The 922,746-nt window shown below is 69.6% G+C and carries 728 protein-coding genes, 5 tRNA genes, 64 pseudogenes and 3 riboswitches (2 of these 800 only partly in view); of the genes and pseudogenes, 436 read left to right on the top strand and 361 right to left on the bottom strand.

The annotated features are described in order from the left end of the window. From OG395_RS15580 to OG395_RS15570, 3 genes and pseudogenes are all read right to left on the bottom strand, one after another. A protein-coding gene (locus tag OG395_RS15580) for a GNAT family N-acetyltransferase (RefSeq protein WP_327243476.1) crosses the window boundary here: on the bottom strand, positions 1-20 show its start. It extends 481 nt beyond the left edge of the window; 20 of the gene's 501 nt are visible here — the first part of the coding sequence; the start codon lies at positions 18-20; its stop codon lies beyond the left edge, outside the window. A 966-nt stretch (positions 21-986) separates the two neighbouring features. Continuing rightward, entirely contained in the window at positions 987-2,051 is a 1,065-nt protein-coding gene (locus tag OG395_RS15575; RefSeq protein ID WP_327249352.1) for a lipoate--protein ligase family protein, read from the bottom strand. Positions 2,052-2,298: 247 nt separating this feature from the next. Beyond that, positions 2,299-3,384 (bottom strand): annotated as a pseudogene (locus OG395_RS15570) (TerD family protein); the annotation flags it as partial. Positions 3,385-3,457: 73 nt separating this feature from the next. On the opposite strand from OG395_RS15570, the gene OG395_RS15565 reads away from it, so the two are divergent. Genes OG395_RS15565 through OG395_RS15555 form a run of 3 tightly spaced genes read left to right on the top strand, consistent with a single transcriptional unit; the run spans position 3,458 to position 4,614 of the window. Then, positions 3,458-3,775 (top strand): hypothetical protein, encoded by a 318-nt coding sequence (locus tag OG395_RS15565; RefSeq protein ID WP_327243475.1) that lies wholly within the window; start codon positions 3,458-3,460, stop codon positions 3,773-3,775. A 25-nt stretch (positions 3,776-3,800) separates the two neighbouring features. Continuing rightward, positions 3,801-4,301, top strand: a complete 501-nt coding sequence (locus OG395_RS15560) for a hypothetical protein (protein WP_327243474.1) — start codon at positions 3,801-3,803, stop codon at positions 4,299-4,301. Between the two features lie 43 nt (positions 4,302-4,344). Further along, entirely contained in the window at positions 4,345-4,614 is a 270-nt protein-coding gene (locus OG395_RS15555; protein ID WP_327243473.1) for a hypothetical protein, read from the top strand. 97 nt (positions 4,615-4,711) lie between these two features. Here OG395_RS15555 and OG395_RS15550 read toward each other — a convergent pair whose 3' ends face one another. The 8 genes and pseudogenes from OG395_RS15550 to OG395_RS15515 form a co-directional block, all read right to left on the bottom strand. Further along, positions 4,712-6,421: an IS1182 family transposase gene (locus OG395_RS15550; protein WP_327243472.1), complete on the bottom strand. Its 1,710-nt coding sequence runs from the start codon at positions 6,419-6,421 to the stop codon at positions 4,712-4,714. A gap of 48 nt (positions 6,422-6,469) precedes the next feature. Continuing rightward, positions 6,470-7,432 (bottom strand): annotated as a pseudogene (locus OG395_RS15545) (IS200/IS605 family accessory protein TnpB-related protein); the annotation flags it as partial. A 32-nt stretch (positions 7,433-7,464) separates the two neighbouring features. Then, positions 7,465-8,781: an IS701 family transposase gene (locus tag OG395_RS15540; protein ID WP_327243471.1), complete on the bottom strand. Its 1,317-nt coding sequence runs from the start codon at positions 8,779-8,781 to the stop codon at positions 7,465-7,467. 134 nt (positions 8,782-8,915) lie between these two features. Next, positions 8,916-9,581 (bottom strand): annotated as a pseudogene (locus OG395_RS15535) (IS200/IS605 family accessory protein TnpB-related protein); the annotation flags it as partial. Then, positions 9,574-10,152: an IS607 family transposase gene (locus tag OG395_RS15530; RefSeq protein ID WP_327243470.1), complete on the bottom strand. Its 579-nt coding sequence runs from the start codon at positions 10,150-10,152 to the stop codon at positions 9,574-9,576. The pseudogene OG395_RS15535 and the gene OG395_RS15530, both read right to left, overlap by 8 nt. A gap of 394 nt (positions 10,153-10,546) precedes the next feature. Continuing rightward, on the bottom strand, positions 10,547-11,002 hold the full coding sequence (locus OG395_RS15525) for a tellurite resistance TerB family protein (protein ID WP_327243469.1): 456 nt from the start codon (positions 11,000-11,002) through the stop codon (positions 10,547-10,549). Between the two features lie 46 nt (positions 11,003-11,048). After that, entirely contained in the window at positions 11,049-11,630 is a 582-nt protein-coding gene (locus OG395_RS15520; protein ID WP_327243468.1) for a TerD family protein, read from the bottom strand. Positions 11,631-11,688: 58 nt separating this feature from the next. After that, positions 11,689-12,264 carry a TerD family protein gene (locus tag OG395_RS15515; RefSeq protein WP_327243467.1) on the bottom strand — a complete coding sequence of 192 codons (576 nt, stop codon included), beginning with the start codon at positions 12,262-12,264 and terminating at the stop codon, positions 11,689-11,691. 215 nt (positions 12,265-12,479) lie between these two features. Here OG395_RS15515 and OG395_RS15510 point away from each other — a divergent pair, with 215 nt between their 5' ends. Then, positions 12,480-12,911 carry a BlaI/MecI/CopY family transcriptional regulator gene (locus OG395_RS15510; protein WP_327243466.1) on the top strand — a complete coding sequence of 144 codons (432 nt, stop codon included), beginning with the start codon at positions 12,480-12,482 and terminating at the stop codon, positions 12,909-12,911. A gap of 4 nt (positions 12,912-12,915) precedes the next feature. Then, a complete protein-coding gene (locus OG395_RS15505; protein ID WP_327243465.1) occupies positions 12,916-13,848 on the top strand; it encodes a M56 family metallopeptidase in 933 nt (310 codons plus the stop codon). Positions 13,849-14,229: 381 nt separating this feature from the next. On the opposite strand, the gene OG395_RS15500 is transcribed toward OG395_RS15505, so the two are convergent. After that, positions 14,230-14,496, bottom strand: coding sequence for a GlsB/YeaQ/YmgE family stress response membrane protein (locus OG395_RS15500; protein ID WP_327243464.1), 267 nt, complete (start codon positions 14,494-14,496; stop codon positions 14,230-14,232). A 249-nt stretch (positions 14,497-14,745) separates the two neighbouring features. Between OG395_RS15500 and OG395_RS58355 the strand changes: the two genes are divergently transcribed. From OG395_RS58355 to OG395_RS15480, 4 genes are all read left to right on the top strand, one after another. Further along, the gene (locus OG395_RS58355; RefSeq protein WP_442818563.1) at positions 14,746-15,849 is read left to right on the top strand and encodes a TerD family protein; all 1,104 of its coding nucleotides are present in this window, start codon (positions 14,746-14,748) and stop codon (positions 15,847-15,849) included. Positions 15,850-16,009: 160 nt separating this feature from the next. Then, positions 16,010-16,372: an ArsR/SmtB family transcription factor gene (locus OG395_RS15490; RefSeq protein ID WP_327243463.1), complete on the top strand. Its 363-nt coding sequence runs from the start codon at positions 16,010-16,012 to the stop codon at positions 16,370-16,372. A 31-nt stretch (positions 16,373-16,403) separates the two neighbouring features. Continuing rightward, positions 16,404-19,001: a magnesium-translocating P-type ATPase gene (mgtA, locus tag OG395_RS15485; RefSeq protein WP_327243462.1), complete on the top strand. Its 2,598-nt coding sequence runs from the start codon at positions 16,404-16,406 to the stop codon at positions 18,999-19,001. 365 nt (positions 19,002-19,366) lie between these two features. Further along, positions 19,367-19,951: a TerD family protein gene (locus OG395_RS15480; protein ID WP_327243461.1), complete on the top strand. Its 585-nt coding sequence runs from the start codon at positions 19,367-19,369 to the stop codon at positions 19,949-19,951. Between the two features lie 199 nt (positions 19,952-20,150). On the opposite strand, the pseudogene OG395_RS15475 reads toward OG395_RS15480, so the two are convergent. Then, a pseudogene (locus OG395_RS15475) lies at positions 20,151-21,675 on the bottom strand (LCP family protein). A 147-nt stretch (positions 21,676-21,822) separates the two neighbouring features. Between OG395_RS15475 and tatA (OG395_RS15470) the strand changes: the two are divergent. Further along, positions 21,823-22,104 carry a Sec-independent protein translocase subunit TatA gene (gene tatA / locus OG395_RS15470; protein WP_327243460.1) on the top strand — a complete coding sequence of 94 codons (282 nt, stop codon included), beginning with the start codon at positions 21,823-21,825 and terminating at the stop codon, positions 22,102-22,104. Between the two features lie 21 nt (positions 22,105-22,125). On the opposite strand, the gene OG395_RS15465 is transcribed toward tatA (OG395_RS15470), so the two are convergent. Next, positions 22,126-22,356, bottom strand: a complete 231-nt coding sequence (locus OG395_RS15465) for a hypothetical protein (RefSeq protein WP_327243459.1) — start codon at positions 22,354-22,356, stop codon at positions 22,126-22,128. Between the two features lie 92 nt (positions 22,357-22,448). Then, positions 22,449-22,883, bottom strand: coding sequence for a sec-independent translocase (locus tag OG395_RS15460; RefSeq protein WP_327249351.1), 435 nt, complete (start codon positions 22,881-22,883; stop codon positions 22,449-22,451). Between the two features lie 157 nt (positions 22,884-23,040). Between OG395_RS15460 and OG395_RS15455 the strand changes: the two are divergent. The 3 genes and pseudogenes from OG395_RS15455 to OG395_RS15445 all read left to right on the top strand — a co-directional run. Continuing rightward, positions 23,041-23,127: pseudogene (locus OG395_RS15455) on the top strand (chemical-damaging agent resistance protein C); the annotation flags it as partial. Positions 23,128-23,428: 301 nt separating this feature from the next. Further along, complete coding sequence (locus OG395_RS15450; protein WP_327243458.1) at positions 23,429-24,769, top strand: hemolysin family protein; 1,341 nt, start codon at positions 23,429-23,431, stop codon at positions 24,767-24,769. Further along, on the top strand, positions 24,766-25,785 hold the full coding sequence (locus tag OG395_RS15445; RefSeq protein ID WP_327243457.1) for a hemolysin family protein: 1,020 nt from the start codon (positions 24,766-24,768) through the stop codon (positions 25,783-25,785). Before OG395_RS15450 ends, OG395_RS15445 begins: the two co-directional genes overlap by 4 nt. Positions 25,786-26,054: 269 nt before the next feature. Here the strand turns inward: OG395_RS15445 and OG395_RS15440 are convergent, their stop codons facing one another. The 3 genes from OG395_RS15440 to OG395_RS15430 all read right to left on the bottom strand — a co-directional run bounded on the left by OG395_RS15440 (position 26,055) and on the right by OG395_RS15430 (position 35,145). Further along, positions 26,055-26,765, bottom strand: coding sequence for a hypothetical protein (locus OG395_RS15440; protein WP_327243456.1), 711 nt, complete (start codon positions 26,763-26,765; stop codon positions 26,055-26,057). A 169-nt stretch (positions 26,766-26,934) separates the two neighbouring features. Continuing rightward, a complete protein-coding gene (locus OG395_RS15435; protein WP_327243455.1) occupies positions 26,935-27,441 on the bottom strand; it encodes a hypothetical protein in 507 nt (168 codons plus the stop codon). Between the two features lie 69 nt (positions 27,442-27,510). Further along, positions 27,511-35,145, bottom strand: coding sequence for a golvesin C-terminal-like domain-containing protein (locus tag OG395_RS15430; RefSeq protein WP_327249350.1), 7,635 nt, complete (start codon positions 35,143-35,145; stop codon positions 27,511-27,513). A 1,258-nt stretch (positions 35,146-36,403) separates the two neighbouring features. On the opposite strand from OG395_RS15430, the gene OG395_RS15425 reads away from it, so the two are divergent. Next, a complete protein-coding gene (locus OG395_RS15425; protein ID WP_327243454.1) occupies positions 36,404-36,907 on the top strand; it encodes a twin-arginine translocation signal domain-containing protein in 504 nt (167 codons plus the stop codon). Positions 36,908-37,090: 183 nt separating this feature from the next. On the opposite strand, the gene OG395_RS15420 is transcribed toward OG395_RS15425, so the two are convergent. The 3 genes from OG395_RS15420 to OG395_RS15410 form a co-directional block, all read right to left on the bottom strand. Further along, positions 37,091-39,823 carry a cation-translocating P-type ATPase gene (locus OG395_RS15420; protein ID WP_327243453.1) on the bottom strand — a complete coding sequence of 911 codons (2,733 nt, stop codon included), beginning with the start codon at positions 39,821-39,823 and terminating at the stop codon, positions 37,091-37,093. A 364-nt stretch (positions 39,824-40,187) separates the two neighbouring features. After that, positions 40,188-41,351: an IS701 family transposase gene (locus tag OG395_RS15415; protein WP_327249349.1), complete on the bottom strand. Its 1,164-nt coding sequence runs from the start codon at positions 41,349-41,351 to the stop codon at positions 40,188-40,190. An 81-nt stretch (positions 41,352-41,432) separates the two neighbouring features. Then, entirely contained in the window at positions 41,433-42,392 is a 960-nt protein-coding gene (locus tag OG395_RS15410; protein ID WP_327243452.1) for a polyphosphate kinase 2 family protein, read from the bottom strand. 437 nt (positions 42,393-42,829) lie between these two features. Between OG395_RS15410 and OG395_RS15405 the strand changes: the two genes are divergently transcribed. Both OG395_RS15405 and OG395_RS15400 read left to right on the top strand, forming a co-directional pair. Continuing rightward, complete coding sequence (locus OG395_RS15405; protein WP_327243451.1) at positions 42,830-43,966, top strand: DUF2254 family protein; 1,137 nt, start codon at positions 42,830-42,832, stop codon at positions 43,964-43,966. Positions 43,967-44,077: 111 nt separating this feature from the next. Next, positions 44,078-44,218: pseudogene (locus OG395_RS15400) on the top strand (glycoside hydrolase family 11 protein); the annotation flags it as partial. A 208-nt stretch (positions 44,219-44,426) separates the two neighbouring features. Here OG395_RS15400 and OG395_RS15395 read toward each other — a convergent pair. Beyond that, entirely contained in the window at positions 44,427-44,633 is a 207-nt protein-coding gene (locus OG395_RS15395) for a DUF4287 domain-containing protein (protein ID WP_327243450.1), read from the bottom strand. Positions 44,634-44,707: 74 nt separating this feature from the next. Beyond that, on the bottom strand, positions 44,708-45,727 hold the full coding sequence (locus OG395_RS15390) for a LacI family DNA-binding transcriptional regulator (protein WP_327243449.1): 1,020 nt from the start codon (positions 45,725-45,727) through the stop codon (positions 44,708-44,710). A gap of 414 nt (positions 45,728-46,141) precedes the next feature. On the opposite strand from OG395_RS15390, the gene OG395_RS15385 reads away from it, so the two are divergent. From OG395_RS15385 to OG395_RS15365, 5 genes are all read left to right on the top strand, one after another. Beyond that, positions 46,142-47,437 carry an ABC transporter substrate-binding protein gene (locus OG395_RS15385; protein WP_327243448.1) on the top strand — a complete coding sequence of 432 codons (1,296 nt, stop codon included), beginning with the start codon at positions 46,142-46,144 and terminating at the stop codon, positions 47,435-47,437. A 121-nt stretch (positions 47,438-47,558) separates the two neighbouring features. Next, positions 47,559-48,428 carry a carbohydrate ABC transporter permease gene (locus OG395_RS15380; protein WP_327249348.1) on the top strand — a complete coding sequence of 290 codons (870 nt, stop codon included), beginning with the start codon at positions 47,559-47,561 and terminating at the stop codon, positions 48,426-48,428. After that, complete coding sequence (locus OG395_RS15375; RefSeq protein ID WP_327243447.1) at positions 48,425-49,285, top strand: carbohydrate ABC transporter permease; 861 nt, start codon at positions 48,425-48,427, stop codon at positions 49,283-49,285. The genes OG395_RS15380 and OG395_RS15375 overlap by 4 nt, the downstream gene beginning before the upstream one ends. Before the next feature lie 46 nt (positions 49,286-49,331). Further along, positions 49,332-50,585 carry a glycoside hydrolase 5 family protein gene (locus OG395_RS15370; protein ID WP_327243446.1) on the top strand — a complete coding sequence of 418 codons (1,254 nt, stop codon included), beginning with the start codon at positions 49,332-49,334 and terminating at the stop codon, positions 50,583-50,585. Between the two features lie 70 nt (positions 50,586-50,655). Next, on the top strand, positions 50,656-53,685 hold the full coding sequence (locus OG395_RS15365; RefSeq protein ID WP_327243445.1) for an alpha-mannosidase: 3,030 nt from the start codon (positions 50,656-50,658) through the stop codon (positions 53,683-53,685). Positions 53,686-53,887: 202 nt separating this feature from the next. On the opposite strand, the pseudogene OG395_RS58350 reads toward OG395_RS15365, so the two are convergent. Then, positions 53,888-54,065, bottom strand: a pseudogene (locus OG395_RS58350) (IS110 family transposase); the annotation flags it as partial. Between the two features lie 527 nt (positions 54,066-54,592). On the opposite strand from OG395_RS58350, the gene OG395_RS15360 reads away from it, so the two are divergent. Next, positions 54,593-55,303 (top strand): helix-turn-helix transcriptional regulator, encoded by a 711-nt coding sequence (locus OG395_RS15360; protein ID WP_327243444.1) that lies wholly within the window; start codon positions 54,593-54,595, stop codon positions 55,301-55,303. Between the two features lie 51 nt (positions 55,304-55,354). On the opposite strand, the gene OG395_RS15355 is transcribed toward OG395_RS15360, so the two are convergent. Together OG395_RS15355 and OG395_RS15350 are read right to left on the bottom strand one after the other, a co-directional pair. Beyond that, positions 55,355-57,883 (bottom strand): helix-turn-helix transcriptional regulator, encoded by a 2,529-nt coding sequence (locus tag OG395_RS15355; protein ID WP_327243443.1) that lies wholly within the window; start codon positions 57,881-57,883, stop codon positions 55,355-55,357. An 83-nt stretch (positions 57,884-57,966) separates the two neighbouring features. Then, positions 57,967-60,291 carry a LuxR C-terminal-related transcriptional regulator gene (locus OG395_RS15350; RefSeq protein WP_327243442.1) on the bottom strand — a complete coding sequence of 775 codons (2,325 nt, stop codon included), beginning with the start codon at positions 60,289-60,291 and terminating at the stop codon, positions 57,967-57,969. Between the two features lie 348 nt (positions 60,292-60,639). On the opposite strand from OG395_RS15350, the gene OG395_RS15345 reads away from it, so the two are divergent. The 7 genes from OG395_RS15345 (at position 60,640) to OG395_RS15315 (ending at position 70,116) form a co-directional block, all read left to right on the top strand. Next, entirely contained in the window at positions 60,640-63,327 is a 2,688-nt protein-coding gene (locus OG395_RS15345) for a LuxR C-terminal-related transcriptional regulator (protein ID WP_327243441.1), read from the top strand. Between the two features lie 726 nt (positions 63,328-64,053). Continuing rightward, the gene (locus tag OG395_RS15340) at positions 64,054-64,881 is read left to right on the top strand and encodes a PAS domain-containing protein (protein ID WP_327243440.1); all 828 of its coding nucleotides are present in this window, start codon (positions 64,054-64,056) and stop codon (positions 64,879-64,881) included. A gap of 132 nt (positions 64,882-65,013) precedes the next feature. Further along, entirely contained in the window at positions 65,014-65,706 is a 693-nt protein-coding gene (locus OG395_RS15335; protein WP_327243439.1) for a response regulator transcription factor, read from the top strand. A gap of 3 nt (positions 65,707-65,709) precedes the next feature. Further along, positions 65,710-66,768, top strand: a complete 1,059-nt coding sequence (locus OG395_RS15330) for a sensor histidine kinase (RefSeq protein WP_327243438.1) — start codon at positions 65,710-65,712, stop codon at positions 66,766-66,768. A gap of 430 nt (positions 66,769-67,198) precedes the next feature. After that, positions 67,199-68,314 (top strand): S8 family peptidase, encoded by a 1,116-nt coding sequence (locus tag OG395_RS15325; protein WP_327243437.1) that lies wholly within the window; start codon positions 67,199-67,201, stop codon positions 68,312-68,314. A 106-nt stretch (positions 68,315-68,420) separates the two neighbouring features. Beyond that, positions 68,421-69,398, top strand: a complete 978-nt coding sequence (locus OG395_RS15320) for an ABC transporter ATP-binding protein (RefSeq protein WP_327249347.1) — start codon at positions 68,421-68,423, stop codon at positions 69,396-69,398. Further along, positions 69,379-70,116 (top strand): ABC transporter permease, encoded by a 738-nt coding sequence (locus OG395_RS15315; RefSeq protein ID WP_266979663.1) that lies wholly within the window; start codon positions 69,379-69,381, stop codon positions 70,114-70,116. The genes OG395_RS15320 and OG395_RS15315 overlap by 20 nt, the downstream gene beginning before the upstream one ends. Positions 70,117-70,173: 57 nt before the next feature. On the opposite strand, the gene OG395_RS15310 is transcribed toward OG395_RS15315, so the two are convergent. Both OG395_RS15310 and OG395_RS15305 read right to left on the bottom strand, forming a co-directional pair. Continuing rightward, positions 70,174-70,473 (bottom strand): hypothetical protein, encoded by a 300-nt coding sequence (locus tag OG395_RS15310; RefSeq protein WP_327243436.1) that lies wholly within the window; start codon positions 70,471-70,473, stop codon positions 70,174-70,176. A gap of 85 nt (positions 70,474-70,558) precedes the next feature. After that, on the bottom strand, positions 70,559-71,743 hold the full coding sequence (locus tag OG395_RS15305; RefSeq protein ID WP_327243435.1) for a M23 family metallopeptidase: 1,185 nt from the start codon (positions 71,741-71,743) through the stop codon (positions 70,559-70,561). An 822-nt stretch (positions 71,744-72,565) separates the two neighbouring features. On the opposite strand from OG395_RS15305, the gene OG395_RS15300 reads away from it, so the two are divergent. From OG395_RS15300 to OG395_RS15235, 13 genes are all read left to right on the top strand, one after another. Then, positions 72,566-83,248, top strand: a complete 10,683-nt coding sequence (locus OG395_RS15300) for a non-ribosomal peptide synthetase (protein WP_327243434.1) — start codon at positions 72,566-72,568, stop codon at positions 83,246-83,248. Beyond that, positions 83,241-92,924 (top strand): non-ribosomal peptide synthetase, encoded by a 9,684-nt coding sequence (locus tag OG395_RS15295; RefSeq protein ID WP_327243433.1) that lies wholly within the window; start codon positions 83,241-83,243, stop codon positions 92,922-92,924. The genes OG395_RS15300 and OG395_RS15295 overlap by 8 nt, the downstream gene beginning before the upstream one ends. Before the next feature lie 63 nt (positions 92,925-92,987). Then, the gene (fes, locus tag OG395_RS15290) at positions 92,988-94,259 is read left to right on the top strand and encodes an enterochelin esterase (RefSeq protein WP_327243432.1); all 1,272 of its coding nucleotides are present in this window, start codon (positions 92,988-92,990) and stop codon (positions 94,257-94,259) included. A 58-nt stretch (positions 94,260-94,317) separates the two neighbouring features. Continuing rightward, on the top strand, positions 94,318-95,439 hold the full coding sequence (gene leuB, locus OG395_RS15285) for a 3-isopropylmalate dehydrogenase (RefSeq protein ID WP_327243431.1): 1,122 nt from the start codon (positions 94,318-94,320) through the stop codon (positions 95,437-95,439). A 59-nt stretch (positions 95,440-95,498) separates the two neighbouring features. Next, positions 95,499-96,944 (top strand): pyridoxal phosphate-dependent aminotransferase, encoded by a 1,446-nt coding sequence (locus OG395_RS15280; protein WP_327243430.1) that lies wholly within the window; start codon positions 95,499-95,501, stop codon positions 96,942-96,944. Positions 96,945-96,996: 52 nt separating this feature from the next. Further along, a complete protein-coding gene (locus OG395_RS15275; protein ID WP_327243429.1) occupies positions 96,997-98,376 on the top strand; it encodes a hypothetical protein in 1,380 nt (459 codons plus the stop codon). 66 nt (positions 98,377-98,442) lie between these two features. Further along, complete coding sequence (gene leuC / locus OG395_RS15270) at positions 98,443-99,846, top strand: 3-isopropylmalate dehydratase large subunit (protein WP_327243428.1); 1,404 nt, start codon at positions 98,443-98,445, stop codon at positions 99,844-99,846. A gap of 50 nt (positions 99,847-99,896) precedes the next feature. Next, positions 99,897-100,511: a 3-isopropylmalate dehydratase small subunit gene (gene leuD, locus OG395_RS15265; RefSeq protein ID WP_327243427.1), complete on the top strand. Its 615-nt coding sequence runs from the start codon at positions 99,897-99,899 to the stop codon at positions 100,509-100,511. A 50-nt stretch (positions 100,512-100,561) separates the two neighbouring features. After that, positions 100,562-100,762 carry an MbtH family protein gene (locus OG395_RS15260; protein ID WP_327243426.1) on the top strand — a complete coding sequence of 67 codons (201 nt, stop codon included), beginning with the start codon at positions 100,562-100,564 and terminating at the stop codon, positions 100,760-100,762. 56 nt (positions 100,763-100,818) lie between these two features. After that, a complete protein-coding gene (locus tag OG395_RS15255) occupies positions 100,819-101,145 on the top strand; it encodes a hypothetical protein (protein ID WP_327243425.1) in 327 nt (108 codons plus the stop codon). Between the two features lie 410 nt (positions 101,146-101,555). Continuing rightward, entirely contained in the window at positions 101,556-103,382 is a 1,827-nt protein-coding gene (locus OG395_RS15250) for a protein kinase domain-containing protein (protein ID WP_327243424.1), read from the top strand. A gap of 406 nt (positions 103,383-103,788) precedes the next feature. Then, complete coding sequence (locus OG395_RS15240) at positions 103,789-105,630, top strand: gamma-glutamyltransferase family protein (protein ID WP_327243423.1); 1,842 nt, start codon at positions 103,789-103,791, stop codon at positions 105,628-105,630. A gap of 63 nt (positions 105,631-105,693) precedes the next feature. Further along, the gene (locus tag OG395_RS15235; protein ID WP_327243422.1) at positions 105,694-106,521 is read left to right on the top strand and encodes an inositol monophosphatase family protein; all 828 of its coding nucleotides are present in this window, start codon (positions 105,694-105,696) and stop codon (positions 106,519-106,521) included. Positions 106,522-106,539: 18 nt separating this feature from the next. On the opposite strand, the gene OG395_RS15230 is transcribed toward OG395_RS15235, so the two are convergent. Continuing rightward, positions 106,540-107,382, bottom strand: a complete 843-nt coding sequence (locus OG395_RS15230) for an SDR family NAD(P)-dependent oxidoreductase (RefSeq protein ID WP_327243421.1) — start codon at positions 107,380-107,382, stop codon at positions 106,540-106,542. Positions 107,383-107,454: 72 nt separating this feature from the next. Between OG395_RS15230 and OG395_RS15225 the strand changes: the two genes are divergently transcribed. Then, entirely contained in the window at positions 107,455-107,886 is a 432-nt protein-coding gene (locus OG395_RS15225; protein WP_327243420.1) for a MarR family winged helix-turn-helix transcriptional regulator, read from the top strand. Positions 107,887-107,896: 10 nt separating this feature from the next. On the opposite strand, the gene OG395_RS15220 is transcribed toward OG395_RS15225, so the two are convergent. Both OG395_RS15220 and OG395_RS15215 read right to left on the bottom strand, forming a co-directional pair. Beyond that, on the bottom strand, positions 107,897-108,316 hold the full coding sequence (locus OG395_RS15220; RefSeq protein WP_327243419.1) for a VOC family protein: 420 nt from the start codon (positions 108,314-108,316) through the stop codon (positions 107,897-107,899). Between the two features lie 43 nt (positions 108,317-108,359). Next, positions 108,360-109,184 (bottom strand): nucleotidyltransferase family protein, encoded by an 825-nt coding sequence (locus tag OG395_RS15215; protein ID WP_327243418.1) that lies wholly within the window; start codon positions 109,182-109,184, stop codon positions 108,360-108,362. Between the two features lie 86 nt (positions 109,185-109,270). On the opposite strand from OG395_RS15215, the gene OG395_RS15210 reads away from it, so the two are divergent. Both OG395_RS15210 and OG395_RS15205 read left to right on the top strand, forming a co-directional pair. Next, positions 109,271-110,686 carry a phytoene desaturase family protein gene (locus OG395_RS15210; protein WP_327243417.1) on the top strand — a complete coding sequence of 472 codons (1,416 nt, stop codon included), beginning with the start codon at positions 109,271-109,273 and terminating at the stop codon, positions 110,684-110,686. A gap of 254 nt (positions 110,687-110,940) precedes the next feature. Continuing rightward, positions 110,941-111,477: an O-acetyl-ADP-ribose deacetylase gene (locus OG395_RS15205; RefSeq protein ID WP_327243416.1), complete on the top strand. Its 537-nt coding sequence runs from the start codon at positions 110,941-110,943 to the stop codon at positions 111,475-111,477. A gap of 588 nt (positions 111,478-112,065) precedes the next feature. Here the strand turns inward: OG395_RS15205 and OG395_RS15200 are convergent. After that, complete coding sequence (locus tag OG395_RS15200) at positions 112,066-113,271, bottom strand: PstS family phosphate ABC transporter substrate-binding protein (protein ID WP_327243415.1); 1,206 nt, start codon at positions 113,269-113,271, stop codon at positions 112,066-112,068. Between the two features lie 287 nt (positions 113,272-113,558). On the opposite strand from OG395_RS15200, the gene OG395_RS15195 reads away from it, so the two are divergent. The 3 genes and pseudogenes from OG395_RS15195 to OG395_RS15185 all read left to right on the top strand — a co-directional run. Then, on the top strand, positions 113,559-115,031 hold the full coding sequence (locus OG395_RS15195; RefSeq protein WP_327243414.1) for an AlkA N-terminal domain-containing protein: 1,473 nt from the start codon (positions 113,559-113,561) through the stop codon (positions 115,029-115,031). Between the two features lie 12 nt (positions 115,032-115,043). Further along, the gene (locus OG395_RS15190) at positions 115,044-115,562 is read left to right on the top strand and encodes a methylated-DNA--[protein]-cysteine S-methyltransferase (RefSeq protein ID WP_327243413.1); all 519 of its coding nucleotides are present in this window, start codon (positions 115,044-115,046) and stop codon (positions 115,560-115,562) included. Between the two features lie 121 nt (positions 115,563-115,683). Further along, a pseudogene (locus OG395_RS15185) lies at positions 115,684-115,788 on the top strand (IS5 family transposase); the annotation flags it as partial. Positions 115,789-115,818: 30 nt separating this feature from the next. Here OG395_RS15185 and OG395_RS15180 read toward each other — a convergent pair. Beyond that, positions 115,819-116,919 carry an LUD domain-containing protein gene (locus OG395_RS15180; protein WP_327243412.1) on the bottom strand — a complete coding sequence of 367 codons (1,101 nt, stop codon included), beginning with the start codon at positions 116,917-116,919 and terminating at the stop codon, positions 115,819-115,821. Between the two features lie 151 nt (positions 116,920-117,070). Between OG395_RS15180 and OG395_RS15175 the strand changes: the two are divergent. Further along, positions 117,071-117,535, top strand: a pseudogene (locus OG395_RS15175) (sigma factor); the annotation flags it as partial. A gap of 5 nt (positions 117,536-117,540) precedes the next feature. On the opposite strand, the gene OG395_RS15170 reads toward OG395_RS15175, so the two are convergent. Further along, positions 117,541-119,184: a transposase gene (locus tag OG395_RS15170; protein ID WP_327243411.1), complete on the bottom strand. Its 1,644-nt coding sequence runs from the start codon at positions 119,182-119,184 to the stop codon at positions 117,541-117,543. Beyond that, entirely contained in the window at positions 119,177-119,755 is a 579-nt protein-coding gene (locus OG395_RS15165) for an IS607 family transposase (protein ID WP_326793267.1), read from the bottom strand. Before OG395_RS15165 ends, OG395_RS15170 begins: the two co-directional genes overlap by 8 nt. A gap of 71 nt (positions 119,756-119,826) precedes the next feature. Here OG395_RS15165 and OG395_RS15160 point away from each other — a divergent pair. Then, positions 119,827-120,300: pseudogene (locus OG395_RS15160) on the top strand (RNA polymerase subunit sigma-24); the annotation flags it as partial. A 173-nt stretch (positions 120,301-120,473) separates the two neighbouring features. Here the strand turns inward: OG395_RS15160 and OG395_RS15155 are convergent. Then, positions 120,474-121,058, bottom strand: a complete 585-nt coding sequence (locus tag OG395_RS15155; protein WP_266979615.1) for a TMEM165/GDT1 family protein — start codon at positions 121,056-121,058, stop codon at positions 120,474-120,476. Positions 121,059-121,540: 482 nt separating this feature from the next. On the opposite strand from OG395_RS15155, the gene OG395_RS15150 reads away from it, so the two are divergent. Further along, positions 121,541-121,951, top strand: coding sequence for a (2Fe-2S) ferredoxin domain-containing protein (locus tag OG395_RS15150; RefSeq protein ID WP_327243410.1), 411 nt, complete (start codon positions 121,541-121,543; stop codon positions 121,949-121,951). Between the two features lie 60 nt (positions 121,952-122,011). Next, positions 122,012-122,255, top strand: a pseudogene (locus tag OG395_RS58345) (transposase); the annotation flags it as partial. A 94-nt stretch (positions 122,256-122,349) separates the two neighbouring features. Here the strand turns inward: OG395_RS58345 and OG395_RS15140 are convergent. The 3 genes from OG395_RS15140 to OG395_RS15130 all read right to left on the bottom strand — a co-directional run bounded on the left by OG395_RS15140 (position 122,350) and on the right by OG395_RS15130 (position 126,303). Beyond that, the gene (locus tag OG395_RS15140) at positions 122,350-123,519 is read right to left on the bottom strand and encodes a serine hydrolase domain-containing protein (RefSeq protein ID WP_442818562.1); all 1,170 of its coding nucleotides are present in this window, start codon (positions 123,517-123,519) and stop codon (positions 122,350-122,352) included. 539 nt (positions 123,520-124,058) lie between these two features. Further along, complete coding sequence (locus OG395_RS15135; protein ID WP_327243409.1) at positions 124,059-124,802, bottom strand: SIR2 family NAD-dependent protein deacylase; 744 nt, start codon at positions 124,800-124,802, stop codon at positions 124,059-124,061. Positions 124,803-125,100: 298 nt separating this feature from the next. Continuing rightward, positions 125,101-126,303 carry a serine hydrolase domain-containing protein gene (locus tag OG395_RS15130; protein ID WP_327243408.1) on the bottom strand — a complete coding sequence of 401 codons (1,203 nt, stop codon included), beginning with the start codon at positions 126,301-126,303 and terminating at the stop codon, positions 125,101-125,103. A gap of 281 nt (positions 126,304-126,584) precedes the next feature. On the opposite strand from OG395_RS15130, the pseudogene OG395_RS15125 reads away from it, so the two are divergent. Further along, positions 126,585-126,775, top strand: a pseudogene (locus OG395_RS15125) (DUF2191 domain-containing protein); the annotation flags it as partial. Positions 126,776-127,051: 276 nt separating this feature from the next. Here OG395_RS15125 and OG395_RS15120 read toward each other — a convergent pair. After that, positions 127,052-127,546, bottom strand: coding sequence for an NUDIX hydrolase (locus OG395_RS15120; RefSeq protein WP_327243407.1), 495 nt, complete (start codon positions 127,544-127,546; stop codon positions 127,052-127,054). A 151-nt stretch (positions 127,547-127,697) separates the two neighbouring features. On the opposite strand from OG395_RS15120, the gene OG395_RS15115 reads away from it, so the two are divergent. The 3 genes and pseudogenes from OG395_RS15115 (at position 127,698) to OG395_RS15105 (ending at position 131,559) form a co-directional block, all read left to right on the top strand. Continuing rightward, positions 127,698-128,813 (top strand): glycerate kinase, encoded by a 1,116-nt coding sequence (locus OG395_RS15115; protein ID WP_327249345.1) that lies wholly within the window; start codon positions 127,698-127,700, stop codon positions 128,811-128,813. A 62-nt stretch (positions 128,814-128,875) separates the two neighbouring features. Further along, positions 128,876-128,962: pseudogene (locus tag OG395_RS58340) on the top strand (IS5/IS1182 family transposase); the annotation flags it as partial. A gap of 89 nt (positions 128,963-129,051) precedes the next feature. Further along, positions 129,052-131,559: a SpoIIE family protein phosphatase gene (locus OG395_RS15105; protein WP_442818561.1), complete on the top strand. Its 2,508-nt coding sequence runs from the start codon at positions 129,052-129,054 to the stop codon at positions 131,557-131,559. A gap of 90 nt (positions 131,560-131,649) precedes the next feature. On the opposite strand, the gene pssA is transcribed toward OG395_RS15105, so the two are convergent. The 10 genes from pssA to OG395_RS15055 all read right to left on the bottom strand — a co-directional run bounded on the left by pssA (position 131,650) and on the right by OG395_RS15055 (position 143,543). Then, a complete protein-coding gene (pssA, locus tag OG395_RS15100) occupies positions 131,650-132,504 on the bottom strand; it encodes a CDP-diacylglycerol--serine O-phosphatidyltransferase (RefSeq protein ID WP_327243405.1) in 855 nt (284 codons plus the stop codon). Continuing rightward, entirely contained in the window at positions 132,491-133,138 is a 648-nt protein-coding gene (locus OG395_RS15095; protein WP_327243404.1) for a phosphatidylserine decarboxylase, read from the bottom strand. The genes pssA and OG395_RS15095 overlap by 14 nt, the downstream gene beginning before the upstream one ends. A gap of 181 nt (positions 133,139-133,319) precedes the next feature. Then, the gene (locus OG395_RS15090; protein WP_030916553.1) at positions 133,320-134,525 is read right to left on the bottom strand and encodes an acyl-CoA dehydrogenase family protein; all 1,206 of its coding nucleotides are present in this window, start codon (positions 134,523-134,525) and stop codon (positions 133,320-133,322) included. A 2-nt stretch (positions 134,526-134,527) separates the two neighbouring features. Beyond that, the gene (locus OG395_RS15085; protein WP_327243403.1) at positions 134,528-135,055 is read right to left on the bottom strand and encodes a MaoC family dehydratase; all 528 of its coding nucleotides are present in this window, start codon (positions 135,053-135,055) and stop codon (positions 134,528-134,530) included. Between the two features lie 2 nt (positions 135,056-135,057). Beyond that, positions 135,058-136,077 carry an HpcH/HpaI aldolase/citrate lyase family protein gene (locus OG395_RS15080; RefSeq protein WP_327243402.1) on the bottom strand — a complete coding sequence of 340 codons (1,020 nt, stop codon included), beginning with the start codon at positions 136,075-136,077 and terminating at the stop codon, positions 135,058-135,060. Next, a complete protein-coding gene (locus OG395_RS15075) occupies positions 136,074-138,086 on the bottom strand; it encodes a protein meaA (protein WP_327243401.1) in 2,013 nt (670 codons plus the stop codon). The genes OG395_RS15080 and OG395_RS15075 overlap by 4 nt, the downstream gene beginning before the upstream one ends. 1 nt (position 138,087) lies before the next feature. Then, positions 138,088-139,425 carry a crotonyl-CoA carboxylase/reductase gene (gene ccrA, locus OG395_RS15070; protein ID WP_327243400.1) on the bottom strand — a complete coding sequence of 446 codons (1,338 nt, stop codon included), beginning with the start codon at positions 139,423-139,425 and terminating at the stop codon, positions 138,088-138,090. Positions 139,426-139,818: 393 nt separating this feature from the next. Continuing rightward, entirely contained in the window at positions 139,819-140,616 is a 798-nt protein-coding gene (locus OG395_RS15065) for a GNAT family N-acetyltransferase (RefSeq protein WP_327243399.1), read from the bottom strand. A gap of 127 nt (positions 140,617-140,743) precedes the next feature. Next, positions 140,744-141,559, bottom strand: coding sequence for a TetR family transcriptional regulator (locus OG395_RS15060; protein ID WP_327243398.1), 816 nt, complete (start codon positions 141,557-141,559; stop codon positions 140,744-140,746). Positions 141,560-141,761: 202 nt separating this feature from the next. Beyond that, positions 141,762-143,543: a 3-hydroxyacyl-CoA dehydrogenase family protein gene (locus OG395_RS15055; protein ID WP_327243397.1), complete on the bottom strand. Its 1,782-nt coding sequence runs from the start codon at positions 143,541-143,543 to the stop codon at positions 141,762-141,764. A gap of 358 nt (positions 143,544-143,901) precedes the next feature. On the opposite strand from OG395_RS15055, the gene OG395_RS15050 reads away from it, so the two are divergent. Further along, a complete protein-coding gene (locus OG395_RS15050) occupies positions 143,902-144,474 on the top strand; it encodes an adenylosuccinate lyase (RefSeq protein ID WP_327243396.1) in 573 nt (190 codons plus the stop codon). On the opposite strand, the gene OG395_RS15045 is transcribed toward OG395_RS15050, so the two are convergent. From OG395_RS15045 to OG395_RS15035, 3 genes are all read right to left on the bottom strand, one after another. Next, positions 144,452-144,964, bottom strand: a complete 513-nt coding sequence (locus OG395_RS15045; protein ID WP_327243395.1) for a GNAT family N-acetyltransferase — start codon at positions 144,962-144,964, stop codon at positions 144,452-144,454. The two genes, OG395_RS15050 and OG395_RS15045, sit on opposite strands and share 23 nt — an antisense overlap. A 119-nt stretch (positions 144,965-145,083) precedes the next feature. Further along, a complete protein-coding gene (locus tag OG395_RS15040; RefSeq protein WP_327243394.1) occupies positions 145,084-146,682 on the bottom strand; it encodes an alpha/beta hydrolase in 1,599 nt (532 codons plus the stop codon). Between the two features lie 128 nt (positions 146,683-146,810). After that, positions 146,811-147,860: an Rv2578c family radical SAM protein gene (locus tag OG395_RS15035; RefSeq protein WP_327243393.1), complete on the bottom strand. Its 1,050-nt coding sequence runs from the start codon at positions 147,858-147,860 to the stop codon at positions 146,811-146,813. A gap of 149 nt (positions 147,861-148,009) precedes the next feature. Here OG395_RS15035 and OG395_RS15030 point away from each other — a divergent pair, with 149 nt between their 5' ends. From OG395_RS15030 to OG395_RS15015, 4 genes are all read left to right on the top strand, one after another. After that, on the top strand, positions 148,010-148,453 hold the full coding sequence (locus OG395_RS15030) for an SRPBCC family protein (protein WP_327243392.1): 444 nt from the start codon (positions 148,010-148,012) through the stop codon (positions 148,451-148,453). Between the two features lie 187 nt (positions 148,454-148,640). After that, a complete protein-coding gene (locus OG395_RS15025) occupies positions 148,641-151,109 on the top strand; it encodes an MFS transporter (RefSeq protein WP_327243391.1) in 2,469 nt (822 codons plus the stop codon). A 162-nt stretch (positions 151,110-151,271) separates the two neighbouring features. Continuing rightward, a complete protein-coding gene (locus OG395_RS15020; protein ID WP_327243390.1) occupies positions 151,272-153,722 on the top strand; it encodes an ATP-binding SpoIIE family protein phosphatase in 2,451 nt (816 codons plus the stop codon). 113 nt (positions 153,723-153,835) lie between these two features. Continuing rightward, on the top strand, positions 153,836-154,558 hold the full coding sequence (locus tag OG395_RS15015) for a class I SAM-dependent methyltransferase (protein WP_327243389.1): 723 nt from the start codon (positions 153,836-153,838) through the stop codon (positions 154,556-154,558). Positions 154,559-154,596: 38 nt separating this feature from the next. On the opposite strand, the gene OG395_RS15010 is transcribed toward OG395_RS15015, so the two are convergent. From OG395_RS15010 to OG395_RS15000, 3 genes are all read right to left on the bottom strand, one after another. Beyond that, entirely contained in the window at positions 154,597-155,757 is a 1,161-nt protein-coding gene (locus OG395_RS15010) for an acyltransferase family protein (RefSeq protein ID WP_327243388.1), read from the bottom strand. Next, positions 155,757-157,895, bottom strand: coding sequence for a bifunctional polysaccharide deacetylase/glycosyltransferase family 2 protein (locus tag OG395_RS15005; RefSeq protein ID WP_327249343.1), 2,139 nt, complete (start codon positions 157,893-157,895; stop codon positions 155,757-155,759). Before OG395_RS15005 ends, OG395_RS15010 begins: the two co-directional genes overlap by 1 nt. Before the next feature lie 209 nt (positions 157,896-158,104). After that, a complete protein-coding gene (locus OG395_RS15000; protein WP_327243387.1) occupies positions 158,105-158,545 on the bottom strand; it encodes a hypothetical protein in 441 nt (146 codons plus the stop codon). 312 nt (positions 158,546-158,857) lie between these two features. Here OG395_RS15000 and OG395_RS14995 point away from each other — a divergent pair, with 312 nt between their 5' ends. Then, on the top strand, positions 158,858-159,901 hold the full coding sequence (locus OG395_RS14995) for a chitinase (protein ID WP_327243386.1): 1,044 nt from the start codon (positions 158,858-158,860) through the stop codon (positions 159,899-159,901). Between the two features lie 6 nt (positions 159,902-159,907). On the opposite strand, the gene OG395_RS14990 is transcribed toward OG395_RS14995, so the two are convergent. Further along, the gene (locus OG395_RS14990; protein WP_327243385.1) at positions 159,908-160,813 is read right to left on the bottom strand and encodes a LysR family transcriptional regulator; all 906 of its coding nucleotides are present in this window, start codon (positions 160,811-160,813) and stop codon (positions 159,908-159,910) included. A 124-nt stretch (positions 160,814-160,937) separates the two neighbouring features. On the opposite strand from OG395_RS14990, the gene OG395_RS14985 reads away from it, so the two are divergent. From OG395_RS14985 to OG395_RS14975, 3 genes are all read left to right on the top strand, one after another. After that, on the top strand, positions 160,938-161,930 hold the full coding sequence (locus tag OG395_RS14985) for an aldo/keto reductase (protein ID WP_327243384.1): 993 nt from the start codon (positions 160,938-160,940) through the stop codon (positions 161,928-161,930). 424 nt (positions 161,931-162,354) lie between these two features. After that, on the top strand, positions 162,355-162,546 hold the full coding sequence (locus OG395_RS14980; protein ID WP_266979560.1) for a hypothetical protein: 192 nt from the start codon (positions 162,355-162,357) through the stop codon (positions 162,544-162,546). A gap of 577 nt (positions 162,547-163,123) precedes the next feature. Beyond that, complete coding sequence (locus OG395_RS14975; RefSeq protein WP_266979558.1) at positions 163,124-163,249, top strand: SDR family oxidoreductase; 126 nt, start codon at positions 163,124-163,126, stop codon at positions 163,247-163,249. 78 nt (positions 163,250-163,327) lie between these two features. Here OG395_RS14975 and OG395_RS14970 read toward each other — a convergent pair whose 3' ends face one another. Together OG395_RS14970 and OG395_RS14965 are read right to left on the bottom strand one after the other, a co-directional pair. After that, entirely contained in the window at positions 163,328-164,149 is an 822-nt protein-coding gene (locus OG395_RS14970) for a transposase family protein (RefSeq protein WP_327249342.1), read from the bottom strand. Positions 164,150-164,335: 186 nt separating this feature from the next. Beyond that, positions 164,336-165,949: pseudogene (locus tag OG395_RS14965) on the bottom strand (IS200/IS605 family accessory protein TnpB-related protein); the annotation flags it as partial. Between the two features lie 488 nt (positions 165,950-166,437). Between OG395_RS14965 and OG395_RS14960 the strand changes: the two are divergent. The 7 genes and pseudogenes from OG395_RS14960 to OG395_RS14930 all read left to right on the top strand — a co-directional run bounded on the left by OG395_RS14960 (position 166,438) and on the right by OG395_RS14930 (position 173,027). Beyond that, the gene (locus tag OG395_RS14960; RefSeq protein ID WP_326793009.1) at positions 166,438-167,271 is read left to right on the top strand and encodes a M55 family metallopeptidase; all 834 of its coding nucleotides are present in this window, start codon (positions 166,438-166,440) and stop codon (positions 167,269-167,271) included. Then, on the top strand, positions 167,264-168,607 hold the full coding sequence (locus OG395_RS14955; RefSeq protein WP_326793010.1) for a M20/M25/M40 family metallo-hydrolase: 1,344 nt from the start codon (positions 167,264-167,266) through the stop codon (positions 168,605-168,607). The genes OG395_RS14960 and OG395_RS14955 overlap by 8 nt, the downstream gene beginning before the upstream one ends. Positions 168,608-168,627: 20 nt before the next feature. Beyond that, positions 168,628-170,616, top strand: a complete 1,989-nt coding sequence (locus OG395_RS14950) for a prolyl oligopeptidase family serine peptidase (RefSeq protein ID WP_327243383.1) — start codon at positions 168,628-168,630, stop codon at positions 170,614-170,616. Beyond that, positions 170,613-171,557: a S66 peptidase family protein gene (locus tag OG395_RS14945; RefSeq protein WP_327243382.1), complete on the top strand. Its 945-nt coding sequence runs from the start codon at positions 170,613-170,615 to the stop codon at positions 171,555-171,557. The genes OG395_RS14950 and OG395_RS14945 overlap by 4 nt, the downstream gene beginning before the upstream one ends. A gap of 58 nt (positions 171,558-171,615) precedes the next feature. Next, positions 171,616-172,047: pseudogene (locus tag OG395_RS14940) on the top strand (CocE/NonD family hydrolase C-terminal non-catalytic domain-containing protein); the annotation flags it as partial. A gap of 131 nt (positions 172,048-172,178) precedes the next feature. Beyond that, positions 172,179-172,418: a LapA family protein gene (locus OG395_RS14935; RefSeq protein WP_266979547.1), complete on the top strand. Its 240-nt coding sequence runs from the start codon at positions 172,179-172,181 to the stop codon at positions 172,416-172,418. A gap of 27 nt (positions 172,419-172,445) precedes the next feature. Continuing rightward, a complete protein-coding gene (locus OG395_RS14930) occupies positions 172,446-173,027 on the top strand; it encodes a GNAT family N-acetyltransferase (RefSeq protein ID WP_327243381.1) in 582 nt (193 codons plus the stop codon). A 50-nt stretch (positions 173,028-173,077) separates the two neighbouring features. On the opposite strand, the gene OG395_RS14925 is transcribed toward OG395_RS14930, so the two are convergent. The 3 genes from OG395_RS14925 to OG395_RS14915 all read right to left on the bottom strand — a co-directional run bounded on the left by OG395_RS14925 (position 173,078) and on the right by OG395_RS14915 (position 175,045). After that, positions 173,078-173,800 (bottom strand): carbon-nitrogen hydrolase family protein, encoded by a 723-nt coding sequence (locus OG395_RS14925; RefSeq protein ID WP_327243380.1) that lies wholly within the window; start codon positions 173,798-173,800, stop codon positions 173,078-173,080. 289 nt (positions 173,801-174,089) lie between these two features. After that, positions 174,090-174,353 (bottom strand): helix-turn-helix domain-containing protein, encoded by a 264-nt coding sequence (locus tag OG395_RS14920; RefSeq protein ID WP_327243379.1) that lies wholly within the window; start codon positions 174,351-174,353, stop codon positions 174,090-174,092. Next, positions 174,353-175,045 (bottom strand): DUF2975 domain-containing protein, encoded by a 693-nt coding sequence (locus tag OG395_RS14915; protein ID WP_327243378.1) that lies wholly within the window; start codon positions 175,043-175,045, stop codon positions 174,353-174,355. Before OG395_RS14915 ends, OG395_RS14920 begins: the two co-directional genes overlap by 1 nt. 320 nt (positions 175,046-175,365) lie before the next feature. Here OG395_RS14915 and OG395_RS14910 point away from each other — a divergent pair, with 320 nt between their 5' ends. Further along, positions 175,366-175,917, top strand: a complete 552-nt coding sequence (locus OG395_RS14910) for a YciI family protein (protein ID WP_327243377.1) — start codon at positions 175,366-175,368, stop codon at positions 175,915-175,917. Positions 175,918-176,129: 212 nt separating this feature from the next. Here OG395_RS14910 and OG395_RS14905 read toward each other — a convergent pair whose 3' ends face one another. Beyond that, positions 176,130-176,564 carry a GNAT family N-acetyltransferase gene (locus OG395_RS14905; RefSeq protein WP_327243376.1) on the bottom strand — a complete coding sequence of 145 codons (435 nt, stop codon included), beginning with the start codon at positions 176,562-176,564 and terminating at the stop codon, positions 176,130-176,132. A 474-nt stretch (positions 176,565-177,038) separates the two neighbouring features. Between OG395_RS14905 and OG395_RS14900 the strand changes: the two genes are divergently transcribed. After that, on the top strand, positions 177,039-177,350 hold the full coding sequence (locus tag OG395_RS14900; RefSeq protein ID WP_327243375.1) for a hypothetical protein: 312 nt from the start codon (positions 177,039-177,041) through the stop codon (positions 177,348-177,350). Positions 177,351-177,449: 99 nt separating this feature from the next. Here the strand turns inward: OG395_RS14900 and OG395_RS14895 are convergent, their stop codons facing one another. Beyond that, positions 177,450-178,304, bottom strand: coding sequence for a helix-turn-helix transcriptional regulator (locus OG395_RS14895; protein WP_327243374.1), 855 nt, complete (start codon positions 178,302-178,304; stop codon positions 177,450-177,452). Here OG395_RS14895 and OG395_RS14890 point away from each other — a divergent pair. Then, positions 178,303-178,782, top strand: coding sequence for a DUF2000 domain-containing protein (locus OG395_RS14890; protein WP_327243373.1), 480 nt, complete (start codon positions 178,303-178,305; stop codon positions 178,780-178,782). The genes OG395_RS14895 and OG395_RS14890 overlap by 2 nt on opposite strands. Positions 178,783-179,013: 231 nt before the next feature. Here OG395_RS14890 and OG395_RS14885 read toward each other — a convergent pair whose 3' ends face one another. After that, the gene (locus OG395_RS14885) at positions 179,014-179,676 is read right to left on the bottom strand and encodes a response regulator transcription factor (protein WP_327249341.1); all 663 of its coding nucleotides are present in this window, start codon (positions 179,674-179,676) and stop codon (positions 179,014-179,016) included. Next, complete coding sequence (locus OG395_RS14880; RefSeq protein ID WP_327243372.1) at positions 179,676-180,893, bottom strand: sensor histidine kinase; 1,218 nt, start codon at positions 180,891-180,893, stop codon at positions 179,676-179,678. The genes OG395_RS14885 and OG395_RS14880 overlap by 1 nt, the downstream gene beginning before the upstream one ends. 133 nt (positions 180,894-181,026) lie before the next feature. On the opposite strand from OG395_RS14880, the gene OG395_RS14875 reads away from it, so the two are divergent. After that, positions 181,027-181,938, top strand: a complete 912-nt coding sequence (locus OG395_RS14875) for an ABC transporter ATP-binding protein (protein ID WP_327243371.1) — start codon at positions 181,027-181,029, stop codon at positions 181,936-181,938. After that, on the top strand, positions 181,935-182,780 hold the full coding sequence (locus OG395_RS14870; protein WP_327243370.1) for an ABC transporter permease: 846 nt from the start codon (positions 181,935-181,937) through the stop codon (positions 182,778-182,780). The genes OG395_RS14875 and OG395_RS14870 overlap by 4 nt, the downstream gene beginning before the upstream one ends. Positions 182,781-183,351: 571 nt before the next feature. On the opposite strand, the gene OG395_RS14865 is transcribed toward OG395_RS14870, so the two are convergent. The 4 genes from OG395_RS14865 to OG395_RS14850 form a co-directional block, all read right to left on the bottom strand. Continuing rightward, the gene (locus OG395_RS14865) at positions 183,352-185,574 is read right to left on the bottom strand and encodes an NADP-dependent isocitrate dehydrogenase (RefSeq protein WP_327243369.1); all 2,223 of its coding nucleotides are present in this window, start codon (positions 185,572-185,574) and stop codon (positions 183,352-183,354) included. Positions 185,575-185,712: 138 nt separating this feature from the next. Next, positions 185,713-186,444 carry a sulfite exporter TauE/SafE family protein gene (locus OG395_RS14860; RefSeq protein ID WP_327243368.1) on the bottom strand — a complete coding sequence of 244 codons (732 nt, stop codon included), beginning with the start codon at positions 186,442-186,444 and terminating at the stop codon, positions 185,713-185,715. Between the two features lie 57 nt (positions 186,445-186,501). After that, positions 186,502-186,843, bottom strand: coding sequence for a hypothetical protein (locus tag OG395_RS14855; protein ID WP_327243367.1), 342 nt, complete (start codon positions 186,841-186,843; stop codon positions 186,502-186,504). A gap of 104 nt (positions 186,844-186,947) precedes the next feature. Next, positions 186,948-188,498, bottom strand: a complete 1,551-nt coding sequence (locus tag OG395_RS14850; RefSeq protein WP_327243366.1) for an esterase — start codon at positions 188,496-188,498, stop codon at positions 186,948-186,950. A 440-nt stretch (positions 188,499-188,938) separates the two neighbouring features. Here OG395_RS14850 and OG395_RS14845 point away from each other — a divergent pair, with 440 nt between their 5' ends. The 4 genes from OG395_RS14845 to OG395_RS14830 all read left to right on the top strand — a co-directional run bounded on the left by OG395_RS14845 (position 188,939) and on the right by OG395_RS14830 (position 193,017). Beyond that, positions 188,939-189,769: an isocitrate lyase/PEP mutase family protein gene (locus OG395_RS14845; RefSeq protein ID WP_442818560.1), complete on the top strand. Its 831-nt coding sequence runs from the start codon at positions 188,939-188,941 to the stop codon at positions 189,767-189,769. A 273-nt stretch (positions 189,770-190,042) separates the two neighbouring features. Next, positions 190,043-190,474: a hypothetical protein gene (locus tag OG395_RS14840; protein WP_327243364.1), complete on the top strand. Its 432-nt coding sequence runs from the start codon at positions 190,043-190,045 to the stop codon at positions 190,472-190,474. A 129-nt stretch (positions 190,475-190,603) separates the two neighbouring features. After that, the gene (locus OG395_RS14835; RefSeq protein ID WP_327243363.1) at positions 190,604-191,740 is read left to right on the top strand and encodes a PLP-dependent cysteine synthase family protein; all 1,137 of its coding nucleotides are present in this window, start codon (positions 190,604-190,606) and stop codon (positions 191,738-191,740) included. Beyond that, positions 191,737-193,017 carry an MFS transporter gene (locus OG395_RS14830; RefSeq protein WP_327243362.1) on the top strand — a complete coding sequence of 427 codons (1,281 nt, stop codon included), beginning with the start codon at positions 191,737-191,739 and terminating at the stop codon, positions 193,015-193,017. The genes OG395_RS14835 and OG395_RS14830 overlap by 4 nt, the downstream gene beginning before the upstream one ends. Before the next feature lie 226 nt (positions 193,018-193,243). On the opposite strand, the gene OG395_RS14825 is transcribed toward OG395_RS14830, so the two are convergent. Then, the gene (locus OG395_RS14825; RefSeq protein WP_266979516.1) at positions 193,244-193,603 is read right to left on the bottom strand and encodes an ArsR/SmtB family transcription factor; all 360 of its coding nucleotides are present in this window, start codon (positions 193,601-193,603) and stop codon (positions 193,244-193,246) included. Between the two features lie 62 nt (positions 193,604-193,665). On the opposite strand from OG395_RS14825, the gene OG395_RS14820 reads away from it, so the two are divergent. The 3 genes from OG395_RS14820 to OG395_RS14810 all read left to right on the top strand — a co-directional run bounded on the left by OG395_RS14820 (position 193,666) and on the right by OG395_RS14810 (position 196,391). Further along, a complete protein-coding gene (locus OG395_RS14820; protein ID WP_327243361.1) occupies positions 193,666-194,769 on the top strand; it encodes a cation diffusion facilitator family transporter in 1,104 nt (367 codons plus the stop codon). Positions 194,770-194,925: 156 nt separating this feature from the next. Continuing rightward, positions 194,926-195,363 carry a hypothetical protein gene (locus OG395_RS14815; protein ID WP_327243360.1) on the top strand — a complete coding sequence of 146 codons (438 nt, stop codon included), beginning with the start codon at positions 194,926-194,928 and terminating at the stop codon, positions 195,361-195,363. A 101-nt stretch (positions 195,364-195,464) separates the two neighbouring features. Further along, positions 195,465-196,391 carry a hypothetical protein gene (locus OG395_RS14810; RefSeq protein WP_327243359.1) on the top strand — a complete coding sequence of 309 codons (927 nt, stop codon included), beginning with the start codon at positions 195,465-195,467 and terminating at the stop codon, positions 196,389-196,391. A gap of 123 nt (positions 196,392-196,514) precedes the next feature. Here the strand turns inward: OG395_RS14810 and OG395_RS14805 are convergent, their stop codons facing one another. Beyond that, complete coding sequence (locus OG395_RS14805) at positions 196,515-196,868, bottom strand: DUF6204 family protein (protein ID WP_327243358.1); 354 nt, start codon at positions 196,866-196,868, stop codon at positions 196,515-196,517. A gap of 128 nt (positions 196,869-196,996) precedes the next feature. Here OG395_RS14805 and OG395_RS14800 point away from each other — a divergent pair. From OG395_RS14800 to OG395_RS14790, 3 genes and pseudogenes are all read left to right on the top strand, one after another. After that, positions 196,997-197,268, top strand: a pseudogene (locus OG395_RS14800) (arginase family protein); the annotation flags it as partial. A gap of 97 nt (positions 197,269-197,365) precedes the next feature. Continuing rightward, complete coding sequence (locus OG395_RS14795; RefSeq protein ID WP_327243357.1) at positions 197,366-199,336, top strand: DUF5107 domain-containing protein; 1,971 nt, start codon at positions 197,366-197,368, stop codon at positions 199,334-199,336. Between the two features lie 29 nt (positions 199,337-199,365). Further along, positions 199,366-199,908, top strand: a complete 543-nt coding sequence (locus OG395_RS14790; RefSeq protein ID WP_327243356.1) for an AAA family ATPase — start codon at positions 199,366-199,368, stop codon at positions 199,906-199,908. A gap of 27 nt (positions 199,909-199,935) precedes the next feature. Here OG395_RS14790 and OG395_RS14785 read toward each other — a convergent pair whose 3' ends face one another. The 3 genes from OG395_RS14785 to OG395_RS14775 all read right to left on the bottom strand — a co-directional run bounded on the left by OG395_RS14785 (position 199,936) and on the right by OG395_RS14775 (position 202,782). Continuing rightward, positions 199,936-200,289, bottom strand: a complete 354-nt coding sequence (locus tag OG395_RS14785; protein ID WP_327243355.1) for a VOC family protein — start codon at positions 200,287-200,289, stop codon at positions 199,936-199,938. A 65-nt stretch (positions 200,290-200,354) separates the two neighbouring features. Next, positions 200,355-201,164, bottom strand: coding sequence for a methyltransferase domain-containing protein (locus OG395_RS14780; protein WP_327243354.1), 810 nt, complete (start codon positions 201,162-201,164; stop codon positions 200,355-200,357). Positions 201,165-201,276: 112 nt separating this feature from the next. Then, entirely contained in the window at positions 201,277-202,782 is a 1,506-nt protein-coding gene (locus OG395_RS14775) for a bifunctional phosphatase PAP2/diacylglycerol kinase family protein (RefSeq protein ID WP_327243353.1), read from the bottom strand. An 81-nt stretch (positions 202,783-202,863) separates the two neighbouring features. On the opposite strand from OG395_RS14775, the gene OG395_RS14770 reads away from it, so the two are divergent. The 3 genes from OG395_RS14770 (at position 202,864) to OG395_RS14760 (ending at position 205,229) form a co-directional block, all read left to right on the top strand. Next, the gene (locus OG395_RS14770; protein ID WP_327243352.1) at positions 202,864-203,454 is read left to right on the top strand and encodes a TIGR03086 family metal-binding protein; all 591 of its coding nucleotides are present in this window, start codon (positions 202,864-202,866) and stop codon (positions 203,452-203,454) included. Positions 203,455-203,604: 150 nt separating this feature from the next. Next, positions 203,605-204,378 carry an IclR family transcriptional regulator gene (locus OG395_RS14765; RefSeq protein ID WP_327243351.1) on the top strand — a complete coding sequence of 258 codons (774 nt, stop codon included), beginning with the start codon at positions 203,605-203,607 and terminating at the stop codon, positions 204,376-204,378. Continuing rightward, the gene (locus tag OG395_RS14760) at positions 204,378-205,229 is read left to right on the top strand and encodes an SMP-30/gluconolactonase/LRE family protein (RefSeq protein ID WP_327243350.1); all 852 of its coding nucleotides are present in this window, start codon (positions 204,378-204,380) and stop codon (positions 205,227-205,229) included. Before OG395_RS14765 ends, OG395_RS14760 begins: the two co-directional genes overlap by 1 nt. Before the next feature lie 278 nt (positions 205,230-205,507). Here OG395_RS14760 and OG395_RS14755 read toward each other — a convergent pair whose 3' ends face one another. The 3 genes from OG395_RS14755 to OG395_RS14745 form a co-directional block, all read right to left on the bottom strand. Continuing rightward, positions 205,508-206,467 carry a hypothetical protein gene (locus OG395_RS14755; RefSeq protein WP_327243349.1) on the bottom strand — a complete coding sequence of 320 codons (960 nt, stop codon included), beginning with the start codon at positions 206,465-206,467 and terminating at the stop codon, positions 205,508-205,510. 80 nt (positions 206,468-206,547) lie between these two features. After that, positions 206,548-207,570, bottom strand: a complete 1,023-nt coding sequence (locus tag OG395_RS14750) for a zinc-dependent alcohol dehydrogenase (protein ID WP_327243348.1) — start codon at positions 207,568-207,570, stop codon at positions 206,548-206,550. Then, positions 207,567-208,721: a mandelate racemase/muconate lactonizing enzyme family protein gene (locus tag OG395_RS14745; RefSeq protein ID WP_327243347.1), complete on the bottom strand. Its 1,155-nt coding sequence runs from the start codon at positions 208,719-208,721 to the stop codon at positions 207,567-207,569. The genes OG395_RS14750 and OG395_RS14745 overlap by 4 nt, the downstream gene beginning before the upstream one ends. 295 nt (positions 208,722-209,016) lie before the next feature. Here OG395_RS14745 and OG395_RS14740 point away from each other — a divergent pair, with 295 nt between their 5' ends. After that, positions 209,017-210,285, top strand: coding sequence for an aminotransferase class I/II-fold pyridoxal phosphate-dependent enzyme (locus tag OG395_RS14740; protein ID WP_327243346.1), 1,269 nt, complete (start codon positions 209,017-209,019; stop codon positions 210,283-210,285). Positions 210,286-210,386: 101 nt separating this feature from the next. Further along, positions 210,387-211,484, top strand: a complete 1,098-nt coding sequence (locus OG395_RS14735) for an MBL fold metallo-hydrolase (RefSeq protein ID WP_327243345.1) — start codon at positions 210,387-210,389, stop codon at positions 211,482-211,484. On the opposite strand, the gene OG395_RS14730 is transcribed toward OG395_RS14735, so the two are convergent. The 3 genes from OG395_RS14730 to OG395_RS14720 all read right to left on the bottom strand — a co-directional run bounded on the left by OG395_RS14730 (position 211,474) and on the right by OG395_RS14720 (position 214,594). Beyond that, positions 211,474-212,094 (bottom strand): DedA family protein, encoded by a 621-nt coding sequence (locus OG395_RS14730; protein WP_327243344.1) that lies wholly within the window; start codon positions 212,092-212,094, stop codon positions 211,474-211,476. The genes OG395_RS14735 and OG395_RS14730 overlap by 11 nt on opposite strands. After that, the gene (locus tag OG395_RS14725) at positions 212,091-212,873 is read right to left on the bottom strand and encodes an MBL fold metallo-hydrolase (protein WP_327243343.1); all 783 of its coding nucleotides are present in this window, start codon (positions 212,871-212,873) and stop codon (positions 212,091-212,093) included. Before OG395_RS14725 ends, OG395_RS14730 begins: the two co-directional genes overlap by 4 nt. Positions 212,874-213,142: 269 nt before the next feature. Then, positions 213,143-214,594: a PucR family transcriptional regulator gene (locus OG395_RS14720; protein ID WP_327243342.1), complete on the bottom strand. Its 1,452-nt coding sequence runs from the start codon at positions 214,592-214,594 to the stop codon at positions 213,143-213,145. Between the two features lie 103 nt (positions 214,595-214,697). On the opposite strand from OG395_RS14720, the gene OG395_RS14715 reads away from it, so the two are divergent. The 10 genes and pseudogenes from OG395_RS14715 (at position 214,698) to OG395_RS14670 (ending at position 227,960) form a co-directional block, all read left to right on the top strand. Next, positions 214,698-216,236: a purine-cytosine permease family protein gene (locus OG395_RS14715; protein ID WP_327243341.1), complete on the top strand. Its 1,539-nt coding sequence runs from the start codon at positions 214,698-214,700 to the stop codon at positions 216,234-216,236. Between the two features lie 32 nt (positions 216,237-216,268). Then, positions 216,269-216,679 (top strand): YybH family protein, encoded by a 411-nt coding sequence (locus tag OG395_RS14710; protein WP_327243340.1) that lies wholly within the window; start codon positions 216,269-216,271, stop codon positions 216,677-216,679. Between the two features lie 90 nt (positions 216,680-216,769). Next, positions 216,770-218,206 (top strand): annotated as a pseudogene (locus OG395_RS14705) (gamma-aminobutyraldehyde dehydrogenase); the annotation flags it as partial. Between the two features lie 157 nt (positions 218,207-218,363). After that, complete coding sequence (locus OG395_RS14700) at positions 218,364-218,768, top strand: hypothetical protein (RefSeq protein ID WP_327243339.1); 405 nt, start codon at positions 218,364-218,366, stop codon at positions 218,766-218,768. A 98-nt stretch (positions 218,769-218,866) separates the two neighbouring features. Next, a complete protein-coding gene (locus OG395_RS14695) occupies positions 218,867-220,987 on the top strand; it encodes a phage holin family protein (protein ID WP_327243338.1) in 2,121 nt (706 codons plus the stop codon). A 27-nt stretch (positions 220,988-221,014) separates the two neighbouring features. Further along, entirely contained in the window at positions 221,015-223,129 is a 2,115-nt protein-coding gene (gene ligA, locus OG395_RS14690; RefSeq protein ID WP_327249340.1) for an NAD-dependent DNA ligase LigA, read from the top strand. A 183-nt stretch (positions 223,130-223,312) separates the two neighbouring features. Next, on the top strand, positions 223,313-224,137 hold the full coding sequence (locus OG395_RS14685; RefSeq protein ID WP_327243337.1) for a rod shape-determining protein: 825 nt from the start codon (positions 223,313-223,315) through the stop codon (positions 224,135-224,137). Between the two features lie 113 nt (positions 224,138-224,250). Further along, a complete protein-coding gene (locus OG395_RS14680) occupies positions 224,251-224,727 on the top strand; it encodes a hypothetical protein (protein WP_327243336.1) in 477 nt (158 codons plus the stop codon). A gap of 53 nt (positions 224,728-224,780) precedes the next feature. Further along, complete coding sequence (secD, locus tag OG395_RS14675) at positions 224,781-227,084, top strand: protein translocase subunit SecD (RefSeq protein ID WP_327243335.1); 2,304 nt, start codon at positions 224,781-224,783, stop codon at positions 227,082-227,084. Positions 227,085-227,216: 132 nt separating this feature from the next. Continuing rightward, positions 227,217-227,960 carry a YoaK family protein gene (locus tag OG395_RS14670; protein ID WP_327243334.1) on the top strand — a complete coding sequence of 248 codons (744 nt, stop codon included), beginning with the start codon at positions 227,217-227,219 and terminating at the stop codon, positions 227,958-227,960. 19 nt (positions 227,961-227,979) lie between these two features. Here the strand turns inward: OG395_RS14670 and OG395_RS14665 are convergent, their stop codons facing one another. Beyond that, positions 227,980-228,789 carry a helix-turn-helix domain-containing protein gene (locus OG395_RS14665; RefSeq protein ID WP_327243333.1) on the bottom strand — a complete coding sequence of 270 codons (810 nt, stop codon included), beginning with the start codon at positions 228,787-228,789 and terminating at the stop codon, positions 227,980-227,982. 60 nt (positions 228,790-228,849) lie between these two features. On the opposite strand from OG395_RS14665, the gene OG395_RS14660 reads away from it, so the two are divergent. The 5 genes and pseudogenes from OG395_RS14660 (at position 228,850) to OG395_RS14640 (ending at position 234,407) form a co-directional block, all read left to right on the top strand. Beyond that, positions 228,850-229,155 (top strand): 4a-hydroxytetrahydrobiopterin dehydratase, encoded by a 306-nt coding sequence (locus OG395_RS14660; protein ID WP_327243332.1) that lies wholly within the window; start codon positions 228,850-228,852, stop codon positions 229,153-229,155. An 840-nt stretch (positions 229,156-229,995) separates the two neighbouring features. Then, the gene (gene helR, locus OG395_RS14655; RefSeq protein ID WP_327243331.1) at positions 229,996-232,140 is read left to right on the top strand and encodes an RNA polymerase recycling motor ATPase HelR; all 2,145 of its coding nucleotides are present in this window, start codon (positions 229,996-229,998) and stop codon (positions 232,138-232,140) included. A 226-nt stretch (positions 232,141-232,366) separates the two neighbouring features. Continuing rightward, complete coding sequence (locus OG395_RS14650; RefSeq protein ID WP_327243330.1) at positions 232,367-233,110, top strand: class I SAM-dependent methyltransferase; 744 nt, start codon at positions 232,367-232,369, stop codon at positions 233,108-233,110. A 116-nt stretch (positions 233,111-233,226) separates the two neighbouring features. After that, a pseudogene (locus OG395_RS14645) lies at positions 233,227-233,456 on the top strand (helix-turn-helix domain-containing protein); the annotation flags it as partial. Between the two features lie 21 nt (positions 233,457-233,477). Continuing rightward, positions 233,478-234,407, top strand: a complete 930-nt coding sequence (locus tag OG395_RS14640) for a class I SAM-dependent methyltransferase (protein ID WP_327243329.1) — start codon at positions 233,478-233,480, stop codon at positions 234,405-234,407. On the opposite strand, the gene OG395_RS14635 is transcribed toward OG395_RS14640, so the two are convergent. The 4 genes from OG395_RS14635 to OG395_RS14620 all read right to left on the bottom strand — a co-directional run bounded on the left by OG395_RS14635 (position 234,404) and on the right by OG395_RS14620 (position 239,417). Then, positions 234,404-234,886 (bottom strand): RICIN domain-containing protein, encoded by a 483-nt coding sequence (locus OG395_RS14635; RefSeq protein ID WP_327243328.1) that lies wholly within the window; start codon positions 234,884-234,886, stop codon positions 234,404-234,406. The genes OG395_RS14640 and OG395_RS14635 overlap by 4 nt on opposite strands. 94 nt (positions 234,887-234,980) lie before the next feature. Continuing rightward, entirely contained in the window at positions 234,981-235,817 is an 837-nt protein-coding gene (locus tag OG395_RS14630) for an aldo/keto reductase (RefSeq protein WP_327243327.1), read from the bottom strand. A 591-nt stretch (positions 235,818-236,408) separates the two neighbouring features. Then, positions 236,409-238,208 (bottom strand): AMP-dependent synthetase/ligase, encoded by a 1,800-nt coding sequence (locus OG395_RS14625; protein WP_327243326.1) that lies wholly within the window; start codon positions 238,206-238,208, stop codon positions 236,409-236,411. A gap of 297 nt (positions 238,209-238,505) precedes the next feature. Then, complete coding sequence (locus OG395_RS14620) at positions 238,506-239,417, bottom strand: LysR substrate-binding domain-containing protein (protein WP_327249339.1); 912 nt, start codon at positions 239,415-239,417, stop codon at positions 238,506-238,508. A 109-nt stretch (positions 239,418-239,526) separates the two neighbouring features. Between OG395_RS14620 and OG395_RS14615 the strand changes: the two genes are divergently transcribed. Next, entirely contained in the window at positions 239,527-240,573 is a 1,047-nt protein-coding gene (locus OG395_RS14615) for a bile acid:sodium symporter family protein (RefSeq protein WP_327243325.1), read from the top strand. 115 nt (positions 240,574-240,688) lie between these two features. Here OG395_RS14615 and fdhD read toward each other — a convergent pair whose 3' ends face one another. The 3 genes and pseudogenes from fdhD to OG395_RS14600 form a co-directional block, all read right to left on the bottom strand. Further along, on the bottom strand, positions 240,689-241,537 hold the full coding sequence (fdhD, locus tag OG395_RS14610) for a formate dehydrogenase accessory sulfurtransferase FdhD (RefSeq protein WP_327243324.1): 849 nt from the start codon (positions 241,535-241,537) through the stop codon (positions 240,689-240,691). Positions 241,538-241,542: 5 nt separating this feature from the next. Next, on the bottom strand, positions 241,543-242,076 hold the full coding sequence (locus OG395_RS14605; protein ID WP_327243323.1) for a 4Fe-4S binding protein: 534 nt from the start codon (positions 242,074-242,076) through the stop codon (positions 241,543-241,545). Between the two features lie 116 nt (positions 242,077-242,192). Then, positions 242,193-242,309 (bottom strand): annotated as a pseudogene (locus tag OG395_RS14600) (ketopantoate reductase family protein); the annotation flags it as partial. Between the two features lie 213 nt (positions 242,310-242,522). On the opposite strand from OG395_RS14600, the gene OG395_RS14595 reads away from it, so the two are divergent. Then, the gene (locus OG395_RS14595) at positions 242,523-243,479 is read left to right on the top strand and encodes a beta-ketoacyl-ACP synthase III (protein ID WP_327243322.1); all 957 of its coding nucleotides are present in this window, start codon (positions 242,523-242,525) and stop codon (positions 243,477-243,479) included. A gap of 64 nt (positions 243,480-243,543) precedes the next feature. Further along, positions 243,544-244,221, top strand: coding sequence for a GntR family transcriptional regulator (locus tag OG395_RS14590; protein ID WP_327243321.1), 678 nt, complete (start codon positions 243,544-243,546; stop codon positions 244,219-244,221). A gap of 414 nt (positions 244,222-244,635) precedes the next feature. On the opposite strand, the gene OG395_RS14585 is transcribed toward OG395_RS14590, so the two are convergent. The 3 genes from OG395_RS14585 to OG395_RS14575 form a co-directional block, all read right to left on the bottom strand. Continuing rightward, a complete protein-coding gene (locus OG395_RS14585; protein ID WP_327243320.1) occupies positions 244,636-245,319 on the bottom strand; it encodes a response regulator transcription factor in 684 nt (227 codons plus the stop codon). Then, positions 245,316-246,476, bottom strand: coding sequence for a sensor histidine kinase (locus tag OG395_RS14580; RefSeq protein WP_327243319.1), 1,161 nt, complete (start codon positions 246,474-246,476; stop codon positions 245,316-245,318). Before OG395_RS14580 ends, OG395_RS14585 begins: the two co-directional genes overlap by 4 nt. Positions 246,477-246,581: 105 nt before the next feature. After that, the gene (locus OG395_RS14575) at positions 246,582-248,792 is read right to left on the bottom strand and encodes an MMPL family transporter (RefSeq protein ID WP_327249338.1); all 2,211 of its coding nucleotides are present in this window, start codon (positions 248,790-248,792) and stop codon (positions 246,582-246,584) included. 257 nt (positions 248,793-249,049) lie between these two features. Between OG395_RS14575 and OG395_RS14570 the strand changes: the two genes are divergently transcribed. From OG395_RS14570 to OG395_RS14475, 20 genes and pseudogenes are all read left to right on the top strand, one after another. Further along, the gene (locus OG395_RS14570) at positions 249,050-249,835 is read left to right on the top strand and encodes a DeoR/GlpR family DNA-binding transcription regulator (RefSeq protein ID WP_327243318.1); all 786 of its coding nucleotides are present in this window, start codon (positions 249,050-249,052) and stop codon (positions 249,833-249,835) included. A 26-nt stretch (positions 249,836-249,861) separates the two neighbouring features. Next, positions 249,862-250,239, top strand: coding sequence for a DUF4406 domain-containing protein (locus OG395_RS14565; protein ID WP_327243317.1), 378 nt, complete (start codon positions 249,862-249,864; stop codon positions 250,237-250,239). Then, entirely contained in the window at positions 250,236-250,895 is a 660-nt protein-coding gene (locus OG395_RS14560; protein WP_327243316.1) for an NUDIX domain-containing protein, read from the top strand. The genes OG395_RS14565 and OG395_RS14560 overlap by 4 nt, the downstream gene beginning before the upstream one ends. Positions 250,896-251,100: 205 nt before the next feature. After that, positions 251,101-252,282: an ROK family transcriptional regulator gene (locus tag OG395_RS14555; RefSeq protein WP_327249337.1), complete on the top strand. Its 1,182-nt coding sequence runs from the start codon at positions 251,101-251,103 to the stop codon at positions 252,280-252,282. Between the two features lie 121 nt (positions 252,283-252,403). Next, on the top strand, positions 252,404-253,930 hold the full coding sequence (locus OG395_RS14550) for a sugar ABC transporter ATP-binding protein (protein WP_327243315.1): 1,527 nt from the start codon (positions 252,404-252,406) through the stop codon (positions 253,928-253,930). Continuing rightward, complete coding sequence (locus OG395_RS14545; RefSeq protein ID WP_327243314.1) at positions 253,927-254,976, top strand: ABC transporter permease; 1,050 nt, start codon at positions 253,927-253,929, stop codon at positions 254,974-254,976. The genes OG395_RS14550 and OG395_RS14545 overlap by 4 nt, the downstream gene beginning before the upstream one ends. Before the next feature lie 150 nt (positions 254,977-255,126). After that, entirely contained in the window at positions 255,127-256,164 is a 1,038-nt protein-coding gene (locus tag OG395_RS14540; protein WP_327243313.1) for a substrate-binding domain-containing protein, read from the top strand. A 70-nt stretch (positions 256,165-256,234) separates the two neighbouring features. Next, entirely contained in the window at positions 256,235-257,464 is a 1,230-nt protein-coding gene (locus OG395_RS14535) for a Gfo/Idh/MocA family protein (RefSeq protein ID WP_327243312.1), read from the top strand. 12 nt (positions 257,465-257,476) lie between these two features. Next, entirely contained in the window at positions 257,477-258,481 is a 1,005-nt protein-coding gene (locus OG395_RS14530) for a sugar phosphate isomerase/epimerase family protein (RefSeq protein ID WP_327243311.1), read from the top strand. 390 nt (positions 258,482-258,871) lie between these two features. Then, complete coding sequence (locus OG395_RS14525) at positions 258,872-262,585, top strand: ThuA domain-containing protein (RefSeq protein WP_327243310.1); 3,714 nt, start codon at positions 258,872-258,874, stop codon at positions 262,583-262,585. A 141-nt stretch (positions 262,586-262,726) separates the two neighbouring features. Next, complete coding sequence (locus OG395_RS14520) at positions 262,727-263,845, top strand: inositol-3-phosphate synthase (protein ID WP_327243309.1); 1,119 nt, start codon at positions 262,727-262,729, stop codon at positions 263,843-263,845. Continuing rightward, on the top strand, positions 263,842-265,014 hold the full coding sequence (locus OG395_RS14515; protein ID WP_327243308.1) for an SCO3242 family prenyltransferase: 1,173 nt from the start codon (positions 263,842-263,844) through the stop codon (positions 265,012-265,014). The genes OG395_RS14520 and OG395_RS14515 overlap by 4 nt, the downstream gene beginning before the upstream one ends. Further along, positions 265,011-265,892: a sugar phosphate isomerase/epimerase family protein gene (locus OG395_RS14510; RefSeq protein ID WP_327243307.1), complete on the top strand. Its 882-nt coding sequence runs from the start codon at positions 265,011-265,013 to the stop codon at positions 265,890-265,892. Before OG395_RS14515 ends, OG395_RS14510 begins: the two co-directional genes overlap by 4 nt. Next, a complete protein-coding gene (locus OG395_RS14505) occupies positions 265,883-266,557 on the top strand; it encodes an EboA domain-containing protein (protein ID WP_442818559.1) in 675 nt (224 codons plus the stop codon). The genes OG395_RS14510 and OG395_RS14505 overlap by 10 nt, the downstream gene beginning before the upstream one ends. Then, positions 266,557-267,405 (top strand): TatD family hydrolase, encoded by an 849-nt coding sequence (locus tag OG395_RS14500; protein ID WP_327243306.1) that lies wholly within the window; start codon positions 266,557-266,559, stop codon positions 267,403-267,405. The genes OG395_RS14505 and OG395_RS14500 overlap by 1 nt, the downstream gene beginning before the upstream one ends. 4 nt (positions 267,406-267,409) lie before the next feature. Then, positions 267,410-268,585: a metabolite traffic protein EboE gene (eboE, locus tag OG395_RS14495; protein ID WP_327243305.1), complete on the top strand. Its 1,176-nt coding sequence runs from the start codon at positions 267,410-267,412 to the stop codon at positions 268,583-268,585. Then, a complete protein-coding gene (locus tag OG395_RS14490) occupies positions 268,582-269,979 on the top strand; it encodes a nucleotide pyrophosphatase/phosphodiesterase family protein (protein ID WP_327243304.1) in 1,398 nt (465 codons plus the stop codon). The genes eboE and OG395_RS14490 overlap by 4 nt, the downstream gene beginning before the upstream one ends. A gap of 47 nt (positions 269,980-270,026) precedes the next feature. Continuing rightward, a complete protein-coding gene (locus OG395_RS14485) occupies positions 270,027-271,178 on the top strand; it encodes a sugar phosphate isomerase/epimerase family protein (RefSeq protein WP_327243303.1) in 1,152 nt (383 codons plus the stop codon). 72 nt (positions 271,179-271,250) lie between these two features. After that, positions 271,251-271,382: pseudogene (locus OG395_RS14480) on the top strand (sugar phosphate isomerase/epimerase); the annotation flags it as partial. Between the two features lie 278 nt (positions 271,383-271,660). Further along, a pseudogene (locus tag OG395_RS14475) lies at positions 271,661-272,042 on the top strand (transposase); the annotation flags it as partial. Between the two features lie 188 nt (positions 272,043-272,230). Here OG395_RS14475 and OG395_RS14470 read toward each other — a convergent pair. Beyond that, entirely contained in the window at positions 272,231-273,232 is a 1,002-nt protein-coding gene (locus OG395_RS14470) for an alpha/beta fold hydrolase (protein WP_327243302.1), read from the bottom strand. 125 nt (positions 273,233-273,357) lie between these two features. On the opposite strand from OG395_RS14470, the gene OG395_RS14465 reads away from it, so the two are divergent. Continuing rightward, complete coding sequence (locus tag OG395_RS14465; RefSeq protein ID WP_327243301.1) at positions 273,358-274,206, top strand: helix-turn-helix domain-containing protein; 849 nt, start codon at positions 273,358-273,360, stop codon at positions 274,204-274,206. Between the two features lie 174 nt (positions 274,207-274,380). Here OG395_RS14465 and OG395_RS14460 read toward each other — a convergent pair whose 3' ends face one another. The 3 genes from OG395_RS14460 to frc form a co-directional block, all read right to left on the bottom strand. Next, positions 274,381-275,769, bottom strand: a complete 1,389-nt coding sequence (locus tag OG395_RS14460) for an OFA family MFS transporter (RefSeq protein ID WP_327243300.1) — start codon at positions 275,767-275,769, stop codon at positions 274,381-274,383. A gap of 128 nt (positions 275,770-275,897) precedes the next feature. Then, positions 275,898-278,045 (bottom strand): acetate--CoA ligase family protein, encoded by a 2,148-nt coding sequence (locus OG395_RS14455; RefSeq protein ID WP_327243299.1) that lies wholly within the window; start codon positions 278,043-278,045, stop codon positions 275,898-275,900. A 2-nt stretch (positions 278,046-278,047) separates the two neighbouring features. After that, positions 278,048-279,277, bottom strand: a complete 1,230-nt coding sequence (gene frc / locus OG395_RS14450; RefSeq protein WP_327243298.1) for a formyl-CoA transferase — start codon at positions 279,275-279,277, stop codon at positions 278,048-278,050. A gap of 137 nt (positions 279,278-279,414) precedes the next feature. On the opposite strand from frc, the gene sucC reads away from it, so the two are divergent. The 3 genes from sucC to OG395_RS14435 all read left to right on the top strand — a co-directional run bounded on the left by sucC (position 279,415) and on the right by OG395_RS14435 (position 283,429). After that, positions 279,415-280,548 carry an ADP-forming succinate--CoA ligase subunit beta gene (gene sucC, locus OG395_RS14445; RefSeq protein WP_327243297.1) on the top strand — a complete coding sequence of 378 codons (1,134 nt, stop codon included), beginning with the start codon at positions 279,415-279,417 and terminating at the stop codon, positions 280,546-280,548. An 11-nt stretch (positions 280,549-280,559) separates the two neighbouring features. After that, positions 280,560-281,534, top strand: a complete 975-nt coding sequence (sucD, locus tag OG395_RS14440; RefSeq protein WP_327243296.1) for a succinate--CoA ligase subunit alpha — start codon at positions 280,560-280,562, stop codon at positions 281,532-281,534. Between the two features lie 323 nt (positions 281,535-281,857). Then, complete coding sequence (locus OG395_RS14435) at positions 281,858-283,429, top strand: aldehyde dehydrogenase family protein (RefSeq protein ID WP_327243295.1); 1,572 nt, start codon at positions 281,858-281,860, stop codon at positions 283,427-283,429. A gap of 35 nt (positions 283,430-283,464) precedes the next feature. On the opposite strand, the pseudogene OG395_RS14430 reads toward OG395_RS14435, so the two are convergent. Then, positions 283,465-284,788: pseudogene (locus OG395_RS14430) on the bottom strand (DUF2254 domain-containing protein). 224 nt (positions 284,789-285,012) lie between these two features. Here OG395_RS14430 and OG395_RS14425 point away from each other — a divergent pair. Next, positions 285,013-285,097, top strand: a tRNA-Leu gene (locus OG395_RS14425). A 245-nt stretch (positions 285,098-285,342) separates the two neighbouring features. Here the strand turns inward: OG395_RS14425 and OG395_RS14420 are convergent. Next, the gene (locus OG395_RS14420; RefSeq protein WP_327243294.1) at positions 285,343-286,824 is read right to left on the bottom strand and encodes a hypothetical protein; all 1,482 of its coding nucleotides are present in this window, start codon (positions 286,822-286,824) and stop codon (positions 285,343-285,345) included. Positions 286,825-287,028: 204 nt separating this feature from the next. On the opposite strand from OG395_RS14420, the gene OG395_RS14415 reads away from it, so the two are divergent. Beyond that, positions 287,029-287,154: a hypothetical protein gene (locus tag OG395_RS14415; RefSeq protein WP_327243293.1), complete on the top strand. Its 126-nt coding sequence runs from the start codon at positions 287,029-287,031 to the stop codon at positions 287,152-287,154. A 504-nt stretch (positions 287,155-287,658) separates the two neighbouring features. Here the strand turns inward: OG395_RS14415 and OG395_RS14410 are convergent. Further along, positions 287,659-288,945 (bottom strand): PIN domain-containing protein, encoded by a 1,287-nt coding sequence (locus OG395_RS14410; protein WP_327243292.1) that lies wholly within the window; start codon positions 288,943-288,945, stop codon positions 287,659-287,661. A 121-nt stretch (positions 288,946-289,066) separates the two neighbouring features. Between OG395_RS14410 and OG395_RS14405 the strand changes: the two genes are divergently transcribed. The 5 genes from OG395_RS14405 (at position 289,067) to OG395_RS14390 (ending at position 295,883) form a co-directional block, all read left to right on the top strand. Continuing rightward, a complete protein-coding gene (locus OG395_RS14405) occupies positions 289,067-289,192 on the top strand; it encodes a hypothetical protein (protein WP_327243291.1) in 126 nt (41 codons plus the stop codon). Continuing rightward, positions 289,189-289,569: an inositol-3-phosphate synthase gene (locus tag OG395_RS58335; protein ID WP_442818558.1), complete on the top strand. Its 381-nt coding sequence runs from the start codon at positions 289,189-289,191 to the stop codon at positions 289,567-289,569. Before OG395_RS14405 ends, OG395_RS58335 begins: the two co-directional genes overlap by 4 nt. Continuing rightward, complete coding sequence (locus tag OG395_RS58330) at positions 289,521-290,018, top strand: inositol-3-phosphate synthase (RefSeq protein ID WP_442818557.1); 498 nt, start codon at positions 289,521-289,523, stop codon at positions 290,016-290,018. The genes OG395_RS58335 and OG395_RS58330 overlap by 49 nt, the downstream gene beginning before the upstream one ends. Positions 290,019-290,132: 114 nt before the next feature. Beyond that, positions 290,133-294,275: an NPCBM/NEW2 domain-containing protein gene (locus OG395_RS14395; RefSeq protein WP_327243290.1), complete on the top strand. Its 4,143-nt coding sequence runs from the start codon at positions 290,133-290,135 to the stop codon at positions 294,273-294,275. A gap of 282 nt (positions 294,276-294,557) precedes the next feature. Continuing rightward, positions 294,558-295,883: a hypothetical protein gene (locus OG395_RS14390; protein ID WP_327243289.1), complete on the top strand. Its 1,326-nt coding sequence runs from the start codon at positions 294,558-294,560 to the stop codon at positions 295,881-295,883. Between the two features lie 37 nt (positions 295,884-295,920). Here the strand turns inward: OG395_RS14390 and OG395_RS14385 are convergent, their stop codons facing one another. Both OG395_RS14385 and OG395_RS14380 read right to left on the bottom strand, forming a co-directional pair. After that, positions 295,921-296,049, bottom strand: coding sequence for a hypothetical protein (locus tag OG395_RS14385; RefSeq protein WP_327243288.1), 129 nt, complete (start codon positions 296,047-296,049; stop codon positions 295,921-295,923). Positions 296,050-296,182: 133 nt separating this feature from the next. After that, positions 296,183-296,317 carry a hypothetical protein gene (locus tag OG395_RS14380; protein ID WP_327243287.1) on the bottom strand — a complete coding sequence of 45 codons (135 nt, stop codon included), beginning with the start codon at positions 296,315-296,317 and terminating at the stop codon, positions 296,183-296,185. 37 nt (positions 296,318-296,354) lie between these two features. Between OG395_RS14380 and OG395_RS14375 the strand changes: the two genes are divergently transcribed. Continuing rightward, positions 296,355-297,557, top strand: a complete 1,203-nt coding sequence (locus tag OG395_RS14375; RefSeq protein ID WP_327243286.1) for a hypothetical protein — start codon at positions 296,355-296,357, stop codon at positions 297,555-297,557. A 32-nt stretch (positions 297,558-297,589) separates the two neighbouring features. On the opposite strand, the pseudogene OG395_RS14370 reads toward OG395_RS14375, so the two are convergent. Continuing rightward, positions 297,590-298,618: pseudogene (locus OG395_RS14370) on the bottom strand (amino acid permease); the annotation flags it as partial. A gap of 251 nt (positions 298,619-298,869) precedes the next feature. Between OG395_RS14370 and OG395_RS14365 the strand changes: the two are divergent. From OG395_RS14365 to OG395_RS14350, 4 genes are all read left to right on the top strand, one after another. Continuing rightward, positions 298,870-300,036, top strand: a complete 1,167-nt coding sequence (locus OG395_RS14365) for a helix-turn-helix domain-containing protein (protein WP_327243285.1) — start codon at positions 298,870-298,872, stop codon at positions 300,034-300,036. Continuing rightward, the gene (locus tag OG395_RS14360) at positions 300,033-300,578 is read left to right on the top strand and encodes a hypothetical protein (RefSeq protein WP_327243284.1); all 546 of its coding nucleotides are present in this window, start codon (positions 300,033-300,035) and stop codon (positions 300,576-300,578) included. Before OG395_RS14365 ends, OG395_RS14360 begins: the two co-directional genes overlap by 4 nt. Before the next feature lie 553 nt (positions 300,579-301,131). Then, positions 301,132-302,067 (top strand): ATP-grasp domain-containing protein, encoded by a 936-nt coding sequence (locus OG395_RS14355; RefSeq protein ID WP_327243283.1) that lies wholly within the window; start codon positions 301,132-301,134, stop codon positions 302,065-302,067. Beyond that, positions 302,064-302,903: an ATP-grasp domain-containing protein gene (locus tag OG395_RS14350; RefSeq protein ID WP_327243282.1), complete on the top strand. Its 840-nt coding sequence runs from the start codon at positions 302,064-302,066 to the stop codon at positions 302,901-302,903. Before OG395_RS14355 ends, OG395_RS14350 begins: the two co-directional genes overlap by 4 nt. A 193-nt stretch (positions 302,904-303,096) precedes the next feature. On the opposite strand, the gene OG395_RS14345 is transcribed toward OG395_RS14350, so the two are convergent. The 9 genes from OG395_RS14345 to OG395_RS14305 all read right to left on the bottom strand — a co-directional run bounded on the left by OG395_RS14345 (position 303,097) and on the right by OG395_RS14305 (position 309,971). Next, positions 303,097-303,507, bottom strand: a complete 411-nt coding sequence (locus OG395_RS14345; RefSeq protein ID WP_327243281.1) for a VOC family protein — start codon at positions 303,505-303,507, stop codon at positions 303,097-303,099. Positions 303,508-303,592: 85 nt separating this feature from the next. Next, positions 303,593-303,952 (bottom strand): AraC family transcriptional regulator, encoded by a 360-nt coding sequence (locus tag OG395_RS14340; protein WP_327249335.1) that lies wholly within the window; start codon positions 303,950-303,952, stop codon positions 303,593-303,595. A gap of 66 nt (positions 303,953-304,018) precedes the next feature. Beyond that, positions 304,019-304,264 (bottom strand): hypothetical protein, encoded by a 246-nt coding sequence (locus OG395_RS14335; protein ID WP_327243280.1) that lies wholly within the window; start codon positions 304,262-304,264, stop codon positions 304,019-304,021. Between the two features lie 282 nt (positions 304,265-304,546). Further along, positions 304,547-304,876 carry a hypothetical protein gene (locus OG395_RS14330; RefSeq protein ID WP_327243279.1) on the bottom strand — a complete coding sequence of 110 codons (330 nt, stop codon included), beginning with the start codon at positions 304,874-304,876 and terminating at the stop codon, positions 304,547-304,549. 74 nt (positions 304,877-304,950) lie between these two features. After that, a complete protein-coding gene (locus OG395_RS14325; RefSeq protein ID WP_327243278.1) occupies positions 304,951-305,772 on the bottom strand; it encodes an N-formylglutamate amidohydrolase in 822 nt (273 codons plus the stop codon). A gap of 253 nt (positions 305,773-306,025) precedes the next feature. Then, positions 306,026-306,628, bottom strand: coding sequence for a class F sortase (locus OG395_RS14320; protein WP_327243277.1), 603 nt, complete (start codon positions 306,626-306,628; stop codon positions 306,026-306,028). A gap of 78 nt (positions 306,629-306,706) precedes the next feature. Next, positions 306,707-307,144 carry a hypothetical protein gene (locus OG395_RS14315; RefSeq protein WP_327243276.1) on the bottom strand — a complete coding sequence of 146 codons (438 nt, stop codon included), beginning with the start codon at positions 307,142-307,144 and terminating at the stop codon, positions 306,707-306,709. 123 nt (positions 307,145-307,267) lie between these two features. Continuing rightward, positions 307,268-309,250: a sensor histidine kinase gene (locus OG395_RS14310; protein ID WP_327243275.1), complete on the bottom strand. Its 1,983-nt coding sequence runs from the start codon at positions 309,248-309,250 to the stop codon at positions 307,268-307,270. After that, a complete protein-coding gene (locus OG395_RS14305; protein ID WP_327243274.1) occupies positions 309,243-309,971 on the bottom strand; it encodes a response regulator transcription factor in 729 nt (242 codons plus the stop codon). The genes OG395_RS14310 and OG395_RS14305 overlap by 8 nt, the downstream gene beginning before the upstream one ends. 172 nt (positions 309,972-310,143) lie before the next feature. On the opposite strand from OG395_RS14305, the gene OG395_RS14300 reads away from it, so the two are divergent. The 5 genes from OG395_RS14300 to OG395_RS14280 all read left to right on the top strand — a co-directional run bounded on the left by OG395_RS14300 (position 310,144) and on the right by OG395_RS14280 (position 320,817). Further along, positions 310,144-312,324, top strand: a complete 2,181-nt coding sequence (locus OG395_RS14300; protein WP_327243273.1) for a hypothetical protein — start codon at positions 310,144-310,146, stop codon at positions 312,322-312,324. A 255-nt stretch (positions 312,325-312,579) separates the two neighbouring features. Further along, positions 312,580-314,175 carry a TIGR02677 family protein gene (locus tag OG395_RS14295; protein ID WP_327243272.1) on the top strand — a complete coding sequence of 532 codons (1,596 nt, stop codon included), beginning with the start codon at positions 312,580-312,582 and terminating at the stop codon, positions 314,173-314,175. After that, entirely contained in the window at positions 314,172-315,425 is a 1,254-nt protein-coding gene (locus OG395_RS14290) for a TIGR02678 family protein (RefSeq protein WP_327243271.1), read from the top strand. The genes OG395_RS14295 and OG395_RS14290 overlap by 4 nt, the downstream gene beginning before the upstream one ends. Further along, positions 315,422-319,525, top strand: a complete 4,104-nt coding sequence (locus OG395_RS14285) for a TIGR02680 family protein (protein WP_327243270.1) — start codon at positions 315,422-315,424, stop codon at positions 319,523-319,525. Before OG395_RS14290 ends, OG395_RS14285 begins: the two co-directional genes overlap by 4 nt. After that, the gene (locus tag OG395_RS14280) at positions 319,522-320,817 is read left to right on the top strand and encodes a TIGR02679 family protein (protein ID WP_327243269.1); all 1,296 of its coding nucleotides are present in this window, start codon (positions 319,522-319,524) and stop codon (positions 320,815-320,817) included. Before OG395_RS14285 ends, OG395_RS14280 begins: the two co-directional genes overlap by 4 nt. Positions 320,818-320,889: 72 nt before the next feature. Here the strand turns inward: OG395_RS14280 and OG395_RS14275 are convergent, their stop codons facing one another. From OG395_RS14275 to OG395_RS14260, 4 genes and pseudogenes are all read right to left on the bottom strand, one after another. Next, a complete protein-coding gene (locus tag OG395_RS14275) occupies positions 320,890-321,369 on the bottom strand; it encodes a hypothetical protein (protein ID WP_327243268.1) in 480 nt (159 codons plus the stop codon). Between the two features lie 173 nt (positions 321,370-321,542). Continuing rightward, a pseudogene (locus OG395_RS14270) lies at positions 321,543-321,914 on the bottom strand (ATP-grasp domain-containing protein); the annotation flags it as partial. 305 nt (positions 321,915-322,219) lie between these two features. Continuing rightward, positions 322,220-322,438, bottom strand: a complete 219-nt coding sequence (locus tag OG395_RS14265; RefSeq protein WP_327243267.1) for a hypothetical protein — start codon at positions 322,436-322,438, stop codon at positions 322,220-322,222. Positions 322,439-322,766: 328 nt separating this feature from the next. Continuing rightward, positions 322,767-323,981 carry a TIGR03118 family protein gene (locus tag OG395_RS14260; RefSeq protein ID WP_327243266.1) on the bottom strand — a complete coding sequence of 405 codons (1,215 nt, stop codon included), beginning with the start codon at positions 323,979-323,981 and terminating at the stop codon, positions 322,767-322,769. A 744-nt stretch (positions 323,982-324,725) separates the two neighbouring features. Here OG395_RS14260 and OG395_RS14255 point away from each other — a divergent pair. After that, positions 324,726-325,688 (top strand): hypothetical protein, encoded by a 963-nt coding sequence (locus OG395_RS14255; RefSeq protein ID WP_327243265.1) that lies wholly within the window; start codon positions 324,726-324,728, stop codon positions 325,686-325,688. Positions 325,689-325,747: 59 nt separating this feature from the next. After that, positions 325,748-327,868, top strand: a complete 2,121-nt coding sequence (locus OG395_RS14250; RefSeq protein ID WP_327243264.1) for a PQQ-dependent sugar dehydrogenase — start codon at positions 325,748-325,750, stop codon at positions 327,866-327,868. 172 nt (positions 327,869-328,040) lie between these two features. On the opposite strand, the gene OG395_RS14245 is transcribed toward OG395_RS14250, so the two are convergent. Next, positions 328,041-329,201, bottom strand: coding sequence for an ATP-grasp domain-containing protein (locus OG395_RS14245; protein ID WP_327243263.1), 1,161 nt, complete (start codon positions 329,199-329,201; stop codon positions 328,041-328,043). Positions 329,202-329,592: 391 nt separating this feature from the next. Here OG395_RS14245 and OG395_RS14240 point away from each other — a divergent pair, with 391 nt between their 5' ends. After that, a complete protein-coding gene (locus OG395_RS14240; protein WP_327243262.1) occupies positions 329,593-330,585 on the top strand; it encodes an alpha/beta fold hydrolase in 993 nt (330 codons plus the stop codon). Positions 330,586-330,669: 84 nt separating this feature from the next. On the opposite strand, the gene OG395_RS14235 is transcribed toward OG395_RS14240, so the two are convergent. Together OG395_RS14235 and OG395_RS14230 are read right to left on the bottom strand one after the other, a co-directional pair. Continuing rightward, the gene (locus OG395_RS14235; RefSeq protein ID WP_327243261.1) at positions 330,670-331,065 is read right to left on the bottom strand and encodes a hypothetical protein; all 396 of its coding nucleotides are present in this window, start codon (positions 331,063-331,065) and stop codon (positions 330,670-330,672) included. Between the two features lie 88 nt (positions 331,066-331,153). Next, positions 331,154-331,618 carry an ATP-binding protein gene (locus OG395_RS14230; protein WP_327243260.1) on the bottom strand — a complete coding sequence of 155 codons (465 nt, stop codon included), beginning with the start codon at positions 331,616-331,618 and terminating at the stop codon, positions 331,154-331,156. Positions 331,619-331,784: 166 nt separating this feature from the next. Here OG395_RS14230 and OG395_RS14225 point away from each other — a divergent pair, with 166 nt between their 5' ends. From OG395_RS14225 to OG395_RS14195, 7 genes are all read left to right on the top strand, one after another. Then, entirely contained in the window at positions 331,785-332,648 is an 864-nt protein-coding gene (locus tag OG395_RS14225; protein WP_327249334.1) for a helix-turn-helix domain-containing protein, read from the top strand. Further along, positions 332,645-332,857: a DUF397 domain-containing protein gene (locus OG395_RS14220; RefSeq protein WP_327243259.1), complete on the top strand. Its 213-nt coding sequence runs from the start codon at positions 332,645-332,647 to the stop codon at positions 332,855-332,857. The genes OG395_RS14225 and OG395_RS14220 overlap by 4 nt, the downstream gene beginning before the upstream one ends. A gap of 473 nt (positions 332,858-333,330) precedes the next feature. Further along, positions 333,331-335,373 (top strand): hypothetical protein, encoded by a 2,043-nt coding sequence (locus tag OG395_RS14215; protein ID WP_327243258.1) that lies wholly within the window; start codon positions 333,331-333,333, stop codon positions 335,371-335,373. 470 nt (positions 335,374-335,843) lie between these two features. Next, positions 335,844-336,674, top strand: coding sequence for an ABC transporter substrate-binding protein (locus OG395_RS14210; protein WP_327243257.1), 831 nt, complete (start codon positions 335,844-335,846; stop codon positions 336,672-336,674). A 50-nt stretch (positions 336,675-336,724) separates the two neighbouring features. Then, a complete protein-coding gene (locus OG395_RS14205) occupies positions 336,725-337,513 on the top strand; it encodes an amino acid ABC transporter permease (protein ID WP_327249333.1) in 789 nt (262 codons plus the stop codon). A gap of 7 nt (positions 337,514-337,520) precedes the next feature. After that, on the top strand, positions 337,521-338,288 hold the full coding sequence (locus OG395_RS14200; RefSeq protein ID WP_327243256.1) for an amino acid ABC transporter ATP-binding protein: 768 nt from the start codon (positions 337,521-337,523) through the stop codon (positions 338,286-338,288). A gap of 901 nt (positions 338,289-339,189) precedes the next feature. After that, entirely contained in the window at positions 339,190-339,432 is a 243-nt protein-coding gene (locus OG395_RS14195) for a hypothetical protein (RefSeq protein WP_327243255.1), read from the top strand. Here OG395_RS14195 and OG395_RS14190 read toward each other — a convergent pair. Next, positions 339,389-340,099, bottom strand: coding sequence for a hypothetical protein (locus OG395_RS14190; RefSeq protein ID WP_327243254.1), 711 nt, complete (start codon positions 340,097-340,099; stop codon positions 339,389-339,391). The two genes, OG395_RS14195 and OG395_RS14190, sit on opposite strands and share 44 nt — an antisense overlap. Positions 340,100-340,439: 340 nt before the next feature. Continuing rightward, positions 340,440-340,658 (bottom strand): annotated as a pseudogene (locus tag OG395_RS58325) (N-6 DNA methylase); the annotation flags it as partial. A 276-nt stretch (positions 340,659-340,934) separates the two neighbouring features. On the opposite strand from OG395_RS58325, the gene OG395_RS14180 reads away from it, so the two are divergent. Next, positions 340,935-341,876, top strand: a complete 942-nt coding sequence (locus tag OG395_RS14180; RefSeq protein WP_327243252.1) for a serine/threonine-protein kinase — start codon at positions 340,935-340,937, stop codon at positions 341,874-341,876. Positions 341,877-341,924: 48 nt separating this feature from the next. Here OG395_RS14180 and OG395_RS14175 read toward each other — a convergent pair whose 3' ends face one another. Together OG395_RS14175 and OG395_RS14170 are read right to left on the bottom strand one after the other, a co-directional pair. Next, entirely contained in the window at positions 341,925-344,231 is a 2,307-nt protein-coding gene (locus tag OG395_RS14175; protein WP_327243251.1) for a UvrD-helicase domain-containing protein, read from the bottom strand. Next, positions 344,228-351,148: a DEAD/DEAH box helicase gene (locus tag OG395_RS14170; RefSeq protein ID WP_327243250.1), complete on the bottom strand. Its 6,921-nt coding sequence runs from the start codon at positions 351,146-351,148 to the stop codon at positions 344,228-344,230. Before OG395_RS14170 ends, OG395_RS14175 begins: the two co-directional genes overlap by 4 nt. Positions 351,149-351,430: 282 nt before the next feature. Here OG395_RS14170 and OG395_RS14165 point away from each other — a divergent pair, with 282 nt between their 5' ends. From OG395_RS14165 to OG395_RS14150, 4 genes are all read left to right on the top strand, one after another. Continuing rightward, positions 351,431-353,104 carry a hypothetical protein gene (locus OG395_RS14165; RefSeq protein WP_327243249.1) on the top strand — a complete coding sequence of 558 codons (1,674 nt, stop codon included), beginning with the start codon at positions 351,431-351,433 and terminating at the stop codon, positions 353,102-353,104. Then, positions 353,104-353,526, top strand: a complete 423-nt coding sequence (locus OG395_RS14160) for a hypothetical protein (protein WP_327243248.1) — start codon at positions 353,104-353,106, stop codon at positions 353,524-353,526. Before OG395_RS14165 ends, OG395_RS14160 begins: the two co-directional genes overlap by 1 nt. Before the next feature lie 103 nt (positions 353,527-353,629). After that, positions 353,630-354,145, top strand: a complete 516-nt coding sequence (locus OG395_RS14155) for a hypothetical protein (protein WP_327243247.1) — start codon at positions 353,630-353,632, stop codon at positions 354,143-354,145. 268 nt (positions 354,146-354,413) lie between these two features. Beyond that, the gene (locus OG395_RS14150; RefSeq protein ID WP_327243246.1) at positions 354,414-354,986 is read left to right on the top strand and encodes a transposase family protein; all 573 of its coding nucleotides are present in this window, start codon (positions 354,414-354,416) and stop codon (positions 354,984-354,986) included. Between the two features lie 124 nt (positions 354,987-355,110). Here OG395_RS14150 and OG395_RS14145 read toward each other — a convergent pair whose 3' ends face one another. Continuing rightward, positions 355,111-356,778, bottom strand: a complete 1,668-nt coding sequence (locus OG395_RS14145; protein ID WP_327243245.1) for a DUF262 domain-containing protein — start codon at positions 356,776-356,778, stop codon at positions 355,111-355,113. A 267-nt stretch (positions 356,779-357,045) separates the two neighbouring features. Between OG395_RS14145 and OG395_RS14140 the strand changes: the two genes are divergently transcribed. Together OG395_RS14140 and OG395_RS58320 are read left to right on the top strand one after the other, a co-directional pair. Beyond that, the gene (locus tag OG395_RS14140) at positions 357,046-357,288 is read left to right on the top strand and encodes a hypothetical protein (protein WP_442818556.1); all 243 of its coding nucleotides are present in this window, start codon (positions 357,046-357,048) and stop codon (positions 357,286-357,288) included. A gap of 244 nt (positions 357,289-357,532) precedes the next feature. Beyond that, a pseudogene (locus OG395_RS58320) lies at positions 357,533-357,676 on the top strand (IS3 family transposase); the annotation flags it as partial. A gap of 153 nt (positions 357,677-357,829) precedes the next feature. Here the strand turns inward: OG395_RS58320 and OG395_RS14135 are convergent. After that, a complete protein-coding gene (locus tag OG395_RS14135) occupies positions 357,830-358,174 on the bottom strand; it encodes a hypothetical protein (RefSeq protein ID WP_327243244.1) in 345 nt (114 codons plus the stop codon). Further along, a complete protein-coding gene (locus tag OG395_RS14130) occupies positions 358,171-359,334 on the bottom strand; it encodes a TRAFAC clade GTPase domain-containing protein (protein ID WP_327243243.1) in 1,164 nt (387 codons plus the stop codon). The genes OG395_RS14135 and OG395_RS14130 overlap by 4 nt, the downstream gene beginning before the upstream one ends. Positions 359,335-359,787: 453 nt before the next feature. Here OG395_RS14130 and OG395_RS14125 point away from each other — a divergent pair, with 453 nt between their 5' ends. After that, positions 359,788-360,939 carry an ISAs1 family transposase gene (locus OG395_RS14125; RefSeq protein WP_327241110.1) on the top strand — a complete coding sequence of 384 codons (1,152 nt, stop codon included), beginning with the start codon at positions 359,788-359,790 and terminating at the stop codon, positions 360,937-360,939. A 45-nt stretch (positions 360,940-360,984) separates the two neighbouring features. Here OG395_RS14125 and OG395_RS14120 read toward each other — a convergent pair whose 3' ends face one another. The 5 genes from OG395_RS14120 to OG395_RS14100 form a co-directional block, all read right to left on the bottom strand. Next, the gene (locus tag OG395_RS14120) at positions 360,985-361,245 is read right to left on the bottom strand and encodes a hypothetical protein (protein ID WP_327243242.1); all 261 of its coding nucleotides are present in this window, start codon (positions 361,243-361,245) and stop codon (positions 360,985-360,987) included. Positions 361,246-361,461: 216 nt separating this feature from the next. Continuing rightward, entirely contained in the window at positions 361,462-362,877 is a 1,416-nt protein-coding gene (locus OG395_RS14115) for a hypothetical protein (RefSeq protein ID WP_327243241.1), read from the bottom strand. A gap of 141 nt (positions 362,878-363,018) precedes the next feature. Beyond that, positions 363,019-363,747: a hypothetical protein gene (locus tag OG395_RS14110; RefSeq protein WP_327243240.1), complete on the bottom strand. Its 729-nt coding sequence runs from the start codon at positions 363,745-363,747 to the stop codon at positions 363,019-363,021. Continuing rightward, positions 363,741-364,952: an AAA family ATPase gene (locus OG395_RS14105; RefSeq protein WP_327243239.1), complete on the bottom strand. Its 1,212-nt coding sequence runs from the start codon at positions 364,950-364,952 to the stop codon at positions 363,741-363,743. Before OG395_RS14105 ends, OG395_RS14110 begins: the two co-directional genes overlap by 7 nt. A 130-nt stretch (positions 364,953-365,082) precedes the next feature. Next, a complete protein-coding gene (locus tag OG395_RS14100) occupies positions 365,083-365,526 on the bottom strand; it encodes an ATP-binding protein (protein ID WP_327243238.1) in 444 nt (147 codons plus the stop codon). Positions 365,527-365,763: 237 nt separating this feature from the next. Here OG395_RS14100 and OG395_RS14095 point away from each other — a divergent pair, with 237 nt between their 5' ends. Together OG395_RS14095 and OG395_RS14090 are read left to right on the top strand one after the other, a co-directional pair. Beyond that, positions 365,764-366,585 (top strand): DUF5753 domain-containing protein, encoded by an 822-nt coding sequence (locus tag OG395_RS14095; protein WP_327243237.1) that lies wholly within the window; start codon positions 365,764-365,766, stop codon positions 366,583-366,585. Continuing rightward, a complete protein-coding gene (locus tag OG395_RS14090) occupies positions 366,582-366,848 on the top strand; it encodes a DUF397 domain-containing protein (protein ID WP_327243236.1) in 267 nt (88 codons plus the stop codon). Before OG395_RS14095 ends, OG395_RS14090 begins: the two co-directional genes overlap by 4 nt. A 30-nt stretch (positions 366,849-366,878) precedes the next feature. On the opposite strand, the gene OG395_RS14085 is transcribed toward OG395_RS14090, so the two are convergent. The 6 genes from OG395_RS14085 to OG395_RS14060 form a co-directional block, all read right to left on the bottom strand. Beyond that, positions 366,879-367,052: a hypothetical protein gene (locus tag OG395_RS14085; RefSeq protein WP_327243235.1), complete on the bottom strand. Its 174-nt coding sequence runs from the start codon at positions 367,050-367,052 to the stop codon at positions 366,879-366,881. After that, entirely contained in the window at positions 367,025-367,528 is a 504-nt protein-coding gene (locus tag OG395_RS14080) for a hypothetical protein (RefSeq protein WP_327243234.1), read from the bottom strand. The genes OG395_RS14085 and OG395_RS14080 overlap by 28 nt, the downstream gene beginning before the upstream one ends. Continuing rightward, the gene (locus tag OG395_RS14075; protein WP_327243233.1) at positions 367,525-368,754 is read right to left on the bottom strand and encodes an AAA family ATPase; all 1,230 of its coding nucleotides are present in this window, start codon (positions 368,752-368,754) and stop codon (positions 367,525-367,527) included. The genes OG395_RS14080 and OG395_RS14075 overlap by 4 nt, the downstream gene beginning before the upstream one ends. Positions 368,755-368,787: 33 nt before the next feature. Further along, positions 368,788-373,920 (bottom strand): class I SAM-dependent DNA methyltransferase, encoded by a 5,133-nt coding sequence (locus OG395_RS14070; protein ID WP_327243232.1) that lies wholly within the window; start codon positions 373,918-373,920, stop codon positions 368,788-368,790. Positions 373,921-374,005: 85 nt separating this feature from the next. Continuing rightward, complete coding sequence (locus OG395_RS14065) at positions 374,006-376,882, bottom strand: DEAD/DEAH box helicase (RefSeq protein WP_327243231.1); 2,877 nt, start codon at positions 376,880-376,882, stop codon at positions 374,006-374,008. An 88-nt stretch (positions 376,883-376,970) separates the two neighbouring features. After that, positions 376,971-378,137: a serine/threonine-protein kinase gene (locus OG395_RS14060; protein WP_327243230.1), complete on the bottom strand. Its 1,167-nt coding sequence runs from the start codon at positions 378,135-378,137 to the stop codon at positions 376,971-376,973. A gap of 496 nt (positions 378,138-378,633) precedes the next feature. On the opposite strand from OG395_RS14060, the gene OG395_RS14055 reads away from it, so the two are divergent. The 5 genes from OG395_RS14055 (at position 378,634) to OG395_RS14035 (ending at position 392,820) form a co-directional block, all read left to right on the top strand. Further along, a complete protein-coding gene (locus OG395_RS14055; protein ID WP_327243229.1) occupies positions 378,634-378,927 on the top strand; it encodes a hypothetical protein in 294 nt (97 codons plus the stop codon). A gap of 99 nt (positions 378,928-379,026) precedes the next feature. Next, entirely contained in the window at positions 379,027-381,243 is a 2,217-nt protein-coding gene (locus OG395_RS14050; protein ID WP_327243228.1) for a DEAD/DEAH box helicase, read from the top strand. Then, the gene (locus tag OG395_RS14045) at positions 381,198-384,461 is read left to right on the top strand and encodes a helicase C-terminal domain-containing protein (RefSeq protein ID WP_327249332.1); all 3,264 of its coding nucleotides are present in this window, start codon (positions 381,198-381,200) and stop codon (positions 384,459-384,461) included. The genes OG395_RS14050 and OG395_RS14045 overlap by 46 nt, the downstream gene beginning before the upstream one ends. Then, entirely contained in the window at positions 384,458-386,770 is a 2,313-nt protein-coding gene (locus OG395_RS14040) for a hypothetical protein (RefSeq protein ID WP_327243227.1), read from the top strand. Before OG395_RS14045 ends, OG395_RS14040 begins: the two co-directional genes overlap by 4 nt. A gap of 56 nt (positions 386,771-386,826) precedes the next feature. Then, positions 386,827-392,820 carry a hypothetical protein gene (locus OG395_RS14035; RefSeq protein ID WP_327243226.1) on the top strand — a complete coding sequence of 1,998 codons (5,994 nt, stop codon included), beginning with the start codon at positions 386,827-386,829 and terminating at the stop codon, positions 392,818-392,820. Between the two features lie 202 nt (positions 392,821-393,022). Here the strand turns inward: OG395_RS14035 and OG395_RS14030 are convergent, their stop codons facing one another. After that, positions 393,023-395,695 (bottom strand): glycoside hydrolase family 31 protein, encoded by a 2,673-nt coding sequence (locus OG395_RS14030; protein ID WP_327243225.1) that lies wholly within the window; start codon positions 395,693-395,695, stop codon positions 393,023-393,025. 327 nt (positions 395,696-396,022) lie between these two features. On the opposite strand from OG395_RS14030, the gene OG395_RS14025 reads away from it, so the two are divergent. From OG395_RS14025 to OG395_RS14015, 3 genes are all read left to right on the top strand, one after another. Then, positions 396,023-397,327 carry a cytochrome P450 gene (locus OG395_RS14025; protein ID WP_327243224.1) on the top strand — a complete coding sequence of 435 codons (1,305 nt, stop codon included), beginning with the start codon at positions 396,023-396,025 and terminating at the stop codon, positions 397,325-397,327. Beyond that, complete coding sequence (locus tag OG395_RS14020) at positions 397,324-398,577, top strand: cytochrome P450 family protein (protein ID WP_327243223.1); 1,254 nt, start codon at positions 397,324-397,326, stop codon at positions 398,575-398,577. The genes OG395_RS14025 and OG395_RS14020 overlap by 4 nt, the downstream gene beginning before the upstream one ends. A gap of 137 nt (positions 398,578-398,714) precedes the next feature. Continuing rightward, positions 398,715-398,824, top strand: a riboswitch (SAM riboswitch). Between the two features lie 52 nt (positions 398,825-398,876). Continuing rightward, positions 398,877-399,284 carry a hypothetical protein gene (locus OG395_RS14015; protein WP_327243222.1) on the top strand — a complete coding sequence of 136 codons (408 nt, stop codon included), beginning with the start codon at positions 398,877-398,879 and terminating at the stop codon, positions 399,282-399,284. Between the two features lie 129 nt (positions 399,285-399,413). On the opposite strand, the gene OG395_RS14010 is transcribed toward OG395_RS14015, so the two are convergent. Further along, on the bottom strand, positions 399,414-400,514 hold the full coding sequence (locus OG395_RS14010) for a helix-turn-helix transcriptional regulator (protein ID WP_327243221.1): 1,101 nt from the start codon (positions 400,512-400,514) through the stop codon (positions 399,414-399,416). Positions 400,515-400,796: 282 nt separating this feature from the next. Here OG395_RS14010 and OG395_RS14005 point away from each other — a divergent pair, with 282 nt between their 5' ends. The 11 genes and pseudogenes from OG395_RS14005 to OG395_RS13955 all read left to right on the top strand — a co-directional run bounded on the left by OG395_RS14005 (position 400,797) and on the right by OG395_RS13955 (position 419,155). Further along, positions 400,797-401,063, top strand: a complete 267-nt coding sequence (locus OG395_RS14005; protein ID WP_327243220.1) for a hypothetical protein — start codon at positions 400,797-400,799, stop codon at positions 401,061-401,063. Between the two features lie 441 nt (positions 401,064-401,504). Then, entirely contained in the window at positions 401,505-403,859 is a 2,355-nt protein-coding gene (locus OG395_RS14000; RefSeq protein WP_327243219.1) for a M4 family metallopeptidase, read from the top strand. A 469-nt stretch (positions 403,860-404,328) separates the two neighbouring features. After that, positions 404,329-404,502, top strand: a pseudogene (locus tag OG395_RS13995) (pectinesterase family protein); the annotation flags it as partial. A 163-nt stretch (positions 404,503-404,665) separates the two neighbouring features. Then, positions 404,666-406,315 (top strand): transposase, encoded by a 1,650-nt coding sequence (locus tag OG395_RS13990; RefSeq protein ID WP_327243218.1) that lies wholly within the window; start codon positions 404,666-404,668, stop codon positions 406,313-406,315. A 277-nt stretch (positions 406,316-406,592) separates the two neighbouring features. Beyond that, positions 406,593-407,600: a LacI family DNA-binding transcriptional regulator gene (locus OG395_RS13985; protein WP_327243217.1), complete on the top strand. Its 1,008-nt coding sequence runs from the start codon at positions 406,593-406,595 to the stop codon at positions 407,598-407,600. Positions 407,601-407,782: 182 nt separating this feature from the next. Further along, positions 407,783-409,273, top strand: coding sequence for a VMAP-C domain-containing protein (locus tag OG395_RS13980; RefSeq protein ID WP_327243216.1), 1,491 nt, complete (start codon positions 407,783-407,785; stop codon positions 409,271-409,273). Then, the gene (locus OG395_RS13975; RefSeq protein ID WP_327243215.1) at positions 409,270-410,319 is read left to right on the top strand and encodes an AAA family ATPase; all 1,050 of its coding nucleotides are present in this window, start codon (positions 409,270-409,272) and stop codon (positions 410,317-410,319) included. Before OG395_RS13980 ends, OG395_RS13975 begins: the two co-directional genes overlap by 4 nt. Further along, positions 410,319-414,650 (top strand): FxSxx-COOH system tetratricopeptide repeat protein, encoded by a 4,332-nt coding sequence (fxsT, locus tag OG395_RS13970; RefSeq protein ID WP_327243214.1) that lies wholly within the window; start codon positions 410,319-410,321, stop codon positions 414,648-414,650. Before OG395_RS13975 ends, fxsT begins: the two co-directional genes overlap by 1 nt. A gap of 97 nt (positions 414,651-414,747) precedes the next feature. Next, on the top strand, positions 414,748-415,917 hold the full coding sequence (locus tag OG395_RS13965; protein ID WP_327243213.1) for a hypothetical protein: 1,170 nt from the start codon (positions 414,748-414,750) through the stop codon (positions 415,915-415,917). After that, positions 415,914-417,020, top strand: coding sequence for an effector-associated domain 2-containing protein (locus tag OG395_RS13960; RefSeq protein WP_327243212.1), 1,107 nt, complete (start codon positions 415,914-415,916; stop codon positions 417,018-417,020). The genes OG395_RS13965 and OG395_RS13960 overlap by 4 nt, the downstream gene beginning before the upstream one ends. 329 nt (positions 417,021-417,349) lie before the next feature. Continuing rightward, positions 417,350-419,155, top strand: a complete 1,806-nt coding sequence (locus OG395_RS13955) for an HEXXH motif domain-containing protein (protein WP_327243211.1) — start codon at positions 417,350-417,352, stop codon at positions 419,153-419,155. Positions 419,156-419,348: 193 nt separating this feature from the next. Here OG395_RS13955 and OG395_RS13950 read toward each other — a convergent pair. The 6 genes and pseudogenes from OG395_RS13950 to OG395_RS13925 all read right to left on the bottom strand — a co-directional run bounded on the left by OG395_RS13950 (position 419,349) and on the right by OG395_RS13925 (position 429,803). Continuing rightward, positions 419,349-421,632, bottom strand: a pseudogene (locus OG395_RS13950) (glycosyl hydrolase family 95 catalytic domain-containing protein). After that, positions 421,629-423,604: pseudogene (locus OG395_RS13945) on the bottom strand (beta-galactosidase). The pseudogenes OG395_RS13950 and OG395_RS13945 overlap by 4 nt, the downstream one beginning before the upstream one ends. A 14-nt stretch (positions 423,605-423,618) precedes the next feature. Further along, the gene (locus OG395_RS13940) at positions 423,619-425,892 is read right to left on the bottom strand and encodes a 1,4-beta-glucanase (RefSeq protein ID WP_327243210.1); all 2,274 of its coding nucleotides are present in this window, start codon (positions 425,890-425,892) and stop codon (positions 423,619-423,621) included. A 74-nt stretch (positions 425,893-425,966) separates the two neighbouring features. Continuing rightward, the gene (locus OG395_RS13935; protein ID WP_442818555.1) at positions 425,967-426,950 is read right to left on the bottom strand and encodes a carbohydrate ABC transporter permease; all 984 of its coding nucleotides are present in this window, start codon (positions 426,948-426,950) and stop codon (positions 425,967-425,969) included. Next, on the bottom strand, positions 426,947-428,026 hold the full coding sequence (locus OG395_RS13930) for an ABC transporter permease (RefSeq protein ID WP_327243208.1): 1,080 nt from the start codon (positions 428,024-428,026) through the stop codon (positions 426,947-426,949). Before OG395_RS13930 ends, OG395_RS13935 begins: the two co-directional genes overlap by 4 nt. 106 nt (positions 428,027-428,132) lie before the next feature. Beyond that, on the bottom strand, positions 428,133-429,803 hold the full coding sequence (locus OG395_RS13925) for an extracellular solute-binding protein (RefSeq protein ID WP_327243207.1): 1,671 nt from the start codon (positions 429,801-429,803) through the stop codon (positions 428,133-428,135). Positions 429,804-430,305: 502 nt separating this feature from the next. On the opposite strand from OG395_RS13925, the gene OG395_RS13920 reads away from it, so the two are divergent. The 3 genes from OG395_RS13920 (at position 430,306) to OG395_RS13910 (ending at position 436,560) form a co-directional block, all read left to right on the top strand. After that, positions 430,306-433,182: a glycoside hydrolase family 3 C-terminal domain-containing protein gene (locus tag OG395_RS13920; RefSeq protein ID WP_327243206.1), complete on the top strand. Its 2,877-nt coding sequence runs from the start codon at positions 430,306-430,308 to the stop codon at positions 433,180-433,182. A 61-nt stretch (positions 433,183-433,243) separates the two neighbouring features. After that, the gene (gene yicI, locus OG395_RS13915; RefSeq protein ID WP_327243205.1) at positions 433,244-435,520 is read left to right on the top strand and encodes an alpha-xylosidase; all 2,277 of its coding nucleotides are present in this window, start codon (positions 433,244-433,246) and stop codon (positions 435,518-435,520) included. 422 nt (positions 435,521-435,942) lie between these two features. After that, positions 435,943-436,560 (top strand): TOPRIM nucleotidyl transferase/hydrolase domain-containing protein, encoded by a 618-nt coding sequence (locus OG395_RS13910; protein ID WP_327243204.1) that lies wholly within the window; start codon positions 435,943-435,945, stop codon positions 436,558-436,560. Positions 436,561-436,638: 78 nt separating this feature from the next. On the opposite strand, the pseudogene OG395_RS58315 reads toward OG395_RS13910, so the two are convergent. Continuing rightward, positions 436,639-436,951: pseudogene (locus tag OG395_RS58315) on the bottom strand (transposase); the annotation flags it as partial. Positions 436,952-437,237: 286 nt separating this feature from the next. Between OG395_RS58315 and OG395_RS13905 the strand changes: the two are divergent. Continuing rightward, a complete protein-coding gene (locus OG395_RS13905; RefSeq protein WP_442818554.1) occupies positions 437,238-439,598 on the top strand; it encodes a beta-N-acetylglucosaminidase domain-containing protein in 2,361 nt (786 codons plus the stop codon). Between the two features lie 439 nt (positions 439,599-440,037). On the opposite strand, the gene OG395_RS13900 is transcribed toward OG395_RS13905, so the two are convergent. The 5 genes from OG395_RS13900 to xylB all read right to left on the bottom strand — a co-directional run bounded on the left by OG395_RS13900 (position 440,038) and on the right by xylB (position 446,094). After that, positions 440,038-440,436, bottom strand: a complete 399-nt coding sequence (locus tag OG395_RS13900) for a DUF6221 family protein (RefSeq protein ID WP_327243203.1) — start codon at positions 440,434-440,436, stop codon at positions 440,038-440,040. Between the two features lie 162 nt (positions 440,437-440,598). Then, positions 440,599-441,966: a cytochrome P450 gene (locus OG395_RS13895; RefSeq protein ID WP_327243202.1), complete on the bottom strand. Its 1,368-nt coding sequence runs from the start codon at positions 441,964-441,966 to the stop codon at positions 440,599-440,601. A 371-nt stretch (positions 441,967-442,337) separates the two neighbouring features. Further along, complete coding sequence (locus OG395_RS13890; RefSeq protein ID WP_327243201.1) at positions 442,338-443,180, bottom strand: hypothetical protein; 843 nt, start codon at positions 443,178-443,180, stop codon at positions 442,338-442,340. Continuing rightward, entirely contained in the window at positions 443,180-444,466 is a 1,287-nt protein-coding gene (locus OG395_RS13885; protein WP_327243200.1) for a VWA domain-containing protein, read from the bottom strand. Before OG395_RS13885 ends, OG395_RS13890 begins: the two co-directional genes overlap by 1 nt. A gap of 131 nt (positions 444,467-444,597) precedes the next feature. Continuing rightward, a complete protein-coding gene (xylB, locus tag OG395_RS13880) occupies positions 444,598-446,094 on the bottom strand; it encodes a xylulokinase (RefSeq protein WP_327243199.1) in 1,497 nt (498 codons plus the stop codon). 247 nt (positions 446,095-446,341) lie between these two features. On the opposite strand from xylB, the gene xylA reads away from it, so the two are divergent. Continuing rightward, positions 446,342-447,511, top strand: a complete 1,170-nt coding sequence (gene xylA / locus OG395_RS13875; RefSeq protein WP_266979260.1) for a xylose isomerase — start codon at positions 446,342-446,344, stop codon at positions 447,509-447,511. A gap of 160 nt (positions 447,512-447,671) precedes the next feature. Here the strand turns inward: xylA and OG395_RS13870 are convergent, their stop codons facing one another. From OG395_RS13870 to OG395_RS13855, 4 genes are all read right to left on the bottom strand, one after another. Beyond that, positions 447,672-448,916 carry an ROK family protein gene (locus tag OG395_RS13870; RefSeq protein WP_327243198.1) on the bottom strand — a complete coding sequence of 415 codons (1,245 nt, stop codon included), beginning with the start codon at positions 448,914-448,916 and terminating at the stop codon, positions 447,672-447,674. Positions 448,917-449,214: 298 nt separating this feature from the next. Beyond that, positions 449,215-449,835 carry a DUF305 domain-containing protein gene (locus OG395_RS13865; protein ID WP_442818755.1) on the bottom strand — a complete coding sequence of 207 codons (621 nt, stop codon included), beginning with the start codon at positions 449,833-449,835 and terminating at the stop codon, positions 449,215-449,217. Positions 449,836-449,861: 26 nt separating this feature from the next. Then, on the bottom strand, positions 449,862-450,512 hold the full coding sequence (locus OG395_RS13860; protein ID WP_327243196.1) for a DUF3105 domain-containing protein: 651 nt from the start codon (positions 450,510-450,512) through the stop codon (positions 449,862-449,864). Between the two features lie 64 nt (positions 450,513-450,576). Next, positions 450,577-451,011 (bottom strand): hypothetical protein, encoded by a 435-nt coding sequence (locus tag OG395_RS13855; RefSeq protein ID WP_327243195.1) that lies wholly within the window; start codon positions 451,009-451,011, stop codon positions 450,577-450,579. A 103-nt stretch (positions 451,012-451,114) separates the two neighbouring features. Between OG395_RS13855 and OG395_RS13850 the strand changes: the two genes are divergently transcribed. After that, a complete protein-coding gene (locus OG395_RS13850) occupies positions 451,115-451,942 on the top strand; it encodes a phospholipid scramblase-related protein (RefSeq protein ID WP_327243194.1) in 828 nt (275 codons plus the stop codon). A 50-nt stretch (positions 451,943-451,992) separates the two neighbouring features. On the opposite strand, the gene pcaDC is transcribed toward OG395_RS13850, so the two are convergent. The 5 genes from pcaDC to OG395_RS13825 are packed head-to-tail and all read right to left on the bottom strand — an operon-like array spanning position 451,993 to position 456,055. After that, on the bottom strand, positions 451,993-453,156 hold the full coding sequence (pcaDC, locus tag OG395_RS13845; RefSeq protein WP_327243193.1) for a bifunctional 3-oxoadipate enol-lactonase/4-carboxymuconolactone decarboxylase PcaDC: 1,164 nt from the start codon (positions 453,154-453,156) through the stop codon (positions 451,993-451,995). After that, entirely contained in the window at positions 453,153-454,505 is a 1,353-nt protein-coding gene (pcaB, locus tag OG395_RS13840) for a 3-carboxy-cis,cis-muconate cycloisomerase (RefSeq protein ID WP_327243192.1), read from the bottom strand. The genes pcaDC and pcaB overlap by 4 nt, the downstream gene beginning before the upstream one ends. Continuing rightward, positions 454,502-455,071 carry a protocatechuate 3,4-dioxygenase subunit alpha gene (gene pcaG / locus OG395_RS13835; RefSeq protein WP_327243191.1) on the bottom strand — a complete coding sequence of 190 codons (570 nt, stop codon included), beginning with the start codon at positions 455,069-455,071 and terminating at the stop codon, positions 454,502-454,504. The genes pcaB and pcaG overlap by 4 nt, the downstream gene beginning before the upstream one ends. Continuing rightward, the gene (gene pcaH / locus OG395_RS13830; RefSeq protein ID WP_327243190.1) at positions 455,071-455,868 is read right to left on the bottom strand and encodes a protocatechuate 3,4-dioxygenase subunit beta; all 798 of its coding nucleotides are present in this window, start codon (positions 455,866-455,868) and stop codon (positions 455,071-455,073) included. The genes pcaG and pcaH overlap by 1 nt, the downstream gene beginning before the upstream one ends. Positions 455,869-455,893: 25 nt before the next feature. Beyond that, on the bottom strand, positions 455,894-456,055 hold the full coding sequence (locus OG395_RS13825) for a hypothetical protein (protein ID WP_327243189.1): 162 nt from the start codon (positions 456,053-456,055) through the stop codon (positions 455,894-455,896). 190 nt (positions 456,056-456,245) lie between these two features. Between OG395_RS13825 and OG395_RS13820 the strand changes: the two genes are divergently transcribed. Next, on the top strand, positions 456,246-456,719 hold the full coding sequence (locus tag OG395_RS13820; RefSeq protein WP_327243188.1) for a MarR family winged helix-turn-helix transcriptional regulator: 474 nt from the start codon (positions 456,246-456,248) through the stop codon (positions 456,717-456,719). Here OG395_RS13820 and OG395_RS13815 read toward each other — a convergent pair. The 4 genes and pseudogenes from OG395_RS13815 to OG395_RS13800 form a co-directional block, all read right to left on the bottom strand. Continuing rightward, positions 456,717-456,861 (bottom strand): annotated as a pseudogene (locus OG395_RS13815) (transposase); the annotation flags it as partial. The gene OG395_RS13820 and the pseudogene OG395_RS13815 overlap by 3 nt on opposite strands. A 119-nt stretch (positions 456,862-456,980) precedes the next feature. After that, positions 456,981-457,592 carry a hypothetical protein gene (locus OG395_RS13810; RefSeq protein WP_327243187.1) on the bottom strand — a complete coding sequence of 204 codons (612 nt, stop codon included), beginning with the start codon at positions 457,590-457,592 and terminating at the stop codon, positions 456,981-456,983. A gap of 299 nt (positions 457,593-457,891) precedes the next feature. Further along, positions 457,892-458,038 carry a hypothetical protein gene (locus tag OG395_RS13805; RefSeq protein WP_327243186.1) on the bottom strand — a complete coding sequence of 49 codons (147 nt, stop codon included), beginning with the start codon at positions 458,036-458,038 and terminating at the stop codon, positions 457,892-457,894. Positions 458,039-458,100: 62 nt separating this feature from the next. After that, positions 458,101-458,865: a VOC family protein gene (locus OG395_RS13800; RefSeq protein WP_327243185.1), complete on the bottom strand. Its 765-nt coding sequence runs from the start codon at positions 458,863-458,865 to the stop codon at positions 458,101-458,103. A 163-nt stretch (positions 458,866-459,028) separates the two neighbouring features. Here OG395_RS13800 and OG395_RS13795 point away from each other — a divergent pair, with 163 nt between their 5' ends. Together OG395_RS13795 and OG395_RS13790 are read left to right on the top strand one after the other, a co-directional pair. Further along, positions 459,029-460,708 (top strand): FUSC family protein, encoded by a 1,680-nt coding sequence (locus OG395_RS13795; RefSeq protein ID WP_442818754.1) that lies wholly within the window; start codon positions 459,029-459,031, stop codon positions 460,706-460,708. Then, positions 460,705-461,211, top strand: a complete 507-nt coding sequence (locus OG395_RS13790; protein WP_327243183.1) for a MarR family winged helix-turn-helix transcriptional regulator — start codon at positions 460,705-460,707, stop codon at positions 461,209-461,211. Before OG395_RS13795 ends, OG395_RS13790 begins: the two co-directional genes overlap by 4 nt. Before the next feature lie 49 nt (positions 461,212-461,260). Here OG395_RS13790 and OG395_RS13785 read toward each other — a convergent pair whose 3' ends face one another. Further along, complete coding sequence (locus tag OG395_RS13785) at positions 461,261-462,055, bottom strand: IclR family transcriptional regulator (protein WP_327243182.1); 795 nt, start codon at positions 462,053-462,055, stop codon at positions 461,261-461,263. Beyond that, positions 461,979-462,422, bottom strand: coding sequence for an SDR family oxidoreductase (locus OG395_RS13780; protein WP_327243181.1), 444 nt, complete (start codon positions 462,420-462,422; stop codon positions 461,979-461,981). The genes OG395_RS13785 and OG395_RS13780 overlap by 77 nt, the downstream gene beginning before the upstream one ends. Positions 462,423-462,850: 428 nt before the next feature. Here OG395_RS13780 and OG395_RS13775 point away from each other — a divergent pair, with 428 nt between their 5' ends. The 7 genes from OG395_RS13775 (at position 462,851) to fusA (ending at position 471,760) form a co-directional block, all read left to right on the top strand. After that, positions 462,851-464,455, top strand: a complete 1,605-nt coding sequence (locus tag OG395_RS13775; RefSeq protein WP_327243180.1) for an ATP-binding protein — start codon at positions 462,851-462,853, stop codon at positions 464,453-464,455. Continuing rightward, complete coding sequence (locus OG395_RS13770) at positions 464,452-464,859, top strand: roadblock/LC7 domain-containing protein (RefSeq protein WP_037698641.1); 408 nt, start codon at positions 464,452-464,454, stop codon at positions 464,857-464,859. The genes OG395_RS13775 and OG395_RS13770 overlap by 4 nt, the downstream gene beginning before the upstream one ends. Beyond that, on the top strand, positions 464,856-465,227 hold the full coding sequence (locus OG395_RS13765) for a DUF742 domain-containing protein (protein WP_327243179.1): 372 nt from the start codon (positions 464,856-464,858) through the stop codon (positions 465,225-465,227). The genes OG395_RS13770 and OG395_RS13765 overlap by 4 nt, the downstream gene beginning before the upstream one ends. Beyond that, positions 465,208-465,822, top strand: a complete 615-nt coding sequence (locus OG395_RS13760; protein ID WP_327243178.1) for a GTP-binding protein — start codon at positions 465,208-465,210, stop codon at positions 465,820-465,822. The genes OG395_RS13765 and OG395_RS13760 overlap by 20 nt, the downstream gene beginning before the upstream one ends. Positions 465,823-465,890: 68 nt before the next feature. After that, on the top strand, positions 465,891-467,435 hold the full coding sequence (locus tag OG395_RS13755) for a cytochrome P450 (protein ID WP_327243177.1): 1,545 nt from the start codon (positions 465,891-465,893) through the stop codon (positions 467,433-467,435). A 133-nt stretch (positions 467,436-467,568) separates the two neighbouring features. Continuing rightward, positions 467,569-468,915 carry a 6-phospho-beta-glucosidase gene (locus OG395_RS13750; protein WP_327243176.1) on the top strand — a complete coding sequence of 449 codons (1,347 nt, stop codon included), beginning with the start codon at positions 467,569-467,571 and terminating at the stop codon, positions 468,913-468,915. Between the two features lie 739 nt (positions 468,916-469,654). Further along, entirely contained in the window at positions 469,655-471,760 is a 2,106-nt protein-coding gene (fusA, locus tag OG395_RS13745) for an elongation factor G (RefSeq protein WP_327243175.1), read from the top strand. 261 nt (positions 471,761-472,021) lie between these two features. Here fusA and OG395_RS13740 read toward each other — a convergent pair. The 3 genes and pseudogenes from OG395_RS13740 to OG395_RS13730 form a co-directional block, all read right to left on the bottom strand. Next, positions 472,022-472,342: pseudogene (locus tag OG395_RS13740) on the bottom strand (NAD(P)-dependent oxidoreductase); the annotation flags it as partial. Between the two features lie 127 nt (positions 472,343-472,469). After that, positions 472,470-472,913 carry a hypothetical protein gene (locus OG395_RS13735; protein WP_327243174.1) on the bottom strand — a complete coding sequence of 148 codons (444 nt, stop codon included), beginning with the start codon at positions 472,911-472,913 and terminating at the stop codon, positions 472,470-472,472. Further along, positions 472,907-473,365: an ATP-binding protein gene (locus OG395_RS13730; protein ID WP_327243173.1), complete on the bottom strand. Its 459-nt coding sequence runs from the start codon at positions 473,363-473,365 to the stop codon at positions 472,907-472,909. Before OG395_RS13730 ends, OG395_RS13735 begins: the two co-directional genes overlap by 7 nt. Before the next feature lie 205 nt (positions 473,366-473,570). Between OG395_RS13730 and OG395_RS13725 the strand changes: the two genes are divergently transcribed. From OG395_RS13725 to OG395_RS13715, 3 genes are all read left to right on the top strand, one after another. Beyond that, the gene (locus OG395_RS13725) at positions 473,571-474,431 is read left to right on the top strand and encodes a helix-turn-helix domain-containing protein (RefSeq protein ID WP_327243172.1); all 861 of its coding nucleotides are present in this window, start codon (positions 473,571-473,573) and stop codon (positions 474,429-474,431) included. Between the two features lie 3 nt (positions 474,432-474,434). Further along, on the top strand, positions 474,435-474,677 hold the full coding sequence (locus tag OG395_RS13720) for a DUF397 domain-containing protein (RefSeq protein WP_266979220.1): 243 nt from the start codon (positions 474,435-474,437) through the stop codon (positions 474,675-474,677). Positions 474,678-474,745: 68 nt separating this feature from the next. Further along, on the top strand, positions 474,746-475,555 hold the full coding sequence (locus OG395_RS13715) for an SAM-dependent methyltransferase (RefSeq protein ID WP_327243171.1): 810 nt from the start codon (positions 474,746-474,748) through the stop codon (positions 475,553-475,555). 21 nt (positions 475,556-475,576) lie between these two features. Here OG395_RS13715 and OG395_RS13710 read toward each other — a convergent pair whose 3' ends face one another. Continuing rightward, on the bottom strand, positions 475,577-477,064 hold the full coding sequence (locus tag OG395_RS13710; RefSeq protein ID WP_327243170.1) for a membrane-associated oxidoreductase: 1,488 nt from the start codon (positions 477,062-477,064) through the stop codon (positions 475,577-475,579). A 59-nt stretch (positions 477,065-477,123) separates the two neighbouring features. Next, a complete protein-coding gene (locus tag OG395_RS13705; protein WP_327243169.1) occupies positions 477,124-477,540 on the bottom strand; it encodes a cupin domain-containing protein in 417 nt (138 codons plus the stop codon). 504 nt (positions 477,541-478,044) lie between these two features. Here OG395_RS13705 and OG395_RS13700 point away from each other — a divergent pair. The 4 genes from OG395_RS13700 to OG395_RS13685 all read left to right on the top strand — a co-directional run bounded on the left by OG395_RS13700 (position 478,045) and on the right by OG395_RS13685 (position 482,782). Then, a complete protein-coding gene (locus tag OG395_RS13700; RefSeq protein ID WP_327249330.1) occupies positions 478,045-478,947 on the top strand; it encodes a helix-turn-helix domain-containing protein in 903 nt (300 codons plus the stop codon). A gap of 30 nt (positions 478,948-478,977) precedes the next feature. After that, positions 478,978-479,436, top strand: a complete 459-nt coding sequence (locus OG395_RS13695) for a YchJ family protein (protein ID WP_327243168.1) — start codon at positions 478,978-478,980, stop codon at positions 479,434-479,436. Positions 479,437-480,218: 782 nt separating this feature from the next. Beyond that, the gene (locus tag OG395_RS13690) at positions 480,219-481,490 is read left to right on the top strand and encodes an amidohydrolase family protein (protein ID WP_327243167.1); all 1,272 of its coding nucleotides are present in this window, start codon (positions 480,219-480,221) and stop codon (positions 481,488-481,490) included. 41 nt (positions 481,491-481,531) lie between these two features. Beyond that, a complete protein-coding gene (locus tag OG395_RS13685; protein ID WP_327249329.1) occupies positions 481,532-482,782 on the top strand; it encodes an amidohydrolase in 1,251 nt (416 codons plus the stop codon). A 172-nt stretch (positions 482,783-482,954) separates the two neighbouring features. Here OG395_RS13685 and OG395_RS13680 read toward each other — a convergent pair whose 3' ends face one another. The 3 genes from OG395_RS13680 to OG395_RS13670 form a co-directional block, all read right to left on the bottom strand. After that, entirely contained in the window at positions 482,955-483,740 is a 786-nt protein-coding gene (locus tag OG395_RS13680) for an ankyrin repeat domain-containing protein (RefSeq protein WP_442818553.1), read from the bottom strand. Between the two features lie 705 nt (positions 483,741-484,445). Continuing rightward, on the bottom strand, positions 484,446-484,916 hold the full coding sequence (gene cynS / locus OG395_RS13675) for a cyanase (protein WP_327243166.1): 471 nt from the start codon (positions 484,914-484,916) through the stop codon (positions 484,446-484,448). A 78-nt stretch (positions 484,917-484,994) separates the two neighbouring features. Then, positions 484,995-485,609: a carbonic anhydrase gene (locus OG395_RS13670; protein WP_327243165.1), complete on the bottom strand. Its 615-nt coding sequence runs from the start codon at positions 485,607-485,609 to the stop codon at positions 484,995-484,997. 304 nt (positions 485,610-485,913) lie between these two features. Here OG395_RS13670 and cynR point away from each other — a divergent pair, with 304 nt between their 5' ends. Together cynR and OG395_RS13660 are read left to right on the top strand one after the other, a co-directional pair. Continuing rightward, positions 485,914-486,822: a transcriptional regulator CynR gene (gene cynR, locus OG395_RS13665; protein WP_327243164.1), complete on the top strand. Its 909-nt coding sequence runs from the start codon at positions 485,914-485,916 to the stop codon at positions 486,820-486,822. A 78-nt stretch (positions 486,823-486,900) separates the two neighbouring features. After that, positions 486,901-487,551: a GntR family transcriptional regulator gene (locus OG395_RS13660; protein WP_327243163.1), complete on the top strand. Its 651-nt coding sequence runs from the start codon at positions 486,901-486,903 to the stop codon at positions 487,549-487,551. 336 nt (positions 487,552-487,887) lie between these two features. On the opposite strand, the gene OG395_RS13655 is transcribed toward OG395_RS13660, so the two are convergent. After that, complete coding sequence (locus OG395_RS13655) at positions 487,888-488,817, bottom strand: carbamate kinase (RefSeq protein ID WP_327243162.1); 930 nt, start codon at positions 488,815-488,817, stop codon at positions 487,888-487,890. Between the two features lie 205 nt (positions 488,818-489,022). Between OG395_RS13655 and OG395_RS13650 the strand changes: the two genes are divergently transcribed. The 6 genes from OG395_RS13650 (at position 489,023) to OG395_RS13625 (ending at position 493,917) form a co-directional block, all read left to right on the top strand. Continuing rightward, a complete protein-coding gene (locus tag OG395_RS13650; RefSeq protein ID WP_327243161.1) occupies positions 489,023-489,868 on the top strand; it encodes an oxamate carbamoyltransferase subunit AllH family protein in 846 nt (281 codons plus the stop codon). Beyond that, positions 489,865-491,409, top strand: coding sequence for an acyl-CoA synthetase FdrA (gene fdrA, locus OG395_RS13645; RefSeq protein ID WP_327243160.1), 1,545 nt, complete (start codon positions 489,865-489,867; stop codon positions 491,407-491,409). Before OG395_RS13650 ends, fdrA begins: the two co-directional genes overlap by 4 nt. Further along, entirely contained in the window at positions 491,406-492,833 is a 1,428-nt protein-coding gene (locus OG395_RS13640) for a DUF1116 domain-containing protein (RefSeq protein WP_327243159.1), read from the top strand. The genes fdrA and OG395_RS13640 overlap by 4 nt, the downstream gene beginning before the upstream one ends. 94 nt (positions 492,834-492,927) lie before the next feature. After that, complete coding sequence (locus tag OG395_RS13635) at positions 492,928-493,566, top strand: cytosine permease (protein WP_327243158.1); 639 nt, start codon at positions 492,928-492,930, stop codon at positions 493,564-493,566. Continuing rightward, positions 493,526-493,747, top strand: coding sequence for a hypothetical protein (locus OG395_RS13630; RefSeq protein WP_327249327.1), 222 nt, complete (start codon positions 493,526-493,528; stop codon positions 493,745-493,747). Before OG395_RS13635 ends, OG395_RS13630 begins: the two co-directional genes overlap by 41 nt. Beyond that, the gene (locus tag OG395_RS13625) at positions 493,744-493,917 is read left to right on the top strand and encodes a hypothetical protein (protein WP_327243157.1); all 174 of its coding nucleotides are present in this window, start codon (positions 493,744-493,746) and stop codon (positions 493,915-493,917) included. The genes OG395_RS13630 and OG395_RS13625 overlap by 4 nt, the downstream gene beginning before the upstream one ends. 173 nt (positions 493,918-494,090) lie before the next feature. Here OG395_RS13625 and OG395_RS13620 read toward each other — a convergent pair whose 3' ends face one another. Further along, positions 494,091-495,308: a hypothetical protein gene (locus tag OG395_RS13620; protein WP_327243156.1), complete on the bottom strand. Its 1,218-nt coding sequence runs from the start codon at positions 495,306-495,308 to the stop codon at positions 494,091-494,093. 474 nt (positions 495,309-495,782) lie between these two features. Between OG395_RS13620 and OG395_RS13615 the strand changes: the two genes are divergently transcribed. From OG395_RS13615 to OG395_RS13605, 3 genes are all read left to right on the top strand, one after another. Then, positions 495,783-496,328, top strand: coding sequence for a DoxX family protein (locus OG395_RS13615; protein WP_327243155.1), 546 nt, complete (start codon positions 495,783-495,785; stop codon positions 496,326-496,328). Between the two features lie 15 nt (positions 496,329-496,343). Next, on the top strand, positions 496,344-496,514 hold the full coding sequence (locus OG395_RS13610; RefSeq protein WP_327243154.1) for a hypothetical protein: 171 nt from the start codon (positions 496,344-496,346) through the stop codon (positions 496,512-496,514). A 66-nt stretch (positions 496,515-496,580) separates the two neighbouring features. Then, positions 496,581-497,732 (top strand): luciferase domain-containing protein, encoded by a 1,152-nt coding sequence (locus OG395_RS13605; RefSeq protein ID WP_327243153.1) that lies wholly within the window; start codon positions 496,581-496,583, stop codon positions 497,730-497,732. 243 nt (positions 497,733-497,975) lie between these two features. Here the strand turns inward: OG395_RS13605 and OG395_RS13600 are convergent, their stop codons facing one another. After that, complete coding sequence (locus OG395_RS13600; RefSeq protein WP_327243152.1) at positions 497,976-498,815, bottom strand: hypothetical protein; 840 nt, start codon at positions 498,813-498,815, stop codon at positions 497,976-497,978. A gap of 80 nt (positions 498,816-498,895) precedes the next feature. Between OG395_RS13600 and OG395_RS13595 the strand changes: the two genes are divergently transcribed. Beyond that, positions 498,896-500,140: a cytochrome P450 gene (locus OG395_RS13595; RefSeq protein ID WP_327243151.1), complete on the top strand. Its 1,245-nt coding sequence runs from the start codon at positions 498,896-498,898 to the stop codon at positions 500,138-500,140. 59 nt (positions 500,141-500,199) lie between these two features. On the opposite strand, the gene OG395_RS13590 is transcribed toward OG395_RS13595, so the two are convergent. Continuing rightward, positions 500,200-500,682: a hypothetical protein gene (locus OG395_RS13590; protein ID WP_327243150.1), complete on the bottom strand. Its 483-nt coding sequence runs from the start codon at positions 500,680-500,682 to the stop codon at positions 500,200-500,202. 291 nt (positions 500,683-500,973) lie between these two features. Between OG395_RS13590 and OG395_RS13585 the strand changes: the two genes are divergently transcribed. Continuing rightward, entirely contained in the window at positions 500,974-501,159 is a 186-nt protein-coding gene (locus OG395_RS13585) for a CsbD family protein (protein WP_266979140.1), read from the top strand. A gap of 257 nt (positions 501,160-501,416) precedes the next feature. Here OG395_RS13585 and OG395_RS13580 read toward each other — a convergent pair. The 3 genes and pseudogenes from OG395_RS13580 to OG395_RS13570 form a co-directional block, all read right to left on the bottom strand. Further along, a pseudogene (locus tag OG395_RS13580) lies at positions 501,417-501,865 on the bottom strand (SCP2 sterol-binding domain-containing protein); the annotation flags it as partial. A 97-nt stretch (positions 501,866-501,962) separates the two neighbouring features. After that, positions 501,963-502,226, bottom strand: a complete 264-nt coding sequence (locus OG395_RS13575; RefSeq protein ID WP_327243149.1) for a hypothetical protein — start codon at positions 502,224-502,226, stop codon at positions 501,963-501,965. Between the two features lie 217 nt (positions 502,227-502,443). Beyond that, positions 502,444-503,043: a helix-turn-helix domain-containing protein gene (locus tag OG395_RS13570; RefSeq protein ID WP_327249326.1), complete on the bottom strand. Its 600-nt coding sequence runs from the start codon at positions 503,041-503,043 to the stop codon at positions 502,444-502,446. On the opposite strand from OG395_RS13570, the pseudogene OG395_RS13565 reads away from it, so the two are divergent. The 5 genes and pseudogenes from OG395_RS13565 to OG395_RS13545 all read left to right on the top strand — a co-directional run. Continuing rightward, a pseudogene (locus OG395_RS13565) lies at positions 503,031-503,681 on the top strand (DUF6801 domain-containing protein); the annotation flags it as partial. The gene OG395_RS13570 and the pseudogene OG395_RS13565 sit on opposite strands and share 13 nt — an antisense overlap. A gap of 8 nt (positions 503,682-503,689) precedes the next feature. After that, positions 503,690-504,202: a hypothetical protein gene (locus OG395_RS13560; RefSeq protein ID WP_327243148.1), complete on the top strand. Its 513-nt coding sequence runs from the start codon at positions 503,690-503,692 to the stop codon at positions 504,200-504,202. Between the two features lie 167 nt (positions 504,203-504,369). Then, on the top strand, positions 504,370-505,200 hold the full coding sequence (locus OG395_RS13555) for a PP2C family protein-serine/threonine phosphatase (protein WP_327243147.1): 831 nt from the start codon (positions 504,370-504,372) through the stop codon (positions 505,198-505,200). Positions 505,201-505,289: 89 nt separating this feature from the next. Further along, positions 505,290-506,309 carry an MASE1 domain-containing protein gene (locus OG395_RS13550; RefSeq protein WP_327243146.1) on the top strand — a complete coding sequence of 340 codons (1,020 nt, stop codon included), beginning with the start codon at positions 505,290-505,292 and terminating at the stop codon, positions 506,307-506,309. Positions 506,310-506,528: 219 nt separating this feature from the next. Beyond that, positions 506,529-508,148, top strand: a complete 1,620-nt coding sequence (locus OG395_RS13545; protein ID WP_327243145.1) for an IS1634 family transposase — start codon at positions 506,529-506,531, stop codon at positions 508,146-508,148. 23 nt (positions 508,149-508,171) lie between these two features. On the opposite strand, the gene OG395_RS13540 is transcribed toward OG395_RS13545, so the two are convergent. Together OG395_RS13540 and OG395_RS13535 are read right to left on the bottom strand one after the other, a co-directional pair. After that, positions 508,172-508,498: a hypothetical protein gene (locus OG395_RS13540; protein ID WP_327243144.1), complete on the bottom strand. Its 327-nt coding sequence runs from the start codon at positions 508,496-508,498 to the stop codon at positions 508,172-508,174. 64 nt (positions 508,499-508,562) lie between these two features. After that, complete coding sequence (locus OG395_RS13535; RefSeq protein WP_327243143.1) at positions 508,563-509,624, bottom strand: ATP-dependent DNA ligase; 1,062 nt, start codon at positions 509,622-509,624, stop codon at positions 508,563-508,565. A gap of 77 nt (positions 509,625-509,701) precedes the next feature. On the opposite strand from OG395_RS13535, the gene ligD reads away from it, so the two are divergent. Together ligD and OG395_RS13525 are read left to right on the top strand one after the other, a co-directional pair. Then, positions 509,702-510,724: a non-homologous end-joining DNA ligase gene (ligD, locus tag OG395_RS13530; RefSeq protein ID WP_327243142.1), complete on the top strand. Its 1,023-nt coding sequence runs from the start codon at positions 509,702-509,704 to the stop codon at positions 510,722-510,724. After that, the gene (locus OG395_RS13525) at positions 510,721-511,800 is read left to right on the top strand and encodes an ABC transporter permease (protein ID WP_327243141.1); all 1,080 of its coding nucleotides are present in this window, start codon (positions 510,721-510,723) and stop codon (positions 511,798-511,800) included. The genes ligD and OG395_RS13525 overlap by 4 nt, the downstream gene beginning before the upstream one ends. Positions 511,801-511,814: 14 nt before the next feature. Here OG395_RS13525 and OG395_RS13520 read toward each other — a convergent pair whose 3' ends face one another. Continuing rightward, complete coding sequence (locus OG395_RS13520; protein WP_327243140.1) at positions 511,815-511,955, bottom strand: hypothetical protein; 141 nt, start codon at positions 511,953-511,955, stop codon at positions 511,815-511,817. A 568-nt stretch (positions 511,956-512,523) separates the two neighbouring features. Between OG395_RS13520 and OG395_RS13515 the strand changes: the two genes are divergently transcribed. Further along, positions 512,524-513,537, top strand: coding sequence for a multicopper oxidase domain-containing protein (locus OG395_RS13515; RefSeq protein ID WP_327243139.1), 1,014 nt, complete (start codon positions 512,524-512,526; stop codon positions 513,535-513,537). Positions 513,538-513,567: 30 nt separating this feature from the next. Here the strand turns inward: OG395_RS13515 and OG395_RS13510 are convergent, their stop codons facing one another. Together OG395_RS13510 and OG395_RS13505 are read right to left on the bottom strand one after the other, a co-directional pair. After that, the gene (locus tag OG395_RS13510) at positions 513,568-515,775 is read right to left on the bottom strand and encodes a DEAD/DEAH box helicase (protein WP_327243138.1); all 2,208 of its coding nucleotides are present in this window, start codon (positions 515,773-515,775) and stop codon (positions 513,568-513,570) included. A 121-nt stretch (positions 515,776-515,896) separates the two neighbouring features. Further along, positions 515,897-516,679 (bottom strand): IclR family transcriptional regulator, encoded by a 783-nt coding sequence (locus OG395_RS13505; protein WP_327243137.1) that lies wholly within the window; start codon positions 516,677-516,679, stop codon positions 515,897-515,899. Positions 516,680-516,880: 201 nt separating this feature from the next. Here OG395_RS13505 and OG395_RS13500 point away from each other — a divergent pair, with 201 nt between their 5' ends. The 7 genes from OG395_RS13500 (at position 516,881) to OG395_RS13470 (ending at position 522,793) form a co-directional block, all read left to right on the top strand. Further along, positions 516,881-516,991 carry a putative leader peptide gene (locus tag OG395_RS13500; RefSeq protein WP_323135851.1) on the top strand — a complete coding sequence of 37 codons (111 nt, stop codon included), beginning with the start codon at positions 516,881-516,883 and terminating at the stop codon, positions 516,989-516,991. A 151-nt stretch (positions 516,992-517,142) separates the two neighbouring features. After that, on the top strand, positions 517,143-518,162 hold the full coding sequence (locus OG395_RS13495; RefSeq protein WP_327243136.1) for an ABC transporter substrate-binding protein: 1,020 nt from the start codon (positions 517,143-517,145) through the stop codon (positions 518,160-518,162). Between the two features lie 20 nt (positions 518,163-518,182). Continuing rightward, on the top strand, positions 518,183-519,220 hold the full coding sequence (locus OG395_RS13490) for an NrtA/SsuA/CpmA family ABC transporter substrate-binding protein (RefSeq protein WP_327243135.1): 1,038 nt from the start codon (positions 518,183-518,185) through the stop codon (positions 519,218-519,220). After that, the gene (locus OG395_RS13485; RefSeq protein WP_327243134.1) at positions 519,217-520,053 is read left to right on the top strand and encodes an ABC transporter permease; all 837 of its coding nucleotides are present in this window, start codon (positions 519,217-519,219) and stop codon (positions 520,051-520,053) included. Before OG395_RS13490 ends, OG395_RS13485 begins: the two co-directional genes overlap by 4 nt. Next, positions 520,050-520,823: an ABC transporter ATP-binding protein gene (locus tag OG395_RS13480; protein WP_327243133.1), complete on the top strand. Its 774-nt coding sequence runs from the start codon at positions 520,050-520,052 to the stop codon at positions 520,821-520,823. The genes OG395_RS13485 and OG395_RS13480 overlap by 4 nt, the downstream gene beginning before the upstream one ends. Further along, entirely contained in the window at positions 520,824-521,711 is an 888-nt protein-coding gene (locus OG395_RS13475) for an ABC transporter substrate-binding protein (protein WP_327243132.1), read from the top strand. Positions 521,712-521,716: 5 nt separating this feature from the next. Beyond that, positions 521,717-522,793 (top strand): LLM class flavin-dependent oxidoreductase, encoded by a 1,077-nt coding sequence (locus OG395_RS13470; RefSeq protein ID WP_327243131.1) that lies wholly within the window; start codon positions 521,717-521,719, stop codon positions 522,791-522,793. Here the strand turns inward: OG395_RS13470 and OG395_RS13465 are convergent. Together OG395_RS13465 and OG395_RS13460 are read right to left on the bottom strand one after the other, a co-directional pair. Continuing rightward, a complete protein-coding gene (locus tag OG395_RS13465) occupies positions 522,728-523,141 on the bottom strand; it encodes a hypothetical protein (RefSeq protein ID WP_327243130.1) in 414 nt (137 codons plus the stop codon). The two genes, OG395_RS13470 and OG395_RS13465, sit on opposite strands and share 66 nt — an antisense overlap. Continuing rightward, positions 523,138-523,578, bottom strand: coding sequence for a hypothetical protein (locus OG395_RS13460; RefSeq protein ID WP_327243129.1), 441 nt, complete (start codon positions 523,576-523,578; stop codon positions 523,138-523,140). Before OG395_RS13460 ends, OG395_RS13465 begins: the two co-directional genes overlap by 4 nt. A gap of 108 nt (positions 523,579-523,686) precedes the next feature. Here OG395_RS13460 and OG395_RS13455 point away from each other — a divergent pair, with 108 nt between their 5' ends. The 6 genes and pseudogenes from OG395_RS13455 to OG395_RS13430 all read left to right on the top strand — a co-directional run bounded on the left by OG395_RS13455 (position 523,687) and on the right by OG395_RS13430 (position 526,768). After that, entirely contained in the window at positions 523,687-524,487 is an 801-nt protein-coding gene (locus OG395_RS13455; protein WP_327249325.1) for a VOC family protein, read from the top strand. A 73-nt stretch (positions 524,488-524,560) separates the two neighbouring features. Continuing rightward, complete coding sequence (locus OG395_RS13450) at positions 524,561-524,815, top strand: WhiB family transcriptional regulator (protein WP_327243128.1); 255 nt, start codon at positions 524,561-524,563, stop codon at positions 524,813-524,815. Between the two features lie 206 nt (positions 524,816-525,021). Continuing rightward, positions 525,022-525,177: pseudogene (locus tag OG395_RS13445) on the top strand (GMC oxidoreductase); the annotation flags it as partial. A 14-nt stretch (positions 525,178-525,191) separates the two neighbouring features. After that, positions 525,192-525,263 (top strand) — tRNA-Gly (locus OG395_RS13440). A 16-nt stretch (positions 525,264-525,279) separates the two neighbouring features. Beyond that, positions 525,280-525,352: transfer RNA gene (locus tag OG395_RS13435), tRNA-Ala, on the top strand. A 15-nt stretch (positions 525,353-525,367) separates the two neighbouring features. Further along, positions 525,368-526,768 carry an SDR family NAD(P)-dependent oxidoreductase gene (locus OG395_RS13430; protein ID WP_327243126.1) on the top strand — a complete coding sequence of 467 codons (1,401 nt, stop codon included), beginning with the start codon at positions 525,368-525,370 and terminating at the stop codon, positions 526,766-526,768. 140 nt (positions 526,769-526,908) lie between these two features. Here OG395_RS13430 and OG395_RS13425 read toward each other — a convergent pair whose 3' ends face one another. Further along, positions 526,909-527,280 carry a YybH family protein gene (locus tag OG395_RS13425; RefSeq protein WP_327243125.1) on the bottom strand — a complete coding sequence of 124 codons (372 nt, stop codon included), beginning with the start codon at positions 527,278-527,280 and terminating at the stop codon, positions 526,909-526,911. A 426-nt stretch (positions 527,281-527,706) separates the two neighbouring features. Continuing rightward, positions 527,707-528,598, bottom strand: a pseudogene (locus OG395_RS13420) (LysR family transcriptional regulator). Positions 528,599-529,151: 553 nt separating this feature from the next. Between OG395_RS13420 and OG395_RS13415 the strand changes: the two are divergent. From OG395_RS13415 to OG395_RS13405, 3 genes are all read left to right on the top strand, one after another. After that, positions 529,152-529,454: a muconolactone Delta-isomerase family protein gene (locus OG395_RS13415; RefSeq protein WP_327243124.1), complete on the top strand. Its 303-nt coding sequence runs from the start codon at positions 529,152-529,154 to the stop codon at positions 529,452-529,454. Positions 529,455-529,585: 131 nt separating this feature from the next. Beyond that, entirely contained in the window at positions 529,586-530,290 is a 705-nt protein-coding gene (locus OG395_RS13410; RefSeq protein ID WP_327243123.1) for a hypothetical protein, read from the top strand. Continuing rightward, positions 530,176-531,735, top strand: a complete 1,560-nt coding sequence (locus tag OG395_RS13405) for a zinc ribbon domain-containing protein (RefSeq protein ID WP_327243122.1) — start codon at positions 530,176-530,178, stop codon at positions 531,733-531,735. Before OG395_RS13410 ends, OG395_RS13405 begins: the two co-directional genes overlap by 115 nt. 48 nt (positions 531,736-531,783) lie before the next feature. Here the strand turns inward: OG395_RS13405 and OG395_RS13400 are convergent. Further along, positions 531,784-532,275: pseudogene (locus OG395_RS13400) on the bottom strand (LysR family substrate-binding domain-containing protein); the annotation flags it as partial. Positions 532,276-532,565: 290 nt separating this feature from the next. Further along, positions 532,566-533,099, bottom strand: a complete 534-nt coding sequence (locus OG395_RS13395) for a putative immunity protein (protein ID WP_327243121.1) — start codon at positions 533,097-533,099, stop codon at positions 532,566-532,568. 9 nt (positions 533,100-533,108) lie between these two features. Between OG395_RS13395 and OG395_RS13390 the strand changes: the two genes are divergently transcribed. Then, positions 533,109-533,279 (top strand): recombinase family protein, encoded by a 171-nt coding sequence (locus OG395_RS13390; RefSeq protein WP_327243120.1) that lies wholly within the window; start codon positions 533,109-533,111, stop codon positions 533,277-533,279. 124 nt (positions 533,280-533,403) lie between these two features. Here the strand turns inward: OG395_RS13390 and OG395_RS13385 are convergent, their stop codons facing one another. The 3 genes from OG395_RS13385 to OG395_RS13375 all read right to left on the bottom strand — a co-directional run bounded on the left by OG395_RS13385 (position 533,404) and on the right by OG395_RS13375 (position 537,386). Continuing rightward, positions 533,404-534,378: an acyl-ACP desaturase gene (locus OG395_RS13385; protein ID WP_327243119.1), complete on the bottom strand. Its 975-nt coding sequence runs from the start codon at positions 534,376-534,378 to the stop codon at positions 533,404-533,406. Between the two features lie 115 nt (positions 534,379-534,493). Continuing rightward, positions 534,494-535,270: a dimethylargininase gene (gene ddaH, locus OG395_RS13380; protein WP_327243118.1), complete on the bottom strand. Its 777-nt coding sequence runs from the start codon at positions 535,268-535,270 to the stop codon at positions 534,494-534,496. 484 nt (positions 535,271-535,754) lie between these two features. Further along, positions 535,755-537,386: an ABC-F family ATP-binding cassette domain-containing protein gene (locus OG395_RS13375; protein ID WP_327243117.1), complete on the bottom strand. Its 1,632-nt coding sequence runs from the start codon at positions 537,384-537,386 to the stop codon at positions 535,755-535,757. A gap of 379 nt (positions 537,387-537,765) precedes the next feature. Between OG395_RS13375 and OG395_RS13370 the strand changes: the two genes are divergently transcribed. Further along, positions 537,766-539,094, top strand: a complete 1,329-nt coding sequence (locus OG395_RS13370; protein ID WP_327243116.1) for a hypothetical protein — start codon at positions 537,766-537,768, stop codon at positions 539,092-539,094. A 6-nt stretch (positions 539,095-539,100) separates the two neighbouring features. Here the strand turns inward: OG395_RS13370 and OG395_RS13365 are convergent, their stop codons facing one another. Further along, a complete protein-coding gene (locus tag OG395_RS13365) occupies positions 539,101-539,517 on the bottom strand; it encodes an SsgA family sporulation/cell division regulator (protein ID WP_327243115.1) in 417 nt (138 codons plus the stop codon). Positions 539,518-539,732: 215 nt separating this feature from the next. On the opposite strand from OG395_RS13365, the gene OG395_RS13360 reads away from it, so the two are divergent. Further along, positions 539,733-540,800: a WD40/YVTN/BNR-like repeat-containing protein gene (locus OG395_RS13360; protein ID WP_327243114.1), complete on the top strand. Its 1,068-nt coding sequence runs from the start codon at positions 539,733-539,735 to the stop codon at positions 540,798-540,800. 488 nt (positions 540,801-541,288) lie between these two features. Here OG395_RS13360 and OG395_RS13355 read toward each other — a convergent pair whose 3' ends face one another. Next, on the bottom strand, positions 541,289-541,585 hold the full coding sequence (locus OG395_RS13355) for a YciI family protein (RefSeq protein WP_327243113.1): 297 nt from the start codon (positions 541,583-541,585) through the stop codon (positions 541,289-541,291). A 5-nt stretch (positions 541,586-541,590) separates the two neighbouring features. Next, positions 541,591-543,228: a transposase gene (locus tag OG395_RS13350; protein ID WP_327243112.1), complete on the bottom strand. Its 1,638-nt coding sequence runs from the start codon at positions 543,226-543,228 to the stop codon at positions 541,591-541,593. A gap of 230 nt (positions 543,229-543,458) precedes the next feature. Between OG395_RS13350 and OG395_RS13345 the strand changes: the two genes are divergently transcribed. Then, positions 543,459-544,136 (top strand): endonuclease V, encoded by a 678-nt coding sequence (locus tag OG395_RS13345; protein ID WP_327243111.1) that lies wholly within the window; start codon positions 543,459-543,461, stop codon positions 544,134-544,136. 81 nt (positions 544,137-544,217) lie between these two features. Next, the gene (gene mmpA / locus OG395_RS13340) at positions 544,218-544,361 is read left to right on the top strand and encodes a morphogenic membrane protein MmpA (RefSeq protein WP_327243110.1); all 144 of its coding nucleotides are present in this window, start codon (positions 544,218-544,220) and stop codon (positions 544,359-544,361) included. Positions 544,362-544,406: 45 nt separating this feature from the next. Here the strand turns inward: mmpA and OG395_RS13335 are convergent, their stop codons facing one another. After that, positions 544,407-545,597 carry a saccharopine dehydrogenase family protein gene (locus OG395_RS13335; RefSeq protein ID WP_327243109.1) on the bottom strand — a complete coding sequence of 397 codons (1,191 nt, stop codon included), beginning with the start codon at positions 545,595-545,597 and terminating at the stop codon, positions 544,407-544,409. A 204-nt stretch (positions 545,598-545,801) separates the two neighbouring features. On the opposite strand from OG395_RS13335, the gene OG395_RS13330 reads away from it, so the two are divergent. From OG395_RS13330 to thrS, 6 genes and pseudogenes are all read left to right on the top strand, one after another. Beyond that, the gene (locus OG395_RS13330) at positions 545,802-546,944 is read left to right on the top strand and encodes a CaiB/BaiF CoA transferase family protein (protein ID WP_327243108.1); all 1,143 of its coding nucleotides are present in this window, start codon (positions 545,802-545,804) and stop codon (positions 546,942-546,944) included. Then, a pseudogene (locus OG395_RS13325) lies at positions 546,944-547,240 on the top strand (LLM class flavin-dependent oxidoreductase); the annotation flags it as partial. The gene OG395_RS13330 and the pseudogene OG395_RS13325, both read left to right, overlap by 1 nt. A 64-nt stretch (positions 547,241-547,304) precedes the next feature. Then, complete coding sequence (locus tag OG395_RS13320; protein WP_327243107.1) at positions 547,305-548,447, top strand: acyl-CoA dehydrogenase family protein; 1,143 nt, start codon at positions 547,305-547,307, stop codon at positions 548,445-548,447. A 35-nt stretch (positions 548,448-548,482) separates the two neighbouring features. Next, a complete protein-coding gene (locus OG395_RS13315) occupies positions 548,483-549,697 on the top strand; it encodes an acetyl-CoA C-acetyltransferase (RefSeq protein ID WP_327243106.1) in 1,215 nt (404 codons plus the stop codon). Between the two features lie 38 nt (positions 549,698-549,735). Then, entirely contained in the window at positions 549,736-551,907 is a 2,172-nt protein-coding gene (locus OG395_RS13310) for a 3-hydroxyacyl-CoA dehydrogenase NAD-binding domain-containing protein (protein WP_327243105.1), read from the top strand. A gap of 140 nt (positions 551,908-552,047) precedes the next feature. Continuing rightward, a complete protein-coding gene (gene thrS / locus OG395_RS13305) occupies positions 552,048-553,373 on the top strand; it encodes a threonine--tRNA ligase (protein WP_327243104.1) in 1,326 nt (441 codons plus the stop codon). A gap of 41 nt (positions 553,374-553,414) precedes the next feature. On the opposite strand, the gene OG395_RS13300 is transcribed toward thrS, so the two are convergent. Continuing rightward, a complete protein-coding gene (locus OG395_RS13300) occupies positions 553,415-554,146 on the bottom strand; it encodes a MerR family transcriptional regulator (RefSeq protein WP_327243103.1) in 732 nt (243 codons plus the stop codon). Positions 554,147-554,475: 329 nt separating this feature from the next. On the opposite strand from OG395_RS13300, the gene OG395_RS58310 reads away from it, so the two are divergent. Both OG395_RS58310 and OG395_RS13290 read left to right on the top strand, forming a co-directional pair. Beyond that, a complete protein-coding gene (locus OG395_RS58310) occupies positions 554,476-554,985 on the top strand; it encodes a hypothetical protein (protein ID WP_442818552.1) in 510 nt (169 codons plus the stop codon). Between the two features lie 161 nt (positions 554,986-555,146). Next, positions 555,147-556,040 carry an oxygenase MpaB family protein gene (locus tag OG395_RS13290; protein WP_327243102.1) on the top strand — a complete coding sequence of 298 codons (894 nt, stop codon included), beginning with the start codon at positions 555,147-555,149 and terminating at the stop codon, positions 556,038-556,040. Positions 556,041-556,108: 68 nt separating this feature from the next. On the opposite strand, the gene OG395_RS13285 is transcribed toward OG395_RS13290, so the two are convergent. The 3 genes and pseudogenes from OG395_RS13285 to OG395_RS13275 form a co-directional block, all read right to left on the bottom strand. Beyond that, on the bottom strand, positions 556,109-556,915 hold the full coding sequence (locus OG395_RS13285) for an SAM-dependent methyltransferase (protein WP_327243101.1): 807 nt from the start codon (positions 556,913-556,915) through the stop codon (positions 556,109-556,111). Positions 556,916-556,944: 29 nt separating this feature from the next. After that, complete coding sequence (locus OG395_RS13280) at positions 556,945-557,988, bottom strand: LacI family DNA-binding transcriptional regulator (protein WP_327243100.1); 1,044 nt, start codon at positions 557,986-557,988, stop codon at positions 556,945-556,947. A 128-nt stretch (positions 557,989-558,116) separates the two neighbouring features. Continuing rightward, a pseudogene (locus OG395_RS13275) lies at positions 558,117-558,385 on the bottom strand (M1 family peptidase); the annotation flags it as partial. A gap of 84 nt (positions 558,386-558,469) precedes the next feature. Between OG395_RS13275 and OG395_RS13270 the strand changes: the two are divergent. Together OG395_RS13270 and OG395_RS13265 are read left to right on the top strand one after the other, a co-directional pair. Further along, entirely contained in the window at positions 558,470-560,449 is a 1,980-nt protein-coding gene (locus tag OG395_RS13270; protein WP_327243099.1) for a Xaa-Pro dipeptidyl-peptidase, read from the top strand. Further along, entirely contained in the window at positions 560,446-561,735 is a 1,290-nt protein-coding gene (locus OG395_RS13265; RefSeq protein WP_327243098.1) for a M14 family metallopeptidase, read from the top strand. The genes OG395_RS13270 and OG395_RS13265 overlap by 4 nt, the downstream gene beginning before the upstream one ends. 169 nt (positions 561,736-561,904) lie before the next feature. Here the strand turns inward: OG395_RS13265 and OG395_RS13260 are convergent, their stop codons facing one another. Continuing rightward, on the bottom strand, positions 561,905-562,876 hold the full coding sequence (locus tag OG395_RS13260; protein ID WP_327243097.1) for an NAD(P)/FAD-dependent oxidoreductase: 972 nt from the start codon (positions 562,874-562,876) through the stop codon (positions 561,905-561,907). A gap of 66 nt (positions 562,877-562,942) precedes the next feature. Between OG395_RS13260 and OG395_RS13255 the strand changes: the two genes are divergently transcribed. The 3 genes from OG395_RS13255 to OG395_RS13245 all read left to right on the top strand — a co-directional run bounded on the left by OG395_RS13255 (position 562,943) and on the right by OG395_RS13245 (position 566,316). Further along, entirely contained in the window at positions 562,943-563,998 is a 1,056-nt protein-coding gene (locus OG395_RS13255; protein WP_327243096.1) for an oxidoreductase, read from the top strand. Between the two features lie 94 nt (positions 563,999-564,092). Beyond that, positions 564,093-564,632 (top strand): TrmH family RNA methyltransferase, encoded by a 540-nt coding sequence (locus OG395_RS13250; RefSeq protein ID WP_327243095.1) that lies wholly within the window; start codon positions 564,093-564,095, stop codon positions 564,630-564,632. A gap of 46 nt (positions 564,633-564,678) precedes the next feature. Continuing rightward, on the top strand, positions 564,679-566,316 hold the full coding sequence (locus tag OG395_RS13245) for an ABC-F family ATP-binding cassette domain-containing protein (RefSeq protein WP_327243094.1): 1,638 nt from the start codon (positions 564,679-564,681) through the stop codon (positions 566,314-566,316). Between the two features lie 3 nt (positions 566,317-566,319). On the opposite strand, the gene OG395_RS13240 is transcribed toward OG395_RS13245, so the two are convergent. Next, positions 566,320-566,889, bottom strand: a complete 570-nt coding sequence (locus OG395_RS13240) for a TetR/AcrR family transcriptional regulator (protein WP_327243093.1) — start codon at positions 566,887-566,889, stop codon at positions 566,320-566,322. A 254-nt stretch (positions 566,890-567,143) separates the two neighbouring features. On the opposite strand from OG395_RS13240, the gene OG395_RS13235 reads away from it, so the two are divergent. Next, the gene (locus tag OG395_RS13235; RefSeq protein WP_327243092.1) at positions 567,144-568,595 is read left to right on the top strand and encodes an MFS transporter; all 1,452 of its coding nucleotides are present in this window, start codon (positions 567,144-567,146) and stop codon (positions 568,593-568,595) included. A 241-nt stretch (positions 568,596-568,836) separates the two neighbouring features. On the opposite strand, the gene OG395_RS13230 is transcribed toward OG395_RS13235, so the two are convergent. Next, positions 568,837-571,227, bottom strand: coding sequence for a Tex family protein (locus OG395_RS13230; protein WP_327243091.1), 2,391 nt, complete (start codon positions 571,225-571,227; stop codon positions 568,837-568,839). Positions 571,228-571,363: 136 nt separating this feature from the next. Then, the gene (locus OG395_RS13225; protein ID WP_327243090.1) at positions 571,364-572,227 is read right to left on the bottom strand and encodes an SCO6745 family protein; all 864 of its coding nucleotides are present in this window, start codon (positions 572,225-572,227) and stop codon (positions 571,364-571,366) included. Positions 572,228-572,361: 134 nt separating this feature from the next. Between OG395_RS13225 and OG395_RS13220 the strand changes: the two genes are divergently transcribed. Beyond that, positions 572,362-573,342 (top strand): GlxA family transcriptional regulator, encoded by a 981-nt coding sequence (locus OG395_RS13220; RefSeq protein WP_327243089.1) that lies wholly within the window; start codon positions 572,362-572,364, stop codon positions 573,340-573,342. 10 nt (positions 573,343-573,352) lie between these two features. Next, positions 573,353-573,988, top strand: coding sequence for a DJ-1/PfpI family protein (locus tag OG395_RS13215; protein ID WP_327243088.1), 636 nt, complete (start codon positions 573,353-573,355; stop codon positions 573,986-573,988). Positions 573,989-574,121: 133 nt separating this feature from the next. On the opposite strand, the gene OG395_RS13210 is transcribed toward OG395_RS13215, so the two are convergent. After that, positions 574,122-574,886: an enoyl-CoA hydratase/isomerase family protein gene (locus tag OG395_RS13210; RefSeq protein WP_327243087.1), complete on the bottom strand. Its 765-nt coding sequence runs from the start codon at positions 574,884-574,886 to the stop codon at positions 574,122-574,124. Between the two features lie 78 nt (positions 574,887-574,964). Between OG395_RS13210 and OG395_RS13205 the strand changes: the two genes are divergently transcribed. Both OG395_RS13205 and OG395_RS13200 read left to right on the top strand, forming a co-directional pair. Continuing rightward, entirely contained in the window at positions 574,965-575,138 is a 174-nt protein-coding gene (locus OG395_RS13205; protein ID WP_327243086.1) for a hypothetical protein, read from the top strand. Positions 575,139-575,274: 136 nt separating this feature from the next. Then, positions 575,275-575,730 carry an ATP-binding protein gene (locus tag OG395_RS13200; RefSeq protein ID WP_327243085.1) on the top strand — a complete coding sequence of 152 codons (456 nt, stop codon included), beginning with the start codon at positions 575,275-575,277 and terminating at the stop codon, positions 575,728-575,730. 37 nt (positions 575,731-575,767) lie between these two features. On the opposite strand, the gene idi is transcribed toward OG395_RS13200, so the two are convergent. The 4 genes from idi to galE form a co-directional block, all read right to left on the bottom strand. Next, entirely contained in the window at positions 575,768-576,361 is a 594-nt protein-coding gene (gene idi / locus OG395_RS13195) for an isopentenyl-diphosphate Delta-isomerase (RefSeq protein ID WP_327243084.1), read from the bottom strand. A gap of 149 nt (positions 576,362-576,510) precedes the next feature. After that, positions 576,511-577,791: a bifunctional class I SAM-dependent methyltransferase/N-acetyltransferase gene (locus OG395_RS13190; RefSeq protein WP_327243083.1), complete on the bottom strand. Its 1,281-nt coding sequence runs from the start codon at positions 577,789-577,791 to the stop codon at positions 576,511-576,513. Between the two features lie 238 nt (positions 577,792-578,029). Continuing rightward, positions 578,030-578,971 (bottom strand): cation diffusion facilitator family transporter, encoded by a 942-nt coding sequence (locus tag OG395_RS13185; RefSeq protein ID WP_327243082.1) that lies wholly within the window; start codon positions 578,969-578,971, stop codon positions 578,030-578,032. 166 nt (positions 578,972-579,137) lie between these two features. Next, complete coding sequence (gene galE, locus OG395_RS13180; protein ID WP_327243081.1) at positions 579,138-580,121, bottom strand: UDP-glucose 4-epimerase GalE; 984 nt, start codon at positions 580,119-580,121, stop codon at positions 579,138-579,140. Between the two features lie 339 nt (positions 580,122-580,460). Between galE and OG395_RS13175 the strand changes: the two genes are divergently transcribed. The 19 genes from OG395_RS13175 to OG395_RS13085 all read left to right on the top strand — a co-directional run bounded on the left by OG395_RS13175 (position 580,461) and on the right by OG395_RS13085 (position 601,581). Next, positions 580,461-582,221: a DUF5941 domain-containing protein gene (locus OG395_RS13175; RefSeq protein ID WP_327243080.1), complete on the top strand. Its 1,761-nt coding sequence runs from the start codon at positions 580,461-580,463 to the stop codon at positions 582,219-582,221. Next, positions 582,218-582,955: a phosphocholine cytidylyltransferase family protein gene (locus tag OG395_RS13170; RefSeq protein WP_327243079.1), complete on the top strand. Its 738-nt coding sequence runs from the start codon at positions 582,218-582,220 to the stop codon at positions 582,953-582,955. The genes OG395_RS13175 and OG395_RS13170 overlap by 4 nt, the downstream gene beginning before the upstream one ends. Next, a complete protein-coding gene (locus tag OG395_RS13165; protein WP_327243078.1) occupies positions 582,943-584,004 on the top strand; it encodes an iron-containing alcohol dehydrogenase family protein in 1,062 nt (353 codons plus the stop codon). The genes OG395_RS13170 and OG395_RS13165 overlap by 13 nt, the downstream gene beginning before the upstream one ends. Continuing rightward, entirely contained in the window at positions 583,982-584,761 is a 780-nt protein-coding gene (locus OG395_RS13160; RefSeq protein WP_327243077.1) for a CDP-alcohol phosphatidyltransferase family protein, read from the top strand. The genes OG395_RS13165 and OG395_RS13160 overlap by 23 nt, the downstream gene beginning before the upstream one ends. After that, on the top strand, positions 584,758-585,642 hold the full coding sequence (locus tag OG395_RS13155) for a glycosyltransferase family 2 protein (protein ID WP_327243076.1): 885 nt from the start codon (positions 584,758-584,760) through the stop codon (positions 585,640-585,642). Before OG395_RS13160 ends, OG395_RS13155 begins: the two co-directional genes overlap by 4 nt. Positions 585,643-585,748: 106 nt before the next feature. Further along, complete coding sequence (locus OG395_RS13150; RefSeq protein ID WP_327243075.1) at positions 585,749-586,678, top strand: ABC transporter permease; 930 nt, start codon at positions 585,749-585,751, stop codon at positions 586,676-586,678. Next, entirely contained in the window at positions 586,671-587,456 is a 786-nt protein-coding gene (locus OG395_RS13145) for an ABC transporter ATP-binding protein (protein WP_327243074.1), read from the top strand. The genes OG395_RS13150 and OG395_RS13145 overlap by 8 nt, the downstream gene beginning before the upstream one ends. 444 nt (positions 587,457-587,900) lie before the next feature. Then, entirely contained in the window at positions 587,901-588,821 is a 921-nt protein-coding gene (gene hpnC / locus OG395_RS13140; RefSeq protein WP_327243073.1) for a squalene synthase HpnC, read from the top strand. 29 nt (positions 588,822-588,850) lie between these two features. Next, entirely contained in the window at positions 588,851-589,771 is a 921-nt protein-coding gene (gene hpnD, locus OG395_RS13135; protein ID WP_266990304.1) for a presqualene diphosphate synthase HpnD, read from the top strand. A 160-nt stretch (positions 589,772-589,931) separates the two neighbouring features. After that, the gene (hpnE, locus tag OG395_RS13130; protein ID WP_327243072.1) at positions 589,932-591,320 is read left to right on the top strand and encodes a hydroxysqualene dehydroxylase HpnE; all 1,389 of its coding nucleotides are present in this window, start codon (positions 589,932-589,934) and stop codon (positions 591,318-591,320) included. Further along, a complete protein-coding gene (locus OG395_RS13125; RefSeq protein ID WP_327243071.1) occupies positions 591,317-592,420 on the top strand; it encodes a polyprenyl synthetase family protein in 1,104 nt (367 codons plus the stop codon). Before hpnE ends, OG395_RS13125 begins: the two co-directional genes overlap by 4 nt. Before the next feature lie 104 nt (positions 592,421-592,524). After that, entirely contained in the window at positions 592,525-594,525 is a 2,001-nt protein-coding gene (gene shc, locus OG395_RS13120; protein WP_327243070.1) for a squalene--hopene cyclase, read from the top strand. After that, complete coding sequence (locus OG395_RS13115; protein WP_327243069.1) at positions 594,525-595,184, top strand: phosphorylase family protein; 660 nt, start codon at positions 594,525-594,527, stop codon at positions 595,182-595,184. The genes shc and OG395_RS13115 overlap by 1 nt, the downstream gene beginning before the upstream one ends. A 5-nt stretch (positions 595,185-595,189) precedes the next feature. After that, a complete protein-coding gene (gene hpnH / locus OG395_RS13110) occupies positions 595,190-596,209 on the top strand; it encodes an adenosyl-hopene transferase HpnH (protein ID WP_327243068.1) in 1,020 nt (339 codons plus the stop codon). Between the two features lie 4 nt (positions 596,210-596,213). Continuing rightward, complete coding sequence (gene ispG / locus OG395_RS13105; RefSeq protein WP_327243067.1) at positions 596,214-597,380, top strand: flavodoxin-dependent (E)-4-hydroxy-3-methylbut-2-enyl-diphosphate synthase; 1,167 nt, start codon at positions 596,214-596,216, stop codon at positions 597,378-597,380. 26 nt (positions 597,381-597,406) lie between these two features. After that, on the top strand, positions 597,407-599,308 hold the full coding sequence (dxs, locus tag OG395_RS13100; RefSeq protein ID WP_327243066.1) for a 1-deoxy-D-xylulose-5-phosphate synthase: 1,902 nt from the start codon (positions 597,407-597,409) through the stop codon (positions 599,306-599,308). Next, positions 599,305-600,702, top strand: a complete 1,398-nt coding sequence (locus tag OG395_RS13095; RefSeq protein WP_327243065.1) for an aspartate aminotransferase family protein — start codon at positions 599,305-599,307, stop codon at positions 600,700-600,702. The genes dxs and OG395_RS13095 overlap by 4 nt, the downstream gene beginning before the upstream one ends. Positions 600,703-600,765: 63 nt before the next feature. After that, positions 600,766-601,374 carry an XRE family transcriptional regulator gene (locus tag OG395_RS13090; protein WP_327243064.1) on the top strand — a complete coding sequence of 203 codons (609 nt, stop codon included), beginning with the start codon at positions 600,766-600,768 and terminating at the stop codon, positions 601,372-601,374. A gap of 33 nt (positions 601,375-601,407) precedes the next feature. Continuing rightward, positions 601,408-601,581, top strand: coding sequence for a DUF6126 family protein (locus tag OG395_RS13085; RefSeq protein ID WP_266978982.1), 174 nt, complete (start codon positions 601,408-601,410; stop codon positions 601,579-601,581). Between the two features lie 14 nt (positions 601,582-601,595). Here OG395_RS13085 and OG395_RS13080 read toward each other — a convergent pair whose 3' ends face one another. Continuing rightward, entirely contained in the window at positions 601,596-602,408 is an 813-nt protein-coding gene (locus OG395_RS13080; RefSeq protein ID WP_327243063.1) for a tyrosine-protein phosphatase, read from the bottom strand. A 196-nt stretch (positions 602,409-602,604) separates the two neighbouring features. On the opposite strand from OG395_RS13080, the gene OG395_RS13075 reads away from it, so the two are divergent. The 3 genes from OG395_RS13075 to OG395_RS13065 all read left to right on the top strand — a co-directional run bounded on the left by OG395_RS13075 (position 602,605) and on the right by OG395_RS13065 (position 607,097). Further along, positions 602,605-604,710, top strand: coding sequence for an alpha-galactosidase (locus OG395_RS13075; protein WP_327243062.1), 2,106 nt, complete (start codon positions 602,605-602,607; stop codon positions 604,708-604,710). A 282-nt stretch (positions 604,711-604,992) separates the two neighbouring features. Continuing rightward, positions 604,993-605,150, top strand: a riboswitch (cyclic di-AMP (ydaO/yuaA leader). A gap of 3 nt (positions 605,151-605,153) precedes the next feature. Continuing rightward, entirely contained in the window at positions 605,154-606,074 is a 921-nt protein-coding gene (locus OG395_RS13070; protein WP_327243061.1) for a M23 family metallopeptidase, read from the top strand. 177 nt (positions 606,075-606,251) lie between these two features. Continuing rightward, positions 606,252-607,097, top strand: a complete 846-nt coding sequence (locus tag OG395_RS13065) for an SGNH/GDSL hydrolase family protein (protein WP_327243060.1) — start codon at positions 606,252-606,254, stop codon at positions 607,095-607,097. Positions 607,098-607,156: 59 nt separating this feature from the next. On the opposite strand, the gene OG395_RS13060 is transcribed toward OG395_RS13065, so the two are convergent. From OG395_RS13060 to OG395_RS13035, 6 genes are all read right to left on the bottom strand, one after another. Next, the gene (locus OG395_RS13060) at positions 607,157-608,074 is read right to left on the bottom strand and encodes an STM4011 family radical SAM protein (protein ID WP_327243059.1); all 918 of its coding nucleotides are present in this window, start codon (positions 608,072-608,074) and stop codon (positions 607,157-607,159) included. An 8-nt stretch (positions 608,075-608,082) separates the two neighbouring features. Beyond that, positions 608,083-609,432: an STM4012 family radical SAM protein gene (locus OG395_RS13055; RefSeq protein WP_327243058.1), complete on the bottom strand. Its 1,350-nt coding sequence runs from the start codon at positions 609,430-609,432 to the stop codon at positions 608,083-608,085. Continuing rightward, positions 609,429-610,244 (bottom strand): STM4013/SEN3800 family hydrolase, encoded by an 816-nt coding sequence (locus tag OG395_RS13050; RefSeq protein ID WP_327249324.1) that lies wholly within the window; start codon positions 610,242-610,244, stop codon positions 609,429-609,431. The genes OG395_RS13055 and OG395_RS13050 overlap by 4 nt, the downstream gene beginning before the upstream one ends. Positions 610,245-610,314: 70 nt before the next feature. Continuing rightward, positions 610,315-611,469 carry an STM4014 family protein gene (locus OG395_RS13045; protein WP_327243057.1) on the bottom strand — a complete coding sequence of 385 codons (1,155 nt, stop codon included), beginning with the start codon at positions 611,467-611,469 and terminating at the stop codon, positions 610,315-610,317. After that, positions 611,450-612,421, bottom strand: coding sequence for an STM4015 family protein (locus tag OG395_RS13040; protein ID WP_327243056.1), 972 nt, complete (start codon positions 612,419-612,421; stop codon positions 611,450-611,452). The genes OG395_RS13045 and OG395_RS13040 overlap by 20 nt, the downstream gene beginning before the upstream one ends. Before the next feature lie 6 nt (positions 612,422-612,427). Further along, positions 612,428-613,384, bottom strand: coding sequence for an STM4015 family protein (locus OG395_RS13035; protein WP_327243055.1), 957 nt, complete (start codon positions 613,382-613,384; stop codon positions 612,428-612,430). A gap of 166 nt (positions 613,385-613,550) precedes the next feature. Between OG395_RS13035 and OG395_RS13030 the strand changes: the two genes are divergently transcribed. Continuing rightward, positions 613,551-613,877 (top strand): hypothetical protein, encoded by a 327-nt coding sequence (locus OG395_RS13030; protein WP_327243054.1) that lies wholly within the window; start codon positions 613,551-613,553, stop codon positions 613,875-613,877. Between the two features lie 123 nt (positions 613,878-614,000). Beyond that, on the top strand, positions 614,001-615,002 hold the full coding sequence (locus tag OG395_RS13025; protein ID WP_327243053.1) for a DUF6745 domain-containing protein: 1,002 nt from the start codon (positions 614,001-614,003) through the stop codon (positions 615,000-615,002). Between the two features lie 50 nt (positions 615,003-615,052). Here OG395_RS13025 and OG395_RS13020 read toward each other — a convergent pair whose 3' ends face one another. From OG395_RS13020 to OG395_RS13000, 5 genes are all read right to left on the bottom strand, one after another. Further along, entirely contained in the window at positions 615,053-615,643 is a 591-nt protein-coding gene (locus tag OG395_RS13020) for a TetR/AcrR family transcriptional regulator (RefSeq protein ID WP_327243052.1), read from the bottom strand. A gap of 125 nt (positions 615,644-615,768) precedes the next feature. Next, positions 615,769-616,461: a hypothetical protein gene (locus OG395_RS13015; protein ID WP_327243051.1), complete on the bottom strand. Its 693-nt coding sequence runs from the start codon at positions 616,459-616,461 to the stop codon at positions 615,769-615,771. A gap of 40 nt (positions 616,462-616,501) precedes the next feature. Beyond that, positions 616,502-617,725, bottom strand: coding sequence for a Glu/Leu/Phe/Val dehydrogenase dimerization domain-containing protein (locus OG395_RS13010; RefSeq protein WP_327243050.1), 1,224 nt, complete (start codon positions 617,723-617,725; stop codon positions 616,502-616,504). Continuing rightward, entirely contained in the window at positions 617,722-619,350 is a 1,629-nt protein-coding gene (locus OG395_RS13005) for a thiamine pyrophosphate-binding protein (protein ID WP_327243049.1), read from the bottom strand. The genes OG395_RS13010 and OG395_RS13005 overlap by 4 nt, the downstream gene beginning before the upstream one ends. 118 nt (positions 619,351-619,468) lie before the next feature. After that, the gene (locus OG395_RS13000; RefSeq protein WP_327243048.1) at positions 619,469-620,032 is read right to left on the bottom strand and encodes a carboxymuconolactone decarboxylase family protein; all 564 of its coding nucleotides are present in this window, start codon (positions 620,030-620,032) and stop codon (positions 619,469-619,471) included. 159 nt (positions 620,033-620,191) lie between these two features. On the opposite strand from OG395_RS13000, the gene OG395_RS12995 reads away from it, so the two are divergent. The 3 genes from OG395_RS12995 (at position 620,192) to OG395_RS12985 (ending at position 622,713) form a co-directional block, all read left to right on the top strand. Continuing rightward, positions 620,192-620,632, top strand: coding sequence for a PPOX class F420-dependent oxidoreductase (locus OG395_RS12995; protein WP_327243047.1), 441 nt, complete (start codon positions 620,192-620,194; stop codon positions 620,630-620,632). A gap of 99 nt (positions 620,633-620,731) precedes the next feature. Next, positions 620,732-621,925: an MBL fold metallo-hydrolase gene (locus tag OG395_RS12990; protein ID WP_327243046.1), complete on the top strand. Its 1,194-nt coding sequence runs from the start codon at positions 620,732-620,734 to the stop codon at positions 621,923-621,925. Positions 621,926-622,371: 446 nt separating this feature from the next. Beyond that, a complete protein-coding gene (locus OG395_RS12985) occupies positions 622,372-622,713 on the top strand; it encodes a hypothetical protein (protein ID WP_327243045.1) in 342 nt (113 codons plus the stop codon). A gap of 176 nt (positions 622,714-622,889) precedes the next feature. Here OG395_RS12985 and OG395_RS12980 read toward each other — a convergent pair whose 3' ends face one another. Then, positions 622,890-623,636 (bottom strand): class I SAM-dependent methyltransferase, encoded by a 747-nt coding sequence (locus OG395_RS12980; protein ID WP_327243044.1) that lies wholly within the window; start codon positions 623,634-623,636, stop codon positions 622,890-622,892. A gap of 328 nt (positions 623,637-623,964) precedes the next feature. On the opposite strand from OG395_RS12980, the gene OG395_RS12975 reads away from it, so the two are divergent. The 7 genes from OG395_RS12975 to OG395_RS12945 all read left to right on the top strand — a co-directional run bounded on the left by OG395_RS12975 (position 623,965) and on the right by OG395_RS12945 (position 630,066). After that, positions 623,965-625,401, top strand: a complete 1,437-nt coding sequence (locus tag OG395_RS12975) for a hydrolase (RefSeq protein ID WP_327243043.1) — start codon at positions 623,965-623,967, stop codon at positions 625,399-625,401. A gap of 181 nt (positions 625,402-625,582) precedes the next feature. Beyond that, a complete protein-coding gene (locus OG395_RS12970) occupies positions 625,583-625,750 on the top strand; it encodes a hypothetical protein (protein WP_327243042.1) in 168 nt (55 codons plus the stop codon). 410 nt (positions 625,751-626,160) lie between these two features. Then, positions 626,161-628,035 (top strand): sensor histidine kinase, encoded by a 1,875-nt coding sequence (locus tag OG395_RS12965; RefSeq protein WP_327243041.1) that lies wholly within the window; start codon positions 626,161-626,163, stop codon positions 628,033-628,035. A 7-nt stretch (positions 628,036-628,042) separates the two neighbouring features. Further along, the gene (locus OG395_RS12960) at positions 628,043-628,477 is read left to right on the top strand and encodes a roadblock/LC7 domain-containing protein (protein WP_266978942.1); all 435 of its coding nucleotides are present in this window, start codon (positions 628,043-628,045) and stop codon (positions 628,475-628,477) included. Between the two features lie 2 nt (positions 628,478-628,479). Further along, positions 628,480-628,851, top strand: coding sequence for a DUF742 domain-containing protein (locus OG395_RS12955; protein WP_266990300.1), 372 nt, complete (start codon positions 628,480-628,482; stop codon positions 628,849-628,851). Continuing rightward, positions 628,829-629,479 (top strand): GTP-binding protein, encoded by a 651-nt coding sequence (locus tag OG395_RS12950; RefSeq protein WP_327243040.1) that lies wholly within the window; start codon positions 628,829-628,831, stop codon positions 629,477-629,479. The genes OG395_RS12955 and OG395_RS12950 overlap by 23 nt, the downstream gene beginning before the upstream one ends. Next, positions 629,476-630,066 (top strand): GAF domain-containing protein, encoded by a 591-nt coding sequence (locus OG395_RS12945; protein ID WP_327243039.1) that lies wholly within the window; start codon positions 629,476-629,478, stop codon positions 630,064-630,066. The genes OG395_RS12950 and OG395_RS12945 overlap by 4 nt, the downstream gene beginning before the upstream one ends. A gap of 62 nt (positions 630,067-630,128) precedes the next feature. On the opposite strand, the gene OG395_RS12940 is transcribed toward OG395_RS12945, so the two are convergent. The 6 genes from OG395_RS12940 to OG395_RS12915 all read right to left on the bottom strand — a co-directional run bounded on the left by OG395_RS12940 (position 630,129) and on the right by OG395_RS12915 (position 638,462). Next, on the bottom strand, positions 630,129-632,069 hold the full coding sequence (locus tag OG395_RS12940) for a DUF2264 domain-containing protein (RefSeq protein ID WP_327243038.1): 1,941 nt from the start codon (positions 632,067-632,069) through the stop codon (positions 630,129-630,131). A gap of 14 nt (positions 632,070-632,083) precedes the next feature. Further along, positions 632,084-632,275, bottom strand: coding sequence for a hypothetical protein (locus OG395_RS12935; RefSeq protein ID WP_327243037.1), 192 nt, complete (start codon positions 632,273-632,275; stop codon positions 632,084-632,086). A 46-nt stretch (positions 632,276-632,321) separates the two neighbouring features. Beyond that, positions 632,322-634,754, bottom strand: a complete 2,433-nt coding sequence (locus tag OG395_RS12930) for a polysaccharide lyase 8 family protein (protein ID WP_327243036.1) — start codon at positions 634,752-634,754, stop codon at positions 632,322-632,324. Positions 634,755-634,775: 21 nt separating this feature from the next. Next, positions 634,776-636,161: a M60 family metallopeptidase gene (locus tag OG395_RS12925; RefSeq protein WP_327243035.1), complete on the bottom strand. Its 1,386-nt coding sequence runs from the start codon at positions 636,159-636,161 to the stop codon at positions 634,776-634,778. A 157-nt stretch (positions 636,162-636,318) separates the two neighbouring features. Continuing rightward, positions 636,319-637,413, bottom strand: a complete 1,095-nt coding sequence (locus OG395_RS12920; protein WP_327243034.1) for a LacI family DNA-binding transcriptional regulator — start codon at positions 637,411-637,413, stop codon at positions 636,319-636,321. Between the two features lie 62 nt (positions 637,414-637,475). Beyond that, the gene (locus OG395_RS12915) at positions 637,476-638,462 is read right to left on the bottom strand and encodes a hydroxyacid dehydrogenase (RefSeq protein WP_327243033.1); all 987 of its coding nucleotides are present in this window, start codon (positions 638,460-638,462) and stop codon (positions 637,476-637,478) included. Between the two features lie 339 nt (positions 638,463-638,801). Between OG395_RS12915 and OG395_RS12910 the strand changes: the two genes are divergently transcribed. From OG395_RS12910 to OG395_RS12890, 5 genes are all read left to right on the top strand, one after another. Then, positions 638,802-639,824 (top strand): ABC transporter permease, encoded by a 1,023-nt coding sequence (locus tag OG395_RS12910; protein WP_327243032.1) that lies wholly within the window; start codon positions 638,802-638,804, stop codon positions 639,822-639,824. Between the two features lie 88 nt (positions 639,825-639,912). After that, positions 639,913-640,773, top strand: a complete 861-nt coding sequence (locus tag OG395_RS12905; protein ID WP_327249323.1) for a carbohydrate ABC transporter permease — start codon at positions 639,913-639,915, stop codon at positions 640,771-640,773. Between the two features lie 56 nt (positions 640,774-640,829). After that, entirely contained in the window at positions 640,830-642,503 is a 1,674-nt protein-coding gene (locus tag OG395_RS12900) for an extracellular solute-binding protein (RefSeq protein ID WP_327243031.1), read from the top strand. After that, positions 642,503-643,978: a M1 family metallopeptidase gene (locus tag OG395_RS12895; RefSeq protein WP_327243030.1), complete on the top strand. Its 1,476-nt coding sequence runs from the start codon at positions 642,503-642,505 to the stop codon at positions 643,976-643,978. The genes OG395_RS12900 and OG395_RS12895 overlap by 1 nt, the downstream gene beginning before the upstream one ends. Beyond that, entirely contained in the window at positions 643,975-646,188 is a 2,214-nt protein-coding gene (locus tag OG395_RS12890; RefSeq protein WP_327243029.1) for a right-handed parallel beta-helix repeat-containing protein, read from the top strand. Before OG395_RS12895 ends, OG395_RS12890 begins: the two co-directional genes overlap by 4 nt. A 216-nt stretch (positions 646,189-646,404) precedes the next feature. Here OG395_RS12890 and OG395_RS12885 read toward each other — a convergent pair whose 3' ends face one another. Then, positions 646,405-647,448, bottom strand: coding sequence for a LacI family DNA-binding transcriptional regulator (locus OG395_RS12885; RefSeq protein ID WP_327249322.1), 1,044 nt, complete (start codon positions 647,446-647,448; stop codon positions 646,405-646,407). Between the two features lie 263 nt (positions 647,449-647,711). On the opposite strand from OG395_RS12885, the gene OG395_RS12880 reads away from it, so the two are divergent. The 3 genes from OG395_RS12880 to OG395_RS12870 all read left to right on the top strand — a co-directional run bounded on the left by OG395_RS12880 (position 647,712) and on the right by OG395_RS12870 (position 650,501). Beyond that, entirely contained in the window at positions 647,712-648,575 is an 864-nt protein-coding gene (locus OG395_RS12880; protein ID WP_327243028.1) for an ABC transporter permease, read from the top strand. Between the two features lie 73 nt (positions 648,576-648,648). Beyond that, positions 648,649-649,668 (top strand): ABC transporter substrate-binding protein, encoded by a 1,020-nt coding sequence (locus OG395_RS12875; RefSeq protein ID WP_327243027.1) that lies wholly within the window; start codon positions 648,649-648,651, stop codon positions 649,666-649,668. Next, positions 649,665-650,501, top strand: coding sequence for an ABC transporter ATP-binding protein (locus OG395_RS12870; RefSeq protein WP_327243026.1), 837 nt, complete (start codon positions 649,665-649,667; stop codon positions 650,499-650,501). Before OG395_RS12875 ends, OG395_RS12870 begins: the two co-directional genes overlap by 4 nt. A gap of 75 nt (positions 650,502-650,576) precedes the next feature. Here the strand turns inward: OG395_RS12870 and OG395_RS12865 are convergent, their stop codons facing one another. The 3 genes from OG395_RS12865 to OG395_RS12855 form a co-directional block, all read right to left on the bottom strand. Further along, positions 650,577-650,819: a hypothetical protein gene (locus OG395_RS12865; RefSeq protein ID WP_327243025.1), complete on the bottom strand. Its 243-nt coding sequence runs from the start codon at positions 650,817-650,819 to the stop codon at positions 650,577-650,579. Positions 650,820-651,393: 574 nt separating this feature from the next. Further along, the gene (locus OG395_RS12860; protein WP_327243024.1) at positions 651,394-652,251 is read right to left on the bottom strand and encodes a sugar phosphate isomerase/epimerase family protein; all 858 of its coding nucleotides are present in this window, start codon (positions 652,249-652,251) and stop codon (positions 651,394-651,396) included. A 29-nt stretch (positions 652,252-652,280) separates the two neighbouring features. After that, positions 652,281-655,769 (bottom strand): ThuA domain-containing protein, encoded by a 3,489-nt coding sequence (locus OG395_RS12855; RefSeq protein ID WP_327243023.1) that lies wholly within the window; start codon positions 655,767-655,769, stop codon positions 652,281-652,283. Positions 655,770-656,027: 258 nt separating this feature from the next. Between OG395_RS12855 and OG395_RS12850 the strand changes: the two genes are divergently transcribed. Beyond that, positions 656,028-656,405, top strand: a complete 378-nt coding sequence (locus tag OG395_RS12850) for an MmcQ/YjbR family DNA-binding protein (protein ID WP_327243022.1) — start codon at positions 656,028-656,030, stop codon at positions 656,403-656,405. Between the two features lie 86 nt (positions 656,406-656,491). Here the strand turns inward: OG395_RS12850 and OG395_RS12845 are convergent, their stop codons facing one another. Further along, positions 656,492-657,394 (bottom strand): transketolase family protein, encoded by a 903-nt coding sequence (locus OG395_RS12845; RefSeq protein WP_327243021.1) that lies wholly within the window; start codon positions 657,392-657,394, stop codon positions 656,492-656,494. Positions 657,395-657,450: 56 nt separating this feature from the next. Then, a complete protein-coding gene (locus OG395_RS12840; protein WP_327243020.1) occupies positions 657,451-658,152 on the bottom strand; it encodes a transketolase in 702 nt (233 codons plus the stop codon). 127 nt (positions 658,153-658,279) lie between these two features. Between OG395_RS12840 and OG395_RS12835 the strand changes: the two genes are divergently transcribed. The 10 genes from OG395_RS12835 to OG395_RS12790 all read left to right on the top strand — a co-directional run bounded on the left by OG395_RS12835 (position 658,280) and on the right by OG395_RS12790 (position 663,964). After that, positions 658,280-658,353 (top strand) — tRNA-Pro (locus OG395_RS12835). A gap of 716 nt (positions 658,354-659,069) precedes the next feature. Then, complete coding sequence (locus OG395_RS12830; RefSeq protein WP_327243019.1) at positions 659,070-659,444, top strand: VOC family protein; 375 nt, start codon at positions 659,070-659,072, stop codon at positions 659,442-659,444. A gap of 242 nt (positions 659,445-659,686) precedes the next feature. Next, positions 659,687-660,229, top strand: coding sequence for a GNAT family N-acetyltransferase (locus tag OG395_RS12825; protein ID WP_327243018.1), 543 nt, complete (start codon positions 659,687-659,689; stop codon positions 660,227-660,229). An 88-nt stretch (positions 660,230-660,317) separates the two neighbouring features. Then, positions 660,318-660,788: a helix-turn-helix domain-containing protein gene (locus tag OG395_RS12820; protein WP_327243017.1), complete on the top strand. Its 471-nt coding sequence runs from the start codon at positions 660,318-660,320 to the stop codon at positions 660,786-660,788. Beyond that, positions 660,677-661,459 carry an IS630 family transposase gene (locus OG395_RS12815; protein WP_327243016.1) on the top strand — a complete coding sequence of 261 codons (783 nt, stop codon included), beginning with the start codon at positions 660,677-660,679 and terminating at the stop codon, positions 661,457-661,459. The genes OG395_RS12820 and OG395_RS12815 overlap by 112 nt, the downstream gene beginning before the upstream one ends. Before the next feature lie 139 nt (positions 661,460-661,598). After that, a complete protein-coding gene (locus tag OG395_RS12810) occupies positions 661,599-662,276 on the top strand; it encodes a tyrosine-type recombinase/integrase (RefSeq protein WP_327243015.1) in 678 nt (225 codons plus the stop codon). Next, a complete protein-coding gene (locus tag OG395_RS12805) occupies positions 662,266-662,688 on the top strand; it encodes a DUF6262 family protein (RefSeq protein WP_327243014.1) in 423 nt (140 codons plus the stop codon). The genes OG395_RS12810 and OG395_RS12805 overlap by 11 nt, the downstream gene beginning before the upstream one ends. A 67-nt stretch (positions 662,689-662,755) precedes the next feature. Next, complete coding sequence (locus tag OG395_RS12800; RefSeq protein WP_327243013.1) at positions 662,756-663,067, top strand: hypothetical protein; 312 nt, start codon at positions 662,756-662,758, stop codon at positions 663,065-663,067. Beyond that, positions 663,049-663,408, top strand: coding sequence for a hypothetical protein (locus OG395_RS12795; protein WP_327243012.1), 360 nt, complete (start codon positions 663,049-663,051; stop codon positions 663,406-663,408). Before OG395_RS12800 ends, OG395_RS12795 begins: the two co-directional genes overlap by 19 nt. A 13-nt stretch (positions 663,409-663,421) precedes the next feature. After that, positions 663,422-663,964, top strand: a complete 543-nt coding sequence (locus OG395_RS12790) for a DUF6882 domain-containing protein (protein WP_250306683.1) — start codon at positions 663,422-663,424, stop codon at positions 663,962-663,964. Between the two features lie 71 nt (positions 663,965-664,035). Here OG395_RS12790 and OG395_RS12785 read toward each other — a convergent pair whose 3' ends face one another. Together OG395_RS12785 and OG395_RS12780 are read right to left on the bottom strand one after the other, a co-directional pair. Continuing rightward, on the bottom strand, positions 664,036-664,626 hold the full coding sequence (locus OG395_RS12785) for an immunity 21 family protein (RefSeq protein ID WP_327243011.1): 591 nt from the start codon (positions 664,624-664,626) through the stop codon (positions 664,036-664,038). 406 nt (positions 664,627-665,032) lie between these two features. Then, positions 665,033-666,470: pseudogene (locus OG395_RS12780) on the bottom strand (MFS transporter). Here OG395_RS12780 and OG395_RS12775 point away from each other — a divergent pair. After that, positions 666,424-666,558 (top strand): hypothetical protein, encoded by a 135-nt coding sequence (locus OG395_RS12775; protein ID WP_327249764.1) that lies wholly within the window; start codon positions 666,424-666,426, stop codon positions 666,556-666,558. The pseudogene OG395_RS12780 and the gene OG395_RS12775 sit on opposite strands and share 47 nt — an antisense overlap. A gap of 71 nt (positions 666,559-666,629) precedes the next feature. On the opposite strand, the gene OG395_RS12770 is transcribed toward OG395_RS12775, so the two are convergent. Further along, entirely contained in the window at positions 666,630-667,757 is a 1,128-nt protein-coding gene (locus OG395_RS12770) for an NAD(P)/FAD-dependent oxidoreductase (RefSeq protein WP_327243010.1), read from the bottom strand. A 97-nt stretch (positions 667,758-667,854) separates the two neighbouring features. On the opposite strand from OG395_RS12770, the gene OG395_RS12765 reads away from it, so the two are divergent. From OG395_RS12765 to OG395_RS12755, 3 genes and pseudogenes are all read left to right on the top strand, one after another. Next, entirely contained in the window at positions 667,855-668,442 is a 588-nt protein-coding gene (locus OG395_RS12765; protein WP_327243009.1) for a helix-turn-helix domain-containing protein, read from the top strand. 128 nt (positions 668,443-668,570) lie between these two features. Beyond that, a complete protein-coding gene (locus tag OG395_RS12760; RefSeq protein ID WP_327243008.1) occupies positions 668,571-669,443 on the top strand; it encodes a methyltransferase in 873 nt (290 codons plus the stop codon). A gap of 118 nt (positions 669,444-669,561) precedes the next feature. Further along, positions 669,562-670,405, top strand: a pseudogene (locus OG395_RS12755) (IS5 family transposase). 67 nt (positions 670,406-670,472) lie between these two features. On the opposite strand, the gene OG395_RS12750 reads toward OG395_RS12755, so the two are convergent. Next, a complete protein-coding gene (locus tag OG395_RS12750; RefSeq protein WP_306092228.1) occupies positions 670,473-670,916 on the bottom strand; it encodes a winged helix-turn-helix transcriptional regulator in 444 nt (147 codons plus the stop codon). Between the two features lie 130 nt (positions 670,917-671,046). On the opposite strand from OG395_RS12750, the gene OG395_RS12745 reads away from it, so the two are divergent. Further along, complete coding sequence (locus OG395_RS12745) at positions 671,047-671,919, top strand: aldo/keto reductase family oxidoreductase (RefSeq protein WP_327243007.1); 873 nt, start codon at positions 671,047-671,049, stop codon at positions 671,917-671,919. Positions 671,920-671,934: 15 nt separating this feature from the next. Here OG395_RS12745 and OG395_RS58305 read toward each other — a convergent pair. From OG395_RS58305 to OG395_RS12735, 3 genes and pseudogenes are all read right to left on the bottom strand, one after another. Next, a pseudogene (locus tag OG395_RS58305) lies at positions 671,935-672,030 on the bottom strand (IS5/IS1182 family transposase); the annotation flags it as partial. Between the two features lie 136 nt (positions 672,031-672,166). Then, positions 672,167-673,888, bottom strand: a complete 1,722-nt coding sequence (locus OG395_RS12740; RefSeq protein WP_327243006.1) for an IS1182 family transposase — start codon at positions 673,886-673,888, stop codon at positions 672,167-672,169. A gap of 771 nt (positions 673,889-674,659) precedes the next feature. After that, entirely contained in the window at positions 674,660-675,190 is a 531-nt protein-coding gene (locus tag OG395_RS12735; protein ID WP_327243005.1) for a hypothetical protein, read from the bottom strand. Positions 675,191-675,526: 336 nt separating this feature from the next. Here OG395_RS12735 and OG395_RS12730 point away from each other — a divergent pair, with 336 nt between their 5' ends. Further along, positions 675,527-676,096, top strand: coding sequence for a dihydrofolate reductase family protein (locus OG395_RS12730; RefSeq protein WP_103542595.1), 570 nt, complete (start codon positions 675,527-675,529; stop codon positions 676,094-676,096). A gap of 178 nt (positions 676,097-676,274) precedes the next feature. On the opposite strand, the gene OG395_RS12725 is transcribed toward OG395_RS12730, so the two are convergent. After that, a complete protein-coding gene (locus tag OG395_RS12725; RefSeq protein WP_327243004.1) occupies positions 676,275-677,414 on the bottom strand; it encodes an IS630 family transposase in 1,140 nt (379 codons plus the stop codon). 429 nt (positions 677,415-677,843) lie between these two features. Here OG395_RS12725 and istA (OG395_RS12720) point away from each other — a divergent pair, with 429 nt between their 5' ends. From istA (OG395_RS12720) to OG395_RS12710, 4 genes and pseudogenes are all read left to right on the top strand, one after another. After that, positions 677,844-679,259 carry an IS21 family transposase gene (gene istA, locus OG395_RS12720; protein ID WP_327242964.1) on the top strand — a complete coding sequence of 472 codons (1,416 nt, stop codon included), beginning with the start codon at positions 677,844-677,846 and terminating at the stop codon, positions 679,257-679,259. Next, a complete protein-coding gene (istB, locus tag OG395_RS12715) occupies positions 679,256-680,029 on the top strand; it encodes an IS21-like element helper ATPase IstB (protein ID WP_327242966.1) in 774 nt (257 codons plus the stop codon). Before istA (OG395_RS12720) ends, istB (OG395_RS12715) begins: the two co-directional genes overlap by 4 nt. Before the next feature lie 70 nt (positions 680,030-680,099). Beyond that, positions 680,100-680,228: pseudogene (locus OG395_RS58300) on the top strand (zinc finger domain-containing protein); the annotation flags it as partial. A 6-nt stretch (positions 680,229-680,234) separates the two neighbouring features. Continuing rightward, positions 680,235-680,960 carry a recombinase family protein gene (locus OG395_RS12710; RefSeq protein ID WP_442818753.1) on the top strand — a complete coding sequence of 242 codons (726 nt, stop codon included), beginning with the start codon at positions 680,235-680,237 and terminating at the stop codon, positions 680,958-680,960. A 200-nt stretch (positions 680,961-681,160) separates the two neighbouring features. Here the strand turns inward: OG395_RS12710 and OG395_RS12705 are convergent, their stop codons facing one another. The 5 genes from OG395_RS12705 to OG395_RS12685 all read right to left on the bottom strand — a co-directional run bounded on the left by OG395_RS12705 (position 681,161) and on the right by OG395_RS12685 (position 684,841). Next, positions 681,161-681,781 (bottom strand): HEAT repeat domain-containing protein, encoded by a 621-nt coding sequence (locus OG395_RS12705; RefSeq protein WP_327243002.1) that lies wholly within the window; start codon positions 681,779-681,781, stop codon positions 681,161-681,163. 24 nt (positions 681,782-681,805) lie between these two features. Then, positions 681,806-682,228: a hypothetical protein gene (locus OG395_RS12700; RefSeq protein WP_327243001.1), complete on the bottom strand. Its 423-nt coding sequence runs from the start codon at positions 682,226-682,228 to the stop codon at positions 681,806-681,808. Continuing rightward, positions 682,192-682,995, bottom strand: a complete 804-nt coding sequence (locus OG395_RS12695; protein WP_327243000.1) for a hypothetical protein — start codon at positions 682,993-682,995, stop codon at positions 682,192-682,194. Before OG395_RS12695 ends, OG395_RS12700 begins: the two co-directional genes overlap by 37 nt. A 437-nt stretch (positions 682,996-683,432) precedes the next feature. Then, the gene (locus tag OG395_RS12690; protein ID WP_327242999.1) at positions 683,433-683,765 is read right to left on the bottom strand and encodes a helix-turn-helix domain-containing protein; all 333 of its coding nucleotides are present in this window, start codon (positions 683,763-683,765) and stop codon (positions 683,433-683,435) included. After that, entirely contained in the window at positions 683,762-684,841 is a 1,080-nt protein-coding gene (locus OG395_RS12685; RefSeq protein ID WP_327242998.1) for a tyrosine-type recombinase/integrase, read from the bottom strand. The genes OG395_RS12690 and OG395_RS12685 overlap by 4 nt, the downstream gene beginning before the upstream one ends. 353 nt (positions 684,842-685,194) lie before the next feature. Here OG395_RS12685 and msrA point away from each other — a divergent pair, with 353 nt between their 5' ends. Next, the gene (gene msrA, locus OG395_RS12680; protein WP_327242997.1) at positions 685,195-685,710 is read left to right on the top strand and encodes a peptide-methionine (S)-S-oxide reductase MsrA; all 516 of its coding nucleotides are present in this window, start codon (positions 685,195-685,197) and stop codon (positions 685,708-685,710) included. Between the two features lie 242 nt (positions 685,711-685,952). Here the strand turns inward: msrA and OG395_RS12675 are convergent, their stop codons facing one another. From OG395_RS12675 to abc-f, 4 genes are all read right to left on the bottom strand, one after another. After that, positions 685,953-686,162 (bottom strand): creatininase family protein, encoded by a 210-nt coding sequence (locus OG395_RS12675; RefSeq protein WP_327242996.1) that lies wholly within the window; start codon positions 686,160-686,162, stop codon positions 685,953-685,955. 309 nt (positions 686,163-686,471) lie between these two features. Then, positions 686,472-687,035 (bottom strand): CGNR zinc finger domain-containing protein, encoded by a 564-nt coding sequence (locus OG395_RS12670; protein ID WP_327242995.1) that lies wholly within the window; start codon positions 687,033-687,035, stop codon positions 686,472-686,474. 115 nt (positions 687,036-687,150) lie between these two features. Next, the gene (locus OG395_RS12665; RefSeq protein WP_327242994.1) at positions 687,151-688,815 is read right to left on the bottom strand and encodes an ABC-F family ATP-binding cassette domain-containing protein; all 1,665 of its coding nucleotides are present in this window, start codon (positions 688,813-688,815) and stop codon (positions 687,151-687,153) included. Between the two features lie 79 nt (positions 688,816-688,894). Then, a complete protein-coding gene (gene abc-f / locus OG395_RS12660; RefSeq protein ID WP_327242993.1) occupies positions 688,895-690,529 on the bottom strand; it encodes a ribosomal protection-like ABC-F family protein in 1,635 nt (544 codons plus the stop codon). A 453-nt stretch (positions 690,530-690,982) separates the two neighbouring features. On the opposite strand from abc-f, the gene OG395_RS12655 reads away from it, so the two are divergent. Further along, positions 690,983-691,225, top strand: coding sequence for a hypothetical protein (locus tag OG395_RS12655; RefSeq protein WP_442818551.1), 243 nt, complete (start codon positions 690,983-690,985; stop codon positions 691,223-691,225). A gap of 421 nt (positions 691,226-691,646) precedes the next feature. Here the strand turns inward: OG395_RS12655 and OG395_RS12645 are convergent, their stop codons facing one another. Next, positions 691,647-693,275, bottom strand: coding sequence for a transposase (locus tag OG395_RS12645; protein ID WP_327242992.1), 1,629 nt, complete (start codon positions 693,273-693,275; stop codon positions 691,647-691,649). Positions 693,276-693,605: 330 nt separating this feature from the next. After that, positions 693,606-694,640, bottom strand: coding sequence for a zinc-dependent alcohol dehydrogenase family protein (locus OG395_RS12640; protein WP_327242991.1), 1,035 nt, complete (start codon positions 694,638-694,640; stop codon positions 693,606-693,608). A gap of 14 nt (positions 694,641-694,654) precedes the next feature. Between OG395_RS12640 and OG395_RS12635 the strand changes: the two are divergent. Then, positions 694,655-694,990: pseudogene (locus OG395_RS12635) on the top strand (MmyB family transcriptional regulator); the annotation flags it as partial. Between the two features lie 394 nt (positions 694,991-695,384). Here OG395_RS12635 and OG395_RS12630 read toward each other — a convergent pair. The 13 genes and pseudogenes from OG395_RS12630 to OG395_RS12570 all read right to left on the bottom strand — a co-directional run bounded on the left by OG395_RS12630 (position 695,385) and on the right by OG395_RS12570 (position 707,683). Beyond that, positions 695,385-696,191, bottom strand: coding sequence for a thioesterase family protein (locus OG395_RS12630; protein WP_327242990.1), 807 nt, complete (start codon positions 696,189-696,191; stop codon positions 695,385-695,387). Between the two features lie 141 nt (positions 696,192-696,332). Further along, a complete protein-coding gene (locus tag OG395_RS12625) occupies positions 696,333-696,467 on the bottom strand; it encodes a hypothetical protein (RefSeq protein WP_327249763.1) in 135 nt (44 codons plus the stop codon). 280 nt (positions 696,468-696,747) lie between these two features. Next, a pseudogene (locus OG395_RS12620) lies at positions 696,748-696,936 on the bottom strand (BTAD domain-containing putative transcriptional regulator); the annotation flags it as partial. A gap of 159 nt (positions 696,937-697,095) precedes the next feature. Further along, positions 697,096-698,742 (bottom strand): amidohydrolase, encoded by a 1,647-nt coding sequence (locus OG395_RS12615; protein WP_327242989.1) that lies wholly within the window; start codon positions 698,740-698,742, stop codon positions 697,096-697,098. Further along, complete coding sequence (locus tag OG395_RS12610) at positions 698,739-699,119, bottom strand: cupin domain-containing protein (protein ID WP_327242988.1); 381 nt, start codon at positions 699,117-699,119, stop codon at positions 698,739-698,741. The genes OG395_RS12615 and OG395_RS12610 overlap by 4 nt, the downstream gene beginning before the upstream one ends. 17 nt (positions 699,120-699,136) lie before the next feature. After that, positions 699,137-700,555 carry an NAD(P)/FAD-dependent oxidoreductase gene (locus OG395_RS12605; RefSeq protein WP_327242987.1) on the bottom strand — a complete coding sequence of 473 codons (1,419 nt, stop codon included), beginning with the start codon at positions 700,553-700,555 and terminating at the stop codon, positions 699,137-699,139. Then, positions 700,552-701,724, bottom strand: a complete 1,173-nt coding sequence (locus OG395_RS12600; protein WP_327242986.1) for an ABC transporter ATP-binding protein — start codon at positions 701,722-701,724, stop codon at positions 700,552-700,554. The genes OG395_RS12605 and OG395_RS12600 overlap by 4 nt, the downstream gene beginning before the upstream one ends. Next, the gene (locus tag OG395_RS12595) at positions 701,714-702,505 is read right to left on the bottom strand and encodes an ABC transporter permease (RefSeq protein WP_327242985.1); all 792 of its coding nucleotides are present in this window, start codon (positions 702,503-702,505) and stop codon (positions 701,714-701,716) included. Before OG395_RS12595 ends, OG395_RS12600 begins: the two co-directional genes overlap by 11 nt. Continuing rightward, positions 702,502-703,380, bottom strand: a complete 879-nt coding sequence (locus tag OG395_RS12590; protein ID WP_327242984.1) for an ABC transporter permease — start codon at positions 703,378-703,380, stop codon at positions 702,502-702,504. Before OG395_RS12590 ends, OG395_RS12595 begins: the two co-directional genes overlap by 4 nt. Positions 703,381-703,384: 4 nt before the next feature. After that, positions 703,385-704,506, bottom strand: a complete 1,122-nt coding sequence (locus OG395_RS12585; RefSeq protein ID WP_327242983.1) for an ABC transporter substrate-binding protein — start codon at positions 704,504-704,506, stop codon at positions 703,385-703,387. 213 nt (positions 704,507-704,719) lie between these two features. After that, positions 704,720-705,310, bottom strand: coding sequence for a helix-turn-helix domain-containing protein (locus OG395_RS12580; RefSeq protein WP_327242982.1), 591 nt, complete (start codon positions 705,308-705,310; stop codon positions 704,720-704,722). A gap of 487 nt (positions 705,311-705,797) precedes the next feature. Beyond that, positions 705,798-706,829, bottom strand: coding sequence for a nitronate monooxygenase (locus tag OG395_RS12575; protein ID WP_327242981.1), 1,032 nt, complete (start codon positions 706,827-706,829; stop codon positions 705,798-705,800). A gap of 236 nt (positions 706,830-707,065) precedes the next feature. After that, a complete protein-coding gene (locus tag OG395_RS12570) occupies positions 707,066-707,683 on the bottom strand; it encodes a TetR/AcrR family transcriptional regulator (RefSeq protein WP_327242980.1) in 618 nt (205 codons plus the stop codon). 450 nt (positions 707,684-708,133) lie between these two features. On the opposite strand from OG395_RS12570, the gene OG395_RS12565 reads away from it, so the two are divergent. Together OG395_RS12565 and OG395_RS12560 are read left to right on the top strand one after the other, a co-directional pair. Beyond that, positions 708,134-708,436 carry a muconolactone Delta-isomerase family protein gene (locus tag OG395_RS12565; RefSeq protein ID WP_327242979.1) on the top strand — a complete coding sequence of 101 codons (303 nt, stop codon included), beginning with the start codon at positions 708,134-708,136 and terminating at the stop codon, positions 708,434-708,436. 528 nt (positions 708,437-708,964) lie between these two features. Further along, positions 708,965-709,678, top strand: coding sequence for an SDR family NAD(P)-dependent oxidoreductase (locus OG395_RS12560; protein ID WP_327242978.1), 714 nt, complete (start codon positions 708,965-708,967; stop codon positions 709,676-709,678). A 326-nt stretch (positions 709,679-710,004) separates the two neighbouring features. Here the strand turns inward: OG395_RS12560 and OG395_RS12555 are convergent, their stop codons facing one another. Together OG395_RS12555 and wrbA are read right to left on the bottom strand one after the other, a co-directional pair. Continuing rightward, positions 710,005-710,448, bottom strand: coding sequence for a DsbA family protein (locus OG395_RS12555; RefSeq protein ID WP_327249321.1), 444 nt, complete (start codon positions 710,446-710,448; stop codon positions 710,005-710,007). Between the two features lie 311 nt (positions 710,449-710,759). Continuing rightward, positions 710,760-711,368 carry an NAD(P)H:quinone oxidoreductase gene (gene wrbA, locus OG395_RS12550; RefSeq protein WP_327242977.1) on the bottom strand — a complete coding sequence of 203 codons (609 nt, stop codon included), beginning with the start codon at positions 711,366-711,368 and terminating at the stop codon, positions 710,760-710,762. Between the two features lie 480 nt (positions 711,369-711,848). Here wrbA and OG395_RS12545 point away from each other — a divergent pair, with 480 nt between their 5' ends. Beyond that, positions 711,849-712,325 carry a MarR family winged helix-turn-helix transcriptional regulator gene (locus OG395_RS12545; protein ID WP_327242976.1) on the top strand — a complete coding sequence of 159 codons (477 nt, stop codon included), beginning with the start codon at positions 711,849-711,851 and terminating at the stop codon, positions 712,323-712,325. 99 nt (positions 712,326-712,424) lie between these two features. Next, a complete protein-coding gene (locus tag OG395_RS12540) occupies positions 712,425-712,811 on the top strand; it encodes a CGNR zinc finger domain-containing protein (protein WP_327242975.1) in 387 nt (128 codons plus the stop codon). Positions 712,812-713,116: 305 nt separating this feature from the next. On the opposite strand, the gene thiE is transcribed toward OG395_RS12540, so the two are convergent. The 3 genes from thiE to OG395_RS12525 form a co-directional block, all read right to left on the bottom strand. Next, complete coding sequence (thiE, locus tag OG395_RS12535; protein ID WP_327242974.1) at positions 713,117-713,794, bottom strand: thiamine phosphate synthase; 678 nt, start codon at positions 713,792-713,794, stop codon at positions 713,117-713,119. Then, entirely contained in the window at positions 713,791-714,600 is an 810-nt protein-coding gene (gene thiM / locus OG395_RS12530; RefSeq protein WP_327242973.1) for a hydroxyethylthiazole kinase, read from the bottom strand. Before thiM ends, thiE begins: the two co-directional genes overlap by 4 nt. Positions 714,601-714,659: 59 nt before the next feature. After that, positions 714,660-716,066, bottom strand: a complete 1,407-nt coding sequence (locus tag OG395_RS12525) for a purine-cytosine permease family protein (RefSeq protein WP_327242972.1) — start codon at positions 716,064-716,066, stop codon at positions 714,660-714,662. Next, positions 716,058-716,152, bottom strand: a riboswitch (TPP riboswitch). Its footprint overlaps the gene before it by 9 nt. Before the next feature lie 610 nt (positions 716,153-716,762). Here OG395_RS12525 and OG395_RS12520 point away from each other — a divergent pair. Together OG395_RS12520 and OG395_RS12515 are read left to right on the top strand one after the other, a co-directional pair. Continuing rightward, positions 716,763-725,837 (top strand): golvesin C-terminal-like domain-containing protein, encoded by a 9,075-nt coding sequence (locus tag OG395_RS12520; protein ID WP_327242971.1) that lies wholly within the window; start codon positions 716,763-716,765, stop codon positions 725,835-725,837. Then, positions 725,834-726,385, top strand: coding sequence for a hypothetical protein (locus OG395_RS12515; protein ID WP_327242970.1), 552 nt, complete (start codon positions 725,834-725,836; stop codon positions 726,383-726,385). The genes OG395_RS12520 and OG395_RS12515 overlap by 4 nt, the downstream gene beginning before the upstream one ends. Before the next feature lie 435 nt (positions 726,386-726,820). Here the strand turns inward: OG395_RS12515 and OG395_RS12510 are convergent, their stop codons facing one another. Further along, on the bottom strand, positions 726,821-728,326 hold the full coding sequence (locus tag OG395_RS12510) for an IS4 family transposase (RefSeq protein WP_327242969.1): 1,506 nt from the start codon (positions 728,324-728,326) through the stop codon (positions 726,821-726,823). A 277-nt stretch (positions 728,327-728,603) separates the two neighbouring features. On the opposite strand from OG395_RS12510, the gene OG395_RS12505 reads away from it, so the two are divergent. From OG395_RS12505 to OG395_RS12495, 4 genes and pseudogenes are all read left to right on the top strand, one after another. Continuing rightward, a complete protein-coding gene (locus OG395_RS12505; protein ID WP_327242968.1) occupies positions 728,604-728,753 on the top strand; it encodes a hypothetical protein in 150 nt (49 codons plus the stop codon). Positions 728,754-728,774: 21 nt separating this feature from the next. After that, on the top strand, positions 728,775-729,293 hold the full coding sequence (locus OG395_RS58295) for an Imm1 family immunity protein (protein WP_442818550.1): 519 nt from the start codon (positions 728,775-728,777) through the stop codon (positions 729,291-729,293). A gap of 191 nt (positions 729,294-729,484) precedes the next feature. Further along, positions 729,485-730,279 (top strand): annotated as a pseudogene (locus OG395_RS12500) (HARBI1 family protein). 152 nt (positions 730,280-730,431) lie between these two features. Beyond that, the gene (locus tag OG395_RS12495; RefSeq protein ID WP_327242967.1) at positions 730,432-731,442 is read left to right on the top strand and encodes an IS630 family transposase; all 1,011 of its coding nucleotides are present in this window, start codon (positions 730,432-730,434) and stop codon (positions 731,440-731,442) included. Positions 731,443-731,485: 43 nt separating this feature from the next. On the opposite strand, the gene istB (OG395_RS12490) is transcribed toward OG395_RS12495, so the two are convergent. The 4 genes from istB (OG395_RS12490) to istA (OG395_RS12475) form a co-directional block, all read right to left on the bottom strand. Beyond that, positions 731,486-732,259, bottom strand: a complete 774-nt coding sequence (gene istB / locus OG395_RS12490) for an IS21-like element helper ATPase IstB (protein WP_327242966.1) — start codon at positions 732,257-732,259, stop codon at positions 731,486-731,488. Beyond that, complete coding sequence (istA, locus tag OG395_RS12485) at positions 732,256-733,671, bottom strand: IS21 family transposase (RefSeq protein ID WP_327242964.1); 1,416 nt, start codon at positions 733,669-733,671, stop codon at positions 732,256-732,258. The genes istB (OG395_RS12490) and istA (OG395_RS12485) overlap by 4 nt, the downstream gene beginning before the upstream one ends. A gap of 200 nt (positions 733,672-733,871) precedes the next feature. Continuing rightward, positions 733,872-734,645 carry an IS21-like element helper ATPase IstB gene (gene istB / locus OG395_RS12480; RefSeq protein WP_327242965.1) on the bottom strand — a complete coding sequence of 258 codons (774 nt, stop codon included), beginning with the start codon at positions 734,643-734,645 and terminating at the stop codon, positions 733,872-733,874. Next, positions 734,642-736,057, bottom strand: a complete 1,416-nt coding sequence (gene istA, locus OG395_RS12475) for an IS21 family transposase (RefSeq protein WP_327242964.1) — start codon at positions 736,055-736,057, stop codon at positions 734,642-734,644. The genes istB (OG395_RS12480) and istA (OG395_RS12475) overlap by 4 nt, the downstream gene beginning before the upstream one ends. Positions 736,058-736,379: 322 nt before the next feature. Here istA (OG395_RS12475) and OG395_RS12470 point away from each other — a divergent pair, with 322 nt between their 5' ends. Beyond that, a complete protein-coding gene (locus tag OG395_RS12470) occupies positions 736,380-737,474 on the top strand; it encodes an IS630 family transposase (RefSeq protein ID WP_327242961.1) in 1,095 nt (364 codons plus the stop codon). A gap of 38 nt (positions 737,475-737,512) precedes the next feature. On the opposite strand, the gene OG395_RS12465 is transcribed toward OG395_RS12470, so the two are convergent. The 11 genes from OG395_RS12465 to OG395_RS12415 form a co-directional block, all read right to left on the bottom strand. Further along, on the bottom strand, positions 737,513-738,295 hold the full coding sequence (locus OG395_RS12465) for an IS630 family transposase (RefSeq protein ID WP_327242963.1): 783 nt from the start codon (positions 738,293-738,295) through the stop codon (positions 737,513-737,515). Continuing rightward, a complete protein-coding gene (locus OG395_RS12460; protein WP_327242962.1) occupies positions 738,184-738,654 on the bottom strand; it encodes a helix-turn-helix domain-containing protein in 471 nt (156 codons plus the stop codon). Before OG395_RS12460 ends, OG395_RS12465 begins: the two co-directional genes overlap by 112 nt. 745 nt (positions 738,655-739,399) lie before the next feature. Beyond that, positions 739,400-740,494, bottom strand: coding sequence for an IS630 family transposase (locus OG395_RS12455; RefSeq protein WP_327242961.1), 1,095 nt, complete (start codon positions 740,492-740,494; stop codon positions 739,400-739,402). A 78-nt stretch (positions 740,495-740,572) separates the two neighbouring features. Further along, the gene (locus tag OG395_RS12450; protein ID WP_327242960.1) at positions 740,573-741,667 is read right to left on the bottom strand and encodes an IS630 family transposase; all 1,095 of its coding nucleotides are present in this window, start codon (positions 741,665-741,667) and stop codon (positions 740,573-740,575) included. 361 nt (positions 741,668-742,028) lie between these two features. Continuing rightward, positions 742,029-743,234, bottom strand: coding sequence for an ISAs1 family transposase (locus OG395_RS12445; RefSeq protein ID WP_442818522.1), 1,206 nt, complete (start codon positions 743,232-743,234; stop codon positions 742,029-742,031). Positions 743,235-743,372: 138 nt separating this feature from the next. Beyond that, complete coding sequence (locus OG395_RS12440; protein WP_327242959.1) at positions 743,373-744,908, bottom strand: IS200/IS605 family accessory protein TnpB-related protein; 1,536 nt, start codon at positions 744,906-744,908, stop codon at positions 743,373-743,375. Beyond that, positions 744,901-745,479, bottom strand: coding sequence for an IS607 family transposase (locus OG395_RS12435; protein ID WP_327242257.1), 579 nt, complete (start codon positions 745,477-745,479; stop codon positions 744,901-744,903). The genes OG395_RS12440 and OG395_RS12435 overlap by 8 nt, the downstream gene beginning before the upstream one ends. A 176-nt stretch (positions 745,480-745,655) precedes the next feature. Continuing rightward, complete coding sequence (locus tag OG395_RS12430) at positions 745,656-748,028, bottom strand: SpoIIE family protein phosphatase (protein WP_327242958.1); 2,373 nt, start codon at positions 748,026-748,028, stop codon at positions 745,656-745,658. A 353-nt stretch (positions 748,029-748,381) separates the two neighbouring features. Continuing rightward, the gene (locus tag OG395_RS12425) at positions 748,382-748,927 is read right to left on the bottom strand and encodes a GNAT family N-acetyltransferase (protein ID WP_327242957.1); all 546 of its coding nucleotides are present in this window, start codon (positions 748,925-748,927) and stop codon (positions 748,382-748,384) included. A gap of 277 nt (positions 748,928-749,204) precedes the next feature. Next, entirely contained in the window at positions 749,205-750,662 is a 1,458-nt protein-coding gene (locus tag OG395_RS12420; protein ID WP_327242956.1) for an AMP-binding protein, read from the bottom strand. Between the two features lie 66 nt (positions 750,663-750,728). Next, the gene (locus tag OG395_RS12415) at positions 750,729-751,307 is read right to left on the bottom strand and encodes an SDR family oxidoreductase (RefSeq protein ID WP_442818752.1); all 579 of its coding nucleotides are present in this window, start codon (positions 751,305-751,307) and stop codon (positions 750,729-750,731) included. 68 nt (positions 751,308-751,375) lie between these two features. Between OG395_RS12415 and OG395_RS12410 the strand changes: the two are divergent. The 7 genes and pseudogenes from OG395_RS12410 to OG395_RS12380 all read left to right on the top strand — a co-directional run bounded on the left by OG395_RS12410 (position 751,376) and on the right by OG395_RS12380 (position 768,731). After that, positions 751,376-752,430, top strand: a pseudogene (locus tag OG395_RS12410) (hypothetical protein). Positions 752,431-752,451: 21 nt separating this feature from the next. Beyond that, positions 752,452-752,828 (top strand): annotated as a pseudogene (locus OG395_RS12405) (integrase); the annotation flags it as partial. Between the two features lie 324 nt (positions 752,829-753,152). After that, a complete protein-coding gene (locus tag OG395_RS12400; RefSeq protein ID WP_327242955.1) occupies positions 753,153-753,287 on the top strand; it encodes a hypothetical protein in 135 nt (44 codons plus the stop codon). 571 nt (positions 753,288-753,858) lie between these two features. Further along, positions 753,859-757,992 carry a carboxypeptidase regulatory-like domain-containing protein gene (locus tag OG395_RS12395; protein ID WP_327242954.1) on the top strand — a complete coding sequence of 1,378 codons (4,134 nt, stop codon included), beginning with the start codon at positions 753,859-753,861 and terminating at the stop codon, positions 757,990-757,992. A gap of 886 nt (positions 757,993-758,878) precedes the next feature. Then, complete coding sequence (locus tag OG395_RS12390) at positions 758,879-763,024, top strand: carboxypeptidase regulatory-like domain-containing protein (protein WP_327242953.1); 4,146 nt, start codon at positions 758,879-758,881, stop codon at positions 763,022-763,024. 704 nt (positions 763,025-763,728) lie between these two features. Further along, positions 763,729-763,863 carry a hypothetical protein gene (locus OG395_RS12385; RefSeq protein WP_327242952.1) on the top strand — a complete coding sequence of 45 codons (135 nt, stop codon included), beginning with the start codon at positions 763,729-763,731 and terminating at the stop codon, positions 763,861-763,863. A 641-nt stretch (positions 763,864-764,504) separates the two neighbouring features. Beyond that, complete coding sequence (locus OG395_RS12380) at positions 764,505-768,731, top strand: carboxypeptidase regulatory-like domain-containing protein (protein ID WP_327242951.1); 4,227 nt, start codon at positions 764,505-764,507, stop codon at positions 768,729-768,731. A 256-nt stretch (positions 768,732-768,987) separates the two neighbouring features. Here the strand turns inward: OG395_RS12380 and OG395_RS12375 are convergent, their stop codons facing one another. From OG395_RS12375 to OG395_RS12360, 4 genes and pseudogenes are all read right to left on the bottom strand, one after another. Next, the gene (locus OG395_RS12375) at positions 768,988-770,220 is read right to left on the bottom strand and encodes a PucR family transcriptional regulator (RefSeq protein ID WP_327242950.1); all 1,233 of its coding nucleotides are present in this window, start codon (positions 770,218-770,220) and stop codon (positions 768,988-768,990) included. Positions 770,221-771,216: 996 nt separating this feature from the next. After that, complete coding sequence (locus OG395_RS12370) at positions 771,217-773,124, bottom strand: beta-N-acetylhexosaminidase family protein (RefSeq protein ID WP_327242949.1); 1,908 nt, start codon at positions 773,122-773,124, stop codon at positions 771,217-771,219. A gap of 37 nt (positions 773,125-773,161) precedes the next feature. Further along, a pseudogene (locus tag OG395_RS12365) lies at positions 773,162-773,425 on the bottom strand (MFS transporter); the annotation flags it as partial. Between the two features lie 177 nt (positions 773,426-773,602). After that, entirely contained in the window at positions 773,603-774,550 is a 948-nt protein-coding gene (locus OG395_RS12360; protein ID WP_327242948.1) for a MurR/RpiR family transcriptional regulator, read from the bottom strand. A gap of 222 nt (positions 774,551-774,772) precedes the next feature. Between OG395_RS12360 and OG395_RS12355 the strand changes: the two genes are divergently transcribed. The 4 genes and pseudogenes from OG395_RS12355 (at position 774,773) to OG395_RS12340 (ending at position 776,244) form a co-directional block, all read left to right on the top strand. Continuing rightward, complete coding sequence (locus tag OG395_RS12355) at positions 774,773-774,952, top strand: hypothetical protein (RefSeq protein WP_327242947.1); 180 nt, start codon at positions 774,773-774,775, stop codon at positions 774,950-774,952. Further along, positions 774,898-775,074: pseudogene (locus OG395_RS12350) on the top strand (4-hydroxy-2-oxovalerate aldolase); the annotation flags it as partial. The gene OG395_RS12355 and the pseudogene OG395_RS12350, both read left to right, overlap by 55 nt. 360 nt (positions 775,075-775,434) lie before the next feature. After that, positions 775,435-775,596 carry a hypothetical protein gene (locus OG395_RS12345; RefSeq protein WP_442818549.1) on the top strand — a complete coding sequence of 54 codons (162 nt, stop codon included), beginning with the start codon at positions 775,435-775,437 and terminating at the stop codon, positions 775,594-775,596. A gap of 114 nt (positions 775,597-775,710) precedes the next feature. Next, positions 775,711-776,244 (top strand): GNAT family N-acetyltransferase, encoded by a 534-nt coding sequence (locus tag OG395_RS12340; RefSeq protein ID WP_266978591.1) that lies wholly within the window; start codon positions 775,711-775,713, stop codon positions 776,242-776,244. On the opposite strand, the gene OG395_RS12335 is transcribed toward OG395_RS12340, so the two are convergent. Next, positions 776,235-776,825 (bottom strand): TetR/AcrR family transcriptional regulator, encoded by a 591-nt coding sequence (locus tag OG395_RS12335; protein WP_327242946.1) that lies wholly within the window; start codon positions 776,823-776,825, stop codon positions 776,235-776,237. The two genes, OG395_RS12340 and OG395_RS12335, sit on opposite strands and share 10 nt — an antisense overlap. A gap of 78 nt (positions 776,826-776,903) precedes the next feature. Between OG395_RS12335 and OG395_RS12330 the strand changes: the two genes are divergently transcribed. The 7 genes and pseudogenes from OG395_RS12330 (at position 776,904) to OG395_RS12300 (ending at position 783,442) form a co-directional block, all read left to right on the top strand. Beyond that, positions 776,904-778,433 carry a class I adenylate-forming enzyme family protein gene (locus OG395_RS12330; RefSeq protein WP_327242945.1) on the top strand — a complete coding sequence of 510 codons (1,530 nt, stop codon included), beginning with the start codon at positions 776,904-776,906 and terminating at the stop codon, positions 778,431-778,433. Next, positions 778,430-779,212 (top strand): crotonase/enoyl-CoA hydratase family protein, encoded by a 783-nt coding sequence (locus tag OG395_RS12325; RefSeq protein ID WP_327242944.1) that lies wholly within the window; start codon positions 778,430-778,432, stop codon positions 779,210-779,212. The genes OG395_RS12330 and OG395_RS12325 overlap by 4 nt, the downstream gene beginning before the upstream one ends. A 38-nt stretch (positions 779,213-779,250) precedes the next feature. Next, positions 779,251-779,415: pseudogene (locus tag OG395_RS12320) on the top strand (LD-carboxypeptidase); the annotation flags it as partial. Positions 779,416-779,647: 232 nt separating this feature from the next. Beyond that, on the top strand, positions 779,648-780,373 hold the full coding sequence (locus OG395_RS12315; RefSeq protein ID WP_327242943.1) for a FadR/GntR family transcriptional regulator: 726 nt from the start codon (positions 779,648-779,650) through the stop codon (positions 780,371-780,373). 137 nt (positions 780,374-780,510) lie between these two features. Continuing rightward, a complete protein-coding gene (locus OG395_RS12310) occupies positions 780,511-781,278 on the top strand; it encodes a (Fe-S)-binding protein (RefSeq protein WP_327242942.1) in 768 nt (255 codons plus the stop codon). Beyond that, positions 781,275-782,813, top strand: coding sequence for a LutB/LldF family L-lactate oxidation iron-sulfur protein (locus OG395_RS12305; protein WP_327242941.1), 1,539 nt, complete (start codon positions 781,275-781,277; stop codon positions 782,811-782,813). The genes OG395_RS12310 and OG395_RS12305 overlap by 4 nt, the downstream gene beginning before the upstream one ends. Then, positions 782,810-783,442: a LutC/YkgG family protein gene (locus OG395_RS12300; RefSeq protein ID WP_327242940.1), complete on the top strand. Its 633-nt coding sequence runs from the start codon at positions 782,810-782,812 to the stop codon at positions 783,440-783,442. Before OG395_RS12305 ends, OG395_RS12300 begins: the two co-directional genes overlap by 4 nt. A gap of 46 nt (positions 783,443-783,488) precedes the next feature. Here OG395_RS12300 and OG395_RS12295 read toward each other — a convergent pair whose 3' ends face one another. The 7 genes from OG395_RS12295 to OG395_RS12265 form a co-directional block, all read right to left on the bottom strand. Next, the gene (locus OG395_RS12295) at positions 783,489-785,375 is read right to left on the bottom strand and encodes a DUF2264 domain-containing protein (protein WP_327242939.1); all 1,887 of its coding nucleotides are present in this window, start codon (positions 785,373-785,375) and stop codon (positions 783,489-783,491) included. Beyond that, entirely contained in the window at positions 785,372-786,421 is a 1,050-nt protein-coding gene (locus OG395_RS12290) for a hydroxyacid dehydrogenase (protein ID WP_327249319.1), read from the bottom strand. The genes OG395_RS12295 and OG395_RS12290 overlap by 4 nt, the downstream gene beginning before the upstream one ends. A 46-nt stretch (positions 786,422-786,467) precedes the next feature. Continuing rightward, positions 786,468-787,346: a carbohydrate ABC transporter permease gene (locus OG395_RS12285; protein ID WP_327242938.1), complete on the bottom strand. Its 879-nt coding sequence runs from the start codon at positions 787,344-787,346 to the stop codon at positions 786,468-786,470. Continuing rightward, positions 787,343-788,344, bottom strand: coding sequence for a carbohydrate ABC transporter permease (locus OG395_RS12280; protein WP_327242937.1), 1,002 nt, complete (start codon positions 788,342-788,344; stop codon positions 787,343-787,345). The genes OG395_RS12285 and OG395_RS12280 overlap by 4 nt, the downstream gene beginning before the upstream one ends. 45 nt (positions 788,345-788,389) lie before the next feature. Next, entirely contained in the window at positions 788,390-789,748 is a 1,359-nt protein-coding gene (locus OG395_RS12275) for an ABC transporter substrate-binding protein (protein ID WP_327242936.1), read from the bottom strand. Between the two features lie 102 nt (positions 789,749-789,850). Next, a complete protein-coding gene (locus OG395_RS12270; protein WP_327242935.1) occupies positions 789,851-791,017 on the bottom strand; it encodes a substrate-binding domain-containing protein in 1,167 nt (388 codons plus the stop codon). Between the two features lie 363 nt (positions 791,018-791,380). Then, positions 791,381-794,317, bottom strand: a complete 2,937-nt coding sequence (locus OG395_RS12265; RefSeq protein ID WP_327242934.1) for an alpha-L-fucosidase — start codon at positions 794,315-794,317, stop codon at positions 791,381-791,383. A 254-nt stretch (positions 794,318-794,571) separates the two neighbouring features. Here OG395_RS12265 and OG395_RS12260 point away from each other — a divergent pair, with 254 nt between their 5' ends. Then, the gene (locus tag OG395_RS12260) at positions 794,572-795,339 is read left to right on the top strand and encodes a sulfite exporter TauE/SafE family protein (RefSeq protein WP_327242933.1); all 768 of its coding nucleotides are present in this window, start codon (positions 794,572-794,574) and stop codon (positions 795,337-795,339) included. 88 nt (positions 795,340-795,427) lie between these two features. Here OG395_RS12260 and OG395_RS12255 read toward each other — a convergent pair whose 3' ends face one another. Continuing rightward, entirely contained in the window at positions 795,428-796,957 is a 1,530-nt protein-coding gene (locus OG395_RS12255; protein WP_327242932.1) for an amino acid permease, read from the bottom strand. Positions 796,958-797,025: 68 nt separating this feature from the next. Next, entirely contained in the window at positions 797,026-798,033 is a 1,008-nt protein-coding gene (locus OG395_RS12250; RefSeq protein WP_327242931.1) for a hypothetical protein, read from the bottom strand. A gap of 388 nt (positions 798,034-798,421) precedes the next feature. Here OG395_RS12250 and OG395_RS12245 point away from each other — a divergent pair, with 388 nt between their 5' ends. The 3 genes from OG395_RS12245 to OG395_RS12235 are packed head-to-tail and all read left to right on the top strand — an operon-like array spanning position 798,422 to position 802,520. Then, on the top strand, positions 798,422-799,855 hold the full coding sequence (locus OG395_RS12245) for an FGGY family carbohydrate kinase (RefSeq protein WP_327242930.1): 1,434 nt from the start codon (positions 798,422-798,424) through the stop codon (positions 799,853-799,855). Next, positions 799,852-801,279, top strand: coding sequence for an FAD-dependent oxidoreductase (locus OG395_RS12240; protein ID WP_327242929.1), 1,428 nt, complete (start codon positions 799,852-799,854; stop codon positions 801,277-801,279). Before OG395_RS12245 ends, OG395_RS12240 begins: the two co-directional genes overlap by 4 nt. Next, positions 801,276-802,520 carry an FAD-dependent oxidoreductase gene (locus OG395_RS12235; RefSeq protein WP_327242928.1) on the top strand — a complete coding sequence of 415 codons (1,245 nt, stop codon included), beginning with the start codon at positions 801,276-801,278 and terminating at the stop codon, positions 802,518-802,520. The genes OG395_RS12240 and OG395_RS12235 overlap by 4 nt, the downstream gene beginning before the upstream one ends. Before the next feature lie 12 nt (positions 802,521-802,532). Here OG395_RS12235 and OG395_RS12230 read toward each other — a convergent pair whose 3' ends face one another. Together OG395_RS12230 and OG395_RS12225 are read right to left on the bottom strand one after the other, a co-directional pair. Further along, a complete protein-coding gene (locus OG395_RS12230) occupies positions 802,533-802,919 on the bottom strand; it encodes a hypothetical protein (protein WP_326793151.1) in 387 nt (128 codons plus the stop codon). 81 nt (positions 802,920-803,000) lie between these two features. Continuing rightward, positions 803,001-803,495: a DUF309 domain-containing protein gene (locus OG395_RS12225; RefSeq protein WP_327242927.1), complete on the bottom strand. Its 495-nt coding sequence runs from the start codon at positions 803,493-803,495 to the stop codon at positions 803,001-803,003. Between the two features lie 107 nt (positions 803,496-803,602). Between OG395_RS12225 and OG395_RS12220 the strand changes: the two genes are divergently transcribed. Together OG395_RS12220 and OG395_RS12215 are read left to right on the top strand one after the other, a co-directional pair. After that, complete coding sequence (locus OG395_RS12220) at positions 803,603-806,227, top strand: ATP-binding protein (protein WP_327242926.1); 2,625 nt, start codon at positions 803,603-803,605, stop codon at positions 806,225-806,227. Positions 806,228-806,277: 50 nt separating this feature from the next. Beyond that, a tRNA-Pro gene (locus OG395_RS12215) sits at positions 806,278-806,351 on the top strand. Positions 806,352-806,459: 108 nt separating this feature from the next. On the opposite strand, the pseudogene OG395_RS12210 reads toward OG395_RS12215, so the two are convergent. The 9 genes and pseudogenes from OG395_RS12210 to OG395_RS12170 all read right to left on the bottom strand — a co-directional run. Then, positions 806,460-806,722 (bottom strand): annotated as a pseudogene (locus OG395_RS12210) (ISAzo13-like element transposase-related protein); the annotation flags it as partial. A gap of 367 nt (positions 806,723-807,089) precedes the next feature. Next, entirely contained in the window at positions 807,090-808,043 is a 954-nt protein-coding gene (gene tatC, locus OG395_RS12205) for a twin-arginine translocase subunit TatC (protein ID WP_327242925.1), read from the bottom strand. A 262-nt stretch (positions 808,044-808,305) separates the two neighbouring features. Continuing rightward, positions 808,306-808,587, bottom strand: a complete 282-nt coding sequence (gene tatA, locus OG395_RS12200; RefSeq protein ID WP_327242924.1) for a Sec-independent protein translocase subunit TatA — start codon at positions 808,585-808,587, stop codon at positions 808,306-808,308. A gap of 2 nt (positions 808,588-808,589) precedes the next feature. Next, a complete protein-coding gene (locus OG395_RS12195) occupies positions 808,590-809,420 on the bottom strand; it encodes a hypothetical protein (protein WP_327242923.1) in 831 nt (276 codons plus the stop codon). 168 nt (positions 809,421-809,588) lie between these two features. Further along, positions 809,589-810,005: a hypothetical protein gene (locus tag OG395_RS12190; protein WP_327242922.1), complete on the bottom strand. Its 417-nt coding sequence runs from the start codon at positions 810,003-810,005 to the stop codon at positions 809,589-809,591. Positions 810,006-810,007: 2 nt separating this feature from the next. Further along, on the bottom strand, positions 810,008-810,295 hold the full coding sequence (locus OG395_RS12185) for a hypothetical protein (protein WP_327242921.1): 288 nt from the start codon (positions 810,293-810,295) through the stop codon (positions 810,008-810,010). Next, entirely contained in the window at positions 810,292-810,714 is a 423-nt protein-coding gene (locus tag OG395_RS12180; RefSeq protein WP_327242920.1) for an ATP-binding protein, read from the bottom strand. Before OG395_RS12180 ends, OG395_RS12185 begins: the two co-directional genes overlap by 4 nt. A 1,483-nt stretch (positions 810,715-812,197) precedes the next feature. Beyond that, positions 812,198-812,986: a zf-HC2 domain-containing protein gene (locus tag OG395_RS12175; protein WP_327242919.1), complete on the bottom strand. Its 789-nt coding sequence runs from the start codon at positions 812,984-812,986 to the stop codon at positions 812,198-812,200. A gap of 25 nt (positions 812,987-813,011) precedes the next feature. Then, positions 813,012-813,614: a sigma-70 family RNA polymerase sigma factor gene (locus tag OG395_RS12170; protein WP_327242918.1), complete on the bottom strand. Its 603-nt coding sequence runs from the start codon at positions 813,612-813,614 to the stop codon at positions 813,012-813,014. A 1,012-nt stretch (positions 813,615-814,626) separates the two neighbouring features. Here OG395_RS12170 and OG395_RS12165 point away from each other — a divergent pair. The 4 genes from OG395_RS12165 to OG395_RS12150 all read left to right on the top strand — a co-directional run bounded on the left by OG395_RS12165 (position 814,627) and on the right by OG395_RS12150 (position 817,082). Further along, positions 814,627-814,923, top strand: coding sequence for a plastocyanin/azurin family copper-binding protein (locus tag OG395_RS12165; protein WP_327242917.1), 297 nt, complete (start codon positions 814,627-814,629; stop codon positions 814,921-814,923). Then, positions 814,920-815,921, top strand: coding sequence for a metallophosphoesterase family protein (locus tag OG395_RS12160; RefSeq protein WP_327242916.1), 1,002 nt, complete (start codon positions 814,920-814,922; stop codon positions 815,919-815,921). The genes OG395_RS12165 and OG395_RS12160 overlap by 4 nt, the downstream gene beginning before the upstream one ends. Further along, positions 815,918-816,367: a hypothetical protein gene (locus tag OG395_RS12155; protein WP_327242915.1), complete on the top strand. Its 450-nt coding sequence runs from the start codon at positions 815,918-815,920 to the stop codon at positions 816,365-816,367. Before OG395_RS12160 ends, OG395_RS12155 begins: the two co-directional genes overlap by 4 nt. Before the next feature lie 442 nt (positions 816,368-816,809). After that, positions 816,810-817,082 (top strand): hypothetical protein, encoded by a 273-nt coding sequence (locus OG395_RS12150; protein ID WP_326793178.1) that lies wholly within the window; start codon positions 816,810-816,812, stop codon positions 817,080-817,082. Positions 817,083-817,792: 710 nt separating this feature from the next. Here OG395_RS12150 and OG395_RS12145 read toward each other — a convergent pair. Genes OG395_RS12145 through OG395_RS12125 form a run of 5 tightly spaced genes read right to left on the bottom strand, consistent with a single transcriptional unit; the run spans position 817,793 to position 823,092 of the window. Next, on the bottom strand, positions 817,793-818,605 hold the full coding sequence (locus OG395_RS12145) for an ABC transporter ATP-binding protein (protein ID WP_327242914.1): 813 nt from the start codon (positions 818,603-818,605) through the stop codon (positions 817,793-817,795). Beyond that, positions 818,602-819,609: an ABC transporter ATP-binding protein gene (locus tag OG395_RS12140; RefSeq protein WP_327242913.1), complete on the bottom strand. Its 1,008-nt coding sequence runs from the start codon at positions 819,607-819,609 to the stop codon at positions 818,602-818,604. The genes OG395_RS12145 and OG395_RS12140 overlap by 4 nt, the downstream gene beginning before the upstream one ends. Before the next feature lie 5 nt (positions 819,610-819,614). Next, positions 819,615-820,502 carry an ABC transporter permease gene (locus OG395_RS12135; RefSeq protein WP_327242912.1) on the bottom strand — a complete coding sequence of 296 codons (888 nt, stop codon included), beginning with the start codon at positions 820,500-820,502 and terminating at the stop codon, positions 819,615-819,617. After that, the gene (locus tag OG395_RS12130; protein ID WP_327242911.1) at positions 820,499-821,452 is read right to left on the bottom strand and encodes an ABC transporter permease; all 954 of its coding nucleotides are present in this window, start codon (positions 821,450-821,452) and stop codon (positions 820,499-820,501) included. Before OG395_RS12130 ends, OG395_RS12135 begins: the two co-directional genes overlap by 4 nt. After that, the gene (locus tag OG395_RS12125; RefSeq protein WP_327242910.1) at positions 821,449-823,092 is read right to left on the bottom strand and encodes an ABC transporter substrate-binding protein; all 1,644 of its coding nucleotides are present in this window, start codon (positions 823,090-823,092) and stop codon (positions 821,449-821,451) included. The genes OG395_RS12130 and OG395_RS12125 overlap by 4 nt, the downstream gene beginning before the upstream one ends. A 130-nt stretch (positions 823,093-823,222) precedes the next feature. Between OG395_RS12125 and OG395_RS12120 the strand changes: the two genes are divergently transcribed. Further along, positions 823,223-824,275: a LacI family DNA-binding transcriptional regulator gene (locus tag OG395_RS12120; RefSeq protein ID WP_327242909.1), complete on the top strand. Its 1,053-nt coding sequence runs from the start codon at positions 823,223-823,225 to the stop codon at positions 824,273-824,275. A 121-nt stretch (positions 824,276-824,396) separates the two neighbouring features. On the opposite strand, the gene OG395_RS12115 is transcribed toward OG395_RS12120, so the two are convergent. After that, complete coding sequence (locus OG395_RS12115; RefSeq protein ID WP_327242908.1) at positions 824,397-826,031, bottom strand: amidohydrolase; 1,635 nt, start codon at positions 826,029-826,031, stop codon at positions 824,397-824,399. A 92-nt stretch (positions 826,032-826,123) separates the two neighbouring features. Between OG395_RS12115 and OG395_RS12110 the strand changes: the two genes are divergently transcribed. The 4 genes from OG395_RS12110 to OG395_RS12095 all read left to right on the top strand — a co-directional run bounded on the left by OG395_RS12110 (position 826,124) and on the right by OG395_RS12095 (position 830,863). Then, positions 826,124-826,888 (top strand): TetR/AcrR family transcriptional regulator, encoded by a 765-nt coding sequence (locus OG395_RS12110; RefSeq protein WP_327242907.1) that lies wholly within the window; start codon positions 826,124-826,126, stop codon positions 826,886-826,888. 122 nt (positions 826,889-827,010) lie between these two features. Beyond that, positions 827,011-827,385, top strand: a complete 375-nt coding sequence (locus OG395_RS12105) for a hypothetical protein (protein ID WP_327242906.1) — start codon at positions 827,011-827,013, stop codon at positions 827,383-827,385. Positions 827,386-827,515: 130 nt separating this feature from the next. Further along, entirely contained in the window at positions 827,516-828,910 is a 1,395-nt protein-coding gene (locus tag OG395_RS12100; RefSeq protein ID WP_327242905.1) for an NAD(P)/FAD-dependent oxidoreductase, read from the top strand. A gap of 219 nt (positions 828,911-829,129) precedes the next feature. Then, the gene (locus OG395_RS12095) at positions 829,130-830,863 is read left to right on the top strand and encodes a carboxylesterase/lipase family protein (protein WP_327242904.1); all 1,734 of its coding nucleotides are present in this window, start codon (positions 829,130-829,132) and stop codon (positions 830,861-830,863) included. A 101-nt stretch (positions 830,864-830,964) separates the two neighbouring features. Here the strand turns inward: OG395_RS12095 and OG395_RS12090 are convergent, their stop codons facing one another. From OG395_RS12090 to OG395_RS12075, 5 genes and pseudogenes are all read right to left on the bottom strand, one after another. Then, entirely contained in the window at positions 830,965-831,345 is a 381-nt protein-coding gene (locus OG395_RS12090) for a DNA glycosylase AlkZ-like family protein (protein WP_327242903.1), read from the bottom strand. A gap of 107 nt (positions 831,346-831,452) precedes the next feature. Then, positions 831,453-831,575, bottom strand: a complete 123-nt coding sequence (locus tag OG395_RS12085; RefSeq protein ID WP_327242902.1) for a hypothetical protein — start codon at positions 831,573-831,575, stop codon at positions 831,453-831,455. 185 nt (positions 831,576-831,760) lie between these two features. Next, positions 831,761-833,188: a rifampin monooxygenase gene (gene rox / locus OG395_RS12080; protein WP_327249318.1), complete on the bottom strand. Its 1,428-nt coding sequence runs from the start codon at positions 833,186-833,188 to the stop codon at positions 831,761-831,763. A gap of 421 nt (positions 833,189-833,609) precedes the next feature. Further along, positions 833,610-833,836: pseudogene (locus OG395_RS58290) on the bottom strand (hypothetical protein); the annotation flags it as partial. Between the two features lie 228 nt (positions 833,837-834,064). Beyond that, positions 834,065-834,247: a DUF6480 family protein gene (locus OG395_RS12075; RefSeq protein WP_327242901.1), complete on the bottom strand. Its 183-nt coding sequence runs from the start codon at positions 834,245-834,247 to the stop codon at positions 834,065-834,067. A 727-nt stretch (positions 834,248-834,974) separates the two neighbouring features. On the opposite strand from OG395_RS12075, the gene OG395_RS58285 reads away from it, so the two are divergent. Further along, a complete protein-coding gene (locus OG395_RS58285) occupies positions 834,975-835,847 on the top strand; it encodes an SCO2400 family protein (protein ID WP_442818548.1) in 873 nt (290 codons plus the stop codon). Positions 835,848-835,903: 56 nt separating this feature from the next. After that, a pseudogene (locus OG395_RS12070) lies at positions 835,904-836,320 on the top strand (Tn3 family transposase); the annotation flags it as partial. Between the two features lie 76 nt (positions 836,321-836,396). Here OG395_RS12070 and OG395_RS12065 read toward each other — a convergent pair. Then, a pseudogene (locus OG395_RS12065) lies at positions 836,397-837,386 on the bottom strand (aldo/keto reductase). A 92-nt stretch (positions 837,387-837,478) separates the two neighbouring features. Here OG395_RS12065 and OG395_RS12060 point away from each other — a divergent pair. Beyond that, positions 837,479-838,090 carry a TetR family transcriptional regulator gene (locus tag OG395_RS12060; protein WP_327242900.1) on the top strand — a complete coding sequence of 204 codons (612 nt, stop codon included), beginning with the start codon at positions 837,479-837,481 and terminating at the stop codon, positions 838,088-838,090. 793 nt (positions 838,091-838,883) lie between these two features. Here OG395_RS12060 and OG395_RS12050 read toward each other — a convergent pair. Beyond that, a complete protein-coding gene (locus OG395_RS12050; protein WP_327242899.1) occupies positions 838,884-839,867 on the bottom strand; it encodes a tetratricopeptide repeat protein in 984 nt (327 codons plus the stop codon). A 419-nt stretch (positions 839,868-840,286) separates the two neighbouring features. Between OG395_RS12050 and OG395_RS12045 the strand changes: the two genes are divergently transcribed. Continuing rightward, the gene (locus tag OG395_RS12045) at positions 840,287-841,510 is read left to right on the top strand and encodes an IS110 family transposase (protein WP_327242577.1); all 1,224 of its coding nucleotides are present in this window, start codon (positions 840,287-840,289) and stop codon (positions 841,508-841,510) included. Between the two features lie 429 nt (positions 841,511-841,939). Here the strand turns inward: OG395_RS12045 and OG395_RS12040 are convergent, their stop codons facing one another. Continuing rightward, positions 841,940-842,896, bottom strand: a complete 957-nt coding sequence (locus tag OG395_RS12040) for a hypothetical protein (protein WP_327242898.1) — start codon at positions 842,894-842,896, stop codon at positions 841,940-841,942. Between the two features lie 19 nt (positions 842,897-842,915). Here OG395_RS12040 and OG395_RS12035 point away from each other — a divergent pair, with 19 nt between their 5' ends. Together OG395_RS12035 and OG395_RS12030 are read left to right on the top strand one after the other, a co-directional pair. Next, complete coding sequence (locus tag OG395_RS12035; protein WP_327242897.1) at positions 842,916-843,554, top strand: ArsR/SmtB family transcription factor; 639 nt, start codon at positions 842,916-842,918, stop codon at positions 843,552-843,554. Next, the gene (locus OG395_RS12030) at positions 843,551-844,174 is read left to right on the top strand and encodes an NIPSNAP family protein (protein ID WP_327242896.1); all 624 of its coding nucleotides are present in this window, start codon (positions 843,551-843,553) and stop codon (positions 844,172-844,174) included. The genes OG395_RS12035 and OG395_RS12030 overlap by 4 nt, the downstream gene beginning before the upstream one ends. A 586-nt stretch (positions 844,175-844,760) precedes the next feature. On the opposite strand, the gene OG395_RS12025 is transcribed toward OG395_RS12030, so the two are convergent. After that, the gene (locus OG395_RS12025; protein ID WP_442818547.1) at positions 844,761-845,306 is read right to left on the bottom strand and encodes a lamin tail domain-containing protein; all 546 of its coding nucleotides are present in this window, start codon (positions 845,304-845,306) and stop codon (positions 844,761-844,763) included. Between the two features lie 676 nt (positions 845,307-845,982). Here OG395_RS12025 and OG395_RS12020 point away from each other — a divergent pair. The 3 genes from OG395_RS12020 to OG395_RS12010 all read left to right on the top strand — a co-directional run bounded on the left by OG395_RS12020 (position 845,983) and on the right by OG395_RS12010 (position 850,100). Continuing rightward, a complete protein-coding gene (locus tag OG395_RS12020; protein WP_327242895.1) occupies positions 845,983-846,969 on the top strand; it encodes an NAD-dependent epimerase/dehydratase family protein in 987 nt (328 codons plus the stop codon). A gap of 553 nt (positions 846,970-847,522) precedes the next feature. After that, a complete protein-coding gene (locus OG395_RS12015) occupies positions 847,523-848,953 on the top strand; it encodes an amino acid permease (protein ID WP_327242894.1) in 1,431 nt (476 codons plus the stop codon). 337 nt (positions 848,954-849,290) lie between these two features. Then, positions 849,291-850,100, top strand: coding sequence for a COG4705 family protein (locus OG395_RS12010; protein ID WP_327242893.1), 810 nt, complete (start codon positions 849,291-849,293; stop codon positions 850,098-850,100). On the opposite strand, the gene OG395_RS12005 is transcribed toward OG395_RS12010, so the two are convergent. From OG395_RS12005 to OG395_RS11965, 9 genes are all read right to left on the bottom strand, one after another. Continuing rightward, positions 850,081-851,451 (bottom strand): HAMP domain-containing sensor histidine kinase, encoded by a 1,371-nt coding sequence (locus OG395_RS12005; RefSeq protein WP_327242892.1) that lies wholly within the window; start codon positions 851,449-851,451, stop codon positions 850,081-850,083. The genes OG395_RS12010 and OG395_RS12005 overlap by 20 nt on opposite strands. Beyond that, positions 851,448-852,122: a response regulator transcription factor gene (locus OG395_RS12000; RefSeq protein ID WP_327242891.1), complete on the bottom strand. Its 675-nt coding sequence runs from the start codon at positions 852,120-852,122 to the stop codon at positions 851,448-851,450. The genes OG395_RS12005 and OG395_RS12000 overlap by 4 nt, the downstream gene beginning before the upstream one ends. Positions 852,123-852,572: 450 nt before the next feature. Next, complete coding sequence (locus OG395_RS11995) at positions 852,573-853,337, bottom strand: alpha/beta fold hydrolase (RefSeq protein ID WP_327242890.1); 765 nt, start codon at positions 853,335-853,337, stop codon at positions 852,573-852,575. Between the two features lie 69 nt (positions 853,338-853,406). Next, complete coding sequence (locus tag OG395_RS58280) at positions 853,407-853,568, bottom strand: hypothetical protein (protein ID WP_442818546.1); 162 nt, start codon at positions 853,566-853,568, stop codon at positions 853,407-853,409. After that, positions 853,532-853,933: a hypothetical protein gene (locus OG395_RS11990; protein WP_327242889.1), complete on the bottom strand. Its 402-nt coding sequence runs from the start codon at positions 853,931-853,933 to the stop codon at positions 853,532-853,534. Before OG395_RS11990 ends, OG395_RS58280 begins: the two co-directional genes overlap by 37 nt. Before the next feature lie 28 nt (positions 853,934-853,961). Next, positions 853,962-854,861: a hypothetical protein gene (locus OG395_RS11985; RefSeq protein ID WP_327242888.1), complete on the bottom strand. Its 900-nt coding sequence runs from the start codon at positions 854,859-854,861 to the stop codon at positions 853,962-853,964. Next, positions 854,858-855,871, bottom strand: a complete 1,014-nt coding sequence (locus OG395_RS11980) for an SPFH domain-containing protein (protein ID WP_327242887.1) — start codon at positions 855,869-855,871, stop codon at positions 854,858-854,860. Before OG395_RS11980 ends, OG395_RS11985 begins: the two co-directional genes overlap by 4 nt. A 201-nt stretch (positions 855,872-856,072) precedes the next feature. Continuing rightward, positions 856,073-856,888: an SDR family oxidoreductase gene (locus OG395_RS11970; protein ID WP_327242886.1), complete on the bottom strand. Its 816-nt coding sequence runs from the start codon at positions 856,886-856,888 to the stop codon at positions 856,073-856,075. 116 nt (positions 856,889-857,004) lie between these two features. After that, entirely contained in the window at positions 857,005-857,634 is a 630-nt protein-coding gene (locus OG395_RS11965) for a TetR/AcrR family transcriptional regulator (RefSeq protein ID WP_266978423.1), read from the bottom strand. Positions 857,635-857,799: 165 nt separating this feature from the next. Here OG395_RS11965 and OG395_RS11960 point away from each other — a divergent pair, with 165 nt between their 5' ends. Continuing rightward, positions 857,800-858,663 (top strand): phosphatase PAP2 family protein, encoded by an 864-nt coding sequence (locus tag OG395_RS11960; protein WP_442818545.1) that lies wholly within the window; start codon positions 857,800-857,802, stop codon positions 858,661-858,663. After that, entirely contained in the window at positions 858,660-859,625 is a 966-nt protein-coding gene (locus OG395_RS11955; RefSeq protein ID WP_327242884.1) for a hypothetical protein, read from the top strand. Before OG395_RS11960 ends, OG395_RS11955 begins: the two co-directional genes overlap by 4 nt. Positions 859,626-859,648: 23 nt before the next feature. Here OG395_RS11955 and OG395_RS11950 read toward each other — a convergent pair whose 3' ends face one another. Continuing rightward, complete coding sequence (locus OG395_RS11950) at positions 859,649-860,203, bottom strand: PadR family transcriptional regulator (protein WP_327242883.1); 555 nt, start codon at positions 860,201-860,203, stop codon at positions 859,649-859,651. Between the two features lie 28 nt (positions 860,204-860,231). Next, positions 860,232-862,247 carry an NADPH-dependent 2,4-dienoyl-CoA reductase gene (locus OG395_RS11945; RefSeq protein ID WP_327242882.1) on the bottom strand — a complete coding sequence of 672 codons (2,016 nt, stop codon included), beginning with the start codon at positions 862,245-862,247 and terminating at the stop codon, positions 860,232-860,234. A gap of 207 nt (positions 862,248-862,454) precedes the next feature. On the opposite strand from OG395_RS11945, the gene OG395_RS11940 reads away from it, so the two are divergent. The 17 genes from OG395_RS11940 to OG395_RS11865 all read left to right on the top strand — a co-directional run bounded on the left by OG395_RS11940 (position 862,455) and on the right by OG395_RS11865 (position 878,821). Next, the gene (locus tag OG395_RS11940; protein ID WP_327242881.1) at positions 862,455-862,979 is read left to right on the top strand and encodes a DoxX family protein; all 525 of its coding nucleotides are present in this window, start codon (positions 862,455-862,457) and stop codon (positions 862,977-862,979) included. A gap of 197 nt (positions 862,980-863,176) precedes the next feature. Next, complete coding sequence (locus tag OG395_RS11935; protein ID WP_327242880.1) at positions 863,177-864,961, top strand: enoyl-CoA hydratase-related protein; 1,785 nt, start codon at positions 863,177-863,179, stop codon at positions 864,959-864,961. A gap of 59 nt (positions 864,962-865,020) precedes the next feature. Next, a complete protein-coding gene (locus OG395_RS11930; protein WP_327242879.1) occupies positions 865,021-866,106 on the top strand; it encodes a hydrogenase expression protein HypE in 1,086 nt (361 codons plus the stop codon). A 111-nt stretch (positions 866,107-866,217) separates the two neighbouring features. Next, positions 866,218-868,002: a nickel-dependent hydrogenase large subunit gene (locus tag OG395_RS11925; protein WP_327242878.1), complete on the top strand. Its 1,785-nt coding sequence runs from the start codon at positions 866,218-866,220 to the stop codon at positions 868,000-868,002. Next, positions 867,999-868,613 carry a hypothetical protein gene (locus tag OG395_RS11920; protein WP_327242877.1) on the top strand — a complete coding sequence of 205 codons (615 nt, stop codon included), beginning with the start codon at positions 867,999-868,001 and terminating at the stop codon, positions 868,611-868,613. Before OG395_RS11925 ends, OG395_RS11920 begins: the two co-directional genes overlap by 4 nt. Beyond that, positions 868,610-869,281, top strand: coding sequence for a DUF5947 family protein (locus OG395_RS11915; RefSeq protein ID WP_442818544.1), 672 nt, complete (start codon positions 868,610-868,612; stop codon positions 869,279-869,281). Before OG395_RS11920 ends, OG395_RS11915 begins: the two co-directional genes overlap by 4 nt. Then, positions 869,278-869,988 carry a DUF6084 family protein gene (locus OG395_RS11910; RefSeq protein WP_327242875.1) on the top strand — a complete coding sequence of 237 codons (711 nt, stop codon included), beginning with the start codon at positions 869,278-869,280 and terminating at the stop codon, positions 869,986-869,988. Before OG395_RS11915 ends, OG395_RS11910 begins: the two co-directional genes overlap by 4 nt. Beyond that, complete coding sequence (locus tag OG395_RS11905; RefSeq protein ID WP_327242874.1) at positions 869,985-871,433, top strand: hypothetical protein; 1,449 nt, start codon at positions 869,985-869,987, stop codon at positions 871,431-871,433. The genes OG395_RS11910 and OG395_RS11905 overlap by 4 nt, the downstream gene beginning before the upstream one ends. Then, positions 871,430-871,978 (top strand): hydrogenase maturation protease, encoded by a 549-nt coding sequence (locus tag OG395_RS11900; protein WP_327242873.1) that lies wholly within the window; start codon positions 871,430-871,432, stop codon positions 871,976-871,978. Before OG395_RS11905 ends, OG395_RS11900 begins: the two co-directional genes overlap by 4 nt. Positions 871,979-871,996: 18 nt before the next feature. Then, positions 871,997-872,101 (top strand): DUF6893 family small protein, encoded by a 105-nt coding sequence (locus OG395_RS58275; RefSeq protein ID WP_376336220.1) that lies wholly within the window; start codon positions 871,997-871,999, stop codon positions 872,099-872,101. 129 nt (positions 872,102-872,230) lie between these two features. Beyond that, a complete protein-coding gene (gene hypA / locus OG395_RS11895) occupies positions 872,231-872,623 on the top strand; it encodes a hydrogenase maturation nickel metallochaperone HypA (RefSeq protein ID WP_327242872.1) in 393 nt (130 codons plus the stop codon). A gap of 3 nt (positions 872,624-872,626) precedes the next feature. After that, positions 872,627-873,529 (top strand): hydrogenase nickel incorporation protein HypB, encoded by a 903-nt coding sequence (hypB, locus tag OG395_RS11890; RefSeq protein ID WP_327242871.1) that lies wholly within the window; start codon positions 872,627-872,629, stop codon positions 873,527-873,529. After that, positions 873,526-875,931 carry a carbamoyltransferase HypF gene (hypF, locus tag OG395_RS11885; RefSeq protein ID WP_327242870.1) on the top strand — a complete coding sequence of 802 codons (2,406 nt, stop codon included), beginning with the start codon at positions 873,526-873,528 and terminating at the stop codon, positions 875,929-875,931. The genes hypB and hypF overlap by 4 nt, the downstream gene beginning before the upstream one ends. 48 nt (positions 875,932-875,979) lie before the next feature. Further along, a complete protein-coding gene (locus OG395_RS11880) occupies positions 875,980-876,300 on the top strand; it encodes a HypC/HybG/HupF family hydrogenase formation chaperone (RefSeq protein WP_327242869.1) in 321 nt (106 codons plus the stop codon). Continuing rightward, positions 876,297-877,421 carry a hydrogenase formation protein HypD gene (gene hypD, locus OG395_RS11875; protein ID WP_327242868.1) on the top strand — a complete coding sequence of 375 codons (1,125 nt, stop codon included), beginning with the start codon at positions 876,297-876,299 and terminating at the stop codon, positions 877,419-877,421. Before OG395_RS11880 ends, hypD begins: the two co-directional genes overlap by 4 nt. Before the next feature lie 13 nt (positions 877,422-877,434). Further along, positions 877,435-878,532 carry a hydrogenase expression/formation protein HypE gene (gene hypE / locus OG395_RS11870; RefSeq protein ID WP_327249316.1) on the top strand — a complete coding sequence of 366 codons (1,098 nt, stop codon included), beginning with the start codon at positions 877,435-877,437 and terminating at the stop codon, positions 878,530-878,532. A gap of 94 nt (positions 878,533-878,626) precedes the next feature. Next, entirely contained in the window at positions 878,627-878,821 is a 195-nt protein-coding gene (locus OG395_RS11865) for an antitoxin (protein WP_327242867.1), read from the top strand. Between the two features lie 165 nt (positions 878,822-878,986). On the opposite strand, the gene OG395_RS11860 is transcribed toward OG395_RS11865, so the two are convergent. After that, on the bottom strand, positions 878,987-879,802 hold the full coding sequence (locus tag OG395_RS11860) for a DUF427 domain-containing protein (RefSeq protein WP_327242866.1): 816 nt from the start codon (positions 879,800-879,802) through the stop codon (positions 878,987-878,989). Positions 879,803-880,192: 390 nt separating this feature from the next. On the opposite strand from OG395_RS11860, the gene OG395_RS11855 reads away from it, so the two are divergent. From OG395_RS11855 to OG395_RS11830, 6 genes and pseudogenes are all read left to right on the top strand, one after another. Next, entirely contained in the window at positions 880,193-881,284 is a 1,092-nt protein-coding gene (locus OG395_RS11855; RefSeq protein ID WP_327242865.1) for a PP2C family protein-serine/threonine phosphatase, read from the top strand. Positions 881,285-881,610: 326 nt separating this feature from the next. After that, positions 881,611-881,817: a DUF5988 family protein gene (locus OG395_RS11850; RefSeq protein WP_266978389.1), complete on the top strand. Its 207-nt coding sequence runs from the start codon at positions 881,611-881,613 to the stop codon at positions 881,815-881,817. Between the two features lie 203 nt (positions 881,818-882,020). Then, the gene (locus tag OG395_RS11845; protein WP_327242864.1) at positions 882,021-882,698 is read left to right on the top strand and encodes a hypothetical protein; all 678 of its coding nucleotides are present in this window, start codon (positions 882,021-882,023) and stop codon (positions 882,696-882,698) included. A 38-nt stretch (positions 882,699-882,736) separates the two neighbouring features. After that, positions 882,737-882,877, top strand: a pseudogene (locus OG395_RS11840) (hypothetical protein); the annotation flags it as partial. 76 nt (positions 882,878-882,953) lie between these two features. Continuing rightward, positions 882,954-883,676: pseudogene (locus OG395_RS11835) on the top strand (cytochrome P450); the annotation flags it as partial. A 976-nt stretch (positions 883,677-884,652) separates the two neighbouring features. Next, positions 884,653-885,225, top strand: a complete 573-nt coding sequence (locus OG395_RS11830; protein WP_327242863.1) for a hypothetical protein — start codon at positions 884,653-884,655, stop codon at positions 885,223-885,225. 538 nt (positions 885,226-885,763) lie between these two features. On the opposite strand, the gene OG395_RS11825 is transcribed toward OG395_RS11830, so the two are convergent. The 3 genes from OG395_RS11825 to OG395_RS11815 all read right to left on the bottom strand — a co-directional run bounded on the left by OG395_RS11825 (position 885,764) and on the right by OG395_RS11815 (position 887,857). Beyond that, positions 885,764-886,912: a glutathione-independent formaldehyde dehydrogenase gene (locus OG395_RS11825; protein WP_327242862.1), complete on the bottom strand. Its 1,149-nt coding sequence runs from the start codon at positions 886,910-886,912 to the stop codon at positions 885,764-885,766. A 282-nt stretch (positions 886,913-887,194) separates the two neighbouring features. After that, positions 887,195-887,416, bottom strand: coding sequence for a SpoIIE family protein phosphatase (locus OG395_RS11820; RefSeq protein ID WP_327249315.1), 222 nt, complete (start codon positions 887,414-887,416; stop codon positions 887,195-887,197). Between the two features lie 120 nt (positions 887,417-887,536). Beyond that, on the bottom strand, positions 887,537-887,857 hold the full coding sequence (locus OG395_RS11815; RefSeq protein ID WP_327242861.1) for a zinc-binding dehydrogenase: 321 nt from the start codon (positions 887,855-887,857) through the stop codon (positions 887,537-887,539). A gap of 81 nt (positions 887,858-887,938) precedes the next feature. Between OG395_RS11815 and OG395_RS11810 the strand changes: the two genes are divergently transcribed. Continuing rightward, positions 887,939-888,301: a DUF1330 domain-containing protein gene (locus tag OG395_RS11810; RefSeq protein WP_327242860.1), complete on the top strand. Its 363-nt coding sequence runs from the start codon at positions 887,939-887,941 to the stop codon at positions 888,299-888,301. Positions 888,302-888,540: 239 nt separating this feature from the next. Then, positions 888,541-888,969 carry a transposase gene (locus tag OG395_RS58270; protein WP_442818543.1) on the top strand — a complete coding sequence of 143 codons (429 nt, stop codon included), beginning with the start codon at positions 888,541-888,543 and terminating at the stop codon, positions 888,967-888,969. An 868-nt stretch (positions 888,970-889,837) separates the two neighbouring features. Here OG395_RS58270 and OG395_RS58265 read toward each other — a convergent pair. The 6 genes and pseudogenes from OG395_RS58265 to OG395_RS11775 form a co-directional block, all read right to left on the bottom strand. Then, positions 889,838-889,984 (bottom strand): annotated as a pseudogene (locus OG395_RS58265) (VOC family protein); the annotation flags it as partial. A gap of 84 nt (positions 889,985-890,068) precedes the next feature. Beyond that, a complete protein-coding gene (locus tag OG395_RS11795; RefSeq protein WP_327242859.1) occupies positions 890,069-892,453 on the bottom strand; it encodes an excinuclease ABC subunit UvrA in 2,385 nt (794 codons plus the stop codon). A 250-nt stretch (positions 892,454-892,703) separates the two neighbouring features. Then, a complete protein-coding gene (locus OG395_RS11790; protein WP_327242858.1) occupies positions 892,704-892,829 on the bottom strand; it encodes a hypothetical protein in 126 nt (41 codons plus the stop codon). After that, positions 892,826-893,242: a VOC family protein gene (locus OG395_RS11785; RefSeq protein WP_327242857.1), complete on the bottom strand. Its 417-nt coding sequence runs from the start codon at positions 893,240-893,242 to the stop codon at positions 892,826-892,828. The genes OG395_RS11790 and OG395_RS11785 overlap by 4 nt, the downstream gene beginning before the upstream one ends. A gap of 52 nt (positions 893,243-893,294) precedes the next feature. After that, positions 893,295-893,420 (bottom strand): annotated as a pseudogene (locus tag OG395_RS11780) (AraC family transcriptional regulator); the annotation flags it as partial. A gap of 37 nt (positions 893,421-893,457) precedes the next feature. Continuing rightward, positions 893,458-893,934, bottom strand: a pseudogene (locus OG395_RS11775) (HAD family hydrolase); the annotation flags it as partial. Positions 893,935-894,398: 464 nt separating this feature from the next. Between OG395_RS11775 and OG395_RS11770 the strand changes: the two are divergent. Then, complete coding sequence (locus tag OG395_RS11770) at positions 894,399-895,400, top strand: helix-turn-helix transcriptional regulator (RefSeq protein ID WP_327242856.1); 1,002 nt, start codon at positions 894,399-894,401, stop codon at positions 895,398-895,400. A gap of 138 nt (positions 895,401-895,538) precedes the next feature. Here the strand turns inward: OG395_RS11770 and OG395_RS11765 are convergent, their stop codons facing one another. The 4 genes from OG395_RS11765 to OG395_RS11750 form a co-directional block, all read right to left on the bottom strand. Next, complete coding sequence (locus OG395_RS11765) at positions 895,539-895,862, bottom strand: glycoside hydrolase family 15 protein (protein WP_327242855.1); 324 nt, start codon at positions 895,860-895,862, stop codon at positions 895,539-895,541. Between the two features lie 96 nt (positions 895,863-895,958). After that, entirely contained in the window at positions 895,959-897,269 is a 1,311-nt protein-coding gene (gene secY, locus OG395_RS11760) for a preprotein translocase subunit SecY (protein ID WP_327242854.1), read from the bottom strand. 447 nt (positions 897,270-897,716) lie between these two features. Continuing rightward, complete coding sequence (locus tag OG395_RS11755; RefSeq protein WP_327242853.1) at positions 897,717-899,147, bottom strand: selenium-binding protein SBP56-related protein; 1,431 nt, start codon at positions 899,145-899,147, stop codon at positions 897,717-897,719. Between the two features lie 231 nt (positions 899,148-899,378). Next, positions 899,379-900,416, bottom strand: coding sequence for an alpha/beta fold hydrolase (locus tag OG395_RS11750; RefSeq protein ID WP_327249313.1), 1,038 nt, complete (start codon positions 900,414-900,416; stop codon positions 899,379-899,381). Positions 900,417-902,100: 1,684 nt separating this feature from the next. On the opposite strand from OG395_RS11750, the gene OG395_RS11740 reads away from it, so the two are divergent. Both OG395_RS11740 and OG395_RS11735 read left to right on the top strand, forming a co-directional pair. Continuing rightward, positions 902,101-903,240: a Dyp-type peroxidase gene (locus OG395_RS11740; RefSeq protein ID WP_327242852.1), complete on the top strand. Its 1,140-nt coding sequence runs from the start codon at positions 902,101-902,103 to the stop codon at positions 903,238-903,240. 86 nt (positions 903,241-903,326) lie between these two features. Further along, a complete protein-coding gene (locus OG395_RS11735) occupies positions 903,327-904,382 on the top strand; it encodes a YVTN family beta-propeller repeat protein (RefSeq protein WP_327242851.1) in 1,056 nt (351 codons plus the stop codon). 286 nt (positions 904,383-904,668) lie between these two features. Here the strand turns inward: OG395_RS11735 and OG395_RS11730 are convergent. The 3 genes and pseudogenes from OG395_RS11730 to OG395_RS11720 all read right to left on the bottom strand — a co-directional run. Then, a pseudogene (locus tag OG395_RS11730) lies at positions 904,669-904,928 on the bottom strand (hypothetical protein); the annotation flags it as partial. A 96-nt stretch (positions 904,929-905,024) separates the two neighbouring features. Then, positions 905,025-905,633 carry a CBS domain-containing protein gene (locus OG395_RS11725; protein ID WP_327242850.1) on the bottom strand — a complete coding sequence of 203 codons (609 nt, stop codon included), beginning with the start codon at positions 905,631-905,633 and terminating at the stop codon, positions 905,025-905,027. Between the two features lie 196 nt (positions 905,634-905,829). Then, positions 905,830-906,228: a hypothetical protein gene (locus OG395_RS11720; RefSeq protein WP_327242849.1), complete on the bottom strand. Its 399-nt coding sequence runs from the start codon at positions 906,226-906,228 to the stop codon at positions 905,830-905,832. Between the two features lie 368 nt (positions 906,229-906,596). Here OG395_RS11720 and OG395_RS11715 point away from each other — a divergent pair, with 368 nt between their 5' ends. The 3 genes and pseudogenes from OG395_RS11715 to OG395_RS11705 all read left to right on the top strand — a co-directional run. Continuing rightward, positions 906,597-907,289, top strand: coding sequence for a response regulator transcription factor (locus tag OG395_RS11715; RefSeq protein ID WP_327242848.1), 693 nt, complete (start codon positions 906,597-906,599; stop codon positions 907,287-907,289). Positions 907,290-907,467: 178 nt separating this feature from the next. After that, a pseudogene (locus OG395_RS11710) lies at positions 907,468-907,667 on the top strand (histidine kinase); the annotation flags it as partial. Then, positions 907,642-907,862: pseudogene (locus tag OG395_RS11705) on the top strand (carbamate kinase); the annotation flags it as partial. The pseudogenes OG395_RS11710 and OG395_RS11705, both read left to right, overlap by 26 nt. 13 nt (positions 907,863-907,875) lie before the next feature. On the opposite strand, the gene OG395_RS11700 reads toward OG395_RS11705, so the two are convergent. Beyond that, entirely contained in the window at positions 907,876-909,594 is a 1,719-nt protein-coding gene (locus OG395_RS11700) for a SulP family inorganic anion transporter (RefSeq protein WP_327242847.1), read from the bottom strand. A 243-nt stretch (positions 909,595-909,837) separates the two neighbouring features. Between OG395_RS11700 and OG395_RS11695 the strand changes: the two genes are divergently transcribed. The 5 genes from OG395_RS11695 to OG395_RS11675 all read left to right on the top strand — a co-directional run bounded on the left by OG395_RS11695 (position 909,838) and on the right by OG395_RS11675 (position 913,308). Further along, positions 909,838-910,458 carry a hypothetical protein gene (locus tag OG395_RS11695; protein WP_327242846.1) on the top strand — a complete coding sequence of 207 codons (621 nt, stop codon included), beginning with the start codon at positions 909,838-909,840 and terminating at the stop codon, positions 910,456-910,458. Between the two features lie 161 nt (positions 910,459-910,619). Beyond that, positions 910,620-911,525, top strand: coding sequence for a universal stress protein (locus OG395_RS11690; protein ID WP_327242845.1), 906 nt, complete (start codon positions 910,620-910,622; stop codon positions 911,523-911,525). A gap of 30 nt (positions 911,526-911,555) precedes the next feature. Beyond that, on the top strand, positions 911,556-911,801 hold the full coding sequence (locus tag OG395_RS11685) for a hypothetical protein (protein ID WP_327242844.1): 246 nt from the start codon (positions 911,556-911,558) through the stop codon (positions 911,799-911,801). A gap of 7 nt (positions 911,802-911,808) precedes the next feature. Continuing rightward, positions 911,809-912,255: a hypothetical protein gene (locus tag OG395_RS11680; protein ID WP_327242843.1), complete on the top strand. Its 447-nt coding sequence runs from the start codon at positions 911,809-911,811 to the stop codon at positions 912,253-912,255. A gap of 33 nt (positions 912,256-912,288) precedes the next feature. Continuing rightward, positions 912,289-913,308, top strand: a complete 1,020-nt coding sequence (locus tag OG395_RS11675) for an Acg family FMN-binding oxidoreductase (protein WP_327242842.1) — start codon at positions 912,289-912,291, stop codon at positions 913,306-913,308. A 502-nt stretch (positions 913,309-913,810) separates the two neighbouring features. Here the strand turns inward: OG395_RS11675 and OG395_RS11670 are convergent. Next, positions 913,811-914,233, bottom strand: a complete 423-nt coding sequence (locus OG395_RS11670; protein ID WP_327242841.1) for a pyridoxamine 5'-phosphate oxidase family protein — start codon at positions 914,231-914,233, stop codon at positions 913,811-913,813. Between the two features lie 303 nt (positions 914,234-914,536). Between OG395_RS11670 and OG395_RS11665 the strand changes: the two are divergent. From OG395_RS11665 to OG395_RS11655, 3 genes and pseudogenes are all read left to right on the top strand, one after another. After that, positions 914,537-915,813: pseudogene (locus OG395_RS11665) on the top strand (nitrate/nitrite transporter). A gap of 45 nt (positions 915,814-915,858) precedes the next feature. After that, positions 915,859-916,335, top strand: a complete 477-nt coding sequence (locus OG395_RS11660; protein WP_327242840.1) for a hemerythrin domain-containing protein — start codon at positions 915,859-915,861, stop codon at positions 916,333-916,335. 335 nt (positions 916,336-916,670) lie between these two features. Then, the gene (locus OG395_RS11655) at positions 916,671-917,876 is read left to right on the top strand and encodes a globin domain-containing protein (protein ID WP_327242839.1); all 1,206 of its coding nucleotides are present in this window, start codon (positions 916,671-916,673) and stop codon (positions 917,874-917,876) included. Between the two features lie 198 nt (positions 917,877-918,074). On the opposite strand, the gene OG395_RS11650 is transcribed toward OG395_RS11655, so the two are convergent. Next, positions 918,075-919,775, bottom strand: a complete 1,701-nt coding sequence (locus tag OG395_RS11650) for a sensor histidine kinase (RefSeq protein WP_327242838.1) — start codon at positions 919,773-919,775, stop codon at positions 918,075-918,077. Between the two features lie 583 nt (positions 919,776-920,358). On the opposite strand from OG395_RS11650, the gene panD reads away from it, so the two are divergent. From panD to OG395_RS11635, 3 genes are read left to right on the top strand one after another with little or no spacing between them, the layout of a single operon-like run. Then, positions 920,359-920,784 carry an aspartate 1-decarboxylase gene (panD, locus tag OG395_RS11645; RefSeq protein ID WP_327242837.1) on the top strand — a complete coding sequence of 142 codons (426 nt, stop codon included), beginning with the start codon at positions 920,359-920,361 and terminating at the stop codon, positions 920,782-920,784. A gap of 27 nt (positions 920,785-920,811) precedes the next feature. Beyond that, entirely contained in the window at positions 920,812-921,165 is a 354-nt protein-coding gene (locus OG395_RS11640) for a GNAT family N-acetyltransferase (RefSeq protein WP_327242836.1), read from the top strand. Further along, positions 921,165-921,797 carry an aspartate/glutamate racemase family protein gene (locus tag OG395_RS11635; RefSeq protein WP_327242835.1) on the top strand — a complete coding sequence of 211 codons (633 nt, stop codon included), beginning with the start codon at positions 921,165-921,167 and terminating at the stop codon, positions 921,795-921,797. The genes OG395_RS11640 and OG395_RS11635 overlap by 1 nt, the downstream gene beginning before the upstream one ends. Before the next feature lie 361 nt (positions 921,798-922,158). On the opposite strand, the gene OG395_RS11630 is transcribed toward OG395_RS11635, so the two are convergent. After that, positions 922,159-922,746, bottom strand: partial view of a diaminopimelate decarboxylase gene (locus OG395_RS11630; RefSeq protein WP_327242834.1) — the 3' end only. 795 nt of this gene lie beyond the right edge of the window; the window shows 588 of its 1,383 coding nt (coding positions 796-1,383); its start codon lies off the right edge, out of view — the gene reads right to left on this strand; the stop codon is at positions 922,159-922,161.

Below are 922,746 nucleotides of genomic sequence, written 5' to 3'. Positions count from 1 at the left end.
AGCCGCTTCAGCTTGGGCACCGTCCGACCCTAACCGGATGGTGCGTTCAGATCATCCGAGTTTCCGCCAGCAGCAGACAGACAATCCCAAGACCAGGGCGCATAACGATCTACGGCTGGAGTATTAAAGTGACAGTTAGGTGATCCCGACGCACTGAGAGTATCGCATCGAATGCACATGCGAGCAGACTCAGTGATCCTGTGGGCCGCTGGAAGGCCCGTATTCCGGGTTCCACGGAGGCATATCTGCCACAGCAACTCTCCGGCCGTTGCACGTGAGGGCAGAACCTGCGCAGTAGCTGAGGCCCGGCTGATCAGGGGTTTCGGGTCTAGCGCCACGGAGGTGGTGCAGCTGGCGCGGGCGTGATCTAGCCAAACATCAGTGTTGGGTCGAGCATGCTCTACCCGTTGTCCCTTTCGCTATGGAACTTCACTATCCCTGTGTAATTGCCATTGTCGGGCCCACGTGCGTCGGGCGCTTCTCGTTTTCGAGGACTTCCTCCGCAAGTGCGACGAGGAGACGTATCAGTGGAGGCATGAGTCTTCGCCAACGCCCGATGCATGGCGCGAGGACATCCGGGTCCGCCTGGAACGGGATGGGCTTGTGCTCGACGACAGCGGCAAGACCAGGTGGAGCACTCCGCCTGTTCTGGCCCGGGACCTGAGCACGCTGAGCGATGCCTCGGGCATCCAGGGTCATTGAGAAGTGCCGAGGTGGGCGGTTCGCCTACCGAGCACCGGATGTGACGGCTCGTCGACTTCTGTCGGCGCCGACCCTGGACACAGAACAGGCATAGCCGCTAGTGATCATGTGGGTGTCTAGTCCGTATGAGCACCGAGCGACCTCGCCATCGGCGTCCACCGCCAGGACGGCCACACCAAGGTCGGACCGCCAAGACACTACGACGCTTCTCCGGTGGCGGCAAGAAGCTCTGACCTGCGAGTACTTGGCTGGAGCAGCCAAGTCTCCGAGCAAGTCAGCAGCTGCTACGGCACCCGTGCCGTCCACTCGGGTGTGCCGAACTTGGTGCGTACGAGACCCTCTGCCCGTGCCAGCTCCTCAGGGGTCACTGTGCCCTGGGTGAGGCCGTGGCGCTTGCGGAAGGAGTCGATCATGTTGTCGATGACGGCCTCGCGTGGCAGGCCGGTCTGCCGGCGGAGGGGGTCGACGCGCTTCTTGGCGCTTCTGGTGCCCTTGTCGGACATCTTTTCCTTGCCGATGCGCAGGACATCGAGCATCTTGTCGGCGTCGATGTCGTAGGACATCGTGACGTGATGCAGCACGGCGCCGGGGCCTCCGCCGGGGCCCACGATGCGCTTCTGGGCCGCTCCGGCGATCTTCCCGATGTCGGTCGCGATGTCGTTGAGCGGCTGGTACCAGGCCTTGATGCCCATGTCGCCGAGAGCTTCGAGGACCCAGTCGTCCAGGTAGGCGTAGCTGTCGGCAAAGGAGAGGCCGGAGACGAGGGACTGGGGCACAGAAAGCGAGTAGGTGATGGTGCTGCTCGGCTCCGCAAACATAGCCCCGCCTCCCGAGATGCGACGGACCACGGTGACACCGTGGCGTTCGACACCGGTCGGGTCGACTTCGTTGCGCAGCGACTGGAAGCTGCCGATGATCACGGCGGGAGAGTCCCACTCCCACACTCGTAGCGTCGGCGGGCGGCGCCCTGCGGCGACCTCGGTGGTGATGACCTCGTCGAGTGCCATATGGAGTGCGGGGGACTGGGGGGCTTCGTGGATGAGCTGCCAGTTGTAGTCGCTCCACTCGGTGGCCTGCGCGAGGGCTCGGCGTACGGCGACGGCGACGCCTTCCGAGGTCAGGCCCAGCATCACGGTGGAGGCGGGCAGTGCCGCGTCGATGCGGGCGGCGAGCCCTGCGGTGTCGGTGTTGGCCGGGGCGCCCTCCAGGGCCGCGTCGATCGCGAGGATGGCCTCGTCGGGCTCGAGGAAGAAATCGCCGGCGACCCGTACGTTGCGCAGCGCGCCGCCTTCGACGTCCAGGTCCACCACGACGAGCTTGCCGCCGGGGACCTTGTACTCACCGTGCACAGCCATGCCTCCAAAGTCGCCCGACGGGCTTCTACGAATCCACTCAACCAGACATAACCCAGCTGCCATGCGGTTTAATCCGCACATTCACTGTGATGAACCTGTTGACCGGGGTCACACCAAAAGGAAGGCTCCAGTAACTGCCCGCCGGACTGAACTCAAGCCTGCCGGTTCGGCACCTCGGCCCCCACCCGCACCGCGTCGCCGTGCCTGACCCAGGGGACGTGCAGGCCTTCATCACCGTCGTTCAGTCGGCGATGTGAACCCCGTATCCGCGCGCCAGGGCATCGAGCCCATGGTCGTAGCCCTGGCCGACAGCGCGCAGACGCCAGATCGGACCCCTGCGGTAGATCTCCGCGAGCAGCATGGTGCGTTCGGTCGTTGCGGCGTCCAGGGTCGCCCGGGCGAGTGGTGCCCCGCTGCTGTCAGGGGCAGCGCCGATCTGGATTGCGCCGACCGTCCCGAAGGTGGCGGCGCCGTCGAGGGTCGCGGCGACGACGACCTTGCGGGTCGCGGGCGGCAGGGATGCCAGGTCGGCGGCGATGGTCTGTTCGGCTGGGCCGCCGGTGAGGAGCCGCACGGTGCCGGCGGGGCTCTGCGGGGCTTCGTAGAAGATGAAGTCCTCGTCGAAGGCGACCTGTTCGTCCTCGTCGAGGATGAAGGCGACGACGTCGATCTCGCAAGGGCGGTGATGCGGTGGATGCGTCGGTCGTTCTCGCCGCCCGGCAGGAGCACGACGTCGGTGACGCTGGCGGAAAGATTGACTGCTGCGGATCCGCCCAGCTCGACGACGCGCGTACGAGCTGCCGCGGCATCGGCATGGACACCGCCAAGAACCAGTACCCGGCGTCCCGTCAGCGGCTTGTCCGAGGTGCTGACCGAGTTCTCCGGTTGGCGCGGGGCGGGGACGGATGCGCCGGGAGAGAGCGTGGGGAGGGCGGGTGCCTTCGGGGTGGGTGCGGTAGAGGTCGTGGTGGACACCGGCTCCACGGACCGGACTTGTGCCGTTTCCGGCTCCTTCACCGGGGCGACCGTCGCCTCATGAGCTGTTCCGGCCCGTACGTCGGCCAGCAGACGCAGGAAGGTGTGCTCATCGATGACTGGCACGCCTTCGGCGAGCGCGCGCCGGGCCTTCGTCGAATCGGACGCCGGCTCGTTGGTGACCAGCGCGCTGGTAGCTGACGGACGTCATCATGTTCAACCCGGCGGCAACCGCCCGCCCCACCAGCTCCGCCCGGGCGTGGGCGGTCTCACCGGATATCGCGATCTTCATCCCCTGCTGGAGTACGGAGGGCTCGCCCAGTGGCCTTCGTGGACGGCGAGATCGCCCGGGCACAGAACGCCGCGGAAATCTCAGCGGGAAGACCAGGAAGTCCACCTTCGATATGACCGGCGGGGCGCGGAGCATGACGGGCGCCGGCCTGTACACGAAGACCCAGAACTGGGACAAGACCCTGGGTGATCACAAGATCTGGGGCAGCGCCGAAGTCACGTCACAGGGCGACAAATTCACGATGACGATCACGGTACGCGCCATGGACCGCTACGACTTCAACAAGGACATGAAGGACAAGGCATCGGGTGCGTCGGACAACGAGAACGGCCGTTTCGCTACGCTCGGCTGGGCGAAACCGTTCATGGTGAGCGGATCACTTCCCCGAGTCGTCACATGGAAAAGGGGAGACGTGGGAAGCAGCACGGTGGTGACCCATGGCCCGCGGTGACGTCCGTCGGACGCGCAGGGGAGTCATGCTGATCGCGGCAATGGCACTGATCACCGGCTGCGGCAGCGGTGTGGCCGACACGGCGAGTGTCCGGAGCCCCGCGGGGTCCTCGGCCCGCTCGCCGGAGACGGCGGAGGCGGAGCAGACGATCGAGCGGGACAAGGGTCCGGTTCTCGAGCGGTTCCCGGAGTTCGGCGACATCACCGCCGTCGAATGGGTCACGAAGGAGTTCGGGAGGCCGTCGGAGATGGCGGGCCCCACGGACTTCCGTGTCTCGGGCGTGGCGCAGCTAGCGAAGGCCGATGCCGAACGGCTCCAGCAGGAACACGACTGGGTACCGGCCGACGAGGCCCCGGCCACACTGGAGGGGATCTCCTCCAAGGTGCCCAAGGGGGTGGCCTGGGAGGTGAGTGGGGGATTCACCTCCCAGGTGACGGGGGGAGCGTTCGAAGGGACGTTCTTCCTTGATCCCGAGGCCGGGGTCATGGTGTTCGACGCAGTGAATCCGTCGGTCGCCCATCCCTGAGCACTGTCGTAGTAACGCTGGACCGGCCGTCGTTGGAGGCGCTGTGAAAAGTAGGTTCGCGTTCCGTATGCGGGGGAATGGTCTGGGATGCCTGGCGGCCGATTTGGAGGCCGAGCTCCGGGCGGTCGATGCTCGGCCCGAGCACAGCACGACGGTGTACGGCGGCATCTGGCTCACGCTGCCGCCGACCGGAATCTACTGGAAGGATTTCGCCTGGCTTGCCTTCGGTGCTTCGCTGATGCAACGGCAGCTGAGTGAGGCGTACCCCGGTGGCGTCCAGATTCAGGTGCACAATCTCGTTTACCGTTCCTAAACAGTGTCCAGGAGTGAGCCTTGTACCCACGTCCCGGAACTGCGCGCATCCCGAACGGTTTTGGATGCGCTGGTGACTCTGCTGCGCAATTCCTGGGTCAGGCTGCGAGTCGGTAGGCGAGGCGTTCGAGGCGGCTGCTGCGGGTGTGATGCTGGTCGTGTCCGGTCCAGTGGGCGTCGAGTCTGATCACGTTGAGCGCGGTGGCGGAGAAGGCGTGTTGGAGGCGAACTTTCGGCAGTCCGCGGTAGCGGGCCCGGCGTATGCCGGTGATGTCGAGGGCTTGATTGATAGTGCCTTCCACGCCCGCTCGCAGGGCGTACTTGGCCTTCCAGCTCTCGGTCTTCTGCTCGGCGCGGGCCTGGGCGAGGGCTTCTTCTGGCTCTCTGGGGCGCAGGGTGAGCATGCGGCGGCCTTTCGCGGAGCTGGTGCACTGGTCCCGGAAGGGGCAGGGGCGGCAGGTGCGGACGCCGAAGGTGATGACGATCGCGTCCGTTCCGTGCTGTTTCACGGGGTTCCAGTGCGCGCTGCTCTGGCCGGCGGGGCAGCGGACCTGGCGGGCCTTCCAGTTGATGGTGAAGGCGCTCTTGTCGAAGCCGGTAGCGGCCTTGGCCTGGTGCGAGTGGTCCAGCAGGACCGGGGTGACCATACGGGTGCCCTGTTTCAGCGCGGCGGCGATGAGGTCGGCGGATGGATAGCCGGAGTCGAGGTAGTGCTCGGCGGGCCTGATGCCGTGCTCGGCCAGGCGCTGTTGGACCGCGGCGGTCGCTTTCACATCGGGCACGGTGGCATCGGTGGTGCACACGTCCGTGATCAGATTCGGTGCCGCCCGGACACCGGCTTCGGCTTCGGCTTCGGTGGGAGTGTCGCAGGTCTCGGTGAGGTGGACCTTGTAGCCCATCCAGAACAGATCCTCGCCCTTGGCCGCCCAGCGTGCGTCCGCGTCGTAGGGGGAGGCGAGGCGGCGATGACCGGGCGGGACACCCTCGTCGTCGGCGGCCCGCTTCTTGATCACCTCCCGTCCCCTGGTGTCGGTGCTCAGGCAGTAGGTCTGGACGAGGATCTGCCGCAGGATCTGTACGGACTCGATCTCACGGATCCATGGGGGTGTGCCGGGTGACCAGGCCGCCCGGCACAACGCCAGCGCGTCCTGGCCGAAGACCTGCGCGAGCCGGTCGCGTTTCGTCTGCGAGGCGGGCATGCGCCAGCCGTCCACCCGCGGCCCGTACCGGTGAGCGAACTCGGCGACATCGACCTGTCCGGCCAGCCACGACGGCGCCGCGACAGCCAGGGCCTCCAACGCCGCCCGCACACTCTCCCCGGCCAGCTCGAGGCGGTTCAAGTCCCGCACCGCACTGATCACATGGGTGGAATCGGTCCGCTGCTTGCCCCCGGCCGCGACCAGCCCCTCCTCCTGGCAGTACTCAAGGAGACGATCGAAGATCACCTGTTCCATGCCGTTGTCGGCCAGGCGGGAACGGAACCTGCTCAGCACGCTGGCATCGAAGCCGGTGTCCGTCAGCTCCGCCCCGAGCGCGTACTTCCAGTCGATCGCCCGCACCGCCATCGCCGCGGCCTGCCGATCGGTCAGATCCTCGGCGAACTGCAACACCGTGACCAGGCACAACACCCCCGGAGACAGACCCGGAGCCCCACGCACCCCGAACGCCGACGCGAACGGCTCGTCCGCGAAGACCTCCGCGAGCCGGTCTCGCACCCGCATCGCCAGGCTCCCCCGCGGGAACGCCGCCCGCGCCACCATGACGGTCTGCTCCGGGACTTCCGGCAGCCCCTTCGGCCGCATCGACATCCACACCACCCCCACGGCCGCACGACAGGACAACGACCACACGAACGATCATCGCGCGCCCACCCTCACCCCCGCACGGAATTGCGCAGCAGAGTCGCTGGTCCCCCGCGTTCTCGTTGTCCCTGTCCGGCGACGCGCATCGTGTGCACGCTCCGCGACGGGGCGGCGGGTTTCCTCACGCCCTCGGTCACCATGATCGGCCTGGAGGGTCCGATGCCCAGCACCATCACTCTGGTGATGCTGGGGCGGTGCCGTCCGTCGCCGGATCGGGTGCCCGAGGGCGCGTCTGCCAATGGCCACCGAGGCGGCGTCATGGCGAGTCATGCTGCGAGTCTTGCTGATCAGGGGCTTGCGCCAGTGCTGGTCGCCCCACATCGAGGTGTATGCCGGGTCGACGGCGACGATGGCGATGCCGTGTTCGGCGGCCATGGAGACGATGCGGGCCTTGAGGTTGCCGGTGGGCATACCGGAGATGAGTTGCCGGAACCGCTTCTTGCGGCCGTGCTTCTCGCGGGTCTTCTCGGCGGCGAAGTCCAGGTTTTCGATGCCGATCGCCTGCGCGCCGGTCTGCTTGGTCCAGTGCAGGAGGCGGGTGAGGGCGTGCCGGATCTGGGCGTCGCGGTGGTCGGCGGTGCCGGACAGGTCGTAGTGGAAGCGGCGCGGGTCGCCGACCGGGTTGCCGTGCCGGTCGAGCCGGTAGGCGGCGAAGTGGTCGGCGTTCGTGTCGACGCCGACCATGCCCTTGGCGCGGGCGGTGGCCGGCGGCATCGTCTGCACGGCGGGCCTGGTCCACGAAGCGGTCAGGTACCAGCGGCCCCGCTCAACGTGGTAGTGGATGCGGTAGGCGACGGCACGGTTGGCCTCGGTGCGGTCGCGCCACTCGTCCCCACGGTGCGCGAACGCGACCTTGGAGGCAAGAACGTACCGGCCATGCTTACTGTTGGCCAGGTGGGCGAGCGGGGCGGGCATCTTGATCGACACTTCGCCGTCAGGAGTGACGCGGATCGTCTCTCGACTTTCGATGTTCTGACAGGTTTGGGTGATCAGGCTGCGCCGGCTGCGGCCCACGCCTGTTGGACGGCGCGGATTTCCTCATCCGTGGGCCGGCCTGGGCGGGTGGGCGTAAATCGGGCGGCGATGATCACCCGGCGGAGCTTGGCGGCCATGTCGGACAGGGCCGGCTCGGCCTTGGTGGTGTACCACGGGGCCCGCTCGCGGCGCTCGACGACGTCGCGGGGGTGGTGGCCGTGCAGCGCGTACCAGGCCACGGTGATCGTGTAGCAGTACAGACCGAACGGGACGGTGCGCTCGACGGCCGAGCGGGTGCGGTTTTGGGCCTGACCGACGCCGAGCAGGTCGCGGGCCTCGGCGAAGGTGACCTCGATCGACCAGCGTGACGCGTAGCGGGCGATCAGGCCGGCCGCGCGGGTGGTGAGGTCGGTGGTGACCAGCGCCAGGTCGTAGCCGGTGTCGGTGGTGTCGTCGCGCAGGAGGATCACGCGGACGGTGCGGGTGTGGAAGGAGCCGTACCACAGGCAGGTGGTCTCGGCCAGGTGCACGGTGTCGGTCCGCTGATACCGCTTGACCTCGGTCCTGGTGAAGGCGGCGGTGGTGGCCAGGTCCTTGGGTGTGCCAAGGCGTTCGCCCTTGAGGGCGGGTCGGCCGCGGCGCCCGGTGGGCGGCGGGGCCAGGTCGTACAGCACCGCGCTCGCGGGCAGGCGGGTGGTGAACGTGCAGGTCGCGGGCAGGTCGCGGAGCGCCTTGCCGTGGTAGGCGGCGTCCGCGACGACGTGGATGCGCCGCCCGTGGTGGCAGGCGGCCAGCAGGCGGATCATGGACGCGGCGAGGCCGACCTTGGACTGCTCCTGCTTCGGGCGCCACAGCCGGGCCATCACCGGCAGGCACACCGGCCTTGCCAGGAACGGCAGTTGGACCACGATGCCGACCACCACGAAGCAGGTCCCGCGCCCGACCGGCTTCGGACCCCGGGCCGCGCCGTCGTGCTGCCAGGCCGCGCCGAAGACTTTCTTCCCGCGCCGCTTGAACAGCGTGTCGTCCACCGCCACTGTCAACACCCCATCTGCTGGCAGGAGTTGGCGCACAACCAGATGGGAGAGGGAGATGCCCAGCAGGTCGGGGTTCCAGCTCGCGCGGGAGAAGAAGGCGTGGGCACGGTCGTGGGACCAGGCGCGCGTCAATCCCGCGCCCGTCACCATGCCGGTCACCGTGCCCCGGCCGGTCTGCGCGATCAAGCCCGTGACCAGCGCGGCGAAGGTGGTGAAGGTCGGTGTGGTGAAACAGCCCCGCAGGAACGTCAGCACCGCCAGCAGCGAAGCGGGTACGGTCGTGTCCGGAAGCATCGGCGGGTCCCTCTCAGCAGGCGACGCAAGCACCGCCGATGCTTCTCTGCTGTCCCGCCCCGCACCGCCAGATCAGGCCCCCATCACCCACCCGAGCGACCCCAACGACGATCAACGGAAACGTCGAAAGTCGAGATCGTCTCGTTCCCGAAGCGTTTTCCGGACTCGCCGTCTGCGGCGAGGAACCAGCGCTCAGCCTCCCAACGCTCACGCCACTCGCGCTCGGTGAGCTGCGCGGCCTGAAGGTTGTGCCGGTTCTTGAGCAGCCGCCGGCCGCCGCGAACGACACGGACATGTCCGGTCTTCCAGTCGTCGCGGGCCACGTCGAGGCGGTGTTCCAGGGTGGCCAGGCGGCGGGACTTGTGGAACCACTCGCCCTTGGACCGGTACCCGCCCGGCCCCCGCTTGCTGCCTTTCTCCCCGATCGGGAGGGACAGGCGGTGTCGCAGCGTGCGGATACCGGCCTCAAGGTTCTGGACATGGGCGAGCAGGCAGCGTCGGGCCAGGCCGTACTGGTCATGCGTGGCCTTCGTGATCGCACCCGCGATACGCGACGACGACTGCTCGGTCAGGTCACGCTTGCGGGACGCCCACGCGTCGTTGTCGTGCTTGTGCCCGGCTTCGCAACGGGCCTTGAGATCGAGACAGGCCAGGCGGCCCTGGTGCTCGCCGACCAGACGCAACACCTTCTCGTCCTTTGGTGTGAGGTGCTTGAGGCGGTCGCGTAACGCCACACCGGACGGGCCGACAGCAACGAACGGCAAGTCGATGGTACGGAGCTGCTTCTTCTTGTCAGCCATCGGCAGCCGCCGCTTCCAGTGCCTTCCTGGCACGGTTCTTCGCACTGCGGCGGCCGTACAGGCGAGCACAGAACGAGGTCAGAACCTCCACCATGTCGCGCACCAGGTCGTCTTCGACCTCGCCGTCATCCAGCACAACGAGTCGACGGCCGGTTGCAGCCAGAGCGGCCTCAACGAGTTCGACGTTCATACGGCCCAACCGGTCTTTGCGCTCCACCACTACCGTGGTCACCGCAGGGTCGGCCAGCAGGCGACGGGCCTTGGCGCGGGCGCCGTTCATGCCCGAAGCGATCTCGGATTCGACGCGCACGACCTTATGCCCGGCCTTCGCGGCCCATGCCGACAAGCGTGCGGTCTGCCGCTCCAGATCGGCCTTCTGGTCATGGCAGGAGACACGGGCGTACAGGCCCACGCCACCGGTCACGGACGGTGAGGTGTTCGCATCGATGTTCACCAGGATCGTGCGCGGCCCCACTCGCTCCGCAGGGACCGGCAGCGTGCCCTCACGGAACCAGCGGTACGCAGTACGCGGGGCGACCCCCTGCGCGCGCGCCCATTCCGTCAGGTTCATACACCAGATCATACGACACTCCTGACACCTGAAGGACACTCATGGACACTTAGTCGAGAGCAGTTCCTGACCCCCTGGCCGACTACAAGCTCGAGGTCGCCGCGGTGTGCATGACGGGATGGCTCCGCGAGCAGCTCGACGCACCGGACCCGGGCATCGTGGTCAGGGCTGACCCGGAGAGAGGTGCGCTCGTATTCGAGTGGGGCGACCTGGTGGGGGACCCTTTCACGGAGTAGGCGCAGCGCAGGACGCGCGGGTCTGTCCTCGTCCTGCGGTCCGTACGTCCTGTTCACGCCATCCCCGTTGAGTACGGACTTCGCCATGAATCCCCTTGGTCCGGCGGGCAAGGGGTGGGCGTGCCGTGTGCGGACGGCACGCCCACGCCGCTGAGAACCTACAGGTCGAACTCAGTCGGCGAGATGCCCACCGCGAAGCAGGCTTCGCGGACCACGGCACGTTCGGACTGGTCGAAGTGGCCGTCGGCGCCGCCGATGACGATGCCGATCTGAACGACAGCACGGGCCTCGGTGGGTTTTTTGCTGACCTTGCCGATGGTCTGCAGGATGCTGACCTTTCCGAAGTCGAAGTCGGAAGTCAGCTTTTGGCAGTACTCGTTGAACCGGCGTTGCAGATCGTCGGCGGGAAAGTTCTGCAGGACGTCGTTGCCTGTGATCAGGGCGGCGACCCGCTGCCGCTCGGTGGGGTCGATGGAGCCGTCGGCTGCGGCGACGAGGGCGCACATGGCCATGCTCGCGTCGCGGAAGGCGCCGCTCTTGAGGTCGTTCTTCTTGGCGTCGAGCTGGGATTGCATCGTTGAGGCCGATTCCTTGATGCGGTCCCACAGTGCCATGCGGGTGCTCCAGGTGTGGTTGTTCTGTCCGGCAGGTGGGGTGGTTCTAGAGGTGTGTGGCGACGGCCGGCAGCAGATCCTGGAAGGTGCGCCCGTCGGCCGGGGCGCCGATGGCGGCCATCTGCCATCCCGTACCCGACCGTTGCACCTTGGCCATGATCTGAGCGGTGTGGCGCCCGCCGCCGGTCAGTGTGTAGCGGGCCAATTCCTGACCGGTGGTCTCGTCGACCAAGCGGCAGAAGGCGTTGTCGACCTCTTCGAATGTCTGGCCGGTGAAGGAGTTCACGGTGAAGACGATCTGGTCCACGTGGGCCGGTACGCGCGACAGGTCGACGACGATCGATTCGTCGTCGCCGCCCTGGCCCGCGCCGCCGACCCGGTTGTCGCCGGTGTGCCGGACCGACCCGTCGTCGCTGGTCAGGTGCTGGAAGAAGACGACGTCTTGCGGAGTCCTGCCGGCGAAGAGGACGGCCGAGGCGTCGAGGTCGATCTCGCGGGCAGTCAGCCGGGCAAGGAAGCCCTTACGGGGGGCGGACTTCCAGCCCAGCCCCATGCGTACGACGGTGAGTTCGCCGCCGCCGGACTTGGTGAGGCTGATCTGCTGGCCCTTGGACAGGTTGACGGTCATGGCTCCACTCTCGGCAAGGTGCGGTGCTGGGGGCTGGGGAGGGACGGGCCGAGCCCGGTCAGAGGATGACTCCGAAGTCCGCGACGATGCCGCTGAGGCCGGAGGCATAACCCTGCCCGACAGCACGGAACTTCCACTCGGCTCCATTGCGGTACAGCTCCCCGAAGACCATGGCCGTCTCCGTGGAGGCGTCCTCGCTGAGGTCGTAGCGGGCGATCTCGGCTCCACCTGCCTGGTTGACCACGCGGATGTACGCGTTGCGGACCTGCCCGAAGCTCTGGCCCCGCCCCTCGGCATCGTGGATGGAGACCGGGAACACGATCTTGGCGATGTCGGCCGGTACAGCGGACAGGTCGACCTTGACGATCTCGTCGTCTCCTTCGCCCTCCCCGGTGAGGTTGTCGCCGGTGTGCTCGACCGAACCGTCCGGGCTCTTCAGGTTGTTGTAGAAGACGAAGTGCTCATTGGACTTCACCTTCCCGGCCGCGTCGCACAGCAATGCGCTGGCGTCCAGGTCGTAGTCCGTTCCGGTGGTCGTACGGACATCCCAGCCCAGACCGACGAGGACTGCGGTCAGCCCGGGTGCCTCCTTGGTCAGCGAGACATTTCCGCCCTTGGCGAGGCTCACACCCATGGACTTCTCCCTCTACTACGCATCGGTGTGCCCGCACGTGACTGTGCAGGCACCGAGTGACAACAGTCGAAATCTACAGCACTGTAGAGTTGATGTGAGGGGCGCAAGCCGGGGACTCACCGATCGCGTGAGGTGCCCGAGGGGCTGGGTAGTATGCCCCGGCGCCCGGCAGTCGTACGACCGGTATCGGGCAACGGTACGAAAGGGGCCGCGTCGTGGGCGCAGAGGGAGACGGCCGCGCGCGGGAGCCGCGCGCCCGCCGGCGCGGACAGGGCGAGCTCGAAGCGCAGGTGCTGTCCGTGCTGGGCGAGGCCACCGAGCCCGTCACCGCGGCTTGGGTGCAGGAGCGCCTCGACGGCGGTTTGTCGTACAGCACGGTCATCACGATCCTGACGCGGTTGCTCGACAAGCAGGCGGTCGCGCGCACCGGTTCGGGGCGCCCGGTTCTGTGGCAGTCGACGGCGAGCGGTGCAGGGCTTACCGCTTTCCGTATGCGGCGGCTCCTCGATCAGCGTGACGACCGGGATGCGGTGCTGTCCAGCTTCGTCTCTGCCCTGTCGCCGGACGACGAGGACCTGCTGCGGTCGCTGCTCAACGAGACCGGTCCAGAACCTTGCGACCCGCCTACGGATGAATCGGAGAGTTGAACCGATGGGCGTCTTCGTCTATCTGCCCCTCGTTCTGCCTCTGACGGCGCTGCCCATCGCTCGCCTGGCCGAGCAGCACCTGCACCCGCGAAGCGCCGCCCGCCTCCTGACTGGCATTGCTGTGATTCTTGCCTCATGCAGCACCCTCTGTCTCGGCCTTCTGGTCGTGGTCGGTACCGCCCAACTGCCGGGCAACCCGCTGCCCGACGGCTGGTCGGACGACGAGGTCCGGGAGGCTGTTCCGCACGACAGGATCGCCGGGAAGACGTCGATCGTCGCTCTCGCGCTCGTAGCCACGGCCTGCGCGTCCACGGTGCGGCGCCACTTCCGTTTCCGTTCCCGTGCGCACAGGGCACTTGCGGAGCTGCCTACGACGTCCGAAGTGGCCGTTCTGCCCGACAGCGTGCCGTATGCCTACGCGTTACCCGGCTCACCGGGCAGGATCATGGTTAGTTCTGCCATGCTCGCCTGCCTGACGACGGCTGAGCAGCGTGCACTCCTCGCGCACGAGCGGGCCCATCTGACTGGTCGACACCACCGCCTGTTGCTCGCCGCACAGTTGGCTGGCTGCGCCAACCCGCTCCTGCGACCACTGCGCGCGGCCATCGCCTACAGCACGGAGCGCTGGGCGGACGAGGAGGCCGCTGTCGACACCGGAGACCGGCGGCTCACGGCACGCGCGGTCGGTAAAGCGGCCCTCATTTCGCACCGTGCCACTGCTCCTGCCGTCGCCGCCTTCGCCGCGGCCGGGCCTGTCCCTCGGCGGGTGGCCGCACTGCTGGGTCCAGTCCCGCCGGAGCGGGGCTGGCCACCGGCTCGCACCTCTACGGGGATCGCGGCGTTCATTGCCGCGGCGGGAACGGCAGTGTCCACCCTGTCCTCGCTGAACGCGGCCTTCGCGCTGTTCGTCGTACTCGAAGCGGCGACGCCGCTGTAGTCGTGGCGCCGGGTTCGCAGAACCCGGCGGAAGCCCGGTGTGCATCGCAGCGCATCGGCGGCCGCGAAGCCGATCAGTACTCCGGACACCGTGGAGGCCGCGAAGGTGCTGAGCGCCGGCAGCCCACGGTTGGCGAGGGCGAACTGCAGGGCGGCCACGATCGGTACGTGGATCACGTACACGGCGAAGGAGCCGGCGGCGAGGGCTTGAGTGAACCGGCTCTCGATCGTTCTTCGAGGACGCCGAGTTCCGCCGGAACAGCGGCTCCTGGCAGCAGCGGACCATCGGTGAGCTCGCCGCCGGCCGGACGTTCGAAGACCTGCTGGCCCCATCCGTGCACACCTGTAGCCGGGCCGGCGGGAGCTGGGAAGTAGTAGCTGGTCAGTCCCGGGAGTTGCCGAACAGGAGGCGGTATCCGATGAGCAGGACGAGGGAGCCGCCGATAGCCGCGCCCCAGGTGGTCAGGTCGAAGAACTGCTTCTCCACCGGGCGGTCCAGGAACTGGGCGGAGATCCAGCCGCCCACGAAGGCGCCGGCGATGCCGATGACCGTCGTACCGATGAAGCCGCCCGGATCGCGGCCGGGAAGCAGGATTTTGGCGATCGCACCCGCGAGGAGCCCGAGGATGATCCAGCTGATAATGCCCATGTCGTTGTCTCCTTACCGGGCCGTGTTCGGAATCGTCTCCCGCTCGACCGGCCGTCGTGTGTTGCTCGGTTGCGCAAACTACAGATACCCCGAGGACGCAGGTCAGGCACCAGCGGTTGCGTGTTCTCCGGGTGTGGGATCAGCAAGGGAACACTCACTTAAAATATTGCGCAACTGTCGAACTCAACGTCTCGGGGCCGCGTTGAGCATGACGAGCGCGGATCGCCGGAGCAACTGCGGAGGAAGTTCATGGGTGTGCCCCTGACCAAGGGCGGCAACGTCTCATTGAGCAGTCAGGCCCCTGGCCTGACTGCCGTGACGGTCGGGCTGGGATGGCGGGTGGTAGCCGGCTGCGATCTGGACGCCAGTGCGTTGCTGTGCGACCAGGCAGGGAAGGTTCTGTCCGACCAGCACTTCGTCTTCTTCAACAACCCGAGCAGTCCGGACGGCTCGGTCCGGCATTCCGGAAGCGGAAGCACCGGCGCTGGAGGGGACGACGAACAGGTCCATGTCGACCTCGCCAGGGTTCCGGCCGACGTCGCGAAGATCGTCTTTCCGGTGTCCATCTACGAGGGTGCGGCCCGTGGCCAGAGCTTCGGGCAGGTGCGCGGCGCCCACATTCGCGTGGCCGACCAGGAGGGCGGGGTCGAGCTTGCGCGCTACGACCTGGTGGCCGGAAGCCTGTCGACGGAAACCGCGATGGTCTTCGGCGAGTTGTACCGGCATGGTGCGGAGTGGAAGTTCCGCGCGGTAGGGCAGGGCTATGTCTCCGGGCTCGCGGGCATCGCCACCGACTACGGCGTCGACGTCCTGCGTGAGACGCCGGGGCCGGAGTCCACAACTGCGGCGCCGGCCTCGGCGGACGGCGAAGGTATCAATGCGTTCGCACCGACCACGCCTTCGGTACCGACACCGACCGTTATCGTGCCGCAGCTACCGATGGCCGCCGAACCACCACAACCGACAGGGAGTTCTCCCATGACCTGCTTCTTCGATCCCGGCCATGGTCCCGGCATGACGCCCGTGACGTGGTCTCCGCAGTGGGGTGTGCCTCGGCAGATCCAGGTATGCGGCGGCTGTGCCCAACGGGTGCAAACCACCCCTCCGCCGTACTACACCCCGCCCCAGCCCGGATATCCCCAGCCCGGCTTTCCGCAGCAGCCGCAGGGTTACCCGCAGCAGGGCTATCCGTCCCAGCACGCGGACCACCAAGACCAGCAAGGTGGCCGCAGATTCGGCACGGGTGCGCTCATTGGCGCCGGTGCGGCCGGTCTGGTCGGAGGTGCGCTGCTCAACGAGGCGCTCAGCGACGATGAGCCGGAAGTGGTCGTGAACAACTACTACGAGGACTGACCGGCCGATCCTGTCGCTGCCCGCCCGGTCACCTCGTCGGATGGCCGGGTGGATGCGCGGGCATTGGCTGGATGATCTGGACGGGCACGGACGCCGGGTGTCGGACACCTAGACTGGACCAAGGCACGGGACGGTGACCAGGACGGGACGGGAGCGGGTTGTGGCGGCAGACGTTGGTGGCTCCGAGGATCCGCCGGCCGGGGTGCTGGACGAGGCAGCCGCTGCGTTCGGGTTGCTGGCCTCTTCGGCGCGGCTGCACATCATGTGGGCGCTGGCGCAGAGTGAGAGCGATGTCACCCACCTCGCGGTCCGGGTGGGCGGGGCTCTGCCCTCGGTCAGCCAGCACCTGACGAAACTGAGACTTGCCGGTCTCGTACGCTCCCGCCGGGATGGCCGACGCCAGGTCTACTACGTCGACGATCCCGATATCGTGACCGTGGTCCGGCTGATGGTCGGCCAGTTGACCGCACGTGCCGAAGGAGCGTCGGCGCCGGCGGGCCGACTGCGCGAAACCGGTGCCTGAGAACTCCGCGACTGCGGGAACGGGCTCGGAGATGTCCGGGCCCGCAGTCGCGTCGGCGCCGGGTAACGGCCCCGTCGGTGGCGACGTCGTACGCGAACGGGCGGCGCCGACCGTGCTTGAGGTGCTGCGGCGGCTGGACAGCGGGCCGCGCGGGCTGATGGAAGTGCAGGCTGAGGAGCGTCTGAGCCGGTTCGGCGAGAACATCCTGCCCGACCGGCGGCCGGGTTCCTGGCTCGGGCGTTTTCTGCGCAGTCTGCGGGATCCGTTTACTGCCGTGCTGCTGTGTCTTGCCCTGGTTTCGGCGCTTGTGGCCTCCTGGGGAACCGCGGGCGTGATCATGGTGCTAGTCGTGGTCAGTTGCGTGCTGCGTTCGTCCGGTGAGCATCGGGCGGCGGGGGCGATGACGACGCTGCGGGCGTTGGTCGCGACCACGGCGACCGTGCTTCGGCGCGCCGACGAGGACGCACCGTCCGTGGCCCGGGAGATCCCGGTCGACCAGCTGGTGCCGGGAGATGTGATCCGCCTCGGCCCGGGCGACTTGGTCCCGGCCGATGTACGGCTCCTGCGGGCCGGCGGGCTGAGTCTCTACCAGGCGGCGCTGACCGGGGAGTCGGCACCGGTCGCCAAGTACCCCGTCGACGCGCCGCCCCCGGTCGCGGGCGGGATCTTCGAGCAGCCGCAGATGTGCTTCCAGGGCAGCAGCGTCGCCGCCGGAAGCGGCACCGCAGTCGTCGTGGCGACCGGGGCGCGCACCGCTCTGGCCGACAGGTACGAGGAGCGCGGGCACCGCGAGGCGAGCGCCTTCGACCGGTCCGTGCACGGCATCTCCTGGATCCTCATCCGGTTCATGCTGCTCACTCCGCCGCTCGTGCTGATGGCCAACGCGGCGCTGTTCGACCGGGGCCTGGAAACCCTGCCGTTCGCCGTCGCGGTGGCGGTCGGTCTGACCCCGGAGATGCTGCCGGTCATCGTCACCACCTGCCTGGCCCGCGGCGCATCACTTCTCGCCCGCTCTCACGGGGTGATCGTGAAGCGGCTGCCCGCGCTGCACGATCTCGGCGCCGTCGATGTGCTGTGTCTGGACAAGACCGGCACACTCACCCTGGACCGGCCGGTTGTGCAACGTGCTCTCGACGCCGAGGGCAAGGACACGTCCGAGGTGTTGCACTGGGCCTCCGTGAACGCCTGGTGGACCCTTCAGCTCGCCGACCTGCCCGCGCCGGACGCCTTCGACGAGGCGATCTTGGAGGCGGCCGACGTGGACGCGGCGGAACGCTACGACGGCACAGCAGCCCTCCCCTTCGACTCGGTACGTCGACTGACGACCGCCGTCGTACGCACCCCCGGGTGCCTCGGCATCCACACCCTGGTGGTCAAGGGCGCGGTCGAATCCGTACTGGAACGCTGCGTGCTGGAGGGCCGGGAGCGCGAGCGTCTGCTCGCGCTCGCGGCCGAGCAGGCGGACAGCGGTCTGCGAGTGCTGGCGGTCGCCACCGCCGAACGACCCGCCCGCACCCGCGACTACACCCCGGCGGACGAACGCGGCTTGACCTTCCGGGGCTTCGTCACCCTGCGGGACGCGCTCGTACCGACTGCGGCCGATGCCCTCAAGGCATTCGCCGACCAAGGTGTCACCGTCAAGGTCCTCACCGGTGACCACCCCGGTACGGCGGCCCGTGCCTGCCGCGACTTGGGCCTCGCCCCCGGAGACGTACGGACCGCCGACGACATCGACGCTCTCACCGACACCGAACTCACCGAACTCGCCCGCCGTACCACCGTCTTCGCCCGCTGCACACCGCAGCACAAGGCCCGCATCACCACCGCCTTGCGCGCCGGCGGACACACCACCGGATTCCTCGGCGACGGCATCAACGATGTGCCCGCGCTGCACGCCGCCGACGTAGGCATCTGCCCGCGCGACGCCGCGGACGTGACCCGGGAAAGCGCGGACGTGGTGCTGGCCGACAAGGACCTCACCGCGATCGACCACGCCATCACCGCAGGCCGGTACTCCAGCGGCAACATCGCCACGTATCTGCGTACTACGCTCTCCTCCAACCTCGGCAACGTCGTCGCGATGCTTGCCGCGGGCCTCCTCCTGCCCTTCCTGCCGATGCTCCCCGCGCAGGTCCTGGTGCAGAACCTGTGCTTCGACGCCGCTCAGCTCGCCTACGCCTATGACCGTCCCGTACGGAATGCGCTGCGGCGGCCCACGGTTCTACGCCCGCGGGACTTCCTGCGCTTCATCACCGGCTTCGGCGTGCTCAACGCAGTCGCTGACCTGGCTACTTTCGGCGCGCTCGCGCTGGTCCTGCACGGGTCGGGGACGGGAGGCGACGAGGCGGTTTTCCACTCCGGCTGGTTCACCGAGAACCTGCTCACCCAGGCTCTGGTGATGCTGCTTCTGCGCCTCGGCCGGCGCGGCGCCGAAGGCCGGACGTCGGGACCGGTCGGCCGGGCTGCGGCCGTGCTCGCCGCTACCGGACTTCTTCTGCCGCTGTCCCCGCTCGCGCCTCTGCTCGGTATGGCACCGCTGCCGGGTCTCTATTACCCGTTGCTCGCTGCCGTTCTCGCGCTCTACGCAACCGCGCTGAAGGTGGTCAGGGCACGCTACGAGCGATCCTGAGCAGCTCCTCGGGCAAGGTGCCGTCTATCAACGCGCTGCCACGAAGACACGCCCGTCCGCTACGTTCAGGACGAGGAACTGAAGGGTGAAGGAGGAGAGGCAATGGCGGAATCTCGGGGCCGGTGGCTGCCCGGCAGCCAGGCCCAGTCCTACCTCGACAGGCTCCATGCCAACTGGTCCAAGGCAGGGACAGCCATCGCCCGTAGGCCCCGTTGACGATCGTCGACGGGACCAGAGTCGGCCAAACGTATGTTGCACTGCCGGGAGGGTAACCCCTGTGCCATGGGGACCGGTGTGAAGAACTCCGAAGCCCCCAGGCACACTCTAGGTGTCGCAGCCCCGTCGTCAAAAGGGATGATCCACACATGATTACGCTCAAGAAGGAAGACGGCCCGGCGGATCTGGACGGAGTGACTCATCTGTCCATCGGAGTGTCCTGGGACCCCACTGCTGGCAGCAGCGGCGGGGTGATGGGGATACTCCGTCGCAAGTCCGGTACCGACCTCGACCTGATTGCTATCGCGATGCAAGGCGGAGACCCGGTGCGCCTGGCCGGCCTCGACTCCCTCGACCCGATGGGCAACGGCTCACTGGTGCACAGCGGCGACAACCAGACCGGGCACGGGGACGGGGACGACGAAACGGTGACCGTCGAGTTCGCGCGGATCCCGTCCCACATCACGTCGATCGTGTTCGTCGCCGCCGCCTACAAGAAAGGCAGTTCCTTCCAGAAGGCACGCAACATCAGCTTCAAGGTGTACGACGCGACCGGGGGCACCTCCCAGCAGGTCGCCGACATCTGGCCGAGCCTGCTCACCCAGGACAACGGTTGTGCCGTGGCCAAGGCCATGCGCGTGGGCGACAGCTGGAAGCTCGAAGTGATCAATACGACGGGGAAGATCAAGCAAGGCAACGAGCACGCCCTGATGCGCTTCGCCGTCAGCAAGTAGTATGTGATGCCCCGCCCCGGTCCAGGTCTACGTCTGCTCGGTGGACCGCCGGGTGGTCTCGTGTTCGCCGATGCTGACCAGCCCCGTTTCGTAGGCGACGATGACGGCCCGGACTCGGTCACGATGCCCAGATCCGGGGACACCATCACCCTGAACGGCCTGCGGAAAGCGATCACGGTCCGGATCGTGCCGGGCGCCCCTACCCGTACGACAGGTTGGAGCACAGGTCGTCATCGGCCGAGCGAGCGTCGTCGGCCACGGTGGTGGGAACCCCGGTTGCCTCAGCCGCGGGGCGCTCGGCCGCGTAGGACCTGCCCAGGGTCACACTGATGCCCGTGCTGGACGCCGACTGCAATTGGGCGCCCGGGAAGCCTGGCGACGCTCTGGGCCTGGGTCTTCTGCCCCGGCCCGTACTCGATCAAGGTGTCAGCGTGGTCCTGGGTGCTCGCGTTCGCCGTACCGGTGACGGCGAAGTCGTGGTCGGCCAGGGCGGCTGCGGCACGTGCGGCAAGTCCTCTGGTGGTGGTGCCGTTGTAGACGGCGACGTCGACGCCGTCCCCGGAGGGGGGCTTGTCGGCGCTCGGCGGGGCGGAGGCCGTCGCCGCGCTCTTCCTGCCACTGACGTCCCTGCCGTCGATGGTCCGGTCGGCCTTCAACGCGGCCCAGAGTTCGTCGGTGTCCGGCTGGACGATCGCGACGCGTGCACCCTCGTATCGCCAGGGGATGGTGACGAACTTCGTGTTGTGCAGGTCGATGTCCTTCAGGGACATCGCGAAGGAGATCAGTTTGTCGGCCGAGCCGAGACCGGGGTCGACCGTCATCGACTTGGTGGCGGCGTCGGCGAGCGGCAGCAGCTTGGTGGGAGTGAGGCCGTCGCTCTTCACCTTCGTGATCAGGCTGGCCACGAACGCCTGCTGGCGCTTGATACGGCCTATGTCGGAGCCGTCGCCGATGCCGTGCCGGATGCGTACGTAGTCCAGAGCCTTCTGGCCGGAGACGGTCTGTTCCCCCTTGCTGAAGAGGAGTCTTCCCCGGGTGCTGCGGTTGGGGTTGAGGTCCTTCTGATGGATGTCCTGTGGCAGGCACACCTTCACACCGCCGACCACGTCCGTCAGCGCGGCGAAGCCCTTGAAGTCGACGACCACTGTGTGGTCCACGCGCAGCCCGGTGAGTTTCTCGACAGTGTTCTGGGTGCAGGCGGGACTGCCGTTGGCTGTCTGCCCCACGGAGTAGGCCGCATTGAACATGGTGTTGGTCCGCGTCTTGGTCCAGGAGTCGTCCGGCAGCTTGCAGGGCGGGATGGTGACCAGAGTGTCGCGCGGAATGGATACGGCGACGGCGTGCTGGCGGTCGGCGTGGACGTGCAGCAGGAAGGCGGTGTCGGAGCGGCCGATGTCGCCCTTGTCGCCGCCGCCCAGTGCGCTGTTGCCGCCGGTGCGCGCGTCCGATCCGATGACGAGGACGTTCTCGCCCTTCGCGGCTTTGGGACGGTCGCCGGAGATGCCATCCGCGCTGAAGGTGTCGATGTTGCCGTTCAGCTTGAGGAAGATCCAGCCGAGCCCGGCTGTGCCGAGCACGAGTATGGACAGCGCCATGACGAGGGTGATCCGCAGACGACTGCGTCTACGGCGCCGCCCTGTGCCGACGTTGTGATGTCCGCCGTGCTGCGGCGCATGCGCCGTGCGCCTGCGCCGCGGTGGAGCCGCCGGGTGGCTGGTTGTCATGCGTACGCCCTCATCCGTCTGCCTCATACGAAGGGGACGTCTGAACCCACTGAAAAGTTGTACAGTTGCGCAATGTAGCAAGCATGACGGCTGGTGTGGTGCGTTCGGTACCCACCTCTGTCCGATGAAGAGAATGGGGTGGGCGGGATGCTCCGCAATGGGCTGGAACCCTGGCACCTGCTGATCGTCGCGATCGTGGTCATCGTGCTGTTCGGCTCGAAGAAACTGCCGGAGGCCGCCCGGTCCCTGGGCAAGTCGATGCGCATCCTCAAGAGTGAGGCCAAGGCCATGAAGCAGGACGGCGCCGCGGAGACCTTTGCGGCCCCTGCCGATGACGCCTCGGCGCAGGAAGCGCCGCACATCATCCGGGCGGCACCGGGAGATGCCGCGTCTGCCCGTCCTGCCACGGAGGGCGACACTGCCCGCTGAGCCGTGCGTGACGCGCGCCCATCAGGGGCTGGCCCCGTCGAAGCCGTACCGCAGCGGCTCACTCTCCACTCGGAAGTCGCGACGGTAGATGTGCAGCGCCTCCGCGCGCACACCGTTCGGCGGGTCCTCCAGTTCGCAGGGGCAGGTCACCTGGATCGTCGGTGGCCGGTCAGTGACCCGCATCCGCAGCCCGTCCGCGGGTCCCCCGAAAAGTACCGCCGCTTCCCACCCCGCCGGGTTTCCTGTGTCCATGGCGATAGTTTAAGCATTGCGCAATCTTTGAAGTGAAGTGAGTTGGGTCACGGCGGTACGTGCCGCGTGTGAGCTCTCGGCGGAGCGCGGCATCACGTGGCGTCGGGGTAGTCGAACGGTGCTCGGGCCGCTGATTCCGCTACGGCCCCCTTCGCGAGGTTCACCCGCGCCGGTGCGGCCGCACGTTCCGGAGGGGCCTCTCCCGCCGAGCGGACCGCGCCGGCGACCCCTGCCAGTTCCTCCCTCGCGTCGAAAGCGTTGCGGATCTCAGCGAGCCCGAGGTCGTCGCCGTCGAGTACGTGCTTGCGTACGAATGTCTTCGGATGCAGGTCTTCGAAATCGAAGTCATCGAACTCCGGGCCCAGTTCGGAGCGGATCTCCTGCTTCGCGTTCTCGGAGAACTCGCGGAACTTCCGGATGAACGCCGTCACGTTCTGGATGACCTCAGGCAGTCTGTCCGGCCCGAATAGGAGGACGGCGAGAACCCCCAGTGTCACCAGTTCCAGGGGACCCACATCGGAGAACATTCGACACCTCTCGCCTTCGCGGGCATACGACCGGTCGCCGCCGGGGCAATCCCGGCACCGATACTTTAGATGTTGCGCAAGCATGGGGACTGTGTCGGTAGGCTCCGTGTTGAGACTCAGCAACCGTGCAGACAGCCCAGGGCCGGGAGGATGATTTGTGGGAGTTTCCCTGCCCAAGGCCGGCAACGCGCCGCCGAGCAACGAGGCGCCGGGCCTGACGGCGACGTCGGTGGGGCTGGGCTGGAGCTGCGCACCCCGCCGGGACTGCGGATCTTCCGGTGCACGATGGAGCCGAGGACAGAGTGGGCCTTCCGGCAGGACCCGCCTGGCCGACGGTCAGGGCCCGGCTGCACGCTGATGGGTGGGCCCGGACCGGCACTCCGCCGTGACCTCGGGAACCACGGACATTGCCGGAATCGTTTCTCCAGTTCCACTGCTATCAGAGGAGTACCGACGTTGTCCGCCAGATTGACGGACCCTTCGGGGCACAGTCCCCGACCATCCCGCCAGTTTCCCGATGACGGCACGCGGTGTGGTGGTGTTCGATGAGTGCCGCACTCGGCCTGCTGGCCGTCTTCGTCCTGACCGCCGGCACCGGCTACTTCGTCGCCCAGGAGTTCGCCTACGTCTCCGCTGACCGTCTCGCCCTTGCGCGCGAGGCCGAGGCAGGGGATCGTCGGGCCGCCCGCGCCCTGCAAGTGCTGGAACGACTGTCCTTCATGCTGTCCGGCGCCCAGCTCGGTATCACGGTAACCGGTCTCGTGGTCGGGTTCATCGCCGAGCCGTCCGTCTCCGCGCTACTCAATCCCGCGCTGTCCGGTATCGGTATCCCCGACGGCGCGGTTGTCGGCATCTCTGTGGCGCTCGCCTTCGTGCTGGCCACGGTCGTGCAGATGGTGCTCGGAGAGCTGGCCCCGAAGAACCTCGCGATTGCCGTGCCTGAACGGTTGGCGAAGGCGCTGGCCACCTCCACCCTCGCGTACCTGAAGGTCGTCGGGCCCGTCGTGAGGATCTTCGACGGCGCGGCGAACCGGCTGGTGCGCAAGGTGGGTATCGAGCCGGTTGAGGAGCTGCACCATGGCGCGACCCTGGAGGAGCTGGGGCATCTGATCGGTGAGTCGCACAAGCAGGGCGAGCTGCCCAGGGGCACTGCTGTACTCCTGGACCACGCGCTGGAGTTCTCCGAGCGGACGCTGAACAAGGTGATGGTGCCGCGCGCGGACGCCGTCTTCGTCCGCAAAGACGCGTCCGCAGCCGAGGTGGTCGACCTCATCGCCCAGCACGGCCACTCGACCTATCCGGTCCTCGGTGACCATCCCGACGACATCACGGGCGTGCTGGGCGTGCGTGAGCTGACGCGACTTCCCGCTGACCGCCTGACGGATACGACCGCCGGTGCCCTCGCCCGGCAGCCTCTGCTGCTGCCCGACACCCTGCCCCTTCCGGACGCGGTCGGACAGATGCGGGAACAGGGTGATGAGTTCGCCGTGGTCCTGGACGAGCACGGCGGCGTGGCAGGCATCGTCACCTATGAGGACGTCGCCGAGGAGTTGGTCGGGGACATCGCCGACGAGTCCGACACCGTCACCGAACTCGCCGTCGCGGACCGCGAGGGCTGGCTGGTGGACGCCGGGCGCCGTCTCGACGAGGTTGCCGAGGCCACCGGAATTGAGCTGCCCGAGGAGGACGACTACGACACCGTGGCCGGCCTGATCGTCGACCGGCTGGGCCGTTTCCCCGCCATCGGAGACTGCCTCACCGTTGAGCTGCCCGACGGAAGACGAGTGGTGATCGACGTGCGCACGCTCGACCGGCATGTCCCCGAGCGGGTCCGCCTGGAAGTGCAAGCCCTTACCAGCGCGTCGCGTGAGAAGGAGCAGGCGTGAGTTTCCCGATGGCACTCTTCGTCACCGTGCTGCTGCTCATCGGCAGTGGTTTCTTCGTGGCCGCCGAGTTCGCCCTGGTGGCCGCCAAACGGCACCGGATGGAGCAGGCCGCAGCCGAAGGACAGCGCGGCGCCAAGGCCGCGCTCGCCGGGATGCGCGAGCTGTCCCTGATGCTCGCCGGCGCCCAGCTCGGCATCACCGTGTGCACCCTGGGCCTGGGCTCGGTGTCCAAGCCCGCCATCTCGCACGAACTCGACCCGCTGCTGCACACGCTGGACCTGCCCAGCGGCCTCAGCTATGGCATCTCATTCGCCGTCGCCATGGTCGTCGTGGTGTTCCTGCACATGGTGGTGGGCGAGATGGCCCCGAAGTCATGGGCCATCGCCCACCCCGAGCGCTCGGCGATGCTGCTCGCCCCATCCTTCCGGGCGCTGGTGAAGGCCGTACGCCCGCTCATCTGGCTGCTGAACAGGATGAGCAACAGCCTGGTCCGGCTCTGCAAGGTCACCCCGCGTGACGAGCTGGCCTCGGTCCACAATCGCGAACAGCTCACCCAGCTGGTCGAGGAGTCCGAACGGCTCGGCCTGATCAGCGAGGCCGATTCGGACCTGCTCACAAGCTCGCTCACCGAGCCGCACAACCCGGTCGGTGACCTTCAGGTGCCTGCCGCGCAGATCACCTCGGTGCCCGCGGAAGCCGACGTGGACGCCATCCTCGCCACGGCGTCCAAGCATGACCGCAACCGACTGCTGGTCCGCGACGGCGCCCTCGTCATCGGGTCTGTGCACGCGCGCGATGCACTCATCGCCCGTACCCGAGGACGGTTGGTCACGGCCCGCGAACTGGCCCGCCCCGTACCAGAGCTGACCGAACAGGACACCGTCGGTCACGCCATCGAGCAGCTGCGTCAGCGCCGGGCGTCACTCGCCGTCGTCCGCGACGACACCGGCAACCTCACCGGCATGGTCGTCCTGGATGACCTGCTGGCCCGACTGCTCCACCCGCAAGGGGCGTAGCGGCGGCCCGTCAGTCGAGCGCCCCGGCCAACCCGGGGCGTTCGTGTCCAGTCTTCCGAGGTCTGGTTCGGTTCAGGTGCCCGTATGGGCGTGCTTTAGAAGCCGTTGTCCTTCCGATCAGGCGGTCGCTCTTGATCGAACAGGGTCCTGGATCAGGTGAGTTGGCGGCCGGGCGCGCATGAAGAGAGGGCCTCCTGGTAGCTCACGGTTGTTGAAGCCAGAGCGAGCAGGAGGCCCTGTGGCGCAGTTGGACGGTGAGTGGTTCCTGATCAGACTGCGATCGGGAGCTCCGCGATCCAGCATTCGACTGACTTCGCAGTGATCACGGCTTGAGCCTCTTCCGCTTCGGCTCTGGTCAGGAAGACGCCCGCTCCCTTGACGTCGGGCCCGTCGGAGCGGATGACCCGCATCATGACAACGTAGACGTAGCGGTGAAGCTCCCGACGTATCGTGGCGTTCTCTTCAGCCAACAGTGCGTCGATGAGTTCCTGAGCCGAGGCAATGTTGAGGCCGGCGTCGGGCCCGTCGAGAGGTTGGTAGGGCCAGATCGCCGAGGCGGGGTGGAAATCGTTGAAGAAGCTTTGGCGCGTGAGATCGAGTATCCCCTCCGTCCAGCCGACGGCCATGGCGACCACGTAGTCGGACTCGCCCTGGCTCTCCAGAACGAAGACGTGATCCTCTTCGCCAAAGGAAACGCTGGTGTAGTCGGCTTTGACCTGCGCACTCTCGGCCGCGGTCGCACACCTGATCGCCAAGCCGCGATAGTCATCACGGATCTTCACTACGATGGCGGGCTTGAACAGCAGGTCAATCGTTGTCTCGGGTTCGCCAGGAGTGTCGGGCTGGCCGATGCTCCGCATCAGGAGACGGCCGTGGCTATTCGAGTAGGCCAAGAGGTGGAACCTGCGCTCGCTCCGAAAGACCTCCTTGCCGGGAATGAGCTGGTGATTGCGGCGGTTGAGCCACGTGCTGTCCGTCATGCGTTTACGATCTCTGTCTCGCCCGAGCTGGTCAACGTGATTGGTCAGCGGAGAAGCCGCTGCCCTTCCGATCAGGCGGGGCTCGCGGTACGGACGTGTCGTCCATGACGCATCACGTGGAGTGTGGGCGCGACCGTACGCACCCGCCCGACCGTGAAGCCGACCTGCCTCATCCGTCGAGCGCCTCCAGGTCGGGGCGAATTTCATTGTATGTTTCAGGGTAGGCGCTCAGCATTCCTACGATCCTGGATCGAGTCACCGGAAGACTGTACCGATAGGCGCGCAATACAATATCCCGCCCCTCCAGGAATTGTTCGAAGACACCGAAGAGCATCGACTCTCGAAAATGATCGCTTTCGTTCGATGACAGCCCCTCAATGTAGCCGAAGCAGGCATCGATATCACCAAAAGAGGGCTCTCCGCTCCGCAACAGAGGTAGGAGGATCGGCCTGCTGAAGGCCGTCAGTAGAAACTCCAGCAAGTCGGGAATTCGTCCCGCTTCCCATTCATCAACGAGTTCGGGGTCACTCGTTCTGATTTCGTCGAGCACGTCACGGGATCGCGGAACCTGCTGCATGTAAGCAGAAACGACGGAGTCCAGCCGGATGGCTTGCATGTAACCACCTGTCGAGAAGGGGAAGTCGTGGCAGATAATAGCATTCACCGCGACGGTCATTAACGTGTCGAAGGGCGGGAGTCCGCCCGGCTGCGCCGGACAGGCTCCCGCCCAATTTTCGCTATGCGACTAGGCCGTGACAGGCGGCGGCGGATCGAACATGTGGTGGAAACCAAATGGATCGATGGAATCCACGAACATCTCGGTCAGGCCGTCGACCACACCGTATTGCTCGATGTAGCTGGGCGCCTGCGCCACACTCAGCACTCCGCCGACCACACCGAACGCCTTGAAGCCACCGCGCAATCTCGGGGCGTCTCCCACCGGCGCCTGCTTTGCCAGCGGATGAAGATCGGCGAACTTCTGACCGGTGAGATCTTCCAGGGCCTTCGTGCCAAGAATCGACTCCCTGTTGGTGTTGATCTCCTTGAGGATCTCTGCATTTCCTTGGACGTGTCGGGTAACTGCCCCGGTCACATCGTTGGAATTGAGAGCACTCCAGAGCTCCTTTGACTCGCGCTGAGCGATTTCCAGGTCCGCTTCGGACAGAATTGCATTCTTCAGCTTCTTGTCCCCGGCCCGACCCCTCCGGTCGTTCTCCAGGATCTTCGCCAGGCCCGCCATGGCATTGGATGCCTTCTTGACGTGGAATTCACCCACCGGCTTGCCCGAGTTGTATTCGTCCAGCAGCGCCGTGGTGGTCTTTCCGTCACCCATGAGGTCGCCGTCCTTGACGAAGTCCCTCGCGTAGAGCTGATTCAGCGCTCCGTCGAGATCCTTGTTCGCCACGACGGGCTTTCGCGCACGCGGCGCCGTCTTGCCCGGGTTCGGGTTGGTGAGGCATATGAAGCAGGAGCTACCTGCCGGCATGCCACAGACGTCCTTGATTCCGTCGACGCACGGCGCGTGCCCGTCCAGCTCGATGAAGCTGGTGGGGTTGCCACCGCTGAACGCATACCTGTTGCTGGTGTACGGATCGGAACCGAGCTCCATGTCCGACAGAGCGCCGTTGTACATGTCCCGGGTGGTGAAGCGGTTGAGGCCCGGGTTGTAGTCGCGGAAACCCATGTCGTACGTGCCCGAGGCTGCGTCCCAGCGCTTCGCGTTGAAGCGATAGGCGTTGTAAGCCTCCTTCGTGGGGTCGGCCGCATCCGGCTTGTCGATGCCGGTGAACTCGTCCTTGTCGTCGGATCCGTAGGCGGTGTAGCCGTACGTAGCCTTGGTGTCTCCGTCCTTCGTGGTCAGGGTCTCGACGTCGGAATGGCCGTTGTAGCCGTAGTAGCCGTCCTCCGTCGTACCGTCCGTGTTGTGCTTGACCTGCGACAGGCGCTCTCCCCACGGGCTGTACTGGTAGGACGTGGTGAGCTTGCCCGCGACCTCTTCGTTCAGGACCTCGCCCGACAGGCCGAGGTAGGTGAAGTCGGTGGTCTTGCCGTCCGCGGTCTTCGATGCGGTGCGGTCCAGCGGGTCGAACGTGTACTTCGTGGACTTCAACGCGCCCGTGTCGTCCATCTTCTGAGCGTCGACGACATGGTCGAAGCCGTCGTACACACTCCGCTCGATGACCTTGCCGCCGCCGGAGACGGACTCCTGACGGCCGAACGGGTCGTAGTTGTACGAGAACGTCGTGCCCGATGTGACCGAGGAGAGCAGCCGGTTGCGGTCGTAGGTGTACGAGCTCGTCGTGCCGTTGACCGTCTGCGAGACGACGTTCGCGTTGTCGTCGTGGACGTACGTCTCGGTGCCTGCTCCGGTACCCGTCTTCACCGACTTCGCCAGCCGGTCGGCCGGGTCGTAGCTGTAGTCGGTGGTCGTGGTGAGGTACGCCGAGTGGTCGTCGGCGTTCATCTTCTTCGCGACGTCCTGCGCCTTGTTGCCGTTGGCGTCGAAGGCGTAGGTGTGGTCGCTGACCAGAGTCCCGTTCGACTTCTTCTCGGTCTCGGTCTTCGGCAGGCCGTTGAGGTAGTAGGCGTAGTCGACGGTGTTGCTGTTGGCCTTGGTCTCCTTCAGCTTCTGACCGCGGTCGGTGTACGTGTAGGAGGTGACCTTCGGTGAGGCGTCCGTGGCCGACTTGCCGACCGACACCGTCTCGACCAGTTCGCGCAGGTCGTAGGTGTACTTGGAATACTGGTCGGGGTGCGTGACGGTGTCCGCCTGGCCATTGGCGTCGTACGCGTACGACGTGGCCTTCTTCTCCTGGCCGGCCAGTGCCTCGGTGACCTTCAGGACCTGGTTGAGGCCCGTGTAGGCGATCGTGTACGCGTCGATCTTCGTGCCGGATGAGGTGTCGTCGATCGAGGTCAGGTTGCCGTTGGCGTCGTAGGCGTAGGCGAAGGACTTCTTCTCGTTGTCCGTCTCGCCGGTGGTGTCCCGGACCAGCTTGACGCCGTCCGCGACCGCCACACCGCCGCTGTTCTGGTCCAGCTTCAGCTTGGCGTCCTCGCCCTGCTTGAGGCTGTAGGAGCCGAGCGACACCCAGGTGCTGGTGGCGGCGTTCTGGTCCTTCGTCACCGAAGGCTCGGTCGTCGTCCCGTGCGTGAGGGTGTACTTGGCCGTCGTGGCGGCGCCGATCACCTTCGGGTACTTCACATACGCGGTGTACGTGCCGTCCTTGGGGACGTTCAGCGTCCACGCGAAGGCGTCGGTGCCCGCACCGGCCGCATGCGTGCGGTGGTCGTAGCCCTGCTGCCCGGTAACGTCGCCCGCCGACCAGGTGCCGGTCGAGGATGTGTTCTGGGTGTCGGAGTTGTCCACCAGGACCACCGACCTACCGACCGGAACGCCGTCGTCCGACTTCGACTTCAGCTTGCCGTCCGGGTAGTACGACCAGCTCATGGTGCGGTCCGAGGACCCCCCGGCCGACGTCAGCGTGCGGGCGGTCTGCCTGCCCAGATCGTTGTAGTCGTACGTGGCCCTGATGTCCCACGGGTCCGTGGCCGACTTCGCCCAGCCGTTGTCGAAGTAGGTGTAGTCGGTGTCGTTGCGGACCGTCTGGCCCTCCGACGGCGGCAGGGAGGACTTGGAGACCCGTCCCACCTCGTCGTAGTACGTCTCCGTCCAGACCTTCTTGTTGTAGCGGGAGTCCACCGGGTCGTACGGCTGGACCTGGCGCTTCGGACGGTTCAGCACGTCATACGTGGTCTCCGAGACGAAGTCGTCCGTGGCTGCCGTGCCGGCACCGCGCGGGCTGATCACCTTGGTGGTGTTGCCGGCCTGGTCGTACTCGAATTTCGTCGACCGCGTCGTGGTGCCCGAGTAAGGAACCTTGACCTCGGTCTGCTTGCCCCGCTCGTCATAGGTGATGAGCGTGGTGTTGTTCTCCGCGTCCGTCGAGGAGACGACCAGTGAGTCCTTGTCATAGGAACGCTTGCTGGTCTTGCCCGCCGCGTCCGTGGACGCGGTGGCCCGGTGGTTCAGGTCGAAGTCGGTCTTGGTGGTGTAGTCGTCGGGGTCCGCGGTGGCGGTCTTCTTCGGGTCCACCACCTTGATCAGGTTGCCGACGTTGTCGTACGCGTACGAGATCTTGTCGCCGTCGGCGTTGACCACCGACGCGAGCTGGTAGATCTCGTCGTAGTTGTTGGTGGTCACATAGTCGCTCGCGACCGACGTGGTCAGCGAGCCGTTGGGCTCCGTCGTGGTGAGGAGATGACCGGCCTTGTCGTACCCGTAGGTCGTCTTCCGCTCACTCGACGTGGAGCTGTCCTTCGGGGCCGTGGCCTCCTTGACCTGGTCGGCGGGGTCGTACACCGCCGTGGAGATCGCGCCGTTGGGCGCCGTCGACACGGTGACGTTGTCGTTGGCGTCATAGACAGGAGCCGGCGTGGTGATCAGAACACCCGCGGCCTGGTCCTTCGGCACGGTGCTGACCAGCGGACGGCCGAAGATGTCGTACGTCTGCGTGGTCTTCTTCCCCAGAGCGTCGGTCACCTGGGTGACCTGGCCGCGCTCGTCGTAGACGAAGGCCGAGGACTTGCCCAGCGCATCCGTGATCGTCGCCGGGTAGCCGGTCGGACCGAAGTTGCTGTTGGCCGTCGGGTTGCCGTTGGCGTCGGTCGCCTTGGTCTGCTGACCGTAGGAGTCGTACTCGTACGAGGTGGTGTAGTCACCCGCTGTGCCGGTGGTGGCGACACCCTTGGGGTCGGTGACCGACTTCAGGTTGCCGTAGCTGTCATAGCCGAACTGCCACTTGCGGCCCTCCGGGGAGGTCTTGGTGAACAGGTCGGCCGAGTAGCCGTCGAGCCGGGTCTGGTACTCGAACTTCTGGCTGTCGGCCGGGTAGGTGCCCGGCGCGCAGTCCGACTGGGGCGGAACCCCGACCTTGTTGCGCTCCGCGTCGCGCTGCCACAGCGGGTAGCCGGTCTTCTGGTCGTAGCAGTACGCGGTCTTGGCGCCGTTGGCCTCTTCGAGATAGGTGACGTTGTTGTCCGCGTCCCAGCTCATCCGGGTGGTCTGGGACTTGGCGTTGGTCGTCTGGACCGGCCGGCCGAAGTCGTCCGCCACATAGGTGGTGGTGTGCGTCTCGGCGTCGGTGACCTTGGCGTCGGTGAACTTGCTGTTGGTGGCGTCGGCGGCGTAGGTGAAGCCGGTCGCGCCGTTCAGACGGTCGGTGATCGTCTTGGTCCACCAGTGGTACTTCGGGTCGTCGCCGGCCTTGGGCTCGTTGTACGCCATGGTCGTGGCGTTGCCGCGCGGGTCGGTGACCTTGACCAGTTTGACGTTCTTGTTGCCCTGTGTGGCGTCGTACTCGAAGACGAAAACCTTCGGCTGGGAGGAGTTCGCGCCGTCGGTCAGCTTGGTCAGCAGACCCTTGTCCGAGTACTCGAACGTGAGCGTGCGGCCCGAGATGTCGGTCATCGACTGCACATGGTCGATGATCTTCGGGTTGTTGTTCTCACTCTTGTCGAAGTAGTCGACGGTCAGCGTCCGCCGGCCCGCCGGGTCGGTAACGTACTTGAGGAACTTGGTCGGCTTGTTGTTGGACTTGCGTTCTTCGTACGTGAACGACTGCGTGTTGCCGTTCTTGTCGATCGTCGAGGTCAGATAGCCGTCGCAACCGAACAGGAAGCGAGTGCCCTCCGGACGGGTCATGGTCCAGGCGTCCGGGATCGGGTCCTTGAGCGGGGTGCAGTCAAGACCGGCCTTCGGGGCCAGCTTGAAGTGCACGCCTGCCGGGGCCTTCCAGGTGCCGTCGCCCTGCTTGGTGAAGATGTGCGTGGTGCCGTCGCCGTCCGGGAGCTTGATCTCGGTCGGGTTGGGGTTGGGGTGGAAGTCCAGCGGCGCACCCATCCGGATCGGGCCGGCGGCCTGACCCGACCAGCCCGCACCCAGCACTGTGTCCGAGGTGTCGAGCGAGTTGTACGCGAAGCGCGCGAAGGTGCTCAGGCCCCGGCCCGGGTTGGAGAACGCGTCATAGGACCAGACGCTGTTGCCCGAGGACAGATTGTTCATCAGTGTCGAGCCGGCGCCGGTGTTCTTGCCGTTGTAGGAGTAGAACTTCTCCAGACCCAGATCGTTCGAGGTCGGGTCCTCCACCGCCACGCTCTGCTTCAGCGTCGGAATGCCGCCGGTGCCGGCCGACAGCCAGGATCCGTCCGCAATCTTCCGGACGTCCCAGCCGAGCACGTAGTCCGTGCGCTTGGACCCGTTGTCCGAGTTGATCGGCGTGTTGACCTTGGCCTGGATGGTGGCGGACTTGCCCGGCAGCAGCGCCGGAATGGCGGTCTTGAGCTGGTTGCCGCCGGTCGTCATGTCCGTGCCGTCGGGCAGCTTCCAGGTGTAGGAGAGCTCACGCTCACCCGCCGCCCAGGCCGCGGCCGTGGTGTTGGTGACCGTGAAGTCCACCGTGTACGTGGAGTTCGGTGTCATCCGTGCCGGCGTCTGCGGCGCGTAGTAGGTGTCCTCGGTCGTCGAGTCGACGTAGATGACCTGCATGTACGGGCGCAGCTGCGGGTCGGCGGCCTCGGCGTTCAGGAACAGGGTGCGCTCCTGGGGGCCGGTGGTCGTCTCGTCCTTCAGCTTGACCGCGACGCCCTTGTTCGCCGTCGGGGTCTTCACCCACGACTGCATCAGGCTCGTCGCGTCCCACCAGTGGCGGCCGACCTCGCTGACCGTGCCGACGGTGTCCGAGACGGTGGCGGACATGTCGCCGCCCGCCGCGGTCCACGCGGTGGTGGCATTGAGGTTGTTCCAGGTGGCCGTGGTCTCGTCGAAGTCCTTGGTCAGACCGTGGAGTTCGTAGATCGCACCGTCGGTACCGGTGGTCGTTTCGGCGCCCCACATGTACATCTTGTTCTCCAGCACCGTAGCGGTGGAGGGGATGGACGTGGCGGGGAACTTGAGGACGGCGCGGGTCTTGCCGTAGGTCGTCGAGTTGTTGCCGACACTCAGCCACTTCTGGCCGACGGCGAAGGACTGGATGGTGTCCTGGTTCGTGGTCGGCTGCTGCGAGGAGAGGGTGGTGTCGGTGACGCCGCCCTGGCTGCCCTGGATGATCTTCATGGTGCGGCCGGCCTTGGGGATGCCGACCACGCGGGTCGGCGAGCCGAGGAGCTGGCCGTCCTTCGTCTTCACCGCGACCTGGTAGTAGTACGACTTGCCGATCTCCGATGAGGAGGAGTCGGGGGTCGGCACCGCGGTGGTGTCCGTGTACGTGGTCGCGGCCTTGTCGATCGGCGCGATCAGGGTCGCCGCCGACGGGGTGAAGACCTGCTGCGTGGAGCGGTGCAGCTGGTACTCGACCGGGTCCAGGTTCGGGTCACCGGTGGTGTTGGTGTACTTCGGCCAGGACAGCTCGGGGCCCGTGGAGTGCACCACGGTCGGCGAGTTGAGCGAGGTGCCCACCTTGCCGTACGTCACCGTGAGCTTCGGGATGGTCGAGGTCTCACCGCCGTACGCGCCGTCACCGGCCTCGTAGCGCGGACCGCCGGTCGGCGTCGCGGCCAGCGTGTCGTCCTTGGCCTGCAGGACGAAGCCGTAGTTCGTCGCGGTGCCCGACACCCACTTCTGGACGGTGTCGGTGACCGCGAAGTCGTGCCACTGGTTGTACTCGCCCTTGTCCTTCACGATCGAGGCCGGGTTCACCAGCCGGATGGAGTCGGCGAGGGTACGGGTCGTGGAGCTGCCCGTGTCACCGAGGACGATCTTGCCGGTGTTGCCCTTGGCGAAGTACAGCTGGGTGGTGTCCAGCGCCTTCCAGGTGCCGCCCGTGCCGGTCTGGTTGAGCGTGTAGTTGTTGGTGCCGTCCCGGTGGGTGACGGTGTACGGGGCCGCGGTGGCCGCGTCCGAAGCCGCCGGGTAGTGCGCCTCCACGCGGTACGAGGCTGTCTCGGCGACCTGCGGCTGCCAGGTGTAGGTCTCACCGGTGGCGGTGTTCTTGTTGTACGCGAAGTCGTCGTTGGTCGCGGCGCCACCGGTCGTGGTGCCCTTGGGCCACTCGCCGACCGCGGCCGTGCCGGTGTCACCATCGTCGATCTGCACAGTGGTGCCCGACAGCTCGCCGACCAGCGCGCTGGTGTTGTTCCACGTCGCCGTCGTCTCGTCCCAGGCGCCGGTCGCCCGGTGCGCCTCGATGGTGACATCGTTGGCATTGGTGGTGTGCGCCTGGTCGAAGTACATGTTCAGGCGCGCATAGTCGATCTTCGTGCCTGAAGGGATCTCGGTCAGCGGGAACTTGACCAGCGACCGGGCAATGCCCGTGTCGGTCTTGCCCGCGGCCAGCTTCCAGGTGTTGTTGAAGTTCACCGCGGGCTGGTCGGACAGGACCATGGCGTCCTGCGAGGCCGCCGCGTCCGGCGCGATGGTGATCGTCGGATCGATCACCACCGGGTACTGACGGTCCTTGGCAGCAAGCCACTGGACGTCCGGGGTGACCGTCAGCTTCCACTGCCTGCCGTCACGGACCAGTTTCTGGCTGACGCGAGTGGAGTACGTGCCACCGGTCGGCGAGAGCGGATCCTTCTTGGCATCCGTCATGTACGGCGCCGGGATCACCATCACCGGAGTGTTCGGCAGCTCACCGTACAGGGCGACCGAGCCGTCCTTGCGGGCCTTCGGGGTCAGCCCGTCGGTGTCGAGGGTGAAGGCGTACGAGACCGGGCCCGCCGGGGCCCGGTCCAGAACGATGTTCTCCTTCACCTGACCACGGCCGACCTTGTACTCCAGGTCGGCCCCGGAAACCGCGTCCTTGTACGTGACGCTCTCGCCCTTGGCCTGCGGCTTCAGGTCGCCCTTCGCGCCGTCGAGGCCCATCGTGACCGAACGGCCGTCGGGGGACTTGAAGCGCAGCAGCTTCCCGGCATCCGAACCGAACCAACTCCGTCCCCTGTTGCTGGTGTTGGCGAATTCGAAGCCCTTGACCTTCGTGGGCTTCAGCCCGGTGTCGATCGGCTTCCAGGACGTGCCGGACCTGTAGTCGACCGGCACGGCCGACAACTCGGCCTCCACCCGGCCGTCCGACAGCTGCCAGAAACGGGCCTGCGAAGTGCGCTTACCCGTCAACTCCTCGACCCGGGTGGCCTTCGGCAGATTCTTGCCCTTCGGCAGTTTCTGCCGGCTGGGTATTGCCAGCTTCCCGCCGGTGGGCGGCTTACTGTCGTCGTCGCCGTCGTCGAACCAGGCCTTGACGGTGTCGACGACACCCTTGCCGTCGTCGTCGGACGATGAGGCGGGGGCTGCATACGCCACCTGCGGTAGCAGGGTTCCCGCTACTGCCGAGACGATGAGACAGGAGAGATATCTCCTGCGGGGGACTTTCACAGGTGCGCCTTTCGCTCTCTGCGACGCGATGTGCGCGCAGGAATACCGCAAACGAACCGAGGGTTCGATCTTGGCGGCGCGATATTTATCCGGGATTTGGATGGCCCGTCAAGTCGGCTCATATTTCGGGCAATTGGCGCGACTCGTTGGCCATTTGCCCGATATTTCTCCTCGCTCGACCGGGCCGCATCACCTCGTGTATAACCCACAGTTCTGCACCGAGTGCGTTCGCTGACGGGAACGCACGCCGAACGAAAGCCGGAGCTCCATGGCCACGCCCGAAACGACGGATACGTCGCAACCGACCGAAAGCCCGGTGCCCCCGGAGTCGCACCAGGCGACCCCGAAGGGCACGGACCGCCGCGGCTTCGTCGCCGCCGCCGCGGTCGTCGCCGCCTGCGTCGGGCTCGTCCTGTACGGCGTCTTCAACACCGAGGACGAGCCGAAACCGCGCGCCGTCCCCACCGCCGAAGTCACCTACGAGGTCACCGGCACCGGCACCGTCGAGATCTCCTACCTCGCCCGCAGCGAGTCCGGCGACGCAACCGTCGAGAAGACCGCCAAGCTCCCCTGGAAGAAGTCTGTCCGGGTTCCGCTCGGCAAGGCACCCAGCGTCAACATCACCCTCGACGGCAAGGGAGGTCAGGCCCTCTGCGCCCTCGCCATCCGCGGCAGGCACGTCCAGAGCGCTACCGCCTCAGGTACCTACGGTCGCGCCACCTGCACCGGCGAACTCCCCGCCCCCACCGTCACCGAGAACAGCGTCGGCTGAGATCCATGCGGCGCCGAGGCCGCACGACCGTGCCTCACTTGGCGAAGCCTTCCCTCTGCCGGGCCCAGCCTCCCGACGGAGGCCCATGTGTGATCGCCGACGTCGAACGTGGTGGTGTTCACCGGCTCCCGTGGAGCCGGATTGCTGGAGAAAACGGACGTCCAGCAGTAACCGGAGGCGGCGCTAGGCGACGGCCCGGGCTCTGCGCGCCAGGAGCTTGCCCAGCTCCCACAGGAGCAGGAGCACGAGGGCGGCCAGCAGTGCCCAGCCGAACTGCCGGAGGTCGATCTCGGTGGTGCCGAGGATGCGGCGGAAGCCGTCCATCTGGGTGACCAGCACTGCGAGGACGAACTCGGAGAATGCGGCCCAGTTCATCTGCTTGCTGTCGAAGGTCGCGGTCGTGAACACCGAGCCGGTTTCGCTGCGGCATTCGAACGCGGCGACGATCAAGCAGAGGGCGAAGGCGGTGAACGCCATCGAGTTGCCGATCCGGACGCTGTCGAAGTGGCTCTCGCCCACTTTGATGAGGGCGAGCAGGAGGACGGTGATGGCCAGCCCGCCGAGGCCGATGGTGACCAGCACGGCCTTGGTCAGCACCGACTCCCCGCGCGGGCGCGGCGTGCGCCGCATGAGCCCGGGGCTCACCTGGTCGAAGCCGAGGGCGAAGCCGAAGGGGGCGTTGACGATGAAGTGGACCCAGAGGACCTGGGGTGGGGTGAACGGTTCACCGGCGGCGATGTTGAAGAAGGCGGCGCCGAGGAAGGTCAGTACGAAGGTGACCAGCAGCAGGAGGACGAAGCGGATGTACTTGGTGAGGTTGTCGTAGAGCTTTCTGCCCTCCTCCACGGCGTGGACGATCGTGGCGAAGTTGTCGTCGGAGAGGATCATCCGGCCGGCGTTCTTGGCCACGTCCGTGCCCGTGCCCATGGCGATGCCGATGTCGGCGGCCTTGATGGCGGGCGCGTCGTTGACACCGTCACCGGTCATCGCCACGACGTCGCCCTTCTTCTTGAGGGTGTCGGCGAGCAGGACCTTGTGCTCCGGCGCGACACGGCCGACGACGCCGATGTCGTCGATGCGGGCGAGTTGTTCGTGTTCCGGCAGCGCGGCGAAGTCCGCGCCCAGGATGGCCTCTCCGGGGATCCCGAGCTGCCCGGCGATGGCGGCGCCGGTGGTGACGTCGTCCCCGGTGACCATGCGGACCCGGATGTGGGCGGCCTGGGCGCTGGCCACGGCGGCACGGGACTCGTCGCGGGGCGGATCGATCATGCCGACGAGGCTGGTCATCCGGAGATCGGTGACGAAGGCGAGGAGATCGCCGTCCGGATCGAAGTCCGCCGGGTCCAGGTCACGGGTGGCCGCGGCCATGACACGTCGTCCCTCGCTACCCATCCGCTCGGTCTGCTCGCGGGCGCGCCGGCTCAGCTCCGCGTCCCACGGGACGGCGGCGCCCGCCGCCAGCGCGGTGCCGGCCCGGGACATGACGGCCGGCGCCGCACCTTTGACGAAGCAACGCACAACGGGCCGCCCCGAGGCATCGACGGCCCTGTGAAAGGTGGCCATCAGCTTGTAGTCCGGGTCGAACGGGAGAGTGGCGAGACGGGGCAGCCGTTCCCGAGTCGCTTCGATGTCCAGCCCGGCCTTGTGGCCGAGGACGAGCAGTGCTCCCTCGGTGGGGTCGCCCACGACCGTGCCGTCCACCAGGTTCGCGTCGCTGGCGACGACGTACGGGAGGATCGCGTCCTCGATGCCCGCCGAGGAGCCCGCGGCGTGGTGGATCTTCCCCTCGAGTCCGTAGCCGATGCCCGAGACGGTGTACCGGTCGGTGGGGCTCACCACCTCGACGGCAGTCATCTGGTTCATCGTCAGGGTGCCGGTCTTGTCGGAGTTGATCGCCGAGGTGAAGCCGAGGGTCTCGACCGCGGGCAGCTCCTTCACGATGGCGTTGCGCTTCGCCAGGTTGAGGCTGCCGACGGAGAGGATCACCTGGGTCACCGTGGGCAGCGCCTCGGGGATGGCCGCGATGGCCAGGGAGACGGCGCTGACGAACAGCGTGTCCCATGCCTGGCCGCGAGCGCGGCCCAGGGCGAACATCACGACCATGGTCAGACCGGCTGCCGTCGCGATCCACAGCGTCAGGGCGTTGAGTTCCTTGGTGAGCGGCGACTCCTCCTTGGCAGTGGCCGACAGCATTCCGGAGATCTTGCCGAGCTCGGTGTCCTCGCCCGTTCCGGTGATGACCAGAACACCGCTGCCGTGCGTGACCGGGGTGTTCATGAAGGCCATGTTGGTCTGGTCGCCGGGCCCCGGCCGGCTCTCCCCGTGCGGCAGTGTGCCGGCGTCCTTGGCGGCGGGGACGCTCTCGCCGGTGAGCGCCGACTCGTCGATCTGCAGGGCGTTGGCCTCGATGATGCGTCCGTCGGCGGGCACCTGGTCACCGGCGGCGATGAGCACGATGTCTCCCGCGACGAGCTGTTCGGCCGGGATCTCGGACTCGGTGCCGTCGCGGCGCACTCTGGCCGTCGCCTTCATCATCGACTTCAGCGCGTTCATCGCGCTCTCGGCCTTGCCCTGCTGGCGCAGGCCGACGACCGCGTTCAGCAGCGTGAGCAGGACGAGCAGGATCGCGGTGCTCCACTGCTTGATCAGGAACGAGACCAGCGCGGCGGCCACGAGAATGATTTGCATGTAGCTGCGGTACTCGCCCAGGAATCGCCGCCAGGCCGGGCGCGGTTGCTCCTCGGGCAGCGCGTTCGGGCCTTTCGCGGCCAGCAGCTCCGCCACCCGCACTGCGGAGAGCCCGACGGCCGGGGCCACACCGAGCGCCGATGCGACGTCCTGCGGAGAACGCGCGTACCAGTCTGCCGGGGGCGGCGGACGCTGCCCCGCCGGGTGTTGCTGCACCGTCATCGTCATGCCTCCGATCCTTGGCCGGTCTGCTCCGGTCTGCTCCGGCCCGCCGGTCCGTCCCAGGCCCTGTCCCGGCGGTCTTCGTGGCCCGGAACGCCTGGCGCGGCACCTCGCCGGGCTGTCGGAGCCGTCCACGTGCGTCCCGTACGAGGACGTTCCTCCACCGTGCGATGCACCGCACCGGACGCCCCGGGCCGATCCACGAGGGCCGACAGGACAGTGCCCTAGTACTGCAACCGCATGTGGGGGTCATGGCCTCGGCGTTGGTAGTGGCAGCGGCGGGCTCGGGCTTGGCTGCGGCGTCGGAAGTGTGACCAGTGCAGACGGTGCTCGTTGGAATGGCAGTGGGGCGTGATGACGACGTGCCCGATCAGTCGGCGGATCTCCGGGACGCTGAGGGGTATGAGGTCTTGCTCGTCGTTTCCGCTGCCCCTTTTGCGGCTTCTGCGGCGCGGATGGCGGTCAGGTAGGCGAGGGCGGCCATTGCCAGGGTGATGTGCCGGTACCAGGCCCGGTAGAGACGGACCTGGTAGTGGTCCAGGCCGCATTCGCCCTTGGCGATCTGGAAGCATTCCTCCACCTGCCAACGTGCGCCAGCGGTCCTGACCAGGTCTTTCAGCCGGGAGGTGACGGGGCCGTAGCAGACGTAGTAGGCGATCTCGGTGGGGTCGCTGATGCTGCGGCGGGCCAGGACCCAGTGCCCGAAGCCGTCCTCCCATGCCGGGCGGATTGCGATCCGGGCCCAGTCGTAGAACCGCTGGCCGTGCGCGCCCGCACCAGCGGAGATCCGTTTCCATGCCTGCCGGGGCACGGCGGTGACCAGGTCGCGGACCTCGGCGTCCGTGCCGCCGGTGGTGGGCACGGTGTCGTTGACCTTGGTGGCCAGGACGTAGGCGACGTGTCGTTCCTCCAGCCAGGCCCGCATGTGTTTGACCTGGCCGTATGCCTCATCCGCGGTGACCCAGGCGAAAGGGACGCGTGCGTCGATCGCGCGTTGCAGCATCCACTTGAAGTGCTCGATCTTCGTGGCGAAGGGCACCTCGTCACCGATCCCGGCCGCCCGGCACCGTTCCCTGTCATCCGTCCAGGAGACAGGGATATACAGCTCGCGGTCGATCAAGGCCCGGCCTGCGGCGGAGGCGTAGGCCAAAAACGTGCCGATCTGGCAGTTCTCCGTGCGCCCGGCCGTTCCGGAGTACTGCCTCTGGACCCCGGCCGACTTGACGCCCTTCTTCAGGAAGCCGGTGTCGTCCCCGATCAGTACCGCGTCCTTGCTGCCGATCGTCTCGACGATGAAGTCGCGCACATCGTCGCGGACCGCGTGCTCGTGCCAGTCGGCGAAGTTCAGCAGCCGCTGGAAACCGTCCGGGCGACGCTGGCCGGCCTGCTCAGCCAGCGTCCACCCATTCTTCCTTTCCAGCGGCGCGAGCAACGTGGACAGGTAGTCCAACGCCCGCTCACGTGGCTCCGACCGGCCAAAACGTCCCGCAAACCGGGCATGAAGCCCGGCTATCCCATCGGACCAGTCCTCGATCTGCGCGACCGTCAGCGATTCATCACACAGTCAGCCCAACGACCAAAACGACGACCCGTCACGCCACATGCGGTTGCAGTACTAGGTGCGCTTCGCTCTCTTCGCCCGGCGCCGGTTCGTGTACGGGTCGGCCTGGGCTCCCCGGGGGGCCTCCTTCTCCAACTCCCGCCGGGCGCTGAGCAGGTCCTTCCGGGCCTCGTCCCCGACCGTGGGGTACTGGGGATCGATGTCCATCAGCGTGTGGGCGAGCACCGAGGCCGCGCAGATGCGCGCGAACCACTTCCGGTCCGCCGGTACGACGTACCAGGGCGCCCACTTCGTACTCGTGGCCGACAGCATCTCGGAGAACGCGAGCTGGTAGTCGTCCCACCGGCGGCGCTCCCGGACGTCGGCCGCGGAGAATTTCCAGTTCTTCTCGGGCAGGTCGATCCGCTTGAGGAAGCGGGTGCGCTGCTCCTCCTTGGAGAGGTTCAGGAAGATCTTCACCACCTTGAACCCGTTGTCGGTGAGGTAGCGCTCCCAGTTGTTGATCTCCCGGTAGCGGCGGTCCCAGATCTCCGTTCCCCGGACGCGCTGCGGCAGCCTCTGCCGGTCGAGAACCTCGGGGTGCACCCGTACGACGAGGACCTCCTCGTAGTGGGAGCGGTTGAAGATCGCGATGTCTCCGCGCGCGGGCAGCCGGCGGGCGTAGCGCCACAGGTAGTCATGGTCGAGTTCCTGGGCCGAGGGAACCTTGAAGCTGCTGACCTTCACGCCCTGCGGGTTCACCCCGCTCATGACGTGGCGGATCGTCCCGTCCTTGCCTCCGGCGTCGAGCGCCTGGAGACAGAGCAGCACCCCGTACGTGTCCTGGGCGGCCAGCCGCATCTGGTACTCGGCCAGCAGCGACACGCCGGTACGCAGCAGTTCGACGCCCTGCCGCTTCTTCAGGTGCCCTTTGTAGCGGGGATCGAAGTCCTTGGCCAGGTCCACCGTCGACCCCGGCTTCACGCGCAGCGGCTCGATGAACGTCGCGATGCGCTTGGCCCACGTGTCCGCCATCGCCGGCCAGCCCCTCTCTCCGGTCACGGCCGGCGCTGCCGGCCGCCGCGATCGCGGCCCGCGACCATCGGCTCCTTCCCCAGCAGCAGCCGAGCCGGCTCTGCGAGGGCGTACCGACCAGGCTCCGCCGTCCGGGAGGTCGGAGCAACCGCACCGCAGCCGTTCGCCTGAACCGACGCACGCTCAACCGGATGAGCATCCCGATCCTTGAGCCGGTGGCAGTGCCGAAGACGGGCGTGGCAGGTCCGTTCGGCCGTATGGCGGCATGGTGTCTTGCCAGGCGCCGTCCGTGGTCCGAGCGTGTCATTTCCTTGCGGCCATGCCCTCGATCGGAGACCACCGTGGACGTCCCTCCGCCGGCATCGTTCGGTTCGGATCAGTCGGCCGAGCGTGTCGTACGTCCACGGCGCGCGTTGCGTGCAGGGAGCGCCCAAGCGGTGGCCGCGGCGGCGGGGCTCGCACTGGGGAGGGCCCTGCCGAGGATCGACGGCGGCTACCAGGTGGCCTCCGACCGGGCGGTGGACGTGCTGAAGGTGGTCGGTCTGGGGGTGTTGAGCGTCACCACGCTGATCTTCTCGCTGCTGTTCCTGGTGGTGCAGTGGGCGGCCGGGAACTTCAGTCATCGGCTGGCCCTGTTCCGGTCCGACCCGGCGGTGTGGCGCGTCTTCGCCTTCGTGGTCGGACTGCTGGTCTTCGCAGTCACCGCGATTCTGGCCATCGGTTCCCAGCCGACCGTGTCGGTGACCGTTCCCACCGCGACCCTGGTCCTGTCGGCTGCGGCTCTGGTGCTGGTTCGGCGGCTGCAGCTCGGTGCCCTTCGGTCCATCCAGCTCGCCCACGTCCTCACCGATGTACGCGACCGGGGACGCAAGGTGCTGCGCACCTTCTATCCGCCTGCGGGCACTGCACCCCGGGCGGCAGAGGAGGGGGACGGGCCCCGGCGCCTGCCCGAGGTGACGTCGAGTGTCGTGTGGCCGCACGGTGCCGTCGTCGTCGGGCAGGTGGACCTGCTGAGGCTGGTGCGGGTGGCTGCGTCGGCCGATGCGGTCATCGTGCTGAGGGTGCCGGTCGGGGCCACGCTTTACACAGGCGACATCGTGGCGGAGGTGCGCGGCGGGCGGATCCCCGGCGACCAGGTGCTGCGGTCGGTGGTCGCGGGGGTCGAGCGCACGTTCCACCAGGATCCGATGCTTGCCTTCCGGCTGCTGTCCGACATCGGTTTGCGTGCGCTCTCCTCGGCGATCAACGACCCGGCGACCGCTGTGCAGGTTCTCGATGCCACGGAAGACCTGCTGCGCTACCTCACCTCGGCGGACCTTGACGCCCGGTCGATCGCCGGGGGCGATGGCTCTGTGCGTGTGGTGCTGTGCCTGCCGTCCTGGGACGAGTTCATCCGTGTCGGGATCGACGACATGCTCTGGGCGGCCTCCAACTCGCCGATGGTGCTGTCCCGCGTTCGGGCGCTGCTGAGCAGGCTGCGGAACACAGCACCGGAGCCGTGCCGTCGGTCCATCGAGGAGCGGCAGGAGTGGATCGAGCGGGAGTTCACCGACAAGCACCCGCCCTTCAGTTGAGGTGCTGTGGGCGCGCCACCAGCCGAGTGCGCACGCGAGAACGAGCTCTGGCACTGGTTCTGTGGAGGTCTTACAACGGCTCGCACAAGGGGCCGAGTTTCCGGTGGGAGGGGGCGACGCAGGAGTTGGAACTACTCGGGCAGCTTCAACCCTTCCGGAAATGCACATCTGGCTCTCCACGGGGGGACCGCAAACCCACTCGGGGAGTACTACATCGTTGACAACTGGGGTACTTACCGGCCCACCGGGACGTAAAAGGGCACGGTCACCAGCGATGGCGGTACGTACGACGGAGCGGTACGGGCGGGACCGTCGACTGCCCTCGGAGAGCAGGATGCCGCACCGCCCACGAACTGGTGCCGACCAGCGACAACGCCACCGACGACTGGGTTCACTCGGTGCAACTCGCCCTGGCCATGATAGCCGTGATCACCGAGGCGACCCGGCGATCACGGGGCCGCTACTTGCCCTTGTCCTCCGCGAGGGTGTGCGCGACGAGGGCGTTGGCGTGGCCGAGGCCGTGCTCGGCCTTGAGCCAGGAGACCAGCTCCATGTGTTTGGTCAGGGGCGAGGACCGAATGAGGTCCTTCCACTCCGGGATCGGCCGGCCGTACGTCTTCTCGATCGACGGAAAGTAGCTGGCGGGGCCCTTCACGGCTTCAGTCATGACCGCAGTCTGCCACGGCGCAACGACCGTTGCCGAATGCCGGGAAGAGTGCTGCCGGACGGGGTGTGGCCCCGTCAACCGCCGTGCGCCGGGGCCGTACTTCCGCGTTCGATCAACCCGGGCAGCGGTACCTGTACGGTGCGGGCCGCGCCACCGTCCAGCAGCGCGGTCAGCTCCCGTGCGGCGATGCGCCCGAACGCGATCGTGTCCCGGGACAGCGCGGTCAGCCACGGGGCCGTCAGCCTGCACAGCGCTGAGTCCTCCCACGACACGACCGACACGTCGCGGGGGACCGAGATGCCGAGCCCCGCGATGACGGCGGTCCCTGCCGCGGCCATCACATCGTTGTCGTAGATGATCGCGGTCGGCGGGACGGACTGTTCCAGCACCCGGCGGGTGACGGCCGCCCCCTCCGTATCGGAGTAGTCCGTGGTCACCGAGTGGGCCTCGGCCAGCCCGCGCCGGTCCGCCTCGATGCGCAGTGAGCGGATGCGCCGGTCGGTATGGGCGAGCGTGGGCAGGCCCGCGATGTGCACGATGCGCCGGTGCCCCAGCTCGTGCAGCCGGCCCACGAGCGCAGCCATGGCACCCGCATCGTCCGCGCGCACCTGGGAGAGGCCCGGGTGCGGACCGGTGTCGCGGCCGGGGAGCGCCCCGATGACGACTCCGGGCAGCCCGAGCTCGTCCAGCAGTTCGGCACGCGGGTCGTCCGTCCGCGGGTCGACGACCAGCACCCCGTCGACCCGGTGCTCCGCCCACCACCGCCGGTAGACGGCGCACTCGGCGGTCACGTCCTCCACCACCTGGAAGAGCAGGCCGAGTTGGCGCTCGGCCAGCACCTCCTGAATGCCCGAGATCAGCTGCAGGAAGAACGAGTCCACACCCAGACTCGCCGCGGGGCGGGCCACCACGAGGCCCACGGTGGCCGATCCCTCGCCCGACAGTGCCCGGGCGGCGGTGCTCGGCCGCCAGCCCAGCTGTTCGGCGACGCGCCGGATGCGGTCCCGGGTGATTTCCGAGACGCCGGGGCGGTCGTTGAGAGCGAAGGACACGGCGCTCTCCGACACTCCGGCGCGCTGAGCGATGTCCTTCATGGTCGGCCGTCGCGCAGGTGTGCGCCGGGTCGGCGGAGTCTCCCCGCCCGGCGGCCCCTTCGGTGTCACCCGGTCTGCCCTCTCCCTGCGTTCCGCATGGTCCTCGAGGGGCGCGGTGCTCGCTCCTCCCCGGGGCATCCTAAGCCTTCCGACGGCACTGGTCGAACGAAGTCCGCCCCGTGACTAAAGCGCTTGAGTTCCATGCGCCTAAAGCGCATTAGTCAAACATCGTCAGTACCTGTAAACACCGCTCTGACCTGCATGTATGGCGAAAGCTGGTGTAATTTCAAGCGAATGTATTGACTTTGCGCCGCGTGCATTGGAAGGTCTGCTGGGCGTACGCAGCCGGTGAGTCCAGCACGGATCCGGCGCGTCCCGTCCGCACGCCTGGTCCGAGCAAAGGAGCCGTTCATCGTGCGTATCTCCCGCAGGGCAGTCGCCGCTGCCGCCGTTGTCGCCGCCGTCCTCCCGCTGAGTGCCTGTGGAGGTGGGACCGGGGACTCGTCCGACGGATCCGGCAAGGTCGAAGGCAAGGTCCAGGGCAGGATCACCTTCCAGACCTGGAACCTTCAGGCCAACTTCAAGCCATACTTCACCGGGCTGATCGCGGACTTCGAGAAGAAGTACCCGGGCGCCGAGGTCAAGTGGGTCGACCGGCCCGCCGAGGGCTACGCGGACAAGATCAGCGCAGACGCGGCCGGCGGCACCCTGCCGGACGTCGTCAATGTCTCGCCCGACCTGGTCGCACCGCTGGCCAAGGCGGGGATCGCGCTGGACCTCGACAAGGCGGCGTCGAAGTACCGCAAGGAGTACCTCCCCGGTGCCTGGCAGAGCCACCGGATACCGGGCATGGAGGGTACGTACGCCTTCCCCTGGTACCTCAACACCGGTCCGCTGTTCTACAACAAGAGCCTCTTCAGGGAGGCCGGACTCGACCCGGAGAAGCCGCCGACCACCTACGACGAACTCTTCGACTCCGGTCTGAAGCTGGCCGAGCAGAGCAAGGGCAAGGTCGCCACGCTGGCGAACGTCCCCACCATCGAGGACTTCGGCCGGTACGGCGGACAGCTGATGAACAAGGACGGTACCGGCTTCGCCTTCAATGACGCCAAGGGCATCGAACTGCTCACACGCTACAAGGAGTTGTACGACGCCAAGGCGCTCGATCCGCAGGCCCTGACCGCGACCCCCGAGTCGTCCGGCCACAAGTTCCTCACCGGCTCCGTGGCGATGAATCCCGGTAGCGCGCTGGATCTGGAGAACTTCAAGAAGCAGGCGCCGAGTCTCTACAGGAACATCGGGATCACCGACCAGATCAGCAGCACCGGCAAGGCCAACATGTACGTCATGGGCGTGATGGTGAACGCACAGACGAAGCAGAAGCCCGCGGCTGTGGCCTTCGCGCATTATGTGACCGACGCGACCCGCCAGATGGAGTTCGCGAAGCAGGTCGCCATCTTCCCGAGCACCGCAGGATCCCTCGACGACCCGTACTTCACCGAGGAGGACGGCACCGACGTGACGCGTGTCCGGGTAGCCGCCGCCAAGTCCCTCAAGACAGCGGTCAATTACACGCCCGTCCTCTTCAGTGACCAGATGAAGACCGAGCTGCGGAATCAGATCGCGAAGGCCCTGCAGGGGAAGCAGAGCCCCAAGGAAGCTCTTGACAACGCTGTCAAGGCCTGTGACCGGCTCCTGCAGCAGAGCTGAGTCCCTCGTGAAGACCCCCGTCGTGCCATCGCCCGCCGATTCACCGCCGCGCGGGGACACCGTCGCAGCGGTACCGGCGGCCCGGCGCACACGCTCAGGCCCCGGCCGGTCCGGCCACCGGATCAGTCGTCATCTGCCCTTCAGTCCCTGGCTGTTCGCGGCACCCGGACTGCTCGTCGTCGGTATCTTCAGCCTGTTCCCGTTCTTCAGCACGCTGGTCAACGCCTTCACGGACCGCCGGACGCTGATGCCCGGGAAGTTCGTCGGCCTGGCGAACTTCCGGGAGCTGATCCATGACGACATGTTCTGGACCGGGCTGCGGAACAGCACGCTGTACGTCCTCGGCGTCGTCCCGGCCCTCGTCATCCTGCCGCTGCTGCTGGCGATGCTCGTCCAGCGGCACATCCCCGGCATAGCCTTCTTCCGCTCCGCGTTCTACACCCCCGTCGTCGCCTCCATCGTCGTCGTCGGTCTGATCTGGGTGTGGATGCTGGACGACCGGGGGCTGATCAACGCGGTGCTGGAGGCCGTGGGGATCGGCAAGGTCGGCTTCCTCAGCGACCAGTGGCTGCTGCTGTTCAGCGCGATGACGGTCACGGTCTGGAAGGGCCTCGGCTACTACATGATCATCTATCTGGCCGCGCTGGCCAATGTCCCCAGGGAACTGCACGAAGCGGCGTCCGTGGACGGTGCCGGAGCCGTACGCCGGTTCTTCACCGTGACCGTCCCCGCCGTCCGCTCCACCATGGTCCTCGTCGGGGCACTGGCCTCGGTCGCCGCCTTCAAGGTGTTCTCCGAGGTCTACCTGATGGCCGGACCCTCCGGCGGCCCGGCCGGCGAGGACACCACCCTGGTGATGCTCGTCCAGCGCGTGGGCACCGGACTGACCGGGCGGGTCGGCTATGCCTCGGCCATCTCCGTCGTCATCTTCGTCGTGACGGTCGCCCTGATGCTCCTGGTGCTCCGCGCCGACCGCAAGGAGGACGCGTGAGCATCCTGACCATCACCGACGCCGAGGGGCGCCGCATCCCGGCCTGGCAGATCCTGCTCCGCTACGTCATGCTGCTCGCCGTACTCGCGCTGACCGTCGGACCGTTCCTCTGGCAGCTCTCGACCTCGCTCAAGGGGCCCGGCGAGGACATCTTCAGCTCGCCGCCGAGCTTCCTGCCCGGCCGTCCGACGCTGGACAACTACACACGGGTCGCCGACACCATCCCGGTCTGGGACTACGCGCTGAACTCCCTCAAGGTGGCCACCGCCAATGTGGTGACCAACTGTGTCGGTTCCGCACTGGCCGGCTACGCGCTGGCCAGGATGCGGTACCGGGGGCGCAGGGCCGCGACGCTGGCGTTCATCCTCGCCATGCTCGTGCCCGTCGAGGGCATCATCATCGCCCAGTTCACCACCATGCGTGAGCTCAGCCTGAACAACACCCTGATCGGTGTACTGCTTCCGGGCTCCGTCGCCGCGATGAACGTCCTGCTGATGCGCAACGCCTTCCTCAACCTCCCGCACGAAGTGGAGGAGGCGGCGTTCGTCGACGGCGCCAATGTCTGGCAGCGGTTCCTCTGGATCGCCCTGCCCTCGGTCAGAGGCACCCTCGCGGTCGTCGCGATCTTCGCCTTCATGGGGGCCTGGGACGACTTCCTGTGGCCGCTGATCGTGCTCAGCGACCCGGGGAACTTCACCCTGACCATCGGACTGAACTATCTGCACGGCACCTTCGCCAATGACGAACGGCTCGTCGCCGCGGGCACGATCATTGCCGTGCTCCCGCTCATCGTGCTCTTCGCCTGCCTGCAGCGCTTCTTCTTCCGGGGCGTCGGCGAAGGCGCCGTCAAGGGCTGACCCCGAGCCGCCACCCCGCACCAAAGAACCAGGACACCCGTACCGTATGCCTCACTCCCCGCTGCGCTTCGGCGTCAACTACACGCCCAGCCAGGGCTGGTTCCACCACTGGCTGGACTTCGACCTCGACGCGGTCCGCGCCGACCTGGACTCGATCGCCGTACTCGGCCTCGACCACGTCCGGGTCTTCCCGCTCTGGCCGCTCTTCCAGCCCAACCGCACCCTGATCCGGCCGCGCGCCGTCGAACAACTCGTCCAGCTCGTCGACGCCGCAGCCGAGCGCGGCCTCGACGTCAACGTGGACGGACTGCAGGGCCACCTGTCGAGCTTCGACTTCCTGCCCGCGTGGACGCAGACCTGGCACCGGCGGAACATCTTCACCGATCCGGACGTGGTGGCCGGCCAGGCCGCCTACCTGCGCACGCTCGCCGCCGCCCTCGCCGACCGCCCCAATTTCATCGGGATGACGCTGGGCAACGAGATCAACCAGTTCTCAGGCCCTCCGCACCCCGACCCCGACCCCATCACCCCGACAGAGGCAGGAAGTTGGCTGCGCACCCTGCTCGACGCCTGCGAGGAGGGTGCGCCCGGCAAGCTGCATCTGCATGCCGAGTACGACGCCGCCTGGTACCAGGACGACCACGCGTTCACCCCCGCCCACGCAGCCCGGATCGGCGCCGTCACCGCCGTGCACTCCTGGGTCTTCAACGGCACCGCCCAACGGCACGGCCGCACCGGTACCGCCACCGAGCACCACGCCGCCTACCTGATCGAACTGTCCAAGGCATGGGCCGTCGACCCGCACCGGCCGGTCTGGCTGCAGGAGGTCGGCGCCCCCTCCCCGCTCATCCCCGCGGAGCACGCCGCCGCGTTCACCGAGGCGACCGTCGCGAACGTGCTGGACTGCGAGGACGTGTGGGGTGTCACCTGGTGGTGCTCCCACGACGTGTCCCGCTCTCTGGCCGACTTCCCCGAACTTGAATACGGGCTGGGCCTGTTGACCAACGACCGACAGGTGAAACCGGCCGGGGAAGCCATCGCCCGGATGGTCGAGGAGCGGCGGGGGGCAGCCGTCCGGCCGACTCCCCGCACCACGGCCCTGGTGGTCGACACCGGCGACGACGAGACCGCACCCCGTCGCTCGACGTGCGCCCCCGGTGGCGCGTTCTTCGGGGCGTTCGCCCGGCTGACCGCGGACGGGGTCCGGCCCACGGCCGTCCTCGCGAGCCAGGCCGGGAACACGGAGCACCTGGCCGCGCGCGGCATCACCGACGTCCTCACCCCGGACCAGGTCCGCTGACCCCGCCCGGTGCACCCCGCGCACCCGGCATCCGCCCCACCCGCCCCCACCTCACGACGGAGCCACCCTCATGCATGACGACCGCAGCCTGGTCGAAGCCCGCCTCAAGCGCGTCCTCGACGAGCGCATCCGGCCGGCCGTATACCCGGAGTCCGTACCACTGGACGTCGCCGTCCGGACCCTGCCGGGCGAGCCCGTACCGGTTGCCGAGGGCCTCGCCGGCCCGACCGTGCCGATCGCGGTCGGCGACCGGTGGGGCGCACCCTGGGGCACCAGCTGGTTCCGGGTCGCCGGGACCGTCCCGCAGGCGTGGGCGGGCCGCACGGTCGAGGCGCTCCTCGACCTCGGCTTCGACGAGAACATGCCCGGCTTCCAGTGCGAGGGCCTTGTCTACCGGCCCGACGGCACCCCGGTGAAGGGCCTCAACCCGCGCAATCAGTGGGTGCGCGTCGGAGCCCCTGTCGCAGGTGGCGAGGAGGTGCTGCTGCACATCGAGGCCGCCTCCAACCCGGTCATCCTCGACTACCACCCGTTCCTGCCGACGCGGCTCGGCGACAAGGAGACCGCGGGCAGCGAACCGCAGTACACCCTCGCCCGGATGGATCTCGCCGTCTTCGACGAGAACGTGTGGAACCTCGTCCAGGATCTGGAGGTGCTGGACGAGTTGATGCAGGAACTTCCCGTCGACGGCGCCCGCCGCTGGGACCTTCTGCGGGCGATCGGCCGCGCCCTCGACGCGGTCGATCTGCAGGACGTGAACGGCACCGCGCTCGCCGCCCGCGCCGAGCTCGCCGAGGTCCTCGCGACCCCCGCCGAGCCGTCCGCACACCGCATCAGCGCCGTCGGCCACGCACACATCGACTCCGCCTGGCTGTGGCCGCTGCGCGAGACGGTCCGCAAGGTCGCCCGTACGACGTCCAACATGACCGCTCTCCTGGAGGACGAGCCGGACTTCGTCTTCGCGATGTCGCAGGCCCAGCAGTTCGCCTGGATCAAGGAACACCGCCCCGAGGTCTACGCCAAGGTCAAGAAGGCCGTGGCGGACGGGCGATTCGTGCCGTCAGGCGGCATGTGGGTCGAATCCGACACGAACATGCCGGGCTCCGAGGCGATGGCCCGTCAGTTCGTGCACGGAAAACGGTTCTTCCTCGACGAGTTCGGCATCGAGAACGACGAGGCGTGGCTGCCCGACACGTTCGGATTCGCGGCGGGCCTGCCGCAGATCATCAGAGCGGCGGGCTCCAAGTGGCTCCTCACGCAGAAGATCTCGTGGAGCCAGACCAACAAGTTCCCCCACCACACCTTCCAGTGGGAGGGCATCGACGGCACCCGGATCTTCACCCACTTCCCGCCCGTCGACACCTACAACTGCTCGATGAAGGGCAGCGAGATCGCCCACGCGGCGAAGAACTTCAAGGACAAGGGCGTCGCCCAGCACTCCCTCGCGCCGTCCGGCTGGGGGGACGGCGGCGGCGGCACCACCCGCGAGATGATCGCCAAGGCGGCCAGGATGCGCAGCCTCGAAGGGTCGGCGACCGTGACGTGGGAGACCCCCACCGACTTCTTCACCAAGGCGGAGGCGGAGTACCCGAACGCGCCCGTGTGGGTCGGCGAACTCTACCTGGAGCTGCACCGTGCGACCCTCACCAGCCAGGCGAGGACCAAGCAGGGCAACCGCCGCAGCGAGCATCTGCTGCGCGAGGCCGAGATGTGGGCCGCCACCGCCGCTGTGAGGACCGGTTTCCCTTATCCGTACGAGGAGTTGGACCGGATCTGGAAGACAGTGCTGCTGCACCAGTTCCACGACATCCTGCCCGGCTCCTCGATCGCCTGGGTCCACCGCGAGGCCGAGAGGACCTACGCGGCCGTCGCCGAGGAACTGAACGCCATCGTGGACGCGGCGCAGCGGGCCCTGGCCGGCGACACCGCGGCGGGAGGGACGCTCCTCTTCAACTCCGCACCGCACCCGCGCGGCGGCGTCCCGGCCGGTGGCGCCGCAACCGTCACCGCAGGCAGCGGCGGACGGCTCGCACCGCGGGAAGCCGGCGGTTACGTACTCGACAACGGCCTGCTGCAGGTCGAGATCGACGGTCGCGGCCTGGTGGTGTCCGCGTACGACATCGGCGCCGAGCGCGAGACCGTGGCGCCCGGCAGGGCGGCCAACCTGCTGCAGATCCACCCCGACTTCCCGAACATGTGGGACGCGTGGGACGTCGACGCGTTCTACCGCAACACCGTCACCGACCTGACGGACCTGGACGACCTCACCCCGGTCGTGGAGGACGGATCGGTCGGCGTACGCATCGTCCGCAGCTTCGGCGACTCGAAGGTCACCCAGCTTTTGACACTGGCCCCGGGCGTCAAGCGGCTCGACATCGACACCGAGGTCGACTGGCAGGAGACGGAGAAGTTCCTCAAGGCCGCGTTCCCGCTGGACATCCACGCAGAGCGGTACGCATCCGAGACGCAGTTCGGCCACTTCTACCGGGCCACCCACACCAACACCAGCTGGGAGGCAGCCAAGTTCGAGGCGTGCAACCACCGCTTCGTCCACCTGGAGGAGCCGGGCTGGGGCGTCGCGCTCGTCAACGACTCGACGTACGGCCACGACGTGACCCGTACCGTCCGCGACTCGACCTCCGGGACGACCACCACCGTCCGGGTGTCCCTGCTGCGTGCCCCGCGTTTCCCCGACCCCGAGACCGACCAGGGCGTGCACCGCTTCCGCCACGCGCTCGTGCCCGGCGCGACGATCGGCGACGCGGTCTGCGAGGGCTTCCGGATCAACCTGCCGGAGCGCCGGGTGGCCGGCGACCACGCGGTGGCGCCCCTGGTGACCGTCGACAACGACGCGGTCGTCGTCAGCGCGGTGAAGCTGGCCGACGACGCGAGCGGCGATGTGGTCGTCCGGCTCTACGAGTCGACGGGTGGCCGCGCCAGGGTCCGGCTCGGTGCGGGATTCGAGCTCGGTGACCTCGCGGTGACCGACCTGCTGGAGCGCCCGCTGGCCGGGGCGACGGTACCGGAGCGGGCGGGCGACGGTGTACAGCTGACGCTGCGCCCGTTCGAGCTGATCACGCTGCGGCTCGGGCGCAACTGATGCGTGCGGCTGACGCGTCGTCGCTCAGCCGCTGAGGGAACGGCCGGACTGCGGTGGAAAGCCGTGAGCTTTCGCGTGAGTGCGCCGCAGGCCGGCCGGCCCCGTCCGCCCTTCCCGGTGCGGTCGAGCTCTCCGGGTGTTCTTGACGCGGTCGGCGGACTCGTGGTGGCCGGGGCAGCTGTCGGAGGCGACCGCGGAGACGTTTGATCCCGGTGTGCTCCCGCAGGTTCTCCAGGCGCTGGACGATCCGGGAGCGTTCCCGGGTGGCGGTCGTGCGGGCGCGAGTCAGGCCCCGCAGCGGGCGGTCGGGCGCGAACGAGGGACGGGACCAGGTCGTGGGCGCGGAGCTCGGTCGGCCAGGCCGCGTCCGAGACGTCCGTCGTGCAGTACGTTCACGCTCCCGCTCCCTCCCCGTCGGTATGCCGTTCCGCGAGGATCAGGGTGAATCAGGAATGCTGACGCACGTGCTCGCAGCAACACTCCATGGTTCCTGTGGGCGGTCCCCAGCACCACGCCGGCCTGCGAGTTCACCGGCATCACAGAGGCATCGGTTTCGGCCGGAACGAACCCCCATCGACATCCAGGACCTGCATCGGCCCAAGGCGGGGCGGGAGGAAGCAACTCCGGTGCGGGAGGAAGCAACTCCGATGGGGGCCACGGGATTTAACACGCCCCAGGTGTACACCGAAAGCGCATTGAGTCGCTGATGTCCTGTCATGTGCTCGTGGCCGTATTGATCAGGAAGCTCTACGCGCATTGCGAAGGTGATGCGACTGTCGGACTATTGCAACAGAACAGCCTGATGGACAGCGTGCTCCGCCGAGCAATAATCGCCACTGTGTGCGAAGAACAGATTCCGGTTGGCCGAAAGACACCGGGCAGTCGGTTGGGTGGACGGGAGCGGCACATGAACACGTCGGGGTCGGTCAAGGTCGCGGTCGTCGCACGGGGGGAGGTGGCTCGTGGAGGGCTGGCCGCTATGCTGGCGGAGGCCGCCCATGTGGACCAGTACTCCGTCTACGAACCCGAGGAGTTCACAGCGGCGGCCCCGGTGGACGCCATCCAGACGCTCGTCCTCTCCTGCGACGTGCTCGTGGTGTGGTGCGTGAACGCCTTCGGGACCGGTGAGGACGCCTGGGCGGCCGAACTGGCCGCGGTGGTCCGCAGGAACGGGATCCGTGTGGTGCTGATCCTGCCCGGCGCCGAAGTGCAGCGAGTCGCGTCCGGCCAAGCCCTGCCCTGCGACGGCGTGCTGGACCAGGACGCCCTCACCACCGAGGGGCTGGACGACGCCCTGCGCAGGCTCGCCGACGGCGAGCGGCTGATGCTTGAGCCGGCCACGTGGGTGCCGTCGTCGCGGTTCAGCGGCCAAGAGGCGCGGCCGCGCACGGAGCCGTCGATCGGGCTGCTCACCGAGCGCGAGAGGCAGGTGCTGGAACTGCTCGTCGACGGGTTGAGCAACAAGCAGATCGGACAGGCGCTGGGGGTGTCCGAGCACGTCGCCAAGCGCAGCGTGGCGGTCGTACTGTCCAAGCTGAACTGTCCCAACCGCACCCAGGCCGTCGCGGTCGCCCTGCGCGAGGGGCTGGTGGGGACGGGCGAGTCGCTGCGCACGTGAGGGGCGGGGCGCCACGCATGCGGGGCCCCGCCGCACAGGTTGAAGATCGAGTCAGCGCCGTCCGGACGCCGCGTGCCCCAGCATCTCGGTCAGATCGGAGCGGCCGGCGATGCCCAGCGTCCGGTAGCTGCTCGTCAGATGGAGCTCGACCGTGCGCAGGCTGACCGACAGCTTCTCGGCGATCGCCTTGTTCGACCGCCCTTCGGCGGCGAGCAGCGCGACCCGCAGCTGAGCCGGGCTCAGCTGGGCCCTGCTCAGCTTGGGCAGCGCGGCGAACATGGCGACGACCTCCTGGACACGAGGGACCGGCCGCCCCCCGTCGGCACGCTCCGCCGCGACGGCCTCGTCCAGCAGACGCCGTCCCTCCGCAGGCCGACCGTCGTCGAGCAGGGCGGCGGACGTCTCCGCCGTCGCGCGCACATACCGTCTCCGGGCCGGCGAACCGGCGAGCACCCGCACAGCGGATCGCAGATGGGCGAGTGCCGGCAGGCCGGTGAGGGTGAGACCGGTCCAGAGGTGGACCGAACCGACCATGCCCGGTGCGCTCCAGGCCCGGGCCTCCGCCAGGCTCTCGGCCGCCAGGCGCGCCGCGGCCGACGGGTCCGCGGATGCCAGCGCCATGGCGAGATGAGAACGCCACGGCACGACGGCGGGGTTCGGGCAGCCGAGGGCCAGCAGGATGCGGCCGCACTCGCGCAGGTGCGACGCCGCCTCGGCGGCGCGACCGGTGTGCAGACCGAGGAGGCCCCCGGCGAACAGCAACTGGCCCTCGCTGACGCCGTGTTCGTGCCGGTCCGGCAGGGCTCCCACCAGCGCGGACTCGGCGAGGTCCGGTCGCCCGTCGCCCAGGGCCACGAGTGCCTCCGTCGCTGCCAGCCGCGGCAGACTCCGGGGATGCCAGTGTGTGCGGGGCACCTCTGCCAGCGCCTCGGCCAGCCGGGCCCCGGCCTCGTCCGGATCGTCGGTCCGCAGGGCGAGTTCGGCCAGGCCCAGCAGAGCCTGCCCGATCGCGGGGCCCACCGCCTGCCGCCGGGCCTCGGCCTCGATCCGCCGCAGCCCGACCCGTGCGAGCGCCACGTCCTCGGTGACGGCGAGCACCCTCGCCGCGACCAGCCTGGGAGCGAACAGCCCGGCCTCTGCCCGCTCCAGCGCGGCGATGGCGAGCCGCCGGGCCGTGTCGATCTCCCGCCCCGCGAGACAGTGCCGCCAGGCGGCGGCCGCGGCCTCGGCCGCGTCGAGCGCGGGCCGCGATGCCTCGTCCCCGTGGTCAGGGACAGCCGACGCTTCGGCCGGGCCCCTCTCCAGAGCAAGTTCCCGCAGGCCGAGCAGGGTTCGCTGCTCCGCCGCGGATGTCGTTCTCCGTGCCGCGGCCGAGTCGAGGGCTGCTGCCACGCTGCTTCCGCCGCCGCGCAGGAGCAGCAGGTCGGCGGCGAGCAGTCGGACTGCGGCGCCGTCCGGGCCGGACGTCTCCGTCAGCACACGCCTGAAGCCGCGGTCGGCCGCCTCGGGCCGCAGGGACAGTCGCGCCGTCGACAGCGCCAGCAGCACCTTCGCGCGCAGCTCACCCGACGCCCCGCGGTCCAGTGCTTGTTCGAGGAAGGCGACCGCGTCGGCTTCGTCCCCGGACCGCCGGGCGTGCACGCCCGCCGCGTACAGGGCAGGGGGCGCCCACGGCTCGGCCGTCCGGGAATGCGCCACGAGCCGGCCGAGGACCGGCTCGGGGATCCCATCCCCGCGCCCGATCCGCACGGCGCGCTCATACAGATCGCGGCGCCGGCCGTCGTCCATGAGGCCCAGCACCCGGTCGGCCACCAGCGGGTCGTACAGCCGCGGGTGACCGACCTGGTCGAGCAGCCCGGTGCCGGCCAGCTCCGCACGGGCCCGCTCGCGCCACGGAGGAAGGATCCCAGCCAATTCGCAGACCCGGTCGAAGGGGAGGTCGCCGTCCGCCACCGCGCTCGCCTCGACCAGCGCGACCGTCCGCCCGGACACACGGGCCAGAGTGCGGCGCACGTGACGCCTGCCCACCTGGTCGGCGAGCGCGACGAATTCGTCCGGACCGGGCGCCGGCGCCGGCCACCACCGGAGAGCGGCGCACAGGACCGCCGGACTGCCGCCCGTCGCGGCCGTCGCGGCCGGCACGAGCGGACCGCCGCCCTCTTCGCCGTACGCTTCGACGAGCAGCACCCGCACGGCGTCGGCGCTCAGCGGGCGCAGGGCCACCTCGTATCCGGGTGGGCCGTCCGCGCCGAGGACCGCCGGGTCCGTGCCGGCCGTCACCCGCAGCAGGGGCCGTCGTCCCGCGCAGCCGGCGTCGTGCTCCTGACGGATCACGTCCTCGGCGTCGTCGACGAGGACCGCCAGCGGTGTGCCGGCCGGGCCGTACGCCGTCTGCGCCGACAGGTGCGACGCGATGTCGCGGAGCCGTCGCGGGCCGGTACGGCGGGCGGGTGGGGTGACGACGTGCAGTCCGGCCCCCCGGGCGAGCGAAGCCGCCTCGGCGAGCACGGCGGTGCGCCCGGTGCCCGGCCGTCCGTGCACGACGACGGTCGCCGCGCCGCCCTCCGCGACCTGGCGCACGGCCTGCTCGAGCAGCGCCAGGTGGGGCGACCGCTCAAGGAGCCTCCCGGACGCGTCTGCCGGGCAGGGAAGGGGCGGCGGGCTCAACGTTCTTCGCCCGGCAGACGTGTTGATCCGTGCGCACCCGGCTGCGCGAGCCCGTGCGCGAGGCCGGCGCGACCGGTGACGCCGAGCTTTCGGTACACACTGGTCAGGTGGTACTCGATGGTGCGCACGGTCAGGCAGAGGGTGTCGGCGATGGTCCGGTTGGTCGCACCGGCAGCGGCCATCTCCGCGACGGGCCGCTCGGCCTTGCTGAGTGCCACCGACGCGGGCCGGCCACCCGCCGCCGCGAGCGCGACCCGTGCCTGACCGGCCACGGCGGCCAGGCCGCACCGCACGGCCGTCGCCCTGGCCGCGTGCAGCCGCCCGCGCGCGGCCTTCTCGTCACCGAGCCGCAACAGCGTCGTGCCGAGACGCATCTCTGCGAGCGCGCGGGAATGGTGGTCGGAGCTGTCCTGCAGCACCCGTACGCTCTCGGCGAGCAGTTCCACCCGGTCGGCGCCCGTGGCCACCATGCCCCGGGCCAGCAGACTCAGCCCGGTGCTGCGGGGCGTCGGCCACCGTTCGGCGAGGTGCCGGCCGAGTTCGGCCCGTTCCGCTGCGTCGCCCGTCCGTCCCAGGGCCATGAGCAGTTCAGTGCTGTGCAGCCACCAGGTCGTGAACAGGGGGTTCTTGATGCCGGCGGCGGTGAGACCCGCCCCGCACTGCTCCATCAGCCGCAGGGCCTGCTCGGTCCGGCCCCGGCCGCGCTCGACGAGGGCCCTGGCCGTCAGGTGGAGGTGGTGTTCCCGGACGGAGCCGTCGAAGCCGTGGTCGTCGAGCCGACGCAGGACCGACTCGGACTGGTCGAGATCGCCCCGGGCCACCAGCGTCAGGGCGAGGCTGATCGGCGCCAGTCTGGTGCGCCATGTCCGCTCCTGCCCTTCGGCGAGGCGGCCGGCGGCCAGCGCGGATTCGACCGCGTCGTCCGCCCGGCCCGACTCCAGCAGCAGCAGCGCCCGGACCGACCCGGCGTGGCACTGGGCCCATGCCTCCTCGCGGCGCCGGCTGTCCGTGACGGTCCGGTCCAGGTGGCCGAGCGCGGTCGTGGTGTCGCCGGCCAGGGCGAGGACCTGGGCGGCGGCAACCCTCGCCCACGCGGCGCGCGGCCGGTCGGTTCGCAGGACCTGATGGGCGTCGGCGACCGCGGCGGCCGGGTCGGCGCCGGTCAGCGCGGTGCGCAGAGCGCGGGTGGCGAGCGCCAGGTCATCCGTCGGGCCGCCGCAGGAGAGAGGCGACGCGTACTCCCGCAGCTCGCGCAGCAGCTCGCCGAGCCCTTCGGGCGTGTCGGGCGTGCGATGCGTCATGAGCGCGGTGAGCCGGCGCTGCCCGGCGGCGAGCGCCCGGGTCGGCGGGTCGTCGGTGCGGGACAGCACGCCGTCGAGATGTTCCAGGGCGGCCGCAGGGTCGATATCGGTCAGCACGTCGGCCAGCTCCGTGCGGACGGCGAGGTCGTCGGGGGCGGACTCGTGGAGTTTGTGCAGATAGGTCGCGGCGGTCGCCGGGCGGTCCCGGCGCGCAGTGGCGGCCGCCTCCTTGAGCAGGGCTCTCATCCAGGGGCGGTCCAGCGCGCGGAGCCCCAGCAGCAGCTCGGCCACCTGTCCGGCCGGCCGTGCGGCGTCGTTGAGGATCTCGGCGGCCTGAGCGCGCAGTTGCTCGCCCTCGGCGTCGGGCAGCGCGGCCATCAGTGCGTCGAACTGTGGTGGCACGCACCGCGCGGGCATCCGCCTCGGGAGAAGCCCGAGATCCCGGGCCGCTTCCAGGAGTCGGCCGGTCACCTGGAGGGGAAGTCCGGCGAGGGGGCCGACGAGGTGGGGGTCGGTGCTGCGCAGCAGCACAGCCGACCGGGCGACCCGGAGCAGCCGGGATTCGCGCCGGCCGAGGCCCTCGGTGTCCCTGGACGGCGGGGCGGCACCGGCCGGCCAGAGGTCTGATCCATCGGTGACCGAGCAGCCGTCGCGCGTCATCAGTTCGTGGAACGCCGGCGCGGCGGGCGCCGGGACGCCGGGCGCCAGGCTCAGCAGAACGGTCAGCGGCTCCTGGGCCGGGCCGCGCATCAGCCGGTCGATCCAACGGAGCGTGCCCTCGTCGCACCACTGGGCGTCGCCGACGGCGAGCACCAGCGGAGCCTGGGCCGGCGACTTCTCGACCAGCTTAAGGGCCGCGTGCCGTGTCCTGTGCGGGGGTAACGGCTCACCGCCGCGCAGGCCGAGCAGCCGCCGAAGTACGGCGTGCTCGGCACCGGCCTCGTCGAGACGGCAGTCGACGCGTCGCACGGTCGGCTCCCGCCCGCACACGTCGCCGATGTGACGCACGATCGCGTCCACGGGCCAGCTGTCGACGGACCCGAACATCACCACGCAGCGGGCGCCGGAGCGGCCGACGGGGATCCGGCAGGACGGGCGGTGCGTGGGCGGGGACCGGTCGAAGGCGGTGCCGGCAGGTAAGGACGTGGGTGGAAAAGCCGGAGGTGGGGCGGGGGGACGCGGGTGATCCAATCGGCTCCTCACGTGCTTACCATATGACAATTCTGTGTCGTGTGAAGATGGCCTCGTGTCGAGATCGTGAAGAGCGCGCCGAGGGTTTGCCGGGCCCAACCGCCCACTGAGGATGCCTCGGTGAAGGATCTCGGCAATGACGGCGTCGTTCAGTCGCCTCGGTGAACGGAGACACCTGTGCCCCTCGTCGGCCGGACGCACGGGTTCGCCTCCATCCGGGCGGCGATGAGCCGAGTGCGGGGCGGGGCCGCCGTGCTCGTGGCGGTCACCGGCCCGCCCGGCACGGGCCGTTCTGCCTTCCTGGACGCCATCGCCGACCTTGCGGCGGAGGAGGGGTTCACCGTCCGGCGGGCTTGCGGCGGCCGTCCGGGACACGACTCCCCCTGCGTCCCGGTAGGGCCTCTCCCTCAGGCCGGGCCCGCATCCGGCGCCGGCTTCCCGGCGTATCTCGTCGACGACCTGCAGTGGGCCGACAAGGCATCGCTGGCCCGGCTCACACGATGGTTCGCCGACCCGTGTCCCGTCCCGCTGCTCACAGTGGTGACGGTGCGCGAGGGTGAGCCGTGCGTCGAACTGCCGCTGGTGCAGGGCTTGTTGGCAGCCGCGGATCCAGTGATCAGGACGGCCACGCTCGGTCCGGAGGAAGTACACGCCCTGCTCGCAGAACTCGGCGTGCTCACCGGCGCGCAGCTCTCGGCCTGGACGCGCGCGACGGGTGGGAACCCGGCACTCGTCGTCTCGCTGCTCGACCGTGTGGAGACCGTGCACGAAGTCGCCCCCGAGCAGCTCCTCGACATCGCCCGCACCCGGCCGGCGCCCTGGGACCTGAGGCTGCGGGTGGCCGCAGTCCTGAGCAGCCAGCCGGAGCCCGTACGGCGGCTGGCCTACTGCGCCGCGATCCTGGGCGGCCCCGCCGAGACGCGTGTCCTCGCCCGCCTCTCGGACCTGGGCCCGGCCGAGGAAGCCGCCGCCGCGCGCGCCCTGCTCCGCCTCGGCTGGAACGTGGAGCGCTGGACGCCGCCCGTTCTATGGGACTGCGTACGAGAGATCGCCGAGGACCGCCTGACCCTCGCCGACCGCGGCGAGATGCACAGCCGCGCCGCCGAGTTGCTCCACGAGGCCGGGTCTCCGCCCGATCGGATCGTCCCCCACCTCCTGGAGGTCGGACCCGGCGAGTGGACCGGGACCGCCCGAGTGCTGCGTGAGGCCGCTGACGACCTGCTGCGCCGCGGGGACGCGGCCCTCGCGATCCACTGCCTTCGCCGCGCCCTGCGGGAGTTCCCGCCCGACAGTCCGGAGCGCGGCGCGTTCCTGGCGGCCCTGTCCGAGGCGGAGCAGGACACCGGCGCCCCCGCCATGCTCCGCCACGCCGTCCAGGCGAACCAGTTGCTGTCCTCGGACCGAGAGCGCGCCGCGGTCGTGGCGAACGTGCCGCTCACACTGTTCCTCACCGCGCCGCAGACGGCCCAGCTACTGGAATCCGTCGGAGAACCGGTCATGGCGGGCCCGGAAGCGGCGGACCTCGGGCTGCGGCTGGAGGCCCGTAAGCGACTGCACCGGCTCGGCGCCCCGGGCGCCCCGGCTGCCGCGGTCGAGCGGCTGCGCGCACTGACCCCGGGGCCCGGTCCCGGTACCGCCGCGCAGCGCGAACTCGTGTCGGTCCTGGTCTACGCGGGAATCCTCGGCGGACGGCTGCCCGCAGCCGAGGCGGCTGCCCTGGTGCGCTGGATGCTCGACCACGAGCCGGCCTCCGCCGCCTCCGTCCATGCCGCGCCGGCCCTGATGATCGCCTCCGGCACGGCGTCCGGGGCGGACGAACCCGTGCGCGGCTGGCTGGACATGGCACTCGAAGCGGCACGAGGGCGCGGCGACGGGCGGCTGCAGACCCGGCTGCTGGGCTGGCGGGCACTGGCCGCCCTGCACGCCGGCCGGCTCGCGGACGCCTGGGTGGACGCGTCGGACGCCTGCGCGGCGGCCCCCGGCCCGCTGGAGGACGACGACTGGTCGGCCGTCGTCGGGCTGACGTCCGTGGCGGTCGAGACGCGCGACCCGCGGCTGGCCGAGCGGCTGCGGTCCCTGCTGCGCGAACGACAGGAGGCCGTCATACCGCTGACCGGACTGGCCCGTCGAGCGATGCGCGCCCAGTCGGCCCCGGAACCCGAACTGCCCGCCCTGCTCTCCGACCTGCTTGAGGCGGCGCACCAAGCAGAGGCGGCGGGCTGGTGCAACCGGACGCTGTTCCCGGTGGACCTGTGGTGCGTGTCCCCGTTGCTCCGCGTCGACCGGCCGCAGGACGCGCTCCGGCTCCTTGCCCGCGCCTGCGAGGCGGCCCGGGCCTCCGGCTCCCCGTACGACCTCGGCCGGGTTCTGCGCATGTGGGGCACCGTCGTGGGCGGCCGGTATGCCCTGTCCCTCCTGGCCGAGTCGGTCTCCGTGCTCAGGGAAGGCTCCAACACACTGGAGCTGGGCCGGGCGTTGACGGCGTACGGGAACCGGTTGCGCGCCGCCGGGCGGCCCGGCTCCGCCGAGCTCCTCGCCGAGGCCGACCGGATCGTCGACGCGGCGGGCGAGTCGGCCCTGCGGTGCTGGGCCGGGACCCTCCGCGGTGATCCGAACCGCGCCCTGCCGCCCGGCGGCGGCGCCCTCAGCGACACCGAGCGCCGGGTCGCCGCCCTCGTAGCTCTCGGACACACAAATCAGGAGGTCGCGGCGGCGCTCGGCGTCACTCGGCGTGCCGTGGAGAAAACCCTGACCAGGCTCTACCAGCGACTGGGCGTGGAGGGGCGGACCAGGCTGCTTCCGGTGGTGCGGCGGATGGCGGGAAGAGCCGCCTTGTCCTCGGGAATGCTTTCCGAGCGACTCTGACCGCCCGCCGAACCACCGGCGTTCCCTTACCGGCTTGGAGCCTGTCGGGTGACCTCTGATCGGGCGGCCACGCCCTGGCACGCACGCTTCCCGCGTTGCCGAAATGTTCTAGTAGCTCCTTCCCCGAGCTCTCAGCTTCGCTCGAGCAGGGGAGACCCCATCCGAGGACATCCCGCCGCCTTGGAATCGCACGCGCCAGACCGCCTCCGCTATCCGATCGAAGGTCACCCGACAGGCTCTCGGGCGGGCGGGCCCGCGCAACCGCGCCCCGGGGCCGGCCGTGCAGGGCAAACGGGCGGCCCCCGCTCGCCGGTTCCGGACCCGCTCGCCGCATCCGTGCCGCACCGCGCATCCCGCCCGGCCGCCACGCCGCCGGGCCCGGACTCGACGCCCCCGCTTCGGTGGCCGATCGGTGCACCAAGCGGGCTACCCCCTGGTATCCGGAGTCGCCCGTCGGGGTCCTCAGGTGCGAGGACGGTGCGTTCCGGACTCGTCCCGGCCTTCCCGGTGAACTGTGGTGAACCCGCACTCCGACGCGTGGTGTACGGCTGTCCTCTCCGTACCGGCCGGTGCGGGACGCCGTGGTCGCTCCGAACTGTGCGGCGACGACCACAGTGTTGGGCGGCGTGCCAGTGTCCCCATTGCACGCCGTGGTTCGGCCTCATTAGTCTGCTCGGCGTCGGCCGGAATACAGGGAATGAGGAATGCGAGGACGGTTTGTCGTACATGGCCGAGGCGGAGAGTGGTACGAAGAGCGAGCTTCGGCAAGAGATCGAGGGGAAATCTCTTATGCAGAATGACTTGCTGGGCCCCGTCGAGGAATTGCGCGACATCGATCCCTCCTTGTTGAACGCCGATACTCCGGGCGAGCAATACCGCGATGTGTTCCTTTCGCTGTTCGAGCGCTCCGGCATCGGTCTCGCGGTTCTGGATTCGGCCCTCCGGGTGCGGTCGGTCAACAGCGCCTTGAGCGCCCAGTGCGGAATGCGCCCCGAGGAGATGCGCGGGCGTGATTTCGCGGAATTCCTGCACCCGAGCGTGCGGCAGTACGTGCTGCGCCAGTTCGGCCGACTGGTCCAGGGACGCAAGGCGTGCCTCGGCGATCTCTCCATCGACACCTGCTTCGACCACACCGCGGTCTCCGGTGAACTCACCGCCTTCCCGGTGGAGGACGACTCGGGACGGGTGGAGGCGATCATGGCGCAGTTCACGCCGGGGGAGACGGCCGGCGACCACCATGCGCGCGTGCGGCCGCAGGGGAAGCTGACTCCCCTCAGTGCGAAGGTCCTGGAAGGCGTGGCGGCGGGGGATCCGACCGTGCGCCTCGCGGCCAAACTGTTCCTCAGCCGGCAGGGCATCGAGTACCACGTCGGCGCCCTCCTGCGACAGTTCGACGTGCCCAATCGCACGGCGCTGGCGGCCAAGGCGTACTCGATGGGCATGTTCAGCATGGGCTGCTGGCCGCCCAGGCTTCGCCCCGGCTCCATCCGCTCCGACCCCCAGGGAGCGGACCGGGCGGGTGGCGAGACCCGCACGGAGGCCCGGCGGCCGTAGACGTTGATCCACAACGCTCGTTAGGGTGAAGCCTGATGTGTGGAGAGCCGCCACTGTGGCGCCGACGGCGTGGGTGGATGTCCGAGCGGACCGCCGCACCGGCGTCAGGGCTCTGAGCGCTACGGGGGCAAAGTGGAACTACTGGTGGTCGAGGACAACGAGCGGGTGTCGGCAGCCCTCCGGGCGGCGTTGGCCCAACAAGGCGTGGGTGCGGTGTGCGCGACCACCGGCAAGGCGGCGATGGAGCTGCTGGAGCGGGCGCGTCCCGATGCAGTCCTGCTCGACCTGGGCCTTCCGGACTGCGACGGCTTCACTCTGTGCAGCAGGATGCGGGCGGCGAGCTCCATTCCGATCCTGGTGACGACCGCCCGTGGGGACCACGCCTCGTGCGTGCGAGGACTCGACCTCGGTGCGGACGACTACCTCGTCAAGCCCTACAACCTGGCGGAAGTACTGGCCCGTTTACGCGCGGTGATGCGCCGTCACCGCCCGTCCGGGGGTGCGGTCGCCGACGATCCGCCCGGGGATCTGCTCCTGGCCGGGCCCGTGCGTATCGATGTGCGGGAGGGGGTCGTGCTGGTCGACGGCGCCCCGACCGATATGCCGGAGGAGGAGTTCGGGATCCTCGTCGCGCTGGCTCGGCGGCCCGGCGAGACGCTGTCCGCCGACCAGCTCGTCGACGAGATCCTGCGGACCCAGCGGGCGAGGCTGGAGGCCTCGCTGCAGCACCACATCTCGTCGCTGCGTGAACGGCTCGGCGTGCCGTATCTGCTGGAGGCCGTCGAGGGAGGGGGCCATCGGCTGTCGATTCCCGGAGCCGCGTAAGCGATGGCGATCCGTCAGATAAAGGCGTCCGTCTGCTGTGTCCTGTTGTACTCGGCCCGTTCGTCCGCCGTCGTGACGTCCCCCGAGGCCGATTGCGGTCCGGGACCGGTCGCCCTGGCCTACCTGGCCTACCTGGCCTACCTGGGCTCCCTGGTCGTGGCCCTCCTGGTGGGGCTCCGGTGGACCCAGCAGCGGCGTCAGCTGTGCGAGCTGGTGCGGGCGGCCCGCAGGATCGGCGACGGCGACCTGTCCGGCAGGGTGTCGGTGCACACCCGGGCCCCGGTGGAAGTGCGGCGGCTGGCCGACGCGTTCAACGACATGGCCGACTCGGTGCGCACCTGTATGGAGAAACAGGCCGCGATCGTGGTGGACGTCTCCCACCAACTGCGCAACCCACTGACCGTGTTGAGCCTTCGCATGGAGATGCTCTCCCTGAGCGTGGAGGGAAAGGGGCGCGAGGAGGCGGAGCTGATCCGCGAGGAGATGAACCGGCTGGACGTCATACTCGGCCGGCTCCTGGAGTTGGCCTCCTCCCGGACCACGCTCCCGGTACGGACGGGTCCGATGGCCGCAATGGACCTGGTCACCGACCGGGTCGCGGCATGGCGGCCGCAGGCCGAAACCCGTTCGCTCCGGCTCGTGGTCGCGGCCGGGTCGTCGGCCGTCCTCTGCGTCGACGTGACCCTCGCGGGCTCGATTCTGGACACCTTGCTGGACAACGCCATCAAGTTCAGTCCGGAGGGAGGGCGGATTACGGTACGTCTCCGGGACGACGGGCCCATGACGACCGTCGAAGTCGTCGACGAGGGTCCCGGCCTCGACCCGGACGACTTCGACCGCATCGGCGAACGGTTCTGGCGGAGCGCCACGACTCGGGAAGAGCCGGGCACCGGACTCGGTTTGAGCATCGCCCGCGAGATGGCGGCGGTCATCGGAGGACAGTTGACGTTCGCCGCGGCCGAACCGCACGGGTTGTGCGTGGGGCTCCGTCTGCCCCGGGCCGGCACCGGGCCCACCGTGCGCTCCTCGTCCGGCACGCCCGGTCGGGGCCGACCGGACTGAAACCGACCATCCGTTGCTCCAGCCACCCGGAACACCGGTCGGGTGCCGAGGTTTTGCCTGAGTGCGCGGGGCCGACGAGCTGCTTGCCGGGCTAGCCGCCGCACGCGCCGCGCGACAACCAGGGATTCACCTGAGGGCTGTCCCGTAGGGGCTGTCCCGTCGTCACGCCGCTCCCGAAAAACTGGCAATTCTTATAGCGCTTGAGCGATGAGGCAGCCGAATAGCCGACATCACTGGGACCGTGGGGGCAGCCGCTCACCGGCATCAGGTCGCGGGGGGCTGGTTCCGCCTGCCTGCACCGGGGCGGTGTCGGCGCTGTCGTGCAAACGGAAAGAGACGTTCAGTGCGAGGAGAAAAAGTGACATCAGCCTGGTCGCCCGGTCGCCGCGCAAAGTGCGTCACCGTTGTCGCTGCGGGTGTTCTTCTGTGCATGGGAACCGTGGTCGCCCCGGGATACGCCAAGGACGCGGGCACCGTCGTGTATGCCGGAAGTGAAAATGCCGTGAACGGCAGTTATCTGGTGCTGCTCGAAGAGGGGGCGCGCCAGGACGTCGTCGCGGAATACGGTCTGCGGGTGCGGGAGAGATACGACAGCGCGCTGCACGGGCTGCTGGTCGAGGGGAGCGCAGAGCAGGCCGGGCGACTGGCGACCGACCCGGCGGTGAAGCGGGTGGAGCAGAACACCCTGGTGGGGCGGCCTGCCCGGCCGAGGTTGACGCAGTCGGCCCCGTCGTCCTGCGGGCTCGACCGGATCGACCAGCGCTCGCTTCCGCTCGACGGTTCCTACGCCTACCCGCCGCGTGCGGCGAACGGCGTGGATGTCTATGTGATCGACACCGGCATCGACTACAGCCATCCCGATCTCCGCCCGCGCGCCCGGCCCGGTTTCGACGCCTTCGGCGGGGACGGCAGGGACGAGCACGGCAACGGCACCTACATGGCCGGAATCATCGGGGGCACCGAACACGGAGTGGCCAAGAAGGCCACGCTGATCTCGGTGAAGGTGCTCGACGCCCAGGGCGGCGGCACCCTCGCCGGGGTGGTGGCCGGCATCGACTGGGTCACCGAGCACGCCAAGGGGCCCTCGGTGGCCAATTTCATCATCGGCGCCCCCGCCAGCGAGGTGCTCGACGAAGCAGTGCGCAACTCGATAGCCGCCGGTGTCACGTACGCGATGTCGGCGGGCGCCAGCTTCGACGACGTCTCCAACTCCTCCCCGGCACGGGTGGCCGAGGCCATCACCGTGGGATCCTCGGACTGCGCCGACCGGGTCGCCTCGTTCAGCAACTACGGCGCGGGGCTGGACCTTTATGCCCCGGGCGTGGACATCACCTCCACCTGGCCCGGCGGGGGGACGTTCACTGACTCCGGTACCTCGGTCTCCGCGGCGCATGCCTCCGGCGCGGCCGCGCTGTATCTCGGCGGACACCCCAAGGCCACCCCGGCCGCGGTGGGCAGGGCCCTGGACCGTGCTGCAGTGGTGGGGGCGCTCACCGGAGTGCCGACCGGCTCCACGCCCAACAAGCTCCTGCAGCTGGCGTATTGACGCCGGTGTCACGGGAAGCCTCCTCGTCGGCCGTTCCGGCGCGTGCCGAGCGAGGAGGACACCGTCGGCGATCCGGGAAATCCCGCATCTCGTCTCGATTCAAATGGTGGAAGATTTGTTGATCATCGAAGACCTCGTGAAGTGCTACCGGGGCGGTACGCGCGCCAACGACGGCGTCAGCCTGCAGGTCGAGGCAGGGGAGGTCGTCGGCCTCCTCGGGCACAACGGAGCCGGCAAGACCACTCTGATCGACCAGGTGGCCGGGCTCGCGGTACCGACGTCCGGTACCATCCGGGTCGACGGGTGCGACCCGGTCGCGGAGCCCGCCAGAGTCCGCCGGATGGTTGCGGTGATGCCTCAGGCCCACGCGCCGCTGGCCGGCGTGACGCCTCGGCAGGCCATCAGGACCATGGCTCGCATCCGCGGGATGAACAAGCACGACAGCCGTGCGCGGACCGACGAGCTGATCGGTGCGCTGGACCTCGGAGCATGGGCCGACACGACAGGGGAACGGCTCTCCGGAGGCGTCCGGAGGCTGACGGCGTTCGGCATGGCCGCGTCGTCGCCCGGACGTGTCGTGATGCTCGACGAACCCACCAACGACGTGGACCCGGTCCGCCGGAGGCTGCTGTGGGAGCAGATCCGCGAACTGGCCGACCGGGGCAGTGCCGTTCTCCTCGTCACCCACAACGTGGCCGAGGCGGAGCGGAGCGTGGACCGGATCGTCGTGATGGGTTCCGGCAAAGTGCTGGCCGAGGGCACGGCCGCACAGCTCCGCTCCCGGACGGTCGGTGAGTTCAGACTGGAACTGACGGCGCCGAGCGCCGACGGCATCCCGCCTCTCCCCGGCCACATCCCCGCCGCCGGCCCGCCGCTGCGCGCCGTCCGGCGGCTGGCGATTCCCCTCGACTCCCAAGCGGCGTCGGCGGCGCTCGCCTGGGGCCAGCAACTCCGCGCAGCGGGGGTCGTCGACGAGTTCGCCCTGGTGCCGGTCGGCCTGGAGGACGTGTATCTGCAACTCGCCGGCGGCGAGACCGCACCTGACGCGGAGAAGGGAGAGCACGGTGAGTCACTGGCTGCGTAGTTACGGACTGCTGCTGGGATGGACCGCGCTGCGCAGCCGGGCGACTCTTCCTCTCAATCTCATCATCCAGACCTTCCTGGCGGTCGGCATCATCGTCGGATTCGCCTATCTCGTACCCGAGATGGACGACGCCACGGCCCTCTACCTCGCGACGGGCGCCCCGGTGCTGGGACTCATCACCGTCGGCATGGTGATCGGCCCGCAGGAAGTCGCCTCCTCGAAGCAGGAGGGCATCTTCGACTTCAACCGGTCGCTGCCCGTTCCCCGAAGTGCCCTCATCGCGTCGGACGCCACGGTTGCCCTGCTCACCGCGCTGCCCGGCATGGTGGCCGCCCTTGTGGTCGCCGGTCTGCGGTTCGACCTCACCCTCCACATCAGCCCGCTGGTCCTTCCCGCCGTCCTCCTGACCGCGTTCACCGCCATCGGTCTGGGCTACGGGATCGGATACGGACTGGCGCCCGCGGCCGCCCGCATGATGTCCCAGCTGGTCGTGTTCGTGGCGCTGATGTTCTCGCCGATCACCTTCCCGGCGTCCCGGCTGCCCGACTGGTTCGAGTCCGTGCACAGGGTGCTCCCGTTCCAGTACATGGCCGAGGCGGTCCGGGACACACTCAACAGGCCACCGGAGGGCGTCGCAGCGCTCCCCTTCGCGGTCCTGGCGGTGTGGTCCCTCATCGGGTTCCTCATCACCTACCGGATGACCGCCCGGCGGCCCTGAGAGCCTGTCGGGTGACCTTCGATCGGGAAGCGTGCGTGCCAGGGCGTGGCCGCCCGATCAGAGGTCACCCGACAGGCTCTGAGCCGCGACCGCGGACAGCGACGCTCCTGGCCGGGCCCACTTGAGCCAGGAGCGTCGCCCGGCGGATCCGTCCTCAGCCCGGGGCTCCAGGGCGACACTCCCCTCGGGCGGACATCCGCGCGCGTTCAGCCCGTGCGGGACGACCGCCGGAACGGCGGCCACCCGCACCCCGGTCACGTCGTGACCCACAGGATCTTCATGGTGGCCTTCTACACCACCGGCGAACAGGGAGGGCACCCGGCTGTCGGCCCGGTCCGGCAGCAGCAGAAGATCCACTGCGACCGGCGCTTCCCTCCCGGCACACCGCGCACCGCGCATCGCGCCTGGCAACCGGGGCCGGCCGACGGACGAGCGGGACCGGTCAGTCCCGGGCCGGGGCGGGAAGCGCTTCCACGACCGCCTCTTCGTCCGGCACAGCCAACTCCCTGACCCGGGAATCCCCACCTGGGCCGCCGGGCCATTCACGGAAGCGCCGGAACAGCATCGGCATGCCTCGGGCGACCGAGAGGTCGGAGCTGTCCATGACCTGCATATGCACATGGGGCTGGGTCGAGTTGCCGGAGTTGCCGCAGTCCGCGAGGTGCTGGCCGGCCACCACCCGCTGCCCGGCGGACACCTGGACGGAGCCGGACTTGAGGTGCACCAGCGCGACGTAGGGGCCGCGCTCCGACAGCGAAATGATCAGATGGTTCCCTGCGATGGCGTTCGCGCCTCGGCGTACCCGTGCGGCCTGGCCCAGCATGTACGGCACCAGGGCGAGCTGCGACCGGCGTGCCTCGTGGTCGGGCTCGCCGTCGTGGGCCGCGATCACGGTGCCGGCGGCGGGAGCCAGGACCGGCCGGCCGAAACTGTGGAAGAGCTCGGGCGGTTCGGTGGCGAAGAAGGTCCGCCAGCTGCGGTGGCCGGCCGTGCGATGGCGGTCGTCCACGCCGATGAAGTCAATGGCGTGACTGCTGCCGAACAACTCGGTCCCATGACTCGGAATCCGCCGAGCCGGGCTGTTCCTGGCACGCCACAGCCCGGTGAAGGGCAGCGAGAGCTCGACACCCCGCGCCCCCGGACGTTGTGCGCCCGAGTCTCCGCCTGCCCCGGCGGCGACGCCTGCCGTGGCGAAGGCAGCGGCACCGATCGCGACGGTGCGCGCGAAAAAGAGCCGCCGGGAGGGGTCCTTCCCGCCAGGGGCGTCGGGTCCGTCCGGTGACGGTGTGGCGGCCCGCCGGGCGAAGCCCCGGCGGAGCAGGAGGCGGACGAGTTCGCCCAGGAGCAGCGCGAGGGTGAGGTACATCAGCAATGGCAGCCAGACCTCACCCGCGGGGGTGAGGACCCGTGCGATCTCGAACGGCGGCTCGGCGGGCCCGGCGAACAGCAGGACCGCTGTGGTCGCCGAGAGCAGCCACACCAGCCCCGTGCCGGCACGCCGCCACGGGGAGCCCTCGTGGGAGACGTCTTTGACGAGGCGCCGGAACAGGTACCGGTGGACGGCCGTCAGAGCCAAGAGGATCAAGGCGGCGTTCAGGAGGAGAAGAGCAGTGCCGGTCCGTGACATGTGTCGAACCTAGCCGCCGGGCGCGTGTCCGCTTCGTACTCTTCCAAAGAATGGTCGATTTCCTAGTCCTGCGTCCCCAGTCCCCGACCGTCCACCGGACCAAAGGGTGACGGCCCCGGGAGTATTTCGGCGCCGGTATCCCCACTGACCTGCGACAAGCAGCTCCGTGAATCGCCGGCCGGACCAGGAATGCGATTTCGATCATGAGGTGGCGGCGCGCATCCGGTCGGTTGACAGGCGCTGTGGGCTGCATGAGCATACCGATCGATGTTGAAGGTTCGGATGAGCGCAGCCCCACCGAGGGGCCGCACATGCGAGGTCCCATTCGTTGTGAGTCGTACACGCACTGTTCGCGTCCGGGGGACTTGAAAATGGGAAGACGGGCCAGACTCGGAACCGTGCACACACGCCCTCTGGGCCGTCCCGGCATCCTGACCTGGTCCGGTATGTGTGACCTGCGTTTTGTCGCCGAAGCGGCCCCTGGGGGACCGAGGAGCCCAGGCACTCGCACGGTCGGCCCCGTGGTCGGCGCCGCCGCCGGGGCGCCTTTCACCCACCGATCGGCACCGGAATTCCCTGGTTCTTCTGCACGTCACTGACGAGATATTCACGGGCCTCTTCCGGGTCCGTAAAGATCGACCGATCCAGCGTGCCCGCACGGCTTCGGGGCGGTCCATGGTGACCGTATTCCCGCTCGGCCGGAGCGAAAGTGCGCATCATCGCTCATGACTTCAGAGGATTGCGGCCTTGAGTACTTTTCGCGACCCAGCCGAACATTTCTCTGCCCTCTCCGGAGATCGGCGGGCGGAGATTTCCTACCCGTTGTCACCCACGCAGCAGGGCATCCTCTTCCAGGCACGCCACGGGGAAGGGACCGGCCTGTACCACACGCAGGTCGAGTTCGAGGTCGCTCAGGATCTCGACGTCGACGCGTTCCGTCTGAGCTGGGCGCGGGTCACGGAGCGGCACGCGGCGCTGAGAACCGGCTTCCGTGATCGTCCGGGTGGCGAACCGGTGCAGACGGTCCGTGAGAGCGTGGACGTTCCCCTTGTCCACGAGGACTGGCGTTCCCTGGACGAGGAACAGCGGTCCGACCGGCTGACGGCGCGGCTGCGGCAGGACCGCGAGCAGGGCTTCTCACTGGACGAGGCCCCGTTGTGGCGGCTCCATGTCGCCCACCTGGCGGGCGCGCGGTACCGGGTTCTGTGGAGCCTCCACTACCTCCTGATGGACTCGCGGAGCCAGACGAGGATTCTCCGCGAAGTGGAGCAGGTGTACGAGGCGCTGACCTCCCGGCAGCCCCTGGACGAACCGCCGGTGGTGCCGTTCCAGGAGTACGTGGAGTGGTGGGGACGCCAGGACGCCGGCCGGTCCGAGGCTTTCTGGCGTGACGAGCTGCGGTCGGTGTCGCCCGTCAGCCCGCTTCCCTTCCAACTCAGGCCCCCCGCAGGCGAGGACGCCGCCGCGGAGGCGCCGCCCGCCGTGTACGAACAGGTGTCGCTGGTCCTGGACGAACGGGAGACGGCTGCCCTGCGCACCGCCGGAACGCGGTGGGACCTGACGCTCCCCACGATCGTACGGGGCGCCTGGGCCTTCCTCCTGAGCCGTTACCGGGGCGCCGACGAGGTGGTCATGGGCGTCACCACCCCCGGCCGGTCCGCCGACCTGCCGGGTGTCGAGGACATGGTCGGGCTGCTCATCAACACGCTTCCCCTGCGGGTCGAGGTTCCGGCCCCGGCAGGCTGGGCGGAATGGATGCAGGGCCTGCAGCGGAAGTACGCGGAGATCCTGGAGCACGAGTACAGCCCCCTGCGGCTGGTCCAGCAGTGGAGCGGGGTCGGCTCGGGCGAATCGCTCTTCGACAGCGTCCTGATGGTCGAGGACCAGGAGACAGGAACCGGGACCGGCTCCTTCCGGATGGTCCGGGAGGAGAGCCACGCGGCCTACCCGCTGAGCATCGTGGCGACCCTCGGGGAGCGCCTCACGCTCACCGTCCACTACGACACCGGGCGCTTCGCGCCGCGGACCGTCGAACGCGCGGCGGGACACCTCCGGCAGATCCTCGCCGAGCTGGTGCGCAAGCCGCACGCCCGCCTCGGGGAGCTGGCCCTCCTCACCCCGGCCGAGTACTCCCGGCTCGTCCATGAGTGGAACGACACGGACACGCCGTACGCGCAGGACGTCTGCATTCACCAGCTGTTCGAGAGGCGGGCGGCGGAGGCCCCCGAGGCCCTGGCCCTGCTCTTCCGGGACGAGCGCTGGACCTATCGCGAGGTCAACGAGCGGGCCAACCAGGTGGCGCACCGGCTGAGAGGCCTCGGGATCGGACGCGGCGACCAGGTCGTGATCCTGATGGAGCGCTCCGCGGAGATGATTCCCGCCCTGCTGGGGATCCTCAAGGCCGGCGCCACGTACGTCCCCCTCGACGTCAATGCTCCCGTCAAGCGGTGGCACTGGATCATCGACTCGCTGAAGGTCACCTGCGTCCTGACCCAGCGCGCCCTGGTGCCGCGCGTCATGTCCGCCGACCCGTTGCCGGACCTCGCGCACATCGTGTGCATGGACCCGGCGGACGATGAACTGCCCGTGCCCGCCCACTGCCCGTACACCGTTCACCCGTCGGCCGGACTCACGGCACTGCCCCGCGAAAACCTTCCGCCGCAGAGCACTGCGCAGGACATCGCCTACGTCATCTTCACCTCCGGCTCCACCGGAACGCCCAAGGGCGTCGCGGTCGCGCACTTCCCGGCGGTGAACCTGATCGAATGGGTCAACACCACTTTCTCCGTGGGCCCGGACGACCGCATCCTCTTCATCACCTCACTCACCTTCGACCTGTCCGTCTACGACGTCTTCGGCGTGCTCGCCGCCGGTGGGTCGATCCGGGTGGCCACGGGCGAGGACATCCAGGAGCCGGCGAACCTGCTGGGCCACCTCGCCGACGAGCCCATCACCTTCTGGGACTCGGCGCCCGCCGCCCTGATGCAGCTCGCGCCCTTCCTGCCCACCGACGGCGAGGGCGCGAACGAGATCGTCTCCCGGTCCCTGCGCCTGATCTTCATGAGCGGGGACTGGATACCGGTCCACTCGCCGGACCTGATGAAGGCGGCCTTCCCGGAGGTCAGGGTCGTCGGCCTCGGCGGGGCGACCGAGGCGACCGTCTGGTCGAACTTCTTCCCCGTCGACGTGGTGGACCCCGCCTGGTCGAGCATTCCGTACGGAAAGCCCATCCAGAACGCACGCTATTACGTCCTGGACGAGAGCCTGCGCCCCTGTCCGGTGGACGTGCCGGGCGACCTCTACATCGGCGGCATCTGTCTCAGCTCCGGATATGCGGACGAGCCGCAGCTGACGGCCGGCAAATACATTCCGTCGCCTTTCGGCGCCACGCCCGGTGAACGCATCTACCAGACCGGTGACATGGCACGGTGGCGGGAGGACGGGAACCTGGAGTTCCTCGGGCGCACCGACTCCCAGGTCAAGATCCGGGGCTACCGCATCGAACTCGGTGAGATCGACAGCACGCTGGGCGAGCACCCCGTCGTCCAGGACGCGGCGACCGTCGTCCGGGAGGACGCGTCCGGCGACCGTTCCCTGGTGTCGTACGTCGTCCTCCACCCGCAGCGCGCCCGTTCCGCCGTCCAGGAGGACGAGGACTCGCTGGTGGGCCGGCGCATCGACCGCTGGCGCGAGGTGTACGACGCGTTCGACCCGGACGCGGCGAAGGAGTCGGAGGACGGAAACGACTTCTCGGGCTGGAACAGCAGCTACACCGGCGGCCCCATCCCCCGGGAGGAGATGCTGGCCTGGCAGGACGACACGGTCGCGCTGATCCACGGCTACGGTCCCTGCACGATCCTGGAGATCGGCTGCGGGACCGGCCTGCTGCTCTTCCCGCTCGCCGCAGGATGCCGCCGCTACTACGGAACCGACTTCTCCTCGTCCGCCCTGGACGCCGTGCGCGGGCGTCTCGGCTCCCGGCCGGAGCTCCGGGAGACCGTCGTCCTGCACCGGCGGGAGGCCGACGCCCTGGACGACCTGGAGCTCGAACCGGTCCACACGGTCGTCGTCAACTCGGTCGTCCAGTACTTCCCCGACGTCCACTACCTGCTCCGTGTCCTTGACCAAGCGCTGTCCCGGGTCGTCGACGGTGGCCGGATCATCGTCGGAGACGTCCGGAGCCTGCCGCTGCTCGAGGCATTCCACGCCGACGTCGAGTTGCACCACGCGCCCGAGTCCCTGACCCGTCAGCAGCTCTGGCAGCGCGTCCAGCGCCGTGTGCAGCTGGAGGAGGAACTGACCCTCGACCCGGCGTTCTTCCGCGAGTGGGCCGCCGCCACCGGCCGCGTCTCTCGCGTCGAGATCCGGCCCAAGGGCGGCCGCAGCCTCAACGAGATGTCGATGTTCCGCTACCAGGCAGTGCTCCATGTGGGCTCCGCCCGCGACCGGGCCGGCCGGACGGCGCCGGCCGGCGTCCCCGAGCTCGACTGGACGGCGGAACGTCTCACCCCCGCGAAGCTGCGCGAGACGCTGGCCGGCGACCGGCCCGACCGGCTCCGGCTGCGCAACGTCCCGAACGCCCGCGTCGAGGAAGCGACACGGACGCTCCGCTGGCTGAAGAGCGGAACCGGACCCGAGACCGCCGAGGCGTGGCGCGGACAGGACCGGCCGCTGCGAGGCATCGACCCGGAGGACGTCAGGGAACTCGCCGAGCAGGCCGGCTACCGGGCGGTCGTCGACTGGAGCCGCCACGGCGCGGACGGCGACTACTCCGTTCTGTTGACCCGCGCCGGAGCGGAACAGGCCCCGGACGAGGAGGAGTTCGTCGTCCCGTCCGAGCCCGGGCGGGAAACGAGCGGCTGGTCGGACTACGCCAACCAGCCGCTCAAAGCGGAGATCGAGCACCTGGTGATGCCCCGGCTCCACGCCCACCTGGCCGAGCGACTCCCCGGCTACATGGTGCCGTCCGGCCTCGTCGCCCTCGACGCCCTGCCCGTCACCCCCAGCGGCAAGCTCGACCGCCGTGCGCTGCTGCTCCCGCCGGCGCCCACCGCCGGACCGAGCTCTGTGCCCGCCCGGAACACCACCGAGGCACTGCTCGTCCCGATCTGGGAGCAGATCCTGTCCCGTTCGCCGATCGGCGTCCTCGACGACTTCTTCGATCTGGGCGGGCACTCGCTCCTCGCCGTGCAACTGGTGGCCCGGATCCGGCAGGTGTTCTCGCTGGAGGTGCCGGTCCGCCTCTTCTTCGACCTGCCGACGATCGCCGAGGTCGCACGCGAGTTGCGGCGCCGGCAGGAGGAGCGGCAGCCCTCGCCGCCGCGTCCCCTCGTCCCCACCCCCCGAGGCGGCCCGCTGCCGGCCGGATCCGACCAGCAGCGGCTCTGGTTCATCGACCGGCTGAGCCCCGGAACCACCTCCTACACCGTCAACTGGCTCGTCCCCCTTCCGGCTTCCCTCGGGACACCGGTGCTCCGGGACGCCCTGGACGAGATGATCCGCCGTCACGAGACCCTGCGCACCACCCTCACGGAGAAGGACGGCCAGGTCTGGCAGATCGTCGCGGACACGTGGCAGGTCGAGCTGGAAGAGGCCGATCTCTCAGGGCTTCCCGGCGAGCAGGCCGAGCAGCGGGCGCGGGACGAGATCCGCCGGTGGTGGGACCAGCCCTTCGACCTCGTCGAAGGCCCCTTGCTGCGGGCCCGGCTCGTCAGGCTGCCGGAGGCGGAGCAGGTCCTCGCGTTCAGCGCCCATCACACCGTGTTCGACGGCTATTCGATCGGTCTCTTCGGCCAGGAGTTCCTCCAGATCTGCCGTGCCCTCGCCGAGGGCGAGCCCTCCCCGCTGCCCGCTCCTCAGGTGCAGTACGCCGACTACGCCGTGTGGCAGCAGAGCCGGCTGGAGGAGGAGGACAGGCTCGCCTTCCAGCTCGACTACTGGAAGGAGCAGCTCTCCGGCGCTCCGGAACTGCTCACCCTACCGACCGACTTCCCGCGTCCGGACGCGCAGAGCTTCACGGGCGACTTCCTGCGCCGGCAGCTGTCACCCGAGCTGACCCGGCAGGTCGTCGAGGTGAGCCGTGAGCACCAGGTGACGAACTACATCACCATGCTCAGCGCCTACGCGCTCCTGCTGGCCCGGTACAGCGGTCAGGACGACGTCGTCATCGGCGTGCCGATCGCGGACCGGAACCGCGTCGAGCTGGAGTCCATGATCGGGTTCCTGGTCAACACGGCCGCCGTCCGGGTGGACCTGCGCGACGACCCGAGCTTCGGATGCGTCCTGCTCCAGGTCCGCAGGCAGCTCTTCGACGCCCAGGCCCATCAGGAGGTGCCGTTCGAGCGGCTCGTCGAGGCACTCCGGCCGACGCGCAGCCTCGCTTACAACCCGGTATTCCAGGTGATGTTCGCCGACGAGAGCCTGCCGTTCCTGGACCACGACTCGGCCTTGGTGCAGCCGAAACGGTGGATGCACGACCTGATGGCCGAGGGAATGAGTGTCGGCGTCGCCCGCTTCGACCTCACCCTGATGATCCAGGCCGATCCCGAGGGCATGCACGTCGGATTCGAGTACAGCACCGACCTGTTCCAGGAACGGACGGTCGCGCGCATGGCCGACCACTTCGAGGTGCTCCTGCGGGCCGCGCTGGCCGACCCCGGGCAGCGGGTGCGGCGCCTCCCGATGGTCGATGACGAGGAGCTCGGGCAGATCGTCGAGCAGGGGACCGGGCCCAGCAACGAGCGTGCTCTCCGGCCGGCTTCGCTGCAGACGCTGTTCGAGGAGCAGGCGCGCCGGTGTCCCGACCGGGTCGCCGTCACGTTCGGTGACACGGAGCTGTGCTACGCCGACCTGGACCGGTGGTCGAACCGGCTTGCGCGTCTGCTGCGGGATCGTGGTGTCGGGCGGGGGAGTCTGGTCGGTCTGTGTGTGCCGCGTTCGGTGGAGATGGTGGTCGGTCTGCTGGCGGTCCTGAAGGCGGGCGGGGCGTATGTGCCGCTGGATCCGGCGTATCCGCGGGAGCGTCTGGCGTACATGGTCGAGGACGCGGGGCTGCGGGTGGTGCTGGCCGAGCGGTCGGCGGCCGGGGTGCTGCCCGAGTCCGATGCCCTGGTTCTGAGCGTCGAGGATGTCTGGCCGGAGCTGGACCGGTGGCCCGACACGCCCCTGGAGACGGGCGTGACCTGTGACGACCTGGCGTACGTGATGTACACGTCCGGTTCGACCGGCCGCCCGAAGGGCGTGGCCGTGACCCATGCCGATGTGACGGCGCTGGCGCTGGACAGCCGGTTCGTACGGGGGCACGAGTGCGTGCTCATGCACTCACCGCAGGCGTTCGACGCGTCGACCTACGAGCTGTGGACCCCGCTGCTCTCCGGCGGCCGGGCGGTGGCCGCCCCGCAGGGGGCGGCCGTGACCTCGGAGTCGCTGCGTGAGCTGGTGGCGGCCCACGGGATCACCGCGGTGTTCATGACGACGGTGCTGTTCCATCTGTTCGCTCAGGACGACCCCGGCTGCCTGGCCGGTCTGCGCGAGGTGTGGACCGGCGGCGAACCGGTCGCGGCGGACGCGGTGCGGCGGGTACGCGCAGCCTGTCCCGAGCTGGTGGTGGTGGACGTCTACGGGCCCACGGAGACGACGACCTTCGCCACCTGCTTCCGGATGGAGCCGCATGACCAGGTGCCTGCCGAACTGCCGATCGGCCGGCCGTTCGACAACACCCGGGTGTTCGTGCTGGACGACTCCCTGCAGCCGGTCCCGGTGGGCGTCGCCGGTGAGCTGTGCATCGGTGGGGTGGGCCTGGCGCGCGGCTATCTGGGGCGGCCGGAGCTGACCGCCGAGGCGTTCGTCGCCGATCCGTTCGGCTCGGGAGGCCGGCTCTACAGGACCGGTGACCTGGTGCGCCGTCTCCGCGATGGCGACATCCAGGTACTCGGGCGGGTCGATGACCAGGTGAAGGTTCGTGGTTTTCGTATTGAGTTGGGTGAGATCGAGGTTGCGCTGGCGGGGCATCCGGTGGTGCGTGGTGCGGCGGTGTTGGTGCAGGGGGAGGCGGCGTCGAGGCGGTTGGTGGCGTATGTCGTCTCGGATGGGCCGGTGGATTCGGGGGAGTTGAGGTCGTTTCTGGGTGAGCGGTTGCCGGGTCACATGGTGCCTGGGGTGTTTGTTCCGTTGGAGGTTCTGCCGTTGAGTCCGAACGGCAAGGTGGATCGTGGGGCGTTGGCTGCGTTGCCGTGGATGGATTTTGCGGTGGACGGGCGGGAGTTCGTGGCGCCGCGGTCGGAGGTGGAGGAGCGGCTGGCGGGGATCTGGGAGTCGGTGCTGGGCACGGGGCGGCCGGTGGGGGTGCACGATGATTTCTTTTCGCTGGGTGGGGACTCGATTCTGAGTCTGCAGGTGATTTTCCGGGCGAAGCAGTGCGGGTTGTTCTTCACGGTGAAGCAGTTGTTCGAGTTTCAGACGATTGCTGAGCTGGCTTTGGTTGTGGAGCGGCAGGATGCTGCGGTGGTGCGGGCCGATCAGGGTCTGGTGACGGGTGGTGTGGAGCTGACGCCTGTTCAGCGGTGGTTCTTCGAGCAGGAGTTCGTGGCTGCGCAGCATGTGAATCAGTCGGTGTTGGCGGAGGTGGACGCGGGTCTGTCGTCGGGGCAGTGGGAGCGGGTGGTGGGGTGTCTGCTGGAGCAGCATGACGGTCTGCGGACTCGTTTTGTGCGGGAGGGGGGCGGGTGGCGGGCTGAGGTTGCCGGGTTGCCGGAGGTGGTGCCGTGGCAGGTGCACGATCTGTCGTCTTGTCCGTCGGGTGAGTGGGAGGGGCGGCTGCTGGAGTTTGCGGGGCGGGTGCAGGCGGGGCTGAGTCTGTCGGATGGGCCGTTGTTCCGTGCTGTGTTGTTCACGGGTGTGCCGGGGCGGGCGGACCGGTTGTTGTTGGTGGCGCACCATCTGGTGGTTGATGTGGTGTCGTGGCGGATTCTTCTGGAGGATCTGCAGGTTTTGGTTGGGCTGGTGCGGCAGGGGCGGGAGCCGGTTTTGCCGGCGAAGTCGAGTTCGTGGCAGCAGTGGGCGGGCCGTTTGCGTCAGGAGGCGCTGAGTGCGTCGACGGTGGGGGAGGTTTCGTATTGGAGTGAGCAGGCGGGGGCGGTCGGTGAGCTGCCGTTGGACGGTCGGGGGGCCGGGGGGAACACGGTCGGTGGCAGTCGGGTGTTGCGGGCGGTGTTGGGTGCGGGGGAGACGCGGGCGCTGTTGCGGGATGTGCCGGCGGTGTTCAGCTCGCGGGTCAATGATGTGTTGTTGACGGGTGTGGCTGCTGCGGTCGGTGCGTGGACCGGTGATGGTCATGTGCGGGTGGATGTCGAGGGGCACGGTCGTGAGGATCTTTTTGATGATCTTGATGTGTCCCGGACGACGGGTTGGTTCACCACGATTTCCCCGTTGCGGTTGCCGGTTCCTTCGGCCGGGGGTCTGGGGGAGGGGCTCAAGCGGATCAAGGAGCTTTTGCGTGTCCGTCCTCGGCAGGGGATCGGTTACGGTCTCCTTGCTCATGGGCCGGTCGCGACCGGTCTGACCGGGACCGCACCCGCGCAGATCAGCTTCAACTACCTCGGCCAGTTCGACGGGACTTTCGCAAGCGGCTTCGCCACGTCCTCCGGCCTGGCCGGTCCCGACTGGGACCCTGCCAACCGGCGCCCGTACCTGATCGACGTCGTGAGCAGTGTGCAGGACGGCGAGCTCCGTATGGAGTGGACCTACAGTGGGGCGGCTCATGAGGAGGAGACGATCCGGCGGGTCGCCGAGCACACGCTGGACGCCCTGAGGGCGCTCGTCGGCGAGGCGGCCCGGCCCGGCACGGTGGGCTACAGCCCCTCCGATCTTCCGCTGAGCGGCCTGACGCAGCAACAGATCGACGGCCTCGTCGGCGAACTGCGCGCGCTGCCCGAGTGGCGGGGGAGCGGCCTTTCCCGTCCACTCGAGGACTGCTATCCCCAGACGCCCGTCCAGCAGGGACTGTGGTTCCAGAGCCAGTACGCCCGGGGTGAAGGCGTCTACCACGTTCAGATGATCCATCACATCGATCAGGAACTGGATGTGGAGGTCTTCCGGCAGAGCTGGGCCGAGGTCATGCGACGGCATCCGATCCTGCGGACCGGCTTCCGGACCACGGCGGAGAACGAAGCCCTCCAGCTGGTCTGGGCCGACCTCCCGGTCCCCCTCGAGACCCGGGACTGGCGGTCCGAGAGCCCCACCGGTCAGCAGGACCGCCTGGAGAGCCACCTGCGGGAGGACCGCGCCCAGGGTTTCGACCCCCACGACGCCCCGCAGTGGCGGATGCTCCTCGTCCGCACGGCCGACCAGCGGTACGAGCTGGTCTGGAGCGCCCACCACGCCATCCTCGACGGCTGGAGCCTCGGCCTGATCCTGAACGACGTGGCCGAGTGGTACGGCGCCCTCAGCCGGGGCCGCCGACTGGACCCGGCACCCGCGCGCCCTTACCGGGACTACGTGTCCTGGCTCCAGCGGCAGGACCTGCGTGAGGCCGAGGAGTACTGGCGTGAGACCTTGCACGGCGTCGAGGAGGCCACCACGCTGAGCATCGAGCGGCACGCGGCCACGGGGACGACGCCGTCCGGCGCGAGCGGCCCGGAGGAACTCGACGTGCTCTTCGACGCCGAGGACACCCGCCGGCTGCACGCGCTGGCCAAGGCCAACCGGCTGACCCTCAACACCGTCCTCCAGGGTTGCTGGGCGCTCCTGCTCGGCCGCTACACCGGCGCCGACGACGTGGTCTTCGGAACGGTGGTCTCCGGGCGCCCGGCCGACGTGGAGGGCGTCGAAGGCACCGTCGGTCTCTTCATCAACACGCTCCCCGTCCGGGTGGGGCTGCCGGGGCAGAGCACCGCGCTCGGCTGGCTCCAGGACCTGCAGGAACAGAACCTGCGGATGCGGCAGTACGAGTACAGCCCGCTGGGGAAGGTCCAGCGCTGGAGCGGGCTCCCCGCCGGCGTCCCCCTCTTCGAGACCCTCTTCGTCTTCGAGAACTACCCGGAGGCGAAGGACGACTCCGCAGCCCTGCGCATCGAACTCACCCGCTCCGAGGAACGGATCGACTATGCCATCGGCCTGGTGGCGACCGTTTCGCAGGACCGGCTCCGGGTCACCGTGCAGTACGACACCGGGCGCTTCGAGCGGGAGGCGATCGAGCGGATGCTCGGCCATCTCCGCAGCGTCTGCTCCCAGATCGCCCGGGAGCCGGAGGTGAGGCTGAGCGGGATCACCGTCCTCACGGAGGAGGAGCGGCAGCAGATCCTCCGCCAGGGCAACTCCACGACCGAGCAGACGGCGGCCGACACCGACTTCGACCTGTCGGCCTACGCGGCGGGGATCAGGAACGCGGAAGAGCGCGAACTCCTTGAGCAACTCGTCGCCGAGGTTCAGGGAATGTCGCCGAACGATTTCCAGGCCCGGACTCCGAGTGCTTCACCGGCTATCGAGACGAGTGACGATCATGAGTGAACTTCTTCCTCGGCTGGAGAACCTGACTGCGGAGCAGCAGGCGATGCTGCGTCTGAGGCTTCAGCAGATCAAGCAGCAGTCCGCGCGTCCGGCGCCCTTTCACGAGCTGTTCGCGGCTCAGGTCCGCCGGTGTCCCGACCGCATCGCCGTGGCCTTCGGTGACTACCAGCTCAGTTACGCAGGTCTGGACCGGTGGTCGAACCGGCTTGCGCGTCTGCTGCGGGATCGTGGTGTCGGGCGGGGGAGTCTGGTCGGTCTGTGTGTGCCGCGTTCGGTGGAGATGGTGGTCGGTCTGCTGGCGGTCCTGAAGGCGGGCGGGGCGTATGTGCCGCTGGATCCGGCGTATCCGCGGGAGCGTCTGGCGTACATGGTCGAGGACGCGGGGCTGCGGGTGGTGCTGGCCGAGCGGTCGGCGGCCGGGGTGCTGCCCGAGTCCGATGCCCTGGTTCTGAGCGTCGAGGATGTCTGGCCGGAGCTGGACCGGTGGCCCGACACGCCCCTGGAGACGGGCGTGACCTGTGACGACCTGGCGTACGTGATCTACACGTCCGGTTCCACGGGACGCCCGAAGGGCGTGCAGATCACCCACCGTGGCATCCGCGGCATCACCCGGTGGCAGCACGAGAACTATGGCCTGGACACACCGCAGAGGGTACTGCAGGGAACATCGCTGAGCTTCGACATCTCGGTGTGGGAGTTCACGGCGGCGCTGCTGTCGGGCGGCACACTGGTGCTGCCGCCCGCCGGGCTGAAGATGATCGGTTCCGATCTCGCCGATCTTCTCGTCGAGCAGGCCGTCGAGAACATCAACCTGACACCGGCGGCGCTCGCCACGCTTCCCGAGGAATCGCTGCCCTTCCTGCGCTGTGTCTCCGTCGGCGGTGAGGCGTGTCCTCTCGATCTCGTCCGCACATGGTCTCCCGGCCGTTCGTTCTTCAACGGTTACGGTCCGTCGGAGGCCACCATCGCGGTGAGCGTGGCCCGATTCGGGCCCGAACTGGAACGTGTCCACATCGGCCGTCCCATCGACGGCGCGCGGCTGTACGTTCTCGACTCCCGTCTCCAGCTCCAGCCGGTGGGCGTCGCCGGTGAGCTGTACATCGGTGGGGCGGGTCTGGCGCGCGGCTATCTGGGGCGGCCCGAGCTGACCGCCGAGGCGTTCATCGCGAACCCGTTCGACGAGGAGGCGGGCAGCCGGCTCTACCGGACCGGCGACCGCGCGCGCTTCCTGCCCGACGGGAACGTCGAGTTCCTGGGCCGGGTCGATGACCAGGTGAAGGTTCGTGGTTTTCGTATTGAGTTGGGTGAGATCGAGGTTGCGCTGGCGGGGCATCCGGTGGTGCGTGGTGCGGCGGTGTTGGTGCAGGGGGAGGCGGCGTCGAGGCGGTTGGTGGCGTATGTCGTCTCGGATGGGCCGGTGGATTCGGGGGAGTTGAGGTCGTTTCTGGGTGAGCGGTTGCCGGGTCACATGGTGCCTGGGGTGTTTGTTCCGTTGGAGGTTCTGCCGTTGAGTCCGAACGGCAAGGTGGATCGTGGGGCGTTGGCTGCGTTGCCGTGGATGGATTTTGCGGTGGACGGGCGGGAGTTCGTGGCGCCGCGGTCGGAGGTGGAGGAGCGGCTGGCGGGGATCTGGGAGTCGGTGCTGGGCACGGGTCGGCCGGTGGGGGTGCACGATGATTTCTTTTCGCTGGGTGGGGACTCGATTCTGAGTCTGCAGGTGATTTTCCGGGCGAAGCAGTGCGGGTTGTTCTTCACGGTGAAGCAGTTGTTCGAGTTTCAGACGATTGCTGAGCTGGCTTTGGTTGTGGAGCGGCAGGATGCTGCGGTGGTGCGGGCCGATCAGGGTCTGGTGACGGGTGGTGTGGAGCTGACGCCTATTCAGCGGTGGTTCTTCGAGCAGGAGTTCGTGGCTGCGCAGCATGTGAATCAGTCGGTGTTGGCGGAGGTGGACGCGGGTCTGTCGTCGGGGCAGTGGGAGCGGGTGGTGGGGTGTCTGCTGGAGCAGCATGACGGTCTGCGGACTCGTTTTGTGCGGGAGGGGGGCGGGTGGCGGGCTGAGGTTGCCGGGTTGCCGGAGGTGGTGCCGTGGCAGGTGCACGATCTGTCGTCTTGTCCGTCGGGTGAGTGGGAGGGGCGGCTGCTGGAGTTTGCGGGGCGGGTGCAGGCGGGGCTGAGTCTGTCGGATGGGCCGTTGTTCCGTGCGGTGTTGTTCACGGGTGTGCCGGGGCGGGCGGACCGGTTGTTGTTGGTGGCGCACCATCTGGTGGTTGATGTGGTGTCGTGGCGGATTCTTCTGGAGGATCTGCAGGTTTTGGTTGGGCTGGTGCGGCAGGGGCGGGAGCCGGTTTTGCCGGCGAAGTCGAGTTCGTGGCAGCAGTGGGCGGGCCGTTTGCGTCAGGAGGCGCTGAGTGCGTCGACGGTGGGGGAGGTTTCGTATTGGAGTGAGCAGGCGGGGGCGGTCGGTGAGCTGCCGTTGGACGGTCGGGGGGCCGGGGGGAACACGGTCGGTGGCAGTCGGGTGTTGCGGGCGGTGTTGGGTGCGGGGGAGACGCGGGCGCTGTTGCGGGATGTGCCGGCGGTGTTCAACTCGCGGGTCAATGATGTGTTGTTGACGGGTGTGGCTGCTGCGGTCGGTGCGTGGACCGGTGATGGTCATGTGCGGGTGGATGTCGAGGGGCACGGTCGTGAGGATCTTTTTGATGATCTTGATGTGTCCCGGACGACGGGTTGGTTCACCACGATTTCCCCGTTGCGGTTGCCGGTTCCTTCGGCCGGGGGTCTGGGGGAGGGGCTCAAGCGGATCAAGGAGCTTTTGCGTGTCCGTCCTCGGCAGGGGATCGGTTACGGTCTCCTTGCTCATGGGCCGGTCGCGACCGGTCTGACCGGGACCGCACCCGCGCAGATCAGCTTCAACTACCTCGGCCAGTTCGACGGGTCCTTCGCCGGGAACTTCGCCGCCTTCACGGGCCTGGCCGGCCCCGACGTGGATCCCGCCAACGACCGCGTTCATCTCATCGACGTCGTGAGCAGTGTGCAGGACGGCGAGCTCCGTATGGATTGGACCTACAGTGGGGCGGCTCATGAGGAGGAGACGATCCGGCGGGTCGCCGAGAGCACGCTGGACGCCCTGAGGGCGCTCGTCGGCGAGGCGGCCCGGCCCGGCACGGTGGGCTACAGTCCCTCCGATTTTCCGCTGAGCGGCCTGACGCAGCAACAGATCGACGGCCTCGTCGGCGAACTGCGCGCGCTGCCCGCCTGGCAGAACAGCCGGTCCGCGCGTCCGCTCGACGACTGCTACCCGCAGACACCCACCCAGCAGGGCATGTGGTTCCAGAGTCAGTACGCGAGCGGCGAGGGCTTCTACCACGTGCAGAACGTGCTGCGGATCGATCAGGAACTGGATGTGGAGGTCTTCCGGCAGAGCTGGGCCGAGGTCATGCGACGGCATCCGATCCTGCGGACCGGCTTCCGGACCACGGCGGAGAACGAAGCCCTCCAGCTGGTCTGGGCCGACCTCCCGGTCCCCCTCGAGACCCGGGACTGGCGGTCCGAGAGCCCCACCGGTCAGCAGGACCGCCTGGAGAGCCACCTGCGGGAGGACCGCGCCCAGGGTTTCGACCCCCACGACGCCCCGCAGTGGCGGATGCTCCTCGTCCGCACGGCCGACCAGCGGTACGAGCTGGTCTGGAGCGCCCACCACGCCATCCTCGACGGCTGGAGCATGAGTCTGATCCTCAAGGAGGCCGCCGAGTGGTACGGCGCCCTCAGCCGGGGCCGCCGACTGGACCCGGCACCCGCGCGCCCCTACCGGGACTACGTGTCCTGGCTCCAGCGGCAGGACCTGCGCGAGGCCGAGGAGTACTGGCGCGAGACCCTGCAGGGCATCGAGGAGGCCACCTCCCCGAACACGGGGAAGCCGCTGGATGCGCCGGACGGCGGACCGGGGGAGCCGGCTCCGTACGCCTGGACCGACGGCTTCCTCGACGAGGAGGAGACCACGGCGTTGCAGGACTTCGCACAGCGGTGCCGTCTCACCCTCAACACCGTTCTGCAGGGTTGCTGGGCGCTCCTGCTCGGCCGCTACGCCCGCACGGACGACGTCGTCTTCGGAACGGTGGTCTCCGGGCGCCCGGCCGACGTGGAGGGCGTCGAGCGCATGTCCGGACTCTTCATCAACACGCTCCCCCTGCGCGTGAGGCTGCCCGGGCAGAGCACCGCGCTCGGCTGGCTCCAGGACCTGCAGGAACAGAACCTGCGGATGCGGCAGTACGAGTACAGCCCGCTGAGCGAGGTCCAGCGGTGGAGCGGGCTCCCCGCCGGCGTCCCCCTCTTCGAGAGCCTCTTCGTCTTCGAGAACTACCCGGAGGGCGAGAGCCGTGACGACGCCCTGCGCTTCGAGGCACTCGGCTCGCAGGAGCAGACCCACTACCCGATCAACACCGCGATCACCGTGGGCGAGCGGATAGGCGTCAGCATCCTCCACGACACGCGCCGCTTCGACGGGCGGACCGTCGAGGCGATGATCGGGCACCTGCGGCAGATCTGCCACGCGCTGGTGACGGAGCCGCAGCAGAGCCTCGCCCGGTTGACCCTGCTCACCGACGCGGAGCGCGCCCGGGCGCTGGGCGAGTGGAGCACCGGGACCACCACGGCCGTCGAACCCGTGCTCCTGCACGAACTGGTCGAGGCGCAGGTGCGGGCCACCCCGGACTCGGTCGCCGTGGTCCACGAGGACGGGCAGCTCACCTACGCCGAGCTCGACCGCCGCGCCAACCAGCTGGCCCACTGGCTGCGGGACCGCGGAGTGGGGCCCGACGTCCTGGTCGGACTGTGTCTCGAGCGCTCCCTGGAAGGCATCATCGGCCTGCTGGGCATCCTCAAGGCAGGCGGGGCCTACGTCCCCATCGACCCCAGGTACCCGCTCGACCGCATGGAGTACGTCGTCGAGGACGCGCGCCTGCGCCTGATGCTCACCCAGTCCTCCCTGCTGTCCAGGCTGCCGGGTGAAGGACTGGAGACCCTCTGCCTGGACACCGGCTGGTCCGCTGTCGCCTCCGGGCCGGCGACGGCCCCCGCGACCGCGGTGACTCCGGAGAACCTCGCCTACATCATCTACACCTCGGGGTCGACCGGACGGCCGAAGGGCGTGATGGTCGCCCACCGGTGCGTCCAGCACATCGTGCCGTGGATCCGCCGCCACCCGTGCTTCGACAGGCGTCAGAACGTCCTGCAGGTCGCGTCCACCAGCTTCGACTTCTCCGTCTGGGAGATCCTCCTGCCGCTGGTGACCGGCGGCACGCTCCACATCCCCGCCGCGGGTGTACGGATGATCGGCACCGACCTCCAGAAGGTCCTGGCCGAGCGGGCCATCGAGAGCCTGAACTTCACACCGGGCGCGCTCGCCACCCTGCCTACCGACGACCCGCTGCCCCACTTGCGCACCCTGGTCGTCGGCGGCGAGGCGTACTCGGCGGACCTCATCCGGACGTGGGCGCCCGGACGTACCTTCTTCAACGTCTACGGGCCGACCGAGACCACCGTCTTCGCCACCGGGGGCCGCACCGACGAGCACCTGGACGTCGTCCACATGGGCCGGCCGATCACCAACGTGCGGCTCTACGTGCTCGACCCGTACATGCAGCCCGTCCCGGCCGGAGTGCCCGGCGAACTCTGCATCGGCGGCGCCGGCGTGACCCGGGGCTACATGAACCGCCCCGATCTCACCGCCGAGTACTTCGTCGCGGACCCGTTCGGCGAGGAGCCGGGCGGCCGCCTCTACCGGAGCGGGGACCTCGTCAGGTACCTGCCCGACGGCAGCATCGAGTTCGTCGAGCGCATCGACAACCAGGTGAAGATCCGGGGCTTCCGGATCGAGCTGGGAGAGATCGAGACGGTGCTCGAGCAGCACCCGCTGGTGGACCACTGCGCCGTGCTCGCCCAGCCGGACGGTCCGGGCAGGCGTCTGGTCGGCTACGCGGTGCTCGACCAGGACTTCCGGCACGCCGCCGAGGCGCAGGAGACGCTGCGGGCCCACCTGAGGGAGCAGCTGCCCGCCTACATGGTGCCGTCCGCCTTCGTGTTCCTCGACGAGCTCCCTCTCAACAGCAACGGCAAGCTGAACCGCCGGGCGCTCCCGCTGCCCGAGGACGGCCCGGCGGCCACGCTCCCGACGAGCGCGCTCCCGCGGACTCCCACCGAGGCGAAGTTGGCCGAGATCTGGGAGGAGGTGCTGGGACACCGCCCCGTCGGCGCCTTCGACGACTTCTTCGATCTGGGCGGACACTCGCTGCTCGCCGTGAAGGTTGCCGCCCGCGTCCGCCGGACCTTCGGCGTCGACCTCCCGGTCCGGGTCCTGTTCGAGCAGCCGGCCCTCTCACAGGTCGCGGCCGAACTGGACACCCTGCTGGAGGCGCGGGAGCCGTACGCCGCCGTCCCCCTGGTACCGGTGCCGCGCGACGAGCCCATCTCCGCGACCTTCGACCAGCAGCGGCTCTGGTACATGGATCGCCTGCACCCGGACAGCTCCCTGTACACCGTGGGCTGGCTCCTCCACCGCCCCGTCGCGGTGGACCCGGCCAGACTCCGGCGCGCACTCGAGGAGCTGATCGCCCGCCACGAGATCCTGCGGACCACGTTCCGGGAGGGGCAGGGGCGGGTGTGGCAGGACATCGCGGAGACCGGGACCGTGGTCCTCACCGAGGCCGATCTGTCCGCACAGCCGGCTGAGCGGCGCCCCGAGTCGGTGAAGGCCGTCACCCGCGACCTGTGGACGCAGACCTTCGACCTGGCCGATGGACCCCTGTTCCGCACCCTGCTCGTCCGCCTGTCCGACGACGAGGCGCTCCTGGCCTTCAGCGCCCACCACGCGATCTTCGACGGCTACTCGGTCGGCATCCTCAACGAGGAACTGCTGCGGATCTACGACGCTCTGGGGCCGGACGGTCCGCCGATGCCGGCCCCGCCGGCCCTCCAGTACGCCGACTACGCGGTGTGGCAGCAGCAGTGGCTCGAGGAGGAACGGCTGCGGCCGCACCTGCGGTACTGGAAGGAGCAGCTGGCCGACGCGCCCGCGCTGATGTCGCTGCCGACCGACCACCCCCGGCCGGCGGTGCAGGACTTCCGGGGCGCCAACCTGAGCCGCTCCCTTCCGCCGGAGCTCGTCGAGCAGCTCGCGAGGGTGAGCGGCGAGAACCGGACGACGCATTTCGTGGTGCTGCTGAGCGCCTTCGCCGTCCTGCTCTCGCACTACAGCGGACAGGACAAGGTGGTGATCGGCATCCCGGTCGCCAACCGCGGCCGCGTCGAGACCGAGCCGCTCATCGGGTTCCTCGTCAACACGGTGGCGCTCTGCGTCGACCTCGAGGGCGACCCGGACTTCTCGGACGTGCTGGCGCAGGTCCGCTGGAAGCTCCTGGAGGCGCAGAGCCGTCAGGAGGTGCCGTTCGACCGCATCGTCGAGGAGCTGAAGCCCGAGCGCAGCCTCAGCTACAGCCCCGTGTTCCAGGTGATGTTCACCGGCCTGGACAAGCTCTTCGAGGACCTGCCCGGGACGCAGGAACAGCCCGCCTGGATCCACGACGTGACGGAGGACGGCATCGGCGTCGCCAAGTTCGACCTGGGGCTCAGCATCCAGCAGCGCGACGGCGAGCTGCAGTACACCTTCGAGTACAGCACCAGCCTCTTCGAACGCGACACCGTGGCCGGCATGGGCGAGCACTTGCGGATCCTCCTCGAGGCGGCTCTGGCCCGACCGCGGACGCCCGTCCGGCGCATCCCGCTGCTTCCGGAGACGGCGCGGGCGCGGATCGTGGAGGCACGGAACGCCACGCGGGACGTCGACGCCCTGCGGCCCGTGTGCCTCCACGAGCTCTTCGCGGAGCAGGTCCGCCGGTCGCCCGACCGCATCGCGCTGTCCTACGAGGACCAGCAGGTGAGTTATGCCGCGCTGGACCGGCGTGCCAACCGGCTGGCGCGGACGCTGCGCGACCTCGGCGTGGGTCCGGAGTCGCGCGTCGGCGTCTGCATGCACCGCTCCCTCGACCTGGTGACCGGTCTGCTCGCCGTCCTGAAGGCCGGCGGCGCCTATGTGCCGCTGGATCCGGACCACCCGGCCGAACGGCTGGCCTACATGGCCGAGGACGCCGGGGTGCAACTGGCGCTGGTGGAGCCCGGGACCGCGGACCGCGTGGGCTTCCTGGCCGAGCGAGGAGTCCGGCTGGTCGAACTCGGCGGGAGCGACACGTCCTGGTCGGCGGCGAGCCCCGATCCCCTGGACGTGGCCGTGAGCCCGGACAACCTGGCCTACGTGATCTACACCTCCGGCTCCACGGGCCGGCCCAAGGGCGCGATGCTGTCGCACCGTGGCATCTGCAACCGTCTGCTCTGGATGCAGGATGCCTACGGCCTGCGGGAGTACGACCGCGTCCTGCAGAAGACCCCGTACAGCTTCGACGTGTCGGTCTGGGAGTTCTTCTGGCCTCTGATCACCGGCGCGCACCTGCACCTCGCCCGCCCCGAGGGGCACCGCGACCCCGCCTACCTGACCGAGCTGGTCGAGCAGCAGGGGATCGGGATCCTCCACTTCGTGCCCTCGATGCTGCAGGCATTCCTGCAGCAGCAGACCGTGCCCCGGCAGTGCCGGGGTGTACGCCACGTGATGTGCAGCGGGGAGGCCCTGCCCCCCGAGGTTCAGGAGCAGTTCCACCGGGCCCTGCCGGACACCCGGCTGCACAACCTCTACGGGCCCACCGAGGCGTCGGTCGACGTCAGCTTCTGGGAGTGCCGGAACACCGCGGGGGCGACCACTGTCCCGATCGGCCGTCCGGTGGCCAACACGCGGTTGTACATCCTGAACGAAGCGATGGAGCCGGTGCCGGACGGTGTCATCGGGGAGCTTCACATCGGTGGCGTCCAGCTGGCGCGCGGCTATCTGGGGCGTCCCGACCTGACCGCCGAACGGTTCGTCGCCGATCCCTTCGGCCCCGGACGCCTCTACGCGACCGGCGACCTGGCCCGGTACCGGCCGGACGGCGTCATCGAGTACGCGGGGCGCAAGGACCACCAGATCAAGATCCGCGGCTACCGCATCGAGATCGAGGAGATCGAGGCCGTCCTGGCAGACCACCCGGCCGTCCGGTCCTGCCTGGTCGTGGTGCACGAGGTGACGTCCGCCGACAAGCGGCTGACCGCCTTCCTCACGGTGAAGGACGGCCGGGAGGCGCCTCAGGACGAGCTGAGGGCGCATCTCCTCGAACGGCTCCCGGAGTACATGGTGCCCGCCTACTTCGTGCAGCTGGACGAGTTCCCGCTCACCGCCAACGGCAAGGTCGACCGGAAGGCGCTGCCGGCGCTGTCGGACGTCGTGCAGCAGGCGCGGGCGGGCGAGAGCCACGTCGATCCGCGGACCGGGACCGAAGAGGCCCTGGCGCAGCTCTGGGCCCGCCTCCTCGAACTGGACCGCGTGGGAATCCACGACGACTTCTTCGCCCTCGGCGGCCACTCGCTCCTCGTGGCCTCCATGGCGACCGAGGTCCAGGAGAAGTGGGGCATTCCGCTCATGCTCACCACGGTCTTCAAGAACCGGACCGTCGCGGCACTCGCACAGGTCATCGACCAGAGCGTCGAGGAGGGCGACGACGGCGAACTGGACGCGGCGGAGCTGTTCGACCTGCTCTGACAGCTCCGGCGCAACCCTCGTCGCTGTCCCCCCGTCCCGCACGCCCGCGAAGGAGAAAAGACAGTGTTCGCTGCGGAGACCACCCTGATCAGTCCCCGGATCGCCCGAGTGGCGGCGGCCCTCGACGCGGGCGACCGTCAGGCCCTCGACGTGTTCTGGAAGGAGGTCGAGGAGTCCGGCACCCCGCTGATGGAACAGGTCGGGCCCGACGACTCCCGGACCCTGGTCACCTTTCTGTGGCGGGACCCCGGCGACACCGAGAACGTCGTGGTGCTCTTCTGCAGCGCGCCGAGCGGTGACTTCAGTGAGTTCCGGATGGACCACCTGCCGGGCACCGACCTCTGGTACCGGTCCTACTTCCTGCCCTCCCGACTGCGGACCACCTACCTGTTCTCGGTCAACGACGCGATGGTGCCGTTCACCTCCTACGCGGAGGTGCTGCAGCGTCTCCCGGAGTACCGGCCCGATCCCCTGAACCCCCGTGACTACACGCTCATGGGCAATCCGAACGAGTTCAAGGTGTCGGTGCTCGAACTTCCCGGGGCCCCGAAACAGCCGTGGAACATCCCGCGCCGCGGGGTGCCCAAGGGAACCAGTCGCATGCACACCATGGACAGCGAGATCCTGGAGACCCGGCAGCACGTCACCGTCCACGTGCCGCCCGGTTACACCACCGACGGTGACGCGTACAACGTCTTCGTCCTCTTCGACGGGTGGTCGTACTACAACTTCGCCGCCATCACGACCGTGCTGGACAACCTGCTGTACGCCGGCGGCATCCCCCCGTACGTCCTGGTCATGCACACCAACGAGGACCAGGACGTCCGCGCCCGCGAACTGCCCTGCCACGAGCCGTTCAGCGAATTCCTGAACCGGGAGCTCATGCCGTGGGTCCACCGGAATTACCACATCACCTCCGACCCGGCGCGCACTGTTGTCGGCGGCTCCTGCTTCGGCGGCCTGGCGGCGACGTACGCGGCATTCAGGACGCCCGGGAGATTCGGCAACGTGATCTCCCAGTCGGGGTCGTTCTGGTGGCCGGGGAAAGACGTGCCCAGCCGGGAGGAGGAGTGGCTCACACGGCAGTTCGAGAAAAGCCCCCGACTTCCCATTCGATTCTCCATGGACATCGGGAGCCTGGAGCGGGCCATTGTCGACTACGACCCGATGACGACCCACCAGAACATGCGCGACGTCCTTGTGGAGAAGGGCTACGCGGTGGACTACAGCGAATACATGGGCGGTCACGACATGATCTGCTGGCGCGGCACCATCGTCGAACGCCTGCTCTCGTTCCACCCCCGGCCGAAGGACTCACCCGCCCCAGGACGGTGAGACCGCGGAATTCCGCCCAGCGCACGAGAACCGCAACCGCTCGAGAAAGGTGAGTCCGATGAGCAATGCCACGATCACGGTGCTTCCGGGGGACGGCGTCGGGCCTGAGGTCACCGCCCAGGCCCGTGCGGTGCTGGGCACCGTGGAGGAGAAGTACGGCCACACCTTCACGGTCCACGAGCGCCGCGTCGGCCTCGACGCCATCGAGGCCGAGGGGACGGCCATCTCGGACGACACCTTCGAGACCTGCGCCCACAGCGACGCCCTTCTGTTCGGAGCGGTCGGCAGCCTCCCGGCCGGGCAGACCCGTAGCGGCGGCCCCCGGCCCGAGCAGGCGCTCTTCCGCCTCCGCAAGGAGTTCGGGTTCTTTGCCAACCTCCGGCCGGTGCGCCCCTTCGAGTCCCTCTACGCCGCGTCCTCGCTGAAACCCGAACACCTCAAGGGCACCGACATGCTCTTCGTACGGGAACTGTCGGCCGGCCTCTACTACGGGCGCCTGGAGTCGGTACCCGGCAAGCCCAGCGAGATCCGCCGTACGGCCCGGGGAACCGAGGCCGTCGACACCCTCCTGTACACCGAGGAGGAGATCGAACGCGTGGTGCGAGCCGCGTTCGGGATCGCCGCCGGCCGCGAGCGGAAGGTCACCTCGGTCGACAAGGCGAATGTGCTCAGTTCCTCGGTCCTGTGGCGGGAGGTCGTCGAGCGGGTGGCGGCCGACCATCCCACGGTGACCTTCGAGCACATGCTGGTCGACACCTGCGCCATGCGGCTGATCAGGACGCCCGCGGACTTTGATGTCATCGTCACCGAGAACCTGTTCGGCGACATTCTCACCGACGAGGCGTCCATGCTGACGGGCTCCATCGGGATGCTGCCATCGGCCAGCCTCGGCGCCCGGCGCACCGAGTCCGGCATGTTCGGCCTCTACGAACCCGTCCATGGCTCGGCCCCGGACCTGGCCGGCCAGGACCGGGCCAATCCCGTCGGCGCGATCCTCTCCGCCGCCCTCCTCCTGCGTCACTCCCTCGGCCTGGAGCGGGAGGCCGCGGCTGTCGAGGAGGCCGTCGAGCACGTCATCCGCGAGGGGTGCCGGACGGAGGACATCGGCGAAGGGGTGCGCGCGGTCGTCGGGACCCGGGAGATGGGCCGGCGCATCGTGGACCGGCTCCGGCAGTCCTGAACTCCCGCCCGTTCCTCATGCCCTTGTGGGACGCAACGACAACTGGAGGTCGTCCGCGCATGACGTCACAGAGTTCCTCCCCGGAGGTCTCCGAAGGCCTCGCGGAGCAGCGCCTGCTCGTCCGCCGGGCCCGCGCCGAGATGGTGCGGCGCCACCGGGCCCGGCAGGCGGACACCGCGGAACCGCCCATCCGGGTCATGGCCCGCCTCGTCGACGACCTGGAACGGGAGTGCGCGGAGCGGAGGTTCGACCCGGTCGCCACCCGGCTGGAGATCGTCAACCGGACGATCGGTGATGTCAACGTCCGGCGCATCACCGAGTGCGAGGGGGACGAGGGGGGCCCCGGCGACTACCGGATGCTGGGGGACGAACTCGGCATCGCGCTGCCCGGGGAGGACATCAACGGGTACACCGCCTCGGGCAAGGGCTACGTGTGGCTGAGGGAACAGATGATGGACGCGGAGCGGCAGCTCCTCGCCTCCGGCTACGACCCGCGGATCTACGACATCCAGGGCGTGGGCAACCCGGTGCTGCGCGGCCTGCTGGCGGAGGACATGCGCGCATGGGGGGTGACGGTCTCCGCGGAGAACGTGGCTCTCGGCCTGGGCGCGACGGACTGCATCGACAAGATCCTCCGCGGCCTCGCCCACTTCGCCCGTCTCCGCTCCCGGACGCCCGGAGCGGTCCTCTTCGCGGCTCCCGGCTTCAACATGCCCGAACTGCAGGCCGTGGCCTACGGGTTCCGGCTGCACCGGGTGCACACCCGGGCCGAGGACGGCTTCAAGCTGACCGAAGAGCTCCTCGCACGGCACCTCGACGACAACCCGGACGTCGAGGTCGTCTACCTGACGGTGACGAACAACCCGACGACCTTCGCGTACACGCCCGATGAGCTCTCGGCCGTCATGGCGGTTGTACGGCGCTTCGCGCAGCGAGGGCGCCGCGTCCACGTTCTCGCCGACCTGGCTTACATCGGCACCGGCCGGCCCGCAGACGACGAGGCCCGCATGCTCAGCCTCGCCTCGGCGGCCGACGTGGCCGACCAGATGATCTACGTGAACAGCTTCTCCAAGACGTACACCCTCACCGGGGACAGGTTCGGCTGGGCCGTTTTCGGCGATCCGAAATTCTCCGTCGCGATGCGGTCGAGCTGGATGAACAGCGTGAGCTGTCTGCCAGGAGAATGGCAGCTCCGCTTCATGGCCTATCACGCGCTCTTCCGCCAGAATCCACAGATCATCGAAATGATCCGCGGCCTCTACCGGCTGCGCCGCACCCGGCTGCGCGCCCAGTTGCAGCGGTTCGACGAAGAACACCGTGTTTTCGAACGTGTCTTTGTCGACGACGACGCCACCATCTACAACTGGAGTCGGCTCAGGGCCGGTGAGGATTCCTTCTCCGTCCTGGAGAAGACCGGGATCGCCGGAATTCCCGGCTCCACCTTCGGTTATTCAGACGACTACATCCGTTTCTCCGTCGGCATTCTTCCGGTCGTGCCGGACTGACGGTAACGCGCCGGCGAGGCAGTCGAATCCCCGAGAAGGAAAGCGAGAGACCATGCACAAGGAAACGAGATCCGCGAAGACTGACATCAACAGCCTCGACGTCCCGGTCAACTTCAACTGGAACAGCGACGAGAGCCCGCTCTCGACCCTCCCCACGCGCATCCCCGGCGAGCCGCTCGCCGCTCAGGTCGCCAGGACGCAGATCTTCTCGGAGTGTCTGCGCGACGGCCTTCAGGGCATACCTGGCTACCCGACGGTTGACGACATGATGCGGTACCTGCATCTGCTCGGCGACTTCGGCATCACGTACGCCACGGTCGGCATCTACCCGGGCGAGTCCAACAGACTCAGCGCGACGATGAAGCAACTGCTCGCGCGCATGCGGGACGAACTTCCCTCCATCGTGCCCTCCGTGCTCTCCATGTGCACGGAAGAGTCCCTGCGGTGGACCGTCGAGTGCAGGGAGATCCACCCGCGCCTCGAGTCCGTCGTCTTCATGGGCAGCGCCCCCTCCCGCCGTCTCGTCCAGGGCTGGGACCTGGGGTTCATCCTGAACGGGCTGGAGACCTTCATCAAGAAGACCGTGGAGATGGGCATCCCCGTCGTCGCGGGCACCGAGCACACCACGCAGACCTCTCCCGAGGACCTGCGCGCCATCACCCGCGTCCAGGTCGAGAGCGGCGCGTACATCGTCGCCATGGCCGACACCATCGGCGTGATCCGCCCGCTCGGCACCTACCGACTGGTGCGCTTCGTCCGCGAACAGCTCGACGCTCTGGGCGTACCCGAGATGCAGGTGGACTGGCACGGCCACCGCGACACCGGGAACGCCCTGGGCAACGCGATGGCGGCGGTCGCGGCAGGCGCCAGTCGCATCCACGTGGTGTCGCGCGGTGTCGGCGAGCGCTCCGGCAACGCCTCGCTGGAGGAGGTCGTGCTGAATTTCGCCGCCATCGAGGAGGAGGCCGGCCTGCCCGTCTCGTGGGACATGTCGCAGTTGCTCCGGCTGATCACGTTCTACCAGGAGATGGTCGGCGTCGCCCCGCCGGAGCACGGAGTGCTCGGGAAGCGCTACAGCCACACCTCCTCGGGCATCCACACGGCCGCGATCCTCAAGGCCCACCACCTGGCCGACCGAGCCAGGGAGGCGGGGAACGCGGAGCTGGAGGGCGCGCTGCGGGAGATGTCCCGCACCGTGTACTCCGCGGTCGACCCGGCCGCCGTCGGCGGGGTCCCCTCCGTGGCCGTCAGCCCATGGAGCGGCGCGAGCTCGGTGAAGCTCGCCTGCATGCTGAGCGGGCGCGATCCCCGGGAGCTCTCCCCGGAGATGGTCGATGGCCTGCTGGCCCGCGCCAACGAGCTGGGCCGCGAGCTGACCCCTGAGGAGCTCGAAGAGGGCTTCGCGGACCTGCACGCGCCGCACGGAGCCTGAGCGTCCCTTCTTCCCGAGACGACATGCACCCCTGACGACATGCACCCCTGAGGAGAGAACCGCACGATGCCACAGACGATGTTCGAGAAGATCTGGGACGCGCACGTGGTGCGTGACGAGCCCGGAGAGATACCGATGGTGTACATCGACCGGCATCTCACGCACGAGGCGACTTCACCGCAGGCATTCGCCGGGCTGCGGGAGCGCGACCTTCCGGTGCACCGCCCGGACAGCGTGGTCGCGGTGATCGACCACAACGTCCCCACCATGCCGGGCCGCCGCCTGATCGACGTGGTCGACAGCCAGAGCGTCATGTGCATCGAGACGATGGAGGACAACGCCCGCGAGTTCGGCGTCAGGCTCCTCGGCATGAACGACGCCGACCAGGGGATCGTGCACGTCGTCGGCCCGGAGCTGGGCCTCTCGCTGCCCGGCATGACGGTGGTGTGCGGGGACTCCCACACCTCCACGCACGGCGCCCTCGGTATCTTCGCGGTGGGCATCGGCACCAGCGAGGTGGAGCACGTCCTGGCCACCCAGTGCCTGCTGCAGCAGAAGCCCCGCACGATGAACATCAGCATCGACGGGACGCCGGCCCCCGGCGTGACAGCCAAGGACATCGCCCTGTTCGTGATCCGCCGACTCGGCACGGACGCCGGCACCAACCACGTCATCGAGTTCAGCGGCTCCGCGGTCCGGTCCCTGACGGTCGAGGGCCGCATGACGCTCTGCAACATGGCGATCGAAGCGGGCGCGCGGGCCGGCATGGTCGCACCCGACGACGTGACCGTCGAGTACGTCCGCGGACGCCGCTTCGCACCCTCCGGGGAACTCTTCGAGCGTGCAGCGGAGCAGTGGAAGCAGCTCGCCGGCGACCCGGGCGCCCGCTTCGATGCGGAACACCACCTGGACGTCGGCGACCTGGTCCCGCAGGTCACCTGGGGAACGGACCCCGGCATGGTCGTCGATGTCACCGGAACCGTGCCCGACCCGGCCGCCGAGAGCGACCCGGTGACCCGGGCGGGAATGGAACGCGCCCTGGAGTACATGGGCCTGGAACCCGGTCAGCGCGTCCAGGACATCGCGGTCGACACCGTCTTCATCGGCTCGTGCACCAACTCGCGGCTGGAGGACCTACGCCTGGCGGCCCAGTACGTCGTCGGCCGGCGGGTCGCGGCCGGCACGCGCGCCATCGTCGTCCCCGGCTCGATGAGCGTGCGCCGCCAGGCCGAGGACGAGGGTCTGGCGGAGATCTTCCGCGAGGCGGGCTTCGAGTGGCGGGAGGCCGGATGCAGCATGTGCATCGCCATGAACGGGGACCGTCTCTCCGCCGGAGAGCGCTGCGCCTCGACCAGCAACCGCAACTTCGAGGGACGCCAGGGCCGCGGCGGCCGCACCCACCTGGTCAGCCCGGTGACGGCGGCTGCCGCCGCAATCACCGGCCGCTTCGCCGATGTCCGTGACCTCTAATGCCCCTTGCCGGTCGCGGCACTGGACAGACACGCAGAGAAAGGATCTCCGTGGAGAAATTCATCACGTATGAGGGCACCGCGGTGCCGCTCATGCGGTCCAACGTCAACACGGACGACATCGTCCCCGCCCGCTTCCTGAAGTCGATCCGTCGTACCGGCTTCGCCGACCACCTGTTCGCGAACTGGCGTTACCTCGAGGACGGCCGCACGCCCGACCCGGAGTTCGTCCTCAACCAGCCCGGTCACGAGGACGCCGGCATCCTGATCGCGGGCGAGAACTTCGGCTGCGGCTCCTCCCGCGAGCACGCGCCCTGGTCGCTGCGGGAGTACGGATTCCGCTGCATCATCGCCCCGAGCTTCGCGGACATCTTCCACAACAACTGCTTCAACAGCAGCATCCTCCCGGTCGCCCTGGAACCGTCGGAGGTCGATGCGATCTGCACTGCCCTGGCGAGCGCCACATCGCCGACCCTGCACGTCGACCTCCCGGCCCAGACCGTGACGACCGCCGACGGCCAGGTCTTCCGCTTCGAGATCGACCCCTTCAAGAAGAACTCGATGATGGAGGGCCTCGACAACGTCGGATGGTCCCTCTCCCACAAGGACGAGATTCTCGCCTACGAGTTGCGCCGCCGGCAGGAGGCGCCCTGGCTCTTCGCCTAGACAGCGCCGCCGTGCGACGAACCGTTCCCGACAGCAGAGACGGAAGAGCAATGGAAGAAACCCACATGAAGGTGCTCGTCAACGACGAGGACCAGTACTCCCTGTGGCCGACGTACCTCGACGTTCCCTCCGGATGGAGGGAGACGGAGAAGGTCGGCTCGAAGGAGGAGTGCCTTGCCTACGTGAAGGAAGTCTGGGTCGACATGCGCCCCAGGAGTCTGCGTCGGCAGATGGAGGAGACGGCCGGCTAGCCGGCTGGATCACCGCGCTCGTCAAAAAGCCCGTAGCAGTCATGGAGGAGTCATTCATGGACGAACTCGTCGAGCGTCTCTCCAAGGAGGGGCAGAAAGTCGTCGTCGGCGGCCCGTCGCCCTCCCTGGAGGAGTTTCAGCGACGCCTCACCGAGATGGGGTACGTCTTCGTCAAATTCCCCGATTCCGGCGGGACCACGGACCTCGGGGTACGCGTCGACGAGGCGGCCACCGACCTCGGCGGCGCCGACTTCGCGAAGGGCACCGGCAGTGTGCATGTGGAAGGGACACTGACGCTCAACTACGTACAGGTCCGCTGCCTGGCCGACATCGACCTGACGTCGCTCAGCGGCAGCGGACACTTGGTGGCGCTCGTGCCGTGATTCCCGGCGGCCCGTGGCCTGGGTGAAGCGGGTCCTCGCACGGCGGTCGAGCGCACGACATGCTCGCCCGCCGCACCGAGGGCCCGCCGCCTGCTGCGGCGCCACGGTTCGTGACTTCGGACCCGCGAGAGCCTCGATGTCCTTGGAGCCGGGGAGGACGTGGTGGGGACGGTCACTTCATGCCGGAGGCGGGCCGACGATGCGCGAGAACCGCCCGATTGACCATGACAGCTACATACGGATCATGCCACCCACCAGCGTCAACACCTCACCGGTTATCACGCACCAACTCGTAGGAACCGCCCCGCTCGTACAACGCGTCCCTCAACTTCACCAGGTACATCAACAGCGTCTATTCTCACCGAGTTACGCCGTTGACCAGGCGGGAAGAGCGGGAGAGTCACACCATCATGAGCGGTACGAACGGGGACGGACGCGACGGGCGGGACGACAGCGTCGACGGGGGCATCAAGCCGCTCGCGGTGGGCGATCCCGCGCGCATCGGGCCGTATCTGCTGCTCGGGCGGCTCGGCGCCGGTGGCATGGGGCGGGTGTTCCTCGCGCGGTCGGACAGCGGGCGGACCGTAGCCGTGAAGGTGGTGCACGAAGAGCACGTGTCCGACGAGCAGTTCAGGGCGCGGTTCCGGCGGGAGATCGAGGCGGCGCGGAGGGTCGGTGAGCGGTACACGGCGCCGGTGCTCGACGCGGGTCCGGGCGACGAACCGCCGTGGGTCGCCACGGGGTACGTTCCCGGGCTCTCGCTTGAGCAAGTCGTCCGGCTGTATGGGCCGTTGCCGGCCGCGTCCCTGCACTTCCTCGCCGACGGGTTACTGAAGGCACTCAAGGATATTCACGGCGCCGGGATCGTGCACCGCGACCTGAAGCCGTCCAACGTGATGCTCACCGTGGACGGCACGAAGGTCATCGACTTCGGGATCGCGCGGGCGCTCGAGACGTCCGTCGAGTCCATGTTGACCAGTACGGGGATGGCCATCGGCTCACCCGGGTTCATGTCGCCGGAGCAGGTGCGCGGGCAGCGCGCGGGGGTCAAGAGCGACGTGTTCACCCTCGGGTGCGTGCTGACGTATGCGGCGACGGGACAGCTGCCGTTCGGGCAGGGGGCAAGCAATCAGCACGCGGTGATGTTCCAGATCGTGGAGGGTGAGCCCGACCTGACGCGTGTCGAGGACGCCGCGCTGCGGGCGCTCATCGCCCGGTGCCTCACGAAAGGCATCGATCAACGGCCGGACGTCGACGAGCTGTTGGAGGACCCGGAGCGGCCGCGTCCCCGCGCCGCGCGCGGTGCCTGGCTGCCTGCCGGCGTCGTCGCGCACCTCGCGCAGCAGTCCGCACGGCTGCTCGACGCCGAGGCGGCGCCGCTGCGGGAGGAGCCCGTGGACCTGGCGACTGTCGGGCTGCGGCCGAAGGGCGGGCCTCCCGAAGTCGTCCCGGCGGACAACGACACCACGACGCGACGGCGGGAGCACGAACGGCGGCCCCGCCGGCGCCACAGGCTCATCGTTCTGCCCATCGTTGCCGTCATCACCGTCGGCGGCGGCACGGTCGTCCTGCTCCAGCCCTTCGGGGGCGGCGGCGGGGAAGGAGCGCATGCCCAGTCACCGGGCAGCAGCGCGAGTGCCACTCCTGGTGGTAGCAACTCGCCGAGTGCGCCCAGCAGTTCACCTTCCAAGGGGGAAAAAGGGAAGGGCAGGGGCGACGGCAAGGGTGAGGACGGCGAGAAGGGGCAGGGCGCGGAGAAGAGGCCGGGTGAGCCGAACGCCCAGGTGAGCGGCGACAGTTCATCCGATGTCACCAGCAGCTCCGACAGCGGCGGCACCGGAACCAGCGGCGGGTCCGGCTCTACGGGGTCGTCTGGCTCTTCGGGCTCGGACGGCGGCGATTCGTCCGCCTCCGGCGGCTCGTCCTCCGGCTCGCGGCCGCCCGCCATGAAGAGCTACAAGGCCGCGTACACCAACTCCTGTGTTGGCGCGTGCGACATGCCGATCAAGGTGAGCTGGTCGGCGATCTCCCGAGCGACCAGGTACGACATCCACTACACCAACAAGGGCAGCAACTTCACCAAGAAGAACGTCGATGCCACCTACTCAACCGGCAGCACCAGCTACACGATCAAGGGTCCGTACTCCGGTGACGAGATCTGCGTCACGGTGCGCGCGGCCAACAAGTACGGCGCCTCTGCCTGGGCGGAGACCTTGTGTGACACGGTGCCCTACTGACTGATCGTTTCATGATGAGGTTCGGAGTCGTCTCAAGCAGATGATGCTGCAGGCGAGTTGGAACAGGCCGCGATGAAGGTCGGAGCGACTCCCGTAGCGGATCCGGAGCCGCTCGAACCGGTGGAGCCATGCGGTTGGGTCGGCCGCGCGGCGAGGTGCCTGCCGGAGCAGGTCCTGTTCCGCGCAGCCTCCCGCCGAACCGGACATGACGGTTTCCCGATCAACCGGCTCTCCAGTGATCATTTTCATGCCGGAGGCGGAGAAGAAGGGGCGCAGGGCGATTGATAGCCTGCCGGGGGAGCGCACGGAAGAGGGTTCTTGCCCGGACTCCCCGGATTCTCCCCAGGACCGGTCCTGAGCGCCAAGTGGACTGGCCGAGGCCCGGAACAGCGAGGTGAGAGGCCGTATGTTCACGACCCGTCCTACCCTCCAGGGCACCTTCGGCATGGTGTCCTCCACCCACTGGCTGGCCTCGCAGTCCGCGATGGCCGTTCTGGAGGACGGCGGCAACGCCTATGACGCGGTCGTCGCCGCCGGATTCGTCCTGCACGTCGTCGAACCGCACCTCAACGGCCCGGCCGGTGAAGTGCCGATGATCCTGGCGCCCAAGGACGGCGAGGTGCAGGTGCTCTGCGGTCAGGGCCCGGCCCCGGCGGGCGCCACCGTCGCCCACTACCGCTGCCTCGGTCTCGACCTCGTCCCCGGTACCGGACCGCTCGCCGCCGCGGTCCCCGGCGCGTTCGACGCCTGGATGCTGCTGCTGCGCGACCACGGCACCAAGTCGGTCGCCGAGGTGCTGCGGTACGCGATCGGATATGCCGAGGACGGTCACGCACCCGTCGAGCGGATCGGTCGGACCGTCGAGACCGTCCGCGAGCTCTTCGAGACCGAGTGGCAGTCGTCCGCCGACGTCTATCTCCCCGGCGGCAAGTCCCCGAAGCCGGGAGAGCTGTTCCGCAACCCCGTACTGGCTGCGACCTGGCGCTGCCTGATCGCCGAGGCCGAGGAGACCGGCGGCGACGACCGCACCGCCCAGATCGATGCCGCGCGGAAGATCTGGAGCGCGGGCTTCATAGCCGAGGCCCTGGTCCGCCAGGCCGCCCGGCCCACCATGGACACCAGCGGCGCCCGCCACACCGGCACCCTGACCGCCGCCGACCTGGCCGGCTGGTCCGCGTCGTACGAGGCGCCCGCCACGTACGACTGGAACGGCTGGACGCTCGCCAAGGCCGGCGGCTGGAGCCAGGGCCCCGCCTTCCTGCAGCAGCTCGCCCTGCTCCCCGCCGAGCTTCCGCGGTACGGCTCCGCGGAGTATGTGCACCTGCTCATCGAGGGCTGCAAGCTCGCCATGGCCGACCGCGAGGCCTGGTACGGCGACGCCGCCGAGATCCCCCTCGACACCCTGCTCTCGGAGCCGTACAACGCCGAGCGGCGCGCGCTCATCACCGACGAGGCATCGTACGAGCTGCGCCCCGGCAGCCCCGGGGGCCGCACCCCCGTCCTCAGCGGCCACGCGCACGCCGTCGCCGCGGGCGAGGCGGGCTTCGACGCCTTGGGTATCCCGGCTGCGGGCGTCGGCGAGCCGACCGTCGCCAAGTGCGGCGCCGCTGCCGGTGAGCCAAGCGTCGCAGCGGACGGCGCGACCCGGGGCGACACCTGCCACATCGACGTCGTCGACCGCTGGGGCAACATGGTCTCCGCCACGCCCAGCGGCGGCTGGCTGCAGTCCAACCCGGTTGTGCCGGAACTCGGCTTCCCGCTCGGCACCCGTCTCCAGATGGCGTGGCTCGACGAGGGCCTGCCGAACTCCCTCACCCCCGGCCGCCGCCCCCGCACCACCCTCACCCCGTCCCTCGCCCTGCGCGACGGCGTCCCGGTGATGGCGTTCGGCACGCCCGGCGGCGATCAGCAGGACCAGTGGCAGCTGCACTTCTTCCTCGCCGTCGCCCTGCGGGCCGAGGCACGCGGCGGACTCGACCTGCAGGGCGCCATCGACGCCCCGAACTGGCACAACGACAGCTTCCCCGGCTCGTTCTTCCCGCGCGGCATGCGGCCCGGCAGCGTCACCGTCGAGGAGCGCATGGACCCGGAGGTCGTCGAGGAGCTCCGCCGCCGAGGCCATGACGTCACCGTGGGCGACCCGTGGTCGGAAGGGCGGCTGTGCGCCGTCGCCCGCGACCCGGAGACCGGAGTGCTCTCCGCCGCCGCCAACCCGCGCGGCATGCAGGGGTACGCCGTAGGCCGCTGACCGGCCACCTTCACGTCATGACCAGGTCGTCAGGGACCGGGAGGACCGTGCTTAGCTGGAGCCATGATCGATGACTTCCTTGCCGGGGACCTGACCGAGGTCGAGGAGGCGGTCCGCGCAGCGGCCGCCGCCGAGATCATGCCGCGCTACCGGCAGCTCGCCGCACACGAGATTGTCGAGAAGAGCGGCCCGCACGATCTCGTCACCACCGCCGACCGCCTTGCCGAGGAACACCTCACCGCGTCGCTGACACGACTGCTTCCCGGTTCGGTGGTCGTCGGCGAGGAGGCGGTCCACGCCGATCCGAAGGTGTACGACGCCCTGGACGGCGACGCACCGGTCTGGATCGTCGATCCGGTCGACGGGACCCGCCAGTTCGTCCGCGGCGAGCCCGGCTTCTGCACCCTCGTCGCCCTCGCCCACCGCGGCGAGCTCCTTGCCTCCTGGACGTACGCCGCGGCACTGAACGAGATGGCGATCGCGGTACGCGGCCGGGGAGCCGTGCTGAACGGTGTGCCGATACGCTCCGGATCGCCCGTGCCCGGCGCCGCACTCGAAGTCGCGATGTCGCACCCCGACTACACCACCGACGCCCAGAAGCGGGCGCTGCTCGGCCTGTTCGTCGAAGGCATCCACGCCCGTCCGTGCGGCTCCGCGGGCCTCGAATACCTGGCCGTCGCCCGCGGCGACCAGGACGCGGTCGCCTTCAACTGGGAGTACGCCTGGGACCACGCGGCGGGCCTGCTCCTGGTCACCGAGGCGGGCGGGGCCCAGGCCACGCTCTCGGGTGCCCCGTTCCGTATCGCCGGGGGCAACGACCTGCCCTTCACGGCCGCCCGCGACAAGGCGACGGCCGAACGCATCCTGGTGGCGCTGCGTGCCGCGGGCTGACCGTCCCGACGGTCCAGGTCAGGCGATGAGCGCGCGGGTCACCGCGGCGAGCCGGGCCCGGGCCGCCGGGTCGTACGCCTGCTCATGGGCCCTGGTGTCCGTGAACCGGTCGAAGTACCGCCCGGTGACGGTGGCCAGAGCAGGATCGGTGATCAGCCGCACGACGGGCCGTACGCCCTCGTCGACCGGGACGGCGGGCGTGAACCCGTACTCACGCACCGCCCGGGTGTCCATCAGGTGCGCCGGGTGCAGGGCGTTGACGGTGACACCGGTGCCCGCACCCTCGGCCGCCAGGTCGAAGGTCGACATGATCATCGCGAGCTTGCTGCGGCAGTACGCGTCGAGCCCCTCGTAGTCACGCTCCACCATGACGTCATCGAAGTCGACAGGCGCCTGCCCCATCGAGGCCACATTGACCACCCGCGCGGGTGCGGACGCGGTCAGCAGAGGCAGCAGCTCACGGGTCAGCAGATACGGCGCCACATGGTTCACCGCGAACCGCAGCTCGTACCCCTGCCGGCTCACCTCGCGCCGGTCCGGGGTGGCCCCGCCGCCGACTGCCGCGTTGTTGACCAGGACGTCGAGCCGGGGTTCGGTGTCGAGGATCCGGGCGGCCATGGCCCGGACCTGATCGAGATCGGCAAGATCGGCGAGCTGGGTCCGTACCTCCGTGCCCGGCGCCGCCGACCGTACTTCCGCGGCGACGTCGTCCAGCCGCCCGCCGTCCCGCCCATGCAGCAACAGGGTCGCGGCGGCTCCCCGGACGGCGAGATCGAGGACGAGATGGCGACCGAGCCCCTGAGTGGCACCGGTGACAAGGATCGTGCCGCCGAGCGCTGAGTCCGGCAAAGAGATATCCATGGGCTGAGTTATATCAAGACCTTGATACATCTTCCATGTTTGACAGAAGTCCGTGGCTGTACGCTCACCGGCATGGGAATGACCGCCGACGAACGCCTCGGCGCGGACATCAAGCGCGCAGAGCAGGCCCTCATGACGGCCAAGAGTGCCGCGCTCAAAGGGGCGGACCTCACGGTCGCGCAGTACGCGGCGCTGTTCGCCCTCGCCGACAACCCCGGTATATCGGGGGCCGCGCTGGCGCGCGCCTGTCTGGTCACCCCGCAGGCGATGGCAGCGGTACTGAAACACCTCGAAGAACGGGGTCTGGTGGCCCGATCGGCACACCGGTGGCATCAGAAGATGCTGGAGACCCGGCTCACCGAAGCGGGCCGGGAAGCGCTGCAACTCGCCGACGAGCAGGCAGTACGGATCGAACGCCGGCTTGCCGACGCGTTCACCCCGGAGGAACGCGACGCCCTGCGCGACCTGCTCGCACGCTGCGTCACCGCCATCCGGAACGACTGAGCGGCAGCGGCTACGCCACCCGGTGCAGCACCAGGCAGAACGGGTGCCCGGCCGGATCGGCATAGATACGCCACGGCCGCTCCGCCCGCTCCGCGTCCGCCGCCCCGGTCCCGCTCGTGCTCCCGTCGTCGAGCACGGTCGCGCCCGCCGCGACGACCTCCGTCTGCGCCGCGTCCAGATCCGGCACACCGAAGTCCAGATGGAACTGCTGGGGCCGCGCGGGGTCCGGCCACTGCGGCGGCCGGTGGTCCGCCACCCGCTGGAACGCCAGGACGAGACCGGCGTCGGTGTGCAGCGTCGCCCAGTTCTCGTCGAGCGACCACCGCCGGTCCGGCTCGTTGACCCGGCCGCCGAGGACCGACCGGTAGAACTCGGCCAGGCGTACGGGATCGGGGCAGTCGAGTACCACGCACTGAAGTTCGGCGATCATGCCGGGATCCTAAACCGGGCCCGGTGCCCTGCAGAGACCCTTTTCACCCGACCACCGCCCGCACGTCGCGCACCACGGACGCAGCCGTCTCCACCGCGGCCGTGTCCAGGCCGCGCAGCGCCCCACCGACCCGCTCGGTGAAGCCCGTCGGAGTCTCCGGCAGCAGCGCGGCCGCAGCCAGTGCCCCCTTCTCGTTCAGACACCAGGTGCGGTGGTGGGCGTGGAGAGTCTGCGCCAGAATGCCGAACGCCCGCGACAGGCAGAGCGCGACATGGAGCGTGTCCCCGGAGGACGCCGACTTGCGTGCCGCCGCGACGGAGAAGTCCGCCTCCCACGCGGCGTCGCAGAGCGCCCTGCGCAGGGGCTCCGGATAGTCGCGCGTCTGCTGCTGAAGTTCCGTCAATTCGCCGTAGGGGTCGGCCAGTACGCGACCCAGGGCGACCTCGCCCGGATAACAGGGCGACCAGAAACCCAGTGGATGGCCGGGCTGGACGCCCACCTCGAAGCGGCCCTCGCGGCAGTCGGACCAGACGCTCTCGACCCGGTCCAGATCGCGCAGGATCCAGTCCACCGCCGTGCCGTCCACCCGCAGCCAGGCGCCGCCGTTGACCCAGGGACCCCAGCCGCCCGGGCCGGCCACCTCCACCCGGGAGCCCTGCGCCTGAGAGGCGAGTGCGGTGAGGGCGACCAGGTCGAGTGTCCCGCGGTAGTAGACGCCCAGATCCCAGTCGGAGTCCGGGCGATGCGTGGAGCGGGCACGGCTGCCGCCGAGGGCGACGGCCCGGACGCCGGGCACCGCGGCCAGCCGGGCCGCCATGTCGGCGACCATCGATGCGCGCACTCGTTCTGCTGCCGATTCCGTATTCATCGGCCCGGACGGTACCCGCGGTCCGGCTGTCGGCGCAGCGGAATATCCTGGAGTTTCTTGCCATCGGCTGACGAAGGAGTCCGAAGGTGCCATCGATGCTCGATGCCGTCGTCGTGGGGGCGGGCCCCAACGGACTGACCGCCGCAGCCGAACTGGCCCGCCGGGGCTTCTCCGTTGAGGTGTTCGAGGCGCAGGAGGCGGTCGGGGGCGGTGCCCGTACCGAGGAGCTCACACTCCCCGGCTTCCGTCACGACCCGTGTTCCGCCGTTCACCCGCTCGGCATCGGCTCGCCCGCGTTCGCCGGGATGCCGCTCGCCCGGCACGGCCTGGAGTGGCTCCAGCCCGAGCTGTCGCTCGCTCACCCCTTCCCGGACGGCTCGGCCGCCGTGCTCACCGGTTCGGTGGGGGAGAGCGCCATGTCGCTCGGACCGCAGGACGCGGGGGCATACCGCAGGCTGCTCGCCCCGTACCTCGGGCACTGGGACACGCTCGCGGAGGACTTCCTGCGTACCCCGTGGATCGGGCTGCCGCGCGACCCGTACCGCTGGGTGCGGTTCGGGCTGGACGCGATCCAGCCCGCCACACTTCTCGCCCGCAGGTTCCGGGGCGCGAAGGCGCGCGGCCTGTTCGCCGGACTCGCCGCCCACGCCATAGCCCCCACCAGCGGCCTTGCGACCGGCGGCATCGCGCTGCTCTTCGCCGTCGCGGCCCACGAGAACGGCTGGCCGGTGCCGCGCGGCGGCTCACAGGCCATCTCCGACGCCCTCGCCTCGTACGTGCGTGAACTGGGCGGCACGATCCGTACCGGCATGGAGGTCAAACGCCTCGACGAGCTCCCGCCCGCCCGCGCCTATGTCTTCGACACCTCGCCGACCGCCCTCGCGCGGATCGCCGGACTGGGCCAGGCCTACCGCGGCTACCGGTACGGCGCCTCCTGCTTCAAGATCGACTATGCGCTGTCGGGCCCCGTCCCCTGGACCGCGAAGGAGGCCCGTCGGGCCGGCACGGTCCATATCGGGCCCACGGCGGGCGAGATCGACAGCGCGATGAGGGCGGCCGTAGCGGGCCGCGACCCGAGCGTGCCGTTCCTGATCACCGCACAGCCCAGCCTGGTCGACCCGTCCCGCGCACCCGAGGGCCGTCATGTCTTCTGGGTGTACGGACATGTCCCGGCGGGCTGGGAGGGCGATGCCACGGAGGTCATCGAGAGGCAGCTGGAGCGGTTCGCCCCCGGCTTCCGCGATCTGGTGCTCGCCCGCGCCGTCGCGGGCCCGCCGCAACTCGCCGCGCGCAACGCCAATTACGTCGGCGGTGACATCGCGTGCGGCGCGTTCGCCGGTCTGCAGACGGTGATCCGGCCCAAGCTCGCCCGCGTGCCGTATGCGACGGCGCACCCGGCGGTGTTCCTGTGCTCGTCGGCCACGCCTCCCGGGCCCGGGGTGCACGGCATGTCCGGTCACCATGCGGCGAAGGCGGTCTGGCGGAGGCTGCGCGCCTCCTGAGGGCGGGCCGACAGGATGAGTTGACTGTGACGCGCCGCCACCCCCCTTCCCATGCGACCGTTTGTCCGGTCCTCCCTTGTTCTCCATGGTGAATCCCGGGGGGACCATGCGTCGTTCGCGAGGCGTACAGGGGCTGGAGAACGCGTGGGGGCGACCCGCCACCGCAGCGCACCGGGCGTCCGGCAGGTCCGAGCGGTGAACGCGGCGCGGCGGACCATCCCGCGGAGCCGCCCAGGGAACGGCATGATGGCCGCATGCGCACACCCTCGGCCGTCACCATCACCCTGGTCCGCGGCGACATCACCCAGCAGTCCGTCGACGCCATCGTCAATGCCGCGAACTCCTCCCTGCTGGGCGGCGGCGGAGTCGACGGCGCGATCCACCGGCGCGGCGGCCCGGAGATCCTCGCTGCCTGCCGCGAGTTGCGCGCCTCGCAGTACGGAAAAGGGCTGCGGACCGGTCAGGCGGTAGCGACCACAGCCGGGAAGCTCGACGCCCAGTGGGTGATCCATACGGTCGGGCCGGTGTGGAGCAGCACCGAGGACCGCTCCGCGCTGCTGGCCTCCTGCTACCGGGAATCACTGCGGGTGGCCGCCGAGCTGGGTGCGCGGACCGTCGCCTTCCCCGCCATCTCGACCGGTATCTACGGCTGGCCCCTGGACGACGGGGCGCGTATCGCCGTCCGTACCGTTCGGGAGGAGGCCGCTCTACCCGTCGAGGAGGTGCGGTTCGTACTGTTCGACGCGCATGCGTATGCGGAGTTCGAAGAGGTCCTGGCCGCGCAGGGCTGACGGGCGCGGCCCGCGCGCAGGGACGGCGCAGTACGGCGGCGAGGCGGCGGATCCAGTTGGTGAGGTGGGGCGGGGCCCGGTGAGTCTCGGCGGTGTGTGCGGCGGCTTCCAGTGTTGCGATGAGCTGGAGTCGGCTGTGGTCGCCTGGTGAGCGGGTGTCGAGCCGGGCGAATCGCTGGAGAAGAACCAGCGCGCCCACTAGCTGACTTGCTGAAATGCGTGCCACACGCGAGCCTTCTCGGTGCGGATTCCGATCCGCCGGGGAGGCTTTCTTCATGCCCGGCGCAAGCCTGCCCCGGCACTGGTCGCGCACTCCGGCGGGGGGTACGGACGGAACGGCCGCCCGCGATGGCCGTTCCGGTCACACGAGATTGCTCTCAGAGGAGCTCGCACAGTGGGTGCCCGGCTCGCGGCGTCCGGCACGCACGCTCGCTGATCGGACTCCCATTCTGCGAGCTCCTCTTACGCCTCACGCGCGCTCACTTCGGCCGGATCGCCGACCGCGGTCGGCGCCAGGCGCGGCGAGTCGCTCCCCACCGGTCCGGACGTTCACCATTGCCCGGACCTGGGCCGGGGGCGAGGTGTGCGTCAGGGTGCGGTGACGAGGGTGTCGAGACTGTCGCGCGTCTGACCGGAGCGCAGCGGCAGGAAGATCTGCTGTCCGGAAACCACCTGCTGGCCCTGCTTGCTGAGGATGAACCGGATGAGTTCTTCCATGACGGGGTCCAACTGCTTCCCCGGCCGCTTGTTGACATTGAGGTAGGTGACACGGCTCAGGGGGTACGCGGCCGAGGCGACGTTCTCGTATGTGGGGGCGTAGGCCGGGTCGCCCACGTGCTCGCCGAGCGAGATGACCTTGACGGCCGAGTCGACGTAGGCCATACCCGTGTATCCGATGGCATACGGATCGTCGGCGACGGCCTTGGACAGGTTGAAGACGGTCTTCTCCCAGTGCACCGCGGGATCGGCGGGGGTCGTACCGTCGGCTGCGCCGGAGCGCCACTCGCCGCGCCTGCCGTTGTGGTCGAGCACCCGCTGGCGGACGAACTCCTCGAATCCGTTCCACGGCTGGAGGCCGACGATATGCACCGGCTTGTCGGCCCAGTCGCCGGTCGCGCCCAGATCGCCCCAGGTGGTGGCCGCCTTGCCGCCACGATGGCGGGTGGTGGACAGCGCGGCATCGAGCTGGTCGAGCGAGAGCTTGTCCACCGGGTTCTTCTTGTTGACCATGAATCCGACGGAATCCAGGAAGCCGAAGTGCCGGTAGCTCCCGCCGGATATGGGGATGCTGAGCGGGTCGTAGCCGAAGGCGTCGTGGAAGCCCTGGATGTCGGTCGGCTTCAGTTCGCGCGAGACGAAGACGCAGTCCAGCTTGCCCTTGATCAGCTCCAGGGCACCGAGGCTTCCGGCATAGGGCGGGTTCACGGTGATGTGGACCTTGGGGTACTTCTTCTCGAATTCCTTGATCCACTTTTGCGAGAGATCAGCCAGCACGTCCGAGGCGCCGCACTCGTAGTCACCGCGCAGCGAGTTCTTCGGCCGGGGCCGGTACTGCCCCAGGGCGGTGTCGAGTGCCGGCTGGAGGAGCTCCGGAGCGGGAAGGGGGCGGCCGTGCGCCTTGTTGTATTCGTCCTGTTCGGGGGTTTGCGGAGACACCTTCTTCTGCGGTGCGATGGCCCAGGACGTCAGGTCGTCGGCGCTGTTGTCGGTGCCGGCGGCGCTGGTGACCGTTCCGACCGCCGCGAGTGCGACGGTGACGGCCAGTGCGACTGCTGTGCGAACCGTACGTTTCATCGATGGTCTCCCGGATGTGGCTCCGAAGGACAACCAGGAAGCAACGTTCTGTTCCCGGCCGCCCGTCCTGCGATGGCGACCGGAACGCTAGGGTGGGGTGCCCGGGGAGAGCCAGAAGCGCGCTCTTAATGCCCATTGATCGCTGTTTTGATCGTTCTGCTCGACAGGCGGTCACCGTCCCATCTCTTTTGTGTCGCGACGTGGGAATTCGAAGAGGCCCTGGCAGCACAAGGCTGATGTCGGATTTCCGCCAGCCGGGCGTGCGCCGGGTGGCTCATGCTTGAGCCATGTACACCGACACCGAGCGCTGCGTACGGGCCGTCCAGTCCAAGGACGCCCGCTTCGACGGCTGGTTCTTCACGGCGGTCCTGACCACCCGGATCTACTGCCGTCCGAGCTGCCCCGTCGTGCCGCCCAAGGTCGAGAACATGACCTTCTACCCCAGTGCCGCCGCCTGCCAGCAGGCCGGCTTCCGGGCGTGCAAGCGGTGCCGGCCGGACACCAGCCCCGGCTCCCCGGAGTGGAACGCCCGCGCCGACTCCGTCGCCCGTGCGATGCGGCTCATCGGGGACGGGGTCGTCGACCGCGAGGGTGTGCCGGGGCTGGCCGCGCGGCTCGGCTACTCCGCCCGGCAGATCGAGCGGCAGCTGCTCGCCGAGCTGGGCGCCGGTCCGCTCGCCCTGGCCCGCGCCCAGCGCGCCCAGACCGCCCGGCTGCTCATCGAGACGCCCGAACTCCCCATGGCCGACGTGGCGTTCGCGGCCGGGTTCTCGTCCATCCGTGCGTTCAACGACACCGTCCGTGAGGTTTTCGCGCTCGCGCCCAGCGAGCTGCGCACCCGGGCCGCGCGGTCCGCGAAACCGCCGGCGACGCCGGGAGTGATAACGCTTCGGCTGCCGTACCGGGCCCCGCTCAATCCCTCCAACCTCTTCGGTCATCTCGCCGCGACCGCGGTCCCTGGCGTCGAGGAGTGGCGCGACGGCGCCTACCGCCGGACGCTCACCCTCCCGTACGGGCACGGCATCGTCGCCCTCACCCCGCGCCCCGACCACATCGCGTGCCGGCTCTCGCTCACCGACCCGCGCGATCTCACCCTCGCCATCAGCCGCTGCCGCTGGCTGCTCGACCTGGACGCCGACCCGGTGGCCGTCGACGACCAACTGCGGGCCGATCCGCTGCTCGCCCCGCTGGTCGACAAGGCGCCGGGGCGGCGGGTGCCGCGTACCGTCGACGGGGCGGAGTTCGCCGTACGGGCGGTGCTCGGCCAGCAGGTCTCGACCGCCGCCGCCCGCACCCACGCGGCCCGCCTGGTCACCGCCCACGGCGTCCCCGTCGACGACCCCGAGGGCGGTCTCACCCACCTCTTCCCGACCCCGGAAGCGCTCGCCGGGCTCGACCCCGAGCAGCTCGCGCTGCCGCGCAGCCGTCGCACCACCCTCACGACCCTCGTCGGCGCGCTCGCCGAGGGCTCGCTGCAACTCGGCACCGACACCGAGTGGGAGAGGACCCGGGCCGCACTGATCAGCCTGCCCGGCTTCGGCCCCTGGACCGTCGAGGTCATCGCGATGCGGGCGCTCGGCGACCCGGACGCCTTCCTCCCCACCGACCTCGGTATCCGGCGGGCGGCGGAGGAACTCGGCCTCCCGTCGACCCCCGCGGCGCTGACCGCACGCGCGGCGGCCTGGCGTCCCTGGCGGGCGTACGCGGTCCAGTATCTGTGGACCGTCGACGATCACCCCATCAACCACCTTCCCCTGTAAGGTAGTTCACTCATGAATGCGACACGCACCGCGACCCGGCAGCACACGGTCGTCGACAGCCCGTACGGTCCATTGGCGCTTGTCGCCACCGACGGCGTCCTCTCGGGCCTCTATATGACCGGGCAGCGGCACCGCCCGCCTGAGGAAACCTTCGGTGACCTCGACCCGCACCCCTTCACGGAGACGATCCGCCAGCTGGACGCCTACTTCGCGGGCGAGCTGCGGGAGTTCGACCTGCCCCTGCACCTGGACGGCACCCCGTTCCAGCGCAGCGTCTGGGAACAGCTCCAGGCGATCCCGTACGGCGAGACGCGCTCGTACGGCGAACTCGCCGAAAACCTGGGCAAGCCGGGTGCCTCACGAGCTGTGGGCCTCGCCAACGGTAAGAACCCCGTCGGGATCATCGTCCCCTGCCACCGGGTCATCGGAGCGTCGGGCGGCCTCACCGGCTACGGCGGCGGACTCGACCGCAAACAGCGGCTGCTGGCCTTCGAGAACGGCACGGAGGGCGACACGCCGGCGCTCTTCTAGGGCGTGTCTGAGATGTGGGCTCGGTGCGGGTTGGTGCTGGTCACGATCCGATCGCTGCGGTGTGTCGCAGCGATCGGATGAACGAGGTCTCCAGTAGGCATGTCGTCGACGAAGATGCGGAATCAACCGCCTCAAGCGGCACAGGGCCGTGGCGGCCCGGTACGACAAGCTCGCAGTCCGCTACCAAGCCACCGTCCAGATCGCCGCCATCAATGACTGGCTCTGAGCCCGTGAGTCAAACGGACCCTGGGCCGGGTCAGTAACCGATGGCCTCTCGGAGAAGCAGCACGGTGCCGCGCCCTGGGCGGGGTTCCGCGTTGAGGATGAGCAGGCGGTTGACGGCGCTGGGCATCCCGTACACCGCCTGGGCGCGGGCGTTCTCCAGCGGGAGGGCGTGCTCCTCGACGCGACGCAGCGCTGTGCTCAGGTCAGGTACCACCTTCTGCGCGCCGACGATCCAGACCGCGTGGGCGGCGCCGCCCGCGTTGGCAGGGAGTTGGCTGCCGCTGCCCGAGGCAAGAACGAGCGAGCCGGTCTCGGTGACCGCGGCGACGCTGTTGACGACGAATTCGGGGCCGGCGACCAGCCTTCGGATCTCGTCGGCGCCGGTGGCACGGTCGATGGCCAGGACGCGCGGCCTGATGGCGTCGTACCGGCCGCCGACGTTGATGTCCTCGTCGATGCCGGACAGTCGGAGGGTCTCGCTGGCTCCGGTGAGCACGCCGGCCCCCTCGGGGACCAGGTCCTTGATGCGGGCGCGCGCGGCCGCGGCGTCGTCGAGGATCTCGGCGGCGAAGCCGTTGGCACGCAGCGCGGCGGCTACCCGCTCCAGTCGTTCGACCGATGCCGGGTCGGCGAAGGATGCGGCCGGAGCCGGGGTGGCCGTGGCGTCTGCCGGGTTGGTCCCAGAGCCCTGCTCCGCGTGGGGCGCCGTGCCCGCCAGCGGGGAGGTGTCGAGGTACCTGACCTCGTACACCCGCTCGGCGAACTTCCAGCCCTCCGCGGTGCGCTGGTAGCGGTCGTGGTACACGGCGTAGTTCAGACCCAGGCGTCCGTCGAGGGTGCGCGCGAGTTCTTGGATGTAGGCGCGGCCGGTCGCGGTGTCGCCGTCGAGCAGGATTGTGCCGGGGTGTGTGGTCTGTACGAAGAAGTCCCACTGGCTCTGCAGCCGCTCGCCCCCGGCACGGATCTCCTCTTGGCCGACCTGCTCGGCGGGGATGTTGGGCATGCGCAGGGCACCGTTCGGCGTGAACAGCGACGCCAGGCGGGGTCGGTCGCGCATCATCGCCGCGTCGGTGAACTCGCCACGCAGTGCCTCGATCTCGACGCGGTCCGCGATGGCCTGGAAGTCGTTCATCGTCAGTCACCTCTCCGTCTTGTTGTCGTCCTCACCGGAACGACAACGCAGCCCTTCGGAATGTGAGGCGGCGCCCCGGCCTCACAGTCCGGTGTGCTGTCTTGTCGTAACGGGTACAGGCACAGAAGCGAGCGGGGGAGACGGCCAGACCATGACCACCAGAGCCGAGCCCGGCGACGATCAGAGCGATCCGGGCCTCAGCGCGATCATGAGCGAGCGGCGCCAACTGATCAACCTCGGCTATCGACTCCTCGGGTCCCTTGCCGACGCCGAGGACGTCGTGCAGGAGACCTACGCCCGCTGGTACGCCATGTCCGCACGGGAGCAGCAGGCCATCGAGTCGCCCGGCGCCTGGCTGGTGACGGTCGCCAGCCGCATCTGCCTGAACCTGCTCGGCTCGGCGCGGGCCAGGCGGGAGACGTACGTGGGTGTCTGGATCCCGGAACCGCTGCCCGAGCCCACGGAGTGGATCACCGGACGCTCCGGCGTCGGCGGGATCGACCCGGCCGATCGGGTCACCCTCGACGAGTCAGTGACGATGGCCTTCCTGGTCGTCCTCGATTCGATGACCCCGGCCGAGCGCGTCGCGTTCGTCCTGCACGACGTCTTCCGCTACCGTTCCTAAACAGTGTCCAGGAGTGAGCCTTGTACCCACGTCCCGGAACTGCGCGCATCCCGAACGGTTTTGGATGCGCTGGTCCCCCGCGTTCTCGTTGTCCCTGTCCGGTGACGCGCATCGTGTGCACGCTCCGCGACGGGGCGGCGGGTTTCCTCACGCCCTCGGTCACCATGATCGGCCTGGAGGGTCCGATGCCCAGCACCATCACTCTGGTGATGCTGGGGCGGTGCCGTCCGTCGCCGGATCGGGTGCCCGAGGGCGCGTCTGCCAATGGCCACCGAGGCGGCGTCATGGCGAGTCATGCTGCGAGTCTTGCTGATCAGGGGCTTGCGCCAGTGCTGGTCGCCCCGCATCGAGGTGTATGCCGGGTCGACGGCGACGATCGCGATGCCGTGTTCGGCGGCCATGGAGACGATGCGGGCCCTGAGGTTGCCGGTGGGCATACCGGAGATGAGTTGCCGGAACCGCTTCTTGCGGCCGTGCTTCTCGCGGGTCTTCTCGGCGGCGAAGTCCAGGTTTTCGATGCCGATCGCCTGCGCGCCGGTCTGCTTGGTCCAGTGCAGGAGGCGGGTGAGGGCGTGCCGGATCTGGGCGTCGCGGTGGTCGGCGGTGCCGGACAGGTCGTAGTGGAAGCGGCGCGGGTCGCCGACCGGGTTGCCGTGCCGGTCGAGCCGGTAGGCGGCGAAGTGGTCGGCGTTCGTGTCGACGCCGACCATGCCCTTGGCGCGGGCGGTGGCCGGCGGCATCGTCTGCACGGCGGGCCTGGTCCACGAAGCGGTGAGATACCAGCGGCCCCGCTCAACGTGGTAGTGGATGCGGTAGGCGACGGCACGGTTGGCCTCGGTGCGGTCGCGCCACTCGTCCCCACGGTGCGCGAACGCGACCTTGGAGGCAAGAACGTACCGGCCATGCTTACTGTTGGCCAGGTGGGCGAGCGGGGCGGGCATCTTGATCGACACTTCGCCGTCAGGAGTGACGCGGATCGTCTCGTTCCCGAAGCGTTTTCCGGACTCGCCGTCTGCGGCGAGGAACCAGCGCTCAGCCTCCCAACGCTCACGCCACTCGCGCTCGGTGAGCTGCGCGGCCTGAAGGTTGTGCCGGTTCTTGAGCAGCCGCCGGCCGCCGCGAACGACACGGACATGTCCGGTCTTCCAGTCGTCGCGGGCCACGTCGAGGCGGTGTTCCAGGGTGGCCAGGCGGCGGGACTTGTGGAACCACTCGCCCTTGGACCGGTACCCGCCCGGCCCCCGCTTGCTGCCTTTCTCCCCGATCGGGAGGGACAGGCGGTGTCGCAGCGTGCGGATACCGGCCTCAAGGTTCTGGACATGGGCGAGCAGGCAGCGTCGGGCCAGGCCGTACTGGTCATGCGTGGCCTTCGTGATCGCACCCGCGATACGCGACGACGACTGCTCGGTCAGGTCACGCTTGCGGGACGCCCACGCGTCGTTGTCGTGCTTGTGCCCGGCTTCGCAACGGGCCTTGAGATCGAGACAGGCCAGGCGGCCCTGGTGCTCGCCGACCAGACGCAACACCTTCTCGTCCTTTGGTGTGAGGTGCTTGAGGCGGTCGCGTAACGCCACACCGGACGGGCCGACAGCAACGAACGGCAAGTCGATGGTACGGAGCTGCTTCTTCTTGTCAGCCATCGGCAGCCGCCGCTTCCAGTGCCTTCCTGGCACGGTTCTTCGCACTGCGGCGGCCGTACAGGCGGGCACAGAACGAGGTCAGAACCTCCACCATGTCGCGCACCAGGTCGTCTTCGACCTCGCCGTCATCCAGCACAACGAGTCGACGGCCGGTTGCAGCCAGAGCGGCCTCAACGAGTTCGACGTTCATACGGCCCAACCGGTCTTTGTGCTCCACCACTACGGTGGTCACCGCCGGGTCGGCCAGCAGGCGACGGGCCTTGGCGCGGGCGCCGTTCATGCCCGAAGCGATCTCGGATTCGACGCGCACGACCTTATGCCCGGCCTTCGCGGCCCATGCCGACAAGCGTGCGGTCTGCCGCTCCAGGTCGGCCTTCTGGTCATGGGAGGAGACGCGGGCGTACAGGCCCACGCCACCGGTCACGGACGGTGAGGTGTTCGCGTCGATGTTCACCAGGATCGTGCGCGGCCCCACTCGCTCCGCAGGGACCGGCAGCGTGCCCTCACGGAACCAGCGGTACGCGGTACGCGGGGCGACCCCCTGTGCGCGTGCCCATTCCGTCAGGTTCATACACCAGATCATACGACACTCCTGACACCTGAAGGACACTCATGGACACTTAGTCGAGAGCAGTTCCTGACCCCTTCGGCGACGTCGCCGAGATCGTCGGCCGCACTCCGGCGGCGTGCCGCCAACTGGCCTCGTCCGCCCGCCGTCGCATCCGCACTGCGCAGACCCCGGCGGGCCCGAGAGCCGGGCAGGCCGGCATCGTCAGGCAGTTCAAAACGGCATGGGAGGCCAAGGACATCGACGCCCTGATCAGCCTGCTCGACCCCGACGCCACCGCGACCGCTGACGGCGGAGGGCTGGCCGTCACCCACCTGCACCCGATCGTGGGCGGTGAGCAGATCGCACGTGCCTACGCCGAGATCGCCCGTGTGTCAGGCGACCGCACGACGTTCCTGGAGTGCACGGTCAACGGCCTGCCCGGCTTGGTAGCGCAGCAGGACGGCAACATCGCGACCGTGTTCGCGTTCGAGATCGCGGGCGACCGGATCAGGCATATCTGGGCGGTGCGAAACCCCGAGAAGCTCCGTCCCTGGCGGAGCAGCTGAGGAGCGATCCGACACACAGCAGCGATCGGATCGTGACCAGCACCAACCCGCACCGAGCCCACATCTCAAACACGCCGGGGCAATACACCTGGTGCCGTGACCGGACACGGCGAAGCCCGGCGGACGCACGGGGCGGCCGTCGGGCTTCGTGGTGGCTGCGTTACGGAACCGGCTCAGGCCGTGAAGATCTCGACGACCGACCAGATCGCCAGCCCCAGCATGCACAGGCCACCGATGCGCTGCACCGTCTTGAGCGGCACCCGCTTGGCGATGAAGCGTCCGGCGATCAGAGCCAGTGCCGAGACGGACATCAGAGCGGCCGCGGATCCGATGGCCGTGGACCAGGTGCCGTTGCTGGCGGCCAGGTTGGCCGTGGTGATCTGGGTGAGGTCACCCCATTCGCTGATGAACACCGCCATGAACGCGGTCGAGTAGACCGGCCAGAAGCCGGTCACGGTCCTCGTCTCGCTCTCCTCGTCGCCGTCGTCACCCCCGGCGCGCAGCAGCATGAACGCGCCGAACGCGAAGAGGGCCGCCGAGACGAGCTTGACGATCCAGTCGGGCAGCAGCCCGATCAGACCGCCGGCGCCGACGGCGATCGCGACGTGCACGAGGAATGCGGATGAGGTGCCGAACCAGACGTAGAGCGGCCGCATGCGCGTGCCCATGGCCAGCGAGGCGAACATGGTCTTGTCGGGGAGCTCCGCGAGGAAGATCAGCCCGAAGGCGGTGACGATCGCCAGGGGGTCGAGATGCATTCCGGGTGGCTTTCTGTGAGAGCCGGGCCCGGGCCTTTCCGCGAAGCGCCACTCGGGCTTTCGGAGGACCACTCGGCCCGGCATGACTGCAGCGCCCACAGGGTGCGGGCGCGTCATACCTGACCGAAGGTCTCGCCCGCCCGTAATGCTCTACGAGCCCGGCCACCGGGAACCCGGGGGCTCCAGTGTGTCGACGACCGGTTTGCGGGGCTACTCCCCTTCGCAGCCACCCACCTTACCTCACCGGTTCATTCGGTCGGCGTAAGGGGGGCGCAGGTGTTCGATTGCGGAGAGTCTCAGAGTCGTTAGCGGCAATGTGAGCTCCTCCAAGGAGCGTTGTCCGGTGCGTGCGATCCCAAGGCGGCGTTGGTCAACGCGGCGAGCGGGCGTGCCGGGCGGTGCGACCGGGCAAAGCTTGCCGGGAGGGGCACTGGATAGAGTCCCACGGTGATCATCCGTGCCATCACCTGGAGCGTTCCCGTATGAGCCGCCGCACGCGCAAGGCCGCCGCGCCCGCCCGGGGTGCGCCCCGCCCCACCGTGAGCGTCTGCCGCGGCTGCTGCTGCGGTACGCCGAAGATCCCGGACGTGGACCATGCCGGACAGCTCGCCACGCTGCGCCGGTCACTCGGTGAGATCGCCACGGTACGCGCCGTCGAATGTCTGGACGCGTGCGAGCAGGCCAATGTGATCGTCGTGCAGCCGTCGGCCGAGGGCAGGTGGGCGGGCGGCCGCCCGGTCTGGCTCGGCCTGGTCAACGACCCGGACGCCGTCGCCGACATCGTCACCTGGGTCGAGGAGGGCGGCCCCGGCCTCGCGGACGCCCCCGACGTTCTCGACCTCTACACGTTCCGGCCCTCGCGCCGCATCGCGCAGGAACTGGATCAGCCGTAGGGGCTCTGTCCGATGAGTCCGTGAACGCTCTCCATGCGAGTCGTTCCGTTGGTTGTGGGGCTCAACGGGATTCGCTTTCGCCTGCGGGCCGGTATCCCGTGGAAGGATCTGCCGAGAAGATTCGGGAAGTGGCAGACGGTCCACTCCCGGCACCGCCGGTGGTCGGCAGACGGCACCTGGGAGCGGTTGCTGCGGGCGGTGCAAGCCGATGTCGACGCGGAAGTCCGCCTGGGCTGGAGCACGGCGTGCGTAGACGGTGTGCCGGGCACAACAGCACGCGGCCGGCGCCCGCAGGTGTCTCCCGGATCATCGGCAGAAGACCTTCTGGGCAACGGCCGGAACGACGCCGTGCCCGGCCCAGCCACATGAACCGTCGGACACGCCTCAGGAGGGGCGGTTCAGCGGCACAGGGCCGTGTCCACGACACTCTCAAGATGCTTCGTGGCTGCCCCGCCCGTAGGGATGCTGGTCACTGCGACGTTGGCGGCGCGGCCGTCGTCGGTGACTCCGCCCCGGGTCTCGTATCCCAGGATGTCACCGCCGTGGCCCCAGTAGACACCGCCGCACGACAGCGGCCTGCTCATGAGCCCCAGTCCGTAGCCCGCCCCGGTGTCTGCGATGGGTACGGTGGTGCGCATCTGGGCGAGTTGGGCCGCCGGGAGGAGGCGGCCGGCCAGGAGCGCCGTGAAGAACCGGTTGAGGTCGGAGTCGGTGGAGATCATCTGGCCTGCCGCCCAGCCCGCGGAGGGGTCCATTTCCGTGACGTCGCGCAGAGGCGCGCCTGCTGAATCCCTGTGGTAGCCCTTGGGGTGGGTTTCTCGGATGGTCATGTCCCCGGGGGCGGGGAAGTAGGTGTGGCGCAGCCCGATGCGTTTGACGACGCGCTGGTCCACCTCCTCGGCGAGGGGCCGGCCGGTGACCTTCTGGATGATCAGGCCGGCCACCACGTAGTTCGTGTTGCTGTACCCCCAATTCGTCCCGGGGGCGAAGTCGGCCTTGTGCTGGAAAGCGATATCCAGAAGGTCGTGGGGGTCGAAGTACCTGTGCTGAAGGATGTCGTCGTCGATGAGGCTTTCGTAGTCGGGAAGTCCGCTGGTGTGCTGGAGGAGCTGACGGACGGTGATGTGGCGTCCGTCGATCTCCTCCCCGCGGACGAGGCCCGGCAGATAGGTGTCGACCGTGTCGTCGAGGCCGATCTTCCCTTCACCGACCAGTTGCAGCACGACCACCGCGGTGAACGTCTTGGTGGTGCTGCCGATCCGCACCTGACCGTCCTTGGGCACCTTCGCGCCGGTGGCCAGGTCGCCGACCCCTGCGGTGTACGTACGGGTGCGCCCCTCACGGTCCTTGACGCTCGCCAGCGCGGCGGGCAAGCCGTCGGTGTGCACCAGCGCGTTCAGGCCCTGCTGGACGGTGTCCGGTCTGGCGGCGGCGGACGCGGCGGGCGGCGCCAGGACACCCATCGTCATGACGCCGACGGCCACCGCGGTCGCGGCCGGCACGGCTCTGCGCCGACGGCCCTGCTGCCGCCTGGAAGGACGAAACCTCTGCCATGCCTGCTCACGCACGAGCCAACTCCTGTGGAATCGTTGGGAAACCAGCGGTATGTTCCGGGCCCAGCATTTCCGGCCGCGACCACCCGGGGCGATCCTGCTACCCGCCCGGCTCCAGGTGGGGCCAACCCCCGGTACGCCCAGCCGATGGGGGACGGGGGCGAGGACGAATGCCCAGGCTGAGGTTGCGGCTTCAGGAGAGCAGATCACCGCCCAGGCGACCCACACGGCGGACGCCGACTGGCACCGGACCGACGTCTCGAAGCCGGGGGGCCAACGGCCGGCGCTGCCGTGGCGGCGGTCGGCCCGTCGCAAGGTGGAGGGGTGTCCGCATGCTGGAAGTCGCAGAGCCTGGTCGACACCGCGAAGTGCGGCAGTCTCAGCTCGTGTTCGGCGAGCGCGTCGACCAGCATGAGTGACCGGTCCTGGCGACATGGGTCGCCAGGTACGAGGGCATGGCGAGCAGGCTCGGGGGGCGCCTCGGAGCGTCATCCATGCCGGAAGGCCAACCGGGCGTGATCGCTCCCCCGGACAGGGCCGCCGTCGGTGGCAGCTCAGCCGTCCGTCCCCGTGCCCGCCTCGGCGGACAGCCGCGCGAGCAGCGACGGCAGCGCGGTCCCGATGGGCTCGCGGATCGTTTCCTGCGCCAGAGCGTCGTACGGCGTCGGCTCGGCGTTCACCACGATCAGCCGCGCCCCGTGCTCCACCGCGATCCCGGCCAGCGACGCGGCGGGCTGCACCTGCAGCGTCGTTCCGACCGCGATGAACACCTCGCACGCCTTCGCGATCGACATCGCCTCGCCCAGCACCACCGGATCGAGCCGCTCACCGAACATGACGGTCGCCGACTTCAGGATGCCGCCGCAGACCGTGCACGCCGGGTCCGCCTCACCCGCCTCCACCCGGGTCAGCGCCGCCGCCATCGGCGAGCGGGCGTGGCAGCGGGTGCAGACCACCTGACGTGCGGTGCCATGCAGTTCGAGGACCTTGCGGGCGGAGAGACCGGCCATCTGGTGCAGCCCGTCGACGTTCTGAGTGATCACCCGCACGGGGACCCCGGACCGCTCCAGGTCCGCCACGGCACGGTGGGCGGCGTTCGGCTCGGCGCGCCAGGTCGCGCTGGTGCGGCGCATCTGCCAGGAACGGCGGCGGATCTCCGGATCGGCCATGTAGAAGTCGTACGTGACGAGCTTCTCGGCCTCCGGGTCCTTCCGCCAGAGCCCGTTCGGCCCGCGGTAGTCGGGGATGCCGGAATCCGTGGAGATCCCGGCGCCGCTGAGGATCGCGACGAGAGTCATACGGCGAGCGTACGCAGCGGCGCCCGCCGCCCGCGAGGTGATATCGGCCGGTGTCAGGCTGGAGTACTTCCTTGCGGCCCCGGGCGAGGAGGATCCGTCCCTGGGAAACCCGGTGTGGTCCACCACCCACACCTGCGGACGCACGACGTCACCGCCCGGCGGGCCGGGACGGACCGTGTCCACAGGTCGGGCCGACGACGTCATCCCTTCAACCGCCACGACGCGCGGCAAGTTCCTCCGCCTTCATACCGACAGGAAACCACCGGACCCGCGGCCTGCCCGGGGACGTAACGAAGCCCTAGTGGGCGGTGGGGAGGGTGAGCCCGGTGTAGACCTGGTTGAGGACGGTGGGCAGCAGGGCGTTGGCCGTGGTCCGGCCGTCGGGCGACAGGGTCAGGTTCGTCCAGATCACGAGCGTGACGTCGTTGTCCGGGTCGTGGCCCAAGAAGGAGTTGAAGCCCGGGAGTTCACCGCCGTGGTAGTACATCGCGGCGTTCGGGCCGAAGCGCTGGTAGGAGATGCCGTAGCCGTACTCCTGGCCGTCGGGCGCGGCCGGGTCCTCGGCCTGCGGGCTGTGGAGCCATCGCTGTTGGGATGCGGCGTTCAGGACCTTGCCCGTCACCAGTGACCGGATCCATGTGGACAGGTCCTCCGCGGTGGAGATGACTCCTCCGGCGGCGGTGGCGTAGGAGGGGTTCTGGTGGGTGTAGTCGATGGGCTGGAGCTTCCCTTTGCGTGCCGCTTCGCGCATCTCGGCGGGGTAGGGCTTGTCGGTCAGCGCGTAGGCCGATCCGCCGTACATGTAGCCGTGTGCGTAGGGCTCGGGGAGGGACCGGTCGTGGGCGTCCGGCAGTGATGTCCCCTCCATTCCGAGCGGGACGAACAGCCGGTCCCGCATCTGCTGGGCCAAGGGATGGCCGCCGGCCCTTTCTGCGACGAGGCCCAGCAGGGCGTAGTTGGTGTTGCTGTACTCGTAGGACGCGTCGGGCGCGAAGTTCGGCGGGTGGCGGAACGCGATGGCCAGGACCTCCTGTGGGGTCCAGGCCTTCCCCGGGTCGGCGTCCAGAGCTGCCGCGAATTCGGGTGCACTGGTGTAGTCGTAGAGCCCGCTGCGCATCTTCAGCAGCTCGGCGATGGTGATGTTCCCGCCGTTGGGCACCCCCGCGACGTAGGCGGACACCGGATCGCTCAACCGGAGCTTGCCGTCCTGGGCGAGGAGCGTGATCAGCGCTGCTGTCATGGTCTTGGTGTTGGAGGCGATCCGGAAGTGGTCGCCCGTATCCGGAGGTTTGGCCGTGCCCAGCTCCGTCGTGCCGACGAACGCTTGGAAGGTCCCCTGCGGGGTGCGGAGCAGGACCAGCGCGCCGGGCACCATGAGCGTTTTCGCCGCGCGGTCCACGGCGGCCTGGAAGGCGGCCGGATCGATCGGCTTCAGGGCTGACGGAACGGGGGAAGGGGCGGTTGTCGCAGCGGGCGTGGTCGTCGGGTCCGCAAGCGCCATGGCGGTCGAGCCGGGGGGAAGGGTACCGCCCGTGATCAAGAGGGCTACGACGGGTGCCAGCAAAGCCGTGCCGCGTGCGGGGCGCGAGGCTCTGGGACGCACTCCACTCGGGCGCGTGCCGTTCGACGCGTTGTCAACCGCTCGGGAGGTCCTCATGCACTCATCACAGCCGTTGTGTTCTGCGGCCCAGTGCCGCTGCCGGACGTGATGCGGCAGGACCCAGCAACCCCACGATGTGGGCGGAATCAACCAATTTTAGCAGTTTCATCCAGGGTTCGCCCATGACCGACGTCACCGTCGGTCTCGACGCGGAACTCGCGTGGGAGTCATGGTGATCGCGGGTGTCGGCAGCCCGCAGGACGCCGTCGAACTCGTTGTGCGCGACTGCATCGCACGCAGCCACCGCACCGAGGCACGGGTTGCCGCGCGCGACGAAGCGCTGCGCGAGGTGGACGTCAAGCCGTGCACGCCGTACGCCTCGGTCACCCGCTGCGCACCCCGCTTGCCGCGCCGGTCGCCGGACCCGGGACCGAACGCCGCCCCGTCACGTGGCCTGGGCATGACCGGACTTCCAGGCGCCGCCGTCCACCGCGAGCGGCAGCGGCGGAAGCCGCATGCGAGGCCGGGGTCGGCTTTGCGACCGCGCTTCCGGCGGCGCCGACAACTGCCCCAAGGGCGTGACTCCCTGTCGGAACAACGGAATGCAGAGGCACATGCTGCTGGGGATGACTGACCGTGAGTCAGAAAGTCAAGCGGCGACGGGCCTGCCGTCCTCCAACTCCACGGCGCCCGCCCCGGAGTCGAGCACCTCCAGCGCCGCCCGGACCCGGTGTCCGAGGGAAGCGGGCAGATACCGGTCGAGTGCGCCGCGTTCCACCAGCTTCCAGGAGAGGAGCTCCTCCTCCTGCAGCCGGATCGCCGTCAAGCGCGCCTCGTCCAGGACCCCGCCGTCGTACAGGTAGGCGGCGATCGGGGGCCGCTCGGGGCTGCGCGCCCAGTCGATCGCGAGCAGCCGTCCTGGCTCCAGATCGAGCCCGATCTCCTCGACCGTCTCGCGGCGCGCGGCCTGCCGCGGGGTCTCGCCCTCGTCGGACTCGATCGTGCCACCGGGCAGGGCCCAGCCGTCCCGGTAGTTCGGCTCGACGAGCAGCACTCGTCCTGCACCGTCCCGGAAGACAGTTGCCGCGGCGGCCAGCACCTTGGGCAGTCCCGCGATGTACGTGGCGTAGTCAGTGGTGGTCACGTGCGCAGCGTAATGGGGGCCGGCGCGTCCGCCGTTCCGCGGGTCCAGGGCCCGGACACCCATGGGCAGAGGGCCGGTGCTCCGGATAGGGTCGGGGCGGCGCGACTGCCTGTTCGAAAGCAAGGGATGCAAGGTGACGGACGGAGCAGTGATGGAGACCGCCCGCGTGCTCGTCGCGGCGGACAAGTTCAAGGGCTCGCTCACGGCGGTACAGGTCGCGGAGCGGGTGACGGCCGGGCTGCGGCGCGTCGTACCCCAGGTGCAGGTCGAGACCCTGCCCGTGGCGGACGGCGGCGACGGCACGGTGGCGGCGGCGGTGGCCGCCGGATTCGAGCGACGCGAGGCGCGGGTGACCGGGCCGCGCGGGGAGACCGTGACCGCGGCGTACGCCCTGCGGGGCACGACCGCGGTGGTGGAGATGGCCGAGGCCTCCGGCCTCCAGCACCTTCCGGCGGGCGTGTTCGCCCCCCTGACGGCCACGACGTACGGCTCCGGCGAGCTGCTGGCCGCGGCGCTGGACGCGGGCGCCCGGACCATTGTGTTCGGGGTCGGCGGCAGTGCCACCACGGACGGCGGCGCGGGCATGCTCGCCGCACTCGGCGCCCGCTTCCTCGATGCGGACGGCAAGCCCGTCGGCCCCGGGGGCGGTGGCCTTGCGGCGCTGGCCGAGGCGGATCTGACCGGCCTCGACCCGCGGCTGGCCGACGTGGACCTGATCCTCGCCAGCGACGTGGACAACCCGCTGACCGGCCCCAAGGGCGCCCCGGAGGTTTATGGGCGGCAGAAGGGCGCGACCGAGGACGACATCGCGACCCTCGACGCGGCACTCACCCACTACGCGTCCGTCCTGGACCCGGACCACGCGAAACTGCCCGGGGCGGGTGCGGCAGGCGGCATCGGGTACGGGGCGCTCGTCGCTCTCGGAGCCCGGTTCCGCCCCGGCATCGAGGTCATGCTCGACGTCCTCGGCTTCGCCCCGGCGCTGGCCCGCGCCACGCTGGTGATCACGGGGGAGGGCTCCCTCGACGAGCAGACCCTGCACGGCAAGGCTCCGGCGGGCGTCGCGGCCGCGGCCCGCGCGGCGGGCCTGGAGGTGGTGGCGGTCTGCGGCCGCCTCGCGCTGCCCCCGGAGGCGCTGGGGCATGCGGGTATCCGGCGCGCGTACGCGCTCACGGACCTGGAGCCGGACCCCGCCGTGTGCATGGCGCAGGCGGGACCACTGCTGGAGCGGGTGGCGGAGGGGATCGCGCGCGACTTCCTGTCGTGAGCAGAGCCCGTGCCGAGCTGAGGTGAGTCGAGCAGATCGGGCGGGGTGAGGCCGCCGCGGGCGGGCCGCCCGCGGCGGCCTCACCCCGGGTGCTGATTGTGGACGGCACCCTGGTCCGCACCCGCGACCACAGCATCGCCGAGCAGTCGACAACGGACGCGGCGGGCGCCGCCTGCGTATCCTTCGCGCCCGGGGCACTGAGGTGCGCCGCAGGCCGGCCGGGGCGCATCCTGGCTGTGTGACCTCGTACGGCCTGCCCCCGTACCCTCCGCCCGAGAACGTGGCGGTGCCGGGGAGGGCGAGCGGCGGCGGGGTGCCGGGCGAATTGTCCCTGGTGCTCGCGCAGGCCGCAGTGAGCGCGATCGAGTCCGCCGATGGGTATGCCGGCGGCATATATCTGCGCTCCGGTTACCCCGAGCTGCTGCGCCTCTCCGTGCTCGCGGGGCTGCCGACCCAGCTGTTCCGCCCCTGGTGGCGCATGCATGTGAACCGGCCCTTCCCCGTGGCCGAGGTGTACCGCTCGGGGAAGCCCGTCCACCTCGCCGACGTCGAGGAGGGCATGCGCCGGTTCCCGCAGCTGATGGCAGGCATGCCGTTCCCGTTCGGTTCGCTGTACGTGCCCGTTTTCGGCTGCCGGGAGAAGTTCGGCGTCCTCGTGGTGCTGCGCCCGGCCACCCCCGGCAAACCCGTCTCGCACGCCGACCGGCGCGCGCTCCGCGACGTCGCCCAGCGGCTCGGCGCGGAACTCGCCGGACTGGCGGCCGGGGGCACCAAGGTCATATGGGACGGCGAGCCGGTCCCCGTGCAGCTACCCTCCGTCACCATGCCGCCGGTACGGATCGGGCACTTCGACTGGGACCTCGAAACCGGTGCCGTCGACGCCGACGCGGAGCTGTGCGGGATCCTCGGCACCGAGCCCGCGCGGTTCCCGGGCACCATCGACGCCCTGATGGCACTGATGGCACCGGAGGACGTGTATGGACTGTGGACCCTCGCCCGCCAGGCGGCGGTCGCGGGCGGACCGCTCGTACGCAGGATGCGGTTGCGCGGCCCCGACGGCCGGACCAACCTCCTGGAACTCTCCAGCCGCTGGGCCCAGCCACCGCGCAGCGGCGCGGCCGGGACGCTGACCGGATTCCTGGTGGACCTCGGGGCCGGACCGGTCATCGCCGAGGCCGCCGACCGGCTCCCGCGCGGCATATTCTCGCTCGACCGGCTCGGACGGATCACCTACGTCAACCAGCTGGCGGAGGAACTGCTCGGCCGGCAGCGGGCCGAGCTGGTCGGAAGCCTCCTGTGGGAGGCCCTGCCGTGGTTCGGGTATCCCGCCTACGAGGACCACCACCGGGCCGCACTGCTGTCCCACGAACCCGTGCACTTCCTCGCGCGCCGCACCGAGCGGGACTGGCTGGCGGTGTCCCTGTACCCGGGCCACGACGGCGTGACCGCCGCACTCTCCGCCACGGAAGAGCCCTCCTTCCCGCCGGACGCCGCTGGACCGGGCGAGGCCCTGGGTTCCCCGCTGGAGGGCTCGGCCGGGGTGTACCGTCCCGTCGCCCTCGCGATCGCGCTGACGGAGGCCGTCACCGCCCGCCAGGTGTCCGCCGTGGTCACCCAGGAACTGCTCCCCGCGTTCGGCGGCAGGCAGCTGGCGATCTACCTGCTGCGCGAGCGCCACCTCTACCTGGCCTGGGAGACCGGCTTCCCGCACGGCTTCCTGAAGCGCTTCGACGGCGTCGCGCTCGACGCCCATCTGCCCGGCGTCGAGACGCTCACCTCCGGCCGCCCCATCTTCTTCGAATCCATGCAGCGCCTGGCCTCCGCCTACCCCGGCATACCCTGGGAAGCGAACGTCGGCGCCCGCGCCTTCCTGCCGCTCATCGCCTCCGGGCGGCCCGTCGGCTCCTGCATCCTCGGCTTCGACCAGCCGCGCGGCTTCAGCCCCGAGGAACGCACGGTTCTCACCGCGCTCGCCGGACTCATCGCCCAGGCCCTCAAACGAGCCCAGCGGTACGACACCGAGTCCGCCGTGGCCCGCGGCCTGCAGAACGCCCTGCTGCCGCACCGCCTGCCCGTACTCGACCAGGTCGACACCGCGGGGCGGTACCTCCCCGGCACCCAGGGCATGGACATCGGCGGCGACTGGTACGACGTCATCGAGACCGAACGGGGGCTGGCGCTGGTGATCGGGGACGTCCAGGGGCACGGCGTCGCCGCCGCGGCGACGATGGGCCAACTCCGCAGCGCCGTACGCGCCTTCGCGCTCAGCGGGCACGACCCGCAGGAAGTGATGAGCGGCACCAACCGGCTGCTCATCGACCTCGACCCGGGCCAGATCGCCAGCTGCTGCTACATCGTCCTCGACCCCGCCACCGGTCGGACGCAGTTCGTCCGGGCCGGGCACCCGCAGCCCCTGCTCCGCCACCCCGACGGCACGACCGAGGTCCTGGAGATCCCCGGCGGGGTGGTGCTCGGCGTCACCCCCGACGCCACCTATCCCGTCAGCAGCCTGCGGCTGCTCCCGGGCGCGATCCTGGCGCTCTACACCGACGGACTGGTCGAGCAGGCGGGGGCCGACATCGACGACGGAGTCGAGCGGTTGCGCGGCATCATCGAGGCAGCCGATGCGCCGTCCCTCGTCGGCATGGCGGACCTGGTGATCAGGGAGGCGAGACGGGAGCCCGACCGCCCCGACGACATCGCCGTCCTGCTCGCCGCCCGCTGGGTCCGCGCGCGGCGCGCGTAGCGGGTGCCCGAGCGGACATGCGAGAGGGCCCGGGTGCTGGGGAGCACCCGGGCCCTCGTCGTACGTTCTGTGCGGCTCCGCCGCGCAGCCCTAGGGCAGCTGAGCCGCCCGGGCCTCGCGCCGGTTGTCGCGGAAGGTGTTCACCCGCCGCGCCGTCGCGAAGAGCGGGATGACCGCTCCCAGGACCACCTGCAGGGCGCAGCCGGTCTGCAGGAGCAGGTGACCGCCGGGTGCGTCGAACGCCCATGCGGCGAGCAGGCCCATCGCGGCCACGATCCAGCTGAGCATCGCCACCGCGAGGACTCCCCGCGGCTTCGGGTACTCGACCCGGCTGACCATCAGCCACGCCACCCCGATGATCGCGAGCAGCGTCGGCACGAAGGGCAGCTCCAGGAGCACGATCGAGACGACCGTGAGCGCTCCGAAGGGGCTCGGCATGCCCTGGAACATGCCGTCCTTCATGGTCACGCACGAGAATCTGGCCAGTCTCAGCACCACGGCCAGCAGGACGACGATCGCCGCGAGCGCCGACACCCGCTGGTACGCGTCGTCCGCGACCATGCCGTACACCAGCACGAAGTACGCCGGGGCCAGGCCGAAGCTGATCAGGTCCGAGAGGTTGTCCAGCTCCGCGCCCATCGGCGAGGAGCGGAGCTTGCGCGCCACCAGCCCGTCGAAGAGGTCGAAGACCGCGGCGAGGAGCATCAGGATCACGGCGGTGGCCGCGGAGTGCCGGGCCATGCCGCTCTCGTCGCTGCCCGTGAGGTGCGGGATGAGGATTCCCGTGGTGGTGAAGTACACCGCCATGAAACCGCACGTGGCGTTACCGAGAGTAAGGGTGTCCGCTATCGACAGCCGCATAGAGAGCGGCATGTCCTCGGCGTCGTCCTCGCACTCGCTCTCCGGCACCCAGCCGGCCTGTGTGTCGGGATCAATCACGGTCAATTCGAGTCACCCCCGCGGTGGTGGCCTGGCCGACCTCGACCGCGACATCGATACCTTCCGGAAGGTAGATGTCGACCCGGGAGCCGAAGCGGATCAGGCCGATGCGCTCGCCCTGCTCCACCTTTGTGCCCTGCGGGAGGTACGGGACGATGCGACGGGCAACCGCACCCGCGATCTGCACCATCTCGATGTCGCCGAGCTCGGTGTCGAAGTGCCAGACAACGCGCTCGTTGTTCTCGCTCTCCTTGTTGAACGCCGGGACGAACCCACCGGGGATGTGCTCGACCGATGTCACCGTGCCGGCCAGGGGCGCGCGGTTGACGTGGACATTCAGCGGGCTCATGAAGATCGCGACGCGGGTGCGTCCGTCCTTCCACGGCATGATGCTCTGCACCACGCCGTCGGCCGGAGAGATGACCCGGCCCTGGGTGATCTCGCGCTCGGGGTCGCGGAAGAACCACAGCATGCCCGCCGCGAGGGCGGTGGTGGGCACGGCCACGGCGGCCCAGCGTCCGGACTTGCGGGCCCGGGCGAGGCTGAGGGCCGCGGTGGCGACGGTCGGGAGGAGCCACGGCGAAGCTCCGCGCGCAAGGCGGACCCCGCCGCGTGGTGCAGAGGTTTGGCTGTCGGGCATGGATGACCTTCGTAGCGGATGAGGCCGCGCTGGCAACGGGGGACGGCGGCTTTTCCGGCGATGTTATCGGTTGCGAGCCGCAACTGGGCAAGCCAGCAGCCGAGTCGGACGGCTGGAAGGCACCGGCAGAGGATGACAGGGTGTGATCTTCTTCGCGGCCAAATCGCCTCGAAGGGGACAATCAGCCCTGGAACCGGTACTCCTCGAGGAGTCGGCGCCCAATGATCATTTTCTGGATTTCGGCGGTACCTTCACCGATCAGCAGCATCGGGGCCTCCCGGTAGAGGCGCTCGATCTCGTACTCCTTGGAGAAGCCGTAGCCGCCGTGGATGCGGAAGGCGTCCTCGACGACTTCCTTGCAGTACTCGGAGGCGAGGTACTTCGCCATCCCTGCCTCCAGGTCATTTCGCTCCCCGGAGTCCTTTTTGCGTGCTGCATTGACCATCATTGCATGGGCGGCTTCGACCTTGGTGGCCATTTCGGCCAGCTTGAACTGGATGGCCTGGTGCTGCGCGATCGGCTTTCCGAAGGTATGGCGCTGCTGAGCGTAGGAGACACCCAGTTCGAATGCACGCTGCGCGACACCGCAACCACGCGCAGCCACATTCACCCGGCCGACTTCGACGCCGTCCATCATTTGGTAAAACCCGCGGCCGGTGGTGCCACCGAGTACACGATTGGCCGGAATGCGCAGTCCGTCCATGATGAGTTCGGTCGTGTCGACGCCCTTGTAACCCATCTTGTCGATCTTTCCGGGGATGGTGAGCCCCGGCCGGACCTCGCCGAAGCCCGGCTCCTTCTCCACCAGGAAAGTCGTCATCGACTTGTGCGGGGCCGTGCCCTCGGGGTGGCCTTCGTCACTCCGGCACAATACGGCGACGAGCGAGGACGTGCCGCCGTTCGTCAGCCACATCTTCTGGCCGTTCAGGACGTACTCGTCGCCGTCCCTGACGCCCTTGGAGGTGATCGCGGAGACGTCGGAGCCCAGTGCCGGCTCGGACATCGAGAACGCGCCCCGGACCTCGCCCAGCGCCATTCGGGGCAGGAACGTGTCCTTCTGCTCCTGGGTGCCGTGCTGCTTGAGCATGTACGCCACGATGAAGTGCGTGTTGATGATTCCCGACACGCTCATCCAGCCGCGTGCGATTTCCTCCACGCAGAGCGCGTATGTGAGAAGCGACTCACCCAGACCCCCGTACTCCTCGGGAATCATCAGCCCGAACAGGCCCAGTTCCTTGAGCCCCTCGACAATCTCCGTCGGGTACTCGTCGCGGTGCTCCAGCTGGGTCGCGACAGGAATGATCTCCTTGTCGACGAAATCCCGGACCGTGGAGAGGATTTCCTGCTGGATGTCGTTCAGGCCGGCGGTCTGGGCGAGTCGCGTCATGGCTACTTCTCCACGTTCTTCTGCGAAGGCTGGTTCAGCTCCGGGCGGCCGGGCTGCTCGCCGCCCCGCTCCTTGATGTACGTCTCGGTGGGGACCATCACCTTGCGCCGGAACACGCAGACGAGCGTCCCGTCCTGCTTGTACCCCTTGGTCTCCACGTGGACGATTCCGCGGTCACTCTTGGACTTTGACGGAGTCTTGTCGAGGACGGTCGTCTCGCCGTAGATCGTGTCGCCGTGGAAGGTCGGCGCGACATGCTTCAGCGACTCGACCTCCAGGTTGGCGATCGCCTTTCCTGAGACGTCGGGGACGGACATGCCGAGCAGCAACGAGTAGATGTAGTTGCCCACTACAACGTTCTTGCCGAAATCGGTCGTCTTCTCCGCGTAGTTGCTGTCCATGTGCAGCGGGTGATGATTCATGGTCAGCAGGCAGAAAAGGTGATCGTCGTACTCGGTGACCGTCTTTCCGGGCCAGTGCTTGTACACCGCACCGACCTCGAACTCCTCATAGGTACGTCCGAACTGCATGATCAGGCCTCCGGCGCTTCGAACTTGGAGGTGCGCTGCATACCGGCCGCGCGGCCCTTGCCCGCGATGACGAGCGCCATCTTCCGGCTGGCCTCGTCGATCATCTCGTCGCCGAGCATCGCCGAACCCTTCTTGCCGCCCTTTTCCGAGGTGCACCACTCGTATGCGTCGAGGATCAGCTCGGCGTGGTCGTAGTCCTCCTGCGAGGGCGAGAACACCTCGTTGGCCGCGTCGACCTGACCGGGGTGCAGCACCCACTTGCCGTCGAAGCCCAGCGCCGCCGCACGGCCTGCGACCTCGCGGTACGCGTCCACGTCACGGATCTGCAGGAAGGGGCCGTCGATCGCCTGGAGGTCGTGCGTACGGGCCGCCATCAGAATGCGCATCAGGATGTAGTGGTACGCGTCCGCGCCGTAGCCGGGCGGCTGCTGACCGACGACCAGGGTCTTCATGTTGATCGACGCCATGAAGTCGGCCGGGCCGAAGATCAGCGTCTCCAGGCGCGGCGACGCGGCGGCGATGTCGTCGATGTTCACCAGGCCCTTGGCGTTCTCGATCTGCGCCTCGATGCCGATCTTCCCGACCTCGAAGCCCATCGTCTTCTCGATCTGGGTCAGCAGGAGGTCGAGCGCGACGACCTGCTGGGCGTCCTGCACCTTCGGCAGCATGATGCAGTCGAGGTTCTGGCCGGCGCCCTCGACGACCGTGATCACATCACGGTAGGTCCAGTGCGTCGTCCAGTCGTTCACGCGGACGACCCGGGTCTTGCCCGTCCAGTCGCCGTTGTTCAGCGCGTCGACGATGTGGTGCCGGGCGCCCTCCTTGGCGAGCGGGGCGCAGGCGTCCTCGAGGTCCAGGAAGACCTGGTCGGCCGGGAGTCCCTGGGCCTTCTCCAGGAACCGCGGGTTCGAGCCCGGCACAGCCAGGCAGGAGCGACGCGGACGCAGACGGTTCGGGAGGTGCGCGGCGGAGCCGCTCCCCGGAAGGGTGGTGGCGGGAGACGGGTGGGCAGGCTGGGTCATGCGGGGACCTCCAGAGGGTCGAGCTTGTTCGCTTTCCGGATCTCGTCGACGATACGGCCGATGATCTCCGTGATACCGAAGTCCTTCGGGGTGAAAACGGCGGCGACACCCGCCTCGATCAGCACGGCGGCGTCGGCGGGCGGAATGATCCCGCCCGCGATCACCGGGATGTCGTTCGCGCCGGCCTCGCGCAGCCGGTTCAGTACGTCCGGTACGAGCGCGGCGTGCGAGCCGGACAGGATCGACAGACCGACACAGTGCACGTCCTCGGCGAGCGCCGCCGAGACGATCTGTTCGGGGGTCAGCCTGATCCCCTGGTAGACGACCTCGAACCCGGCGTCACGGGCCCGTACGGCGATCTGCTCGGCGCCGTTGGAGTGCCCGTCCAGGCCCGGTTTGCCGACCAGCAGCCGCAGCCGTCCGGCGCCGAGGTCCTCGGCGGTGCGCGCGACCTTGTCCCGTACGAGAGCGAGCGGCGTGCCGGCCTCCGCGGTGACGGCGACCGGGGCGGACGAGACGCCCGTCGGGGCACGGAACTCGCCGAACACGTCGCGCAGCGCCCAGGACCACTCGCCGGTGGTGACACCCGCGCGGGCGCATTCCACGGTCGCCTCCATCATGTTCTCGGTGCCGGCCGCGGCCTTCTTCAGTGCCGCGAGGGCCTCGGAGGCGCGCGCCTCGTCACGGTTGTCGCGCCACTCGTGGAGTGCCGAGACCACCCTTGCCTCATTGGCGGGGTCGACCGTCATGATCGCGCCGTCGAGGTCCGCCGTGAGCGGGTTCGGCTCGGTCGTCTCGTAGATGTTGACGCCGACGATCTTCTCCTCGCCGCCCTCGATCCGGGCCCGCCGCTGCGCGTGCGAGGAGACCAGCTCCGACTTCAGATAGCCGGACTCGACGGCCGCCATCGCGCCGCCCATCTGCTGGATCCGGTCGATCTCCGCGAGGGACTCGGTGACCAGGGAGTCGACCTTGGCCTCGATCACATGCGATCCGGCGAAGATGTCCTCGTACTCCAGCAGATCGCTCTCGTGCGCGAGGACCTGCTGGATGCGCAGCGACCACTGCTGGTCCCAGGGCCGGGGGAGCCCCAGAGCCTCGTTCCAGGCGGGCAACTGCACGGCCCGGGCGCGGGCGTCCTTGGAGAGGGTCACGGCCAGCATCTCCAGGACGATGCGCTGGACGTTGTTCTCCGGCTGCGCCTCGGTCAGTCCGAGGGAGTTGACCTGGACGCCGTAGCGGAAGCGGCGCTGCTTGGCGTCGGCGATGCCGTACCGCTCGCGGGTGACCTGGTCCCAGATGCGGCCGAAGGCGCGCATCTTGCACATCTCCTCGATGAAGCGGACGCCGGCGTTCACGAAGAAGGAGATGCGGGCGACCACATCGCCGAACTTCTCCTCCGGCACCTGGCCCGAGTCGCGCACGGCGTCCAGGACCGCAATGGCCGTCGACATGGCGTACGCGATCTCCTGGACCGGAGTGGCCCCCGCCTCCTGCAGGTGGTAGCTGCAGATGTTGATCGGGTTCCACTTCGGGATGCGGTTGACCGTGTACGTGATCATGTCGGTGGTCAGCCGCAGCGAGGGACCGGGCGGGAAGACATGCGTCCCGCGCGAGAGGTACTCCTTGACGATGTCGTTCTGCGTGGTGCCCTGGAGCTTCGTGGCGTCGGCGCCCTGCTCCTCGGCGACCACCTGATAGAGCGCCAGCAGCCACATCGCGGTGGCGTTGATCGTCATCGAGGTGTTCATCTGTTCCAGTGGGATGTCCTGGAACAGCCGCCGCATGTCACCGAGGTGCGAGACGGGCACGCCGACCCGGCCGACCTCGCCGCGGGCGAGGATGTGGTCGGGGTCGTAACCCGTCTGTGTCGGCAGGTCGAAGGCGACCGACAGACCCGTCTGGCCCTTGGCGAGGTTGCGCCGGTAGAGCTCGTTGGACGCCTCGGCGGTCGAGTGACCAGCGTACGTCCGCATGAGCCACGGGCGGTCCTTCCGGCGGCCCGTCATGTCAGACATTCCTGAAGCGGTTGATGGCGTCGATGTGCTGCTCGCGCAGCTCCTCGTTGCGCACACCCAGACCCTCGCGCGGGGCCAGCGCGAGAACGCCGACCTTGCCCTGGTGCAGGTTGCGGTGCACGTCGTACGCGGCCTGGCCGGTCTCCTCCAGGGAGTAGACCTTCGACAGCGTCGGGTGGATCTTGCCCTTGGCGATCAGCCGGTTGGCCTCCCACGCCTCGCGGTAGTTGGCGAAGTGCGAGCCCACGATCTTCTTCAGCGACATCCACAGGTAGCGGTTGTCGTACTCGTGGTTGTAGCCCGAGGTCGAGGCGCAGGTGACGATCGTGCCGCCCTTGCGGGTCACGTACACCGAGGCGCCGAACGTCTCGCGGCCCGGGTGCTCGAAGACGATGTCGACGTCCTCGCCGCCGGTCAGCTCACGGATCCGCTTGCCGAACCGCTTCCACTCGCGAGGGTCCTGGTTGTGCTCGTCCTTCCAGAACCTGTAGCCCTCGGCGTTGCGGTCGATGATCGCCTCTGCGCCCATCTTCCGGCAGATGTCCGCCTTCTGCTCGCTGGAGACGACACAGATCGGGTTGGCGCCACCGGCCAGCGCGAACTGCGTGGCGTATGAACCGAGTCCGCCGCTGGCGCCCCAGATCAGCACGTTGTCGCCCTGCTTCATGCCGGCGCCGTTGCGCGAGACGAGCTGGCGGTACGCGGTGGAGTTGACCAGGCCCGGAGCCGCGGCCTCCTCCCAGCTGAGGTGCTGCGGCTTCGGCATCAGCTGGTTGGACTTGACGAGTGCGATCTCGGCGAGGCCGCCGAAGTTGGTCTCGAAGCCCCAGATCCGCTGCTCGGGGTCGAGCATCGTGTCGTTGTGGCCGTCCGAGGACTCCAGTTCGACCGAGAGGCAGTGCGCGACGACCTCGTCGCCCGGGTGCCAGGCGTTGACGCCGGGGCCGGTGCGCAGGACGACGCCCGCCAGGTCGGAGCCGATGACGTGGTACGGCAGGTCGTGGCGCTTGGTGAGCTCGCTGAGCTTTCCGTAGCGCTCCAGGAACCCGAAGGTGGAGAGCGGCTCGAAGATCGAGGTCCAGACGGAGTTGTAGTTCACCGAGCTGGCCATGACGGCGACCAGCGCCTCACCGGGCCCGAGCTCCGGGACCGGCACCTCGTCGAGGTGCAGCGACTTGCGGGGGTCCTTGTCGCGCGTGGCGAGCCCGGCGAACATCTCCGTCTCGTCCTTGTGCACGGTCACCGCGCGGTACGACTCAGGGATGGACAGGGCCGCGAAATCTGCGGCGGTGCTGTCCTGCGATTGGATCGCGTCCAGGATTTCCTTCACGGTGTGCCTCCGGGATGGGGTCTCCCCTGCTCGAGCGGAGCCGAGAACTTGGGGAATGCGTCGAGGGACGCTTGAGGGTCCCTGCCAACGGGGGGTGCGGTGCGGTGTGGAGGTGCTGCCGTCGGTTCGGCTGAGTAAAGCTTCGGCTTGCTCTGGTGGAGCAGAAGGGTTTGCCTGTGACGCAGGCGCCCGGGCGCGCAGGCACATGGCTTGCGGGGACAGCCGGCGTACGTGAGGTCTCTGCACGCCGGCCGCCCGGACAACTTCAACGTATGGCACTCCGTGACACCTGGCAAGGCACTCGGTGCCAACGATTTCTCTCAGTTGTCATCCGCCGGGCACGTATGAGCAACGACGGGGCTGTTTCGCGCCGTTCTGTCCCGCTGGGTCCGGTCAGGCCGGGCGCCGGTACACATAGGGCGTGGTGATGGTCAGGACCCGGAAACCGAGCCGCTGGAGGATCGGTCTGCTCAGGTCGGTCGCGTCGACCTGCAGATACCGGAAGCCACGCTCGGCGGCGATCCGGGCGCGGTACGCGACCAGCGCCCGGTAGATGCCCCTCCCGCGCCACGGCTCCACGGTCCCGCCGCCCCAGAGCCCCGCAAAGCCGGTGCCCCGGTACAGCTCCATCCGGGCCGAGCTCACCGGCTCGTCGCCCACCATGGCCAGCACCCCGACGAAGCTGTCGGGGGTCGCGGCCAGCCGCGCCAGCACCTGGTGCCGCAGCCGCGACCCGTCGGAGCCGAACGCCCGCTCGTGGGCCGCGGCCATCAGCTCCACACCGGCCGCGTCCGTCACCGTGCGCAGCGTGATCCCCTCGGGGAGCTCCACGGCCGTCGGGAGGTCCGCGACGGGGGCGATCAGGAGGGTCTCCGGCGGCTCCGCGACGAAGCCGGCGCGCACCAGCCGCTGCCCCAGGTCGGCCGGCCGGTCGTGCGCGTACAGCTTCCATTCGAATGTTTCGTGGCCGAGCGCGGTGAAGTGCTCCACCTGCTCGGCGATCGCCGCATCCGCCCGTAGGGCGTCCAGACCGGGGGACGACCAGACGACACCGTTCCAGTCGTCGGCCGCCCCGGCCTGCCGCACGACATCGGCGGTGCGCTCGACGCGGACGCCGGGCCCGTCGGGGCGGGCGTGCTCGCGCAACTCGCGGTCGAAGAGAGTCAGCAGGATGTCGCGATCGTGAGTCATCCGCCCACCGGAGCACAGCGGTACGGGCGCGGCAACCGGGTTTCCCCGCCCGGACGCGCGAACGCCGGACGAGCTCGGCGGCGAGCCCGTCCGGCGACGGTGGAACGGCCGGCCGACAGGCCCCCGCTCAGCGGTCCTTGAGCGCCTGCTGGATCGTGCGCATCACTTCGTCGAGCGATGCGTCCGTCCGCGCCACCGCGACGAGCACCTCGCCCTCGGTGCTCACCGAAGCGGCGGGCGCCGGCGTCGGTTCGGCCCCGGCGATGCGCCCGGCCCCGATGCCCGTCCCGAACGTGTCCCGGACGATCGCGAAGGCGCGGTCGAGCTGTGCCTCCACATCGCCCTGGCCGCCCGCCCTCAGCCAGCGACGCAGCACATGGTTGTGCGCGGTGACGACGGCCGACGCCGCGACCTCCGCCAGCAGCGGGTCGTCGTTGCCGACATGGTGATCGCGCTCGTCGAAGTGGCCCAGCAGATAGCGCGTGAACAGCCGCTCGTAACGGGCCACCGAGGCGATCTCGGCCTCCCGCAGCGTGGGGACCTCACGGGTCAGCTTGTAGCGGGCCACCGAGACGGCGGGCTTGGCCGCGTACATCTTCATGACTTCTTTGATGCCGCGGCAGACGGTGTCGAGCGGGTGCTCGTGCGCGGGGGCGGCATTGAGGACGGCCTCGGCCCGGACGAGGGTGTCGTCGTGGTCGGGGAAGATCGCCTCTTCCTTGGAGCGGAAGTGCCGGAAAAAGGTCCGCCGGGCGACTCCCGCGGCGCCCGCGATCTCGTCGACCGTCGTGGCCTCGTACCCCTTCGTGGCGAAGAGCTCCATCGCCGCGGCGGCCAGTTCGCGTCGCATTTTGAGCCGCTGGGCGGCGGCGCGCGTTCCTGCGGCACTCTCCGGGGCGTCGGGCGCGGCGGAGACACGGGGGGACCTGGCGGACTGGGACATGGTGTGAACGTACTGCATCGGCGCAGGAGAGCGCGCCTGAGGGGGCGGACCGCCCGGCCGTACGTCCCGCGTCGCGGGCTGCGCGGGCGGATCGAGCAGCCCTCCCCATCCGGCTCCCGGCCCGGGAGCCGCCGGTGGTGCCCCGGCCGGGCGCTCACGCCCGGCCGGGGCACCGGTCCGCCGTTCGGACACCTGCCGGTCCTCAGCGCCGGGCATATTCGCGGAAGCCGCGCCCCGTCTTGCGGCCGAGGCAGCCGGCGGCCACCAGGTGTTCCAGCAGCGGCGCCGGGGCCAGGCCCGGGTCGCGGAACTCGCCGTGCAGCACCTTCTCGATGGCGAGCGAGACATCGAGCCCGACGACGTCCAGGAGCTCGAACGGGCCCATCGGGTAGCCGCCGCCCAGCTTCATCGCGGCGTCGATGTCGTCGAGGGTCGCGTAGTGCTCCTCGACCATCTTGATCGCGTTGTTGAGGTACGGGAACAGCAGCGCGTTCACGATGAACCCGGCCCGGTCCCCGCAGTCCACCGGGTGCTTGCGGATCTTCCGGCACACCTCACGGACGGTTGCGTGGACGTCGTCCGAGGTCAGCACCGTACGGACCACCTCGACGAGCTTCATCGCGGGCGCCGGGTTGAAGAAGTGCATCCCGATGACGTCCTGCGGACGCGAGGTCGCCCGCGCGCACGCCACGACCGGCAGCGACGAGGTGGTGGTGGCGAGCACCGCGCCCGGCTTGCAGATCTTGTCCAGCGTGCCGAACAGCTGCTGCTTGACCGCGAGATCCTCGGCGACCGCCTCGACCGCGAGGTCGACATCGGCGAACGAGTCCAGCGAACCGGCAGCGGTGATCCGGCCCAGGGTCTCGTCCCGCGCCTGCGCCGTCAGCCGCCCCTTGGTGACCGAACGCTCCAGCGACTTGGCGATCCTCCCCTTCGCGGTGTCCGCCTTCTCCTGGCTGCGCGCGGCGAGCACCACGTCGTAACCGGCCTTCGCGAAGACCTCCGCCATGCCCGAGGCCATCGTCCCGGAGCCCGCGACGCCCACCGACCGGACCGTGCGCCCGGCCTCCGCTCCTGCACTCTCCAGCGGGGTCTGCGCGTCCGGCACCACGGTCTGGCTGCCCGGCGCCACGTACGTGTAGAAGCCACGGCCCGCCTTGCGGCCGGTCAGACCGGCCTCGCTGAGCTGCTTGAGGATCGGAGCGGGGGCGTGCAGCCGGTCGTGCGACGCGGAGTACATCGCCTCCAGGACGGTACGGGCGGTGTCGACGCCGATCAGGTCGAGCAGCGCGAGGGGGCCCATCGGCAGGCCGCAGCCCAGCTTCATGGCCGCGTCGATGTCCTCACGGGAGGCGTAGTTCGCCTCGTACATCGCGGCGGCCTGGTTGAGGTAGCCGAAGAGGAGCCCGTCGGCGACGAAGCCCGGCCGGTCGCCCACCGCAACCGGTTCCTTGCCGAGTTCGCGGGCGAGCTCCGTGACCGCCTCGACGGCCGTCGGCGCGGTCAGCACCGAGGAGACCACCTCGACCAGCTTCATCGCGGGCGCCGGGTTGAAGAAGTGCAGGCCCAGCACGCGCTCGGGGTGCTGCGATTCGGCCGCGAGCCGGGTCACCGACAGGGCGTTCGTGCCGGTCGCCAGGATCGCGGTGGGGGAGACGATCGAGTCGAGCTCACGGAAGAGCTGCTGCTTGATCTCGTACGACTCGGGAACGACCTCGATGACGAGCTGCGCGTCCGCCACGGCCTGCAGGTCGGAGAAGGTACGGAACCGGGCGAGCACGTCCAGGCGCTCCCCCTCGGTGATCCGCTCCTTCTCCACGGCGCGGGCGGTGGAGGCCTCCAGGGCGGCGACGGCCTGGCGGGCAGCCGCGTCGCTGACATCGATACCGATGACCTCGCGGCCGGCCCGGGCCAGGACCTCGGCGATGCCGATGCCCATGGTGCCGAGACCGACGACGGCGATGGTGGAGAGAGGGGTGTCCATCACGGGACTCCAGAGAATGAGTGACGACTGAGTGGGCGCACGGCGCGCACGGATCAGCTGGGACCGAAAGGGTCCAACCAGCGCATGGCGTGCGGGAATTGCGTGTCGAGGTGTTCCTGGCCGGAGGTGCGGGAGGCACGCCCGGACGGGAAAGGGAGTGACGGACTCTGTCCCGGAGTCGCGTCTCACAAAGCTGCCGAACCGACAAGCACTCCCAGTGGCTGCGTCACCAGGCCACTGGAGTCGGCGGGGAGTGTGTCCCGCTCACATGAGATTAACCGGCGAGTAACGAGCGCGCCAGCCCCGAGTCGCTGTGCGCCGGCTCACACTGACCGTGGTCGCCGATACCCTCAGGGTCATGGACGAGGAGTTCCGGTCCCTGACCGACCGGCTGGCGGACGAGGCGGGGGAGTCGGCGGCCTACCGCAGGCTGCTCGCCACCGACGACGACGAGGAACTGGCCCGGGTCCTCGTCGAACGGGAGCGCCCGCTCTGGGCGCGTGAGATCGCCGCGTTCCGGCTCGGCTGCGGCGGGGACCGACGGGCCTTCGAAGCACTGGTTCTGCTGCTCAACCACCGCGACCCGGAGCGTTGTGTCTCCGCGGCCCACGCCCTGGTGCGCCTGGGCGACCCCCGCACCCCGCGTGCCGCCGCCGCGCTCGCGACGAACACCCTGCGCACCGCGTACGCCCTGCACCCGGTCCGCCTGCTCACTGCCCTGCGGGCCCCCGAGTCCGTCCCGGCGCTGATCAGTACCCTGGAGCGGCTGCTGGGGCCGGACGAGCCGCACTGGAGGGTCGCGCTGGCCTGTGTGGAGGGTCTGGGGCAGCTCGGCGACGCGCAGGCCCGCCCGGTCCTGGAGGCGGCGCTGCCTCACCCGAGGCTCGGCGGCGCCGCCGAGGAGGCGATCAGCCGGCTGCCGAAGGGCTGAGGGGCCGTACGTAGCGCACCTCGGGCACGAGAACGCCGCCGACCCGGAAGGGTTCCTCGATGCCGTCCGGCGCGAAGCCCGCACGCTCGTAGAAGCGGCGGGCCGGCGCGTTCTCCTTGAGGACCCAGAGCGCCAGATCGGGGAACCCGTCCGCGGCGCAGCGAGCCAGGATCTCAGTCATCAGGGCGCGGCCCACCCCGGTCCCGAGGTGCTCGGGCAGCACGTAGACGGCGTACAGCTCGGCGCGGGCGAGCCGCCTGCCGTCCGCGCGGTACGGGCCGTAACAGGCCCAGCCGATCACACCCCGGCCCGGCCGCTCGGCCACCACATTGACGACTGTGTTGCGCTCGGCGAAGAAACCGCGCCGCCGCTGCGCGTCCTCGGCGATGTCCATCGCGTCCAGATACGCCTGCGGGATCAACCCGGCGTACGCGGCCTGCCAGCCGCGCACCCGGACCGTGGCGACGGCCTCGCAGTCGTCGACGGTCATGGAACCGGACGGACAGGTCGGGGGCGTACGCGGAGGTGGGCCGTGTCGTCATGCGGACCATGGTGGCGTACGCCCCCGAGGGCGTGCGATCGGGTCACGGGGCGCGCAGTCCCCTCCCGTCAGCCGTGGAAGCCGAGCAGCCCGTGCAAGGTGCTGCCGCTGCTGTCCGCGCGCTTCGCCGACTTCACCTTCGCCGCCTCGGCGGTCAGCGGCTTCGGGTCGGGCGACGTCGGGCAGACCGCATCCGCGTCCGTGAGGCTGCCGTCGCCGCGCGGGACGGTGCCCTTGGCGAGATAGTCCGTCAGGTACTTGTCCAGGCATGCGTTGCCGCTCAGCGTGACACCGTGGTTGCCGCCGCCCTGCTCGACGACCAGGCTGGAGCCGCGGAGCCGCCGGTGCAGGGTGACCCCGCCCGCGTACGGTGTGGCCGCGTCCTCCGTGGCCTGGAAGAGCAGCACCGGCGGGAGCGCGTGGTTCGAGACCCGCACCGGATTCAGCGGCTCCACCGGCCAGGAGGCGCACGGTGCGTTGTACCAGGTGTTGCTCCAGGCGTAGAAGGGTGCTTTGGCGTGCACCTTCCAGCTGTCGTTGCGCCAGGTGTTCCAGCTCAGCGGCCACCGGGAGTCGCGGCACTGCACGGCCAGGTAGACGGAGTAGCCGTTGTCGCCCTTCGCGTCGACGGCACCGAGCCGGTCGTACGCGGCGACGAGCGCGTCCTGGTCCTTGTGGTTCACGTACGCGGCGAACGTGTCGGCCAGATAGGGCCAGTACCCGTTGTAGTAGCCGCCCGGCAGGAACGTCTCCTCCAGCTCGCTCGGGCCGACCTTCTTGCCCGCGGGCTGTTTCCGCACCGCGTCGCGCATCCGGTACCAGGCCGCCTCGACCCTCGCCGGGTCCTTGCCGAGCCGGTAGGTCTCGTCGTGCTTCGCCACCCATGCGACGAACGCCTTCTGGCGGGCGTCGAACGCGTAGTTCTGGCCGATGTTGTCCTCGTACCAGACCCCGTCCGGGTCGACGTTCGAGTCGAGCACCAGCCGCCGCACCCGCTGCGGGAACAGCTTCGCGTACACCGCGCCCAGGTACGTACCGTACGAGTACCCGAAGTAGTTGATCTTCGGGGCGCCGGTGGCCTGCCGGATCACATCGAGGTCCTTGGCGGCGCTGACCGTGTCCATGTACGGCAGCAGGTCGGGGTACTTCCTGCCGCACTCCGCGGCGAAGTTGCGCGCCCGGTCGCGGCGGGCCCGCTCGTCGGCGAGGGTCCGCGGCACCGAGTCGGGCCGCGGCGGCTTGAAGTACTTGGGTACGCAGTCCAGCGCCGGGGAGCTCTTCCCGACCCCGCGCGGGTCGAACCCGATCACGTCGTACTGCGCGGCGACGTCCTTCGGGAGCGAGGACGCCACGAACCCGGCCATGGTCAGCCCGCTGCCGCCGGGACCCCCGGGGTTGACGAACAGCGGGCCCTGCGAGTTCTTCGCGGTGTGCGGGATCCGGGACAGGGCGAGAGTGATCCGTCGGCCCGACGGGTCGTCATGATTGAGCGGCGTACTGACCTTTGAGCACTGCAGATTCGGATACACCTTGGTGCCGCAGCCGGTCCAGCGGAGTTGCGCGGCATGCGGTGCGACGCCGGCGGCGGCCGCCGGGGACGGCACGGCGGTCACCAGACCGGCGACCGTCGCGCCGACGGCGATCAGAATTCCTGAACGATTCGTCATATGGCCTCCCGTGGTGGAGGGAATGCGGCTGCGTGTGGCACAGCCCCCGCCGCATGCTCCCCACATTCGGACACGGAAGGACATGATCGGGTGAGAGTTGACCCGTTTGCCGAGGTGGTGACGGAGGATCAGAGAAGGGTCAGCTGGGTGGACCCGGGACCGTCCGGAGGCGACTGCCGGTCGAGCCGTTCCTGCCGGACGGAGATCCGGCGTGCCTCGCCGCGGCGCGCCGGTCCGATGCCGAACTCGGCCGCCAGCTCGTGGACCCGGCGTGTGATCGTGCGCTGGTACCAGGTGGGCGCGTACGCCCCGTCCGCGTAGATCTGCTGGTACCGCGGCACCAGCTGGGGATGGTGCTGCGCGACCCACTGCATGAACCACTCCCGGGCGCCGGGCCGCAGATGGAGGACGAGCGGGGTCACCGAGCTCGCCCCGGCGTCGGCGATCGCGCGGACCGTGGCCCGCAGCTGGTCCGGCTGGTCACCGAGGAAGGGGATGACGGGTGCCATCAGCACACCGCAGTCGATGCCGTTCTCGCTCAGGGTGCGCACGACGTCCAGCCGGCGCTCGGGGGACGGGGTGCCGGGCTCCACCGTGCGCCACAGCTCCGGATCGACGAAGCCGACCGAGACGGAGATGCCGACCTCGGTGACCTCCGCGGCCTGCTTGAGCAGCTCCAGATCGCGCAGCATCAGCGTGCCCTTGGTCAGGATCGAGAACGGGTTCGCGTGATCACGCAGGGTCGCGATGATGCCGGGCATCAGCCGATAGCGGCCCTCCGCGCGCTGGTAGCAGTCGACATTGGTGCCCATCGCGATGTGCGCGCCGTGCCAGCGGCTGGAGGCGAGCTCGCGGCGCAGGAGCTCCGGGGCGTTGATCTTGACAACGATCTGGGAGTCGAAACCGAGCCCGGTGTCGAGGTCCAGGTAGCTGTGGGTCTTGCGGGCGAAGCAGTAGACGCAGGCGTGCGTGCAGCCCCGGTACGGGTTCACGGTCCATTCGAACGGCATCCGCGACGCGCCCGGCACCCGGTTCACGATCGAGCGGGCCCGGATCTCGTGGAAGGTGATCCCCCGGAATTCAGGGGTGTCGAAGGTGCGCGTGGTCACCGCGTCCGCGGCGAAGAGCGTGCCCGTACCGGCCTCGCGGGTGTTCTCGACCAGATTGTCCCAGCGCATGGACGCCTCCTCGGTAGCACTGGAGAGAGAATAGAACACTTGTTCCCTTGATCGTTTTCTCCCCTTCGTCCCGGCCCGGATTTTGAGCGGCGTGCCGGAGGTGATTGGCTCAGCACACCCCCGAACAACCGAGTGCTGGAGGAACAGCCATGGCGCAGGTCGAGGCCACGACAGAGCGGATCATCGCGGCGGACGCGGAGACCGTGTTCGACGCGCTGGCCGACTATCAGGAGGTCCGGGGCAAGGTCCTGCCCGGCCACTTCAGCGAGTACGAGGTCCGCGAGGGCGGTGACGGCGAGGGCACCCTCGTCCACTGGAAGCTCCAGGCCACCAGCAAGCGGGTCCGCGACTGCCTGCTCGACGTGACCGAGCCGGCCGACGGGCAGCTCGTCGAGAAGGACCGCAACTCGTCGATGGTCACCACGTGGACCGTCACCCCGGCCGGTGAGGGCCGGTCCAAGGCCGTCGTCTCGACCGTCTGGAACGGCGCCGGCGGCATCGGTGGATTCTTCGAGAAGACCTTTGCGCCCAAGGGGCTTGGACGCATCTACGACGAGCTGCTGCAGAACCTCGCGACCGAGGTCGAGAAGTAGCCTCGTGCAGCGCTGACCGGCCTCACCGATTCGGGTGGTTTTTCCGGCCGGTCGGTTGTGCGCCGTAGTGGCTCCCACCGGGGAATAAGTCCCCCGAGTGCGCCGTCGGCGCCCCCCGTCGCGTTTGCCCTCCCTTGTCGCGCAATGCGAGAAATGGGCGGCGCAGATGCGACGAGGGGAGCGGCACGTGGCGGGTGGAATCACTCTGGTGAAGGACGAGCCGGACGGTGCGGAGGACGAGGCCGAGGCGACGACCGCGGATCCGCACGGTGTGCAGACCGCCGCCCTGCCCGGTGCGGTGCCCGCGCCCTCGCCACCACCGGGTCCCGACGCCGCGGAGATCAGCCCCCGCCGGATCCGGCTGGTCTTCCTCGGACTGATGCTCACCCTGCTGCTCGCGGCGCTCGACCAGATGATCGTCGCCACCGCCCTGCCGAAGATCGTCGGTGAGCTGCACGGCCTGGAGAAGATGTCCTGGGCCGTCACCGCTTATCTCCTCGCCTCCACCATCGGGCTGCCGATCTACGGAAAGCTCGGCGATCTCTTCGGCCGCAAGAGCGTCTTCCAGTTCGCCATCGTCGTCTTCGTCGTCGGCTCCGCGCTGGCCGGCTGGTCCCGGACCATGGACGAGCTGATCGCCTTCCGTGCAGTCCAGGGCGTCGGCGGCGGCGGGCTCATGATCGGGGTCCAGGCGATCATCGCGGACGTCGTACCGCCCCGCGAGCGCGGCCGTTTCATGGGGCTGATCGGCGCCGCCTTCGGTCTCGCGTCCGTCGCCGGACCGCTGCTCGGCGGCTTCTTCACCGACCACGCGTCCTGGCGCTGGTGCTTCTACATCAACGTCCCGTTCGGACTGGTCACGCTGGCCGTCATCACCGTCGTACTGAAACTCCCCAAACCCGCCGTCCGGCCCCGGCTCGATGTGCTCGGCGCGCTGCTGCTGGCCGCCGCCTCCACCTGCGTGGTGCTGCTGACCAGTTGGGGCGGTACGGAGTACGCCTGGGGCTCGCGCACCATCCTCGGGCTGGCCGTCGGGGCCGTCGGAACGGCTCTCCTCTTTCTGGTCGTCGAGCGCCGCGCGCCCGAACCGGTGATCCCGCTGAGGCTGTTCCGCGACTCGATCTTCAACGTGACCGCGCTCGTCGGCGCGGTCGTCGGCGTCGCCCTGTTCGGCGCCGCCAGCTATCTGCCGACGTTCCTGCAGATGGTCGACGGCGCCACCGCCACCGAATCCGGGCTGCTGATGCTCCCGATGATGGGCGGCATCGTCGGCGCGTCCGTCGTCTCCGGCCAACTGATCTCCCGTACCGGCCGCTACCGCGTCTACCCGATCCTCGGCAGCGCGATCTCGATCGTCGGCATGTGGCTTCTCTCCCGTCTCGAAACCGACACCCCACGCGTCGAATACAGCATCGCGCAGGCCGTCCTCGGCATCGGGATCGGCCTGATCATGCCGGTGCTCGTCCTTGCCGTGCAGAACTCCGTACCACCCGCCGACCTCGGCACCGCCACCAGTGCGAACAACTACTTCCGGCAGATCGGCGGCAGCGTCGGCGCCGCCGTCTTCGGGACGCTCTTCGCGGGCCGTCTCGCCGACGCCCTCGCGGTCCGCCTCCCGTCCGGCGCCGACCTCCCCGACCCCGAGTCGATCACCCCGCAGCTGGTCCACGCCATGGAGCCGGCCCTTCGCGACAGCTACATCCAGGCGTACGCCGACGCGATGCCGCGGATCTTCCTCTACCTCGTGCCGGTGCTCGCACTCGGCCTCGTCATCGCCTTCTTCCTCAAGGAGAAACCGCTGGTGTCCCACCACAGCCCCGAATCCGCAGCCGCCGAGTCCGCCACCCCCATCCCCGCCGCCCGCACCACCCACGCCCCTCCACCGCCCGTCTACCTGTCGGGCGTCCCGGTGTGCGGCTGCGTCCAGCACCCCGACGGTACGAAGGTCCCCCGTGCCGCCCTCACCCTGATCGACATCCAGGGGAAGCAGGTCGGCCGCGGTGCGAGCGGCGACGACGGGCGGTACGCGCTGAGCGTGCCCGGCTCCGGTTCGTACGTCCTCATCGCGGCGGCCGGAGGACACCAGCCGCAGGCCGTCAGCGTCACCGTCGGGGAGCGGCCCGTCGAGCTCGACGTGGTGCTCGGCGGTGCGGGCCGGCTGGCCGGGACTGTCGTCACGGCCGACGGGATCCCGGTGCGGGATGCCGCTGTCACGCTCACCGATGTGCGCGGCGAGGTGGTCGCGTCCACCCGCAGCGGCCGTGAAGGCGGTTATGTGATCTCGGAGTTGGTGGCCGGAGAGTACACCCTTGCCGCCAGCGCGCCCGCCTTCCGGCCCGCCGCGTTGCCGGTCAGCGTGCAAGCGGCCAGGGAGACCCGGCAGGACATCGAGCTGGCCGGGGGCGCGGTGCTGCGCGGCGTCGTACGGGCGAGCGGCGGACGGCCTGTCGAGGACGCCCGGGTCACGCTCCTCGACGCGGCGGGCAATGTCGTCGACACCCTGACGACCGGGCCCGACGGGGCGTTCCGCTTCGTGGACCTGTCGACCGGCGAGTACACCGTCATCGCGGCGGGGTACCCGCCGGTGGCCACTGTCCTCCAGGTCGCGGGCGGCGGGCGCACCGAGCGTGACCTGCAACTCGGTCACGAGGACTGACGCCGCGTCCCGGCGCCGCGTTGTGCGCGGTGGTGCGAGGTGGTGCGCGGGCGCACCACCTCCGGGGGCGATTCCGCCGATGACCGGCGGGCGCCGGACGCCGGGACGTACCGTGGAGTCACACGCCGCAGAACCTTGCGGTGGGGAAGGAGCCTTCCACCCATGGACCTGGATGTGCCGCCGCACAGGGCACCACAACCGCGTGAAGCAGTCGCGGGGCGGGTTCCGCTCGCCGTGGTGGTCGTCGACATGGACGGCCTCGTGTCGCACTGGTCGACCGGGGCCCGACGGCTCTTCGGCGTGGTCAGGGAGGATGCCATCGGCTGCCCGGCCGGTGAACTCCTCCCGGTCTCCGGGGCGTTACCGCAGGAGTCGGAGCCCGGGCAGTCCGGCGGTACGTACGGTGACTTCGGCCCGGAGCTCGACGGTTCGCTGAGCGGCACCGTCACCTACCCGGCAGCCGGGCGGGCCAGGGTCGACCAACCGGAGCGCGGCCGGATCGACATCCTGTGGTGGGCCTACCCGCTGGTCGGCCCCGGTGCCGAGCGGCTCCTCGTCCTCGCCGCGGACGCCGTGCCCCTGCACAGCGGTGACGAGGGCGGCGACCCGGAAAGCGAGACGATCGCCCCCGGCTTCGCGCTCCACACCGACTTCCCCGGCTACCGGGACCTGGCCGGCCGCCTCCCCGAGATCCTGCCGAAAATGGGCGCCCACGAAGCGACCCGGATCGTCTCCCAGGTACTCGAACTCGGCTATCCGGTCCTGGAGTTCAGCCACCATGCGCGGGTCCCGGTCACCCCCGACTGGGGCGTACCGCGCCGCAGCTTCCGCAGCCGGCCCGATGATCCGGAGACCGCGGCCGACGGGGCTCCGGCACCGCGCGCCGTGCCCCACCCCGAACTCGACCTGGAGTACGCCGCCGTCCGCGAACGGCTGGAGTTCCTCAACGAGGTGAGCGGGCGCATCGGCACCTCCCTCGATCTGGAACGCACCATCCGCGAGGTCACCAGCGCCGCCGTCCCCCGCTTCACCGACTTCGCGGGTACGCATCTGCGCGCCGCGGTCCTCGCCGGTGAGGGCTTCCCCGATGGGCCGCCCGACGTCACGACCGTCTGGCACCGGGTATGGGTCGAGCACAACGACGAACCCGGCCGCTGGGACGACACCGTCCCGGTCGGTGAGTCCATCGCCTTCCCGCAGCACACGCCGTTCTTCCAGTGCATGGTCACCGGCGAACCCGTCCTCATCCCGTACGTCAGCGAGGAGATGAGCAACCGGATCTCGGGCGAGTTCGAGAAGCGCGACCTGCGGCCGCTGATCACCCACCGATCCCTGCTGATCGTCCCGCTCAAGGCGCGCGACGTGGTGCTCGGCTTCATGGTCCTGATGCGCCGCCCCGGCCGTGAGCCCTTCGACGACATGGACCGCACCACCGGCGCCGAACTCGCCGCCCGTGCCGGGCTCGTCCTCGACAACGCCCGCATGTACACGTACCAGGAGAATGTGGCCGACACCCTCCAGGACAGCATGCTGCCCCAGGTCGAGCCCCGCATGGCCGGCTGCGACATCGCCACCCGCTACCTGCCCGGCACCCGGCTCGGCAGGATCGGCGGCGACTGGTTCGACTCGGTGAAGCTGCCCGGCTCCCGGACCGCGCTGGTCGTCGGGGACGTCATGGGACACGGTCTCAACTCGGCTGCGATGATGGGCCAGTTGCGCACCGCCGTGCTGACGATGGCGACCATGGAGATGCCACCCGCCCAGCTGTTGCGCAACCTCGACGACCTGGCGCAGCGCCTCGGCGAGCAATATCTCGCAACCTGCCTCTACGCCGTCTACGACCCGATCCGCTCCGAGCTCCAGATCGCCAACGCCGGGCACATCCCGCCCGTGCTGGTGCGCGCCGAGGACGGCCGGGCCGAGCTCCTCGACCTGCCGACGGGGGCGCCGATCGGTGTCGGCGGTGTCGCCTTCGAGACCGCGACCATACGGGTACGGCCCGGCGACCGCCTGGTGCTCTGCACCGACGGGCTGGTCGAGGTGCGCGGCCAGGACATCGGCGCCGGACTCGCCACGCTCTGCGCCTCCGCCGCACACCCCGCCGCCTCGATGGACGACGCCTGCGACACGATCATCCGCGCCCTGAACCCGAAGGGCGGCCGCAAGGACGACGTGGCGCTGTTGATGGCCCGGCTGAACGGCATCCCGGACGACGATGTCGCCGAATGGCAACTCGCCCTGGACGCGCGGGAAGTGGCACGAGCCCGGAGCCTGGTGCGCGGCAAGCTCCTCGACTGGGATCTGCCGGACGCGGTGGAGTCGGCGGTGCTGATGGTCAGCGAGCTGGTCACCAACGCCGTGAACCACGGGCGCATCCGCCACATCGGGCTGCGTCTGGTCCGGACCGGCGCCCTGCTCTGTGAGGTCAGCGACGACGAAACGGCCCCCGCCACCCTCCTCAGCGCCTCCGCCCACGACGAGTCGGGACGCGGGCTGCTGGTGGTGAGCAACCTCGCCCGGGAGTGGGGCACGAGCACCACGGCACATGGCAAGACCGTGTGGTTCGAGCAGCCGCTTGTCCGATTTCCCCGCTCCCGGTCGAACACCAGGTGAAAGTAGGTGCGCCGAACGGCGGATGACGCCCTCTCTCTTGCCCCGGACGCTGCCGGGACGGTAGGCCGTTGCCCAGCGAATCGCTGCGGGTGCACCGGACTTTGGGAGTACGTATGGACGTGTCACAGGGCTACCGCGAAGCGTGGGAAGGCTACTGGTCGTCGACCTCCGGCGCACCCGGCGAGGCGATCTGGGACTCCGACCCGTCCCTCAACTCGGTACCCCACAGTGAGCTGCTGCTCCCGTACGCCGACACCTCGCTGCCTGTCGTCGACCTCGGGTGCGGCAACGGCACCCAGACCCGCTACCTCGCCACCCGGTTCACCCGCGCCATCGGCGTGGACCTCTCGCGGGCGGCGATCGGGCATGCATGCCGCGCGGACTCCGTGGGCATCGCCGAGTTCGAGCAGCTCAACCTGGTCGACGGGGAAGCGGTACAGGCCCTGCGGGAACGGATCGGCGACACCAATGTCTATATGCGGGCGGTGATCCACCAGAGCGAGCCGGAGGCACGTCCCGCCGTCGCGGCAGCCGTCGCGACGCTCCTGGGGGCGCGGGGGCGGGCCTTCGTCGCGGAGCTGACCCCGGCGTCCAAGGCGGTGCTGCAGCAGGCGGCCCAGGCACCGGGCGGTCCGCCCGAGAAGCTGCGACGGGTCTTCGAACACGGGCTCCGGCCGGCCGGCGCCACGGAGGAGGAGGTGCCGGAGCTGTTGCGGGCGGCGGGGCTGACGACGCTCGCGACCGGCGACACGGCGCTCGCCCAGACCGAGCACCTGCCGGACGGTACCCGCATCGACCTGCCAGCCCGCTGGTTCGTCCTCTCCGCCGACCGGTAGGGCCGGCGGCGGTCACGCACGGTGCGGCGGGGGCCGTGTCAAGGCAGTAGGCGCGGCCCCCGTTTCGCCGCGATGTCCTCGACCCAGCCGAAGAGGGCCACGGCCGCCGCGATCAGCACCCAGGCGACCCCGAACTGGAACCACATGCTGTCCAACGGCAGATCCCGTTCGAAGGCAGGCACGTTCCACATCAGATCGATCAGCGGCACGCTCGTCATCAGGGCGACCTCGTGCCACAGATAGATCGTCACGGCACGGGCGTTGAAGACCTTCACGATCCGGTCGGCCACCCGATGGCGGGCGAGCCCGGCGAAGTCGGGACGGAAGCGGAGCAGCAGCAGGACGAACCCGGCGGACCACAGCGCCTGGGCGAGCGGGATGTCGTCGAGATCGTAGGAACCGTCGACCCGGTGGTGGAAGGCCCACCAGGCGCCCGCCGCCAGCAGGGCCGAGGCCACGGGGACGACGACGGCGGGGCGCATCCGGTCGAGGACGCCGTCACGGTGGGCGAAGCCGAGCAGCCAGCAGAACAGGAAGACCGACAGATCGCTGAGCGCACTGCCCAGCCGCCCGTCCGGCACGCCGCCCACGGTCTCCAGGACCACGACGGGCACGAGCGACAGCGCGAGCACGGGCAGCGGGGCGGACCGGAAGATGCGCAGCAGCACCGGCGACATCAGCACGAACCACAGATACGTCCGCAGGTACCAGAGCACCGCCCAGGCCTGCTCGCCCCACGCGTTGCCCGGCGGATCGCCGACCGGCAGCACCCAGTACAGGACATCCGGGCCGGGCAGCCAGCCGTGCAGCAGCATCGCCGTACCGAGGACCAGCGCGAACGCCCAGAGCGGGATCAGCAGTCTGCGCAGCCGCCCGCGGAGGACGTGCGCCGCGGGCCGCTCCAGCGAACGCGCCATGAGCGAGCCGGCGAGTGCGAACATCACGCCCATGGAGGGGAAGACCAGCCCCAGCCAGGGCCACTCGAAGGTGTGGTAGGTGATGACACGGACCAGTGCGAAGGCCCGCAGTGCGTCGAACCATCGGTCGCGGCCCGCACTTCGGCCGGGGAGCGGTGCGGGAGAGGACGGGGCGGTTTCCCCGGCCGGGGTCCCGGGTTCCGTACCCTCCCCCGAATGCTCGGCCGGCCGTTGCATCGGGATCCCGGTCCGCAGTGCGCCCTTGCGGTGTGCGCCCGCCATCAGCGCACCCCCGTGCCGGAGGCCGGTGTGCCGACCTCACCGGTGCGCTTCAGCTTCTGCCAGCGCAGCCGGCCGCCTGTCGCCGCGGTCACGCACGAGTGGATCAGCACCAGATACATCAGCTGCCGGTAGGCGACCTGTTGCAGAGGCAGCATGAGGAGATACCGGTACCGCTCGCGGTCGAGGCGGAAGGCGTAGGCCGCGCAGACCAGTTGGACGAGGAGCACCGCCAGCCAGGCGAGCAGGGACCCCTTGAAGTCCACAAAGATCATCGCGTAGACCGTGAACACGTCGATGAGCGGCGCGAAGACGGGGGTGACGATCTGGAAGAGGACGACCAGCGGCATGCCGACCCGGCCGAACCGGCCCGACGGCCCCCGGTCCGTCACCGACTTCCGGTGCTTCCAGAGCGCCTGCATCGTGCCGTAACTCCAGCGGTAGCGCTGCCGCCACAGCTGCCCCAGCGATGCGGGCGCCTCGGTCCAGGCGCGCGCGTGTTCCGCGTAGACGACCCGCCATCCCGCGCGGTGCAGGGCGATGGTGATGTCGGTGTCCTCGGCGAGCGTGTCCTCGCTCATCCCGCCGGCCCTCAACACGGCTTCGCGGCGGAACGCCCCGATCGCGCCCGGGATGGTCGGCATGCAGCGCAGCAGGTCGTACATCCGGCGGTCGAGGTTGAAGCCCATCACGTACTCGATGTGCTGCCAGGCGCCGATCACGGTGTTGCGGTTGCCGACCTTGGCATTGCCCGCGACCGCCCCGACCTCCGGGTCACCGAACGGTTGCACGAGCCGCTGAACGGTTTCGGGTTCGAAGACGGTGTCGCCGTCCATCATGACCACGATGTCGTGACGCGCATGCCGCACACCGTTGTTGAGCGCCGCGGACTTGCCCGCGTTCGCCTGGCGGATCACCCGCACGTTCGGCAGCCCCAGGGACTCGGCGATCTCCGCCGTGCCGTCGGTCGAGCCGTCGTCGACGACCACGATCTCGATGGGATGGGTGCTGGCGGCAAGGGAGCCCAGGGTGTTGGCGATGCATTCCTTCTCGTTGTACGCGGGCACGATCACACTGACCGGTTCGGTGATTTCGGGGCCCCAGACGAACCGGCGTCTGTTGCGCTGCCGGTAGTGGCGCCGTGCGAGGACGAGCATCGTCGCGAACCTGCCCAGCACGGCGACGCCCACGATCGCCAGCACCACGGCAAGACCGGGCACGGTCCACTCCGCGACGGCGACCGCGCCGAGCAGGGCGCGGCCCTCCCAGAGGGTGGACGTGTCGGCTGTGCGGTGCGCGGCCTGCTCGGGGTTGTTCTGCGGTGAGCCGGCCGCACTGCTCCCCGGGACCGGCGCGCCGGCCTGTGCGCCCTGCTGCCCTTGTGCCTGTTGCCCCTGTGCCTGTTGCTGGGCGCCGCTGACCGTGGTGAAGGTGTAGCCCTTCGCCTTCATCTTCTTGATGTACTGCGGCAGCGCTTCGAGGGTCTGCTCGCGGTTGCCGCCCGCGTCGTGAAAGAGCACCGAAGCGCCCTTCCCGCTCTTCGGGGTGGCCCACTTGATGATCTTGGATACGCCCGGCTGCTGCCAGTCCTCGCTGTCCGTGTCGATGAAGACGCTGGTGTAGCCCATCGCGCCGAGCTTCTTGTAGACGGGCCAGCTGTAGTTGTCGATCGCGTCGTTCGTCGATGAGTACGGGGCGCGGAAGAGGGTCGTCGTGATGCCCGCGGCGCCCGCCAGAGCGAGCTGTGTCTGCGCGATCTCCCGCTTGACGCGGGCCGCGCTCTGGTACGACAGATCGACGTGGGTGAAGGTGTGGATGCCCACCTCGTTGCCGTCGTCGACCATCCGGCGCACCACGTCCGGATACCGCGAGATCATCGAGCCGACCAGGAAGAACGTGCCGGGTACCTCGTTGTCGTCCAGGATGTCGAGCACTTTCTGGGTCCACTCGGGGTCCGGGCCGTCGTCGAAGGTGAGCACGATCGTCTTGTCCGGCACGGACCGGGTCCGCGCAGTGCCGCCCTCGAAGCTGAGGAAGGGCCCGCCGTCGAGGACGCTGTCCGGCACCTTGCTCGCGCTCGCGTCGGAGCGGACACGCTGGTCGTTTCCGACCTCGGCCCGCAGATAGCCGTCGAGCAGCATCACGGAGACGAGGCCGAGCAGGAGCAGAAGAGCGATGACCACGCGCGGCTTGGGGACGGCCTGGCGGCGGACACGTTCGATCCGGCTCGGCGTGGCATGCCGTCGCTTCGGCGGTACGGGGGAAGGCGCCGCGGTGGGGAGACTTCCGCGGTCCGGCTGCTGGTCAAGCCGCCGGTCGGAGGTCGGGCCGTGTGCCCGGTCCGTCTCCATCAGCCGGTTCCGGTGGTGACCGACACGGACGCGGCGGAGGCCGGGACGGTGACGGAGGCCGACACGGACGGTGAAGCCGTGGGGGGTCCGCCGGCCGGCGGACCGCTCGGTGGTGCGCCCGCACCTCCCGGAGGCGTGTTTCCGCCGGGACCGCCCTGGGCGGAGGGTGCGCCGTCGAACGGGATCAGCTCCGAGGGCGACATGGAGATGCCGCCCATGAAGGCGAGGCCCAGCACGGCCACGTAGCCGACACAGGCGACGCCCAGTGCGATGGCGGCGCGCCGGAACAGGCGGGCGCGGCGCCCGGAACTGTCCACGAAGACGGGGCCTTCGTGGGCTTCGGTCCCGGTCCCGGCCGCGGCCCGGGACCTCGGCGTACCGGCGTGTTTACGGCGGCCGCCGCGGGGCGGATCTTTCTCGATGGCGGTATCGACATGCATGAGCGCATGCTGACGAACTGCGATGTGCGAAGTCTGAGGCGTTCCTTGCCGAATGCTGTGACAACGCGGGAAGTCTGTGAGTGAACTGAGAACACGACCGCGCGCCCGGCATCTTCCGTCGCGCCGACGCGACGTCATGACCCGTGCGGCGCTTGGTGGATGAGCGGTTTCCGGAGATGCTGCCGTGCGTGCGGGGTGATATGCGCCGCGTTCGGGCGCCTGGCGATGTATGAGAGGTTTTCGGTGTTCCCGCTTTTCATCGTTGCTGTGTCGGGACAATCTCTCACGAGAGCAGGTGCAAACTCTATGCGCATGTCACCGAAGCGCTCTCCGGGCGGCGCGGCGCGCCGTGCGAAGCGGGCGACCGCCGCCGTCGCCGGACTCGTCGCGCTCGGGCTCGCCTGTTCGGCCTGTACGACGGGGTCGGCGGCGAACCCGGGCGGTACCTCGTCCCCCCGCCCCGGCGGCCCCGCGGCCTCTGCAGTCACCACCGCCTACACCCCGTACGTCAGCGCCACGACCGCGGCCGATACCGACTCCGTCGGCTCCCCCGACACGTACAACCTCGCCTTCGTCGTCGCCGGCGACGACACCTGCACTCCGCTCTGGGGCGGCACCGCCAAGGCCACCAGTGCGTCGGTGACCTCACGCGTCGCCCGGCTGACGTCGACCGGCGCGGACGTCCGGGTCTCGTTCGGCGGGGCCGCGGGGACCGAGTTGGCGCTCGCGTGTCACAGCGCGGAGGAGCTGGCCGACGCCTACGCCCAGGTGCTCGACGCCGTCGGTGCCACCAAGGCCGACTTCGACATCGAGGGCGACGCACTCACCGATCGGGCGTCGATCACCCTCCGCGACAAGGCGCTCCGCCTCCTGCAGAAGCGGCGGCACCTCGATGTCACGTACACCCTGCCCGTGATGCCGGACGGCCTGGAGTCCACCGGTACGGGCCTCCTGAGCGACGCCGCCGAGCAGAAGGTCGACATCTCCGCGGTGAACATCATGGCCATGAACTACAGCACGTCCCACGACGGTGACATGAGCGACTACGCGCGACAGGCCGCCGAAGCCACCCATGACCAGCTCACCGATGTACTCGGGCTGTCGGACACCGAGGCCTGGCAGTCGCTGCACATCACGGTGATGCTCGGTGTCAACGACGTGGCAGGGGAGACGTTCACCCTCGCCGACGCCGCATCCCTGCGCGCTTTCGCCCGGCGGACCGGCGTCGGCGCGCTCTCCATGTGGGCCACCTTCCGCGACCAGGAGTGCACCGACGAGGACACGTCGACGGCGAGCGACACCTGCAGCGGAGTCCAGCAGAAGCCGGGAGCGTTCGCGAGCGCGCTGGGGGGATGACCGCCGTCAGCGCCCGGCGTCACTCGGTACGTCACCGCGCACCAAGGTCATCAGCGCCCGGGCGCCCGGGCTCATCGCCCCGGCGGCCGGAAGCACCACGACACTCTCGTAGTACGGCTGCTCAGGACCGTCCAGCTCCACCGCGACCAGCCCCAGGGCCTCCGGCTTACGCGAGAAGTGGTGCGGTACCACCGCGATCCCCAGCCCTTCGTGCACCAGCTCCAGCAGGCTGTGTACGTCGGTCACCTCCAGCCCCACCGTGCGGCGCACCCGCGCCGTGGCGAACGCCTCGTCCGCGGCGCGGCGGGGACCCCAGTCCGGATGGAAGTCGATGAAGGACTCACCCGTCAGCTCGTCCCACGCGACGCCGCCCGCCGCCTGCGCGAACCGGTGACCGGGAGCGCACAGGACGACCATGCGCTCCCGGGCGAGCGGGATCAGCTCGCCCCGCCACTCCGCGGCACTGACGGCCGCCGCGAACGCGACATCGAGCCGGCCGCCCGCCACCCCGTTCACCAGACTCGTCGTGCCCTCCTGGCGGAGCCGGATCTCCATCTGCGGGTGCGTCCGGTGGAAGGCCGCGAGCAGCTGCGGCACCCGGACACCGGCCACGCACTGTTCGACCCCGACCGTCAGTGTGCCGCGCAGCAGTCCGCGTACCGCATCGACGGCGTCCCGCGCCGCCCGTGCGCCCGCCAGCGTGCGCTCCGCCTCCACCAGCAGGGCGCGCCCCGCCTCGGTCAGCCGCACCGTGCGCGTGGTCCGGCTGAACAGCGGCGTCTTCAACTCCTGTTCCAGGGAGCGGATGGAGGCGGACAGCCCGGACTGGGACACGGCGACGCGCTCGGCGGCACGGGTGAAGTGCTGTTCCTCGGCGACGGCGATGAAATGTTCGAGCTGGCGCAATTCCATGATTGAGAAACCTAGACGATGAATCCAACCTGAATCTCCTGTTGGACTGCTGGATCGATGTCGGGGAGCCTGAGGACCGCGCGTTTCCCCGCGTACCCGCCTTCCCCTCCCCGTGGAGCCCTGCATGTACATGCCGTCGCCCGACCGCTACCAGGCCATGCCGTACCGGCGCACCGGACGCAGCGGTCTGCGGCTCCCCGCTCTCTCGCTCGGCCTCTGGCACAACTTCGGGAGCGACCGGACCACGGAGACCCAGGGACAGATCCTGCGCAGGGCGTTCGACCTCGGCATCACCCACTTCGACCTCGCCAACAACTACGGCCCGCCGCCCGGCGCCGCCGAGACCGCCATGGGACGCGCCCTGAGGACGGACTTCGCCCGGCTGCGGGACGAGATCGTGGTCTCCACCAAGGCGGGTTACCTGATGTGGGACGGGCCGTACGGGGAGTGGGGCTCCCGCAAGTACCTGCTCGGGTCGCTCGACCAGAGCCTCACCCGGCTCGGACTCGACTACGTCGACATCTTCTACTCCCACCGGCCCGACCCGGACACGCCGCTCGAAGAGACGATGGGGGCGCTGGACTCGGCGGTACGCCAGGGCAAGGCGCTCTACGTCGGTCTCTCCAACTATTCCCCGGAGCAGACCCGGGAGGCGGCCCGCATCCTCAAGGAGCTCGGCACCCCCCTGCTGATCCACCAGCCGCGCTACTCGATGCTGGACCGCTGGGTCGAGGACGGACTGCTCACGACGCTGGACGACCTGGGCGTCGGTTCCATCGCGTATTCGCCGCTGGAGCAGGGCATTCTCTCCGACCGCTACCTGAAGGGGATCCCGGCGGGCTCCCGTGCGGCGGGCAGCAGTCCCTTCCTGACGCCCGAGTCGGTGACCCCCGAGCTGGTCGCCCGACTGCGCGCGCTCGACCTGGTCGCCTCCGAGCGCGGGCAGACCCTGGCGCAGATGGCGCTGGCCTGGGTGCTGCGAGGCGGGCGTGTGACCTCCGCCGTGGTCGGGGCGAGCAGCGTCGCTCAGCTGGAGAACAGTGTCGAGGCGGTACGCAACCTGGAGTTCGGCGACGAGGAACTCACCAGGATCGAGGAGCTGTTGAAGACCTCCTGAGGTTCCTCGTCCGGACCCGGCGTCCGTCGTCGGTGCCCCGTCGCACGGGGCGCCGACGACGGACGCCGACCACTGACGCCCTTCCCTCGCGAGCGCATCGACGGAACCACGGGGGGAGCGGCCCGGGAACCACTCGGCCGCGCGTCCCCTGTCCGTGCGGGCGGTGCCGCTCGGTGCGGCGGTGCAGGAGCACACGGTGGGGGACGACGGGGACTTTGTCGAGCGGCCGGCCCCTTCCCCGTGGAACGGAGCCGTGGGACGAGGCCGTGACAGGTGACCCGATCCGCCGGTCGGCATGCGGTCGTGAGCCGTCTTCACCCGGACGGCCGACCGATGTCACACCACTGCACCCTGGGCCGCGCGCTACCGGCCGGGCCCGGAAACGCTGAGTGCGTCGTTTCCCCTCCCCGAGGAGAGAACCCGCGTGAGTGTCTCCCGGGTTCCTGCCCCGCATTCACGGCGGATACGTCCGCGCCGCGGTCCCGCGATCGCGGCGCTCACCGCGACGGCGCGCGCCGTCGCCGCAGCCGCCGGGCCCGCGGTCGCCGACACCGCCGACGGCGCCAAGCCGACTGTGACCGTCGGTTCGGTCAACGCCTCGCTGCCAGATCCGTAGATCATCGAATACGGCGCGGACAAGGCGGCCCTGACCAACTTCTGCAAGGCCCTTTCCAAGGAGGTCGGTCCCCAAGGGGTTCACAACTGCTGGGCAGGCACATCGTTTTGGCGAACATGATCACGAGGGGGTGATCGGTGTGACGATCTGTGGGTATGTACGGCGAGGTGTGCGTAACGTTCTCGGTGCGATCTGGGACGCCGGGTGTGGTGTCAGCGGTCGGGGCCCCCGTTCTGCCGGAGAGATGGTTCGGGGCCTCCCCGTCGCCTCTGGCCACACCCACATGGCCAGGTCGTAGGGATTCCGCCCGCCTGGGACGGACCGCATACGGGATATGCGTCGCCGCTCAGGACGCGAAAGCGGAGGACCAGTGCGCCCAAGAATGTTCGGGGCGTCCTGGCACGACAGGACTCGCTCCTGCCCACTGCCCAGGAATGGTACGGGTCAACACGGTCAGCCCCGGGCCGGTCGAAAACCGATCTCTGGCTGGGCATGGGCAGGGTCGGCGTGGCGGCCACGGTCGCAGCCTCGTCGGGCGCCGCACCGGAGGACGTCGCCCAGGGCCGCGGCCCAGCCGGTGACGGGCCGGTTCACCCGCCCGGACGAAGTCGCGGACCTGGTCGTGCTGTTGGCGAGCGAGAGTACGGGCAACGTCACCGGATCCGACTTCGTCATCGACGGCGGGCTCATCACCACGGTGTGACCCGAGGGACCGCTCCTAACGGTGTCGTGCGCGACTGAGGTTGGGGCGTGTTGGCCTGGCGGGTTGGCTGATGGGTGATTACCGCTCTGCGGTGCGGTCGGAGACGAGGCCGGCGATGGCCAGATGGGTCTCGGTGTAGTACTCACGGCGGCCGAGGTACCGCTGGAGGGGCCTCCACTGCTTGTGCTCGGCGTTGGCGTGCTCGACGCATATCCGCTCCGAGGATTGCTTCTTGCGGGCCTCCTCCCAGACGGTCACCTCCGCGGCCGACGCGTCCTTGGCGGGCTTCTTCGGCGGCGCCTGGACCTGGCCGGGAAACCGTTTGGCCAGGCCCCGGTATCCGGCATCCACCTTGGCCTTGACCTGCGGGTACTGCTCGAAGAGGGCCTCGATCCCCTCGGTCTTGACCGCCGTCTGATCATGCATACGGCCCGGCCGGACCGCGCCGGTCCACAGAGTGCGGCCCTGTCCGTCGGTGATGACGGTGGCCTTCTTGGTGTTCTGCCGCATCTTGCCGGACACGAACGCACGCCGGCCGGGGCGGCGCGCCTTCGGACGCCGGACCCGAACCTCGGTGCCGTCCAGGCGCAGCTCAACACCCTTCGCGGTGGCGTAGGCGAAGACATCGGCCAGCGTGTGCAGACGCAGTCCCGCCTCGCCGGGGACCGCGAAGCCCCGCGCCGCCAGGAGCGGACGGATCTCATGGACGGCCCGCGTGACGGTGGAGCGGTCCACGCCGTAGAAGACGGCGAGGGCGGCGTGCGGAAGCTGGAACCGCAGGATCACCAGGGTCGCGATCACCCGGTCGGTGAAGACCAGTTGATGGCTGGGTCCGCCACCTTCGGCGCGCAGACGCTCATGGCCTCGGCGTTCGCCCAGCCGGGACTCTTCCCGCGCCATCCACGGGCTGGCCAACTCGGCGATGAGCGCCCCGAGTCGACGCCTCGAGATGCCCGTGCAGATACGATGCGAGAGAGCCGTACGGGCCAAGGATCGCTTCACAACCATCCCAACCCGTACGGCTCTCCTCACGTTCCCGACCAGCCGAAACCGCTGTCGTACACCACGCCGTAACCAGTGTGCGTAAAGTGAGTCTCGGACCCACTGTTGCGTACTGGGCGCATCCCGAACGGTGTTGGATGCACTGGGTTCCCGCTTTCGCTTCCCACTCGGCGCTGGCCCTCCAGGGGGCCGGTCCGTTGTGGGTGGGCGGGTTCCCTCACGCCCCCGGTGACCTGGTCCGGCCTGGACGGTCCGATGCCCCGCACGATCACTCCGGTCGTGTGGGGGCGGTGCCGTCCGACGCCGGATCGGATGTCCAAGGGCGCGTCGACCGATCGCGATGCCCGCGGCATCGTGACGGGACATCTTTCGGTGGGGGGTGGCCAGCGGTTTCTGCCAGTGCTGGGCACCCCACAGGCTGGTGTAGGCGGGGTCGACCGCGACGATGCTCAGGCCGTGTTCGGCGGCCATGGACACGAGCCGGGCCTTGAGCTTGGCGGTCGGGATGCCGGAGATGAGCTGCCGGAACCTTTTGCGGCGGCCGTGTTTTTCCCGGGTCTTCTCGGTGGTGAAGTCGAGGTCTTCGATGCCGATCGCGGCGACACCGATACGCACCGCCCAGTTGATCAACCGGGTCAGGGCGTGGCGGATCTGGGCGTCGCGGTGACCGGCCGAACCGGACAGGTCATAGGGGAAACGCCGCGGGTCACCGACCGGGTTGCCGTGCCGGTCGAGAAGGTAGGCGGCGAAGTGGTCGGCGTTGGTGTCGACGCCGACCATGCCCCGGGCGCGGGCGGTCTCCAACGGGATGGTCTTCACGGCGGTGCGTTGCCAGGATGCGGTGAGGTACCAGCGGCCACGGTCCACGTCGAGGTGGACGCGGTAGGCGACGGCCCGGTTCGCTTCGATGCGGTCGGCCCACTCCGCGCCCCGGTGCGCGAACGCGATGCGGGCACTGAGGGTGTACCGGCCGTGCCGGGTGTTGGCCAGGTGCGCGAGCGGGGCAGGCAGCCTGATGCTGACCTCACCAGTGTCGGTGACGCGGATCGTCTCGTTCCCGAACCGCTTCCCCGACTCACCATCAGCAGCGATGAACCAGCGTCCCGCCTCCCACCGTTGCCGCCATTGGTCTTCGGTGAGCTGGGCCTCGGTGAGGTGGTGGCGGGTGTTGAGGAGACGCTTACCGCCCCGTACGACCCGGACCCGCCCGGCCTCCCAGTCGGCGACAGCCGCCGTGTGCCGCGCTTCCAGCATCGCAAGGCGGCGGGACTTGCGGAACCACTCGCCCTTGGAACGGTAGCCGCCCGCGGCCCGCCTCGTTCCGGGCTCCCCGAGCGGGAGGGACAGGCGGTGCCGCAACGTCCTGATCCCGGCCGCCAGCTTCTGGATGTGCGCTGCCTGGCAACGGCGCGCGAGCGCCCACTGACCGTGCGTGGCCTTCGTGATCGCCCCCGCGATCCGCGACGACGACACCCCGGTCAGCTCCCGCTTACGCGCCGCCCAGGTCTCCGCACCGTGCTCCAGACCATCCGCACAGCGGGCCTTGAGATCACCGGAAGCCAGCGCGCCTTGATGCGCACCGACAGCACGCAGCACCCTCTCGTCCTCGACGGTCAGGTGCCCCAGACGATCCCGGACCGCCACCCCGCAAGGCCCGGGCATCACGAAGGACACGGCCAACTTCCGTAGACCACCCACCACATCACCCCCTCCCCGGCCGGACACCTGCCACCGGACCCAACGAGCAGCAGCCACCAAGGTCACCCATTCGGCCCCGGAACCCCCGTTCCCACCCCCGCGAATGCACCGCCAGGACTCACTCCTGCTCACCACCACTCACTTCGACTCAGCAAACCGACAGCAGCTCACAACCCTCGTGTCGCCCACGGACGGGCCACGGCATGCCGGTTGCGGCTCGGGCACGGGATCCGGGCTGATGGAGGCCCGGCATCGGGCTCCCCCTCGCCGACCGGCCGTCCGACTGACCCCACACTGGACTGGACCTCTGGAGCTGACAACACCTCTGGCCTGGGACTCCGCCGCCGCGTACGGTGTTGCCGCATGAAGATCTCCCTTCGCGAACGGCCGCTTCGGGAGCCTGTCGGGCGTTCCTCCGGGGCCGAGGCCGGCAACCGCTGTCACGGCCGGCACGCATGCCTGCTGACCTGCGAGAGGACCGATACACCGTGAAGATCCTCATCAGTGCGGACATGGAAGGCGCCACGGGCGTGACCTGGCCGGCCGATGTGCTGCCCGGGACGCCGCAGTGGGAGCGCTGCCGATCGATGTTCACCTCCGATGTGAACGCGGCGGCCCTCGGCTTCTACGACGGAGGCGCCGACGAGGTGCTGATCAACGAGGCCCACTGGTCCATGCGCAACCTGCTGCTGGAGCGGCTCGACGAGCGGGTCCAGATGCTCACCGGGAGGCACAAGCCCCTCAGCATGGTGGAGGGCATCCAGCACGGTGACGTCGACGCGATCGCCTTCGTCGGCTACCACACGGGAGCCGGTACGGAGGGCGTGCTCGCCCACACATACCTGGCCAACTCCATCACCGGCGTCTGGCTGAACGGGGTCCGCGCCAGCGAGGGGCTGCTCAACGCGCATGTCGCCGCGGAGTACGGCGTGCCCGTCGTCCTCGTCACCGGCGACGACCTGACCTGCGTGGACGCCGAAGGATACGCCCCCGCCGCCCGCAAGGTCGCGGTGAAGGACTATGTGTCGCGATACGCCGCGGTGTGCCGGACCCCCGCACGTACCGCGGCCGATATCCGCGCGGCCGCCAAGGAGGCCACCTCGCTCGCCGGACGACTCGAGCCGGTGCAGGGCGGCCCGTTCACGGTGGAGCTGGAGTTCGATGCCGAGCATCTGGCCGCGGCGGCCACCGTCGTTCCCGGCGTGGCGACCAGTGGTGAGCGGCGCGTCGCCTACACCGGCGCGACGATGTACGAAGGTATTCGCACGTTCAAGGCGGTGACGACGATCGTGTCGTCCGCCGTGGAGGAACAGTATGGCTGAGGCGACCACCCCCCAGGAATCCGTCGACGACCTGGCCCTCGACGAATCCGTGACGTTCACGTCCGAACTGATCCGGATCGACACGACCAACCGGGGCGGCGGCGACTGCCGGGAGCGCCCGGCCGCCGAGTACGTCGCCGAACGGCTGGCCGCGGCCGGACTGGAACCCCAGCTGCTCGAACGCACCCCGGGCCGCACCAACGTGGTCGCGAGGATCGAGGGCACCGACCCGTCCGCCGACGCGCTCCTCGTCCACGGGCATCTCGACGTCGTGCCCGCCGAGGCCGACGACTGGACCGTGCACCCCTTCTCCGGGGAGGTCCGCGACGGCGTCGTCTGGGGCCGCGGCGCCATCGACATGAAGAACATGGACGCGATGGTCCTCGCCGTCGTCCGTGCCTGGGCCCGGGCCGGTGTCCGGCCCCGCCGGGACATCGTGATCGCGTACACCGCCGACGAGGAGGCCAGCGCGGAGGACGGCTCCGGCTTCCTCGCCGACCGGCACCCCGAACTCTTCGAAGGGTGCACGGAGGGCATCAGCGAATCCGGCGCCTTCACCTTTCACGCCGGACCGGGGATGCCGCTCTACCCCATCGCCGCGGGCGAGCGCGGCACCGGATGGCTGAAGCTCACCGCCCACGGCAAGGCCGGGCACGGCTCCAAGGTCAACAGGGCGAACGCGGTCACCGCACTCGCCGCGGCCGTCGCCCGGATCGGCACGCACGAATGGCCGGTGCGGCTCACCCCGACCGTACGCGCCGCCCTCACCGAGATCGCCGCCCTGCACGGCATCCGCGTCGATGTCGACGCCCCCGGGTTCGACGTGGACGAACTGCTCGGAAAGCTCGGACCGGCCGCGGCCCTGGTCGAGCCGACCGTCAGGAACAGTTCCAACCCGACGATGCTCGAAGCCGGGTACAAGGTGAATGTGATCCCCGGCCATGCCCTCGCCTACATCGACGGCCGGACGGTGCCCGGTGGCGAGGACGAGTTCCACGCCACCCTGGACCGGCTGACCGGACCGGACGTCGACTGGGAGTTCCACCACCGCGAGGTCGCTCTGCAGGCGCCGGTCGACTCACCGACGTACGCGAAGCTGCGCGCCGCCGTCGAACGCTTCGACCCGGACGGCCACGTCGTGCCGTACTGCATGTCGGGCGGCACGGACGCCAAGCAGTTCTCCCGGCTCGGCATCACCGGCTACGGCTTCTCACCGCTGAAGCTCCCGGTCGGCTTCGACTACCAGGCGCTCTTCCACGGCGTCGACGAACGCGTGCCCGTCGAGGCACTGCACTTCGGCGTCCGCGTACTCGACCACTATCTGCGCACGGCCTGACCCGCACGGGGGGATTGAACATGGTGACCACAGAGGCCTACGGAACATGGCCGTCGCCGATCGACGCACGGCTGGCCGCCTCGCACGACGGCCGCCCGGAGTACGTCGGCGCGGTCGGCGACGAGGTGTGGTGGACGGAGCCGCGCCCGGCCGAAGCGGGCCGCCGCGCCCTGGTCCGCCGCCGGGCGGACGGGACCACCGAATCCGTGCTGCCCGTTCCGTGGAACGTCCGCAGCCGCGTCATCGAGTACGGCGGACTGCCCTGGGCCGGGGCCGGGCGTGCCGACGCCGGACCGCTGATCGTCTTCGTGAACTTCACCGACCAGCGGCTGTACGCGTACGCGCCCGACGGGCCCGACGAACCATGGCCGCTCACCCCGGTCTCCGCCGTCGGTGGCGGACTGCGCTGGGTCGACCCGCAGCTGCACCTCGATCGGGGAGAGCGGGGCGAAGTGTGGTGCGTCCTGGAGGAGTTCACCGGCGAGGCGCCCACCGAGGTGCGCCGGGTGATCGCCGCCGTACCGCTGGACGGATCGGCGGCCGACGACCGCGGCGCGGTACGCGAACTCTCCGACGACCGGCACCGCTTCGTGACCGGGCCGAAGTTGTCGCCCGACGGGCGGCGTGTGGCGTGGATCGCCTGGGACCATCCGCGGATGCCGTGGGACGGCACCGAGGTGATGCTCGCCGACGTCGCCGACGACGGTACGTTCCGCAGCGCCTGGAGCTTCGGCGGCGGACCCGGGGAATCGGTGCCGCAGATCGAATGGACCACCGACGGACAACTCCTCTTCGCGAGCGACCGCAGCGGCTGGTGGAACCTGTACCGCGCCGATCCGCACCGGGGCACGGTGGCGCTCTGCACACGGGAGCAGGAGTTCGCCGGGCCGCTCTGGAAGATCGGGCTCAGCTGGTTCCGTCCGCTGGAGAACGGACTGATCGCCACCATCCACGGCAAGGGCACCACCACCCTCGGCATCCTCGACCCGGAGACCGGCGAACTCGCCGACACCGCCGGTCCCTGGACCGAGTGGGCCGAGACACTCGCCGTTCACGGCAGCCGGGTCGTCGGCGTCGCCGCGGGCCCGCAGAGTGCGTACGAGGTGGTGGAGCTGGACACCGCGACGGGCCGCACCCGGATCATCGGCGCGCAGCACCGCGACGATGTCGATCCCGCCTATTACCCCGAACCTCAGCAGCGCACCTTCACCGGGCCCGACGGCCGCGACGTCCACGCCCACATCTACCCGCCGCGCAACCCCGAACGGGGAGGCTCGGGAGGCGAGTTGCCGCCCTTTGTGGTGTGGGCGCACGGTGGTCCCACCGGGCATGCCGCGCTCGTCCTCGACCTGGAGATCGCCTACTTCACCTCGCGCGGCATCGGCGTCGCCGAGGTCAATTACGGCGGCTCCACCGGTTACGGCAGGGCCTACCGCAACCGGCTGCGTGAACAGTGGGGCATCGTCGACGTGGAGGACTGCGCCGCCGTCGCCCGGGCGCTGGCAGCCGAGGGAACGGCCGACCCGGACCGGCTCGCCATCCGCGGCGGCAGCGCCGGCGGCTGGACCGCCGCCGCCTCGCTGACCAGCACCGACGTGTACGCCTGCGGCACTGTCATCTACCCCATCCTCGACCTGACCGGCTGGGGAACCGACGAGACCCATGACTTCGAGTCGCAGTACCTGGAGACCCTGATCGGCCCGCTCGCCGAGGTCCCGGACCGCTACCGCGCGCGGTCGCCGATCAACCGCACCGACCGGCTGACCACCCCGTTCCTGCTGCTCCAGGGGCTGGACGACGTGATCTGCCCACCGGTCCAGTGCGAGCGGTTCCTGACCGCCATCGAAGGGCGCGGCATCCCGCACGCGTATCTCACGTTCGAGGGGGAGAGCCATGGATTCCGGCGTGCCGACACCATGGTCGCCGCGCTGGAGGCCGAACTCTCCCTCTACGCCCAGACCTTCGGCATCGACCGCCCCGACGTACCACAACTGGAGCTGAAGAAGTGACGCTGACTCCACTGACCCGCGCCGCCCGTCTGCGACCGGGTGCCAGGGTCGCCGTCGTGTCGCCCAGCGGTCCGGTGCCGGACGACCGCCTGGAGGCGGGCCTGGACGTGCTGAGCGGCTGGGGCCTGGAGCCTGTCGAGATGCCCCATGTCCGTGATCTCCACCCGGAGTTGGGCTATCTCGCCGGTACGGACGAGGCGCGCGCCCGCGACCTCGAGCAGGCGTGGTGCGACCCGTCGTTCGATGCGGTGCTGTGCGCCCGCGGCGGGTACGGGGCGCACCGCATGGTCGACCTGGTCGACTGGGCGGCGATGCGCGCGGCCGGGCCCAAGGTGTTCGTCGGCTACAGCGACATCACCGTGCTCCATGAGGCGTTCGCCCAGCGCATGGGGCTCGCGACGCTGCACGGCCCGATGGTCGCCGCGGAGACCTTCCTCAAGGACCCGGACACCCAGGAGTCGCTGCGGGCCACCCTGTTCGAGCCGGAGTCGGTGCGGACCCTCGGCCTTCGTACGGCCGGGGTGCTGGCGCCCGGCCGGGCCCGTGGCATCACGTACGGTGGCTGTGTGAGCCTGCTCGCCGCCGATATCGGCACTCCGTCCGCCCGGACGTCCGCCCGGGGCGGACTGCTGATGATCGAGGACACGACGGAGGATCCGTACCGCCTCGACCGCATCTTCACCCAACTCCTGAGGGCCGGGGCGCTGTCCGGGGTGTCCGGGGTCGCCTGCGGTTCCTGGCAGGGCTGCGAACCGTACGAGGAGGTGCGTGCGGTCCTGGCCGACCGGCTCGGTGGGCTGGGCGTGCCCGTTGTCGAGGAGCTGGGCTTCGGCCACGGCCCGACGGCGCTGACGATTCCGCTCGGCGTGCCCGCGGTGCTGGACGCGCCGGAGGACGGCGGCCCCGGCACGCTCACCGTCGAGGTGCCCGCGCTGATCTGAACGAAATCCGGCTGCGAAGAAGCTGAATGTCCTTCAGGAAACGCTGTCGCGAGCGTTGACACTGCCCGATCCGAAACCCTACGACCCCAAGGGCATCCATCTCGGCTGGACCAGCGCCCCGCTGACCTCCGCCGTCGATGTCGTCGGCGCACCGAAGGCCACGCTGAAGGTCGTCTCGCCGCGGACGGAGGGCGTGCAGAACAGCGGGGACGCCGCAGACAAACCGGTGCTGTTCGCCAAGGTGTACGACGGGGCGCCCGACGGCTCCAGAACGCTGGTGAACCGGCTGGTCTCACCGGTGCGGGTGCCCGACGTCACCCGGCCGTTCACCGTACAGCTGCCGGGCATCGTGCACCGGTACGAGGCGGGGCACCGGCTCGAATTCGTGATCGCGGCCGGCGACAGCGCGTACTTCGGCAATAGCGGCATCAAGCCGGTCACCGTCGTCAGCAGCCCGCAGGACAACGGTGTTCTGGAGCTGCCGGTGGTCGCAGGACGGGTGAACCGATCCGGAGCGGACCGTCACCTGTACGGCCGCACGCCACCGCCCCCCGGGAGCGGGATGGGGGCATCCTGGAGTCGGGGGCGGTGGCGCATCAGGACCAGGGAAGGGGCCCAGCCATGAGCCCGAAGGACGTATCGAGCGGCGGCAAGGGCGGCGTCGGACCGTTCTCACCGTCCCGCATCATTGTCCTCGTCATCGCGGTACTGTCGATCGTCTTCATCGCCGAGAACACCGGCGAGGTCACCATCCGTCTGGTGATCCCGCTGGTGACGCTGCCCCTGTACGTGGTGCTGCTCGCGATGTTCGCGGCCGGCATGGCGTGCGGCGGCTATCTGTTCCGCCGCCGTCCCAAGTGAGCCCGACGCGCTGTCTACGCTGTCCGGATGTCTGACAACGTCTACCTGGCCGAGGGCCCGCGCGTGGGGATCCGCCCCTTCACCCCCGCGGACGCCGAGGAGTTCACCAGCCGGGCCAAGGAGAGCGGCGGCCTGCACCAACCGTGGCTGTTCCCGCCCGACGACCCGCGTGCGTACGTCGCTTACGCGGGCCGGCTGATCGAGGACCCCGCAAAGGCGGGCTTCCTCGTCTGCGAACGCACGGCTGTCGACGACGGGAACGGGACCGCGGCCGGAAGCGGCCCCATCGCAGGCTTCATCAACATCAACAACATCGTCGGCGGCGCCTTCCGCTGCGGCGCGCTGGGATACGGAGCGTTCGCCCATGCGGCCGGGCGCGGTCTGATGAGCGAGGGCCTCGACCTGGTCCTGCGGTACGCCTTCGGCCCGCTCGCCCTGCACCGCCTGGAAGCGAACATCCAACCCGGCAACACGGGCTCGATCGCCCTCGTGCGCCGGGCCGGCTTCCGCCTCGAAGGCTTCTCGCCGGACTTCCTTTTCATCGACGGGGCGTGGCGGGACCACGAACGGTGGGCGATCACGTCGGAGATGCTCGCCCCAGGTCCTTGATCCGGAAGAAGGGCCCCGGGGGTGTCCCGTCCTGATCCGCCGGACGCGCCTCAGGCAGGCACGCTTCCCCCGAGCGCCGCGGACACCACGGCGCCGGGCTCCGAACCGGCCTGCACGACCACGGCTCCGTCAGGACCCCAGACACCGGAACCGCCGGACGTCTCCGGATACGTACCGCTGGCCCCCGCCGAGGTGGCCAGCACCACCCACACCCCGTGAGCGAGCGCCCGCTCCCTCATGTGCCCGTCGCGCCGGGTCGCCGACTCGGGACCCGCGCCGTAGAGCGTGCCGGCCACATACGCGTCGATGCCCAGCGCGGCGGTCTCGGCGGCGTGCTCCGGGACGGCCGCGTCGTAACACACCGCAAGGCCGAGCCGCACGCCGTCGATCACCAGGACCTTCGGCTTCTCGCCCGGAGCGAAGCGGTCGAACTCCTCGCCGTGCAGCCACATCTTCCGGTAGACGACCCGCGCGCCCTCTCCCGTGACGGCCAGCACGGCGATGTACTCACGCCCGTCCGTCTCGCGTACCGGTGCCCCGACCAGGGCCGTCGCTCCGGTGGTGCGGCACGCGGAGACGATCGGCCGGAGGCGGGCGTCGTCGGGCGAGACGGCCGGGGCAGCGAGGTCGTAGCCCGTCAGTGACAGCTCCGGGAAGACGACCAGCCGAGCCCTCGCGTCCCCGATCGCCTCGGCATGGGCTGCGGCGTTCGCGGCAACGTCGAGATGCTCACAGACGGGCTGGGCGACGGCGACGGTGAGTGGTGCGGGCATGTGCTGCTCCGAATCGGTCGGCTGCTCGGACGGCGGAGCTGTCCCGAGGTGGCCGCGCCTTGACATACTCGCAGCTCACCGGCTGTCGCACCGTATCCGGGGGCCGGGACGGGGCCGTATCGAGAGGATCGGGAGACGCTGCTCGGCACGGAACAGATGGAGGAAGCGCTGTGGCTGGGCCGGTTCGCGGGGCTTCGGGGGTGCGCGTACGCCCGTCACCCGGGCCGGCGGATCATGGCGGGGGCTGCTGTTGGACTTCTACGAGACCACGGCGTCGGCCCGGCCCGCCTCACAGGGCTGTCGGCGGGCGCCCGCGCTCGTGTTCGGTGCTCCGGTACGTGAGCAGGTCGCCCGGCTGGCAGTCGAGGACCTCGCAGATGCGGGTCAGCGTGGTGAAGCGGATCGCGCGGGCCCGGCCGTTCTTCAGGATGGACAGGTTCACGTTGGTCACCCCGACCCGGGACGCGAGCTCCGCAAGGGTCATGCCGCGCTCGCTGAGCATACGGTCGAGATGGACCTCGATCGCGTGGCTGTCGTGGTCGTCCGACGCCATCACACCGTCCCTTCCAGATCTTCCCGCATGGCCACCCCGGCGCGCATGATACGGGCGAACGTGAGGATGCCCAGAGCGGTGAAGACGAGTGCGTAGGGCGGCTGCCAGGCTCCCAGCCAGCTGTCCGCATCGAAGGTGTAGTCCTGGGCCAGGGTCGCCAGGAGAGCCGCGTGCGCGCCGGCTTCCACCACTTCTGCGACCAGGCAGCCGAGCAGCAGCCACCATCCTACGACCCGTAGCTGCTTGGCGGTCCGTGTGGTGAAGACACCCTCGCGGGACGCGCCGTGTATCAAGCGGTTGAGCAGGAACAGGATGCCAAGGACAAGCAGCAACGAGGGGAAGCCGCCGAGGAAGTCGAACAGCCGCTGGGCACCGTCGGCGTGATCAGTGCAGTAGGACGGGCGGGCCATGACCTCGACCCCCGCATGGGGCCGGAACCTGCCGGTGAACCCGTCCGTGCTGAATTGCGAGCGGGAATCGACACACACGTTCGGACCGCCCCACATCAGGCCCAGCTTGGTGCCGACCAGGGGTCCCACGGCGCCGACGACGAGGCCCACGAGAAAAAGTCGGTAGACGCCCCGGATCACAGTGGCGACCGGCTCCAGCAGCCTGGCCTCGGCCCGGTCGCCATGTGACGGCGGCCCGTCCGGCAGCCCGGACCCCTTGGAGCTCTGTACCTCAGCGGACATCAGCAACCGCCCCCTATATCGAATATCGATGCTATCGAAGAACGATAAGAGCAACCGCGCGGGTGGTCAACACTTCTGAGCACCCGTCAACGCCCCACCACCCCTGACCTGTACCCCTCTCCGACGTGGGCGGGGTGCTCACGCGGGCTCGCCGCGTACGGCGGCACCTTCGACATCCACGGCATGAGCAGTACCTGCCCGTCTTCACCTCCTGACGCGGATGGCGAGTCGGCCCGTCGACAAGGAAGCTGCCACCGGACGACAAGTGGCGCTGCTTAATTCGATGTTCGTGTGAATGGGTGCTCGTTCAGACTGGGGGCATGGAGTTCTTCTGCTACCACCGCGATCGGCCCGACTCCGTGGCGCTGCGCAACGATCTGCTGGAACGGCACTGGTCCTACATGGACCGGTACGAGAAAGAGATGATCGCCCGCGGCCCGACCCTCACCAGCGACGGTGACGCGCCCACCGGCAGCGTGCACATCGTCGACTTGCCGGATCCCGCCGCCGCCCGCGCGTTCGCCTTCGACGAGCCCGGCTACCAGGCCGGCGTGTACCGGGACGTGCTGCTGCGCCGATGGCGCAACATGCTGGGGCGCACCATGTGGGATTTCCCCGGTGGCCGCACCGGTGGCAACCGGTACCTGGTGCTCGGCCTCGGCATGGGGCAGACCGTCGACCTCGTCGTGCCGCCCGACCGGGACGAGTTGATCGCGTACGGGCCACTGCTGTCCGACGACGGCACCACCTGGCTCGGTACGGCGGCGCTGGTCCGGGCGCCGGACCCGGACACGGCACGTGCCGTCCTGACCCCGGACCGGTATGCCGACATCGAGGTCCACAACTGGCAGTTCGGCGGCCGACCTTCATGAACCGAGGTCGTCCGGACAGTACTGAAGTGCCGAGCTGACCAAGCCGGGGACGAGGGGGCGCCGTCGGCGGCCGATGCCGCCGACAGCGTCAGCCGGCGGCGGGGCCGGCGCGTGTGCCTTGGGCGTGGACCGGTCTCGCGGACGGGGTCACTGCATCGGAAAACGGTGACACACGGGTCAGGGATGTTGAAGCCAGTGAGTCGCACCGCGCTTCAGTCCAGGGTGACTCGATAGACAGTCGACTCTCTCCGCTGGAAACCTGCCCGCTCGTACAAGAGGTTCGCAGCCTCTCGCGAAGGCCGCGATGTGAGGTCGACGGTTCGAGCTCCCGCGTCCGAGGCCAGGCCGAGGGCCTTGTCGATCAGGACTCTGCCGACCCCGTGACCACGTGAGGCGGCATCGACCACCACGTCCTCGATGTGAGCCCGCAGACCGGATGGCAAGGGGGACATCACCAGCGTCAACGTCCCGACGATCACCCCCTCGACACGGGCCACCAGCAACGTGTTGGTACTGGCAGCCGTCAATCTCCCCACTGCTTCATGGCTCAGGGGCTTTGCCTTGGACGACAGCTGCGGAAGGAGACGAGCAAACGCCTCCACCACTTCGTCGGTCGCCTCGTGAACGACCTCGGTCTCCACGCTCATGGTCTGGAATCTATCGGCCCCTGACCTTGTCCTGGGAGAGTTGCTCGTAGCGGCCTGGCGGGTCCGCTGCGTCAGACTGCGCGGCTCTTCTGCAGCTCGCAACGAGATTGCCTCGCTATTTCTCTGCCATTGCTCCATGCGGGTGGTGTGGGCCTTGGGGTGTCACCGTCGAAGAGAGAGGGCGCCAGGTCGGACGTCACGGGCTCGGGCTTGGCCGTCGGCTGCTGACCTGCGGGTTCGAGGAGATCTCTGTTCAAGATGCTGGACGGGGCAGGTGCTACTAACGTGATGGTTGTGAGAGTCGCAACCGGGGCGCGCCCCTGGGCCGCAAGGTTCCCGAAGGGTGGGAGCCGATCATCCGGCGAGACGTGCTCCCGCTTGGAGCTGTGACCTCTGCGAACCGCGCCGCATGTTCCGCGTGCGCTGTGCCCGTCCACCTTCGATCTTCAGTGGTGGAAGGAAAGGTAAAGACTCATGCGAGCACCTCATATCAAGCGTTCTCTCGCTGTAGTAGCCGCCAGTGTGATGCTGGCTGGTGGCGCCGCTGTCGGGGCGGCGGGTACGGCCACGGCGGCTCCTGCCCACGAGACCTCCGTGGCCAGCAATTCCTACGACTGGTGCGGTTGGTGGAACAACTGCTACGGGTACGGCTACGACAACGGCTACGGGTACGACAACGGCTACGGGTACGGCTACGACAACGGCTATGGCTACGGCCCCGTAGCCATCGTCCTGGTGACCGCACCTGGCGTCTATGGCGGCTACGGCGGCTACGGCGGTTACTGAGCCAACTTCGGGAAAGGTGGATTGGACGGTCCTCTCGAACGAGGGGGCCGTCTTCATGGGGGCATGGGTGGTGTGGCGGCATGCGCGGGCGGTCCATCATCAGCGGATGGTCCCGGTTCGGGCGTACCGGCCCGGGGTGATGCCCACGACCCGCTTGAAGTGCCGCGTGAGGTGGGACTGGTCGTAGAAGCCGACGGCGGTCGCTACCTCGCCCGCCGGCTGTCCGTCGAGCAGCAGACGGCGGGCCAGGTCGACGCGACGGGACATCACGTACTGGTGAGGGGCGATGCCGAAGGCGCCGCTGAAGGCTCGCACGAGATGCGTGGGGTGGGCGTGTACCAGGCGCGCGGCCTCTTCCAGCGTGATGCCTTCAAGCAGGCGCTCGTCGAGGAGGTCGCGCAGGCTCCGGGCGATGTCGCGGTCGGGCCCCGCGCTACCGAGGGCCGGCCTGGGGCGCAGGTGCGTGCGCAGTCGCTCGCCGATGAAGGCCAGACGGCTCTCCGCCTCGAACTCGTCCCCCCGGTTCGCGAGAGTGGTATGAAGCTGTCCGACGCGTTTGCGCAGCACGGGATCGGCGAGGTCCGGGCCGTCCACCGCGGGCCCGATGAGGCTCTCGTCCAGTTGTGTCGTGTCGAGGTAGAGCACGCGCTTGCGAAAGCCGTGCGGGGTGGCCGGTGAGCCGTTGTGCGGGATCTGCGGCGGGAGCAGACTCACGGTGTCGCTCGGGGTGCCGCGCTCGTAGCGGTCCAGATCGTAGCGGACCGCGCCGTCATCGACGATCAGCAACGTCCAGGCATCGTGGACGTGCATGGGGTACGCGTGCTCGGTGAAGTGTGCGTGGAAAACCTCCACGACGCCCGCGACTGGGGGGCGCCAAGCGGAGATCTCCTGCCGGGGTGTCACGCAAAGAACGTACAAGACGGAGAGGGCGCGGACCCTGGAGTCTCGAAGCATGAGAACTGACGAGGAGACCGAGGCCGGAACCGGGGTCGAGACAGGTGCGGGGAATGAGAACGTGCCTGTCCGCTTCGACACCAAGATCGCTGTCCTGTTGCGGGAGGATCTTGAGTCCTGGCAGCGGCTGAATGTGACCGCCTTCCTGCTCAGCGGGCTCGGCACGGCGTCACCCGAGGTGATCGGCGAGCCGTACACGGACGCCGACGACACCGCGTACCTGCCGATGTTCCGCCAGCCCGTGCTGGTCTTCGAAGGAACGAAGGAGATGCTGACCACTGCGCACGGCCGTGCGCTGTCGCGCTCGCTGCCGAGGGCCGTGTTCACCTCGGATCTGTTCAGCACGGGCAACGACCGGGACAACCGGGCGGCGGTACGGGCTGTGGGAAAGGACCAGCTCGATCTGGTGGGGATGGCCGTCTACGGGCCGCGCAACGCGGTGGACAAGGTCCTCAAGGGCGCGCGCATGCACCCCTGAGCGACTTCACATCCCGGCGATCCCGATCATCAGTACCCGGGCGGTCGAACGCCTTCCGATGAGAGCGGTGAACGCCCCCCGCACAGGACGACACGGCCACCATGGGGATCACCGTCAAGGTCGCCGATCTTGGCGAGGTCGCCTTCGAGGAGGACTGTGCGCCGGCGTGGCAGGACTGGGCGCAGCAGGAGGACGCGGCGGCCCGGGTGAGCACGACGATGCGTGCGCTGCTCAGCGGGGCAGCGTCACCAGGCCCGTCTCGTACGCGAGGATGACGAGCTGCACGCGGTCGCGGGCGTCGAGCTTGGAGAGCAGCCGCGTCACGTACGTCTTGACGGTGGCCACGCTGATGACCAGCTCGGCGGCGATCTCGGTGTTGGACAGGCCGCGCCCGACGAGGGTGAGGATCTCCCGTTCCCGGTCGGTGATGCCGCCGATCTGCCGCGCCGCGGGGGCGGGGGCGGGCTCGCGCCGTCCGGCGAACTCGGCGATCAGCCGACGGGTGACGCTCGGCGCGATCAAGGCGTCCCCGGCGCCGACCACCCGGATCGCGGCGAGGATGTCGTCCAGCGCCATGTCCTTGACGAGGAAACCGGACGCACCCGCGCGCAGTGCGGCGTAGACGTAATCGTCGTCGTCGAAGGTGGTGAGCACCACGACACGCGCATCTCCCGAGCCCGCGGTGACCAGGCGGGTGGCCTCGATGCCGTCCATGCCCGGCATGCGGATGTCCATCACCACCACGTCGGGGTCCAGCTCCTCGGCCAGACGGACCGCCTCGGCGCCGGTTCCGGCCTCCCCGACGACCTCGACGTCGGGCGTTTCGGAGATGACCATCTCCAGGGCGGCCCGGACCAGCGGTTGGTCGTCGGCCAGCACGACGCGGACGGTCATCATGCTCCTCCCGCCACGGGCAGCCGGGCCGACACCTGGAAGCCGCCGTCGGCCCGGGGTGCGGCGTGGAACTCCCCGTGCAGCAGGGCGACCCGCTCGCGCAGTCCCGCGAGGCCGTAACCGCTGCCCGGGATGCTGCTGTGGCCGCGACCCCGGTCGGTGATCTCGATGGCCACCTCGTCCGCATTCCGACAGTCGATGGACACCTGGCAGGAGCGGGCGCCGGCGTGACGCAACACGTTGGTGACCGACTCCTGGATGATGCGGAAGGCCGCCAGGTCGATCTCCGGCAGAAGCGGGGGCCGCTCGCCGTGCCACCGGACATCGACCCGCACACCGGCGGCTGTCGTCGCGGCGGTCAACCGGTCGAGGTCGGCCAGGCCTGACATCTGGTGCAGCGCGGTCACCTCCGCGCCTGCTTCCTGATCGGCCTGGCGCAGGGCGCCGAGCATGCGGCGCAGCCCTGCCAGCGTCTCCCGCCCGGCGGCCTCGATCTCGGCCAACGCGTCGCGCGCCCGGTCCGGCCGGCTGTCGATGACCCGCCGCGCCGCACCGGCCTGCAGGGCGACGATGCCGATGCTGTGCGCCACCGTGTCGTGCATCTCGCGCGCAATCCGCAGCCGTTCTGCGGTGACCGCCTGCGCGGCTGTCCGAGCGCCCAACGTCTCGGCGTGCTCCCGGGACTGACGCATCGAGCGGCCCACCAGCCAGGCGATGAGGACCACCAGGAGGCCACTGTCCGAGGCGCCGATGGTGGTGCCGGTGAGAAACAGGCCGCCGCCCATCTCGGACAGCATGGCCAGATGGCCGAACAGAACGCCGACCACCATGGCTGCGGCGGCGCGCGATGTCCGGCGCGGGCAGGTGGCCGTGACCAGGCAGAGGGCGACAGCGACCGCCGGCAGAGCGGTCGGCGGGAGCTGCACGTTCGAGCGCCACGCTTCCGTCTCCGCGACAGTGGCGGCGATCAGCAGACCGGTCGCCACCAGCGGCCGACGGCGCAGCAGAGCGGCGGCGGTGAACGCGACGAGCGTGGCGAGCGTGATGGTCGCCCAGTCCCGGTGCTGCGGGATCAGGCCCGTGTCGGAGGAGGTGACCGGCGGGTGGTCAGGTCGTGCGCCGAGCACGACGGAGGGGTACGCCACCGAAACGCACCAGGCCAGGGCCGTCCACGCGCCCGGTGACACGCGCTTCAGCAGTGGCGGCTTCACGGACATGCGGTGATCGTAACCAGGCGCTCGCCTTCGGGCATCGGACCAGGGGTGTACAACCAGGGGTGACGCACGCCGCGACCGAGTGTCAGTTCTGGTCCGATGCCCCGCCGGGCCCCGCCGCGGCACCGTTGGCCACGTGATCGAAGTCAACGAACTGACGAAGCGTTACGGCCGCACCACTGCGGTCGACAACCTCACCTTCACCGTCCGCCCGGGCCATGTCACCGGGTTCCTCGGCCCGAACGGCGCCGGCAAGAGCACCACCCTGCGCATGGTTCTGGGGCTCAACGACCCCACCAGCGGCACCACCACGGTCGACGGCCGCCCGTTGCGGGACCGCTCGCGCGGCCTGCGCCACGTCGGCGCGCTGCTCGACGCGAGCGATGTCCACGGCGGCCGCAGCGGCCGCGCCCACCTGCGCGCTCTGGCCCGCAGCAACGCCATCCCGCGCAGCCGGGTGGAGGAGGTGATGCACGAGGTCGGGCTGGTCGGCGCGGCCGGCCGGCGGATCGGTGGGTACTCGCTCGGTATGAAGCAGCGGCTCGGCATCGCGACCGCGCTGCTCGGCGATCCGCCGGTGATGCTGTTCGACGAGCCGCTCAACGGGCTGGACCCGGAGGGCGTGCTGTGGGTGCGAGGCATTTTCCGCCGCCTCGCGGCCGAGGGCCGGACGGTGTTCGTCTCCAGCCACCTGATGAGCGAGATGGAGAACACCGCGGACCAGTTGATCGTCATCGGTCGCGGCAAGCTGATCGCCGCGGAGAGCGTGGCGGAGTTCGCCGCCCGTGCCACTCGGGTGAGCGTCACCGTCCGTACGTCCGAACCCGCCACGCTGACCGGCGTGTTGACCGCCGCGGGCGCCGTCGTACACCCCGGCGACGACGGCACGCTCACCGTGACCGGTACCGACGCGGCTCGGATCGGCGAACTCGCCCTCGAACATCGGCTCCTGCTGCAGGAGTTGACCCCCCGCACCGCTTCCCTGGAGGAGGCGTTCATGGAACTCACCGCCGACAGCGTCGAATACCTCGCAGGAGAGCACCGATGACCACCCTGACCCTTGCCCCGGACGCACCCCGGACCGCCGCCGAGCTCCGTGGCCGGTTCCGTGATCTGTTCGCCGCCGAGTGGATCAAGCTCTGGTCACTGCGCTCCACTCCCTGGGTGCTCGGCCTCAGCGCCCTGGCCATCATCGGCGCCAACCTCAATTCCGCGAAATACACCTACGACCACTTCGCCGCCGGCGACACCGCGTCCATGTACGTGCAGACAGCGCTGAACGCCTCGTTCACCATGATCGCCGCCGACATCCTGATGCTCGTCGCGAGCAGTGTCGGCGCCATCGTGATCGTCAGCGAGTACGCCACCGGGATGATCCGCACCACTGTCGCGGCCGTCCCCGACCGCCGCGCGGTGCTGGCAGCCAAGGCGTGCGTGCTGACGGCGGTCATGTTCGGCTACGGCATCCTCGTCGCCGGGACGTCGTTCGGCATCGGCCAGGCGATCCTGTCCGGACGGCACATCGGTCTTTCGATCACCCACCCCGGCGCCCTGCGGTTCATCGCGGCCGCCGCCCTGTTCGCCCCGGTCTGCGCCCTCATCGGCATGGGCATGGGCGTCCTGATCCGGCACAGCGCGGCCACCGTGGTCGGCACGGTGCTGGTGCTCTTCTTCCTCCCCTCGTTCTTCAACGAAACCCACCGCTGGTCGGCGGACGTCTTGCACGCCATGCCGCTCACCGCCTGGCGACGCCTGGCCCAGGTCGACATGACGAACGTCTTCGTCTCGCACTACCCGGCGACGCTCGGCGGAGCGTGGATCACCTTCGCGGCCTGGCCTCTCGTCTCGGTGGTGATCGCAACGATCGCCGTCCACCGGCGGGACCTGTGAGACCCACACCGGTCACACCCGGGAGGGCCCGCATCGGCGGCCGAGGATGCGGGCCTTCTGTATGACAGTCGGTGTCGTACGACTGGTGCCGGCCCCGACGCTCGCGGATGCCAACAGCAAGGCCGGCTCCGTGGAGACTCACCGATGTACCCGGAGCACGGACTCCCGCGTCGTCATCCCGTACACCGAGGCGTCGCCCCACCGGGTGCCGCTGATCACCGCCCACAAGGTGTCGGGCAAGAAGGGGCACGCCTACTGGGCCCGGTGGACGTACCGGATGTCCGGAGGGGGCATGAAGGCCGGCGGATGGAAGAAGTCCAGCTGGACCGGCGACAACGGCAGGGCAGCCGGGTTGCCGTGGAGACCCTGTCCGCCTCGTCCGCGAGCGCACCGGCGGCGCGCACGGGGATCACGGTTGCGCCCGAGCCCTCCGCAGACGGGACCGCCCCGGCCGCATGTGCGGCCGGGGCGGAACGGTCACCGCGGGCTTCGCGGGGACCGGGGACTGCCAGGGGCCAGTGCCCCTCCCGGCAAGTTTTGCCCCGTCGGGCAGACATTGCCGGTCACGGCACTAGCCCAGGGAGGCGATGGCCTCGTTGAACGTCGCCGACGGGCGCATGACGGACGACGCCTTGGCGGCGTCCGGACGGTAGTAGCCGCCGATGTCGACCGGCGAGCCCTGCACCGCGATGAGCTCGTTGACGATCGTCTGCTCCTGCTCGGTCAGCGTCTTGGCGAGACCGGCGAACGCCTCCGCGAGCTGCGCGTCGGCGGTCTGCTTCGCCAGCTCCTGGGCCCAGTACATGGCCAGGTAGAAGTGGCTGCCGCGGTTGTCGATGCCGCCCAGCTTGCGGCTCGGCGACTTGTCCTCGTTGAGGAAGGTGCCGGTGGCGCGGTCGAGGGTGTCGGCGAGCACCTGGGCGCGCGCGTTGCCCGTCGTCTGCGCCAGGTGCTCGAAGCTGACCGCGAGCGCGAGGAACTCGCCCAGGCTGTCCCAGCGCAGGTAGTTCTCCTTGACCAGCTGCTGGACGTGCTTGGGAGCGGAGCCACCGGCGCCGGTCTCGAACAGGCCGCCGCCGTTCATCAGCGGGACGACCGAGAGCATCTTGGCGCTCGTGCCGAGCTCCAGGATCGGGAACAGGTCGGTCAGGTAGTCACGCAGCACGTTGCCCGTGACCGAGATCGTGTCCTCGCCCCGGCGGATGCGCTCCAGCGAGAACGCGGTCGCCTCGACCGGCGACAGGATCTTGATCTGCAGGCCCTCGGTGTCGTGGTCGGCGAGGTACGTCCTGACCTTGGCGATGAGGGTCGCGTCGTGCGCGCGGCCCTCGTCCAGCCAGAACACGGCCGGGTTGCCGGTCGCGCGGGCGCGGGTGACGGCGAGCTTGACCCAGTCCTGGATCGGCAGGTCCTTGGTCTGGCACATGCGGAAGATGTCACCCGCGGCGACCGTCTGCTCCAGCACCACGTTGCCCGAACCGTCGACGACGCGGACCGTGCCCGGGGCGGCGATCTCGAAGGTCTTGTCGTGGCTGCCGTACTCCTCGGCCTTCTGCGCCATCAGACCGACGTTCGGCACCGAGCCCATCGTCGACGGGTCGAACGCGCCGTGCGCCCGGCAGTCGTCGATGACGGCCTGGTAGACGCCCGAATAGCTGCTGTCCGGCAGGACGGCCAGGGTGTCGGCCTCCTTGCCGTCCGGGCCCCACATGTGGCCGGAGGTGCGAATCATGGCGGGCATGGACGCGTCGACGATGACATCGCTCGGCACGTGCAGGTTGGTGATGCCGCGGTCGGAGTCGACCATCGCCAGGGCGGGACCCTCGGCGAGCTCGGCCTCGAAGGACGCCTTGATCTCGGCGCCCAGGTGGGGCACGCCGTCCAGGCCGTTCAGGATCGTGCCGAGGCCGTCGTTCGGCGACAGACCGGCGGCGGTCAGCGCCTGGCCGTACTTCGCGAACGTCTTCGGGAAGAAGGCGCGCACCACGTGACCGAAGACGATCGGGTCGGAGACCTTCATCATCGTGGCCTTCAGGTGTACGGAGAAGAGCACACCCTCGGCCTTGGCACGGGCGATCTGCGCATCGAGGAACTCGCGCAGGGCGGCCGCCCGCATCACGGACGCGTCGACGACCTCGCCCGAGAGCACGGGTACCGACTCGCGCAGGACGGTGGTGGTGCCGTCGTCACCGGCGAGCTCGATCCGCAGGGAGCCGGGCTCCGCAATGACGGCGGACTTCTCGGTGGAGCGGAAGTCGTCGGCGTTCATCGTCGCGACGTTCGTCTTCGAGTCGGCCGTCCAGGCGCCCATGCGGTGCGGGTGCGTCTTGGCGTAGTTCTTCACCGACGCGGGGGCACGGCGGTCGGAGTTGCCCTCGCGCAGGACCGGGTTGACCGCGCTGCCCTTGATCTTGTCGTAGCGCGCGCGGACGTCCTTCTCCTCGTCCGTCCGCGGGTCGTCCGGGTAGTCCGGCAGCGCGTAGCCCTGCTGCTGCAGTTCGGCGATGGCCGCCTTCATCTGCGGGATCGACGCCGAGACGTTCGGCAGCTTGATGATGTTCGCGCTGGGCGTCTTGGCCAGCTCACCGAGCTCGGCGAGAGCGTCATCGATGCGCTGGTTCTCGTCGAGGTGCTCCGGGAAGACGGCAATGATCCGCCCCGCCAGGGAGATGTCGCGGTTCTCCACGGTGACCCCGGCCGTCGAGGCGTACGCCTCGATCACAGGCAAGAACGAATACGTCGCCAGGGCCGGGGCCTCGTCGGTGTGCGTATAGATGATGGTCGAGTCAGTCACCGGGTGCTCCGCTCCACGTCTGCAACATTGCTTGATATCAAGATATCCCGTGACGGCCGCCTGTTCGACAGGGCCCTGCCGACCGGGCGGCGGTCCGTGAAGATCATCCGTGGGCGGATCCGGGTAGTGGCCCGACCGTCAGAGCGCCCACACTCCCTTGGCCAGCGTGGTGATCCCACCGCCGAGTGCGAGCAGCAGGACGAGCAGTCGGGCCCGCTTCTCCGGAACCCGCTCAGTGAGCGCCTTCCCGATCAGGGCGCCCGCCGCCAGGCCGACAGTGATCAGGAGCCAGAGGGGAGCGCTGAGCTGCGGAACGCCATTGGCGGCGACGGAGAACGCGTTCACCACCACCCCGTAGAACTGGGCGTTCGGCACGAATTCCCGCACTGTCCAACCCGCATTCACGGCATACAAGGAGACCGCCGGGCCGCCGACGCCCGCCGATGAGTTCATGAACCCGCCCACGGCACCCGCAGCCACCGCCCCTCCGGGCCCGCGCAAGGCGGGCACCCGGACGCCCCGCATCACCAGCAGCACGGCCCCGCTCACCAACGCCCCCATGCCGGCCAGCAACACCGGCTCCGGCAACCGGGCCGCCACCCAGCTCCCGGCCGGCACCGTGCACGCCGCCGCCACGACCAGGGGCACCATCGAGGCCGGGCGCACCTGCCGCCAGCCGCCCGCGAGCCCGACCAGGCTGATCGCACCGGCCGCGCAGTTCGCGAGCACCACGCCCTCGGCCGGGCCCAGCACCAGCACCAGGGCGGGCACGGCTATGAGCGCGAACCCCATTCCCGTGAGCCATTGCACCGAGGCGCCGATCAGCACGATGCCGCTCAGCAACAGCTCGGCCGTCCCACCGCTCGTCACGGACCGGATCCTGCCAGGTGTGCCGCGTCAGCTCATAGAGTTCCGACACGCTGACGATCAGCGGCGGCGATTCGGGCGGCCGAGACCCCGCAGTCTTCGGTGCGGGCGCGCCCGACGCGGCCGGCGGTTCCCCGCGCCGGGCCGGCTTCCTTCGTCGGGGCTCCGCCGCCAGTGATCGCCGGGCGACAGGATCGGCGCCTTGCGTTCGGCCTGCGCCCGGATCGCGTGGTGCGCCTCGTGAGCAGTCACCCGGAACGCCTCGTCGTAGGAGGCCAGGGCCGCGGTGATCGCTGCGCCTGCGGTACCGCGGCGACGGACGTGGGATGCCGGCCAGGTGAAGAAGCCCATGACTGCGGCGAGGCCGCCGACGACCGCGAGGAGCGGCAGGAACGCATCCATGGGTCCGAGGCTGTACGGACTGCCGTGAAAGCACTGGTGCCCTGCGGCTGCCGGGGCACCAGTGAATCGGGCATGGGCGGGACGAGCGCCCGCCCCACGTCGTATCAGTCGTCGATCGCCGCCCCGTACAGAGCGTCGAGTGAGGGACCGCCGAAGGCGCTCGCCCCGTAGTTCCACGAACCGGAGGTCGTCACGCCGCCGGTGCTCGCGGAGAAGACCCAGACGTAGCCGTCGTTCGTGTTCTCGCCGGGCGCCGAGACGAGCAGACCGAAGCGGCCGTCGTCGTTGGGGTCGGTGAAGGAGACCTGGCCGCCGAACTTGTCGCCCTTCTCCACGGTGCCCGGGACCTTCGCGGTGCCCTGTGTCACCGACAGCGCGCCGGTGGCGGTCAGCCCCCGGGGCGAGCCGCGCAGCACCGTGAAGGCGCCCGCGTCCGCGACGTTGCCGACGTCCTCGCCGGAGATGCCGATCGCCAGGTCCGCGAATCCGTCTTTGTTCGTGTCGCCGATGGAGAGGTCGGTGCCGAAGCCGTCGCCCCGCTCGTTCGATCCCGGTACGCCGGGCGAGTTCTGGGTCCACCAGACGGGCGGGGTGCCCGGGCCCTCCTGGCCCGCGGGGCCGGCCGCGCTGCCGTAGTAGACGCCGACCAGGCCGCCGGTCATGCTCTCACCGCCGTCGTCCGGGCTGTGCGGCTCACCGGTGGCCAGGTCGTCGTATCCGTCGCCGTTGATGTCGCCGGAGGCGACGACCGGGCCGCCGCGTACCGCGGTGACCGGCAGCGGCTCGTCGTTGGAGGCGGTGCCGGGGAGGATGTACGACCAGCCGTGCCCCGGCTCGTCGCCGACGCTGGTTCCGGAGACGACCAGGTCGGCGTAGCCGTTGTTGTCGTAGTCGCCGGTCGTCATCGACGCGGGCCGGATGCCCGGCGCCTCGGAGGCGGCCGACCCGGTGCGCACCTTCTTCGACGGCGCGGAGAGCGTCGTACGCGACTTCTGTACGGGCTGCCGCATCTGCGGGCCGGCACTCTTCGCGCTGGGCTCGGTGGCCGGCTCGAACTGATACGTGGTCAGTCCGACCGAGTCCATGACCGCCAGCAGGTCGCCCGGGGTGATGTCGGAGAACCGCGCCGCGGCGAGCGAGGCGCCGAACTTGCCGCCCGCGGTGGGCTCGTCGGCCTGCAGCCAGTTGCTCACCGACCCGACGAGCCCCTTCGGCGTGCCCCACAGGACGACGACGCCGCCCGCGTTGGAGACGGTGCCGATGTCCTCGCCGGGGATACCGACGACCGCGTCGTCGTAGCCGTCGCCGTCGAGGTCGCCGGTGGCGAGCGTCTTGCCGAAGCCGTCGCCGGCCTCGGCGGCGCCGGCCACACCCGAGGTGTTCTGGCTGAAGGCCCTGACGTTGGAGGTGCCCATGCCCTTGGGTCCGCCGTACTGCACGGTGACCATGCCCGCGCCCTTGTGCCCGCCGACGGCAGCACCGGGAGCGCCGACGAGCACGTCGTCGTAGCCGTCGCCGTTGAAGTCGGTGTTGCGGTCGTTGGCGTGGGTGCCGCCGGGGGTCCCGGCGTACGCGGACGGGGCGGCGGCGATGGCCGCCCCCGTCACGAGGAGAAACGATGCCGCGGCAACGGCGGCCGAGCGGTGCTTGCGCATGAGCGGCTCCTTGGCTCACGAAGGGCCGGGCTTGCTCGGGGGCACGGGGGGTATCCGGAAAGGGCCCGTTCCTTGTCCGGCGCCGTGTTTGACAGCGCATGGGGCACAAGGGTTGTACGCAAGATGTGCCCGGATTTCCGAAGAAGATCACTTCGGTGCCGTTCACGGGTGGTACACGTGCGTTTGGTGCATCGGCCGAAGGCAGTGCCACCTCGGGTGAATCCGGTTGTGCGGCCGTTGCCGGGCGCCCGTACCCGAAGGAGTGGTTCCGTGGCCGCACGACCCAGGCCCTCCCTTCGAGCGATGGCCCGGGCCGGCGTCGCCGACGTCTGTCACATCTGCGGGCCCGACGCGGACAGAGGCTGCCTCAAGGACGCTTGCCCACCTCATCCATGCGGGCCGGTTCGGGCCGGACTCGCTCATTTGGCGTCCGTGATGCAATGCCGCCCATGGAGATACTTCACAACAAAGCACAGTTGTTCCGCTCGCTGCACGTACCGGGCAGGCCAGTGGTCCTGCCCAACGCGTGGGATGCCGCGTCCGCCCGTGTGGTGGCGGACGCGGGTGCTCCCGCGATCGCCACCACCAGCGCCGGAGTTGCATGGTCACTGGGCCACGGTGACGGCGACCGGCTGAGCCGCGACCAGGCACTGGGCGCAATCGCCCGGATCACGGCCGCCGTCGACGTGCCGGTCACCGCCGACATCGAGCGGGGTTACGCGGCCGACCCGGCCGGCGTCGCCGAGACTGTGCGAGGGGTGCTGGCGGCCGGAGCCGTCGGCATCAACCTGGAGGACACCCTGCGTCCCGTCCCTGAACAGGCCGAACGGATCGCAGCCGCCCGCAGCGCCGCGGACGAGGCAGGCGTCCTGCTGTTCATCAACGCCCGCATCGATACGCACCGACTGCCGCCCCATGACCGCACGGCATGGCTGGACGAGACGCTCGCCCGCGCCCGCGCCTACGCGGCGGCAGGCGCGGACGGCATCTTCGTCCTCGGCTCGCTGGGCGCGCAGACGGTCAGGACGCTCGTGGAATCCGCGCCCCTGCCGGTGAATGTCCTGGCAGGCCCCGGTGCGTTGCCCGCGTCCGAGCTCGCCGCGGCGGGAGCAGCCCGCATCAGCGCGGGATCCGCCATTGCCGAGGCGGCATACGGGCTGGCCCGACGAGCCGCCCGCGAACTGCTGACCCAGGGCACGACGAACAGTCTGGAGGGCGGGTTCGACTACGCCACCCTCAACACCCTGCTCCTGACCAAGCCCACGCACTGAATCGAGGTCAGGAACACAGCCACAGTCCGATCGCCGCTGAGATAACGGTGCTGTGGAAGCCGTAGACGCTTTTGATCACCTCGGGTTCGCGGTGGCCGTCGCCGGGCCGGGGCGGTCAACCCTGTGACGGTGCCTGTCGCGAAGCCCGTGTGGGGACACGCCCCCTGCCCGGCGGGAGCGAGCACCGCTCCGAGCAGTCCCGAGGTGCCGGGGCCTCGCCCGTCGAAGGAGGGGAACAGGGTGTTGCCAAAGTCGATAAGTGACTATGTGTGAGTGATCGACTACTTTGGGCATGTGGTCCAGGGGATGAGCAGCGGGGCGGTGAGGCGCCCGGTGCGGGCAGCGTTGCTGTTCGCCCTGCTCCTGCTGGTCGCCTGTCATCTGGTGGGCGCACTGCACGGGCCCGGGTTCGCCACTCTGTCCGTGCACGCGGCCGGCGACGACTGTTCGCACGCCGCAGCGGAGTACAGCGTGGACCGAGCGCCCGACCACGGTGGCGGCCACACGGACGTGGTCGACCACGCCGTGGACCGTCTTCGCTCCCCGGCGGTCCACGCCATCACCGATCCCGGTGACACGGCGCCTCTCACCTACACGCCCCGCGCGGTGCCTGACCCGTCCGACCTGGTGGGCGCGGAACCCCTGAGGGGCGATACCGGCGGCGGCCGGGCGACTCTGGCCCGGCTCTGCGTCCTGCGGCGGTAGGCCGCGCCCGCACGCCTTCTCCCCCCGTGCCCGCTCGGACGCGGGATCGGAGGTGTGCTCGCGCGCCCGTGACCCGTCTGCCTCGCACACCCGGCCTGATCCGGTGTGCACCAAGGAGCGTTGCCGACCATGCATGTCCCCCTGCTCGAAAACTTCTGCGCGAACTCACTCGCCCCCGCGCCGCCGGTCGCCCGCGGCGCCCACCAGTTGGTGGGCAACACCCCGGTCCTGTGGGTGGGCGAGCCTTTCGCGCCTGCCCGACGGGGCTTCTTCGCCAAACTGGAGGGAGCCAACCCCGGAGGCATCAAGGACCGGCCCGGCCTGCACATGGTCCGGGAAGCCCGTCGCCGTGGCGCTCTCCGGCCCGGAGCCCCGATCATTGAGTCCTCCAGCGGCACCCTCGCGCTCGGCCTGGCCCTGGCCGGTCTGACCCACAACCATCCGGTCACCGTTGTCACCGACCCCGGCATGGAGCCGGCGATGCTGCGCCTTCTCGCCACGCTGGGCGCCGAAGTGCAGCAGGTGGCCGCCCCGCATCCGGCCGGTGGCTGGCAGCAGGCCCGCCGCGAACAGGTCGCCGAACTGCTGGACGCGAACCCGGGAGCGTGGTGCCCGGACCAGTACCACAATCCCGACAACGTCGCCGCGTACGCGCCCCTGGCCGCCGAACTCATCGCCCAGCTCGGCCGTCTCGACGTACTCGTCGCCTCGGTCGGCACGGGCGGGCACTCGGCCGGCATCACCACCGTGCTGCGCGAGAGCTTCCCCGATCTGGTGCTGATCGGGGTCGACGCGACCGGCTCGACGATTTTCGGTCAGCCGGCCGCCCCGCGCCTGATGCGCGGCCTGGGCTCCAGCATCCATCCGGGCAACGTCGACTACGGTGCCTTCACCGAAGTCCACTGGGTCGCTCCCGCCGAAGCGGTCTGGGCCTGCCGCCAACTCGCCCGCCACCACTACGCCATGGGCGGCTGGAGTGTCGGCGCGGTCGCCCGGGTCGCCGGATGGGCGGCCCGCACCTGTCCCTCCGGCACCCGCATCGCTGCGATCTTCCCCGACGGCCCCCACCGCTACTTGGACACCATCTACAACGACGCCTGGTGCCAGGAGCACCAGTTGCTCGGCCACCTTCCGCCCGAGGAACCCGACACCATCGACGACCCGGCCGAACACACCGTGCGGCGCTGGACGCGCTGCGCCCGCGTGACCGACCCGCTGGATCGCCCCGCCCCCGCGGGCGTTCGCACTGTGGTGGGTGTGCGGTGAAGCAACTGTGCGCGCGCGTGCGCTCCTTCGACCCCGGTCTCCAGCTACTGATGTTCAACCAGTTCGGTATCAATGTCGGCTTCTACATGCTGATGCCCTACCTCGCCGACCATCTCGCCCACGGCCTTGGCCTGGCCGCCTGGGCGGTCGGCCTGGTGCTCGGCGTGCGAAACCTCTCCCAGCAGGGGATGTTCTGGCTCGGCGGCACCCTCGCCGACCGGATCGGCTACAAAGCCCTCATCCTGACCGGCTGCGGCCTGCGCACCGGCGCGTTCGCCCTGCTGGCCCTCGCCGACACCCTCCCGGCGCTTGTCATCGCGTCCGCCGCCACCGGGCTCGCCGGGGCCCTGTTCAACCCTGCCGTCCGCGCCTACCTCGCCGCCGGAGCGGGCGAGCGCCGAGTGGAGGCATTCGCCGCCTTCAACGTCTTCTACCAGGCCGGCATCCTGCTCGGCCCCCTGGTGGGCCTTGCCCTGCTCTCCTGGGACTTCCGCGTCGTGTGTACGGTCGCGGCCGCGGTCTTCGCACTCCTCGCCGTCGTACAGGCCCGCGCCCTGCCCCCGTGCCACCCGGCCGCCGACACCGAGCGCGCGGGCGGGCTGCGCGGGATCGCCGCGGACTGGCGGACCATCGTGACGAACCGGCCCTTCGTCCTGTTCTCCGCCGCGATGGCCGGCTCGTACCTCCTGGCCTTCCAGACCTACCTGGCCCTGCCCCTGCAGGCCCGCACCCTTCTCGGTGAGGACAGCGGCACGGCCATGGGCGTGATTTTCGCGGTCTCCGCCCTCACCGCTGTCGCCGGACAACTGCGACTCACCGCCTGGGCCGGAAAACGCCTCGATGCCCCCCGAGCCATCGCGATCGGCCTCGTCCTGATGGGCGCAGCCTTCCTGCCTCTGCTGCCAGGCCCCTACCAGCGGGCCGACGGGCTGTCGGCCGGGGAAGGGATGACCGGCCTGGTGCTGTGCGCAGGCCTGCTGGCCGCCGGCTCGGCGCTGCTGTACCCGTTCGAGATGGACACCCTGGTCCGGCTGTCCGGCGAGCGGCTGGTCGCCACGTACTACGGCGCGTACAGCACCGTCTCCGGGATCGCGGTGGCCGCCGGGAACCTGGGGGTGGGAGCCCTGTTCGACCTCGCCGCCCGCCTGGGCGCACCGTGGCTGCCCTGGGCCGTGCTGGCCGCCGTGGGCGGCGGCTGCGCTACGGCCCTGACCGCACTGCGCCGCACGGGCCACCTCGACCCTGCCGCCGGTGTCCCGGCGCCGGCGGTGGCCTGAGGGCCTGTCGGGTGACCTTCGATCGGATAGCGGACGCGGTCTGGTGCGTGCGATTCCAAGGCGGCGGGATGTCCTCGGATGGGGTCTCCCCTGCTCGAACGAAGCTGAGAGCCTGGGGAAGGAGCTACTAGGATATTTCGGCAACGCGGGAAGCGTGCGTGCCAGGGCGTGGCCGCCCGATCAGAGGTCACCCGACAGGCTCTGAGCCCCAGGCCGGGCGTGCACCTCACGCGTGGGGCGCGCGCCCGGTCAGCCGGTGGTCGGCCAGTTCCAGGGCTTCGGCCACCACGCGTCGCAGATGCCCGTCGGGCAGCGTGTAGATCACCCGGCGGCCCTCCTTACGGGTCGTCACCAGCCCGGACATGCGCAGTCGGGCGAGATGCTGGCTGACCGCCGGCCGGGCCGCCCCCACGGCCTCCGCCAGCGAGGTGACGTCGGCCTCATTCGCTGCCAGGACATGCAGCAGTGCCAGGCGGGTGCGGTCCGCCAGCAGGCCCAGGACCTCGGCCGCGACCAGGAAGTGCTCAGTGCCCACCTCTCGCGGCTGCGAACCCTGCGCAGGTGATAGATGCATGCGTGCATTCATGTGCACATAATAGGCAGGTGGGATCTCCGTCCACCCCGCCGCCTGACGAAAGCGAGCGCGCTGTGAGCCAGCACCACCACCATGGTCCTGACGAGCCGGGTGCCGGGCACGGGCATGACCACGGTCACGAGGACGCGCACGACCACCGGTATCCGCAGAGTCACGAGCGCGACGGCTCGCGCTGGTCGCGGGTGCGACACCAGGTCTCCCACGTGGTCACGCCGCACAGTCACGAGGCCTTGGACAAGGTCGACTCGGCGATGGAGACCTCCAGAGAGGGGATGCGCACCCTGTGGCTGTCCCTGGGCATCCTGGGGGCGACCACGGTGATCCAGGCGGCCGTCGTCGTGCTGTCGGGGTCGGTCGCGCTGCTGGGCGACACCATCCACAACGCCGCCGACGCACTGACCGCCATCCCTCTGGGCATCGCGTTCGTCCTGGGCCGCCGTGCGGCGAACCGCCGCTACACCTACGGCTACGGACGCGCCGAGGACCTGGCCGGCGTCGCCATCGTGCTCACCATCTCCGCCTCCTGTGCCCTTGCTGCGTACGAGACGGTCGACCGTCTCCTCAGCCCACGCGACATCACCCACCTGTGGGCGGTCGCAGCCGCCGCGGTGGTCGGCTTCGTCGGCAACGAATGGGTGGCCCGCTATCGCATCCGCACCGGCCGCGCGATCGGCTCCGCCGCCCTCGTCGCCGACGGACTGCACGCCCGCACGGACGGCTTCACCTCGCTCGCCGTTCTCCTCGGTGCCGGCGGCGCGGCACTCGGATGGCGGGCCGCCGACCCGATCGTCGGGCTGCTCATCACCGTCGCGATCCTCATGGTGCTGAAGGACGCCGCCCGTGAGGTCTACCGGCGGTTGATGGACTCCGTCGACCCCGCCCTGGTCGACCTCGCCGAAACCGCCCTGCGCGTCGTGGACGGAGTCCGCGACATCGGGCAGGTCCGCATGCGGTGGATCGGCCACGCGCTGCGCGCCGAGGCCGACATCGTCGTCGACCCGCGGCTCACCGTGGTCCAGGCGCACGCCCTGGCCGTCGCGGCCGAGCACGCCCTCATCCATGCCGTGCCCCGCCTGACCGGCGCCACTGTGCACACCGACCACACCGCCGACCACGGCGACCCCCACGCCGCCCTCGCCCACCACACCGCCGTCTGACCTCGCCATCACGTGGGGCGGGCCGGTCGGCGGCGAACGGCGCGCACTCATCGCCCGCATCCGACGGGCTGAAGGGCGCTGGGTACCCGGGCGGGGTATTGTCGTGCGGGTCGGCGGCTACGGGCGCGCAGCAACGCGGAGGAAGGGAGCGGCACAGTGAGCATCGGACAACCGAGCGAGCGGGACAGCGCCCGGCTCATCGCGGTCTGTGCCGTCCTGCTCGGTCTGTTTCTCATGCACGGCGCGCCGGCCACCGCCGCCGAGGGCTGCCACGGTGCGATGCCCTCCGTCACCGTGCCCATGCACGACGGCCACGCCGCTTCGACGATGACCTCAACGGCGCCGCCGACCACCGCACAGAGCGCTCAGGCCGCCCGGGCCGGTGACGGTTCGGCGATGCACGGGGTGCAATGCGTCTCCACCCCCGCACACGAGCGGAACCCGCTGCCGGCGGCCGGCCTGTACGCCGCCGGGGCGCTGCCGGTTGCATGGTTCCCGGCGGGTTTGCGGGCGGCCACCGGCTGGACACGCCGGCGCGGACCGCCGGCCGGCGGGCGAGATCTCCTCATCCAGGTGTGCGTCGCGCGGACGTGACAGGCGCTGCGCCGAACCCGGTCACTGACCGGAACGGCCCCGTGTCCTGCCCTTCCCGCGCGCCACCGGCGTGGTGCGCCCACCCGGAAAGACCCTCTCTCATGTTCGCCTCTTCCCGTTTCGCCCCGCGTCGCCGCGCTGTCGCGGCGGCCGGCACCGCAGCGGCCCTCGCGCTGACCCTGGCCGCGTGCGGCTCCTCCAACGACTCCTCGTCCATGCCCGGCATGGACCACGGCGCGAAGGCCTCGGCTTCCTCTTCGCACAGCGCGTCGCCTTCGATGAGTGACATGCCCGGCATGGACCACATGGCCGCCGACAACGGCCTGTCCGACAACAAGGACGGCTACCGCCTCACCCCCCACGACGCGACCCTGCCTTCCGGCAAGCAGGCCGCGTACCGGTTCACGGTCAACGGCCCGGACGGCAAGCCGGTCACCGACTTCGCCGTCGACCAGACCGAGCGCATGCACTTCTACGCCATCCGCTCGGACCTGACCGGCTTCCAGCACATCCACCCGGTCATGGCCCCCGACGGCACCTGGACCGCCGACCTCACCTCCCTCGCCCCCGGCTCCTGGCGCATGTTCGCCTCCTTCACCCCGGACACCGGCACCGGGAAGGGCAAGGACTTCGTCCTGAGCCGCACCGTCACCGTCCCCGGGACACCCACGAAGACCCCGCTGCCCGCAGGGGCCGGCAGCGCGGAGGTCGACGGCTACACCGTCACCGTCAAGGGCGAGCCGATGGCCGGCATGGCGCACCCGCTGACCGTCACCGTGTCCAAGGACGGCGAGCCGGTCACCGATCTGCAGCCCTACCTGGACACCTACGCCCACCTGACCGCCTTCCACGAGGGTGACGCCGCATTCGCCCACCTTCACCCGACCACCGAGGCGAACGGTGAGCACGGTGGCCCCGACCTGGCTTTCCACGCCGAACTGCCCACCTCGGGCAACTGGCGGCTGTTCCTGCAGTTCCAGACCGGCGGCAAGCTCCACACCGCTGCTCTGACCCTGCCCGTGGGCTGAACCCGGAGGGGCGCCGCCCGAGCGGCGGCGCCCCTCGTCGGGAATTCGGCCGAGACCGTCCTGGGCACGCCCCTGCCCGATCTGTGGCGGCCTCATTCCGCCTATGCGGCTCTCGCCGCGGCGTCACGACGGGCCCGCCGCGCGCCGCCCCTTGTAATTGATCTTCATGGTGTCCATGTCCGTGGCGGTGGAGCGCAGTTCGCGGAAGCCGTAGCCGTACTCCTTCAGGGCCGTCTCCGCCCGGTCCTCGGCGATCGCCGACGCCATCTCCTCGCCGTCCTCGGCGTCCGAGACGACCACGTACCGGAAGCTGAAGTGCTTGAGCACCGCGTCGTAGGTGAGTGAACCCTCCTCGGTGAACTGCATCGCCGCCAGGCCATGCTGCTCGACCTCGGCAAGCAGTCGGGCTCGTGCCTCGTCGGTGAGGCCGTCAAAGGTGCCGCGCACGATCACTCGGTAGGTGTGCTGGGTGCTCATCGTGTCCTGCCGCCTTCATTGCACAAGTCGTTGAGGATCAAGGTTACGACGGCGAGGACGAGCGGCATGCGGGATATTGTCGTCGTCGACGCCCCGTCCAATCCTGGGCTGCACGGGATGCGGCCGACCTGGCCGCCGCCACCGTACGGAGCCTGGAACACCAGACCCTGGACGGCTTCTGGGTGCACCTCGATGCCGATGTGCTCGACCGGCCGTGATGCCCGCCGTCGACAGCCCCGACGACGGCGGACTGCTTCCCGAGGAGCTCGGCCCGCTGCTGCGCGTCCTCGTCCGCTCGCCGCGCTGCGTAGGCCTCAACGTCACGGTGTACGCCCCCGATCTCGACCCCGACGGAGCGCTGCTCGCCGACCTGTTGGTGGCGGCTTTTGCCGAAGTCTGACGGCTGCGCCCCTGGTCGGGGCGGCTTCCAGCGTGTTCCATGGTCATCGGGGGGGCGCCCGGACCTGCGGCGGCCCGCGCGAGGGAGCGAGGTTGCCTTGGCCACGACCGTACGACGTGCCGTACTGACTCTGCCCGCCGCACCGCTGGGCCCGGAGAACCCGCTGCCGGCGCTGCGGCCGCTCGACGAGATGCATGTCGTCGACGACCGGGCCCGGGCAGGACTGCCGCGTGACATGGCACGGCAGATCGGCTACGAGCCGCTGGGCACCGTCCTGCCGGTGCGCATCCTCGACGGGTACGGGCGCGAGCGGACGCCCACCGGCCTGGACGCGATCATCATCGAGAACGACCGGCTGCGGGCCACCGTCCTGCCGGGGCTCGGTGGCCGGATCCACTCCCTCCACCACAAGCCGACCGGCCGCGAACTGCTCTACACCAACCCTGTCCTGCAGCCCGCCGACTTCGCGCTCAACGGCGCATGGTTCTCCGGCGGCATCGAGTGGAACATCGGCGCCACGGGTCACACCACGCTGTCCTGCGCCCCGGTGCATGCCGCCCGGGTCCCTGCCCCCGACGGCGGTGAGATGGTCCGGCTCTGGGAGTGGGAGCGGTTGCGCGACCTCCCGTTCCAGGTGGACCTGTGGCTGCCGGCGGACTCCGACTTCCTCCATGTCGGCGTACGGATACGCAACCCGCACGAGCACACCGCGCCCGTCTACTGGTGGTCCAACATCGCCGTCCCGGAAGGCGAACGCACCCGGGTCCTGGCCCCTGCGGACGAGGCCTGGCACTTCGGTTATGAACGGACACTGACCCGGGTCCCCGTCCCGGAGACCGGTTCCGTCGACCGTACGTACCCGCTGCTCAGCGACTTCCCCGCCGACTACTTCTACGAAGTGCCCGACGGCGCCCGCCGCTGGATCGCCTCCCTCGACGCCGAGGGCCGGGGCCTCGTGCAGACCTCCACCGACCTGCTGCGGGGCCGCAAGCTCTTCGTCTGGGGCAACGGGCCCGGCGGACGCCGCTGGCAGCAGTGGCTCACCGAACCCGGCACCGTCGGCTACGCGGAGATCCAGGCCGGACTGGCCCGCACCCAGCTGGAGCACATCCCGCTCGAACCCGGCGCCGAGTTCAGCTGGCTGGAGTCCTACGGTCCGCTGTCCGCGGACCCCGGGGTCGTGCACGGCGACGACTGGACCGCGGCCCGCGCCGAGACCGAACAACGGCTGGCCGAGGCGCTGCCGCGGGCCGACGTCGATGCCGCGTACGCGGCCTGGCGCCCGTACGCCGACACTGAGCCGGGCGAGTCCCTCGCCACCGGTTCCGGCTGGGGCGCCCTCGAAGTCCGGCGTGCCGGATACAAGCTCCCCGGCACGCCGTTCGCCGAGTCCACCCTGGGCGAACAGCAGGCGCCCTGGCTGTACCTGCTCGACCGGGGCGGCTTCCCCGAACCGCGCCGCGTGGCGCCGCCCGGACCGTCGCTGGTCTCCGCGCACTGGCGCGACATGCTGGAGACGGCGGCCGCCGAACCCCTCACCGAGTACCACCTCGGCATCGCCCAGTGGCACGCAGGCGACCGTGCCCAGGCGGTCCGCAGCTGGGAACGCGGTCTCGCCCTCGCTCCGTCCCGCTGGCCGCTGCTGCGCTGCCTGGCCGTCGCCGCCCAGGAGGGCGGCCAGCGCGACCGGGTCGCCGACCTCTACAGCGAGGCGTTCGATGACCTGTGCGCGGAGCGCCGGGACGACGGCGATGGCTGGACGGCAGCCACCATCGCTCTCGGCAGCGAGGCGATCGAGGCGCTGCTGTCGGCCGGGCGGACCGAGGACGCCCGGACGGTCTGGACCGGGCTGAGCCCGGCGATCCAGCAGCGCGGCCGGTTCCGCCTGCTGGAGGCCCGACTTCTGCTGGCCGAGGGAGATCGCGCTGCCGGCCGTGCCGTCTTCGACGAGGGCTTCGAGGTCGCGGACCTGCGGGAGGGGGCGGAGATCCTGGACGAGGTATGGTCCGCGCTCACCGACGATCCACTGCCCGATGTGTACAACTACCGGATGCACCCGAAGAGTTGACCCGGGAACGCCGAGGAGGGAAGCGGCGCGTGATCGTCTGGGTGAACGGGGCGTTCGGCAGCGGCAAGACCACACTGGTGGCCGAGCTGCACCGGCGGTGGCCCGAGGCCCTCGTCTACGATCCCGAGCAGATCGGTTTCGTCCTGCGGGACATCGTGGAGGTACCGAAGGGCAACTTCCAGCATCTGCCGCTGTGGCGAAGGCAGGTTGCCTCGATGGCCATCGGGCTGGTCGAGGAGTACGGGCGGCCCGTGCTGGCCCCGATGACCGTCGTCCATCCGCACTACGCGGAAGAGATCTTCGGAGCCCTGGAAGCAGCTGGAGTGACGGTCCATCACTTCTTCCTCGAGGTGCCCGCCGATGTCCTGGAGCAACGGCTCGATGCCCGGGTCGTCGCCCCGGACGACCCCGTACGCGACGAGGCCGCCCGGCGGTGGGGCAAGGCGCAGATCGCGCAGTGCGTGGCCGCGGTCGACACGCTGCGGGCCGGGACGGTGCTTCTGGACGGTGAGCGGCCCACGCGCGAACTGGCGGACGAGGTGCTGACGCACGTGGGCGCGGAGTCGCAGTAGGGGGCGCCGTGACCGGAACCTGCCGGGTCAGACGGGCAGGTTCCGGTCGACGTACTCGAAGACCGAGCCGTCCGGATGGACGGCGATCAGATTCCGGCCGACCGGAGTCGGCAACGGGCCCGCGACGATCCGGGCGCCGACCCGGACGAGGGACTCGTGGGCGTCGTCGACGTTCTTCACCGCGATCGTCGCCGTCACCTTGCACAGGATCTCGAGCTCCGACTCCGGGCCGCTCATCAGCAGAAAGCAGCTGATCGCGGCGACCGAGACCCCGCCGCGCTCGAAGCGCAGCGCCGAACTGGCCGTGAGGTCCTCGTAGAAGGCCACCGCGGCCTCCAGGTCATCGACGCAGATACGCAGCGTGGTTGCCAGAATTTCCATGTGAAACAGGGTAGTTGGCGGGTCGGACCCATGTGATCGATTCCACCCGCCGGTCCTCGGCGGTGTCAGGCGCGGCAGAGCACCTCGCCGTGCGGGACCATGAACCATGCGTCGCCCTGCTCGCCCCAGGCACGCCAGGCCGCCGCGATGTCGGTCAGCTGCTCGGTGGTCGCGTGGCCGCCGTCCACGGCCAGCTTCGCGTACACCGAGCCGACCGTGCGGTCCGCCCACAGGCCGCTCCACCAGGCGCGGTTCTCCGGTGTGGCGTAACACCAGGTGGCGGCGGACGGGGTGATGTCGGTGAAGCCGGCCTGCCGGGCCCAGGAGAGCAATCGCCGGCCCGCGTCCGGCTCGCCGCCGTTGGCGCGGGCCACCCGCCCGTACAGCTCCTGCCACGCGTCCATGACGGGAGATTCGGGATACCAGGTCATCGCCGCGTAGTCGCTGTCGCGGGCCGCGACGACGCCGCCGGGACGGCAGACCCGCCGCATCTCGCGCAGTGCCTGTACCGGGTCGCCCACGTGCTGCAGCACCTGGTGGGCGTGCACGACATCGAAGGACTCGTCGGGGAAATCCAGGGCGTGCACATCGGCGGTGGTGAACTCGACGTTGTCCAGGCCGCGTTCGGCGGCGACCTCGGCGGCCTGGTCCAGGATCTCGGCGGCGGTGTCGACGGCGGTCACCCTGCCGGGGGCCACCAGTGCCGCCAGGTCCGCGGTGATGGTGCCGGGGCCGCAGCCGACGTCCAGCACCGCCATGCCGGGCCGGAGTTCGCCGATCAGATAGGCCGCGGAGTTGGCGGCAGTGCGCCAGCGGTGCGAGCGCAGCACCGATTCGTGGTGGCCGTGGGTGTAGACGGCGGTCTCCTTCGGCATGGCTGTGCGTCCTCTCTCGGAGCGTGATGCGAAGCGCTGAGCGATGCGCCAACCGTACGCCGAGATGTCGTATGGTGAGATGGGCGTCTTGATATCTGGACTCATCACGGGCTCACCGAGGCATCGGGCAGTAGACGGTCAGCGCCTCAGGCAGCTTGTCGATCACCAACTCCCTTTGACTGTGCGCCACTTCGCCGTCGTATGCATAAGGCGTTCCCGGGGTCAGGCCGGCGATCCGGACCTTTCGAAGTCGTACCGCCGCATGAACGGGGGAGCGGGTCAAGGGGCCCGCGACCGCAGCCGCGAGGAGACGGAGGCCGGGTGTGCGACCGCCGTGCACCACCCGGACGTCCAGCAGTCCGTCCGCGAGATTGTGGCGCCGGCCCGGCGCCGGGCCCACCCGCCGGAACAGGCCGTTTCCCACGAACAGCAGCCACAACGGGCGCCGCTTGCCCTGAAGTTCGGCCTCCAGCGGGCGTTCGCCGCGCAACACGTGGAGCGCCGCCACAACGCCTGCAGGCCAGCCGCCGATGCGTGGCGCCCAGCGCTCGCGGGTCCGTACCAGCTCCGGATAGGTGCCCAGACTGAAAGCGTTGAGGAAGTAGCCGGGTGCGCTGCCCGGCCCGTCCGGGCCCGGCCGGAAGCGGCCCAGGTCCACCCGTACCGCATCACCCGCGACCAGTGCGGTGCACACGTCGTCCACCGTCTCGATGCCCAGGTCGTAGGCGAAGTGGTTGAGGGTCCCGCCGGGGAACACCGCGAGCGGCACACCGTGCGCGGCGGCGACCGAAGCGGCGCTGTTGACCGTGCCGTCGCCCCCGCAGATCCCGAGCGCACGGCCCTGTCCGGCTGCCTTTTCCAGCTCGTCGGAGAGCTCGCCGGGCGCGCACTCCACCACCTCGGCGAGCGGCAGCGCGTCCCGTACCAGCGAGGCCGTGGCCGTCGCCGAGCCGGACTCCTGATTGGCGACGACCACCAGGCCCCGGCCGCCCGGCAGGGCCGGCGCGTGGGCGGGCGGTCTGCCCGGCGCGGGCAGCTGTCCACGCGTCGGTACGACACCGCGCAGCGCGAACGCGGCTCCTATGCCGAGCGCGGCACCGGCCAGCACATCACTCGGATAGTGGACTCCCGTATAGACGCGGGAGGCGGCGACGGCCAGTGCGAGCGGGGCGACCGCCGCGCCCCAGCCCTTCGATTCGAGGGCGACGCCCGTCGCGAAAGCCGCCGCCGACGCGGCATGCCCGGACGGGAAGGAGGTGGTGAACGGCTGGCGGGTGAGCCGACGTATCACCGGAACGGCGTCCAGTGCCGGCCGCTCCCGGCGCACCACGCCTTTCCCCACGGTGTTGATCGCGGCCGAGGCCACGGCCAGCGAGGCCACCCCGCGGAGCGCGGCGCGCCGGGCCCGGGCGCTGCTGCCGAGGGCCGCCATGCCCGCCGCGGCGCCGAACCACAGCAGCCCGTGATCGGCGCTGCGGCTGAGCCGTGGCAGTACGGGGCCGGCGCCCGGCCAGTGCCGGCCGGCCACGCTCCGGAAGACGGCGAGATCGCGCCGGTGCAGCCAGATGCGGAGTCCGGTGGGGGAGGGGGCGGAGGATGCGCTGCTCGGTGACGACATGGCAGTGCGGATACCCCTTTCGGCAGGGTCGAAGCAGCAGGCACGCTCGCGCGCGGCTCTCCGGACGGAGACAGTGGTCCCATGGCATCTCACTCCTCTTCCGACCGCGACCTGCTCGACCGCCACGCCGAGGCGCTCCAGCTCTTCACCGACCGGGTGCACGCCGTGCGCGACGACCAGTGGTCCGCGCCGACGCCGTGCACCGAGTGGTCCGTCCGCGATCTGGTCGCCCATCTCACGTCCGAGCAGCTGTGGGTTCCGCCGCTGGTCACGGAAGGGCTTACGGTCGCCGAGGTCGGTGACGCCTACGACGGTGATGTGCTGGGCGACGACCCCGTTGCCGTCTGGGACCGTGCGGCGGCAGGGGCGCGCGAGGCGTTCGCGGCACCGGGGGCGTTCGGTCGGACCGTGAACCTGTCGTACGGGGACACCGCCGCCGACGCGTACTGTGCGCAGATGGTGAGCGATGCGGTGGTGCACTCCTGGGACCTGGCCCGGGCGATCGGTGCGGACGAGGGGCTGCCCGAGGATCTGGTCGCCTTCACGCGGCGCGAGGTCGCACCGTATGCGAAGGGGCTTTCGCAGACCGGTCTGTTCGCCCCGGCCGTCAGGACCGAGAAGGACGCCGACCCGCAGACTCAGCTGCTCGCACTCCTGGGGCGGCGGGTCTGACAAAAACGCGGTAAACGGGTCACATCGGCACGCCGGCAGGGTATCGGACCGGGTCGGCGGCATTGCCGTGGCAAGTGCGCTGCGATTAGCCTGTGTTCGCGATTCCGGTCACTGGTCGGAGTGTCGAACATGAGAGGTGGGTGCACGACCATGGGGCGACTCGTCCCTGCGGTGACGCGGGCCCTGGACGTACTCGAACTCTTCCTCCACGGGGACGGAACACTCTCCGCGCCCGAGGTCACCCGCAGGCTCCAGCTGCCGCGCACCACCGTCCACGAACTGCTCACCACCCTCGCCGCCCGCTCCTACCTGGTGGCGGTCCCGGAGCAGCCCGGCCGTTACCGCCTCGGCGTCCGTACCTACCAGCTCGGCAGCCGGTACGCCGAGCAGCTCGACCTCGCCGCCGAGGGGCAGCAGGTGGCCCGGGAGGTCGCCGAGACGTGCGGCGAGACGGTCCATGTGGCGATCCTGGAGGACGCCGACGTCATCTATATCGCGAAGGTGGACTCCACCCATGCGGTCCGGATGGTTTCCGCGGCCGGACGCAGGCTGCCCGCCCACTGCACCTCCGTCGGCAAGATGCTGCTCGCCGCGCTGCCCGACCGGGAGCTCGACGCCCGGCTCGACGGCCGCGAACTGACCGGAATGACTCCCGACAGCATCACGGACCCCGCCGAGCTGCGGACCGTCCTCGCAGCCGTCCGGGAGCGGGGCATCGCGGTGGAACACCGTGAGTCCAACCCTGATGTGAGCTGTGTGGCGGCTCCGGTGCGGGACCGGTCGGGCCGGGTCGTCGCCGCGCTGTCCATCTCCGTGCCGATGATCCGCTGGACCGAGCAGCGCGAGGAGGAGTTGGCGGTCCTCGCGGCCGACGGCGCCGATGCCCTCTCCGGTCGGCTCGGGCACCACGCGAGGGGGAAGTGATGCGCGGCCCGCGCCCCGAGGTGGCGGTGCGGGAGCACGCCGAGCTCGGTGAGGGCCCTACCTGGGATCCGGCCACCGGGCGGCTGATCTGGGTCGACATCCTCTCGGCCCGCGTCCACACCTACGACCCGGTGAGTGGCCGCCGTACGGTCATGGCCACCGAACAGCACGTCGGAGCGGCGAAGCCGCGGGCCGGCGGCGGTCTTGTGGTCAATCTGCGCGACGGCATCGGCCTGTACGACCCCGACGGTTCCTTCCGCTGGCTGGTCCACGACCCCCAGCCCGGACGGCGAGGCAACGACGCCGGTGTCGCGCCCGACGGCGCGCTGTGGGCGGGCACCATGCGCTACAACGAGGCGGAGACCGGCGGCAGCCTCACCCGCGTCTCGCCCGACGGCACGGTCACTCCGGTGCTGCCTGTGGTGGCGTGCAGCAACGGCACCGGATGGAGCCCCGACGGGCGGCTCATGTACTACATCGACACCCCGACGGGCCGCATCGACGTCTTCGACTTCGACGGTGAACACGCCGTGAACCGGCGGACGTTCGCCACCGTCGAGGGAGGATCGGGTTTCCCGGACGGGCTGACGGTCGATGCCGAGGGAGGCGTCTGGGTCGCCCTCTGGGACGGCGCCGCCCTGCGCCGCTACACGGCGGACGGCGCACTGGACCGGACCGTCGAACTGCCGGTACGGCGCCCGACCGCCTGCGCGTTCGGCGGTGCTGACCTGCGCGACCTGTACATCTCCACAGCCCGGACGGGAATCGGCTCCCCGCATCCGCTGTCCGGTTCGCTGCTGGTGCTGCCGGATGCGGGACAGGGAATGCCCGGGACTGCCTTCGCGGGCTGAAGCGGACGGGGGCGATCCCCGAAGGAATCGCCCCCGTCTCGGGCTACCAGTGCCCCTCCCGGCAGGCTTTGCCCCGTCGCACCGCCCGGCATGCCCTCCTCCAAGGCCTTGAGGGCCAGGGGGGACCCCCTTCCGCGTCGGCCAAGAGCCCTGGTGCCTCCTTCGCCAAGCTCTCCACTCCGTTCGAGAGGGGAGACCCCATCCGAGGACTTCAGGCCGCGTTGCGTCGCACGCACCGGACGACGCTCCTCATGGGACACACATTGCCGGGCACGGCACTAACCCGCGAAACGGCGCAGCGCTCCCGGCAGCCGGGAGCCGAGCGGGGACATGTTCCCGCCGGCGCCGTGCCGGGCCAGCAGATCGAGGGCCAGCCGGCCCCGGCGCACCCGCTCGCGGGCCGTGTTCAGGGCGGCGTCGCGCAGCTGTGCACCGTACGGATAGATGCCGGGCGCCCTGGACAGGCCGAACTTGAGATAGATCGGCGCGCCGCGACGGATCAGCTCCGCCGCCTCGTACATCCGCACATAGCCGCCCAGGTCGTCCGGCGCCTCGATGTACAGGTCCATCGGAGCGCCCGACACCCGCCGGATCTCGGTGAGATGAGCAAGTGTCAGATCTGACGGGATATTGATCGAGTCGGCGCCGAGCTGTTCGTGGACCGCGTACGAGGCGGGGTTCACCGGGCCGATGAGCGCCGACACCTTGAAGGTCGTATCGGCGGGCAGCACGCCCCGTACCCGTAGTCTGTGCAGCGTCCAGAGCACCCCTTCGTCCGCGACGAGCAGGCACTTGACGCCCAACTCCGATGCCCGCAGGGCGTCTTCGACACATCCGGCCAGTGCGTCATGACCGCGGGCGCGCAGCCCCGCTCCGCCCGAGTCGGTACGCGTGGAGGCGCCGGTGTCCCAGCTGCCGCGCGGCCCGGTGAAGAGGCAGAGTTCGATGTCGCGTTCCGCGCAGCCCTCCACCATCTCGGTGATCTCGGCGTCGCTCAGCATCCAGATGCCGCTGCCCTGGCTGATCCGGTGGACCGGCACATCGAGCCGCGAGGACTCCTTCAGGACGACGGCGAGCGCCTCGGGCCCCTCGACGGACGGGATCTCGGTCCGCCAGGTGCCCCCGTCGGGGAAGGCGTACGAAGAGGTGTCGGCCGGGTCGGCGGCGGGCGCATCCATCCCGAGCGCGGTGAGCGCGGGTTCGCCGGGGCGACGGACGGACGAGTCGGATGAGGTCATGAGTGACCCTTCATGTTCGATATGTCGGACGTGGTTCGAGTTCCGGGGCGCGCGCCAACTGCCGGTAGCTGAAAGGGGAATTACGGGCGAAGAAGCACCTTTCCCGTCCCGGGATCTCCGCCCCCGACCAGAGCCACGGCTTCCGCGAACCGGTCCAGGGGGAACTCGTGCGTGATCAGCGCCGCCGGATCCAGCAGTCCGGCGGTGAACGCCCGTACCGCATACGACCAGGCCGCCGACGACGCGCCGAACACGCTGCGCACGGTGAGCTGGCTCAGCGACAGATGAACCGGATCGATACCGACGGCTCCCGGCGCGAACATGCCGGTGAGCACCACCCGGCCGCCGCGCCGCGCCAGCAGGCACGCGTCGGCGGCGGTGGGCGGCGCGCCGGCCGTCTCCACGACCAGGTCGTAGCGGCCGTGCACCTCCGTGGCCTCCTCGGGGGCGCGGGCCTCACCTGCCCCGAACGACCGTGCCTGTCCTGCCCGTTCGCTCCGTGGGTCGATCACTGTCAGCTCGCCGGGGGACAGTGCGGACAGCAGCTGCACGGCGAGCAGCCCGAGCGTCCCGGCGCCCACCACGGCGACCCGCTCGCCCGGCTCAGGGGCCCCGGCTCGCACTGCCGCCGCCACCACCGCGGCCGGTTCCAGCAGGGCGGCGGCGCGCAGATCCGCGTCGTCGGACAGGGGGTGCAACAGCCGTGCGGGGACCACGACATGGTCGGCGAATGCCCCGGGCCGGGTGAAGCCCGTCTCGTCGTACCCCGATGTGCAGAGCGAGGTCTCGCCGCTCCGGCACCGCTCGCAACTGCCGCAGGACCGGAAGCCCTCGGCGACCGTCCGCCGTCCGAGCAGCGCCGGATCGACGCCCGCGCCCAGGGCGTCGACCACGCCCGACCACTCATGGCCGGGCACCACCGGGTAGCGGACATAGCCCGGGTTGCGATGGCCGTCGTACACCTCGCGGTCGCTCATGCAGATCCCGGCCGCGGCGACCTGTACCCGGATCTCACCGGGGCCGGGCTCCGGAAGGGGGCCGGTGGTCAGGGTGTGCTCGCCGGGGCGTTCGACCGTGATCGCCCGCGAGTGGGAGGAGCTCACTTGGGCTGCCTCTTCTCCCAGCCGTCCGCCCACAGGTCGAACCGGGCCTGCTGCTGGGGGAATTCGGCTGCGGCGTCCACATCGAGCTCAACTCCGAGACCCGGAGCATGGGAGAGCTCGAAGCAGCCGGTTTCGGGGTCGACCTGCGGGGCGCCCTTGACGACCTTCTTGATGTCGGCGTCCGCGAAGTCATTGAAGTGTTCAAGGATCTTGAAGTTGGGTGTACAGCCAGCCAGTTGGAGGCTGGCCGCGGTCAGTACCGAGCCACCCACATTGTGCGGTGCGATGAGTGTGTAGTGGGTCTCGGCGGTCGCGGCGAGCTTGCGCGTCTCCAGGATGCCGCCGATGTGGCCGAGGTCCGGCTGGATGATGTCGGCCGCCTGTGACTCGAACAGCTCGCGGAACTCGATCCGGTCGTGGATGCGTTCACCGGTCGCGATCGGCAGGTCGACCTTGTCGGCCACCTTGCTGAGCGCCTTGAGGTTCTCGGGCGGCACCGGCTCCTCCAGCCAGGCCGGCCGGAACGGCGCCATCTCGTGTGCGATCCGCACGGCGGTGGACGGGCTGAACCGCCCGTGCATCTCCAGCATCAGTTCGGCGTCCGGGCCGATGGCATCCCGTACGGCCTCGATCAGCGACACCGCGTACCGGGTCTCCTGCTGCCCCAGTTCGAAATGACCGGTCCCGAACGGGTCGATCTTCAGGGCGCGGTAGCCGCGCTCGACGACTGCCCGAGCCGCCTTGTGGTACGCCTCCGGGGTGCGCTCGGTGGTGTACCAGCCGTTCGCGTACGCCTTGACCCGGTCGGTGACCTTTCCGCCGAGCAGCTGCCAGACGGGGACGCCGAGCGCCTTTCCCTTGATGTCCCAGCAGGCCATCTCGACGACCGCGATGCCGGACATCACGATCTCCCCGGCCCGCCCGTAGTCGCCGTACTTCATCCGGCGTACGAGGTCCTCCACGGCGAAGGGGTCGGAGCCGGCGATGTGGTTGGCCTCCGCCTCGCGCAGATAGCCGACGAGTGCATCGGTACGGCCGAGCATCCTGGTCTCGCCGACGCCGGTGAGACCCTCGTCGGTATGGACCTGGACGTAGGTGAGATTGCGCCAGGGCGTGCCGACGACATGTGTGCTGATTCCGGTGATGCGCACGGGAGTTGCCCCTCGACTTGTTCGATATTTCGTCATGCGTTCGAAATCCTGGCGTGACCGTAATGACGCTGCGGGGCGAGTGTCAATGGGGCCGCAGGGTCCGGGTTCGGTTCCCCGCCGAGGCCGAACCCCTGCTCGGACAGTCCGGCCGCGACCCCGGGCGACGCACGGGCGCCTCTGCCGGGCGGGCGGTCTCGCTCAAACCTCCGTATAAAGGGCCCTGGGAGCGAGACGGTACAAGGCAGGGCGAGCCGGAGCCGGACAGGTGACGGAGCGGCAGCGAAGGAGACCCGGGATGGCGCGGGAGCGGACCGAGCGGGCCGGGCCGGCCGGGGATGCCGGGCGTGCCCCGTGGACCCCTCGGGAGGATCGGGGACCCGTACGCTACGGGCCGCCCGCCCCTGATCCGGGGCTGCCCGTGCTGCCCGAGCTGGCCGGTGTGCTCGCCGCGGCAGCCGGGCGCAGCGAGCCCGAACCGACCGGTGGCGGCGAACCCCTGCGTGAGGCGGCCGCCGCCTACTGGGCCCGGCGCGGGCTGCGCGGCGGACCTGAGTACATCGCCGCCGCCCCCGGCGCCTCGCCGCTGCTGCTCGCCCTGATCGCCGCGCACGGAGGTGATGTCCTCACGCCGCGCCCCTGTCCCGCCACCTGGATCCCGCAGGCCCGGCTGCTGGGCAGGCCTGCCTACCATGTGCCGACCCCGGCCGAGTGCGGCGGCGTGCCCGACCCGTACGCACTGCTGGAGACCGTACGAAGGGTGCGTGCCGAAGGCGGCCGGCCCCGGCTGCTGCTGATCTCCGTCGTCGACGACCCGACCGCCACCGTCGCCCCACCGGAACTCGTCCGCGAGGCGTGCGAGGCAGCCGTCGCCGAGGGGATGCACATCGTGAGCGACGAGACCTGGCGCGACACCCTCCACCGCCCCCACGACACGGTCCTGCTCAGCCCCGCCGAGATGTGCCCCGACGACGTCACGGTCGTCTGCGATCTGGCCGGGGCGCTGACCCCGTCCGCCTGGCCGGTCGCGGTCGCCAGATTCCCGGACACCGAACGGGCGGCGGTGCGGCACGCCCGGACCCTCGACATCCTCACCGCTCTCGGCGCCCACGTCGCGGGCCCGGTCGCCGTAGCGGCCGCCCACGCGCTGACCGAACCGGAGGCCGTCACGGCCCGGGTCCGCCGGGCCGCCGCCCTGCAGGCGCAGGTCGCCGCTGCGGCCCACCGGGCGGTGCTCGCCTCGGGCGCGCTGGCCCGGCCCCCGCAGGCGGGCCGTCATCTCTACGCCGACCTGGGGCCGCTCCGGGCCCGGCTGGCCACTCGCGGCGTCACGGACTCCCTGGAACTGGAGGAGTACCTCACCGAACGCCTCGGCGCGCCCACTCCCGGCGGCCACCGCTTCGGGGACGAACTGGGCGCGCTGCGGGTGCGGCTGGGCACCGGACCGTTGCTCGGATCAACCCCCGAGCAGCAGATGGAGTCCCTCACTGCGGTGGAGCCCCTGAAATTGCCGCATGTCGCCCGAGCGCTGAGCATTTTCGGAACAGCCCTCGACGAACTCCGGTGAAGAACCGAACTCCGATGACGTACGCGCCGACGTGCCGACGACGTGCCGGCATACGTGAGCACTGACGTACCGACGACGCTTTCCGGGACGGGAGTCCTTCGATGACGGAACAGACCGAGCGCTCCGGTGCCGGGGCCGCGCATTCGGCCCCTCTCGGCGTGATCGTCCCGCCGCGCCCCCTCGGTGAGGTGCGGGTCTGGCCCGCCGGCTTCGCAGACCGGCTCACCGCCCCGCTCCCGGGTGTCAGGGGCATGCCCAGACTGGCCCGCGAGCGTGCCATGCGGCCCAACGCGGAGGGGCTGCGCGGCATCCATCGACTGCCGTACGCCCCCGAACCGCTGCCCGCCACCGACGCGGGCACGACCTCCGTCACCTGGGCCGGGCATGCCAGCTGGATCATCCGCACCGGCGGGCTGACCATCCTCACCGACCCCGTCTGGTCCCGCCGCATCCTCGGCACACCCGCCAGGATCACGCCCGTCGGTGTCCGCTGGGAGGACCTGCCGCCCGTCGACGCGGTCGTCATCAGCCACAACCACTACGACCATCTCGACGCCCCCACCCTGCGCAGGCTGCCGCGCGACACGCCGCTGTTCGTCCCCGCCGGGCTCGGTCAGTGGTGCCGTCGCCGCGGCTTCTCCTGCGTCACCGAGCTCGACTGGTGGGAGTCGGCGGTGCTGCGCGGTGTCCGTTTCGACTTCGTGCCCTCCCACCACTGGTCCAAGCGGACCCTCACCGACACCTGCCGCTCCCTGTGGGGCGGCTGGGTCGTCAAGGCCATCGGCGGCGGCGACGGGCCGCGGGTCTACTTCGCAGGGGACAGCGGCTACGGGCACTGGTTCACGGAGATCGGCCGCCGCCACCCCGGGATCGATCTGGCCCTGCTGCCGATCGGGGCGTACGAACCGCGCTGGTGGCTCGGCGACGTGCACACCGACCCCGAAGAGGCCGTGCAGGCGTACGAGGATCTCGGCGCCCGCGCGATGGCGCCGATGCATTGGGCGACGTTCCTGCTCTCCGCCGAGCCCGTTCTCGAACCGCTCACCCGGCTCCGTAGCGCCTGGCAGCGCGCCGGACATCCACGCGAACGCCTGTGGGACCTGCCGATCGGTGGCTCCCGGCTGCTGGACGGGACCCATGCCCCGCAGGCACTCCGCACCCCGCACACTCCCCGGGCGCCCCGGGGCATCAGTGGCTGAACCGGGCCCGTATCCTGCGCCACACCGCGGGAGTACCGCTGATCAGCAGCGTCAGACCGACCGCCGCGACCACACCCTGCCACGGCTCCGGGAACAGCGAACCGCCCAGAATGCCGATCAGCTGATACGTCGCCGCCCACGCCAGACAGGCCGGTATGTCAGCGCGCGCGAACCTCCGCATCGGCATGCGCCCCAGCAGACACGCCAGCATCACCGGAATCCGCCCGGCCGGCACCAGCCGCGACAGCACCAGCACCACCGCGCCGTGCTCGTCCAGCTTCTGCTGCGCCTGCGCAAGCCGCTCCGGCGCCGCCCGGTCGCTGATCGCCCGCAGCCACTTCGAGCCGTTCTTCGACCGCACCCCGCGCTGCCCCAGCCAGTACAGACAGATGTCCCCGAGGAACGCCGCCGACGCCGCCACCCCGAACACCACGAGCAGCGCGAACGGGTCCGTCTGGTGGAACGCCACCACGGCCGCCGAACTCACCAGCGCCCCCGTCGGCACCACCGGCACCAGTGCACCCAGTGCCACCAGCAGGAACAGGGACGGATAGCCGACGGCCTGCTGCGTCGACTCAGGGGGCAGCTGCCCCACGACCTGCAGGATCACCTGGCGGCCTCCGGCCGCACATGCTCGCCGTGGGTCAGCCGGTGCACCGCCACGTCCGGCGCCAGCAGCGCCGCCTGCCGGACGAACTCGTCACCCGGTGAGTGGAACTCGTGCGGCCGGACCCCGTCCATCCCGATCGGCCAGTACGTGCCGTAGTGCACCGGCACGGCCGAGCGCGGCGCCAGCCGGGCCAGCGCCTGCGCGGCCCGGCCCGCGTCCAGATGACTGTGGCCGAGATACGGGCCCCAGCCGCCGACCGGCAGCAGCGCCACATCCACCGGGCCGACGGCCTCCGCCATGTCGTCGAACAGCCCGGTGTCGCCGGCGAAGTACGTACGGGCCTCGCCCTCGACGACATAGCCCAGCGCGGGGGAACGGTGCGGGCCCACCGGGAGCCGCCGGCCGTCGTGCTGCGCCGGGACGGCCCGTACCAGAACCTCACCCACGCGTACCTCGTCCCCCGCCGCCACCTCGGTGATCCGCAGCCCGCGTACGCGGCGCAGCATCCGCAGTCCCGGTACGGAACGGACGGCGCCCACCGGCACGATCAGCCGGGTGCCGGGGGCGAGACGGGCCAGCGACGGCAGATGCAGGTGGTCGGAGTGCAGATGGGAGACGAGGACGACGTCCGCGACGGTGGCCTCGGGGCCCGGAAGCGCACCCCGGCGACGACGCAGATGCGCGAAGCGGCGTACGAAGAGGGGGTCGGTCAGGACGCGGACTCCGGAGTCCTCGATGGTGCAGGTGGCATGACCCCACCAGGTGACTTCCACCGGCACCGTCTGTCTCCCGTCCGCCGTGGCTCTCTGTTCCGGTCCCTTGAGCGTAGTGCCGGAGCGGGTGTGGGCGGATGCGTCCGGCCGCCGGCCCGAAGAGGAGTCCTCAGAGCCTGTCGGGTGACCTCTGATCGGGCGGCCACGCCCTGGCACGCACGCTTCCCGCGTTGCCGAAATGTCCTAGTAGCTCCGCTACGAGGACATCCCGCCGCCTTGGAATCGCACGCACCAGACCGCGTCCGCTATCCGATCGAAGGTCACCCGACAGGCTCTCAGTCCGTCAGCCCCAGCGCCCCCGCTGCCTGGATCGCCAGCCAGACCTCCGCCAGCGCCCCCGTCGACGCCAGATCGCGGTCGGCCAGCGCACCGAATCGCCGCAGCCGGTACGTCAGGGTGTTCGGATGGATGTGGAGCGCGGCCGCCGCCGCATCCGTGCGGCGGTCGCGCTCCATCCAGGTGCGGGCGGAGACCAGCAGCTGCGAATCGTGCGCCTCGTCGTAGCGCAGCACCTCACCGAGGACGTGCTCGACCAGCGCGGTCAGGACCGCCGGGTCGTCGGGCAGCCAGCGGCCCATGGAATCGTCCCCGTAACGGATCACCGGGCGGCCCGACTCGACGGCCTTCGAGACCGCCCAGAGCGCCTCGCGCTGCGCGACCCGCAGCGCAGCGCCCGGCAGGAACGGGCGACTCATCCCGGCCGCCACGCCCGGCAGCCCGCCGATCTCCACGGCCAGCTGCGGCGCCCCGAGGACATAGCGGTCCTCGCCCCGGGTGAGCAGCAGGTGCGGATGGTCCTGGAGGCAGCGCAGCAGCGCCTCGTCCGTGGTCTGCCGGACCACGAGCAGCACGGTGTCGCCCTCGATCGCATGCCGGGCGAGCCTGCGCCGTGCCGCTTCCGGGTCGAGGACCTCCTGCAGCAGCTCGGCAAGGGTCTCCGCGCCCTCGCGGCGCAACGTCTCGCGCTCGTTGCGCACCATCGCGACCCGCAGCGCAGCCACCGTGGCGATGTGCTGGACGACGGCGAGTCCGGCGGGCTGGGCGCCCTCCCGTTCGTACGCGACAAGGAACCCGGCCGGACCGCCGGGCGCCGGCACGGGCAGCACGAATCCGCCGGGGATGGTCGGAGGGGCGTCGACCGAGTCGGGCAGGACGCCCGGATCGGGCGCCGGTACGCCCGGCAGGAGGGGGCGCCCCTGCGGCGTGCAGAGGTACACGTCGTATCCCGAGAGGCGTTCGAGGCGGCGCAGCAGCGTGGGTGTGTCGAGGTCCTCGGCCACCAGCCAGCGCAGCGAACCGAAGACCTGCAGCTGGGCGCCGAGCCGGTGCCGGGCATCCTCCTGGACCGATGCGGCGACCTCCTGGGCCACCGCGATGAAGGGGACGGCGAGCGGGACCTCGAGGACCGGGAAGCCCCGCTCCTCGGCCGCCCGGAAGAACGCGTCGTGCAGCGGGGGCATGTGCAGCTGCGCCGAGAGGGCCAGCGCGGAGACTCCGGCGTCGTCCAGCCGCTCCAGATACGCGCGCTGCCCGGCGGCGGTCCTGGGGACCGCCAGGCCCGTCGTCATGATGACCTCGGCGCCGAGCAACCAGGGTGTCGGATCGGCCAGTTCGCTCGCGTGCGCCCAGGAGACCGAGCGGCCCAGACCGCTGCTGCCCGCCTTCACCGTGAGCTGGAGCGCGGGGTAGGAGAGAAGATCCTCAACGGTGAGTTTGTCGCTGGCCACAGACAACAGCCTATCCCTTTGTGACTTTCACAATTGCCGCGCACGGTTCGGGACCACAAACTGAGGGGCCAGTCCCCGCGCATGAACAGTAGGTGGAGCGCCCGTGACTTCCTCGATCACCGAAGTCGAGACCAACGGGGTCGAGCGGATACCCGAAGCGGATCGCACCGCCCGTCCCCTCGACCTCTTCCGGCTCGCCTTCGGCGGTGCCAACACCTTCGCCACCTGTGTGCTCGGTGCGTTCCCGATCCTGTTCGGGCTCTCCTTCTGGCAGGGACTGGCGGCGACCGTGCTGGGGCTGCTCGTCGGCGCCCTGCTGCTCGCCCCGATGGCGCTGTTCGGCCCGACGAACGGCACCAACAACGCCGTCTCCTCCTCCGCCCACCTGGGCGTGCACGGCAGGATCGTCGGCTCCTTCCTCTCGCTGCTCACCGCGGTCGCGTTCTTCTCGATCTCCGTGTGGTCCTCGGGTGACGCACTCGTCGGCGGAGCCCACCGGCTCGCCGGTCTCCCCGAGTCCGACGTGAGCTACGGCGTCGCCTACGCGATCTTCGCCGGGCTGGTGCTCGTCGTCTGTGTCTACGGCTTCCGGTTCATGCTGCTGGTCAACAAGATCGCGGTCATCGCGGCCTCGGCGCTCTTCGTTCTCGGCGCCTTCGCCTTCGCCGGAGACTTCGACCCGGGGTACGCGGGAGCCTTCGCCTCGACCGCGGACCCGCTCTTCTGGCCGGCCTTCATCGGCTCCGCGCTGATCGTCCTGTCCAACCCGGTCTCGTTCGGCGCCTTCCTCGGCGACTGGTCGCGCTACATCCCGACCGCTACGCCGCGCCGCCGGGTCATGGGCGCCGCGTTCCTCGCCCAGGTCGCCACCCTGCTGCCGTTCCTCTTCGGCCTGGCCACCGCTTCGATCATCGCCGCCAAGGCCGCGAAGTACGTCGACCCGGCCGCCCCCAACTACGTCGGCGGACTGCTCGCCATCTCGCCCGGCTGGTACTTCCTGCCGCTCTGCCTGATCGCCCTGATCGGTGGCCTCTCCACCGGCACGACCGCGCTGTACGGCACCGGGCTCGACGTCTCCAGCGTGTTCACGCGCTTCAGCCGGGTCCAGTCGACGTTCTTCATCGGGGCCCTGTCGATCGCCTTCATCTTCGTCGGCCGGTTCGCGCTCAACCTCGCGCAGTCCATCTCCACCTTCGCCACCCTGATCATCACGTGCACGGCCCCGTGGATGATCGTCATGGCCCTCGGCTACTTCACCCGGCGCGGCTGGTACGACGCGGACGCCCTCCAGGTCTTCAACCGCCGTCAGACCGGTGGACGCTACTGGTTCAACCACGGCTGGAACTGGCGCGGCATGTCCACCTGGGTCATCTCGGCCGTCGTGGCGCTCCTCTTCACCAACCTGCCCGGCCAGTTCGTCGGCCCGCTCGGCAACCTCGCGAACGGCGCGGACATCTCCCTGCCGGTCGGCCTCACCCTGGCGGCCGTGCTCTACCTCACCCTGCTCACCGTGTTCCCGGAGCCACGCGGGGTGTACGGGCCGGACGGACCCCGAATCGTCCGGGCGTCGGACACCGAGGTCCCGCCGATCACCGGCAGTACGGAGGAGCCCCTCGTCGCCGAACCCGCCGCCGCTCACTGAGCGCTCGCCCCGCCCGTCACCAGGAGCCACCCATGAGCACGACCGAGAACACCCCCGCCCAGGAGATCCGGGCCGCCGCCGACGCGCTCGTCGCCGCCTTCGCCGAGGGACGCCTCGACGACTACTTCGGTGCCTTCGCCCCGGACGCCACCTTCGTCTTCCACTCCACCCCGCAGCGGCTCGCCTCCACGGCCGAGTACCGAGCGCTGTGGCAGCAGTGGGTGGCCGAGGACGACTTCCGGATCCTGGCCTGCACCTCCACCGGACAGCTGATCCAGCACCTCGGCTCCACCGCCGTCTTCAGCCACGACGTCGAGACCAGGATCGCCACCCGGGCCGGCGAGGAGACCGTCCACGAGCGGGAGACGATCATCTTCGCCCGCGCCGAGGACGGCAGCTGGCCCGCCGTCCACGAGCACCTGTCCGCCCGCACCACTGGCTGACGGCACCGCCGCGCCGAACGTTCGCCCGCACCACCGGGTGACCACGAGCACCACCCGTACCGCCGCCCGACCATGAGAAAGACCGGTTCCATGAGCATCACGTTCCGCAATTACATCGACGGCGCCTTCGCGGACGCCTCGGACGGCCGCACGCTCGATGTCGTGAACCCCAGCACCGGCGAGGTCTACGCCACCTCCCCGCTCTCCGGCGCCGCGGACGTCGACGCGGCGATGGCTGCCGCCGCTGCCGCGTTCCCCGTCTGGCGCGACGCCACCCCCTCCGTGCGCCAGCTGGCCCTGCTGAAGATCGCCGACGCGATGGAGGCGCGCGCTGACGAACTCGTCGCCGCGGAGAGCCGGGACACCGGCAAGCCGCTCCACCTCACCCGCAGCGAGGAACTGGCCCCCGCCATCGACCAGGTCCGCTTCTTCGCGGGTGCGGCGCGGATGCTCGAAGGCCGCTCGGCCGGCGAGTACATGGAGGGGATGACCTCGATCATCCGCCGCGAGCCGGTCGGTGTCTGCGCCCAGGTAGCACCCTGGAACTACCCGCTCCTCATGGCGGTCTGGAAGTTCGCGCCCGCGCTCGCCGCGGGCAACGCCGTGGTCCTCAAGCCCTCGGACACCACCCCGGCCTCCACCGTGCTCATCGCCGAGATCATCGGCGGCGTTCTGCAGGAGCTGGAGCTGCCCCGCGGCATCTTCAACGTGATCTGCGGCGACCGTGAGACCGGCCGGACGATGGTCGAGCACCCCACCCCGGCGATGGCGTCCATCACCGGTTCGGTCCGGGCCGGCATCCAGGTCGCGCAGAGCGCCGCCAAGGACGTCAAGCGCGTCCACCTGGAGCTCGGTGGCAAGGCCCCGGCCGTCGTCTTCGAGGACGCCGACCTGGAGAAGGCGGTCGAGGACCTGATCGTCGGCGGCTTCTTCAACGCCGGCCAGGACTGCACCGCCGCGACCCGCGTCCTGGTCCAGGAGTCCGTCCACGACGCGTTCGTCGCCGCCCTCGCCAAGGCCGCGGCCGACACCAGGACCGGGCAGCCGGACGACGAGGACGTGCTCTACGGCCCGCTCAACAACGCGGGGCAGCTCGCCCAGGTCAGCGGCTTCATCGACCGCCTCCCCGCCCACGCCAGGGTCGAGGCGGGCGGCAACCGGGTCGGCGACAAGGGCTACTTCTACGCCCCGACCGTCGTCTCCGGTCTGCGGCAGGACGACGAGATCGTCCAGAACGAGGTCTTCGGACCCGTCATGACCGTCCAGTCGTTCACGGACGAGGCCCAGGCGGTGGAGTATGCGAACGGCGTCGACTACGCCCTCGCCTCCTCCGTCTGGACCAAGGACCACGCACGGGCGATGCGGATGTCCAAGAACCTCGACTTCGGCTGCGTCTGGATCAACACGCACATGGCGCTCGTCGCCGAGATGCCGCACGGCGGCTACAAGCAGTCGGGCTACGGCAAGGACCTCTCGGCGTACGGTTTCGAGGACTACACGCGCATCAAGCACGTCATGACCTCGCTTGGACACCTGCCCCTCCATGCGCCCCGCCCCGGGTCCCGCCCCGGCGCCGGGGCGCATGTGTGTGCCGGCATGTAGTTCTTCCGTCCTGACATACGCCTTTTTGTGCGGGAGTCGGAGAGGTAGGGTCGCCCGTACGCCGAGCACGGGGGGAACGCCCATGGAGGACGTACGGGTGGCGGCCATCGCCAGTCTCACGCCGTTGGAGGAGCTCGACAGCGACCCGTTCCTCGTGGACACGCGCAGCCAGCACGCCATGTGCGCCCGCTGGGCCGCCGACAAGGGCTATGTCGTCACGCGGCAGCTGCGGTTCTACGGGATGCGCTCCGACCACCACGCCCTGTGGGCGGATGTCGACGACGGCGACGTCCAACTCTTCGTGGCGCCCAACGACCGGGTGCTCGCGCGGGCACTCACCTCGGTGCCGGAGTTCGCCGCAGAGTGCGAGCGGCGAGGCGTACGCCTGGAGTTCGCCGGTCTCGACGAGCCGTCGTACAGCTCCCGCACGAAGGCGAGCGTGCACCGCAGGCTCTCCATGCCGACCGCCGGATACGACGGCTGCTGACCGTCGCACTCCCCGGGCTCCGTGCCGTGCGAACCTGCTGTGAAAGGCTGGGGCCGGGTCCGGAACGGCAGGGCCCGGACGTGTGAGGTGGGAACGGCGTGGGTGACGGGCGATGGCGTACGGCCGGCAGCGCCCTGATGCGGGTGATCGTGGTGTGGGCCGTCTCGACCCTCACCATGCTGGTGCTCGCCGGGATTCTGCCCGACTTCCAGCTCCAGTCGGACAACGGCGACAGCGTCACCAAGATCGCGTTCACCGCTGCCTGGGGCGCCGGCGCGTTCGGTCTGCTCTCCGCGCTGGTCTGGCCGGTCCTCGTGCGGGCGCTGCTCATCGTGCCCGCCCTCGTCCTCGGGATGCTGGTCTTCTTCCTCAACGGCTCGCTGCTGCTCGTCGCCCTGCGGCTCATACCGGACGGGCGCGGCGCCGCCAACCCGGAGACCGCGGTCGTCGTCGCCGCCGTGATGTCCGCCGTCGCCTCCGCGACCTCCACCGCGCTCGCCGTCCGCGACGACAACGCCTACCGCCGCAGGCTCTCCCGCCTCGCCGACCGGCGCCGCCGCCGCAGCGGCGCGGACGGCGGCCGCAGCGGACCGCCCGGCACGGTCTTCATCCAGCTCGACGGCGTCGGCCACGACGTCCTCGCGCGGGCCGCCGCGGGCGGTCTGATGCCCACCGTCGCGCACTGGCTCGCCGATGGGTCGGGCCACCGGCTCACTCCGTGGCGCACCGACTGGTCCAGTCAGACCGGCGCCAGCCAGCTGGGCATCCTGCACGGCAGCAATTTCGACATCCCCGCCTTCCGCTGGTACGAGAAGGAGACCGGCGACGTCGTGGTGTCCAGCAGACCCGCGAGCGCCCTCGAACTGCAGCGCCGCGCCATCGTCCGCACCCACGACGGCGGGCTGCTCACCCTCGACGGCGCCAGCCGCGGAAACCTGTTCAGCGGCGGCGCGGACCAGCTCGCCCTCGTCCTGTCGATGGCTGCCCGGCGTGGCAAGGGGCGCCGCTCCCGGGCCGGTTACTTCGCGTACTTCTCCGACCCGGCCAACGCCGTCCGTACCGCCCTGTCGTTCGTTGCCGAGGTCGGCCGGGAAATCAGCCAGTCGACCCGGGCGCGGATCCGGAAGGACGCGCCCCGGATCAAGCGCGGCGGGCTCTACCCCTTCATCCGTGCCTTCGCGACCGTCGTCGAGCGTGACGTGGTGGTCGCGGCGGTCATGGGGGACATGTTCGCCGGACGCACCGCCGTCTACGCCGACCTCGTCGCGTACGACGAAGTCGCGCATCACTCCGGGCCACACAGCCGGGACGCGGAGAAGGTCCTCGCGCGCCTGGACCGTTCGCTCGCCCTGATCGTCAAGGTCGCCGAACACACCCCGCGCCGCTACCGGATCGTGCTGCTCTCCGACCACGGACAGAGCCCTGGGGAGACCTTCGCCGGGGCGTACGGGCTGACGCTCAAGGACCTGGTGCGGGCGGGCTGCGGGCTGCCCGTGCCCCGGCGGGCGCAGCGTACGAAGAGCGGCTCGGAGGCCCGGGACGCGGTACGGACCGCCCTGCACCGGCCCGTCGAGGAAGGCGGGACGGACACCGCCGCGGCCCCGTCCGACCCGGTCGTTCTCGCCTCCGGCAATCTCGGCCTGATCTCCTTCCCCGACATCGACGGGCGCGCGACCCGCGAACAGCTCGACCGCCGCCATCCCGCGCTGCTGAGCACCCTTGCCAATCACCCCGGCATCGGCTTCCTGCTGGTCCGCAGCGAGCTGCACGGATCGGTGGTACTGGGGCGTGGCGGCGCACAGACACCGGTGTCGGAACTGGCGGACGGGGAAGGCCTGCTGGAACCGTTCGGCCCGGGCGCGGCGGACGCGGTGCGGCGCACCGACACCTTCCCGCATGTCGCCGATGTCATGGTCAACTCGATGTACGACCCCACCACGGGCTGTGTGCACGCCTTCGAGGAACAGATCGGCTCCCACGGCGGGCTGGGAGGTGAGCAGTCCCGGCCGTTCCTGCTCCACCCGCGCACCATGTCGGAGCCGATGGCCTCCCGCACATCGGCGGGACCGGGTGCGGACGGTGAGCTGGTGGGGGCCGAGCAGGTGCACGAGGTGCTGCGGCGCTGGCTGCGGGAGTGTTCCGGACCGCAGGTACCGCTGACTTCGGACGATGCCGATGATTCCGGCGGGGCGGACGGGACGGCGGCGGCAGCCGGCTGAGGAGCATTGTCAGTGGTGGACGGCAGGATGGTGTCCATGACGAACTCAGCTGTTGTGCTCGCCGATGCCGCCTCCTACGCCACCGCGGTCGAAGAAGCGTCGGCGGCCGCCGCCGCGTACTACGCCGGGGGCGAGAGCACGCTCGACGACGACGCGTACGACCGGCTGGTGCGCGGGATCGCCGCATATGAGGAGGAGCACCCGCAGGACGTGCTGGCCGCCTCGCCGACCGGCAAGGTGGCCGGCGGCGCCGCGGGCGGGGACGTACCGCACACGGTGCCGATGCTCTCCCTGGACAACGTCTTCTCCGCCGAACAGTTCGCCACCTGGACGGCCTCCCTGGAGCGCCGGATCGGCAGAGCGGTCGCCGCGTGGAGCGTGGAGCCCAAGCTCGACGGCCTCGCGGTCGCCGCCCGCTACCGGTCGGGCCGCCTGGAGCGCCTGATCACCCGGGGCGACGGCACGGCGGGCGAGGACGTGTCGCATGCGGTCGGCACCGTCGTCGGACTCCCGGAGCAGCTCGGCGAGCCGGTGACGATCGAGGTCCGCGGCGAGATCCTGATGACGAACGAGCAGTTCGAACAGGCCAACACGGTCCGCACCGAGCACGGCGGCGACCCCTTCGCCAACCCGAGGAACGGCGCGGCGGGCACCCTCCGCGCCAAGGACCGCCCCTACACGGTCGAGATGACGTTCTTCGCGTACGGCGCCCTGCCGCTGCCCGAGTCCGGCGAGCTCACCGGCACGCTGGCCGAACTCCCGCACAGCGAAGTCCTCGGGTACGTCGCCGGGCTCGGCGTGCACACCGCGGCCGATACGGACGTCGCGCCGCGCACCGTCACCACGGTCGAGCAGGTGCAGTCCCGGGTCGAGGAAATCGCTGCGCTGCGCGCCTCGTTGCCGTTCGGTATCGACGGCATCGTGATCAAGGCCGATCTCGCGGCCGACCAGCGCGAGGCCGGTTCGGGCACCCGGGCGCCGCGCTGGGCCATCGCGTACAAGCTCCCGGCCGTCGAGAAGGTCACCCGGCTCCTCGGCGTCGAGTGGAACGTCGGCAGGACCGGCATCATCGCCCCGCGTGCCGTGCTGGAACCCGTCGAGATCGACGGATCGACAGTCGGTTACGCCACGCTGCACAACCCCGCCGACATCACCCGCCGAGATCTGCGCCTGGGCGACCGGGTGATGGTCTACAAGGCCGGCGACATCATCCCCCGCATCGAGGCCCCGGTCGCCCATCTGCGGACCGGCGACGAGCAGCCCATCGTCTTCCCCGAGACATGTCCGCAGTGCGGTTCCGAGATCGACACGAGCGAGCAGCGCTGGCGCTGTGTCCGGGGGCGCGACTGCCGCCTCGTCGCCTCCATATCGTATGCGGCGGGCCGCGACCAGCTCGACATCGAGGGCCTCGGCGCGACCCGAGTCGTCCAGCTCGTCGACGCCGGCCTGGTCTCCGACTTCGCCGATCTCTTCACGCTCGAACGCGAGCAGCTGCTCGGCCTGGAGCGGATGGGCGAGACGAGCACCGACAACCTCCTGGCCGCCATCGAGACGGCGCGTACCCGCCCTCTCTCCCGGGTCTTCTGCGCCCTGGGCGTACGGGGCACGGGGCGCTCCATGTCGCGGCGGATCGCCCGCTACTTCGCCAGCATGGACCGGATCCGCGCCGCCGACGTCGACACTCTCCAGCAGGTCGACGGCATCGGCAAGGAGAAGGCCGCCGGGGTGGTCGCGGAGCTGGTCGAGCTCGCCCCGCTGATCGAGAAGCTGGTCGCCGCCCGGGTCACCATGGTGGAGCCCGGCGCGACGCCGCCGCCGGAGCCGGGCGAGGAGGGCACGGACGCGGCTGCAGCCGTCGCGGAGGGCGAGACGGCTGCCGAACGGCCGCTGGACGGAATGACCGTGGTCGTCACCGGGGCCATGACCGGAGCGCTGGAGAAGCTCTCCCGGAACCAGATGAACGAGCTGATCGAGCGGGCCGGCGGGAAGTCCTCGTCCAGCGTCTCAAAGCGCACCACGCTGCTCGTCGCCGGCGAGAAGGCCGGGTCCAAGCGCACCAAGGCGGAGGACCTCGGCGTGCGGATCGCCGCGCCGGACGAGTTCGCGGAACTGATCGCCGAGTTCCTGCCGTCGGAGGTGTGAGGGGCGGACCCGCGGGCGCCCGTCTGCGAGGGTGGGCCGGTGGGCGAGCCGAGCCCTTGGATTTTGCCTGAGAGTGGCTTTCTTTGCCTTCTTATTGCATAGTGAGGGCTCGGTCATGCCTCGCTATCAGCGAGCCGACGAGTGTGTGAACGGCTGCTGCGGCAGGCCGGGGGATGAGGGACGATGCATTCTCCGCACGACGGACGGCGACACGGCCGGTCCGTCCGCAACGGATACCGAGGTGTCACCCGCGGACTCGCCCTTGACCTCGGCAGTTCCCGCACCCGTGCCTGGATCCCCGGCCTCGGCATCGTCACCGACGCCGAATCCTCCGACGATCCCGACGGTGGGCGCGGTCACGGCCGTCCGGTCCGGCGCGGGCGCATCGTCGATCCCGAGTCCTGCGGCCGGATGCTCAGCCGCATCGCCGACACGGCACTGGGCGCCGACCGCAGCGAGACCCTGATCGTCCTCAGCCACCCGGTCCTCGCCGGGCCCGAACACCGCGCCGAGGCGCGGGAGCTCCTCGCCGCACTCGGGCCGACGAGTGTCATCGTGCTGAACAGTGCCAGAGCCGCCGCCGCATACGCCGGACCGCAGGACGGCGGCCCGCTGCTCGTCGTCGACATCGGCGCCGAGCTGACCGAAGTCACCCTCCTGGTCGACGGAATGGTCCGGGACGCCCGCCAGGCCGAGACCGGACTCAGCGACCTCGGACCCGCCGAGCCGCCCACCACCGTCGTCCGCACCGCACTGGACATGATCATGGAGATGTGGCAGCAGGACCGGCACGGCGCGGTCCTCGGAGCCCTGCGCAAGGGCCCGTTGCTCGCCGGAGGCGGTGCCCTGCGCCCCGACATCACCAACCGGATCGCGGTCCGCCTCGGGGTTCCGGTGCGGCTCGCCGACGACCCGGCCACCACGGTGGTCCGCGGCGCGGGGCTGATCCTCAGCTCCGCGCTCCGGCACGCCGCCGCGGCGCCGGCCCTGCCCGGCCCGGCGAGGTGACCCTCTTCCCGGGGCCGCCCCCGGGGAACACACCCGCGAGAGGGCGACCGGACAGCCCGGCACAGCGTACGGCGCGCCGCAGGCGTGCGACAGCGGCCCGTCAGGCCCTGGCCGTGTTCCTCCTCGTCGTGCTCACCGTCGTCGGCGGCGCCTCCGCGGCCGTCGCGGCCGCCGGAGCCGTAACGCCGCCACGCTCCCTGTCCGGTCCGTCGCCCGCCGCCGCCCACACGCCCGTCGTTCCGCCGCCCGCCCAGCACACCGACCGGACCGCCCGCCCCGGCCACCCGCACGACACGCGGCGGAACCGCACGGCAACGGCGACCGGTCACGACCGCACCGTTCTCCCGGCCGTTCCCCGCCCCTGGGTCGCCACCGACCACATCCGCATCCAGCACCAGCTCCCGCCGCCCGGCCCCGGCGGCGCCCTGCTGCCGGGGGCGCCCGGCATCCCCGTACCGCTTCCGGCCCGGCAACGGGCCCCGGATGCCCCCTCCCTCGCATCCGACCGCCCCCGCGTGGCGCTTCCCGGCGTACGCGGCCCTCCGAGGACGGACCGTTCCCCCGGCCACCGTTCTGCTCGACAGACCTGACGCCGCGTTCTCGCCGAGGTGAGTGCGGCAGGCGTCCCTCTCGGAGGATTTCCATGACTCGCGCCACCACGGTGCGAGCGGTTCTGGCTGCGGCCGTGCTGCTCGTTTCCGTGCTCATCACGCTGACCATGTCACCCAGACTCGGCCTCGATCTTCAGGGCGGCACCAGATTGGTGCTCCAGGCCAAGGACTCCGCCACCACGAAGGCGGACCGGGAGAGCACCGACCGAACCCTCGAGGTGCTCCGCCAGCGCATCGACTCGCTCGGCGTCGCCGAACCGACCCTGACCCGGTCCGGAGAGGACCGGATCATCGTCGAGCTGCCCGACGTCCAGGACCCGCGCAAGGCCGCCGAAGTCATCGGCAAGACCGCCCAGCTCAGCTTCCACGCCGTCCAGGGCCCCGGCACGGAACAGGAGAAGGGAAAGGCCACCGGGCTGACGCTGCCCGACGAGGAGGGGCGCCCTCTCGCCCTCGGCCCGGCCCGGCTCACCGGCGCGGGCGTCAAGGACGCCGGGGCCTCCTTCGACGCCCAGCAGGGCGCCGGCTGGACCGTTGCCCTCGACTTCCACAAGGGCGCGGGCCGGGACTGGACCCGGCTGACCGGCGAAGCCGCCTGTCATCCCGTTCAGGACGAACGGCGGCGGGTCGCGATCGTCCTCGACGACCAGGTGATCTCCTCGCCCCAGGTCGCCCCGTCCGTCGGCTGCAACGTCGGCCTTCCGTCCGGCTCCACACAGATCACCGGCTCCTTCGACGCCGACGAGGCCCGCAATCTCGCGCTGCTCATCAAGGGTGGCGCGCTGCCCCTTCCCGTCGAGATCGTCGAACAGCGGACCGTCGGTCCGACGCTCGGCGCCGACGCCATCGACGCCAGCGCCCAAGCCGCCCTCATCGGTGCCGCCGCCACCGCCCTCTTCATCACGTTCGTCTACCGGCTCTTCGGCGCCCTCGCCGCGGTGGCCCTGGCCGCGTACGGAGTCATCTCCTACGCCGCACTGGTCGCTCTCGGCGTCACTCTCACCCTCCCCGGACTGGCCGGATTCGTCCTCGCCATCGGGATGGCGGTCGACGCGAACGTGCTGGTCTTCGAACGCGCCAGGGAGGAGTACGCGGAACGTCCCGGCCGCTCCCTGCGCTCCGCGATGACCGCCGGATTCCGTAACGCCTGGAGCGCGGTCGCCGACTCCAACGTGACCACCCTGATCGCGGCCGGTCTGCTCTTCTTCCTCGGCTCGGGACCGGTCAAGGGATTCGGAGTCACGCTCGCCATCGGCGTTCTCGCGTCGATGTTCTCGGCGCTCGTCATCGCTCGTGCCCTCACCGAGATCGCGTCCCATTCGCGGTTCGTCAGCGACTACCGGGGTGTCAACGGCATCGCCCGCCCCGGCCGTGTACGGACCTGGCTGACCCGCCGTGATCCGCAGCTGTTCCGGTCCTCCCGCCGCTGGCTGCTGATCTCCACGGCTCTGATCGCGGTCGCGGTCCTCGGCATCGTCGTACGGGGTGTCAACCTGGGCGTGGAGTTCACCGGCGGCCGGCTCGTCGAGTACTCCACCAGCAGGCCCGTCGACGTCGAGACCGCCCGCACCGCCCTGGCCGGCGCGGGCTTCGGCGACGCCGAGGTCACCACGGCGGGCGCGGGCGACCTCTCCGTACGTACGGGAGACCTCAGCAACGACGAGGAGCACGCCCTGCGTGCCGCCCTTGCCGAGGAGGGCGGCCACACCACCAAGGTCCGCGACGAACTCATCGGCCCCAGCCTCGGCGACGAACTGCGGCGCAACGCGCTGATCGCGCTCGCCATCGCCGTCCTCGTGCAACTCGCCTATCTGGCGGTCCGGTTCCGCTGGACGTTCGCCCTGGCATCGGTTGCCGCGCTCGTCCACGACGTCATCGTTCTGGTCGGCGCGTTCGCCTGGCTCGGCCGCACCGTCGACGGCATCTTCCTGGCCGCACTCCTCACCGTCATCGGCTACTCCGTCAACGACTCGGTGGTGGTCTTCGACCGGGTCCGCGAACTGTGGGCGAAGGCGCGCCGCGTACCCGTGGCGACCGTCGCCAACCGCGCCGTCCTGCAGACCGTTCCCAGAACCGTCAACACCGGCATGGGCGCCCTCTTCATCCTGGCCGCCCTCGCCGTGCTGGGTGGTGACTCCCTCGCGGACTTCGCGCTCGCCCTGCTCATCGGCATCTGCGTCGGCACGTACTCCTCGGTCCTGACCGCCGTACCGGTCGCACTCGTCCTGGAGAAGAGCAGCAAGGCCCCGCCGCCCGCCCGCAAGCGGGCGCCCCGGCGCACCTCCGGCGCAGGGGCGAAACGCAGGGATCCGCTCGACAACGGGGCGCGCGTGTAACGGCTTCGCGCTCCCGCAGTGTGTGCCGCCCCCGCCCACCGCGGCGGGGGCGGCACACGTCGCGGCGGTCCTGTGTTCCGCACCCCGGTCGCGGCACAATCCTGATTCCGTCCCGGTGATTGGAGCGTGCCCATGCCCGTCATGCTGCGTGAGGCATGGGCCACCCTCGTACCGGACGTGACGGACCGGCACGGGCCGCTGCCGCCGCTGATGCTCGCCCTGACGGTCGTCACCGGGCTGGTGGACGCCGTCAGCTATCTGCAACTCGGCCGGGTCTTCGTCGCGAACATGACCGGCAATGTGGTCTTCTCCGGGTTTGCCTTCGCCGGGGCCCCTGGCTTCTCGCTCGCCGCGTCGCTCGTGGCGCTCGCCGCGTTCGCCGCCGGGGCGCTGCTCGGCGGCCTGGTCGTGCACCGCACCCGCACCCACCGGGGCAGGAACCTGCAGTACGCACTCCTCGCCGAGACGGCGTTCGTCGCGGCCGCCGTGATCGTCACCCAGGTGTCAGGCAGCCCGTACGCCGGCGGGGTCCGCTTCACCCTCATCGTCCTGCTCGCGCTCGGCCTCGGCGTGCAGAACTCCGCCGCCCGCGCGCTCGCCGTCCCCGACCTCACCACCACCGTACTGACCCTCACCATCACCGGCATCGCCGCCGACAGCCACCTCACCGGAGGCGCCGGCAACAAGGCCGGGCGCCGGGTGATCTCGGCCTGCGCGATGCTGCTCGGCGCCGTGGCCGGAGCCGCCGCGGTCCTGCACGGACACCCGACGCTGCCGCTGCTGCTCGCGGTCGCGATCCTGGCCGCGGCGAGTGCCGCGGCCACCGCCCTGGCGCGCACCGACGCACCGTGGACCCGCCCCCTCGCAGAGAAGTGACGCACCGTACGCCGGACCGTCAGGACCCGAGCGACCTCAAATACGTGGCGGTCTCCTGATCGGCAGGCAGAAACGTCTCGATCGCCAATTCGGCCACCGTCACATCCATCGGCGTATTGAACGTCGCGATGGAGGAGACGAACGAGAGCACCCGCCCGTCGTGCTCGACCACCATCGGCAGCGCGAACGGCAGTGCCGACGGCGGTCCCGCCGGCTCGTCCTGCCCGTCGGCGCTCTCCGGTACGGGATAGGCGGCGACCTCCTCGTACAGCTCACGCAACTCCGCCGAACGGGCCAGCGCGATCTGACGTTCCATCTGCGCCAGCAGGTCGGCCCGCCACTCCCGCAGATTACGGATGCGCGGAGCCAGACCCTCCGGGTGGAGGGTGAGCCGCATGGCATTGAGCGGAGGTGCGAGCAGGTGCCCGGCCACCCCCTCCAGCAGCAGGGCGATACCCCGATTGGCGGCCACCACGGTATACGTCCCGTCGACGACGAGCGCCGGATACGGGTCGTACCCCCGCAACAGCTGCTCCATGCCCTCGCGCAGCGCGCCCATCGCGGGATCGTCGAGCGCGGTCTCCGCGTAACGGGGTGCGTAACCGGCCACCACCAGCAGGGCATTGCGTTCCCTGACCGGCACATCGAGATGCTCGGCCAGCCGGAGGATCATCTCCTCGCTGGGGCGGGAACGGCCCGTCTCGATGAAGGAGATGTGGCGTGCCGAGGAGTCCGCGCGCAGCGCCAGCTCCAGCTGGCTCAACCGACGCTGCTCCCGCCAACTGCGCAGCAGTGGCCCTACACCCGTGTCAAGCGCGACAGTTGTCATACGGAGACCGTAACGTCACCGGCACCGCCCATCGCACCCGACCTTGTGAGGAGCCGCACCATGCCCGCCGAACCGCTGTCACAGAAAGAGATCGAGGACCGGCTGCGCGAGCTGCCCGGATGGGCGCTGGAGGGAGACCGGATCACCCGCAGATACCGGTTCCGCTCGCACTTCGCCGCCGCCGGACTCACCATCCATGTCGCGCAGATCCAGGAGGAGCTGAACCACCACTCCGATCTGACGCTCGGCTACAACACCGTCTCCCTGTCGGTGAACACGCACGATGCGGGCGGCGCGGTCACCGAGAACGACCTGGAACTTGCCGCGCGCGTGGAGGCGATCGCCGCGGGGCACGGCGCGGCGTGACGGAACGGGGGCGCCGCGCCGCGTGGTGGCGCCGCGCTCGTCGGGGCGCCGCGCCGGATGAAGCGGTGCCACCCCGAGGACCCGGTTGATGCGCCTGGGCATGACCGATCTCCTTCGACGGACTCGGGGACGGGAGTTGGGGGAGGCTGCCGGTGGCCGGGGCGCCACCGGTGGCATCTCATTCTTGATCAACTAACGACGCGCGTAACCGACCTCATGGCCCGAGTCAGGTACCCGGAGTCGAACTCTGCTCGCGCCTCACAGACGGCGTGCGGCGCACGGGAGATCCTCCTGAGCCGACGCTGCCGCCGTACGCGGCACGCCGCCGCTTCGCGAAGAGCTTGTCCGTCCACAGCGGACGATGAAGGGAAAGGGGAGCACCCACTCCTTTCCACTCTCAACGTATAGCGCACCGGGGGCCTTGCGGCAAGACCCGGGTCATGCCGCAGAATCGTCGGCCGAGGCCAGAACCTGCGGAAATGGGAGATCCACGAAGTGCGAGTGTTGTCGGCGACGTACGGTTCGCGCGGGGACGTCGAACCGCTGGTAGGACTCGCGGTGCGGTTGCGGGCACTCGGAGCGGAGGCGCGGGTGTGCGCGCCGCCGCAGCTCGACACGGTCAGCCAAGAAAGGCCGCCCGTGTCCGCGTGAACCGCACGGGATCGTCGAGCCAGAACCCAGAACCCGAGAACCTGCACCCCGGCGACCTGAACCGACAACGGCCACGGGGCCCACGTCCAGGCGGAGCGTTGCTCGTCATGGCCACCAGGTTCCCCACGCCGGTCCAGACACCTTGCCGTGCGCAACGGTTGCCATCGACCACAGATCGGAGCTGACGCTGTGAACCCCCTGACCACCAGCGCGTTTGACCTTCCCGGCCACCTTTCCCCCAAGGCCGACCCGGCGCTGGTCGCCGACGACGAGCAGCACTTCGCGGCCATTGCGGAGTGCCTCGAGCAGTCGATCGCCGACCTGTCCGGCCGCCTCGATGCCGAGCGCAAGGCGCCCGGCGGCGCAGGCCGGCAGGCGATGGACCGGGACATGGAGATCCACCGGCTGACCGCTCGCCTGCGCGCACTGCGTCGCTTCGGTCTGGACCTGTGCCTCGGACACATGGTCGGTGCAGACAACCTCGAGCCCGTGTACGTCGGACGACTTGGCCTTACGGACAGCGCAGGTCGTCGGCTGCTGCTCGACTGGCGCTCCCCCGCGGCTGAGCCCTTCTTCGGAGCCACCCACGCCAACCCGATGGGTCTGGCAAGCCGCCGCAGGTTTCGCTGGACCCGCAGTCGGATCAGCGACTACTGGGACGAGGTGTTCACCCCGGACGGTCTTGTCGGGCACGCCGCGCTGGACGACCAGTCCGCTTTCATCGCCAGCCTGGGCAGCAACCGGTCCGCACGGATGCGAGACGTGCTCGGCACCATCCAGGCCGACCAGGACACCATCATCCGCGCGGGATCCCGCGGCGCTCTCGTCGTCGACGGCGGTCCGGGTACGGGGAAGACCGTCGTCGCTCTGCACCGCTCCGCCTACCTCCTCCACTCCGACCCTCGCCTCGGGCACCGCCGGGGCGGCGTGCTGTTCGTCGGTCCGCACCAGCCCTACCTGGGCTACGTCGCCGACGTCCTCCCCAGCCTCGGAGAGGAGGGCGTGCAGACCTGCACCCTGCGGGACCTCGTTGCCGAGGGGGCCGTAGCAGCGATCGAGGCCGACCCGAATGTGGCCCTGCTGAAGTCGTCCGCGAACCTGGTGAAGGCGATCGAGACGGCCGTCAGGTTCTACGAGGAGCCGCCCACCACGGGGATGACCGTCACGACCCACTGGTCCGACATCCGGCTGAGCGCCGAGGATTGGGCCGTGGCGTTCGAAGCAACACCCGGTACTCCGCACAACGAGGCGCGCGACCAGATCTGGGAGGAGCTGCTCACGATCCTGGTGGACAAGCACGACGGCGACGCCCCGGCTGAGCTGCTCCGCAAGCCGCTGCTGCAGAACAGGGAGCTGCTCACGACCTTCGACCGCGCGTGGCCGCTGCTCGAAGCGGCTGATCTCGTCGGAGACCTGTGGTCGGTACCCGCCTACCTGCGGAAGTGCGCTCCCTGGCTCGGCCCCGATGAGGTTCAGCAGCTGCAGCGCGGGGACGCCCAGGCCTGGACGGTGTCCGACCTGCCGCTTCTGGACGCAGCACGGCAGCGGCTCGGCGACCCGGAGGCTGCGCGACGTAAGCGTCGGCATAGCGCCTCTGTCGCCGCCGAACGCGAGCACATGGCCAAGGTCGTCGACGCCTTGCTCGAGGCCGATGACGACGGAGAAGGTGTGATGACGATGCTGCGCGGACAGGACCTCCAGGACACCCTGGTCGACGCGACCGCACAGCCCGGCACCGAACCGGACCTGCTCGCCGGCCCGTTCGCGCACATCGTGGTGGACGAGGCTCAGGAACTGACCGACGCGGAGTGGCAGATGCTGCTGCTCCGGTGCCCCTCCCGGAGCTTCACCATCGTCGGCGATCGTGCCCAGGCCAGGCACGGGTTCACGGAGTCGTGGCAGGAACGGCTCGAGCGGATCGGGCTCGACCGGATCAACCTGGCCTCCCTGAGCATCAACTACCGGACGCCGGAAGAAGTCATGGCGGAAGCCGAGCCGGTCATCCGGGCCGTGCTCCCGGACGCCAACGTGCCGACCTCCGTCCGTAGCAGCGATGTCCCCGTCGTACACGGATCTGCTTCGGATCTGAGCTCGATCCTCGACACCTGGCTCGCCGCACATGCCGAGGGGATCGCCTGCGTCATCGGCGATCCCACATTCCGGACGACGTCCCGCGTCCGGTCGCTGACACCGGAGCTGTCGAAGGGGCTCGAGTTCGACCTGGTCGTCCTCATCGACCCGGAGGCGTTCGGCAAGGGCATCGAAGGAGCTGTCGACCGCTATGTCGCGATGACCCGAGCGACCCAGCAACTCGTCATCCTCACGAGCTCCTGACGTCGGCCGGACGAACGCCCGCTCCTGGCCGAGTCGGTGGCGTTCCCGGACGCCGGCACACCACCGGTGCACGTGGGCTTCGGCAGCGTGCGCGTCCCGAAGGGCAACGCCCGGGGTGAGCGTCGAGGCGATCCGCGCGCAGGGCTGCCGCGCACCGGTCTCCCGCGGCTGGGCCGACATTGCTTTCTGCCCAGCGATACCGGGCGGTTGTTCTACAGTCGCCCTTATGTTGGATTACGACGCCGAGGCAGCTGCATACGACGCGACGCGCGGCGGCGTGCCCCGGGCGGAGGCGGCGGCCCGGGCGCTGCTCGGCCTGGTCCCGGAGTCCGCCCGCACACTCCTGGACATCGGCTGCGGTACGGGGCTGGTCACCGAGCGGATGGCGCTGGCCCGGCCCGCACTGCGGGTGCTGGGCACCGACGCCTCGTACGGCATGGCGCGGTTCGCGCGGCAGCGGATCGGCGCGGTGGCGCTGGCCGACGCGCGGCGGCTGCCGCTGCCCGCCGCCGCGGTCGACGCCGTGGGCACCGTCTGGCTGCTGCATCTGCTGCGGGGCGCGGGTGACGTGCGGGCGGTGGTGTCGGAGGCGGGACGGGTGCTGCGGCCCGGCGGCGTGTTCGTCACCACGGTCGACAAGGACGCCGCGCACGACGTGGGCAGCGACATCGATGAGCTGTTCGCCCCGTACCTGCGCCCGAGCCCGTCCGACCCCGAGGAACTGGTCGTCGCGTACGGGGCGGAGGCCGGGCTCGATGTGGTGGGGGAGAACCGATTCCTCGGACACGGACAGGGGCGGACTCCGCAGCGTGCGGCGCGTGAGGTGCGTGCGGGCCACTTCGTCTCGCGTCTGGAGCTGCCGGGGGCGGCGGCCGACGATCTTGCGGCGGCGCTGCTGGCGCTGCCCGAGCCGGACCGGCCGCGTCCCGAGCCGGAGTACCGGCTGCTGGCGTTCCGGCGCAGGGGCTGACGTCCGGCGGGATCGGGGGTCGTACTACATCGACTACGTCGCCCCGGGCATCATCCGGATGGCCGCCACCTCCGGAGCCCTGTCCACCGCGGTCGCCGTCTGCGTCGACATGACCTGAACCGGTCGGGGAGCCGCCGATGGCGTACCTGACCGGCTGGCGCCTGATCGTCGCCGCCGGTCTGCTGCGGGAGACGGACCCACCGAGGAGGTGGTGGCCCGGAAGGTCGGCTACAGCGGTTCGTTCGCCTTCAGCACCGCCTTCAAGCGCGGCCGCGGCGTCAGTTCCCAGGAGTACCGGAGCGGCTGCGGCTTGCCGAACCGGCAACAAAGTTCGCCACCTGCCTGAGGCCCGGCGAGGCTTGTCCGTATGACGAAGCACGCCGATCACGGCCCTCACCACGACAGCGCCCACGGCCGGCACGACCGTACCGGGCTCGGCCACCGCCACGACACCACCGACTTGGACTGGGACGTCATGGGCCCACTGCTGGAGCAGAACGGCGAGCTCAGCAGTCCCCAGTACACGGCGGCGGCCCACTGGATCGCCGGACTGCCCACCGCCCCGCAGGTACGCAGGGTCCTCGACATCGGCAGCGGACCCGGCGTGATCTCCTGCCTGCTCGCCGAGGAGTTCCCCGAGGCCGAGGTCGTCGCCGTGGACGGCACCCCGGCGCTCCTGGAGCGCACCCGGGCCCGCGCCGAACGCCTCGGACTCGGCGACCGCGTCCATACCCTGCACGCTGAACTCCCCGACCAGTTGGCGAAGTTGGGAGAGGCGGACCTGATCTGGGCGGGCAACGCACTGCATCACATGGGAGACCAGCGCGCCGTCCTTGCCGGCTTCGCCGGACTGCTGCGCCCCGGCGGGACCATCGCCCTCGTCGAGGGCGGGCTGCCGACCCGTCAGCTTCCGCGCGACATCGGCATCGGCCGGCCCGGCCTGGAGGCCAGGCTCGACGCGATCCAAGCGGAGTGGTTCGAGGCGATGCGCGCGGCGCTCCCGGACGCCAAGCAGGAGGTGGAGGACTGGAGCGCCCTGTTCACCGCGGTGGGGCTGGCCCCGCAGGGCACTCGCAGCTTCCTGCTCGACCTGCCCGCGCCCCTCTCCGGCCAGGCGCGCGGCCATGTCATCGCCGAATTCGCCCGCCGTCGCGAGGCGCTCGCCGAGGAGCTCACCGCGGACGACCTCGCCACACTCGACCGGTTGCTCGACCCCGAGGACCCGGCCGGACTGCACCAGCGCCCCGACCTCTTCCTGCTGACGGCGCGCACGGTCCACCTGGGGCGACGCGCCTAAGAGGAGCCCGGCACCGGCTCCAACTGCCACCACTGGCCGGCGGAGTCGGTGTCCTCCCACTGCTGGACATCGGCGCCGTCCGCCGTGGAGCCGTCGGCCACTTCCAGGACGAGTCCGCTGATGAAACTGACCAGCGTCACGGTGCCCGGCGCATCCAGATGCTGTTCGATGAGCCACTCCTGGGCGCCGTAGTTGTTGGCCTTCCACTGCTGGATGTTGGCGCCGTTCTCCGTGGAGGCATTGGCGACGTCCAGTCGCTTGCCGCTGTGCGCATTGGTCAGGTGGTACAGCGCGGCGCCGTCGTGCACGGGGGCGAGCTGCCAGTGCTGGCCGCTCGCCCCCTCCTTCTTCTCCGCGCCCTGCTGCACCTTGGCGCCGCTGCCCCTGGCGGAGCCGTACACCTCCAGCAACAGTCCGCTGCCCACATTGCGCAGCCGGTACAGACCCGGTGCGACGACGGGTGCGGTGTCCGCGCTCATGACGGTGTCTCCTCCGGGTTCACCCGCAGCAGACCGCCGCCCGGCGGGGAGCCGGACGGCGGTCTGTGCGTGATTCGGTCTTCAGCGGCTGGGCTCAGGCGCCCAGGTTGAACTCGCCCGGGTTCGGGCCGAGGCGCTTGCCCTCGTCCAGCGCGGCGAACGCGGCCAGGTCGTCGGCGTCCAGCTCGAAGCCGAACACATCGATGTTCTCGGCGATCCGCGACGGCGTCACGGACTTCGGGATCACCACGTTGCCCGTCTGGAGGTGCCAGCGGAGCACCGCCTGCGCGGGCGTGCGACCGTGCTTCTGGGCGATCGCGACGACCGTCGGGACCTCCAGGAGGCCCTTGCCCTGGCCCAGCGGGGACCACGCCTCGGTGGCGATGCCGTGCTGCGCGTGGAAGGCGCGCGACTCGGCCTGCTGGAGCTGCGGGTGCAGCTCGATCTGGTTGATCACCGGAACCACGGAGGTCTCGCCGAGCAGGCGCTCCAGGTGCTCCGGCAGGAAGTTGGAGACACCGATGGCCTTCGCGCGGCCGTCGGCGTAGATCTTCTCGAACGCCTTGTACGTGTCGATGTACGCGTCCTTGGCGGGCACCGGCCAGTGGATCAGGTACAGGTCGACATAGTCGAGACCGAGCTTGTCCAGCGAGGCGTCGAAGGCGCGCATCGTCGACTCGTAGCCCTGGTCGCCGTTCCACAGCTTGGTGGTGACGAAGAGCTCCTCGCGGGGGACACCGGAGGCGGCGACGGCCTTGCCGGTGCCCTCCTCGTTCCCGTAGATCGCGGCGGTGTCGATGCTCCGGTACCCGGACTCGATGGCCGTCGCGACTGCCTTCGTGGCCTCGTCGTCCGGCACCTGCCAGACACCGAAACCGAGCTGCGGCATCTCGACGCCGTTGTTGAGGGTGAGGGAGGGGACCTGGCTCACGAGCGGTCGATCCTTTACGTCGTCGGTTGGTATTCGCATGGTCAACGATCAGGAGGCGCCATGCATTCCCTGCCGACCGGCCGTTCCGTACCCCTTCGCCTGTCCCGCGCGGGGCCGACACGAGCTGGGTTCGACAGTGCTCCGACCGCATCGGTCCGAGGTATTGACCGGGACCCGTCATGGAGTAACTCGGGAACGCCTCACTGAACTGCAGCCACACCCCACTCACCCCTGAACCACCACCTCAGGAAGGCTGGTACGGACGGCGCTCGATCGCGCGAAGACATCGGAGCACCACCGGTTCACAGGACTGCTGACCGCGACCTGCGTCGCACTGGTGGTCGATGCCGGTTTCACGGCGCCGAGCACTGCTCCCAGGCAAAGGCCAAGGGCGACCGGCCCAAGGGCCGCCGCCGGCGCCGGGCGCACGAGGGCTTCATGCCGGAAAGGATTGCCGGGACGCCGGCACCGCCCGGCTGCGAACCGGGCGGTGCGGACAAGCTGTTCCGCATCTCGATCACGCGGCGGGCTCTGTCCATGCGCCTTCCTGCCGGGGCGAGTTCACCTCCGGCGGGGCGGCACGGCCCTCTCTCAGCGGTACAGCGCGTCCACCTCGACCGCGTACGCCGTCTCGATCGCCTTCCGCTTCAGCTTCAGCGACGGGGTCAGCAGACCGTGCTCCTCGGTGAACTGATGCGCAAGGATCCGGAAGGTACGGATCGACTCGGCCTGCGACACCGCCGTGTTGGCGGCCACCACCGCCCGCCTGACCTCCATCTCCAGATCCGGGTCCCGCACCAGGTCCGCCGCGTTCATCGGCGGCCGCCCCTGCATGGTGAGCCAGTGGTCCACGGACTCCTGGTCCACGGTCACCAGCGCCGCGATGTACGGCCGGTCGTTGCCGACCACGATGCACTGCGCCACCAGCGGATGCGCGCGCACCCGCTCCTCCAGACCGGCTGGCGACACACTCTTGCCGCCCGACGTCACCAGGATCTCCTTCTTCCGCCCGGTGATCGTCAGATAGCCGTCCTCGTCGAGCGCACCCAGGTCGCCGGTGGCCAGCCAGCCGTCGTGCAGCACCGCGGCGGTGGCCTTCGGGTTGCCCAGATAGCCGCCGAAGACATTGGCGCCGTACACCCATATCTCGCCGTCGTCGGCGATGTGCACGGTGGTGCCGGGGATCGGCTGCCCGACCGTGCCGTACCGGGTGCGCTCGGGCGGATTGGCGGTGGCCGCCGCAGTGGACTCGGTCAGTCCGTACCCCTCGTACACCGTGACGCCCGCGCCCTCGAAGAACAGACCGAGCCGCCGTTCCATCCCCGAACCGCCCGACATGGCGTGCCGGACCCGGCCGCCCATCGCGTCGCGGACCTTCTTGTACACGACCTTGTCGAAGAACTGGTGCTGCATCCGAAGCCCCGCGGAAGGGCCGGGTCCGGTCCGGAACGCCCGATGCTCCATCGCCTCGGCGTACTTCACCGCGACCTCGACGGCCTTGTCGAACGGCCCGACCCTGCCCTCCGCCTCGGCCTTGCGCCGGGCGCCGTTGAAGACCTTCTCGAAGATGTACGGAACCGCGAGGATGAATGTCGGCCGGAACGACACCAGGTCCGGCATGAGCGCCTTCGCCGACAGCTCCGGCTGATGGCCCAGCTTCACCCGGCCGCGGACCGCCGCGACCTCGACCATCCGGCCGAAGACGTGCGCCAGCGGCAGGAAGAGGAGCGTCGCGGCCTCGTCGCCCGGCTTGGAGTGGAAGACCGACTCCCAGCGCGACGCCATCGTGTCCGTCTCGAACATGAAGTTGGCGTGCGTGATCACACAGCCCTTGGGGCGGCCCGTGGTGCCGGACGTGTAGATGACGGTCGCCACCGAATCGGGCGTCACCGCCCGCCGGTGCCGGTGCACCACCTCGTCCTCGACGTGCACGCCCGCCTCGACCAGCTCGGTCACCGCGTCCGAGTCCAGCTGCCAGAGCCGCTTGAGCTGGGGCAGCCGGTCGATCACCGAGGCGATCGTCATCGCATGGTCCTCGTGCTCGACCATGATCGCGGACACCTCGGCGTCGTGCAGCATCCAGAAGACCTGCTCGGCGGAGGACGTCGGATAGACCGGCACGGACTGGGCGCCGACCGTCCACAGCGCGAAGTCGAAGAGCGTCCACTCATAACGGGTACGTGCCATCAGGGCGACCCGGTCGCCGAACCGGACACCGTGGGCGATCAGCCCCTTGGCGAGCGCGAGCACCTCGTCGCGGAACGTCGCCGCGGTGACATCACGCCAGCGTCCTTCCGCGTCCTTGCGGCCCAGCGCGACCCGGTGCGGATCCTCCTCGGCATAGTCGAAGACGGCATCGGCCACCCCGCCTACCTGGGGCGCGATCGCCATGGGGGGGACAGTGAACTCGCGCAATGACCTGCTCCTTGTGGCGCTCGGCACAGCGCCGTGACGCTACCCCACCGGGTGGTGCGGTGGGAGGGCCCGGAACGACCGGAAAGTGTGCCATCTGCACAGGTCAGCCACAGATATCCGGCCAGATGGGCAAGGCTCGGGCGTGCTTCTGACGGTGGAGTAAGTAGCTCGCGCCGGAATCTCCACCGAATCTGTACGCCTCGGCCACTCCTGTCGTGACGGTCAGGGGGGTGTTCGGTACCTGCTGCCCATCCTCCCCGCGCACGCGTGCGGTCATGCGCCGTCGCGGCCGCTGATCGCGTCGATCCCGCCGATGCCACGGATCAGCCGGTCGCCGCCCGCCAGGATCGCCGCCGCGAGCGCGTCCGCCGCCTCCTGCGCCGCGTCGCGGCGGCGGCCGTGCAGCAGGACGAAATCCACGTCGCCGAGTTCCGGCAGCCCCGCCCTGGCCGGTACGGGAGTCAGCCCCGGCGGAATGAGTCCGCGGGTGTGCGCCATGACGCCCAGACCGGCGTGGGCCGCCGCGACGAGTCCGCTGAGGCTCGTACTCGTGCAGGCGACCCGCCAGGACCGGCCGTGCTCCTCCAGCACCTCCAGAGCGCGGGCCCGGGTGAGGCCCGGCGGCGGGAAAAGGATCAGCGGCACCGGGCGGTCCGGGTCGATCCGCAGGTGCGGTGCCCCGATCCAGGTCAGTGCGTCCTGCCAGACCAGTTCGCCGTGCGTGTCACCGGTCCGCCGCTTGGCGAGGACGAGATCGAGCCGTCCCGCCGCCAGCTGCCGGTGCAGCGTCCCGGACAGCTCGACCGTCAGCTCCAGCTCGACCTCCGGATGGTCGCGGCGGAACGACTCCAGCATCTCCGGCAGCCGGGTCTGTACGAAGTCCTCGGACGCTCCGAACCGCAGCCGCCCGCGCAGCCGCGTTCCGGTGAAGAACGCCGCGGCCCGCTCGTGGGCCCGCAGGATCGTCCGCGCGAAGCCGAGCATCGCCTCACCGTCCACGGTGAGATCGACCCGGTGCGTGTCCCGGGTGAACAACTGGCGCCCCGTCGCGTCCTCCAGCCGCCGCACATGCTGACTTACCGTGGACTGCCGCACGCCCAGCCGGCGCGCGGCCTGGGTGAAGCTCAGCGTCTGGGCGACGGCAAGAAAGGTACGGAGCTGTGCGGGATCGTACATAGCGCCCACGCTATCGCGAATCATGATGACAGTGAGAGCGGTATACCGGATTCCCGATCGCGGTGATCAAGAGTAAGGATGGAGAGGGCACGACCTGAACGAGAGACACGTGGAGCACATGAGCCGCCGCACCTTCAAGCTGCCGTCCTGGCTGCCGATCGACCCGTACATCCTGGCGCTGATCGGCACGGTCGTGCTCGCGGCGCTGCTGCCCGCATCGGGGACCGCCGCGGACGTCGCCGGCGGTGCGTCGACCGGAGCGGTCGCCCTCCTCTTCTTCCTGTACGGCGCCCGCCTCTCGACCGCCGAGGCGCTCGACGGCCTCAGGCACTGGCGGCTCCACCTCACTGTCCTGATCTGCACCTTCGTCGCGTTCCCGCTGCTGGGACTGGCGGGCAAGGGGCTGGTTCCGTACGTCCTGACCCCGCAGCTCTACAGCGGCTTCCTCTTCCTCTGCCTCGTCCCGTCGACCATCCAGTCGTCGATCGCCTTCACCTCGATCGCCCGCGGCAACGTGCCGGCGGCGATCTGCGCGGGCTCCTTCTCCTCGATCGCCGGGATCTTCCTCACCCCGCTGCTCGCCGCAGCACTGCTCGGCAACAGCGGCGGCGGATTCTCGGCCGACGCGCTGCTGAAGATCGGGCTCCAGCTGCTGCTCCCGTTCATCGCCGGCCAGCTGCTGCGCCGCTGGATCGGCGGCTTCCTCACCCGCCACAAGAAGGTCCTCGGCTATGTCGACCGCGGCTCGATCCTGCTGGTCGTCCATACGGCGTTCAGCGAGGGAATGGTCGCCGGTATCTGGCACCAGGTCACTCCGGCGAGGCTCGGTGCGCTGCTCGCAGCCGAAGCGGTGCTGCTCGCGCTGATGCTCGCGCTGACCTGGTTCGGGGCGAAGCGGCTCGGCTTCGACCGAGGAGACCGGATCGCCATCCAGTTCGCCGGTTCGAAGAAGAGCCTGGCGTCCGGGCTCCCGATGGCCAGCGTGCTCTTCGGGGCGCACGCGAGCCTCGCCGTGCTGCCCCTGATGCTCTTCCACCAGATGCAGCTGATGGTGTGCGCGGTGATCGCGAAGCGGCGCTCGCGGGATCCGCAGGACGAACTCAGGGAGGGCCCGGTGACTGCGGCGAGTGGTCCGGTGGCGCAGATACGCGTCCCGGTGGGCTGACGCGCTCGCCCCAACCCGAAGGCGCCGATGGCGGACGCCGCGGGGGCGGGACCGGCCGGCGCAGGGGGCGCTCCCCGCCGGCCGGACCCCTGACCCGTGTCACGGGCCGGGCACCTCAGCCCTGGCCGACCGTCGCCTCCAGGGCGATGCGGTGCTCACCCGCGTACACGTTCATGGACGGACCCCGCAGAAATCCGACCAGGGTCAGTCCGGTCTCCGTCGCCAGATCCACGGCCAGCGACGACGGCGCCGAGACTGCGGCGAGCATCGGGATCCCGGCCATCACCGCCTTCTGCGCCAGTTCGAACGAGGCCCGCCCCGACACCAGCAGAATCGCCCGGGACAGCGGCAGCCGGTTGTCGGTCAGGGCCCGGCCGACAAGCTTGTCGACCGCGTTGTGCCGACCGACGTCCTCCCGGATGTCGAGCAGTTCCCCGGTCTCGGAGAACAGCGCCGCCGCATGCAGGCCCCCGGTCCGGTCGAAGACCCGCTGTGACTCGCGGAGCCGGTCGGGGAGGCTCGAGAGCAGCGCGGGCTCGACCCGGACCGGGGGAGTGTCGGCGATCGGGTGCCGGGTGGTGGTGCGGACGGCGTCGAGGCTCGCCTTGCCGCACAGCCCGCAGGACGAGGTCGTGTAGACGTTGCGTTCGAGTGTGATGTCGGGGACCTGCACGCCGGGCGCGAGCTTCACATCCACCACGTTGTACGTGTTCACGCCGTCCGCCGTCGCCCCCGCGCAGTACACGATCGACTGCACCTCGGAGCCGTCACCGATCACGCCCTCGCTGACCAGGAAGCCCGCCGCCAGCGCGAAGTCGTCGCCAGGCGTGCGCATCGTGATGGCGAGCGGTCTGCCGTTCAGCCGGATCTCCAGGGGCTCCTCGGCGACGAGGGTGTCGGGGCGTGCGGAGACCGCCCCGTCCCGGATGCGGATGGTGCGGCGGCGCTCGGTGACCCGTCCCATGGCGGTTAAACCCGATTCTGTACGTGTTGGAAGCCGAAGCGGCCCTTGATGCAGAGGTTGCCGTGGGTCACCGGGTTGTCGTGCGGAGAGGTGACCTTGACGATCTCATTGTCCTGCACATGGAGTGTGACGTTGCAGCCGACACCGCAGTGGGCGCAGACGGTGGTGGTTTCCGTCCGGGCCGGCTCGTCCCAGGTCCCGGCCGCCCGCATGTCGAATTCGGTCCTGAAGGAGAGCGCCCCGGTGGGGCACACCTCGATGCAGTTGCCGCAGTAGACACACGCCGAGTCGGTGAGCGGCGCGTCGTGCTCGGTGGAGATCCGGGCGTCGAAGCCACGGCCCGCGACCGCGAACGTGTTCTGCCAGTGTTCGCCGCACGCGTCGACGTGAGTGTGTCGCCCTGGCACAGCGTCGGGGATGTCCTTGCCCGCGGCCCGGCAGGCGTCCAGGATCGTCGATCCCTCCGGGACCCGGGTCTCCTGACCGTCGAGGGCGAACTCGATCAGCCGGCGCGGCAGCTGCAAGGGAACAGCGGTCATGCGTGACCCCCAGACGGTCGACGGCGGATTCCACGGCGTTCCACGCGGTCTGCCCAGACCGTAGATCGATGCGTCCCGCACGGCCGCTCAACTTCTATGAGCAGCGCGATGTCATGCCGCATCGCGGCCAGGTGCGGCCCGCGGGCGATGAGATGGACCTCGGCGCCGGCGCGGTGGAGCGCGGCCCCGACATGGGCGCCGATCGCACCGGCGCCGACAACTGCGACTTTCACGGGGCTCTCCGTCCGGTAAGGGACCGAGCGAGGGAACAGGAGACGATGCCAAGTCGACAGAATATTGTCTACAGTGTGCGTTCGGAGAGGTCAAGGGTGTCGTCAAGCCTCCAAGCCTCGGCCGCTAATCCTGTGGGATCACGTGCCCCCGTACCGGACGGTAGCCACCAAGACTGGATAGTTCCTGCCATACGTAGCGAGGGGAACCTCTACATGACCGGCTCACGTGTCGTGGCGCTCGGCCACTATCAGCCCGCCAAGGTGCTCACCAATGACGACCTGGCGGCCATGGTCGACACCAGCGACGAGTGGATCACCAGTCGCGTCGGGATCAAGACCCGCCATGTGGGAGGCCCTGACGAGCCGGTGGACGAGATGGCCGCGCACGCGGCGGCCAAGGCGCTCGCCACGGCCGGTCTCGACCCCGCCGACATCGATCTGGTCCTCGTCGCGACCTCCACCGCGATCGACCGTTCGCCCAGCATGTCCGCGCGCGTGGCCGCCCGCCTCGGCATGGCTTCGCCCGCCGTCATGGACATCAACGTGGTCTGCTCCGGCTTTACCCACGCCCTCGCCACCGCCGACCATGCGATCCGGGCGGGCGCCGCGACCCGTGCGCTGGTGATCGGCGCCGACAAGATGGCCGACATCGCCGACTGGACCGACCGCTCCACCTGCGTCCTGCTCGGCGACGGTGCGGGCGCCGCGGTCGTGGTCGCGGACCCGCAGGGCGATGCGGACGCCGCGCCCGGAATCGGCCCCGTGCTCTGGGGTTCGGTGCCGGAGATGGGTCGCGCGGTCCGGATCGAGGGGACTCCGCCGCGATTCGCCCAGGAGGGGCAGTCCGTCTACCGATGGGCCACCACCCAGTTGCCGCCCATCGCGCGCAAAGTGTGCGAAAAGGCAGGCGTCGCCCCCGAGGATCTCGCCGCGGTGGTCCTGCATCAGGCCAATCTGCGGATCATCGAACCGGTCGCCAGGAAGATCGGTGCGGTCAACGCGATCATCGCCCGGGATGTCGTGGATTCCGGCAATACGTCCGCCGCTTCGATCCCCATGGCCCTGTCGAAACTGGTGGAACGCGGCGAGGTCGACAGCGGCGCTCCGGCGCTGCTTTTCGGGTTCGGCGGGAACCTCTCGTACGCGGGTCAGGTGATCCGCTGCCCCTGACCCCCATTGTGCTCGGTAGACTGTAGACGATAAGCGATTGCTCGTCGCCCGGAGGGGGACCGCGATGTTGTCCACAGGACTGCCACAAGGAGCCGTGCCGAAGCTGGAACGGCCCGGTCCGCTGCGCGAGCGCGTCTATGAGGCGCTGCTCGAACTGATCACCACGCGTGCGCTCCGCCCAGGCCAGCATCTGGTCGAGAGTGAGCTGGCGGGGCACCTCGGTGTGTCCCGGCAGCCGGTGCGCGAGGCATTGCAGCGGCTGAACACCGAGGGCTGGGTCGATCTGCGTCCCGCTCAGGGTGCGTTCGTCCATGAACCCACCGAGGAGGAGGCGGACCAGCTGCTCTCGGTCCGCACGCTGCTGGAGGCCGAGGCCGCCCGGCTGGCCGCGGCCAACTCCGGCACGGCCGGCATTGCCGCCCTCGAGGAGCTCTGTGCCAAGGGTGAGCAGGCCGTGGCCGACGACGATGTGGATCTCGCCGTCGCCACCAATGCCGCCTTCCACGCCAAGGTCATGGAGCTGGCGGGCAATGTGGTGCTCGCCGAGCTCGCCGGACAGGTCGACCGCCGGGTCCGCTGGTACTACACACCGGTGGCCCGCCAGCGCGGTACCCAGTCCTGGATCGAACACCGCTCGCTCATCGCGGCGATCTCCTCGCGGGACGAGCAACGGGCCACCGAGATCATGCGGGCGCACACGGAGCACACGCGCAAGACGTACCACCGGCGCGAAGAGGGTTAGCGCGCGGCCGGACAAGCCGGACCGTTCGAACGGGTCGTCAAGGTTCGGACGGATCGCGGTCGTAACGGGTCGAAGTCGTAACGGGTCGTCCAGGAAGGGTCGGGGCTCCGAGCCCCGGCTCTCCTCTGCGTTCCGCACCGGATCGCCGCCCTGCCCGTGGACCCCTGGTCCCGCCCCGGCTCGCCCGCTGGTCCTTACCCGGATGGCGCCGGCGATCACCGCGGAGTACAGGCGCCGCGAGGTCGCGCGTATCGCCGCTGCCCCGGTCGACCAGCACGGCACAACCCCGCCGACGCTTCGGTGTGGCCACTGCGGTCCGCAGGCTTCTCCGCGAGGCTGGTTGCGCCGGTGGCGTCTTGATCCATTCTGCGCCGAAGCGCGCGGGAGGAATGACAGTGGACGGCCCGTCGGCGTTCAGTGCGGTGGCGGCGGTGTGGGCTGTACGAGGCCGGACTGGTAGGCGATGACGACCAGTTGGGCGCGGTCCCGCGCGTGGAGCTTGGCCATGGCGCGCTGGACGTGGGTGCGCACGGTCAGCGGGCTGAGGACGAGCATGCCGGCGATCTCGGCGTTGGACTTCCCCTCGGCGGCCAGGGCCATGACCTCGCGCTCGCGGGCAGTGAGAACGGCGAGGCGTTCGGGCGGCACCAGGTGGCTGCCGGGTTCGGGTGTGGCGAGGAAGCGGGCGATGAGGGAGCGCGTGGCCGACGGGGAGAGCAGGGAGTCGCCGGAGGTCACGGTGCGGATGCCGGCGAGGAGTCCGTCCGCGTCCACATCCTTGCCGAGAAAGCCGCTCGCGCCGGCGCGCAGTGCCCGGGCGACGTACTCGTCGGTCTCGAACGTGGTGAGGATGAGGACGCGGGTGCCGGACAGGTCCGGATCGGCGCAGAGCGCGGTGGTCGCGGCCAGGCCGTCGATACCGGGCATACGGATGTCCATGAGGACGAGGTCGGGACGGTGGGTGCGGGTGAGCTCGACCGCTTCCCTGCCGTCGGCGGCTTCGGCGACCACGTCCATGTCGTCACAGGAGTCGATCAGCATGCGGAAGGTCGCCCGGAGGAGAGCTTGGTCGTCGGCGAGCAGGACGCGGATCGTCATGGGATGAAGCCCTCTTCCGGGTTCCGGGGGTGCAGTGGCAGTTGGGCGGTGACGTGGAAGCCACCTTCGGACCGGTGGCCGGCGTGCAGGTGACCGCCGACGGAATGGGCGCGTTCACGCATGCCGATGAGACCGAATCCGCCGCTCCGGGCCGCAGTGGTTCGGGCTGTGGCCTCTCCGTCGTCGGTGATCGTGACGGTCAGCCTGTCGCGGGTGTAGTCGAGCTGTACGTGCGCCGCGTGTGCGGTGGCGTGTTTGGTGACGTTGGTGAGTGCTTCCTGCACGATCCGGAACGCCGTCAGGTCCACTGCCGGTGAGAGCCGCTGTTCCTCTCCCTCGGTGGTGACGGTGACGATGAGCCCGGCGGATGCGAACGAGTCGGTGAGAGTGGCGAGCTGCGCGAGGCCGGGGGCCGGTGCCAGCGCGTCGGTGTCGTCCGCCTGGCGCAGGAGGCCGACGGTGGCCTTGAGTTCTCGCAGCGCCGATGAGGTGGTGCCGACCAGGTCGGCAAGGATCGTCTGCGCCTGCTCGGGGTGGATGCGCGCCAGGTGCGCGGCCGTACCGGCCTGGGCATGGGCCAGCGTCAAGTGGTGGGCGACGGCATCGTGCAGTTCGCGGGCGATGCGCATGCGCTCGGCGTGTGCGGCACGGGCCTGTACGACCTCCAGATAGGCGCGGCGCAGCTGGACGGCGCTGCCGAGCACTGCCGACAGCAGAATCCAGGCGGTGGGGTTGATCGTCCTGAGGATGAGCGGCTGGTCACCACGGGTGGCGAGCAGCGTCGTCGCCGTCAGCAGCGCGGCGACGGTGAGCGTGTAGGCGCGGGTGGTCGTCCGGTCGGCGCCGACGGCCAGCCGGTAGAGCGCCACCATGACCGGTCCCAGCAGCAGGGGGGTGAGCAGGAATCCCGGCACGCCCGTGGCCACGGCGCAGGCCGCGGTCACCGCGACGACGGTGCGGGGGTGGCTGCGGTTCCACAGCAGGGCCGCGCAGCCGACGGCCGAGAACAGCACGGTGATCCACCACTCGGCCCGGACGGCGGGCTCCATGCCGCTGATCACGCTTCCCGGGACGGAGACGACGAACAGCAGCAGGGCCACAGCCGCGTCGACGCCGCGGGGATGGTCATGCGCGTATCGCTGCCAGTTGGGCATCATCGAATTTCTCCGGTCCGGTAGATCCATGGTGGGCGACGCGGGCGCCGAGCAGCCAACGAGGGCCGCCCGTGCCTACCACGGGCGGCCCTGCGGGGGGTGCGGCGGTCAGATGCGGACCGACTCCCGGTCGGCCGCCTCGGCCTGCGCCGGGGCGGCGGCGGACCGTCGGCTCAGAGCCTCACCTTCGACGTCGACGCGGGGCAGCAGCTTGTCCAGCGGGCGGGGCAGCCACCACGCCGCCTTGCCGAGCAGGGCGAGCACGGCGGGGACGAACGCCATGCGGACGACGAACGCGTCGAACAGGACGGCCGTGGCCAGACCGAACCCGATCGTCTTGATCATGGATTCGCCGGCGCCGATGAATCCCGAGAAGACAGCCATCATGATGAGCGCGGCCGCCACCACGACGCGGGCGCTGTACCGGAAACCGGTGACGACCGCCTGGCCGGGCCGGTCTCCGTGGACGTACGCCTCCCGCATGCGGGCGACCAGGAAGACTTCGTAGTCCATGGCGAGACCGAAGACGATGCCCACCAGGAAGATCGGCATCAGGCTCATGATCGGGCCGGTCTGCTCGACGCCGAGGAGGCCGGCGCCCCAGCCCCACTGGAAGACCGCGACGACCGAGCCGAGAGCGGCCAGCACCGACAGGAGGAAGCCGAGGGCCGCCTTGATCGGTACGAGGACGGAGCGGAAGACCACCATCAGGAGCAGGACGGCCAGACCCACCACGACCGCGAGGTAGGGGATCAGCGCGTCCTGGACCTTCTGGGCGACGTCGATGTTCATCGCTGTGGTCCCGGTGACCTCGAAGGTCACTCCGGTGGCGGACGTGACCGCGGGGCGTTCGGTGCGGATGGTGTGGACGAGGTCCTTGGTCTTCTCGGTGCTCGGCCCGGCGGCCGGGACGGCGGAGAATACCGCGGTGTCACCGGCGGGGTTGAACCGTGCCGGTGAGACGGAGACGACTCCTTCGGTGGCGCCGATCTTCTGCTCGATCGTCGTCACCGCAGCCTTCGGGTCGTCGGCACCCTTGGCGTCCACGACGATGGTCAGGGGCCCGTTGAAGCCGGGACCGAAGCCGTCGGCGAGCGCGTCGTAGGCGCGGCGCTCGGTGGTCGAGGTGGGTTTGGCCTCGTCTCCGGGCATGCCCAGCTGCAGATCCATCACCGGCAGCGCGAGTGCCCCCAGACCCGCGACCGAGGCGAGGAGTACGGGGACGGGGCGGCGCAGGACGAACCGGGCCCAGCGGCTGCCTCCGTTGTGCTCGCCGCCTTCCGTGCTCCTCCCGCGCTTCCGGACGGAGCGCGACAGCACCGTACGCGGCCAGAAGCCGAGCAGGGCCGGGACCAGCGTCAGCGCGATGACGACGGAGATGACGACTGCCCCTGCGGCGGCGAGGCCCATCGTGGTCAGCATCGGGATACCGACCACCGAGAGCCCGGCCAGCGCGATGACGACGGTGAGCCCGGCGAAGACGACCGCCGACCCGGCGGTGCCGGCCGCCAGACCCGCCGCCTCCTGGGGTACGTGTCCCTTGGCCCGCTCCTCGCGGTAGCGGGAGACGAGGAACACGGCGTAGTCGATGCCGCATGCGAGGCCGAGCATCGTGGCCAGGGTGCCGGTCGTCGCGGACAGGCCCAGGGCACTGCCCAGGGCGAGAATCGACGCCATGCTGACACCGACGCCGATGATCGCGGTCAGCAACGGCAGCCCGGCGGCGGCCAGTGAACCGAAGGTCATCAGCAACACCACGGCGGCGATGGCGATGCCAATCCCCTCGGCCCCTCCGCCCGCCGCCGGCTGCGTCGCCAGCGCGGTTCCGCCGACCTCGACGGTCAAGCCCGCGTCCCGGGCCTCCTGCAGGGCGTCCTCCAGCTTCTGCTTGCTCGCGTCGGTGAGGTCGTCGGCCTTCACCTTGTAGGTGACTGTCGCGTACGCCGTGGAGGCGTCCTTGCTCACCGAGTGCGCCTGGAAGGGGCTCACCGCACCGGCGACCTGAGCCCCGTCGGCGGCCTCGACCACGGTCTTCTCGATGGCCGACCGGTTCCCGGCCGCGGTGACCTTCTGCCCGTCGGGAGCGACGAAGACGACCCGGGCGCTCGCCCCGTCGGCCATCGACCCGGGGAAGCGCTGCTCCATCAGATCGAATGCCTTCTGGGACTCGATGCCCGGCATGGAGGACCCCCCGTCGGGGGCGGCGGGAGCTGTGACGGCGCTGAAGCCGACAGCGCCCAGCACCGCCGCCCACAGCAGGGCGACGTACCAGCGCCGCCGGAAGGCCAGACGGCCCAGTCGATAGAGAAAAGCAGCCACGGGCAGGGGTCTCCACATCTGAGTCTCGGATACCTCCCCAGGTTCTCCGGGCACGGCCCGTCCCGTCGTCGTGCGCCTGCCGACAATCCCGCTACTGAAATCGCAGTACATGTGCTCCGGCACGTCCCCGACGGGCATGACCGGGCGCTGCTCCTGCCACCCGCCGGTGCCCTTCTCCTGCACGTCGAAGGGCAGGTCCTGTCCGATATTCACACACATCGATGTTCAAACGAACATCGATGTGTTAGAAATGAGTCATGGGTGTCGCCAATCGTCTGGACCTGACCCTGCGACTGGTGCAGGCCTCCGACCGGGCTTCCGTGTCGGAGCTCTCCCATCGCCTGGGGGTCTCCGAAATGACCGTTCGCAGGGACCTGGACGCGCTGGAGCGACAGGGGCTGGTGCGCCGGGTGCACGGCGGCGCTGTCGCCACACGTTCGCGTGAGGACGGAGCGGGCTTCGCGGCCCGTGAGCCGTGGCAGGCCGCGACGAAGGACCGTCTCGGTGCGGCCGTGGCCGCGATGATCGAGCCGGGATCTCGCGTGCTGCTGGACGCGGGCACCAGCACCGTGCACGTCGCGAAGCATCTGGTCGAACGCGCCCCGTTGACGGTCGCGGTGCTCAGTCTGCAGGCGGCGGTCTGCCTGGCGGACCGGCCCGGCATCGAGCTGCTGGTCGTCGGCGGCCGGTCCCGTTCCGGGGAGCAGTCGCTGGTCGGCCCGCTTGCCCTGCGCACACTTGAGGCCCTGGCCTTCGACTGCTTTGTGCTGTCCATCGGCGGTGTGCACGCCGAGTACGGGTGGTCGGAGTTCTCGCTGGACGACGCGGCCGTCAAACAGGCCGCCCTTGCGCAGGCAGCGCGCACGATCGCCGTGGCGGACGCGACCAAACTCGGGGTGCGCGCGTTCAGCCAGGTCGCCGCGCTGGGGGCGGTGGACGCCTTCGTCACCGACCCCGCGGCCCAGGATGCCGCCACGCACCCCAATGGCCCGCTGACCCTGACGGCCCTGCGCGATGCGGGCGTCAGCACGGCCCTGGCCTGAACCCCGTCCGCCATGAGGAGCGCATCATGACCGCTGTCCCACGACCGCTGATGATCCTGGTCGCCGGCCCCTACCGATCGGGCACCGGGGACGATCCGGTCAAGCTCGACGCCCATGTGCGGGCGATGAACCAGGCCGCACTGGTGCTCTTTCGCTCCGGCCACCTGCCTGTCACCGGCGAGGCTCTGGCCCTTCCCCTGCTGGAGACCGCGGGAAGCACCGGTCCGGGCGACGCGGCATTCCAGGAGATCTTCCACCCCATCGCCGAACTGCTGCTGGCGCGCTGCGACGCGGTGCTGCGCATCGGCGGTCCCTCGGACGGCGCGGACCGGATGGTCGCGAGGGCCCGGGATCAGGGGCTGGACATCTACACCCGTATCGACGACGTCCCGTCCGCCCGGTGACGGCCGGCCTGGACACCCCCGACCGTCGCGGCCGTACGGGCCTGGACCAGCAAGGCCGCGACCTGACCGGCAACCCGCGGGTGCGAATCGAAGGCGTGGAAGTGCTGTCCTGCGACTGGTACGTCCTGCGCCGGACGACCTTCGACTACCGGCACAGCGACGGCCATTGGAGCCGGGAGCAGCGGGAGACCTACGACCGGGGTGACGGCGCCACGATCCTGCTCTACAACACCGATTGCCGCACTGTTCTGCTGACTCGCCAGTTCCGTCTGCCCGCCTACGTCAACGGGCACCCCGACGGCATGCTGATCGAGACCGCCGCCGGGCTCCTCGACGGCGACAGCCCCGAGGAAGCCATCCGCAGGGAAGCAATCGAGGAGACCGGACACATCATCGGCACCCCCGAGCGCGTCTTCGAGGTGTACATGAGCCCCGGCTCGGTCACCGAACGCCTGCACTTCTTCGCTGCCCCCTACCGTCCGCAGGCCTCCGCCGCCGACGGGTACGGGATCGCGGCCGAGGGCGAGGACATCGCGACGGTGGAACTTCCCTTCGCGGAGGCGCTCGCGATGGTCCGCACCGGCGCCATCGTCGACGCCAAGACCATCATGCTGTTGCAATGGGCGGCCCTGGACGGTCCGTACCGGCACTCCTGATTGCCCGCCCGGCCACGGCGGGGGCCTCGAAATACCTCCGCACCGACGGCAGACCCACGACTCGACCGCACGGCTTTGTCCTCAGTGTGGAGAAAGTTGTAGCAGATTCCTGCGCAACTTCTTCCCAGTACCGGCAACCACTGCTACGTTCCCTTCGAAAGCCCGACGGACAAGCCGATGTGGCGGGGAGGGGCGCGTGAGACGTATGACGGCACGACCCGCGAATGCGCATCAGGCGCGACTGCTCCGGCTGTTGCGCGACGGCGGGCCCAACTCCCGGGCACAGCTGGGGGATCAGGTCGATCTCTCCCGCTCCAAGCTCGCCGTCGAGGTGGACCGGCTGCTGGAGACCGGACTCGTCGTGGCCGACGGACTCGCCGCCTCGCGCGGCGGGCGTCGCTCGCACAACATCCGGCTCGCTCCCGCACTGCGCTTCCTCGGCGTCGACATCGGTGCCACATCGATCGATGTGGCCGTCACCAACGCGGAGTTGGAGGTTCTGGGCCACCTCAACCACCCCATGGACGTACGCGAAGGACCTGTCGCGATCTTCGAACAGGTGCTGTCCATGGCGGCCAAGCTCCGGTCCTCCGGGCTCGCCGAAGGCTTCGACGGCGCGGGTATCGGCGTACCCGGACCGGTCCGCTTCCCCGAAGGCGTACCGGTCGCACCTCCGATCATGCCCGGCTGGGACGGCTTCCCGGTCCGCGAGGCGCTCAGCCAGGAACTGGGCTGCCCCGTCATGGTCGACAACGACGTGAACCTGATGGCGATGGGGGAACAGCACGCGGGCGTCGCACGCTCCGTGGGCGACTTCCTCTGCGTCAAGATCGGTACCGGTATCGGCTGCGGCATCGTCGTCGGCGGCGACGTCTACCGCGGTACGACGGGCAGCGCCGGCGACATCGGCCACATCCAGGTCGAACCCGACGGCCGCGCCTGCGCCTGCGGCAACCGGGGCTGCCTGGAAGCCCACTTCAGCGGCGCCGCGCTCGCCCGCGACGCCGAGGACGCGGCGCGCGCGGGACAGTCGCAGGAACTCGCCGCCCGGCTGGAGGCGGCCGGGAAACTCACCGCAGTCGATGTGGCCGCCGCCGCGGCCGCCGGTGACGCCACCTCGCTCGACCTGATCCGCGAGGGCGGCAACCGGGTCGGCCAGGTCATCGCCGGACTCGTCAGCTTCTTCAACCCAGGACTGGTGGTGATCGGCGGCGGTGTGACCGGCCTCGGCCACACGCTCCTCGCCAGCGTCCGTACCCAGGTCTACCGGCAGTCCCTGCCGCTGGCCACCGGCAATCTCCCCATCGTGCTGGGCGAGTTGGGGCCGGCCGCCGGAGTGATCGGCGCCGCCCGGCTCATCAGCGACCACCTGTTCTCACCGGCCTGATCCTCGACCGGTACGCACCACCGAACCACTCCCGCCTCATCCGGCCGGGGTCCGGGGGATACCCCCCGGAACAGCACCGCCCTGCCCGCTCACCGGCCCGCACCCGCCGAGGGGATTTGTCATGGCACCAGAACCACCCCTGCTCACCATGTCCGGCATCACCAAGTCGTTCCCCGGTGTGCGCGCCCTCGACGGCGTGGACCTGGAGGTCCAGGCCGGCGAAGTCCACTGTCTGCTCGGGCAGAACGGCGCCGGTAAGTCCACCCTCATCAAGGTGCTTGCCGGGGCCCACCAGCCCGACGGCGGCGAGATCACCTGGCGCGGCGCACCCGTCTCGCTCAAGTCGCCGATCGCCGCCATGCGTCTGGGCATCGCCACCATCTACCAGGAACTCGACCTGGTCGAGGGCCTCTCGGTCGCCGAGAACATCTTCCTCGGCCACGAACCCACCACCGCCCGCTTCGTCGTCCGCACCCGCGAAGGACGCGCGGCCGCCGCCGCACTGCTGAAGCGCCTCGGCCACCCCGAGATCGATCCCGCCCGCCCCGTCGGCGCGCTCTCCGCAGCCCAGCAGCAGATCGTCTCCATGGCGCGGGCGCTCTCCCACGACGTGCGGCTCATCGTCATGGACGAGCCGTCCGCCGCCCTCGACCCCGACGAGGTCGCCAACCTCTTCCGTATCGTCGCCGGGCTCACCGCCGAGGGGGTCGCCGTCGTCTACATCTCCCACCGCCTGGAGGAGATCCGCCGCATCGGCGACCGGGTGACCGTGCTCAAGGACGGGCGGGCCGTCGCCGTCGGGCTGCCCGCCGAGTCCACCCCTACGCGCGACATCGTTGCGATGATGACCGGCCGCAATGTCGAGTACGTCTTCCCGCAGCGCCCCGAGGCTCCCGCAAAGGACGTCCGGCAGGACCCCGTGCTCACCGTCGAAGGGCTTGCGAGGGCAGACGAGTTCGCCCCCGTCGACCTGGAACTGCGGCCCGGCGAGATCGTCGGGCTCGCCGGACTCGTCGGATCCGGGCGCTCCGAGATCCTGGAGACCATCTACGGAGCCCGCAGGCCGAGCGCGGGCCGGGTCCTCGTCGGCGGGCGGCCGCTGCGCCCAGGCAGCGTCCGCGCCGCCGTCGCCGCGGGCATCGGACTCGCCCCCGAGGAACGCAAGGCGCAGGCCCTGCTGATGCTCGAATCCGTCACCCGTAATGTCTCCGTCTCCTCCATGTCCCGTTTTTCCCGGGCCGGTTGGCTCGACCGCGGAGCCGAGCGCCGGGCGGCCCGCGCTGCCACCCGCGAACTCTCGCTGCGCCCGGACAACCCGGACACCCCCGTCCGCACCCTCTCCGGCGGCAACCAGCAGAAGGCCGTCCTGGCCCGCTGGCTGCTGCGCGGCTGCCGGGTGCTACTGCTCGACGAACCGACCCGCGGTGTCGACGTCGGCGCCCGCGCCGAGCTCTACGCCGTGATCCGCCGGCTGGCCGACGAAGGCCTCGCCGTTCTGCTGGTCTCCAGCGAAGTGCCCGAAGTGCTGGGCCTCGCCGACCGGGTGCTGGTGCTCCGCGAGGGCCGAGTCGTGCATACGGCGGACGCCCGGGAGCTCGACGAGCACCGCGTACTCGACCTCGTGATGGAAGGAAGCCCGACGTCATGACTCAGCCCGTCTCCTCGGCGCAGCACGGTGGGCCGGACAAGGCGGCCCCGCCCGCCCCCACCGCGTTGCCGCCCTCGAAGGGCGGCGGACTGCGCGCCCTCGGGGTGCGCGCGGACGTTCGCAATCTGTCGCTGCTCGGCGTCCTCGCCGTACTGATCGCCGTCGGCGGGTTCACCGAGCCCGACGCCTTCCTGGACACCGGGAACCTGCAGCTGATCCTGACCCAGTCGTCCGTCATCGGCGTCGTCACCGTCGGCATGACGTTCGTCATCACCAGCGGCGGAATCGATCTCTCGGTCGGCGCGATGGTGGCGCTCGCCTCGGTCTGGGCGACCACGCTCGCCACCCAGGAGTACGGCTTCGCGGGGATCCTCTTCACCGCCGTGCTCGTCGGCCTCGGTGCCGGACTCGTCAACGGGCTGCTGATCGCGTACGGGAGGATGGTGCCGTTCATCGCGACGCTGGCCATGCTCGCCTCGGCCCGCGGCCTCGCCCTGCAGATCACCGACGGCAAGACACAGATCGTCACCGTCCAGTCGGTCCTCGACCTGGGTCTGCCCGACTCGTACGTCCTCGGCATCCCGCCGCTGGTCATGGTCTTCGCCGCGGTCACCGTCATCGGCTGGCTGGTGCTGAACCGGACGACGTTCGGACGCCGCACGGTCGCGGTCGGCGGCAACGCGGAAGCGGCCCGCCTTGCCGGGATCGACGTACGGCGGCAGCGGCTCTACCTGTATCTGCTCTCCGGTCTCTGCTGCGGCATCGCCGCCTTCATGCTGATCATCCTGTCCGGCTCGGGACAGAACACCAACGGCAACCTGTACGAGCTCGACGCCATCGCCGCAGCGATCATCGGCGGCACCCTGCTCAGCGGCGGACGCGGCACAATCGTCGGCTCCGTCCTCGGTGTCCTCGTCTTCACCACCATCACCAATATCTTCGCTCTCAACAATCTGCAGAGCGATGTCCAGGAGATCGCCAAGGGCGCGATCATCGTTGCCGCCGTCCTGGTTCAGCGCCGCACCTCGGCCCACGGGGAGACCTAAGGGTGTCCAGCGGATCACGGCCGGGTCCGCGAACTGTCCGACCCTGATCCGCCTGACACCCCGGCCTCCGGGCTCTCCCCACTTCACCCCACCCCATCTCACCCGCAGTTCCGCATGCCACCCACGCACCGGATGAAGGGTTCCACAGCCATGCCAGAAACCAGCCGCAGAGGACTGCTCTTCGGCACCGCGGCCGTCTCCGCGGGCGCTCTCCTCACTGCCTGCACCAGCAATGAGCCGAAGAAGTCTCAGACCGCGCAGAGCAATCAGCCGGCCACGGACGACAAGCCCGGGAAGCCCGTCACCATCGGCTTCGCCGGACCCCAGGCCGACCACGGATGGCTCAACGCCATCAACGAGAACGCCAAGTCGCGGGCGGAGAAGTACTCCGAGGTGACCCTGCAGATCACCGAGGGCTCCAACGACACCGCCACCCAGATCGGCCAGGTCAAGACCCTCATCAACAAGAAGGTCGACGTCCTCGTCATTCTCCCCGCCGACGGCAAGGCGCTCACCCAGGTCGGTCTGGAGGCGATGAAGGCGGGCATCCCCGTCATCAACCTGGACCGCATCTTCGCCTCACCGCAGGCCTACCGCTGCTGGGTCGGCGGCGACAACTACGGCATGGGACTCAATGCCGGCACCTACATCGGCGAACAGCTCAAGGACAAGCCGAACGCCAAGGTGGTCGAGCTCGCGGGCATCGACAACCTGGAGCTCACCAAGCAGCGCAGCCAGGGCTTCGCGGACGCCCTCAAGAATTACTCCAACATCAAGCTGGTCGCCCGTCAGGCCGCCGATTTCACCGTCGAGTCGGGCCAGGCGAAGATGGCTCAACTCCTGCAGGCACAGAAGAAGTTCGACGCCCTGTGGAACCACGACGACGACCAGGGAGTCGGCGCGCTGCGCGCCATTCAGCAGGCCGGCCGGGACGAGTTCCTGATGGTCGGAGGCGCGGGCGCGAAGTCCGCGATGGACGCCATCAAGGCCGACAACAGCGTCCTGAAGGCCACGGTTCTCTACCCGCCGACGATGGCCGCGTCCGCCATCGACCTGGCGCGTGCCCTGGGGCAGGGCAAGGGCATCGGCGGGCTCTCCGAACTGGAGATCCCGACCAGCCTCACCCTCTACTCGGCGGTCGTCACCAAGGACAACATCGACCAGTACCTGCCTACGGGCTTCAGCTGATCCGCCGTCCAGGAGGGTGCTGACCCTCCTGCCGTGCGCCCACCGAACGACCGACGAGGAGGAAGCCCGTATGGCCCGTAGGGAAGAGACGGAGCAGGAGGCCGCAGCGCCGCCGACGACCGTGCCGAAGGCGACGCTCGGAGTCGGCATGGTCGGATACGCGTTCATGGGCGCCGCCCACTCACAGGGGTGGCGCACCGCCGGACACGTCTTCGACCTGCCGATGCAGCCGGCTCTCGCCGCGATCTGCGGACGCGACCTCACGGCGGTCTCCGCCGCCGCCGAACGGCACGGCTGGGCGGCGGCGGAGACCGACTGGCGCGCCCTGATCGCCCGGGACGACGTCCAGCTCGTCGACATCTGCACGCCCGGCGACAGCCATGCGGAGATCGCCATCGCCGCCCTGGAGGCCGGCAAACACGTGCTGTGCGAGAAGCCGCTCGCCAACACGGTCGCCGAGGCGGAGGCCATGGCGGAGGCCGCGGAACGGGCCAGGGCCCGCGGCCAGGTGGCGATGGTCGGCTTCAACTACCGTAAGGTGCCCGCGATCGCGTACGCACGGACGCTGATCGCCGACGGGAGGCTCGGCGTCCTGCGGCACGTGCGGGCCACCTACCTCCAGGACTGGCTGGTCGACCCCGAGTCGCCGCTCACCTGGCGGCTCAAGCGCGAGCACGCGGGATCGGGTGCGCTCGGCGACCTCGGGGCGCACATCGTCGACCTCGCCCAGTATCTGGCGGGGGAGCTCCTGGTGGGGGTGTCGGCGGTCGCCGAGACCTTCGTACGGGAACGACCGCTGCTCGCCGGAGCGTCGGCCGGGCTCTCGGGCACCGCGGACAGCGGGGCACGCGGGGCGGTCACCGTCGACGACGCCGCCGTGTTCACCGGCAGGCTCGCCTCCGGAGCGCTGGCCTCGTTCGAGGCGACCCGGATGGCGGCGGGCCGCAAGAACGCGCTGCGGCTGGAGATCAATGGCGAGCGGGGCTCGCTCGCCTTCGATCTGGAACGCCTCAACGAACTGTCCTTCCACGACCACACCGAACCGGGCACCACCGCCGGGTTCCGCCGCATCCTCGTCACCGAGCCCGAGCACCCGTACCTGGAGGCGTGGTGGCCGCCGGGCCACGCACTCGGCTACGAGCACACCTTCATCCACCAGGCCCGCGACCTGGTTCTGACGATCGCCGAAGGGGCGGACCCCGTGCCGTCGTTCGCCGACGGACTTCAGGTGCAGCGGGTACTCGCGGCGGTGGAGGAAAGCGCCGAGAAGAGCTCCGTACACACCCCCGTGCAGTCCTAGGAGGTTCCGCGCATGCCCCGTCCCTTCACGCTCTTCACCGGTCAGTGGGCCGACCTGCCGCTGGAGGAGGTCTGCCGGCTCGCCCGGGACTTCGGTTACGACGGGCTCGAACTCGCCTGCTGGGGCGATCACTTCGAGGTCGACAAGGCTCTTGCCGACCCCGGCTATCTCGACGGGCGGCGGCAGCTGCTCGACAAGTACGGTCTGAAGTGCTGGGCGATCTCCAACCACCTCGTCGGCCAGGCGGTCTGCGACAACCCCATCGACGAACGTCACCAGGGCATCCTGCCGGCCCGGATCTGGGGCGACGGCGAGCCCGAAGGGGTCCGGCAGCGGGCCGCCGAGGAGATCAAGAACACCGCCCGCGCGGCCGCCGCCTTCGGGGTCCGTACCGTCATCGGCTTCACCGGCTCGTCGATCTGGCACCTGGTGGCGATGTTCCCGCCGGTGCCGCCGCGGATGATCGAGCGCGGTTACGAGGACTTCGCCGAGCGCTGGAACCCGATCCTCGACGTGTTCGACGCGGAGGGCGTGCGGTTCGCCCACGAGGTGCACCCCAGCGAGATCGCGTACGACTACTGGACCACGCACCGTGCCCTGGAGGCCGTCGGCCACCGGGCCGCGTTCGGGCTGAACTTCGACCCGAGCCATTTCGTCTGGCAGGACCTCGATCCGGTCGGCTTCCTCTACGACTTCCGGGACCGGATCTACCACGTGGACTGCAAGGAGGCCCGCAAGCGTCTCGACGGGCGCAACGGCCGTCTCGGCTCGCACCTTCCCTGGGGCGATCCGCGGCGCGGCTGGGACTTCGTCTCCGCCGGGCACGGTGACGTGCCATGGGAGGACGTGTTCCGGATGCTCCGCTCGATCGACTACGCAGGCCCGATCTCGGTGGAGTGGGAGGACGCCGGGATGGACCGGCTGGCGGGCGCACCGGAAGCGCTTGCCACGCTGAAGCGGTACGACTTCGACCCGCCGGCCGCGTCGTTCGACGCGGCATTCGGAGGCGGCGACTGACGGTTCCTCGCGGGGGCTCCGCCCCTGGATCTCCGCTCCTCACTCGCGCTCTTTCAGCACGTCCGCCGGGTGGGTACCGGGGGCCGGGGCGGAGCCCCGGCGGGGCGGGGCGGGTAGGGGACAGGTCTGCGCAGCCCGGTGGCACATGCGCCGTCGGGACGGTCCAGGCTGCCCCAAACCCCCTTTGTCCTGATGTAGGAAAAAGTGCAACTCAACTCCTGCTCAAGGGCTTTCCACCCGGGACGAACCCGTCTACCGTCCCCTTGGTGTACACGACATGACTCGCGTCACCGGAGCCCCACCAGGCCTTCGGTGACCTGCGCGGCAGTCCCCGCGCGGAACGGCACGGCAGCACTCGCCCGTACAACCGGCACTCTCCGGAGGACACTCGTGCACAGAACCAGAACCCGGCCCCGATTCCGTACATCCCTCGCCCTGCTCACCGGCGGTCTGCTCACCGCGGCCACCCTCGCCCTGGGCGCCCCGCCCGGTGCAGCCGCATCGGGCCCGACCTCGCCGGCCGCGTCCGACGCGGCGGCGACCGAGGACTTCCAGCAGGTCACCCTCGCCAAGGGCGCCGCCGAGACCGGCGAACCCATGTCCCTGGCCGTGCTCCCCGACCGCAGCGTCCTGCACACCTCGCGCAACGGCGAGCTGCGGATCACCGACAGCGCCGGCAACACCAGGGTCTCGGGCGTCATCCCCGTCTACTCGCACGACGAGGAAGGCCTCCAGGGCGTCGGTATCGACCCGGACTTCGACAAGAACCGGGCGATCTACCTCTACTACGCGCCGCCGCTGGACACCCCGGCCGGCGACGCCCCGGAGACCGGCACCGCCGCCGACTTCGCCAAGTTCGACGGTGTCAACCGGCTCTCCCGCTTCGTCCTCAACCAGGACGGCACCCTAGACCTGAGCAGCGAGAAGAAGGTCCTCGACGTCAAGACGTCGCGCGGCATCTGCTGCCACGTCGGCGGCGACATCGACTTCGACGCGCAGGGCAACCTGTATCTGTCGACCGGTGACGACTCCAACCCCTTCGCCTCCGACGGCTACACGCCGATCGACGAACGCCCCGACCGCAACCCGGCGTTCGACGCCCGGCGTACCTCGGGCAACACCAACGACCTGCGCGGCAAGCTCCTCCGGATCAAGGTCGCCGACGACGGTTCGTACACCATCCCCGAGGGCAACCTCTTCGCCCCGGGCACGGACAAGACCCGGCCCGAGATCTACGCGATGGGCTTCCGCAACCCGTTCCGCTTCAGCGTCGACAAGGCCACCGGCATTGCGTACGTCGGTGACTACGGTCCCGACGCGGGCGCGGCCGACCCGAAGCGGGGACCGGGCGGACAGGTCGAGTTCGCCCGGGTGACCAAGGCGGGCAACTTCGGCTGGCCGTTCTGCACCGGGAAGAACGACCCCTTCGTCGACTACGACTTCGCGACGAAGACGTCCGGCGCGACCTTCGACTGCGCCGCACCGAAGAACACCTCGCCGCACAACACCGGCCTGGTCGACCTGCCCCCGGCGCAGCCCGCCTGGATCCCGTACGACGGCGGATCCGTGCCCGAGTTCGGCACCGGCTCCGAGTCGCCGATGGGCGGCCCCGTCTACCATTACGACGCCAACCTCGACTCGCCCGTGAAGTTCCCCGAGGCGTACGACGGGGACTTCTTCGCCGGTGAGTTCGGCCGGCGCTGGATCAAGCGCATCGAGCAGGACGGCGACGGCACGGTCCAGTCCATCAACAACATCCCGTGGACCGGGACCCAGGTGATGGACATGGCCTTCGGCCCGGACGGGGCGCTGTACGTCCTGGACTACGGTCTCTCCTGGTTCGGCGGCGACGAGAACTCCGCGCTCTACCGCATCGAGAACGCCACCGGCGGTCACTCACCGGTCGCCGAAGCCGCCTCCGACAAGACGTCCGGCACCACCCCGCTGAAGGTGCAGTTCTCCTCGGCCGGCACCACGGACTCCGACGGCGACACACTCACCTACGCCTGGGACTTCGGTGACGGCGGCACGTCGACCGCCGCGAACCCCACGTACACGTACAAGAAGAACGGCACCTACACCGCGACCGTCACCGCCAAGGACCCCACCGGACGCACCGGATCGGCGAGCGTCCATGTGACCGTCGGCAACACGGCACCCACGGTGAAGCTGGAACTCCCGGGTGACGGCCAGCTGTTCAGCTTCGGGGACAAGATCCCGTTCAAGGTGACCGTCACCGACCCCGAGGACGGCACGATCGACTGCTCGAAGGTCGAGGTCCGCTTCGTACTCGGCCATGACAGCCACGGCCACCCGATCACCACGGCCAACGGCTGCACCGGCACCATCAGCACCCAGATCGACGGCGGACACGACCCGAACGCCAACATCTTCGGAGTCATCGACGCCTCGTACACCGATGGCGGGGGCGGCGGCCAGGCCGCGCTCTCCGGCCACGACCAGTCGCAGCTTCAGCCCCGCCACCGCCAGGCCGAGCACTTCACCGAGTCGTCCGGCATCCGGACGTACGACAAGGCGGCCGCGCACGGCGGCAAGACGGTCGGTGACATCAACAACGGCGACTGGATCGCCTTCAAGCCGTACATCCTCGGTGACTCCACCAAGCTCACCGCCCGGATCTCGTCCGGCGGCGCGGGAGGCTTCCTCGAAGTACGGTCCGGCTCCGCGACCGGCAAGATCCTCGGCTCCGCACCGGTGCCGGTGACCGGTGGCTGGGAGAACTTCCAGGACATCGACGTACCGCTGCGCGGCGTCCCGGGGAAGGCCACCGAGCTCTTCCTGGTCTTCAAGGGCGGCGACGGGGCGCTCTACGACGTCGACGACTTCGAGCTCTCCAACAGCGCCCCCGACCGGACCGCCAAGCGCGTCCTGGTCTTCTCGAAGACGGCCGGCTTCCGCCACGACGCGATTCCCCAGGGCATCGCGGCACTGAAGGAACTCGGCGCGACGAGCAACATCACCGTCGACTCCACCGAGGAAGCAGGCCAGTTCACCACCAGCAACCTGGCCCGCTACGACGCCGTCGTCTTCCTCTCCACGACCGGTGACGTCCTCAACGCCGACCAGCAGAAGGCGTTCGAGAACTACATCGCCACCGGCGGCGGCTACATGGGCGTGCACGCCGCCGCGGACACCGAGTACGACTGGTCGTTCTACGGCGGACTCGTCGGTGCGTACTTCGCCGGGCACCCCGCGATCCAGCCCGTCACCGTCCGCGTCGAGGACCACAAGAACCCGGCGACCGCCCACCTCGACGACGCCTGGAACCGGACCGACGAGCTGTACAACTACCGCACCAACCCGCGCGACAAGGTCAAGGTCCTCGCCACCCTTGACGAGACGACCTACACCGGCGGCACCATGAAGGGCGATCACCCGATCACCTGGTGCCAGGCCTACCAGGGCGGCCGCTCCTTCTACACCGGCCTCGGCCACACCAAGGAGTCGTACGCCGAACCGGCCTTCCGCCAGCTCCTCCTCGGCGGCGTCCGCTACGCGGCCGGACAGGTGAAGGCCGACTGCAAGCCGGACACCGGCTACCGGCCGATCTTCAATGGCAAGACGCTCGAAGGCTGGAAGCAGGCCGGCCCCGGGAAGTTCAACGTCGTCGACGGTGAACTCCGCTCCGAGGGCGGCATGGGTCTCCTCACCTACCAGGCCAAGGAGCTCGGGTCGTACTCCCTGAAGCTCGACTGGAAGCTGGCGGGTGACGACAACTCCGGTGTCTTCGTCGGCTTCCCGGAGTCCGACGACCCGTGGTCCGCGGTGAACAACGGCTACGAGGTCCAGATCGACGCCACCGATGCGCCCGACCGCACCACGGGCTCCATCTACACCTTCAAGGCGGCGAACATCAAGGCCCGTGACGAGGTCCTGCGGCCGCCCGGCCAGTGGAACAGCTACGAGATCAAGGTCCAGGGCGAACGGCTCCAGGTCTTCCTCAACGGAGTCAAGATCAACGACTTCACCAACACCGATCCCGTCCGCAGCCTGAAGAACGGCTACATCGGCCTCCAGAACCACGGAGCCGACGACCATGTGTCCTTCCGGAACATCGAGTTGAAGGAGCTGCCCGCCGCCTAGGCGCGACAGCCGCAGTCCGACGGCGGGCGGGGCAAAGGCCCTACCCCGCCCGCCGTCACCCCCACCCTTGTCCGCCTCGATTCGATCAGCGCCGCTCTATTTGCACCGCCCAGCCAGGATGCCCAGTCAGGGAGGCAGCCCGTGTCATCACACGCCGTTCGTACCGGAGTCTGGTTCATCGGAGCACGCGGCTCCGTCGCCACCACCGCCATGGCGGGCTGCGCGGCCGTCGCGGCGGGGCTCCACCCGGCGGCAGGCATGGTCACCGAGACCGCGCCGTTCGCCGACAGCGGGCTGCCGGCGCTGACCTCCCTGGTCTTCGGCGGACACGACACCGTCGGCTGTCCGCTCCCCAAACGGGCGGAGGCACTGGCCGCCGGGGGAGTGCTCCCGCACGGACTGCCCTCCGCCGTACGGACCGAACTCGCGGCGGCCGACGCCGAGATACGCCCGGGTGGCCCGCTGCCCGGTGATACCCGCACCGACGAGGAACTCATCGCCGCGTTCGCCGCGGACCTCACCGACTTCGCCCGCCGGGGCAACCTGACCCGCACGGTCGTCGTCAACGTCGCGTCGACGGAGCCCGTCCCGGAACCCGGCGAGAACCGGCTGCCCGCCAGCTCGCTCTACGCCGCGGCCGCGCTCCGGGCCGGGTGCCCCTACATCAACTTCACCCCCTCCACCGGACTGCGCGCTCCCGCGCTCCAGGACGCCGTCGCGGACTGCGGACTTCCTCACGCAGGCCGCGACGGCAAGACGGGCCAGACGCTGCTCCGCTCCGTACTCGCCCCGATGTTCGTGCAACGCGCCCTGCCCGTACGGGCCTGGTCCGGCACGAACCTGCTGGGCGGCGGGGACGGAGCGGCACTGGCCGACCCCGGCGCGGCAGCGGCCAAGAACGCGGGCAAGGAGCGTGTCCTCGCCGACACGCTCGGCACCGCGCCCGAGGGGGAGGTGCACATCGACGACGTGCCCGCGCTCGGTGACTGGAAGACGGCCTGGGACCACATCGCGTTCGACGGATTCCTCGGCGCCCGCATGGTCCTCCAGACGACCTGGCAGGGCTGCGACTCGGCGCTGGCCGCCCCCCTGGTCCTCGACCTGGCTCGGCTGCTCGCCCGCGCCCAGGAAGTGGGCCTGACCGGCCCGCGGCCCGAACTCGGCTTCTACTTCAAGGACCCCGACGGCGGTCCCGCCGCACTGTCCGATCAGTACATCGCGCTGCTGGCCTTCGCCGAACGGCTGCGGGGGGAGAAGTGACAGCTACCGTACGGGCCTGGGCCGAGCTGCTGCGGATCTCGGCGCTGTTCACCGTCCCCGGGGACGCACTTGCCGGGGCGGCGGCCATCGGACGGCGTCCCGGCCGTGGCACCGCGCTGGCCGTCGGCGCCTCCCTCTGCCTGTACGAGGCGGGCATGGCCCTCAACGACTGGGCCGACCGTGACGAGGACGCCGTCGACCGTCCGCACCGCCCGATCCCCTCGGGCCGGATCACCCCGGCCGCGGCGCTCACGGCAGCAGGCGCGCTGACGGCCGCGGGCCTGGCCCTCGCAGCCCGCGCCGGCCGCCCGGCCCTGACGGTGGCCACCGGCCTGGCCGCAACGGTCTGGGCCTACGACCTCCACCTGAAACACACCCAGGCGGGGCCGGCCGCGATGGCCGCGGCGCGCGCCCTGGACCTGCTGCTGGGCGCCACCGCGACATGGGGGGCAGGTGCGGAGCCGGAGCACTCCGGCATGCGCACGGTCGCCGCGCCCGGCCCGGCGACAGGCCTCGTCCGGGCACCCGCGCCCATCCCGGTATCCGCGGGGAAGCGGCGCCGCGGACCGATCGCCCGGCTCGTCGGCAGGGGCGGCCGCGCCCTGGCACAAGCAGGCGGGGATGCGCAGCCGCGCCAAGGAGAGCCGTCCCGGCAAGCAGCCTTCCCGCTGAGGGCCGCACTCCCCTCCGCCGCCCTGCTCGGGGCGCACACCTACGCCGTCACCGCCGTCTCGCGCCACGAGACGCAGGGCGGTTCCGCCGTCGCGCCCCTCTCCGCGCTCGCGGCGGTCATCGCGCTCGGTGCAACCGCCGCACGCGAGCAGCGGGGGTCCGGGGACGTGACCCCCGTCCCGGGAAGAGGCGCGTCGGGCGGCAGCCAGCGCCCCGAACGCGGAGCATCCGCATCCGCGGCCGCCCCCGCCTCGACCCGCATCCTCCTCACCGCACTCACCGGCGCCTACCTCCGGACCGCCGCCGAGCCGCTCCTCCACGCGACCCTCAACCCGTCCCCGCCGCTGACCCAGCGCGCCGTGGGCAGCGGCATCCGGGCGATGATCCCGCTCCAGGCCGCGCTCGCCGCCCGTGCCGGGGCGGCCGGCACCGGGCTCGCCGTCATGGGGCTCGTCCCTCTCGCCCGCACACTCGCCCGGAAGGTGAGCCCCACATGACCATCCGCCTCGGCTACGGCACCAACGGGCTCACCGACCTCCGCCTCGACGACGCCCTCGCGCTCCTCGCGGGCCTCGGGTACGACGGCGTCGGCCTCACCCTCGACCACATGCACCTCGACCCGCTCGCCCCGGACCTCGCCGCCCGCACCCGCCGCGTGGCGCAGAGACTCGAACAGCTCGGGCTGGGTGTCACCGTCGAGACCGGTGCCCGCTATGTGCTGGACCCGCGCCGCAAGCACGGCCCGTCCCTCCTCGACCCGGACCCGGAGGCCCGCGCCGCCCGCACCCGGCTCCTGGTCCGGGCCGTCGAAGTCGCCTCCGACCTGGGCGCCCACGCCGTGCACTGCTTCAGCGGCATCACCCCACCCCACACCACGCCCGACACGGCCTGGCGGCGGCTGACCGATGCCCTGGCCCCGGTGCTCGTGGCCGCAGACCGCACCGGCGTCCCGCTCGCCATCGAGCCCGAACCCGGGCATCTCCTCGCCAATCTTTCCGACTTCCACCACCTGCGCCTCCTCAGCGGCGACCCCGAACCACTCGGGCTCACCCTCGACATCGGCCACTGTCAGTGCCTGGAGCCCTCGTCACCCGCGGACTGCGTCCGGGACGCCGCACCCTGGCTGCGCCACGTCCAGATCGAGGACATGCGCCGGGGCATCCATGAGCATCTGCCGTTCGGCGACGGCGAGATCGACTTCCCGCCCGTCCTCGAAGCGCTCGACACGCTCGGCGACACCGGATACGGCGGCCTCACCGTGGTCGAACTGCCCCGCCACTCCCACGCCGGCCCCGAACTCGCCCGCAGCTCCATCGACTTCCTCCGCTCCCGCATCCCGTCGAGACTCCCGAAGGGAGCGACGTCATGCCGATGACCCCGCCGGCCTCGCCGCAGACGCCCCCGCTGCTGACCCGTGGGCAACTCGACACCCAGCTCGGCGGCGCCGCACGCGCCTGGCTCGACGAGGCCCTCGCCGAGGCCGCGCACGCCGCCGACCACGAGGACACCACACCCGCAGGCCCGTACGCCGTACCCCCGTGGGAGCTGCGGTTCGCCGCCGCAGGCCGGCACTGCGGACTGGAGCACGCCGATTCCGTACGCGCCCTGCTGCTCCTCAAAGCCCGCGCCGCCCTCCCCGCCGTGACCAGGCTCTACGAACAGGGCACCGCCGCCGAGCGGCGCGCCGTCCTCCTCACGCTCCATCGGCTGGAGCTCGGCCCCACCGCACTCCACCTCGTCGAGGACGCCCTGCGCACCAACGACACCCGGCTGGTCGCCGCCGCCGTCGGTCCGTACGCCGCCGCCCATCTCGACACGCACCACTGGCGCCACGCCGTCCTCAAGTGCCTCTTCACCGGCGTCCCCGTCGAGGCCGTCGACAAGCTGGCCCACCGCGCTCGGGGCGACGCGGAACTCGCCCGCATGCTGGGCGACTTCGCAGCCGAACGCACCGCCGCCGGCCGCGCAGTCCCCGGCGACCTGCGTCACGTCCTCAGCCTCACGGCCCCCGCACCTGCCGCCCCCACGGAGGGTTTCTGATGCGCATCTTCGACCCCCACATCCATATGACCTCCCGCACCACGGACGACTACCAGGCGATGTACGACGCGGGTGTCCGCGCCCTTGTCGAACCCTCCTTCTGGCTCGGCCAGCCCCGCACCTCGCCCGCCAGCTTCTTCGACTACTTCGACGCCCTGCTCGGCTGGGAACCCTTCCGCGCCGCCCAGTACGGCATCGCCCACCACTGCACGCTCGCCCTCAACCCCAAAGAGGCGAACGACCCCCGCTGCACCCCCGTCCTGGACGCCCTGCCCCGGTATCTCGTCAAGGACTCCGTCGTCGCCGTCGGCGAGATCGGCTACGACTCCATGACCCCCGCCGAGGACACCGCCCTCGCCGCCCAGCTGCAGCTCGCCGCCGACCACGGGCTGCCCGCCCTCGTCCACACTCCGCACCGTGACAAGCTCGCCGGTCTGCACCGCACCGTCGACGTGATCCGCGAGTCCCACCTCCCCCCGGAGCGGGTCCTGCTCGATCACCTCAACGAGACGACGGTGAAGGACGCCATGGACAGCGGCTGCTGGGCCGGCTTCTCCATCTACCCCGACACCAAGATGGACGAGGACCGCATGATCGCGATCCTCAGGGCCCACGGCACCGAGAAGATCCTGGTCAACTCGGCCGCCGACTGGGGCAGGAGCGACCCCCTCAAGACCCGGAAGGTCGGCGACGCCATGCTCGCCGCCGGGTTCAGCGACGACGACGTCGACCAGGTGCTCTGGCGCAACCCCGTCGCCTTCTACGGCCAGAGTGGCCGCCTGCAACTCGACCTCGCCACCCCCGATCCACTCCACGAGGGGAACTCCATCCTCCGTGGCGGGGAGTGACCCGATGCGCTTCCGCCACCCCGACGGATCCACCGTCCACCTCGCCTACTGCACCAACGTCCACCCCGCCGAAACCCTGGACGGTGTCCGCGCCCAACTGCGCGACCACTGCGAACCCGTCCGCAGACGCCTCGGCCGCGACCGCCTCGGCATCGGCCTCTGGCTCGCCAAGGATGCCGCGAACACCCTGATCAACGACCCCGCCCAACTGCGCTCCCTGCGCGCCGAACTCGACCACCGCGGCCTCGAAGTCGTCACCCTGAACGGCTTCCCGTACGAAGGGTTCGGCGCCGAAGAGGTCAAGTACCGGGTGTACAAGCCGGACTGGACGGACGCCGATCGCCTCGCCCACACGACCGATCTCGCCCGGCTGCTCGCCACCCTGCTCCCGGACGACGTCACGGAAGGCACCATCTCCACCCTCCCGATCGCCTGGCGCACCCCGTACACCGGCGACCCGGAAGCCGCCCGCACCGCGCACACCGCCCTCAGCACCCTTGCCGAACGGCTCGACGTCCTCGCCGAGCTGACCGGCAAGTCCATCCGGATCGGTCTCGAACCCGAACCGGGCTGCACGGTCGAGACGACCGCCGACGCCATCGCACCGCTCACCGCAGTCGGACACGACCGCATCGGCATCTGCATCGACACCTGCCATCTCGCCACCTCCTTCGAGGACCCGGACACCGCCCTCGACGCACTCGCCGCAGCCGGCGTCCAGGTCGCCAAGTGCCAGCTCTCCGCCGCACTCCACGCCGAACACCCGCACCTCCCCGAAGTGCGCACCGCGCTTGCGAACTTCGCCGAACCCCGCTTCCTCCATCAGACCCGCACCCTGACTACGCACGGACTGCGCGGCACCGACGACCTCGACGAGGCGGTCACCGGCCAGGCACTGCCCGACGGCACCCCGTGGCGCGCCCACTTCCACGTCCCGCTGCACGCACCCCCCGCGCCACCCCTCACCTCAACCCTCTCGGTGCTCCAGTCCACGCTGACCCGACTGGTCGGCGGAGCCCGGCCGATGACCCGTCACCTGGAGGTCGAGACGTACACCTGGCAGGCGCTCCCCGCCGAGCTGCGCCCCCGCAGCCGGCCCCAGCTCGCCGACGGCATCGCCGCCGAACTCACTCTCGCCCGCGACCTCCTGGTCGACCTCGGCCTCAAGGAGCTCCCGTGACCCCAGCCGAGCAGGCCACCACGCCCACCCCCCTCCTCGTCCTCGATGTCGTCGGCCTCACTCCACAGCTTCTCGACCACATGCCGCACCTCAAGGCGTTGGCACAGTCCGGCACCCACGCCCCCCTCGGCACCGTGCTTCCCGCCGTCACCTGCGCCGCCCAGTCCACCTTCCTCACCGGCACCACCCCCGCCGAACACGGCATCGTCGCCAACGGTTGGTACTTCCGCGAGCTCGGCGACGTCCTCCTCTGGCGCCAGCACAACGGCCTCGTCGCCGGGGACAAGCTCTGGGACGCCGCCCGCCGCGTTCACCCCGGCTACACCGTCGCCAACATCTGCTGGTGGTACGCGATGGGCGCCGACACCGACATCACCGTGACCCCGCGCCCCGTCTACTATGCCGACGGCCGCAAGGAGCCCGACTGCTACACCCGGCCGCCCGCCCTCCACGACGAACTCACCGAAAAGCTCGGCACCTTCCCCCTCTTCCACTTCTGGGGACCCGGCGCCGACCTCGTATCCTCGCAGTGGATCATCGACGCGACCCGGCACATCCTGGACACCCGCCACCCCGACCTGGCCCTGTGCTATCTGCCGCACCTCGACTACGACCTGCAGCGCTACGGGCCCGACGACCCCCGCGCGTACCGGGCGGCGGCCGAGCTCGACCGGGCCATGGCCCCGCTGCTCGACGACGCCCGCCGCGAGGGGCGCACCGTCGTCGCGCTCTCCGAGTACGGCATCACCCGTGTCGATCGCCCGGTCGACATCAACCGGGCACTGCGCCGCGCCGGCCTGCTGGAGGTCCACACCCAGGACGGCATGGAGTACCTGGACCCGATGGCCTCCCGTGCCTTCGCCGTCGCCGACCACCAACTCGCCCACATCTACGTACGCCGTCCCGAGGATCTCGATGCGACCCGTGAAGCTCTCCAGGACGTCCAGGGCATCGAACAGCTCCTCGACGACGAGGGCAAGAAAGCCCACGGCCTCGACCACCCGCGCTCCGGCGAGCTCGTCGCCGTCGCCGACCCGGATGCCTGGTTCACGTACTACTACTGGCTCGACGACGCGCGCGCCCCCGACTTCGCGCAGCTCGTCGAGATCCATCGCAAACCCGGTTACGACCCGGTCGAACTCTTCCTGGACCCCCAGGACCCGTACGTCCGGGTCAAGGCGGCCACCGCCGTGGCCCGCAAGAAGCTCGGCATGCGCTACCGCATGGCAGTCGTGCCGCTGGACCCGTCACCCATTCGCGGTAGCCACGGCCGCCTTCCCATGAGCGACGAAGAAGGTCCGCTCATCCTGTGCTCCACCCCCCACGCGTTCACCGGCCCCGTCCGGGCCACCGAGGTGAAGTCCTTGCTCCTCACGCTTGCCGGCCTCGCATGACCGGTCCGCGCACAGCGTTTCGAGCATCTTCGAGAAAGAGAGAGACCGTGACCGCGTACAACGACGAATCCGGAACGGACGGCGCCCTGCGCCGCAGCCTCGGCGTCAGCCGCCGCCGCTTTCTGAGCACCTGCACGGCCGCTGCGGCAGCGGCCATCGCCGCGCCCGCCTTCGGCGCGTCGCCGGCCCTCGCCCAGCCCGCCCCCGACCAGGGGCAGGGCGTCGGCCTGTCTCTGGTCCCGGCGGACAGGCGAGGAATCATCCTGTACACCGTGCGCGACGCCACGGGCCGGGATCCGCTCACCACCACCCTTCCCTCGGGCTTCCGTGAGGTCTTCGGGGAGCTGGCCCGCTACGGCTACAAGCAGGTCGAGTTCGCCGGGTACGGCCAGCACGCCAACGCACCCGGTGGAAGCAACCTCGAATCGGTGGAAGGCGCGAAGCTGCTGCGCTCGTGGCTGGACGAGTACGGTCTGCGCGCCCAGGGCAACCACGGCTTCATCCCGTCGTCCTGGCCGCTGAACCAGAGCGACCTGGACCGGTTCAAGCTTCACCTCGAGATAGCGAACATCCTCGGCATGGAACACATGGGCACCGGTGGCGACCCCACCGGCAGTGCCTACCGTGCCGACTGGGACGTGGCCGCCGACAAGTGGAACACGTTGGGACAGATCGCTCAGGGTGCGGGCCTCAAGCTGTACACCCACAACCACGACGCGGCCTACGGCTTCCTGCTCGACGGCGGTCCGCTGGACGCACAGGGCCGCCCCACGCGCAGCTCCGGCACCCGCAAGCTCGAGTACTTCCTTCAGGTCACGGACCCGAAGTCCGTATGGCTGGAGATGGACATCTTCTGGGCGCACGTCGCCCAGTACAAGTTCCACACCTACACGGCGCACGACGGATCGCAGCAGGAGAACATCTTCGACCCGGCGGCGCTGGTCCGCGGCAACACCAAGCGCTACCCGCTGTTCCACGCCAAGGACGGCGTCGTCAACACCAACAGTGGCAATGGCTACGACATGGTCCCCTTCGGTACCGGGGTCATCGACTACCGGACGTTCTTCCGTCGCGTCGGGGCGAAGAATTACCACAACCCGATGGTCGAGCAGGACAACGCACCGAGCTCGACCGTCCCCGCGCAGTCCCTGAACCATGCGCGGATCGGTTACGACAACTTGGCGGCGCTGCGCAAGTAGAACCATCGGCGGCATCGGAGGGGCGGGCCGCGCCTCACCCCGAATTCCTGACGATCGGGGAACAGTGCAAACGCCCGCCTCTACGACGTCCTGCTCGCCGAAACCGACCCCGACCTGTTCTTCCTGGAGGTGGACACCCACTGGGCCCACGTCGGCCAGTTCCGTTTCAGCAAGCGCCCGGACGGCACACCCGCCTCCTTCGACCACAAGAGGTTCCTGACGGCCGTCGGCAAGCCCCGAGGCGGCCGCCGTGACCACCTTGCGATCGCAGGCACCGGGCGACGCTCCTCATGGGGCAAACCGTGCCGGTCACGGCACTGGCGAGCAACCGCACGACGGCCCTCCCCGCACCGCGCCGGGAGGGCCGTTGCTCGGACGGCAGCGGATCCAGTGCCCCTCCGGCACTAGGGCCTGTCTTGAGTCGTGATCAAGGTGTGGGACGCCCCTTCCGGTGACTGCCCGCGGGCTGGTAGAAGCTGGGTATGGCGCGTACGGAACTACCGGACGACGAGTGGGAGTTGATCGGGCCGTTTCTGCCGGTAGGCAGGTTCGACCCGTGCCCGGAGCATCTGCGGGAGCAGTTCGAGGGCGTGATCTGGCGGTTCCGCTCGGGCAGTCAGTGGCGGGAGATGCCGGCGGAGTTCGGCGCATGGCAGACCGTCTACAACCGCTTCGTCCAGTGGCGTGACGCAGGCGTCTTCCAGGCGCTGATGGACGGCATGATCACCGAGGCTGCCCGGCGCGGCCAGGTGAACCTGTCCCTGGTCAGCGTGGACTCCACGGTGGCCCGCGCTCATCACGACGCGGCGGGAATGCGGGTCAGTGAGGAGGTCCTCGCCTCTCTGGAAGAGGCGGCCGGGGAAGCAAAGGGGGTCGCCGGAAAGAACAAAAGCCACAGGTCGTAGCTGTGGAGGGTGAGCCTGATCCGGACCGGGAGGAGCGGCGGCGGATCCGGCGCAGGCGCCGGGCCCGTCTGAAGGCAGCCCAGCTGGGACGCTCGCGCGGCGGACTGACCAGTACGGCGGCTGGGGTAGATGAGCGGTGATGCCGGGTCAGCGTGGCGCGGTTTCGAGGGAGAAGCTGTGCAGGAGGGCTCCGGTGGTGTCGGGGTCCTCGAACATGGGTGTGTGGCCGACACCGTCGAGGATCTCGATCCGGGCGTGGGGGACTCGGCGGTAGTCCTGGGCGGAGGACGGCTGCCATCGCCGGTCCTGGGAGCCGAAGATCACCAGGGTCGGCAGGCCGAGGCCGGCGAGCCGGTCGGGGATGGGCTGTTCCTTCAGGTACGCGGTGGACGCCTCGTCGGTCGCGGTGAGGCTGTGGTAGGTCATGCCCCGGATATCGGTGATCATCTGGTCGGGGATCCGCACCTCACGGGTGAACGCGGTGCTCAGCGCGTCACGGATCGTGCCTTCGGTGCGCAGCCGCCAGAGCAGTTCCCCTACCACCGGCGTGGTCAGCAGGCGGCCGGCGAAGCTGTCGCCGCGGAACGCGTCCAACCGCGGGCCGGTGTCGATCAGCGCGATCGCCGCCACCAGGTCGCGGCGCTGTTCGGCCAGCGACGTGGCGACGGCGCCGCCGGTCGAATGCCCGACGACGGTCGCGCGGCGCACCCCGAGCTGATCGAGTACGGCCCCGACCCGGCGTGCCTGCTCCGCGATGCCGTAGCCATCGGCCGGTTTGGCTGATCCGCCGTGCCCGAGCAGGTCCACCCGCACCGCATGCAGGTCCCGCAATGCCGGCAGCACTGGATCCCACCATGCCGTCGAGCCGCCCAGGCCGTGCAGGAGCACCACCGTGGGCGCGCCGGGCGGCCCGTCCTGCACGACGTGGATGTCCCCGCCGGGAAGGCGCACGATCTGCTCGCCGGAGGCTTCGGCTGTCTCCGTGAGCACTGACGCCGTGTTCAACGCGAGGAGGACGGCCAGCACGCCGACGGCCAGCAGCGTGATCCGCCGCCGTCGACTCCTCGCCCGCCATCGGCGCGGGGCGCGCGGCGCCGCGTCTGCGCGGCTGTGGGTGCGTTGGTCTTGCGGGGTGGTCGTCTCGTCCATGGCTCCTCCGTCGCTCGGTCCGTGGCGCCACCACACTGCCGACCGCCGGTGCGACGCGTCTTGGAGAAATGTCCGCGCCTCGCGCATGGTTGATCCCGCCGCCGAGCCGCTCGTACAGTGAAGGCGTGCGACCAGTTCACCGGAAGACAGACGCCACTGCGGCCTGGGAGATCGTGCGGCAGTCGCGGGCAACCGCGTTGCCTGGTGTCGACATGGCCGGATTCCGTATTCACGGCGACAGCCCAATCGAACTGCGAGCCATCCCCCACCCAGCCGTCACCGTGGCCGTCGAGTTCGGTGACCGCCCGTTCAGTATCCACGGCGCCGCTGGCCGAATGCGGTCGGCGAGCCTGGCCGCCGGGCTCGCCTTCAGCGCGTTCCAGGTGCGCGCCGAGGGCATCGAGTGTGTGCAGATACGCCTGTCTCCGCTCACCGCGTCCCCCGTGCTCGGGCTCCCGCTCGCGGAGTTGCGCGGGAGCGTCGTCACACTCGACGACCTGTGGGGCCGCGATACACCGCGCCTGCGGGAGCGGCTTCACCATGCGCGAACCTGGCCGGAGCGCTTCGCGCTGATCGACACAGAACTGTTGACCCGGCTCCATGCAGGCAGGACGGTCGATCCCGAGGTGGCCTGGGCCTGGCGCCAGATCGTCGCCAGCCATGGCCGAACCCGCGTGAGCGACCTCGCAGCCCGGACCGGGTGGAGCCGCCAGCGCATGTGGTCACGCTTTGGCTCGCAGATCGGCCTGACACCCAAACGCGCCGCCATGCTCGTTCGCTTCGATCAGGCCATCCACCGCCTGGTCCGCGGACACACCCCCGCGCAGGTGGCAGCGGACTGTGGCTATGCCGACCAGCCCCACCTCCACCACGACATTCGCGCGTTCACCGGGAGAACCCCCACCGCCGCCGCGAACGAGCCATGGCTGGCCGCCGACGACACAGCCTGGCCAGCACACGGCGGCGCGGCCTGAAGCCACGGGTCAAGACGGAGTGCGTCCGCGGACGCGTCTTCGCCACCCGGGCTGAAGCGAACCTCGCGCTCTCCGATGCGGTAGACGCGGCCTCGAGCGTCCGTGATTTCGCGGAAGCCCGCGCCCGCCGTGGTGGCCGGCGCGGTCTCCGTTGCGTATGGTTCCGCTGTCATATCAGGAGATCTCCCGGCTGATCGGATGCGGATTGGGTTCGATGCGCTTGGCGCTCGGCCGGCCCGGCGCCTTGAGGAAGCAGGCGAGCACCGCGGAGGCGAGACCGATGCTGCCTGCCAGGGCGAAGGCGCCGCCGTAGCCCCAGGCACCGACCACGAGGGCGCCGACCCCGGAGCCGACCAGGCCGGAGATCAGCTTGGAGCTGTAGACCATTCCGTAGTTGGAGGCGTTGTTGTTCTCACCGAAGTAGTCCGCGGTCATCGCCGCGAACAGCGGGAAGATGGCGCCGCCACCGAAGCCGGAGACCATCGAGCAGAACAGGAAGAACGGCATCGAGCCGATGTCCCCGGAGAAGAAGACCCCGAACTGCGCGGATCCCAGCACCACACAGACGATGATCAGCGTGTTGCGGCGTCCGTACCGGTCGGAGATCCAGCCGATGACACCGCGGCCGGTCCCGTTCACGATCGCCTTGAGTGACATGGCCGTGGCCACGATGCCGCCGGCGAACCCCATTTCCTTGCCGAACGGCACCTGCATGGCGATACCGAAGATGTTGATGCCCGCCGTGCAGAGCAGGCAGAACCACATCATCCACAGCACCGGGGTCCGGGCCGCCTCACGCGGGGTGTACTGCTTGACCGCCGGCGGGTTCTTGGCCAGCGAACGCACGATCCGCGGGTCGTCCGAGACCTTCAGCGGGTCGACGTGCGGCGGCCACCAGTTCTTCGGCGGGTCCTTGAAGAACCAGCCGGCGACCGCGACGGCCGCACAGCAGATGACCCCGACGGAGACCAGCACACCCTGGTAGTTGGAGAGATCCATGTACGAGGTGAAGAGGAACACGAACGGCACCGAGCCATAGGCGAAACCGCCGTTGACCATGCCGGTTTTGCCGCCCTTGCGCTCCGGGTACCACTTGCCGACCATGTTCACGCAGGTCGCGTAGACGAGTCCGGCGCCGATACCGCTGAACATGCCGAAGCCGAAGTAGGCGACGATGACATGAGGCGCGTACGCCAGCGAGAGGTAGCCGAGCAGGGTGCCCAGCGCTCCCAGCAGCATCGCGCTCCTGGCCGGCAGCCTCCCGCTCTCACGGAGCTGCCCGGCAGGGAAGGCCACGGCTGCCTGGAAGAAGATCCAGACCCCCATCAGCCAGAAGATGTGGCCGCTGGCCCACAAGTGCGCGTCGTGCAGCGTCTCCTCGGCGGAGGTGAACGCGTACTCCGACGAGCTGATGCCCAACATGCCGATCCACGGGAAGAGCACCATGGTCCAGCGTGGCCGCCGCATGATGTCCCGGTCGGTCTCGCCGAGCCGGTACACACGGCCGTTGCGGTCCGTCACCTCCCTGAAGGGGACGGATATGGAGATGTCAGTCGTTGTCATGATCGATCGAACCCCTTGCGTGGAAGAAGTCTGGCCGGCGCCCCCTGTCCGTTCCCACTTCGCGTCGCCCGGGGTCTGCGGCCGAGCGGTTCGCCGCAGACCCCGTGGTTCGAGCCGTCGCTCTCAGGTCATCGATCACCGTCCAACAGCCCTGCCGCACGGGCCCATCGGTACTTGGCGCCCAGTACGGCCACCGGCTTCTCCGTCGTGTACGGGTACGCGACGACGCCGTGCTCGAAGAGGTACTGGCACGCCTCCTCCACCTCGGTGTCGCCTGCCAATGACGCCACCACGGGCTTCTCGATCCCGCGCTCGCGGAATTCTGCGACCACCCGGGCCGTCAGCTCCGCGAAGACCATCGGGGGAGTGACGATCGTGTGCCAGTAGCCGAGGACCAGCGAGTGGATCCGCGGATCCTCCAGACCGAGCCTGATCGTTGCCTCGTACGTCGACGGCGGCTCACCGCCCGTGATGTCGATCGGGTTGCCCGCCGCACCGAACGGCGGAATGAACGCCTTGAACGCCGCGTCCAGATCCGGCGGAATCTCCATGAAGGAGAGCCCGTTGTCGACGATCGCGTCCGACAGCAGCACACCCGAACCGCCGGCGCCCGTGATGATGACGACGTTGTCGCCCTTCGGCGTCGGCAGCACGGGCAGCGCCCGCGCGTACTCCAGCATGTCGTTCAGCCCCGGGGCCCTGATCACCCCCGCCTGGCGCAGGATGTCGTCGTACACGGCGTCGTCGCCCGCCAGCGCACCGGTGTGCGATCCCGCCGCCTTCGCACCGGCGCTGGTACGGCCGGCCTTCAGTACCACGATCGGCTTCTTCGGTACGGTCGCCCGCGCCGCCTCGACGAACGCGCGCCCGTCCTTGAGATCCTCCAAGTGCATCGCGATGCAGTCGGTGTTGGGGTCCTCGCCGAACCAGGTCAGCAGGTCGTCCTCGTCGATGTCTGACTTGTTGCCGAGCCCGACGATCGCCGACACACCGGTCTTCGTGGAACGGGCGAAGCCGAGGATGGCCATGCCGATACCGCCGGACTGCGACGTCAGCGCCACCCCGCCCTTCACGTCGTACGGGGTGCAGAAGGTGGCGCAGAGGTCCTGCCACGTCGAGTAGTAGCCGTAGATGTTCGGCCCGAGCAGACGTACGCCGTACCGCTCGCCGATCGCCACGATCTCGTCCTGCAAAGCCTGTTCACCGGTCTCGGCGAATCCGGAAGGGATGAGCACCGCATTGGGAATCCCCTTGCGCCCCACCTCTTCCAGCGCCGATGCCACGAACGTGGCGGGGATCGCGAAGACCGCCACATCCACCTCACCGGGAACGTCGGTGACACTCTTGTACGCCTTGCGGCCCAGAATGTCATCGGCCCGGGGGTTCACCGGATGGATCTCCCCGGAGAATCCGCCGTCGACGAGGTTGCGCATCACCGAATTGCCGATCTTGCCCTGCTCGTTGGAGGCGCCGATCACGGCGACCGAGCGCGGCTCCATCAGCCGGCGCATCGACGCGAGGATCTCTTCACGCGGGTACGTACGCCGCGGCGCCACCACCTCCGTCGACAGCAGGATCCGGATGTCCGCCGCGACCGCACCTTCCGGAGCGGCGATGACCGGATTGAGGTCGACCTCCGCGATCTCCGGGAAATCCGTGACCAGTTGGGAGACCCGCCGGATCTGTTCGGCCAGTGCCCACCGGTCCACCGGCGGCGCACCCCGCACCCCGCGCAGGATCTCCGCGGCGCCGATCGAGTCGAGCATCGACTGCGCCTCGTCCGCACTGACCGGAGCGAGACGGAAGGTGATGTCCTTCAGCACCTCCACCAGCACGCCACCGAGCCCGAAGGCGACGACCTTCCCGAACGTCGGGTCGGTGACCGCGCCGACGATGACCTCCTGGCCGGGTGGCACCAGCTGCTGCACCTGGACACCGTCGATCCGCGCGTCCGGCGCGTACGCCCGCACGTTCTCGATGATCCGGCAGAACGCGGCCCGGACCGCCGAGGCGCCCTCCACCCCGACGACGACACCACCCGCATCCGTCTTGTGCAGCACATCGGGGGAGACGATCTTCAGTACGACCGGTCCGCCGAGCCGGTCCGCGACGGCCACCGCCTCCTCGACGTCCTGCGCCGACTCCTCGCCCGGCACGGCGATCCCGTACGCATCGGCGACGATCTTGCCCTCGGGAGCGGTGAGCGCATTGCGTCCGGCGGCCCGTACCGAGTCGAGCAACGCCCGTACGGTCTCCCGGTCCTGTGATTCGACCATGCTCAGATGACTCCGTTCGTCTTCAGCAGCCGCAGCTCCTCGTCGCCGAGGCCCAGCTCACCGACGTACACCTCTTCGTTGTGCTCACCGAGCAGCGGCGACGTGACCACATCCACCGGGGAGTCGGAGAGCTTCAGCGGGGAGCCGACGGTGGTGAACGTGCCGCGCTCCGGGTGCTCCACCTGGACGACCATCTCGTTGGCGACCAGGGACTCGTCCTCGATGATCTCCTGGGTGGAGAGAATCGGCCCGCACGGGATGTTGTGTGCGTTCAGCCGTTCCAGCACTTCCCACTTGGGGAGCGTCGAGGACCACTCCTCGATGAGTTGGAACATCTTGTCGAGCTTGGGCAGCCGGGCCTCGGGCGTCGCCCACTCGGGGTCGTCCACCAGCTCCGGCCGTCCGATGAGCGAGGCGAGCGGCTGCCAGCCGACCGGCTGCACAATGACGTACACATAGTCGTTGGGCCCACCGGGCGCGCACTTCACCGCCCATCCGGGCTGCCCACCGCCGCTCGCATTGCCGCTGCGCGGCACCTCGTCGCCGAAGTCCTCGTTCGGGTATTCGGCCAATGGCCCGTGCGTCAGCCGCTGTTGGTCACGGAGCTTCACCCGGCAGAGGTTGAGCACCGCATGCTGCATGGCGACGTTGACGCGCTGTCCCCGCCCGGTGTTCTCGCGCTGGAACAGCGCGGCCAGAATGCCCGCGACCGCGTGGATGCCGGTTCCGGAGTCGCCGATCTGCGCACCGGTGGCGAGCGGCGGACCGTCCTCGAAGCCGGTGGTGGACATCGAGCCGCCCATGGCCTGGGCGACCACCTCGTACGCCTTGAAGTTGGTGTACGGACCCTCGCCGAAGCCCTTGATGGAGGCGTACACGATCCGCGGATTGATCTCCTGGATCCGCTCCCAGGTGAACCCCATCCGGTCTACGGCGCCCGGGCCGAAGTTCTCCACCATCACATCGCTGCGGCGGATCAGTTCGGTGAGGATCTCCTTGCCGCGCTCGCTCTTGGTGTTGAGCGTGATGCTCCGCTTGTTGCAGTTGAGCATCGTGAAGTAGAGGGAGTCGACATCCGGCAGATCGCGCAGCTGTTTTCGGGTGATGTCGCCGCTCGGCGCTTCGAGCTTCACCACGTCCGCGCCGAGCCAGGCGAGCAGTTGGGTGGCGGAGGGGCCGGACTGTACGTGCGTCATGTCGAGGACGCGCACGCCCTCAAGAGCTTTGGTCATGCCAACGGCTCCTCTGCTGCGGTACGGTACATTGCATACAGTCGACGAATACTGTATGAAGCTTGTTATCCCGCATCCGGTGGGTGGTGTCCAGGGGGCGTGCGGCACTTTCACAATCGGCACGATCGGGAGTGGCTATGGATCTGTACGAGCACCAGGCACGACAACTCTTCGCAGAACACGGCATAGCGGTACCGCAGGCCGAGGTCATCGACAGCGCGGCCGAGGCGAAGGCGGCAGCGGGCCGGCTCGGCGGTCGCGTCGTCGTCAAGGCCCAGGTCAAGACCGGCGGCCGCGGCAAGGCAGGCGGAGTGAAGCTCGCCGCCGACCCGGCAGCGGCCGAACTGACCACCCGCCAGATCCTCGGCATGGACATCAAGGGCCACCGGGTACGTACGGTGATGCTCGCCCAGCCCGTCGACATCGAGAAGGAGTTCTACGTCAGCTACGTACTCGACCGAACGAACGGCACCTTTCTCGCCATCGCCTCGGCGGAGGGCGGCATGGAGATCGAGGAGGTTGCCGCGACCCGGCCGGAGGCAGTGGCCCGCATCCCCGTCGACCCGGTGGAAGGAGTCACTGAGAAGAAGGCCGCGGAGATCGCGGCAGCGGCAGCCCTGCCACCCGATGCCGCCCCCGTACTCCACCGCCTCTGGCAGGTCCTCACGAGGGAGGATGCCCTGCTGGTCGAGGTCAACCCGCTGGTCCGGACGACGGACGGACGGATTCTCGCACTCGACGGCAAGGTGACCCTCGACGACAACGCCCGCTTCCGCCAGTCCCGTTGGGGTGCGGAATCCGATGACCCCCACGGCAGCCCACTGGAGTCGGCCGCCGCGGCCAAGGGCCTGAACTACGTCAAACTCGACGGCGAGGTCGGCATCATCGGCAACGGCGCCGGACTCGTCATGTCCACCCTCGACGTCGTCGCCGGCTGCGGAGCCCGCCCGGCCAACTTCCTCGACATCGGTGGCGGCGCCTCGGCAGCCGTCATGGCCGACGGCCTCTCCGTCATCCTCTCCGACCCGGCAGTGAAGTCGGTCTTCGTCAACGTCTTCGGAGGCATCACCTCCTGCGACGCGGTCGCCGACGGCATCGTCCAGGCGCTGCAGTCCGTACGCCTGACCAAACCGCTCGTCGTCCGCCTCGACGGCAACAACGCCGCCCGCGGCCGCGCGATCCTCGACGCACACGCGCACCCCCTGGTCGAGCAGTCCACCACGATGGACGGCGCCGCGCGCCGAGCGGCCCAACTGGCCGCCGCAGCCTAAGGAGACGTGACATGGCCATCTATCTCACCAAGGAGAGCAAGGTCCTCGTCCAGGGCATGACCGGTGCCGAGGGCATGAAGCACACCCGCAGGATGCTGGCGGCGGGCACCCGGATCGTAGGCGGTGTCAACCCGCGCAAGGCAGGCCGGAGCGTGGACATCGACGGTGCCGGGATCCCCGTCTTCGGCTCCGTACGCGAAGGAATGGACGCCACGGGAGCGGACGTCACCGTGGTCTTCGTACCGCCACCGTTCGCCAAGGCGGCCGTCATCGAAGCGGTCGACGCGGGGATCGCTCTGGCGGTGGTCATCACCGAAGGCATCCCGGTCCACGACGCCGTCGCCTTCCACGCCCACGCCCGCACCCGTGGCACCCGCATCATCGGCCCCAACTGTCCCGGTGTGATCACCCCCGGCCAGTCCGACGCGGGCATCATCCCGGCCGACATCGCCCCCGGACCGGGCCGGATCGGCCTCGTCTCGAAGTCCGGGACGCTCACGTACCAGCTGATGCACGAACTGCGCGACATCGGCTTCACATCGGCGGTGGGCATCGGCGGCGACCCCGTCATCGGCACGACGCACATCGACTGTCTGACCGCGTTCGAGAACGACCCGGACACCGAGCTGATCGTCCTCATCGGAGAGATCGGTGGCGACGCGGAGGAACGAGCGGCGGCACACATCGCACAGCACATCACCAAGCCGGTGGTCGGCTACATCGCGGGCTTCACGGCCCCCGAGGGCAAGACGATGGGCCACGCGGGTGCGATCGTCTCGGGCTCGTCGGGCACGGCGGAGGCGAAGCAGAAGGCACTGGAGGCGGCGGGGGTCGCGGTGGGTGCGACACCGACGGAGACGGCGCGGTTGGTGCGGGAGAAGCTGGGGGAACAGTCCAACCTCTCGGGCACATCCAGCCCTTCGGGCACATCCGTCCCGTCCGGAAAGCCCAGTCCGTCCGGCACATCCAGCCCGTCCGGCGCTTGAGGACCGGGGTCCGGTGGGGAGCCCCGAGAACCAGCCCGTCCGGCGCTTGAGGACAGCCGGGTCCGGGGCGGAGCCCCGGTTTCGGGAAGGGGCGGGTAGGGAAAAGCCCCGCCGCAGGCGCCCCACCACCCCCGCACCCGGACCCCCGCCCAGTCCGCCCGACCCCTCACCTCTCACCACGTGACCGTGACGTCCCTCACCCCTGAGTAAACGTCACCCCCACCCCCACCCCCACCCCCACCCCCACCCCCACTCACTACCGTCCGGCACCAGCGAGCCATCCCACCTCCCGCCCCGACTGTGCACCGAGAGCGGAGACCTTCATGGCACCCACCCACACGCCCGACAACACGCCCGCCCAACCCCTCACCCTCAAACCGGGCACCGCCTGGGCCGATGCCTGGCAGCGCTGCCTCACCACCGCCCCCGAGGCCTTCCGGGGCGACCGGGTCCTCAACCTCTGGGCCGCCTCCTGGCAGCAGGACGGCCACCCCCTCCCTGCCACCAGCCCCGTGGACGGCACTCCCATCGCCGGCCCGCCCCGTCTGGACGCCCCCACCGCCCAACAGGCGGTCCGGGCCTCCCTCGATCAGCACCGCGCCTGGCGCCACATCCCGCTCCCGGAACGCCGCGCCCGCGTATCAGCCACCCTCGACGCGCTCACCGAACACCGGGAACTCCTCGCCCTCCTCCTCGTCTGGGAGATCGGCAAACCCTGGCGCCTCGCCCAGGCGGACGTGGACCGCGCGATCGACGGAGTCCGCTGGTACGTCGACCACATCGACCGGCTCCTCGCCGACCGCACCCCGCTGCCGGGCCCGGTCTCCAACATCGCCAGCTGGAACTACCCCATGTCCGTGCTGGTCCACGCGATGCTCGTCCAGGCCCTGGCCGGCAACGCGGTCATCGCCAAGTCCCCCACCGACGGCGGCGTCGCCTGCCTCACCCTGGCCTGCGCACTCGCCGCCCGCGAGGGCATCCCGCTCACCCTCGTCAGCGGCAGCGGCAGCGAACTCTCCGCGCCCCTCGTCCGCTCGGCCGAGATCGGCTGCGTTTCCTTCGTCGGCGGCCGGGACACCGGGGCCCGCATCGCCACCGAAGTCGCCGACCTCGGCAAACGGCACATCCTCGAGCAGGAGGGCCTAAACACCTGGGGCATCTGGAACTTCACGGACTGGCCCTCCCTGACCGCCGTCATCCCGAAGCTCTTCGACTACGGTAAGCAGCGCTGCACCGCGTACCCCCGCTTCGTGGTCCAGCGCAGCGCGTTCGACGCGTTCCTGTCGGCCTACCTCCCCGCCGTCCGCTCCCTCCGCACGGGCCACCCCCTGGCAGTCGCAAGCCCCACCGACCCGCTCCCCACTCTCGACTTCGGCCCGCTGATCAACGCAGCCAAGGCCAAGGAGCTGGCCGATCAGGTCGCGGAGGCCATCGACCGGGGCGCGGTCCCGCTCCACCGGGGATCGACGGCCGACGCGCACTTCCTCCCGGGGCAGGACACCAGCGCGTACCTCCACCCGGTCACCCTCCTCAACCCGCCCCCGTCGTCGCCGCTCCATCACGCGGAACCGTTCGGCCCGGTCGACACGATCGTCCTCGTCGATACGGAGGCGGAACTCCTGGCAGCCATGAACGCGTCGAACGGCGCTCTGGTCGCCACCTTGTCGACCGACGACCCGGCAACGTACGCCCGCCTCGCCCCTCAGATCCGGGCATTCAAGACCGGCCACGGCACACCCCGCTCCCGCGGCGACCGCGAGGAACTCTTCGGCGGGTTCGGTGCCTCCTGGCGGGGCGCCTTCGTGGGTGGCGAACTGCTGGTCAGAGCGGTGACGGACGGCCCGCCCGGAGAGCGGCTCCCGGGCAACTTCCCGGACTACCACCTGATGCCGTAGCCACCGGGAACCAACCACCAGGAACACCCCGTGCCTCACCCGATCCCCTGACGATCAGGGACGAGCGCGAACTCCCGCTCGGTGACGTCAGGCACCGTGCGCTCCACTGCCCTCACCAGGAGCGTACGGTGCCTGACCAGCGCGCCTTTCCGATCCTCCGGCGCCAACACCAGCAGGTCATCGATCCCGGCCAGCATCCGCCGTGACACCTGCGGACTCCTCGTCGCGCACCACCGGATTCGTCGCGCACCACCGGATCTCCTCGAAAGCAAGATCCACCAGATCGGACCACTCCGGCCCTTCCTGCACGAGGCGCACCGCCCCCGCCCGGTCCCGGTGATGCACCGGCCCGAGCGGCAGACGCACCACCGCCGCCAGGAACTGCACGATCCGGTCCAGACACTGCACGGCGGTAGTCGGATCGTTCACGGCTGGGGGCAGCGCCCGCAGCGCGATGTCCGACAGCTGACGCGGCCCGAACGCCAGGTCCTGGTGCAGCGTGCGCTCGACCCCGACCGAGAGCGCGTATCGCAAGGCCCGCCGGGACGGGGCGCCTTCACCATGAACGGCCAGCACCGGCGTCCCCGGCACCACGTAGTCCCCGATCCGCGGGATCAGCCGCAGGACCACCATCTGCCGCTGAGCAGCCCGCACCACCCGCGCCACATGCACATCCCGCAGCACCCCCGCCCGCCCCTCGTACAGGACGCGCGCACTCTCCTCCGCAAGCGGCACCCCGTCCCGCTCCCCACCAGGCATCCGCCGGAGCATCCGCAGGGATTCACGGGTGAGGCGATCGACCACAGGCCCCACCTGCATGAGCCGCAGCGTGGCGCTCACATACGCGATGAACAGGAACAGACTCAGGCCGACCATGGCCAACGTCAGCGTGCTCTGCACGAGCGGCACGGACGTGACCCGCTTCGGATCGGTCTCACTCTCGTACGAGGTCAGAACCAGCAACGAGAACGAGAAGGTCGCCAGGAACACCGTCAGAGTGAGCTTGCTGATCCGGCTCCGGGAGAAGATCCGCACCACCCGCGGGGTGAGCTGACCGCTCGCCATCTGCACGGCCACCAGCGAGATGCTGAAGACGACACCGATGAACGTCATCATCGCCGAGCTGACGGTGGTGACGATGGTCCTGGCGTCGTCGGCGAACTTGATCAGATCACTGACCTCGCCGTACGCCCGCTCGCCCTGGAGTCGCGCAACGATCTCCGTATCCAGCGTCGAGACGCCCCACCACACCGCGAAGGCGCACACCAGGCCCACCGTCGGAGCGAACCAGAACGTATCGCGCAGATGCTCCCGCAAGGGGGACAGCGCACGGGGCCGCCGATAGCCGCGATCACTCATGCAGGCGAAGCTAGCCCGACCGTCTTCGCGGCAGCCGGACGCCGTCCGGCGATCCGCCGGACGTACCGCACGTGCGCGAACGACGACAGATCCTACACACGGCCAGGCCAACGGCTTCCGTGTGCCCGCCACCCCCACTGACCACCGAATATGCAGGTGAGAGGCACCCCAAACCCCTGGTATTGTTTTCTTTGTCGCCGCGGGAGACCGGGGCCGATCACCTAGTCCGGGTGGCGGAATGGCAGACGCGCTAGCTTGAGGTGCTAGTGCCCTTTATCGGGCGTGGGGGTTCAAGTCCCCCCTCGGACACAACCTGGGACGTTCACGAGATCGTCCCGAAGCGTTCACGAATTACCGGTCGAGTCATGTGACTCACCGGTATTTCGTCGTTTCTGGGGCCTCGAGCCTCGTGATCGGCTCGATGAGGGGGTGAGGCGGTGGCGGTCCAGGTACTGCGCCTCTCACCTGCGGAAACAGGACATGCCTGTGCGACGGCTGGTAGCCGTGGCGCAGGCATGTGGGGTTTTCAGGGGGCGGAGCGCGGCGGAGGTGTGTCACTCGCGTGGCGGAGGCTCGACCTGCTCGGTCGGAAGCGGTCGCGCCTGGGGCGGGTCGGAGGGCTCACCGGGTTGGGTTGCGGCGCTCTGCGTGCTGGCTTTGCGGGGCTGGATGCCCTGGTCGCGGAGGAACCGGCGGATGGCTCTGAGGTTCGCCACGAAGATGATGACGGCATTGAGCAGGGTCTGTGCGACGCGCCCGTGCGGCAGGCGGAGCTGGGGATTGTCGATGCTGTCGAGGGCGGACTTCTTGAGGTTGCCGTTGCCGCCCTCGTTCTGACTGCGCAGTCCGGACCAGGCTTCCTGCCACAGAGGGGTGAACAGGGGGTATTTCTGCCGCCACTTGGCCAGCACGGTGCCTGGGACGGTGATGCTCTTCCCCCTGCAGATGTCGGGGTAGACGGGGGTGTCCCGCTTGGGCCTGGGGATGGTGGGCAGGGCTGCCGGGGTACGGACAGTGGGGGCGTCGAGGTCGACGACGGTGGACGGGCGTGGCTGGGGCCGGCGGTAGCAGGTGACCGTGGCGTGGGACCCGAGGGCGGGGCACTGTCGACGCTGGTCCCCTGCGGGCCCGTACTCCTTGATCTTGGTCTGGTAGTCCTTCCGGGACTGGATCAGGTTGAGTGCGTGGGCGCGGTCCTCGTCCGTGCGGCTGTCGATGTATGTGGCGCCCGCAGTGATGAGCGGGGTGGGCATCAGCGGGCAGTAGAACTCGCCGCCGACCAGCTGCATGCCGCGGAACTCTCCCTGCCGGTCGACCTTGTCGTCGTTGTAGTGCTTCACCGCGTTGAGGCCGAGTTTGAGCAGCTGCAGATGCAGGTTGTGAGGCTTGGCCTGGGTGATGCCCCGGTCGGCGCAGAACAGGTCTTTGACCAGGCCTCGTTCGAAGGCCGGCTGGATGGCGCGCAGGGCGGCCGGGCCGGGTTCGGTGCCCGGGGTGTGAAGGATCATGCCGAGGCAGACCGCCGGGTAGGCGCCAGCGAGGTCGCCATGCCCATGGCCCGGGAATGCGGCCATCATGGCGTAGCGGAACTCTCTCTTCTCCGGCGCCTTGGCCTTCTTCTCCTGTCCCGACTTGGTCTTGCGAGGCGGTGGCTTGTTTGTCGTGCCGCGCCGGGTGCCACTGTTCGTGGAGGCCGCAGCTTTGCTGCTGGGCCCCGACTTCTTCTGCGTTCCTCCCTTCACGTACATCCCGGCGGTGATCTCAAGCGAGGCCCGGTCCTGGTGGTAGTCCGGCTCTTTGCCCCAGACGGGAACCGGTGTGTCGTCGACCGCGATGTGGCCAGGCCACCGAGCGAAGTCGCCGCGCCGGTAGGAAGCCATCACCGGAGCGAGAACCAGATCCTGGGCGATGGCCTCCAGATTGCGCACGGTGTCCTGATTGGCGTGGGTATTCCACTTCCGTCGGATCTTCTTGGCCTCGCTGAGCGACAGCCGCTTGCGGCGGTCGTGTGGTGCCGGGTCGAGGCGCCGGGTCATCGAGGCCCAGGACCGGTAGACGCGCTTCGACGTCGCGTACTGGTGGTGCGCGACGCGGTCGATCTCTTCTCGGGTTGCACCCTCGGGGATGTGCAGGTCGACGTTGGGGACGTCAAGGAGGGCCTTGGACCCTGGAGGGTGGTTCTGCGTGACCTTGTGCCGAGGCTTTCCGTGTTCCCTGATCCGGCCACATGGAGCGTCCGCATGCGGAGGGCATCGCTGACCCTGCCGCCAGGCGACGCCGACCTGGTGCGTGCAGAACTGGAACCGCTGTTGGTTTCCTACAGCGAGGCAGCTGAGGGCTACCGTTGGGAGCCGGCGTTGGCCTGACCCGACGGACCGGAGTGTCGTGGTCCGACTTTCGACTCTGCACAGGGTCGTGTCGCCGCGCTCGGCGGCATGCTCGAGATCGTCGCGCATTTCGGTGGCACCAGCGTCGTCATCGCCTGATGACCGTGCCCGAGACCTGATTCTCGGGGACAACTCGACGCGACTCACGACTCGTCGAGCATGGGGACGTACACTTGCAGGACGCCCCGGCGCTGGTCCGCGTAATGATCCGGACATCGCTGGCCGGCCGAAAATCGCGAACCCGCCCCGCCCGGGATTCCTGTCCCTCGGCGGGGCGGGCGCCTTGCGGACCTTTTCCACGCAGCGTGCAGTCCACGATGGAAGGGCTGTAGTTGTGCCGGGCCCCGATCGGCTCGGGCGTCGTCCAGGCGGCCTCTCGTCGTGGATAACCGCTAGGCCGCGCGCCTCGCTCCTCTGCCCGAGGGCCGTCGAGGAGCGTTGGCTCGTCATGTACAGCATCTCTGCCGAGCGGACCTCTGGAGCCTACTGCTCGTCATCGTCCGCCAAGCCGTTGATCAATGGAACGAGGAGAGGGTGAACCTTGAAGCCGGAGGCACGGCCCGGACCATTCTCGTACTCGGCGGTGAGAACCGGCACCGCGGAGTCCGGGATGGCCCCCTGCTCCACCAGATTTCCGCTGATCCGCTTGATGGGTCTGGTGAAGCCCCTCAGGCTGCGGTCGTCGTCGTAATCACAGATCTCGTACACGGACAGTGCCTCGATGCGGCCGTCCATCTCGGCCGCGTAGCGGATGACGTCGACACGATTGCCGTAACCCTCGTATGAGAGGCCGTTGAAGAGCGACTCGATCGCAGCGGCGGTCCAACCGCCTTGGGAGGGCTCGGCCTCAATGCGTTCCACTCGCTCGATGTCTTCGACGGAGCCGGCTTGCAGACTAAGTTGCAGGATGGGGGCGGCTACCTCGAGGAACTGCTTTGGCGACAGCAGGAACAGTCGGCCCCCGCCTCGCCTCCGGAGTTCTGCGGTCAGCTCTGGGCGAGGACCCCGGTTGTAACCGTGCTCCTTCCGCCACCAGTCTTCCTTAGCGTCCGCGGTCACGAAAAGGACATCACTCCCGCGTTCGGATGCCGCGCGAAGGAGCTGTTCCCACACGAAGAAGTCACCGACCGCTCCGTCGCCGTCCTTCTTGGCATCCATGTAACCGGGCGGAATGCGCTTCCTGACGCGCTCCTTGCCCACTTCGCCGAGTTTGGTGCGTTCCTCGGGGCTGAAGGGCGTTCCGACCCGGCCGGCCAGCGCGTGCTCCAGTCCGGCGATCACCGGATCGGCGCTCGTGTCGTGGGTGATGCTCTGCCATTCACCTTCACCGACCTCGTTGATCTTCTTCTGCACCTCGTCGAAGACACCCGTCAGTCGGTCGCGGAGATCTGCCAAGTCCTCGTCGCTCAAGGCCACTCGGTTGGCCCAGGTGCGCAGGGTCTGCACCGCCGTCCCGGCGTGGCCGCTCATCTCCTGGGCGGCGCTCTTGCTTGTCGATCGCGCATCGCTGATGACGCTTTCCCTGTTCCGCCAGAACTCGTCGACGACCTGGTGCGGAACACAGAGGCGGTCTCCGAGAGCGCCGAGTGCACCGAGAAGGTCGGTTCGAGCCTGTTCCGTGTACCGGTAGAGGTTCAGCAGCACGTTCGCGTCGGGGGCGACCAAGCCGTCCGTCAGCACGGCGGTGAAGTCCGCCGTCGTCGCGGTCCGGTAGGCCCCGAAGTCGTCGAAGAGACCTCGACCGCTCCCGTCGGCTGTCGTGTCACCCATCACAACCACCCCGTCTACGTCGCGCGCCGGGTCCCCTGTGCCGACGCATCTGACGGTGACCTTAGCGATTTCAACGGTGCGGCGTCGGCGAACAACTGGTACTCCACGTCAATGACCGTGCTTGGAACTGGATGTGGCGAACATCGAGGCCGGCTACGGCCATCAGCACGTCTTCCTGCCCGTGTTCGGGGCAGGAGGCGGTCTCACCGCGGACGGCGCGCCGGAAGGAAGCGAGGCACAGTCATGAGCGAAACCCAAGCCCAGACCGCTCACACACCGAGGGCGGGGGTGTGGCTGATCGGCGCCCGCGGCTCGGTCGCCACCACGGCGATCACGGGAGCGGCCGCGGTGAGGTCCGGCCTGGCCTCCCCGGCGGGATGCGTCACCGAGCTGCCCGACTTCCCGAACGCCCGCCTGCCACGGCTGTCGCAGCTCGTCCTCGGCGGACACGACGTGCTCGACACGCCGCTGTCGAAGCGCGCCGAGGAACTCGCCCACGGCGGCGTGCTCCCATCGGCGCTGCCCGCACTCCTGCGCGCCGAACTGAAAGCGTCGACGGGGAGATCGCTCCAGGTGTGCGAGCGGACGACGACCGGCCGCAGGCCGACGCGGCGGACCGCCTGACAGCCGACCTCATAGCCTTCCGGGAACGTCATGCACTCGACACCGTCGTGGTCATCGATGTCTCCTCCACCGAACCGCCACCGGTACCGCATCCCGCTCACGAGTCCCTCGCGCGGCTGGAGCGGGCGCTCCACGCGGGGCGGACCGTGCTGCCCCCAGCTCCCTGTACGGGTACGCGGCCTTCCGGGCCGGCTGCCCCTACGTCGGGTTCACGCCGTCCACCGGACCCCGCCTGCCGGCCCTCCACGAACTGTCCGCCGGTAGCCCAGGCGGGCCGTTGTCCTTGTCTGGTCGGAACGACGCCGGGCCCCGCGTGTGTGCAGCGACCCGGCCCGGCACGATGCGCGCCCCTGCTCGGTCCCGTTTCTGGGCAGTATCGCGTGTCCTCCAGGGCCTTCGGCAGTGGAGCAGGGGCGCCGCCATGGGAGACCTCATGCGCCCTTCGGTGAATTCCGGCGGACCGTTCGATGAAGGTTGCCGCATCCTGATCGGTAAGTTGTCCAGTCAAGCTAGCGTCCTTGCCTATGAGATTCCTTCGCAGAGCAGCAGGTCTAGGCCTTGCGTTGCTCTTCTTCATCCTGGGCTTCTGTGCACAGCCCGCTGCGGCGCATGTGTCACCGGAGCACGCCGAACTCGTCATATCGACCAAGGAAAACGTCACCAGTGGGCGGCTGATCGTCCACCATGACGTGGTGTCACCACAGAAGGCAGGTGCCTGGGCGTCGCACCTGCTGAGCGCGGCGTGCCCTGCCACCGGCTCCGGCGTCGCCGGGGACGGCGGTGGCGTCCCCGGCGGTGTGGTGATCGAGCTCGCGTGGAGCTGCCACGTCGACAAGCTCGACCTGAGCGCGATGCTGCAGCAGGGCGGGCTGACCCAGGTCGTCGCCGAGTTCGACGGCACCACGGTCAACGCCAACGCGCAGACCCCCGTCGTCGACGCATCTGGTGCCCACGCGCTTCCCACCTTCCCCTGGGCAGCGGTGGCACTCGGCATCGTGCTGGCCGCCGCGATGCTGCTCGCGGTGTGGCAGATCCGCACCGGGCGACTCCAGGTCGCCCAGCTGGTCGCCAGGGTGCGCGCCGGCCGCGGGCGGATCAAGCTGGCCGCTGTCGGCGTGGTGACGCTGTCCTTCCTGGCTCCCCAGGTGGCCTCGGCGGCGCCGCTCGCCGAGCAGGCAGCGGCGACCGCGGACACAGTCACTGTCACGGGCACGGTCTTCGAGGACGCCAACGGCAACGGCAAGCGCGACGCGGGCGAGGCTCCGATGGCCGGGGTCGACGTCACGGACGGCGCCGGCTGGACGTCGACCGGCGCGGACGGTTCGTACAGCCTGCAGATGGACCCGACCCGCCGGGAGACCGACCTCATCAGCATCGTCTCCCCGAACGGCTACACCCCCCATCTGCGCGACGACTACGTCCCGGAGTACTTCCACAAGGTGCCCGAGGGCGGTCCGAGCACCGACATCGACTTCGCCCTCGTCAAGGACAAGAACGCCGCCAACCCCACCGAGAAGTGGTTGATGGTCTCCGACACCGAGACGGCCGGCGACCCGGAGTGGACCGGCCACGTCAATGCGATGTCCGAGGTGGACGGCGCGTCGATGGCGATCGACACCGGTGACATGACGGTCATCGACGGGACCCCGCCGTCGGGCCGGCAGCGCAATTTCGACGGCCTGCGCAAGGGCCTGACCGACGGCAAACTCGGCATGCCGTTCTACCCGGTGATCGGCAACCATGACTTCGGCGGCGATGTCAACTCCAGTGGCTATGGCGGCAGTATGGAGTTCTACCGCCGCAACATGGGCCCGGAGTGGTACAGCTTCGACCGTAACGGCCGTCACATCGTCGTGCTTGAGGACAACTACGACTCCAGCGGTCTGAAGCCGCAGCTGGAGTGGCTGCGTGAGGACCTCAAGCGCCACGCGGTGGGTAAGCAGGTTCTGGTCTTCGCGCACCGGTCGCTGTTCACCCAGTGGGGTCCGGGGGCCGGCATGCAGCCGACCATCGACGAGCTGGCGAAGTACGACGTGCGGATGTTCGCCGCGGGCCACAACCAGCAGGCCGAGTACCGGCGTGGCGCCTGGGACCGTTCGGTTGAGATCAACAACCAGGGCACGTACGGCATCGACGGCTCCCAGCCGGACTACAAGATCCTTGACTTCAAGGAGATCACCGACGACCCGGACACCAAGCGCAACGAAGACACCGGCTACGTCACGGGTACGCACCGGGAGTTCAACGTCCATGACGATGCCGCGCTGGTCAGCCCCGCACAGGGCAGCGTCCACGCCGCCAGCGCCAAGATCCCGGTCGAGCTGTACGCAGAGGACGACGGCCGTACCCCGGACAACGCGTCCTTCACCATCCGCGACAGCCACGGTCATACGGTGCGAAAGGACAGCCGCCTGAAGTTCGGCGTGGCCAACCGCCGTACGGGCATCGAGAACTGTTACACGGCGCCCGGCGGCAAGCCGGAGCCCTGTCCGGACGCCCGGATTTCCTGGACCCGGGCCAGTGACAGCATCGAGGGTCTGGCCCCGGGAACGTACACGGCGAAGATGACCGCCGTCGACACCAAGGGCAAGGCGTGGGACACCATCACCAACACCTTCACGGTGGTGCCCGACAGCAAGTTGCACAAGCCCAAGAGCGGCCAGGACTGGACCCGTCAGGGCCGCGACGAGGCAGGACGCTCCGCGAGCGCGGACAATCCGGGCAGCGAGCTCGACCTGCGCTGGGCCGCCAACACCGGTGAGCAGTTCAACCTCAACGGATCGGTGATCGCCGACGGCAAGGTGATCGTCTCCTCCCGGGCGTTCGACTCCCCGTACAGCATGATGCTCGCCTACGACCTCAAGTCCGGCCGCGAGATCTGGCGCACCTACCTGGACGGCGACGCGGAGTCTGCGCCGACCCTGCACGACGGCAAGGTCTACCTGACCACCGGCGTCGGCCGGATCTACGCTCTCGACGCGGAGGACGGCCACGTCGCGTGGCAGTCGATCGACCGTGAGGAGCAGCACGGTGACACCGTGCGCCGCTACGGTCGCGCGGGCGGACCGGTCAGCGTCTTCGCGCTTGCGGGCGAGGACCACCGTTCGGTCGCCGTCTACCAGGACGCGTACAACATCCGCTGCCGTGATGGCGCGACCGGCGCGATGCTGCCCGGCGGTTTCGGCGGCTCGTTCTCCTGGGGCCAGTTCCACAGCACGGCGATCCGCCAGCCCGGCTCCAACACCGCCTACCTGCACGATGGTTCCAGCAACAATCTGATCGCCATGGATCTGGCGACCTGCACGAAGCTGTGGGCACAGGACACCGGCGGCAACATCGACAGCATGTCCTCCCCGGCCCTCACCGATCCGGCCAGCGGGGACCCGCAGCTGGTGACGATGACCGCGAGCGGTGCCCGCGGGCACGACCTCAAGACCGGTAAGGTCCTGTGGAAGGCCGCCTGGGACGACCCGTGGCTCTGCGAGAACGGCAAGGCTCCGCAGACCAGCCCCGCTGTCTGGGGCGACATCGCCTACATCGCGCGCCGTGACGGTGTCGTCCTCGCCTACGACACCAAGGCGGCCGACCCGTCCAAGCCGCTGTGGGAGACCAAGACCGGCTACCTGCCCGGGGAGAGCCCCAAGGATGACAAGGCGAAGGTGGCCAGCGGCTGCGCCGACAAGCAGGGGCCTGGATCCCCTGCGATGCACGCCCTGGCCACCAAGGACCTGGTGTACGCGGGCACCCGGGACGGGCGTCTGGTCGTCCTGGACCGCGCCACCGGCGCGCGGCTGACCGAGTACAACCTCGGCGGCGGGGTGACCTCGGCACTGTCCGTCAGCGGTGACTGGGTGATCGCCCTCACCGACGACGGGTCGATCCACGCTCTGGCTGCGAACGGCCGCCAGCGGCCGAAGACGTCCCTCACGGTGACCCCGACCGAGACGACGGATGCGCAGCCGGGTCACGCCATCGACGTGAGCGGCACGTTCAATCTGTCGGCGAATGGGCCGGTCAGCGACGTGGAGCTTCGCGTGACGCCGCCCTCCGGGTGGAAGGTCGACGGTGCAACGGTGTCGAAGGCGTCTTTGCAGGACGGCTCGTCCATCGAGGGCCGGTGGGCCGTCACGCCGCCGGAGCACGTTGCCTCCGGGTATTACGACCTGCCGGTCGTAGCCACCTACCATTTCCGTTTCCCCAATGATCCGCTGGACCACCCGATGAGTGTGGAGAAGAAAGTCCGGGTGTTCGTGCCGCCCCCCGCCCCGAGCGGAACTGCATCTCTCAGCGACCTGCCGTTCCTGAGCGAGTCCAACGGGTGGGGCCCGGTCGAGCGCGACAAGTCCAATGGTGAGAACGGCGCCGGCGACGGAAAGACCCTGACCATCGGCGGGAAGACGTACGCCAAGGGCCTTGGGGTGCACGCGAACAGCGAGATCACCTTCTGGCTCGGCAGCAGCTGTCGCACCTTCCACGCTGAGGTTGGTGTCGATGACGAGGTCGGGGGTGGATCGGTGGCGTATCAGGTGCTCGGCGACGGCAAGCAAATCGCCGACACCCCTGTCGTCCGCGGCACCGACAGTGCCCGCACCGTCGATGCCGACGTGACAGGGGTCAGGATCCTGACACTGAAGGTCAACGACGGCGGTGACGGCAACGGCTCCGACCACGCCGACTGGGCCGACGCCCGGGTGGTCTGCGACTGAGCCACCCGCCGGTCCGCCGGTCTGTTCTCACCCGCGCGGTGGGCCACATGCCGCCGCGGTGAGCCGGATCCGCGTTCCCACCAGCGATCCCTGCACATCATCCTCGGCACACATGGACCTCAGGTCGGGCTCGTGGCAGACCGAAGGACCATCAAGCCGAGGGTGATGTGCACCGGCCGCCCGCCGCCTGCGCGGCAACGGCCGCTGACCCACCGTCCGCGCGTTGCCTCCCCCGCCAGGGGAGGCAACGCGCGGCGTTCCACTCCCGACGGGACCACCGCTGTGCACATCCTCCACACCACCCGCACCCACGCCGCCCGTCTCGTGCTGCTCGGCCTGGCCGCCGCACTGGCGCTGCTCGGCGCCGCAGGCACGGCCCAGGCGCACCCCTTCGGCACACCGCCGGTCGCCCAGGTCAGGGCTGAAGGCCGCACCGTCGACATCACCTGGTCGGCCCAGCAGAACGACCTGGACGTCCTGCACCAGGCAGCCAAGGGGGACGAGGCGGCCTACCTCGGCTCGCACATCACCGTGCACCAGGACGGGCGCGCATGCCGGCTCGGGGCGGTGGACACTGCACGGCTCGCGAGCAAGGGCGCCGTGATCCACTACACCTGCCCCGAACCTGTGGACAAGGTCGCGCTGACCATCACCGCACTGACCGACGTCAACCCGGCCTATCGCACGATCTCCGTGACAAAGAAGGGCGGCGGCGGCCTGCACACAGCAAGCGACCCCACCCTTACCCTCGCCCTCGGCGGAGCCGGCAGCTCCGCCGCCACCGCATCCACGGCGCCGACGACCGTGTGGACCACAGACCTTGCGGCACTGCTGGACCACGGCGTCGTACTGCCACTGGCCCTTCTCGTCTCGGCAGCCGTGGGCGCCTTCCACGCCTGCGCCCCCGGCCACGGGAAGTCGCTCGCGGCCGGGTACCTCGTAGGCGGCCAGGGCCGAGCGCGGGACGCGGTGTGGCTCGGCGCCATCGTGGCCGTCATGCACACCGTGTCGGTCGCCGTACTCGCCGTGGGCTGGTGGCTCGCCGCCCAGCAAGCACCGGACGTCGCAGCGGTGACGAACTGGCTTCAGCTGATCGCGGCCCTGGTCGTGGTCGCCGTGGGCATCGGCCTGCTCCGGCGCCACCTGACCAACCGCAAGCACGGCTACAGCCATGGACACCATCACGACCACGATCACGGGCATGACCACGATCATCATGGCCACGACCACGACCACGACCACGGCCACAGCCACCACATCCCGACGTCCAAGTCCCTGCTCACCTGGCGCGGCATCCTGCTGCTCGGCACGTCCGGCGGCCTGCTCCCCTCCCCGTCCGCGTTCCTCGTCCTCCTCACCGGACTGCTGACCGGCCAGGTCGGCGCGGCGATCGCCATGGTGGCGGCGTTCGGTGCCGGCATGGCGCTGACCCTGACCGGCGTCGGCCTCGTGGTACTGCGCGGTCGCGACGCGTTCCTCGCCCGAGCCACGACCTCGCCCGCGCTGCGCACCTGGAGCACCCGCATCCCGATCATCGCCGCCTGGGCCGTCGTCACCGGCGGCACCATCGCCTCAGCCATCGCCGCCGGCCGCGTCCTGGCAACGTGATCAAGGAAGCCTGGGCTTCGTCCGGTGGCGGTGGGGCTCACCCTTGGGTGGCTCCGCCGGTGAGGCCTTTGACGAAGTACCTCACCAAGTAGCAGACGAGGATGGGCTGGGTGTAGTTGTCCAGCCCCACCGCCGAGCGGACCGGCTTCCACCACCTGCACGCCACCGCAGTCCACCCCCTCACCCCGAGGATCGGACCACCGGACGGCAACCGCAGACGGCCACGCCGCGCCCGAAAAGCCCGGAAACCCCAGGCACACACAGAGTTCGAGAGACGCTGTGCTTGATGAGTGGCAGCCCTACGGCAGCCATTCACGGACGGCCCAGGCGGTGTGGACGTGTTTACGGAGTCCGGCGTACGGGCCGCGCTGTTTGTCCCCGCGTAGCCAGTCCACCAGCGTGCACAGGGTCTGCGCATCACCCGGGCGCAGCATCCCAGCACACCGGCAGCGTTCGGTAGGCTTCCAGAACGTGAGCGAGTACCAGTACTACGAGTTTCTGGCCGTGGACCGCCCGCTGAGCAAGGCCGAGGTGACGCAGGTGCGGGCCCTGTCGACCCGGGCGGACATCACGACGACCCGGTTCGTCAACGAGTACCACTGGGGCGACTTTCGTGGGGATACGACGAAACTGGTCGAGGAGTTCTACGACGCCCACCTGTACTTCGCCAACTGGGGCAGCCGCCGCCTCCTGCTGCGTCTACCCGCCGCCGTGCTCCCTGCGAAGACGGCATCGGTCTACGCGCTGGACGAGTCGCTGAGCGTCCATACCCGCAAAGGGCACATCCTGCTGGACTTCTGTCCGGAGCCGGATGACGGAGGTGAGGAGGACTGGGAGGCCATGGCGTCCTGGACGCTGTCCGCGTTCATCGGGCTCCGGGCCGAGCTCGCCGCGGGCGACCTGCGGCCGCTGTACCTGGCGTGGCTGGCCGGTCTTGGCGTCTGGGAGCTCGCGGACGATGACGAGGAGGAGTACGCGCGCGAGATGGAGCCGCCAGTCCCCGCCGGTCTTGGCACGCTCACCGGCACGCAGCAGGCACTGGCCGAGTTCCTGCGCGTCGACCCGGACCTGCTGAGCGTAGCCGCGCAGGCGAGCGCAGCCGCGACCGAGCCCCGGGCGGACCGGAAACGGCTCGCCTCGTTCATTGCCGAGCTCCCCGCCGTAGAGAAGGATGCCCTGCTACTGAACGCCGCCATGGGCAGCGAGCCGCGTCCCGGAGCAGAGCTGTTGGCCCGTTACCGGGAAGCGACCGGAGACAACCAGCACACCGCACCGGAGGCGCGGCGCAGCGCCGCGCACTTGCTGAATGCCGCTCACGCGCAGCGCACCGGGCGCCTTGAGCGGGAACGCGCAGCGCGGGAAGCGGACGAGCGCCGTCGCGTCGAGGCCGCCGAGGCGGCCCGCGCCGACCAACTGGACCACCTCACCCGCAACGCGGAGCAGACCTGGGGCAGGGTCGAGGAACTCATCGCGCAGAAGAAGCCCACAGCCTACGACCGCGCCTCCGCGCTCCTGGACGACCTGCGCGCCGCCCACGCACGCACCGGCGATATCGCCGCATTCGAGGAGCGGGCCGGACGCCTGCGCGAGGCCCATCGGGGCAAGCCGGCGCTCATGCGTCGCTTCGACGAGATCGGCATTCCCCATCCACGCGAACGGCCCGCGCGGAAATGACTCCGCGCGGGCCTCGCCGGTGCCTGGAAAGGTCAGGTGTCCTCGCGCTCCCGCGCAAGGCCATTGAACTGTCCACGGACGACGAACCAGCCGCCGACCAGCGCCGCCGCGATCAGCGGCAGACACAGCACGGTCGTACGGCCCACTCCGCCGCCCCACCACATCAGGAAGACGACACCGGCGAGGAAGAACAGCGTGACGATCTGCGTGTAGGGGGCCCAGGGCAGCCGGTACGAGGGGCGGGTGACCCTGCCGTCCTGCGAGCGGTGCCAGAACAGCAGCGAACAGAGCATGATCATGCCCCAGGTGCCGAGGATGCCGATCGACGCGAAGTTGAGAACGATCTCGAACGCCTGGCCGGGCATGACGTAATTGAGCACGACGCCCAGCACACCGAAACCGGCGGTCAGCAGGATGCCGCCGTAGGGCACCTGCCCCTTGTTCATCCGGCCGGTGAACCTGGGCGCGGAGCCCGCCAGCGCCATGGACTGCAGGATGCGGCCGGTGGAGTACAGCCCGGAGTTCAGGCTGGAGAGCGCCGCGGTCAGCGCGACCAGGTTCATCACACCGGCCGCGCCCGGGATGCCGAGCTTGTCCATGACGGTGACGAACGGGCTCTGGTCCCCCGAGTACGAGGTGTACGGCAGCAGGAGAGCCAGGAGCACCACCGAGCCGACGTAGAAGAGGCCGACGCGCCACATGATCGAGTTGATCGCCTTGGGCATGATCTTCTCGGGGTTCCCCGTCTCACCTGCGGCTACACCGCACAGCTCGACCGAGGCGTACGCGAACACGACACCCTGGATCACCATCAGCATCGGGAGCGTGCCGGTGGGGAAGATGCCGCCGCTGTCGGAGATGGTGGAGAAGCCGGGCGTGTGACCGTCCACCGGGTGCTGGGTGACCACCAGGAAGATCCCGATGAGCATGAACGCGACCAGGGCGGAGACCTTGATGATTGCGAACCAGAACTCCATCTCACCGAAGTACTTCACCGAGATCAGGTTGGCGGTGAGCACGACGGCAAGGGCGATCAGCGCGAGGATCCACTGCGGGATGTCGCCTGTGATTCTGACAGTGCCCTACATCACTCAGGAATAAATCTGAGGTACATCAGAGGTTACGGGGCGGTAAGCAAGGGGGGCGGGGACGCCTCCGTGCGTCCCCGATATGCCGCGGGCGATGGTGAAGGCCTTGACGGAGGCGATGGTGTTCGCGAATGCGGTCGGGGCGCTGCGATATCGGCGGCGCCGGGACCGGGGCGCAATCGATGCGCGTTGCGATTTTCGCAACGCCCTCGTACGCTGACCGTATGAGTGAGACTGTGAGCGAACGTGTACGGAAGGTCATGGACGCGGCCTCGGTCCACCAGGCAGCGTTCGCCGAGACCATAGGACTGACCCCCGACAAACTGTCGAAGTCTCTCAGCGGCGTCCGACGATTCACGTCTCTTGACCTCGCCCGGATCGCCGAGTTCGGCAACACCACCGTCGACTGGCTGCTGACCGGCCGCGAGCCGCTCCGTCCTGCCTTCGCGGCCCGCGCAAGCGCCCCGGAAGCCGATGACCAGGGGCGCGACAGGCTCGGGGATCTCGTCGAAAGGTTCACGACGGCCCACGAGGTACTGGAATTTCTCGGCCGGTCACCGGAGCTGCCGGAACTGCCGTCCGTCCGGAGCGAGGTGAAGCGCCATGTCGACCAGGGTGTGGCTCTGGCCGAAGACGCCCTGGCAGCCGCGGGGACACCGGCGGTCAGCGATCTGGAGACATCCGAGCTGATCCGCGTCGTGGAGCGTGCCTTCGGCGTGGACGTGGCGAAGATCGGCTTGCCCAGGGGGGTCGACGGTGCGGCCTGGCAGGCGGACGGATTCCGGCTGATTATGATCGGCCGGACGAAGGTGCCGACGCGCCAGCGCTTCACGCTCGCCCATGAACTCGGGCACATCCTGGCCCGGGATGCCCAGGACCTCCTCACGGAGACTCATCTCGCGCCGGGGCGACAGAAGGACCTGACAGAGATCCGCGCCAATGTGTTCGCCGCCGGCCTGCTGATGCCGAGGGACGAGCTGAACGCTGCTGCGAAAGGGCGCGACCTCACGGACGAGGAGCTCAGATCGCTCGTCGTGCGCTTCAAGGTGTCGCCGAGCGCACTCGCCGCCCGGCTTTCCCAGATGGGCCTCATCGATGCGGAGACACGAGGCAGACTGCGTGAACTCGCCACGGAAGCTTGCCACTTGCTGACCGGACAGAGCGACGCGTTCGCAGCCCGCACTGCCTGGGCGGAAGCCGCACGGCTGCCCTACCGCCCCATCCGGTCGCTGTACGAGGCCTACCTCGCCGGAGAGACGACCCTGCGCCCGCTGGCCGCCTACACCGGCCTGGACGTCGATGAGATCCGCGCGACGCTCGAACCCGAGCCGGGGGACGGCACACCGTCCACAGTCGACGCGGACGAAGGGGACCTGGTCTTCCAGCCATGACACGCCGCTGTTGGTTCCCCGACAACACTGTGCTGTGCAACTTCGCGGCGGTCGACCGCCTGAGCCTGCTGGAAAAGGTCCTGGACGGCCGGGGGCGCTGGACGCAGGCGGTTGCGGCGGAGGCTCAGCAGTCGACCCGGTACTGGCCGCGGCTGCGCCAGGTGAGCGAGGACGGGTGGCTCGGCGATCCCATCGAGATCGACGACCCGGCCGAAACCGTACTCGTGGACCGCATACGCCGCGTGGTGTTCGGCGGCTCACCGTCCCGGCCGCTGCAACACCTGGGTGAGGCGGAGACGCTGGTCATCATCGAGCACCGCAGGGAGTTGGCGGACTCCGTATGGATAACGGACGACGGAGAAGCGGGCCGCTACGCCCGCCGCAAAGGCATCTGTGTCAAGAACACGGTCGACCTCATGCGGGAGGCCGTTGCCGGCGAACTGATCGTGGCAGACGACGGCTATCGACTCCTGATCGCGATGGAAGCGGCCGACCGCCATCTGCGGGGCGTCCCGCAGAGGCCGGAGGACTTGCTGCGTTGAAGCCTCCGGAAACAACTCCGGTGAGTATGGGGAGTCCTCGGACCGGGCGGCCGGACGTTCACCTTCGACTCACCGGTACTGACGGCGGGCCGGGAAGCCCTGGCGAGAGAGCTGATGGATCGTTGGGAGGCGCAGCTCTGACTCCGGCTGCCGCGGGCAGCGACGCGCGGCCTCACACACCGGCCTCCACCAGGAATTCACCCGGTCGACCCGACCACGATACGTACAGCTCGTCGCGAGCGCTCGTGACCCCGGGCGTCCCCGCTGTTCGACCCGTGCGCGTCACGATGTTGTCTGCCCCCGGAACGGACCCGTACTTCCGCACTTCCGTACTCTGTGACCCGATAGTGGACTCGGCCGGTGCGAGGCCATCCACTCCATGGCCGCGCCCTACGAAGATCTGTTTGGATGAGGGAACGCATCATCAGTAACACCCGGCCGGCGTTGCTTTGGGGTGAGCGTGACGTAGCGTTGCCCTTTTGGCGGTGTTCGGAAAAGCACCGCAAGGCATCGTTGTGCCCTCATCAGTCATGGGGCACCGAGGGGTATTGGGATGAAGCTCTGCTTCCTCGTCGAAGAGCTGTACCGGCATGACGGCATGCCACTTGACGTGGCCCGACGACTGTCGTCGTGGGGACACCAGGTGGACGTGGTGCGCCCCGGCGGCTCGCTGCTGCGGATTTCGGAAGAGGTGCGGGCGGGGACCCATGACGCCTGGGTGCTCAAGACCGTGTCCGGCGGCCCCGGGCTCACCCTTCTGGAGGCCGCGGCGGCCGTGGGCCTGACTACGGTGAACGACGCGCGGTCGATCCGTGCGGTGCGCGACAAGGTCCTCACATCGGTCATCGCGCGGCAGCACGGGCTACCGGTTCCGGTGACCTATTCGGCACCCAGGGCCACACTGTTCGCGGATGTCCCCGACGAGCTCTTCCCCCTGGTGGTCAAGCCCGCCGATGGCAGCTCGGGGCGGGGGGTGCGGTTCGTGCCGGAACCCGGGCGCCTGGCGGAGGCGGAGCAGGCGGGGGAGGGCCAACTGATCGCACAGCCGTATGTGCCCAACCCCGGTTCCGACCTGAAGGTCTACTGTCTCGCGGGCGAGTTCCACGCGACCTTGCGACGCTCCCCGCTCCACCCGGACGGGCCGGTCGAGGAGGGAGCTGTCCCCCTGCCCGCCGAGGTGGCCGCGGCGGCGGCGAAGGTGGGGGCGGTCTTCGGCCTCGACCTGTACGGCATCGACGTGGTGCTCGGCCCCGATGGGCCCGTCATTGTCGACATCAATGACTTCCCGAGCTTTCGTCAGGTCCCGGACGCCGTGTCCCGGTTGGCCGGCGCCGTCCTCGATCTGGCCAGGGCGGGTGGCAGCGCGCGGACGGGCGTACTCGCCCCGGCTCCGCGCATTCCCTCCCAGTCGCTGATCCCCTACGGACAGCCTCACCCGCACCCCGAAGCGGACATGCTGGCGGCCGTACCGGGAGTCGCCCAGATATGAGGGTGTGTCTGCTGACCGACAAGCCGGATCATCCGCTGCTTGCCGCCGCCTCTTTCGCACTGATCGAGGCGGGGCACCAGGTGACGTTTCTGAACCCGGACACCGGGACCGGATGCCCGTCGGAACTGGTGATCCCGGACGATCTCGCGGACGTCTACCTGCTCAAGGCCCATAACGCCCGGGCACTGGAGCTTGCCCGTTTCCTCGAAGCACAGGGTGCCCGGGTGGTGAACTCCGCCGCTGCGACGGAGCTGTGCCAGGACAGGAGCCGGATCGCAGCCGTGGCCGAAGACGCCGGCCTGCCGATGCCCCGGACCAAGACCCTGGACGCGCTGTCCGAAGCCCTCCCCGGAGCGGAGCGGCCGGAGAACGGCTATCCGCTCATGGTGAAGAGTCGCCACAGCCGGCGCGCGGACCTGGTCGCCCGCGTGGACGGCCCGGCCGAGCTTCGGAACCTTGCCGCAAAGTGGCCCGACGAGCCAGTCGTCCTGCAGGAGTTCGTCGCGAACAGCGGCTGGGACCACAAGCTGTGGGTGATCGCGGGAGAGGTGTTCACGGGGGTGCGCCCCGCACCGGTGGGCGCCCCGCCGGACAGTGCGCTGCCGGCTGCACTGGTCCGTGACCTGCCGCACGACTGGACGGAAACAGCCCTTCACATGGGCGAGGTCTTCGGCCTGGACGTCTACGGTGTCGACCTGCTGGACCGCGAAGGGACGCCCGTCGTCGTCGACATCAACGCCTTCCCGGGCATCCGCGGGCCGAAGGGCGCCCCGGCCGCGCTGGCAGCCCTGGCGTTGCAGCGCCCCGGTTTCGCTCATCCCGCCTATGAGGCCTGACACACCCAGGCCTCCACCAGGAACTCGCTCGGCGCGCCCGACCACGACACGTGCACCCCGCTGAGGATCGCGGCGGGTGTAACGCGGCCTGGCGAGCGATGGTGAGTTGGTCGCATCGCATCGCCGGGCCGCGCCACTGCTTCAATCGGTTGATGCACCGCCGTGATCCCGGCCGACGCACGCCCTCCGGTTCTCAACCCAGGAGCTGAGTGAAGCGGATGCTGTTGCCGAAGGGGTCGCGGAGGCCGCAGTCGATTCCGTATGGGCGGTCCGTGGGCTCATCGGTGAACTCCACGCCCCGGCCCAGCAGGGTCTCATACGTCTTCCGGCAGTCGTCCGTGGTGAAGATGAGCGAGCCGCCCATGGCGCCCTTCGTCACCAGTTCACGGACCTGCTGAGCCGTCTCCTCGGACATCGCTGGAGGTCCCGGCTTCTCCAGCAGGATCTGGCGTTCCGGATCGCCGGGGATGCTGACCGTGAGCCAGCGCATGAAGCCCATGTCGACGTCGGCGTTGACCTCCAGCCCGAGCTTGCCGACGTAGAAGTCGAGGGCCTCGTCCTGGTCGAGGACGTAGATCTGAGAGTGCGTGATGGCGTTGAACATGTGCATCACGCTAGTGGGTCGGCCCGGCGAAAACTTATCCAAAACTGCTCAGCCGACGGCCCGTGTGGAGGGATTGCACCGGCGCTCAGATGCTCGGTCGCGTCCACGCCTTCGTGAAGCACGTGGGCACGTTCACGGCTGCCGTCTCCTTGCGATACGTCCTCGGTGACCGGCCGACGATGTCGCGGAACGTGCGGCTGAAAGTGCCGGTGCTGCCGAACCCGACCTCGTAACAGATGTCCGTGATGCTGCGGTCGGTCTCCCGCAGCAGGGACATTGCCCGCTCAACACGGCGGCGCTGCAGATAGCGGTGCGGCGTCTCGCCGAAGGTGGCCCGGAAGGTACGTGCGAAGTGTGCCGGGGACACATGGGCGATCCGGGCCAGGGCCGGGACGTCCAGCGGCCGCGCGTACGCGCGGTCCATCGCATCCCGTGCCCGGAGCATGCGGCGGTTGGTCTCTTCGACGGTGCGGCTCACGGCACCATCCCACCACAGGTCTACGCGGCCTCGTCAGGCTGCGAGGTCCTCGGTGATCTCCCTGACCTGCCGGCTCGCCGACGGGGCCCACCAGGCGCTCGGTACAGCCACCCGGGCGACCGCCTCGCCCAGCCACTGCGGGTCACCCAGCCGGTGGACCGTTCTCGTCTCCGAGGCCTTCCGGAACTGTTCCTTCACCAGAAAGTCGTGGGCACCGGTGTAGGAACGCTGCCCGAGTCTCGTGGTCGACGGGCGCGGCATCATGACGGCAGGGCGCACGGCGGCCTCGCCTCACTCACCGAGTCCGAGCCTGCTCGGTTCGGCGCTCCAGGCCACCCGGCACCGATACCCGGACCGGCGTGTGGTGACCGTGCAGGGGACAGACATCGACGATGTCGTCGAGTACGACGAACAGCACCACCTGGACCAGGCAGTGGTCGAGGGGTTGATCTTGGGCGCCGCACCCGCGACTGGGGGTGTACGGCAGCACCTCGACCTGTCGGCGGACGTCGCCTGGCCCCCTTCGCGCGACCGGCCTCGCTGTATCCCCATCGCGGTCAGTCAGCCCATCAGTTTCGCGTTCACACCCGCGACGAACTCGTACAGTGGCCCCTCCGTGATGATCCCGTCCCCCAGCCCCACACGCTCCGGAGCCACATCGATCACGGTCACGACGGTGCTCCCCAGGCCGATGACCACCCACCACCGCCGACCGTCGACATCCACGCTCCAGGTGGACTTGACCCACTTGCCGGTGTCGGTCCGCACGTCGGCGGAGACCAGTTCCCAGGTATCCGGATCGAACTCGACGAGCCGGCCGGTCGGCGCGTGCCGTCCTGCCAGCCGCTCAAGCGCGTGCCGGCCGGTTCGTAGCGATACAGGCACCCCCATGATGTGTCGCACCCGCGTGAACAGTGCGTCCGGACCGGACCGGACATGGAATCGTGCCGTGGCGAAGCGAGGGGTCATGCTCGCGCCCCCGGCTCGCTCGCCGCGGACACTGCCCCGACCAGATCGGCCAGTGCCGAAGCCAGCGCGGTCAGGCCGGGGCCGGCAGGTCCACCTGGCTCGGACATGTACACATCGCGACGGATCTCGATCATCAGGGCGCTGACGCGCGGGTCCGTGCCGTAGTGCTTCAGTGGTACGTACGTACCGGCGAAGGGGCTGTTGATGCCGGTGCCCCCGAAACCGGCGAACGCCTTCTCGGCCTGGGCGAGGAGTTCCGACGGGGTGTGGAAGGCGTCCGTGCCCAGGCAGATCGGTGGGCGCGGTCCGGAGCCGTGGAGTTCGTAGGGGAGCGGGGCCGTCGGGTAGGAGTGGACGTCGATGATGACGGCGCGGCCGGTGGCGGCCAGTCGTTCGTCGACGGCGGTGGTCATGGCTTCCGCGTAGGGGTGGAAGTAGCGGTCGATGAGGGGCTCCGGATCCACTTCCGGTGAGCGGAGCTGCTCGCGATGCGTGGTCTGCGTATAGACCGCGCCCATGCCGACCGCCAGCATCTCCTCGCGCTCGTCGGGGAACCGTTCGGGATCGATGACGAGCCGCGACAGGTTGTTGACGAATCGCCAGGGCGTGACGGGAGCAGCCAGAGCGGCTTCGGCGGCCAGTTCGGCCGTGTGGGAGTCCGTGATGTGGTCGAGCTCCAGCTCCAGGGCCTTGTCGTCCAGTTCGATTCCGGTACGCACCTGCTCGGGGATGTGGCGAGCCGAGTGCGGCACATGCAGCAGGACCGATGAGGCGATCCCGCCGGGCAGAAGGCGGAACGGCTGGTGCGCGTGGAGCATGGAGGGTTCCTTCGGGGCGGATCGTCGCTGGGTACATCGACGAGGCGGAGTGCCGGGCTTGCGGCACTCCGCCTCGCCATATCCGATTGTCCACCGACGGTGTTCGAGTGGGGCGACGGGGGTGACGGGCGTGCGGGGCTCGGATCCGCTATCGGGAGGAAGCGATCAGCGGGAGTTACTCATGGGTTGACGCCGGGTGTCGGGAGGCCTTCCATCGCGTACCCAGGTGGTGGAGGCCTCATCGGGCGTGCCGTCAGCGGGCGGTCGCGTAGACGATGAGGTTGTCCACCGGGTGGCCCTGGGCGTCGAATGCGCCGTCGCAGGTGATGAGACGGAGGGCGCGGTCGTCGGTCCTGCCGTACACCTTCTTCGTGGGGAACGCCTTCTTGCTCACGGACTCCGTGCCGGTGACGGTGAAGTGGGTTGTCTGGCCTTGCTCGTCGCGCACGACGATGTCCGCGCCCTTGCCGATCTTCTTCAGGTCGTGGAAGACCGCCCTGCCGAACCGGGTGTCGTTGTGCCCGATCAGGACGGCTGCTCCGCGCTCGCCCGGAATCGCACCTCCGGTGTACCAGCCCGCCGTCATGCCCTTCTCCGCCGGTGGGACCTCGACGGTGCCGTCCGCGTTGAGGCCGAGCGGCAGCAAGGAACTGGTCACTCCGATCGAGGGGATCGCCACCTGGGCGGGAGCCGCGGGCTGTTCCGCCGCGGGGGAGGCGGGGGAGTGCGTGGGGGAGCGGACAGGGGGTGCCGGCTCCGCGGCGTGGGATGTGCAGCCGGTGAGGAGGGCGAGCGTGAGGCAGGTGAGAGCCGTCAGCGCGGCGGATCGCTGAGGTCTGTGGTGCGCAGGGGACATGCGGGCTCCGGAGCAGGGGACAGGAGGAGCGGAGACGGGCGGTGGCGCCGCCCATGAGGGGCGGCGCCACCGCAAGGGTCAGCCGTTGCGATGCGCGGTCGCGCGGCGACGGCGCAGCACCAGAGTGCCCGCGCCCCCGAGCAGGGCCGCGGCGGCGACCGAACCCGCGACGGCGGTGGTGTTGCTCGTCGTGCCGATCGGCCGCTCACCCGCGGCCACGCCGCCACGCGGCTCGGCGGAACCACGCTTCAAGGGCGCGGCCGGGACCGGGCTGGGCCTGTCGCCCGCGGCCACGCCGCCTCGGGGCGCCACCGACGGTCCCTCGCCACGTGCGGGCCTGCTCGTCCCGGCTTCCGGAGCGGGCGCCGGGGTCCGCTCGGTGGACGTCACCGAAGGGCTGGGCGTTGCGTCGGAAGGGACCGATGCGAGGGCCGTGGTGGAGGGGAGGAGTGCTGCGCCCGCCGCGACGGCGGTGAGGACGGCGATGCGCAGGGTCGGACGGGGACGGTGGGACATACGTGGCTCCAGTTCCAGCCCGGCCTTGGTGGTGCCTGGATGCCGATTCGCACCAGGCGCCGGGCATGCCGTCAGCCTCGCGTGAACTTATGAAGAAGCTGTCAGATCGCTGTGGTCATCGCATCAGCCCTGATGGTCCGGCGCGGCCTCGTCCGGACGCTGCGACGGCGCCGGTGGCCGGCCTGCCGGTGTGCGATGCGGACCCGTCGGCAGGCGCAACGTGAAGACCGAGCCCTTTCCCTCCGTACTCGATGCGCTCACTGCGCCGCCATGCGCCTCGGCGAGTTTGCGGACGATGGCCAGGCCGAGTCCGCTGCCGCCGGTGCGGCGGCTCCGCGACTTCTCCGCGCGCCAGAAACGGTCGAAGACGTACGGGAGGTCCTCGGGTGAGATGCCGCTGCCGGTGTCCTCGACGTCCACGACCACCTCGTCACCTGACTCGGAGCCGCACGCCCGCAGCGTCACGCGCCCGTCCGGAGGTGTGTGGCGTACCGCGTTGGACACCAGGTTGCCGAGGGCCTGCCGCAGCCGAACCGGGTCGGCGGTCAGGGGGAGAGGTGGGGGTCCGGGGTCCGCCGTGCTTACCGTCAGCGTCACTCCGGCCGTCTCGGCGCGGGCCTGGTGCGCCGCGGCGACCTGGCCGAGGAGGTCGTCGATCCGTATCGGCGCCGGGTGCAGACGCAGCGCGCCCGCGTCGGCGGCGGCCAGGTCCTGAAGGTCGTCGACGATGTGCTGCAGCTGAACGGCCTCCTCCAGGAGCGAGGAGACGAAAGCCGGGTCGAGGTCCGCCACGCCGTCCTGCGCTGCCTCCAGCCAGCCGCGGATATTGCTCAGCGGGGTGCGCAACTCGTGGGCGACGTCGCTGACCATCACTTTCCGCTGTTCCTCAAGGCGTGCACGATGCGCCGTCATGTCGTTGAACGTGGCGGCCAGTCGCCCGATCTCGTTGTCCGCGGTGACCGGTACGGGCGCCGACTCCTCGCCGTCCCGCATCCGCTGGGCCGCACCGGTGAGTGCCTGCAACGGCCGTACGAGCCGGGCTCCAGCCAGCACCGAGGCGCCGACGGTGAGGGCGAGGACCAGGGCCGCGACACCGGCGATACGGGCGGTGTTCGCCGGTGAGAGATCGAAACCGGGGACGGTGGCGCCGCCCGCGTCCCCGATGAACAACAGTGCGGGCGAGGCGACGTACGAACTGAGCTGCTCGCGGCGGGCCGTGCCGACGCACGACGCGATCGCCCGGTCGTTGTCGCTGCTCTGGACGGTCGGCACCGGGACGGGGGTAGCGGTGGCAGGCCGACGGACCGGGCCGACGCTCGGTTCCGGCTCGGGGTCCTGGCCCCAGGAGAGGTCCAGGCGCAGGTGTACGGCTGCACGGCCCTGGCGGTCCAGGCAGGCGTCGGCCAGCTCATTGAGCGCGTCGAGTGCCTTTTTCTCGGTTTCGGTGGGTCTGTCCAGCGCGTCGGTCGAGCATCTGGTGCCAAGGATCCGGTCGGGGTCGTTGCCGACGATCTGGATGCGGGGGCGCCCGCTCGGTTCCTCGACGACGTCCGAGGCGATCCCGGCGTCGTTCAGGCACGCCACGCCCCGGTCGGCGGTGCGACGCAACTGCGCACGTTCGGCCGGCGGCAGGCGGAACGGCCCCACCGCCCGCGGGTCGATGCGATCGGCCGCGGTGCCGGTCGCTCCGGAGGACTGTGCAGCCAGCGCTGTGTCCACGGAGAGCGGGTCGACCATGGCCGACGCCTGTGTGGGAAGCGCGGGCGGGGACGCCCCGGTCGCGGAGTCGGCGATGATCTCCCGGCCCTGGGTGGTCAGGGCGATCCGGCGGCCCGACCGCGTCGCCAGATCGCGGACCGTCTTCTCGACACCGTCCCACTGGGAATGACCCGCCGCGTAACCGAGCAGCTTGGTGTAGATCCGGGCATCCGCGGTGAGGTTCTGGCCCTGCTCCTGCTTGATGGCACCGGAGGTGGTCTGTACGGCGAGCCAGGCGGTGGCCGCCACCGAACAGGCCGCCACCAGCGCCGATACGGCCAACAGCCGCCCGAGCAGACTCTTGCGGAGCGGCAGTCGCCGGCGGTCGACCCGCCCACGGCTACGCACGCGACGCGCTCCTTGCGGGGTCGGTCAGTTTGTACCCGACTCCGAAGACGGTGAGCAGCCGGGCCGGCTTCCGCGGGGCGGGCTCGATCTTCTTGCGCAGGTTCATGATGTGCACGTCGACCGTGCGGTCGCTGATGTACCGGTCGAAGCCGTGCAGCTCCTCCAGGAGTCGCTGCCTGCTGAAGACCCGGTCGGGCTCGGCGGCCATCGCGGCGAGGATGCGGAACTCGCCCGGCGTGCATTCCACGGACGTGCCGTCGACCGATATCTCGTGCCGGGCGGGGTCGACCCTGAGTGCGCCCACGGAGAGCACCTCGTCAACGGTGTCCGTGGAGGGCGCCACCTTCTCCGACCGCTTCGTGCGGCGCAGGAGCGTACGGACCCGGGCCATCAGTTCGCGCGGGCTGTACGGCTTGGTCATGTAGTCGTCCGCGCCCAGGTCGAGACCGAGCAGCAGATCGTCCTCGGTTGTGCGGGCCGTCAGCATCAGCACCGCCAGCTCCCGGTGCTCGGCCCGCAGCACACGTACCACGTCGAGCCCGTCCGCCCCCGGCATCATCACATCGAGCACGAGCAGGTCGGGCTTCCCCTGCCGCACCTCGTCGAGCGCGGCGAGACCGTCCCCGACGACGGTGACCGCGTGCCCTTCGCGTTCCAGATAGCGGCGTACGAGTTCGGCCTGCTTCGGGTCGTCTTCCGCGACGATGACGTTGGCGCACACCCGGACGATCGTAGAGGAGTTCGGATCGCCACTCCGGCCCGGCGGGCAGCGGACCTCGCCCTCTCCGAGCCGCTCCCTCACTGCACACTCTCCGCCCCCGCCCGTGGGCAGGCTCTTGCCGTACCGGCCGCCACGCCCTCCGGGTGAGGTGGGTGCCCGGACGGTCACGGCGGTGGAGAACAGGATCGGTTCGCGCTGGTGGTTCGGGGACCGCTACCGTGCGGTCGGACGTGGACCGTACGACAGGACAGGCAGGGCCGGTGTGATGCGGATGTTCTTCGCGCCCGAGGAGACCGAAGAATACGAGGCAGCGTGTTCGCTGCTGATCCACCGGATGGGTCAGTGGGCCGGGGAGCGCGGCGAGAGCGTGGACCCCTTCGTCGTCGAGACGGCGCTCGATTATCGCCATCGAGGTACCCCCGACGGGCGACTGGGGCTGTGGGAGCCCCGGCACATCGAGGCGTATCTGCTGGACTGGATGCCGCGCACGATCACCGTGCTGCCCGGCGAGGAGCCGGCGGATGTGCCCGGCACGCTCGCAGCCCTGCTGCGCTACCTCGATGCGATGGGCCTCAGCGACCCGCGCGGGGCCTCGCTGGCCGACAACCTGGCTGCGATCGAGACCCTCGCACCGCGGCACGCCCCCGCCATGGCTGACCGCGGCCGCTGGGGAATGGCGAAGTTCTGGATGACCACCGCAGCCGAGCAGGGTGTCGACATCCACGATCCGGCGGCGCTTCAGGGCTTCGTGGAGCGGGCTCAGCGAGGCGAGGTGACGTACGACCAGGACGTACTGGACGAGGTGGTGCGCAACCACCTGACGCGCGGCCCGGCAGCCGTGACACGCGCCGAACCGCAGCTGCCGGTCCTGCTGCCCGCGGAGAAGGAGCTGCGTGCGCGCGCCGAGACGTCCCGTGCGTTGCGGTGGCTGCGAGGGATCGCCGACTGGGCGGGCCCTGAGGGGCGCGTGCTCACCGCGACGGGCCACCTGCGGATGGCAGACGCGCGGGCCCTCGTCGCCGAGCTGGGGACAGGCGACGCGGTGGATTCGGTGCGCTCCTCCACGCAGCTGCCGCGGCTGGGGCTTGCGGTCGAGTGGGCGAAGAAGGCCCGGCTGGTCCGGGTGGTCAAGGGGCGGCTCTACGCGGTCGCCAAGGCGCAGCCCCTGCTGAAGGACCCGCTCGCGTTGTGGCGGCGTGCCTTCGAGACCTTCTCCGAGCTGCGCGGACCACTCCTGGGTACCCGCAGCAGCCGACACGTCGAGTCGATGCTCTTCGACAGCTTCCAGGACATCGTGCCGGATGTTCTCAACACCCTCTACAGCCTTCCGCACGCCATGCCCTGGCCCCGGCTGCGCGATTCGCTGCACCTGGCCTACCGCGCCGAGTACGACCTGACCGGGCACTACGCCTGGAAGATGGAACTCGGACATGCGGACCGTGATCTGCGCACCGCACTGGATGTGCTGGAGGACCTGGGCGCGATCAAGCGGCACGAGGGCATGGCCGACCCGGTCTTCCTCGACCTACCGCTCGAGGAGTCCGTGCTGCCGCCCGCCGGGATGCCGCCGGAGCTCGCCGAGCTCTTCGGCGCCGTCGCCGGTGGACAGAGGGAGAGCGAGGATGCCGAAGAGCGGAGCAAGGAGCAGCGGGCGGAACTGACCGGCGGACCCGTCGAGTTGATCCGCCTCACCGCCCTCGGACACGACTCCGTACGCCGTCGGCTGCTCACCGAGGGGCGTGATGCCCCGCTCGTCGGTGAACTCGCCGACGCCCCCGCCGCCGGGCTCCTCGGCGTCATCGCCGAGCACTACGACCCGGACGCCGCCCGCACCGAACTCGCTGCCTGGGTCGCCGCCCGGGAGAGCCCTGCCGAGGCGTTGGAGAAGCTGACCGACGCGGTGCGCGCGGCCCCGTTCCGTACCCGCGCCGAAGCCATGCTGGACGCACTCGTCGACGCGTACCCGGACGGCGAGGCCGTGCTGCGCGGCCTGCGCGGCGACCCGCTCCTCGCACCCACCGCCCTGAGTGTCCTGGTACGCCGGGAGGTCCTGGATGCCGAGGACCTCACCGAGGCCGAGAGCCTCCTCATGGTCGCCGAGAGTCTGCTCCAGCTCCTGGAGACGGCGGGCCCCGAGGGCTTCCTCGAAGTCCTGGGAGGCCAGGAACTCTCCGCCCGTGAGGCTCTTGAGGCGGCCCTCGTATCCGGTCATCCCGACCGGTCGGGCCTGGCGGACCTGAAGGCGGTCGCCGAGCAGGCCCGTCGGCAGCAGGCTGTGCGTCTGGGCCGCGGCCATCAGCGGCGCCGGCCGGGCCGAGGAGGCAAGGGCAAGGGCGGCAAGCGGCGGCGGTGACGCCGCTGCGGGACACCGGGCCGGGTCGGCGGCCGAGCGGCCCAATGGCCTCGTCCTGGGCCGGCAGCCAGGCCAGGGCCACCTGCGACCGGAACCCGTATCCACCCGCGGACAGTCACGGCGGAGGAGAACCGGATCCGTGCGTGCGGGTCGCTTCGGGGGCTGCCGGCGTGCGCCGGGTCGGCACCCGTCACACTCTGTATGGTTTTGGCTCAGGCTGGGGAATAATCTGTCCATCGGGGAGGATACGGGGCGATGACATCGAAGCACGGCGGTCCGCAGCGGGCCGACTACGCCCCCTTCGCGCACCTCACCGCACCGAACTCCGCGCTGTACCGCCTGGTGATGGGGGTGTTCCTCACCGCCAAGGAGCGGTTCGCCGTGCATCTGCGGCCCGAGGACGTGCACGCGGCGCTACCGATGGAGAGCCGTCCCGCCGAGATCGAGACCGTCGTCAAGGCACTGGACAGCCTGGCCGGCTGGGGCAATCTGCGGGCCGATCCGGACACCGCGCGTGTCACCGCGGTCGAGGACTTCTACCGCAAGCGGTTCATCTACCAGCTCACCCAGGCCGGAGAGGCCGCCGAGGGGGCCCTGGCCACCTATGACGAGGCGCTCGGGCGGCGCGGGGCGCTGCAGGCCGTCGCACTGCACGACATCATCACGCAGCTTCGGGCGCTCCTGCTGATCGCGGCCGAGGACGACCCCGATCCGGCCAAGGCGCATCTCGCGCTGTCCGTACTGACCGCCCGGTTCACGGCGCTCGCCGAGAACGCGCGGGTGTTCATGGGGTCCTTGCAGCGCACCATCGACCTGCACGATGTCGAAGTCGAGGTGTTCCTGGCGTACAAAGACCGGCTCATCCAGTATCTGGAACGGTTCATCCAGGACCTGATCACCCTCGGCGGCCGGATCGCTCGGCTGATCGTGGAACTGGAGGACCGTGTCGAGCCGGCGCTGCGGGCCGCCGCCGCCCGCGAGGCGCTCGACGCATCCCCCGGCGAGGCCGAGCGCGCAGAGGAACGGGCGTACGAGCAGTGGGCCGGGCGCTGGTCGGGACTCGCCGCCTGGTTCCTGTCCCGCGACGGACGCGAGTCGCAGGCCCGGCTGCTGCGTGGGCGGGCACTCGGTGCGATCCCGCAACTACTGGCTGTCGTACGGTCGTTGAACGAGCGGCGGGTCGGTCGATCGGACCGTTCAGCGGACTTCCGTACGCTCGCACGGTGGTTCGCCGACGCCCCGGACGACGGCGCCCGGCACCGGCTGTGGCGCGCCGCGTTCGGGCTCTACCCCGCCCGGCATCTGACCGTCGAAGCCGACACCCTTGCCGAGCGCGCAGTGCATCCGGTGTCGGCGTCCACGCCGTGGGCCGAGGCGGATCCGCTGCGGATCAGCCCGCAGCTGCGCCGCACCGGCAGTTACGAGCGGCGCGGCAAGGCCCGCAGGGTCGAGGACCGTTCCGAGGCGCGTCGGCGGCTCGCCGAGGTCGCGGCCAAGCAGGCGGCGGAGACCACGGCGGCCCGCGCCCGGCTCGCGACCGTGGGCGAAACCCGGCTGTCCCGTCTGGGTGAATTCGATCCGCTGGCCTTCGGTCTGTTCCTGCAACTGCTCGGCGATGCCCTCGCCACCTGGCGGCCCGGGATGACCAGGACCGTCGCGACCAGCAACGACGGCTCCATGGAGATCCGGCTCACCGCCCTGGACGACGGCACGCTCGCCGAGATACGCACCCCGAACGGGGTCTTCCGGGGTCCGGACCACAGAGTGGAGATCGTCGATCTGACGCACGGGACGAGCACCCTGCCGGAGGAAGAAGCAGAACAAGCAGAAGAAGAGGAGGAAGCGGGATGAGCACCCCTCTGACCGAGGTCCTTGAAGGCCGGCACACCGCAGACCTCCAGCGGGCCGCGCGCGCCCTGCTCAAGGAACCCCTGCTGCTCGCCCACGGCCCGCACACCGACGAGTTCCGTCTCGTACGGCGGCACGCCACCGAGCTGCGCGACTGGTTCGACCGCAACGCCGGTTGGTCCCTCCAGGTGGATGCCGGGACCGCCCGGCTGCGCAAAGCTCCCGGCGCCCTCACCGACCCCACCCACCCCGCGCGCGAGACGACCCGCGCCGCGGCCCCGTTCACCCGCCGCCGCTACGTCCTGCTCTGCCTGGCCCTGGCCGCGCTCGAACGCGGTGAGGCGCAGATAGCGCTCGGCCGCCTCGCCGAACAGGTCGTCCTGGACGCCGCCGACCCGCACCTCGCCGCCTCGGGCATCGTCTTCACCCTGGAGCGCCGCGACGAACGCCTTGATCTGGCAGCAGTGGTCCGGCTCCTGCTGGGGCTCGGTGTCCTGCGGCGGGTGGCGGGCGACGAGGAGGCGTACGTCAGTGGGGCGGGCGACGCGCTGTACGACGTCGAACGACGCGTGCTCGCGGGCCTGCTCGCCACCCGCGTCGGCCCGTCGATCGTCCAGGCCGACGGGGTCGACGGATTCGAGGAACGGCTCGCACAGCTGACCGCCGAGACCGCCCTGGACAGCGACGAGCTGAGGTTCCGCGCAATCCGCCACCGGTTGACCCGCCGCCTCCTTGACGACCCGGTGCTGTACTACGACGAACTCACCGACGCCGAGCTGTCGTACCTGACCAGGCAGCGCGGTTTCCTCACGGCCCGTATCACCGAACTCACCGGCCTGGTCGCCGAGGTACGCGCCGAAGGCATCGCCATGGTCGACCCGTACGACGACCTCACCGACGTACGGATGCCGGAGCAGGGCACCCATGGCCACATCACCCTGCTGCTCGCCGAGCACCTCGCGGACGCGACCGGCCCCGTCGCCACCGCCGACCTTCAGCGACGAGTACGCGAACTCGCCACCGAACACGGCGGGTTCTGGTCCAAGACCGCCAAGCAACCGGGCGCCGAACCCGAACTGGTCGAGCAGGCGGTGGCCAAGCTCGCGGCCCTGGGTCTGGCCACCCGTACACCCCGGGGCGTGGAACCTCGCCCCGCGCTCGCCCGGTACGCGGTCGGCGAGATCGTCGTACGCGATTCAGTCGTACGCGATCCAGGAGCAGCAGCCACGACCCGAAAGGCGAAGCACAGTTGAGAGCCCTCCCCGACCTCCCCGCCCTGCCCGTCCCTTCCCCCGGGCGCTGGCAGCCGCTGCGCATCGGACTCGTCGACCTCTTCTACTACGACGTGGAGGAGTTCTGGTTCCGCGACGGCCGGCTGCTGCTGCGCGGCAACAACGGCACCGGGAAGTCCAAGGTGCTCGCGCTCACCCTGCCTTTCCTGCTCGACGGCGACCTGTCCGCGCGCCGGGTCGAGCCGGACGGTGACCCACACAAGCGGATGGAGTGGAACCTGCTGCTCGGCGGGGAACACCCGCACCCCGAGCGGCTGGGCTACACCTGGATCGAGTTCGGGCGCCTCGACGAGGGCGGCCAGGCCCACTTCCGCACCCTGGCCTGCGGGCTGAAGGCGGTCTCCGGGCGCGGCATCGCCCGTCATTGGTACACCGTCACCGACCAGCGCGTCGGCGGGGAGCTGAATCTGCTCGACGCCACCGGCACCGCACTGTCCCGGGACCGGCTCGCGGAGGCGGTCGCCGGGCGTGGCATGGTGTACGACCAGGCGAAGGCGTACCGCAGGGCGGTCGACGAGGCGCTGTTCGGCCTCGGCGAGCAGCGGTACGCGGCGCTCGTCGACCTGCTCATCCAGCTGCGCCAGCCGCAACTGTCGAAGCGACCCAACGAGACCGCGCTGTCGCGGGCACTGACCGAGGCGCTGCCGCCGATGGACCAGGCCGTGATCGCGGACGTCGCCGAGGCGTTCCGCTCGCTGGACGAGGAGAAGGAGGAGCTGCGGGCCGCGGCCGAGGCCGAGCGGGCGGCCTCCGCGTTCCTCGACCACTACCGGCGCTACGCGCGGGTCGCCGCCCGCCGCAGGGCGCGGCTTCCGCGCACCGAGCACGCCCGTTACGAGCAGCTCCACCGCGACCTGTCCCAGGCGCAGGGCGAGCGGGAGAGCGCCCAGGAAGACCGGGCGGCGGCCGAGGTGCGGATCGCGTCGCTCGAAGAGGCCGGCGTACGGCTCACCGCGCAGGACACGGCGCTGCGCGCGGGCCCCGAGATGCGCAGCGCACGCGAGTTGGAACAGGCAGCGATCGACGCCGGACGCACTCGGGGCGAGCGGGAACGTGCCGATGCGGACCGCGACCAGGCCGCGCGGCTGCACACCCGGGCGCTCGGCCGCCTCGGTGTGGCCGGGAACCGGCTGACCGCCGCGCAGGAATTGCTGGCCGACGTGGTGGCCCAGGGCGAGCAGGCCGCCGCGGCCGCACGCCTGGAGGGCGAGCTGCGCACCGAGGGCGCACCCGAGCCCGAACTGCGTCGGGCAGCCGAGGAGTCGGTGGCGCGCAGACGACGGGCCGTCGAGCACGTGGAGGAGCTGGCCGGGCGGTCCGAAGCGGCCGCTGCGGAACGGCTCGCGGCATCGCGGCGTGTCGACGAGGCGGAGACGGAGGTCGGCCACACCGGACGACGGCAGGCCGAAGCTGAGGAAGCCGCCGAGGCCGCGGGCCGGGAGCTGCTGGATCACGTACGGGAACACTTCGCCGGGTGCGGCGAGTTGAGGCTGCCCGATCCGGTCGGGGTGCTCGACCGGCTGCAGGACTGGGTGACGCATCTGGACGGTCCCTATCCGGCGCGGGCCGAGGCGGATACGGCGCACCGGTCACTGGCGGGCGGCCTGGCCGACCGGGCGGCGGCGCTGGCGCAGCGACAAACGGCCCTGGGGGAGAAGCGGGCCCGGGCCGAGAGTGAGCTGCGCGAGCTGGAGGCAGGCGGCCAGCGTGGGCCCGAGGTTCCGTACACCCGCACACCCGGCGTGCGGGAACGGATTCCCGGGGCGCCGCTGTGGCGCCTCGTCGACTTCCGTGAGCACCTCGGAGAGGGGGAACGCGCCGGTATCGAGGCGGCGTTGGAGGCCTCCGGGCTGCTTGATGCCTGGGTACGTCCGGACGGGGCGGCCCTGGACCCGCAGGGCCACGATGTGCTGCTCGCGCCGGGAGGGCTCGTCGCCGGGGCGTCGCTGGCCGACGTACTGCGTCCCGCGGTCGACCACGGTGACACACGGGCCGCGCCGGTGGGCGAGGAGGCGGTGGGGCGGCTGCTCGCCGCGATCGGGCTCGGCGGCGGAGGCGGCGACACCTGGGTGGCCGCGGACGGCCGCTTCCGCGTCGGCGCGCTCACCGGCAGCTGGGCCAAGCCTAGTGCCGAGTACGTCGGTGAGGGGGCCCGCGAAGAGGCGCGCCGAAAGCGGATCACCATCTTGCGCGGCGAACTCGAAGTACTGGATGCTGAGTTGACACGGACTGCGACCGAGCATGAGCAGGTGGCCCACAGCCGCCGTACTCTGGACGCCGAACTCGCGGCCGTACCCGACGACGCCCCGCTGCGCCACGCCCATCTGCGTTCCGCCACCGCCCACGACGATGCCCACCGGGCCCGTATCCGCCGTGATGAACGCGCCAGGCAGCTGGCCGATGCCGCAAGCCGAGCGGCCGAAGCCGCAGTGGAGGCCACCGAAACGGCCGCCGATCTCGGCCTTCCCGCCGACCGCGCGGGACTTGCCGGTGTACGAAGAGGTCTCGCCGACTATGCGGTCGTCCTCGCCGCCCTGTGGCCCGCTCTGCGGGAGCGCACCGACGCGACACGCACCCTGGCCGAGGAGCGCACGGAGGCCGAACAGGCCGCGGTCCGCGTCGAGGAACTTGCCGCGCGCGCCGAGGAAGCCCTGCGCACCGCGGCCGCCGCCGACGCGCACCACACCACCCTGCGTTCCACGGTCGGTACCGCTGTCGCCGAACTCGAGCGCCGCCTTGCCGAGACGGCCCGCGCGTTGACCGAGTGCGAGCAGGCACAGCGGCGGGCGCGCGAGGCGCAAACGCACGCCGACCGGCGCGCCAGCCGCGCCGAGGGCCGTATCGACCAGCTGGAGAAGGACGTCACCGAAGCGGTCGCCACCCGCGAGGAAGCCGTCGCCGCGCTCCAGCGCTTCACCGCCACGGGGCTGTTGGCGGTCGCCCTGCCGGAGGTGGCGGTGCCCCCTCTCGACGCCGGCCCGTGGGCGGCGACCCCGGCCGTCGCCATGGCCCGCAGTGTCGAGGCCGAACTCTCCGCCATCGACGACTCGGACGGCGCCTGGGAGCGTGTGCAGCGCCATCTCAGCGAGGAGTACAAGAAGCTCCAGGACGCCCTTTCCCGGCACGGGCACACCGCCTCGGCGCGGATGGTCGAGGACGGCATGGTCGTCGACATCGTCTACCAGGGCCGGGAGCGGGCCGTACCCGAACTGGCCGAGGCGCTCGCCATGGAGGTCGGCGAACTCCAGCGCATCCTGTCCGCTCATGAACGCGAGATCCTGGAGACTCACCTTCTCACCGAGGTCGCGGGCACCCTGCAGGAGCTGATCGGTGCGGCCGAGCGTCAGGTCGGGGCCATGAATGACGAACTGGAGGAACGACCCACCTCCACCGGCATGAAACTCCGCCTGGTGTGGCGGCCCTCGCGCAAGGCGCCGGCAGGCCTCGCCCAGGCGCGCGAGCGTCTGCGGCAGTCCGCGGACGCCTGGTCGCCGGGGGAACGGGCGGCGGTGGGCGAGTTCCTCCAGGCGCAGATCGCGCAGCAGCAGACCAGCGACAGCTCGGGCAGCTGGCTGGAGCATCTGACCGCGGCGCTGGACTACCGCGGCTGGCACGAGTTCGGCATCGAGCGCCATCAGCACGGCCGTTGGGTACCGGCGACCGGGCCCGCCTCGGGCGGCGAGCGCGTCCTCGCGGTCTCCGTACCGCTGTTCGCGGCGGCGTCCTCGCACTACGCCACCGCGGCCAGCCCGTACGCGCCCCGCCTGGTCACCCTGGACGAGGCGTTCGCGGGTGTCGACGACGACTCGCGCGCCAAATGCCTGGGCCTGCTGCACGCCTTCGACCTGGACGTGGTGATGACCAGCGAACGCGAGTGGGCGTGCTACCCGCAGGTGCCCGGCATCGCGATCGCCCAGCTTTCGCGGATCGACGAGCTGGCGGCGGTACTGGTGACCCGGTGGGAGTGGGACGGTACGGACCGGGTGCGCGGCGCGGAGCCGGTCCGCATCGCAGAGGCGCCGGCCGAAACCGGCACCGGACAGGAGTCCTTGTGGGCATGACCGAAGGGGAGCCGACCGCACGGGAACTGGCCCAAGAGGAGCGGACCGAAGAGAAGCCGGGGTCCGACCGGATCGACCGCGTACGCCTGGGCCGCCTGCTGGGTACCCCGGACCTGTCCTGGCTGGTGGACCGCGCTCGCCGCCGCCTGGAACGCGAGGAGCCCTTGACCGGATCGGTCACCCTCGCCCGTCCCGCAGCCGCACATCGGGCGGCGGCCGATCGTCTTTTCGGCCGGGCCCCGCGCGTCGGTCAGTCCCTCACCGTACGGCTCGACGCGGTGGACGAGGTGCTGCGCCGCTCAGGCATCAGCCCCGACGGACTCGCGGCCGCCGTGATCGCGCTCACCGGACCCGTAGTCCCACTCCGCGAGGTGCGGGACCGGGAGGCACGGGCTTGGGAGGCGGCGTACGAGCCCCTCACCCCGCTCTTGGCCACCACCCCTCAACTGGTTGACTGGGCGGACCGGTTGCGTGCCGAGGGGCTCGTGCGCCGCCTGTGCCGCACCCCCGAAGCTGCCCACACCCTGCTCTTGGCGGGGGCGGCGGCACTGCACGATCTGCCCGCCGACCCCCCGGCCTCGCTTCCCGCGTTCGCGGCTCGTGTCCTGGGGGAAGCGCACGCCCTGGACGACGGCACGCCCTTGGCCACCGTGGTCCTGTCCGGCGTCCGCGCGTTGACCGGCTTCCCGGACGGTTCGGGAGCCCAGTGGCGGCGCGAGGCCTGGGCGTCCGCGGGACTGCTCAGGGACGACGTCTCCTCGACCGTCCTCAGCCTGAACCTGCGCGGCTCACCCGCCCTGGACTGGATGGCGGACGCGGGCGAACCCACTGTGTTGACGCTGCGTCAGCTCACTCGCGGACTGCCGGACCCGACAACCCCCATCGTCCGTATCTGTGAAAACCCGGCCGTACTCTCCGCCGCGGCCGACAGGTACGGCGCCGACTGCCCCGCACTGGTCTGCCTCCAGGGCCAGCCCTCGGCCGCCGCCCTCACCCTCCTGCGCCACCTCCACGCGCACGGCGCCACCCTGCTGTACCACGGCGACTTCGACTGGGGCGGTCTGCGTATCGGCAGGAACCTGCTGTGCCACGTCCCTTGGCGGCCCTGGCGTTACACGGCGGTCGACTACCGTACGGCGGCCGCTGCCTCCCGCGGCCCTCGACTGACAGGCACACCGGCCACGGCCCCCTGGGACCCCGCCCTGGCCCCGGCGTTGACCGAGCTCGGGGTCAGGGTGGAGGAGGAGGTCGTGCTGGACGATCTCCTCGCGGACTTGGAGCAGGCGAGGTAGCGGCAAGCGCGCGGTGACCGGGGAGGTCTCCCTGACGCAGCGATACGCCCCACGTCTCCCGGCAAGGCGGCGTCACGCGGCCATGGCCACCGCAGCCTTGCTGAGCGAGGCGTCGCGCGCAGGGGTCCGGTCGGCGAAGACGACAACCCGCAGCAGTGCGAACCGTCCGATCCCCGCCAGAGCGGACGCCGACAGATAGACCGTCTGCTCGACCAGGGCCGAGGGCTCGGACCGGACGGCGTACAGGCAGAACAGCGCCCCTGTCGTGAACGCATAGCTCACGGCGACCGTCACCCCGGACTGAAGATGGACTCCCCACCCCTTCCGCTCGCTCCGGAAGGAGACCCGCCCGTGCAACTCGGTCGCGATGACCGTGGAGACGACGGTGACCAGCGCGTTGGCAACGGCCATCGGGATCCGGTCGTTGAGCAGCACGAGCACCCCGCTGGACGCCAGCCCGACACCGCCACCACACACGACGAACCGCACGAAGGCCGCGACGAGCGGATGAAGAGTGCGCGTGCGCGTGCGCGGGCGCGAAGGGGCGGTCACGAGGGGCCTCCGTAGGCTGGGTGGAACGGTGTGTCGATTCCACCCCAGAACCTACGGACCGGGCGTCGTCCGAGCGACCGGGTTGATCCCCGACTTCACTGGGGGTTTACCCCCACGCGTCTCATGGGGGTTAAGCCCCTGGCGGTCTCCCTGCCGAGATGTCGCAGGGGGCATCAGAGCGAGACGGCCCCGGCGGGGGAGTCCGTCCGCTGCTGCGGCCGCGCCACCGGGCGCAGTGTGCGCGGACCCGCCACGACCGCGTAGTCCGCTCCCAGGAAGTCCGGGGTCAGATCGCCGGGATCGTCACCCAGCGCCAGGCGCACGGCGGCCCATGGCGCGTTCAGCCCGCACCGGGAGAGCCGGTGCAGTCCGCCTGCGGGACGGGTGTTGACATCCATCGGAACCGGTTCGCCCTCGTACATGCGGTACTGGATGTTCGTCAGCCAGTGAAGTCCGAAGGTGCGGGCGATCAGCCGGGACGGCTCGATCCACGACGGGCGGAGCGTGGATCCGCGCCGGCGGACCTTCTTGGTGCGGCCCACTGCGCCCGGCAGCCGCCTGGAGATCTTCGATGGCGCGGGCCACTTCCCCTTCCACAGCGATCCCGCGTGCTTCGGCGCCCTGGTCGAGGAGTTCGTGCGCACCAAGGTCCCGGCGGTCTGGAGCCAGGAACGGTGGCGTGAGCTGCTGGGGCTGGGGCGGCCCGGGGCACGGCGGGGGAGCCGGACTCCGCGTACAACCGGGCCGTGGAGCGGGGTCTGCGCGAGGCCAGCGAGCGCAGCGCTACGTGAGCGGTGGAGAGCTCTGTGCCGGTGCTCTCGGAGCAGGTCCTCCCGCTGTTGGCCCGCCCTCAGAGGTCGTCGGGCAGGAGCCGGAACGCCTTGTGGGCGGTGAGCGGCCGCATCATCCGGAAGTGCCGGTCGGTGGTGAACAGATCAGCGGTCTGGAATGCGGCGGCGAGCACCACGTTCATCGCGTCCGCCGGCCCCACCCCTTGGCCGCCGTCCGCGTCCTGGTACCCGTGCATGACCGCCATGACGCCGCGCAGATGCGGCGCTGCCTCGGGCACTTCAAAGCGTCGCGACTCGACCTGACGAGCGACGAAGCCTCACCCACGCCGGTCGGTGACTTCGTGCTCCTCCGGCTCCGCAGGTTTTGGGCGAGGACGACATGCTTGTACTCCTGGGCAAGGATCTGGGCGGTGCCCGTGAAGCCGGTGGCGCGCGCGGCCTGTTCCCGGCGGGTTTCCTCCTCGCCGCCCCGCAGCGGGCGGCGTGACGTGGAGACGACGCGGCCGGCCAGGGCGTCACGGTAGGCGAGGGCGAGCAGCCGTGGCCGGGCAGGTGCTCGCCCGGCGGGTGCAGCCGCCCGGCGAGCACCCGGGGTGCGGCGACGGATCACTTCTCGGCGCGCAGAGTGCCGAGAAGCCCGTTGTTCTCGGCGTTGATTCCCGCCGCGAACCAGACGCTGTGCCTGCCGCCCGACTTGTCGGTGCCGCGCTGGAGGCCCCACAGCCCGGGGATCACGATCGGGTTCCCGTTGCGGTGCCGCAGGGTTCCCTCGAACCGGCCGGTCCTCAGGTCGAAGGCGTTGATCCTGCCATCTCCGAAGTTGCCGACGAGCAGGTCGCCGGAGAACTTCCCGAACTTTTCGGGCGCCGTCTCGAGGCCCCAGGGCGAGTTGAGCACGCCGCGGCTCGCGAAGCGCTTGAGCAGCCGTCCCTTCGTGCTGAACACGTCGATGAAGCCGTTGCCGGGACCGGCGACGTCGTCGTGCTTGTCGGCGTCCTGCTTGGCGTAGGTCACGAAGACCTTGTCGCCGATCAGCTTGACGTCGAACGGCGCGAAGCCGCTCTCGATGTTCGGGTCCTGGAACCGGTCGTCCGGCGGCAGAAGGTTGAAGTTCGTGTCGAAGCTGTCGATGCGTGCGTCACGGAAGTTCGCGACCAGCAGGCGCGGCTTGTGGCGCTTATCGCCCTTCTTGCAGTCCTCCCCATGCCCCTTGTCCTTCCCGTGCTCCTTCTGGCCCGGCACGACCGTCAGGCCCTTGAAGACGGCGGTCTCGCCATCGCTGTCCTCGTGCGCGACCCGGACGGCGTTCGTCGGGTTCACGCGCGGGTTGAAGGCGAAGATGTCACCGTCCTCCCCCGCGAAGAGGAAGCGGGCGACCCCGGACTTCCCGGACTCGGAGTCGGTGAAGCGGAAGGCGTCGGTGTCGTTGCGCACGACCCCGGTCGGGGCGCCGCCCTCGGGGATCGACACGACCCGAGGGTGGATTTTGACCGGCTTGTTGTCCCGGGCGCCCGAGTACGTCGTGGCCTTGTCCGAGCCGTTGTCCGAGACGAAGATCTCGCCGGCGGGTGTGCGGGCCAGACCCCAGGGGTTGACCAGGTTCGGATCGGTCTTCTCCGCCCGGCCCGGGATGTCGGATACGAGATCGCGCTCCCGGAAGCCGTGATGGGCCTTGCGCGGCGCGTCCCCGGCCCCGGGCGCGTCCCCGGCCCCGGGCGGGGCCGCGGCGACGAGCGCGCCGAGCGTGCCCAGGGCGAGCGCGACCGTGGTCAGCCGCCGAAGGCTGGGATGGGGTCTACGGGCCGATGCCTGTGATGCCATGCGGATTGCTCCTGTTCCAATACGGGCCCCCGTACGGGACAAATCGTTAGAAGTCATCTCATGTGACAGCAACTAAATGGACCAGCGACACGCAGAGAACGTCATCGACAGGCGGAATTTCACGCCGCCGTCCACGCCGCTTCCTACGCCGCCGTGACGTTGACGCTCGGGCCGAAGACGCCTGCCGAGACCATGAGCGGCGCGAACAGCCAGCAGGAAGGCGCCGCCCGGCCACCTTGTCGAACAGCGTGGTGGACCACAGATACGGATCGTCCGACGGTCGTTGGCGGCAGCGGTCCAGGACGCCCCGGCGCGCCGGCACCCTCACGGCGCAACTGAGTCACCAACTTGCCGAAGGTACGCGGGCTCAGCCCTGTGAACGGGGCTGTCCAAGACGGCTCCGACGCCGTGATCACACCAGCCGCAGCCCAAGACCATCGCATATCAAGATCGCTTACGGGGCATCGCTCAGCTCGGCGCTTATGGTGCCTGCCTGTTCGCGGCGCACTCGGTCCACTCAGTCAGGTGGCACCGGCACGTCATGCCCGAGCCGAAGCCGAGTTCCTGCGGCAGGTGTTCCCGGGCGATCCCGGTGTGCAGCACGAGCCAAAAAAATTGGCGAGTACACGCCCATTGTCAGGGGCGCGGTGAAGGGGTTACATGGTCCCCGCACGCGGACGAAAGCGCTTTCTATCGACCGGGAGCCCCCGGCCGACTGACCCTTCGCTGCCGCTGGGAGGCCGTATGACACCGCCCCGATCCAGACGCTACTCACTCGCCGTCGCCGCGCTCGCCGCGACCGCATCGCTTGCCGCCGCCACGTTTCCGGCTCAGGCGGCCCACCCGTCAACCACCCACACTCCGCTGCGAGCACAGGCCGTGGCGGCGTACGACTTCGGGCACCCCGACCCCGCCGACCCCGGTCGCGAGCAGGACATCGGACGCTCCGGAACCACGCTCAGCCTGATCAACGGCGGTTCCGCGATGCGTGTGGCCGACGAGGCGTACCCGGGCGCTTCGCCCGCCCTGCAGGTGCGCCAGCAGAACCCGGCCACCGCGGGCAACGACGACTGGAAGGCCGGGACCTGGGATGCCGAGGGCATGTCGTCCCTCGGGGCCTTCCGCAGCGCCCGGGGTGCCACCGTCATGGGCTGGTTCAAGATGACGGGCGACAATCCCGCCCTCAACTCCAACACGGCCAACCCGAGCGACCGCTACAACGCGATCGGGCTGGCCGGCGTACTGTCCGGAACCTCTGACGGTCACGCGGTGCGTGCGCTGCTCGAACTCATCCAGGTCAACGGTGAGTTGAAGTTGGTCGCGCTGGGGAGACGCCTGGACAGCGGCGCCTCCCAGACCTTCGCTGCCGACGTTCCCTGGGAAAAACTACTGCCCCGCGGTGAATGGGTCCACCTGGCCGCGACGTTCGACTTCCGCGACGGCACACTCGCCCTCTACCGCGACGGGAAGCCCCTGGACGGCTTCTACGTCACGCCGGGCGACCCCTGGGAACTCGCCACCACGCCGGCGCCCCACCGCGCCTCGCCCACCGATCCCCGCGGCATCAAGATCGGCGGCAGCTTCCCCCAGAACACCCGGGAGAGCAACGCCTGCGACTGCCGCATGGACGACCTCCTGTTCCTGGACCGCCCGGTGCCGGCCGGAGCGGTGGCGGCGGAGTACCAGCGCATGACGCGGGGCCACTGACCTTTCGCATCCCTGGATCGCCTTTTTCCTACTTATCGCGCCAGCCCGAAGGGACCCGCATGGCGTCACGACGTACATACCGAAGGAACTGGGCGGCCGCGGCCGTCGGCGCAGCTCTCGTCCTGGGCGGCCTCGCCGCGCCTTCCCACGCCGATGAGCCCGCCGCGGCCACGACAGCCGCCCTGACCGACCCCATTCCGCAGAAGCCCGTCCAGTCCAGGACGGGTCTCGTCCTGCAGGAGTTCGCGCAGTTCCCCAAGTCGGAACCGGTTCCGGCGCCGACGGACCCGCGCCTGATGCGCCATGCCCGGATCAACACGATCAATGAACTCCCCGACGGCTCCGGCCGGATGGCGACCCCCGACCTCAACGGCACCCTGTACCTCACCGACCCCGGAGCGGCGACGCGCACCTCCGGGGGCACCCCGCACCCGTACCTGGACGTCAAGGCGGCATTCCCGCACTTCTTCTCGGGCCGCGGTCTCGGCCAGGGCTTCGGGTACGCCGCGTTCCACCCGGAGTTCGGCACGAACGGGCGCTTCTACACCATCCACACCGAGCTCGCCTCGCAGGCCACCGAGACCCCCGATTACCGGCAGGCCGGCACGCTCAGCTATCACGGCGTCATCACTGAGTGGACCGCCGACGACCCCTCCGCGGACGTTTTCCACGGGACCCATCGCGAGGTGCTGCGTATCGGCTTCAGCGGCCAGGTCCACGGCATTCAGCAGATCGACTTCAACCCGACGGCCAAGCCCCACGACGAGGACTACGGCCTCCTCTACCTCGCGGTGGGCGACGGAGGGCAGGGCGTCGGCAACAGCGAGCCGCAGAACCTGGCGCTCCCGCATGGCAAGCTTCTGCGGATCGACCCCGCGGGCCGTGACAGCGCCAACGGCCGGTACGGCATCCCCGCGTCCAACCCGTTCGTCGGTGAGCCCGGTGCCCTCGGGGAGATCTACGCGATAGGCATGCGGGACCCGCACCGCTTCAGCTGGGACGCGGGCGGCAGCCACCGTATGTATCTCGGTCACATAGGCGAGCACGCCATCGAGTCGGTGTACGAGGTCAAGGCCGGGGACAACTTCGGCTGGAGCGAGCGCGAGGGTCCCTTCGCCTTCGACAAGAAGACCACCGACCCGTGCGCCCGCATCCTCCCTCTCCCCGCCGATGACGCCCAGTACGGCTACACCTACCCGGTCGCCGCCTACGACCACGACCCGGGACCCGACTGGAACTGCCGGTCCGACGTGGGCCGCGCCATCGCCGGAGGCTCCGTCTACCGCGGCAAGGACGCGCCGGCACTGCGCGGAAAGTACATCTTCGGCGACCTCGTGGACGGCCGGATCCTGGCCGCGGACACCCGCGACATGAAGCGGGGCGCCGACCTCGCGCCGCTCGAGCAGCTGATGCTCTTCGACAAGTCCACCGGGAAGACGGTCACCATGCGCGACCTCGCCGGTGACCAACGTGTCGACCTGCGCTTCGGCTCCGACCGCAGCGGCGGCCTGTACATCGTCTCGAAGGCCAACGGCAAGGTCTGGAAGGTGACCGGGACCCGCACCTTCGCCGACTGCGAGGTCGGCAACACCCCCACCACCCACACCACCGGGCCCGACAACTGGGCGCCGGTCACCCCGGCCAAGTGGGCGTACACCGAACGCGAGACGATCCTGGCCGAGCCGGGCGTCTCCCGCCCGGGACCGCGCCGCCCCTTCGAGTACGCCGTCCTGACCGCGGGCCCGCGGTACTCCTCCGTCACCGTCGAGGCGGAGGTACGGATCGACACCCCCGTCGAGATCACCAACCGTGATGTCATTCTCATCTGGGACTACCAGTCCGACACCCGATTCCAGTACGCGCACCTGTCGAGCGACAACACCATCTACCCGCACAACGGTATGTTCACGGTCAACGACGCCGACCGGCTGCGCATCGACGACCAGTGGAACGGTAGCTTCGGCGCACCTCCGGCGATCAAGGACGACGGATGGCACAAGGTGCGCCTCACCCACTGCGCCGACACCGGTGAGACCGCCGTCTACCTGGACGGCAGCAGCAACCCGCTGATCACGGCCACCGACCCGGTCTTCGCCTCGGGCCGGGTGGGCTTCGGATCCTTCGACAACGCGGGCCGCGTCCGTCACGTGAAGGTGACGGGCACTCCGGCCGACGACTGACCTCGCGGGGGCGGGCCGAGACCGTCGGCCCGCTCCCGCACCGTCACGCAAGGTTCGGGGCTCAACACGCATACGCGGGTAGGACCCGATGCGCTTCTCCATCGATCAGGTGCCTCCGGCAGGAGCAGAAACAAAGACCTCGGCAATCCTCCTTTCACTGGTCAAGAGGCCCTCAGCTGATCGGCAGCGCGGGCTCGGCACGCCCTTGCTCGGAGGGCGCGGGGGTGGGCGAGGTCGCCTGCGAGGGAGCGGGTGTGGTCGGGGCTGTGGGCTGCAGCACCGGGGAGTCGGTCCGCTGCTGCGGCAGTGCTCTTGGCTGGAGCGGACGCGGTCCTGCCACGACCGCGTAGTCCGGACCGAGGAACCGTGGTTCGAGGTCGCCCGGTTCCTCGCCGAGGGCGAGCCGCACCGCGGCCCAGGGGGCGTTCAGCCCGCACTGGGAGAGCTGGTGGAGACCACCCGCAGGGCGGGTGTTGACGTCGAGCAACACCGGTTCACCGTCGTACAGCCGGAACTGAATGTTCGTCAGGTGATGCAGTCCGAACGTCTCCGCGATGCGGCGGGCCGGTCCGGTCCATGAAGGGTCGAGCGTGAAGCCGCGCCGGCGTCCGTTCTTCGTGCGCCCCACTGCCATTCTGACCCGTCCGTCGGGGCCGGTGAGGCAGTCGACGGAGACCTCCGGCTCGTCCAGGCGCGGCATGACGAGCCAGTCGACGCGGCGTTCGGTGCGGCGCAGGGCTTCGACTACCAGCTGGAGAGGGACGTACGGGCTCGGGAAGCCGCCGAGGTGGAGCAACGAGAACGGGGTCCGCGTGATGATGCGGAAGCCGACACCGCCCGCTCCCGCAGCCGGTTTGAAGCATGCCTTGTGGCCTGCCTCCTCCAACGCGTCGACAGCGGCGAGGAGTTGTTCTTCGGTGCGCACCCGCCACCATGGCGGCACCGCGACACCGATCTCCTGCACCTTCTCGTACGCGCGGGCCTTGTCCTGGAACGTGGTGACGGCCTTGGCGGTCGGTGTGAGCAGGGCCGTCCCCAGCGCGGCGAACTCCTCGCGGTGGGCGGCGACGGTCGCCTGGTGGAGGACCGGGACGAACACGTCGACGGCGTACCGGGCGCACTGCGCCAGCGCGTATTCGAGGTACGCGGCCGGGGACAGGCCCTCCGGTTCGAGCGCCGCGGTGTCGGCGGCGGCCAGCACGGGGGAGTCGGGGTCGCCGTGCGTGGCATGGATTTCCACGGGGCGGCGCTGGGGATTGTCCCGCAGCTGATCCATGAAGAAGACGTTCTCCGCGTACGTGCGGTTGAGCCAGACGCGTACGGGAGAGACCATTCAGGCCGCCTTCCAGGGGGCGCGGGCACGGCAGGGCAGGGCCGTGCCCGGTCAGGGAGAGGGAGAGGCACAGAACCGCGGCAGGTGAAGGGAAGCCGGCGGCGGGTGTGCTGGGGGTGATCATAGGGTGCGCAGACTCACCCGACTGCTACGTCCGTGTTACGGAATTCGCGGGCACGTGGTTGCATGCCGATTCGACGGGAGTCCTTCCACTTTCTTCCCGCTCGGATTCGCCGAGCAGACGCGCACTGCCTGAAACGTCCCGGAAATCCCCTGTGCGCCGGAGGCTCTACGCTCGAGGAGGAAGCGGGGGAAGCAGACGGGAGACGTGCCTGTGGTCGGCGCCCCAGAACGTGAACCACGCCCGCCCCGAGCGGGGCGCCTGCGCTCGGTGTCAGGGCAGGACGTGCCGCTGCGCCACCACGTGGTGCACGGCTATCGCCGCGCGTACCGGATCGCCGGGGACGGTCCGGCGATCCTGCTCATCCACGGCATCGGCGACTCCTCCGCGACCTGGGCGAATCTGATCCCCGACCTGGCCCGCAGCCATACGGTCATTGCTCCCGACCTCCTGGGCCACGGGGCCTCCGACAAGCCGCGGGCCGACTACTCGGTGGCGGCATACGCAAACGGCATGCGTGACCTGCTGGGGGTGCTGGACATCGAGCGTGCCACCCTGGTCGGTCACTCGCTTGGCGGTGGCGTGGCCATGCAGTTCGCGTACCAGTTCCCCGAGCGCACTGACCGCCTGATCCTGGTAAGCACGGGCGGCGTGGGGCGCGAGATCAACCCTGTCCTGCGAGCGGTGTCGCTGCCGGGCGCGGACCTGATGCTGTCCACGCTGCGACTCCCCGGCATGCGCAGCCAGGTCGGCCTCTTCAGCCGGCTGATCAAACGGCTCGACACCGACCTGGGGCAGGATGCCGCAGAGCTGCTCAACGTGGTGGACGCCCTCCCCGATGCCACGTCACGCAGCGCCTTCATCAGCACCCTGCGGTCGGTGGTCGACTGGCGGGGCCAGGTGGTGACCATGCTCGACCGTTGCTATCTGGCGGAAGGCATGCCCACGCTGCTGCTGTGGGGATCGCGCGACAGCGTGGTGCCGGTCCGGCACGCGTACGGCGCGCACGCGGCGATGCCCGGCAGCCGCCTGGAGATCTTCGAGGGCGCGGGCCACTTCCCCTTCCACAGCGATCCCGCGCGCTTCCGCGCCCTGGTCGAGGACTTCGTGCGCACCACGGCCCCGGCCGACTGGAGCCAGGAACGGTGGCGTGAGCTGCTGCGGGTGGGGCGGCCCGGCAGCGGGGTGGGGGAGCTGGACTCGGCGTACCACCGGGCCGTGGAGCGCGATCGGCGCGAGGCGAGTGAGCGGAGCGCTACGTGAATCGAACCCTCGCAACGACTGGGCCGCCACCGTTGGCCTGGGTGTGCATCGGCCGATGTCATTGGTCCGTACCCACGTTGTGGATCAACCGGCCGACGAGAGGCTGTGGTCTGTGACTTCCGTAAGAAGGCTGTAGTACTCGGCGGACCGGGTCTCGAAGTCCACCCAGGCCGACAGTCCGGCGGGGTCGCGGTCCGGCCCGCGCAGGAGGTCGACCGAAGTCTGCGCGAACTGCTGCGTGATGCTCTCCCGTTCGGCCTTGTCCGGCAGCAGGCGCAGCTCAGCTACGGCGACCCGGGCACGCCAACGCTGGTCCCGCCCCGCATCCAGCATCTGCTTCCACCCGGAGGCGGGTGCGGCGTCGGTCAGTAGCGGCTCCAGCCGCGCAGCCAGTTCCCTGCCCGCCTCTGCCACGTTCCGCGCCCGAGGCCATGCCTCCGCCAGCACCCGCAGAGCGACGACCAGCGCTGTGGTGTTCAAGCTGTGGCCGGCCTGCGAGACACGGAGCTGGGCGAAGGTGGGGGCGGAGTTCCGGGCCGGCAGGGCGGTCGTGTGAGTGGGTGAGCCACTACGACAGGCCCACGTCCAGCACGGCCCATACTGTCTTGCCGGGCCCGTCGACGCACGGATACCAGCCCCAGCGGTCGGTGAGTGCGGACACGAGGAGGAGGCCGCGGCGACCGTCCAGGTCGTTGGACGGTTCGGCCAGGGCCGGGATGCTCTCGCCGCGTGAGTCGGTGACCTCCACGCGCAGCGTCACGACCTCGGCCGAGAGCCGGAGGCGGAAGTCGCGGCCGGGTACGCGCCCGTGGCGTACGGCGTTCGCGCTGAGCTCCGCCACGATCAGCGTCAGCACGTCGTGTGCGTCGCTTCCGTAAGGGACTCCCCAGGCGTCGAGGCGTTCCCCGGCCAGGCGTCGGGCGAGACGGGCACCGCGTGGGGTGGAGCTGAAGCGCATTGTGAAGTGTTGCCAGGGGAACAGGGGTTGGGTGGTGCGGGTGAGGCGCACGGGGAGTGGTGGCTTGCTCGTCATGTCTTCACGGTGACGCTCGGTGGCGTAGCGTGACCAGTGGTGACGCGCCGTCGGGTGTTGGTTGTACGCGACGGCGTGCGGTGTGTACGAGGCGCGCCGCGTGACGATGTTCGGGGCGCGGCGTTGGGCCGGTGAGGTGGTGAGGCCGATGGACTCTTCGGAGCCGATGGAACAGGGCGAGCCGGGCGAGCAGGCCGTACGGGATGGCGCCGGGACCCGGCCGGAGGACGAACCGGGATCGGGCGTGGTGGCCGTGTTCGGAAGGCAGTTGAAGCTGCTGCGGATTCGAGCGGGGCTGGAGCGGCCCGAGTTCGGGAAGCGAGTGGGCTACGCGGGACAGTCGGTCGCGTCCTTCGAGCAGGGGAGACGTATCCCGCCGCCGAGGTTCATCGACCGGGCGGACGAGGTACTGGATGCCGGGGGCGTTCTCAAGGTGCTGAAGGAGGAGGTTGGGCGGGCGCAGTACCCGGCCTTCTTTCGGGACATGGCGCGCTTGGAGGCGGAGGCGGTCGAGCTGTGCGCCTATGACACGCACGTCGTCAAGGGGCTGTTGCAGACGGAGGAATACACGCGGGCATTGCTCGCCATGCGGCGCCCGTTGCTGGATGAGGAGACGATTGAGCTGCGAGTGTCAGCCCGTCTTGCGCGGCAGGAAATTTTCAACCGCTGGCCTGCGCCACTGCTCAGCTTCGTGCTCGAAGAGTCCGTGCTGTGTAGGCCACTTGGCGGGAAGTCGGTGTTGCGAGGGCAGCTCGAACAACTGTTGCTCATCGGCCAGAAGCGCAATGTCGAGATCCAGGTCATGCCCCTCGATCGTGAGGACAACGCGGGTGTGGACGGCCCATTCACCGTCATCACGCGCAAGGGTGGCGAGCAGCTCACGTACATGGAGGTCCAAGGGCGAAGTAGCCTGCTGACGGACCGCGAAGAGGTCCGTCTCGCCGCCGCGCGCTATGGGATCATCCGGTCCCAGGCTCTCACTCCGCGCGAGACCCAGGGATTCGTCGAGAAGTTGCTGGGAGAGCTATGAACATCGCAGAGACCTCGGTCGCAGCTCCGGAACTTGCCTGGTTCAAGAGCAGCTACAGCGGCGCCGAGGGGGGCGACTGCGTGGAGGTGGCCAACGCCACCGGAGCCGTACACATCCGGGACTCAAAGCTCGCCGCCGGACCGGTCCTGACCGTCTCCCCCCGCGCGTGGGCCGGGTTCGTCGGACTGGCCACCGACCGGTCGGCCTGAGTCCTGCGCCACCTCGTGGGACCTGTCGCACACCGCCGCAGCAGGTCCCACGCGTATGTCTGGCCCCAGGCGGTCAGGCCGTGTCGTCCCCTCCCTCGTCACCGCGGATCATCCGCCGCGCGGCGTGCCGTGCGCTGCGGTTGAGGGAGGACTGGAGGCCCTTGGCCGGGCGAAACCGCGCTGCGCGTCGTTCGGGTCACAGCGGTGCAGGAGTCGACGAGGTCGTTTCATTCGCCGATCCAGGTCTCACCGTTGAGGGGGAACAACTCTGAGGTATCCAGACCGCGTGAGGCCCGATCGTCCTGGCGCTTCGCCTCACGTTTGCGGCGTGGGTGGCACATCGAACGCCGCCGGCATGCCCGGATCAGCCAGCCGACCTTCTCCACAGGTAACTTGTAATTTCTTCACATTGTCTGACACCATCCCGCATCTGGCGTGCATTGAGCCGTCGCTGAGCTGGGGGGACCAGCCACGTGCAGATACGTACCTGCCTTCGTCGTGCCCTTAATGCCGTACTCGCGCTCCTCATCGCGTCGGCCGCTCTCTGGGTTGGTGCGCCGCCCGCGGCCGCGCACCGGGACGGGTGCCACCGCTGGCACTCCTGTCCGTCCGACACCGGGTCCTACATCTGTGGGGACCTCGGGTACTTCACCTATTGCGGCTACAGCTCTCTGCCGAGCTCCGGCTCCGGCTCCGGCTCCGGAGCCGAAGAAGCCGACGACATCGAGGCGCCGGACCGGCCGAGGACCAAGAACGCGAAGGCCGTGGCCGGTGGCCGCGTCACTGTCATTGTGATCGCCGAGAAGGGATCGCGGATAGAGGTGCGGGACGCCGAGGACTCGGTCGCGAGCAGAGCCACGGCCACCGGCTCCGCGCAGACGGTCACCTTCAAAGCAAAGGACGGTGACCACACCTACTCCGTCGTGGCCGTCGATTCGGCCGACAATGCGAGCGAGGCGAGCGAGGAGTTCTCCGTAACCGTCGACGCGAGCCGGCCCGAGGCGGGCAAGCCGGTCGTGACTGCGGCCAACGCGGTGACGGGTGCGGTCCAGGTTTCCTTCGAAGCCGAAGCGGGCGCACGGTACGAAGTGAGTGTCGAGGGCCGCAAGGAACAGCTCAGCGGCACGGTCGGTGACGACGGCATGGTGCGGGACTCGCTCTGGCTCCCCAACGGTTCGTACCGACTCACTGCCCTGGTGCGGGACGAGGTGGGCAACCAGACACGTACAGAGGCCGCCGCCACCGTGTCGCTGGACAAGCTCCGGCCCCAGGTGCGCGTCCAGTCTCCGGTCGGCGGAGGAACGACGCAGGTCGAGGTCACTGGACCGCCCGGTGCGGCAGGCATCGTTTCCACCGAAGGCGAGTCCGAGCCCGTGCGGCTCGACGGCGACGGGCGCGCCGCTGTGTCCATTTCGGTCGACGACGGTTCCCACCGTGTGCTGGTGAACCTGAATGACGCCTTCGGACGCGCGGGCACCGGGAGCTCCGGCACCTTCACCGTGGACACCATTCCACCAGCACTGAGGCTTGTGTACGACACCGAACGTGCCAAGTACGGCGACGTAGTCCTCACCGTGACCGGCGAGCGGGGCGCCCGCCTGGCGCTGTCCGGCGCGGGCGAGAAGCGGACCGTCACCCTGGGTGCGGAGCGCCGGACCTTCCACTGGCACGCGACGCCCGGTAACCACAGGCTGATCGCCCGGCTTACCGACGCCCACGGCAACGTCAACCGCACGGATCTCACCCTCCACGTCTCGGACGACTGGACCACCGCACGGATCCGCAACGCCCTGCTGTGGACGGTCGGCGTCGTGCTGGTCCTGGTTCTCGGCGGGCTTCTGCTGTGGCGGCGGCGCAGAGCGGTCATCGCGTGGTGGGCCCGCCGGCGGGAGAACGCACGGATGGCCGCCGAGCAGCGTGCGGCCCGTGTCCGCGCGGCACGTCAGGAGGCCGATGCGCGCCGTCGCCGGGAAGCGCTCCGAAGTGCTCAGCAGGCATACGAGCGCGAACTGGCCGACTGGCAGCGAACCCGGGACAGGCTCGCGGCCGACCACGACTTCGTACGTCGACTACGGGGTACGGAGTACAGCGCGGCGGACTTCCGCTGGGGTGCGCGCAAGCGGGACGAGCGCGTGTTCCTCATCGCGTCCGCGTCGCTGGTGGAGGTCCGCACTCGACAGGGCATGAGCCATATGGAGAACACGTGGGTGGGCGAGATCGCCGTCACTGACAAGCGCGTCCTCTTCGCGGGTGTGGCCGGCCGACGGGAGTGGGCCTACGGCAAGTGGCTCCACCATGAACATCATGAGGGCACGGCCCGGACGCTGATCACGGTGAGCAACCGGCAGAAGACCTCCGGCATTGCGTATGCCTACGGGGAGGCTCCCCAGGTGAGGCTGGCGATCGACCTGGCGCTGGAGCAGGCCCAAGGTCGTCACGGCGAGGTGGTCCACGGGGCCCGCGCAGCACTGGAGGCCCATGACCGGAAGCGGCCCACGGCGCCGACGGGGGACTGACTGGACAGCTCTGGGAAGACGGCGTTTGGCGTTCCGGCCGGACTTGGCGTTCGGTTCTTTGCGAGCCATGTGCTCGACAGGCTTGCCCGCCGTCACCCGTGTGTATATGCACGGAAGGGCAACGCCCCGCATGCCGCCCATCATGTGCGGCACGCAGGCATCGTCATTCACCAGCACGCGCTGGATCTGGACCAGTTGCCGGGTGGTCTGATTGCCGCGGTGAGTGACTTGGCTCGGCCGATGGCCCGCTACCTGCATGGGTGATCAGTGTCCTTGCTCGCTGACACGGGCAGCCTCGCTGCTCCCTTGATCCCCGGAGCGGGACGAAGTCCCGGGCCGCCCCGGCAGGGTGGACTTTCGGTCAGTGCTCCGACATTCTGTGCGGACCTTGATCGCGCTTCGGCGTCGATCCGCGAGTCCGTCCTCACCACTGTCCGCGAGTCCGTCCTTCGTGCACAAGGGGAACTCTCATGAGCTCGTCCCGCCTGCCCTCCCGCCGGATCGCCGCGATGTGCGCGGCCGTCGCGCTTGCTCTCCCGCTCAGTGCCTGTAGCAGCAGCGGTGATGGTGCGACCATCAAAGGTGCAAAGCTGATCAAGTCCGGCCAGATAACCACCTGTACGCACTTGCCGTACGCACCCTTCCAGTCCGAGAAGGACGGAAAGGTGGTCGGCTTCGATGTCTCGATGATCGATCTGGTCGCCGAGGACCTGGGTGTGAAGCAGGTCGTCGTGGACAAGTCGTTCGAGACGATCAAGACCGGTGCCGACCTCAATGCCAGTGTCTGTGACGTGGCCGCCGCCGGCATGACGATCACCGACGAGCGCAAGCAGAATCTGGACTTCTCCGTCCCGTATTTCGACGCCACCCAGGCCCTGTTGGCCCGCAAGGGCGTCAAGGCGGCGACTGTCGAGGACATCACCAAGCAGAAGCTCAAGCTCGGTTCCCAGTCCTCCACCACCGGCGAGGACTTCGCCCATGAGCACGGCGCCGACCCGCAGTCCTTCGAGAGCTCCGATGCCGAGCTCAACGGACTGCGTACCGGCCAGGTCGATGTCATCGTGCAGGACTACCCGGTCGTGCAGAACTGGCTCAAGGACCCGGCCAATTCGGCCAAGTTCGAGATCGTGGGCAATCTCGACACCGGTGAGCAGTACGGCTTCGCGGTCCGCAAGGATGGCAACCCCAAGCTTCTCGCGGCGATCGACCAGGCCATCAAGGACGCGAAGTCCGACGGCACGTACAAGAAGCTGTATGAGCAGTGGATCGGGCCCATGCCGAAGGGCGTCGACGCCCAGTGACCACCCTGATCACCGGTAAGGACCGGGAGGAGACGGCTGGGCGGCCCCGGATGTCGCCGCGCCGCCGTCGCCGGATCTCCCGCGGGGTGCAGTACGCCGTCTTCGTGGTCGCCGTGGTGGTCGTGGGTGCGCTGGCCGACTGGCAGCAGCTCCAGGAGCAGTTTCTGGACCTGTCGGTCGCCCAGCGGCTCTTCCCCGAGCTCATCACGGTCGCCCTGCTGAACACCGTGGTGTACACGCTGACCGGCTTCGGCGTCGGACTCGTACTGGGCCTCGTGGTGGCCCTGATGCGGCTGTCGTCCGTTGCGCCGTACCGCTGGCTCGCGATGGCGTACATCGAGTTCTTCCGCGGCCTGCCCGCCCTGCTGATCTTCATCTTCGTCGGGGTGGGTGTCCCGCTGGCCTTCCCTGGGATCGTCTTCCCCGGGGAGACCTACGGGCAGGTCGCCTGCGCCCTCGGTCTGGTCTCCGCCGCGTACATGGCGGAGACCATCCGCGCGGGCATCCAGGCCGTACCGCGCGGCCAATTGGAGGCGGCGCGCACGCTGGGCATGTCGCAAGCCACCGCGATGCGGTCGATCGTGATTCCTCAGGCCTTCCGGATCATCGTGCCGCCGCTCACCAACGAAATGGTCCTACTCTTCAAGGACTCCTCGCTGGTGCTCTTCCTGGGCGTCACGCTGCAGCAGCGTGAACTCACGAAGTTCGGGCGCGACTTGGCCAGTACGACGGCCAACACCACACCCATTTTCGTTGCGGGCCTGTGCTACCTCCTGGTCACTGTCCCGCTCGGCTATCTCGTACGGCGCCTCGAGGCCCGTCATGCACAGGCGAGGTGATCACGGGATGGCGGACATGACTGCGGCGATCGAGATCCAAGGGCTGCACAAGTCGTTCGGCGACGTCGAAGTGCTGCGCGGTATCGACTTCACGGTCGCGCCCGGCGAGGTCGTATGCGTCGTCGGCCCCTCGGGGTCGGGGAAGTCGACCCTGCTGCGCTGTGTGAATCTGCTCGAGGAGCCGACCAGCGGCACGGTCACCGTCGGCGGTGTCGACATGACCGATCCGGACATCGATCTGGACGCGATGCGCCGCCGGATCGGCATGGTCTTCCAGCAGTTCAACCTCTTTCCTCATCTGAAAGTTCTGGACAATCTGACGATCGCTCAGCGCCGGGTTCTCGGACGCGGCAGGGAGGAAGCCGGCCGCATCGCCCGGGAGAACCTCGCCAAAGTCGGCCTGGCCGACCGCGAGGACAGCTTCCCCTCCCAGCTCTCCGGCGGCCAGCAACAGCGTGTGGCCATCGCGCGGGCCCTGTCGATGGGACCCGGGCTGATGCTCTTCGACGAGCCGACCAGCGCGCTCGACCCCGAACTGGTGGGCGATGTACTGGGGGTCATGCGCACCCTGGCCGACGAAGGCATGACGATGATGGTCGTCACCCACGAGATGGGCTTCGCCCGTGACGTCGCCGACCGCGTGGTCTTCATGGACGACGGCCGAGTGGTGGAGGAGGGCGCCCCGGAGGATGTACTGGCCCGGCCGGAGCACCCCAGGACACAGGCCTTCCTCGCCCGAGTGCTGCACCCGAACGCTGTGCAGCCTGAGGCCTGACACATCCGTACGGGTCCGCTGCTCGAGCCGCGGCTCCCCGCCTCGTCAGGGACAGGGGGTGAGCCGCGGCAGGCGGGACTGCAGCCGCGGCGAACAACGGCGAGCGGCATTGATCGCGGGTTGCCTCGCGGCGGACAGCGGGTCTGCCGTGCCAGCGTACGCAGTCCCAGGACAGGGACTGGTCGCCTCTCCACAGGACGCCGCAGTGCAGGCGCCCGAGCAGATTCTGGAGAAGGAGCCCACCACCTGCACCGATGTGTACGCGTTGGGATGCGTCTGCTTCAAGCTCTATACCGGGGCGAGCTCCCTTCGGCGCGGACAGCACGCAGCTCCTCAACCACCTGCATCTGCACGACGAGCTGCTGCCGCCCCGTCTGCACGCGGCCGCGATTCCCGATGAGCTGGACTCCATGGTCCTGCGCATGCTCGCCAAGGATCCGCAGGAACGCCCGACGATCGCGGAAGTGCGCTCCGCGCTACAGCCATGGGCGCCGCAGCCCGACGATCCTGAGCCCAGGCCCAGGCCCCGGCTCGACCCCGACCCGACGCGGCCGTTCCGTACAGTCGTCGAGGAGCGTCCCACGCGTGTGCCAGCGACCGCTCGCAGGGACGACGAATGGCTCGATGCCAGGTACGTTGAGCGTCTCTGCGACACGGCACGGAGGGAGCTTGGTAACGCGGAGCCGGGCCCTGCCCTGGGGTGCCTGGCGGAACTTGCCCCGCGGGTACGTCAGGAGTGGGGGTCCAGGCGTCCCCTGGTCCGAGACGTCTGGCTACTGGCCGCTGAAGGGCTGCGCCTCCTCGGTGACTGCGGCGGTGCGGTCGAGCTCTATGACGGGCTCGTAGGCGAACTGGTCCGCGGCGACGCTCCTCCGGGCCATGTCCAGCGTGCGGTACTGGCTTGCGCGCCGCCGAATGCCGCCTCGCGTTCGGTGAGATCTCTGCTTCTCTCACCGTTCTCGACGAGGCGAAGGCCCTCGCCGCCGTACCGCCCGTCGAGCAGGCGGCCTGGGTCGAACAGGTCCGCCGTGAGGTCGAGCTCGATGCGGCCGAGCGGTGCGCGGAGCTGGAGGCGAACAGCGGGACTCCGCCGAGCCGTCTCAGTGGCCTGCCGGAAGACGCCCCGTCACCAGCCGGTCGCTGAGGTTGTTCACCAGTCCTGTGCCGAGGCTGTCCAGCTGGGAAAGCAGTGAGTGGAACTCCTTCACTGTCCGGAAGGCCTCGCTGTATTGCCGCTGATGCTCCAGAGGCAGCTGGAGGACATGGAGTCTGCGCACGTCCACCCGGGAGGAGCTGGACGCATGGGTGCCTGCCTGCCGGCCGTTCGACGGGGCGCGAAGACAGCCGGCCAGGAAGTGGGCGTCGAGCATGTCCGTGACGGCGCGCAATGCGTACAGCTGGGGACCCAGGGCGGTCGGTGGCCCCTGATGCACCCAGGCGCTGAACGCGCGGGACACCCCGGCCACGACTACGTCACCCGGCTCAGCCACCAGAGCGGCGTCCGCCGTGGGAAGCCAGCCGCTGGGGCCGGTGCCCATCAGCAGGTCCGGCACGGTGAGCAATGGGACGCCACCTGTCGTCGGAGGCTCCTTCTGTAACGCACCATCGGGAGGCTGCTGACCACCGGTCAGGGTGAGCGTCTCAGCCCTCGCCAGATCCCCCACCGTGGTTGCGGCGTTCCGCCCGCCCTCGCCGGTCACATCGAGGTCGGCAAGGACCTTTCCGGTCTGCTGCAGGCCAATGAGCAAAGTCGTGAATTCCTGCCAGGAATCAGCCAAGTCCGGCTGCGCGTCCTGGTCGGTGGACGACACGTAGCGGCCGGGTTCTCGGTGCGCAGCAATGCGCTGCGGATCCGTCGGCCGGCCTTGCGCGAGGCCACTGCGGGCGGCATGAGCACCACAGCGGCTCCAACGGGGGAGGGGTGGTGCTGATCTGGCGGACGTGAGCGTCGAGCCAGCGCTGGAGGAGGAAGTCAAAGGTTCCCTTCGGCCCTTCCCGGCGCCCGAGCCGGGCGGCTTCCCCGACGAGTTCCTGGGCATCCGGCGACAGCGGCGGATCCATGGCCCGAGCACGGCCGCCGCGCATGCGGCGTCCCGCCTCGGCAATCGCGAGACCCGCCTCGTCCCGGCTGCCGAGCGCCTCGAAGCGTGGCCACAGCAGCTCCCGACCACCGGCGTCCCTGAGTTTGTTGTTCGCCCGGAGCCATGCCTCCGCCTCGGCGAGCGAGAACTGTGGACTGACGTCCGTGCCGCCGATCCGTTCGGGGAAGATGTCATGGCGGCGCCGCCAGTTGCTGACCGCGGCACGTCCCACTCCCGCGATCCGTGCGATCTCCGCGAGGGTGACCGGTACGGCTTGGGCCGATGGCATCGAGATCACCGCGGTCGGTGTTCGGGCTGGTGGGGCGATGACCACCTGGTCGGCACGGCTGCCGGAGTGCTTGGGGCAGGCGTCCCCTATCACATGGCAGGCTAATACGGACATTGACTTTGTTCACAGGGTGACGGGGGTGCGTTCGCCTCGGGTGAAGGGGAATGGTGAATGTGATCGACTCAGGGCTGTGCGGGGGAAGCGCCCTCGGACGCCGCACCGTCCGGGCCGAGTCCGGTCGAGGCATGTCGTGCGCGGAACAGTGGAGGACAGGAAGTGGAGAAGGTCGGCCCGGGAGTGATCCTGCGGGGACGCCATCGGCTGGAGCACCTGCTGGGGCAAGGATCCATGGGGCAGGTGTGGCGCGGCCGGGACCTGCATCTGGACCGCCCCGTTGCAGTCAAGACCGTGGCCGCCGATCTCCTCGCTCTCCCCGACAGCAGACGCAGAGCGCTGGCCCGTTTCGAGCGTGAGGCGAAGGCTGCGGCCCGACTCGACCACCCCAATGTCACCGCGGTGTACGACGCCGCGGTGACGGACGACGTCTGCTGCCTGGTGATGCAGCTCGTCGACGGCACCACCCTGGAGTATCTGTTCGACCAGCAGGACGACGAGCGGTTCGATGTACCGACTGCTGCTGCGGTCGCGGCCCAGTTGTGTGCCGGGCTCTCTGCGGCGCACGCCGCGGGTCTGGTCCACCGGGACCTGAAGCCCGAGAACGTCATGGTGCGACGTGACGGGATCGTCAAGATCCTCGACTTCGGCCTCGTAAAGGTCCTCTCCGAGACCGATCCGAGCCTCACCATGACCGGTGAGAGCCTGGGGAACATCGTGTACGCGTCACCCGAACTCCTGGCGGGGAACCGGCCGCTCGACGCGCGCAGCGACCTGTACGCGGTCGGCTGCCTGTTGCACCACATGCTGGCCGGAAGCCCACCCTTCGGCTCCGACCGACCGGCTCTCCTCGCCACTCAGCACCTCACCGTGGCGCCTCCGCCGATCGCGGACAACGGTGTGGACGTGGAACGGCCGCTCCAGGATCTGGTGTTTGCCCTGTTGGCCAAGCGTCCCGAAGACCGACCGGCTTCGGCGGCCGAAGTGTATGCAAGCTTGTCGCCGTACCTCCCGCTCCCGGATCCCACACGGGCAATCCGCCGTACCCCTCCGGAAGATCCGCGCCGTCCGTTCCTCGTCCCGCAGGGGCCGCAGCCCCTGTGAACGGTCGGGGCGACAGCTGATCGTGATGAACGGCTGTCGCCCCGGAGGTCACACGGCGGCAGAGTCGACCAGGGGGGCAAGGAACGGGCTCGGCGTCCCGTGCCAGAAGATGTCCAGGCTGTCGCGGGCACGCGTCGTGGCGACGAAGAGCAGCGAGCGGGCCTGCTGCACCTCGCGCCGGTAGCGCACCGGATCGGTGGAGCGCCTCCGATTCACGTCGTCCCGGGGGATCAGCCCGTCGCTGACACCGGCGACGATCATGCGCTGGTACTCGAGCCCCTTGAAGCGGAACATCGTGCCGATGTGGACGCCACCGTCGCCGCGCGGACCGTCGGGGCCGATCTCCATGGCCCTGATCCCGTGTTCCGCCAATGTCGTAGCGGTCTCGCTCGCCATCTGGTTCGTGGGGACGCAGATCGCGATCTGCTCGTGGGGGATGTCACCCCAGCTGTCGATCAGTGCCGCGATCCCTTCGCGCTCGGCCCCCCAGTCAGAGCAGCCGTGCAGATCGGGCACTCCTCCACTGAGGACGGACCGGTACCCGGCCAGGTTCTCCTCGCTGCCGTCGAGGTCGTCGTACTTCTCCTGGCTGAGAACATCGAGCGCGGAGCGGAGGATCTGGCGGGTTGTGCGGTAGCTCAGACTCAGCTTCGAGGCGCGGCCACGGATATTGATACCGAGGCTGCCGAGCGTCACCTGGTTCTTGTAGATGCGCTGATGGGTGTCGCCTACCAGGAAGAGGTCGTTGCGGCTGTGCGCGATCATCGCGCGCAGCATCTTCCAGTGCGCGGGCCGCAGGTCCTGCGCCTCATCCACCACGACGTGCCGGTAGCGGTAACGGAGCCATCCGCCCGAGCCGGCCTGGAGATGGATGTTGTCCAGTCCGCCGGCCTCCTCCCGCTGTTGGTCGATCGCCAGAATGCGCTGCTCGCGCTGCATCTCCAGCCGCGCCGCCCGTTCGGACACCTGGTCCCAGGTCTGTCGGCCGAGGCGGTCGAGGCGCTGGGTGAAGCGTTCGGCGAGCTGCCAGATGTCGGCGCGCTCGGTACGGCTGAGGGTGCGCCCGCGCCCCGCCCTGCGGGCCCGGAAGTACTCCGTGCGCGAGGCGACGGCCTGCCCCAGGATCACCTGTGACCATTCGTCCTGCAGGAACTCGGCGTCCCAGTCGGACTCGTCGAGCTCTTCGAGCAGCGACCGCCACTCGCGTACGGCCTGGTTGTCGTCGATGGTCTGCTTACGGCTGCCGGGCTCGGCCTCGCGCACGATCCGCAGCGCCAGCTGGTCGACATGGCTGATCTCGACGCGGGCGAGCAGCGGCTCGCCGCCCAACGCCAGCAGCCGGGAGCGGAGATCGGCGGCGAGGTTCTTGTTGAACGTGGTGAGCAGAATGGGCTTGTCGCGTCCGGGTGGGAGCTGCTCGACCAGATGCTTCACCCGGTGCAGGGCCACGATGGTCTTACCCGTGCCCGGTCCGCCGCCGACGCGTGCGGGACCGCTGTACTCGCGGTTCACCAGCTTGGCCTGGGTGGGGTGCAGGAAGACCTTCCAGCGGCCGAAGTCCTCGCCCTCCAGGGCCTCGCGCAGGGCCTCGTCGGTTGTCGTGACGATGGTCGCCGGGCGTTCGGCGGCGGCCTGGAAGTCGGTGGGGTCGACCGTCTCGGGCGTGGCGACCGGCGCGGTGACCTGCTCGAGTACGTCGTCGAACGACTTGTTGTCGTAGAGCGCGAGCAGCACTTCACCGGTCAGCTGCGGCGCGTAGTCGACGAGCCCGAGCAGCTGGTCCTCGGTGGTGAGCGCCTGGATGACGGGGATCAAGGGTCCGGCGACACCCAGGTCCGTGAGCTGTTGCTCGGTCCAGGCTGCGAACAGCAGCGTGGGTGCCGGTGTGGGGGCCGCCGGCGCGGATTCCGTCGGCCGCTCGGCCTGAGGGGGCTGGGCGGGCTCGGGGGCGCGGTCGACGACAGGCGGTGCCGGGAGAGCGGTGGCGGCGCGCGCCGCCAGCATGCTCTCCTCCACGACCTGGAGGTCGACGTACTCGATACCACCGGTGATGCGGTTGACCGAGTACGCGAGCCGGTCGAGGTGCTCGTAGACGTCCTTGCGGTGCTTGACCGAGACGATCAGCCAGTCGTCGTCGGCGAGGCGCAGTAGCAGCGCCCGGTACTCGTCGTTGACGCGTGCGGACCAGAGCTTTTCGTGGCCCTTGAGCTGCTTGAGCTGAAGGCCGGTGGAGCCGGGGTTGTTCTTGAACTTGTGCTGGAAGTCGTAGATCGCTCCCTTGACCGAGCGGGGGAGCTTGAGGATCTCCCTGTCCGCCTTGTCGAGCAGGCGCAGGGTCACACTCTGGTTGGTCACGACTCGTCTTCCCCGTCCTTCATGGTGCGGTGGTTCTCCTGGTCAGGACATATGCCGTCGGCCGATGGTTGTACGCCGAGCCGCTCGGCGATTTCCTCGGCGCTCCATGCCGTCGCCGGCCGTACCTCCCAGCCGGCGGCGGCGAAGGCCCGGTCGCGGTCCTCGGCCTCGGGATCGCGATCGTCCCCGAGGGCCGGGTGAGGTGCGAGAACGACGCCGATCCGCGCATCCACCCAGGCCAGCTCGGCCAGCCAGCCCCGGTCGTCCAGCTCGTGACCGTCCGCCGGTACGGGGATGCCGGACATTGCCGCGAGTCGCAGGGTGAGGTCTGCGAGCCCCGCTTCGTCCGGATCGAGGTGCTCGAGGATTTGGTTCCAGCGCGGATCCCTGCCGGGCGTGGCAGCCTCGGCTGCCGCCGGGACTGCAGCAGCCCCGGACTCGACTGCTTTCTCCGCGGGAACCTCACCAGAGGTCCCCGCTGTGCTCGAAACCACGCGTACAGGACCGCCCTCGGTCCCGGCGGCCGCCGCTTCCAGAGAGATCCGCATCGTGGTCAGCAGGCCTGCGCCGCCCGCGACGCCCAGCGTCTCGGGCGCGAAGCCGTCCAGCTGTCCCGTTGTCAGTTGGACGCTGTCGCCTCCACCGTGCTCCAGGAACTGCAGCAGATTGCTCCAGTACAGCCAGCCCCGCCAGCGCCGCTTGTGCGCCTCCTCGTCCGTGAAGACGCTGTCAGCGTCGTCGATGACGGTGAGTGCTGTCCACGACGGAGGGCGGTTCCGGCCGTCCACCGCGAACACGAGCCTGCACGCCGAAGCATCCACGGATGCGTACACCTGAACCCGCCCACCGGACCCGGTCAGCGGATTCGCGCCGCCCAATGCGCGGACGACCTCGTCCCCGACCGAGTCCACAGGACCGCCGCGCGCGCCGGCCCCCAGCAGTCCGGCGACCGCGGCCTCCGCCCGCCACAGCCAACGATCGGCGGACGGATCCCGTAGATAGGCGATGAGCAGATCCGCCGGGTTGACCCACACGGTCTCCGAGAGCTCGCCGGGCAGCCCCTTGCGCACACTTGCGTAGTAGCCACGGGCCTTGGCCTGCCCCGGGTCCCCGTACGGCCGCCAGACCGGGGAAGCCGGACCGGCGCCCGCGTACCCGGTGTCCTGGACCCGACGCTGCCACTCCTTCACGTCCGCGTACGTCACCTGGAAGACCCGTAGACCGTCCGCCCTCAGCCGCGTCCGCTTCGCGGCATCGTCCGCCATCCGGTTGTGCTTCTGCCCGGCATGGAAGGCGTAGCCGTCGAGGTAGAGCGCCACCCGGGGCCCGGGGGCGTCCAGGCGCTCGAACAGGACATCGGGGCGGGTGCCGTCGAGCACCCGCTGCTGGGAGACCCGCCAGCTGACCGTCTTGCCGTCGGTACCGGTGAGCCGCAGGTCCAGCGCGTGCGTACCCGCCGGTGTGGTGTACGCGTCACCGCTCGCACGGCTGCCGGGCAGTGACGCCCACGTGCGCAGTGTGTCTATGAAGACGACCTCGAGGTCGCTCTCGGCCTGCTGCTCCATCGGAATGTGCTGTGTCGTCGCGACCGGAGAGGTGCTCCACCGCTCACCGTCGGCGCCCAGCAACTCGTCGAGCATCTGCCGCACTTCCTGGCGGCTCACCTTGTCGTAGTCGCCCGGCGGTACGCGCCGCAGCAGGCAGCGGTGGCAGCCGTCGAGGCCCTTCTCGCGGCACCCGCAGCTCTCGATCACCTCGCGCGCCTTCAGCAGCACCTCACGGAACCCGTCCGCGGACGCCAGCCGGTGCAGGTAGCCCGTGCCGCCCGGGAGCCGGTCGTGGACGACGAGGAAGCGCCGCGGGTACTCGGCCCCCAGACCGTCCCCGCTGTCCGGCATCGAGGCCGCCGCGATGTCGATGTGGTCCGGGTCGCCCCCGTACCGTGCAGCGATACCGGCGAACAGCGCTGCCGTGAACGAGGCCAGCCGCTCCTTCGCACGCGCCACGGACACCGGCAACAGGATCCGTACGGCCTCGGTGACCAGCTCGTGGGCGAGCAGCAGCGGCACGTCCTCGCCCTTGCCCTGCTCCTCTCCGGCACCGCGCTGCCGACGACGCGGACACCACAGCTGGTGATGGGCGCTGGCACGTGTGGACTTGCTCAGTGATTCGCTCAGCGCATGCTGCGCTTGGTCGACGACCGGCTGGCCCTCGGACGTGGCGCCACCGCAACTGGTGCACACGTAGAACGGGTTGAGCCGTACGTCCTCACCGGCCAGCGACACCGTGGAGCTGCCGTCCTGCCGGTCGAGGCCCAGATTCAGGGTCCGTACCACCGCGCGCCGGGTGAAGTCAGCTCCGAAGACGGCCGTGTCGTGGCGCCAGGAGCCGGGGGCCAGATGCACCGGATCGATGTCGACGGTCTTCAGGACCGAGTACCGCCTGCGGTCGCGCTCGTCCCGGTCGTCCCGCACCCGCGCGTCGTCGCGCTTGTCGCGCGCCATGACCCGCTTGGGTTCCAGTACGTAGCTCACGCACCCCGCGTCCGCGATTTCCCGCGAAGCGCAGCGCGGACACGGCGACGTGTCCGTCTGGGCGTCTTTGGTCCGGGCGTAGCCGCAGGCGGGGCAGAGCCGCCACACCGACCAGGCACGACGCTCCGGGCTGCCGATGTCCAGGGCGCGCACCACGTGCTTGTAGCCGTTGACGTAGAAGCTGTTGCCCGGGGCGAGCTCGGTCAGCGCGAGCTTGCGGGAACGCTCGTAGTCACGGACCTCACTGCGGTAGGTGTTGGTCGGAGCGGACTCAGGGTCGTCCTCGGCGGGGTCAACGGCCTCCTTCCAGTACAGCGTGCCCTCCAGGGTCGTCACCGTGTCGGCCAGGCTGTAGTTGGGCAGCAGCCCCAGCTCCACGAGCACACCGTGCGCACTGGTCTGGCTCAGGTTGCGCAGCAGGTCACCGGTCGAGCGACGCTCGGCCAGCAACTCGCGGCGCTCCGGGCCCTGTTCGCGGTCATCGGCGAGCAGACCGTCCACGGCCACGTCGATCGCCGCGATGCGCCGTCGCAGCTCCTCGCGCCGGCCCGTCCAGTCCGCCTCGGCCTCCTGCAACGTACGGACGATGCCGCCGGCCGCGTACGCGCGCAGTTCCCCGGCCGCATGCTCGGACACCCCCGTGTCCTCACCCTTGCCGACCGGGAACAGCGCCAGGAACTCCTCCACGCGGCGCGCCCCCTCGGTGAGGGCCGCATCCTGGAGGTCCTGGCACCAGCCCGTCGTCCCGAACAGGGCCGAGGCGAGCCGCGGCACCGGCTGCAACCGCTCTCCGTCCGCCGTCGCCAGCTCGCCACGTGCCGCCAGGTCCAGCAGATGCGCCGTGTACTGGCGGCGCAGAATCTCCACCGCCGACAGATAACAGCCGGGCGGCACGATGTCCCCGGCGATCATCTCCCGCGGATCATCGAGGTAGTACAGGTCCCGGGCACGCCGCCCGCCGAAGGCCACCACCAGCGCATTGCCGGTCTTGCGCCCGGCACGTCCGGCCCGCTGCACATAGTTCGCCGGCCCGCCCGGCAGCGAGCCGAGCAGGACGGCGGACAGGTCGCCGATGTCGATGCCGAGTTCCAGCGTGGGCGTGCAGGACAGCACGTTCGGGTCGGTGTAGTGCGTGCCCTCGCGGAAGGTGCGCTCCACCCGTTCGCGCTCCGGCCGGGTCAGCATGCCGGTGTGCTCCGCGGTGACGACCCGATAGGTGCCGCCCGTCAGATAGAGCCGCCGGTAGTAGTCGCCCTGGTAGTCCCGCTCCAGCTTTCCCCCGAAACCGCCCGACCCCGACCCCGTCGACGACATGCCGTACTGCGGGGGAGTCAGGGAGCCCTTGCACCGGTAGCGCGGGCAAGGGTGCCCGTACCAGCGGGTGCGCCGCTCGGGCGGCACGACCTGCTGCCAGCCGCACGCGTCGCAGCTGACGAACGCCTTGTTCACCACCGAGTCGTCCAGCAGCCGCACCTCGATGTGCCCGGGCTGCAGTCCGTACACACGCGTGGCGTGGTCGGCCGCGACCCGCACCGACAGCAGCCCCTCCTCCGCCAGAACCGGGAACAGCCGGCGCAGATACTCGCTCGCCCCGGCCGCGTCGAGTGACAGGCAGCGCCGCGTCCAGTCCTGGTACCAGCCGCCGCGGCCGGTGACGGTGTCGAACTTGCTGCGTTCCTTCGTGCTGTCCAGCAGGAATCGCGGCGGAGCGACATACCCCTCCGGGAACGCGGGCATGCCCTCTGCCCGCTGCCCGGAGATCAGGTACTGGTTGACCCCGGCTTCCTTGATCCAGGTGTCCAGCCAGCGGTGCCGCACCCCGCCCCGCGTCCGTATCCGCTCCAGCAGCCCTCGCACGAAGGCGAGATACCTGTCCGTGGTCGGCAGCCCCTGGCTCACCACCAGCTGCCCGGGCAGCGTCAGATGCAGATCGCGGGCCAGCGCCGCCACCCGCTCCGGATTCGCCACCGCGACCTCGGCGGCGGCCGTCCGCGTCAGCTCCATCGTCCGGCCCATCCGAGACCGCAGCCCGAACTCCATCACGGTCGCGAACGCCAGGCGTTCCCCGATCAGCTTCCAGGTCCGCGCGTCGCCCGTGCCCCGTCCCGACAACAGCCGGTCCACGCCTGCCTCGTCATGCAGATCCGGCGGTACGACGACGGCCAAGGCCTGCGGATCGTCGACCGAGTCCAGCACATTGCCGATCAGGTCGTTGAGCGCGAGCGGCGCCCCCGACTCGTCCAGGTTGTGTGCGAGCAGCGACCGCAGCGAGAACTTGTACGACGCGTTGGCGACATACCCGGCACGGTGGGCCGCGTCCTGCGTCGAGTCGTTGAAGAGCAGCGTCTTGCGCTCCTCCGGCAGCAGGGCGATCTCCCCGCCGGTGAACAGCTGCGTGACCGTTGCCGAGGCGAGCGCGGCCAGCGCCGTGCCCAGAAACCTGATGCCGTTGTCGATACCGCATGCAGGACAGCGGTCGTCCTTCGCCGCAGCGTCCGCCGTCTTCTTGTCCAGGACGGCAAGCGTGAACCAGGCGTCCTGCAACTCCTCCGCGTCCCCGGCGACCGGCATCCGGTACGTGCCCCCGGCGCCGTCGAGAACGACCACGGACAGCGGGTCCACAGCGCCCGACGCCGGGGCGGCACCCGTGAGCGCGTTGAGCGCCTCGGTGGCCTCGGCCGGTGTGGCCGCGATGAAGTACCGGATGCGCCGCTTGTCCCGGCCGACACCGGCCCGCCAGATCTTGTCCGCAGCCGTGACGAGCTGCTGGGGATCGGACTCCGGAGAGATCGCCGCCCACCCCGAGCGCCCGCAGTGCCGGCAGTACACGGCGGGCAGCTGAGTCTGAGCGGGGCGGCGGACGGTGTCCGACCCGGGCAGCGGGGTGGCCCGGCGGGAGTCACCGGAAGGCCAGTCCGCGCTGTCCCGTCCCTCACCCTCCTCCTGTGGCGCCGCGCCGAGCGCCGCCTTCCTGGCGGCCGTGCGCTCGTCCTCGTACCACCGGAACTCGGGCGCCGCACCGACCCCGCGCAACACCCGGCTCACCGGCCGCACCCACAGGTGCGCCTCGATGTGCAGCAGCGGCCTGGGGCGCCGCTCGTCTGACGCCGGGTCCCGCGCCGCGGACAGCAGCGCCACGAACCGGGACAGCGCCTCCAGCGCGAGGCGCGGATTCTCCCGAGCCGTACGCGCCCACGCATACCCGAAGCGGGCCATGCGGTCGCGCAGCCCCCACTCGTCCAGCGGCTCCCCGTTCAACAGGGCAAGCACCGCATGCGTGAAGTCGTGCTGTTTGAGCATCCGCCCCAGCTTGAAGGGATCCAGCGCCTGCCGGTTCAACAGCAGATACGCCAACCCGTCCAGATCGAGACGGTCCGGCTGGGACTCAATGCCCGGCCCTCCGGACGCCTCGATGACTTCCTTCGGGGTGGGCGGATTGGGCAGGTCGTAGTTCACCTCGCCGATGAACTGATCGGCGTCCTGCCGCTCCTCACCGATGATCGAATCCGCCCCGAACGGCACCCCGAAGACCTGCTCGGCCACCTCCAGGATCCCGCCGAGCCCTCCTGTGCCCTCGCCAAGCGTCGCCGACGTAGCCACCGGACAAATGTCACCGAGCGGCCGCCCCGCCCGCGAGGCACCGACCGTCGCCCCGAGCCGGCGCAGCAGCATCGCCACGTCCGTGCCCTGCGCCCCGTCGTACGTATGGAACTCGTCGAGCACCACGTATGTGAGATCCGCGCCCTCCCACAACGGCCGATCCTCGGCACGCTGCAGCAGCAGATCCAGCATCTTGTAGTTGGTGATCAGCACATCCGGCGGCGTCCTGCGCATCTCCTCGCGCCGCGTCATCACCCGCCGGAAGTCCGTGTCCGGCCGGTCCCCGATGTAGAGCCCCGCCGTCACCTGCGCCAGCTCCGGCTGCGCCAGATACTCACCGATACGCCCGGCCTGGTCCGTCGCCAGCGCGTTCATCGGATACAGCAGCACGGCCTTGACACCCTGGCGCCCCAGCGCCCTCTGGCGGCGGCAGTGGTCCAGTACGGGCACCAGGAACGACTCGGTCTTGCCCGACCCCGTCCCCGTCGTCACCAGCGTCGGCTCGGCAGCCCCACGCAGCGTGCTCAGCCGCTCCCACGCCTTTGCCTGATGCCGGTACGGGGGAAACCCGGGCTCCCACTCCAGGGCCGACTGCCACCCGTCGTCCGCCGTGTGAAAGGGCGTACGGATCCGGAGGAACGGCCCCCGGAAGATCCCCGACTCCGGGTCCCCGAGAAACCGCTCCAGCGCCAGCCTGGTGTCCTCGTCGGCCAACGCATACGTCGTCGTGAGGTACTGGGTCAGACTGCCGCGCAACTGTGCGGCGGCCAGAGTGGGCTTCACGACGGCGCCTTTCGTGTACATGTCCCAGGGAGGACGGCGTCGGCGAAAGCCGACGATCACAGACAACCGTATCCCCGGTCACTGACAGTTGGAGCAGCAGTGGCCGGAAACTGATTCTTCCGGAAACCGAACCCTTCCCGGAACCGCCTTCCGTCCCCGACGCTGTCACCCACTGCAACGGGGAGGCAGCGAATGGGGCTTGGTGCCGATTTCGAGCGCACGGAAACAGCGGCGGAGGCTGTTCCACCCCAGAGGTCGTCGAGGTCGGACAAGACCCCACCCATGCCCCTGCCTGTAGTGCCCGGCCCGGTCGACGCTTCGGACCTGGGTCAGGACCACTCCGACGTCACCCACTGGCTGTGTGCTGCCGCGTACTTCCGGGACGACCGTGTCGAACACGTCCAACGGTTGGCGAGGACGTACGCACGTGTGGTGCCTCTCCTCGTGTGGGTCTCCCTGACCAACCGGAAGCGCGTGCTGCGACAGGCGCGGATAAGGGAAGTGCTTCTTCCACTGCGCCCCGTCAGCGAACAGGGGCGGGTTCCGCTAGGACACGACTATGTGCGCTGGGTCCGCCGGCGTGTGGCCCGCGGCCATCCGGTCCCGCCACAGGGCTTCCACCTCACCCCCGTCCTGCAGACCGCCGCCGGAGCCGAGCTGCTGACACATATACGCCGAGTGCTCCTGCTCCTGGCGCTCGCCGGCACCGTGACTGTCGCAGCCAGAACGAAAGCCGGACCGCTCTCCCTGCTGCTCGTGTTGGTGGCCTGCACCTGGGCTGCCTGTTACGCGGACCGCCTTATCGCGCATTTGAGGATGCGAGCCTTTCCGTGGAACAACCGTCCCGAGCTCGACCACCGTTGGTGGGTGTCCCCACGCCGTCGCCGCAGACTTCGTGCGACGCCACAACAGCGGGACGGCCTGGTAGTGCCGTATGCCCTCCGCACACCTGGGCGGGAAGAATCCGGACATCATTTCCTGGGAGCCGGATCCGTCTCGTTCGAGTCCGCCATCGGCATCGATGTGGCGCCGCCACTACCGAAGGACTTCACGGAGGGGGAGTCCGAGGAGGCGCGCCTCGTGCGCCAGGTGTTCCGCAGCGTCAACGACCTGATCAACACCGCCCACGGCGCCGCGGGCGGCGTCGCCCCCTTCACCCCGGACGACCTGCACACTTACGTCGGGGCTGATCTCCGTAAGCCGTTCGACCCGAAACGCGCCTTCCACCCTGAGAACCATCTCGTCGTCTTCGATGTTGCGGCGGTTTCCGCCGAGCGTTGGCGCGACATCACCCAAGCGCAATGGGAGTCGCTGCTGACGCTCGCCCGGGACGGCACAGGGGCAGCCGGCGCCAACAAGGAGACCAAGGAGGCCCGAAGGTTTCTGTGTACCCGCATCGTCTCCTGGGACGGGGAACTCGTCGCCTCCCTCTACATCAGCTTCGCGTACGAGCATCACTACCTGCGGGTCACGGTCCGCCCCCACGTGGTCAACCCGATCCATCCCACCCTGCGAGCGGCTGTCCGCCTCGGGGAACGGGGCGGCTGGGCCGTCCACGGACGGATGGCCGCCAACGCCGCGCTCGACCTCATCGATCTGCTCGACCGGTTCCGCCGACCGTTCCGTTCGCGCCGTCCCGATGCGGACAAGGGTGAGGGACCGGTCAGCCTGCGGGAGGTCTATTCGTCCCGCGTCATGGACGACATGCTCCAGTACGACGACGCCCGCCGCTATGTCGACTGGATGCAACGACGAGTTTTCCAGTCGGTGCTTGCGTTTCTCACGGAACACAACGTCGACACCGGCGCGTACATGAAGCAGGTGACGTACGTCTTGGAGAACAGCGGGGTCATCAATACGGGCGTCATGGGGGACGTTCAGAACCAGCCCGGCGCCGAGCGCTCCACCATGTCCAAGACCGATAACCGGTCAACATCCAAAGAAGGAACGACTTGATGTTCCGCAGGAACAACGGCAACAACAGCGACCAAGGCCAAGGCCGAGACAACCAGGGACCGCAGGGCAATTCGGGAATCATCAACAACGGTGTCATGGGGCAGGCCCAGAATCAGCCCGGCGCGATCGCCTCGTCCCAGAGTCACGTGGGCCTGGGCGGCGAGACGGCCGACACGGCTCAGTGGGGGCAGATCCTGACAGCTCTCGACGCCACACTGACCCGCGCTCGGTCGGACATCCCTGACTACGAGGCAGTCCGCGCCCTGCTCACCACGATTCGGCAACAGCGGCCCGACGAGCCCGATGGCCGGGTCGTCGCGCAGTCCCTGCTCCGTCAGCTCTCGGATCGCTGCGGTGGTGCCCCGGGGGTCGTCTCACTGGTGTCGTCAGCTCTGTCCCTTGTTGCGACGGCGGCCGGTTGACGCTTACTGACTTCCTCTTGCTTCCGGCTCGCCCCGCCGCGTCCGTTCAGGTTCGCCTGGCAGCGGGGCGTCGTTCAGCGGATCTGACCGGATCGATCACGTGATGGCGATCAGCCGTAACCACCACAGCCGGACCGCCTCGGTCCGCGACGTCGTACAGGATTGGTGGCGCGACCAGGCCCCGGCCACCGGCGTCACGGTCCGCGACGACATGCGTCAGGAGGTCTTCCGTCCGCTCCCCGTCCACCTCGGCGCGCTGGACGAGACCCTGACGTGGTGCGGCGAAGCCGCCGAGGCGGCAGGCACCCGCATCGACGTCGAGCTGACAGTTCAGGACGGCACGCTGCACGTCTGGCTCGGCCTCGACAAGGTGGACGTTCGGGCGGCCTGCGACGTTTTCGGCCGCCTGCTGTCCCACACCCTTCCGTCCACCGACTGCCTGGTGGGTGACGACCATGTACTGCTGCGCCTGCACGACGATCTCCAGACGGCTCCCCTCTATCCCTTGGCCACAGCGGGCATGGATGCCTACGTCTCCGGGCCGCTGGACCGGCGGCGGCCCACTGGGGAAGTCGCCGACGGGCTTATGGGAACACAGGACGAGCAGCCGTACTCATGAGCCCGCTCCGCAAACCGGGTCACCGGCTCCAACTGACCCGTCGCCGCAGCTCAGAGGGCAGTTGTGTGCTTCCGGGTTCCTCTTCTGTTCGAAACCGATCATGCGGTTGCGTAACAAGGGAGGCATCGTTCAGAGGTTCAGTCTGGCTTGATGCCGGTTCAGATAGACGATGAGGTTGCGGAGTTCATGGTCCGGGGCGGAATGCAGGCAGGCACGATCTCTGGGTGATCAAGAGGTGTCGAGTCTCTGATCACCACGGCGGAGGACCGTGTCTGCCCGCTCATCATCGCTCAGGCCCGTCGGCCTCGGCCAACTCGCCATTGCCCGGCCTCCTGCTCCCGGGGAGCACCCGGGCCTGCTCGTGTGCCTGGCCGCAATACCCGATCCGCGCCGGGCCGAGGGTCGCCGTCACCCCTTCGCCTTCGTTCTCGCGCTCGCTGCGTGCGCGGCGCTGACCGGCGCGAAGTCGTTTGCCGCGATTGCGGAGTGGGCCGCTGACGCACCACCCGCCGTGCTCGCCACTCTCGGCGGCCCGGCCCGTGAACCGCCCGGTCCCACGACCCCGTCCAAGGCCACCGTGCGCCGGGTCGGCGCATCCGAGATCGCGCTCCGCGTCCGCGGACGCTGGGGAATCGAGAACAGGATCCACCATGTGCGCGAAACATCCTGGACCGAGGACGCCTCGCGCGTGTGCACCGGTCCCGCTCCCCGGGGCATGGTCGGCCTGCGCCATCTCGCCCTCGGGGCTTTCCGTCTCACCGGGCACACCGGCATCGCTGCCGGCCTACGTCATCGCGCACGCAATGCCACCCGATCTCTGGTCATTCTCTGCATCACGTGATCAATCCGGCCATCCCCTGAACGATGCCGTCCTGGTTCGCCTGGAAGGAACGCACGGTGAGGAACACGGATCCCGCAGGCGTTCCATGCCGGGAAGGTTGCGATCGGATACCTCGCCCATTCGCTTACAGTCGCCACTCCGTGGTGAGCAGGCCGAGGAGCTCGGACTGCCGCTTCTTCAGGTGCTCCGGTGTCCACGTGTCCTGCCCCAGTACCTGCGTGGTTAGGGGAAACGTGACCACACCCCGCCTGAGGTATCGCTCCTTCTTGACGGTGAAGTCGAGGTTCTGAACCTGAGAGTTCTTTGTGCGGCTGAGCAATACCAGATTGGCGAGCCTGTGTGTCCACCGAACACGTTCGTCTGCGGTGAAGTCTGCCCGCCACTGCGACGGGATGCTTGGATTCTGGGGAAGCACGTGCTCGACAGTGATGCGCGGAGCGTCGTACGTCGCCACGACATCCTCCTCGGCCACCAATTCGTCGAGCCGCAGCAGGATGTATCGACGCGTCTTGGTCTCGTGATAGACATCGCCGTCAAGGCGAGTCAGCGTCTCGGCCCGTTCCGCTTCGGTCAGCTGAAGGGAAGGAGCTTCGAGCCCGCCGCCTGCCGTCAGTTCCTTGAGCAGTTCAGCGAAACGCTGCACACGGGGAGTGGTGTAGACGCGTCGGATGAACATGCTCGCCGCGAGGCGCTCCAGCGACCGGAAGAACGAACCCAGCCACATGGGATCGTCTCCATGGTGCCGAAGCGCCCACAACGCAGCCGGCCACCAGTCACTGTTGTCCAGTTGGAGGAGGCGACGGAACCACAGGTTGACCTGATCCGACCCCTCACCGGCCGAGTACGTCTTGTCGCGGATCACCGCGAACGCCTCGGCGTAGGGAACGAGGACCTCGTCGACGAACTCCCTGGCCCGTCCCTGCTTGTAGTGAACCAGGACCTGTGTCTGGAACTCCTTGAGCAGCTCCTGTCGGGCTCGCTCTCCGGAGAAGATCATGCGGATGTGGAGGAATAGATCAGAGAAGTCGTCACGACCGAGAGTTTCCTCTGCGTCCTCCCACCGCGTGGCGTACGTCTCCGAAGCTTCCTCGTCAATCTCTCCGATGACCTGGGCCTTGAAGATGTCCGCAGGCGACAGGTCAAGGCCCCTGGAATTCATTACGCTGAAGATCCGGTGGGCACTGTCCAGATCAGGAGTACTTACCGCGACAAGGAACGTCTGGACGCCCATCAGCGTGCACAGCGCGAGGCGCTGATCGTCACTCCAGGTCGTCAGGGCTGTTTGCAGGACCCTTGCATTGGCCTGCAGAGCCCTCTGTGCGTCAGTCTTCAGGTTATGCGGATTCAGCTCCAGGAGCTTCTCGATGGAACCCAGGGTCTGAATGTGCTGGTGGAAAAAGTCGGCATCCCGAGGACGCAGGGTAAGCCGGGGCTTGGCTTTCAGCCCCAAGACGGTGTTCCCCGGTTCGGCAATCATCGCCACAAGGTTGGTCACCACATCGGGCTGCTGAGCCAGATCGCGTAGCACAGCCAGCAGAATGGTCAAAGTCGTCAGCCGCTGCTGACCGTCGATGACGTCGGCTTCCGCCGCGCGGCCCTTGACGAGCACCAGGGAGCCCAGGAAGTACGGCTCCCCGTTGCCCCGCAGGAGAGCCTCTTCGAGGTCGGCAAGCAGCTGTTCCGCCTGTTCGGTCTCCCAGGCGTAGGGGCGCTGGTAGTCCGGGATTCGAAAGTCGTAGTCGCTGCAGAAGACCTTGTGCAGGGGAACCTCGCGTGCTTCGAGCTGAGCCATGAGCAGCATGATTCCTCATGAACGGCCAACTCCGCAGCGGAGTAAGGAAGATGTGGCCCCTCAAGGGCACTGCACGATTGGGATTGGTCCGGTTCGCCCGTCTCATGAGTGACGCGCCGTCATGTCTGTTGTGCGTAGAGGGCACCGCAGAGCAGAGCAGGCACGGTGCTGGTGATCATGTGGTTGTCGAGACACATAAGAAACATCTGTACCGAGCTCGCCACCTGGATCAGAGGCCACTGGGGAATCGAGAACCTTCTGCACCACGTGCGGGATCGCATGTTCCGCGAGGACGACTCCAAGGTCCGCACCGGCACCCTGCCCCGGGCCATGGCCTCCCTGCGCAACCTCGCCAACAGCATCTTCCGCCAGGACGGCCAGACCAACATCGCCGCCGCCCTCCGCCACACCGGCCGCGACTACCACCGGCCCCCCTGCTTCCCTTTGTTTACAAGGGAAGCGGGGGCTTTTTCTTTGCGCGTAACATGCCCAGCAGTGACGCAGCGGTAACAGAATTATTGCGGCCACGGCAGGCATGCCCGGTAATCCGGAGTCTGAAGTCTCGTGGCATAAAGTCGTTCAATCCGGCTACCGTGCAGAGCAGCCGGCGGTAGCTACCGGCGAACGGCTCAAGCGCCGACTGATCTCGATCAGTTCCGCGCAACGCTTGTCCGGGGTGAAGGCGCTTCTCCAGGCCCGATTTCCCAGACGAGTACGACCGACCGTGCGGGCAACAAGAAACTCATGATCCCCGAGATCGAACGGCGTCCGGCCCTGTGTCACACAGGCCGATGCCGCCGAGCTGCGAGAGTTGAAGAAACGCAATCGCCTCGTCGAGCAGGAGAACGAAGACCTTCCGCGGGCGGCAGCGTTCTTCGCCCGAGAGCTGCCCCCAAAATGACCTAGCCGCTGTACTTGACCTCGCCGCTGACAGGCTGACGCGTGCCACTTAAGTGCCCCGCGTGGGGGCGGAGTGGGCATGGATTTGCACGTTGCACGAGAGTAATTGGCAGCCCTGAGCGTGCTGGCGAGATGGAGTATGCCGCTGAAGTCACTTGCTAGCCGAGGGCGGCTGGGGCAGCTCCCAGACCCGGGCGAATTCGTCGGCAACCTGGGGCCAGATCAGCCGACGAGCGTCCTCAATCGAGTCGACCTTATCGGCCAAGGACCCGAAGACGACGAAATCGTGTGGGATGATTCTGCCGGCCCTGTCTTGCCGTCCCAAAGGATCTGGGAAACGCAGCGCCCCCTTCTCGGCGACGCGGCGCCAGACTTCCAGCTCGTCCGCGACACCCGAGAAGACGTCGTCGTAGACCCGGAGCGGATCCTTGTATCCCCCGTCACGGAGAAACCGGAAACCCCAGGTCCGCCCACGAGTGGCCCAGATGAGGCTCACCTACAGCTCCTGAGAAGGATCTGCTCCTCTTCGCCCCTGTCCAAGTCCATCCGGAAGCGGGTCAACGTGGCTGTTAGGTAGTCTTGTTTGGCCAGCGCTTCGGAGTTGATATCCCTGAGTTTGTCCCCTGCCAGCTTGGCCGCCTCGTTCAAGACTTCCTTCGAGAGAACGAAGCCGACAAGGTTCCGCAGAAGGCCTACTGAGCCAGGCAGCTTGACCTTGCGTCCGATCAGCGCAGCGGCCAGAGCTCCGGCGCCGCCCAGCAGACTCTCGGCCACTTTCACAGGGATTTGCTTCAACTGGGCCCACCGGACGTGCCGCTCGAATGGGAGCATGGCGGCCAGTGGCAAGATCAACTCTAGACCAACGCGCTTGGTCACCTCAATCTTGTCTGCGTCGAACTTCGCTGACGAAAGCAGCACGAAGTCCTCACCCACGGACAACGCGTCGCTGGCCTCCACTAGCCCAGCGAGCACCTCGCGCAATTCGACTATGTCATCGCCGGCCTTCTCTATGAGGAGATCCCGGAACTTGAACACGTCCAGGTTCGGCAGCAGATCGGACTTTGACAGCGCCATTATCCAGATACGCGGAAATTCGACGAGAGGCTTGCCGTCCCGCAATAGATCGTCCTTGAGCGACAGCAGTCCGTTGCGGAAATTGGTCAGCAACGACTTCAGGTACCGTTCTTCCTCTCCAACGTTGTCCAGCAACCGCTGACCGTCCACCAGCAAGAGCGCGACATCAGAGCTCAGCAAAGACATGAATGTGTCAACCCTGCGTTGGGTCTCCTCTGGCCCGCTCACGTCCTCCTCGAACCACTCCCCCGGGTAATCGTGCCAAACGAGGCGCAGGGCGTCGAAAGGTCTGGCCTTTATCGCCTTGGCATCGAACCCATCCTTCAGCCTGACTGAGAAAGAGTAGGACGTGGCGGAGAAACGGGTGGACGCGGGTAGTCGCGCTGAATCTCTCATGCCAAGGTAGTTTCGATGCAGCCGAGTGCCCTGGCCAATCTCGTCCGCCACGACATGGAACAGACTCTTTTGTAGGTGCCGAGGCTCCTGCGTGGCTCCGTAGAAGGAGGAGAGCATGACGGTCTTGCCGCTGCCGCTCTCGCCAAACACTGCAATGTGCTGCTCTAGCGCTCTGCTCACCTGCATATGCGGAGCATACACAACAGGAGGCTCCGCGAGTAACTTAGATGAGAGATTCCGCCGTCATTCAATACCTGTACCAAGTGCAGGCGGCTCATACCGCTTGGCACGGGCAATCGCTGTCAAGGCTGCAAACCAAAGAGGGTCCATACGCTGAAAGCAGCTCGGCGCGGTTACGCCGCTGAGTACAGACGCAAACGGGCCCTCATCCTTGAGGGCGGGCCCATGTGCTCTATTCGCCGGCGTAGACCAGGCACAACCGCTGACCACATACAGCCGTTGTGAAGCGCTCCGGGGTCGGTGGAGGGTCTATGCCAGGGGCGTTTCAAAGTCCCGATGATCAGGTGAGTCTGCAGGTCATGGTGCTGCAGGGTGTCGAGGGTGACCCGTCACGGAAGCAACGAAACTCCGGTTGAACGGGGTGACCTTCCCAAGTCGCCCTGCTTCGCCGGAGTTTCGATGTGTCGTCAGTCTGCCACCGTCTGTCTGGTCAAGCCGCCCACCCTGGCGGGTGTCGCAGTGCTTCCGCTGGTGGAGCGGTTGCGGTTGCTGCCTGATCCCCGGCGCCGGCGCGGTGTGCGTCACCCGTTCGTGGCGGTGCTGCTGGTCGCTGCCTCGGCGGTGGTGGCAGGCGCCCGGTCGTACGCGGCGATCGGGCAGTGGTCCACCAGCGCCCCGCAGCACACGCTGGCCCGGTTGGGCGCCCGGACCGTAGGCGCGCTGGGCGTGCGCGTTCCGCCGAGCGCTGCCACGATCCGACGGGTCCTCGGCCGTGTCTGCCCGGGCGGCCTGGCCGACCTGACCGGCGCCGATCCCGCAGGCGCACAGTCGGTGGCCGTGGACGGCAAGGCCGCCCGCGGGTCGCGTCACGACCAGAGCCCGGCCGCCCATCTCCTGGCCGCGATGACCGACCAGGGGCGGACCGTCACCCAGCTGCGGGTGCCCGACAAGACCAACGAGATCACCTGCTTCGCCGCCCTGCTGGAGCCCTACGACCTGACCGGGGTCACCGTCACGGCCGATGCTCTGCACACCCAGCGCGCCCACGCGCGCTTCCTGGTCGAGGAGAAGAACGCGCACTACCTGCTGGTGGTCAAGGCCAACCAGCCCGGTCTGCACCGACAGGTGCGGTCACTGCCGTGGAAGGACGTCACCGCACGCCGCTACGACCGCGAGAGGGGCCACGGACGCAAGGAGACCCGCGTCACCAGGGTCCTCACGGTCACCGACCTCGGACTCGACTTCCCCCACGCCGTCCAGGCCGTGCGGATCCTGCGCCACCGCACCGACCTCAAGACCGGCGCGTGCACCCGCCAGACCGTCTACGCGATCACCGACCTGACCTCGCATCAAGCCTCGCCCCAACGCCTGGGCCAACTCGCCAGGTCGCAGTGGACCATCGAGAACCGGCTGCACTTCGTCCGCGACACCACCTTCCGCGAGGACGCCTCGAAGGTTCGGACCGGCCACGGGCCCGACAACATGGCGAGCCTGCGGAACTTGGCGATCAACACGCTCCGCGACGCCGGGCACAGCAACATCGCCGCCGGTCTCCGCCACGCTTCCTACGAACCGTTCACCCGCCCACTCGACCTCTTGGGCATCGCCTGACCGGCGCACTCACAAGATCAAGAGACTTTGCAGCGCCCCTGGGGTCTATGCGTTGGCTACAGCCGCCGGTTGGGGCTGGTGTCGAGCGTAGTAGTTGGCTGCGCGGCTGTCCTTGACGAGCACCAGGGAGCCCAGGAAGTATGGCTTCCCGTTGCCCCGAAGCAGAGCCTCTTCGAGGTCGGCAAGCAACTGTTCCGCCTGATCGGTCTCCCGCGCGTGGGGGAGTTGGTAGTCCGGGATCCGGAAGTCGTAGTCGCTGCGGAAGACCTTGTGCAGGGGAACCTCGCGCGCTTCGAGCTGAGCCATGAGCAGCATGATTCCTCATGAACCGCCAACTCCGCAGCGGAGTAAGGAAGATGTGGCCCCTCGCGCAGGAGATCGCTTCACAGCTCCGCCCAGACAATCTTTCCGGAGGCACGGGCGCGCGGTGTGATGCTCGAGCGGTGGCCAGGTTCTGGACGGGTCTGCCGGAAGCTACGCGATCTTCGCTCGCCCTTCATGCCTCACTGTGGTTGCTGGCCATCACACTTCGGCGTCAGCGTCGTGACCGTAGTCCCGGATTAGCTTGATCATGTTCCGGACCTTCTGCACGGAATCGAAACCCGGTGAGTCCGGGTTGAAGTGCATGATGTCATTTCGAATCAAGCGGATTTCATCGAGCCTGGCGGCGAATACCTTTCTGTCCAGCGCCCAACCCAAACGCGTCCAGGAATCTGCGGCCTGCAGGACCCATTGGTAATCACCGAAAGCCATATCGTCGAAGCAGGTGATGGGCTTCCGTCCATCCGAGTTGCAGATGATCTTGACATCTTCGATGTTAAAATTTCGGGAAATGATCTGACGGAGTCGCTGATCAAGCTCGCCAATGAGAAAGAATGGTGCCGCCAACTCTCCATAGGCGGTAACAACGTCTGCAGTTGTCACGATTCCGGCGATTTCGTTCTTGTCGTTGCGGACAAAAATGAAATCTCGCTCCGTCAGTTCAGGGAGGACATCTATCAATTCGCGGTCATACGGGACGGGTTGGGCAGGGATGATGGCGTCGGCGAAGGTCGCAGAGGGATTGGCGTGTCGTGCCCGAGTGATTGATTGCCAGGTGACGGCTCCCCGCAGGTTGTGTTTTCCTTGGAGGACTGCCACCTGGGAGAAATCGTTTATCACCATCTGAGTGATGGCTTCATCGAAATTTGAATGGGGTGATACCGATGTTACCCCATTAAGTGCAGATGCCACATTGCCCACCGTCAGGCCAACCTCGAGCGCGTCGTCATCATCTTCGCTGGAAACGGTGAGAGGCAGGTCTGTCGGCAACTCCTTCTCGCGTTCCTCGGATTCCTGTGATGTGACGATCTCGACCGTGGAATCGAGGGAAACCTTGCGGAAGCTCGGGGAGGTGACCAGGCCGTGATTAGCCAAATCTGCCTCAATCTGCTGACTTATAATATTGCCCCGGCTCTTGGCGCCCCACCAATCCATCAGACTTCGGACGGAGAGTGTGTTCGGTGTTCCGGCTTCGGCGTTGACCCGGGCATTCTTCAGTCGTTCGTGTCGTTGCACTCGTGGGAGCGCTGTTGCCTCCGCGGCTTCGTCCGCTGCTTCCTCTGGATCGGCAGCGACCTGATCCAGCAACTTCTGTCGGAGGCTGTCGAGCATCTCTCCGGTCGAGTCGAGCGCCCATGCATGCCAGCCGTCGCAAGCCCGTATCTCCGCGGCGGCTGCGGCTGCACTTGAGGGTGACTTGTACTCGTATTCTTCAAACCGGACGCCGCCAGAGTCTGTGATCTCAGCACGGTGAATCTTGCCCTTGCGGGGTTGGTCGAACCTCAGCTTTTCGCCGGGCAGAAGGAGTTCCGCGTCAACGAGATCAGAGAGGGTCACCCGCCGCCCGTCGAGCAAATAGGAAGATCTGGTGTTCTGTGAGTTCGTTTCATCGGCCATGCGGCCTCTCCATGTTGTTTCTTTTGGGATCTCGTCACCGCTAGCCGACGGAGTTCCATGAACGGGTGGTATGTGCTGGGTTGGCATTTCGGAATGCTACGGGATTACGGCCGCCCGCCGTAGAGGCAGATCTCCGACTCTTCAGCTCTTGGGCATGCGCGGCTTGTTTCGACGGCCACCAGCCATGGATTCTGGGGCGGCTGCAGGATGTGAGGATCTCCAAGTCTCCAGCTCATCCACAAAGTCGGTATAGGAGCAGTTCCTTCCAGAAGGACCCTTGGAGATCAAACCGTGTCCCACTGCTTCGCGCATGATCTCAGGGGCGTGGGATTCTCGGTACGGAGGCTTTTTGAGCGCTCTCATGAGACCTTCCTTGGCCTTCTCGACCGTTCCCCAGTCCCGGCGGCAGTCGGCTGGGGAGAGTTTCCACGATCTGTTGTGGTGCGTGAACGCGTCGGGAAAGAGCGCCAGCCATCCCTCTGTCTCCGACGCCGCGAGGGCCAGTGCGGAGGAGACGGCAGGACCGAATGCGCGTCGTAGCTCACCGGATATTCGATGTCTAGCAGCGCGGTACTTCTCGTCGGCGACGGCGTCGAAATCAACATGGATGACGACGCCGATCAGGCGTGCCTCCTGCCCCGCAGCCATGGCGTTTGCCAGCTGCCGCAACCTGTCCACCCGCGGTGTGAGCTGCTTGTCAGCCTTGGACAGCCTGGTCACGTCCGATTTGAGGTGGACGACCTTCGGACAGGGGGCGGGCAGCAGGGCCGGCAGAAGATGCTCCACAACCTGCCGGTCGTAGTGACCTTCGCCCGCCACGACGATGATCGACCTTTCCGTTCCCTGCTGTTTCCTGCCCCGTGTCACCATGCCGAGCCCCCCACCGAGCCGGAGAACCACAATTCGCCCAGGGGTAGCCCCTCGGATGCCTCGATAATCGAGTGGATGCGTTCGGTACTGATGGCCGGGATGCGAGACCGGCCGAGGTCGTCACGTTCGCAGACCACGAACTCCTCCGGCTCCAACCTGTCGACGAAGACTGGGGAGTGCGTAGTCACCAGGAACTGAGTGCGCTCGCTGGCCTCTCTCAAGCGCAGGGCGAGGAGTTCGAGGGCATGAGGGTGGATGCCGTGGTCGATCTCCTCGATACAGGTCATGACCGGTGGGTGCGGGTCGTGGAAGAGGGTGAGGAGGCAGAGCAGCCGGATGGTGCCGAAAGAGGCGTCGGCCAGCCGGGTGGTCCCACGCAAGCCCCGTTCCTTGAGAACAACAGTCACGCGGTCGCCCCGGCCGGTGACGGGACGCACCTCGATGTCCTCGATGTGCGGGAGCACAGTCCTGATGTCGTCCATCAGGGCTTCCCAGACGTCGTCCTCTCCGCGGAGCTCCATGAGGAAGTCCGCGAGATTGGAAGCGTCATTGGCCAGCAGCAGTCCGGGGAATCCGATGGGGGACGGCCGCCGCGCGGCGCGTACGTCCACGTCGAACACCCGGATGTCCCGCAGATGCTCTGACAGCGTCTGCATGGCAGTCAGCGAAGGGGCGTTCGAAGGGAGCGCGAGCTTGGCATGCAGTGCGCTGTCCATCCGTCCCACGGTGAGGCGCTCGGTCTGCCTATCCGCTGGTTCCTGGCCGCTGACGGAGGCCGCTGTCCGTTGGAGCTTGATCACGGCCGGACCGTCCGGAAGAGGGTGCTGGACAAACCGCTCGTTGCGCGACAGGACATATTCGTCGAGCTCGCCGTGGGCCCGCCGCCGATAGAGCAAGGAAAGGTTGTAGCTGTCCGGCTCGGATTCGGTGGCGTGCTCCGTCCACATTCCTTGGACGCCGATACGCATTGAGGCGGGCGATCGCGCGCCACCCCGGTATGACACCTCGGGATACCCGCCAAGGGCCTCGAGAGACGCATCGATACCCGAACGGCTGATGTCCGCCAGGAACTCGAAGACGTGCAGAACGTTCGACTTGCCTGCCGCGTTGGGGCCCACCATGACGGTGAGCGGTCCCAGGGGCAGTTCCACCCGGGTGAGGGTGCGGAAGTTCTCCACAGTCAGATGGAGAAGGCGACGGTTCAAGCTGTGGGCCAATCAGTGCAGGTGACGGCCAGTCACATCGTGAAGAGGGAGTGAAGACGGTGTGATTCCACAGTCTAAGCACGAGTCATATGATCTGCATACGGTTCCTGTTATGCACCTCCCGTTTCGTTCACAACTCGGCCCAGACGGCCTTCCCTGGGGCGCCGACACGTGGTGTGACGCCCCAGCGGGTGGCGAGGTACTCGACGAGGAGGAGGCCGCGGCCGGTTTCGGAGTCTGCGGGCGGTGCGGTAGGCCGGCCGGCGTGGTCGGGGCGGCGCTCGGTGCGGGTGTCGGATACCTCGATACGGAGGACCCTGGCCGCCTCCGTCAGGTGGACGCGGAAGTCTCGTCCCGGGACGTGGCCGTGCTGCACGGCGTTGGCACACAGTTCGCCTGTGATGAGCGAGAACGTGTCGTGGATGGGCGAGCTGTAGGGGTGGCCCCAGGCGTCCAGCCGTTCGCCGACCAGGAGCCGGGCGACGCGGGCGCCGCGTGGGGTGGAGGTGAAGCGCATGACGAAGTCGCGGGGGTGTGTCACTTCGTCCTCGGGCGAGGCGGTGGGGGAGGTCATGGGAGCGAGGCTGCCGGGACCGACACCCCGTTCACCAGCAGCAACGCTTGTACGGGGGCGGGCTGTACGGCCGCCTGTTGCATCCGTACGCCGCTGACAGGTGTCGGGTGAACTGGGCCCGGGCGAGGCGGCTTACCCGTTCGGGGGAGCGGTGCGGATTGAGGTGCGAGGGTGTGGTTGCTGTGCGTAACGTCCGTGACGGACCGAGTGTGCGTGGTGTACGTGGTGGGGTGAGCGATGGCGGAGACGGAGCAGGACGACGGGGCCGTGAGCTTCCTGCGGTGCTTTGGTCTGCAGTTGAGACTGCTGCGGGAGCGGGAGAGGCTCACACGGGCCGAGTTGGGGTCGCGGCTCGGGTACGGGGAGGACCAGATCGCCTCGGTGGAGCTGGGGCGGCGGATTCCGAAGCCGGAGATGATCGACCGGGCGGATGAGGTGCTGGGCGCGGGTGGGCTGCTTGTTGCCATGAAGAAGGAGGTGGCGCGGGCACGGTATCCGTCGTTCTTCCAGTATGCGGCCAAGCTGGAGGAAAGCGCGGTTGAGCTCCACATCTACGCGAATCAGGCTGTGCCAGGGCTGCTTCAGACTGAGGAGTACGCGCGAGCGGTGTTCAGGCAGTGGCGCCCCTTTCTCGATGAGGAAGTTGTCGACCAAAGGTGTGCGTCGCGCATGGCACGGCAAGAGATCTTCAACCGACGTCCGGTCCCGAATCTGAGCTTCGTCGTCGAGGAGGCCGTCCTCCACAAACGGATCGGCGGAGACCACGTGTGGCGGGGGCAGCTGGAGCATACGCTGCTGATCGGACAACGCCGGAATGTGGAGATCCAGGTGATGTCACTGGATCGCGGTGAACATGCCGGGCTCGCAGGGCCATTCACCTTGATGGAAACTAGGGATGGGCGGAGAGTGGCCTACACGGAGGTGCAGAGTGACGGTCGTCTGCACACTGAGCGGGGCAGAGTCCGAGAGTTGGAGGCCGCGTACGGGGCCATTCGCGGGCAGGCCCTAGCTCCGCAGGAATCGATGGCCCTGGTTGAGAAGTTGTTGGGAGAAGCATGAGTGTGGATGAATCCGGGCGCCGCGCCGACGAGCTTGCCTGGTTCAAAAGCAGCCACAGCGCTGGAGACGGCGGGGAATGCGTTGAGGTTGCAATGGCATGGCGTACGTCCAGCTACAGCGCTGGGGACGGAAGCAAATGCGTCGAGGTAGCCACTTGCCCCAGCACCATCCACGTCCGTGACTCCAAGGACATCTCGCGTCCCGGTCTGGCTTTGGCTCCGGAGGCCTGGGCCGCGTTCGTCGGGTTTGCTTGCGAGGTGTGAGCGCGGGCTGGACGGCCCTTCAGCCGCCCGTCACTCCCACTTGGTGAGGTCGGCCACGAAGTCGTCGTACGAGCGGTTCTTGCCCTTGGGGGTGGGGATCAGGCCTTGCTCGTACGCGGCTTTCGCGATGAGCGGGCCGTCGCTCTCGCGGAACGAGGGCGCGCCCAGCTTGTTCTTCAGCGTCTCCTTGGGGTCCTTGAGCATCCCGGTGTCGTTGCCGCGTAACTGCGCGGGCACTTCCAGCGGGGGCGGACACGGGGAAACGCGGCAGGGAAGAGCAGTAGCCACGCCTCGGACTCCCAGACCGCAAGCGCGAGTGCCGAATCGCAGGGGCTCTGGCGGGCGAGCTCGTCGGACAGGGCCCTGCGTATGGTGTTGTAGCGGGTATCCGTGAAGCCGTCCAGGTCCTCATGGACCACCAGGCCGACCAGTGGGCCGCGCTGCTGGAGCGCCTTTCCCTTGGCCTTGCCGACGAGCGTGCCCACGGCCGTGGCGAGGTCGCGGCCGGTCTTCTTCTTGAGGCGCACCGGGTCGTTGATGCGTACGAGCTTGGCGCTGCCGAGGTTCGGGTGGTCCTGGCGGATGATCGGCGCGAGGATGTCGCAGTCGTTGGCGTCCTCGCCCGCGAGTACGAAGACGCCTCGCCCCTGTCGCGGGATGATCGGCGACTTGCTGCTCACAGTTCACCGCCGGTGAGATCGCCCCCGAGCACGCCGGAGAACCACAGTTCTCCGAGCGGCTGGTCGCCGGACTCCTCGATGATTGCGTGTACCTCGTCCGTGGTCAGCGCCGGGATGATCGAGGCTCCGTCCTCGTCGCGGTCGCAGACGACGAACTCCTCCGGCTTCAGTCGGTTCACGAGAGCGAGGGAGTGCGTGGCGACGAGGAACTGGCTGCGCGCGGACGCCTCGCGGAGCCGTGCCACGATCAGTTCCAGGGCCTGCGGGTGGAGTCCGTGGTCGATCTCCTCCACGCACGTGAGGGCCGGCGGGTTCGGGTCGTACAGCATGGCGAGGAGGCCGAGCAGACGTACGGTTCCGTAGGAGGCGTCGGCGAGGGGGGTGGGGCGACGCAGGCCTCGTTCGCGGAGGATGACGGTCACCTGGTCGGCGGAGCCGCCGACTCTTGCGAACTCGATGTCGTCGAGCTGTGGCAGAACGGTCCGGGCGTCGGCTACGAGATTCTGCCAGGTGTCGTCGTTGGGGCTGAGGTAGAACAGGAACTCGGCCAGGTTGTCCGCTTCGGAAGACAGTTCTTGGAGGAAGAGCGTTTTGCGACGTAGGTGGGAGGGCTTGCGGGCAGCGCTCACGTCCACGTCGAACACTCTGAAGGAGGAGAGCTGGTCAGCCACCTTGGACACCTCTTCGCCGCCGTCCGAACTGGCCAGGCGCGGCAGAGTGGACAGACCGCTGCTCAGCCGCTGGATGCCGAAGCTTCCGCTGTCCGACTCCTTACCGGCCCGCTTGTCGACGACCTTGGCCTCCTCGCCGGAGACGGTGATGCGCCGACCGCGTCCTTGAGTCCGCTTGAACTGGAACCTCTCGATGCGGGACAGGCTGTAAGCGTCCTCGCTGTGTCGCAGTTTCCGGCGGCGGACGGTGAGCTCGTACTCGTCGGGCGCGTTGACGCTGGCGTGGGTCGTCCAGGTCGCCTTGAGGCGGATCGTCATGGACGTGGGCGGCTTCGAGCCGCTCCAGAACGCGACCTCGTCGAAGCCACCACGTGCGTCCAGGGCGGGTTGGAGGTCGGTCCGGATGATGTCCGAGAGCAGGTCGAAGACCTTCAGCAGGTTGGACTTGCCGCCCCCGTTCGGCCCCGCCAACACGGTGAGGGGGCCGAGGGGGACGGTCACGTCACGGAGACTGCGGAAGTTCTGCACGTGGAGTTCGAGCAGACGGCCGGTCATGGTCGCGAACCTATCGGGTGGGAGGGGCAGCGGTCATTCCGGGACGGGCGTGGATTCGGGGGTGTGGGCCGGTTCGGGCGGGGACCAGCGGCCTGCGGCGATCTCGGCGTCCAGGCGCGCCTGGAAGTGGGCGTGAGCGGCGCGCATTTCGGTCTCGCGGTCGGCTTTGTAGAAGGGGGCGGTGTAGCCGGCGGGGGGTGGGGTGGTGGTTGGGGAGGCGAGGTGGTCTAGGAGGGCGAGGTAGTCCTCCTTGGTCTGGCCGTGGCCGTAGGTGTTGAAGTCGGCTGCGATCTTACGTCCGTTGGCGTCGAAGTAGGTTGCCGACTCGTAGTCGTACAGCTGTGGGTAGCGGGACTTGAAGATCGCGACGAGTTGGTCGGCGGTGATGCCGAGCCAGAGGGCTACCAGTGCGTCGAGCTCTACGAGGGCGGCGCGGCGCTCGTGTTCGGCGCGGAGAGGGGTGGTGTATTCCCATATTGGCTTGAGACCGGCGGCGAGGGGCTTCAGGCGAGGCCAGTGAGGGTTGGCCCAGTTCTCGTAGCCTGCCCAGCGGGGGTCAAACAGCTCTGCCCAGAGGGGGGCATAGTGGCTGGTGAGGGCGTTTAGGCGAAGGGTGCGCAGGAGGAGGGCGGAAGCGAGGGGGTGGGTGGGGTCGGGGGCGGGCATCCTAGGAGCGTCGCCTCCCTGGAGATCGGAACGTCCAGTGATGCGCAGAAGATAGTCGATTGGAAGCGCTGCCCAGAAGCCAGCGGTGAGGGCGGTGCCTCGATTGTCGTTGAGCGCCGCAGTGATAACGGCGTTCACGTGGGCCGGGCCGGGTGGGATGAGGGCGGCCTGCAGGCTGCGGCTGGTGTTGAAGGGGATCATCCTTCGCCAGGCCAGCCGGAAGAACGTGGTGAACGGCTTTCCGAGCCAGGAGTCCTGGGCCGCGAGGTACGTCGCCTTGTCGGTGGCCCGCACATAGTTGGTCACGGGGACGCACGCCTCGGGCAGCGCTGTCGGCACGAGCAAGTCCCAGTCCCTATTGCTCCGGCAGGGGGTCCTCGGCTCCTTCGAAAAGGGAAGTGCCGATGCGAAGTGGGGCCCTTGGAGGACGACACTTTCGAGTTCAGGGACGGCCTGGTTGCCCCAACAGATCAGCCCGCTCTTCTTGGCGCCGGCTTCGTCGTATCCCCTTGAGATCATCGGATAGTAATCGGCCAGGCTGCTGCGATGGGCCGCCAGGGCCTCGATCGCTCCTTGCTCGCCCACGAGGACCGGATATAGCAGAGGTGTTTGTGCCGCTCCACCCGCTGAGCCCGTCAAGGCCTGCCAGCTGGCCAGCAGCGCAGTGTTCACGTGCACCACGCGATTGCGGTGCGGTCGGATGTCCCACGAGCCGTTGTGCTTGATGCCGGGCGCTGGCCCCCGTCCGTCGTGGATCAGCGAATCGGGGAGGACGTCGATGCCGCGGAGCTCGCTGACGTGCAGGAAATCAGGGTCCTGTGACGTGCCGTAAATGTGCATCCCGAATTGCTGAGCCCGGTCAAGGTCTTCAAATGCCCAGTTTGCTGAATTCACAAAGTGCGCGTGGACCCGGAGATGTTGGTATGCGGCAGCCCGGATGACACCCTCGCGTACGCCGCCGAAGTGTGTGTCCGGGTGGATCAGGCCCGCGCTGCCGTGCGGTGTGATGTTCTGCCATACACGAGCCATGAAGGCCCGGTAGAGGTCGGCCTGGGTACCGAGAAGGAGGGGGTACGCGACCGGGCTGCCCAGCACGGCGACGGCGCCCGCATGGGCGGCCAGCTCTTCCAGAAGGAAACCCTGGCCGTCCGCATGCGTGTCCAGCACGTCTTGCTTGCGAAGGCGCCACTCCGCCGCACTCGGCTTCTCTGCCAGCACGAACCACGGTTCTAGCTCCGCGAGAACCAAGTCCTCGTGCCACCGCGGCCGCACCCAAGGCGGGTTCCCCACCTGCAAGTCGTATCCACCCCGCGCAAATACCTGCGCGTACTCCAGCTCCCAGTGGAAGAACCCCTGTCGCGCCGCAACATCCCCCGCAACGGCCACCCACGGGAACCGATTCTCAAGCCAGTGGGCCCGGTCCATGCCCATCAGCTCGGGCAGCGCGTCCTCGTACGGCTCCAGCTCGTCCAGCGTGGCGAACGACGCCACCAGCGAGTCCGACGGGACCTCCTGTGTGCCCAGAAGCGACTCCGCAAAGTCCAGCCAGTCCTCCAGTGCCGCCAGCGGGATGACCGCCCGTCGCTGTTCCCGGATCTGTTCCTTCCGGCGGCCCGTGCTGCGTCGCCGCTCCACCGACTCCCGGGTCAGCTCCCGTGAGTCCGTGGTCTCGCCGAACAGGTCATCTGTCTCCCAGGACATGAGCACGCCCGACTCGTGGTCCGCCGTCACGCCCGCGACCTCGGCCGCCCGTGCGTACTGCTCACCCGACCCGTCCAGCAGCGCAGCCTCCTGCACCGGCCAGAACCACAGCGCGCACCACGTGTCCATGAGCGTCTTCAGCCGCCAGTACGGGGTGTCCACCGCCTCCAGGTCGTCCAACACCTTGTCTCGCTGCACCGCGACCTCCGGCGACCGCAGCCACCCTTCCTCCGCGCCCCACACATCGATCCGGCGCGAGATGTCCCGCTCCGAGATCTCCAGGCGGCGTACCACCAGCCCCCACAGGTACTCCGCCCGCCGGGCCAGGCCTTGCAGCCGGGCCGTCTGCTTCGCACTCGGGGACTTCGTGATCGCCTTCCGCCACGCGCCCAGTGCCTTCGCCGCCTCCGAGGCCAGCGCCTTGGCCTCCTTCTCGGCCGCGACCGCGCCCCACTCCTTCGCCGGCAGCAGGAAGTGGTGCACCGCACCCTCCGGAAGCTCCGCACCGGCCACCGCGTCCGCCAGCGGGAAGCGCTCCGGTGTCGTCCCCAGCCAGCCGCCCTTCTTCAGGCGCTCGGGGCCATACACCTCTCGACGCCCGCCGATCAGCGAGTTTCCCCGCCGCAGGTGCAGGCCGAACCACGGCGCCTCCATTCCGGGGTGCATCGTGTTCAGCCACAGCGACACCTCGGCCAGTTCCACGGCCGTCTCGTTGAGGTCGACGCCGTACGAGTTGTGCAGAGCGATGTACGCCTTCGCCTTCTGGAGCTCCTGCGCGTACTTCTCCGTATCGATCGCGACGCCCAACTCGTCCTGCCTGCGCCGCAGATACTCCGCCGCCACCTGGTTGATCGCCTCGTTGAGGAACGCGCCCGAGCCCAGGGCCGGTTCGCAGATCTTCCAGTCGAGCATCTCGCGGGCCGGGGTCACCGTGTCGTCCTGGTCCAGGCGATGCTGGAGCGCCAGCTGGACCGTGACCTTCGTCAGGGATTCCGGTGTGTAGTACGAGGCCGAGGTCTGGCGGTCGCGTCCCGAGAGGCGGTACACGAACGAGCCCGGCGCGTGCCGGACCCGCCGCTCCTCGCCGGTGTACTCGTCGCGCTCCCGGACGTACACCGAGTCCGCGTACTCGTCGGCACGCGACGACGGGACCAGCCAGGAGCCATCCTTCGGGTCGCCGTTCTTCGCGACCTCGTACAGCTCCTCGCCCGCGACGAAGCCGGTGTACGACATCAGGCCCTCGTAGACAGCGCCCAGCTGGTTGATGCCGAGCTGTGCGTACGAGATGAAGCCGCCGCGCTCCTTGCGCTTGCCGCGCGTCAGCATCAGCAGGCGCAGCACGCGGTACAGGGTGGCGTTGCGCAGGCGGGTGTCCAGGAAGCGGTCGCCGCCCGAAGCGCCGGCCTCGTCCGTGTCGTGGCGGGGGTCGCGGACGGCGCGTTCGCCGATCAGCTTGATGGATTCCTGCTCGAACAGCTTGGAGTGCAGCGGCTCGAAGCGCAGGCCGATGTCCTCGGAAGCCTTGTCGTCAGACGACGCCGCAGGTGCCCCGTGCGTGCGGCGCGGGCGGTAGCCCTCCTGGACCTTGCGGAAGAGCAGGTCCAGCGACTCGTACAGGTAGAAGCCGCGGCGGGACTTCTCATCCACCAGGTCCTGTTCCGCGACCAGGTCGCCGAGGCGGCCCAGGCCGTACCCCTGCTGGTACTCGGGGTAGTCGGAGGGCAGGATGCCGAGCTCGGGGCGGGCCTCCGCATACAGGAGGAAGAGGATGCGGTAGAGGAAGCGCAGCGACTCGCGGGTCAGTTGGCGGCCCAGCTCGGGGAGTTCCTTGACGTCCTCAGGGCGGACGCCCTGTTCGCGCAGGCGTTCAAGGACCTCGTTGGCGATCAGTTCGACGCTGATGCGCAGGCCGTCGCGGAGTTCGCTGGACACGCCCACCGCGTGCTTCGTCGACTTGTCCACCAGCCCGGCGAGCGGGTTCTCGCCCCCTTCCTCCGGTGTACGGAGCGAGTCGGCGCCGAACAGGGCCGCCACGGTGTCGAGTTCGCCGCCGGCCTTGACGTCGTTGCGTTCTAGGGCCGCGTCCAGGGATACCGCGAGGTACCGGCCCTCGCCCCATGCCGCACGGTCCGCGAGGACCACGACGCCGCCGACCAGCAGCAGGACGTAGCGGGGGGCGTCTTCGCAGGCGAAGAGGAACGAGGCGAGCTTGGAGCCCGTGGTCACCCGATGCTGACCGTCGAGCACCAGCTGGTCCAGCAGTCGGCCGGGGCCGTTCGGGTCCAGGGCGGCATCCGGTTCGGCGGACCAGCCGCAGTCCAGGGCGATCAGACCCTTCTCGGAGTGGGCGACCTGGACCTCGTACGACTGTTCCGCACGCTCGACGGTTACCGTGCCCGGCTTGGCGTCGAAGCCGAGGGCGCGCAGCACGTCCGCATTGAGGGTACGGACACGCTCGCGCCACTCCGGGGAGGCGTACGTGACGGCGTCGTCGTCACCCACCACCGTCTCAGCCTCCGTGGCGTCGCGCTCCTCCCCGAGGGCGAAGTACGAACGGGCCCGGAAGTACGGGCGGCGCAGGGTGCGGAGCCCCGCACGGGGTGTGACGGGCAGGGCATCGGGGGCGGAAACCGCCTCGACGCCCGATGCCTCGGCCGCTGCCTTCAGTGCCTCCGCCGCCTCGTCCTCGCGCTGCTTCCACTCGGCGAGCAGCCCGGACTTGAGGTCCTTGGGTAGAACCTCTGCCAGATAGTGCGCGGAGAAATAGTCACCGCGGTTGACCAGGGAGTCGTACGTCATGAGTCAGAACCTTCGCGGGAAGCAGGCGAGAGAGGGAAGCACAGGGGCGGCGTAGGCGGCAACACGGAGGCCGGAGCGGCTGGGGTCACGACGCCGCCGGGGCCAGGACGGCCAGCACCCGCAGCATCGGGCGGCCGGTGGTGAGCAGTGAGTCGGCCAGCGAGGCGAGCCGCTCCTTGGCGTGGTCGCCCGCGATGGACGCGCCGCCCTCCGCGAGCGTCCGCTGCTCCCAGTTGCCCAGGCGCAGCTTGTACTGCTCGATGGGGCCGCGCAGCGGCTCGTCCCAGGCCTCGCGGCGCTCCTCCAGGAACGCCTCCGCGGCCGACAGGATGTCCGGGACCGCCTCGCCCAGACGCCCGGTGTCGTGCGCCTGCATCGGGTTGGCCATCGATGGGCCGACCCCCGCGCGACGCAGCAGGGAAACCATGTCGTCGTCGACGGCGCCGTCGCTGGTGACGGCCATCCACTTGACGACGGTCGGGCGGCCGAGCGCGTTGGAGTAGATGCCCTGGACCAGGTACGTCGCCCGGTCCACGCCGGCTGTGATGACCGGGGCCTCCTGGCGGTTGAGCCGCACGAGGACCTTGTCGGTCAGCCACTCCACCACCGGGTGCAGTTCCGTGAGCAGTGAGATCTCCGGCCAGCTGGAGGTCGACGACTCTCGGGCGCGCTGGAGAGAGTGCTCGGCCAGGCGGCGGTTGAGCGTGACCAGGAGGCGTTCGCGGAGGCGCTGCTCGCGTACGTAATCCAGCGGGAGGGCCTTCATCCGGTGGATGAGGTCGGCGGGCGGCCGGAACGAGATCAGACCCGACTCCGGATCCATGGACAGGTCCAGACGGTCCTGCGCGTCCGGGAACACCTCGCGCAGCGCCTCGTCGAAGAACTCGCGGGTGGAGGTGAACAGGCGGGGCACATGCGCCTGCGGCACGCTCCCGCCTCCGTGTCTGCCGTCCGAATCCGCCGACGCCTCGTCGCCCACCGAACCGAAGAAGTCCGCCAGGAAGTCGTCCATGCCCGCGTCGTCGTCGGCGGAGGACGCGTTGTGGGCCGCGAGGGACTCGTCGACCGTGCGGCCGCGCAGCAGATCCTGGATGAGCGACTTCTCCTCGGCCTCTGCGCGGTAGAGACCGGACACCGCCTCCGCCGTGCCGAGTGCCCGGTGCGCCTCGTCCTCCCGCTCCAGCAGGCGCTCCGCGACGAGTGTGTCGTCCTTCGCGCCCTCGATCTCGGTGGTGAGGATCAGTGCCCGGAACTGGGGCTGGTACGCCTGCCCGTAGCGGTCGATACGGCCGTTGCGCTGCTCGATGCGGATCAGCGACCAGGGGACGTCGTAATGGATCAGCTGGTGGCACTGGCGGTGCAAGTTGACACCCTCGGACGCCACGTCACCGGTGAACAGCATGCGTACAGGGGTGTCGGCCAGGCCGAAGTCCTCCACGCACTGCATCTGCTGCTCGTCGGACAGTCCGCCGTGCATGACGCGGGCCGCCGCCTCGGACGCCTTGCCCGCGCGGAAGCCGAGCGCGGCCGGTACCACCGTGCGTAGCCACTCCAGGGTCTGCACGCGCTCGGAGAAGACGACGACCCGGGCGTCCGACTTCGGGCCGACACCGATCTCCCTCAACTGCTCGACGAGCGCGGCAAACTTCGCCGAGTCTGCCTCCGTCATGCCGGCCGCCAGCTCGCGTAGCCGGTGCAGGGCCGACAGCTCGGCCGCTGTGCCCTGGACGTCGTCCTTCTTCTCCAGGGTCTTGATGCGTGCCGCGACGGTTGCCTTCAGCGCCGCGTGCGAGGAGAGGAACGACTTGAGGAGCGTGTACGGGAAGAGGGGCACGTCGCTGACGGACTTGCGGCCGTCCGTCGGGAGCCAGACCTCGGCCAGCTCCTCGAAGATCTTCTCCTCCGCCGGGGTGGCGGAGCAGCGTACGGACTGCGAAGGACCGCGGTCCGCCCACTGGCCCTTCATCTGGTCGCGGACCTCGGGGCTGACCTTGGTACGTCGGATGAAGAGGTGCTCGATGTCCTCGGCACGGTAGTTCTCGGCGTCACGGATCGCCGCCGGGTCGAGGAGGGAGATCAGCTCCGCGAACGAGCGGGCGTTGCCGTTGTGCGGGGTCGCGGAGGCGAGGATCAGGGCGTCGGTGCGCGGGGCGAGGATCTGGGCGAGCTGGTTGCGCAGGGATCCCTTGTTGATGAGGTTGTGGGACTCGTCGATGACGACCGCGTCCCAGTTGATCCGCTCCAGATGGTGCTTGTACTGGTCGGTGTTCTTGAGGGTGTCGATGGAGACGATCACCCGCTTGAAGTACGTGAACGGGTTCCGTCCGGCCGGGATTTCGCGCTGGATGCGCTCGATGCCTACCGAGTCCAGGCGGATCAGCGGAATCGCGAACCGGGTCCACAGCTCGTGCTGGAACTGCTCCAGCACATGCTGCGGGGTGACGACGAGGATGCGTTCGCCGCGGCCCCGGCGGATCAACTCCGCCAGGGTCAGACCGATTTCGAGGGTCTTTCCGAGGCCGACGACGTCCGCGATGAGGAGGCGGGGGCGCAGGTTGCGGCCGGAGAGTGCGAGTTCGGCGGGGCGCTGTTGGTAGGGGAGCGAGTCCAGGAGGAACTGGTCGGCGAGGGCCAGGCCGCGCTCCGACTGGGGCAGCGCCGTTTTGCGGAGCACCGCTTCCAGGAAGAGGCGGGAGCGGCGGAAGTTCGGTGAGTCGTCGCGTACGAGCTTGGTGTCACGCGGGTCGATCAGCTCGACCCGGTCCAGCTCGGTGAAGAAGACCGCCTCCCGGTCGCGAACGAACTCCGAGGCGCCCACTGCCTCGATCCGGGCGCCGTCGTGCTCGGTGCGGGTGGTGGTCCGTACGAGCCACACCTCGTCGCGTACGAGGATCTGGGCGCCCGGTGGGTACTGGGCGTCCTTGTCGCTCGTCGTGACGGTGGTGCTCTGGTCGGCGGTCACCCGCTGCCTCCTGGATGGTGATGGTGGTGATGGCTGTGGTGCCGTGCTTGCGGTGCGGTGGTGCCTGTGGATGCCGCGCCGCCGTCGGTCAGAACGGGGTCTTCGCGGCGTAGGCCTTGCGCAGCTGCTCGGCTGTCCTGCGGGCCTGGGCCGAGTGGCGCAGGGTGCGGGGGGCGGGGGCGCGGCGGCGAGGTTCGGGGCGCTGGGGCGCGGGCTGCGGTTCCTTCGTGGTGGGGGTGGGTTCCACCCCCGTTTCTGGCAGCGCCGGCGGTTCCGGTGTGGACAGTGCGGGCTCGGCCGTCATCGTGCGGAGGTCCGCGAACGGCAGCGTCGGCGGCACGGTGGGTGCGGGCTCCGCGGTGACGTCCTGTGGTGCGGTCGCTGCCGTGTACGTGGTCAGCTTCCGGCGGGCCTGGGCGACCTTCATTCCCTGGGCCTCGATGACCGCGCGGCACTGGCTCACCACCTCGCTGAGCGAGGGGCGGTCCGACGGGTTCTGGGCGAGCATCGCCTCGAGCAGCGGGGTCAGTTCGGCGGGCAGACCGGTCAGGTCGGGGAGGGTGTTCGGGTCGGTCGTGAGGTGAAAGACCATGAAGGGGGTGGCCGCCTGGTACGGGTAGTGCTCGGTGGCCGCGTACAGGAGCACGGCGCCGAGCGCGTACACGTCCACCCCGCCGGTGAGCGGTTTGACGCCCGCGGCCTGTTCGGGGGCCATACATACCGGGGTGCCGACCACGTGGTTGGGCGCGGTCAGGGACACGTTCGACTCGGCGAAGACGGCCAGCCCGAAGTCGATGATCTTGGGGCCGTTGGGGCCGAGCAGGATGTTCGCGGGCTTGAGGTCGCGATGCAGCAGCCCCTGCGTGTGCACGGCGGCCAGCGCCTCGGCGAGTGTCGCACCGAGCGAGGCGACCAGGAGGGACGGCAGGGGGCCGTGCATCGTCACGTGCTTGCCCAGGTCGGGGCCGTCCACGTACTCCGTCGCCAGCCAGGGCTGCTCCGCCTCGGGGTCCGCGCCGAGGAAGGCCGCTATGCGCGGTCCCCATACGGTCTTGAGGACCTCGACCTCCTGCGCGAAGCGCAGTCGCGACTCGGAGTCCACCACCGTCGGTTTGATCACTTTCACCGCGGCCGGCTCGCCGCCCTGCGATTCGCCGAGGAAGACCTGCCCCATACCGCCGTGACCGATCCGTCCGAGCAGCTCGAACCCGCCGAGTTCCGCAGGGTCCTCGGGGCTGAGGGGTGTGGTCTGCACGTCGGTCCTCGGTCCTCGTCGTCGGCCGGCCCGTGTGGTCGTCGTGGCGGGCCCGATCAGGCGGATTGTCCTTATGTCCGCATGGATACGGTAATGGATCGGCGGGCGTGGGGAGCCCGATTCCGCAGGGCGGATCTGCCTGCAGGTCCTCCGGATCATGGTGTCGATTGTGAACTTAGTCAACCTCTCAGATCCGATTGATTTCGTTGTCCCTTCAGGGGTCGTGAAGGCCGATCCGCTGCTACGATCGCTCCGTGTACTCAGTTCACGCATCTTTTGATGCGCGTCGAGGTTCCCTTGGCTGTCGTCTGTGACTATGCCGAGAGCATGTCCCGCTGCGCAGGGTTGGGCGTAGCCTCGGATTATCACCGTCTGTGAGTGGGGTGTCACACGCATGGGGGAGAGCGTTTTGCGTGGGGAAGCGCTGCAGCCGGCAGCGGTCAGGAAGATCGTGGCACTGGTAGCGGAGTCACCACGAGGGCTGAGTCGGACGGAGATGCCCGATGCGATTCGCGCACGGTACCCGCAGTTACCCCAGGCCAGGCTCACCAAGCTCGTTGCTCAGGCGCTCGCAGCCGGGCTGATCCTGGAGTCGGACGGCCGGTACTCCGTACCCACCGAGCCTGTGGGTGTCGCCCCTGATGAGCAGGAGCCGACTCCTGGACGGACGGGTCTGCGAGCTGTCGCGATCGACCTGGAGAGTCTCGTACGAACGGTGCCTACGGAGCCGTACCTGGAACGACGGGTGTACCAAGCCGCAGCCAAACGCTTCGGTTCCGACCGGACATGAAGCGCGGCAGCCCCCTCCTGGGACAGGTATATATGCCTGCCCGGGCACGAGGACGACATCAGAGATGCGGCCGCACGGCAGCGCGTCATCGACAGTGGCGTGGAACCGGAGATCGTGTGGTCGGAGCTCGCGGCCTATGTCGCGGGCGCCGACCTCGTCGTCGCGTACAACGGGAGCGGACTGGACTTTCCGCTGGTGCGTGATGCGGCGGCGCGCGCCGGATGCGACGACCCGCTCGCCGGGACGATGCTCGTCGACGCGCTGTATCTGGCCCATGCCGTGTGGCCCGCCGCGAGCTCCCACAGGCTTCACACGCTTGCCGCAGCCGAAGGCGTCCCGATGGCCGGCCTGCGAGAACATTCCGCACAGGACGACGTCGAACTCCTGGTTCGGTTGCTCGCACGCGCGGGGGAGGAGACCGCCGGGTGGGATGCGGACCTGGCGGAACTGGTGGCGGCTGTCTGCGCCGATTCGCCGGGCTGGCGGCTGCTGGGTGAGCTCGCCGGAAGGGAAGCACCGGAGCGCGAAGGCGAAGCGTGGGATCAGCAGCGTGTGGCCCGGCTGCTCGGCACGCAGTTGGCAGACCACTCACCCCGGCGGGCCTCAGGAGACGCGAGCCGGGGACGGGCTGCCATCACGGTCCCCGATGAGCTGCGCGGCGCCGACGGAAGAGTTGACCCAGCTGCTCTGGCCGCCGTTGTCCACGGAGTGAAGGCGGAGCCCCGCCCTGCCCAGCAGCGCATGGCGACCGCCCTCCACAGCTGGGTCGATCAAGGCCTCTCCGGGCTCCTCGAAGCACCTACAGGCACCGGCAAGAGTTACGCGGTGCTGGCCGCCGCCCTGGACTGGCTCGCCGCAGGGGACGGACGCACCGCTGTCATCGCCACGTTCACCAAACAGTTGCAGAGCCAGATGGCCCGCGATCTCAAGGACCTCGAACGCGCGCTGCCCGGCATCCTCCAGGTCGCCGACCTGGTGAAAGGACAGACGGGCCGGCTGTCGCTGGCATCGCTCACGGCACTGCTTGCCGAGGCCACCCGCGTCAGCGCTGCCGCACGGAGCCGAACGCGCTTCGTGGACCAGCCCCGGTTCCGGGAACTCGCCGTCTACGTGCTGCTGCGCCTCAGATCCTCCACCCAAGCACCCCAGTCTTGGATTGCCCGGTCCGTCGACCCGGTCGACCTGCCCGCCTTCTTCGTCGACTACGCGGGGCGCGCCCTGCCGCTGTGGCTGGAAACGCTGTCCCAGCGGGACGGCGACTACCGACAGGGGGCCGAAACGCCTCTGGCCCCGCACACCGACACGGTGCGTGAGGCCATCGCAGGTCATCGCCTCGTCCTGGCCAACCACGCACTCGCGCTCAGTCACCTCGACGATGTCCGTGCCCTGGGCCAGGACACCCTGCTAGTGATCGACGAAGCACACGAACTGGAGAACGCGGCCACCTCCGCCCTCACCGTCACTGTCGACTACCAGGACGTGGAAGATCTGCTCTCCGAAGGCAGGGCGTGGGTCTCCGGAGCCCGAGAGGGAGGCGCCCGCGACCAGGCGGCCGGTGCCCTGAGCCGGCTGGACGACCTGCTCGACGACGAGCGGCTGCCCCGGCTCGCGGCCCGTGCCTTTGACGCACGGGCCAAGGGCGTCGGGGTCCGCGTGGGCAGTCGTACGGCCGTGCTCGCAAGCCCGTACGCCGGTACGTCCGGCAGCCGCGAAGCGAGCGAAATCCAGCGCTTCCTTGTCCGGATCTCCCGGTCCACCGGCGCGGTCGCCGCTTCGCTCGGCCGATACGCAGCTGAACACGCCCCAGCACTCGACGTCTTCGTACGTGAGCGTGTGCTCGGCTTTGCCCGCCGCGCCGACGACATCACTACGGCTCTCGACCGCCTCACCGCCGACATCGACGCACTGCTGAATCCCGCCCTCACCCTTGAAGGGACGGAGGCGGACACCGTTCCGTCCCGGGTGGTGTACCTGGAGGAACTCGCCGAACCCGAGCCCGGGCTGCGTGCCTACCGGTTCCGTGCCGCATCCAGCCCCATCGATCTGCCCGTAGACCCGGAGTGGCGCCGCTACCTGGACTCCTTCACCGAGTCCACTATGTCTCGGCGACCCTGCGCGTGGCGGGACGGTGGACCTTCCTGCGGGAACGCCTCGGACTGGCTGAGACCCTGCCCACGCTTGCGCTGCCCTCCCCGTTCGACCTGGCGCGTCAGGCAGAGCTGGTCTGCTTCACCGACTTTCCGTCCTGGGCGGAGCAGGAGGAGGGGGCCATGCGTACGGTGGCCCACCAGCTGGCGGGATACGCGCAGGAGATGACCCGCGCCCGGCCGGACGGCAACGGGCACGACGGCGGCGCGATGGTGCTGACGACCGCCCGCGCCACAGCCGCCGGCATCGGTGATGAACTGCAGAGGGAGCTGCGCGCCCGGGCCGTGACCGCTCCCGTCGTCGGAGCCCTGCCGCTGGGCAACGGACGCGCCGTGTCCGAGTTCTGCGACCCGGGGGAGGGCGGCGGCTTCCTGGTGGGCACGAAGGGACTCTGGCAGGGCGTCGACATCGCCGACGAGAACCGGCTCCGGCTGGTATGGATCAACAAGCTGCCCTTCGCCCCCTTTGCCGCGCCGGTCGTCGAAGCCCGACGGGCCGCCGTACGGGAACGCGCCGAGGAAGCCGGCCATCCCGACCCGGACGGCGCCGCGACCGAGGGCTACTACCTACCGCTCGCCGCAATTCAACTGCGCCAGGCAGTGGGTCGGCTCATCCGCTCCGACCGCCACCGCGGTGCCGTCATCATCAGCGACCGAAAGCTCGGCGGGCACACCGGCCTGCGTCGCGCCTACCGGAAGGCCTTTCTCGGAAGCCTCGACGAGGGGCTGCTGCGACCCGACCCCGTCACCGGCGAGACCGGCCGGGGAAACGTCACGACGATGGCCGAAGGCTGGCGGCGCATCTGGGAGTTCATGGCTGGAGAACGCCTAGTCACGGAAGAACGGGCCGCCGAACTCTGCACGGACGACGCCCTCGAACGCCACACGGTGCTGCCGCAGACCCGGCGCATCCGAGAACTCGCACTCACCCCGCAGGAGACGGAGAAGCTGCGCGCCGACGGGCGTCTCGTCGACGAGGTACTGGAAAGGTCCGCGCTCATCGGCGGTCTGCTCCGGCTCTCCGACGACCCCGTCGAGCTGAAGGCTGCCCAACGCGTCGTCATCGGAGCAGCGGCTGAAGGCCGCAATGTCCTCGGGCTGCTCCCCACGGGCTTCGGCAAGAGCTACACCTTTCAGCTCCCCGCGCTCGTCCTGCCCGGCACCACACTCGTTGTCAGTCCGCTTGTCGCGCTCATGCACGATCAGGCCCTCGAGCTCAACCGTTCCATCGGAGGGGCCGTACGCGCGTTGATCTCTCCGTTGCGGGAGTCCAGCAGCCGCGCCGGGAAGACCGAGGTGGCCGACCAGCTCCAAGGCCGTCACGACCACGGCATCCGGCTGGTGTACGTCAGCCCGGAACGCCTGTGTCAGCGCCGCTTCCGTGAACTCGTAAGACAAGCCGTCGCGGAAGGCCGGGTGACCCGCATCGCGGTCGACGAGGCGCACACCATGGCCCAGTGGGAGGACTTCAGACCCAGCATGCGGCGCGTGGGACGGTTCCTGGCCGAACTCCGCGAGGAATACGGGCTGCCGGTCACCGCCGTCACCGCCACCGCGAACCGCTCCGTACATGCCGCCCTGCGCGAGGGCCTGTTCGGGCTGACGCCCGAGCCGCCCGCCGCCGGGTCGGACGAGGAACGTGCCGAGGCCGCGAGCCCCGGCGCGAGGGAAGGGCTCGTTACCGTACGGGAGAACCCGATCCGACCCGAACTGGCAGTCTTCCGGCGCTCGTTGAACCAGCCGGGACCTGGAGGTGTTGCGGGGCTCGCCGAGCGCGTCGTGGACGCCCTCGACGGGCATTCCATCCTGTACTGCCTCACGGTCAAGGAGGTGAACGCGCTGCACGCACATCTGCGGGAGTACGCGGGTGACGCGGGCGCGCGGGTCCTGCGGTTCCACGGACGACTCACCGAGGCCGAGAAAGCGGCTGTCATGATCGAGTTCCGGGAGGCGCCCCAACAGGGCGAAGAAGGGTTCGTGCCGCTCGTCGTCGTTGCCACGTCGGCCTTCGGACTCGGTGTCAACCGCCCGGACGTCCGCACCGTCTTCTGTGTCTCACCACCCACAGACCTTGCCGCGCTCTACCAGCAGATCGGCCGCGCCGGGCGGGACGCTGCCGGTCGAGGCACAGATGGCGACGGCCCGGTGAACGCGGCCTTCGCACTGGCGACGAGCCGAGGACTGCGCACCGTTCGGTTCATGACGGGCCAGGATCTGCCCGCGACAACGCTGCGCCGCATGGGGCAGGAGGTGCTCGGCCGACGGGGCACCCTGGACGCTGCCACAGTGGCGGAAACGCTCATGGCCGAAGATGTGGGCGCAGGCCGCCTGGACGCGGACGAGCTCCGCAACAGCCACACCACAGACCGGTATCGCACCGGGGTCATGCGCGCGTTCAGCGCCCTCGCGGACCTCGGTACTGTCACGGACCTTGGCGACTACCCGCCGCTGTGCGCGGTCAGTCCGGGAGAGCTGGTCCGACCGATCCAGGTCGAATCCTCCGGCGCGGGCGACGTTCCGGACCGGGAAGTCGTCGAGGCGGTGCTCGCCATGCCGGACCTGCGACGGCTCCGCGTCGACGAAGCCCACAGCTGTCTCGTCGAGCGGATCGTCGGCTACCGGGATCTTGCCGACGGCCCCGCCGGAACCTGGGAAATCCTGGCAGACCTGCACGACCGGGGGCTCCTCGACGTCTCCGCGGCGCCCAGCCGCCGCCTCGTCACGGGACTCACTGTCCGCCAACGGCACCTGCCCGGCGGCTTCCTGCCTCTGCTCGCGCGGCGCACCGCCCGCGCCTCCGACGAATTCGCCCTGCTCAAGGACTTCTTCGAGGACACGACGGCCTGCGCACAGCGCAAGTTCGCCGACTACTTCGGTGTTCCGGAGCTTCCCGACGGCTGCTGCACCACCGCACGCTGCCGATGCTCGGCCTGCTGGACCAGCCCCGACTGGCCGGCTCATGAGCGCCGGCCCGCCGTTGCCCACGCCTTCGAAAGCACGGCTCCGCGCACCGGAGGCGGAGCGGACACGGCGCTGCGTGCCCAGCGCCTGGACAACCAGGCATATCGGCTCACCCGCCTCATGCCGCACGGGATTCACCCGCGCACCCTGTGGCATGCACTGCGCGGTGACGAAACGTCATACCACGCGCAACGCAGACAACAGGTTTCGTTGCCCAGACCACTGCGTGAAAGCCGTCATTTCGGAGGACGCGCCGACCTCTCGTACGCCGAAGTCGAGAAGAGCCTGCTCCGCCTTGCCGAGGCGGGCGCGATGAGCGAGGGCGACGACGGCCGGTGGCACGCCGGGCGAAGCAGCCCGACGACCGAATCGATGGCACCGCAGCAACGGCTGCGGGAAGCGCGACGGAGGGGAGACAACGCATGACTACCGCCCGCATGGCCCCTGACCAAGTCTGGCGGCCCTACTCGGACGACCCCTTGCTGACGCCCGCCATGGCACAGGGGTACGAAACTGTTCCCCCGGCGGAGCTGGCCACGCTGCGCCGCTACCTGGAAGCACTTGTCGCCGTTCGCCGCGCGCCCATCCACGCCTCGGTGGCTTTCAACGCGGCCTACTTCGGCTACGAGCTCGGAGGCGAGGGATACGGTGCCAGCCCACTGGACCTCGATGCCTTCCCCCGCGTCACTCTCGGAGAACGTGTACCGGCCCTTCCCGTGGGTGCCATGGTTCACATCACCACTGGCTCCCAGCCGCTGTTTGCCGAGATCGTCTACAAGGAGGGCCGGCACCCGGCGATCGGCCCGCTAGGCGACGCTCCGGGGTGGGTCTCCGGTGCTCCTGCGGGCGCTGAGGGCCCCGGCCAGGTGTGTTCGCACGACACCCCCGTGCGCCGCGAACTGCTCGTCCCGGACCCGCACGCGTTCGGTGACGCGCTGAGCCTGACTCCGGCCCAGCTCACCCGGCTCCGGGGGCACCAGCGCTGGATGAACCGGGACGGGCACGTGCTGGTCGACTCCGTATACCCGTCCAAGCAGGCGGCGGAATCCGACGACGCCAGTGCCTACGCCGACTATCTGCTCACCACGGCGAGGGACCAGCTCCTCAGCCCTGTAGTGCCGGTCTCTCTCAACCTCCTTGCCGGGGGACAGGATGACCGGCGCCTGCACAGCACACTGGTGCAGCTGCTCAATGTGATCCGACAGGTGCTCGTATCGAGCGACGCACTCCGCATGTGGGGCCCGTACGCGATGACTTGCGACGCACTCGCGGAGCGCTGGCGCGACAGCGGACCACTGGGCGGGGGCGACATGAGTGCGCTCGCCGCTGCCATGCAGCACGCGGCCAAACCGGAGAAGAAGCGGCGCTACGGGATGCCCACCCACACGGTCCACACCGCAGTCGGGCCGAGTCTGCGGAACTTCCCCGGAGCCGGAGATCAGCTCACAGGGGTGGGATACGCGGCCGCGGTGTGCCGGGCGAACCTGGCCCTCGGCGACGTGATTCGCGGGGAGAGCGCGAACGGACTCTTCGCGACCGGCACCCGGGTCAGCCTCGACGACGCCTTCGAAGGCGGAGGCATCTGGCGCTCCCACTACCCGGGCGACACAGATGACGACGACCCACTCGTACCGACAGGACTCGGCTGGCTCGAGACCACGAGACCGTCAGCCGCGCAGGTAGCACCTGTCGTCCCGCAGGACGATCTCGCACCGGAAGCGGCCGAGGAACTTCCTGCCGAACCGATCGACGCTCCGCTCGAGGACGAACACGATCTCGGCACCGGGCAGCTGCTGCGGATCGCCGACAGCGAGGTTGCGTGGCGAATGACACTGAGGCTTGCCCACATCATCGACGGCTACCTCCCCCTGCGCACCCTCGTGGCTGACGAGCTGCGCGACCTCATCGGTGCCGAGGTCGCGCTGCGCCTGGAACTCTCCCATCCCGGAGGCGAGCTGGACGATTCCGAGGCAGTCCAGGACACCCCTGTAGACCTCGAGGACGGAACCGCACGTCTGCTGAATGTCGACTGGCCCATCGACTTCTTCCCCGGGCTCGAACTTCACCTGCAGTGGCCGCGTGGCGGCCGCGTCATCCGCGCCACCACCACGCTGCTCGAGACGCCCGTCGTGGTCGACGACAGGATGATCGAACACCGCTACGACCCGGCAGTCCTCACCCGTGAGGACCCGCCCGGTAGTTCCCGGACGAGTAACTCGGCGGCCGGTCTCGACCCGCGTCGGCTGGTCATGCGGACCGTGCGCCGATGCGGGCTGCTCACCCCCGACGGGCACGCGCTCCTCGACCGTTCGGTCCTGCCTACAGCTGCGTACGGGCAGACGCCTGCGGCCGACCAGATCGACGCTCTCCTGAAGGCCGTGGACGAACTTCTCTCCCTCGGACGGCTGCAATCAGCGATCGGCAGCCGCGGCGCCGACGGCCGGCCTCGCTATCCGGCACATCCGGAGGAGACAGAGATCCCACTCATCGAGTACACCCCGGCTCCGGCACCGCGCCCACTGCCTCGGCAGGGCGGCGCCGATCAGACACGGCAGTCGGCGCCCATCGCCCTGCAGTACGTCCCGGGGCATCTGCGACGGCTGCTGCCGGGCAGCTGCCCGAGTGATCTCCAGCGTGCAGCGTTCCGCGAGCACTGCCGACGGCTCGGCAAGGCGGGCAGCTGGGAATTGCCACACGGATACACCTTCGTCATCCAACACACCAGGGGCACCTGACCGGGCACCGCGCCCTTCAGGCCGTCACCACAGGAACATTCCGGAACGGAGATCGAATGCACGATCAGTACAAGGTCAAGGCGGAGCCGCCGCTGTCTCCGCCCGGCACGCCGGTTGTCTTGCTGGGGGAGTTGGCCGCTGCGCTGAACACGCTGGGCAGGCCAACCGTCGACACCCTGAACGCCGTCACGGTCGACATGATCGAACTCGCCTTCAACTCTGTCACGTCGAGACAGCGCCAGGACCTGCTGCGCGGCCTCGGGATTCGGCTGGCGGCACCCAGACGAGCCAGCAAGTCACTGTGCCGCGATGTACTCAACCGGCTGAGGCGTGAAGCGAGGGAGCGCGACTGCGTGTGCTCCGTCCGCGGGCTGACAGTACGGGTGATGGCCGACACGATGACCCTCGCGCAGTCGGCACCCGTAGATGAGGCCGTCATGGACCCCATTGCCCGATGGGGTGAGACCCTGGTCAGTCTCGCCGTCTTCGCATGGTGCGACGCATCCGCAGCCGATGCCAGGCTGCTCGTGTGGATGGCCGACCACAACTGGCTCGGCATCGAAGGCTCCGTCGAAGCGCTCGACGCCGTACGCGAGGTCGCCGTACGAGTGGTCGAGGCCACGCCGGACCTGCACGATGGTCCAGTCGAAGCGGAGTCTCCGGGCGCTCGGCCATCGACTACGCATCCACAGACTGAATCAGTTGCTGAGGCACCTTCGCAGTACGCATCGCAGGAGGTGCCGACGCCGGACGGCGCCGGTGGCGTTCCGCAGATCATCCCGGATCCGTGGAGCGCGTACGAGGCGCTGGAAGCTCTCGTGCAGGATGCGCTTACGGCGGCGCATCGCATCGGCGAGACGCTGGGGGGCGGGTACCCCCCTGACGAGAGCGATCTGAGGTTGTTGTCCGCTGTCGACCCGGCTTTCACCCAGGTCCAGGAAGCCTTGGCAGTAGTCGGCCTGGGACCGGTGCCCGGCCGGCTGGAGGATCTGGCCCGATCGGCCGAGTCCCATCGGACCACGCGCGACGAGGAGCAGGCAGCCCGTGGGCGTCTGACCGGGCTGCTCACCGTCAGCTGTGACGGTGCAAGTCCCGCGAAGTCCGCCTTGGACGCCGCACAGTCCGTGGCAGCGCACCTGTTGGAGCAACCTGCGTGGGACGAGCCGGAGCGTCGTCAGGGTGAGGCGCTCAGCGCGTTGTTCGAGATCGTCGAGCTGCGTGAACGTTGTGACGCCCTGGCACAGATCGCCACCAGGCAGAGGCTGATCGGGCAGACTCTGCCCGAATGCGCCATGGCTGCCCTCATGCACAACGACCTGTCGCTCCCGACACAGGTAGACAGCGATCCGACCGTGGACGATCCGGCTAAGGACCACGCGCCGCAGTCCTTCCCCGAGCCCGTGGCGGGATCAGCGGAGCGCGAGAGCCGTACAGTTTCTGCCCCGATTCCGGCTCCGCGGAAGAGCGCGGCTGAGGAGTCGGATCCCCTGGCCCTCATTCCGGCAGCAGCCGCCAGCCCTGTCGATCCGGCCGCTGCCGAAGGCGCGGTTCACGCCACCGCCGGCATGGGAAGCAGCAGGGCCGACGGACACACAACCCCGGTCACAGCGGGCTCACCCAGCGACGCCGTTACGCGCGTGCCCGACCCCGACACCGCTGCTGAACGCGCCATTGCCAGGCTTGTCTCCGAAGAGCGCTTCGGCCTCGCTGCACACCTCTCGCAGGCTGTCGAGCGCTCGGAGGGAGAGGCGGCCGCATTGCGCCTGGCCGCCGCCGCAGCCGTGCTTCGTCCCGGCTCGGCCAGCGGTGCCCGGACAATGGGAGCGGCACTCCAGGAGTGGGACGCTCTCGGTTCGCGTGACGTGGAGGGAGCAGAGCTGATCCTGTTGCCCGCGCTCCTGCGCGCCGCACTCATCACGGGCGAACACGCCGCCGGTGCCCAGCTGAAGGCACTGGCTCCGCGGCTGTCCGAGGGACTTGCGCCGGTCGCCATCGCGGTGGCGGACCGGGCGCTCAACAGCGCCCTTCTGATCGCATCTCCGATGACCGTCCTCGCAGATGTATCGGACTCCGAGGCAGGGCTGCGTGACATCACCGAGCAGTGCGGAGCCCTGCTCAAGCCGCAGCGTCTGCGCTACAACCGGGCCACCCACATCGCCAAGCGCTGGCTGGCTGCGGACGGGATGCTCGGAGGGCTGCTCCTCGCCATAGTCAATGGCGATCCTGGGGCCCTCGATGCAGCACGCGAAACCGTTGGACGGCTGAGTCGTCTCTCCGAGATTCATACGGAGATCGATGTGCTGGATCGTGAGCTCCGTGGCCCTGGCGGACGCCCCCTGCAAGGTTCCGGCAGACAGGATCTCGTGCATGTGGTCGAGCGCGTCGTGGACTGTGCGAAGGCGTGGCTGGACACCACCGAGGTGCTGAGGCGCGGCGGCACAGTCGACAACGACTGGGCCGTTCGGGAGATCTCCGCGCTGCGGAAGACGGTTCTCGGCCGGCGCGACAGAGCGCTTGCGGACCTCGAGACGATGGCGAAGCAGCCGAGCCCAATCCTCGCCGCCGCGGCCCGGGCCGCGCAGGTGTCCCTTTGCGGCCTCTTCGATGAACTGGAACACGGCGCCGCGCCGCTGCCCGGCATGGAGACGGAGCCGCGACGTCTGATTGACGCGGAACTGCTCAAAATTCCGGGCCTGCATGGGGAGAAGCTCTCTGCGCGCGATCTGTACGCGGCAGTTGACCGGACCTGGTCGGAGGCGTTGGACCTCCAGACGCAAGGTGATGGCTTTGACGCTGCGTACGGCATCCTCGATCTCTTCGAGCGCGGGGCACTGCCCGGCGCCGCTTCGGAGAGCCTCCCGGCAGGCACCCGTAAGCGAGTTCAGGACTTGGAAGTGCGTCGCCGGTCCGAGCTTTCCGCACGACACGATGAGCTCGCTGCTGAACTCCGGCGAGCCCAGGCCGACGGAGCGGTTGCCGATGATCAGGACGTAAAGCTCCAGGAACTGCTGGCGGACGCCCACCCCCTCGCGGAGGACGGAACGGCACGTGAACTGGGCGTCGTACGAGAGATTCTCGACCGGGTCGCGAAGCTGTTGCCCCGGTATCGTGAAGAGGCGACCGATCGTCTGCGGTCACGGCTCGATGCCCTCCCGGACCTCATCGATGAGGAACGGGCGCAGGTTCTGCGCCACCTCGACACAGGCGGCCTTGCAACTGCCGCGGACCTGGTCTACTTCTTGGAACTCGGTGAGCCCGTACCCGAGATCGAAGCTGAGGACTCGCATCTTGAGGACTTCTTCCCGGCAGTCCCGGCCGGACTACCCACTGGCATCACTACCGAACTGATCAAGGCCGTGCGCAGCCGCGGGCGCCTCCCCCACCTGCCGGTGCTCGACTACGCGCACCTTTCGGTGGAGGAGGCCACACGAGCTGCCGACGCTCTTGCCCGCTGGCGAGAGTTGTCGACCATCGATCCGAAGGAGCGGCAGAACATCAATGTGCGGGTAAATCTCCTGCCCGCCCTGTCCCTCCTCGGCTACGAAGCGCGGCGCGCACGTCCCCTGGACGACCTCCCGCGCAGCAATGAGTACCGGTTCGCCGACGTGCTCGAAATCCAGATCAACGGACGAGCCTGGGCGCCGGCATTCGGCACCAGAATCCTTGACCAGGGCGGCACTCTGCGTGTTCTGATGCTCTGGGGCAGCCCTTCGGCCCAATTGCTGCTGAGTAGAGCGGCCAAGGAGCCCAGCGGGGAGAGCCTGCTGGTCGCCTACTTCGGCACGCTCACCCGCGAGGCGCGTGCAGAACTTGCGGCAGCTTCGGCCGACCGGGCCCCCTTGATGGTCGTGGACGACGCGTCCCTCGCCTATCTGGCGGCCAGGGGCAACCGCCAGGTGAGCGTGGCGACCGAGACCTTGCTGCCCTTCTCCGGTGTCAATCCGTACATCAAGGAGAAGCGCGGCCGGATCGGCCGGGAGATGTTCTACGGGCGCGACGCCGAACGTAAGGGCATCATCGACCCGTACGGGACGCAGATCATCTTCGGCGGCCGGGGACTGGGGAAGTCGGCCCTGCTCAACGACGCCGGCGAGCGGTTCGCCGAACAGCAGCCGGGCCATCACCACCCCGTGTACCTCAACCTGGACCATCACAACATCGGTAAGGGCAACGCGCTGGGTGCAGAGACGATCTGGAATGTGCTGGATCGGGAACTGACCAGACAGGAGGTGCTCCCGCCGCAGCGACGGAAGGGACGAGGCAATGACTCGTACGAGCGGGTGCGCTCGGGCGTGAATGGCTGGCTGGCCGAGGACCGCCGCCGACGGCTGCTGATCCTTATGGATGAGTGTGACCGCTTCTTCGAGGCCGACACTCCGCACTGCACTCAGACCAGGCGGCTCAAGGGGCTCTGCGAGGAGACCCCCGGCCGGATGAAGGTCGTATTCGCTGGGCTGCACTCCGTACAGCGGTTCACCAGGCTCGCGCGCAACGGACCGTTCAGCCACCTCGCGCAGACGCCGACTGTCGTCGGACCGCTCGCCCCGCAATTCGCTGCAGATCTGCTTGCTCTGCCGCTCAGGGCACTGGGATTCGAGTTCGCAGATGTGGACCTGGTAAACCGGGCACTCGGATATTGCTCGTATCAGCCCTTCCTGCTGCAGATGTTCGGCAGCAGGCTGGTGGAGGTCATGCAGCGGAGGCGGGCTCGAGGCGAGGGCGCCGGTCCTCCCTACGCCATCGAGGCGGCAGACTTGGAAGCGGTGGAGTCCGACCCCTCGTTGCGTGCGGACATCACCGCAGCGTTTAAGGACACCCTCACCCTCGACGACCGGTACAACGTCATCGCCAACGTGCTGGCCAGGCACGCCCGCGATCACGGCCTGGAGATGCGACTGAGTGATGCAGAGCTGCGCGACGAGTGCACCAGTTGGTGGCGAGCCGGCTTCGAGCATCTCGACAGCGAAGGATTTCGTGCCTACCTCCAAGAGATGGTCGGGCTCGGAGTCCTGGCGCCCAACCATGATGGTCGCGGCTGGCATCTACGGGGTCCCAACGCCCTGCGGATGATCGGCACGGCTCAGGACGTCGAGGCTCAGCTGTTGCGTGCGGAGACCGACTGCGCGCTTGAGGAGACCGTGGTCCTGGAGGGGCGACCCGAACTCTCCGGCGGTCGGTCGGCCCCGCTGACGGTCACGCAGGTCGACGACTTGTTGGGTGATCGAGTCAACCAGACCCGCATAGTCCTCGGCACACTCGCTACTTGTGTCGACAATGTCACCGATACGCTGCGGGACGTCACCGGGCGGGTGAAGGACTGGCAGATGCCCACGATCGGGCGGCTCAGCGTCTTCCGGCAAGAACTGACGGCCGGACATCCGGGAGACCGTCGCCTCATCGTCAGTGATCTCGCCGGTCGTGCAGTAAACGAGGAAAGCTGTATGGAGTCGCTGGATCTCGCTTTGACCATTCTTCCGGACCGACCGGGTGTCACCAGAGCTGTTGTCCTGGTTGCCGGAACGGGGCAGCTCGGTCTCTGGCGCAAGCTTCTGCTGGATCCGGACACCGCCGCTTCTGCTGCGGTGGTGCTGCGCCGCCACGACAGACGCGGCCTCAAGTCCTGGTCCATGCGCAGCGAGATGTTCGACACCGAAGACCGGTTGTCCGGGCTGATGGATGCCACTGGAGGATGGCCCCTGCTGTTGGACAGAGTCGTGGAGGCGCAGGCCAAGTGTCATGACCAGGACCAGGCATTGCGTCGAGTCACTGATGAACTGAAGCAGAAGGGATACGCAGCCGACCTTGTGGACGCTGTTGGGCTCACTGTCGACCCACTGATCGCGGCGGGATACCGCACAGCAATCAAAGAATTCGGTGACGGTTGGTTCAACGACGAGGACTTGGTCACCGCAATTGAACTCGAAGGCATGGAAGAGCGGGAGGCGCTTTGGGTTGCCGCCTGCTTGCAGGCTTTCCAGGTCTTCGACCGGCAAGGTTCACGTCTTAGGCTGGAGCGGGTCGTGCACGACTGTTGGCTGCGAAGCGCCTAGCGATTACCGGAAGTCTGGGTGCCTATCCGACAGCTCAGGTACCCAGAACGGTGATCTCGATCGGTGACTGGCATCCCGAACTCAGCTTTGGCGAAATGCCGGCGGAGACGCAGCTGGTCCCCCTACGGCGCCGTTGCCCGCAAACCGTAGGGCGGGCACAGGTCAGGGGCTGTCGGCAGACAGCCCCTGACCACGTGCTTGTCTACTTACGCAGCTCGACCGTGAAGCCGTGGTCCGTGGAGATGGACCGCGTCTTGATCTCCGTGATCCCGGTCGCGGGGTCCGTGTACCAACCGGACTCGGCCGAGGCGAACGCCGTCGCGGAGTTCAGTCGCTGGAGGCGGTCGCCGTTCATGACCACCTGCGACGGTGCGTCCTCGCCGTGCACGGTGAATCGGTACGCCCGGGTGGCCGGCTTCCCCTCGTAACGTCCCACGCTCGCACCGACCTCGACGGTGGTGCTCGCCCTTCCGCCGGTGGGTGCCTGCACGCGTACGTGTTGCGTGGCCGAGGCGCCCTCGGTGAACTTCCGGGTCACGCCGTCGTCCTCGTACAACGTGTACGTGCTCGTGCCCTGCGGGTACAGGTCGTAGTCCAGCTCGCTCCGGTCCCGGGTCTGCCAGGACGTCGTGCCCTTCGGCCACATCGGCACGATGGAGCCGCCCTTGACGAACAGGGGCAGGGTGTCGAGGGGGGCGTGGTAGCCGTTGACCGTGGTCGGTCCCTCGTACGTCTTCCCCGTCCAGTAGTCGGTCCAGGTGCCCTTGGGCAGATAGATGCCGTTACGGGTGTCGGAGTCCTCGTAGACCGGAGCGACCAGGAAGTCGGAGCCCGCCAGGTACTCGTACTTGGCGTTCGCGCCCAGGGTCTCGGGGTCGTCCGGGTACTCCAGCCACAGCGGACGGACCGAGCCCACGCCGGTCTTCGCGGCCTCGGCGGACAGGGTGTAGAGGTACGGCAGCAGCCGTTCCCGCAGCTGCAGGTACTTGCGGTTGATGGAGGTGTACGGTTCGCCGTCCACCCACGGCTGCTGGTTGATCTTCTTCTTGGTCGTCAGGTCCGTCGCCCAGCCGTCCATCGTCATCAGGGCCGGGAGGAAGGACTTGGCCTGGAGGTCGCGGGCGTACATCTTGGCGTCGTGGCGGTAGATGCTGCCGACGTCACCGGTGTTGTAGGCGATGCCGGACATGGTAGCGCCGGCGTACGTCGGGATCTGCCAGCGGACGAAGTCCCACGACAGGGACTGGTCGCCACTCCACAGGACACCGCAGCGCTGCGCGCCCGCCCAGGAGACGGGCAGCCAGACGAACCCGCGGGCGTCGCTGTTCTCCTCGATTCCGGACTTGGCCTTGTCGCAGGCGTCCAGCGCCATGCCGTATCCCTGGCCGACCCAGGCGACGTCGAGCTTCGCTACCCGCTGGCCCGCCTTCACCTGGTCGGCGAGCTTGTCCAGGCCGTTCTGGGTCCACAGGCCCAGCTGGGCGTTGTGGTCCTGGAGGCCTTTGGCGGTCTCCGACAGGTTCTCGTAACCGCAGCCGTAGCCGTCGTTGACGAGCATCCAGCCCAGTGGCATCTGGTTCTGCGTGTAGCTGTCGGCGACCTTCAGTGCGTCCAGGGTGTGGCGCTCGCCCTGGTTGGCGTTGTGCAGGTAGCAGTCGGCGTCACCGGGTTCGAGGCCGTAGACCGGCGGCATGAACGGCTTGCCGACCAGGGCGGTGTACTTGCCGATCACCTCCTTCGCGTCCCCGATGAAGTAGTACGCGTCGAGGCGCCGTTCCTGCTGACCGGTCTGGACCGGGGAGCCGAAGTGGTAGACGCCGGGCGCGAAGGTGTTGCGGTAGACGCCGTAGCCGGCACTGGAGAGGTAGAAGGGCTGGGAGTTGTTGTAACCGCCCTCGTTCCAGTTGGTGTTGTTGGCGACGTAGACCGTCTTGTCGCGGTGCGAGAAGCTGCCGTTCTGCTCGCCGCCGCCGAAGAACTGCTCGTCGGCGCCGCGCTCCAGGCTCTGCCGCATTCCCCCGGTGGACCAGCGCAGCGGCTTGTCCTCCTGCCAGATACGGGTCCGGTTGTCGGCCTTGTAGAGGCCGAAGCGCAGCGGCTTCTTGTAGACGCGGAGCACGGCGTCGGGGGAGCGGATCCCGTAGTAATCGCCCTTGTCGAAGGTGCTGGTGTGCTTCTGCAGAGTGGGTTGCTTGCGGATGATCGCTGAGCCGGCCGGGTCGGTGAACTCGCCGGAGGGCGTGGCCTGGAGGCGTAGTTGACCGCCGATCAGAAAGTCGGCCCTCGCCTTGAGTTCTCCGGCCTCGATGGAATAGCTGCCGTTGCTCCCGCCGAAGGAGGTGAGGTTTCCCGAGTCGGTCGTCTCCGGCAGATACGCCTTGCCGGTGAAGGAGTTGTCGGTGACGTCGTACGGCACGACGATCACGTGGTACGTCCCCTCGGCCCGGGGGATCACCGTGGCCTCGGGGTCGGCCGTGCCCGCGCTGGAGGCGACCTGCTTGCCGGCGGAGTCGTAGATGTACATGTCGAAGTCCTCGGCGGGCTTCTGCCACTCTATGGAGATCGGCACCCCACCCTCCGGGTTGTCGTCCCAGTAGCCCTCGGGTGTCGACACGGTGAGGTCGAAGCGGTCGCAGACCTTGTTGTCCGGGTCGTCGGCGGCGGGCGGACACTCCTTGGGGCCGCCGACCGTCCCCTTGGGGTAGACGGGGCTCTGCCAGGTGACGCTCTTGTGGATTTCGTCGAGCACGGCGCTCGCGGGGGTCGCCGCGTGGGCGGACTCGGCCGGGGCGCCGAGCAGGGCGGCGGCCAGGGCGGCGACGAGACCCGTCGTGGCCAGGGCGGTCCAGCGGGACCGGTGTTGAAGTCTTCGCACGGGATGCATCCCTTTCGAACCAAGCACTGGATGTTTGCAAATGCTTGAACATGCGTGAAATCGCGCAACTTCTCGCGCGAGGATTCACCCTCACGCGGGCGCATGTCAACGGTCCGGGGGTGGGACGGTCGGCTGCGGTGAAGAAGCGGTACGCAGGGGAGTGCGCGCCTCTTGTGATCAAATAGGCCCCGCCGTCCGCTTTTTGTGATCACCAAAGTGTCGAGAACGGTCGCGATTGGCGCCTAAAGCTGCACTCAACCTCCCTATAGTGGTGCCGCGTTGATCGTGGGTCCGCAACGCGAAGCCGCCGCCACAGGAGTCAGTTCGATGACGCGCCTCTCGTCTGCCGTGCCCGCACCCGACCCCGGGACGCCCACCACCGGCGGCTGTCCTGTACGGCACGGATCGGCCGCCGTGCCACTCAGCGGTCCCGAATTCCATACCGAGCCCCAGGCCCTCTACCGCACCATGCGACGTGACCACGGGCCTGTCGTACGCGTCGAGCTGCCCGGCGGTTTCCCCGCCTGGCTGGTCATCGGATACCGGGAACTCCACCAGGTCACCAGCGACGGCGAGTTGTTCCCCCGCGACGTCGGACTCTGGAACCAGTGGGAGCACATTCCCGAGGACTGGCCACTCCTCCCGATGGTCGGTCGTCCCATGCCGTCGATCTACTTCACCGCGGGCGCCGAGCACCGCCGTCACGCCGACATGGTGGGGCCCGCCCTGGAGGGTGCGGACCCGTTCGAAATCCGGCGTCACTGCGAGGAGTTGGCCGACCGGCTCGTCGACTCCGTCTGCACGCGGGGCACGGCCGATCTGGTGGCCGAGTTCGCCGAGCCACTGCCCGTCCTGGTCCTCGCCAGGCTCGTCGGTTTCCCGGACGCGGAGGGAGCGGACATCGCGCAGGTGCTGAAGGATCTCGCCGACGGCGGTCCCGAGGCGCAGAGTGCACACATGCGGTTCGGGGAGCACATGCAGCGGCTGGTCGCGGCCAAGCGTGCCGTGCCCGGAGACGACGTGACCTCCAGGATGCTGGCGTACCACGAGCCGTTCACCGACGAGGAATACGTCCTCGACCTGATGGCCATCACCGCCGCCGGACATCTGACCACGGCCGACTGGATCAGCAACTCCCTGCGGCTGATGCTCACCGACGACCAGTTCGCCGACTCCCTGGCCGGCGGCCTGCACAGCGTGGCCGAAGCGATGAACGAGGTTCTCTGGGAGGAGAGCCCGACCCAGATCCTCGCCGGCCGCTGGGCCGCCCGCGACACCCGGCTCGCCGGCCGGGACATCCGCGCCGGGGACATGCTGCTCCTCGGCCTCGGGGCGGCCAACTCCGACCCGCACGTACGGCAGCACATCACCGCCGACGGAATGTCCGGCCAGAGCGGCAACAGCGCCCACCTGGCTTTCAGTTACGGCGAGTACCGCTGCCCGTTCCCCGCGCAGGAGATCGCCGAGACCATCGCCCGGACCGGCATCGAAGTGCTCCTCGACCGGTTGCCCGACCTCGCCCTCGCGGTACCCGCGAAGTCGCTCGTCCGGCGGCAGTCCGCCTTCCTGCGGGGGATGACCTCGCTGCCCGTCCGGTTCACGCCCGTACGCATGACAGGAGACTTCTCTTGAACTGTCCTCACGCCGCCGCCCACGAGGCCACCCCAGGGGGCGGGACCGTGGTCATCGACCCCATGGTCCAGGACCTGGACGGGGAGACGGCGCGCCTGCGCGACGCCGGGCCGCTCGCCAGGATCGAGCTGCTCGGAGTCCCTGCCTGGACCGTCACCCGGCATGCCGAGGCACGTCAACTACTCGTCGACCCAAGGCTGGTGAAGGACCTCGACGCCTGGGGGCTCTGGCAGAGCGGTGCCGTGACGCATGACTGGCCGCTGATCGGCATGATCGATGCGGGGCGGTCCATGTTCACCGTGGACGGCGAGGCACACCGGCGGCTGCGCACCAAGACCTCCCAGGCGATCACACCACGCCGGCTGGAGGCCATCCGCCCGGACATCGAGAAGTTCACCGAGGAGCTGCTGGACGCCCTGGCCGAGCAGGGCAAGGACGGCGTCGTCGACCTCAAGTCCGTGTTCGCCCAGCCGCTGCCCATGCGGGTGGTCGGCATGTTGATGGGTGTGGACGAAGCCGAACACCCCATGCTGACGAAGAGGTACAAGGCCTTCTTCTCCATGCTCACCCCGCACGAGGAGCGGCTTGCCCTGCTCGCCGAGCTGGACGTCTTCTACGCGGCGCTCGTCCGCAAGAAGACAGCGGAGCCGACGGACGACCTCACCAGTGCGCTCATCCTGGCCGACGAGGGCGGAGAACCGCTCACCGAGGAGGAAGTGGTCGGCAACCTCAAGGCCATGGTGGCGGCAGGCCACGAGACCACCATCGGGCTGATCCTCAACGCCGTACGGGCCCTGCTCGCCCACCCCGAGCAGCTGCATATGGTGCTCGACGGCGAGATTCCGTGGGACACGGTGATCGAGGAGACGCTGCGCTGGGACACCCCCACCACCCACCTGCTGATGCGGTTCGCCACCGAGGACATCCAGGTCGGCGACCAGGTGATCGCCAAGGGGGAGGGCGTCGTCATCTCCTACCGGGTCATCGGCCGCGACGTCGAACAGCACGGCCCGGACGCCGACGCCTTCGACATCACCCGGCCCACACCGATCCGCCACATGACCTTCGGTCACGGCCCGCACATCTGCCCCGGCGCGGCACTCTCCCGGGTCGAGGCGGGGATCGCCCTGCCCGCACTGTTCAGCCGCTTCCCCGGGCTGAGGCTCGCCGTGCCGGACGAGGAGCTCCGCAAGCTGCCGGTGATGACACAGAACGACATGGAGTCCTTCCCCGTGCTGCTGAACGGCTGAACGGGGGATAGTGCGGGCCGCCCGCCGTCGTCCCGCCTCTCGGGGGGACGGGGGGCGGCCCACACAGAACTCGGCAGTGGTGAGCGATATCTGACCATGCGTCGACCATGGCGGTCAGTGGGTTAGGGTTTCTCGTAGGTCATGAGTTCCAGTGCGCAGCCCCGGCTGGCTGGACGGCACCCCGCTCCGCTGCGGGTGCTCCGGGTGACGACCTGCCCCGTGCACGACGTACGGGGAACAGCGGACCACCGGGGTGTGAGCGTCCGGGGTCCACGATCCCGGGAAGGCGATTCCTCACCATGCTCCCCGATCTCTTCCGTACCGATGGATGCTCCCGGTACAGCCCCGGTCATCATCTGCACTGGATCCACGCCAAGAAGTGCAGCCAGGAGCCGGGCCAGGCCGTGGAACTCCTGCTGACCTCGGACGATGTCCGTGACGACGGGTGGGTCGGGCTGCGCCCCGCGTTCGACTACGCCGAGGAGCTGCCCGATGTGTGGATGCACGCTCCGCACGTGCTCCGGGAGCTGCTCACCGAGCACCGCGGACGGGTGTTCTGGCTGCCGCGCTGGCACGCCCTGCGGATCGAGCACCAGGGCGACGCGGCGGTGGGGCTGGTGAACGTCGGCTTCGAGAGCGGGGCGCTGTGCGCCACCGATGCGCCCGGTTCGCGGCAGGCTCGTGGGGGCGTCGCGTACGGCTTGTAGCCGCGCGCCTTGTACGGCGGGTGGCCCGACCGTCCGCCGGTTGGGCCACGGGGCGGGTGCGTGCGTGTGTGATGCATTGACGGGAGAAGTGTTCGATTCGGCGCTGAACACGCCGGGACCTCAGGCCGGTCACCCGGCCGTTCGTTCGGCGGGGGTCGCCAGCACGCCCGAGGCGTCCCCGAGCCAGCCTCGTTCGCGTGCCAGCAGCGCGATCTGGAAGCGGGTCCGCGCGCCGAGGAGTTCGGCGGTCTCGCTGATGTGCTTCTGGATCGTTCGTCGGCTCAGCCCCAGGACCCGGGCGATCGCGTCGTCCGTCAGACCTGCGCACATCAGGGAGAGGATGTCGCGCATCCGTCCCGGAGGCTGGCCGTCCGGTTCTGCCGCAGTGATCGCCGGCCGACCGGGGACGTTGTCCAGCGACACCGGGGTCGCCCGTTCCCAGACGCTTTCGAAGAGCGCGGTGAGCACGTCGAGAAGCGTGGCCGAGTGCACGATGAGTGAACCCGCGGACGGATCCTCCTGCCGCAGCGGCATGATGCCGACCGTCGCATCGAACACCACCAGTTTCATCGGGAGCCCGGCCAGCAGCCGCAGTTCCCCGCCCCGGGCTGTGCCGCTCAGGGCGGTGCGCAGCGAAACGGTGTCCGTCATCCCGTCGGTGTCGTACACCGACCGGAGCCGTACTCCGTCGGGCACCGGCACCTCGAGGGTCGGCCGCGCGTCCGAAACAGTTGCGGGGTCAGTCGGCACCGAGGTGCGGTCAAGCACCGCGGACCGGGTGACGTACGGAGGTTTGGCGAGGTGGAGCACCTCGTGCCGACTGGACGCGAGCAGCTGCGCGTAACGCACCCCCACCTGCTCGGCGCTCTCCACCACCTCGAACAGGTCGGAAGTGACCCGACGGTGCGACGCCGAGCGGTATGCCTCGTGCAACCGCTCCATGTACAGCTCCGCCCGCGCCAGTTCCTGCCGCCTCTGGGCCAGCAGCGAACCGAGGGTGGAGCGGGGCGGGCCCGCGCTCCAGCGCGTGGGCCGGTCACCGACGCGGATGACCAGGTGTTCGTTCTCCAGTGCCTGTAGGGCGCGTTCGGCGGCTGCCGGGGTGGCCCCGAGCGCTTCGGCGACCGCCTCGCTGCTCAGCTCCGGCCGCGTGACCAGGCATTCGAGTACCCGGCCGGCCAAGACGCCCAGACCGGTCCCGGCCCACGGCACATCCGATGACACCGCCACAGCTGTCCCCCTTTTCGGTGTGCCGAGGCCGATCGTACGCGGCGGTGTCGGCCGGAGGGATCACGCGCTCGTTACATCCCCGTACGGCCTGGGCGCACCCGTTCCGTCCTGGCTGTTCCTGTTCTCATCTGCGCAGTTGCGCGAACCCGCCGTCCGGACCTCCTTGCCCGACGGATCGCGCGCCGGACAGGGTGATCACAAGCCGCCGACGCGACGGTGCGTCGAAGCCCTGTTCGGTCACTCGGGACCCAGTCGAGACATGTCGGCACGTGGGAGACATTCATGCCACAGCTCAACCCCGCACCGATGCGCGGGAGGCGGACCTCCGGGCTCGTCGCCGTGTTCGGCGCCGCCGGCCTGCTTGCGGCGGTGACACCGGCCCGGGCGGCCGCACCCGACGCGACGCCCGTCGCCGAGGTGGTGCCCGGCACGATCACCGGGACACATGCCGACGCCAACGCCGGTCTTCCGGTCCTCCGTACGCCTCCGCGGGCACCGGCCGAAAGGTCGTCCGGATCGACGGCACGACCAGCGACACCGATCTGGTGACACGGTCCCGCCCCGCCGGGAACTGCGGCTGAGCCGCACCACCTACGGCGACCGCCGGACCCCCGCCGGTGGCCGCCCCCGACTTCGATCGTCCGACCTTTCGTCGGAACAAGTGAGTTGGTGCCGCAGCGCCCCAAAGGTCCATGTCTTCGCCGCATGGCCAAGCGCTCGCACACCGCCTTGTCCGACAACAGGAAGGCCGACAGCGCCGACGATGTCCTGGGGCAGCGCGAGCCGCTTCAGCCGATAGCCGGCCGCGGCCCCATCTTTCGCTGCCCTCGCAGAGGGCGGTGGCAAATTCCGTCCCGATCACTGCCGGTGCGAGCGCGACGACCCACACCCGCGTCGCATCGCACACCGTCACGTCGGAGGCACTTCCAGCCTCTGGTTCCCCACCCCCGCCGGCCGTCACCACACGTCCGGACAGAAGGAGATACAGCAATGCCGAACAACCTCCGTAACAACAGGGCCACATCGCCTCAGGAACCCCATTCCTCCCCTCGTGGAACCTCCACATACGGGCGCGTCGCGGCAACTGCGGCCGTCGCTGTGGCCGCGCTCATCGTTTCGGCCCTCCCCGCCTCGGGCACCGTCTCCGCCCCGGTCGGTACGGATCAAGCACCACGGCAGATATCGGCGGAGCCCCGACCCGGTGCCAGGGCCGTCGCGCTGTCCCCCACGCAGCGCAGGAAGCTGCTCGAGGCCGCGACCGACGCTCGTGCCATCACGGCCCGTTCACTGAAGCTGGGCGATCGGGAGGAGCTGATACCCAAGGATGTCGTCAAGGACGCCGACGGCACCGTGCACACCCGCTACGAGCGCACCTACGCCGGCCTGCCCGTCATCGGCGGCGACCTGGTGGTCCACGAGCAGGGCGCGGCTCGTACCGTCACCAAGGCCTCGGACGCCAAGGTGTCGGTGCCGACGACCGAGGCCGCCGTCACGGCCGCGACGGCGAGGAAGTCCGCCCTGGCCGCCGCGAAGAACGAGAAGACCCGGGACGCGACCCCGAACGGTTCATCGAAGCTGGTCGTCTGGCTCGGGGACGAGAAGCCCACGCTCGCCTGGCAGTCCGTCGTCAGCGGCGTCCAGGAGGACGGCACCCCGAGCAGTCTGAGCGTGGTGACCGACGCCACGACCGGCAAGCAGCTCCAGAGTGTCGAGCAGATCCGCACCGGCACCGGCCACAGCCAGTACAGCGGCCAGGTGGAGATCGGCACCGTGCACAACGGCAGCCTCTACGAGCTGACCGGCCCCGAGCGCGGCGGCCACAAGACGTACGACCTGACCGGCGTCAGCGGCAACGGCGCTCTCGTCACCGACGACAACGATGTCTGGGGCGACGGAACGACGGCCGACCGCCAGACCGCGGCCGTGGACGCCGCCTACGGCCAGCGGCAGACCTGGGACTTCTACCACGACCGGTTCGGCCGCAACGGCATCGCCGACAACGGTGTCGGGGCCGCCTCCCGGGTCCACTACAGTGACGCATACGCCAACGCCTTCTGGAACGACGGCTGTTTCTGCATGACCTACGGCGACGGCCTGAACAACGCCAAGCCGCTCACCGAACTCGACATCGCCGCCCACGAGATGACTCACGGCGTCACCTACGCCACCGCGAATCTGACCTACTCCGGTGAGTCCGGCGGCCTGAACGAGGCCACCAGCGACATCATGGGCACCTCCGTGGAGTTCTTCGCCGACAACCCCTCCGACGTGCCCGACTACATGATCGGCGAGCTCGCCGACGTCCGCGGCACCGGCAAGCCGCTGCGCTACATGGACCAGCCTTCCAAGGACGCCTCCGTCAAGGGCACCTCGCAGGACTACTGGACGCCCGAATCGAGGAAGCTCGACCCGCACCTCAGCTCCGGCGTGGCCAACCACTTCTTCTACCTGCTCGCCGAGGGCAGCGGGAAGAAGACCATCAACGGCATCGCCTACGACAGCCCCACGTACGACGGCCTGCCGGTCGTCGGTCTCGGCCGGCGCGACGCGACCGCCGTCTGGTACCGGGCGCTGACGCTCTACATGACGAGCACCACCGACTACGCGGGCGCCCGGACCGCCACCCTCCAGGCCGCCGCCGACCTGTTCGGCCAAACCAGCGACGCCTACGAGGCCGTCGGCAACGCCTGGGCGGCCGTCAACGTCGGCGCCCGCTATGTGAACCACATCGCCGTGATCGCCCCCTCCACGCGGAAGTCGGCCGTCGGCCAACCGACCAGCCGCCGGATCGAGGCGACGAGCTCCCGGCCGGGCCGCCTCACGTACTCCGCGGAAGGGCTGCCCCAGGGCCTTTCCATCAACGCCGAAACGGGCCTGATCACCGGCACTCCGAGGAAGGCCGGCGACTTCGCGGCGGCCGTCACCATCAAGAACTCTCCGACGGTCAAGCGCACGGTGCGATTCGTGTGGACCGTCCTTGCCTCCGGCGGTGACTTCTTCGTCAACCCCGCCCGGTTCGACATCCCCAACTGGAAGTCCATCGAGTCAGCGCTCATCGTCAGCGGCCGCAAGGGCAACGCCCCCAGTGACCTCAAGGTCACGATCGACCTCTACCACCCGTGGGTCGGCGGTCAGGTGATCAGCCTGGTCAGCGAGAACGGCACGGAGATCCCGGTCAAGAACTGGTACTGGGACACCGGCGAGGGCGAGCTGCACACCACCTACACGGTCGACGCGTCGGCGGTCCCCGCCAACGGCACCTGGAAGCTCCGGGTCCAGGACGACACCCCCGGCATCTTCACCGTCGACCCCGGCTACCTCGACAGCTGGAGCCTCACCTTCTGACCGTTCTTCTCCGCCGCACCGCCCACACCCGCCGCGCCCGGTCAGCCGGGCGCGGCGGTACGTATTTCCCCCTGCCGGCGGCCGGTCGGCGAGGCTGGGGTGATGGGCTTCCCGAGCGCTTTTCGGGGCGACGGGTCCGGGGACCACTGGTCCGTCATGCCATGCGGAACCCGGACCGAACCGGCGGTCATGACGCGGCAGCCGATGTTCCCGGTCAGGTACGGGGAGATGGGGGAGAGGTCCTCGGGGTCGCGTGGCTCTCCTTCTGGAACCGGCGTACTCACCCCAGGACGGCCGGCGCCCTCCATGTGCCGCTCTGGGCGACCGGTCCGCGCGCGGAGCTCACTCCGCGCGACAGGCGATTCGACCGGCGCCGGGCACGACGTGAATCAGCACCCGCGCAGACTTCCGGAAGCACGGCAACCATGTCGCAGCCCGGCGGCAACTACTGCCTGAGCGCCACCCCCCACCCGGACGGGACGGTTCAGGCCATGACAGGAAGGACGACCGCTTCGCCGGGAACCGGAACACCGGACCGGGTGCCGGATCCGCGAGCAGCGACCGGCCGCAGCTCACGGACGACCAGGCCACGGGGCAGGAGATCGCCGACTGGCTGGGCAGCTGGACGCCGTCGGCCTCCTGAAAGGGGTTGTGAGCTGCTGTCGGTTTGCTGAGCTGAAGTGAGTTGTGGTGAGCGGGAGTGAGTCCTGTCGGTGGGTTTGCGGGGGGTGGGAACGGGGGTTCTGGGGTCGAATGGGTGACCTTGGTGGCTGTTGCTCGTTGGGCTGGGTGGCAGGTGTTCGGCCTTGCGGGAGGGGGGTGATGTGGTGGGTGGTGTGCGGGAGTTGGCGGCGTCCTTCGTGGTGTCCGGGCCTGCGGGGGTGGCGATCCGGGACCGCCTCAAGCACCTCACCCCCCAGGACGAGAAAGTCCTGCGCGCGGTCGGTGAGCACCAGGGTGCGCTCGCTTCCCGTGATCTCAAGACTCGCTGCGCGGACGGTCTGGATCACAGCACCGATGCGTGGGCGGCGCGTAAGCGGGAGCTGACGAAGGAGTCGTCGTCCAGGATCGCCGGGGCCATCACGAGGGCCACCCACGATCAGTGGGGACTCGCCCGGCGTTGCCAGGCCGCGCACGTCCGTGTCCTCGACGCGGGTATCAAGATGGTTCGGCATCGGCTGTCCCTCCCGATCGGGGAGAAGGGCACCAAGCGCGCGGCGGGCGGTTACCGGTCGAAGGGCGAGTGGTTCCGCAAGTCCCGTCGCCTCGCGATGCTGGAAGACCGGCACGCCGCTGCCGTCCGTGACTGGCAGGCCGGACGGGTGCGGGTGGTGCGGGGCGGTAAACGGCTCCTCAACACCCGCCACCACCTCACCCAGGCCCAGCTCACCGAGGACCGGTGGCGGCAACGGTGGGAGGCGGAGCGCTGGTTTCTTGCCGCTGACGGTGAGTCGGGGAAGCGGTTCGGGAACGAGACGATCCGTGTCACCCCGGACGGCGAGGTGTCGATCAAACTGCCTGGCCCGCTCGCGCACCTGGCCAACGCCCGGCACGGCCGGTACACCCTCACCGCCACCGTGGCGTTCGCGCACCGGGGCGCGGAGTGGGCCGACCGTATCGAAGCGAACCGGGCCGTCGCCTACCGCATCCACCTCGACGTGGGCCGTGGCCGCTGGTACCTCACCGCTTCCTGGCAACGCCCCGTCGTGAAGACGGTCCCGCTCGCCGCCGCCCGCACCCAGGGTGTGATCGGCGTCGACACCAACGCCGACCACTTCGCCGCCTACCGCCTGGACCGGCACGGCAATCCGGTCGGTGACCCGCACCGCTTCCCCTACGACCTGTCCGGTTCGGCCGCTCACCGCGACGCCCAGATCCGCCACGCCCTGACCGGGTTGATCAACTGGGCGGTGCGTGCCGGGGTCGCCGCGATCGGCATCGAAGACCTCGACTTCACCACCGAGAAGACCCGCGAGAAACACGGCCGCAAGAAGCGGTTCCGGCAGCTGATCTCCGGCATCCCGACCGCCAAGCTCAAGGCCCGGCTGGTGTCGATGGCCGCCGAACAGGGGCTCGCGATCGTTGCGGTCGACCCGGCCTACACCTCCATGTGGGGTGCCCAGCACTGGCAGGAACCGCTGGCCACCTCCCACCGCACGATGTCCCGTCACGATGCCGCCGGTATCGCGATCGGACGACGTGCCCTCGGGTACCCGATCCGGCGACGGACGGCACCGCCCCCGCACGACCGGAGTGATCGTGCGGGGCATCGGACCGTCCAGGCCGGACCAGGTGGCCGGGGGCGTGAGGGAACCCGCCCACCCACAACGGATCACGCCCCTGGAGGCGTGCCGCCGAGCGGGAAGCGAACGCGGGAACCCAGTGCATCCAACACCGTTCGGGATGCGCGCAGTACGCAGCGGTGGGTCCAGGACTCACTTATGCGCACTGGTTAGGAACGGTGTCCGCGCTGCGCCGACCCGTGTGCTCGCGGGCGCGGGCGGCCTATCGTGGGGGTTGGCGCCCCGCCCCGGCGCCCGTCCGGTATTGCCGTGTCGAAGCGCTTCGACACCACCTCTGGACACGCTCTGCGAGCGGAGCTACTCTCACACTGCTGTGCATGTCACAGCCAGAAATGGGTGCAGTCGAAGCGCTTCGCCCTCTGCTCTTGATCCGCTGTCGATCCCTTGTCCGTGCCCCTCGATCCACTGTCGTCCTGTGATGGAGAGCTGAATGGTCACCCTTGCCGAGGTCGCCCAGCACGCCGGAGTGTCCGCGAGCACGGTGAGCTATGTCCTCAGTGGGAAGCGGTCCATCTCCATGTCCACCCGGGAGCGGGTGGAGCGAAGTATTCAGGAGCTCGGGTACCACCCCAACGCCGGGGCCCGCGCCCTCGCGAGCAGCCGGTCCAACATCATCGCGCTCATGGTGCCGCTGCGCACCGACATGTATGTGCCCGTGATGATGGAGATCGCCATCGCCGTCGCCACCACCGCCCGCACCCACGGATACGACGTCCTGCTCCTCACCGGGGAGGAAGGTCCGACGGCGGTGCGGCGGATCGCGGGCAGCTCGCTCGCCGACGCCATGATCCTGATGGACGTGGAACTGCAGGACGAGCGGCTGCCGCTGCTGCGCGAGACCGACCGGGCCGCCGTGCTGATCGGTCTGCCCGCCGACACCGACGGACTGACCTGTGTGGACCTCGACTTCGAGGCGACAGGAGCGCTCTGCGTGGAGCACCTCGCCGGGCTCGGACACCGTGAGATCGCTGTGATCGGCGAGGCGGCGGCGGTGTACGAGCGGCACACCGGGTTCGCCGAGCGGACGGTGGACGGCGTGCGGGCGAAGGCGCAGGAGGCAGGGGTGCGGGTGCTGCACCGGTCCTGCGAGGGCGGGTACGCGGCGATGGCCCAGACCCTGGCCCGGATCTTCGACGAACGGCCCGGCACCAGCGGGTTCATCGTGCAGAACGAGGCGGCCGTCGAGCCTCTGCTCAATCTGTTGCGGCAGCAGGGACGGGCGGTGCCCGAGGACGTGTCGGTGGTCGCGATCTGCCCGGAGCAGGTGGCCTCCCAGGCCTCGGTGCGTCTCACCTCGGTCGCCATACCGGCGCAGGAGATGGGGCGGCGCGCCGTCGAGCAGGTCGTGGCGAAGCTCGGCGGGCGCGGAACGGACGAAGTCGAGCTTCTGGCACCGGAGTTGACGGTGCGGGCGAGCACCGGGCCGGCTCCGGATTGATCGGTGCGGTGTGTTTGACCCGTTCGGGTGGCCGGTTCGCCGGTGTTGCGCGGTACGCAGCGGGGCTGTAGCGAAAATGGAGGTCAACGGGCCCGGAAATGAATCTGGTTGCTGGAGATTCGACGTGATAACTTCGCGATCGGTTGTGGAGGGAGTACCGGCTCGGCGGGGGATGGTCGGTGGTGGCATACGTGCCGCAGAGGCCGGGCGAGGCCGATGCTTATCTGATCGGGGCGCTGGTCAACGAATTATGTGCGCTGGACTGCGTGCGCGATCCTGATCAGTGCGTTCAATTCGTGTCATTCGTCGGGATGCAGCTCGGCGCGGAGGTCACCTACCTGCGGAAGAATCCGCGGGTCGACATGCTCTCTCTCGTCATGGACGTGCTGAAGCGCGATGGAGGTCTCGATGCGCTCATCTTCGGCGTGAGCGTCGTCGCCGGTCCCGAGGACTCGGCCCGGTTGGCCCGGCTGACGGGAAGCGGATGGTCGGGTGGGCCCGTGCCGGAACTGCCACCGGAATTCGACGACGCCGCGGTGCAGGAGATTCGGCGGCTGCTTGCCGAGGTGCGGGGCAGCGACGACGGCCGTCTGCACGCGGTCCTCAACCACGAGCTGGGTGTCGACGTTCCCTACGGGCAGTCCCCCTCCCAGCGCTTCGACTATCTGTGCGAGGTCAACACCCAGGCCGACGGATTACCCCCGGCCCTCGTCCTCGTCGAGATCCTCGCGGTCGAGCAGCAACCGGCACTCCGCGAGAAGCTCAGGGAGTGGTCGGACCGGTGGGCCCGGGAGGCCGGCCCGGAGGCCGTGAGGGGTCTGGACGACCGCAGGCGCGCGATCGCGGCTCTGCCGAGGACCGACCCCGAAGTGCCACGTTGTCTCGTCGTGATGGTGGAGCCCGCCGATGACGGTTCGGCCGATATCTACGTACGGCATTGGGTCAATGCGGCGCCGGGCTACTGGGAGCCGGTCGCCGGAGACGTGGAACGCGCGACCACCGACACCCTGGCGACAGCGGTAGAGCGTGCCATCAGCCGCGGTGAGGCGCGCTGGGAGGATGTGGCGGAGACCGAGAACGACGCGCCCGTGCAGGTCGAGTTCGTACTACCGTTCCAGTTCCTCAATCACGACATGGCCCGGCTCGAACTGGGTACACGGACTCGTGACCCGCTGCCGATCGGTCTTCGCTACCATATTCACCTGCGGAGCCTCGAGCGCATGAGAACCCGTGACCCCGGGCAGCTGAGGCGGTGGCGGGCCCGTTGGCGTCGGCTCAAAAAGACCGGTGTAGCCGAGGCGTACCGCTGGCACGGCGAGGAGAGCGGGCAACTCGACCGCTGGCGTGCGACGCTGGCATCGGAGCCACGTCTGACCGCGGTCATACTCGATGTTCCCGCACTGCCCGGCCGCGGTCTGGAAGCACTCATCGCCGCAATCACCGAGGGAGTGGGCCTTGCAGCCTGGGACCGCAGACCGGACAGCCCCGACCTGGCGGGCGAGGTGCTGACCTTGCTGCTCGCCCACACCCCTTCGCAACTACCGGCGAAAGTAAGTCAGTTACGTAAAGAAGCCGAGGGAATGGGTCGCGGCTCCTTGTTCGTGGGAAGACATCTTGCGTTTTTCTGGGACGACCCCAACCGCTTGGTCGACTGTGAGGAGTTGACGGCATGACCGAGCAGGACTCGGCATCGCGGCCTGTCACGCCCCCCTCCTGGAGGGTGTTCCACGCAACGGGACAGGCCCCCGCAGGGGAGCTGCCGGGGCTTCCGTCGCCGCCGCCCTGGAGAGTGTTCTCCGGAAGTCCTCTGCAGCAGGCTCCGCCCGACGACGCACAGTCCGCGCTGCGCCGCCTCGGTATCGTGCAGGAGGGCCCCCAATTACGCGGCGAGGAGATCGACGCGGTCAACGCCGCGCTCCTGCTGCGCCGCCCGTTGCTGGTCACCGGCCCACCCGGGGTCGGCAAGTCGACCCTCGCCTATCTGGTCGCGCGGGAACTGGGGCTCGGCCGAGTGCTGCCCTGGAGCATCGTGAGCCGCACGACTCTGCGCGGTGGTCTGTACGAGTACGACGCCATCGGGCGGGCGCAGGCCATCGCGGCCTGGCGTGCCGGAGGGAACGCAGGGGCGGACGCCCCGGGCAGTGCCCCAGCTCTCGGGGACTTCCTGACCCTCGGCCCGCTGGGAACAGCTCTCCTCGCGTACGCACGTCCCCGCGTCCTGCTCGTCGACGAGCTCGACAAGAGCGATATCGACCTGCCCAACGACCTGCTCCATGTGCTGGAGAACGGCAGTTACGAGATCCCGGAACTGGTGCGGGCCGGTGCGGCGGACGTATCCGTCTTCACCGACGACCCCCACAGCCGGGCCGTCATCGAGTCCGGCCGGGTCGAGTGCGCGGAGTTCCCCGTCGTCGTGATCACGAGCAACGGTGAACGCGAATTCCCGGCCGCCTTCCGTCGACGCTGTCTGCCCCTGGAGATGCGCCCGCCCAGCCGCGAGCAGCTCGTCTCCATCGTCGTCAGCCATCTGCACCAACGGCCCGAAGGGATAGAGGCACTCGTGGACGACTTCGTACGGCGCCTGGACGGCGGCGGCACGCAGTCGGTCGATCAGCTGCTGAACGCCGTGCAACTCACCACGGCTCACGGACTCCGGGCCGACAGCGACGGGCGTAAACTCATCGAGATGCTTCTCCGCGACCTCTCGAAAGGCCGCTGATGAACGGCTCGCCACGGGAACGCGCCCCGGACTCGACGGCCACGTCGAGTGGCACCGTCACCCATGACACGGACGGCGACGCGAGCTGGCGGGACCTCGGCGACGGTCTCTGGCTGGCGGCGGCATGGCGTCGGGCGGGCCGGTCCTCCCACGGGGAGACGGACAGCACCCCGGCGCTCTTATCCGACGACGAGCCGACCCTCCCCGATGTCGCGGCTCCTCCTTCGGAACAGGGGTCGCCGGAAGCCGTGCCCGCCGGGGGCATGACAGGCGTGGACGCCCGAGATCTCGTGCTGCGCACGATCGAGGAGGCCCGGGGCAGTCTGCCGGAGGCCGTGCTCCCGAGGGCGGTGCGTCCTGCACGGCGCGTGGTGCCGCTGCGCCTGGCCAAGGCCCTGCGCGAGCTCGGCCGGCGCGTCCCTTCGCGCCACCTGAACCGTCTCGACGAGGCACGCACCGCCGAGAACGGCCTGATCGACGGATTGTGGATCCCCTACCTCGAACCGGTCCAGGAGCGCGCCTTCGATCTGATGCTGCTCGTGGACAGCGCGCCCACCATGCCCGTATGGGGCAGCACCGTGAGCCAGCTGGCCGATGAGGCGGTGCGCAGCGGCGCGTTCCGGGACGTCCGTACGGCCGATGTCTCGCTGCCCGGCGGAGCGGCGCCGGTCCTGCGCTGGCCGGGCAACCGGCAGGCCGACCCCGCGGAGCTGCTCGACGGCCGCGGGTCACGGCTCTTCCTCGTCGTCACCGACGGGCTGGCGCCCAGCTGGGCGGAGCGCGGGGCCGACGAACTGCTGGGAAGGCTCTCGGCGGCCGGCCCCACGGCACTCGTCCATCTGCTGCCTCCGTATCTGCGCCACCGATCCTCGGTCTACCCCTTCCGGGCCCGGCTGGACGCAGCGGGATTCGGCGCCCTCAACCGGCACTTCCTGTGCCATCCCGCGCACGGCGTACCCGAGCATGCCCACGCCCTGCCCGATGCGGGTGACGGATCCGTCGCCGTACCCGTCCTCAGCCTCCGCCCTGGTTCGTTCCGGGCCTGGGCCGATCTCGTCACCGGCGAACGCGGCACACGACGAGCGCTGCCGGTGGTCCTGGCCGGAGCCATGGCCAAGGGCGTGTCCGCACCCGGTCTGCGGACCCCCAGGATCGACGGCCCCCGCGCGGCGGCGGACGCGGTACGGAGATTCGTCGCGTTGGCCAGTCCGCTCGCCCGCCAGCTGGCCGTGCTGCTGGCCGTGGCGCCGATGCGCTTCGACATCATCGAGGAGCTGCGCGACCGGGCCTTTCCCGAGTCCGGCCCCCACCATCTGGCCGAGATCATGATGGGCGGCCTCATCGACTGGCAACGGGACGGCGAAGGTGGGCCCGACTTCGCCGACGGCGTACGCGAAGCGCTGCTGGCAACGAGCAGCCGCACCCAACTCGCCCGAGCCGTAGGCCTGCTGGCGGAGTCGCGGGCCGGCCGGGCGCAGGGCATCCGGCTCCGGGCGGCCCTGCAGGACCCGGCGCAGGCGGCGCTGCCGGACCGCGAGGGCGGTCCGGCGTGGCTGCGCATCGAACTGGCCGTCCTGCGGGCACTGGGGGGTACCCCCTACCGGCGCCGGGCAGCGCGTCTGAACGGCCAGCTGCTGCACGGCGGCGCGGTCTCGGCAGCGGAGGCGACCAGAGATGATAAAGAGGCATTTGATGTGAATGAGAATGCCCCCGCTCTCCGGTCGCATCCGGCCGTTCCACCAGGAGGATCTGTGTCGCCCACGACACCCGTAACAGTTGACCAGGATGCCCGGAGGGCCGGCCAGAACATGGAAGTCACAGCACCGGAGCTACGATTCGTCCGCACCGGCCAGCCGAAGATCATGGGTAATGTGCCGCCGAAGAACCCCAACTTCACCGGTCGGGAAAGTCTTCTGGCGGCAGTCGAACGGCAGTTGCGGGAAGACGAGACCACGGCTGTCCTCCCGCACGCGCTGCACGGCATGGGCGGTGTCGGGAAGTCGCAGATCGCCGTGGAGTACGTCTACCGCCACAGCGGCGAGTTCAACGTCATCTGGTGGATCCCGGCGGAGCAGGAGAATCTGATCCTCGGTGCTCTCGCCGATCTGGCCCGCAGCCTGGGCCTGGAGGTGGGCCCGCAGGCCAACGCCGCGGTGCCGGCCGTGCGCGAGGCGCTCCGCACCGGTAAACCGTTCGACAACTGGCTGCTGGTCTTCGACAACGCCGAAGACATCGAGGCGGTACGGTCCTACTTCCCCAACGGCGGCCCCGGCAAGATTATTGTCACCTCGCGCAACCGCGAGTGGGAACGCGTCGCCACGCCGCTGAGCGTCGACGTCTTCGACCGGGACGAGAGCGTCGCCCTGCTGCAACGCCGTGCCCGCGGCCTGAGCACCGGTGACGCGGACCGGCTCGCCGACGCGCTGGGCGACCTGCCGCTCGCGGTCGAGCAGGCAGGCGCCTGGCACGCCGCGACCGGTATGCCTGTGGACGAGTACCTCGGCCTGCTGGAGGAGCGCCGACCCGAGATCCTCGAGCTCGACCCGTCCCCCGACTACCCGCTGCCGGTCGCAGCGGTCTGGGACATCTCGCTGGGACGTCTCTCGCAGGACAACCCAGCGGCACGCCAACTCCTGGAAATTTGCGCGTGCATGGCGCCGGAACCCATCCCGCTCAACCTTTTCAGGGGCGGGCGCAACATTGAGATCACCCCCGAGCTGGACCCCGTCCTGCGCGACCCGCTGCTGCTCGCCCGCGCCACGCGTGACCTCAGCAAACTGTCCCTGGTGAGACTGGACCACAAGACGGCCACCCTGCAGATGCACCGGCTGATGCAGAACGTCATCGTGGCCAGGATGGATCCCGAGGAGCAGGCCAGGATGACGCGGGCGGCCCACCTGCTGCTCACGACGGCCAAGCCCGGCGCCCCCGCCTCACCGGACCAATGGCCCGCCTACCAGGCGATCCTGCCGCATGTGATCGCCTCCGGAGCGGTGGAGAGCTCCGACGCCTGGGTCCGTGACCTCGTCTACGACATGGTGTTCTTCCTCTACTACTGGGGTGCGCACGAGTCGGGTGCGGCACAGGCCCGACTGGCCTGGTCCGCGTGGCGCGCCCAGTCCGGGGACGAGGACCTGCACGTCATCAGGGTCACCAAGCTCCTCGGCTTTTATCTGCGACTGCTCGGGCGTCCCGACGAGGCGGTCGTGCACAACGAGCGCGCCCTGGCGATCTCGCGTGGTGCGCAGATCCCGGACGAGGAACTCATCGACTCCATGTGGCAGATGGCGGGTGCGCTGCGATACAAGGGTGAAATCCAGGCAGCCTGCGATCTGGACAAGGAAGCCTTCACCCGGGCGAGTGACCTGTTCGGACCCGAGGACCCTGCCACCCTGAGCGCGGCGCACGACTACTGCGTGTCGCTCCGGGTGGGCGGTTGGTTCGATACCGCGAGGGGAATCGACGAAGAGACGGCGCGCCAGCGCGAGCTTCTGTACGGACCGGCGAGCGGACTCACCCTCAACACGCTGGGCGGGCTGGCCATCGATATCCGCGAGGCGGGCGACTACCTCGGCGCGCATGCACTGCAGGAGTCCAACTACCAGGCCTATGTGAACCACTTCGGCGAGACCAACGCGTCCACCATTCGTGCGGCTCTCAATCTTGCCGTGTGCCGTCGGAGGGCGGGTGTGACCGAGGGCGGCGCCGCGCTGGCAGAGCAGACGCTGGACCGGTTCACCACACGCTACGGTCTGAACAACACCGATGCTCTCGGCGCGGCGACTCATGCCATGGTCGAACGACGGCTGAACGGCGACCTCGTGGGATCCCGAGAACTGGGTGAGCGGACGCTGTCCGCGTATCGCACGATGCTTGGTGACCACCACCCGAATACCCAGTTCGCCAGGGTGAATCTGGCCGCCACGCTTCGGGCCCAGGGAGACATCGACAAGGCCGAAGCCCTGGACGTCCAGGCGTTGCAGTTCCTGGAGAGCAATCTGGGCGAAAACCATGTCAGTACGCTCACCGCGTCCATGAGCCGGGCCAACAATCACTATGCCCGGCTGGACTTCGCGAAGGCCAGGGCCGCCGACGCCGCCATCCTTCCAAGGCTCATCGACACCGCGGGAGCCGATCACCCGCTCACCCTGGTCGGCACGGCCAATCTCGCACTGGCTCAGCGCGGCCTGGGAGAGTCGGCAGAGGCCGAACGACTCAACTCGACTGCAGTCGAAGGGCTTTCACGCGTACTCGGGGAAAGCCACCCCTGGCACACATCGGCCAGGCTGCACCAGCGCATCGAATGCGATATCGCACCGCTGCCGATCTGATCTGTAGGAGCGACGGAGGAAGAAGCCCTCGGCCCGGACCGCAACCTCTGGGAGGTAGCGGCCCGGCCGACGGCAACACGGCAACGGGGGCGGACACATGACCACAGTGGTCTTCACTCACGGCACAGGTGTGCGTGAACCACATCTCACCACCTTGCTGGCACAGGTCGCCTCGGGGCTTGCGACAACAGCGCCCGACGCGCACCTGGTCGCCTACCGCTGGGGTGAGCAGTACGGGGCCAGGCTCGCCGCAGGCGGCGTCAGCATCCCGGAGGGACCCGGCACCGGGACCGGCCGGAGCGTCGAAGGCCCCGACGAGCAGGATGACGAGGCCGAGGAGTGGGCCCGGCTCTACGGGGACCCCCTGGCGGAACTGGCGACGGCCGCGGCCGGTGTGAGCGCAGGCGTCACACCGCCTGGCGGGGCTTTTCCGGATGAACGCCCCAGGGCGCTCCTCCTCGACCTCGCCGCACACGGTGAACCCCGGGCCGAGCTGCTCGGGCCCGGCTTCTCGGAGGCGGCGGCCGGGCTCGCGCGAAATCCCCTGCTCCCGCCCGCTGCCGAGGCCCTGGACCCGGAGACGTTGGCGTGGGTGCTGGCCCGCGTGCTGACCGCCACCGTCATCGCCGCCGCTGTCGAAGCCGACAGCCCCGTGCAGGGTGACGGGGACGCCCGGGACGCCGCCGTCGCGGAGGTCGCCCGGCGCCTCGGCGCCGCTCCGGCGGGCACCGGCCGCGGCCCACTCCTCCGCATGGCCGGTAAGCCGTTCGTACGCCTCGGCTCCCGATACGCCGTGCGGCGGCGCCGTGCCCTCACCGACGCCGCCCATCCGGCTGCCGGTGACATCCTCAAGTACCTGGCCAGGGGCGAGGACATGCGCCACGGGCTGCGGGATCTCGTCATGCGGCAGGAGCCGCCCGTGGTCCTGCTCGGCCACAGCCTCGGCGGCATCATCTCCCTCGACACCCTGATATCGGGCCCGCTGCCCCGCGTCGAGCTGCTGGTCACCGTCGGTTCGCAGGGTCCCTTCCTGTACGAGATGGGCGCGCTGCCCGCGCTGGTCCACCCGGATCCGCTGCCTGCCCATGTCCCGCCGTGGCTGAATCTCTACGACCGCCGTGATCTGCTCGGCCACGCGGCGGAGTCACTCTTCCCCGGCCGGGCCCAGGACATCGCCACCGACAGCCGACAGCCCTTTCCCGTCGCGCACAGCGCCTACTGGACCGATCCGACCGTCTACCGTGCGATCGGGGAGCGCCTGCCATGATCCGGAGACCTGTCGCACCCGACCGAGTTGTCGCCCTGGTCATCGGAATCGAGCAGTACGCGGCCGGCCCGGACTGGAACCTTCCCGGACCGGTACGGGACGCACTGCGCTTCCGTGACTGGCTGCTGGCCCTCGGTGTCCCAGACACCAACATCCTGCTCCATCTCGCACCGCTGTCCGGCGCCGACCCGGGAGTCCCGTACCGGCCGGCCGACCACGACACGCTGAGGCGCGCCTTCGTCACCGACATCCCTGCCGGCAGCGGTGACGCCCTGTGGGTGTGGTGGGGCGGTCACGGCGTGCTGGACACGGACGAACACCTGCGGCTCTACTGCGCCGACGCCACCGTGCCCGACCGGCGCAACATCGATGTGGAATCCGCCCGCGGCACACTCAGAAGCGATGCGGTGACGGGCTTCGGGCGGCAGATGTGGATGATCGACGCCTGTCAGACCTTTGACGAGCGGCACAACTTCCCGCACTCACTGCCCGGCGAGCAGCTTCCCGCCGGGCATCGGGTCCAGGCGCACGAGCAGATCCTGATGTTCGCGGCCGGCCGGGGACAACGGGCGGCCAACGATCCGGAGCGTCGGCTCGGAGTGTTCTCGGACATCGTTCTTCGCGAGCTCCCCGCTGATCCGCTGCCGGATCCCGACCCTCTCTTCGAGGCCGTACAGGCAAGGATGAACGCTCTGAGGGCGGCGGGTCACACCGATCAGCTACCCAGCCTCTTCCTGCACCGGCCGGGACGGACCGAGAACAGCCCGTGGGACCCGCCGGCCGCGCCCGGACCCGCTGCCACCTCGCCGGGCCGGCTGCTCGCCCGGCTCATCGAGTCCCTGCTGGCGTATCCGCTGATGAGCGACCGTGACGCACGCCAGGCACTGGTCAACGAGTTGCCGGCCGCCGTCGTCGCGCGCATGCCGCGGCACACGATGCCACGTACGGATGTGATCGGGATCGTACGCACCATCCGGGCGCAGCCGGACCAGCTGTGGGAGCTGTACGACGCGGTGACACTGTTCGACGACGAACCCGGCCGGGCTGTCGAACTGAAGGCAGCCGTCCGGGACTTCATTGCCGGACCCGGACCGGGAATGTGATCAACTGGCGTGATCACATGGGTTTCGGGAAGAGGTCTCAATCGTCATGATGGAGTAAACGATGGCATCCTGTGCCACCGCTCGCGAAGGGGGAGCGCGCCTTGTACCAGCCGGTACCTGCCGACGGCACATCCGATCACCTCGAGTCCGACCTCATGGATCTGGCCTCCGTGCGCGTCGCCGATCTGCTGCGCCTTGCTGCCCCACCTGCGGGTCCGCGGCTGCTTGAAGAGCTACGGCGTGCTCGCGTCAACGCCATGGGCAACCCCGAACCAGGTCGGGCCGAATAGCTACCAGGGCCAGGAGAATCAGTCCACGACAGGAGCGATGTGTACGCCCCGATCCGTATGCCCGGCCGGTTGTTCGACGAGCTCGCCGCAGGTGGCGGCTCGCGCGAGGCTGTCGCATTCCTGGTCCGCGGGGAACGCACCCGCCGTCTCCTGCTGTTGCGTGAGCTCCTCGATCTGTTCGAATCGGATCCCGGCGTCCTCGGCCCGCTGGACGCCGGCGCGGTCTGGCCCACGCTGGAGGCCGCCGCCACGCAGGCGCCGGAGCCGGTCGAGGCACTGCTGCTGACCCCGCAGGTCGGCAGCTGGCTCGCTCACACCCTGCGCAGGCTGCACGGAACGGCATCCGGTCCGCCGCTGTGGGCCGACGCCGGACAGATCGCGGCCGTGGCCGCGACGGCGGCCGTACACGCGGGTACGGACGCCGCGTTGCTCCTGCCCGCCCGGGGCGCGACCGTCAGCCTGCCCGCGCTGGGGATGATCCGGCTGCCGGGCCCGGAGAGCGAGGATTTCCACGCGGTACGAGCCGTGGTGTCAGGCGGGACACTCACGCTCCGCGGCGCCTCCGGGCCTGAGGTCGTCGTACGCCCCGTCACCGAGCCGGAATCGGCACACTGGCTGCCGGTGCACAGGCTGACCGTCGGGCTCGGAGCGCGTGCCGTGCAGCTGGACGACCTCGATCCGTACCGCGACCTGGACGAACCGATCGCCCCCGGCCGTCTCGCCCCCGAAGAACTCCGCGCCTGGCGGGGCCTGTTCGACGACGCCGTGTCCCTTCTGCGCCGGGGCGGCACGGGCCCCGGCGGTCTGCGGCCCGAGGAGATCAGCCGGATTGTGCCCTGGCGCGCCAAGGACGGTGGAGATGACCTCCCGGTGCCGCCCGCCGGGCTGAGCGCCTCAACCGGCGACGCCTTCGCCTCCATGGTGATCGCGCGCCCCCACGACGGGCTCGCCCTCGCGGAAACCCTCGTCCATGAGTTCCAGCACAGCAAACTGGGCGCGCTGCTCCATCTCTTCCCCCTGCTCGACGACGACCGGTCCGCGCTCTACTACGCGCCGTGGCGCGCCGATCCACGCCACCTGACCGGCCTTCTCCACGGTGCGTACGCCTTCGTCGGCGTCACCGGATTCTGGCGGGAGCGGATCGGTGACACCGCCGCCGACCCGGACGGACGGGCGCCGTTCCTCTTCGCGCTGCGTCGGCTCCAGACCCGCGTGGTGCTCCGCACGCTGGCCACGCGGGCGCAGCTCACCGTACCCGGGCGACGGCTCGTCACTCGGCTGTCCGAGACCGTCGACGGCTGGCTGAGGGACGAGGTGGAGCCGGCGACCGAAGCCCGGGCGCGAGCCTCGGCGGTCAGCCACCGGGTGGAATGGCGCCTGCGTAACCTGCGCTGCGGCGAGGACGAGCGGGACACGCTCATCAAGGCACTGCGCTCGGGTGCCGACCCGACGCCGGGTGGTGCACCGGTGGTCACCCCGCCCTCGAGCGGTGGGTACTGGCAGGACAACCGCGGCCGACTCTACATGCTGCGTGAAACCAGGCCCGGTCCCGCGCCGACAGCCGACGAGTTGCTGGTCGCGGGTGAAGCCGATGCGGCGCTCGCGAGGTACGCCGTACAGCTGTGCGGCCCCGGCCCCTTCGACCGGCACGCGCTGGCGGGCTGGCTGCTCGCGCACACCGCGCTGCACCCACAGGACCGGCGATTGCTCGCCCGCCCCGAGCGGTTCGCGGCGCTGGTGGACGCGGGCCGACCCGACAGCTGGGTCGAGACCGCCCGATGGCTGGCCGCTCCGCCGTCCCCGCGCGGTGGGCCCGGGGGCGGCTCCACCGTCGTTCCACGGTGAGGACGCGGTCCACTTCGGCCGACAGGGGCAGCCGTGCTGCGGATCACGGGGAGTTCGCCGGCCGACGCCGTGATCCTGATGGATGTGGAGCGGATACGGCGCGCACGAGCCGGCCCCGTGAGGAGCCGGCTCCCTTCATGTGCGGTCAGCTGGACGAGACACCGAACCCGTTCGTCATGAAGTCGGGGAGGCGCTACCGCGGCCTCAGAGTGAGGACGCGGTCCACGCCGGCCGTCAGGTCCAGCAGGGTCACGGGAGTTCCGGCGGAGGTCTCGGTGGGGTCGGGTGTCGCGCCATCGGTGAGGGTGAGTCCCTCGCCCGTACGCACATCAACCCGGGCGTCACGGGTGGGGTGCAGGACGGCCGTGGCGTGACCGTCGTCGGTCCAAGACAGGTCCATGCGGGCGCCGAACCGGGTTCGAACACCGCGCAGTTCGCCGGACGGGTACGTGTCGGGAAGCGCGGGCAGCAGCATCAGCCGGTCCGACGTGGACTGGACGAGCATCTCGATGACCACCGCGGGCAGTGCATGAGCGGCGTCCGCGTTGTAGACATCGCGGGACGGATAGTGGGAGCTCATCAGCGAGTGGTGGAAGAAGTCGCCTTCCAGCACGGCATTCAGCGCGTCCAGGACCCGCGCACCGTCCCGCAACCGCGCAGCGATCAGCGCGTGGTGCAGATGGCCGTGAGCGGATTCGTTCTCCGCACCGCGCAGTTCCAGTGCGCGGTGTGCGGCGTCCGCGAGCTCCGGGGTGTCGTACGGGTTGATCGCGCCCAGCGGCCACACCGGGTAGAGGTGGCTGAGATGCCGGTGGTCGTACGTCTCCCGCAGGCCCGGCCACGCCCATTCGGCGAGCGCCCCGTCCTCATTGACGCGGTACCGGGGGAGACGGTCGGCGAGGGCGCGCCAGTGTGCGACGCTCGGGTGGCCGGGGGAGTAATCGGCCGCGGTGGTCAGGGCGTGGCGGGCCGCCGCGAGGTCCCTGGTGGCGTTGATCGTTCCCCAGCTCGCGTTGGCCGGGCGGTTCTCCGGTGAGTACGAGGGGACGATGGCGAGGGTGCCGTCCGGGGCGTGCCGGGTGAGGAAGTCCTCGTAGAACTCGGCCACTTCGGTGAGTACGTCGGTCAGCCAGGGTTCCGTGGCGCCAGTGGTCTCGGCGTGTTCGAGGAGCGGCTGCAACAGCCAGTCCGCACCCGCCGTCCACAGATGATGTGGATAGGCGCGCTGGAAGTGGTAGTTGTGGCCGGACTCGCCGTCCGTGTGGGTCGGGGCGACGATCCCCCGGGTGCCGAAGAGCGCGCGGGCGTTGTCCCGCCAGTCGGCCAGCTGGCCGCGGACCAGACCGGCATGGGCTTCCGACACCTCCGGCAGCCCCGCCGCGGCGGCCGAGGCGATCTGGAGGTTGAGATTGGCGTTGGTGGTGAACGCACCGGACCAGGCCGTGTTCCAGTCGCCCGTCCACAGGCCGGTCAGCCGGGGCGGGAGTGCTCCGGAGGCGGAGAGCAGATGGTAGCGGCCCGCCGCGAAGAGGCGCTCCAGGAGCGCGGGACTGTCGGGGCGGCGTATCAGCTCGCTCCCCGGCAGGGCGCGTTCGCCGGCGTCGGCGTGGAGGGTCAGGGTGGCGCGCTCGTAGGCGGTGCGGTGCAGCGGCCGGTGCCGGGCGAGCAGCGTCGCGTTAGTCGGCGTACGGCAGCGCCGCCCATTCGTCGGCGAGGTCCAGGCTCCCCGCGTGGCGCCGCACCCGCGTCAGCAGGAGCAGGCTTCGCGCGCCCTCGACGCGGATGCCCTCGCCCGACACCGTCACGGTGCCGCCGTCCGCCCGGGCCACGGTGACGCCGGTGAACGCGAGATCGCTGTCCGGGTAGCCCGCACGCAGCGCCAACTGGGCGCCGTCGGGAGTCAGTACGGTACTGCGGCCGATGGCGAGGCGCGGCGGCGCACCGGGCAGTGCGTGGTCCAGGGTCAGGTCCACGACGAGCCCGAACCCGGTGATGTACTGGACGATGACGTCGTCGGCCCGCGAGACGAAGACACGGCTCCGCCAGTCCTCCTGCGAGGCGCCGATCTCCCCGGTGGTGAAGTCGACGGCGCGGCGGTAGCCGGCTGTCCCGATGGAGCCGGAGACCGGGGCGGGAGCGCGACGTACCCGGGTCTGGAACGCCGGGTGGAACGGCTGCACCCACAGCAACGGATGGCCCGCCCCGAACTGCTCGGCCGCCGTGACGTCCCCGGCCAGGAGCGCGTCCTGGAGGCGTTCCAGCCGGTCGGCGAGCCGGGGCGGGCGGGCGTGTTCGCTGCCGTTGGGGCGGACCAGGGTGTGGTGGTTGACGATGACCCGGTCATCATCAGGGTCCCCGTACACCATGGCGCCGTGCCGGCCGTTTCCGCTCAGGAAGGCGTCCTCCCAGCGGGCCGCGGGGCACGGTTCCCACGTACCGTCGCACTCCCGGGCGCCGGCCTCCGTACCGTCGCTCATGGTGTGCTGCTTCGCAGCACGGCCACGCCGTAACGGCCCAGCTCCACAAGGCCGTCGACGTCCGCCCCGGTCAGCAGATCCACGTGTGGGCCGGGGACCGGCACGGTGACACTGCCCCGCCCGTGGTGCAGCAGGAACAGCAGCTCGCCGCGGCGGACCGCCTCCACACCCTCCGGCAGCCCGGCCAGCACCGGCCCGGCCCCCGCCTCTGCCGCCACCCGGCCGAGCAGGGCGCGCAGCGCCTCCGGTTCGGGCAGCGTCGACACGTAGTACGCGCGGTCCCTGCGCAGGACCGCGGGCAGCCCGTCCAGCTCGCCGCCGCGGTACGCGGAGATGATCTCCGTACCCGGCTCCGCTTCCAGCTCCTCCGACCAGACACCTGCCCTGAAGCCGTCGCACTCACCGTCGTGTCCGCGTCGAGCGGCCACCACTCGTGGAGCGTACGGATGCCGAACAGCTCGCGCAGCCGCTCGTCCATGCCGCCCGGTCTGATCCGGTCGTCCACGTCCACGACCCCGCTGAAGAAGCCGCAGACCAGCGTCCCGCCGGCGCGCACATAGCCGACGAGGTTGTCGATCGCGGTGTCCGACAGCAGATAGAGCTGCGGCACGGCCACCATCCGGAACCGGCTCAAGTCGGCCTCCGGGCGGGCGAATTCGGTGGCGGTCCCGGTCTCCCACAGGGCGCGGTGCCAGCTCTGCACCAGGTCCGTGTAGTCGAGGAGCGCGGAGGGGCGCCCCTCCTGCCCACTCGCCCACCAGGAGTCCCAGTCGTGCAGGATCGCCACCTCGCCGGGCACGTCCGTGCCGCTCACCGCCGCACCGATCGTGGCGAGTTCGGCGCCGAGCTGCTTGATCTCCCGGAAGGTACGGCCGTGCTCGCCCGCATGCGTGAGCATCCCGGAGTGGAACTTCTCCGAGCCCTGCCGGGACTGCCGCCACTGGAAGTAGCAGACGGCATCGGCGCCGCGCGCCACGGACTGCAGCGACCAGAGCCGGTTCAGACCGGCCGGCTTGGGATGGTTGACGCCTCGCCAGTTCACCGCTCCCGCAGCCTGTTCCATGAGCATCCACGGCCCGGCGGCCTGCGAGCGCGTCATGTCGGCGAGCATCGCGTTGTACTGACCGCCCTGCGGGTCCTTCGGGTCGGGGTAGATGTCGACGGAGACGATGTCCTCCTGGGCCGACCACGCCCAGGCGTCCTGGCCCGACCACAGCGGCATGAAGTTGGTGGTCACAGGGATGTGCGGGGTGTGCCGGGCGACGATGTCCCGCTCGGCCGTGTAGCACTCCATCAGGGCGTCGGACGTGAACCGCTTGAAGTCCAGCTCCTGCGTGGGGTTCTTCATGTACTGCGCCTTCCGCGGCGGCAGGATCTCCGTCCAGGTGTCGTAGCGCTGACTCCAGAACGCCGTTCCCCACGCCTCGTTGAGCGCCTCGACGGTGCCGTAGCGGTTCCGCAGCCACCAGCGGAAGTGTGCGGCAGTCTCGTCGCACCAGCAGTGCGTGCAGTACTCGTTGTTGATGTGCCACACGGTGAGCGCCGGGTGGTCGGCGTACCGCGCCGCCAGGTCCTCGGTGACGGACGCCGCGTAACGGCGGTAGACGGGCGAACTCGCGCAGAAGTGCTGCCGCGATCCGTACCAGACGACCGAGCCGTCCTCGGCGCGCGGCAGTGTCTCCGGATGCTTCACCCCCATCCACGGCGGTGGGGACGCGGTCGGTGTGGCCAGCACGACACCGATGCCATGGGCGTGCATGAGATCCATCAGGCGGTCCAGCCACCCGAACTCCCGAACCCCCGGGCGGGGTTCGATCCGCGCCCAGGAGAAAACCCCGAGGGTGACGGAGTTGACCCCGGCCTCCCTCATCAGCCGTACGTCGTCCTCCCACACCTCCTCGGGCCACTGTTCGGGGTTGTAGTCGCCGCCGAAGAGAATGCGGCCACGGACTGCGTCGCGCAGGGACGGCATGGAGTTCTCGTTCCTCATTCAGGGTCTGCGTACTGGATGCCGCGGCCGTTGGTGCCCAGGTAGACACGGCCGTGGACGCGGGGGTCGCCGGTGATCACTTCGCCGGTCCAGCCCCACTGGTGACTGTCGTCGTTGATCCGGACCCAGGTGGTGCCCGCATCGTCCGAACGCAGCACCGCCACCCCGTCGAACGTGGCGGCGACGCGCCCGGTCTGGAAGATCGCCGGGTAGCCGGCGTGGACCGGGCGCCGCCCGGACGCGCCGCCCCTGACCGGCGCGGCCGCACCGAAGCCCAGTGCGTGCGAGGCCTGGCAGCCGGCGACCGCGGTGAAGGTCGCGCCGCCGTCCGTCGACCGGAACAGCCCGTTGTCCTTGGCCGACAGCCATAGATCGCCGGTGCGGTCCGGCGCTGCTGCCAGCTTGAACTGCACGTCTTTGGAGGGGAGTCCGGTCGCGCCCCGGGTGAAGGTCGCACCGCTGTCCGTGGAGAGGAAGACCGCGCCGGTGTCCGTGTCGTACACGTAGAAGCGCCGGGGGTCGAGCGGATCGGCGACCGGTGCGCCACCCTTGGGGAAGCTGGTGACCTCCTGCCACGTCGCGCCGTTGTCCGTGGACCGGTGCGCCGGGTACTTAGTGCCGTCCCAATGGGTGAACGACCAGAGCAGCGTCGCCCCGTCGGCGCCGACCGCGACCGGTCCGGGAGCCGACGCCGCGATCTCCGGCTGGGCGGTGAACGGCTGCCAGCTGCTGCCCCCGTCGGTGGAGTACGCGCCGGCCGCCCCGGAGCCGGACGGCCAGCCCGTCCGTACGACGTACGACGGTTTGAGCGCCGCCAGGGCGAGACCGGTGGCGGTGCCGAAGACCGGGTTCGACGCCATGCCGCGCGACGGGGACGCGGCCAGCGACTCGTGGTACATCACGCCGATGTCGCCCAGCCCGCTGAGCAGTTGGGCACCGTCCGTCGGCGGGGCGATCAGGAATCTCACCGCGGACTCCTCCAGGCCGCGGATCTGCGGCGCCCAGTGGACCAGATCGCGGGTCCCGAAGACGGTGGCCCCCGTGCCGAACACGACGTGCCGCGAGTCGTACGGATCGACGGCGACGGCCTGGATCCACCAGCCGAACTTCGCCGCGTCCCCGCCCCAGCGCAGATACGGGGTCTGAGACACATCGAGGACCGCCGTGTCCTTGAGGGACGTCCAGGTGGCGCCGCCGTCCGTGGACCGGAACAGCGTGTCGATCTGTGCCCAGCGGTTGTTGGTGGTGACGACCACGGTGCCGCCGCGTCCGGCGTCGACGGCGACGCCGCCGTACCCGAAGCCGTCCCCGGAGCCGGAGTTCGGCGTGACCGGAGTGATATCCGTCCAGGCCCCCGTGAGGGTGTCGAGGCGGTGCACCGAGCCGTCGGACTGGCCGTTCGGTCCCGGAGCGTCGGCGTATGTGACGTACAGGGACCGGGTGTGGGCGTCGTACGCCGCCCGGATCGGAACCTTCGACGACGTGGCGCTGCCGGACGGCTGACCGGGCACCGCCTCCCAGCCGCCGGAGGGGTTCGTACGGTGGAGAGGTGTGCCGCCGTCGCCCCAGCCCGCGTAGACCGACCGGCCCGCGGCGACCAGGAACATGACTCCCTGGCCGGTCGGCGACGGGGTGGCGGGGAAGTCGGCGGCCGCCCAGGTGGCGCCCCGGTCCATGGAGTGCAGCAGTCCGTCGTGGCGGGTGCCGAGCCAGAGGCGCTCGCTGTCGCGCGGGTCGACGAGCAGTCGCTCACCGGCGCCCCGGCCGTCCTCGTTCGCCCCGAGCCGCACCGTCAGATCCGCCCGCGCCCAGGTCTCCCCCCGGTCCTCGGACCGGAGTACCGCACCGGGTCCGGCCCACGACTGGGCGTACGCACCGAGCGCGAGATACAGCCGGTCCGGGTGGGCCGGGTCGACGGCCAGGGCCTCGACACCCAGCAGATTCCAGTCGTCCCAGCCCAACTGGTCGGTGAGCGCGGTCCAGCGGGCCTGCCTGTCGTCCCACCGGTACGCCCCACCGATGTCGGTACGGGCGTACGCCAGGCCCTTGACGGCCGGGTGGAACAGCAGTCCGGTGACAAATCCCGTGCCACCGATCGCCGCCGTGCGCCACCGGTGGGGCTCGGCGCCCCGAGTCCCCTGCGGCCTGCGCTGGCCGGCGGCATGGGCGGCGGCGGGTTCCGCGACCGGCAGGGCAACGGCCGCAGCCGCGACAGCTGCTCCCGCCAGTACGGTGCGACGACGGGGCGTGGGCGCGGACGAAGCGCGCATGGCGAACACCTTCCGGTGGAGGAAAGGAGAGCGGGAGAGAGGAGGCGCGGTGAGAAAAGGGCGTGTGCTGCGGGTCAGCCCTTCACGGCGCCCGTGAGCATGCCCTTCTGGAAGTGCTTCTGGACGAACGGCGACAGCACCGCGACCGGGATCAGCGCCAGCACCATGACCGCCATCTGCACGGCGAGACTGTTGATCTGACCGCTGCTGACCGCCGCGCCCATGGCGCCCGGCGGAACCTGGTGCTGCAGGACGAGCTGGCGCAGGATCATCTGCAGCGGATACTTCTCGCTGTCCTGGATGTACAGCATCGCGTTGAACCACTGGCTCCAGTAGCCGACCGCGTAGAAGAGCGAAATCACCGCGATGACCGCACGGGACAGCGGCATGATGATCTGCAGCAGGATCCGCCACTCGCCGGCGCCGTCGATCCGGGCCGCGTCGATCAGTTCGGGCGCGGTGTCCATGAAGAAGCCGCGCAGCACCAGGATGTTGAAGACGCTGATCGCGCTGGGCAGGATCATCGACCAGTAGCTGTTGCTCAGGCCGATGCCGGTGACCAGTAGATAGGTCGGGATGAGTCCGGCGCCGAAGAACATCGTCACCATCAGCGTCATCAGCAGTTTGCCGTGCGCGAAGGAGTCCCGTCGGCTCAGTCCGTACGCGCACAGCACCGAGATCACCATGCTGAACGCCGTGCCGACGAGGGTCAGGCCGACGCTCACCAGGGCGGCGCGGGTGACGGCACCGCCGCTGAGCAGTTCCTTGTACGCGACGAAGGTGATGGCCTTGGGCCAGACGACCAGACCACCCGCGTCGTTGATCGTCTTGGTGTCGGAGAGGCTGGTGACGATCACCACCCACAGAGGCACGAGCACGATCGCGCAGATCGCGACGAGACCGAAGCCCTTGAAGGCGAGACCGGTCCTGGTGGGCTCCTCCTCCCACACGGGGCGTGGCTCGATCCGCAGCGCGCGCTGGAGCGGAGACTCCGTGGACCCCATGGAGGGCTGCTCCCTCCGGTTCCTGTCCTTGTCCGTTTCCAGGAGAGTCGTCATTTCTTGGAGTACACCCCCTGCTCGCCCAGCATGTGGGCGACCTTGTTGGCACCCAGCACCATGGCGACGCTGAACAGTCCCTTGAAGATTCCGGCGGCGGCCGCGTAGCCGAAGTCGCCGGTCTTGATGCCCGTCCACCAGATGTAGGTGTCGAGGATTTCGGAGGCGCCCGGTCCGACCTGGTCGCGCTGGAGCAGGATCTGCTCGAAGTCGAGATTGAGCGCACTGCCGACCCGCAGGACGAGCAGCAGCGCGATGACCGGGCGCAGCGCGGGCAGCGTGACATGCCACATGCGGCGCCAGCGCCCCGCACCGTCGACGGCCGCCGCCTCGTACAGATCGGTGTTGACGGCGGCGAGTGCGGCGAGGAAGACGATCACGCCCCACCCGGCGTCCTTCCACACGGCCTGGGCGGTGACCAGGAACTTGAAGAAGCTCGCATTGGTCATCAGGTCGAAGCCCTCATGACCGTGTTCCCGCAGCCACTGCGCGACCAGGCCGGCCCCGCCGAACATCTGCTGGAAGACGGTGACGACGAGCACCCAGGAGAAGAAGTGCGGCAGATAGACGACGGCCTGCACCCAGGCCCGCACCCGCGCACTCATGATCGTGTTGAGCAGCAGGGCGATGGCGATCGGGATGGGGAAGAAGAGGATCAGCTGGGTCAGGAAGATGACCAGTGTGTTGATGAGGACTTGCCAGAAGCGGTAGTCCTCGAAGATCCGGGCGAAGTTGTCGAAGCCGACGAAGGGGCTGCCGGTGATGCCCAGGTCGTACACGTCGTAGTCCTGGAAGGCCACGATGTTCCCGAGCAGCGGGATGTAGTTGAAGATCAGCAGCAGTGCGATGGCGGGCAGCGTCATCAGGACCAGCGTGCGGTCCCGGCGCAGGCGCAGGCGCCAAGTGATGCCGCCCGCCGCCGGTGGGGTCTTCGCCGGGCGTTTGCTCGTCCTGCCGCCGTTACTCGTTCTGCTGTCCCTGCTGGTGCTGTCCCCGCTGTCGCTGTCGCCGATCGGGTCCGTCGGCCGGTCGGCCGCGCGGTCCGTCTCGGTCGCAACCGTGGCCCGTGGCTTCACCGTGTGCTCCCCATGTCGTGCTCTCCGCCCTGGCCGCCGGGCGTCCCTGCGCCCGGCGGCCGTCTCGCTGCCTTACGTACGTACGGGTCCGTGTCCGCCGTACGGGTCAGTTGCCGGAGCCGTTCTTGTCGAGGATGTCCTGGTACCAGGCGCGCAGCTTGTCGCCGCCGCTGTTCTTCCACGTCGTCACCGCTGCGTCGACGTCACTGACCTTCTTGCGGCCGCGCCGGATGTCCTTCTGCAGGTCGTCGAAGGGCGTGTAGAGGGAGGCGTATCGCTGCGGTTCGACGATCTGCATGCCGAAGAAGAGCGGCTTCTTGACGTTCGGGGCTTGTCGGGCCATCCAGCCGGCGTAGTCCTTGACCAGCTGCGGCTCGTCCGGGAACGCGATGGTGTGCGGCGGGGAGGCGAGGAACATGAAGGTGGAGGGCTGGGCCTCCTGGATGCCCTGCGGCGTGAAGGTCGGCACCCCGTCCTTGATCGTGTAATGGGTGTCCTGCACGCCGTAGTTGGTGAGCATGAACTCCTTGGTGCCGTACGGCGCCGCGGCGAAGTCGGCGACGGCGAGGATCTCCTCGATCTTCGCCTTCGGCAGCTTCTTGCTGATGAAGGTGAAGATGCCTGCCGGGTCGTCCTGCCACAGGACCGGCTTTCCGCCGTCGTGATCGAAGAAGTCCAGCGCCTGCATGTCGAACTTCGGGTTGGCGGTGGCCTGCTCGGTGACCATGCCCTTCCAGCCGCCGGTGCCGTCGTTGTACATCAGGACGCGTCCGCCGGTGAAGCGGATCTTGGAGTCGGCGTCCTTGCCCGCCTCGGCGTCGGGGTGGACGTATCCGCCCTCGTGGAGCTTGCGGGCGAAGGCGAGCGCCTCCCGGTACTCCTGCGTCTCGATCTTGTGGACGAGCTTGCCGTTCTCCAGCTTCCAGTAGTGCGGAGCGTCGGGCAGCAGCCCGAAGATCTTCTGGATGCAGGTCCACAGGTCGTCGAAGGCCCAGACCTTCTTCTTCGCGTCCGTGTACTCCTTGCCGAAGGCCAGCAGGTCGGCGGCGCTGCCCGGGACGGCGCCGGAGCCGATCAGGTCCTTGCGGTAGAAGATCGCGTTGCCGAGGACCGGCGACGGCATGGGCAGACCGCGGAGCTTACCGCCGAAGACGGAGTACTGCCAGGCGCCGGTCGGGATGTTCGCCAGGTTCGGGTACTTCTTGATCGCGTCACCGGCCAGGTACGGGCTCAGGTCGGCGAACTTGGCGACGATCGCGTTGCGGATCTGTCCCTGCATGTTCCAGCCGGGGATGGTCACGACGTCCGGGATGTCCGAACCGGCGAGCACGGCGCCGATCTTGTCCTGGTACGTGTTGCCGTCCTGCGGGTCGAAGTTCAGCGTCGCGCCGACCGCCTTGTTCACCGCTGTGTAGTACGGGTTGTTCTTCTTCGGGACGGTGCCCCACAGCGGGGTCATGACCCGGAACGCGGAACCCTTGCCCGGCGCGGACTTCACCGATGCGACCAGCGGGTCGGGCAGCTTGGTGAAGCCGGGGCTCGAACCGTTGACGCTCGCCACGTCGGGCTGGACCAGGTTCGACGGGATGTAGTCCGGCAGGACCTTCTTGAGTGCCTTGCCCGTCGTCGTACCGTCCTTGCTCCCGGAACCGGAGCCGCCGCCGCACGCGGCGAGCAACGGTACCCCGCCAGCCACGGCGACCGCGGCGACGGCGCTGGAGGCGAGGAAGCTTCTCCGGCTCGGAGCGGTGGAGGCGGGGGAGGAATTCGGCGTCATTGCGTCAACCCTTCGAGGCGCACCAGGACGACACGCGGCGGGCGACCGCCGTTCGGCTCCTGTGTCTGAGGTGAGGCGTTACTGGCTGGGCCGGGGGGACCGGCGGAACCGGCTGAACCTGCCCAGGTGAAGCGGTTCAACAAGAAGGTGGCAGAGCATGTCACCATCCGGGGAAATCGAAGGTGACAGGCACTCCATCGAGACTCTGTCGATACTTTGTCGAAGCGCTTCGATGTTGCAGTGAGGTTAAGTGAAGCGCTCCGGCCGCACAAGAGTTGGTTTCCAGATTCCTCCGACCTGTTTCCGAACCGTTTCCCGGCGCCACGGGGCTCGGTTGCGGACAACTTGCGGAGGTGCAGCCTTGACACCTGTGGGGTTGGGAACGGAGCATCGAAGCGCTTCGAAAGATCTTCCGATGTCTGGACAGATCCCTCGGAGCCCGGCCACCTCTTTCCTGGCACGGACATCGAAAGACCTCCCACCTTTCCAAGGGGACCCGCACGTGACGGAACAACCGCAGCCCTTCCGCGACCCGCAGCTGCCCTTCGCCCAGCGCATCGACGATCTGCTTCGGCGGCTCACCCTCGACGAGCGGATCGCGATGCTGCACCAGTTCGCGCCCGCGGTGGACCGGCTCGGCCTCGGCGCCTTCCGCACCGGCCAGGAGGCCCTCCACGGCGTCGCCTGGATGGGTCCCGCGACCGTCTTCCCTCAGGCCGTCGGACTGGGTGCCACCTGGAACGACGAGCTGGTGCGCCGGGTCGGCGAGGCCGTCGGCAACGAGGTCCGCGCCAAGCGCGCCAAGGACGACCGGGTCGGCCTCAACGTCTGGGCCCCGACAGTGAATCTGCTGCGCCACCCCCTCTGGGGGCGCGGCGAGGAGGGATATGCGGAGGACGCCGCGCTGACCTCCGCCATCGCCGTCGCGTACACCCGGGGACTGCGCGGCGACCACCCGCACTACTGGCGGACCGCCCCTGTCCTCAAGCACTGGCTCGCGCACAACAACGAGACCGACCGTGACATCTCCTCCTCGTCGGTCCGCCCCCGGGTCCTGCACGAGTACGACCTCCGGGCGTTCCGCGACGCCGTGCAGGCGGGCGCGGTGGCCGGGGTCATGCCCGCGTACAACCTGGTCAACGGGCGGCCCAACCATGTCTCGCCGCTCCTGTCCCAGCAGCTGCGGAGCTGGACCGAGCAGTCCCTCGTGGTCTGCTCCGACGCCGGGGCACCGTCCAACCTGGTCGACTCCGAGCACTACTTCGACACCCACGAAGAGGCCACGGCCGCCGCGCTGAAGGCCGGGGTCGACAGCTTCACCGACCACGGCCAGGAATCCACCGTCATGACCGGCCGCATCCGCGGTGCGCTGGAGCAGGGTCTCCTCGACGAGCAGGACATCGACACCGCGGTCCGCCGGCTCCTGGAGCTGCGCTTCTCGCTCGGGGAGTTCGACCCCGGGCTCGACCCGTACGCGGACACCACCGCCTTCGACACGGCCGAGCACCGGGCGCTCGCCCAGGAGGCCGCCGAACAGGCTGTCGTCCTGCTGAAGAACGACGGACTGCTGCCGCTCGACCCCGAGGAGAGGGGAACGGTCGCCGTCGTCGGCCTGCTCGCGGACGCCTGCAAGCTCGACTGGTACAGCGGCACACTGATCCACCGCTCCACCCCGCTCGACGGGATCCGAGCCCGGTTCGGCGCGGACCGGGTCACCTTCGCGGAGGGCGCCGACCTGGTCCGCCTGAAGTGCGCGGCGGGCTGGCTGCAGATCCCCGAGACCGACGACGGCGACAGCGCCGACCGGGGCGCGGAGGGCGCTCTCGACCCGGCACTCCTGGCCGGCCGCACCGACCTGCCCCCGCTGACCTGCGGCGACACCCCGTCCGAGCTGGCGCTCGTCGACTGGGGCAACGGCGTGATCACCCTGCGGGCCCCCGCGGGCCGCTATCTGTCGGTCGCCGAGGACGGTTACGTACGCGCCTCCGCGGATGAGCCGGGCGGCTGGATCGTCCAGGAGACATTCCGCCGGGAAGAGGTGGAAGGACACGTCGGAGGTCACCGCCTTCTGCACATCGGAACGGGTAGGTATGTCTCTGTCGCCGCCGACGGCGTAAAGGTTGCCGACGCGGACGAGAAAATTTCCGGCGACACCGCGGCGGGGGCCGCCACCGTCTTCGAGATCGAGGTGACCGAGCGCGGCGAGGACACCGTGGCCCGCGCGGCAGCCGCCGCCGACACCGTGATCGTCGTCGTCGGCAACGATGCGCACATCAACGGCCGCGAGACCGAGGACCGCACCACCCTCGACCTGCCCGCCCAGCAGGAGCGCCTGTGGCGCGCCGCGCACGCCGTGAACCCGCGCACGGTCCTGGCGGTCACCTCCGCCTACCCGTACGCACTCACCGACGCCGCGGCCGCACTTCCCGCTCTGCTCTGGACCGCGCACGGCGGGCAGGCCGCCGGGACCGCGCTCGCCCGGATCCTGTCCGGCGACGTCTCCCCGGCCGGCCGGCTGCCGCAGACCTGGTACACCTCCGACGCCGAACTGCCCGGCCTGCTGGACTACGACATCATCGCCTCCCGGCAGACGTACCTGTACTACGAGGGGACGCCGCTCTTCCCGTTCGGCCACGGGCTGTCGTACGCCGCGTTCACCTACTCCGGTGCGACGGCGGAACTCGACGGCGACCTGCTGCGGGTGTCGCTGACCGTCACCAACACGGGCACCGTCGCCGCCGACGAGGTCGCCCAGCTCTACGTACGGGCCGTGGCACCGTCCGTCGTCCGGCCGCTGCGTCAGCTCGTCGGACACCGCCGCCTGCACCTCGCGCCGGGCGCCGGGCAGCGCGTGGACTTCACGGTTGCGGTGACCGAGCTCGGCCACTGGGATGTGGCGCACGGCCGCTGGACCGTCGAACCCGGTACGTACGAGATCCAGGCCGGCGCCTCCAGCACGGACATCAGGCTCACCGCCACCGTCACGGTCGACGGCGAACCCTCCGGCCCGCGCCCCGTCCTGCACCGCGGTCTCGAAGCCGCCGACTACGACGAGCAGCTCGCCACCGAGATCGTCGACCGCACGAAGACGGACGGCGACGCCGTCACCGCCACCGCGCCCGGGAACGAACTCCTCTACCGTCGCTGCGACTTCGCGGCCGGAATCGGCGTCGTCGCCGTGTCCGCGGCGGGGGCGGGTGCCGTGGAGATCACGGTCGACGGCCGCACCACGGACATCGACATCCCCGCCACCGACGGACCGTACGACTACCGCGCCCATGAGGTGCCGCTGACGGCTTCCGGTGTCCAGGACGTGCGCGTCACTCTGCGCGGCACCGTGCGCCTTGCCGGGCTCACCTTCACCGGAGCCACCGAGTGACCTCGCCCGCCCGCCGAACCCCCGCATCTTCCCGTCCAGTTGCCCCCGGCAAGGAGTCCTCATGAAGTTCACCGACGGCTTCTGGCTCATGCGTGAGGGCGTCCGCGCCTGTTACGCGACCGAGATCCGCGATCTGCGCGTCACCGCCGACCGGTTCACCGCCTACGCGGCGGTCAAGCACGTCGCCCAGCGCGGCGACACCCTCAACACCCCGCTGATCACCGTCGACTGCTTCTCCCCGGCGGAAGGGATCATCGGCGTACGCACCACTCATCACGCAGGCAAGGTCAACCACGGGCCGGAATTCGAGTTCCCCGGACTCGACCCCGCGACCGCCGCCGCCCGCACCCGCCGGGACGGCGCCGTCACCGAACTGACCAGCGGCCCGCTGACCCTGCGCATGGACGGCGACGGACCGTGGGGCATGACCTTCCTCGACTCCGGGGGCCGCCGCCTCACCGCCGTCGACGCCAAGGGCACCGCCTTCGCCACCACTCCCGACGGAGCGCACCACATGATCGCCCAACTCGCCCTGGACGTCGGCGAGAACGTCTACGGGCTCGGCGAGCGCTTCACCCCGTACGTCAAGAACGGCCAGACCGTCGACATCTGGCAGGCGGACGGCGGCACCAGCAGCGAGCAGGCGTACAAGAACATCCCGTTCTACCTCTCCTCGAGAGGCTACGGCGTCTTCGTCAACCACCCCGGCAAGGTGTCGTTCGAGATCGGCTCGGAGTCGGTCGGCCAGGTGCAGTTCAGCGTCGAGGACCAGTCGCTGGAGTACTACGTCGTCGCCGGCCCGACCCCGAAGGACATCCTTGCCCGCTACACGGCACTGACCGGCCGGCCCGCGCTGCCCCCGGCCTGGTCGTTCGGCCTCTGGCTGACCACTTCGTTCTGCACCTCGTACGACGAGGAGACCGTCACCTCGTTCGTCGACGGAATGGCCGAGCGCGACATTCCGCTGTCGGTCTTCCACTTCGACTGCTTCTGGATGCGCGAGTACCAGTGGTCGGACTTCCAGTGGGACCCGGATGTCTTCCCCGACCCGGAGGGCATGCTGGCCAGGCTCAAGGAACGCGGCCTGCGCATCAGCATGTGGATCAATCCGTACATCGCCCAGAAGTCGGCGCTGTTCGCGGAGGGCGCCCAGCACGGATATCTGGTGCGACGGCCGAACGGCGACGTCTGGCAGTGGGATCTGTGGCAGCCCGGCATGGCCCTCGTCGACTTCACCAATCCGGCCGCCCGGGAGTGGTACAACGCCAAACTGCGCGTCCTCCTGGACCAGGGCGTCGACTGCTTCAAGACGGACTTCGGCGAGCGGGTGCCGACGGATGTGGTCTGGCACGACGGTTCCGACCCCGAGCGAATGCACAACTACTACGCGCAGATCTACAACCGCACCGTCTTCGAACTCCTGGAGAAGGAGCGCGGGCACGGCGAAGCGGTGCTCTTCGCCCGCTCGGCGACGGCGGGCGGCCAGCAGTTCCCGGTCCACTGGGGCGGCGACTGCTTCGCCTCGTTCACCGCGATGGCCGAGTCGCTCCGCGGCGGCCTCTCCCTGTCCCTGTCCGGGTTCGGCTTCTGGAGCCACGACATCGGCGGCTTCGAAGGCACCCCCGACCCGGCGGTCTTCAAACGCTGGCTCGCCTTCGGACTGCTCTCCTCGCACAGCCGCCTGCACGGCAATGTGTCGTACCGGGTGCCGTGGGCGTTCGGCGACGAGGCCGTGGACGTGGCCCGGAAGTTCACCCTCCTCAAGCACCGCCTCATGCCGTACCTGTACGGGGTCGCGGCCGAGGCCCACCGCACCGGCATCCCGGTGATGCGTCCGATGTTGCTGGAATTCCCCGGCGACCCCACGACCCGGATGCTCGACCGCCAGTACATGCTCGGCCCGGACCTGCTGGTGGCCCCGGTCTTCACGGAGGACGGACAGGTCGAGTACTACGTCCCCGAAGGCACCTGGACCCACTTGCTGACGGGCGAAACGGTCACCGGGCCGGTCTGGCGCCACGAGACACACGGCTTCGACAGCCTGCCGATCCTGGTCCGCCCCGGCGCCGTGCTCCCGTGGGGTGCGGACGACCAGCGCCCGGACGGCGACTGGCTGAACGGACTGACACTGCGCGTGTTCGGCCCGGCGTCGGCGACGACCGGTACACCGGTCACGGTGCCGGACCTGGCAGGCGTCCCGGCGGCGACGTTCCACGTCACACGGGACGCGGACACGCTGCGGGTCACGGCCGACGGAACGGACCGGCCGTACCGCGTGATCGTGGAGGAGAGCGGGGCGACGCGGGAGGGGACGGGGACGGTGACCGTGACGGGCTGACCCCCTTGGCAGAAGCCCGTCGGTAGCCCGGTGCACCGGGCTACCGACGGGCCTTCGGCGAGCGCTGCACCGCCGCCGACCACATGCCCTTCGGTACCCGCCGGATCGGCGGTACGCAGGGCGGCGTACGCCCGCCCACCGCGCGAGCGATCAGTATCTGCCGTCTTGTTGCGAGCTGCCCGCTGTGACGGCTATGGACCTTCTGCCGGTGAGTACCTGCTTTTCAAAGGTCAACGGCGTTGATCTCTGTTGGGAGTGACGTTCGGTGACGGGGCGTCCAATGGTTCGCAGGACTCGGTGCCGCAGGTGATGGGCGGATTTTCTGGGTGATGGTTGCCCAGGTGACGAGGGCGCCGGTCATGTCGAGCGGGGCCGTCGAATAATCCCGTGCTGTGCCGGCGGTGGAGGTGCAGACTCGCTCCATGGCGGAGATGCGGGCGTTCCGGGACGCGGTCAGTGGTTGGGCGAGCGGCGGTCCGGGCGGGCCGGCGAGTGATCTGGCTGTGCGACTGGGGGTGCGGACGGCGGTGTTGCTGGAAGGGCTGAGTGACCTCGCGGCCGTTGAGGCACTGGCCGCGCGGCGTGGCCGGGACCTGGCCGCCGAGGGGGTGTGCGTGGTGCCGATGGGCGGGGCGATGAGCGTCGGCCGCTACGCCGGCCTCCTCGGGCCGCCCGGCCTCGGCCTGCGTCTGGCAGGACTTTGCGACGAGCGCGAGCAGCGCTTCTTCGACCGCGGCCTGCAGCGGGCACGGGCGCCACGCCGGGACATCTTCGTGTGCGCGGCGGACCTGGAGGACGAGCTCATCCGCGCGCTGGGCACGGCAAGGGTCGAGGAGGTCGTCCGGACCGAGGGCGACCTCCGCCCCTGGCAGACCTTCCTGCACCAGCCCGCACACCACGGTCGCCCCCGGCAGCAGCAGTTGCGGCGCTTCCTCGGCACGAAGAAAGGCCGCAAGATCCGCTACGGCCGCCTCCTCGTCGAGGCTCTCGACCCCGAACAGGTACCGGCCCCCCTCGACGACCTCCTCACGAGCCTGTGACTTGGTGGACGAGGAGGGCTGTTGTGACGACAGCGGTTGAGCGAGGGGTGTTTTCGGCGGCGAGGACTAGTAGGGCCTGGTGACGTGGTGGTGCCGGCCGGTCCAGGTCCGGCCCTCGAAGTAGGCCAGACCCAGGGCCTGTTTCATCTAATCGTGCTCGATAAGACCACGAACCGCGAATACATCCGCTTGAAGCCACTGCGGCCGGTGCCGGGCCGGGAGCCCTCACGTCATTGCACCGGCTCTGCCGCTTTCCGACCGGCATGGTGACCAGCTGCTTCACCGATTGCGGCTTGTCCGGGTACTTCGCCACCGGCGGACGTCCGTTCCCGCTGTATGGCTCGGTCACCGGCACGGCTTCGCCGGGCTGAGCCGACAACGTGATGGTGAGGGGCAGCCGAGTCCGCACCTGTGTGCGCGGCTCCCGACCGCCTCCGCCACCCGCCCGCGGCACCTCGGATCGCTGCGAACCCGGCCGAGGCGGTCGGGTAGTTGGTGGTTGCCGAGCGCGAAGCCGAGAAACGGGCAATGGCCCACCCCGAATACGGTCGGCGCCCTTGACGGGGAATGGAGTCCCACCACTATCCTTGCGGGCAGAATAGTGGTCTAGACCTCTTGGAGTCCTGGTGGGAAGACGCGTTACCGCTCTGAGCGCATGCCTCGCACTTGCAAGTTCCATGGCCTTCGGCGCGCTGGCTCAGGGCCCCGTGGCCTTTGCCGCAACATCGCAGCAGGACCCGCCCGCCACTGCCGAACCGCTGCCGCCCGTCTCCCCCACGCCCCAGTCGCTCACCCGCTCCGGCCGCGATGCCATCGTGACCGGCCGTGTGCTCCTCGTCGCCGACGACGCCACGGACGCGGCAGCGCGTGACCGGCTCGTCCGCGAGTTCAGGAAGCACGGCGCCGACCGGGTCGACATCGTCACGCCCGGCAACGTCCCCAAGGCCGCCGCCGGCCTGCTCACCGTGCGGATCGGCCCGGCCGCCCGGCCGGACGTTGCCGAGGCGCTCGGCGGCTTGGCCGCCCCGGACCGCGCCGAGGGATACACCCTGCGGGTCAACGCCAGTGAGCGGGGCGCGCAGATCGTCCTGGGTGGTCACGACGCCACCGGCCAGTTCTACGCCGTGCAGACGCTCCATCAGCTCTTCGTCCGCGGCGACGACGGCTGGAAGATCGCCGGCGCGCAGGCCGTCGACTTCCCGTCGATGCCGCTGCGCGGCACGATCGAGGGCTTCTACGGTCAGCCCTGGACGCACGCCGAGCGGCTGGACCAGATGGACTTCTACGGCGACGTCAAGGCCAACACCTATATCTACGCGCCCAAGGACGACCCCTACCACCGCGACAAGTGGCGCGACGCCTATCCCACCGACAAACTCGCCGAACTGGGCGAGCTGGTGAACCGGGCCACCGCGAACCATGTCCGCTTCACGTTCGCCGTCTCACCTGGCGGCTCGATCTGCTACTCCGACGCCGACGACCGCAAGGCCCTCAAGGCCAAGCTCCAGGCCCTCTACGACCTGGGCACCCGGTCCTTCTCCATCCCGCTGGACGACATCAGCTACACCAGATGGAACTGCGCGGCCGACCAGGCGGCGTACGGCCAACCGGGACGCACCGCAGCCGCGAAGGCCCAGGTCGACCTGCTCAACGACGTCCAGCGGAACTTCATTGCCACCCACGAGGGCGCCCGGCCGCTCCAGATGGTGCCGACCGAGTACGGCGACCTGACCGACACCACCTACAAGCAGACGATGCGGGGCACCCTCGACCCCGCGGTCGTGGTCATGTGGACCGGCACCGACGTCGTACCTCCGGCGATCACCAACGACCAGGCCGACGGCGCATCCAAGCTCTTCGGCCGCAAGGTCTTCGTCTGGGACAACTACCCGGTCAACGACTACGGCAACACCAGCGGCCGACTGTTGCTCGCCCCCTACGACAAGCGCGAGGCCGGCCTGTCCAGCCACCTCTCCGGCATCGTCGCCAACCCGATGAACCAGCCGTACGCCAGCAAGATCGCCGTCTTCGGCACCGCGGACTTCACCTGGAACGACAAGGCGTACGACGCGAAGGCGAGCTGGGCGCGCGCCATGGCCTACCTCGCGGGCGGTGACCGCCGGGCCACCGATGCGCTGCTCGTCTTCGCCGACCTGGAACACCTGGCCCCGACCTTCGGCACCACCCCCTGGCAGGCCCAGGCACCCGAACTCACCAGCCGGATAGCCGAGTTCTGGAAGGCATGGGACGCGGGCGACCGCACCAATTCCGTCAAGACGCTGCGCACCTACGCGAACGAAATCCAGGACGCCCCGGCCGCCATCCGCGCCGGATCGGTGGAGCAGGGCTTCGCCGCCGACGCCAAGCCCTGGCTGGACGCCACCCAGCTGTGGGGCATGTCGATGGTGAAGACACTGGACGCGCTCGCAGCCCGGCAGGCCGGTGACAAGGAGAAGGCCGAGGCGCTGCTCGCCGACTCCGAGGATCTGCAGAAGCAGGCCCGGGCCGTACGGGTCGATCCGGCGCGCAACACCTGGGGCAAGGTCCAGCCCAAGGTCGGCGACGGGGTGCTCGACTCCTTCCTCATCCAGGCGGACATCCGGCTTCAGCTGTGGGATGCCGCGGGCGGCTCGGAGAACCTCGCGCTGAAGGGCACGGCGAGCGCATCAAGCGTCGAGCAGAACCTCGACCGGCTCTCGGCCCGATACGTCAACGACGGTCAGCTCGGCACCCGTTGGGCATCCGGCTACAGCGACAACGAGTGGGTCCAGGTGAAGCTCGCCGCCCCCGCCGAGGTCGCAGCGGTAACCCTCGCCTGGGAGGGCGCCTGCGCGACGGAGTACCAGATCCAGACCTCCCTGGACGGGACGAACTGGAGCGAGGCGGCCACCCAGCACCCCGACAGCTGCGGCAATGACGTGATCAAGATCAACTCCGGCAGTGCGGTGCAGTATGTCCGAATGCAGGGCGTTAAGCGGAAGACGACCTGGGGCTACTCGGTCTACGAGATGGCCATCTATGGCTCGCCCGCGGCGTGATCCGGCGGTAGCCGCCAAGGCGTAGTCAAGAGGCAGGAGGGCGGTCCGCCCGAGGCGGACCGCCCTTTTGTGCACCTCGTGATCCGTCGTCGGTATCAGCGCGCCGACCGTCACCGCGAGGCCGTAGCCCCGCCGGGGAAGGTGTCACGCACCCATCGCCAGAGCGCCGCGCCGCCGAAGGTGGCCCCCACCGCCGGGACGACGATGCCGAGGACGACAGCCGTCATGCAGCCGCAACCGTATGCGGCGCCCGGACGGAGCCGTGGCCGTACGCGGCGTGCGAGCCGTGTACGTCAGCGAACCCGCCGCGGCCCTGCGGCTGCGCGGCCTGACCGATCCGCTCATGGTGTCGGCCCTCCTCGGCCCGACGGGACGCCGTCGCCGGTCGCGTACAGCTCGCGGTCTCGCAAACCGGTCACCGTCCCCTGCGAGGGGCTCGTCAACGGGTGAACCGCGGCAGCCACTTGGCCTGATAGTCGGGGTGGCCGGCATCCTCCGCCGCCATCTGCCGGACGACGAACCCGAGCCCGACCGCGCGGCCCGACGGGAAGTCGTGGTGGGGGCGGTCGGCGTCCAGGGCGGCGACCTCCTCGTACTCGTCCAGGAGCACCCTGCTCGTCTCGATGCGGCGGAGCGTGCGCGCGGGATCCTGCAGGGCGATGTGGTCGTCGTAGCCATGCGTCCGCAGGCTGAACGCGATGGCGCCGGTCCGGTCGTGGATCTCGCCCGGCGTCTCTGCGGGACACCGCCAACTTGCGCCGCCGGCCGCTCGCGCGACTTGTTCCTCCTCGGCCAGGCGGGCCCGGACAAAGGCCACCATGTCGGAGTTGTCAGTCATCGGGTTCCGCATCCTCCACCGTCGGGTACGGCCCCGAACCGGCAAGATCACTCGTCGCTCCGGGGCCGCGCTGCTCGTTCAGCACGAGGATGCCGTACGGCGGATGCCGAGGGCACATCGCGCCCGCGCGTGTTCCGCCATACGGACATGCTCCCCGCCGAGTTATCGCGCCCGCACGGTGGCCATCACGTCCCGGTCGGGCTGCAGGGTCAGTGTCGGCACGGGGTTGACGTCACCCGGGTCCACGTCCAGTTCGAACCGGCGCGCGAGTACCGCCAGGATCAGTACCGCCTCGACCATCGCGAACCGCGTGCCGAGGCAGACCCGGGGGCCGCCGCCGAACGGGAACCAGGCGTACTCCGCGATGTCGTCGCCGTTGTCGGCGTCCCAGCGCTCCGGGCGGAACGACTCAGGCTCGGGGAACCATCGCTCGTCGCGGTGCGTGGCCCACTGGCTGCTCCACACCCTCGTTCCCTTCGGCATGTCCACGCCGCCGATCCGCGCCCCCTCCTTCGCGACTCCGGTCACCAGCCAGATCGTCGGGTACAACCGCAGCGTCTCCTTCACCACCGCCTGGGTGTACGTCAGCCGCGCGTAGTCGTCGAACTCCGGCTCCCGGTCGCCGAGGACACGGTCCAGCTCCTCGGTGAGCGCCGCGCGCGTCTGCGGATTGCGCGACAGCAGGTACCACGCCCACACCAGCGTGGAGCTGGTCGTCTCGTGCCCGCCGATGTACAGGGTGACGGTCTCGTCGCGGATCTCCTCGTCCGTGAGGTTCGCGCCGGTCTCGTCCACCGCGGTCAGCAGCCGGCTCAGCAGATCGGGACGCTCGCCGTCGCCGTCCCGGTGCCGGGCCACGACCCGGCCCACCTCGGCGTCGATGACCGCGGCGGCCTTCTTGATCCGGGCTCGGCCGGGCGTAGGCACCCAGTCGGGGAGCAGGGCGCCGATGCCCCTGAACTCCTTGCCGATCTCCTGCTGGGCGACATCCATCGCCCGTCCCATCGCCTCGGCGTCCGCCGGGGTGTCCACCCCGAAGATGGTGCGGACCGCGATCTTCTGCGTCAGCGCGGCCATCTCCCGCTTGATGTCGATGCGTTCACCACCGGACCAGGTGTCCGCGAGCTCCACCGTGCTGCCCGCCATCGTCGCCGCGTACGACCGCACCTGCTTCGGCCGTACCGAGGGCTGGACCAGCGACCGCTTCCGCCGCCAGTCCGGACCACGCGCGACGACCACGCCGTTGCCCATCACGGTACGGAACGCGATGCCCAGCGCCGGCTGGTCGAAGGTGCGCTCCGTCTCGGTGAGCAGCTCGCCAATGCACTCCGGATCGGCTATGAAGACGCAGGGGTGGGGGCCGAAGCGCCATCGCACCATGTCCCCGTACCCGCGCAGCCGCTCGAGGAACTCCAGTGGGTTCTTCCCGAACTGCGGCAGATTCCCGAGCAACGGCAGCCCCTTCGGGCCCGGTACGGGCACGTGGCCGCGTGGCTCGGCATCGGCGGCCGGACCGGTCTCCGTGGACATGAAAGGTCTCCGCTCCCTGGTGGCGCACCGGCATCCGGCACGCGGCGACATGGCTGGACTCCGGAGTGCCGGCAGGGTCGGTGAACCCCATCGGCCCTGTGGAGTACGTGAGTTGTCGAGGGTATCCGGGTCTCGTTACGGGAGTGTGGTCGGCCGGGCGGGACTGCCGACGAGGGATCGTGTGTGCTGTCCCGTGCCCACGTGACGGGACAAGGAGGGCGATCCGTCCGTGATCGCTGATCCTCCCGGTCCCCTCTTGGTCCGGGCCCGTTCAGCGGACGGCTCCGCCACGGGATACGCCGCGGCGCCCCCGCCCCACCGGTGTGGGGCGAAGGCGCCGCGCATGAGAGCCGGTTCGCGGCCGGGGCGGGTCAGGCGCCCGGCGGGACCCGGTACGGGCGGCCGTTGCCGCGGGTGAGGGAGTAGCCGAACACGGCCGCGAGCGCGCCGAGTACGCCGCCGCCCACGGTCCAGATCCAGCGGTCCGTCCACCAGCCGGAGGCCCAGCCGTCGTCCGGCTCGGTGTTGAGCGGGACCCGGAGCGGGGTGTCACCGTCGTCCGAGGCGTTGTCCGTCGTCTGCTTCATCGCCCAGTAGGCGATGGGCGCCAGCGGTTCGCTCAGCTTGCCGTCGACGTCATGGGCGCCGCCCTGGTCGGCCGCCGTCACCTCGACGGCGGTCTGCACCGGCTGCCCGAGGTCGGCCGACGGCAGGTCGACGACCGTCAGACGCACGTAATAGTTGCCCGGCAGCGGGTCGTTCGCCCACGGCTCGGACCAGGCTCGGACGGTCCGCAGGACGCAGGAGAGTTCGACGGTCGACGCGTCGGCGGCCGCCTTCCTGGTCTGGTGGCCGTACATGCAGGCCTGTCGGCGCCGCAGCCCGTCGTACACATCGACCTGCCAGGTCGAGGCGCCGTGCCGGGTGGTGGCCTCGGGCAGGGTGACCGTCGCCTTGACCGTGGCGCGCTGTCCCGCGTCGGCCGGGAACACCCAGTACAGGTAGTCACCCGTGGATGCCCCTGCGCTGGCGCGCTGGCTCGGCTGGATCACCGTCGCGGTACGGAAGGTGGTGCCCGCCTCGGTGGGTCCCGTACTGCCGTCGGAGGCGCTCGGGCTCGCCGACGGGTCGTCGGCGACGGCCGACCCGGCCGACGTCAGCAGGGCCGTCCCGGCCAGCAGGGCACCCGCGAGTACCCGTCGTGTACGCACCATCAGTTGGTCCTCCATACGGCGATGCGCCAGCGCGAGATCCAGCCGAAGAGCAGACCCGCGATCAGTCCGGTCAGGGCGAGTACGCCCAGGAGCCACCAGCCGCGGCCGAGACCGAACGCGGCGGCATCGGCCGCGTCGTCGGGCGCGTCCACCACGTCGACGGTCAGCTCGACCGGCATGCCCGGTGAGGTCTTCACCGAGGCGGGGGCCGAGAAGGAGTTGCTGAGCTGCAGGCAGACAGTCTCCGCGGCCGGCTTGTCCGTGCTGTCCGTGCTGTCCGTGCTGTCCTGCTCGGGCTTGGGGTAGCGCAGCCCGGACGAGATCGCGTCGGTGCGTCCGGTGCCGGACTCCGAACCTCTGACGATCTCGCGGCCGTGTACGGTCACCGCGCGCAGCAGCACGCCGTAGTCGTTGTTGACAACGCGGTCCGCGGACACGCTCACCGAGGCGCGCAGCTCCTGGCCGGGCAGTACGTCCACCCGGTACCAGCGGTGCTCGCCGATCTTCTCGCGGTCGGTGTAGAGACCCGCCTTGAGTTGAGGCGCGGCGGAGCAGCTGTCCGCGCCCTCGGTGGCCACGGGGGTGACGACGGGTTCGGCCGCCCGGTCCACCAGCTGCTTGACGCGGCCGGAGAGTTCATCGGTGTGCTGAACGGCGGTGTAGGTGCCGCCGGTCGCCTCGGCGATGCAGGTCAGCTGTTCGCGGATCTTGGCGTTCGGCACCAGACCCAGCGTGTCGATGACGAGGTGGATGCCGCGGGCGGCGATGTCGCGCGCGACCTCGCACGGGTCGAGCGGGCCGCAGGTGTCCTCGCCGTCGCTGATCAGCACGATCCGGCGGGTGGAGTCGCCGCCTTCGAGATCGTCCGCGGCGCCCAGCAGGGCGGGCCCGATCGGGGTCCAGCCGGTGGGGGCCAGCGTCGCGACCGCGGTCTTCGCCTCCACCCGGTCGAGCGGGCCGACCGGGTATAGCTGCTTGGTGTCCTTGCAGCCGACCTTCCGGTCGTCGCCCGGGTAGTCGGCGCCGAGGGTCCGGATGCCGAGCTGTACCTGCTCCGGCACCGCGTCCAGGACCTCGTTGAACGCCTGCTTCGCCGCGGTCATGCGGGACTGGCCGTCGATGTCACGGGTCCGCATGGAACCGCTGACGTCGAGCACCAGCTCGACCTTGGGGGAGGCTTTGGTGGGGGTTTCATCGGCGGCGGCGGGGAGGGCCGTGCCGAGCCCGGCGGTCAGAGTGGCGAGCAGGATGCCCACCCCGACCGTCAGCCTTCTTCTTATGATCATCGCCGGATACTAGTGAAGATCACATGCCACCCCCAAACCGGTCCGGGGGCTGCCCGGATGCAGTTGTCCCGGGCCGGCGGGGGCGAGTGACAGTCAGTCAGCGGTCGTTGCAGGATGTGGCGGCGGGGTGGCTACCGGTCCCCGTCGAGCAGCGGTCCTGCGGCCCGCTCCAGTACCGAGTTGACCCGGTTCCAGGTGTCCATGTCCCGTGTCATGGGCGGAAGTTCGGTGTCCGCCTCGGATCCCTCGCCGGCGTTCCAGCCGGTGGCGATCGCGACGGCGTCCTCGCCCCTGGCCGCCGCCGCGGCGAGAGCGGCCGCCCCCAGGGCCACCAGTTCGCCGCTGCCGGGCACGATCACGGGCCGCCCGGACAGCCGTCGTACCGTCTCCACCCAGGTGCGCCCCTGCGCGCCGCCGCCGATCAGGCGCAGCGGGCGGGCGGCGATCTCGGGGTTGGCCGGGTCGAGCCCGCAGGCACGCAGCAGCTCGTCCAGGGCGCGCAGCACGGTGACGACCGCGCCTTCGTAGGCGGCGCCGAGCAGTTGCTGCGGGGTGGTGTCGTGCCGGAGTCCGGTGAGCAGACCGGAGGCGGTGGGCAGATCGGGGGTCCGCTCGCCGTCGAGATAGGGGAGGAGCACCGCCTCGCCGCCGGGCGCCGCGTCGTTGCGGTCCAGGCCGAGCAGGGCGGCGACCTTGTCCACGGCGAGCGTGCAGTTGAGCGTGCAGGCCAGCGGGAGGTACGTGCCGTCGGCCGCGGCGAATCCGGAGAGCGCCGCTGATGCGGGCCGGGTCCGGGAGGCGGCGAAGACCGTACCCGAGGTGCCGAGGCTGAGAACGGGGTGGTCCAGAAGTCCGGCGCCGCCGAGACCGAGGCCGACGGCGGCACTCATGTTGTCGCCCGTGCCCGCCGCCACGGCGATCCCGGCCGGCAGACCGAGCGTCTGTGCTGCCTCATCGGTCAGCGAACCGGCGCGGGACGCACCCGTCTCGGCCACCTCGGGCAGCAACGCGGCATCCAGGCCGAGCAGTTCGAGCAGCTCGGGGTCGTACGTGCCGCTGGCGGTGGAGTACCAGCAGGTGCCCGACGCGTCGCCGGGGTCGGTGACGGCCGCGCCCGTCAGCCGTTCGGTGAGGAAGTCGTGGGGGAGGCGGATCGCGGCGGTCGCGGCGGCGGTCTCCGGCTCGTTCTCACGCAGCCACTGCCACTTCGACGCGGTCATCGCAGCCACCGGGACCGATCCGGTGCGGGCGGTCCAGGCGTCCGCACCGCCCAGCGCGGCGGTGAGGACGGCGGCCTGCGGGGCGGAGCGGGTGTCGTTCCACAGCAGGGCCGGGCGCAGCGGGCGGCCCGCACGGTCGAGGACGACCAGGCCGTGCTGCTGACCGGCGACCGCGATGCCGGTGACGGCCGCGGCGGGCACGCCGGATTCCTTCAGGCCGGCGGCGACGGCGGTGCGCAGCGCCTGCCACCACACCTCGGGGTCGGTCTCGCGGGCCCCCGCCTCGCCCGTGACGACATGCGGGGCACGTCCGACGGCGAGCAGTTGGCCGGTTGCGGCGTCGACGAAGGCCGCCTTGGTGGACTGAGTGGAGCTGTCCACGCCGATGACGACGGTACGCGGCGGCATGGGGTTACCTCATTCTCGCGGTGCAGGGGGCCACGGCGGGCCGGGTGGCTGGTGCGACCTATTTGATCGTACGGAAAACAAATTACGTGATCGGGCCCGTCTAGAACAGAGGTCGTCCTTGATTCCCGGTGTTGGGGGGTTTACGTCTCCATGGGGCGCCGTGCATGATTAGTCATGACACTGAACAAATAGGGGTTCGGCGGCCTCCACCGGCCGCGGACCCGACGGCACCGAAGGTGGTCAGACAATGACGGAACGCTTCAAGCCCACCCCGGGGGACAAGTTCACCTTCGGCCTGTGGACCGTGGGCTGGCAGGGGCGCGACCCGTTCGGCGACGCGACCCGCGCGGCGATCGACCCCGTCGAGACCGTGCAGCGCCTCGCCGAGCTGGGTGCGTACGGGGTGACCTTCCACGACGACGACCTGATCCCGTTCGGCTCGTCGGACACCGAGCGCGAGAGCATCGTGAAGCGATTCCGGCAGACGCTGGACGCGGCCGGGCTCGTCGTGCCCATGGCGACGACGAACCTCTTCACCCACCCCGTCTTCAAGGACGGTGGGTTCACCGCCAACGACCGGGACGTGCGCCGGTACGCGCTGCGCAAGACCCTCCGCAACATCGACCTCGCCGTCGAACTCGGCGCCACCACCTATGTGGCGTGGGGCGGCCGCGAGGGCGCCGAGTCGGGCGGAGCGAAGGACATCCGGGTCGCCCTCGACCGGATGAAGGAGGCCTTCGACCTGCTCGGTGACTACGTCGTAGAGCAGGGCTACGACCTGAAGTTCGCCATCGAGCCCAAGCCGAACGAGCCGCGCGGCGACATCCTGCTGCCGACCATCGGCCACGCTCTCGCCTTCATCGAGCGCCTGGAGCGCCCGGAACTCGTCGGCGTCAACCCGGAGACCGGCCACGAGCAGATGGCCGGGCTGAACTTCCCGCACGGCATCGCGCAGGCCATCTGGGCGGGCAAGCTCTTCCACATCGACCTCAACGGCCAGTCCGGCATCAAGTACGACCAGGACCTGCGCTTCGGCGCCGGTGACCTGCGCCAGGCGTTCTGGCTCGTCGACCTGTTGGAGACCGCCGGTTACGAGGGCCCGCGCCACTTCGACTTCAAGCCGCCGCGGACCGAGGACTACGACGGTGTCTGGGCGTCGGCCGCGGGCTGCATGCGCAACTACCTCATCCTCAAGGAGCGCGCCGCCGCCTTCCGCGCCGACCCGGCGGTCCAGGAGGCACTGCGCGCGTCCCGGCTCGACGAGCTGGCTCGGCCGACGGCCGAGGACGGCTTGGCTGGGCTGCTGGCCGACCGCTCGGCGTTCGAGGACTTCGACGTGAACGCGGCGGCCGAGCGCGGCATGGCGTTCGAGGTGCTGGACCAGCTGGCGATGGACCACCTGCTCGGGGTCCGCTGACAGCACGGGCGGATGATCCGGGGCCGTACCTGTGTCAGGCAGGTCCGCCCCCGCCTCCGCATGCGAGTCCGGGTCGTACCTGTGTCAGGCGGGTGCGGCCCGGCTCCGCATGCGAGTCCGGGTCGTACCTGTGTCAGGCAGGTCCGGCCCGGCTTCCGTTTCAGCCCGCCACCCGCGCCGCGTACGCCACCGGGTCGGTCAGTACGTCCTGCATCACCAGCGCTGCCGCACCCCGTGCCGCGTCGCCCGCGACCGACGAGGCGCGCAGCCGGCCGCCGCGCGGGGACCACAGCCCGGACACCACCCGGCCCGTCAGCTCCTCGTCGACGGGCGGCGACAGCCACGGCATCAGGCCCCGGTATATCCCGCCGAGCACCACCGCGTCCGGGTCGAGCAGATTCACCGCCCCGGACAGCACCCGCCCCAGCATCCGGCCCGCCCCCACCACGGCGGCCACGGCCCGCTCGTCCCCGGCCCGGGTGCGCCGCTCCAGCTCGGCCACCCCGATGCCGCTGCCGGTCTCCTCGATCCCGGCCGCCCGCAGCAGCGCCGCCTGTCCCGCGTACTGCTCCAGACAGCCGCGCGAACCGCACCGGCACTCCGGCCCGTCCGCGTCCACCACCACATGCCCGATCTCACCGGCGAACCCGTGCGCACCGCGCAGCAGTTCACCGTCGATGACCAGGGCGCCACCGACGCCGATCTCGCCCGTCAGATACAGAAAGCTGCGGATCTCGTCGAGCCCGCCGAACCAGAGCTCGGCCAGCGCCGCCAGATTGGCCTCGTTCTCCGAACTCACCGGCAGTTCCGGGCTGCCGGGGCGCAGCGCGGCGAGCGACGCGGCGAAGAGTTCCTCCGCCGGGACCTGATTCCAGCCCAGGTTGGGCGCCTGGCGCACCGCGCCGCCCGACACCAGACCGGGCAGCGCCAGGGCCACCCCGACCGGGAACAGCTCCTGTTCGGCCGCCGAATCCAGGGTGCGGGCCGCGATCCGGGCCGCCCGCGCCAGCACCTCGGCGGGCGGAGCGCCCCGGTTGTCGAGGTGTTCCGTCAGCCGGACCCGGCCGGTGCCCGCCAGGTCCACGACACAGACCGACACGTAGTCGATGTTGACCTCGACGCCGAGCCCGGCGGGACCGGTGCGCGCCACCTTGAGTGCGGTGCCGGGGCGCCCGGCCTGTCCGCTGAACGTCTTGCCGGACTCGGTGAGGAACCCGCTGTCGAGCAGCTGCTCGACCAGCGAGGACACGGCGGCACGGGTCAGCCCCACGCGTGCGGCCACCCCGGCCCTGGTCGCCTCGCGCTCGCCCTCGTCACGGACGGCCCGCAGCACCAGGCTGAGGTTGCTCCGTCGCACGGTGTCCTTGTCGGCCTTGGGCCCCAGCGTCGTGAGGTTGCTCTTCATATCGCTGCTGAGCCTATGCGATTCCGCACGTCAGTACGGTCCGGAGCGGGCACCGGTTCCCCCCGCAGCATGCAGCGGAATGCGCCGTGTTCGAGGTGCGGGCGGCGACCTCCGGTGACCGGGCGGGGTCGCCGGTATGCCGTCCGCCGCAGCGACGCATGCACGCTCGACTCCAGCCTCGCAGACGGAAACGTTGCCCCGGCGCGTCCACAACCGGTCGTCGTCCGACGGACCGCGGCAACCGGGGCGTGGTGGCCGCGTACGCATATGCGGGACCACCACGCCCCGGACCGCCGGCTCATGCCGTGGCGCCGCGCTCCTTCAGCATGTCGGCCATCAGCTTGATCTCCGACTGCTGGCCCAGGACCATGCCCGCCGCCAGATTCCTGATCTCGTCCGTGCCCGCCGCGTCGGCCGCCGCCTGCGCCATCTCCGCGCCGGCCCGGTGGTGCACGGTCATCAGCCGGAGGAACCGCACCTCGGCGTCCTTGCCCTTCGCCGCCCGCAGCGCGTCCAGCTCGGTGTCGGTCGCCATGCCAGGCATCAGTGAGCCGTCGCCCCTGGGGGCGACGGTGTGGCCCATCCACTCCATCGGGGGGCGGCCGGAGCTCTTGGCACGGCCCCACATCTCCAGCCAGCCGAGCATCATGCCGCGCTGATTGGCCTGGGTGTTGATGATGTCGTACGCGAGCCGCCGCACGTCCTCGTCGGACGTCCGGTCACGGACGATGAACGACATCTCGACCGCCTGCTGATGGTGGATCGACATGTCGCGCGCGAACCCCACATCGACCGACGTCTCCGCGGGCACGGCCGACCGGGCCGCACCCTGGGGGGCGGACGACGCGGACGGCCGCACGAGCATGAGTGCCACCAGCCCCAGCGCCAGCAGCAGTACCGCAGCACCCGCCAGCACCATCGGCCGCGGCGCGCGGACCGAGGACGTCACTTGGCGATCCCGCCGGTGCAGGCGGCGCCCGGCTCCGGTGTCTGCGGACCCTGGACGTACTTGGTGAAGAACTGCGCCACGCGTGCGTCGGTCGCGCTCTTCACCGTGACCTGCTTGCCCCAGGCACTGAGGATCAGCGGGGCGCCCTGGTCCTTCACGGGACTCATGAGCGAGTACGGGGTCTTGGCGACGCGGTCCGCGAGCTTCTTGATGTCGGCGGGCTGCGCCTTGTCGTTGTACGTGACCCAGACCGCGCCGTGCTCCAGCGAGTGGACGGCGTTCTCGTTCGGGATCGCCTCGGTGTAGACGTCGGCGTCGCAGTTCATCCAGACCGGGTTGTGGTCGCCGCCGACAGGCGGGTTCATCGGGTAGTCGACCGGCTTCTCGACATGGTTCTGGGTGAGCTTGTCCCAGCTCCGCTCGCCCTGGACGGGGGAGGACTTGGCCTTCTCCTCGGCCTGGTCCTGCTTGTCGGCTGCCGACATCAGATAGCCGCCGCCCGCGACGAGTGCGGCGACGACGGCGACGGAGGCGGAGATGGTGATGATGCGGTTCCTGCGCTCGCGGGCCCGCTCCTTGCGGCGGGCCTCCTCCAGCTTGGCGCGGCGCGCGGCGGCAGGGGTGTTCTGCTTCTTGGCGGAAGCCATGGAGAGTCCTCGGGTTCAAGACGATGTACGGAAAGAGGGCAGGGCGGGAGAAGGGGCCCTGCTTCTAGATCCGTTGAACCTGAAGGCGGAGATGGTCGACGGCGCCCACGGCGTCGTTGGAGGGGCCGCGGATACCGGCGGCGCCGGCGAGCCGGCCGGCCGGAGCGGTGACCGCAGAGCCGGGGAGTGCGACAGGTGCGGCCTGGGCGGGCAGCACGACGGGTGTCGCGTGCTCCGAGAGACCGTGGCAGGAACTGCTGACGCCCCGGTCGTCCGGTGCGACGACCACGACGATCCGCGCGGTGGAGGCCGGGGGCGGAGTCAGGGCAGGAGTCGCGGCCGCGGTCGCGGTTCGGACCGTGGCGTGGTGTGCGGCCGCGCCCGTCTCGGCGAGCGAACAGCACGAGACCATGGCCAGCAGGATGAGCAGCCAGCCGAGAACGGCCGACGCGCGGGCGCCGTCCCGTCGTCGGTCGGTCCGTTCACTGAGTCTGGTCATCCCCGACATCGTACGCGGTGTGTGAAGTTTCAACGAGTGTGGGGATGGTATTAATGCGACGGATGAGGCTTGCCCTGTCGGATCGGCGGGATAGTGTGCCCCGGTGACAACGCACTCGAACGTATCTGCGGGCTGGTATCCGGATCCGCACGGCGCGCCCCAGTTGCTGCGCTACTGGGACGGTTCCCAGTGGACCGAGCACACGAACCCGGTCGGCGGACAGCAGCCCCAGGCTCCCGCTCAGCCCCAGGCGCCCGCGCAGGCTCCCGCTCAGGTCCAGATGCCCCACCAGCAGGCCGTCCCTCAGCAGCAGGGCTCGGCTCCCGGCGGCGTCACGCTCTTCAATCAGCAGGTCCTGGTCGTGAACCAGAAGGCCAAGCTGATCGAGGTGACGAACGAGTACCGCGTCTTCGATCAGCAGGGCAACACGATCGGCTCGGTCATCCAGGTCGGCCAGAGCGCGCTGCGCAAGGTGCTGCGGTTCGTCTCCAGCATCGATCAGTATCTGACCCACAAGCTGGAGATCCGTGACGCGTACGGACAGCCGCAACTGCTGCTGACCCGACCGGCGAAGTTCATCAAGTCCCGGGTCATCGTGCAGCGCCCGGACGGGCAGCCGGTCGGCGAGATCGTGCAGCAGAACGCCATAGGCAAGATCAACTTCGCCATCATGGTGGACGGTCAGCAGATCGGTGCCATCAAGGCGGAGAACTGGCGCGCCTGGAACTTCGCCATCGTCGACCACAACGACGCCGAGATCGCCCGGATCACCAAGACCTGGGAAGGCCTCGCGAAGACGATGTTCACGACGGCGGACAACTACGTGCTGCAGATCCACTACCAGCTGCCCGAACCGCTGCTCAGCCTCGTCGTGGCGACGGCCCTGACCGTGGACACGGCCCTGAAGCAGGACGCCCGCGGCCTCGGCTGACGGGATCCTGTCATGCGCAGCAGCCTGCGTGGCCGGCTGGTCTGAGGAGGTCAGTTCGGCAGAGAGGCGTCCGGCCCGTCGGTCTCCTGTATCTCCTCCAGGACCCGGCGGGCCACCGCGAACGCCGAATTCGCGGCAGGCACACCGCAGTAGACCCCGGTCTGCAGCAGCGCCGCGCCGATCTCCTCCGGTGTCAGACCGTTGCGCAGTGCCGCCCGGACATGCATCGCCAGTTCGTCGTGGTGCCCGTGCGCGACGAGCGCCGTGAGTGTGATCAGGCTGCGCTCGCGGCGCGACAGGGTGGGGTCGGTCCATATCTCGCCCCAGGCGTACCGCGTGATGAAATCCTGGAACCGGGCGGTGAATCCGGTCGTGCCGGCCTGTGCCCGGTCCACATGCGCATCGCCGAGTACCTCTCGCCGCACCGCCATGCCACTGTGGCCGTTCCCGTTCGCACCGAAGTGGCGGCGCAGTGCCACCCGTACCGCCTCGGGATTCTCGGCGGGCGCCAGATGCGAGGTCGCCGCAAGCTCGGTGAGCGTGGCGTCGGGGATAGCGTCGGCGAGCTCCCGGGCGTGTGCGGGGGGTGTCGCCGGGTCCTCGCGTCCCGCGATCACCAGCGTCGCCGCCCGGATTTCCGAGAGCCGGAGCCGCAGATCGTACGCGGCGAGCGCGTCGCAACAGGCGGCGTACGACGAAGGATCGGTGGCCCGGAGATCGTCGAGCAGTTCCGGGGCGGTGAAGCCGGGTGTGAACCAGCGCGCCGCGGCCCCGGCCGCGACCGGGGCGAGTCCGTCCCGCCGGACCAGCGCCGCCCGCTCCTGCCACGGCCCGGGCTCGCCGAAGTGCGCGGAGGAGCAGACGAGGGCGAGCCGGTCGATGCGCTCCGGGTGGTGCACGGCGAGCCAGAGGCCGACCGCGCCGCCCAGCGACACCCCCGCGTACGAGAACCGGTCCAGGGACAGCGAGTCGGCCAACTCCATCACCAGCGCGGCAAGATCGGCGACCGTCGCACCCGGTCCGATCAGGTCCGCGGCCGATCCGCCGTGTCCGGGCAGATCCCACCGTACGACGCGGTGGGCGGTGGAGAGGTCGGGCGCGACGGCATCCCAGAGCCCGGTCGACGTACCCAGCGAGGGTCCGAGCAGCAGTGGGGGAGCGGCGGCCGGACCCTCCGTGCGGTGGTGCAGAAGGCGGTCGGGCGGGGAAGTCATCGGCGGTCCAGTGCACGGTCGGTGAGGGGGCCCGCGAATCCGGTGTACCGGGCGGGGTCGGTCAGTTCGGCCAGATCGAGACCGGCGAGCTCCGGCTCCTCGTCCAGGACGTCGAAGAGCACATCGGAGAGGTCGGTCGTCTCGGACCGGGCCCGGTCCGCCGCGCCCGCCAGGACGTCCCTGGCGCGGGCCCGGCCGATGCGTTCGGCAAAGGCGGCGGCCAGCCGCTCCGAGACGATCAGACCGTCGGTGAGGTGAAGGTTCTCCAGCATGGCGTACGGGACGATCCGCAGCCCCGCCGAGAGTTCGGCGCCGTCCCGCGCGGCGCCGCCGACGAGCCGCAGAAGATCGCGCAGCGGCTCCCACTCGGCGTGCCACGCCCCGGCGGGCCGCTCGTCCTCGGCGGCCAGCGAGCCGTACAGCGTGGCCGCCAGGCCGGGCGCCCGGCGGGCGGCGGCCGCGATCAGCGTGGCGCGCACGGGATTCGCCTTGTGCGGCATGGCGGACGAACCCCCGAGCCGACCCTCCTCGACCTCGCCGATCTCGGTACGGGACAGCGTGAGCACATCGGCCGCTGTCTTGCCGAGCGCGCCCGCGGTGAAGGCGAGTGCGCCGGCGAGATCGGCGACCGGGGTGCGCAGGGTGTGCCAGGGCAACACCGGCTCCACCAGTCCGAGCTCGCGTGCGTACGCGGCGACGAGGGCGAGTCCGTCCACGCTCTTCTCCCCGAAGGAGAAGGCGGAGAAGGCGGCCAGGGTTCCCGCCGCACCCCCGAGTTGGGCGGGGAGGGAATCCCGTACGGAAGCCAGCCGGTCCCGTGCGTCGAGGATCAGGGCACGCCACCCGGCGACCTTGAGCCCGAATGTGGTCGGCACGGCGTGTTGCGTGAGCGTACGGCCCGCCATCGGTGTGTTGCGGTGCGCGGCGGCGTGCCGCGCCAGCTCGTCCGCCATCCGCATCAGATCGTCGAGCACCCCGGCCAGTGTGCGTGAGGCGACGAGCATTGCCGCAGTGTCCAGGATGTCCTGGCTGGTCGCACCCCGGTGCACATACGGCCGCACCTCCTCGGGCACCGCCGCCGCGAGGTCGGTGACCAGGGGGATGACCGGGTTGCCGCCGGAGCGCGCCCGGAGCGCCAGATCCCTTACGTCGAAGCGGTCGGCGTCCGCCGCCTGCGTGACCGCCCGCCCGGCCTCCGCCGGGGCGAGCCCGCATGCGGACTGGGCGCGGGTCAGCGCCGCCTCGGCGTCGAGCATCGCCTGCAGGACGGCGCGATCGCCGGTGCTGGTCTCGGCGGGGGAGCCGGCCCGCCCGGGGGCGAGCAGACCGGCATCGCTCTCGTACGTCACGTGAACTCCAGGAAGACCGTTTCGCCGGCGCCCTGCAGATGGATGTCGAACCGGTGGGTGCACCGGTCGGTGGGCGTCGCGATCAGTGTGGCCCGGCGTTCCGCGTCCAGCGACTCCAGCAACGGGTCACCGGCGGGCACGGTGCCGTCCGCAGCCCGCAGATAGATGCGGGTGTACAGGTGGTGGAGCAGTCCGCGGGCGAAGACGGCGACCGAGAGATACGGGACACCGCCCGGCGGCAGGGTCCGTACCGCCCAATGGCCGTCGGCGTCGGTCGGGACGCGGCCGAAGCCGGTGAATCCGACTCCGTCGCGGCCGATGACCCGGCCTGTGACCGGGTCGTGCCGCAGCGAGCCGGGGCGTCCGGTGCGCGAGCCGCCGGGGGCGGGCTGCCAGATCTCGATCAGCGCGTCGGGAACGGCGTCACCGTTGCCGTCGAGCACGAGTCCGTGCACGGTGATCGTGTCCGGATGGCCGGCCGGGGCGATGTCGCCGCCACCGGCGAACGGCAGCGCGTACCCGTAGAACGGGCCGACGGTCTGGGACGGGGTCGGGGCGTGGGGCATCAGTGGTGGCCTTCCTCGATCCAGGTGGCGGACGGTCCGTCGAGAACGATGTCCCAGCGGAATCCGAGCGACCACTCGGCGACCGAACGGTCGTGGTCGTACGCCGCGACGAGCCGCTCCCGGGCGGCCGGGTCGGTGACGGACTGGAGAATCGGGTCATACGGGAAGATCGGGTCGCCCGGGAAGTACATCTGGGTGACCAGGCGCTGGGTGAACGCCGTCCCGAAGAGCGAGAAGTGGATGTGCGCCGGGCGCCAGGCGTTGTCGTGGTTGCGCCATGGGTAGGCGCCGGGCTTGACGGTGGTGAAGCTGTAGCCGCCGTCGTCGTCGGTGAGGCAGCGTCCGAACCCGGTGAAGTTGGGGTCCAGGGGTGCCGGGTGCTGGTCGAGCTGGTGCGCGTACCGCCCCGAGGCGTTGGCCTGCCACACCTCGACCAGCTGCCCGCGCACCGGGCGGCCCTCCCGATCCAGGATCCGGCCGGAGACGGTGATGCGTTCACCGAGCGGCTCGCCCTGGTGCTGCCGGGTCAGATCGCGGTCGAGCGCGGTGACGTCCGTAACGCCGAAAGCGGGTCCGGACAGCTCGACGGCCTCGGGATCGGCCAGCGGGACGAGTGGCCGGTGCGGGTGGCGGTAGTGGCTGCTGCGGTACGGGGCGTAGTCGCGCGGCGGATGGTGCGCACCAGCGGGCGCGTCAGCGTGGGCCTTGGCGACCTCGGCGTCGATGTCCCGCTGACTCAGCCCGTCGGGCAGGGGGCGGCCGGGCAGGGCGTAGGCGGTCATGTCACTGCTTGTCATGTCGCGGCTCCGGAGGCGGGTGGAATCAGAGGGGAACCAGACGCGCCGGACGCCCGGGGCACGCGGCCTTCCTGAGGGCGTGCGGTGCGGTGAGCTTCTGGGGTGCGGTCGGTGCGGTCGGTGCGGTCGGTGCGGTGGCGCCGACCGTGTCGGCGGTGCGCAGCTGCCGGCCGGTTGCGGCCCGCACCGCTGCGCCGTGACGCCGGAGTGCGGCTCGGTGAGGACCGGCTCATCACCCTCTCCTCTGACGCATTGCTCAGTGCACTGAGTATTCGTTGGTGCGCCAGAAGCTATCCATGCCTGGGTGTCCGGGTCAAGGCCCTCAGTACACTGAGATCCAGGAATGGGAAGAAGAATCAGCAGAGAGGACGGTGTCCGTGTCCGCGGTCGACTTGAGCAGGCACCCCGGGCATCTGGCCCGCCGCCTCCAGCAGGCGCACTACCTGCTGTGGAACACGATGGTCTCGGAGGAGACGACCTCTCCGCAGTTCGCCGTGCTCAATGCCCTGATCGCCGAGCCCGGCCTCGACCAGCGCACGGTGGGGGAGCGGGTCGGACTCGACCGCTCCACCATCGCCGAGGTCATCAGCAGACTTTCGCGACGCGGGCTGCTGGACAAGGTGCGCGACCCGCAGGACGGCCGCCGCTCCCTGCTGCAGCTCACCGAGGACGGGGTGCGCACCCACCGCAGGATCTCCCTGCGGGCGGCCAGGATGAACCAGGTCTTCCTCGGCCCGCTCTCGGCCGAGGAGCAGGCCGTATTCTTCGATCTGCTGCGCCGGGTCTCGGACGCGGCCGAGGGGCTGCGTAACCCTGAGGAGCCCCTCGGCGCCGGAACGTCCGGCCTCTGACGGCCGCGTAGGCGAGAAAGATTCCACCGACCCGGCAGTTCTCCGTCCGACCCGTGGCGCCCGAGTGCGGGTGCTGGACACCCGCCGACCGGGTTCCTTTCTTCAGTAACCCGGTGTCGTCCACGATGAGCACGGCCTCGGGGGTGCTCGACGACGTCGATGCCCACGTTCTGGACCGGCAGCAGGTGGGTGAGCCCCTTGGGGCTCACCCACCTGTGTTTCGGTCCGGGACCCGACCGGATCGGATCAGGTCCGGTCAGATCATCTCAGGTGGAGCTTGAGCTGATGGTTGTGCTCTGTGTGCTCGACTACGACTCCGGTGACCGAATCACCCACCTCGGGCCAGATCACCGTAGAGCCATCGGCGCCGCCGTGGTGCATTCCCGCCACATCCGCGAAAGCATCACCATGGTGCACACCCTCCACCGAAATGAAGATTCCGAAGGGGGCGACCTCGTCCACGGTGCCGTGCACCGTGGATCCGTAGGGGAACTTCCGCTTGACGGCATCCCATTCGTCACTTGTCATCGATGCCACAGCCTTTCGTATGTGTTCAGCCGCCTGGTAGCCGTTGTCCTTCTGGTGCTGGCCCAGCCCCGGCTGAGGCGCCTTGAACAGGGATATGTAGCCGTCGCTGTATCTCGCACGCGGCGAGCCCGGTGACGCGACGGTCGTGACCGGCGTCAGGCTGCCGTGGAAGGATCGCACGGTGCTGGAGGGAGCACGTGACAGAACGCCGATCAGCCTGCGGGTGACCGGCAAGTGACCCCGTCGTCCGAGAGCGTGGCCCCAGCGGTTGCCGTCCAGCGCGGTTGGCGGCGTGCGGTCGCCTCGCCCTGCGATGAGGGGGCGCGGTCGGGTCTTCTCGGCCATGAACCCGCGAGTGCTCCGCGGTGAGCATCCAAATGTTTTCCACGTCGGAGGTCAGGATCGTCACTCGGTCCGCCTGGGCGAGCGCGGTGCGAACCGGTCGGTTCCGCGATCAGCAGCGCCCGCCCATCGGCGAAATGTTCTCCGGCGGTGCCGGCAGCCCGCGCAGATGGCGGCAGAGATGCGATCCGACTCCGGCCGGTGGAACAACGGCTCCATCGGCGCGCACACCGCCTCGAATCCCGCGTCCAGGACGGCTGGATCCTCCGGCGACAGCTCGACGTCCATACGACCCGACGCACTCACGGCAGATCGTCCTGCCGCACGCCAAACGTCGAATTCCAGCCCTGTGGCAAGTGGCCGGTCGACCAAGGCCCGTCCACGACGTCACGGAAATATTCCTGCAGTGGGTATTCGATGCTGTCGTCCTGCCCGGGGTCCTGCGGCATTGCCGCAGGACGGTCACGTGACCAATGTGCTGCCACCTGTCAGCACAAACACCATTGCCGTATCAGTCCTCGTCGCCTGCCCGGTGGATCCCGAACACTGCTCCCTGCGGGTCACGGACCACCGCGATCTGCCGGCCGCCCGGGAGGGTCCTCGGCGGCATCATCAGTTCACCGCCCGCGCCCAGCGCGGTCGCCGCGGCGGCGTCGGCGTCCGCCACCGCGAAATAGGGCAGCCAGTTCGGCGGCGCCTCGGGCGGGAGCGTGTCGTCGCTCGCCAGCAGGCCGCCGAAGTCGGCGCCGTCGACACCCCACTGGGGGTAGGTCTTCGACGCGGTGACCGTCCAGCCGAAGACGGCCGGGTAGAAGGCGAGTGCGGTATCGGCCTCGCGGGTGACGAGTTCGACCCAGCAGAGCGAGCCCGGAACGTTCAGCAGCTCGGCGCCCGCGAAGGCCCGGCCCTGCCAGAGCGAGAACACCGCGCCGGACGGGTCCGCGGCGACCGCGAATCTCCCCTGGTCGAAGACGTCCATCGGGCCGACCAGCAGTGAGCCGCCCGCCGATGTCACCTTCTCCACCGTGGCGTCCGTGTCCTCGGTGGCGAACGAAACCGTCCAGGCGGGCGGCCGGCCCGGCTGGTAGACCGGGCTGAGGGCGGCGACCCGCGCAGCGCCGAGGTGCGCCATCGTGTAGCCGCCGGCCTCCTTGCGCGGATCGGTCTCGCAGCGCCAGCCGAAAAGCGCCGCGTAGAACGAGGTGGCCGCCGGGATGTCCGGGGTGCTCAGCTCGATCCAGCAGGGACCGCCGGGCACCGGTTCGGTGAGCTTCATTCCGTTCCCTCTGCTTCTCTTCGGGGACGCGTGCGTGTGCGGGTCTTCCCGCAACCTACGACCGGCCGTGGGGCCGGGCCATCCGGGAGACGGACCAGGCGGTCGGGGAGAAGTGTTTTACGAGTGTAATACCTGCTAAGATGTTTGTGTGAGTGATACGACCATGCGAACCCGGCAGCCCTCCGTCCGTAGACTTCCGCTGGCCCCCGCCCTGCGCCTGGCCCGCCCCTCGGACACGTGGTTCAAGCCGGCGCTGAGCGTGGTGGTCGCTTCCGCCGTGCCGAACCTGGCGCTCTTCGCCTTCGACCGGCTCGACCTCGTCATGTACACGATGGCCGGTTCGCTCTGTGCGCTGTACGGCCACAGCCTCCCGTACGCCCGCCGCGCCCGCACCGTCGCCGCAGTCGTCCTCGGCATGCTCGTCGGCTTTGCGATCTCCCTGGTCGCGGCCTCGCTCACCGACTCGACAGCCGTACTGATCGCCGTCGGCGCACTCCTCGCGGCCGGGCAGAAGGCGCTCTGCGACGCCACCCGCATCGGGCCTCCCGGGCATGTGATCTTCACGTTCGTCACCTCGGCCGCCCTCTTCGCCCCGCAGCACCTGGGCCAGGTGCCCGGGCACCTCGCGCTCACCGTGGCGGCGGGCGCGGTCGCCTGGCTGGTCACCGTCGGTCCCGCCCTGATCCGCCGGGAGGGCCCCGAGCGCCGCGCCACGGCCCGCGCGCTGAACGCCGCCGCCGCGTACGCCACCGACCCAGGACACCGCACCCGGCACGCGGCGGCCGCCGCCGTGCACGCCGGCTGGCAGACGCTGCTAGCCGCCGGGCGCCCCACCCCCGTACGCCGGGCGCTGGAACGGCTCCTCGTGCACGCCGAAGCCGCCCTCGCCGAGGCTGCCCTCGGGTCCCGCACCGCGGACCCCGACCGGCTGCGTGCCTGGGCGGAGCAGACCCGGGCCCGCGGACCCGTCCCCACCCCGCCGCCCGCCCCGGGCACCGCCGAGGAGCTCTTCGGGATCGACGCCGAGCGCGCCGCACGGCGGACCGGAAGCCGCCGCGACGCCCGCCGGGCACTGCTGCGCGCGCTCGCCCCCGGCTCCCCGCTACTGCCCATCGCGGCCCGTACCCTCATCGGCTGCGCCCTCGCCGGATACGTCTCCATGGCCCTCGGCGTCGGCCGCCCCTACTGGGCGATCGTCACCGCCGCATCCCTCTACCAGGCCAACGTCACGCTCTCCTGGAACCGAGCCCTGCAGCGCACCCTCGGCAACCTCCTCGGCGTGCTCGTCTTCGCCGCAGTCCTCCCCGTCACCCGGACGGGGCCGCTGGCGCTCATCGGCTGCTGCCTCTTCTTCAACTTCGCCGCCGAGGCACTGATCACCCGCAACTACTGGCTCGGCTCCATCGCCGTGACCCCGATGGCCCTCCTCGTCATCGAGTTCGGCGGCACCCACCCCGCCGGTGAACTCATCGGCGACCGGGTCCTGGACACCGTCATCGGCGCCGCCGTCGGACTGCTCGCCGCCATGGCCGTCACCAACCGCCGGGCCGCCGGGCGCCTGGAGCGGGCCCTTGCCGCCACCGACCGGGCCCGCGCCCACGCCGCAAAGACCCTGACCGCCCCGGCACCCGCACCCGCCGCGCTCGACGCCGCCCGCCGCAGGCTGACGGGATCGCTCGTCGAGCTGCGCGAGGCGGGCGACACCGCGGCGGGCGAATGGTGGCAGCGCGCCCTGCCCGAGGAGCGGGTCCTCGCGGCGGAGCAGGCCGGACACCGTACGCTCGCGGCGACAGCAACACGGCAGGGGCTGATCGTCCCCGCCCAGGAGAACGGAGCGGTGTGACCGACGACATCGTCGCCTCGGTGGTACGGCAGTGGCAGGCCGTCAACCCGGAGCTGGACACCGGACCGATGGAACTCATCGGGCGCATCAACCGCTGCGCCGCCCTGCTCCAGCAGGCGGAGGACGCCCCGCTGCGCTCCGCCGGGCTGAGCCGCGCCGAGTTCGACCTGCTCGGCGCGGTGCGCCGTACCAACCGTGAACTCACCCCCGGTGAACTGGCCAGGGAAACGTTCTCCTCCGGCGCCGCCGTCACCAAACGCCTCCGGGGCCTCCAGGAGCGCGGCCTGGTCGACCGCCGCAGTGACGCCCGGGACCGCCGCGTCGCGCATGTCCGTCTCACCGACGAGGGGCGCGCCGTGGTCGACGAGCTGCTGCCCCGGCAACTGGCATACGAACGCACGGTACTGTCCGGTCTCGACGAACGGACCCGTGGCGAACTCAGCTCCCAGCTCAGTGAGTTGCTGGTCCAACTGGAGGGACGCCTCGGCGGGGCCGGGCGCTGAACCACGCACCGGACCCCGCTCCGATCGGGTGGGCGACGGCCACCGGTTGTCAGGGGTGGTGCGAGGGCCGGTCGGCACGGGTTCCGCCGGGCGCCGACCCGAGCAGCGACGCGGACTGCCGCAGTTCCTCGGCCCGGCGGACGAGCGCGACTTCGTCGCTGCGGTCGGCGGGCGCCGACGCCATCAGGGCGAGCCGGTCGCGCCAGCTGGAGCCGGCCAGTGGCACGGCGACGGCGTGCATGCCCCACACCGACTCCCCGCGGCTGAGCGCATACCCGCGCTCGCGGATTCCGTCGAGTTCCGCAAGCAGCGCGGAACGGGAGGTGAGGGTGTGCGGGTTGACCTCCGGCAGTTGCTCCTCCGGATAGAGCGAGCAGACCTGTTCCGTCGTCATCCCGGAGAGCAGCAGCTTGCCGCCGGAGGTGGCGTGCGCCGGTCGCGTGCGCCCCATCTCCAGCATCACCCGTACGGGGTGGGACGACTCCCGCCCGTCGGTGATGATGATCTGGTCGCCGATCAGCGCAGCGCTCTGCACGGTCTCGCCGGTGCGCCGTACGGCGTCGTCCAGGACGGCTCCCAGTTGTTCGCGGACAGCGGTGCCGAACCCCGCCGGGCGGCCGAGCCGTACCAGCTCGGGGCCGGCCGAGTAACCGCGGCCGGAGGAGTCACGGATCGCGAAGCCGCGTCCTGCCAAAGTGCTGAGCACCCGGTGGGCGGTGGACCGGCCGACGCAGAGCAGCGCGGCGGCCTCGGACACGGTGAGCGTGTCATGCGTGAGGAACAGCTGCATCAGCCGGAGTCCGGTGTCCAGCGATTCGATGGTGTATCCCCGCGTCGGTCCCATGATGTGCCCGTACTCCCTCGGCTGACGGTCCTGCTGGCGGTACGTCCCGTGGTGGGCGCTCGAAGACATGATCGGGGGTGACGGCTCGGACCGCCGTGCAGCCGCCGTCCACGACGAGTTCGGTGCCGGTCACGAAGCGGGCCTCTTCGGAGGCGAGGTAGAGCACGCCGTACGCGATGTCCTGCTCGTCGGTGATGTCCAGCTCCCGGTAGTCGGCCGCACCGCCGGTGTACTTCCCGGGCGGGGCCATGTCGGCGGCGACGACGGTTGCGCCCCGTGAGGCGAGGGCCCGGCAGATCTCCGCGCCGATCCCGCCCGCACCGCCCGTCACTATCGCGACTTTGCCCTGCACCCGTCCGTCGGTCATGAATCTGCTCCTTTCGATCCACATCGATCACATGTACCTGTGTCCCTCTCTGCGGGACGGAATGAAATGCTCGGGAATCGACACTCTCGATGACTTCCCTATTTGCCGTCCTCCTTGTCGATGCGTGGTGATTCCACCGCCGAAGGCGGCGATGTCTTCGTCCCTCAGATCGGTACGAGCGACGCTATTGCTGCGACACGATCGATGATCGTCACTCCTTGCACACGGCCGGAGGCGGTGCGTGCAAAAACTCGTGAGTGTATTACCGCGGGAACGCTCGCGCAGGGGGTTGGGTGAATGTGCCGAAGCACTGTTTCGATCTGACTAAGCTCACGCGCAGTGAAGTCGAGTTGATATGAATTCGAGCGCTTGCTCCCTCGTGCCCTACAAGTGCGTATACCTCCCGAATCAACCGCCAGAGGTCCTAGATGGCTCGTGTTGAATCACCGCCGATCCACCGAGAAATCCCCCTTGCCCGAGCCGCGTTGCTCCCCGTGCTCCTGACGGCCGGCGCGACCGCCGCCGCCGCGGCGCTGGTGTCCGGGGTCGCCCGGGGGGCAGTCGTCTGGTGCGGCGCGGTCACCACCGTCGTGGTTGCCGCGCTCACCGTCGCGCTGGCCCGTCGTGCCCGCGCGATGCGCAGACAGCGCGCGGAGTACGAGCACCGCCTCGCCGTCCTGGAACGCCGCCTCGCCACCCATGACGAAGAGGCCATCCGGATCAACAAGGAGCTCCTGCCGGCCGCGATCCACCGGCTCCGCGTGGGCAATTCGCCCGATGAGGTGCTGCGCGACATCGTCGACGCCGACGAGGTGTACTGCGACCTTCCCGAAGCCCAACGCGCCCTCGTCCACACGGTTTTGAACATCATCGACAACGAAGAGGCAATGCGCGACTCCGCGCAGCGCGCCTTCGTCAACGTCGCCCGGCGCGTCCAGGCGATCGTCCACCGGCAGGCCAGCGAGCTGCGGGAGATGGAGGAGCACCACGGGCGAAACCCCGATGTCTTCGACGACCTGCTCCGCATCGACCACGGAACCGCGCTGATCGGCCGGCTCGCCGACTCCATCGCGGTACTCGGCGGCGCCCGCCCCAGCCGTCAATGGCCCAAGCCCGTACCGCTGTTCAGCGTGTTGCGCGGTGCCATGTCCCGGATCCTCGAATACCCGCGTGTCGACCTGCACTCGATCGCCAAGGTCGCCATCATCGGCACCGCCGTCGAACCGCTCATCCACGCCTGCGCCGAACTTCTCGACAACGCCACTCGCTACTCGCCGCCGCAGACCCGTGTGCACGTCACCGCGGTCGAGGTCCAGACCGGCATCGCCATCGAGATCGAGGACGGCGGCGTCAGCCTCAGCGGGGAGGCCCGTGCGCGGGCCGAGAACATGCTCGCCCGGGCCCAGGCCGGGTCCAACATGAACGACCTCGGCGAGTCCCCCCGGCTCGGCATGGCCGTCGTCGGCCGGCTCTCCCGGATGTACGACCTCCAGGTCTCGCTGCGACAGTCCGCGTACGGCGGTGTCCGCGCTGTACTCATCGTGCCCCGCGCCATGATCACCACCGGTCCCGCCCCGGGTATCGCCCACGGCATCGGCGCCACGTCGAGGCCCACCAGCGACATCGACGTGACGGGCATGAAGCACGTCGTCCCGCCGCGCAGCAAGCGCCGCAAGCCTCTCCCGGTGGAAGCCCGCCCGGCCACCGGACCGGTCGCGTCCGAATCCCGGCCGGTGGCCGAGTCGGCGGCCATGGGCGACGACGCCCCCGTGGTGACCGAGTGGACCGCGGGCGGACTCCCGCAGCGCCGCAGCCGCGGCCGCGCGCCGCTGGGCTCGCACAACCTCCCCGCGCAGCCCGCCGCCCCGCCCGCGGGACAGCGCAACGGCCACGCCAACGGGAGCGACAGCGGCAAGGAGCAGCCCCCCGGGCTCTGGCTCGAGGCCTTCACCAACGCCGTCAACGGCGTGCCGCAGGAGCCGAAGGCCGGCGAAGACACCGATGACGCGTGGGACAAGGGAGACCTGAAGTGATCCAGCAGCGCGGAAACATGGACTGGATGCTCAAGGAACTGGCCGACGATGTTCCGGACATCCATCAGATCGTCGTGCTCTCCGCGGACGGCCTGCGCATCGCCCGGCACGGCGGCGACCCCGATGTCGCCGACCGCCTGGCCGCCGCCTGTGCCGGACTGCAGAGTCTGGCGGCCGCCGTCGCCTCCGAAATCCCTTACAGCGACGGTCTGATGCGGCTCGTCGTCATCGAAGTCACCGGCGGATTCTTTTACTTGATGGCCGCGGGGACCGGTGCGTACCTTGCCGTCCTCGCCGGAGAGACGGTGGACGCGGGACTCGTCGGAGCACGGATGCGCGACATGGTCGTCCGGATCGGTGCCCATCTCACGAGCCCGCCGCGCCATGACGGGCAGGCCGGATGAGCTCTCCCCGACGAGAGCGCCGGGAGGCTGATCCGGCGCTGAGCGACCCGGAGCGGCTGTACGTCATCACCGGCGATCCCGACGGCGGCGAGCGAGCGGCGCTCGACCTGGTCACGATGGTCGTTGCGAAGGAGCAGCCGACGCCGACGGTCCAGCCCGAGCAGGCCGTGATCCTACGGCTCTGCCAGGCACCGTTATCCGTCGCCGAGATCTCGGCCTACCTCGGCCTGCCGTTCAGCGTGGTGACCTCGCTCCTCACCGAACTCCTCGCGAGCGAACTGATCGAATCACGCGCGCCCATCGTCCGCGCCACTCTCCCGGACAGATCCCTTCTCGAAGCGGTGATGCATGGACTTCAGAAACTCTGACACGATCACCGGCCCCAGGACCGAGGACATCCTTCCGACCACGGCCACGGCCGCCGTGAAGGTGGTCATCGTCGGCGGGTTCGGGGTCGGCAAGACGACCCTGGTCGGTTCCGTCAGCGAGATCCGGCCCCTGACCACCGAAGAGACCATGACCCAGGCCGGGGTCGGTGTGGACGACAACTTCGGGGTGGAGAGCAAGACCGCCACCACGGTCGCCATGGACTTCGGCCGGATCAGCATCAGCGAGGAACTGATCCTCTACCTCTTCGGCACGCCGGGCCAGGAACGCTTCTGGTTCCTGTGGAACGGTCTCTTCGAGGGCGCCCTCGGCGCCGTCGTCCTCATCGACACCCGGCGTCTCGAGGTCAGTTTCGACGTGATCGGACGCCTGGAAGAACGCGGTGTGCCGTTCGTCGTCGCCATCAACACCTTCCCGGACGCCCCGAAGCACCCCGTCGAGGCGTTGCGCAGCGCACTGGACCTGCCGGACGAGGTGCCGATGATCGACTGCGACGCCAGACTGCGCGACTCCAGCCGCGATGTGCTGATGACCCTGATGCGCTATCTGCACAGCCTGGCCGTCCCGCTCGCCTGACCACCCCCTGCTCGCACGCCGTCTGATCATTCGCACTGATCCTTGGAAGCCTGATCCCTGGAGCGATCGTGACAACCCCTTTCCATCACGAGCCCGGAGCGGCCATGGAGCCGGTTCCGCCCCCCGAGTGCCCGGCCCACGGACTCGGCGTCGGACCCGGCGGGCTGCGCCGGTTCTACGGCCCCGAGGCCGAGCGAGACCCGGCAGGGCTGTACGACAAGCTGCGCGCCGAACACGGCACGGTGGCGCCGATCCTGCTGCACGGAGACGTACCCGCCTGGCTGGTGCTCGGGCACAGCGAGAACCTGCACATGACCCGCACCCCCTCGCAGTTCTCCCGCGACTCCCGGCGCTGGCGGGCCCTGCACGACGGCAGCGTCGCCCCCGACCACCCACTGGCCCCGATCTTCACCTGGCAGCCGGTGTGCGTCTTCGCCGACGGCGCCACCCACGAGCGGCAGCGCGGCGCGGTCACCGACAGCATGGCGCGCATCGACCACCGCGGAGTCCGCCGCCACATCAACCGCTACAGCAACCGGCTCGTCAACGAGTTCTGCCAGGACGGCCGTGTCGACCTGGTCGGTCAGTTCGCCGAGCGGCTGCCGATGATGGTGATGTGCGAGATTCTCGGCATGCCCGAGGAGTGCAACGACCGGATGGTGCAGGCCGCCCGCGACATGACCCGGGGCACGGCGACCGCCGTCGCGAGCAACGCGTACGTGGTCGCCGCACTGGACCGGCTCGTCCGACGCCGCCGGACCGAACCCGCCGCCGACTTCGCCACCTGGCTCGTCGAACATCCCGCGGGCATGACCGACACCGAGGTCACCGAGCATCTGCGGCTGATCCTCATCGCCGCGTACGAGGCGACCGCCAACCTGATCGCCAACGTGCTGCGGATGGTCCTCACCGACCCGAGGTTCCGGGCCAGGCTCAGCGGCGGCCACATGACGGTGCCGGAGGCGGTCGAGCAGACCCTGTGGGACGAGCCGCCGTTCACCGCGGTCTTCGGGCGCTGGGCGGTCGGCGACACGGAGCTGGGCGGGCAGCGGATCAGGGAGGGCGACGCGCTGATCGTCGGCATCGCACCCGCCAATACGGACCCGGTGGTTCGTCCCGATCTGGCCGCCGACATGGAGGGCAACCGCGCGCACCTGGCGTTCAGCGGCGGACCGCACGAGTGCCCCGGGCAGGACATCGGACGGGCGATCGCGGATGTCGGCGTCGACGCCCTGCTGATGCGTCTTCCCGACCTCGAACTCGCCGTCGAAGAAAGCGAATTGAACTGGATCGGGAACATCATGTCCCGGCATCTGCTGGAGTTGCCGGCCGGCTTCGCGGCGCGCTTGCCGCAGGACGACGACGAGGTGCCGTCGATGGCGCGGCGCACACCGCCGCGCGAGGACCGGGAGGGGCAGTCGCCGGTCCCGCACACGACTCCCGCGCCCCTTCCGGCGGGGGTGGCCGCGCAGGCCGGGCAGAGCCCGGCAGGCGGGGTGCGGACCGATGCACCGCCCCATGGTGCGTCCGCCGACCGGATCCCGCAGCAGCGCAGGCCCGCCGCACCGGCGCGGCTGTGGCATGCGGTGACACGGTGGTGGAGCGGCTCCTGACCGGGCCGTCCGCGGGACGACATGTATACGGGCCGGTGGCCCGGGGCCCCTGGCTCCGGGCCACCGGCCTGCGCGGTGTTGCCGTGGTGGCGGGCACGGCGCAGGCACAAGGTCCCCCGTACCATGCGGAAGCGTGAAGCTGACAATTCTGGGCGGCGGCGGATTCCGGGTCCCACTCGTGTACGGGGCGCTGCTCGCCGACCGCGCCGAGGGCCGTGTCACCGCCGTCACCCTGTACGACACGGACGCCGACCGGCTCACCGCCATTGCCCGCGTCCTCGCCGATCAGGCCGAAGGGGTGCCGGACGCACCCGCCGTCCTTGCCACGACCGAGCTCGACGAGGCACTGCGCGGCGCCGACTTCATCTTTTCCGCCATCCGGGTCGGTGGTCTCGAAGGACGTGCCGCCGACGAAAGGGTGGCCCTCGGCGAAGGCGTGCTCGGGCAGGAGACGGTTGGCGCGGGCGGCATCGCATACGGACTGCGCACCGTGCCCGTCGCCGTCGACCTCGCCCGGCGTATCGCCCGGCTCGCCCCGCACGCCTGGGTCATCAACTTCACCAACCCGGCGGGTCTGGTCACGGAGGCGATGTCCCGTCACCTCGGCGACCGGGTCATCGGCATCTGCGACTCGCCGGTGGGCCTGGGCCGCCGGATCGCCCGGACCCTCGGCGTCGACCCCGAGCGGGCCCGGATCGACTATGCCGGCCTCAACCACCTGGGCTGGGTACGCGGGCTGCACGTGGACGGCCGCGACGAACTGCCGCGCCTGCTCGCCGACCCGCACCTGCTCGGCTCGTTCGAGGAGGGAAAGCTCTTCGGCACCGACTGGCTGCAGTCACTCGGTGCGATCCCCAACGAGTACCTGCACTACTACTACTTCAACCGGGAAGCCGTCCGCGCCTACCAGGACGCGGAACAGACCCGCGGCGCCTTCCTCCGCGATCAACAGGAGGGCTTCTACGCCCGGATGAAGGACCCGGCCGCTCCCGCCTTCCCGGCCTGGGACCGGACCCGCGCCGAGCGCGAGGCCACCTATATGTCGGAGAACAGGGAGGTCGCCGGGGTCGGCGAGCGCGACGAGAGCGATCTGGAGTCCGGCGGGTACGAGCAGGTCGCCCTCGCACTCATGCGGGCCGTCGCGCGTGACGAACGGACCTCGCTCATCCTCAATGTCCGTAACCGCTCCACGCTCTCCGTGCTCGACGCCGACGCCGTCATCGAAGTGCCGTGCCTCGTCGACGCGAACGGTGCCCGTCCCGTCAGCGTCGACCCCCTCCCGTACCACGCCGTCGGACTGGTCACCGCGGTCAAGGCCGTCGAACGCGCCGTCCTGGACGCGGCCGCGAGCGGCTCACGCGCGACCGCCGTCCAGGCCTTCGCACTGCACCCCCTCGTCGACTCGGTCTCGGTCGCCCGCCGACTGGTCGACGGATACACGAAGGTCCATCCCGGACTCGCCTACCTGAACCGTCCCTGAGGGCCAGGCCCCACGCTCGCAGGGCAGTTGCTGTTGCGGTGGGGGACTCTCGGCGTCCCGACGTGGTGCGGCGCGTGGTCGCGCCGAAGGCGCATCGGGTGGCCTCGCCCCACCTCGCGCCGGGTGATCGTCACCGACTTCGACCCGGCCGATGCCGCCGCCGACGTGCTGGTTCCGGAACTGCCGGCGTTCGCCTACCGGACCCGGACGGCTGAGCAGTGGGCGGCCGGAGTGTCCGCCGCGTCCCTGAACACGCGCCGTGCCGCGCCCGGGTGGCGCGCCCGGACCGCTCGGGCCGGACCCACCCGGGGATCACACTCCTCCTGGTGCGTACGGCGACGAGCGTGCACACAGCGTCGAACTCCTTGCGGAAAAAGTCGGTTTCCCGCCTGAGCCCGGTTCCCTACACTGACCGGAAATCGCGCGCTACCACGCCAACGCAGCGCGCGCGTGACGAGTGAGGGGAGCCCGGCCGTGTGCTACCGCACCGCTGTTGTTGTTCCCCGGTCACGGTACGAGGTGATCCTGGTGTCTTCGTACGCCCGGTGCCGGCTGCGCGGCCGGAACCGGATGTCCGTGACGAACACCTGACCCCTGTCAGCCCGGTGTCGAGTCAACCGGTCGGGAACATTCCGATGAGGTTGCGCCGGATCAGGGGTTCCCACGTGGCCTGACCGCGGGCCCATTCGTCCCGGAAATTGCGCTGCCCGCTCCGGATCATCCCGAAAGGCCATGGGCCGTGCGCACCAACCTGAACCCTCATCCCACAAGCCCGCTGACCGGCGTCCGTAACCTCGGCATCCTCGCTCACGTCGACGCCGGCAAGACCACCATCACCGAACGGATCCTGTACGTCACCGGGTCCACGTACAAGCGTGGCGAGGTCCATGACGGGACGACCGTCACCGACTTCGATTCGCAGGAACGCGACCGTGGGATCACCATCTTTGCCGCTGCGGTCAGCTGTGCCTGGGACGGCCACCGGATCAATCTGATCGACACCCCGGGCCACGTCGACTTCTCCGACGAGGTGGAGCGCTCGCTGCGGGTGCTGGACGGCGCGATTGCGGTGTTCGACGCTGTCGCCGGGGTCGAGCCGCAGAGCGAGTCGGTGTGGCGGCAGGCCGATCGCCACCGGGTGCCGCGCATCGCCTTCGTCAACAAGCTGGACCGGGCCGGTGCCGACCTCGACACGGCGGTCGAGTCGATCCGGGCACGGTTGCATCCGGCCCCGCTGGTGGTCCAGTTGCCGATCGGGGCGGAGGACGGATTCACAGGGGTGGTGGATCTGCTGCGCATGCGGTCGCTGGTCTGGGCCCGCGACACGTTCGAGGACGGCCCGGTGCCGGAAACGCTGCGTGAAGAGGCGCACCGGCGTCGTCGGCTGCTGGAGGAAGCGGTGGCGGAACTCCACCCGGTCGCTCTGGAGGAGTTCTGTGCTCAGTCGACGGTCTCCGCGCAGACTCTGGCATCCGCGCTGCGCGACCTGACCCGTACCGGTGAGGGCGTGGTGGTCTTGTGCGGCTCGGCGTACCGCAACTGCGGGATCGAGCCGCTGCTGGAGGCCGCCGTGGCCTATCTGCCCTCGCCGCTGGACGTGCCGGCGGTACGCGGCACCCGGGGCGGCGAGCCGCAGGAGCGGGCCGCCGACCCGGCGGCGCCGTTCGCGGCGCTGGTTTTCAAGGTGAATTCGACCGCCACGGGGCGGCTGACGTACCTGCGTGTGTATTCCGGAACGATCGAGAGGGGAGAAGCGGTGCTGGACGTCGGCGCGCGGCGCACCGAGCGGATCGGCCGGATTCTGCGGGTCCAGGCCGACCACCATGCGGAGACGGACCGGGCGGTGGCCGGGGACATCGTCGCGGTGGTCGGGCTGAAGTCGGCCCGTGCCGGGGCCACGCTGTGTGTACCCGCAGCTCCTCTGCTCCTCGAACCGCCGACCGTCGCCGAACCGGTGGTCTCCGTGGCGGTCGAGGCGCAAAGACGCGTCGATACGGACCGGTTGGTGTCGGCGCTGGCGCGGCTGGTCGAGGAGGATCCCTCGCTTGCGGTCAGGACCGACCGCGAGACCGGCCAGACGGTCCTGTCGGGGCTGGGCGAATTGCATCTGGAGGTGGCGGTGGAGAAGATCCGCCGCGCCCATGGACTGGATGTCGGCATCGGTCGGCCGAGGGTGGCCTACCGGGAGACCGTCGCGAGCGGTGTGTCGGGGCTGGTGTACCGGCATGTCAAGCAGGACGGAGGCGCCGGCCAGTTCGCCCATGTCGTTCTCGACACGGAGCCGTTGGAGTCCGCCCAGGACACGTGCGGTGACAACGGCATCGGCAGTGAGGTGGACTTCGTGTTCCGGTCGACTGTCGTCGGTGGCAGGGTGCCGCAGGAGTTCGTCCGGGCGGTGGAGGCCGGCTGCCGGGATGCTCTTGCCGAGGGGCCTCTCGGTGGTCACCCGGTGACCGGGCTGCGGGTCACGCTGACCGACGGAGCCACCCATGCGAAGGACTCCTCGGAGATGGCGTTCCGGACGGCCGGCCGGCTCGCACTTCGGGAGGCCCTGCGCGCCGGCGTCATGGTGCTGCTGGAACCGGTGGTCGAGGTGACGGTAACCGTGCCCGACGACGCCGTGGGCGGGGTGCTCGGCGACCTGGCGGCACGGCGCGGCCGGGTCTCGGGTTCGGTCGCACGGGCGGGCACGGCGGTGATCACCGCGACCGTGCCGCTGGCCGAGCTGTTCGGCTACGCGACCCGGTTGCGCAGCCGGACCCGGGGCCGGGGGACTTTCACCACCCGCCCCACCGGCTTCGCCCCGGCGCCCAGCAAGGCACCCGACGGGACGGCGTCCCGGTGACGCAACGGCCGGCTCCGCCGAACCAGGGCGGGGCCGGACCGGCGGTCGTGCCTGCCGGCCCGGTTTGCACCGCCACGCCGCCGTCGGCCCCGGTCTCCCAACTTCGACGCAGTCCCCTCGACGTACTCCCAGCGCCGCACCGGCCCGCCCCTTCACATCCGGACAGCCCGCTTCCGGCGGGCTTCTCGATCAGTGCTGCCACACTGGATCCCGCCACCGGCAACACAGTGTGACGGTCCACAGAACGTGAAAATTCGCAGGTCAGGCGCTACGTGCCAGCTCCTCGCGGTGGACGGGGCGGGCGAACGGCAGCCCCGCGACCAGCCGTTCCACCTCGTCGACCGCGGCGGAGCCGAGCCGCTCCAGCTCCTTGCCGAGCGAGCCCGCCAGATGCGGTGTCAGGAACGCTCCGGGAAGGTCGAGCAGCGGATCCCCGAGCGGCAGGGGCTCCGGATCGGTCACGCCGAGCACGGCTCCGATCCGGCCACTCGCCACCTCATGCGTCAGCGCCGCCGCGTCGACCAGCGAGCCCCGTGCCGTATTGATGAGCACAGCCCAGTCCGGCAGCAGAGCAAGCCGCTCTGAGCACGGTGAAGGACCTTCTTTCGGATCAGGCCGGACCCCGTGAGCCCGGCGTGATCCGAAAGGGAGGCCGGAGGGGCCGCGACGACGGTGACGACGCCCCCGCCCCCTCGGCCGTACGGGCCGATCAGCCGGCGGGTACCGCGTGCGGACCACCGGCCACCGCCCAGGACGGCGTCACACCCGTGACCTGGCACACCATCAGGAAGAGTGGGATGGGCGGGGTGTACGGCGTGCGGCTGTCGGGTGCGTGGATCAGTCGGGGCCGCACGGCGGGGACATACGCGCCCCTGGCGTACGCGACCTGCGACGGCCAGTCCAGATCGAGGTCCGAGCCCGCCGGTACGATCCACCACCAGCGGTCGGCATCCGCGAAGACGCAGCCGGTGCGCGGCAGATGGGACATGAGCCGGAAGCCGTACCCGGCAGGCACGCCCACCGCGTCGCAGCCCAGGCTCGCCGACAGCGCGGGAGGCAGCGCCAGCTGCACGAGGCCACCCCCTGAGCCGGGCAGCCGGGACTCGCGGGTCAGGCGCGATCCGAGCAGATGGGACATCGCGTTCCTCAACATGTCCGCTCCGTGCCGTGCGGCAGTTCTGCCCAGACGATGCGGCCCGATCCGTCGCCCGCGTCACGGGATCCCCAGGCGCTGCTCAACGCGTCGACGAGCAGCAGGCCGCGTCCGTGCTCGTCGTCGGCGGTGCGGCACAGCTTCGGGCCACCCGGCTGGTGCCCCTGGTCCTGTACGGCTATGCGCAGCCGTCTCTCGAGACAGCGCAGTTCGCACACGACGCGCGCGCTCACGGTGTGCACCACCGCGTTGGTGACCAGTTCCGACACGATCAGGATCGCCGCGTCGTGCGCCTCCGTGTCCAGCTGCCACTCGTCCAGCCGGGTCCTTGTCAGCCGCCGTGCACCGGCCACCGACTCCGGGTGCGCAGGGAGCGCGAAGCAGTATCGGAGCGCTTCCGTCCCGGGGCTGAGGTCGATGAGCCGGGGGATGAGCGCACTGCCAGGTGCCACGACCGATTCCTCACAGTGGGGGCTTCGTCACGCCGCGCATCTCAGGGCATGAGGGCGGGCATGACTGCGTGAACTGGTTCACTCACCAACTCTCCCCCTGTCGTGAACACTTGGCAAGGGGCACTCTGAAATTTTCAGAGTGGTCGTGTCTTTGACGGCATATGCATGGCACACTGCTCGCAAACAGCGCATCGGGAGGTCTGAAGTGAGCGAACCGCGGTCCGCCCCGACCGTGGGTCAGGTCGTTCTCGGCAAGCGCCTGCAGGATCTGCGGGAGCGTGTCGGCCTGAACCGTGACCAGGCTGCCAAGGTGCTCCGGGTTGCTCCCGCGACGATACGCAGGATGGAGACCGCCGAGGTCGCGCTCAAGATCCCCTATGTGCAACTGCTCCTGAAGGCCTACGGGATCGCCGACGAGGAGGCCGATTCCTTCGTCGAGCTGGCCGAGGAGGCCAACAAGCCCGGCTGGTGGCAGCGGTTCCACGACGTTCTGCCCGACTGGTTCAGCATGTACGTCAGCCTGGAGGGCGCGGCGAGCCTCCTGCGCATGTACGAACCGCACTTCGTCCCCGGACTCCTGCAGACCGAGGACTACGCCCGATCGGTGATGCGTACCGGCGCCGTGGGCCAGACCCGGCCCGAGGACATCGAGCGTCATGTGGCGCTGCGGATGGAGCGGCAGTCCCTTCTGACGCGGCCGGATGCCCCGAAGCTGTGGGTGGTGATGGACGAGACGGTCCTGCGCCGTCCCGTCGGCAGCGCCGACGCCATGCGCGCGCAGATAGACCGCCTGCTGGACGCCACCGAGATGTCCCATGTGACACTGCAGATCGCGGAGTTCGCGACCGGCCACCACCCGGGTACCTACGGCCCGTTCGTCCTCTTCCGCTTCGGCGTCCCTGAACTGCCCGACATGGTGTACAGCGAGTACCTGACCGGCGCCGTCTACTTCGACGCGCGCCCCGAGGTGGCCTCCTACCTCGAAGTCATGGACCGCATGGCGGCTCAGGCCGCAACTGCACAACGCACGAAGGAAATCCTCCGGGAATTCCGCAAGGAGCTGTGATCGATGGACCCCATATACAACGGCATGCCGGCCCGCGAACTCGGCTCCGAAGGCTGGTACAAGCCGTGGAGCGGTGGGAACGGCGGCAACTGCGTCGAGGCCATGAAGCTGGCCGACGGCAGAGTCGCTGTACGCCAGTCCGCGGATCCCGACGGTCCCGCCCTGATCTACACCCACCGTGAGATCGCGGCCTTCATCCAGGGAGCCAAGGCCGGCCAGGCGGACTTCCTCCTCACTGGAATCTGACGCCTTCGGCGCCTGTCCTTGCCACACTCTGTCTCAGTTCGCCGATCCACGGACCCCAGGAGCGCGCTATGACCGGGCACGAGCCCCAGCCCATCGAGATCGACACCAGCAAGCCGCATCCCGCCCGGATGTACGACTGGTTCCTCGGCGGCAAGGACAACTATCCGGTCGACGAACAGATGGCGCAGCAACTCCTGGCTCTCGACGCCCGCGGCCGTGACATGGCCCGGGTCAACCGGGCGTTCATGCACCGCGCCACGCGCTGGCTCGCCGACCAGGGCGTACGGCAGTTCCTCGACATCGGCACCGGCATCCCCACCGAGCCGAACCTCCACCAGATCGCCCAGCAGACGGCCCCGGACGCGCGCATCGTCTACTGCGACAACGACCCGATCGTCCTCGCGCACGCGGCGGCCCTGCTGCGCTCCACCCCCGAGGGCGCCACCGAGTACCTCCAGGTCGACGCCCGCGAGCCGGAGACCATACTCGAACAGGCGGGCAAGGTACTCGACTTCAGCAAGCCGATCGCGCTGTCCCTGCTGGCCCTGCTGCACTTCCTCGATGACGAGGACGGGGCCGCCGAGCTCGTCGACCGGCTGGTGGAGAAGCTTCCCTCGGGCAGCTACCTGGTGCTCTCGCACACCACCGGGGACTTCAACCCCGAGGGTGCGGCGCAGGCGTCGGCCGTGTACAAGGCCCGCGGCATGACGCTGCGTCCGCGCTCGCGCGCCGAACTCACCGCGTTCTTCGACGGACTCGAACTTGTGGAGCCGGGCGTCTCGCTCTCCGCCGACTGGCGCCCGGAGCTCGGTGAGGTCATCGACGTACCCGGCGACGAGCCGATCCCCGGCTACGCGGGTGTGGCCCGCAAGCCCTGACCCGGGCTGTCCCCGGCATGCTCACTGCCTGCTGACCGACCGGGTGATGCCCGCGGCGATCGTCGTCGCGAGCAGCCACCCTGTCGCGATGAGGAGGTACGACAGCCACTGGTACCAGCCCTGCGGATTGAACGCCCGCTCCTGCCCGAAGTCGACGATCGGCAGAAGCAGGTCCAGTGTGTAGACGAACGGACTGAACGGCGGAGCCTCGTCCGCCTTCAGCGGGCTTGGATGATGCAGCGAGTACACCAGTGACCCGGCCAGCAGCAGCGAGAAGAGCCAGGCCGCGGCCCGCACCGGCCGGAAGCCGTACCCGACGGTGACATCCTGGAGATGCCCCCACAGCCGTGCGTACGCGGGCAGGGTGGCGCGGTGTCTGCGCTGCTTGGCGAGGAGCACCGTGCGCGCGGCGTCGTCGTCGCCGATCCGCCGGTACGCCTCCGTCAACTGCTCGTACGCGTACGGCACATAGCCCTCCTCCTCCCGTTCGAGCAGCGGCAGCCGCCGCTCGGCCGGCAGATGGGGGAGGAGCGTGGCGTACGTCAGCCCGTCGAGCCTGACCTGCTCCGGCCAGACCGACGGGGTGGCATGGATGAGGTCGGCCTTCGCCCGGCGCAGATTCACCCTGCCGTCGATCGGGGCGGCCTCCCTGAGCCAGAGTTCGCCGATCGTGCTACTGCTGACGCGGAGCGCCACGCCGCCGGGGTTGGACAGCCGGGCGTACGCGAGGTTGAGCTGCCCCGGTATCCGGGCGCCGCGCAGATCGACCCGCCCCTGGACCTGGATCCGCATCCCGTGCAGGTCGGAGCCGACACCGAGATTCTCGGCATGCAGTGCGGTCGCCCCGGGGTTGCACAGGTGGGCGTCGTCGAGCAGGATCTGCCCGGTGACGGCGGCGCCGCTGAGCCGGGTCTCGCCGTGCACGACGAGACCGGGCCACCACAAGTCGTCCTCGACGACCGCGTGATTGAGCTGCAGAACCGCCTCGCCGTTGGGCGCGGTCGTACCGTCCGCGTTCACTCCGATGCGGGTCCGGTCGAAGAACAGGGCCTGGGCGACCTTCGAACCGCCGAGCCGGACCGGGCCGGAGATCCGGCAGTCGGTGAGCCGCAGCACGCCGTCGATGTGGACGGTCGCCGCGGTCAGTCCCGGCAGCACCGAACCGCTCAGCGCCAGCTGCCGCAGTCGCGCGCCGTACAGGTTCGGCGCGTGCTCGAACCGGCATCCGGACAGCGCGACCGCGCACTCCGTGGTCACGTACCGGATGTTCAGAGCGCCGGTGATCCGTGCGCCCAGCACCCGCAGTGCGGGCACCTGCCCCTCCTCCTGCGGGCCTCCGACCAGCAGCGCCCTGAGCACCTCGGCACGTACCGTGCGCTCAGGACCCCAGCTGTCCCCGGCCTCCGGATCGTCCTCGGCCGCCACTCCCGTACGGAAATCGACGGCTGTGCCGCGCGGGAATGCGTCCCGGACACGGCGCTCGGCGGCTGTCAGCTCGGTGATCTCCATCGGCGGGACTCTGGCCCGCAACCCGACGGGGTGTCAACCCACACTGCTTCGAACCGTGTTCAGCCGCCCAAGGCGTGCCCGGTCGTCGCGTCGACATGCCCGGGTACGTCGTCGTGTCGGTCGCCCACCGTCGACGTACCGGACGGCTCGAACAGCAGTATCGAGGCGCCGTCCGCCGAGAACGGCTTGTGCCAGGTGGAGCGCGGGACGACGAACACCGCGCCGCGGTCGAGCGTGACCGTGCGCTCGCCGCCGTCCTTGCGCAGGGCGATGTCCAGTGCGCCGTCGAGGACGAGGAAGAACTCGTCGGTGTCGTCATGGACGTGCCAGACATGCTCACCCCGGACCTTCGCGACCCGTACGTCGTAGTCGTTGACGCGGGTCACGATCCGCGGGCTCCACAGGGTCTCGAACGTCGCGAGGGCCTCGCTCAGCAGGGTCGGGTCCGGGCCGGCCTTCGTCGTGTCTTCGCTCATGATCCCCATCCTCGGCACCGGGCCCCACGAAGGGTGAGTGCTATGAATCGCATATGGCGCAAGAATCCTCGCAGAATCGCATATGGCGCAAGAATCCTCGCATCGGGTCGTGATGATCGTCTCGGCCGGTTCCAACCGTTCCTGGGCAGTGGGCAGGAGTGAGTCCTGGCTCACTGGCACGCCCCGAACGGTCTTGGGCGCACTGGTCCTCCGCTTTCGCGTCCCGGGCGGGGACGCATATCCCGTATGCGCTCCGTTCCAGGTGGGCGGAATCCCTACGACCTGGCCATATGGGTGTGGCCAGAGGCGACGGGGAGGCCCCGAACCATCTCGCTGGTGACACGGGGGCCCCGACTGCTGACGCCACACCCGGCGTCCCAGATCGCACCGAGAACGTTACGCACACCCCGCCGGGCATACCCGCAGATCGTCACACCGATCACCCAATCGTGCCCATGTTCGCCAAAACGATGTGTCTGCCCAGCAGTTGTGAACCCCTTCGAGATGGGCGTGGCCACCGAACTCTTCGGGCTGCGCCGCCCCGAGCTGCCCGTGCCCTGGTACGACTTCGCGCTCTGCGCCGAGACCCCGACCGTGCGGATGCACCACGGTTTCTTCCAGCTGGGCGGGGTCGCCGGACTCGAAGTCGTCGACCGGGCCGACACCGTCATCGTGCCGAACCGCCCCGACCCGGAAACCGACCCCGCTCCGGCCGTACTCGACGCGATCCGACGCGCCGCCGACCGGGGCGCCCGACTGGTCAGCTTCTGTACGGGCACGTTCACGCTCGCCGCCGCCGGTGTGCTGGACGGGCGCCGGGCCACCACCCACTGGAGCTGGGCCGACGCCTTCACCGCCCGCTTCCCGCAGGTTCGACTCGACCCCGATGTGCTGTTCGTCGACGACGGGCAGGTGATCACTGCGGCGGGCAGCGCCGCCGCCCTCGACACGGGCCTCCACATCATCCGGAGCGATCACGGCGCGGAGATCGCGGCCGCCGTCAGCCGCCGGCTGGTCTTCGCGGTCCACCGCGACGGCGGCCAGCGCCAGTTCGTCGAGCACCCGCTGCCCGAGGTCCCCGACACCTCGCTGGGCCCACTGCTCGCCTGGGCGGAGGAGCGCCTCGGGACGGAGCTCACGGTGACCGGCCTCGCCGCCCGCGCCGCCGTCAGCCCCGCCACCCTGCACCGCCGCTTCCGCGCCCAGCTGGCGACGACGCCGCTCGCCTGGCTGACCGAGCGGCGGATCACCCTGGCCTGCCGGCTGCTGGAGCGCGGCGAGGAACGCCTCGATGTGGTCGCCCGAGCCAGCGGACTCGGTACGGCGACGAACCTGCGCGCCCAGCTGCGCCGCCGTACCGGGCTCACTCCCACCGAGTACCGACGCAGGTTCACCCTGACGCACTGACCCGGTCCCGCCGCAGGTCACAATGGACGCATGTCCCGACGCAGCACACGCCCCCGGCAGCCCTCCGCCGCAAGCACCCGGACCGCCCCGGAGAGCGCGATCACTCCGGCTTCGCCGTGCCCGTGCGGCCTGCCCACCACGTACGCGGACTGCTGCGGACGGTTTCACGCAGGGACCGCCGCCGCGCCGACCTGCGAGGCGCTGATGCGTTCGCGGTACGCCGCCTTCGTTGTCCGGGACGCGGCGTATCTCCTCCGCACCTGGCACCCGGACACCCGGCCGCCCGTCCTCGAATTCGATCCCGGCATGCGCTGGGTGCGCCTGGAGGTCCTGGAGACGACGGACGGCAGCGCGTTCCACACCACGGGCACGGTCACTTTCCGCGCCCACTACACGGACCACGGCCGACCGGACTCGCTCCATGAGAAGAGCCGGTTCGTCCGCCACGAGGGCGCCTGGGTATACGCGACGGCGGTCTTCATCGACTGACGGCTGCTCGTGCACGGCTCAGTTGAAGGCGGACACCCGCGTGCGGTGGAGCGTCGGCTTCTCGGCCTCGTCCACCAGCGCCACCGCGAGGTCCGCGTACGACAGCAGATGCGCCGAGCGGTCGGGAAGGCCGCCGGGTCGTCGAGTACGAGCCGTCCGTCGGCCCCGTCAGGTTCGCGAACGGACCGACGACCAGCAGGCGCACCACTCCCGCTTCGGCGAGACCGTGCAGCAGGGCGCCGGCCGCTTTGACATAGAACTGCGGATCGAGACCGTCGAAACCCCGCTCGGGCCCGGAGAACGGGCTCACCGCGTGCACCACCGCGTCGTGACCGCGGACGATACCGGCGATCGACCCCCGCAGCCGTCACATCGCCCCGCACCAGCCGCACGCCCTCGTCCACCGCGAGCCCCGCGTACGTCTCGGGGTCCCTGACCACCCGCGGGCCGCGCTGCCGCAACTCCCGGACCGGCCGACCTCCCGGCGCTCGAAGGGGTCGTTCACCCCCAGCGCATCGCCGGACTTGCTTTCCCCTCCGGATGTCCGGCGCGGGCCAGCTCCTCTAAGGATCCTGATGCAAGCGCTTGACCCGACGACATTCAGGGGACGCGGTGACCATTCTTCCACCCATCCCAGTTTGTGGATACCAAAATCTCCCTGAGGAAAGATGTCCATACTTGCATGATTCGGGATTGATGGGACGAGATCTTGCCTTGCCTTACTCATTTGGTATACAAAAAGTGAGCCGGGGAGGCATGTACACAACGCCTAGGAGTCCGCCATGTGTGTCGAGTCAGTCCCACCCCCCTCGAGCCGGGTCACCCGTCGCGGAGTGCTGGCGGGTGCCGCCGTCCTGGCCGGCAGCGCCGCCGTACTCGGTGCAGCACCCCAGGCCTTCGGTGCCACCCCGAAGGGCGCCCAGCGCACCGGGGACCTGATCATCGAGGGCGGCACACTGCTCGATCCGAAGACCGGCGAGGTCACCGAGGACGCGGTCGTCGTGATCCGCGGCGGAGTGGTGCGCACGGTCGGGGTCCGCGGTCGTGTGGACACGCCGGACGGCCTGCCGCGCCTCGACGCACAGGGTCGCTGGGTGCTGCCCGGTCTGGTGGACGCGCACATCCACATCAACACCGTCGCCGAGGCGCGGGACGCGGTCCGCCAGGGCGCGACCAGCGCACGCAGTGGCTCCACCAACTTCTACCAGGACATCGCCGTAAGGGAGTTGGCCCGTCGGCTGCCTGAATCGGCGCCCAGGCTCAGCGCCGCGGGCATCTTCGTCACGCCCGACCTCGGCGACACGATTCTCGCCGACCCGGACCTCACCCCGCTGGCCCGCCTGAAGGACGGCGTGCGGTCGACCGAGGCGCTGCGCCGCGTGGTCGAGGTGAACCTCTCCCGCGGCGCCGACGTGATCAAGACCCGTGTCAACGAACGCGCCGGCCTGCCCGAGCAGGACCCGCTCGCACAGGTGTACTCGTACGAGCAGCTGTCCGAGATCGTGTCCGCCGCACGCCGTGGCGGCAAGGGTGTCCTCTGCCACAGCTACAGCCGCCAGGGCTGCCACGACGCCGTGGCCGCGGGCATCCGCTCCCTGGAGCACGGCGTCTTCGTCGGGGAGCACACGCTCGACGAAATGCGCCGCCGGGGTACGTACTTCACCCCCACCCTCACAGCCATCGCCGGGCTCGCCGACTCCGACAACCCGATCCTGGCCGAGCGTGGGCGCACCTACCTGCCCGTACTCAAGCGTGCCGTGCTCGACGCGCACGAGATGGGCGTACCGCTGGCGGCAGGCACCGACTCCTCCGGCGGCCGAGTCCGCCCCATCGGCCGGGAGGTGGAGCTGATGAAGGAGTCCGGCCTGTCCGCGCTGGACGCCATCCGTACGGCGACCACGTCCGCTGCCCGACTCCTCGGCCAGGAGCGGACCCTGGGCCGGCTGGCCCCCGGATTCAGCGGTGATGCCGTCCTCCTGTCCGGCGACCCGCACAAGGATGTGTCCCTTCTCAAGACGCCGGTCCGCGTCGTCCGACAGGGCCTCCCGCTCTGACCCCGCTGCACTCACTCGATCCCAAGGAGTTCTCGCACATGATGTTCCGTACCTCAGCGGCCGACCCGTCCACGGCATCCACATCGGCTCGCGCCGACGCCGGGACAAGACCGCTGAGGGACGTGGTCTTCCGTAATGTGCGGCCCTTCGGGGTGCGCGAGCCCGTGGATCTGGTCGTGGTCGACGGCCGGATCGGTGAGGGTGCGGCTCCTGCGGGGGCCGACGTGATCGACGGTGACGGCCGCATCGCCCTGCCGTCCTTCGTGGACGCGCACATTCACCCGGACAAGACGACATGGGGTGGTGAGTGGGTGTCGCGCAAACCAGCCGGTTCGATCGCCGAACTGGCCGAGCAGGACGCGGAGTTGTTCCGCAGCCAAAGGCGTCCGGTGGGGGAGCGGGCGTACGGCCTGATGGCCCACGCGGTGACTCGAGGCACCCGTGCGATGCGTGCGCACGCGGATGTCGCCCCGGCCTACGGGCTGGCGTGCGTGGAAGGGCTCGCCGAGGCTCGTGAGCGCCTGAAGCATGCCCTGGACGTGCAGACGGTGGCGTTCCCGCAGCACGGTGTCATCCGCACACCGGGTACCGAGGACCTGCTCAGGGAGGCGGTCCGCAGCGGGGTCGTGGACTTCATCGGCGGCATCGACCCGATCGGCTTCGACAACGCCATGGACGAGCAGCTGGATCTGGTCTTCGGTCTCGCCGACCGCTACGGCGTCGGGGTGGACATCCACCTCCATGACCGCGGCGACAAGGGCATGCCGGTCCTGCGCAGCATCATCGACCGCACCCGGGCGCTGTCTCTGCGCGGCAGGGTCACCGTCAGCCATGTTTTCTGCCTGCCGTCCCTGTCCGACAGTGAACTGGCAGGTATTGCAAAGGACTTGGCCGATCTCGACATCTCGCTGACGACTGTCGCGCCCAGTGCGTCGCTGGTGCTGCCGGTCGCCAAGCTCCGTGAGCACGGTGTACGGGTCGGTCTGGGCTCGGACGGGGTGCGCGACTCGTGGAGCCCGTTCGGGAACGCCGACATGCTGCACCGTGCGCACATCCTGGGCTGGGTGACCGGCGCGCGCCTGGACCAGGAGCTGACGGACTGCTTCGAGGCGGGCGCGTACGGCGGCGCCGAGGTGATGGGCCTGGACCGGGCCGACCTGCGGCCCGGCTCGCCGGCCGACTTCATCCTCGTACGCGGAGAAGGGCTGCCGCAGGTCGTGGTGGACATGCCCACCCGTGACCTGGTCGTCCATGGCGGCCGGGTCGTCGCCCGCGACGGAAAGCTGGTCTGAGGGGTTGTCCCGTCAGGGATGACGGGACAACCCCGGGCGGTACGACAACGGCGGCCGGTAGGACGTGAGGTCGCCGCAGAGGACGCCCTCGGGGCCCGCACTCCACGCCTCGGACAGGTCGCTGCCGTGGAAGACGCACATCTGTAGTCGCATGCTGCGGCAGGCGGTGCGGTCACTTGCGCAGCAGTCGGGCGATCTCGTCGTAGCCGTGCTCCTCGGCGTGCTCGAGTGCCGTCGTGCCGGACTTGTCCGCGATGGACCTGTCCGCGCCCCCGTCCAGGAGGAGCTTCACGGACTCCTGGTGGTCCTCGCCGCCGTCGCCGAGGATGACGGCCTCCAGGAGGGCGGTCCAGCCGAGGTTGTTGACATGGTTGACGTCGACGTCGATGTCCGGGTTCGTGGTGACCTCCCGGATGTAGTCGACGTGACCGTGCTCGCCGGCCGGGATGAGGGACGTACCGCCGTACCGGTTGACGATGGTGTAGTCGGGGTCGGCCTTCGCCAGGGTGCGTGCCATGGCGGCGCTGCCGGTCACGCCGGTCACCAGCCAGGGCGTGTCGTGCTGCTGGTCCAGGGCATCGGGGTCCGCGCCCGCCTCGACGAGTACCTCGGCCGCCTCCACATGGTCGCCGGTGGCCGCGAGGAGCAGCGGGGTGCGACGGTCGCTGTCGCGCGTCTCCAGGTCCGCGCCCCGCTTGATCGCGCTGCGTATGGCGTCGGCGTCACCGGAACGTGCGCCTTCGAGCAGGTCCCGGCTCGCGGTCGGGTCGGCGACCGAACGCTTGGGGGAGGCCGAGCGCTCGGCCTTGTCCTCGGGGGATGCGGAGTCGGTCCTGCCCGCCGACGGCTTCTGCCGGGCGGACGGGTCACCGTCGGACTGCGTGCTGCACGCGGTCGCGAGTACGGCCAGGCCGGCGAGGGAGACGAACAGGCGAGTGGTGTGGCCCGGAGGGGCCATGGCGTTCCTCTTTCGGTGGGGTGGGGGAGCTGTGGTGGGTGATGTCCTTGGAACTGGGGTCGCGGGGTGCTTCGGTGACCGGGCCGTGGGTGCGAGGGGCAGTACAGCCCATGCTCGGTCCGCTCGTGGGCGTCCGCCGTCGCTGAACCGGTTGGAGATGAGAGGACGTGGGGACGACCCGCGGGTCAGCCGATCGGTTGATGCGCGGGACGTGGGCGCTCATCGTTCCCCGACTCGCCCGCCGGGTGCGCTCCCTCCGGGCCGTCAGGGCGGGACCTCCCGCGGGCGGGGCGATCGGCGCTGTAATGGTTGACCAAATCGTTCAGGCGGTGGGTGCGCCCTCGATCCGTCGACTGCCGCCGTTGTGCCTCTGCCACAGCCGGTGGACGTCGACGGCGGAGCCCTGCGGCCCGTATCGCATCGGCGGTCGGCTGGATTTCTGCGTCCTTGACGATGGCGGTGAGGAAGGGAGGCGTCTGTCCTCTTCAACGTTCTGGCGGGCGAGCTCGATGGTGCGCTGCGCGAAGTTCATGGGGTCCCGCGGGACTGCCTCTCGGCTGCGGGGCGGGTGGCGCTTCGGGGTGGTGCCTCACGGGAGCAAGGGGAGGCGGTGGGCCGGGAGGGGTGTTGCGGCCCACCGCCGCCACCGAGCCTTCGGCGTGCGCCGGTGTTCGAACCCTGACGTGCGCCTTTACTGGCCTATGGTCAGAAAGGCTTGGTCGGCAGGTACTTGCCGTCCAGGGTGATGACGGCCCGCTCGCCGCCCTCGGGGTCGGCGACCTTCTTCACGTCGAGCTTGAAGTTGATCGCGCTGATGATGCCGTCGCCGAACTGCTCGTGGACCAGGGCCTTGAGGGTGGTGCCGTAGACCTGGAGCATCTCGTAGAAGCGGTAGATCGTCGGGTCGGTCGGGATGCCGCCGGGGATGGAGCCACGGGTCGGGATGGTCTGCAGGAGCAGCACCGCGTCCTCGTCGAGGTCGAGGAGCTTGCCGACCGCCTTGGCGGAGTCCTCGGGCAGCGCGTGCTGGCCCAGAACGGCGGCCGTCACAAAGGCCACGGACAGACCGGCCGCGTCGGCGATCTCCTGCCACGTCAAGTCCTTGCTGGTCTTGGCCGCAACAGCGGCCGCGGACACGGCCTCACGGGCGGTGGGGGAGAACTGGGCGTGAACCATGAGGGATTCCTTTCTCGGGTGCCGGCCAGGGGGAGGCGCGGCATGTGAGGGGGAGAGCGGTAACGGAACGGCCGGAGGTCAGGCCGCCGCGGAGCCGCGATCGACGTCGTCGAGCGTCTCGACCGCCCCGGACGCGATGTCGAACATCCAGCCATGCAGCGAGAGTTGCTGTTCGGCGAGCGCGCGGGCCACCGAGGGGTGGGTGCGCAGGTTCTGCAGCTGGGCGACCACATTCGCACGTACGAGGGTGGTCACCCTGGACTCGGCCGATGCGGCGGGAGCCGCGGTCGCCCGAGCCCTGGCGCGGGCCGCGTCCGCATGCCGCAGCCAGTCCGCGATCACCGGCGCCGCGCTCAGGTCGTGCCCCTCGGCCAGGGCGGTCATCGCACCGCAGGCCGAGTGACCGCAGACGACGATGTCGGTCACACCGAGTACGGCAACGGCGTACTCGATGCTTGCTGCGACACCGTCCGCGCCGGGCGCGTAGGCGGGAACCAGATTGCCCGCGGTCCGGATGACGAACAGCTCGCCCGGTTCGCTCTGCGTGATGAGCTCGGGAGTCACCCGGGCGTCAGAGCAACCGATGAACAGCGTCTCGGGCCGGTGATGTGTGGCCAGGCGGGCGAAAAGCTGCTGCTTGGCGGGAAATACGGTACGGCGAAAATGCGCGATGCCGTCTGAGAGATGGTGCATTCGTTCACTCCCATCGGGTGGCCGACCGCCCTTGCGGACCGACGTCATTCACCATGCATGAACCGCACCTATAGTGTCCAAGACTTGATATCCATGACTGCTATAGATGGCATCTATGGGCATGTCCGGCGGGTGTGCAGGGTTGACTGTCAGCGGTCGCTCGTACGGTGCGTGGCGTGACGTGGATCGCGTATGCACGGGGCATCAGTCCATCGACGGAGCAGGAAGCAGGCGCGGAGAAGGCCGCAGTCGACGAGAAGCCCTGGCCAGGAGGGGGCGCGCCCCCGCACCTATAGTTCGGGCCATGGGTCCCGAGCTACGCCACCTCCGCTACCTGATCGCGGTAGCCGAGCACGGCAACTTCACCCGCGCCGCCGAGGAGCTGCACATCTCTCAGCCCACGCTGTCCCAGCAGGTCAAGCAGCTGGAGCGAGTGGTCGGCGTCCAGCTGCTCGACCGCAGCGGCCGCAGTGTCCGGCTCACGGACGCCGGCGACGCCTATGTGCACTACGCCCGGCGGGCCCTGCGGGACCTCGCGGCGGCCGACCGTGCGGTACTCGACGTGGCAGACCTGTCCCGGGGCAGGCTGCGGCTGGCGATGACACCGACGTTCACGGCCTACCTCATCGGCCCGCTGGTGCAGGAGCTGCACACCCGCCATCCCGGGATCACCCTGGAAGTGCGGGAGATGACACAGGATCGCATCGAGGCAAGCCTGTTGGCGGACGAGATCGACCTGGGGATCGCGTTCGAGGCGCCACATCCCGCCGGCATCAGCGCACACGCCTTGTTCACCGAGACCTTGAGCCTGGTCGTCGCGGCCCATGACGCGGATTCCGCGGGGCGGGAGCCGATGCCGCCCAGCAGGTTGGCCGAGCAGCGTCTCGCGCTGCTCAGCAATGACTTCGTCACGCGCGGACACATCGACAGCTACTTCACCGAGCACCGCATCAACCCGCCCATCGCCGTGGAGGCCAACTCCATTCAGGCCCTCATCGAGATCGTGCAGCGCACCCCCTTGCTGGCCACAGTGCTGCCGGACGCCATCACGCACGACCATCCGCACCTCACGACGATCGCCCTCGATCCACCCCTGCCCGCGCGTCGAGTGACCCTCCTGCGCCGCGACAGCGCGTACCAGAGTGCGGCGGCTCGGGCCTTCGCCCGGCTCGCGAGCCGCCTGGTGCGGGAGCGGGGCTACACACCCGCCTGAACGTGACGGGTGCGGTCGGCGGTGTACTAGCGGTATACCAAAGCTGACGTTCCTCGACGTGATGAGAGAATGAGCGGCATGGCAGGTTCTGAAGGCTTCGAGCCCGAGTCGGATCGGGTCACTCGTCAGTTGCGCGACGACATTCTCGATGGTGTGCGTCGGCCCGGCAGCAAGCTCGTCGAGCGTGAGCTGGCCGCCGAGCTCGGTGTGAGTCGGCTGCCCATCCGCGATGCCCTGAAGGCACTGGTGACGGAGGGCCTTGTGACGCCCCGGCCGCGGACCTGGGCGGTGGTGCGGGAGTTCAGCCCCACCGACGTCTCGGACCTGGGCGAGGTGCGTTCCGCGCTGGAGACGCTGACGTTCCGGCTGGCGGCTCAGCGGCGTACCCGCGCGGGGCTGGAGAAGCTGCGCGCCGACCTCGATGCCGAGCTGGAGGCGGCGCGGTGCGGAGACGCCGTACAGGCGCGGCGCGCCGCGGCCGACTTCCACGAGACAGTGACGTCACTGGCCGCGAACGAGCTGCTGAGCGAGCTGGAGCGCACCCTTCGCAGCCGCATGCGCTGGCTGCTCAGCCGGCACGACGACCTGCTGGGTGTGGCGAGGGAGCACGAGAGTCTCTACGACGCGATCGTGGCGCGGGACGTGCCGCGCGTCGAGGAGCTCGTGCTGAAGCACTTGGAGATGGGCCGCAGCGCGGCTGCGGCCCATCTGCGGTCCTCCAAGGAGTAGGCGGAGCCGGTCGGTTGAGCGACGCGCGGGCGCTCGTGCGGCGGCTCCTATGAAGGTGAACCCCTTCGCGTGACCCCCTTCGCGTGCACCAAGGTGATTCCCTTGGCGCACGCGAAGGCGCCCCCCTCGGCTCAGAGCCTGTCGGGTGACCTCTGATCGGGCGGCCACGCCCTGGCACGCACGCTTCCCGCGTTGCCGAAATATCCTAGTAGCTCCTTCCCCAGGCTCTCAGCTTCGTTCGAGCAGGGGAGACCCCATCCGAGGGCATCCCGCCGCCTTGGAATCGCACGCACCAGACCGCGTCCGCTATCCGATCGAAGGTCACCCGACAGGCTCTCAGACGAAGACGATCCCATCGGCGACATCGGAGCGGATCTCCGTGCCGACCCTTCGCGCCAGGAGGTCGTCCAGGCGGTCCAGCGGGCCGATGAGCGCGCGTCCGCCGGCCTTCGCGACCCGCATCGCGGCATCCACCTTCGGCTTCATCGATCCTTCGGCGAAGGCCAGCTCGGAGATGGCTTCCGGCGAGGCCGTGAGGATGTCCCGCTGCTCGGGCGTCCCCCAGTTCTCGCTGACGTAGTCGCCGTCCGTGAGCATGACCAGCATGTCCGCCTTGAGTTCGGCGGCGAGGGCGGCGCTGGCGAGGTCCTTGTCGACGACCGCCTGCAGACCGGTCTGGCGGCCCTTGCTGTCGGTCTTGACGGGCACGCCGCCACCGCCGACGCACACGACGAGCCGGTCGTTCTCCAGGAGGGTGCGGACGAGGGGCGCCTGCACGATACGCAACGGGTGGGGCGAGGGGACGACGCGGCGGAAGCCGGCGCCGTCACGCGCGATGGTCCACCGGTATTCGGCCGCCGCGTCGGCGGCGTCGTGGGCGGAGTACATGGGGCCGATCAGCTTGGTGGGGTGGCTGAACGCGGGGTCGGACTCGTCGACCTCGGTGGTCGTGAGGACCGCCGCGACCTCGCGCCGGCCACCCAGTGCGTTCGAGAGCTCCTGCTGGATGACGTACCCGATCATGCCCTGTGTCTCCGCGCCCAATATGTCGAGCGGGTACGCAGCGACGTCCTGGTAGGCCAGGTTCTGCAGGGCGAGCAGGCCCACCTGCGGGCCGTTGCCATGGGTGATGACCACCTCGTGCTCGCCGGCGAGTCCGGCGAGTGCCTCACAGGATGCCCTGACGTTCGCGCGCAGATGGTCCGCCGTCATCGGCTCGCCTCGCCGTGCCGACGCGTTGCCTCCGAGAGCCACGACGATGCGCATGGACTCCTCCTCCGACTAGTTCGCTTCCGGCTGCAAAATGGTATACCAGTCTCCAGCGGTTGAGGTTAAAGGACGCAGCGCGCCCTGGCGGTCCGGTCGGACAGGAGTGGCGGTGGTGTCGGTGAGCGCGACTGCGGTTCTGCGCCCGTGTTCCGGTGATGCTGTGCTCCTGGCGCACCTGCGCATGCTCAGGGGGCGCGGGAGTGTGGAGAGCGTCTTTCGGGGCGTGATCAACCTGTTGTTGCCGGATGGCGGGCTGATGGCGCTGGCTGCACGGGGGAGTGGGGACGCCCCCCGGACCCTTGTCGTGGACATCGCGCACTGGCTCGACCGTGGGGTGGAAGCGGGTCGGGTCGTCGAGTTCGGCCCGGACGGCATCGTCCTGCAGGGCGCTTTCGGTGGCCTTCGGGTCTCCGTGCGGGGGGCCGCGGAATGGCATCCCATTCTGCCGCGCCTTGACTCCCTGACACCGTCGGAGCTTGCAGTTCCGGCCCGGGCCCTGCACCACCTGGTGTCCGTCGACGGCGAGCTCGGTGGGATGCTCGGCGTATCGCCGGGTGCTGCGCCGATGGAGGTGGCTGTCTGCACGGCGCTGGAACACGGACGCGATGCGCTGGTGCGGGCCGTACGCTCCTCGGACACCGTCGGCATGCGCGACGCCGTCCTCGCCCTCCTGGGCCTCGGCCCCGGACTCACCCCGGCCGGCGACGACTTCCTCACCGCCATCGCCCTGCTGTCGTCGCTCGACGGCAGCGGGCTCGGTTTGTTCGCCCGGGTACTCCACGACGTACTCGACGAGCAGCCCGGCCGTACGACGCTGTTGAGTACGACCACCCTGCGTGAGGCACTGTCAGGACGCGTCCGTGCCGAACTGGTTGATGTGTTGTGCTCCCTTGCCGCCACCCCCGGGCAGAGCGAAGTGCAGGCGGTCGAAACCGTCCGAGCCCCGGTCCGCCGCGCGTTGGCCCACGGCCACACCTCCGGCACCGACACCTTGTCCGGTCTGGTGACCGGGCTTCACCTGGAGAGAGAACTGCGAGGTTCGCTGTGAGCATCACAGCAGTCGTCAAGAAGAACACCTACTTCGACTCTGTATCCCTGATGGCCATCTCGACGAAGGCGAACAGCCTCGACGAGGTGGAGCAGGCCTTCGTGGCCATGGGCACGGAGATGAACAAGGGGGTGCTGGGCAACCTCGGCCTGCTCACACCCGAACTCGAAGCCGCGGGCAACGGCGACCTCATGGTCGTGGTCGAAGCCCGCGAGGGAGCCGACGCCGACGAGGTCCTCGTGCGTGTCGAGGAGCTCCTCCAGCGCAAGGCGTCCGCCACGGGCGAGGCGACCATCACCCACCGGACCATCGCGGCCGCGGCGCAGGACAACCCGGCCGCCAACCTCGCCGTGATCGCGGTCAACGGCGCCTACGCCGGCCGTGAGGCCCGCAAGGCCCTTGAGAATGACCTGCACGTACTGCTCTTCAGCGACAACGTCCCGGTCGAGGAGGAGGTCGCCCTCAAGGAACTGGCCCACGAAAAAGGCCTGTTGATGATGGGCCCGGACTGCGGCACCGCGATCATCAACAATGTCGCCCTGTGCTTCGGCAACGCCGTCCGCCCCGGCTCGGTCGGCGCGGTCGCCGCATCGGGCACAGGCGCGCAGGAGGTCAGCGTCCGCATCCACGCCCTGGGCGCGGGTGTCTCGCAGCTCATCGGCACCGGCGGTCGCGACCTGAGCGAGCAGGTCGGCGGCATCATGATGATCGACGGCATCCGGGCGTTCGCTGCCGACCCGGCCACCAGCGTGATCGTGCTCGTCTCCAAGCCGCCGGCCCCCTCGGTCGAGAAAAAGGTGCTTGCCGAGATCGCCACCGCGGGCAAGCCCGTCGTCGTCTACTTCGTCGGAGGCTCCGAGGAAGCGGTCGTCGCGGCCGGCGGACACTTCGCGTCCGGCAGCCAGGACGCCGCCCTGCAGGCGGTACGTCTCGGCGTGAACCCGGACGCGGCCGTCGAGCCGCTCGACACACGCCGGATCGACGAGGTCGCCGCTCTCCTCAAGCCGGAACAGCGTTTCGTACGCGGCCTGTTCTGCGGCGGCACGCTGTGCGACGAGTCGATGTACGCGATGCTCGAGAGCGGCGACGACGTATGGAGCAACATCCAGAAGGACCCCGAGCGCCGGCTGACCGCCGACAGCCCCAGCACGGGGCACACGTTCCTCGACTTCGGTGACGACGACTTCACCAACGGCCGCCCGCACCCCATGATCGACCCCTCCCTGCGGCTGGCCCGCCTGGTCGAGGAGGCCAAGGACCCGGAGGTCGCCGTCGTCGTCATGGACTTCGTCCTCGGCTTCGGCGCCCACGAGGACCCGGTCGGCGTCACCCTGCCGGCCATCGAGCAGGCCAAGGGGATCGCCGCCGAAGCGGGCCGCCACCTGGAGATCGTCGGCTACGTCCTGGGCACGGACCTCGACACCCCGGCGTCGGCCGACCAGATCGCCGCCCTGCAGGCAGCCGGCGTCACCGTCACCCGCAGCAGCACCGAGACGGGCCAGTTCGCCCGTGCCATAGCCCGGAAGGTCAAGCACGCATGAGCAACCGCATCACCAGCCTCTTCGAGAGCGACCTCGACGTCGTCAACGTCGGCCTGGCCATGTTCGACGAGGACATCGCCGCCCAGGGCGCCAAGGTCACCACGCTCGACTGGACGCCGCCGGGTGGAGGCAAGCCCGAGATCCTCGCCGCCCTCGACGCCCTGGAGATCCCGGAGGTTGCCGCGCGGATCGAGGAGGCCAACGCCCTCGCCGTCGAACGGATCGCCAACTCGCGGCCCATGCTGACCGGTTTCGGCCGCGCCATCGACGTCGTACCCGGCATGACCCCGACGACGATCCTGCACGCGGGACCGCCCATCACCTGGGACCGCATGGCCGGAGCGATGAAGGGAGCCGTCACCGGTGCGCTCGTCTTCGAGGGCCTCGCCGCCGATCTGGAAGATGCCGCCGCACTCGCCGCCTCCGGTGGGATCACCTTCTCGCCGTGTCACGAGCACGACTGCGTCGGTTCGATGGCCGGAGTCACCTCCGCGTCGATGTACATGCACATCGTCCACAACGAGACGTACGGCAACACGGCGTACACCAACCTGTCCGAGCAGATGGCGAAGATCCTCCGCATGGGGGCGAACGACGAGTCGGTGATCGAGCGGCTCGTCTGGATGCGCGACGTCCTCGGCCCCATGCTCAAGGAAGCCATGGAGATCGGCGGCCCCATCGATCTGCGGCTGCTGCTCTCGCAGGCGCTGCACATGGGCGACGAGTGCCACAACCGCAATATCGCGGGCACCCTGCTGCTCCTGCAGGCGCTCGCCCCGTCCCTGCTGCAGACCGGCTTCACCACCGAGCAGAAGAAGGAAGTCTTCGACTTCATCGCCAGCTCGGACTACTTCTCCGGCCCGACGTGGCTGGCCATGGCGAAGGCCGCCATGGACGCGGCCCATGGCATCGAGGGCTCGACCATCGTCACCACGATGGCCCGCAACGGCGTCGAGTTCGGCGTACGGGTCAGTGGCCTGGGCGGAAACCAGTGGTTCACCGGCCCCGCCCAAAAGGTCGTCGGCCCGATGTTCGCCGGATACAAGCCGGAGGACTCCGGTCTCGACATCGGCGACAGCGCGATCAGCGAGACCTACGGCTTCGGCGGCTTCGCCATGGCCACCGCGCCCGCCATCGTCGCCCTCGTCGGCGGCACCGTGCAGGAGGCCATCGGCTTCACACGCCAGATGGGCGAGATCACCACGGCACAGAGCCCCAACGTCACCATCCCCATGCTCGACTTCCAGGGCATCCCCACCGGGATCGACGTACGCAAGGTCCTGGCCACCGGGATCCTGCCGGTCATCAACACCGCGATCGCCCACAAGGAAGCGGGCATCGGCATGATCGGCGCCGGCATCACACACCCGCCCGTCGAGGCCTTCGAGAAGGCAGCCAAGGCCCTCGCCGACTTCCTCATCTGACCACGCGCCAGGTCATGTCGCCCCACTCCCGTCCGCCCTCCCGGCGACCGCGGGAGTGGGACGACAGGACCTGCCCCACCTCGGAGACTCGCCCATGGACAGTCGTATACCCGTCGCGGCCGATGCCGCGCACCCGAGCACAGAGCTCGACTCGGAGTACGAGCACAGCCCCGTTCCCCAGGAACGGCGTAAGTCCCTCCTGACCGTGTCGGCCGTGTGGTTCGGATTCCCGATGATCCTCACCAACGCCGTACCCGGCGGGGTCGTCGTCGCCGTCCTGGGTTTCTGGCGCGGGCTGGCCCCCATCCTCGTCGCCAACCTCGTCATGTTCGTGTACGTCGGTCTGCTCAGCCATCGAGCGGGCAGCACCGGCGAGAACTTCGCCCTCCAGGCCACGAAGACCTTCGGCCGCGTCGGTCATGTCGTTGCCTCCGGCTTCCTGGCCACGATCGTCGTGGGTTGGTTCGCCTTCAACACCGGTGCCACCGGAGCGACCCTCAACCAGGCCTTCGGCTGGCACGAACAACTCGTCGCCGTACTCGCGGGCGCGACCTTCGTCGCGATCACCTATCTCGGCATCCGCGCCCTGTCGTGGCTCGGTGCCGTCGCCGCGCCGCTGTTCATCATCGTCGGTCTGATAGCCATCGTCATCGTGTCCCGGGACCACAGCCTGGGCCGACGTCGACTTCCACCTGTACATCGCCGAGGCTTCCCACAACTGGCTACTCGGTGACCTCTACCGGAACATGAGCGACGCCCTGTGGGAGACCGTCAAGGCCAATCAGTGCATGGACGACGCGGGCGACGACCCGTTCCACACCGCGCTGTTCGAGGCCGTACTCGCCGGCGATCCGATCGCCGCGACCGCCGCGGCGTTGTCCATCCTGGACGACTACACCGACGGGGAACCGTGACCACCGCCGATCTGCTGGTCCACAACGCCGACCTGGTCGTCACCATGGACGAGGCACCGGGCGACCTGCCCGGCGGCAGGGGTGTCCGCGATTTGCTCGGTCCGGTCGGCAGTGACTGCAGATTGTGCGACGGGGCGGCACCGGTTCGGGGCGGCACCGGCGCGCGATGATGGTGCCGGCCTCGGGCCGACGGGAATCGCGCCCCGGCGATCGCACGACTGGCTCGAACCGTGGACCCCGGGCGGTCGTCGGCGCCCACGTCATCGACGTGGCCGGGCGTGCCGTCGGCCATCCTCGCGCGTGCGCGACGATCGCACGCCACAGGCGCTGCTGACGTACTGGCTCAGCGCCATCGCCGCGCGTGCGCGGCGATGGCTCCCAGCACCTCGGGCATGTCCTGCTCCGGCGCCCCTATCAGCACCCGCGAGCCACGCCCCGGCCCGTCCAGTACCTCGCAGACGGCGACCAGCGGATGGGTCGCCTCTGCCCCCACCTGCTGGTACCGGCCCTTCGGTCTTCTCGATCGCGATTCCTCGTCCATGTAGGGGGTGATCGAGTACCGCCGTACCGCCCGCGGATCACTGCGGAACGGCGGCCGTACGGCGAGCACCCGCAGCGGGCCCGGCAGCGGCTTCAACGCCACCTTCGCGCAGGGGTCGGGAGTCGTGCCCAGCACCCCGGGCCCCACGTACAGCGGGCCCTTGATGTCCAGCTTCCACGGGCCCGTTCCCGCGACGGCGCCGTCCACCGCGTGCACCTCGACCGGTTCGACCGGCTCCACCTCGCACTTGCGCGGCAGCCGCGTCCGCGTCCACCACCGCAGCCACAGCAGGGTCGGTACCAGCAATGCCACCGCCGCCACCGCGAAGCCCCGCACCACCGCTTCGGGCCGTGGCGCGATCAGCGCCACCAGCGCGCCGACACCGCCCGCGCCCCCCAGCGCGAGCGCCGGTGCCAGCCACTGCCAGGCCATCGTCAGCGGATTGCGCCGCCCGCGCAGCAGCAGCCACAGCGCCGCCCACAGCGGCCCGAGGCCGATCCCGCACAGCGCGGAGGTCAGGGCGGCGGGCCCGCTGAAGAGCCGTCCCGGGTAGTGGCCGGTGCGCACGGTGGCCGTGTCGTCGCCCTCACCGGCCTGGATCATCCGTACCGATCCGCGCCACCACAACAGAGTCACCGGCTCCCCGGTCCGTGCCCGTCCGTACACCGAGTCCCGCTCCTCGTGCGAGCGGTGGTCGCGGTAGCGCAGCTCCATCGCGCGCTTGTCCGCCCGGGTCAGCTCCAGCGTGTACACCGTGGACGCGCGCTTGAGCTCGTAGTCGGTGTCCCGCACAGTGACGCGTTCCCGCTGCATGCAGTACGGCTTGCGATAGTGGTCCCCACACACCTTCAGCTGGTCGGTGGGGTGCCCGTCCTCGATCACCGCCACCTTCGCGAAGTCCACGTCGTCGGCGCGCAGCCGTTCCGCCCGCTGCCAGAGCGGCCAGGCCGCCCCCAGCAGCACGGCGGCCAGCAGCAGGCACACGCCCCCACGGACGACGTCCCCGATCCCGCCCCTCATACGCTCCCTCATCACTGTCTCGTGAATACATATGTGACAGCCGGCACCCCGTCATGGATGTGCGCGTCGTCGACACGCGCCACGCACCGGCCGCCGGTGGCCGCGGAGACGCACTGTGGTCCGCGACCGATGGGTCGGCCGGCTCCTGACCGTCGAGGAAGAGACGTTTGCGATGGTGCCGGTGACCGTGGGCACATTACGGCACCAGTTGTCCTCGCCGTAGGGCGTCACCGTGACCGTCCTGCCCGATTCCGGGTCCGGCGAACGCCGGTGGATGCTGCGCTCCTCGCGCTGCCGACGAGGACAACGCGGGACAACCGGGGTGTACCGGCGGCAGCCTGCCGGGCCCAGGGGCGAAGTTCGGGAGGTCATCGTGACGGCGAACAAGTTGCTTGAAGTTTCACGCAACAGGTAGGCTTCTCCTAACGCTTGAAAGTTCAACTTCCACTCCCTGTAGAAGGGCACGTGTAAAAAATGACCTCCATCCTGCACACCACCCCCTCCTCCTCCGGCGCTCGGGCGGAGGGCCCCTCTCTGCACGCCTACGATGTGGGGCTGCTGATTCTGCGCCTGGTTCTCGGTCTGACAGTGGCCGCCCACGGCGCGCAGAAACTCTTCGGCTGGTTCGGTGGCGGCGGGCTTGAAGGCTTTGGTCAGTTCTTCACCATGAGTGGCTATCCTTCCGGCGAAACCATGGCGCTGATTGCCGGACTCAGTGAAGTCCTCGGCGGACTCGGCCTTGTGTTCGGGCTGCTCACGCCGCTCGCGGGCGCGGCCGTGCTCGGCACAATGATCAACGCGCTGGCAGTCAAGTGGGGCGGCGGTTTCTTCGCCCCGACGGGTGTCGAGTACGAACTCCTGCTGTCCGCAGGTGCGGCCGGGCTGGCCCTCACCGGTCCGGGCAGGTTCGCCGTCGACCGTTTTCTCCCCGGGCTGCGGGCCCATCGGCTTGGATACGGCGTCGCGGCCCTGGTGCTTGCCGCTGTGATCGCTGCTCTCGTGCTGCTCATCCGTAACTGACCACAGTTGGTCGCTGTGCACCTCTCCAGCAACGTCCTCTGCTTCGTCGTCGAGCACGAGCTGCACGGACGGGAGGCCCAGGACACGGATCGTGAGCACGAGCCGGGCCTTTTCACCATCTCACCCACCGCCGGAAACAACCGGCCTCAGCGGACCGGCCGGGCCCTGCTCGGCCCCACCGCCTGAAGGGACAGCATTCGTGAGCACTACTCCTGCGACACCGACCCACGGCACTGACACGGGAGGCGCGTGGTGAGCCGTTTCGACACACCTGTTGTGGTGACCCGAGGAGACGCGGAGGGGCCACTCGTCGTTCTGTTGCACGGCCGCGGCTCGCGTGAGACCGAGATCATCGGGCTGGCGGACGCTCTGCCCCGTGGCCTTTCCTACGCGGCGGTTCGCGCTCCCATCGCTGAACACGGCGGCTTCGCCTGGTTCGCCAACCGTGGCATCGGCCGTCCCGTCGCGGAGTCGCTGCGGGCCACCATGGACTGGTTCCGGCTGTGGCTCGACGGCATCGCCCCGCCGGGCCGCCCGGTCATTCTCGTCGGCTTCAGCGGCGGAGCCGCCTTCGCGGGAGGTCTTCTGCTGGATGATCCCGCGCGGTTCGCCGGTGCGGCGATCCTGTACGGAACGTTGCCGTTCGAGGCAGGGGTGCCCACCGATGTCGCACGGCTCGCCGGAGTGCCCGTCTTCGTCGCACAAGGCGATCACGACCAGGTCATTCCCCGCGACCTGCTCGACCGGACATGGCGATACCTGACCGTCGAGTCGGGGGCACCCGCGATCTCCCGGCGTGACCAGGTCGGCCATGGAATCGCCCGTGACGCACTGGCGGCCCTGGCAGGCTGGCTGGTCGAGCGGGCAGCCTTCCTCGCCCGGCAGGGAGGGCCGGTACCTGCGCCGGCTCATTGGGAGACGTTGTCCGGGGACCTTCCGGACCGGGCCGGTCCGCGTCCCGACGTCAGTACGACGATTCCTCAGCGGCAACGTACCGACAACGCACCTGTCGAGGTGCAGGAGAAGCTGTTCGCCCGGCTGAGCGCGCTACCCGGCGTACACAGCCGTCAGTCCGCCCTCTCCGTCCCGGGCGCGCGTGGATTCATGGTCACGGCACCGCAGGCCGGGCCCGACGACGCGTTCCTCGTACCGCATGCCGGGGAGTTCGCCCACCTGCACCCTGCCCCCGACGGTTCGCTGCATGTCGCGCTGCCTGTGCACTTGGCTGCCGACGCGGTCGCGCACGGCTGGGCCGTGGCACATCCGCTCGCCGGAGTCCGGCTCGCTCCGGGCATGGTGCTTGTCCACGGGCCTCGAGACGAAGCCGAACTCGACATCGTCACGTCCATCGTCGCCACCAGTCACACCTGGGCCTCCGGCCGGCACCGCCCGACCACGGAATGACGCGAGCAGCTCGGTACCGGAGTGGCGCCTTCTGTCCGATCGCGCCGCGACGGTCGGAGAGGTGATGGCTCCGGGATGGCAGCCCCACGTGACGCGCCGTGCCGGTCGGGCAGCGCGAAATCGGCGCGGATGACGCCCAGCTGTCGGGCTGGGCGCCGTGGGAATCCAGAGCCGTTCCTCGACCCGCTCCGGCCGGGCGCCGGAGACGGTCCGGGTCCGCATGCGGGGGGACGACCGGACAGGTCAGCGCAGCAGGGCCCGTACCGACGTCTTCATCCGGGCCACGAACGCCTCCCGCACCTCGTCCGTCACCCGGTCCAGCGAGAGATACGGATTGAGGTCTTCCAGCTCGACGAGCAGCAGGTCACCGTCCGCCGTCCGGCACGCGTCGACGCGCTGGATGCCGTGCGCGAGGTCGTTCCACTCCACGAACCTGCGGGCGAAGTCCAGATCCGCCGTCGTCGGCTCGTACGGTTCCAGTACCCAGCGCTGCTCGGGGTGCGGTGCGTGGAGCGCGTACTGGAAGTCGCGGTCGATGAAGAAGAAGGACACCTCGTAGCGGAAGTCGATCCTCGGTTGGACGAGCACGCTGCCGTCCGGCTCGGCGCCCACCTCGGCCGCGAGCGCGTCGGGCCTGACGAAGCGCAGCCCGACCGAGTCCGCGCCCAGCTTCGGCTTGATCACATACTCGGCCGCCCCGGGCAGCAGCCCCAGATCGCCCGCCCGGTCCACGGTCGCGATCACCGGGTACTCCGCGGCGCTCAGATCGACGAGATACTGCTTGCCCGCCATGTCACCGCGCCCGGTCAGCGGGTTGTACACCGGCACCTTCCGCTCGCGGGCGCGGGCGCAGAACGCGTCGTACGCCTCCTGGTAGTGCAGCACCGGGCCGCTGTTGCGGACAACGACGGCGTCGAAGCCGTCGAGCAGCGCGGCCGCGTCGCGCGGATGACAGAGCGCGACATCGAATTCCTCGCGCAGCCGCGAGGTGAGAAAGATGTCCTCGTCGCAGTAGCGGCGGCCGCGCGCCGGGTACGCGAGGTCGGTGACGAAGAGGACGGACGGGCGCGGACCGGCGGGCATGACGTTCTCCCAGGGGGTATGGGTGCGGACAGCGGATCAATAACCTTGATGGCGTTGCCCGTTCACCACGTTGGAGCATCATGACCTCTGCCCCACAGGAGTCGCACGTGTCGCCACTGCCCGACATTCTCTCGCCCGCCTTCGCCGCCGACCCCTACGGGGCCTACCGGACCATGAGGGAGAGCGCCCCGCTGATCCACCACGAGGCCACGGACAGTTACCTCGTCTCCCGGTACGAGGACGTCGAGCGGGTCTTCAAGGACAAGGCGGGAGAGTTCACCACCGACAACTACGACTGGCAGATCGAACCGGTGCACGGCCGGACGATCTTGCAGCTCAGCGGCCGTGAGCATGCGGTGCGCCGGGCCCTGGTCGCCCCCGCCTTCCGCGGCACCGACCTCCAGGAGAAGTTCCTGCCGGTCATCGAACGCAACGCGCGCGAACTCATCGACACCTTCCGGCACACCGGCGAGGCCGATCTCGTCGGAGGGTTCGCCACCCGCTTCCCGGTCCTCGTCATCGCCGACATGCTCGGGCTGGATCGCGCGGACCATGACCGCTTTCACGCTTGGTACACCACCGTCATCGCCTTCCTCGGCAACCTCGCCGGGGATCCGGAGGTCGCTGCGGCAGGCGAGCGGACCCGCCAGGAGTTCGCCGCGTACATGATCCCGGTCATCCAGCAGCGCCGGGGCGCGCTCGGTGACGATCTGCTCTCCGCGCTCTGTGCCGCCGAGGTCGACGGCGTACGGATGAGCGACGAGGACATCAAGGCGTTCTGCAGCCTGCTGCTCGCGGCGGGCGGCGAGACCACGGACAAGGTCATCGCCTCGGTCTTCGCCAACCTGCTGACCCATCCGGAGCAGCTCGCGGCGGTACGGGAGGACCGCAGCCTCATCGACCGGGCGTTCGCCGAGACGCTGCGTTACACCCCGCCGGTCCACATGATCATGCGTCAGGCGGCGACGGAGGTGGAGCTCAGCGGCGGTACGGTCCCGGCCGGCGCCACCGTCACGTGTCTGATCGGCTCCGCCAACCGGGACGAGTCCCGATACCACGAACCCGACCGGTTCGACCTCTTTCGCACGGACCTGACCAGCACCACCGCGTTCTCGGCCGCCGCAGACCATCTGGCGTTCGCGCTCGGCCGGCACTTCTGTGTCGGGGCGCTGCTGGCCAGGGCGGAGGTGGAGACCGCGGTCAACCAGCTGCTGGACGCGATGCCCGACCTGCGGCTCGCGGACGGATTCACGCCCGCTGAACAGGGCGTCTTCACCAGGGGGCCGCAATTGCTGCCGGTACGGTTCAGCCCTGCCTCCGGTTGACCGGAGCGACCCTCAGCCGATGCGCGAACAGACGTCGTCCGTGGACCCGTTGAACATATTCAGCGTCCTGTACCCGGTGGAGCTGATGGCGAGGGTGTAGACGCCTCGATGCGGTATTCGCCGCGTGGCAGATTGCCGTTGTTCTCACCCACGCCGACGAGCACCGGCCCGACCACGTGCCAGAGCTGCGAGTGGTCGGTGTGGATGTCGACGATCGCGCTGCCACCGGCATCGGCGTCGTAGTAGGCGCCGGTGTCGGTGTTGGTGACCCGGACGACCAGATCGCCCCTGAACGCGATCTTCGAGGGGGATTCGTCCGGATGGGCGACCAGTACCTTCTTCACGACCTCGTCGACGATCGGTTCGGTGTGGATGGGGAAGTCGCAGCGGGCTCCGGCCGGATAGTCGAACGATGGGGTGGGGGAGGGCGCCCAGCCGTCCTTCCCGGGTGCTGCGGTCTGGGCGGAGGCGGGCGCGGCACCCAGCAGTGCCGAGGCGAGTGTCGTGACGACTGCCAGCGCGGAAAGGGTGGTTGGTCGCATGGAATCTCCCCTGGGGGCACGCATGCGAGGTTGTGGCCGACGTCGCCCCCCTGTGCGTCGGTCGCATGTGATCGTAGGGGTTTCGCGTCTCACCCGGCCATCCCCTACGGCGTCTCGATCGGCGCTGATGGGTGGCCGGGGCGGGCGCAGGGTCGCACTTACGGTTCGGCGCCGGTGCCACAACGGGTTCGGGGCGGCGGAATCGGTGGGGTCGCCCATCCCACGGCAGGCGGTATGGGTCGATGTGTCCTACGTTAGGCAGGCACAATCCGTACGATCCAAGGAGCTGTAGTGAGTAGCGGAAGCGCCAAGGACAAGGCCAAGGGCAAGGCCAAGGAAGCCATGGGCAAGATGACCGGCGACCGAAGCAAGAAGGTCGAAGGCAAGACGGACCAGGCCAAGGGCCAGGTCAAAGGTGCCGTGCACCACGCGGGCGAAAGCGTGAAGGGTGTGAAGGACTCCCTCAAGCACGACTAGGGTATTTCGTTTGGATGAGGCTGGATCGGGGAGCGGAGCGTCGTCTACCGGCGACAACACGGCAGTTGTGCGTGCCGGACCCCGTGAGCCCGACAGGATCCGAACGAGAGGCCCCAGGCATCGCGCCCGCAGAGAGCCCCTCGTCCGCATGGGCGGGGGGCTCAGGCGCGGTCGGCTGTCGGGCCGGTCTCCGGACGCGTCCGCGGAGGTGTGGTGCCCGGCGGCGGCTGTGCTTCGAGGTGAAGATCCTCGCCCGACGAGGCCGGGCCGACATCACCGGCCACCTTCAGCTTGCGCATCATGAACATGTTCATGGGATTGCCGTTGCCGGAGGCGAGCTTGAGGAACTCCGCCGGACCCATCACGAGCGTCGTACGCGGCTCGGCCTCCGAGTGGCCCTCGCTGACGCGGCATGCGGCGCCGGAGATGGAGGTCTCGAAAACATCGTCGCCCCGGCCGTCGTCCGCGGTGATCTTCCAGCGGATGAGCGCCTGGGGCTGTCCCGCGGCCTCCGGGCGGAACTGTTGTTTCATCCGGCCGAGGACCTCCCGCAGGATGCGGGCGCGGAGTTCGCCGTGCATGACCTTTCACCGAGCTGCTCGACGGACAGTCCCTTGACGATCCGCGCGAACTCCTCGAGGGAGACGACCGAGAAGTCGAGTCCGGCCAGAGCGTCGACGAGGTTGCCGCTGGTGTTGTCGGCCACGCCAGTTCATTACTCTAAAGTAAACTTACTTTGGAGTAATGTAGGGCCGTGCCGTCCCTTCGCAAGGGAGACGCGGAGCGGGCGGGATGCGGGTCAGTCACCAGGAGCTGCCGGGGCACACCGCCAGCCGGGGATGGTGGGCGGCCAGGACCTTGTTGGCCCGGGCCAGTTCGGACAAGGCCTGCTCGCGATCGGCCTGGTCCTCGATGCCTAGCCGGGGGCCGCGGAACCTGCGGACCTCCCGTGCGGCGCACTCGGCGTCGAACTCCGCCTGCACGATGTGCGGCGGGATGCAGGACCCGATCAGTTCGGCGACCCGGTCCGGGATCGGCACGGGGATGAGGAGGTGCGAGGCGGTCATGGGGGTTCCCTCTCGGATGGTTGACCAGGAGGTGGTGCTCCGCGGCCGCCGGGTGGGCGGTCGACTCCTCCTTATGTAACGGGACGCAGTTCCGGGTTTCTCATTGAGAACGTCTCCGTCTGGCAACCGTTTGAGAGTGACCGGCTATTTTCCCTTACCCGTAAGTAAGTTGACTCCACGTGAGGTACGTGCTCGGTCGGAATCCGCGCTGCGCCGATCAGAGGGGCGCGTCGTCGCTGCGGGTGCGCAGCTGCATCGCACGCAGCACTGCCTCGGTCGAGAACCGCGACTCGGGGTCGACGAGTTGCTCGTCGAAGATGGTCTCCAGATTGCGCATCCGGTAACGGACCGTCTGCGTGTGTACGTCGAGCAGCTCGCCCAGCTGGGCGGCGGTGCCGCGGGTTTCGAGCCAGATCCGCAGCGTCTCGATCAGCCGCTCGCGCCGGTTGGCGCTGATCTCCGCGATGGGCGCGAGTTCGCGCCGGGCGAGCTGGTCGAGGAGGACCGGGTCGGAGAGGAGCCACAGGGTGATGAGGTGGTCCTGGCAGAGGACGACGGGCGCGTCGTCGATGACGCCCGTATCGATGAGTTCGCTCCGCCCCTCGTACACCTCGAACCGGCCGAACCTGCGGCGCATTTCATCGCGCAGTGCGGAGGGGGCGGCCGGTTCGGCGACCTGGTCCACGAAGACGGAGATGCTCTGTTCCACGCCGACGCGGATGCCCTGTTCGTACGGTCCGTCGAGCAGTCGCGCGTACGCCGGGTACGCGCGGGTGACCTCCAGTCCGACGGCCGGTCCAACCGGGGCCCGCGACAGTCGCCCTGGCGCTGTCGCGGACCGATCTCGATGGGCTGCTCCCGACGGGTACCGATGCGGTGGTGAGCACAGCGACGCTCACAGTGAAGGTGGTGCACGGCGATCGGTCGGCCGAAGCGTCGTGGGCGGACCTCAGAGCTCCGGGCACCCCGCTTCCCACGGATGGCGAGGTGCGGCTCGTCCACTCGGGAGAGGTCCCGTCCGTGACGGTGGGTGCTCCAGATGATGTCAGCTTCACCGCTGGGGAATTGACGGTCGAGCTGCGTTCTGCGACAACATGGGGTCAGGAGAGCGGCTCGGGCCTCGCAGCACTGACGTGTGAGCCGGCGGAGGAGCAGGACGGGCACCTTGCGACCACAGCGGTGTCGCGCGACCCGGATGCTGAACCGTCCGAGGCGCCCGGCACGGCGGAGCCCGGCGGCTCGGACGCGCAATCCGGTGACGGCATCACGGTGGACCCGAAAGACACGCCTGCCGAAGGTGCCGATCCGTGCCCGGTCGAACCGGCTCAAGGGCAGTTGGACCCGAGCGACGCACCGAAGCCGCCGGAGGGCGATCCCATCAGAGAGACCGATGTCCCACGGGTGGAAGCTTCGGTTGCGCCTATGCGGTCGGGATCGCCAATGTGCGAAAGCTGAATGGGGTCATGGTGATCAACGACCCCAGTCGCAGTCCTGCGCTGATCGGCCTCATGGCGGTCAAGCACACAGCGAATCGCTCTCCGAGAGCCAAGGGTGGTTGCTATATCCGCATTGACTCGCTGGGAAACTTGAAGCTTCCGGATGTCGAATCCACCTTTTTGACTTTCGGATTTCAGCCGGTGACCGCGAAAGTGAAGTTCGAGAACGGGCCGATCGCCATCTCCACGGGAGATATCGGTTCCGGCGTCGAAAGGATGACGTATTCCTGGGTCTCCTTCAGGCAATTCCTACGCCTCTATGATGTGAAGATCAATGGCACTCCTTTGGATGTGGGGAGCAACTGCAGGACGGCCACGCCTTTCAAGGTGGTTCTCAATGGGGGAGCGAAATACGTCAATGTCTTTCTCGGCGGACCACTGGAGGGAGAGATCGAGATCCCGCCGTTCTCCGGCTGCGGAACAGCTTGCGAAGACCTGGACCTCCTGTTCACGGCTTCCTCTCCGGCCCCGGGAACGTGATCACCATGAACCGGGGCATCTCCTGTATTCCCACGCGGACGAGTCGCACCAACAACCGTGACCCCATCCGTCGAGGTTTTCTGCACCGTCGGCCAGTAGTCCGGCCCTCCGGTGCGAAGAGAACTAAGGTGGTACACGGGTCATGTAGGAACGCCCCCGGAGGGGCCATGCGCCGACACCGCACCACCCATCCCGACAGCGCACAGGAAGCCCTGCTCACCCTCGGGCGTCTTGTCGACCAGGCGCTGGAGCGGATCAGGGTCCAGCGGGCGCGTGTGGAACTGGCCGAGGCATTGCAGCGCCATCTGCTCCCGCCCCAGCTTCCGCAGCTGCCCCGCCTGGCCATCGCGGCCCGCTACACCCCTTCGCATGACGGTCTCGACGTCGGGGGCGACTGGTACGACGCCTTTCCGATGACGAACGGGGCGGTCGGGATCGCCATCGGTGACGTGCAGGGTCACGACGTGGAAGCCATTGCCTTCATGGGACAGGCCCGCACCAGCCTGAGGGCCCTCGCCTGCGCCACGACCGATCCGGGCGAGGTGCTGAGCCGCGCCAATGATCTGCTCATTTCCATGGGCTGCGGCCTTTTCGCGACCTGCTGCTTCCTGACCTTCGACCCGCTCAGCGGCGCGCTCGCCATCTCCCGGGCAGGCCACATTCCGATGGTCTGGGCCACGTCCGCCGGTCACTCCGGCATCATCCTCGACAGCGGCGGCCCGCCCCTGGGCATTCTCCCCGGGGAGATCTATCCGGTGACGCGACGACGGCTGGAGGAGCCGGGATCGTTGGTCATGGTCACCGATGGGGTGGTGGAAGGACCGACCTACCCGATCGAGAAAGGGCTGGAGGAGGTGGTGCGGCGGGTGTGCAGTGGTTACGACGGCGATCCCGACGACCTGGCAGGTGAAGTGGTGAAGGTGGCCGATCTGACGGGCCACTGCGACGATGCCGCCGTCCTCGTCGTTCGATATGCCGGCCTCCCCGGCGCCGGGTAGCCATGGCCCGCGATGCATGCTCCGCGCTGCAACGACCGAGGTGGCTCCCGGCGCGTCCTGGCCGGTAGAGCCCTTCCAGGTGGTGTCTGATGACTGCCGTGGTGACCAATCCGGAGCTTCGGCGCAAGGGCGTCGCGACTCTTCTGGTCCTCGCTGTCGCAGCCGCCTACTACGGTGCCGCCCGGCTGGGCCTTCTCGAACAACTGGTGCGCGGACAAGTCACGCCGCTCTGGCCCGCTACCGGCATTGCCCTGGCCGGTCTGCTCGTCTTCGGACTCCGGATCTGGCCGGGCATTGCGATCGGGGCGTTTCTGGCGAACGTGTCCATCGGGCCGACGGCTCTCACCGTTCTGGTCATCATGGTGGGAAACACGCTCGCACCGGTGTGCTCCTATCTGATGCTGCGGCGTGCGGGGTTCCACAACGACCTGGACCGGCTGCGCGACGCGCTGGCGCTGGTCTTCATCGGTGCCCTGGGCGGGATGCTCATCAGTGCGACCGTGGGCAGCAGCGTGCTGGTGCTTTCCGGCGCCGTGTCCACAGGCGATTTCTGGCCCACGTGGTCGGTGTGGTGGACGGGCGACGCCATGGGTGTGCTGGTCGTCGCACCGTTTCTGCTCGTCCTTCGCGAGGCGCGGTGGCCTTGGGGTGTGGCACTCCGGCGGTGGGTCGAAGCGGCGGCCCTGTTGCTCGGCACTCTTGCGATCACGCTCCTGGTGACGGGCAGCAGCAGTGCCTCCCTGCTCTTCCTTGTCTTCCCGTTCCTGATCTGGGCCGCGTTCCGCTTCGAACGCGCCGGCGCCGCGTCGTGTGCGCTCGGAGTCTCCACGCTGGCGATTCTGGCCGCCGGTCGTGGGGCCGGCCCCTTCGCCCATAGGGACCTCTTCACCAATATGGTCACGCTCCAGGCCTTCAACGGCGCCACGGCACTGACCGCGCTGCTGCTCGCGGCGGTCATCACCGAGCGAAACCGTACCCACGACGAGATCAAGCGTCTCTGCGCGCGGCTCACCGACATGGTGGAGGCCATGCCGGACCACCCGGTCACCGACCAGTGGCTGACGTCCGGCGATCCCGACGACCCGGACGGCCGTGCCGACGATCGTTAGGGATGCCGGGCCGACGACTTCTCCGTACGCGCCCCGGTGGGGCAACCCGAGGGCACCATCCCCAGGAGCCCCGGTGCGGGCGGCCCGAACTAGCCCCATCCTCCGCACATGACCGGATCGGATGATCCGGTCATGTGGCCGGTACCTGGACGGGTGTGGTTCGTTGAGTGGGATGTGCCGATATCTCGTACACGTCGTTCCCGGGTCCAGCGTCCCCGCATGGCGGTGGAGTTGACCTCTGTGGTGGAGAGGCGTCTGGGCGCTCTGCCTGCCTCTGCCGAGTTTCTGCGCCGGCTGGACGTGGCCGGGATCATCGACGAACTGTGCCCGGTGCGGGACGTGGCGCATCTGACCCACGGGCAGGTCATCGAGGTGCTGGTCGCCAACCGTCTGTCCTCGCCCACGTCGATGGTCCGGGTGGAGGACTGGGCACGGAAGTGGGCCGTGGAGGAAGTCTTCGGCGTGGAGCCTGGGCTGCTCAACGATGATCGGCTCGTCCGTGCGCTGGACGCGATCGCGCCGAATCTGGAGGAGATCACCGGCTCGGTCGGCGCGCAGGCCATCACGGAGTTCGGCGTCGATGTCACTCAGATTCACTGGGACATGACCTCGCTGTCGCTGTTCGGTGCCTACGAGGACCAGGAAGAAGGCTTCCCGCAGGTCAGGTACGGTCACCCCAAGGACCGGCGAGTGGACCTGAAGCAGATCCAGGCCGGGCTGGCCGTCAGCCGCGACGGCGGCATCCCGCTCTTCCACCGGGTCTACGACGGCGGCGCGGGCGAGGTCGCCCAGGTCGTCGGCGCGATGAAGGCCCTGCGGAAGATCGCCGACCGCAAGGACTTCCTGCTGGTCGCGGACTCCAAGCTCGTGTCGTACCCGAACATCACCGCGCTGCTGGACGCGAAGGTCGACTTCATCGCCCCGCTCCCGGCCGCCCAGGTCAAGGACGAGGTCTACGCCGCCTTGGACGTGGACTCCGCTCAGCTGGTCGGCTACGTCAACGACCGCGACCGCGAGCGGAATACCCCCGCCGATCAGCGGGAGTCCTACCGGGTTCTGGAAGACGTCCACGTCATGGCCGGGCCCCGCAAGCGTGATCCCGTACATACCTTGCGGCGGATCCTGGTCCACTCCACCGGCAACGCCAAAGGCCAGCAGGCCGCCCGTGCCAAACGCCTGGCCAGGGCGGCGGAGGACCTGGACAAACTGCAGTGTTCCGCCGGCGGCCGCTACTACAACACCGCCGCCAAGGTCGAGGCCCGGATCGGCGTGATCACCAAGACCCGCCGCGTGGCGAGCTGCCTGCGCACCACCGTCACCACCGATACCGACGGCCGCCCGTCGCTGACCTGGCACTTCGACCAGGACGTCCTGGACGCGCAGGCCGCCGCCGACGGCTGGTACGCCCTGGTCACCCGACTCACTCCCGAGCAGGCCGACGCCGCCGAGGCCTTACGGCGCTACAAGGGCCAAGGCGTAGTCGAACGCCGCTACAGCGACTTCAAGGGCCCGCTCGCGGTCGCGCCGGTCTTCCTGGAACACAATCGACGCATCGCCGCCCTGATCAGCGTGATCTGCCTCGCGCTGCTGGTGTTCTGCCTGATCGAACGCCAAGTACGCCAGGCCCTGGGCCCCGAGCAGACTATGAGCGGCCTCTACCCCGACAACCGCAGGGTCCGCCCCACCGGACGCATGATCCTCTACCACCTCGACAGCCTCATGCTCCGCCCCGGCACCGCCACCGACCCGCCCACCATCCTCATCAGCCAAGGAGTCCAAGCACACCTGCTCGAACTCCTCGGCATCGATGAAACCAGACCCCGCTGGCTGGAGACCTAAATCCCCATGTGCGAAGTCACCGACTAGCCGACGCATCCGGTCGGCGGACCGGGCAGCCCGAGCGACGGCATCATCATCGGTCCGAAGCCCACCTGTCCGACGGACCCCACGTCCTCGGGCTCCCCTGCCCCGTCGCCGACGGACTCCGGTTCGCCGGACCCGGGCGGCTCCACCGACCCGACCGATCCCGGCAGCCCCGATCCGACCGACAGCGGACCGGCCACCACCGCCCCCGCGACGACGAGCCCCGACCCAGACCCCACCCCCTCGGAGCCCGATCCCGGCACGACGGACCCCGGCTGCCCGACGGACAGCCCGTCGCCGGCCCAGACCGACACGGCCGGGGCCACTGACTCGCCGTCACCGGACCCGAGCCCGGGCGACGACCCCTGCGCCACCCCGTCGGGCGCGGCATCAGCGGGCTGACAGCACCTCGGCCAAGTCGTACCGCACCACTTCTTCCAGCTGCGCGTAGGTGCAGCTCCCGGGTGTGCGGTCCGGCCGCCACCGGCGGAACTGGGCCGTGTGCCGGAACCGGTCGCCCTCCATGTGGTCGTAACCGACTTCGCACACCCGCTCCGGACGCAGCGCCACCCATGACTGGTCCTTCTTCCCGGACCAGCGGCTCGGCGTACCGGGCAGCCGGGCGGTCTCGTGCGCGGCGGCATCCGCCCACGCCGCCCACGGATGGTCGGCGAACTCCGTCCGCAACGGCTCCAGCTCGGCGACCAGCTCCTCGCGACGCGTCATCGAGAACGCCGCGCAGACCCCGACGTGCTGCAGGGCGCCCCCGGAGTCGAACAGGCCGAGGAGCATCGAGCCGACGACCGGTCCGCTCTTGTGGTAGCGGTACCCCGCCACCACACAGTCGGCGGTCCGCTCGTGCTTGATCTTGTACATGACGCGGACGTCCGGGCGGTACGGCAGATCCAGCGGCTTGGCGACGACACCGTCGAGCCCGGCACCCTCGTACCGTTCGAACCACTCCTGGGCGACGGCCGGGTCGGTGGTCGCGGGGGCGAGATGGACGGGGGCCGAGGCACCGGACAGCGCCGCTTCCAGGACGGCTCGACGGTCCGCCTGCCGGGTGGAGAGCAGCGAGTCGTCGCCCAACGCGAGGATGTCGAAGGCGACCAGGCGGGCCGGCGTCTGCTCGGCGAGCAGCCGCACCCGTGAATCGGCCGGATGGATGCGTTCGCTGAGCCGGTCGAAGTCCAGTTTCCCGTCGTACGCGACGACGATCTCGCCGTCGATCACACAGCGCGGCGGCAGATTCTCCCGGGCCGCCGTGACCAGCTCGGGGAAGTACCGGGTGAGCGGCTTGCCGGTGCGGCTGCCGATCACCACCTCGTCGCCGTCACGGTGCACGATCGCCCGGAAGCCGTCCCATTTGGCCTCGTACTGCATGCCCGGCGGGATCCGGGACACGGACTTCGCGAGCATCGGCTTCACGGGCGGCATCACAGGCAGATCCATGGACCGATTCTTGCCCGGAAACCTCGACACGGCTCCCGATATGCGGCATATGCAAGCTCCCGGCCTACCGTGGCCCCATGGGCGCGGCGGTGGAGCTGGATGCAGACGGACGGGCGGTACGGCTGTCCAACCCCGACAAGGTGTACTTCCCGGAGAAGGGCTACACGAAGAGGGACGTCGCCGAGTACTTCCTCTCCGTGGGCGCCGGGATCACGCGCGCCCTGCGGGACCGGCCGACCACACTCCAGCGCTTCGTCGACGGTGTCGACGGCGACTTCTTCTACCAGAAGCGCGCCCCGAAGAACCTCCCCGACTGGATCCCCACCGCCCGCATCGCCTTCCCCAGCGGCCGGCCCGCCGACGAGATCTGCCCCACCGAACTCGCCGCCGTCCTGTGGGCGGCCAATCTCGGCACACTCACCTTCCACCCCTGGCCGGTACGGAAGGCCGACACCAACCACCCGGACGAGCTCCGCATCGACCTCGACCCGCAGCCCGGCACGGACTACGCCGACGCGGTCACCGCCGCCCATGAGCTGCGCGTCGTCCTCGACGACCACGGTCTGCGCGGCTGGCCCAAGACCTCCGGCGGCCGCGGCATCCACGTCTTCGTCCCCGTCGTACCCCGCTGGACCTTCACCGAGGTCCGTCGCGCGGCGATCGCGGCCGGGCGCGAACTCGAACGCCGGATGCCGGACCGGGTGACCACCGCGTGGTGGAAGGAGGAGCGCGGCGAGCGCATCTTCGTCGACTACAACCAGACCGCCCGCGACCGGACGATCGCCTCCGCCTACTCCGTACGACCCCACCCGCACGCCCCGGTCTCGGCGCCGTTGCGATGGGACGAGATCGACGACGCCGAGCCGCAGGACTTCGACATCCGCACCATGCCGAGGCGGTACAGGGAGGTCGGCGACGTGCACGCGGACATGGACGACCACGCCTTCCGGCTCGACCGGCTGCTGGAACTGGCGGACCGGGACGAGCGGGAGCGCGGGCTCGGCGACATGCCCTATCCGCCGGAGTACCCGAAGATGCCCGGCGAACCCAAGCGGGTCCAGCCGAGCCGTGCCCGGCGCGACGAGGACGGGGAGGCATGAGCGCGCCCGACCTGGAGCCCGTCACGCCGCACGGGGAGCACGCCCGCCCCCGGACCCGCGGTGACAGCTGGGGGGCGTTCAAGGAATCCCCGTATCTGCCCGCCGTCGTGCTGCTGTTCATCATCGCGGCGGCGGCCGGCCTCTTCGCCGGGTCCTACACGTACGCGATGGCCAATCCGACCCCGCGCAACATCCCGGCCGCCGTGGTCGGCGGCCTCGACTCGCTGCGCGACAGGGCCTTCCTCGCCCGGCTGGAGGTCGCACTCGACACCTCGCTGGTACTGCGCGAGTACGCCACCGAAGCCGAGGCCCGCATCGCACTGGAGGAGCAGAAGGTCTTCGCCGTCCTGCGGTCCGCGAACGGCGGGGTCGCCCTCGATGTCGCGAGCGCGTCCGGAGCCTCGGTCGCCCAGCTGCTCGCAGAGTCCGCACTGAAGGTGGCGGAAGCGACCCATGTGCCGGTCAAGGTCACCGATGTGAAACCACTGCAACGGGGTGACCCCCGTGGCCTTGCTCTCTTCTACATCTCGCTCGCCGCAGTCGTCATCGGCTTCGTCGGCGCCATCCAGCTGAGTGTGCACGCCAAGGGGCTGAACCCGTTGGAGCGGATCGGTTTCACCGTCGCGTACGCGCTGCTCGGCGGTTTCGCGATCGCCGCCGTGGTGGACTGGCTGCTCGGCTCCGTCGATCTGCCGTTCGTCCAGTCGTGGATGATCCTCGCCTTCACGATGTTCACCACGGGCATGGTCTTCACCATGTTCAACACCCTGATGGGGCGCTGGGCGATGATCCCCACCTGGGGACTGATGGTGCTGCTCGGCAACCCGTCCTCCGGCGGTGCGGTGTCCTGGCCGCTGCTGCCGTCGGTGCTGGGCTTCATCGGCCGCTGGCTCCCCCCGGGCGCTTCGGTCAACGCTCAGCACGCCGCCGTCTACTACCAGGGGCACCAGCGGATCTTCCCCTACCTGGTGCTCGCCGGCTGGTCACTGGTCTCCTGCACGGTGTTCTGGGTATGGCGCCACCGGCACCCCGGAGGCCGTGACCGCATGCCTCAGCATGCGGCCACGGCCTCTTGACCTTCCCCGAGCGGTTACAGCTCCTGGATCCGGATGTCGCGGTACGAGATCACATCAGTGGTGCTGTGGACCTGGAGTCCGATGTAGCCGGAGGAGCGCCGCGAGTGTGCGTCGCGATCTGGACCTGTGATGTGGTGTGCGCTGCATGTGGTCACCCACCGTTCCTGGGCGGTGGGCAGGAGTGAGTCCTGTCTCACCGGCACGCCCCGAACGGTCTTGGGCGCGCTGGTCCTCCGCTTTCGCGTTCTGGGCGGCTACGCATATCCCGTATGCGGTCCGTCCCGGGCGGGCGGAATCCCTACGACCTGGCCATGTGGGTGTGGCCGGAGGCGATGGGGAGGCCCCGAACCATCTCTCCGGTAGAACGGGGGCCCCGACTGCTGACACCACACCCGGCGTCCCAGATCGCACGGAGAACGTTACGCACACCTCGCCGGGCATACCCGCAGATCGTCACACCGATCACCCAATCGTGTTCATGTTCGCCAAAACGATGTGCCTGCCCAGCAGTTGTGAACCCCTCTTTGGTCACTGCAACAGCCGATAACGCCAGACCTCTTTTCGCGACTCGCCAACAGCCATGGCAGCGGTGGCGCGAACCTTGTCCTTAGTGTGAATAAATGAAGATCCCCGGGCTGCGGTATGGCCCGTCCCGGGAGCCACCTGTGCCCCGACGGTCTCCGAAAGTCTCCGTAACACCCGTCTAGCAGTGGGGAGTTCGACATGGATCGAAGGAGCTTCAACCGCCGGTTCCTGGTGGGGGGCGGGGTCGCGGCGGTGACCGGCGTGACATCGTTGTCGCTCGGATCGATCGAGGCCAATTCGGCGGAGCCCCCGCCGAGGACCGCTCCGGCGGGAGGCGTGATCCGTCATCTCGAGCTGTACGCCGAGAAATTGGCGGACGGGCGGATGGGGTACGGCTTGGAGAAGGGCAAGGCGTCGGTCCCCGGTCCGCTCATCGAGATCAACGAGGGCGACACCCTGCACATCGAGTTCGAGAACACGATGGATGTGGCAGCCGGCCTGCACGTGCACGGTGTCGACTACGACATTGCGAGCGACGGCACCCGGATGAACAACAGCATCGTCGAGCCGGGCGGCACGCGTACGTACACCTGGCGCACCCACGCGCCGGGCCGCCGGAAGGACGGCACGTGGCAGCCCGGCAGCGCGGGCTACTGGCACTATCACGACCATGTCGTCGGGACGGACCACGGCACGGGCGGCATCCGCAAGGGGCTGTACGGCCCCGTGGTCGTCCGGCGCAAGGGCGACATCCTGCCGGACAAGACCATCACGATTGTCTTCAACGACATGACGATCAACAACAGAGCGGCCCACGACAGCCCCAACTTCGAGGCCACCGTGGGCGACCGGCTCGAAGTGGTCATGATCACGCACGGCGATTACTACCACACGTTCCACATCCACGGTCATCGCTGGGCGGACAACCGCACCGGATTGCTCACCGGGCCCGACGACCCCAGCCGCGTGATCGACACGAAGATCGTCGGCCCCGCGGACTCCTTCGGCTTCCAGGTCATCGCGGGCGAACACGTGGGCGCGGGTGCCTGGATGTACCACTGCCATGTGCAGAGCCATTCCGACATGGGTATGGCCGGACTGCTGCTGGTCGCCAAGGCGGACGGCACGGTCCCTGGATACGACCCCCATGCCATGCATGACACGAAGGCCGACACGCCGATGAACGACCAGGCGATGACCGACAAGACCTGAGGCCGACGGACCGAGGCCGAAAGAATCCGGTCAGGGTTTCGTCGGCCCCGTCGCCAGGCGCAGCTGTTCCTCCTCGACGATGCGCCTGGCCAGGCTTCCGTCCGACACATCCACGGCATCCGGCGTCGTCTCGGCGACGTCGCTGCGCCGCGCGTACGCATCGAACAGTCGCTCCTTGCGGGCCAGGATGTCCAGCATTCGCTGGTCGACGCTGTCCGTCGCGAGCAGCCGGTGCACCTGGACCGTGCGTATCTGCCCCATCCGGTGGGCGCGGGCCACGGCCTGGTGCTCCATGGTCGGCTTGATCTGTGGCTCGCAGAGGATGACGACCGACGCGGCCTGCATGTTCAGCCCGACGCCCCCGGCCTGGATCTGGCTCAGCAGGACCGCGTGGCCGTCCACCGTGCTGAACTCGTCGATCAGCTCCTGCCGCCGGGCGGCCGGGACGCTGCCGGAGACCGGCCCGAACACCCCGTGGTCCAGGGCCTCCCGGACGGTGGTGAGTACCTCGCGGAAGTAGGAGAACACGACGACCTTGAGCCCGTTGCCGGCGGCCTCCGTGACCAGCTCGCGCAGCCGGTTCAGCTTCGCGGAGGTCTCCGGGCGGGCGTACGCGGCCCGGCGCATCCGCATGAACTGTCCGGCGGCGACCGCCTCCCGGTAGGCATCGAGATCGGCGTCGCTGAACTCCTCCCACTCGTCGACCTGTACCAGCGCCGGGAGTTCGGTCAGCACATCCTCCTGGTTGCGCCGCAGATAGGCGGGTGCGACAGCGCGGCGGAAGGCGTGCGAACCGGCCACCCCGTGGGTGGTCCTGATCGACGGGGCGAGTTCGGGCTGGAGATGGCGGACCAGACTGCGGAACTCCTCGACCCGGTTCTCCATCGGCGTACCGGTCAGGAACAGCACCCGTTCGGTGCGTCCCGCCCAGCCGGAGACCGCGCGCGAGCGGCGGGTGGCGGGGTTCTTGACGTAGTGCGCCTCGTCGACGACCAGCATGCCGGGCCGCTTCCCGCCGTCCCGGGCTGCCGGGAGGGTGTGCAGGGCGTCGAAGGTGGTGAGGGCGACCCCGCCGCGCTCGCGCCAATCGGCGAACGCCGCCTGCCGCTCGGGGCCGTGCACCGGCAGCACCCGCAGGGTGGACCGGGCCCGGAGTTCCCGCACCCAGTTGATCAGCACGCTCGCCGGGCAGACCACCAGGAAGTGCGTCTCGCCCCGCGCCGAGAGGTGCGCGAGCGCGGCGATCGCCTGCACGGTCTTCCCGAGCCCCATCTCGTCGCCGAGGATCACCCGCTTCTGCGCGAGCGCGAAGCGCGCCCCGAACGACTGGTAGCCCCGCAGGGAGACCCGCAGATGCGCATCGTCGAGCCGTAGCCCGCGTACCCGGTCGGCGATACCTGACGGAAGGAACCCCTCGGCGGCGTCCCGGTCGGGGTGCGTGCCCGACATCTCGGCGAGCAGGCTGTAGTACTCGGCGGACCGCAGCTCGAAGTCGACCCACGCCGCGAGGTCCGACTCCGGGGCGCGCAGCAGATCGGCCGACACCTGCCCGAACAGCAGCGGAAGCCCGCGCTCCGTCGCGTCCGCGACCACGGTCCGGACAGAGGCGACGGCAGTGAGCGCCGCCGTGCGGGCCTGCCGCCGGGCGAACAGCATGCGCAACCGCCCGCGGGCCGGTCCGGCCTCGGTGAGCAGCGGCTCCAGCTGCCCGACGAGCCGCCGGGCCGCGTCCACGGCCCGCCGGACGTCCGGACCCGCCTCGACCAGCCGGTGCAACGCCATGACGAGGGCGGTCGTGGACTCGTCGGTCGCCTCCACGTCGATCCGGACGGCGACCGTGTCCCGGACCGCGTGCGCGATCTGGCCCGCGGCGGCGAGTGCCTGATCGGCGGTCTGCGCACCGACGCCGGGGATCTGGCGGAGCTCGTACCGATTGGCCTCATGGACCTGACCGACCGTCGTGTAGCCGGCCTGCTCGACCGCGCCGAGGCGCAGTCGGCCCTCGGTGACGTCCTTGAGCCGGGAGACCGGGATCGCGGCCAGCTCACGGTGGATCAGGGAGTCGAGGATCGGGGTGAGGGCAGCGTGTATGGCGTCGGTCGCGCGGGTGTGGTCGGCCAGCACGGCACGCGCCGCGTCGAGCAGCCGTTCGGCCTCGGCGATCAGCTCCCGGGCCGCCTTCCCCGTCGGCGCCCCGGTGTCCCTCGCCCCGGTACGGGTCTCCCCGGCCTCTGTCATGTACGTTCCTCTGTCCGCGCAGCCCCGCTGCCGCCTTGCCCGGCAGCTGCCCGAGTGAGACATATCGTGCCATGGGCCGATGACGGTGCGGGCTCGGCGGAGCGAGAACCCCGGTGCGCGGTCAGGACGCGGGCGGACGGCGTTCGGCGGGGGACAGCAGCAGGACCTCCAGTGCCCTGGCGCAGGACCGCGCCTGCACCAGGAACCACTCGGTGCGCGCCTCCGTGATCACCTCAGGCGTCGCCCGTACCGCCAGGGCGAACCGCGCATGACCGGCGCCGTCCAGCACCGGGACGGCCAACGTGCGTACCCCGTATGCCGACTCGCCGTCGTTGAGCGCGTAGGCGTCGTCCCGTACGCGGGCCAACTCGGCTTCCAGGGCGGCAGGTTCGACGATCGTGCGGTCGGTGAAGGCGGGCAGCGGAGGGAGCGAGGACGGCCCGCCCTCACCCGGCCGCGCCCAGGCCAGCAGTACCTTGCCGAGCGCGGTGGAGTGCAGCGGGCGGCGCAGCCCCACCTTGGGCGTGACCGAGCCTCCCGCGACGATCACCGCATGGGGACCGCTGCGCAGCGCCAGATCGGCGGTCGCGCCGGTGCGCTCGGCCAGATCACTCAGTTCCGGAGCGGCGAGATGCAGACCGCGCTGGTGGTACGAGAGCCGGCCCAGCTCGGTCACGGCCGGGCCGAGCCGGTAGCGGGACGTACGGGCGTCCTGCTCCAGGAATCCCGCGCCGAGCAGCGTGCGGGCCAGCCGGTGCGCCGTGGAGACCGAGAGCTCCAGACGGCGGGCCAGTTCGGAGGCGCTGAGGTCGGGCCCGTTGTCGTGGAAACAGTGCAGGACGTCCAGGGCACGCTGGACCGCCTGCGCGCCGCCCGGGACACGCACTGCCGCGACCTCGGTCATGTCGGGATCACTCTCTGCTCGTGGGGTGGGGAAAGGTGGGACGGTCAGTTGCCACACTACGGGAGGGAAGAGGCGTGTTAACGAGGCCGTGAAACACTCTGTTCATACTCAATCCCACATCATGGGAAGCGAGTTGTGAGCGGACGGGCGTCCGTGTCAGGCTGCTGCCGTCACCACCGACGAGCAGAAGGGAGCAGTGCCATGGCCGGCCGCCGAACCGCGACCCGTACGCCTGCCGCTCCCGCCCCGCTCGCCCTCACGCTGCGCCGTCACATCGACCTGGCGCGCGTCGCCAGCGCCGCCTGTCGCTGATCTTCTCCCCCTCGTCATCCGGCGCCCCTCCCCGTGCCTGCCGTGCTGTTCCGGTACGGGCCGGGACCGCGTCACCGTGACCATGCCCGTACGGGACACGTGACCTGCCGCGCCGCCCTCCCTTGCTTCGCCGATCCTCCGGGAAGACTTCATGACGCATGCCGTCCTGCCTCACACCCTCTGGTTCACCCGCTGTCCCGTGCCCACCGCCACCGGTATCGCAGCCGACCGGCAGTGGCTGGCCGACGAGTTCACCCCCGACGGAATCACCGTGCGCTCCCTCCAGGACGCCGCACCCGACGCCGACCGCGCCGCCCACTTCACCCACGCCCTGCCCGGCCTCTTCAGGGAAGGCGGCAACGTTCCCGCGTTGTGGGCCCGCTCGAGGGGGGAGCGGACCCGCCTGATCGGGCTCACCTGGATCGAGGAACGGCAGACCGTGCTGGTCGCGCCGGGCTCCGGGATCCGAGGGGCCGACGCGCTGCGCGGGCTCCGTCTCGCCGTGCCCCGGCACTCGATCGCCATCGACTTCTGGCGGGCCATGGCCCTACGCGGCTTCGAAGGGGCGCTCGCCTCCGCCGGTCACACGCTCGACGACGCCACGCTCGTCGTCGTGCCCGCCGACGAGCACGACGGCCAGTGGGCCGCCGAGCTGGCCGCGCTGCGCCGCGGCGACGTCGACGCCGTGTACGTGAAGGGCGCGCTTGCCGTCGAGGCGGCGCGGCGGGCCGGTGCCGAGGTCGCCGTCGAGCTCGATGAGCTGCCCGACCGCAGGTTCCGCATCAACAACGGCACCCCGCGCCCCATCACCGTCCACCAGCAGCTGCTCGACGACCACCCCGACCTCGTCGACCGATTCCTCGCCGTCCTGCTCAGGGCCGCCGACTGGGCCACCGGACAGCCCGACGAGGTGGCCCGCATCCTCGGCTCCGAGACCGGGGCGGGCGCCGCCGGAGTTGCCGGCGCCTACCGGCCCGGCACCCATCTGACCCTCCACCCCGACCTGTCCGACCAGCGCCTCGCCCTGCTCGCCGAGCAGGAGGCAGGACTCCGCGCACACGGGTTCCTGCCCGAACCCGTCGACGTCACGGCCTGGGCCGAACCCGAACCGCTGCGCCGCGCCGCAGCCCTGGCCCGGCTGCAACCCGCCCACCGTCCTTCCGCCCCCTGAGCCCCGAGGAACCGATCACCATGAACTTCCCCCGACCACGCCTCCGTTCGGCTGTCGCCCCCGCGCTCCTCACGGCCACCGCCCTCGTCGCACTCACCGCCTGCGGCACCTCCGAAGCCGACAGCGGCAGCACCGGATCCGGCTCCGGATCCGGCTCCAAGGGTGCGGTGTCCGTGCGCATCCCCGACCCCGGCAACTCCGGTGTGCTCGCACTCGGCAAGAAGGACGGCAGCCTCGACAGGGCGCTCGCCGAGGTGGGCGCGAAGGTGGAGTGGACCGGCAGCGCGGGGCCCTTCGCCCCGGCCGCCCAGGCGATGAACGCCGACCAGCTCGACATTGCCACCGGCTCCATCACCTCCGGCATCACCTCGCTCGCGCAGGGGCCCGGCTTCAAGTTCTTCACTGCGGTCGACCCCGACGCGGCCGGTGAGGGGATTCTCGTCAGGAACGGTTCGGGGATCGACTCCGTCGCGGATCTGGTCGGCAAGAGGGTCGCCGTCAATCAGGGCGGTACCGGCGAATACCTGCTCCTCAAGGCGCTCGCCAAAGCCGACATCCCTGCCGACAAGGTCAAGCGCGTCTATCTGCGGCCCGACCAGACCGCTGCTGTCTTCAACGCGGGCAAGGTCGATGCCTGGTCCGTCTGGGCGACCTACGCCGTCGCCGAGATCGGTAGCGGCAAGGCCCACTTCGTCGCCGACGGCGCGGCGATCGGCTCCGACAACTACAGCCTCAATGCGGTCCGTACGGGCTTCGCCGAACAGCACCCGGAGATCGTGAAGGCGCTCTACCAGTACCTTCACGACGGCAGCGTCAAGGAGAAGCAGAACCCGGCCCCGTACCTCAACGTCTTCACCGACGCCGGCCCGACCGCCGTCACCGGCAAGGCCAAAGAGGTACAGACCGAGTTCATCGGCAAGGGCGCCACGGTCGAACCGATCGGCCCCGAGGACATCAAGCGCTTCGAAGCCGTCTCCGCCTTCTACGCCGAGCAGAAGGTCACGAAGACCGAGGTCGATGTGGCGGCGCATCTCCTCGACATCGAGAAGCTGACATGAGCGCCCCACCGAAGACGACCGCGAACGGTCTTGTCACCCCGCGCCCCCAGCTCCGCAAGGCGCGCAGCCGCTTCTACGCCGTGACCGTCCGCGCATTCGGCCCGGTGGTGCTCCTGGCGCTCTGGTGGGTGGCTTCCGCCACCGGACTGCTGACCCCCGACGTGCTCGCCTCGCCCGCCGAAGTCCTCCGTGCTGTAAGTGAGTTGTGGGGAAACGGGCAGTTGCCCGACGCGCTCACGACCTCCCTCACACGCTCCGGAATCGGCCTGCTCATCGGCCTGGCCGCCGGCCTGACCCTCGGTATCACCACCGGCTTCACCCGCCTCGGCGACGAACTCCTCGACTCCTCCCTCGAGACCCTGCGCACCATCCCCTTCCTCTCCCTCGTCCCGCTCTTCATGGTCTGGTTCGGGATCAACGAGACGGCGAAGATCCTGCTCATCGCGGTCGCCACCACCTTCCCGATGTATGTGTCCACATCCAGTGGCGTACGCAACACCGACCCCAAGCTCATCGAGGCCATGCGCAGCTTCGGAATGGGCCGCCTCGCGATCGTCCGTGAGGTCGTCCTGCCCGGCGCCCTGCCGTCCCTGCTCGCCGGACTGCGGCTCTCCATGACGCTGAGCGTCATCGCGCTGATCGCCGCCGAGGAGATCAACGCCACCGCAGGCATCGGCTATCTGATGTCCCAGGCGCAGAGCTACGCCCGCACCGACATCCTCGCCGTATGCATCCTCGTCTACGGGCTCCTCGGACTGGCCGCAGACATCGTCGTACGCCTGCTGGAACGGGTCCTGATGCCCTGGCGCACCCCACAGGGAGCCTCCCGATGACCACCGACACGCCGACCACGCCTGCTGTACGGGTACGGGACCTGCGTCGCGTCTTCGGCGACCGGGCCGTGCTCGACGGCCTCGAACTCGACATCACACGCGGCGAGTTCGTCGCCCTGCTCGGGGCGAGCGGCAGCGGCAAGACCACACTGCTGCGCATCCTCGGCGCCCTCGACGGCGCCGACGGGGGAGAGGTGCTCGTCCCGGAGGCCCGCACCATCGTCTTCCAGGAACCCCGCCTCGTCCCGTCGAAGAAGGTCCTCGCCAATGTGACGGTCGCCCTGCCGCGCAGCCACTTTGCACACGGGCTGCGCGCCCTGGCCGAAGTCGGCCTCGAGCGGCACGCGGACGCCTGGCCCGCCACCCTGTCCGGCGGCGAGGCCCAACGCGTCGCCCTCGCCCGGGCTCTGGTCCGCGAACCCGAACTCCTCCTGCTCGACGAGCCGTTCGCCGCCCTCGACGCCCTGACCCGGCTGAAGATGCAGGACCTGGTGGGGGAGCTCTGCCGCATCCACCGCCCTGCCGTACTCCTCGTCACCCATGACGTCGACGAAGCGGTACGCCTCGCCGACCGCGTCGCCGTCCTGCGCGACGGCCGGCTCATCACCGACGAGACCGTCACCGTCGACCGGCCTCGCGACCCGGGCGACCCGGCGTTCGCCGCACTGCGCCGACGTCTGCTCGACGACCTCGGCGTCGCCGCGCCCCCGCAGCCCGTACCCGCCCCCGTCGAACCCACCCCTGGCCGAACCGAAGTCGGAGTGATCTGAATGACCATCACCATCGGTGTGCACAGCAGCAACCCGTCCCTCTATCACCTGTACCACCTCTCCCGTCTCGGCCTCGCCCAGGAGGAACTGGCCCCGCTCGGCGAGACCGTCGTCTTCCACCCGTACACGAACGGCGTCCGCACCGGCGAACTTCTCACCCAGGGCGTCATCGACTTCGGCGGCACCGGCTCCACCCCTCCCGTCACCGCCCAGGCCACCGGACACGACATCGTGTACACCGCCGTCTCCGCCCCGCGCCCCGAGCACGGTGCGCTCCTCGTCCCCGAGGACAGCCCCGTCCATACGGTCGCCGACCTCAAGGGCGCCACCGTCCACCTCGCGATCGGCTCCTGGCAGACCCACCTGATCGCCAAGGCGCTCGACGACGCCGGACTCTCGTACGCCACCGACATCACCGCCGTACGCAGCAACGACGACAGCGAACACCTGCTCCGCACCGGCGCCATCGCCGGATGGGTCGCCCAGGGCGCCCAGCTGGCCGCCGCCCGCCGCACCGGTGGACTCCGCACCCTCGTCCGCACCGGCGACATCATCACCGACAGGTCCGTCTTCTTCGCCCGCCGCGACCTCGCCGAGAGCCGCCCCGAGATCATCGAGGCGCTGACCCGGGCACTCCAGCGCGCCGATGACTGGGCGGCCGCGCATCCCCGCCAAGCAGCCGAGATCGCCGCCGCCGACCTCGGTGGATCCGCCGACGACTGGGAGACCGCGCTGCGCGCCCTGCCGTGGCGGATCGAGCCCGTCACCGACGCGTTCATCGCCGAACAGCAGGAAGCCGCCGACATCTTCCACCGCACTGGCTTCATCGAGCGCCCCGTCACCGTCGCCCGCGCGCTGGCGGACGCAGCCACCGAGAAGGCGGCCTGACCGACATGGCGACCGAAGTCCTCTGGTACATCATTCCGCGAGAAGGCGCCTACCCCTGGGAGCCCGAAGGGCGCCGCCCGGTCGACCTGGGCTATCTCACCCAGCTCGCCGGTACGGTCGAACGCCTCGGCTACAGCGGGGCGTTGCTCGCCACCGACCTGTATGACGTCTGGCCGCTCGGCAGCGCCCTCGCCGCGTCCACCAGCACCCACTTCAAGCCGCTCCTCGCCGTCCACCCGGGGCTGATCTCACCCACTCTTCTGGCGAAGATGGCGCTCAGCTTCGACACGCTGTTCGGTGGCCGGCTGCGCTTCAACGTCGTCAACGGCTCCACGAAAGCGCTCCAGGAGTACGGACTCCAGGTCGAGCATGACGAGCGGTACGAACTGAGCGCCGAGTACTGGTCGATCGTGAAGCGGCTGACATCGGGGGAGGTGTTCGACCACAAGGGCAGGTTCTACGACCTGAGGAACGCGGGCGCCTCTTTCCGGGAGCTGAGGCCCGTCCAGGACCCGCACATCCCGCTCTGGTTCGGCGGCTCGTCCGCCCCCGGCATCGAGATGGCGGCCGAACACGTCGATGTGTTCCTCACCTGGGGCGAGCCCCCGCACCTGCTGAAGGAGAAGCTGGACCGGGTCCGGGAACGCGCCGTCGCCTACGGCCGGACCCTCAGGATCGGACTGCGGCTCCATCTCATCGTCCGTGACACGGAGGACGAGGCCTGGGCGGCGGCCGACCGGCTGCTCGATGTCACGAGCGAGGCGACGTACGCCCGTCGGCTCGGGGACCGGGCGGGCGAGGACGGGGTGGGCTGGCAGCGCCAGTTCCGCCAGCACGGCGGGAAGGTCCCCGCACACGCACGGGAATTGGAGGTGCACCCCAACATGTGGCCCGGCATGAGCCTGTTCCGCCCCGGCCCCGGCACGGCAGTCGTCGGCTCCACGGCACAGGTCGTGGAGCGACTCCAGGAGTTCGAGGAGCTCGGCGTCGACACGTTCATCCTCTCCGGCAATCCGCTACTGGAAGAGGCGTACCGGGTGGCGGAGACCGTGCTGCCGGCACTGGGGGTGCGGCGGGGGTAGGCGGACAGTCTGCGTGGTCGGCGGGGGCCGTGCCGTACGCTCCCGGCCGTGAGCGAACACCTCGTCCGCTGACGGATCACCGAGCAGGACCCCGCCGACCGCGATACGTACGAGGGGCGGATTGCCGCGGTACTGCGTGCTGAGGTCGAACACCGACCAGTCCGTGCCCTTGCGCTCCCGCAGATAGATACGCGAGCCACGGCAGACGACCGCGTTCCGGTCCGGCACGCCGCCGTCCGGCCGGGCCAGCAGCGTCCCTCGCTCTTCCGGCTCGACAGCCGTCTCGGTGAACCGGCCGTGTTCCAGCGTCCCGTTGCCGGTCAGGAGGACGACCCGCTCGCCTTTCACCGCGAGATCGCGAGACCGCGCACACCGCGCACCGATGTGGGGCGCACGTGTACGGTCCCGTCGCCGCACACCTCGATCAGCGGGTAGTGCATGTACGGGCAGGCCCAGGCAGTCAGGCCGTCGACGTTCAGCGCCACGCAGTCCGACATGTCGATGAGCCCGGGGCCGGGGCGGAACGACCAGAGCGGCTCGCCGGTGCTGCTCCAGCGGCGCAGACCGGGATGGCTGAGTGGATCACCGCAGACCCCCTCATCGAAATGGCCCACCCATAGATCACCCGCCTCGTCGGCGATCCGATGCTCGATGGCGTCGCCCATCCGGAACGTCCAGGACGACCGTCCCAGCGCGTCGAAGACCTGCACGTGCTGCCCGTCGATGGTGCTGCGGCTCTCCGCCAGTACGAATCCGCCGTCCGGGAGGGCCGGGCCGAGGCGCAATGGTTTCCCGCGTTGCGCAGTCTGCGGTTGTCGGTGCCTGGTGCAAGACTCGGATGGTCAGGAGAAACCCCTGCAGTGCACACGCGGGACTCGCTGAAGGAGCGCACCATGCTCACCACCGGTTTTGTCACCGGATCCCCCAACTGGCTCGATCTCGGCACGCCCGACCTCGACCGGGCCACCACCTTCTACCAGGGCCTCTTCGGCTGGGACTTCGTTCCCGGCGGTCCCGAGACCGGCGGGTACGGGGTGTTCATGCTGGACGGGAAATCGGTCGCGGGCGCCATGACCGTCACCCCGGAGCAGGCGAAGTCGTCCTGGGCGGTCTACTTCCAGACCCCCGATGTCGATGCCACCGCCAAGGCGGTCGAGCAGGCCGGTGGCGCGGTGCCCTTCCAGCCGATGGATGTCCTCGACTTCGGTCGGATGGGCGGCTTCACGGACCGGGGCGGCGCGTACTTCGGGACCTGGCAGCCGAAGAAGAACGTCGGCCTGGGCGTGGTGGGCGTGCCGCGCTCGCTCTGCTGGGCCGAGCTGTACACCCCGGACGTGCCCGCTGCCGCCGCGTTCTACGGCAGAGTCTTCGGGTGGGAGACCCATCAGGTTGCGTACCCCGGCGGCGGTGGGTCCTACACTCTGATCCGCACCGAGGGCGGCGGCGAGCATGCCGATTTCGGCGGGCTCGTACCTCTCGACGCCGTTGCGACCCAGGGTGTCCTGGGGCCGCACTGGCTGCCGTACTTCGAGGTGGACGACTGCGACGCCACGGTCGCGGACGTGGAGCGGCTGGGCGGCAAACTGACGCTGGAGCCGATGGAGATGGAAGGCGTGGGCAAGTTCGCCAACGTCGCCGATCCGTACGGGGCGCAGTTCGCCGTGATCACGAGCTCGGACGCGTCGGAAAGCTGACCGGAGGGCGCACGGAGCACGCATTGATGCGGCGTTGATCAGTCGTTTATCGCGACCGGGCACTGTGTGCGCCATGCTGATCAACACCGTGACCGACCCCGCACTCGCCTGGCAGGAGACGGCGCTCTGCGCGCAAGCGGGACCCGAGTTCTTCTTCCCTGCCCCCGGCAGCTCCACACGTGAGGCGAAGCAGCTGTGCAACGCCTGCGAAGGCCGGGTGGCATGCCTGGAGTACGCCCTCGACAACGACGAACGGTTCGGCGTCTGGGGCGGACTTTCGGAGAAGGAGCGGGAGCGGCTGCGCAGAGTTGAGCGCGACCGGGCCTGAACTTCTCGGACGCGTACTACAGTTCAGCCCTCCGCAGTCCTGAGTCCGCATCTCCAGGGGGCCGAGTCGAGAGACTGCGACTACATCGTCGCCGGGGCGGGATCGGCCGGCTGCGTGCCGGTCGCGCGCCTCTCCGATGACCCCACGGTCCGGGTCGCGCTCGTCGAGTCGGGAGGGCGTGACCAAAAGCCGGAGATCCGGAGTCCGGCCGGCTGCGGGTACGCGGCGTGACGGGACTGCGGGTGGTCGATGCCTCGGTCATGCCGCGCATCACCCGCGGCCACACCCACGCGCTCACCGTCGCCATCGCCGAGCGGGTGGCCGAAATAATTCGTGACGACGCACGGGTGACAGATGGTTAAGATCTCCCCAATGCCCGGACGTAGCGCAGAGGCAGGCGCACCGCCTTGCCAAGGCGGGTACGCCGGTTCGAATCCGGCCGTCCTGGCAGGTCGCCCCCTCGGGGCCCCGTAGCGCAGAGGCAGTCGCGTCCGCATGGCATGCGGGAGGACGCCGGTTCGAATCCGGTCGGGACCACGAGGGGGCGGAGCTATGGAGAGCGGCATCACGGACGAGGAGCTGGCGGCCTTCGACCGCCTCGTCGGCCGACTCCGGGCACTGCCCGTCGACGACCCCGCCCGGCTCCGCGCGGAACAGGTCGCCTCCTCGTTCGCCCGCGACGGCCGGCTGGGACGTCGCAGAATCCGCGGCGAGCGGCGGACCGAGGCCGACGCCGCCGTGACCTCGGCGACGGCGACCGGCGCGGCCGACCGGCGCGAGGACGCCCCGCTGGACCCCGGCGCGGTTTCCGCCGGTCCGGCGGGAACACTGGCGCGGGCCCGCCGCTGCTACATCTGCAAGACCCCGTACCGGCAGGTCGACGCCTTCTATCACCTGCTCTGCCCGGACTGCGCGGCGGAGAACAGGTCCCGCCGCGCGCTTTCCACCGACCTTTCGGGACGCCGCGCCCTGCTCACCGGAGGCAGGGTCAAGATCGGCTTCCAGCTGGCGCTCATGATGCTCAGGGACGGCGCCGAACTCGTCGTCACCACCCGCTTCCCGCACGACACCCTGCGCCGCTTCCGGGCCGTCCACGACAGCCCGAAGTGGCTCGACCGGCTCACCGTCGCCGCCGTCGACCTCCGTGACCCGCGCCAGGTCCTCGGCCTGTGCGAGCAGTTGCGGGATACGGGCGAGCCGCTCGACATCCTGATCAACAACGCCGCCCAGACCGTTCGCCGCCCGCCCGGGTCGTACGCGCTGCTGGCGGCGGGGGAGTACGGATCACTGCCCGCCGGTGTGCTCCGTGCACCCGGATACGCGGCCATGACCGCCCTCGAAGGGCCTTCCGCGTCGAGCGCACTGGCGCTGGTGCTCCCCGACGCCGAGCAGACCGAACTGCCGGACGGTGTCGACCGATCGGGGCTGCTTCCCGGCGTCGACGAGGCCGGCCTGCTGCCGGACACCGCACCCGTGAACTCCTGGTCCGCGCGGATCGGCGAACTGGACCCCGCCGAAGTCCTGGAGACGCAGCTCGTCAACTCCCTGGCCCCCGCGTTCCTCTGCGACCGGCTGCTCCCGCTCCTGCTGGCTTCCCCGCGGCCGCGCCGCTACGTCATCAATGTGACGGCGGTGGAGGGCCGGTTCGCGGTACGGAACAAGACGGGTGGCCACCCGCACACCAACATGGCGAAGGCCGCCCTCAATATGCTGACCCGCACCAGCGGCGCCGAACTCGCCGCTCAGGGGCTCCATATGTGCGCCGTCGACACCGGCTGGATCACCGACGAGAACCCAGTGCCGAAGAAGGAGCGGATCGCCGCCGGAGGCTTCCGCACCCCGCTCGACATCGTGGACGGCGCCGCCCGCGTCTACGATCCGATCGTGCGTGGCGAGGCGGGATCGCCCGTCTCAGGCGTCTTCCTCAAGGACTACCGGGAAGCGGACTGGTGAAGGGTGACCGCACGCGCACTGCGGCCCCGCCGGAGGGCGACGACCGGGATCAACTGACGCACCACCGGACAGGCCGGCCCTCACCGTCGCGGAGGCCGGCATCGCCGTTGCCCGGTGGTGCTCCGGCCGACCGGCAGTAATCAATCGAGCCGGGACACCTGGTAGTGACTGATGTACCAGCCGTCCTCCAGGCGCTTGACCAGTACGCCGAGATTGACGCCGAGCGTGGGACGGTCGGTGAACGAGAAGTCGACGCTCAGGTAACCGAGCACGAGGTCGCTGGCGGGCCGCCGGGTTTCGAGAATCCGATACGCGGCCGTCAGCCCGAGGGGTTGGGAATCGTAGTAGTCGGCGACGCCCTGCCGGCCGACGCTGTAGGGGTGCAGGCCCTGGAAGATCGCGTCCTCGGTGAAGTGGGAGGCGACCCGCTGCGGTTCGTGCCCGTCGACGGCTGACTTCCACTGGTCGAGGACACCGCGCAGGATCGCTTCGCTGTCTGTCGTGCTGTTCATCGGGGTTCTCCTGTCGGGTGGAATCGAGTTCAGGGCTGTTGGGTCGGGCCGGTCATGACGCCGGCCGCAGGTTCGGCCGTCGCATGCAGCAAGCCTGTGCCGGCTGTCGGCGGGCCGGGTTCCGTATGCTTCGACGACCATGTGGCGAGGCGCCGATGACGACTGCGGCCTTGACCCTGAGTGCTCATGATGACCGTCTCCGAAACTGAAGTGGTTGCTACTAGCCGACCGGTCGGCTATTTAAATGTAGGTGACCGGTCGAGAATGAGTCAACTGGCATCAGGGTCGATTCCAGCACCTGCTTCTTCGCAGCCGGCAGACGCAGCCTCCCGGCCCAGGTGGACGGAGCCGTCGGGCCGGTACCCCGGGCCCGCTTCGGCGGGGGAGCAGGGCTGCCTACTGCCTGTGTGCGTCGCCGTCGGGCAGTCAGGCGCCCGGGGCGTGGATTCCCAGGTCGCCGACGCCGTCACAGAGCACGTCGACGACGGCGCGTACCGCGGAGCGGACCTCGCCGGCGCGCTGGACCGGGGACCAGGTCCAGTACACGTCCGGTGTGACGACCGGGCGTTGGACCAGGTCGGGCGGCAGAGGGGAGGCCTGGCCCTTGGGCGAGTTGATGACCGGGCGGCGACTGCGGCGGACGTGGTCGAAGAAGGCAGGGCCGGTGATGCGGCTGTCGGAGATGTGTACTGTGCGGGCCCCGGTGTCGTGGGCCAATTGTTCGGCGTAGACGTTCCAGGACCACCAGGACGTGGCGTCGTCGTCGAGGAGGACGATGGTGTCCTGTGTGCACGTCGTTGGTGTCATCGCCGGTGGCAACGGCGTAGAGGCGGTCGGCGCCGATGAGCCGGGCTTGGAGGCCGAGCCGCTCCAGGTCCTCGGTCCGCACCCGGCACACCGCGAGGTCCAGGCTGCCGTCGGCGACAAGGGCGGCCTGTGTGTGGGAGGGGGCGATCCACGCGTCGACGTGGAGTTGGGCCACCGCGGAGGTGCGGGCGACCAGGTCTGCCGGAAGCCAGTTGACGTATCCGAGCCGGACCGGCTCCGATCCGGACAGCCGGCCGGCTCGGCGCCGGAGGTCGTCGGCCCGTTCCAGCAGGGCGCGTGTGTGCGGGAGCAGGGCCGCACCCGCCGGGGTGAGGGACACCGAGCGGCGGTCACGGTCGAACAGGCTCACGCCGAGGTCGCGTTCGAGCGCCTTGATCTGCTGGGACAGGGAAGGCCCGGCGATCAGGAGCCGCTCGGCGGCCCGGCCGAAGTTCAGTTCCTCGGCGACCGCGACGAAGTACCGCAGTTGGCGCAGCTCCACGCTCGCCATGCTACGTCCGGTGGCAGGCGGCGCCTACCAGCAGGGAGGAAGCCGGTCGTGGCATCGGCCCTGGTGGCAGGCACACGATGGGGACATGGAAACCCGGCAGCTCGTCACCGCACCGGTTCCCGGCGGCGCCCGGCAGCCGGGCACGGTGCGACTGGTCGGCGGACCGACCGCGCTGATCGAGGTCGGGGGCCTGCGGTTGCCGAACGGCCCCGCCTGTGATGCCCTGGGCCGCGACGTCTGTGGCGCCCGCACCCCGCTGCCGGGCGGCGACCCGGCCCTCACCGGCTACCAGGCGGCCCGGGCACCGGGATCATCGGCGACGGCACGGGCATTCCCGTACGTGCCGAAGGCCGGGAGGACTTCACCAAGGGTCCCGACAGCCTGTGCAAGGCGTTCGGTGGCCACGGTCGGGCGAACCGGACGGTCGGTGCGGCGCCCGGCGAGTCCGCCACCGTCCGACGCGGCTGCCGCTCACCTTCCGAGAACAACACCGCCTTCCACACCAGTGGCGTTGCCGGCCCGAGCCGGGCGCCCCACCGAACGGAGCAGGACTATGCGCGAGTTCCTGGTCGAGATCACCACCTCCATTCCCGAGGGCACCAGCCAGGACGAGATCGACCGGCGTCGCGCCGCCGAGGCCGTCCGAGCCGGGGAACTGGCCGCCACCGGCAACCTGGCGCGACTGTGGCGCCCCGTCGGCGAACTGCGCAGCATCGGCGTATGGCGTGCCGCCGATGAGAAGGAGCTCCACGAGAAGGTGCTTGGCACTCTGCCGCTGCGCTCGTGGATGTCGCTCGACATCACCCCGCTCGAGTCCCACCCCAACGACCCGGGCCGGACCGACATCACGCCGTGACCGGCACCCCCCTTTCGACGGGACACGGTAAGGCCATGTCCTTGTGTGAGGGTCGTTCGTTAGTCCGATCGAAGCGCCGGGGGTGGCCGCTTCGGGGGACTGACCGGGATCGTGCGGAAAAGGAAGGGGGGATGGGTGTGGCCAGGTTGATGGCGACGGCCACCTGTACCGCCTTCCGTGGTGTCCTGGAGAGCAGCGGTGAGCGGGTCGGGCAGGGCTTGCTGTTCGAACGGGTGGGGTTTTGGGCCCGGTTGAGTCAGGCGCTGACCGGTGCTCTGGTGGCTTCGCGGTGGGACGAGGACTCCCTGGACGTGCTGGCCGCCGGGGCGGACGAGCGGGGCGAGGCGCTGCCGTCCAAGGGGTGGATGGCGATGCGCCGCCTGGACTGGCCGCAGGCCGTCACACTCCCGGCCGGGGTGTATGTGTCGGACCGGGTGCGCCGCGGTGCCGAGGAGTACGCGGCCCGGGCTCTGCGTCTGGCCCTGCACCGGCGCACCATCGTGACCGCGATCCTGGCCACCTGGCCCACCGATCCGAGGCGGCGCACCGAGGCGGAGTGGGCGGCGCTGCGGAAGCTGCTGCCCGCCGGTGTGAGCGGTGCCGAAATCCGCAACCGCACCCGCCAGATCCGTGCGTACGTGGCCGAGCACGGGTACCGGCCCGCCGGATTGTGCGTGCTGGGGGACCGCCGCAGGTCGGCGAGTTGGTGCTGCTTGCCGCGATGGACCGCCAGCAGGTCACCCTGGCCAGGGTGGACGAGACCACCGCCCGTTTGCGTCTCAAGCTTCCGCTGTGTGCGGCTCCCGCCTCGGGCCGTGACTGGGCCTGGCACGTGATCGACATCCGCCTGCCCGGCACCGTCGGGGTGGACTCGGTGCTGCACACCCCCACCCTGCGCCCCACCCGGGCCGGGAGGATCGCGGTGGACCTGCCGCACTCCCGGCCCGCCCCGGCCACCAAAGCGAGCGGGCATACCGTGGCACTCGGCTTCGACTGGGGTGTGGGCACCCTGCTCACCGGCACGCTCGGCCGCCTGACCGGCAAAGGACAGACCCGGCGGGTTCTCACCGACGGGCGGCCCCTGATCTTCGACGCCACCACCGTCAGCGCCACCCTGCACCGGCTGCGCGGCGTCCGCGAGCACCTCGCCGCCAAGCGCGATCACCACCGGGCCCTCGCGGACGGCCTCGGCTCCCCGCACCTTCGCTGGGGCGAACACCTCGATCGGGCCCGGGTGCTGGAGGTCGAGCACGGGCGGGTGTGTGCCCGGATCCGGCACCTGAACGACGCACTGGCCCGGGCGGCGGCCCGCTGGGCCGTCGACCAGGCGGCAGCGCTCGGCGCGAGCGTCATCTACCTCGAAGACCTCGCCACCCTCGAAGCCCGAGGCCACCGACGTGGCAATGCCCGCCTGTCGGGGCAGGTGCGCGGCACGGTGGCCGAGGCGATGCGGCACCTGGCCGCGAAGGCGGGCATCGCGGTGGTCACCGTCCCGGCCCGCGGGACCTCCAAGCTGTGCCCCGGCTGCCTGGGCGCCCTGACCCACCACCCCGCCCCCGACCGGCTGGCCGAACGCGGCTGGAGATGGGCGCACTGCACCCGGTGCGGGCTGTCCATGGACCGCGACCATGCCGCCGCCCGCCGGATCGTCTCCCGCGGCCTGCTCGCCCAGACCCACACCACCACCGACCCCACCACCCACACCCGCACCATCCGCACCACCGTCGACGGCACCGTGACCCCGGTCCGCCGCCCGAAGAAGACCACCCGCCGCATGCGCCGCCAACACCGAGCAGAGACGGCCCCGCCCCGCCCGGACGGGCCGAAGACCACCCCGGGCAAGGGTCACCCCACCCCCAGCAGGCCCACTGGCCCTGGTGGCCGAGACACCCGGCACGCCGCCCAAGGGCAGGCCCCGGGCCCGAAGACTTCCCGCCGTATGCCCGACGCGCGTACGGTCCCCGCCACCACCCCCACCGGGATGGTCCAGCGTCCGGCGGGGCATGACACCCAGACACCCACCCCCACCGGGCCGGTGCCAGGTCATGGAGTACCCGCCCATGTACGGCCGGAAGAAGACCTTCCTCCACCCGGACGCACGCGGCTCTCACGCAGAACCTGTCGACGACGCACCCGCGCCGCCGAGCGGACCGGCTTCCACCACCTGCACGCCACCGCAGTCCACCCCCTCACCCCGAGGATCGGACCCCGCCCAGGCGACCGCACACGGCCACGCCGCGCCCGAAAAGCCCGGAAACCACAGGCACACACAGAGTTCTAGAGACGCTTGTACGAGGGGACGGCTGTCTCCGCGGCGGGTGGCCACGAAAATTCGGCTCACTGCAGGAGGCCCGTCGAGTTCGAGCCTTCGGGCGCCTGCGGGGAGCAGCGACGTGACGCTGTAGGGGGCGATGGTGACGCCGAGGCCGGCGGCCACGAACATGATGATGGTGTGCCAGTTCGAACACTCCTGCCCGACCTGGACGTCGATGCCGGCGTCCCGCAACGGCTGCGTGTTCACGTCGAACGCGTGAGCCCCTGCTGAACGCGGGAACAGGATCAGCGGGTCAGCGGCCAGCGCCGCTGCTTTTACATGGTCACCCCCCGCGGCGGGGTGCTCTGCGGGGATGATGGCGACGAACCGTTCCGTTGCCAGTAGGGAAAGGTCGATGTCGTCTCGCTCCTCAGCATCCCGCACGATCCCGACGTCGGCTGTCCCCCGCTCCAGGGCCGCCAGGACGTCGACGGTGAAGCCGTCGTGAAGCTTGACCTGGACGTCCGGGCGGCGTCGGGAGAATTCGCGGAGCCGTTCGCTGACGATCGAGGTGGCAGAGGTGATGAAGGCGAGCCCACATCTGGGAGGACGGCCTCAGCCGGCACTGCCCCGCCACCGACGGGAACACCCACCGGCTCCTGCGCCAGTACCTGCCCAAGAGCACCGACCTGCGCACCCTCACCGCCCACGACCTGACCACGATCGCCGACCGCATCAACACCGGACCACGCAGAGTCCTGTATTGGACCACCTCACACGCGCGCTTCGACCGCCTGCTCCACGCCGGCGGCGTCTCATGGAGGATCCTTCTGCGGGCCTCTGCCATCTGATCGCCCTCAGGTGCGGAGAGCGGCGTCGAGATCGCGAATGAACTCTCCCACGCGCCCGCCTCCGGGAGGTGCGGCGGGAAAACGGCCGAGCACCGCGGTGACCGACGGTGGTGCGTGATGACACGCCCATTCGAGGGTCCCCGCAGTGACACTCCGGTCTTCTCCGGACGCCAACTCTTCGGCACGCGCCGCATGCGCTGCCGCACCGAGGATGTGCTTCACCTGATGAGCGTTTGCCAGGGGATGAAGGAACGCGGCGCCAGCCGCATGGCTTGCCGCTCGTGCCGCGTCGACCGCAGCGGGTGAATCGGCTTCTCGTGCCGCTCTGAACGCCGCCCAGCCGCTCTGTCGCAGAGCGGCCGTGCGCCGGCCGCCCCCAGCGAAAGCGCGTGCTGCGTCGATGGCGTCACGAGGGCGCGTGTCAGCAGGGAAACTCTGTTCGAAGATCGACAGCGCCCTGCTCGCACAATCAGCCGCGTAGCCCGCGATTTCACGAAGTTCGTGTTCGCTCAGCTCAATCCTGTCTGACTCAGTCGGCACGGCTCAATCTTGCCGCAGGTCGACGGAATTCGTGAGGCACTCGCTGCGTGCCGGGCCGATGACACCCTTGTGGTGACCGCACTCGACCGGCTCGCCCGATCCATGGCTCGCTCGTCACCGCGGATGCCGCGCTGCTCGATGAGGTGCCCCGTGTCTGCGTCGCGGACCCGATGTGCGTGATGCCACGTCACACAGGGACGACGGCCCACGAGTGAGCGGGCTCGTGGGCCGTCGGGTGCCGTGCGGGCTGTGGGTCAGGCGCTTCGCGGAGGCCTGGGGCCCAGGCCTCCGCGAAGCCGGCGGGTCAGGCGTTCGCGCGGGCGGCCATCCGCGCCTTGCGCGTGGCCAGCTTCTCGTCGAACTTGGCCGCCTCGCTGTCCAGCCCACCCATGAAGAGCCCCAGTTCTTCCTGCGCCTTCAGCCCGTCCGGGCCGAGCCCGTCGATGTCCAGGACCTTCAGGTAGCGCAGCACGGGCTGGATCACGTCGTCGTGATGGATCCGCATGTTGTAGATCTCGCCGATCGCCATCTGTGCTGCGGCCCGCTCGAAGCCGGGCATGCCGTGACCGGGCATCCGGAAATTGACCACGACGTCACGCACGGCCTGCATCGTCAGGTCCGGGGCGAGCTCGAAGGCCGCGCCGAGAAGGTTGCGGTAGAAGACCATGTGCAGGTTCTCGTCGGTGGCGATCCGGGCCAGCATGCGGTCGCAGACCGGGTCGCCCGACTGGTGGCCGGTGTTGCGGTGCGAGACGCGAGTCGCGAGTTCCTGGAAGGCGACGTACGCCACGGAGTGCAGCATCGAGTGCCGGTTGTCGGACTCGAATCCCTCCGCCATGTGCGCCATGCGGAACTGCTCCAGCTTGTCCGGGTCGACGGCGCGCGAGGTGAGCAGGTAGTCGCGCATCACGATGCCGTGCCGGCCCTCCTCCGCGGTCCAGCGGTGCACCCAGGTGCCCCAGGCGCCGTCACGGCCGAACAGGGAGGCGATCTCGTGGTGGTAGCTGGGGAGGTTGTCCTCGGTCAGCAGGTTCACGACCAGTGCGATTTTGCCGATGTCGGTGACCTTGGACTGGTCGGCCTGCCACGCCTCACCGTCCTCGAAGATGCCGGGGAAATTCCGGCCGTCCGAGAAGGGGACGTACTCGTGGGGCATCCAGTCCTTGGCGACTTTGAGATGGCGGTTGAGCTCCTTCTCCACCACCTCTTCCAGGGCGTACAGCAGTTGGGCGTCGGTCCACGCCTTTGAACTGCCGAGGTGGGGAGAGGTGATCGTCACGGGGGCTCCTGGGGACGGGAGAAGTACCTACGGCTTCGTAGGTTACGAGACCGTAGGTTAAAGGGGGAGTAAGGCCCCCGCCAACCCCGCCCGCGCGAAATCCGACTACGTACTGTTATGTCTGCAGGTCACGCAGGCGTACGGAGAGGCAGGTCACGCACCCTTCCAGTTTCTCGAACTCGCTGATATCAACTGATACGGGGTAATATCCGAACCCCGCGAACAAATCCGCGGTCTTCGGCGCGCTCGCGGCCATCAGCAGATTCCCGCCACCGAGCAGCACCACGTGCGAGCCCGCCTCCTCCGGAACCGGCAGGAAACGGCCGAAGAGCGACGGCTCGTCAACCAGGGGTGGATACCCGACGACCGTGCCGTCCGGCAGCGCCGTCACCGCGGACTTCAGATGCAGCACCTTGGTCAGCGGCACGGCTGCGACACGGGCGCCCAGCGGCTCGAACGCGGATCTGAGCTGCCGTACACCCTCCGCGTTCGTCCGACCGCCGCGCCCGACAAGGACCGTGTCGCCGATCTTCAGGACGTCGCCGCCGTCCAGCGTGCCCGGCTCCCTCACCCGGTTCACCGAGCAGCCGAGCCCGGCCAGTGTCGCCTCCACGGCCGCCGTCTCGCCCCGGCGGGACTCCGCGCCGGACCGGGCGATGAGAGCCACGTTCCGGAACATCACGACGGTGTCCTCGACGAACACGCTGTCCGGGTATCCGCCCGCCGGCTTCACCTCGACCGTCTCCCATCCGTACTCGCCGAGGACGGCGACATACCGCTCCCACTGCTCGACGGCGAGGCGGACATCGACGGGGGTGCGCTCGACATGGGTGACGAGACCCTCGGCGAGACGTGGGTCGGGGCGGCGGACCAGAGCTTTTCTGCTGGGCACGGGTGGTTCCCTCCATAGGCTTCGGGGTGGGGTGCGGGCGGGCCACCTCGGCCACGCCTCGGATGACGTGGCGCGATTCCTGGACCGGTGGAGCAAGTGTCCGCAGTCGTTCCAACGATCCCCGGTAGCGGCGCAGTTACATATCGGCATCGAGCGGCATCGAGCCGTGCGAGGAGTCGAGCTGCACCGTGTCGAGCCGAGGCATTGCGGCGCCGGACCGGGACATGCTGCTCCGCGTCCACCGGCGGTTCGATGCCCTGCGGATTCCTCTGCGAACAGCATCCGTCCCACGGATCGGCCGAGAAGTCCGAGGAATGTCGCGAGCGCCGCAGCGAGAGCATATGGCTGCTCGCCGCCGCGGTCGACCCGCAGGGCAGGGGGACCGGGAGTTCCCTCCCGCACTGACTCCGGCCGGCGACTGCAGGAGCCGGGCCCACTCCACCGGTAGCCCCGGCCTCCGCCTTTCCCCCGCATCTCCCACGGCTCAGAGCTCCGTCGCCACCGCCTCGGCCGTGGTGTCACGCAGTTCGCCGTCCAGCAGCAGCCAGCGCGTGATGCCGAGCGATTCCAGGAACGGCACATCGTGGCTCGCCACGATCAGCGCTCCCTCGTACGACTCCAGAGCCGCCGTCAGCCGACGCACGCTCGCCATGTCCAGATTGTTCGTCGGCTCGTCCAGCATCAGCAGCTGCGGTGCCGGTTCGGCCAGCAGCAGCGCCGCCAGTGCCGCTCGGAAGCGTTCCCCGCCCGACAGCGTCCCCACGGGCCGGTCCGCCCGGCTCCCCTTGAACAGAAAGTGCGCCAGCCTCGCCCTGATCCGGTTGCCCGTGGCATTCGGTGCGAATCGCGCCACGTTCTCCACCACGCTCAGTCCGTCGTCGAGCACATCCAGACGCTGCGGCAGAAAGCCCAGCGGCAATTGAGGTGTGGCCTCGCCGGATACCGGTGCCAGCTCACCGGCAACGGTTCGCAACAGCGTCGTCTTGCCCGCGCCGTTGCGGCCCACCAACGCGATCCGCTCGGGGCCCCGCAGGTCGAACCCGCCGCTCACCCGTGCTCCGTACGCCAGTTCCAGATCGCGCAGTACGAGCACACCCTGGCCCGGATGCACCTTGGTGTGCGGCAGCTCGACCCTGATCTCGTCGTCGTCCCGCACCGCCTCGACGGCGTCGTCGAGGCGCTCCTTCGCCTCCGCCAGTTTTCCGGCGTGCATCAGGCGATGCTTGCCGGCCGACTCCTGGGCGGCCCGCTTGCGGTTGCCCATGACGATCTTCGGCTCGCGCTTGTTGTCCGACATCTTCTGTCCATAGCGCTTGCGCCGAGCCAACTTGACCTGTGCCTCGGTCAGTTCACGCTTCTGGCGCTGCACGTCGGCCTCCGCTACCCGCACCATGCGCTCGGCCGCCTCCTGCTCGACGGCGAGCGCCTCCTCGTACTCCGAGAGATTCCCGCCGTACCAGGTGACCGATCCGTCCCGCAGATCCGCGATCTGGTCGACCCGCTCCAGGAGTTCACGGTCATGGCTGACGACGATCAGCACACCCGCCCATGCGCCGATCGCCTCGTACAGCCGCCTGCGCGCGTACAGATCCAGATTGTTGGTGGGTTCGTCGAGCAGCAGCACCCCGGGGCGGGCCAGTAGCAGCGCGGCCAGGCGCAGCAGCACGCACTCGCCGCCCGACATCTCGCCGATCGTGCGGTCGAGCCCGATGTGACCGAGGCCGAGATGATCGAGCGTCGCGCGGGCGCGCTCCTCCACGTCCCAGTCGTCGCCGACGGCCGCGAACTGCTCCTCGCGGACGTCACCCGCCTCGATGGCGTGCAGAGCGGCCCGGGTGCCGGCGATGCCCAGGGCAGCATCGACCCGCAGCGCCGTGTCCAGGACCAGATTCTGCGGCAGATACCCGATCTCGCCCCGGGTCCGGATGTGGCCCTCGGTGGGGGTGAGTTCACCCGCGATCAGCCGCAACAGGGTGGACTTTCCACAGCCGTTGAGGCCGATGAGGCCGGTCCTGCCGGGGCCCACGGCCAGCTGGAAGTCGTCGAAGACCGCACTGCCGTCGGGCCAGGCGAAGGAGAGCGACGAGCAGGCGATATGAGTCAGGGGGGTAGACATACGGATCTCCCGGTTGCGAGGAAGGGCAGGGGGCAACGGGTGAGACACCGGTCACGGGCGTTCCACGGACATGGCCAAGGAGGAGCCCCGGTTGCGGAGGACGGCTCGAAGAGCTGAGGTCACACTCGGGCGCGCAGACATGACAGACATGACAGACCTGAACGGGCATGCACTGTCCGGACACGGCGCGCAACGCGGTGTCTCACGACCTCAGACGAGCAACGTCCTTCTCCGATCCGACGACAACAAGGACGTCACAAACGGTACGACGGGACCTCGCGCCCCGGCAATCGATTTATGTTGATCCCGGCCGCGCCGGTGCGTGCGGCGGATCGGGGGCCGCACAATGACGGGTCGCTGGACGGGCAGAGCCCTGAGGATGCTCACGGTGTTCTGCGCCGGTGCGGTGCTGACCGGCTGCTTCGGACCGCAGCCACCGAGGTTCGGGGACGGCGTGTCCGTCCCCTCCGAGCAGCGGCGCATTCCGCTGACCGTCCCGCCGGGGCCGGACGGCAGCTGGTCGCTCCTCGTGGCCAAGGAGGGGCTCATCGGCCAGGGGCGTAAGCTCGCCCGGATCCCGCAGGAGGGTGAGAAGGGCGTGCGCGCTCCGGTCAAGGGCTGGACGGCAGCCCTTCCCGCCGAGTTCGCGATCACCTCGCGGCTGCCGGGCCGGCCTCACTCGGCGGTCTCTCTCCCGTACGGCATCGTGCTGATCGGCGGGCGCACCGGCCGCACGGATCCGACCGCCGTCGCCCTTGCCGACCCCAGCAGCGGCGCCCTCCTCTGGAGGCACACCCTGCCGCCCGGCAGCCGGGTCATCGCGCTGCCCGGCACCACCAGGCCGGTGATCGGCGCGGCCACCTGTTCCGGGGCCGGATGCCGGTTCACCGCCTGGGACGTCCACCGCGGGACACGGCAGTGGAGCCGCCGGATCCCGGGGGCGTACCGGGTACTGACCCCGTGCGGCGCCGACGCGCTGGGCGGCCGCGATTCCACCCCCGGGCTGTGCGAGCCGTTGGTCATCGGCAAGGACCGGGTCGGCACCCTGGACGAGGAGACGCACCGCCCGGAGTGGATCCCCGGTCTGCGCCCTCCGGCCGGGACCGTCGACCGGGTCGCCCGGTTCAGCTACCGGACCTTCCTGGTCACCGCACCGGCCAGGGGGAGTTGCCGGGCGACGGTTCTGGCGGCCGCTCCGCGGGGAGACGAACACAAGGGGTGGCGGTACGACTTCGTCTGGGACCAGCCGCAGGCCGCACGCGATCCGCACACCGGGTGCCGCTGGAACCCCAGCCTGCCTCTGAACACCGCCTACGACCTGGTGCTGCCCGAGCGGGGCGGCGCCCTGGTCCTCGACCCGTACTTCGGCCCGGAGCGCAGCCCCCGGCGGCTCGCCGTGGGGGCGTACGTGGTCGCGGCGGACGGCAGGGGCTCCCCGGACCTGATCCGCGCCCCCGGCCGCCCCGACCGCCCGCTCGACGCCGCCCTGGTCGACCGGAAGCGGACCAAGGCGCTGGGGGCGGGGGCCCGGCAAGTGGTGGAGGGCCTCTTCCAGGTCGGGCGGAAACTACTGCTGGTCGGCTACGACGGCGCGGTGCGCCGACGCTGGACGTCGGACTGCATGGCCTTCCCCGCTGCGACCTCCGCCGCGGTGATGTACTGCGACGGTCGGAACCTGGTGGAGGTCAAAGCGGTGAAGACCGACTGACCGGGCTCAGCACGCTCCGCCGAGCAGGTCCGTCAGACTCCGGTCGAGATCCAGAAAGCGGTGCTCCTGCCCCGACGGGACCAGCTCCTCGGCGCGCCTGAGGAAGCGACGCAGTTCCGCCGTGCGGACATGCACCATGGCGATGCCCTCGGCGGCATGGAACTCCAGGACCGTACGGTCGTAGCCGAACGGCCTGATCCGTACGTCCCCGACCCCGGCCGGTCCTTCGATTCCTGTCGCCAGCAGTTCGCGGGAGAACTCCCAGGACACCTCGGTGCCCTCCAGGGTTGCCGGGGCAGGGAAGGCCATGCGCACGGCGAACGGATCCCTCCGGTCGTACTGCAGAGTGGCGGGAAGGGTCTCCATCCGCGGCGCGGATGCGACCATGCGGGCCTGCACGGACTGCTCGATAACACTGGACAAGACCTGCTCCCTCTTGCGGCCAGATGAACGGTTCCCGGCACTGACAGAGACGACGGAACTTCCTGATCCGTGCACGGGCGAGGGGGTGAGCTGCGTCACCGCACCGCACCCCCTTCGATGCACGTGCCCGCGTGGCGGCAGCGCACTCTGGACGGCGTACTGCCCGTGGGTTAGCTTCCTGCGCCATGAGGCCCAAGGGGAAGACGACACGACTGATGGCATGGGGACTGTGCGGGGCGGCGCTGACCGCGGCACTGGTCGCGCCGGCAGCGCAGGCCGCGCCGGGGCAGCGGCACGGACCCGGCGACCGGGCGGGCTGGACACTCACGGAGACGGGAAGCGACGCACGCTTCCGCGGCCTCTCCGCCGTCAGCCGCCGCACCGCCTGGGCCGCGGGCTCGAAGGGCACGGTGCTGCGTACTTCCGACGGCGGCCGTCACTGGCGCGACGTGTCGCCGGCGGGAGCGGCGGAGGCGGCACTGGAATTCCGTGACATCGAGGCGTTCGACGCGCGGCGTGCGGTGGCGCTGGCCATCGGTGAGGGCGAGGCGTCGCGGGTGTTCCGTACGGACGACGGTGGAGCGACCTGGACCGAGTCCTTCCGCAATACCGATGCCCGTGCCTTCTACGACTGCCTCACCTTCTTCGACAGCCGCCACGGGCTCGCCATGAGCGATCCCGTCGACGGCAGGTACCGGATCCTGTCCACCGCGGACGGCGGCCGCAGCTGGAACGTACTGCCCACAGCGGGGATGCCGGCCGCCCAGGCGGGTGAGGCGGGCTTCGCCGCCAGCGGCCAGTGCCTGGTCAGCTCGGGACCGAAGGACGTCTGGCTGGCGACCGGCGGGGCGGCCACCGCACGGGTGCTGCACTCCGCCGACCGGGGGCTTACCTGGACGGCCACCGAATCGACGATCCCGGCCGGGGACCCGGCCCGCGGCGTCTTCGGTCTCGCCTTCCGCGACCGTACGCACGGCATTGCCGTCGGCGGCGACTACCGCGCCGGCCAGGCCTCTCCGGACGCCGCGGCTGTCACGGGCGACGGAGGCCGGACCTGGCAGCGCTCCACCACCCCGCCGACCGCCTACCGTTCCGGCGTCGTCTGGGTCCCGCACAGCCGCTCCACGGCACTCGCCGTCGGACCGACCGGGACGGACCTGACGACGGATGGCGGCCGCACCTGGCACACCGTCGACACGGGTTCGTACGACACCGTGGACTGCACGCAGGACGGCGGTTGCTGGGCGGCGGGGGAGAAGGGGCGGATCGCCCGGATGAACTGACGGCCTGGTGCAAGGGCTGTGCCGTAGTCCCTGGCGGAACAGCCCTTCGGGTCCTTCGTTCGGATCAGGCCGGCACGGGAAATGAGGATCCGGCCTACTGCGCGATGAGCCTCGAGGGTTCCCGGCGCAGGTTCGACGGGCTCGTCGGCGGGCTCACCCTGCTCCGCCGGCACGGCCACCCGGCGAAGACCAGGTCCGGCAGCACCGCTCCGGGATCCTCGTCCAGGACCCGGATTCCACGCCAGGGTGGGGCGATTGCTGGACCGCTACGGTCCTTCGTTCGGGTCAGGCCGGATCAGGGAGCGGCCCGCCGCGAGCGGCTGGTGGCGCCGTGGCGTGTGCAGCTGCAAGGCGGACGAAGGAGCCACACGGAGCGAATGGGGGTCTCCCCTGCTCGGGCGAAGCCGAGAGCTTGGGGAAGACTGACGACAACACGGCAGATGTGCGTGCCGGGCCCCGCGGGCCCGGCATGATCCAAACGAGAAGCCCTACGGCAACTGCTGCCGGTAGGGGGCGAGTTCGTCCGACGTCTTCGTCGCGGTGAACTCCGTGATCCGGTACGCGCACACGCCCTCGGCCGCGAACGGGTCGGCCGCCGTGATCTTCTCGATCTGCGTGCGGTCGTCCCCGACGGCGAGGATCACCCCGCCGTCGCGCGGGTTCTTGCGCCCGGACGCGATGAAGACCCCCGCCGCGTACTGCGTGTCCAGCCAGGCGACATGCGCCTCCAGGAGCGCGTCGACGCGCTCGACGGGGGCGGTGTAGGTCAACTCGAGTACGAACATGGGTCTCACCGTTCCTCACCAGTGTGCGTGAGTGAGTCTTGGACCCACCGTTGCGTACTGCGCGCATCCCGAACGGTGTTGGATGCGCTGGGTTCCCGCTTTCGCTTCCCGCTCGGCGGCACGCCTCCAGGGGCGTGGTCCGTTGTGGGTGGGCGGGTTCCCTCACGCCCCCGGCCACCTGGTCCGGCCTGGACGGTCCGATGCCCCGCACGATCACTCCGGTCGTGTGGGGGCGGTGCCGTCCGACGCCGGACCGGGTACCCGAGGGCGCGTCGTCCGATCGCGATACCGGCGGCATCGTGACGGGACATCGTGCGGTGGGAGGTGGCCAGCGGTTCCTGCCAGTGCTGGGCACCCCACATGGAGGTGTAGGCCGGGGCGACCGCAACGATCGCGAGCCCCTGTTCGGCGGCCATCGACACCAGCCGGGCCTTGAGCTTGGCGGTCGGGATGCCGGAGATCAGCTGCCGGAACCGTTTCCTGCGGCCGTGCTTCTCGCGGGTCTTCTCGGTGGTGAAGTCGAGGTCTTCGATGCCGATCGCGGCGACCCCGGCACGCACCGCCCAGTTGATCAGCCGGGTCAGGGCGTGGCGGATCTGCGCGTCGCGGTGACCGGCCGACCCGGACAGGTCGTAGCCGAAGCGGTGCGGGTCACCGACCGGATTGCCATGCCGGTCCAGGTGGTAGGCGGCGAAATGGTCGGCGTTGGTGTCGACACCGATCATGCCCCGGGCGCGGGCGGCGGCCAGCGGGATCGTCTTCACGGCGGGGCGTTGCCAGGACGCGGTAAGGTACCAGCGGCCGCGCTCCGTATCGAGGTGGATGCGGTAGGCGACGGCCCGGTTCGCGGTGATGCGGTCGGCCCACTCCGCGCCCCGGTGCGCGAACGCCACGGTGGCGGTGAGGACGTACCGGCCGTGCCGGGCGTTGGCCAGGTGCGCGAGCGGGCCAGGCAGCCTGATCGACACCTCGCCGTCCGGGGTGACACGGATCGTCTCGTTCCCGAACCGCTTCCCCGACTCACCGTCGGCGGCAAGAAACCAGCGTTCCACCTCCCAGCGCTCCCGCCACTGGTCCTCGGTGAGCTGGGCCTGGGTGAGGTGGTGGCGGGTGTTGAGGAGACGTTTACCGCCCCGCACCACCCGCACCCGTCCGGCCTGCCACTCGGCGACAGCAGCAGCATGCCGCGCCTCCAGTGCCGCAAGTCGGCGGGACTTGCGGAACCACTCGCCCTTCGACCGGTAACCGCCCGCGGCCCGCTTCGTGCCCTTCTCCCCGATCGGGAGGGACAGACGGTGCCGCAGCGTCCTGATCCCGGCCGCCAGCTTCTGGATGTGCGCCGCCTGGCAACGGCGCGCGAGCGCCCACTGATCGTGCGTGGCCTTGGTGATCGCACCCGCGATCCGCGACGACGACAGTGCCGTCAGCTCCCGCTTACGCGCCGCCCACGTGTCCGCACCGTGCTCCAGACCATCCGCACAGCGAGCCTTGAGATCACCGGAAGCCAGCGCACCCTGGTGCTCGCCGACCGCGCGCAGCACCATCTCGTCCTGGGGCGTTAGGTGTTTGAGCCGGTCCCGGATCGCCACCCCGCAAGACCCGGGCACCACGAAGGGCACGGCCAACTCCCGCAAACCACCCACCACATCACCCCCTACCGGGCCGGACACCTGCCACCCGACCCAACGAGCAGCAGCCACCAAGGTCACCCATTCGGCCCCAGAACCCCCGTTCCCACCCCCGCGAATACACCGCCAGGACCCACTCCCGCACACCACCACTCGCTTCGGCTCAGTAAACCGACAGCAGCTCGCAACCCTACCGAGGCCTCATCGAGGGAGGTGCGGACGGGACTTCTAAGCTGGAAGGCACTATGACGACGCTCCGCACCCCGGCCGACGCAGCCGAAGCCCGCGCCATCCAGGACACCCTCCGCGCCCGCGTGGTGCTGGACGAGCCGGGACCGCCGCCCGGCACCGGACGGGTGACCGGTGTGGACGTCGCCTACGACGACGAGCGCGACCTCGTCGTTGCGGCTGCGGTCGTGCTCGACGCGGCCACCCTCAATGTCGTCGCCGAGGCCACCGCCACCGGCCGGGTGACCTTCCCGTACATCCCGGGGCTGCTCGCCTTCCGGGAGATACCGACCGTGTTGGCCGCGCTGGAATCCCTCCCGGTCGACCCCGGCCTCGTCGTCTGCGACGGCTATGGCAGGGCGCACCCGCGCCGGTTCGGGCTCGCCAGCCACCTCGGAGTCCTCACCGGACTCCCGGTCATCGGCGTCGCCAAGAACCCGTTCACCTTCACGTACGAACAGCCGGGCCCCCGGCGCGGCGACTTCTCCCCGCTCGTCGACGGGGACGAGGAGGTGGGCAGGGCGCTGCGCACCCAGGACGGCACCAAGCCGGTGTACGTGTCCGTCGGCCACCGGACCGGTGTGGACAATGCCTGCGCGCACACACTCCTGCTGGCCAGGGACTTCCGCCAGCCGGAGACCACCCGCAGGGCCGACGCACTCTGCAGGCGGGTCCTCCGGGACGCGACCGTCTGAGCGTCCGACGGCGCCCGCGTCCGAGTATCTGAGTAGGTGTACGGATACCACTTGCCGATCATGAACGGCACGCTGGTGCGTATGACCGATCATCGAACGTCCACACGTGCCGGAACCGTCTACGTCGCCCAGCGGCGCGTCGCCATAGGGATGACTCTCGGGGTCCTTGCCGGGGTCGTCTGGACCGTCTCGATGATCTGTACGCTCGTGTCCTGGATGTTCTGACGCCGGGACGGCCTGCCGGATGCGGCCGTTCCGGCGTGAATCCGCTCAGCGCGTCGCCGCGACCCGGAAGCGCAGCCCGGCCTCGCGCAGCCGCTCCAGCAGTGCGTCGCCCATCGCGACGGCCGTGGTGACCTGCCCGGATGTCGGCGGGAGTTCGTCCAGGGCGAGGCAGAGCGCGGACTGGGCGAGTATCTTCGCCGTCTCGTCGTAGCCGGGGTCGCCGCCGGAGACCTCCGTGAAGACCCGGCGTCCGCCGCCTTCGCCGACGAACCGGACCGTGAACCAGCTCCGCTTCCGGCGCTCCGCGTCCGGGCCCTCACCCGGCTTGTACCGGTCCATCAGCCAGCTGCGCGCGGCGGGCAGCTGCGCGGCGCCCACGAGGGCGCCGATCGCGGCCGTGCCGCCCAGGGCCATCGGCAGTGTCTTCACCGAGGCGAAGTGGCGGTAGCGGAAGTCTGGGCCGTACCGCGCGAGCGCCCGCGCCGAGCGCTCGATGACCTGCGGGTCCAGTGTCGGCAGGGGCAGTGCCCAGGTGCCGGTCTCGGCGCTGAAGTGCGGGGTGCCGAAGCGGGCGCGGGCGCGGCGTCCGACCAGGCGCGGTTCGTGCAGCCGGCGCTCCTGCGCGGCGCGCAGCATCTGCGGGCCGCGGCCCATGGCGGTGAGTGCCGAGGCGAACGTGCCGCCGGAGAAGACGGCGTTGCTTCGGACGAACCCGTCGATGGTCAGCGGCACGTCCTGCGGCAGTTGCTGGACGGTGAAGTAGACACCGAGGTCGTGCGGTACGGAGTCGAAGCCGCAGGCGTGCACGAGCCGCGCCCCGGTCTCGCGGGCCCGCGCATCGTGCTCCAGGAACATCCGGTCGACGAACTCCGCCTCGCCGGTCAGGTCCGTGTAGTCCGTTCCTGCCTCCGCGCAGGCGGCGACCAGCTGCTCGCCGTACCAGACGTAGGGGCCCACGGTGGTGGCCACCACGTGGGTGGATTCGGCGAGTGCGCGCAGTGAACCGGGGTCGTCGGCGTCGGCGTGCAGCAGCGGAAGGTCCGCGCAGCGCGGATCGATGGCGGCCAGGCGTTCGCGCAGCTTCTGCAGCTTGGCCGGGCTGCGGCCGGCCAGCGCCCAGCGGCAGCCGTCGGGTGCGTGGGCGGCGAGATATTCGGCGGTGAGGACACCCACGAAGCCGGTGGCGCCGAAGAGGACTATGTCATAGGGGCGTTGTGCCCCGTTCTGCCTGTTCACGAGTGCCTCCGCAGGGGCCGGCGCCGATGTAGCAGGCAGAGGTTAGCGGAGGGGTTCGTGGCGGTGTGCAGTCGGGCGGCGCTCGTGGGGGAGGATCCTCGAGAAGGAACTAAGCGCTTGCTCGGCCAAAAGGGTTGTGCGGAGCGCGGAGCATTCTTAGCATCGTCGCTGTTACATCAGTTGTGTCACACCGCTGGGGGTTCGATGGCAACGACAGAGCACGGCCCGCTCGCGGGTGTGCGCGTGGTCGAGCTGGCGGGTATCGGCCCTGGCCCGTTCGCCGCGATGCTGCTGGCCGACCTCGGCGCCGACGTCGTCAGGGTCGACCGGCCCGGCGGCGCGGGGCTCGGCATCGACCCCGCGTACGACCTCACCAACCGCAACAAACGCTCGGTACTCGTCGACCTCAAGGCCGAGGACGGCCCGGACCGCGTCCTGGATCTGGTCGAACGCGCCGACATCCTGATCGAGGGCTACCGGCCGGGCGTCGCCGAGCGCCTCGGCGTCGGCCCCGACGCCTGCCTGGCCCGCAACCCGCGGATCGTGTACGGGCGGATGACCGGCTGGGGCCAGGACGGACCGCTCGCCGAACGGGCAGGGCACGACATCGCGTACATCGCCCTCACCGGCACCCTCTCCATGATCGGCAAGCCCGGCGAGCCGCCCACCGTCCCCGCCAATCTGGTCGGCGACTACGCGGGCGGCTCGCTCTACCTCGTCGTCGGCGTCCTCGCAGCCCTCCAGCACGCCCGGACCCCCGGCGGCACGGGCCAGGTCGTGGACGCGGCGATCGTCGACGGCGCCGCCCATCTCGCCACGATGATCCACGGGATGCTGGCGGCCGGCGGCTGGCAGGACCGGCGCGGCTCCAACCTCCTGGACGGCGGCTGCCCGTTCTACGGGTCGTACGAGACCTCCGACGGCCAGTACATGGCGGTCGGCCCGCTGGAGCAGCAGTTCTACGACGAGTTCAGCAAGCTCCTCGGCATCGAGGACCGGGCCCCGGACCGCAGCGATCTCACCCGCTGGGATGAGCTGCGCAGGGTCGTCGCCGACCGGTTCAGGACCCGGACACGCGCGGAGTGGACCGAGGTCTTCGAATCCACGGATGCCTGCGTGGCCCCGGTCCTCTCGCTCCGCGAGGCCCCGCACCACCCGCACCTCGCCGCCCGCTCCACCTTCGTCGAGCACGCCGGCCTCACCCAGCCCGCCCCCGCACCCCGCTTCTCCGCCACCCCGGTCTCCGTACGCAGCGGACCCGCGCAGCCCGGCGCGGACACCGAGGGCGTCGCCCGGGACTGGGCCGTACCGAGCATCCACCGGTCCCGGAAGGACGCCACCGCCTGATGGAACTCTCCCTGCCGCTGAACCACGCCGGTGACCCGCGCGAGGCCTGCGACCAGGTCGCAGCGCTGGAGTCCGCAGGACTCGACGCCGTCTGGGTCGCGGAGGCGTACGGCTTCGACTCGCCCACCCTCATGGGTTATCCGGCCGCGCGTACCGAACGTATGAAGATCGGTGCGGCAATCCTCAACGTCTGCTCCCGCACTCCCGTCCTGATCGCCCGGACCGGCGCCGGACTCGACGCGATCTCCGGCGGCCGGGCGCTGCTCGGGTCGGGCGTCACCATGCTCAACGTCATCCCGGTCGGTCCCGCCCCGGCCCGGCTGATCTCCACCGTCAAGAACTGGCTCTAGGGGGCCCGCAGTGCAGCGGCAGATCTTCACCGAGGAGCACGACGCGTTCCGCGAGACCGTCCGGACCTTCCTGACCAAGGAAGTCCTCCCGCACTACGAGCAGTGGGAGAAGGACGGCATCGTCTCGCGCGAGGCCTGGCTCGCGGCCGGCCGGCAAGGGCTGCTCGGCCTCGCCGTCCCCGAGGAGTACGGGGGCGGCGGCACCACCGACTTCCGCTACAGCGCCGTCCTCGCCGAGGAGTTCACCCGGGCCGGCGCCCCCGGGCTCGCGCTCGGCCTGCACAACGACATCATCGGCCCCTACCTCACCGGCCTCGCCACCGAGGAACAGAAGCGGCGCTGGCTGCCCGGCTTCTGCAGCGGCGAGATCATCACCGCCATCGCGATGACCGAACCCGGCGCCGGTTCCGACCTCCAGGGCATCCGCACCACCGCCGAGGACAAGGGCGACCACTGGCTGCTCAACGGCTCCAAGACGTTCATCTCTAACGGCATCCTCGCCGACCTGGTGATCGTCGTCGCGAAGACCACCGCGGAGGGCGGCGCGAAGGGTCTCTCGCTGATCGTCGTCGAACGCGGTGCGGAGGGCTTCGAGCGGGGCCGCAACCTCGAGAAGATCGGCCAGAAGTCCCAGGACACGGCCGAGCTGTTCTTCAACGACGTCCGCGTCCCCAAGGAGAACCTGCTCGGTGAGCGCGACGGCGCGTTCATCCACCTGATGACCAACCTGGCGCAGGAGCGGATGGGCATAGCGGTCGCCGGCATCGCCGCCGCCGAGTACCTCCTGGAGATCACCACCCAGTACGTCAAGGAGCGCGAGGCCTTCGGGCGGCCGCTCTCCAAGCTCCAGCACATCCGCTTCGAGATTGCCGAGATGGCCACCGAGTGCGCCGTCACCCGGGCCTTCCTCGACCGGTGCATCGTCGACCACTCGGACGGGAAGCTCGACGCCGTGCACGCGTCGATGGCCAAGTGGTGGGCCACCGAACTGCAGAAGCGCGTCGCCGACCGCTGCCTCCAGCTCCACGGCGGCTACGGCTACATGACGGAATACCGGGTCGCCAAGGCGTTCACCGACGGCCGCATCCAGACCATCTACGGCGGCACGACCGAGATCATGAAGGAGATCATCGGCCGCTCGCTGCTCGCCTGACCCCGACGACCGACCACCCTCGAAAGGCTGCTGTCTTGAGTACCGAAGCATTTGTCTACGACGCGATCCGCACCCCGCGCGGCCGCGGCAAGGCCAATGGCGCCCTGCACGGCACCAAGCCGATCGACCTCGTCGTCGGCCTCATCCACGAAATGCGCAACCGCTTCCCGGGCCTGGACCCGGCCGCCATCGACGACATCGTCCTCGGCGTGGTCAGCCCGCTCGGCGACCAGGGCTCCGACATCGCCCGGATCGCCGCCATCGCCGCCGGGCTCCCGGACACGGTGGCGGGCGTCCAGGAGAACCGGTTCTGTGCCTCCGGTCTGGAAGCCGTCAACCTGGCTGCCGCGAAGGTCCGTTCGGGCTGGGAGGACCTGATCCTCGCGGGCGGTGTCGAATCGATGTCCCGGGTGCCGATGGGCTCCGACGGCGGCGCCTGGGCGATGGACCCGATGACCAACTACGAGACCGGCTTCGCCCCGCAGGGCGTCGGCGCCGACCTCATCGCCACCATCGAGGGCTTCTCGCGCCGCGACGTCGACGAGTTCGCCGCACTCTCCCAGGAGCGGGCCGCCGAGGCGTGGAAGGACGGCCGGTTCGCGCGCTCCGTCGTCCCGGTCAAGGACCGCAACGGCCTCGTCGTCCTCGACCACGACGAGCACATGCGCCCCGGTACCACCGCCGACTCGCTGGCCGCGCTCAAGCCCTCGTTCGCCACCATCGGCGAGCTGGGCGGCTTCGACGCCGTGGCACTGCAGAAGTACCACTGGGTCGAGAAGATCGACCACGTCCACCACGCGGGCAACTCCTCCGGCATCGTGGACGGCGCCGCGCTCGTCGCCATCGGCAACAAGGAGACCGGCGAGCGGTACGGACTCACGCCGCGCGCCCGGATCGTCTCCGCCGCGGTCTCCGGCTCCGAGCCGACCATCATGCTGACCGGCCCCGCGCCCGCCACCCGCAAGGCCCTCGCCAAGGCCGGACTCACCATCGACGACATCGACCTCGTCGAGATCAACGAGGCGTTCGCCGGTGTCGTGCTCCGCTTCGCCCGGGACATGGGGCTCTCCCTCGACAAGATCAACGTCAACGGCGGCGCCATCGCGCTCGGCCACCCGCTCGGCGCCACCGGCGCGATGATCCTCGGCACGCTCATCGACGAACTGGAGCGCCGGGACAAGCGGTACGGCCTCGCCACCCTCTGCGTCGGCGGCGGCATGGGCGTCGCCACCGTCATCGAGCGTCTCTGACCGTCCCCGGCCACCCCTTGCTTACGGAGAACACCGCAATGACCGAGAGCACGACCATCCGCTGGGAACAGGACGGGACCGGCGTCGTCACCCTCGTACTCGACGACCCCAACCAGTCCGCCAACACGATGAACCAGGCCTTCAAGGACTCCATCGCGGCCATCGCCGACCGCGCGGAAGCCGAGAGGGACTCCATCCGCGGCATCATCTACACCTCCGCCAAGAAGACCTTCTTCGCGGGCGGCGACCTCAAGGACATGATCAAGGTCGGGCCTTCGCGCGCCCAGGACGCCTTCGACGTCGGCACCGCCATCAAGAACTCACTGCGCCGCATCGAGACCCTCGGCATCCCCGTCGTCGCCGCCATCAACGGCGCGGCCCTCGGCGGTGGTTACGAGATCGCGCTCGCCTCCCACCACCGCATCGCCCTCGACACGCCCGGCTCCCGCATCGGCCTGCCCGAGGTCACCCTCGGCCTGCTGCCCGCGGGCGGCGGCGTCACCCGCACCGTACGCCTCATGGGCGTCGCCGACGCGCTGCTGAAGGTCCTCCTCCAGGGCACCCAGTACACCCCGGAGCGCGCCCTGGAGAACGGTCTCGTCCACGAGGTGGCGGCCACGCCCGAGGAGATGCTCGACAAGGCCCGCGCCTTCATCGACGCCAACCCCGAGTCCCAGCAGCCCTGGGACGTCAAGGGCTACAGGATCCCCGGCGGCACCCCGTCGAACCCGAAGTTCGCGGCCAACCTGCCCGCCTTCCCGGCCAACCTGAAGAAGCAGCTCGCGGGCGCCCCCATGCCGGCGCCCCGCAACATTTTGGCCGCCGCCGTCGAGGGCTCCCAGGTCGACTTCGAGACCGCGCTGACCATCGAGGCCCGGTACTTCACCGAGCTCGTCACCGGCCAGATCTCGAAGAACATGATCCAGGCGTTCTTCTTCGACCTCCAGGCCGTCAACTCCGGCGCCAACCGCCCCAAGGGCATCGAGGAGCGCCAGGTCACGAAGGTCGCCGTCCTCGGCGCCGGGATGATGGGCGCGGGAATCGCGTACTCCTGCGCGCGCGCCGGCATCGAGGTCGTCCTCAAGGACGTCTCCACCGAGGCGGCCGCCAAGGGCAAGGCATACAGCGAGAGGCTGCTCGCCAAGGCGCTCTCCCGGGGCCGCACGACCGAGGCGAAGCGCGACGAGCTGCTGGCCCGCATCACCCCGACCGGCGACCCGGCCGATCTGGCGGGCTGCGACGCCGTCATCGAGGCGGTCTTCGAGGACACCGCGCTCAAGCACAAGGTGTTCCAGGAGATCCAGGACATCATCGAGCCCGACGCGCTGCTCTGCTCCAACACCTCGACCCTGCCGATCACGGTCCTCGCCAAGGGGGTCACGCGCCCCGCCGACTTCATCGGCCTGCACTTCTTCTCGCCCGTCGACAAGATGCCGCTGGTCGAGATCATCAAGGGCGAGCAGACCGGCGACGAGGCCCTGGCGCGCGCCTTCGACCTGGTCCGCCGGATCCAGAAGACGCCGATCGTCGTCAACGACTCGCGCGGCTTCTTCACCTCGCGGGTCATCGGTCAGTTCATCAACGAGGGCGTCGCCATGGTCGGTGAGGGCGTCGAGCCCGCGTCGGTCGAGCAGGCAGCGGCGCAGTCCGGCTACCCGGCCAAGGTCCTCTCGCTGATGGACGAGCTGACGCTGACCCTGCCGCGCAAGATCCGCAACGAGACGAAGCGCGCCGTCGAGGAGGCGGGCGGCACCTGGGCCGGGCATCCTGCGGACGCGGTCATCGACCGGATGGTCGACGAGTTCGGACGTACCGGCCGGAGCGGTGGCGCGGGATTCTACGAGTACGACGAGGACGGCAAGCGGACCCGGCTGTGGCCGGGGCTGCGCGAGCACTTCACGAAGGCCGGCACCGACATCCCCTTCGTCGACATGAAGGAGCGGATGCTCTTCTCCGAGGCCCTGGACAGCGTCCGCTGCCTGGAGGAGAACGTCCTCATCTCCGTCGCCGACGCCAACATCGGCTCCATCATGGGCATCGGCTTCCCACCGTGGACCGGAGGCGTGCTCCAGTACATCAACGGGTACGAGGGCGGCCTGCCCGGCTTCGTGGCGCGCGCCCGGGAACTCGCCGAGAAGTACGGCGACCGGTTCCTGCCGCCCGCGCTGCTGCTGGAGAAGGCCGAGAAGGGCGAGACCTTCCACGACTGACCGGCGGCCCAGCGGGCCACGTACGGCCGGAGGCTGCGGCATCCGCACCCTCCGGCCGGAAAATGCCGGGTGGACAGCGGGACACCCTGCTAGCGTCAGTGCCATGAAGCGCGCTGCTGCCATGACGACGACGCCGGAGAGTGTCCCGGCGCGCTGACAGATGTCTCAGTCCGAAGCCCCGGGGCGAGTGCCCCGGGGCTTCGGCTTGCGGCCACTCGCCCGATGACCGCGAGGAGACCGCCATGCACGACCACCGCAAGCTCGGCCGCGAACTGGCCCTGTTCGACACCGACCCGCTGATCGGTGCGGGACTTCCGTACTGGCTGCCCGACGGCGCGACCGTGCGGCACACCCTGGAGGAGTACATCCGCACCGCTGAGCGGCGGGCCGGCTACCGGCATGTGTACTCACCGGTGCTGGGCAAGCGGGAGCTGTACGAGATCTCCGGGCACTGGTCGCACTACAGCGACGACATGTTCCCGCCGATGGATCTCGGATCGGAGCAGGTCGTCCTGCGGCCGAGTCTCTGCCCCCACCACGCGGTGATCTACCGCTCCCGCTCGCACAGCTACCGCGAGCTCCCGCTGCGCATGGCCGAGCTGGGCGGCATGTACCGCTCCGAACTCTCCGGAGTGCTCGGCGGGCTGACCCGCGTCCGGGCCATCCAGCTGAACGACGCGCACATCTTCTGCACCCTGGACCAGGTCGCCGACGAGGCGCGGGCCGCCCTGGAGATGATCCGCAGTGCCTACGAGGCGCTGGGTATCCGCCCGGCCCGCTACCGGCTCTCCCTCCCCGGTCCCGGCGGCAAGTACGTGGCCGCCCCCGAGAAGTGGCAGCGGTCCACCGCCCTGCTCACCGAGGTACTCGACCGCTCCGGCCTGCCGTACGACTCGGCGGAGGGCGAGGCCGCGTTCTACGGCCCGAAGATCGACGTCCAGGTCACCGATGGTGCGGGCAGGGAATCCACCCTGTCCACCGTCCAGGTCGACTTTCACCAGCCCGAGCAGTTCGACCTGCACTACATCGGCGCGGACGGCGCGAAACACCGGCCGGTCATGATCCACCGCAGCATCATCGGCAGCGTGGAGCGGGCCGTCGCCCACCTCATCGAACAGCACGGGGGCGCCTTCCCCGCCTGGCTCGCCCCGACCCAGCTGGCGATCCTCCCGGTCTCCGAGGCGGAACTGCCGAACGCCGTCGCGCTGGCCGCGCGCTGCACCGAGCGCGGGCTGCGGGCCGAGATCGCCGGGCCGGAACGCGGCACCCTGGGCGCCCGCATCCGGGAGAACCGCCTGGTGCCGTACCAAGCGGTGATCGGAGCGAAGGAAGCCGTCGACGACCACGTCGCCGTACGGCTGCGCGACGGACGCCGCCTCGACCCGCAACCCGCCGACGCCTTCCTCGAACGGATCGGCGCGCTCATCGACGCCCACAGCACCGGACTGTGGGACGACGCCGTGTAACGGGCCGTCCGCCGACAGTGAGCCCCTGTCGCCGACGGGGCTCATTCCGCCGTGAACGCCGCCCGCAGCTCTTCCTTGAGCGACCGCTGGAACGCGGTCACCAGCGCCTGCAGCACCATCGGCTGCATATGGGCCGACAGCGACTTCATCGCCGCCACATGCTCCGGGTCCGACTCCCGCTCCCGGTACGGATTCCACACCTCGTCCCGGAACAGCCGCGTCAGCTCGTGCGCGGCGGAACGGGTGTGCTCCAGCAGCACCGTACGGGCGGCGAGGATCGTCTCGTGCGCGATCGGGACGTCGAGCAGCTCGACGCCGAGACGCAGCAGCCCGGGATCGACCCGGTAGCTCCCGGCCGCCGCCTCCGCACGCTCCAGAACGCCCATCGCGGCCAGCCGGTCGATGTCCCCCTCGGCCAGCGCCCGTCCCGCCCGCCGCTCCAGCTCCGCCCGGGTCGTGTGCTCCGCCGAGTCCGGCGCCCAGGACGCCACCAGCGCCCGGTGGATGGCCAGATCGTGAGCGCTCAGATCGGGCGGCAGCTGCTCCAGATAGCGTTCGATCGCGGCGAGGGTCATGCCCTGGTGCTGAAGCTCCTCGATCAGCGCCAGCCGCGAGAGGTGCTCGTGCCCGTAGTGACCGACCCGGCGCGGTCCGATCACCGGGGGCGGCAGGAGCCCCCGCGTGCCATAGAAACGCACGGTGCGTACGGTGACACCGGCGCGCGCCGCCAGCTCGTCGACGGTGAGCGTCGGCTCCTCGGTCCCGGTCGCCATGTCTGCTCCTCGCTCCTGACCGCTGGGCACTGCTGTCCTCGGTCACGGCTGTACGTGGGCACGGCCGCATCCGTTGCATCAATCCGGTTCAACAGTATTGCTGTCTCACCACTGTTGTGAAAGTGTCCGGCAGCATCGAAGCGCAGTCCCACCCCCCGGTACGGACCCGCACGGTCCGGCCGATGATGCCAGGAGGCGGCCGTGACCACGATCCTGCGACTTCCCGCCGAACCCGGGCAACTCACGCTCCCCGCCCTGCTGCTGCGCAGCGCCGAGGACCATGGTGACCTTCCGGCGCACTCGTGGCGGGCCGACGGTGACGACTCCGGATGGACGACCCTCACCTGGCGCGAGTGCGGCGCAAGACCGCGGTACTCGCCGCCGGATTTGCCCTGCTCACCGGCGCCGGCGTGCCCAACGCCGCCATCGACATGGACTGGCTCTGCCGGACCTGGCCCGCGCCCGCCGACGACCGCTTCAACTTCGCCCTGCTGCTGCGCAATCTGAGGTGCATGGTCGGCAACTACCTCGACGCGGGCGTCACCCGGTTCGTCCTCGCGGGCGTCGTCGAGGACGCGGAGGACCGGAAGCAGTGCGAGAAGGCGGTGGGTGTCGGCCTGTCCGTGTGCCGGCTCCGGGTCGAGCTGCCGGTGGTCCGGCAGCGGCTGTCCCGGCGCCACGCGGACGAGCCCGAGGCGCTGCGGTGGCACCTGGACAGATCGGGGGAGCTGGACGCGATCCTCGACCGGGCCCAGGTGCAGGACTTCACGGTCGACGCCACCCACCACCGCGTCGACGAGGCCGCGGCCATTGTGCTGGGAGCGGCCGGCTGGCGGTGACGGGCGGCACCCTCCTTCCGCACACACAGCGGCCGCCGACCGGACTTGGTCTCGATGGTCCCGCCACCCCAGCTGCTCGCCGGCCCGCCCGCGATCGCATACTGGAATACACATCAGCCGGGCACCGGCCCGCACGTCCGTCACTTGCTGGGAGCCCCCGCATGAGCAGCGAAGCACCCCTGGGCAGGGACCGGAAGCGGGAGCCCGAGCCGCCGCCGCCCGGCGGAGTGCTGTGGAGCCTCGCCGGGGACGTCCGCGCCCTGCTGATGCTCCCCGCGGCCCTCACCCTCCAGGTCGCGCACCCGGCGGTCGGCGCGGGCGTCGACGAGCACTCGGTGTTCCGTACGGACCCGTGGGGGCGCGGCGAACGGTCCCTGCGCTCGCTCCAGCTCTGGGTGTACGGGGGCGAGGAAGCAGCCGAGGAGGGGCGGAGGCTGCGGAAGCTGCACCGCACCATCCAGGGCACGGACAGCCGAGGGCACCGCTACCACGCGCTGTCACCGGAGAACTACGCGTGGGTGCACGCCACCGGCTTCCCCGTGTACCAGCACGCCACGCGCTATCTCGTTCGCCCCCTCACCGAGGCGCAGGAACGGGCCCTGTACCAGGAATGGCTTCAGGTCGGCCGGGTCCTCGGCATCCACGACCGGGACATGCCGCAGTCGATCGAGGAGTTCTGGCCGTACTTTCGCAAGATGCTCGCCGACGAGATCGAGGCGACCGTCGTCGTCGAGGAGCTGGTCGCCACCGACCGGCCGGTACCGCCGCCGGACCGGGGTCCGCTGCCGGTCAGGTTGCTGCTCAAGGTCTTGTGGCCGGTCCTGTTCCCGCCGCTGGCCCGGTTCCGCAGGTTCATCACCATCGGGCTGATGCCGCCGGACGCGCGCGAGGCGATCGGTCTGGAGTGGACGGACGCGCAGGAGCGGAAGCTGCGGCGGTTCTGCGGTGTCGTCCGGGTTGTGGTGCCCGTGCTGCCTGAGCGGCTGCGCTATCTGCGGTTCGCCCGCGAGGCGCGGGCGGAGCACCGCAGAGCGGTCCGGGGCGCTTCTCGCTGAAGGTCCTCCGGAATGGACGGGCGGCGTGGACGGCGCCGCCCGTCAGTCCTTGGAACAAGGCGTTCGGATCAGGGTTTGCGCCCGACACCGCTGGCCGCGTGGCCCTGAGCGGCGTCATCCCGCGGCTGGCCGGGATCGGGCCGCCAGGCCGCCGTCCTGACGACGCCGGGGTCGACCAGGTCCAGGCCGTGGAAGAAGCCGGCGATCTGTTCCGGACTGCGCAGGTGGTACGAGCTGGCCGAGTTCGCGTTGTACGTCGAGATGGCCGTGTTCAGCGTTTCGCTCGTGTTCGTACCGTCGCTCAGCGCCAGGTAGCTGCCCGAGGGCAGGGCGGCCACGAGCCGGTCGACGATGGTCCCCGGGCCGTCCTCGTCGGGCAGCTGCCCCATGATTCCCAGCATCGTCAGACCGATCGGCCGGCTGAAGTCCAGTGTTCTGGCCGCCTGTTCGAGGATTGTGTCGACGTCCCTCACATCGGCGTTGATGTAGTCACACGCGCCCTCGGGGGCGTCGGCGAGCAGTGCGCGGGCGTGGGTCAGTACGAGCGGGTCGTTGTCGACGTACACCACCCGGCACTCAGGCGCCAGCCGCTGAGCCACCTCGTGGGTGTTGTTGGCCGTGGGCAGGCCGGTGCCGATATCGAGGAACTGGCGTATGCCGGCCTCCGCGGTCAGGAAGTGCACCGCGCGGGCGAGGAACGCCCGTTGCAGCCGGGCGATCTGAGCGAAGTCGGGAAACGCCTGCAGGATCATGTCGCCGGCCTCGGCGTCGACGGGGTAGTTGTCCTTGCCCCCGAGGAGGTAGTTCCATACCCGGGCCGAGTGCGGCCGGTCCGTCTGCAGCCTGTCGGTAAGTGAGCGAGAAAGATCATTCATGAACAGAGCTTGGCACAGAGGCGTGCTGCTCAGGCGGATGCCCGCTTGACGAGTTCGGTCGGCGTGATCACCGAATCGGGCTCCTCTCCCTCGCCGTCCAGCCGCTGCATCAACAGACGAACCATCAACCGCCCCATTCCTTCGACGTCCTGACGGACCGTCGTCAACGGCGGATCGGTTGCCTCGGCGACCTGCTCCATGTCGTCGAAGCCCACCAGCGCCACATCCTCCGGCACCCGTCGGCCGTGCTCGCCCAGCACCCGCAGGGCGCCGGACGCCATCAGGTCGTTGGACGCGAACACTGCGTCGAGGTCGGGGTGGCGCGCCAGCAGCTCGGCCATCGCGCGGGCGCCGCCCTCGGTGGTGAAGTCACCGTCCGCGACCAGGGACGGATCGGCGTCCGGCAGTACCTCGCGGTAGCCGTCGATCCGGTCGAGCGCCGACGTCTGGTCGCGGGGACCCGCAATGTGCGCGATCCGCTGCCGGCCGAGGGAGACCAGATGGCGTACGGCCTCGATGGCACCCCCACGGTTGTCGCAGTCGACGTAGGGGACGGCGTGTTCCGACGCGGCGCCCGTCGTGCCGGGGCGGCCGCCGTAGACCGTGGGGACCCGGAACCGGCGGATGATCGCGGGAAGTTCGTCGTCGGTGTGCAGCGAGAATGCCAGCACACCGTCCACATGGCCCCCGGCCAGATAGCGGGTGACCCGGTCGAAGTCGCCGCTGCCCTCCACCAGGAGCAGAACCAACTGGGCGTCGAACACGTTGAGTTCACGGCTGATTCCGCGGATCTGGCGGGAGAAGAACGGGTCGGAGAAGATCCGGAACTCCGGCTCGTCGATGATCACGGCGACCGCGCCGTTGCGCCGCGTGACCAGGGTTCGTGCCGCATGGTTCGGTATGTAGCCGAGCTCCTCGACCGCCTTGCGGACCTGGTCCACCAGCGGCTGGCGCACCCCCGCCCCGCCGTTCACGACCCGGGAGGCCGTCGCCCTGGAGACCCCGGCGAGAGCCGCCACGGCCTCCAGCGTGGGACGGACATCGCGAGCGGAATCGGGGCTCGGACCGGGCAAGGGACGCTCCTCGGGCGCACGGGACCGGCCGCGAGCGGCCGGGGCTGGCGGACCAGCACGAATCCCGCCAGCCTATCCGGCGCCGTCACCCCGCCCGGGGGTGACGGCGCCGACAGTGGCCCTGTGGATCAGTCCCGGTCGTGGACGGTGTTCGTCGCGGCGATCTTTCTCCAGGAGGCGGGCCACCCGGCGCCCCGCACGGTCCGTGCCGCGCTGGGCGCCGAAGCCTTGGGCCGCGACGGCTGGTACAGCCAGGTGTCGAGGAACCGGCGAGCGGCGTGCCCGACACCCGCTCCGCGTACGTCACGAAGTCGCTCACCTTCGCGTTCCCGTAGGCATGCTCGGCAGGCCGGACCTTCAGCAGCGCGAAGAAGGTCGCGTCACCCGGCTTCGGCCGACATGGCACCTTGACTGCCTATCCGTCACATCGGTCTGTGATCGCCCCCTGTTGCACAGGAGTTGACCGGGGTACCTTCCGCAGATGCCGATACGTGCGCGGGGCACCCGCTTGACGTACAGATCGCTGGTGGTGGCGGCCTCGGCCGCCCTGATGACCGTCCTGCTCTCACCGGCAGGTGCACAGGGCGCGAGCCCGCGGGAGAGCAGAGCCGTCTACTCGTACGGGAACGCCGTCCGTGAGTCCGTCTGGGTGGACACCGGACTGGACGGCGACGGAAACGGAAAGAGCGACCGCGTCGCCGTCGACATCGTCCGGCCGCGCGAACCCGCCCAACAGGGCCGGAAGATACCCGTGATCATGGACGCCAGCCCGTACTACTCGTGCTGCGGGCGGGGCAACGAGAGCCAGTTGAAGACCTACGACACCAACGGCGACCCCGTCCAGTTCCCGCTCTACTACGACAACTACTTCGTGCCGCGCGGCTATGCCTTCGTCGCCGTGGATCTGGCCGGTACCAATCGCTCCGACGGCTGCGTCGACGTCGGCGGCCGCTCCGACATCCAGTCCGCGACGGCCGTCATCGACTGGCTGAACGGCCGGGCCCGCGGCTACACCACCCGCACCGGCACCGAACGCACCACGGCACGCTGGTCCAACGGCCGCACCGGCATGATCGGCAAGAGCTACGACGGCACCATCGCCAACGGTGTGGCGGCGACCGGAGTCGACGGGCTGCGGACCATCGTCCCGATCGGTTCCATCTCCTCCTGGTACGACTACTACTTCGCCCAGGGCGCCCCCCTCTACGACGGTGGCCCCGAATGGCTCTCCGACTATGTCGAGAGCCCCGAGGCGTGGGCGCGCTGTGCAGCCGTGCAGCAGAAACTCGTCGACGAGGCGCCCCGTACCGGCGACTGGACGAAGCTCTGGAGCGAGCGCGACTACGTGAAGGACGCCGGCAAGGTGAAGGCCAGCGTCTTTGCCGTGCACGGGATGCAGGACCTCAACGTCCGCACCAAGCACCTCGGCCAGTGGTGGGACGCCCTTGCCGCCCAAGGTGTGGAGCGCAAGATCTGGCTCTCCCAGACCGGTCATGTCGACCCGTTCGACTACCGGCGCGCCGAGTGGGTCGACACGTTGCACCGCTGGTTCGACCACTACCTCCTCGGTTACGACAACGGCATCGACCACGCACCGATGGCCGACATCGAACGCCACCCCGACCAATGGTCCACCGACAAGGTCTGGCCGCCACGCACCACCGCCGCCACCACCGTGCGCCCCGGCCCCGGCACCGCACCCGGCGTCGGCACCCTCACCCGGAGGACCGCCCGGCCCGGCGCCACCGAGACGTTCACCGACGACCCGAAGCAGAGCGAGACGGACTGGGCCGCCGACCTGGACCGGTCCACGGACGCCAAGGCCGGGTTCCTCACCGCGCCGCTCGCCCACGACCTGCGGCTCTCCGGCTCGTCGAAGGTGACCGTCACCGCGACCCCGACCACCTCGACCGCCCATCTCTCGGCCGTCCTCGTCGATGTCGGCCCCGACACCATCCGGGACTACGGCGCATCCGGCGAAGGCATCAGAACCCTCGCCGACCGCACCTGCTGGGGTGCGAGCACCTCCGGCGACAGCTCCTGCTTCAAGGAGACGACGGCCAGGACCGCCGCCGTCGACCGGACCGTCTTCAGCCGCGGCTGGGCCGACCTCGGTACGTACGCCTCCGCAGGCAAGGGCCGCCCGCTCACCCCGGGCAAGCGCTACACGATCACGGTCGATCTGGCCGCGAGCGATCACGTGGTGCCGGCCGGACACCGCCTCGCCCTGATCGTCGCGGGCACCGACCGGGACCTCATCGACCCGCCGGCCTCCACCCCCACGCTCACCCTCGATCTGGCGCGCACGTCCGCGAAGCTGCCGTTCGTCGGCGGCGCCGCTGCGTTCGTACGCGCCACCGCGGGCCCCGCGCACGCGGTAGCCACCCCCCACGCATCCCGTCCCGAAGGCGTGGCACCGCCGCGTCCCGCACTCCGTATCCCGGGAGGCAGCCGCTCATGACACCCCGTATCCCGCTCGGCCGCAACCTCGCCATCGCCGTCGCCGCGACGGCGCTGGCCGTCCCCCTGGCCGCCGCGCCGGCCGAGGCCGCGCCCACCCCGCCCCGTACCGGCTTCGAAACCAGCAACGGGGCCCACTGGACCGGCCAGCCCGAGGAGCAGTCCTTCCTTGTCGCTGTCGACCGGGGCAGCGACCGGGTCTCCGTCGACCGGATCGGCACGACGAAACAGGGCCGCCCGCTCCAGCTCGTCCGCATCGGCAACCACCACGCGGCCACCACGGTCCTGCTGATCTGCAGTCAGCACGGCAACGAGCCGTCCGGCCGCGAGGCGTGTCTGACCACCATTCGCGATCTGGCGTACGCCGACGACCAAGCGACCCGCACCTTCCTCTCGCACACCGATGTCCTCGTGGTGCCCACCGCCAACCCCGACGGGCGCGCCGCGAACACCCGGGGCAACTCCGACGGCGTCGACATCAACCGCGACCACATCGCCCTGCAGACCGCCGAGGCGCGCGCCATGGCCGCGGTCATCCGCGACCGGAAGCCCGAGGTGATCTACGACCTGCACGAGTACGGTGCCACCCCGCCGTACTACGACAAGGACCTGTTCGTCCTCTGGCCCCGCAACCTCAACGCCACCGACCGGGTGCACAACGAATCGCAGACCCTGGCGGAAAAGTACGTGCGGCCCACCGCCAAGAACGCCGGCTACAGCAGCGGTCTCTACGGGATCTGGACCGACCCGGTCACCGGAGACCCGATCAAGCAGACGGCGGGTGACGGACAGGAGCGCATCCTGCGCAACACCTCGGGCATCAAGCACGCGGTGGGCCTCCTCATCGAGTCCCGCGTCGATGCGCTCACCGACGCCGAGAAGGCCGACCCGGCCCTCAACAGCCGGCGCCGCGTCGACTCGCAACTCGTCGCGCTCGACGGTCTGTTCCGCTTCACCGACGAACGACGCGGTCCCATCGGCGCCGCCACCGCCGCGTCCCGTGCGGCCGGGTACGCCGACCGCGGTCCCGTCTACCTCGGGGGCGCGGACAACGAACCGGCCGAACCCGTCAAGATCCTCCAGGACCCGCCGTGCGGCTACCGCCTGAGCGCCGCGCAGTTCGCCGACGTCAAGGACGAACTCGCCCTGCACGGCGTCACCTCCCGGTCCGACGGTGACGGAGTGTACGTACCGTTGCGGCAGTCGGCCCGGAACCTGATCCCGCTCCTCCTGGACGAGCGGGCGACATATCACCTCACAAACGGTCAACCCGATACGGCTTGTTGATCACGTGAACCGTGTGATGCGTGTGGTACCGCCTACGGAGAGCGAAAACCAGCTTCCGTGAAAGGTGCCACTCGTGTCGCAGGACGAACAGGGGACGGGCGGACGGGGGAGGATCTGCCGTAACGGCGGATCGGCCCGGCCGCCCGCCCCCTCCGCCCCGCGGCCCGGTTCAGGAGAGGAGATCGGCCGCCGCCCGCGCGCAGCCCAGGGCCACCGTCACCCCCGCACCCCCGTGCCCGTAGTTGTGCACCAACCGCCCGCCGCCCGGCAGCGGTTCGACCCCGATCCGCACACCGGCGTCACGCGCGGGACGCAGACCCACCCGGTGCCCGATGACCCGCGCCCCCGCGATCTCCGGCCGGATCCGGGCACACCGGGCCACGATCTCCTCGGCGGTACGGGGGTCGGGCACCGTGCTCCAGTTGTCCACCTCCGCCGTGCCGCCGAGAACCAGCCTCCCGGGCTGCGGGAAGAAGTACGTCGTCCCGTCCGACACAGGGTCCGCCTCGGTGAACCACTCCTCGATCCCCGGGTTCTCCACCAGCACCAGCTGGCCGCGCACCGGGCGCACCCCGGCATCGGGGACCAGCTCGCGCGCCGCGAGACCGGTGCAGTTGACCACCGTCGCCGCCTGTGCGGCGGCTTCGTCGAACGAGGTGACCGTACGCCGCTCGACAGCGCCGCCGACCACCGCCAACTGCCGCTCCAGCCAGCGAAGATGGACCGGCATGTCGATCAGCGGCAGCCGGACCCGCAGCCCCTCCGCGACCTCCGTCACGTCCTTCAGCTGCCCTGTCCACGACCCGAGAGCGGCGAGCCGCTCGCCCCCGTGCAGACCGGGGATCAGTCGCACCCCCGTCTCGTCCGGGCGCCCGGCCAGCTCCTCATATCTCCGGAGCGAGGTCAGCGACCAGTCGCCGACCAGCTCGTCGGGCTCGATCCGGTACGGCCACCACAACGCCCCCGCCACTGCCGACGTCGTCGCCGCGGCCGGCTCCCGGGACCAGACCCGCACCCGGTGGCCGCGCTCGGCCAGCACCAGGGCCGTGGTCAGCCCGCTGATCCCACCCCCCACCACGATCACGTCCGGCACGTCTGGCACGTCCGTTCGCCCCGTCACCTCTGCCCGTGTGTCGCTCATGGCCGGACGCTAACGGAATCCGCGCTGCAGCGCGCACAGCGGGTCCGCGTTGGGAATACTCGGAACATGTCTGCCGAGTACGCGACTTTCGGCCTTGCGCCGGCGATGCGAGCCGGTGGAGTCCTGGCCAGTGGTGACTACCAGGTGCACCGGGACTTCATGGACTTCGTCATCGACGGCCGTCCGCTGCTGTTCCATCTCTCCGACCTCGACGCCGTCTCCCCGCTCGCCTCCGACGTACCGCCCGCGATCTTCACCACCCACGTGCGGCGCCTGCTCCTCGAAGCGGACGCCCCGCTGCCCGACGGACGCTATGTGATCTACGGGTGTCCGGAGTGCGAGAGCCTCGCATGCGGGGCGGTCACCGCCGTCATCGAACGCGACGGCACCGACATCGTCTGGCGCGACTTCGCCTGGCAGACGTACGAGACCGTCGACCTGGAACAGGGTGGCTACCACGGGATAGGGCCGTTCCGCTTCGACGGCGACCAGTACCGGCAGGAACTGGAACGACTTCTCCCCTCCGAGGCGGCGGACGGCACGGAACCGGGCCGGGACGCGCCCGCCGGGCAGCGCGTGCTGCTCATCGGCGCTCGCGTCGCCGTACTCGCCAAGCTCGCCGCCGCGCTCCGCGCCATCGGGATCGGCGCCGACATCACCGCGGACGCTGCCCAGGTGCCGGCCGAGGAACTCCGCGGCTACCGCGCCGTGGCCTTCGGCCGGGCGATCACCGAGGACGAACGCGCCGCCGTGCGTCACGCGTTCACCCGGGCCGCCGCGGACGTCGTCTACGTGGACGGCCTGGCCCCGGTGATCCCGGTGCTGGTCGCCCAGATCCAGCACGCCCTGGACCGCAGCGCACCTGCCCGGCGCCGTCTGGTCCGGCTGACGGCGGCGGCGGACGGCGCGGCCGAGGTCGACGTCACCTCGGCCTGCCGGGTCAGCCTGGTCGCGTACCGCCTCGACCGGCTGCACCGCACCCACGTGCAGGAGGTCTTCGACGGCGTACTGGAGCCGGGGCAGCACCGAATTCCACTGGACACACGGGCCGTCAAGGGACAATCCTTCGTCGTGGCACGCACCACCGGGAGCGTGCTGGTGGCACCCATGGTCCACCACTGAGCACGGAGTCGATGGCCCCGGCGAGCCGCCAATCGCCGCACACGATGCCTCGAACGCACCACCAGTCGTCCAGGAGGTCCGCCTCCGTGCCGCGATGAGCGGCGACCGGGGCGGGCCCGCCCCCGCGATCCGCACCCGCACCCGCGCGGAACTGCGCCGCACCCGGCGCCCCCGCGCCCACTCCTGCTGGGACCACCTCTACGCGGCACCGCTCTGGCCGCTGCACGGCGCCAATCTCGGCACCCTCGCCCGCACCTGCGACGCGGTCGGCGCCTGCCTCACCGTGCCCCGCTTCCCCTGGGTCCCCGAGGCCCTCGCCCGCGGCAACACCCTCCGTGAACCTCTCTGCACCCACTGGACCGGCGACCCCCTCGGCTGGTTGCGGAAACAGCGCGAACGCGGCCTGCGGATCGTCGGCGTCGAGCTGGCCGACGAAGCGATTCGCCTCGCCGACCTGCCCGCAGCCCGCCAACCGACCGTGATTGTTCTCGGCCACGAACAGCACGGCATCCCGCCCGAGGCCCTGGATCTCCTCGACACGTGCGTGGAGATACCGATGATCGGCACAGGCGCGAGCCTGAACGTCGCCGTGGCGGGCTCCCTCGCCCTTTACAAACTGGCCGGGCTGCTCTGAAACCCGTCGAGAGCGAAGCCGTCCGCCGATTAGGATCGACACCCTGATGACTGCCACTCTCGTCGCCAAGGACCTCGCCGCCGGACACGGCGACCGCACACTCTTCGCCGGACTCGACCTCGTCGTCGCACCCGGTGACGTGATCGGTCTCGTCGGAGTCAACGGAGCCGGAAAATCTTCCCTCCTCCGGCTGCTCGCCGGGCTCGACCGGCCGGAGGAGGGCGAGCTGCGGCTCTCCCCGCCCACCGCCACCGTCGGCCACCTCCCGCAGGAACCGGAACGCCGCCCGGACGAGACCGTGCGGGAGTTCCTCGCCCGCCGGACCGGCGTCGCCGACGCCCAGCAGGCGATGGACGCCGCGACGCAGGCCCTGGTCGACGAGGCGCCGGGCGCCGACGACGCGTACTCCGAAACTCTCGAACGCTGGCTGGCCCTCGGTGGCGCCGACCTCGACGAGCGCGCCGAGGAGGTCGCCGCCGACCTCGGTCTGACCGTCGGCCTCGACCTGCCGATGACCGCGCTCTCCGGGGGCCAGGCCGCCCGCGCCGGACTTGCCTCGCTGCTTCTGTCGCGATACGACGTCTTCCTCCTCGACGAGCCCACCAACGATCTGGACCTGGACGGTCTGGAGCGACTGGAGCGGTACGTCTCCGGGCTGCGCGCCGGCACCGTCGTCATCAGCCACGACCGCGAGTTCCTGATGCGTACGGTCACCAAGGTTCTCGAACTCGATCTCGCCCAGCAGCAGATCAACCTCTACGGCGGTGGGTACGCGGCCTATCTCGAGGAGCGCGACCGGGCCCGCAGGCACGCCCGCGAGGAGTTCGAGGAGTACGCCGACAAGCGCTCGGCCCTCGAAGGTCGCGCCCAGATGCAACGCAGCTGGATGGACAAGGGCGTCAAGAACGCCCGCCGCAAGGCCACCGACTCCGACAAGATCGGCCGCAAGTTCCGCAGCGAAGCGAGCGAGAAGCAGGCTGCGAAGGCCCGGCAGACCCAGCGCATGATCGAACGGCTCGATGTCGTCGAGGAGCCGCGCAAGGAGTGGGAGCTGCGGATGGAGATCGCCACGGCCCCGCGCTCCGGATCGGTCGTCGCCACGCTCCGCGAAGCTCAGTGCGTGCGCGGCGACTTCGCGTTCGGGCCGGCGTCGCTGCAGATCGACTGGGCGGACCGGGTGGCGATCACCGGCGCCAACGGAGCCGGCAAGTCCACTCTCCTCGCGGCGCTGCTCGGCCGCCTGCCGCTGGACTCGGGCCATGCGACGCTCGGCTCGGGCGTGGTGGTGGGCGAGGTGGACCAGGCCCGGAAGCTGTTCCACGGCTCGGAGACCTTGCTGGAGGCGTTCTGCGCAGCCGTCCCCGAGACCGAACCCGCCGAGGTCCGCACGCTGCTCGCCAAGTTCGGGCTGCGCGCGGACCATGTGATGCGGCCCGCCACGACCCTCTCCCCGGGCGAACGGACCCGGGCGGCCCTCGCCCTTCTCCAGGGCAAGGGCGTGAACCTCCTGGTCCTGGACGAGCCGACGAACCACCTCGACCTGCCCGCGATCGAGCAGCTGGAGTCGGCGCTCGACTCGTACACCGGGACGTTGCTGCTGGTCACGCACGACCGGCGGATGCTCGACGTCGTCCGCACCACGCGCATGCTGCGGGTGGACGGGGGCAGGGTCACCGAGAGCTGAGGGTCAGCGGGTGCGTACGCCGTCCAGGGCGATCTCCAGGACGCGGTCGCGCTGTTCGGTCGTGGGGTAAGACGCCCCGGTGACGCCCGCGACCATGCGGATCAGGTCGTCGAAGGACATGTCGGGCCGGATCTGGCCGGCTTCCTGGGCGCGCGTGAACAGCGGGCCGCCTGCCTCGTACATCGAGGTGCGGCACGAGACGAACACATCGGACTCGCCGTCCACCGCCTCGCGGATCGCCCGCTTGGTGACCATGTACTCGACGAAGCGGCGCAGCCAGACGGTCAGTGCCTGCCACGGCGGCTCGTCCGCGACCTCGTCGGCGACCTTGCACAGGGCATCGACCTCGTCCGCGTAGACGACCTCGAAGAGCTGGAGGCGGGTCGGGAAATTGCGGTACAGCGTGCCGATGCCGACGCCCGCGCGGCGCGCGATGTCCTCCAGTGAGGCGTCGGCGCCCTGGGCGGCGAAGGCCTCACGGGCGGCCTTCAGCAGCGCGTCGTAGTTGCGCCGCGCGTCGGCTCGGCGCGGGCGCCGCGCCTCGACGATCTCGCTCACCGGGGTGTGCGCCACCTTGTGTCTCCCTGACTTGAACCGGAGGTATGCCTCCGCTAATCTGGAGGTGCTCCTCCACTTTACCAGTGGAGCGGCTTCCGGCGTCGGCTGTGCCCGACGGCTCCCACCCTTCCGGACGCGGCAGCGAGGCCGCGCCCCGCGTCCGTGCCCCCAGGGCACCCCGCACTCCCACTCCCTACCAGTGCATACGGCCGGTTTCCGCCGTCCCGCAGAACCGGCATGCCCGCATATACCCGAGAGAGAAGCCGACTTTGTCCGCTCCATCCCGACCGCGTTCCTCGAACCGGGTCACCTTCGCCGTCCTCGCGACCGGTGCGGGTGTGTTCTCCCTCCTCCAGTCTCTGATCGCACCGGCCCTGCCCACCGTCCAGCACGCCATGCACACCTCGCAGGCGACGGTGACCTGGGTGATGACGGCCTATCTCCTCTCCGCCTCGATCTTCACCCCGATCCTCGGTCGCGTCGGCGACCTGATCGGCAAGAAGCGCACGCTCGTCGCCGCACTGGTCGCGGTACTCGTCGGCTGTCTGCTCGCCGCGCTCGCGCCCACCATCGGCATCCTGATCGTCGCGCGCGTCGTGCAGGGCATCGGCGGCGCACTCTTCCCGCTGTCCTTCGGCATCATCCGGGACGAGTTCGACGCCTCCCGGGTCGGCGCCGGCATCAGCAACCTGTCCGCGGTCATCGCCGCGGGCGGCGGCTTGGGCATCGTCCTCGCCGGGCCCATCGTCGCCACGCTCGACTACCGCTGGCTGTTCTGGCTTCCGGTGATCGTGGTCGCGCTGACCGCCGCGATCGCCCTCCGGTACGTGCCCGAGTCGCCGCGGCGCGCCGAGGGCCGCGTCAACTGGAGCGGTGCGATTCTGCTCTCCGGCTGGCTGGTGGCGCTGCTGCTGCCGCTGAGCCAGGCAAGCTCGTGGGGCTGGGGCTCGGCCCGGGTCCTCGGCCTGTTCGGCGTCGCCGTCGTGCTGTTCGCTGCATGGCTGGTCGCCGAGACGCGGGCCGAACACCCGCTGATCGATCTGCGCATCATGCGGCTGTACCCGGTGTGGACGACCAACGCGACCGCACTGCTCTTCGGGGCGGGCATGTACGCGGTGTGGTCATTCCTGCCAGGCTTCGCACAGACCCCGTCGGCCGCCGGGTACGGATTCGGCTCCAGCGTCACCGGGGCCGGACTGCTGATGCTGCCCATGCTGGTCGCGATGTTCGCCTCCGGTGTGCTCAGTGGCCGCCTCGCTCCCGTGGTCGGCGCGAAGAGCCTGCTCGTCACCGGCGCGGCTCTCGGTGCGGTCTCCTGCGGACTGCTCACCGTCTGGCACGGACAGGTCTGGCAGGTCTCCGTGGCCGCCGGGGTGTTCGGCCTCGGCATCGGATTGGCGTTCGCCTCCATGGCCACCCTCATCGTGCACAGCGTCCCGGCAGAGCAGACCGGCGCTGCGACCGGCATGAACGCCAACGTCCGCACCATCGGCGGCTCCATCGGCGCCGCGGTCACCGGCATCCTGGTCACCGGCCGGCTCCAGCCGACCGGGCTCCCGTACGAGTCCGGCTACACCCACGGCTTCGCCCTGCTCACCCTCCTCTGCCTCGCCGCGGCGCTCGTGGCCCTGCTGATCCCGGCCCACCGCGCGTCGCTGAAGCTCCGCGCGGCCGGGGGAAGCGTGGAACGGAGGGAGACGGCGGGGGTGGCCGCGGAGTAGCGGCCACCGTACGAGGGGCGGGCGCCCCAGGAGCGTGTTGCCTGGAGCGCCCGCCCTTCGTACAGCAGCTGCGCGGCTCAGTGCGGCGCAGAACGGCGCACCGGCCGGTCGGCGTGCTTGGCGGGCGCGACCCCCGGCCCGGAGCCGGCCGGGTCCGGTCGGTGCCTGTGGCGAATGCCGGGCGGGTACGCCGGAGACCCGCCCGGCCTGGTCACCCGACCCGCCCGGCCACCGGACCTCGTCAGCGCCTGCCGCGGCGGTCCGTGGGATTGCCGCCGTCGGTCAGACCCGCGCGGCGCAGGGCGTCGGCCATCGCACTGTTCGTGGGGGCCGGGGCCGCCGCCTGACGGGCGCCGCCTCCGCCGTCTCGGCGTTCGCGGGGGGTGCGCTGCTGGGGCGGGCGTGCGCCCTGGGCGCGCTCACGGCGCCGGCCCTGGCCGCCGCCGGAAGCCTGCGGTGCCGCCTCGTCGTCCAACCGCAGCGTCAGTGAGATCCGCTTCCGCGGGATGTCGACGTCCATCACCTTCACCTTCACGATGTCGCCCGGCTTCACGACATCACGCGGATCCTTCACGAACGTCTTCGACATCGCCGACACATGCACCAGACCGTCCTGGTGCACACCCACGTCCACGAACGCCCCGAACGCGGCGACATTCGTGACGACCCCCTCCAAGACCATCCCGGCGGCCAGATCGCCGATCTTCTCGACGCCCTCCTTGAAGGTGGCCGTCTTGAACGCGGGCCGCGGGTCGCGACCCGGCTTCTCCAGCTCCTTCAGGATGTCCGTGACCGTCGGCAGACCGAATTTCTCGTCCACGAAGTCGTCGGCGCGCAGCGACCGCAGCACGCTCGAGTTGCCGACCAGCGCAGCGACCTCGCCGCTCACCGCCTTCGCCATCCGCCGCACCACCGGGTACGCCTCCGGGTGCACGCTCGACGCGTCGAGCGGGTCGTCGCCCCGGATCCGGAGGAAGCCCGCGCACTGCTCGTACGCCTTCGGGCCCAGCCGCGCCACATCCTTCAGCGCCTTCCGGGACCGGAAGGGCCCGTTCGCGTCCCGGTGCGCGACGATGTTCTCGGCGAGGCCGGAGCCGATGCCCGAGACCCGCGAAAGCAACGGGGCGGACGCGGTGTTGACGTCGACGCCGACACCGTTCACACAGTCCTCGACGACCGCGTCCAGCGAGCGCGACAGCTTCACTTCCGACAGATCGTGCTGGTACTGGCCGACGCCGATCGACTTCGGGTCGATCTTCACGAGCTCGGCCAGCGGGTCCTGCAGACGCCGCGCGATCGACACCGCGCCGCGCAACGACACGTCCATGTCGGGGAGTTCCTGGGAGGCGAAGGCGGAGGCCGAGTAGACCGAGGCGCCCGCCTCGGACACCATCACCTTGGTGAGCTTCAGCTCCGGGTGCCTCTCGCACAGTTCACCGGCGAGCTTGTCCGTCTCGCGGGACGCCGTGCCGTTGCCGATCGCGATCAGGTCGACGGAGTGCTCCTTCGCCAGCCGCTCCAGCTTGGCCACGGACTCGTCCCACTTGTTCGCCGGGACGTGCGGGTAGATGACGTCCGTCGCGACGACCTTGCCGGTCGCGTCGACGACGGCCACCTTCACCCCGGTACGGAAACCGGGGTCGAGCCCCAGCGTGGCGCGCGTGCCGGCCGGCGCGGCGAGCAGCAGGTCGCGCAGGTTGGACGCGAAGACCCGTACCGCCTCGTCCTCCGCCGCCGTCCTCAGTCGCAGCCGCAGATCGATCCCGAGGTGGACGAGGATCCGGGTCCGCCACGCCCACCGCACCGTGTCGCCGAGCCACTTGTCGCCGGGGCGGCCCCGGTCGGCCACGCCGAAGCGCCGGGCGACCATGTTCTCGTACGTCGAAGGGCCCGGCTCGTCCGACGGCTCCTCCGGCTCCAGGACCAGGTCGAGCACGTCCTCCTTCTCGCCCCGGAGCATCGCGAGCACCCGGTGCGAGGGCAGCGCGGTGAACGGCTCGGCGAAGTCGAAGTAGTCGGCGAACTTCGCGCCGGCCTCCTCCTTGCCGTCCCGCACCTTCGCCGCCAGCCGCCCGCGCGACCACATGCGCTCACGCAGCTCGCCGATCAGGTCCGCATCCTCCGAGAAACGCTCGGTCAGGATCGCCCGGGCGCCCTCCAGCGCCCCTGCCGCGTCCGCGACGCCCTTGTCGGCGTCCACGAAGGCAGCCGCCGCGGCGAGCGGGTCGACCGACGGGTCGCCGAGCAGACCCTCGGCCAGCGGTTCGAGCCCCGCCTCCCGGGCGATCTGCGCCTTCGTCCGCCGCTTCGGCTTGAACGGCAGATAGATGTCCTCCAGACGGGCCTTGGTGTCGGCCGCCCGGATCTGCGCCTCCAGAGCCTCGTCCAGCTTGCCCTGCTCCCGTACGGACTCGAGGATCGCCGAACGTCGATCCTCCAGCTCCCGCAGATAGCGCAACCGCTCCTCGAGCGTGCGCAGCTGCGCGTCGTCGAGCATCTCGGTCGCTTCCTTGCGGTAGCGCGCGATGAACGGCACGGTCGACCCGCCGTCGAGCAGCTCGACGGCCGCCTTCACCTGCCGCTCGCGTACGCCGAGCTCCTCGGCGATCCTGCCTTCGATGGACGTCGTCACGGTTTCTACCGACTCGCCTTCTCGTACTGGCTGTGCTTACCGGGGGCCAGGGCACGCCGTGGTCCCTTCGCCAGCATTGTGCCGGGTGGTCGGGCGCCGTGTCGCCCGACCACCCCGTTTGTCGACCGACAGGCTCTCAGCCCTTGCCGATCAGATCCGCCGGGAACGCACCCGCCGAGGCCGCCGTGAGGAGGAATCCGCGCGCCAGCTCGGTGAGCCGTTCCACGCCCTCCGCTCCCAGATGCTCGTACGGTGCCAGGTCCATCCGGTCCGTGGTGTCCTCCAGCTCCGCCCGCAGCGCGACGCCCGCCTCCGTCAACTCGCCCTCGCCGTCCAGGAGTCCGCGCCCGCGCAGCCGTTCGGCCGCGTCCTCCCAGTCCGTGCGGCGCCAGCCGCGGGTGGCGAGCACCCAGCGCGGGGACATCCCCTTTCCGGTCGCGGTGTGGCTGACCAGGGCCTCGACCGGGTCGAGGCCGGCGGCGACGAGCGCGGCGAGATGGCCGTCACCGCGGTGTTCGCGCAGCAGCGTCCCGGCGTGCCAGTACGCCAGATGCGGCTGCTCCGGCACCGGCAGATCGGCGTGGGCGGCGTAGAGCGGCCGGGCGTGTCGCGTGCACGCCTCGGTGGCGCGCAGCGCCAGCCCCGCGGCCTCGGCCAGCTCGGGGGAGTCGATGATCTCCGGGCCGAGCAGCCGGCGCAGCGTCGTGTCCACGGCCCGCAGCCGGGCGTCGAGGACCGCCTGCGGCGAGGCGACGGACCACACCGCGGGGAGGTGCCGGGCGACGAGTTCGTGGTTGAAGTTGTAGAAGGTGGCGGTGACCGTACCGGGTCCGACGGCGCCGAGCGCCGCTCCGCGTGCGGCGAAGTAGGCGGCGTTCGAGTCGTGGATGCCGAGCTCTGCGAGCTCCTTGCCGAGGTCGGGGGAGAAGTAGACCGTCGAGTGCAGCGGGTTGATGGCGTTGTGGCAGCGGCGTCCGGCGCGCGGCGGCAGAGTACTCATGCCCGCACGTTACCGACTGGTCGGTACGCCCCGTAACCCCGGGGTCCGGCCCATTTTCGACCGGCACCGGCATGGCAGGAAAGGTGGGTTCTTCGTCATTGCAGCCATCTTCGCGGCCGCCCAGGATGGCAGACATGACGCAGCGATCCGTACTCGTCGTCCTCTTCGGCGGCGTTCAGAGTCTCGACGTGACCGGGCCCATGGAGGTCTTCGCCGGCGCTGCCCGCTTCCCGGACGTCACGTACGACCTCCGCACCGCCTCTCTCGACGGGGCACCGGTCCGCACGAGCGTCGGCCTCACCCTCGTTCCGGACGGCAGCCTCGGCGACGCCGAACCGCCCCACACCCTCCTCGTCCCCGGCGGCCAGGGCACCCGTCACCCCGATCCGGCACTCGTCGACTGGCTGCGCACCCAAGCCCCGCACGCCGAACGGCTGGTCTCGGTCTGTACGGGAGCGCTGCTCCTCGCCGCCGCCGGCCTCCTGGACGGGCACCGGGTGACCACCCACTGGGTGGTCGCCGAGCATCTCGCCCGCGCGTACCCGGATGTCGAGGTCGACCCGGACCCGATCTTCGTACGCGACGGGAAGCTGGCCACCTCCGCCGGTGTCACCGCGGGCATCGATCTCTCCCTCGCTCTCGTCGAGGAGGACTTCGGCAGGCAGGTGGCCCTCACCGTCGCCCGCCACCTCGTGGTCTTTCTCCGCAGACCCGGGAACCAGGCCCAGTTCAGCGCCCAGCTCACCGCACAGAGCGCACGCCGCGAGCCACTGCGCGAGGTCCAGCACTGGATCACCGAACACCCCGACGACGACCTCTCCGTCGACGCGCTCGCCGCCCGGGCCCGCCTCTCGCCCCGCCACTTCGCGCGCGCCTTCCAGACCGAGACGGGGATGACCCCCGGCCGGTACGTCGACCGTGTCCGGATCGAACACGCCAGGCGGCTGCTGGAGGACACCACCGACGGGGTCGCCGGGATCGCGCGCACCTGCGGGTACGGCACCCCGGAGGCGATGCGCCGTGCCTTCATCAAGACCCTCGGCACCGCCCCCGCCGAATACCGGCGCCGCTTCCGTCCCCAGCCCGTGACGAGCACGACCACCAGTGTCAACTGAAAGGACCACCATGCAGATCGCCATCGTCCTCTTCGACCGCTTCACGGCCCTCGACGCCGTCGGCCCCTACGAAATCCTCTCCCGCGCCCCCGGCGCCGAGACCGTCTTCGTCGCCGAGCGGACCGGTCCCGTGCGCAACGACAGCGGCAGCCTCGCGCTCGTCGCCGATCGGACCCTCGCCGACGTACCCGCCCCGGATGTGGTGATCGTCCCCGGCGGCCCCGGCCAGAGCGCCCAGATGGAGAACGAGACGCTGCTCGGCTGGCTGCGCGTCGCGGATGCGACCAGCACCTGGACGACCTCCGTCTGCACCGGCTCGCTGCTGCTCGCCGCGGCCGGTCTGCTGAAGGGGCGGCGCGCCACCTCGCACTGGCTCGCCCTGGACCTCATCAAGACCTTCGGAGCCGAGCCGACCGGCGAACGTGTCGTCATCGAGGGCAAGTACGTGACGGCCGCCGGTGTCTCGTCCGGCATCGACATGGGGCTCACCCTGCTCGGCCGGATCGCCGGCGACGAGCACGCCCAAGCCGTACAGCTGCTGACGGAGTACGACCCCCAGCCGCCGTACGACGCGGGGTCACCGGAGAAGGCTCCGGCCGCGCTCGTCGAGGAATTCCGCACCAAGAGCCGCTTCATCCTCCGATAGGGGATGGCCGCAAAGTACCGCCGGGGACGGCTGCGAAGCACCGTCGGCCGCCCGGAGGGAGTGGCCCGCCGCGGGCCGGGCGAGACTTTGCGGACACGCCCTGCCGGGATGTCCGGCGGATCCCGGCCGGCGCTCAGGTCGTCCAGGTGAAGTGCGGCGCCCGCCGCTCCAGGAAGGCGGCGACACCCTCCGCGGTGTCGCCGCTGCGGCGCGCCTGCTCCACCCAGTACGCGTCCCGGTCCTTCCGCCCCGTGGCGAACTCCTTCGCCGCCGCCTGTGTCAGCTGTGAGCGCGATGCCAGGATCCGTACGTACGCCTCCACCCGCTTGTCCAGCTCACCGGCCGGCAGCACCTCGTCCACCAGTCCGGTCCGCAGTGCCCGTTCCGTGCCGATCAATTCGCCGGAGAACAGCAGATGCTTTGCCGCGGCCGGTCCGATCAGCGAGACCAGCCGCCGGGTCGACGACGCGGCGTAGACGATCCCGAGCCTGGCCGGGGTGACGCCGAAGGACGCGCCCTCCTCGGCGAACCGCAGATCGCAGGCGGCCGCCAGCTGACTGCCGCCGCCCACACAGTAGCCGCGCACCGCGGCGAGCGTCGGCCGGGGGAAGGCGGCCAGGGCCTCCTCGGCCGCCACCGCCAGAGCCTGTGGATCGTACGCCGGGTCGCTCGCCCGGTCCCGCAGTGAGGAGATGTCCGCGCCCGCACAGAAGGTGCCCCCCGCGCCGGTCAGAACCAGGGCGCGCACGGCGGGGTCGGCGGCCGTCCGCTCCAGCAGTGCGGGCAGCGCCTGCCACATGGCGGCCGTCATGGCGTTGCGCTTGGCCGGGTTGCTGATCACGACGGTGGCGATGCCGTCCGCGACGGTGAGCTGCAGCTGCGGTTCCGTACGGTCCATGCGCCGGATGCTATCCGCACCGTTCGAACCTGTGATCAAGAAGGGGTTGCGAAGTCACCCACAGTGAGGAGCTGTCAGATGGGCGGTCCCGAACTCCAGGGCGGGAAACCGAGCCGCAGCTTCGGCGGGCTCGTCCTGCTCGGCGCCCTCCAGCTCCGTGCCCTTGTGGTCGTGGCGGGCCTGGACCGCGTGGCGACCGAGGCACTGCCGGACAAGCCCTCAGAAGAAGATCAGAACCAGTCCGAGAACTGACGCTGTCATACTCATTCGAAAAAATTCTGTCGATAGAGGTCGATTTCTGTTCAGTAGCACGGTCCGGGCCGACTACTCCCCGCACTCTGTACTTCGACGTGCAGTGACTGTCGAGTCGAGAGCGGGTGCGGGAACTATGGAGAGCCGCGGGAGTGTCCCCGCCAGGCCCGTGCCGTACGAGGGAGTCTGGCGGTTCACCGCGCCGGCCGTCGACGTCTCCGTACCGCAGGCCCGGCACGCCGTACGCGATCTGCTGAACCGCCAGGGCGTGCCCATGGACGAGGGCATCACCCAGGGCCTGCTGCTCATCGTCTCCGAGCTGGTCACCAACGCCGTGAAGCACGCCGCTCTGCTCTCCCCGGAGCTCGCGGTCGAGGTGGCCGTCGGTGCCGAATGGGTCAGAGTCTCCGTCGAGGACAACCACCCGTACCGGCCCACGGCGCTGGAAACGGACTACGCGCAGACGGGCGGGCGCGGGCTGCTGTTGGTCCGGGAGATCACGAACGAGGCGGGTGGCACCTGCGATGTGGAGCACACCGCAGGCGGCGGAAAGATCATCTGGGCGGCACTGCCGCTGACCCCGTTCCTCTGACCCCCCGCCCGTCCCGCGCCCGCCGTTCGGTTCGCCGCTACCAGCCCGCGGACGGGCCGGTCAGCTCCCTGATCGCCGGGCGCGCGGCATCGAGCACCGTCATGAACCACGCCGAGAACGGTGCCTCGGCATGCCGCTTCGCCAGTTCGTCGGCGGCCACGAACGCCGTCTCGCCGATCTCCTCCGGGTCCGGCTGCAGCTCCGCCTGCGCCATGCCGACGAAGAGGTGGTTGAACTCCTGCTCCACCAGGCCCGATGCCGGGTCGGGGTGGTTGTAGCGGACGGTGCCCGCCTCGGCCAGCAGCGAGGGCGAGATCCCGAGCTCCTCGTACGTACGCCGGGCGGCGGCGGTGAAGGGTGCCTCGCCCGGGTACGGGTGGCCGCAGCAGGTGTTCGACCAGACACCGGGGGAGTGGTACTTGCCGAGCGCCCGGCGCTGCAGCAGCAGTCTGCCCTGCTCGTCGAAGAGGAACACGGAGAACGCCCGGTGCAGTTGACCAGGTGCCTGGTGGGCGGCGAGCTTCTCCGCCGTGCCGATGGTGGTGCCGTTCTCGTCGACCAGTTCGAGCATGATCGCTTCTGCTGTGCCGTTCGACGAGCTGTTCGCCGCGGTGGCTGGTGTGGTCGGCATACCCATCCTTCGCTATGGTCCCCGGCCTGGTGCGCCGGTACCCTCGAGTCTGCTCAAGTCTGCCGTACAAAAGCGGCTTGTCCGTACTTCGGGTCCTGGCATGTCCGGCCCCGCCGCACCTGGTGGATGCGGCGGGACCGGACGGCACGTCAGATCCCGAATGCCGCCGGATACTGGATCGTGCCCGTCGGCACGGGCATGGAATCGTCGAGGACCAGAGCCATCATCGCCTCGTCCGGCACCTCGAAGCCCGCCCGGATCCCGAACCGGGACGCCGGTACGAAGCCGAACCGCGGGTAGTAGTCGGGATGCCCGAGCACCAGGACGAGTGACTCGCCCCGCAGCCGGGCCGCGTCCAGCACGGCCCGCACCACCGCCTGACCCGCGCCCTGCCGCCGGTGGTCCGGGGCCGTCGCCACGGGGGCCAGTGCGAGCGCCGGTGCGTCACCCACCCGGCACCGGGTCAGCAGGGCGTACGCCGCGATGTCCCCGGTCCCTCCGGTTTCCCGTGCCACGTAGGACAGGCCGGGCAGCCAGGCCTGCGGATCGGTGCGCAGCGCGTCGACGAGACGGGCCTCGTCCGGAGTCGGAAAGGCTGCCGCATTGACCGCGTGCACCGCATCGATGTCCGCCGCCGTCTCCGGCCGGGTGGTCCAGCGGGGGTCGGCGGGGCGCAGGACGTACGCGGCATAGCCGTACTCCGTACCGTGGTCGCGGCGCATGACCAGTTCCTCCCGCGTGGACGCGAGCGCCCACGCCATGCCGGGCGCCGACGGATCGGCGGCCGCGACCTTCTCGGCGAGCGGCACGTAGTACTCGTCCCAGTCGCTCTCGGGCTGCACCCGCACCCCGAGGACGTGATAGCCCGCCGCGACGGCCCGCGCCGTCTGTGCGGACACCGGGAGCATCGGGCCGTCCTGGTCCCAGAAGGCGCGCGCCTCGTCCGACGGCGCGTCCGTCGTCCAGACGCAGTGGCTGACCACCAAGGAGCCGCCCGGGGCGAGCAGCCGCTTCCAGTCCCGCAGCGCGGTGTCGAAGCCGATGATGTACGCGGACCCCTCGGCCCAGACCAGATCGAACGACGCGTCCGCGAAGTCCGGGGTACCCGGGCCGGAAAGCCTGCCCATGTCGGCGTGGACAGTACGGATCCGGTCGCCGAGCCCGCGCGCCTCGGCGGACGCGCGCAGCTCGTCGAGGAACGGCTGATGGGTGTCGACGGCCGTCACCTCGGCGCCGGCTTCGGCGGCGAGCAGCAGCGCGGCACGGCCGGGACCGCAGCCCAGATCGAGGACGCGCGGACGCCGCGGCAGCAGACCGGTGCGGGCCAGCATCCACCGGGTGGTGGCGTCGGAGCCTGGGCTCTGCCGGGGCAGGTGGTGGTGCAGGGAGAAGAACGCCTCGTAACGGGCGGTGTGATCGTTGTCGGTCAACGTGGGAAACCCTTGAGTGAGAGGGTTCCGGCCAACGTGGCGACTCGGCGTGCCTGAGTCGGGGCGCTAGCCGGGAACCCGGGAGCTGAAGAAGGACCGGATGCTGCGCCGGGCAGGCGCCGTCGCGACGGTCATCAACCTCAGCTCCTCTCTCAGGCAAGGGGAGGCACGCATGCCTCTGCGCAGGACCCTACACCCGCGCCCGGGCGGCAGTTCGGGCACCGCGCTGAATCGCCGTTCAGTGACAGAGCTTGGCCTCGTGCTCCGCGTGCCCGCTCGGCTCCAGCTGGAACGTGCAGTGCTCGACGTCGAAGTGGTCGCCGAGACAGCCCTGCAGCTCGTGCAGCAGCTTCTCGTGCCCCATCGAGTCGAGCAGCTCCTGTTGCACCACCACATGGGCGGAGAGCACCGGCATCCCCGAAGTGATGGTCCAGGCATGCAGGTCATGGACGTCCAGCACCCCGGGCAGGGCGGTGATGTGGGCCCGTACCTCGCCCATGTCGACGCCCTTGGGGGCCGACTCCAGCAGCACATTGAGCGTCTCCCGGAGCAGCTTGACCGTACGGGGGACGATCATCAGGCCGATCAGCAGCGAGGCGATCGGGTCGGCGGCCTGCCAGCCAGTGGCCAGGATGATGCCGGCCGAGACCAGCACGGTGACTGAGCCGAGCGCGTCCGCGAGCACCTCCAGATAGGCGCCGCGCACATTGAGGCTGTCCTTCTGTCCGCGCATCAGCAGCGACAGGGAGACCATGTTGGCCACCAGGCCGACGAGGGCGAAGACGATCGTCAGCCCGCCCCGGGTCTCGGTGGGCGTGATGAAGCGCTCGACCGCTTCGTAGAGCAGATAGCCGCCCACGCCGAGCAGCAGCAGGCAGTTGACCAGCGCGGCGAGGATCTCGGCCCGGGCGTAGCCGAAGGTCCGGTTGAGCCCGGCCGGCTTGTTGGCGAAGTGGATCGCCAGCAGCGCCATGCCAAGACCCAGCGCATCGGTCGCCATGTGGGCGGCGTCGGCGATCAGTGCGAGCGAGTCGGAGAGCAGACCACCGATGATCTCGACGACCATCACGGTGAGTGTGATGCACAGCGCGATGCGCAGCCGTCCCTTGTACGCGGCGGCCGCGGTGCCGGTGGGCGGCGGCCCGCCGTGCGAGTGCCCGTGATCGTGCCCAGCCCCCATGGGGACGCCTCCGGTCGTCTTGCGGATCCGGACCCGTATCGGCCCGAGAAGGCCAGTGAACTACGGGTAGGGGGTATCGGGCAACACGGCACTGAACACCGTTGTCATGTGCCCTGACCTGCGGAAACGATGGCAGGTCAGGGGCGGTGCAGCGTTCAGGAGCGGATCAGGAGGTGACTGCCTCGGGGTGGCGCAGGCACCAGCCCTCCCATGCCGACTCGACCATGTCCCGCACCCCGCGCCGGGCCGTCCAGCCCAGCTCCTCGGACATCCGGGCGGCGGAGGCGACGGCCCTGGCCGCGTCACCGGGCCGGCGCGGCCCTGTCTCCGGCTCGATCCGGTGGCCGGTGACCTCGCCCACCAGATCGGCGAGCTCGTGCACCGAGACGCCCTTGCCGCGGCCGATGTTCACGGTCAGGTCACCGGGGCCACCCTGCTCGGCGAGTCTGCGGGCCACCGCGAGATGCGCGTCGGCGAGATCGGCGACGTGGATGTAGTCGCGGACGCAGGTCCCGTCCGGCGTCGGATAGTCGTCGCCGAAGATCCGGGGGGCCTCGCCGCGGGTCAGTCGGTCGAAGAACATCGGAATGACATTGAAGACGCCCGTGTCCGAGAGTTCCGGCTCGGCCGCTCCCGCCACATTGAAGTACCGCAGGCAACCGGTGGACAGGGAGTGCGCCCGCCCGGTCGCCCGGACCAGCCACTCCCCGGCGAGCTTGGTCTCACCGTACGGATTGATCGGGGCACAGGGAGTCTCCTCGGTGATGAGATCCACGTCCGGTACCCCGTACACGGCGGCCGAGGAGGAGAAGAGGAAGCTCCGCACACCCGCCGCGACCACGGCCTCCAGCAGGACGGTCAGCCCCGACACGTTCTCCCGGTAGTAGTGCAGCGGCTTCTCGACGGACTCGCCCACCTGTTTCTTCGCTGCGAGATGCACCACACCCGTCACCGCGTGCCTGGCGAGCGTGCGGTCGAGCAGCGCGCGGTCGGCGGCCGAGCCGCGGATCAGCGGTACATCGGCCGGGATCCGGTCGCGGATACCGGTCGAGAGGTCGTCGAGCACGACCACCCGCTCCCCGGCAGCCGCCATGGCCCGCACCACATGTGCCCCGATATATCCCGCTCCGCCTGTGATCAGCCATGTCATACCCGTCAGCCTAGGTCTATGCCGCGGCGGTGCGTGAGCCGACGCGGAGCCCGGTACCCCCGCGGTTTGTGAGCCGGGGCCGGGATCGACGATGATGATCGCGGGCGGCGCCGCATGATGCCGGTCCGCCCCGAACGGAGCACAAACGGGCAGTGAACTCCCGCTTCCGTTCATCCGATAGCCTCTGCCGACGTGCCGCCGGCCCGTATCCGGGCCGCATTGTCGCGCGCCGACCCTGTCAGCACCAAGGAGTGAGTTCGTCTGTCGACCGCCATCCTCACCGGTGCACCGGTACCCGGATCGTCGCTCGCGGACGATCTGAGGTCGCTGGGCTTCGACGTGCAGACCGCCGCTGATGTCACCGAGGCCGCCGAGCTGCTTTCCGCGGCTCCCGCCGACGCCCGCGTCGCGCTCGTCGATCCCCGCTTCGTCGGACACGTCCACGCCCTCCGGCTCGGACTGACCGACCCCCGCTTCCCCGCCGCCACCGTCCCCGGTGCGCTCACCGCACAGCCGGAGGCGCGCCCCGCGCTCGTCCGCGCCCTGCGCAGCGCCACCACGGCCATCGGTGCGGGCGTCCCCCTGGGACGGGCCGGCGGCGCGGACACCGTGCCCGTCACCGACCGCACCGTGCCGGGCCGCCTCGCCGTCGCGCTGGAGGCCGAGGGCACCGCCGTGCAGCGCCCGGAGCTCGGCTCGCTCGTCGCGGCCGTCCCCGTCGACCAGGCCGCCCGCGTCACCGCCCAGTCCGCTGTGGACGCGGTCGACGACGAAGCGGTACGCCTGCGCAGCGCCGTGAAGGCCCGCGACGGCTTCTTCACCACCTACTTCATCAGCCCGTACTCGCGCTACATCGCCCGCTGGTGCGCGCGCCGCGGCCTCACCCCGAACCAGGTCACCACCGCCTCCCTGCTCACCGCGCTGATCGCGGCGGGCTGCGCGGCGACCGGCAGCCGCGGCGGGTACATCGCCGCGGGACTGCTGCTGCTCTTCTCCTTCGTCCTGGACTGCACCGACGGGCAGCTCGCCCGCTACTCGCTGCAGTACTCGACGATGGGCGCCTGGCTGGACGCCACGTTCGACCGGGCCAAGGAGTACGCGTACTACGCGGGCCTCGCCCTCGGCGCGGCCCGGGGCGGCGACGACGTATGGGCGCTCGCCCTCGGCGCGATGGTGCTGCAGACCTGCCGTCATGTCGTCGACTTCTCGTTCAACGAGGCCAACCACGACGCGGTCGCCAATTCGAGCCCGACGGCAGCCCTCTCCGACAAGCTCGACAGCGTCGGCTGGACGGTCTGGCTGCGCCGGATGATAGTGCTGCCGATCGGCGAGCGCTGGGCGATGATCGCTGTGCTGACCGCGGTGACTACCCCGCGGATCGTTTTCTACGCTCTGCTGATCGGCTGCTCCGTCGCCGCCTGCTACACCACCGCCGGTCGCCTGCTGCGCTCGCTGCCCCGTAAGGCACAGCGCACCGACCGGGCCGCCCAGGCGCTCGCCGACCTCGCGGACTCCGGGCCGCTGGCCGGCCTCGTCGCGGCGAGGGGACCCCGCATCCGGGGCGGATGGGCCGCCCCGGTGGTGGCCCTCGTTGGTGCGGCCGCCCTGATCAGCGCCGTTCTGCTGCAGCCGTTCGGCAGTCGCCAGATGATCGTCGCCGCGGTGTTCTACGCGGTCTGCTCCGGCGTCGCCGTCGCCCGCCCCCTCAAGGGCGCACTCGACTGGCTCGTGCCCCCGATATTCCGGGCGGCGGAGTACTGCACGATCCTCGCTCTGGCCGCCCGCAGTGATGTCGACCAAGCCCTTCCTGCGGCTTTCGGACTGATTTCGGCCGTCGCCTACCATCACTACGACACGGTGTACCGCATTCGCGGGGGCACTGGCGCGCCGCCCCAGTGGCTGGTGCGATCGATCGGTGGGCACGAGGGCCGGACCCTGGTGGTGGCCGTACTCGCCGCCGTACTCACTCAGCATTCAGGTTTCACCGTGGCACTCACCGCTTTCGCGGTGGCCGTGGCCGTGGTGGTGCTTGCCGAGTCCATCCGCTTCTGGGTGTCCTCCGGAGCACCTGCCGTTCACGACGAAGGAGAACCCGCATGATCGGCCTCGTACTCGCAGCCGGTGCAGGACGGCGTCTGCGCCCCTACACCGACACGCTTCCGAAGGCCCTCGTGCCGGTCGACGGCGAGAAGACCGTGCTCGACCTGACGCTCGCCAACTTCGCGGAGATCGGCCTCACCGAGGCCGCGATCGTCGTCGGCTACCGCAAGGAGGCCGTGTACGACCGCAAGGCCGAGCTGGAGGCGAAGTACGGCCTGACGCTCACCCTTGTCGACAACGACAAGGCCGAGGAGTGGAACAACGCCTACTCCCTGTGGTGTGCCCGTGAGGTCCTGAAGCGGGGCGTCATCCTCGCCAACGGCGACACCGTGCACCCGGTGTCCGTGGAGAAGACGCTCCTCGCCGCCCGCGGCGACGGGCAGAAGATCATCCTTGCCCTCGACACGGTGAAGAACCTCGCCGACGAGGAGATGAAGGTCATCACCGACGGCGACAAGGGCGTCCAGCGGATCACCAAGCTGATGGACCCGACCACGGCGACCGGCGAGTACATCGGCGTCACCCTGATCGAGCCCGAGGCCGCAGAGGAGCTCGCCGACGCCCTGAAGGCGACGTTCGAGCGCGACCCCGACCTCTACTACGAGGACGGCTACCAGGAGCTCGTCAACCGCGGCTTCACCGTCGACGTGGCCCCCATCGGCGAAGTGACGTGGGTCGAGATCGACAACCACGACGACCTCGCGAAGGGCCGTGAGATCGCGTGCCAGTACTGACCCGACTCATCCCGTCCCCGGTCGTCGTCGACATCCGCGGTGGCGCCCTGGACGACCTGGCCGGCCTTCTCGCCGACCAGCGGATCTCCTCCTCCGGCAAGCTCGCCGTCGCGATCAGCGGCGGCTCGGGCCGGGTCCTGCGCGAGCGGCTGTCCCCGGTGCTGCCGGGCGCCCACTGGTATGAGGTCGCCGACGGCACGATCGACTCCGCCGTGCGGCTCGCCGACGAGATCAAGGGCAACCGGTACGACGCCGTGGTCGGCCTCGGCGGCGGCAAGATCATCGACGTGGCGAAGTACGCCGCGGCGCGCGTCGGCATGCCGATGGTCGCGGTTGCGACGAACCTCTCGCACGATGGTCTCTGCTCGCCCGTGGCGACCCTGGACAACGACAACGGACGGGGCTCGTACGGGGTCCCCACCCCGATCGCCGTCGTCATCGATCTCGACGTCATCCGCGAGGCGCCCGCCCGCTTCGTCCGCTCCGGCATCGGCGACGCGGTCTCCAACATCTCCTGCGTGGCCGACTGGGAGCTCGCCCACGACGTCAAGGGCGAGGAGATCGACGGGCTGGCGGCCGCCATGGCCCGGCAGGCGGGTGAGGCCGTGCTGCGCCACCCCGGCGGGGTCGGCGACGACGCCTTCCTGAAGGTGCTCGCCGAGGGCCTGGTGCTCACCGGCATCTCCATGTCGGTCGCCGGGGATTCCCGGCCGGCCTCGGGCGCCTGCCACGAGATCAACCACGCCTTCGACCTGCTGTACCCCAAGCGCGCTGCCAGCCACGGCGAGCAGGTCGGCCTCGGCGCCTGCTTCGCCATGTATCTGCGAGGTGCGCGCGAGGAGTCGCTGCTCATGGTGACCACCCTGCGCCGGCACGGGCTGCCGGTCCTGCCCGAAGACATCGGATTCACCGCCGACGAGTTCGTCCAGGCCGTCGACTACGCCCCGCAGACACGTCCGGGACGCTTCACGATCCTCGAACACCTCAACCTGTCCACCGACCAGATCAGGGACGCGTACGCCGACTATGCCAAGACCATCAGTAGCTGAACTCCGTCCGGTCGTTCACCCGGAAGGTGTGAAGGACCGGCGCAGCGGTGAACACTGGGCCGGGCGCATGTACATGCGGGAGATCTCGCTGCACATAGACCGGTACCTGGTGAACACCAAGATCACGCCGAACCAACTGACCTACCTGATGACGGTCTGCGGTGTCCTCGCCGCCCCGGCCCTGCTGGTGCCCGGGATCGCGGGCGCCGTCCTCGGGGTGGTGATGGTCCAGCTCTATCTGCTGCTCGACTGCATCGACGGCGAGATCGCCCGTTGGAAGAAGCAGTTCTCGCTCGGCGGCGTCTACCTGGACCGCGTCGGCGCCTACCTCTGCGACGCCGCGGTGCTGGTCGGCTTCGGCCTGCGCGCGGCTCATCTGTGGGGCTCCGGGCGGATCGACTGGCTGTGGGCCTTCCTCGGCACCCTCGCCGCCCTCGGTGCTGTCCTGATCAAGGCCGAGACCGACCTCGTCGGCGTCGCCCGTCACCAGGGCGGACTGCCGCCTGTCAAGGAGGCGGCGTCGGAGCCGCGCTCGTCCGGTCTGGCACTGGCCCGCAAGGCCGCCGCGGCGCTGAAGTTCCACCGCCTGGTGCTCGGGATCGAGGCATCCCTGCTGATCCTGGTCCTGGCGGTCCTGGACGCGGTCAGGGGCGACCTGTTCTTCTCCCGGCTCGGCGTCGCCGTGCTGGCCGGTATCGCCCTCGTACAGACGCTGCTGCACCTGGTGTCGGTTCTGGCGTCGAGCAGGCTGAAGTGAGCACCCCCATGAAGCTCGGCGCGGTCATCATCACGATGGGCAACCGTCCTGACGAACTGCGCGCCCTCCTCGATTCGGTCGCCAAGCAGGACGGCGACCGGATCGAGGTGGTGGTCGTCGGCAACGGCGCCCCGGTCCCGGACGTCCCCGCGGGTGTACGGACCGTCGAGCTCCCCGAGAACCTCGGCATCCCCGGCGGCCGCAACGTCGGCATCGAGGCGTTCGGCCCGTCCGGCGCCGACGTCGACGCGCTGCTCTTCCTCGACGACGACGGACTGCTGCCGCTGACCGACACCGCCGAGCTGTGCCGGCAGGCGTTCGAGCAGGACCCGAAGCTGGGGATCATCAGCTTCCGGATCGCCGACCCGGACACCGGCGTGACCCAGCGCCGCCACGTGCCACGGCTGCGCGCCGCCGACCCGATGCGCTCGTCGCGGGTGACGACCTTCCTGGGCGGCGCCAATGCCGTCCGTACCCAGGTCCTCTCCGAGGTCGGCGGGCTGCCGGGCGACTTCTTCTACGCGCACGAGGAGACGGATCTCGCCTGGCGGGCACTGGACTCCGGCTGGATGATCGACTACCGCGCGGACATGGTCCTCAACCACCCGACCACCGCCCCGTCCCGGCACGCGGTCTACCACCGCATGGTGGCCAGGAACCGGGTCTGGCTGGCGCGCCGCAACCTGCCCGCGCCCCTGGTCCCCGTCTATCTCGGCGTCTGGCTGCTGCTGACGCTGCTCCGCAAGCCCTCGGGCCCCGCCCTGAAGGCATGGTTCGGCGGCTTCCGGGAAGGCTGGACCAAGCCCTGCGGACCGCGCCGTCCGATGAAGTGGCGCACGGTATGGCGGCTGACCAGACTCGGCCGACCTCCCGTGATCTGAGAAGCTCTCCTCTGAGAGCATGAGGCGTATTTTTTTCTTACGGGACCTGTCCGCCTGAACCGCGACCGCGACTGGCTGCGCATCTTGAATACGAGAGTTTCATCTGGTGAGTGACACAACCCATGACGGTGCGGTCGCGCTGAGCACCCCGCCATCCGCCGACGACGGCCTGAGTGCCGCCGCACTGGCAGGCAAGTACGGCCTGACGGTGAGCGGCGCCCGGCCCGGGCTGTTCGAGTACGTCCAGCAGCTCTGGGGCCGCCGCCACTTCATCATGGCGTTCTCCCGCGCCAAGCTGACCGCCCAGTACAGCCAGGCCAAGCTCGGCCAGCTGTGGCAGGTGGCCACGCCGCTGCTCAACGCCCTGGTCTACTACTTGATCTTCGGGCTGATCCTGGGCACCAGGAAGGGCATGACCCAGGAGGTCTTCATCCCCTTCCTGGTGACGGGCGTCTTTGTCTTCACCTTCACGCAGAGCTCGGTGACCGCGGGCGTACGGGCGATCTCGGGCAACCTCGGACTGGTCCGAGCCCTGCACTTCCCCCGCGCGTCGCTGCCCATCTCGTTCTCGCTGCAGCAGCTCCAGCAGCTGCTGTTCTCGATGATCGTGCTGGCGGTCGTGGCGATCGGCTTCGGCAGCTACCCGTCGCTCTCCTGGCTGCTGATCGTTCCCGCGCTGGTCATGCAGTTCGTCTTCAACACCGGCCTGGCCCTGATCATGGCCCGGCTCGGCAGCAAGACCCCTGACCTCGCCCAGCTGATGCCGTTCATCATGCGCACCTGGATGTACGCGTCCGGTGTCATGTTCTCCATCCCGGTCATGCTCAAGGACAAGCCGGAGTGGATCGCGAGCGTGCTGCAGTACAACCCGGCGGCGATCTACATGGACCTGATCCGCTTCGCGCTGATCGACGGCTACGGCTCCGAGAACCTGCCGCCGCACGTCTGGATCGTCGGGCTTGCCTGGTCGGCCTTCATCGGCCTCGCGGGCTTTGTGTACTTCTGGAAGGCAGAGGAACGGTACGGCCGTGGCTGAGGACAACACTTCGGGGCGCATCCCCACCGTCATCGCCGACGATGTGCACATCGTGTACCGGGTCAACGGCGCCGGCGGAGGCAAGGGCAGTGCCACCGCGGCGCTGAGCCGGATACTGCGCCGCGGCAAGGGCGAGGCGCGCGGAGTCCGGAAGGTCCACGCCGTCCGCGGTGTCTCCTTCACCGCCTACCGGGGCGAGGCCATCGGCCTCATCGGCACCAATGGCTCCGGCAAGTCGACCCTGCTGCGGGCCATCGCCGGTCTCCTGCCGACCGAGCACGGCAAGGTGTACACGGACGGACAGCCGTCGCTGCTCGGCGTGAACGCGGCGCTGATGAGCGATCTGACCGGCGAGCGGAACGTGGTGCTCGGCGGGCTCGCGATGGGCATGACGCGTGAGGAGATCCGCGAGCGCTACCAGGGGATCGTCGACTTCTCGGGCATCAATGAGAAGGGCGACTTCATCACCCTCCCCATGCGGACGTACTCCTCCGGTATGGCCGCCCGGCTCCGGTTCTCCATCGCCGCCGCCAAGAACCACGACGTCCTCATGATCGACGAGGCGCTGGCCACCGGTGACCGCAAGTTCCAGATCCGCTCCGAGAAGCGCATCCGCGAGCTGCGCAAGGAGGCGGGCACGGTCTTCCTGGTCAGCCACAGCAACAAGTCCATCAGGGACACCTGCGACCGGGTGCTCTGGCTGGAGAAGGGCGAGCTGCTGATGGACGGCCCGACCGACGAGGTCCTCAAGGCGTACGAGCGGGAGACCGGGAAGTAGGCCCTCCGCCGTCCCCCTCACGGAAGCGGCCTCCGCCGGAGCATTCCGGCGGAGGCCGCTGCCATGTCCGGATCGTGGGCATCCGGTGCGCGTGCGCCGGGCTCTGCGCCACGCCAGGGACGATCTCCTCCCGCCGGATGACGTCAATTTCCTTGCGCACGGGGAAGGTTGGCGGGAAAGGCTGCGTTGTTGAAGTGCGGACCGCACCCGGGCGTATGGCTGAGCGTTGTACAACGTAAGCTGTAGCGGTGCTGATTCGTGGCAAGTGGGGCGATACCGCCTGGGAGTACCGATCCTAGACGGTCCTCCGCACTCGGGAGAGCGGGCGGCGTGTCCGGAATGGGATGTTTTGGGTCAGCAGTGTAGAACGGGAGATGTGACGGCAATGACGGAAAATCTCCAGCTCCGAGGTGTATATGCCGTCCCCCCGCCGGGCGGTCCGTGGTGACTCGTACCCGGCAGGCGCGCCATGACGCCGCCTTCCCCGCCACGCTCGACAAGGCCGCGGACGAGAACTTTCCTGTGGCCCCGTTCTTTCTGCCGCGCGCGTGGCGTAACGATCTGATGGCCGTGTACGGATACGCCCGTCTCGTCGACGACATCGGCGACGGCGATCTCGCCCCCGGTGGCGCCGATGCCCGCCACCTCGGACTCGATCCGGCACAGACCGATGACCGGCTGGCGATGCTCGACGCCTTCGAGGCCGATCTGCACCGCGTGTTCGACCCCGCGGGCGACGGCCCGCGCCACCCGCTGCTCCGCGCACTGCGCCCCACCGTGCGGCGCTGCGCGCTCACCCCCGAACCGTTTCTCGGGCTCATCGAGGCGAACCGGCAGGACCAGAAGGTCCGGCGGTACGGGACGTACGAGGAACTGCTCGCCTACTGCGAGCTCTCCGCCAATCCCGTCGGCCGGCTGGTCCTCGGGATCACCGGGACCGCGAGCACCGAGCGGATCCGCCGCTCCGACGCCGTCTGCACCGCCCTGCAGATCGTCGAGCACCTCCAGGACGTCACCGAGGACCTCGGTCGCGACCGGATCTATCTGCCGGCCGAGGACATGGCCCGGTTCCATGTCACCGAGGCCGACCTCGCAACCCCCTCCGGGGGCGCATCGGTGCGCGCACTGGTTGCATACGAAGCAGAACGCGCCCGGAACCTGCTGAATGAAGGCACCCCCCTCGTGGGTAGCGTCCACGGCAGGCTCAAGCTGCTTCTCGCCGGATTTGTGGGAGGGGGGCGCGCCGCCCTCACCGCGATCGCGGCCGCCGGGTTCGACGTACTGCCCGGACCGCCCAAGCCCACCAAGCCCAGCCTGCTGCGCGAGGTGGGAGTTGTCTTGCGAAGAGCGCGTAGAGAGGGGTGAGCCGGACCGTGGAGGGACAGACGACGTACATGTCGGCGCCGGTACAGGCCGCATACAGTTACTGCGAGGCCGTCACCGGACAGCAGGCGCGTAACTTCGCGTACGGAATCAGGCTGCTGCCCACCGAGAAGCGGCAGGCCATGTCGGCGTTGTACGCCTTCTCCCGCCGGGTCGACGACATCGGCGACGGAGAGCTGGACCGGGAGACCAAGCGGACCCGGCTGGAGGGCACCCGCACACTCCTGGACCGGATCCGGGACGGCGCGGTCGAGGAGGACGACACCGACCCGGTGGCTGTCGCGCTCGCCGACGCCGCACGTCGGTTTCCGCTGCCGCTCGGTGGGCTCGACGAGCTGATCGACGGCGTGCTGATGGACGTGCGCGGCGCGACGTACGAGACGTGGGACGACCTCAAGGTCTACTGCCGGTGTGTCGCCGGAGCCATCGGGCGGCTCAGCCTGGGCGTCTTCGGGACGGAACCGGGTGCGCCCGGCGCGGACCGGGCCGCGGAGTACGCCGACACGCTCGGCCTCGCCCTGCAGCTCACCAACATCCTCCGCGACGTCCGCGAGGACGCGGGCAACGGGCGTACGTATCTGCCGTCCGACGACCTTGCCAAATTCGGTTGCTCGGCCGGCTTCCACCGGGCCACACCGCCGCCGGGCTCCGACTTCGCGGGGCTGGTCCACTTCGAGGTCCGGCGCGCCCGTGCCCTCTTCGCCGAGGGCTACCGGCTGCTGCCGATGCTGGACCGCCGCAGCGGCGCCTGCGTCGCCGCCATGGCCGGTATCTACCGGCGGCTGCTCGACCGGATCGAGCGCGACCCGGAGGCGGTGCTGCGCGGCCGGGTCTCGCTGCCGGGCCACGAGAAGGCGTATGTCGCGGTGCGTGGACTGTCGGGTCTGGACGCGCGGTACATTTCCCGCCGGACGGCCCGGGGGCGTGTCTGATGCGTATCGCGGACAACTCACGCAACATGTGCATCACGGACAACCGGTCTCTTCGGCGGGCAACCCTCCGACGGGATGACGCGTCCCTGACTGAAACGACGTGCCTGACCGACATGACCAGCCCAGCCGGTTCGACCCGGCGGAAACGGAGGGGGGACGCATGACCGACGAGGCCCTGCGCTCCTCCCGCGCCGTCGTGATCGGCGGCGGACTCGCCGGCATCACCGCGGCCCTCCGCCTTGCCGACGCCGGGCTTGACGTGACCCTGCTCGAAGGACGGCCCCGGCTCGGGGGACTCGCCTTCTCCTTCCGTCGCGGCGAACTGACGGTCGACAACGGGCAGCATGTCTATCTGCGTTGCTGCACCGCCTACCGCTGGTTCCTCGACCGGGTCGACGGCGCCCGTCTGGCGCCCCTGCAAAACCGTTTGGACGTGCCCGTTCTCGACGTCGGACGCTCTTCGGGGCCCCGGCTCGGACGGCTGCGCCGCAATGCGCTTCCCGTCCCGTTCCACCTCGCCGCCGGACTCGCCGGCTATCCGCACCTCTCGCTCGCCGAACGGGCGTCCGTCGGACGTGCCGCGCTGGCACTCGGCCGCCTCGACCCGGACGACCCGGCGCTCGACACCATCGACTTCGGCAGCTGGCTGGCCCGGCACGGACAGTCCCCGCGCACCATCGAGGCCCTCTGGGACCTGGTCGGCGTCGCCACACTCAACGCCACCGCACCGAACTCCTCGCTGGCCCTCGCCGCGAAGGTCTTCAAGACCGGACTTCTTTCCGAGCCCGGCGCCGCCGACATCGGCTGGGCGAGCGTGCCGCTCGGCGAGGTCCACGACACGCTGGCCCGCAAGGCGCTCGACTCCGCAGGCGTACGGACCGAGCTGCGCACCAAGGCCGACAGCCTCTCCCGTACCGAGGACGGACGCTGGAACGTCGACACGGGCGCCGAACGGATCGAGGCGGACACCGTCGTCCTCGCCGTCCCCCAGCGGGAGACCCACGGGCTGCTGCCCGAGGGCGCACTCGACGCGCCGGGCAGGCTGCTCGACATCGGCACCTCGCCGATCCTCAATGTGCACGTCGTCTACGACCGCAAGGTGCTGCGCCGCCCCTTCTTCGCCGCACTCGGCTCCCCGGTCCAGTGGGTCTTCGACCGTACGGACGCCTCCGGACTCACCGGGCCCGGGCAGTACCTCGCGATCTCCCAGTCCGCGGCCGACGACGAGATCGACCTGCCCGTCGCCGAACTGCGCCGTCGCTACCTGCCCGAACTGGAGCGGCTGCTCCCCGCCGCCCGCGGAGCCGGCATCAGGGACTTCTTCGTCACCCGGGAGCGTACGGCGACTTTCGCCCCCGCCCCCGGCGTCGGCCGGCTGCGCCCCGGGACCCGCACTCGTACCCCCGGCCTCCTTCTGGCCGGAGCATGGACGGCCACGGGCTGGCCCGCGACGATGGAGGGCGCTGTCCGCAGCGGGTTCAACGCCGCCGGCGCGGCGCTCTCCTCGCTCGGCCGCACCCATGAACATCCGCTGCAGGAGGCGGCATGAGCAGTACCACCGGAACAAGAGGAGAGTCAGTGACCCCGGCGAATCCGGCTTTCGACACCGTGGCAGACACCGCGGACGTCACCGCGCTTCTGGAGCGCGGACGGGCCATGTCCGCTCCGGTGCTCCGGGCCGCCGTTGACCGGCTCGCACCGCCCATGGACACCGTCGCCGCCTACCACTTCGGCTGGATCGACGCTCAGGGCCGCCCCGCCGACGGCGACGGCGGCAAGGCCGTCCGCCCCGCGCTCGCCCTGCTGTCCGCCGAGGCGGCGGGCGCCGCCGCCGAGGCAGGCATCCCCGGCGCCGTCGCCGTCGAACTCGTGCACAACTTCTCGCTGCTGCACGACGACCTGATGGACGGCGACGAGCAGCGCCGTCACCGCGACACGGTGTGGAAGGTGCACGGCCCCGCCCAGGCGATCCTGGTCGGCGATGCGCTCTTCGCGCTGGCCAACGAGATCCTGCTGGAGCTCGGCACGGTCGAGGCGGGCCGCGCGGCCCGCCGGTTGACCACTGCCAGCCGCAAGCTCATCGACGGGCAGGCCCAGGACATCTCCTACGAGCACCGCGAGCGGGTCACCGTCGCGGAGTGCCTGGAGATGGAGGGCAACAAGACGGGTGCCCTGCTCGCCTGCGCCGTGTCCATCGGCGCGGTGCTCGGCGGCGCAGACGACCGCACCGCCGACATCCTGGAGGCATACGGCTACCACCTCGGCCTCGCCTTCCAGGCCGTCGACGATCTGCTCGGTATCTGGGGCGACCCGGAGTCCACCGGCAAGCAGACCTGGAGCGATCTGCGTCAGCGCAAGAAGTCCCTGCCGGTCGTCGCCGCGCTGGCCGCGGGCGGACCGGCCTCGGAGCGCCTCGGTGAACTGCTCGCCGCGGATGCCAAGAGCAGCGACTTCGACAGTTTCTCCGAGGAGGAGTTCGCCGCCCGGGCGGCGCTCATCGAGGAGGCGGGCGGCCGGGAGTGGACCGCCCAGGAGGCCCGTCGGCAGCATGCGGTCGCCATTGAGGCGCTGCACGGTGTCGACATGCCGGAATCCGTGCGGGCGCAGCTCACTGCGCTCGCGGACTTCGTCGTCGTACGAAAGAGATGATCACCATTCGCATATGACTCGCAGTCGCCGGCCGGTGCCCGTAGGGGGCGCCGGCCGACGGAGACCCCAGCACAGCAGAGGACCAACTGCACGAAGGGGAAGCCATGACAGCGACGACCGACGGAAGCACCGGGGCTGTGAACCCCCGCGCAGCCTCGGCCAGCGAAACGACCGAATCAACCATCGCCGCGGACGATGTGCTCGCCGCCGCGCGGCGGGCCGCGGAACGCTCGGTGGAGCATCTCCTCGGCAGGCAGGACGCCCAGGGCTGGTGGAAGGGCGACCTCGCCACCAACGTCACGATGGACGCCGAGGACCTGCTGCTCCGTCAGTTCCTCGGCATTCAGGACCCGGCCACCGTCGAGGCGGCCGGACTCTTCATCCGCGGCGAGCAGCTCGTCGACGGCACCTGGGCCACCTTCTACGGCGGCCCGGGCGACCTCTCCGCCACCATTGAGGCCTACGTCGCACTGCGGCTGGCCGGAGACCGGCCGGACGAGCCGCACATGGCCCGAGCCTCCGGATGGATCCGGGAACAGGGCGGCATCGCGGAGAGCCGCGTCTTCACCCGCATCTGGCTGGCCCTCTTCGGCTGGTGGAAATGGGACGACCTGCCGGTGCTCCCACCGGAGCTGATGTTCTTCCCGAAGTGGGTCCCGCTCAACATCTACGACTTCGGTTGCTGGGCCCGGCAGACCATTGTGCCGCTGACGGTCGTCTCGGCGAAGCGGCCGGTACGGCCCGCGCCCTTCGCCCTCGACGAACTGCACACCGACCCGCTCGTCCCGAACCCGCCCAGGCGCCCCGCCCCGGCAGCCAGCTGGGACGGTGTCTTCCAGCGCCTCGACAAGGCGTTGCACGTCTACCACAAGGTGGCCCCGCGCCGGCTGCGCCGGATCGCCATGAACGAGGCAGCCCGCTGGATCATCGAACGCCAGGAGAACGACGGCTGCTGGGGCGGCATCCAGCCGCCCGCCGTGTACTCCGTCATCGCCCTGCACCTCCTCGGCTACGACCTCGACCACCCCGTGATGCGGGCCGGCCTGGATTCGCTGAACCGGTTCGCAGTCTGGCGCGAGGACGGCGCCCGCATGATCGAGGCCTGCCAGTCACCGGTCTGGGACACCTGCCTCGCCACCATCGCGCTCGCCGATGCCGGAGTGAGGCCCGACCATCCCGCGCTCGTGAAAGCGGCGGACTGGATGCTCGGCGAGGAGATCGTCAGGCCTGGCGACTGGTCCGTGCGTCGACCTCAACTGGACCCAGGCGGATGGGCGTTCGAGTTCCACAACGACAACTACCCGGACATCGACGACACCGCCGAGGTGGTCCTCGCGCTGCGCCGGGTCCGGCACCCCAACCCGGCCAGTATCGAGGCCGCCATCGAACGCGGGGTGCGTTGGAACCTCGGCATGCAGTCCCGCAACGGCGCCTGGGGCGCATTCGACGCAGACAACACCAGCCCGTTCCCCAACCGACTGCCGTTCTGCGACTTCGGAGAGGTCATCGACCCGCCGTCCGCCGATGTCACCGGACACGTGGTGGAGATGCTCGCCATGGAGGGGCGGTCCGACCACCCCGCCGCTCGGCGCGGCATCGAGTGGCTGCTCGCCGAACAGGAGGCGAGCGGTGCCTGGTTCGGCCGCTGGGGCGTCAACTACGTCTACGGAACAGGGTCGGTGGTGCCCGCCCTGATCGCTGCCGGGCTGCCCGCCTCCCATCCGGCGATCCGCCGGGCGGTCGGCTGGCTGGAGTCCGTCCAGAACGACGACGGCGGCTGGGGCGAGGACCTGCGCTCGTACCGGGAGGAGAAGTGGATCGGGCACGGCTCGTCCACCGCCTCCCAGACCGCGTGGGCCCTCCTCGCCCTTCTCGCCGCCGACCGGCGGGACAGCACGACGGTGGCCCGCGGCATCGCCTGGCTGACCGAGAATCAGCAGGCCGACGGGTCCTGGGACGAGCCGTACTTCACCGGCACCGGGTTCCCCTGGGACTTCTCCATCAACTACCACCTCTACCGCCAGGTCTTCCCTCTCACCGCGCTCGGGCGGTACGTGTACGGTGACCCGTTCGCCGCCCGCACGGCCACTGGCGAGGGGGCCTGATGGGCGATACCCCGGGGCCGCCCGGCCCCGCAACGCCTCTGCTGATCGCCTGCGCGCTCGGTCTCGAGCAACTGGCCCTGCGCAGCGGCAGGGGACGGGCCGGCGACGCCCCGGGCCCGGTGACCGTGCTCCGTACGGGCATGGGTCCGAAAGCCGCCGAGACGGCCGTGGAACGCGCGCTCGCCCCGGACCGGACGCCCGGCTCCGCGGTCATTGCCTCCGGGTTCTGTGCCGGGCTCGCACCCGGCATGCACCCCGGGGACCTGGTGGTCGCCGACGAGACCCGGGAAGCCGGGGAGTCGACGGCCTGTACCGGCGTGGGTCTGCTCGCCGAGGCACTCGCCGGGGCGGTGCCCGGCCGCACCGTCCACATCGGTCCGCTGACCGGTTCCGGCCATGTCGTACGCGGACATGAGCGGGCCGAACTGTGGGCCACCGGGGCGATCGCGGTGGACATGGAGTCCGCCGCCACTCTTCGCACCGCCCTGCGCACCGGGCCGCGCCCGGTTGCGGCTGTACGGGTGGTCGTGGACGCTCCGGAGCACGAGCTCGTCCGCATCGGCACACTACGCGGTGGAATATCAGCCTTCCGTGTTCTTCGTGCCGTCCTACCGGCTTTCTATGAATGGCACCGATCTTTGCTGCTCCCCAGGAGGTGAGCTAGATGGCCATGCCGCTCCGTCAGACCATCAAGGTTGCGACGTACCTCATTGAACAAAAGCTCCGCAAGCGGGACAAGTTCCCGCTGATTGTCGAGCTGGAGCCTTTGTTCGCCTGCAACCTGGCGTGCGAGGGCTGCGGAAAGATCCAGCATCCTGCCGGAGTCCTGAAGCAGCGCATGCCGGTGGCCCAGGCCGTCGGCGCGGTGCTGGAATCGGGCGCCCCGATGGTGTCCATCGCGGGGGGCGAACCCCTGATGCACCCGCAGATCGACGAAATCGTGCGGCAACTGGTAGCACGGAGGAAGTACGTCTTCCTCTGCACCAACGCGATGCTGCTCCGCAAGAAGATCGAGAAATTCACCCCCTCGCCGTACTTCGCCTTCGCCGTGCACATCGACGGCCTGCGTGAGCGGCACGACGAATCGGTCGCCAAGGAAGGCGTGTTCGACGAGGCGGTGGCGGCGATCAAGGAGGCCAAGCGGCGCGGCTTCCGGGTCACCACGAACTCCACCTTCTTCAACACCGACACCCCGCAGACCGTCATCGAGGTCCTCAACTATCTCAATGACGATCTGAAGGTCGACGAGATGATGATCTCGCCCGCCTACGCGTACGAGAAGGCGCCCGACCAGGAGCACTTCCTCGGCGTCGAGCAGACCCGGGAGCTCTTCAAGAAGTCCTTCGCGGGCGGCAACCGGGCCCGCTGGCGGCTGAACCACTCGCCGCTCTTCCTGGATTTCCTGGAGGGCAAGGCGGACTTCCCGTGCACGGCCTGGGCGATCCCCAACTACTCGCTCTTCGGCTGGCAGCGACCGTGCTATCTGATGAGCGACGGGTACGTCCCGACGTACCGGGAACTCATCGAGGAGACCGACTGGGACAAGTACGGCCGCGGCAAGGACCCGCGCTGTGCCAACTGCATGGCGCACTGCGGCTACGAGCCGACCGCCGTCCTCGCCACGATGGGGTCGCTGAAGGAATCCCTGCGCGCCGCGCGGGAAACCGTCTCCGGGAACCGGTGACGTCATGACCTCTGGAGAACCAGTCGCACTGGGTCTCCCCGAGCTGCCGGCCCGGCCGCTCGCGATGCGCCGCCCCTCGCGGCGCATCCAGGTCGGGTCGGTGGCGGTCGGTGGGGATGCGCCGGTGTCGGTGCAGTCGATGACCACGACCCGTACGTCGGACGTGGGTGCGACGTTGCAGCAGATTGCGGAGTTGACGGCGTCGGGCTGTCAGATCGTGCGGGTGGCGTGTCCGACGCAGGATGATGCGGATGCGTTGGCGACGATTGCCAGGAAGTCGCAGATTCCGGTGATTGCGGATATTCACTTTCAGCCGAAGTATGTGTTCGCGGCGATTGATGCGGGCTGTGCGGCGGTGCGGGTGAATCCGGGGAACATCAAGCAGTTCGACGACAAGGTCAAGGAGATCGCGCGGGCCGCGAGTGATGCGGGGACGCCGATCCGGATCGGTGTGAATGCGGGTTCGCTGGATGCGCGGCTGCTGAAGAAGTACGGGAAGGCGACTCCTGAGGCATTGGTGGAGTCGGCGTTGTGGGAGGCGTCGCTCTTCGAGGAGCATGGTTTCCGGGACATCAAGATCTCGGTGAAGCACAACGATCCGGTGGTGATGGTCAATGCGTACCGTCAGTTGGCGGCTCGGTGTGATTACCCGTTGCACTTGGGGGTGACGGAGGCGGGGCCGGCGTTCCAGGGGACGATCAAGTCGGCCGTGGCGTTCGGTGCGTTGCTGAGTGAGGGGATCGGGGACACGATCCGGGTGTCGTTGTCGGCGCCGCCGGTCGAGGAGGTCAAGGTCGGGCTGCAGATTCTGGAGTCGTTGAATCTGAAGCAGCGGCGGCTGGAGATCGTGTCGTGTCCGTCGTGCGGTCGGGCGCAGGTGGATGTGTACAAGCTGGCGGATCAGGTGTCGGCGGGTCTTGAGGGCATGCAGGTGCCGTTGCGGGTTGCCGTGATGGGCTGTGTCGTCAATGGTCCGGGTGAGGCCCGTGAGGCGGATCTGGGTGTGGCGTCCGGGAACGGCAAGGGGCAGATCTTCGTCAAGGGCGAGGTCATCAAGACGGTTCCCGAGTCGAAGATCGTCGAGACGCTCATCGAGGAAGCCCTGAAGATCGCCGAGGACATGGACGACGCCGGGACACCGTCAGGTGTCCCCGCCGTCACCGTGAGCTGAGACAGGACCGGAGAGGGGGCCCGAGCGTGACCATTCTGGAGACCATCCGGGGACCGCACGACCTGAAGGCGCTGAGCGGACCGGAACTCGACGAACTCGCCGAGGACATCAGGAAGTTCCTGGTCGAGGCGGTGGCCAGGACCGGCGGACATCTGGGGCCCAACCTCGGGGTGGTGGAGCTGTCCATCGCCCTGCACCGGGCCTTCGACTCACCGGTGGACCGCATTCTGTGGGACACCGGGCACCAGAGCTACGTGCACAAACTGCTCACCGGGCGGCAGGACTTCTCCAAGCTGCGCGGCAAGGGCGGCCTGTCCGGCTACCCCTCCCGCGAGGAGTCCGTGCACGACATCATCGAGAACTCGCACGCCTCGACCGTGCTCGGCTGGGCGGACGGACTGGCCAAGGCGAACGAGGTGCTCGGTCGCCCCGACCACGTCGTCGCCGTCATCGGGGACGGGGCGCTCACCGGCGGCATGGCCTGGGAAGCGCTCAACAACATCGCGGCGGCGCGGGACCGGCCGCTCATCATCGTGGTGAACGACAACGAGCGCTCGTACGCCCCGACGATCGGCGGGCTCGCGGACCACCTGGCCACCCTCCGTACCACCGACGGGTACGAGCGTGTCCTGACGTGGGGCAAGGACGTCCTGCAGCGCACCCCGGTCGTCGGACAGCCGCTGTACGGGTCGCTGCACGGCGCGAAGAAGGGGTTCAAGGACACCTTCGCCCCGCAGGGCATGTTCGAGGACCTGGGGCTCAAGTACGTCGGGCCGATAGACGGGCACGACATCGCAGCCGTCGAATCCGCACTGAGCCGCGCGAAACGCTTCCACGGCCCGGTGCTGGTGCACTGCCTCACCGAGAAGGGCCGCGGCTACGCGCCCGCACTGGGCGACGAGGCCGACCGGTTCCACACGGTCGGCGCGATGGACCCGCTGACCTGCGCACCGCTCGCGCCGATGGTGAGTCCGTCGTGGACCTCGGTGTTCGGGGACGAGATCGCCGCGATCGGCGCCGAGCGGCCGGATGTCGTCGCCATCACCGCGGCGATGCTGCACCCCGTCGGGCTGACGAAGTTCGCCGAGGCGTTCCCCGAGCGGGTCTGGGACGTCGGTATCGCCGAGCAGCACGCGACGGTCTCCGCGGCGGGGCTCGCCACCGGGGGGCTGCACCCGGTCGTCGCCGTCTACGCCACCTTCCTCAACCGCGCCTTCGACCAGCTGCTGATGGACGTCGCCCTGCACCGGTGCGGGGTGACGTTCGTCCTCGACCGGGCCGGGGTCACCGGCCCCGACGGCGCCTCGCACAACGGCATGTGGGACATGTCCGTGCTCCAGGTCGTGCCCGGGCTGCGGATCGCCGCCCCGCGTGACGCGGAACGGCTCCGGGAGGAGCTGCGCGAGGCCGTTGCCGTCGACGACGCACCGACCGTGCTGCGTTTCCCCAAGGAATCGGTGGGGGAGTCGGTACCGGCGACAGGCCGCGTCGGTTCCATGGACGTACTGCACCGCGCCGACGACCCCCACGTCCTCATCGTGGCGGTCGGTGTGCTCGCCTCCGTCTGCCTGCAGGCCGCCGACCTGCTCTCGGGCGGCGGCATCCGTTGCACGGTCGTCGACCCGCGCTGGGTGAAGCCGGTCGACGAGCAGCTCGCCCCGCTTGCCGCACGCCACCGGATGGTCGCCGTCGTCGAGGACAACAGCCGGGCGGGAGGCGTCGGTTCGGCGGTCGGGCAGGCGTTGCGCGACGCCGGTGTCGACGTGCCGCTGCGGACCTTCGGTATCCCCGAGCAGTTCCTCGCGCACGGCAAGCGTGCGGAGGTGCTGGCCGACATCGGGCTCACTCCGGTCGAGATCGCCGGCCGGATCAGTGGCGCGCTGGCCGCCAAGGAAGCGGTCCGGGGGATTGAGGAGAGCGGGGAATGAAGGACGACGGGCCCAAGGGCTTCGATCTGGCGCAGCTCCTCGCGGAACGCGGGGCCGAGCGATACGAGCTGCACGCGAAATACCTCAACCACCAGCTCCCGCGGATGCTGCACACCATCGGCTTCGACAGGGTGTACGAGCGGGCCGAGGGCGCCCACTTCTGGGACGCGGACGGCAACGACTACCTCGACATGCTCGCCGGCTTCGGGGTGATGGGTCTGGGCCGCCACCACCCGGTCGTCCGCAAGGCACTCCACGACGTCATGGACGCCTCGCTCGCGGACCTCACCCGCTTCGACTGCCAGCCGCTGCCCGGACTGCTGGCCGAGAAGCTGCTCACGCACAGTCCGCATCTGGATCGGGTCTTCTTCGGCAACAGCGGTACGGAAGCCGTCGAGACCGCGCTGAAGTTCGCCCGGTACGCCACCGGGAAACCCCGCATTCTCTACTGCACCCACGCCTTCCACGGCCTGACCGCCGGCTCGCTCTCGGTCAACGGGGAATCGGGCTTCCGGGACGGCTTCGCACCGCTGCTCCCCGACACCGCCGTCGAGCTCGGCGACCTCGACGCACTGCGGCGCGAACTGAGACGGGGTGATGTGGCGGCGCTCGTCGTCGAGCCGATCCAGGGGAAGGGCGTCCACGAGGCGCCGCCCGGCTACCTGCGCGCCGCACAGGAGCTGCTGCAACGGCACAAGGCGCTGCTCATCGCCGACGAGGTGCAGACCGGTCTCGGCAGGACCGGCGACTTCTACGCGTACCAGCACGAGGAAGGCGTCGAACCCGACCTGGTCTGTGTCGCCAAGGCGCTCTCCGGCGGCTATGTGCCGGTCGGGGCGACCCTCGGGAAGGACTGGATCTTCAGACGCGTCTATTCGTCGATGGACCGGGTTCTGGTCCACTCGGCGAGCTTCGGCTCCAATGCCCAGGCGATGGCGGCGGGGCTCGCGGTCCTGGCCGTGATGGAAGACGAGGCGACCGTCGCGAACGCCCGCCGCACCGGTGATCTGCTGCGCGAGCGCCTCGCCGCGCTCACCGGGCGCTACGAACTGCTGCACGAGATCCGTGGCCGCGGGCTGATGATCGGAATCGAGTTCGGCCGGCCGAGCTCGTTGAAGCTGCGCAGCCGCTGGACCATGCTGCAGGCGGCCCGCAAGGGTCTCTTCGCGCAGATGGTCGTCGTGCCGCTCCTGCAGAAACACCGGATCCTCACCCAGGTCTCCGGCGACCATCTGGAAGTGATCAAGCTGATTCCGCCCCTGGTCATCGGGGAGCCGGAGGTGGACCGGTTCGTGACCGCGTTCACAGCGGTGATGGATGACGCACACAGCGGCGGGGGGCTGATGTGGGACTTCGGAAAAACGCTGGTCAAACAGGCCGTCGCCGGCCGCTGAGCGCGGGTTTGCCTCAGAGGCAAAACATTTGCCTCTGAGGCATGATCCTGGCCCAATGGGTATATGAACTCTCCCGATGGAGGGGTGGCCGACGAGCTGCCCGGGGTCGCGCCACGCCTGCGCGATCTGCGCCGCCGCCGTGGTCTGACCCTGGAGGCCGCCGCCCAGCACGCCGGGCTCTCCCCGGCCCATCTGTCCCGGCTCGAAACGGGCCGGAGGCAGCCGTCGCTGCCCATGCTCCTCGGGCTTGCCAGGATCTACGGTACGACGGTCTCCGAGCTGCTCGGCGAGATCGCCCCCGAACGTGACGCGATCGTCCGCGGTGGGCGGTTTGAGGGGGCCGAGGCCGACGGCTGGATGTACCGGCAGGCCGGCGGGTCCGGCCGGGCCATGCAGGCCCTGCGCGTCCGGGTCCCGTACGGGACCCAGGGCGATCTCGTGCGGGTCCATCCCGGCGAGGAGTGGTTGTACGTCCTTGCCGGGCGGCTGCGGGTGAGCCTCGGCGACACCGTGCACGATCTCGACCCGGGCGACAGTGCTCACTTCGACTCGCTCACCCCGCACCGGATCGCCGCCGTGGACCGAGACGGATCCGAGCTGCTCTTCGTCCACACCCTGTTGCAGAGCCCCGCCGCCGAGCTGTGCCTCGGCAGCGGTATCCACCGTCGCTGAGACCGGCCCGCCCGGTCACCAGAGAGGACTGTCATGTCCGATTCAGAGCACTTCGATCCGCTCACCCCGAGGTCCCGGAAGAACTACGAGGCGCAGGAGCGGAAGTTTCCGCGCGGCGTGGTGATCAGGCTGTTCGCCTATCTCATCGCGGGACACATCTTCGCGGCCTTCCTCTACCTGCTCTTCGCGGTCGCCGGAAAGGGCTGACCTACGCGGTCCGGCTACGCCTCGTCGAGGAGTCGTCCGCGCAGCCGCTCCAGGATCTCCGGAGTCAGCTTCAGGCCCTCGGCGAGATAGCGGTCCGTGCTGCCCCAGGTCTCCTCGATGGTGCTGAAGGCCTGGGCGAGGTACTCGGCGCGGGCGTCGAAGAGTGGGCTGAGCAGCTCCATCACCTCGGGCGACATCCCGGTCGCCGAGGTGTCGGTGCGCCGGACCTTGTACCGGCGGTGCGGATCGTTGGACTTCAGGTAGTCGGCCTCGATGGCCTCGCGCTCGACGCCGACCGCCAGCAGCGAAACCGCGATCGAGAGACCGGCACGGTCCTTGCCGGCCGCGCAGTGCATCAGCGCGGGAACGCTGTCCTCGGCCAGGGCGTGCAGCACCCGGCTGTGCTCGGCGGTACGGTCCCTGATGATCGACTTGTACGAGGCAGTCATCCGCGCGGCTCCCTTGCCGTCGGCAAGGATCGAGCGCAGCTGCTCGATGTCGCCGTCGCGGACCATCTGCCAGAATTCGGCGCCGTCGGCCGGGTCGGAGAGCGGAATGTTCACATTGCGTACGCCCGGCAGGTCCACGTCCAGGCCGTCGAGCCTGTGGTCCGCCGCATTGCGGAAGTCGAAGATCGTGTGCAGCCCGAGGCCGCCGAGGAACGCGGCGTCCTCGTCGGTCGCGTGCGCGAGGTGACCGCTGCGGAAGAGCCGTCCGTACCGCACCCGGCGGCCGTCGGTGGTGGGCAGGCCACCCACATCGCGGAAGTTGCGCACACCTGCCAGCTCGGGTTCCGTCGACGGGACCTGCGGCACCTGCTGCGTCACGGTGTCTCCTGGAGTGTCTGGCGTCGGCGCGGCTCGCCGGCGAGGTCAGTTCCTGCGACGATACGACATTGATTCCTCGGGCAATCATCTCGGCCGTTTCCTGCTGAACTCCCCACGGAATTCCCCTCGCACGGGCGTTGCCCGGCCGTCGGTCGGCGGTCGATGATGTGCGGAACTGTGGGAATGTGGGGATGACATGATCGAGACGGGCGACCGCGGTCGGACCTGGCTGCTGACCGGGGCGAGCGGCAGCTACGCGCTGCACCTCACGGACCGGGACCGACTGCTGCATCTGCACTGGGGGCCACGGATCTCCCTCGCGGCCGCCGAGGCACTCGCCGCCGCGCCCGAGCCGCCCTTCCGGGGTTTCGAGTCGCAGCTGGACGGCCGCGAGGAGTACCCGGTCGAGGGCGGCCCCCGCTTCGTCCGGCCCGCTCTCTCCGTACGCACCCCCGAAGTCCGTGGCACCGAATGGGTGTTCGCCGGGGCCGCCGTGGACGGCGACGAACTCCGTATCGCGTTCGCCGACTCCGTGCAGTGGCTCGCGCTCACCCTGCACTACCGCATGCGGGAGGACTCCGACGTCATCGAGCGCTGGGCCACCGTCACCCACACCGGTCCCGACGGTCCGCCGCTGGAGCTGCTGCGCGCCGACGCGGCGGCCTGGGCGCTGCCCGCCCGCGACAGCTGGCGGCTGAGCCAGCTCCACGGCCGCTGGGCGGCTGAGACACAGCTCGTACGGTCGGAGCTGACGTACGGCGAGAAGGTCCTCTCCAGCAGGCGCGGCCACACCGGACACCAGTTCCTGCCATGGGTCGCGCTCGACGCGGACGGCGCCGCCAACGAAGAGGACGGCGAGGTGTACGGCTGCGCGCTCGGCTGGTCCGGCTCGTGGCGGATCGCGGTGCAGCAGCTCCCCGACGGGCTCGTGCAGATCACCGGAGGCGCCGGATACGACGACTCCGGGCTCCTGCGATTCGCACCGGGGGAGACGTACACCACACCGGTGTTCGCCGGTCTGTGGAGCGCCGAAGGGTTCGGCGGGGCGAGCCGGGCCTGGCACGCCTGGCAACTGGCCCATGTCGTCCCGGACGCCGGGAGCCTGCGGCCGGTGCTCTACAACTCCTGGGAGGCGACCGGCTTCGACATCGCGGAGGACCAGCAGCGCGCCCTCGCCGAGCGCGCCGCCGCGATGGGCGTCGAGCTGTTCGTCGTGGACGACGCGTGGTTCGGGCAGCGCACCAGCGACCGGGCCGGACTCGGCGACTGGACCCCCAACCCCGAGCGATTCCCCGGCGGGCTGAAGCCGCTCGCCGACGAAGTGCACGGACTCGGCATGCAGTTCGGCATTTGGGTCGAGCCGGAGATGGTGAACGCCGACAGTGATCTGTATCGCGCGCACCCCGACTGGGTGCAGCACTTCCCCGGGCGGACCCGGACCGAATTCCGTCATCAGCTGGTGCTCAATCTGGCCCGGACCGATGTGCAGAACCATCTGTGGGAGCAGCTCGACACGCTGCTCTCCAGCGCCCCGATCGACTATGTGAAATGGGACTTCAACCGCTGTTTCACCGATGCGGGCTGGCCGGGCGAGGACTATCCGCAGAAGCTCTGGATCGCGCATGTGCACGCGCTCTACGCGCTGATCGACCGGCTGCGGGCCGCCCATCCCGGTGTCGCCTTCGAGTCCTGCTCGGGCGGCGGCGGCCGGATCGACCTGGGGATCCTCGCCCGTACCGACCAGGTGTGGACCTCCGACAACACCGACCCGCTCGACCGGCTCGCCATCCAGGAGGGCTTCGGGCAGATCCATCCGGCGCGGGTGATGGCCGCCTGGGTCACCGACAGTCCGAATGTCCAGCTCAACAGCAGGACCAGTTCGCTGCGCTTCCGCTTCGTCAGCGCGATGGCCGGGGTGCTCGGGGTCGGCGGGGATCTCACCGAGTGGAGTGACGAGGAGCTGGCCGAGGCGCGGAGCTGGGTGGATCTCTACAAGGAGATCCGTCCCGCGGTGCAGCACGGCGCGCTGTACCGGCTGCGTGCCCCGCGCGGTGGGCTCAGCGCCGTGCAGTACGTGCACGGCGACGAGGCCGTGGTGCTGATGTGGCTGGAGGCGCAGCGGTACGGGGAGCGGCCGCCGGCCCTGCGGCTGCGCGGGCTCGACCCTGCGGCGACCTACACCGACCTGGACACCGGGGCGGTCCACCACGGTGCCGTGCTGCTGCATCAGGGTCTGCACACCGGGCTGCGGGGCGATCTGGACGCGAAGGTGCTGAGGCTCCGACGTGGCGGACGCCCATGACATGTCCGTATCGCGGCATTTAGTGGAACATGGCCTACTTCTGCGGGAGATGATGCCCTACTCGTGAGCGGGATCATATCCGTGACGGTGTGTGGTGGCGCCACGGACGGGTATTCCGGACGTCGCGCGGAAAGCCAAGATCCATAATCCACGGAGGGTGACCGGAATTCCGCGCCGATTTCCCTTCGCGGATTCCATTGAGTAATCGATGGCTTGTTTCCGCCGTCCTCGCTCGCCTACGGTCACCCTCAATCCGGACGGACCGCCTAATCCTGCCGCCGCCCGGAATTCGCACCCACTCACGTGTGGCAGGAGCGGGGGAACCAGGTAAGCCGCCGGCCGGAGAGATCCGGCCGGCTCGGGGTGAAGTCGCGAACTGCGACCGGGCATCTCCAGCCCGAACCCGACAGCTCACCTCGTAGGCGCCGGAGAGGAAATTCTTCATGCCCACATCGGGTAAGCATCGCCGTACCAAGTCCAGCACGATCGCCCGTGGCGTCGCCGCCGTCGGCGCCGGTGGGGCCGTCATCGCCCTTCCGCTGCTCGGCGCCACCGGTGCCCACGCCGCGGAGCAGGCCGCGCCCACCGCGCAGTCGGCAGCCACGCACGTCGCCGTCGAGGCCGCGCCGGTCGTGAAGAAGCAGGTCGAGACCCGGACGTACTCCGTCGTCGCCGGTGACTACCTGTCGAAGATCGCCGCCGAGCAGCAGGTCAAGGGCGGCTGGCAGAAGCTGTACCAGGACAACCGCGAGGTCGTCGGCGAGAACCCGAGCCTGATCTTCCCGGGCATGAAGCTGACGCTCGGCGGCAAGCCGGCCGGCTCCGCCGCGACCGCGGACACGCAGTCCGCCCCCGCTCCGTCGAAGGCTCCGTCGACCTCCTCGGCCGACAAGTCCGCGTCCCAGCCCAAGGCTTCGGAGTCCGCCAAGACGTCCGCCGCGGCCGACCAGGGCACCAACTCCGGCTACGTGCACCCGGTCCCGGGCAACCACACCACCGCCTACCGTGCCTCGGGCGCCAACTGGTCCAGCGGCAGCCACACGGGTATCGACTTCCCGGTCGCCACCGGCACCAGTGTGAAGGCGATCACCTCCGGCACCGTCGTCACCGCCGGCTGGGGTGGCGCGTACGGCAACCAGGTCGTCATCAAGCACGCCGACGGCCACTACTCGCAGTACGGCCACATGTCCTCGCTCTCCGTCTCGGCGGGCCAGACCGTGACCGCGGGTCAGCAGGTCGGTCTCTCCGGCGCGACCGGCAACGCCACCGGCCCGCACCTCCACTTCGAGATCCGCACCGGCCCGGCGTACGGGTCGGACATCGACCCGATCGCCTACCTGGCCTCGCACGGGATCTACGTCTGATCTACGTCTGATCCACGGCTGATCCGGTCGGTTCGGTGAAGGGGCGGTGCGCGGCGGCGCACCGCCCCTTCACTTATTCCCCCTTTACCAAAACCTGACCAGGTGGTCTATCTCACCACCCGTCAACCCCTTATTACGGTCGCGTAAGTCACATTCGGCGGTGCAGGATATGCGCTTGTGGCAGACGATTCGAGAAACATTCAACGTGGCGTCATCAATCGGCATGGCGCCATCGGGTCGTACGCAGCGATTGGCGACAGCTTCACCGAGGGAGTCGGAGACCCCGGCCCGGACGGAACCTTCGTCGGCTGGGCGGACCGTTTCGCGGTATTTCTCGCGGACCAGCTCCCGGACACCGATGCGGCGACGAGCTCCGAGGGCTCCGCGCACGGAAACTTCCGGTACGCCAATCTCGCCGTACGCGGACGCCTCCTCGACCAGATCGTCGAGGAGCAGGTGCCGCGCGCCAAGGAGCTCGCACCCGATCTGGTGAGCTTCTGCGCGGGCGGCAATGACATCATCCGGCCCGGCACCGACCCGGACGACGTGGCCGAGCGCTTCGAGCGCGCGGTCGCCGAGCTGACCGACTCGGTCGGCACCGTCCTGGTGACCACCGGCTTCGACACCCGCGGCGTTCCCGTACTGCGCCGTCTGCGCGGCAAGATCGCCACGTACACCGCCCATGTGCGCTCCATCGCCGACCGCTACGACTGCCCCGTTCTCGACCTGTGGTCGCTGAAGTCCGTGCAGGACCGGCGAGCCTGGGACGACGACCGGCTCCACCTGTCGCCCGAGGGGCACACCCGGGTCGCGCTGCGCGCCGCCCAGGTCCTCGGCCTCGAAGTCCCGGCCGACCCCGACCAGGAGTGGCCCCCGCAGGCACAGCGCGGCACGCTGGAGGTCCGGCGCGACGACATCCACTGGGCGCGCGAGTACCTGGTGCCGTGGATAGGACGGCGGCTGCGTGGCGAGTCCTCCGGCGACCACGTCGAGGCGAAGCGGCCGGACCTCCTGCCGCTTTAGGACCCGTCTTCGGCCTCGTCTGCCGGACGGGCCCGCTCCCTTTCTGATTCCCGGGGGCTTCAGGCCTGTCCGGCGACGGGGGACAGGGGCAGGAACCGGCGTCCCGAGGGCGTCGGTATGCCGGGGCGTCGGGCTGGTACGCGCTCCAGGACGCCGCCCGCGAAGACGTCGTACAGCGGCAGCGTCTCCAGATGCACATAGCCGATGTGGCAGTCGCAGACGGCGAGCGGACAGACCCGCGGACCGAGCGCACTCCGGTAGCTGCCGTCGTACAGGTTGCCCAGCTCGGCCGGGACGAAGTGGCAGCGGCGCACCGTGCCGTCACCGTCCACCGAGATGACGGACTCGCCGGTCCGGCACGGCAGGCCGGCCGAGCGGTGCGGGTGTCGGCTGTACGGGAAGAGGGGGTCGAGGACCGTCCAGCGGTCCGCCTCCTCGTCCGTGTAGCTCTGCCCCTCAGCGGCATTGACCCAGAGATAGACCTCGTCGGGCAGGTCGGTACGGAGCCGTCGCGCCTCGTCGAAATGGTCCTCGAGACCGACGACACCGACGCTGTACCGGACATCCAGAGCGGACAGCTCCCGGCACCTGGCCAGGAAACGGTCGTACGGTGTCTGCCCGGGGTGATACGTGCACCACAGTGCGATCTTGTCGCGGCCGGCTCCACCGGCCTCGGCCAGCCACCGTGTACGACCGCTGAGATTGGTCTGGATCGCGACCCGGCCGATGTGCGGCAGCTGCGCCAGTTCCACCAAGGCGCGGCGGTACCAGGAACGGACCAGCCCCTCGCCCCACGGCGTGAACAGCACCGAGATCCTGTCCCTGGTCTGCGCCGCGGCCCACGCGGTGAACCGCTCCAGCGCGGCGCGGTCGGCACGGAGCTGCTCCGGGCTGTCGCGCCGCTTGGCGAACGGGCAGTACGGGCAGTCGTAGTCGCACGACGCCAGGGGGCCCCGATAGAGGATCGTCAGATCCATGGGAGTACTCACTTCAGTTCGTACGCGGCCATCGCGGCCCGTACAGCGGGGGAGAACAGTTCGGGACCCAGCGCGTCGGAGTGGGCGAGCCCCTCGGGCGAGAGCCGCAGCAGCCCGGACGCCACGGCGGACCCGTCCAGCCAGCCGCGTGCCTCGAACCGGTCCAGCTCACCTGGGAAGTCGTCACCGGGAGCGGCGCCGAACCGCTCGCGGTATTCCGCCAGCTGCAGCCCCTCGGCCTGGAGGACCGACTGCAGAAGGTGGCGCCTGCGCGCCTCGTCGCCGTCTACATACCGCCCCACCTCCGCACGGGAGAAGTCCTCGGTGGCGGTGTAGCCGTCGATGATCGCCCGCACTTCCCGCATCTCCACCGCGTAGTCGAAGGAGTAGTGCAGCCGACTGGTGTACGAGCGTGCGCCGCAACCCAGCCCGATCATGCCGTCCGTCTGGCACGCGTAGTCGTCGGGACCCTGCCGCGGGGCGTCGCCGCGACGGAACATCCGCATCGACACCTGCTCGTAGCCGTGGGCGAGGAGATGGTCCCGGCCCCCCCGGTACAGCCGCAGCCGCTCCTCGTCCCAGGCTGCGTCCGCCGCTGCTTCGGCTTCGGCGCCGACCCGGCCCAGGCCTGTCAGCGGGCGCACGTACAGCGGATAGAGGTACAGCTCCTCCGGCTGCCAGGCGAGGGCCGCGTCCAGGGAGGAACGCCAGCTGTCCTCGGTCTGTCCGTCGATGCCGTAGATCAGGTCGATGTTGAGGACCGGGATGCGTGCGTCGCGGATCCGGCCGAGCGCCGCCTCCACATCGGCGCGGCGCTGGGGGCGGACCGCCGCGCGTGCCTCGGCGTCGACGAAGCTCTGTACGCCGATGCTGATCCGGGTCGTCCCGCGGTCGGCGAGGACGGCCAGCCGGTCGGCTGTTGCGGTCGTTGGCGAGGTCTCGACCGACAGCGGCACGGATTGCAGGTCGGCGCCCACCCGCTTCTCCGCGATGTCGCAGAGCCGCTCCAGCTCGGCTGCCGTCAGGAAGGTGGGGGTGCCGCCGCCGAACGCCGCCGCGGCGAACCGCACCGGCTCGTCGTCACCCAGTGCGTCGCGGACGGCGGTGGCCTGCCGGTCCAGTGCGTCGAGATAGCGGGTCGTCAGCTCGTCGGGGGCGCCGATCCGGGTGAAGAGGTTGCAGAAACCGCAGCGGACCTCGCAGAACGGTATGTGGAGATAGAGCGAGAGCGCGTCCTTGCGCTCTCCGGCCCACAGCTCGCGCAGCGCGGGCCGGCCGGTGAGCGGGCGGTACGCCGTCTTGTGCGGATAGGCGTAGACGTAGCTCTGGTACGGGCGGACGGTGTGCGAACTGGTCATCGTGCGGTGGCTCCCGGTTCCAGGAAGAAGTGTGCGTACGGAACGGTCCAGACGGAATCGTGGCCGAGCCGGTGACCGGTGTAGCCGTCGTCCCCGTACGCCGTGCCGTGGTCGGAGCAGACGATGGCGAAGCAGCGTCGCCGGCTGCTCGCGGCGGCAAGGAGTCGGCCGATGTGTGCGTCGACGTACTCCAGGGCTGCGGCGTGCGTGGCGCGGGAGTCACCCGACTCGCGGGTGGCGCCCGGTTGGTGGAACCAGTTGGGCTGGTGCAGCGCCGACACGTTGACGAAGAGGAACAGCCGTTGTTCGGCGGGGACCCCCGCGACGACCTGCTCGGCCCGTGCCACCTGGGCCTCGAAGGAGGTGGGTGACGCGACGCCGAACTCTGGTTCCCAGTGGCTCTCCTGGAACATGCCCGGCAGCACGGAACCGAGCGGGCCCTGCCGGTTGAAGAAGCCGACGCCTCCGATGCACACCGTGCGGTAGCCGGCCCCGGCGAGAGCGGACACCAGGTCCGGGGTGTCGAAGACGAAGGTCCGGGAAGCGGTGGTCTCACTGCCGGCGAAGCGTGCCGCGAACAGCCGGGGGTGCGGGCCGGGGGCGGCGGGTGTCGGCAGGAATCCCGCGAAGATCGCCTGGTGCGAGGCATAGGTGAAGCTGCCCGGGGCATGCCGCTTCTCCCAGATGCCGCCCGGGAGATGGCGGGACAGATGCGGGATGCGTCCGGCGGCGGCCAGCTCCGCCGCCACGTCGTAGCGCAGGGTGTCGAGGGTGATGAGCAGCAGATCGTGACTGCCCACGATCTTGCTCATGTCCGGATTCCCGGCGTGTTCCGAGGGAGCGGCGTCCGCGTCGCGGATGTCGGCGACGGCCTGTCCGGCGTCAGGGGGTGGCGCTTGCACGGTGGTTCCTTGCTTTGTTCAGTACGGCGACGACCTGCGTCGCGTAGGTGTCCAGGCCCTCGAAGCCGCTGCCGGGCAGCCCGGTCAGGCGTGGCAGCAGGTCGCCGAAGGCGTTGACCTCGCCGACGGCGAACCGCCGCCAGCCGGTCGCGGGCAGCAGATCGACGGCCACACACAGCGTGTCCGGGAAGCAGGCAGCGGCGCGCTCGCACACGGCCAGGGCCTCGGCCCAGCTGCCGCCCGCCGCCTCGACGGCCGCGCGGACCTCGTCGAGGCTTCCGCGCTCGCCGCCGAGGTGAAGATTGGTCATGGGCGAGTGGCTGGTCCGTACGACGGCATGGGTGGCGCGGCCCGCCACCACCAGGACCCGCAGGTCGGCCGAGCGCCCACGCTGTGATGCCTTGGGCAGCCAGCGCTCGATGTGCAGCCCGTCCGGTGCGAGCGCGTCGACGATCGCCGCCACCTCGCGCTCCGTCGTACAGCGGCGCACCCGCAGTGAGTTGAAGAGTCGTCCGGACGTATCGCGCTCCACCGACGTGGTCGCCCGCACCCGGCCGGGACCTGCCGTCTCCACGGCCAGCACCCCCGAGGCGGACGAGCCGTGTGCGAGCTTCACGAAGGCCCGTGGCATCCGGTGCTGAGCCATCCGCTCGCGCACATCTGACCAGTCGCGCACCACGGGCGCCGCAGCGCCGGAGGTCGGCGAAGCCGGTACAGGGACCCCGGCGCCGTCCAGCACGGCATGGCACAGCCGCTTGTCGAACAGCACGGCGACATCGCCGGGGGCGTCGAGCAGGACCGCTCCGGCCGCGTCGGCCGCCCGTGCGACCGTCCGCACCGCTCCGGTGAACCGGGTGTACCAGAGGGCGGTGCCCTCGACCCTCGTCGGATCGTCCACCGACCGCAGCAACCGCTCGACCTCGGCGTCCTCACCGGGCGAGTCCATCCGTACGGTCTCGCCCGGCCGGAAAACGACCTTGCCGCCCAGGACGTCCAGCCAGGGCACCACACGCGCGGCTGGCAGCCCGGCGGCGCGTACGGCGTCCCGGAAGAGTGTGACCCGGCGGTTGCCGGGAACTCCCACGACGGCGAATCGCACCGCCGGGCCGCCCGCCCTACTCGGTGACTGCGACATAGCGCTCGTCGTCTTCATCCGGATCCCAGTACTCCACCTCGTCCGGTTCACCGTTCACCCGGTCGGCACCGAGCAGTCCCCTGAGACGGTCCAGCCATGGGTCACTGATGTAGTGGTGATGCAGATCCAGCGAGGTCAGGTGGGTGAGCGGCTGGCCAGCGAGCAGCGCCTCGGCTCCGAGGTCCCCGAGCGTGCCCATCGCCAGGGAGAGCGACTCCAACTGGGCGACAACCGGGGCGGACGCCACCGCGGCCGCGATCTCGTCCTGGATCTCACTGTTCTGCAGACCCAGATGGCGCAGGTTCGGGAACGCGGCACCGGAGAGCAGCGGCGCAAGGTCCTCGACCGTCGCGTCCCCGCCGTACTCGGCGACGCCGAGCCAGAGTTCGAGGTACTCCAGCGCGGGCAGCTCCGACGCCCCGACCGCCCGCACGACGGCCGACGGAAGCCCGCCGGACTCGAACCGCAGCGAGGTGAGTGCCTCGTGCCGCACCGGCCGCAGATCAAGGGTCTGCTTGCCGGCGATCGGCTCGCCGCAGCCGCGCACCGTCAGCTCCCGCACCTGTCCGAACGCCTCGAGCACCGGGGTGATGTCGGCCATCTCCAGCCATGAGAGCTCGCACTCCTCGCTGACGACATCGGCGAGGAAGAGCGCCCGCAGGGACGGGAACCGGTCCGCGTGGCCCGCCAGCAGGTCGACGACGGGGGCGAACGGCTCGTACTCCTCCTGCCACCACGGACCGATCAGCAGGGCTCGCACCTGGGTGGTGTCGACCGTGTCGAGGAAGTGCTGCCACAGGGTGGCGAATGTCAGGCTGCCCTGCCAGGCGCTCTCCAGCCGCCAGGCGACCGTGTCCGCCGCCGGAAGCGGACCGGCGTGCGGCAGCCCGGGGCCGGGCAGCGTGAGGACCGGCAGGCCGTGGAACGTCTCGGGATGGTCGATGTCAGTCATCGAGCGTCACTCCGAAACCGTGGTGTAGCGACCCTCGGCCCCGCGATCGCCCCATGGTTCCTTGCGTTCGGACACATCGACCTGCACTCCGTGCGGTTCCAGCGCCTCCTTGATCCGGCGCTCCATCGGCGCGGTGAGGAAGTGATGGTGCAGATCGAGCCGTTCGAGGTGGGTCAGCGGCTGGCCTTCGAGCAGCGCGGCCGCGCCCTCGTCGCCGAGCGTCCCGTGCGACAGATCGAGGGTGCGCAACTGGGCGACGACCGGGGCGCCCGCGACGGCCGTCGCGATCTCGTTCTGCACTTCGCTGTTGCGCAGACCGAGGTGGTGCAGGCGGGGGAAGCGCGAGCCGGAGAGCAGCGGGGCCAGGTCCGAGACATCGGCGTCGCCGCCGTACTCGGAGACACCTAGCCAGAGATCGAGCCGCTCCAGCGCGGGCAGCTCGCTGTCCAGAATGCCGCGGATCACTCCGGCAGGCAGCCCGCCCGTCTCGATGGTCAGCGAACGCAGCCGCTCGTGCTTCGACGGGGAGAACTCCAGGCCCGTGCCGCCGCGCACGCCCAGTTCCAGCAGGCCGGGGAACGCCCTCAGCAGCGCGGTGACGTCGGTCTGCTCGATCCAGGAGATCTCGTTCTCCTCGGCCGTCATGTCGCCGACGAAGACGGCTTCCAGCGAGGTCAGCCGGTCGGCGGCGGCGATCACGAGATCGATCGGGTACGACGACGTCTCCTCGTACGACTCGCCCCACTGGCCGATGATCAGGGCCCGCACGCCCGCCGGGTCGACAGCAGCGAGAAATGCCTGGAACGCCTGCTCCCAGGTCATCTCCGACTCGTCGTCGTACGGATCGACCGCGATACGCCAGGCCGCGGCATCGGCGGCCTGCGCCGGCGCCTCGTTCGTCGCGTGCCGGAAGTCGACGGCCGGCAGGCCGAGCAACTCGTGCAGATGATCCACACCGGACATGACCCTGAGCTCCTGAGACTGGGGGACGGCTGATGTCCGCAAGGTTTATCAAGCCCCACTGACAATGCGGCGGGCGGGGGAGGGGTTGTGACCGATTGTCAGACCCTCCCCTTAGCGTTTTCTCCAGGGTCGGCACAGCGGGTGCCACCCTGGAGGGGAGACGTCTGTGTACCGGCAGGGCGATGTACTGATCGTGGCGTTGGACGAGTCCGAGGTGCCCGCGCACCTGGCGGACGCGCCGGGGGAGCCGCGGGACGCCCGCGGGCGACTGGTGCTCGCGCTGGGCGAGGTCACCGGTCATGCGCATGCAGTCCACGGGCCCGGCCGGCTGATGCGCGAGGCGGGCGCCTTCGGCCCGATGCTGCTCCATCTCCCCGACGGCGGGCGGGTGGTGCACGAGGAGCATGCGGCGATACCGCTGTCGAAGGGCTGGTACCGCGTCGTGCGCCAGCGGGAGTACGCACCGGGTGCGGTCCGCATCGTCGCGGACTGAGCCGGCCGGTCCGGGCAGGCGGCGGGCGACGCAGCGGACCGGTACCGGGCGGCACGGCGAACACGCCCGACAGGCGGCGAACAGCAGACATCCAAGAGAGTGAACAGGGGACGGGGACAACCGATGCAGTACGTGGACTCATGGCGGGCCGTGGCAGCGGCGACCGGTGCGGCGGACCGGGGAGCGGCCGAGGACGGGGTCCGCCTCGCCTACCGCAGCGCGGGACTGGCCGAGCCGGAGCAGATTGTCTGGGCCGATTCGCCGAAGGCGGCCGTCGAGGTGGTCGAGAAGCTCGTCGACGCGGGCCGCTCGGTGCGCGACGAGGTGCGGACCTGCCCGTGGGCGGAGGAACGGCGCCGGATGTACGACGAGTTGGGTTCGGCCGGCTGGTCCTCCCTCTGGTCTGCCACGGGCGCCCAGCTCTGGGAGACCACGGCCGCGCTCGCCGAGCGGATACGGACCGGTGTCGTCTCGGCCCTCGCCAAGAGCCCCGAGGACGAGTCGGATGTACGCCTGGTGCTGCTCGACGCGGTCCTCGGCCAGCACGACGCGGCGTGGCTCGCCGCGTTCGACGGCCGCGGGAACCGGCTCGACGGCCTGGCGGAGGTGGCCAGGCACGCGGGCTGGTGGTGGCCGTACGAGCGCACCGTGGTGATCAGCGAACGCCCGGAGACGCTCCACCGTGACGAGGCGGGCCGGCTCGACCGCGGGGACGGCCCTGCCCTCTCGTACCGTGACGGGTTCGCGCTGTACGCCTGGCGCGGCATGCCTGTTCCCGCCGAGTTCCTCGCGGAACTGACGGCCCTGACCCCCGAGCGGATACGCGAGGAGGAGAACGCGGAGCTGCGCCGCGTGATGCTGGAGTTCTACGGCTACGACCGCTACCTCACCGAGTCGGGCGCCGAGCCGGTGCACCGGGACGAGACGGGCATCCTGTGGCGGATCGCGCTGGACGGCGACGAGGACGTGGTGATGGTCGAGGTGGTCAACTCGACCCCGGAACCCGACGGGACCCATCGCACGTACTGGCTGCGGGTACCGCCCTCGACCAGGACCGCGAAGGGCGGCGTCGCCTGGACCTTCGGGCTGGACGGGGACGCGTACACGCCTGTGCGCCAGACCTGATCGGTCGACAGGACGGAAAGGAAGCGAAGGAGGCGGAGTGACCGGCCGGGTCAGGCCGTCAGCGTCGCCCGGTCGATGCCCAGTTCGCGGGCGAGCGCCTCGTCGGTCCACGCCAGCATCGTGGCCCGGGAGAGCGGACCGGCGTACGACGTCATCTGGACGGCCAGACCATCCAGCAGGGCGGTCAGTCGCCAGGCGACGGACATCGGGTCGTCGCAGTGGAACTCACCCGCGGCGGCGCCCTCTTCGATGACCTCCGCCAGCTCCGCCTTCCACTGCTGGTCGAGATCGCCGGCCACATTGCGCAGCGCCGGGTCCCGGAGCGAGGCCGCCCAGCCCTCGATCCACAGTCGCCAGCCCTTGGCCTGCCCGGTCGGTGCGTACCAGCGGACGGCGGCGCGCAACCGCCGTACCGCACTCGTGCGACGGCTCAGGAGCTTGCGCAGATGGGCGAGGTCCGCCTCGGCCGCATGCGCGAAGGCGGCTGCGACCAGCTTCTCCTTCGTCGAGAAGTGGTAAAGCACCAGGGCGTTGCTCACGCCGAGCACGGACGCCACATCGGCGATCCGTACCGCCGCGACACCTCGCACCTCGATCTGTTCGACGGCAGCGCGGAGCAGCTCCTCACGTCGTTCCGCCACGCTCAACCGCACTCTTGCCACGGCGTCACCCTAACCAATGCGCCGGTCCCGGACAGGTCGGGGGCGGGACCGCATACGGCCCCGCCCCCTGCTCACCACCTGTCACCTCAAGGCTCCGGCCCAGGTCAGCACCAGATATCGGCGCAGCCGGAGTTGTAGGCGTCGATCAGGGTCTCCGTCAGCGAGGCACCTGAGGTGTCCGTGACGGTGGTGCGCAGGTCGACCTTGGCGGTGCCCATCGCAGGCACCGTCACCTTCCACCTGCCGTCGGCCGTACGCGCCGCCGCGGCCTGCTTCCAGCCGGTGCCGTCCGTCGCGTACCAGACCTTCAACGAAGCGACGGCAAGCGCCCGCCGACTGCCCTGCGCCGTGAGTCCGACCGTGTAATCGAGCGGCCTCCCCGCGTCGGCCGCGTTCTCGCCGGTCAGCGGCAGCCGGTAGTCGAGGTCCAGCAGCCGGGCCGCGGCAGCCGACTTCTCGTGACCGGAGCGGAACCGCCACTCGCTGGTGATCCGGGTGCCGAGCATCCACGTCACCGGGTCCGGTGACGTACGGGTGGCGTCGACCGTCAGCCGGTACCAGTCGTCCTTGCGCGGCAGATCGAACGTGGCGCGGCCCGGTGCGTCGTTGCGGGCCAGCACCTTCCCGCCGTCGTCCGCCAGGACCGTGCTGCCGGTGTCCGCCCCCGGCGCCGTCTCGGCACGGTGCCCGGCCGCGTCCGAGAACACAGGGAGCGCCACATTCAGCTTGTCGCCGTCCCGGGTGATCTGCGCCGCCCCGGCCTGTTCGCCGAGCGCCGGGTTGAAGGGCGCGGACATCCAGTCGTCCCGGTAGTCACCGGCGAAGACCCGCAGTGTGTCACCGGTACCAGCCGAACCGTTCGGCCATCACCGGCAGCCGTTCGGCGACGAGCGCGTGGGCCGCCGCACGGGGCGTGGAGCCGTCGGCCTCGGCGCGGGCCAGCATCCGGTCGATCAGGGCGCGCATCGAACGACGGGTGTGCCCGAACGCCTCCTCGGCGTCGGCGTCGATGTCGCCGAACAGGGTCCACCACCACCAGGCGTTCGTACCGGAGTTGACGACCACATCGGGCAGCACGGTGATCCCGCGCCCGGCGAGCAGCGCCTCCGCCTCCGGCAGCACCGGCATGTTCGCCGCCTCGATCACCCAACGGGCAGTGATGAGAGCCTGGTTCGTGGCGTCGATGGCGTACGACACCGCTGCCGGGACGAGCACCTCCGCCTCCTGGGCCAGCCAGGCGTCGGCGGGCAGCTCGCGGTCCCCGTCCCGCAGCGCACCGCGGTCCACCGTTCCGTACGCGTCCCTGGCCGCGAGCAGCGCCTCGACGTCGAGGCCCGCCGGGTTGGCGATGGTGCCCTTGATGTCCGCGACGGCGACGACCTTCAGCCCGGCCCGCGCCAGGAACCGCGCCGTCGCCCCGCCCATCGTGCCGAGGCCCTGCACACAGACGCGCGCCTGCGGGTACGCCACGCCGGCCCGGTCCAGCGCGGCGAGCGCCGACTCGGCGACCCCGCAGCCGCCGACCAGTTCGTCGAGCCCGATGCCGTCCACCTCGACGGCGAACGCGTCGGCGAGCCGCTGCCGCGCCGCCGTCTCGTCGTCGAGCAGGGGATAGACGGCCTGGATCGAGGAGATGAGCCCGGCCTCGGCGGCCGCCCGGTCGACGAGGTCCTGCGTCAGCCCGAGGTCCTCACCCGTCGTCCAGATGTTCTCGATGTACGGGCGCACGGCCCGCAGATAGCGCACCAGTACCCCGTACGCCTCCGGGGCGCGCGGGTCGCAGTCGATGCCGCCCTTGGCCCCGCCGAGCGGTATGTAGCGGGCCTGTGCGTCGTCGGCGTCGAAGTGCAGGGCCTCCTTCATCGTCATGCCGCGGGCGAGTCCGGCCACCTCGTCGAGCGTGCAGCCCTCCCGCATCCGCAGCCCGCCGCTGGACACACCGCGCACCAGCCGGTCGACGACCAGATGGCCCTGGCGTCCGGTGACATGGTCCGTCCAGGTCAGCGAGATCAGCGGAGCCGGCGGGGTGGTCGGGGACGGGGTCGTCGTCGGCGTCGTCATCGGGGGGTCTCCTCGGTCACAGTGATCAGGGTGGGCCCAGGGGTGGTCAGGGCCAGGGACAGGGCGCGGGTGAGCGCCTCGGGTGAATCGGCGTGGACACCGTGGCCGCCGTACGCGCGGGCCAGCGCCGGGAGGTCGACGGACGGCAGATCGACCGCCGTGGGGGTGTCGCCGCGCGCCGCCATTTCGTCGCGGATCTCGCCGTATCCGCCGTTGTCGAACACCACGACGGGCAGCGGCAATCGCAGCTGGGCGGCGGTGGCGAGCTCCTGCACGGAGAACTGCAGCCCGCCGTCGCCGCTCAGTGCCACCACCTGACGGGCGGGATACGCGGTCTTCGCGCCGATCGCGGCGGGCAGGGCGTAGCCGAGCGTGCCGAAGCCGGTCGGATGGAGATAGCGCCCCGCCGGGCCCACCGGCAGATGCGGGATCGCGCCGTAGTAACAGCACTGCGCACTGTCCGAGGTCAGGATCGCGTCCGCGTCCAGCACGGTTCGTACGGCCTGCAGATACGGCAGCCGGTGGGCATCGCGCTCAGCGGTCTCCGCGTCCCGCCCGGCGCGCAGCGCCCGTACGGCACCCGTCCGGTCCGGAGCCCCGGAAGCCGGTGCGCCGTGGGGCTCGGCGAGTTCCTGCCGCAGGGCTTCCAGAGTGGTGCGGGCGTCGCCGACGAGCGGCAGTTGCGCGGGCAGTCCCGCGTACATCTGATCCGGGTCGACATCCACCCGGATCAGGGTGGCGCGCAGCGCGGGCGGCGCGGACCAGAGATCGGACTCGGCCAGTTCCGTGCCCACGGCCAGCACCGCATCGCACCCGGCCAGCCACTGCTGTACGGACGGGCTGTGCAGTGACACCCCGAGCGACAGAGGGTGCGTCTCGTCGACGATCCCCTTGCCGTTGGCAGTGGTGACCACCGGCGCACCCAGCTCCTCGGCCAGCGTCAGGCACTGCGCCGCGGCGTTCCTGGCGCCGCCGCCGAGGACCAGTGCGGGCTGCCGGGCCGACCGCAGCACCCGCGCCGCGTCCCGCAGTGCGGGCCGGGACGGGCAGATCGCGGTCACCGGCGGGGCGAGCCGCACCGGACCCGCCGGTTCCGGTTTCTCCAGCAGATCGAGCGGCACCTCGATGTGGGCCGGGCGCGGGCGTCCGGTGCGGAACAGCGTGAAGGCGCGCGCCACCGCGGAGAAGATCTCCTCGACCGTCGACACCCGGTGGCTGAATGCCGAGACCCCCCGCAGCGCCTCGGTCTGGCTGCGCATCTCGTGCAGCAGACCGGTCGACTGGCGTGGGTGGCGCAGTGGCATGCCGGGCGAGACGACCAGCATCGGCACGCTGTCCGAGTACGCCTGCCCCACCGCCGCCGCGATGTTCAGCAGCGCCGGACCGGTGGTGGTGATCGCCACCCCGGGGCGCCCGGTGACCCGCGCGTACGCATCGGCGGCGTACCCCGCACCCTGCTCGTGGCGCGGAGTGACATGCGCGATTCCGTACGGGTCCAGATGCCGGTAGATCTCCAGGTTGTGGGTTCCCGGAATCCCGAACGCCTGCGTCACACCGTGCTTCGCCAGTGCGCGAACCACGGCTTCGCCGCCGGTCAGCGAGGTCGGCCTCGGCTGCTCGGACACACTGCCTCCCTCCACCAACAGGTCGATTTACTGAATCGCCAGTCAGTATTGGGAGGCGGGGGTGCCCCTGTCAATGTGATCTTTACTGAATCGCTGTTCAGTGGCTGAGGTGCGACCGTCAGGGGGCGGCGGGGCGCGGCACCTCGCACTCGTCCTTGAAGCCCTGGCTGGTCAGACCCAGTGCGGAGTTCGTCCGCGAGCGCATGTTCTCCACGGCGACCATGGTCGTCAGCTCCACCAGGGCCTTCTCGCCGAGCGCGGTCCTGAGCCGGTCCACCAGCTCGTCCGTGACCTCCGGCGGGGTGAGGCTCATCGCCTCCGCATACTCCATGACGTCACGCTCCCGTGCTGTGTACGCCTCGCTCTCCCGCCACACCGGCACCTCGCGCAGTTTGCGGGGGTCCATCCCGTGCCGGACGTTCTCCCAGTAGCCGAAGTCCATGCACCAGCTGCAGCCCACGGTCGCCGCGGACGTCATCACCGCAAGGGCCTTGAGCTGCGGGTCCAGCGCCTTCCACCGGCCCACGGCCAGCTCGAAGCGGAGCCCGGCCCACAGCACCTTGGTGTGGTGGGCGGTGGCCCGTACGGGATCGATGACCTTCCCGAACGTTCGGTTCGAGTACCACGACACGGCGCGGAAGAGGAGGCTGCGGGGCGGGTCGAGCGAGATACGGGCGGTCATGGCGGGTCTCCTTCGGTTCGGCTCCGAGTCCGCCGCGCGGTTCCTTGGGGTGCCGGCGGCGGCTGCTGTCACGGATGCGACGGGCGGGGGCTGCCGGATGTGACATCGGAGAGTGGCCGATCGCGGAATCCTGCGAAGGGTACGGACGTTGGTTCCGGCATGACGGGAATCGATGCAGAGCAGGACGCGCTTCTCCGGCTGATCGCCGAGGAGGACGGCGGGGTGCTCGTGACGCTGAAGCGGGACGGCCGGCCCCAGCTGTCCAATGTCAATCACTTCTACTATCCCGAGGAGCGCATCATCCGCGTCTCGATCACGGAGGGCAGGGCGAAGACGCGGAACCTCCGGCGCGATCCCAGGGCGAGCTACCACGTCACGAGCAAGGACCGCTGGGCCTGGACGGTCGCGGACGGGACCGCCGAGCTGTCGCCGGTCGCCGTCGATCCGCACGACGCGACCGTGGAGGAGCTGATCACGCTCTACCGCGACGTGCAGGGCGAGCACCCCGACTGGGACGACTACCGCAGTGCCATGGTCCGCGACCGGCGGATCGTCCTGCGACTGCACGTGGAGCATGCGTACGGGCAGCCGCGTGGCTGAGGCGGCGCGGTCCGGCCTTCATTCCCCTGGCCGTTCCGTACTCGCACCGTCGCACCCCCTGCTCATAATGAAACGACACCGACGCCCTCAGGAGATGTTGTGACCGGCGCTGACTCCCTGCACCCGCTCCGCACCCGGCTCCGTACGCTGCGACCTGCCGCATTCGGCGCCGACCCCGACGGCGACCGCATGGAGCGCATCCGGCGCTCACCCAACTTCGCCGACGGCGTCTTCCAGAACCCCATGGGGGCCCGGAGCAGGCCGTCCGGCTCCATGCTGGAGTTCGCGAAGGTCTTCTTCCGCAAGGAGGAGCGGGCCCGCAGGACGCCGACCGGCACGGTACCCGTCCACGCCACCACGCTCGCCGACCTTGCCGCGCCGCCCGCCACGGGGCTGCGGCTCACCTGGATGGGTCATTCGAGCGTGCTGGCCGAGATCGACGGCCGCCGGGTGCTCTTCGACCCGGTGTGGGGCGAGCGATGCTCGCCCTTCGCGTTTGCCGGGCCCAAGCGGCTGCACCCCGTTCCGCTGCCGCTGGCCGCGCTCGGCCCGGTCGACGCGGTCGTCATCTCCCACGATCATTACGACCACCTCGACCTGCCGACGATCCAGTCCCTGGCGGGCACGGACACGGTCTTCGCCGTGCCGCTCGGCGTCGGCGCCCACCTGGAGCGCTGGGGCGTTTCCGCCGACCGGATCCGCGAGCTCGACTGGAACGAGACCACGCACATCGCGGGGATCAGCCTGACTGCGACCCCCGCCCGGCACTTCTGCGGGCGCGGCCTGCGCAACCAGCAGCACACCCTCTGGGCGTCCTGGGCCGTCGCGGGCCCGGAGCACCGGATCTACCACAGCGGTGACACCGGCTACTTCCCCGGTTTCAAGGACATCGGCGCCGAGCACGGCCCGTTCGACGCGACGATGATCCAGATCGGCGCCTACTCCGATTACTGGCCCGACATCCATATGACACCGGCGGAGGGCATGCGTGCCCATCTGGACCTCCAGGGCGGGGAGCCGCTCGGAGCGATGCTGCCGATCCACTGGGCCACGTTCAATCTGGCCCCGCACCCGTGGGCCGAGCCGGGGGAGTGGACGAAGGATGCCGCCGCGGAGGTCGGGCAGGCGGTGGCGCTCCCCCGGCCCGGAGAACCCTTCGAACCGGCGGGGATGCTCCCCACGGACCCCTGGTGGCGCGCGGTGTCCGAGCTCATTGCGCACCCGTGGCGCCGCTTCAAGGGGGCGGATACCGCACCGGTGCACCAAGAGGTCGACCTTGCGGGCGAGCGGTGATCTCAGGCATGGGGGATCTTGCGAAGCCGGCCCGGAAGTTGGGTGACATGCCGCGCGATCAGGACCGCATATGGAGGGCCATCGGCGTGCCCCGCTACGAGAACGCATGGTGGTGCCGGAGCAGTTCACGTCCCGACACCACTTCACGAGGGTCGTCGCATGTGGTGATCCGCACTCGAACCGCCGGTTGCTGATTCTGCCTGCTCATGGCCGCGGGCTCCGAACGACCGTTCGGAGCGCGCGATGTCCGGGGTGTTGTGATCACCGCGCAGGTGGCGGGGCCGAACCTGCCCGTGCCGCTCCGGACATGGCTGCCGCGGATCGCGAGCGAGCACATGGCTTGGCCGCCCTCGCGGTACGCGATGAACAAGCATTTGCGAAGCTGACAGCAGGGCCGACAGTGACAATGAGGCCGCCGGTTACGGCGGACCCGGAGTGAGGCAGTCGTGCAGTTCACTGTGAGAGTGCTGGGGCGGATGAGCGGGGACGCTGTCGCCCAGCGGACCGCCGACGCGTTGGGCATCTTCAACTCCACCCCGCAGTTCCTCGGCAACGAGCGATGGGAGATCGAGGTCGTCCTCCCCGACGAGGCGGAGGACGTGGAGCCCGGTCCCGACGGCGAGATCGCCTCGGCCTGGGAGCTGCTGTGTGACAGCGTCGGGGACAACGGCTCAGGCGTGGATGCGGACGAGGCCGAACGGGCGGCGACGGCGGACTTGGAGCGGGTCCGGGAGTCCTTGCTTGATGCGGGCGCCTCCGAGGTCCTGATCGAGGCGCTCGAGCCGTAGGACCTCACGCCCACCGTGGACGGCCCGCCGGATGTACAGGCGGGCCGTCCTGCGTCGTCCCCCGCCGGAGCCCCAAGGCCCGGCCGGCGTCGCCCATCGATGCGGTGGCATCGCTCATGGACCAGGTCGGGTCCTTGGTCGCTCTGGGAGGATCCGCTCGCTGGACCGCCATGGTGTCAACGGGCAGCAACGGCCATGCTGACTACGTAGCGCTCCTCGACCGTGCCATTCGGGAAGACCTCGGTCAGGAGATCGCGCTCCGCAGTCAGGAATGCCCCGGTGGCATTCCTGCCGAGAACAAGGAAGTCGGAGTAGCTGGCCAGGTTCGCGAGATGGGTGTCGAGCGGGACGCTCCTGGTCCACACCATCTGTCGGGTGACGATGCTGAGTTGGGGTGGCAGGTCGCGGAATCGGGCCATCGGGTCGGGTTCGTTGTCTTCGGCACTGAAGAGGCGGCGCAGGCGGGAGTCCTGGTCGGCTATCCAGGGGACAGTGCTGTCCGAGTCGTTCCACCAGAGGGCGAGTGCACCGCCGGGGCGCAGTACTCGGAGAGCCTCTGGGACGGACTTGCGCTGGTCGGTCCAGTGCCAGGCTTGGGCATAGGTAAGGATGTCGATGGACTCGGAGGCAAGCGGCAGGTTGTTGCCGTCACCGAGTACGAGGGGGACATGGGGCAGTCCGAGGCGGAACTGGGAGGCCATTCCAAGGCCGGGTTCCACCGCGATGACGCGCGCACCCCGGGCATGGAGGAGGGCGGTCGCCAGTCCGGTGCCGGCACCGATGTCCGCGACGCGGGCGCCTTTCAAGGCAAGGCCGCCGAGTTCCTCAACCGCATCGAGCAGGGCGGGCGGATACGAAGGGCGGTTCGCGGCATAGTCGGCGGCGGCCTTGTCGAAGGAACGGGCCTGCGAAGTGATGGCCATGTGACCATCCTCGGCGGTCCGGAGGCGCCTGACACAGCACTTTGAAGCCGTTTCCCGCCGCCACGGCATCGCAGGGCTACCGACGGCTCCGCTCAGTTCCCGGCCACCCTCGCGGTCGGCGCCCGACAACCCCTCCGCTGCCGCTCGGGACACAGCTTCTGCCAGGTCGGTCACCCATCGAGTGCAGGGACTCTTCCTTGCACACATTTGTCATGTACGCTTAAATAATCTGTTGCCAGGTCGCATCCCGGTCATTGTTCTACGCGCGAAGAATTCAGTACCCAGCGGCTGCGCCCTCGTAGATCAACCCCTCCCGGAGGTATGACGGATGCTTGGATTTGGTAAGTCCCCTTGTCGCAGGCTCGTCAGCGGTATAGCCGTCCTGGGCGCCCTCGCCGCCGGCACCGCCGTCCAGGCGGTTCACGCCGCCCCCAGCACCACCGCAGCCGCCACCAACCGCGTGCTGTTCGACAACGCACACGCCGAGACGGCCGGCAACGCGGACTGGATCATCAGCACCAGCCAGCCGGACCCACTGGGCCAGAACTCCAGCCCCACTTCGGAGACTTCCTGGACCGGCGCCCTCTCCTCCTGGGGTGTGGCCCTGCAGAAGACCGGCAACTACAGCCTGAAGACGCTGCCGTCCGGCAGCTCGATCACTTACGGCACCACCAGCGCAACCGACCTGATGAACTTCGACACCTTCGTGCTGCCCGAGCCGAACGTTCTGCTCACCGCGCCGGAGAAGACCGCCGTCATGAACTTCGTGAAGAACGGCGGCGGCCTGTTCCTGATCTCCGACCACACCGGCGCCGACCGCAACAGCGACGGTGAGGACGCGGTCGAGATCATCAACGACTTGATGACCAACAACACCGTCGACAGCACGGACCCGTTCGGCTTCTCCGTCGACTCGCTCAGCATCAGCTCCGACCACCCGGCGGCAATCACCGACAGCACCGACGCGGTGCTGCACGGCTCCTTCGGCGCGGTGACCAAGAGCCTCATCGCCAGCGGTACGACCGCCACCCTCAAGCCGGCCGACAACTCCAGCGTCAAGGGCCTGCTCTACCGCACCGGGTACTCCGGCAACACCGGCGCTTTCTTCGCCACCAGTACCTTCGGCAGCGGCCGCGTCGCCTTCTGGGGCGACAGCTCGCCGATCGATGACGGCACCGGCCAGTCCGGCAACACTCTGTACGACGGCTGGAACGACTCCGGCGCCACCAACGCCACCCTCGCTCTCAACGCCACCGAGTGGCTCTCCGGCAGCAGCGGCGGCGGCACGGGTACCTGCACCGCCGCCCAACTGCTCGCCAACCCCGGCTTTGAGTCCGGCAACACCTCCTGGACCGCGAGCAGCGGCGTCATCACCACGAGCAGCAGCGAGGCCGCTCGCACCGGCTCCTACAAGGCCTGGCTCGGCGGCTACGGCTCCACGACCACCGACACCCTCTCCCAGTCCGTCACCATCCCGTCCGGCTGCGCCGCCACCCTCAGCTTCTACCTCCACATCGACACCGCCGAGACCACCACCAGCACCGCCTACGACACCCTCAAGGCCCAGGTGCTCAACAGCTCCGGCACCGTGCTCGGCACCCTCGCCACCTACTCCAACCTCAACGCCGCCGGCGGCTACACTCTGCGCAGCTTCGACCTCAGCAGCTACGCGGGCCAGACCGTGACCATCAAGTTCACCGGCGTCGAGGGCTCCAAGCTCCAGACCTCGTTCGTCATCGACGACACGGCGCTCAACGCGAGCTGACAGCGGTCGCACCGGACGTCCGCAGTCACCTGGCAGCGGGCGCCCCGTGGCGAGGGACTGCCCCGGATCCTCCGAGCGTCCGCTGCCGGTCGACGCTTGACTACGGCCATCGGTCTCGCCGGTGAGGCACCGGTGGCTGTGTGACTGCAGGAGCAGTATGGCGTAGCTCCAGGGACTTGGGGTGGCCGGCTGCGAACGGGGCACCACCGGGATGCGGTTCCGGTTCGTTCTCGGCCAGGGCAAGTGTGCCCAGACCGAACTGCACCCACTGGCCGCCGCGACCGCCGACCCGGCCGCGGGGGCGGGCCGCCCGGAGGTGGCTCCGACCACGTGGAGCGGTGCCGGGTGACATCCGGCAACGGGCAACAGTTGACAGGCACCCGGCGACAACGGACAACGGGCGTTGACGCACGCGAACGGCCCGGACCGACCGGCAGACCCGGTCGGTCCGGGCCGTTCGCGTGCGTCCGTCGGTCCGTCGGTCCGTCGCACCCGGCGGTCAGGCTGTCGGGCGACCCGTGGCAATGCGGCGTTATCGGTCTCTTGTGCGAGAGCTCATACCAGAGCGGGACGGATGGCGGGCAAGTTTGACAACTGCCCGTCGCGGGAGCTCGATTGGCGACTACTGTGTGTGGCCGGTGATCAACGCTGGGCTCATATCGTTCGAGCATGCCCAAGCGTTGACCCGAGCCTGACCGACCACCGTAGGTGCCACCGCACGAACGCCGATTCCTGGTGCCCCATGTACCGAGGACGCTGATGTCTCAACTTCGCGCACCTGAAGCGCGACCGGAACGCCGAGAGGGCGCGCGGCACGGCCGACCGGGTGCCCGTTCCCACTCGGCCGCGGCCAGGCCGCGCGCCGCACAGCCATCTCCTGAGGCCCGTATGCGCCCACAGATCCTGCGTACCGCCCTGCTCCCGGCCGTCGCCGCGGTGCTGAGCGGTGCCGCAGCCGTCATCTTCACCATCCGTTCCACAGGTGCCCGCCCGACCATCCAGCTCTGGACCGCGCTGGGCGGATCGGGGGCGCTGGCCGTCGCCGCCGTGGTCGCCGCATTCCTCGGTGCCAACCGGGTCACGACCACCGTCCTCGGCCGCTGCCTGGCGCTGCGCCGTGCCAGTGCCCAGGGCCAGGCCGACCTGCAGCGGCTGGTGGAGCAGCTCCGCAACGGAGGGCCGGTGTCCGCGCGGCGCCCCCCGCGGCCCGTCGCCCCCGGCAGCGACGCCTTCGACCTGCTCGCCCAGGAAATGGGCCGGTCGCACGAAGGGGCCGTCGCCGCCGTCGTCCAGGCAGCCCGGCTCAGCAACCACTCCGGCGAGGAACAGCGGGTCGAGGTCTTCGTCAATCTCGCCCGCCGCCTGCAGTCCCTCGTCCACCGGGAGATCCAGCTGCTCGACGAGTTGGAGCACGAGGTCGAGGACCCCGATCTCCTCAAGGGCCTCTTCCAGGTCGATCACCTCGCCACCCGCATCCGCAGGCACGCCGAGAACCTCGCCGTACTCGGCGGAGCCGTCTCCCGGCGCCAGTGGAGCAACCCGGTCACCATGACCGAGGTGCTGCGCTCGGCGATCGCCGAGGTCGAGCAGTATCCGCGGGTCAAACTGGTGCCGCCGATCGACGGCACCCTGCGCGGTCACGCCGTGGCCGATGTGATCCATCTGCTGGCCGAACTCGTCGAGAACGCCACCGTGTTCTCCGCCCCGCACACCCAGGTGCTGCTGCGGGCCCAGCACGTCACCGCCGGGCTGGCCCTGGAGGTCGAGGACAGGGGGCTCGGCATGCCGGGCAACGAGCAGAAGCGGATGAACGCCCTGCTCGCCGACCCCGACCAGGTCAACGTCGCCCATCTGCTCCAGGACGGCCGGATCGGGCTCTTCGTCGTCGCGTCGCTGGCCCGCAGGCACGGCATCGCGGTCCGGCTGCAGAGCAACATCTACGGCGGCACCCAGGCCGTACTGGTACTCCCGCAGTCCCTGCTCGGCGTCGACCCCGACGCACCCACCACGGCCGACGCCGTCCCGGTCCCGCCACTCGGGCCCGTACACCGGCCACCGGCCCAGGACGACACCGCACAGCAGCGGAATCTGAGCCCGGCCCAGAACCGGCAGGCCCAGGTGCCCAGTCAGCCGCTCCGCCTGCACCAAACGCCCCAGCCGCCGCGAAGGCAGGGTGAGGGGCCGCCGCTGCCACTGCGCGCCGAGCGTGTCACCCGGTCGGCCCCCGCCGACGCCCGCCCCGGCATCCAGCGCCCGGACGACGCGCTTTTGGCCCTCCAACCGGAGCCCGGAACCGTGCGCGGCACCATGGGCCGGCCCCAACTCCCCAGGCGCGCCCACCAGGAACACCTGGTCCCGCAGCTGCGCGAAGCCCCCGCCCCCCGTGCCGAGGACGAAGAACCCCCCCTGCACGACCCGGGGCTGATGGCGTCATTCCGGCGAGGCATCGAGCTCGCAGAGGCCCGGAGCGAAGGGGACGCCGACACCGCACAGGCCCCGGACGGCGCCCCCGAAGCGTCCGGACCGCCGGCCCGGCAGCCCCTCGAACCGCTGCCCGTCCGGGGAACCACCGCGACCGCCTCCCCGCTCCCTCCCGAACCGGACCCCCTCGAAACGAATACCTTGAAGGAGTAGATGCACGATGACGACCGATACGCCGTCCGGTCAGGTTGCGGACCTCGACTGGCTGCTGAGCGGGCTGGTACAGCGTGTGCCGTACACGCGCAGCGCGGTCCTGCTCTCCGCCGACGGGCTGGTGAAGTCCCTCCACGGCATGGACGCGGACAGCGCCGACCACATGGCGGCGCTGGCCGCCGGTCTGTACTCCCTCGGCCGCAGCGCCGGGGCGCGCTTCGGGGACAACGGGGAGGTCCGGCAGGTGGTGGTGGAGCTCGACTCGACGTTGCTCTTCGTCTCCACCGCCGGTTCCGGCACCTGTCTCGCTGTCCTCGCCGGACGCGAGGCAGATGCCGCGGTGCTCGGCTACGAGATGACGATGCTGGTCAAGAGCGTCCGTCCGTATCTGCATACCCCGGCCAGACAAGCGGCCGGGGCACCAAGCACCACGGGGCTGTGAGAGTGTCGGCCCCGCACGACGGGCCGTTGCTCGACGATGCGGCGGGCCGCCTCATCCGTCCGTACACCGTGAGCAACGGTCGTACCCGTCCGACCGCCGTGCTCGATCTGCTCTCCCTGGTGAGGGCCACCGGCACCGATCCGCAGACGCATCTCGGCCCCGAGCACTCCGTGGCGCTCGGGCTGTGCGGCGGACCCACGTCGGTGGCCGAGATCGCCGCACATCTGCGACTGCCCGCGGTCGTCACCAAGGTGCTCGTCTCCGATCTGGTCGACTGCGGTGCAGTCACCGCGCATCCGCCCGCCTTCCATGACATGCCCACCGACCGATCTCTGCTGGAGGCAGTGCTCGATGGCTTACGACGACAGCTCTGACGGCTTCGGCATCTTGGGCGGAGGCGACGCCCCCGGGGGCCCCGAATGCTTCCCCGTCGCGCTCAAGGTCCTGGTGGCGGGCGGCTTCGGTGTCGGCAAGACGACGTTCGTGGGCGCCGTCAGCGAGATCGCACCGCTGAGCACGGAGGAGCTGCTGACCCAGGTCAGTGCGGCGACCGACAGCCTGGAGGGTATCGAGTCGAAGACCGCCACGACGGTCGCCATGGACTTCGGCCGCATCACCCTCGACGAGCAGCACGTGCTCTATCTGTTCGGCACCCCGGGCCAGGAGCGCTTCTGGTTCATGTGGGACGAGCTCTCCCAGGGTGCGCTGGGAGCGGTCGTGCTCGCCGACACCCGGCGGCTCGAGGAGTGCTTCCCGGCGGTCGACTTCTTCGAGCGGCGCGGTATCGGATTCATCGTCGCGGTCAACGAGTTCGACGGCGCCTACCGCTACGGCCCCGACGAGGTACGGGCCGCGCTCGACCTTCCGCCCGAGGTGCCGGTCATCCCCTGTGACGCCAGGATCGCGAACTCGGGCACCGGAGCGCTGGTCACTCTGGTCCAGCATCTGATCAACGCCACCTCCGACCCCGCCCCGCTCTCCACCATGGGAGCCCACCCGTGAACGGACGCACCAGCGACCGGCTGCTGCTGACTCCCGTCGACCGCGATGCCCCCGTGCGCGCCCAGCGGCTTCGGACGCTCGGGCTCGGGGAACGGGCCGGTGGATCGTTCGACAGCTTCGACGCGTTCGCGGACAAGGTGGCCGAAATAGCCGATGTTCCCTTCTCCATGGTCAACTTCATCGACGGGAACCGACAGTTCTTCGCCGGACTGCACATGCCGACCGGTACGCACACCGGTTCCGACCTCGGCGCCATGGCCGCGGGCAGCGGCCGTGGCGGGCGGTACGTGGCCCTCGATCACGGCTACTGCCCGCACGTCGTCGCACGACGGAAGGCGCTCGTCCTGGAGGACGTCTGCGACTACCCGAGATTCGCCGGCAATCCGGTCGTCGACGACATAGGTATCCGTTCCTATCTGGGGGCGCCGCTCATCGACCGTACGGGCATCGCGCTGGGGGCGGTCTGCGCCGTCGACACCGTGCCCCGCCCCTGGGGGCGGGCCGGTCTCGACACGATCAAGTCCCTGGCGCAGGAACTCATCGGCCACATCCACCGACGGGAGGACAACGGCAGCATCGCGCTCTGATCCGTCGTGCCGCCCGCGCCTCGGACGTGTGCGAGCCGCCGCCCACGCCCGGACACCCACGCTCAGACCTCGACCGTCGTGCCGTCCAGGAAGGTCAGCACCACCGACTCGTCATCGGCCCGCACCGCCACCGATTCACGCAGCGCCTGCGGATGGACGGTGTCGCGGGACAGCGCGACCAGCGAGACATGGATGCTCCGCCCGCCCGGATGACGGTCGCTCCGGAGATACGGGATCGCGGAGTGCGGCCCGTACGCGTTGGACTGCACGTCCCGCGCGACGCCGGACCCTTCCGCTGCCTCCTCGGGCGTCCCGCCCGCCGCGGCGTCCCAGCCGTACAGGGCGACCACGGCACTGGTCAGACCGTCGGCGGTACGCGTCAGCGCCCAGCCGGGTCCCGACGAGGAGAAGGGCCGCTCGGCGTGGGCGACCGCATGTCCGCCCTCCCGCACCACCGCACCCTCCGGCGCCTCGACCCGGTGCACCCGGATCTCCCACGGGCCGTGCAGCACACTTGTGGTCTCGATCCGGTACGCGCGGTCGTCGCGGGGTAGCCGGGCCGCGTACCAGGACGAGGCGACGCGGTCCTCACAACGCAGCGGATGGATCCTGCGCCGCCGCGAAGGGGTGCCGTCCGGGGCGATGAGGGCCAGATGGCCGTCGATGGCGCGTGCCACGGCGTGCGGCGCGGACTCGGGCGCGGTCGCCGTCGAATAGGCGAGCTTCGCGTAGTGCGGGTCCTCCTCGCCCGTGTCCGCGTCCGTGGTGTCGTCGGTGGCGGCGGGCGGGTTGTGGTCGCTGCCGTGGTTGATCAGCCGGACGATGCCGTCGTGCCGTGTGGCGTGCAGCAGCCATCCCGCTGCGGGCAGCGCGGTGTACTGGTCGGACTCCTCGATGGGGAGCGGGAGTTCCCGCTCCGTCCACACCGGGTGATCCGCCGGGAGCAGCAGCCCGAGGAAGCCCTTGCTCGCCCAGTACGGGGAAGCGGGACCGGAGTACGGCTGGGTGCTCGGCAGGAACGTGTCGTACCAGCCGAGGGTCAGCAGCCCCCGCTCGTCCGGGACCCCGCGCTCCACGAAGTGCCGCAGGGTGCCTGACGCGAGCCGGCGTGTGAGTCCGGGTGCGAGCGGCGTGCAGTCGGCCAGCGCCCCCATCCAGACCGGTGCGAGCGCCGCGAACCGGTACGTCAGTGAGCGCCCCTGGTGGACCGGCGCACCGTCGGAGCCGAAGAAGTGCGGATAGTCCTGCAGGAACCTGGAGAGTCGTTGGCGGTAGACCTCGGTCCTGCCGCCGTCGTCGTCCGGGCCCGCCATCCGCGACCAGAGCAGCGGATAGAGATGCATGGCCCAGCCGATGTAGTAGTCGAAGTTCCGGCCGTCCCCGTCGGTGTACCAGCCGTCACCGACGTACCAGTCCTCGATTCTGTCCAGATTGCTCTCGATGTCGGAGCGGCTGTAGGGGGCGCCCACCGAGGCGAGGAACTGCTCGGACACCACCTGGAAGAGCCGCCAGTTGTTGTCCCAGGTGCGGCCGCCGACGAAGCCGGAGAACCAGTCGACGACCCGCTCCTGGATCCGGGTGTCCAGCTTGTCCCAGATCCAGGGGCGGGTCTCATGCAGACCGACGGCGATCGAGGCCGCCTCGACCATCTGCTGCGAGCAGTCGGTGAGCCTGGGCCAGGCCTCGGTGGAGGCCGGGTCCGTGCCCGTTGCCAGACCCTGCGCGTAGCGTTCGATCAGTTTCGGATCGACGTCCCCGCGGGCTCCGGCGATGCGGAAGGCCGCCATCAGGAAGGAGCGTGCGTATCCTTCGAGCCCGTCCGACACCACGCCCGACCAGCTGGCCCGGCCGGGCAACCGGTACTGCGCGAAGCCCGGTGTGGCGTACGGGACGAGCGCGTCGAGCATGCGGTCGGCCGAGGCCTCCCAGTGTGCGCGCGTCCAGCCGGTCCGAGAGGACAGCAGCCGGTCGGTCGGGGGGAGGTGCAGGAAGGGCGGGGTCATGCGGGCGGTGCTCCTCAGTCCGTCAGGGTCGACGGGTCTACGGGCGGTGTGGGCAGGTTGAGCGCGGCGAGGGCGGCCTTGCCGTCCGCGTCGATCGGGCGGGCCGAGGCGGTCCCGGAGCCCAGCAGAGTCGCGGCGCCCGCGCCCGCCAGGACGGCGAGGGCGCTGCGGCGGCTGAACGGGGACGAGGCGGGGGAAGCGTGCATGCGTACTCCCTGAGGAAGGAGGGGAAGACCGGTCGCAGGTGCCTGTTCAGGAGAGGGTGGCGGTGTGCGTGTGACCGCGCGATCCGCCGACCGTGACGGTGAGGACGGGGCGACGGCCGGGTGTCACGGACACGGTCGGGTCGGCCGTGACCACCCTGCTCACCGGGAAGGGCAGTTCCACCGTGACCGTGGTCTGCGTGCGGCTCGGGTCGGCGACGGCGACGGCGAGTTGCTGGTCTCGGCGCTGGACCAGCACCGAGGCCGGTCCGGATGCGGTGATCCCGGCGGCGGTGGCCGCTGCCCAGAAGTTCACCGCGGTCAGCCCCTGCCTGCGGACCTCCACGGCCTGCGCGGTGGCGTCGTTGGCGACGATCCGGACCGGACGCGAGTGCGACCAGACGGCTGTCGCGGCCGCGGACGCGCCGGGCAGCAGGACATAGGCGTAGCCCGCATCGGTGGGGGAGGCACCGTGATCGACCCAGAGTGTCACATAGCGGCGGGTGACCGGATCGGTGCTGCCGCCGGTGTCCGCCCCGGTGTTGAGCGCCCGCCAGGTTCCGGTCCGCTCCTCGCGCAGCGCCTGAAGAGCAGTGGGGTCGGGGAAGACGTAGCCGCCGACGCCGTCGACATGCGCCCACCGGGCGTGGCCGAACTCCTTGGTCCAGCCCTGCTCCGTCGGCTGTCGGACACCGTCGACCGTCAGCCGCTGCGTGCCGTCCGTGCCGAGATTGCGGTTCTCGACGACCGTCTCGACCGTGCGCCCGTCGCTCGCCGTGATACCCGCGCCGAGCGCGATCACCGCGTTGTCGAGCAGGAACCAGGATTTTCTGGCCCGCAGGGTACTGCCCGCGGGACCGATGAGCTCCATCGCCGAAGCACCGTATCGGTCGTGGAGCACCGCTCCGCCCGCGACGGCGTTCGTCGGACGGTAGGTGGATGTGCCGGCGCCCGTGCCGAGATCGGTGCGCTGCCTGGTGTCGACCGTGGTGCCGGGCAGCCGGTACGGGTCGACGGTCGGCCAGAAGCCGTAGTTGAACTGCCCCAGGTCGTCGCCGTCGTACAGATAGGTCATGCCGTCGCCGGTGTACCAGCCGTGCAGATTCTCGCCGTTGCCGGCCTCGTAGGCTGAGATCCGCTTCGACGACAACGACAGTGTGCAGGCCCAGCGAGGCTGCCGGTGCACCACCCGGTCCATGTCGGCGAAGACGAAGTGACCGGTCGTGCGCGCCCCGGCGGGAATGCTCCGGTCATTCAGCACGGCCTTGGCGAGAGCCAGTTGGGGAAGGGTGGCGAGAGCCGTGAACGGGGTGGTGCGGTTGCGGGTCAGCCAGCCCTTTGCCAGCGCGCGCCAGCGGTCGGCGTACGCGGCGGGTGCGCCGGTCGCCAGGAGCAGGATCGCTGCGACGGTCGCCGCACCGTCCCGGTGGTCACCGGCGCGCTCCCGGGAGATCGCCCGGCCGCGTACCGCGTCCATCATCAGCCCGTCGAAGACCACCGGCGAGAAGGTCCGCTCGACTGCCTCGTACATCACGGAGACCTGCGGGTCGGCGACCGCCCACTCGGAGCCGGCGAGCAGTGACAGCAGATAGGCGGCGCCGCCGAGCAGAACCGTGCCGTACGTACCCGTGTACGCGACCACGTCGTGCTGGACGAATGACCCGTCCTCGTAGAAGCCGTCACCCGAACCCGTGTACCGGAACAGGCTGTTGCGTCCGGAGTCGCGCACGTCGGAGAGCGCGTCACGGGCCGATGCCAGCTTGGCGGCGTCCTGTCCCAGCAGTCCGCGCAGCGCGACGATGACGGCTTTGTCGGTGCGGTTGGCGCCGGTCTCGGCGAGCGTGGGGGAGTTGGTGCGACGGTCCGCGTTCGGGCAGAACCGGTCGACCACCGTCAGATAGTCCGTCAGATCGGTGGCGGGCAGGCGCCCGCGCAGCAGGACGGAGCAGTCCATCAGCGCCCGTGGGGCGCCGATCTCCCAGAACCACCAGTTGCCGGTCTCACGCTTGGCCGGGTTGTACGCCGTGTCGTACGTGAAGCGCAGCGCGGCGACGAGGGCGTCCGCCGTGTCCGCGCTGCCGGCCAGTGAGGTGCCGGGGGTGGCCCAGGCGGTCGCGAGCGTACGGAGCCGGGTGTAGCTCTGGCCGAAGTTGCCGGGGTCGGTGACCGGGGAGAGATCCGGCCAGAGTGCGGTCCGTCCGGCGCTGCGGTCCAGGGTCTCCCAGAGCCCCTTCGCCGTGGTGTCCAGAGTGGCGACCGCGGCGACGACGTCGGGGTCGGACGCGTCGAACGCGCCGCCGGTCAGGAGGGTTTCGGCGCGCTGGAGGAGCGCGTCGAAACCCACGGTGCCGGCGGTGTCGCCGGCCGCCACGGGCTGCGCCTGTGCGGCGCCGGCCGTGGCGACGAGTGTCGTGGCGGAGGTGGCCGCGACGGCCGCGGTGGCGCCCGTCGCGGCGAGCAGGGTGCGTCTGCTGAGGTTCATGGTGTCTCCTTTCGCCTGCGGTCAGTCCGTGAGCGTGCTCGGGTCGACGGGCGGCTTGGGCAGGTTCAGCGCGGCCAGTTCCGCCTTGCCGACGGCGTCGATCGGGAACGCCCAGGCGTTCACGAAGAAGTCCGTGAGGTCGTAGCCGGAGATCCGGCTGGAATACGTGGCGAGCGCCCGGTAGCGCTTGTCGGTCTCCGTGTAGTCCGACTGCGGGTTCTCCTCGCGCACCAGCTTGTGCATGCGCGGCCAGAAGTCGTCACCGAAGGCGAGCTCCAGCTGGCGGAGCGGGACGAGCTTCTCGTACGCGCCGAAGGACTTCTCGTACGTCAGCCCCGCCGTGCCGAACTTGAGCTGTGCGGACCGGAAATAGGTGAGCCCGGTCTTCGGATCGACCGTGAGGAGGTTGGACGGCTGCTTCAGGGTGCGCTGCGCGGCAAGCGAGTAGATGTTGACCGTGACCTCGGTCAGACCGCCCGGCTTGTACGCCATCTGCTGGTGCAGATGGCCGAGTTCGTGGTACAGCCCCCAGCCGCGGGTCCGCAGCCCCTCCACCGTGGTGGCCCGGTCGAGATAGGCACGGGGGAAGCCGTTGTAGCCGTGCGTGGCGTACGCGCCGACGCCGGTCGGCACCTTGCTGACCTCGGTGAAGTGGTACGGCCCCGCCTTGCGCCGGTGCACCGGCTTCGAACCGTCGAGCCCGCTGATCCGGGCGTGCGAGTCGATGATCGTCTCGACCAGTTCGAGCAGCGCCGCATGGTCCTCGCCGCGGTACAGGAGCGCGCCGTCGCGGGTGAGCGTCATGATCGTGTGCGGGGCGTGGAGTTCGACGTACGGCGAGTTGGTCAGCGTGTCGAGCTGGTGCTGGTAGTCGGCCTCGGTGGTGCGGCCCAGTGTGAAGACCGGCATCGGTACGGCGCCGGAGCGGAAGACCACACCGGCCCGCTCGCCGTCCCCCGTCAGGGTCAGATAGACGGGGCCGCCGTGCGGGTCGGTCACGGTGTTCGCGCCGGCCGTCAGCGAGTAGCTGCGGGGCTCGGTGATCTCGCCGTAGTAGTCCCACGCACCGATCCAGAGTGTGGGTACCAGACCGTCGTTCGGCTGGACGGTGAACGAGAGCGGGGTGGCGGCCGGGACGTACAGGCCGGTGGGCTGGAACTCGGAGCCGCGCAGGGCCTGTCCGAGCCGCAGCCGCTCCGCCTCGGCGGCGGGCCGCGCGGTCACGCTCACCTTGACGGGCTGTGCGGTATTCGCGGGAGCGATACCGGCTGCCCGGGCGGAGGGGGCGGTGGCGCCGAGCGCGACTGCTGCTCCGACGCCGGCCGCGGCGGCGAAAACCGAACGGCGGCCGACGGGGGCGGAGGCGACGGCCGGAAGCGTGACGGCGGAGAAAGAGGACTGACGCATGCGGAACTCTCCCTGCAGAAACAATTGAGGGGCGGAAGCGTGCGGAACGGGTGAAGCTCGCCGTCAGCATGTAAGCGGTTGCTATCGAGCCGCAAGAGGGCTCAGGAAGTTACTGTTATTTACTATGGTCAACTACGGGCAGTGGCGCAGTAACCGGTCACATCCGGGTGGACCGACCGGACCGGGGCGCGACGGAATCGCGTACCACGATGTGCGTGCCGAGCCGCAGGGCGCCCGTGGTCGGCTCGCGCCAGTCGTCCTCGTCCCCACCGCCGACGGCCAGCCGCACGGCCTGCCGCCCCATCTCCTCCAGGGGCACATGAACGGTGGTCAGCCGCGGCCGCAGCTCCTGGGCGACCGGAATGTCGTCGTACCCCACCAGGGAGATGTCCTCGGGCACCCGCACCCCGGCCTCCTCCAGCGCCTGGGCGGCGCCCGCCGCCACGATGTCGTTGGCGGCGAAGACGGCGGTGAAGTCCGGCCCGTCCCGCAGCAGTTCCGCCATCCGCCGGTAGCCGAAGTTCCGGCTGAAGGTGCCGGGTTGGGCCAGCTCCGGGTCCGGTGTCACCCCGCGCAGCTCCAGGGCCCGCCGGTGCCCGGCGAGCCGGTCTCGGGTGGTGGAGAGCTTCGGCGGGCCGCCCAGGTAGAGGATCCGTTCGTGGCCCTGCATCAGCAGATGGTCGGTGATGGCGAAGGCGCCGCCCTCGTTGTCGTACTCGACCGCGGCCGTCGGTGCCTGCTCGCCCAGCGGCGGCCTGCCGCACAGCACGAGCTTCGATCCGCCGGCGTCCAGCTCGCGGGCCCGGCGGGCCAGCTCCGAGGTGTAGCCGCGGTCGGCGACGCTGCCGCCCACCACGATCACCGCGTCGGCCCTGCGCTCGTGCATCAGCTCGACGAACGCCAGCTCGCGCTGGGGGTCGCCCTGGGCGCAGCACACCAGGCAGAGCCGCCCGCCGAGCGCGGCCTCCCGCTCCACACCCCGGGCGATGTACGCGTAGAACGGGTCGATGAGCTCGTTGACGATGATGCCGACGGTGCGGCCGGAGGCACCGGCAAGGGCGCGGGCGTGCGCGTTCACGACATAGCCGAGCTCGCGCATCGCGGCCTCGACCCGCTCCCTGGTCGCCTCCGCGACCGGGTAGTTGCGGTTCATGACGCGCGAGACCGTGGCGGTCGAGACGCCCGCCCGCCTGGCCACATCCGTGACGGTCGCCCTGCGCGGTCCGTCCGCGGCCGTGCTCTGCCGGCGCATCCGGCTCACCCCCTGGTGACTGTTGTGTGACGCCGAGCCTAGAGCCTGGGCGCGGGTGGGGTTCACGCGATCCTCCCCAGGTCGGCCCGGTGGACGGGATGGGTGAACGGCGCGCCCTGTGCGTACCGCACCAGCTCCTCGACGGCGAGTGCCCCGAGCCGCCCCACCTCATTGCCCTGCGCGCCCGCCAGGTGCGGGGTGAGGAAGACGTTCGGCAGGTCCCACAGGGGGTGACCGTCCGGCAGGGGCTCGGGGAATGTGACGTCCAGAACCGCGTCCAGCCGCCCGCTGACCAGGTGCTCGGTCAGTGCCTCGGTGTCCACGAGGGGGCCGCGCGCGGTGTTGACGAGCAGGGTGCCGGGGCGCATCAGGCCGATCCTGCGCGCGTCGAGCAGCCCACGGGTCTCAGTGGTGTCGGGCGCGTGCACGGTGACGACATCGCTGGTCGCCACCAGGGTGTCCAGATCGGTCGGGGTGACCCCGAGCCGTCCGGCCTCGTCGGCGTCGACGTACGGGTCGTAGAGCAGTACCTCGGCATCGAGGATCCCGAGCAGTTCGATGACCCGGCGGCCGATCCGGGACGCGCCGATGACACCGATGGTCAGTCCGTGTGTACCGAGCCAGTGCTGCCGGTCGAGATCGGCGCCGGTGCGGTGGGTCCGGCGGGTGCGGAAGAGACCGGCCAGGGGGAACACCCGCTTCGCGCCCATGATGATCGCGGCCAGGGTGTACTCGGCGACCGGCACGGCGTTGGCCGCCGCGGCCGAGGAGACCACGATCCCGCGGTCGAACGCCGTCTGCGACAGAAAGGTCTTCACCGTGCCCGCCGCGTGGATCACGGCGCGGAGCTGTGGGGCCCGGCCCAGCAGGGCCGCGTCGACGGGCGGGCAGCCCCAGCCGGTGAGCAGGACCTCGGCCGAGGCCAGCGCCGCGGCGGCCTCCGGTGTGTCGAAATCTCTGACCGCGGACGGAACGAGGAGATCAGCGGCCTCCTCCAGCCGGGTCCGTACGGGTGGTGGGAAGACGTCGTCGAGCAGTCCGGGGCTCATGACCAGGACCGTGCGCGGCCGCCTCGGGGGCAGTTCCGCAGCGTCGGTAGCGGAATGAGCCGGTGCCTCTTCGGTGGTTCGCACCCTGCCTCCGGACAGTAAGCGTGTTCTATGGAATGACCGGCACGCTAGGTACCCCGAGGCCCGACCGTCAAGCATGACCCTCGGTCAACTATCCCGTTTCTTGGTTATTTTGCTGGTTCATCCCCCAGGATTCGACCGTGACGGCTCTGCGCAACGCAGCCGTTTCTCCGGATCTCTTGACGCTGGGGTTAACCGCTTACTAACTTGCGGCCGCAGAAGGCTCACCACGCGCCAACCGGCCGAACAGGACGCACCATGGCTGAAACAGCACCCCCGCTGCCTCGGGAAAAGCGGTCAAAACGGCACCAGAGGACTGCAACGTCGTCGTCTTCGTCGACCCGGGCCGTTCTCCCGCAGAGCAGGCTGACCGTCTGGCAGCGGATCAAGCGGGACCGGGTGATGCTACTGCTGACCCTTCCGGGCCTGCTGTACTTCATCGTCTTCCACTACGTTCCGCTGCTCGGCTATGTCGTGGCGTTCCAGGACTACCAGCCGTACCTCGGCTACATGCACAGCGCCTGGGTGGGCTTCGCCAACTTCACCACCGCGTTCGGCGAGCCGGCCTTCTGGTCCGCGACCCTCAACACCCTGGAGATCGCCCTCATCCAGCTGGTGTTCTTCTTCCCGATCCCGGTGGCCCTCGCCCTGCTGCTCAACAGCATCGTCAGTGAACGGATCCGGCGCTTCGTGCAGAGCGTCGTCTACCTGCCGCACTTCATCGGCTGGGTCATCATCGTCTCGATCTTCCAGCAGATCCTGGGCGGCGCCGGGCTGTTGCCCGACGTCCTCGGGGGCATGGGGCTGCCGCGCTACGACATGATGAGCGACCCCGACGCCTTCCCCTGGCTGCTGACCCTTCAGGTGGCCTGGAAGGACGCCGGCTGGGGCACGATCATCATCCTCGCGGCGCTGCTCGGCATCGACAAGGGGCAGTACGAGGCCGCGGCGATCGACGGCGCCGGTCCCAGGCGCCGCCTGTGGCACGTCACTCTTCCCGGCATCGCACCGGTCCTGATCCTTCTGCTGATCCTCAACCTCGGGCAGATCCTCTCCGTCGGCTTCGAGCAGATCCTGCTCCAGCGCGACGCGGTCGGCCCGGACGCCGGTGAGGTCCTCGACACATACGTCTACTACCACGGCATCAAGGACAACGACTGGGGCGTCGCCGCCGCCGTCGGACTCGTCAAGGCGGTCATCGGCACCGCACTCGTCCTGGGCGCGAACAAGTTCGCCCACCGCCTCGGCCACGAAGGGGTGTACCGCGGTGCTGACCGTTGAGAAGCCGCCCGCCACGTCCGTACCCACCACGGCGCCGGCGAAGAAGCCTCCCCGTAGCAAGAAGCAGTCCGACGGCCGTCCGCCGTGGATGGAGAAGCCGACCCGCATCGGGCAGGCCGCCAAGGGCCTCGCCATTGTCGTCGTGGTCGCCGCCGTCGCCTATCCGCTGCTCGGCGTCATCGGCACGAGCTTCGCCTCGCAGACCGACATCATCCGCAGTTCCGGACTGGTCCTGTGGCCCGATCACCCCACCCTGGACGCCTACCGCACCATATTCACCGGCGGAGTCGTCACCCGGGCGCTCGTGGTCAGCCTCGGCATCACGGTGTTCGGCACCCTCGCCAGCCTGCTCGTCACCGTCGGCATGGCGTACGGCCTCTCCCGCCGCGATGTCACCGGATCCCGCTTCATCCTGATGACGGCCCTGTTCACCATGCTCTTCAACGCGGGCATCATCCCCAACTTCCTCCTGATCAAAGGACTTGGGCTGTACGACACGTACGCGGCGCTCGTCATGCCCACCCTGGTCAGCGCCTTCAACCTGGTCGTCCTGCGGTCCTTCTTCATGAACCTGCCCGAAGAGCTGTACGACGCGGCGAAGGTCGACGGAGCCGGCGACTTCCGCGTCCTCGTACGCATCGTCCTGCCGCTCTCCAAGGCCGTCCTCGCCGTGATCAGCCTCTTCTACGCGGTGACGTACTGGAACGCCTTCTTCAACTCGCTCCTGTACCTGGGCGACTCCGACAAGTGGCCGCTGCCCATGGTCCTGCGCACCTATGTCCTCCAGGGCCAGAGCCTGAACGCCGCCTCGGCCGGCGAGGTCCTCGCCCCGCAGCAGGCCGTCCAGATGGCGGTCCTGGTGATCGCTGTCGTACCGATCCTCTGCGTCTACCCGTTTCTCCAGCGCTACTTCACCAAGGGCGTGCTCACCGGCGCCATCAAGGGCTGACCGCCACTCCGCCACCCCCTGCACTTCCCTTCCCTTCTCTCCCAAGGAGATTCCAGGTGTCGAGCTCCACCCCCATCAACCGCAGATCGCTGTTCCGCCTGGGCGCGGGCGTCGGTCTCGGTCTGGCCGCCGCTCCGCTGCTCGCCGCCTGCGGCGACGGTGGCACGACCGCCAAGGCGGAGGCCAAGAGCGCCTCGCTGCTCCCGAACTCCGCGGTCCGCAACATCGGCCTCAAGCCCGACCTCCAGGGCACCACCACCGGTGTCCCGCAGGGTTTCTTCAGCTACCCGGCCAAGCCGTTGCGGGCCACGAAAGGCACCCCGCTGAAGGGGGCCGAGCCGATCAGCGCGACGATGGAGACGTTCTCCCCGCCGCCGCCCGCACGCGGCAAGAACGCCGCCTGGCAGCAGATCGAGAAGCTCCTCGGCGGCCGGGTGGACATCACCGCCGTCCCCGCCGACGACTACGGCACCAAGTTCTCCACGATGGTCGCCAGCGACAGCCTGCCGGACCTGTTCATGTACCCGGAGTCCGGTGGCGTCGACAACAAGGCCGCCTTCCTCCAGGCCACATGTGCCGATCTGACGCCCTTCCTTGCCGGGGACAAGATCAAGGACTACCCGAACCTGGCCGCGATCCCGAAGGGTGCCTGGCAGGCCGCCATCTTCGGCGGCAAGCTCTACGGTCTGCCGATCGCCCGTACCGGCACCGGCGGCGCCGGCTTCTACCGCCACGACCTCTTCGCGGAGGCGGGCGTCACGGACCTGGACCAGATCACCGACCTCGACCGGTTCATCGAGCTCTGCAAGGAGCTCACCCGGCCCAAGAAGGACCAGTACGCGATCATCGCGGGTGCCACCACGATGCTCGCCATGTCCGCGGGCGCGCCGGGCGGCTGGCGGCTGGACGCCAAGACCGGCAAGTTCACCGTGGACCTGGAAACGCCCGAGTACCGGCAGGCCGTCGAGACCGCCCGGAACCTGTACAAGGCGGGCTGCTACTACCCCGGCACCCTCCAGATGTCCGGGGCACAGAAGGCCCAGTACACGGACATGTTCAAGAACGGCAAGGGCGCGTACGTCTATGACGGCATGCCCACCTATCTGGCGCCCGGCGTCGGCTACATCGCCGCGATGAAGGCGATCGACACGACGTACGACCCGCGCCCGTTCGTCCCGTTCGGCAAGGACGCCGTCACGTGGATGGACAACGTCGCCCTGCAGAACACGCACATCAAGAAGGCGTCCGGGGACCGGGTCAAGCAGGTCCTCGCCTTCGCCGACTTCGCGGCCTCCCCGTTCGGCAGCGAGGAGTACACGCTGATCAACTACGGCGTCGAGGGCACCGACTTCACCCGTGACGACAAGGGCAACCCGGCCCTCACCAAGCAGGGCACCCAGGATGTCACCGTGCCCTGGAAGTTCGCGGCCTCCGCCGTCCCCGCGATCTTCAGCGCCGACTCCGAGCAGGGCGTCCGTCACGTCCACGACGCGTTCACCAAGATGATCCCGATGATGGTGCCGGACCCGACCCTCCAGTACTCCTCGCCCACGTGGGATTCGAAGGGCTCCGGCAGCCTCGGCACGCTGAAGGGGGACGCCCTGAAGGACATCATCGCCGGCCGCAAGCCGATGTCGGCCTACGACCAGCTGGTCAAGGACTACCTCGCCAAGGGCGGCGAGCAGGCCCGTGGCGAGTTCGAAGAGGCCTTCCAGAAGGGCAAGAAGTGATGAGCGCTCCCACCAGCAGGCGGACCGCGCTCCGGCTCGGCGGCGCGGCCGTCGCGGCAGCGGTCGCCGTACCCGTCCTCGGCTCGCCCGCCAGTGCCCGCAGCCGCGGCTTCGACCCGGTCCCCGGCTCCGACGGCGTCGGCGACCCGCTCTTCCCGACCCTCGGCAACGGCGGCTACCAGGTCGTCCACTACGACCTGACCTTCGACTTCACCCCGGTGACGTACGACTTCACCGCCGTCGTGAAGATCAATGCCCGCGCGACCCAGGACCTGTCCGCGTTCAACCTGGACACCGACGGGCACACCATAGATTCCGTCACCGTCGCCGGGCGCACCGCGACCTGGGCGCTGTCGGCCGGAAAGAGCGGCCAGGAGCTCACCGTCACCCCCGCCCGGGCGTTGCACGAAGGTCAGCCGTTCACCGTCGAGATCCGCTACCACGGCAACGGCAAGGCACCCCGACTCGGCCTCACCGGCTGGAAGTTCGGCACCGACGGCGGTTTCGCCTCGGCCGCCCAGTCCTCCCGCGCCGACACGTTCCTGCCCTGCAACGACACCCCGTCCGACAAGGCCACCTGGACCTTCCACATCAGCGCGCCGCAGGGCTATGTCGCGACCGCCAACGGCGAACTGCTCGACAGGACCCCGTATGCCGACGGCTCCACCGTCTGGCACTTCGCCCTGCGCGAGCGGATGGCGACCGAACTCATCGGCATCGCCGTCGTCAAGGGCACCTATCTGTACGGCACCAGCCACCGCGGACTGCCGCTGCGGCACATCGTCCCGCAGGGACAGGAAGAGAAGTACGGCCCGATCGTCGCCCGTACCGCCGACCATCTGGCCTGGCTCGAGGAGAAGTTCGGCCGCTACCCGTTCTCCGTCTACGGCCTCCACATCTACGACGGCTACACCGACGCCCTGGAGAACCAGACCCTCTCCCTCTTCTCCACCAACTGGTTCAAGCTCAACGCCAACGGCCAGCCGGGCTACGAGACCACCATGGTCCACGAGCTCACCCACCAGTGGTTCGGCGACTCCGTCACTCCGAACGACTGGCAGCAGGCCTGGCTCAACGAAGGCCCCGCCGTGTACTACGCCGGGCTGTACGGCGAGGAGCGCGGCTGGTCGGTCTTCGCGGACAAGATGAAGGCCACGTACGAGAAGCTCGACGCGGTCCGCGCCGCAGACGGCCCGCCCGGACGGCCCAAGGCGCTCGGCGGCACCAACATCTACGACGGCGGCGCGCTCGTCCTGTATGCCCTCGGCCTCCGGATCGGTCAGCAGAAGTTCGACCAGGTCATGCGGGAGTGGGTCAGGCGGTTCAAGGACTCCACCTACACCAGCGAGGAGTTCATCGCCCACACCGTCAAGATCACCGGCGACGCATCCCTCGACCCGTTCCTGCGCGACTGGCTCTTCGGAGCCGTGAACCCGCCCATGCCCGGACACCCCGACTGGAAGGCCGCCGCATGAACCGCCCGATGAACGCCGTACGGGGAACCGCCGCCGCCATCACCGCCGCGGCCCTCGCTGCCCTCATCTCCGCCCCGACCGCCCAGGCCGCACCCGGTGCCCGCACCCTGTACGCGGCACCCGACGGGCGCGGAACCTCCTGCACCGTCGCCCGTCCGTGTTCCCCGGAAGGCGCCCGCGACCAGGCGCGCACCGAGACCGGCCGCGACATCCGCGTTCTCCTCAAGGGCGGCACGTACCACCTCGACGCCCCCCTGCGACTGGGCGCCGACGACTCCGGCACGGACGGACACACCGTCACCTGGACCGCGGCGCCCGGCGCGCGCCCCATTCTGTCCGGCGGCCGCACCCTCACCGGATGGACGCAGAACACCGACGGCACCTGGACCGCCGAGGTGCCGGCCGGCGTCACCCCGCGTCAGCTCTTCGTGGACGGCAAGCGTGCCACCCGCGCCCGCGGCGAGGCCTGCGCGGCGAGCGTCTGCGACGCCACGAAGACCGGCATGACAGGTGCGAAGGCCACCGGCATCGCCGAGTGGCAGCGCCCCACGGACGCCGAGGCCGTCATCCGGGTCCGCTGGCGCAACTACCACTGCCGGATCGCGGGCGTCAGCGGCGACCTGCTCACCTTCGCCCAGCCCTGCTGGACGAACTCCGCGAGCGGCACCAACCGCACCGGACCCGCCTGGGACACCACGACGGTCGACTCCACTCGGTACAGCGGCGTCGCCTTCTTCGAGAACGCCCCCGAACTCCTCGACCAGCCGGGCGAGTTCGTCTGGAACTCGGAGGCCCGCACCGTCACCTACCTGCCGCGCAAGGGCGAGGACATGCGCCGCGCGCAGGCCATCACTCCGCACACCGAACAGCTGCTCGTCGTCGACGGCGCCCACGACGTCACCGTCAGCGGGATCGGCTTCGCGTATGCGGCGTACCGCCGGCCCGGCACCGACGAGGGCTACGCGGGCATGCAGGCCGGTCTCACCCTGACCGGAGCCACCGGCCCCGTCGACCATGCGGGCCGCTTCTACACCAAGCCGTCCGCCGCGGTCACCGTCCGCGGCGGACAGCACATCTCCATCGAGAACGCGCGATTCAGCCACCTCGGCGGGGCGGGCGCGACGCTCGAAGCAGGCACCAAGGACAGCTCCCTGACCCGTTCCACGTTCACCGACCTGTCCTCGGGCGCGGTGTACGTGGGAGACACCGAGCCGATGCCCTCGCCGACGCTCGCGGGGGAGCGGAACACGATCGCGTACAACACGATCACCCGCTCCGGAGTCGAGTACACCGACTCGGTCGGCATCTGGGCCGGCTACGAGGCCGAACTGACCGTCGACCACAACAGCCTCGACCACCTGCCGTACTCCGGGATCTCGGTCGGCTGGGGCTGGAACCAGCCCGAGTCGCGGAAGTCCGTGCTGCGCGACAACAAGGTGACGAACAACCGGATCACGAACGTCATGGAGGTCGCACAGCAGCAGCACGACGGCGGTGCGATCTACACTCAGGGCGCCCAGCCCGGCACCGTCGTCTCCGGCAACTACATCAACCGCTCCGCCTTCGGCAACACCGAGCGCGACGGCAACGGCATCTACCTCGACGAGCAGTCCTCGCACATCACCGTCGAGAACAACGTCATCACCCGTATCGGCTACAAGTGGGTCTCCAACTGGGCGGACTACGGCATCCAGAACACCGCCCGCGGCAACTGGACCGACACCGCGGCGCCCGCGCTCGGTGGAACGGGGTCCGTCATGACGGACAACTCGACCGGCCTGGACCGGCTGCCGGCCGAAGCCCTCACCGTCGCCGCACGGGCCGGCGCCCACGGCGGCCCCGTCGAACAGCTCCGCACCGACCTGGCACGCACGGGCACCGCAACCCAGTCCTCGACCGAGGGCACGGCGGGCGCAGCGCTCGCCCTCGACGCCGACACCAACACGGACACCCGGACGCTGTCCGAGGCGGGTGCCTGGTGGCAGGTCGACCTGGGCGCGACGAAGCATGTCCGCCAGATCGAGATCTGGAACAACTCGTCGACCACGACAGCTGACTTCGACGTCATCACGGACGACGGCACGGTCCACGTCAGCGGCAAGGCACTGCGCCCGACGGTCCTGAACGTGGACAGCAGGACCCGTACGGTGAAGATCGCCCTGTCGGGAACGGGCCGCGTGGCTCTGTCCCAGGTCCTGATCCACCCGTAGGCCTGCGGTTTCACCGCAGGTGATCCACCCCGCCGGACGGGCCCTGGCCCGTCCGGCACCTTCATGCCCGCGTTCTCCGTGGTCCTGATGCGCTCCTGATGGCGCTCCGGGCCACGAACGCCGGACGGGCCGGGGCCGGCGCTGTCCGCAGTGCGACGCGCGGGAGTTCAAGCCCGTCCGGTGCTGGACGGCAAAGCGGCCCCCGGGCGCCCCCGGTCACCGCACCCCACCCCCCGGCACTCCCGTACTGCCCCGCAACACCACCTCACCCTCCACCCGCACCACCCTGGCCCGACTCCCGGCCCCCACCTCCCGCAGCGCGAGCGCGATCGCGTTCTCGCCCATCGATGTCAGGGGCAGCGCCACCGTCGTGAGCGGCGGCGACAACTCCCGTACCAGCGGGATGTCGTCGAACCCGGCCAGCGACACATCCTCCGGCACGCGCGACCCCGCCTCCCGCAGCGCCGCCAACGCCCCGACCGCCATCACATCGGTCACCGCGAAGACACACGTGGGCCGGGCCCGGGACGGCGCCCGCGCCGCGGAGAGCAGCAGCCGCCGCGCCGCCTCGTACCCGCCGTCACGGGTGAACGCCCCCTCCACCACCTGGTCGAGCCCGATGCCCTCCTCGGCGAGCCCCTCCCGGAACCCGGCCAACCGGTCGGAGACCGTCGTCAGCTCGGGCGGCCCGCTGAGCACCGCGAACCTCCGATGGCCCAGTCCCACCAGTGCCCGGGCCAGTGCAGCCGCCCCCGCCTGGTTCTCCGGCTGTACGGTGTCCACCCGCAGGCTGCGGTGTCGGCTGACGACCGCAACCCGCCCGCCGGCCCTGACATACGGCTCCAGTTCGGTATCCATGGCCCGCTCCCACGCGCGGTCCTGGAAGCCCGAGCCGATCAGCAGGATCGCCCGCGCGCGCTGAGCCCGCAGCATGGAGACGTAACTGATCTCCCGCGCCGGCTCCCGGAACGTGGAGGCCAGCATGACGAGCAGTCCCCGTTCCGCAGCCGCCCGCATCACACCGCTGGAGATCGCGGCGAAGTACGGGTCGCTGACGTCATGACAGATGACCCCCACCGTGCGGTTGTTGGCGGAACTGGCGAGCGCCTGCGCATGTGCGTTGGGGATGTAGCCGAGCCGATCCGCCGCCGCGTGCACCCGTTTTCGCAGTTCGTCGCTGACCGTGGCCGTACCGTTGAGCGCCCGTGAAGCGGTGGCCGGTGAGACCTCGGCCTCCCGGGCCACGGCGTCGAGGGTCACATGGGCCGTGGCCGCGACGGCGCGGCGCGCTCCCGGACGGTCCGGCGTCCTCCGTCCGCTGGTCACGCGTTCACTCAACTCGACCCCCAAGGGCGCGGTGGCGGCAGGGTCCCGAAACTTCAGGACGACCTATTGACCGGGCGTGCAGGCAGTCATTAACGTGGCGGCACCTTACCAGAAAGCGCTTTCTGAAAGCGCCTTCTCCGTCATCGCAGGATCGCACAACTCTCGACAACTGGCCCCCGAAGTGCAGGGAGTTCACCGTGAGCCAGAGCGCTCTGACCACAAGTCCCGCCGAAGTGGCGGGAGTTGCCAGGCGGGATGGGCCGTCCGCGGGGGAGCGGCTGGCGCGGGCGGCCGAGCAGAGCTGGCGCCCGGTGGCCCTGCTGCTGGTCTGCTTCGTCGCCTGGTGGGTGATCTCGGCAGCCGAGCTGGTGGAGTCGTATCTCGTGCCGTCGCCCGGTGCGACGCTCGATGTCCTCACGGGGAAGACGAGTTATCTCTGGCAGCACAGCTGGGTGACCACGTACGAGACGCTGCTCGGTTTCGTGATCGCCGTGGCCGTCGGCGTGCTGGCGGCCGTGGTCATGGTGTACTCCTCGACCGTCGAGCGCACGCTCTACCCCATTCTGCTGTTCGCCCAGGTCGTACCGAAGATCGCGATCGCGCCGCTGTTCGTGGTCTGGCTCGGCTTCGGCATCGCGCCGAAGATCCTCATCGCCGTTCTGATCGCCTTCTTCCCGGTGGTCATCTCCATGGTCACGGGACTCAAAGCGGTCGACCCGGAGATGCTCCAACTGTCGGCGACGATGGGTGCCAAGCCCTGGCAGACCTTCCTCAAGATCCGTTTCCCGGCGTCCCTTCCGCATCTCTTCTCCGGTCTCAAGGTCGCGGTCACCCTGGCTGTGACCGGCGCCGTCGTCGGCGAGTTCGTGGGCGCCAACGAGGGGCTCGGCTATGTGATCCTGCAGGCCAACGGCAACCTCGACACCCCGATGCTCTTCGCCGGGCTGCTGGTGATGTCCCTGATCGGCGTCGTCCTCTTCGTTGCGGTCGAGATCGCCGAGCGGCTCCTGCTCCCCTGGCACGCAAGCCGCCGCGATGCGCCGGCCACCACCTCGTACTGAACGCCACACCGTCCTGCACCGAGCGCCACCCATTGATTGCTGTCACGGACCCCGTCGCCAGAAGGGCCAGCCCATGCACGCGCGCAGACTCCTGATCGGTGTCGTACCTCTCGTCCTGCTGGCCACGGCCTGCGGCGGGAACGACGCGTCGACCTCCACCAATGACTCGGGCAAGAAGCTGGACAAGGTCACGCTGACGCTCAACTGGTATCCGTACGGCGAACACGCGCCGTTCTACTACGGCAAGCAGCAGAAGATCTTCGAGAAGCACGGCATCGACCTGACGATCCAGGCCGGCCAGGGGTCGCAGAAGACGGTGCAGGCGACCGCGGCCGGGCAGACCGACTTCGGCTGGGCCGACACCCCGGCGCTACTGGCCGCGGTCGACCAGGGGGTGCAGGTCAAGAGCCTCGGCGTCTTCCTGCAGACCACCCCCGCGTCCGTGCAGTCCTTCGACGCCAAGGGCATCGGGTCGCCCGCCGATCTGAAGGGGAAGACGATCGCCGGGACGGCCGGTGACGCGCTCTCCAAGACGTTCCCGATCTTCCTGAAGAAGAACAACATCGACGAGTCGGAGGTGAAGGTCCAGAACACCGACCCGGCGGGCAAGATCGCCGCGGTGATCTCCGGGAAGACCGACGGACTGCTCGGCTACGCCAGCGACCAGGGCCCGACCATGCAGGAGAAGGCCAAGAAACCCGTCTCGTATCTGCGCTTCTCCGAGAACGGGCTGAACTTCTACTCCAACGGTCTGCTCGCCGGGCAGAAGCTTCTCGCCTCCAGGTCCGAGCTGGCGGGTCGCATGGTGCAGGCGGTCAGCGAGGCATGGGCCGCCGCGGAGAAGGCGCCCGAGCCCGCGGTCGCGGCCATGGACGGGGCGTCGGAGCAGCTGCCGCCGAAGACTGTGCTGGCGGAGCAGTTCAAGACGACGCTCACGCTGCTGCACACCGCGTCGACCGAGGGCAAGGCGCCCGGGGTCAACGACGAGGCGGACTGGCAGCAGACCATCGATGTCTTCGCCGAGGCCGGAATGGTCAGCAAGCCCAAGTCCGTGGCGGAGTACTGGGACGCGAAGACGGCGCTGAAGGGATGACGATGCCGAAGCAGGACGCGAAGCCCCGGGACCCGCTCGGTCCCAGCGGCCGTCGCGCCGTCACCCCGGCCGTCGGCGTGTCGGACGTTTCGGTCCGGTTCCGCGGCAAGAACCGCGATGTCACAGCCCTGAGCGAGGTCTCGCTCGACGTGGCGCCGGGCGAGTTCGTCGCCCTGGTCGGACCGTCCGGATGCGGCAAGTCGACGCTGCTGAAGCTGGTCGCCGGACTGCTGAAGCCGTCCTCGGGCGAGGTCCGGCTCGGCGGCGAACGGGTCACGGGCCCACGCCACGACATCGGTTACGTGTTCCAGCGCGCCGCCCTCCTGGAGTGGCGTTCCGCGCGCCGCAACATCCTTCTGCAGGCGGAGATCCGGAAGATGCCCGCGGCCAGGGCGCGCGACCGGGCCGACGAGCTGATCCGGATGACCGGGCTCGGCGGCTTCGAGGACGCGTATCCGCACGAGCTTTCCGGCGGGATGCAGCAACGGGTCGCGCTCTGCCGCGCGTTGCTGCACGAACCGCCGGTGCTGCTGATGGACGAGCCGTTCGGCGCGCTCGACGCCCTCACGCGTGAGCAGATGAACATGGAACTGAACCGCATCTGGCGGGAGACCGGCACCACCGTGCTGCTGGTCACCCACTCGATCTCGGAGGCGGTCTATCTGGCCGACCGGGTGGTCGTGATGAGCCCACGGCCCGGCACCATCACCGAGATCATCGAGGTGGGGCTGGAAGCGGAACGGGAGTACGGCGAGACGGTGGGCCGCCCGGAATTCCGGGACGCCGCAGCCCACATCCGCGATCTGCTCGGCGCGGCGTCCGCCCACGACTGATCGGGGCGGTCCGCCCCGCCACCACGCGAGGGCGCCTGGGCCCGCACGGCAAGGCGCCCCGTGCGGCCCCCGGCGTCACACCGGCGCGAACGCGTCCGCCGGCATCTCGGTCTGCGCGGCCGGCGGCGGGTCGCCGGTGTGCCCCACGCCCGCGAACCGGCCGGCCGCCTCACGACCGGCCGAGCCGTGCGGCTGCGCCCGGGCGAGCACCGCACCCGCCGGCGCCCGCCTCGCGATCCCGGCGTCGCCGGCGGCTGCCGATACGTATGCGGCCGCCGAGCCGGCCACACCCGCGTCCGCCCCGGTCCACACCGTCATCCGGTCCACCACCACGGCCACCCCCCGGCTCTGCCGACCCGTCGGCGAAGACCGGCAGGAGCGGCCCGAGCACCGCTCGGGCCCGGTCCAGCGTGTCGGCCGGTGCGGTGCATCGCAAGGCGGAGGATCGTCCTCGTACCGGACGTAATCGGGCGAGGCGACAACGCAGCGAGGTGCCGTGCCGGGCGTCGCGAGCCGGTGAACCTTTCCGTTCGCAGCACCAGGGAGCGCAGGCGCGCACGGGGGCTTTCCGATGCGGCCGCGGAGTGGGCCACCGCTTCCGCCGTGGCCCTCGCAGCACCGTCGTACGCGTCCCTGATCAGGGCGTTGAGCAGGTCGTCGCGGCCGGCCAAGCAGCGGCGGAGCGCCGGGCCCGAGAGGCCCATGTCCTCGACGATCCGGGTGACAGTGAAAACCGGCCGTCGAGCAGGCCTACGGCCTCACCGAGAACCCTCTCCCGGCCACCGCGGACGCGAACCTCGCCCGGTACGGGCAGTTGCTCGCCGCCCACTGAGCACGCAGCGGCCCCGGGGAGGCGGAACGCTCTCCGGGGCCGCTGCGCGCGCTGGTCCGCTCAGTACCGCAGGCCCGACAGATACGTATAGCTGGCGAGCGCCGAGGCGAACGGGTCAGCCGGTGAGTCGTGCTCCACCAGCCACTGCTTCACCCCGCCCCGCCGCGCCGTGTCGAACATCGCCGGGAAGTCCAGCACCCCCGACCCGACATCGGAGAAGTCCCCGTTCGGCGCCATGTCCTTCACATGCAGCGCGGGGAAGCGCCGGGGATGGCGGACGAACAGCTCGCCCGGTGCCGAAGCGCCACCGTTCGCCGCCCAGTACAGATCCAGTTCGAAGCCGACGAGTTCCGGATCGGTCTCGGCGAGCAGGATGTCGTACAGGCTGACCCCGTTCACCACCTGATGGTCCGTGCCGTGATTGTGGTAGAGCAGCTTCAGCCCGGACTCGCGGGCGGCCAGTCCCGCCTGGTTGAACTCCCGGGCCGCCTCGCGGTATCCGGCCGGACTGTGCAGTGATCCGGGCAGACTGGGTACGACGATCCACTTGCCGCCCAACGTATGGATGTCCTCCAGCGCCTGCGGCAGCCCGGTGCCCTTCACGATGTCGTACGCGACATGTTCGAGGACCGCCTTGAGCCGTGTTTCGTCCAGCATCCGCCGGATGTCGGCCGCGCTGTTGCCGTGCCGGCCGCTCACCCCGACCGTCGCGTACCCGATCTCCGCCAGCCGCTCCAACGTGCCCCGGAAGTCCCTCGCCAGAGGGGTCCGCATGGTGTACAGGTGCATGCCGATCGCGGACGGCGGGATGGGGCGGAAGGGCCCGGATTCCGTGGCGGACGCGGGGGCCGTACCGACCCCGGCGGCCGCGGCGACCCCCAGAGCCGTACCGAGAAACGCACGTCGTGTGCCGTTCATATCGTCTCTTTCCTCTCAGTCGACGCTGCTCAGCTCACGTCGATGCGGATGGAACCGGTGCTCGTGTCGCCCTGGTCGTCGGTGACCGTCAGATGCGCGGTGTATGCACCCTTGCGGCCGTAGGTGTGCGTCGCTGTCGCCCCCTCGGGCCCTGCGGGTTTGACGTTGTCGCCGAAGTCCCAGTGGTAGGAGGTGATCGTGCGCCCGGCCACCGGCCTGACCGCACTGCTCAGCGCGACGGTGAGCGGAGAGGTGCCTGTGGCCGGGTCCGCCTTCACCGTGACCTGCGTACCGGGTTTCTTCTCGACGCCGGTCCCGTTGAAGTGCAGCCAGTCCACGGCGAACAGGTCGGCCTTGTCGCTCGACCACTCCGGGTTGGTGAACACCGCGTACAGCTTCACGCTGCTCCCCGGGTCCTCCAGGGCCGTGGTCGGCGAGACGACCTTGCCCCAGTCCCCGGTGTTCGGCACGGTCACCTTCCCGAGCAGCCGCCCCGTCGGGGAACCCGCCCGGAACTCGACAGTGCCACCGATCCCGCCGGAGGCCGCGCCGACCGTCACCGAGTCGATGTTCTTCAGATGCACCGGATCGAAGCTGATCCAGTCACCGTCCTCGATCTCCGTCAGCCGTTTCCCGCCGGAGGCGTCGGTCCTGTTGCCGACCACCACACCGTCGTGCGCTCCGCCCGTCGCCGTGAAGTGCTCCGCCTCGCGGAACGCGGTGCGCAGCGTCAACGAGGTCGAGCCGGTGAGCGCCGGGGCGTCCGGGGCGCCCTTGTCCTCGTACCGGGCGGTGATCCCGTAGTACAGGTTCTGGCCCGGGCCGTGGCTGTCCCCGGCATCCGTGACGATCTCGCCCGTGCATCCGGTGTAGTTGTCGAGCGGATGCAGATGCGTGTCATGGCCGAGCTGCGACTGAACGACCACCCGTGAGCAGTCGATCGGCAGTCCGTTCCGCTCGTCCTCCTTGTCCTTCGCCTTGACCGTGAAGGGGATGGTGTCGCCGAAACTGAACATCCCCCCGTTCGGCGGCTGTTTGATCGTCACCTCGGGCCGGCTGTTGCCCACGGTGATGTCCTGCACCGCCTGCGCGGTCAGACCACCCGGTCCGGTGACGGTCAGCCGTGCCGTGGTGAGCCCCTTGGTGCGGTACGTGTACGAGGGGTTCGACTCCGTCGAGTCCGTGGTGCCGTTGCCGTCGAAGTCCCAGGCGTACGTGACCGGCCGACCGTCCGGCAGCCCGGAACCGGCACTGGAGAAGGCAACGGTGAGCGGCGCCGGTCCGTTGTCCCGGCTCGCGGTGATCTTCGCGTCGGGCAGCCGTCCGTCACCGACGTAGTCGATCCGATAGATGCCCGCCCCCTCGTTACTGCCGCCGCGGCCGGTGCCGCTGCCGAGCCCGAAGTCGATGACGTACAGCGCCCCGTCGGGACCGAAGTCGGCATCGAACGGCTGGTTCCACTTCATGTCCGCGAAGATGCCGTTGATCGACTGGAGTTCACCGGCCCTGACGGGAGCGAACCGCGGATCGGTGAACGTCTGGTCCTTCTGCTGGAAGGAGAACGTCTTGAACCACTGCCGGGTCAGCTCGTAGGTGATCCACTTCCCCTCGAAGTATTCGGGGAACTTGGTGCGGTACGTGTTGTCGGGGTCGTACTTGTAGACCGGACCGCTCATCGGGCCACCGCCCCCGGTTCCGAGCTCCGGGAACTCGGCGGACGCGGAGTAGGCGTACCAGACCGTCGCGGGCTGCGCGGGCGGCAGATTCCGCAGCCCGGTGTTGTTCGGCGAATCATTGACGATCGCCGCGCAGTCGAACTTCGGACCCGACTTCCTCATTGTGAAGTCGTAGTCGCTGAAAGGGGTGTTGTTGCCGATGCAGTACGGCCACCCGAAATTCCCCGCCTTGGTGATTCTGGTGTACTCGACCGTGCCTTCCGGCCCGCGATCGGCGACCGCGGCCTTGGCGTCCGGGCCGTAGTCGGCGACCATCAGCGCGCCGCTCACCGGATCCGTGGTGATCCGGAACGGGTTGCGCATCCCCATCGCATAGATCTCCGGGCGGGTCTTCTCCGTGCCGGGCGCGAAGAGATTGCCGTCGGGGACGGTGTATGTGCCGTCGTCCTTCGGGGTGATGCGCAGGACCTTGCCACGCAGGTCGTTCGTGTTGCCCGCCGTGCCCTGGGCGTCCCAGGCGCGGCGGCCCTCGCCCTCGTCGATCGGGCTGAAACCGTCCGACGCGAACGGGTCGGTGTTGTCACCCGTCGCCGCGTACAGATTCCCGTCCTTGTCGAAGGCGAGCGACCCGGCCATATGGGAGTTGGCCCGGCCCTCGCCGCGCCAGGTCGGAATGGTCAGCAGCCTCTTCTCCGAGGCGGGGTCGACCGTGTTGCCGGTGGCCGTGAAGCGGGAGAGGTTCAGCCGTTTCTCGGTCTTGTCGGAATGCAGCAGATACAGCCAGTTGTTCGTGGCGAAGCCCGGATCGAGCGCGAGACCGAGCAACCCGTCGGACTGGCTGGTCATCTCGGGCGTGTAAGCGAAGTCCAGCGCCGTCGTGACCTTCATGGTCTGCTGGTCGATGACCTTGAGCTTCCCGGTGCGCTGGGCGAAGAACACCCGGCGGTCCGGGGCGACCGCCAGCTCGAACGGGTCGGCGAGGTCGCTGGTGGCCAGTGCCGTGCGCTGGAAGGAACCGGCCCGAGTCGCCGTGCAGTCACCGGACTTGGCGCCCGCGGCCCACTCGATGCCGCCCAGCAGATGCTTGACGAAGCCCTCCTCCTGGAAGGCCGACGCGGCATGGCCGCCGGCGGTGAACCAGGAGCGGCCGCCGTCGTAGTTCTGGCACCAGGACCACGGATGGTCCACGCCCTCGTCCAGACCGGTGATGCCGTCGCGCACCTTGATCTGCGCGAGCGTGTGCACCTTGGAGGTCGGATTGGTACGCCAGTTGTACCACTCCTCCGTACGCTCCCAGAGGTCCGGAAGGCCCTTCGTGGAGGGGTGCGCATGGTCGAGTACCTTGACCCGGCCGGTCTGCACCGCGGGATGCTGATCGAAGATCGCGCCTACCAGGCCCTCGTACCAGTCCCAGTCGCGCTCACTCGCCGACGCGGCATGCAGCCCGACCCAGCCGCCACCCGCACGGATGTACTTCTGGAGGGCGGAACGCTCGTCGGTACTCAGCAAGTTGCCACTCTGCGGCGTGGAGTTGGTGTTGTTGAAGACGATGGCCTGGAAGCGGGCGAGATCGGAGTCATTGAATACGGCCGAGTCGTCGGTGGCCTCCACGTCGAAGCCGTTCTCGGTACCAAGCTTCTTGATCGCTTTGATCCCCGCAGGAATCGAGTCGTGCCGGAAGTTGGTGACCTCGGAGTAGACAAGGACCCGGAACGGGGCCGCGTGGGCGCGAGGCGGCGAAGCCACCAACAGGCCGAGGACCAGGGCGAGAAGTGCGGTGAGGGCGAGGAGGGATGAGGGTAATCCTCGCGACGGGTGTCTGCTGAACGGATGGTGACTCATGGGCGCTCCCTGTGCGGTAGATGCCGACTGCGGGATGTAGAAAGCGCTTTCTGAAGTACGCCGTTCAGAGTAGGTTCACGTCTTCCGCGGGGTCAATGGGTCGGCAGGGCTCTCTGTGACTCTGCTGTGAGGGGGTGCTGCCCTGCCGTGGACGGCTCGGGGCGGCGGCCGGGTCCCGCGCTCCGGGCGATTGTCAGTGCCGGGCGCTACGGTCGATTCCGACCGCACCTGGCTGGTTCACCGGATCGGAGACCGTGGATGACCACCGCCGACGACGTCCGCACCATCGCGCTTGCTCTGCCCGGCACAGCCGAGAAACTGGCCTGGGGGCAGCCCACATTCCGGGTGGCCGGGAAGATCTTCGCCGCGCTCGGCGACGACGACACGGCGATGGGCGTGAAGTGCCCGGTCGAGGACCGGGTGGAGCTGATCGCCGCCGAACCGGAGAAGTTCTTCACGCGCGAGGGCCACGACGACACCTACGCGTGGCTCCGGGTGCGGCTTGCCGCACTGGACGACGTGGACGAACTGACGGCGATCCTCGCCGACTCCTGGCGCCAGGCGGCACCCCGAAAACTGCAGGACGCCCATCCGGAGCTGGGCCGGGCCGTGGCCGATGGCGAGGGCGCCGCCTGACAGCTTCCGGAGAGGGGAGAGGGGCGGGGGACGTGTTGGGCGCGGCTCCGGAAGCGCATCGGCTGCCGCTGCCGCCCCCGCCCCGGTCAGCCGCCCAGGAAGCCGGTGATTCGCTGCCGCAGCCCGTGCGGATCCAGGCCGTGTGCGGCGAGATGTTCGTCCATCTGTCCGTACCGGCGAAGCTCCGCCTTCCCCACCCCGAGCCCCAGCACCCGGTGCGGCAGATCGACGAGCGCGTCGTTGGCGGCGCCCGTCGACGTGCCCGCCAGGTACGGCTCGACGATCACCACGTCCGCCGTCTCCCGGCCCCCGACCGCGCGCCGGAGTCCCGCCGCGTCGAAGGGGCGCACGGTTGTCGCGTACAGCACCGTCACATCCAGGCCGTCGGTCGCTGCCAGGACGTTGTCGAGCATGGGGCCGACGGCGATCACCGCCCCGTTGCTCCCCTCCCGCACCGGCGTGAACCCGACACCGACACCGACCGCCCGGGCCCGCTCGTTCTGCTGGAGCGAGAGCCGCAGGTAGACCTTGTCCTCCCCGGCGGCAGCCTGCCGCAGCAGGGCCTCCGCCTCGTCGGGGTGGCCCGGTACTTGCACCGTCCAGCCGTCGAGGGTGTCCATCAGCGCGACATCGCCGGGCGCCATATGGGTGACGCCTCCGGCGGGCCAGTCGTAGGAGCCTCCGGCGCTGACCAGCACCCCGGACACGCCCTGATGCCCGAAGTCGAGCTTCACCTGCTCGAAGGGCCGCTCCACGAGGAACGGGGCGAATGTATGCATGATCGGTCGCATCCCGGTCAGTGCCATTCCGGCCCCCACGCCGACCAGCAGCTGCTCCCGGATACCGACATTGATCACCCGGTCCGGATGGGCGCGCTCGGCGCGGTCGAAGCCGTCCCGGCTGATCTCGGCCAGCACCACGGCGAGCCTGGGGTCGTCGTCCAGCAGCCGCGACGCGGTGGTGATGAAGCGGTCACGCATGGTGTCCATGAGTCGGTTCTCCCTCGTTTCGAAAGCTGTATCGCAGGTGTGCGGTGGTGCGGGGGTCAGTTCTTCGGTGAGACGCGGGCGACCACGGCCCGCGGCTGCCCCGGATGCGGTGCCGTGTATGCCGCGTACAGCGCCTCGTGGTCGTGCCCGTCCACGGTCTCGGCCGACCAGCCGGCCGCCTCGAACCGGGATGCGATGCCGCCGGGCCACCCGAAGGTGGCGGAGGCGTTGTCGATCACCAGGGTGTGCAGCTGCTCGAGTCCGGCCGGACCGGCGTAGGCGATCGCCTCGTGGTTGCTGCCCTCGTCCAGCTCGGCGTCCCCGATCAGCACCCAGACCCGGGGATGGGTCAGCCCCTGGGCCCGGAGCCCGAGCACACTGCCGACAGCCAACGGCAATCCGTGTCCCAGCGAACCGCTGCCGATCTCGGCGCCGGGGACGAGCATGCGGTCCGGATGATGCCCCAGCGGTGACTCGTACCCCCCGAATCCGGGCAGCGATTCCTCGTCGAGGAAGCCGTGCGCGGCGAGGACGGCGTAGTACGCCATCGGTCCGTGCCCCTTGGAGAGCAGGAACCGGTCCCGGTCCGGGGCCTCGACGGTGTCGGGGGTGACGCGCAGCACCTGGTCGTACAGAACCCAGAGGGCGTCGAGGGTGGAGGTGGCGGCGGGCCCATGCTTCTCGTCGCCGGTCATCAGGCTCATCAGGCGGTTCAGGTCACGGTATGTGTGCGCCGGAGCGGCGGCCTTGATCGTCATGGGTGCAGCATTCAACCTCAAGTATGGTTGAGGTCAAGCGTGGAAAGAGGTTCGTGAGCACCGGCTCAAATGCGGTATTGTTCTCATGCGCGTTCGGCCAGGGGGAAAGCCCAGGTCAGGCGAGCAACGGGACGTGGCGCAGCTTGGTAGCGCACTTGACTGGGGGTCAAGGGGTCGCAGGTTCAAATCCTGTCGTCCCGACAGCGATGTCGTACTTCAGGGGCCGTTTGTGAACGGCCCCTGAAGCGTTTCTGGGAGCATCTTCGCTCCCGCCGGCCGGGGCGGCCGCCGGGCAGGCCGTGCCCAGCGTTCCAGCCCTGGAGTGGGCCGCATGGCTGGCTGGCGCGCTGCGCTGGTTTATGCCCCGCTCGGCTCAGGCACCAGGTCCGACATCACGGCCGGCGGCAGCGACGGGTTGGCGGCCGCCGCTTCCACCACTCGCCCATCGTCGTCGGCGAGCAGTTCCGGTCCAGCGGATAGGCCTCGCACTGCTGCCGATCCCAGCCCAGTCGATGGACCGGCCGAAGTTCAGCGGAACTGAAACTTCTTTGGGTTGGACTTCGGTGGACAGGGCGGCTCTGCGTGCTACGGGGGTGGAAGTTTTCGGGAGCCCTGTTTTGGGAGTTGGGGTCGTTGACGGGCGGGGGGTGCGGTGCATTCGGGGCCTGGGTGTCGGTTTGTGCAATGTGGCCTATTCGTCGTGACGTGGGTGGTCAGGGCGGTTGTTGTTCGGGGGCCGGTTCGATGATGAGCGGGGGGCGTTCGCGTAGCGGATGGCGGATCCTGCCGCGGCCTCCCCTTTTGGTGAAGCGCGGCGGCGGTCCGGTGTACCGCCGCGCATGCCCGCCGCCGCGGCGGGTACGACCTCTCCCGTAGGGGGCGTCGCGGAAGTGGCTGTAGAGCGAGGGGTGTCGGAAGTGATTCGAAAGCTGCAGGCGGTCGCGCTGGACTGCGCCGATCCCGTACGGCTCGCGGAGTTCTACGCGGATCTGCTCGGCGGGCGGGTGGTCGCGGATCCGGAGGATCCCGACTGGGTCGAGGTGCACGGGTTCGACGGGACGCCGCTGGCCTGCCAGAGGGTGGACGGCTACCGAGCGCCCGAATGGCCTGGCCAGGAGCGCCCGCAGCAGCTCCACCTGGACTTCGACGTGGACGACCTCGACGGGGAGGAGAAGCGGGCGCTCACCCTCGGCGCGACCGTGCTGGAGCGGACGGACCAGCTCCGCTCGGGGGCCAACTGGCGGATTTACGCGGACCCGGCCGGCCATCCGTTCTGCCTCTGCCTCCACTGAGTCCACCGGGCCCACCGCAGTCACTGAGGCGCGGCGTCAGGATCGGCCGTCGGGCGGGGACTTCGGCCCCGGGTTCGATCAGCCGGGCGCAGTCCAGCGACACGGCAATGTGCTTGAGAAGTCGATTGGTCCCGGTGCGCGATCGACCTCGCCGGCGCCCTCATCTGCTACCGCCTCTACACCAACTGAGGCGATCCTTTATTGGTTTGCCGCTGGCCGGCCCGGTCGGATAGGAAGCTTGCATGCTAAGAGGCAGCAAGGTCGGGCTCAGGGCTCGGCACGAGGACGACGTCCCGATCCTGCGGGCCGAGCTCTACGACGACGTGGTCAACTCCTCGTGGGCCGAAGGCGGGCCGTGGCGGCCGATTACGCCCGGCTCGAAGGATCCGCGACTCGTGGTGGACGACAAGGAGCACGGGCACGTCCCGTTCTCCGTGGTGGAGCTGGACGGCGGGACGCTCGTCGGCACCGCGACGCTGTGGGGCATCGACAACCACAACCGGTTCGCGCACATCGGACTGGGGCTGTTGCCGTCCGCCCGCGGCAAGGGCTACGGCACCGACGTGGTCGCGGTGCTGTGCCACTACGGTTTCGTCGTGCGCGGCCTGCAGCGGCTGCAGATCGAGACGCTGTCGGACAACGCCGCGATGCTGCGCTCTGCAGAGCGCAACGGCTTCGTGCGCGAGGGCGTGCTGCGCTCCTCGGCCTGGGTGATGGGCGAGTTCCTGGACGAAGTGCTGCTCGGGCTCCTGGTCCAGGACTGGAAGCCGGACTCGAAGGGCTAGTAGCGTGTCGCTACTTAGTTATGGCATGTCTGGTTGGGAGGTTGGTGTCTGGCAGATTCCTTCCCCTTTGCCAGACAGGACTGTTGTCATGGGTTCGCAGAAGAAGCGGCCGGTCAGGTTGACCGCGCAGGATCGTGAGGAGTTGGTCCGGGTGACCACGACGGGTGTTCGTGGGGCCTCGATGATCATGCGTGCGCGGGTGCTGCTTGCGCTGGATATCTCGGTGGGTGAGGTGGACACCAAGGAGGTGATCGCGGCCCGGCTCGGCGTCTCCGGTGAGACGTTGCGGCTGGTTGCCAAGCGTTTCGCCGAGACCGGTGGCGATGTGCACGCCACGGTCGCGCGGAAGAGGCGTGACCTCCCGCCGGTGCCCTCGCCGGTGACCGGTGAGGTCGAAGCCCGGCTGATCGCGATGGCGTGCTCACAGCCACCCCAGGGCTATGCCCGGTGGTCGCTGCGGCTGCTGGAGAAGCACGTCGCGCTGGTCGAGGACATCCCCGATCTGGACCACTCCACCATCGGGCGGGTCTTAAAAAAACGGAACTGCGTCCTCATCTGAGAAAGTGCTGGACCATCCCGCCACGAGCGAACGCGGAGTTCGCGGCCCGGATGGAAGACGTGCTGGCCGTCTATGCCCGGCCCTACGATCCGGCACGTCCGGTGGTGTGCATGGACGAGAAGCCCTACCAGCTCCTCGACCATGCCCGCGACCCGCTCCCGGCCCGCCCTGGTCACGACGCCTGCCAGGACAGCGAGTACATCCGCTGCGGCACGTGCTCAATCTTCGTGTGGGTCGAACCCCTGCGCGGGTGGCGTCGAGTCCAGGCACTGTCCCAGCGGACCCGGATCGACTGGGCCGGCCAGGTCAAACAGTTACTGAGCGTGGACTACCCCGACGCCAAGGCCGTGGTGCTGGTGATGGACAACCTCAACACCCACGGCATCGCCTCACTGTACGAGGCATTCGAACCAGAAGAGGCCTTCGCCCTGGCCCAACGCCTCGAGATCCACCACACGCCCAAACACGGGTCATGGCTCAACATCGCCGAGATCGAACTCTCCGCGCTGACCCGGCAATGCCTCGACCGCCGGATCAGCAACCTCGACAACCTCAACACCGAACTCTCAGCCTGGCAGAACGCCACCAACACCGACCAACGTCAGGTCGACTGGCAGTTCACCACCCACGACGCACGCATCAAACTGCGTCACCTTTATCCCAAAAATTAGCTGCGACGGTCTACTAGGTGTTCTGTCCCGGGAGGTTGTGGAAGGGTGATGCAGGTCTCGGCTGAGGGATCTTGAACGGGTGAGGGCCTTCCGGGTTCGGTGTGGATTGCGACGTCTGCACCGAACCCGGAAGGCCCTCGTGCCCTACGGCACGGTCGACACCCGCTTCGACGCCTGGCTCAAGCGCATCCGGCTCATCGACTCCCACGGCGACGCCGCCATCGTCAACTGGCACCAATTCCGGCACACCCTGGGCACCAGAATGGCGAACGCGGGCGTGTCCGGACGTACCATCCGCGAGGTGCTCGGTCACACCTCCTGGGCGATGCAGGAGCACTACTCGCGCATCGCGGACGACACGCTTCGCCGTGAGTACGAGGAGAAGTACGAGGTCCGTTTCAACCTCAAGGGCGAGGCCGTCAAGGTCCGCCGCGACGCCGACCTGTCCGGCGTCGAGTGGCTTGCCGAGAAGATCGGTCGCCGTCTTCACGCGGTGGCCGGCGGCTGGTGCGGACGGCACATCGCGCGCCCCTGCCCCAAGACTGCCGCCGACGGCTGTTACTTCTGCGAGGACTTCCAGACCGATCGACAGTTCCTGCCGATCCACCTCGACACCCTCGCCCGCACCCGCGAGCTGCAGGCCGGTGCCGAAGCGGCGGAACGGCCCCGCGCTGTCGCCGTCAACGAGCGACTGGCCACCGCCGTCGAGCACGTCATCGCCCGTATCACTGACCAGGACCACGATGGCCTGGCCCCGACACTGGACGCGGGCGACACCGGTCACCAGGCGACCGAAAGGGCAACCGATGCGGGCTGACAACTCGGACCACTTGGTCGAGGCCGCCCAACAACGCCGCCTGGACTGCATCGAGCGCGTTAATTGTGTTCTCGACAGCCTGGAACACGATGGCGGTCCGGTCACCGTCTCCGGGGTCGCCTCCCGAGCCGGGGTCTCCCGGACATTCCTCTACGACGACGCCCAGGCAACCCTGCTGGCCAGACTGCGGGGCCTCGCCAGCCGACAGCCCGCCTCGGGCCGACCCGCCCTGCCCGACAAGGAGCGCATCACCACCAAGTCCCACGAGGTCGTCGTGCGCGCGCTGCGGGGAGCCAACCGAAAGCTCAACGAGGAGAACGAGCGCCTCCGCAACGAGCTCGCCGTCGCACTCGGGCAGATCCGCGACCTCCGCCGCCGCATCCCCACACAGTCCGCGGCCCAACGCGACTGACGCTCTCCCAGCCCGGACGCTGGACGAACGCGTCCGAGGTGAAACCGGCGCATGTCATGATCGGCGCATGGACGAATACTCGTGGCCGGACAACGGCGTCGAGGCCGGAGCTCGCTCCCAGGCAGCCTGGTGCGCGACCTGCCTGGCCCTGCCCGTCGGAACCTCGGTGACCGGCAAGGTCATCGGCCGCCAGCCCTTCGGCGTCTTCATCACCATCGACAACGCCCCGGACGCGATCGGCCTGGCCGAGATCACGGCGATGCCCAGGGATGCCGTGCTCCCGCTCATCGGAACCCGCGTCAGCGGCGAAGTCATCTGGCATGCCGACCACAACTACCAGGTGAAGATCAAGCTCGACGAATGGAAGGCAAGTACCTGATGCCTAGGCCCAGGCAGGACTGGCGCAGCCGACTGGGCCGACCCGCCGCGGTCGTCCTGTTCAGGACCCCACTCAAGTGGCGCTTCGCGGTCTACCTCGCCGAGCCCGGCGGTGTTCTGGACGGCGCGCTTCCCAACGAATCGCCCGGCGGTTCCCCCGAGTCCGCTCAGGAGGCTATGCACCGCTGGATCGAGGACACCTTCCAACGGCCGGTCACCATGGCCTGGACGCCCACCGACAAGCCGGACTGGTGGACAGGGGATGTCACCGCATCCCGGTCCGGAACCGCGGTGGAGCAGCGGGAACCCCTGGCCAATGAGCACCTCCCAGGAGCTCCCTGAGAGACTTCGCCGCATGGGATTGTTCAAGCGAAACAGCAGGCCAGACGGTGTTGCGGCAGAATCCGATCAAACTGAACTGAGCACCCTGCTCCTGCAGGGCGAAGACATGATCGAGCAGCTGGCACAAGCACACATGTCCTGGGGACTCGGCTCAGCGGACCGATGGGGACTCGACCAGCGCACTGGAATCATCACCTGGACCTTCCCCGACAAGACCGCCACCGCGCCGGCGCAGATCATCGGCAGCTACAACCCCTCAGCGGCCTCCTGGCTCTGGGCATGGGCCAATGAGAGCATCCTCCCCGAGATGAGCCGAGACGCTCGCACCGTCCGCGACTGGGCGAAGGACCACGGCCACCTCGCGCTTACCCAACCGAAGGTCGACGCCGACGAGGGCAAGGCCGCCACGCTCGCTGCACTCGCCCTCAGGATCACTAAGGCCACAGGCTTCTACCGAGGCACCGGCAGTACATCGATTCCGATCATCACCTTCGGAGCCGTGACTCTGACCGCCGAGGACGGCACGACATCAACCTTCAAGATTGATATCGGCTGACGCCCCGACCGGAGAGCCGCGCCCACCCGGCACCCAGTGGGAGTGCAGCCATCGCTGCGGCTATCTCGGTCTCAGGCGTCGGCGCGCAGGAGTTGGACCAGGCCAACCCAGGTCCGCTCGTCGACCTCGGCGTGAACGGCGCGAACCGTCCAGCGACCGCCGGGCAGCGGGACGGGTCCTTGGTCGGGCAGCCCACCGCCATTGGGGTACTCGACGTTCAGTTCGGTCCCTGCGGTGACGGAGTCCATGAGCACCGCCGGCCCGTCCGTCTCCCAGGTGCCGCACTCCTCCCACTCGACAGCGGGGTCGGCGAGGACGGCCTCGGCCACAGCGAGCAGATCGGCCTCGGAGTCAGCAGCGAGCCAGCGGAGGAAGGCATGGTGCCGCGGGAGGTAGCAGGTGCTAGCGGGCTCGTCTGCCAAGATCAGTGCCCGCGCACCGTCCTCGCCCACGGCAATCACCCCGGCCAGACCGTCCACCTCGCAAGCGCGGTCGTAGTCGTCCGGGGTGTCCGCGTCGCTGATGACCATCCCCGTTTCCGTGCAGCCGCCCCATCTGGCCAGTGCGGAAACAGGGACGACTATCAGCGGGCCGCCCATCGACTCCACCCAGGGGTGGGAACGCTGGGCTGAACTGGCTTGGGTGGATGAGGGTGTGCTCATGTTGCGAGTCTGCCCTCTGCCACTGACAATGCTCCACCAGGTTGACCAGGGATTGGCCCCTTTCCCCGGAGCCGCATCGCTGACACTGTCAGCGAAGTAGATGACCTGCTCAGCTTGGCTCTTCTCCAGGCCAGGTACAGATAACAACTTGTTCGTCGCTCAGAAAGTTGGTGGGCACCGCCCGCTCCTTGACCTGTCGGCGTGATTCGCGCGCGACGGTGCCAGGTGACCTGACGGTGCGTGAGACGATCCCTGATTCCAGACCAGAGCATTACCCCATGTGATAGACCAGGTCACGAACCCGGCGCACGATCAGCCGGGCCGTGACCCGGTCGGCTGATCGTGCGGCTGGCGAACGCGGTGTACGCGGGGCGGTCTGCTTGCTGAGCACCCGGCTCTTGTGCGGTCAGCAGGCGGCGACGGCCTCAGCGGCTTCTGTCTCGTCCGCGATCGCGGAGGGCGTGTTCTTGGGGCCGCGGAAGGCGATGTAGACGAACAGGACGCCCATGACGGCGGCGCCTACCCACATGGCCTGCTGCCAGCCGTCGACGAAGGACTGCTGGGCTGCGTGGAGCAGGTCCTGTGCGTGTGGGCCGGTGTTGCCCGCCGCTTCAACGGCGTTGGCGACGCCTTCCCGGGCGGTGTCCGCGGCCCCCTGGGGGATGCCGTGCAGCCTGTCGTCTATGGCGCTGCGGTAGCCGGCGGACACGAGCGCGCCGAGCAGGGCGACGCCGAGTGCGGTGCCGAACTCGCGGGTGACGTCGTTGAGGGCGGAGGCGACACCCTGCTTCTCGCGCGGCAGGGAGGCGGTGATGGCCTCCGTGGACGGGGTCATCGACAGGCCCATGCCGACGCCCATGGCGAGCAGGCCGGGCAGGATGGACAGGTAGCCGCCGCCGACGGAGACGAACAGGGCCATGAGCGCCATGCCGACGCCGGCCATCGCAATGCCCACCACCATGGTCGAGCGAGCGCCGATGCGGGCGGCAAGCCTGGGGGCCAGGCCGGAGGCCATCATCATGACGGCCATGGGCATCATCGCCACCGTGGACAGCAGGCCTGACCAGCCGAGTACGGCCTGGAAGAACGGGAAGAGGACCACGCCGATGCCCGCCTGGACACCGAAGACCACCAGAAGCGTGATCGAGCCGCCGGCCAGACCGCGCTCCCGGAACAGCCGCACGTCCAGCAGCGAGGCGTCGCGGCGGTGCAACTCCCAGGCCACGAACAACCGTGGCGATAAGGCCAGCAGTCAGGCTGGCCAGTGTCTCGGGGGCGGTCCAGCCGCGTTCGGGGCCTTCCTGCAGGACGAAGATGAGGCCGACTACGGCGACGGTGGAGACCAGCGCGCCGACAGTGTCGAATCGGTGGGCCGAGGTCTCGCGGGAGTTGGGAACCGACTTCACCGTCATGGCCAGGGCCACGAGGACCAGGACCGCGGGCAGGACGAACAGCCAGCGCCAGTCGGCGACGTCGACGAGGAGCGCGGAGAGGAACATGCCCAGGATGCCGCCGCCTCCGGCGACACCGGTCCACACGCCGATCGCCTTGCCGCGCTGCTCTTCGGGGAAGGTGGAGGTGATGACGGCAAGCGTGATCGGCATGATCATCGCGGCGCCGATACCGCTGGCCACGCGCGAGGCGAGCATCACCTCCGCCGTCGGGGCCAGGCCCGCGACAACGGTGGCGATGCCGAAGACACCCAGTCCGGCGATGAGCATGGGCTTGCGGCCCAGGCGGTCGCCGACGGCGCCGAGCGGCAGCAGCAGCGCGGCCAGGGCAAGGGTGTAGATGTTGATGATCCACAGGACCGTGCTCTGGGAGGCGCCGAATTCCACGGCCATGTGGGTCTGCGCGACGTTCAGCCCGGTCACCGAGGCGATGACCGCCATCAGGGCGATGGAGACGGCGATCAGGATCGTGCGCAGCTGACGCGCGTCGGGGACACCTCCGTCGCTGGCTTGCACGGCCTGTACGGGCTGGTTCGTACTCATGGATTCCTCTCAAAATGGGCATGTCGAGTCAGCGCCGGAGCAGCGCCGGTCGCCGAGTGAAGGGGTGGGCGCCGCGCGCATCGCCGGGTGCGGTCGAGCGGTGGGCCGGTGCCGTGCCGGGACGTCAGGGGCGGGGGTCTCGCCCTGGGCTGCGGCGAGAGCCGCGTCGGTGTCCGCGGTGGCCAGCAGGCCGTTGATGTGGGAGCCGGCCAGGGCGCCGGCCGCTGCGGAGGCGCCGACCTGGGCGGTGAGGTCGGTGGCGTTGCCGGCCACCCACACGCCCGGCACCTCGGTGGTGCCGGCCATGCCGGAGGCGAAGCGGCGGCCCATGTTGTCGGGCAGGTCCTCCATCGGCAGCTTCAGACCGTCCAGGCCCTCGATGCGGGCCTGCATCTGCGTGGCGACCGCAAGGACGCGACGGGCCACGACCTGGCCGTCCGTCAGGCGCACCCCGGCGAGGGTGCCGTCCTCGTCGCTGATGACTTCCCGCACCAGGGTGTCGACGATGCGGATGCTGCGGGCGGCGAAGCGGGCGCGGGTGTCCTCATCCAGGTGAGTGCCGTGGGTGAAGTAGATCAGGTCCTCGGTCAGCTGGCGGAACAGGAGTGCGTGGGCGATGGAGGCCGGGCCGGTAGCGAGGATGCCGATGGGCTCATCGCGCACCTCCCAGCCGTGGCAGTACGGGCAGTGCACCACCCCGTGTCCCCAGTGCCCGGCGAGCCCGGGAACCTCGGGCAGCACGTCCCGCAGGCCGGTGGCCACCAGGACCCGGCGCGCGGTCACGCTCCGGCCGTCGGTCAGGGTGATGGTGAAACGCAGGTCCCCGTCAGCCGACGGGGCGGCGGGCTCGGCCGAGGCCACCTCGCCGAAGACGATGTGCCCGCCGTACTGGCGCACCTGCTCCCGGCCCCGCCGAAGGATCTCGCGGGGCGGGGTGCCGTCCAGGACGATGAAGCCGTGCATGGCCTCGGCCGGCGCGTTGCGCGGGGAGCCGCTGTCGATCACGACGACCGAGCGGCGGGAGCGGGCGAGCATCAGCGCACCGTTCAGCCCCGCGGCGCCCCCGCCGATCACCACCGCGTCGACGGTCCCACCGGGCAGTGCGTCGCTCGCGTACGGAGAAGTCGTCACAGCCATGTCCCCCTACCCTTTCCTCGTGCGTGGGGTCCCAGATTGCGGACCACATGCACACGACGCTAACCCCGCATTGCATCAACGGCATAAGATGTTGCTCATGACGCAAGAAGGTGGAGAGCTGGACAGCCTCGTACGCAAACGCATCCGCGCTCTGCGGGTGGCGCAGGGCTGGTCGCTGGAGGAACTGGCCACCCGCGCCCACCTCAGCCAGTCCTCACTGAGCCGCATCGAGAACGGCCAGCGCCGCCTCGCACTGGATCAGCTGGTCACCCTCGCCCGCGCCCTGGACACCACGCTGGATCAGCTCGTGGAGACCGCCACCGACGACGTGGTCACCAGCCCGACGATCGCCAGCACCCACGGCCAGATGCGCTGGACCGTCAAGGCCGCCCCCGGGATGAGCGTGGTGCGCCAGCGCATGACCGAACCACCACCCGAGAACCCGGCGCGCATGCGTGCCCACCCGGGGCACGAATGGCTCGTCGTCCTGTCCGGCACCGCGATCCTCATGCTCGGCCACCGCCGCTTCCGCCTCGAGACCAACCAGGCCGCCGAGTTCCCCACGATGATGCCGCACGCCATCGGCGCCGATGGCGGGCCCTGCGAGATCCTGGGCATCTTCGACCGCGACGCCCGCCGCGGCCACCAGCGCGACGGCGGTGACGCTCAGGGCGCTCCCGAATGACGGCACGGGCCGCGCGACGGCTTCCGCAGCGGTGACCTCTTGCGCGTCGGGCAGCACCCCCGACCATCGTATTGCGTAAACGGGAAGATTTCGTGCCGCAGGCGCATAACCGTCTTAGCGTGAAGAGCATGAACCAAGCACACACGCACACCCCCCACCACGGCGCTTCGCACGGTCACCACCACGAGCACGGAACCGCCGGCCAGGCGGAGATCCTCGACCTGGACGCCGAGGTCCTCGCCGAGCACACCGCCTCCATCACCGCATGGCTGCCACTACATACCGGCCCACACCACATCGTGGATCTGGGCTGTGGCACGGGCGCGGGCACCTTCGCCCTCCTGGACCGCTTCCCCGATGCGCACGTTACCGCCGTCGACGCGTCCGCCGAACACCTTCAGCGCCTGCGCACAAAGGCGTGCACCCGCGGCGTCCAGGAGCGCGTGCGCACCGTGCAGGCCGACCTCGATGAAGCCGCCTGGCCCGACCTCGGCTCACCGGACCTGGTATGGGCGTCGGCCTCGATGCACCACATGGCCCACCCCGACCGCGCACTGCGCACCGTCCACGACGCGCTCGCGCCCCGCGGCCTGTTCGCCGTCGTCGAACTGGCCGGCCACCCCCGCTTCCTGCCCGAAAACGCCCCCAAGGACCGGCCCGGCCTGGAAGAGCGCGTCCACGCCGCGGCCGACCGCCTCCAAGCCGAACACATGCCCCACCGCGGCGCCGCCTGGGGCCCGATGCTGACCGCCGTCGGCTTCACCGTCGAGGACGAACGCACCATCGCCGTGAACATCGAAGGCTCCCGCAGCGAAGCGATCGGCCTCTACGCCCTCGGCATCCTGCAGCGCATCCGCAACGTCATCGCCGAAAGGCTCTCTCCCGAGGACCTCACCGCGCTCGACCAGCTCCTCGACACCAGCAGCCCACACAGCATCCTGCGCCGCGACGACCTGACGGTACGCACCGAGCGCACCGTCTGGGCCGCCCGCCGCACCTGACCCCGAACACGAGGTTAAGAGCCTGCGCAGATAGGCGGGTGGGGCACCCGGGCAGCGAGGCGGGGACTGGTCTCCGTGATCATAGAGTTGCGACGCTCTGTGATCACTGGGGAGACCTGTGCCCGTCCTTCCAGCATGGCTGACCGACCCGCTGTGGGACCAATTCGCGGCGCTGCTGCCCGAGCGTCCCGCGGTCGATCCGGTCCACCCGTTGGGGTGTCACCGGCCCCGCATCGGCGACCGGATCGTGTTCGACAAGCTACTGCAACTGCTGCGGTTCGGCTGCTCGTACCAGGCGATCGCCGACACCACCTGCTCGGCGACCACCATCCGCAACCGCCGCGACGAGTGGATCTCCCTCGGCGTCTTCGCCCGGCTCAAGCAGATCGCGCTGGAGTCCTACGACCGGATCGTCGGACTCGTGCTCGACCAGATCGCCATCGACGGCTCCATCACCAAGGCCCCCCGGCGGCGGCGAGGTCGCCGGGCGCTCACCGGTCGACCGCGGCAAGCAAGGCCTCAAACGCTCGGGCATGACCGATGGTTACGGAATCCCGCTCGGCAGGGTCCTCGCCGGAGCGAACCGCCACGACTTCCCACTGCTCGCCCCGACCCTGGACTTGCTGGAGCACCTGGGACCGCTGCCCGACGACATCACCGTGCACCTGGACGCCGGCTACGACTCGGACAAGACCCGCACCGAACTCGCTGCCCGCAACCTGCACGGCCGCATCGCGCACAAGGGCGAGAAGGCGCCGATCCAGGCCAGCGATCGGTGGCACGTCGAGCGCACCCACGCCTGGCAGAACGCCTTCCACCGCCTTGCCCGCTGCTACGAGCGTCGTGCGACCGTCGCCAACGCCTTCTTCGACCTCGCAGACACGATCATCACCGTCCGTAGCCTGATCCGCCGAGCCTGGACCACCCACCGCTGGGACGACCGCCCCAAGCGACGTCCTTGAGCCCCGTCCATCTGCCCGGCCTCTTACGCGCAGACGGTTCGGCGCTGATGAGCAACCCTGGTGTGGTTCAGGCGACGCGGGTGTCGTAGGTCTCGCGGTTGGCAAGCACATCGTCCATGTGCGTCTCGGCCCAGGCCTTGAGGCCCCGCATCATCTCGTACAGCGACAGGCCGAGATCGGTCAGCTCGTAGGAGACCGTGACCGGCACGGTCGGCACCACAGTGCGGGACACCAGGCCGTCGCGCTCCAGGGAGCGCAGCGTCTGGGTGAGCATCTTCTGGCTGACGCCGGCCAGCAGGCGCTGCAGCTCCGAGTAGCGCATCACCCGGGGCCCGCCGGCGCAGTCGGCGCCGGGCTGATGCGCGCTGTCGCTGCCGAGCGCGGCCAGGATCAGCGTGACCCACTTGTCCGAGATCCGGTCGAGCAGCTTGCGGCTGGGGCAGGCCGCCACGAAGGCGTCGTACTCCACCTTGGCCTGTGCCCTTTGCTGGGCTGCCGTCATCGTCGCCATGGATCATTCCTCTCACCCGTGGGTGCCTTACGCACTTCGAAGTGCCTACTTCCCGACAAGAAGCTACGCACCAATAGTGGTGCAAGGCGCCGTCAGGCACCATCACCTGGCTCAACACGAAAGGCACACCATGGGCACCCCCTCCGCCTCGCTTCCCGGCGGCACCTGGACCCTGGGCGACCTGACTGTCACCCGGTTCGGCTACGGCGCCATGCAGCTCGCCGGCCCCTGGGTCATGGGTCCGCCTGCCGACCGCGAGGGCGCATTCGCCGTTCTCCGCGAGGCCGTCGGCCTCGGCATCACCCACATCGACACCGCCGACGCCTACGGGCCACACATCACCAACCAGCTGATCCGCGAAGCGCTGCACCCGTACTCCGACTCGCTGCACATCGTGACCAAGGTCGGGGCGACTCGCGACGAGGAGGGAGGCTGGCCCCCGGCACGCAAGCCTGAAGAGCTGCGCCGGGCCGTCACCGAGAACCTGGAGAACCTCGGCCTCGACACGCTGGACGTGGTCAACCTCCGGCTCGGCGACGCCCAGGGCCCCGTGCCCGGTTTGCTCGCGGAGGCGTTCGGGGCGCTCGTCGACCTCCAGCGGCAGGGCCTCATCCGGCACCTCGGCGTGAGCAACGCGACGGCGGAACAGGTCGCCGAAGCACGCTCGATCGCGCCGATCGTGTGCGTGCAGAACATGTACAACCTCGCCCACCGCCACGACGACGACCTGATCGACGAGCTCGCAGAGCAGGGCATCGCCTACGTGCCCTTCTTCCCCCTCGGCGGCTTCAGCCCGCTGCAGTCCTCGGCACTCACGGCCGTAGCCACCCGGTTGGACGCGACGCCCATGTCGGTCGCCCTGGCCTGGCTCCTGCAGCGGTCGCCGAACATCCTGCTGATCCCCGGCACCTCATCGGTGGCACACCTGCGCGAGAACGCCGCCGGCGCGGGACTCCCGCTGTCCGACGACGATCTCGCCGAGCTCGACAAGATCGGCCGCTAACCCTACGGCGCTCACCAGCGGCTGGGCCGGATCGACCGCGGGACGCTCGGGCAGCAGCGCCGCGAATTGGTCCCACAGCGGGTCGGTCAGCCATGCTGGAAGAACGGGCACAGGTCTCCCCAGTGATCACAGAGCGTCGCAACTCCATGATCAGGGACACCTGTGCTCGCCTCACTGCCTGGGCGCCCCACCCGCCAATCTGCGCGAGCTCTAAGAACGCTGTCACCGATCCTGCTCGCTTATTCGGTCACGCGGCGAGGGAGAGGTCGAGGCGGGCAAGGTGGCTGACGCGGGTGCGGTCGAGCGGGTGGCCGTTCCACCAGGCATCGAGGCGGATGAGGTTGAGCGCATCGGCGGAGAGGACGTGCTCCAGGTGGGTCTTCTGGAGGCCGAGGTAGCGGGCACGTCTCATCCCGGTGACCGCGACGGCCTGGTGGATGGTTCCCTCGACGCCCGCGCGGGTTCCGTACTTGGCTCGCCACTGCTCGTCGGACTGCTGGAGGCGGGCATGGTCGAGGACTTCTTGCAGCTCGCGGGGTTGCAGGGAGAGGGTCCGGCCGCCGGTCTTCGAGCGGGTGCACTGGTCTCGCACCGGGCAGGGGCGACATGTCTCCTTGTCGAATTTGATGACGATGGCCTTGGTCCCGCGCTGGGTCGCGGGGCTCCACCAGGTGCTGGTTTCCCCGCGTGGGCAGGTGGCCTGCCGCTTCTCCCAGTCGATAGTGAACGCGGTGCGGTCGAACCCGGCGCCGGCACGTGCCTGGGGTGAGCTGTTCAGCAGGACCGGGGTGACCAGGGTGACCCCGAAGTTCTTCTTCATCCCCACGATCAACTCGGCGGAGGCATAACCGGAATCGAGGAAGTGCTCGGCGGGCAGAAGACCACGGCCGGCGAGCATGTGATGGACCGGTTCAGTCATTTCCGCGTCGGTCACTGTGGCGTCGGTGGTCGCGATGCTGGTGATCAAGCGTGGCGGCGGTCCGTCGGCTCCAGGGATCGTCGCCTGGCCGGTGGGCGCGTCCTGGTCATCAGTTTCGTCGCAGGACTCACTGATGTGGATCTTGTAGCCGGTCCACCAGGAGCCCTGTTTGAGGCCGTAGCGTGCGTCCGTGTCGTACGGGGAGGCCAGCCGCAGTCTGCCGGGCGGGAGGTTTTTGCTCTCCCGCCGCTTCACCTCCGCCCCGGCCTCGGTCACGGCGCGGTGGTAGTTCTGCACCCATATCGTGCGCAAAACCTGCACCGCTGGGAGCTCACGCAGCCAGGCCGGGGCGTCAGGGGCGTGCACCGCCTCCAGCAGCGCGAACCCGTCCCGGCCGTAGACCAGTGCCATCTCCTCGCGCTTGCTCGTGGAAGCCGGCGGATGCCAGGAGTGAATCCGCGGGCCGTAGCGTTCGGCCCATTCCCGAACGGGCACCGCCTGGGTCAGCCAGTCCGGGGCCGCGCAGGCCAGCGCCTCCAGCGCGGCCCGCAGCGTCTCCCCGGCCAGCTCCAGCCTGTTCAGATCGCGTACTGCCGCCAGCACGCGGGTGGAGTCAGTGCGTTGCCTGCCTCCCGCCTTCACCAGGCCCCGGTCCTTGAGCGCGGTCAGCAGCAGGTCGAGCACCTTCTCCTCCATCCCGTGCTTGACCAACCGCGTGCGGAACTCGGACAGCACCGAGGCGTCGAACCCGGGATCATCCAGCTCCAGGCCGAGCGCGTATTTCAGGTCCATGCCGTACCGCACCCGATGCACTGCCGCCCGGTCGGTGAGATTCTCGGCGAACTGCAACACCGTCACCAGCGCGAGCTGGCCTGGTGACCAGCCTGGCCGTCCTCTGGCTTCGAACGCCTCGGCGAACTCGGCGTCCGCGAACAACTCGCCCAGCTCGTCACGGACCCGCATCGCCAACGGGTACGGGCCCCGTGCCGCCACCGCCCGCGCCACCTGCGCGGTCAGCTCAGGCACCTTCGGCCACGGCCTCGGCTGCATCGACATTCCACACCCCACCCGCGACCGGGAACGCCAAGACGGCCGCTGCTGTCCTGCCCAACGAGCCGTCAGCCCCGCTGGGCACGGAATAAGCCAGCAGGATCGTCACCAGTCGCAAACGAGGGGGTGTCACGTCCGGCGGGGTCGCGCTCAGCAACGCGTCGGGCGACTGCGTAGACGCCGGGTCGGGCGTACCGCCCCAGAGAGCAGACGGAGGCATGCCGTGCCGCCGCTGCTCTCGGGGCAACCGTGTTCCAGCAGCGGCACAATCACCTTCGCGAGAGCGAGGCACTTGCTTGTCCTTCGTGTTCGGCACCATGGCGACGAACGAGGGATCAAGGACAAGGCAGTGAGGAACCAGCCCGGCACGTCCGCGTGACGCAGGGTTATTCTCACAAATGGACCATCTCTGCGAGTTCTGCGAGACCCCTCGGGGTGATCACGTTTCTGCAGGTCGCCATTCGCAGAAGTCCTCTCAGAACTCGGGTGTTCTGCGAGACACTTCTGACACACTGATCGCGTGTGTCCTGTGACAGCGAACCTTGACCGATTGCCACTGAACCTTGACCGCCCCGGTCAGGGTGTTTCGTCTTCCATGGAGTTGGGGTTCGCGCAGAGAGCGAGTTCGGCGTCGCAAAGCGGATGCTGCGCCAGAGGCAGCCCTTCGAGCAGGTGGTCCGTGTCCGATCTTGTGGAGCGGATGAAGCGTGCTCCGCAGGCGGCGCAGGAGATGACCGCGCGTTGACCAGGTTCGACGATGAACGGGCCGGACTACCGGAAGGGAGGCAGCCAAATGCGCATGCCCAACTGTCGGTAGGTTTCAGCGTCGTCCCGGATCGTCCACCAGTTCCGCCGGGTGAACTGCAGGGTGGTCGACTGGCCGGGGTGGCGCTTGCCCAGGGCCGCGCAAATCTCCGCCAGGTCGGGCGGGAACGCCAGGACGCCGGTCACGTCGAACGCCTCGTAGACGACGAGCGTGTACCAGTCAACGCCGGGGATGCTCCGCACGGGGTGCTCGTTCGGCCAACTGCCGAGAGGGTTGGCGAGGTACTTGACCTGGACGAACTCGCCGTCGGCCGATACCAAGTCGTAGTTCGCCTGCACGCGGGATTCGGCGAGCCGGCCTCCCCACAGGGCCAAGATTAGATGCTCGGCGACCTCGGCCAGAGGGTCCCGGTTCGATTGGCCGAGCCCCATGGTCTCCAGCAGCTCTTGCCGCGCCATCCGGTAGGAGGCCAGGGCGCTCAACAGCCCGGGTGCGGCAGCGCCATTCGGCGCAGGATGAGGCTCGTGATCGGTCACCCCACCACGATTGCGCACCGGGCCGAAACTTGGCCAGCGGCTCGGCTGGGCAAGCCAAGGCGCCGACAACGGCGAACTGCGACTCGACGGCTGGGAGAGGCGCCCAGACAACGGCATCGCCGTACGCCAACGCGACAACCGCCACCTGCTTCCCCACCACCTGTCAAGATCAGGTTGCAGAAACCTAGCTAGTGCCGCGTCAGGCAACGTTTGCGACGCTGGTCGTTGACCCTGAGCCGGCGGTAGGTGACGCGGCACCGATGAGAAATGGCGCCGGCAGTCGTCTGAATACGGTCCGGTGAAAACGCGCTGCGCGCATCAAGGGAGAGCAACGAGATGAGACCACTTCGATACTCGATCAACGTCACGCTCGACGGCTGCTGCCATCACGAGGCAGGGCTCCCCCCGGACGAGGAGTCGATGCGCTACTGGACCGCTGAGATGGAGCGAGCCGGTGCCCTGCTATTCGGCCGGGTGACCTACGAGATGATGGAGTCGGCGTGGCGGAAGCCGGCGACGGGCACGTGGCCTGACTGGATGGGTGAGTGGCAGATCCCGTTCGCCGAGACCATCGACCGGGCGAAGAAGTACGTCGTGTCGAGCACGCTGAGCGGGGTCGATTGGAATGCCGACCTGGTGCGAGGCGACTTGGGGCAAGCGGTTCAGCGGCTCAAGCAGGAGTCAGGCGAGGGCCTGTGGGTGGGTGGCGTGACGCTCCCCCTGGCGTTGGCAGATCTGGGACTGATCGACGAGTACGAGTTCCTTGTTCAGCCGGTCCTTGCCGGACACGGGCCGACGTTGCTCGCCGGTCTGCGCGAGCGCATCCAGCTCGAGCTCGTGGACTGCCATGAGTTCCGGTCGGGGGCGGTAGCCCTGCGATACCGGCCCACGCGAGTTACAGCTTGACGTGTTTTGTCCTGGCGCGTTGGCCGCTGCCTCGCGACGGAACGACGGCTCGGGGTCGCGTTGCCCCGCGCTGGCCGTGCCCCCGAACGGCGGACATATCGACGGGGAACATCGCCCCGAGGTGCCGGGAGCGGACAGGGCAAACGTTGCCTGACGTGGCACTAGTAGACCGTCGCAGCTAATTTTTGGGATAGAGGTGGCGCAGTTTGATGCGTGCGTCGTGGGTGGTGAACTGCCAGTCGACCTGACGTTGGTCGGTGTTGGTGGCGTTCTGCCAGGCTGAGAGTTCGGTGTTGAGGTTGTCGAGGTTGCTGATCCGGCGGTCGAGGCATTGCCGGGTCAGCGCGGAGAGTTCGATCTCGGCGATGTTGAGCCATGACCCGTGTTTGGGCGTGTGGTGGATCTCGAGGCGTTGGGCCAGGGCGAAGGCCTCTTCTGGTTCGAATGCCTCGTACAGTGAGGCGATGCCGTGGGTGTTGAGGTTGTCCATCACCAGCACCACGGCCTTGGCGTCGGGGTAGTCCACGCTCAGTAACTGTTTGACCTGGCCGGCCCAGTCGATCCGGGTCCGCTGGGACAGTGCCTGGACTCGACGCCATCCGCGCAGGGGTTCGGCCCACACGAAGATTGAGCACGTGCCGCGGCGGATGTACTCGCTGTCCTGGCAGGCGTCGTGACCAGGGCGGGCCGGGAGCGGGTCGCGGGCATGGTCGAGGAGTTGGTAGGGCTTCTCGTCCATGCACACCACGGGACGTGCCGGATCGTAGGGCCGGGCATAGACGGCCAGCACGTCTTCCATCCGGGCCGCGAACTCCGCGTTCGCTCGTGGCGGGATGGTCCAGCACTTTCTCAGGTGAGGACGCAGTTCCGTTTTTAAGACCCGCCCGATGGTGGAGTGGTCCAGGTCGGGGATGTCCTCGACCAGCGCGACGTGCTTCTCCAGCAGCCGCAGCGACCACCGGGTATAGCCCTGGGGTGGTTGTGAGCACGCCATCGCGATCAGCCGGGCTTCGACCTCACCGGTCACCGGCGAGGGCACCGGCGGGAGGTCGCGCTTCTTCCGAGCAATCGTGGCGTGCACATCGCCACCGGTCTCGGTGAAACGCTTGGCGACCAGCCGCAACGTCTCACCGGAGACGCCGAGCCGGGCCGCGATCACCTCCTTGGTGTCCACCTCACCCACCGAGCTGTCCAGCGCAAGCAGCACCCGCGCACGCATGATCATCGAGGCTCCACGAACACCTGTCGTGGTCACCCGGACCAGATCCTCACGATCCTGCGCGGTCAAACTGACCGGCCGCTTCTTCTGCGAACCCATGACAACAGTCCTATCTGGCAAAGGGGAAGGAATCTGCCAGACACCAACCTCCCAGTCAGGTGCACCATAACTAAGCGGCGACACGCTACTAGCGTCGGTCAAGATCGCTTAGCAAATGGTCGCGGTCGGCTATCGAAGGACACCCGCTCCGGATGGGGGCCCGCGCTCGACCCCTTCCGACCTGCGGTGATCAAACTTCAGTGTCGCAAACTGGCGTCGGTCAAGATTCAGTGGCAATCGGTCAAGGTTCGCTGTCACAGGACAGCGTGGATCTGGCGCCCAATCAAGCCGCAGTGTCGGCGTACGGGCTCTGGTGCAGAGGTGCGTACGGGTTGATCTGCAGAGGTAAACCGGCGTGTCGGGGTGGGGTCTGGCGTGCTGAGAGGAGTCTGGCGCTGACCGTATGAAGCGTCGAGGAGGGCCTGCCGGATGTTGCTGGAACCGGAGCGGTGGCTGGAACTGCGGCGTTTCCGGGCTCTGCATGAGGCGGGTGCGAGCATCTCGGAGATTGCCCGGGAGACTGGCCTGAACTGGCGGACGGTCAAGAAGTACCTGGAGAGCGACGGGCCTCCTGAGCCTCCGGCTCCGGCGCCGCGGTCGGATCTGGGCAACCAGGTGATCAAGCCGTGGGCGCATGTGATCGATGCCTGGCTGCGGGCCGAGGTGCTGCTGAAGGCCGCGGTGATCCATGAGCGTCTCGTCGAGCAGTATGACTTCCCGCACCACTACCAGCGCGTCAAGATGTATGTGCAGCAGGCCCGCCCCAGGATTGCGGAGGAGCTCGGATACACCCCGCGCGAGCTGGCCCGGCTGCACCGCCGCTTCGAAGTGGTGCCCGGCGCCCAGGCCCAGGTCGACTGGGGCGATGAGGGCGGCATCCTGGCCCATGTCGGGATCCCGAAGGTCTACTCCTTCCACATGGTCCTGTCTTATTCTCGGGATCCGTTCTGCTGCTTCACCACCAGCCAGAACCTGGCGGCGTTCTGGGAGTGCCACCGCCGGGCGTTCGCGCACTACGGCGGGGTGCCCGGGGTGATCGTCTACGACCGGACCAAGACCGTGGTCCGCCGTCATGTCGCACCCGGCGAGGCGGTCCCCTTGCATCCGGAGGCCGTCGCGTTCGCCGGGCACTACGACTTCGACATCGACGTACTGGCCGCCTACCGGCCCACCGGCAAGGGCCGGGTCGAGCGTCAGGTGACCATCGTCCGTGATCATGTGCTGGCCGGCCGGGCCTTCTCGGGCCTGGACGATCTGGACGGGGCGTTCATGGCCTGGGTCCCCCAGCGCCGGGCCCGCACCCACCGCACCCACGGCGAAGTGATCGGCGTGCGGGCCGGGCGGGATCATGCCGCGCTGCGGCCGGTGCCCGCTCGCCCCTACGTTGTCGCCGACCGGTTTCTGCGGCACGTGGCCAAGGACTGCCTGGTCGCTTTCGACGCCAACTTGTACTCGGTGCCCGCCGTCAAGGTCCGCCACCGGCAGTTGGTCGAGGTCAGGGCGTCGGCGGCCACGGTCGCACTGCATTCCACGGTGCCCGACGCGCAGGGCATCACGCTGCTGGCTGTCCACCCACGCGCGGTCGGCCGCGGCGCCCGCATCGTGGACGAGGCCCACTGGCAGTGCCTGCCCGACGGACATACCCGCGCCACCACCACCGATCCCGGCACCCCCGCAGCCAGGCCGGCCCGCACGGACACCGAGCCCGGCGGGCTTGTCTCCCTGCTGACCCGGGCCCGGGCCGCACAAGTCCACGTCGGCACCCGGCCGCTGGCGCTCTACGACCAGATCACCGGCACTCGCCCCTTCACCCCCGCCCCCATCGACCCCAAGGACATGCGTTGAGCGAGCTGGTCACCGCCCGGATCCGCACCACCGCCACCAAGCTCGGCCTGCCTCACCTGACCCAGTCGCTGGCCGAGTACGTCGGCCGGGCCGATGCCAGTCAGATGGCCTACCTCGACTTCCTCGACCTCGTCCTGGAAGAAGAACTCGCCGTCCATGAAGAGCGCCGCTTCCGTCATGCCCTGCGGCTTTCCCGGCTGCCGCACTACAAGACGATCGAGGAGTACGACTTCTCCTACCAGCCCGAACTCGACCCCAGGAAGGTCAAGGACCTGGCCACCCTCGCGTTCGTCGAGGCCAAGGCCAACGTTGCTCTGCTGGGCCCGCCGGGAGTAGGGAAAACACACCTCGCGGTCGCCCTGGCGGTCGCCGCCTGCCGGGCCGGCTACACGATCTACTTCACCACCCTCGACGACATGGTCCGCCAGCTCAAAGCCGCCGACTCCATCGGCCGCCTGGCCAGCAAACTCCGCACCTACCTGCGGCCAGGCGTCCTCGTGGTCGACGAGGTTGGATACCTCCCGCTGGAGCGTGACGAGGCGAACCTCGTCTTCCAGATGCTCTCCAAGCGCTACGAAAAGGGCTCCACCTTGCTGACATCGAACAAAAGTTTCAGCGAGTGGGGGCAGGTCTTCGGCGACGACGTCCTGGCCACCGCCATCATTGACCGCCTCCTCCACCACTGCGAGATCCTCGCGATCAACGGCGCCAGCTACCGGCTGAAGAACCGCCTCACCGCCATCGAAGGCGGCGTTACCGCCGTCAGCTGACACGGTCTCAAGCTCTGCGCATCAGCCCGTACATACCTCTGCACTACAGCCCGTACGCCGACACGCAGCTGCGGTAGAACGAAACGACTGCCCGAAGTGCGAGGTGCCCGGCGGGAGCCCGTGCCGCACGCGCGGCGGGAAGACCGCCTCGAAGTACCACACCCCGCGCTTCGTTCTCATTGCCGCGCTGCGCGAGGAACTCGAAGTGCCCGTGCCCGCCGACCGTGGACCCGGACGGCCGTGGAAGGAAGGACCGGCGCCCGCCGCCGTGCCCGCCCAACGCGGCAGCAAGCCCATCCGCATCGGCTACGCAAGGACGTCGACCGCGAGGCAGGAACTGGCGAGCCAGCTCGAAGCCCTCGCCGCGGCCGACTGCCACAAGATCTACTCCGAGCAGATCAGCACCCGGATCAAGGTGCGGCCCGAGCTCGAGGCCGCGCTCAAGCTGGCCCGCGAGTTCAAGGAGGCCGCCCCGGACACCCCGGTCATCTTCACCGTCCTCGAGCTCAAGCGCCTGGCCCGCAACGCGGCCGAACTGATGACGCTGTCGACCGAGCTGCAGGCCGCCGGCATCCAGCTCGAACTCCTCACCGGCCCGCTCACCGGGATCTACGACCCCAATGGCATGGGCGCGATGTTCTTCGCCGTGCTCGCCGTCGCCGGGCAGATCGAGCGCAACTACATCCGGGAGAAGACCCTCGAAGGCCAGGTCACCGCCGCGAAGAAGGGCAACCACAGCGGACGACCCAAGGTCATCGACGACGACATGCTCACCTTCGCCCAGGCGCTGAAGGACAAGGGCGTCCCCGTCCCCGACATCGCGAAGAAGCTCACCATCAAGACCGGCAAAAACGCGGGCACGAGCCCATCGGTCGCCTCGCTGTACCGCGCCTTGGCCCAAGCCGAGCAGGAGACGGAGGCGGCCTCGTGAGCGCAGGAGCGGAAGCCCACCTCACAGGTCGTCAAAAGATTTGACGGCTACGCCGGTTTTCTGTTCCGTTCCTACTCGGCCCCCGTGAGCCCCGTGAGTTCGCGAAAACTGAAGGGTTCTCGGTAGGAACCCACGGGTCCGACAGCCGATTCTCAGGCGAGGAGGCCCGGGTTCACGACGAACCCGGGGTGCGGGACCGCTTACAAGGGTCGGTAGGTGCCGTAGTTCCCGGCAAGGGAGTTCGTGGCGGCTTCGGCGACATCGGATCGGGGGCTGGAGACGCATGAGGTGAGGAAGTCGTGCGCTCGCTGCCCCGGCCAGCCGGCCGCGGCAACAGCGGGCCAGAAGTAGATCCCATCCTGTGGGGACCTAGTTTCGATGAAGTCGAGGACGTCGGTCACGGTTTCCTGATCCAGGGCAAGCCGGAGCATGGCCACGGCCTGCAACGCTCCACCCACAAGAGTCTCGTTACCGGTACTCATGCACCAGCGAATCGCCTCAGTGTGGGAGTGCTCCATGTAGCTCAGCCGGACAATGGCGTCGCCCCCGGCAGTGTGAACCGCATGGAGAGCGTCGCGCTGAAGGACGAGATCTCGCAGGTAGGGAAGGTCGGACGGGGAGCCGCAAGTACCGAGCGCCATCGTTATCTGGTACTGGGTTTCCCAGGTCCGCGAATCCCTCACCTCATTCTTCAGGGCTTCGAGCAGGGCAGGACCGGCATCTGAGTCGCCCAGTTTTCGAAGTCGCTTCGCGGCCGAGCGGCGCTTGGCGGAACTCCGGTCTTGAAGCTGGCGGATCGCTTCAACGGCGTCGAGAGCCACGGTCTCTCCTACTGGATACGGACGTCACTGGACTTTATTCGGCCTCTCTGACAGTTCCGCCGGCGGCTCACCAGGCGAGGCCAGAAGCAGCTGACGGGCCGAGTCGGCGTAACGCATCGCGGTCTTCTCATCGAGTCCGAACACCTCGGCAAGGTGGAGTGGATCGGGCCCGTGGGTCAGGGCCTCTTCGAGTTGCCGGTCAACCCGGAGCCGCTCCAGTGTCGCGTCCTGCCCGCGCATCGCGGCGCTGATCCAGTGGTTGCTGGCGCGGCTGGTCTTGGTAGCAGTCTGGTTGTTGATCAGTAGGTGGAGGTTCGCGGTGTTCGGCCACCGGCGGCGCCGGTGCTCCAGCCAGTCCAGCAGCAGCTTCCGGGTGAGATCGTCAAGTGGTCGAACACGTCCGGTGATGGTCAGCCGGTGGTTGCCGAGGTCGACGTCGTCGAGCATGAGGGTGGCGATCTGGGCGACCCGGGCGGCGTGGACCGCTGCGAGGGCGAGGATGAGCCGCGTCGCCGGGGTGGTGGCCGCCGCGACGGAGCGGTCGACCTGCTCGGGACGAGCGGTTGCAGCACGGCGTACTCGTATTGCCCGACCTTGATCCGGCTGGTGGGGTTGCGGAAGATCAGCCCGTTCCGCTTGGCCCAGGTGAACAGTGAGCGCAGGGCGACGAGTTGGTCGTGGCGCTGGTGGCCGTGCAGTGTCCTGATGTAGGTGAGGACGTCGTCGCGGGTCACTTCCCGCAGGTGGTCGTAGAGGTTCGACCATTCCAGTAGGGCCGGGCGGACTCGGTTGAGGTAGAGCCAGACCGTGCCTTCCCGTCGCGGGAGGCTGCGGGGGCCGCCGTCGCGCAGGACGCGGGTCCAGCGCTCGGCCTCCGAGCGGATGCCGGGTGCGAGACCTTCCAGCCTCTCGGCGAGCCAGCGTTCGAAGGAGGGTTCGCTGTCGTCCTCGAAGATCCCCATCTCGTCCAGGACCGTGACGGTGTGGCCGACCGGCAGGTCCAGGGCCCGCAGCAGGGCGAAGATCTCCGTGTGCCGGATGACGTCGCCCTCGACGTAGCCGGTGAGGACGAGGGTCAGGGCGCGGTTGACTGCGAAGCGGATGTTGCGGCCCCAGCCGCGGGTCTCGGCGAGCCGGTGGGGCGAGGTACTTTGCCCAGGCCAGCCACGGGCTGGCCAGGTCGGCGTCGGCCAGGGCGAGCCGGCTGTAGTCACGGGGGATCTGTGCGAACAGCGGTAGCTGCCGCCAGCCGGGATCCGGGCGCCAGGCCGGTGCAGGAGGCGGCTTGCGCGGGGCTCCCCGCCGTCCTCCGCGCGTCCGAGCCGCGGGGGTCGGTCTCCTGCGGTAGTGCATTCCGACGAAGAACAGTTGGTGATGCCGGACGGCGGCGAGCCGGTCCCGCACGTCCGTCTCGTCGGTGGGCTGGCCGACGACGGCCTTCGTACTGAGGCGGGCCTGGCACCAGCACAGGCGGCAGTAGTTCCACTTCAGCGGCTGGACGCGCCGGCAGCCAGTGCATGCGGCCGCGTCGTGGCCGCGGCCGAACATGTAGCAGGTGGAGCAGAGGCGGCCGCTGAAGTTTCCCCAGGCCAGGCAGCTGTCGCAGGAGTCGGTGGGCTTGACGTAGCCCTTCGGGAACCGTGCCACCGGATCACTTCGGCGGCAGCGACCGGCCGTCCCGGCGCTTGGGGATCACCTTCGGCGCGGCGGGTCCCGCGCCGACCGCGGTTCGTTCCGTCTCCTCTGCCTGGCCAGGGCGGCGGACCTTTTGCGGTTCGGGGATCAGCAGGTCTCCGATCTCGCAGCCGAGGACCACGCAGATGACGTCCAGGTCCTCCAGCTTGAGCGAGACCGGCTGACCGGACCACAGCCCAGACATCTTGCCGGCCGAGATCACCAGGCCGTGCTCGGCCAGGCTCCGCTGGAGCTCGGACGCCTTCCAGATACCCTTGTTCGCGGCGGTCAGCCGCAGGTTCCACCTCATCGGGCCAGTCCTTCCAGCCGCTTCGCGGCCCGTTCCATCCCGGCGACCCAGGCGTCCTCGACCCGGGTCTGCTGCACGTGGATATACCGCATGGTCGTAGCGATCCAGGAATGTCCGAGAACCTCCTGGATTGCGAGCAAATCCAGGCCGTTTCCGTAGAGTTGGGACGCGCAGAAATGCCGCAGGACGTGCGGTGTCAACCTGTCCGTCCAGCTCGGCAGATGAGCCGCGACCGCGTTGTCGAGCCCGTTGCGCAGGGCGTCATCGCCGACCCGGCGGGCGGAGCCGTCGGTGTTCTTGCGCTCGGAGGGAAACAACGGGGCACCCGGGCGAGTGTGATCGTCGTCGAACTGGCCCCACACGTCCTCGATGAACCACCGCAGTGTCCGGTCGGCACCATTGATCAGCGGAACCATCCGCTCGCGGGGCCCCGAGCCGCGGGCCCCCTTGCCGTGGCGGACGTGGAGCTTGCCGAAGCGGCCCAGGTCCCACTTGATGTCGTCCAGGTCGAGCCCACACGCCTCGCTCACCCGCAGGCCGACCTGGGACATCACCTTCGAGGCGGTGTAGTTCCGGGCGGTCGGAGCGAACTTCCGGCAGGTGGCCAGCTCGCCGCCCCAGCCGGTGAACAACGTCCCGATCTCCGGCTCACTCGGCGGGATCCGCAGCTGGGCGTCTCTGGCCCCGCGCGGCCGGTTCATCTCGTCGATCGGGCACTCGACCACCCGGCCGGTCATCCGATGGATTTCGACCTTGTGCCGCAGCTCCAAGAACATGAAATACGTGCTCAACGCCTGCGACCGGCCCGGCCGGGTGCCGCTGGGCGAGTGCCGCAACACCTTCCCGAAGTACACGTCCGCGTCAGCGGGCTCCATGTCCCACAAGGGCCGGCCGAACCAGGTCCTGATCTGATCCAGGTGACCGACGTCCCCGCGGATGGTGCCGTCCGCCAGCCCTGCTGAGGCCCGTCCCAGGACAAACCCGGACAGCACATCGGTCTCGAACCGCTCCAGCTCCCCAGCCGACGCGGGCGCCCAGTGCTCACGCAGGTCCCGTACAACTGTCAGCGCCGCCAACCCGAGCCTCCTCACCTTCGACCCGACTGCGAATCGGTCGGACGAGATGAGAACGCTTCAAGAATCCCGAAGTTACGTCACAAGCCAGCAGAGCACACGAAGGAGGAAGAACCACCTGGCCACGGGCCCAGGGACTCAGCGGGGCTCAGGGGAACTCACGGGATGTCGCACAACCACGACAAACCCCTCTCAGGTGTTTCGGCCTTGCCGGATTTCGTCACCGTCTTGACTGGTGACGAATCTCGTCATGCAGTCAGTTACCCGCCAAGGCGGTGATGAAGAGTATGGGGCTTCCCGGTCGGTATGCGAGGCTGGATCCCGCGCGAACGGATGCGGACAGAAGGGTGATGACCATGAGCGACGTCGAGGAGAGGGCGCTGCTGGCGGGCGGCTGCTTCTGGGGCATGCAGGAGCTGATCCGGTCGCTTCCCGGGGTGGTGCGCACCCGGGTGGGCTACAGCGGCGACGACGACACGCCCCACCCCACTTACCGCGACCACGGAAAGCACGCGGAGTCGATCGAGATCGTCTTCGACCCCACGGCCACCGACTACCGCACGATCCTGGAGTACTTCTTCCAGATCCACGACCCGACCACGAAGAACCGACAGGGCAACGACGTGGGCCTCAGCTACCGCTCCGCCGTCTTCTACCTCGACGACGAGCAGCGGCGTATCGCTGAGGACGCCATCGCCGACGTCGAGGCGTCCGGGCTGTGGCCGGGGCCGGTGGTGACCGAGGTGGTGCCGGCCGGCGCGTTCTGGGAGGCCGAGCCGGATCACCAGGACTACCTCCAGCGCTACCCGGACGGCTATACCTGCCACTTCCCGCGCCCGAACTGGCGGCTGCCCAAGCGCGCCGAGTCCTGAACACCGGCGCGGCGGTGAAGGACACCGCCCTTCACGGCCGCGCGTCCGAGGCCCGGCGCACACATGTCACCGGCCCGAGCCGTCGGCAGAGCGCGAACCGGTCGGCCGTACGCCGCCTTTGCCGCGCCGTCAATACCCCGTCGCCCTCTTTCGCCCACGGGTCCCGCATGATGATGCCGGCCAGGGCAGCCGCGCAGCCCGAGAGCAGCGTCTTCCCCTTCTCCGCCCTCGCCATCCGGGCGTCACCCGCCACGCCGGACTCGGAACGCGATCGGCGTCGCCGGTTCCGCGGTCAGTTCGGTTGTAAGGGCGTTGAGGGCGGTCATGTTCCCGCCGTGCCCGTTGACGATCAGGATGCGTGAGAAGCCGGCCCGGATCACGGAGCGGCAGATGTCGCACCGCAGCACGTGCAGGGTGGGCAGGCTGAGTGTGAGGGTGCTGCCGAAGGCCATGTGGCGCTCCGACAGACCCGACGGGCCCGAAGGCGTCCATCACCGCATCGGTGTGCTCCGAGGCCGGCACCACCGACCGCCGGCACACCTCCGCGGCCGGGAAGTCGTCCACTCCCGTGGGCAGGTGAGGATCAATCCATGCAGAGCCGGGCGGCCAAGGCGCTCAACACGCTGCGCGCGGTGGCGCTCGTGTCCGATGGGTGGGAGGGGCCCGGGGATGTAGATGCACAGCTTCCGCAAAAGCCTCAGGGCCTCGCGGCCGACTGAGCCCCGCATCCGTCGTGACCGTGCGACGCCCAGGTCAGGGGGTCAGCGCAGGGTCACGGTGGGCCCGGTCTTCTTGCGGGCGCGGTAGGCGGCAGCCTTGATCTTGTTGCCGCAGGACTCCATGCCGCACCACTGCCGCCGCATGCCCCGGGAACGGTCGATGTAGACGCGTGTGCACTCGGGGTTGCCGCACTCCTTCAACAGGGGGACGTCCGGGCCGCTGAGCAGCTCGACCGCCTGCCGGACGACGGTGGCCAAGGCCTGCTCGGGGGTCGCCTCGGTGTGCCGGCCCGCCAGGGTGAGCTGCGGCGTCACCGGGGTCTTGCGCGCGGCGCCGTTGAGTACGGCGAGCGCTTCCCGGTCGAACCCCTCACCGAGACGGCGATTGGTGATGAGCTGGTAGACGGCCTCGCGCACCCTGGTCGCCTCGCGGACGTCGTCCTCCTCGCCGGGCGTGATCGTGTCCACGAGTCCGGACTCCAGATACCAGGCGTTCAGCCGCTCCGGCGTCACGAACATCTCGAACCGGGTCGAACGCCGGGCGCGGAGGGTGGCCGCGAAATCGAGGGCCGGGTGCCCGCATACGAAGACATGGTCAAGATTCACATCACCACCTTGACAGGTGACTGTGGCGGAACGCAAGCATCGTCACCGTTTCAGATGGTGCTCGCCCGAGAGAGTGTGAGCGCGATCGTACGACACTGTGCGCCGTGGGTGCGGGTCAGCGCCGGGCGCGGGCCGGCGCCGAGTCGTCCTGCTGCCCTTGCCCCGGCTCCAGCCGGAGTTCGCGGCCCTGCCACCGTCGGCGCAACCAGCGGTCGTGGCTCGCGACCACGATCGCACCCGGGCCGGTGCCCAGCGCCGCCTCCAGCTCGTCGCACAGGCGGGGGGAGAGGTGGTTGGTGGGTTCGTCGAGCAGCAGCAGCTGGGGTGGATGCGCCACCAGGAGGGCCAGCGCGAGCCGCCGGCGCTGGCCCACGGACAGCTGTCCGACCGGTTTGTGCAGGTCCGCCTCGTGCATCAGACCGAGGGAGCCCAGCGGCACCTTCTGGGCCCGCTCCTGGCCCAGCGACACCTCGTAGGTGTCCCGGACCGTGCGGTCGGGCCGGTCGAACACGGTGTCCTGGGCGAGCAGCCCCACTGTCAGGCGGCGCCGTCTGCGCACCTCGCCCTCGGCCGGGATGTGCCCGGCGAGCACGGCGAGCAGTGTCGACTTGCCTGCCCCGTTGCCGCCCGTGACCAGCAGCCGGTCGGTCGCCGACACCTCCAGCCCTTCCAGCGCAAGCCGGCCCGGCACCCGCACGTCGCGCAGGGACACCAGAGGCCGGGGACCCTCCTCGGTACACGCGGCCAGTTCCCCGACCGCGAACCGCAGCGGTTGCGGCGGTTCGGCGACCTGGGTGCGCTCCAGCTCCTCCAGTCGCCGGGTGGCGTTGCGTACCCGGCGGGAAATCTGGTTCTGCACCCGTCCGGCCCGGTGGCCGTAGCCCATCTTCTCGTTGTCGCGCCGCTCTCGGTCCGGTGCGACCAGATGCGCGGCCACCCCCGCCGAGTGCCGCAGCGTCTCCAGTTCCTCCTGCTGCTCGGCGTACTGCCGTTCCCAGCGTTCCCGCTCGGCGCGCTTCTCGCTCAGGTAGGCGCTGTAGTTGCCGCCGTAGCGGACCGGGCCGTCCACCGCCGGGTCGAGGTCGATCACGTCGGTGCAGACGGCGTCGAGGAACGCCCGGTCATGACTGGCGACGACCACGACCCCGGGCAGGTCGCGGATCTGCGCCTCCAGGAAGGCGGCGGCGCCGTCGTCGAGGTGGTTGGTCGGCTCGTCGAGCAGCAACGCCGACGGCCGCCGGACGAGCAACGCGGCCAGGGCGAGCCGGCCGCGCTGCCCTCCGGACAGCGAGCCGAGCGTGCGGTCGTGCCCGAGCGCGCCGAGGCCCAGTCCGTCCAGCACCAGGGCCGCGCGGCGGTCGGCGTCCCAGGACTCCCGGTCCTGGGCCTGCTCAAGGCGCCTGCCGTACGCGTCGAGGAGTTCCTGGTGGCCGGGGTCGTCCTCGGGAACGCGGGCGAGTTGCTCGCCGAGCCGGTCGAGCTCCGCGAGGTCCTCGCGGGCCTCGCGCAGCGCCTCGTCCAGCACCACGGCGATGGTCGAGGTGGTGTCGAAGGGCATCTCCTGGTGCAGAAAACCCGGTTCGGCAGCGCGGGAGACCTTTCCCGCGTCGGGTTCGTCCACGCCGGCCAGCACCCGCAGCAGGGTGGATTTGCCGACGCCGTTCTCCCCGATCAGGCCGATGCGGTGGCCGGGGGAGGCGGTCAGGGAGAGGCCGTCGAGGACACGTCGACCGTCGAGGTTGCGGACGAGGTCGTGGGCGAGCAGGGCGGGCTGGGGCACAGGGATCCGTCCAACGTGATAGGTGGTCGGCCCGCCGGGCGCAGGACCTCGGACGCGGGCCACTTCACACGTCGGCGGCTCACACCGCCGGGGCTCCGGTCTCCGTGAGCGCTCCGTCGGCCAGCCGCAGCCAGCGGTTCACCCCGATCTCGGCGAGGAACCGCTCGTCGTGGCTGATCACCATGAAGGCGCCCTGGTAGGAGTTGAGCGCGCTCTCCAGCTGGCCCGCGCTGACCAGGTCGAGGTTGTTGGTCGGCTCGTCGAGCAGCAGCAGATGGGGGGCCGGTTCGGCGCACAGCACGCAGGCCAGGGTGGCGCGCAGGCGTTCCCCGCCGGAGAGCACCCCGACCGGCAGGTGCGCCCGCGCGCCCCGGAAGAGGAAGCGGGCGAGCAGGTTCATCCGCTCCGCCTCGGGCCGCTCGGGGGCGAACGCGGCGAAGTTCTCCGCTACGGTGCGATCCAGATCCAGCAGGTCCAGGCGCTGCGAGAGGTAGGCGATCCGGCCGTCGTTGCGCTTGATCTCCCCGCCGTCCGGGGCGAGGTCGCCCGTGACCAGACGCAGCAGAGTGGTCTTGCCGGCCCCGTTGGGCCCGGTCAGCGCGATGCGCTCGGGCCCCCGGACGGTCAGGTCGACGCCGCCGTCGGCGAACACGGCCGTGTCGCCGTGGTGGACCTGCATCCCCTCGCCGAGGAAGAGGTTGCGCCCGGCGGGCACCTGCGTGTCAGGCAGCTCCAGGGAGATGCGCTGTTCCTCGCGCAGCGCCCGCCCGGCATCGTCGAGCCGGGCCCTGGCCTCGCTGACCCGGGTCGCGTGCATCTGGCCGGCCCGGCCCGCGGACTCCTGCGCGCCGCGCTTCATGTTGCCGGCGAAGATACGCGGCAGGCCGGCGTTCTTGAGGTTGCGCGCGGCGTTGCTCGCGCGGCGCTCGGCGCGTTCACGGGCCTGCTGCATCTCCCGCTTCTCCCGCTTCAGCTCCTGCTCGGCGTTACGGATGTTCTTCTCGGCGACCTCCTGCTCGGCGCGCACGGCCTCCTCGTACTCGGTGAAGTTGCCGCCGTAGAAGCGCAGTTCGTCGCTGCCGAGCTCGGCGATACGCTCCATGCGGTCGAGCAGCGCGCGGTCGTGGCTGACCAGGAGCAGGCAGCCGGTGAAGTCCGACAGTACGTCGTAGAGCTTGTGCCGGGCCTCCAGGTCGAGGTTGTTGGTCGGCTCGTCGAGGAGCAACACGTCGGGGCGCTTGAGCAGTTGGGCGGCGAGGCCGAGCGAGACGACCTGGCCGCCGCTGAGCGTGCTCAGGCTGCGGTCCAGGGCGAGGTCGGCCAGGCCGAGACGGTCGAGCTGGGCGCGGGTGCGCTCCTCGATGTCCCAGTCGTCGCCGATGGTGGTGAAGTGCTCCTCACTGACGTCACCGGACTCGACGGCGTCCAGGGCGCGGATCACCGCGGCGATGCCGAGCACCTCGGCGACCGTGAGGTTTCCGGTCAGGGGGAGGCTCTGTGGGAGGTAGCCGAGCATGCCGTCGACGGACACCGAGCCGGTGGCGGGCTTGAGTTCGCCGGCGATCAGCTTGAGCAGGGTGCTCTTGCCGGAGCCGTTGGGGGCGACCAGGCCGATGCGGCCGGTGTTCACGGTGAAGGACAGGTCGTGGAAGACCGGGGTGTCGTCGGGCCAGGCGAAGGAGAGGTTCGAGCAGACGATGGAGGCATCGGACATGGAGGTGACCTCGAGCGTGTTGCGGGCAGGCAGAGAGCTCTGCCCCGGGGCAGACGTAGGAAAAGGGGTACGACGAAACGGACCACGTCAGCGGCGCTCCTGAGCGCCGACCGGTGGCCGGTCAGATCCGGGTCTCACCCGGAGATGTCGTCTTCACCCACCACGTCTGCGACTCCTCGATACACGGTTTACGTCGCCGAGAGCCTAGCAGGCGTCACCCTGCTCGATGGTCGGCGCGGGTGGGCGCCTGCGCCTGACACGTGTGTGCGTCTCGGGCCATGCCGTCAGGTGTCCTGTTCGTCGTGCTCCTGACGGCTCGTTATTGATATCTCCGGGGCCACCCTGGCGGCATCGTCACCTGTTGAACCGGTGGCGAAGTCGTGATGGCTCGACAGTGTCGGACAGTGTGGGCGGGCCCGGCCGGCGTCGTCCCGGGCGGCCGTACCTCAGCTGATGTGGTTCACGGGGCTGTTGCCCCTCGTCTCCCGCACCAGTGCGATCTTCGTTCACGACCTCCTGGCCTGGGCGATCACCTTCGTCGTACTCGGGCACATGCGCAAGGTGTTCGAGGTTCCGGGGGCGCGGCTGGGGATGCGCACCGGATACGTCAGCCGGCCGTGGGCGGAGCGGCACCATTCCCGGTGGCTGCGGGAGGAGCACACGGGCAGCGTGGCTGAGAAAGTGGACAGGGTGTGACGCATCCCTTGGGTGTGACAGGTCTGGACGGACACCGACCTGGAGCAGCCGGCCGACCGTCTGCTGGAGGATGCACCCGGCCGGCGCGACGATGCGGCCCTGCTCCTGGCGCGCCACGACGGGACAGATGACGGTAGGGCGCCGCGCATTGTTCGATTCCACGTCCATCGGCGCGACTTGCGAGGTGCGATTCGAGGAGCAGCCGCGACGAGGGCCGCCCACCGGGCAGCATCGGCCACATCCGCGCGTCGCCGCAGCCGCTCATCGGCGAACGTGCCGTCACCTCCTGGGTGGCCGTGGAGGTCCACCGGCGGGCCATCGGCCCCAAGCAACTTCACTGGATCAAGGCGCCGGCCACGTCGGCCTCTACGACAAGAAGGAATGCGCCGGCGGGTTCGCCCAGATCGGCATGGAACCGTTCCTAACCAGTGTGCGTAAGTGAGTCTTGGACCCACTGTTGCGTACTGGGCGCATCCCGAACGGTGTTGGATGCGCTGGGTTCCCGCGTTCGCTTCCCGCTCGGCGACGGTCCTCCAGGGGGCCGGTCCGTTGTGGGTGGGCGGGTTCCCTCACGCCCCCGGTGACCTGGTCCGGCCTGGACGGTCCGATGCCCCGCACGATCACTCCGGTCGTGTGGGGGCGGTGCCGTCCGACGCCGGATCCGATGTCCGAGGGCGCGTCGCCCGATCGCGATGCCCGCGGCATCGTGACGGGACATCTTTCGGTGGGGGGTGGTCAGCGGTTTCTGCCAGTGCTGGGCACCCCACAGGCTGGTGTAGGCGGGGTCGACCGCGACGATGCTCAGGCCGTGTTCGGCGGCCATGGACACGAGCCGGGCCTTGAGCCTGCCGGTCGGGATGCCGGAGATGAGCTGCCGGAACCGCTTCTGGCGGCCGTGTTTCTCGCGGGTCTTCTCGGTGGTGAAGTCGAGGTCTTCGATGCCGATCGCGGCGACCCCGGCCCGCACCGCCCAGTTGATCAGGCGGGTCAGGGCGTGGCGGATCTGTGCGTCGCGGTGACCGGCCGAACCGGACAGGTCATAGGGGAAACGCCGCGGGTCACCGACTGGGTTGCCGTGCCGGTCGAGCCGGTAGGCGGCGAAGTGGTCGGCGTTGGTGTCGACGCCGACCATGCCCCGGGCGCGGGCGGTCTCCAACGGGATGGTCTTCACGGCGGGGCGTTGCCAGGATGCGGTGAGGTACCAGCGGCCGCGGCCCGTGTCGAGGTGGACGCGGTAGGCGACGGCCCGGTTCGCGGTGATGCGGTCGGCCCACTCCGCGCCCCGGTGCGCGAACGCCACGGTGGCGGTGAGGGTGTACCGGCCGTGCCGGGTGTTGGCCAGGTGCGCGAGCGGGGCAGGCAGCCTGATGCTGACCTCACCAGTGTCGGTGACGCGGATCGTCTCGTTCCCGAACCGCTTCCCCGACTCACCATCAGCAGCGATGAACCAGCGTCCCGCCTCCCACCGTTGCCGCCATTGGTCTTCGGTGAGCTGGGCCTCGGTGAGGTGGTGGCGGGTGTTGAGGAGACGCTTACCGCCCCGTACGACCCGGACCCGTCCGGCCTCCCAGTCGGCGACAGCCGCCGTGTGCCGCGCTTCCAGCATCGCAAGGCGGCGGGACTTGCGGAACCACTCGCCCTTGGAACGGTAGCCGCCCGCGGCCCGCCTCGTTCCGGGCTCCCCGAGCGGGAGGGACAGGCGGTGCCGCAACGTCCTGATTCCGGCCGCCAGCTTCTGGATGTGCGCTGCCTGGCCACGGCGTGCGAGCGCCCACTGATCGTGCGTGGCCTTCGTGATGGCCCCCGCGATCCGCGACGACGACACCCCGGTCAGCTCCCGCTTACGCGCCGCCCAGGTCTCCGCACCGTGCTCCAGACCGTCCGCACAGCGGGCCTTGAGATCACCGGAAGCCAGCGCGCCTTGATGCGCACCGACAGCACGCAGCACCCTCTCGTCCTCGACGGTCAGGTGCTTGAGACGATCCCGGACCGCCACCCCGCAAGGCCCGGGCATCACGAAGGACACGGCCAACTTCCGTAGACCACCCACCACATCACCCCCTCCCCGGCCGGACACCTGCCACCAGACCCAACGAGCAGCAGCCACCAAGGTCACCCATTCGGCCCCAGAACCCCCGTTCCCACCCCCGCGAATGCACCGCCAGGACTCACTCCTGCTCACCACCACTCACTTCGACTCAGTAAACCGACAGCAGCTCACAACCCTTCGCCTCCCTCGCCTCCTGGGCCACCGACCAGCAGCTCTCCGCCGTCCCTGCGCAGTGAGGTCAGGGGACGGTCAGCTCTCCGCCGCGCAGCGCGGCGGAGACACCGCCGTCCATCAACAGGTCGGCGCCGGGGCTGGTGCCGGAGGCCGGGTTCAGGGACGGACGAGGACTTTCAGCGCTTCGCGGTCGTTCATCGCCCGGTAGCCGTCGGCGATGTCCTCCAGGCCGATCGTGCGGTCGAAGACGCGGCCGGGGCGGATCGAGCCGTCAAGGATGTGCGGCATCAGTTCCTCGATGTAGGCGCGGGCCGGGGCGACGCCGCCGGTGAGGGTGATATTGCGCAGGAAGTCGCCGAAACCGAAGGGGACCTCGGGGTACTGCGGGGCGCCGACACGGCTGATGGTGCCGCCGGCGCGTACGACCCCGAGGCTCTGCACGAGTGCGTCCTTGAGGCCCACGCACTCCAGGACCTTGCGGGTGCCCTCGCCACCGGTCAGCTCGCGCACCCGGGCGACGCCTTCGTCACCGCGCTCGCTGACCACATCGGTGGCCCCGAAGTCACGGCCCAGCTCGGTACGTGCCTGATGGCGGCCCATGAGGACGACCTGGTCGGCGCCGAGGAGCTTGGCCGAGAGCACGGCGGCCAGGCCCACGGCACCGTCGCCGACGACGGTGACGCTGTCGCCGTGCTCGACGCCCGCGGTGCGGGCCGCGTGGTAGCCGGTGCACAGAATGTCGGACAGCGTCAGCAGGTCCGGCAGCAGCTCGGAGTCCTCGCCGACGGGCAGCTTCACCAGAGTCCCGTCGGCGTACGGGACCCGCGCGGCCTGGCCCTGGCCGCCGTCGACGCCGTTCACGCCCCACTGCCCGCCGTGCAGGCAGGAGGTCTGCAGGCCCTCGCGGCAGTAGACGCAGGTGTTGTCGGCCCAGACGAACGGGGCCACCACCACATCACCGGGCCTGAGGCCGCGCACCTCGGAGCCGGTCTCCTCGACCACGCCGAGGAACTCGTGCCCCATGTGGCGCGGGTTGTCGGTAGGCGGCAGCGACTTGTAGGGCCACAGGTCGCTGCCACAGATGCAGGACAGCACGATCCGCACGATCGCGTCGGTGGGCCGTTGGATCTTCGGGTCGGCGACGTCCTCGACGCGTACGTCGCCAGCCGTGTACAGCAGGGTGGCTCGCATGAGCGGAACTCCTCTGCGTCGCCCGCATGCGCGCGCTCGCCGGGACCGACCCCGACGCCCCCGACCTGACGACCCTGGTCGGCGAACTCCTTCTCAAGAGCCGTGACTTCGCCGGATTGTGGGAACGCTACGACGTCACCGGACGCAAGTACGCGACCAAGACTTTCCACCATCCCACGGTCGGTGATCTCACTCTCGGCTTCCAGGCCATGCAGCTCGAAGGAACGCCCGGTCAACGCCTGGGTGTGTACTTCGCCGAGCCGGGCACCCCCGACCACGACGCCATGCTGCTGCTCGACCTCACCGCGCCCCGGACCCCGAGCGAAGAGGCCGCCCCACATCGTCAGTGACAGCAGCACGGGACCGGGCAGCCGCCCCACTCGACCGTGTCGCTCACTACAGCTGTGAGGTAGGAGAGCGCGGATCAGACGGCTGTCCAGGCACGGGCCCGGCCACAAATAGGCGTATCGCATCGCGACACATGTCTGTCGGCACATTCGCAGGGCAGACGCGCGGCTCTCGCCCTGAAGCTGACGGCGGTCGACACGAACACCGCGCAGCGCAGCCGACCTCGACGCCTACCGGAAGGGCCGGCTCGACCATCTGACACGTATCAAAGGCGTGCAGAGCGTCCAGACGGAGATTCCGATGCAGCGTGTCAGGCACACCTCCGCACTCCCGCCCCGAGCCGACCGGGGCCGGAGCGTCCGGCCAGGTCGTCGATGTGGTGGCTTTCCAGGCTGGTCATGCTCCCGGCAGGGGGCGGACCGTGAGGATCTGTTGGGCGTGTCCGACGGGGCCGTCGACGTCGTGCAGGACCGTGCTGGTGAGGCCCTGTCCGGAGGGGCCGAAGGTGACCGTGGTGTCCAGTCCGGTCCAGGCGCCTCGTGGTTGGCGGTGGAGGTGGACGGTCAGGTCGACATTGGGGAACATCCACGCGGTGGGCGGCTGCCGGACGGCGATTCCGTTGGCGGTGTCGACCAGGGCGAGATACGACGCGAGCGGGCTGACGGGAACGCCGGCGACCAGATCGAGTGGCGTGGCGACCCAGGCGGTCGTACGGCCCGGCCGGGGCGGCGCGACCGGGCGGACGTCCAGGGAGGCGATGTAGCCACCGGGCCACACCTCGGACATCGGCCACGTGGTGAGTGACTCCGGCGGGCTGAGATGGTCGTCGGGCCCGCCCGCGACCGCGGTGGTGTCGAGGCTTGCCAGGAACCAGGCGCGGGCCCGGACGACCGGGCGGCCTGCGATCCGTACGACCGCTTCGAGGAGTTCGATGGACCGGCCGGGGCGGATGGTCTCCACCTGGATCTCGCACTCGTCGAGGGCGAGGCGGCCGAGGATGTCGTAGCTGATCCGGGAGAGGACCAGGCCGTCGTCCGGGCCGACTGCCCGGTGACGGTCGAGGGCGTGGACGACGAGCCCGCCCAGCGGGCTGAAGTGCTGCTCGTCGGGGTCCCAGGCCCCGCCCGCGTGCGTCGTCGGCTTGTAGAGGTGGTCGTCGATGGCTTCGAAGTAACTGGCCCGGGGCGCGGTCGAGATGGACAACGGTTGTTTCTCCTCAGGTGTAACGGACTTCCAGGGGCAGCCAGAGCTGTCGTCACGTCAGCTGCTCGGGACGCTACCGACATGGGCCTCGTCTCGCTCTGTGAGAAAGTGCACAGTGCAATCACTGTGTCGGTGGGCCGGTTAGGCGCAGGCGTTGAGCAGGACGACGTACACGGTCGTTCCGGCGCCGACGCCGAGCATGGTGCGGCGGCCGAAGGCCAGGCGGACGCCGACAAGTCGGCCGCCGACCCAGTACGCCTCGCAGGCGATCTGCATGGCCGGCAGCCGGGGCGCCGGTCCTGGACCTGCGCCGACTGTGAGCTCGCGGACCGCGGCGACATCGGCGCCCCTGCCGACGAAGGTGGTCAGCTCGGCGCGCAGGTTGGTCTGGCGGTTCTCCTCGCGCCGTCCCAGTTCGCCCCGCAGCAGCGCGACGTGCGAAGCGGACAGCTCCGGCGAGGGGTCGACGCCAGGGAGTCGGCCAGAGGCTCCCTCGCCGCCGGTACACCCGCAGCGCCTCGCTGTCGCGACCGGCCGCGACGAGGGCGCGCATCAGTGCGGCGACGAGCCGTTCCCGCACCGGGTGCGCGGCCACCAGGTCGGTCAGCTCCGTGACCATCTCCGCACCGTGCCCCAGGGTGACCTCCGCGTCGACCCGCTCCTCCGTGGCGGTCAGGCGCAACCCCTCGAGCCGGACGACCGCGGTGTCGAACGCGGCGCTGTCCTGCAGACCGACGTCCTGCATGGCCGCACCGCGCCACCGCTCGAGGGACTCGAGCGGTGGCGCGGTGGCCGGGAGACGTCCTCGGTGCGGGCCTGGCCCGCGATGACGAGGCGTTCGCGCCGTGCGGTCACACGCACCGGACGCCGCGAGCTGATCGGACTCCCCTTTTGTGAGCTCCTCTCACTCGGCGTGGACCACCTCCCCCGCGACGAGGGTGAGCACCGAGCGGGCGCCGGCCACGTACGCGTCGGGGGCGAAGAGGTCCCGGTCGAGGACAGCGAGGTCCGCCGCCATGCCCTCGCGCACCAGGCCGACCTCGTCGTCGTTGCCGTTCACCCAGGCCGAGCCTGCGGTGTAGGCGCGCAGGATGTCGGTGAGCTCCAGCCGCTCCTCGGGCACGAACGGGCGGTCGGCGTTCGGCCACTCGGCGTGCGCCGAGCCGGGTGGTTCGGTGCGGTGCACCGCCACGTGCATGGCCTGCCACGGGTCGGCCGTGGTGACCGGCCAGTCGCTGCCCCCTGCGAGCCGGGCGCCGCTGTCCAGCAGCCGGCGGAAGGGGTATTGCCGGCCGGCCCGTCCCTCGCCCAGCAGCGGGTTGGTCAGCTCGTCGGTCTGCTGGTGGTGGGTCGCCCACAGCGACTGGACATTGGCCGCCACCCCCAGCTCGGCGAAGCGGCCGATGTCCGCGTCGTTGACCAGCTGCACATGGGCGATGTGGTGGCGCCGGTCACGCGGCCCGTTCGCGCGACCGGCGGCCTCGACCCCGTCCAGGCACTCGCGCACCGCGCGGTCACCGATCGCGTGGAAGTGCACCTGGAAGCCGGCCGCGTCCAGCCGGGTCACCGCCTGGGCAAGCAGTTCGGCGGGTACGTTGGAATGGCCGAGGTTGCCGGTGGCGCACCCGCAGGAGTCCAGGTACGGCTCCAGCAGGGCGCCGGTGCCGTTTTCCAGCACTCCGTCCTGCATCACCTTCACCGAGCCGGCCCGGAACCGGTGGCCGGGCTCGCCGCGGCGCGCCACCAGGTCCTCCAGCTGCTCCAGGCCGCGGTTGCGGTCCCACCACAGGGCGCCGGTGACCCGGGCCTTCAGCAGTCCCCCGGCGTCGGCCCGGCGGTAGGCGGCGAGTGTGTCGCCGGCCCCGCCGTAGGCGCCGACGATGGCGTCCTGCCAGCCGGTGATGCCGTACCGGAAGAGGTGGGCCTGCGCGTGGCGGAGCGCCGCGACCTGGTCCTCGACGGTGTCCCGCGGGAGCAGCCGGGCCACCAGGTCCATGGCGCTCTCGTGCAGCACCCCGGTGGGCCGGCCGGCCGCGTCGCGCTCGATCCGCCCGGCCGGCGGGTCCGGGGTGGCCGCGTCGATCCCGGCGCGCTCCAGTGCCACCGAGTTGACCCATGCCGAGTGGTGGTCGGCGTTGGGCAGGAAGACCGGCCGGTCCGGGACGACCGCGTCCAGCGGCTCGTGGGTGGGCCAGCCGCCGGGGAAGCAGTCCATGGTCCAGCCGCCGCCCAGGATCCACGGCTGCCCGGGGTGGTTGGCCGCGTACTCCCGGACGACCGCGACGCAGCTCTCGGCGTCGGTGGCGCCGGTGAGGTCGCAACGCAGCGCCTCCAGTGCGCCCCAGACGGGGTGGATGTGCGCGTCCTGGAGGCCGGGCACCACGGTCCGGCCGGCCAGGTCGACGGCTTCGGCGGGTCGGCCGACGGCCCGGCGTACCTCGGTGTCGGTGCCCACGGCGGTGATCCGGCCGCCGGACACGGCGACGGTCGTGGCGTGGGGGCGCCGCGGGTCGCCGGTCCACACGCGGCCGCCGTGCAGGACGAGGGTCATGTGCCGGCTCGGTGGGTGCGCAGCACATACACCTTGCGCAGGGTCTCCTGCACCTGCCACGTGCCGCGCCAGCCGGCAGGCATCGCCAGGGTGGAGCCGGGAACCAGCTCGACGGCCTCTCCGCCCTCGGTGTGCACGGTGGCGGACCCGGTCAGCACCTGGCAGACCTCGTCGTAGCCGTCGCGGGTGGCGGTGAAGCGGCCGGGGTCGCACTCCCAGACGCCGACCTCCACCAGTCCGTCGGGGGACTGCCACAGGGGGCGGGTGGTCTCCTGCTGGCCGGTGGTGCTGGTGGGCTTGGGGTTCGCGGGGGGCAGGTCGGCGCTCGCCGCGTCGGCGAGGAAGGCGACGGCGGGGACCAGGGTGGTGGTGTCCATGATGGGGGTCGCTCCTTTCAGCGGCCGCTGATGACGTTGGCGACGCGTGCGATGACGGAGGTGCGCTCCAGGCCGGAGTTCTCGTGCCGGTCGGCGGCGCGGTAGGCAACGTAGAGGCTGCGCACGCCCAGCCAGCGCAGCGGCTCCGGCTCCCAGCCGCGCACCTTGCGGTCGACCCAGGGCAGCCGGGTGAGATCGGTCTTCTGACGCAGGATCAGGTCGCGCAGAGTGCGCCCGGCGAGGTTGGTGGTGGTCACGCCGTGCCCGACGTAGCCGCCGGCCCAGCCGTGACCGGTCCGCTCGTCCAGGTGGACGGTGGCGCACCAGTCGCGCGGCACGCCCAGCACACCGGACCAGGTGTGGTCGATCCCGACGCCCTCGGTGGCCGGGAAGTGCTGCCGCAGGATGGCCTGCAGCTGCAGCTGGGTGGCGGCCCGGGTCTCGCCGCGCTGGTCGACGTGGGAGCCGAACATGTACGGGATGCCGCGCCCGCCGATGGCGATGCGGCCGTCGGTGGTGCGCTGGATGTAGCAGTACGAGTTGGCCTCGTCCCCGATCAGTTCGGCGCCGCGCCAGCCGATCTCGTCCCACGCGGAGGCGGGCAGCGGCTCGGTGACGATCATGCTGCTGTTCATCGGCAGCCAGACCCGGCGGTGACCGCGCAGCCCGGCCGTGAATCCCTCCAGCGCCCGGATGACGTACGTCGCCTTGACGGTGCCGTGCGGGGTGACCGCCTCGTGCGGGCGGATCTCGGTGACCTCGGTGCCCTCGTAGATGGCCACGCCCATCCGTTCGACCACGTCGGCCAGGCCCCGCACCAGCTTGGCGGGCTGGATGCGGGCGCAGTGCGGGCTCCACTGGGCGTAGCGGGCGCCGGCCACGCGGACCCGCTCGGCGAGCTGGTCCGCGTCGAGTTCGACCAGGTCGTCGTCGCCCCAGCCCTCGGCGCGCAGCGGCGGCAGCCCTTCGCGCAGCCGCCGTTCCTGCGCGGCGTTGGTGGCGACGTGCAGCAGACCGTCCTTCTGGATGTCGGCCTCGATGCCTTCCTCGGCGGCGACCCGGATGACCTCGTCGACGGAGGAGAACATCTCGCGCTGCAGGGCGACGGCCGACTCCCGGCCGTGCGACTTGGCGTAGCGGCGCATCTGGCCGGGCGGCTCGGCGCTGAGCCAGCCGCCGTTGCGGCCGGAGGCGCCGAAGCCGGCGAACTCCTTCTCCAGGACGGCGATCCTGAGGTCGGGCTGGGCCTGCTTGAGATAGTAGGCGGTCCACAGGGAGGTGTAGCCGCCGCCGACGAGCGCGACGTCCACGTCCAGATCGCCGGGCAGGGCCGGGCGGCGGGCGGGGACGCCGCCCTCCCGGTACCAGAAGGAGACGGCGCCGTTGACGAAGGTGGGGCTGGTGGCGGGAGTGCCGCTCGCAGTGGTCGTGCTCATCGTCCGCTCATTTCCGCGGCGGCGACCGGGATCCGGTCACCGGAAGTGGGTGGGTGGGTGGTGCCGGTCGTGTCGTCGAGCAGGACGCCTCGTTCGACGTCCCAGACCACGGTGACCTCGTCACCGCGGCGGACGCCGGACAGCCGGTCGGCCTGCTCGCGGGCGAGCAGCATGGTGCCGTCGGGCAGGGCGAGTTCGAGCTTGCGGCCGGAGCCCAGGTAGATCTCCTGGGTGACCCGGGCCGGGAGCGCGTTGACCCCGGAGGCCACCGGCGCCGCGGCCGGCTGCACTCGCAGGTGCTCGGGGCGGACCACGACGGCGGCTGTGCCGCCCTCCGTCGGCCGGCCGAGCGCGCGTACGGTGCGGTCGCCGACCCGCAGGCGGGATTCGTCGCCGTCCGGCTCGACGCGTCCCCGGAAGACGGAGGACTCGCCGAGGAACTCGGCCACGAAGAGGCTGCGGGGCTTTTCGTAGAGTTCGCTCCCGGTGCCGATCTGCTGGATGCCCCCGTCATCGAAGACGGCGATGCGGTCCGACAGGACGAGCGCCTCCTCCTGGTCGTGGGTGACGAAGACGAAGGTGGAGCCGACCTCCTGGTGCACCCGTTTGATCTCCAACTGGAGGGATTCGCGCAGCTTCTTGTCGAGCGCGCCGAGCGGCTCGTCCATCAGCAGCACGCTGGGCTCGTACACCACGGCCCGGGCCAGGGCGACCCGCTGCTGCTGGCCGCCGGAGAGTTCGCGCGGCCTGCGGTGGCCGTAGCCGCCGAGCCGCACGGTCTGAAGGGCCGCTTCGACCATCTCGGTGCGGCGGGCCTTGGGCACCTTGCGCTGCTTGAGCGGGAAGGCGACGTTCTCAGCCACGGTCATGTGGGGAAAGAGCGCATAGTGCTGGAAGACCATGCCGATGTCGCGCCGGTGCGGCGGCAGGTCCTGCATCTGCTTGCCGCCGATGGTCAGCGTGCCCGAGGTGGCGGCGGTGAAACCGGCGATGATGTTGAGGGTGGTGGTCTTGCCGGAGCCGCTGGGGCCCAGCAGGGTCATGAACTCGCCCGGTTCGATGACCAGGGAGACGTCGTCGACGGCGACGGAGTCCGCGTACTCCTTGCGCACCTGCGCCAGTTCGATGCGGGCTCCGCGCGCCTTGATGAGACTGGACTCAGCGGACACGGTTCCTCCTGGCAGTGGCGAAGGTGGCGGCCAGCACGAGCACCGTGGTGAAGACGATGATCAAAGTGGCGGCCGCGGCGATGGTGGGGTCGGTGTCCCGGGTCACGCTGGCGAACATCTTGACCGGCAGGGTCTGCAGGTAGGGGCTCTGGATGAACAGCGAGACGACGACCTCGTCGAAACTGGTGACGAAGGCGAACAGGGCACCGGAGACGACACCGGGGGCGATCTGCGGCAGGGTCACCTGCCGGATGGCGCCCCACCGGTTGGCGCCGCAGATCAGCGCGGCGTCCTCCAGCCGCCGGTCGAAGCCGCGCATGCTCGCCGTCACCGGGATGATCACGAACGGCAGGGCCAGCACGGTGTGGGCGGTGACGAAGCCGAGCAGGGTGCCCAGCAGGTTGTACTGGAGGAAGAGCGCGTACACGCCGATGGCCACCACCACGGTCGGCACGATCATGGGGGCCAGCAGCAGCCCGTACGACCCCTTCACCCAGCGCGAGCCGGACCGGGTGAGCGCGATCGCGGCGGCGGTGCCGAGGACGGTGGCCACCACCGCGACCAGGGCGCCCACCTGGAGCGATGAGAGCAGCGCGTCGATCCACCGGGGGTCGGTGAAGAAGTTGGTGTACCAGCGGGTGGACCAGCCGCTCGGCGGGAACACCAGGGACGCCTTGTCGGTGAAGCTGAGCGGGATCACCACCAGCGTCGGCGCGATGAGCCAGCAGCCCACCAGGGCGCTGAACGTCCAGAGCGCGATCCGTGCGGGTCCTGTCCTCATCGGGCACCTCCGCGGTTACGGGTGAATCGCAGGACGACGCCGACCAGTCCCAGCAGGACCAGCGTCACCGCCAGCAGCACCACGCCCATCGCTCCGCCGCGGCCCCACGCCAGCAGCCCGCTGACCTGGGTGAAGATCTGTTGCGAGATCAGCGCCTGGTCGGGCGAGCCCAGCAGCGCCGGGGTGACGTAGAAGCCGAGCGAGGTGATGAACACGGTCAGGGCGCCCGCGCCGACGCCGGGCAGCGACAGCGGCACGAAGACCCGCAGGAACGCGACGGCCGGGCGTGCGCCCATGCCCTGCGCGGCGTCCAGCAGCCTGCGGTCGATGCCGCTCATCACCGCGTACAGCGGCAGCACCATGAAGGGCATCAGCACCTGGGACATGCCGATCACCACCCCGGCGGGGGTGCGGATCAGCTGCAGTGGGCCCAGCCCCACGGTGCCGAGGAGCTGGTTGACGACGCCGCTGTCCTGGAGCAGCACCACCCAGGCGAAGGTGCGCACCATCAGGCTGGTCCAGAACGGCAGCAGCACCAGCAGGGTGAGCCAGATCCGCGCGCGGGCGCCGACCACGGTCATCAGGTAGGCGTACGGGTAGGAGAGCACCAGCGTCACCAGTGTGACGACGGCGCCGACGGTCAGCGTGCGGACCAGCGTGGCGAGGGCGACGTCGCTGGTGAGGAACCAGGAGTAGTTGCCCCAGCCGGGCGTCGGCTCGGTGACGCTGCGCCAGGCCATCAGGCCCAGCGGCACCAGGAAGAGCACGGCGAGCAGGACCACCGCGGGCAGCAGCAGCCACCCCCACCGGCCGTCGGCGCCCTTGCGGGGCCGGCCGCCGGTGGCCGGGGAGGCGATCTCGATCAGGGCGGTCATGGGGTTACCGCGCCAGCCAGTCGGACCACTTCTGGATGATCTGTTCCTGGTTCTTCGCCCACCAGGCGTTGTCGATCTTGAGCGCCTGGGCCTGCCGCTCGGGGCCGGTGGTCACGTACTGCGAGGCGAGTTCGTCGAGCCTGGGCTTGGCGTCGGAGTTGATCGGCGAGTAGGAGGTCAGCTCGGTGAGCTTGGTCTGCTGGGTGGCGCCCAGGTAGTAGTTGATCAGCGCCATGGCGGCCTTGGGGTTCTTCGCGCCGACGGGAACGGCGAGGGAGTCGGAGACCGGCAGGAACTGGTTCCACTGCGGCGCGAAGTGGGCGCCGTTCTTGACCGCGGAGTAGGCGCGGCCGGACCACACCATGGCCATGGAGACCTCGCCGGACTCCAGCAGCTGTTGGGAGCGGGCACCGGTGTCCCAGAAGACCAGCGAGGAGCGGACGCTCGTCAGCTTCTTCAGGGACCGGTCGACGTCCAGCGGGTACAGCTCGTCGGGAGCGACCCCGTCGGCGATCAGCGCCGCCTCCAGCGCACCCGGGGCCGCGTCCGACGCGAAGCCGGGTATCGCGCGCTTGCCGGGGTACTTGGCCGTGTCGAGGAAGTCCGCCCAGTCCTTCGGCGGGTTGTCGCCGAACTTCTTCTTGTCGTACATCAGGACCACGCCGTAGCTCATGGCCGGCACGGAGCACTTGCCCTCCATGCCCTTGGGGAGCTTGGAGGTGTCGACGATGTCGCTGTCGAGCGGCATGAACAGCTTGCCGCACTGGCGCTCGGCCCAGAGGGTGTCGGCGTCCACCACGTCCCAGGTGACGTTCTTGGCGTCGACCTGGGCCTTGACCTTGGTGTAGTCGGTGGGGCCGTCGGAGAGCACCTTGGCCCCCGACTTCGTGGCGAACGGCTTGACGGCCGCGGCCTCCTGGCCGTCCTGGTAGATGCCGCCGTAGGAGGCGAAGGTGAGGGTGACGCCGTCGAGCGCGCCCTTCTTGACCTTGCCGGCCACGGCCGGACCGGGGCCCAGGTCGACGTCGGCCGCGGTGGGGGCGGTGCCGGTGCAGCCGGTGAGGGACAGCAGCAGGGCACCGGTGGCAGCGGTACACCCGAGGATGTTGCGGGATATTCCGGGCATTACTGACTCCAAGAAGGGACGGTGAAGGCGCTTGAGGGTGATGAGGGCGCGGACGCGCGGCGACAGGAGCGCGCGGCGACAGGAGCGCGCAGGGCGCGCGCCACGAGAGGGGGGACGGCAGGAAGGCGTGCGAGGCACGCCCCTGGGGAGGGGGCGCGGCGCACCAGGGGGAAGGGAAGTGCGGCGGGTGGGCGGGAGTGCGGTGGGAAGAAGTCAGTCCGGTGTCGGCGGGCTGATGATCCAGAGGATTTCCGCGGGCGTTTCATGACGGTTGGCCACGCGGTGCGGCACCGAGGAGCGGTATTCGATGCTGTCGCCGGCCTCCAGGTCGTGGACGTGGCCGTCGAGTTCGACCCGCACGGCACCACTGATCACCAGGAGGATCTCCTGCGAGTCGCCGTGGGTGTAGGCGTCATCGCCGGTGGAGGCCCCTGGGTCGAACTCGCCCGCGTACACCTCCAGATGACTGAGGGGGCGCTGTGAAATGAGTAATTTGCGACTTCCCGGAGCGGTGTGCAGTATCGGCCGGTCGGCCCGCCGCACCACCCTCGGACCGGGCCTGTTGTCCTGGTCGAACAGGTCGGCCACGGTGACGCCGAGCGCCACGGCGATCCGCCGCAGCATGCCGATGGAGGAGTTCACCTGCCCGCGTTCCAGCTGACTGAGGAACCCGGGGCTGGCCTGGGCTGCCTCCCCCAGGGCGCGCAGCGACATCCGCCGCATCATCCGGTACTCCCGGATGCGGGCCCCCAGAGCCGCGTCGGCAGTGTTGGTGGAGGGGTCCGGCGACGAACGATCAGTCATGAGTGAACACCTGATGCGTCTTCAGCGAACACTTTGTTCGCTGGGGTGATACGGACCGTACGCTGACGTGATCTGCGATACAAGACCCTCCCTGTGCCGTCACCGGAACGTGACCACCGCGTACGGGCTCGTAGTTGGGCTTTGTCAGGTCCTGTGGTGAGCTGCGGGTTGGCCGCATATCGAGCAGGAGCGGGTCCAGGCGGCCAGGACCTTCTGTCATGCGCGGAGGACCGGGTGGAGAGTCAGGCCGGCGCAGGGGCATGTGGGTCGATCCGGAGCAAGGTGCAGAAGGCCTGGGCGAGGGCGGCGTGAGTGACGTGGTGGTGCCGGCCGAGGTGCGTGTTGCGGGAGGGGCCGGCGCGCTCGGGTGCGGCCGGGCGGCGGAGCTCCCGGGGCGCGGGCTGCTCGACGGAGATGCTGCGCCTGTTGGACCTGCCCTGCGCCCGAGTCGCCCGGAGTGTGCCGGGCGTCGGTCACGGTGCGCCGGTCAGAGCCCGGACGCCAGCCGCTGCAGGATCTGGCCGACGGGCTCGGCGGTGGCATGGCGGTACCCGGTGCCGGCCCATAGATTGATCCGTTCAGGATCGTCCGCGGCAGCGGCAGCCTTGCGCATCGGGCTGGTCAGGTGGTGCAGTGCGGGATAGCCGGCCGGGGCGAGGTCGGTGTAGCGGTCGGTGAAGCCATTGCGCAGTGCCCTTGCGGGACGCCCGGTGAAGGCCCGGGTCACCACGGTCCGGCGCCGCACCGGGTCGGCCAGTGCCGCCCGGTGGGGTCGTGAGGTGCCGGCCTCGTCGGCACGCAGCAGGACGGTGCCGACCATGACCGCCGCGGCTCCGGCGCGCAGCGCCCCGGTCGCGTCCGATGGGGTGGCCACTCCGCCCGCAGCGACGAGTGGCAGGGACACTGCCTGGCGCACCTCGCCCAACAGGTCGGTCAGCGGAACGGGCGCCGGAATGTGCTGCGGGGTGAGCGTGCCGGAGTGTCCTCCTGCCGCCGAGGCCTGCACGGCCAGCACATCCACGCCGGCTTCCGCGGCCAGACGGGCCTCCGCAGCCGAGGTGACCGTCTGGACGACCAGGGTCCCAGCGGCGCGCAGTGCGGCGATCACCGCTGCCTCCGGGACGGCGAAGGTGAAGCTGACGACCGGTACCGGGTCGGACAGCAGCAGGTCGATCTTGTCCGACCAGTGATCGTCGTCCTCGACGATTCCCGTTCCCAGGATGTCGATGCCGTAGGTCCGGGCCTCGGGGGCAACGGTCCGCGCGTAGCGGCGGAAGGCCTCCGGGTCGACCGGGACGGGGTTGGGCGCAAACAGATTGACCCCGAAGCCCACGCCGTCGGAGCGGACCTCGGCGATCTGCTCGGCCAGGACGTCGGCGGTCCGGTAGCCGCCGGAAAGAAACCCGAGGCCGTTCGCCCGGGCCGCAGCGGTGACCAGCGCGGGCGTGGTGGGGCCGCCGGCCATCGGCGCGGCGAGAACCGGGGTGCTGACCCCGAGGGCAGCCAGTGGCGAGACCATGATGGGTGTCTTCCTCCTGTGAGGTGGCGATGCCCGTTTTGTCGGGCCTCCCGGCGATCCGAACGCCGGTTGGTCCGCGGGACGGACCCCGGTCCGGCTCCTGACATGTCGTGCGAGGCCGTACGTGTCGCCCGGCCCGGCAAGCAGTTCGCCACCGGGCCCATGGACTTTCGGAGCCGCCCCTGCCCCGCCCGTCGGTCACGACAGCCGCAGATCGAGGTCTGCGGCTGGTCGTGTCAGGCGTCGGCCGGGGCCTGCGCCCTGCGAGCGCCCAGCAGTGCCAGGCAGTTCGTCCAGAGGGCGCTGAGCTGGGAAGTGTTGTTGTAGAGCTTGGCGAACAAGACCTGGCCCTCGAGCTGCGCTACCACGGATCGGGCAGCTTCACGCGTGTCGGTGACGGTGACCTCGCCACGCTCGAGAGCCTCGGTGATGACCGAGTCGACCATCTCGACCTGGGCATCGAAGATCTCCTGCAGATGCTTGCGGACAGCTTCGGTCTGGTTGCTCATCTCCAGGGTGAGATTCCCGAACATGCAGCCCGAAACGGTCCCGCAGCTCTGCTGGCCGGCCCGTTGCTCGGCTTCCGTCTCCTCGAACAGCTGCCGCAGCCGCTGCAGTGGCTCCGCGTCGCTGTTGAGGATGCGGGTCCAGTCGCTCTGCTGGACGGCCCACTGCTCGTCGAGCACGGCCAGCGCGAGAGCCTCCTTGGACTCGAAGAAGTAGTAGAAACTGCCCTTGGGTACCCCGGCCGTCTTGCAGATCTCGGCCACGCCCAGAGCCGAGTAGCCGTGCAGCTCGATGAGCGAGTGCGCAGCGCTGAGGATCTTCTCTTTGGCGTCACTGGTCCGTCCCATGACGCCAGTATATGACCGCTCGACTATACTTTACTAGACCGGTCGACTAGTGAGCGCTATCCTGCCTCTGATGACGACGCCCCGGCCGTGGTCGAGGTCGTCCGGATCCGCCGAGGCCCGCGCGGTTCCGCGCCCGCCGGGCCGGGCGTGCTGAGGGGCTGCACCTGTCGGCAGGGGGGCGTCCGCCGTGGCGTCGTCCCTGGTCGTCGGTGCACTGTGAGGCCATCGGCGGCACGTCACCGCGCAGGCTCCCGTGGCATCCAGGGCGCGCCCACGGTGCGGCCGGTTCGCATTACCGGCCCTGTCGCAGGCGCGCGCCGACCGGTCCGGCCGTCCGCCCGGTCGTGCCCGCCGCGGCGAGCACCGTGAGCCGCGGGAGTGCACCGTCGTCCCCTTCTGTGTGCTCCCGGCACCGCCGAAGTTCCAACAACGTCAGAGAGAGGTATGCACATGAAGGAGTTCCTGGTCGGGCTCACCACCACCGTTCCCGAGGGCACCGACCCGGCCGAGGTCGACCGCCGCCGCGCTGCCGAAGCCGTCCGGGCCGGGGAACTGGCCGCCGCCGGCCACCTGGTCAGGCTGTGGCGCCCGGTGGGTGAACTGCGCAGCATCGGTCTGTGGCGCGCCGCCGACGAGGCCGAGCTGTACGGGAAGGTGCTCGGCACGCTGCCCCTGTGGCCGTGGATGACCGCGGTGGTCACCGCCGTCCAGTCGCACCCCAACGACCCGGGCGGGACCGGCGGCATCGCCTGACCCCGCCACCTCGTCCCAGCGCTCGGCTCCCCGCCGCCCGGTCATGGTCGCGGCGGGGAGCCGCGCCTTGTCGTGCCATGACACGCACCCGTCGAGGTGCGTGTCAGGAAGGAATCGCTGCGGCGCCCCGTCGCGACACCCGTCGGCGCGCTCCGCTCACCCTGCGCGCGCGTGACCCGGGTCGCAGTCGCGCCGGGTCGGGCCACCCCGTGCCGCATTCGGTATCCGCCCCGGGTCGGCAGTTCGTACCGGCTGGCAGCGCTGAGGCCAGGACGGATCGATCGGCCCTGGTGAAGCGCGCGGGCGCCGTCGGAACGGATGGTGCACCCGTGGCGCGCCGCCATCCGCCGTGCCGTGCCCGATGGTGGAGTGGGAGCGGACGGAGCCGACTCGCGACGCCATGTGTACGCCCGCCACCGTCACTCGTGACACCGGCCTTTTGACGATTCTTGACCGGTCATCTACCTTGTAGGTGACCGGTCGGCTAGTGCCGGTACGAGACTCCCCACCCCTTTGAAGAAGGTCATCATGAGCAGTCAGGGTCAGAAGGTCGCGGTCATCACCGGTGCCTCGCAGGGAATCGGCGCCGGCCTGGTCGCCGCCTACCGCAAGCTGGGATACGCCGTCGTCGCCACCTCACGCAACATTCCCCCGTCGCAGGACCCGGAGGTCCTCACCATCCAGGGTGACATCGCCGACCGCACCACCGCCGAGCGCGTCATCGCTGCGGGCGTCGAGAGGTTCGGCCGCATCGACACGCTGGTCAACAATGCCGGGATCTTCATCGCGAAGCCCTTCACCGACTACACCGAGGACGACTACGACGCGGTGCTCGGCGTGAATGTGGACGGCTTCTTCCGGATCACCCAGCTCGCGGTCGAGCGCATGCTCGAGCAGGGGGGCGGTCACGTGGTGCAGATCTCGACCAGCCTGGCCGACCAGGCCGACTCCAAGGTGACCTCCGTACTCGCATCTCTGACCAAGGGCGGCCTGCAGTCCGCCACCAAGGCCCTGGCCATCGAGTACGCCACCCGCGGCATCCGCAGCAACGCCGTCGCCCTGGGCACCATCAAGACCCCCATGCACCCCGAGGAGAACCACGAGTTCCTCGCCGGCCTGCACCCGGTCGGCCGGATGGGTGAGGTGAGCGACATCGTCGACGCGGTGGTCTACCTCGAGAACGCCCCGTTCGTCACCGGCGTCATCCTCCCCGTCGACGGCGGCCAGAGCGCCGGTCACTGAGCCGCAGGCCCCTGCTGCCTGTTCCTCGACCGTGTGGGGGCAGGCCCCGCCCCCGGCAGCTGCGGAGCGTTTCGGGCGCGGCAGGGGGTGGCAGGGCCCGATGTGCCGGCCCGTCGGAGCGGCACACGGGCCGGGTGCCGCACTCGTGGCCAGGCCGGTCCGCACGATCTGCTGCAGGGGCACGTGCCACGCCCCTGCTGCGATCCGGCACCCGCATCGGAGCCATCGACTGCAGAACCGGCACCGGCCGGCGCCGGGCGCGAGGGGGGCACACCCGGCAGACCCCAGCCCGTCGGATTCGGTCGTCACGCTGCGGTGGTCGGGTGTCAGTGCCGAGCCGCCGGACGGTTCTGCCATGCCGGTTCCAGTGCCTGGGTGAACAGCTCGACAGACTGCAGGCCGGCCACGCCGTACTGTCGGTCCCGCATGAAGAACGGCACGCCGCCTGCGCCCAGTTCAGCGGCCTGCCGCTCGTCGGCCCGCACGTCCTCGGCGTATGCGTCGCCGTCGTTGAGCAACTCGCGGACCGCTGCCTCGTACAGCCCCACTTCGACCGCCATGCTCGCCAGGGTCTCCTCGTCGTAGATCGAGCGCTCCTCTGTGAAGTTCACCTGGAAGGCGAGATTCATCAGCTCGGCCTGGAGGTTGCGGGCCTTGGCGAACTGCAGGAGGCGGTGGGGCTCGAAGGTGTTGCCGTGGACGCGTCCGCCAATCCGGAAACCGAGCCCTTCGGCGCGCGCCTCGGACGCGGCGTACTCCTTCCTCGCGATCTGCTGCTCGCGGGTGGGACTCGCTTGGGCGACTCGGGCTTCTCGTGCGGCAACCTGCGAGGACCGACCCGGCGTCGGACTTCACCGGCAGTCCTCGGTGACAGCCCTCGGCGATGCATGGGTGGGGCGTCCGGTGCGCGGGCGGGTCCACCGGCGGCGAACTCCCTGCACACCCGAAGAGCCGGATGTGGCTTCGGGGAGTCGTTGCACCGACGTGGTTGCCCGCAGGGGCCCCCCGGGTCGGTGCGGAGGAAGCGGTGGTTCGGGGCCCCGATGCCGGCGCCGACGCCGGGGCCCGTACCGGTGGACGGTCAGGCGGCCTTGAGCTGTGCGGCGATCTTCACGACGCGTTCGGCCTGGATGCGGGCGGCGGTGCGGGTGGTGTCGTCGACGGGATTGTTGCCCTGGGCGTCCACGTGGGAGGTGCCGTAGGGGTTGCCGTCGACGAACTTGGCCGGGTCGGTGAAGCCGGGGGTGACAGTGATGCCACCGAAGTGGTGGACGGAGTTGTACAGGGCGAGCAGGGTGGATTCCTGGCCGGCGTGAGGGGTGGCCGTGGAGACGAAGCCGCTGTAGACCTTGTCGGCCAGCTTGCCCTGGGCCCACAGGCCGCCGAGAGTGTCGATGAACTGCTTGAGCTGCGAGGAGACGTTGCCGAAGCGGGTGGGGGTGCCGAAGATCACGGCGTCGGCCCACTCGATGTCCTCGGGGGCCGCCACCGGGATGTGGGCGGTGGCCGTGTGGTTGGCGGCCCAGGCGGGGTTGGAGTCGATGGCGGCCTGCGGGGCCAGCTCGGCGGCCTTGAGCAGGCGGACCTCGGCACCGGACTTGATGCCGACGTCGTGCAGTTCCTTGGCGATCTCGGTGATGGTGCCGGTGGAGGAGTAGTAGACGATTGCGAGCTTCACGGGGGTGGCCATGGGGCTCTCCGTTTCGTTGCGGGGTAACTGAAGGAGATGGTCGCCCGGTTTACTAGGTGACCGGTCGCCTATTGAAAAGTAGACGACCGGTCGAGAACTGTCAAAGGTGCGCGGCCTCACGGGGTTGATCACCGCGGGCCGGATCGCGACCTCGGATCGGCCGAGGCGGGAAGTCGCTCGGGGATGTCAGGCGGATGTGGCTCGGCCGACGTACGGGGTCGGCGCTGGGGAGGGTGTGCGGATCGTCACGCGGGGCTTGTGTCGCGGTGCCATTCGGCTTCGACCAGCTCTGGTGCCGGTGTCCCTCGGTACGGCGATGGCTGCATCCGTGCCGGGCATCTCGTGGCCGTCGGCGAGGAATCCGCCGTGACCGGCCGGTTGGTGGAGCGCATCCGGCGGGCGGTAAGGGGACCCGAGGCGTGCGCGGCCGCGACAAGCGGATGCCAACTCGTTGACCTGTCAAGGAGCTTGAGTGGGGGGATGCCCTCCGAAGAGCAGCCGCTGCAACCCCTCGACCCGAACGAGGAAGCGTTCGTGCGTGCGCTGAGCCGGGTACTGCTGACGCTGCCACGTGTCGTCGACGCCGACATGGTGCGCGAAGCGGGGCTGCCGCTTTCCGAATACACGCCTCTGATGCACCTGTCCGAGGCTCCCGGGAAGCTGATGCGGATGAGCGAACTCGCTGCCGCCTGCAACCTCTCCCTCAGCGGAATGACCCGCGTCGTCGTCCGACTTGAGAAGCAAGGCTGGGCCCGACGTGCCAAGTGCACCCAGGACGGACGCGGATGGAACGCCGTACTGACCGATGCCGGGCTTGCCCGCCTGGAACAGGCCTGGCCGACGCATCTTTCCAGTGTGCGACGACACCTCGTCGACCACTTCAGCGGCCAGGACCTCACCCGACTCACAGCCACACTCCGACATGTCGCGACTGCCGACCAGGCGAACCACGGCTGATTCCTGACGTATCCGGCCGGGGCGAAGAGTGTCCGAGGTCCGGGCCGGACCTCGAGACGGCGGGGCGCTGGTCCGCGCCCGGAAAATCCGCCGCGCGACGTGCATCCGAGGTCGCTCACCGCCGCCGAGTCGGCGGATGAGAGCTACGACGCCAAGGCGCTCGCTCGGGTCAACCGTAGGGCGCGTACGCCATCCGCCGTCCCGCAGCTCACCCGGGAGGGACGCCGCATCGAAGCGACTCCGCAGCAGGCGCTGTCCTCGATTGCCCGACGGGCCATCCACGCCCTCAGCGGACCGGAGATGTCGCTGCTCAAGGAGTGCACCAGACCTGAGTGCACACAGATCTACATCGATCGGTCACATGGGGGCCGCCGTGAGTGGTGCGCCATGGACCCGTGCGGAAACAGGGTGAAGGCGGCCGCTTGCCGTGCTCGCAAGAAGGCGAGCATGTCGCGTTCGTCCGCAACAGCTTCGGTTGGCCAATAAGACCGGCCGGCAATTGGGGGGCGGCGTCACGGGGCTGGGGCACGCACCTCGCGGCGTTGTCGTCAATCACCATGGCTCCTTCCCCAAGCTCTCGGCTTCGCTCGAGCAGGGGAGACCCCATCTGGCTCAATCCTCCGCCTTGCGATGCACGCACCCCAGCCCCGCTCCTTCACCCACCCCCCAATTGCCGGTCGGTCTAAGGCGTGAGCGGTGGCGTACGTGCCACTTCTCCTGCGGGCCGGCCTGGACTCCGGCTCCTGTGCCGGAGTCGGATCCGTCGATCGGCAGCACGCGGGCCGACGCGGTCATGCGAGGCTGTCGTTTCGGGTACCGAACCATGCCCGGGCGTACGCTCGGGCCGACGCGCGAGGGTCCTCGGCGGCGCAGATGCCGGAGACGGCGGCGGCTCCCGCCGCCCCTGAATCCCGCAGGTGCGGCAGGTCGGCCGGGGTGACGCCGCCGATGGCCACGGCGGGCAGGTCGCTGAGCCGGGCGAGGCGGGCGAAGCCGGCATGGCCGAGTGGGGCCGGGGCGTCCGCCTTGGTCCGGGTCGCGTGCAGCGCGCCGATGCCGACGTGGTGGACGCGTGCCGGGTCCTCGGCGGCGGCGCGCAGTTGATCGGGGGTAGCCGCACTCAGGCCCAGCACCGCGTGCTCTCCGATCATTTCGCGTACGGCGGCCGGCGGTAGATCCGACTGGCCGACGTGAACCCCCGTCACGCGTGCCCCGGCTGCTCGGGCCGCCAGGTACACGTCCACCCGGTCGTTGACGATCAGCGGCACTCGTTCGGGCAGGACGTCGGCCACCTCCAGAACCGTACGCAGGAACTCCCTCCCGGTGGCGTGCTTCTCCCGGATCTGCACGGCGGTGACGCCTCCGGCCACTGCCAGGGCGACGGTCTCGGCCACGCTCCGGCCGCGGGCCTCGCACTGGGCCGTGTCCGTGACCAGGTAGACCGACAGATCCACCGGTGTGGTGGTCACGAGAGAGCCGCCCGCTCGGCGAGGTCCGCTTCCTCCAGCGCGTCGAGCGCGTCCAGGAACGCGACGGCGAAGCCGCCGGGCCCGGAGGCCTCCTTCGCGGCCAGCTCGGCGGCGACCGTGTACGCGGCGACGGCGGCCACCACCGCGGCGAACCGGTCCTCGTCGACCGCTGCGAAGGCCGCCATCACCGCACCCAGCGCGCAGCCGCCACCTGTCACCCGGGTCAACAGGGCGTCCCCGTTGGCGATCCGGGCGCTGCGAACCCCGTCGGTGACGAAGTCCACGGGACCGGAGACGGCGACCACACAGTCGCTTGTACGGGCCAGCTCGCGTGCAGATTCCTCGGCGGCCTCGACGCCGTGGGAGGAGTCCACGCCGCGTCCGCCGTCGCCCGCGCCCGCGAGCGCGATGATCTCGGACGCGTTGCCCCGGATCACCGTCGGTCGCAGCTCCAGGAGCTCGCGTGCCAGTGCGGTGCGCACCGGCAGCGCGCCGACCGCCACCGGGTCGAGGACCCACGGCGTACCGGCCGACGTCGCTGCCCGCGCGGCCTCGACCATGGCGGAGCGCTGCTCCGCGTGCGGGGTGCCGAGATTGATCAGGACACCCGAGGCGATCCGGGCGAACGGGCCGGCCTCTTCCGGAATGTCGACCATGGCAGGTGAGGCGCCCAGCGCCAGCAGGACGTTGGCGGTGAAGCCCGTGACCACCGAGTTGGTCAGGCACTGAACCAGAGGGGAGTCCGCCCGTACGCGGGCGAGGGACTGCGGGGCGAAGGCAGTGTGATCGGCGGATGTCGGGGGCATGGGGTATCGCTCCGTGGGGGAGGGGAGGGGGTGTTCGGGCGCCGGAGGCCGGAGGCAGATCAGTCCTGCGGGCGGGGGCGCAGCCGCAGCGGCGCGTAGACGGCGAGCGCGACGAGGAACGCCACGTAGTACGAGAGGTCGGCGCCGTGCAGGGCGGCCGCCACCGGGCCCACGTACAGGCTGGTGTCCATGAACGGCACGGCCGCGGCGAAGGCGACGGCGAAGGCCAGCAACGGGGGCCATCCGGACTGCGGCCGGGCGGTCTCGGCGGCGAGGTCGATCGCGGCGCCGCCCCGTGCCCGGGCCCGTGCGAGCCAGTCGACGATGACGATCGCCACGAACCCGGGAATCCAGTAGCCGACGAACAGCAGCACGTTCTGGAAGCGGGCAGTGGTGTCGGCAGCGTGCATCCACAGCACCAGGGGGAAGCCGAGCACGGCGGCGAGGGCGGCGGCCGCCGGGCGCGGGAGGCGCACCCCGACGGTCTGCAGGGCCAAGGAACCGCTGTAGTCGTTCATGGCGTTGCTGCAGAGAGCCGCCAGTGCCACGGCGAGCAGCCCGAACGCACCCAGCGCGCCACCGCCCAGCAGTTTGTCCACACCCGCGGCGGTCTGGTCGGTCAGCACGGACGCGCCCAACAACCCGAGGGCCTGGACCGCCACGAAGGACACCACAAGGCCGAGCAGCGTGAACCAGAACATGCGTGGCCGTGAGGTGGTGCGTGGCAGATACCGGCTGAAGTCGCTGGCGTACGGAGCCCAGGACAGAGTCAGGCTCAGCGCGACGGTACTGGTCAGGACGAACGCGCCGGCCTGGTCGGCGCCGTGGGCGGTGCCCGTGCCGGCCGGGTGGACACCGTCGAGCAACCGCCAGGCGATCAGCGCGAACGCGGCCGCGAGCACGAAGGTCATGACGATCTGAAGCCGGTGGATGGCCTCGTAGCCCAGGACACCGAGGGCGCCTTGGGCCACCATCATGGCCAGGACGCCGAGCCAGAACGGCCAGCCGCACAGCCGCGCGAGCGCGTCCCCGCCGAACAGCCCGATCAGCGCGTCCCAGGCGACCGAGGACAGCCACTGCAGGATGCCGGGTACCGTCACGGCCCGGCCGAAGGCGAGCCGCGCCAGCGGCAGTTGCCCGGCACCGGTCTGGCTCCCCCAGGTGCCCAGGTAGGCGGTGGGCACCGCGCCGAGCACGGTGCCCAGCACGACGGCGGCGAGCGCGGTGGCGAAGTCCAGGCCGAAGGCGATGCCGACAGTGCCGGTGAACACGCCGGTCATGGTCAGGTTGGGAGCGAACCACACGGTGAACAGGCGCCCGGGACCGCCGTAGCGGTTGCTCTCGGGGACCGGCTCGATGCCGTGCGTCTCGACGCGGAGGTCGCCGGGGGCCGCCGGCATCCGCCCGTCGAAGACGGTCTGCCGGCCGTCGGCGGGCAGCCCGCCGGAAACATGCGTCAAAGGCATGGAAGACATCCCTCCGCCAGTACGAACTGGTTCAGGTTCGACGGGTGTGATCTCAGCCCTCGGGTGGGGCACCCCGTGTCCGGTACGACGGACAGACTATCCCCATCCCGTTCATGGCGAGTCTGGTCAACACCCATGGCGAGCCCGAGCGCGTCTGCCGCGACCAACAGGCCACGCCGGTCCGGTGACTTCTTATTGCTCGCGGTCTCGTTCCTCACACCCCCATCGTCCTCATTCTCCGGAGCGGTGCATTCCGAGGGTCAATTGGACGACATGGGGGAGCCAGGCTTTCGGTGAAATTGACCGACGTTGACGTGGGACCGAGCGGTTATACACCATTCCGTCCGTCCGATGGAAGCGAGCGGAAGAAGCGGGCGAAACGCGCCCCATTCGACCGGGCGATTGTCCAGGTATGTCTCTGGGGTTGACGAGGCATCAACAAACTGATTAGAAATCACGCTGCGATGCCCGTGAGCTGATGACTTTCCCGTATCTCGCGGTCACTTCGCACAACTCCAAGCCGGGTGGAAACCTCTGTTCCGGCTCATTCGGCGTGCCCATTGCGCGTACGGCGGGACGGGGGCGTCGATACCGAAAGGTATTGAGGTGAAAGTTCCGTACAGGAGATATCTCTCCTGTCTGATTGTGTCGGCGGTGGCAGGTACGTTACTGCCACAGATTGCGTATGCGGCCCCGGTGTCGTCGGCCAAGGATGACGACAAGGGTGTCGTGGACACCATCGCCGGGTGGTTCTCCGACGATGATCACGAAGAGCCCAAGGCGCCTGTCGGCGGCAAGCTGGAGATACCCAGTCGGCAGAAGCTCCCCAGGGCGAAGAAGCTTCCGAAGCCGGAGCGGGTCAAGGAGCTGACGGAGCGGCGTACGTCGCAGGCGCGGTTCTGGCAGTTGTCGGACGGGCGGGTGGAGGCCGAGCTGTCGGCGGTTCCTCTGTCGTACCGGTCCGGGAAGTCGTGGAAGCCGATCGACACCTCGGTGCGTGCCACGGCGGACAAGGGCTTCGACTTCGCGAACACGGCCAACACCGGACGTACGTGGTTCGGTTCGGACGCGAAGAAGCTGGTGCGTTTCAAGGCTCCGGACGGGCGTTCGGTCACCTTGGGCCTGGAAAGTGCGAAGGCCGGGCTGACGCCGCACGCCAAGGGCGACACCGTCACGTACAAGGACGCGGCTGCCGGTGCCGATCTGCAGTATGTGGTGGGCCGGGGGCAGGTCAAGGAGAACATTGTTCTGGACGCCGCGCCGTCCGGTCCGGTGTCGTACACGTTCACGCTGGACACCGAGGGACTGGTCCCGAAGTCCCGCAAGGACGGGTCGGTCGCGCTGTTCGGTGAGCTGCCGAACACTCCGGTGCTGGTGATTCCGGCGCCGTACATGACCGATGCCAAGAAGGATGCACTGTCGCCGACCGGTGGCACGTACTCGACGAAGGTCCGTCAGAAGCTGAGCCGGGACGGCAAGGGCTGGAAGCTGACGGTCACGCCGGACGCGAAGTGGCTTGCTGCCAAGGGCCGTCAGTACCCGGTGGTGATCGACCCGACGATCACGATCGCGCCGTCGCCGGCGGCTTCGCAGGACACCATGGTGCTGTCGGACCAGCCCGCGGTGAACTTCAACAACACCTGGAAGCTCTCGGCGGGCAAGACCGACACGGGCATCGCACGGTCGCTGGTGAAGTTCCCGCTGACGGAGATCCCGTCGGGGGTCAAGGTCGACTACGCGCGGCTGAACATGTACTTCGACCAGTCGCACACGACGAACGCCAACGATGTCACGATCGAGGCGCACCGGGCGACCGGTGCCTGGGACGAGACCACGGCGACGTGGTCCAACACGTCGGCGCTGGTGGGCGAGCTGTCCGGCACCACCGTTTCGATCGACGACGGTGACACCGGCACAGCCGCGGTCGGTGAGTGGCCCAAGGGCACCACGACCGGTGGCGCCGCGACCAACGACGACTTCGCGTACAACAAGAACACCGCGACCGGTGAGTCGTACACCTGGCAGCCCCAGGTGGCCGAGACCGGGACCTACCGGGTGGATGTGCATTACCCGGCGGCTTCGGATGCGGCGACCGCGGCCCCGTACACAGTGACGTACAACGGCGGCACGAAGAACTACACGGTCAACCAGACCGGCACCGTCGGTACGTGGAAGACTCTGGACACCACCCAGTACGACTTCGCCAAGGGCAACACCGGCAAGATCGTCCTCGGTGACACCGGTTCGTCGACGACGCGGACGCTCGCCGACTCGGTCCGTCTAGTCAACCCCAGCCAGATCGTGAAGAACACTGGTGAGTACAACCAGTGGCACAACTTCCCGGTCACCGACACCGTCCAGAAGTGGGTGTCGGGCACCGCGACGAACCACGGCTTCGTGCTGCAGGCCAAGGACGACACGCTGGCGGCGACGCCGACCGGCGGTCCGCGCTACGAGGCCGGTGACGGCAGCGTCTACGGCGGTGAGACCTCGACCATCCCGAAGCTCACGGTGACGTACGGCAAGGTCGGCACCACGCTGAACTCGCCGACGGTGGTGCACTCCACCGGTCCCGAGCTGTCGTGGCCGAAGTACACCAACGCAACCGGCGACACGAACCTGGACATCGTCGAGTACCAGCTGCACCGCTCCACGCAGCAAGTCTTCACCCCGTCCGCGGCCACCCTGGTCGCACCGGTCGACAAGGCCGCGACCACCTACACGGACACCACCGCTGTACCGACCCCGGACACCAGCTCGGCCGAGATCGGGAAGTCGTACTACTACCAGCTCGCGGTCAAGACCAAGGACGGCCAGCTCCTCGGCTCACCGACCAGAACGGTCGGCATCCCGAAGGCCGGCCGCACCATGAAGATCATCCAGGGCGGTCAGGGAGGTATCACCGACACCACGCTGTCCTCCCAGCAGCCGACCGTCAACCAGGACAAGATCCAGTCCTTCGGCATCGGGCAGACCTGGCTCAGCGTCGGCAACAACTCCACCACCTACGGCAAGACCCGCGCCGCCCTGAAGTTCCCCACCACCGGCATCCCCTCCACCGCCACCGTGCTGGAGAACAAGATGTACATGTGGGGCGCGGAGACCACCACCGGCACCAACGGTGCGATCTACGAACTCCACTCCCTGACCAAGGACTTCGACGAGACCACCGCCACCTGGAACAACGCCAACGCCACCACCGCATGGACCACGGCCGGCGGTGACATGTCGGCCACCGTGTCCGACACCGTCGCCACCGTCAGCGACGTCGGCCGCCACTGGTGGGACGCCACCGCACTCATGCAGTCCTGGGTCAAGACCCCCACCTCCAACAAGGGTGCCGCGGTCAGGCTGAAGGACGAGACCACCACCGGACCCCAGGAACGCACCCTCTTCCTGTCCGGCGAGGCAGCCGACCCCCAGCTGCGGCCGTACATGCAGGTCATCTACGTCGACTCGACCACCGAGGACACGTACTACGCGCCGACCACCCCGGCCCGGATGACCCCGAACTCGCAGTACACCGTCGAGTTCACGGTCACCAACACCACCGCTTCGGCGTGGGCGGCCGGTGAGCGGGTGCTGTCCTACACCTGGAAGCTGCCTGACGGCACGGACGTGACGACCGGCGGCAACCAGCTGTCCACCGCGATCCCGGCGCTGCTGCCGGGAAAGTCGGCCACCATCCAGGCGCAGGTCAAGACCCCCATCAACTCCGATGAGGGCAACAAGCGCCTGAACTACGTGCTGGGCTGGGACGTCAAGAAGGTCGCCGACGGCACCTGGCTGTCCGCCGGGACGGGCGCCATCCCGTCGCTGAAGCAGAACGTCACGGTCGAGGACCCCACCTCCAACACGCTGGGCCTGGAAAAGTTCTACTCCTACACGGGCAAGAACACCGGCGCCGGCTCGACGGTCATGAACAACCTGGCCTCGGGCAACAGCGTCTGGCAATACAACGCCATCAACAACCCGGGCCGCGGGCTCAACACCTTCGCCCGCGTCGCCTACAACAGCCTCGACACGTCGGACACGGTGCTCGGCCACGGCTGGTCGGCGCAGATCTCCGGCCCGACGCGCCTGGGCGCGCCGCTGGACTTCCACCCGAACCCGAACCCGACCGAGGTCAGGCTCCCGGACGGTGACGGCACCACGCACACCTTCCGCTGGGACGCCACCAACAGCGTGTGGAAGGCACCGGCCGGTGTCCACTACAAGCTGACGATGAAGGCCGGCCTGGACTGCAAGCCCACCAAGGATCCGGTCCCGGACGCCTGGACACTGACCCGTCCGGACGGGACACGGTTCGTGTTCGGCTGCGACGGCTACATGACCTCTGCCGTCGACAACGACGGCAACACGCAGACGTACACGTACGAGGAGCGGAAGTCCAACAACAAGCCGACCAAGTTCCTCAAGTACGTCACCGACCCGGCCGGCCGCAAGTCGCTCACGATCGACTACTACGGCAAGGGTGACGCCACCTACGAGTACATCAACGACTCGGGCGTCAAGGTCTCCGGCACCAGCCTGACCAATTCCAAGATCTACGACCACGTGAAGTCCATGACGGACATCTCGGGCCGGAAGATCTCCTTCTACTACACCGACAAGGGCCTGCTCGGGCAGATCGGGGACGGCGAGGCGTCCTCCCAGCCCAAGGTGTTCAAGTTCACCTACGACGCCACGCAGGGGAACAAGAACGTCAAGCTGGTCAAGGCCACCGACCCGCGCGGCAACAACACGCAGTTCGCGTACTACGCCCCGCAGACCGGCGACGACCCGAAGTACCACTGGTGGACCAAGACGATCACCGACCGTCTGGCCTTCACCACCGGCTTCGCGTACAAGGCGAACACGGCGAACACCAAGTTCACCGACACCAAGGTGACGGACGCCGAGAGCCACGCCACGGACTATGTGACGGACGATTTCTTCCGTCCGGTCCAGATCACCGACGCCAAGTCCCAGACCACCAAGATGTCCTGGGACGCGGACAACAACGTCACCTACATGGAGGCGGCGAACGGGGCCAAGGCCGCGTCCTGCTACGACTCCAAGACCGGCTACCCGCTGCGCCAGTGGGACCCGGAGACCACCAAGTCGTGGTCGTCGTTCAACCCGACCGACTACTGCGACCCGGCCAAGTACCCGGCCGGCGCGACCAAGCTCGAGTACCAGACCCGCCTCGACGGCTACTCCGCCGACCTGTGGCGGAAGACCAGCCCGCTGGGCAACGTCTGGGAGTTCGGCTACGACTCCTTCGGTAACCAGACCTCGGTCACGGACCCGGAGGGTGTCGCCTCGGCGACGGCGGGCGACTACCAGTCGACCACCGCGTACGACGCCTACGGCCAGCCGCTGACGGACACCGACGCCAACGGCCACACCACCACCTACGCGGACTACGGCCCGCACGGGTACCCGGCGACGATCAAGGACGCACTGAACAACCCCACGACCTTCGTCTACGACGAGCGCGGCAACACCAAGGAGGTCGTCAACGCCAAGGGCGCCAAGGTCACTCAGGACTACGACTACTTCGGCCGCCCGCAGGAGCAGAAGCAGCCCAAGGAAGCCGGCGTCTACATCACCACGCCGGCACCGGTCTACGACGCCAACAACAACACGCTGAAGGCGTTCGGACCGAACGGCGCCGAGACCTCCTCCGTGTACGACGCGGCGGACCAGGTCACCGACTCCCTCGCCCCGAAGGACGAGGCGACCGACCCCGAGCGGCGCACGACCACCACGTACGACAAGGTCGGCAACGTCAAGACCGTCACCGAGCCGAAGGGCAACCTGACGCCGACGGTCGGCGACTACACCACCTCGTACACCCTGGACGAGATCTACCAGCCCGTCTCGGTGGTCAACGCGCGGGGCGACAAGGTCTCCAGCACCTACGACAGTGTCGGCAACGTCATCACGGTCGTCGACCCGAAGAAGAACGCCACCCCCGACACGTCCGACTTCACCACGAAGTACGACTACGACCTGGACAACCGGGTCGTGAAGACGACGGACGCCGCGGGCAAGTTCACAGAAGTCCACTACGACCTCGACAGCCGCACCGACAAGGCGACGGACGCCGAGGGCAACACCTCCGAGACCACCTTCGACCGGCGTGGCCTGACCAAGGAGGTCAAGGTCCCGTACTCGAAGGACGGCTCGGGCGTCATCACGCACCGGACCACCCAGTTCGAGTACGACGAGGTCGGCAACCAGACGAAGGAGATCAGCCCGCGAGGTGTCGAGACGACGTCGGATGCCACCGACTTCACCTCGGAGACCGTGTACGACGAGCTGAACCGGGTCAAGGAGACGCTGTCCCCGTTCAAGCAGGGCGACGCCAATTACGGCAGCCCGGACCGGACGAGCTACTCGTACGACTCGGTCGGCCAGCTGGCCGAGGTCTCGGCCCCGCCGTCGCAGGGCCAGACGGTCCGCAACACGACCAAGTACGACTACTACGACAACGGCTGGACCAAGTCGGCCACGGACCCCTTCGACATCACCACGGCGTATGACTACAACACGCTGGGTCAGCAGACCAGGAACACGCTGACCTCGGCCGGTGGCTCGTCGCAGCGGACGATGACGTGGGACTTCTACCCGTCCGGCAACCAGAAGGCCCGCTCCGACGACGGTGTTCCGGTCGGCAAGCAGGTCGTGGTCGTCGACTCGACGGACATCCACAACACGGCCGCACAGGGCAACTGGGACGCCTCCCAGGCCATGGGCCAGTGGGGCTACGACGTCCGTACGAACGCCAAGGGCACCGGCACCGAGTCCTTCACGTGGCAGCTGAACATCCCGCAGGACGGTACGTACGAGGTCTTCGTCCGGCACGGTGACGTGACTGGCGCGGCCACCGACGCCCCGTTCAAGATCACGAACTCGACGGGCGAGGTGACCAAGACGGTCAACCAGTCCACCGGGTCGGGTACGTGGGTCTCACTGGGTTCGTACTCCTTCACCGAGTCGGGCACCCAGAAGGTCACCCTGACCGATGCCGCCAACGGCACGGTGGTCGCCGATGGCATCAAGTTGGTGCGTTCCAACGCGGGCGAGAGTGACAACGAGAAGAAGGATTTCACCTACAAGTACGACGCCAACGGGCTGCTGTCGGAGGTCAAGGACCTCTCGCCGGGCGCGAAGGCGGACGCGTACGCGATGGCCTACGACGAGCTGAACCAGCTGTCGAAGGTCGAGGAGAAGCTGGGCAGCACGGTCAAGAACACGACCTCGCTGACCTATGACGTCAACGGCAACCCGCTGGAGACCACGCACGATGTGACGTGGTCGAAGGCTGAGTACGACGTCCGCGACATGATCAACAAGATCACGAACGCGGACACGCCGACGGCGGGCAACCAGCAGATCACCACCCTCACCTACACCGACCGCGGTCAGCCGCTGAAGCAGACGAAGCCGAACGGGAACACCGTCGACTACGCGTACTGGCTCAACGGTGCGGTCAAGTCGCAGGTGGAGAAGAAGTCCGGCGGCACGGTCGTCGCTTCGCACGACCTGGAGTACGACCCGAACGGGAACCGCTCCAAGGACACGGCGAAGGTGATGAACGCCGACAACACGGCGGACTACCTGGACACCGTCTCGACGTTCGACTACGACCCGCAGGACCGTATCGCCAAGGTCACCAAGACCGGTCATGGTGCGGGCACGGAGGAGTACGTCTACGACGGCAACTCCAACGTCGTCGAGCAGAAGTCGGGCGGGGTGACGTCGACGTCGACGTACGACCGCAACCGTCTGCTGAAGACGTCCGCGGGCGGTGTCGCCTCGACGTACAACTACGACCCGCTGGGCCGTCTGGACACGGTCTCGTCGAACGGGTCGGTGCAGGAGAAGTACTCGTACGACGGTTTCGACCGGATCGCCAAGCACACGGCGGGTACGGGAGCGTCGGCGAAGTCGACGTCGTACGTGTACGACGCGTTCGACCGCACGGCGTCGGAGACCACGTCCGGCACGTCGGGGAAGACCACGGCCTTCACCTACCTGGGCATGGAGTCCAAGGTGCTGCGGGAGGAGGTCGCCGGCAAGGCGACCAAGTCCTACCAGTACAGCCCGTGGGGTCAGAAGCTGACCCAGATCAAGCACAAGGACACCGGTCCCCACGAGTACTCGCAGTACCTCTACCACCCCAAGGGTGATGTGGAGGCGGTCACGAAGGAGGACGGCAACACCCGGGCCACCTACGGTTACACGGCCTACGGCTCGGACGACGACGCGCAGTTCACCGGCGCGGACAAGCCCGACGCACAGAATCCGGACAAGGAGCAGTACAACGACTACCGCTACAACGCGCAGCGGTACGACGACGGCTCCGGCACGTACGACATGGGCTTCCGCAACTACAGCCCGGGTCTGAACCGGTTCCTGACAAGGGACATGTACGGCGGCGCGATGGACGACATGTCCCTGGCCACCGACCCGTACACCGGCAACCGCTACGCCTTCGCCGGCGGCAATCCCATCTCCTTTGTGGAGCTGGACGGCCACCTCTTCGGCATCGACATCTCGCTCTCGGACGTCGGCCACGCGGCGCTCGACGTGGCGGGCATGGTCCCGGTGATCGGCGAGGCCGCCGACGTCGCCAACGGCATCTGGTACATGGCCGAGGGCAACTACGTCGACGGTGCGATGTCCATGGCCGCGGCGATTCCGGGTGCGGGCAACGCGGTCACGGCGGCGAAGTGGGCCAAGAAGGGCGCCAAGGCCGTCGACGCGGTCAAGAGTGCTGCAAAGTCCGGCGGTAAGAAGGTCGCAGGCAAGGCCAAGGCGGGCGTCGACAAGGCCAAGCAGACAGTCAGCAAGGGCACCGGGAAACACCGCGCACCCAAGAGCAAGAAGGGTGGCGCCTGCAAGAAGAAGAACAGTTTCGTCCCCGGCACCAAGGTGCTAATGGCCGACGGGTCCACGAAGAACATCGAGGACCTGAAGGAGGGCGAGTACGTCCTGGCCTCCGACCCGGAGACCGGCGACCTGCAGGCCCGCAAGATCACCGACACCCGTAACCACAGCGGTGTCAAGCACCTGATCACCCTCACCGTCGACCCCGACGGCAAGGACGGCGACGCCAAGCCCGAGACCATCACCGCTACGGACGAGCACCCCTTCTGGCTGCCCGACTTCGGCAAGTGGGTGAACGCGGAGGAGCTCGAGCCCGGCATGTGGCTCCAGACCTCCGCCGGAACTTGGGCGCAGGTCACCGCGGTTGACGACAGTCACCGCACCCAGCGCGTCCACAACCTCACCGTCGACGGCGTCCACACGTACTATGTGCAGGCTGGCGACACGCCGGTACTGGTCCACAACTGCGGTGAAACCCTCGACCGGGCTAAGGAGCTCTACACCCAGCGGGCCGACCCCAACTCGACGGTCGCCGTGGCGCGAGTCCGCAAGGCAGGGGACCCGAACGCGAAGTCCCAGACATGGGTGGCCACGGAGCGCACCGGGCTCCCGGATGAGTGGAACCCGCACCTCGGGGGTGTCTCACCCGGCCGGAGCGGAGAGCGGTACGTTCATGGAACGGGACACGCCGAGGACACCTTGATGGGAGCGATGCAACGGGAAGGCTACGACCTGCTGGAAATGGCCTCGTCCACCAACATGTGCTCGGCGTGCTACGGGCGAGCCACATCGGCGCCGTTCAACATGGAGCGCAGTGCCATTGGTGCCCGGCCCTCGTCTGCGGGGTACACGCCATGGCGTCTCGTTGTTCGGCCGGAGGACAACTGGTGAGTCCGATTCCTGAGTGGCGTGCACTGGACACCCGCGAGAAGGCCACGGCCTTCGGGCTGCTCTGCTCCGCACGCCTGAGCGCTGTGGCGACCCTGGGCGACTTCCCCTGCGTCGCGGAGCTAGGTGCCTTCGTGCGGGAGTGGGGTGACAGCGTTGATGTGCAGGATCGCTATGGTCCCGTGCTCGCCGCCTACTCACGCCGGTTTCTGGTCCGCGACGACGTCAGCTCCCCGGACTACTACAGGAGCCTCGCTGTCGACATCGCCCTCATGGCGGTGCGCGACAGCAAGGAGAGTCCCACGGACAACGCCCAGAGGCTTATGTTCATGGCCACCGGAGCGTGGGCCGAGCTCGACGTCCTGTCGGCCGACCAGAATTCGGCCGGACGTGAGTGGGAGGCCTCCTGCCAGGCATCTGATGCGTCCGCTCTGACGGCGGCATCGGATGTTCGGACGGTTTATCGCCACGCCTTGGCGCAGTACCGGGCCGAGTATGCCCAGCGCGCACGGTACTTCAGTGCCGTGCCGCAGTCGTCACCCCCTCGGTAGGCGTTGTTCTCCAAGGCGAGTTCAGGAATGAGGGCGGGGGAGCCTGATCCCACTGGGTGGGATCAGGCTCCCCCGCCCACGCATCGACGCTCAATCACCCGTTCTGGCTGCCTGATTACGGCAAGTGGGCCGAAGCGGGTGACCCTGAAGCCGGGGATGTGGCTGCAGACGCGCGGCCGCAAACATTCAGCGGATAATCGGCGTGTGACGTGTGGGCTCGCGAGGTGACCCTGCGTGTCCGGAGCGGGTGGGGCCGTGGTCGGATCTTCGTGTGCCGGATCTGGGGTCGTTGTCGCGGGGTGAGCTGATCGACCACGTACACCTACGACGAGATCTACCAGCCCGTCGCGGTGGTCAACCTCGGGTATTCTACCGATCGGGGCTATCTGACGGCATGTTAGGAAAAGGTGCCCCTGAGCTGCCAATGCCGGTGAGTTAGGACGTTTCTGCAGGTAGCGGCCGGTGTCTGGTGACTTTCAGCGAGTAGCGGACGTTACTGGGAGTGCGTGGCTGGTCTCGTCGCTTGATGGCGAACTTGTTCTTGGGTGGCTTCTTGACGCGCTCGCAGTGCCGGTCCCGACGGGCGGGGAGAAGGTCATCGAGGAGTTCGGCCGCGACAGCTTCCAGCGTCCGGCGGAGCCGGTTGGCGGTGGCGGCGACCTGGTTGGGGACGCCGAGGCGGACGAGTTGGACAGTGACAGCGAAGGAGATCCGGTCGGGGTCGATCCCGGCCTGCTGAGCGGCCTGGTGCTCGAGCGCGCATAGCGCGTGGTAGACGGTCAGGAGCGCGTAGACCTCCTGGGTGATGAGTTCGGGGGACTTGGAGCGCAGGGTGAAGCCGGCGCCGCGGAGGCGGTTCTTGATCTCTGCGAAGCTGTTTTCGATCTCCCACCTCTGGTGGTAGATCATGGCGATCCGCCTGGCCGGGGCCTGTCGGGGATCCAGCAGACTGGTCACAAGTCTGAAGGAATCCAAGCGAGTTGACCCGTCTTCGGCTCGGGTGAGTACGGTGTACTCGACGATCCGGACCAGGTGGCCCTGGGGTGTTTCGGAGATCGCGCGTCCCGCGGCGCGGGCCTGGCCCAGGCGGCGGGTCTCCGCCGGGGTGGGCATGATCGACAGATAGGAGCCGTCCGGCAGGACACGCAGTGGCGTGAAGATCTGTCCCTTCTTGACCCGCCAGATCAGGTGGGCGCCGGTGGCCCGGGCGTCCGCCCACAGCTCGTAGCCGACGAAGTACCGGTCAGCCAGCAGCAGCATGCCCGGCGTCAGGCCGGCCAGCAGAGCGCGGCCGAGGGTGTACTCACTGGAGTGCTCGACGCCGTCGAAGGCCGCATCGACCAGGCCGTGGGTGCCGCATTCAACCAGTGCCATCAGCCTGACCTGCGGGTTCCCGCAGGTGTTGCTGGCCGGGCTGGAGTATCCGAAGGCGGCTGCGTTCTCCGCGGAGTCCGGCACATCCAGCGTGGTCCCGTCCCAGGCGACCAGCCGCAGCCCGAAGGCGTACGCCTCGGCGGTGGCGGGCGTCGCCAGCGGGCCACAGGTCTGTTCGAACAACACGCGCAGTGGTTTCTCGCCCAGTCGCTGGCGGGCCTTGGTCAGGGCCGGGCTCGTCGGCAGCCGCTGCAGTCCGAGCCCCGGCAGGTTCCGCAGCTTCTCGGTGAGCGTGCGCAAGACCGCCCTGTATCCCGGCTGACCTGCACTTTCGGCACTGCTGAACAGGCAGAGCGCCAAGACGAAGTACATCACCGCCCGAGCCGGCAGGAGTCGTCGGCGAAGTTCGACGCGACCAGTGCGCTCCAACACCTCGTCGACGATCTCTGGTGTGATCCAGCGAGTCAGCACCCCAAGGCGGACCCGGTCCCCGAACCGCTCGCCGACCGGAACCCTCGGTGAGAGCTGCGAGTTGTGCGCGTCTACCCTGGCGGGCAGGACGGGCATGGTGGCAGACTGAGCGCCCAACGGAGCCCCCATCAGACAGTCGGATCTTGGTCGATCTTCTGTCTTACCGGGGGCTCCGTTGCTGTGTCCGGCTCTCAGCTGAGTCCTCATCAGAACGTGACGAACTACCCAGCGTCACCAAGGGTGAAATCCACCCAAACCAACCATCGGTGAGCTCCTGACCAGCAGGGTTCCGCTAATTCACCGGCATTGCCCTGAGCTGCAAGGATGCGATTGCTGAAGTCGGATCCGCCGCAAGAACAGGTGCACCTTTTCGGTGAGTGAGCGTACAGGGTGGGGCCACCGGCTGCGTGTGGTGGCTGACGGGAAGGGACTGGTCGGGCACGCGGGGGCGGTGCTGCTGCACCAGGTCGCCGACCGGGTCGGGCTGACGGCGGCGCTGGAATGGCTCTCCTGTCGGCGGTGATGATGATGATTTCTGTCTTTCATGGGAAGGTTGAAGATGCTCCGAGGGGTGGAAGCGTGCTACCGGCAGGAACACGCAGTGGCGCCTGTACTGCTTCAGGATGAAAGTGATGTTGATGATTTTATTGACTCTTTGAGTTGCGGTCAGAGTCGCGAGAACCTTGCTCAATTGCATTCGTTGGACCGGAATCCCCTCCCTAGTGGGTACCCCGATCACGAACTACTTGTAGGTGTTGACGGCATTCGGGGAGTCGGGGTTCTGTCGTTCATGGATTCCGAAAACTATGTTTCGCGAGGGTCTGGAGGGAAGGCGTCACGTTATTATCTTTCGGGATGCCTTCAGGAATTTCCAGCAGGGGCCGAAATATCGATCGATTCGGTTAGGAGAGCCGTCAGAGAATTCCTCCTGGCTGGCGGATGTCGGCCAAAGTGCATAGACTGGGATGTCCCGGAAATCTGGCCCTACGGCTCTGAGCTGACGGAAGAAGAGGCGAGATGGGTCGGCGAGGCTAATAGCGGCTGGGGTGGTTACTCAGGTTGAACGTACATCCAGTGAGCTGTTCCCAGTAACCGTCGGCCACCGTCCGTGAGCGCGAGGCGCGTCGCGCGGTCCGCGGTATCCCCAAGTCCGGGCAGGCGTAAGGCCCCTGAGTAGGAACGATCTTGCGACAGAAAGATCCGACCGAGGGGCCTCACGTGCCGACCAGTGTCACATACACCGCCGTGCTCGATATGAAGCGGTCCACCGCCGAGCACCTGGCCGGCCTCCTGCGCGACCACCGGATCGTGGCCAGGACCCGCAAGGGCAGGCGTGCGCTGGGCTGCTTCAAGCAGGCCGTGCTCGTGCTGCGCTGGTTCCTCGACGGCACTCGACTGGCCCAACTCGCCCGTGACAATGGCCTGTCGGCCTCCACCTCCTACCGCTACCTCCATGAAGGACTGGCCGTCCTGGCCGCCGGCGGCCGGACCTGTCCACCGCGCTGGAGCGTGCGAAGGCAGCCGGGCTGACGCATCTGAACCTCGACGGCACCGTCATCCGCACCGACCGCGTCGCCGCCCCCGGTCCCAACGGCGCCGACCTCTGATGGTCCGGAAAACACAAGCACCATGGCGGAAACGTGCAGGTCATCGCCACCCCGGACGGCTGGTCGATCTGGGTCTCACCGGTCCGCCCGGGCCGGGAGCACGACACCACCTGCGCCCGCCACCACGGCCTGATCGACGCCCTCAACCGCATCGCTGCCGAGCTGGACATGCCGACCCTGGTCGACCTCGGCTACGAGAACGCCGGCGACGGCTTCCGCCACCCACCCCTTCAAGAAGCCCGCCGGAGGCGAACTGACCGAGGCCCAGCAGACCTACAACAAGGTCATCCGCGGCATCCACGGGGTCTGCGAGCGTGCCAACTTCCTGCTCAAGACCACCTTCAAGGCACTGCGCCGGGTCAGCCTCGACCCCAGTCGCATCACGAAGATCGCCGCCGCAGCCCTCGTCCTGCTCCAACTCGAGTACGACCGCACCATCTGATCAATCACACACCGTCGTGATCCGTTACTGGCAAAGACTCATTCAAGACTCATGGCGCTGGAGCGAAGAACACGAAGGCTCTGACTGATCGTGCTCTAGTGTCTCGTGATTCCGTCAGCGTTACTTGATCTCGCGTGGCTCGTTCTCTTGGCATGGAGCTCTCTGTGGAACAGGCCGCCGAGTTGCGGGATTTGGTCAACAGTCGGGACGTGCCCGCGGATATAGCCATGCGGGCCCGGATCGTCCTGTGGTCGGGCGAGGGACGTCGGCGCAAGGACATTGCCGAGCTGCTCGGGGTGTCACTGCCGACCGTGGACCGCTGGAAGACCCGTTATGCCGAGCACGGGCTGGCCGGCCTGGAAGGCGACCGGCCCGGCGGGGCCCGGGAGCAGGTTCCGGCGCGGATTCGAGCTCGGGTGATCGCGCTGACGCGCATGACGCCGCCGGCCGTCACCGGTCTTTCGCATTGGTCCACACGCGAGCTGGCGAAGTATCTGAAGCGGACCGAGAACGTCACCGTGTCCTGGCACTACGTTGCGCGGATCTGGCGCGAGGAGAATCTCAAGCCGCACCGCAATGGCACCTTCAAGATTTCGAAGGACCCTGCGTTCGCGGACAAGGTCGCCGATGTCGTCGGCCTCTACCTCGCTCCGCCGGGCGGCGCGGTCGTGCTGTCCATCGACGAGAAAACGCAGGTCCAGGCGCTGGACCGGACCCAGCCGGTGCTGCCCGTCACCTTCGCGGCCACCGAGAAACGCACGCACGACTACGTCCGGCACGGCACCACGAACCTGTTCGCCGCACTCAACGTCGGCACCGGCGAAGTCATCGGCGAGTGCAAGCCGAGCCGGAACGGCAAGAACTTCCTGGCCTTCCTGAAGAAGGCGGTGAAACCGCACGCGGGCAAGGAGATCCACGTCGTTCTGGACAACCTCTCCACCCACACCACGCCGGAGGTGAAGGCATGGCTGGCGTATAATCCGCACGTCCACTTCCACTTCACCCCCGTCGGGTCTTCCTGGATCAACCAAATCGAGACCTGGTTCGGAATACTGACCCGCCAGTCGATCCGCCGCGGCACGTTCTCCAGCGTGAACGTCCTGATCAAGCAGATCCGTGACTACATCGACTCCTGGAACTCCGTGTCGGCGTACGGGCTGTAGTGCAGAGGTATGTACGGGCTGATGCGCAGAGCTTGAGACCGTGTCAGCTGACGGCGGTAACGCCGCCTTCGATGGCGGTGAGGCGGTTCTTCAGCCGGTAGCTGGCGCCGTTGATCGCGAGGATCTCGCAGTGGTGGAGGAGGCGGTCAATGATGGCGGTGGCCAGGACGTCGTCGCCGAAGACCTGCCCCCACTCGCTGAAACTTTTGTTCGATGTCAGCAAGGTGGAGCCCTTTTCGTAGCGCTTGGAGAGCATCTGGAAGACGAGGTTCGCCTCGTCACGCTCCAGCGGGAGGTATCCAACCTCGTCGACCACGAGGACGCCTGGCCGCAGGTAGGTGCGGAGTTTGCTGGCCAGGCGGCCGATGGAGTCGGCGGCTTTGAGCTGGCGGACCATGTCGTCGAGGGTGGTGAAGTAGATCGTGTAGCCGGCCCGGCAGGCGGCGACCGCCAGGGCGACCGCGAGGTGTGTTTTCCCTACTCCCGGCGGGCCCAGCAGAGCAACGTTGGCCTTGGCCTCGACGAACGCGAGGGTGGCCAGGTCCTTGACCTTCCTGGGGTCGAGTTCGGGCTGGTAGGAGAAGTCGTACTCCTCGATCGTCTTGTAGTGCGGCAGCCGGGAAAGCCGCAGGGCATGACGGAAGCGGCGCTCTTCATGGACGGCGAGTTCTTCTTCCAGGACGAGGTCGAGGAAGTCGAGGTAGGCCATCTGACTGGCATCGGCCCGGCCGACGTACTCGGCCAGCGACTGGGTCAGGTGAGGCAGGCCGAGCTTGGTGGCGGTGGTGCGGATCCGGGCGGTGACCAGCTCGCTCAACGCATGTCCTTGGGGTCGATGGGGGCGGGGGTGAAGGGGCGAGTGCCGGTGATCTGGTCGTAGAGCGCCAGCGGCCGGGTGCCGACGTGGACTTGTGCGGCCCGGGCCCGGGTCAGCAGGGAGACAAGCCCGCCGGGCTCGGTGTCCGTGCGGGCCGGCCTGGCTGCGGGGGTGCCGGGATCGGTGGTGGTGGCGCGGGTATGTCCGTCGGGCAGGCACTGCCAGTGGGCCTCGTCCACGATGCGGGCGCCGCGGCCGACCGCGCGTGGGTGGACAGCCAGCAGCGTGATGCCCTGCGCGTCGGGCACCGTGGAATGCAGTGCGACCGTGGCCGCCGACGCCCTGACCTCGACCAACTGCCGGTGGCGGACCTTGACGGCGGGCACCGAGTACAAGTTGGCGTCGAAAGCGACCAGGCAGTCCTTGGCCACGTGCCGCAGAAACCGGTCGGCGACAACGTAGGGGCGAGCGGGCACCGGCCGCAGCGCGGCATGATCCCGCCCGGCCCGCACGCCGATCACTTCGCCGTGGGTGCGGTGGGTGCGGGCCCGGCGCTGGGGGACCCAGGCCATGAACGCCCCGTCCAGATCGTCCAGGCCCGAGAAGGCCCGGCCGGCCAGCACATGATCACGGACGATGGTCACCTGACGCTCGACCCGGCCCTTGCCGGTGGGCCGGTAGGCGGCCAGTACGTCGATGTCGAAGTCGTAGTGCCCGGCGAACGCGACGGCCTCCGGATGCAAGGGGACCGCCTCGCCGGGTGCGACATGACGGCGGACCACGGTCTTGGTCCGGTCGTAGACGATCACCCCGGGCACCCCGCCGTAGTGCGCGAACGCCCGGCGGTGGCACTCCCAGAACGCCGCCAGGTTCTGGCTGGTGGTGAAGCAGCAGAACGGATCCCGAGAATAAGACAGGACCATGTGGAAGGAGTAGACCTTCGGGATCCCGACATGGGCCAGGATGCCGCCCTCATCGCCCCAGTCGACCTGGGCCTGGGCGCCGGGCACCACTTCGAAGCGGCGGTGCAGCCGGGCCAGCTCGCGCGGGGTGTATCCGAGCTCCTCCGCAATCCTGGGGCGGGCCTGCTGCACATACATCTTGACGCGCTGGTAGTGGTGCGGGAAGTCATACTGCTCGACGAGACGCTCATGGATCACCGCGGCCTTCAGCAGCACCTCGGCCCGCAGCCAGGCATCGATCACATGCGCCCACGGCTTGATCACCTGGTTGCCCAGATCCGACCGCGGCGCCGGAGCCGGAGGCTCAGGAGGCCCGTCGCTCTCCAGGTACTTCTTGACCGTCCGCCAGTTCAGGCCAGTCTCCCGGGCAATCTCCGAGATGCTCGCACCCGCCTCATGCAGAGCCCGGAAACGCCGCAGTTCCAGCCACCGCTCCGGTTCCAGCAACATCCGGCAGGCCCTCCTCGACGCTTCATACGGTCAGCGCCAGACTCCTCTCAGCACGCCAGACCCCACCCCGACACGCCGGTTTACCTCTGCAGATCAACCCGTACGCACCTCTGCACCAGAGCCCGTACGCCGACACGTGTCGGCGTACGGGCTGTAGTGCAGAGGTATGTACGGGCTGATGCGCAGAGCTTGAGACCGTGTCAGCTGACGGCGGTGACGCCGCCTTCGATGGCGGTGAGGCGGTTCTTCAGCCGGTAGCTGGCGCCGTTGATCGCGAGGATCTCGCAGTGGTGGAGGAGGCGGTCAATGATGGCGGTGGCCAGGACGTCGTCGCCGAAGACCTGCCCCCACTCGCTGAAACTTTTGTTCGATGTCAGCAAGGTGGAGCCCTTTTCGTAGCGCTTGGAGAGCATCTGGAAGACGAGGTTCGCCTCGTCACGCTCCAGCGGGAGGTATCCAACCTCGTCGACCACGAGGACGCCTGGCCGCAGGTAGGTGCGGAGTTTGCTGGCCAGGCGGCCGATGGAGTCGGCGGCTTTGAGCTGGCGGACCATGTCGTCGAGGGTGGTGAAGTAGATCGTGTAGCCGGCCCGGCAGGCGGCGACCGCCAGGGCGACCGCGAGGTGTGTTTTCCCTACTCCCGGCGGGCCCAGCAGAGCAACGTTGGCCTTGGCCTCGACGAACGCGAGGGTGGCCAGGTCCTTGACCTTCCTGGGGTCGAGTTCGGGCTGGTAGGAGAAGTCGTACTCCTCGATCGTCTTGTAGTGCGGCAGCCGGGAAAGCCGCAGGGCATGACGGAAGCGGCGCTCTTCACGGACGGCGAGTTCTTCTTCCAGGACGAGGTCGAGGAAGTCGAGGTAGGCCATCTGACTGGCATCGGCCCGGCCGACGTACTCGGCCAGCGACTGGGTCAGGTGAGGCAGGCCGAGCTTGGTGGCGGTGGTGCGGATCCGGGCGGTGACCAGCTCGCTCAACGCATGTCCTTGGGGTCGATGGGGGCGGGGGTGAAGGGGCGAGTGCCGGTGATCTGGTCGTAGAGCGCCAGCGGCCGGGTGCCGACGTGGACTTGTGCGGCCCGGGCCCGGGTCAGCAGGGAGACAAGCCCGCCGGGCTCGGTGTCCGTGCGGGCCGGCCTGGCTGCGGGGGTGCCGGGATCGGTGGTGGTGGCGCGGGTATGTCCGTCGGGCAGGCACTGCCAGTGGGCCTCGTCCACGATGCGGGCGCCGCGGCCGACCGCGCGTGGGTGGACAGCCAGCAGCGTGATGCCCTGCGCGTCGGGCACCGTGGAATGCAGTGCGACCGTGGCCGCCGACGCCCTGACCTCGACCAACTGCCGGTGGCGGACCTTGACGGCGGGCACCGAGTACAAGTTGGCGTCGAAAGCGACCAGGCAGTCCTTGGCCACGTGCCGCAGAAACCGGTCGGCGACAACGTAGGGGCGAGCGGGCACCGGCCGCAGCGCGGCATGATCCCGCCCGGCCCGCACGCCGATCACTTCGCCGTGGGTGCGGTGGGTGCGGGCCCGGCGCTGGGGGACCCAGGCCATGAACGCCCCGTCCAGATCGTCCAGGCCCGAGAAGGCCCGGCCGGCCAGCACATGATCACGGACGATGGTCACCTGACGCTCGACCCGGCCCTTGCCGGTGGGCCGGTAGGCGGCCAGTACGTCGATGTCGAAGTCGTAGTGCCCGGCGAACGCGACGGCCTCCGGATGCAAGGGGACCGCCTCGCCGGGTGCGACATGACGGCGGACCACGGTCTTGGTCCGGTCGTAGACGATCACCCCGGGCACCCCGCCGTAGTGCGCGAACGCCCGGCGGTGGCACTCCCAGAACGCCGCCAGGTTCTGGCTGGTGGTGAAGCAGCAGAACGGATCCCGAGAATAAGACAGGACCATGTGGAAGGAGTAGACCTTCGGGATCCCGACATGGGCCAGGATGCCGCCCTCATCGCCCCAGTCGACCTGGGCCTGGGCGCCGGGCACCACTTCGAAGCGGCGGTGCAGCCGGGCCAGCTCGCGCGGGGTGTATCCGAGCTCCTCCGCAATCCTGGGGCGGGCCTGCTGCACATACATCTTGACGCGCTGGTAGTGGTGCGGGAAGTCATACTGCTCGACGAGACGCTCATGGATCACCGCGGCCTTCAGCAGCACCTCGGCCCGCAGCCAGGCATCGATCACATGCGCCCACGGCTTGATCACCTGGTTGCCCAGATCCGACCGCGGCGCCGGAGCCGGAGGCTCAGGAGGCCCGTCGCTCTCCAGGTACTTCTTGACCGTCCGCCAGTTCAGGCCAGTCTCCCGGGCAATCTCCGAGATGCTCGCACCCGCCTCATGCAGAGCCCGGAAACGCCGCAGTTCCAGCCACCGCTCCGGTTCCAGCAACATCCGGCAGGCCCTCCTCGACGCTTCATACGGTCAGCGCCAGACTCCTCTCAGCACGCCAGACCCCACCCCGACACGCCGGTTTACCTCTGCAGATCAACCCGTACGCACCTCTGCACCAGAGCCCGTACGCCGACACTCCGAGGCCAGACCGTTCACCTGGACCGCAACTGCCGAAGAGATCCTGACGAAGGTCCGACTCGTCCAGACCAACGTCAAGAAACTCGTCGCAAACAACTCAAAGTGATGCAAACGGAATCACGAGACACTAGTGTTTCGTGATTCCGTCAGCATTACTTGATCTTGTGTGACAGGGTCTCTTGGTGTGGAGATCTCCGTGGAACAGGCCGCCGAGTTGCGGGAGTTGTTGAACAGCCGGGACGTTCCTGCGGACATCGCTACGCGGGGCCGGATCGTGCTGTGGTCGAGCGAGGGGCGCCGGCGCAAGGACATTGCCGAGCTGCTCGGGGTGTCGCTGCCGACCGTGGACCGCTGGAAGACGCGCTATGCCGAGCACGGACTGGCCGGGCTGGAAGGGGAGCGTCCCGGTGGCGCACGGGAACAGGTACCGGCGCGGGTGCGGTCCCGAGTGATTGCGCTGACGCGCATGACGCCGCCGGACGGCACGGGGCTTTCGCACTGGTCCACACGGGAGTTGGCGAAGTACCTGGAGCGAACCGAGAACATCACCGTGTCCTGGCACTACATCGCGCGCGTCTGGCGCGAGGAAAGCCTGAAGCCGCACCGGTCCGGCACCTTCAAGATTTCCAAAGATCCCGCGTTCGCGGAGAAGGTGGCCGACGTGATCGGCCTGTATCTGGCCCCGCCGGGCGGCGCGGTGGTCCTCTCGATCGACGAGAAGACGCAGATCCAGGCGCTGGACCGGACCCAGCCGGTGCTGCCGGTCGCCTTCGCGGCGAGCGAGAAGCGCACCGCCGACTACGTCCGGCACGGCACCACGAACCTGTTCGCCGCCCTGAACGTCACCACTGGTGAAGTGCTCGGCGAGTGCAGGCCGACCCGGAACGGCAAGGATTTCCTGGCCTTCTTGAAGAAGGCGGTGAAACCGCACGCCGGGAAGGACATCCATGTCGTCCTGGACAACCTCTCGACGCACACCGCCCCGGAGGTCAAGGAGTGGCTAGTCAAGAACCCGCACGTCCACTTCCATTTCACTCCCGTCGGCTCCTCGTGGCTGAACCAGATCGAGATCTGGTTCGGAATCCTGACCCGGCAGTCCATCCGCCGCGGCACGTTCTCCAGCGTCAACGTCCTGATCAAACAGATCCGCGACTACATCAACTCCTGGAACACGACAGCGAAACCGTTCACTTGGACCGCGACCGCCGGCGAGGTCCTCGCGAAGGTCCGACTCGTCGCGACCAACGTGAAGAAACTCGTTAATAACAACTCGAACTGACATGAACAGGATCACGAGACACTAGTAGACCGTCGCAGCTAATTTTTGGGATAGAGGTGGCGCAGTTTGATGCGTGCGTCGTGGGTGGTGAACTGCCAGTCGACCTGACGTTGGTCGGTGTTGGTGGCGTTCTGCCAGGCTGAGAGTTCGGTGTTGAGGTTGTCGAGGTTGCTGATCCGGCGGTCGAGGCATTGCCGGGTCAGCGCGGAGAGTTCGATCTCGGCGATGTTGAGCCATGACCCGTGTTTGGGCGTGTGGTGGATCTCGAGGCGTTGGGCCAGGGCGAAGGCCTCTTCTGGTTCGAATGCCTCGTACAGTGAGGCGATGCCGTGGGTGTTGAGGTTGTCCATCACCAGCACCACGGCCTCGGCGTCGGGGTAGTCCACGCTCAGTAACTGTTTGACCTGGCCGGCCCAGTCGATCCGGGTCCGCTGGGACAGTGCCTGGACTCGACGCCATCCGCGCAGGGGTTCGGCCCACACGAAGATTGAGCACGTGCCGCGGCGGATGTACTCGCTGTCCTGGCAGGCGTCGTGACCAGGGCGGGCCGGGAGCGGGTCGCGGGCATGGTCGAGGAGTTGGTAGGGCTTCTCGTCCATGCACACCACGGGACGTGCCGGATCGTAGGGCCGGGCATAGATGGCCAGCACGTCTTCCATCCGGGCCGCGAACTCCGCGTTCGCTCGTGGTGGGATGGTCCAGCACTTTCTCAGGTGAGGACGCAGTTCCGTTTTTTTAAGACCCGCCCGATGGTGGAGTGGTCCAGGTCGGGGATGTCCTCGACCAGCGCGACGTGCTTCTCCAGCAGCCGCAGGGACCACCGGGTATAGCCCTGGGGTGGTTGTGAGCACGCCATCGCGATCAGCCGGGCTTCGACCTCACCGGTCACCGGCGAGGGCACCGGCGGGAGGTCGCGCTTCTTCCGAGCGATCGTGGCGTGCACATCGCCACCGGTCTCGGTGAAACGCTTGGCGACCAGCCGCAACGTCTCACCGGAGACGCCGAGCCGGGCCGCGATCACCTCCTTGGTGTCCGCCTCACCCACCGAGCTGTCCAGCGCAAGCAGCACCCGCGCACGCATGATCATCGAGGCTCCACGAACACCTGTCGTGGTCACCCGGACCAACTCCTCACGATCCTGCGCGGTCAACCTGACCGGCCGCTTCTTCTGCGAACCCATGACAACAGTCCTGTCTGGCAAAGGGGAAGGAATCTGCCAGACACCAACCTCCCAACCAGACATGCCATAACTAAGTAGCGACACGCTACTAGCACCAATAATCAGCAAGGTCAGTGGCTGGACAATGATGCCGCGGCAGAGTTCTTGAAGGGGCTCCATATCGAAGGAGCCGGGCCCAGGTCGGTGCGCATTCCGGACGGACTGGGGCAGGTGATTATGCCGGATGGGAGTATCGTCCAAGCGCGGGCAGCTACCATCATCCCGAGTCCAAATGGGCTGTACAAGACGGGATTCCCGATCATTGGCCCGAACTAGGAGGCTGGAGAGATGAGCTGCTCTGTGTCGTTCAATCCGGCCGTGCTGTCTGGCGCTATGGGTCCTGCTTCGGCGAGTCTGGAGTCGGGTGACGATTACGAAACCCTCGTTATGGAGGCGTGTAGCGCCCTCTCCGATGCTGGAGGCAGCAAATTCCACATCGGCGGCTTCGGGAGTGATGAGTGGCCGCTCGATGTCGCGTATGACTTGTCTGCCTTCATGGAGCAGCTCCCGTCGCTTCTGGTGGGTGTGCGCGACCGTCGCGAAGTCGAGGTGGATCTCTACTCGCAGGGTATCGAGAGGACTTTGACTTTCCGCCCAAGCGGGGATCTCGTGATGATTCACTGCGAGTCGCGGACCAATTGGGTTCCAAACCCAGAGCACGAGAGCATTGCGCAGAGTGAGCTAGTGTCTCGTGATCCTGTTCATGTCAGTTCGAGTTGTTATTAACGAGTTTCTTCACGTTGGTCGCGACGAGTCGGACCTTCGCGAGGACCTCGCCGGCGGTCGCGGTCCAAGTGAACGGTTTCGCTGTCGTGTTCCAGGAGTTGATGTAGTCGCGGATCTGTTTGATCAGGACGTTGACGCTGGAGAACGTGCCGCGGCGGATGGACTGCCGGGTCAGGATTCCGAACCAGATCTCGATCTGGTTCAGCCACGAGGAGCCGACGGGAGTGAAATGGAAGTGGACGTGCGGGTTCTTGACTAGCCACTCCTTGACCTCCGGGGCGGTGTGCGTCGAGAGGTTGTCCAGGACGACATGGATGTCCTTCCCGGCGTGCGGTTTCACCGCCTTCTTCAAGAAGGCCAGGAAATCCTTGCCGTTCCGGGTCGGCCTGCACTCGCCGAGCACTTCACCAGTGGTGACGTTCAGGGCGGCGAACAGGTTCGTGGTGCCGTGCCGGACGTAGTCGGCGGTGCGCTTCTCGCTCGCCGCGAAGGCGACCGGCAGCACCGGCTGGGTCCGGTCCAGCGCCTGGATCTGCGTCTTCTCGTCGATCGAGAGGACCACCGCGCCGCCCGGCGGGGCCAGATACAGGCCGATCACGTCGGCCACCTTCTCCGCGAACGCGGGATCTTTGGAAATCTTGAAGGTGCCGGACCGGTGCGGCTTCAGGCTTTCCTCGCGCCAGACGCGCGCGATGTAGTGCCAGGACACGGTGATGTTCTCGGTTCGCTCCAGGTACTTCGCCAACTCCCGTGTGGACCAGTGCGAAAGCCCCGTGCCGTCCGGCGGCGTCATGCGCGTCAGCGCAATCACTCGGGACCGCACCCGCGCCGGTACCTGTTCCCGTGCGCCACCGGGACGCTCCCCTTCCAGCCCGGCCAGTCCGTGCTCGGCATAGCGCGTCTTCCAGCGGTCCACGGTCGGCAGCGACACCCCGAGCAGCTCGGCAATGTCCTTGCGCCGGCGCCCCTCGCTCGACCACAGCACGATCCGGCCCCGCGTAGCGATGTCCGCAGGAACGTCCCGGCTGTTCAACAACTCCCGCAACTCGGCGGCCTGTTCCACGGAGATCTCCACACCAAGAGACCCTGTCACACAAGATCAAGTAATGCTGACGGAATCACGAAACACTAGTGTCTCGTGATTCCGTTTGCATCACTTTGAGTTGTTTGCGACGAGTTTCTTGACGTTGGTCTGGACGAGTCGGACCTTCGTCAGGATCTCTTCGGCAGTTGCGGTCCAGGTGAACGGTCTGGCCTCGGAGTTCCAGGAGTCGATGTAGTCACGGATCTGCTTGATCAGGACGTTCACGCTGGAGAACGTGCCGCGGCGGATCGACTGGCGGGTCAGTATTCCGAACCAGGTCTCGATTTGGTTGATCCAGGAAGACCCGACGGGGGTGAAGTGGAAGTGGACGTGCGGATTACTCGCCAGCCATGCCTTCACCTCCGGCGTGGTGTGGGTGGAGAGGTTGTCCAGAACGACGTGGATCTCCTTGCCCGCGTGCGGTTTCACCGCCTTCTTCAGGAAGGCCAGGAAGTTCTTGCCGTTCCGGCTCGGCTTGCACTCGCCGATGACTTCGCCGGTGCCGACGTTGAGTGCGGCGAACAGGTTCGTGGTGCCGTGCCGGACGTAGTCGTGCGTGCGTTTCTCGGTGGCCGCGAAGGTGACGGGCAGCACCGGCTGGGTCCGGTCCAGCGCCTGGACCTGCGTTTTCTCGTCGATGGACAGCACGACCGCGCCGCCCGGCGGAGCGAGGTAGAGGCCGACGACATCGGCGACCTTGTCCGCGAACGCAGGGTCCTTCGAAATCTTGAAGGTGCCATTGCGGTGCGGCTTGAGATTCTCCTCGCGCCAGATCCGCGCAACGTAGTGCCAGGACACGGTGACGTTCTCGGTCCGCTTCAGATACTTCGCCAGCTCGCGTGTGGACCAATGCGAAAGACCGGTGACGGCCGGCGGCGTCATGCGCGTCAGCGCGATCACCCGAGCTCGAATCCGCGCCGGAACCTGCTCCCGGGCCCCGCCGGGCCGGTCGCCTTCCAGGCCGGCCAGCCCGTGCTCGGCATAACGGGTCTTCCAGCGGTCCACGGTCGGCAGTGACACCCCGAGCAGCTCGGCAATGTCCTTGCGCCGACGTCCCTCGCCCGACCACAGGACGATCCGGGCCCGCATGGCTATATCCGCGGGCACGTCCCGACTGTTGACCAAATCCCGCAACTCGGCGGCCTGTTCCACAGAGAGCTCCATGCCAAGAGAACGAGCCACGCGAGATCAAGTAACGCTGACGGAATCACGAGACACTAGTCGCGATGCTCTCGAAGTTGGCCGAGGACTTCGCCAGAGGGTTGAAGGCGATCAATTCCGAACTGTCGGAGGTCGCACCATTCGAACGTTGGCTGGAGGGTGAGGTGTAGCCTCGCTGCCCGATCCCGCTACCGTTCCTAAACAGTGTCCAGGAGTGAGCCTTGTACCCACGTCCCGGAACTGCGCGCATCCCGAACGGTTTTGGATGCGCTGGTCCCCCGCGTTCTCGTTGTCCCTGTCCGGTGACGCGCATCGTGTGCACGCTCCGCAGGGTCATTGCATGATCGAGATCTGTCTGGGTTCGTCACGTGAGACCGAGGGCTCGTAGGGGCCGGTGGTAGTCGCGGCCGGTGTGGCGGAGGGCGGCGGCGATGTTGGTCTGGCCGTCCTGGCGGAAGACGCTGATGGCGAGGTTGCGCAGGGAGGCCATGGCGCGGGGCAGGGTGCCGGTGCGGACCTTGGAGTCGTCCTCGCGGAACGTGCGGTCCCGCACGTGGTGCAGGAGGTTCTCGATACCCCAGTGGCCTCTGATCCAGGTGGCGAGCTCGGTGCAGGTGGCGTCGAAGACGCTCAGGCTGGTGATCAGGTAGACGCGCTCGATGGTCAGCTTCCTGGTGCTCAAGTCGCGTCGCCACCGTACGACTTGGATCGCCTGGCGGGCGCCGGGGTAGTCGAGGTGGCTGAACGCGGCGACCTTGAGCCGGCGGATCTCGTCGCGGTGGTGGGCGTGGTCGCGAGCGCGGTGCCCGAGCGGGATGTCCCGCCAGGGCAGCTTCCTGACCTGGGCGTACAGGCCCGGATGGTTCTTCTTCACGACGGCCACGTAGTGCGCGCCGCGACTGGTCAGATAGGCCCCGTGGTCGTGCTGGGTGTGCAGGGCGTCGGCGGTCACCACCGTGTTCTCCAGCTCGAGACCGTCCAGCAACGGCGCGAAGGAGGGGATCTCGTTGCTCTTGGAAGCGACCTGCCGCTGGGCCAGGACCACGCCGTGGTGGTCCATCGCCGCCAGCAGCTGGATCGCCGCGGCCGTTGCGGTTCGCGATCCGCGGACCACCTTGCCGTCGACCGCGATCACCCGTCGCACCGGCCGTTTCTCCGCCTCCGGCTCGACCGGGGGCGGCGTTCTGGCCTGCAGATACGCGCTGATCGCCGCGTCCAGCGCGTCACCGTCCACACGCTGCAGCAGGCGGCGCACGGTTGCGGCGTGCGGCACCGGCCGCAGACCGGTAAGTGGATCGGCAGCGAAGCCGAGGACGCCCAGCACATGTTGCGGGGCATCCGTGATCCACTCGCTGATCGCGATGAGCGAGCGAGCGCCGGTCAGCACCGCCGAGACGGCTGCGCACAGCAACGCGAGGGCCGGATATCGCAGTCCTCGCGCATCGCGGGGATCGGTAACCAGGATCAGGAATCGCCGCAGGTCAGCGACATCGCTTGAGGTGAGGGGATCAGTCGGGGAGCCCAGTTGCTCCAGTGCGGAAGGGATGGGCGATGATGTTCGGGCAGGCACGGTCTCGCTCGGTTCTCATGGGTCTCGACAACCACATGATCACCAGCACCGTGCCTGCTCTGCTCTCCCGGGCCCCTTGCCCCACAACGGACATGACGCCACGTCACTCACGAGACCGGCGAACCGGACCAATCCCAATCACGCAATGCCCCTGGCACGCTCCGCGACGGGGCGGCGGGTTTCCTCACGCCCTCGGTCACCATGATCGGCCTGGAGGGTCCGATGCCCAGCACCATCACTCTGGTGATGCTGGGGCGGTGCCGTCCGTCGCCGGATCGGGTGCCCGAGGGCGCGTCTGCCAATGGCCACCGAGGCGGCGTCATGGCGAGTCATGCTGCGAGTCTTGCTGATCAGGGGCTTGCGCCAGTGCTGGTCGCCCCACATCGAGGTGTATGCCGGGTCGACGGCGACGATCGCGATGCCGTGTTCGGCGGCCATGGAGACGATGCGGGCCTTGAGCTTGCCGGTGGGCATACCGGAGATGAGTTGCCGGAACCGCTTCTTGCGGCCGTGCTTCTCGCGGGTCTTCTCGGCGGCGAAGTCCAGGTTTTCGATGCCGATCGCCTGCGCGCCGGTCTGCTTGGTCCAGTGCAGGAGGCGGGTGAGGGCGTGCCGGATCTGGGCGTCGCGGTGGTCGGCGGTGCCGGACAGGTCGTAGTGGAAGCGGCGCGGGTCGCCGACCGGGTTGCCGTGCCGGTCGAGCCGGTAGGCGGCGAAGTGGTCGGCGTTCGTGTCGACGCCGACCATGCCCTTGGCGCGGGCGGTGGCCGGCGGCATCGTCTGCACGGCGGGCCTGGTCCACGAAGCGGTGAGATACCAGCGGCCCCGCTCAACGTGGTAGTGGATGCGGTAGGCGACGGCACGGTTGGCCTCGGTGCGGTCGCGCCACTCGTCCCCACGGTGCGCGAACGCGACCTTGGAGGCAAGAACGTACCGGCCATGCTTACTGTTGGCCAGGCGGGCGAGCGGGGCGGGCATCTTGATCGACACTTCGCCGTCAGGAGTGACGCGGATCGTCTCGTTCCCGAAGCGTTTTCCGGACTCGCCGTCCGCGGCGAGGAACCAGCGCCCAGCCTCCCAACGCTGACGCCACTCGCGCTCGGTGAGCTGCGCGGCCTGAAGGTTGTGCCGGTTCTTGAGCAGCCGCCGGCCGCCGCGAACGACACGGACATGTCCGGTCTTCCAGTCGTCGCGGGCCACGTCGAGGCGGTGTTCCAGGGTGGCCAGGCGGCGGGACTTGTGGAACCACTCGCCCTTGGACCGGTACCCGCCCGGCCCCCGCTTGCTGCCTTTCTCCCCGATCGGGAGGGACAGGCGGTGTCGCAGCGTGCGGATACCGGCCTCAAGGTTCTGGACATGGGCGAGCAGGCAGCGTCGGGCCAGGCCGTACTGGTCATGCGTGGCCTTCGTGATCGCACCCGCGATGCGCGACGACGACTGCTCGGTCAGGTCACGCTTGCGGGATGCCCACGCGTCGTTGTCGTGCTTGTGCCCGGCTTCGCAACGGGCCTTGAGGTCGAGGGAGGCCAGGCGGCCCTGGTGCTCGCCGACCAGACGCAACACCTTCTCGTCCTTTGGTGTGAGGTGCTTGAGGCGGTCGCGTAACGCCACACCGGACGGGCCGACAGCAACGAACGGCGGGTCGATGGTGCGGAGCTGCTTCTTGTCAGCCATCGGCAGCCGCCGCTTCCAGTGCCTTCCTGGCACGGTTCTTTGCACTGCGGCGGCCGTACAGGCGGGCACAGAACGAGGTCAGAACCTCCACCATGTCGCGCACCAGGTCGTCTTCGACCTCGCCGTCATCCAGCACAACGAGTCGACGGCCGGTTGCAGCCAGAGCGGCCTCAACGAGTTCGACGTTCATACGGCCCAACCGGTCTTTGTGCTCCACCACTACGGTGGTCACCGCCGGGTCGGCCAGCAGGCGACGGGCCTTGGCGCGGGCGCCGTTCATGCCCGAAGCGATCTCGGATTCGACGCGCACGACCTTATGCCCGGCCTTCGCGGCCCATGCCGACAAGCGTGCGGTCTGCCGCTCCAGGTCGGCCTTCTGGTCATGGAAGGAGACACGGGCGTACAGGCCCACGCCACCGGTCACGGACGGTGAGGTGTTCGCGTCGATGTTCACCAGGATCGTGCGCGGCCCCACTCGCTCCGCAGGGACCGGCAGCGTGCCCTCACGGAACCAGCGGTACGCAGTACGCGGGGCGACCCCCTGTGCGCGTGCCCATTCCGTCAGGTTCATACACCAGATCATACGACACTCCTGACACCTGAAGGACACTCATGGACACTTAGTCGAGAGCAGTTCCTGACCCCATCCCTGCGAACACCTGTACGCAGGAGTGCGTGGCAATGACGCGGTGGGTTTGGTCGTGGTGCCGATGCGCGGTCGGCGTTACCGGGGCCTCTGCTGGAGCGTCACAACGCCGGAATCGGTGCGTCGACAGGAGAAAGAGCTTGCTCGGCCCATATCGTCTTGCCGTCGCGGTCGTAGCGGGTGCCCCAACGGGAGGCGAGCTGGGCCACGAGGAACAGGCCGCGGCCGCCCTCGTCGCCGGTGCGCGCGCGGCGCAGATGCGGGGCGCTGAGACTGCCGTCGGAGACTTCGCAGATGAGGGCTGCGGCGTGGATGAGACGCAGGGCGATGGGACCGCGCGCGTGCCTGATGGCGTTCGTGACCAGCTCACTGACCATCAGTTCGGTGGTGAAAGTGAGTGGTTCCAAGCCCCAGGTGGCAAGCTGACGGGTAGTGAGATTGCGGGCGCGGGCGACCTGCGCGGGGTCGACCGGCAGTTCCCAGGAGACGACCCGGCCTGCTTCCAGTACGCGGGTGCGGGCAAGCAGCAGGGCAGCGTCATCGGATCGGTGCTCCGGCAGCAGGGAGGCCACTACGGCATCGCAGAGCTGTTCGAGCGGTCGGGTCGGGCCGGCCATGGTGCGGGACAGCCTGTCGAGCCCGGCGTCGACATCCCAGCCAGGCGCTTCGATGAGGCCGTCGGTGTAGAGCGCGAGGACAGAGCTGTCCGCGAGACGGCGTTCAGCGGTTTCGAAGGGGAGACCGCCCAGCCCCAGGGGCGGGCCGGGCGGGATGTCGTCGAGGATCTCCACCGCACCATCGGGCTGCACCAGGACGGGTGGGGGATGACCGGCGCGCGCGAACGCGCAGATGCGGGAGATGGGGTCGTAGACGGAGTACAGACACGTGGCTCCCTCGCAGTCGGGATCCTCCTCGATGAGACGGATGACGAGGTCGTCGAGCTGGGTGAGGACCTCGTCGGGAGGGAGGTCGAGGTCGGCCAGTGTGTGGACAGCGGTGCGCAGCCGTCCCATGACGGCCGCCGCGTGCAGGCCGTGGCCGGTGACGTCTCCGACGACCAGGGCGACGCGGGCTCCCGACAGGGGCAGGACGTCGAACCAGTCCCCGCCCGCTCCGGCGTGGGCGGCGGCGGGCTGATACCGGTGGGCGGTCTCGACGGCGGGGTAATCGGGTAGATCGTGCGGCAGCAGGCTGTGCTGCAGGGCCAGGGCGGTGTTGTGCTCGCGGGTGTAGCGGCGGGCGTTGTCGATGCATACCGCGGCGCGGGACGAAAAGTCCTCGGCGAGGGACAGGTCCCCTTCGTCGTAGGGCCGAGGATCCTGGTTGCGGCCGAAGGTGGCTACACCCAGCGTGATGCCGCGAGCCCGCAGCGGCACCACCATGTACGAGTGGAAACGGAACCTGCGGATTTTCTCGGCCCGCCGGGAGTCATGGGCGAACCACTCGTCGGCGTCCAGTTTCCGCACCAGAACCGATTGCCCGGTGGCCAGGCTCCGGACCTGTGGCGTGCCCGGGTGGAACGCCACTGTCTCGCCCACCACGAACACGGCCTCCGGGGCGTGCTCGCGGATGGAGCGGAGTCCCGATCGGCGGGCACGCACCTCCCCTGCCACCGGCCCGGGGGCCGGTTCCTCGCCCCGCACCGTTGCCTCCAGCAGGTCGATGGCGACGAAGTCCGCGAGCCCGGGAACGGCCGCGTCAGCCAGTTCCTGCGCCGTGCGCATCACGTCCAGCGTGGTGCCGATGCGCACGCCGGCCTCGGTCAGCAGCGCCAGCCGCTGCTGGGCCTGATAGCCGTCGGTGATGTCGACGTACGTCTGGCACATTCCCAGGACGCGGCCGGCCGGGTCTGTCAGCCGGAAGGAGGAGGCGGAAAACACGTGCTCGCGTTCCGGATCGGACGGAAGGCGGCTGTGCACCTGGAAGTCGACGACCGGCTCGCCGGTGTCCCGCACCCGGCTCAGGACCCGGTCGATCGTCGGGGCCGAGTCCGGTGAGTCATCGCCGATGCGACGGCCGATGAGCCGCTCGGCGGGCAGGTCGGTCATGCGCTCCGTCGCGGCGTTCACCCACAGGTACCGCAGCTCGGTGTCCATGACGGTCACCGGGATCGGGGACTGGCTGAAGAGCGCCTCCAGGATCGCGCGGTCGACCTCCTCCCGCTCCACCGCCCGCGCGTCGGCGGCCCTGACGGACCAGCCGGCCTGGCCCTCCTTGCTGAGCAGCGGCCGCACGCGCACCGCCACCGACACCTCGTGCCCATCGCGGTGCCTCATGCCCAGTACGCCGTCCCAGCTCTGCCCGGCTGTATGCCGTACCTGGGCAGCCACCGCCGCTTCCCGGTCCTCCCGGGCGGTCAGCAGATCCACCGCCGGCTTTCCGCAGACGTCTTCCGCGGGGTATCCAAGAAGTGCTTCCGCCTGCGGGCTCCACAGGAAGATCGCGCCGTTGCCCGCCACGTATGCGACGGCCATGCACGCCCCCGACAGCGGGTCTCCCGACCCTGCGACGAGGCCCCCGGAATCCTTGGGTACGCGCACCGGCACCACCTCGTCCCAGGCCTCTCCCTGCCCATGATAAAGACCGGGGTGGTACCCGACTCCTTGAGCGCGCCGTGCCCGAGTGGAACGTCGGACAGGAGCTCGTGCGGCGGTGCACCCCAGCCGGCACGGCCGACCGCGCCCGGACGCTGTCCGGGACGTACAGATGCATCCTCGGATCATTGCCGAAGGGCGTCACCTCCGTCGGCGTGGCCGCCAGGGGGCGCGGCGACGGCGAGGAGGAACCGCCGGCAGCAGGGGCAGTACGGCTTTGCGGACGTGGTGTGTCAGTGCGGCATGTCGGACAGAGCCGTGGCGATGGTGGTGACCTGCGCAGGTTCGACCACCATCAGGAGCACGGTTCCTCCATGCACATCGGCCTCGGCCACCGGGCGGAAGCCCCCGGCGGCGTACTGCTCCTGAGCAGCGGTGTCCTCGATGGCGGGCGCCGTCATGATGCGGCGGCAGGACGGATCGGCGGCGAAGAGAGCGGCGACCAGGGAGTCGAGCAACGCGGTGGTGTCCGGGCCGTCGGCGGCAGACGGGGGCTGCGGCGCCGTGGTGACGAGCTCCAGCAGCAGATCGTGTGCGCCTACCGGGTAGCAGCCGCGCAGCGGATGGTGCAGCACCCGATGGATCGTCACGCGCACGACCGGCGGCCCGTCGTGGCCGGTGCGTGCGGTGTACGCGCGGACGGTGCCTGCCGGGGCCGGGCCGAACGGGGCGGCGTCGGAAACGGGCTTGGACTCGGTGGGGCGCAGTGACCATCCGGCGATGTGACCGGGGAGCGCCGGTACGGGCAGCGGGCGGTGGCCGACGGTGGTGAGTGTCATGGGCGCGACCCTTCGTGATGGGGGATCCCGGCGTGCGGTGGGCCCGGGACGGCCCCGGGCCGGGGGAGATACCCGCCCGTCCCTTGGTCGGGGGAGACGGGCGGGCCGTGGCCCGGGGGAGGAGGAGTCCGGGCCGGTCGGTGGGTGCCGGGGGGACGGATCAGGCGCCGGTCGGCCCGGCCTGGTGGGTGACGATGTCCCGTACCTGGCCCTTGACCAGCTTGCCGCTTGCGTTGCGCGGCAGTTCGGGGGCGAGGACCACGCGCGTGGGCAGCTTCTAGCGGGCGAGCCGGCCGGAACCGAAGTCGCGTACTTCCTGGAGCGTCGGCTCGACCCCCGGCTCGCAGGTGAGTACGGCGACGACGGTCTCGCCCCACTTCGGGTCGGGGATGCCGACGACCGCCACCTCGTGGACTCCGGGGAAGGAGCTCAGGACCCGCTCGACCTCGGCGGGATAGACGTTCTCCCCGCCGCTGATGATCATGTCCTTGAGCCGGTCGACGACGTAGTAGTGGCCGTCCTCGTCGCGGTAGCCGATGTCGCCGCTGTGGAACCAGCCCGCGTCGTCGAAAGCCTCCCGGGTCGCCTGCTGGTCGTTCCAGTAGCCGGCGACGACATTGGGACCGCGCACGCAGATCTCACCGCGCACTTGGGGCTCGTCGATGACGCCGCCCCCGCCCGGGACCATCAGACAGACCTCGGTGTACGGCATCGGCAGACCGGCCGAACCGGTCTTCTCCAGGGTTCGCGCGGCCGGCAGATATGTGGCGAACGGTGCCGTCTCGGTGAGCCCCCACGCCTGCTGCAGCAGCACCCCGTGCGACTCCGCGTAGTCCCGGATGAGCTGGGGAGGTACGGCGGCGCCCGCCACGATCACCGCGCGCAGCGCCGACAGATCGGCTTCCCGGAACCCAGGTGCACGGGTGAGCGCCGCGAACATGGCGGGGACCGCGAAGATGCTGGTGACCCGGTGCGCCGCCAGGTCGGCCAGGCACTGCTCGGGGTCGAAGGAGCGGCGTACGACGACGCCGCCGCGGGTCAGGGTGCGCAGTGTGAGGGCGTTGAGCCCGCCGATGTGGAAGAGCGGGGCGACGGCCAGGTTCACGTCGCCGGGACGGGTGTCGACCATGGTGTCGACGTTCACCGCGTTCCACCACAGATTGCCGTGGGTGAGCATGACGCCCTTGGGGCGGCCGGTGGTCCCGGACGTGTACATGAGTGCGGCCAGGTCGTCCTCCCCCACCGGCGCCGCCGCCGGCTGCGTCGTGTCGGTGGACAGCACCTCGGACAGCGGGGTCCACACCGCGGGCGGGGCAGGGGCCGCGGGGCAGGACGGATCGGTGTCGACGAGCACGGGCCGGCGGACCGGGACCTCGGCGAGGATCGACTCCGCCAAGGACCGGTGGCTCTCCTCGGCGATCAGCGTATGGGTGCCCGAGTCGGTGAGGATGTGCCGCACCTCGTCCGCGGCCAGCCGATGGTTGACCGGTACGAAGACCGCGCCGAGGTGGCTGGCGGCCAGCAGGGTTTCGAGCAGCGTGGCGCTGTTGAGACCCAGGAATGCCACCCGGTCGCCGCGCCGCAGACCGCGGGCGGCGAGCCCGGCGGCGAGCCGACTGGTGGTCGCGGCGAGTTCGCCCGCCGTGATGGTCCGGCCCTCGTAGACGAGGGCCGGGGCGGCTGAGTCGTACCGTGCTCTGCGCTGCACGGCGGCAGCAGGACTGATGTCGACCATGACCCGAGCGGCTCCTTCGGTGGCTGTCGGCGGGGGCGTGAAGGGGGAGAGCGGTGCGGCGGCCGGTCAGAGATCGGCGCCGCCGGCCGCGGTGCGGAATCCGCGTACGGCTATGCCGCCGTCCACGGGGACCACGGCGCCGGTGATGTTGCCGCTGTTGCGGCGTGAAGCCAGGAGAACGTACGCCCCGGTGAAGTCCTCCGGTTCCACGCTCGCTTCGTACAGCGGCACGTGCGGACGTTCGCCCGCGGCCTCGGCACGGGCGAACGACACCTCGATCCTGCGCTCGCCCAGACCGAGACTCTCCGGGCCGCGCAGCTGGGTGCGCATGCCGCCGCAGGCGACACCGTTGACACGGACCTTGGGGGCGAGTTCGTACGCGAACTCCCGTACCAGACCGAGGCAGGCGTGCTTGCTCGCCGTGTAGACGGGACCGCCGCCGTTGGTGTGGAAGGAGGAGTTGGACAGGGTCATGATGATGCTGCCTCGGGTCGCGACCAGCTCGCGCCAGGCTGCCTCCACGGCGAGCAGATAGCCCTTGACGTTGACGGCGAAGACTTCGTCGAACGCCTCTGCCAGTTCCTCGCCGGTCAGCCGGGTGAGACTGCGGTGGTAGTCCCAGATCCCGGCGTTGGGAACCAGGATGTCGAGCTTTCCGAACCGCTCGACGGCTCCGGCGACCGCCGCGTGCAGGTCCTTCGTCGACTGAGTCGATGGCCCAACTGCGCACCATAGCCCAGCCGTTCGTCGCCGTTGGACCCACAGGTGTGGCCATACGTGACCGGCTCAAGCACCTCACATCCCAGGACGAGATGGTGCTGCGCGCGGTCGGTGAGCATCAGGGTGCGCTTGCTTCTCGTGATCTCAAGGCCCGGTGTGCGGACGGACACGATCACAGCGCTCAGACGTGGGCGGCACGCAAACGGGAGCTGACGGCACTGTCGTCGTCGCGGATCGCCGGTGCGATCACCAAGGCCACGCACGATCAGTGGGCACTGGCCCGCCGTTGCCAGGCAGCGTACATCCAGAAACTGGAAGCCGGGATCAAGACGCTGCGGCACCGCTTGTCCCTCCCGATCGGGGAGCCCGGAACGAAGCGGGCCGCGGGCGGCTACCGCAGGTTCGGCCGGTCACCGCGACGCGCAGCTCCGCCACGCGCTGACCCGGTTGATCAACTGGGCGGTGCGTGTCGGGGTCGCCGCGATCGGTATCGAAGACCTCGACTTCACCACCGAGAAGACCCGCGAGAAACACGGCCGCCGCAAGAGGTTCCGGCAGCTCATCTCCGGCATCCCGACCGGCAGGCTCAAGGCCCGGCTCGTCCCCATGGCCGCCGAACACGGCCTGAGCATTGTCGCGGTCGACCCCGCCTACACCAGCCTGTGGGGTGCCCAGCACTGGCAGAAACCGCTGGCCACCCCACGCCGAAAGATGTCCCGTCACGATGCCGCCGGCATCGCGATCGGCCGACGCGCCCTTGGACACCCGATCCGGGATGAGGTATCCCCTGCTCAAACGTAGTTGAGAGCTTGGGGAAGGACGGCACCGCCCCCACACGACCGGAGCGATCGTGCGGGGCATCGGACCGTCCAGGCCGGACAAGGTCACCGGGGGCGTGAGGGAACCCGCCCACCCACAACGGACCGCACCCCTGGAGGACCGTCGCCGAGCGGGACGCGAAAGCGGGGGACCCAGCACATCCAACACCGTTCGGGATGCGCCCAGTACGCAGCAGTGGGTCCAGGACTCACTTACGCACACTGGCTAGGAACGGTTGGGCCGAACGGCAGCCAGCCGCCGCCACGCTGCCGAGTTCCAGCCGAAGCGACCGGGACGGCTGCGGACGGTGCGCTCCATCTGCGTTCTGGTCCTGCGCCTGGCGCGGGAGAATCCCAGTTGGGGATATCGCCGACTCCACGGCGAACTGATGGTCCTCGGCGTGAAGGTGGCCGCCTCCACCGTACGGGAGATCTTGAACGAGGCCGGGGTCGCCCCCTCGCCCGAACGGAGTTCGAGTACTGGGCGGACTTCGTGCGCTCGCAGGCCGAGGCCCTGCTGGCGTGCGACTTCCTGGAGACGGTCACCTTGTCCGGGGCGCGGCTGTTCGTGTTCGCGGTGATCGAGCACGGCAGTCGCCGGATCCGCATCATGGGTGCGACTGCGCACCATGATGCTCTTCTCCGGTCGCTGTTCTCCCTTGCGGGTTGGGCCGGTCGTGAGCAGCCGCCGACCGGTTCGGCGGAGCTGCTCAGGAAAGGCGACACCGGACTGGGCAGGCTGCATGAGCGTGCGGGTGCTGAGTGACAGTGCGTCAACGCGCTTGCTGGCGGCTTTATTCCGCCGTCGCTATCGGACGCAAACTGATCGGCACCGTGCCCGATGACATCACCTGCGAGCCCGGCCACGGGCGGACCAACCGGTGGACCACCGCCATCGACGACGGCATCGGCCTGCCTTACGGCCACCTGACGGGCAGTCATCCGCCGTGATGTGACCGACCTGGCCGGACGGCCGATCAGCAAGCAGGTCGCGATCGTCGTCACCAGTCGTGCCCACCTGTCGGCCGCCGAGATCTCCGCCCGTGCCGGGATCTCGAGCATCGCCCCGCGACACCGTCTGGCGTGAAGACGACCACGATTCGACATTCGTCGGGCTGGCGCTGGGATCGTCCCGACATTCAGCCGATGACGGGGTTGTGCCGCCGGTCGTAAAGTCCGCGCGAACCTGTCGTCCGGCAGAAGGGGCGAGCAAATTCTCGTGCACCGTGTCCTGTCGAAACCCTCGTGTCCCCGAGCGCCACCTCGGGGCTGGAAAGTGCCGACCCCGTCCGGTTGATCCAGCTTCTGGAAGCACGGTAATGAACATATTCTCGCGTTTCGTTATCGCATGAGGAGTGGCGAGGGCCACGATTCGTGAGCACGTGCTGGAATTTGCCTCGGACTATGGCGGCGACGGAAAGACCGAAATGATCGCGGCCGAAATCATCCGGCCGAAAAGCTCCCCGTGATCACGACGCCAGTCAGTACTAAAGCACGCTGGGCCGCGGAAACGAGTCGCGGCTGAAGAAGTACGACTGAGCCGAGATCTGCCTGATTAGGAATTCACGATTCGGGTTTGCATGCATCCCGTAGGAGAGGTGTACGTGTCTCATCCCCCCGCCGCGCGGCCATCGCGCCGCAGATCACGTCCGGTCGCGTTGACCACGACTGCCGGACGCGTCTGCGCGCTGATCGTGGCGCTCGCCGTCGCCGCACTCACGGTGATCGCTTTACCGGCCGCGGCCTCCGCCTCCGCCTCCACCACATCCGCCAACGATCCTGTCCCGACCACGAAGGCCGCCAGCCCCACCTCGCCTGGCCGGCACCCCACCAATCGGGTGTGCGCCACGCCGTCAAAAGCCGGCGAGATGTCCTGCCTTGCCATGGTCCGCGCCGATGTCGCCGCGGTGAAGGGCGTGCAGTCCGATGCCGCTCCCACCGGTTTCGGTCCGGCAGACCTGCAGAGCGCGTACAACCTGCCCGCCGCCGGCTCCACGGAGACGGTCGCGATCGTCGACGCGTTCGACAACCCGAACGCCGAGGCGGACCTGGCCGTTTACCGTCAGCAGTACGGGCTGCCGCCGTGCACCACGGCCAACGGCTGCTTCAAGAAGATCGACCAGCGCGGCGGCACGGACTATCCGTCACCGAACTCCGGGTGGGCCGCGGAGATCGCACTGGACGTCGACATGGTCAGCGCGACATGCCCGACCTGCAAGATCCTGCTGGTCGAGGCCGACGACAGCTACATGACCAACCTCGGCGCGGCCGTGAACCAGGCGGTCGCCCAGGGCGCCAAGTACGTCTCCAACAGCTACGGCGGCAACGAAGGTTCCGACGAGACCCAGGCCGACGACGCCTACTTCAACCACCCCGGTGTCGCGATCACCGTCAGCAGCGGCGACAACGGTTATGCGGTGGAGTATCCGGCCGCGTCGCCGTATGTGACGGCGGTCGGTGGCACCTCGCTGGTCAAGGACACCTCCACCAGCCGCGGTTGGGCCGAGAGCGCATGGAGTGGTGCGGGCAGTGGCTGCTCGCGGTTCGAGCCCAAGCCGTCGTTCCAGAAGGACACCGGCTGCGCGGGTCGTGCGGTCGCCGATGTGTCCGCGGTCGCGGACCCGAACACTGGTGTCGCGGTTTACAACAATGGCTGGCAGATCTTCGGCGGCACCAGCGCGTCCGCCCCGATCATCGCCTCGGTCTACGCGATGGCCGGGACGCCGGCGGCGGGTTCGGCGCCCAGCTCCTACCCGTACGCCCAGCCCTACGCGCTCAACGATGTGACGTCCGGAAGCAACGGAAGTTGCACGTCTGCGTACTTGTGCACCGCGGGGCCGGGGTATGACGGGCCGACCGGGCTCGGCACCCCGAACGGGGTCGCCGCGTTCCGCTCCGGGCCGCACGGCACTGTCAGCGGTACCGTCACCGACGGCACCGCTCCGCTGGCTTCGGCCCAGGTCACCGTGGGTGACGTCACGGCCACGACAGACGGGCAGGGGCACTACACCCTGATCGCTCCACCGGGAACCTATGACGTCAGCGCGAGCAAGTTCGGGTACGCCACCAAGACCGTGTCTGGTGTCGCGATCGCCGACGGCCAGACGGCGACCGAGAACTTCGCGTTGACGGCGAAGTCGCGCGTGAACGTCACCGGCACGGTCCATGACGGTTCCGGTCACGGCTGGCCGCTGTATGCGACCGTGCGGGTCAAGGGCGAGCCGACGGCGGTCGCCTACACCGACCCCAAGACGGGGAAGTACACGCTGAGTGTGCCCGCCGGGGACACCTACACCCTGCAGGTCGACCCGTTGTATCCGGGTTACCAGCGGAACTCTCAGGATGTGCAGGTGGGTTCGGCGGATGTGACGCATGACGTCAACGCGCTGGTCGACTGGACGACCTGCAGCACGGCCGGGTACGGCCTCCACTACACCGGCACCACCGAGTCGTTCGACGGCACCACAGCGCCGTCGGGCTGGACCGTTGACGACAAGGTCGGCAACGGCCAGACCTGGGTGTTCAACGACCCCGGCAAGCGCGGCAACCAGACCGGCGGGTCCGGCGGCTTCGCCATCATCGACAGCGCGAAATACGGCGTCGGCAAGTCACAGGACAGCTCGCTGATCAGCCCGGTCATGGACTTCAGCCGGCGAACCCACCCGGCCCTGACCTTCCGCACCGACTACAAGGGCTTCTCGGGCGAGACCGGGGGCGTCGATCTCAGCGTCGACGGCGGCCAGACGTGGAACAACGTCTGGCAGCACACCACCGACAGCGCCCGGGGGCCGCGGACCGAGCTCGTGGACCTGTCCCAGGCCGCCGGCAAGGCCAACGTCCAGGTGAGGTTCCACTTCACCGCCAGCCTTGGGTGGTGGTGGCAGGTCGACGACGTCCACCTCGGCGACCGCACGTGTGACCCGGTACCGGGCGGCCTGGTCGTCGGCCGGGTGACCGACAAGAACACCGGGGCCGGGATCAACGGCGCCTCGGTGACGTCGGCCGACAAGCCCGCGGAGAAGACAATCGCGCTGCCGACGCCGAACGACCCGAACCTGGGCGACGGCTTCTACTGGATGTTCTCCTCGCTCACCGGGGAGCACACGTTCACCGCCACGGCGGGGAACTCCTACAGCGCCCAGGACATCACCGTCAACGTGGCCCCGGACCAGGCATCGGACGGCACGTTCGCCCTGCCCGCACCCCGGATCGAGGTCAGCCCGGCCCAGCTCAGCAAGACCGTCGACTGGAAGGGCCAGGGCAGCTCCGCCCTGACCGTGAAGAACACCGGAACCGCCCCGGTGACCGCCAAGATCGGTGAGTGGCCGGGCGGCCACCAGCCCGCCGCGGCGCAGAAGGGTGCTCCATTGCAGGAGGTGAAGGGACACTACAGCCCCGAGCCGTTCCGGCCCGGCAAGACCGCGCAGACGGCGACCGCCAAGCCGTCGGCGACGCCGTACGCGGCACCGTGGACGACGGTGGCCGACTACCCCACGACGATCATGGACAACGCCGTAGTGACCCTGGACGGCAAGGTCTACTCGATCGCCGGAACCGACGGAATCTTCTCCGTCTCAAACAAGGCATACGTCTACGACCCGGTCGCCCAGGCGTGGAGTGCTCTGCCGAACCTGAGGGCCGGCCGCATGGCGGCGCAGGCGGCCGCCTATGGCGGCAAGATCTACGTCTTCGGCGGCTGGGACGCATACACGCCCGTGGCCAAGACCGAGATCTACGACCCGGCGAGCCGTACTTGGTCCGCAGGCGCCGACATGCCGAAACCGCGTGGCGGCGGCGCCGTGACCGTGCTGGGCGGCAAGATCTACATCATCGGCGGCTCCATGAACGGCTCCTACAAGACCGATGTGCAGGTGTACGACCCGGCCTCGAACTCCTGGAGTTCGGCCACGCCCTACCCTGAGCCGCTCGCCCTTCTCGGCTGCGGCGCCATCGCGAACAAGCTGTACTGCGCGGGCGGGTCGCCGGGCACTACCTCCACCAAGCACGCCTACAGCTACGACCCTGCATCCGCCACATGGACTCGCGTCGCCGACCTGCCGATCGACCTGTGGGGGATGGGCTACTCGGTGTCAGACGGCAAGTTCCTCGTGTCCGGCGGCGTGACCAACGGCCTCACCACGATCACCAACCGGGGCTTCGCCTACGACCCGAGTTCCGACACCTGGACCGCGCTGCCCAACTCCAACAACACCGTCTACCGCGGCGGCTCCGCCTGCGGCTTCTACAAGATCGGAGGTACCACCGGAGGGTGGGCCGCGACCAAGAAATCCGAGCTGCTGCCCGGCTACTGCGCGACCGATGTCCCCTGGCTCTCAGAGGACAAGACCGAGGTGACGATCCAGCCGGGCGAGAGCGTCGACGTCAACGTGAGTTTCAACGCGAACGTCGCCGCAATCACGCAGCCGGGCACGTTCACCGCGTTGCTCACGATCAGGGCGCAGACCCCGTACGCGATCGCGTCGGTTCCGGTGACGCTCACGGTGAACCCGCCCAAGACCTGGGGAAAGATCACCGGGGCGGTCACCGGAGTCGACTGCGCCGGCACGTCGGCGCCGCTGACTGGAGCGACCGTGCAGATCGCCTCGAAGACGGCGAGCTACACGCTGAAGACCGACCGGAACGGTCAGTACGTGTTCTGGCTCGACGTCAGCAACAGCCCGCTCACGGTGACCGCGTCCAAGGACGGCTCGGCGCCGCAGGCCCGATCGGTCAAGATCAAGGGGGGTGAGACGACCACGGCCGACTTCTCTCTCAAACAAACCTGCACCTGATCTGACGCTCCGTGCGGGGCCGGGACCCGGGCCCGGCCCCGCACGGACAGGTCGCGGCCCCGTCACCGATCCGATGGCGGGGCCGCCACCCTTCGCGGCCGCCCCCGGTCCGCAGCGGGCGGGGGTGAGCAGGGCAACTCTGGGCCGCTGATCGGCGACGAGCGGCCGGGGAACGACCGGGGCGATGCCGCGCGTGGCGACCCTGCTCGAACGCCATGCCGAGTTGACCGGGACCACAGGTCGCTGGGCACACCTGGCCGACAGCCGGCCCGGCCAGGTGTTTTTGCATATTCAGGCGGGGGTGTAGAGCCGTCGGGGTCTGCACCATTCGACATTCGTCGGGCTGGCGCTGGGATCGTCCCGACATTCAGCCGATGACGGGGTTGTGCCGCCGGTCGTAAAGTCCGCGCGAACCTGTCGTCCGGCAGAAGGGGCGAGCAAATTCTCGTGCACCGTGTCCTGTCGAAACCCTCGTGTCCCCGAGCGCCACCTCGGGGCTGGAAAGTGCCGACCCCGTCCGGTTGATCCAGCTTCTGGAAGCACGGTAATGAACATATTCTCGCGTTTCGTTATCGCATGAGGAGTGGCGAGGGCCACGATTCGTGAGCACGTGCTGGAATCTGCCTCGGACTATGGCGGCGACGGAAAGACCGAAATGATCGCGGCCGAAATCATCCGGCCGAAAAGCTCCCCGTGATCACGACGCCAGTCAGTACTAAAGCACGCTGGGCCGCGGAAACGAGTCGCGGCTGAAGAAGTACGACTGAGCCGAGATCTGCCTGATTAGGAATTCACGATTCGGGTTTGCATGCATCCCGTAGGAGAGGTGTACGTGTCTCATCCCCCCGCCGCGCGGCCATCGCGCCGCAGATCACGTCCGGTCGCGTTGACCACGACTGCCGGACGCGTCTGCGCGCTGATCGTGGCGCTCGCCGTCGCCGCACTCACGGTGATCGCTTTACCGGCCGCGGCCTCCGCCTCCGCCTCCACCACATCCGCCAACGATCCTGTCCCGACCACGAAGGCCGCCAGCCCCACCTCGCCTGGCCGGCACCCCACCAATCGGGTGTGCGCCACGCCGTCAAAAGCCGGCGAGATGTCCTGCCTTGCCATGGTCCGCGCCGATGTCGCCGCGGTGAAGGGCGTGCAGTCCGATGCCGCTCCCACCGGTTTCGGTCCGGCAGACCTGCAGAGCGCGTACAACCTGCCCGCCGCCGGCTCCACGGAGACGGTCGCGATCGTCGACGCGTACGACAACCCGAACGCCGAGGCGGACCTGGCCGTTTACCGTCAGCAGTACGGGCTGCCGCCGTGCACCACGGCCAACGGCTGCTTCAAGAAGATCGACCAGCGCGGCGGCACGGACTATCCGCCGGCGGACGCCGGGTGGGCCGGGGAGATCGCACTGGACGTCGACATGGTCAGCGCGACATGCCCGACCTGCAAGATCCTGCTGGTCGAGGCCGACGACAGCTACATGACCAACCTCGGCGCGGCCGTGAACCAGGCGGTCGCCCAGGGCGCCAAGTACGTCTCCAACAGCTACGGCGGCAACGAAGGTTCCGACCAGAGCCAGGCCGACGACGCCTACTTCAACCACCCCGGTGTCGCGATCACCGTCAGCAGCGGTGACTCCGGTTACGGCGTCTCGTACCCGGCCGCGTCGCCGTATGTGACGGCGGTCGGTGGCACCTCGCTGGTCAAAAACACTTCCACCAGCCGCGGTTGGGCCGAGAGCGCATGGGGTGGTGCGGGCAGTGGCTGCTCGGTGTATGAGCCCAAGCCGTCTTTCCAGCAGGACACCGGCTGCGCGCGTCGTGCGGTCGCCGATGTGTCCGCGGTCGCGAACCCGAACACCGGTGTGGCGGTCTACCACGGCGGCTGGCAGGTCTTCGGCGGTACCAGCGCGTCCGCCCCGATCATCGCCTCGGTCTACGCGATGGCCGGGACGCCGGCGGCGGGTTCGGCGCCCAACTCCTACCCGTACGCCCAGCCGTCCGCGCTGAACGATGTGACGTCCGGAAGCAACGGAAGTTGCACGCCCGCGTATCTGTGCAAGGGAGCGGCGGGTTATGACGGGCCGACCGGGCTCGGCACCCCGAACGGGGTCGCCGCGTTCCGTTACACGCCGCACGGCACTGTCATCGGTACCGTCACCGACGGCACCGCTCCGCTGGCTTCGGCCAAGATCAGCGTGGGTGACGTCACGACGATGACGGACGGGCAGGGCCATTACACCCTGACCGCGCCACTCGGAACCTATGACGTCAGCGCGAGCAAGTTCGGGTACGCCACCAAGACCGTGTCTGGTGTCGCGATCGCCGACGGTCAGACGGTGACCGAGAACTTCGCGTTGACCGCGAAGTCGCGCGTGAACGTCACCGGCACGGTCCATGACGGTTCCGGTCACGGCTGGCCGCTGTATGCGACCGTGCGGGTCAAGGACGAGTCGACGGCGGTCGCCTACACCGACCCCAAGACAGGCAAGTACACGCTGAGTGTGCCCGTCTCCGGCACCTACACCCTGCAGGCCGACCCGTTGTATCCGGGTTACCAGCGGAACTCTCAGGATGTGCAGGTGGGTTCGGCGGATGTGACGCATGATGTCAACGCGTCGGTCGACTGGACGACCTGCAGCACGGCCGGGTACGGCCTCCACCACGACGGCACCACCGAGTCGTTCGACGGCACCACAGCGCCGACGGGCTGGACCGTTGACGACAAGGTCGGCAACGGCCAGACCTGGGTGTTCAACGACCCCGGCAAGCGCGGCAACAAGACCGGCGGGTCCGGCGGCTTCGCCATCATCGACAGCGCGAAATACGGCGTCGGCAAGTCACAGGACAGCTCGCTGATCAGCCCGGTCATGGACTTCAGCCGGCGAACCCACCCGGCCCTGACCTTCCGCACCGACTACAACAGCGTCCCGGGCGAGACCGGGGACGTCGATCTCAGCGTCGACGGCGGCCAGACGTGGAACAACGTCTGGCACCACACCACCGACACCGCCCGGGGGCCGCGGACCGAGCTCGTGGACCTGTCCCAGGCCGCCGGCAAGGCCAACGTCCAGGTGAGGTTCCACTTCACCGCCAGCTTTGGGTGGTGGTGGCAGGTCGACGACGTCCACCTCGGCGACCGTACGTGTGACCCGGCACCGGGCGGCCTGGTCCTCGGCCAGGTGACCGACAAGAACACCGGAGCCGGGATCAACGGCGCCTCGGTGACGTCGGCCGACAAGCCCGCGGAGAAGACGACCTCGGTGGTGACGCCGAACGACCCGAACCTGGGCGACGGCTTCTACTGGATGTTCTCCTCGCTCACCGGGGAGAACACGTTCACCGCCACGCCGGGGAACTACTACAGCCCACAGGACATCACCGTCAACGTGGCCCCGGACCAGGCATCGGACGGCACGTTCGCCCTGCCCGCACCCCGGATCGCGGTCCCGGCCCAGGTCAGCAAGACCGTCGACTGGAAGGGCCGGGGCAGCTCCACCCTGACCTTGAAGAACACCGGAACCGCCCCGGTGACCGCCGAGATCGGTAAGCAGCCGGGCGGCCACCAGCCCGCCGCGGCGCAGAAGGGTGCTCCATTGCAGGAGGTGAAGGGACACTACAGCCCCCTGCGGTTCCGGCCCGGCAAGACCGCGCAGACGGCGGCGGCCAAGCCGTCGGCGACGCCGTACGCGGCACCGTGGACGACGGTGGCCGACTACCCCACGCCGATCATGGACAACGCCGTGGCGACCATCGACGGCAAGGTCTACTCGGTCGCCGGAACCGACGGCGCATCCGATTTCAAAAACGCCTACGTCTACGACCCAGGTGCCCAGGCGTGGAGTGCCCTGCCGAACCTGAGCATCGCCCGTTCGGCGCCGCAGGCGGCCGCCTACGGTGGCAAGCTCTACGTCTTCGGCGGCTGGGACCCGTACGGGAGGCCGGTGGCCAAGACCGAGATCTACGACCCGGCGACCGGCGCCTGGTCCACCGGCGCCGACAACCCGAAACCGTACGCCGGCGCCGCCGTGACCGTACTGGGTGGCAAGATCTACATCGTCGGCGGCTGCACGTCCGACGACTGTGGCGGGACGGACGTGCAGACGTACGACCCGGTGTCGGACTCCTGGAGTCCGGGCACGGCGTATCCGGAGCCGATCTCCTGGCTCGGCTGCGGCGCCATCGCGAACAAGCTCTACTGCGCGGGCGGGGCGACCCCGGTCAGCGCCACCAAGCACGCCTACAGCTACGATCCGTCGTCCCACAGCTGGACCGCCGTTGCCGACCTGCCGATCGACCTCTGGGGAATGGGCTACTCGGCGGCAGACGGCAAGTTCCTCGTGTCCGGCGGCGTGACCAACGGTTTCACCACGATCACCAACCAGGGCTTCGCCTACGACCCGGGTTCCAACGCCTGGACCGCGCTGCCCAACTCCAACAACACCGTCTACCGCGGCGGCTCCGCCTGCGGCTTCTACAAGATCGGAGGTTCCCCCGCAGGGTGGGACGCGGTCAAGAATTCCGAGCTGCTGCCCGGCTATGACCAGTGCGTAGCAGTCCCCTGGCTCTCGGTGGACAAGACCGAGGTGACGATCCAGCCGGGCGAGAGCGTTGACGTCAACGTGAGTTTCAACGCGAACGTCGCCGAGATCATCCAGCCGGGCACGTTCACCGCGGAGCTCACGGTCAGCGCGAAGACCCCGTACGGGGCGATCCCGTCGGTCCCGGTGACGCTCACGGTGAACCCGCCCAAGACCTGGGGAAAGATCACCGGGACGGTCACCGGAGTCGGCTGCACCGGCACGTCGGCGCCACTGACCGGAGCGACCGTGCAGATCACCTCGAAGACGGCGAGCTACACGCTGAAGACCGACCGAAACGGTCAGTACGTGCTCTGGCTCGACGTCAGCAACAACCCGCTCACGGTGATCGCGGCCAAGGACGGCTGGGGGACGCAGACCCGATCGGTCAAGATTACGAAGGGCGTGGCGACCATGGCCGACTTCTCTCTCAAACCCGACCGTACCTGTACTTGATGTGACGTTTCGTGCGGTATCGGGCCCGGGCCCGGCCCCGCACGGACAGGTCGCGGCCCCGCCACCGATCCGATGGCGGGGCCGCCACCCTTCGCGGCCGCCCCCGGTCCGCAGCGGGCGTGGATGAGCAGTCGGCCTCGGCGACTCACCGGGCGGATGGGCGGCTTTGACCTGGGCGGCGCCGGAGGCACTGCGGCACAACGCCACACTGCTGGTCGTGCACGCGGGCAGCCACACCGCGCTGCCGGGATACCCGAGGCCACGGGTCCTGCAGGCAGCTCGATCAATGGTCGACTTCAACGTCGAACTGCTCGCGCGCAGCATGAGTATGGGGATTGCTTCCTCCGGGACCATCCGTCCCAGTATCAAGCTGTCCAGTCCAGAGGGGGAACTTCAGGTCGCTGTTCTCCCTTGCGGGTTGGGCCGGTCGTGAGCAGCCGCCGACCGGTTCGGCGGAGCTGCTCAGGAAAGGCGACACCGGACTGGGCAGGCTGCATGAGCGTGCGGGTGCTGAGTGACAGTGCGTCAACGCGCTTGCTGGCGGCTTTATTCCGCCGTCGCTATCGGACGCAAACTGATCGGCACCGTGCCCGATGACATCACCTGAGAGCCCGGCCACGGGCGGACCAACCGGTGGACCACCGCCATCGACGACGGCATCGGCCTGCCTTACGGCCACCTGACGGGCAGTCATCCGCCGTGATGTGACCGACCTGGCCGGACGGCCGATCAGCAAGCAGGTCGCGATCGTCGTCACCAGTCGTGCCCACCTGTCGGTCGCCGAGATCTCCGCCCGTGCCGGGATCTCGAGCATCACCCCGCGACACCGTCTGGCGTGAAGACGACCACGATTCGACATTCGTCGGGCTGGCGCTGGAATCGTCCCGACATTCAACCGATGACGGGGCTGTGCCGCCGGCCATAAAGTCCGCGCGAACCCGTCATCCGGCAGAAGGGACGAACAAATTCTCGTGCACCGTGTCCTGTCGAAACCCTCGTGTCCCCGAGCACCACCTCGGGGCTGGAAAGTGCCGACCCCGTCCGGTTGATCCAGCTTCTGGAAGCACGGTAATGAACATATTCTCGCGTTTCGTCATCGTATTCGGAGCGGCGACGGCCGTAGCATCCGGCTTCCTGCCGGCAACGGCCGCTCAGGCACAGGCATCTGCTGGCCCCGTCGTCGAAAACGACCTCATGCGGCCGCGTTCTCCTATCAGGATGCGATTCGTGAGTACGTGCTCGTGGAATCTGCCTTGGACAATGACGGCGACGGAAAGCCCTACGTGATCGTGGCCGGCATCATCCGGCCGAAAGAGACCGAATAGGGCCTCAAGCTCCTCGTGATTACGGACCCCAGTCCGTACTGCAGCACGCTGGGCCGCGGAAACGAGTCGCGGCTGAAGAAGTACGACTGAGCCGAGATCTGCCTGATTAGGAATTCACGATTCGGGTTTGCATGCACCCCGTAGGAGAGCTGTACATGTCTCATCCCCCCGTCGCGCGACCATCCCGCCGCAGATCGCGTCCGGCCTCGTTGACCACGACGGCCGGACGCGTCTGCGTGCTGGTCGTGGCGCTCGCCGTCGCCGCACTCACGGTGATCGCTGTGCCGACCGCGGCCTCCGCCTCCGCCTCTACCGCCTCCGCTACCTCCGCTACCTCCGCCAAGGATCCTGTCCCGACCACGAAGGCCGCCGGGCCGACCTCGCCTGGTCAACACCCCACCAGTCAGGTGTGCGCCACGCCGTCAAAAGCCGGCGAGATGTCCTGCCTTGCCATGGTCCGCGCCGATGTCGTCGCGGCGAAGGGTCTCCAGTCCGATGCCGCTCCCAGCGGTTTCGGTCCGGCAGACCTGCAGAGCGCGTACAACCTGCCCGCCGCTGGATCCACGGAGACGGTCGCGATCGTCGACGCGTACGACAACCCGAACGCCGAGGCGGACCTGGCCGTTTACCGTCAGCAGTACGGGCTGCCGCCGTGCACCACGGCCAACGGCTGCTTCAAGAAGATCGACCAGCGCGGCGGCACGAACTATCCGTCACCGGACGCCGGGTGGGCCGCGGAGATCGCACTGGACATCGACATGGTCAGCGCGACATGCCCGACCTGCAAGATCCTGCTGGTCGAGGCCGACGACAGCTACCTGGACAATCTCGGCGCGGCCGTGAACCAGGCGGTGGCCCAGGGCGCCAAGTTCGTCTCCAACAGCTACGGCGGTATCGAAGACCCCGACGAGACCCAGGCTGACGACGCCTACTTCAACCACCCCGGTGTCGCGATCACCGTCAGCAGCGGTGACTTCGGTTACAACGTCTCGTACCCGGCCGCGTCACCGTATGTGACGGCGGTCGGTGGCACCTCGTTGGTCAAGGACCCCTCCACCACCCGCGGTTGGACCGAAGGCGCATGGTGGGGTGCGGGTAGTGGCTGCTCGGCGTATGAGACCAAGCCGTCGTTCCAGAAGGACACCGGCTGCGCCCGTCGTGCGGTCGCCGATGTGTCCGCGGTCGCCGACCCGAACACTGGTGTCGCGGTCTACCACGGCGGCTGGCAGGTCTTCGGCGGTACCAGCGCGTCCGCCCCGATCATCGCCTCGGTCTACGCGATGGCCGGGACGCCGGCGACGGGTTCGGCGCCCAACTCCTACCCCTACGCCCAGCCGTCCACGCTCAACGATGTGACCTCCGGAAGCAACGGCACCTGCTGGCCTGCCTACTACCTGTGCCATGCGGGGTCGGGTTATGACGGGCCGACCGGGCTCGGCACCCCGAACGGGCTCGCCGCGTTCCGTTCCGGGCCGCTCGGCACCGTCGCGGGCACCGTCACCGACGGCACGGCTCCGCTGGCTTCGGCCAAGATCACCGTGGGTGACGTCACGGCGATGACGGACGGGCAGGGGCACTACACCTTGACCGTGCCACCGGGAACGTATGACGTCAGCGCGAGCAAGTTCGGGTACGCCACCAAGACCGTTTCGGGTGTCGCGATCGCCGACGGGCAGAAGGTCACCGAGGACTTCGCGCTGACCGCGAAGCCGAGCGTCAACGTCACCGGCACGGTCCATGACGGTTCCGGTCACGGCTGGCCGCTGTATGCGACCGTGCGGGTCAAGGATGACCCGACGGCGGTCGCCTACACCGACCCCAAGACGGGGAAGTACACGCTGAGTGTACCCGCCGGGGACACCTACACCCTGCAGGTCGACCCGTTGTATCCGGGTTACCAGCGGAACTCTCAGGATGTGCAGGTGGGTTCGGCGGGTGTGACGCATGACGTCAACGCGCCGGTCGACCAGACGACCTGCAGCGCGGCCGGGTACGCATTCCAGTACGCGGGCCCCACCGAGTCGTTCAGCCGCTACACCACGCCGGCGGGCTGGACCGTCGATGACAAGGTCGGCAACGGCCAGACCTGGGTGTTCAACGACCCCGGCAAGCGCGGCAACAAGACCGGCGGGTCCGGCGGTTTCGCCATCGTCGACAGCAGCTACTACGGTTACGGAAAGGCGCAGGACACCTCGCTGATCAGCCCGGTCATGGACTTCGGCCAGCGAAGCCACCCGTCCCTGATCTTCCGCACCGACTACGACGGCTTCCCGTTCGGACAGACCGGGGACATCGAATTCAGCGTCGACGGCGGCCAGACGTGGACCAACGTCTGGCACCACACCAAGGACAGCGCCCGGGGGCCGCGGACCGAGGTCGTGGACCTGTCCCAGGCCGCCGGCAAGGCCAACGTCCAGGTACGGTTCCACCTCACCGCCAAGTGGGGGTGGTGGTGGCAGGTCGACGACGTCTTCCTCGGCGACCGCACGTGTGACCCGGTACCGGGCGGCCTGGTCCTCGGCCGGGTGACCGACAAGAACACCGGGTCCGGGATCAACGGCGCCACGGTGACGTCGACCGACAAGCCCGCGGAGAAGACGACCTCGGCGGCGACGCCGAACGACCCGAACCTGGGCGACGGCTTCTACTGGATGTTCTCCTCGCTCACCGGGGAGCACACGTTCACCACCACGGCGGGGAACTCCTACAGCCCACAGGACATCACCGTCAACGTGGCCCCGGACCAGGCATCGGACGGCACGTTCGCCCTGCCCGCACCCCGGATCGAGGTCAGCCCGGCCCAGCTCAACGAGACCGTCGACTGGAAGGGCCAGGGCAGCTCCACCCTGACCTTGAAGAACACCGGAACCGCCCCGGTGACCGCCAAGATCGGTGAGTGGCCGGGCGGCCACCAGCCCGCCGCGACGCAGAAGGGTGCTCCGCTGCAGGAGGTGAAGGGACACTACAGCCCCCTGCGATTCCGGCCCGGCAAGACCGCGCAGACGGCGGCGGCCAAGCCCTCGGCGACGCCGTACGCGGCACCGTGGACGACGGTGGCCGACTACCCCACGCCGATCATGGACAACGCCGTGGCGACCATCGACGGCAAGGTCTACTCGGTCGCCGGAACCGACGGCACGCATGTCCTCAGCAAGGCATACGTCTACGACCCGGGCGCCCAGGCGTGGAGTGCCCTGCCGAACCTGAGCGTCGCGCGGGAGGCGCCACAGGCGGCCGCCTACGGTGGCAAGCTCTACGTCTTCGGCGGCTGGGGCTGGAACGGGAATCCGGTGGCCAAGACCGAGATCTACGACCCGGCGACCGGCGCCTGGTCCACCGGCGCCGACAACCCGAAACCGTACGCCGGCGCCGCCGTGACCGTGCTGGACGGCAAGATCTACATCGTCGGTGGCTGCACGTCCGGCTGCGGCAAGACGGACGTGCAGGTGTACGACCCTGCGTTGGACTCCTGGAGTTCGGGTGCGGCGTATCCGGAGCCGATCTCCTGGCTCGGTTGCGGCGGCATCGGGACCAAGCTGTACTGCGCGGGCGGGTTGTCGGGCAGTGGCGGCACCAAGCATGCCTACGGCTACGACCCGGCGTCCGCCGGCTGGGCTCCCGTCGCCGACCTGCCGATCGACCTGTGGGGGATGGGCTCCTCGGTGTCAGCCGACAAGCTCCTCGTGTCCGGTGGCATAACCTACGGCGGCAGCACGCTCACCAACCGGGGTTTCACCTTCGACCCGGGTGCCGATACCTGGACCGCACTGCCCAACTCCAACCGAACTCTCTACCGCGGCGGCTCCGCCTGCGGCTTCTACAAGATCGGTGGTGCCACCGGAAACTTCTACGCTGTCCAGACCTCGGAACTGTTGCCCGGCTATGACCAGTGCACCACAACCGATGTCCCCTGGCTGTCAGAGGACAAGACCGAGCTGACGCTTCAGCCGGGCGAGAGCGTCAACGTCAACGTGAGTTTCAACGCGAACATCGCCGAGATCACCCAGCCGGGCACGTTCACCGCGCAGCTGTCGATCAGCGCGAAGACCCCGTACCGGATCGCCCCGGTGCCGGTGACGTTCGTGGTGAACCCGCCCAAGACCTGGGGAAAGATCACCGGGACGGTCACCGGGGTCGGCTGCACCGGCACGTCGGCGCCACTGATCGGAGCGACCGTGCAGATCGCCTCGAAGAAGGCGAGCTACCCGCTGAAGACCGACCGGAACGGTCAGTACGCGTTCTGGCTCGACGTCAACAACAACCCGTTCACGGTGACCGCGGCCAAGGAAGGCTGGGCACCGCAGACCCAGTCGGTCAGGATTGGGCCGGGCAAGACGACCACGGTCGACATCGCGCTCAAACCCGACCCCACCTGCACCTGATGTGACGCTTCGTGCGGGCCGGCCCGGCCCCGGCCCGCACGGACAGGTCGGGGCCCCGCCACCGATCCGATGGTGCATCCCGCAACCTCGCCCGCAAGGGCGAGGAAGCGTGGACAGCGGAGCGTGAGCCAGGCGTCCCAGCCACCACCTAGGTGGCTCAGACGTGGGAGGCCACGCGGCAGCCAGTCGCGCCCTACCCACAAGCCCGGTCCCTCGGGGCCGGGTCAAGTTGACAGCTACGTCGAGGCCGTAGGGTTCAGCCGACAGGCCGGTAGCGGCCGGTGAACCGCGCGAGTTTCAGTCCGAGGTGCAGGCACAGACGTTCGTTGCCGTCTTTGAGGTTGGCGCCTGCCAAGTGCTCAAAACGCTGAATGCGGGAGTACAGCGACGTACGATGCAGCTTCAGGCGTTCGGAGGTCGCGAGTGCGTTCCCGGAGAGATCGAGGTAGGTCTCCAGCGTCTTAAGTAGAGGCAGCGCCTCCGGATTGGTGAAAAGCCGCTCGAGCCCGGGATGAAGCACGAACTCGCCGAGGTCTTGACTGAACAGCTGCGCGAGCAACCGGTAGATGCCGAGCTGGGACCATCGGGCGATCCGGCTGACGTCGGGCATGAAAGCAGCGATACGAGCGGCTTGGCAGGCCTCGAGATAGGAGCCACTTGCCTGCGCCAATTCCGACCGTGGCTGTCCGACGCCGATCACGGATGACGACACCTGCTCGAGTCCGGACAACGCGGTCTGCAGGGCGTGGTCGAGGTGGGACACACAGCGGTTCACCGCTAGCTCGTCGACCTCCCCCTCCGTACCGAAGAGAAGCAACCCGTCGCTGGAAGAGACAAGGTGGACGGCGTGTCTTGCGGGCAGCCCGTGACGGGTGTTGGCGAGCGCATGTTCGAGGGCCAGCCGCACCTGGTCATCCGGCTCGGCGTCGGGGGTGAGCACCGGCCTGGCCACCAGCACGACGACGCCGAGGGAGGGGGCGAAGTGCCCGCCGTCGATGAGGGTGCGCGCCGCATAGGCCTGGACATCGCTGCCACACAGCAGCAGGTTCCTGATCGCCTCTGTCTCCCGGTCCGACGTGAGCTCGCCGACCAGCACCTCACGATATAAGGCGAGAGCGAAGTCTTGGGCGGCGGTATCGGCCAGCGCGATCTGCTCCGAGCTCATCGACTCGTCGGCATCGATGAGCCACAGATAGCCCAGGAGAAGGTCGTGGTACCGGATCGGTATGCATACCCGCGGCAGCATGCCGAGTGAGACGTTGTGGGGAATGCGGACCGGCCGTCGCGCCTTGGCCAGCTCGAACTGTCGCAGCCATGCCAGCACCTCGGCAGAGACGCAACGCTGCAGAATCGAAGCATGGCGCACCGCGTCGGGCAGCTCGCTGTGCCGGCTGTAGGCCACCAGCTGCTGTCGGCGGTCCTCGAGGGTCGTTGGGCGTGACAGTTTGGTCGCCAGCGAGTCGACGAGGTCCTGGAGCTTCGGGTACATGGAACACCTCCGGGGCGGTGCAGCCCGTGCTGGTCGTCGAGCACTGGGGCGCTCGATGCCACGGCGTGGCAACGCTTCCTACGCTTGTCGATGCCTCCACACCGGTCGCGATCATAAAATGCGATGACATCGACGACGCGGTGGTCACGCCAGGAGGGGCGTCAGCAATATCACTGACCGACGAAGTGATCTGGTCCGCCCCGGTCAGTCTCTGGCCACCGTTCTGGTCGGCGGCGAACCGCAGTTCGCGGGTCGCCGCCGGTAATTCACCACCTTGGCACCCCACTTCATGCCGGCGAGGACCGCGTCGCCGGCGCCTGTGCCATCGTGGCCGCGGTCAGGTTGAGGGCGGTAGGGGCAGACGGGGCGGGGGCTGGGCTGGCGGCATTCGCCGAGGTGGTCGACAGGGCCACCCCGAGGGCGGTGATGCCGGCGGCCGCGGCGACCAACCGTCGCCCGAAACGCCTCATCGCCCAGGCCTCGTGAGATGCCGTTCTTTCGGGTTCACCTTGAATATGGCGGGGGATGCATAAGTGCCTCCTCATTCTCGCGGCAAAGGCAATCCTCGCCGCATTGGGTAGATGGTTGAGCTCGACACAGGGATGGGTCAACCGATTGTCAGTGGCGGATTTCTTCCATGGCAGAAACCCGACACAACAATCCGAGCGGCGCCGCCGATGTCCGCTCGGGACGGCGCGATAAACGGTGGAGCGCCGGGAACCTGGATGTTCCAGCGGGTCGTGACCGTCGCAACGTAAGGACCGGTCTCTGAGGGGAACGACGGCACGCAGATGCCTGACCGCCGCGGGGATTGGGCGGCGCGCGGGGGTAACTGCGATGACCCATGTTGGTGGTGCTGAACTGCGGGCCACAGGAAGCCAACATCGAGTCGCAGACGGAGGGTGGCGTAGTTCCGCCAGAGACGGAGGACTGTCAAACATGCTGTGCGCGCTGGGATGATCCGCTGAACTCCCACACCGCGCACACATGTTGCGCTCAGCTCGTCGAGGCCGCCGCCAAGGCCCGCGACAGGAAGCCGTCCATCGCGCCCCCGGTCAGCTGCTGCGGCAAGACGGCGGCCGCGGCCCGTTGCGCGCGTACCTCGTCCGCCAGCGCGTCCGTGGACTCGCCCCGGGCCACCGCGAGCAGCAGCCGGACCGCCGCGTCGCCCGCCTTCCCGTACGCCGTCAGCTTGTTCAGCCACGGACCGGCCTCGGTCACGAACGCGTCATCGTGCATGCGGGCGCGCAGGATCTCCGGGGCCCGCTCCATCTCCCCGAAATACGCGTCGAGTTGAGCAGCGGGTCCGCTCACGTCGCCCTTCTCGTCCCACGCCGTCCACAGCGCCGCCGTGAGACCGCGCAGCCGCGCGGCATCCTTCGTGGACGTCAGCGGCCCGCTGCGCGAGTTCTCGGCGAACACCTTCAGCGCCGGGTACGCCGCCCCGCCCAGCTCCCGCAGCGCACGGTCCCAGGAGTCCTCGGGGTCGTATGCGCCGCTGTTCCAGGTGAAGTCGGCCGACGTGAACAGGGCGATCAACGACGGTGCGGCCTGGTTCATCTGATTGGTCGTCAGCCCCTCGACCGTGCCCGCGAGCGCCGGATCCCGGTCCGTGAGCGGGCCCAGGTGCAGGCGGTTGGGCGCGTAGTCGTTCACGGGGTAGTTGTCGAAGATCAGCATGTTGCGGTTGCCGTAGGCGGCCTTGGCGGCCACGGCCTGGGTGTTCGTGATGGCGGGGGAGACGACCGCGGGCCCGGTCCAGTAGACCGACGTGTCCCTCTCCACCAGGGCGTCGTAGCGCTTCTTGTACGCCGACGCGGTTGCGCCCCAGTACTCGGTCGGGATCGTGATCAGCCGCGTACCGGGGTGCGTCTTGACGAAGTGGTCATAGACGTAGTTCGTGACATACGCCTGAGCCGCTGCTTTCGGGCTCGCGTCCGAGCCGAACTTCGCCGTGTCCGCCGCGCAGTCGAACCTGTTGCCCACGTCGTCCCAGCCGAGGGAGAGATCCCGTACGCCGATGTCGTACAGCTGCCGGAAGCGGGCGAGCACCTTGGCGAGGTCGTCCTCGGACGTGTGGCAGATGCCGTGACCGGGGGCCGTCGGCGCCTCGGGGCCGAGTCGGTAGATGAACCGGATGTGGCGCGCCCGCGCCTCCTCGACGATCGTCGTCAGCTCGGCCAGCCGGTCACCTTCGTACGGCTCGCGCCACTGTGCGCCCGCGTTGTGCGGATCCCCGATGCGCGGGTGGTAGAGGAACGCGTTCTGCTTGTGCGCGCCGAGGAACTCGATCTCGCGGAGCTCGTCCTCATAACTCCACTTCGCGCCGTAGAACGACTCCTGCCCGCCGCGCGTCGCGAAGTCCGGCCAGTCCCGCACCACCGCGCCCGTGATCTCCCGGCCGCCGCCCGTCTTGAACACCTGCCGCAGCGACTCGGCCGCGTAGTAAGTCCCGGCCGCGTCCACCCCGTCCAGCACCGCGCCGCGCCCCGTCACGGCCAGCACATAGCCTCCGGGCGCGAGCCCGGCGGGTCCTTCGGCGCCGGGTGCGACGCGGGAGGGCGAGGCCATGTCGACGTACACCGGATAGGCGCCGGGCCGCGCCGAGCCGGCCGTCTCCACCCGCCGCACCCCGGCCGCCCGCAGCGCCGCCACCGCCGCCTTCACGGCCTGCGGGTCACTGCCCGCGTCCTGCACGACGACGGCCCGCTCCGGCATCCGGAACGTGTCGGTCACCGTCTCCTGCTGCGGCGTCGGCGAGACCACGGGAGCCCGCACCCCCTGCTCCTGCTCCCGCGCAGCCGCCGCACCACCCGACCCCGGTACCAACACCGCCACCACACCCGTGGCGACCACAACTGCCGCCGCGCGTCCGGATATTTGCCTTATTGTGTCGAATCTCATGTCAACTCCCATGTGTGGCGGACGAGTGTTGCCGGAATCAGTGCGACGGCGTCGCCGGGGTGTCCGTGGCGGCCTCCGCTTCGGAGGTGCTGGCGGGCCAGGACCCGCCGTTCTCCCAGAGTTCCTTGATGGCATCGAGCGGACGCCCCTTGGTCTCCTGGGCCATCCTCCACATGAACAGCCAGGCCAACGCCGTCACCACGAGGAGGCCGATGAAGGTCGCGGTCCCGCCGGCTACCTGTAGGATCGTCAAGAAGGACTGCGCGATGACGTTGTTGATCGCGAAGTCCGCCGTCGCGCAGGACGCCCACGCCCAGGGTCATCAGGTGGGCGATCTCCCCCCGGGCGGCGCGTACGGCTTGCAGCGCCTGCAGGTCCTGGTCCGCGATCCAGTCGACGAGTTGGGGAACGCTCAGCTCGTCCAGATCGTGCGTCGCCGGGTAGCGCGACTCAGTCAGGGGCGGCGGGGCACTCTCCCTTACGGGCATGGTGGTTCTTTTCCTTCGCTGGTGCCGTCCTCGTCGTGGGGTACGGTCCGGTGCCGCTCCACCGCGCGGTAGGCGTGGCTCAGCGCAGAGTTGGCGGCATCACAGCCTTTGGCCTGGGCCAGGCGCACATACAGGCAGTCCACGACGAACAGTTGGCCGATGCGGCTGACCGTGGCCCCGGTGCGGAAAGGGGCCTCCCGTCCTGCAGAGCACAGCACCAGATCGGCCAGCTCGGTGATAGGGGATCCACCGTCGTTGGTCAGCGCGAGGGTCGTCGCACCGTGCAGGGCCGCCTCGCGCAGCGGATCGAGGGTCTCCCGGGTGCGGCCGGAGTGCGAAATACCGACGGCGACATCGCCAGGCCGCAGATGGGCCGCATTCATCAGGGCACGGTGCACATCGCAAAACGCCGAGCAGAGCAGGCCCAGATGCTGCAGCTTGTACTCCAAGTCCGCCGCCACGAGTGCGCTCGACCCGACGCCATACACCTCGATCCGCCGGGCTCCGGCAAGCAGCCGACTCGCCGCGTCCAACGCTGAGGTATCGAGCTGCTCCACACTGTCCTGAATGGCGCCGGCGTCCGCGTGCGCCATCTTCACCACAACCTCGGCGGCTGTGTCGTCGTGCTCGATATTGCCCTGCATTCCGACACGCAGCCGCCACCCGGAGTGCGCGTGCTGCACCGCCGCAGCAAGCCCCAGCCGCAGCTCGGGGTAGCCGGTGAGCCCCAGCCGGCGGCAGAACCGGGTCACGGAGGTGTCCGAGACCCCGGCCCGCTGGGCGACCTGAGAGATGCTCAGCTGCGCCACCCCGGCTGGATCCTTCAGCACCACGTCCCCGATCGCCCGCTCCTTCACCGACAGCGAGGGCAGCAGTCCGCGCAGCCGAACCAGGACGCCAGCGGTGGAGTCGTCTGGGGGAACGCCTTCTTCATTCATGTGGAAGTTCCCAACATCTAGTCAAGTTGATGTGAATCATCCACATGACCGCTTGCGGGTGTCAAGGGTCCCGTCTACGAACAACTCGACTCATGGGCAAGGCGGTTCGGCCATGTCCTCGCGTTCGGTGTTGAGGGCACCGGCTCCTACGGCGTCGGGCTCGCATTCCATCTGCGCAGGCACGGTCACTGGCTGGTCGAGGTCAACCTGCCGGACCGGCGCGTGCGCCGCCAGCGAGGCAAGTCCGACCCCATCGACGCGGAGAATGCCGCCCGCGCTGTGCTGGCCGGGACCGTCACCGCGACCCCGAAGAGCGCCGAGGCCAGAGGCGAGATGATCCGCCATGCGGGCCGGGTGCGGGCAACGCCCCGCTGGAGGCGTTCATCGCCGTGGCCGACCTGATGGGCTGGGACCACGGCTGCGACCTGTTCCCGCTGATGGGCGCCGCCGACGACCTCGTGCGCCCGCTCCAGGACCGCGAGGTGCGGGTGGACCGCGAGACCCTCACGCTGGGCTACGCAGGGGGTTCACAACTGCGGGGCAGACACATCGTTTTGGCGAACATGGGCACGATGGGGTGAACGGTGTGACGAGCTGCGGGTATGCCTGGCGGGGTGTGCGTGACGTACTCGGTGCGATCTGGGACGTCGGGTGTGGCGTCAGCGGTCGGGGCCCCCGTGTCACCAGTGAGATGGTTCGGGGCCTCCCCGTCGCCTCTGGTCACACCCATATGGCCAGGTCGTAGGGATTCCGCCCGCCCGACACGGACCGCATACGGGATATGCGTCGCCGACCGGGACGCGAAAGCGGAGGACCAGTGCGCCCAAGACCGTTCGGGGCGTGCCGGTGAGCCAGGACTCACTCCTGCTCACTGCCCAGGAACGGTGTACTCCAGCTTCCTGCGCCACGCCGAGAACGCAGCGGCCCGTTACGGTCTCGACACCCGGGCCGTACTCGTGGAGGTCGGCCGCCGCAAGATGGTCGGCGGCCAGGAGGACGTGATCACCGACATCGCCCTCGACCTGAAGGCCGGAACGGCGAGCTGACCGCGCCGGGCGGGGACACCCGGCGGAGGCCTGATCCCGACGCGGGGTTCGGCCTCCGCCGGTGCGTCGCGATATTCGATTGCATCAGGGCGCCGGGAAGCCGAGGGTCGAGCCATGCGAGACGTGGAACTGTCGGACGGTTTCGTCACCCTGTCACCCCTGTGCCCGGACGATGTCGACGCCCATCTGGCGGGCGAGGACGACCAGTTGGTGCGCTGGCTCAGCGGCGGTCCCGGCACCCGGGCCGGTGTCGAGAAGTACGTTGAGCACTGCATGGAACAGTGGGCCGTCGACGGACCCTTGCGTGCCTTCGGGATACGGGCGGGCAGCCGGAAGGTGCTGGCAGGCAGCATCGACCTGCGGTTCGACATGGCGGGCCTGGCGCCCGGGCAGGTCAACATCGCCTACGGCCTCTATCCGGACTGGCGAGGCCAGGGCCTGGCGACACGCGCCGTCGCCCTGGTCCGTGGATACGCGGCGGCCGCCGGTGCGACGCAGGGAGTGATCAAGGTGGACCCGGAGAACGGTGCGTCGGTGGCGGTCGCCCGGCGGGCGGGCTTCACCTGTGTCAAGCAGGTGCCGGAGGCTGACGGGGCCTTGTTCAACTGGTATGTCCACGATCTGCGGAGCGCGCCGCCTCAGGGCTGAATTCCCAGGAACCGGTCCGCCCACAGCTGCAGCAACGCGTCGTCGATCGTGGGGTCCTCGCGCAGCACACCGGTGAGGGCGAGGCCGCGGTGAAGGACCAGTAGCGACTCGCAGAGCAGCGCGAAGTCCTCGCGCGCCGCTGTCTCCGGGCCGAAGACGGCGGCCATCACCGCACGCTGGGCCGCGCCCACTTGCCGCTCGGCCGGAAGCAGCGCCGCTCTGAGATCGGGGTCGGTGCGGGCCGCCAGCCACAGTTCCAGACCGGCAAGGAAGTGCGGGCCCGACATCGCGGCGCGGAGCAGCGCGAGCCCCTTCTCGCGGTCGTGCGGGCCGCCCTCCGTCTCCGTACGGATATGCGCGAGCCGAAATTCGGCGACGTGATGTGTCGCGGCCGCCAGCAGATCGGCCTTCGAGGCGAAGTGGTGCAGCAGCGCGCCGCGGGAGACGCCCGCCCGCTCCTGTACCCGCTGGGTCGTGGTGCCCGCGAAGCCGTGGTCGACCAGACAGCCGATCGTGGCGTCGAGGAGCCTGAGCCGGGTCTCCTCCCGGCGTTGTTGCTGGGTACGGCGCGGAGCGGGCATGTCGGCGAGCGTACGGCACGCCTGATCCGCCACATACAGTCTGGACGGACTGTATGTGGCGGGTCTATCGTCCCGGCCATGCTTGCCGTAGACCTGGTTCGCCGCGGTGCCGCGCGTTTCGCAGGACGTACCGCCGTGCATTTCGAAAACCGTTCCCTCACCTATGCGGAGGTCGACGAGGCCGCCAACCGCCTGGCCCATGTCCTCGCAGGACTGGGCGTCGGCCGCGGCGACCGGGTCGGGCTGCTCCTCGGCAACGGGCTCTGGTCCATCTCCGTCGACTTCGCCTGTCTGAAGGCCGGGGCCGCCCGCGTCCCCCTGGGCGGCCGGCTCTCCGCCGCCGAACACACCCGCATGCTCCAGGACACCGGAGCGACCCTCCTGGTCTACGGGCCGGAACTTGCCGAGCGTGCGATCGAACTCGCCGCCGCCGTACCGGGGCTGGTGCTCGCCTGCCTCGGCAGCCCCGACCCGGCCGGCCACCTCGACCTGCCGGCGGCCATGCGCGAGGCGAGCCCGGCAGACCCGATGCTGCCCGCCGCGCCGGACGACGTCATCCTGATCCTCTACACCTCCGGCACCACCGGCACGCTCAAGGCGGCCCAGCACACCCAGGCGAGCTACGCCGCGATCACCGCGAACATCCTCTCCAATCTCGTCTCGCCGGGCCGGGACGACGTGATGCTGCACGCCGCGTCCCTCATCCACGCCAGCGGCACCTTCGTGCTGCCGTACTGGGTGCGGGGCGGCGCGGCCGTCGTCCTCGGCGGCTTCGACCCGGACGAGTACCTCGCCGCCGTTTCCCGGTACGGGGTGACCGCCGTCAACCTCGTCCCCACCATGCTCGGCATGCTCTTCGCCGACGGGCGGGCCGAACGCGCGGACCTCGCCCGGCTGTCCACCGTCGTCTACGGGGCCAGCCCGATGCCGCGCCCGCTCATCGAGCACGCACTGGACGCCTGGGGCCCCAGGTTCGTCCAGTACTTCGGCCAGACCGAGGCGCCGCTGTGTCTCACCGTGCTGGCCAAGGACGACCACGCCGAGGGCGGCGAACTGCTCGGTGCCGCCGGGCATCCGGCGGTCGACGCGCAACTGGTCCTCACCGACGAGGACGGCGCCCCCGTGGCGCCCGGCGCGATCGGCGAGGTCCGGGTCAAGGCCCCGTTCACCATGGCCGGGTACTACAACGCCCCCGAGCTGACCGCCGCGAGCCTCACCGGTGACGGCTGGATCCGCACCAGGGATCTCGCGCGCTTCGACGACCGCGGCTATCTGCACCTCGTCGACCGCAGCAGCGACATGATCATCACGGGCGGCTACAACGTCTACCCGCGCGAGGTCGAGGACGCCCTCGCGAGCCAACCCGCGGTCGCGCAGTGCGCCGTCGTCGGTGCCCCCGACGCCACCTGGGTCGAGGCCGTCACCGCCTTCGTCACGCTGCGACCCGGGGCCGCGGTCTCCGAAGCGGCCCTGCGCGACCATGTGCGCGCCCGGCTGGCCGGCTACAAGGTGCCCAAGACCGTGCACTTCGTCGAGACCATCCCCTACTCGCCGGTCGGAAAGATCCTCCGCCGGGCCCTGCGCGACCCCCTGTGGGAGGGAAAATGACGACTGGACACCCCGCCGTACGGATCGAGCGCGACGGCCCCGTCTTCACGGTGATCCTCAGCCGCCCCGCGGTCCGCAATGCCGTCGACGGGCCGACCGCGGACCAACTCGCGGACGCCTTCCGGACGTTCGAGTCCGACCCGGACGCATCTGTCGCCGTGCTGTGGGGCGAGGGCGGCACCTTCTGCGCCGGAGCCGACCTCAAGGGAATCGGTACGGAACGTGGGAACAAGGTCCTCGCCGACGGGGACGGGCCGATGGGCCCCACCCGGATGAGGCTGGGCAAACCCGTCATCGCCGCGGTCTCCGGCCATGCGGTGGCCGGCGGCCTGGAACTCGCCGTCTGGTGCGATCTGCGGGTCGCCGAGGAGGACGCGGTCTTCGGTGTCTTCTGCCGCCGCTGGGGCGTTCCCCTGGTCGACGGCGGTACGGTGCGCCTGCCGCGCCTGATCGGGGAGAGCCGCGCCATGGACATGATCCTCACCGGCCGCCCGGTCCCGGCGGCGGAGGCGTACGACATCGGGCTCGCCAACCGGCTCGTGCCGACCGGTCAGGCGCGTCACGCGGCGGAGCAACTCGCCCGGGAGATCGCCGCGTTCCCTCAGCTGTGTCTGCGTCACGACCGGCTCTCCGCACGCGAACAGCACGGTCTCTCCGAGCCGGACGCCCTGGCGGCCGAGTACCGGCACGGCCTGGTTCCGCTGACCGCGGGTGAGACCCAGGCCGGTGCCGACCGGTTCGGAGGCGGTGCGGGCCGCCATGGCTCGTTCGCCGACTGAGAGCCTGTCGGGTGACCCCTGATCGGGCGGCCACGCCCTCGGAGCAACGGCAGGCGGTCCTGCGCGCGTTGAGCGAGTACGCCCCCGACACGACGGCCGTCCTCGACGTCGACCTCGGCCATACGGACCCGCAGGTGGTGATCCCGTACGGCGGACACATCCGCGTCGACGGGACCGCCCGCCGCATCGTCGTCACCTACTGAGGCCTCACCTGCCGAGCTGGGCTCCTTCCCGGTCGGCGAAGTATGCCGAAGGGGTCGAGCCCGGCGTCCGGCGGAACATCGCCGTGAACGCACTGGGTGTCGCGTAGCCGAGCTTGTCCGCGTCCCGTGTGCGGCGGGAGGCAACGGGGGCAGTCGCGGTGCGCCGAATCTTTGGTCCGACCACATGGCGTGTGTGACATAGTGGGAGCAAAGCCGAGGCAGGGGGTGAACGGTGCCCGTCGAGTGGCAACCCGTACGGCAGTCCCGTACGCATGAGCTCGTGCTCCAGAGCATCGAGGAGCGGGTGTTCGCCGGAGAGCTGAAGGCGGGCGACCGACTGCCGCCCGAGCGCGAACTCGCGCCGGTCCTCGGAGTGAGCCGATCCGCGCTGCGTGAGGCGCTGCGGGTGCTGGAGACGATCGGGGTGCTCGTCGCCCAGCCCGGTCGCGGCCCGGATGCCGGGGCGCGGATCGTGCGCAACCCCGACGACGCCCTCGGTCGACTGCTGCGGCTGCACTTCGCTCTCGGCAGCTACAGCCTGGAGGATGTCCTCGAAGCGCGCGTCGTGCTGGAACGGTCCAGCTTCGAAGCGGCGGCCACCCACGCCTCCGCCGAGGATCTGGACGAGGCGGAGCACCTGCTCGTACGCATGGGGGAGCCGGATGTCGACGTGGCCGAGTTCAACGATCTCGACACCCGCTTCCACGTACAGATCGCCCGCAGTTCCGGCAACGAACTGACCTCCACCCTCACCTCCGCCGTGCGTGAGTCCGTACGTCCGCTGATTCTGCGGGCACTGGAGGCGGCCGAGGACTGGCCGGCCACGGCAGCCGGGCTCAACGCTCAGCACGCCGAACTGCTGCGGTTGGTGCGCGCGGGCAAGGGGGCGAAGGCGGCCGATCTGGTCGAGCGGCACATCCGCAGCCTGCACGGCACGCTGGTGGACGAGAAGGAATAGCCCGCAGGACATCGGGCGATCGAGGGGCGGTGTGCATGCGCACCGCCCCTCTCGCATGTCTTGGCCCCTTCACCTTCCGGACCGAGGCTAGTATGGTCCGACCATACAAAGGCCAGAGAAACGATCGGAGAGGCCCCATGCGTATCGGACTCTTCGCCACCTGTCTGGGAGACACGCTCTTCCCCGAGGCGGTGAAATCCACCGCGGTCCTGCTCGCCCGCCTGGGACATGAAGTGGTGTTCCCGCCGGAGCAGACCTGCTGCGGTCAGATGCACGTCAACACCGGCTACCAGCGCGAGCCCGTCCCCCTGGTGCGGAACTTCGCCGAGCAGTTCGGCGACCCGTCCATCGACGCCGTCGTCATGCCCTCGGGATCGTGCGCCGGATCCGTGCGCCACCAGCACGAGATCGTCGCCGAGCGGTACGGCGACGCGGCCCTGCGTGCGGGCGTCGCCACCGTCAAGACCAAGACGTACGAGCTCTCGGAGTTCCTCGTCGACGTCCTCGACGTCACCGAGGTCGGCGCCTACTTCCCGCACCGCGTCACGTACCACCCCACCTGCCACTCCCTGCGGATGCTCCGCGTCGGCGAGAAGCCGCTGAAGCTGCTGCGCGCCGTCGACTCCATCGACCTCGTGGAGCTCCCCGAGGCGGACTCCTGCTGCGGGTTCGGCGGTACCTTCGCCGTGAAGAACGCGGAGACGTCGACCGCGATGCTCCAGGACAAGATGCGCAATATCGCCACCACGGAAGCGGCCGTGTGCACCGCCGGGGACTCGTCCTGTCTGATGCACATCGGCGGCGGACTCTCCCGTATCAGGTCGGGCACCCGCACCCTGCACCTCGCGCAGATCCTCTCCTCCACCCGCACCTCGCCGTACGTCCTGACGGAGGCCGTCCGATGAGCAGCACCTTCCTCGGCATGCCCGCCACCCCGCCCCGCTCCCCGTACGGGACGGGCAATCTGCGCGGCGACCGGAAGTTCCCCGCGGCCGCCCACGACGAGCTGCGCAACGAGCAGCTGCGCCGCAACCTGGGCAAGGCCACCCACACGATCCGCGCCAAGCGCCTGAACGTCACCGGCGAACTCCCGGACTGGGAGCAGTTGCGCGACGCCGGCTCGGCCATCAAGACCGACACCATGAACCGGCTCCCCGAGCTCCTGGAACAGCTGGAGCAGCAGGTCACCGAGCGCGGCGGCACCGTCCACTGGGCGCGCGACGGCGTCGAGGCCAACGAGATCGTCACCCGGCTCGTCCGGGCGACCGGATCCACGGAGGTCATCAAGGTCAAGTCGATGGCCACCCAGGAGATCGGTCTCAACGAACACCTGGAATCGGCCGGCATCACCCCGTACGAGACGGACCTCGCCGAGCTCATCGTGCAGCTCGCCCACGACAAACCGTCACACATCCTGGTGCCCGCGATCCACCGCAACCGCGACGAGATCCGGCAGATCTTCCTCAAGGAGATCCCCGGCGTCGACCCGCGGCTCGACAACGTGCCCGCACATCTCGCCGCCGCGGCCCGCGCTTATCTGCGGGAGAAGTTCATGACGACGAAGGTGGCGGTCTCCGGCGCCAACTTCGGGATCGCCGAGACCGGCACCCTGTCCGTCGTCGAGTCCGAGGGCAACGGCCGGATGTGTCTGACCCTGCCCGACACCCTGATCACCGTCATGGGCATCGAGAAGGTGCTGCCGCGCTATCAGGATCTCGAGGTCTTCCTGCAGTTGCTTCCGCGTTCGTCGACCGGGGAGCGGATGAACCCGTACACCTCCATGTGGACGGGTGTGACGCCCGGCGACGGACCGCAGGACTTCCATCTGGTCCTCCTCGACAACGGACGGACCGCCGCGCTGGCCGACCGGATCGGGCGCGAGGCGCTCAACTGCATCCGCTGCTCGGCCTGTCTCAACGTCTGCCCGGTGTACGAACGGGCCGGCGGTCACGCGTACGGCTCGACCTACCCCGGACCCATCGGCGCGGTCCTCACGCCGCAGCTCGCCGGGATGCATGCCGCCAAGGACGACCCCAACAGCTCCCTGCCGTACGCCTCCAGCCTCTGCGGCGCCTGCTTCGACGCCTGCCCCGTCAAGATCGACATCCCGTCGCTGCTGGTCGAGCTGCGCCACCAGCACACCGAAGAGTCCGGTACGACGGCCGAGAAGCTGGCCATGAAGGCGGCGGCCGGCGTGATGAAGAGGCCGAAACTGTTCACCGCCGCGCAGAAGGCGGCGGGGCTCGGCCGGGTGCTCGGTGGGCGGGACGGGAAGATCTCGCATCTGCCGCCGCCGTTCAGCGGATGGAGCGACAGCCGTGACACCGCGGCGCCGCCGAAGCAGTCCTTCCGGTCGTGGCTGGCGTCGGACGAGGGCGCCGCGACCATGCGGGCCGCCACCGACGAGTACGACAGGAACCAGCAGGAGGAGGAGAAGTGACGACCGCTCGCGCCACGGTGCTCGGCCGGGTCCGGGACGCCCTGGCCCTCGCCCCCACCCCGGACACCCCCATCCCGCGCGACTACCGGACCGGCCGCACGCTCCCCGACGACGAGCGACTCGCACTCTTCACCGACCGGCTCGTCGACTACAAGGCGCAGGTGCACACCTGCACCGCCGCCCGCACAGCCGAGGTGATCGCCCAGGTGCTGGACGGGCTCGGTGCGCGGAGGATCGGGGTGCCCGCCGGGCTCGACGAGCAGTGGCTCGGCGCGTACGACGGTGACGTCCAGCAGGACTCCGCCGACATCCCGGCGCCCCGGCTCGACGCGCTGGACGGAGTCGTCACCGCGTCGGCCGTCGGCTGCGCCGAGACCGGCACGATCTTCCTCGACGGCTCGCCCGACCAGGGCCGGCGGGCCCTGTCGCTCGTCCCCGACCTGCACGTGTGTGTCGTCGATCTGTCGGCCGTCGAAGTGGGGGTTCCGGAGGCGGTCGCACGGTTGGTGCCGGAGCGCCCGACGACGCTGATCAGCGGGCCGTCGGCCACGTCGGACATCGAGCTGGAACGGGTCGAAGGGGTACACGGTCCGCGCACGCTGGTGGTCGTGATCCGCGTCGACGCGTAGGGGGCGTCCGCCGGACGGCCGGGAGGCCGTCCGGCGGACCCTACGGTCAGCCGTGCTCGACCGTCAGCGGTTCGAAGGCGATACGGGTCGTCGACCCGTCGTCGGCCCAGCCGACCTCGACCGTGTCGCCGTCCACGTTCACCCCGCTCGTGGCCGCCGCTGGTGCCGTCGGCTCCGCCTTCGCCGTCAGCGACGCGAGCGACACCAGCAGAACCGTTCCCTCCGCGTCCGCGCCCAGCCTCGGAACCACCGCCCACCGGGCGTACGCCGTGCCCTGCGGAGCCCGTACCTCGTCCTGGGTCTCCCAGCCGTGCAGGCCGTGCAGCTCGGACCGTACGGAGTCGTCCGGGCCGGTCGCCCAGCCCGTCTGCTCCACCCGCGCCCCGTCCGGGGCGCCCAGCACCCGGTGCACCCGCAGCTCGTACCGGCCGCGGACCACCGTGACGCTCTCCACCCGCATCCCCGGCACCATCGGCGGACCGGACGTGAAGACGGGGCGGTGCCAGGACGCCGCCCAGCCCCAGCCGTCGCCCCCTCCCGCGCCCAGCGGGCGGATGCTGCGACGGCCGCTGCGTACTCCGTCGACGACGACGGCCAGGTGGTTGTCCGCCGCGTTCACCCGCGACGTGGGGCCGGTCACCGTGGAGTACGACCAGCGGCTGTACAGCGGGTCGTCCTGCACACCCGACTCGCCCTCGTGCGGCCGGACATGGTCGCTGCCGTGGTTGTGCAGCCGGACGATGCCGTCCGCCCGGGTGGACTGGATCAGCAGACCCGGTGCGGGCAGCGCCAGCACCCGGTCGGGGCCCTCGCTGGGCGCGGGCTCCTCGGTCGCCGTCCACAGCGGATGGCCGTCCGGGGCGAGCAGCGCGACGAACGCCTTGGACGCCCAGTACGGGGACGCGGGGCCCGAGTAGTGCTGCAGCGTCGCCTCGTGCGGGCCGTGCCAGCCCAGGTTCAGCAGCCCGTCCGTACCCGTCGCGCCGCGGTCCAGGAAGTAGCGCAGCGATCCGCTGATCACCCGCCGCGAGGCGCCTGGAGAGAGCGGGGTGTGCCCGGTGACGGCACCCAGCGCGACCGCCGAACCGGCCGCGAACCGGTAGGTCAGCGAACGCCCGAAATGGATCGGGGCACCGTCGCCGCCGAACAGCAGCGTGTAGTTGTCCAGGTGCTCGCGCAGCCGGGAGCCGTAGTGCGCGGACAGTTCCGGGTCGCCCGACAGATGCGCGTCCAGCATCGGGTAGAGGTGCAGCGCCCAGCCGTTGTAGTGGTCGAAGGCGCGACCGTCCCCGTCGGAGTACCAGCCCTGTCCGCAGTACCAGCTCTCCAGCAGGCCCAGCGCCCGTTCCTTCGCCCGGGACGTCTCCGTGTCACCGCGGCCCACCGACTCCAGGAACGCGGCCACGGAGTAGGGGAACAGGTACCAGTTGTTGGGCGCGGGCGTGTGCCGCAGCGCGCCGCGCAGCCACTCCTCGGCGCGGTCCTGGACACCGGCGTCCAGCCGGTCCCACAGCCAGGGACGGGTCAGCCGAAGCCCGATGGCGACCGAGGCGGACTCGACCATCGGCTGGCCCTGCACATGGTGGTCGAGGATCAGCGGCCAGGACTCCAGGTCGTCCCGGCCCGGCGTCCGCGTACCGGCCGCGAGACCGTCCGCGTACCGGTCGAGCCAGCCGTGCGGGTCCTTGCCGTCCGCGCCCGCGACCCGGAACGCGGCAGCGAGGAACGTCCGGGCATAGCCCTCCAGACCGTCCGAGCGCACCCCGGAGCCGGACGGCCGCCCCGGCAGGTCGAGCAGGGCGCTGCCGGGGGTGGACCACTGCCACGCAGCCCGCAGCATTCCGTCCGCCGCCGCCTCCCAGTGCGCCCGGGTGTAGCCGGTGTGCGGGCTCGAGTCGCGGTCTTCGGAGGGGAGTTCAAGAGGAGAGGTCATGCGAGGAATGCCAGCCTTTCGCGTCGTACGGGGTGGGCGAAGCCGTCGCCCGCGGCCCAGCGGTCGATCTCGCCGACCGCCAGGTCGACCAGCCGCCGCCACTCGTTGCCCTGCGAGCCCGCGAGATGGGGGGTGATCAGGGCGTTGTCGCACTCCCACAGGGGGTGCGAGGACGGCAGGGTGTCGGGGTCGGTGACGTCGAGGATCGCGCGGATCCGGTTCTGCCGGAGTACATCGGTGAGCGCGTCCTGGTCCACGACGGCGCCCCGGGAGGTGTTGATGAGCACCCCGTCGGGGCGCATGGACATGAGCAGTTCGCGGCTGACGAGACCGAGGGTGGCGGGCAGCAGCGGAGTGTGGACGCTCACCACATCGCTCTGCGCGAACAGTTCGGCGAGGCCGACCGGACGCACGCCCAGCTCGGCGGCGTCCGCCTCGGAGACGTACGGATCGTGCAACAGCACCCGCAGGTCGTACGGGCGCAGCAGCTCGATGACGCGCCGGCCGATCAGCGAGGCGGACAGGATGCCCACGGTGCGCCCGTAGTTGCCCACCTCCGCCGAGGTGCGCAGCCAGTCGTCGCGACAGTGCTCGGCACGGTAGTCGCGGGCCCGCTCCAGGACTCGTTTGCCGGAGAGCAGGGTCATCGCGACGGTGTACTCCGCGACCGGCAGCGCATTGGCCGCCGCCGCCGAGGACACCTCGATGCCCCGTTCCCAGCAGGCCTCGGTGACATGACCGCGGACGGTGCCCGCCGTGTGGACGACGGCACGCAGCTGCGGTGCCGCGGCCAGCACGCTCTCGTCGAGCGGTGGGCAGCCCCAGCCGGTGACCAGGATCTCGGTGTCCGCGAGCGTGGCGCGGGCCCGGTCGGTGGTGAAGTCGTCGAGGACGGGCAGAGGGGCGAGTTCGCACACCCCGGCGAGTGCGGCCAGGGCTCCGGGAGTGAGGACGGCGGCCGCGGCGTCCGGCTTCATGGCGACGGCGGCGCGTGGCCGGCGGTGCGCGGCGTGGGTGGTCGGGACGGTCGGGGTGGTGCTGGGCATCATGCTCCTGGTCGGGGAGTGGCGCGGACGTGATCCGGTCGGCCCGCTACTTGACGGAGCCCGCGGTGAGCCCCGCCTTCCAGAACCGCTGGAGCAGGGCGAAGGCGAGAATCAGTGGCAGGACAGCGAGCAGCGAACCCATGATCACGACGGGGTAGTACTCGGGGGAGACGGTGGCGGAGCTGTTCCAGGTGTAGAGCCCCAGACTGACCGGATACAGGTCCTGGTCCGAGAGCATCACCATCGGCAGGAAGAAGTTGTTCCAGATGGCCGTGAGCTGGAAGAGGAAGACAGTGACGAGGCCGGGTCCCAGCATCCGCAGCGCGACCCGGAAGTAGGTGGTCAGCTCGCCCGCGCCGTCGACCCGGGCCGCTTCGAGCACCTCGTCGGGGACGTATCCCTGACTGAATATCCGGCCGAGGTACACGCCGAACGGGTTGAAGAGCACCGGGATGAACACCGACCAGAAGGTGTTCACCAGCCCCGTGCCGGACGCCATCAGATACAGCGGCAGGGCCAGCACGGTCTGCGGCACCATGACGGCGGCGAGGACAAGACCGAACAGCTTCTCCTTGTGCGCGAAACGGTACTTGTCGAAGGCGTAGCCGCAGGCGATGCTCACCAGGGCGCCGAGCGCGGCGCCGAGGACCGCGTACAGAAGGCTGTTGCCGTACCACCGCCCGTACAGTCCCCCGTCCATCGCGAACAGGTCCTTGAGGTTCTGCACGAAGGAGAAGTGGTTCAGCGACAGGACGTCACTGCCGGACAGCGCGTCCCGGTCCTTCGACGCGGCCAGCACCAGCCACAGCACCGGCAGCAGCGTGTACAGCACCGAGATGCCCACGACGAGATTGACGACGGAGCGGCCCAGAAGCCGGGGACGCAGCGTGGTCGCGGTGCGGGTGGTGGTGCTCGTCGCGCTCATCGGGCGTCCTCCTCGGGGGCGGTGGCGCGGTTGGTCCAGCGGGTGACGCCGTAGGAGAGCGCGACGGTGCAGACCAGCAGGACGACGGAGGCGGCGGCGGCCAGGCCGTAGTTGTTCCGGGTGAAGGCCGCGTCGTAGATGTACATGCTGGGTGAGAACCGCGAGTTGATCATCGGGCTGGCCTGGCCGAGCAGCATCGGCTCGGTGAACAGCTGCAGCGCGAAGATCAGCGTGAACATCGCCACCATCACGATGGACGGGCGCACCAGTGGCGTCTTGACCTGGAGGGCGGTACGGACCGGTCCGGCGCCGTCGACGACCGATGCCTCGATGACCTCGCGCGGCACGGCCTGCAGAGCGGCGTAGAAGACCACCATGTTGTAGCCGAGATTGCTCCACAGCGCGATGTTCACGATGGACGGCAGGACGGTGTGCAGTCCGAGGAAGTCGATGGTGATGTCGGCCTTGCCGAGCAGGTCGATCACCGGGCTGAGCCCGGGCGTGTACAGGTACAGCCAGATGAGGGCAGCGATGATGCCGGGGACGGCGTGCGGCAGGAACAGCCCGAGCTGGGCCGATGCACGCAGCCGTACCACTCCGGAGTCCAGCAGCAGTGCCAGCGCGAGGGCGGACACCACCATCAGCGGGATGTAGATCACGCAGTACAGCGCGACCGTGCCCAGGCTGCTGAGGAACGTCGGGTCGGTCAGCACGGCCGTGTAGCTGCGCAGTCCGACGAAGACGGTGTGCTCCGGTCCGAAGCCGAGCCCCGGCTGGTCGTCGCTGAAGAAGCTCAGCCAGACGGCCGTCCCGACGGGGATCAGGAAGACCGTCACCAGGAGGACGAAGAAGGGCGTCATCAGGGCGCCGCATGCGCCGAGTTCACGGCGCCGGGAGGACCTGTGGGTGGTGCGTGCGGGCGCCGCGGACGACGGGGCGTCGGCCGGGCGCGTGGAGCCGATCGAGGAGGGGGTGGTGGTGGTGAGGGGGCTGGTCATGGGTGTCACCTGCCTCTCTGCTGCTGGGAAGGGGATACGGGGCGGTCAGCTGGTGCGCTCGCTGGTGGCCAGGCCCAGTGCCCTGAGGTCCGGCATGGTGCCCTTCTGGGCGGCGCGTACGGCATCGATCAATGAGCCCTGGCCGCCGCTCGCCCGCGCGAAGCCGTCCTGCATCACCTTGCTGGTGGCGGTCATCCGCGGCCCCCAGATCCAGCCGTCCCGGATCTTGTGCGCCTCCCCCTCGAAGAGGCGGTAGATGTCCTGACCGCTGTAGTAGCTCCGGTCGAAGGCCTTGCGGCCGACGGGTACGAGGCCGGGGGCGGCCGGATACTGGCTGCTGGTGCCGCTGGCGAGCCGGGCCCGCAGCGCATCCGGGTGCGACACCTGCCATTCGATGAACTCCATGGCGGCCTCCGGGTGACTGCTGTCCTTCGTCACCGCGAAGGTGGAGCCGCCATGGGTGCCGAGGGACGGTGCGGCCGGATCCCACTGGGGGAGCGGCGCGACGGCCCATGCGCCCTTCTGCGCGGGCCGTGCGTTCATCTGCGCCCCGGCGTCCCACGCTCCGCTGAGCCGGACGAGGACCTGGCCGTTGCTGATCTGGGCGTCGCTCTGGCGGCCGTCCACGGGGTTCATGAAGACCAGGTCCTGGTCGATGAGCCGCTGCCAGTACGACGCGACGCGGCGGCTCGGCTCGTCGGCGAGCGAGACGTTCCAGACACCCCCCGCGGTGTCGAACCACTGGGCACCGGCCTGCCAGGCGAACGAGGCGAACTGGGGGGCGCCGTCCGTGGCGAAGTTCGCCAGCCGCCGGCCGTTGCCCTTCCGGCGTACGGTACGGGCTGCCTCCTCGAACTCGTCCCAGGTACGCGGCACATGGAGTCCGTACTGCTGGAAGAGGTCGCTGCGGTAGTGCATCACCATCGGTTCGACATCCAGCGGAACGCTGAAGGCGCGCTTCTCGAACGTGGTCAGCGCGAGCGCCTGCGGCAGCAGCTTGGCGCGCAGCCCGTCGCTCATCAGGCCGGTGATCTCGCGAGCGACACCATCGATCGCGAAGCCGGGGAGCTGGGGGTACTCGATCGTGGCGACGTCCGGGGCGTTGCCCGCCCGCGCCGCGTTGCTGAGTTTCGCGTACCCACCCTGGCCCCCCGAGGGGATCTGCTGGAAGTCGACCTGGATGCGGTCGTGGGTGCGGTTGAACGCGTCCACGACCTGCTGGCTGCCGCGCAGAGCGGACCAGAAGGTGATGTGCGTGGCGCGCTTCGCGCCGGTGCTGATGGCGTTGCTCGTGCTGCCCGACCGCGATGCGCCGTCGCTGCTGCTGCAGGCGCTGAGCGCGCCTGTCAGAGGCAGGGCGGCGATCGTGGCGAGCACGGATCGACGGCTCTGTCGACCAGGCATGGGTGCCTCCCGCGGCTCCTGATTCAAGACACGGGGAATCCTGATCGGCTGATCGGTACGGGTCAAGGGATCGCTCAGAAGAAAATGAAAGCGGTCAAACGCTCAGTCTTTTACGGGGGTGACCCTCTGGGCCGAACCGCGCACCTTCAGCGCGGGCAGCAACTCCGTCCGGCGCACCGGTCCGGTCGTACCGCCAGGCCCGGTCAGCCGGTACAGCAGCAGTTCGGCCGCCGCCCGCCCGATCTCCGCCTTCGGCGGCGCCACCGCGGTCAGCGGCGTACTGCCCAGGGCCGCGACCACGTCGTCGTACGCCACCACGGAGCAGTCCCGCGGCACCTGGACCCCGCTCTCCGCCATCCGCTGCACCAGCATCAGCGCGTCCACATCTCCGTGCAGCACGGCCGCCGTGGCGCCCCGCTCGCGCAGCAGGGCGGCGAGATCGGGAGCGGTGCCCTCGGCCGGCGCCGGAGCGTTCTGGACGCGGACCGCCGCGCTCGGCGACCCGGGTCCGGGACCGGGCACCGCCGTCGGTGAACTGAGCACCACGGACCAGTCCTCCACCTCCGGCCGGTCCGCCGCGATCTGGGCGAACGCCGCCCGGATGGTGCGCGCCGTCGGACTGTCGTCACGGGCGGCCAGGACGATGCGGCGGTGGCCCAGCGCCACCAGATGGTCCACGGCGAGATGCGTTCCGTACCAGTGGTCGGAACAGACCGAGTCCAGGGGGTGCAGCGCACTGCCCGGCCGGGGCCGCCGCTCCATCAGCACGGTCGGCACGCCGACCTCCGCCAGCCAGCCGTAGTCCAGCTCCTCCGAGCGGGCGTTGCGCCACCGCGGGGCGATCAGCAGTCCACGGGCCCCGTCCGCCAGGGCCCGCTCCACCAGCGGCCGTTCGGCACCGGCCGACTGCGGCGCGATGTGCAGGGCGATCCGCATCCCGGACTCCTCCAGGACGGTCCGGGCGCCGTGCAGCGTCTCGTACAGATACGAATGCCGCTCCGGTACGACGATGGCCACCGCGCCTCCGTCGCCGGCCGGCTCCGCTGTCCGCGCCGCCGGGACCGGGACGGGTTCCGCCGCGTCGACCACCGGCCGGGCCACCCCGTGCCCGCGCCGCAGCCTCCCGGCCCGGGTCAGCTCCTCGACGTCCCGGCGGATCGTGACCACCGAGACATCCAGCTCGGCGGCGAGCACGCTGACCTTGACGGCTCCTCGCGACTGCACCACCGACAGGATTCGCTGACGCCTGAGTTCAACCGGCTCCCGCATGCTGATGGCCCCCTCGCCGTGCCGCTGCGCATTGTTCGTTTGAACGCTTCCTGCGAACGCTTGGGTCGCAGCATAGCGATCAACCCCGTGCTGTCCATGGCCGATCATGGTCGTCCCGCACGCGCCAACGGCCCTGCGGCATCGTTGCGAGCCCTGCTCGATGCCACCCACCGTCAGCGAACTCGAGACCGATCGGAAAGGGAGGGGAGCCCGGAGACCAAGAAGGTTGTGGTTCGCGGCGACGGTGACGCCGCTGGCCGCCGGCTGCCCGCGGCTCCCGGCGCGGCGACCGCCCCGGCCCGGGACGGACATGCCTCAGGGGCCGTTGAAAAACGGCCCCTGAGGCGCACCCGCCCAACGCCCCTACGGCTGTCCCAGCGACAACCGGTCGAGGTCGGGCGCGGACTTCCGGTCGTTGTAGACCCTGATCGTGTGGGACTCCGCGGTGAGCGTCACCGGTACGGAGGTCGTCTGCGGGGTGCTGTTCCCGATCCCACTCACCGCTGCCTCGACCGGCGCACCGCCGTCGACGCTCACCAGGAACGAACGGTCCCCGTTCACCGTGTAGTCGATGAACAGCGGGTACGTCCCCGCCCGGTCCACGGTGACGTCGGGGAACAGGACATCGGCCGCCGCACTGCCTCCGATGTTGCGTACCTTCTCCCCGCCGGAGCAGGGCGAGCAACCCGTGAGCCCGGCGGTGCCGAGTCTGTTCCGCGAGTCCTCGGCCTCGCGCATGAACACCCGGTCCGCCGAGCGCGGCCGGATGCCGACGTTCTGCGTCACTGTGTGCGGGGTACCGAGCGTCAAGAACTCCGCGGTGACCGGCACCGTCGTCGGGGCGACGTCCGCACCGGAAGGCGAGAGCAGCGTCCACTGCGCCTTCACCGTCTGGCCGAGCCGCAGCGACGACGCCGTCGCCGGGCCGCCCTCGACCGTCCAGCCCACGGGCGCCTTCGGGGCGAGCCGAACACCGTCGAGCGCATCATCCGCGTCCAGCCGAAGTTCCGCCGTGACCTGGACGGACTGCTGCCCGGCGCCGACCCACTGCAGCCCGTGGGGCTCCACCGTCATGGTCGTCTTCGGGACGTACGACGCCGGTGGCAGCGGTCCGACGGCGATCCGGTCGAGACCGGGCCCCCGGGACGCCGTGCTGAACACCTCGACCGTGTTGACCCCGGCGGTCAGGGGCACGGAGACCGCCGTGGACCCCGGCACGTCCGGGTTGCCCGCCGGCACCCGCACGTCGATCGCCGCCGCGCCATTGACGCGTACGGACAGCGAGGTCGCGGCACCGGCGGTGTGGTCGAACTGGAGCCGGTAGTTCCCGGCTTCGGCGGCTGTCACGTCGTGGAAGGTGACGGAGTTACGGGCTCCGCCGCCGAATCCGACCAGCCGCGCCGACCCCGAGCAGGCCCCGCACGCGGACGCCCGCACAGCGCCGTCCCGGTCATTGCGCCGTGACTCCGCCTCCAGCGGCACCTGCGCCGAGCCCGACACCGGCGCCCCGTACGCCACCTTGATCTCGTCGATCCTCAGTCGGCCGAAGAAGTCCGGCGCCTGCGGACCGGCCCAGGTGCTGCGGACGTCGAGCTTCAGATAGCGGGCCTTCTGCTCACCGATGTCGATGAGCTGCACTCCGCGGGCGCTCGGCAGAGCGCCGGCCCGGACCGTCCTCCAGTGCCTGCCGTCGTCGCTCGCCGAGACCGCGTAGTCCTTGATCCGCGCGGAGTCCTCCGGCCTGCCGAAGGTCGACCGTGCGTGCGTCGGCGACCACTCGCGCTGGTTCACCGCGAGCGAGGTCACCCTCCGGAGGCTTCCGAGGTCGATGGTCACGGACGCGGGAAGCTTCCCGTCGCTGTCCCAGTAGTTCCCGTCGTCTCCGTCGACGACCGCTCCGCCGGGGTGCCCGTCGGCCGCCGACGAGGCCGTGGCCCGCAGGGACTTCTGTGGGTAGTAGGAGTGCTGCCGGCCGTCCGTCTCGACCTTGAACACCGTGTCGTACGGGTCCCAGTCGGCGATATCGAGGATGGTCAGGTAACCCCCGGACTGGCTGAAGGCCACGTCCTTGCCGGTGCGCACATCGGTCACCCGGGTCGCCCGGTAGCCGTTGTCGCGCAGCCGGACCATGTCGGTGCGGGGCCGGGTCACCACATGCACGTACTGCGTCACCGCGCCCGGCCCGACGGTGATGACGCCGTGCGCACCGTCGTTCCAGAAGCCGGGCTGCATCCCGCCGTACATGTAGCCGCCGCCCTCGGTGCCCTCCAGCGAGGACCGGATCGGGGCGGTCCACCCGGCCATGAAGTCGTTGTAGGCCTGCTGGCTCGGCGGGAACCTGCCGTTCACCATGGCCGTCTCCGCCATCAGCGACTTCATGGACGAGCCCGCGTTGGTGATGTACCGGCCCGTGCTCAGCCGGAAGTCCACCGGGTGGTCCTTGCCGTCGTACCACCAGTCGCCGCTCGTCGGCAGCTTGTAGTCGCCTTCCGAGATGCGCGGCATCGGTGTGAACGCGGCCGACGGGTAGTCGTACGCCGGAGTCATGCCGGTCTTCTGCTCATTGCTGACCGTGTCCATGATCGGCGTGTCCTCATTGTTGTTGGTCAACAACCAGGACGGCCGCTTCGCCCGGATCTGCTCGTAGAGCTGGTGGCTCTCCCAGTACTCGTTGTCGTTGTCGATCCAGAACCCGGCCAGATCTGGGTAGTTCTCCATCACCTCGAAGAACTGGTCGTAGCTGAACCGGCCGAAACCCTCGCGGGTCGTCAGATCGACCTTCTCGCCCTTGTATGCCGAGTAGGCGTCCGAGTCGAGGGTCTGCACTCCCGGCACCTCGTTGTGCCACTGCGGATCGTCGGTCATGTACAGCATGACCTTGATGCCCTTGGCCTTGCCCGCGTTCACGAGTTCGCCGAGGAAGTCGCGGTCCGTGGAGCAGCTGCCGGGGATCTTCGAGGGCCAGGGCCGGGCGTAGCCGAGCCTGCTGTGGAAGGTGGCCAGGACGATGTAGGAGGCACCGAGCTTGCGTGCCTCGTCGACCCAGTAGTCGGGGGACCAGCCGCCCGCGGTGACGTCGTGCTCCCACGTCGCGCAGTCGGTGTGGCGGGGCGCGGTGAACATGCCCCAGTGGAGGAACAGGCCGGCGGTGGACTCCCGCATCCACTGCTGGCGCGGATGCTGGACCTCGGCGGTGGCGGCGGGCGCGCCGAGAAGCGCCGCTGTCACGGCGAGGACCAGGGAGAGACAGAACAGCCGCCATCTCTGCCCTACGGATGAGCTGTGCGGTACGAATGCCATGGCCGTCGCTCTCTCGCTGGGGGCCGATGCGCGTGGAGGCAGGGGAGCCACTCACGAAGACATCCGATGCTTGCAATGCTGATATCGGGAGTCAAGCCTCCGGGCGGGCAACTGGGCAGTAAATAGCGCCAATTGACGCGAGCCTCATGTGTGCGCGGAGTCAACACATCGGATGAGTCGGTGCAAAGGCGGACGTTGAGCAGAGGGACCGGCTGGCGGTGCGGAAGTGCGTGCGATTAGCATCTGGTCCTGGCATGGACACCCTCACACTCTGGCAACTGGCGGCGCTGGCCGCGGCATCCACGCTCGTCGGCTTCTCCAAGACGGCCGTCAGTGGTGCCAATACGATCAGTCTCGCGGTTTTCGCGGCCGTACTCCCGGCCCGCGAGTCCACCGGAGTTCTGCTCCCGATCCTCATCGCGGGCGATGCGCTCGCGGTCCTCACCTACCGCAGGCACGCCCACTGGCCGACGCTGCTGCGGCTGTTCCCCGCCGTCGCCGTGGGCGTGGTGATGGGCACCGTCTTCATGATGTGGGCCGACGACGACGCCGTGGGGACCTCGATCGGCGCGATCCTGCTCTTCATGGCGGGCGTCACCGTCTGGCGGCGCCGCACCGGGGCCGACAGCAAGGTGGCTCCGGACGAGTCCGGCGGCCCGTCCGGGGCGGGCAGGCTCAAGGCCCGTTCGTACGGGGTGCTCGGCGGCTTCACCACCATGGTCGCCAACGCGGGCGGCCCGGTGATGTCGCTCTACCTGCTGTCCGCGGGCTTCCGGAAGCTCGGCTTCCTCGGCACATCGGCGTGGTTCTTCCTGATCGTCAACACCTCCAAGGTGCCGTTCAGTGTGGGCCTCGGCCTCATCGACGCGCAGTCGTTGCTGCTGGACGCGGCCATGCTGCTGTTCGTCGTCCCGGGCGCGTACATCGGCCGGAAGTGTGTGGACCGGATCAACCAGAAGCTCTTCGAGCGACTGGTGCTCGGTGCGACCGTGCTCGGCGGACTCCAACTGCTGCTGCGCTGACCGCACCCATGAATGACGGAACCCTCCTGGACCGGACGGTCCAGGAGGGTTCGAGGAGAAACCTGAGGAGAGCGCGGAAGCCGTCGTGTCAGACGATGTCCGCGGCGATCTCCGCCTGTTCGCGGGCGTTCCCGTACGCCGACGGCGTGCTGTAGGAACGGCGTGCGACGAACCACCAGATGGTGGCCAGGGCCAGCACGGCGACGAGCGCGACCGACGCGTAGTTCATCGAGTCGATGGTCACCGGTGACGACTGCGGAAGCAGGAACAGTACGGTCACGATGGCCACCCACACCACGGCGATCCAGCCGATCGGCTTGGACCAGCGGCCGAGGTGCCAGGGCCCCCGCTCGAAGCGGTCCCCGGCGCGCAGCTTCAGGAAGATCGGGATCGCGTAGGCGGGCGTGATGCCGATGACGTTGATCGCGGTCACCGCACCGTAGGCGGTGGCCGAGTACAGCGACGGCAGCGCCAGCAGCCCGGCGACGACGACCGACAGCCACACGGCCGGTACGGGCGTCTGGGTGCGGGCGCTCACCTTGCGCCACAGCGCCGAACCCGGCAAGGCGTTGTCGCGGCTGAACGCGAACACCATCCGGCTGGCCGCGGCGACTTCGGCGTTGCCGCAGAACAGCTGGGCGGCGATCACGATCAGCAGCATGGCGGTGGCGCCCGAGGTGCCGAGCGCGTCGATCAGGATCTGGGCCGGAGGCACACCGGTGGCGCTCTCCTGGGTGCCCACGTAGTCCTGGATCGCGAACGTCAGACCGGCGAGCAGTACGAAACCGGCGATCCAGGAGACCCAGATCGAGCGGACGATGCCGCGCGCCGCCGACACCGAGGCGTTCGAGGTCTCCTCCGACAGATGGGCGGAGGCGTCGTAGCCGCAGAAGGTGTACTGCGCCAGCAGCAGGCCGATCGCCGCCACATAGAGCGGGTTCTCCCAGCCCGTGTCATTGACGAATTCGGTGAAGACGAACGACGGCGACTGGTGGTGGGAGGGAACGATCGCCAGCACGGTGACGATCACGGCGACGCCGGCCAGGTGCCACCAGACGCTGATCGAGTTGAGCACGCTGACCAGACGGACACCGAAGAGGTTCAGTACGGCGTGCAGCAGCAGAATGCAGAGGAAAATGATCATGGTCTTGCCTGGGGTGGGGGTGAAGCCCCACTGAAGGTTCATCAGCGCGCCGGTGAACAGCGCGGCGCCGTAGTCGATACCCGCGATCGCACCGAGCAGACCGAGCAGGTTCAGCCAGCCCGTGTACCAGCCCCACTTGCGGCCGCCGAGCCGGTCGGCCATGTAATACAGCGCCCCGGACGTGGGGTACGCGCTGGTGACCTCGGCGAGCGCCATGCCGACGCAGAGGACGAACAGGCCGACACCGGCCCAGCCCCACAGCATCACCGACGGGCCGCCGGCCGACATGCCGAAGCCGTACAGGGTCATGCAGCCGGACAGGATCGAAATGACGGAGAAGCTGATGGCGAAGTTGCCGAAGCCGCCCATGCGACGGGCCAGCACCGGCTGGTAACCGAGTTCGCGCAGCCGCTGCTCCTCGTCCTTCTGGGGAGCGGCCTGCGCGCCCGGCTGGGTCGAGGTGGGTATGGACATGAGGGGAAACCTCCGTGAAGGGGAAGGGGTCGGGGACGGTTTGTTGTCGGGGGGAGAACGTGCCGGGGTCAGTCGTGCGGTCCCCGGCGCGGTTCGGGTGCCGCGGCGAGACAGCGGGTCCGGGCGCGCAGATACACGTCCTCGGCGCCCGAAGGGTCGCGTGGGTCGGGGGCGCGATAGGCCCAGGGCAGCGTGGTGAAGTACGGGCCGAGTGCCCGGAACACCGGTGCCGCGTCGGCGAATTGCAGGGCGCCCCACAGGGAATGGGCGAGATGGTTGACGTCGAGCAGAGAGTGCCTGGCCGGATCTGTGCGGTGGAACCAGAGGTGCAGGGCCCGTTCGGCATCCCGCTCGGCGTCCTCGGTGACCCAGTGGAGATCAAGCGCCTTCTCATGACCGTGCTCACGGCGGTAGCGCTCGACCCGCACGTACAGCGGGAGAGCATGGAGCGCGGATCCCTCGGGCGCCGAAGAGGCGGCCCACTGCGCGAAGTTGACCGCCTCGGAGAGGGTTCCGCCGGCCTTTCGCGCGTACACGAACTGGAGCATCCGGTGGTAGGCCTCGCGGTTGAAGGGATCGCGCCGGTCGGCCTCCGCCAGCAGCCCCCACGGGCCGGGAAAGAGCATGGGCCCCGGCGGATGCAGCCGGTGCTCCTGCAGTTCCTGCCGCTCGTCCAACTGTGACAGGGCCAGCAGACACACCCAGGGCACCGGGTCGGCGGGGGTGGCGTGGGCGGCCGACCTGCACGCTTCCCAGGCCTCCTGCCACAACTCCTGCGCCCGGTGATGCCCCTCGCGGTGGGCGCGCACGGCACGCTCCACCACGACCCGCGCGTGCATCACGGCAGCCGCGACACTCCGGGGTTCCTCGGCCAACCAGGCCTGCACCGCGTCGGAGCCTGCGGCGACCGCGCCGAGCACCTGGGTGCGCTGGGTCCACAGCGTCCAGTCCGGGGTGCTTTCCAGCAGATTCCGCATGGATACCCAGCGGCCGGTGCGCAGGTCCTGTAATGCCGCACGTAAGTCGTTGTCGTGCCCGGCCGGGTGATAGACCGGCCGGAAATCACTGGTCGCCATGGACTCCCCCCGCCCCCGTGCACGGCAGTGAATCCGCGCCTAAGCAGACGTCCCGGGACGTGCGATGTCGGCGCCCGCGGCATGGTGTCGGTCTCATCAATCCTCAAGGGCGTGGGGGGTGAAGCAGCTGTTGAAAGACGAACTGCCAGGAACCGTCCGGTTGTTGCTCGGCGGTGAGTGTAGAGCGCGTTCTGTCGATCTCCCGACCGATTCGCGGATCTTACTCAAGTCGCCTGAGATGGAAGGATGTTGACCATCATTTGGTAATTCCGCAAGGTGTGGAATGCGGGCGCTTGACGTACGCGGTGGTCTGCACCAGTCTGTGCGTCAGCGACCGTTGATCACGATTCCGTTCAAGCCGTAGAGCTTCCGCACAGCAGGAGTGTCGATGACAGGCCCGGTGCTCGCCGTCGACCAGGGCACGTCCGGTACCAAGGCGCTGGTGATCTGCCCGGAACGCGGCGTGATCGGTTTCGGTGCGGCCCCGGTGCGGCCCCGCTACGAGCCCGGCGGAGTGGTCGAGGTCGACCCCGCCGAGTTGTTCGGATCGGTCGTCGAAGCCGGGCGGCAGGCGGTGCGCGAGGCGGGTGAACCGGTGGTCGCCGTCGGACTCGCGAACCAGGGCGAGACCGTGCTCGCCTGGGACCCGGCAACCGGAAAGCCGCTCACCGACGCAATCGTCTGGCAGGACCGCCGGGCCGAATCGGTCTGCAGCGAACTCGCCGAACATGAAGACGAGTTGAGGCAACTCACCGGGCTGCCGCTCGACCCGTACTTCGCCGCACCGAAGATGGCCTGGATCCGCCGCGAGCTGACCCGCGAGGGTGTCGTCACCACCAGCGACTCCTGGCTGGTCCACCGGCTGACCGGGGCGTTCGTCACGGATGCGGCGACCGCCGGTCGTACCCAGCTCCTCGACCTCGACCGGGTCGGCTGGTCACCCGCGGCCCTGGACATCTTCGGGCTCTCCGGCGAACGGCTCCCGTCCGTCGTCGACGCGGCCGGCCCGGTCGGTACGACGACGGTGTTCGGCGGCGAACTCCCCCTGACCGGACTGCTCGTCGACCAACAGGCTGCTCTGCTCGCCCAGGGCGCCCTGCAGGCCGGCACCGCCAAATGCACCTATGGCACCGGCGCCTTCCTCCTCGCCCAGACCGGGTCCACGCCCCGCCGCGGCTCCACCGGACTGGTCAGCTGTGTCGCCTGGCGGCTCGGCGGCCGTACCAGCTACTGCCTCGACGGGCAGGTCTACACCGCCGCGTCCGCCGTCCGCTGGCTCACCGATCTCGGAGTCATCTCCGGTGCCGCTGAGCTCGACCCCGTCGGCACGGGCGTCCCCGACTCCGGCGGTGTCACGTTCGTACCGGCGCTCGCCGGACTCGCCGCACCGTGGTGGCGCAGCGATCTGCGCGGCTCGGTGACCGGACTCGGACTGGACACCACCGCCGGCCACCTGGTGCGCGCCCTGTGCGAGGGCATCGCCGCACAGGTCGTCGAACTCGCCGACGCCGTCGCCACCGACCTCGGCGGACCGCTGACCTCGCTCCGTGTGGACGGCGGCCTGACCCGCTCGGCGCTCCTCATGCAGACCCAGGCCGACCTGCTGCAACGGCCGGTCGAGGTGTCCGCACTGCCGGACGTCACCGCACTCGGGGCCGGGGCCGTCGCCCGCCTCGGCGTCGACCCGAAACTACCGCTCCAGCAGGCCGTACCCGCATGGGAACCGGCCGCCATGTATGAACCCCGGATCGGCGCGGACGAGGCCGCCGAACGCCTCGCCCGATTCCGCGCAGCGGTGGAGACCCTGCTGGACCGCGCATGACGCCGACGGTCACCACGGCCATGGACCTGGTCCACGGCCTGCCCGACGGCGGCGCTGCGGCGTACGACGTCACCGTCATCGGCGCAGGCGTCGTGGGCACCGCCCTCGCCCGTGAGCTGGCCCGCTACCCGATCCGTACCGCCCTCGTCGACGGATCCGACGACATCGGCAACGGCACATCGAAGGCCAACACCGCCATCCTGCACACCGGTTTCGACGCCGCCCCCGGCTCACTGGAAGCCCGTCTCGTACGCGAAGGGCAGCGCAGGCTCGCCGCGTACGCGGCCGAGACCGGAATCCCGGTCGAGCGCGTCGGCGCGCTCCTCGTCGCCTGGGACGAGGAACAACTCGCCGCACTCCCCGGCCTGCTGGCCAAGGCGGCGCGCAACGACTACCACGCTGCGCGGATCATCGACGCCGAGGAACTGCGGGCCCGCGAACCCCATCTGGGCCCCGGTGCGCTCGGGGCGCTGGAGATCCCGGACGAGAGCATCATCTGCCCCTGGACGACCCCCCTCGCCTACGCCACCCAGGCCGTCCGCGCCGGCGTCCATCTGCACCTCGACTGCCGGGTCCAGCGCATCGACAGCGGCCCGGACATCCACACCCTTGCCACCACCCGCGGACCGCTGCGCACCCGCTACCTCATCAACGCCGCCGGACTGTACGCAGACGAACTCGACCGGCAACTGGGCCACGACGCCTTCACCGTCACCCCGCGCCGCGGCCAGCTCATCGTCTTCGACAAGCTCGCCCGGGCACTGGTCGACCACATCCTGCTGCCCGTGCCCACCGAGGCGGGCAAGGGCGTCCTGGTGGCACCGACCGTCTTCGGCAACGTCCTGCTCGGACCCACCGCGGAGGAGCTGGACGACAAGACCGCCACGGGATCCAGCGCCGAAGGGCTCGCCCTCCTGCGCGAGAAGGGCCGCCGGATCCTGCCCGAACTGCTCGACGAGGAAGTGACCGCCGTCTACGCCGGTTTGCGCGCCGCCACCGGCCACGAGGACTACCGCATCCGGGACTATCCCGACCAGCGGTACATCGCCGTCGGCGGCATCCGCTCCACCGGCCTGACCGCCTCCATGGCCATCGCCGCGTACGTCACCGAACTGCTGGCCGCCACCGGTCTCGGCCTCGGCACGCCGGCCGAACTGGAGCCCCTGACCATGCCCAACCTGGGCGAGGCATCTCCCCGCCCCTACCGGCGCGCCGACCTCATCGCCCGGGACCCGGCCTACGGCACCCTCGTCTGCCACTGCGAAGGCGTCTCCGCGGGCGAGATCCGGGACGCGCTGGCCGGCACGGTCCCGCCGCGGTCGAAGGACGGACTGCGCCGCCGGACCCGGGCCGGCGGTGGGCGCTGCCAGGGGTTCTACTGCGGGGCCGCGGTCCGCGCCCTGATCGAGGAGGCCACGCCATGACCCGGCGCGAGCGTACCGTCGATGTGCTGGTCGTCGGCGCCGGACCGGCCGGCCTCGGCGCCGGGGCCGAACTCGCCGCATCCGGCGCGGGCCACGTCGAGATCCTGGAGCGCGAACAGGTCGCGGGAGGCATCCCGCGCCACTGCTTCCACGGCGGATTCGGGACCGGTCGCGCCGGGGGAGTGGTGACCGGCCCCGGGTACGCCCGGCAGTGCGTGGCCGCCGCGGTAGGGGCGGGAGCCCGTCTCCGTACCGGAATCACCGTCACCGGCTGGGCCGGACCACGCACCGTCGACACCACCGGACCCACCGGACTCGAACGCATCACCGCCCGTGCCGTCGTCCTCGCCACCGGCGCCCGCGAACGGCCGCGCAGCGCCCGGCTCGTCCCCGGCACCCGCCCGCCCGGCGTCTACTCCACCGGCGAACTCCAGCAGGCCGTCCACCTCTTCCGTCAGCGGATCGGCACACGGGCGGTCGTCATCGGCAACGAACCGGTCAGCCACGCGGCCGTCGACACCTTGCGCGTGGCCGGAGTCGACGTGGTCGCCCTGGTCACCGACCAGCCACCGTCCCTGCCGACCGCCCTCGCCCCGCTTCTCGTGCGGGCGCGGCACCGCACACCGCTCCTCACCCACGCCACCGTCACCGGGCTCACCGGCCGGGAACGGCTCACTGGAGTCGGCCTGCGCCACCACGACGGCCGAACCACGACCCTGCCCTGCGACACCGTCGTCTTCACCGGGGACTGGATCCCCGACCACGAGCTGGCCCGGCGCGGCGCACTGACCCTGGACCCCGGGACCCGCGGACCGGCGTACGACGCCTCGTACCGCACCTCCGAGGTCGGTGTCTTCGCCGTCGGCAATCTGCTGCATGCGGTGGAGAGCGCGGGCACGGCGGCAGCCGAGGGACGGGCCGTGGCCGCCCCGGTCCTGCACTGGCTGGCGGCGGGGGACTGGCGCGCCGAGCGTCCCGCACTCTCCGTCGATGCCCCGCTGAAGTGGATCGCACCGAACCTGTTCGACCCCGACGGCGCCCGGCCGCTCCACGGCCGCTTCATCCTGCGCACCGCCCGTCGACTGCCCCGACCGCACCTCGTCGTCGGCCAGGACGGACGCGTACTCCACCGGCAGCGGCTGCTGCTGCCCGCCGAACCGAACCGGTCGTTCCGGCTGCGCGCCGACTGGCTCGATCGCGTCGATCCGCACGGCGGAACCGTGCGGATCACAGCAGTCTGAACCGGCCGGACGTCAGGGGATCAGCAGCCAGTCCGAACCGATCGCCGCCACCAGGCCGACGGCCAGCAGCCAACTACCCAACCGCGTACGACCGTTACGGCTGAGCTCGATGACGATCCCGCACAGGATCAGCGCCAGCCCGTACACCCCGACCACCAGAACGGACGACCGGCTCGCGATCCGCAGCGCCAGCACGACCGCCATCGCCGCCATGCCGACCGAGGAGAGCACGATCCGCAACCGTCTGGCCTGACGTGGCGTCAATCTGCGGTCCCCGGCCTCCGCCTCCTCGACCTCGGCGTCGACCTCTACCTCGGCGTCGGTCTCTGTGCCGTTCGTGTCGCTGTCGAGGGCGGCTATCGGGGTGTCCACGGACTGGTCCTGGTCAGAAGTGCTCATGACGCGGGATGGTAATAGTTTCGCGGTGCCGTGTTCACCGCTCCGCGCGACGGTTGCCGAAAACGAACGTCGCGATCCGGCTCATCCGCCCTCCCGTCGCAGCCGGGGCGCCTCCTCGGCCGCGTCCACCGTTCGCCCGCCACCCGTCTCCACCCGCCCGGCCAGCTCCTGCGCCCAGCCGGTCAGCGCATCGATTCCGATCCCGTGCGCCGACGCGTCCCCGTACGCCGAGAGGGCCGTCGCGCCCCGCCGCAACAGCCGTGCCCCACCCGTCGCATTGCCGCGCGCCGCGTGCGTCAGCCCCACCGCCAGCTGCGCGAGCCCGCGCCACAACTCCCGTTCCCCCTCCGGGCCCGACTTCCACGCGTCCTCGAACACCTCGTGCGCGTGGAACGGCATCCCCGCGTCCAGCAGCCGCTGAGCCTCCAGCAGCGTTTCCTCGGGGGAGCGCACCACCCCCTCCGGCTGCCGCTCCACCCCGGGCGCCCCGTACGGCAGGGGGCGCCCCAGCCCGTCACGGGGGCGCGCACTGCGCGCCCGGCCCTCGGCGTCGCGGTCCCTGCGAGTCTCGTCCACCCGTCGATTGTGCCCCGCACCTGCGGCGAACTGTCGGAACCACTGTCCGCGGGCCCTTGCGCACGACTAGGCTCGGCAGTCATCCGCAACACTAGGGGAGGGTAGGCATGAAGCCGTCCCGGCCGCTGTACGAGCGCGAACCGGAACTCGCTGCCGCCGCACAAGCCGTGGATGCCCTCTGCGGCGCCCAGGCAGCCGGGGGGCTGCTGATCTTCAGCGGTGAGGCAGGCATCGGCAAAACAGCTCTGCTCACCGAGATCCAGACCATGGCCGTGGACCGCTGCACCATCTGGTCCGCACGCGGCGGCGAGACGGTCACATCCGTGCCGTTCCACGTCGTACGCCAACTCCTGCAGCCCGCACTCGACCAGTTCCCGCCCGACGAGGTACGCGGTCTGTTCGGCGCCTGGTTCGAGGTCGCCGCACCCGCCCTCGGACTCGCCGAGCCCAGCGGGCCACAGCCCGACCCGCAGGGTGTGCGCGACGGACTCGACCACGTCGTGTCGCGGCTCGCCTCCCGACTGAGCCACCGTCCGCTGCTGCTGATCATCGACGACGCGCACTGGGCGGACGGCGAATCCCTGGCCTGGCTCGCCTCGTTCACCGCGCGCCTCGGCGAACTGCCCGTCCTCGTCGTCCAGGCGCACCGCCCGGAGGAACTGGCGGCGCGGAAGGGGGACGGCGGCAGCCACCCCGCCCAGGTGCGGGTCGCGCTGCGCGCCCTCACGCCCGACGCCACCGCGGAACTGGTCCGGGCCACTCTCGGCGACCACGCCGACGACCCGTTCTGCCGCGAGGTGTGGGCCGTCACCGGTGGCAACCCGTACGAGGCGGTCGAACTCGTCGCCAAGGTGCAGGACCGCGAACTGGCGCCCCTGGAGGAGTCGGCCGGACTGCTGCGCGAACTCGGAGCCTCGGCCCGCGGCAGCGGACTCGTCGCCCGGCTCGAACGGCTCGGCACCAACGCCAACCGGTTCGCCTGGGCCGCCGCCGTTCTCGGCACCGACATCTCCCAGGACCTCGCCGCCACCCTCGCCGGAATGAGTCCCGCCGAGGCCGCCGACTGCACCGCGCGGCTGCGCGACGCCCGTATCGTCAGCGGCTTCGACCCGCTGGAGTTCGTCCACCCGCTGATCGCCACCGCCGTGTACCGCTCCATCCCGCCGGCCACCCGCACCGCCATGCACGGCCGCGCCGCCTGGGCGATCACCCGCGCCGGACTCGGCGCCGCCGCTGCCTCCCGCCACCTCCTCGAAGTCCACCCGGACGACGACCAGGAACTGGTCGAGCAGCTCCGCGAGGCAGCCGGACAGCATCTCGCGGTCGGTGCCCCCGAAGCCGCCCGCCGCTGCCTGGAACGCGCCCTGCAGGAACCGCCGCGCCACCAGGTGCGGGCCACGCTGCTGTACGAGCTGGGCTGCGCGACACTCCTCAGCTCCCCGCCCACCACCGTGCAGCATCTGCGGGCCGCCCTCGATCTGCCCGGACTCGCCGACGAGGTGCGCGTCGACGCGACCCTCCGGCTCGCCGCCGCCCTGTCCCACAACAACCAGCTGAAGGAAGCGGCACTGGCTCTCGCCGCCGAGACCGGGCGCACCGCTCCCGGACCGGGCCGGATGCGGCTCCAGGCCGCGCACTTCATGTGGGAGGGCATGCAGGCCGCCGAGGAAGACGGCCCCGGCCGCTCCCGCAGACTCGCCGGCAACGCCGACCACCTCACCGGCCGCGACAACGCCGAACGCGCCCTGCTCACGCTGCGCGCCTTCGACGCCATGCTCCGGGGCGAGGACTGCCAGCTCGTCGTCGACCTCTGCGAACGCGCCCTGGTCGACGGGCGCCCGGCCCGCGGACTCGGGTGGACCGACACCGAATGGGGATTCGAGTTCCCCACCACGGTGGGGATCACCTATGCCTTCACCGACCAGCTCGACCGGGCCGAGGCGCTGTTCAGCGAGGCCGTCCGCGCCTTCGAGATCTCCGGCTGGAGCGGCGCGCACCTCGCCTTCGCCCACACCCTCCTCGGTCTCGTCCACCGCCGTCGCGGCAGGCTGGCCGAGGCGGAGGGCTTCCTGCGCGAAGGGCTGCGGCTCGCCGACCGTGTGGGCAGTGGCCTTCCCGTCCACTGGGACGCCGCCTGCCTGCTCATCGACACGCTGCTGGCGCGGGGCCGGGTCACCGAGGCCCGCACGATAGCTGACCGGTACAACTTCGGGATGCCCTATCCCAGCGCGATGGTCCTCCCGGACGCACCGTGCGTCCGCGGCCGCCTCCTGCTCGCCGAAGGGCGTAGGAAGGAAGCCGTGGCCGAACTCGAAGCAGCCGGCCAGGCTCTTGAACCGCGCGGCCGGTTCAACGGCATCTGGGCGCCATGGGCGGGCGATCTCGCCCGCGCCCTGGCCGACGAGGACCCAGGCCGCGCAGCCCAGCTCGCCACCTCGGCCCGGGTGCACGCCGAACGCTTCGGCACGGACACCGCGATCGGCGAGGCCCTGCGCTGCGTTGCCCTGTTCGCCCGCCCCGAGGAAGCCCACCATCTGCTGGCCGACGCGGTCCGGCACCTGGAGGCGTCCCCGTCCGCGTACGAACACGCCCTGGCTCGTGTCGACTACGGCATCGCCATCCGCTCCCCGCGCGAGCTCGCCCGGGCCCAGGAACTGGCCACGGCGTGCGGTGCCGAAGAGCTCGCGACCCGCGCCCATCAGGCACGGACGTCAATCAGGTCCGCGGAGTGAGGTAATGTTTGTCCTGCGAGGCCAACCGGGAACACCGGGCGGAATCGCATCGGGACGTGGCGCAGCTTGGTAGCGCACTTGACTGGGGGTCAAGGGGTCGCAGGTTCAAATCCTGTCGTCCCGACAGTGATGTCGCACTTCAGGGGCCGTTTTCGAACGGCCCCTGAAGCGTTTCCGTGAGCGCCCTGGTAGCCCTTTTCCGCTCCCGCGCTCCCAGCGCTCCCACCGACCCGCGGAGGCCGGCGCGGGTCGTGGTGGCGGCGATGGACTGGACGATGACTTCGTTGCTGGTCAGGGGGCGTCCGCGCCAGTTCATGACGATGTGCGAGAACAGCCGGTGCGCGATCTTGTCCCACTTCGATGTGCCCGGAGGAAGGTGACAGACGGTGATCGTCAGCCCCGTTTCGGCGGCGAGGCGGGCGAGTTCGAGCTTCCAGGCCCGGTCCGGCAGCAGTCGGAGCCGCCCGCGTCGGCGGTGATCAGCAGCCGTGTCGCTGGCATCATGATCTCGTGCTGCTGCGCCTGGCCTGCGTCGCCGCGACCAACACCCTGTCGCTGCTACGCCTGCTGCCGATGAGCGACCGGGACAAGGACATCGAGATACCTGCCCTGCGGCACCAACTGCTCGAACTGCATTGCCAGGTCGGCAAGCCCGCGTTCACGGACACCGACCGCGCTGTCCTCCCGGCCTGCTCCACCACTTCCCGAGAGAGAAGCTACGCCGGCTCCTGCTGTTGGGCCGCGCGCAGCCAGGTGCGCGGCGCGGGCTGGCCAGTGCTTGGCGCGGCGGGGATCGGGCGGCCTGGAGCTGGTGTTGCGCGTCGGCGAGGCCTCCGCGCTCCGTGCCCTGCTGAAGGCCCCCTCAGGTCCCGTGGTCGTACCCGTCGGCGCGGTCGTCGTCAGCGTCCGGCTGCGTGGGCGGGACCTGGCTGGCGGACACCGATTCCACTTCGCCGATGTCCTGCGGCGTGAGGTCGATGTCGGAGGTCTCGTCGTCGCCGGGTCCCTCTGCCTCTCTGCGGGCCTTGCGCCGGTCATTGAGAAGTGAAAAGGCAACGGCGGCGAAATAGACCACCCAGATCGGCGCGGCCAGCGCCAGCATGGTCAGCGGGTCCGTGCTCGGCGTCGCCACGGCCGAAAAGGCCGTGATCCCCAGGATCATGCGGCGCCACCAGCGGAGCATCCGCCGGCCGGACAGCACTCCGGTGAGGTTCAGCATCACCAGCAGCAGGGGCATCTCGAAGGAGAGACCAAAGACGACCACCATGCGGGTGACGAGGTCGAGCAGATCGTCCAGCGGCACCAGGTTGTTCACCCCGTGCGGGGTGAAGTCGATCAACACCTTCGCGGTCGTGGGCAGCACCTTGTAGGCGAAGAAGGCGCCGCCGAAGAACAGCGGGACGCCCGCGCCGACGAAGGCGTAGGCGTATTTCCGCTCGTGCTTGTGCAGGCCGGGGGCAACGAACGCCCACAGCTGGTACAGCCATACCGGCGAGGCCAGCACGACGCCGGCCATCAGGGACACCTTCAGCGCCAGGGTGAAGGGAGCGAGCAGACCGTTGATAGTGATCCGCGCGCAGGTGGTGTCCGCGGTCTGCTTGGCCAGATCGGCGAAGGACGTCGGGCAGCCGACCGAGTCCAGCACCGGCCTGGTGAAGAATATGATGATGTCCTTGTAGTAGAAGGCTGCGGCGATCGTGATGACCAGGATGGCAAGGACGGCCTTGGCGAGCCGGTTGCGGAGCTCACGAAGGTGCTCCGCGAGCGGCATCCGCCCCTCGGGATCCTTTTCCTTGTTGCGGGCTGACTGGGGCACGCCACGTCCTCATCTCGTGCGGCAGACCGGAGACTTCCGGCCCTGCGTCAGTACTTGATCGTCTCCGTCACCCGGTGGGGCGCGAGCTCGCCACGGCGCCGATTGCGGCCGGTAGCGCGTCCAGGAGGCAGTTGGTCCAGGGCGGCACCACTTACCGCGAGCTGATCGGCCCGGCCTAGCCCGAGGGTGGGCGGCTCACGAAGGTCCTCAGACCGTCCACTGTTACGCGCCGCGCTTGAGCCAGGGGCGCGCAGGACCGGGCTCAGTCGCGGTGGCTGGTCGTGCTGTCCGTGGGCGCGGTGCGGGCGGTGGCGGTGTCTTCGGGAGCGCCCGAGATCGTCCGCGGTCCCGGTGCGGGCTCAGGCTCGGGGCGTGGCTCGTTTGAGGCGCCGTCGTCCATCATGGCCTTGGTCTCGCTCTTGAGGATCCGCATGGACTTGCCCAGCGCCCGGGCCGTGTCGGGTAGTTTCTTCGAGCCGAAGATCAAAACCACCACCGCGACCAGGATCAGCAGGTGCCAGGGTTCCAGCGCGTTGCGGAACATCGTCACACCACCCCTTCGAACGTGTCGGCCCTCATACCTGCCTCGGCGATCCGTGCCGCTTGTTCCTGCGCGGCAGCGGTGGGAGCGGGAGCCCCCGCGGCGCATCGTGTCCTGCCGGCCCAAGCACGCCCCCATCGCTCTCCGGGCGCGCGCAGAACCTCGGTCGCTGCCCAGAGAACTGTCCCGTCCACGACCGGGCCTTGCGGAAGGTTGACGCGGCGGGAGGCGCACACCTTTGGCCGCGGACGACGGCCCGCTGCCGCCGGCGGGTGCGTCCAGCACGGTTGCCCGTCCGCCGATACGGCGAAGAGTTCCCCTTCCGCGTCCCGGCCGCACTCGGCTCGGACACCACGCTGCTGGACGCGGTCGATGTCCACGACCCGGCAAGGCTCTACACCGACGGATGGCTGGCACTCGTCGTCGCAGAAGGGGATCCGCAGGAGGTGGCCGGGCAGGCCGGCGTCCGTGCCCGCGCGCGCGGTCTCGTGCGCGGGCGCCTGGGAGGAGGTTTCCCGGTGCACTTGGCACGGCGGCTTCACCGGTGCCCGCCGCCCGCGCCATCGGGAGATTCCCACGGCGTCGTCCAGCCAGGCCTCACAAGTGAATTCGTCGCCCGTCGCCGCAACCGCGGGGATCTCGCCCGGCAACGGGCGTACGGAGAGGAGCAGTTCGCCGTCTGTGACCTGCATGGCCACCTGTGTCGGCTGCCCGGCCCGCGGGGTGTGCGGGGGTGTTTGGGCCGGATGGACGCCCAGCCGCTGCCCCTGGGAGCAACCACGTTCGGACACCTGGAACAGCCGATGGGTCTTCGCGTTCGGCCACGGTGCGTTCATCGGCTCTCCCTGGCGTGACTGTTCCTGTCGCCGACCGGCGTGATGTTCACGCATGGCTGTCGGGCATGTGAGGCGAGGCGAGTGGAGGGGGCCGGCTGCCGCGGGGGCGTGCCGGGTGTCGTTGTCCTTGCGGGTCATGGGTCCTTCTCCTTGCCGGATCGGGTCGATTCAGATTCTGGGGCGCTCGGCAGCCGTCCAGGCGGCGTACTCCTGGCGGACGTAGAGGCGGTGGCTGGGGACGAGCGTGATCGCGTCGGGGTGGTGCGGGCCGGCCACCAGGCCGGGATGGCGACGGTCGTACAGGACGAGTTGCTCGGCGGTTTCTGCGGCGGCTGCGGCCGGGCCGGGGCCGGGGTCGTCGAGGGCCATCCGGTCCATGAGGGCGGCCCGTCGTAGCAGCCAGGCGCGTTCGGCGGCCGTCGCATCGACCAGGGGGCCGGTGACGGGCCTGGCCTGGCGGCCGTCGCGTTCGGCCCCGAGAGCGAGCACTTGGTGCATCTCGCGGCGCAGGTCCGGCGCATTCGCGTACGCCTCGTGCGGGGGCGGGGCGCCGATGCCCTCGCCGCTGTTCGGGGTGATGTCCACGCTCACACCTCCGCCTGTACACAGGGGCCGGCGCCGCAGCGTTGACGCAGCACCGTGTCGTGGTCGTGGTCGCCGTGATCAAGGGCCGATGGGTGTGCTGCGGACCGCATGGGCATCCGGGCCGGGCCCGGGCAGCCGTCGACGGGGCACGGCTTGTGGGTCGCGAAGGCCCACTCGGCGGGGCCGTCGGGTGACCCGGCGCCGCAGCCGCCCCCGGTGACCCGTCGCTGTGCTGCGATGCCGGCCCTGGCAAGGGGCCGCAGTTCGTGCGGAACGCCCGGCCCGGTCATGGCGAGCACCTGAGGCAGGCGCGGACTTCGCGGCCGTTGCGTGTCTGGTGGACCTCGGTCGACTGGGCGAGGCACTGGACGATGCCGGTGCCGCGGCCGTGTTCGTCGGGGGCGATGTCGGGGCGATGGCGCTCCACTGCCATGCCGGAGTCAGTGACCACGATGTGCAGAGTGCCGTCGTCGAGGACGAGCAGCAGGGTCATGCGCTCGCGGCCGTACTGGGCGGCGTTGGCGGCGAGTTCGTCGACGATGAGAACGGCGGAGTCCCGCTCGTTTGCGGGCACGCTCCAGGTCTCCAGCAGATCGGCCGCGAAGTGACGAGCGGCGGAGACGTGCGCCTCCCGCGCGGGCAGGGTGAGCAGCGCCTCGTGGCGGCAGGGCTGGCCGACCAGTGAACTCGGGCTGGGGGATTCGGTCACAAACATGGTCTTCTGGCTCTTCTGTGGATGTGGGGAGAGCGGAACGGGGGAGACTGCCAACAACTTCGGGGGCGGTCGGTAGGCCGGATCCTGAAGGGGCGCGCTCATTCAGTTCCACGGGCGACGCATGCCGAACGGTTCGAGCTGTTCGCCCCTTTTTCTCGATTTCTTCCGGGTCACGTCAATGCCGGCGGCTTGGCTGGCCTCACTCGCCTCTGCCAGGGCTCGATGCCGTACTCGGCCGGACCGGGCACCGGCAGCTCGTTCCCTCACCCGTGGTCTTCCGGACGGCCCCGCGGGAACGTCGCGCCGCAGGGCCGGACGAGCGTCCCTGCCCGCGCCTCGGCTCGGTCGCGGCCCTCGGCGTGCAGACACCTGGACCGTCTTTTCCGGGCTGCACGGACTTCGGAGGAAGGCGAGTTGAGGTCGTCGGCCGTTTGGTGAATCGCACACCTCTGCTTGCGCGCGGGACGGGGATCACTTCGGCCGGGCCCTTGCTGAGGCCCAGGGCGGCGCCACCGGCCACCCGGAGAGGGAGTGCACGCCCCGTCGGCGCACTCACGCATCAAGTCGGCTGAGGAAGCAGCCGGTTCGCCGGAGCCGGGGTGAGAGTCACCAGCTTCCGGAAACCGTCGGCGCGCCGTGAGAAGGACCCGGGCGCCGGCTTCGGCCTCCTCCCGGCGGAGGTTGAGGTGCATGCCTTCGGCCCCGCACAGCCGTGCCCACCCATGCAGGCGGCCGGTACGCGAGAAGGCCCGGCGCGGGGGTGACCGGCCTGCCACTTCCGGAAGCCGCGTGACGGGAGCGGGCAAGAGCCCCGCGAACGAGCCGCAGAACTGCCCGGTGCCGACGCAGTCCCCCGATGACAGGCTGTGGGGCGAAGCAGCCGCAGCATCTGACCGGGCCCGGGGACATGTGGCACCACAGCGGCCGGAGCGACGACCGCTTGCGGTCGCCCCTCGACCCGCGGGTCGTGCACCCGGACGGCCTTTACCTCGATCAGCCCGGCCGCGCAGGTGATCTCTTCCGGCCGATGGCAGCCGCTTCGACCACGAGCCGCCTCCGCGCGCGTGACGCCGATCAGCCCCTCGGCCACAGAGGCGCCGGTGTCGGCCTCCGAGGCCGCCGCGCTCATCCGCCGGGTGCCGTTGTCGGACGATCTCGCCGATCCCGGAGCCGTGCGGCGTGGTGGCATCGGTCGACGGCGGTGGTCACGAGCGTGCCTGCGCAGCCGATGTCACGAGCACAAGCCTTCTCGATGGCCATCGGCTGGACGCCCTGTGCGCGCTCCTTCAGCCTGGCCCACCGGTCTTGAGGCGGCTCGCTTCTCGTCGACTGCCCGGCCCCCTCGCCGCTGACGGCCAGGCCCTTCGGTGGCGACGTCTTCTTGGCCTCTTGTGTCGCCGTGCGCTCACACCCAACGGCTGTCGTCATGTCACCGGGCGGCCAGGCCGCCCGGTGACATGACGATTCCGGCCTCGCCTCACGCGTGGATTGTGACCAGCTTCTGACCGTTGCCTGCGAGGATCTCGAAGTGGTCGATGGCTCCCGGGGACATGGCAACCGCCCCTGGGATCGTGGTGCCGGGAGGGTACTCGCCTGCCCGCCAGGTAGCGCCGTCCGACCTGGCTCCGCCGGGTCCGACCGCCTGCAGCCGGCAGGTGATTCCGGCGGGTGCCCCCTTGGCGGAGACCTGCAGGACACTGCCCCAGGCAGAGGGCGAGACCTTCACCGAGGCGGAGACGCCGGTGGCGGGATCGCTTCCGGAGAAGGTGCGCCAGGCAATCGGCGCGGTCGGCCCAGGCGGCGTCGCCTGACTGCCCACGGATCCGATGGCCGCCAGCCATGTGCCGCCGGCCGCCGCCGCGACGAACATCAGCGAGGCGGCCGCGCCGGCCAGTTGCAGACGCCAGGTCCTGCGGCGCCGGGCCGCGGCCTGCTGGAGCAGCCTCTCCAGCACACCCCCTGCCGGCGCCTTCGACACCGCGGGCGCGGCGGGCCGTTCGGGCAGGGAGCCCTGCGCGCTTTCGGCTGCCCGTGCCACCAGCCGGTCGGCCAGGTCCCCGTCGGCCGTCGGCACCGTCTGGCCTGAGACTTCGGCTTCGGTCGCCGTCGCCAGCAGCGCAGGCAAACCCGCCAGCCGGGTGTGTTCGGCCCGGCATTCGGCGCATTCCGCGAGGTGGACGCGCACCCGTTCCATTTCTGCCGAGGGCAGCGTGCCCAGGACGTATCCTCCCAGCGCCAGCCGGAGGGCGTCGTGCTCCGCACTCATGGTCGCCACCTCCTGCCCGCCACGGTCATGGCTCGATGCCCCGTTCCTGCAGCGCCAGTCGCAGGGCGTGCAGGGCGTAGTACGTCCGCGACTTCACGGTGCCCAGCGGGATGCCCAGCACCTGTGCGGCCTCCGCCATGGTCCGGCCCCGGTAGTAGGTCTCCAGCAGGACGGCGCGGTGGTCCGGGGACAGCGACCGGACGGCGTCGGCAACCGCCCAGCTCTGCAGTGCCTGCTCGATCTGGTCCTCGCCCGGCGTCTGCTCGGCGGCCCGCTGAAGGGCCTCGCCGCCGACCTCGGTCGGCCTGGCCTGCCGGGCCCGGTGGGCGTCGATGACCAGGTGCCGGGCGACCGTACACAGCCATGCCCGGGCCGGGCCGCGTGCGGGGTCGAACGCGGCGGGATGCTGCCACGCTCGCAGCAGTGTCTCCTGCACCACATCCTCCGCCCATTGCCAATCTCCTGAGGTCAGTCGCAGCACGTAGTGGAACAGGGCTCCTGCGTGCTCCGCGTACAGCGTGCGAAGCAGTTCCTCATCTGCGGTCGAAAACGTCCCTTTACCAGAGACACGGTGCGAGGAGCGATCCGGATCGGTCCTTGGACCACGTTTTGGGAAACCCCAGTGCATAGACCGATCATCGCGCACATGTACGGCTATGTCCTGTAACGCACGGCACGAAGCAGGTGACGTTCTGTGAGTGTCACGGGTGGTATGTCCCTGTCGGGCCTTGTGGCACCAAAAGGGTCAAGCGTGCGCGGCGCCCGGGAGGCCGGCTGATCAGCGGCCATACCAAGAGGTTTCGCAAAAAGTGCATATCTACCGAACCGTGGGACCCCCGCCGTCCGTGGAGCCGGACAAGAGCCGACTCACGCGCAATTCCTCATCGATTCCCCATGCGACAAAGGATGGATCAGAGGTGACCGAGATGTACCACGCGACGGACGCGCTCCTGGCGCCGGCCAAGCTCACCCCGCCCCCGTGCATCCAAGTAGGCGCCACCGCGCAGTCTCCGCCCGGGCCCGGCGCACACCACGGCGACGGCTCTACACGCACAGTGATCGAGGGCCGCGCAACCACCGGGACAGAACTCCGCCCTGCCCAGCGTGCGCACCACCCGTATGGGCACCGCCGACCTACCCCGAGTCACTCGCCGCTCCCCATAGGGGAACTGCCGCATGCCGCCCGCACGCTCGCGGCGCGCAAGGGCGGATGTGCGGCGTGGGGCACGTCGAGGCGAGCCGCCGGACCGGGGCGGCACCCATGCTCGTTCGCCGGGTCAGTGAGGGGCACGCGCCCATGAACACAGCATCCACCACATATTCCTGCGGTTACGTGCGCCGAGCCGGCGCAGTCCCCGTCTCCGCCTGATCAGTGAGGAACGGACACCATGTACCTGGACTTTCGCACACCAGGCCGGCGGTCACGCGCTGCGGCCGGGCTGGCTGTCGCCATCATCGCCACTGCCGGCGCGGTGGGGCTCCTCAGCTCATGCGGCCAGTCGTCGCATTCCTCGGCCGGCGGAGTCAGCGCCATCACACCCGGTCCGGGTCAGCACCGGACGGCAGGGATGCCCGGCGCCACGGGGCCGGGGAAAGGCTCCACTCCCAGCACCTCGCCGATGCCCGGTATGAGCAAGCCCATGAGTCCCTCGAGCACGGGCGCGCCGGCCGCGCCGGTGACCGGGAACGCGGTGGCGATCAAGAACTTCGCATTCTCCCCGGCCACGCTGAAGGTCAAAGTGGGCGCGAGGGTGACGTGGACCAATCAGGACACCGACGCCCACACCGTCACCAGCGCCGGATCGGGCGGCCCGTTGCATTCGGCCGCCCTGGCCACCCACGCCACCTACAGCTACACGTTCACCAAGCCCGGCACCTATGCCTATCTCTGCACCATCCATCCGTTCATGACCGCCACCGTGGAGGTGACCCGATGACCGATTACCACGACAGTCACGACGGAGCACTGGCCGACGACGCCGGTCAGCCCGATACCGAGCGCGGTATGACTCGACGTCAACTTATCCGGCACGCGGGGTGGTTCGGCGGCGCGGTGGTGCTGACCGTGGCCGGTGGAGAGGTGATCAGCCACATAGCCGGCTCCCGAGACACCAACGCCGCGGCCGCGGCCGGGGCCGCCGCGGCGGGAAGCGGCGCGCTGCGGTTCGTGCAGGTCTCCGACAGCCATATCGGGTTCCAGGGCCCGGCGAACATGGATGTGGTCGGCTCCTTCGCCGAAGCGATCAAGCAGGTCAACTCGCTCGGATTCAGACCTGACTTCGTCATGCACAGCGGCGACCTGACCCACCTGTCCACGGCCGGGCAGTTCGACCAGGTCAAGCAGATGATGGCCGGAATGAAGACGGACCGCGTCTTCACCGTGCCGGGCGAGCACGACTCCATCGGGGATGCAGGCCGCGCCTACCGGCGGAACTTCGGCATGGGCACGCTCGGCGATGGCTGGTACAGCTTCGACACCCACGGCGTGCACTTCATCGCCCTGGTCAACACCCTGAGCCTGGAGAAGCTCGGCCATCTCGGCAACGCCCAGATCGACTTCGTTCGCAAGGACATCGCCGGACTGTCGTCGGACACCCCCATCGTGGTCTTCAGCCACATCCCGCTGTTCGCCATGTACCCGAAGTGGGGCTGGAGCACCGACGACGCCCTCAAGGTCATCGCCCTCCTGCGCCGCTTCTCCTCCGTCACCTGTCTCAACGGGCACGTCCACCAACTGTTCACCAAGACAGAGGGCAACATCACCTTCCACTCCGCCACCACCACCGCCTACCCCCTGCCCAAACCGGGCCGCGCCCCCGCCCCCACTCCGCAGGTCGTCCCTGCCCGGCAGCTCAAAGACGCACTCGGCATCCGCAGCGTCGGCTACCGCCAAGGCGACCGCGAACTGGCCATCAAGGACCAGAGGCTGGCATGAACACCCAAAGATTCCTCGCCCCCACCCTGCGGTCCGCGACAGCCGCAACCCTCGCTGCCAGCGGATACATCCACGCCCAGCTCTACGTCGACGGATACCGCTTCATCCACATCATCGGCCCCCTGTTCCTGCTCCAGGCCAGCGCTTCCTTCGCCCTCGCCGCCCTGCTGCTGATCGGGACATCACCCCGGCTGCTGAGGACCGCCGCGGCAGGCGTCGCGCTCGGCGCTCTCGGCGGCTTCACCGCTTCGCGCACCGTAGGAGTGTTCGGATTCACCGAGCACGGCCTGCAGCCCGAGCCACAAGCCGTCCTCAGCCTCCTCGCCGAAACCGGCACGCTGCTGCTCCTCGCCATCTGGCAGGTGACCATGACCAGACAACACCGAGCTGCCCGACCGCCCGTCAGGACACCCAACTGGGCCACCACCCGCACACCACCCAACTGAACCACCACCATGAAGCCGCCCGGGATGCCTGCGTCCCGGCTCGGGGTGCGGCGGGACCGGCAAGGCCACACACCGCCGCACGGGCTACCAATTTCGTGTCGGCCCAGGCACTGCACGCCCTGCTGCTTGCCGAAGCCCCCTCGCTCGGCCTGACCACCGACCACTCTCCACCACGCTGCGCGAGCCGCAGGCGGACAGCGGTGTGGATGCCGTACGCGAACAGACAGGCCGGCGGGGCGCACCCGTCTGCGTCCCACCGACCGGCACCGCCACCCCCAGCCTTGCCGCGGCTACAGCACACCCCGCCCGCGGACACCGACATCGTCGAGAGGCGGGCCAGTCGCAACGCCTGCGACATCGGCTTCGCCGCCAGACACACCGTCGACCTCACCGGCGCTATCTGCGCCGCCCGCCCCTCATTCCGGAACCAAGGAGCACCCCCATGTACCTGGAACCGCGCCCAGGAATCGCCTGGCCGAGCCCGCACCTCCGCGAACTGAAGGATGCCGTACGCGCCCTGCTCGGCCTGGACGACGACACCGCCGTCATCATCCGCCAACTCATCTGTGGCGACGTCGGCTACCCACCGCTGGAGACCGTCGTCGAGGTGCAGCCCATGGACGGCGAGGCCCACCGCTGGACGCTCCACCGCCCTGCCGAGCAGATCACCGAGAACGAGCTACGGGCCACCCTGCTCCACCACCGACCGAGCTGACCGGAACCTAACCTGACTGCCACTGAATCCCGAGAACTGCGCGACGAGCGGCTTGCGGTCACCGCACTGACCGGCGTCCGCGGCTTGGGAAGTACCACCCCTCAACCGCATACCCACCAGGACGAGTTCGGCGAGGGCGAGGTCGGCGCGAACCCGGCCCCACACCGCCCATCAAGGAACACCGCCCGAGCTGCGGGCCGTTCTCCACCATTGGCACGCGCATACCCGAGCTCAGTCCCTGGAGCATCAGCCAGGTGCCGCAGATCGTGACCCGTTACTCGCGGGGCGCCGGCCTCCTCGATCAACTCGCCTGCCCAGAAGGGGCTCATCGCTGCAACCGGCTGCCTGCTGCTCCGCGTCTCACGGACATAACCGTCGTCCCCTACCGGGCTGCACCGGACGCATCTCCATGGCTGCACTGCGACGTCGCCCTGCCCGGCGGCATCGAGTGTCGCGGCCGCCGGGTCGCGGATCCTGTCGTTCCGACGTGCAGATACGCAGGTCGGAGGCCGTGTCGAAGGAATCCGGCACGGCCTCTTGATCGTTCCTGGGGGCCGGTGGGCGACGACGGGCGGGTCGGCACTCCTTGACCGCGTCGGCGTGACGCCCGGTTGTCCCACGACCGGTGGTCGGCGCGGGGCGCGCGGTCCGGCGAAACGCAGGGAACGCCGCCGCGCGGTCCCGCGAGGCGGCGTTCCCTGCGGTGTCCGTCAGCCGAGGGCACGGCGGCCGGGGGCCGCGAGGGCCGGGTTCCAGCCGCGTCGGGGCACGGAGTCGAGGAGCAGGCGCGTGTAGGGATGTTCCGGGGCGTCCAGCACCCGGTCCGTCGGGCCGGCCTCCACGAGTCGCCCCGACTTGAGCACGATGACTTCCTCGGCGATGTGCCGGACCACGGCGAGGTCGTGGGTGACGAAGAGGTAGCCGATCCCCGATTCGCGCCGGATCGCGGCGAGCAGATCGAGGATCTGGGCCTGGATGGACACGTCGAGCGCTGCGACCGCCTCGTCGAGGATGAGGACGCGGGGTTCGACCGCCAGGGCCCGGGCGATGGCGACGCGCTGGCGCTGCCCGCCGGAGAGCCGTCGGGGCAGGGCCGTGGCCTCCCGTTCGCCGAGGCCGACCTGGCTCAGCAGTTCGGCGACCCGGGAGCGCCGGGCGTCCGCGTTCAGTCGGGTGTGAAGGCGCAGGACCTCGTCGACACAGCCGGCCACCGTCACCCGCGGGTCGAGGGAGAGGTACGGATCCTGGAAGACCATCTGGATCTCACGGGCGCGCGACAGTCGTTCGGATCGGTTCCGGGGGCGGTCCGACCGGTCCCGGCCGTCGAGGCGGACGGTGCCGCCGTCCGGCCGCTCCAGGCCGACCAGCATGCGTACGGTCGTCGTCTTGCCGCTGCCGGACTCGCCGACGACGGCCAGGGAGGACCCCGGTGCCAGGGTGAACGACACGTCGTCGACCGCGGTGTGGTCCCCGTACCGTTTGCGCAGCCCGTCGACCACGAGCCCCTTCGTCGTTCCGGTCACAGCGTGATCCCTTCGTCGGCGCGGTGGCACGCGGTGAGACCGTCGCCGTACCGCGCCAGTACGGGGGTCTCTTCGGAGCAGCGCGGCTGCGCGTGCGCGCAGCGCGCCGCGAAGGCGCACCCCGGCGGCGCCTCGGCGAGGGAGACGGGACGGCCGGGGATGGGCCGGGGGGTCGGTGCGCCCGGTTCGATGCGGGGGGTGCAGGCGAGCAGCCCCGATGTGTACGGATGGCGAGGCCGGTCGAACAGCTCGTCGGTGCCCCGGGTCTCGACGATCCGGCCCGCGTACATGACGTACACGCGGTCGCAGATGGCCGAGGCCAGTTCGAGATCGTGGGTGACGAAGAGGAGTCCGGTGCCCTGTTCGGCCCGCAGGCGCGTGAGGATCGCGATGATCTCCGCCTGCGTGGTGACGTCCAGAGCCGTGGTGGGTTCGTCGGCGACCAGCAGGGCGGGCTCGCTCGCGAGGGCCGCGGCGATGACCACTCGCTGGAGCATCCCGCCGGAGAACTGGTGCGGAAAGCGGCGAAGAGCGCCCCGCGGATCGCGGATGCCCACGGCGTCGAGGAGAGCCTCGGCCCGGGTGGTGGCCGCGGCGGCGGGTATGCCGGACGCGCGCAGCCCCTCGGTGACGAAGTCACCGACCCGGCGCAGCGGATTGACGGCGGCGCGCGGGTCCTGGAAGACCATTGCCACCTGCCGGGCCCGCACTGCGGCAAGCTCCGTACGGTTCATGGTCAGCACGTCCTGGCCGGCGACCCGTACCGTCCCACTCGTCCGCGCCCCGGCGGGCAGCAGCCCCAGCACGCTGCGGCAGGCAACCGACTTGCCGGAGCCGGACTCGCCGACCAGGCCGACCGTCTCCCCCGGCAGGACCCGGAGGCTGACGCCGTCCAGGATCGGCCGGGCTGCCTGCCCGTCCGGCAGCCGTACGCCGAGCCCGTCGATGTCGAGTACGGGGAAGCCGTCCCCGGTGCTTCGCACCTGAGGGCTGTCCTGGGTCATGACACTCACCGTTCCCGCTTCGCGATCCGGTCGGCGAGCCCCTCGCCGACGATGCCGAACGCCACCACGGCGAGCACGATGCACGCGGACGGCGCGAGGGCGGGCAGCATCGCCCCCTGCTGGAGGGCCGACTGGCCCTCGTTGATCATGGCGCCCCAGTCGGCGGTGGGCGGCTGCACACCGAAGCCGAGGAAGGAGAGCGCCGCCAGGTCCATCAGCGCGTACCCGAAGTTCATCGCGGACTGGGCGAGGACCGTGGGCGCGATGTTGGGCAGCAGGTGCCGCAGGCAGATCGTCCAGCCGGACCAGCCCTGCACCCGGTAGGACTCGATGTACGGACGGGCCTTGTCCTGGCGCGCGATGCTTCGCACCAGCCGTCCCACGTACGGGGTGTAGGCCACGGCCATGGCGATGACCGGAGCGGTCATGCCGGAGCCGACCACGGCCACGAGGAGAATCGCGAGCAGCAGTCCGGGGATCGCGAAGACCATGTCCATCGACCGGGACAGGACCGTGTCCGCCCAGCCGCCCCGCCAGGCGGCGACCACGCCGAGCAGGGTGCCGAGAAGCGTGGAGACACCGACGACGAGCAGCGGTCCGAACAGACCGGTCCGCGCGCCATGGATCAGCCGGGACAGGACGTCGCGCCCCGATTGGTCGGTGCCCAGGAAGTGGTCTCCGGTCGTTCCGACCAGACTCGCCGACAGGTCGAGCGACTCGGGGTCGTGCGGTGCGAGGACGGGTGCCAGGACGGCGACCAGGACGAGGGCGGCCAGGACCACGACGGCTGCGGTGAACATGGGGCCCTGGCCGAGGACCCGGAGGCCGCGCAGGCCTGGCCGGCGGCGCAGCGTATCGGGTGTTCCGGCCACGGGAGTAGCTGTGGTGGTCATGAGGAGCCTTCCCCCCGGAGGGACAGCCGCGGGTCGATGACCGGGGCGAGCAGGTCGACAGCGAGGTTCACCACGACGAAGGCCGCGACACTGAGCAGGGTGATCGCCTGCACGACGGCGAAGTCCTTGGCCGTCACCGACTGCACGAGCAGGGAGCCGATGCCGGACACGTCGAAGGCGGTCTCGACGATCGAGGTGCTGATGAGCAGACCGGCGAGCATCGTGCCGCCGACGGTGACGACGGGGCCCAGCGCGTTGCGCAGCACGTGTCGGCGGACCACGGCCCGACGCGCGACACCTCGGGCGCGCGCCACCTCGACGTGGTCGCGTCCGAGTTCGTCGAGCATCGCCGAGCGGGTCACCCGGGCGAGCAGTCCCGCGAAGGTCAGCGCCAGAGCGAAGGCGGGCAGCGTGAGGTGGTAGAGCCGGTCCGGGAAACCCTCCGGGGTGCCGCCCGGTCCCGGGAACCAGCCCAGTCGGACGGAGAACAGCGAGACGAGCGCCATGGCGCTCACGAAGGAGGGCGTCGCCGTGGCCACCCCCGTGCCGAGGAGCACCGCGCGGTCCACCGGGCCGGGGCGCAGCGCGGCAAGGAGACCGGCTCCCACACCGAGGACGGCGACCAGCAGTGCCGCGTATCCCACCAGGAGGGCGGTGCCCGGAAGTCGGGAACCGATGAGGCTCCCGACGTCCTGGTGGAACTGGGCGGACCGGCCGAAGTCGCCGTGCAGCACGCCTCCGAGCCACTTCGTGTACTGCAGGGGCAGCGGGTCGTCCAGGTGGTACTGCGCTCGCAGCGCCGCCGTGGCCTCCGGCGTCGCCGGGCGGCCGTGCAGCAGGAAGGACACCGGATCGCCGGGGGCCAGGTGGACCGTGCCGAAGACCACCAACGAGGTCACGAACAGCACCGTCGCGAGGCCGAGGAGCCGTCCGACGAGGTAGCGGGTCATGGCTTCGCGGCCCCGATCGTCGCGGCCCACGGGTAGTACAGCTGCGCGATGCCGGTGGGGGCACCGGTCACGCGGCTGCCGAGGAAGACCGAGTACGGCGCCTCGTACAGCGGGATCATCGGGAGTTCGCGCACCGCGATCCTTTGGAGCTCGGCGGTCAGGTCGGCGCGGGCGGCAGGATCGGTCTCCGCATTCGCCCGGTCGAACGCGGCGTCGTACTCGGCGTTCGACCACTTGCCGTAGTTCCCGAAGTCGCCGGTGCGCAGGTACTGGTAGAACTCCAGGGGGTCGGGGGTGTTGTCGTAGCCGTTGGTGATGACGAGGTCGAGACCCTTGCGGGCGTCGGGGTCGACGAAGATGCTGCTGTACGCCTCCGGGGCGACCGCTTTCAGTTGGACGTCGAGGCCGATCTGCCGGCCGGCCGCCTGGACGGCGTTGGCGGCGACACTGATCTCGGGCGCGAGCGAACTGGTGGCCACGGTGACCTTCCGACCCGTGGCGCCGGCCTCGACAACGAGTTTCTTCGCGGCCTTCAGGTCGTACGCCGGCTCGGGCAGGGCGTCGAAGTAGCCGTCGGTCTTCTCCGGAGCCAGCGCCCAGGCGCCGCGCGCGGCGGGGGCCTTGGAGGGGACACCGATGCCGCCGGCGGCCGCCTTGATGATGTTCTTGCGGTCGAGCGCCATGGACAGGGCCTTGCGGACCTTGAGGTCCCCGAGGGTGCCCTTGAAGTCGAGGACGGCGAGGTTGGCTGCGGCGGTGTTGGGGCCGAACAGCACGGTTCCCTTGCCGCTGGAACGCAGTTGCGCGAGCGAGGCGGAGGGCACCATGTACCCGCCGTCGGAGGTACCCGAGAGGAAGGCGTTGGAGCGGGCGGCCGGGTCCTCGATGAAGGTGAACGTCACCTTGTCGGCCTTCGGGGCCAGCGACCGGTCCCAGTACGCGGCGTGCTTCTTGAGGGTGATGGTGTCGCCCTGGGCCCAGTCGGTGAGGGCGTACGGGCCGGTGCAGTTGACCTTGCCCCCGGGCCCGCCGTAACCCTTGCCGGCCTTGGCCAGGAAGGCGGCGCTCTCGACGGTGCCGGGGGAGGCGGCCATGAGTTCGTTGAGGAGGACATCGGGCTTGGAGAGCCGGATCGTCACCTCCAGGGGGCCGGTCTTCTCGATGGCCTTGACGTTCTTGAACGCGGACGCCCAGGGCGAGCCGGTGGCCGGGGCCATCTGGCGCTTGAGCGAGGCGACCACGTCATCCGCGGTCATCGTCGTCCCGTCGTGGAACTTCACTCCCGGACGCAGGGTGTACACCAGGGTTTTCGGATCCGGCCGGGTGTACTTGACCGCGAGGCCGGGCTGGATCTTCATGTCGGGCGTGACCCGCAGGAGCTGCTCGCACACGTTGGCGAGCACGGTGTTGGGCGGGTAGTCGTACGCGAGGGCGTAGTCGAGCGTGTAGGGCTCGGCGTAGAGGGACCAGGTGAACGAGTCCAGCGGACCCTTCGCCGGCGGTGAGGTCGGGGTGATCCGGTAGGCGGAGCCGGCGCCGTTGCCGGCGGACCGGGGGCCCGTGGCGCCGGAGCAGGCGGTGGCGGTGGTCGCGACGGCGACGGAACAGGCGAGCAGCGCGATGACTCTGGGCATGCGCATGGAGACCCACCCCTTTACGGGTGTAGTGACGGGCGCTGGGGAATGGAGCGAGTATTGTTGCGGGAACGTTCCCGCACAAGCCTTTGCGGGAACGGTTTTGCTGAGGTCGCGGGGGTGGCAGCATCAGCCCATGACAAAAGCTGCTTCAGGGCGTGGTGGGCCTTCCTCACCACCCACACCTCCGCGCGTACGGCTCGTCGACGTGGCCCGCGAGGCCGGACTGTCCAAGACCACCGTCTCGGCGGCCCTCAACGGCACCGGGCGGCTTTCCCCAGCCGTACGGGAGAAGGCCAGGGAGACCGCGCGGAGGATGGGCTACCGGCCCAACGCCACCGCGCGGCAACTGCGCGCGGGACGGGCCCGGCTGATCGGATACGTGGTGGGCGAATTCGCCGGCGCCCCCTGGACGTTCCTGGAGTCGCCGTACTTCGCCCAGCTGACGAGCGCCACCGCGGCGGCCGCGCTCAGGCGCGGTTACGCCCTGGTGCTGCTGCCCGCTGGAGAGCTGCACGGCGAGTGGGCCGACCTGCCGCTCGACGCGGTGATCGTCGCCGACCCGGTTGCCGACGACCGGATTGTCGAGGACCTGCTCGCCGCCCGGATCCCGGTGTTCACCGACCGCTCCGTCGAGGGACGGCAGGGAGCGCACTGGGTGGACGTCGACGCCGCGGCGGCCGTGCGCGAGACACTGGACCACCTCAAGGCGCAGGGTGCCCGGCGGCCCGCACTCGTGCTGCCCGACAGTACGACGCGATTCCACGTGGGGGTCCTCGCCGCCTACCGCGAGTGGAGTGCCGCGCAGGGGCTGCCGGAGCAGGTCGTGCTCGCCGCCGCAGCCGGCAACGGACCGGTCGTACGAGCCGTGGAGGACGCCCTGACCGGGGCCGACCGGCCCGACGCCCTGCTCGTCGTGGCCGAGGTCAGTCCACCGCTCGTTCTGGAAGCGGCGCGCCGCCACGGATACGACGTACCCGACGATCTGCTCCTGGTGTGCGTCAGCGAGGACACGACGGCCGTCCACACCCAGCCGCCGGTGACGACGCTGAGCCTGGGGCCCCGGGAGGTTGCGGAGGCCGGGATCGAACTCCTTGTCGCCGCACTGGAACAGGGGCACGCCGGGCAGGCCGGAGTGCTGGTGCCGACCCGGCTCCAGGTGCGGGCGTCCTCGCTGCGTACGAGCTAGTGCCCCTTCCGGCAGGCTTTGCCCCGTCGCACCGCCCGGCACACCCGCTCCGGACGACGCTCCCCATGGGGCAAACATTGCCGGTCACGGCACCAGGACTGCGCCGGCCCGGACGGCAGGCTCAGGCGGCGTGTACGAGCGTGCCGCCGACGTAGGTCCGCACGACGCGTGCCTCGGCGATCTCCTCCGGCGGCGCCGTGAAGATATCGCGGTCCAGGACCACCAGGTCCGCGAGGTTGCCGGGACGCAGACTGCCGGTGTCGTCCAGGCCGTTCACATGGGCGGTGCCCGCGGTGTAGGCGGCGACGGCCGTCGCCAGGTCCAGGCGCTGCTCGGGGAGGAAGACCCGCCCGTCGGTGGCGCCGGGCTCCATGCGGTTCACCGCCACATGGAGGCCCTCGATCGGGTCGGGGCTGCTGACGGGCCAGTCGCTCCCGGCGGCCAGGGTGGCGCCCGCGCGCAGCAGGTCGCCGAACGGGTACTGCCAGGCCGCGCGCTCGGGGCCGAGGAAGGGGATGGTCAGTTCGTCCATCTGGGGCTCGTGGGCGGCCCACAGCGGCTGGATGTTCGCGATGGCACCGAGCTGGGCGAAGCGCGCGAGATCGTCGGGGTGCACGACCTGGAGATGGGCGAGATGGTGGCGGTTGCCGCGGTGCCCGTTGGCCTCGACGGCGGCCTCGATCGCGTCGAGGGCCTCGCGGACGGCACGGTCGCCGAGCGCGTGGAAATGGACCTGGAAGTCAAGGGCGTCGAGCCGGGTCACATGGCTGCGCAGTTCCCGCGGGTCGACGAAACTGAGGCCGCTGTTGGCGGTGGCGCATCCGCAGCCGTCGAGATACGGGGAGGTCATCGCGGCGGTGAAGTTCTCGGCGATGCCGTCCTGCATGATCTTCACGGATCGGGCCCGGAACCGTCCGTGGCTCAACTTCTCGCGCAGTGCGACCAACTCGTCGATCTGCTCGGCACCGCGCTCGCGGTCCCACCACAGCGCGCCGGTGACCCGGGCCGTGAGCGAGCCGTCGCGGGCGGCGGTCAGATAGGCGTCCGACGGATCGGGCCTGCCGCTGAACACGCCGAGCAGGGCGTCCTGCCAGCCGGTGACGCCGAGGGAGTGCAGCAGCTTCTGGGCCCGCAGCAGACCGGCGAGCCGGTCCGCGGGGGTGCTCGCCGGCACCAGGCGGGAGACCAGCGCCGTGGCGCCCTCCTGGAGCATCCCGCTGGGCGTGCCGTCAGGTTCGCGCTCGATGCGGCCGTCGGCGGGGTCGGGGGTGGCGGCGGTGATTCCGGCCAGTTCGAGCGCCCGGGTGTTGGCCCACGCGCCGTGGTGGTCACGGTTCGACAGCAGGACCGGACGGTCCGGGACCACGGAGTCGAGCAACTGCCGGGTCGGCACGCCACCGTCGAAGCTCTCCATCGACCACCCGCCGCCGGTGATCCACAGATGGTCGGGGTGGGCGTCCGCGTAGGCCCGTATCCGGCCCAGGTACTCCTCGACGCCGACGGTGCCGGTCAGGTCGCACTCGGCCAGCTCCGTCCCGCCGAACACCGCGTGGATGTGGGCGTCCTGGAAGCCGGGGAGCAGCAGCTTCCCTCGCAGGTCGACGACTTCGGTGCCGGGACCGATGAGCTCGCGCACGTCGTCGTGCCCGACAGCGGCGATCCGATCGCCGACGACGGCGAGTGAAGTGGCCCGGGTGCGGGCCGGATCGGCGGTGAAGACGGCGCCGCGGGTGAAGACCAGATCGGCCGTGGTCATACGGTGCTCCAGAACGTGAGGAAACATCAGATGGGCGCCATGCAAGCTGCTCGGTCATTTACACGTCAATGGTGTTGTCATAAGGTCCCCGGATGGTCGAACGTGTGGTTCCCGAAAGCGGGCGGCGGCGGCGCAGGCCGACCAAGCAGGGCGCCGTCCTCTCCGAACGGATGATCGTCGAGACCGCGCTGCGTCTGGTCTCGCAGCACGGTGCGGAGGCACTTTCGGTACGGCGGCTCGGTGCCGCACTGGGAGCCGATCCCAGTGCCATCTACCGGTATTTCCGCAACACCGACGCACTGCTGCTCTCCCTCGCCGACGAACTCATCGGCCGCGCACAGGAGGGCTGGGAGCCCACCGGCGACTGGCGTGCCGACCTCCGTGCGATCGGTCTGCGGATTCACGCCTCCTACCGGTCCAACCCGCAGGCCGCCCTTCTGGCGGCGCACCGCACGACCGGGCGCGCCCACGAGACACGGGCCGTTGAGACGATCCTCGGTGTCCTGCGCTCGGCGAACTTTCCGGACCCTCTCGTGGTGCGGATGTACCACGCCTTCGTCGACCAGGCCCTCGCCTTCGCGGCCCAGGACGCCGCCGCCCTCGCCCTTCCGCAGGCGGCTCACGAAGCGGACGCGGAGGTCTGGCACGCGGTGTACGGCAAACTGTCGCCTGCCACGCACCCGAACATCGCCGCGACCTTCCCCCTGCTCGCCGACGACATGTGTGGCAGCGGCTATCCCTTCGCCCTGGAGCTGATGCTTGACGCGATGGCGGCGCGCCTGCCCGCCGCAAGCGTTCCGGGGGACGGCTCCGGGGACCGTCGCGCCAGGGCCCGACGGCCGGCGAACCGGGCGTAGCGGAGTTCCAGGAGGCGTGGCCACGACCTGCGCTCACGGCTCGTCCGGGCCGGATTCGGCCCCCTGCAGAGCGGCTTGTGGGTGGCCCCCGGCCGGGTCGATGTCGCCCCCTGGCCGCGGAGTTGGGGATCGGGGGCCGTATCAGGGGCTTCCACGGTGAGGCCGCCGCATCCATCGAGGCCGGGCCCCTGCTGCGTACCGCCTTCGACGTCGACGCGATCGCCGAGGGGGACCGCGCATTCCCGGCCCGGTGGGGTGACGGCCTCGCGCCCACCGGGGCGCGCGACGACGTGGGGCGCCGGCTCCTGCTCCACACCGACTGGCTCGACCTGGTCCGCGGCGCCCCCGCCTCCTTGCCGAGCACCTGCCCGAGGAGTGGCCCGCCGCGCGCGGAGGCGCTCTTCCGTGAACTGGCGCGGCGGTTCGAGCCTATGGCCAAGCACATTGCAGAGCAGATCCTGGACCGTTGGGAGCCCGCGGGGGAGCAGGTCGGCTGAAGCCCCTGGGGGCGGCAGGCGGGGCGGTCGGGAGACGCTTATGTCAACACCATTGACCTTACTGTCCCGCGGGCGGTCTCATAGCGGCACTTCGGAGGCCTGTACCTCCGCGATCCGAAGGAGTCCGCCCATGAACCACCTCGCCTCGCTCCGGGACGCCGTAACGACCCCGTTCTGGCTCGACGACCCCGGCCGGCCGCAGTCCGCACCCGCCCTTGTCGGCGACACCACCTGCGACCTGCTCGTGGTCGGCGGCGGGTACACCGGGCTGTGGACCGCCCTCGTTGCCAAGGAGCGCGATCCGTCCACCGATGTGGTGCTCATCGAGGCGGACGAGGCCGGCGGCGCCGCATCCGGCCGCAATGGCGGATTCTGCGAAGCCAGCCTCACCCACGGACTGCACAACGGACTCCAGCGCTGGCCCGAGGAGATCGGCCACCTGGAACGGCTCGGTCGCGAGAACCTCCAGGCCATCGAGGACGCCGTGGAACGCCACGGCATCGACTGTTCCTGGGAGCGCACGGGCTCCCTGGTCGTGGCCACCGAGCCGTATCAGGTCGACGGCCTGAAGGAAGAGGTCGAGGCCCTCACCCGCTACGGCGGCAAGCCGCTGCTGCTCGACGCCGAGGCCGTCCGGGCCGAGATCGACTCGCCGACATTCCTCGGCGGCCTGTGGAACAAGGACGACGTGGCCATGGTCAACCCGGCCCGGCTCGCCTGGGGGCTCAAGCGCGCCTGCCTCGACCTGGGCGTCCGTATCCACGAGCGCACACCCGCCACCTCGCTCGACGAGCGCGGCGCCGGGATCACGGTCCGTACTCCCTACGGCCGGATCGGCGCCCGGCGCGTCGCGCTGGCCACCAACGCCTACCCCTCCCTGCTCCGACGCCACCGCCCGTACACCGTCCCCGTGTACGACTACGCCCTCATGACCGAGCCACTGACCGAACAGCAGCTCGCCTCCGTCGGCTGGCGCAATCGGCAGGGCTTCGCGGACAGCGCCAACCAGTTCCACTACGTCAGGCTCTCCGCGGACAACCGCATCCTGTGGGGCGGCTACGACGCCGTCTACCGCTACGGCGGCCGGGTTCGCGCCGAGCACGACCAGCGGCCCGAGACCTTCGCCACCCTCGCCCGGCACTTCTTCACGACCTTTCCGCAGTTGGACGGGGTCCGGTTCACCCACGCCTGGGGCGGTGCCATCGACACCTCCACCCGTTTCTGCGTGTTCTTTGACACGAGTCACCACGGGAAGGTCGCCTACGCGGCCGGGTTCACGGGCCTCGGCGTCGGCGCCACCCGGTTCGGCGCCGAGGTCATGCTCGACCTTCTGGCGGGCGAACGCACCGCACGGACCGAGCTCCAACTCGTCCGCCGCAAGCCGCTTCCGTTCCCGCCGGAGCCGGTCCGGGCGGCGGGAATCGGCATCACCAAATGGTCGATGGCGCGTGCCGACCGCAACGAGGGCCGACGAAACCTCTGGCTCAGGACGCTCGACCGCTTCGGCCTCGGCTTCGACAGCTGACGCCCGGCCGTCCGCATCCCCACCCTCCCGCTGATTCCCCTTTGCGCGACCAGGCCCGCCCCCACCGGGATGCATGGCCGAGGAGTTCCGGCATGTACACACCCGAAATGCGGCCCGCTGCCGAGGCGATACCGGCACCCGCCGGCCCCGTCGGGACTCGCGGTCGCGCGCTGCTGCGGTTGATGCCTGTGCTCACGCGGTGGCCAACGCCTGCTCACGATGGCCAACGCCGCGATGTTCATGGTCCGTGTGGGCATCGCTGTGGTGCTCCTGCCCATGCAGGTCGAACTCGTCGACCCGGCGGACAAGGTGGCCGACTTCGGTCTCGTCTCCGGCGTCTCCGGCGTCTCCGCGAACTTCGCGACCGTCTTCAACCCGCTTGCGGGCCACTTCTCCGACCGCTTTGGACCGCCGCAACCCCTGGATCCTCGGCGGCGGCCTCGCGGCCCTCGGCGCGCCCTCCTGCGTGACGGCCGGATCACCGCGGCGCCGGTGACCGCCGACCGCATGTACGGCGTGAAGGTCCCAGGTTCCGAGACGCTCCGGAAAGTCCACAGCGTCGTCGAACACGACGCCCCCGCAACTGAGCCGCACAGGAGGCCTCTCCCCATGACCGACACCCTCGTCCGTACCGGGCACGGTCCTGTGCGGGGTGAGATCCGTGACGGAAGCCTGCGCTTCCTCGGCATCCCGTACGCCCGGCCGCCCGTCGGCGACCTCCGCTTCGCCGCGCCGGTGCCGCCCGAGCCGTGGGCGCAGCCGCTGGATGCCACGGCGTACGGGCCGACGGCCCAGCGCCGCCCGTTCGTCGAGGTGACGACCATTCCCGAGCCGTCGATCCCCGGCGCGGGGGTGCTCAACCTGAACGTCTTCACGCCGGACGTCGCCCCCGCCGAGCCGTTGCCGGTCCTGGTCTGGATCCACGGCGGCGGGTATGTGGCCGGCTCGGCCGCCAGTCCCTGGTACGACGGGGCCGCGTTCAACCGGGACGGTGTCGTCCTGGTGTCGATCGGCTACCGGCTCGGCATCGAGGGCTTCCTGCACCTGGAGGACGCCCCCGACAACCGGGGTGTACGGGACTGGACAGCCGCCCTGGAATGGGTCCGCGACAACATCGCGCGCTTCGGCGGCGACCCGGCCAAGGTCACCGTCGCCGGCCAGTCGGCAGGCGGTGGCGCCGTCCAGACGCTGCTCGCCGTGCCCACGGCCCAGGGTCTGTTCCGCGCGGCGATCTCCGTTTCCGGCGCGGTCATGCGGCCGCAGGGCAGAGACCTGGCCGAGGCGGTGTCGACGCTCTTCACCGCCCGTACCGGCACACCGGCCGCAGCGGCGGCACTGCGCGACCTGACGGACGACGAACTCCTGTGCCTCCAGGACCGGTTGAGCGAACCGGGCCCGGACCGCGACACACTCCCGATGCTGGTCCTCGCGCCCTTCGCCGACGGAGAGCTCATTCCCCGACCGGTGCCGGAGGCGCTCCTCCACGAACAGGCGGGCGCGGACGTGCCGTTGATGATCGGCTTCACCGCCCACGAGTTCCACATGATCCAGCCCGCCGAGGTGGGCCGGTCCGTCACGGACGAGGTATTCCGAGCCCCGGCCCTCGCCATCGCGGAGGCCCGAGCCCGGGCCTCCTGCCCCACCTGGCTCTACCAGTTCGAGTGGACCGCGACGGCACCGGCCTTCGACGGCCTGGCGCATCACTGCGTGGACCTTCCCTTCGCCTTCGACCTCCTGAACGCCCCCGGCGTCCCCGAGGCCGTGGGTGCCCACCCGCCCCAGCAGCTCGCCGACGCGATCCACGCGTCCTGGGTCCGTTTCGTCCGCGACGTCGACCCGGGCGCGGCCTGGCCGCCCTACACACACGACACCCGCGCGACCCGCATATGGGCCACCGAACCCCGCACACTGCACGACCCACTGCGTTGCGTACGTGAGACATGGCTGCCCTGAAACGCATGAGGTATACGGCCCGACCGTCACCATCGGCGCTCCGGGGGTCGCCGAGCGGCGGCCGGGCCGAGACCGTCGGCTGTGGCGGGGCAGCGCCGGGCTCAGGACCGATGCAGCGCGGAACGCCAGCGTTCGGGCATCGTGTCGCCGTATTCGACATCGGCGGCGCCGACCAGGGTGGCCAGTTCGGCGAGCTCCGCGGGGACCGCGCGTCGCAGCGCTGCCGCCGGCTGGACGTCGGCCTCCAGGTACAGACCCTCGACGGTCAGACCCCCCGGCTCCGGTCGAAGCGGGGGAGATCCGGCCGACCAGGCGTCGCCGTGCAGAATCGGCAACAGGTAATAGCCGTACTCCCGTTTGGCCTTCGGTAGGTACATCTCGTTACGGAAGGCGACGCCCCACAGCCGTTGGGTGAGGCGCCGGTCGTTGATCAGGTTGTCGAACGGGGAGAGCAGCGCGGTGCGCCCCTCCCTCCCACTCACCCGCCCCGATCGACTCCAGGTCGCCCAGGGCATTGGCGTGCACGTACCACGTCTCGGACGCGGGCCCCACCGTCGTCGATCCGCACCGTCACGACACGGCCCTGCTCCTACAGAGTCCGGAGCACTTCTGGCAGGCCGGGGTACTGCCCGCGCAGGAAGTACTGCTTGATGTCCAGCGGGCGCGCGGTCCCCAGAGCGCGCAGGGTGTGCTCTGTGGCCGTGGTGACCATCTCCGACGGTGCGACCGGTTTCCGGTTGGCGTCTGGCAGACAGGCGTCCGGGAGACCCCACAGTGCTCGAACAGCCAGCGGTCCCGCCATCACAGGCCGGAGAGATGGGCGCCGGGCCTGCGGGCCCAGGCGGCTCCAGAGGACGAGTCGAGACAGGTCCCGCCCTTTCGAGCCACGACAGGCTCTCAGCCGACGGCAGTGCCGAACCACTTGGGCAGCCGGCTGAGCAGATCCTGCTGATCTTCACCGACCCACGCCACGTGACCGTCCGGCCGCAGCAGCGCCGCGGGCACGTCCAGTTCCTCGCTGACGTCGACGACGTGGTCGACCCGATCCGCCCAGCCCGCCACCGAGAGCCGGCCCGTCTGGTCGAGCAGCATCCCGCGGCCGCCGTGCATCAGCGCGTAGAGGCGCCCCCGCTTCAGCTCCACGTCCCGCAGCCGCTTGCCGAGGAGTTCGTGGCCGTCACCGAAGTCGTAGCGGACCCCGATCGCAGTGATCTTCTCGATCAGGTGCCGGTTCACCTCCTCGAAGTCCATCAGCTCCGACATCAGCCGGCGCACTGCCCGGGGACCCGGCTCGGTGGACATCAGCTGCATCTGCGCGCGGGTGTTGTCCAGCACGTCGGCGGCCACCGGGTGCCGTTCGGCGTGGTAGCTGTCAAGGAGACCCTCGGGCGCCCAGCCGTTGACCGCGGCAGCCAGTTTCCAGCCGAGGTTGAACGCGTCCTGGACGCCGAGGTTGAGGCCCTGCCCGCCGGTCGGCGGGTGGATGTGCGCCGCGTCGCCGGCCAGCAGCACCCGGTCGACCCGGTAGCGCTCGGCCTGCCGGGTGGCGTTGCCGAAGCGCGAGAGCCAGCGTGGTGAGTGCGCGCCGAAGTCGGTGTCGGCGTACGCCCGCAGCTGCTGCTTGAACTCATCGAGGGTCGGCGCGGTCGTACGGTCCTCGGCCACCCCCTCGGCGGGCACGATGACGCGGTACGTACCGTCGCCCTGGGGCATGGCGCCGAACCGCGCCTGGGTCTTGCGGACTTCGGCCACCACGGCGGCCAGCTCCTCCGGCGACGCGGTCAGCTTCATCTCGCCCAGCAGCGTCTCGACCGTGGAGGGCTCCCCGGGGAAGCCGATGCCGAGGAGCTTGCGCACCGCGCTGCGGCCGCCGTCGCAGCCGACGAGGTAGCGCGAGCGAAGCTGCGCGCCGTCGGCCAGCTCGACGGTCACCCCATGCTCGTCCTGGCTCAGCCCGACCAGTTCGCAGCTGCGCCGGATCTCGGTGCCGAGTTCGATGGCGTGCTCGGTCAGCAGGCGTTCGGTGACCTGCTGCGGGATGGCGAGGACGTACGAGTGTGCCGTGTCCAGCCGCGCGGGCCACGTCCGGCCGAGGCCGGCGAAGAAGCCGCCGACCGTGACCTTCTTGCCGAGCGAGAGGAACCGCTCCAGCAGGCCGCGCTGGTCCATCACCTCGACACTGCGCGCGTGCAGACCCTGCGCACGGGACTGCACGGTCGGCTCCGCCTCCTTGTCCAGCACGAGCACCCGCACGCCGTGCAGCCGCAACTCGCCGGCCAGCATCAAGCCGGTCGGACCGCCGCCGGCAACGATCACGTCAATCATGAAAAACCCCCAGTCAACAATTTGCCTTTCGGCCAGCTGCTCCGCGTAGCCCGGCGGCGCGCACACCCGCACCTCCGCGCCGAGTGCCCGGAACCGCACCGCGAGTCCCACCGACAGTTCGCGTCCCGCGACACCCACATGCCGACAAAGCGCATGTACTTCGCGAAGCACTGTTTTCCTCAGGTACTGGCTTCGGTCGGAGATTCTGCAGCACGACCCGGGTCTTGCCGCAAGGCCCCCCGTGCGCTATATGTTGAGAGTGGCAAGGAGTGGGTAACCTCCTTGCCTTGGCCTTGTGTCGTCCACTGCGAGCGGACAAGCTTCCCCCGAAGCGGTGACGCACCGCGTACGGCGATGCCGCCGCCCGCTGAGCAGACCTGGGGGCTCATCCCTCCTCGTCGGTGTCGGGGTGGCCGGGTCACGCCGACGTCGCCGTCCGATTCGGCGGCACCTTGTCCAGCTCCAGCCGGCCCAGACGGAACGCGGAGATCTCGTCCACCCGCTCCAGGCCTGCGTCATGCTCGCGCCCGTCGTCCGCATAGGCGGCCGGCTCAGCCGCTCCAGCTCCGGGACCCGCCGCCCCTCCGGCACCCGAAGCAGCGCGACCGCGTCCGCCGACAGCGGCCCGTCAGCCCGCCACGCAGCCCCGCCACCGTGGCGTACAAGGCCCGGCCGTCCTTGATCGGCGAGGGCGTCCGTCAAGCTTGTGGGTCCGGCGTCCGACCCCCAGGGGCCGGCCTTGCCTGCCGACGGGGACGCCACCCCGTGGGGGACCGGACAACCGCCGCTGGGACGCCGGCCCTCTGCCCGATACTCGCCGCGGTCGACGCCGGCCGAGGCCTGGTCCGGTCACCGGCCGGCGCCGGGGTCGGCCGGTCATCCGTATCCGAAGATCCGCGCGACGAAGAACGCGGCAAAGATGACCGATCCCAGCAGAATGAGTCCCAGCCATAGGGCGGGGTGTTCCCAGATGCCTCCGTCCGGGCGCTCCTGGTGGGCTTCGCTGATGCAGCCCTCGGCAGGTGGTGTCTCCCCTGGGGGATTCAGTGATATGGCCATACCTCCACCCTCTCCTGCCCGCATCCCGTTCGCATCGCGCCCAGGGCAGTGATCCCGCTGTACGCGCGACCGGGGGAACGACGGGCATAACTCCGCAGACGACAGGGAGCGCGATTCTCCCGCGGTTCGTGCCTGGACGGGCCACGCCCGCAGGGTCGTCGTCAACGGTACGCAGGCCCTGGAGAGGTCCAACCTCCGACGGGAAGCTCGTCGGCCAGAGCGCCCCCGGCCATCACTGCGGGGACCCGCTCATCGCCCGCCCCAGGTCCGCAGCGTCAGCGGCTGTCCCCGGTGGCTGTATCTCGGGCAGAAGTTCATGGCCGGCGGCGAGCGGGTGGAACTGCGGGGCAAAGTCCGGGCACACGCACGCTCTTCGGCCGCCGTGATCGTGTACGTGTTGACCATGCCGTGACGGCGATGGACGTCAAGAGGCGAGGGGGCGGGCGGCGCTCCGGCGAGCGTCCCGCACACCATGAGGAGTTCGCGGATGCGCTGTCTCGCTGCAGCCGCAGGGTGATTACCGATCCCGGGGCCCGAGCTCGATTCCTTTCACCCGCTCCATGCAAAGGCCGCGCCACCGCCGGTAGATCTTTGCAGCAGCGTCACAAGGGCTGCGCACCATCTTCGGCGGGTGCCAGTAGCGTTGCTGCCCGCTCGATCCCGCGTGCGAAACCCGAGACAGGTCGCCGACATCCCTGGCGGCGCAGCCAGCACAGAAAGATCGCAGATGGACTACTGCTCCGCGTGCCGCCGAATTCTCAATGGGGCACTCGTGTGTCCAGGGTGCGGCGCATACGCTCCCGACATTGCCCCGCCCGCCCGGCACCTTCCCGGCACGGCCGCCTCTACCGCAACGACCAGGCAGGCCTGGAGCGCGGAGGAGATGCCCGCTCCGGGGTCCTACCTCGGCACTCAACACTCCGATGCCGAACCGATCGGCAGCGGCGCATTCGGAGACGCGGTGGATGCTTCGGGCGCTGGTTCGATCAGCGGCCACGAAGGCACTGCCTCCACCGGACAGGGCCGGGCGGCTCGACGTCGGCAGCTGGCACGTTGGAAGAAGAACAAGCGTCGGGCCGCGGCCGCAACGGCCGTTGCCCTTGTCGGTGGCGGCCTGACCGTTGCCGCGCTGCCGTCCACCAGGCCTTCCAGCAGCCACACACACGCAGCCTCACCGCCGGAGCCGGTGACCGCGGCTACACCCCGGACAGCGACCACCGACTCGGTATCGGAGCAACCGGACACCCAGGTTTCGCGGCAACCCGACCCTCACCCACCCACGACAACGAGCCGACAGCGGAGCGCCACCGTTGCCGCGCCTCACACGGGGACGACGAGCCTGCAGCCCAAGGCCGCCGCCACGGCCCCGTCTCCCGCGATCCCGAGCGCAACGCCGCACACCACACCCGAGTCGGCAGACGCGACGCACGTCGGCAACGCCGACACCCCGGCCCCGGCCCAGGCCCCGGAGACGACCGCGCCCGCTTCCGCCGAACGCCCTGGCGCAGGGCCATCGGCTGTGAACCTTCTGCCGATCACGTCGTCGGGTGATCCGACATCTCCGAGGCAGATCTGCCTGATCGCTGTGTGCATCGGCTGACCGCCTCGTTGCCGTTGCACGCAGACATCCACTCGCCCTGACGGAATCGCCCACACCCGCGCTTCCGCGACCTGGAGGACCAGCGGCTCCGGCGGGCGGACCTGCCCGCCGGGGACGGCCCGGCCCCCGGGTACGGGCCGCAGGAGGCCGTTGCCTGCAACAAGGTCAACCTCAAGCGGATCGCCACGCACTGGCCGGACATGCTCCGTGTCGCAGGATCGCTCATCACCAACCAGGTCCGCGCCTACGACCTGCTGCGGATGTTCGGCCGCGAGGGCCACCACCCCACCCCGCTGGGCGCCGCGTTCGCCGAGTACGGCCGGATCGACAAGACCATGCATCTGCTCGCCCTGGTCGACGACACCTACCGCCGGCTGATGAACCGCCGGCTGACCGTGCAGGAGTCCCGCCACCGCCTGGCGCGCGCGATCTGCCACAGCGGCCGGGGCCGGATCCGCCAGGCGTACCGCGAGAGCCACACCGTCGGGCCGCCTTCGAGCGGTCCCGGCCGTGTGACCTCGGGGCTGGTGGCGGTCCTGCGCCCAGGGGTCAGATCCAGGTGGGCATGCCGTCCTCGGCGTAGCGGGCGCCGAAGCCGCCGCGGGGGAGGATCTCCCTGACGACGGCGAGGTCGGCTTCGGTGAGCGTGACGTCGGCGGCGCCGGCGTTCTCCTCGATCCGCGCGGCGCTGCGGGTGCCGGGGATGGGCACGATGTGCTCGCCCTGAGCGAGCAGCCAGGCCAGGGCCAACTGCGAGACGGTGATGCCCTTGGCCTTGGCGAGCTCGCCGAGCCGGCGGACGGCTTCGACGTTCTTCTCGAAGTTTCCGGGCTGCCAGCGCGGATCGATGTTGCGGTAGTCGGTCGCGTCGTACTGTCCGGCGGGCTTGGCATTGCCGGTGATGAAGCCGCGGCCGAGCGGCGAGTAGGCGACGAAGCCGATGCTGAGTTCGTCGAGGACGGGGAAGAGCTGCTCGACGTCGCGTTCGAAGAGGCTGTACTCGGTCTGCAGCACGGAGACCGGCTGGACGGCGTGCGCGCGGCGGATGGTCTGCGGTCCGGCCTCACTCAGGCCGAAGTACTTCACCTTGCCCGCCTCGATCAGCTCGTTGACCGCTCCGGCGACCTCCTCGATCGGCACGTCCGGGTCGACACGGTGCTGGTAGAGCACGTCGATGTGGTCGGTGCCGAGGTATCACAGGCTGTTGTCGGCGACCTTGCGGATGTTGTCGGGGCGGCTGTTGAGGCCGAGCCTCTTGTCCGACGGGGGCGCGGAGAGGTCGAAGCCGAACTTGGTGGCCAGCACCACCTTGTCGCGGAAGTCCTTGACCGCCTTGCCGAGAAGGATCTCGTTGGAGCCGGTGCCCCAGCCGTAGAGCTCGGCAGTGTCGAAGAAGGTGACCCCCAGCTCATGGGCCCGGCGGATGGCGTCGACGCCGGCCTGCTCGTCGGTGGGTCCGTAGGCCATCGTCAAGCCCATCGAGCCGTAGCCGATCGCCGAGACGGCCAGGCCCTGGCTGCCGAGTGTCCTGCGCTGCATGTTGTCCTCCCAGAGGCAAACCAAACTGTCTGGTTCGACCGTAGGTCAACCCTGTCCGTCGGTCAAACCGAACCGTTTGGTATGCTCGCTGCATGACTCCCCGGACCGGCACCGACTCCACCCGTGACCGCATCGTCACCGCGGCCACGGCCGAGTTCTCCCGGCACGGGATCGCCGGCGCGCGCATTGACCGCATCGCCAAGGCCGCCCGGACCAGCAAGGAGCGCGTCTACGCCTACTTCCGCAGCAAGGAGGAGCTCTACCGATTCGTCTCCGGTCGCGAGCTCGCCGCCGTTGCCGAAGCCACCCGCATGGACCCCGCCGACCTGCCCGGCTACGCCGGCCGCATCCACGACTACTTCACCGCCCACCCCGAGCGGCATCGGCTGATGGCCTGGGGCCAGCTGGAACTCGGCCCGGACGACATGTCGGACGACGACCCCGTCCGCCAGACCATCGTCCACAAGACCGAGCAGCTGCGCGCCGCACAGAAGGCGGGACACCTCGACCCCGGCTGGGACCCGCTCGACGTCCTCGTTCTCGTCAACCAGATCGCTACATCCTGGGCCAACCAGCCCGGCCTCACTGCCGGCGTCCTCCCACAGGAGCAGGCCGAGTACCTGGCCGCCCGCCGCGCCGCAGTCGTCACTGCCGTCCAACGCCTCTTCCCCGCAGCCCCGGTGCCATCCGACGAGGAGCGCTGACCGCGTGGGCGAAGGCGGGCGTCACGCGGCGCCGACCGCAGCACCCCATCGCGTCGGCCTCGATCGACTTCATCAGGCACCGAACCGCGGAGCCGGCCGGCCTTGGCGTTGCGCCCTCCTTCAGGAAACCTTGGCGCGCTCAAATGATCGATGCGCCAACCGATAGATGATCATGTCGTCGTGGAGGTGCAGGTGCGTGACCACGGGTTCTCGGCGGTCCAGCAGGACAAGATATGGCGTCGGTGGAGGGAGGGTGAGTCCTTCAATGCCATGGCCCGGGTTCTGGGCGTCCCCATGCACCACGTCCGCAGTTTCCTCGCCCGGACTGGTGGGGTGCGCCAGGCGCCGCCGAACCGCTCGGCCGCACCTAAATCAAGATCGGATACGCCCGATAGCCGGGTATGAGACGTGTTCGTTGGCTCGACGCCCTGGATCACACGGCACTTGTGAACACACCTCGGTAGTGCTGTCGGTCGCCGTGTCTCACCAGTGAATTGCTGCCCGGCTCGCGGGCGTAGCCGTAGCGAGACTGGATGTCGCCGCCGAGTGAACCGCCCCAAGGACGCGTCGGCTTCGTCATCCTGCCCCGCCGCTGGGTAGAAGACGGCCTGGATCATGCGCGCCCGCCGACACGCGCGTGCTACGAACGGCTCATCCAGCATGCCGAGTCACTCATCACATGGGCCGCAATAACCCTGATGAACAGGCGCCTTGCATGCCCGGCGACGCGTCGCGGACGATCGTCTTGATTGCGTCGGTAAGCGTAAGGAAGCGGCGACTGCCGGAGCCCGCGTCAGCTGTTCTGGAGCCGGCGGGCCTCGGCGATGAGTTCGGTGGGCAGGGCGGGACCAGCACATGCGAGATCAATCAACAGGCCCCGGTACGAGTCGTTCGGTAGGTGCGGCGCCAGTTCGATGAGTTCGCGCAGGCCGTCGGGCGAGCCCGTGAGCCGGGCACGGTAGGCGGCCCCGGCCGCGCGAAGCGTGACCTCGGTCGGCCCATGCTCCAGCCCCTGATCGATGAGCTGGACCGCGGTGGTGAAGTCGCCCTGTTCGGCGCGTACATCGGCCAGATCGAGATACAGCGACCAGTTGTCCGGGTCCACGGCAAGAGCGCGCTGGAACGCCGCCGCAGTCTGGTCAGGATCACCCAACTTGCGCCATGTGCCCGCTCGCACGACTTCCGTCAGCATGATCCGCTCAATGGAGTCCGCCCGATCGCAAAGGGCGAACGACGCATCGGTGAGACCGCATGCCCGCAGGAAGATCGCCATCTTGGCCATCGCCTCCGGCAGCGGCTCGCGGGCACAGACCACATCGATGGCCTGGAACCAGGGACGAAACCCATCCCGCATGCTGTGGGTGTCCAGAGCGTGTCCGTAATCCATCGTCCGCATGGCGGCCTCGGCCATCGCGTTGGCACTCACTGTCCCCAGAAAGCGTGCATCGCTGAACCAAGGGGCTTTGGCCCAGGCAATGGTGGGTTGCGCGCCCGTGACCCCGCCGATCGCCAGCACTGCGCCGTCCACGTCGTTCTCGAGGAAGCTGATGTACGACTGCGCCAGCACCGTCCTCAGGGAGTCAGCGCCCTGGAAGAGCTCGGCCAGAGCCGTCCGCTGCTCTTCCCACAAATCGGCGAGTACCGCGTAGGGCCCAGGGTCCTCAGGCGCGGAGGCGATGGCACCGGCTACATAGTGCACGGCTGCCGTGGGGCTGCCCCCGCAATGCGCCATCACCCGCGCAAGACCGACTCCAGCAGCTACCGCTCGATTCAACATCGTCCGAGGATAGTAGAGACTCGAAATCTTCCGGACCGAGTCTCCGGACCGAGAACCGAGCCGCCAGGATGGGAGTAACTTCGCTCGCCTGCGCCGCCGCTTACACATGCGCATCGTGACGAGGACGTCGGCGACCGCGGCCGCTACCCCGTTACCGTTTTCGTGGCCCCGCAATGGGGTGCCTGGCCCCCGGGTCCGGTATGGCTGTGTGCCCCCTGTCGAAGTCGATGACCTGGGGGGTGTTGCCGCCGGGCTTCGGGGCACCGCTTGACCGCTGATGAGGGGCCTGACGACCGCCTGGTCCGGCGCAATGCCGGACCGCTTTGCGGGTGGGGATGTCTGCGTAACGTGGTTGCCGGCGTGTGGTGCCGCAGGGACGGCTGGGAGTTGAGGCGACGAGAGGCGAGGGGCACGCGCACATGGTCGACACGACCGCGACAGATCTCTTCCTCGGTCTGGACCTGGGCAAGGAGTTCCACCACGCCCACGGCCGGACCGCGGACGGCAGAACCGTGCACGACAAACGGCTGCCCAACACCGAGCCGAAGCTGCTGGAGCTGTTCACCAAACTGGTGGCGAAGTTCGGCACCGTACTGGTGATCGTGGACCAGGTCGCCAACATCGGCGCGCTGCCGTTGACGGCAGCCCGCGCGGCGGGCTGCCGGGTCGCCTACCTGCCCGGGTTGTCGATGCGGCGGGCAGCCGACCTTCACCCGGGCGAGGCCAAGACCGATGCCCGCGACGCGTTCGTGATCGCGGAGACCGCCCGGTCCATGCCGCACACCCTGCGCGCGGTGGACCGCGACGACGAGGTGCTGGCCGAGCTGACGATGCTCACCGGCTACGACAACGACCTGGCCGGCGAGGTCAACCGCACCACCAACCGGCTGCGCGGTCTGCTCTCCCAGATTCATCCTTCCCTCGAGCGAGTGCTCGGCCCGCGCCTGGCCTACCCCTACGTCCTGGCCCTCCTGGCCAGGCACGGCTCGCCGGCCAGGCTGAAGAAGCTCGGCCGCACGCGGTGCGAGGCTCTGCTGAAGGCACACGGCTCGCGCAAGGCCCACCACCTCACCACCGAGATCTACGACGCGCTTGCCGAGCAGACCCTGGTTGTTCCCGGCACCGAGGCGTCCGCGCTGATCGTGCCGGGCCTGGCCGCCCAGCTCGCCGCCGCCCATACCCAGCGTCAGGCCACCGAGCAGGAGATCGCCGTCCTGCTGGAGGCCCTCCCTCTTTTCCATCTCCTGACGTCGCTGCCCGGTCTGGGCGTCAGGACCACGGCCGCGGTGATCGTCGCGATCGGTGACGGCACCGGCTTCCCCACCGCCGGACACCTCGCCTCCTATGCCGGACTCGCCCCCGCCACGAAGTCCTCGGGCACCTCCATCCGCGGTGAGCACGCACCCCACCGCGGCAACCGGCTCCTCAAACGTGCCTTGTTCCAGGCCGCGTTCGCCGCGATCGGCTGCAAGAGCGACCCGTCCTCCCGGATCTACTACGACCGCCAGCGCGCACGCGGCAAGACCCACACCCAGGCGGTCCTCCGCCTGGCCCGGCAACGCGTGAACGTCATCCACGCGATGATCCGCACCGGCGCCCTCTACGAACCACGCACTCCGAGTGACGTCGACCTCGCAGCCTGACACCCCATCCGTCTGCCCTTCAGCCCTCCTCACGTCCGCACGCCGGCACGGCCACCCCCGTCCTGCCGGCCACCGAGCTGCCCACCAGGCACCCGATCCGCCGGGAACATCCCGCTTCGCGGGACGTTCCCGAAAACCAGGACCAACCCCTACGAACCAGCCCCGCCAGGCTTGACGAAACAGATAGGGGCACCCCCCGCGCGGTCAGGGAGCGATCGGGGCTGGGCGGGTGTCGTGTCTCGCCCTGCCAGACCCCGTCCAAGGACGTCCGGCCGCCTTTCGATCGCACGCACGGGACGACGCTCCTCATGGGGCAAACATGGCCGGTCCTAGCGATGTTTCGGAGCCGGTGTGAGGGCGGGCACAGCCCGCCCTCACCGACTGCGAGTCAGCGACCCCACGACCGCACCGCGCAGGTGAAAGACCAAGTCAGGGACGGTCGCAGACCGGGTCGTCGATCGCGCTCACGGTGTACGGGGGCTCCCCCGGGGGGTCGTCGTTCTGGCTGTTCACCACGTAGAGCCGGCAGCCGTGGCGGGCCAGCGTGGTGGGCAGGTCGAACGGCTCGCCCGTGATCCGGTGGGTCACCGATCCGGTGCGCAGCTCCTCGTCGAGCGAGGCGACGTAGACCCCGCTCGGGGCGCCGTAGTTGAGCACCGCGTACAACGTTCGCCCGCGCAGCAGCATGCCGTCGGCACCGAAGGACGCCCCGCCCAGATCCAGTTGACCTACCTCCCGGGTGGCGACGTCGACCCGCCACACGGCCTCCGTTCCGTTGGAGGCCACCAGCAGGGTTCGCCCCGACCGGTCCGCCACGATGCCGTTCAGCAGCCAGAACCGCGCCGGGAACTGGGGGAAGGCGGAGCGGATGTCGAGCCAGGGCTCCAGGGGCCCGAGTTCGCCGCCGTGGATCTCGGCGCGGTGCACGACGGGATTGGCCCAGTCCGTGACGTAGACGGCGTCCTCGGTGATCACAAGGTCGTTGAGGTCGGGCGCGCCGAGCGGTCCGCTCTGTGCGGTACGCGTGGCCAGCAGGCGCCCGCGGCGGTCGTGGACGGTCAGCTCGGCGCCTCCCACCGAGAAGACCCGACCCTGGGCGTCGGTGTGCACCCCCAGGGTGCTCGTGCGGTCCTCGACGCCGTCCGTGCGGAAGGGACGCAGGCGGGGGGCGCGGACGTTCCCGCGGTACAGTGCGCCGGTGCCGTCGGAGGACACGTACATCGTGCCGTCGCCGTCGATCGCGATCCCTTCGGGCAAGACCCCCGGGGACCGTGCGACGACATAGGTGCGCGGCAGATCGTGCGCGACGGCCGGGGTGGGTTGGGCTGCCAGGCCGGCCAGCAGGACCGAGGCGCCGAGACACAGAAGACGGTTGGTTCCGGGCATCGTTGCGACCTCCGGGTACATGGGTGGGCCCCGCCGCTCGGGGACGTTCGAGAGCCTGCCCAGGGCGCCCCGCGACCGCATGGCCTTTCACGTCTGGGCGAAAGGCTTCGCCCGGACGATCACACCCGCCGACCCTGCACCTGCCGTCGCGCTCCTCCTACGACATCCCGCTGTGCGGCCGGGGGCTGCCGCTCATGCCGTCCTGGTTCGGGACGGGCCTCGTGATCAGTACGGGCCCGAGGAGTCGACCGTCCCCGCCCACCCGATGCGTCTTCCCGACACGCCGGCCGGCCCGCCCCGGGTGCTCGGGCCGCTGCTCGGCCGGACCTGCGCCGCGGTCCTCCCACGGGTGCGCGATCCGGCGACGACCACCCCGCTCGCCGAACGCGTCGGCGTCTCTGTGGCCTCGGTCAGTCGGCACGCCACGGTGCTGCGCAGCGCGGGGCCGGTGCCCACGACCCGGATCGGCACCGCCGTCCTGCACAGCCTCACCCCGTTCGTCCGGGCCCTGCTGGACGGCGAGCCCCTGCCCTTCTCGGCCAAGGGCTGTCCGGCTCCGGGCCGGGTGGGCCCCTGCGGTCATGAGTGGGCCGCGTGCGCATGCCAGTTTCCACTGACAGGAGATGTCAGTGGAGTGCCGCTAACTTCCCGGCCATGAACGCCATAGTCGAACTTCGGCAGTACACCCTTCACCCGGGCGCCCGGGACACGCTGGTCGACCTCTTCGAGCAGGAGTTCGTCAGAGGTCAGGAGGCGGTCGGTATCACCGTCGGCGGCCGGTTCCGGGACCTGGACGACCCGGACCGCTTCGTCTGGCTGCGCAGCTTCCCGGACATGACCGCGCGGGCGCGAGCGCTGCACGCCTTCTACTACGGTCCCGTCTGGCAGGCCCACCGCGAGGCGGCCAACGCGACCATGCTGAACTCGGACGACGTCCTCCTGCTGCGCGGACCGGGCTTTGCAGCTCCGGACGCCGCGAAGCCGGTCGTCGCGACCATCTGCCACCCCTTGGACGTGGCCTTCGCCGACCACTTCGAGCAGTACCTGCGACCCCGGCTGACCGCCGCCGGAGCTCCTCCGCAGGCGGTCCACCGCACCGAGCACGTGGAGAACAACTTCCCCGTGCTGCCGGTCCGTACCGGTGAGGACATCATGCTCTGGTTCACGGCGGGGGAGGCAACACCCCTTCCGGACCTCTCGGCCCATCTGAAATCGGCTCCGCAGCAGCTACGGCTGGAGCCCGTCCGGGGGCGGCGGTCCTCAGAGCCTGTCGGGTGACCTCTGATCGGGCGGCCACGCCCTGGCACGCACGCTTCCCGCGTTGCCGAAATATCCTGGTAGCTCCTTCCCCGAGCTCTCAGCTTCGTTCGAGCAGGGGAGACCCCATCCGAGGACCTTCCAGCGCCTTGGCATCGCACGCACCAGACCGCGTTCGCTATCCGATCGAAGGTCACCCGACAGGCGCTAAGAGGACCTCACAGAATGGGCGCGGGCGTCCCGGAAGCCCCGGATCGGCAACCGCTGTCCGGAGTCGTCGACACTCGCCGTCGACTGTGACCGTCGCAGCCGGCCCTGGTTGCGACGGCAGAGAGCTTTCCCTTTGATCGGGCGACAGCGTCGGCCGGACACCCCGTGCCTGTCCTGTGCGTGCGTCGTTGAACGTAGCGTGCGCGGCTGTGTACCAACCCACAGGATGCACGCACCAGGGTCTCGGTGCGTGTCCGGTCCGTGCTGCTCCGGCGAACCTCTGCCCGCAAGAACACCGGTGAGCGCGCGAGGGGCGTGCCGCCACCCCCGGGCGGGGGATGGCGGCACGCCCTGGTTCCCGAGGAGGGCCCGCGATCAGTGGCGGGCGGGGGTCAGGTCAGCGGCGGTTCCAGCGGTCGTCGTAGCGGTGGTCACGGTCGCGGTGGTCGCGGTCGCGGTGGTCACGGTCGCGGTCGCGGCCCCAGGACTCGGTGTCGACGGCCCGGCCGTCGTCGTTGCGGAGCGTGGCCCGGTCGGAGTGGTTGCCCCAGACGTAGTCGCTGCGGTCCTGGTAGACATCGGTGCGGGTGTCACGGCCGTAGCCGGTGTGGACCCGGACCGTGGCCTGCCCGGCCAGGCGCAGGTCATCGAAGCGGTATCGGTTGCCATCCCTGTCCGACAGCGTCCACCCGTCCAGATTCACCGCCCGGCGACCGGTGTTGGTGACCTCGACCCACTCCGCGTTCAGCGAACGGTTGGAGTAGTCGTCACGGCCCGGGCTGTTGTACTGGATGTCACCGAGCACCACCCTGGAGTACTCCTGGTGGTGACGGCCCCACTGGTGGCCGTCGTCGGCGGACGCCGGCATCGCCGCCACGGCGACGGCGGAACCGGCCGCCAGACCGGTGGCGACAAGACGACGGACGGTACGAGAAGCAGACACTGATGTCCCCTCAAGTCAGAGGCGCCCAGGCCCGGACAACGGGCCATGCTGCGCGATACGGGTCCCGGCCCAACAAGCCGAGGACCCAAACCCTGAAGCACCCGCCGCGACTCCGGCGGTCACTCCGGCGCCTGTTACACAATGCAGACATTTCAGTAACTGGCGACTGTAACGGTCACATACTCCGCGTGAGCGTGCCCCTGACATTCGCTGGGAGTGGCATCCATCCCGGCCGCGTTCGGCGGCAAGCCCTTTCCGACCCTCGGCGTCTGTGCTGCCCCACCCTGCGCTCTGTCATCGGCACCGCGTAAATCGGGTAACAGGCGCAATGCTCAATAATTCGGACAGCGGCGCGATGGTCACACATCCGCGCGACAGTTCGCCGCGTTGTCGACGGTGACAGGTGATGTCCCCATCCCCGGCCAGGGTGCCGCAGATTCCTTGGTCCAGGTGAGGTGAGCTGCCGGCTGCCCCACCACCGGGGCGTCGACCGTGTCCGCGTGCCGGAGAGCAGCCGCAACACACCTTCCCGACGTCGCCGTTGCGGTGCTGCGCCGCGTGCGTGGGGAGGTTCAGGCGGTGGTCCAGGTGTGGAGACCGGAGCTCTTCCCTGCGGGCCGCTCCGCTCTCGGCGAAGCAGGGCGCGCAGGCTCGTAGCCCGTGTTTGAGTGGGCCGATGGAGATCTTGGTACTGGGTGGAACGGCGTGGGTGGGCCGCGAGGTCTCGCGGCAGGCACTGGAACGCGGGCATCAGGTGACCTGCCTGGCCCGTGGAGAGAGCGGCGAAGTGGCCGAGGGCGCGGCGCTGGTCGCCGCGGACCGGCGCGACCCGTCGGCATACGAAGGACTGGCGGGCCGGGACTGGGACGCCGTGGTAGAGGTGTCGTGGCAGCCGGGTTTCGTCCGCGGGGCGCTGGCGGCGCTCGGCGAACGGGCAGGACACTGGTCGTACGTGTCGTCGGTCAGCGCGTACGCCTCCCAGGCGGAGCCGGACGCGGACGAGTCGGCGGAACTGCTCCCCGCGGCCGAGCGGGACGAGGTCGACCGCGAGGAGTACGGGGAGGCCAAGGTGGCCTGTGAGGAAGCCTCGACGGCCGCGGTGGGCGACCGGCTCCTCATCGCGCGGGCGGGACTGATCGGCGGCCCGGGCGACCACAGCGGCCGCACCGGTTACTGGGTCAGCCGCGCGGCGCGCGACCCGCTGGCGCCGCTGCTGGTGCCGGCCTCCCCCGGCATCCCGACGCAGGCGGTCGACGCGCGGGACCTCGCGGCGTGGCTGCTCGACTGTGCGGAGAAGGGGACGACCGGAACGTACAACGCGGTCGGCCCGATCGTGCCCTTCGGGGAATGGGTCGCACTGTCGCGGGAGATCGGCGGGCACACCGGGCCGGTGGTGGAGGCCGACCCCGACTGGCTGCTCGGGCAGGAAGTGGGTCAGTTCATGGGCCCGGAGTCGCTCGCGATGTGGATGGCCGACCCGGACTGGGCCGGCTTCAGCGCCCGCAACGGCGCCGCAGCGAGCGCGGCCGGCCTGCGGCACCGGCCCCGGGCCCAACTGCTGGCGGACACGCTGCGTTGGGAGCGGAAGGAGGGTCTCGACCGACCCCGCCGGGCCGGCCTGAGCACCGAGCGTGAGCGTGTTCTCCTGGACGCGCTGAGGTAGCGGGGCGCGGCGGGACACGCGCGCCGCCGAACTGGGGTGGCGGATCCGACGGGTCGCCGGCGTCGACCGCCTCGGCCGCGTCGGTGATCCGCCGGCCGGCTTCGGCGCGGTCGAGCTGCTCGCGGTCGACGAGGTCCGGAACGGCGGCGGCGAGGTGGTCGCCCAAGGTCTGGGCGCCAATGAGGTCGGTGACAGGGGCCGGCCGGCTCCGAGGCACCCCACGCCGACCGGTCGCGTCGGGCCGCCCCTCGGCCCGTCAGGCGGGTGACCGCCGGCCGCAGCGGCCGCCGGAACCTTTGAACCTGTGGAGAAGGATGCGCGGTCACACGTGCCCAGTTCCGTCCGATTTTTGGTCGCATCCGGCACTTCGGCGAATATTCGCCGACGATTTGGTATGCAGTGTCCGATAACTGAACATGGGATGGATTCCCCGGCGGTTCCCGCAGCCGGCGTGCGCCCGCACGCTGGGCAGCCGCTGCACGGGCCGGGGGCCGTGGTGCTGCCCTGCGGGGCAGGCGACGGTACCCAGCACGACGAAAGGCGCACCATCCCCATGCACGACACCGGAACCGTCTCGCAATCGGCTCCGGCCCCGGGCATCCCCGCTCCGGCCCCGGCCCAAGGCCCCGCCTCTGCCCAGGCGGGGCACATTCCGTCCCAGGAGCAGGACGCGGGCAGTCGGCACGCCCGGCGCTTCGGGCTTCCGGTCGCCACCGCGCTGGTCATGGGCAACATCATCGGCGGCGGCATCTTCCTGCTCCCCGTGTCCGTTGCTCCGTACGGCACCATCAGCCTCGTCGCCTTCGGTGTGCTCACCGTCGGTGCCATCGCGCTCGCGCTCGTCTTCGGGCGGCTCGCGCAGCGCGACCCGCGCACCGGCGGGCCGTACGTCTACGTGCGCGAGGCCTTCGGTGATTTCGCGGGTTTCCTGGCCGCCTGGTCGTACTGGATCACCTCCTGGGTGAGCAACGCGGCGCTCGCCGTCACCGCCGTGGGCTATCTGGACGTGCTGCTGCCCCTGCACGGCTCGCCGTGGCTGATGATGACCGCCGCACTCGTCGTGCAGTGGCTGCCGGCTCTCGCCAACCTCGCCGGGACCCGTTACGTCGGCGCGGTGCAACTCGTCTCCACGGTGCTGAAGTTCGTTCCTTTGCTGCTGGTTGCGATCGGCGGGCTGTTCTTCTTCGACCCCGACAACCTCGGTCCCTTCCAGGCCACGGAAGGTAGCGCCCTCGGCGCGGTCTCCGCATCCGCGGCGATCCTGCTCTTCAGCTACCTCGGCGTCGAGTCGGCGGCGGTGAGCGCGGGTGAGGTGCGCAACCCGCGGCGCAACGTCGGGCGGGCGACCGTCCTCGGCACGCTCGGCGCGGCGCTGGTGTACTTGCTGGGCACTCTCGCCGTCTTCGGTACCGTCGCGCACGACAAGCTGCTCACCTCCAGCGCCCCGTTCACCGACGCGGTCAACGTCATGTTCGGCGGCACGTGGGGCGGCGCGGCGGTCGCGTGCGCGGCGCTGGTGTCGATCGTTGGAGCGCTCAACGGCTGGACGCTGCTCAGCGCCCAGACCGCGTACGCCGCCGCCCGAGACGGGCTGTTCCCGACATGCTTCGCGGTGAAGCGGCGGGGCGTGTCGACCTTCGGCGTGATCGTCACGGTCGTCCTCGCCTCGCTGCTGACTGTCTACAACTACATGGCCGGGACGGCCCGGGTATTCGAGATCCTGGTGCTGGTCACGACCTTCACCGCGACCGTCCCGTACCTCCTGGCGACGGCGGCCCAGCTGTACTTCCTGGTCTCGGGCCGGCGCGACCGGGTCCAGCCGACTCGACTCGCCCGTGACGCCGTGCTCGCGCTGGCCGCCTTCGGCTTCTCCATGTGGCTCCTGGCGGGCTCCGGCTACGCCGCCGTCTACCAGGGCGTGCTGTTCCTCTTCGCGGGTGTCTTGGTCTACGCATGGATGTCGGCCCGCAAGGCGCGCGCGTGACGCCTCGGCGGGGGACCGGTCGGAGGGCCGACCAGGTGTGGAGGGGCGTGCCGGAAGGCGTGTGCTCGACGTCCTGGCGGTGATCAGGCGCAGTCCTTCGCAGCCGCATGCGGGCTTGCCCCGCGCGACCGCGCGAGCAGGGTCATCCCCCTGGCTGTCAGCGATGACCGGACGCCGACCAGCCCGAGGTCGGTCAGGCCGAACCGGCGCAGGACCTCAACATCCGGCCCGAGCTCACGCCTTCCGCGCGGGGCCCGGCCGTGGGCATGCGAGTCGAAGCCGACCGCGGAGAAGCAGTCAGGATGTGTTCAGGTTCGCCGTGCCAGCCTCACCGGTCATGACGAACGAAACAGCTGTGTTTCCGGCACGCGCCGGGGCTCGGCAGATGCTGAACAAGGTCCCCGAAGTCACGGTGTACTTCTGGGTGATCAAGGTGCTGTGCACGACGGTGGGCGAGACCGCCGCCGATCTCCTCAATGAGAACCTCGGTCTGGGGCTGACGAACACGTCGCTGGTCATGGCCGTGCTGCTGATCGGCACGCTCTGGTTCCAGTTCCGGGCCAAGAAGTACGTCCCCGGGCTCTACTGGCTCGCCGTGGTGCTGATCAGCGTGGTCGGCACGCTGGTGAGCGACAACCTCACGGACAACTTCGGAGTGGCGCTGGAAACGACGACGGCCGTCTTCGCCGTGGCGCTCGTCGCAGTGTTCGCCGCCTGGTACTGGAGCGAGCGGACGCTCTCCATCCACTCCATTCACACGGTCCGCCGCGAGGCGTTCTACTGGGCGGCGATCCTCTTCACGTTCGCTCTCGGCACCTCGGCGGGCGACCTCACGGCGGAGCGGATGGACCTCGGGTACTGGGTGTCCGCAGTGCTGTTCGCCGTGCTCATCGCGGCCGTGGCCGCCGCCCACTACGGGCTCGGCCTCGCCGCGGTCCCGGCGTTCTGGATCGCGTACATCCTCACCCGCCCGCTGGGCGCCTCGTTCGGCGACTATCTCTCCCAGGCGCGCGCCGACGGAGGTCTCGGCCTCGGTACGGTCGGCACCAGCGCGATCTTCCTCGTCCTGATCCTGGCCTTGGTCAGCTATCTGACGGTGACCCGACGGGACGCGACCCCCGCTCCCGTCAGCCCGTCGGAAGGCTGACCACGAACCGTGCTCCGGCGGCGGCCGGATCCCACTCGATGTCGCCGCCGGACGCGCGGGCCAGCCGCCGGGCGAGGGCCAGCCCGAGACCGGCCCCGTCATGACCGTCGTCCGGGTCGGCGCGGCGGCCCGGCTCGAAGATCTGCGGGCCGGATTCTACGGGCACGCCCGGGCCGTCGTCGGTCACGGCGAGCTCCACACCGGCCGGGGTCTGGGCGTACGTCAGGGTGATGGCGGTGGCGGCGTAGCGGCGGGCATTGTCGAGCAGCGGCATGAGCATGCGCTCCACGAGCACGGGAGAGACCCCTGCGGTGACGGCGGCGCCGCCCCGTACGGACAGCGGCGGGGCGTCGGGGTGCTGCTGCGCGTACTGCTCGGCCACGCGATGGGCCCATTCGGGCAGCCGGCAGCGGCCGGGCGGCTGCCCGGTGCGGGCGCGGGCTTCGGACAGCAGGGTGTCGCAGATGTGCCGCATGCTCGTGGCGGCAGCAGCGATCGCCTCGTGGGAGGCCTGCTGCCCGGCCGCGTCCCGTGGCCGGGCGGTGAGCCAGTCGGTCTCGGCCACGATGCGGGCCAGCGGGGTTCGCAGCTCGTGCGAGAGCTCGGCGGTCTGCAGCTGTTCGTGGCGCAGTACGGCGGCCAGCCGGTCCAGGAGTTCGTCGAGGTTGGTGGCGAGCGAGGCGAGCTCGTCCGGGCGGTGGCCGGTGCCGAAGCGTTCCGCGGCGCCGAGCTCACTCCAGCGGGCCGCCCGGGTGCTCATCTCGGTGACGGGGCGCAGGGCTCGCCCGACGATGGTGCGGGTGAGCAGATACACCCCGGCCAGGAGCAGCACCCCGAGGACTGCCGAACCGGCGAGGGCGGCGCGGGCGGTGCTGCGGTACGGGTCGAGGGAGACGGCGACGACGACGGTGCCGGTCTGCCGGTGGCCTGCGCGCACCGGCAGGGCGTAGAGCCGGGAGGCGTTCCTGCCGCCCGACTCCTGGTATCTGCTTCCCTGGCCGGTGAGCCCGTCCGCCTGCCGCTGGAGCGCGGCGGGCGCGTTCGGCCGTTCGACGGCCGTGCTGCCGCGGTAGATCCACGTGCCGACATCCAGGGCACGGTCGTCGGCCGGTTCGTGGACGACGATCCTGCCGTCCGGGCGCGCCTCGACGGTGGCGGCCACCGCCGCGGCACGGGTCTGCAGCAGGTCGGTGGCCTGGCTGCTCAGCCGTCCGGCGAGGGCGATGTTGAACGCGACGGTGAGCGCGGCGACCCAGGCGGTGGCGGAGGCCAGCGCGAGCAGGGCGAGGCGGCCCCGCAGGGTGCGGGGCAGCGCGGTGCGGAGCCGTCCGATGACGCGGAGCCGCCTCATATCAGGCGGTACCCGACGCCTCGTACCGTGCTGATCCCCTGCGGGCTGTCCGCCTCGCGCAGCTTCCGGCGGACCCGGGTCAGGTACTGGTCGAGTGTGTTGTCGCTGACCTGAGCCCCGTCGGGCCAGGCCGCGCGCAGCAGTTCCCGTCTGCGTACGGTGGTTCCGGGCGCCGCCATCAGTGCGGCCAGCAGGCGGAACTCGGTGGGAGTGAGCGCCACCGGCTTGCCGCGCACCTCCAGGAGGTGGCGTACGGGATCGAGCCGGAGCTCCGCCAGCTCGACCACGGGGTCCGGTCCGGCGCGGCGCAGCGCCGCGCGGATCCGGGCGGCCAGCTCGGCCAGGTGGAAGGGTTTGGCGAGGTAGTCGTCGCCGCCCGCCGAGAAGCCCGAGAGCCGGTCGGTGAGCGTGTCGTGCGCGGTGAGGAAGACCACCGGGGCCTGCAGCCCCGCCGAACGCATGGCCTGGCACACGTCCCGGCCGTCCGAGTCGGGCAGTCCGATGTCGAGGACGACAGCATCCACTCGATCGTCGAGGGTGCGCAGGGCGCCGGCTCCGCTGGCGGCGGTCACGACGGCGAAGTTCTCCTCGCGCAGTCCGCGGGCGAGCACGTCGCGCAGCCCGTGGTCGTCCTCGACGACCAGGACACGGCGTTGAAGAAGTTCCGTCACGGCAGTCGAGTCCTCCTGTCGGGGCTCGCAGCCCGGTCGCGACACTTTCGTCTACAGGACTGTAGACGAAAGTGGCCGGCTCATGCTTCGCCGTGACCGTGACCGGCACCGCCCGTATCCAGACGGTAGCCGTGCACTCGCAATGTGGTGATCCGCGACAGGTGCAGGGGCGCCTCGGCGTCGGAGGCCGCGTGGAGCCGGCAAACGGGCGCCGTGCGGCGACGTCTGATCATGGCGTGGCTCGCACTGCTGGGCATCGCCCTGCTCGCCCTCGGCGCTGCCGTCTTCACCGCCCGCCTTCGGGCCCGCGCCCTCTCCGAACCACTGGGGGACCTCTCCCGCGCCTGTAGGGCCGTCACGGACGGCGACCTCGCCGATGGGCTCGTTGATCGAAGAGCTGGAACAGCGGGAAGCGGCCTGGGTGCCACCTGGCAGTCCGAGTTCCGCAGCTCAGCCGGGCTCCGACAGAAAGGCGGTGACCGTGGCGGCGAACTGCTCTGGAGCATCGTGATGCACGACGTGGCCGGCAGCCAGCTCTACCAGGAGGGCCAGGCCGCCGTGGCGGGCGACCATGTTCCGGGCGTGATCGGCCGCCAACTCGTCGCTCCGTGTTCCATGGACCAGCAGGGTGGGGCAGGACACCGCTGTCCAGTCGGCCCAGTGATCGCCGTTGAGTGCCTTCTGAGACGTCACGGTGTCGTCGATGCCGAACGAGAAACCCCAGCCCCGGTCTCTCTGCCGGAACGAGCATTCCAGATAGGGCGCGGTCGCGCCCAGAGCCTCAACCAGCGCCTCTCGAGACGGCGCGCGAGGGGGAAGGCGCGTGGTGAAAGACCAGTCGCAGTCGACGACCGCGCCGATGTCCTCCACGATCAGCTTGCTGACCTTGTCCGGGTGCCGGGCGGCGAACTGGTAGGCGTTCACCCCGCCCAGCGAGTGCCCCAGCACCGGCACCGGGCCGACTCCCAGATGCCGATGGAAAGCGACGACATCGGCTATGTAGTCGTCCCGCTCATAACCGATGGCAGGGTCGGACTCTCCATGACCGCGCTGATCGAGCGCGATCACCCGCCACCGCGGCGCCAACGCCTCTGCGAGCGAGGCGAACGCCGACGCTTCGTTGTAGTGCCCGTGCAGGGCCACAAGCGGCCTCCCCGGACCACCGAAGTCCAGATACGACAGCTGCCGCCCACCCACCATGAAGAACTCACGCATAACGTGGATCTTAAGAGGCAGCACCGACAAGCCACGGCTGAGCAGCGGCTCATGCACAGCCCGTCCGCTTCAGAGGAAACCCTCACTCAAGACGAGCCATCTGACGTTGCGCCACTCCGGCTGAACACACGCCGGAAACGCTGTTTGGCCGCCCGGTCCAGGTAGAGGCCGGCTGTTCCACAACACCATGGCGTTCAGGGCCAGATCGAGTGCACCGAGCTGGTCCTCCACGCCCTCGCGACAGTTCTGCCGCAGTTCGTCCCGCTGGCCGAAGAAGATCCGCCGGGGGCCTGGACGGCGCCGAAGTCCACGGTGTCGACCAGCAGCCGGATGAAGCCGCGCACCGTGCCGTAGCGGGAGGAGAGCGCGGCCCGCCACTCCGCGTCCGCGTCCCCGTCGCCGTCCGAAACGCACTCGGCGATGGTGACCAGCGCCTCGGCGAGTTTGGCGCGCGGCACCACCTTCTCGATCGCCTCCAGGCATCCAGCACCGACACCGCCTCGCCGTCTACGGTGGCCGGCGCGGTGTTCGGCCTGTTTTCGAGCGGCGTGCGGGTTACGGGGCGGGGTGGCTCGGCCCGATTCGAAGGCGCCCATGGACGGGTGCCGAGTGGACGGTGCGTGCTCAGAGCGTCAGCCGCAGCGAGGTCGCCGCGATACCGAGCAGCACCGTCTGACCCCACGTCAATTCCAGTGCGTCGGACTCCATTCCGTCACCGAAGACCACCACCCGGTCCGACTCGACCGTGAGGCGCAGCCGTTGTTGGTGTCTCAGTTCGCCCGCCACCAGCGAGGTGCCGGTCGTGGGCGAAGGCCACGCTTCACGTACGAACCAGACCAGCCGGGGGTCGGTCGGACGCGGCAGCGACAGTGCGCTCCCGCGCTCCTGCCACAGTGAGCGCAGCCAGCCTGTGGAGCCGGTACCGGTGCCGACCAGGACCCCGGAGGACGCCTGTGGTTCGGCGGGGGCGTCCGGAGCGTCGGGGCCGAGACGGTATCGCGCCGTCTGGTGGCCGGGCGGGCCCAGATAGATCTCATTGAGGGCGAGGAGGCGCTGGGTGTCGTCGGCGACGGCCTCGACCATGGTGAGATCGTCCGTTGTCGCGCCGGGCGATGCGGCTGCCCGGAACAGTGCGGCCGCATCGCCCGGGCGGTGGCGCACCAGTACCCCCGGATTGCGTCCGGGATCGGTGTCGATGCCCACGACGGGCTGGCCGGAGAGATATTTGGCGACGTTGGCGACCAGCCCGTCCTGTCCGACCACGACCACCACGTCCTCCGGACCGAAGAGGAAGCGGTCGAGATCCGCGCGCTCGACCCGCGACTGGCGCCACTGGAGCGGTACGGCCGCCGCCACATCGGCGAGTGCCTGCTGCGTCCGCCCGTGCCGCCGTGCCATCTCCTCGATGGAGCGGCCGCGCGTGGACAGGAAGAACGTGGCCTGGCCGTGTGTGCCGTGCCGGGCGAGCAACTCCTCGTACTCGGTGGTGCGGTGCACGAGCACCGCGCGCGGGGCGAGGCTCACGCGCGTGTCTCCGGGCCGGGCCGGCCGAGCTTGGCGAGCAGGCCGGTGAGGACATCGGGGGAGAGCGTGAGGCTGTCGATGCGCGGCAGGTTCTCGGCGAGCCGGGTGGCGGCCAGGGCGTGCAGCGTCGAGGCGTTCACTTCGGCGTGCACCCGCAGCCAGGCCGCCTGCGACTCGGCGCGCGCGGCACCGACCTCGCGTGCGGCCTCTGCCTCGGCGCGGGCGAGCCGCACCTTGCGCGCCGCCTCGGCCTCTGCGCGTACCCCGTCGGCTGCCGCGTTCTCCTCCGCCTCGCGCCGGGTATTGGTACCGCGCTGCTCGACCAACTGCTCCTCGCGGCGTGCGAGTTCGATCTGGCTGGCCAGTTCGTTCTCCGCGATGGTCCGCTCGCGCTCGACGGCCACCGCCCGGCGCTCGTACGTCGCCCGGTCGGCCTCCTGCTGGATCTGTTCCCGGGCCGGCGTGCGCAGTGCGCGCTCCACCTCTGCCTCGGGGCGGATCGCGACCACGCGCACCGCCACCACATCGATGCCGGTGACCGGCAGCCGGGGCTCGGCGGCCAGTCCCTCGGCGACCCGTTCCCGTACCGCCGCGACCCCGTCGACCAGCGCGCCGGCGAGCGGGGTGCGGGCCAGCACGTCGAGGGTGTGCTGCTGGGCGGTCTCGGTGAGGAGAGTGGCGATCTGCTCCAACGGCGCACCGCGCCAGACGCCGGTGTCGGGGTCGACGGAGAAGTCGAGCCGGGCGGCAGCCTCGGCAGGGTCGCTGATCCGGTACGTCACGGTGGCCTGCACGGTGACGTCCTGGAAGTCGGACGTGCGTGCGTGGAAGGCCATCGCCAACTCGCGGTCGTTGACCGGTACTTCGGAGAGTGCGGCGTGCAGCGACCGGTACCAGAAGCTCAGTCCCGGTCCGTCGTGCGTGAGCCGGCCGCGGTCGTGGTGGCGGATGTGGGCGGTGGGTGCGGAGCGCAGATGGCGCCAGCCGAACCGCTTGGTGATGTCGGCCATGTCGGAACCCCCTCGTTGTCGTCATGGAGACGATAAGGGTGGTCGGCTGATATCGTCAAGGGGACGAGAACGGTCGGCCGGGCGTGCGCCCGCCCGGTCGTCGGTGCCGCGCAGGGTTCCTCGGTGAGGGGGCCGACACCCATGTACTCGGCCCGACCGCCTCGGCGGCGACAGAGCCTATTCGTCCCGTCGCAATCGCTGTTACCTGCGGTGACGCCAGATCGAGCACACCATCGCCCGCTCGGGGCCACCCCTGAGTCCCTCCCGCTGCCGGCCCTTCGCGGCGAGGAACCGGGCGGGCACCTCGCCGCCGTGCACCGCCAGATCGGCGCCGTTGACGTACGCCGCGAGATCACCGGCCAGGTACAGACGGGCGCGCGCGACATCGTCCGGCACCGCCATCCGTCGCATCGCAATGACATCCGCCACCGCCGCACCCCCGTCCTCGCCGTACACCGACGCCGCGCTCTCGATGCGGATCAGTCCGGTCGTGATGTGGTTGACGCGCACCTTCGGCGCCCATTCCAGGGCCAGCGCCCGGGTCAGTGCCGGCAACCCCGCCTTTGCCGCCGATTGGGCGGCGGTGCCCGGCTGCGGGGTGTGCGCGGAGACACTGCCGATGTTGATCACCGAGCCGCCGCTGTCCTGTCGCTGCATGACCCGGTTCGCCGCCTGCGCCACATGGAACGGCGCCAGCAGATGCAGCGCGGCGACCTTCTCGACGAACCGCGGCGACACCGTCGCCGCGTCGGCGTCGGGGGAGCCGCCCGCATTGTTGACGAGCACATCCAGCCGTCCGTACCGCTGCACCGCGGCGTCGACGAGTGCGGCGGACGTGGCCGGGTCACGGACATCGGCCGACCGGAAGTGGGCGGTCCGCCCACCGGCCGCCGGCAGCTCCGACGGTTCATTGCGCCCGCAGACCAGCACTTCCGCGCCCGCGGAGAGGAATGCCCCGGCGATCGCGGCGCCGATGCCCTTCGTGTTTGGTGCAGTCGGTGGGAGGCCCGGGAACACGGGCGGCCGGTGACTCCCGAAGAAGTCACCGACCGGCCGGACGGTGCGCCGCCCCCGTCCCCACGGTGCGGCGCAGGCGGGCCCTCGTCATCCGCTCGGACGACGGCCCACGTTCATCAGGACCCGGTGTCGGCCGGGTCCAGTCCCAGTGCGGGGAAGATGGCGCTCTCCACGAAGCGGGTGAGATATGCCGCATCGGCGATCTTCGCCTCCAGCAGCGGCCTGGCCCGCATCACGCCCAGCAGCTGCGCGGAGACGAACTCCGCCGCCGGGTTGTCCCTGGGGATCTCGCCACGCTCCATGGCCCGCCGGACCATGGCGTCGAGGGCTGCGAGTTCCGGCAGGATCAGCGCCTCGCGCAGCGCGCAGAGCAGCTCCGGGCTCTGCAGCGCGGCATGGCTGAGTGCGTGCATCAGCGGGGTGTCGCGTCCGGAGCCCGCGCCGATGGCCTGGGCCGCCTCGCGCAGGTCACCGGCGAGCGAGCCCGTGTCGATGTGCGAGAGCAGCATCCGCCGGGTGCTGTGGAGCGCCGCGACGACCAGCTCGGGCTTGGAGCCCCACTGCCGGTAGAGCGTGGACTTCCCGCACCGGGTGCGGGAAGCGACCCCCTCCATGGTGAGCGATTCGTATCCGCTCTCCCTGAGTAGGTCGAGCACAGCCGTGTAGAACTCCTGCGCCCGCTCCGGTGTGATCTTCGAGCGGCGCGGAGCGTGGGCCTGTTCCTGCACGGAATCGTGCGACGACATGTGCTTTCCCTCTCTGCGACTGTGCGACGAGGTCTTCCGATACGCCAGTGTACCGAAACGCGCGTGTACCGATACGCCAACGTATCGGTACACTGGCGTATCGATACGGCATGGACTGGACCATGCCGTCGTAACAGCGCTTCGTCAGCAAAGGGGCACCGGGTGATGTACGCCCGTAGCGAGCCCGCAGATCGGGAGCCGGACACTTCTGCCCGACCGCCCCTCGTCCGCGAGCTCCTTCTCGTCGTAGGGCTCTTCGCGATCTACAAGTTCGGGCGGCAGGCCGCGAACGGTCACGTCGAGGAGGCGTACCGCAACGCCGGACACGTCTGGGACTTCGAACGCGCGGTGCACCTGCCGGGTGAGGGCGCCGTGCAGGGCGCGCTGTTGCACAGCGAGACGCTGATCCGCCTCGCGAACACCTACTACGCGACCGTGCACTTCCCGGCCACGCTGCTCTTCCTGGCCTGGCTGTACTGGCGCCGCCCGCGCCATTACGTCTGGTCGCGTCGGATCCTCGCCGTGCTCACCGGTGCCGCGCTCGCGCTCCACCTGCTGTTCCCGCTCGCCCCGCCGCGGATGCTGGCCGCCGCCGGACTCGTCGACACCGGCCAGGTGTACGGGCCGACGGTGTACGGAGACACTCCGGCGACCGACTCGATGGCGAACCAGTTCGCGGCGATGCCCTCGCTGCACTTCGGCTGGGCGCTGATGGTCGCCGTCGGAATGATCGTCGCGACGCGCTCGCGGTGGCGGTGGCTGTGGCTGCTGCACCCGCTCGTCACCCTGCTGGTCATAGTCGGCACCGCCAACCACTACTGGCTCGACTCGATCGTCGTCAGCGCGCTGCTGGCCGTCGCTCTCGCGACGCTGCGGCTCCAGCGGACGGAGCCGGTCCGAGGGCATCTGCCGTGGCCCTCCGGCGCAGGGGGCGAGCCCGAACTCGCCCGTGCCGCGCTGCCGATGTCCCGTGTTCCCGACCCGGCCGCCTCCCGGGCGTACGCCTCGTCGTCCGGGAGCCGGCCATGAACGCCACGCTGATCGCCGTCGTCCTCTCCCTGGTCTCCGCCGCCGCGTACGCCTCGGCGGCGGTGGCTCAGGCCCGGCTCGCCGGACGCACCGAGCCGGGCACCGGGGTGCTCCGGATGCTCGGGCGCGGGGCGTGGTGGTCGGCGGTCGGACTCAATGCCGGTGGCGCGCTGCTGCATGTCGCGGCGCTGAAGTACGGGCCGCTCACCCTCGTCCAACCGCTCGGCGCGCTGACGCTGGTCGCCGCCGTGCTGCTGGGTGCGCGCGCCGCCGGGCGTCGGGTGACGGGGACCGAATGGCGCGGCACGATCCTCACCCTGCTCGGCCTGGGCGCCCTGCTGCTGACGGCGGGCGGCTCCGCACCGCACGAGACGCTGAGCCTGGTCGAGGCGCTCGCGGTCGGTGCGGCGACCATGGCGGTCGTCGCCGGACTCAGCCGGCCGGGGGCCCGCCCCGGACTGAGGCATGCTGCGGCGTCCGGCATCACGTCGGGCGTCGCCTCGGCGCTCACCCAGACACTGACGGTGGCGGTCACGGACCACACGGGCCCGCTGTTCAGCTGGCGCCTGGTGACGGTGGCGCTGCTCGTCTCGGCCTTCGCGATGGGGGGCCTGCTGCTCTCGCAGACCGCCTACCAGGGTGGTCTCGGCGCGCCGCTCGCGGTCGTGACCCTCGCCAATCCCGTTGCCGCCGCGACGATAGGTCTGGCGCTGCTCGGCGAACGCCTCCAGGGCGGGACGATCGCGCTGGTCCCGGCGTTGCTGGGGTCGGCGGCGGCGGTGCGGGGAGTCATACTGCTCAGCCGGGCGCAGGACGGGACGACGCCGTCGGCGTACCGGGCCAGGATCGAGGCGGAGCCTGCACCGAGTGTGCCGTCGCGGGTTGTGATCGGCAGTGCCCGGACGACGGAACAGCTGACGCTGCGTCCGGAACTCGGCAGGGCGCCGGTCGGCGGGCCGTGAGCCCAAAGGAACGGGGGATCCCCCTACCCCGCCGACGGGCCCGACCCGGTGGCCGGGATCCCGTCCAGAGCCCGTGTCAGCCAGCCGATCCAGAAGTTCTCCAGATCGATGCCGCCGCGGAGTACGAGATGCCGCAGCCGGTCCTCCTCCGCGTTCCGCTCCGGCGGGAAGTCCCGCTCCTCGATCGCCAGATACTCGGCCAGCTGCTTCCGGTGCAGCTCCAGGTGGCGGCGTAGTTCCGCGTCCAGGCCCGGTGCGCCGACCACCGCTGCCGCGCGCATCCGCAGCAGCAGCGGATCGCGGATCTGCTTCGGGTCCTCCCGGAGCGCCACCCACGCGGACAGTGCCGCGCGGCCGGCGGGCAGGACCTCGTACTCCTTCTTCTGCCCACGGGCCGGCTGTGCCGACGGCAGGGCCCGGATCTGCCCGGCCTGCTCCAGCTTTCCCAGCTCGCGATAGATCTGCTGGTGCGTGGACGACCAGAAGTAGCCGATCGACCGGTCGAACCTGCGGGTCAGCTCCAGCCCCGACGACGGCTTTTCGAGCAGGGCGGTGAGGATCGCGTGCGGGAGTGACATGGAGAGCATCCTAGGGACGGCCCGGGCGTCACAGGGCTGCCGCGAGCTCCGTCCCTTGGCGGATGGCCCGCTTGGCATCCAGTTCGGCGGCCACGTCGGCGCCGCCGATCAGATGCGGCGTACGGCCCGCGGCAACCAGCTCCTCGTGCAGTTCGCGCCGTGGCTCCTGACCGGCGCAGAGCACCACCGTGTCCACCGGCAGGAGATGCTGCTCGCCGTCGACCGTCAGGTGCAGACCGTCGTCGTCGATGCGGTCGTATGTGGCGCCCGCGATCATCGTGACGCCTCGGTGCCGCAGCTCCGTACGGTGGATCCAGCCGGTCGTTCTGCCCAGCCCGGCGCCCACCTTGCTCGTCTTGCGCTGCAGGAGATGTACGGTGCGCGGCGGCTTCGGGCGCTCGGGGAGGCGCAGGCCACCACGCTCCCGGTACGCGGTGTCGACCCCCCAGTGCCGGAAGAACACCTCCGGGTCGAGGCTCGCCGCATCGCCGCCGTCCGTCAGGAATTCGGCGACGTCGAAGCCGATCCCGCCCGCACCGATGATCGCGACCCGCTGTCCGACCCGCGCCCCGTCGCGCAGGACGTCGAGGTAGCTGACCACGCTGGGGTGGTCCAGGCCCGGGATGGCGGGGGAGCGGGGTGTGACGCCGGTGGCGAGGACGATCTCGTCGAAGCCGTCGAGCGCGTCCGGCGTCGCCTTCGTACCGAGCCGGAGCTCGACCTGCTGCTCCGCGAGCCGGGTGCGGAAGTAGCGCAGCGTCTCGTCGAACTCCTCCTTGCCGGGGATCCGGCGAGCCACATTCAGCTGGCCGCCGATCTCGTCGGCCGCGTCGAACAGAGTCACCTCGTGCCCGCGCTCGGACGCCGATACGGCGCACGCGAGCCCGGCGGGACCCGCGCCGACGACCGCGACGCGCTTACGGGTCCGGGTCGGCGACAACGTGAGTTCGGTCTCGTGGCAGGCGCGCGGATTGACCAGGCAGGAGGTGACCTTTCCGCTGAACGTGTGGTCCAGGCACGCCTGGTTGCAGCCGATGCAGGTGTTGATCGCGTTGGCACGCCCCGCGCTCGCCTTGGCGACGAAGTCCGGGTCGGCGAGGAACGGCCGGGCCATGGACACCATGTCCGCCCGCCCCGAGGCGAGGATCTCCTCGGCGACCTCGGGGGTGTTGATCCGGTTGCTGGTCACCAGCGGTACGGAGACGGCCCCGCGCACCTTCTCGGTGACCCAGGTGTACGCACCGCGCGGCACGGACGTCGCGATGGTGGGGATGCGGGCCTCGTGCCAGCCGATTCCGGTGTTGATGATCGTGGCCCCGGCCGCCTCGATCTCCCGGGCGAGCTGCAGGACCTCCTCCAGCGAGGAGCCGCCGGGCACCAGGTCCAGCATCGAGAGCCGGTAGATCAGGATGAAGTCGCTGCCGACCCGCTCGCGGACCCGGCGCACGATCTCCACGGGGAACCGGATGCGGTTCTCGTACGAGCCGCCCCAGCGGTCGGTGCGGTGGTTGGTCCCGGCGGTGATGAACTCATTGATCAGATAGCCCTCGGAGCCCATGATCTCGACACCGTCGTAGCCTGCCTGCCGTGCCAGCTCGGCGGTCCGCACGAAGTCCTCGACGGTCTCCTCGACCTCGTCGTCCGTCAGGGCATGCGGGGTGAAGGGGCTGATCGGGGCCTGGATCGCGCTCGGCGCCACCAGATCCGGATGGTGCGCGTACCGGCCGAAGTGGAGGATCTGCATCGCGATCCGGCCGCCCGCCGCATGCACGGCGGCGGTGACCTGGGCGTGCTGCTCGGCCTCGGCATCGGTGGTCAGCTTGGCGCCGCCGGGATAGGGGCGGGCTCGGTCGTTCGGCGCGATGCCCCCGGTGACCATGAGCCCGACTCCGCCGCGGGCGCGGGCGGCGTAGAACGCCGCCATCCGCTCGAAGCCGCGCTCGGCCTCTTCCAGGCCGACATGCATCGACCCCATCAGCACCCGATTGGGAAGGGTGGTGAACCCGAGGTCGAGCGGGCTCAGCAGATTCGGGTACGGGGTCATCCGGCGGCTCCTCGCGCAGTGTCGTTGCGCCAGTTGTAGACCACCGGAACGCCATTGTGCAACAAGTTGCATAATGGCGTTCGTCGCACCGGGCCGAGCATCCGACGCCATCCCCCGGACGGAGTAGTACCGGGGTACGCCCACCCGTCGCGGCGCGGAGAGTGGATCCGTAACCCGGATCACACCCACTACCCATGGAGACCCCCCATGACCTGCGTCAACCGGCGTGACCTCGGCCTTCTTGTCCTGCGCGTCGGTACCGGCGCGGTCCTGGCCGCGCACGGCACCCAGAAGCTGTTCGGCTGGTTCGGCGGCGGGGGCATCGAAGGAACCACCGCGGGCATGGAGGCCATGGGCTTCCACCCGCCCAAGCACAGCGCCGTCGCCGCCGGACTCGGCGAGGTGGCCGGCGGTGCCCTGCTGGCCCTCGGCCTCGCCACCCCCGCCGCCGGCGCGGCGGCGGCGGGCACCATGGCGGGCGCCGTCGCCGTGCACGCGCCCGCGGGCTTCTTCGCGCAGGGCGGCGGATACGAGTACCCGGCGTTCCTCGGTTTCACCGCCGCAGCGATCGGACTGACCGGCCCCGGCCGTTACTCCCTCGACCATGTCACCTGGCATGTGTTCAACCAGCCGTGGGTGGTCGCGCTCGCCTTCGCGGGCAGCGCCGCCGCGACCGCCGCGGTGATCGGGAAGCGGGCCAGGGGGCAGGGCAGGAGCGCCGACGAGACCTGAGCCGACGGGCCGAGCGGGCCGGCCCCGATGCGCTGTCGCTCCCATGGCCCGTGTACCGGCCGTCGAGTGGCCGCAGGACGTTCCCTTTCGAGTGACTCCGCCGCCCCGGCGCCCACGGCGCCCGTTCCGCGTGTCCGAGGCTTGCAGCCGGCCTGACCTGCTCCGGCCGGGAGCCGCAGAACCGCTGGGAGTCCGCCGTGCACATCCTGCTCGTCGCGAGTGCGTTCAACAGCCTCACTCAGCGCGTCCACGCCGAGCTGCGGGACCGCGGCCACGGCGTGGCGGTCGAACTCGCGCTCTCCGACGACCATCTGCGGGACGCGGTCCGACGGTTCGCACCCGAACTGATCGTCGCTCCGATGCTCAGGACGGCCATCCCGCGGGACGTGTGGTCGGCGCACACGTGCCTCATCGTCCACCCGGGACCCGTGGGCGACCGCGGTCCGTCCTCGCTCGACTGGGCGATCCACGAGGGCGTCACCCGCTGGGGTGTGACGGTTCTGCAGGCCGACGAGGAGATGGACGCCGGAGACGTCTGGGCGTCGGTCGGGTTCTCCGTACCGCAGGTCGGCAAGAGCGACCTGTACCGCAACGAGGTCTCCGACGCGGCGCTGACGGCCGTTCTGCTCGCCGTCGACCGGTTCGCCTCGGGAACGTACAGACCCCGGCCCCAGGACGGCACACGGGCCACGGGCGGCACCCGGCCGTACTTCCGCCAGCAACTCCGGCGGATCGACTGGCGGTCCGACTCCACGGAGACCGCGCTGCGCAAGCTGCGGGCAGCCGACTCGTCCCCCGGTGTACTGGACGAACTGCTCGGCGGCGAGTGGTTCCTGCACGGGGGGCACCCCGAGGACCGGCTGCGCGGCCGCCCCGGCGAGCTGCTCGCCACGCGGGCCGGCGCGGTCTGCCGGGCGACCACCGACGGAGCCGTATGGATCCCCGAGCTGCGCGCCAGGCGGCGGCCGGGAGAGCCCGCCCCGTTCAAACTCCCCGCCGTCCTGGCGCTCGGTGACCGATTGCCTCCGCTGCCCGAGGACCCGGTTCCGCCGGACGCACGCGAGCGCCGCGGAACCTGGACCGACATCCGCTACGAGGAGACCCGCGCCGTCGGACATCTCACGTTCTCGTTCCCCGGCGGGGCCATGAGCACCACGCACTGCACGCGCCTCCTGGACGCCTACCGGACGGCGTGCTCCCGGCCCACCTCGGTCCTGGTGCTGGGCGGCGGCCGGGACTTCTTCTCCAACGGCATCCACCTGAACGTCATCGAGGCGGCGGCCGACCCCGCCGAGGAGTCCTGGGCCAACATCAACGCCATCAACGACCTGGTGCAGGCGGTGCTGACCACCACCGACCGGCTGGTGATCGCTGCCGTCGGCGGCAACGCCGCCGCCGGAGGAGCAATGCTCGCCCTGGCCGCCGACGAGGTCTGGTGCCGCAGGGGATCGGTCCTGAACCCGCACTACCGGCTGATGGGACTGTCCGGCTCGGAGTACTGGACCCGCACTCTGCCGCACCGGGTGGGCCCCGAGGTCGCCGAACGGCTCGTCCATGAAGCGCTGCCGCTCGGTGCCGAAGCCGCCGAACGGCTCGGCCTGGTGGACCGGACGGTCGCCTGCCGGCCCCAGGACTTCCCGGGCGAGGCCCTCCGGCTGGCCGTCCGGCTGGCCTCGTCGACCGACGTACAGGCACGGATCGGCCGGAAGAAGACGGCGCTGGAGCGCCAGGAGGCGGTCAAGCCCCTGGCCGTCCACCGACAGGAGGAACTGGCCGCGATGCGGTCCATCTTCTTCGACCCGGATGCGCCCTACCACTCGCTGCGCCGCGCCTTCGTGCGCAAGGAACCCCCGGCCCGGACTCCGCACCACCTCGGCACCGGCATTCCCGGCACGCGCACGACGGATCCTTCCGCCGGCCGGGGCCGCAACGTCACCGCAACGGCCGCGCTCGCCGTAGCACCCGGGCCGGCTGACTGTTAGCTGGACCTGAACGCCGAAACGCGGGCATTCATCGCAGAGCTCTCCAAGGAGGCATCCCCATGGGTGCAGCAACAGCGAACACGGTCGGCGCCCAGGCAGGCGGTGCGGCCGGCGACGAGGAGTCCCCGATCCACATCCTCTGGATCAATGCGGGGCTGAGCTGTGACGGCGACTCGGTGTCGCTGACCGCGGCGATGCAGCCCAGCATCGAGGAGATCGTGCTCGGTGTGCTGCCCGGGCTGCCCAAGATCCAGGTCCACTGGCCCCTGATCGACTTCGACAGCGGTCCGGTGGGCGGTGCGGACACCTTCATCGAGTGGTTCTTCAAGGGCGAACGCGGCGAGATCGATCCCTTCGTACTGGTCGTCGAGGGGTCCATCCCCAACGAATCGATCAAACAGGAGGGTTACTGGTGCGGCTTCGGCGACAACCCCGAGACCGGCCAGCCGATCACCACCAGTGAATGGATCGACCGCCTGGCGCCCAAGGCACTGGCGGTCGTCGCCATCGGCACCTGTGCCACCTACGGCGGCATCCATGCGATGGCCGGCAACCCGACCGGTGCCATGGGCGTACCCGACTACCTGGGCTGGGACTGGACCTCGAAGGCCGGTATCCCGATCGTCTGCGTGCCCGGCTGCCCGATCCAGCCGGACAACTTCTCGGAGACCCTCACCTACCTGCTCTACCAGGCGGTGGGATCCGCGCCGATGATTCCACTGGACGACAAGCTGCGCCCGGCCTGGCTCTTCGGAGCCACCGTGCACGAGGGGTGCGACCGGGCCGGTTACTACGAGCAGGGGCAGTTCGCCACCACGTACGACTCGCCCAAGTGTCTGGTCAAGCTCGGCTGCTGGGGCCCCGTCGTCAAGTGCAACGTTCCCAAGCGCGGCTGGATGAACGGCATCGGCGGCTGCCCGAACGTCGGCGGCATCTGTATCGCCTGCACCATGCCTGGATTCCCGGACAAGTTCATGCCGTTCATGGACGAACCGCCCGGCGGCAAGGTCTCCAGCGCCGCCAGCGGAGCGTACGGGGCGGTGGTCCGCAGGCTCCGGTCGATCACGGCGAAGACCGTGGACAAGGAACCGAAGTGGCGCCACAAGGGCTCCAAGCTGACCACCGGGTACCGATCGCCCCGGTGACCGGCGCGGCGTCCGCCGGGTGCCCCGCACCCCGCGATCGGTGAGCGTCCCGTTTCCGCCCGCTCCCTCCTCCATCAACTCCCCCTCCCCAGAAGGGTCATGGCACACACAATGGCACCCACGACGAAGGCGGCCGGCGACGGCAGTGGCCTCGTCGAGATGGCCTGGGATCCGATCACCCGGATCGTAGGCAGTCTCGGCATCCACACGAAGATCGACTTCAAGCAGAAGCGGGTCGCGGAGTGCTACAGCACCTCGTCGGTCTTCCGTGGCTACAGCGTCTTCATGCGGGGCAAGGATCCCCGGGACGCCCACTTCATCACCAGCCGCATCTGCGGGATCTGCGGCGACAACCACGCCACATGTTCCGTGTACACGCAGAACATGGCCTACGGGGTGAAGCCGCCGAACCTCGGTGAATGGATCATCAACCTGGGCGAGTCGGCGGAGTACATGTTCGACCACAACATCTTCCAGGAGAACCTGGTCGGGGTCGACTACTGCGAGAAGATGGTCCGCGAGACCAACCCCGGAGTCCTGGAGCTAGCCGAGCGCACCGAGGCACCGCACGCCGGGGAGCACGGTTACCGCACGATCGCCGACATCATGCGCTCCCTCAACCCCATCGAGGGAGAGTTCTACCGCGAGGCTCTTCAAGTGAGCCGCTACACGCGGGAGATGTTCTGCCTGATGGAAGGGCGCCATGTGCACCCCTCCACGCTCTACCCGGGCGGCGTCGGAACGGTCGCGTCCGTCCAGCTCTTCACGGACTACCTCAGCCGCCTCATGCGGTACGTGGAGTTCATGAAGCGGGTCGTTCCCCTGCATGACGACCTGTTCGACTTCTTCTACGAGGCGCTGCCCGGGTACGAGGAGGTCGGCCGCCGGCGGGTGCTGCTCGGCTGCTGGGGAGCGCTCAACGACCCCGAACACTGCGACTTCACGTACGCCAACATGACCGACTGGGGACGGAAGATGTTCGTCACCCCCGGTGTGATCGTGGACGGCAAACTGGTCACCAACGACCTCACCGAGATCAACCTCGGCATCCGGATCCTGCTCGGCAGTTCGTACTACGACGACTGGGAGGGCAAGGAACAGTTCGTCACCCATGACCCGCTGGGCAACCCGGTGGACCCCCGCCACCCGTGGAACCAGCACACGATCCCCGCCCCGCAGAAGCGGAACTTCGACGACAAGTACAGCTGGGTGATGTCGCCCCGCTGGTTCGACGGCAAGGACCACCTGGCACTGGACACCGGTGGCGGCCCCATCGCCCGCCTCTGGTCCACCGCGTTGTCCGGGCTCGTCGACGTCGGCTATGTGAAGGCGACCGGCCACAGCGTCGTCATCAACCTGCCGCGCACGATGACCAAGCCCGAGACCACCTTCGAGTGGAAGATCCCGAAGTGGAGCAACGCGCTGGAACGCAACCGCGCCCGCACCTACTTCCAGGCGTACGCCGCCGCGATCGCGCTGCACTGCGCCGAGAAGGGGCTCGAGGAGGTCCGCGCCGGGCGCACCCAGACCTGGGAGAAGTTCGACGTGCCGGACGAGAGCATCGGCGTCGGCTTCACGGAGGCCGTACGCGGCGTGCTCTCCCATCACATGGTGATCAGGGACGGCAAGATCGCCAACTATCACCCCTACCCGCCCACCCCGTGGAACGCCAGCACGCGGGACTCTTTCGGTACCCCCGGCCCCTACGAGGACGCGGTGCAGAACACACCGATCTTCGAGGAGAACTCCCCGGAGAACTTCAAGGGTATCGACATCATGCGGACCGTCCGCAGCTTCGACCCCTGTCTGCCGTGCGGCGTCCACATGTACGTGGGCGGCGGCAAGACCGTCCAGCAGATGCATGTGCCCACCGGGCTGAGCGGACTGGCCGGATGAGCGCCGCAGCGACAGTCGTCGCACCCCCGAGGGCCCTCGACGCCGTGGAGGCCGGGCAGCGGGTCGAGGACCTGCTCGACCGCCTGAGCGCCACCGGCGACCAGGAAGTGTGCGCCGCAGCAGAGGAGTTGGTGCGGGTCCTGATGGATTTCTACGGAGCAGGCCTGGCCCGGATCGTCGGCCGCCTCGGCACCCCCGCGGACCGCGGAACCGGCGACGGACCGCTCGCCGCGCTGCTCGACGACGAACTCGTGTCGAGCCTGCTGGCCCTGCACGATCTGCACCCGGAGGACATCGACACACGTATCACGCGCGCCCTGGATTCCGTACGCGACCCCGTCGAGGTCGTCGGCTTCGACGAGAAGACCGGCATCCTGCGGCTGCGCTCCTCGGCCGAGGCCGGTGACGGCGGTGGCTGCGGCTGCCCGAGCACGGGCGCGGCGACACAGCGCAGCGTCGAGGACGCGCTGGCCTGCTTCGTACCGGAAGTGGACGAGGTGGTGATGGAGTCGGTGACCATCGACCGGGAGCCACCCCTGCTCCAGATCGCCACCCGCCCGCCGGCCGGAACTGCCGGTGCCGGGGCGACCGTTGCCGCGACGGCACCGTGAGCGCCCCCCCGACCGGGGCCGAGTTTCGCCCGGTGCCTGTTGCCCGCGCCCGAGGCCTGCGCAGATTCGCCGCGCCGCCGGAACCCCGGCAGGAACGGTGCGAGCTGTGCGGCGTGGCTGTGACCGAGGGCGGTCACCGGCATCTCGTGGATACCGAGAAGCGTGCGCTGGCCTGTGCGTGCACCCCGTGCGCCCTGCTGTTCGAGCGGCCCGGCGCAGCCCACGGACGCTTCAGAACGGTCCCGGACCGCTATCTGTCGGATGCGGACCACCGTCTCGACGACGGTGCGTGGGAGCTTCTGCAGATCCCGGTCGGCGTCGCGTTCTTCTTCCGCAACGCGGCGCTGGACCGGCTGGTCGCGCTCTACCCGAGCCCGGCCGGAGCCACCGAGAGCGAACTCGACCCGGAGACCTGGCAGACCGTGCTCGGCGCCAGTCGCCTCGCCGCCCTCCTCGAACCCGATGTCGAGGCTCTGCTGATGCGTCGTACGGAGGGCCGGGCCGAGTGCTATCTCGTACCGATCGACATCTGTTACGAGCTGGTGGGACGCATGCGCCTGCTGTGGCAGGGCTTCGACGGCGGCGCCGAGGCGAGGGCCGATCTCCAGGCGTTCTTCACGCACGTCGAGGGACGCGCCCGGACCCAGGAGAAGGGGCAGACCCGGTGACGGAATTCGCCTTCACCTGCACCGGAGTACGCGCCGACGCGTATGCGGCGGGCCCCACGCTGGTCTTCCGGCTGCGCATCACCACGTCCGGAGAAGCCCGGGTGCACGCCCTTGCGCTGCGCTGCCAGATCCGTATCGAACCGGCCCGGCGCGGTTACGAGCCGGGCGAGGCAGACGGACTGCACGACCTCTTCGGCGACCGCTCACGCTGGGGAAACACGCTCCAGCCCCTGCAGTTCGCGCAGGTCTCCCTCATGGTCCCGTCCTTCACCACGGAGACCGAGGTGGACCTCGTGGTGCCCTGCACCTACGACCTGGACATCGCCGCGACACGGTACTTCGACGCGCTCCAGGACGGCGAGGTACCACTCCTCCTGCTCTTCGCCGGCACCGCCTTCATCGGGGAGAGCGGCTTCCACGTCGAGCCGATTCCCTGGGACCGCGAGGCGCCCTTCCGGATGCCGGTGTCGGTGTGGAAGGACATGATCGAGCAGCACTTCCCGGGCTGCGGCTGGATCCGGCTGCCGCGCGACACCATGAACGCCCTGCTCGCCTTCCGCTCGCGGCAGGCCCTGCCGTCCTGGGAGGCGACCGTCCAGGCCCTGATCGACCTGGCGGGAACCGCAGGTACTCCACCTCCGCAGTCCCCCGAGCGCCCCGTGCACCGGGCCGTACTGCCCCGGGTCACCGAGAGGACGGCGCCGTGACCTCATCCCTCCTCACGCCCGCACTGGAGACCCGGTTCGCCATCGCACGGCAGGTGGCCGACACCGTCCTCTTCGAGGGCTATGTGCTCTACCCGTACCGGGCCTCCGCGGCCAAGAACCGGCTCCGTTGGCAGTTCGGGGTGCTCGTGCCGCCCGGCTGGGGCGCCGACCGCGAGGAGCACGACTTCCAGCACACCGAGTGCCTGATGGAGCCGAAGCCCGGTGCGACGCTCGCCGTCGAAGCACGGTTTCTGCACGCCCAGCGGCGCACCGTGCAACAGGCCTGCGACGACGGCACGTTCGCGACCGTGGCTGAACTCGACCTCGCCGACCGGGTGCTGGTCCCCTGGGACGAGGGCGCCGAGGAACGCGTCGAAGTGGTCGTGGACGTCGCCGAACTGGCCGGGGAAGGTGTCAACCTCCCCTTCACCAGGCCCGCCCGCGAGGAGACCGAACCCGTCCTGGACGCGGACGGGCGGACGGTGGGCCGCCTGGTCCGCCGCTGCGAGGAGATCAGCGGCGTGGTGCGGCTGTCCGCCCGCGAACTCGACGGCCCCTACCGGGTCATGAGGCTCACCGCCGTGGTGGAGAACACCAGCACCTGGACGCCCGACTCCGCCGAGGCCGATCGGGAGGCCGCGCTCCCACGGTCGCTGGTCGCCGCCCACCTCCTGATGGGTCTCAGCGGGGGCTCGTTCCTGTCGATGACGGACCCGCCCGAGTGGGCGAAGGGCGCGGTCGCGGCCTGCCGCAACCTGCACACCTGGCCGGTGCTCGCCGGGGAACCCGGGCGCGCGGACCTGATGCTGTCGTCCCCGATCATCCTGGAGGACCATCCGGCCATCGCCCCCGAGAGCCCCGGAGCGCTGTACGACGCCACCGAGATCGACGAGATCCTCGCCCTGCGCACGGCGGCCCTGACCGACCAGGAGAAGCGCGAGGCCCGCGGCACCGACGCCCGGGCGGCCGCGGTCGTCGACCTGGCCGAATCGATGCCCCCCGAGGTCCTGGAGCGGCTGCACGGCGCGGTGCGGGCCCTGCGCGAGATCACCGGACCCGACACGTCCCCGCCCGCCGCCCAGGACCCCCTCCCGGACGGCGCCGACCTCATCGACGCCCGCGGCGTGCTCCGCCCCGACACCCCGTGGTGGGACCCCGCGAGCGACGACACCGCCGACCCGGCCCGGGATCGCATCCTGGTGGACGGCCGGTCCGTGGGCGTGGGCAGCCGCGTCCTTCTACGACCGGGACTGCGGCGTACCGACGCCCAGGACCTGTTCCTCAAGGGCCGCAGCGCACAGGTCGAAGCAGTGCTCCACGACGTCGACGGCGGAGTGCACCTCGCGGTCACGGTCGAAGGCGACCCGGGCGCGGACATCCGCCGTGAGCAGGGGCGCTTCCTGTACTTCCAGCCGGACGAGATCGCCCCCCTGGAGGATGCGTGAACGCCCCCGCGCGGGAACGTCCGACAACCCTGGTCGCCGGGATCGGAAACATCTTCCTCGGCGACGACGGCTTCGGCGTCGAGGTGGTGCGCGCACTGTCCTCGCACCGTCTCCCGGACCATCTCGAGGTGGTCGACATCGGCGTACGGGGCGTCCACCTCGCCTACCAACTCCTCGACGGATACGACACGCTCGTCCTGATCGACGCAACCGAGCGCGGCGGCGCCCCCGGAACCCTGTACCTGATCGAGGTCGACGAACCCGGCGCCGTCGAGCCGCAGAACGCACTGCTCGACGGCCACCGGATGTCCCCCGACGCAGTCCTGGCACTGCTCGGCACCCTGTGCGCGGGCACCGGAGCCGTACCGCCGAAGCGCACGCTCGTCGTCGGCTGCGAACCCGACAACGTCGACGAAGGGATCGGGCTGAGCGCTCCGGTGGCCGCAGCAGTGCCACAGGCCGTACGGATGGTCCTGGACCTCGTACAGGAAGAAGACCACGGGGCCGCCGCCCAGCGGACGGCGGCCGGACCCGCCATGAACTGAGCAGAAGGAACCCACCCCATGAAGAAGACCCTCATCTGCGGCCTGACCGCCGCCGCTCTCGTCGCCCTCGCCGCGCAGGTCCTGCCCGACGTCAAGCGCTATCTGCGGATGCGCTGCATGTGACGGCGCCCGCCGCCCGGTCCCGGCCCCTGGCTGCACCGAATGGTGTATGTGCCGTACGGGCACCGGCGAGCCGGTCTGCCGGCCCCAGTCACCCGCCGCTGTAATGACGCACGGCAGGACGGAGATGCAATGCACGAGATGTCGATCGCCATGGCCGTCGTCGACCAGGTGGAGGAGGCGGCTCAGGCAGGCGGAGCCGCCTCGGTCGGGTCCGTCCGGCTCCAGGTCGGCGAACTGGCCGGAGTCGTTCCCGACGCCCTGTCCTTCTGCTTCGGACTCGCCTGCGCCGGGACCGTTCTGGAAGGCGCCGAACTCGTCGTCGAACCCGTGGCGGCCCGCGCGCGGTGCGAGCCCTGCGCGGACGAATGGGCGGTCGGCATGCCGCCCCGGCTGTGCTGTCCGGCCTGCGGCGAGCCGACCGCCGAACTCCTGTCCGGGCGAGAGCTGCAGATCGTCAGCGTGCACTGGCAGGACGGACCCGATCACGAAGACGCCCGCGAACCGATCTTTCAGGAGCGCTGAACGATGTGCCGTGAAGTCGACCTGCAGCAGGCGGTACTCGCCAAGAACGACGCGACGGCGCACAGCCTGCGAGCCGGGCTCACGGCGCGCGGCACCACCGTCGTCAACCTGCTCTCCAGTCCCGGCAGCGGCAAGACCGAACTGCTGGAACGCGAACTCGGCCGGGCCCGGGAGAGGGGAGTGCCGGTCGCCGCGCTCACCGCCGACCTCGCCACCGAGAACGACGCGGTCCGCCTGGCCCGGTCCGGAGCCCCGGTCAAACAGGTGCTGACCGATGGACTCTGCCATCTGGAGGCCGGGATGCTGGGCCGCCACATCGACGACTGGCTGCCCGACGGGACCCGGATCCTCTTCGTCGAGAACGTCGGCAACCTGGTCTGCCCCGCCTCGTACGACCTCGGGGAAACGCTCAGGGTCGTCCTCGCCTCCGTGACCGAAGGCGAGGACAAGCCGCTGAAGTACCCCACCGCGTTCGGACTGGCCCAGCTCGTCGTGGTCACCAAGACCGACCTTGCGCAGGCCGTCGGATTCGACGAGGCCGCATTCCGTGCCCATGTCCAGCAGGTCAACCCCGGTGTGGACGTGGTGCTCACCGCCGCCCGCCGCGGTGAGGGGGTGGGCACGCTGCTCGACCGGGCCCTGGCCGCCGGGGAAGGCGCCCCCGTCCACACACCGGTGATGGCCCGGCAGCACCCGTCCCACCAGCACACGCACACCGACCAGGACCACCGCACGCACGGAGGCCAGCACACCCACAGCCACACGCATACGGGCGTGCACACGCACACGCATCCGGACGTCGGAACCCACGATCACCCGCACACCGGTCCGCACGCCCACGCGCACCCCGACGAGCCGCTCGTCGTGACGACAGCACCCGCCTCCGCGGCGCAGCACCGCCCGTGACGACCCCACAGCCCGGGACCGTCGTCGCCGGAGCCGTGCAGCGGCGGCGGGTCGTGGTCCGCGGCGTCGTGCAGGGGGTGGGCTTCCGCCCCTACCTGTACGCCCGCGCCACCGGGCTCGGGCTTGCCGGACACGTCACCAACACCACCGAAGGCGTTGTCGCCGAGGTCGAGGGCGCCCCGGCCGCGGTGGCCCTGTTCTGCGACCGGATCGCGGCGGACGCCCCACCGCTCGCCCTGGTGGACTCCGTCGACCACAGGGAAGTCCCCGCCGCAGGCGGATCCCGCTTCAGCATCGAGGACTCCCGGACCGGCGGACCGGCCCGCACACTGGTCTCCCCGGACGTGGCCACCTGCGCCGACTGCCTCACCGAACTGGCCGATCCGGCCGACCGGCGCCACCGCCACCCCTTCATCACCTGTACGCACTGCGGGCCCCGCTTCACCATCGTCACCGGAGTGCCGTACGACCGCGCACACACGACCATGGCCCGCTTCCCGATGTGCGCCGACTGCGCGCGCGAGTACGCCGACCCCGCCGACCGGCGCTTCCACGCACAGCCGGTCGCCTGCCCCGACTGCGGCCCCCGGCTGCGACTGCTCGTCGGACAGCCGGACCGAGCACTGCCCGCACAGCCCGTAACCGGATGCGACCCGGTCGCGGAGGCCCGCCGACTGCTGTCCGACGGCGCTGTCCTCGCGATCAAGGGACTCGGCGGCTACCACCTCGCGTGCGATGCCGAGAACTCCGCCGCGGTGTCCCTGCTGCGCCGCCGAAAGGCCCGCGGCGACAAGCCGTTCGCCATGATGACCCGAGGCATCGACGACATCGCGCACCTCGTGCAGCTGGGCGCCGAGGAGCGGGCCCTGCTCATCGGCGCTGTCCGGCCCGTCGTCCTGCTGCGCCGCCGCACCGACGCCCGCCCGGGCCCCGGCACCCCATGGCCGTCCGACGCGGTCGCCCCGGGCAGCCCCGACCTCGGGGTCATGCTCCCGTACACCCCGCTGCACCACCTCCTGCTGGGCCTGCCCGGTGACCCGCCGGGACCGCGCCTTCTGGTCATGACCAGCGGCAACGTGGCCGGTGAACCGATCGTCACGGACGACGACGAGGCGCTGGAGCGACTGGCCCACCTCGCCGACGGCTGGCTCACGCACGACCGTCCGATCCATGTGCCGTGCGACGACTCCGTCGTGCGCGTCTGCGACGGGGAGCGGCTGATCGTACGGCGCTCACGCGGCTACGCCCCGCTGCCGCTCGCCCTGCCGCACCCGGTACCCGCGACCCTCGCCACCGGCGGCGACCTGAAGAACACCTTCTGCCTCGCCGAGGACCACAGGGCCTGGCTGTCCGCCCACGTCGGCGACATGGACGACCTCGCCACCCAGCACGCCTTCGAACGCGCCGAACAGCACGTCGAGACCATCACCGGAGTGCGGCCCGGCATCCTGGCCACCGACCGGCATCCCCGCTACCGCACCGCCCAGTGGGCCCTGCGCCGGGCCGACGGCCGACCGGTCGTCCGCGTACAGCACCACCACGCGCATATCGCGGCCGCGATGGCCGAGCACAGAAGGGACGGCAGCCGCCGAGTGATCGGCGTCGCGTTCGACGGCACCGGTTACGGGGACGACGGCGCGGTGTGGGGCGGCGAGATCATGCTGGCCGACTACGAGACGTACCACCGCTTCGCGCACCTCGCGTACGTTCCGCTGCCAGGCGGCGACGTCACCGTGCACCGGCCCTACCGGATGGCGCTCGCTCATCTCTACGCGGCAGGCATCGGCCGGACGGACGACCTGCCCTGCATGGAAGCCTGCCCGCCGGACGAACGACGCGTGCTGCTACGGCAGTTGGAGCGGAACCTCAACTGCGTCCCCACCTCCAGCATGGGCCGGCTGTTCGACGCCGTCTCCTCGCTGGCGGGCGTCTGCCACCGGGCCGGGTACGAAGCCCAGGCCGCCGTCGAACTGGAGGCCGCCGCGGTCGGCGCCGCCGCGGACCCCGGACCCGGTTACGGCTTCGCGCTGCGCCCGGCGGGCACGGCAGACGGCCAGCAGTTGATCATGGACCCGTCGCCGGTACTCGCAGCCGTCGTCGACGACGTGCGCGCCGGTACGGCGTCGACGCTTGTCGCTGCACGCTTCCACGCGGCCGTCGCGAACCTCGTGCTCCACGTGTGCACCGCGGCCCGCGAACAGCACGGCCTGCGCGAAGTCGCCCTGACCGGAGGTGTGTTCGCCAACACCCTTCTCTCCTCCCTGTGCGCCAGGACGCTGAGCGAGAACGACTTCACCGTCCTGCGCCACCGGGAAGTCCCTCCGAACGACGGCGGACTGGCGCTCGGCCAGCTCATGGTGGCCGCCCGCACCGGAGCGGCGCACACCGGCGCCGCCGACTGACGTCCTGCCCGGCAGAGCCGGGCAACGCCCCCACAGCAAGGAGCAGCCATGTGCCTGGCGGTACCCGGCAGAGTGATGGAAATCGAGGAACGTGACGGTACCCGGATGGCCACCGTCGACTTCGGCGGTGTGGTCAAGGAGGTGTGCCTGGAATATCTGCCGGACCTCCAGGTCGGTGAATACGCCATTGTCCATGTGGGGTTCGCCCTGCAGCGACTCGACGAGGAGTCGGCACGGAAGACGCTCGACCTCTTCGCCGAACTCGGTCTGCTCCAGGAGGAGTTCGGAGATCCGTGGGAACTGGCCGCAGAGGCCGGCGGAACGTCCCCGACCGGTGGCGTCGACGCGGCGCAGGAGGTTCAGCAGTGAAGTACATCGAAGAGTTCCAGAACCCGGACCTGGCGCGTCGGCTGCTCGACGACATCCATTCCATCGTGACCCGTCCGTGGGCGCTGATGGAGGTCTGCGGCGGACAGACGCACACCATCATCCGGCACGGCATCGACCAACTCCTGCCGGGCCAGGTCGAACTGATCCATGGTCCGGGCTGTCCCGTTTGCGTCACGCCACTGGAGGTCATCGACAAGGCACTGGAGATCGCCTCCCGCCCCGAGGTGATCTTCTGCTCGTTCGGGGACATGCTCCGGGTCCCCGGAACCGGCCGTGACCTGTTCCGGGTCCGCAGCGAGGGCGGCGACGTACGGATCGTGTACTCGCCCCTCGACGCCCTGAAGGTCGCCCAGCACAACCCCGACCGTGAGGTGGTCTTCTTCGGGATCGGATTCGAGACCACCGCACCGCCCAACGCCATGACGGTGTATCAGGCGCGCAGGCTCGGCATTCCGAACTTCAGCCTGCTGGTGTCCCATGTGCGGGTCCCCCCGGCCATCGAGGCGATCATGCAGTCCCCGAGCTGCCGGGTGCAGGGGTTCCTCGCCGCCGGCCACGTGTGCAGCGTGATGGGCATGCGGGAGTACCCGGAGCTGGCCGAACGGTTCCAGGTCCCCATTGTGGTCACCGGTTTCGAGCCGCTGGACATCCTCGAAGGCGTACGGCGGACCGTCCTGCAGCTGGAGCGCGGTGAGCACACCGTGGAGAACGCGTACCCCCGCGCCGTGCACCCGGACGGGAACCCCGCGGCGCTCACCATGCTGGAGGACGTCTTCGAAGTCACCGACCGCGCCTGGCGCGGCATCGGCACCATCCCCGACAGCGGCTGGCGGCTCTCCACCCGCTACCGGGACTACGACGCCGAGTACCGCTTCTCCGTCACCGGCATCGCCACCGAGGAGCCCGCCGAATGCCGCAGCGGTGAAGTCCTGCAAGGACTGCTGAAGCCCCACGAGTGCGAGGCGTTCGGCACCACCTGCACCCCGCGCAACCCGCTCGGGGCCACCATGGTCTCCAGCGAGGGCGCCTGCGCCGCGTACTACCTCTACCGGCGCCTGGACATCAGGACCGCCCCCAGGGAGACGAGCCCCGTTGCCTGAGACCACCGAAGCACTGAACACCACTGTCACCGCCACCGCGGGCGTCCCCGGCGAGGCGCCCGTACTCGACCTCGCGGCATGGACCTGCCCCGCACCCCTGCGCGACCAGCCGCGGGTGGTGATGGGCCACGGCGGCGGTGGCGCACTCTCGGCCGAACTGGTCCAGCACGTCTTCGCGCCCGCCTACGGGGGCGACGTGCTTGCGCAACTGGCCGACTCCGCCGTGGTGTCGCTGGGCGGCGCCCGGCTGGCCTTCTCCACGGACTCGTACGTCGTGCGGCCGCTGTTCTTCCCCGGCGGCAGCATCGGTGACCTCGCGGTCAACGGCACGGTCAACGACCTGGCCATGAGCGGTGCCAGGGCCGCCTACCTCTCCTGCGGTTTCATCCTGGAGGAGGGCGTCGAGGTCTCGGTCGTCGCACGCGTGGCCAACGCGCTGGGCGCAGCGGCGCGCACGGCGGGCGTCGAGGTGGCGACCGGCGACACCAAGGTCGTGGACGCCGGTCACGGCGACGGCATCTTCATCAACACCGCCGGGATCGGCCTCGTCCCGGCCGGCGTCGATCTGCGCCCCCAGCGAGTGGTCCCCGGCGACGTCGTGATCACCAGCGGTGCGATCGGCGTGCACGGCGTGGCGATCATGAGCGTGCGCGAGGGCCTCGAGTTCGGCGTGGAGATCGAGAGCGACTGCGCGGCCTTGGGCGGGCTCGTCGAGACCATGCTCGCGGTCACCCCCGACCTCCATGTCCTGCGCGATCCCACACGTGGCGGACTGGCCGCGGCACTCAATGAGATCGCGGTGGCCTCGGGCACCGGTGTCGTCATTCAGGAGCGCAACGTTCCGGTCCCGCCGGCCGTGGCCAACGCCTGCGCCGTCCTGGGCCTGGACCCGATGTACGTGGCCAACGAGGGAAAACTCGTCGCGTTCGTCCCCCGCGAGCACGCCGAAGCCGTTCTGGAGGCGATGCGGGCGCATCCGCTGGGAGCGGAGGCGACCGTGATCGGCGAGGCCGTGGAGGCGCATCCCGGCATGGTCGTGGCCCGCACCGGGCTCGGCGGGACACGTGTGGTCGACCTGCCGATCGGGGAGCAGCTGCCGCGGATCTGCTGATCCGACGGTTCCGCGGACCGCTCGCGCGGATGCGAGAGCGGCGTCGTGTGGCGACCCTGGAGAGGTGGGGGCGACTCGCTGAGGAGGACCACCCATGTCCATGATGGACAAGATCAAGCACATGCTGAAGGGCCACGAGGACCAGGCGGGAAAGGGCATCGACAAGGCGGGTGACGCCATCGACACCAAGACGCAGGGCAAGTACACCGGCCAGGTCGACACGGCCCAGGACAAGCTCAAGGACCAGTTCGGTTCGGAGGAGGGGCAGGACCGGCCGCCGCAGCCCTGACCACGCCGCAGTGCTCCTGCGGATCGCGCGGACGCCCGACGGTGATCCCTTGCATCCCATTCCCGTGCCCGCTGCCGTTGGAGGGTGCGTACGAATCGTGCGCGGGCACCGGCTCCGGGGCGACGACGCCGCACCGGGCTCGCACGAGCCCGATGCGGCGCGTTCTCATGGGCCCGGACGCCGGGTGAAGCCGGTGGCCGGGCGTTCCATCCGCTCGCCGTCCACGATGATGTCGACGGCTTCGTTGTAGAACGCGATGAGGTTCTTGACCGCCCCCGCGGCCGGGATGGGGTCGGGGTAGCTCCATGCCACATGTGCCGGTGCGTCGCTGTCCGTGTCGGTCAGGGACCAGTATTCGGCCGTCCCCTTGTACGGGCATCCCGTACGCAGCCCGGTCGGGGTGAACAGATCGAGGCGGACGTCCTCGCGGGGGATGTAGTAGCGGACAGGCAGGCGTGTCTCGAAGAGGAGCACCGGGCGGCGGGTGTCCGCGACCAGAGTTCCGTCGATCTCGATCTGCACGTGCCGAGAGCTGCGGAGCGCGTCCACGCGCGAGTACGGGTCGCGGGGATGGACAAAGATCTCTTCGTCCTCCTCGTACCAGTGATCAGGGCCCACGCCGACGCGTCCGAACCACTCGAAGGCGATGTGTCCGGCGAGCTCGGCGCCCGGAAAGGTCCATGCGGCGTTGGGCTCCGCGACGCCGTCCACGACGAGGTCGTAGAAGACCGTGGAGCCGGAGTGCGCACCCACGTCGGGGTCGGCCGCCGGGCGGAGGAGATCGGTGCGGACGTCGTCCCGAGGGAAGGCGTAGAGCGGCACGGCATGGCCGGGTTCCCACACGAGGACCGGTCGGCGGCTGTCGACGACGACGGTCGTGCCCTTCTTCCCGCGCACCCGGCGCTCGCTCGGCTCCCAGGTGAGGACGGCGTCCGGTACCGGGTGACGACGCTCGACGGCAGGGGCGGGTGGAGTGGTCACGAGGTCCTCCTGCGCGAGGGTACTGATCGAGGTGCCCGTCCTGGTCTCTGCGACCAGTGGCGGGCCGTCCCTCTGCACCCGCAGCCCAGGGGGTACGGGGCTTGGCTGTCTCAGCGTACGTACGTCTGCACGCGGGCGCCTGCGGCGTGAGAGTGGTGTCGAAGACGTCGGCGACGAGCAGGCGGAGGTTCGCGCTCCGGCTCCAGGGCCGGAGCGACCCCGGCGGCACCCGTCAACCCGCAGATGACGGATCAGGAGTGGACAGGCGAAGGATGCATGCGGATCCCCCGGTTGGCCGGGCCGTCCGGAGATGGCCATGCCCCTTGTGCACGGGACACATTTCGCGCCGTCCGGGATGCGGCGCACGCGCCTTCCGTGGAACGTGGGGGAGTGGTGCAGCAGAGGAGAGCCCCGTGGATCCCTTTCGGTGTCATCGTGCTGGCCGTGGTGACCGACCTGGCGACACCGCCCAATGTGACGTCCGCCCCGCTGCTGATGGCAGCGCCGGTCTCGGCCGCTCCGCTTCTGATGCCCGGGGGCATTGTCGCCGTGGGCCTCGTGTCGATGGCGGTACACGCCGGACTGGCGAAGATCGACGGCACCTTCGGCTGGCACCGCGGCGTCGCCAACCAGGTCACTCTCCTCGCCGTCACCGTGCTCGCCGTCCTCATCAACCGCACTCTGCACCGTCAGAACGCCAGAACCAGGCGTGCACTCCACATCGCGGCCGTGGCACAGCGCGCCGTTCTGCCCCGCCCACCGTCACGGCTCGACGGTCTGGAGATCGCCGCACGCTATGTCCCCGCCGAGAACGAGGCCATGATCGGCGGGGATCTGTACGTCGTACAGAGCACCCCGCACGGCACCCGCCTCATGGTCGGGGACGTGCGCGGCAAGGGGCTGGGCGCGGTGAACGCCGTCTGCGCCGACATCGGCGCCTTCCGGTACGCCGCGGACGAGGCCGAGGACCTCGGTCAGCTCGTGCTCGCACTGGAGCGTGCGCTGGTGCGCGAGGGAGGACGGCGCGGGGGCCTGGAACAGCAGGAGGGCTTCACCACCGCTCTGGTCGCGGAGTTCTCCACCGATCTGAATGTCGTGCGAGTGGTGAACCGTGGCCATCCACCGCCGCTGCTCCTCGACCCGCAGGGGACGGCCACGGTCCTCGAACCCTCGCAGGAGGCGCCACCCCTCGGGATGATCACGCTGGGGGACTGGGTCTTCCCCATCGACAGCTTCTCGTTCCCGCCCGGCTCGACCCTGCTCTGCTACACGGACGGAATCACCGAATCCAGGGATGCCACCGGCACGTTCTACGACGTCACCACCCGACTGCCCATCCTGCTCCGGTGTGGCACGCGCACCGGAACGTCCGCCACGCCGTCACAGACCCTCGACGCACTGATCCGCGACGTACGACGTCATGCCGGCGGCAGACGCCAGGACGACCAGGCGCTTCTGGCCCTGCATCGCCCGTCCGCGTGACACGCGTCTTCGGCGAGCCGCAGACCGGCGACCGGAGGCTGTCGAAGCCCCTGGCCGAGGCCGGCCGACCTGTTGCCACACTTTCGCGGGTCGAGGGGGCGCCCAAAGGCGCGTCCTGGTGCGGCGAATCCGTGGAGGCCGAGGAATCGCCGTCGACCGGCGTCCGCCGTCGCCTCCACCGGGAGAGCGCCGGAGCCCGCCCTCCAGGCGCCACCGGGGCCCTCCCTACCACCCAGGGCTGCTGCGGAGATACCGGTAGGGGACGCGGAGCGGGCCTTTCGGCGCGTCACGGAGAAGCCGGACCCCCGTCCGGGGAGACTTTCGTCATGACCAATGCAACGAAGGCAGTCCTCGAGGGCGGCCCCGACGACCTTCCCGACCGGATCGTTCCCCTCACCACACCCGTGCCGGACCTCAAGATCCCGTTCCGCGGTGGATACGAGCACTTCAAGGCAACGACGCGTCACCAGGAGACCGCCGAGGGTCAATTGCCCATCTACGAATGGTGGGAACGCACGGAAATCCCGGGATAGGCGCCACACCGGTACGGGCTTCCCGCCCGCTCGCCCGATACGTACGCACTGTCCGTCAGACCGGCGCGTGCGCATCTCCCGCTCGGCTACCGCACTGTCGAAGAGTCCGCCGAGGTATGCCGTTCGGCCGTCTTCCGGTGGCGCGTCCGGGCAGGCGGCTGCTTGCTGGTCCCAGGGGCCCCCGGGAGAGGAAGCGAGCGCTCATGGAGCCACAAGGGAGGAAGGGGCAGGCGCTGCAGACTCCGCGGGCGGCCGGGTTGGCCGGAGTTGTCTTCGCGGTGCTGCTCGCGGCCGCCATCATCCTGATCCGGCTGGCGATCCCCGAGGACGAGGGCGCGGTCACCGCTGAAGGATTCAACGATTCCTCGCGCCGGAGCGCGGTAAGGACGGCGCTCGCCCTCGTCCCCTTCGCGGGCATCTTCTTTCTGTGGTTCGTGGGCGTGCTGCGCTCCCACGTCGGGGAAGCGGAGGACAAGTTCGTCGCCACCGTCTTTCTGGGCAGCGGGCTGATCTTCGTGGCCTCGTTGTTCGGGGCGGCCGCGGCCGCAGCAGGCGTGCTGTCCGTCGGAGTCCCGTCCGGGAACGACCCGGGGCTGCCGTCCTGGGACTTCGGCCGCCACTTCGCGTACACGATGCTGACGGACTACGCGATGCGGATGGCTGCGGTGTTCACGCTCACGACATCGACCTTGGGGCATCGCCTCGGGATCTTTCCGCGGTGGCTCACCCGTCTGGGCCTCCTCGCCGCCCTGGCGCTGCTCTTCGTGGCGCCCGCCATCGCCTGGGCGGAGCTGGTCTTCCCGGCCTGGTCCCTGATCGTCAGCGGCTACATTCTCGTGGTCAGCGGCACCCCCAGGCCCGATGCCGCGGACGCGTCCTGACCGCGGTCCCGGCCCCACGGGTCCGCTGGCGCTCGCTCGTGGACCGCCGTCCCGAGGGCAGGCAGCCCGTCCCGGCCGACTTCCCGGACCCCTCGTTGCCCGCCCACGGGCCGACCGTCACCCTCAGCGGTTACTCGCCGGCCGACCGACGGCTGGTCTTCAAGCCGGCCCACCACTGACCACCGGCGGGGCGCCCGACAGCCCGCTGCCCGAGGCCGACACGGCCCTTCTGCTCCCACGCCCCAAGGACCCGTCATGACGCAAGCCCCGCTCCTGCGCCAGATCACCGATTACGCCAACCGCGCCGATCCCTATCCGCTGTACGCGGAACTCCGCAAGACTCCAGTGCTGCGAGAAGAGGACGGCGGCCCTTTCGTTATCAGTACGTACTGGGACACCCAGAGCCTGCTCCATGACCCGCGGATCAGCTCAGACGCCTCCAGCCTCACCGCGCGCGGCGGTGACGAGTTTGCCCGAGCAGGAGGAGGGGACGGCTCTGCCGCCCAGCTTCCACGCGATGCATGACGAACTCGCCGGGATCGTCTCGGACCTGATTGCCGGCTTCGGGGATGCGGACCGGATCGATGTGGTCGACCAGTTCTCCTACCCCTTTCCCGTGACCGTGATCTGTCGGCTGCTCGGGGTGCCGCAGGAGGACGAGGCGCGCTTCCGCTCGTGGGCCGACACCATTTCGTCGATCTGGCTCGTCCTGGCCGCCGACAACCGAGACCCGGAGCGCTTCGAGGACCCCGATCGGTTCGACCCGGACCGCAAGGACATCAAGCACCTCGGTTTCGGCAGCGGCATCCACAGTTGCTTCGGCGCGCCGCTCGCCCGGCTGGATGCGCAGCTCGCCCTGACCGCGCTGGCCCGCAGGCTGGACAACCCTCGTTGGTGGAGGACCCGCCCCCCTACCGGCAGAACGCGGTCCTGCGCGGCCCCCGTCGTCTGAACATCACGTTCGACGGCCTCCGTCCGGAGGGCGCGACTCTCCGGTCATGTCGTCAGCCGGATGAGGGGTGGCCGACGCCGACGCCTCGGTCCGCCCGGACGGTATCCCCGAACCTTCATGTGCCGGGGCGGGCAGGCTGTGGCCGAACACCGCACCCCGGAAGAACGCCGTGCAACCGGCGGAACTCAGGAGCACCTGGTCTCACGCGCGATGCATCCGCCCCAGGGCGTTCCGGGCGCGTACCGCCGGACTGGAGCCCGGTTCCGCCGCCGAATTCCGGGTTTCCATGGGCGCATGTCCATGAGGTGATTCTGCCTGGGCTGGGTGTGCCGCCCCGATCGCTCCGGCGGTGCCTGCCTGCGGTGATGCGAGGTGTCTGCGGACGGCCCGGAGGCTGCCCCGGCACTGCACGCCGCAGGTCGCCACGTCTCAAGCCCACGTGGTGTCCGGCACGTGACCCGCCGCGTTGCCGTCGTGGGCGTACCGGAACCGCTGTACGGGCATGTCGCCGATGGCCCGGACGGGGCTGCGTCGTGAGGCCCGGCCGGCACCGCGGCGTCGGCGCGCCGGATGGCGAGAGGGCTGCGGCGGCCGGCTCCGGCAGGACGTGCTCGGCGTGCTGCCGCGGTCTTGGTGCGGGAGGGGATGCGATCGGCCGCCGCAGGATTCCACGCGGCGCGGTGGGTGCTGATGACGCGCGTTCAGGGCGCTGGGGGGCGGGGTTATCTGTGTGCCGGAGTCCGGTGGCATGCTGCCGACAGGGTGAGCGGGCGTCAGGATGTCGCCCGTAAAGCCTAATCATGTGCCAGATGGTCATACTATCCACCTTTTTGACGGAACGTCAGATCCGGACTCGCCTTGCGGAATGTGCCGTACCTACACCCGATTGGCTCTCCGGTGCCACGCCTTCGATATGCCCGATATGACAGCTAATCAGGCTGTCAGTACGTTCGTCACAGGTCGGCTGCCCAGCCGGCGTCTCTGAGAGCAGGGAGAAGTGACATGACCACGCGTACGCGTACTTTCGCCGTTACCGCCGCTGTAGCGGGCGCAGCGGTCCTCGCCACCACCGGCATCACCTACGCCTCGGCAGTCGGGTCCACCCAGGCCGCTCCGTCCGTCCAGCAGGCCGCTCCCCCCGCTGCCCCCCTCGGCGGCGGCGACGGCGGGGGCAGGGGCAACGAGGGCAGGGGGAACGAGGGCAGGGGGAACGAGGGCGGCTACGGCGGCGGTGGCTACGGCGGCGGCAACAACCGTGGTGGCTACGGCGACAAGGAGGAGGGCCGGATCTTCATCAACGAGCGGTCTTACTCGGCTCGTGGTGAGGATGGCTGCATCACGGTGGTGAGCGGTCTGGGCTCGCGGAGCTTCAACGTCCGTAACGACAGCCGTCGGACCGTTGAGTTCTTCCGTGGGGCGACCTGCGACAACGGTTCCCCGGTTGCGACGGTCGGTCCCTGGAGCACCAGCAACGGTGTCTTCACCCGTCAGCACATCCGTGGCGGCGTGTTCGTCAAGAACGGTGTCGTGGGCAGCTTCCGGGTGGTCCGGGACCACTTCGACAAGGAGTGGTGAGGGGCCACCTCCACAGGTGGTAGAGCAGGGTCTGCATGACATGGAAACCCCGGCCCGTCGGAATCGGGCCGGGGTTTCCCGCACGAGGGACACCCCGTACTGGGCGTACGTGGGCGACTGCGACAACGCGGCGAGGTGCCGCGCCGGACATCGCGGGCCCACGAAGACCGGCCGAACAGGCCTGACCGGGTGCCCCATGTCGCGCCGGGCGGACCCGGACGGCTGAAGCCTCGCGAAACCGGCTGCGACGTTTCGGGTGAGGCGTCATGGGGGGCCGACAGAACGAGCAGGCGCGCCGTCGCGGGTCGTGTCGGCAGAGCGGGATGCCGCGTCCCGGTGGGCCTGCTCCCCTTGTGACCGGCCGGCGTCTCAGCTTCGAACAGGCACCACACGCCTGAGGCGCCGGCTGGTTCGAGAAACCCGCAGGTCATGGTGGGGCCGGCGGCCGCTGTCACCTTCCGCGCGCACCTTCCCCAGCCTCGACCCGGGAAGCATTCGGGGCGGGCGAGGTGACTGCGTCGGGCCACCTGGCCCCGGTTCAGGAGCCGTTGGGGTGGAGGACAACCTTGGTCCAGCCGTCGTCGCGGGCGTCGAAATGCTCGTAGCCCTCAGGGGCCCGGTCCAGCGGCAGCTCGTGCGAGACGATCCAGGACGGCTTGGCCTTGCCCTGTTCGATCAGGTTGCACAGCTGCCGGTTGTACGCCTTGACGTTGGCCTGGCCATTGCCCACGGACTGGCCCTTGAACCAGAACAGCCCGTAGTCGAAAGCGATTTCGCCTTCCTTGTACAGCTTGTCCGGGCTGCCGGGGTCGTGGGGGACGAAGACCCCGACCACGCCGATGGTGCCGGTGAACTTCACCGAGTGCACCAGGTTGTTCAGCGTGAGGTTGGGGTGCTCGGTGCCTTGCGGGTCGTGCGCCTGGTAGCCCACGCACTCGCAGCCCCGGTCCGCCCCGAGGCCGTTGGTGAGTTCATTGACCTGATCGACGGGCGAGGCCTTGGAGTCGTCGATCGGGATTGCCCCGATCTCCTCGGCCAGCGCGAGGCGGTCCGGGTGACGGTCCACGACCATCACCTTGGCCGCGCTCTTGAGGTTCGCCGACAAGGCGGCCATGAGGCCGACCGGCCCGGCACCGTAGATCACCACGTTGTCGCCGGGCTGTACCTTCGCCAGTTCGGTGCAGTGCCAGCCGGTGGGAAAGATGTCGGAGAGCATGACGTAGTCGGTCTGCTTCTCCCGCGCCTCCTCGGGCAGGACCAAGCAGTTCACGTCGCCGTAGGGCACGCGCAGGAACTCCGCCTGCCCGCCGTTGTACGGTCCCATTCCCGCGAACCCGTATGCGGCGCCGGCCATGGTCGGGTCGACCGGTGTGGTCAGACAGAACGCGGTGAGGCCCTTCTCGCAGTTGCGGCAGAAACCGCAGTTGATGTTGAACGGCAGACACACCAGGTCGCCGACCCGCACCAGATCCACGCCGTCACCGATCTCGACTACCTCACCCATGTTCTCGTGGCCCAGGACCCGTCCGGCCTCCATGTCGGTGCGTCCTTCGTACATGTGCAGATCCGACCCGCAGATGTTCGTAGTCGTGATCTTCACCAGGACGTCCGTAGGCCGCTCGATCTTCGCGTCCGGTACCTCCTTCACCGTCACCGAGCGCGGTCCTTCGTACACCAGTGCCTTCATGACAGGTCCCTTCGCTGTCAGCACGCTGCGTGCGCGCGTCCGCTCCTGCACCAGGGGCGGGGCGGATTGTGGCGCAGCCGAAACCCCGAACTTCAATGCACCCGGCGAGCAAATCCGCGCAAGGGACCCTGCGGGCGGGCGCTCTGTCGCTGCCGATGCGGCTGCCGTGTTGTGGGGCTCACCGTCCGTTGAGGCGATTCGCCTCCCTACGTCCACCCTCCCACCAGGAACACGCCTGTCAAAGCGATCACGGAACGCCTTGCCCAGGTCCGGCTGTGTTGGTCACTGGCGGGAGCAGCTGGTGCTCAGCCGCGCGACCGCTCTCTGCCAGGAGACGTCGTCGGCCGGGTCGAAGCGGAGGACGAAGCACGTCACGAGCAGGTCCGGATCGATTTCGGCCAGGAGCCCGCTGGTGCGATCGGTGATGGCCGCGGGCTCGTGGCCGTCGGTCGCGTAGGCCGCCGCCGCGCTGCGCACCTGGCCCATGACGGCGGGACTCTCGATCGCAACTGGACCTGTGGCACCGGGATTTCGGGGCCGATGAGTGAACGCGCCGATCGCATGGGTGGGGTCGGCCGCGGGACGTGGCTGTCTGTCCCGGGGCAGGTCCGATCGACCTCGGGATCAGTCTCCGATGCCGATGACGACCTTGCCCTTCGCGGAGCCGCCCTCCGCTGCCCCGTGGGCCTCCGCGGTCGTGCGGAGTGTGAAGCGCCGCGGGTCGACGAGGGGACTGAGCTTTCCGTCGTCGGCGAGCACTGCCACCTCCCGCAGGATACGTACGCTCGCGACCCGGTCCGGTCGGCGCTCCGGCTGCCGGCGGTCCTTCTCAAGGGTTCGAGAGCAGACTGGAAGAGGAAGGGCGCGGTGTCGTACGGAACGACTGGCCCTTCTGGTCGTCGTCCGTGCGTTGCAATGACGGCCTTGCCGCGGAGCGGGGTTCACTCCTGGACCGGTCGGGGCGTGATGCTGTTGGCATCCGGCGCCCGCCTCCGGTGTTGAGCATCGTCACGAGGAGAGGTATCCATGTCGACGTATCTGGTCAATCACCTGCGCATCCCTGGCATGCCGCAGGAGGAGAACCTGGCCTATCTGGAGCAGGTCGAGGCCACCACGGCGCACTACGGAGGCAAGTGGCTCGCCATTGACGGCGAGGTTCAGGTCCTCGAGGGCGCCTGGCCGGGCTCGGTGGTGCTGATCGAGTTCCCTGACATGGAGACGGCGCAGGCGTGGTACCACTCGCCGGAGTATCAGAAGATCATTCATCTGCGCACGGACCGGACCATCAGTGATCTGGTCCTGGTCGACGGCGTCAGCTCGGACTTCACGGCTGCCGGCTACGCACAGCAGCTCCGTGCGACGATTGCGGCCGCCGAGTGCGGCAGCTGATCCGACCGGTGCCGTACTGGGCCGAGAGGCGGGCGGTTCACCTGCGGTACCCCGGCCTCACGCCGATCTCGATGGTCTCGGCACCTGGGCGTTGACGGGCCGATGGGGCTCCATGCCGGGCGGGCCCGTCAGTTCGGGGTCGACACGTCGGTCAAGGTAGTTGCCCTGCAAGAGGAGAACTCCCGCCACGACGCGAGGCAGATCCGGACGAGGGTCGGTGTGAGGCCGAAGGCGGCCATGTGTCGACCCCTGCCGCGATCCACGCCGTGGGCCATGTTGTGGATCTCGGCGTGCGCTTCTCGCCCCGTCGAGCCGCAGCGCTTCCGATGCGTGAACTCGTCGAGCGGCTGATGGCGGCCGGGCAGTGGCAGGACGGCGAGCCGGACGTCCTGAGCGTGGTGGACGCCGGATACGATGTGCCCCGCCTGGCCCTCCTGCAGAAGGATCTGCAGGTGCAGGTGCTGGGCCGGACGTGTTCGGCCCGTTTCCTGCGCCGCACAGTCCCGCCCCGTATGCCCGGCGCCCGGGGCCGCCCGCCGAGGGGTCGGCTTTGCATTCACAGGGGCTACGGAGACGACGGCAGCCGGCGAGCCGGACCGTTGACCGCGCGACGACCCGGCGGTGGCGGCCCAGACGGGTGGACCCACGTCGATTCGCATCTGAATTGACGGCATCCCTGCCTGCGGGGTGCGCTGCATGTGGAGCGCGAAATATGGCGGCTTGAGTGCGACGATGGATATGTGGTGCCGGAATTCAAGGTCCCGCATCGCTCGCCGCATGCCGCGTAACCGCACCGATCTGCGGACTCCCCGGAAGTTGCGGCTTGTTCAGCGCCGTCGCTGCCGTCCGTCTGAGGGGTTCGCTTGGAAGGTGTGCCGCTTCACCGCTGTAGCGATCCGTGACGCACCGATGAGGTGAGAAGCGATCCCGGGTGAGGAGTACGTGAAATGACGACCCTGCTGGAGTGCTTTCTCGCAATCTACGGTAGACGTGATCGTTGGACCAGCAATTCCCGTGTGCGAAATTCCAGGAAGACTCAATCAGATGGAGAGGGCGAGATATTCTCCGGGTCGGAGCATCGGTGGCGAACCGGCGGGGGAGGGGCCCCTTGGGGATTTGCTCGAGCCGCCTATGCCGGCAGCCATGAAACCTGGCGCTACTTGGCCGAACCCTATCTCTTCGCGTGGCCCGGCATCATTTTTTCCGTTCCTCTTCCTCAGGGTTCCGGGTTTCCGGACGAACGTCACCTTGCCGGTTCGCCAGAGTGTTCCGGAAGAGTCCGTCTGCCGGGTCCGCGGCGCGGACGGGAGGGCCGGTGATGAGAGATGTCCCGTCATCCCTGGCGGGCACACGGCTCGGTTACGGCACCTCGCCCCATTGTCGGAACGCCCGAATACATCCCATATGCGGACGCCCCTCTGCCCTGTGATGCATCGCATCAGACGCCGCACGCTGATTCACCACGCCGACGCGGTGTGCGACGACATCAGTTCGCCGGCCGGGTAGCGCCGCGGTTCGCGGGGCCGGAGTTGACTGCCTGCGAGGCCGGCTGAAGCGCGGCATGGTCCCGGAGGGATCGCGGAAGGCGCAGTTGCGGACGCTGTACGGCCGGTCGATCGGCTTTCGCAGCGCCTTGCCACCCACGGCGCGGATGCGCTCGAAGGTGGCGTCGCAGTCTTCGGTCCTGACCGATCGTTGTGGGACACCGAGTGGGGTGAGTTCAACGAGATGAAAGAACTCGTCTCACGGCGTCTGCGAGAGCCTCAATCAGATACCGACGTAGGCCGCGAGGTGCTCGCCGGTGAGGGTGCGGCGGGCGGCGACGAGGTCGGCGGGTGTGCCCTCGAAGACGATCCGGCCGCCGTCGTGGCCGGCGCCGGGACCGAGGTCGATGATCCAGTCGGCGTGCGCCATGACCGCCTGGTGGTGCTCGACGACGATGACCGACTTGCCGGAGTCGACGAGCCGGTCGAGCAGGCCGAGCAGTTGCTCGACGTCGGCGAGGTGCAGGCCGGTGGTCGGCTCGTCGAGGACGTAGATGCCGCCCTTGTCGGCCATGCGGGTGGCCAGCTTGAGCCGCTGCCGCTCGCCGCCGGACAGCGTGGTGAGCGGCTGGCCGAGGTTGAGGTAACCGAGCCCGACGTCGGCGAGCCGGCCGAGGATGCGGTGCGCGGCCGGCGTGTGCGCCTCGCCGGTGCCGAAGAACTCATCGGCCTCGGTCACCGACATCGCCAGCACCTCGCTGATGTCGCGGCCGCCGAGGTGGTACTCCAGCACCGATGCCTGGTACCGCTTCCCCTCGCACTCCTCGCAGGTGGTGGCGACGCCCGCCATCATCGCCAGGTCGGTGTAGATGACGCCGACGCCGTTGCAGTTGGGGCAGGCTCCCTCGGAATTGGCGCTGAACAGCGCCGGCTTCACGCTGTTGACCTTCGCGAACGCCTTACGGATCGGGTCGAGCAGTCCGGTGTATGTCGCCGGGTTGCTCCGCCGCGAGCCGCGGATCGCACTCTGGTCGATCGACACCACACCCGCGCCGGCGGGGATCGACCCGTGCACGAGCGAGCTCTTTCCGGAGCCGGCGACACCGGTGACGACGGCGAGCACCCCGAGCGGGATGTCGACGTCGACGTCGCGCAGGTTGTGCGCCGTCGCGCCGCGGATCTCCAGCGTTCCGGTGGGCGTCCGCACCGTGTCCTTGAGGGCGGCCCGGTCGTCGAGATGGCGGCCGGTGATGGTGCCGCCGGCCCGCAGCCCCTCGACCGTGCCCTCGAAGCAGACGGTGCCGCCCGCGGTACCGGCGCCGGGGCCGAGATCGACGACGTGGTCGGCAATCGCGATCGTCTCCGGCTTGTGCTCCACGACAAGCACCGTGTTGCCCTTGTCCCGCAGCCGCAGCAGCAAGCCGTTCATCCGCTGGATGTCATGGGGGTGCATGCCAATGGTGGGCTCGTCGAAGACGTAGGTGACGTCGGTGAGCGAGGAGCCGAGGTGGCGGATCATCTTGACGCGCTGCGCCTCGCCGCCCGACAGCGTGCCCGACGGCCGGTCGAGCGAGAGGTAGCCGAGGCCGATCTCCACGAACGAGTCGAGAGTGTGCCGCAGTGCGGCGAGCAGCGGCGCCACCGACGGCTCGTCTAGGCCGCTGACCCATTCGGCCAGGTCGCTGATCTGCATCGCGCAGGCATCGGCGATGCTGATCCGCTTGATCTTCGACGACCGGGCCCCCTCGCTGAGCCGCGTGCCGTCGCACTCGGGACAGGTGGTGAAGGTGACCGCCCGCTCCACGAACGCCCGGATGTGCGGCTGCATCGACTCCTTGTCCTTGGACAGGAACGATTTCTGGATCTTGGGGATCAGCCCCTCGTAGGTGAGGTTCACGCCCTCGACCTTCACCTTGGTCGGCTCCCGGTGGAGGAAGTCCTGCATCTCCTTCTTGGTGTACTTGCAGATCGGCTTGTTCGGGTCGAGGAGGCCCGACTCGGCGTAGACCCGCACGGTCCAGAAGCTGTCCGATTTCCAGCCGGGGATGGTGAACGCGCCCTCGGCGATCGACTTGGAGTCGTCGTAGAGCTGGGTGAGGTCGATGTCGGAGACCGTGCCCCGGCCCTCGCAGCGCGTACACATGCCGCCGGTGCGGGTGAACGTCGCCTTCACCGCCTTCTTGGCACCGCGCTCGACGGTGATCGCACCGCTCGCCCGGACCGAGGGGACGTTGAAGGCGTATGCGCTGGGCGGGCCGATGTGCGGTTTGCCGAGTCGGCTGAAGAGGATGCGCAGCATCGCGTTGGCGTCGGTGGCGGTGCCGACCGTGGAGCGGGGGTCGGAACCCATCCGCTGCTGGTCGACGATGATCGCGGTCGTCAGGCCTTCGAGTACGTCGACCTCGGGCCGCGCCAGCGTCGGCATGAAGCCCTGCACGAAGGCGCTGTAGGTCTCGTTGATCAGCCGCTGCGACTCCGCGGCGATCGTGTCGAACACCAGAGAGCTCTTGCCCGAGCCGGAGACGCCGGTGAACACCGTCAGCCGGCGCTTCGGGATCTCGATGCTGACGTCCTTGAGGTTGTTCTCGCGCGCGCCGTGCACGCGGATCAGATCGTGGCTGTCGGCACCGTGCAGCGCAGTCGACTGTGTGTCCGTCCTCTTGGCCATGCTTATCGTTTCTCCATCTGTGGGGTGAGGCCGCCTTCGCGGTCTCCGTCGGTGTCGCCTGGCTCGATCCGACCAGCTTCGAGGAGTACTCCTGGTTCTCCTTCGTCGGCGCGGTTGCGGCAACGGTCCGCTGTCTACCAGATCGCCGGCGTCGGCCGGGGCCGCGCTCGGCGCAAGAACCAAGGCGTCCACGCCGCTTCGGCCCGTGACGCCTCTGGGACCCGGCCACGCGGCGCGCCCGGCCGAGGCGTCAGAGCAACCAGCGGCCGTCGCGCATCAGCTCGCGGTCGGGGATCTCGTTCACCTCGCGCGGGGCCTGGCTGCGGCGCGGGGTTCGCAGGCCGGGTAGCGCCCGGTCCGGGGGACCGGAGCTCACTGCCTGCGAGGCTGGCTGAAGCGCAGCATGGTGCCGGAGGGATCGCGGAAGGCGCAGTCGCGGGCGCCGTACGGCTGGTCGATCGGCTCCTGCAGCACCTCGCCACCCGCAGCGCGGATGCGCTCGAAGGTGGCGTCGCAGTCGTCGGTCCTGAAGATGACACCGCGCAGCAGGCCCTTCGCCAGCAGTTCCGCCATGGCCGCCTTGTCGGTGGGTGAGGCATTCGGGTCCGCGAGCGGCGGTTCGAGGACGATCTCCACGTCCGGCTGCGACGGCGCGCCGACAGTCACCCAGCGCATCCCCTCGAACCCGACGTCGTTGCGCACCTCCAGGCCCAGAACGTCCCGGTAGAAGGCGAGCGCCTTGTCGTGGTCGTCGACGGCGATGAAGCACTGTGAAAGCTTGATCTCCATGCGTTTCACGCTACGGATGGGGGCCGGGTTTCGCTTCTCCATTCCTGACCGGTCACGTGTGGATCTTGGTGACACAGGCCGGGAGGGCGGCGCCCTCGTCATGGCAGCGGGCCCGGTACGCGCTCGGGCTCTCGCCGACCGGCTCGGTGAAGCGGGAGCTCAACGACCCCAGCGATGTGTCCGGCGCCGGCGCGCGCCGCCCTCAGACGGTTCGCTCAGACCGCAGAATCCCCGGGAGCTGCGGTGGTGAAAGCGAGGATTTCGGGTACTGCTTCGCGCAGGCTCCCGAAGTGGCGGTGCACACCTTCCACCGCAACTGGAGCGTTGACTCCCCACACCGTCATTCCGGCACGCAGCCCGGATTTCACACCGGACGGCGCGTCCTCAATGACCAGGCAGTGCTCAGGCCCGGCCCCGAGTCGCTCGGCAGCCAGCAAGTAGGGGACCGGTGACGGCTTGCCTTCCTCGGCGGTGGCATCCACCAGCACGTCGGGAACGGGCAGGCCGGTCCGGGCGAACCGCCCGCGCACCCGGTGCTCGTAGTTCGACGTCACCAGACCCCAGCAACCCGAGGGCAGAGCGGACAGCAACTCCGGCGCACCGTCGAAGGCGGCATAGACACCGGACCGTACGTCCTCGTCTTCCAGCGTGTGCAAGGCCGCCAGGCACTCCAACGGATCCTGATCCGGAGCGAAGAGGCTTCCGCAGCTTCAGCTCGACTACGACGTGCCTGTCGACGAGCCCAACACGGCGGCAGGACCTGGCCCGATGAGACCCGGGTCGGGGTCGTCGGTCAGAACCGGGTCAGCGTCACGGACGCGCGGCCTCCGCGACTGTGGGGGCGACCTGTTCGTGCCCCTGCGTGTCACTGCTACGGACAGCGCTGGTAGCAGTGTTCGGCAGACCGTCGAGCGCACCTGCTCGCTCGGTGAAGAGGGCGTGACAGGACCGACGGCAGAGGCCGCCGGGGGCGGGCACCGGGGCACATGAGCCCCCGCCCCCGCTGCCCTTCAGGGCCTTCGGTTGCGGCGCGATCAGGGCGTATAGTGCGGTTGCCTGTTGTCGATCCCGTTCCGGCAAGGCATGGTTGTCGGGCGCTTCCGACATACTCGTCCTCTCGCCCTGTACACCGTCAGCAGGGGCGGAAAGGAACACGATGTTGGAGGCAGCGGGTCTCACCCCGGCTGAGGAAGCCGTTTACCGGACTCTCGTGACGATGCCCACCGCGTCGGCTGACGACATTGCGAAGCAATCCGGCCTGATGCCGTTGGAAGTTGAGCGCGTGCTCGCGGCGCTCAAAGCCAAAGGGCTGGCCAGCGGGACGGACCGCACACCCCGCAGCTTCGTCGCCAATCCTCCGGACGTCGCGTTGTTGCCGCACCTCCAGAGGCAGTCCGACTCCCTCGACCAGGCCCGCGCGGCGGTCACTGATCTGCTGGAGACGTACCGGCGTACCAGGCGTCGAAGGGACCCCGACCAGCTGATCGAAGTCATCACCGGCGCCGAAGGGCTGCGCCAGCATCTGCGCCAGATCCAGGACAGCACGCGCCACGAGATGCTGTGGTTCTGCAAGGCGCAGTACGTGGCTATGCCCTCGGGAAGCAACCAGGCCGAGTTCGACGCTCTCGCCCGGGGCGTGCGTTACCGCGTCCTGTACGAACGGGCGTTCTTCGACGACCCCGGTGCTGTTGACAACGTTGCCGACGGCGTACGAGCGGGGGAGATGGCCCGTGCGGTCCCGCACCTTCCGCTGCGGCTGGCCGTTGCCGACCGGGCCATTGCCATCTGTCCCCTGGTGCCGGGCGGCCCCGGTGGGAGCTCCGAAGAGCCGACCACAGCATTGGTCCGCGGCAGCAACCTGCTGGAGGCCCTGGTCGCTCTGTTCGAGCGCTACTGGGTGGACGCCGTACCGTTGCACGTGAGTGAGTCCGGGACGGTCGACGGCACGGACGGGGCCGCTCGTGGACACGAGCTGTCGGCGACGGATCGTCAGCTGCTGTCACTCCTTGTCGCAGGTGTGGCCGACAAGGCCATAGCCAGCCAGATGGGGCTGAGCCGACGCACCGTGCAGCGACGTATCCAGGCCATGATGGCCGTCGCGGGCGCGACCACACGAATGCAGCTGGCGTGGCAGGCCGCCCGCCGGAACTGGATGTAGCAGCGCCCGGGCCCACCCGCTCGCCGCCCGCGGAGCGCCGCACCTGAAAGCGTCTGAACGGCACAGTGCTGGTCGATATCCGACTGCAAGACGAAGCAATGTGCGAGCAGACGTGGGCGCGAGGGTCTGAGAGGTTGTTCAGTCGGCCGCCGATTCGGCTTCTGAGATCGCCCACACGGCGTTGACCAGACCGATGTGGCTGAGCGGCTGGGGGAATTTGCCAAGCATCTCACCGCTGCCGGTATCGATCTCTTCGGCGACCAACCCGACGTCGTTCGCACAGGCAACAGCGTGGTCGAAAAGGTCACGGGCGGCAGCCACGTCCCCCGCCAGGGCCGAGGCCTTGGCGAGCCAGAAGGTGCACAGGAGGAAGCATCCCTCACGGCCGGGCAACCCGTCATCCGCGACCTGGTAGCGATGGACGAAGCCCTTTGGATCGCCTTTTCCTGTCTCATTATTCACCGGCTTGAGCGGTGACGCCTGCCCTGCCGTCGCCCGACCCTTGCCATGAGGACCATGCGTCCTGAAATGCGGGGAGCTGGAAAGGAGGTTCGGGAATCAGCGGAGGAAGCCTTCGTAATCATGCTGCTGGAGCTGGCTGTTGATCTGCTTTACCGTTTCCAGCCCTACACCCACGATGATGAGGATGCTTGTTCCGCTGAGGCTGCTGGCACCGCCATAACTCGAAAAGGCAACTGTTGGCACCAGTGCGATCACCCCCAGATAGAGAGCTCCCGGCCACGTCATCCTGTTGAGGACATAACCCAGGTACTGGGCGGTGGGTCGGCCGGCTCGGATTCCCGGGATGAAGCCACCGTATTTCGTCATGTTGTCTGCGACTTCCTCGGGGTTGAACGTGATCGACACGTAAAAGAATGCAAAGAAGACCGTCAACAGGAAATAGGTCATTACGTAGTAGGGGTCGTCCCCCCTGACGAAGTTGTGTTCGATCCATGCCTTCCATCCCGAGGTCGAACTGGAGAACTGTGCAATGAGCTGTGGAATGTACAGCAGCGACGACGCGAAAATGACCGGAATCACACCCGCCTGGTTGACTTTCATTGGGATGTATGTGGATGCGTGACCGTAGGATTTCCGGCCGATCACCCGCTTTGTGTACTGCACCGGGATGCGACGCTGGGCCTGCTCGACGAAGACGACCAAGCCCACCATGACGAATCCGACGGCAATGACGCTGCCGAAGTTGATCCAGCCACCGGCGATCTTGCCGTTCTGTTTGATGGCCCACAGCGTGCCGGGCAAGGTGGCTGCGGTCGAGACGAATACCAGGATCGACATGCCGTTGCCTACACCGCGGTCCGTGATCAGCTCACCGAGCCACATCACGCAGGCTGTACCTGCGGCGATGGTGAGCACCATGATGGCGGTCATGAAGATCGACTTGTCCGGCACGATGTCCGAGGCGACCGGGCAGCCGCTGAACAGGGCTCCGCTCCGGGCGGTTGCGACCAGACCTGTGCCCTGCAGTACGGCGAGCGCGACCGTGAGGTAGCGGGTGTACTGGGTGATCTTCGCCTGCCCCGACGCGCCCTCTTTTTTGAGCGCTTCCAACTTCGGGATGACGACGGTCAGCAACTGAAGAATGATGCTCGCTGTGATGTACGGCAGGATGCCGAGCGCGAACACCGCGATATGTAGCAGTGCCCCGCCGCTGAACAGATTCAACAGACCGAGCAGACGGCTGCTGCCGGCCTGTGCTGCATTGATGCAGGCCTGGACGTTCCCGTAGTTCACCCCGGGGATCGGGATGTGCGCCCCGAAGCGGTACAGGACGATCATGCCGAGCGTGAAGAGCACCTTATTGCGCAGTTCGGGCGTCCGGAATACGCGGACGATCGCGGTGGGCAAGGTGCCTCCTTCGCCTCTGCGCCGGCGAGTCAGAGATGATCGTGTTGAGGGATGGCCGCATCAGCAATTTCCGACCGGGGAACGCGTCGTCGAAACATATGGCTGCGCCAAGGGCTGTCCCGTAGTGCGAAGCGTGCCACGATCACAAACTCGTCACCACTTGAGTCGAACTCGACCGGCGTAAGCCAATGAAGCACAACTCGACTGGACTGCGTACGCGATCGCCCCGGACCGGATCCACTTCGTGAGGCACGTGGAGCTCTTCACCCGCAGGCATGCTTACTCGATCGAATCACCCTGTGCCGTGCAGCCTCCGGGAGTGCGGCGACGTTCGAGACGGTGCGGATCGTCTTCGATCGGGCGGTCGTCTCGTCCGAGCTGCTGAAGCGCTCTTCGAAACCGGGGCGGCAACCGCCGCCGGCGTCGGCGCCCGCGGAGCGTGAGTGGTCAGCGGCGGTAGCAGTACGAATCCGAGGAGGCGTCGCCGCCTTGCAGGCGCGTCTGGTGAACGCGCAAGCCGAGGAAGTCAGGGCCGTGCGGGAAGAAGCGGCTGTCGACCCAGAGCCCGCCGTGCGAGGGGTCGGCGTCGAGTTTGACCATCCACGGGTCGATGCCCGCGGGATAGAGCTGCGCGTCCCAGGCGGAGTACAAGGAGTTCGTCAGATACACGCGCCGCCCGTCGCGGCTGAGCTCGACCATCTGCGCTCCGCCGGTCAGCGGAATATCCGGCTCGGCGGGAAACGGCTCTCGGCCGACGACGCCGCCAAGACGCACGGACGAGGTCTGCCTCGGACGGAACGGGTCGCTCACGTCGTACTGGAGCAGCTCGCCGGTTCCCCATGCGGATACGTACAGCCACTGGTCGTCCACCGACAGGTCGATGTCGGTGATGAATGGGGGCACGGCGCCGAACGGCTGCAGCGCCGGGGGCAGGTCCTCCGTTTGCGCGGGCTCGGCAGAGATGGTGATCACCTTGCGGACCACGAAGTCCTCGCCCTCCCGGTTCCACAACCACACAGACGCCGACAGGTCCTCCACGTTGACCACGGTGTTTGCGAACCCCCACGTTGCCTCGGGGTCGTGCGCGGGACGGAGCTCCAGCACCATCTGGTTCTCATCCCCCAGATCGACGCGCTGCAGGTGCCGGCCGGAGTCCAGCTCCCAGAAGTGCAGTGAGTGGCCGTACTGGCGACCCAGCAGCAGTTCGGGCACAAGGCCGTTCTCGACCATCGAGAGGCTCCCCCACTCACTGGTCACCGCGATGTTCTGGCGCAGATGCCACCAGACGTCGTAGGCGAGCCGCTGCGGTCCGCGGTCGCTCTCCCAGGCTCGCAGCACTTCGAAGGTTTCGTGGTTCAGCAGCGCGACGCCGCCAGGCCCGTCCGCACCGTCCGCGCCGCCCAGGCAGGACAGGAACACTCCGTCGGGGCCACAGTGGAGTGTGTGCGGACGCGAATATCCGGCCTTTGCGGCCAACTCCTCGGGCTCGACCACCTTGACCAGGTGGGGGCGGGAGGGATCGGGGCTGGTGTCGAAGACGTGCAGCCGGGAAGAGCGCAGTCCCGGGACGATGAGGTAGCGCCGCGCAGCGTGATGATGACCGGCATGCGCCAGCGCACTCGAGCATGCGTTCCAGCCGAAGTGGTGCAGTTCGTTGCCCGGATCGGGCAGCTCGGCGTGGGAGGTCACGCGGCCGTACACGGAGGATTCGGGGTCGGTGCCGACGGTGAACAACGCGTCCGCGCGCTGTGCGGTCGGGTCGAAACCTACGACGTAGGCGAACTTCTCCGGGGGTGCGGCGACGGCGTCCGCCGGAGTGCGGTACAAGGTGGGGTCCCTGTGGTCGTCGCGGTCATGAGCGTGATCGGTCGTCGTCATGGCTGTTCCTTCTCCCGAACGGGAGCCTGAACCTGGGGGAATCCCGACAGGCAGCCGGGCTCACCCGTTCGAGATCGATGTGCAGACGCCGGACATTGATGCCGTTGAATCAGCGTTTCACAGCCCCGAAGCACTGCCAAGGCGGCAGCGCGGAGGCGCGGGCCGGCCGCAGTGCGTGGCTCACCTCCGGCACGCCCGAGAGCGGCGGCGCCGAGCGTAAGGGTGGCGCGATCAAAAACCGTCGACTTCGACGACCGCTTCGGCAAAGGCCTTCGGGGCTTCCTGCGGCACGTTGTGGCCGATGCCCTTCAGGGTCCGGTGGGCGTACGGGCCGGTGAAGTGGCTGCGATAACTGGTGCCACCCCCAGGAGGAGTGAAGGGATCCAACTCACCGTCAAGGGTCATCGTGGGCAGCGTGATGACGGGGCTCTGGGCAAGTCGTTCTTCGAGACGGTCGTATCGGGGGTCGCCCTTGGCCAGGCCAAGTCGCCAGCGATAGTTATGGATCACGATGGGGACCCAATCCGGATTGTCGAAGGCCGCCGCAGTGCGGTCGAACGTTGCGTCGTCGAAATGCCACGTCGGGGAGGCGTTCTTCCAGATCAGTTTCGCGAAATCATGCGTGTACTTCGCAAGGCCGAGCCGACCCCTTTCTGTGGCGAAATAGTACTGGTACCACCACGCCCACTCGGCCTCCGGCGGCAGCGGCTTCTTGTTGCGCTCGCGGTTGGTGATCAGGTAGCCGCTCACCGAGACCAGCGCCTTGCAGCGTTCGGGCCAGAGAGCCGCGACGATGTCAGCCGTCCGTGATCCCCAGTCGAAGCCGGCCAGGATCGCCTTCCCGATCTTCAGCGCATCCATCAGCGCGATGAGGTCGACAGCAAACACCGACTGCTGAGCATTCAGGAACGTCTTCCGCGAGAGGAAGCGCGTTGTGCCATGGCCGCGCAGATACGGGACGATCACTCGGTAACCCCGTGCGGCCAGCAAGGGCGCGACATCGACATAACTGTGAATGTCGTAGGGCCAGCCGTGCAGGAGAATGACCGCGGGACCCTTGGTGGGACCGGCCTCGGCGTACCCAATGTTAAGGACCCCGGCATTGATCTGCTTCAGTGAGCCGAAAGACGTGTTCCCCGGCTTGCCCACGGGGTGCACCGTCGACTTTTCCCGGTCGGGTGCCGAGGCCGATGTCGCCGTGAGCGCCGACAGCGAGGCTCCGGCTGTCCCTACGGCGAGAATCTTGGAAAACTTCCGCCTGTCGATGATCGTCACCTTTCCGTGAAGGCTTTTATACGCTCATGCATGACGAACGAGTGGCTAAATCTGACGTGGCGGGTGAATCAGTTTTTTGCCGACCGCGCGTTGACGTCATGTGTCGTCGGCATGAGTTCCGGATTCGGTTACATGAGCGCATCATCTGTGGTTCATCACTGAGCGACTGACGGGCTCGGCGGTACGGACTCGGCTATCCATCCGGCCCTGACCTCGGCACTCGCCTCGCCAGACGGTGTCGAAGGCCGCTTCTGCGGTGGCTTGCCGTTGCCCTGCGGCTTCCAGCCCAAAAGCTCGCTGCCGCTGGTCCGGCGCATCTGACCCGGACTCACGCGCGGGCTCATCCCGTACACCTGACGGCCCGGTTGAAGAGGCGAAGCCCCTACGGCGTCACTCCGGCGGAGGCGGTGCGCAAGAACTGGCCGACGCGGCGCGGGAGCTGGGCGAGGCCGCGCGGGATGTGCATGGGCAGGAGTACGCACTCATCAATGACCACGCACTCCTTCCCTTCACGTACGCCGACCGTCCGAGGTCCGCTGAGCGTGCTCGGTTGGCTTCCCGGCATCCACGCCATCCACTGGGGAGCCGCGCATCGTGAATCTGACCGCACCTTCACAAGGCTCTCCAGCGAACAGCTCCCGGTCGCTCCCCAGCCTCTTGAGCGACTGCCGGGGATAGTCGCTTCCCGCCCCATGTCGGTCCAGGCCGCGCTTCCTCCCGGGCCGTCCCTGGGCTGTGCGGGGGCTCCCGAGGAAGTCGCAGATCAGGGGGCGCCCAAGCTCGAGTGCGAAAATTCTCCCGCGCTTCTCGAATCTGGGTCCGCCGCCGTTGCCGGAACCCCGTCGCCGTGACCAATCCGGTGTTCCGGCTGTGAAGGGATCGCCGGCCCCGCTCGGACCTCACCATCCGATGACGCGTCAGGCGGTGGGCCGGCTTGGGCGTAGCGCAATTGCCGGGCCACCTGGCGAACTGCGCTCCCCGATCACCTGAGCTCGAAACGGAGCGCTGCCCGGAGCCTTCATTGCCGGACGCCGCCGTCCTGGACGAGGCGGCGCAGCGCCCCAAAGAGTGCTCCACGGACCAGTCACCAGCCTTCGTCAACGGTCTGCCGGCTCGACTCAAGGAGCTCAAGCCGCCCCTGCGGGCGCGACCGGGCTGTTTCCGGAAGTCACCGGTCTGCCCGTCAGCCGTCCGGGGGAGCTCTCCGGGACGGCCGACGGTCTGCGATCCGGTCGCCGAGAAGCCGTTGCGCTGCCTGCCTCACAGTGACAGCGCACGGGCATGGCCGACGCCGCCGCACGCGATCCAAACCCCTTACCTCGGGCCACACTTCCCAGTGGCGCGAACAAGGATGTCGCATATATTCCGTTTTGTGGACAGTTATGAAACTGAAGGTCCTTCAAGCGCTGGTTGGGACAGCCCTTAGGGGCGTCCCCTGCTGGGTCGGGCCGGCCCACGGAATCCGATCGCGGCAAGAGCGTGCGGCTTGCCACCTGGCTCCTGCCTGAGGGGAACGATGGCTGACGAGACGTTCACGACGCCGGATGAAGGGTGGAGCGGCGAAGGGTGTCCGGCGAGTGCGTTTGCCCGGCGGTCGTTTCTTCACGGTGCTGCCGCGAGCCTGGCCGGAGCGGCCGGCGCGGTGGCCTTGGGCAGCGGTGCGGCGTACGCCGACTCAGTGGCTGTTCCCAAGATGGGACCGGCATCTCGTGTGATCCCCTTCCATGGCTATCACCAGGCAGGCATCGCCACTCTGCCCCAGCAGGACGCGATTTTCGTCTCGTTCGACGTGACCGCCTCGAGCCGAGCAAAACTCACCGACCTGTTCCGCACGCTGACCTCGCGAGCCCGTTTCCTCACGGCGGGCGGCAGACCACCGAAGGCGTCCCCGACCGCACCGCCGACGGACAACGGCATCCTGGGGCCCACGGTCGTGGCGGATGGTCTCACCCTGACGGTCGGAGTGGGCGCATCCCTCTTCGACGACCGCTACGGACTCAAGCCGCGCAAGCCGCTCCAGCTCGTCACGATGACTCCCTTCCGCCATGACGACCTGGACCCCGCGCTGAGCCAGGGGGACCTGCTCATCCAGATCTGCGCTGATCACCGCGACACGACGGTGCACGCACTGCTCGACATCCTGACCCACACCAAGTCCGCGATGAAGCTGCGCTGGCGCATCGACGGCCAGCGCAATCCGGAGCGTCCGGTCGGTGTCCGGCGCGACTGGTTCGGCTTCAAGGACGGCATCTCCAACCCATCCGTCTCCGACGACGCCCAGATGAATCAGGTGGTCTGGGTCCAGCCGAAGAGCGCCGAACCGGCCTGGGCCGCGGGTGGCACGTACCAGGTGGTGCGTATCGTGCACTTCTTTATCGAGGCATGGCAGAAGGTGCCCGTTGCCCAACAGGAGCGGATCTTCGGCCGCCGCAAGGCAAGTGGCGCACCCATGTACGGCGTGGGCGAGAATGCCCCGGAACTTTTCGACCCCGTCTACACCAACGACCCGCAGGGCCTGATCACCCCGCTGAACTCTCACATCCGTCTTGCCAATCCCCAGACTCCGCAGACCGCGGCGACGAGCACCATCCTGCGTCGCAGTTACGACTACGACCGGAGCCCCAACCTGCCGGAACTCGACATGGGGCATGCGTTCGTCTGCTTCCAGCAAGGACTCAAGACCTACATTGCCATGCAGACCCGGCTGGAAGGCGAAGCACTGGTGCCGTTCATCAGCCCACGGGGCGGGGGCTACTTCTTCGCACTTCCGGGCGTCCAGGACGAGAAGGACTACTACGCACGCCGGCTCCTGACCTGACCTCACCCGATCCCGCCGCCGGGCGGCCGTCGGCGGGATGCCACCCGGTTCCGGACCGAACCATCGCACTGCGCACAGGAGGCGAGATGTTCTCTGCCCTGCGGACCCGAGCCGGCAGCGGCCGCCGGCGACCCGGCAGGACGCTCCGGTCGGCACTCGCCGTGGGCATGGGGATCCTGCTGATCTCCTGTACGCCCACCCCCTCGGTCAAGAAGGAATCGGCTCCCGCGCCGATTGCGCCACCTGCGCCCGTTGCCGGCGCCAGTGGCCGTGTGTACGTCACGAACCAGCAGGACAACACACTCTCGGTGATCGACGCCCGAACCTACAAGGTCGTCGCAACCGTGCCGGCCGGCGTGGCGCCGGGAGGCCTCGCGGTCACCAAGGACGGCACGCACGTGTACATCGCCAACAGCGGCTCTGCCCGGGTCTCGGTCCTCGACACCCGGAGCAACAAGATCGTCAGAACCGTGCCGGTCGGGAAGGGCCCCACCGGTGTCGGCCTCAGCCCCGATGGCAGGTCCCTCTATGTCACCAACGGCAGGTCCAACACCGTCTCGCTGATCGACACCCGAACCAATCGGGTGGCCGCGACCATCCCGGTCGGAAAATCTCCGGTGAACGTGGCGTTCAGTCGTGACGGTGGCAGGGTCTACGTGGCGAACTCCGGGTCGGGCAACCTGTCGGTCATCGACACCCGCACGCGCCGGGTCGCGCGGCAACTCCCCGCGGGGCGCTCCCCGGTGGGCGTAGCCCTCACCCCGGACGGCGAGTCGGCCTACGTCGCCGACGAAGTGGGCAAGCAGGTCCTCGCCGTCGCAATCCGTACCGGCAAGGCGACTGCCGTACAGGTGGGCGAGGGTCCCTTTGACGTGGCTATGGGGCCGGACGGCCGCTTCGCCTACTCCGCCGATCTCGGCCCGGGCAACGTATCCGTGATCGACACCGGCAAGAACCGCGTCTCGGCAACCATCGCCCTGGGCCCTCCCGGCACCGACCCGTTCAACCTGGAAGTCACCAGCCGAGCTGTCTACGTCACGAACCAGGGAGCGGGCACCCTCACGGTCATCGACCCGGCATCCCGCAAGGTCGTCGCCACTGTCACCATCGGCGCCGGCCCCTACGGCGTCGCCGTGAGCTGAGCCGGCCAAGGGCCTGCAGGGTCTTCGCAGAGTCACGCAGTCACGCGAACCAGCCAAGGCTTCAGGATGCAAGCGCTGGTCTCGCTCGTCAGCCCGCTGCGCATGGGAGGATCCTGCCGGGCGCGAGGGCTTCGGGCATCGAGGCCGGGTAGGGAGTGGACTGCGGTTCGAAGGAGATCTTCGGCGGCACCTTGAACCACTGCGGGTTGTTGCGGCGCGTGCTGACCCGCGCGACGTTCAGCAGGTGCGCGGCCGAGACGTTGTTGGACACCGACGTGTGGGTCGCGATCCACTGCACGCAGTGCTCCGGCGCGCCGGCCGTGACGGCCGCGTCCCGTACGATCCGGGCCGCCTTCATGCTGCACCGCTGGGCGGAGGGGGGAAGGCGAACGCGATGGGGCTGCGGGTCTTCAGCGCCATCCGGGCCTTGAAGACGGTGGTGGAGGTCGGGTTGGTGACGGGCGTGATCGCGCAGAGCACACCGACCGGCTCGGCCACCTCGATCATGTCCTCGATGTCGTCGCGGGCGATGACGCCGAGCGTCCTCTTCGGACAGGCTGGGGGAGCCGTTCGGACAAGGGGTCGGCCCCAGGGTTCTTCGCGGCGTGACCTGCGCCGCTCGAGTGGCCGGTTCAGGACGATTCAGTGCGCGGTCGGCTGCGCAGGGCGGCAGTCGTCGATGTCAAACCCGAGCCTGCTGACCACACCGACGACGCCTTCCAAACGCCACGTCGACCGAACGGCCAGAGGGACGTCACTACGGTGGTGAAGGCGTCCCTCCAGCACGACCATGCCGTCCCGGACGGATACGGCGACGGCGCCGGGTGACAGGCCCAGCGCGCTGACCAGGACCTCCTCCACCACCTGCTGACGGATCTCCTCGTCCGTACGCAGGAAGACCCGCAGCAGGTCGCGGCGGGTGGCGATACCGATGAGGCGGTCCTCCTCATCCACCACGGGCAGACGGTCGACGTCCTGACGTTCCATCAGCCGTGCGGCATCCGAAACACGTTGCTCCGGATGGATGGTGACCGCCGGGGTCGTCATCAGCTCTCCCGCGGTCGTGGCCGCAGAGCCGTGCGCGAGATCGGCGCAGGAGACCACCCCGACCACCTTGTCATCGTGGTCGACGACCGGCAGTGCGCGGATACGGTGCCGATCCAGCAACCGCACCACGTCGTCCAAGGGCGTCTGCCGGCTTGCGCAGACGACCTCGCTGGTCATGACGTCGCCGACGGCGCGCCTCTTCATGGCGCTTCCCTCCTTCACGGTGCGAGCGGGAGGCGGGCAGGCCATGCTCCCCGCTGGGTGACAGTGCCTCTACCTCGCGGCACCTGCCGGCCGCCTCGCCGCCCCTTCAGCCTCGCAGCCACCCTGCGCCGCGGTGCAGGGCCCAGACGTACCTGGTAGAGGACCGACCCGCCTCGCACCGGAGGGCCGGGAGACTCTAATCGCGCCCGTTGATGGCCTGGCCACCACGCCACGGTGGGGGAGTGGCCGACCTGCGGGCCGCCTCCTTGCGGTGCAGGACCCGAGTCATCTGGCAGCGGATGCGGTCCTGCAACCGGTCCGCCAGTTCACGTGCCGTCGCCTCCTGGGCGTGCACGACCACAAGGGTGTTCCCCACGACGAGCTCGACCCCGGCAGACCAGGACTGCTCGACGTGGTGCGCCGCTGCCTTCGCAATCCTCACCTCGCCGCTGACGTCTGGAACTCCGGGCCGGTTGAAAGCCGTGTCGACCTTGGACCGAACGTACGCGAGTGCCTCTTCGTCCACATCGCCTTCCGCTCGCACCTGCACTGCGACGGTGGAGGTGACGTGGGTGCCGGTGTCCTTCGCAGTCATCTGCTCCGCTCCTTCGATCGTTGGGCAGCGGCTTCAGACTTCTGCGAGGACCGGCGTGGGCCCAGGGCTGTCAGGCCCCAGGAACGGGGCCATAGGGCCTCCCCCTACAGGGCCGCCGGACTCGCCCTTCGGCAGTGTGGGTCCCACCGGCTGCCGGGAGCCGCCAGGGGGCGTGGTCCTCGACGTGGACATGTCCGGTCCGCCAGTTCGTCCCCGCACGGCACCACTGCTTCTGGCTGCGGGAGACTCTGTGGAAACAGGGCCGACCGGCCCTGGCCCTTCGGCCCGGACCCGGAAAAGATCCTGGTACGGAGACCGATACGGTCCAAGTGGACATCGACGAGTAACGCGGAACCAGGGAGCAAGTGATGGCGGACAGCAAGCAGCCCGGCCCGGACAACCCGATCCGGGTCTTCCTGCTGGACGACCACGAGGTGGTACGACGTGGAGTGCGCGACCTGCTGGACGACGAGCCGGACATCGATGTGATCGGCGAGGCCGGCACCGTGGAGCAGGCCCTGGTGCGCGTCCCCGCACTGCGCCCGCAGGTGGCGGTCCTGGACGTCCGGCTGCCCGACGGTGAGGGCGTGACCGTATGCCGGGAGCTGCGCTCGCGCATGCCGGAGCTGGCCTGCCTGATGCTGACCTCCTTCGACGACGAGGAGGCGCTGCTGGACTCGATCATGGCGGGCGCGTCCGGATACGTTCTGAAGCAGATCCAAGGATCAGACCTGGTGTCCGCAGTACGCACCGTGGCCCGCGGCCAGTCCCTGCTGGATCCGAGCGCCACCACCAGGCTGATGGCCCGTCTTCGGGGCGGGCAGCAGCAGGAACAAGAGCCGGACGCCCTGCTCGGTCTGACCGAGCGGGAGCGGGAGATCCTCGCCCTGATCGGCGAGGGCCTCACCAACCGTCAGATCGGCCAGCGGCTGTACCTCGCCGAGAAGACGGTGAAGAACCACATCTCCCGCCTGCTCGCCAAGCTCGGCGTGGAGCGCCGTATCCAGGCCGCGGTCATAGCCACCCAGGTCCAGGACCGGCAGAGGCAGGAAGGGCGCTGAAGTCCCGGGTCCGGAAGGACCTGTGATCGCCGCTGCCCGCACCGCCTGGCAGGCCTTCCTCCCCCAGCAATGAGTCCGATCTCATACCGCTCTCATACCGCCGTCTGCCGCGGGCCGAAAACGTGGCCCCGACGAGGACGATCGGCGGTCGGCAGGGTGAGGGGCTTTGGAACAATCGCTGGCGAGAGGCCCCGAGGGTGCCCAGGTCCGGCTGCCGCAGTTGCGGCTGGATGAGCTGCTGGAGGAGTTGCAGGCGCGCCTGGACGCGGCCCGTGGCACCGCGACCGCGTGCACAGCCTGCTGGAAGCGGTCCTCTCGGTCGGCCGTGAGCTCGACCTGGAGCAGGCGCCGCGCAGCTTACGGGACACCCGACCAGCGGCCCGTCCTCGACGACCCGAGGAGCTGCGCCGCGGCGGCGTCCCCGACGGCTCCATGGGGCCCAAGGCCGAGGCAGCGGCCCGGTTCGTCGAGCGCACCGGAGGCCTGGTCGCGATCAGTGCTCTGGACGCGGCGTACGAGATCGTTCACGGCAGGTCGAGCACGCTGATCCGCCCGAACCTCACGGGCGGCTGACGTGCGACCGGAGTCAGCCGGGCCGGGCGTCGAGCCACCGACGGTAGGCGGCAACCGCCGTCGGCAGCGTCGGGAAGATGAGATCCGTCCCGACCGAGCCCGCGAGACCGTACGCCTCCAGGTCGTCCAGCAGGTCCTGCTTGACCCGGGCGAGGGCGAACACGATGCCGCGGCCGCTCAGTTCGCGGCGCAGTTCGTCGACCGCGTCGAGGGCGGTGATGTCGACCTCCACGTTCGCCTCGGTGTTGAGGACGAACCAGTGGACGGGAACGGTCTGTTGGGCGACCGCGGCCAGCGCACGGCGCCGGAAGTCCTCCGCGTTGGCGAAGAACAGCGGCGAGTCGTAGCGGTAGACCAGCAGACCCGGGATCGTACGGGCCTGAGGGTAGTCGTCCACGTCGTGCATGCCCGCCATGCCGGGCACCAGCCCCTCCACCGCGTCGTGCGGGCGGGCCACCCGGGTCAGCAACTCGGCCACCGACAGGCCCACAGCCACGATCACGCCGTACAGGATGTCCAGGGCGAGCACCCCGGCCAGGCAGCCGAGCGCGAGCAGCAGTTCGCGGCGGCGAAAGGACGCCAGGCGGCGGAAGCCCGCGAGGTCGATCATCCGCACGGCGGCGTAGACGACGAGCGCGCCCAGCACGGCGGCGGGGGTGCGGGTCAGCAGGGGACTGAGGAAGAGCAGGACGGCCAGCACCGCCGCCCCGGCGACCAAGGAGTACGCCTGGCTGCGGGCGCCTGCCGAGGAGGCGAGGGCGGTGCGGCTGGCGCTGCTGCTCACCGGGAAGCCGTGCAGGGCAGCGGCACCCAGGTTGGCCGCGCCCAGGGCGAGGAACTCCTGGTTGGCGTCGAGCCCGGGCCCATCTGCCTCGCGGTCGGTGAACGCTCGCGCGGTGAGGATGAAGTCGGTGTACGCGACCAGGAGCACACCGAGTGCGGGCAGCACCAGGTGCGGCAGCTCGCTCAGGTCGGGCAGGGCGAGGTCCGGCAGCCCTGAGGGGACCTTCCCGATCACCTTGATGCCGTACCGGTCGTCGAGGTCGAAGGCCACCACGGCCGCCGTACCGAGGACCATGGTGAGCAGCGGCCCGGGCAGCACACGGACGTAACGGGCCACCAGGAAGAGGAAGGCGAGCGCTGCGGCCGAGAAGACGACGGTGTACGGGTGCGCCTCGTCCAGATGGGTGACGAACGACCACAGTTGGGGGAAGAACTCGGAGCTGGTCGTCCTCACCCCGGTGAGTTTGGGAACCTGGTCCACCATCATGATCAGGGCCACGCCCGCGAGGTAGCCGATCAGGACGGGACGGGAGAGCAGGTCCGCGAGAAAGCCCAGCCGCACCGTCCGCGCCACGAGGCACAACAGCCCGACCGTGGCCGCGAGGCCGGCCGCCAGCGAGGCGTAGCGCCCGGAGTTCCCCGCGGCGAGCGGGCCGACCACGGCGGCCGTCATGATGGCGGTCGTCGACTCGGGACCGACCGACAGCAGGCGCGAGGAACCGAACAGCGTGTACAGCGCCAGGGCCGGCAGGATCGCCCACAGCCCGGCGACCGGCGGCAGCCCGGCCACACCCGCGTACGCCATGACCTGCGGCACGAGGTAGGCCGCCACGGTCACTCCGGCCAGCAGGTCGCCCTTCAGCCACGCACGCCGATAGCCGAGAAGCGCGGCGAGTCCGGGCACCAGGCGGTGCCACCCGGGAATGTGCCCGTCCGAGCCGTCGGTCATGAGCCGCCCTTCGCCTTCAGGATCCACCGGAGCGCCGCCATCCTTCCAGCTGGGGCGCGGTCCACGAGATGCCGACAGGGCCCCACGCGTACCGTGCACAACACGTACGCCCCAACAGGCCCCGTAGAAAGGGACCTTCAGCCCAACGGCCGCAGACCTTCGGCATCCGGCGGCGCGCGGCGCCCGCGACAAGAGTGAGGAGCGTCAGGACAACGACCAGACATCCCCGAAGGGATCACCGCCATGGCCGTGCACGAGCACCCTCACCGGAGCCCGGGCTCCTACCTGTCCTACCGCAGGAACCGCACCGGCTCCGCGATCGCCGCGTCGGCACGCACCGACACCCACGCCGTGGGGGCCTACGCCCTGGCGTCCCTGCGTCTGCTCACCGGTTTCGTCTTCCTGTGGGCGTTCCTGGACAAGACTTTCGGCTTCGGCTACGCGACCGCGTCCGGCAAGGGCTGGATCGACGGCGGGTCGCCGACGAGGGGCTTCCTCGGTTCCGTTGCCGCCGGGCCGATGGAGTCGACGTTCCACTCGTGGGCCGGTGACGCCTGGGCGGACCGGCTGTTCATGCTGGGCCTGCTCGGCATCGGCGTGGCCCTCATGGCCGGTGTGGCTCTGCGGCCGGCGGCGGTGGCGGGCACGGCGATGATGGCGTTGATGTGGATCGCCGAGTGGCCGCCGGCGAAGCACCTGTCGGACGGGTCGCCGAGCATGTCGACGAATCCCTTCGCCGACTACCACGTCATCTACGCGGTGGCACTGATCGCCGTGGCGGCCGCGGGCGCGGGTGCCATCTGGGGCCTGGGCCGGCTGTGGGCGCGGCTCCCGATCGTCCGCGACCACACCTGGCTGCGCTGAAAGCCCACCGCGCGACGGCCGCTTGTTCGGGGACCGTCGCACCAAGCACAGCACGGCCCCATCGGCCCGCTGAAGGACCAGTGGCCGCTGCCCCGAAAGCCCCCCTGAACACGACGCTGGAATCGGGTCCCTTCGGGTCCCCGATTCAGGAGGTGGAGATCATGTCCCGCACCATTACCGTAGGTCTCGACGGCTCGCCCGAGAGCCGGGCTGCCGCCGAATGGGCTGCCCGCGAGGCGAAGTTGCGCGGACTACCGGTGAGGCTCGTCCAGGTCTGGGAGCCGGTACCGGAGCCCATGGCCCAGGCCCCGCTCCTCGGCGTCGAGACACATCAGCACTGGACCGAGAGGGTGCCGCGCCAGGCCGCCGAAGGGCTACGGCTGCGCCACCCCGGCGTCGAGGTGACCAACGAACACGTCACCGGACGGCCCGCCGAGGCCCTGGCCCGCGCCGCGCAGGACGCCGAACTGCTCGTCCTCGGCTCTCGCGGCCTGGGCGGACTCGGCGGGTTCCTGGTCGGCTCGGTCGGCCTCGCAGTCGTGGCGTCCACCGAGCGACCCGTCGTCCTGGTCCGCGCCGGAGAGCAGGCCGCCGACGAGCACGAGATGGACAAGGCCGGTATCCCGTCCACCGCCGCGCCCTTCCGCCCCGTCGTCCTCGGACTCGACGTCGGCAGCCCCGACGAGGCGCTGATCGGGTTCGCCTTCGACGCCGCCACGCGCCGGAACGTGCCGCTGCGCGTCGTGCACGGCTGGAACCCGCCGCCCTACTACGCCTACGGCATGGCCCTGGAGGCCGCGGTCCAGCGGGAGTTGGCGGAGGTCGACTCCACCGTCCTGACCGAGGAACTGCGCCCCTGGCGGCAGAAGTTCCCCGACGTCGAGGTCGTGGCGGAGTCCCGCTGCGGCAGCCCGTCCAACCTCCTGATCCACGCCTCTCGAGAGGCCTCTCTGGTCGTCGTCGGCCGACGCATCCGCCGCTCTTCCGTCGGCGCCCACATCGGCACCGTCACCCACGCCGTCCTGCATCACGCCACCGCCCCGGTCGCCGTCGTCGCACACGACTGACGCGCCACTGCAGAAAGGGAGATAGAGACCATGAAGGCAGCAGTCGTACGAGCCTTCGGCGAGCCCCTGGTCATCGAGGAGCGCCCCGACCCCACCGTGTACAAGGAAGGCGCCTACCCACTGAAACCCGGTGACTGGGGAGGATCGCAGGTGCTCGACCTGGCCCGGCCCAGGGCGGGTTCGTCGAGACCACCTTTCCCGAGGTCGGCCACTACTCCTTCGTCGACCACGACATGCGTCACGCCGAAGCCGGGGCCATGGGCATGGTGGAGGTGAGCGGCTGATGGACACCGTCGGCCTGTGGTCCCTGGTGCGGTTCGTGCACGTGGCCGGCGCCGCCCTGTGGGTCGGCGGCCAACTGGCCCTGTCCCTGGTGATCCTGCCGCTGGCCCGCCACCTGCTCGCACCGGAGGCCAAGGACCGCTTCACCGCCGCGGCGGGGCGCCGGTTCGGCCTGCTGACCGGGGCGGTGTTCCTGCCGGCCCAGCTGGCCACCGGTTGGGCCATGGCCTGGCACAAGGGCGTCACCTGGGCCTCGCTCGCCGAACCCGGCTACGGCCGTACCTTGGCGGCCAAACTCGCCCTCTTCGTGGTGGCGATGCTCGCCGCGGGCGGCCACGGCATCGCCCACGCCAAGGGCCACTCCGAACTTGCCCGGATCCTCGCGGTCGCCTCCCTCGTCGCCTCGCTCGGCGTCGTCCTGCTGGCCACCGCCCTGCCCGCCACCTGACCCGTGGCCACGACGAAGAGAAGAGGAGACATCATGCGTACCCAAGCCCCGCTGGACGCCGCCACCGTGGAGTCGCTCCTGACGGCGGCCGTGGCAGCCCCGTCGATCCACAACACACAGCCCTGGCGCTTCCGCCTGGATCCCGACAGCCAGGCATTGGAGGTCCGTTCGGCGCCGGAGCGAACACTGCCGCTGACCGACCCGATGCACCGCGCCCAGTATCTGTCCGCAGGCGCCGCGGTCTTCAACCTCCGGCTCGCCGCCGTCCACCAGGGCTGGCGACCGGAGGTGAGACTGCTGCCGCATCCGCACGAACCAGGGCTGCTGGCCACCGTACGACTGACCGGTCGACTCGGCGCGGACGACCAGCCGTCGGACCCTGGCCTCTATGAGGCCATCGCGCGGCGGCACACCAGCCGGATGCCGTTCACCGGCCGACCGGTGCCTGAGCCGATCGTGGCGGAGATGACGGCGGCCGCGTGCGCCGCCGGCGCACGCCTGCATGTGCCGGACATCGCCGGAACACGGCGGCTGCTGCGTGTGACCGCCGCGGCCGAGGCACGCAACCACGCTCACCCGGAGCGCACCGCCGAAACCCGAACCTGGATCACCGCCCCGGGAGCAGGCACCCGCTACGGGATACCCGTCACCGCCCTCGGCCCGCCCGACGCGGCCGCGCGGATGCCGGTGCGGGACTTCACCGGTGCGCTGCCCGCCCTCAGCCTGCCCGCCCTCTGGTTCGAACGCCACGTTCAGGTGGCCCTGCTGTGGACGTCCCACGACCGGCGGGAGGATTGGCTGCGGGCGGGCCAGGCCCTGCAGTACGTCCTGCTCACGGCCACCGCCCACGGGCTGCGCACGTCACTCCTGCACCAGGCCATGGAATGGCCCGACCTGCGGGTGGCGACGGCCCTCCCGGGACACAAGCGGTGTCATCCGCACTTGCTGATCAGATTCGGCTACGGACCGGACGGCGGCCGCACCCCGCGAGCGCCCGGACACTGCGCTGTTCGTCCCGCAGTACCGCCCGCAACCGCTACCGAAACGAGCTGAGGACGCGGTCTTTTCCGGCGCCGTCCAAGGAACACGGCGGACAGGGCGCACCTGTCCGCCGCGAAGACGGCCCGTCAGCCTGCGCCGCAGGCAGCCCCGAGCTCGCGCCGGGTGACGAGCTCCGCCTCGATCCGTATGAACATGGTGTCCGCTGGTGCTACCCAGGGGCGCGGACTGTCCGTGACAGCCGTTTCGTGCTCCGCCGCCGGACTGTTCAGACCGTGGCGCTACCGGTGATGATCACAGCCATGGGTCCGCGGGAAGCATCCGGGCGGACACCGGTGCGGGACTCATCGGTGCGCTACCCGCGCCACGGCTGTCCGCCCTGCGCCTCGAACGCCAGACGGCCTGCTGTGGACGTCCCACGACCCGGTTCCCTGACAGGGCCGCAGCCGGCGGTCGGTCATATGGGTACCGGGCCGACGGAGTGACTCCGCGCCGTCGGCACGCGCCTGTGTCCGCGCGGCCGGAGTCAGAGCCCGTGGTCGCTGCGGGCGGCGCCTCACTGCGTGCCAAGCGCTCCCCTGAGCTCGCGTCCGGTGACCATCTCGGACTCGATCCGTACGAACACCGCGTCCCGCAGAGGCATCCAGGAGCTGGGGCCGGTCTGCGACAGCCGCTCGTGCTCAGCGGGATCGGTCAACACGGTGGCCCGTCCGGTGACGACCACGCTCCAGCCGGACCGGGTTGCCGCGTCGAACTCGTCCGCCTCGAAGGCGACTACGACGCCCTCGATGGCGTGTACGAGGTCCGATTCGGGCGATGTGCACAGCAGGACGGAGGCGTCCGTGTCCAGGGAGAAGTTGATGGGGAGGACCGCGGGCAGTGCCTGTCGGGTGTAGACCACACGGCCGACCGGCACCTTGGCCAGGAGGCGCAGGCACTCCTGCCGGTCGAGGGTGCGAAAGGCGTCGTTCGGGGACATCAGGTCATCGTTCCCGTGGGCGCCGGGAAGGGGGTAGGGCCGGTCGGCCCTCTTTTGTTGTGTCCCGGCAGGAGCGGGGTGCAGCCGCGCGGGCGATCCGGGGCACGGATCCACGGAGGTGCGGGCGGTCGGATCTGACCTTGAGGGCCCTTTGCCCGGCCGTAGGGACCCATGGCCCATCTCGCTCGGCCGCCCGGATGCGGACAGTGGCTGCGAGGCGTCCGATCTGTGGGGCAGCGAACCTGTGGTTCCCGTGCGCCCCCCGCGCCACCGAACCAACGTGAGAGGGAAGGGACGGACAACATGAACCAGCCGACGACGGAGAGCGAGAGGCCGGTCTCGGGTGCGCCGGTGCCCGGCCAGGCATGGCTGATGCTGGCCCTGGCCACCATCGGTTTCGCCGTCAACTTCTGGGCATGGGCGCTGCTCAGCCCGCTCGGTCCGCGCTTCAAGGACTCCCTCGACCTCTCTTCGTTCCAACAGTCGCTGCTGGTGGCGGTGCCGGTCGTGGTCGGCTCCTGGGCCGCATCCCGGTCGGCGCTCTGACCGACCGGTTCGGTGGCCGGGTCATGTTCCCGATCGTGTCGGCGGCCACCATCGTGCCGGTCCTCTACCTCGGCCTGGCCGGACACACCTCCCTCGCCGCCCTGCTGGTCGGCGGACTCTTCCTCGGCATCGGCGGCACCGCCTTCGCCGTCGGCGTGCCCTTCGTCAACGCCTGGTTCCCGCCCGAGCGGCGCGGCATGGCCATCGGTGTCTTCGGAGCCGGCATGGGCGGAACCGCGATCAGCGCCCTGACCACCGTGAAGCTGGTCGACGCGCACAGCATGTCGACACCCTTCCTGATCACCGCCGCGGTGCTTGCCGTGTATGCCGTGGCCGCGGCGCTGCTGCTGCGCGACGCGCCCGGACGCACGGTGCCGACCGAGCCGCTGGGGCGCCGCCTGGCCGCCACCGCCCGGCTGGGCATCACCTGGCAGGCGTCCGCGCTGTACGCGGTGGCCTTCGGCGGCTACGTCGCCTTCTCCGTCTACCTGCCGACCTACCTCAAGACCGGCTACGGCCTGACCCAGGCGGACGCTGCGAACCGCATGGCTGGGTTCGTGCCGCTGGCCGTGGCGATGCGTCCGGTCGGCGGCTGGTTGTCCGACCGCATCGGCCCGGTCCGGGTGCTGGCCGCGTCGCTGACCGTGGTGGCCGCCGGGGCGGTGGTGCAGTCGTTCACCCCGTCGCTGTCCCCGGTGGGAACCATTGCCTTTCTGGCCATGGCCGGCGCGCTCGGCGCGGGCAGCGGGGCGACCTTCGCCCTGGTGGCCCTGCTGACCCCGGCGAACAAGGTCGGCTCGGTCACCGGCGTGGTCGGCGCCGCGGGCGGCCTGGGCGGCTTCGTGCCACCGCTGGTGATGGGCTCGCTGTACGGGGAGTACGGGTCGTATGCGGTCGGACTCGTCCTCCTCGCGGTTGTGGCCGCCGCGGCGCTGGGCTACACCCTCACCGGTGTCCGGGTCGCCGTCCAGGGCGGTGACCGGGCTCCGCGTGCCGGCCGTGGGCGGTACCACGGCGCGCACACCACGGTGTGAGAACGACGGATCGAACGGATTTCGAACGGGCAGGGAGATACACCGGTGTGCGAGTACTGCGGCTGCCAGTCCCTGGCGTCCATCGCCGAGCTGACCCGCGAGCACGATGAGGTCGTCCGCCTGATCAGCTACCTCCGTCCCGCCCACCAGGACGGAGACGTGGCCCGGATGGCAGAGCTCGCCCGCGAGATCGCGACCGTGCTCGGCCCCCACACGCAGGTCGAGGAGCACGGCCTGTTCCCGGCGATGGCCGGGGACTTCCCCGAGCAGATCGCCGCTCTGGAGGCCGAGCACCGCCGCATCGAGTCGGTTCTGGCCGAGGCCGCCGACGGCGCCACGCCCACTGACCTGGCCTGGGCCAACCGCCTGACGGAGGTGATGGCGATGCTGCGCAACCACATCCTCAAGGAACAGGACGGCGTCTTCCCGGCCGCGCTCGCCAACCTCGGCACCGAGGAGTGGGAAGCGGTCGAGAAGGTGCGGGCAGAGGCAGGCAGTGCCCTGTCCCGGCCGACTGCCTGACCGCTCACGTACGTTGGACTGTCGATCGCCCAGGCATGGCACGTCGGCTGAGTCGTACGCTTCCGTGTGGCACGGCGCCCGGGCTGGGACCGTCGGCGCCTGATCAGGGACATCCGGCCGCTGCCTGCACGGCTTCCTCGCGAGTTGACTGACGGTTACAGGCACCGGTCCTCACACCGGACCGGCCCGATGGGCCCTGTCCTCAGGGAAGTTCGGCCCTATTCGAGATCACGGTGCCACCGGCACGATCGATGTGCCGGTCGGATCCGCGTCACGGACCGCGGCTGTGACGGTGAGCGCCGTCCCTCTATGTGCCCGCAATGCAAAGGAGAGCCATGCTTTCGCCCGAGTCGGCCGCTGTCATTCGCGCCACCCTGCCCGCCGTCGGCGGGGCGCTGGACGAGATCACAGCGCGTTTCTACGGCACGATGTTCGCCGAGCAGCCCGAGCTGCTGGACGGGCTGTTCAACCGCGGCAACCAGGCCAGCGGCGAGCAGCGACGAGCCCTGGCCGGGTCCATCGCGTCCTTCGCCCAGGCGCTGCTGGCCGTCCCCGACACCCGCCCCGACGCGCTGCTTGCCCGGATCGCGCACAAGCACGCCGCACTCGGCGTCACCGAGGACCAGTACACGATCGTCCACAAGTACCTCTTCCGCGCCATCGGCGACGTGCTCGGCGAGGCCGTCACCCCGGAGGTGGCCGCCGCCTGGGACGAGGTGTACTGGCTGATGGCCGGCGCCCTCATCGCCCAGGAGGCCCGGCTCTACCAGGAAGCCCAGGTCGACCCCCGGAACCCATGGCGGCAATGGAACGTCGTGGAGCGGCGGGAGGAGAGCCCGGAGGTGGCATCCTTCCTGCTGCGCCCGGCCGACGACGGCCCCGTGCCTCCGGCCCGCGCCGGCCAGTACGTCAGCGTCAGGGTCCTCATGCCCGACGGCATCCACCAGACCCGCCAGTACAGCCTGTCCAACGCCCCCGGCGACCGGCTGCGGCGCATCACCGTCAAGCGGGTGGCAAGCGTTGCCGAGGCACCGGAGGGCGAGGTCTCCAACCAACTGCACCGCACCGTCCGGACCGGCGGCGAACTCACCCTGTCAGCCTCGTTCGGAGACGTGGTCCTCGACGACGCCGACACCCCGCTCGTGTTGGCATCCGCCGGCATCGGCTGCACTCCCATGGTCGCCATGCTCGAACACCTCGCGGCCACCGGCTCCGCCCGTCCGGTCCATGTCCTGCACGCCGACCGCACCCCGGCCGACCACGCCCTGCGTGCCGACACCCGCCATCTCGTGGAGCAACTGCCCGATGCGCGGGCAGAGTTCTGGTACGAACAGGACGCGGCTGAGGAACCCGGTTCCCGCACGGGCCTGATGGACCTCGACGGCCTTGACCTGCCCGCCGACGCCGACGTGTACCTGTGCGGCTCGCTCCCCTTCATGCGCGCCGTCCGCACCCAACTGCTCCAGGCCGGTATCCCCGCGCGCCGTATCCGCTACGAGGTCTTCGGCCCCGACCTGTGGCTGGCCCACGCCGAGGGCTGAAACGTCCGACCGCCGAGGCGGCAGGAAGCACACAATCAAGGCCCACAAGACTGGGAATCAGGGCTGGCGACGTTCGGCGACGCAGTGAGCTGCCCGCATCCGTGGTCGGATGCGGGCAGCACCGTTGAGACGGGGCCGGGTGGTCGCTGCGCTCAGCCTGCGCTCTGGCCGGAGCGCCGGATCGAGACCCTCGACCTGCTACGCAACCACATCCTCAAGGATTGGGACGACCCACTCGACGACGGTGCCACTCGGTTCGTTCGAAGACAGGCTGAACGTTCCGCCCATCTCCTCCGCGCGCCTGCAGAGGTTGGCCAGGCCGCTGCGGCGGGTGACCGCCGGGTCGATCCCGCGGCCGTTGTCGGCCACGCGCAGTTGCAGGGCGGCGCCGGTGACATCGACGCTGACGTCGACGGTGGTGGCGTGCGCGTGCCGAGCGGCGTTGGACAGGGCCTCGCCGAGCACGGCCAGCAACTGTTCGGCCTGTTCGGCGGACACGGCCGTGTCCAGCAACCCGGTCATGCGTAGAGCCGGGGCAAAGGCAAGCGATTCGGTGGCCCGTTCAGTGGCCGCCACCAGCTGGGCGCGCAGCCCGCTGCCGCGACGGGTCTGATCGTGCGCGTGCAGGCCGTAGATGGTGGAACGGATGATCTTGATGGTGTCATCCAGGTCGTTCACAACCCGCTGGATCCGCTCGCCGACCTGCGGCCGGTCGGCCACTCGGCCCAGCGTGGACTGCAGCGACAGCGCGCCGGCGAACAGCCGCTGGATGACCAGGTCATGCAGGTCTCGGGCAATCCTGTCACGGTCATTGAGCACAAGCATGTGCTCCGTGTCCCGCCGGTGCTCAGCGACGTCCAAGGCCAACGCAGCCTGGTTGCCGAACCCGGTGACCATGTCGACAACGGCGTCCGTGAAGAAAGCGCTGCCCGGTACGTTCGCCACCTGCAGCACCCCGCGGACGTGCTCCCGGGTGCCGAGCGGTACGAAGAACGCCGGCCCCAGCTCCACCACCGAGGCGCTGCCGCCCTCGGCGCGCGGGTCGGCGCTCACGGCATCACTGGCGATCCTCTCCCCGGACGTGAAGACCTTCGCAGCCAGCGCCGCGGCGGGCAGCATCAGCCCGCGGACCTCCTCGGCCAACGCTCCCGAGGCGGCCTCGATGACCAACTCGCCGCGGTCACCGACCGGCACCGCCAAGGTGACCAGGTCCGCACCGGCCATCTCCCGTACGGTGGCCGTGACAGACTCCAGCACCGCGGCGGGCTCCGCACCGGACAGCAGGCTACGCGTCAGCTCGTTGCTGGCCGCCAGCCACCGCTGTCGGCGGTCCGCATCCTCGTACAGCCGGGCGTTGTCGATCGCCACACCGGCCGCCGCGGCCAGGGTCCGCAGCACCGCCTCGTCGTCGGTGTCGAACTCCGCTCCGCTCTGCTTGTTGGTCAGGTACAGGTTGCCGAAGACCTGTTCGCGGACACGGATGGGGGCGCCGAGGAAGCTGGTCATCGGCGGATGCCCGGACGGGAAGCCGACGGACGCCGGATGCTGGGCCAGGTTCGCCAGGCGCAGCGGTTCCGGGTGACGGATGAGCTGCCCGAGGATGCCCTCGCCGCGCGGGTAGTGACCGATCCGGGCGATGGCCTTCTCGTCCATGCCGACCGTGACGAACTGCTTGATCGTGCCTTCCTCGCCCAGGACGCCGAGCGCCCCGTATCGGGCGTCGACCAGGGTGACCGCCGACTCCACGATGCGGTGCAGCACCACCTCCAGGTCCAGGTCGGAGCCGACCGCCAACACCGCTTCCAGCAACGTGTGGACCCGGTCCCGGGCCCCCCGAACCTGCGTCACCTGCTGCTGCAGGTCCTCCAGCAGTGCATCCAGCCGCAGCTGTGGAGACATCCCGGATGTCTCCACCTCACGCGAATCCTGCGCGCGCTCGTCCACCACAGCTCCCTTAACCGTCTCGCTGGCCCACCCCAAGGATGCCCGACGAGCCGAACCCGTTCGACGGCACCCTGGAGAGCAGCGAGGGCAGGTCTCAGGAAGGGTGAACAGATGGGCGATCGTCCCATGGCCGGGCCCGATGACCTCGGCTCTGACGTGGATCGGAGCCGTAGTTCAGGGCGCCCGGGCCGACGTCGCACAAGGGAGAGTCGGCGCACAGGAGCGCGGCTGCATCCGAGCCGCGCGCCCGGGCGGGGCCCGACTGCCGAACAACTTCTTCGCCACCTACGAGCGGCACGATCGCCCTGTCCCGGTGGTCGCGTAGGCCGGCGCCGTCGTCGCGGTGGGACGGACGCCGGTAGTCCGCGGATGACCTCCGACCCCACCTGATGGTGCGTCAGAAAGGTCGGCAATTGGTCAGCGTCAGTCCTTGGGAACCCGGGGGAAGCCGACCGGATGCGCGACTGCTTGTAGGGTAAGGAAACCGCCCTTGACCCGCAAAAATGCAGGCAGGGAGCTTAGACCCGGGAGCGCCTCGATGATGCGTACCATGTTCAAGTCCAAGATCCATCGTGCCACCGTGACTCAGGCCGACCTGCACTACGTCGGTTCCGTCACCGTGGATGCCGCGCTCATGGAGGCCGCGGACCTTCTGCCCGGCGAGCTCGTGCACATCGTCGACATCGACAACGGTGCCCGACTGGAGACGTACGTCATCGAGGGCGAACGCGGCTCCGGCGTCATCGGTATCAATGGCGCCGCCGCCCACCTCGTCCACCCCGGCGACCTCGTGATCCTGATCAGCTACGCGCAGGTCGACGACGCCGAGGCCCGCACGCTGACCCCGAGCATCGTCCACGTCGACGCGGACAACCGGATCGTCGCGCTCGGCGCCGACGCCTCCGCGCCTGTGCCGGGCGCCGCCACCGAGCGCAGCCCGTACGCCGTGCCCGCCACCAACTGACCGTTCCACTGCCAGGGAGTCCCCGTCATGGCTGAGAACACCGCGCTCGAATTCTTCGACGACCGGGAGAACGGCAATCTGCTCGGTCTCGTCGACGACGTGGCCGCCGGAGTCATCGCATATTTCGTGATGGACGGCGCCCCCGCGGCACTCGTCGCCGTGCACACCGTCGTCGAACCGGAGCACAGGGGCAAGGGCTACGCCGGAGCCCTGGTCCAGGAGTTCTACGCCATGGCGGACCGCGAGGGCGTGCCTGTCGTCCCGCTCTGCGCGTACGCGGCGAAGTGGGCCCAGAACCACGCCGACCGGGCCCCCGTGGCCCCGGCCGAGCTGGTGGAGCGGGCGAAGGAACAGCTGAAGACCCACCCGGAGCTGTCCTGATGCCCGGGACACTCGCGCTTCTGCACACCTCCCCGGTCCACGTCCCGGTCTTCGAGGCGCTGCGCGACACCGATCACCCCGGTCTCGCCCTGCGCCACCTCGTGTACGAGGATCTGCTCGCCCGAGCCCGGGATGCGGGGCCCGAAGCGGTGCAGGGGGAGATCCAGGCCCTGCTCGCGGGCGCCGTCGCCGAAGGCGCGAGCGCCGTGCTCTGTACCTGTTCGACGATCGGCGGGGTCGCCGAGTCCGCCGCGGCGGCGCTCGGCGTCCCTGTCCTGCGGGTCGACCGGCCGATGGCGGCGGACGCCGTCGGCCGCGGCCGCGTCGTGGTCCTCGCCGCGCTTGCGGACACCCTGGCACCGACCCTGGCCCTGCTGGCCGAGGAGGCGGGTGATCGGGCCGCGGACATCCGTACGGTGCTGGTCGAGGGGGCATGGGCGCGGTTCGAAGCCGGCGACCGTGACGGCTATCTGGAGCTGGTGGCCGCTGCCGCCGACCGGGTGGCGGACGCCGATGCGATCGTGCTGGCCCAGGCGTCCATGGCCGATGCCGTCACCCGGACGGTCACGCGGATCCCGGTCCTCTCCAGTCCCCGGCCCGGGCTCGCCGCCGCGGCCGCGGCGGCGCACTGACCCGCCGTACGGGTTCTCGTCCGGTGGCACGGAACCCGTACGTATGGTCTCGGCAGGCGCGGGCAGCTGCTCCGGGAGACGGTGGACGGGAGATCCACCCGCATTTTTGGAGCCCGAGATGACCAACCCGTATCCCGACCCCGTGCCGCCGGCGCCGACACCCGGACCTATGCCCGGACCGCCCTCGCCGCTGCCGGAGCCGACACCTGCCCCGCCGGTACCCGGTCCGGTGCCGCCCGGTCCGGTGCCGCCCGGTCCGTCGCCGGACCCGATTCCCCAGCCGCCGTCGCCCAACCCTGAACCGGTACCGGAGCCGGAGCCCACGCCCCACCCCGCCGGATGACGAGTCAGGGCCGGACGGCTACTCGGTGTGATGGGGGCCGATTCCGAGGAGGGAGTCGGCGTGTCCCGCCCCGCTCTCCTCGGCGATCGACTCCAGCGACTGGGCGTCACGCACCGGCGCGAATCGCACGGTCTCCTCGCCCGAGCTGTCGCTTCCGGCGCCGGCCGTGCTGAAACCGTATACGGCGGGCCTCGGCAGACTGTTGTACGACCAGGGGGTCGAGAAGTAGTACGCGCCGGTGTCGTACAGCACGACGAAGTCGCCCTCCCGCAGTTCCGGCAGTTCTCTGGCGTGCGCGACGACGTCCCCGGCGAAACAGCACGGTCCCGCGATGTCCTGGACCAGCGACGGACCGTCCTTGGGGCGCCCCTCGGCGTCGAACGCCCCGACCCGCAGCGGCCAGGACTCGGGCATGAAGACGGTACGGGTGGCGATCTGCGCGCCCGCGTGGGTGAGCGCGATACGCCGGGAGCCCGCGTCCTTCGTGTACTCCACCAGCGCCCCGATGAAGCCGTTCTTCGCGAGCAGTGACCGGCCGAACTCCGTGACCAGCCCGTACCGGCCGTCGAAGAGCCCCGGCGCCGCTGCGCGCAGCACCGCCACATA

This window comes from Streptomyces sp. NBC_01320, from assembly GCF_035974375.1.
Taxonomy (GTDB): domain Bacteria; phylum Actinomycetota; class Actinomycetes; order Streptomycetales; family Streptomycetaceae; genus Streptomyces; species Streptomyces yanii.
This window is presented reverse-complemented; position numbering and strand designations above follow the sequence as displayed.

Bases quoted from the DNA above. Each gene is read 5' to 3' on its own strand.
- OG395_RS15565 (WP_327243475.1), top strand. From the start codon at position 3,458: ATGACGGGCGCCGGCCTGTACACGAAGACCCAGAACTGGGACAAGACC.
- OG395_RS15560 (WP_327243474.1), top strand. From the start codon at position 3,801: ATGCTGATCGCGGCAATGGCACTGATCACCGGCTGCGGCAGCGGTGTG.
- OG395_RS15550 (WP_327243472.1), bottom strand. From the start codon at position 6,421: ATGTCGATGCGGCCGAAGGGGCTGCCGGAAGTCCCGGAGCAGACCGTC.
- OG395_RS15540 (WP_327243471.1), bottom strand. From the start codon at position 8,781: ATGCTTCCGGACACGACCGTACCCGCTTCGCTGCTGGCGGTGCTGACG.
- OG395_RS15530 (WP_327243470.1), bottom strand. From the start codon at position 10,152: ATGAACCTGACGGAATGGGCGCGCGCGCAGGGGGTCGCCCCGCGTACT.
- OG395_RS15525 (WP_327243469.1), bottom strand. From the start codon at position 11,002: ATGGCACTGTGGGACCGCATCAAGGAATCGGCCTCAACGATGCAATCC.
- OG395_RS15520 (WP_327243468.1), bottom strand. From the start codon at position 11,630: ATGACCGTCAACCTGTCCAAGGGCCAGCAGATCAGCCTCACCAAGTCC.
- OG395_RS15515 (WP_327243467.1), bottom strand. From the start codon at position 12,264: ATGGGTGTGAGCCTCGCCAAGGGCGGAAATGTCTCGCTGACCAAGGAG.
- OG395_RS15505 (WP_327243465.1), top strand. From the start codon at position 12,916: ATGGGCGTCTTCGTCTATCTGCCCCTCGTTCTGCCTCTGACGGCGCTG.
- OG395_RS15500 (WP_327243464.1), bottom strand. From the start codon at position 14,496: ATGGGCATTATCAGCTGGATCATCCTCGGGCTCCTCGCGGGTGCGATC.
- OG395_RS58355 (WP_442818563.1), top strand. From the start codon at position 14,746: ATGGGTGTGCCCCTGACCAAGGGCGGCAACGTCTCATTGAGCAGTCAG.
- mgtA (WP_327243462.1), top strand. From the start codon at position 16,404: ATGTCCGGGCCCGCAGTCGCGTCGGCGCCGGGTAACGGCCCCGTCGGT.
- OG395_RS15480 (WP_327243461.1), top strand. From the start codon at position 19,367: ATGATTACGCTCAAGAAGGAAGACGGCCCGGCGGATCTGGACGGAGTG.
- tatA (WP_327243460.1), top strand. From the start codon at position 21,823: ATGCTCCGCAATGGGCTGGAACCCTGGCACCTGCTGATCGTCGCGATC.
- OG395_RS15465 (WP_327243459.1), bottom strand. From the start codon at position 22,356: ATGGACACAGGAAACCCGGCGGGGTGGGAAGCGGCGGTACTTTTCGGG.
- OG395_RS15460 (WP_327249351.1), bottom strand. From the start codon at position 22,883: ATGTTCTCCGATGTGGGTCCCCTGGAACTGGTGACACTGGGGGTTCTC.
- OG395_RS15450 (WP_327243458.1), top strand. From the start codon at position 23,429: ATGAGTGCCGCACTCGGCCTGCTGGCCGTCTTCGTCCTGACCGCCGGC.
- OG395_RS15440 (WP_327243456.1), bottom strand. From the start codon at position 26,765: ATGACGGACAGCACGTGGCTCAACCGCCGCAATCACCAGCTCATTCCC.
- OG395_RS15435 (WP_327243455.1), bottom strand. From the start codon at position 27,441: ATGACCGTCGCGGTGAATGCTATTATCTGCCACGACTTCCCCTTCTCG.
- OG395_RS15430 (WP_327249350.1), bottom strand. From the start codon at position 35,145: ATGGTCCTGTCCGACCAGCCCGCGGTGAACTTCAACAACACCTGGAAG.
- OG395_RS15425 (WP_327243454.1), top strand. From the start codon at position 36,404: ATGGCCACGCCCGAAACGACGGATACGTCGCAACCGACCGAAAGCCCG.
- OG395_RS15420 (WP_327243453.1), bottom strand. From the start codon at position 39,823: ATGACGATGACGGTGCAGCAACACCCGGCGGGGCAGCGTCCGCCGCCC.
- OG395_RS15410 (WP_327243452.1), bottom strand. From the start codon at position 42,392: ATGGCGGACACGTGGGCCAAGCGCATCGCGACGTTCATCGAGCCGCTG.
- OG395_RS15395 (WP_327243450.1), bottom strand. From the start codon at position 44,633: ATGACTGAAGCCGTGAAGGGCCCCGCCAGCTACTTTCCGTCGATCGAG.
- OG395_RS15390 (WP_327243449.1), bottom strand. From the start codon at position 45,727: ATGAAGGACATCGCTCAGCGCGCCGGAGTGTCGGAGAGCGCCGTGTCC.
- OG395_RS15370 (WP_327243446.1), top strand. From the start codon at position 49,332: ATGCCTCACTCCCCGCTGCGCTTCGGCGTCAACTACACGCCCAGCCAG.
- OG395_RS15365 (WP_327243445.1), top strand. From the start codon at position 50,656: ATGCATGACGACCGCAGCCTGGTCGAAGCCCGCCTCAAGCGCGTCCTC.
- OG395_RS15360 (WP_327243444.1), top strand. From the start codon at position 54,593: ATGAACACGTCGGGGTCGGTCAAGGTCGCGGTCGTCGCACGGGGGGAG.
- OG395_RS15340 (WP_327243440.1), top strand. From the start codon at position 64,054: ATGGCCGAGGCGGAGAGTGGTACGAAGAGCGAGCTTCGGCAAGAGATC.
- OG395_RS15330 (WP_327243438.1), top strand. From the start codon at position 65,710: ATGGCGATCCGTCAGATAAAGGCGTCCGTCTGCTGTGTCCTGTTGTAC.
- OG395_RS15325 (WP_327243437.1), top strand. From the start codon at position 67,199: ATGGGAACCGTGGTCGCCCCGGGATACGCCAAGGACGCGGGCACCGTC.
- OG395_RS15305 (WP_327243435.1), bottom strand. From the start codon at position 71,743: ATGTCACGGACCGGCACTGCTCTTCTCCTCCTGAACGCCGCCTTGATC.
- OG395_RS15295 (WP_327243433.1), top strand. From the start codon at position 83,241: ATGAGTGAACTTCTTCCTCGGCTGGAGAACCTGACTGCGGAGCAGCAG.
- leuB (WP_327243431.1), top strand. From the start codon at position 94,318: ATGAGCAATGCCACGATCACGGTGCTTCCGGGGGACGGCGTCGGGCCT.
- OG395_RS15280 (WP_327243430.1), top strand. From the start codon at position 95,499: ATGACGTCACAGAGTTCCTCCCCGGAGGTCTCCGAAGGCCTCGCGGAG.
- OG395_RS15275 (WP_327243429.1), top strand. From the start codon at position 96,997: ATGCACAAGGAAACGAGATCCGCGAAGACTGACATCAACAGCCTCGAC.
- leuC (WP_327243428.1), top strand. From the start codon at position 98,443: ATGCCACAGACGATGTTCGAGAAGATCTGGGACGCGCACGTGGTGCGT.
- OG395_RS15260 (WP_327243426.1), top strand. From the start codon at position 100,562: ATGGAAGAAACCCACATGAAGGTGCTCGTCAACGACGAGGACCAGTAC.
- OG395_RS15255 (WP_327243425.1), top strand. From the start codon at position 100,819: ATGGACGAACTCGTCGAGCGTCTCTCCAAGGAGGGGCAGAAAGTCGTC.
- OG395_RS15250 (WP_327243424.1), top strand. From the start codon at position 101,556: ATGAGCGGTACGAACGGGGACGGACGCGACGGGCGGGACGACAGCGTC.
- OG395_RS15240 (WP_327243423.1), top strand. From the start codon at position 103,789: ATGTTCACGACCCGTCCTACCCTCCAGGGCACCTTCGGCATGGTGTCC.
- OG395_RS15235 (WP_327243422.1), top strand. From the start codon at position 105,694: ATGATCGATGACTTCCTTGCCGGGGACCTGACCGAGGTCGAGGAGGCG.
- OG395_RS15230 (WP_327243421.1), bottom strand. From the start codon at position 107,382: ATGGATATCTCTTTGCCGGACTCAGCGCTCGGCGGCACGATCCTTGTC.
- OG395_RS15225 (WP_327243420.1), top strand. From the start codon at position 107,455: ATGGGAATGACCGCCGACGAACGCCTCGGCGCGGACATCAAGCGCGCA.
- OG395_RS15220 (WP_327243419.1), bottom strand. From the start codon at position 108,316: ATGATCGCCGAACTTCAGTGCGTGGTACTCGACTGCCCCGATCCCGTA.
- OG395_RS15215 (WP_327243418.1), bottom strand. From the start codon at position 109,184: ATGAATACGGAATCGGCAGCAGAACGAGTGCGCGCATCGATGGTCGCC.
- OG395_RS15205 (WP_327243416.1), top strand. From the start codon at position 110,941: ATGCGCACACCCTCGGCCGTCACCATCACCCTGGTCCGCGGCGACATC.
- OG395_RS15200 (WP_327243415.1), bottom strand. From the start codon at position 113,271: ATGAAACGTACGGTTCGCACAGCAGTCGCACTGGCCGTCACCGTCGCA.
- OG395_RS15195 (WP_327243414.1), top strand. From the start codon at position 113,559: ATGTACACCGACACCGAGCGCTGCGTACGGGCCGTCCAGTCCAAGGAC.
- OG395_RS15190 (WP_327243413.1), top strand. From the start codon at position 115,044: ATGAATGCGACACGCACCGCGACCCGGCAGCACACGGTCGTCGACAGC.
- OG395_RS15180 (WP_327243412.1), bottom strand. From the start codon at position 116,919: ATGAACGACTTCCAGGCCATCGCGGACCGCGTCGAGATCGAGGCACTG.
- OG395_RS15170 (WP_327243411.1), bottom strand. From the start codon at position 119,184: ATGGCTGACAAGAAGAAGCAGCTCCGTACCATCGACTTGCCGTTCGTT.
- OG395_RS15165 (WP_326793267.1), bottom strand. From the start codon at position 119,755: ATGAACCTGACGGAATGGGCACGCGCACAGGGGGTCGCCCCGCGTACC.
- OG395_RS15155 (WP_266979615.1), bottom strand. From the start codon at position 121,058: ATGCATCTCGACCCCCTGGCGATCGTCACCGCCTTCGGGCTGATCTTC.
- OG395_RS15150 (WP_327243410.1), top strand. From the start codon at position 121,541: ATGAGCCGCCGCACGCGCAAGGCCGCCGCGCCCGCCCGGGGTGCGCCC.
- OG395_RS15135 (WP_327243409.1), bottom strand. From the start codon at position 124,802: ATGACTCTCGTCGCGATCCTCAGCGGCGCCGGGATCTCCACGGATTCC.
- OG395_RS15130 (WP_327243408.1), bottom strand. From the start codon at position 126,303: ATGGCGCTTGCGGACCCGACGACCACGCCCGCTGCGACAACCGCCCCT.
- OG395_RS15115 (WP_327249345.1), top strand. From the start codon at position 127,698: ATGGAGACCGCCCGCGTGCTCGTCGCGGCGGACAAGTTCAAGGGCTCG.
- OG395_RS15095 (WP_327243404.1), bottom strand. From the start codon at position 133,138: ATGCCCGACAGCCAAACCTCTGCACCACGCGGCGGGGTCCGCCTTGCG.
- OG395_RS15090 (WP_030916553.1), bottom strand. From the start codon at position 134,525: ATGACGCGACTCGCCCAGACCGCCGGCCTGAACGACATCCAGCAGGAA.
- OG395_RS15085 (WP_327243403.1), bottom strand. From the start codon at position 135,055: ATGCAGTTCGGACGTACCTATGAGGAGTTCGAGGTCGGTGCGGTGTAC.
- OG395_RS15080 (WP_327243402.1), bottom strand. From the start codon at position 136,077: ATGACCCAGCCTGCCCACCCGTCTCCCGCCACCACCCTTCCGGGGAGC.
- OG395_RS15075 (WP_327243401.1), bottom strand. From the start codon at position 138,086: ATGACGGGCCGCCGGAAGGACCGCCCGTGGCTCATGCGGACGTACGCT.
- OG395_RS15065 (WP_327243399.1), bottom strand. From the start codon at position 140,616: ATGACTCACGATCGCGACATCCTGCTGACTCTCTTCGACCGCGAGTTG.
- OG395_RS15060 (WP_327243398.1), bottom strand. From the start codon at position 141,559: ATGTCCCAGTCCGCCAGGTCCCCCCGTGTCTCCGCCGCGCCCGACGCC.
- OG395_RS15055 (WP_327243397.1), bottom strand. From the start codon at position 143,543: ATGGACACCCCTCTCTCCACCATCGCCGTCGTCGGTCTCGGCACCATG.
- OG395_RS15050 (WP_327243396.1), top strand. From the start codon at position 143,902: ATGGACGAGGAGTTCCGGTCCCTGACCGACCGGCTGGCGGACGAGGCG.
- OG395_RS15045 (WP_327243395.1), bottom strand. From the start codon at position 144,964: ATGACCGTCGACGACTGCGAGGCCGTCGCCACGGTCCGGGTGCGCGGC.
- OG395_RS15040 (WP_327243394.1), bottom strand. From the start codon at position 146,682: ATGACGAATCGTTCAGGAATTCTGATCGCCGTCGGCGCGACGGTCGCC.
- OG395_RS15035 (WP_327243393.1), bottom strand. From the start codon at position 147,860: ATGCGCTGGGACAATCTGGTCGAGAACACCCGCGAGGCCGGTACGGGC.
- OG395_RS15030 (WP_327243392.1), top strand. From the start codon at position 148,010: ATGGCGCAGGTCGAGGCCACGACAGAGCGGATCATCGCGGCGGACGCG.
- OG395_RS15020 (WP_327243390.1), top strand. From the start codon at position 151,272: ATGGACCTGGATGTGCCGCCGCACAGGGCACCACAACCGCGTGAAGCA.
- OG395_RS15015 (WP_327243389.1), top strand. From the start codon at position 153,836: ATGGACGTGTCACAGGGCTACCGCGAAGCGTGGGAAGGCTACTGGTCG.
- OG395_RS15010 (WP_327243388.1), bottom strand. From the start codon at position 155,757: ATGGCGGGCGCACACCGCAAGGGCGCACTGCGGACCGGGATCCCGATG.
- OG395_RS15005 (WP_327249343.1), bottom strand. From the start codon at position 157,895: ATGCTGCTCGACGGCTATCTGCGGGCCGAGGTCGGAAACGACCAGCGT.
- OG395_RS15000 (WP_327243387.1), bottom strand. From the start codon at position 158,545: ATGCATGTCGATACCGCCATCGAGAAAGATCCGCCCCGCGGCGGCCGC.
- OG395_RS14995 (WP_327243386.1), top strand. From the start codon at position 158,858: ATGTCACCGAAGCGCTCTCCGGGCGGCGCGGCGCGCCGTGCGAAGCGG.
- OG395_RS14990 (WP_327243385.1), bottom strand. From the start codon at position 160,813: ATGGAATTGCGCCAGCTCGAACATTTCATCGCCGTCGCCGAGGAACAG.
- OG395_RS14985 (WP_327243384.1), top strand. From the start codon at position 160,938: ATGTACATGCCGTCGCCCGACCGCTACCAGGCCATGCCGTACCGGCGC.
- OG395_RS14970 (WP_327249342.1), bottom strand. From the start codon at position 164,149: ATGGCGCGGGAAGAGTCCCGGCTGGGCGAACGCCGAGGCCATGAGCGT.
- OG395_RS14955 (WP_326793010.1), top strand. From the start codon at position 167,264: ATGGCTGAGGCGACCACCCCCCAGGAATCCGTCGACGACCTGGCCCTC.
- OG395_RS14950 (WP_327243383.1), top strand. From the start codon at position 168,628: ATGGTGACCACAGAGGCCTACGGAACATGGCCGTCGCCGATCGACGCA.
- OG395_RS14935 (WP_266979547.1), top strand. From the start codon at position 172,179: ATGAGCCCGAAGGACGTATCGAGCGGCGGCAAGGGCGGCGTCGGACCG.
- OG395_RS14930 (WP_327243381.1), top strand. From the start codon at position 172,446: ATGTCTGACAACGTCTACCTGGCCGAGGGCCCGCGCGTGGGGATCCGC.
- OG395_RS14925 (WP_327243380.1), bottom strand. From the start codon at position 173,800: ATGCCCGCACCACTCACCGTCGCCGTCGCCCAGCCCGTCTGTGAGCAT.
- OG395_RS14920 (WP_327243379.1), bottom strand. From the start codon at position 174,353: ATGGCGTCGGACGACCACGACAGCCACGCGATCGAGGTCCATCTCGAC.
- OG395_RS14915 (WP_327243378.1), bottom strand. From the start codon at position 175,045: ATGTCCGCTGAGGTACAGAGCTCCAAGGGGTCCGGGCTGCCGGACGGG.
- OG395_RS14910 (WP_327243377.1), top strand. From the start codon at position 175,366: ATGGAGTTCTTCTGCTACCACCGCGATCGGCCCGACTCCGTGGCGCTG.
- OG395_RS14905 (WP_327243376.1), bottom strand. From the start codon at position 176,564: ATGAGCGTGGAGACCGAGGTCGTTCACGAGGCGACCGACGAAGTGGTG.
- OG395_RS14900 (WP_327243375.1), top strand. From the start codon at position 177,039: ATGCGAGCACCTCATATCAAGCGTTCTCTCGCTGTAGTAGCCGCCAGT.
- OG395_RS14890 (WP_327243373.1), top strand. From the start codon at position 178,303: ATGAGAACTGACGAGGAGACCGAGGCCGGAACCGGGGTCGAGACAGGT.
- OG395_RS14895 (WP_327243374.1), bottom strand. From the start codon at position 178,304: ATGCTTCGAGACTCCAGGGTCCGCGCCCTCTCCGTCTTGTACGTTCTT.
- OG395_RS14885 (WP_327249341.1), bottom strand. From the start codon at position 179,676: ATGACCGTCCGCGTCGTGCTGGCCGACGACCAACCGCTGGTCCGGGCC.
- OG395_RS14880 (WP_327243372.1), bottom strand. From the start codon at position 180,893: ATGTCCGTGAAGCCGCCACTGCTGAAGCGCGTGTCACCGGGCGCGTGG.
- OG395_RS14870 (WP_327243370.1), top strand. From the start codon at position 181,935: ATGACCACCCTGACCCTTGCCCCGGACGCACCCCGGACCGCCGCCGAG.
- OG395_RS14855 (WP_327243367.1), bottom strand. From the start codon at position 186,843: ATGGATGCGTTCCTGCCGCTCCTCGCGGTCGTCGGCGGCCTCGCCGCA.
- OG395_RS14850 (WP_327243366.1), bottom strand. From the start codon at position 188,498: ATGCGCAAGCACCGCTCGGCCGCCGTTGCCGCGGCATCGTTTCTCCTC.
- OG395_RS14845 (WP_442818560.1), top strand. From the start codon at position 188,939: ATGCCGCCCATGGAGATACTTCACAACAAAGCACAGTTGTTCCGCTCG.
- OG395_RS14835 (WP_327243363.1), top strand. From the start codon at position 190,604: ATGCATGTCCCCCTGCTCGAAAACTTCTGCGCGAACTCACTCGCCCCC.
- OG395_RS14825 (WP_266979516.1), bottom strand. From the start codon at position 193,603: ATGAATGCACGCATGCATCTATCACCTGCGCAGGGTTCGCAGCCGCGA.
- OG395_RS14810 (WP_327243359.1), top strand. From the start codon at position 195,465: ATGTTCGCCTCTTCCCGTTTCGCCCCGCGTCGCCGCGCTGTCGCGGCG.
- OG395_RS14805 (WP_327243358.1), bottom strand. From the start codon at position 196,868: ATGAGCACCCAGCACACCTACCGAGTGATCGTGCGCGGCACCTTTGAC.
- OG395_RS14785 (WP_327243355.1), bottom strand. From the start codon at position 200,289: ATGGAAATTCTGGCAACCACGCTGCGTATCTGCGTCGATGACCTGGAG.
- OG395_RS14780 (WP_327243354.1), bottom strand. From the start codon at position 201,164: ATGCCGAAGGAGACCGCCGTCTACACCCACGGCCACCACGAATCGGTG.
- OG395_RS14775 (WP_327243353.1), bottom strand. From the start codon at position 202,782: ATGTCGTCACCGAGCAGCGCATCCTCCGCCCCCTCCCCCACCGGACTC.
- OG395_RS14770 (WP_327243352.1), top strand. From the start codon at position 202,864: ATGGCATCTCACTCCTCTTCCGACCGCGACCTGCTCGACCGCCACGCC.
- OG395_RS14765 (WP_327243351.1), top strand. From the start codon at position 203,605: ATGGGGCGACTCGTCCCTGCGGTGACGCGGGCCCTGGACGTACTCGAA.
- OG395_RS14760 (WP_327243350.1), top strand. From the start codon at position 204,378: ATGCGCGGCCCGCGCCCCGAGGTGGCGGTGCGGGAGCACGCCGAGCTC.
- OG395_RS14755 (WP_327243349.1), bottom strand. From the start codon at position 206,467: ATGACCTCATCCGACTCGTCCGTCCGTCGCCCCGGCGAACCCGCGCTC.
- OG395_RS14740 (WP_327243346.1), top strand. From the start codon at position 209,017: ATGGCGCGGGAGCGGACCGAGCGGGCCGGGCCGGCCGGGGATGCCGGG.
- OG395_RS14735 (WP_327243345.1), top strand. From the start codon at position 210,387: ATGACGGAACAGACCGAGCGCTCCGGTGCCGGGGCCGCGCATTCGGCC.
- OG395_RS14710 (WP_327243340.1), top strand. From the start codon at position 216,269: ATGAGCACGACCGAGAACACCCCCGCCCAGGAGATCCGGGCCGCCGCC.
- OG395_RS14700 (WP_327243339.1), top strand. From the start codon at position 218,364: ATGGAGGACGTACGGGTGGCGGCCATCGCCAGTCTCACGCCGTTGGAG.
- ligA (WP_327249340.1), top strand. From the start codon at position 221,015: ATGGTGTCCATGACGAACTCAGCTGTTGTGCTCGCCGATGCCGCCTCC.
- OG395_RS14685 (WP_327243337.1), top strand. From the start codon at position 223,313: ATGCATTCTCCGCACGACGGACGGCGACACGGCCGGTCCGTCCGCAAC.
- secD (WP_327243335.1), top strand. From the start codon at position 224,781: ATGACTCGCGCCACCACGGTGCGAGCGGTTCTGGCTGCGGCCGTGCTG.
- OG395_RS14670 (WP_327243334.1), top strand. From the start codon at position 227,217: ATGCCCGTCATGCTGCGTGAGGCATGGGCCACCCTCGTACCGGACGTG.
- OG395_RS14665 (WP_327243333.1), bottom strand. From the start codon at position 228,789: ATGACAACTGTCGCGCTTGACACGGGTGTAGGGCCACTGCTGCGCAGT.
- OG395_RS14660 (WP_327243332.1), top strand. From the start codon at position 228,850: ATGCCCGCCGAACCGCTGTCACAGAAAGAGATCGAGGACCGGCTGCGC.
- OG395_RS14650 (WP_327243330.1), top strand. From the start codon at position 232,367: ATGTTGGATTACGACGCCGAGGCAGCTGCATACGACGCGACGCGCGGC.
- OG395_RS14640 (WP_327243329.1), top strand. From the start codon at position 233,478: ATGACGAAGCACGCCGATCACGGCCCTCACCACGACAGCGCCCACGGC.
- OG395_RS14635 (WP_327243328.1), bottom strand. From the start codon at position 234,886: ATGAGCGCGGACACCGCACCCGTCGTCGCACCGGGTCTGTACCGGCTG.
- OG395_RS14625 (WP_327243326.1), bottom strand. From the start codon at position 238,208: ATGGCGATCGCGCCCCAGGTAGGCGGGGTGGCCGATGCCGTCTTCGAC.
- OG395_RS14615 (WP_327243325.1), top strand. From the start codon at position 239,527: ATGAGCCGCCGCACCTTCAAGCTGCCGTCCTGGCTGCCGATCGACCCG.
- fdhD (WP_327243324.1), bottom strand. From the start codon at position 241,537: ATGGGACGGGTCACCGAGCGCCGCCGCACCATCCGCATCCGGGACGGG.
- OG395_RS14605 (WP_327243323.1), bottom strand. From the start codon at position 242,076: ATGACCGCTGTTCCCTTGCAGCTGCCGCGCCGGCTGATCGAGTTCGCC.
- OG395_RS14595 (WP_327243322.1), top strand. From the start codon at position 242,523: ATGACCGGCTCACGTGTCGTGGCGCTCGGCCACTATCAGCCCGCCAAG.
- OG395_RS14590 (WP_327243321.1), top strand. From the start codon at position 243,544: ATGTTGTCCACAGGACTGCCACAAGGAGCCGTGCCGAAGCTGGAACGG.
- OG395_RS14585 (WP_327243320.1), bottom strand. From the start codon at position 245,319: ATGACGATCCGCGTCCTGCTCGCCGACGACCAAGCTCTCCTCCGGGCG.
- OG395_RS14580 (WP_327243319.1), bottom strand. From the start codon at position 246,476: ATGATGCCCAACTGGCAGCGATACGCGCATGACCATCCCCGCGGCGTC.
- OG395_RS14570 (WP_327243318.1), top strand. From the start codon at position 249,050: ATGGGTGTCGCCAATCGTCTGGACCTGACCCTGCGACTGGTGCAGGCC.
- OG395_RS14565 (WP_327243317.1), top strand. From the start codon at position 249,862: ATGACCGCTGTCCCACGACCGCTGATGATCCTGGTCGCCGGCCCCTAC.
- OG395_RS14555 (WP_327249337.1), top strand. From the start codon at position 251,101: ATGACGGCACGACCCGCGAATGCGCATCAGGCGCGACTGCTCCGGCTG.
- OG395_RS14550 (WP_327243315.1), top strand. From the start codon at position 252,404: ATGGCACCAGAACCACCCCTGCTCACCATGTCCGGCATCACCAAGTCG.
- OG395_RS14545 (WP_327243314.1), top strand. From the start codon at position 253,927: ATGACTCAGCCCGTCTCCTCGGCGCAGCACGGTGGGCCGGACAAGGCG.
- OG395_RS14540 (WP_327243313.1), top strand. From the start codon at position 255,127: ATGCCAGAAACCAGCCGCAGAGGACTGCTCTTCGGCACCGCGGCCGTC.
- OG395_RS14535 (WP_327243312.1), top strand. From the start codon at position 256,235: ATGGCCCGTAGGGAAGAGACGGAGCAGGAGGCCGCAGCGCCGCCGACG.
- OG395_RS14530 (WP_327243311.1), top strand. From the start codon at position 257,477: ATGCCCCGTCCCTTCACGCTCTTCACCGGTCAGTGGGCCGACCTGCCG.
- OG395_RS14510 (WP_327243307.1), top strand. From the start codon at position 265,011: ATGACCATCCGCCTCGGCTACGGCACCAACGGGCTCACCGACCTCCGC.
- OG395_RS14505 (WP_442818559.1), top strand. From the start codon at position 265,883: ATGCCGATGACCCCGCCGGCCTCGCCGCAGACGCCCCCGCTGCTGACC.
- OG395_RS14500 (WP_327243306.1), top strand. From the start codon at position 266,557: ATGCGCATCTTCGACCCCCACATCCATATGACCTCCCGCACCACGGAC.
- eboE (WP_327243305.1), top strand. From the start codon at position 267,410: ATGCGCTTCCGCCACCCCGACGGATCCACCGTCCACCTCGCCTACTGC.
- OG395_RS14470 (WP_327243302.1), bottom strand. From the start codon at position 273,232: ATGGACGAGACGACCACCCCGCAAGACCAACGCACCCACAGCCGCGCA.
- OG395_RS14460 (WP_327243300.1), bottom strand. From the start codon at position 275,769: ATGACAACGACTGACATCTCCATATCCGTCCCCTTCAGGGAGGTGACG.
- OG395_RS14455 (WP_327243299.1), bottom strand. From the start codon at position 278,045: ATGGTCGAATCACAGGACCGGGAGACCGTACGGGCGTTGCTCGACTCG.
- frc (WP_327243298.1), bottom strand. From the start codon at position 279,277: ATGACCAAAGCTCTTGAGGGCGTGCGCGTCCTCGACATGACGCACGTA.
- sucC (WP_327243297.1), top strand. From the start codon at position 279,415: ATGGATCTGTACGAGCACCAGGCACGACAACTCTTCGCAGAACACGGC.
- sucD (WP_327243296.1), top strand. From the start codon at position 280,560: ATGGCCATCTATCTCACCAAGGAGAGCAAGGTCCTCGTCCAGGGCATG.
- OG395_RS14435 (WP_327243295.1), top strand. From the start codon at position 281,858: ATGGCACCCACCCACACGCCCGACAACACGCCCGCCCAACCCCTCACC.
- OG395_RS14420 (WP_327243294.1), bottom strand. From the start codon at position 286,824: ATGACCCGGCGCCTCGACCCGGCACCACACGACCGCCGCAAGCGGCTG.
- OG395_RS14415 (WP_327243293.1), top strand. From the start codon at position 287,029: ATGCGGAGGGCATCGCTGACCCTGCCGCCAGGCGACGCCGACCTGGTG.
- OG395_RS14410 (WP_327243292.1), bottom strand. From the start codon at position 288,945: ATGGGTGACACGACAGCCGACGGGAGCGGTCGAGGTCTCTTCGACGAC.
- OG395_RS58335 (WP_442818558.1), top strand. From the start codon at position 289,189: ATGAGCGAAACCCAAGCCCAGACCGCTCACACACCGAGGGCGGGGGTG.
- OG395_RS14380 (WP_327243287.1), bottom strand. From the start codon at position 296,317: ATGCTGCGCCCGGGTGATGCGCAGACCCTGTGCACGCTGGTGGACTGG.
- OG395_RS14365 (WP_327243285.1), top strand. From the start codon at position 298,870: ATGAGTGAGACTGTGAGCGAACGTGTACGGAAGGTCATGGACGCGGCC.
- OG395_RS14360 (WP_327243284.1), top strand. From the start codon at position 300,033: ATGACACGCCGCTGTTGGTTCCCCGACAACACTGTGCTGTGCAACTTC.
- OG395_RS14355 (WP_327243283.1), top strand. From the start codon at position 301,132: ATGAAGCTCTGCTTCCTCGTCGAAGAGCTGTACCGGCATGACGGCATG.
- OG395_RS14350 (WP_327243282.1), top strand. From the start codon at position 302,064: ATGAGGGTGTGTCTGCTGACCGACAAGCCGGATCATCCGCTGCTTGCC.
- OG395_RS14345 (WP_327243281.1), bottom strand. From the start codon at position 303,507: ATGTTCAACGCCATCACGCACTCTCAGATCTACGTCCTCGACCAGGAC.
- OG395_RS14340 (WP_327249335.1), bottom strand. From the start codon at position 303,952: ATGCTCCGGGCACGGGATGCGATGGACCGCGCGTACGCGCGGCCGCTG.
- OG395_RS14330 (WP_327243279.1), bottom strand. From the start codon at position 304,876: ATGGGGGTGCCTGTATCGCTACGAACCGGCCGGCACGCGCTTGAGCGG.
- OG395_RS14325 (WP_327243278.1), bottom strand. From the start codon at position 305,772: ATGCTCCACGCGCACCAGCCGTTCCGCCTTCTGCCCGGCGGGATCGCC.
- OG395_RS14320 (WP_327243277.1), bottom strand. From the start codon at position 306,628: ATGTCCCCTGCGCACCACAGACCTCAGCGATCCGCCGCGCTGACGGCT.
- OG395_RS14315 (WP_327243276.1), bottom strand. From the start codon at position 307,144: ATGTCCCACCGTCCCCGTCCGACCCTGCGCATCGCCGTCCTCACCGCC.
- OG395_RS14295 (WP_327243272.1), top strand. From the start codon at position 312,580: ATGACATCGAAGCACGGCGGTCCGCAGCGGGCCGACTACGCCCCCTTC.
- OG395_RS14290 (WP_327243271.1), top strand. From the start codon at position 314,172: ATGAGCACCCCTCTGACCGAGGTCCTTGAAGGCCGGCACACCGCAGAC.
- OG395_RS14280 (WP_327243269.1), top strand. From the start codon at position 319,522: ATGACCGAAGGGGAGCCGACCGCACGGGAACTGGCCCAAGAGGAGCGG.
- OG395_RS14260 (WP_327243266.1), bottom strand. From the start codon at position 323,981: ATGGCATCACAGGCATCGGCCCGTAGACCCCATCCCAGCCTTCGGCGG.
- OG395_RS14255 (WP_327243265.1), top strand. From the start codon at position 324,726: ATGACACCGCCCCGATCCAGACGCTACTCACTCGCCGTCGCCGCGCTC.
- OG395_RS14250 (WP_327243264.1), top strand. From the start codon at position 325,748: ATGGCGTCACGACGTACATACCGAAGGAACTGGGCGGCCGCGGCCGTC.
- OG395_RS14245 (WP_327243263.1), bottom strand. From the start codon at position 329,201: ATGGTCTCTCCCGTACGCGTCTGGCTCAACCGCACGTACGCGGAGAAC.
- OG395_RS14230 (WP_327243260.1), bottom strand. From the start codon at position 331,618: ATGACGAGCAAGCCACCACTCCCCGTGCGCCTCACCCGCACCACCCAA.
- OG395_RS14225 (WP_327249334.1), top strand. From the start codon at position 331,785: ATGGAACAGGGCGAGCCGGGCGAGCAGGCCGTACGGGATGGCGCCGGG.
- OG395_RS14220 (WP_327243259.1), top strand. From the start codon at position 332,645: ATGAACATCGCAGAGACCTCGGTCGCAGCTCCGGAACTTGCCTGGTTC.
- OG395_RS14210 (WP_327243257.1), top strand. From the start codon at position 335,844: ATGAGCTCGTCCCGCCTGCCCTCCCGCCGGATCGCCGCGATGTGCGCG.
- OG395_RS14205 (WP_327249333.1), top strand. From the start codon at position 336,725: ATGTCGCCGCGCCGCCGTCGCCGGATCTCCCGCGGGGTGCAGTACGCC.
- OG395_RS14200 (WP_327243256.1), top strand. From the start codon at position 337,521: ATGGCGGACATGACTGCGGCGATCGAGATCCAAGGGCTGCACAAGTCG.
- OG395_RS14165 (WP_327243249.1), top strand. From the start codon at position 351,431: ATGCCCCTGCCTGTAGTGCCCGGCCCGGTCGACGCTTCGGACCTGGGT.
- OG395_RS14160 (WP_327243248.1), top strand. From the start codon at position 353,104: ATGTTCCGCAGGAACAACGGCAACAACAGCGACCAAGGCCAAGGCCGA.
- OG395_RS14155 (WP_327243247.1), top strand. From the start codon at position 353,630: ATGGCGATCAGCCGTAACCACCACAGCCGGACCGCCTCGGTCCGCGAC.
- OG395_RS14145 (WP_327243245.1), bottom strand. From the start codon at position 356,778: ATGGCTCAGCTCGAAGCACGCGAGGTTCCCCTGCACAAGGTCTTCTGC.
- OG395_RS14130 (WP_327243243.1), bottom strand. From the start codon at position 359,334: ATGCAGGTGAGCAGAGCGCTAGAGCAGCACATTGCAGTGTTTGGCGAG.
- OG395_RS14125 (WP_327241110.1), top strand. From the start codon at position 359,788: ATGTGTCGTCAGTCTGCCACCGTCTGTCTGGTCAAGCCGCCCACCCTG.
- OG395_RS14120 (WP_327243242.1), bottom strand. From the start codon at position 361,245: ATGGCTCAGCTCGAAGCGCGCGAGGTTCCCCTGCACAAGGTCTTCCGC.
- OG395_RS14115 (WP_327243241.1), bottom strand. From the start codon at position 362,877: ATGGCCGATGAAACGAACTCACAGAACACCAGATCTTCCTATTTGCTC.
- OG395_RS14110 (WP_327243240.1), bottom strand. From the start codon at position 363,747: ATGGTGACACGGGGCAGGAAACAGCAGGGAACGGAAAGGTCGATCATC.
- OG395_RS14100 (WP_327243238.1), bottom strand. From the start codon at position 365,526: ATGACCTCCCCCACCGCCTCGCCCGAGGACGAAGTGACACACCCCCGC.
- OG395_RS14095 (WP_327243237.1), top strand. From the start codon at position 365,764: ATGGCGGAGACGGAGCAGGACGACGGGGCCGTGAGCTTCCTGCGGTGC.
- OG395_RS14090 (WP_327243236.1), top strand. From the start codon at position 366,582: ATGAGTGTGGATGAATCCGGGCGCCGCGCCGACGAGCTTGCCTGGTTC.
- OG395_RS14085 (WP_327243235.1), bottom strand. From the start codon at position 367,052: ATGCTCAAGGACCCCAAGGAGACGCTGAAGAACAAGCTGGGCGCGCCC.
- OG395_RS14075 (WP_327243233.1), bottom strand. From the start codon at position 368,754: ATGACCGGCCGTCTGCTCGAACTCCACGTGCAGAACTTCCGCAGTCTC.
- OG395_RS14070 (WP_327243232.1), bottom strand. From the start codon at position 373,920: ATGACGTACGACTCCCTGGTCAACCGCGGTGACTATTTCTCCGCGCAC.
- OG395_RS14055 (WP_327243229.1), top strand. From the start codon at position 378,634: ATGCCCGATGCGATTCGCGCACGGTACCCGCAGTTACCCCAGGCCAGG.
- OG395_RS14045 (WP_327249332.1), top strand. From the start codon at position 381,198: ATGCGTACGGTGGCCCACCAGCTGGCGGGATACGCGCAGGAGATGACC.
- OG395_RS14040 (WP_327243227.1), top strand. From the start codon at position 384,458: ATGACTACCGCCCGCATGGCCCCTGACCAAGTCTGGCGGCCCTACTCG.
- OG395_RS14035 (WP_327243226.1), top strand. From the start codon at position 386,827: ATGCACGATCAGTACAAGGTCAAGGCGGAGCCGCCGCTGTCTCCGCCC.
- OG395_RS14025 (WP_327243224.1), top strand. From the start codon at position 396,023: ATGACGCGCCTCTCGTCTGCCGTGCCCGCACCCGACCCCGGGACGCCC.
- OG395_RS14015 (WP_327243222.1), top strand. From the start codon at position 398,877: ATGCTCCCCGATCTCTTCCGTACCGATGGATGCTCCCGGTACAGCCCC.
- OG395_RS14005 (WP_327243220.1), top strand. From the start codon at position 400,797: ATGCCACAGCTCAACCCCGCACCGATGCGCGGGAGGCGGACCTCCGGG.
- OG395_RS14000 (WP_327243219.1), top strand. From the start codon at position 401,505: ATGCCGAACAACCTCCGTAACAACAGGGCCACATCGCCTCAGGAACCC.
- OG395_RS13985 (WP_327243217.1), top strand. From the start codon at position 406,593: ATGGTCACCCTTGCCGAGGTCGCCCAGCACGCCGGAGTGTCCGCGAGC.
- OG395_RS13975 (WP_327243215.1), top strand. From the start codon at position 409,270: ATGACCGAGCAGGACTCGGCATCGCGGCCTGTCACGCCCCCCTCCTGG.
- fxsT (WP_327243214.1), top strand. From the start codon at position 410,319: ATGAACGGCTCGCCACGGGAACGCGCCCCGGACTCGACGGCCACGTCG.
- OG395_RS13965 (WP_327243213.1), top strand. From the start codon at position 414,748: ATGACCACAGTGGTCTTCACTCACGGCACAGGTGTGCGTGAACCACAT.
- OG395_RS13960 (WP_327243212.1), top strand. From the start codon at position 415,914: ATGATCCGGAGACCTGTCGCACCCGACCGAGTTGTCGCCCTGGTCATC.
- OG395_RS13940 (WP_327243210.1), bottom strand. From the start codon at position 425,892: ATGCGCGCTTCGTCCGCGCCCACGCCCCGTCGTCGCACCGTACTGGCG.
- OG395_RS13935 (WP_442818555.1), bottom strand. From the start codon at position 426,950: ATGACGACTCTCCTGGAAACGGACAAGGACAGGAACCGGAGGGAGCAG.
- OG395_RS13925 (WP_327243207.1), bottom strand. From the start codon at position 429,803: ATGACGCCGAATTCCTCCCCCGCCTCCACCGCTCCGAGCCGGAGAAGC.
- yicI (WP_327243205.1), top strand. From the start codon at position 433,244: ATGAAGTTCACCGACGGCTTCTGGCTCATGCGTGAGGGCGTCCGCGCC.
- OG395_RS13910 (WP_327243204.1), top strand. From the start codon at position 435,943: ATGGCGGAGATGCGGGCGTTCCGGGACGCGGTCAGTGGTTGGGCGAGC.
- OG395_RS13905 (WP_442818554.1), top strand. From the start codon at position 437,238: ATGGCCTTCGGCGCGCTGGCTCAGGGCCCCGTGGCCTTTGCCGCAACA.
- OG395_RS13900 (WP_327243203.1), bottom strand. From the start codon at position 440,436: ATGACTGACAACTCCGACATGGTGGCCTTTGTCCGGGCCCGCCTGGCC.
- OG395_RS13895 (WP_327243202.1), bottom strand. From the start codon at position 441,966: ATGTCCACGGAGACCGGTCCGGCCGCCGATGCCGAGCCACGCGGCCAC.
- OG395_RS13890 (WP_327243201.1), bottom strand. From the start codon at position 443,180: ATGGTGCGTACACGACGGGTACTCGCGGGTGCCCTGCTGGCCGGGACG.
- OG395_RS13885 (WP_327243200.1), bottom strand. From the start codon at position 444,466: ATGATCATAAGAAGAAGGCTGACGGTCGGGGTGGGCATCCTGCTCGCC.
- xylB (WP_327243199.1), bottom strand. From the start codon at position 446,094: ATGCCGCCGCGTACCGTCGTCATCGGCGTGGACAGCTCCACTCAGTCC.
- xylA (WP_266979260.1), top strand. From the start codon at position 446,342: ATGACGGAACGCTTCAAGCCCACCCCGGGGGACAAGTTCACCTTCGGC.
- OG395_RS13870 (WP_327243198.1), bottom strand. From the start codon at position 448,916: ATGAAGAGCAACCTCACGACGCTGGGGCCCAAGGCCGACAAGGACACC.
- OG395_RS13865 (WP_442818755.1), bottom strand. From the start codon at position 449,835: ATGGTGCTGGCGGGTGCTGCGGTACTGCTGCTGGCGCTGGGGCTGGTG.
- OG395_RS13860 (WP_327243196.1), bottom strand. From the start codon at position 450,512: ATGGCTTCCGCCAAGAAGCAGAACACCCCTGCCGCCGCGCGCCGCGCC.
- OG395_RS13855 (WP_327243195.1), bottom strand. From the start codon at position 451,011: ATGACCAGACTCAGTGAACGGACCGACCGACGACGGGACGGCGCCCGC.
- pcaDC (WP_327243193.1), bottom strand. From the start codon at position 453,156: ATGACTTCCCCGCCCGACCGCCTTCTGCACCACCGCACGGAGGGTCCG.
- pcaG (WP_327243191.1), bottom strand. From the start codon at position 455,071: ATGCCCCACGCCCCGACCCCGTCCCAGACCGTCGGCCCGTTCTACGGG.
- pcaH (WP_327243190.1), bottom strand. From the start codon at position 455,868: ATGACAAGCAGTGACATGACCGCCTACGCCCTGCCCGGCCGCCCCCTG.
- OG395_RS13810 (WP_327243187.1), bottom strand. From the start codon at position 457,592: ATGGCCGAGAAGACCCGACCGCGCCCCCTCATCGCAGGGCGAGGCGAC.
- OG395_RS13805 (WP_327243186.1), bottom strand. From the start codon at position 458,038: ATGCCGCAGGACCCCGGGCAGGACGACAGCATCGAATACCCACTGCAG.
- OG395_RS13800 (WP_327243185.1), bottom strand. From the start codon at position 458,865: ATGAAGCTCACCGAACCGGTGCCCGGCGGTCCCTGCTGGATCGAGCTG.
- OG395_RS13795 (WP_442818754.1), top strand. From the start codon at position 459,029: ATGCGAACCCGGCAGCCCTCCGTCCGTAGACTTCCGCTGGCCCCCGCC.
- OG395_RS13785 (WP_327243182.1), bottom strand. From the start codon at position 462,055: ATGGGACCGACGCGGGGATACACCATCGAATCGCTGGACACCGGACTC.
- OG395_RS13780 (WP_327243181.1), bottom strand. From the start codon at position 462,422: ATGACCGACGGACGGGTGCAGGGCAAAGTCGCGATAGTGACGGGCGGT.
- OG395_RS13775 (WP_327243180.1), top strand. From the start codon at position 462,851: ATGGCTCGTGTTGAATCACCGCCGATCCACCGAGAAATCCCCCTTGCC.
- OG395_RS13765 (WP_327243179.1), top strand. From the start codon at position 464,856: ATGAGCTCTCCCCGACGAGAGCGCCGGGAGGCTGATCCGGCGCTGAGC.
- OG395_RS13760 (WP_327243178.1), top strand. From the start codon at position 465,208: ATGGACTTCAGAAACTCTGACACGATCACCGGCCCCAGGACCGAGGAC.
- OG395_RS13735 (WP_327243174.1), bottom strand. From the start codon at position 472,913: ATGTTGAGGAACGCGATGTCCCATCTGCTCGGATCGCGCCTGACCCGC.
- OG395_RS13720 (WP_266979220.1), top strand. From the start codon at position 474,435: ATGGACCCCATATACAACGGCATGCCGGCCCGCGAACTCGGCTCCGAA.
- OG395_RS13715 (WP_327243171.1), top strand. From the start codon at position 474,746: ATGACCGGGCACGAGCCCCAGCCCATCGAGATCGACACCAGCAAGCCG.
- OG395_RS13710 (WP_327243170.1), bottom strand. From the start codon at position 477,064: ATGGAGATCACCGAGCTGACAGCCGCCGAGCGCCGTGTCCGGGACGCA.
- OG395_RS13705 (WP_327243169.1), bottom strand. From the start codon at position 477,540: ATGAGCGAAGACACGACGAAGGCCGGCCCGGACCCGACCCTGCTGAGC.
- OG395_RS13700 (WP_327249330.1), top strand. From the start codon at position 478,045: ATGGGCGTGGCCACCGAACTCTTCGGGCTGCGCCGCCCCGAGCTGCCC.
- OG395_RS13695 (WP_327243168.1), top strand. From the start codon at position 478,978: ATGTCCCGACGCAGCACACGCCCCCGGCAGCCCTCCGCCGCAAGCACC.
- OG395_RS13690 (WP_327243167.1), top strand. From the start codon at position 480,219: ATGTGTGTCGAGTCAGTCCCACCCCCCTCGAGCCGGGTCACCCGTCGC.
- OG395_RS13685 (WP_327249329.1), top strand. From the start codon at position 481,532: ATGTTCCGTACCTCAGCGGCCGACCCGTCCACGGCATCCACATCGGCT.
- OG395_RS13680 (WP_442818553.1), bottom strand. From the start codon at position 483,740: ATGGCCCCTCCGGGCCACACCACTCGCCTGTTCGTCTCCCTCGCCGGC.
- cynS (WP_327243166.1), bottom strand. From the start codon at position 484,916: ATGGTTCACGCCCAGTTCTCCCCCACCGCCCGTGAGGCCGTGTCCGCG.
- OG395_RS13670 (WP_327243165.1), bottom strand. From the start codon at position 485,609: ATGCACCATCTCTCAGACGGCATCGCGCATTTTCGCCGTACCGTATTT.
- cynR (WP_327243164.1), top strand. From the start codon at position 485,914: ATGGGTCCCGAGCTACGCCACCTCCGCTACCTGATCGCGGTAGCCGAG.
- OG395_RS13660 (WP_327243163.1), top strand. From the start codon at position 486,901: ATGGCAGGTTCTGAAGGCTTCGAGCCCGAGTCGGATCGGGTCACTCGT.
- OG395_RS13655 (WP_327243162.1), bottom strand. From the start codon at position 488,817: ATGCGCATCGTCGTGGCTCTCGGAGGCAACGCGTCGGCACGGCGAGGC.
- OG395_RS13640 (WP_327243159.1), top strand. From the start codon at position 491,406: ATGAGCAACCGCATCACCAGCCTCTTCGAGAGCGACCTCGACGTCGTC.
- OG395_RS13635 (WP_327243158.1), top strand. From the start codon at position 492,928: ATGGACAGTCGTATACCCGTCGCGGCCGATGCCGCGCACCCGAGCACA.
- OG395_RS13620 (WP_327243156.1), bottom strand. From the start codon at position 495,308: ATGAGGGGCGGGATCGGGGACGTCGTCCGTGGGGGCGTGTGCCTGCTG.
- OG395_RS13615 (WP_327243155.1), top strand. From the start codon at position 495,783: ATGACCTCCATCCTGCACACCACCCCCTCCTCCTCCGGCGCTCGGGCG.
- OG395_RS13600 (WP_327243152.1), bottom strand. From the start codon at position 498,815: ATGCCCGCCGGTCCGCGCCCGTCCGTCCTCTTCGTCACCGACCTCGCG.
- OG395_RS13595 (WP_327243151.1), top strand. From the start codon at position 498,896: ATGACCTCTGCCCCACAGGAGTCGCACGTGTCGCCACTGCCCGACATT.
- OG395_RS13590 (WP_327243150.1), bottom strand. From the start codon at position 500,682: ATGCGACCAACCACCCTTTCCGCGCTGGCAGTCGTCACGACACTCGCC.
- OG395_RS13575 (WP_327243149.1), bottom strand. From the start codon at position 502,226: ATGACCGCCTCGCACCTCCTCATCCCCGTGCCGATCCCGGACCGGGTC.
- OG395_RS13560 (WP_327243148.1), top strand. From the start codon at position 503,690: ATGGTGATCAACGACCCCAGTCGCAGTCCTGCGCTGATCGGCCTCATG.
- OG395_RS13555 (WP_327243147.1), top strand. From the start codon at position 504,370: ATGCGCCGACACCGCACCACCCATCCCGACAGCGCACAGGAAGCCCTG.
- OG395_RS13550 (WP_327243146.1), top strand. From the start codon at position 505,290: ATGACTGCCGTGGTGACCAATCCGGAGCTTCGGCGCAAGGGCGTCGCG.
- OG395_RS13545 (WP_327243145.1), top strand. From the start codon at position 506,529: ATGGCGGTGGAGTTGACCTCTGTGGTGGAGAGGCGTCTGGGCGCTCTG.
- OG395_RS13535 (WP_327243143.1), bottom strand. From the start codon at position 509,624: ATGGATCTGCCTGTGATGCCGCCCGTGAAGCCGATGCTCGCGAAGTCC.
- ligD (WP_327243142.1), top strand. From the start codon at position 509,702: ATGGGCGCGGCGGTGGAGCTGGATGCAGACGGACGGGCGGTACGGCTG.
- OG395_RS13525 (WP_327243141.1), top strand. From the start codon at position 510,721: ATGAGCGCGCCCGACCTGGAGCCCGTCACGCCGCACGGGGAGCACGCC.
- OG395_RS13515 (WP_327243139.1), top strand. From the start codon at position 512,524: ATGGATCGAAGGAGCTTCAACCGCCGGTTCCTGGTGGGGGGCGGGGTC.
- OG395_RS13510 (WP_327243138.1), bottom strand. From the start codon at position 515,775: ATGACAGAGGCCGGGGAGACCCGTACCGGGGCGAGGGACACCGGGGCG.
- OG395_RS13505 (WP_327243137.1), bottom strand. From the start codon at position 516,679: ATGACCGAGGTCGCGGCAGTGCGTGTCCCGGGCGGCGCGCAGGCGGTC.
- OG395_RS13500 (WP_323135851.1), top strand. From the start codon at position 516,881: ATGGCCGGCCGCCGAACCGCGACCCGTACGCCTGCCGCTCCCGCCCCG.
- OG395_RS13495 (WP_327243136.1), top strand. From the start codon at position 517,143: ATGACGCATGCCGTCCTGCCTCACACCCTCTGGTTCACCCGCTGTCCC.
- OG395_RS13490 (WP_327243135.1), top strand. From the start codon at position 518,183: ATGAACTTCCCCCGACCACGCCTCCGTTCGGCTGTCGCCCCCGCGCTC.
- OG395_RS13485 (WP_327243134.1), top strand. From the start codon at position 519,217: ATGAGCGCCCCACCGAAGACGACCGCGAACGGTCTTGTCACCCCGCGC.
- OG395_RS13480 (WP_327243133.1), top strand. From the start codon at position 520,050: ATGACCACCGACACGCCGACCACGCCTGCTGTACGGGTACGGGACCTG.
- OG395_RS13475 (WP_327243132.1), top strand. From the start codon at position 520,824: ATGACCATCACCATCGGTGTGCACAGCAGCAACCCGTCCCTCTATCAC.
- OG395_RS13470 (WP_327243131.1), top strand. From the start codon at position 521,717: ATGGCGACCGAAGTCCTCTGGTACATCATTCCGCGAGAAGGCGCCTAC.
- OG395_RS13455 (WP_327249325.1), top strand. From the start codon at position 523,687: ATGCTCACCACCGGTTTTGTCACCGGATCCCCCAACTGGCTCGATCTC.
- OG395_RS13450 (WP_327243128.1), top strand. From the start codon at position 524,561: ATGCTGATCAACACCGTGACCGACCCCGCACTCGCCTGGCAGGAGACG.
- OG395_RS13430 (WP_327243126.1), top strand. From the start codon at position 525,368: ATGGAGAGCGGCATCACGGACGAGGAGCTGGCGGCCTTCGACCGCCTC.
- OG395_RS13425 (WP_327243125.1), bottom strand. From the start codon at position 527,280: ATGAACAGCACGACAGACAGCGAAGCGATCCTGCGCGGTGTCCTCGAC.
- OG395_RS13415 (WP_327243124.1), top strand. From the start codon at position 529,152: ATGCGCGAGTTCCTGGTCGAGATCACCACCTCCATTCCCGAGGGCACC.
- OG395_RS13410 (WP_327243123.1), top strand. From the start codon at position 529,586: ATGGGTGTGGCCAGGTTGATGGCGACGGCCACCTGTACCGCCTTCCGT.
- OG395_RS13405 (WP_327243122.1), top strand. From the start codon at position 530,176: ATGGACCGCCAGCAGGTCACCCTGGCCAGGGTGGACGAGACCACCGCC.
- OG395_RS13375 (WP_327243117.1), bottom strand. From the start codon at position 537,386: ATGTCTACCCCCCTGACTCATATCGCCTGCTCGTCGCTCTCCTTCGCC.
- OG395_RS13370 (WP_327243116.1), top strand. From the start codon at position 537,766: ATGCTCACGGTGTTCTGCGCCGGTGCGGTGCTGACCGGCTGCTTCGGA.
- OG395_RS13360 (WP_327243114.1), top strand. From the start codon at position 539,733: ATGGCATGGGGACTGTGCGGGGCGGCGCTGACCGCGGCACTGGTCGCG.
- OG395_RS13355 (WP_327243113.1), bottom strand. From the start codon at position 541,585: ATGTTCGTACTCGAGTTGACCTACACCGCCCCCGTCGAGCGCGTCGAC.
- OG395_RS13345 (WP_327243111.1), top strand. From the start codon at position 543,459: ATGACGACGCTCCGCACCCCGGCCGACGCAGCCGAAGCCCGCGCCATC.
- mmpA (WP_327243110.1), top strand. From the start codon at position 544,218: ATGACCGATCATCGAACGTCCACACGTGCCGGAACCGTCTACGTCGCC.
- OG395_RS13330 (WP_327243108.1), top strand. From the start codon at position 545,802: ATGGCAACGACAGAGCACGGCCCGCTCGCGGGTGTGCGCGTGGTCGAG.
- OG395_RS13310 (WP_327243105.1), top strand. From the start codon at position 549,736: ATGACCGAGAGCACGACCATCCGCTGGGAACAGGACGGGACCGGCGTC.
- OG395_RS13300 (WP_327243103.1), bottom strand. From the start codon at position 554,146: ATGGCGACCGGGACCGAGGAGCCGACGCTCACCGTCGACGAGCTGGCG.
- OG395_RS58310 (WP_442818552.1), top strand. From the start codon at position 554,476: ATGGACGACCCTCACCTGGCGCGAGTGCGGCGCAAGACCGCGGTACTC.
- OG395_RS13290 (WP_327243102.1), top strand. From the start codon at position 555,147: ATGAGCAGCGAAGCACCCCTGGGCAGGGACCGGAAGCGGGAGCCCGAG.
- OG395_RS13285 (WP_327243101.1), bottom strand. From the start codon at position 556,915: ATGAATGATCTTTCTCGCTCACTTACCGACAGGCTGCAGACGGACCGG.
- OG395_RS13270 (WP_327243099.1), top strand. From the start codon at position 558,470: ATGCCGATACGTGCGCGGGGCACCCGCTTGACGTACAGATCGCTGGTG.
- OG395_RS13265 (WP_327243098.1), top strand. From the start codon at position 560,446: ATGACACCCCGTATCCCGCTCGGCCGCAACCTCGCCATCGCCGTCGCC.
- OG395_RS13260 (WP_327243097.1), bottom strand. From the start codon at position 562,876: ATGAGCGACACACGGGCAGAGGTGACGGGGCGAACGGACGTGCCAGAC.
- OG395_RS13255 (WP_327243096.1), top strand. From the start codon at position 562,943: ATGTCTGCCGAGTACGCGACTTTCGGCCTTGCGCCGGCGATGCGAGCC.
- OG395_RS13250 (WP_327243095.1), top strand. From the start codon at position 564,093: ATGAGCGGCGACCGGGGCGGGCCCGCCCCCGCGATCCGCACCCGCACC.
- OG395_RS13245 (WP_327243094.1), top strand. From the start codon at position 564,679: ATGACTGCCACTCTCGTCGCCAAGGACCTCGCCGCCGGACACGGCGAC.
- OG395_RS13225 (WP_327243090.1), bottom strand. From the start codon at position 572,227: ATGAGTACTCTGCCGCCGCGCGCCGGACGCCGCTGCCACAACGCCATC.
- OG395_RS13220 (WP_327243089.1), top strand. From the start codon at position 572,362: ATGACGCAGCGATCCGTACTCGTCGTCCTCTTCGGCGGCGTTCAGAGT.
- OG395_RS13215 (WP_327243088.1), top strand. From the start codon at position 573,353: ATGCAGATCGCCATCGTCCTCTTCGACCGCTTCACGGCCCTCGACGCC.
- OG395_RS13210 (WP_327243087.1), bottom strand. From the start codon at position 574,886: ATGGACCGTACGGAACCGCAGCTGCAGCTCACCGTCGCGGACGGCATC.
- OG395_RS13205 (WP_327243086.1), top strand. From the start codon at position 574,965: ATGGGCGGTCCCGAACTCCAGGGCGGGAAACCGAGCCGCAGCTTCGGC.
- OG395_RS13200 (WP_327243085.1), top strand. From the start codon at position 575,275: ATGGAGAGCCGCGGGAGTGTCCCCGCCAGGCCCGTGCCGTACGAGGGA.
- idi (WP_327243084.1), bottom strand. From the start codon at position 576,361: ATGCCGACCACACCAGCCACCGCGGCGAACAGCTCGTCGAACGGCACA.
- OG395_RS13185 (WP_327243082.1), bottom strand. From the start codon at position 578,971: ATGGGGGCTGGGCACGATCACGGGCACTCGCACGGCGGGCCGCCGCCC.
- galE (WP_327243081.1), bottom strand. From the start codon at position 580,121: ATGACATGGCTGATCACAGGCGGAGCGGGATATATCGGGGCACATGTG.
- OG395_RS13170 (WP_327243079.1), top strand. From the start codon at position 582,218: ATGATCGGCCTCGTACTCGCAGCCGGTGCAGGACGGCGTCTGCGCCCC.
- OG395_RS13160 (WP_327243077.1), top strand. From the start codon at position 583,982: ATGCCAAGACCATCAGTAGCTGAACTCCGTCCGGTCGTTCACCCGGAA.
- hpnD (WP_266990304.1), top strand. From the start codon at position 588,851: ATGTCGGCGCCGGTACAGGCCGCATACAGTTACTGCGAGGCCGTCACC.
- hpnE (WP_327243072.1), top strand. From the start codon at position 589,932: ATGACCGACGAGGCCCTGCGCTCCTCCCGCGCCGTCGTGATCGGCGGC.
- OG395_RS13125 (WP_327243071.1), top strand. From the start codon at position 591,317: ATGAGCAGTACCACCGGAACAAGAGGAGAGTCAGTGACCCCGGCGAAT.
- shc (WP_327243070.1), top strand. From the start codon at position 592,525: ATGACAGCGACGACCGACGGAAGCACCGGGGCTGTGAACCCCCGCGCA.
- OG395_RS13115 (WP_327243069.1), top strand. From the start codon at position 594,525: ATGGGCGATACCCCGGGGCCGCCCGGCCCCGCAACGCCTCTGCTGATC.
- hpnH (WP_327243068.1), top strand. From the start codon at position 595,190: ATGGCCATGCCGCTCCGTCAGACCATCAAGGTTGCGACGTACCTCATT.
- ispG (WP_327243067.1), top strand. From the start codon at position 596,214: ATGACCTCTGGAGAACCAGTCGCACTGGGTCTCCCCGAGCTGCCGGCC.
- OG395_RS13095 (WP_327243065.1), top strand. From the start codon at position 599,305: ATGAAGGACGACGGGCCCAAGGGCTTCGATCTGGCGCAGCTCCTCGCG.
- OG395_RS13090 (WP_327243064.1), top strand. From the start codon at position 600,766: ATGAACTCTCCCGATGGAGGGGTGGCCGACGAGCTGCCCGGGGTCGCG.
- OG395_RS13085 (WP_266978982.1), top strand. From the start codon at position 601,408: ATGTCCGATTCAGAGCACTTCGATCCGCTCACCCCGAGGTCCCGGAAG.
- OG395_RS13075 (WP_327243062.1), top strand. From the start codon at position 602,605: ATGATCGAGACGGGCGACCGCGGTCGGACCTGGCTGCTGACCGGGGCG.
- OG395_RS13070 (WP_327243061.1), top strand. From the start codon at position 605,154: ATGCCCACATCGGGTAAGCATCGCCGTACCAAGTCCAGCACGATCGCC.
- OG395_RS13060 (WP_327243059.1), bottom strand. From the start codon at position 608,074: ATGGATCTGACGATCCTCTATCGGGGCCCCCTGGCGTCGTGCGACTAC.
- OG395_RS13055 (WP_327243058.1), bottom strand. From the start codon at position 609,432: ATGACCAGTTCGCACACCGTCCGCCCGTACCAGAGCTACGTCTACGCC.
- OG395_RS13050 (WP_327249324.1), bottom strand. From the start codon at position 610,244: ATGAGCAAGATCGTGGGCAGTCACGATCTGCTGCTCATCACCCTCGAC.
- OG395_RS13045 (WP_327243057.1), bottom strand. From the start codon at position 611,469: ATGTCGCAGTCACCGAGTAGGGCGGGCGGCCCGGCGGTGCGATTCGCC.
- OG395_RS13040 (WP_327243056.1), bottom strand. From the start codon at position 612,421: ATGACTGACATCGACCATCCCGAGACGTTCCACGGCCTGCCGGTCCTC.
- OG395_RS13035 (WP_327243055.1), bottom strand. From the start codon at position 613,384: ATGTCCGGTGTGGATCATCTGCACGAGTTGCTCGGCCTGCCGGCCGTC.
- OG395_RS13025 (WP_327243053.1), top strand. From the start codon at position 614,001: ATGCAGTACGTGGACTCATGGCGGGCCGTGGCAGCGGCGACCGGTGCG.
- OG395_RS13015 (WP_327243051.1), bottom strand. From the start codon at position 616,461: ATGTCCGCGCCCTTCAACCCGGCGCTCGGCGAACAGGCCGGGGCGGCG.
- OG395_RS13010 (WP_327243050.1), bottom strand. From the start codon at position 617,725: ATGACGACGCCGACGACGACCCCGTCCCCGACCACCCCGCCGGCTCCG.
- OG395_RS13000 (WP_327243048.1), bottom strand. From the start codon at position 620,032: ATGACCGCCCGTATCTCGCTCGACCCGCCCCGCAGCCTCCTCTTCCGC.
- OG395_RS12995 (WP_327243047.1), top strand. From the start codon at position 620,192: ATGACGGGAATCGATGCAGAGCAGGACGCGCTTCTCCGGCTGATCGCC.
- OG395_RS12980 (WP_327243044.1), bottom strand. From the start codon at position 623,636: ATGGCCATCACTTCGCAGGCCCGTTCCTTCGACAAGGCCGCCGCCGAC.
- OG395_RS12975 (WP_327243043.1), top strand. From the start codon at position 623,965: ATGCTTGGATTTGGTAAGTCCCCTTGTCGCAGGCTCGTCAGCGGTATA.
- OG395_RS12965 (WP_327243041.1), top strand. From the start codon at position 626,161: ATGTCTCAACTTCGCGCACCTGAAGCGCGACCGGAACGCCGAGAGGGC.
- OG395_RS12960 (WP_266978942.1), top strand. From the start codon at position 628,043: ATGACGACCGATACGCCGTCCGGTCAGGTTGCGGACCTCGACTGGCTG.
- OG395_RS12950 (WP_327243040.1), top strand. From the start codon at position 628,829: ATGGCTTACGACGACAGCTCTGACGGCTTCGGCATCTTGGGCGGAGGC.
- OG395_RS12940 (WP_327243038.1), bottom strand. From the start codon at position 632,069: ATGACCCCGCCCTTCCTGCACCTCCCCCCGACCGACCGGCTGCTGTCC.
- OG395_RS12935 (WP_327243037.1), bottom strand. From the start codon at position 632,275: ATGCACGCTTCCCCCGCCTCGTCCCCGTTCAGCCGCCGCAGCGCCCTC.
- OG395_RS12930 (WP_327243036.1), bottom strand. From the start codon at position 634,754: ATGAACCTCAGCAGACGCACCCTGCTCGCCGCGACGGGCGCCACCGCG.
- OG395_RS12925 (WP_327243035.1), bottom strand. From the start codon at position 636,161: ATGCGTCAGTCCTCTTTCTCCGCCGTCACGCTTCCGGCCGTCGCCTCC.
- OG395_RS12920 (WP_327243034.1), bottom strand. From the start codon at position 637,413: ATGCGCCGGCAGAGCACGGCCGCGGACGGACCGCGCAGGGCGACCGTC.
- OG395_RS12915 (WP_327243033.1), bottom strand. From the start codon at position 638,462: ATGAGCCCCGGACTGCTCGACGACGTCTTCCCACCACCCGTACGGACC.
- OG395_RS12910 (WP_327243032.1), top strand. From the start codon at position 638,802: ATGGCTGAAACAGCACCCCCGCTGCCTCGGGAAAAGCGGTCAAAACGG.
- OG395_RS12905 (WP_327249323.1), top strand. From the start codon at position 639,913: ATGGAGAAGCCGACCCGCATCGGGCAGGCCGCCAAGGGCCTCGCCATT.
- OG395_RS12895 (WP_327243030.1), top strand. From the start codon at position 642,503: ATGAGCGCTCCCACCAGCAGGCGGACCGCGCTCCGGCTCGGCGGCGCG.
- OG395_RS12890 (WP_327243029.1), top strand. From the start codon at position 643,975: ATGAACCGCCCGATGAACGCCGTACGGGGAACCGCCGCCGCCATCACC.
- OG395_RS12875 (WP_327243027.1), top strand. From the start codon at position 648,649: ATGCACGCGCGCAGACTCCTGATCGGTGTCGTACCTCTCGTCCTGCTG.
- OG395_RS12870 (WP_327243026.1), top strand. From the start codon at position 649,665: ATGACGATGCCGAAGCAGGACGCGAAGCCCCGGGACCCGCTCGGTCCC.
- OG395_RS12865 (WP_327243025.1), bottom strand. From the start codon at position 650,819: ATGACGGTGTGGACCGGGGCGGACGCGGGTGTGGCCGGCTCGGCGGCC.
- OG395_RS12860 (WP_327243024.1), bottom strand. From the start codon at position 652,251: ATGAACGGCACACGACGTGCGTTTCTCGGTACGGCTCTGGGGGTCGCC.
- OG395_RS12855 (WP_327243023.1), bottom strand. From the start codon at position 655,769: ATGAGTCACCATCCGTTCAGCAGACACCCGTCGCGAGGATTACCCTCA.
- OG395_RS12850 (WP_327243022.1), top strand. From the start codon at position 656,028: ATGACCACCGCCGACGACGTCCGCACCATCGCGCTTGCTCTGCCCGGC.
- OG395_RS12845 (WP_327243021.1), bottom strand. From the start codon at position 657,394: ATGGACACCATGCGTGACCGCTTCATCACCACCGCGTCGCGGCTGCTG.
- OG395_RS12840 (WP_327243020.1), bottom strand. From the start codon at position 658,152: ATGACGATCAAGGCCGCCGCTCCGGCGCACACATACCGTGACCTGAAC.
- OG395_RS12825 (WP_327243018.1), top strand. From the start codon at position 659,687: ATGCTAAGAGGCAGCAAGGTCGGGCTCAGGGCTCGGCACGAGGACGAC.
- OG395_RS12820 (WP_327243017.1), top strand. From the start codon at position 660,318: ATGGGTTCGCAGAAGAAGCGGCCGGTCAGGTTGACCGCGCAGGATCGT.
- OG395_RS12805 (WP_327243014.1), top strand. From the start codon at position 662,266: ATGCGGGCTGACAACTCGGACCACTTGGTCGAGGCCGCCCAACAACGC.
- OG395_RS12800 (WP_327243013.1), top strand. From the start codon at position 662,756: ATGGACGAATACTCGTGGCCGGACAACGGCGTCGAGGCCGGAGCTCGC.
- OG395_RS12795 (WP_327243012.1), top strand. From the start codon at position 663,049: ATGGAAGGCAAGTACCTGATGCCTAGGCCCAGGCAGGACTGGCGCAGC.
- OG395_RS12790 (WP_250306683.1), top strand. From the start codon at position 663,422: ATGGGATTGTTCAAGCGAAACAGCAGGCCAGACGGTGTTGCGGCAGAA.
- OG395_RS12785 (WP_327243011.1), bottom strand. From the start codon at position 664,626: ATGAGCACACCCTCATCCACCCAAGCCAGTTCAGCCCAGCGTTCCCAC.
- OG395_RS12775 (WP_327249764.1), top strand. From the start codon at position 666,424: ATGATCCACAGGACCGTGCTCTGGGAGGCGCCGAATTCCACGGCCATG.
- OG395_RS12770 (WP_327243010.1), bottom strand. From the start codon at position 667,757: ATGGCTGTGACGACTTCTCCGTACGCGAGCGACGCACTGCCCGGTGGG.
- OG395_RS12765 (WP_327243009.1), top strand. From the start codon at position 667,855: ATGACGCAAGAAGGTGGAGAGCTGGACAGCCTCGTACGCAAACGCATC.
- OG395_RS12760 (WP_327243008.1), top strand. From the start codon at position 668,571: ATGAACCAAGCACACACGCACACCCCCCACCACGGCGCTTCGCACGGT.
- OG395_RS12750 (WP_306092228.1), bottom strand. From the start codon at position 670,916: ATGGCGACGATGACGGCAGCCCAGCAAAGGGCACAGGCCAAGGTGGAG.
- OG395_RS12745 (WP_327243007.1), top strand. From the start codon at position 671,047: ATGGGCACCCCCTCCGCCTCGCTTCCCGGCGGCACCTGGACCCTGGGC.
- OG395_RS12740 (WP_327243006.1), bottom strand. From the start codon at position 673,888: ATGCAGCCGAGGCCGTGGCCGAAGGTGCCTGAGCTGACCGCGCAGGTG.
- OG395_RS12730 (WP_103542595.1), top strand. From the start codon at position 675,527: ATGAGACCACTTCGATACTCGATCAACGTCACGCTCGACGGCTGCTGC.
- OG395_RS12725 (WP_327243004.1), bottom strand. From the start codon at position 677,414: ATGGGTTCGCAGAAGAAGCGGCCGGTCAGTTTGACCGCGCAGGATCGT.
- istA (WP_327242964.1), top strand. From the start codon at position 677,844: ATGTTGCTGGAACCGGAGCGGTGGCTGGAACTGCGGCGTTTCCGGGCT.
- OG395_RS12700 (WP_327243001.1), bottom strand. From the start codon at position 682,228: ATGCTCGACGACGTCGACCTCGGCAACCACCGGCTGACCATCACCGGA.
- OG395_RS12690 (WP_327242999.1), bottom strand. From the start codon at position 683,765: ATGAGGTGGAACCTGCGGCTGACCGCCGCGAACAAGGGTATCTGGAAG.
- msrA (WP_327242997.1), top strand. From the start codon at position 685,195: ATGAGCGACGTCGAGGAGAGGGCGCTGCTGGCGGGCGGCTGCTTCTGG.
- OG395_RS12675 (WP_327242996.1), bottom strand. From the start codon at position 686,162: ATGGCCTTCGGCAGCACCCTCACACTCAGCCTGCCCACCCTGCACGTG.
- abc-f (WP_327242993.1), bottom strand. From the start codon at position 690,529: ATGTCCGATGCCTCCATCGTCTGCTCGAACCTCTCCTTCGCCTGGCCC.
- OG395_RS12655 (WP_442818551.1), top strand. From the start codon at position 690,983: ATGTGGTTCACGGGGCTGTTGCCCCTCGTCTCCCGCACCAGTGCGATC.
- OG395_RS12640 (WP_327242991.1), bottom strand. From the start codon at position 694,640: ATGCGAGCCACCCTGCTGTACACGGCTGGCGACGTACGCGTCGAGGAC.
- OG395_RS12625 (WP_327249763.1), bottom strand. From the start codon at position 696,467: ATGCAGATCGCCTGCGAGGCGTACTGGGTCGGCGGCCGACTTGTCGGC.
- OG395_RS12615 (WP_327242989.1), bottom strand. From the start codon at position 698,742: ATGACCCTCGTCCTGCACGGCGGCCGCGTGTGGACCGGCGACCCGCGG.
- OG395_RS12610 (WP_327242988.1), bottom strand. From the start codon at position 699,119: ATGGACACCACCACCCTGGTCCCCGCCGTCGCCTTCCTCGCCGACGCG.
- OG395_RS12605 (WP_327242987.1), bottom strand. From the start codon at position 700,555: ATGAGCACGACCACTGCGAGCGGCACTCCCGCCACCAGCCCCACCTTC.
- OG395_RS12595 (WP_327242985.1), bottom strand. From the start codon at position 702,505: ATGAGGACAGGACCCGCACGGATCGCGCTCTGGACGTTCAGCGCCCTG.
- OG395_RS12590 (WP_327242984.1), bottom strand. From the start codon at position 703,380: ATGACCGCCCTGATCGAGATCGCCTCCCCGGCCACCGGCGGCCGGCCC.
- OG395_RS12585 (WP_327242983.1), bottom strand. From the start codon at position 704,506: ATGCCCGGAATATCCCGCAACATCCTCGGGTGTACCGCTGCCACCGGT.
- OG395_RS12580 (WP_327242982.1), bottom strand. From the start codon at position 705,310: ATGACTGATCGTTCGTCGCCGGACCCCTCCACCAACACTGCCGACGCG.
- OG395_RS12575 (WP_327242981.1), bottom strand. From the start codon at position 706,829: ATGGTCTCGCCACTGGCTGCCCTCGGGGTCAGCACCCCGGTTCTCGCC.
- OG395_RS12570 (WP_327242980.1), bottom strand. From the start codon at position 707,683: ATGGGACGGACCAGTGACGCCAAAGAGAAGATCCTCAGCGCTGCGCAC.
- OG395_RS12565 (WP_327242979.1), top strand. From the start codon at position 708,134: ATGAAGGAGTTCCTGGTCGGGCTCACCACCACCGTTCCCGAGGGCACC.
- OG395_RS12560 (WP_327242978.1), top strand. From the start codon at position 708,965: ATGAGCAGTCAGGGTCAGAAGGTCGCGGTCATCACCGGTGCCTCGCAG.
- wrbA (WP_327242977.1), bottom strand. From the start codon at position 711,368: ATGGCCACCCCCGTGAAGCTCGCAATCGTCTACTACTCCTCCACCGGC.
- OG395_RS12545 (WP_327242976.1), top strand. From the start codon at position 711,849: ATGCCCTCCGAAGAGCAGCCGCTGCAACCCCTCGACCCGAACGAGGAA.
- thiM (WP_327242973.1), bottom strand. From the start codon at position 714,600: ATGCCCCCGACATCCGCCGATCACACTGCCTTCGCCCCGCAGTCCCTC.
- OG395_RS12525 (WP_327242972.1), bottom strand. From the start codon at position 716,066: ATGCCTTTGACGCATGTTTCCGGCGGGCTGCCCGCCGACGGCCGGCAG.
- OG395_RS12510 (WP_327242969.1), bottom strand. From the start codon at position 728,326: ATGCCCGTCCTGCCCGCCAGGGTAGACGCGCACAACTCGCAGCTCTCA.
- OG395_RS58295 (WP_442818550.1), top strand. From the start codon at position 728,775: ATGGGAAGGTTGAAGATGCTCCGAGGGGTGGAAGCGTGCTACCGGCAG.
- OG395_RS12495 (WP_327242967.1), top strand. From the start codon at position 730,432: ATGGAGCTCTCTGTGGAACAGGCCGCCGAGTTGCGGGATTTGGTCAAC.
- istA (WP_327242964.1), bottom strand. From the start codon at position 733,671: ATGTTGCTGGAACCGGAGCGGTGGCTGGAACTGCGGCGTTTCCGGGCT.
- istA (WP_327242964.1), bottom strand. From the start codon at position 736,057: ATGTTGCTGGAACCGGAGCGGTGGCTGGAACTGCGGCGTTTCCGGGCT.
- OG395_RS12460 (WP_327242962.1), bottom strand. From the start codon at position 738,654: ATGGGTTCGCAGAAGAAGCGGCCGGTCAGGTTGACCGCGCAGGATCGT.
- OG395_RS12450 (WP_327242960.1), bottom strand. From the start codon at position 741,667: ATGGAGCTCTCTGTGGAACAGGCCGCCGAGTTGCGGGATTTGGTCAAC.
- OG395_RS12440 (WP_327242959.1), bottom strand. From the start codon at position 744,908: ATGGCTGACAAGAAGCAGCTCCGCACCATCGACCCGCCGTTCGTTGCT.
- OG395_RS12435 (WP_327242257.1), bottom strand. From the start codon at position 745,479: ATGAACCTGACGGAATGGGCACGCGCACAGGGGGTCGCCCCGCGTACT.
- OG395_RS12430 (WP_327242958.1), bottom strand. From the start codon at position 748,028: ATGGCCGTCGCATACGTGGCGGGCAACGGCGCGATCTTCCTGTGGAGC.
- OG395_RS12425 (WP_327242957.1), bottom strand. From the start codon at position 748,927: ATGACACTCACCACCGTCGGCCACCGCCCGCTGCCCGTACCGGCGCTC.
- OG395_RS12420 (WP_327242956.1), bottom strand. From the start codon at position 750,662: ATGGTCGACATCAGTCCTGCTGCCGCCGTGCAGCGCAGAGCACGGTAC.
- OG395_RS12380 (WP_327242951.1), top strand. From the start codon at position 764,505: ATGTCTCATCCCCCCGTCGCGCGACCATCCCGCCGCAGATCGCGTCCG.
- OG395_RS12375 (WP_327242950.1), bottom strand. From the start codon at position 770,220: ATGTACCCGAAGCTCCAGGACCTCGTCGACTCGCTGGCGACCAAACTG.
- OG395_RS12370 (WP_327242949.1), bottom strand. From the start codon at position 773,124: ATGAGATTCGACACAATAAGGCAAATATCCGGACGCGCGGCGGCAGTT.
- OG395_RS12360 (WP_327242948.1), bottom strand. From the start codon at position 774,550: ATGAATGAAGAAGGCGTTCCCCCAGACGACTCCACCGCTGGCGTCCTG.
- OG395_RS12340 (WP_266978591.1), top strand. From the start codon at position 775,711: ATGCGAGACGTGGAACTGTCGGACGGTTTCGTCACCCTGTCACCCCTG.
- OG395_RS12335 (WP_327242946.1), bottom strand. From the start codon at position 776,825: ATGCCCGCTCCGCGCCGTACCCAGCAACAACGCCGGGAGGAGACCCGG.
- OG395_RS12330 (WP_327242945.1), top strand. From the start codon at position 776,904: ATGCTTGCCGTAGACCTGGTTCGCCGCGGTGCCGCGCGTTTCGCAGGA.
- OG395_RS12325 (WP_327242944.1), top strand. From the start codon at position 778,430: ATGACGACTGGACACCCCGCCGTACGGATCGAGCGCGACGGCCCCGTC.
- OG395_RS12310 (WP_327242942.1), top strand. From the start codon at position 780,511: ATGCGTATCGGACTCTTCGCCACCTGTCTGGGAGACACGCTCTTCCCC.
- OG395_RS12305 (WP_327242941.1), top strand. From the start codon at position 781,275: ATGAGCAGCACCTTCCTCGGCATGCCCGCCACCCCGCCCCGCTCCCCG.
- OG395_RS12295 (WP_327242939.1), bottom strand. From the start codon at position 785,375: ATGACCTCTCCTCTTGAACTCCCCTCCGAAGACCGCGACTCGAGCCCG.
- OG395_RS12290 (WP_327249319.1), bottom strand. From the start codon at position 786,421: ATGCCCAGCACCACCCCGACCGTCCCGACCACCCACGCCGCGCACCGC.
- OG395_RS12285 (WP_327242938.1), bottom strand. From the start codon at position 787,346: ATGAGCGCGACGAGCACCACCACCCGCACCGCGACCACGCTGCGTCCC.
- OG395_RS12280 (WP_327242937.1), bottom strand. From the start codon at position 788,344: ATGACCAGCCCCCTCACCACCACCACCCCCTCCTCGATCGGCTCCACG.
- OG395_RS12275 (WP_327242936.1), bottom strand. From the start codon at position 789,748: ATGCCTGGTCGACAGAGCCGTCGATCCGTGCTCGCCACGATCGCCGCC.
- OG395_RS12270 (WP_327242935.1), bottom strand. From the start codon at position 791,017: ATGCGGGAGCCGGTTGAACTCAGGCGTCAGCGAATCCTGTCGGTGGTG.
- OG395_RS12265 (WP_327242934.1), bottom strand. From the start codon at position 794,317: ATGGCATTCGTACCGCACAGCTCATCCGTAGGGCAGAGATGGCGGCTG.
- OG395_RS12260 (WP_327242933.1), top strand. From the start codon at position 794,572: ATGGACACCCTCACACTCTGGCAACTGGCGGCGCTGGCCGCGGCATCC.
- OG395_RS12255 (WP_327242932.1), bottom strand. From the start codon at position 796,957: ATGTCCATACCCACCTCGACCCAGCCGGGCGCGCAGGCCGCTCCCCAG.
- OG395_RS12250 (WP_327242931.1), bottom strand. From the start codon at position 798,033: ATGGCGACCAGTGATTTCCGGCCGGTCTATCACCCGGCCGGGCACGAC.
- OG395_RS12245 (WP_327242930.1), top strand. From the start codon at position 798,422: ATGACAGGCCCGGTGCTCGCCGTCGACCAGGGCACGTCCGGTACCAAG.
- OG395_RS12240 (WP_327242929.1), top strand. From the start codon at position 799,852: ATGACGCCGACGGTCACCACGGCCATGGACCTGGTCCACGGCCTGCCC.
- OG395_RS12235 (WP_327242928.1), top strand. From the start codon at position 801,276: ATGACCCGGCGCGAGCGTACCGTCGATGTGCTGGTCGTCGGCGCCGGA.
- OG395_RS12230 (WP_326793151.1), bottom strand. From the start codon at position 802,919: ATGAGCACTTCTGACCAGGACCAGTCCGTGGACACCCCGATAGCCGCC.
- OG395_RS12220 (WP_327242926.1), top strand. From the start codon at position 803,603: ATGAAGCCGTCCCGGCCGCTGTACGAGCGCGAACCGGAACTCGCTGCC.
- tatA (WP_327242924.1), bottom strand. From the start codon at position 808,587: ATGTTCCGCAACGCGCTGGAACCCTGGCACCTGCTGATCCTGGTCGCG.
- OG395_RS12195 (WP_327242923.1), bottom strand. From the start codon at position 809,420: ATGAACGCACCGTGGCCGAACGCGAAGACCCATCGGCTGTTCCAGGTG.
- OG395_RS12185 (WP_327242921.1), bottom strand. From the start codon at position 810,295: ATGACCGGGCCGGGCGTTCCGCACGAACTGCGGCCCCTTGCCAGGGCC.
- OG395_RS12175 (WP_327242919.1), bottom strand. From the start codon at position 812,986: ATGAGTGCGGAGCACGACGCCCTCCGGCTGGCGCTGGGAGGATACGTC.
- OG395_RS12170 (WP_327242918.1), bottom strand. From the start codon at position 813,614: ATGCACTGGGGTTTCCCAAAACGTGGTCCAAGGACCGATCCGGATCGC.
- OG395_RS12165 (WP_327242917.1), top strand. From the start codon at position 814,627: ATGAGTCCCTCGAGCACGGGCGCGCCGGCCGCGCCGGTGACCGGGAAC.
- OG395_RS12160 (WP_327242916.1), top strand. From the start codon at position 814,920: ATGACCGATTACCACGACAGTCACGACGGAGCACTGGCCGACGACGCC.
- OG395_RS12155 (WP_327242915.1), top strand. From the start codon at position 815,918: ATGAACACCCAAAGATTCCTCGCCCCCACCCTGCGGTCCGCGACAGCC.
- OG395_RS12150 (WP_326793178.1), top strand. From the start codon at position 816,810: ATGTACCTGGAACCGCGCCCAGGAATCGCCTGGCCGAGCCCGCACCTC.
- OG395_RS12140 (WP_327242913.1), bottom strand. From the start codon at position 819,609: ATGACCCAGGACAGCCCTCAGGTGCGAAGCACCGGGGACGGCTTCCCC.
- OG395_RS12135 (WP_327242912.1), bottom strand. From the start codon at position 820,502: ATGACCACCACAGCTACTCCCGTGGCCGGAACACCCGATACGCTGCGC.
- OG395_RS12130 (WP_327242911.1), bottom strand. From the start codon at position 821,452: ATGACCCGCTACCTCGTCGGACGGCTCCTCGGCCTCGCGACGGTGCTG.
- OG395_RS12125 (WP_327242910.1), bottom strand. From the start codon at position 823,092: ATGCGCATGCCCAGAGTCATCGCGCTGCTCGCCTGTTCCGTCGCCGTC.
- OG395_RS12120 (WP_327242909.1), top strand. From the start codon at position 823,223: ATGACAAAAGCTGCTTCAGGGCGTGGTGGGCCTTCCTCACCACCCACA.
- OG395_RS12115 (WP_327242908.1), bottom strand. From the start codon at position 826,031: ATGACCACGGCCGATCTGGTCTTCACCCGCGGCGCCGTCTTCACCGCC.
- OG395_RS12110 (WP_327242907.1), top strand. From the start codon at position 826,124: ATGGTCGAACGTGTGGTTCCCGAAAGCGGGCGGCGGCGGCGCAGGCCG.
- OG395_RS12100 (WP_327242905.1), top strand. From the start codon at position 827,516: ATGAACCACCTCGCCTCGCTCCGGGACGCCGTAACGACCCCGTTCTGG.
- OG395_RS12095 (WP_327242904.1), top strand. From the start codon at position 829,130: ATGGCCAACGCCGCGATGTTCATGGTCCGTGTGGGCATCGCTGTGGTG.
- OG395_RS12085 (WP_327242902.1), bottom strand. From the start codon at position 831,575: ATGGTCACCACGGCCACAGAGCACACCCTGCGCGCTCTGGGGACCGCG.
- rox (WP_327249318.1), bottom strand. From the start codon at position 833,188: ATGATTGACGTGATCGTTGCCGGCGGCGGTCCGACCGGCTTGATGCTG.
- OG395_RS12075 (WP_327242901.1), bottom strand. From the start codon at position 834,247: ATGGCCATATCACTGAATCCCCCAGGGGAGACACCACCTGCCGAGGGC.
- OG395_RS58285 (WP_442818548.1), top strand. From the start codon at position 834,975: ATGGACTACTGCTCCGCGTGCCGCCGAATTCTCAATGGGGCACTCGTG.
- OG395_RS12060 (WP_327242900.1), top strand. From the start codon at position 837,479: ATGACTCCCCGGACCGGCACCGACTCCACCCGTGACCGCATCGTCACC.
- OG395_RS12050 (WP_327242899.1), bottom strand. From the start codon at position 839,867: ATGTTGAATCGAGCGGTAGCTGCTGGAGTCGGTCTTGCGCGGGTGATG.
- OG395_RS12045 (WP_327242577.1), top strand. From the start codon at position 840,287: ATGGTCGACACGACCGCGACAGATCTCTTCCTCGGTCTGGACCTGGGC.
- OG395_RS12040 (WP_327242898.1), bottom strand. From the start codon at position 842,896: ATGCCCGGAACCAACCGTCTTCTGTGTCTCGGCGCCTCGGTCCTGCTG.
- OG395_RS12035 (WP_327242897.1), top strand. From the start codon at position 842,916: ATGGGTGGGCCCCGCCGCTCGGGGACGTTCGAGAGCCTGCCCAGGGCG.
- OG395_RS12030 (WP_327242896.1), top strand. From the start codon at position 843,551: ATGAACGCCATAGTCGAACTTCGGCAGTACACCCTTCACCCGGGCGCC.
- OG395_RS12020 (WP_327242895.1), top strand. From the start codon at position 845,983: ATGGAGATCTTGGTACTGGGTGGAACGGCGTGGGTGGGCCGCGAGGTC.
- OG395_RS12015 (WP_327242894.1), top strand. From the start codon at position 847,523: ATGCACGACACCGGAACCGTCTCGCAATCGGCTCCGGCCCCGGGCATC.
- OG395_RS12010 (WP_327242893.1), top strand. From the start codon at position 849,291: ATGACGAACGAAACAGCTGTGTTTCCGGCACGCGCCGGGGCTCGGCAG.
- OG395_RS12005 (WP_327242892.1), bottom strand. From the start codon at position 851,451: ATGAGGCGGCTCCGCGTCATCGGACGGCTCCGCACCGCGCTGCCCCGC.
- OG395_RS11995 (WP_327242890.1), bottom strand. From the start codon at position 853,337: ATGCGTGAGTTCTTCATGGTGGGTGGGCGGCAGCTGTCGTATCTGGAC.
- OG395_RS11990 (WP_327242889.1), bottom strand. From the start codon at position 853,933: ATGGGCGCCTTCGAATCGGGCCGAGCCACCCCGCCCCGTAACCCGCAC.
- OG395_RS11980 (WP_327242887.1), bottom strand. From the start codon at position 855,871: ATGGCCGACATCACCAAGCGGTTCGGCTGGCGCCATCTGCGCTCCGCA.
- OG395_RS11965 (WP_266978423.1), bottom strand. From the start codon at position 857,634: ATGTCGTCGCACGATTCCGTGCAGGAACAGGCCCACGCTCCGCGCCGC.
- OG395_RS11960 (WP_442818545.1), top strand. From the start codon at position 857,800: ATGTACGCCCGTAGCGAGCCCGCAGATCGGGAGCCGGACACTTCTGCC.
- OG395_RS11955 (WP_327242884.1), top strand. From the start codon at position 858,660: ATGAACGCCACGCTGATCGCCGTCGTCCTCTCCCTGGTCTCCGCCGCC.
- OG395_RS11950 (WP_327242883.1), bottom strand. From the start codon at position 860,203: ATGTCACTCCCGCACGCGATCCTCACCGCCCTGCTCGAAAAGCCGTCG.
- OG395_RS11945 (WP_327242882.1), bottom strand. From the start codon at position 862,247: ATGACCCCGTACCCGAATCTGCTGAGCCCGCTCGACCTCGGGTTCACC.
- OG395_RS11940 (WP_327242881.1), top strand. From the start codon at position 862,455: ATGACCTGCGTCAACCGGCGTGACCTCGGCCTTCTTGTCCTGCGCGTC.
- OG395_RS11930 (WP_327242879.1), top strand. From the start codon at position 865,021: ATGGGTGCAGCAACAGCGAACACGGTCGGCGCCCAGGCAGGCGGTGCG.
- OG395_RS11925 (WP_327242878.1), top strand. From the start codon at position 866,218: ATGGCACCCACGACGAAGGCGGCCGGCGACGGCAGTGGCCTCGTCGAG.
- OG395_RS11920 (WP_327242877.1), top strand. From the start codon at position 867,999: ATGAGCGCCGCAGCGACAGTCGTCGCACCCCCGAGGGCCCTCGACGCC.
- OG395_RS58275 (WP_376336220.1), top strand. From the start codon at position 871,997: ATGAAGAAGACCCTCATCTGCGGCCTGACCGCCGCCGCTCTCGTCGCC.
- hypA (WP_327242872.1), top strand. From the start codon at position 872,231: ATGCACGAGATGTCGATCGCCATGGCCGTCGTCGACCAGGTGGAGGAG.
- hypB (WP_327242871.1), top strand. From the start codon at position 872,627: ATGTGCCGTGAAGTCGACCTGCAGCAGGCGGTACTCGCCAAGAACGAC.
- OG395_RS11880 (WP_327242869.1), top strand. From the start codon at position 875,980: ATGTGCCTGGCGGTACCCGGCAGAGTGATGGAAATCGAGGAACGTGAC.
- OG395_RS11865 (WP_327242867.1), top strand. From the start codon at position 878,627: ATGTCCATGATGGACAAGATCAAGCACATGCTGAAGGGCCACGAGGAC.
- OG395_RS11850 (WP_266978389.1), top strand. From the start codon at position 881,611: ATGACCAATGCAACGAAGGCAGTCCTCGAGGGCGGCCCCGACGACCTT.
- OG395_RS11845 (WP_327242864.1), top strand. From the start codon at position 882,021: ATGGAGCCACAAGGGAGGAAGGGGCAGGCGCTGCAGACTCCGCGGGCG.
- OG395_RS11830 (WP_327242863.1), top strand. From the start codon at position 884,653: ATGACCACGCGTACGCGTACTTTCGCCGTTACCGCCGCTGTAGCGGGC.
- OG395_RS11825 (WP_327242862.1), bottom strand. From the start codon at position 886,912: ATGAAGGCACTGGTGTACGAAGGACCGCGCTCGGTGACGGTGAAGGAG.
- OG395_RS11810 (WP_327242860.1), top strand. From the start codon at position 887,939: ATGTCGACGTATCTGGTCAATCACCTGCGCATCCCTGGCATGCCGCAG.
- OG395_RS11795 (WP_327242859.1), bottom strand. From the start codon at position 892,453: ATGGCCAAGAGGACGGACACACAGTCGACTGCGCTGCACGGTGCCGAC.
- OG395_RS11785 (WP_327242857.1), bottom strand. From the start codon at position 893,242: ATGGAGATCAAGCTTTCACAGTGCTTCATCGCCGTCGACGACCACGAC.
- OG395_RS11770 (WP_327242856.1), top strand. From the start codon at position 894,399: ATGTTGGAGGCAGCGGGTCTCACCCCGGCTGAGGAAGCCGTTTACCGG.
- OG395_RS11755 (WP_327242853.1), bottom strand. From the start codon at position 899,147: ATGACGACGACCGATCACGCTCATGACCGCGACGACCACAGGGACCCC.
- OG395_RS11735 (WP_327242851.1), top strand. From the start codon at position 903,327: ATGTTCTCTGCCCTGCGGACCCGAGCCGGCAGCGGCCGCCGGCGACCC.
- OG395_RS11725 (WP_327242850.1), bottom strand. From the start codon at position 905,633: ATGAAGAGGCGCGCCGTCGGCGACGTCATGACCAGCGAGGTCGTCTGC.
- OG395_RS11720 (WP_327242849.1), bottom strand. From the start codon at position 906,228: ATGACTGCGAAGGACACCGGCACCCACGTCACCTCCACCGTCGCAGTG.
- OG395_RS11715 (WP_327242848.1), top strand. From the start codon at position 906,597: ATGGCGGACAGCAAGCAGCCCGGCCCGGACAACCCGATCCGGGTCTTC.
- OG395_RS11700 (WP_327242847.1), bottom strand. From the start codon at position 909,594: ATGACCGACGGCTCGGACGGGCACATTCCCGGGTGGCACCGCCTGGTG.
- OG395_RS11695 (WP_327242846.1), top strand. From the start codon at position 909,838: ATGGCCGTGCACGAGCACCCTCACCGGAGCCCGGGCTCCTACCTGTCC.
- OG395_RS11690 (WP_327242845.1), top strand. From the start codon at position 910,620: ATGTCCCGCACCATTACCGTAGGTCTCGACGGCTCGCCCGAGAGCCGG.
- OG395_RS11685 (WP_327242844.1), top strand. From the start codon at position 911,556: ATGAAGGCAGCAGTCGTACGAGCCTTCGGCGAGCCCCTGGTCATCGAG.
- OG395_RS11680 (WP_327242843.1), top strand. From the start codon at position 911,809: ATGGACACCGTCGGCCTGTGGTCCCTGGTGCGGTTCGTGCACGTGGCC.
- OG395_RS11675 (WP_327242842.1), top strand. From the start codon at position 912,289: ATGCGTACCCAAGCCCCGCTGGACGCCGCCACCGTGGAGTCGCTCCTG.
- OG395_RS11670 (WP_327242841.1), bottom strand. From the start codon at position 914,233: ATGTCCCCGAACGACGCCTTTCGCACCCTCGACCGGCAGGAGTGCCTG.
- OG395_RS11655 (WP_327242839.1), top strand. From the start codon at position 916,671: ATGCTTTCGCCCGAGTCGGCCGCTGTCATTCGCGCCACCCTGCCCGCC.
- OG395_RS11650 (WP_327242838.1), bottom strand. From the start codon at position 919,775: ATGTCTCCACAGCTGCGGCTGGATGCACTGCTGGAGGACCTGCAGCAG.
- panD (WP_327242837.1), top strand. From the start codon at position 920,359: ATGATGCGTACCATGTTCAAGTCCAAGATCCATCGTGCCACCGTGACT.
- OG395_RS11640 (WP_327242836.1), top strand. From the start codon at position 920,812: ATGGCTGAGAACACCGCGCTCGAATTCTTCGACGACCGGGAGAACGGC.
- OG395_RS11635 (WP_327242835.1), top strand. From the start codon at position 921,165: ATGCCCGGGACACTCGCGCTTCTGCACACCTCCCCGGTCCACGTCCCG.